776 protein-coding genes, 9 tRNA genes, 18 pseudogenes, 3 riboswitches and 1 other annotated feature (1 of these 807 running past the window's edge) are annotated in these 922,746 nt (G+C 43.4%); of the genes and pseudogenes, 361 read left to right on the top strand and 442 right to left on the bottom strand.

Annotation, left to right across the window (positions count from 1 at the left end):
- Positions 1-39: the 5' end (the start) of a membrane lipoprotein lipid attachment site-containing protein gene (locus OCV36_RS08335; protein ID WP_029225065.1), read on the bottom strand. Its footprint begins 672 nt before the window's first position; the window shows 39 of its 711 coding nt (coding positions 1-39); it begins with the start codon at positions 37-39; its stop codon lies off the left edge, out of view.
- 532 nt (positions 40-571) lie between these two features.
- Between OCV36_RS08335 and glpT the strand changes: the two genes are divergently transcribed.
- From glpT to OCV36_RS08300, 7 genes are all read left to right on the top strand, one after another.
- Positions 572-1,945: a glycerol-3-phosphate transporter gene (gene glpT, locus OCV36_RS08330; RefSeq protein WP_135458459.1), complete on the top strand. Its 1,374-nt coding sequence runs from the start codon at positions 572-574 to the stop codon at positions 1,943-1,945.
- An 81-nt stretch (positions 1,946-2,026) separates the two neighbouring features.
- Complete coding sequence (gene glpQ, locus OCV36_RS08325) at positions 2,027-3,082, top strand: glycerophosphodiester phosphodiesterase (protein ID WP_135458457.1); 1,056 nt, start codon at positions 2,027-2,029, stop codon at positions 3,080-3,082.
- A 221-nt stretch (positions 3,083-3,303) separates the two neighbouring features.
- Complete coding sequence (locus OCV36_RS08320) at positions 3,304-3,768, top strand: ASCH domain-containing protein (protein ID WP_135458455.1); 465 nt, start codon at positions 3,304-3,306, stop codon at positions 3,766-3,768.
- A gap of 80 nt (positions 3,769-3,848) precedes the next feature.
- The gene (locus OCV36_RS08315; protein WP_135458453.1) at positions 3,849-4,349 is read left to right on the top strand and encodes a GNAT family N-acetyltransferase; all 501 of its coding nucleotides are present in this window, start codon (positions 3,849-3,851) and stop codon (positions 4,347-4,349) included.
- Between the two features lie 42 nt (positions 4,350-4,391).
- Positions 4,392-4,898, top strand: coding sequence for an HAD family hydrolase (locus tag OCV36_RS08310; RefSeq protein ID WP_135458451.1), 507 nt, complete (start codon positions 4,392-4,394; stop codon positions 4,896-4,898).
- Between the two features lie 142 nt (positions 4,899-5,040).
- Positions 5,041-5,421, top strand: a complete 381-nt coding sequence (locus OCV36_RS08305) for a SpoIIAA family protein (protein ID WP_135458449.1) — start codon at positions 5,041-5,043, stop codon at positions 5,419-5,421.
- 184 nt (positions 5,422-5,605) lie between these two features.
- Positions 5,606-6,019 (top strand): NUDIX hydrolase, encoded by a 414-nt coding sequence (locus OCV36_RS08300; protein ID WP_135458448.1) that lies wholly within the window; start codon positions 5,606-5,608, stop codon positions 6,017-6,019.
- A 49-nt stretch (positions 6,020-6,068) separates the two neighbouring features.
- Here OCV36_RS08300 and OCV36_RS08295 read toward each other — a convergent pair whose 3' ends face one another.
- On the bottom strand, positions 6,069-6,470 hold the full coding sequence (locus tag OCV36_RS08295) for a YkgJ family cysteine cluster protein (protein WP_135458444.1): 402 nt from the start codon (positions 6,468-6,470) through the stop codon (positions 6,069-6,071).
- A 197-nt stretch (positions 6,471-6,667) separates the two neighbouring features.
- Between OCV36_RS08295 and OCV36_RS08290 the strand changes: the two genes are divergently transcribed.
- The 22 genes and pseudogenes from OCV36_RS08290 to OCV36_RS08185 all read left to right on the top strand — a co-directional run bounded on the left by OCV36_RS08290 (position 6,668) and on the right by OCV36_RS08185 (position 19,623).
- Positions 6,668-6,829: a hypothetical protein gene (locus tag OCV36_RS08290; RefSeq protein WP_012604036.1), complete on the top strand. Its 162-nt coding sequence runs from the start codon at positions 6,668-6,670 to the stop codon at positions 6,827-6,829.
- Positions 6,802-7,521, top strand: coding sequence for a pseudouridine synthase (locus OCV36_RS08285; protein WP_135458442.1), 720 nt, complete (start codon positions 6,802-6,804; stop codon positions 7,519-7,521). Before OCV36_RS08290 ends, OCV36_RS08285 begins: the two co-directional genes overlap by 28 nt.
- Before the next feature lie 75 nt (positions 7,522-7,596).
- On the top strand, positions 7,597-7,971 hold the full coding sequence (locus tag OCV36_RS08280) for a VOC family protein (RefSeq protein WP_017074972.1): 375 nt from the start codon (positions 7,597-7,599) through the stop codon (positions 7,969-7,971).
- Positions 7,972-8,068: 97 nt separating this feature from the next.
- Positions 8,069-8,677, top strand: coding sequence for a sugar O-acetyltransferase (locus OCV36_RS08275; protein WP_032497835.1), 609 nt, complete (start codon positions 8,069-8,071; stop codon positions 8,675-8,677).
- Between the two features lie 210 nt (positions 8,678-8,887).
- Positions 8,888-9,421 (top strand): ClbS/DfsB family four-helix bundle protein, encoded by a 534-nt coding sequence (locus OCV36_RS08270; protein ID WP_135458440.1) that lies wholly within the window; start codon positions 8,888-8,890, stop codon positions 9,419-9,421.
- Between the two features lie 109 nt (positions 9,422-9,530).
- Positions 9,531-10,148 carry an RraA family protein gene (locus tag OCV36_RS08265; protein ID WP_135458438.1) on the top strand — a complete coding sequence of 206 codons (618 nt, stop codon included), beginning with the start codon at positions 9,531-9,533 and terminating at the stop codon, positions 10,146-10,148.
- Positions 10,149-10,483: 335 nt separating this feature from the next.
- Positions 10,484-10,693 (top strand): DUF3955 domain-containing protein, encoded by a 210-nt coding sequence (locus tag OCV36_RS08260; RefSeq protein ID WP_135458436.1) that lies wholly within the window; start codon positions 10,484-10,486, stop codon positions 10,691-10,693.
- Between the two features lie 109 nt (positions 10,694-10,802).
- Positions 10,803-11,244, top strand: a pseudogene (locus OCV36_RS08255) (GNAT family N-acetyltransferase).
- A gap of 335 nt (positions 11,245-11,579) precedes the next feature.
- The gene (locus OCV36_RS08250; protein WP_017074966.1) at positions 11,580-11,975 is read left to right on the top strand and encodes a DUF3465 domain-containing protein; all 396 of its coding nucleotides are present in this window, start codon (positions 11,580-11,582) and stop codon (positions 11,973-11,975) included.
- Positions 11,976-12,128: 153 nt separating this feature from the next.
- Entirely contained in the window at positions 12,129-12,491 is a 363-nt protein-coding gene (locus OCV36_RS08245; RefSeq protein WP_135458434.1) for a DUF6404 family protein, read from the top strand.
- A 33-nt stretch (positions 12,492-12,524) separates the two neighbouring features.
- Positions 12,525-12,851 carry a hypothetical protein gene (locus OCV36_RS08240; protein ID WP_135458531.1) on the top strand — a complete coding sequence of 109 codons (327 nt, stop codon included), beginning with the start codon at positions 12,525-12,527 and terminating at the stop codon, positions 12,849-12,851.
- Positions 12,852-13,121: 270 nt separating this feature from the next.
- Entirely contained in the window at positions 13,122-13,649 is a 528-nt protein-coding gene (locus OCV36_RS08235) for a P-loop NTPase family protein (RefSeq protein ID WP_135458432.1), read from the top strand.
- Entirely contained in the window at positions 13,646-14,371 is a 726-nt protein-coding gene (locus tag OCV36_RS08230; RefSeq protein ID WP_135458429.1) for a 2'-5' RNA ligase family protein, read from the top strand. Before OCV36_RS08235 ends, OCV36_RS08230 begins: the two co-directional genes overlap by 4 nt.
- 12 nt (positions 14,372-14,383) lie before the next feature.
- The gene (locus OCV36_RS08225; RefSeq protein ID WP_135458427.1) at positions 14,384-14,854 is read left to right on the top strand and encodes an AAA family ATPase; all 471 of its coding nucleotides are present in this window, start codon (positions 14,384-14,386) and stop codon (positions 14,852-14,854) included.
- 36 nt (positions 14,855-14,890) lie between these two features.
- On the top strand, positions 14,891-15,295 hold the full coding sequence (locus OCV36_RS08220; RefSeq protein ID WP_135458425.1) for a GNAT family N-acetyltransferase: 405 nt from the start codon (positions 14,891-14,893) through the stop codon (positions 15,293-15,295).
- A gap of 69 nt (positions 15,296-15,364) precedes the next feature.
- Complete coding sequence (locus OCV36_RS08215; RefSeq protein ID WP_135458423.1) at positions 15,365-15,946, top strand: HD domain-containing protein; 582 nt, start codon at positions 15,365-15,367, stop codon at positions 15,944-15,946.
- Between the two features lie 122 nt (positions 15,947-16,068).
- Positions 16,069-16,461, top strand: a complete 393-nt coding sequence (locus tag OCV36_RS08210) for a hypothetical protein (RefSeq protein ID WP_135458421.1) — start codon at positions 16,069-16,071, stop codon at positions 16,459-16,461.
- Positions 16,462-16,661: 200 nt separating this feature from the next.
- Positions 16,662-16,919 carry a hypothetical protein gene (locus tag OCV36_RS08205; RefSeq protein ID WP_135458420.1) on the top strand — a complete coding sequence of 86 codons (258 nt, stop codon included), beginning with the start codon at positions 16,662-16,664 and terminating at the stop codon, positions 16,917-16,919.
- 99 nt (positions 16,920-17,018) lie between these two features.
- Positions 17,019-18,023 (top strand): S66 family peptidase, encoded by a 1,005-nt coding sequence (locus OCV36_RS08200; protein ID WP_135458418.1) that lies wholly within the window; start codon positions 17,019-17,021, stop codon positions 18,021-18,023.
- A gap of 151 nt (positions 18,024-18,174) precedes the next feature.
- Entirely contained in the window at positions 18,175-18,627 is a 453-nt protein-coding gene (locus OCV36_RS08195; protein WP_102552482.1) for a DUF302 domain-containing protein, read from the top strand.
- A 182-nt stretch (positions 18,628-18,809) separates the two neighbouring features.
- Positions 18,810-19,216 (top strand): annotated as a pseudogene (locus OCV36_RS08190) (bleomycin resistance protein).
- A 164-nt stretch (positions 19,217-19,380) separates the two neighbouring features.
- On the top strand, positions 19,381-19,623 hold the full coding sequence (locus tag OCV36_RS08185; RefSeq protein WP_210114733.1) for a hypothetical protein: 243 nt from the start codon (positions 19,381-19,383) through the stop codon (positions 19,621-19,623).
- A 104-nt stretch (positions 19,624-19,727) separates the two neighbouring features.
- Here OCV36_RS08185 and OCV36_RS08180 read toward each other — a convergent pair whose 3' ends face one another.
- The gene (locus OCV36_RS08180; protein ID WP_135458416.1) at positions 19,728-20,060 is read right to left on the bottom strand and encodes a PBPRA1643 family SWIM/SEC-C metal-binding motif protein; all 333 of its coding nucleotides are present in this window, start codon (positions 20,058-20,060) and stop codon (positions 19,728-19,730) included.
- 265 nt (positions 20,061-20,325) lie between these two features.
- Here OCV36_RS08180 and OCV36_RS08175 point away from each other — a divergent pair, with 265 nt between their 5' ends.
- The 4 genes from OCV36_RS08175 (at position 20,326) to catB (ending at position 23,012) form a co-directional block, all read left to right on the top strand.
- Complete coding sequence (locus tag OCV36_RS08175; protein WP_135458414.1) at positions 20,326-21,042, top strand: HAD family hydrolase; 717 nt, start codon at positions 20,326-20,328, stop codon at positions 21,040-21,042.
- Between the two features lie 42 nt (positions 21,043-21,084).
- A complete protein-coding gene (locus OCV36_RS08170; protein ID WP_135458412.1) occupies positions 21,085-21,528 on the top strand; it encodes a nuclear transport factor 2 family protein in 444 nt (147 codons plus the stop codon).
- 26 nt (positions 21,529-21,554) lie between these two features.
- Positions 21,555-22,286 carry a glucose 1-dehydrogenase gene (locus OCV36_RS08165; RefSeq protein ID WP_017074950.1) on the top strand — a complete coding sequence of 244 codons (732 nt, stop codon included), beginning with the start codon at positions 21,555-21,557 and terminating at the stop codon, positions 22,284-22,286.
- Positions 22,287-22,379: 93 nt separating this feature from the next.
- Positions 22,380-23,012, top strand: coding sequence for a type B chloramphenicol O-acetyltransferase (gene catB / locus OCV36_RS08160; protein ID WP_135458410.1), 633 nt, complete (start codon positions 22,380-22,382; stop codon positions 23,010-23,012).
- 48 nt (positions 23,013-23,060) lie between these two features.
- Here the strand turns inward: catB and OCV36_RS08155 are convergent, their stop codons facing one another.
- Both OCV36_RS08155 and OCV36_RS08150 read right to left on the bottom strand, forming a co-directional pair.
- Entirely contained in the window at positions 23,061-24,239 is a 1,179-nt protein-coding gene (locus OCV36_RS08155) for a BamA/TamA family outer membrane protein (RefSeq protein ID WP_135458408.1), read from the bottom strand.
- A 118-nt stretch (positions 24,240-24,357) separates the two neighbouring features.
- Positions 24,358-24,723, bottom strand: coding sequence for a c-type cytochrome (locus OCV36_RS08150; RefSeq protein WP_135458406.1), 366 nt, complete (start codon positions 24,721-24,723; stop codon positions 24,358-24,360).
- A gap of 232 nt (positions 24,724-24,955) precedes the next feature.
- Here OCV36_RS08150 and OCV36_RS08145 point away from each other — a divergent pair, with 232 nt between their 5' ends.
- From OCV36_RS08145 to OCV36_RS08135, 3 genes are read left to right on the top strand one after another with little or no spacing between them, the layout of a single operon-like run.
- Entirely contained in the window at positions 24,956-25,207 is a 252-nt protein-coding gene (locus OCV36_RS08145; RefSeq protein ID WP_135458404.1) for a Rho-binding antiterminator, read from the top strand.
- Positions 25,208-25,215: 8 nt separating this feature from the next.
- On the top strand, positions 25,216-25,449 hold the full coding sequence (locus tag OCV36_RS08140; protein ID WP_135458402.1) for a hypothetical protein: 234 nt from the start codon (positions 25,216-25,218) through the stop codon (positions 25,447-25,449).
- Positions 25,450-25,497: 48 nt separating this feature from the next.
- Positions 25,498-25,947: a GyrI-like domain-containing protein gene (locus OCV36_RS08135; RefSeq protein ID WP_135458400.1), complete on the top strand. Its 450-nt coding sequence runs from the start codon at positions 25,498-25,500 to the stop codon at positions 25,945-25,947.
- Between the two features lie 123 nt (positions 25,948-26,070).
- Here the strand turns inward: OCV36_RS08135 and gltS (OCV36_RS08130) are convergent, their stop codons facing one another.
- The 3 genes from gltS (OCV36_RS08130) to OCV36_RS08120 all read right to left on the bottom strand — a co-directional run bounded on the left by gltS (OCV36_RS08130) (position 26,071) and on the right by OCV36_RS08120 (position 29,556).
- Positions 26,071-27,294: a sodium/glutamate symporter gene (gene gltS / locus OCV36_RS08130; protein ID WP_135458398.1), complete on the bottom strand. Its 1,224-nt coding sequence runs from the start codon at positions 27,292-27,294 to the stop codon at positions 26,071-26,073.
- A 65-nt stretch (positions 27,295-27,359) separates the two neighbouring features.
- A complete protein-coding gene (locus OCV36_RS08125; RefSeq protein ID WP_135458396.1) occupies positions 27,360-28,751 on the bottom strand; it encodes a patatin-like phospholipase family protein in 1,392 nt (463 codons plus the stop codon).
- Between the two features lie 145 nt (positions 28,752-28,896).
- On the bottom strand, positions 28,897-29,556 hold the full coding sequence (locus tag OCV36_RS08120; protein ID WP_135458394.1) for a glutathione S-transferase: 660 nt from the start codon (positions 29,554-29,556) through the stop codon (positions 28,897-28,899).
- Between the two features lie 104 nt (positions 29,557-29,660).
- On the opposite strand from OCV36_RS08120, the gene OCV36_RS08115 reads away from it, so the two are divergent.
- Positions 29,661-31,916 (top strand): peptidase U32 family protein, encoded by a 2,256-nt coding sequence (locus OCV36_RS08115; RefSeq protein WP_135458392.1) that lies wholly within the window; start codon positions 29,661-29,663, stop codon positions 31,914-31,916.
- 191 nt (positions 31,917-32,107) lie between these two features.
- On the opposite strand, the gene OCV36_RS08110 is transcribed toward OCV36_RS08115, so the two are convergent.
- Entirely contained in the window at positions 32,108-32,572 is a 465-nt protein-coding gene (locus OCV36_RS08110; protein WP_135458390.1) for an acyl-CoA thioesterase, read from the bottom strand.
- Between the two features lie 243 nt (positions 32,573-32,815).
- Positions 32,816-34,639: an ABC transporter ATP-binding protein/permease gene (locus tag OCV36_RS08105; protein ID WP_135458389.1), complete on the bottom strand. Its 1,824-nt coding sequence runs from the start codon at positions 34,637-34,639 to the stop codon at positions 32,816-32,818.
- Positions 34,640-35,178: 539 nt separating this feature from the next.
- On the opposite strand from OCV36_RS08105, the gene artP reads away from it, so the two are divergent.
- From artP to OCV36_RS08080, 5 genes are all read left to right on the top strand, one after another.
- Entirely contained in the window at positions 35,179-35,907 is a 729-nt protein-coding gene (artP, locus tag OCV36_RS08100) for an arginine ABC transporter ATP-binding protein ArtP (RefSeq protein WP_102552747.1), read from the top strand.
- A 120-nt stretch (positions 35,908-36,027) separates the two neighbouring features.
- Complete coding sequence (locus OCV36_RS08095) at positions 36,028-36,759, top strand: lysine/arginine/ornithine ABC transporter substrate-binding protein (protein WP_135458387.1); 732 nt, start codon at positions 36,028-36,030, stop codon at positions 36,757-36,759.
- 1 nt (position 36,760) lies between these two features.
- Positions 36,761-37,447, top strand: a complete 687-nt coding sequence (gene artQ, locus OCV36_RS08090) for an arginine ABC transporter permease ArtQ (protein ID WP_135458385.1) — start codon at positions 36,761-36,763, stop codon at positions 37,445-37,447.
- A complete protein-coding gene (gene artM / locus OCV36_RS08085) occupies positions 37,444-38,112 on the top strand; it encodes an arginine ABC transporter permease ArtM (RefSeq protein WP_017074936.1) in 669 nt (222 codons plus the stop codon). Before artQ ends, artM begins: the two co-directional genes overlap by 4 nt.
- A gap of 234 nt (positions 38,113-38,346) precedes the next feature.
- On the top strand, positions 38,347-39,660 hold the full coding sequence (locus OCV36_RS08080; protein WP_245300940.1) for an SIR2 family NAD-dependent protein deacylase: 1,314 nt from the start codon (positions 38,347-38,349) through the stop codon (positions 39,658-39,660).
- On the opposite strand, the gene OCV36_RS08075 is transcribed toward OCV36_RS08080, so the two are convergent.
- Positions 39,632-40,782 (bottom strand): IS3 family transposase gene (locus tag OCV36_RS08075; RefSeq protein ID WP_226980827.1). Its coding sequence is split into 2 segments (ribosomal slippage): positions 39,632-40,539 and positions 40,539-40,782, totalling 1,152 coding nucleotides; the frame shifts between segments, so codons are not numbered across the junction. The genes OCV36_RS08080 and OCV36_RS08075 overlap by 29 nt on opposite strands.
- A 109-nt stretch (positions 40,783-40,891) precedes the next feature.
- Here OCV36_RS08075 and OCV36_RS08070 point away from each other — a divergent pair.
- The 13 genes and pseudogenes from OCV36_RS08070 (at position 40,892) to OCV36_RS08010 (ending at position 47,844) form a co-directional block, all read left to right on the top strand.
- Positions 40,892-41,302: a hypothetical protein gene (locus tag OCV36_RS08070; protein WP_135458131.1), complete on the top strand. Its 411-nt coding sequence runs from the start codon at positions 40,892-40,894 to the stop codon at positions 41,300-41,302.
- 108 nt (positions 41,303-41,410) lie between these two features.
- The gene (locus tag OCV36_RS08065) at positions 41,411-41,788 is read left to right on the top strand and encodes a hypothetical protein (protein WP_017074924.1); all 378 of its coding nucleotides are present in this window, start codon (positions 41,411-41,413) and stop codon (positions 41,786-41,788) included.
- Between the two features lie 156 nt (positions 41,789-41,944).
- Positions 41,945-42,766 carry an NAD-dependent epimerase/dehydratase family protein gene (locus tag OCV36_RS08060; protein ID WP_029225050.1) on the top strand — a complete coding sequence of 274 codons (822 nt, stop codon included), beginning with the start codon at positions 41,945-41,947 and terminating at the stop codon, positions 42,764-42,766.
- A 146-nt stretch (positions 42,767-42,912) separates the two neighbouring features.
- Positions 42,913-43,329, top strand: coding sequence for a GFA family protein (locus OCV36_RS08055; protein ID WP_135458133.1), 417 nt, complete (start codon positions 42,913-42,915; stop codon positions 43,327-43,329).
- Between the two features lie 291 nt (positions 43,330-43,620).
- A complete protein-coding gene (locus tag OCV36_RS08050) occupies positions 43,621-44,097 on the top strand; it encodes a GNAT family N-acetyltransferase (RefSeq protein WP_135458135.1) in 477 nt (158 codons plus the stop codon).
- Between the two features lie 186 nt (positions 44,098-44,283).
- Positions 44,284-44,742 carry a GNAT family N-acetyltransferase gene (locus OCV36_RS08045; RefSeq protein ID WP_135458250.1) on the top strand — a complete coding sequence of 153 codons (459 nt, stop codon included), beginning with the start codon at positions 44,284-44,286 and terminating at the stop codon, positions 44,740-44,742.
- 43 nt (positions 44,743-44,785) lie between these two features.
- On the top strand, positions 44,786-45,142 hold the full coding sequence (locus OCV36_RS08040) for a hypothetical protein (RefSeq protein WP_135458137.1): 357 nt from the start codon (positions 44,786-44,788) through the stop codon (positions 45,140-45,142).
- Positions 45,143-45,229: 87 nt separating this feature from the next.
- The gene (locus OCV36_RS08035; protein ID WP_135458139.1) at positions 45,230-45,562 is read left to right on the top strand and encodes a hypothetical protein; all 333 of its coding nucleotides are present in this window, start codon (positions 45,230-45,232) and stop codon (positions 45,560-45,562) included.
- A gap of 59 nt (positions 45,563-45,621) precedes the next feature.
- The gene (locus tag OCV36_RS08030) at positions 45,622-45,903 is read left to right on the top strand and encodes a hypothetical protein (RefSeq protein ID WP_108339090.1); all 282 of its coding nucleotides are present in this window, start codon (positions 45,622-45,624) and stop codon (positions 45,901-45,903) included.
- Positions 45,904-45,993: 90 nt separating this feature from the next.
- Positions 45,994-46,451 (top strand): annotated as a pseudogene (locus tag OCV36_RS08025) (GNAT family N-acetyltransferase).
- Between the two features lie 93 nt (positions 46,452-46,544).
- A complete protein-coding gene (locus tag OCV36_RS08020; RefSeq protein ID WP_135458141.1) occupies positions 46,545-46,994 on the top strand; it encodes a DUF3291 domain-containing protein in 450 nt (149 codons plus the stop codon).
- Between the two features lie 26 nt (positions 46,995-47,020).
- Positions 47,021-47,304, top strand: a pseudogene (locus OCV36_RS25460) (hypothetical protein).
- 87 nt (positions 47,305-47,391) lie between these two features.
- Positions 47,392-47,844, top strand: coding sequence for a hypothetical protein (locus OCV36_RS08010; protein WP_135458143.1), 453 nt, complete (start codon positions 47,392-47,394; stop codon positions 47,842-47,844).
- 116 nt (positions 47,845-47,960) lie between these two features.
- Here the strand turns inward: OCV36_RS08010 and OCV36_RS08005 are convergent, their stop codons facing one another.
- The 21 genes from OCV36_RS08005 to OCV36_RS07905 all read right to left on the bottom strand — a co-directional run bounded on the left by OCV36_RS08005 (position 47,961) and on the right by OCV36_RS07905 (position 74,918).
- Entirely contained in the window at positions 47,961-49,463 is a 1,503-nt protein-coding gene (locus OCV36_RS08005) for an efflux transporter outer membrane subunit (RefSeq protein ID WP_135458145.1), read from the bottom strand.
- 11 nt (positions 49,464-49,474) lie between these two features.
- Positions 49,475-52,603 (bottom strand): efflux RND transporter permease subunit, encoded by a 3,129-nt coding sequence (locus tag OCV36_RS08000; RefSeq protein WP_135458147.1) that lies wholly within the window; start codon positions 52,601-52,603, stop codon positions 49,475-49,477.
- 10 nt (positions 52,604-52,613) lie between these two features.
- Complete coding sequence (locus OCV36_RS07995; protein WP_135458149.1) at positions 52,614-53,744, bottom strand: efflux RND transporter periplasmic adaptor subunit; 1,131 nt, start codon at positions 53,742-53,744, stop codon at positions 52,614-52,616.
- Between the two features lie 99 nt (positions 53,745-53,843).
- Entirely contained in the window at positions 53,844-54,722 is an 879-nt protein-coding gene (locus tag OCV36_RS07990; RefSeq protein WP_029224798.1) for a LysR family transcriptional regulator, read from the bottom strand.
- A gap of 156 nt (positions 54,723-54,878) precedes the next feature.
- Positions 54,879-55,538, bottom strand: a complete 660-nt coding sequence (locus OCV36_RS07985; protein WP_135458151.1) for a sugar transferase — start codon at positions 55,536-55,538, stop codon at positions 54,879-54,881.
- A gap of 9 nt (positions 55,539-55,547) precedes the next feature.
- Positions 55,548-56,735: a glycosyltransferase family 2 protein gene (locus OCV36_RS07980; RefSeq protein ID WP_135458152.1), complete on the bottom strand. Its 1,188-nt coding sequence runs from the start codon at positions 56,733-56,735 to the stop codon at positions 55,548-55,550.
- Complete coding sequence (locus tag OCV36_RS07975) at positions 56,732-57,832, bottom strand: glycosyltransferase (RefSeq protein WP_135458154.1); 1,101 nt, start codon at positions 57,830-57,832, stop codon at positions 56,732-56,734. Before OCV36_RS07975 ends, OCV36_RS07980 begins: the two co-directional genes overlap by 4 nt.
- Positions 57,833-58,172: 340 nt before the next feature.
- Positions 58,173-59,597 carry a GumC family protein gene (locus OCV36_RS07970; protein WP_017073224.1) on the bottom strand — a complete coding sequence of 475 codons (1,425 nt, stop codon included), beginning with the start codon at positions 59,595-59,597 and terminating at the stop codon, positions 58,173-58,175.
- Positions 59,594-60,712, bottom strand: a complete 1,119-nt coding sequence (locus OCV36_RS07965; RefSeq protein WP_135458156.1) for a glycosyltransferase — start codon at positions 60,710-60,712, stop codon at positions 59,594-59,596. Before OCV36_RS07965 ends, OCV36_RS07970 begins: the two co-directional genes overlap by 4 nt.
- Entirely contained in the window at positions 60,705-61,490 is a 786-nt protein-coding gene (locus OCV36_RS07960) for an acyltransferase (RefSeq protein WP_135458158.1), read from the bottom strand. The genes OCV36_RS07965 and OCV36_RS07960 overlap by 8 nt, the downstream gene beginning before the upstream one ends.
- A gap of 93 nt (positions 61,491-61,583) precedes the next feature.
- The gene (locus tag OCV36_RS07955; RefSeq protein WP_135458160.1) at positions 61,584-62,957 is read right to left on the bottom strand and encodes an O-antigen ligase family protein; all 1,374 of its coding nucleotides are present in this window, start codon (positions 62,955-62,957) and stop codon (positions 61,584-61,586) included.
- A gap of 377 nt (positions 62,958-63,334) precedes the next feature.
- Positions 63,335-64,486: a glycosyltransferase family 4 protein gene (locus OCV36_RS07950; RefSeq protein ID WP_135458162.1), complete on the bottom strand. Its 1,152-nt coding sequence runs from the start codon at positions 64,484-64,486 to the stop codon at positions 63,335-63,337.
- On the bottom strand, positions 64,467-65,996 hold the full coding sequence (locus tag OCV36_RS07945; RefSeq protein ID WP_135458164.1) for a sigma-54-dependent transcriptional regulator: 1,530 nt from the start codon (positions 65,994-65,996) through the stop codon (positions 64,467-64,469). Before OCV36_RS07945 ends, OCV36_RS07950 begins: the two co-directional genes overlap by 20 nt.
- 140 nt (positions 65,997-66,136) lie before the next feature.
- Complete coding sequence (locus OCV36_RS07940; RefSeq protein ID WP_135458166.1) at positions 66,137-66,559, bottom strand: Hpt domain-containing protein; 423 nt, start codon at positions 66,557-66,559, stop codon at positions 66,137-66,139.
- Between the two features lie 430 nt (positions 66,560-66,989).
- A complete protein-coding gene (locus OCV36_RS07935) occupies positions 66,990-68,234 on the bottom strand; it encodes a quaternary amine ABC transporter ATP-binding protein (RefSeq protein WP_017073231.1) in 1,245 nt (414 codons plus the stop codon).
- Positions 68,227-69,126, bottom strand: a complete 900-nt coding sequence (locus OCV36_RS07930) for an ABC transporter permease (RefSeq protein ID WP_010440933.1) — start codon at positions 69,124-69,126, stop codon at positions 68,227-68,229. Before OCV36_RS07930 ends, OCV36_RS07935 begins: the two co-directional genes overlap by 8 nt.
- Positions 69,127-69,317: 191 nt before the next feature.
- Positions 69,318-70,310 carry an ABC transporter substrate-binding protein gene (locus tag OCV36_RS07925; RefSeq protein ID WP_135458168.1) on the bottom strand — a complete coding sequence of 331 codons (993 nt, stop codon included), beginning with the start codon at positions 70,308-70,310 and terminating at the stop codon, positions 69,318-69,320.
- A 598-nt stretch (positions 70,311-70,908) separates the two neighbouring features.
- Positions 70,909-71,598: a tyrosine-protein kinase family protein gene (locus tag OCV36_RS07920; RefSeq protein ID WP_135458170.1), complete on the bottom strand. Its 690-nt coding sequence runs from the start codon at positions 71,596-71,598 to the stop codon at positions 70,909-70,911.
- Positions 71,598-73,697, bottom strand: coding sequence for an SLBB domain-containing protein (locus tag OCV36_RS07915; RefSeq protein ID WP_135458172.1), 2,100 nt, complete (start codon positions 73,695-73,697; stop codon positions 71,598-71,600). Before OCV36_RS07915 ends, OCV36_RS07920 begins: the two co-directional genes overlap by 1 nt.
- The gene (locus OCV36_RS07910) at positions 73,694-74,527 is read right to left on the bottom strand and encodes an OmpA family protein (protein ID WP_017073235.1); all 834 of its coding nucleotides are present in this window, start codon (positions 74,525-74,527) and stop codon (positions 73,694-73,696) included. Before OCV36_RS07910 ends, OCV36_RS07915 begins: the two co-directional genes overlap by 4 nt.
- A 61-nt stretch (positions 74,528-74,588) precedes the next feature.
- The gene (locus tag OCV36_RS07905) at positions 74,589-74,918 is read right to left on the bottom strand and encodes an STAS domain-containing protein (protein ID WP_016797676.1); all 330 of its coding nucleotides are present in this window, start codon (positions 74,916-74,918) and stop codon (positions 74,589-74,591) included.
- Between the two features lie 308 nt (positions 74,919-75,226).
- Between OCV36_RS07905 and OCV36_RS07900 the strand changes: the two genes are divergently transcribed.
- The gene (locus tag OCV36_RS07900) at positions 75,227-76,069 is read left to right on the top strand and encodes a DNA ligase (RefSeq protein ID WP_102554473.1); all 843 of its coding nucleotides are present in this window, start codon (positions 75,227-75,229) and stop codon (positions 76,067-76,069) included.
- Positions 76,070-76,227: 158 nt separating this feature from the next.
- On the opposite strand, the gene OCV36_RS07895 is transcribed toward OCV36_RS07900, so the two are convergent.
- Complete coding sequence (locus tag OCV36_RS07895; protein ID WP_135458174.1) at positions 76,228-77,598, bottom strand: MATE family efflux transporter; 1,371 nt, start codon at positions 77,596-77,598, stop codon at positions 76,228-76,230.
- Positions 77,599-77,760: 162 nt separating this feature from the next.
- Between OCV36_RS07895 and OCV36_RS07890 the strand changes: the two genes are divergently transcribed.
- Positions 77,761-78,369, top strand: a complete 609-nt coding sequence (locus tag OCV36_RS07890; RefSeq protein WP_135458176.1) for a riboflavin synthase subunit alpha — start codon at positions 77,761-77,763, stop codon at positions 78,367-78,369.
- 107 nt (positions 78,370-78,476) lie between these two features.
- On the opposite strand, the gene OCV36_RS07885 is transcribed toward OCV36_RS07890, so the two are convergent.
- Together OCV36_RS07885 and OCV36_RS07880 are read right to left on the bottom strand one after the other, a co-directional pair.
- Positions 78,477-78,680, bottom strand: a complete 204-nt coding sequence (locus tag OCV36_RS07885) for a CPXCG motif-containing cysteine-rich protein (RefSeq protein ID WP_017073239.1) — start codon at positions 78,678-78,680, stop codon at positions 78,477-78,479.
- 166 nt (positions 78,681-78,846) lie between these two features.
- A complete protein-coding gene (locus tag OCV36_RS07880) occupies positions 78,847-79,713 on the bottom strand; it encodes a fructosamine kinase family protein (RefSeq protein ID WP_017073240.1) in 867 nt (288 codons plus the stop codon).
- A 562-nt stretch (positions 79,714-80,275) separates the two neighbouring features.
- On the opposite strand from OCV36_RS07880, the gene OCV36_RS07875 reads away from it, so the two are divergent.
- On the top strand, positions 80,276-80,620 hold the full coding sequence (locus OCV36_RS07875; RefSeq protein WP_017073241.1) for a DUF3802 family protein: 345 nt from the start codon (positions 80,276-80,278) through the stop codon (positions 80,618-80,620).
- Positions 80,621-80,759: 139 nt separating this feature from the next.
- On the opposite strand, the gene OCV36_RS07870 is transcribed toward OCV36_RS07875, so the two are convergent.
- On the bottom strand, positions 80,760-81,245 hold the full coding sequence (locus OCV36_RS07870; protein WP_135458178.1) for a C40 family peptidase: 486 nt from the start codon (positions 81,243-81,245) through the stop codon (positions 80,760-80,762).
- A 104-nt stretch (positions 81,246-81,349) separates the two neighbouring features.
- On the opposite strand from OCV36_RS07870, the gene OCV36_RS07865 reads away from it, so the two are divergent.
- Positions 81,350-83,395, top strand: a complete 2,046-nt coding sequence (locus OCV36_RS07865) for a methyl-accepting chemotaxis protein (protein WP_135458180.1) — start codon at positions 81,350-81,352, stop codon at positions 83,393-83,395.
- A 161-nt stretch (positions 83,396-83,556) separates the two neighbouring features.
- Here the strand turns inward: OCV36_RS07865 and OCV36_RS07860 are convergent, their stop codons facing one another.
- Entirely contained in the window at positions 83,557-84,366 is an 810-nt protein-coding gene (locus tag OCV36_RS07860; RefSeq protein WP_135458182.1) for a sterol desaturase family protein, read from the bottom strand.
- Between the two features lie 68 nt (positions 84,367-84,434).
- Between OCV36_RS07860 and OCV36_RS07855 the strand changes: the two genes are divergently transcribed.
- Positions 84,435-85,181 (top strand): tRNA-uridine aminocarboxypropyltransferase, encoded by a 747-nt coding sequence (locus tag OCV36_RS07855; RefSeq protein WP_017073245.1) that lies wholly within the window; start codon positions 84,435-84,437, stop codon positions 85,179-85,181.
- Between the two features lie 163 nt (positions 85,182-85,344).
- Entirely contained in the window at positions 85,345-86,253 is a 909-nt protein-coding gene (nagK, locus tag OCV36_RS07850; protein ID WP_017073246.1) for an N-acetylglucosamine kinase, read from the top strand.
- Between the two features lie 136 nt (positions 86,254-86,389).
- Here the strand turns inward: nagK and OCV36_RS07845 are convergent, their stop codons facing one another.
- From OCV36_RS07845 to OCV36_RS07820, 6 genes are all read right to left on the bottom strand, one after another.
- Positions 86,390-86,656, bottom strand: coding sequence for a DUF2960 family protein (locus OCV36_RS07845; protein ID WP_017073247.1), 267 nt, complete (start codon positions 86,654-86,656; stop codon positions 86,390-86,392).
- A gap of 312 nt (positions 86,657-86,968) precedes the next feature.
- Entirely contained in the window at positions 86,969-88,786 is a 1,818-nt protein-coding gene (locus OCV36_RS07840) for a bifunctional molybdopterin-guanine dinucleotide biosynthesis adaptor protein MobB/molybdopterin molybdotransferase MoeA (RefSeq protein ID WP_135458184.1), read from the bottom strand.
- Entirely contained in the window at positions 88,786-89,370 is a 585-nt protein-coding gene (mobA, locus tag OCV36_RS07835; RefSeq protein ID WP_017073249.1) for a molybdenum cofactor guanylyltransferase MobA, read from the bottom strand. Before mobA ends, OCV36_RS07840 begins: the two co-directional genes overlap by 1 nt.
- On the bottom strand, positions 89,348-90,067 hold the full coding sequence (locus tag OCV36_RS07830) for an energy-coupling factor ABC transporter ATP-binding protein (RefSeq protein ID WP_017073250.1): 720 nt from the start codon (positions 90,065-90,067) through the stop codon (positions 89,348-89,350). Before OCV36_RS07830 ends, mobA begins: the two co-directional genes overlap by 23 nt.
- 10 nt (positions 90,068-90,077) lie before the next feature.
- Positions 90,078-90,776, bottom strand: coding sequence for an ABC transporter permease (locus OCV36_RS07825; protein WP_102554481.1), 699 nt, complete (start codon positions 90,774-90,776; stop codon positions 90,078-90,080).
- A 206-nt stretch (positions 90,777-90,982) separates the two neighbouring features.
- Positions 90,983-91,789, bottom strand: a complete 807-nt coding sequence (locus tag OCV36_RS07820) for a substrate-binding domain-containing protein (protein ID WP_135458185.1) — start codon at positions 91,787-91,789, stop codon at positions 90,983-90,985.
- Positions 91,790-92,091: 302 nt separating this feature from the next.
- Here OCV36_RS07820 and OCV36_RS07815 point away from each other — a divergent pair, with 302 nt between their 5' ends.
- The 3 genes from OCV36_RS07815 to OCV36_RS07805 all read left to right on the top strand — a co-directional run bounded on the left by OCV36_RS07815 (position 92,092) and on the right by OCV36_RS07805 (position 97,448).
- Complete coding sequence (locus OCV36_RS07815) at positions 92,092-93,555, top strand: sigma-54-dependent transcriptional regulator (protein ID WP_135458187.1); 1,464 nt, start codon at positions 92,092-92,094, stop codon at positions 93,553-93,555.
- Positions 93,545-95,572 carry a sensor histidine kinase gene (locus OCV36_RS07810; protein ID WP_135458189.1) on the top strand — a complete coding sequence of 676 codons (2,028 nt, stop codon included), beginning with the start codon at positions 93,545-93,547 and terminating at the stop codon, positions 95,570-95,572. The genes OCV36_RS07815 and OCV36_RS07810 overlap by 11 nt, the downstream gene beginning before the upstream one ends.
- Positions 95,573-95,828: 256 nt before the next feature.
- Complete coding sequence (locus OCV36_RS07805; protein ID WP_135458190.1) at positions 95,829-97,448, top strand: methyl-accepting chemotaxis protein; 1,620 nt, start codon at positions 95,829-95,831, stop codon at positions 97,446-97,448.
- A 261-nt stretch (positions 97,449-97,709) separates the two neighbouring features.
- Here the strand turns inward: OCV36_RS07805 and OCV36_RS07800 are convergent, their stop codons facing one another.
- Both OCV36_RS07800 and OCV36_RS07795 read right to left on the bottom strand, forming a co-directional pair.
- Positions 97,710-98,597, bottom strand: coding sequence for a mechanosensitive ion channel family protein (locus tag OCV36_RS07800; RefSeq protein WP_017073256.1), 888 nt, complete (start codon positions 98,595-98,597; stop codon positions 97,710-97,712).
- Position 98,598: 1 nt separating this feature from the next.
- Entirely contained in the window at positions 98,599-100,944 is a 2,346-nt protein-coding gene (locus tag OCV36_RS07795; protein ID WP_135458192.1) for an ATP-binding protein, read from the bottom strand.
- A 461-nt stretch (positions 100,945-101,405) separates the two neighbouring features.
- Here OCV36_RS07795 and OCV36_RS07790 point away from each other — a divergent pair, with 461 nt between their 5' ends.
- Positions 101,406-102,989, top strand: a complete 1,584-nt coding sequence (locus OCV36_RS07790; protein WP_017073258.1) for an ABC-F family ATPase — start codon at positions 101,406-101,408, stop codon at positions 102,987-102,989.
- Between the two features lie 186 nt (positions 102,990-103,175).
- On the opposite strand, the gene cydX (OCV36_RS07785) is transcribed toward OCV36_RS07790, so the two are convergent.
- The 9 genes from cydX (OCV36_RS07785) to fdhD all read right to left on the bottom strand — a co-directional run bounded on the left by cydX (OCV36_RS07785) (position 103,176) and on the right by fdhD (position 111,060).
- On the bottom strand, positions 103,176-103,274 hold the full coding sequence (gene cydX / locus OCV36_RS07785; protein ID WP_081324463.1) for a cytochrome bd-I oxidase subunit CydX: 99 nt from the start codon (positions 103,272-103,274) through the stop codon (positions 103,176-103,178).
- 26 nt (positions 103,275-103,300) lie between these two features.
- Positions 103,301-104,437, bottom strand: coding sequence for a cytochrome d ubiquinol oxidase subunit II (gene cydB / locus OCV36_RS07780; RefSeq protein WP_135458194.1), 1,137 nt, complete (start codon positions 104,435-104,437; stop codon positions 103,301-103,303).
- Between the two features lie 9 nt (positions 104,438-104,446).
- Complete coding sequence (locus OCV36_RS07775) at positions 104,447-106,063, bottom strand: cytochrome ubiquinol oxidase subunit I (RefSeq protein ID WP_135458196.1); 1,617 nt, start codon at positions 106,061-106,063, stop codon at positions 104,447-104,449.
- Between the two features lie 107 nt (positions 106,064-106,170).
- Complete coding sequence (locus OCV36_RS07770) at positions 106,171-106,779, bottom strand: HvfX family Cu-binding RiPP maturation protein (RefSeq protein WP_135458198.1); 609 nt, start codon at positions 106,777-106,779, stop codon at positions 106,171-106,173.
- Complete coding sequence (locus tag OCV36_RS07765) at positions 106,776-107,561, bottom strand: HvfC family peptide modification chaperone (protein ID WP_135458200.1); 786 nt, start codon at positions 107,559-107,561, stop codon at positions 106,776-106,778. Before OCV36_RS07765 ends, OCV36_RS07770 begins: the two co-directional genes overlap by 4 nt.
- The gene (locus tag OCV36_RS07760) at positions 107,554-108,438 is read right to left on the bottom strand and encodes a DUF692 domain-containing protein (RefSeq protein WP_135458252.1); all 885 of its coding nucleotides are present in this window, start codon (positions 108,436-108,438) and stop codon (positions 107,554-107,556) included. The genes OCV36_RS07765 and OCV36_RS07760 overlap by 8 nt, the downstream gene beginning before the upstream one ends.
- Positions 108,439-108,536: 98 nt before the next feature.
- Complete coding sequence (locus OCV36_RS07755; RefSeq protein WP_135458202.1) at positions 108,537-108,851, bottom strand: hypothetical protein; 315 nt, start codon at positions 108,849-108,851, stop codon at positions 108,537-108,539.
- 1 nt (position 108,852) lies between these two features.
- Positions 108,853-109,794: an MBL fold metallo-hydrolase gene (locus OCV36_RS07750; RefSeq protein WP_135458203.1), complete on the bottom strand. Its 942-nt coding sequence runs from the start codon at positions 109,792-109,794 to the stop codon at positions 108,853-108,855.
- A 435-nt stretch (positions 109,795-110,229) separates the two neighbouring features.
- The gene (gene fdhD / locus OCV36_RS07745) at positions 110,230-111,060 is read right to left on the bottom strand and encodes a formate dehydrogenase accessory sulfurtransferase FdhD (RefSeq protein WP_029224805.1); all 831 of its coding nucleotides are present in this window, start codon (positions 111,058-111,060) and stop codon (positions 110,230-110,232) included.
- A gap of 468 nt (positions 111,061-111,528) precedes the next feature.
- Here fdhD and OCV36_RS07740 point away from each other — a divergent pair, with 468 nt between their 5' ends.
- The 11 genes from OCV36_RS07740 (at position 111,529) to cobB (ending at position 123,256) form a co-directional block, all read left to right on the top strand.
- Positions 111,529-111,993 (top strand): DUF3305 domain-containing protein, encoded by a 465-nt coding sequence (locus tag OCV36_RS07740; RefSeq protein WP_102553731.1) that lies wholly within the window; start codon positions 111,529-111,531, stop codon positions 111,991-111,993.
- Positions 111,983-112,639, top strand: a complete 657-nt coding sequence (locus tag OCV36_RS07735) for a DUF3306 domain-containing protein (RefSeq protein WP_102553732.1) — start codon at positions 111,983-111,985, stop codon at positions 112,637-112,639. The genes OCV36_RS07740 and OCV36_RS07735 overlap by 11 nt, the downstream gene beginning before the upstream one ends.
- A gap of 300 nt (positions 112,640-112,939) precedes the next feature.
- Complete coding sequence (locus tag OCV36_RS07730; protein ID WP_135458205.1) at positions 112,940-114,625, top strand: 4Fe-4S dicluster domain-containing protein; 1,686 nt, start codon at positions 112,940-112,942, stop codon at positions 114,623-114,625.
- Between the two features lie 3 nt (positions 114,626-114,628).
- On the top strand, positions 114,629-115,306 hold the full coding sequence (locus OCV36_RS07725) for a TorD/DmsD family molecular chaperone (RefSeq protein ID WP_390903440.1): 678 nt from the start codon (positions 114,629-114,631) through the stop codon (positions 115,304-115,306).
- 76 nt (positions 115,307-115,382) lie between these two features.
- Positions 115,383-115,583, top strand: coding sequence for a twin-arginine translocation signal domain-containing protein (locus tag OCV36_RS07720; protein ID WP_029224806.1), 201 nt, complete (start codon positions 115,383-115,385; stop codon positions 115,581-115,583).
- 10 nt (positions 115,584-115,593) lie between these two features.
- Entirely contained in the window at positions 115,594-118,449 is a 2,856-nt protein-coding gene (locus tag OCV36_RS07715; RefSeq protein ID WP_017073272.1) for a formate dehydrogenase subunit alpha, read from the top strand.
- An 11-nt stretch (positions 118,450-118,460) separates the two neighbouring features.
- On the top strand, positions 118,461-119,069 hold the full coding sequence (gene fdh3B, locus OCV36_RS07710; RefSeq protein ID WP_010440854.1) for a formate dehydrogenase FDH3 subunit beta: 609 nt from the start codon (positions 118,461-118,463) through the stop codon (positions 119,067-119,069).
- Between the two features lie 13 nt (positions 119,070-119,082).
- On the top strand, positions 119,083-120,165 hold the full coding sequence (locus tag OCV36_RS07705) for a formate dehydrogenase subunit gamma (protein ID WP_135458210.1): 1,083 nt from the start codon (positions 119,083-119,085) through the stop codon (positions 120,163-120,165).
- Positions 120,149-120,565 carry a hypothetical protein gene (locus tag OCV36_RS07700; RefSeq protein WP_102553737.1) on the top strand — a complete coding sequence of 139 codons (417 nt, stop codon included), beginning with the start codon at positions 120,149-120,151 and terminating at the stop codon, positions 120,563-120,565. The genes OCV36_RS07705 and OCV36_RS07700 overlap by 17 nt, the downstream gene beginning before the upstream one ends.
- Before the next feature lie 428 nt (positions 120,566-120,993).
- Complete coding sequence (locus OCV36_RS07695) at positions 120,994-122,214, top strand: ammonium transporter (protein ID WP_135458212.1); 1,221 nt, start codon at positions 120,994-120,996, stop codon at positions 122,212-122,214.
- Positions 122,215-122,521: 307 nt separating this feature from the next.
- Positions 122,522-123,256: a Sir2 family NAD+-dependent deacetylase gene (gene cobB, locus OCV36_RS07690; protein ID WP_017074303.1), complete on the top strand. Its 735-nt coding sequence runs from the start codon at positions 122,522-122,524 to the stop codon at positions 123,254-123,256.
- 137 nt (positions 123,257-123,393) lie between these two features.
- Here the strand turns inward: cobB and OCV36_RS07685 are convergent, their stop codons facing one another.
- The 5 genes from OCV36_RS07685 to potA all read right to left on the bottom strand — a co-directional run bounded on the left by OCV36_RS07685 (position 123,394) and on the right by potA (position 128,559).
- A complete protein-coding gene (locus OCV36_RS07685) occupies positions 123,394-124,431 on the bottom strand; it encodes an extracellular solute-binding protein (protein ID WP_135458214.1) in 1,038 nt (345 codons plus the stop codon).
- A 218-nt stretch (positions 124,432-124,649) separates the two neighbouring features.
- A complete protein-coding gene (locus OCV36_RS07680) occupies positions 124,650-125,684 on the bottom strand; it encodes an extracellular solute-binding protein (RefSeq protein WP_135458216.1) in 1,035 nt (344 codons plus the stop codon).
- Between the two features lie 148 nt (positions 125,685-125,832).
- Positions 125,833-126,603 (bottom strand): spermidine/putrescine ABC transporter permease PotC, encoded by a 771-nt coding sequence (gene potC / locus OCV36_RS07675; protein ID WP_017074300.1) that lies wholly within the window; start codon positions 126,601-126,603, stop codon positions 125,833-125,835.
- The gene (gene potB, locus OCV36_RS07670) at positions 126,603-127,460 is read right to left on the bottom strand and encodes a spermidine/putrescine ABC transporter permease PotB (RefSeq protein ID WP_135458218.1); all 858 of its coding nucleotides are present in this window, start codon (positions 127,458-127,460) and stop codon (positions 126,603-126,605) included. Before potB ends, potC begins: the two co-directional genes overlap by 1 nt.
- Positions 127,444-128,559: a spermidine/putrescine ABC transporter ATP-binding protein PotA gene (gene potA / locus OCV36_RS07665; protein ID WP_135458220.1), complete on the bottom strand. Its 1,116-nt coding sequence runs from the start codon at positions 128,557-128,559 to the stop codon at positions 127,444-127,446. Before potA ends, potB begins: the two co-directional genes overlap by 17 nt.
- A 330-nt stretch (positions 128,560-128,889) precedes the next feature.
- On the opposite strand from potA, the gene OCV36_RS07660 reads away from it, so the two are divergent.
- From OCV36_RS07660 to ttcA, 4 genes are all read left to right on the top strand, one after another.
- Positions 128,890-129,732 carry a DUF2189 domain-containing protein gene (locus OCV36_RS07660; protein WP_135458222.1) on the top strand — a complete coding sequence of 281 codons (843 nt, stop codon included), beginning with the start codon at positions 128,890-128,892 and terminating at the stop codon, positions 129,730-129,732.
- Positions 129,725-130,573 (top strand): glucosaminidase domain-containing protein, encoded by an 849-nt coding sequence (locus OCV36_RS07655; RefSeq protein WP_135458224.1) that lies wholly within the window; start codon positions 129,725-129,727, stop codon positions 130,571-130,573. Before OCV36_RS07660 ends, OCV36_RS07655 begins: the two co-directional genes overlap by 8 nt.
- A 121-nt stretch (positions 130,574-130,694) precedes the next feature.
- Positions 130,695-131,342, top strand: a complete 648-nt coding sequence (locus OCV36_RS07650) for a DUF2987 domain-containing protein (RefSeq protein WP_102553744.1) — start codon at positions 130,695-130,697, stop codon at positions 131,340-131,342.
- Positions 131,343-131,635: 293 nt separating this feature from the next.
- Positions 131,636-132,529, top strand: a complete 894-nt coding sequence (gene ttcA, locus OCV36_RS07645; protein WP_029224949.1) for a tRNA 2-thiocytidine(32) synthetase TtcA — start codon at positions 131,636-131,638, stop codon at positions 132,527-132,529.
- Between the two features lie 189 nt (positions 132,530-132,718).
- On the opposite strand, the gene uspE is transcribed toward ttcA, so the two are convergent.
- The 10 genes from uspE to ccoN all read right to left on the bottom strand — a co-directional run bounded on the left by uspE (position 132,719) and on the right by ccoN (position 141,720).
- The gene (gene uspE, locus OCV36_RS07640; protein WP_017074293.1) at positions 132,719-133,669 is read right to left on the bottom strand and encodes a universal stress protein UspE; all 951 of its coding nucleotides are present in this window, start codon (positions 133,667-133,669) and stop codon (positions 132,719-132,721) included.
- A 132-nt stretch (positions 133,670-133,801) separates the two neighbouring features.
- Positions 133,802-134,548: an FNR family transcription factor gene (locus tag OCV36_RS07635; RefSeq protein WP_017074292.1), complete on the bottom strand. Its 747-nt coding sequence runs from the start codon at positions 134,546-134,548 to the stop codon at positions 133,802-133,804.
- Positions 134,549-134,634: 86 nt separating this feature from the next.
- A complete protein-coding gene (locus tag OCV36_RS07630) occupies positions 134,635-135,309 on the bottom strand; it encodes a sulfite exporter TauE/SafE family protein (RefSeq protein WP_135458226.1) in 675 nt (224 codons plus the stop codon).
- Positions 135,299-135,538, bottom strand: coding sequence for a cbb3-type cytochrome oxidase assembly protein CcoS (ccoS, locus tag OCV36_RS07625; RefSeq protein ID WP_135458228.1), 240 nt, complete (start codon positions 135,536-135,538; stop codon positions 135,299-135,301). Before ccoS ends, OCV36_RS07630 begins: the two co-directional genes overlap by 11 nt.
- Entirely contained in the window at positions 135,538-137,910 is a 2,373-nt protein-coding gene (locus tag OCV36_RS07620) for a heavy metal translocating P-type ATPase (RefSeq protein ID WP_135458230.1), read from the bottom strand. Before OCV36_RS07620 ends, ccoS begins: the two co-directional genes overlap by 1 nt.
- Positions 137,911-137,915: 5 nt before the next feature.
- Positions 137,916-138,395 (bottom strand): FixH family protein, encoded by a 480-nt coding sequence (locus OCV36_RS07615; protein WP_135458233.1) that lies wholly within the window; start codon positions 138,393-138,395, stop codon positions 137,916-137,918.
- A gap of 108 nt (positions 138,396-138,503) precedes the next feature.
- Positions 138,504-139,478, bottom strand: a complete 975-nt coding sequence (ccoP, locus tag OCV36_RS07610; protein WP_004733681.1) for a cytochrome-c oxidase, cbb3-type subunit III — start codon at positions 139,476-139,478, stop codon at positions 138,504-138,506.
- Positions 139,478-139,651, bottom strand: a complete 174-nt coding sequence (locus tag OCV36_RS07605; RefSeq protein WP_004733679.1) for a CcoQ/FixQ family Cbb3-type cytochrome c oxidase assembly chaperone — start codon at positions 139,649-139,651, stop codon at positions 139,478-139,480. Before OCV36_RS07605 ends, ccoP begins: the two co-directional genes overlap by 1 nt.
- A gap of 9 nt (positions 139,652-139,660) precedes the next feature.
- Entirely contained in the window at positions 139,661-140,281 is a 621-nt protein-coding gene (gene ccoO, locus OCV36_RS07600; RefSeq protein WP_017074286.1) for a cytochrome-c oxidase, cbb3-type subunit II, read from the bottom strand.
- 11 nt (positions 140,282-140,292) lie between these two features.
- Entirely contained in the window at positions 140,293-141,720 is a 1,428-nt protein-coding gene (ccoN, locus tag OCV36_RS07595; RefSeq protein ID WP_032497766.1) for a cytochrome-c oxidase, cbb3-type subunit I, read from the bottom strand.
- A gap of 258 nt (positions 141,721-141,978) precedes the next feature.
- Between ccoN and OCV36_RS07590 the strand changes: the two genes are divergently transcribed.
- From OCV36_RS07590 to OCV36_RS07580, 3 genes are all read left to right on the top strand, one after another.
- Positions 141,979-142,344: a hypothetical protein gene (locus OCV36_RS07590; protein WP_135458235.1), complete on the top strand. Its 366-nt coding sequence runs from the start codon at positions 141,979-141,981 to the stop codon at positions 142,342-142,344.
- Between the two features lie 115 nt (positions 142,345-142,459).
- The gene (locus OCV36_RS07585) at positions 142,460-143,644 is read left to right on the top strand and encodes an FIST signal transduction protein (RefSeq protein WP_135458236.1); all 1,185 of its coding nucleotides are present in this window, start codon (positions 142,460-142,462) and stop codon (positions 143,642-143,644) included.
- Positions 143,644-145,368 carry an ATP-binding protein gene (locus OCV36_RS07580; RefSeq protein ID WP_135458238.1) on the top strand — a complete coding sequence of 575 codons (1,725 nt, stop codon included), beginning with the start codon at positions 143,644-143,646 and terminating at the stop codon, positions 145,366-145,368. Before OCV36_RS07585 ends, OCV36_RS07580 begins: the two co-directional genes overlap by 1 nt.
- Before the next feature lie 335 nt (positions 145,369-145,703).
- Here the strand turns inward: OCV36_RS07580 and OCV36_RS07575 are convergent, their stop codons facing one another.
- The gene (locus OCV36_RS07575; protein ID WP_135458240.1) at positions 145,704-146,876 is read right to left on the bottom strand and encodes a hypothetical protein; all 1,173 of its coding nucleotides are present in this window, start codon (positions 146,874-146,876) and stop codon (positions 145,704-145,706) included.
- 120 nt (positions 146,877-146,996) lie between these two features.
- Between OCV36_RS07575 and OCV36_RS07570 the strand changes: the two genes are divergently transcribed.
- The 8 genes from OCV36_RS07570 (at position 146,997) to OCV36_RS07535 (ending at position 156,348) form a co-directional block, all read left to right on the top strand.
- Positions 146,997-147,515 carry a hypothetical protein gene (locus OCV36_RS07570; RefSeq protein ID WP_245300938.1) on the top strand — a complete coding sequence of 173 codons (519 nt, stop codon included), beginning with the start codon at positions 146,997-146,999 and terminating at the stop codon, positions 147,513-147,515.
- 95 nt (positions 147,516-147,610) lie between these two features.
- Positions 147,611-148,246, top strand: a complete 636-nt coding sequence (locus OCV36_RS07565; RefSeq protein WP_245300939.1) for a hypothetical protein — start codon at positions 147,611-147,613, stop codon at positions 148,244-148,246.
- A 46-nt stretch (positions 148,247-148,292) separates the two neighbouring features.
- A complete protein-coding gene (locus OCV36_RS07560) occupies positions 148,293-148,439 on the top strand; it encodes an MbcA/ParS/Xre antitoxin family protein (protein ID WP_102360694.1) in 147 nt (48 codons plus the stop codon).
- Between the two features lie 265 nt (positions 148,440-148,704).
- Positions 148,705-150,720 (top strand): ATP-binding protein, encoded by a 2,016-nt coding sequence (locus OCV36_RS07555; protein WP_102360695.1) that lies wholly within the window; start codon positions 148,705-148,707, stop codon positions 150,718-150,720.
- A 147-nt stretch (positions 150,721-150,867) separates the two neighbouring features.
- The gene (locus OCV36_RS07550; protein WP_135458242.1) at positions 150,868-152,799 is read left to right on the top strand and encodes an ATP-dependent nuclease; all 1,932 of its coding nucleotides are present in this window, start codon (positions 150,868-150,870) and stop codon (positions 152,797-152,799) included.
- On the top strand, positions 152,796-154,442 hold the full coding sequence (locus OCV36_RS07545; protein ID WP_135458244.1) for a UvrD-helicase domain-containing protein: 1,647 nt from the start codon (positions 152,796-152,798) through the stop codon (positions 154,440-154,442). Before OCV36_RS07550 ends, OCV36_RS07545 begins: the two co-directional genes overlap by 4 nt.
- Before the next feature lie 190 nt (positions 154,443-154,632).
- Positions 154,633-155,298, top strand: coding sequence for a DUF6088 family protein (locus OCV36_RS07540; protein WP_102360698.1), 666 nt, complete (start codon positions 154,633-154,635; stop codon positions 155,296-155,298).
- Positions 155,299-155,304: 6 nt separating this feature from the next.
- Complete coding sequence (locus tag OCV36_RS07535; RefSeq protein ID WP_135458246.1) at positions 155,305-156,348, top strand: nucleotidyl transferase AbiEii/AbiGii toxin family protein; 1,044 nt, start codon at positions 155,305-155,307, stop codon at positions 156,346-156,348.
- Positions 156,349-156,362: 14 nt separating this feature from the next.
- On the opposite strand, the pseudogene OCV36_RS07530 reads toward OCV36_RS07535, so the two are convergent.
- A pseudogene (locus OCV36_RS07530) lies at positions 156,363-156,659 on the bottom strand (IS3 family transposase); the annotation flags it as partial.
- 223 nt (positions 156,660-156,882) lie between these two features.
- Here OCV36_RS07530 and istA point away from each other — a divergent pair.
- Positions 156,883-158,415, top strand: coding sequence for an IS21 family transposase (istA, locus tag OCV36_RS07525; RefSeq protein WP_135459315.1), 1,533 nt, complete (start codon positions 156,883-156,885; stop codon positions 158,413-158,415).
- Between the two features lie 10 nt (positions 158,416-158,425).
- On the top strand, positions 158,426-159,166 hold the full coding sequence (istB, locus tag OCV36_RS07520; RefSeq protein ID WP_135459317.1) for an IS21-like element ISVch3 family helper ATPase IstB: 741 nt from the start codon (positions 158,426-158,428) through the stop codon (positions 159,164-159,166).
- 74 nt (positions 159,167-159,240) lie between these two features.
- Here istB and OCV36_RS07515 read toward each other — a convergent pair.
- Both OCV36_RS07515 and OCV36_RS07510 read right to left on the bottom strand, forming a co-directional pair.
- A pseudogene (locus tag OCV36_RS07515) lies at positions 159,241-160,112 on the bottom strand (IS3 family transposase); the annotation flags it as partial.
- A gap of 28 nt (positions 160,113-160,140) precedes the next feature.
- Entirely contained in the window at positions 160,141-161,394 is a 1,254-nt protein-coding gene (locus tag OCV36_RS07510) for a site-specific integrase (RefSeq protein WP_135459320.1), read from the bottom strand.
- Positions 161,395-161,770: 376 nt separating this feature from the next.
- Between OCV36_RS07510 and OCV36_RS07505 the strand changes: the two genes are divergently transcribed.
- Positions 161,771-163,117 (top strand): ISNCY family transposase, encoded by a 1,347-nt coding sequence (locus OCV36_RS07505; protein ID WP_261887534.1) that lies wholly within the window; start codon positions 161,771-161,773, stop codon positions 163,115-163,117.
- A 37-nt stretch (positions 163,118-163,154) separates the two neighbouring features.
- Here OCV36_RS07505 and OCV36_RS07500 read toward each other — a convergent pair whose 3' ends face one another.
- From OCV36_RS07500 to OCV36_RS07475, 6 genes are all read right to left on the bottom strand, one after another.
- Positions 163,155-163,415, bottom strand: coding sequence for a hypothetical protein (locus tag OCV36_RS07500; RefSeq protein ID WP_261887535.1), 261 nt, complete (start codon positions 163,413-163,415; stop codon positions 163,155-163,157).
- 112 nt (positions 163,416-163,527) lie between these two features.
- Positions 163,528-163,650, bottom strand: a complete 123-nt coding sequence (locus tag OCV36_RS07495) for a hypothetical protein (RefSeq protein ID WP_261887533.1) — start codon at positions 163,648-163,650, stop codon at positions 163,528-163,530.
- Positions 163,651-163,674: 24 nt separating this feature from the next.
- Positions 163,675-163,908 carry an RstC protein gene (locus OCV36_RS07490; protein WP_076647598.1) on the bottom strand — a complete coding sequence of 78 codons (234 nt, stop codon included), beginning with the start codon at positions 163,906-163,908 and terminating at the stop codon, positions 163,675-163,677.
- Positions 163,909-163,974: 66 nt separating this feature from the next.
- The gene (locus OCV36_RS07485) at positions 163,975-164,190 is read right to left on the bottom strand and encodes a hypothetical protein (protein WP_032499644.1); all 216 of its coding nucleotides are present in this window, start codon (positions 164,188-164,190) and stop codon (positions 163,975-163,977) included.
- The gene (locus OCV36_RS07480) at positions 164,187-164,468 is read right to left on the bottom strand and encodes a single-stranded DNA-binding protein (protein WP_102270860.1); all 282 of its coding nucleotides are present in this window, start codon (positions 164,466-164,468) and stop codon (positions 164,187-164,189) included. The genes OCV36_RS07485 and OCV36_RS07480 overlap by 4 nt, the downstream gene beginning before the upstream one ends.
- 9 nt (positions 164,469-164,477) lie before the next feature.
- On the bottom strand, positions 164,478-165,620 hold the full coding sequence (locus tag OCV36_RS07475) for a phage/plasmid replication protein, II/X family (RefSeq protein ID WP_102270861.1): 1,143 nt from the start codon (positions 165,618-165,620) through the stop codon (positions 164,478-164,480).
- A gap of 122 nt (positions 165,621-165,742) precedes the next feature.
- Here OCV36_RS07475 and OCV36_RS07470 point away from each other — a divergent pair, with 122 nt between their 5' ends.
- Positions 165,743-166,156, top strand: coding sequence for a helix-turn-helix domain-containing protein (locus tag OCV36_RS07470; protein ID WP_102270862.1), 414 nt, complete (start codon positions 165,743-165,745; stop codon positions 166,154-166,156).
- A 685-nt stretch (positions 166,157-166,841) separates the two neighbouring features.
- Here the strand turns inward: OCV36_RS07470 and OCV36_RS07465 are convergent.
- The 6 genes from OCV36_RS07465 to OCV36_RS07440 form a co-directional block, all read right to left on the bottom strand.
- Positions 166,842-167,087, bottom strand: a complete 246-nt coding sequence (locus OCV36_RS07465; RefSeq protein ID WP_019824186.1) for a hypothetical protein — start codon at positions 167,085-167,087, stop codon at positions 166,842-166,844.
- Positions 167,088-167,199: 112 nt separating this feature from the next.
- Positions 167,200-167,322: a hypothetical protein gene (locus OCV36_RS07460; RefSeq protein WP_261887533.1), complete on the bottom strand. Its 123-nt coding sequence runs from the start codon at positions 167,320-167,322 to the stop codon at positions 167,200-167,202.
- A gap of 24 nt (positions 167,323-167,346) precedes the next feature.
- A complete protein-coding gene (locus tag OCV36_RS07455; protein WP_076647598.1) occupies positions 167,347-167,580 on the bottom strand; it encodes an RstC protein in 234 nt (77 codons plus the stop codon).
- Between the two features lie 66 nt (positions 167,581-167,646).
- Positions 167,647-167,862 (bottom strand): hypothetical protein, encoded by a 216-nt coding sequence (locus OCV36_RS07450; RefSeq protein WP_032499644.1) that lies wholly within the window; start codon positions 167,860-167,862, stop codon positions 167,647-167,649.
- Entirely contained in the window at positions 167,859-168,140 is a 282-nt protein-coding gene (locus OCV36_RS07445) for a single-stranded DNA-binding protein (RefSeq protein ID WP_102270860.1), read from the bottom strand. The genes OCV36_RS07450 and OCV36_RS07445 overlap by 4 nt, the downstream gene beginning before the upstream one ends.
- Before the next feature lie 9 nt (positions 168,141-168,149).
- Positions 168,150-169,292, bottom strand: a complete 1,143-nt coding sequence (locus tag OCV36_RS07440) for a phage/plasmid replication protein, II/X family (protein WP_102270861.1) — start codon at positions 169,290-169,292, stop codon at positions 168,150-168,152.
- Positions 169,293-169,414: 122 nt separating this feature from the next.
- Between OCV36_RS07440 and OCV36_RS07435 the strand changes: the two genes are divergently transcribed.
- On the top strand, positions 169,415-169,828 hold the full coding sequence (locus tag OCV36_RS07435; RefSeq protein WP_102270862.1) for a helix-turn-helix domain-containing protein: 414 nt from the start codon (positions 169,415-169,417) through the stop codon (positions 169,826-169,828).
- Between the two features lie 667 nt (positions 169,829-170,495).
- On the opposite strand, the gene OCV36_RS07430 is transcribed toward OCV36_RS07435, so the two are convergent.
- Complete coding sequence (locus OCV36_RS07430) at positions 170,496-170,858, bottom strand: DUF3693 domain-containing protein (protein ID WP_135459247.1); 363 nt, start codon at positions 170,856-170,858, stop codon at positions 170,496-170,498.
- Positions 170,859-171,059: 201 nt separating this feature from the next.
- Between OCV36_RS07430 and OCV36_RS07425 the strand changes: the two genes are divergently transcribed.
- From OCV36_RS07425 to OCV36_RS07365, 13 genes are all read left to right on the top strand, one after another.
- Entirely contained in the window at positions 171,060-171,356 is a 297-nt protein-coding gene (locus OCV36_RS07425; RefSeq protein ID WP_102314436.1) for a hypothetical protein, read from the top strand.
- A gap of 2 nt (positions 171,357-171,358) precedes the next feature.
- The gene (locus OCV36_RS07420; protein ID WP_102445874.1) at positions 171,359-171,670 is read left to right on the top strand and encodes a hypothetical protein; all 312 of its coding nucleotides are present in this window, start codon (positions 171,359-171,361) and stop codon (positions 171,668-171,670) included.
- Between the two features lie 2 nt (positions 171,671-171,672).
- Positions 171,673-171,873 carry a hypothetical protein gene (locus OCV36_RS07415; RefSeq protein ID WP_102445873.1) on the top strand — a complete coding sequence of 67 codons (201 nt, stop codon included), beginning with the start codon at positions 171,673-171,675 and terminating at the stop codon, positions 171,871-171,873.
- A complete protein-coding gene (locus OCV36_RS07410; protein WP_020699818.1) occupies positions 171,863-172,975 on the top strand; it encodes a replication initiation factor domain-containing protein in 1,113 nt (370 codons plus the stop codon). Before OCV36_RS07415 ends, OCV36_RS07410 begins: the two co-directional genes overlap by 11 nt.
- Positions 172,963-173,310, top strand: a complete 348-nt coding sequence (locus tag OCV36_RS07405; RefSeq protein WP_102445872.1) for a DUF1293 family protein — start codon at positions 172,963-172,965, stop codon at positions 173,308-173,310. The genes OCV36_RS07410 and OCV36_RS07405 overlap by 13 nt, the downstream gene beginning before the upstream one ends.
- Before the next feature lie 2 nt (positions 173,311-173,312).
- A complete protein-coding gene (locus OCV36_RS07400; protein ID WP_061022901.1) occupies positions 173,313-173,546 on the top strand; it encodes a hypothetical protein in 234 nt (77 codons plus the stop codon).
- Between the two features lie 2 nt (positions 173,547-173,548).
- Positions 173,549-173,773: a hypothetical protein gene (locus OCV36_RS07395; protein WP_016786877.1), complete on the top strand. Its 225-nt coding sequence runs from the start codon at positions 173,549-173,551 to the stop codon at positions 173,771-173,773.
- 41 nt (positions 173,774-173,814) lie between these two features.
- Positions 173,815-174,015, top strand: coding sequence for a hypothetical protein (locus OCV36_RS07390; RefSeq protein WP_055319872.1), 201 nt, complete (start codon positions 173,815-173,817; stop codon positions 174,013-174,015).
- 130 nt (positions 174,016-174,145) lie between these two features.
- Positions 174,146-175,891 carry a hypothetical protein gene (locus OCV36_RS07385; protein ID WP_135459249.1) on the top strand — a complete coding sequence of 582 codons (1,746 nt, stop codon included), beginning with the start codon at positions 174,146-174,148 and terminating at the stop codon, positions 175,889-175,891.
- 2 nt (positions 175,892-175,893) lie between these two features.
- Complete coding sequence (locus OCV36_RS07380; protein ID WP_055319869.1) at positions 175,894-176,235, top strand: hypothetical protein; 342 nt, start codon at positions 175,894-175,896, stop codon at positions 176,233-176,235.
- Positions 176,235-177,602: a zonular occludens toxin domain-containing protein gene (locus tag OCV36_RS07375; protein WP_135459250.1), complete on the top strand. Its 1,368-nt coding sequence runs from the start codon at positions 176,235-176,237 to the stop codon at positions 177,600-177,602. The genes OCV36_RS07380 and OCV36_RS07375 overlap by 1 nt, the downstream gene beginning before the upstream one ends.
- Before the next feature lie 145 nt (positions 177,603-177,747).
- A complete protein-coding gene (locus OCV36_RS07370; protein ID WP_108123841.1) occupies positions 177,748-177,993 on the top strand; it encodes a hypothetical protein in 246 nt (81 codons plus the stop codon).
- 542 nt (positions 177,994-178,535) lie between these two features.
- Positions 178,536-179,255 (top strand): hypothetical protein, encoded by a 720-nt coding sequence (locus OCV36_RS07365; protein ID WP_135459256.1) that lies wholly within the window; start codon positions 178,536-178,538, stop codon positions 179,253-179,255.
- 224 nt (positions 179,256-179,479) lie between these two features.
- Here OCV36_RS07365 and OCV36_RS07360 read toward each other — a convergent pair.
- Positions 179,480-179,632 (bottom strand): annotated as a pseudogene (locus OCV36_RS07360) (regulator); the annotation flags it as partial.
- Positions 179,633-179,776: 144 nt separating this feature from the next.
- On the opposite strand from OCV36_RS07360, the gene OCV36_RS07355 reads away from it, so the two are divergent.
- Positions 179,777-180,487 carry a phospholipase D family protein gene (locus OCV36_RS07355; RefSeq protein ID WP_135459258.1) on the top strand — a complete coding sequence of 237 codons (711 nt, stop codon included), beginning with the start codon at positions 179,777-179,779 and terminating at the stop codon, positions 180,485-180,487.
- Positions 180,488-180,954: 467 nt separating this feature from the next.
- On the opposite strand, the gene OCV36_RS07350 is transcribed toward OCV36_RS07355, so the two are convergent.
- Entirely contained in the window at positions 180,955-181,323 is a 369-nt protein-coding gene (locus OCV36_RS07350) for a phage protein (RefSeq protein ID WP_135459260.1), read from the bottom strand.
- 204 nt (positions 181,324-181,527) lie between these two features.
- On the opposite strand from OCV36_RS07350, the gene OCV36_RS07345 reads away from it, so the two are divergent.
- Positions 181,528-182,874 (top strand): ISNCY family transposase, encoded by a 1,347-nt coding sequence (locus OCV36_RS07345; protein ID WP_261887534.1) that lies wholly within the window; start codon positions 181,528-181,530, stop codon positions 182,872-182,874.
- 174 nt (positions 182,875-183,048) lie between these two features.
- Positions 183,049-183,438 (top strand): helix-turn-helix domain-containing protein, encoded by a 390-nt coding sequence (locus tag OCV36_RS07340; protein WP_135456288.1) that lies wholly within the window; start codon positions 183,049-183,051, stop codon positions 183,436-183,438.
- On the opposite strand, the gene OCV36_RS07335 is transcribed toward OCV36_RS07340, so the two are convergent.
- Positions 183,396-183,608, bottom strand: a complete 213-nt coding sequence (locus OCV36_RS07335; protein ID WP_135456486.1) for a single-stranded DNA-binding protein — start codon at positions 183,606-183,608, stop codon at positions 183,396-183,398. The genes OCV36_RS07340 and OCV36_RS07335 overlap by 43 nt on opposite strands.
- 225 nt (positions 183,609-183,833) lie before the next feature.
- Between OCV36_RS07335 and OCV36_RS07330 the strand changes: the two genes are divergently transcribed.
- Together OCV36_RS07330 and OCV36_RS07325 are read left to right on the top strand one after the other, a co-directional pair.
- Complete coding sequence (locus OCV36_RS07330) at positions 183,834-184,433, top strand: porin family protein (protein WP_135456290.1); 600 nt, start codon at positions 183,834-183,836, stop codon at positions 184,431-184,433.
- Between the two features lie 334 nt (positions 184,434-184,767).
- Positions 184,768-185,382, top strand: coding sequence for a DUF2971 domain-containing protein (locus OCV36_RS07325; RefSeq protein WP_029224947.1), 615 nt, complete (start codon positions 184,768-184,770; stop codon positions 185,380-185,382).
- Positions 185,383-185,490: 108 nt separating this feature from the next.
- Here the strand turns inward: OCV36_RS07325 and OCV36_RS07320 are convergent, their stop codons facing one another.
- From OCV36_RS07320 to matP, 4 genes are all read right to left on the bottom strand, one after another.
- Positions 185,491-186,711 (bottom strand): hypothetical protein, encoded by a 1,221-nt coding sequence (locus OCV36_RS07320; protein ID WP_017074279.1) that lies wholly within the window; start codon positions 186,709-186,711, stop codon positions 185,491-185,493.
- A 132-nt stretch (positions 186,712-186,843) separates the two neighbouring features.
- On the bottom strand, positions 186,844-187,164 hold the full coding sequence (locus OCV36_RS07315; protein WP_135456292.1) for a hypothetical protein: 321 nt from the start codon (positions 187,162-187,164) through the stop codon (positions 186,844-186,846).
- A 105-nt stretch (positions 187,165-187,269) separates the two neighbouring features.
- Positions 187,270-187,578: a DUF3634 family protein gene (locus OCV36_RS07310; protein ID WP_017074278.1), complete on the bottom strand. Its 309-nt coding sequence runs from the start codon at positions 187,576-187,578 to the stop codon at positions 187,270-187,272.
- Positions 187,579-187,597: 19 nt separating this feature from the next.
- Positions 187,598-188,053 carry a macrodomain Ter protein MatP gene (gene matP / locus OCV36_RS07305; protein ID WP_135456294.1) on the bottom strand — a complete coding sequence of 152 codons (456 nt, stop codon included), beginning with the start codon at positions 188,051-188,053 and terminating at the stop codon, positions 187,598-187,600.
- Between the two features lie 189 nt (positions 188,054-188,242).
- On the opposite strand from matP, the gene OCV36_RS07300 reads away from it, so the two are divergent.
- Together OCV36_RS07300 and fabA are read left to right on the top strand one after the other, a co-directional pair.
- Positions 188,243-189,895 carry an AAA family ATPase gene (locus OCV36_RS07300; protein WP_135456296.1) on the top strand — a complete coding sequence of 551 codons (1,653 nt, stop codon included), beginning with the start codon at positions 188,243-188,245 and terminating at the stop codon, positions 189,893-189,895.
- A gap of 70 nt (positions 189,896-189,965) precedes the next feature.
- Positions 189,966-190,481: a bifunctional 3-hydroxydecanoyl-ACP dehydratase/trans-2-decenoyl-ACP isomerase gene (gene fabA / locus OCV36_RS07295; protein WP_135456298.1), complete on the top strand. Its 516-nt coding sequence runs from the start codon at positions 189,966-189,968 to the stop codon at positions 190,479-190,481.
- 244 nt (positions 190,482-190,725) lie between these two features.
- On the opposite strand, the gene rmf is transcribed toward fabA, so the two are convergent.
- The 14 genes from rmf to OCV36_RS07225 all read right to left on the bottom strand — a co-directional run bounded on the left by rmf (position 190,726) and on the right by OCV36_RS07225 (position 212,446).
- Positions 190,726-190,899, bottom strand: a complete 174-nt coding sequence (rmf, locus tag OCV36_RS07290; protein WP_017074275.1) for a ribosome modulation factor — start codon at positions 190,897-190,899, stop codon at positions 190,726-190,728.
- 160 nt (positions 190,900-191,059) lie between these two features.
- Complete coding sequence (locus OCV36_RS07285) at positions 191,060-192,763, bottom strand: DUF3466 family protein (protein ID WP_135456300.1); 1,704 nt, start codon at positions 192,761-192,763, stop codon at positions 191,060-191,062.
- 9 nt (positions 192,764-192,772) lie between these two features.
- Positions 192,773-194,689: an ABC transporter ATP-binding protein gene (locus OCV36_RS07280; RefSeq protein ID WP_135456302.1), complete on the bottom strand. Its 1,917-nt coding sequence runs from the start codon at positions 194,687-194,689 to the stop codon at positions 192,773-192,775.
- Positions 194,667-194,885 carry a glutaredoxin family protein gene (locus OCV36_RS07275; protein ID WP_029224945.1) on the bottom strand — a complete coding sequence of 73 codons (219 nt, stop codon included), beginning with the start codon at positions 194,883-194,885 and terminating at the stop codon, positions 194,667-194,669. The genes OCV36_RS07280 and OCV36_RS07275 overlap by 23 nt, the downstream gene beginning before the upstream one ends.
- 68 nt (positions 194,886-194,953) lie before the next feature.
- On the bottom strand, positions 194,954-197,074 hold the full coding sequence (gene rlmKL, locus OCV36_RS07270; protein WP_017074271.1) for a bifunctional 23S rRNA (guanine(2069)-N(7))-methyltransferase RlmK/23S rRNA (guanine(2445)-N(2))-methyltransferase RlmL: 2,121 nt from the start codon (positions 197,072-197,074) through the stop codon (positions 194,954-194,956).
- Between the two features lie 508 nt (positions 197,075-197,582).
- Entirely contained in the window at positions 197,583-198,131 is a 549-nt protein-coding gene (locus OCV36_RS07265; protein ID WP_135456304.1) for a cell division protein ZapC, read from the bottom strand.
- Positions 198,132-198,436: 305 nt separating this feature from the next.
- Positions 198,437-199,447, bottom strand: coding sequence for a quinone-dependent dihydroorotate dehydrogenase (gene pyrD, locus OCV36_RS07260; protein ID WP_135456306.1), 1,011 nt, complete (start codon positions 199,445-199,447; stop codon positions 198,437-198,439).
- 370 nt (positions 199,448-199,817) lie between these two features.
- Complete coding sequence (locus OCV36_RS07255) at positions 199,818-204,659, bottom strand: NAD-glutamate dehydrogenase (RefSeq protein ID WP_135456308.1); 4,842 nt, start codon at positions 204,657-204,659, stop codon at positions 199,818-199,820.
- 229 nt (positions 204,660-204,888) lie between these two features.
- Positions 204,889-205,107, bottom strand: a complete 219-nt coding sequence (locus tag OCV36_RS07250) for a DUF2835 domain-containing protein (protein WP_017074267.1) — start codon at positions 205,105-205,107, stop codon at positions 204,889-204,891.
- 328 nt (positions 205,108-205,435) lie between these two features.
- Positions 205,436-208,042: an aminopeptidase N gene (gene pepN, locus OCV36_RS07245; RefSeq protein WP_135456310.1), complete on the bottom strand. Its 2,607-nt coding sequence runs from the start codon at positions 208,040-208,042 to the stop codon at positions 205,436-205,438.
- Positions 208,043-208,259: 217 nt separating this feature from the next.
- Complete coding sequence (locus OCV36_RS07240) at positions 208,260-208,943, bottom strand: hypothetical protein (RefSeq protein WP_017074265.1); 684 nt, start codon at positions 208,941-208,943, stop codon at positions 208,260-208,262.
- Positions 208,944-209,221: 278 nt separating this feature from the next.
- The gene (gene prc, locus OCV36_RS07235) at positions 209,222-211,216 is read right to left on the bottom strand and encodes a carboxy terminal-processing peptidase (RefSeq protein WP_135456312.1); all 1,995 of its coding nucleotides are present in this window, start codon (positions 211,214-211,216) and stop codon (positions 209,222-209,224) included.
- A 17-nt stretch (positions 211,217-211,233) separates the two neighbouring features.
- Positions 211,234-211,857, bottom strand: a complete 624-nt coding sequence (gene proQ / locus OCV36_RS07230) for an RNA chaperone ProQ (protein WP_017074263.1) — start codon at positions 211,855-211,857, stop codon at positions 211,234-211,236.
- Positions 211,858-211,954: 97 nt separating this feature from the next.
- The gene (locus tag OCV36_RS07225) at positions 211,955-212,446 is read right to left on the bottom strand and encodes a GAF domain-containing protein (protein ID WP_135456314.1); all 492 of its coding nucleotides are present in this window, start codon (positions 212,444-212,446) and stop codon (positions 211,955-211,957) included.
- An 89-nt stretch (positions 212,447-212,535) separates the two neighbouring features.
- Between OCV36_RS07225 and OCV36_RS07220 the strand changes: the two genes are divergently transcribed.
- From OCV36_RS07220 to rsmF, 4 genes are all read left to right on the top strand, one after another.
- On the top strand, positions 212,536-214,332 hold the full coding sequence (locus tag OCV36_RS07220) for an ABC transporter ATP-binding protein (protein ID WP_135456315.1): 1,797 nt from the start codon (positions 212,536-212,538) through the stop codon (positions 214,330-214,332).
- A 54-nt stretch (positions 214,333-214,386) separates the two neighbouring features.
- Positions 214,387-215,724 carry a paraquat-inducible protein A gene (locus OCV36_RS07215; protein WP_135456488.1) on the top strand — a complete coding sequence of 446 codons (1,338 nt, stop codon included), beginning with the start codon at positions 214,387-214,389 and terminating at the stop codon, positions 215,722-215,724.
- Positions 215,711-218,374 (top strand): MlaD family protein, encoded by a 2,664-nt coding sequence (locus tag OCV36_RS07210; protein WP_135456317.1) that lies wholly within the window; start codon positions 215,711-215,713, stop codon positions 218,372-218,374. The genes OCV36_RS07215 and OCV36_RS07210 overlap by 14 nt, the downstream gene beginning before the upstream one ends.
- 148 nt (positions 218,375-218,522) lie before the next feature.
- Positions 218,523-219,944, top strand: coding sequence for a 16S rRNA (cytosine(1407)-C(5))-methyltransferase RsmF (rsmF, locus tag OCV36_RS07205; protein WP_135456319.1), 1,422 nt, complete (start codon positions 218,523-218,525; stop codon positions 219,942-219,944).
- A gap of 333 nt (positions 219,945-220,277) precedes the next feature.
- Here the strand turns inward: rsmF and OCV36_RS07200 are convergent, their stop codons facing one another.
- Entirely contained in the window at positions 220,278-221,186 is a 909-nt protein-coding gene (locus tag OCV36_RS07200; protein WP_017074257.1) for a CvfB family protein, read from the bottom strand.
- A 28-nt stretch (positions 221,187-221,214) separates the two neighbouring features.
- Here OCV36_RS07200 and OCV36_RS07195 point away from each other — a divergent pair, with 28 nt between their 5' ends.
- The gene (locus OCV36_RS07195; protein ID WP_102554436.1) at positions 221,215-222,570 is read left to right on the top strand and encodes a hypothetical protein; all 1,356 of its coding nucleotides are present in this window, start codon (positions 221,215-221,217) and stop codon (positions 222,568-222,570) included.
- Positions 222,571-222,638: 68 nt separating this feature from the next.
- Here the strand turns inward: OCV36_RS07195 and OCV36_RS07190 are convergent, their stop codons facing one another.
- Together OCV36_RS07190 and OCV36_RS07185 are read right to left on the bottom strand one after the other, a co-directional pair.
- Positions 222,639-223,124 (bottom strand): PaaI family thioesterase, encoded by a 486-nt coding sequence (locus tag OCV36_RS07190; RefSeq protein ID WP_017074255.1) that lies wholly within the window; start codon positions 223,122-223,124, stop codon positions 222,639-222,641.
- A gap of 156 nt (positions 223,125-223,280) precedes the next feature.
- Positions 223,281-224,168, bottom strand: a complete 888-nt coding sequence (locus OCV36_RS07185; protein WP_135456320.1) for a putative PEP-binding protein — start codon at positions 224,166-224,168, stop codon at positions 223,281-223,283.
- Between the two features lie 207 nt (positions 224,169-224,375).
- Between OCV36_RS07185 and OCV36_RS07180 the strand changes: the two genes are divergently transcribed.
- Both OCV36_RS07180 and OCV36_RS07175 read left to right on the top strand, forming a co-directional pair.
- Complete coding sequence (locus OCV36_RS07180) at positions 224,376-225,434, top strand: 3-deoxy-7-phosphoheptulonate synthase (RefSeq protein ID WP_135456322.1); 1,059 nt, start codon at positions 224,376-224,378, stop codon at positions 225,432-225,434.
- 12 nt (positions 225,435-225,446) lie between these two features.
- Entirely contained in the window at positions 225,447-225,929 is a 483-nt protein-coding gene (locus tag OCV36_RS07175) for a YajQ family cyclic di-GMP-binding protein (RefSeq protein WP_017074252.1), read from the top strand.
- A 182-nt stretch (positions 225,930-226,111) separates the two neighbouring features.
- Here OCV36_RS07175 and OCV36_RS07170 read toward each other — a convergent pair whose 3' ends face one another.
- The gene (locus OCV36_RS07170; RefSeq protein ID WP_135456324.1) at positions 226,112-227,053 is read right to left on the bottom strand and encodes a precorrin-2 dehydrogenase/sirohydrochlorin ferrochelatase family protein; all 942 of its coding nucleotides are present in this window, start codon (positions 227,051-227,053) and stop codon (positions 226,112-226,114) included.
- Between the two features lie 481 nt (positions 227,054-227,534).
- Here OCV36_RS07170 and OCV36_RS07165 point away from each other — a divergent pair, with 481 nt between their 5' ends.
- The 6 genes from OCV36_RS07165 (at position 227,535) to OCV36_RS07140 (ending at position 233,111) form a co-directional block, all read left to right on the top strand.
- Complete coding sequence (locus OCV36_RS07165; RefSeq protein ID WP_017074250.1) at positions 227,535-228,563, top strand: amino acid ABC transporter substrate-binding protein; 1,029 nt, start codon at positions 227,535-227,537, stop codon at positions 228,561-228,563.
- A 71-nt stretch (positions 228,564-228,634) separates the two neighbouring features.
- Complete coding sequence (locus OCV36_RS07160; RefSeq protein WP_017074249.1) at positions 228,635-229,840, top strand: amino acid ABC transporter permease; 1,206 nt, start codon at positions 228,635-228,637, stop codon at positions 229,838-229,840.
- Position 229,841: 1 nt separating this feature from the next.
- Positions 229,842-230,939 carry an amino acid ABC transporter permease gene (locus OCV36_RS07155; protein ID WP_017074248.1) on the top strand — a complete coding sequence of 366 codons (1,098 nt, stop codon included), beginning with the start codon at positions 229,842-229,844 and terminating at the stop codon, positions 230,937-230,939.
- Positions 230,940-230,961: 22 nt separating this feature from the next.
- Positions 230,962-231,726, top strand: coding sequence for an amino acid ABC transporter ATP-binding protein (locus tag OCV36_RS07150; RefSeq protein ID WP_009846639.1), 765 nt, complete (start codon positions 230,962-230,964; stop codon positions 231,724-231,726).
- 235 nt (positions 231,727-231,961) lie between these two features.
- A complete protein-coding gene (locus tag OCV36_RS07145; RefSeq protein WP_017074247.1) occupies positions 231,962-232,627 on the top strand; it encodes a Bax inhibitor-1/YccA family protein in 666 nt (221 codons plus the stop codon).
- A gap of 154 nt (positions 232,628-232,781) precedes the next feature.
- Positions 232,782-233,111, top strand: coding sequence for a TusE/DsrC/DsvC family sulfur relay protein (locus tag OCV36_RS07140; RefSeq protein WP_017074246.1), 330 nt, complete (start codon positions 232,782-232,784; stop codon positions 233,109-233,111).
- A 62-nt stretch (positions 233,112-233,173) separates the two neighbouring features.
- Here the strand turns inward: OCV36_RS07140 and yccX are convergent, their stop codons facing one another.
- Positions 233,174-233,461, bottom strand: coding sequence for an acylphosphatase (gene yccX, locus OCV36_RS07135; protein WP_135456326.1), 288 nt, complete (start codon positions 233,459-233,461; stop codon positions 233,174-233,176).
- An 88-nt stretch (positions 233,462-233,549) separates the two neighbouring features.
- On the opposite strand from yccX, the gene OCV36_RS07130 reads away from it, so the two are divergent.
- On the top strand, positions 233,550-234,953 hold the full coding sequence (locus OCV36_RS07130; protein WP_135456328.1) for a methyl-accepting chemotaxis protein: 1,404 nt from the start codon (positions 233,550-233,552) through the stop codon (positions 234,951-234,953).
- Positions 234,954-235,119: 166 nt separating this feature from the next.
- The gene (locus OCV36_RS07125; RefSeq protein ID WP_135456330.1) at positions 235,120-236,313 is read left to right on the top strand and encodes a class I SAM-dependent methyltransferase; all 1,194 of its coding nucleotides are present in this window, start codon (positions 235,120-235,122) and stop codon (positions 236,311-236,313) included.
- Between the two features lie 72 nt (positions 236,314-236,385).
- Here OCV36_RS07125 and OCV36_RS07120 read toward each other — a convergent pair whose 3' ends face one another.
- On the bottom strand, positions 236,386-254,625 hold the full coding sequence (locus OCV36_RS07120; RefSeq protein WP_261887532.1) for a tandem-95 repeat protein: 18,240 nt from the start codon (positions 254,623-254,625) through the stop codon (positions 236,386-236,388).
- A gap of 400 nt (positions 254,626-255,025) precedes the next feature.
- Between OCV36_RS07120 and OCV36_RS07115 the strand changes: the two genes are divergently transcribed.
- The 4 genes from OCV36_RS07115 (at position 255,026) to OCV36_RS07100 (ending at position 259,631) form a co-directional block, all read left to right on the top strand.
- On the top strand, positions 255,026-256,333 hold the full coding sequence (locus tag OCV36_RS07115) for a TolC family outer membrane protein (RefSeq protein ID WP_449364389.1): 1,308 nt from the start codon (positions 255,026-255,028) through the stop codon (positions 256,331-256,333).
- Positions 256,333-256,950, top strand: a complete 618-nt coding sequence (locus OCV36_RS07110; RefSeq protein ID WP_017076335.1) for an OmpA family protein — start codon at positions 256,333-256,335, stop codon at positions 256,948-256,950. The genes OCV36_RS07115 and OCV36_RS07110 overlap by 1 nt, the downstream gene beginning before the upstream one ends.
- Before the next feature lie 134 nt (positions 256,951-257,084).
- Positions 257,085-257,435 carry a DUF2750 domain-containing protein gene (locus OCV36_RS07105; protein WP_017076336.1) on the top strand — a complete coding sequence of 117 codons (351 nt, stop codon included), beginning with the start codon at positions 257,085-257,087 and terminating at the stop codon, positions 257,433-257,435.
- A 354-nt stretch (positions 257,436-257,789) separates the two neighbouring features.
- Positions 257,790-259,631, top strand: coding sequence for a tetratricopeptide repeat-containing diguanylate cyclase (locus tag OCV36_RS07100; RefSeq protein WP_135456490.1), 1,842 nt, complete (start codon positions 257,790-257,792; stop codon positions 259,629-259,631).
- On the opposite strand, the gene queC is transcribed toward OCV36_RS07100, so the two are convergent.
- Both queC and queE read right to left on the bottom strand, forming a co-directional pair.
- Positions 259,591-260,286 (bottom strand): 7-cyano-7-deazaguanine synthase QueC, encoded by a 696-nt coding sequence (gene queC / locus OCV36_RS07095; RefSeq protein ID WP_135456334.1) that lies wholly within the window; start codon positions 260,284-260,286, stop codon positions 259,591-259,593. The genes OCV36_RS07100 and queC overlap by 41 nt on opposite strands.
- 60 nt (positions 260,287-260,346) lie before the next feature.
- The gene (queE, locus tag OCV36_RS07090; protein WP_315972783.1) at positions 260,347-261,015 is read right to left on the bottom strand and encodes a 7-carboxy-7-deazaguanine synthase QueE; all 669 of its coding nucleotides are present in this window, start codon (positions 261,013-261,015) and stop codon (positions 260,347-260,349) included.
- Positions 261,016-261,200: 185 nt separating this feature from the next.
- On the opposite strand from queE, the gene OCV36_RS07085 reads away from it, so the two are divergent.
- Positions 261,201-262,010, top strand: a complete 810-nt coding sequence (locus OCV36_RS07085; RefSeq protein WP_135456338.1) for a Cof-type HAD-IIB family hydrolase — start codon at positions 261,201-261,203, stop codon at positions 262,008-262,010.
- An 84-nt stretch (positions 262,011-262,094) separates the two neighbouring features.
- Here the strand turns inward: OCV36_RS07085 and OCV36_RS07080 are convergent, their stop codons facing one another.
- The 11 genes from OCV36_RS07080 to OCV36_RS07030 all read right to left on the bottom strand — a co-directional run bounded on the left by OCV36_RS07080 (position 262,095) and on the right by OCV36_RS07030 (position 276,056).
- Entirely contained in the window at positions 262,095-263,507 is a 1,413-nt protein-coding gene (locus OCV36_RS07080; RefSeq protein ID WP_135456339.1) for a bifunctional NUDIX hydrolase/phosphatase PAP2 family protein, read from the bottom strand.
- Between the two features lie 83 nt (positions 263,508-263,590).
- Entirely contained in the window at positions 263,591-264,070 is a 480-nt protein-coding gene (locus OCV36_RS07075) for a GNAT family N-acetyltransferase (protein ID WP_017076342.1), read from the bottom strand.
- 193 nt (positions 264,071-264,263) lie between these two features.
- Positions 264,264-264,665 (bottom strand): glycine zipper domain-containing protein, encoded by a 402-nt coding sequence (locus OCV36_RS07070; RefSeq protein ID WP_135456341.1) that lies wholly within the window; start codon positions 264,663-264,665, stop codon positions 264,264-264,266.
- A 249-nt stretch (positions 264,666-264,914) separates the two neighbouring features.
- Positions 264,915-265,361 (bottom strand): hypothetical protein, encoded by a 447-nt coding sequence (locus tag OCV36_RS07065; protein WP_135456343.1) that lies wholly within the window; start codon positions 265,359-265,361, stop codon positions 264,915-264,917.
- 176 nt (positions 265,362-265,537) lie between these two features.
- Entirely contained in the window at positions 265,538-267,442 is a 1,905-nt protein-coding gene (locus OCV36_RS07060; RefSeq protein ID WP_135456344.1) for a propionyl-CoA synthetase, read from the bottom strand.
- A gap of 118 nt (positions 267,443-267,560) precedes the next feature.
- On the bottom strand, positions 267,561-268,733 hold the full coding sequence (gene prpF, locus OCV36_RS07055) for a 2-methylaconitate cis-trans isomerase PrpF (protein ID WP_135456346.1): 1,173 nt from the start codon (positions 268,731-268,733) through the stop codon (positions 267,561-267,563).
- A 9-nt stretch (positions 268,734-268,742) separates the two neighbouring features.
- The gene (acnD, locus tag OCV36_RS07050) at positions 268,743-271,379 is read right to left on the bottom strand and encodes a Fe/S-dependent 2-methylisocitrate dehydratase AcnD (protein ID WP_135456349.1); all 2,637 of its coding nucleotides are present in this window, start codon (positions 271,377-271,379) and stop codon (positions 268,743-268,745) included.
- Positions 271,380-271,480: 101 nt separating this feature from the next.
- Entirely contained in the window at positions 271,481-272,695 is a 1,215-nt protein-coding gene (prpC, locus tag OCV36_RS07045) for a bifunctional 2-methylcitrate synthase/citrate synthase (protein ID WP_135456351.1), read from the bottom strand.
- Between the two features lie 146 nt (positions 272,696-272,841).
- Positions 272,842-273,738 carry a methylisocitrate lyase gene (gene prpB / locus OCV36_RS07040; RefSeq protein ID WP_135456352.1) on the bottom strand — a complete coding sequence of 299 codons (897 nt, stop codon included), beginning with the start codon at positions 273,736-273,738 and terminating at the stop codon, positions 272,842-272,844.
- Positions 273,739-273,838: 100 nt separating this feature from the next.
- Positions 273,839-274,558 carry a GntR family transcriptional regulator gene (locus OCV36_RS07035; protein WP_054547688.1) on the bottom strand — a complete coding sequence of 240 codons (720 nt, stop codon included), beginning with the start codon at positions 274,556-274,558 and terminating at the stop codon, positions 273,839-273,841.
- Positions 274,559-274,934: 376 nt separating this feature from the next.
- The gene (locus OCV36_RS07030) at positions 274,935-276,056 is read right to left on the bottom strand and encodes a multidrug effflux MFS transporter (RefSeq protein ID WP_167853027.1); all 1,122 of its coding nucleotides are present in this window, start codon (positions 276,054-276,056) and stop codon (positions 274,935-274,937) included.
- A gap of 98 nt (positions 276,057-276,154) precedes the next feature.
- On the opposite strand from OCV36_RS07030, the gene OCV36_RS07025 reads away from it, so the two are divergent.
- Positions 276,155-276,919: an AraC family transcriptional regulator gene (locus tag OCV36_RS07025; RefSeq protein ID WP_135456354.1), complete on the top strand. Its 765-nt coding sequence runs from the start codon at positions 276,155-276,157 to the stop codon at positions 276,917-276,919.
- A 31-nt stretch (positions 276,920-276,950) separates the two neighbouring features.
- Here OCV36_RS07025 and OCV36_RS07020 read toward each other — a convergent pair whose 3' ends face one another.
- The gene (locus tag OCV36_RS07020) at positions 276,951-280,133 is read right to left on the bottom strand and encodes an HD domain-containing phosphohydrolase (RefSeq protein ID WP_135456356.1); all 3,183 of its coding nucleotides are present in this window, start codon (positions 280,131-280,133) and stop codon (positions 276,951-276,953) included.
- A gap of 498 nt (positions 280,134-280,631) precedes the next feature.
- On the opposite strand from OCV36_RS07020, the gene OCV36_RS07015 reads away from it, so the two are divergent.
- From OCV36_RS07015 to OCV36_RS06995, 5 genes are all read left to right on the top strand, one after another.
- On the top strand, positions 280,632-281,603 hold the full coding sequence (locus OCV36_RS07015) for a tripartite tricarboxylate transporter substrate binding protein (RefSeq protein ID WP_017076146.1): 972 nt from the start codon (positions 280,632-280,634) through the stop codon (positions 281,601-281,603).
- A gap of 254 nt (positions 281,604-281,857) precedes the next feature.
- Entirely contained in the window at positions 281,858-282,355 is a 498-nt protein-coding gene (locus tag OCV36_RS07010) for a tripartite tricarboxylate transporter TctB family protein (protein WP_029225202.1), read from the top strand.
- Positions 282,356-282,365: 10 nt separating this feature from the next.
- A complete protein-coding gene (locus tag OCV36_RS07005; RefSeq protein WP_135456358.1) occupies positions 282,366-283,886 on the top strand; it encodes a tripartite tricarboxylate transporter permease in 1,521 nt (506 codons plus the stop codon).
- Positions 283,887-284,145: 259 nt separating this feature from the next.
- Complete coding sequence (locus OCV36_RS07000) at positions 284,146-284,904, top strand: sulfite exporter TauE/SafE family protein (RefSeq protein ID WP_135456360.1); 759 nt, start codon at positions 284,146-284,148, stop codon at positions 284,902-284,904.
- 326 nt (positions 284,905-285,230) lie between these two features.
- Positions 285,231-285,422, top strand: coding sequence for a hypothetical protein (locus tag OCV36_RS06995; RefSeq protein ID WP_017076149.1), 192 nt, complete (start codon positions 285,231-285,233; stop codon positions 285,420-285,422).
- A gap of 100 nt (positions 285,423-285,522) precedes the next feature.
- Here OCV36_RS06995 and OCV36_RS06990 read toward each other — a convergent pair whose 3' ends face one another.
- Entirely contained in the window at positions 285,523-285,936 is a 414-nt protein-coding gene (locus OCV36_RS06990; protein WP_102553252.1) for a VF530 family protein, read from the bottom strand.
- 409 nt (positions 285,937-286,345) lie between these two features.
- Here OCV36_RS06990 and OCV36_RS06985 point away from each other — a divergent pair, with 409 nt between their 5' ends.
- Positions 286,346-287,506, top strand: a complete 1,161-nt coding sequence (locus OCV36_RS06985) for an HD-GYP domain-containing protein (RefSeq protein WP_135456362.1) — start codon at positions 286,346-286,348, stop codon at positions 287,504-287,506.
- A 220-nt stretch (positions 287,507-287,726) separates the two neighbouring features.
- On the opposite strand, the gene gnd is transcribed toward OCV36_RS06985, so the two are convergent.
- From gnd to OCV36_RS06960, 5 genes are all read right to left on the bottom strand, one after another.
- The gene (gene gnd, locus OCV36_RS06980) at positions 287,727-289,175 is read right to left on the bottom strand and encodes a decarboxylating NADP(+)-dependent phosphogluconate dehydrogenase (RefSeq protein ID WP_135456364.1); all 1,449 of its coding nucleotides are present in this window, start codon (positions 289,173-289,175) and stop codon (positions 287,727-287,729) included.
- Positions 289,176-289,203: 28 nt separating this feature from the next.
- The gene (gene pgl, locus OCV36_RS06975) at positions 289,204-289,938 is read right to left on the bottom strand and encodes a 6-phosphogluconolactonase (protein WP_135456494.1); all 735 of its coding nucleotides are present in this window, start codon (positions 289,936-289,938) and stop codon (positions 289,204-289,206) included.
- Positions 289,935-291,437: a glucose-6-phosphate dehydrogenase gene (zwf, locus tag OCV36_RS06970; RefSeq protein ID WP_167853032.1), complete on the bottom strand. Its 1,503-nt coding sequence runs from the start codon at positions 291,435-291,437 to the stop codon at positions 289,935-289,937. The genes pgl and zwf overlap by 4 nt, the downstream gene beginning before the upstream one ends.
- A 454-nt stretch (positions 291,438-291,891) precedes the next feature.
- Positions 291,892-292,587: a response regulator gene (locus OCV36_RS06965; RefSeq protein WP_017072698.1), complete on the bottom strand. Its 696-nt coding sequence runs from the start codon at positions 292,585-292,587 to the stop codon at positions 291,892-291,894.
- A gap of 69 nt (positions 292,588-292,656) precedes the next feature.
- Complete coding sequence (locus OCV36_RS06960) at positions 292,657-294,306, bottom strand: sensor histidine kinase (protein ID WP_167853028.1); 1,650 nt, start codon at positions 294,304-294,306, stop codon at positions 292,657-292,659.
- Positions 294,307-294,923: 617 nt separating this feature from the next.
- Here OCV36_RS06960 and OCV36_RS06955 point away from each other — a divergent pair.
- The 6 genes from OCV36_RS06955 (at position 294,924) to OCV36_RS06930 (ending at position 302,500) form a co-directional block, all read left to right on the top strand.
- Positions 294,924-295,151 (top strand): hypothetical protein, encoded by a 228-nt coding sequence (locus OCV36_RS06955; RefSeq protein WP_017072700.1) that lies wholly within the window; start codon positions 294,924-294,926, stop codon positions 295,149-295,151.
- Positions 295,152-295,527: 376 nt separating this feature from the next.
- On the top strand, positions 295,528-296,958 hold the full coding sequence (locus OCV36_RS06950) for a TolC family protein (protein WP_017072701.1): 1,431 nt from the start codon (positions 295,528-295,530) through the stop codon (positions 296,956-296,958).
- A gap of 3 nt (positions 296,959-296,961) precedes the next feature.
- The gene (locus OCV36_RS06945) at positions 296,962-297,936 is read left to right on the top strand and encodes an HlyD family secretion protein (protein WP_135456368.1); all 975 of its coding nucleotides are present in this window, start codon (positions 296,962-296,964) and stop codon (positions 297,934-297,936) included.
- Between the two features lie 7 nt (positions 297,937-297,943).
- A complete protein-coding gene (locus OCV36_RS06940; protein ID WP_135456370.1) occupies positions 297,944-299,254 on the top strand; it encodes an ABC transporter permease in 1,311 nt (436 codons plus the stop codon).
- The gene (locus tag OCV36_RS06935) at positions 299,251-300,405 is read left to right on the top strand and encodes an ABC transporter permease (RefSeq protein ID WP_135456371.1); all 1,155 of its coding nucleotides are present in this window, start codon (positions 299,251-299,253) and stop codon (positions 300,403-300,405) included. The genes OCV36_RS06940 and OCV36_RS06935 overlap by 4 nt, the downstream gene beginning before the upstream one ends.
- A gap of 553 nt (positions 300,406-300,958) precedes the next feature.
- Positions 300,959-302,500 carry an alanine/glycine:cation symporter family protein gene (locus OCV36_RS06930; protein WP_135456373.1) on the top strand — a complete coding sequence of 514 codons (1,542 nt, stop codon included), beginning with the start codon at positions 300,959-300,961 and terminating at the stop codon, positions 302,498-302,500.
- A 212-nt stretch (positions 302,501-302,712) separates the two neighbouring features.
- Here OCV36_RS06930 and OCV36_RS06925 read toward each other — a convergent pair whose 3' ends face one another.
- The 3 genes from OCV36_RS06925 to OCV36_RS06915 form a co-directional block, all read right to left on the bottom strand.
- A complete protein-coding gene (locus OCV36_RS06925) occupies positions 302,713-302,877 on the bottom strand; it encodes a hypothetical protein (RefSeq protein WP_017072706.1) in 165 nt (54 codons plus the stop codon).
- Positions 302,878-303,305: 428 nt separating this feature from the next.
- On the bottom strand, positions 303,306-304,040 hold the full coding sequence (locus OCV36_RS06920) for a chromosome partitioning protein ParA (RefSeq protein WP_135456375.1): 735 nt from the start codon (positions 304,038-304,040) through the stop codon (positions 303,306-303,308).
- A 145-nt stretch (positions 304,041-304,185) separates the two neighbouring features.
- Positions 304,186-304,344, bottom strand: a complete 159-nt coding sequence (locus OCV36_RS06915) for a hypothetical protein (protein ID WP_017072708.1) — start codon at positions 304,342-304,344, stop codon at positions 304,186-304,188.
- A 301-nt stretch (positions 304,345-304,645) separates the two neighbouring features.
- Positions 304,646-304,779, top strand: a riboswitch (glycine riboswitch).
- Between the two features lie 128 nt (positions 304,780-304,907).
- On the opposite strand from OCV36_RS06915, the gene OCV36_RS06910 reads away from it, so the two are divergent.
- The 4 genes from OCV36_RS06910 to OCV36_RS06895 all read left to right on the top strand — a co-directional run bounded on the left by OCV36_RS06910 (position 304,908) and on the right by OCV36_RS06895 (position 309,761).
- Positions 304,908-306,278, top strand: coding sequence for an alanine/glycine:cation symporter family protein (locus OCV36_RS06910; RefSeq protein ID WP_135456378.1), 1,371 nt, complete (start codon positions 304,908-304,910; stop codon positions 306,276-306,278).
- A 382-nt stretch (positions 306,279-306,660) separates the two neighbouring features.
- Positions 306,661-307,446 (top strand): winged helix-turn-helix domain-containing protein, encoded by a 786-nt coding sequence (locus OCV36_RS06905; protein WP_135456380.1) that lies wholly within the window; start codon positions 306,661-306,663, stop codon positions 307,444-307,446.
- Positions 307,443-307,904, top strand: a complete 462-nt coding sequence (locus OCV36_RS06900; protein ID WP_102552869.1) for a hypothetical protein — start codon at positions 307,443-307,445, stop codon at positions 307,902-307,904. Before OCV36_RS06905 ends, OCV36_RS06900 begins: the two co-directional genes overlap by 4 nt.
- Positions 307,905-308,285: 381 nt before the next feature.
- Entirely contained in the window at positions 308,286-309,761 is a 1,476-nt protein-coding gene (locus tag OCV36_RS06895; protein ID WP_017072712.1) for an aerolysin family beta-barrel pore-forming toxin, read from the top strand.
- A gap of 129 nt (positions 309,762-309,890) precedes the next feature.
- On the opposite strand, the gene OCV36_RS06890 is transcribed toward OCV36_RS06895, so the two are convergent.
- Positions 309,891-310,526, bottom strand: a complete 636-nt coding sequence (locus OCV36_RS06890) for a LysE family translocator (RefSeq protein WP_135456382.1) — start codon at positions 310,524-310,526, stop codon at positions 309,891-309,893.
- A gap of 313 nt (positions 310,527-310,839) precedes the next feature.
- Here OCV36_RS06890 and OCV36_RS06885 point away from each other — a divergent pair, with 313 nt between their 5' ends.
- Positions 310,840-312,312, top strand: coding sequence for a carboxypeptidase M32 (locus tag OCV36_RS06885; protein ID WP_135456384.1), 1,473 nt, complete (start codon positions 310,840-310,842; stop codon positions 312,310-312,312).
- Between the two features lie 24 nt (positions 312,313-312,336).
- On the opposite strand, the gene OCV36_RS06880 is transcribed toward OCV36_RS06885, so the two are convergent.
- The 5 genes from OCV36_RS06880 to OCV36_RS06860 all read right to left on the bottom strand — a co-directional run bounded on the left by OCV36_RS06880 (position 312,337) and on the right by OCV36_RS06860 (position 316,201).
- On the bottom strand, positions 312,337-312,705 hold the full coding sequence (locus OCV36_RS06880) for a hypothetical protein (RefSeq protein ID WP_135456386.1): 369 nt from the start codon (positions 312,703-312,705) through the stop codon (positions 312,337-312,339).
- Positions 312,706-312,789: 84 nt separating this feature from the next.
- Complete coding sequence (locus OCV36_RS06875; protein ID WP_135456388.1) at positions 312,790-313,131, bottom strand: hypothetical protein; 342 nt, start codon at positions 313,129-313,131, stop codon at positions 312,790-312,792.
- Between the two features lie 36 nt (positions 313,132-313,167).
- The gene (locus OCV36_RS06870; RefSeq protein WP_167853029.1) at positions 313,168-313,818 is read right to left on the bottom strand and encodes a hypothetical protein; all 651 of its coding nucleotides are present in this window, start codon (positions 313,816-313,818) and stop codon (positions 313,168-313,170) included.
- Between the two features lie 319 nt (positions 313,819-314,137).
- Complete coding sequence (locus OCV36_RS06865; protein ID WP_135456392.1) at positions 314,138-315,139, bottom strand: metal-dependent hydrolase; 1,002 nt, start codon at positions 315,137-315,139, stop codon at positions 314,138-314,140.
- A 252-nt stretch (positions 315,140-315,391) separates the two neighbouring features.
- Positions 315,392-316,201: a sulfite exporter TauE/SafE family protein gene (locus OCV36_RS06860; protein ID WP_135456394.1), complete on the bottom strand. Its 810-nt coding sequence runs from the start codon at positions 316,199-316,201 to the stop codon at positions 315,392-315,394.
- A 344-nt stretch (positions 316,202-316,545) separates the two neighbouring features.
- On the opposite strand from OCV36_RS06860, the gene OCV36_RS06855 reads away from it, so the two are divergent.
- Together OCV36_RS06855 and OCV36_RS06850 are read left to right on the top strand one after the other, a co-directional pair.
- Positions 316,546-317,523 carry a DUF1852 domain-containing protein gene (locus OCV36_RS06855; RefSeq protein ID WP_135456396.1) on the top strand — a complete coding sequence of 326 codons (978 nt, stop codon included), beginning with the start codon at positions 316,546-316,548 and terminating at the stop codon, positions 317,521-317,523.
- A gap of 45 nt (positions 317,524-317,568) precedes the next feature.
- The gene (locus OCV36_RS06850) at positions 317,569-318,597 is read left to right on the top strand and encodes a methionine synthase (protein WP_135456398.1); all 1,029 of its coding nucleotides are present in this window, start codon (positions 317,569-317,571) and stop codon (positions 318,595-318,597) included.
- 107 nt (positions 318,598-318,704) lie between these two features.
- Here the strand turns inward: OCV36_RS06850 and OCV36_RS06845 are convergent, their stop codons facing one another.
- Positions 318,705-319,142: a MarR family winged helix-turn-helix transcriptional regulator gene (locus OCV36_RS06845; protein WP_048606983.1), complete on the bottom strand. Its 438-nt coding sequence runs from the start codon at positions 319,140-319,142 to the stop codon at positions 318,705-318,707.
- A gap of 84 nt (positions 319,143-319,226) precedes the next feature.
- Here OCV36_RS06845 and OCV36_RS06840 point away from each other — a divergent pair, with 84 nt between their 5' ends.
- Positions 319,227-319,673, top strand: coding sequence for a hypothetical protein (locus OCV36_RS06840; RefSeq protein WP_135456400.1), 447 nt, complete (start codon positions 319,227-319,229; stop codon positions 319,671-319,673).
- Positions 319,674-319,717: 44 nt separating this feature from the next.
- On the opposite strand, the gene OCV36_RS06835 is transcribed toward OCV36_RS06840, so the two are convergent.
- From OCV36_RS06835 to OCV36_RS06765, 16 genes and pseudogenes are all read right to left on the bottom strand, one after another.
- Complete coding sequence (locus OCV36_RS06835; RefSeq protein WP_135456401.1) at positions 319,718-320,200, bottom strand: tetratricopeptide repeat protein; 483 nt, start codon at positions 320,198-320,200, stop codon at positions 319,718-319,720.
- A 21-nt stretch (positions 320,201-320,221) separates the two neighbouring features.
- Positions 320,222-320,773, bottom strand: a pseudogene (gene cyaB / locus OCV36_RS06830) (class IV adenylate cyclase).
- Between the two features lie 89 nt (positions 320,774-320,862).
- Positions 320,863-321,255 carry a hypothetical protein gene (locus OCV36_RS06825; protein WP_135456404.1) on the bottom strand — a complete coding sequence of 131 codons (393 nt, stop codon included), beginning with the start codon at positions 321,253-321,255 and terminating at the stop codon, positions 320,863-320,865.
- The gene (locus OCV36_RS06820; RefSeq protein ID WP_135456406.1) at positions 321,248-321,697 is read right to left on the bottom strand and encodes a GNAT family N-acetyltransferase; all 450 of its coding nucleotides are present in this window, start codon (positions 321,695-321,697) and stop codon (positions 321,248-321,250) included. Before OCV36_RS06820 ends, OCV36_RS06825 begins: the two co-directional genes overlap by 8 nt.
- Before the next feature lie 85 nt (positions 321,698-321,782).
- The gene (locus tag OCV36_RS06815; RefSeq protein ID WP_135456407.1) at positions 321,783-322,289 is read right to left on the bottom strand and encodes a GNAT family N-acetyltransferase; all 507 of its coding nucleotides are present in this window, start codon (positions 322,287-322,289) and stop codon (positions 321,783-321,785) included.
- A gap of 82 nt (positions 322,290-322,371) precedes the next feature.
- The gene (locus tag OCV36_RS06810) at positions 322,372-322,953 is read right to left on the bottom strand and encodes a DJ-1/PfpI family protein (RefSeq protein WP_135456409.1); all 582 of its coding nucleotides are present in this window, start codon (positions 322,951-322,953) and stop codon (positions 322,372-322,374) included.
- 106 nt (positions 322,954-323,059) lie between these two features.
- Complete coding sequence (locus tag OCV36_RS06805; protein WP_135456411.1) at positions 323,060-323,485, bottom strand: hypothetical protein; 426 nt, start codon at positions 323,483-323,485, stop codon at positions 323,060-323,062.
- A gap of 185 nt (positions 323,486-323,670) precedes the next feature.
- Positions 323,671-324,078 carry a GFA family protein gene (locus OCV36_RS06800; protein WP_135456412.1) on the bottom strand — a complete coding sequence of 136 codons (408 nt, stop codon included), beginning with the start codon at positions 324,076-324,078 and terminating at the stop codon, positions 323,671-323,673.
- A gap of 54 nt (positions 324,079-324,132) precedes the next feature.
- Positions 324,133-324,255 (bottom strand): annotated as a pseudogene (locus OCV36_RS25590) (opioid growth factor receptor-related protein); the annotation flags it as partial.
- 77 nt (positions 324,256-324,332) lie between these two features.
- The gene (locus OCV36_RS06795; RefSeq protein ID WP_135456414.1) at positions 324,333-324,686 is read right to left on the bottom strand and encodes a YkgJ family cysteine cluster protein; all 354 of its coding nucleotides are present in this window, start codon (positions 324,684-324,686) and stop codon (positions 324,333-324,335) included.
- A 244-nt stretch (positions 324,687-324,930) separates the two neighbouring features.
- Positions 324,931-325,461 (bottom strand): GNAT family N-acetyltransferase, encoded by a 531-nt coding sequence (locus tag OCV36_RS06790; RefSeq protein WP_135456416.1) that lies wholly within the window; start codon positions 325,459-325,461, stop codon positions 324,931-324,933.
- A gap of 120 nt (positions 325,462-325,581) precedes the next feature.
- Positions 325,582-326,055 (bottom strand): GNAT family N-acetyltransferase, encoded by a 474-nt coding sequence (locus OCV36_RS06785; protein WP_135456418.1) that lies wholly within the window; start codon positions 326,053-326,055, stop codon positions 325,582-325,584.
- Positions 326,056-326,137: 82 nt separating this feature from the next.
- The gene (locus OCV36_RS06780; RefSeq protein ID WP_167853030.1) at positions 326,138-326,518 is read right to left on the bottom strand and encodes a hypothetical protein; all 381 of its coding nucleotides are present in this window, start codon (positions 326,516-326,518) and stop codon (positions 326,138-326,140) included.
- A 352-nt stretch (positions 326,519-326,870) separates the two neighbouring features.
- A complete protein-coding gene (locus OCV36_RS06775) occupies positions 326,871-327,332 on the bottom strand; it encodes an RDD family protein (protein ID WP_135456420.1) in 462 nt (153 codons plus the stop codon).
- Positions 327,333-327,478: 146 nt separating this feature from the next.
- Positions 327,479-328,105: a LysE family translocator gene (locus OCV36_RS06770; RefSeq protein WP_054547655.1), complete on the bottom strand. Its 627-nt coding sequence runs from the start codon at positions 328,103-328,105 to the stop codon at positions 327,479-327,481.
- Between the two features lie 356 nt (positions 328,106-328,461).
- A pseudogene (locus OCV36_RS06765) lies at positions 328,462-328,753 on the bottom strand (NUDIX domain-containing protein); the annotation flags it as partial.
- Positions 328,754-328,762: 9 nt separating this feature from the next.
- On the opposite strand from OCV36_RS06765, the pseudogene OCV36_RS06760 reads away from it, so the two are divergent.
- Positions 328,763-329,104: pseudogene (locus OCV36_RS06760) on the top strand (transposase); the annotation flags it as partial.
- 115 nt (positions 329,105-329,219) lie between these two features.
- Here the strand turns inward: OCV36_RS06760 and OCV36_RS06755 are convergent.
- The 8 genes from OCV36_RS06755 to OCV36_RS06715 form a co-directional block, all read right to left on the bottom strand.
- The gene (locus OCV36_RS06755) at positions 329,220-329,693 is read right to left on the bottom strand and encodes a response regulator (protein WP_135456422.1); all 474 of its coding nucleotides are present in this window, start codon (positions 329,691-329,693) and stop codon (positions 329,220-329,222) included.
- The gene (locus OCV36_RS06750) at positions 329,680-331,035 is read right to left on the bottom strand and encodes an ATP-binding protein (protein ID WP_135456425.1); all 1,356 of its coding nucleotides are present in this window, start codon (positions 331,033-331,035) and stop codon (positions 329,680-329,682) included. Before OCV36_RS06750 ends, OCV36_RS06755 begins: the two co-directional genes overlap by 14 nt.
- Positions 331,036-331,041: 6 nt before the next feature.
- A complete protein-coding gene (locus OCV36_RS06745) occupies positions 331,042-332,460 on the bottom strand; it encodes an SLC13 family permease (RefSeq protein ID WP_135456427.1) in 1,419 nt (472 codons plus the stop codon).
- A 163-nt stretch (positions 332,461-332,623) separates the two neighbouring features.
- On the bottom strand, positions 332,624-332,785 hold the full coding sequence (locus OCV36_RS06740) for a hypothetical protein (RefSeq protein WP_261887531.1): 162 nt from the start codon (positions 332,783-332,785) through the stop codon (positions 332,624-332,626).
- A gap of 88 nt (positions 332,786-332,873) precedes the next feature.
- Positions 332,874-333,764: a hypothetical protein gene (locus OCV36_RS06735; RefSeq protein ID WP_135456429.1), complete on the bottom strand. Its 891-nt coding sequence runs from the start codon at positions 333,762-333,764 to the stop codon at positions 332,874-332,876.
- A 141-nt stretch (positions 333,765-333,905) separates the two neighbouring features.
- Positions 333,906-334,670, bottom strand: a complete 765-nt coding sequence (panB, locus tag OCV36_RS06730) for a 3-methyl-2-oxobutanoate hydroxymethyltransferase (RefSeq protein ID WP_135456431.1) — start codon at positions 334,668-334,670, stop codon at positions 333,906-333,908.
- Positions 334,671-334,977: 307 nt separating this feature from the next.
- A complete protein-coding gene (locus tag OCV36_RS06720) occupies positions 334,978-336,120 on the bottom strand; it encodes a PIN domain-containing protein (protein WP_135456432.1) in 1,143 nt (380 codons plus the stop codon).
- A 132-nt stretch (positions 336,121-336,252) separates the two neighbouring features.
- Positions 336,253-336,600, bottom strand: coding sequence for a hypothetical protein (locus tag OCV36_RS06715; RefSeq protein ID WP_135456433.1), 348 nt, complete (start codon positions 336,598-336,600; stop codon positions 336,253-336,255).
- A gap of 645 nt (positions 336,601-337,245) precedes the next feature.
- On the opposite strand from OCV36_RS06715, the gene ltrA reads away from it, so the two are divergent.
- Positions 337,246-338,592, top strand: coding sequence for a group II intron reverse transcriptase/maturase (ltrA, locus tag OCV36_RS06710; protein WP_076653296.1), 1,347 nt, complete (start codon positions 337,246-337,248; stop codon positions 338,590-338,592).
- 92 nt (positions 338,593-338,684) lie between these two features.
- Here ltrA and OCV36_RS06705 read toward each other — a convergent pair whose 3' ends face one another.
- Positions 338,685-339,329: a hypothetical protein gene (locus tag OCV36_RS06705; protein ID WP_135456435.1), complete on the bottom strand. Its 645-nt coding sequence runs from the start codon at positions 339,327-339,329 to the stop codon at positions 338,685-338,687.
- Between the two features lie 626 nt (positions 339,330-339,955).
- Here OCV36_RS06705 and OCV36_RS06700 point away from each other — a divergent pair.
- Both OCV36_RS06700 and OCV36_RS06695 read left to right on the top strand, forming a co-directional pair.
- On the top strand, positions 339,956-341,779 hold the full coding sequence (locus tag OCV36_RS06700) for a M4 family metallopeptidase (protein WP_135456437.1): 1,824 nt from the start codon (positions 339,956-339,958) through the stop codon (positions 341,777-341,779).
- Between the two features lie 325 nt (positions 341,780-342,104).
- Positions 342,105-343,315 (top strand): annotated as a pseudogene (locus OCV36_RS06695) (DUF3103 domain-containing protein).
- A 183-nt stretch (positions 343,316-343,498) separates the two neighbouring features.
- On the opposite strand, the gene OCV36_RS06690 reads toward OCV36_RS06695, so the two are convergent.
- Both OCV36_RS06690 and OCV36_RS06685 read right to left on the bottom strand, forming a co-directional pair.
- A complete protein-coding gene (locus OCV36_RS06690) occupies positions 343,499-343,816 on the bottom strand; it encodes a Dabb family protein (protein ID WP_135456439.1) in 318 nt (105 codons plus the stop codon).
- A 235-nt stretch (positions 343,817-344,051) separates the two neighbouring features.
- On the bottom strand, positions 344,052-344,291 hold the full coding sequence (locus OCV36_RS06685; RefSeq protein WP_135456440.1) for a hypothetical protein: 240 nt from the start codon (positions 344,289-344,291) through the stop codon (positions 344,052-344,054).
- Positions 344,292-344,563: 272 nt separating this feature from the next.
- On the opposite strand from OCV36_RS06685, the gene OCV36_RS06680 reads away from it, so the two are divergent.
- Complete coding sequence (locus tag OCV36_RS06680; protein ID WP_135456443.1) at positions 344,564-345,439, top strand: LysR family transcriptional regulator; 876 nt, start codon at positions 344,564-344,566, stop codon at positions 345,437-345,439.
- A gap of 135 nt (positions 345,440-345,574) precedes the next feature.
- Here the strand turns inward: OCV36_RS06680 and tnaA are convergent, their stop codons facing one another.
- From tnaA to OCV36_RS06665, 3 genes are all read right to left on the bottom strand, one after another.
- On the bottom strand, positions 345,575-347,044 hold the full coding sequence (tnaA, locus tag OCV36_RS06675) for a tryptophanase (protein WP_135456445.1): 1,470 nt from the start codon (positions 347,042-347,044) through the stop codon (positions 345,575-345,577).
- Positions 347,045-347,830: 786 nt separating this feature from the next.
- Entirely contained in the window at positions 347,831-349,495 is a 1,665-nt protein-coding gene (locus OCV36_RS06670) for a GTPase family protein (protein WP_135456447.1), read from the bottom strand.
- On the bottom strand, positions 349,482-350,594 hold the full coding sequence (locus OCV36_RS06665) for a YcjF family protein (protein WP_245300920.1): 1,113 nt from the start codon (positions 350,592-350,594) through the stop codon (positions 349,482-349,484). The genes OCV36_RS06670 and OCV36_RS06665 overlap by 14 nt, the downstream gene beginning before the upstream one ends.
- 236 nt (positions 350,595-350,830) lie before the next feature.
- On the opposite strand from OCV36_RS06665, the gene OCV36_RS06660 reads away from it, so the two are divergent.
- Complete coding sequence (locus OCV36_RS06660) at positions 350,831-351,355, top strand: peptide-methionine (S)-S-oxide reductase (protein WP_135456449.1); 525 nt, start codon at positions 350,831-350,833, stop codon at positions 351,353-351,355.
- Between the two features lie 172 nt (positions 351,356-351,527).
- On the opposite strand, the gene OCV36_RS06655 is transcribed toward OCV36_RS06660, so the two are convergent.
- Both OCV36_RS06655 and OCV36_RS06650 read right to left on the bottom strand, forming a co-directional pair.
- The gene (locus tag OCV36_RS06655; protein WP_135456451.1) at positions 351,528-353,144 is read right to left on the bottom strand and encodes a polysaccharide lyase 6 family protein; all 1,617 of its coding nucleotides are present in this window, start codon (positions 353,142-353,144) and stop codon (positions 351,528-351,530) included.
- Positions 353,145-353,229: 85 nt separating this feature from the next.
- Entirely contained in the window at positions 353,230-355,002 is a 1,773-nt protein-coding gene (locus OCV36_RS06650; protein WP_017076723.1) for a sodium:solute symporter family transporter, read from the bottom strand.
- 528 nt (positions 355,003-355,530) lie between these two features.
- Between OCV36_RS06650 and OCV36_RS06645 the strand changes: the two genes are divergently transcribed.
- Both OCV36_RS06645 and OCV36_RS06640 read left to right on the top strand, forming a co-directional pair.
- Entirely contained in the window at positions 355,531-356,142 is a 612-nt protein-coding gene (locus OCV36_RS06645; protein ID WP_017076724.1) for a toxin-antitoxin system YwqK family antitoxin, read from the top strand.
- Between the two features lie 1,130 nt (positions 356,143-357,272).
- A complete protein-coding gene (locus OCV36_RS06640; RefSeq protein ID WP_135456453.1) occupies positions 357,273-358,022 on the top strand; it encodes an oligogalacturonate-specific porin KdgM family protein in 750 nt (249 codons plus the stop codon).
- A 163-nt stretch (positions 358,023-358,185) separates the two neighbouring features.
- On the opposite strand, the gene OCV36_RS06635 is transcribed toward OCV36_RS06640, so the two are convergent.
- From OCV36_RS06635 to OCV36_RS06625, 3 genes are all read right to left on the bottom strand, one after another.
- A complete protein-coding gene (locus tag OCV36_RS06635) occupies positions 358,186-358,902 on the bottom strand; it encodes a 3'-5' exonuclease (protein WP_135456455.1) in 717 nt (238 codons plus the stop codon).
- Complete coding sequence (locus OCV36_RS06630) at positions 358,902-360,764, bottom strand: DUF294 nucleotidyltransferase-like domain-containing protein (RefSeq protein ID WP_135456457.1); 1,863 nt, start codon at positions 360,762-360,764, stop codon at positions 358,902-358,904. The genes OCV36_RS06635 and OCV36_RS06630 overlap by 1 nt, the downstream gene beginning before the upstream one ends.
- Positions 360,765-361,031: 267 nt before the next feature.
- Complete coding sequence (locus OCV36_RS06625) at positions 361,032-361,751, bottom strand: FadR/GntR family transcriptional regulator (protein WP_135456459.1); 720 nt, start codon at positions 361,749-361,751, stop codon at positions 361,032-361,034.
- Between the two features lie 342 nt (positions 361,752-362,093).
- Between OCV36_RS06625 and OCV36_RS06620 the strand changes: the two genes are divergently transcribed.
- From OCV36_RS06620 to OCV36_RS06610, 3 genes are all read left to right on the top strand, one after another.
- Positions 362,094-362,870: an SDR family NAD(P)-dependent oxidoreductase gene (locus OCV36_RS06620; protein WP_135456461.1), complete on the top strand. Its 777-nt coding sequence runs from the start codon at positions 362,094-362,096 to the stop codon at positions 362,868-362,870.
- Between the two features lie 296 nt (positions 362,871-363,166).
- Entirely contained in the window at positions 363,167-363,889 is a 723-nt protein-coding gene (locus OCV36_RS06615) for a FadR/GntR family transcriptional regulator (RefSeq protein ID WP_017076730.1), read from the top strand.
- Between the two features lie 254 nt (positions 363,890-364,143).
- Positions 364,144-365,511 carry an MATE family efflux transporter gene (locus OCV36_RS06610; protein WP_135456498.1) on the top strand — a complete coding sequence of 456 codons (1,368 nt, stop codon included), beginning with the start codon at positions 364,144-364,146 and terminating at the stop codon, positions 365,509-365,511.
- 402 nt (positions 365,512-365,913) lie between these two features.
- Here the strand turns inward: OCV36_RS06610 and OCV36_RS06605 are convergent, their stop codons facing one another.
- Positions 365,914-366,951 carry a polysaccharide lyase family 7 protein gene (locus OCV36_RS06605; protein ID WP_017076732.1) on the bottom strand — a complete coding sequence of 346 codons (1,038 nt, stop codon included), beginning with the start codon at positions 366,949-366,951 and terminating at the stop codon, positions 365,914-365,916.
- Between the two features lie 538 nt (positions 366,952-367,489).
- Here OCV36_RS06605 and OCV36_RS06600 point away from each other — a divergent pair.
- A complete protein-coding gene (locus OCV36_RS06600; RefSeq protein ID WP_135456463.1) occupies positions 367,490-368,350 on the top strand; it encodes an oligogalacturonate-specific porin KdgM family protein in 861 nt (286 codons plus the stop codon).
- Positions 368,351-368,552: 202 nt separating this feature from the next.
- Entirely contained in the window at positions 368,553-370,547 is a 1,995-nt protein-coding gene (locus OCV36_RS06595) for a LamG domain-containing protein (RefSeq protein ID WP_135456465.1), read from the top strand.
- Positions 370,548-371,138: 591 nt separating this feature from the next.
- Here the strand turns inward: OCV36_RS06595 and OCV36_RS06590 are convergent.
- The 6 genes from OCV36_RS06590 to OCV36_RS06565 all read right to left on the bottom strand — a co-directional run bounded on the left by OCV36_RS06590 (position 371,139) and on the right by OCV36_RS06565 (position 383,701).
- Entirely contained in the window at positions 371,139-372,707 is a 1,569-nt protein-coding gene (locus OCV36_RS06590) for a polysaccharide lyase family 7 protein (protein ID WP_135456467.1), read from the bottom strand.
- 393 nt (positions 372,708-373,100) lie between these two features.
- Positions 373,101-374,852: a polysaccharide lyase family 7 protein gene (locus OCV36_RS06585; RefSeq protein WP_135456469.1), complete on the bottom strand. Its 1,752-nt coding sequence runs from the start codon at positions 374,850-374,852 to the stop codon at positions 373,101-373,103.
- Positions 374,853-375,108: 256 nt separating this feature from the next.
- Entirely contained in the window at positions 375,109-376,980 is a 1,872-nt protein-coding gene (locus OCV36_RS06580) for a methyl-accepting chemotaxis protein (RefSeq protein WP_135456500.1), read from the bottom strand.
- Between the two features lie 1,159 nt (positions 376,981-378,139).
- Positions 378,140-379,021, bottom strand: coding sequence for an NAD(P)-dependent oxidoreductase (locus OCV36_RS06575; RefSeq protein ID WP_017076738.1), 882 nt, complete (start codon positions 379,019-379,021; stop codon positions 378,140-378,142).
- Positions 379,022-379,625: 604 nt separating this feature from the next.
- Positions 379,626-381,704 carry a DUF4962 domain-containing protein gene (locus OCV36_RS06570; protein ID WP_135456471.1) on the bottom strand — a complete coding sequence of 693 codons (2,079 nt, stop codon included), beginning with the start codon at positions 381,702-381,704 and terminating at the stop codon, positions 379,626-379,628.
- Between the two features lie 218 nt (positions 381,705-381,922).
- Positions 381,923-383,701 (bottom strand): sodium:solute symporter family transporter, encoded by a 1,779-nt coding sequence (locus OCV36_RS06565; RefSeq protein WP_017076740.1) that lies wholly within the window; start codon positions 383,699-383,701, stop codon positions 381,923-381,925.
- Between the two features lie 974 nt (positions 383,702-384,675).
- Here OCV36_RS06565 and OCV36_RS06560 point away from each other — a divergent pair.
- The 4 genes from OCV36_RS06560 to OCV36_RS06545 all read left to right on the top strand — a co-directional run bounded on the left by OCV36_RS06560 (position 384,676) and on the right by OCV36_RS06545 (position 388,147).
- Entirely contained in the window at positions 384,676-385,146 is a 471-nt protein-coding gene (locus tag OCV36_RS06560; protein WP_017076741.1) for a hypothetical protein, read from the top strand.
- Between the two features lie 25 nt (positions 385,147-385,171).
- Positions 385,172-386,098 (top strand): tripartite tricarboxylate transporter substrate binding protein, encoded by a 927-nt coding sequence (locus tag OCV36_RS06555; RefSeq protein ID WP_017076742.1) that lies wholly within the window; start codon positions 385,172-385,174, stop codon positions 386,096-386,098.
- Positions 386,099-386,182: 84 nt separating this feature from the next.
- The gene (locus tag OCV36_RS06550) at positions 386,183-386,638 is read left to right on the top strand and encodes a tripartite tricarboxylate transporter TctB family protein (RefSeq protein ID WP_017076743.1); all 456 of its coding nucleotides are present in this window, start codon (positions 386,183-386,185) and stop codon (positions 386,636-386,638) included.
- A 9-nt stretch (positions 386,639-386,647) separates the two neighbouring features.
- Positions 386,648-388,147, top strand: a complete 1,500-nt coding sequence (locus OCV36_RS06545) for a tripartite tricarboxylate transporter permease (protein ID WP_135456473.1) — start codon at positions 386,648-386,650, stop codon at positions 388,145-388,147.
- A gap of 216 nt (positions 388,148-388,363) precedes the next feature.
- On the opposite strand, the gene OCV36_RS06540 is transcribed toward OCV36_RS06545, so the two are convergent.
- Complete coding sequence (locus OCV36_RS06540) at positions 388,364-389,080, bottom strand: FadR/GntR family transcriptional regulator (RefSeq protein WP_017076745.1); 717 nt, start codon at positions 389,078-389,080, stop codon at positions 388,364-388,366.
- A 265-nt stretch (positions 389,081-389,345) separates the two neighbouring features.
- On the opposite strand from OCV36_RS06540, the gene phnD reads away from it, so the two are divergent.
- From phnD to phnE (OCV36_RS06520), 4 genes are all read left to right on the top strand, one after another.
- Entirely contained in the window at positions 389,346-390,302 is a 957-nt protein-coding gene (phnD, locus tag OCV36_RS06535; RefSeq protein WP_017076746.1) for a phosphate/phosphite/phosphonate ABC transporter substrate-binding protein, read from the top strand.
- A gap of 143 nt (positions 390,303-390,445) precedes the next feature.
- Positions 390,446-391,264, top strand: a complete 819-nt coding sequence (phnC, locus tag OCV36_RS06530) for a phosphonate ABC transporter ATP-binding protein (protein ID WP_135456475.1) — start codon at positions 390,446-390,448, stop codon at positions 391,262-391,264.
- Complete coding sequence (gene phnE / locus OCV36_RS06525; protein WP_245300921.1) at positions 391,261-392,124, top strand: phosphonate ABC transporter, permease protein PhnE; 864 nt, start codon at positions 391,261-391,263, stop codon at positions 392,122-392,124. The genes phnC and phnE (OCV36_RS06525) overlap by 4 nt, the downstream gene beginning before the upstream one ends.
- Positions 392,125-392,135: 11 nt before the next feature.
- Positions 392,136-392,966 carry a phosphonate ABC transporter, permease protein PhnE gene (gene phnE, locus OCV36_RS06520; RefSeq protein WP_135456477.1) on the top strand — a complete coding sequence of 277 codons (831 nt, stop codon included), beginning with the start codon at positions 392,136-392,138 and terminating at the stop codon, positions 392,964-392,966.
- Positions 392,967-393,041: 75 nt separating this feature from the next.
- On the opposite strand, the gene OCV36_RS06515 is transcribed toward phnE (OCV36_RS06520), so the two are convergent.
- The 3 genes from OCV36_RS06515 to OCV36_RS06505 all read right to left on the bottom strand — a co-directional run bounded on the left by OCV36_RS06515 (position 393,042) and on the right by OCV36_RS06505 (position 398,534).
- Positions 393,042-393,878, bottom strand: a complete 837-nt coding sequence (locus tag OCV36_RS06515; RefSeq protein WP_135456479.1) for a fumarylacetoacetate hydrolase family protein — start codon at positions 393,876-393,878, stop codon at positions 393,042-393,044.
- A 301-nt stretch (positions 393,879-394,179) separates the two neighbouring features.
- Complete coding sequence (locus OCV36_RS06510; protein ID WP_135456480.1) at positions 394,180-396,333, bottom strand: heparinase II/III domain-containing protein; 2,154 nt, start codon at positions 396,331-396,333, stop codon at positions 394,180-394,182.
- 2 nt (positions 396,334-396,335) lie between these two features.
- Positions 396,336-398,534, bottom strand: a complete 2,199-nt coding sequence (locus OCV36_RS06505; protein ID WP_135456482.1) for a heparinase II/III domain-containing protein — start codon at positions 398,532-398,534, stop codon at positions 396,336-396,338.
- A 332-nt stretch (positions 398,535-398,866) separates the two neighbouring features.
- Between OCV36_RS06505 and OCV36_RS06500 the strand changes: the two genes are divergently transcribed.
- The 5 genes from OCV36_RS06500 (at position 398,867) to OCV36_RS06480 (ending at position 404,682) form a co-directional block, all read left to right on the top strand.
- A complete protein-coding gene (locus OCV36_RS06500; RefSeq protein ID WP_010438329.1) occupies positions 398,867-399,202 on the top strand; it encodes a cupin domain-containing protein in 336 nt (111 codons plus the stop codon).
- Between the two features lie 34 nt (positions 399,203-399,236).
- Positions 399,237-400,169, top strand: coding sequence for a 2-dehydro-3-deoxygluconokinase (locus OCV36_RS06495; protein ID WP_010438326.1), 933 nt, complete (start codon positions 399,237-399,239; stop codon positions 400,167-400,169).
- 73 nt (positions 400,170-400,242) lie between these two features.
- Entirely contained in the window at positions 400,243-400,869 is a 627-nt protein-coding gene (locus tag OCV36_RS06490; RefSeq protein ID WP_010438323.1) for a bifunctional 4-hydroxy-2-oxoglutarate aldolase/2-dehydro-3-deoxy-phosphogluconate aldolase, read from the top strand.
- Between the two features lie 1,024 nt (positions 400,870-401,893).
- A complete protein-coding gene (locus tag OCV36_RS06485; RefSeq protein ID WP_017076754.1) occupies positions 401,894-403,660 on the top strand; it encodes a sodium:solute symporter family transporter in 1,767 nt (588 codons plus the stop codon).
- A 257-nt stretch (positions 403,661-403,917) separates the two neighbouring features.
- Entirely contained in the window at positions 403,918-404,682 is a 765-nt protein-coding gene (locus tag OCV36_RS06480) for a transporter substrate-binding domain-containing protein (protein WP_017076755.1), read from the top strand.
- Between the two features lie 136 nt (positions 404,683-404,818).
- Here the strand turns inward: OCV36_RS06480 and OCV36_RS06475 are convergent, their stop codons facing one another.
- The 3 genes from OCV36_RS06475 to speA all read right to left on the bottom strand — a co-directional run bounded on the left by OCV36_RS06475 (position 404,819) and on the right by speA (position 431,179).
- Positions 404,819-427,675, bottom strand: a complete 22,857-nt coding sequence (locus OCV36_RS06475; protein WP_261887530.1) for a retention module-containing protein — start codon at positions 427,673-427,675, stop codon at positions 404,819-404,821.
- Between the two features lie 688 nt (positions 427,676-428,363).
- Positions 428,364-429,290, bottom strand: a complete 927-nt coding sequence (gene speB, locus OCV36_RS06470; protein WP_017072908.1) for an agmatinase — start codon at positions 429,288-429,290, stop codon at positions 428,364-428,366.
- On the bottom strand, positions 429,290-431,179 hold the full coding sequence (speA, locus tag OCV36_RS06465; RefSeq protein ID WP_210114705.1) for an arginine decarboxylase: 1,890 nt from the start codon (positions 431,177-431,179) through the stop codon (positions 429,290-429,292). Before speA ends, speB begins: the two co-directional genes overlap by 1 nt.
- Before the next feature lie 578 nt (positions 431,180-431,757).
- Here speA and OCV36_RS06460 point away from each other — a divergent pair.
- The 4 genes from OCV36_RS06460 to OCV36_RS06445 all read left to right on the top strand — a co-directional run bounded on the left by OCV36_RS06460 (position 431,758) and on the right by OCV36_RS06445 (position 437,167).
- Entirely contained in the window at positions 431,758-433,194 is a 1,437-nt protein-coding gene (locus tag OCV36_RS06460; protein WP_135454763.1) for a coniferyl aldehyde dehydrogenase, read from the top strand.
- A complete protein-coding gene (locus tag OCV36_RS06455; protein WP_017072911.1) occupies positions 433,191-433,769 on the top strand; it encodes a TetR/AcrR family transcriptional regulator in 579 nt (192 codons plus the stop codon). The genes OCV36_RS06460 and OCV36_RS06455 overlap by 4 nt, the downstream gene beginning before the upstream one ends.
- 472 nt (positions 433,770-434,241) lie before the next feature.
- Positions 434,242-435,816, top strand: coding sequence for an ABC-F family ATP-binding cassette domain-containing protein (locus OCV36_RS06450; protein ID WP_135454761.1), 1,575 nt, complete (start codon positions 434,242-434,244; stop codon positions 435,814-435,816).
- A gap of 112 nt (positions 435,817-435,928) precedes the next feature.
- Positions 435,929-437,167 carry a leucine-rich repeat-containing protein kinase family protein gene (locus OCV36_RS06445; RefSeq protein WP_135454759.1) on the top strand — a complete coding sequence of 413 codons (1,239 nt, stop codon included), beginning with the start codon at positions 435,929-435,931 and terminating at the stop codon, positions 437,165-437,167.
- 140 nt (positions 437,168-437,307) lie between these two features.
- On the opposite strand, the gene OCV36_RS06440 is transcribed toward OCV36_RS06445, so the two are convergent.
- The 6 genes from OCV36_RS06440 to thrS all read right to left on the bottom strand — a co-directional run bounded on the left by OCV36_RS06440 (position 437,308) and on the right by thrS (position 441,491).
- Positions 437,308-437,745 (bottom strand): hypothetical protein, encoded by a 438-nt coding sequence (locus tag OCV36_RS06440; protein WP_135454756.1) that lies wholly within the window; start codon positions 437,743-437,745, stop codon positions 437,308-437,310.
- 45 nt (positions 437,746-437,790) lie between these two features.
- The gene (yqfB, locus tag OCV36_RS06435) at positions 437,791-438,108 is read right to left on the bottom strand and encodes a N(4)-acetylcytidine aminohydrolase (protein WP_135454755.1); all 318 of its coding nucleotides are present in this window, start codon (positions 438,106-438,108) and stop codon (positions 437,791-437,793) included.
- 205 nt (positions 438,109-438,313) lie between these two features.
- The gene (rplT, locus tag OCV36_RS06430) at positions 438,314-438,667 is read right to left on the bottom strand and encodes a 50S ribosomal protein L20 (protein WP_004733517.1); all 354 of its coding nucleotides are present in this window, start codon (positions 438,665-438,667) and stop codon (positions 438,314-438,316) included.
- A gap of 42 nt (positions 438,668-438,709) precedes the next feature.
- On the bottom strand, positions 438,710-438,904 hold the full coding sequence (gene rpmI, locus OCV36_RS06425; protein WP_017072916.1) for a 50S ribosomal protein L35: 195 nt from the start codon (positions 438,902-438,904) through the stop codon (positions 438,710-438,712).
- Between the two features lie 104 nt (positions 438,905-439,008).
- Positions 439,009-439,479: a translation initiation factor IF-3 gene (infC, locus tag OCV36_RS06420; protein WP_004733519.1), complete on the bottom strand. Its 471-nt coding sequence runs from the start codon at positions 439,477-439,479 to the stop codon at positions 439,009-439,011.
- Between the two features lie 83 nt (positions 439,480-439,562).
- Complete coding sequence (gene thrS, locus OCV36_RS06415; protein ID WP_029404979.1) at positions 439,563-441,491, bottom strand: threonine--tRNA ligase; 1,929 nt, start codon at positions 441,489-441,491, stop codon at positions 439,563-439,565.
- Positions 441,492-441,896: 405 nt separating this feature from the next.
- On the opposite strand from thrS, the gene OCV36_RS06410 reads away from it, so the two are divergent.
- Entirely contained in the window at positions 441,897-442,880 is a 984-nt protein-coding gene (locus tag OCV36_RS06410; RefSeq protein WP_135454753.1) for a DUF3187 family protein, read from the top strand.
- A 91-nt stretch (positions 442,881-442,971) separates the two neighbouring features.
- On the opposite strand, the gene OCV36_RS06405 is transcribed toward OCV36_RS06410, so the two are convergent.
- Positions 442,972-443,715, bottom strand: a complete 744-nt coding sequence (locus OCV36_RS06405) for a sporulation protein (RefSeq protein ID WP_135454751.1) — start codon at positions 443,713-443,715, stop codon at positions 442,972-442,974.
- Between the two features lie 181 nt (positions 443,716-443,896).
- Between OCV36_RS06405 and hutC the strand changes: the two genes are divergently transcribed.
- The 6 genes from hutC to OCV36_RS06375 all read left to right on the top strand — a co-directional run bounded on the left by hutC (position 443,897) and on the right by OCV36_RS06375 (position 451,291).
- On the top strand, positions 443,897-444,610 hold the full coding sequence (gene hutC / locus OCV36_RS06400; protein WP_135454749.1) for a histidine utilization repressor: 714 nt from the start codon (positions 443,897-443,899) through the stop codon (positions 444,608-444,610).
- 113 nt (positions 444,611-444,723) lie between these two features.
- Positions 444,724-445,974, top strand: coding sequence for an imidazolonepropionase (hutI, locus tag OCV36_RS06395; RefSeq protein WP_135454747.1), 1,251 nt, complete (start codon positions 444,724-444,726; stop codon positions 445,972-445,974).
- Positions 445,961-447,025 (top strand): formimidoylglutamase, encoded by a 1,065-nt coding sequence (gene hutG, locus OCV36_RS06390; protein ID WP_135454745.1) that lies wholly within the window; start codon positions 445,961-445,963, stop codon positions 447,023-447,025. The genes hutI and hutG overlap by 14 nt, the downstream gene beginning before the upstream one ends.
- A 72-nt stretch (positions 447,026-447,097) precedes the next feature.
- Positions 447,098-448,792, top strand: a complete 1,695-nt coding sequence (gene hutU / locus OCV36_RS06385) for a urocanate hydratase (protein ID WP_054547392.1) — start codon at positions 447,098-447,100, stop codon at positions 448,790-448,792.
- Positions 448,793-448,806: 14 nt separating this feature from the next.
- Positions 448,807-450,339, top strand: a complete 1,533-nt coding sequence (hutH, locus tag OCV36_RS06380; protein ID WP_017072924.1) for a histidine ammonia-lyase — start codon at positions 448,807-448,809, stop codon at positions 450,337-450,339.
- Between the two features lie 226 nt (positions 450,340-450,565).
- Positions 450,566-451,291 (top strand): DUF3581 domain-containing protein, encoded by a 726-nt coding sequence (locus tag OCV36_RS06375; protein WP_010438254.1) that lies wholly within the window; start codon positions 450,566-450,568, stop codon positions 451,289-451,291.
- Positions 451,292-451,412: 121 nt separating this feature from the next.
- Here OCV36_RS06375 and OCV36_RS06370 read toward each other — a convergent pair whose 3' ends face one another.
- From OCV36_RS06370 to ydiJ, 3 genes are all read right to left on the bottom strand, one after another.
- Complete coding sequence (locus OCV36_RS06370) at positions 451,413-453,050, bottom strand: trypsin-like serine protease (RefSeq protein WP_135454782.1); 1,638 nt, start codon at positions 453,048-453,050, stop codon at positions 451,413-451,415.
- Positions 453,051-453,201: 151 nt separating this feature from the next.
- Positions 453,202-453,663: a methyltransferase family protein gene (locus OCV36_RS06365; RefSeq protein WP_135454743.1), complete on the bottom strand. Its 462-nt coding sequence runs from the start codon at positions 453,661-453,663 to the stop codon at positions 453,202-453,204.
- Between the two features lie 66 nt (positions 453,664-453,729).
- Positions 453,730-456,765, bottom strand: a complete 3,036-nt coding sequence (gene ydiJ, locus OCV36_RS06360; RefSeq protein ID WP_135454741.1) for a D-2-hydroxyglutarate dehydrogenase YdiJ — start codon at positions 456,763-456,765, stop codon at positions 453,730-453,732.
- A 222-nt stretch (positions 456,766-456,987) separates the two neighbouring features.
- Between ydiJ and OCV36_RS06355 the strand changes: the two genes are divergently transcribed.
- From OCV36_RS06355 to OCV36_RS06325, 7 genes are all read left to right on the top strand, one after another.
- A complete protein-coding gene (locus OCV36_RS06355; RefSeq protein ID WP_017072928.1) occupies positions 456,988-457,671 on the top strand; it encodes a DUF3334 family protein in 684 nt (227 codons plus the stop codon).
- A gap of 209 nt (positions 457,672-457,880) precedes the next feature.
- The gene (locus tag OCV36_RS06350; RefSeq protein ID WP_029224752.1) at positions 457,881-458,570 is read left to right on the top strand and encodes a DUF2786 domain-containing protein; all 690 of its coding nucleotides are present in this window, start codon (positions 457,881-457,883) and stop codon (positions 458,568-458,570) included.
- A gap of 142 nt (positions 458,571-458,712) precedes the next feature.
- Positions 458,713-459,381 carry an OmpA family protein gene (locus tag OCV36_RS06345; protein ID WP_135454739.1) on the top strand — a complete coding sequence of 223 codons (669 nt, stop codon included), beginning with the start codon at positions 458,713-458,715 and terminating at the stop codon, positions 459,379-459,381.
- A 233-nt stretch (positions 459,382-459,614) separates the two neighbouring features.
- Positions 459,615-460,625, top strand: a complete 1,011-nt coding sequence (locus OCV36_RS06340; protein ID WP_135454780.1) for a J domain-containing protein — start codon at positions 459,615-459,617, stop codon at positions 460,623-460,625.
- 165 nt (positions 460,626-460,790) lie between these two features.
- The gene (locus tag OCV36_RS06335) at positions 460,791-460,979 is read left to right on the top strand and encodes a hypothetical protein (protein WP_010438232.1); all 189 of its coding nucleotides are present in this window, start codon (positions 460,791-460,793) and stop codon (positions 460,977-460,979) included.
- 337 nt (positions 460,980-461,316) lie between these two features.
- A complete protein-coding gene (locus tag OCV36_RS06330) occupies positions 461,317-461,724 on the top strand; it encodes a SulA-like leucine-rich domain-containing protein (RefSeq protein WP_017072931.1) in 408 nt (135 codons plus the stop codon).
- 262 nt (positions 461,725-461,986) lie between these two features.
- A complete protein-coding gene (locus OCV36_RS06325) occupies positions 461,987-463,090 on the top strand; it encodes a phosphoribosylaminoimidazolesuccinocarboxamide synthase (protein WP_017072932.1) in 1,104 nt (367 codons plus the stop codon).
- A 188-nt stretch (positions 463,091-463,278) separates the two neighbouring features.
- Here the strand turns inward: OCV36_RS06325 and OCV36_RS06320 are convergent, their stop codons facing one another.
- Both OCV36_RS06320 and OCV36_RS06315 read right to left on the bottom strand, forming a co-directional pair.
- Entirely contained in the window at positions 463,279-463,656 is a 378-nt protein-coding gene (locus OCV36_RS06320) for a transporter (protein ID WP_135454737.1), read from the bottom strand.
- Between the two features lie 203 nt (positions 463,657-463,859).
- Positions 463,860-466,238 carry a helicase-related protein gene (locus OCV36_RS06315; protein WP_135454736.1) on the bottom strand — a complete coding sequence of 793 codons (2,379 nt, stop codon included), beginning with the start codon at positions 466,236-466,238 and terminating at the stop codon, positions 463,860-463,862.
- A 184-nt stretch (positions 466,239-466,422) separates the two neighbouring features.
- On the opposite strand from OCV36_RS06315, the gene OCV36_RS06310 reads away from it, so the two are divergent.
- From OCV36_RS06310 to OCV36_RS06300, 3 genes are all read left to right on the top strand, one after another.
- The gene (locus OCV36_RS06310) at positions 466,423-468,111 is read left to right on the top strand and encodes an NAD-dependent malic enzyme (protein WP_017072935.1); all 1,689 of its coding nucleotides are present in this window, start codon (positions 466,423-466,425) and stop codon (positions 468,109-468,111) included.
- A gap of 170 nt (positions 468,112-468,281) precedes the next feature.
- Positions 468,282-469,082: a SanA/YdcF family protein gene (locus tag OCV36_RS06305; RefSeq protein ID WP_135454733.1), complete on the top strand. Its 801-nt coding sequence runs from the start codon at positions 468,282-468,284 to the stop codon at positions 469,080-469,082.
- A gap of 245 nt (positions 469,083-469,327) precedes the next feature.
- Positions 469,328-470,698: an SLC13 family permease gene (locus OCV36_RS06300; protein ID WP_017072936.1), complete on the top strand. Its 1,371-nt coding sequence runs from the start codon at positions 469,328-469,330 to the stop codon at positions 470,696-470,698.
- Positions 470,699-471,041: 343 nt separating this feature from the next.
- On the opposite strand, the gene OCV36_RS06295 is transcribed toward OCV36_RS06300, so the two are convergent.
- Positions 471,042-471,392 carry a GlpM family protein gene (locus OCV36_RS06295; RefSeq protein WP_135454731.1) on the bottom strand — a complete coding sequence of 117 codons (351 nt, stop codon included), beginning with the start codon at positions 471,390-471,392 and terminating at the stop codon, positions 471,042-471,044.
- A 124-nt stretch (positions 471,393-471,516) separates the two neighbouring features.
- Positions 471,517-472,812 (bottom strand): annotated as a pseudogene (locus OCV36_RS06290) (GGDEF domain-containing protein).
- A gap of 303 nt (positions 472,813-473,115) precedes the next feature.
- On the opposite strand from OCV36_RS06290, the gene OCV36_RS06285 reads away from it, so the two are divergent.
- Positions 473,116-473,940 carry a DUF2797 domain-containing protein gene (locus OCV36_RS06285; RefSeq protein ID WP_102553372.1) on the top strand — a complete coding sequence of 275 codons (825 nt, stop codon included), beginning with the start codon at positions 473,116-473,118 and terminating at the stop codon, positions 473,938-473,940.
- A gap of 240 nt (positions 473,941-474,180) precedes the next feature.
- On the opposite strand, the gene OCV36_RS06280 is transcribed toward OCV36_RS06285, so the two are convergent.
- Together OCV36_RS06280 and OCV36_RS06275 are read right to left on the bottom strand one after the other, a co-directional pair.
- Positions 474,181-475,380, bottom strand: a complete 1,200-nt coding sequence (locus tag OCV36_RS06280; RefSeq protein WP_135454778.1) for a sensor domain-containing diguanylate cyclase — start codon at positions 475,378-475,380, stop codon at positions 474,181-474,183.
- Positions 475,381-475,808: 428 nt separating this feature from the next.
- On the bottom strand, positions 475,809-476,693 hold the full coding sequence (locus tag OCV36_RS06275; RefSeq protein ID WP_017072941.1) for a LysR family transcriptional regulator: 885 nt from the start codon (positions 476,691-476,693) through the stop codon (positions 475,809-475,811).
- A 230-nt stretch (positions 476,694-476,923) separates the two neighbouring features.
- On the opposite strand from OCV36_RS06275, the gene OCV36_RS06270 reads away from it, so the two are divergent.
- Positions 476,924-477,595, top strand: coding sequence for a type 1 glutamine amidotransferase domain-containing protein (locus OCV36_RS06270; protein ID WP_135454729.1), 672 nt, complete (start codon positions 476,924-476,926; stop codon positions 477,593-477,595).
- A gap of 167 nt (positions 477,596-477,762) precedes the next feature.
- Here OCV36_RS06270 and OCV36_RS06265 read toward each other — a convergent pair whose 3' ends face one another.
- On the bottom strand, positions 477,763-478,998 hold the full coding sequence (locus OCV36_RS06265; protein ID WP_135454727.1) for a cysteine desulfurase-like protein: 1,236 nt from the start codon (positions 478,996-478,998) through the stop codon (positions 477,763-477,765).
- A complete protein-coding gene (locus OCV36_RS06260) occupies positions 478,982-479,638 on the bottom strand; it encodes a 2OG-Fe dioxygenase family protein (RefSeq protein ID WP_029224756.1) in 657 nt (218 codons plus the stop codon). Before OCV36_RS06260 ends, OCV36_RS06265 begins: the two co-directional genes overlap by 17 nt.
- Positions 479,639-480,586: 948 nt before the next feature.
- On the opposite strand from OCV36_RS06260, the gene OCV36_RS06255 reads away from it, so the two are divergent.
- Positions 480,587-481,555 carry a hypothetical protein gene (locus OCV36_RS06255; protein ID WP_135454725.1) on the top strand — a complete coding sequence of 323 codons (969 nt, stop codon included), beginning with the start codon at positions 480,587-480,589 and terminating at the stop codon, positions 481,553-481,555.
- A gap of 44 nt (positions 481,556-481,599) precedes the next feature.
- Here OCV36_RS06255 and OCV36_RS06250 read toward each other — a convergent pair whose 3' ends face one another.
- Both OCV36_RS06250 and OCV36_RS06245 read right to left on the bottom strand, forming a co-directional pair.
- On the bottom strand, positions 481,600-481,752 hold the full coding sequence (locus OCV36_RS06250; protein WP_167853003.1) for a hypothetical protein: 153 nt from the start codon (positions 481,750-481,752) through the stop codon (positions 481,600-481,602).
- Between the two features lie 297 nt (positions 481,753-482,049).
- Positions 482,050-482,187: pseudogene (locus OCV36_RS06245) on the bottom strand (regulator); the annotation flags it as partial.
- A 285-nt stretch (positions 482,188-482,472) separates the two neighbouring features.
- Between OCV36_RS06245 and trxB the strand changes: the two are divergent.
- From trxB to OCV36_RS06225, 4 genes are all read left to right on the top strand, one after another.
- Positions 482,473-483,432, top strand: coding sequence for a thioredoxin-disulfide reductase (gene trxB / locus OCV36_RS06240; RefSeq protein ID WP_004733400.1), 960 nt, complete (start codon positions 482,473-482,475; stop codon positions 483,430-483,432).
- Positions 483,433-483,593: 161 nt separating this feature from the next.
- Entirely contained in the window at positions 483,594-485,378 is a 1,785-nt protein-coding gene (cydD, locus tag OCV36_RS06235) for a heme ABC transporter permease/ATP-binding protein CydD (RefSeq protein WP_108110084.1), read from the top strand.
- Positions 485,371-487,092, top strand: coding sequence for a heme ABC transporter ATP-binding protein/permease CydC (cydC, locus tag OCV36_RS06230; protein ID WP_135454723.1), 1,722 nt, complete (start codon positions 485,371-485,373; stop codon positions 487,090-487,092). The genes cydD and cydC overlap by 8 nt, the downstream gene beginning before the upstream one ends.
- Before the next feature lie 246 nt (positions 487,093-487,338).
- Positions 487,339-488,745 carry a hypothetical protein gene (locus tag OCV36_RS06225; protein WP_135454721.1) on the top strand — a complete coding sequence of 469 codons (1,407 nt, stop codon included), beginning with the start codon at positions 487,339-487,341 and terminating at the stop codon, positions 488,743-488,745.
- 83 nt (positions 488,746-488,828) lie between these two features.
- Here OCV36_RS06225 and OCV36_RS06220 read toward each other — a convergent pair whose 3' ends face one another.
- From OCV36_RS06220 to OCV36_RS06180, 9 genes are all read right to left on the bottom strand, one after another.
- The gene (locus OCV36_RS06220) at positions 488,829-490,712 is read right to left on the bottom strand and encodes a methyl-accepting chemotaxis protein (RefSeq protein ID WP_017083880.1); all 1,884 of its coding nucleotides are present in this window, start codon (positions 490,710-490,712) and stop codon (positions 488,829-488,831) included.
- Between the two features lie 298 nt (positions 490,713-491,010).
- Complete coding sequence (locus OCV36_RS06215; protein ID WP_004733395.1) at positions 491,011-492,582, bottom strand: BCCT family transporter; 1,572 nt, start codon at positions 492,580-492,582, stop codon at positions 491,011-491,013.
- A 271-nt stretch (positions 492,583-492,853) separates the two neighbouring features.
- Complete coding sequence (locus OCV36_RS06210) at positions 492,854-494,452, bottom strand: BCCT family transporter (protein WP_004733394.1); 1,599 nt, start codon at positions 494,450-494,452, stop codon at positions 492,854-492,856.
- Positions 494,453-494,621: 169 nt separating this feature from the next.
- The gene (locus OCV36_RS06205; protein WP_017072956.1) at positions 494,622-495,260 is read right to left on the bottom strand and encodes a response regulator transcription factor; all 639 of its coding nucleotides are present in this window, start codon (positions 495,258-495,260) and stop codon (positions 494,622-494,624) included.
- The gene (locus tag OCV36_RS06200; RefSeq protein WP_102553388.1) at positions 495,253-496,608 is read right to left on the bottom strand and encodes a cache domain-containing protein; all 1,356 of its coding nucleotides are present in this window, start codon (positions 496,606-496,608) and stop codon (positions 495,253-495,255) included. The genes OCV36_RS06205 and OCV36_RS06200 overlap by 8 nt, the downstream gene beginning before the upstream one ends.
- A 104-nt stretch (positions 496,609-496,712) precedes the next feature.
- Positions 496,713-497,996, bottom strand: coding sequence for a TRAP transporter large permease (locus tag OCV36_RS06195; protein WP_135454719.1), 1,284 nt, complete (start codon positions 497,994-497,996; stop codon positions 496,713-496,715).
- A gap of 9 nt (positions 497,997-498,005) precedes the next feature.
- Positions 498,006-498,563 (bottom strand): TRAP transporter small permease subunit, encoded by a 558-nt coding sequence (locus tag OCV36_RS06190; protein WP_135454777.1) that lies wholly within the window; start codon positions 498,561-498,563, stop codon positions 498,006-498,008.
- A 280-nt stretch (positions 498,564-498,843) separates the two neighbouring features.
- Positions 498,844-499,938, bottom strand: coding sequence for a TRAP transporter substrate-binding protein (locus OCV36_RS06185; RefSeq protein WP_102553391.1), 1,095 nt, complete (start codon positions 499,936-499,938; stop codon positions 498,844-498,846).
- A 599-nt stretch (positions 499,939-500,537) separates the two neighbouring features.
- Positions 500,538-500,930, bottom strand: coding sequence for a hypothetical protein (locus tag OCV36_RS06180; protein ID WP_004740184.1), 393 nt, complete (start codon positions 500,928-500,930; stop codon positions 500,538-500,540).
- Positions 500,931-501,150: 220 nt separating this feature from the next.
- Here OCV36_RS06180 and OCV36_RS06175 point away from each other — a divergent pair, with 220 nt between their 5' ends.
- Positions 501,151-501,912: a DUF2982 domain-containing protein gene (locus OCV36_RS06175; RefSeq protein WP_135454718.1), complete on the top strand. Its 762-nt coding sequence runs from the start codon at positions 501,151-501,153 to the stop codon at positions 501,910-501,912.
- Between the two features lie 179 nt (positions 501,913-502,091).
- Here OCV36_RS06175 and OCV36_RS06170 read toward each other — a convergent pair whose 3' ends face one another.
- The 15 genes from OCV36_RS06170 to nrfB form a co-directional block, all read right to left on the bottom strand.
- A complete protein-coding gene (locus OCV36_RS06170; RefSeq protein WP_102456686.1) occupies positions 502,092-502,745 on the bottom strand; it encodes an MBL fold metallo-hydrolase in 654 nt (217 codons plus the stop codon).
- 99 nt (positions 502,746-502,844) lie between these two features.
- Entirely contained in the window at positions 502,845-503,393 is a 549-nt protein-coding gene (locus OCV36_RS06165; RefSeq protein ID WP_102456685.1) for a YcbK family protein, read from the bottom strand.
- Positions 503,394-503,592: 199 nt separating this feature from the next.
- Entirely contained in the window at positions 503,593-505,131 is a 1,539-nt protein-coding gene (locus OCV36_RS06160; RefSeq protein WP_135454716.1) for a L,D-transpeptidase family protein, read from the bottom strand.
- 81 nt (positions 505,132-505,212) lie between these two features.
- Positions 505,213-506,301: a DUF1513 domain-containing protein gene (locus OCV36_RS06155; RefSeq protein WP_135454714.1), complete on the bottom strand. Its 1,089-nt coding sequence runs from the start codon at positions 506,299-506,301 to the stop codon at positions 505,213-505,215.
- Positions 506,291-507,352, bottom strand: a complete 1,062-nt coding sequence (locus OCV36_RS06150) for an imelysin family protein (protein ID WP_135454712.1) — start codon at positions 507,350-507,352, stop codon at positions 506,291-506,293. Before OCV36_RS06150 ends, OCV36_RS06155 begins: the two co-directional genes overlap by 11 nt.
- Before the next feature lie 158 nt (positions 507,353-507,510).
- A complete protein-coding gene (locus tag OCV36_RS06145) occupies positions 507,511-508,899 on the bottom strand; it encodes a di-heme oxidoreductase family protein (protein ID WP_135454711.1) in 1,389 nt (462 codons plus the stop codon).
- Between the two features lie 112 nt (positions 508,900-509,011).
- Complete coding sequence (locus tag OCV36_RS06140; protein WP_135454709.1) at positions 509,012-510,271, bottom strand: imelysin family protein; 1,260 nt, start codon at positions 510,269-510,271, stop codon at positions 509,012-509,014.
- A 177-nt stretch (positions 510,272-510,448) separates the two neighbouring features.
- Positions 510,449-511,045 (bottom strand): GTP cyclohydrolase II, encoded by a 597-nt coding sequence (locus OCV36_RS06135; protein WP_029224762.1) that lies wholly within the window; start codon positions 511,043-511,045, stop codon positions 510,449-510,451.
- Positions 511,046-511,293: 248 nt separating this feature from the next.
- On the bottom strand, positions 511,294-511,470 hold the full coding sequence (locus OCV36_RS06130) for a hypothetical protein (protein WP_167853002.1): 177 nt from the start codon (positions 511,468-511,470) through the stop codon (positions 511,294-511,296).
- An 89-nt stretch (positions 511,471-511,559) separates the two neighbouring features.
- The gene (locus OCV36_RS06125; protein WP_135454707.1) at positions 511,560-512,000 is read right to left on the bottom strand and encodes a cytochrome c-type biogenesis protein CcmH; all 441 of its coding nucleotides are present in this window, start codon (positions 511,998-512,000) and stop codon (positions 511,560-511,562) included.
- Positions 511,997-512,554, bottom strand: a complete 558-nt coding sequence (locus OCV36_RS06120) for a DsbE family thiol:disulfide interchange protein (RefSeq protein ID WP_135454705.1) — start codon at positions 512,552-512,554, stop codon at positions 511,997-511,999. Before OCV36_RS06120 ends, OCV36_RS06125 begins: the two co-directional genes overlap by 4 nt.
- On the bottom strand, positions 512,535-514,457 hold the full coding sequence (locus tag OCV36_RS06115) for a heme lyase CcmF/NrfE family subunit (protein ID WP_135454703.1): 1,923 nt from the start codon (positions 514,455-514,457) through the stop codon (positions 512,535-512,537). Before OCV36_RS06115 ends, OCV36_RS06120 begins: the two co-directional genes overlap by 20 nt.
- 132 nt (positions 514,458-514,589) lie before the next feature.
- Positions 514,590-515,564, bottom strand: a complete 975-nt coding sequence (gene nrfD / locus OCV36_RS06110) for a cytochrome c nitrite reductase subunit NrfD (protein WP_135454700.1) — start codon at positions 515,562-515,564, stop codon at positions 514,590-514,592.
- 2 nt (positions 515,565-515,566) lie between these two features.
- On the bottom strand, positions 515,567-516,253 hold the full coding sequence (gene nrfC / locus OCV36_RS06105; protein WP_135454698.1) for a cytochrome c nitrite reductase Fe-S protein: 687 nt from the start codon (positions 516,251-516,253) through the stop codon (positions 515,567-515,569).
- A 3-nt stretch (positions 516,254-516,256) separates the two neighbouring features.
- Positions 516,257-516,841 (bottom strand): cytochrome c nitrite reductase pentaheme subunit, encoded by a 585-nt coding sequence (gene nrfB / locus OCV36_RS06100; RefSeq protein WP_017072976.1) that lies wholly within the window; start codon positions 516,839-516,841, stop codon positions 516,257-516,259.
- A gap of 481 nt (positions 516,842-517,322) precedes the next feature.
- Here nrfB and nrfA point away from each other — a divergent pair, with 481 nt between their 5' ends.
- Both nrfA and OCV36_RS06090 read left to right on the top strand, forming a co-directional pair.
- Complete coding sequence (gene nrfA / locus OCV36_RS06095) at positions 517,323-518,753, top strand: ammonia-forming nitrite reductase cytochrome c552 subunit (protein WP_186437205.1); 1,431 nt, start codon at positions 517,323-517,325, stop codon at positions 518,751-518,753.
- Positions 518,754-518,893: 140 nt separating this feature from the next.
- Positions 518,894-519,238, top strand: a complete 345-nt coding sequence (locus tag OCV36_RS06090; protein ID WP_017072978.1) for a rhodanese-like domain-containing protein — start codon at positions 518,894-518,896, stop codon at positions 519,236-519,238.
- A gap of 61 nt (positions 519,239-519,299) precedes the next feature.
- Here OCV36_RS06090 and OCV36_RS06085 read toward each other — a convergent pair whose 3' ends face one another.
- Together OCV36_RS06085 and gyrA are read right to left on the bottom strand one after the other, a co-directional pair.
- A complete protein-coding gene (locus OCV36_RS06085) occupies positions 519,300-519,929 on the bottom strand; it encodes a TPR domain-containing protein (RefSeq protein ID WP_135454696.1) in 630 nt (209 codons plus the stop codon).
- A gap of 238 nt (positions 519,930-520,167) precedes the next feature.
- Positions 520,168-522,855, bottom strand: coding sequence for a DNA gyrase subunit A (gene gyrA, locus OCV36_RS06080; RefSeq protein WP_135454695.1), 2,688 nt, complete (start codon positions 522,853-522,855; stop codon positions 520,168-520,170).
- Between the two features lie 258 nt (positions 522,856-523,113).
- On the opposite strand from gyrA, the gene ubiG reads away from it, so the two are divergent.
- The 4 genes from ubiG to yfaE all read left to right on the top strand — a co-directional run bounded on the left by ubiG (position 523,114) and on the right by yfaE (position 528,163).
- On the top strand, positions 523,114-523,857 hold the full coding sequence (ubiG, locus tag OCV36_RS06075) for a bifunctional 2-polyprenyl-6-hydroxyphenol methylase/3-demethylubiquinol 3-O-methyltransferase UbiG (RefSeq protein WP_017072981.1): 744 nt from the start codon (positions 523,114-523,116) through the stop codon (positions 523,855-523,857).
- Between the two features lie 508 nt (positions 523,858-524,365).
- Positions 524,366-526,648 carry a class 1a ribonucleoside-diphosphate reductase subunit alpha gene (gene nrdA, locus OCV36_RS06070; protein WP_017072982.1) on the top strand — a complete coding sequence of 761 codons (2,283 nt, stop codon included), beginning with the start codon at positions 524,366-524,368 and terminating at the stop codon, positions 526,646-526,648.
- A 103-nt stretch (positions 526,649-526,751) separates the two neighbouring features.
- Positions 526,752-527,885, top strand: a complete 1,134-nt coding sequence (gene nrdB / locus OCV36_RS06065; protein WP_017072983.1) for a class Ia ribonucleoside-diphosphate reductase subunit beta — start codon at positions 526,752-526,754, stop codon at positions 527,883-527,885.
- On the top strand, positions 527,885-528,163 hold the full coding sequence (gene yfaE / locus OCV36_RS06060; protein WP_017632068.1) for a class I ribonucleotide reductase maintenance protein YfaE: 279 nt from the start codon (positions 527,885-527,887) through the stop codon (positions 528,161-528,163). The genes nrdB and yfaE overlap by 1 nt, the downstream gene beginning before the upstream one ends.
- A gap of 213 nt (positions 528,164-528,376) precedes the next feature.
- Here yfaE and napF read toward each other — a convergent pair whose 3' ends face one another.
- The gene (gene napF, locus OCV36_RS06055; protein ID WP_135454693.1) at positions 528,377-528,892 is read right to left on the bottom strand and encodes a ferredoxin-type protein NapF; all 516 of its coding nucleotides are present in this window, start codon (positions 528,890-528,892) and stop codon (positions 528,377-528,379) included.
- On the bottom strand, positions 528,892-529,458 hold the full coding sequence (locus OCV36_RS06050; RefSeq protein WP_135454691.1) for a TorD/DmsD family molecular chaperone: 567 nt from the start codon (positions 529,456-529,458) through the stop codon (positions 528,892-528,894). The genes napF and OCV36_RS06050 overlap by 1 nt, the downstream gene beginning before the upstream one ends.
- Positions 529,459-529,656: 198 nt before the next feature.
- On the opposite strand from OCV36_RS06050, the gene OCV36_RS06045 reads away from it, so the two are divergent.
- Genes OCV36_RS06045 through OCV36_RS06035 form a run of 3 tightly spaced genes read left to right on the top strand, consistent with a single transcriptional unit; the run spans position 529,657 to position 533,574 of the window.
- A complete protein-coding gene (locus OCV36_RS06045) occupies positions 529,657-532,095 on the top strand; it encodes a DmsA/YnfE/YnfF family dimethyl sulfoxide reductase (protein WP_135454689.1) in 2,439 nt (812 codons plus the stop codon).
- A gap of 11 nt (positions 532,096-532,106) precedes the next feature.
- Positions 532,107-532,727, top strand: coding sequence for a DMSO/selenate family reductase complex B subunit (locus OCV36_RS06040; protein ID WP_016789263.1), 621 nt, complete (start codon positions 532,107-532,109; stop codon positions 532,725-532,727).
- Between the two features lies 1 nt (position 532,728).
- The gene (locus tag OCV36_RS06035; protein ID WP_135454687.1) at positions 532,729-533,574 is read left to right on the top strand and encodes a dimethyl sulfoxide reductase anchor subunit family protein; all 846 of its coding nucleotides are present in this window, start codon (positions 532,729-532,731) and stop codon (positions 533,572-533,574) included.
- A 188-nt stretch (positions 533,575-533,762) separates the two neighbouring features.
- Here the strand turns inward: OCV36_RS06035 and OCV36_RS06030 are convergent, their stop codons facing one another.
- Positions 533,763-535,001, bottom strand: a complete 1,239-nt coding sequence (locus OCV36_RS06030) for a CinA family nicotinamide mononucleotide deamidase-related protein (RefSeq protein WP_135454685.1) — start codon at positions 534,999-535,001, stop codon at positions 533,763-533,765.
- 209 nt (positions 535,002-535,210) lie between these two features.
- Between OCV36_RS06030 and OCV36_RS06025 the strand changes: the two genes are divergently transcribed.
- A complete protein-coding gene (locus OCV36_RS06025; RefSeq protein ID WP_029224766.1) occupies positions 535,211-536,122 on the top strand; it encodes a DUF3943 domain-containing protein in 912 nt (303 codons plus the stop codon).
- A 298-nt stretch (positions 536,123-536,420) separates the two neighbouring features.
- Positions 536,421-536,933: a glycine cleavage system protein R gene (locus OCV36_RS06020; RefSeq protein ID WP_017072992.1), complete on the top strand. Its 513-nt coding sequence runs from the start codon at positions 536,421-536,423 to the stop codon at positions 536,931-536,933.
- A gap of 86 nt (positions 536,934-537,019) precedes the next feature.
- Here OCV36_RS06020 and nspC read toward each other — a convergent pair whose 3' ends face one another.
- From nspC to uvrY, 10 genes are all read right to left on the bottom strand, one after another.
- A complete protein-coding gene (nspC, locus tag OCV36_RS06015; protein ID WP_135454683.1) occupies positions 537,020-538,153 on the bottom strand; it encodes a carboxynorspermidine decarboxylase in 1,134 nt (377 codons plus the stop codon).
- Positions 538,154-538,364: 211 nt separating this feature from the next.
- On the bottom strand, positions 538,365-539,615 hold the full coding sequence (locus tag OCV36_RS06010) for a carboxynorspermidine synthase (protein ID WP_135454681.1): 1,251 nt from the start codon (positions 539,613-539,615) through the stop codon (positions 538,365-538,367).
- Between the two features lie 8 nt (positions 539,616-539,623).
- Positions 539,624-542,575, bottom strand: a complete 2,952-nt coding sequence (locus tag OCV36_RS06005; protein WP_210114703.1) for a pyridoxal phosphate-dependent class III aminotransferase — start codon at positions 542,573-542,575, stop codon at positions 539,624-539,626.
- Between the two features lie 665 nt (positions 542,576-543,240).
- A tRNA-Gly gene (locus tag OCV36_RS06000) sits at positions 543,241-543,316 on the bottom strand.
- A 36-nt stretch (positions 543,317-543,352) separates the two neighbouring features.
- A tRNA-Leu gene (locus OCV36_RS05995) sits at positions 543,353-543,439 on the bottom strand.
- Positions 543,440-543,519: 80 nt separating this feature from the next.
- Positions 543,520-543,595 (bottom strand) — tRNA-Gly (locus OCV36_RS05990).
- A gap of 49 nt (positions 543,596-543,644) precedes the next feature.
- A tRNA-Cys gene (locus OCV36_RS05985) sits at positions 543,645-543,718 on the bottom strand.
- Between the two features lie 266 nt (positions 543,719-543,984).
- Complete coding sequence (gene pgsA / locus OCV36_RS05980) at positions 543,985-544,542, bottom strand: CDP-diacylglycerol--glycerol-3-phosphate 3-phosphatidyltransferase (RefSeq protein ID WP_135454679.1); 558 nt, start codon at positions 544,540-544,542, stop codon at positions 543,985-543,987.
- 46 nt (positions 544,543-544,588) lie between these two features.
- A complete protein-coding gene (gene uvrC / locus OCV36_RS05975) occupies positions 544,589-546,421 on the bottom strand; it encodes an excinuclease ABC subunit UvrC (protein ID WP_102554277.1) in 1,833 nt (610 codons plus the stop codon).
- Positions 546,422-546,436: 15 nt separating this feature from the next.
- The gene (gene uvrY / locus OCV36_RS05970) at positions 546,437-547,081 is read right to left on the bottom strand and encodes a UvrY/SirA/GacA family response regulator transcription factor (RefSeq protein ID WP_010438064.1); all 645 of its coding nucleotides are present in this window, start codon (positions 547,079-547,081) and stop codon (positions 546,437-546,439) included.
- A gap of 426 nt (positions 547,082-547,507) precedes the next feature.
- Between uvrY and OCV36_RS05965 the strand changes: the two genes are divergently transcribed.
- Positions 547,508-549,871, top strand: a complete 2,364-nt coding sequence (locus OCV36_RS05965) for a DNA polymerase II (RefSeq protein ID WP_135454677.1) — start codon at positions 547,508-547,510, stop codon at positions 549,869-549,871.
- A gap of 133 nt (positions 549,872-550,004) precedes the next feature.
- On the opposite strand, the gene OCV36_RS05960 is transcribed toward OCV36_RS05965, so the two are convergent.
- A complete protein-coding gene (locus OCV36_RS05960) occupies positions 550,005-550,772 on the bottom strand; it encodes a nucleotidyltransferase family protein (RefSeq protein WP_135454675.1) in 768 nt (255 codons plus the stop codon).
- A gap of 137 nt (positions 550,773-550,909) precedes the next feature.
- Here OCV36_RS05960 and efpL point away from each other — a divergent pair, with 137 nt between their 5' ends.
- From efpL to OCV36_RS05945, 3 genes are all read left to right on the top strand, one after another.
- Positions 550,910-551,479 (top strand): elongation factor P-like protein EfpL, encoded by a 570-nt coding sequence (gene efpL, locus OCV36_RS05955; RefSeq protein WP_017076365.1) that lies wholly within the window; start codon positions 550,910-550,912, stop codon positions 551,477-551,479.
- 10 nt (positions 551,480-551,489) lie between these two features.
- Positions 551,490-551,819 carry an HI1450 family dsDNA-mimic protein gene (locus tag OCV36_RS05950; RefSeq protein ID WP_102554275.1) on the top strand — a complete coding sequence of 110 codons (330 nt, stop codon included), beginning with the start codon at positions 551,490-551,492 and terminating at the stop codon, positions 551,817-551,819.
- 82 nt (positions 551,820-551,901) lie between these two features.
- Positions 551,902-552,393 carry an RNA methyltransferase gene (locus OCV36_RS05945; RefSeq protein WP_017076367.1) on the top strand — a complete coding sequence of 164 codons (492 nt, stop codon included), beginning with the start codon at positions 551,902-551,904 and terminating at the stop codon, positions 552,391-552,393.
- A gap of 149 nt (positions 552,394-552,542) precedes the next feature.
- Here the strand turns inward: OCV36_RS05945 and rluB are convergent, their stop codons facing one another.
- From rluB to rnm, 3 genes are all read right to left on the bottom strand, one after another.
- Positions 552,543-553,571 carry a 23S rRNA pseudouridine(2605) synthase RluB gene (gene rluB / locus OCV36_RS05940; RefSeq protein WP_017076368.1) on the bottom strand — a complete coding sequence of 343 codons (1,029 nt, stop codon included), beginning with the start codon at positions 553,569-553,571 and terminating at the stop codon, positions 552,543-552,545.
- Positions 553,572-553,731: 160 nt separating this feature from the next.
- The gene (locus tag OCV36_RS05935) at positions 553,732-554,352 is read right to left on the bottom strand and encodes an L-threonylcarbamoyladenylate synthase (protein ID WP_135454673.1); all 621 of its coding nucleotides are present in this window, start codon (positions 554,350-554,352) and stop codon (positions 553,732-553,734) included.
- A 55-nt stretch (positions 554,353-554,407) separates the two neighbouring features.
- Positions 554,408-555,277 carry an RNase RNM gene (gene rnm / locus OCV36_RS05930; protein ID WP_029225234.1) on the bottom strand — a complete coding sequence of 290 codons (870 nt, stop codon included), beginning with the start codon at positions 555,275-555,277 and terminating at the stop codon, positions 554,408-554,410.
- Positions 555,278-555,397: 120 nt separating this feature from the next.
- On the opposite strand from rnm, the gene OCV36_RS05925 reads away from it, so the two are divergent.
- The 8 genes from OCV36_RS05925 to OCV36_RS05890 all read left to right on the top strand — a co-directional run bounded on the left by OCV36_RS05925 (position 555,398) and on the right by OCV36_RS05890 (position 564,238).
- Positions 555,398-555,523 carry a trp operon leader peptide gene (locus OCV36_RS05925; protein WP_009848753.1) on the top strand — a complete coding sequence of 42 codons (126 nt, stop codon included), beginning with the start codon at positions 555,398-555,400 and terminating at the stop codon, positions 555,521-555,523.
- Positions 555,470-555,584: a sequence feature (Trp leader region), on the top strand. Its footprint overlaps the gene before it by 54 nt.
- 125 nt (positions 555,585-555,709) lie before the next feature.
- Positions 555,710-557,308, top strand: a complete 1,599-nt coding sequence (locus OCV36_RS05920) for an anthranilate synthase component 1 (RefSeq protein WP_102554274.1) — start codon at positions 555,710-555,712, stop codon at positions 557,306-557,308.
- 2 nt (positions 557,309-557,310) lie between these two features.
- The gene (locus OCV36_RS05915) at positions 557,311-557,937 is read left to right on the top strand and encodes an aminodeoxychorismate/anthranilate synthase component II (protein ID WP_135454670.1); all 627 of its coding nucleotides are present in this window, start codon (positions 557,311-557,313) and stop codon (positions 557,935-557,937) included.
- Positions 557,938-557,946: 9 nt separating this feature from the next.
- Positions 557,947-558,942 (top strand): anthranilate phosphoribosyltransferase, encoded by a 996-nt coding sequence (gene trpD, locus OCV36_RS05910; protein ID WP_135454668.1) that lies wholly within the window; start codon positions 557,947-557,949, stop codon positions 558,940-558,942.
- A 20-nt stretch (positions 558,943-558,962) separates the two neighbouring features.
- Positions 558,963-560,414: a bifunctional indole-3-glycerol-phosphate synthase TrpC/phosphoribosylanthranilate isomerase TrpF gene (gene trpCF, locus OCV36_RS05905; protein ID WP_135454666.1), complete on the top strand. Its 1,452-nt coding sequence runs from the start codon at positions 558,963-558,965 to the stop codon at positions 560,412-560,414.
- Between the two features lie 195 nt (positions 560,415-560,609).
- Complete coding sequence (gene trpB, locus OCV36_RS05900; protein WP_017076375.1) at positions 560,610-561,800, top strand: tryptophan synthase subunit beta; 1,191 nt, start codon at positions 560,610-560,612, stop codon at positions 561,798-561,800.
- Positions 561,800-562,606 carry a tryptophan synthase subunit alpha gene (gene trpA, locus OCV36_RS05895; RefSeq protein ID WP_135454664.1) on the top strand — a complete coding sequence of 269 codons (807 nt, stop codon included), beginning with the start codon at positions 561,800-561,802 and terminating at the stop codon, positions 562,604-562,606. Before trpB ends, trpA begins: the two co-directional genes overlap by 1 nt.
- Before the next feature lie 372 nt (positions 562,607-562,978).
- A complete protein-coding gene (locus tag OCV36_RS05890) occupies positions 562,979-564,238 on the top strand; it encodes a dicarboxylate/amino acid:cation symporter (protein ID WP_029225237.1) in 1,260 nt (419 codons plus the stop codon).
- A gap of 105 nt (positions 564,239-564,343) precedes the next feature.
- On the opposite strand, the gene OCV36_RS05885 is transcribed toward OCV36_RS05890, so the two are convergent.
- The 5 genes from OCV36_RS05885 to hisC form a co-directional block, all read right to left on the bottom strand.
- Positions 564,344-565,651, bottom strand: coding sequence for a TRAP transporter large permease (locus tag OCV36_RS05885; RefSeq protein WP_102456917.1), 1,308 nt, complete (start codon positions 565,649-565,651; stop codon positions 564,344-564,346).
- Between the two features lie 21 nt (positions 565,652-565,672).
- The gene (locus OCV36_RS05880) at positions 565,673-566,152 is read right to left on the bottom strand and encodes a TRAP transporter small permease (protein ID WP_017076379.1); all 480 of its coding nucleotides are present in this window, start codon (positions 566,150-566,152) and stop codon (positions 565,673-565,675) included.
- Positions 566,153-566,219: 67 nt separating this feature from the next.
- Positions 566,220-567,179, bottom strand: coding sequence for a TRAP transporter substrate-binding protein (locus OCV36_RS05875; RefSeq protein WP_017076380.1), 960 nt, complete (start codon positions 567,177-567,179; stop codon positions 566,220-566,222).
- A 677-nt stretch (positions 567,180-567,856) separates the two neighbouring features.
- Positions 567,857-568,630, bottom strand: a complete 774-nt coding sequence (locus tag OCV36_RS05870; protein ID WP_135454663.1) for an ABC transporter substrate-binding protein — start codon at positions 568,628-568,630, stop codon at positions 567,857-567,859.
- A gap of 10 nt (positions 568,631-568,640) precedes the next feature.
- Positions 568,641-569,792, bottom strand: coding sequence for a histidinol-phosphate transaminase (gene hisC, locus OCV36_RS05865; protein ID WP_135454661.1), 1,152 nt, complete (start codon positions 569,790-569,792; stop codon positions 568,641-568,643).
- Between the two features lie 181 nt (positions 569,793-569,973).
- Here hisC and OCV36_RS05860 point away from each other — a divergent pair, with 181 nt between their 5' ends.
- The 6 genes from OCV36_RS05860 to gspS2 all read left to right on the top strand — a co-directional run bounded on the left by OCV36_RS05860 (position 569,974) and on the right by gspS2 (position 573,667).
- Complete coding sequence (locus tag OCV36_RS05860) at positions 569,974-570,861, top strand: LysR substrate-binding domain-containing protein (protein ID WP_135454659.1); 888 nt, start codon at positions 569,974-569,976, stop codon at positions 570,859-570,861.
- A gap of 288 nt (positions 570,862-571,149) precedes the next feature.
- Positions 571,150-571,398 carry a hypothetical protein gene (locus OCV36_RS05855; RefSeq protein WP_017076384.1) on the top strand — a complete coding sequence of 83 codons (249 nt, stop codon included), beginning with the start codon at positions 571,150-571,152 and terminating at the stop codon, positions 571,396-571,398.
- A 110-nt stretch (positions 571,399-571,508) separates the two neighbouring features.
- Entirely contained in the window at positions 571,509-572,093 is a 585-nt protein-coding gene (locus OCV36_RS05850; protein WP_135454657.1) for a septation protein A, read from the top strand.
- Between the two features lie 258 nt (positions 572,094-572,351).
- Positions 572,352-572,750: an acyl-CoA thioester hydrolase YciA gene (gene yciA, locus OCV36_RS05845; protein WP_017076386.1), complete on the top strand. Its 399-nt coding sequence runs from the start codon at positions 572,352-572,354 to the stop codon at positions 572,748-572,750.
- Between the two features lie 220 nt (positions 572,751-572,970).
- Positions 572,971-573,267, top strand: a complete 297-nt coding sequence (locus OCV36_RS05840; protein ID WP_004736512.1) for a YciI family protein — start codon at positions 572,971-572,973, stop codon at positions 573,265-573,267.
- Between the two features lies 1 nt (position 573,268).
- Positions 573,269-573,667, top strand: a complete 399-nt coding sequence (gene gspS2, locus OCV36_RS05835) for a GspS/AspS pilotin family protein (RefSeq protein ID WP_029225239.1) — start codon at positions 573,269-573,271, stop codon at positions 573,665-573,667.
- A 105-nt stretch (positions 573,668-573,772) separates the two neighbouring features.
- Here gspS2 and metE read toward each other — a convergent pair whose 3' ends face one another.
- Positions 573,773-576,127 (bottom strand): 5-methyltetrahydropteroyltriglutamate--homocysteine S-methyltransferase, encoded by a 2,355-nt coding sequence (gene metE / locus OCV36_RS05830; protein WP_135454655.1) that lies wholly within the window; start codon positions 576,125-576,127, stop codon positions 573,773-573,775.
- 279 nt (positions 576,128-576,406) lie between these two features.
- Between metE and OCV36_RS05825 the strand changes: the two genes are divergently transcribed.
- The gene (locus OCV36_RS05825; RefSeq protein ID WP_004736509.1) at positions 576,407-577,318 is read left to right on the top strand and encodes a LysR substrate-binding domain-containing protein; all 912 of its coding nucleotides are present in this window, start codon (positions 576,407-576,409) and stop codon (positions 577,316-577,318) included.
- 230 nt (positions 577,319-577,548) lie between these two features.
- On the opposite strand, the gene OCV36_RS05820 is transcribed toward OCV36_RS05825, so the two are convergent.
- Together OCV36_RS05820 and OCV36_RS05815 are read right to left on the bottom strand one after the other, a co-directional pair.
- Positions 577,549-577,749, bottom strand: coding sequence for a DUF4250 domain-containing protein (locus tag OCV36_RS05820; protein WP_135454653.1), 201 nt, complete (start codon positions 577,747-577,749; stop codon positions 577,549-577,551).
- A 121-nt stretch (positions 577,750-577,870) separates the two neighbouring features.
- Entirely contained in the window at positions 577,871-578,551 is a 681-nt protein-coding gene (locus OCV36_RS05815; protein WP_135454651.1) for a hypothetical protein, read from the bottom strand.
- Positions 578,552-578,881: 330 nt separating this feature from the next.
- On the opposite strand from OCV36_RS05815, the gene OCV36_RS05810 reads away from it, so the two are divergent.
- Entirely contained in the window at positions 578,882-581,194 is a 2,313-nt protein-coding gene (locus tag OCV36_RS05810) for a YgiQ family radical SAM protein (RefSeq protein WP_245300896.1), read from the top strand.
- Positions 581,195-581,299: 105 nt separating this feature from the next.
- Here OCV36_RS05810 and OCV36_RS05805 read toward each other — a convergent pair whose 3' ends face one another.
- Positions 581,300-581,938 (bottom strand): helix-turn-helix domain-containing protein, encoded by a 639-nt coding sequence (locus tag OCV36_RS05805; RefSeq protein ID WP_135454647.1) that lies wholly within the window; start codon positions 581,936-581,938, stop codon positions 581,300-581,302.
- A 132-nt stretch (positions 581,939-582,070) separates the two neighbouring features.
- On the opposite strand from OCV36_RS05805, the gene OCV36_RS05800 reads away from it, so the two are divergent.
- Positions 582,071-583,285: a benzoate/H(+) symporter BenE family transporter gene (locus OCV36_RS05800; protein ID WP_135454645.1), complete on the top strand. Its 1,215-nt coding sequence runs from the start codon at positions 582,071-582,073 to the stop codon at positions 583,283-583,285.
- Between the two features lie 74 nt (positions 583,286-583,359).
- Here the strand turns inward: OCV36_RS05800 and OCV36_RS05795 are convergent, their stop codons facing one another.
- The 3 genes from OCV36_RS05795 to OCV36_RS05785 are packed head-to-tail and all read right to left on the bottom strand — an operon-like array spanning position 583,360 to position 586,308.
- Positions 583,360-583,824 carry a GtrA family protein gene (locus OCV36_RS05795; RefSeq protein ID WP_135454643.1) on the bottom strand — a complete coding sequence of 155 codons (465 nt, stop codon included), beginning with the start codon at positions 583,822-583,824 and terminating at the stop codon, positions 583,360-583,362.
- Complete coding sequence (locus tag OCV36_RS05790; protein ID WP_135454641.1) at positions 583,811-585,292, bottom strand: ArnT family glycosyltransferase; 1,482 nt, start codon at positions 585,290-585,292, stop codon at positions 583,811-583,813. The genes OCV36_RS05795 and OCV36_RS05790 overlap by 14 nt, the downstream gene beginning before the upstream one ends.
- Entirely contained in the window at positions 585,289-586,308 is a 1,020-nt protein-coding gene (locus OCV36_RS05785) for a glycosyltransferase family 2 protein (protein ID WP_017076397.1), read from the bottom strand. The genes OCV36_RS05790 and OCV36_RS05785 overlap by 4 nt, the downstream gene beginning before the upstream one ends.
- 163 nt (positions 586,309-586,471) lie before the next feature.
- Between OCV36_RS05785 and OCV36_RS05780 the strand changes: the two genes are divergently transcribed.
- The 4 genes from OCV36_RS05780 (at position 586,472) to OCV36_RS05765 (ending at position 590,476) form a co-directional block, all read left to right on the top strand.
- On the top strand, positions 586,472-587,149 hold the full coding sequence (locus OCV36_RS05780; protein WP_029225242.1) for a response regulator transcription factor: 678 nt from the start codon (positions 586,472-586,474) through the stop codon (positions 587,147-587,149).
- Positions 587,146-588,444, top strand: a complete 1,299-nt coding sequence (locus OCV36_RS05775) for a sensor histidine kinase (protein ID WP_135454639.1) — start codon at positions 587,146-587,148, stop codon at positions 588,442-588,444. The genes OCV36_RS05780 and OCV36_RS05775 overlap by 4 nt, the downstream gene beginning before the upstream one ends.
- 127 nt (positions 588,445-588,571) lie before the next feature.
- Positions 588,572-589,507 (top strand): pyridoxal-phosphate dependent enzyme, encoded by a 936-nt coding sequence (locus OCV36_RS05770; protein WP_135454637.1) that lies wholly within the window; start codon positions 588,572-588,574, stop codon positions 589,505-589,507.
- Between the two features lie 231 nt (positions 589,508-589,738).
- Entirely contained in the window at positions 589,739-590,476 is a 738-nt protein-coding gene (locus OCV36_RS05765) for a dienelactone hydrolase family protein (RefSeq protein WP_135454635.1), read from the top strand.
- Positions 590,477-590,557: 81 nt separating this feature from the next.
- Here OCV36_RS05765 and OCV36_RS05760 read toward each other — a convergent pair whose 3' ends face one another.
- The 6 genes from OCV36_RS05760 to OCV36_RS05735 all read right to left on the bottom strand — a co-directional run bounded on the left by OCV36_RS05760 (position 590,558) and on the right by OCV36_RS05735 (position 597,035).
- The gene (locus tag OCV36_RS05760) at positions 590,558-591,811 is read right to left on the bottom strand and encodes a D-amino acid dehydrogenase (protein WP_135454633.1); all 1,254 of its coding nucleotides are present in this window, start codon (positions 591,809-591,811) and stop codon (positions 590,558-590,560) included.
- A gap of 326 nt (positions 591,812-592,137) precedes the next feature.
- Positions 592,138-593,064, bottom strand: a complete 927-nt coding sequence (locus tag OCV36_RS05755; protein ID WP_135454632.1) for a LysR family transcriptional regulator — start codon at positions 593,062-593,064, stop codon at positions 592,138-592,140.
- A 270-nt stretch (positions 593,065-593,334) separates the two neighbouring features.
- Positions 593,335-594,120, bottom strand: a complete 786-nt coding sequence (locus OCV36_RS05750; RefSeq protein WP_135454630.1) for an HAD-IIB family hydrolase — start codon at positions 594,118-594,120, stop codon at positions 593,335-593,337.
- A 35-nt stretch (positions 594,121-594,155) separates the two neighbouring features.
- Positions 594,156-595,439, bottom strand: coding sequence for a TRAP transporter large permease (locus OCV36_RS05745; protein ID WP_102552281.1), 1,284 nt, complete (start codon positions 595,437-595,439; stop codon positions 594,156-594,158).
- A gap of 9 nt (positions 595,440-595,448) precedes the next feature.
- Positions 595,449-595,913: a TRAP transporter small permease gene (locus OCV36_RS05740; RefSeq protein WP_135454628.1), complete on the bottom strand. Its 465-nt coding sequence runs from the start codon at positions 595,911-595,913 to the stop codon at positions 595,449-595,451.
- Positions 595,914-596,021: 108 nt separating this feature from the next.
- Positions 596,022-597,035 (bottom strand): C4-dicarboxylate TRAP transporter substrate-binding protein, encoded by a 1,014-nt coding sequence (locus OCV36_RS05735; RefSeq protein WP_135454627.1) that lies wholly within the window; start codon positions 597,033-597,035, stop codon positions 596,022-596,024.
- 273 nt (positions 597,036-597,308) lie between these two features.
- Here OCV36_RS05735 and OCV36_RS05730 point away from each other — a divergent pair, with 273 nt between their 5' ends.
- Positions 597,309-598,013, top strand: a complete 705-nt coding sequence (locus OCV36_RS05730) for a glycerophosphodiester phosphodiesterase family protein (RefSeq protein ID WP_135454625.1) — start codon at positions 597,309-597,311, stop codon at positions 598,011-598,013.
- A 9-nt stretch (positions 598,014-598,022) separates the two neighbouring features.
- Positions 598,023-598,775 (top strand): DeoR/GlpR family DNA-binding transcription regulator, encoded by a 753-nt coding sequence (locus OCV36_RS05725; RefSeq protein WP_135454623.1) that lies wholly within the window; start codon positions 598,023-598,025, stop codon positions 598,773-598,775.
- A gap of 49 nt (positions 598,776-598,824) precedes the next feature.
- On the opposite strand, the gene OCV36_RS05720 is transcribed toward OCV36_RS05725, so the two are convergent.
- The 13 genes from OCV36_RS05720 to OCV36_RS05660 all read right to left on the bottom strand — a co-directional run bounded on the left by OCV36_RS05720 (position 598,825) and on the right by OCV36_RS05660 (position 613,583).
- A complete protein-coding gene (locus OCV36_RS05720) occupies positions 598,825-599,802 on the bottom strand; it encodes a DHH family phosphoesterase (protein ID WP_017076177.1) in 978 nt (325 codons plus the stop codon).
- A 58-nt stretch (positions 599,803-599,860) separates the two neighbouring features.
- Entirely contained in the window at positions 599,861-600,667 is an 807-nt protein-coding gene (locus tag OCV36_RS05715) for an ETEC_3214 domain-containing protein (RefSeq protein ID WP_135454621.1), read from the bottom strand.
- Positions 600,668-600,669: 2 nt separating this feature from the next.
- Positions 600,670-600,840, bottom strand: coding sequence for a hypothetical protein (locus OCV36_RS05710; protein ID WP_017076175.1), 171 nt, complete (start codon positions 600,838-600,840; stop codon positions 600,670-600,672).
- A gap of 65 nt (positions 600,841-600,905) precedes the next feature.
- A complete protein-coding gene (locus tag OCV36_RS05705) occupies positions 600,906-602,372 on the bottom strand; it encodes a transglycosylase SLT domain-containing protein (protein ID WP_135454620.1) in 1,467 nt (488 codons plus the stop codon).
- A 79-nt stretch (positions 602,373-602,451) separates the two neighbouring features.
- Complete coding sequence (locus OCV36_RS05700; protein ID WP_135454618.1) at positions 602,452-603,063, bottom strand: LPP20 family lipoprotein; 612 nt, start codon at positions 603,061-603,063, stop codon at positions 602,452-602,454.
- Positions 603,064-603,316: 253 nt separating this feature from the next.
- Entirely contained in the window at positions 603,317-604,717 is a 1,401-nt protein-coding gene (locus tag OCV36_RS05695; protein ID WP_135454615.1) for a hypothetical protein, read from the bottom strand.
- Complete coding sequence (locus OCV36_RS05690; protein ID WP_135454613.1) at positions 604,699-605,877, bottom strand: aldehyde dehydrogenase family protein; 1,179 nt, start codon at positions 605,875-605,877, stop codon at positions 604,699-604,701. Before OCV36_RS05690 ends, OCV36_RS05695 begins: the two co-directional genes overlap by 19 nt.
- Positions 605,877-606,593 (bottom strand): hypothetical protein, encoded by a 717-nt coding sequence (locus OCV36_RS05685; RefSeq protein WP_135454611.1) that lies wholly within the window; start codon positions 606,591-606,593, stop codon positions 605,877-605,879. The genes OCV36_RS05690 and OCV36_RS05685 overlap by 1 nt, the downstream gene beginning before the upstream one ends.
- Positions 606,594-606,604: 11 nt before the next feature.
- Complete coding sequence (locus OCV36_RS05680) at positions 606,605-607,549, bottom strand: hypothetical protein (protein WP_135454609.1); 945 nt, start codon at positions 607,547-607,549, stop codon at positions 606,605-606,607.
- A gap of 1,081 nt (positions 607,550-608,630) precedes the next feature.
- Entirely contained in the window at positions 608,631-609,845 is a 1,215-nt protein-coding gene (gltS, locus tag OCV36_RS05675) for a sodium/glutamate symporter (RefSeq protein ID WP_017076417.1), read from the bottom strand.
- 255 nt (positions 609,846-610,100) lie between these two features.
- Positions 610,101-610,191, bottom strand: a tRNA-Ser gene (locus tag OCV36_RS05670).
- 162 nt (positions 610,192-610,353) lie between these two features.
- The gene (locus tag OCV36_RS05665; protein ID WP_102553218.1) at positions 610,354-610,803 is read right to left on the bottom strand and encodes an L-alanine exporter AlaE; all 450 of its coding nucleotides are present in this window, start codon (positions 610,801-610,803) and stop codon (positions 610,354-610,356) included.
- A 248-nt stretch (positions 610,804-611,051) separates the two neighbouring features.
- The gene (locus OCV36_RS05660) at positions 611,052-613,583 is read right to left on the bottom strand and encodes an ATP-binding protein (protein ID WP_449364388.1); all 2,532 of its coding nucleotides are present in this window, start codon (positions 613,581-613,583) and stop codon (positions 611,052-611,054) included.
- A gap of 138 nt (positions 613,584-613,721) precedes the next feature.
- Here OCV36_RS05660 and OCV36_RS05655 point away from each other — a divergent pair, with 138 nt between their 5' ends.
- Entirely contained in the window at positions 613,722-614,291 is a 570-nt protein-coding gene (locus tag OCV36_RS05655) for a UPF0149 family protein (RefSeq protein WP_017076421.1), read from the top strand.
- 69 nt (positions 614,292-614,360) lie between these two features.
- Here the strand turns inward: OCV36_RS05655 and OCV36_RS05650 are convergent, their stop codons facing one another.
- From OCV36_RS05650 to aspS, 18 genes are all read right to left on the bottom strand, one after another.
- A complete protein-coding gene (locus tag OCV36_RS05650) occupies positions 614,361-615,392 on the bottom strand; it encodes a potassium channel protein (RefSeq protein ID WP_135454605.1) in 1,032 nt (343 codons plus the stop codon).
- Positions 615,393-615,566: 174 nt separating this feature from the next.
- The gene (gene nadA / locus OCV36_RS05645) at positions 615,567-616,628 is read right to left on the bottom strand and encodes a quinolinate synthase NadA (protein WP_135454603.1); all 1,062 of its coding nucleotides are present in this window, start codon (positions 616,626-616,628) and stop codon (positions 615,567-615,569) included.
- Between the two features lie 322 nt (positions 616,629-616,950).
- Entirely contained in the window at positions 616,951-617,733 is a 783-nt protein-coding gene (gene ybgF, locus OCV36_RS05640; RefSeq protein ID WP_029225246.1) for a tol-pal system protein YbgF, read from the bottom strand.
- A gap of 33 nt (positions 617,734-617,766) precedes the next feature.
- On the bottom strand, positions 617,767-618,309 hold the full coding sequence (pal, locus tag OCV36_RS05635) for a peptidoglycan-associated lipoprotein Pal (RefSeq protein ID WP_010437916.1): 543 nt from the start codon (positions 618,307-618,309) through the stop codon (positions 617,767-617,769).
- Positions 618,310-618,421: 112 nt separating this feature from the next.
- Entirely contained in the window at positions 618,422-619,774 is a 1,353-nt protein-coding gene (tolB, locus tag OCV36_RS05630; protein ID WP_135454601.1) for a Tol-Pal system beta propeller repeat protein TolB, read from the bottom strand.
- 12 nt (positions 619,775-619,786) lie between these two features.
- Positions 619,787-620,854 (bottom strand): cell envelope integrity protein TolA, encoded by a 1,068-nt coding sequence (gene tolA, locus OCV36_RS05625; RefSeq protein WP_017076427.1) that lies wholly within the window; start codon positions 620,852-620,854, stop codon positions 619,787-619,789.
- A 13-nt stretch (positions 620,855-620,867) separates the two neighbouring features.
- Positions 620,868-621,311, bottom strand: coding sequence for a protein TolR (gene tolR, locus OCV36_RS05620; RefSeq protein ID WP_017076428.1), 444 nt, complete (start codon positions 621,309-621,311; stop codon positions 620,868-620,870).
- A 3-nt stretch (positions 621,312-621,314) separates the two neighbouring features.
- A complete protein-coding gene (gene tolQ / locus OCV36_RS05615) occupies positions 621,315-621,998 on the bottom strand; it encodes a protein TolQ (RefSeq protein WP_017076429.1) in 684 nt (227 codons plus the stop codon).
- Positions 621,988-622,443 carry a tol-pal system-associated acyl-CoA thioesterase gene (gene ybgC, locus OCV36_RS05610; protein WP_017076430.1) on the bottom strand — a complete coding sequence of 152 codons (456 nt, stop codon included), beginning with the start codon at positions 622,441-622,443 and terminating at the stop codon, positions 621,988-621,990. The genes tolQ and ybgC overlap by 11 nt, the downstream gene beginning before the upstream one ends.
- A 156-nt stretch (positions 622,444-622,599) precedes the next feature.
- On the bottom strand, positions 622,600-622,902 hold the full coding sequence (gene ybgE, locus OCV36_RS05605; protein ID WP_017076431.1) for a cyd operon protein YbgE: 303 nt from the start codon (positions 622,900-622,902) through the stop codon (positions 622,600-622,602).
- A complete protein-coding gene (gene cydX / locus OCV36_RS05600; protein WP_000270284.1) occupies positions 622,895-623,002 on the bottom strand; it encodes a cytochrome bd-I oxidase subunit CydX in 108 nt (35 codons plus the stop codon). The genes ybgE and cydX (OCV36_RS05600) overlap by 8 nt, the downstream gene beginning before the upstream one ends.
- Before the next feature lie 31 nt (positions 623,003-623,033).
- On the bottom strand, positions 623,034-624,170 hold the full coding sequence (gene cydB, locus OCV36_RS05595) for a cytochrome d ubiquinol oxidase subunit II (protein WP_017076432.1): 1,137 nt from the start codon (positions 624,168-624,170) through the stop codon (positions 623,034-623,036).
- Between the two features lie 13 nt (positions 624,171-624,183).
- Positions 624,184-625,770 (bottom strand): cytochrome ubiquinol oxidase subunit I, encoded by a 1,587-nt coding sequence (gene cydA / locus OCV36_RS05590; protein WP_029225247.1) that lies wholly within the window; start codon positions 625,768-625,770, stop codon positions 624,184-624,186.
- 552 nt (positions 625,771-626,322) lie between these two features.
- On the bottom strand, positions 626,323-627,339 hold the full coding sequence (ruvB, locus tag OCV36_RS05585) for a Holliday junction branch migration DNA helicase RuvB (RefSeq protein WP_017076434.1): 1,017 nt from the start codon (positions 627,337-627,339) through the stop codon (positions 626,323-626,325).
- Positions 627,340-627,442: 103 nt separating this feature from the next.
- Entirely contained in the window at positions 627,443-628,054 is a 612-nt protein-coding gene (ruvA, locus tag OCV36_RS05580) for a Holliday junction branch migration protein RuvA (protein ID WP_017076435.1), read from the bottom strand.
- 92 nt (positions 628,055-628,146) lie between these two features.
- On the bottom strand, positions 628,147-629,607 hold the full coding sequence (locus OCV36_RS05575) for a methyl-accepting chemotaxis protein (protein ID WP_017076436.1): 1,461 nt from the start codon (positions 629,605-629,607) through the stop codon (positions 628,147-628,149).
- Positions 629,608-629,817: 210 nt separating this feature from the next.
- A complete protein-coding gene (gene ruvC / locus OCV36_RS05570; RefSeq protein WP_017076437.1) occupies positions 629,818-630,339 on the bottom strand; it encodes a crossover junction endodeoxyribonuclease RuvC in 522 nt (173 codons plus the stop codon).
- 127 nt (positions 630,340-630,466) lie between these two features.
- On the bottom strand, positions 630,467-632,239 hold the full coding sequence (gene aspS / locus OCV36_RS05565) for an aspartate--tRNA ligase (RefSeq protein ID WP_017076438.1): 1,773 nt from the start codon (positions 632,237-632,239) through the stop codon (positions 630,467-630,469).
- A gap of 309 nt (positions 632,240-632,548) precedes the next feature.
- Between aspS and OCV36_RS05560 the strand changes: the two genes are divergently transcribed.
- The 6 genes from OCV36_RS05560 (at position 632,549) to OCV36_RS05535 (ending at position 638,929) form a co-directional block, all read left to right on the top strand.
- Complete coding sequence (locus tag OCV36_RS05560; RefSeq protein ID WP_210114704.1) at positions 632,549-633,454, top strand: DUF72 domain-containing protein; 906 nt, start codon at positions 632,549-632,551, stop codon at positions 633,452-633,454.
- Between the two features lie 139 nt (positions 633,455-633,593).
- The gene (gene cmoA, locus OCV36_RS05555; protein ID WP_017076440.1) at positions 633,594-634,322 is read left to right on the top strand and encodes a carboxy-S-adenosyl-L-methionine synthase CmoA; all 729 of its coding nucleotides are present in this window, start codon (positions 633,594-633,596) and stop codon (positions 634,320-634,322) included.
- Positions 634,323-634,434: 112 nt separating this feature from the next.
- Positions 634,435-635,406 carry a tRNA 5-methoxyuridine(34)/uridine 5-oxyacetic acid(34) synthase CmoB gene (cmoB, locus tag OCV36_RS05550; protein ID WP_135454596.1) on the top strand — a complete coding sequence of 324 codons (972 nt, stop codon included), beginning with the start codon at positions 634,435-634,437 and terminating at the stop codon, positions 635,404-635,406.
- Between the two features lie 263 nt (positions 635,407-635,669).
- Entirely contained in the window at positions 635,670-636,410 is a 741-nt protein-coding gene (locus tag OCV36_RS05545; RefSeq protein ID WP_029225248.1) for an ATP-dependent zinc protease family protein, read from the top strand.
- 17 nt (positions 636,411-636,427) lie between these two features.
- Entirely contained in the window at positions 636,428-637,933 is a 1,506-nt protein-coding gene (locus OCV36_RS05540; RefSeq protein ID WP_017076443.1) for an inactive transglutaminase family protein, read from the top strand.
- A gap of 3 nt (positions 637,934-637,936) precedes the next feature.
- Positions 637,937-638,929: an alpha-L-glutamate ligase-like protein gene (locus OCV36_RS05535; protein ID WP_017076444.1), complete on the top strand. Its 993-nt coding sequence runs from the start codon at positions 637,937-637,939 to the stop codon at positions 638,927-638,929.
- A gap of 174 nt (positions 638,930-639,103) precedes the next feature.
- Here the strand turns inward: OCV36_RS05535 and fdhF are convergent, their stop codons facing one another.
- The 5 genes from fdhF to cmoM form a co-directional block, all read right to left on the bottom strand.
- Positions 639,104-643,333, bottom strand: a complete 4,230-nt coding sequence (gene fdhF / locus OCV36_RS05530) for a formate dehydrogenase subunit alpha (RefSeq protein ID WP_135454594.1) — start codon at positions 643,331-643,333, stop codon at positions 639,104-639,106.
- Positions 643,334-643,667: 334 nt separating this feature from the next.
- Complete coding sequence (gene mukB, locus OCV36_RS05525; protein WP_135454592.1) at positions 643,668-648,128, bottom strand: chromosome partition protein MukB; 4,461 nt, start codon at positions 648,126-648,128, stop codon at positions 643,668-643,670.
- Complete coding sequence (gene mukE / locus OCV36_RS05520) at positions 648,125-648,931, bottom strand: chromosome partition protein MukE (protein ID WP_135454590.1); 807 nt, start codon at positions 648,929-648,931, stop codon at positions 648,125-648,127. The genes mukB and mukE overlap by 4 nt, the downstream gene beginning before the upstream one ends.
- Entirely contained in the window at positions 648,912-650,249 is a 1,338-nt protein-coding gene (mukF, locus tag OCV36_RS05515) for a chromosome partition protein MukF (protein ID WP_017076448.1), read from the bottom strand. Before mukF ends, mukE begins: the two co-directional genes overlap by 20 nt.
- Before the next feature lie 125 nt (positions 650,250-650,374).
- The gene (gene cmoM / locus OCV36_RS05510) at positions 650,375-651,160 is read right to left on the bottom strand and encodes a tRNA uridine 5-oxyacetic acid(34) methyltransferase CmoM (protein WP_017076449.1); all 786 of its coding nucleotides are present in this window, start codon (positions 651,158-651,160) and stop codon (positions 650,375-650,377) included.
- A 115-nt stretch (positions 651,161-651,275) separates the two neighbouring features.
- On the opposite strand from cmoM, the gene elyC reads away from it, so the two are divergent.
- The gene (gene elyC, locus OCV36_RS05505; RefSeq protein ID WP_029225249.1) at positions 651,276-652,121 is read left to right on the top strand and encodes an envelope biogenesis factor ElyC; all 846 of its coding nucleotides are present in this window, start codon (positions 651,276-651,278) and stop codon (positions 652,119-652,121) included.
- Positions 652,122-652,262: 141 nt separating this feature from the next.
- Here elyC and torR read toward each other — a convergent pair whose 3' ends face one another.
- Positions 652,263-652,976: a two-component system response regulator TorR gene (torR, locus tag OCV36_RS05500; RefSeq protein WP_017076451.1), complete on the bottom strand. Its 714-nt coding sequence runs from the start codon at positions 652,974-652,976 to the stop codon at positions 652,263-652,265.
- A gap of 285 nt (positions 652,977-653,261) precedes the next feature.
- Between torR and torD the strand changes: the two genes are divergently transcribed.
- The 5 genes from torD (at position 653,262) to OCV36_RS05475 (ending at position 657,345) form a co-directional block, all read left to right on the top strand.
- Positions 653,262-653,909 carry a molecular chaperone TorD gene (torD, locus tag OCV36_RS05495; RefSeq protein ID WP_017076452.1) on the top strand — a complete coding sequence of 216 codons (648 nt, stop codon included), beginning with the start codon at positions 653,262-653,264 and terminating at the stop codon, positions 653,907-653,909.
- A 316-nt stretch (positions 653,910-654,225) separates the two neighbouring features.
- Positions 654,226-655,230 (top strand): HTH-type transcriptional repressor PurR, encoded by a 1,005-nt coding sequence (gene purR, locus OCV36_RS05490; protein WP_017076453.1) that lies wholly within the window; start codon positions 654,226-654,228, stop codon positions 655,228-655,230.
- Positions 655,231-655,400: 170 nt separating this feature from the next.
- Positions 655,401-655,486, top strand: a riboswitch (cyclic di-GMP riboswitch).
- A gap of 127 nt (positions 655,487-655,613) precedes the next feature.
- Positions 655,614-656,204, top strand: a complete 591-nt coding sequence (locus OCV36_RS05485) for a TfoX/Sxy family DNA transformation protein (protein ID WP_017076454.1) — start codon at positions 655,614-655,616, stop codon at positions 656,202-656,204.
- A 130-nt stretch (positions 656,205-656,334) separates the two neighbouring features.
- Positions 656,335-657,015 (top strand): TVP38/TMEM64 family protein, encoded by a 681-nt coding sequence (locus OCV36_RS05480; RefSeq protein WP_135454588.1) that lies wholly within the window; start codon positions 656,335-656,337, stop codon positions 657,013-657,015.
- Positions 657,016-657,027: 12 nt separating this feature from the next.
- Positions 657,028-657,345: a putative signal transducing protein gene (locus tag OCV36_RS05475; RefSeq protein ID WP_135454586.1), complete on the top strand. Its 318-nt coding sequence runs from the start codon at positions 657,028-657,030 to the stop codon at positions 657,343-657,345.
- A 159-nt stretch (positions 657,346-657,504) separates the two neighbouring features.
- Here the strand turns inward: OCV36_RS05475 and OCV36_RS05470 are convergent, their stop codons facing one another.
- From OCV36_RS05470 to topA, 4 genes are all read right to left on the bottom strand, one after another.
- Positions 657,505-658,302, bottom strand: a complete 798-nt coding sequence (locus OCV36_RS05470) for an alpha/beta fold hydrolase (RefSeq protein ID WP_017076456.1) — start codon at positions 658,300-658,302, stop codon at positions 657,505-657,507.
- A 272-nt stretch (positions 658,303-658,574) separates the two neighbouring features.
- On the bottom strand, positions 658,575-660,029 hold the full coding sequence (gene glgA, locus OCV36_RS05465) for a glycogen synthase GlgA (protein ID WP_135454584.1): 1,455 nt from the start codon (positions 660,027-660,029) through the stop codon (positions 658,575-658,577).
- The gene (gene glgC, locus OCV36_RS05460; protein WP_017076458.1) at positions 660,019-661,236 is read right to left on the bottom strand and encodes a glucose-1-phosphate adenylyltransferase; all 1,218 of its coding nucleotides are present in this window, start codon (positions 661,234-661,236) and stop codon (positions 660,019-660,021) included. Before glgC ends, glgA begins: the two co-directional genes overlap by 11 nt.
- A 536-nt stretch (positions 661,237-661,772) precedes the next feature.
- Positions 661,773-664,403, bottom strand: a complete 2,631-nt coding sequence (gene topA, locus OCV36_RS05455; protein ID WP_135454582.1) for a type I DNA topoisomerase — start codon at positions 664,401-664,403, stop codon at positions 661,773-661,775.
- Between the two features lie 441 nt (positions 664,404-664,844).
- Here topA and OCV36_RS05450 point away from each other — a divergent pair, with 441 nt between their 5' ends.
- Entirely contained in the window at positions 664,845-665,090 is a 246-nt protein-coding gene (locus tag OCV36_RS05450; RefSeq protein ID WP_017076460.1) for a YciN family protein, read from the top strand.
- A 45-nt stretch (positions 665,091-665,135) separates the two neighbouring features.
- On the opposite strand, the gene aroA is transcribed toward OCV36_RS05450, so the two are convergent.
- Positions 665,136-666,416 carry a 3-phosphoshikimate 1-carboxyvinyltransferase gene (gene aroA, locus OCV36_RS05445; RefSeq protein WP_135454580.1) on the bottom strand — a complete coding sequence of 427 codons (1,281 nt, stop codon included), beginning with the start codon at positions 666,414-666,416 and terminating at the stop codon, positions 665,136-665,138.
- A 162-nt stretch (positions 666,417-666,578) separates the two neighbouring features.
- Positions 666,579-667,034: an outer membrane lipoprotein gene (locus OCV36_RS05440; protein ID WP_017076462.1), complete on the bottom strand. Its 456-nt coding sequence runs from the start codon at positions 667,032-667,034 to the stop codon at positions 666,579-666,581.
- Positions 667,035-667,087: 53 nt separating this feature from the next.
- Here OCV36_RS05440 and aat point away from each other — a divergent pair, with 53 nt between their 5' ends.
- The 3 genes from aat to infA all read left to right on the top strand — a co-directional run bounded on the left by aat (position 667,088) and on the right by infA (position 668,796).
- Complete coding sequence (aat, locus tag OCV36_RS05435) at positions 667,088-667,801, top strand: leucyl/phenylalanyl-tRNA--protein transferase (RefSeq protein WP_017076463.1); 714 nt, start codon at positions 667,088-667,090, stop codon at positions 667,799-667,801.
- Complete coding sequence (locus tag OCV36_RS05430; protein WP_135454577.1) at positions 667,798-668,496, top strand: arginyltransferase; 699 nt, start codon at positions 667,798-667,800, stop codon at positions 668,494-668,496. Before aat ends, OCV36_RS05430 begins: the two co-directional genes overlap by 4 nt.
- Positions 668,497-668,577: 81 nt before the next feature.
- The gene (infA, locus tag OCV36_RS05425; protein WP_005600159.1) at positions 668,578-668,796 is read left to right on the top strand and encodes a translation initiation factor IF-1; all 219 of its coding nucleotides are present in this window, start codon (positions 668,578-668,580) and stop codon (positions 668,794-668,796) included.
- A 487-nt stretch (positions 668,797-669,283) separates the two neighbouring features.
- Here infA and clpA read toward each other — a convergent pair whose 3' ends face one another.
- Together clpA and clpS are read right to left on the bottom strand one after the other, a co-directional pair.
- Entirely contained in the window at positions 669,284-671,557 is a 2,274-nt protein-coding gene (gene clpA, locus OCV36_RS05420) for an ATP-dependent Clp protease ATP-binding subunit ClpA (protein ID WP_017076465.1), read from the bottom strand.
- Between the two features lie 39 nt (positions 671,558-671,596).
- Positions 671,597-671,917 carry an ATP-dependent Clp protease adapter ClpS gene (gene clpS, locus OCV36_RS05415; protein WP_017076466.1) on the bottom strand — a complete coding sequence of 107 codons (321 nt, stop codon included), beginning with the start codon at positions 671,915-671,917 and terminating at the stop codon, positions 671,597-671,599.
- A gap of 749 nt (positions 671,918-672,666) precedes the next feature.
- Between clpS and cspD the strand changes: the two genes are divergently transcribed.
- Complete coding sequence (cspD, locus tag OCV36_RS05410) at positions 672,667-672,888, top strand: cold shock domain-containing protein CspD (RefSeq protein ID WP_017076467.1); 222 nt, start codon at positions 672,667-672,669, stop codon at positions 672,886-672,888.
- Between the two features lie 262 nt (positions 672,889-673,150).
- Here cspD and OCV36_RS05405 read toward each other — a convergent pair whose 3' ends face one another.
- Entirely contained in the window at positions 673,151-675,376 is a 2,226-nt protein-coding gene (locus OCV36_RS05405) for an NADP-dependent isocitrate dehydrogenase (protein WP_135454575.1), read from the bottom strand.
- A gap of 321 nt (positions 675,377-675,697) precedes the next feature.
- On the opposite strand from OCV36_RS05405, the gene OCV36_RS05400 reads away from it, so the two are divergent.
- On the top strand, positions 675,698-676,426 hold the full coding sequence (locus OCV36_RS05400; RefSeq protein WP_135454573.1) for a pseudouridine synthase: 729 nt from the start codon (positions 675,698-675,700) through the stop codon (positions 676,424-676,426).
- Positions 676,427-676,561: 135 nt separating this feature from the next.
- Here the strand turns inward: OCV36_RS05400 and OCV36_RS05395 are convergent, their stop codons facing one another.
- Positions 676,562-677,599, bottom strand: coding sequence for a porin (locus OCV36_RS05395; protein ID WP_135454571.1), 1,038 nt, complete (start codon positions 677,597-677,599; stop codon positions 676,562-676,564).
- Positions 677,600-678,112: 513 nt separating this feature from the next.
- Between OCV36_RS05395 and dinG the strand changes: the two genes are divergently transcribed.
- The 5 genes from dinG (at position 678,113) to OCV36_RS05370 (ending at position 683,023) form a co-directional block, all read left to right on the top strand.
- A complete protein-coding gene (dinG, locus tag OCV36_RS05390) occupies positions 678,113-680,188 on the top strand; it encodes an ATP-dependent DNA helicase DinG (protein ID WP_135454569.1) in 2,076 nt (691 codons plus the stop codon).
- Between the two features lie 127 nt (positions 680,189-680,315).
- A complete protein-coding gene (locus OCV36_RS05385) occupies positions 680,316-681,095 on the top strand; it encodes a sulfite exporter TauE/SafE family protein (protein ID WP_135454566.1) in 780 nt (259 codons plus the stop codon).
- Positions 681,096-681,117: 22 nt separating this feature from the next.
- Positions 681,118-681,666 carry a primosomal replication protein gene (locus OCV36_RS05380; protein ID WP_135454564.1) on the top strand — a complete coding sequence of 183 codons (549 nt, stop codon included), beginning with the start codon at positions 681,118-681,120 and terminating at the stop codon, positions 681,664-681,666.
- Positions 681,656-681,826: a pleiotropic regulatory protein RsmS gene (gene rsmS / locus OCV36_RS05375; protein WP_017076474.1), complete on the top strand. Its 171-nt coding sequence runs from the start codon at positions 681,656-681,658 to the stop codon at positions 681,824-681,826. Before OCV36_RS05380 ends, rsmS begins: the two co-directional genes overlap by 11 nt.
- A 63-nt stretch (positions 681,827-681,889) precedes the next feature.
- Positions 681,890-683,023, top strand: a complete 1,134-nt coding sequence (locus OCV36_RS05370; RefSeq protein ID WP_135454562.1) for a ribosomal protein uL16 3-hydroxylase — start codon at positions 681,890-681,892, stop codon at positions 683,021-683,023.
- A 159-nt stretch (positions 683,024-683,182) separates the two neighbouring features.
- Here OCV36_RS05370 and OCV36_RS05365 read toward each other — a convergent pair whose 3' ends face one another.
- Positions 683,183-685,300, bottom strand: coding sequence for a methyl-accepting chemotaxis protein (locus OCV36_RS05365; RefSeq protein ID WP_135454560.1), 2,118 nt, complete (start codon positions 685,298-685,300; stop codon positions 683,183-683,185).
- A gap of 499 nt (positions 685,301-685,799) precedes the next feature.
- On the opposite strand from OCV36_RS05365, the gene emrD reads away from it, so the two are divergent.
- From emrD to xthA, 3 genes are all read left to right on the top strand, one after another.
- Positions 685,800-687,005 carry a multidrug efflux MFS transporter EmrD gene (gene emrD / locus OCV36_RS05360; protein WP_135454557.1) on the top strand — a complete coding sequence of 402 codons (1,206 nt, stop codon included), beginning with the start codon at positions 685,800-685,802 and terminating at the stop codon, positions 687,003-687,005.
- 275 nt (positions 687,006-687,280) lie between these two features.
- Positions 687,281-689,446, top strand: a complete 2,166-nt coding sequence (locus OCV36_RS05355; RefSeq protein WP_135454555.1) for a S9 family peptidase — start codon at positions 687,281-687,283, stop codon at positions 689,444-689,446.
- 169 nt (positions 689,447-689,615) lie between these two features.
- A complete protein-coding gene (gene xthA / locus OCV36_RS05350; protein ID WP_017076717.1) occupies positions 689,616-690,422 on the top strand; it encodes an exodeoxyribonuclease III in 807 nt (268 codons plus the stop codon).
- 81 nt (positions 690,423-690,503) lie between these two features.
- Here xthA and OCV36_RS05345 read toward each other — a convergent pair whose 3' ends face one another.
- The 4 genes from OCV36_RS05345 to OCV36_RS05330 all read right to left on the bottom strand — a co-directional run bounded on the left by OCV36_RS05345 (position 690,504) and on the right by OCV36_RS05330 (position 693,715).
- Positions 690,504-691,181 (bottom strand): ABC transporter permease, encoded by a 678-nt coding sequence (locus tag OCV36_RS05345; protein ID WP_135454553.1) that lies wholly within the window; start codon positions 691,179-691,181, stop codon positions 690,504-690,506.
- 2 nt (positions 691,182-691,183) lie between these two features.
- Positions 691,184-691,924, bottom strand: coding sequence for an ABC transporter permease (locus tag OCV36_RS05340; RefSeq protein WP_017076715.1), 741 nt, complete (start codon positions 691,922-691,924; stop codon positions 691,184-691,186).
- Between the two features lie 79 nt (positions 691,925-692,003).
- Positions 692,004-692,774: an ABC transporter substrate-binding protein gene (locus OCV36_RS05335; RefSeq protein ID WP_017076714.1), complete on the bottom strand. Its 771-nt coding sequence runs from the start codon at positions 692,772-692,774 to the stop codon at positions 692,004-692,006.
- Between the two features lie 170 nt (positions 692,775-692,944).
- On the bottom strand, positions 692,945-693,715 hold the full coding sequence (locus tag OCV36_RS05330; RefSeq protein WP_017076713.1) for an ABC transporter ATP-binding protein: 771 nt from the start codon (positions 693,713-693,715) through the stop codon (positions 692,945-692,947).
- Positions 693,716-694,506: 791 nt separating this feature from the next.
- On the opposite strand from OCV36_RS05330, the gene OCV36_RS05325 reads away from it, so the two are divergent.
- The 8 genes from OCV36_RS05325 (at position 694,507) to OCV36_RS05290 (ending at position 706,990) form a co-directional block, all read left to right on the top strand.
- Positions 694,507-696,048: a DUF3360 family protein gene (locus OCV36_RS05325; protein WP_017076712.1), complete on the top strand. Its 1,542-nt coding sequence runs from the start codon at positions 694,507-694,509 to the stop codon at positions 696,046-696,048.
- A gap of 306 nt (positions 696,049-696,354) precedes the next feature.
- Positions 696,355-698,631, top strand: a complete 2,277-nt coding sequence (pflB, locus tag OCV36_RS05320; protein WP_017076711.1) for a formate C-acetyltransferase — start codon at positions 696,355-696,357, stop codon at positions 698,629-698,631.
- A gap of 209 nt (positions 698,632-698,840) precedes the next feature.
- Positions 698,841-699,842 (top strand): lipid A deacylase LpxR family protein, encoded by a 1,002-nt coding sequence (locus tag OCV36_RS05315; RefSeq protein WP_135454551.1) that lies wholly within the window; start codon positions 698,841-698,843, stop codon positions 699,840-699,842.
- Positions 699,843-700,006: 164 nt separating this feature from the next.
- The gene (pflA, locus tag OCV36_RS05310) at positions 700,007-700,747 is read left to right on the top strand and encodes a pyruvate formate lyase 1-activating protein (RefSeq protein WP_017076709.1); all 741 of its coding nucleotides are present in this window, start codon (positions 700,007-700,009) and stop codon (positions 700,745-700,747) included.
- Positions 700,748-700,970: 223 nt separating this feature from the next.
- Positions 700,971-701,471, top strand: coding sequence for a YfbU family protein (locus OCV36_RS05305; protein ID WP_017076708.1), 501 nt, complete (start codon positions 700,971-700,973; stop codon positions 701,469-701,471).
- 578 nt (positions 701,472-702,049) lie between these two features.
- On the top strand, positions 702,050-703,984 hold the full coding sequence (locus tag OCV36_RS05300; RefSeq protein WP_135454549.1) for a PrkA family serine protein kinase: 1,935 nt from the start codon (positions 702,050-702,052) through the stop codon (positions 703,982-703,984).
- A gap of 143 nt (positions 703,985-704,127) precedes the next feature.
- Positions 704,128-705,399 carry a YeaH/YhbH family protein gene (locus OCV36_RS05295; protein ID WP_135454547.1) on the top strand — a complete coding sequence of 424 codons (1,272 nt, stop codon included), beginning with the start codon at positions 704,128-704,130 and terminating at the stop codon, positions 705,397-705,399.
- A 10-nt stretch (positions 705,400-705,409) separates the two neighbouring features.
- Positions 705,410-706,990, top strand: a complete 1,581-nt coding sequence (locus tag OCV36_RS05290) for a SpoVR family protein (RefSeq protein WP_017076705.1) — start codon at positions 705,410-705,412, stop codon at positions 706,988-706,990.
- Positions 706,991-707,177: 187 nt separating this feature from the next.
- On the opposite strand, the gene sohB is transcribed toward OCV36_RS05290, so the two are convergent.
- The gene (sohB, locus tag OCV36_RS05285; protein WP_135454771.1) at positions 707,178-708,239 is read right to left on the bottom strand and encodes a protease SohB; all 1,062 of its coding nucleotides are present in this window, start codon (positions 708,237-708,239) and stop codon (positions 707,178-707,180) included.
- Positions 708,240-708,382: 143 nt separating this feature from the next.
- Between sohB and OCV36_RS05280 the strand changes: the two genes are divergently transcribed.
- The 4 genes from OCV36_RS05280 to OCV36_RS05265 all read left to right on the top strand — a co-directional run bounded on the left by OCV36_RS05280 (position 708,383) and on the right by OCV36_RS05265 (position 714,678).
- Complete coding sequence (locus tag OCV36_RS05280) at positions 708,383-709,123, top strand: YciK family oxidoreductase (protein ID WP_004736577.1); 741 nt, start codon at positions 708,383-708,385, stop codon at positions 709,121-709,123.
- A gap of 154 nt (positions 709,124-709,277) precedes the next feature.
- Positions 709,278-709,985 (top strand): translesion DNA synthesis-associated protein ImuA, encoded by a 708-nt coding sequence (gene imuA, locus OCV36_RS05275; protein WP_135454545.1) that lies wholly within the window; start codon positions 709,278-709,280, stop codon positions 709,983-709,985.
- Positions 709,986-709,988: 3 nt separating this feature from the next.
- Positions 709,989-711,458 carry a Y-family DNA polymerase gene (locus tag OCV36_RS05270; RefSeq protein ID WP_135454543.1) on the top strand — a complete coding sequence of 490 codons (1,470 nt, stop codon included), beginning with the start codon at positions 709,989-709,991 and terminating at the stop codon, positions 711,456-711,458.
- A gap of 127 nt (positions 711,459-711,585) precedes the next feature.
- Positions 711,586-714,678: an error-prone DNA polymerase gene (locus tag OCV36_RS05265; RefSeq protein ID WP_135454541.1), complete on the top strand. Its 3,093-nt coding sequence runs from the start codon at positions 711,586-711,588 to the stop codon at positions 714,676-714,678.
- A gap of 360 nt (positions 714,679-715,038) precedes the next feature.
- Here the strand turns inward: OCV36_RS05265 and OCV36_RS05260 are convergent, their stop codons facing one another.
- Positions 715,039-715,980: a chemotaxis protein CheV gene (locus OCV36_RS05260; RefSeq protein ID WP_017076699.1), complete on the bottom strand. Its 942-nt coding sequence runs from the start codon at positions 715,978-715,980 to the stop codon at positions 715,039-715,041.
- Between the two features lie 167 nt (positions 715,981-716,147).
- Entirely contained in the window at positions 716,148-717,365 is a 1,218-nt protein-coding gene (gene mlc, locus OCV36_RS05255) for a sugar metabolism global transcriptional regulator Mlc (RefSeq protein ID WP_017076698.1), read from the bottom strand.
- 319 nt (positions 717,366-717,684) lie between these two features.
- Between mlc and pyk the strand changes: the two genes are divergently transcribed.
- On the top strand, positions 717,685-719,133 hold the full coding sequence (gene pyk, locus OCV36_RS05250; protein ID WP_102554341.1) for a pyruvate kinase: 1,449 nt from the start codon (positions 717,685-717,687) through the stop codon (positions 719,131-719,133).
- 185 nt (positions 719,134-719,318) lie between these two features.
- On the opposite strand, the gene OCV36_RS05245 is transcribed toward pyk, so the two are convergent.
- A complete protein-coding gene (locus OCV36_RS05245) occupies positions 719,319-720,533 on the bottom strand; it encodes a patatin-like phospholipase family protein (protein ID WP_135454539.1) in 1,215 nt (404 codons plus the stop codon).
- A 42-nt stretch (positions 720,534-720,575) separates the two neighbouring features.
- Entirely contained in the window at positions 720,576-720,665 is a 90-nt protein-coding gene (gene cydH / locus OCV36_RS25530; RefSeq protein ID WP_102554343.1) for a cytochrome bd-I oxidase subunit CydH, read from the bottom strand.
- 145 nt (positions 720,666-720,810) lie between these two features.
- Here cydH and OCV36_RS05240 point away from each other — a divergent pair, with 145 nt between their 5' ends.
- Positions 720,811-721,404 carry an outer membrane beta-barrel protein gene (locus OCV36_RS05240; protein WP_135454537.1) on the top strand — a complete coding sequence of 198 codons (594 nt, stop codon included), beginning with the start codon at positions 720,811-720,813 and terminating at the stop codon, positions 721,402-721,404.
- 145 nt (positions 721,405-721,549) lie between these two features.
- On the opposite strand, the gene OCV36_RS05235 is transcribed toward OCV36_RS05240, so the two are convergent.
- The 15 genes from OCV36_RS05235 to yceD form a co-directional block, all read right to left on the bottom strand.
- On the bottom strand, positions 721,550-721,954 hold the full coding sequence (locus OCV36_RS05235; protein ID WP_029225283.1) for a hypothetical protein: 405 nt from the start codon (positions 721,952-721,954) through the stop codon (positions 721,550-721,552).
- Between the two features lie 151 nt (positions 721,955-722,105).
- On the bottom strand, positions 722,106-723,536 hold the full coding sequence (gene ptsG / locus OCV36_RS05230) for a PTS glucose transporter subunit IIBC (protein WP_017076693.1): 1,431 nt from the start codon (positions 723,534-723,536) through the stop codon (positions 722,106-722,108).
- A 445-nt stretch (positions 723,537-723,981) separates the two neighbouring features.
- Entirely contained in the window at positions 723,982-724,749 is a 768-nt protein-coding gene (locus OCV36_RS05225) for a TatD family hydrolase (protein WP_017076692.1), read from the bottom strand.
- Positions 724,740-725,705, bottom strand: coding sequence for a DNA polymerase III subunit delta' (locus OCV36_RS05220; RefSeq protein WP_135454535.1), 966 nt, complete (start codon positions 725,703-725,705; stop codon positions 724,740-724,742). Before OCV36_RS05220 ends, OCV36_RS05225 begins: the two co-directional genes overlap by 10 nt.
- 6 nt (positions 725,706-725,711) lie before the next feature.
- Positions 725,712-726,344, bottom strand: coding sequence for a dTMP kinase (tmk, locus tag OCV36_RS05215; RefSeq protein ID WP_135454533.1), 633 nt, complete (start codon positions 726,342-726,344; stop codon positions 725,712-725,714).
- 10 nt (positions 726,345-726,354) lie between these two features.
- Positions 726,355-727,371: an endolytic transglycosylase MltG gene (gene mltG, locus OCV36_RS05210; protein WP_017076689.1), complete on the bottom strand. Its 1,017-nt coding sequence runs from the start codon at positions 727,369-727,371 to the stop codon at positions 726,355-726,357.
- Positions 727,368-728,246: an aminodeoxychorismate lyase gene (gene pabC, locus OCV36_RS05205; RefSeq protein ID WP_135454531.1), complete on the bottom strand. Its 879-nt coding sequence runs from the start codon at positions 728,244-728,246 to the stop codon at positions 727,368-727,370. The genes mltG and pabC overlap by 4 nt, the downstream gene beginning before the upstream one ends.
- Before the next feature lie 104 nt (positions 728,247-728,350).
- The gene (fabF, locus tag OCV36_RS05200) at positions 728,351-729,595 is read right to left on the bottom strand and encodes a beta-ketoacyl-ACP synthase II (RefSeq protein WP_017076687.1); all 1,245 of its coding nucleotides are present in this window, start codon (positions 729,593-729,595) and stop codon (positions 728,351-728,353) included.
- 93 nt (positions 729,596-729,688) lie between these two features.
- Positions 729,689-729,922, bottom strand: coding sequence for an acyl carrier protein (gene acpP / locus OCV36_RS05195; protein WP_012603569.1), 234 nt, complete (start codon positions 729,920-729,922; stop codon positions 729,689-729,691).
- A 166-nt stretch (positions 729,923-730,088) separates the two neighbouring features.
- Complete coding sequence (fabG, locus tag OCV36_RS05190) at positions 730,089-730,823, bottom strand: 3-oxoacyl-ACP reductase FabG (protein ID WP_010437280.1); 735 nt, start codon at positions 730,821-730,823, stop codon at positions 730,089-730,091.
- 25 nt (positions 730,824-730,848) lie between these two features.
- Positions 730,849-731,772, bottom strand: a complete 924-nt coding sequence (gene fabD / locus OCV36_RS05185) for an ACP S-malonyltransferase (protein ID WP_135454529.1) — start codon at positions 731,770-731,772, stop codon at positions 730,849-730,851.
- An 80-nt stretch (positions 731,773-731,852) separates the two neighbouring features.
- Positions 731,853-732,803, bottom strand: coding sequence for a beta-ketoacyl-ACP synthase III (locus OCV36_RS05180; RefSeq protein WP_010437276.1), 951 nt, complete (start codon positions 732,801-732,803; stop codon positions 731,853-731,855).
- Between the two features lie 5 nt (positions 732,804-732,808).
- Positions 732,809-733,834, bottom strand: a complete 1,026-nt coding sequence (gene plsX / locus OCV36_RS05175; RefSeq protein ID WP_017076685.1) for a phosphate acyltransferase PlsX — start codon at positions 733,832-733,834, stop codon at positions 732,809-732,811.
- Positions 733,835-733,843: 9 nt separating this feature from the next.
- Complete coding sequence (rpmF, locus tag OCV36_RS05170) at positions 733,844-734,014, bottom strand: 50S ribosomal protein L32 (RefSeq protein WP_004737376.1); 171 nt, start codon at positions 734,012-734,014, stop codon at positions 733,844-733,846.
- A gap of 44 nt (positions 734,015-734,058) precedes the next feature.
- Positions 734,059-734,586 carry a 23S rRNA accumulation protein YceD gene (gene yceD / locus OCV36_RS05165; protein ID WP_135454527.1) on the bottom strand — a complete coding sequence of 176 codons (528 nt, stop codon included), beginning with the start codon at positions 734,584-734,586 and terminating at the stop codon, positions 734,059-734,061.
- 149 nt (positions 734,587-734,735) lie between these two features.
- Here yceD and OCV36_RS05160 point away from each other — a divergent pair, with 149 nt between their 5' ends.
- Positions 734,736-735,317 (top strand): Maf family protein, encoded by a 582-nt coding sequence (locus OCV36_RS05160; RefSeq protein WP_135454525.1) that lies wholly within the window; start codon positions 734,736-734,738, stop codon positions 735,315-735,317.
- A gap of 285 nt (positions 735,318-735,602) precedes the next feature.
- Here OCV36_RS05160 and rluC read toward each other — a convergent pair whose 3' ends face one another.
- Positions 735,603-736,547 (bottom strand): 23S rRNA pseudouridine(955/2504/2580) synthase RluC, encoded by a 945-nt coding sequence (gene rluC, locus OCV36_RS05155; protein ID WP_135454523.1) that lies wholly within the window; start codon positions 736,545-736,547, stop codon positions 735,603-735,605.
- A gap of 617 nt (positions 736,548-737,164) precedes the next feature.
- Here rluC and rne point away from each other — a divergent pair.
- On the top strand, positions 737,165-740,413 hold the full coding sequence (gene rne, locus OCV36_RS05150) for a ribonuclease E (RefSeq protein WP_135454521.1): 3,249 nt from the start codon (positions 737,165-737,167) through the stop codon (positions 740,411-740,413).
- 257 nt (positions 740,414-740,670) lie between these two features.
- The gene (locus OCV36_RS05145) at positions 740,671-742,218 is read left to right on the top strand and encodes a SulP family inorganic anion transporter (RefSeq protein ID WP_102554354.1); all 1,548 of its coding nucleotides are present in this window, start codon (positions 740,671-740,673) and stop codon (positions 742,216-742,218) included.
- 144 nt (positions 742,219-742,362) lie between these two features.
- Here OCV36_RS05145 and OCV36_RS05140 read toward each other — a convergent pair whose 3' ends face one another.
- Positions 742,363-742,812: a low molecular weight protein-tyrosine-phosphatase gene (locus OCV36_RS05140; RefSeq protein WP_135454519.1), complete on the bottom strand. Its 450-nt coding sequence runs from the start codon at positions 742,810-742,812 to the stop codon at positions 742,363-742,365.
- Between the two features lie 84 nt (positions 742,813-742,896).
- Here OCV36_RS05140 and cobO point away from each other — a divergent pair, with 84 nt between their 5' ends.
- Positions 742,897-743,502, top strand: a complete 606-nt coding sequence (gene cobO / locus OCV36_RS05135) for a cob(I)yrinic acid a,c-diamide adenosyltransferase (protein WP_029224603.1) — start codon at positions 742,897-742,899, stop codon at positions 743,500-743,502.
- Between the two features lie 229 nt (positions 743,503-743,731).
- On the opposite strand, the gene OCV36_RS05130 is transcribed toward cobO, so the two are convergent.
- The 3 genes from OCV36_RS05130 to apbC all read right to left on the bottom strand — a co-directional run bounded on the left by OCV36_RS05130 (position 743,732) and on the right by apbC (position 747,983).
- Positions 743,732-745,858: an AsmA family protein gene (locus OCV36_RS05130; protein WP_135454517.1), complete on the bottom strand. Its 2,127-nt coding sequence runs from the start codon at positions 745,856-745,858 to the stop codon at positions 743,732-743,734.
- A gap of 106 nt (positions 745,859-745,964) precedes the next feature.
- Positions 745,965-746,606, bottom strand: a complete 642-nt coding sequence (gene udk, locus OCV36_RS05125; protein WP_017076676.1) for a uridine kinase — start codon at positions 746,604-746,606, stop codon at positions 745,965-745,967.
- A 300-nt stretch (positions 746,607-746,906) separates the two neighbouring features.
- The gene (apbC, locus tag OCV36_RS05120; protein WP_017076675.1) at positions 746,907-747,983 is read right to left on the bottom strand and encodes an iron-sulfur cluster carrier protein ApbC; all 1,077 of its coding nucleotides are present in this window, start codon (positions 747,981-747,983) and stop codon (positions 746,907-746,909) included.
- A gap of 156 nt (positions 747,984-748,139) precedes the next feature.
- Between apbC and metG the strand changes: the two genes are divergently transcribed.
- Both metG and OCV36_RS05110 read left to right on the top strand, forming a co-directional pair.
- A complete protein-coding gene (metG, locus tag OCV36_RS05115) occupies positions 748,140-750,215 on the top strand; it encodes a methionine--tRNA ligase (protein ID WP_135454516.1) in 2,076 nt (691 codons plus the stop codon).
- A gap of 224 nt (positions 750,216-750,439) precedes the next feature.
- Positions 750,440-750,919 carry a YehS family protein gene (locus tag OCV36_RS05110; RefSeq protein ID WP_102554361.1) on the top strand — a complete coding sequence of 160 codons (480 nt, stop codon included), beginning with the start codon at positions 750,440-750,442 and terminating at the stop codon, positions 750,917-750,919.
- A 172-nt stretch (positions 750,920-751,091) separates the two neighbouring features.
- Here the strand turns inward: OCV36_RS05110 and fadR are convergent, their stop codons facing one another.
- On the bottom strand, positions 751,092-751,931 hold the full coding sequence (gene fadR / locus OCV36_RS05105) for a fatty acid metabolism transcriptional regulator FadR (protein WP_017076672.1): 840 nt from the start codon (positions 751,929-751,931) through the stop codon (positions 751,092-751,094).
- Positions 751,932-752,565: 634 nt separating this feature from the next.
- Here fadR and nhaB point away from each other — a divergent pair.
- A complete protein-coding gene (gene nhaB / locus OCV36_RS05100) occupies positions 752,566-754,158 on the top strand; it encodes a Na(+)/H(+) antiporter NhaB (protein ID WP_135454514.1) in 1,593 nt (530 codons plus the stop codon).
- Positions 754,159-754,304: 146 nt separating this feature from the next.
- Complete coding sequence (gene dsbB / locus OCV36_RS05095; protein WP_135454769.1) at positions 754,305-754,814, top strand: disulfide bond formation protein DsbB; 510 nt, start codon at positions 754,305-754,307, stop codon at positions 754,812-754,814.
- 93 nt (positions 754,815-754,907) lie between these two features.
- On the opposite strand, the gene OCV36_RS05090 is transcribed toward dsbB, so the two are convergent.
- Positions 754,908-755,528 (bottom strand): YecA family protein, encoded by a 621-nt coding sequence (locus OCV36_RS05090; RefSeq protein WP_017076669.1) that lies wholly within the window; start codon positions 755,526-755,528, stop codon positions 754,908-754,910.
- A 210-nt stretch (positions 755,529-755,738) separates the two neighbouring features.
- Between OCV36_RS05090 and OCV36_RS05085 the strand changes: the two genes are divergently transcribed.
- Together OCV36_RS05085 and dusC are read left to right on the top strand one after the other, a co-directional pair.
- Positions 755,739-756,293, top strand: coding sequence for a prepilin-type N-terminal cleavage/methylation domain-containing protein (locus OCV36_RS05085; RefSeq protein ID WP_017076668.1), 555 nt, complete (start codon positions 755,739-755,741; stop codon positions 756,291-756,293).
- 71 nt (positions 756,294-756,364) lie between these two features.
- Positions 756,365-757,321 (top strand): tRNA dihydrouridine(16) synthase DusC, encoded by a 957-nt coding sequence (gene dusC, locus OCV36_RS05080; protein ID WP_135454512.1) that lies wholly within the window; start codon positions 756,365-756,367, stop codon positions 757,319-757,321.
- Between the two features lie 75 nt (positions 757,322-757,396).
- Here the strand turns inward: dusC and OCV36_RS05075 are convergent, their stop codons facing one another.
- From OCV36_RS05075 to yfbV, 3 genes are all read right to left on the bottom strand, one after another.
- Positions 757,397-758,863: a sensor domain-containing diguanylate cyclase gene (locus tag OCV36_RS05075; protein WP_135454510.1), complete on the bottom strand. Its 1,467-nt coding sequence runs from the start codon at positions 758,861-758,863 to the stop codon at positions 757,397-757,399.
- 250 nt (positions 758,864-759,113) lie between these two features.
- Complete coding sequence (locus tag OCV36_RS05070) at positions 759,114-760,079, bottom strand: ABC transporter substrate-binding protein (RefSeq protein ID WP_135454508.1); 966 nt, start codon at positions 760,077-760,079, stop codon at positions 759,114-759,116.
- A gap of 329 nt (positions 760,080-760,408) precedes the next feature.
- Positions 760,409-760,861 carry a terminus macrodomain insulation protein YfbV gene (gene yfbV, locus OCV36_RS05065; RefSeq protein ID WP_017076664.1) on the bottom strand — a complete coding sequence of 151 codons (453 nt, stop codon included), beginning with the start codon at positions 760,859-760,861 and terminating at the stop codon, positions 760,409-760,411.
- A 342-nt stretch (positions 760,862-761,203) separates the two neighbouring features.
- On the opposite strand from yfbV, the gene OCV36_RS05060 reads away from it, so the two are divergent.
- Both OCV36_RS05060 and pta read left to right on the top strand, forming a co-directional pair.
- Positions 761,204-762,400 (top strand): acetate kinase, encoded by a 1,197-nt coding sequence (locus tag OCV36_RS05060; RefSeq protein ID WP_004734016.1) that lies wholly within the window; start codon positions 761,204-761,206, stop codon positions 762,398-762,400.
- Positions 762,401-762,547: 147 nt separating this feature from the next.
- Positions 762,548-764,713 carry a phosphate acetyltransferase gene (pta, locus tag OCV36_RS05055; protein ID WP_017076663.1) on the top strand — a complete coding sequence of 722 codons (2,166 nt, stop codon included), beginning with the start codon at positions 762,548-762,550 and terminating at the stop codon, positions 764,711-764,713.
- Between the two features lie 200 nt (positions 764,714-764,913).
- Here the strand turns inward: pta and OCV36_RS05050 are convergent, their stop codons facing one another.
- From OCV36_RS05050 to moaA, 11 genes are all read right to left on the bottom strand, one after another.
- Positions 764,914-765,858: a glutathione S-transferase family protein gene (locus OCV36_RS05050; RefSeq protein WP_135454506.1), complete on the bottom strand. Its 945-nt coding sequence runs from the start codon at positions 765,856-765,858 to the stop codon at positions 764,914-764,916.
- A 194-nt stretch (positions 765,859-766,052) separates the two neighbouring features.
- Entirely contained in the window at positions 766,053-767,039 is a 987-nt protein-coding gene (gene oppF / locus OCV36_RS05045; protein ID WP_029225281.1) for a murein tripeptide/oligopeptide ABC transporter ATP binding protein OppF, read from the bottom strand.
- Complete coding sequence (gene oppD / locus OCV36_RS05040) at positions 767,036-768,007, bottom strand: ABC transporter ATP-binding protein (RefSeq protein ID WP_017076660.1); 972 nt, start codon at positions 768,005-768,007, stop codon at positions 767,036-767,038. The genes oppF and oppD overlap by 4 nt, the downstream gene beginning before the upstream one ends.
- A 41-nt stretch (positions 768,008-768,048) precedes the next feature.
- A complete protein-coding gene (oppC, locus tag OCV36_RS05035) occupies positions 768,049-768,951 on the bottom strand; it encodes an oligopeptide ABC transporter permease OppC (RefSeq protein WP_017076659.1) in 903 nt (300 codons plus the stop codon).
- Positions 768,952-768,966: 15 nt separating this feature from the next.
- Positions 768,967-769,887 (bottom strand): oligopeptide ABC transporter permease OppB, encoded by a 921-nt coding sequence (gene oppB, locus OCV36_RS05030; protein WP_017076658.1) that lies wholly within the window; start codon positions 769,885-769,887, stop codon positions 768,967-768,969.
- Positions 769,888-770,003: 116 nt separating this feature from the next.
- Positions 770,004-771,635, bottom strand: coding sequence for an ABC transporter substrate-binding protein (locus tag OCV36_RS05025; RefSeq protein WP_017076657.1), 1,632 nt, complete (start codon positions 771,633-771,635; stop codon positions 770,004-770,006).
- Between the two features lie 663 nt (positions 771,636-772,298).
- Positions 772,299-772,772, bottom strand: a complete 474-nt coding sequence (moaE, locus tag OCV36_RS05020) for a molybdopterin synthase catalytic subunit MoaE (protein WP_135454503.1) — start codon at positions 772,770-772,772, stop codon at positions 772,299-772,301.
- 2 nt (positions 772,773-772,774) lie between these two features.
- A complete protein-coding gene (gene moaD / locus OCV36_RS05015; protein ID WP_004734025.1) occupies positions 772,775-773,020 on the bottom strand; it encodes a molybdopterin synthase sulfur carrier subunit in 246 nt (81 codons plus the stop codon).
- Complete coding sequence (gene moaC, locus OCV36_RS05010) at positions 773,017-773,496, bottom strand: cyclic pyranopterin monophosphate synthase MoaC (protein ID WP_017076655.1); 480 nt, start codon at positions 773,494-773,496, stop codon at positions 773,017-773,019. The genes moaD and moaC overlap by 4 nt, the downstream gene beginning before the upstream one ends.
- A gap of 12 nt (positions 773,497-773,508) precedes the next feature.
- The gene (moaB, locus tag OCV36_RS05005) at positions 773,509-774,021 is read right to left on the bottom strand and encodes a molybdenum cofactor biosynthesis protein B (protein ID WP_135454501.1); all 513 of its coding nucleotides are present in this window, start codon (positions 774,019-774,021) and stop codon (positions 773,509-773,511) included.
- A 91-nt stretch (positions 774,022-774,112) separates the two neighbouring features.
- On the bottom strand, positions 774,113-775,102 hold the full coding sequence (gene moaA / locus OCV36_RS05000; protein WP_026012219.1) for a GTP 3',8-cyclase MoaA: 990 nt from the start codon (positions 775,100-775,102) through the stop codon (positions 774,113-774,115).
- Positions 775,091-775,243, bottom strand: a riboswitch (molybdenum cofactor riboswitch). (Overlaps the previous gene by 12 nt.)
- 194 nt (positions 775,244-775,437) lie before the next feature.
- Here moaA and OCV36_RS04995 point away from each other — a divergent pair.
- Positions 775,438-776,325, top strand: a complete 888-nt coding sequence (locus OCV36_RS04995; RefSeq protein ID WP_102554373.1) for a YvcK family protein — start codon at positions 775,438-775,440, stop codon at positions 776,323-776,325.
- Positions 776,326-776,405: 80 nt separating this feature from the next.
- Here OCV36_RS04995 and luxU read toward each other — a convergent pair whose 3' ends face one another.
- The 3 genes from luxU to uvrB all read right to left on the bottom strand — a co-directional run bounded on the left by luxU (position 776,406) and on the right by uvrB (position 780,467).
- Positions 776,406-776,750 (bottom strand): quorum-sensing phosphorelay protein LuxU, encoded by a 345-nt coding sequence (luxU, locus tag OCV36_RS04990; RefSeq protein WP_017076652.1) that lies wholly within the window; start codon positions 776,748-776,750, stop codon positions 776,406-776,408.
- A gap of 24 nt (positions 776,751-776,774) precedes the next feature.
- On the bottom strand, positions 776,775-778,163 hold the full coding sequence (luxO, locus tag OCV36_RS04985) for a quorum-sensing sigma-54 dependent transcriptional regulator LuxO (RefSeq protein ID WP_004734031.1): 1,389 nt from the start codon (positions 778,161-778,163) through the stop codon (positions 776,775-776,777).
- Between the two features lie 273 nt (positions 778,164-778,436).
- Positions 778,437-780,467 carry an excinuclease ABC subunit UvrB gene (uvrB, locus tag OCV36_RS04980; RefSeq protein ID WP_135454499.1) on the bottom strand — a complete coding sequence of 677 codons (2,031 nt, stop codon included), beginning with the start codon at positions 780,465-780,467 and terminating at the stop codon, positions 778,437-778,439.
- Between the two features lie 509 nt (positions 780,468-780,976).
- Here uvrB and OCV36_RS04975 point away from each other — a divergent pair.
- From OCV36_RS04975 to OCV36_RS04930, 10 genes are all read left to right on the top strand, one after another.
- A tRNA-Asn gene (locus OCV36_RS04975) sits at positions 780,977-781,052 on the top strand.
- Positions 781,053-781,418: 366 nt separating this feature from the next.
- On the top strand, positions 781,419-781,997 hold the full coding sequence (gene rsxA, locus OCV36_RS04970; protein WP_046222689.1) for an electron transport complex subunit RsxA: 579 nt from the start codon (positions 781,419-781,421) through the stop codon (positions 781,995-781,997).
- A gap of 2 nt (positions 781,998-781,999) precedes the next feature.
- Positions 782,000-782,593 carry an electron transport complex subunit RsxB gene (gene rsxB / locus OCV36_RS04965; RefSeq protein ID WP_004734040.1) on the top strand — a complete coding sequence of 198 codons (594 nt, stop codon included), beginning with the start codon at positions 782,000-782,002 and terminating at the stop codon, positions 782,591-782,593.
- A gap of 7 nt (positions 782,594-782,600) precedes the next feature.
- On the top strand, positions 782,601-784,904 hold the full coding sequence (gene rsxC / locus OCV36_RS04960) for an electron transport complex subunit RsxC (protein ID WP_135454497.1): 2,304 nt from the start codon (positions 782,601-782,603) through the stop codon (positions 784,902-784,904).
- A complete protein-coding gene (gene rsxD, locus OCV36_RS04955; RefSeq protein WP_017076178.1) occupies positions 784,904-785,950 on the top strand; it encodes an electron transport complex subunit RsxD in 1,047 nt (348 codons plus the stop codon). Before rsxC ends, rsxD begins: the two co-directional genes overlap by 1 nt.
- 12 nt (positions 785,951-785,962) lie before the next feature.
- The gene (rsxG, locus tag OCV36_RS04950) at positions 785,963-786,592 is read left to right on the top strand and encodes an electron transport complex subunit RsxG (RefSeq protein ID WP_102552765.1); all 630 of its coding nucleotides are present in this window, start codon (positions 785,963-785,965) and stop codon (positions 786,590-786,592) included.
- Entirely contained in the window at positions 786,592-787,284 is a 693-nt protein-coding gene (locus OCV36_RS04945; RefSeq protein WP_017076180.1) for an electron transport complex subunit E, read from the top strand. The genes rsxG and OCV36_RS04945 overlap by 1 nt, the downstream gene beginning before the upstream one ends.
- 198 nt (positions 787,285-787,482) lie before the next feature.
- Positions 787,483-788,118, top strand: coding sequence for an endonuclease III (nth, locus tag OCV36_RS04940; RefSeq protein WP_135454495.1), 636 nt, complete (start codon positions 787,483-787,485; stop codon positions 788,116-788,118).
- A gap of 146 nt (positions 788,119-788,264) precedes the next feature.
- Positions 788,265-788,681, top strand: a complete 417-nt coding sequence (gene gloA, locus OCV36_RS04935; protein ID WP_017076182.1) for a lactoylglutathione lyase — start codon at positions 788,265-788,267, stop codon at positions 788,679-788,681.
- A gap of 204 nt (positions 788,682-788,885) precedes the next feature.
- A complete protein-coding gene (locus OCV36_RS04930; protein ID WP_017076183.1) occupies positions 788,886-789,320 on the top strand; it encodes a DUF2753 domain-containing protein in 435 nt (144 codons plus the stop codon).
- A gap of 130 nt (positions 789,321-789,450) precedes the next feature.
- Here OCV36_RS04930 and motY read toward each other — a convergent pair whose 3' ends face one another.
- On the bottom strand, positions 789,451-790,332 hold the full coding sequence (gene motY, locus OCV36_RS04925) for a flagellar protein MotY (RefSeq protein ID WP_017076184.1): 882 nt from the start codon (positions 790,330-790,332) through the stop codon (positions 789,451-789,453).
- A 188-nt stretch (positions 790,333-790,520) separates the two neighbouring features.
- Here motY and rnt point away from each other — a divergent pair, with 188 nt between their 5' ends.
- Both rnt and OCV36_RS04915 read left to right on the top strand, forming a co-directional pair.
- On the top strand, positions 790,521-791,165 hold the full coding sequence (gene rnt, locus OCV36_RS04920; RefSeq protein ID WP_017061178.1) for a ribonuclease T: 645 nt from the start codon (positions 790,521-790,523) through the stop codon (positions 791,163-791,165).
- Positions 791,166-791,229: 64 nt separating this feature from the next.
- Complete coding sequence (locus OCV36_RS04915) at positions 791,230-792,555, top strand: Na+/H+ antiporter family protein (RefSeq protein WP_017076185.1); 1,326 nt, start codon at positions 791,230-791,232, stop codon at positions 792,553-792,555.
- A 185-nt stretch (positions 792,556-792,740) separates the two neighbouring features.
- Here OCV36_RS04915 and OCV36_RS04910 read toward each other — a convergent pair whose 3' ends face one another.
- Together OCV36_RS04910 and OCV36_RS04905 are read right to left on the bottom strand one after the other, a co-directional pair.
- Positions 792,741-793,370, bottom strand: coding sequence for a DsbA family protein (locus OCV36_RS04910; protein WP_102551930.1), 630 nt, complete (start codon positions 793,368-793,370; stop codon positions 792,741-792,743).
- Positions 793,371-793,460: 90 nt separating this feature from the next.
- A complete protein-coding gene (locus OCV36_RS04905) occupies positions 793,461-793,799 on the bottom strand; it encodes a Grx4 family monothiol glutaredoxin (RefSeq protein WP_017076187.1) in 339 nt (112 codons plus the stop codon).
- Positions 793,800-794,068: 269 nt separating this feature from the next.
- On the opposite strand from OCV36_RS04905, the gene sodB reads away from it, so the two are divergent.
- The 3 genes from sodB (at position 794,069) to OCV36_RS04890 (ending at position 796,392) form a co-directional block, all read left to right on the top strand.
- Positions 794,069-794,653: a superoxide dismutase [Fe] gene (gene sodB / locus OCV36_RS04900; protein ID WP_004734050.1), complete on the top strand. Its 585-nt coding sequence runs from the start codon at positions 794,069-794,071 to the stop codon at positions 794,651-794,653.
- A gap of 288 nt (positions 794,654-794,941) precedes the next feature.
- Positions 794,942-795,445: a VC2046/SO_2500 family protein gene (locus tag OCV36_RS04895; protein ID WP_261377666.1), complete on the top strand. Its 504-nt coding sequence runs from the start codon at positions 794,942-794,944 to the stop codon at positions 795,443-795,445.
- A gap of 263 nt (positions 795,446-795,708) precedes the next feature.
- Complete coding sequence (locus OCV36_RS04890) at positions 795,709-796,392, top strand: SDR family oxidoreductase (protein ID WP_102551924.1); 684 nt, start codon at positions 795,709-795,711, stop codon at positions 796,390-796,392.
- A gap of 158 nt (positions 796,393-796,550) precedes the next feature.
- Here OCV36_RS04890 and adhE read toward each other — a convergent pair whose 3' ends face one another.
- Positions 796,551-799,256 carry a bifunctional acetaldehyde-CoA/alcohol dehydrogenase gene (gene adhE / locus OCV36_RS04885; protein WP_017076190.1) on the bottom strand — a complete coding sequence of 902 codons (2,706 nt, stop codon included), beginning with the start codon at positions 799,254-799,256 and terminating at the stop codon, positions 796,551-796,553.
- A 638-nt stretch (positions 799,257-799,894) separates the two neighbouring features.
- Here adhE and OCV36_RS04880 point away from each other — a divergent pair.
- Together OCV36_RS04880 and OCV36_RS04875 are read left to right on the top strand one after the other, a co-directional pair.
- Positions 799,895-800,533: a YchE family NAAT transporter gene (locus OCV36_RS04880; RefSeq protein WP_017076191.1), complete on the top strand. Its 639-nt coding sequence runs from the start codon at positions 799,895-799,897 to the stop codon at positions 800,531-800,533.
- Between the two features lie 147 nt (positions 800,534-800,680).
- On the top strand, positions 800,681-801,526 hold the full coding sequence (locus OCV36_RS04875) for an ion transporter (protein ID WP_017076192.1): 846 nt from the start codon (positions 800,681-800,683) through the stop codon (positions 801,524-801,526).
- A 121-nt stretch (positions 801,527-801,647) separates the two neighbouring features.
- Here OCV36_RS04875 and asd read toward each other — a convergent pair whose 3' ends face one another.
- Positions 801,648-802,766 (bottom strand): aspartate-semialdehyde dehydrogenase, encoded by a 1,119-nt coding sequence (asd, locus tag OCV36_RS04870; protein WP_135454491.1) that lies wholly within the window; start codon positions 802,764-802,766, stop codon positions 801,648-801,650.
- Positions 802,767-803,274: 508 nt separating this feature from the next.
- Between asd and nhaC the strand changes: the two genes are divergently transcribed.
- Complete coding sequence (nhaC, locus tag OCV36_RS04865) at positions 803,275-804,711, top strand: Na+/H+ antiporter NhaC (RefSeq protein WP_102551917.1); 1,437 nt, start codon at positions 803,275-803,277, stop codon at positions 804,709-804,711.
- 72 nt (positions 804,712-804,783) lie between these two features.
- Here nhaC and OCV36_RS04860 read toward each other — a convergent pair whose 3' ends face one another.
- The 4 genes and pseudogenes from OCV36_RS04860 to yejK form a co-directional block, all read right to left on the bottom strand.
- Positions 804,784-805,962 carry a chemotaxis protein gene (locus tag OCV36_RS04860; protein WP_135454489.1) on the bottom strand — a complete coding sequence of 393 codons (1,179 nt, stop codon included), beginning with the start codon at positions 805,960-805,962 and terminating at the stop codon, positions 804,784-804,786.
- Between the two features lie 76 nt (positions 805,963-806,038).
- A pseudogene (locus OCV36_RS25525) lies at positions 806,039-806,437 on the bottom strand (Hpt domain-containing protein); the annotation flags it as partial.
- 275 nt (positions 806,438-806,712) lie between these two features.
- A pseudogene (locus tag OCV36_RS25520) lies at positions 806,713-807,523 on the bottom strand (Hpt domain-containing protein); the annotation flags it as partial.
- A 98-nt stretch (positions 807,524-807,621) separates the two neighbouring features.
- Complete coding sequence (gene yejK / locus OCV36_RS04850; RefSeq protein ID WP_017076197.1) at positions 807,622-808,626, bottom strand: nucleoid-associated protein YejK; 1,005 nt, start codon at positions 808,624-808,626, stop codon at positions 807,622-807,624.
- 84 nt (positions 808,627-808,710) lie between these two features.
- Here yejK and OCV36_RS04845 point away from each other — a divergent pair, with 84 nt between their 5' ends.
- From OCV36_RS04845 to OCV36_RS04835, 3 genes are all read left to right on the top strand, one after another.
- The gene (locus OCV36_RS04845; RefSeq protein WP_017076198.1) at positions 808,711-808,938 is read left to right on the top strand and encodes a YejL family protein; all 228 of its coding nucleotides are present in this window, start codon (positions 808,711-808,713) and stop codon (positions 808,936-808,938) included.
- Between the two features lie 28 nt (positions 808,939-808,966).
- Entirely contained in the window at positions 808,967-810,769 is a 1,803-nt protein-coding gene (locus OCV36_RS04840) for a DUF3413 domain-containing protein (RefSeq protein WP_135454485.1), read from the top strand.
- A 138-nt stretch (positions 810,770-810,907) separates the two neighbouring features.
- A tRNA-Ser gene (locus OCV36_RS04835) sits at positions 810,908-810,998 on the top strand.
- Between the two features lie 536 nt (positions 810,999-811,534).
- On the opposite strand, the gene OCV36_RS04830 is transcribed toward OCV36_RS04835, so the two are convergent.
- The 4 genes from OCV36_RS04830 to OCV36_RS04815 form a co-directional block, all read right to left on the bottom strand.
- Positions 811,535-812,437, bottom strand: a complete 903-nt coding sequence (locus OCV36_RS04830; RefSeq protein WP_135454482.1) for a DnaJ C-terminal domain-containing protein — start codon at positions 812,435-812,437, stop codon at positions 811,535-811,537.
- 135 nt (positions 812,438-812,572) lie between these two features.
- Complete coding sequence (gene dnaK, locus OCV36_RS04825; protein WP_135454480.1) at positions 812,573-814,444, bottom strand: molecular chaperone DnaK; 1,872 nt, start codon at positions 814,442-814,444, stop codon at positions 812,573-812,575.
- Between the two features lie 748 nt (positions 814,445-815,192).
- Positions 815,193-816,377 (bottom strand): NnrS family protein, encoded by a 1,185-nt coding sequence (locus tag OCV36_RS04820; RefSeq protein ID WP_135454478.1) that lies wholly within the window; start codon positions 816,375-816,377, stop codon positions 815,193-815,195.
- Between the two features lie 39 nt (positions 816,378-816,416).
- Positions 816,417-816,860 (bottom strand): RrF2 family transcriptional regulator, encoded by a 444-nt coding sequence (locus tag OCV36_RS04815; protein ID WP_029225225.1) that lies wholly within the window; start codon positions 816,858-816,860, stop codon positions 816,417-816,419.
- A gap of 320 nt (positions 816,861-817,180) precedes the next feature.
- Between OCV36_RS04815 and OCV36_RS04810 the strand changes: the two genes are divergently transcribed.
- Positions 817,181-817,271: transfer RNA gene (locus tag OCV36_RS04810), tRNA-Ser, on the top strand.
- Positions 817,272-817,336: 65 nt separating this feature from the next.
- On the opposite strand, the gene OCV36_RS04805 is transcribed toward OCV36_RS04810, so the two are convergent.
- Positions 817,337-818,257 carry a histone deacetylase family protein gene (locus OCV36_RS04805; RefSeq protein WP_135458123.1) on the bottom strand — a complete coding sequence of 307 codons (921 nt, stop codon included), beginning with the start codon at positions 818,255-818,257 and terminating at the stop codon, positions 817,337-817,339.
- Positions 818,258-818,367: 110 nt separating this feature from the next.
- Here OCV36_RS04805 and OCV36_RS04800 point away from each other — a divergent pair, with 110 nt between their 5' ends.
- From OCV36_RS04800 to OCV36_RS04790, 3 genes are read left to right on the top strand one after another with little or no spacing between them, the layout of a single operon-like run.
- Positions 818,368-818,493 (top strand): hypothetical protein, encoded by a 126-nt coding sequence (locus tag OCV36_RS04800; protein ID WP_261887529.1) that lies wholly within the window; start codon positions 818,368-818,370, stop codon positions 818,491-818,493.
- A gap of 25 nt (positions 818,494-818,518) precedes the next feature.
- Positions 818,519-819,205 (top strand): SDR family oxidoreductase, encoded by a 687-nt coding sequence (locus tag OCV36_RS04795; RefSeq protein WP_135458121.1) that lies wholly within the window; start codon positions 818,519-818,521, stop codon positions 819,203-819,205.
- A 7-nt stretch (positions 819,206-819,212) separates the two neighbouring features.
- Positions 819,213-820,214 (top strand): DUF3080 domain-containing protein, encoded by a 1,002-nt coding sequence (locus tag OCV36_RS04790; protein WP_390903439.1) that lies wholly within the window; start codon positions 819,213-819,215, stop codon positions 820,212-820,214.
- Between the two features lie 81 nt (positions 820,215-820,295).
- On the opposite strand, the gene OCV36_RS04785 is transcribed toward OCV36_RS04790, so the two are convergent.
- The 3 genes from OCV36_RS04785 to OCV36_RS04775 all read right to left on the bottom strand — a co-directional run bounded on the left by OCV36_RS04785 (position 820,296) and on the right by OCV36_RS04775 (position 825,165).
- Positions 820,296-822,257: a DNA topoisomerase III gene (locus OCV36_RS04785; RefSeq protein ID WP_135458119.1), complete on the bottom strand. Its 1,962-nt coding sequence runs from the start codon at positions 822,255-822,257 to the stop codon at positions 820,296-820,298.
- A gap of 126 nt (positions 822,258-822,383) precedes the next feature.
- Complete coding sequence (locus OCV36_RS04780) at positions 822,384-822,932, bottom strand: NAD(P)H nitroreductase (RefSeq protein ID WP_017072511.1); 549 nt, start codon at positions 822,930-822,932, stop codon at positions 822,384-822,386.
- 223 nt (positions 822,933-823,155) lie between these two features.
- Entirely contained in the window at positions 823,156-825,165 is a 2,010-nt protein-coding gene (locus OCV36_RS04775) for an NADPH-dependent 2,4-dienoyl-CoA reductase (RefSeq protein WP_029224693.1), read from the bottom strand.
- 545 nt (positions 825,166-825,710) lie between these two features.
- Between OCV36_RS04775 and sppA the strand changes: the two genes are divergently transcribed.
- Together sppA and ansA are read left to right on the top strand one after the other, a co-directional pair.
- The gene (gene sppA / locus OCV36_RS04770; protein ID WP_135458115.1) at positions 825,711-827,561 is read left to right on the top strand and encodes a signal peptide peptidase SppA; all 1,851 of its coding nucleotides are present in this window, start codon (positions 825,711-825,713) and stop codon (positions 827,559-827,561) included.
- Between the two features lie 118 nt (positions 827,562-827,679).
- Entirely contained in the window at positions 827,680-828,696 is a 1,017-nt protein-coding gene (ansA, locus tag OCV36_RS04765) for an asparaginase (protein WP_017072514.1), read from the top strand.
- A gap of 325 nt (positions 828,697-829,021) precedes the next feature.
- Here the strand turns inward: ansA and OCV36_RS04760 are convergent, their stop codons facing one another.
- Positions 829,022-829,303: a YeaC family protein gene (locus OCV36_RS04760; protein WP_017072515.1), complete on the bottom strand. Its 282-nt coding sequence runs from the start codon at positions 829,301-829,303 to the stop codon at positions 829,022-829,024.
- A gap of 113 nt (positions 829,304-829,416) precedes the next feature.
- On the opposite strand from OCV36_RS04760, the gene OCV36_RS04755 reads away from it, so the two are divergent.
- Positions 829,417-830,223, top strand: a complete 807-nt coding sequence (locus OCV36_RS04755; RefSeq protein WP_029224694.1) for a DUF2989 domain-containing protein — start codon at positions 829,417-829,419, stop codon at positions 830,221-830,223.
- 176 nt (positions 830,224-830,399) lie between these two features.
- On the opposite strand, the gene msrB is transcribed toward OCV36_RS04755, so the two are convergent.
- Complete coding sequence (msrB, locus tag OCV36_RS04750; RefSeq protein ID WP_135458113.1) at positions 830,400-830,837, bottom strand: peptide-methionine (R)-S-oxide reductase MsrB; 438 nt, start codon at positions 830,835-830,837, stop codon at positions 830,400-830,402.
- 319 nt (positions 830,838-831,156) lie between these two features.
- On the opposite strand from msrB, the gene gap reads away from it, so the two are divergent.
- From gap to OCV36_RS04710, 8 genes are all read left to right on the top strand, one after another.
- The gene (gene gap / locus OCV36_RS04745) at positions 831,157-832,152 is read left to right on the top strand and encodes a type I glyceraldehyde-3-phosphate dehydrogenase (RefSeq protein ID WP_026012234.1); all 996 of its coding nucleotides are present in this window, start codon (positions 831,157-831,159) and stop codon (positions 832,150-832,152) included.
- Positions 832,153-832,395: 243 nt separating this feature from the next.
- Positions 832,396-833,280 (top strand): D-hexose-6-phosphate mutarotase, encoded by an 885-nt coding sequence (locus OCV36_RS04740; protein ID WP_135458111.1) that lies wholly within the window; start codon positions 832,396-832,398, stop codon positions 833,278-833,280.
- A gap of 287 nt (positions 833,281-833,567) precedes the next feature.
- Positions 833,568-835,604 carry a methyl-accepting chemotaxis protein gene (locus tag OCV36_RS04735; protein WP_135458110.1) on the top strand — a complete coding sequence of 679 codons (2,037 nt, stop codon included), beginning with the start codon at positions 833,568-833,570 and terminating at the stop codon, positions 835,602-835,604.
- A 193-nt stretch (positions 835,605-835,797) separates the two neighbouring features.
- Positions 835,798-836,613 carry a 23S rRNA (guanine(745)-N(1))-methyltransferase gene (gene rlmA / locus OCV36_RS04730; protein WP_135458108.1) on the top strand — a complete coding sequence of 272 codons (816 nt, stop codon included), beginning with the start codon at positions 835,798-835,800 and terminating at the stop codon, positions 836,611-836,613.
- Between the two features lie 75 nt (positions 836,614-836,688).
- Positions 836,689-837,648, top strand: a complete 960-nt coding sequence (locus OCV36_RS04725; RefSeq protein ID WP_135458107.1) for a ChaN family lipoprotein — start codon at positions 836,689-836,691, stop codon at positions 837,646-837,648.
- Positions 837,649-837,885: 237 nt separating this feature from the next.
- Positions 837,886-838,239: a hypothetical protein gene (locus OCV36_RS04720; RefSeq protein WP_135458105.1), complete on the top strand. Its 354-nt coding sequence runs from the start codon at positions 837,886-837,888 to the stop codon at positions 838,237-838,239.
- A gap of 170 nt (positions 838,240-838,409) precedes the next feature.
- On the top strand, positions 838,410-840,296 hold the full coding sequence (locus OCV36_RS04715; RefSeq protein ID WP_135458103.1) for a BCCT family transporter: 1,887 nt from the start codon (positions 838,410-838,412) through the stop codon (positions 840,294-840,296).
- 193 nt (positions 840,297-840,489) lie between these two features.
- On the top strand, positions 840,490-842,067 hold the full coding sequence (locus OCV36_RS04710) for an alkaline phosphatase (protein ID WP_135458101.1): 1,578 nt from the start codon (positions 840,490-840,492) through the stop codon (positions 842,065-842,067).
- A 172-nt stretch (positions 842,068-842,239) separates the two neighbouring features.
- Here the strand turns inward: OCV36_RS04710 and OCV36_RS04705 are convergent, their stop codons facing one another.
- Positions 842,240-842,677 carry a YcgN family cysteine cluster protein gene (locus OCV36_RS04705; RefSeq protein WP_017067609.1) on the bottom strand — a complete coding sequence of 146 codons (438 nt, stop codon included), beginning with the start codon at positions 842,675-842,677 and terminating at the stop codon, positions 842,240-842,242.
- 159 nt (positions 842,678-842,836) lie between these two features.
- Here OCV36_RS04705 and OCV36_RS04700 point away from each other — a divergent pair, with 159 nt between their 5' ends.
- Together OCV36_RS04700 and aqpZ are read left to right on the top strand one after the other, a co-directional pair.
- Entirely contained in the window at positions 842,837-843,085 is a 249-nt protein-coding gene (locus OCV36_RS04700; RefSeq protein ID WP_017072530.1) for a zinc/iron-chelating domain-containing protein, read from the top strand.
- Positions 843,086-843,185: 100 nt separating this feature from the next.
- Complete coding sequence (gene aqpZ, locus OCV36_RS04695; protein WP_135458093.1) at positions 843,186-843,875, top strand: aquaporin Z; 690 nt, start codon at positions 843,186-843,188, stop codon at positions 843,873-843,875.
- Between the two features lie 96 nt (positions 843,876-843,971).
- Here aqpZ and recR read toward each other — a convergent pair whose 3' ends face one another.
- The 7 genes from recR to OCV36_RS25585 all read right to left on the bottom strand — a co-directional run bounded on the left by recR (position 843,972) and on the right by OCV36_RS25585 (position 849,982).
- Positions 843,972-844,571 carry a recombination mediator RecR gene (gene recR, locus OCV36_RS04690; RefSeq protein WP_017072533.1) on the bottom strand — a complete coding sequence of 200 codons (600 nt, stop codon included), beginning with the start codon at positions 844,569-844,571 and terminating at the stop codon, positions 843,972-843,974.
- Positions 844,572-844,649: 78 nt separating this feature from the next.
- Positions 844,650-844,979: a YbaB/EbfC family nucleoid-associated protein gene (locus tag OCV36_RS04685; RefSeq protein ID WP_017072534.1), complete on the bottom strand. Its 330-nt coding sequence runs from the start codon at positions 844,977-844,979 to the stop codon at positions 844,650-844,652.
- A gap of 184 nt (positions 844,980-845,163) precedes the next feature.
- A complete protein-coding gene (gene dnaX, locus OCV36_RS04680) occupies positions 845,164-847,419 on the bottom strand; it encodes a DNA polymerase III subunit gamma/tau (protein ID WP_135458091.1) in 2,256 nt (751 codons plus the stop codon).
- 18 nt (positions 847,420-847,437) lie between these two features.
- Entirely contained in the window at positions 847,438-847,983 is a 546-nt protein-coding gene (gene apt, locus OCV36_RS04675; RefSeq protein ID WP_017072536.1) for an adenine phosphoribosyltransferase, read from the bottom strand.
- 163 nt (positions 847,984-848,146) lie between these two features.
- Entirely contained in the window at positions 848,147-848,518 is a 372-nt protein-coding gene (locus tag OCV36_RS04670) for a YbaN family protein (protein ID WP_029224696.1), read from the bottom strand.
- A 74-nt stretch (positions 848,519-848,592) separates the two neighbouring features.
- Positions 848,593-848,730, bottom strand: coding sequence for a hypothetical protein (locus OCV36_RS04665; RefSeq protein ID WP_017072538.1), 138 nt, complete (start codon positions 848,728-848,730; stop codon positions 848,593-848,595).
- Positions 848,731-848,878: 148 nt separating this feature from the next.
- Complete coding sequence (locus OCV36_RS25585; RefSeq protein ID WP_135458089.1) at positions 848,879-849,982, bottom strand: response regulator; 1,104 nt, start codon at positions 849,980-849,982, stop codon at positions 848,879-848,881.
- A 228-nt stretch (positions 849,983-850,210) separates the two neighbouring features.
- On the opposite strand from OCV36_RS25585, the gene OCV36_RS04655 reads away from it, so the two are divergent.
- Positions 850,211-851,086 (top strand): LysR family transcriptional regulator, encoded by an 876-nt coding sequence (locus tag OCV36_RS04655; protein WP_004734167.1) that lies wholly within the window; start codon positions 850,211-850,213, stop codon positions 851,084-851,086.
- 142 nt (positions 851,087-851,228) lie between these two features.
- On the opposite strand, the gene purF is transcribed toward OCV36_RS04655, so the two are convergent.
- The 9 genes from purF to OCV36_RS04610 all read right to left on the bottom strand — a co-directional run bounded on the left by purF (position 851,229) and on the right by OCV36_RS04610 (position 864,653).
- Positions 851,229-852,743 (bottom strand): amidophosphoribosyltransferase, encoded by a 1,515-nt coding sequence (purF, locus tag OCV36_RS04650; protein ID WP_017072540.1) that lies wholly within the window; start codon positions 852,741-852,743, stop codon positions 851,229-851,231.
- 33 nt (positions 852,744-852,776) lie between these two features.
- Complete coding sequence (locus OCV36_RS04645; RefSeq protein WP_102553021.1) at positions 852,777-853,268, bottom strand: CvpA family protein; 492 nt, start codon at positions 853,266-853,268, stop codon at positions 852,777-852,779.
- A 61-nt stretch (positions 853,269-853,329) separates the two neighbouring features.
- Positions 853,330-853,905: an SPOR domain-containing protein gene (locus OCV36_RS04640; RefSeq protein WP_135458087.1), complete on the bottom strand. Its 576-nt coding sequence runs from the start codon at positions 853,903-853,905 to the stop codon at positions 853,330-853,332.
- Positions 853,906-855,168, bottom strand: a complete 1,263-nt coding sequence (gene folC / locus OCV36_RS04635) for a bifunctional tetrahydrofolate synthase/dihydrofolate synthase (RefSeq protein WP_135458085.1) — start codon at positions 855,166-855,168, stop codon at positions 853,906-853,908.
- 42 nt (positions 855,169-855,210) lie between these two features.
- Positions 855,211-856,137: an acetyl-CoA carboxylase, carboxyltransferase subunit beta gene (gene accD / locus OCV36_RS04630; protein ID WP_017072544.1), complete on the bottom strand. Its 927-nt coding sequence runs from the start codon at positions 856,135-856,137 to the stop codon at positions 855,211-855,213.
- 176 nt (positions 856,138-856,313) lie between these two features.
- On the bottom strand, positions 856,314-857,108 hold the full coding sequence (gene truA, locus OCV36_RS04625; RefSeq protein WP_017072545.1) for a tRNA pseudouridine(38-40) synthase TruA: 795 nt from the start codon (positions 857,106-857,108) through the stop codon (positions 856,314-856,316).
- A 197-nt stretch (positions 857,109-857,305) separates the two neighbouring features.
- Positions 857,306-862,285, bottom strand: a complete 4,980-nt coding sequence (locus OCV36_RS04620) for a FimV/HubP family polar landmark protein (RefSeq protein ID WP_135458083.1) — start codon at positions 862,283-862,285, stop codon at positions 857,306-857,308.
- 208 nt (positions 862,286-862,493) lie between these two features.
- Positions 862,494-863,507, bottom strand: a complete 1,014-nt coding sequence (locus tag OCV36_RS04615; RefSeq protein WP_017074542.1) for an aspartate-semialdehyde dehydrogenase — start codon at positions 863,505-863,507, stop codon at positions 862,494-862,496.
- A gap of 12 nt (positions 863,508-863,519) precedes the next feature.
- Positions 863,520-864,653: a 4-phosphoerythronate dehydrogenase gene (locus tag OCV36_RS04610; RefSeq protein ID WP_135458080.1), complete on the bottom strand. Its 1,134-nt coding sequence runs from the start codon at positions 864,651-864,653 to the stop codon at positions 863,520-863,522.
- Between the two features lie 228 nt (positions 864,654-864,881).
- Here OCV36_RS04610 and OCV36_RS25505 point away from each other — a divergent pair.
- Positions 864,882-865,093, top strand: a pseudogene (locus OCV36_RS25505) (hypothetical protein).
- Positions 865,094-865,232: 139 nt separating this feature from the next.
- Here OCV36_RS25505 and fabB read toward each other — a convergent pair.
- Complete coding sequence (fabB, locus tag OCV36_RS04605) at positions 865,233-866,444, bottom strand: beta-ketoacyl-ACP synthase I (RefSeq protein WP_017074539.1); 1,212 nt, start codon at positions 866,442-866,444, stop codon at positions 865,233-865,235.
- 128 nt (positions 866,445-866,572) lie between these two features.
- Between fabB and mnmC the strand changes: the two genes are divergently transcribed.
- A complete protein-coding gene (gene mnmC, locus OCV36_RS04600) occupies positions 866,573-868,651 on the top strand; it encodes a bifunctional tRNA (5-methylaminomethyl-2-thiouridine)(34)-methyltransferase MnmD/FAD-dependent 5-carboxymethylaminomethyl-2-thiouridine(34) oxidoreductase MnmC (RefSeq protein ID WP_210114731.1) in 2,079 nt (692 codons plus the stop codon).
- 134 nt (positions 868,652-868,785) lie between these two features.
- Here the strand turns inward: mnmC and OCV36_RS04595 are convergent, their stop codons facing one another.
- The 3 genes from OCV36_RS04595 to OCV36_RS04585 all read right to left on the bottom strand — a co-directional run bounded on the left by OCV36_RS04595 (position 868,786) and on the right by OCV36_RS04585 (position 870,286).
- Complete coding sequence (locus tag OCV36_RS04595; RefSeq protein WP_017074537.1) at positions 868,786-869,307, bottom strand: NADPH-dependent FMN reductase; 522 nt, start codon at positions 869,305-869,307, stop codon at positions 868,786-868,788.
- 175 nt (positions 869,308-869,482) lie between these two features.
- Entirely contained in the window at positions 869,483-869,746 is a 264-nt protein-coding gene (locus OCV36_RS04590) for a YfcL family protein (RefSeq protein WP_017074536.1), read from the bottom strand.
- A 9-nt stretch (positions 869,747-869,755) separates the two neighbouring features.
- Positions 869,756-870,286 carry an elongation factor P hydroxylase gene (locus tag OCV36_RS04585; RefSeq protein ID WP_135458125.1) on the bottom strand — a complete coding sequence of 177 codons (531 nt, stop codon included), beginning with the start codon at positions 870,284-870,286 and terminating at the stop codon, positions 869,756-869,758.
- A 301-nt stretch (positions 870,287-870,587) separates the two neighbouring features.
- On the opposite strand from OCV36_RS04585, the gene OCV36_RS04580 reads away from it, so the two are divergent.
- Complete coding sequence (locus tag OCV36_RS04580) at positions 870,588-871,211, top strand: trimeric intracellular cation channel family protein (protein ID WP_029224983.1); 624 nt, start codon at positions 870,588-870,590, stop codon at positions 871,209-871,211.
- Positions 871,212-871,319: 108 nt separating this feature from the next.
- Here OCV36_RS04580 and aroC read toward each other — a convergent pair whose 3' ends face one another.
- Positions 871,320-872,405 (bottom strand): chorismate synthase, encoded by a 1,086-nt coding sequence (gene aroC / locus OCV36_RS04575; RefSeq protein ID WP_004734182.1) that lies wholly within the window; start codon positions 872,403-872,405, stop codon positions 871,320-871,322.
- A gap of 384 nt (positions 872,406-872,789) precedes the next feature.
- Between aroC and OCV36_RS04570 the strand changes: the two genes are divergently transcribed.
- Positions 872,790-873,293 carry a GNAT family N-acetyltransferase gene (locus tag OCV36_RS04570; protein WP_017074533.1) on the top strand — a complete coding sequence of 168 codons (504 nt, stop codon included), beginning with the start codon at positions 872,790-872,792 and terminating at the stop codon, positions 873,291-873,293.
- 113 nt (positions 873,294-873,406) lie between these two features.
- On the opposite strand, the gene OCV36_RS04565 is transcribed toward OCV36_RS04570, so the two are convergent.
- Positions 873,407-873,483, bottom strand: a tRNA-Arg gene (locus OCV36_RS04565).
- Positions 873,484-873,693: 210 nt separating this feature from the next.
- On the opposite strand from OCV36_RS04565, the gene folD reads away from it, so the two are divergent.
- Positions 873,694-874,551, top strand: coding sequence for a bifunctional methylenetetrahydrofolate dehydrogenase/methenyltetrahydrofolate cyclohydrolase FolD (gene folD, locus OCV36_RS04560; protein ID WP_017074532.1), 858 nt, complete (start codon positions 873,694-873,696; stop codon positions 874,549-874,551).
- Between the two features lie 156 nt (positions 874,552-874,707).
- Here the strand turns inward: folD and OCV36_RS04555 are convergent, their stop codons facing one another.
- The 5 genes and pseudogenes from OCV36_RS04555 to OCV36_RS04535 form a co-directional block, all read right to left on the bottom strand.
- Entirely contained in the window at positions 874,708-876,522 is a 1,815-nt protein-coding gene (locus OCV36_RS04555) for a cation:proton antiporter (RefSeq protein WP_135458076.1), read from the bottom strand.
- A 214-nt stretch (positions 876,523-876,736) separates the two neighbouring features.
- Positions 876,737-877,920: pseudogene (locus OCV36_RS04550) on the bottom strand (NupC/NupG family nucleoside CNT transporter).
- A 204-nt stretch (positions 877,921-878,124) separates the two neighbouring features.
- The gene (locus tag OCV36_RS04545) at positions 878,125-879,045 is read right to left on the bottom strand and encodes a LysR family transcriptional regulator (protein WP_081324466.1); all 921 of its coding nucleotides are present in this window, start codon (positions 879,043-879,045) and stop codon (positions 878,125-878,127) included.
- Positions 879,046-879,208: 163 nt separating this feature from the next.
- On the bottom strand, positions 879,209-880,207 hold the full coding sequence (locus OCV36_RS04540; RefSeq protein ID WP_017074528.1) for a lytic murein transglycosylase: 999 nt from the start codon (positions 880,205-880,207) through the stop codon (positions 879,209-879,211).
- A 30-nt stretch (positions 880,208-880,237) separates the two neighbouring features.
- On the bottom strand, positions 880,238-880,528 hold the full coding sequence (locus OCV36_RS04535; RefSeq protein ID WP_135458075.1) for a YcgL domain-containing protein: 291 nt from the start codon (positions 880,526-880,528) through the stop codon (positions 880,238-880,240).
- Between the two features lie 221 nt (positions 880,529-880,749).
- Here OCV36_RS04535 and minC point away from each other — a divergent pair, with 221 nt between their 5' ends.
- From minC to minE, 3 genes are read left to right on the top strand one after another with little or no spacing between them, the layout of a single operon-like run.
- Positions 880,750-881,412: a septum site-determining protein MinC gene (gene minC / locus OCV36_RS04530; protein ID WP_017074526.1), complete on the top strand. Its 663-nt coding sequence runs from the start codon at positions 880,750-880,752 to the stop codon at positions 881,410-881,412.
- 21 nt (positions 881,413-881,433) lie between these two features.
- Positions 881,434-882,246 carry a septum site-determining protein MinD gene (gene minD / locus OCV36_RS04525; RefSeq protein ID WP_008221225.1) on the top strand — a complete coding sequence of 271 codons (813 nt, stop codon included), beginning with the start codon at positions 881,434-881,436 and terminating at the stop codon, positions 882,244-882,246.
- Between the two features lie 6 nt (positions 882,247-882,252).
- Complete coding sequence (gene minE / locus OCV36_RS04520; RefSeq protein WP_017074525.1) at positions 882,253-882,516, top strand: cell division topological specificity factor MinE; 264 nt, start codon at positions 882,253-882,255, stop codon at positions 882,514-882,516.
- A 135-nt stretch (positions 882,517-882,651) separates the two neighbouring features.
- Here minE and rnd read toward each other — a convergent pair whose 3' ends face one another.
- The 8 genes from rnd to OCV36_RS04480 all read right to left on the bottom strand — a co-directional run bounded on the left by rnd (position 882,652) and on the right by OCV36_RS04480 (position 890,862).
- A complete protein-coding gene (gene rnd / locus OCV36_RS04515; RefSeq protein ID WP_032497793.1) occupies positions 882,652-883,770 on the bottom strand; it encodes a ribonuclease D in 1,119 nt (372 codons plus the stop codon).
- Positions 883,771-883,913: 143 nt separating this feature from the next.
- Positions 883,914-885,608: a long-chain-fatty-acid--CoA ligase FadD gene (gene fadD / locus OCV36_RS04510; RefSeq protein ID WP_017074523.1), complete on the bottom strand. Its 1,695-nt coding sequence runs from the start codon at positions 885,606-885,608 to the stop codon at positions 883,914-883,916.
- Positions 885,609-885,713: 105 nt separating this feature from the next.
- A complete protein-coding gene (locus OCV36_RS04505) occupies positions 885,714-886,670 on the bottom strand; it encodes an alpha/beta fold hydrolase (protein ID WP_135458073.1) in 957 nt (318 codons plus the stop codon).
- A 52-nt stretch (positions 886,671-886,722) separates the two neighbouring features.
- Positions 886,723-887,283, bottom strand: a complete 561-nt coding sequence (locus OCV36_RS04500) for a Slp family lipoprotein (RefSeq protein ID WP_135458071.1) — start codon at positions 887,281-887,283, stop codon at positions 886,723-886,725.
- 39 nt (positions 887,284-887,322) lie between these two features.
- On the bottom strand, positions 887,323-887,628 hold the full coding sequence (locus OCV36_RS04495; protein WP_017074520.1) for a hypothetical protein: 306 nt from the start codon (positions 887,626-887,628) through the stop codon (positions 887,323-887,325).
- 136 nt (positions 887,629-887,764) lie between these two features.
- Entirely contained in the window at positions 887,765-888,466 is a 702-nt protein-coding gene (gene tsaB, locus OCV36_RS04490) for a tRNA (adenosine(37)-N6)-threonylcarbamoyltransferase complex dimerization subunit type 1 TsaB (RefSeq protein ID WP_135458070.1), read from the bottom strand.
- Between the two features lie 59 nt (positions 888,467-888,525).
- Positions 888,526-890,454, bottom strand: coding sequence for an ATP-dependent DNA helicase (locus tag OCV36_RS04485; RefSeq protein WP_102552865.1), 1,929 nt, complete (start codon positions 890,452-890,454; stop codon positions 888,526-888,528).
- Positions 890,455-890,664: 210 nt separating this feature from the next.
- Positions 890,665-890,862 (bottom strand): hypothetical protein, encoded by a 198-nt coding sequence (locus tag OCV36_RS04480; protein ID WP_135458068.1) that lies wholly within the window; start codon positions 890,860-890,862, stop codon positions 890,665-890,667.
- A 301-nt stretch (positions 890,863-891,163) separates the two neighbouring features.
- On the opposite strand from OCV36_RS04480, the gene purU reads away from it, so the two are divergent.
- Positions 891,164-891,997, top strand: a complete 834-nt coding sequence (gene purU / locus OCV36_RS04475; protein ID WP_102552885.1) for a formyltetrahydrofolate deformylase — start codon at positions 891,164-891,166, stop codon at positions 891,995-891,997.
- A 241-nt stretch (positions 891,998-892,238) separates the two neighbouring features.
- On the opposite strand, the gene OCV36_RS04470 is transcribed toward purU, so the two are convergent.
- Entirely contained in the window at positions 892,239-892,835 is a 597-nt protein-coding gene (locus OCV36_RS04470) for a VOC family protein (RefSeq protein ID WP_135458066.1), read from the bottom strand.
- A 347-nt stretch (positions 892,836-893,182) separates the two neighbouring features.
- On the opposite strand from OCV36_RS04470, the gene argS reads away from it, so the two are divergent.
- Both argS and OCV36_RS04460 read left to right on the top strand, forming a co-directional pair.
- On the top strand, positions 893,183-894,916 hold the full coding sequence (gene argS / locus OCV36_RS04465) for an arginine--tRNA ligase (protein WP_135458064.1): 1,734 nt from the start codon (positions 893,183-893,185) through the stop codon (positions 894,914-894,916).
- A gap of 106 nt (positions 894,917-895,022) precedes the next feature.
- On the top strand, positions 895,023-895,451 hold the full coding sequence (locus tag OCV36_RS04460) for an HIT family protein (protein ID WP_135458062.1): 429 nt from the start codon (positions 895,023-895,025) through the stop codon (positions 895,449-895,451).
- Positions 895,452-895,588: 137 nt separating this feature from the next.
- On the opposite strand, the gene OCV36_RS04455 is transcribed toward OCV36_RS04460, so the two are convergent.
- From OCV36_RS04455 to znuA, 6 genes are all read right to left on the bottom strand, one after another.
- Positions 895,589-895,819, bottom strand: coding sequence for a FeoC-like transcriptional regulator (locus OCV36_RS04455; RefSeq protein ID WP_017074512.1), 231 nt, complete (start codon positions 895,817-895,819; stop codon positions 895,589-895,591).
- Complete coding sequence (feoB, locus tag OCV36_RS04450; RefSeq protein WP_135458060.1) at positions 895,816-898,089, bottom strand: Fe(2+) transporter permease subunit FeoB; 2,274 nt, start codon at positions 898,087-898,089, stop codon at positions 895,816-895,818. Before feoB ends, OCV36_RS04455 begins: the two co-directional genes overlap by 4 nt.
- Positions 898,090-898,311 (bottom strand): FeoA family protein, encoded by a 222-nt coding sequence (locus OCV36_RS04445; RefSeq protein WP_004734203.1) that lies wholly within the window; start codon positions 898,309-898,311, stop codon positions 898,090-898,092.
- A 447-nt stretch (positions 898,312-898,758) separates the two neighbouring features.
- On the bottom strand, positions 898,759-898,932 hold the full coding sequence (locus OCV36_RS04440; RefSeq protein WP_167853053.1) for a hypothetical protein: 174 nt from the start codon (positions 898,930-898,932) through the stop codon (positions 898,759-898,761).
- Positions 898,933-899,006: 74 nt separating this feature from the next.
- Positions 899,007-902,357, bottom strand: a complete 3,351-nt coding sequence (locus OCV36_RS04435) for a helix-turn-helix domain-containing protein (RefSeq protein ID WP_135458058.1) — start codon at positions 902,355-902,357, stop codon at positions 899,007-899,009.
- 280 nt (positions 902,358-902,637) lie between these two features.
- On the bottom strand, positions 902,638-903,522 hold the full coding sequence (znuA, locus tag OCV36_RS04430) for a zinc ABC transporter substrate-binding protein ZnuA (protein WP_135458056.1): 885 nt from the start codon (positions 903,520-903,522) through the stop codon (positions 902,638-902,640).
- Positions 903,523-903,605: 83 nt separating this feature from the next.
- Here znuA and znuC point away from each other — a divergent pair, with 83 nt between their 5' ends.
- Together znuC and znuB are read left to right on the top strand one after the other, a co-directional pair.
- Positions 903,606-904,385 (top strand): zinc ABC transporter ATP-binding protein ZnuC, encoded by a 780-nt coding sequence (gene znuC / locus OCV36_RS04425; protein WP_135458054.1) that lies wholly within the window; start codon positions 903,606-903,608, stop codon positions 904,383-904,385.
- The gene (znuB, locus tag OCV36_RS04420) at positions 904,385-905,170 is read left to right on the top strand and encodes a zinc ABC transporter permease subunit ZnuB (protein WP_017073136.1); all 786 of its coding nucleotides are present in this window, start codon (positions 904,385-904,387) and stop codon (positions 905,168-905,170) included. Before znuC ends, znuB begins: the two co-directional genes overlap by 1 nt.
- 208 nt (positions 905,171-905,378) lie before the next feature.
- Here the strand turns inward: znuB and sucD are convergent, their stop codons facing one another.
- The 8 genes from sucD to sdhC all read right to left on the bottom strand — a co-directional run bounded on the left by sucD (position 905,379) and on the right by sdhC (position 914,997).
- Positions 905,379-906,251 (bottom strand): succinate--CoA ligase subunit alpha, encoded by an 873-nt coding sequence (gene sucD, locus OCV36_RS04415; protein WP_017073137.1) that lies wholly within the window; start codon positions 906,249-906,251, stop codon positions 905,379-905,381.
- Entirely contained in the window at positions 906,251-907,417 is a 1,167-nt protein-coding gene (gene sucC, locus OCV36_RS04410) for an ADP-forming succinate--CoA ligase subunit beta (protein ID WP_017073138.1), read from the bottom strand. Before sucC ends, sucD begins: the two co-directional genes overlap by 1 nt.
- 206 nt (positions 907,418-907,623) lie before the next feature.
- Positions 907,624-908,832, bottom strand: a complete 1,209-nt coding sequence (gene odhB / locus OCV36_RS04405) for a 2-oxoglutarate dehydrogenase complex dihydrolipoyllysine-residue succinyltransferase (protein WP_017073139.1) — start codon at positions 908,830-908,832, stop codon at positions 907,624-907,626.
- Positions 908,833-908,853: 21 nt separating this feature from the next.
- A complete protein-coding gene (gene sucA, locus OCV36_RS04400) occupies positions 908,854-911,673 on the bottom strand; it encodes a 2-oxoglutarate dehydrogenase E1 component (RefSeq protein ID WP_017073140.1) in 2,820 nt (939 codons plus the stop codon).
- A gap of 97 nt (positions 911,674-911,770) precedes the next feature.
- Positions 911,771-912,484, bottom strand: a complete 714-nt coding sequence (locus OCV36_RS04395; protein WP_029224791.1) for a succinate dehydrogenase iron-sulfur subunit — start codon at positions 912,482-912,484, stop codon at positions 911,771-911,773.
- Positions 912,485-912,496: 12 nt separating this feature from the next.
- Positions 912,497-914,263 carry a succinate dehydrogenase flavoprotein subunit gene (gene sdhA / locus OCV36_RS04390; protein WP_017073142.1) on the bottom strand — a complete coding sequence of 589 codons (1,767 nt, stop codon included), beginning with the start codon at positions 914,261-914,263 and terminating at the stop codon, positions 912,497-912,499.
- Entirely contained in the window at positions 914,264-914,611 is a 348-nt protein-coding gene (gene sdhD / locus OCV36_RS04385) for a succinate dehydrogenase, hydrophobic membrane anchor protein (protein ID WP_004734215.1), read from the bottom strand. It lies immediately after the preceding gene.
- Complete coding sequence (gene sdhC / locus OCV36_RS04380) at positions 914,605-914,997, bottom strand: succinate dehydrogenase cytochrome b556 subunit (RefSeq protein WP_012604532.1); 393 nt, start codon at positions 914,995-914,997, stop codon at positions 914,605-914,607. Before sdhC ends, sdhD begins: the two co-directional genes overlap by 7 nt.
- A gap of 416 nt (positions 914,998-915,413) precedes the next feature.
- Between sdhC and OCV36_RS04375 the strand changes: the two genes are divergently transcribed.
- A complete protein-coding gene (locus OCV36_RS04375) occupies positions 915,414-916,703 on the top strand; it encodes a citrate synthase (protein ID WP_017073143.1) in 1,290 nt (429 codons plus the stop codon).
- Positions 916,704-916,839: 136 nt separating this feature from the next.
- On the opposite strand, the gene OCV36_RS04370 is transcribed toward OCV36_RS04375, so the two are convergent.
- Entirely contained in the window at positions 916,840-917,598 is a 759-nt protein-coding gene (locus tag OCV36_RS04370; protein WP_017073144.1) for a Nif3-like dinuclear metal center hexameric protein, read from the bottom strand.
- Positions 917,599-917,748: 150 nt separating this feature from the next.
- Here OCV36_RS04370 and OCV36_RS04365 point away from each other — a divergent pair, with 150 nt between their 5' ends.
- Complete coding sequence (locus OCV36_RS04365) at positions 917,749-918,507, top strand: DUF1853 family protein (protein WP_135458052.1); 759 nt, start codon at positions 917,749-917,751, stop codon at positions 918,505-918,507.
- A 136-nt stretch (positions 918,508-918,643) separates the two neighbouring features.
- On the opposite strand, the gene pgm is transcribed toward OCV36_RS04365, so the two are convergent.
- Both pgm and seqA read right to left on the bottom strand, forming a co-directional pair.
- Positions 918,644-920,290 (bottom strand): phosphoglucomutase (alpha-D-glucose-1,6-bisphosphate-dependent), encoded by a 1,647-nt coding sequence (gene pgm / locus OCV36_RS04360; RefSeq protein ID WP_102551083.1) that lies wholly within the window; start codon positions 920,288-920,290, stop codon positions 918,644-918,646.
- 92 nt (positions 920,291-920,382) lie between these two features.
- The gene (gene seqA / locus OCV36_RS04355; RefSeq protein WP_017073147.1) at positions 920,383-920,922 is read right to left on the bottom strand and encodes a replication initiation negative regulator SeqA; all 540 of its coding nucleotides are present in this window, start codon (positions 920,920-920,922) and stop codon (positions 920,383-920,385) included.
- A 93-nt stretch (positions 920,923-921,015) separates the two neighbouring features.
- On the opposite strand from seqA, the gene OCV36_RS04350 reads away from it, so the two are divergent.
- The 3 genes from OCV36_RS04350 to fldA all read left to right on the top strand — a co-directional run bounded on the left by OCV36_RS04350 (position 921,016) and on the right by fldA (position 922,695).
- A complete protein-coding gene (locus tag OCV36_RS04350) occupies positions 921,016-921,777 on the top strand; it encodes an alpha/beta fold hydrolase (protein ID WP_017073148.1) in 762 nt (253 codons plus the stop codon).
- 108 nt (positions 921,778-921,885) lie between these two features.
- Positions 921,886-922,104 (top strand): DUF2788 domain-containing protein, encoded by a 219-nt coding sequence (locus tag OCV36_RS04345; RefSeq protein WP_009847328.1) that lies wholly within the window; start codon positions 921,886-921,888, stop codon positions 922,102-922,104.
- Positions 922,105-922,161: 57 nt separating this feature from the next.
- On the top strand, positions 922,162-922,695 hold the full coding sequence (gene fldA / locus OCV36_RS04340) for a flavodoxin FldA (RefSeq protein ID WP_017073149.1): 534 nt from the start codon (positions 922,162-922,164) through the stop codon (positions 922,693-922,695).
- Positions 922,696-922,746: the final 51 nt, after the last annotated feature.

Here is a 922,746-nt window from a genome sequence, read left to right as displayed (position 1 = left end):
AACAGCAGTAAGCACAAGAGCGATAAGTGATTTGTTCATGATATTTCCTATCGTTTATTTAATTCATAAGAAGCTGATGACTGCACACCATCCCAAGATAAGTGGGCGAACAAACAAAATTGTTCTAAGCGTTGCTGCATCGCTTGAGGTTGTACGATACGCAAGCAGCAACGTTCAATAAATAAACGGAAGTATAGGTTTAACATCACGACTGGCTATGTATTTTAGCTTCGAAAGAAAGCCATAGAATATAAATACCTCGTTGGTTGGTAGAAAATGAAGTTTTGATAGCCTTCTTGCTACAAGACATTTTGTTCGATATTTACTCATTCGAACGAAATGTACGCATTTTAAGTTTGCGGTAAACCAGAAACACGCAAACGAAAATATGAAGCGTAGTCTAATTAAATGAAACTAAAATACTGTATTTAAAGTTATTTATTGTTAATGGATATCTCTATCACAGAAATTAATCCTGAAGCACATACAATGCCCGTGATTTCGAATGAGCGTCTAATTTTTTCGTTCGAGCATTTTAAAATTTCTATCGCCCAATAATTATGAGGTTCCTATGTTTGGAATATTCAAACCCATGGCGCATATCGATCGCTTATCATCAGATAAGATTGATAGCACCTACACACGTTTACGATGGCAGCTTTTTCTCGGCATCTTTGTTGGTTATGCGGGTTACTACCTAGTCCGAAAAAACTTCAGTTTGGCGATGCCATACCTGATTGAACAAGGGTACAGCCGAGGAGAGCTAGGGGTTGCTTTGGCCGCTGTATCAATCGCTTACGGTTTATCTAAGTTTTTGATGGGAAGCGTTTCTGATCGATCTAATCCTCGTTACTTCCTCAGTGGCGGCTTGTTAATGTCGGCATTGGTTATGTTCTGCTTTGGTTTTATGCCATGGGCAACAGGCAGCATTACTGCAATGTTTATCCTTCTGTTCTTGAATGGTTGGTTCCAAGGTATGGGGTGGCCGGCTTGTGGGCGAACCATGGTGCACTGGTGGTCACGGAAAGAACGTGGCGAGATAGTATCGGTATGGAACGTGGCGCACAATGTTGGCGGCGGATTGATTGGTCCAATGTTCTTATTGGGTCTTTGGGCTTTTAACGACGACTGGCGAACCGCTTTTTATGTTCCTGCATTTTTTGCCACTCTCGTTGCTGTCTTTGTTTGGTTCACAGTAAGAGATACACCTCAGTCTTGTGGTTTACCTCCTATTGAAGAACACAAAGACGATTACCCAGATGACTATGATAAGTCTCACGAGACAGAGATGACGGCTAAAGAAATCTTCTTTAAGTATATATTCTCTAATAAGTTGTTGTGGTCAATTGCTATCGCGAATGCGTTTGTTTACCTGATTCGTTACGGTGTTCTCGATTGGGCTCCGGTTTACTTAAATGAAGCGAAAGATTTCTCAGTAGATAAATCGTCTTGGGCTTATTTCTTGTACGAGTGGGCAGGTATCCCTGGCACTTTATTGTGTGGTTGGATTTCAGATAAGTTGTTTAAGGGCCGACGCGCACCTGCAGGGATCCTGTTCATGGTTCTCGTGACTGTCGCTGTGTTGGTGTACTGGCTAAACCCAGCAGGCAACCCAACGGTTGATATGCTGGCACTGATTGCGATTGGTTTCCTTATCTATGGCCCAGTAATGCTAATCGGCTTGTATGCGCTTGAGCTTGCACCTAAAAAAGCGGCAGGTACAGCGGCTGGCTTAACTGGTTTGTTTGGCTACCTAGGCGGTGCGGTTGCTGCCAACGCAGTACTTGGCTTTATGGTTGACCATTACGGTTGGGATGGTGGTTTCATTATCTTGCTCGGTGCTTGTGTTGCTTCAATAATTTGTCTGATTTACGCGTTCTTAGGTGAGCGTGCGCACCATAAACAAAAAGAACTAGAGCAACAAAAAGAACCGTTAACTCAGTAGTTTACTAATTAGACAACGTCATACAAATAGACAACAGAGGCAGGGATATCCTGCCTCTGTGCTATCAAAGGAATAGAAATAATGAAAACAACGTCAATGTGCCTAACTCTTTTAGCACTTAGCTTATCAACCAATGCGTTCGCCGATCCTTTAGTTATTGCTCACCGTGGTGCATCAGGTTATTTACCGGAACACACATTACCGGCTAAAGCACTCGCGTACGCAATGAAACCCGATTACATTGAACAAGATGTCGTGATGACCAAAGACGACCAATTGGTGGTGTTACATGACCACTATTTGGATCGCGTCACCGATGTTGCTGACCGCTTTCCAGATCGCGCACGAGCAGATGGCCGCTATTACGCGATTGACTTTACGCTTGCCGAAATTAAATCATTAAAAGTAACTGAGGGTTTTAACCTCGATGAACAAGGCAACAGAGTGGCAGGGTACCCAACGCGTTTCCCTATGTGGCAATCTGATTTCCGGGTCGCTACTTTTGCAGAAGAAATCGAATTGATCCAAGGCTTAAACAAGACGCTCGGTTATGACGTAGGCATTTATCCTGAAATCAAAGCACCTTGGTTCCACCGTCATGAAGGGAAAGATATCTCTAAAGCCGTGCTTGCTACGTTGAATCAATATGGTTATTTATCGCAAGACGACAAGGTCTATTTGCAGTGTTTTGACGCCAACGAATTGCAACGAATTAATGATGAGTTAATGCCAGCCATGGAAATGGATCTCAAACTTGTTCAGTTGATGGCTTACACCGATTGGAACGAAACCATGACTTACAAGGGCGACAAAGCCACACCATACAGTTACGACTGGATGTTTGAGAAAGGCGGCATGGAAAAAGTCGCTACCTACGCTGACGGCATTGGCCCTTGGAAACCTATGTTGGTAGACGATGCATCGACCAAAGGAAACATCATTATCAAGCCGTTAATGAAATCAGCCAAAGACGCTGGCTTAGACGTGCACCCTTATACGTTCCGTGCTGATCCAGGAAGAATTCCAGCTTACGCTGACAACTTTGATGGCATGTTGGACGTTTTCTACAACCAAGTAAAAGTCGATGGTTTGTTTACCGACTTCCCAGACAAAGCGGTTGATTTCCTTAACCGTTAAGCTAATCAACAGTCATAAATAACGAGATACAAAGAGCTAAAAGCAAAGCTTAAAGGTGCTTTTAGTTCTTTCTCTCTAACACCGTTCTCACTCAAACCCCATTTTTAGGTTCTCTAGGTTTACACCGTTCTCACGCCTTGATAGCTTACCGAACACTGCAGTCTGTTGCTTCCTCATTGAGGTGCTTGCTGACTGAACCTTATATTCAAATTGGAAAGATCATGGAAGAAAGAAGCCAGGCTTATCTAGATAACTATCTAAACTCATTGCCAACGGAACTTGCCAAACAATACACCTCATTCAGTGCTGACTATTACTGCGCCGACGAATACAACGCCAACTTGTGTGCACAGCTGATACTGAACGGTGAAAAGCGGGCGTCTTGCGGCCTTGAATATTGGTACACCTATGAAGGTGAGACTAGGCCGATTATAGGCCACCTACAAGTCGTCACTGATTGGAATGGCAAGCCTATCTGCATCGTTGAAATTACCTCAGTTTCATCGTGTCCATATAATGAAGTCACGGCTGAATTTGCTGCTGCTGAGGGCGAGGGTGACAAATCCTTAGAATGGTGGAAGAAAGCGCACTGGAACTTCTTCTCTCGTGAGTGTGAAGAACTCAAGATAAACCCAAGTGAAGACATGATGCTGGTACTTGAGCGTTTCAAAGTGGTGTATAAGTAAAGAGAGTTTGATTGAATCACTATACGTGGCATTTTATGTTTAAGGTTAGTGCTCAACAAACAGTAACAAGGTAGATAACAATGAGCTTAACCGTTAGAGAAGTTACAATAGATGATGCACAAGGCATTATTGATGTGTTGAACCCAATCATAATCGAAGCACGTTATACCATCTTGGATCAGACCTTTTCTGTTGATGAAGAGAAAGCTTTTATCGAGTCATTCCCTGAGCGTGGTGTGTTTAGCGTTGCAGTTAACGAAGCTACGAGTCAGTTACTTGGCTTTCAGAATGTCGAACCATTTGCTACTTATACTAAAGCCTTTGACCATGTTGGTATCATTGGAACCTATGTTGATGCCAATAGCCGTGGACAGGGCGTCGCCAAGCAGTTGTTTGATTACACTTTCAAATCAGCGAAAGCCAAAGGTTATGAAAAGCTCTTCGCCTATGTAAGAGCAGACAATGAGCGCGCATTAGCGGTTTACTTAAAGCAAGGCTTTGAAATTGTAGGAACAGCAAAGAAACATGGCAAGATTGGAGACCAGTACTTTGATGAGATTCTTATTGAGAAATTCTTATAGGCTCGCCTAAACGCTAGAAATTCATCGTATGCAGGAGGCAAGATGACAAAGCTAATCGAATTAACAGAAATAGTCCTATTCGACTGGGGCAATACGCTGATGATCGACTTTCCAGACGCACAAGGGAAAATGTGTGACTGGAAAACCGTTGAAGAAATGAGTGGGGCTCGCGTGTTGTTGGCTGAATTGTCGAAACATCACAATGTCTACATCGCGACCAATGCGGCTGACTCAAGTAAGGATGACATCATCCGAGCGTTTGAACGTGTCGATTTGTCTCAATATATTGATGGTTACTTCTGCAAGGCGAGTATTGGTTTATCTAAATACGATTCTGATTTTTATCCTGCAATCATTACACAGTTAGGTGTTCAAGCTCAGGATGTGACGATGATTGGAGACACTCTCGAAAAAGACATCTACCCTGCGTTAGAAGCCGGCTTACAAGCCATTTGGTTAAACTCCAGTGGCAAGAAGCTGAGCGAATCAAACCTTGCAAATGTCGTGCAGATTCAATATTTGAGTGAGCTGTTGGAGATGTCGTTATAACTAAGTTTAATTGCGGCTATGGCTTAGCTTTTCTAAGCTGAAAATCCACTTTAAAAGCTTGATGATTTTGACGCAGGCATCTCATTTATTCGCTACTTGATACTCTAAGCTAAGTTTAGATTTCTAATATAAGGGCTAGGCTATGAGTATCGAACGTCATGGAATATCGATTGGGATTGAACGTGTTAGCGGTGAAACAATCATTGTGTTTAAAGCGAAAGGAAAGCTCACGCACGACGATTATCAAGCAATGATGCCAATCCTAAACACAGCGATAGAAGAGATCGATTCTTCGGCACTGAAGATGTTGGTCGACATATCAACGTTAACGGGTTGGGAACTGCGCGCTGCGTGGGACGATTTCAAACTTGGGTTAGAGCTTAATTCTAAGATCGACAAGATAGCGATTTATGGCGACAAAAATTGGCAGGAACTCGCTTCAAAAGTAGGAAGCTGGTTTGTGTCTGGCGAGATAAAATCGTTCGAAGAATACGAGTCCGCTATTGAATGGCTCATTGATTAATTCAACCACAGTTCAGTTCTTATGACAGCCGGTGAGTATTCTATTGAAGGCTGTGGTTTATCGACGCCAAAATCAATTTCCTAAGCAATTCAATAGAATATGTTCACTGCTGCATGTAACATGCGCCTGCCGCGATACGATCGTACTAACCAGAATAATAAACACAATAACAAGGTCTAAGAACATGAATAAGGTAATTGATAAGCTCGCTTGGATATTCATTAAAGACGGTAAGCTTTTGATGGTGAGATCAAAAGGCAAGGAACTGTTCTACCTTCCGGGCGGAAAACGCGAAGCGGGGGAAAGTGATGAGCAAGCGCTAGTACGCGAAATCAAAGAAGAAATTTCGGTCGACTTGGTGCCTAATTCGATCAAATACGTAGAGACATTTACTGGCCAAGCCGATGGCAAAGCAGAAGGTGTTTCCGTTCAGCTTACTTGTTACCTTGCTGAATACGCGGGTGAGTTATCACCAGACGCTGAAATTGAAGAGCTAAAATTTGTCGATGGTAATGACAGGGCGGTATGTTCGCTGGCTGCTTTGTTTGCTGTTGACTGGTTAGAGGCGAACCAGTTTCTTCCGCTAGTTAATAGTTAATAGTTAATAGTTAATAGTTAATTCGAAGGTTGATCCTTAAAGATCAACCTTATGAAAAGCTTGAAGGGCGGCTATCTTTCATTAAAAAGTCGAGCCTCCTTTGAGCTTTTTTCGTATCTTGCAAATCGATTACTTCAATCATCTCGCACTCATCACGTACCATCTCATTGATAAGGCTAGGATAATGACGACAGTCTTCTGGGCGGTCTAAATAGATACTGCATGTATATTTAGCTTGAGCATTCTTATCTTTGGTTGGAACAACTTCTAGGAAAGGGCAACGACTTAAGCGTTCGCCAGATTTAGGATCAAACCAGATCTCACTACCTCGAACATATTCATAAATGTCTGGATTGAACAGCTCCCACAAATCGATTTCTTCTTGAGTTGCGGCAAGGTCACCATTTCCATATTTGATACAGCATTTTCCGCATTGATTACAATTTTTCATTAATGACTTCATTGGTTGGTGAGCTTTTTTCATTTTACCACTGATAGGCGTGGCACGTTGATTTTGTTGTTCATCACTTCGAAACTCAAAGGAACCACCTCATCTGATACTCATTTATCTAAGTCACAACACTGCAAACAAGGCTGTAAACAGTGATACAATTTGCGCCTAGCAAGTTATTAAACAAAGGTATAAAAATGAGAACCGTATACACCACCGAAGGCGACATTAACGCAAAGAAACAGAAAGACGCTTACCCAAAGTTGGCGCTATGTGATAACTGCGTTCGAGACTATGTGGTGATTGCTCAAGGTGAACGTACCTACAAGCCTTGTGCGAAATGTGGTGCAGACGATTAATGCGCCTTGATAAATACCTTTGTAAAAGCACGGAACTGACCAAGCTAGAAGCGATTGAACGAATCCAGAATGGCGCGGTGATTGTAAACAGTGAAACTGTGACAGATGAATCGACTCAGGTTCATGAAAGCAACGACATTCAGCTGAACGGAACAGCGCTTAAACTGCGTGAGTTCCGATATATCTTAATGCACAAACCTGCGGGCACCATCTGTTCCAATATCGACGAAGTGTACCCATCGCTTTTCAATTACTTAGACTTAGATAAAGCATCTGAATTGCACATCGCAGGGCGGTTAGACGCCGACACTACCGGTTTAGTGTTGATCACCGATGATGGCCGTTGGTCTTTCAATATCACATTGCCGACTAAGTCGTGTAAAAAGGTATACCGCGTGACATTGTCACGCGATATCAAAGACGATGTCGCAGATAAGTTCAAAGCGGGGGTTCAGCTGCAAGGTGAGAAAGCACCAACTCGCCCCGCAGAATTAGAAGTGTTAAGCCCGAAAGAAGTATTACTAACTATCACAGAAGGTAAGTTTCACCAGGTTAAACGAATGTTTGCTGCAGTAGGTAACCGTGTTGTCGGGCTTCACCGAGAGCAAATAGGCGAAGTAAGCTTGGATGTCGAAGAAGGCCAGTGGCGATACCTCACTAACGATGAAGTTGCGTCTTTTTCCAGTCACTGAAAACCAATTAAAGAATAAGCCTAGTTAGATAATTAGGCTTCAAAGCCATAAGAAAACCAGAAGGAAAGGTGTGTCATGGAAAACCTGAAAGTCGCAGAAATAAAGTCGTTTGTCCCCGCGAAAGATTTCGATTTGTCTAAGCGTTTCTATCAAACTTTAGGCTTTGAAATCATGTCTGAATTCCATGATATCGTCTATTTTCGTCACGGCGATTATGCGTTCCTTTTACAAGATTTTTACGAACCTGCGCACTGTCACAATTACATGATGCACTTGCTGGTGGAAGACGTAAAAAGTTGGTATCAACACGTCCAAAACTCTAATCTAGTGGCGGAATTTGAAGTTACCGTTACCGAGGTTGTCGAACAGCCTTGGGGAATGCTTGAGTTTTGTATCACTGACCCAAGTGGCGTGCTATGGCGTGTTGCCGAGAACATAAGGCCGCGTTAATTCATCCAACTTGCATTGAGGCCAGTGAAACTTCAAATTATCCATATGTCGTTTTATTTTTATACCGAGAGTCGGTAATGATCAAATGGGTTCAAACATGGATATAAAGGCTAAAATGCACAACCAAGACATTTATTACTGTGACGATGTTGATTTGGTTGCTGAGCAAACACAATGCTTAGAAGTGCTTTATGACTTCAACCACACTCGCCCGAGTGAAGGTGAAAAACGCCAACAGATCATGAAGCAGCTATTTGCTGAAGTGGGTGAAGGTTGCTACATCGAGCCACCGTTACATGCTAACTGGGGGCGACATACGCACCTAGGCAATAACGTATATGTGAACTTTAACCTAACTCTGGTCGACGATACTGACGTATTCATTGGTGATAACGTGATGATCGCGCCAAACGTAACCATCGCCACCGGCACACATCCCATCAGCCCTGAACTCAGACTCAAAGCTGCCCAATTTAATATTCCTGTACGTATCGGTAATAACGTATGGCTTGGCGCGCACACAGTAGTGCTTCCAGGAGTCACCATTGGTGAAAATTCAGTAATAGGTGCAGGCAGCATCGTTACTAAAGACATCCCAGCCAATGTGGTCGCAGTTGGCAATCCGTGTCGTGTGGTACGTGAAATCAGTGAAAACGATCGAGAGTTTTACCATAAAGACCGCCGCATTCCTGATGAATTAAAGTAACGGACTTTACACAACAGTGTGAAGTTCTCTCTTCATTCATATAGAAAATTCTACATTTTCCCTTTAGCTGAGATTAGTTGTGACATAAGCCATTGCTACATAGTTGTTTGGTTGCATATTTCTTTTACATCTTAGAAACTAGACTGAATTATTCAGTATTTAAATAACGAGTTTTTCTGTCTATTAGCTGTTGTGCGAATGGAGATAACAATGTCTTCTATACCAAAAAATAAAGATGATTTAGAGCTGGCGATAAACTCAATTTCCCCCAAGCTCATGTCGGATTATCGTCAAATACCTGAAGACCGGTCTCGTCAAATCGGTGTTGAAGGGAATGTTAAGGGTACGCTAATCAGTGTCTGTGACACGGCAGCTTACTTGATTGGTTGGGGGCAACTTGTGCTCAAGTGGTATGCCCTGAAGTCACAAGGTCAACACGTAGACTTTCCCGAAACTAACTACAAATGGAACGAGTTAGGTTTGTTGGCTGAAAGCTTTCATCGCAAGTATCAAGATTGGGTCTACGAAGACTTGCTTATTGAGTTGGAATCCACGACAGACAAAGTTCTCTTGTTAATTTCAACCTTGAGTGATGGTGAGTTGTATGGTGTCGAATGGTATGAGCAGTGGACACTCGGTAGGATGATTCAATTTAACACATCTTCACCAATGAAAAACATGCGAACAAAGGTTCGGCGTTTCAGTCGAGAATGCACAAAACAAATTGTTCAAGCTGACAGTTAACACTCGGCATTTTTGGTTTGGGTCGGCTTAAGTGTTTACGGTGTAATAGTCTAGGTGTTGCTCAAGACTTGGCGCAGCGTTAGGCTTTTTTCAAACATGGAGTGAAAATATGGAGTCAGATTTTTCAAAACTTGCGACAACCGATTACGGAAACATATTAAGTAACGACCATTTTATCAACTTTAGCATTCGTCCTCTTTGGCACGGAATGCCGCGAATTTTTGGAGAAGCTTTTACTGTACAGTTAACTTCTGGTGATAATTTAATGCTTCATTCTGCAATATACGAAGCACCAGAAGGTTCTATCATTGTAGTGGATGGAGTTGATAGCGAATATGCAGTAGCCGGCGGTAATGTATGCGCAGTCGCTAAGAGTCGAGGTATCAAAGGTTTTATTATTGATGGTGTCATTCGAGATTTGAGTGAAATTTCAGATATGAAGTTTCCAGTTTTTGCGAAAGGTGTTCATCCAGTACCGGGAAAGAAAGAGGTCTATTCTGAATTGGGCGCTCCAATCACTTGCGGGGGAGCAAAGGTCTCGACGGGAGATATCATTGTTGCTGATGTAGAGGGTATTGTCGTTATTCCTAGATCAAGAAAAGATGAAGTGTTTCTAATGGCTTCAAAGAAAGCAAGTGACGAAGCTTCATTAACACTCGCTGAGTGGGAAACGAGTCATAGGGCTAAAATAGCCCAAGCAATAACTTCTGCGAAACAGAAATCCTAAACATCGCCTCAATCTGAATCATAATGCTTGGCGGTTATTCTGTTAATTCTGCTTTTCGTGATTATGGGTGTAAAGCTTGCTTTAGATTTAGGTGCAAGATGGGTTAGTTGATAACTGTGTACGGGCTATCTCCGCGTCTGATCTTAAAAAATCTAGATAATGTTTAAATTGAATCCCTACGCTTGGCATTCTAGTCGGTGTTAGTCGTGATGTTCATGTGCTTATTACTTGATTCGCGGAGCAATACAACGCTTACTAAGCGTATTTTAGTTTATAGGAATAAACCGGGCTAACTGATAGTGTTGAATCGGTTGTATTTAGATTGGGTTTTGGTGATGAATTTACTTAAAAAGTACTGGCTCACTTGTTTTTTTTGCCTTTCAAGTATTGCATGTTTGGTTAGCTTTAACGTTATTGGTTCATATGTTGATGAAAATGGGTTGTTGATAGAGCCTTTTGCTTTAATCCCTTTGTCTTGGTTTTTTCAGCTATTAGGTCTAATTGCTTTTTCGGTCAAGTTTTTCAAGACACGTAATGGAAGCTAATACTCTGGTACTTTGGAATCGATATACCATGAAGTATTCAGGACTCATTCAGTCCGTACGCATCGAGTTGTGTTTGAGATCAAACCAAGACACCTACAAAGGAGCGTCAATAGTGGAAATTCGGGAAATGGTAATTTCAGACTATGATGCGGTAATCGCATTGTGGTGTCAGACAGAAGGCATGAGCATCAGGGACGCGGATTCGAAAGAGAGTATTTCACGTTATCTAGAACGTAATCCCGGTTTAAGTTTTGTCGTGGGAAATGAAAATGAAAACGAAATTGTTGGTGCCGTATTAGTAGGTACTGACGGACGCCGGGGTTACTTACAACATTTGGCTGTTTCCCCCTAAGTTTCGAGGGCAAAGGCTAGGGTGTGAATTAGTTGCAAAAGCAGTCGACTCACTTTCTAAACTAGGCATCCCTAAGACGCACTTATTCGTATACAACGACAATGTGAACGCACAACAGTTTTATGAAAAGTTAGGCTGGTTTCCACGAGACGAAGTTCGAATGTATTCGTTTAATAGTTCGAGCAATGGCAACGTCTAGCGTTTGATATTACCCCTTCGACAGCGCATTTCATTCCCGTATTGGCTAACTCTTATTTGTAGCTAGGTCTCATTATTTAGCGACATGCTGATGATAGTGTTGTTTCATATCTGGATTTTATATAATATAAATTCACTTTATTTATCAATGATATAAAATTCACTTTCGAATGACGCTAGTGGATTGGTACTCGGTTTTATGTTTGTGATGCCATTAGCTTAGCTCCTTTGTTACATAAACTAGGTCATGTTTTTCCTCAATTACTTTTTTGGTCAGCAAGTTTAGTCTTGCGCTTACCCCAATCTCGATCTTACGTGAGTTTAAAGGACACAAGTATGAAGACGTTTTTAGCGATACTTTTCGCCATGTTTTGTTTGGTCTCAATTCATACGCAAGCGAATGATCGCCAACTAAAACAAGCTTATGAAAATCATCAAAGTGACGTTCAAGTTCATGGTTCAGGTACGGTTTATAGAATTCTGCCTGATGATAACAAAGGCTCTCGGCACCAAAAGTTCATTCTACGTCTCGACAGTAAGCAAACCTTGTTGGTAGCTCACAATATCGATTTGGCACCACGTATACCGAATCTAAAACGTGGGGACAGAGTCGAGTTTTATGGTGAGTATGAATGGAACGATAAAGGTGGAGTGATGCATTGGACTCACCGAGACCCACGTAACAATCATGCTCATGGTTGGTTAAAACACCAAGGCGAAGTGTACGACTAAGGTGTACCTCACTAATGATGGTAAATGATTCGTTATGCGCGACATTTATATCAATCTGATGTGGTGTTTTAAAAATCATTGCTGACTCGCTGATTACTATTTCAGTGTAATGAGGCACCGTTACTTATTGGTTTTTTAAGGTAGGGATTATTTGTGCAGAAAATGGAGTTTGTTCGAATCTTATTGATAGAAAACGGTGTGAAACCTCATTTAACGAATCCATACTTTTACTTGTGGTGGACGTTACTTCGTATTGAAGCGAAGCCTCGGATATTTGAAAGCCCGTTTAAGTTGTGTTTTCTTCAAGCTATATTTGGCTCTGTTTTTTGGGGTGGGTTTATGTGGTTGGTATTTTGGCAATTTGAAGGTTTCACAATATTCCAAGTGTATTGCTCTTTGTTCTTTGGTGTATCTACTGGGCTATGTTCTGCTCTTGAGGTGGCTAGAACACGACGGAAGTATGGATTCAGCACGCTAGAACAGTGGCTTGAAGATAATGATCTTGCAGAGAACTAACGACACATTGAGGTATAAAATTTGAAGAAGTTAATGTCGTTCATTGTCTTATCCAATCTTGTCACATTTGGAACTGTTTATGCGCTTGAGTGGCAATTTGGTTATCTTTCTATTCACTTTTTAAGTGACTATGCATTTTATACTATGCTGGTACTCCTTGGATTAGGAACGCTGTTTTCGTTTACTGGACATACCGTTGGATATAGTGATCCAAGTAATGTGGCTGGAGTGACTGCGAGTAGTCTGATCGATAATGATTCAGCAAAAACGACGGTAGTGAATAAGCTCGAAAGCACGAACTTAGGAAGCCGTTTCTTGATCGCCAGCTTAGTACCTTTGGTTTTTTGTGTGTTTGCATAACTTTATTGTTCCGCGACCTATTAGCAAGAGTGTTTCGCTAATAATGTCGCTAGGCTCATTCTATATTTTTTTAAATGAATCCAATTGACATCTTACTTTCAATATATGAGAGTGGTTGTATGAAAACTAATCTAAAGCTCGTTAATCACCGAATTATCATCATTCCATAGGAATGGTGGGATTTGATGCGCTCTAGATTAATCAACCCACCCGTAAAGGTGGGTTTTTTGTATCTATCTTTCGGGGGACGAGACTCTTGGAGAAGTTTACATGAAAAAAGTAGCCGTTTTTGGTAAGCCAGGCAGTGGAAAATCGACAGTAAGCAAAGCACTCGCTTCTGCCATCAATTTGCCACTTCATCAATTAGACTCCTTGGTATACAAACCAAGTGGTGAATTAGTCGATAAAGAAGTATTCAAAGACATTCATGATAAAATAGTGAGTTCAGAAACGTGGATCATAGATGGGCTAGGGCCTATCAGTTTGTTCTATAACCGTTTAGAAGAAGCCGACACGCTCGTTTATATCGACCTGCCTTATTCAGTCAGTTATTGGTTTGTCACAAAGCGTTTGCTTAAAGGGTTATTCGTCAAACCAGAAGGCTGGCCTGAAGGAAGTTCGGTTTTTAAAGGCACATTACAAAGCTATAAAATACTAAAACTGTGCCCAAAGTTTTGGAACGATGAATTTATGATTAAGTTACTTGAAAAATATCCAATGAAAGAGGTCCATGTAATCAAAACCGTTGCGGAGTTAAATGATTTTGCATCGAAGAGCGTTATGAAGGAACAGCGATGATTCAAAGTATCTATGATGGAATGTGGGAAAGGTTCAAAGTAGCTTCTGAAAAGAACGAACACGAGCTTGATCTAAACCTGTTAGACCAAATGAATGATACGCGAAGAGGTGTGACCGCTTTGGCCTATCTGAATCAAGGATCTCAAGCTGTTCTGGACGAAATTCTGAGTTTCCAAAGAACAGTCCAACAAATAGAACCTGATCAATATTATCATCCACTCGATGAACTGCACCTTACCGTCTTATCTGTTATCTCTTGTGTTCCCGAATTCGAACTGAATCAAATCAACGTCAAGGCCTATGTCGAAATATTCTCAAAAGTTCTGCGCGATGCTGATCCAGTAGAGATCAATTATCGCGGTATTACGGCATCACCTAATTGCATTGTAATTCAAGGGTTTCCGGTTGCTGATACTCTGGAGGAAATCCGAGATGATCTTCGAGAACAACTTAGTCGTGCCGGTTTGAGAGTGAGTTTCGATAGTCGTTATAAACAGGTCACGGCGCATAGTTCGTTAATTCGTTTTCGAGTCCCGATTAGTGATGGACCGCAACTTCTCGCATTGTGTCAGCCATATCGTGACCACGAATTTGGTAGCATTGTCCTTACAGATTTCGAGTTGGTATTTAATAACTGGTATCAAAACCTCGCGGTAACAACGTTATTGGCTCGTTGTTCGTTGGAATCTGAAGTTCAAATAAAATCAATTTCTTATTTTTAAGTACTAGGGATTATGACAAAAATATACTTTGTATGTGGCTTTATTGGTTCAGGCAAAACTACGTATTCCAAGAAACTTGCCGAAGAACACGGCGCTTTTCGCTTTTCCATTGACGAGTGGATGATTCCTCTTTATGGAGAGCACATGGACCGTGAAGTGTTCGACAGTCGTTTGGCTACGCTGCAACAGTTATTCAAAGAGTCCGCATCACAACTGTTCTCACTCGGTGTCTCTGTGATCTTCGACTTTGGGTTTTGGACTAAAGCAGATAGAGAAGCTTTTGCCGATTGGGCATTAAGTATCGGTGTCGATAGTGAAGTTCATTATTTGGATATACCGTTTGATACTTGCAAGCAAAGGGCATTTTCTCGTAATTCAGAACTCAATGGTAAGTCCTATGAAATGACACCAGAAATGATGGTGTTATTTTGGTCTTGGTTTGAAGTCCCAACGTCGAGTGAAAGCGTGGTTTGGGTTCAGTAAGCAAACTCACCAACGATCTAACGTTTTTGAGGGAATATGAAGATTAAACAAATTTCAGGTATGGAAGTCATTCCAGTTAGACATCAGGTCTTATGGCCAGACAAGCCAGCATCGTTTTGTATTGTACAAGGTGATGAACTAGCAACGCATTATGGTGCGTTTGTTGGTGAATTGCTGGTTTGTGTCGCGTCTATCTATATTCAAGACAATGAAGCTAGGCTGAGAAAGTTTGCCACGCTGCCTGATTTCCAAGGGCAGGGAATCGGTTCAAACGTGATTGATCATGCAATCTCTAACCTCAAAGATTTAAACATCCAATATTTTTGGTGCGATGCGCGTACAACGGCTTTAGGTTTTTATCAAAAGTTTGGGATGGCTGTAGAAGGCTCTGAATTTGAAAAGTCGGGTGTTGCGTATTACAAAATGTCGGTTCATTGGTAGTAACGCTTCTCTGTCGTTAGGTTAGCCCTCCGAACCGCTAAATCACAACTTAAGTTAAGGAAGCTCATCGTGGAAGAAATAAAAGGCATTTTGCAGTTCATGGTAGAGATCGAAAAGCTAAAAGATGTCTCTCGCCAAACGAAACCTGTTGGGTTAAATCGTTATGAAAACTCAGCAGAGCACAGTTGGCATGTCTGTTTAAGTGCTCTGATGCTGAAAGACTATGCCAATGAAGAAATCGATATTACGCGAGTGATGAAGATGCTGTTGATTCATGATCTTGGGGAAATCGATGCCGGAGACACCATCATTTATGCCAGTGAAACTGAAGAAAACAAGCTCAAAGAGAGAAACTGCGTCGAGCGTTTGCTGAAATCACTGCCGAGCCAATTAAGAACCGAGTACTTGGATCTATGGCTTGAGTTCGAAGCGGGTGAGTCACCGGAAGCCAGGTTTGGTAAGGCGATCGATAGAGTGCCGCCATTACTTCATAACATCCATGGTGGTGGTCATAGCTGGAAGAAGCACAACATATCTAAAGATAAAGTACTGACCTTTAATGGCGAGCGTATTTCTAAAGGCAGTCGTGCTCTATGGAAAGAGCTAGAAGTGCAACTTGAAGGGGCTGCGGACAAAGGGCTATTAAAGTAAAAATTAACTATCTTGCCAAGGAATGACAAAGAAGTTTCAACCTAACAACGTTTAAATTAAACTCGGGAATTCATAGTGTTACTTCAGCGTAGCAAGCCCATTGTTAAAGGAATAAGAACCACATGAAAACCACTGCTTTAGCTTTATTGTTGCTTAGTGTTTCTGGTAGTACATTTGCAACAAATACCAATATTGAAGCGATCGATTACCAAGTGTCGGTCACTGTCGAGGATTCTGAATCAAAACTCAGCTTCCCAACCTTTAAGTTCCACTCTTTCGGTCAGGAAGTCACATCTCAAACTGAAAAGTGCATTTATTCGGGTGTTCTTTCTAAGCATGAAGCTAACGCTATTCTATTGGAAGCCAAAATGTCATGCGATTATGAAGATGGTGAGTCTAGCGGTGATATGCCGGTTTTTATTGTTAATAAAGAGGGTGGAGAAGCCAGTATCGAGCTTGGAGAAGATCAAGCAAACCTGTGGAAATATTCGGTTCTAATTAAAGCGCTTAACTAAATTTCAAGCGATACACGGTTACTCTTTTTGTTCTGCTATCTAACAACGCAATGCCAATTAAAGTAGATGCATGACACATGGTATTATCTTGTGTCTCATTTCTTTCTAATAAAACTCTAATGGACAACAATAAGTTCGAGAACCGAGTGATAAGTTGTTAGTATACATCAACATTTATAAATGTTAGTTGGCTTATATAAATGCTTGATAATAAGTATATTAAACACCCTTATCACTGTGAACAGTGCAACGCACTTACCCCGCACCTCGCTGTTAACGCTTCCGATGCTCAATCTAAAGTGGACGCTGAATCTGAAAAGAAACAATGGAAACTAGGCGTGTTGATGGAGTACCTGATGACGTTATTGTTTAAAGGTGACCATAATGTTCCCGGTTTTTATGTCGACAGTGATTACGAATACCAGTGTGAAAAGTGTAGGACTAAGTCGTGGCACTGATCGTGTGTTTAGCTTTATATTGAACTCTAACCGTTCCAAGTGTTGAATTTGGCTAGCATCAAGAAGAAGCATTTCGATCTTGTTTTGGAGGACAAACGAGTGATATACCCAAAAGCTTTAAATATCTGTGACAAAATCGGATTTTTCTCACCGTCATCGCCTGCAACTGTCTTTGCTCCCAATCGGTTTGCTCGTGCTAAACGCTATTTGGAAGAGCAGGGCTTCATTCTAGTTGAAGGTTCGTTAACTGGAGAGTCAGAAGGTTATCGTTCTGGTTCCATTCAAGCGCGAGCCGAAGAACTTAATCAGCTCATTCGAGACCCTGACGTGCGCTGTATTATGTCGACCATTGGCGGTAACAACAGCAACTCACTCTTGCCATACATCGATTACGACGCCCTTAGAAATGACCCGAAAATCATTATCGGCTATTCAGATGTCACCGCATTATTACTCGGCATTTACGCTAAAACTGGATTGGTGACTTTCTATGGCCCTGCACTCGTTGCATCATTTGGTGAATTCCCACCATTGGTCGACCAAACCTTCCAATCATTTACCGATATTTTATGTTCGGACTCGAGCCGACATCAGTACACGATGCCTGAGAGTTGGACGGACCTTAAACACGATTGGGAAACTCAAGACTCTGCAAAGCCAGTTTACGATAATGAATGGCACTTCATGGGAAGTGGCCAAGTAAGCGGCCGCGTGATTGGTGGGAATTTGAGTACAATGGCGGGGATTTGGGGCAGCGAATACATGCCAGAAATTAAGTCTGGCGATATTCTACTTATCGAAGATTCATTAAAAGGCATTGAAGCAGTCGAGCGTTCATTCGCGCACCTATTGGCTTGCGGAGTATTCGGTAGAGTAGGCGCTATTGTGCTTGGCAAACATGAACTGTTTGATGACAAAGGGACAGGGCTAACAACACTCGATGTACTTCTTGAAGTGCTGAATGGTAAAAATGTCCCGATCCTTTATGGCTTCGACAGTTGCCATACCCACCCTATGCTAGTCACGCCCTTAGGTGTGCAAGGTACTATTGATTTTGATGACAAGACATTCAAGCTTCAAAGCCAATGGTTAGCGTCGAATTAGCCTAAACTGATGATAATAAGACGCATTAGAAAAGTGATCCTCTCTGCAAACTGAGAATGGAAACGTGTCTATACTGGTATTGGTTGTGCTGCTTACCTTAAAGTGGCGGTAGAAATGTTGTGTTTAACTAGGCTAACTCTCAGAGGTAACAATGAAAAAATTACTATCACTAGGCGCCGTTTTAATTGCGGCATCATTTTCAGTCGCCGCTTCTGACGGTTTGATTAAGTACCAAAGTAATTACTCGGTAAAAGAAACCGCTGACCGTTTTGAAAATATCGCGAAGAGTAAAGGCTTAACGTTATTTGCAAGAATCGACCACCAGAAGAATGCGAGTGGTGTCGATCTTGAATTACGACCAACTGAAGTGATCATTTTTGGGAACCCTAAGGTTGGCACACCATTGATGCAGTGTGAGCAAGATGTGGCAATTGATTTACCACAGAAAGTGCTTGTTACCGAAGATTCGAATAAGAAAGTCTGGTTGTCTTACAATGATCCTAATTACTTGATGGAACGTCATGCAATCAATGGTTGTGATGAAGTGGTTAAGAAGATATCTGGTGTGCTGAGTAAGCTATCGGAAGCGACAATAGCTAAGTAACTACGGTGTCGGATCTGACACTTCGTTCAACACGATTCTGTTTGATACGATTATGTTTAATACAATGTTGTACCAAGTCATTTGGTTGAACCGTACAGACAAGGCATGAACGATGAAGCCCACCCAATATGGTGGGTTTCTTATAGAGTAGACTGGGTAAATCATCAAGAATTAAGGACATCATGACGTTACGAGTAGTACCTGAACTTTATTGTTTAGAATAGAAGTGAGTAAGTCATTCTTCGTTGAAATCTTGGGGTTTTCGGTTAAATATGAGCGCCCAGAAGAAGCATTTGCTTATCTGACAATGGATGGCGTCGATGTCATGTTAGAAGGGCTTAGTGGAGATAGCCGCAAGTGGGTTACTGGTAAGCTAGAAGCACCATTTGGGCGAGGCGTAAATTTTCAATGGGATGTATCGAACATCGATGCGTTGTATCAACGAGTTTGTATTCAATCTAAAGATTCTATTTACCTAACGCTAGAGTCTAAATCCTACCCATGCGGTGAACGTATTGCGACTCAAAAACAATTCATTGTCCAAACGCCGGATGGCTATCTATTCCGTTTCTGCCAGGATGTTGAATAGTAGACATTGAATGAGTAGACGTTCAAGGCTTGGCATTTTGTAATGTGTTCATTTAAACAAAAATAATGGCCCATTTGAACTAAAGTCTTTGAAATCGAGCGTCGACAAAATATACAACCACCAGCTATAAAAACGTAGCAACATGATTAAAGGAATACTCCAATATGTACGGGAGTGAGAGGACGAGAGCATTCTGCTGTAACTGTAAGGAACTTACACTGCATAGGTACACGATGTTCAGTAGCCAAGTGCAAAAGGCACCACAAGCTGAAGATAAAGAACCGAGCTTACTCCAACGAATTTTATCGGAGCTTCTATCTTTTGGTGTAACAGGTTCGGGCGCGACAGGTGATTACAAATGTACCCAATGTGGAACATATCTGAATACACCAGACAACCTAGACTGAGTTTGTGAGTTTGGCTTAGACAAATAAAAACGGGAAGACCGCAATGATCTTCCCGTCAGGTATTACTTAACTCATCGTGCTATTGGCAGTTTGAGTGAGAAGCGTTATGCACAACACTTCTTGTATTTCTTGCCGCTGCCACAAGAGCATGGGTCGTTACGATTTGGCGTTTTTTCAAACGTCATCGTTTTTGGCTTGTTTAGAAGCGTATCAAATTCCAGCGTGTTTTCTTCTTTTTCTGCATCAACCGTGATGCTTACAAAGATAGCGTTGTCTGCTGCTAGAGCTTCAACTTCTGTTTTGCGAGCTTCAGTTTGAACCATTACCGCAACTGGTGACTCTTCAGTACCCACTTTAACATCGCGGTTTACATTGTAGCCTGCAAGAACGTGATTCTGTCTTGTTTCGATACGGCCTTTGAAAAATAGTTTCGACATTGGGTACTCATTAAAATTTGGGATGACGCTATTCCAATGCTGGGTAGCGTTATAGATCGGGGGATTATACGCATATATTCCAATTGATAAAGCAATGATGTGAGCAAAGAGGGCTTAGTGATTGTGACCAAACGATCAGCCGCTTGGTAACTTCTCAATTTTTTGCGTGGTTTGGAATAAACTTGAAATTAGAGACAATAAGATTTCCTTCAATAGGGTTTAGAGTGATAAATTAAAATCGTCAATTTTAACAAAGAGATAGTGTATGAAGTTAGATGCCATCCTGTGGGATTACGATGGAACCTTGGTCAATTCAGTTCCGAAAAATATCGCAATCACCAAAGACATTATCTCTGTGGTCGCGCCACATTTGTCCGGTGATAATTTACCAAAATATTTGTTGAGCGAGGCGCTTTATCACGAAGCCAACCACGGCGCAAAAAACTGGCAAGCCTTGTATGTCGACTACTACGGTCTATCGCATGATGAAATGTTGATCGCTGGTGGAATGTGGGCGGAGCATCAAGATAAAAACCAAACACCAGTCTCGTTGTTTGATGGTTTGGAAACAGTGGTTAATCGGTTCGCTCATCTTCCTCATGGTATTTGTTCTCAAAACTCTCAATTGAATATTCGTGGTGTACTAGACAGTTATGGCATTGGTGATTTGTTTAAATCGGTTGTCGGCTATGACGATGTATCGAATGGAAACCAAAAACCACATCCATTTGGTGGCATGAAGTGTGTTGAAAGCATCTTTGGGCAAGCTCAAACCGATGAACTTTGTTTGATGTATATCGGTGACCACGAAGCGGATACGCAGTTTGCTCGCAATATCGAAGCCGCACTTGGCGACAAAGCAAAAGTGATTGCAGTTGCCGCAGGTTATAGTCGTTCTGAACCAGAAAACTGGCAAACTAAGCCCGATTATATTGCTAACAGTGTCGATGATCTTTTAATGATCATTGGCAAATACGCTTAATCAGTATCGTTTGATTAAATCTAGTTAATTTAAGGAAGAGTAATGACATCAAAAGACGTGGTATTAGGTTTTTGGGACGCAATGAGAACCAATGACTTTGCAAAGGCGAGTGAATGGTTAGCGGAAGATTTTGAAGGCTATTGGCCTCAGTCGTCTGAATTGACGGTTGGGCGAGACAACTTTATAGCAATCAATTCTGAATACCCGGCCAATGGTGTTTGGGAATTCACGCTCAATTCAATTGTCTGTGAGGGTGATACCGTAGTAACAGACGTTTCAGTTACTGACAGTGTATTGAAAGATCGAGTGATTACCTTTCACACGGTCGTTGATGGTTTAATCCAAAAGCAAACTGAGTTTTGGCCAGACCCATTCGAAGCGCCGGCGTGGCGATCGCAGTGGATTCAGGTTGTGTCGAACAACCAGGTCGTATCGAATAATCAGCTTATATCGAACAATCAGGTGCATCGAACAATCAGGTTATAACAAACAAATGGCATTAGGAGGTTTCATTGAACAAGGTAGTGATTGTAACAGGTGGAAGCCGAGGCATTGGCGCAGCGACGTCTAAATTGTTGGCCAGTAAAGGCTATGCCGTATGCGTTAACTTCATACACAACGAATCGAGAGCTGAAGAGTTGGTTAATGAGATTCGCGAGCAGGGCGGAACCGCGATAAGCGTGCGAGCGGATGTGTCTGTAGAATCGGATGTGAAATCCTTGTTCGAGATTGCTCGTAACAAGCTAGGACCAGTGACTCACTTAGTCAATAATGCGGGGATCCTGTTTAACCAATCGGCATTGGTAGATATCGAGTTAGATCGCTTTGAAAAGGTGATGAAATCGAATGTGTCTAGCTGCTTCCTATGCAGTAAAGCCTTTATCAAACAAGCTGATGGTGCGGGCTCTATCGTGAATGTCTCATCTGCTGCTTCTCGTACAGGAGCGCCGTTTGAATATGTCGATTATGCAGCATCGAAAGGCGCGATGGACTCACTGACTAAAGGCTTATCGCTTGAATTGGCTGCGCGTAATATCCGAGTCAATGGCGTCAGACCGGGTTGTATCTACACCGAAATGCACGCTGACGGCGGAGAACCAGGGCGAGTAGATAGACTCGCCTCACAACTGCCACTGCAACGAGGCGGCACACCAGAGGAAGTGGCTAACTCTATCGCGTGGTTACTGTCAGACGAAGCTTCTTATGTAACTGGATCATTCATTGATATTGCGGGCGGGCGATAGGGCTCGTTGGTCTTTACACTAAGATAAACCAGTAAAAACCATAAACACGCAACAAAAGTACCTAACTAAAAGAACGAAACTAAGAGTACAAATATGAAAAACTATTTTGAAAGTCCGTTTGTCGGAAAGTCACTCAAAGAACAAGTGACCAACCCAAACATCATTGTGGGCGAGCACAGTTATTACTCGGGTTACTACCATAACCACAGTTTTGATGACTGCGCACGTTACCTATTAGCGGATAGAACCGACATCGATAAGCTGATCATCGGCAGCTATTGCTCAATTGGTTCTGGCGCGGTGTTTATGATGGCGGGCAACCAAGGTCACCAAAACCAGTGGGTGAGTACCTTCCCGTTCTTCTATCAAGACGATGAGAAGTTTGAAGATGCGATAGACGGCTTCGAACGCTCTGGTGATACCGTGATTGGTAACGATGTTTGGATTGGCACCGAAGCCATGATAATGAGCGGTGTTAAGGTCGGTGACGGGGCAATCATCGCGAGCCGCGCTGTAGTCACTAAAGACGTTGCACCATACTCGATTGTTGGTTCAAACCCAGCGCGTCACATCCGTTATCGTTTCAATGAAACTGAAATTGCTCAGTTGTTAGAAATGAAATGGTGGGAGTGGAGCGAAGAGCAGATCAAAGGCGCGATGCCATTGATGTGTTCTTCAGATATCGACGGTTTGTACCAATATTGGAAAACGTTCGCGCAATCTTAAATTCAGGCTCGCTGAAATTACAAGTGCGCCTAAATAAACGCACGTGAGCTAGATACCTGCGCCAACTTGAAAATAGAGCGCGGTATCTTCTTCACTGAACGCGAGGTCAATCCCCGAAATTAAACCATAGCGTCTTGCGATAAGGTAACGGAAACCAACGCCGTAAGCCGCGTGAGAGCTTTGATCAAACATGTCTTTATCGCTGTCACCTGCATAACCAATTCCCGTAAAAACAGCGGTTGACCAGCGTGGTGTCCATTGTTTGCTTACTTGAACTTCTGCCGCGACGGTGTGCTCACCTTGATAACGATTACAGGCGATACCTCTCAGTTCAATGTCTGGGTAATATTGAGGAGAAAGCACTCGTTCATTGGTCGACAATGATTTGTACTGTCCTCGCAATGCTAAGTTCCACTCCTTGTTTAACTCCCAATAATTCAGTCCTTCCACATTAAACGTTTGATAGGTGTAATCACTGCCAATCGCATCACCAAACCAAAGGTATTCCGCGACATAGTTGTAGCCTTGCGTGGGATTGAGAAAGCTGTTCTTGCTGTCGTATTCAGCGATTAAACCCAAACCGGAAGAGGTCGGTGACGTGTTGCCAATGTTGTTTAAGATTTCTTGCGCTTTAGGATGATTATTAAGAGAGAGTGTTGGTGCGAAGAACTGTTGAGAAAACCCCAGTAACCATTTGGAGTCGGGTACTCTAAATTGTAGCTTCTGTATCCCGCCCATGCCTTTGAGTCCTAGCTCAACACCTTCGTTTGGATCGAGTGGAGACAAGGCGTTCGGAGAGCTTTGTCTATAAAAGGTCATGTTGATATCGCCATAACCTAATCCACCAAGGTAGCGTATTGAATCCTCATTCCAACTGCGCTTGTGACCAACAAACGCCATCCAAGTGCCATTCTCTGTTGCAAAGCCTCCGACCGCGGTAATTGCAGGCGTTAAAAGTTGTGCTCCGCCATCGAGTGATTTTTCAGCAAGTTCTTTACGCGTGTTTTTTTGCTCTTCAGATTCGTGCATGAAGATACCGGTGAAGCCGCCACCGTATCCTACCGCAGGCTCTGTAATTAGAATTGGCACAGGAAGAAAACCGTAGGCATTTTCTGCGAGGTATTCTCCCATATCGAGTTGACCATCAATTTCATCGATAAAGCTGACGGCGTGTGTCGCCGTTGAAACAAGTATCAGGCTACTTAGTGCTAAAGGTTTAAAGGTCATAACATTCCGTATTATTCACTATCCATTAAATTGAGTGTAATCAATCAAATAGATAGCGCAATAGAACGAGGAGTATTAACCGATATATCGGTTCAAAAGGCGAATGGAACAGCGTTTACTATTGGATAGCTTCTACGTACGTCAGAATATCCAGAGCATTTTGCTTGGTAATTATACCTTTCCACGCTGGCATACCTTGTTCTACGTTACCCTCTAAAATGTCATCCGCCACAGAGCTTGGACTGGTAAAAAAGCCACCTAGTTTATTAGCGATATTAGCGGGCTTGTGTGGCAATGAAGCGGCTGTAGGACCATCACCGTGACCCTTGTCACCATGACACACCTGACAAAGCTGTCGGTATTTGGTTTTACCATTGGCGAAGTGGCTCGCATCGATTTCTGAGGCGGCACTGGCATTAAACGCCATTATTGAAGCGACTAGACCTAAGAAAGCTAACACGTGTAAATGGTTCATGGTTTTCATTGTTTTGTTCTCGATTATTATTTAACAATGAAAGATTAAGCAGGCGTGAGTAGAAGAAACGTGAATAGGTAAAGCGGGATTAAGCTAAGTTTACAAGTAGCTTTAGACGTACATTTAGAAATAAGTTTAGTTGCGGACAAACATCAATGTGATTTGGGTAAATGATTGATTATATGCATATTGCATAGTATGGCGTGTCGCATTAGCGTGGTGGATGAATTGGAGGGGTATTATGATCAGTTGCAACGATTACGATTATATTGAGATTGTGTGTATGCACCAATACCCAATCAAATTAACGCTGAAGTCTGGCGAGCAGATTGAATGTGTCGGATTAGATACTCAACGCAATGACAGCCGTGAAGAGTGCATTAAGGTCAGTATTCAAGGTGCAGAACAACTTGTCGTACTCACTGATCTTTCCACACTAGAAGTCTGTGTCGACAATCCTCATTTTCAGCAGATTTCATTCAAAACGTCATAGGCTTTCAAATGAATAACACCATAGAGCAATGCTATTGCACCGCGTGCCGAGAAGACACACAACACGTTGTTGTGTTGGTCAGAAAGACGAGTGCGTTTGCAGACAAACCTAACCAAAAGCGACACGAGTTTTGGGCGGGAGTGGTTAAAGGTTGGTTCCTTGGCCCGTTTATCGCGTCAATGGATGAGTTTTCTCGTCATCTTGTGTGTGAGAAGTGCGGCCATAAAGTGATTGAAGACTAAGTATTGATTTAATATGCTTAAACTAACGTTGGCTAGGAATGAAAACGAATGAAAGTAGAAACGATTGAAGCCGTAAAGGCGTATGGGTTTTCAGTAAGAACCACTAATACCGATGAGATTGACCCAGCTAAAGCGAAAATAGGTCAACTGTGGCAAGGGTTTTTCGACCAAGCTTTTCCTAAACTTACACCAGATTCAAAGGTGTATGGTGTCTACACCAATTACGAATCGGATTTTACTGGTGAGTTTGATGTTATCGCGTGTACCAATGCACTAACGGATAACAATTTAGATGACCTAGTTGAAACCGAAATTGAAGCCGGTAAGTACCTAACGTTCTCCGCTGACGGTGAATTGCCGCAAGCGGTTATCGATTTATGGGGCGAAGTATGGGCGTATTTCAATGCGCAGGATTGCCCACATACTCGAACCTACACGACGGATTTTGAATTCTACAAAGGCGAAACCGAAGTCGAGATTTCTATAGCAATAAAATAAGGCTTTTGCTGGTAGCTTGTGAACCATAAAAGCTAGTGATAACAGATAAATAATGAATAAAAAAAGAGCCGCTCTATATGAGTGGCTCTTTTTGTTGGGCTATCTTGTCCAGAAAAAGGCTAACTACATCATTCTCATGAAGTAAGGAATAATAAGGGCGTTCGCTAAATCAATGAAGAACGCACATACCAACGGCACGATGATGAAGGCTTGTGCAGAGTGTCCATACTTTTGACTTACTGCCGACATGTTTGCCATTGCGGTTGGTGTTGAACCCAAAGATATCCCGCCAAAGCCTGCACACACTACGGCGGCGTCATACGTTTTCCCCATGGATGGGAATACAATGAAGATATTGATGATTACCGCTAATAAAAGCTGCATTGCCAGTATTGCGAATATTGGGCCTGCTAAGTCGATGAGTGTCCAAAGTTGCATGCTCATTAACGACATCGCCAAAAATGTACCTAGAGATATTTCTGCAATTAGGTCGATAGCAGGAGAGCGCGTAGGCCATTTCGTCCCAGATATTCTTGGGTATGAATCTGGCATCAAGTTGGTGATCACGATACCCGCAAACAAACACGATACGAACAATGGAAGCTGTAATCCTGTTTGGCTGATCAATTCATTCAGCAAAGCACCGACAATGACACAAATATGGATAGCTAAGACAGCATCTAGAAATTGAAATGACGTCAATTCTTGCTTTTGCTTACTCTCATTTGAATTCACTGAAATGTCTTGGCCTTCAGCAGGTTTAAGGTTGTGGCGATTAATAAGAAACTTAGCAATCGGACCACCCATTAAACTGGCTAAGATAAGCCCAAACGTGGCGCTGGCGATACCAATCTCCATTGCGCTTTCCAACCCAAACTCTTCTGCGACCTTTGGTGCCCAGGCGATAGCCGTTCCGTGACCGCCAATAAGTGAAATACTGCCGCTTAACAAACCAAAGACAGGCTCTAAACCAAACATAGAGGCGACAGAGATACCGACGATGTTTTGCATAATCATAAAAAAGATGGTGATCGCGAGTAGAATCACTAACGGTTTACCGCCTTTAAACAGGTCTTTCAAACTTGAGTTGATACCGATGGTGGTAAAAAAGTAGACCAATAATACATCGCGAGCAAACAGATCAAATTGGACTTCAATTGAAGTGGTCGCGTAAAGGCCAGCAAACAACAACGACGCTAAAATTCCGCCTGAAACGGGTTCAGGAATGCTGAATTCTTTCAAAAATCCGATGACTTGATTAAGCCTTCGTCCGATAAATAGCACCACGATACCCATGGTCACTGCGAAGAATGACCCAAGGTGTAAGACGTTGTTTTCAAATTCCATAATAAGCCTTGTATAAATAAAATGCTGACTGCCGATTCGTTACTTTATAAGCAACTAGATTAGCATTATTTGTTACTGCCAAAAGATAAGAAGGTTTGAAATTCGGCATCGGAGAGAAGCTGTTTATTACCTTCTTCAATCAATAGGTCTACGTTTTCTTTGTCTATCATAAAATCTGTTGGGATTTGATTAAGTAAATATCGCTTGGCGCTGTTGTCTGTCTTGTTCAAACTGACTTCAATAAAGTAAGGGACAACCTTACGGTCTTGATAAGAAGCGAATTCGGACCAAGACTCTAACTCGTCGACGATCAAATCTTTGGTCGTATCGTTGTAGCGATGCAGCTGGATATCGGTGATCACGTCTACCGTTTGTTTCATTGTTGGCATTTCAATCGTGTTTCCGATGCCGGACTCTGGCATTGTAGCGGCATCAACAGAAATGATGACGATAGGGCGTACCTGTTGATTTTTATGTAAGTTCTTCAGTTTTTCTTTGTCGTTATAGCGCAAATATTCAGACATCTCATAAACCGACAGCAAGCCGAGGTTGTCAGTAATTCCACCATCAACGAGATGAAGATAATTAATGTCGTCTTTATGGCTGTATGACTCTAACGATTTGATCAGATTTCGGTTGCGATAGCTGGTCGCTTCAAAAGAGGGCTGTAAGTGTTCTGTTTTGTCACAGTCGTTTTTGTTCTCAAGCACGACGGGTGTGAATACAAAAGGAACGGCAGAAGAGGCCGTCACTGAACTTGAAACTGAATAGCTGTTTAAGTCGGAGCAAATTAGGTCAAAATATTCTTGCGTGAACGAAAAGCGAGATCCGGTTGAAATGTCGGTAGCGTTAATCACAATGTATGGAGAACCATCTCGTCGAATGTCAGCAAACGTACTATCACCAAAAATGTTGGCTTCATAATAATCGGTCGCTTTATCTGTTCTTGTGGCGTAAGAGAACCAATAAGTCGGAGATAGGAGAATAGAAAGTAGATCTTTAGATACTTCGTGATAGAGAAAGGTTTCTTCGTAGTCTTCGAATATCTTCTCGCCGTATAAGCCGTAATAAGCTGCGGTAAAACTGCCGCCCGATACCGAGCTAATAATGTCGACTTCTTCCAATAAGTTGATGGTTTCGCCGTCAATGTCGATATTGGTGTCGCGTAACGCTTGTAACACTCCGTAGGAAAGCGCAGCTGCACGCGTTCCGCCCCCTGAAAAAGAGAGGATCAAGGTAACTTTGTTGTCTTGTTTATAGAAGTTTTTAGCGGTGTAAGGCTGAGCCAGCTGTTCACTTGACTGACTCGTGTTCGTCGCTTTGTTCTTGGCGCTACAGGCAGAGAGGTTGATTGAGAACGCCACTAATAGTGATATTTTCGCGCATTCTGTAAGCCAATGATTTCGTATATGGCAATGATTTGGTTTATCGGATTGATTTACTTTGGTTTTCGGCATAGCCCATTTCAAACTAACGTTGTGGTTAAGTGAAAGGCTATTTTCGTTGATATTTAGACTGCCATCAATGGTGTCACCGGGAACACAGTGTCACGATATTCAGTACAATCTAAGCGTATTGGTGCCGGTTTTGAGTTATTTAGTGTTATCCAAAAAGACAATCTTGTTTAGTTTCATTCCATAAAGGGTATTGCTTCATCACTTGCCCATACAGTTTACTTTCAAGGTGTGCTCTTAACCAACGGCCCACATTTTGATAGTCAGATTGCACAAACCACTTCTTTTCAACGCGCACAAATTGGCTAACGAATGGCATCACGGCGAAGTCGGCCAGACTCGGTGTATTTCCGAACAAGTAATCGTGATTGGCGAGCTTGTTTTCAAGTACGGATATAAAGCCCTCGCAAAGCCGTCTACGTTGCTCAACATCGTCATTTCGGTAACGCAAGGAAGCACGGTATTTTTCTAAATAACCGATGAATTCTTCATCGTTCATTTTAATAAGCTGGTGGACTGATTCGCTTAAGGCGGAATTGCTCGAACGCAAAAGATCTTGAGGATCGTTCTGTTGAAGTGCCCAATTCATGACATCTAGGCTCTGCTCGACGATTTGTCCATCTGGCAATATTAATACAGGAACTGTGCCTTTTGGCGAACTGGCTAATAATTCGCTAGGCTTGTCTTTAGTGACAATTTCTCTAAGTAAAACTTGTTGTTGTGACAGGGCGATGCCCATTCGGCCGCGCATCGCATAAGGGCAACGACGTAAAGAATAAAGGATCGGTAGGTCGGATTCGTTCGGCATAATTGAGATCATTTAGTTTGAAAAGTGTTGTTAGGTGGTAAAGAGATCGTGATGTAGGTAGAATACGCGGCTTAAAAATTATAAGTAAGTGAGCGACTTCAAAAATGAGCAGAAAGATTGAGTTATTAGCCCCAGGTGGCGATGTAGAGGCGATTAAAGCAGCCATCGTAGCAGGAGCTAATGCGGTTTATTGTGGTTTGGACACCTTCAACGCTCGTAACAGAGCCTCTAACCTGTCGTTAGATGAATTGAATGGTGTGATTCGCCTTGCTCATGAATATGGCTGTGAAGTGTTCCTGACTCTTAACGTTGTGCTACTGGAGCATGAGATTAAGAGCATAACCAAATTACTGAACCAACTGGTGAACACAAAACTAGACGGTATCATCGTTCAAGACCTTGGTTTGTTCGATTTGGTTAAAAAGCATTTCCCATCGCTTGATGTTCACGCATCGACTCAATTAACCACACACAATGAAGGCCAGATTAAGTTCTTGTCTAAAATTGGCGCAACGCGCGTTAACTTGTCTCGTGAATTGAATCTGCCAGAAATCAAGATGCTAACTGAAGTTGCACATGACCACGACGTATTGACCGAAGTGTTTGTACACGGTGCTTTGTGTATCGCATTCTCAGGCCAATGTTATTCAAGTTCAGTAAGTGTGGGTAATTCAGGCAACCGTGGCCGTTGCAGCCAAGCGTGTCGTGACGAATACGAAATCACCGACGCAGGTAACAAGTTTCCACTTAACTTAAAAGATAACTCAGCGTACTACGACCTACCTGAATTAGTTGACGCGAAAGTCGACTCATTGAAAGTTGAAGGCCGCATCAAAGGCGCACACTACGTATACACAGTAGTTGATACGTGGCGCAAACAAATTGATAGCTTTGTAGAAAGTGGTTTGTTGATCGAAGACGACTCGAACCTGCACAAAGTATTCAACCGCGATTTCACCAACTCTTTCCTTAAAGGCAACTTAACGAAAGACATGTTCATCGATAACCCGCGTGACAACAGCATGAATTATGCCGTTGATAAAGCGACGAAAGAGAACAATGAAATCTCGGTTGTGCAAATTCAAGAAGTGACCAGCGATCTTTATGAATCTAAGAATGCGCTTGGTAGTGAAATGCGTGACAAGATTGAGTTTCTTGATATCCGTAAAACAGGGGTATCACTGTCGTTCAATGCAAAATTAGGCCAAGCCTTTACTGTGACGGTAACAACAGATAAAGAGAACTTTACGGTTCAATCTCAATCGTTATTGGCAACAGCTAAAGAGACTGCAATTACTCAATCGTTACTTGAGAAGCGTTTCAAATCAGTGAAGAGCGCTGTTCATACGCTTGAAAACTGCAACTACGACAACCTAGATGAAGGTCTGATTCTTCCTTTGAAAGAAGTATCGGTCTTAAAAGACGAAATCGACTTCATCTTAAACGGCTCTGTGAAAGTCATTAAGCACGTTGAAGTGCTTGCGTTACCACAACACCCTAAGGTCAACGAAAAGCCAACCATGTCGATGCTTATCGCTGATGTGGAAGACTTACACCTGTGTGATGTGACTGACGCTGATGTGTACTTCAAATTGCCAGAAAGCTTCAAGAAGCGTTGTAACAAATACATCGATATCTTAGCTGCAAACCCACGTCTAATTCCTTGGTTCCCAGCGGTATTGATCGGCAAAGATTACGACGAAGCGGTTCGTATCCTTGAAGAGATCAAGCCAGCTCGCATCGTGACCAACAACACGGGCATTGCTTACAAGGCTTACGAGATGGGTATTGAATGGGTTGCCGGCCCGTTTATGAATACGACTAACTCTCATGCATTGGTGACTCTGCAAGAAGAGTTGAACTGTGCTGGTGCCTTTATTTCGAACGAGATCAACAAAGGTCAGATTCGTCATATTCGCCGCCCTGAGAACTTCAAACTGTTCTATAGCATTTACCACCCAATCTTGATGATGACTAGCCGTCAGTGTTTCTTCCAAAGAACGGTTGGTTGTAACAAGCCAAGCATTGAAGCGGGTTGTATGTTGAAGTGTGAGAAAGCGACCACGATTACTAACGTGAAAGGCATCTCTTTTGCGGTAGATAAACAAAAGGGTGGCTACCCAAGCATTTACAACCACGAGCAGTTCTTAAACCATGACGCTGTAACGGATTTCTCTGGTCTGTTCGACGAATTCTTCATCGACTTAACTAACATCGGTGCTGGTTCGAAAGAAGTACAAGACAAGGCTGAGCTAATCAAGCATTTCCAAGGTTTGATTAACGGTGTTGATGGTTCACAACAGAACCTAGAGCAAATGGTTGAAGTTCGTACTAACGCTCAATACGTACAAGGTTTATAGGGTTCGAGGTCTATAGGGTTCAAGATTTGTAGTCTGCAAAGTCTGCAAGCTTCTAGGTTTATAGACCTCAAGGTTTAAAGTAATACGAACCAATAAATAGAAAAAAAGAGGCCACTCAATTGAGTGGCCTCTTTATGTTTAGGTCTCTTAAGAAGCATAAACGAGATCGGTGTTTAGTTGACGTATAGCGTTTATTCCGTCACGGCTTCTTGTTTGAAGCATGGACTTTTCAAGGTATTCATCTTTTCAATCTCACTCGTTAAACGTAGCGAGAGCAGCGCTTTTTGATTCGAAGCAAAATCAAACATCACAATAGTCGCAGTACCAATGGTCGTCAGTTTTTTCTGGACCTTGCTGACAATCGCGTATTCCATTGTGAATCGATCGTCTTGAATGTCTGTGACTCGAGAGCCAATCATCAGCGTATCTGGATACGTGACTGGGCGGAAATACTTACAGTAAGTGTCACCAAGTACAGGGCCGACTTTGGTGATAGCCATTTCTTCCATTAACTCGACGTGTTTAAAGAAATCTAAGCGAGCGGTCTCAAAATAACGAAAATAGACGGTGTTGTTTACGTGATTAAGCGCGTCCATTTCTCCCCAAGCGACAGGGATTTCTGTTACTACAGGGTAGTCAGATAATAGTGCTTCCATGCGAACTCTCTTATTTTTATCTGTGTAATTAATGTTATCTGGGTAATTAACGTTATCTGCTTATCCTTCATCGGGATAAGTTGTTATTGGAATAAAAACCCTACCGCTAAATTAACAAAACCGCAACACGTGTGATTCAAGTTTTTGAAGCTTGAAATCACACAATGTCAGGGACTTAGTGCTCAGTCCCTGAATAACCCGTTTCTCATTTACTTAATGACTTAACCGCTTTTGTTCTATAACTCAGCGACTGAGGTGTTTGAATTGCAGCTCAACCAAGCGCTGGTACAATTCGCAGCTATCGAGGAGTGACTGGTGGTTGCCAATGTCTACAAGCTGTCCTTGATCGAGTACCGCAATTTGGTCGGCGTGTTTAATTGTTGATAAACGGTGGGCGATAATGATCGTCGTTCTGCCACGCATTAATTCTTCTAATGCTTGCTGAACATGATGCTCACTTTCGCTATCTAGTGCACTAGTCGCTTCATCCAACAATAGAATATTTGGATCTTTCAAGATGGCACGTGCAATCGCAATACGTTGTCTCTGCCCGCCGGAAAGCCTTACACCACGCTCACCAAGAAAGCTGTGATAGCCTTCAGGTAGGTTTTGGATGAACTCATGTGCGTGCGCTTTTTTAGCTGCCTCAATAACTTGTCCATCAGTAGCATCGGGATTTCCGTATCGAATGTTATGGAACACATCGTTACTGAACAGAGCAGGTTGTTGCGGCACCAATGCCATCTGCTTTCTTAACTCGTTCGGGTCAAACTGGTTCAGTTCAACACCGCCTAACGTCACTTTTCCCACTTGCGGGTCGTAGAAACGTTGCAACAGTTCGAATAGGGTGGTTTTACCTGCGCCAGACGGGCCAACCAATGCCAACACTTTGCCTTCTTTCGCGGTCAGTGTGAGATTCTTTGTCGCTGGTTGATCGGGTCTTGATGGGTAACAGAAGGTCACATCGTTGAAAGCGACTTCTGGCGTTAGCTTATCAAGCGATGTTGGATTCTCAACTGGCGCAACAATATGGCTTTCAACTTGCAGAATCTCGATTAATCGCTCGGTCGCACCTGCCGCGCGTTGCAGTTCGCCCATCACTTCAGAAATAGTGCCTAAAGATGAAGCAACCATAATCGCGTAAAATACAAAAGCGGCGAGATCACCGGCAGACATTGTGCCGTTAATCACATCACTGCCGCCAACCCAAAGCATGCCTGCAATTGCACTGAACACAATAACAATCACACCAGAGATAAGAATCGCACGTTGTTTTACGCGCTGGCGACCAATCTCATAAGCCTTTTCCACTTCAACAGCGAATGACGCTTTCTCTTGCGCTTCTCGGCTGTAACTTTGCACTGTCTTGATGTGCTCAATCGCTTCGCCCGCATAAGAACCAACATCAGACATCGAGTCTTGGCTTTGTCGAGAGAGGGCTCTAACTCGTCGGCCATAAAACAAAATAGGCACTAAGATGAACGGCACTGAGGCTAATACAATAAGCGTTAGCTTAATATTGGTCGCAAACAGCATGATGATCGCGCCAATACACATTAATGCGCTGCGCATTGCCATTGAGAACGACGAACCAATGATGCTTTGAAGCAATGTCGTGTCGGTAGTGATACGCGACATGATATCGCCACTGCCATTGGTTTCGAAGTAGCTCGGGTGCAGTGTTACAACGTGGTTGAAAACCGATAGGCGAATATCCGCACTCACACGCTCCCCAACAGAAGAGACCAAATAGAAGCGGAAGAAGGTACCAATTGATATCAACACTACAACGACCATGATGAATTGAATCGCATTGCCTAAATCTTCTAATGAACGTTGACTAAAACCCTGATCAATAAGCAGACGAATCCCGTGGCCAACTGAAAGCGTTAAGCTTGCCGTAAAGATCAAGGCGAGTAGTGCGACGAGCACTCGACCTTTATAAGGCTGAATGAATTTGCTTAGCTCAAATAAAATGCTGAGGCTTTTTTTCTCTGGCGCTTGTTGAGTCGCTCGCTGAGTCTGTCGCTGGTTCGAGTCGAGCGTAGAAGAGACATCGTTTTGCATATGACTGCCTTAATGTGTTGTCGCTTTAAAAATAGATGGCTTATTACTTATGGCTTTTTGCCTGTACGGCGCGTTGTTCGCTGGGAAGTAATTGTTGTTGAGAATAGAACCCATTAAAGCATTTATTACCACTTCATGCTCCCTAGGAAACTCAATTTCCAATATTTCATCATCACTAAGTGCATAGTTCGAAACGACCTTAAAGGAAAATTAAGCATTCCGATCTAGTCAGTTCGATAGAAAAATGGGTATTTAACCCTGATTTTTATGCAATTAAATTGGCGTTAATAGGAGAGCGCACTCATAAGAAGGCAACCGATAGATGATTTATAATTGACAGTAAAACGTTTGCTTTTTATCTCGATGCTAGTTTTATCAATGACTTGTGATTTAAAGATGTAAGACCAGTCATAGCGACTGTTTTTTGTGCAATATCTGTTACATAAATCCAACAAAATAGTTTTTTATACATTTATCTTGCATAAAACGTCAATTTGAATAGAATAACCAACAAATGACAATTAATGCAGTATTGTGGCATGAGTATTCAAGTAAAGAGCATCAACAAATCATACGGTGATACCCAAGTTCTTCACGACATCAGTTTTAACTGTGAGAGTGGCGAAACCTTGGTATTGCTTGGCCCAAGCGGCGCAGGCAAGAGTTCACTACTGCGTGTTTTGAACCTATTGGAAATCGCGGACAACGGCGAATTGGACATTGCGAACGAGCAATTCGATTTTGCAGGTCAGATCCAAGAAAAACAGGGTCTGAAACTACGTCGTAAAGTCGGCATGGTGTTCCAGCAATACAATTTATGGCCACACATGACAGTAATGGAGAACTTAATTGAAGCTCCTACCAAGGTTGCAGGCTTAGACAAGCAAGAAGCAATTGCACAAGCGAAAACGGTATTGACCACTTTACAACTTGCAGACAAAGCTGATGCTTGGCCACTTCAACTCTCTGGCGGCCAACAACAGCGTGTCGCGATTGCGCGTGCATTGATGATGAAGCCAGATGTACTGCTATTTGATGAACCAACCGCAGCACTCGACCCTGAGATCACCAACCAAGTCGTTAGCATTATTAAAGAGCTAAGTGGCACGGGGATTACTCAAGTTGTTGTGACACACGAAGTGGAGTTCGCCAAGAAGATTGCAAGCCACGTTCTTTACCTCGAAAAAGGTTACATCGTTGAACACGGCACCAGCGATTCATTCGTTAATCCGCAGACGCCAGAGTTTGCCGAGTATCTTACTCATTAAGTAAGTCACGTATTAAAAGAAAGTTGACTCACTAGATTTAGCTAAACACAACATCGATCAAAACAATCAAATTATAAGAATGGCCACAGGCCGCTATCAAACAGTATTCGGAGTAACAAAATGAAAAAGATTCTACTAGCTTCACTTATCGGCCTTGCTTCTTTCAACGCAGCGGCACAAGAAGAAATCAAATTCGCAATGGAAGCAACTTACGCACCATTCGAATACATGGACGAGAACAATCAAATCCAAGGTTTTGACGTAGACCTAGCAAACGCACTTTGTGAAGAATTGAAAGCAACGTGTACTTTCCACAACCAAGCATTCGATAGCTTAATTCCTGCTCTTAAATTCAAACGTTACGATGCGGCTATCTCGGCAATGGACATCACTGAAGCGCGTCTTCAACAAGTGAACTTCTCTGATGCTTATTACGATAACTCAGCAGCATTCATCTCTTTCGAAGGTAAAGTAGCAGGCCAAGCAGCACTTGAAGGTAAGCGTGTTGGTGTTCAAAACGGTTCTACTCACCAGAGCTTCCTACTGGAGCAAATGACGGGCGTAACAGCGGTACCTTACTCAAGCTACCAAGATGCATTCATCGACATGAAAAACGGTCGTATCGATTCTGTATTCGGTGACACAGCCGTTGTAGCGGAATGGTTCAAGAAAGAAGACAACCTAACGTACGTTGGCGACCAAGTAACGAACCAAGAATACTTCGGTAACGGCTTTGGTATTGCAGTAAACAAGAGCAACCCAGAGCTAGTTGCACAGCTGAACACAGCACTTGCAGCAGTGAAAGCGAACGGCGAATACGACAAGATCTTCAACAAGTACTTCGGTAAATAATATGCAGTTAACGGGTTACTCTTTAGGGCTCGTCGAAGCAAGCTGGATGACAGTTCAGCTTGCGTTCGTAAGTCTATTGGTTGGATTAGTTTTAGCGGTACTGTTTGCTGGCGGTGAAATGTCTCGCCGTATTGCAATCAAATGGCCGACAACCGCGTTCGTGACTATCGTACGTGGCCTACCAGAAATCTTGGTGGTTTTGTTTATCTACTTTGGTTCAACACAAGTGCTCTTCATGATCACTGGTGACTTTATTGAAGTTAGCCCGTTCTTATCTGGTGTTGTTGCGTTGTCACTTATCTTCGCTTCTTACGCTTCACAAACCATTCGTGGTGCATTGAAAGCAGTAAGTAAAGGGCAGAGAGAAGCGGCGAGTGCATTGGGTATTCCTCAATCTCGCGCATTCTTTGGAATTGTATTACCACAAGCAGTAAGGCACGCATTACCAGGTTTAACCAACCAATGGTTAGTCTTATTGAAAGACACCGCGTTAGTATCCTTGATCGGCGTGACCGATCTATTGAAACAAGCACAATTAACATCAGCAGCTACGCACGAAGCATTCACTTGGTACGCGACAGCAGCAGCTATCTACTTAATCATCACTTTAATTACGCAAAGATTGGTGAAAGTGATTGATGGCAAGTTCTCTATTCAAGGTTTGGGTAACAAAGGGGCAATGGCATGAATCAACAATACCTCTCTCAAATGCTTGAAGGCTTAGCGACCAGCCTTCAACTGACAGGCGCTTCTTTGCTTGTAGGTTGTATCTTGTCACTACTGATGACAGTAACACTGATCCTAAGATTACCAGTAATACATTGGTTCACTCGTGGCCTTATTACGCTGTTCACCGGCACACCATTATTGGTGCAAATCTTCTTGGTGTATTACGGCCCGGGTCAGTTCGATTGGATTCGTGAAAGCTTCCTATGGACATGGTTAAGTCAACCTTGGTTCTGTGCGATGTTGGCATTAGCTTTGAACACCGCAGCGTACAGTACGTTACTGTTCAGAGGTGCATTCAACGCCATTCCAGCAGGGCAGTGGGAAGCATGTCGCGCACTAGGCATGGACAAAATCGCAACGCTTAAAGTGTTGCTGCCATACGCACTACGCCGCGCCGTTCCAGCTTACTCAAATGAAGTAATTCTAGTCTTCAAAGGCACGTCACTGGCAAGCACCATCACCATCATGGATTTGATGGGCTACGCTCAGCGTATCAACGGCCAAACCTACGACACACTCACCGTGTTCGGTATTGCTGGTGCATTTTACTTAGCAGTAAACGGCGTACTAACGCTGATCTTCCGCCAAGTAGAGAAGAAAGCCCTAGCATTCGAAGCCGCGTAAGCTAGCTACTCACAACCTTAACTAACGTTAAAAGCCTGCCATTTATGTTCGCATAGATGGCAGGCTTTTTTGTGTTTGGGGTACGCGTACGACTACTGTGTTTATATCCAGTTGGGCGGTTTTCTTGCGAAATTCATACTATATGGAAATATTCTGAACTTTATCATTCAATGAGTCTATCTATGTTTTAAGTCACTGAAATTCTGTGATTAATTGTGGTAGAGTTCTGACCATATGAAACTAGATAGAATGATTCTGTATTTAAGTGCAGAATTTTTCTGTCTAATAGCTGTTATATTTCTCCGAGGTACTATGAGCTGCATTGAACAGTTAGCAGAAGAAGATAAAATTAATCTTTTTTCATCGATTTTTTCTGAAAATTATTTTTTATGGATCGGTTCTGGGTTTTCTTACAATTTTGGTTTCGGCAGTTGGGAAGACGTTTTAATCAAAATAAGCGAGACAATAGAATATCCATTAAAGTTAGACGTTAAGAATCCTCTCAAGGCAGCAGAGCTGTTATGTTCATTTGCTATTCACCACCTAAAATATGACGAATATAAATTCAATTCTCTAGTTGCTGATGTTTTACTAGAATTAAAGAAGGATGATGTTAAACCTGATTGGATTAGAAGATTTAGAGCATTTTCTCCTAAAACAATTGTAACGACAAATTGGGATGATCAATTAGAAACCATATTTGATAACTTAGTGAATGTAGTTGTCAGGAAAGGTAAATCGCCTCAAGTATCAAATAAAGGTCGAAATATCTTTAAGATACATGGTGATGTAGGGCGTCCTGAAAGTATTGTTGTGACTCAAAGTCAATATTTCTCATTTCAAAGAGAAGACACGTACTTAAATAGAAAAATTTATACTTTATTTTCTGAAGCGTCCCCGATATTTCTTGGTTATAGCCTGACGGATCCTAATGTTAGCTTTTTATATGATGAGGTTTATGCACATTTAGGAGAAGAAAAGCCACCTGCGTATATGGTTGTACACCCAAGCGTTGAAGATAGCGTATTAGAAGAATCAAAGCTTCTATTTCAAGATAAAAATATACATATAATTAAAGCTGAGATAGGGGAGTTCTTAGAAGACTTATCAACGGAATATAGAAAATACAAGAAGTCTTCAAAACGCTTTTTTGTTGAACATGAGAATATCGAAAGTAGACTAAGACAGATTGTAACTCTCATCATTGATAAAAAGAAAATAACTAATGAAAAAATATTAGAAATATTCAGTAATCAGGATTCGAGGCGCCAAGCAGTTAGTGCCTTTGTTGAATTGATGTCCAAACAATTTCTTTATACTGAGTTTGGTGGAGAGCTACTTGCTCCAGAAAATAGAATGTCATACCGTGAAATAAATCAGTTGATTCAGACAATTATATGTATGACTAATGACTGTGGTTATCCTGATTTTGAGACTAAAGAAAAGTTTCATAAGTCTGTAATGACGCTATGCGCAGAATCAGATGGTGTGATCTGCTCCAGTAAGACTGGACACCGCATTAAGCGACATATTGTTTTTCAAAGTTAACTGGGCTTAGATACCCAAGAGCACTGTGCCTTCTTGTTCGATTATAATCAACTTCGATGTATTCAAAGAGTGCTTGACGCATCTCTTCTCGGGTCATTATCGACTCGTATTGGACGGCTTCTACTTTCATTGAGTGGAAAAAGCTTTCAACACAAGCGTTGTCCCAGCAATTTCCCTTCCTACTCATACTTTGCTTTAGATTATGAGCTGCGATTAAGTCGCGGTAGTCTTTTGAACAATATTGGCTACCTCTATCACTATGGATAATCACTTCTTCTGGCATGCCTCTGCGGAACAATGCCATTGATAGCGCATCACAGACCAGAGTTGCGGTCATTCTGGTACTCATTGACCAACCAACTACTTGCCGTGAGTACAAGTCGATAACAACGGCTAAATACATCCAGCCTTCGCTTGTCGCTAGATAAGTGATATCTCCAGCCCATTTTTGGTTTGGTGCTGTCGCATTAAAGTCTTGCTCAAGCAAATTCGGGGCTACAGGAAGTCTATGCTTACTGTCTGTCGTACATTTGAATTTACGGGCGGCCTTCGCAACTAACCCCTGACGCCTCATGCTCGCGGCGATGGTTTTTACATCGTGTTTATTACCATTTTCTTCAAGTTCTTTTTGAATGCGCCTTGCACCATCACGCTCCTTTTTATCATCAAAGACTTCACGAACTTTGCTATCAAGCTGCTTTCGGTGTTCGTTGCGTTGGGTGACTTTATGCCGATTATCAATCCAATAATAAAACCCACTTCGAGAAACCCCAAACACCTTAGCCATACGGACAACCTTATACTGCATCAGGTGTTCGAGCATAAACTCATAGCAATCTACTTTAGATTTTTCGCGAAGTAGGTGGCGGCCTTTTTTACGATATCTAGCTCTTCAGCTTGCTCTGCCAATAATCGTTTGAGTTTGGCATTTTCAGTGGCTAGTTCCTTTTCTCTATCGCTGATTTTCGCATCTTTTTTGACGGCTTTACGCCACCCATAAATTTGAGATTCATATAGCGAAAGCTGTCGTGCGGCGGCAGCGACACCGACTTTCTCTGCTAACTTAAGCGCTTCGGCTTTAAATTCAGGAGCATGTTTAATTCGTGTTTTCTTAGTTGTCATTGTTCACCTCGTTAGTGATTGTACTCACTTAACTCAGTGTCCAAAACTTCTGGTGCGGATCAGATAGAAGGAGTCCATATCATTCGTTATATTTTTTATCGAGAATTATATGAAAAAATTATTGTTATCAACTATTGGTTTAGTAATGGTCGCTGGTTGCCAGTCTACACCGGTTCAGAACGAAGAAACGACAATAGCTGATGTGTTAAAAGCTTCAGTTAACGCAATTAACAAAATTGCACCACAAATGGTTGATAGTGAGACCCGAATTGATAGTTCGTATGCACTTGAAAATAAGTTGGTGTATAAATACACCTTGATAAATTACAGCGTGGATGATTTCGATACTGAAAAAGTCCAAGAAATAATTACTAAGCAAGTAACCTGTTTTGTTTGTACTTCGCCAGGGATGGAATATTTTGTAGATAATGCTATCGATATTTCTTACCGTTACTACGATAAAGATAGTAAATACATCACGGAAGCTAATGTAGAAACGGCTGACTGTTCAAAAATCTAACAAGTCACTCAAAAACGGAAAGATTACAGTTAGCTCTCGCTTGTGCCTCGCACATTTTAGCCAACCGTATTTTTTCGCTTAGCTTAGCGTTATAAATGAGGCGGTGTAATGGTTATTAAAGCGTTCAAAGCACAGTATCGATTACCGATGAAATATCAAAAAATCACGTCTTATGTTGGCTTTTTTGGTGTAATTTTGGGCATCTTCATCTGTATTAAATCAAGCATGCTGTTAACAGGTTGGTTTGGCGTTGATCTTAATTTACCGTTAAGCCAATTAGATGGTTCAGAGTATGGTGTTTATCAATTTCTAGGTTCACAGATCTTAGTGCTAGTATTGTCGGTGTATGCTGGTGTTGTATGTGTCGCGAGTGTTTTTTCGTTAGTAATGTGCCTTTTAGGCAAGTTTAGTTTACGTGAAGCAATTAGTTATACGTTGTTCTCTAAATTTCCTAAGGCATGGATGAATCCATACTCAAATTTATAACAAACCATTTAAGTAGATTCGCAACGCTTGGTATTTAAGGTTTAAATCGGCTTTAGGGATTACGGCACAATTAAGCACCACATAAGTGTGGCAGATCCTCCCCGGTAGGGCGAATCCATGTCATTCGTTATGTGTAATCTATAGTTCAGGGAAAGAATGAAAGTACTTATAGCAGGAGCCAATGGGTATATTGGTAGCCACGTGACTAAGATGTTTGTCGAAAGTGGTTTTGAAGTTTCGATCTACAGCAGGACTAGCGGTGTTTTACCTCCTGCTCGCAAGCTTACGAAAGTGCCATCAGATTTTTCTGGTTACTTTGATATCGTTATAAATTGTGCTCGCCCACATTGGTCAGAATTTTCGCCGGAGGAAATAGCGGATATAGAGTCCAAGCTACTAACGCAGTTGGATAGATTAGCTGCTGAAGGAGCGACAAAAATCCACACATCGGGTGTTTGGCTATTTGGTAATGCTTCTCACAATGACCTCAAAGAGTTTAGGCTTAAGCCTCTAGAGGCGGTAAAACCGGACACAGTTACAATCGGTTGCGCTATCAAAAAGAAGTGGCATGTTGTTTACTGTCCTAGTTTGGTTTATGGCGGAGAAAACTGTCAGCTAAAGCGAATCGTAGATTCCTTATCTGACCAAACTCTTCAAGTAGCGATACCATCTCAAGGTTATAACCAATATATCCATGTTAATGACATCGCTAGATTTTATTTGGCATTGGTTCAAGGTAAACATCCGGCTATACAGCACTTTATTGCTGAGACGGTGGGATATAGTCCTGAATTGTTCTCCCAGTTGTTACTAGACTTTCAAATTGTAAAGCATGTTTACAAGAGCAGTTGGAGTGACTTTGAGAAATACCATGGCTCTTCGGCAGTGGAAATTGAAAAGCTGAATCTTAAACTTCCAATTAGCTCTTTGTTTGAACCGAAAGAGTTCTTAAGGAAGTACATAGAAAATTACACATAACAAGCGTTTAGGGCTGATTCCCAACACTTGGCATTTTCAGTTCAAGTCGGGTTTGTGTTTACGGTGTAATGGTTTAGGTTTGGTGGTCTTCGTTGATCATTACTTAACTCGGCGTTATATGTTTCATCAATTTAGGAGCTATTTCAATGTCATATTCTGAGGCTAGTTGTCTTTGTGGTGTGGTAAAAATCAAGGCTGAAAACATCAATCCTAAGTTTACGGTTTGCCATTGTCAGTCATGTCGAACTTGGGGAGGTACTCCATTTTTTGCTGTGAAATGTGGTACTCAAGTGAAAATAGAAGGGGTTGATAAAGTAAAAATGTACAAGTCTTCCTCTTGGGCTTCTCGAGGTTTTTGTTCTGAGTGTGGCACCCATTTGTTCTATAAATTCAAAGAAACAGGCGAGTACAATATGCCAGTTGGTTTGTTTCCAGATTTAGAAGGGTTGGAAATGGACATACAGTATTTTAGTGACATGCGCCCAAGCTATTATTGCTTTGCGAATGAAACTAAGGAAATGACTACCGAAGAAATCATGACTTACTTTGCGGATAAGGTGTAATCAGATATATACAAGCATTTAACCTGATTTACAACGCGTGGCAGTTTTACTTCTAATAGGTTTCAGTGATTAAGGCGCAATGCAGAGCCTCTGTATTACGTTGCTCATACTTAAACATAGCCATATAAGCTCGTCTTACGAACTTCAATCTGATTGGACCTATAATTTGAGTCTGTTAATGATGTGGCCAGCATTACCAATATATTTACTCACAAGCGTGATAGGTTTTTGGGGATAACAAAAGAAACTGTCGCGATATGCGAACTGAATTTAACGTAAAGAAGGGATGATATGGTTGTACTTAGAGTGATGCGCGAAGAAGAATATCCGGCTTATTGTCAGTATTTTATTGATGATTACAGTCAGGAGATAGCGAAGAACTATGGGCATTCTTTAGACGTCGCCATCGAATTAGCGAAAAAGGACTTGATCCGTTGTTTCCCCAAGAGGCTTCAAGGTAATGAACATTCGCTATTGTGCATTGATGCAGAAATGGATGGTGAGGCTAAGTTAGTGGGTTATCTCTGGCACTCAATAAACGTCAGTGATCAATCCACTTTTATATACGACTTCTTTGTTTCGAGTGAGTGTCGAGGTTTAGGCTACGGCACTCAGTCAATTTCTGCTTTGGAAATTCAACTAAAAGCTATTGGTATCAATCAAATAAAACTTAGGGTTGCTTATCACAATGAACGCGCGCTGAAGTTATATAAAGATGTTGGCTTTGAGGTTACAGGTTTCAACATGTCAAAAAAAATCGGTGGATAGTCTCTACATCACAATCAACTTAAACATACTGACTACGCTTATCATTTCTAACTTGGTTTAGCTTCTTGGATTTTGGTGGTAAGTTTGATTTTGGCGATAAGTTTGAGTGCGTTGGTAACGTTGTTCGTTATCTGATAGGGCGTTTATTCTGTTTATAATTTCTGGTGGTTTATGAAAGTTAGAGCAATGAGTCCAGCTGATTTATCAGCCTTATATGATATTTATATTGAGAAGGAAGTAGTTAACAACAATCGCTACTCACCCGATATAAAACGGGAAGAATTCGACTTAATGTTCAATGGTAGCCAGCACAATTTCGTGGCTGTTGAAACCGGTGGAGAAGTGTTTGGGCACTTGGCTATTATCACGACTGAAAAACCAAGACTCAAGCATTCGGCGTCTTTTGGTATTGTTGTCGCCAAAGCGTCACGAGGCAAAGGCGTTGGTCGTTTCTTAATGGAGCACTTGTTATCTTATTGTGAGAATGAACTCGATTTAGCTCGTATTGAATTAGAAGTTCACGCTAACAACAAAGCGGCACTGGCGTTGTACAAATCATTCGGTTTTGAAATCGAAGGTACAAAGCGTAAAGCTGTACTCGTTGAAGAAGAATTAATAGATATAGTTATGATGTCAAGAGTTTGAGCTTGAATCCAATAAGTTTAATAAGCTGCAGGAGTGTTTGAGAATGTTCATTTTTAATTCTATTAAACCGATAATCAATGGCGCTGTGCTATGCCCCGAATTAGCTGCATTTTTAGCTGAAAACAAAAGTGATTTCGAACGTAAGCTCATCCCAGATTTATCCCACATAGATCATATGGCTCACAACCCAAATGGTATTGTAATCAGAAATGTTTCCTACAATAGCGGTGAACAGTACCAGCTTGATTATTCGTTCGACTGGGAAGTTTTTCGTGGTTGTTCTGATATGAATGAAGAGGGCGTTGAGCGCGGAAGTGTTTTGTTCACTCTTAACGTGAATGGTGTCCTTGAAATTGCTTTTCCCGCGCACCAAGAGCGCGATACTCATGATGAGTTTTAGCCTTTCTGTAGAATAGACACTTAATGCGTGGCGCTTTCATTATATTTTACCCAACTTCAGATAACGTTATATGAACAAGGACAGTTTATGAGTCAACAAGAAATTTTTATAGGGTTTATTGCTTATGGGCTTATCAGTAGCGTGATTGGATTTTTTACATTTTTTGTCATCAAAAACGCTAAGTTCAAACAAGCGTTGTGGACTTTCCAGACTGTTACTTTTGGTGTTTTCTTAATCGGCTATATCTATTTCTCGGGCGGTGGAGGAGCAAAATTGTTGGTCTGGGTTCCATTGGTTACTTTAGTTTCCATTTACAATGTCCACTCTTTGAAATTTTGTGGTTCTTGTGGAAAAACTAACGTAAGAAAAAGCGGATTGTCATCCATTAAATCATGTAGTGACTGTGGTAATGCTTTATAGTAAAGCTAAGAAATATCAGACGTTTGTTCATTTTAGTTTCAGCCTTAAAAGGAAGTTGTATGAATTTAGATAAAGCTAAAAAACGTATCGCGAAGCAGGTTAAAAAAGGCGACAACGGATACCCAAAAATCACGTTAGCGTATTACGGAACGACCAAAGATCTCGCAACGGAAGTCGCAGTTCAATTTATGCTGGGTGAGGGCGATGGTGTCCAGGAAGAGCGTTTTTCTTGCGAAACCGAAATCCGAGATAATGAGCTAATCCAAACGACGCTGCTCAAGATAATCGAGCGCGCTAATGTTAACTCAGTAATTGAAGTTGAAGGCGTAGCTGTTCTTTAGTTTGGTTCGTATCCGAGAGTTTATGAGTTGTCGTCGTTGTCTAGGTAATGCGGTATTACATGGGTTCGTTGAGTCAGGATATTTAAAGTAATGCACGTAAGAAAAGCAGATCTTCACGAGTTAGATACCATTTATACAATGGGCTTCGATGTTTGGGGTGATGGCTTGACGTTAGACGATTACTTAACAGGTTGTCGTAAAAGTGAAAAGTACTTATCTGGGACTTGGTATGTGTTAATCGAGAAGGATAGAGTCGTGTCGTCTCTTATCGTTTACAGTGACATGTTTGGCCTTGCAAAAGGATGTTCGGTATTGGCTCTTTGGCTACGCCTCAAGAATTACGACACCAAGGCTATGCGTCTGAATTGATCAACTTGGTAAAAACGGAGTTATTCACTCGTCATACTTGTAAGGCTTTATACCTACACAGCGACATTGAGCATCAATTTTACAATAGGCTTGGCTTTGTGGGCATAGTAGGCTCAGATTGTATGTATATTTCAAGCGACTCTTTTGAGTTTGATGGACGAATACCAGATTACTTCTAGGCGTGAGTATTTCGATTCGTTATAAAAAGCGGGGCTTAGAAGGTTAAGTGTATCCGAAGTGTTTTACTCATAATTTATCAAGGAAGAAACGTTATGAAATTAGCTCAGTTAAATATCGCTTTGGCGAAATACCCGTTAGATGCGCCAGAAATCAAAGAATTTGTCGATAACTTAGAGTTGGTTAATGGAATCGCAGAAAGCAGTGAAGGGTTCGTTTGGCGTCTGAAAGATGAATCTGGTGACGCAACCAATATCAAAGCTTTTGATGATCCAAATATGATTGTGAACATGTCGGTGTGGGACTCTGTGGATTCGTTAAAGAACTTCATGTTCCGCACGCATCACCGTGATTTTATGCGCCGAAAGGGTGATTGGTTTCATCGTTTACCTAAAGATACTTATGTTCTTTGGTGGATTGAAGAAGGCCATACTCCAACGCTAGAAGAAGCGATAGAGCGACTTGAACGCCTCCGAGGAATCGGTGATACGCCATATGCCTTCACTTTTAAAACCAATTTTACAGTATCAGAAGCGCCAAAGTAGCGTTTATATAGCCTTCGAGAGGTTTTATTATGCTGAAAATGAAAAGTAGTGTATGCAGTGTGTTGATTCGGTTTTAGCATGGGTGCTACCGCTTCAACACTGGAAGAGTGTGCCAAACTCCTTCCTGATGGTCACACTTATAAAGTAGAGCGTAGATAAGACAGAGAAGGATCCAACGGTGAAAGGCAGTTTTGGTGTGACGGGCGGAGCCGATGCGCCAGATACTTTCGATATCGGTGATTTTGTCGAGTGCGCTGGTCCTCTGATCAAAACCGTAGATACAGACAGCAACGAAGCGTCTAATTCCTAGTCATTGGTTGTCGCGTAAATAGTTCACTTTCGTCATGGAAGACATGATCAGGGGTACTTAAACTAGGTTGAGGTGAATAGGGTAATTATGGGCGATTATTTAGATATTTGGTTTACGGTTACCTCCTTAGTTTTTATTGTAAGCTTACTTTCAGTTCTTTTTGTTGGGGTCTGGCGTAAAAATATAAAAGCGTTGATTCTATTAAGTGGAGTCGCAGCAATCAGTATCGTTCTGTTTCTCTCTCAGAAGTATCAAATCCGAAAAATCCTCGCTGAAGAGCTGAGCGTGTCGAGTTTCGTTGTGGAGGCTCATGAGGAGTTTGAGGAATCTAAATTGTTAGATTCTTTGAGAAGTAGTAACTACGTAACGATGAATAGAACGAAACCTTTGTCAAAAAGTAAAGTACGTATTGTGATTAACTCTGGCGAGGTTGAGTTATTGATAGCTCAAGACTCTAAGAACGAAGAACTGTTTTGGGTCTATTACCCTAAATACCGATTTAGTCGTTTAAACCCAGTTGGAAAGGTACGTATCCGTTAAACATGGGTGCACAATTGCCACAGCAACTTTCAGTAACAAAAATACCGCCGACGATATCGGCGGTATTTTTTATTAGGCTTATTACATCATTCAGCAGAAAACTGAGAGCTACGAGCCTAGTTAACGTGAGCTAATTCAACATCCTGCGTTTTGTTTGCGACTTTCCAATCCCCACCCAAAGCTTTATACACCGCAATGGTGGTATTGGCCGTCTGGAGTTTGGCTGCGACTTGACGGTCTTGCATCATTTTTTGTTGTCTCTGGGCATCCAACACCGACAAGTAATCTACTAGGCCAGCTTTGTATAATGACTTCGCTTTGCTTACGGCGTTGTCCACGGCGTCTGTTGCTTCATCTATCCGCTTTTGGTTTTCTTGGCTTCTGCCATAAGCGAACAATGTTGAGTCTACTTCTGCAAACGCGCTGTCTACCGAGTGTTGGTAATTGAGCGCTGCTGATCTGAATCGAGCTTCATTCATTTCCACCATGGCTTCGCCGCGCCCACCATCAAACACATTCCAACTGATGCCTGCAGATGCAGCCCAACCGAACGAGTCGCTACTGAACAGATCATCAAAGCTACCTGCGGTGACACCTGGCGTGCCCGTTAGGAAGAACTTTGGATAGCGATTAGCAATGCTTGCGCCGAGTTCTTCGTTAATCGCGGCCATTTCACGTTCTGCAATTCGGATGTCTGGGCGTTGTTCTAACAAGTCAGAAGGCAACCCCGTAGGGATAACGTCTGTCATTCTTGGCAAGGTAAATTCGCCAGCTAAGCGTTGATTAACGCTCGTAAGTGATTCGCCTAACAACACTGCCATACGCTGCTTGTGAACTTGCTCGGCTATCTCTAATTGCGGCACGATAGACTCTGTTCCGGCAAGCATTGCTTTGGCTTGAGCAAGGTCTAGTTCAGAACCATAACCACTTCTTACAACTTTGGTGACCAGTTTCAGTGTTTGCTTTTGATCTTGAATGTTCTCAAGGGCAATCGCTTTACGTTCTTGTGCGCCACGGTATTGCAGATAGTTGTGAATCACATCTGCGGTAATCAATGTGTTCAAACCTGATTGGAATATTTCAGCTTGTTCAATACGAATCGTTGCGGCGTTGGACTGCTTATCGATACGCCCAAACAAGTCCATTTCCCACGCGATGCTCGCACCTAAGAAACCGCCATCGTGTTGCGCTTCCAATAACGACATACCTGTTGCAGATTCAACTGCGTCTGACGCACCAAATACGGGCCCGAGTAGGGAGTCGTTCTCACTCAGTTGATAGTTGTAGTAACCGCCGCCAACATTCACGGTAGGCACTTTGAAAGATTCAACGACACTCTTATACGAGTTGGCCATCTTGATACGCTCTGCCGCCAATTTTAGTGGGATGTTTTGGTTTTGAACATCGGTCACTAATTGGTTTAGCGTAGGATCATTAAACTGCGTCCACCAGTGACGGTGTTGTTGGTTTGTCTCGCTGTGGTTCTCGCTATTCTGGCTGTAGAGAAAAGTTTCAGCCATTGTTGTTTGTGGTTCTTCATAATCCGGGCCAACCGCACAACCTGTAAGCAGTAATGCTAAGGCAATAGGAGCCACTTTAAACCGAGGTAATAGATACATGTTTATGCTCCTTATTTACTAATGTTTGGTTGGTTATCATTTGTAGTTCCACTTACTGTGCCATTGGATGTTGCGTCAAGGACGACAATCGCATCTTGAATGGCTTCGCTTACCGTAGTCACTCTCTCTTCTGAGCGGTAGAAGAGTTTGTATAACGCTGGCATTACGAACAATGACAACACGGTTGCAGCGGCAAGACCACCGATAATGGTTGCGGCCATTTGGTCGAACAGCAGGTCGGTTAGTAGTGGGATCATGCCAAGAGCAGTCGTTAATGCACCCATTGAAATAGCCATGGTTCGGTTTACGGTTGCTTCTTTGATTGCGTCTGGTAATGAACGACCATTGGTACGCTCAAGCTCAATTTGATCCATCAACACGATGCCGTTTTTGATGATCATCCCGGTGAGTGTTACTGCACCTATCAATGCCATAAATCCGAACGGTTTATCCAGCAGCAATAAGCTGAACGTTGCGCCTGTCGCAGCCAATGGCAGGGTAGTGAAGATGATGACGGGCTGTTTGAAACCATTGAACATCGCCACCAAGATAATCACCATCAACAAGATTGCTTTTGGAAGTTGCTTGAGAATATCGCTCACGGCTTTGTGTTCGTCGTAATATTCGCCACCCCATTCAAGGCTGTAACCATAAGGTAGGTGAATCGCTTCGATTTGATCTTTGATTGAGTTTCTCACTGCCGCTGGCGTGGTGTAACGACCAACACCTGCTTGTGCTGTAATAGTTTTCACTCGGTCACGACGCCAAATCATGGTTTCTTCACTGGTCAGTTCAAATCCATCAATCACTTGACCGAGTGGCACGCTGTGCAAACCAAGAAGTGAACGCACAGGCAGTGTTTCTAGTGATTCAATGGAGCTTTCAGTTCCACGTAGTTGAATCGTTACCAACTCATCGTTTAGGTTCATTCGGCCAAGAGGCATGCCTTCAGACGCACGCTTCATTGCAAAGGCGATGTCTGCTCGGTTAATTCCCGCTAAGCGAATTTTGTCTTGGTTGATGATAGGTTCAAGCACTTTACTCTTCTGACGCCAATCATCGCGAACGTATTTAGTATCTGGATGAGCCGCTAGAATCGCTTTGGCTTGCTCCGATAGGTTGTGTAGAACGTCGACATCAGGGCCAGAGAAACGTGCTTCTACGCTGAACTTGTCTGAAGTCGCCAGTTTTAAGCTTCTAAAGCGTGGATCGGCGTTTGGAAACTCTTCAGTTAACCACTTGTCACCACGAGCAATCAACGGGCTCAATGATGGGAAGTCAGTCGCGTTGATTAGGATCTGGCCGTAAGCAGGGTCGAACGGTTCTGGCTCGATGGTTACAGAGAAACGTGGGGCACCGGCACCGACATAGGTTGAAATGCTGGTTACTTCTGGTTGTTCTAATAACCAAGCTTCAATGCGTTTCATGTCTTCCGATGTTTGCTCAACCTTCGCGCCATTTGGCAACCAGTAATCCAAGAAAAGGATAGGTCGGTCGGCTTGAGGAATAAAGTTAACAGCAATACTTGGGATGGCGAGCGCCGTCACTAATATCAATGGAACCAGAGCACTCAATGCTTTTAACGGGTTATCTACGGTCCAATTAACACTCTTACGGTATAAGCTGACTTTAGTATTTTCTTTTTGTTTCGTTGGTTTGATGAAGATCCAACACATCAGTGCTGTGAAGGTCATCGCGACAAACCAAGACAACAATAAAGACGATGCGATGATTAAGAATACTGAGCTAGAAAACTCGGCAGCATCTGTTTTTGAGAAGATAACCGGGCTTGCACCCATAATAGCAATAATGGTCGCCCCAAACAGAGGAGTTCCCGTCTCTTTTACTGAATCGATGGCTGCTTTGGTGCGATTTACACCGTTGTTTATCTTAACGATCATCATGTCTGTAATAACAATCGCGTTATCAACCAACATGCCTAGCGCTAGAATGAACGTGCCTAATGACACCCTATGCAGGTCGATAGACGTCAAGTTCATATAAACAAGGGTTAACAAGATAGTCAGGATCAAGCTTGAACCAACGATAGTGGCACTCTTAAGACCCATGAAAACAGCAAGCACGATGAATACGATCGCAACACTCTCAACCAAGTTGTTGACGAAGTTATCAATCGATTTTTGTACTTCTTCAGGTTGATTTGCAACGGTTGCGATATCGACACCGAGTGGCAGAGTCGCTTGGAACTCATTAACGATACGGTTGATGTCATCGCCTAATGAAACCACGTTTACGCCAGTAACAGGGCTCATCGCTAATGTCACCGCTGGTGAACCGTTGTAACGGTTCTCTGTCATCATTGGTTCTTGGTAACCCATGGTAACTTCAGCAATATCACCAAGGCGAATTAGGCCAGTGCCGAGTTCGCTCACACCGCCTTTAAGCATTAAGTTTTTGATGTCTTCTAGAGATGAAAACTCACTTGATTGTTGAACGCGGATTCTCTCGCCACCTGCTGCGAATTTACCCGCTTCAAATGTGGTGTTTTGCGTGTTCAGTTGGCTCCATACTTGTGCCATCGATAGGCCGTATTGAGCCAGTCGTTCGTCTGGGATATCAATATGTACGACGCGAGGTTGAACACCGTGTAGCTCAACTTTCTTAATGCCATCAACGGTTTTAATACGTCGTTGCAGCTCTTCTGCGTAACGGCGCAGTTCGACAGGTGATGCATCTTCACTGTGTATTGAGAAAAGCATCCCATACACTTCAGAGAACTCGTCTTGCACAACGCTGATTTGCGCTGTACTAGGAAGAAGTAACTTCATATCAGACACTTTACGACGCAGTAGATCCCACTCTTGTGGTAGCTGCTCTGATTGTAGTGACTCTTTCAAATCTACAAATACCATCGACATACCAGGGCGAGACAGCGAACGGAGTCGGTTTAATGTCGCCATTTCTTGAAGTTTGGTTTCAACGGTGTCAGTGACTTGTTGTTCAACTTCTTCGGCTGAAGCGCCAGGGTATAGAGTGACGACAACTGCGGTTTTGATGGTAAAGCTTGGGTCTTCAAGTTTGCCCAAATCAAAATAAGAAAACAGGCCTGCGATAACACTCAATGCAGTGAAGAACAGGATGAAGGTGCGTTGTTTGATCGCAAAATCAGCTAGATTCATGATGGTTTACCTACAGGCTCTTAACTTGGATGTTGGAAAAATGCTGTCCTTCGATCACGTATTGAGAACCGCTAACGACAACGTAGTCACCATCTTTCAATGTAGATTCAACACACGCTGAATTTTTGTTGAATGAGACGACATTAACCATCACACCTTGTGCTTGTTCATTTTCGACCGTGAACACTTGCTCAATACCCGATTGATTCACAATGGCTGAATAAGGCAGACAGAAGTTATTAGATATTTCACCCAGTTGAGTAGATAACGTTACGGCTTTACCCGGTAAGAGCTGTCTAGATAATTGCGTATTATCGAGTGGCGCTAAACGATAGGTCACCGAATAAGTTTGTTTGATTGGGTGAGGTTGGGTAGAAATCTCACTGGCGTAAGCCGTAAGATCTTGCTTTGAACCATACCAGCTAATTTGCGATTGTTGCTCTGGGCTGAATTTATGAATGAGGTTTTCAGGGACATCAATTGTAACTTCAAGTTGGTCTGGGTTGTGAATCGTAAACACAGAGATGCCCGGTAGAACCTGCTCATATTTGTCGAAGTTCGACGAAGCAACGATTCCATCGAAAGGCGCGAGCAGTTGGGTGTAACGAATCGTGTCTTTAGCGCGGCGAATGTTTTGCTCAACGACTTTTACGGCCGCTTCGCTGCGTTCGTAACCACTGATTGCTCGATCAAGATTTACGTTGGCAATGGCGTTGTCATCAATCGCTTGTTGTACACGCGCTAGCTCTGCCTTGGCAAGTTTGTGTGCTGATTTCGCTTCTAAAGCGCGTGCTTGTAACTCTTCCAATGCGACTTGATAGTCGTGAGGGTCAAGTTCAGCTAAAGGTTGGCCTTTAACCACGGTGTCGCCCGTAGAAACCAAAATATTTTGGATGGTGCCCGGAACACGAAATGCCACGCCAGCGGTTTCGGACGATTGCAGTTTTCCTGTAAACGACTTTTGAGCTTGATGCGCTAACGGTTCAAGCCGAATGACTTGAATCGGACGTTCTTCTTTGATTGATTCGAAAATAGCGGATGGCTCAGAAACAACTGATGGCGCGGTGGCAACGGATTGGTTGCAACCAATAAGAGGCAGAAGAGTTGCAGCAAGTAGCGAGTGGCGATAGATAGACATCATGAATTGCTCCTAAATATTGATGGGGCAATTCTATCTAGATGTGAGGCAGAGATAATCAGTGTTAACGGTATAACACTGTCACGTTAATCGTGACAATAGTTATAATTTCGGCAGTTCTTGTAATAAGAAATCAATCAATAATTGGCTGGCATGGCTCAAAGCTTTACGTTGTGGATACAATAACCAAGCTTCATCTTTTTGCATGGTGTCGATAGGGAAAAGGTTAATCAAAGAGCCATCTTTGAGCTCTTGCCTTACCATCAATTCTGGTAACAGAGCGATGCCTCGATGACGTGTCGATGCACCTTTAACGAAACCAATACTATCGCTCACGATAGAAGGTTCAACCTTGACTACGTGGTCTGATATCTCCCATTCTTTATCTACGTCGCCGCTTGGCCAGCGGAAACAAACAAATGGTAATCTAGAGAGTTCTTCAAGCGCCGAAGGCTGGCCATATTTCTTAATGTACTCCGGGCTAGCAACAAAAATACGTTGTAAATCCATTACCTTACGCGCCACTACGTTCGAATCACTTAAGCGGCCGCCATGCATTGCAAGGTCTAAACCTTGGCGGTACATGTCGATAAAACCGTTGCTGATACTTCTTATGTCGAGCTCGATCTTGGGGTATAAATCTTGAAACTTAAATAAGGTTGATTGAACGATATCGCCTGTCTCTGGGAGTAATCCGATTTTTACACGGCCATGGGGTACTTCTAAAAGGTTAGACGCCATGTGGTTGGCTTTTTCGAGGGCACTAAGCGCTTTCAGTAACTCGTTATAGTAAAGCTCACCCGATTTAGTAACTGATAAGCTCCGAGTGGTACGGAAGAACAGTTGGATATTGAGTGCTTTCTCTAAATCGTTGATCCGTCGGCTTACATTTGCACGTGGTAGATCTAATGCGTTTGCAGCCGCGGTAAAACTGCCAAGCTCAACAACGGTAGTGAATAGTTTAAGGTCTTCGATTTTCATAGTGATAAGCAGCTTCGAATGCAGGCTTGGAATGATTACCATGTATCGTATATTAAATGGTATATAAAATCGAAAAAACCAATGAGTAATTGCGTACTCATTGGTTTTAGTTGGATTTTAATCAATTATTCACTGGCTATGTCGCTTGAGTTAACGTTATCGACCGCGCCCATCCACCATAACCACAATTGTTTTGGTAATGATGCTCAAGTCAGCTGCAATCCAAGATTTCACAGAACATAGGCTCAGAGCATAGCTGTGGTCAAAACCGACTTTACGACGAACATCATCAATACACGTGTCATAACCTTGATTCACTTGTGCCAGCCCTGTAATACCTGGCATTACACCGTATGTACGGTCAGCAAAGTATGGAATTTCATTTTCCAGTTTGTTGTAAAACGTTGGACGCTCTGGACGAGGGCCAATCAGCGACATCTCACCTTTCAATACATTGAATAACTGCGGAAGTTCATCAAGTCGTGTCTTTCTCAAAAAGCGACCAACAGGTGTAATACGAGGGTCGTTTTGAGTTGCCCAAACTGCGCCAGAACGCGTTTCTGCATCTTCATACATACTGCGAAATTTCATGATTTCAAAGATTTCCATTTTTGAAGGTGTTGATTTTCCAACGCGCAGTTGACGATAGAAGATAGGCCCACGAGAAGTCAGCGCAATGGCCAGTGCAATAAATGGGAACACCGGAGACAATATAACTAACGCGAGTAAAGAGCTTACAAAATCAAAGGTGCGTTTCGCGCGAGAAATCTTACTTTGGTATAGGTTTTGGTTTGATAGTTGGTCAATGTTCATCATGGTCAGTCCTTAACGATTAGCTCGAGTCCAAGGGGAGTTTTCAAGTCCCAGTAGGTAACGTATGCCACCAATGAAGTTGGCATAATGACCAACGATTAGATATGAAATTAAAGAGATAGGTTTATTAATTAGATTCTTAGGCATGATGCAACCCAGTACACCGATGCTATAGACAACAACTTGTGCCCAAAGCATGACTTCGAATGCCAAGTAATCTCTAAGAACGATTGAGCACACTAAACACACAATCATTAAATAAGGAGTTAACAGTCTTAAGCCTTTTCCTGAGAAGAAAGCAAAAGCGATGCCTTTAAATTTGGGGTTGAATAGGCCAAATAGTCGAATTGCTTGCTGCATATTGCCCGCGGAAATTCTCAAGCGGCGTTTGAAGTCAGTTTCTAGGTTTGATTCTTCTAACTCTAGAGCCACCATCTGTGTTTCGTATTCTGCGATGTAACCTTGTTTGACGATCTGCATCGGTAAGATGAAGTCATCATTGATGGTATTTAGAGGGAGTGGCTCAAACAATTCCGTTTTGAACAAGTAGAAAGCACCGTGAGAACCTAAGCTAGAACCGAGCGACGCCTCGCACTCTTTAACGGCAGTTTGATACTGCCAATAAGTATTTTCGCCTTCGTTTCCAGTAGGGCAAAGTTGATAAGTAGCATTAACAACGCCAACCTTGTCACTTTCAAAATGAGCGCTAGCAATTAACAGTGCATCCAATGATATCAATGCAGAAACGTCACTCAGTGCTGTGATGTCACTCGTTATGTTCGTCACTTCTTCATTTATAACGGCAACTTTGCCTCGATTTTGAGCATGGTCGTGTATTTCAAAGTAAATATCGCTGCACATTGCTTCTTGGATGGTCATTTGAGCAATCTCGACGGTGTTATCAGTACATCCGTCACAGGCAATAATCACTTGCAGTTTCTTTCTCGGGTAATCTAAAGCCGCGAGGTTTCTAATCTTGTCCGCTATCCATTGTTCCTCATTAAAAGCAGGGACCAAGATAGTGACAGTTGGAAGTGTGCAATCTTGTTGTTCATCTTTGTAGCGACGAGAGCTTTCGCACACGCTACGAACTGGATGGTGTTTTGCGTACCAACGCAACAATACGGGGTATGCTGCGTGATGATAAACAATCAAGGCTCCAGAGAATAAACATAGGCCAGCCAGTATCCAATCGATCATGCGTAAACTCCTTCAGAAATATCGTTATATGAAGCGACCATTTTCACTATGTCGAAATTTTCTAGCACGTAACTGCGAGGGGATAGAAAGCGTTCATGTTGATTTTCCAGTAATGCATGGGCTAACCCAGTGATGCTGCCACTTTTCACGAGAGTGCCACTGATAGGACATAAGGTTTCATCGACCGCTCCAACGTTCATCGCGACAGTCGGAATATTACAAGCCTGAGCTTCAAGAGTTGAAAGGGGTAAACCTTCATGTCGAGATGGAAGGCAGAAAACGTTTAGTGCGCCGTAAAAGGTTGTCATGTCATCGACTAAACCAAGAAATACCACGCGGTCATTTAAATTAAGTTTGTTAGTTAATGCTTCCAGATATGCACGTTTAGAACCGCCGCCAGCAAATGCCACTATGGTGTTGGTAGGCAATAAGGTAAGCGCCTTGATGAGTTGGTCTTGACCTTTCACGTGTTCCAATCGACCTGCGCAACCAATGATATGTTTGTCGAGTGGCAGATTGAGTGTTGCTCTAGCGCCTGCGATTGGTTGTGGTCTGAATTTGTCACAATCAACGCCGTTCTTGATGGTAATGATGTTTTCGTATGAGAAAACAGAACGCAGTTGGTTATAAACACGAGTCGCATCAGCCACTAGAGTAGGCTGAGCTGCTTTCAATGCAAGAGCTTGCAAGCGGCGACGTTTGGTGTTGTTTAAGTGCCATGCGTCGTGTTCGGTATGAATTCGAGTAGGGACACCTGTTACGCGAGCGGCATAACCGGCGTAAAGCAGTGGCCCAATATGATGGGTATGAACCACATCAGGACGTATTCCTTTGAATGCTTTGATTAACTTGAGGATGACATTGAATTGCACGCCAGGCGCTTTGTCTAGAAACACGATTTTGTTTTGGAAAGGCTTTAGTTTTGGCCAATTATCAATAGATTCTTGCTTTGTTCCTTCTAAGCTCACTATTAATACTTGGTCACAAGGTTTAGCAAGGCGGAGCAAATCTAAGGTGAGTGTTTCTAGACCTCCAGGAGCAAGGTGCTGAACAACATGTATTACTTTCTTTCCATGTTTTGCGAGTTGGTTTCCCATAATGTTCTCCCTGCAATAAAACGGTCTAAGTTGTTTCGGTTTCATTTTCTTCTTAGATAATTGCACGAGTTGTGCCAACTTATTAGTCGTTATTTATCAATGTTTTATGTTGGTTTCAGTTTTATCTTAATGTCATTCTCAAAATAGGAATCAAAACAGAATGTCGGAATGAGTGGGTGAAGATAACGATAGAGATAGAGATAAGGAGCATGCTTTAACCTGACATATACGCAAAGAACAGAAATAAAAACAGGTGCAGAAAGAATACGCATAGAATAAAAAACACCAGCACGAGCCTGGTGTTTTGGTTAAAAACTAAATCGGATAACTCATTTTTGGATTAGCTCATTTTCGGAATAACGGTAATCACAGGTACGCCTAAGATGTCTTCGATCTCTTCTTTACGTTTAATAGAAGAGTCGAACAGTTCGAATAACACCGCTAAACCTATGCCTAGACCAATTCCAGCCACTAAGCCCGCAAGGATAAACACGAAAGATGGCATGTTTGACTTTACACTCGGTGTGAACGGTAAATCGATAATTTTGACTCGTTTGTTCTGTTCGAATACCCCTAATGATCCCGTTAGCTGCGCCATTTCATAACGCTCCGTCAGTTCATCGTACAGTTGACGTTTGATATTCACATCACGTTGAAGTCGATACATCTCTTTCGCATTTTCACCAAAATTGTTAGCTTTATTTTCTAGCTCAAAGATCATCGTTCTAAGGCTTTTTGTTTCTTCCGTTAACGATTCAAAGCGCGCTCGAACCAATTGCAAGCTATGTAATTGAGTGACCAGAAGTGGTTGAGTATCCGACAGTTTGTTTAATGTGGTACTACTTGCAATATCCCATAATTGGTCGCTGTTCATACTCGGTTGTTTGAGATCCAACAGTGCCTTTCTTTCGTTTTCTAGACGGTCCAATTCACGAACTTTAGCCTGCACAGCGCTGTGTCTATCGGTGTATTTGGCTTGTAGTAAGGTGAGGTCACTACGAATATCAATGATCTGGTCTTCTAATCGTCCAATTACTGGATTGGTTTTAGACAGTTGTTGGTCAATCGAACCTAAGCTTTTTTGAACGCCAGATAATTCAGCTTCTTTTTCTGCAAGCGTTTGTTTCAGTGAAGCTAAACGGTTCAAGCTCTGACTTTGGACTTCTGGTGTTGAATGTACGTTTTCATTAACATAGAGCGCTAATGCCTCTTCTGCATCAGCGAGTTCGCCACTACGTTCATCAATATGAATTTTCAAAAAATCACTAGAATCTTGAATGGATGAACGCTCCGGAGCCAGCAGTTGTTCAATAAAGTGTTCACTAACAGACTGAAGGGTAGCTTCCATACCGATGGGTGTGTTTGAACTTAGACTTATCTTTAGGAAATCTTTGCCTAACTGAATGACTGATAAGCGCTGCGACAAATCAGAGATAAGCTCCTCTTTGTCAAAACTCGACATCTCTGGAGTAATCAGTTCAAGTTCTTCCGCTACTGAATAAAGCACGTGACGGCTGTGGAGTAGCGTTCGAAGTGCGCTAATCCGGTCTTTAAGCATGGTTGAAACGGCGATGTCTTCTAAGAAAGGGTTCATCTTCGCGGTTTCTTGAATCAGCATACTGGTATGAGCATCGTATTTTGTAGGAGCGAGCTTACTCACGCCAAAACCAACAAAGGGAAGGATAAGAATAGGGACCAATATTACGTAGCGTTGACGCCACATAGCATTCAAAAGAACCAATAGTCGCAATTTCAGATTATTCATAATAGCTCCAACATCCAATGTACGAAGTTACCGCGGTTTTTCCAGCTGTCTTTTTCTACGATTGAGATCGGTGAATTTGAAAGTTGACGAGCTTTTTCTAGTGTCTCTACCATTTGTTGTGCGTTATTGACCGTTGTGACGTGGTCTTGATACGGCAATAGAGCAGGGAATGGCGTTGTTACGATAGGTGTTCCTGCCGCTAGATATTCCATGAGTTTTAATGGGCTACATGCACGTATCTGCTCGTTATCAACAAAAGGCAGTAGGCTCACATCCCAGTGTTGAGAGTAACTTGGCAACGTATGATGTGGTCGAGGGCCAAGATAATGCACATTATTAAGATTAGGCAACGCTAAGGTGTCTAACTCATTCGGGCCAATAAAAACGAAATCCCATTCAGGCATTGCGTTGGCAACATGACCAATCATTTCATAGTCGAGCCACTTAGAGAGGCTGCCATAAAAGCCCGCGATTGGCCGGTGGTTGCTTGGTAAATCGTCCGCTCTCACTGTTGGTGTCGAGAACAGGCTTACATCAACGCCATGTGGCAACAGTTGCGCTTTGTCTTCAGGAAATTTAGCCATGAGCTTCTTGCTTGCTGCGAAGATCAGATCTGACTTTTCGATCAGCTCTGATTCATGGTCAGCAACGGTTTGGTGGTCGACCCCAGCTAGGGCGCTGAAATCGTCTCCGCAATAATAAACCACCGCTGATTCGCCAAGGTGTCCACATAGATCAACGGCAGTTGGAAGTGATGTCCAAAGGATTGGAGCATGCAGGTTTAGCTCTGCAATAATCGGCTTCAGTTGTTTCAACATCATCTGTTGTGCTAGCTTTCTTGATACTTTAGATGCGGGTGCTGGTATCGTTTTCAAATTAACAACGGTGATATTGCTTTGCCCACTGGAGTCGAGCATGTTTTGTGTCACTGCGTTTGTCTTACCCAATAGCTTATTGAACGCACGAGTCACATCTTTTGTAGACAATTTCGGCTGTCTTAAACCAATAGAGTTTACCCAAAGCACTTTGTGTGTTTTTGCAAGGTGACGAACAAGATGTTGAGTCGATGACGGAAGCCCGCCAAAATCTTCACCGAATACGATTAAATCACGCATGATCGCCTCCATGAGTTTCAAGAGAATCGAAGACATCGGATTCAGTTATCTCGACAGATTTAATATTTCCAACCACTCGCGCGGGGTTACCGGCGGCGATAGAAAAAGGTGGAATGCTTTTGGTGACAACGCTACCAGCTGCAATCACAGCGCCTTCACCGACGGTAACGCCACCTTTTACGGTTACATTCGTACCTAGCCACACATCTTGCTCAAGAATAATGTCACCGATTTGTTGAGGATCGTCGCCTTCACCTGCGGCTCTGCGTTTTGCATCAAGCGGATGGCCAGAATATCCAAACAGGAATGCACCGCCAGCGATACGAACATTGTCTGAGATAATGACTTTACCTCCAACTGCAATCGTCGATTGCCAACCAATATCGACATTGTTGCCAACAGAAAGAAGAGGGTGCTCTAAGCCTTCGAGTGGCTGAGTGCACCCTGAAAATGTGGTGTGGCCAGAGATACGGCAATCATCGCCAATTGAAATTTGTAGTGGACCACTAACAAACGGTAAACCGCCGTATAAATACAAACGTTTTCCGCATTGAGCGATTCTTCCTTTAAATGCAGGTGTCCAATAGAAGAAGCGAGTGAAGCCGGTAAAGATGCCCGTAATTAACTTATGTGACTGATAAAGGCAACGATTGAATACTTGTGGGGTTGGTAGCTCAGCAGCTCTTACATTCTTCAAAATGAAAAACACATTTCTAATTCGAGAATTAGGATGAAACTTAAGCCAATGTTTGAATTGATGCATGGATACTGACGTCATAATGAAATTCCTTCTACGTTGTTATATAGAAGTACTTTCACATTGCGTGCCACTAAATAAGTATATGTTTTTCAGTTGGTTACAGTTTCTCTTTTAGGTTTTCTCATTTTGACAAGCAGTATGAGACACGTTTGATACGCAAACGGTGAGTGCAGCAAGGATGTAAATTGGCCAGTTGAAGCCCTGTGTGAGGAAAGTTCCCGATACAATGGTACCGATTAAACCAGCATATACGGCATAAGCGACCGCATTTAGTTCAGGAGGAATTGATGAACCCGCTTGAGACAACCTGGCTAAGGTGGCACGGGATGTTCTGATTAATGAGACAATCAGAATGACAAAAACGACCAAGCCGATAAAGCCCGTTTCTGCTAGAACACCAAACCATGTACTGTGAACAGCATGGTTCAAACCATCCCAGTGGGAACTATAGAAGAAGTAATTTGAGAAGAAGTTGTTTAAGCCAACACCGGTTAACGGATTTTCTAAGGCCATTTTGAAGGCGGCTTCCCAAGCGTAGATTCTTCCCATCGCTGATTCATCAATGCCTTGTTCTGCGGCGCCGCCAGAAGCTCTGTCTGCTATACCTGCGGCAAAATAAAGCACGATCGCAGCAATCGAACTCATCGATATCAATAACATTTTTGAGCGAATCAGTTTAAGTGCAAAAATGCCGATAACCGCAACGGAACCAAGCAAACCACCTCGGCTTTGAGTCGCAATAATTGCCGCCAATAACAAAACACAAATCAGGGCGCTAATTATTCGCTTGAAATAGGAAATGCCGGGCGTAGTGGTTTGACTAATGGCGAATGCTAACGGGAAAAGCAACACCAAGGCGAGGTCGTTCGGGTCACCAAGCATCGAGCCAAAATCTCGCCCGATGGTGACCCTTGAGCCTTCAACGAGACCAATACCGTTTACTGAATTATAAACAGCGATGGTACTCACTAAAGCACCAGCATAAATAATAGTCATGGCGGTTTTAGCAAGATTCTCCGTGGTATTAACCAGCCAAGTGATGGCGAGCGTCATGATAATGATTTTCCAATAAACGCCTTTAAATTCCGCAAATGCGATTGGGCGGTTTGATGCAAACACAACCCCAACAATGGTTAAAACCCAAAAGATAGCGAGCCAGTTTAGCGAATGGTGCCAGAAAATCTTAAGTTCTTTGCTGATTAGTGAATGCCATAACAGGGCAGACAATGCTCCCATGGATAACAGCAACGGTATTTTTAATGGGTAAAGTTGAGGTAGCGCTTCGTGAATTCGAAAAAAGGAAAACACGACAAACAAAAGCACAAACCAAAAAGCTTTGTTGATCACGAACAATGCGCCCAATGGGATAAAGGCGAGCACAATAACCACCGCCGGGTGAGGAACAAGATACCAAGCACAACCAATAATCAGGCTCAAGGTTGATAACCCAATAATGAGCGGTGTTCTGTTGGCCTGGTATTTCATCGCTGCTCCTTGAAATTCATATATCCGTTCCTTCAGTTAGCCTTTCTAATTCACATTGTGATTCAACAATATGAGCATGAGAAAATGACCTCAACCAACGCTTATCAAAAATGAACATAAGGATTGATTCAGTTCCCTAAGGCTTAATAGGTGATCGTAAAATCAAATTGAAAGGCCCTGTTCTTAATAGAGATAGCAAGGTGAGTGCCACATGTGAGTTTAATTTAAGTGTCTGTATTTACGGGTTATTTATTATTTAGGTAGGACGTGCTTTGACGTTCTTTCAAATTGCGAATCAGATTGAATGGGATAATTAGGGAATTTGAACTAACTGATTGGAAAGGACTTATGAACGAGAAGTGTTAGTAGAATGACGGCTAGCGCTCATAACACTCTAGGATATGGGGAATGACAGCTCGAGGGGAGTAACGTTCAATGATCGTGGATCTCGCTTTATGATTCATTGTCGTTTTGTCGTCGAGCGAAAGGCTTATCCATTTATCCAAACATGTGTTGAGTTCGGTTTCATCTTGAGCAACATAACCACTGATCTGGTGTTCTATCAACTGGGGTAAATTACCAACCGCTGTAGCGATGACAGGAATACCGCGCACCATTGCTTCGAGCGCTGCCATCGGCAAACCTTCATATCGAGAAGGTATCACCAACAAGTCGATGGTTTGCCACGCTTTGTCCATACTTGTTTGGTGACCATGGAAGATAAGGTTAGTTGGCGAATTGTTCGATAATGTTTGTCTTTCTGGGCCATCACCGTAAATGTGGAACCGCTGATTTGGGTATGCTTTAGCTAACACAACAAACCTATCGGCTGCTTTTTCATGGCTCAAACGCCCAGCAAAACCTATGTCATAGATGGCTGTTGTCTCTTCTTGAACGTCAGAGCTAGAAGCAAAAGAGGGCGATGGGCTTTCTGGAATTGAAATAAAATTATTGAGCAATGTTGTTTTAAAAGGAATTTTGTCCTTTATTTTATCACTCACCACTAAAGAGTGATTAGAGATAAAACCACTGTATCGATCTAGAAAATCGTACAACCACACCTTTCCTGTTGGAGTTTCACCTGCATGGTAAGTGGATAGCTGATGCAGCTTGTTGGGCTTGGCCAAGGATAACTTAGCCACCTTACTCACGATACTCGCCTTATAACCGTGCGCATGAAGATGACTAGGACGGTATTGGTCAATTGCCTGCTTAAGTTGTGACAATGAATTTGAAGCATTCGGTGCCAGTTCGCAAAGGTGGCTAAAGGGGATCTGTGATTCGGTTAAGCGTTGAATGATTGGAGGAGACGGAATGAACTTGGTGAGAAGAACGACTCTTACTTGACGTTGATACTCAATTAAACCGAGCGCTAGTTCAATAACGTGAGTTTCGATTCCACCGAAAGTTTGGCTGTCAATTAACAACCAAATTTCGTTCGGATCAATCTCGGTTGGCTCAATAGCTAATTGTTCTTGAGCCGACTTGAGGGTTACTGGGGCCGATTGATTAGGCTTGATTGTACTCATCTTCCGATTCCCAAGCCTGTTTCTTACGATAAACAGTAGAAGGGCTTAGCTCTAGCAATACGGCTGCGTTTAACACATTACCATCACAATGATTAATAGCGTGTTGAATGGCTTCACGTTCAATTTGCCACATTGGACGAATAGCACCATCGCTGGTTGTTAATGGCGGTGTCATTGGTGCCTGTTCTGGCATTTGCTGATTGTTGTGAGTTGTCGAAGTATATTCGAGCTCTTCCGGTGTCAATGGTGGCAACTTAGCTTCAGGGATAGCCACTGGTTGGGGCGCAGTTACTGGTGCCACACTTCGTATCGGAGTCACACTCTTAGGTGTGGTGATGTCCGCTTTGTTGATTGGCGGTGGCACCATGTCTTTAGTCACACTGGTTTCATTGTTCAACACCACGATATTTCTAATCACGTTTTGCAATTGGCGAACATTGCCTGGCCATGGATAACGTTTAAGCAGTGTTTGTGTTTCTTTATCGATAGATCTGAATTTCTTTTTATCTTGCTTCGCGTAGAGCTTCAAGAAGTGGTTAGCCAAGGTAGTAATGTCACTCCCACGTTCTCTTAGTGGCGGCATCTCGATAGGTACAACATGCACACGGTAGTATAGATCTTCACGGAATCGGCCTTCTTCCACTTCAACCAGTGGATCGCGGTTGGTTGCACAGATAATTCTGACATCAACTTTGATTTCTCGATTACCGCCTAATGGAGTGAAAGTACCGGTTTGCAAAAACCTTAGGAGCTTCTTTTGCATCTCCAATTCCATTTCGCAAAGCTCATCAAGAAATAGGGTACCACCGTGGGCTTGCATTGCGGAACCTTTGCGGTCTGTTGTCGCGCCAGTGAAGGCACCTTTCACATGCCCAAAGATTTCACTTTCCATTAAATCGCGAGGAATAGCACCACAGTTAATGGCAACGAACGGTTTGTTGCTGCGCTGGCTTTCTTGGTGAATAGCTTCTGCACAGACTTCTTTACCCGTACCACTTTCGCCATTGATAAAGACACTAGCCGTCGTTGGAGCAACCGAATCGATGATTTTGTAAACGGCTTGCATCGGCAAGCAAGAGCCAATGAAGTTATGAAAGCGGTCGCGGTCAAATTTGCTTTGGATATTATCGACGAGGTTTTCGAGCTTAGCTCTACGTAAGTGAAGATTAACCGACGTTTTTAAGCGATCTGCTTGAATGGGTTTTTCTAAGAAATCTTCAGCCCCTCGTTGAATGAGATCTACGGCGATGTTCACTGAACCGTGTGCCGTGGCGATGATCACCGCGGTGGGAATCTCATTGTCACTGATCCAATCCAAGACTTCTTCACCGGGCATATCCGGTAGCTTTAAATCGAGGATTACGAGCTGTGGAGCATGTCTTTCTATAAATGTCTTGGCTTCAGCGCCAGTCTCGACATGAAATATGTCGTATGGCTCATCCTTAACGTACTGTTTGTAAAGTACAGCAAGCGAGGTGGAGTCTTCAACCAACAATACTTTAGGGCGCATTGTATAAATCCTTTTGAAACTTTATCCTAATCAATCAATAACATAGTGATATGTAACCATCAATACGAAACCCGTGTAATTGTTACCTACCGCATGCAATATTTTAATAAGCACTTGGCATTAATGATTTGAACGCAAGTTTAACTAAAGCCTTGGTCTTTTCTTCTTAACAAGGCTTCAATCGAACACTCTGCGAGTTCTAATAGTTCATCAACCTTAAGAAACGCAGTTTCATGCTTTTGTTCTAAACATTGCTTTTCTAACGTTCGAGCGAGCACGGACAGTGGGCGGTTGCCTAGCGCAAGAGCAGTGCTTCCAATCGTATGAACTTCAAACTCTAGAGTTTGAGCGTCGTTATTGATAGCAGCTTGTCTAATGGCGGTTAAACGGGTGTGCGATTCTTCTACGTAGTGATCGATCAAAATAGGAATTATCTCCGCGCTCGTGTCACTAATCATTTGCTCTAAGATGCTTTCGTCTACAAGCTCTGTATCGGCAAGTTGTACATTCACTTGTTCGTTCAAACCAGCAGATGTCTCTGAAGCTAAAGTTGAGTTATTCACACTAATTCCTTTCATTGTGTCTGCGGAAATACGTTAGCTTGAGGCTAATATTCTTTGGTGTTATTAAGTTTTAGTCATTTTTTAGAATAATTTCAACTGCTTGCCGTAAAAATCATGTCATTAATCGATACCAAGTGAAACTGGTAATCAACAATGATAGAGATGTAATAGTTTGATTTAACGTGTTTTTACTTATGAAATATGAACTTAGATGTCTAAGCAGTGCACTTAGATTAGATAGCGTCCTGAATAAGAACAAGAAAAAACAGCTGAAAGCTCAAAGACGAAAAGAAAAAGGCCACTGCATTTCCTCAATACAGTGGCCTGGATCATTTCAGTTAGTTAAGCGATAACTAAACTAATTGTAAGCTCCGAAGCTCTTTAGTTCCAAAGCAAAGGAGCTAAGGTAAGAAACTAAGAGATTAAGAAGTTAAGAAGCCTTATCAATATCAATCTTTGGTTTCGACTTTGGGGCTGTTTCTACTTCTTCCTCGCTATTTTCAGTGAAGATTTCGGCAACAGCACTTCTCTCTAATTCACCTTTCAGATTGCCGTCTTCATCAACAACAGGAAGGGAGTAATCGCACGACATTGTATCAGGCAATATTTCCTCAATAACAGCATCAGGCAGTACGGCTGGGACTTCTTCATATATCTCATCACTGAAGTCGTGAACTGATACATCTTCAACGGCGTCTTGCAGGCTCTCTTGAGTGACTAAGCCCTGATAGCCATCATCCGTTACGTGATAAGCGTAATCGTTTTTCAGCATCTTCATTTGCGCTAGCGCACCTTCAATCGTTTCCGAAGTAATACGATAGAGAGGAGGTTGCATAACGGTTTCAACTGTTAATGCGCGAGCTCGGTTTACGTCTTTCACAAACGCTTCAACATAATCATCAGCAGGGCTTAGTAGAATCTCATGAGGCGTACCTTGTTGGACTAACTCACCATCTTTCAAAATTGCGATCCGGTCACCCAAACGAAGTGCTTCGTCGAGATCGTGAGTGATGAAGATAATGGTTTTATGAAGCTTTTCTTGTAGCTCGATCAGTTGATCTTGCATTTCGCTTCGAATCAGCGGATCAAGCGCTGAGAAGGCCTCATCCATTAATAGAATCTCAGCGTCAGTACATAAAGCGCGCGATAAACCGACACGTTGTTGTTGGCCGCCAGAGAGTTGAGCAGGGTATTGTTGCTCATAACCTTTAAGGCCTACGGTTTCAAGCCACTCCTTCGCTTTTGCTAGGCGCTGTTCTTTCTTTATGCCTTGAACTTCAAGGCCGTACGCAACGTTTTCAATGACGGTTCGATGGGGCATTAAGCCAAAACGTTGGAAAACCATCGACATTTTGTGACGGCGAAACTCTTCCAGCTCCTTGGTATTAAGGCTCATTACATCGATGCCTTCAACCGTGATTTTTCCTTGAGTTGGGTCGATTAAGCGGTTGAAGTGACGAATTAGCGTTGATTTACCTGAGCCCGAAAGACCCATGATAACGAAGATTTCGCCACGGTTAATCTCAAGGTTAATTTCTTTTAATCCGACGGTGTGTCCTGTGTCAGCCAATATGTCATCTTTGTGGTCACCGTTGGTCACTCGATTCATAACAGACATTGGCTTTGGTCCAAACACTTTGTATAGACCACTAATTTCAATCAATGGTTTAGTCATGCTTGAATCCTCCTAGGTGCGCATTGGTTCTACGCGCATAAGCCTGTGAAGCTCGGTCAAATAAGATAGCCAGCGCCACAATCGCGAAACCGTTCATCAGGCCTAATGTGAAATATTGATTGGTGATCGATTTAAGAACGGGTTGCCCTAAACCTTTAACACCAATCATTGACGCGATAACCACCATAGAGAGAGCCATCATGATGGTTTGGTTAATTCCCGCCATGATCGTTGGCATTGCAAGTGGTAGTTGAACACCCCACAAGCGTTGCTTCTTGCTTGCCCCGAATGCCGTAGCGGCTTCTAACACTTCTTTGTCGACTAAGCGTATACCTAAGTTAGTTAGGCGAATCACTGGTGGGATAGCGTAAATCACAACGGCGATTAAACCTGGGATTTTACCAATGCCCAAAAGCATCACTACTGGGATTAGGTAAACAAATGCGGGCATGGTCTGCATTATATCGAGTAGTGGCGTCACGATTGATTGCACACGATTAGAGCGTGCCATCGCGATACCGATCGGGATTCCAAGGAAAATGGAAACTAATGTACATACGGTGATGATACTGAGTGTGCGCATTGTATCTTCCCACATCCCAAAGTAACCGATGAGCAGTAGTGAACAGACACAACCCAGAGCCAATTTCCAAGAACGACTCGCTGCGTAAACTAAAGCCGTACAAACGCCAAGTACGATAAGCCAAGGGGTGGAGATTAGAAGTTTTTCAAACCAAACAAGGAAGGAAAGAAGAGGGTCAAATAATGATTCGATCATTTCTCCGTATTCGCGGGAAAACTCACGGTATGCGCCATCTAGCGCCTTTTTTATTGCTCGCAAATCAGAGCGTTCCATCTCAGGGAAGCTTGATAACCAATTGCTGTCAGCCATTTTATATCCTTATAGTCCGGCGTCTTTAAGTTCGTCTTAAGTCGCTATTGAATCACAAGCGAGATAAACGGTTTCAGTCGCGATAACGCTTAACATCATCGTGACTGAAACTTAGGACTCCGAATATTGAATAACATCAAGTATAGCGACGTTATTTATTCCTATTATTTTCATCTAGTTAGCAAGAGCGATTACAGCTCTGCTTCTACTTTTTTCGCGACTTCTTGAGATACCCACGGGTGCCATATTTCTGGGAATTCACTCAAGAAATGGATACTTGCTTCTTCACCATCTGCTTGGTTATCTTCCATCCAAGCAAGAAGTGAGTTCATTTTTTCGTTAGTGAAACCACGTTTAGTGAAGTAGTCGTAAGCCTCTGGTGCTCTTGATGCGAAGTCTTCTGTAGTGACAGTGTGAACAGGTGAAGGCGGGTACATGGTTGCTTTAGGTGAGTCACAGTCTTCTTTAGTTGTACAGTTAAGGAATTCCTGTTCGTCAACGCCACTTCCGAAGTCAACTTTAATCATGTCATATTTACCAAGAACGGCGGTCGGCGCCCAGTAGTAACCAAACCAAGCTTCTTCACGTTCATAAGCTTTAGCGATAGATCCAGATAAGCCGGCACTCGAGCCTGGATCCACAATGGTGAAACCACTCTCTTCTAGGTCAAGAGCTTCAAACAAGTTACCGGCACTGATTTGACAGTTCCAACCTGCTGGACAGCTATAAAATGCAGATGTATCTGGGTCTTCTGGGTGTTTAAACAAGCTAGCGTTTTTGCGGACGCCTTCAATGGTTGCCATTTCTGGGTATTGCTTAACCAAATAAGCGGGAACCCAAAAACCTTCTTCACCACCGTTTACAAGGGCTTTACCTGCGTAGCGAAGACGTTTCTCTTGGACACCTTTATCGAGTGCGTCTTTGAGGCTGTTACTCCATAGCTCTGGTGCAACATCGGGTTGGCCTTTTTCAATCATTGAAGTGCCGGTTGGCATTGTGTCGCCAGGGATGAGTTCGGCATCACAATCATAACCGTGCTCTAGGATGAATTGGTCAATGTTGGCGATTAAAGTTGCAGAGTTCCAGTTCATATCTGCGATTGTTACGCTGCCACATTCACCAGCGTTAGCATGACCACTGGCTGCTGCAACTAACAAAAATACGGAGCTTAACTTGTATTTCATATTGAGTTTCCTTTCTCTTTAATAATACAACCAAGCTAATCAAGGTAAATTGACTAACTAAATTGCTCGATGGTGATCCTTTCCGTGTATTTAAACCATTTGAGCAGAAGGAGGGATGGAGGGAATATGAATAGATAAACCAACAAAGCATAAAGTGTGATTTGCTTGATTTATCCACTGTGTTTCACAGCCACCGGATAACTTTGTCAAACTATTACAAATTCGTCAAAAACCACCTCTATTTATAATCTTAGGGAATAATCGTACGAATTCCATCTTTGACTCGATTTACATGGTGCTTTAACAGTCTGTGTCACATTCCAACGAAAGTTAGGTATAGAGGTGTTGATTTTTAAGTGGATTTGAAGGTGGTAAGACCATGTTTGGCGTGTGTGAAATGCGTTGAATGTGCTTTAAAATCCGATTTCCATCTTTAATTTCGGCAAAAAACATCAATTAGGAATCAAACTTAAAGTAAAGGAAATCGAATGAAGAGGTCGCTGTCACGTTCGAATGGCAGCTCTTTCTAATTAGATCTAATTGTATTTCTAAATAGAACTAATTCTATTGAAAACTAATCTTATTGAAGGCTAGAGGATTACATCGGCAGATTTAGGAATTCATTATGGTGCAGCTTATTCGCCAAGTTGTCGCGAATTTTTCGAGGGATAAACTTCATTCGATTAATCTGCCTAATAAGCTCTTCTGCGAAGCTAGGATGTTGCTTCATGTTCATGACGCAACCCATCAGAGTAATGCTCTTCGCTTCGAGCAGTTTCTTTGCTTGGGCAAGGTGATGGCTTGATGTTTCTCCGTAAGCGACAACAAGTAACGCTCCGTCACACGCGCTCGCGACCGATTGAGCTGGGATGTTACCTTTATTGATATTAAGTAAGGGCGAAGTATCAACAATCACACGGTCGTACTTTTCTAACCATTGAGTCACCGCTTTTTGAAGCGTAGCCGGATCCTTGTATGCTAATTGAGTCGAAGCTACTTGGGGGGCGGGAACACCAATGAAAATGCGTTGTGATTCGACGTGCTCGATAAGTTGTCCTGATTGATCTTCTTCAAGCATGTTCACATCCTTAAAAGCAGGATTGAACAAGTTAAGGTCAACATAAAGAGTGGAGTGTCCAGCTAACAAGAAACGCTCGGCAAGCGCTGTAGCAACAGATGTTACACCGTCACCGGAGTGGCAGGCAGTAACACAAATTGAACGTTGACCGTTAAGTTCTGAAGCTAAATACAATTGTTCAACTTCGGCATGCGTGGCTGAAATAGTCATTATAAAGCTCCTATAAGAACGATGGTGGTCGTAATACGTAAAATGTCATCTAAACCTACACGGGCTTTTTCAATAAAGCTTTCACGACGATCGGGAATGTAAATCGTATCACCCGCGCGTAACACTGGTAGGTTGTAAATGTTGGCTGTTTTACTGAATTCAACAAGGTCGAAGGTACGAGCTTGGCCTTGGCAGCAAGACATGTTAACGATGGTGATTTTTTCTACATAAGCATTGTCGGTAGGGCCAGCAGCTTCTGCCAAGATATCAAGAATGGTCATGTTGTCGTTGAACACATAACGCCCCGGATTGTTAATAGCCCCAAGGACTCGAACGGTTTCTTCTTTTGGTGTATCTAACCAGTTTTTTCCTTTCTCTGGGATATAAATAGTGTCACCAGTTGTTACGTTTGGCAGTAATGATTCATCACCCGTTTCAAAGTACAACGATAGGTTCAGTTTGCTTACTTTGGAATATGTTTTATCGCGGTGTGTTACGCGAACATTATGGATGTCAGCATCTTTAGTTGGGCCATCAGCAGCAGACAATATGTCTAGGAAGTGCATGTCTTTTGTAAAGCGGTAACGACCGGGCGCATTCACTTGTCCAAAAATGTAGATCGAGGCGTCTGAGCTTTGACGAACCCATTGTGATTTATTGTCTGATGGGTCTTGTGGTAAATCGTGAACTCGAACGATTGAACCCGCACGAATGTAGGGCATTTGATCGCGTGGTGCGCCGTTTTTGATGAAGTCATCAAGATTAAATACAACCAACTTTCGGCCTGTTACGACTTCAATTTTCGACGTGTCCGCACGTAGCGTCGGACCACCAACGTGTGCTAATAAGCCCATGAAGTTCATTTCATCCGACCATTCAATACGACCGGGGCGATTCACTTCACCAATCACGTTAACGGCTCTGTCTGGTGTAATCTTCAACCACGACTTTTCGTTCATGTCGGTTTTCTCAGGAACGAAAATCGCATCACCCGCTTGGATTGAAGGTGGAGCAGAATTAGCAAGGCCTTCTGTGTATGCCGCAAGGTCAAACTTAAGTACACGACCATTAGATTTGATAACACGGATTTGTCTTGATTCAGCAAAGCGAGTCGGGCCGCCTGCGTTAGCAAGGATGTCCATGAACGTCGCACCTTTCTTGCCTTCAAAGGCTCCTGGTGCGGCTACTTCGCCCATTACGTAAACGGTGTTCGCGCCAGATTTAATCTCTTCTTCCTGTTTAGGAACAAAAACCGTTGAACCCGGACGCAGAATTGGCAGCATACTTTCATCGCCAGAATCTAGGTAACGCTTTAAGTTGAACAGAGTCGGTGTGTTGTTCGAGATAACGCGGATTTGCTCAACACTGGCGTAGCGCGTTACGCCGCCAGAACGCATTAATACGTCAACTAAGTCTGAGTTCTCTTTGTAAGTAAAAGACCCCGGTGCGTTTACCTCACCAAACACTTTGATGGAATTTCGAGAATCAGCACTATCACCTGAGTTAGCAAGCTTTGCGGCATCAAACTCTTGTTCGATGTTGCCCACTAATGGAGACGCAGGAACGAATAACGAATCAAGAGATTGAAGTGTTGGAAGGGTTGATTCATCACCTGAATCCAGAAAGCGTTTGTAGTTGAATTCTGTATTATCAGAGCCGCGTTTCAAAATAAGTTTGTCTAATTGTGCGCCCGGACGAAGACCACCTGCAGCATACAATGCCATCTGAATGCTAGAACCTAGTGACAATGTGTACTCACCGGGTTGCTCAACGTAACCTTGAACGGAGATGATGATTTGCTGTTCTTTCACATAAACTGAAGCGTTTGATAGATCTTTATAAGCGGTCGCCAATGCTTCCAGTACAACCTTATTCAATTGGTCATTATCATAACCAGCCACAAACACAGTACCAACTTCAGGAAGGGTAATTCGTCCACGCTTGTCAACCTGGAAGCCGGTATTCAAGGTGCTTTCACCGGGTACGTTAACTTGGATAAGGTCACCCACTTGTACAGCTCCTGAAAACTCTTCTTCTGCGTTGACTGCAGTCGCAAAGCAAAGCGAGATGGTGAAAATAAACGTCAGTAGAATTTTCATAGAGCACCTCCCATTTTAGCTGCGTTCTCGGGCGAGATAATCTCAATACTTACACGGCGGTTAGTTAGACGTGTTCCATCAGATTCACCTTCAAAAAGTGGCACAGTTTCACCAACGGAAACAGCTTTGATTCGCTGAGCACCCAACCCGAAAATAGTAAGGTAACGTTCAACTTGTTTAGCACGGCCTAGGGCTAGCTTGTCGTTATACTCTTCAGTTCCTGAGCCATCTGCATGACCGGTAACAACAAGGTCCAGTGATTTATGTTCTTTTAGTAGGGTAGTCGCTTCTGCAAGACGTCCCATGTATTTAGGGTTTACTTCGGTAGAGTTTTCCGCGAATTGATTGTCAACGTTTAGTAAATCGTACAACTGTTGAATCACTGACAGTTGCATACGGAATTGATTTTCGTTTTTGGGTGGCTCGCAACGCGCTTGAGAAGTCACGTAATCAAGCTGTACCTCTAGCTCGTTAAGGCGTTTTCTTTGAATAACCAAATCGTTAGCCGCATCTAACAACAAACCGCCTTGTAACTCACGAGCGATACGATTTTGCTTTTCGATAGCTTGGACTACAGCAGCAGGGAAGCACCAGCGAGCACCTTCTTGAATTAAGGCATCTAGATGAAGTTTTGCTAGTTGCCAATCGAAGCGCAGGCCATGTTCTGGGCCTAGAGGTTCGTCAGGCATGACAGGCGAGAAATCTGAATTTTGATAATTGATGGAATCGTAACTTTCCGCTAATCCGCCAGTGCCTTGTTCTGGGTAGCTTGTGCAACCCAGAACTAGAGCAGACAGAGAAAGGGCTATGTAGTTTTTCAGTATTTTCATGCCAACGTCCTTTGTTTTTCTTATTATTATTATTTTTTATTACTTCTAGCTTAGTGGATCTTCATGAATTAGTAGGATTTTTTGAGTTAACTGGGATCGCATGACCGATTCGTAGTAGGTTCATGATTTCAAGCGGCTGGCCTGATACATTTTCTAAGCGCATGTTTCGTTCTCGCTCGGTAAGACGTTTGAACATGTAAACAATTGCACCTACGCCTGATGAATCAAGAAACTGCACTTGGCTGAAATCAACTTCGATTTCTTGGTGTCCATCGTTTGAAATAACGTCGTCAATATCAGTTTGTGCGTCGCGGCTACCTGCTGCGTCTAAATCACCAAAAATTGAAAGAGTCAGTGTTGTTGTGTTTAAGTCAATCTTACGTAATTCCATAGTGTTATCTCCTTGAATGCATGAGTTAACTAGAGCACGTAATGTGCCAACTTTTATGTTGTTTATTTTCAATGACTTAATTGATCACTATTGTTCGCTGTCATTATGAGAAATCCGTTTTCTCATAATGATAACTAAAAATGAATGGGGTTTTGGGAGCGATAACTCATTAATTTTGCGAATGAAACGGGAGATCCAATAAGGTTGGCGTTTGAATCGCATCTTTAATGAAATATCACGTACCGTAACTAAAGAGCGCTTAGGATATAGCGTACTTGGGAAAAAGAACGAACCATACGGAGAAGACGATGAGATTAACGAAATTGGCAATTGCGACCCTTTGGGCATTTTCATTCCCATCACATTCTTCTTACTTACCACCCGATCACCTGATATTAGCCAATAATTACCAGCAAGGAATCGATGTTTCCCAATACTGGACCAGCGAGAAGTTGGATGGCATCAGAGCTCTATGGGATGGCGAACATCTGCATACTCGAAACGGTAATCGAATTTACGCGCCTACGTGGTTTGTTAAAAACCTGCCGAAAGTGAAGTTAGAAGGGGAGCTATGGGCTGGCCGAGGTAACTTTCATGTTGTTCAATCGACCGTGTTAGATCATACGCCCAGCGATACAGCATGGACAAAAATTGATTTCATGTTGTTTGATATGCCTGGTGCTGCGGGTGATTATCAAAAACGTTATTACAATATTATTCATTGGGTCAACGTGATCAATGAATCGCACGTTGGTTATGTTGAGCACTCCCCAATTCATAATGAAGAAACCTTGTTTCACCAGCTAGATAATGTGGATGAACGCAATGGTGAAGGTTTAATGCTGCGTAAAATCACCAGTCGTTACCAAGGTGGGCGAAGTAATGATCTGTTAAAACTAAAAAGGCATCACGATGCGGAAGCGATTGTCATCGGATATAAAGGTGGAACAGGCAAATACAAGGGAATGATGGGCTCAATATTGGTTCATACCGAAGACGGCGTTGAGTTTTATATCGGGAGTGGGTTTAGCGACAAAGTGAGATTGGCACCGCCAGAAGTCGGTAGTCGGATTACCTTTCGTTATAACGGGTTCACTCAAAATGGTAAGCCTAAATTTGCGCGTTTTGTTCGAGAGAAGAGCGAATATTAAGACACAGCCAATACATACGCCCAATAAGTTAGATATCTGCTTTATAAGCTATGTATCTACTTAATAAGTTATATCTACTCAATAAACGAAAAGAGCCCTGAAAGTCAGAGCTCTTTGTTGCATGTGGTCCCGGTTTTAACTGTTTAGCTAGCGCTGATCTAACGAGAACTAAATTCTAGTTGAACATCGTCGTCTTGTTTGTGCATCCAGTGAAGTCGCATGCCCAACATAATGGCTGCAGACGTAAGACCAATGATGAAACCAATCCAGAAGCCGTGAGCCCCCATAGGTTCAACGATCCAATCTTTCATTCCTAAGATGTAGCCAATAGGCAGACCAAGCAACCAGTAGGCAACAAAAGTAATGTTGAAGATAGAACGCATGTCTTTGTATCCGCGCAGGGCACCTGCCGCAATAACTTGAATTGCATCAGTACATTGATATACCGCAGCGAACAACAACAGTTGCATCGCGACAGTAATTACCGCCGTATTTTCGGTATAAAGCAGTGAGACTTGCTCTCTGAATAACACCGTTAACGCAGCTGTCATAAACGCCGTTACCAATCCAACAATAATGCCCACATGTGTCGCTATTCTTGCACCTTCAGTGTTGCTTTGCCCCAGTTTATGGCCAACACGAATACTCACAGCTGCACCAATACTCATTGGGATCATGAAGACTAATGAAGAGAAGTTAATTGCGACTTGGTGCGCGGCAACAATCAGTGAGCCCAACGGCGCCACTAATAAGGAGACGACTGCAAATAGCGTCACTTCAAAAAAGATAGCTGCTGCAACTGGGAAACCAAGTTTGAATAAACGGATTTGCGTTTTTAACTGTGGTTTATGGAAAGTGCCGAAGACATTAATTTTTGCTAAACGCTTCGATGTTAAGACGTAAGCAAACAACAAAGCGAACATCACCCAATATACGATAGCCGTTGCAACACCACAGCCAACCCCACCAAGAGCAGGAGCGCCGAGTTTTCCGTATACAAACATCCAGTTGAGCGGGATGTTCAATAGTAAGCCGATAAAACCAATAACCATTGCTGGTTTGGTTAAAGACATTCCATCGGTAAAACTTCTCAAGGTTTGGAACAGCAAAAATGCAGGAACAGCAAACATCACGGCATTCATATAGCCGATTGTTTTTTCAGCCATGAGTTGTTCAATATCCATCCATTCAAGTATGAGCTGAGTTTGGAACAGCACACCAATGATTGGAAGGGAGATAACGAGCGCTAAAAACGCACCTTGCTGTATTTCAAATGGAATTTTTACTTGGCGACCCGACCCATTCAGTTGTGCCACAACAGGAACAAGCGCCATTAATAGACCCACACCAAATAGAATGGATGGTAACCAAATACTTGCTGCTATCGAAACCGCCGCCATATCGATAGCACTTACGCCACCGGCCATAACGGTATCGACAAAACCCATTCCGGTTTGTGCAACTGATGCGATCAAAACCGGGGTCGCAAGTTTGATTAAATTAGAGGCTTCTTCTTTGTAACGATGCACAAACAACTCCAAATAAAAGAGAAAATTAGAATAATAGTGTAGGAATGGACATTCTGAAGGAATCAAAGACATTGATCATTAAGCTTCCACTGGACGAATCATAAAGAAATGTCACAATAACTGCTATGAAAAACTGTTACTAAAATGCTAAATAGGAATCTTATGTTTACAGGTATCGTTCAAGGCATAGCAACACTGGTTGCGATAAACAAAAAAGAGTTGTTTCAAACTCATACCATTGAGTTAACAGACAAAATGGTTGAGGGCTTAGCAATTGGTGCTTCAGTCGCTCATAACGGTTGTTGCTTAACCGTTACTGAAATTTCCGGTAACCAAATCTCATTTGATCTGATGCAAGTCACGCTAAGACTAACCAATTTAGGCCAACTCAATGCTGGTGACCAAGTAAACGTCGAACGCGCGGCTAAGTTTGGTGACGAGATCGGTGGCCACAGCATGTCTGGGCACATCGCACTGATGGCTAAGTTAGTTGAAGTGATTAAAACGGAAAACAACCGTACGCTTTGGTTTGAACTGCCTGAAGCATCAATGAAATATGTACTAAGTAAAGGTTACATTGGCGTTGATGGGTGTTCATTAACGATTGGTGAAGTGGAAGATAATCGTTTCTCTGTACATCTAATTCCAGAAACTCTGAATCGCACTCTATTTGGCGGCCGTGAAGTAGGGGATGATGTGAATATCGAATTCGACCCTCAAACACAAGCTATCGTTGATACCGTAGAACGTGTACTCGCAAATCAGAAATAACCTGAACGTCAAAGCTTATGGTTTGAGCAAGTAAGATATCGTTATAAATTATAAAAAGAGCACATCAAGTGCTCTTTTTTGATCGGGGCTGAACCGAAAATGATTTGTCAGAAAACCTGTTCATCGTCTGCATCAATCGAGAGATTAATTCTATCTCTCACTTCATCGACCTGCATGTCTAAATGAATGGCGTTACAACAGGCTGGGCAATCATCGTAAAAATCTTGGCTGCCGTTGGATGCGTCGAGCGTTATGCTAATACCGTGCCCACAATGAGGGCAGGAGACATGTTTCTCAGTGTATTTATGCATGGCGAAATCTCCTCACTGTAACTTCTATCAATTTCAGTAGCTTTTCTCAATCGTAGTCGCTTATATCGAAACTAGTATCTTGCATCAAACCTAGTAGCTGATATCGAACGTTCTTGCTTGTATCGATCTAGCTTGTATGGTTCTTGGTCAACCACAGTAATTATTATTAAACGGCCTGTATCTTCTTAATGCACGCCTCAGTTTGTGCTAAATACTCGCCACCGAATTGATTGCAGTGGTTAAGAAGATGGTACAAATTATAAATGTCTTTCCGATCAGTATAGCCAACGTCTAGCGGCATGACGCTTTGATAGCCATCATAAAACTCTTGAGGGAAACCATGGAACAATTCCGTTAATGCTAAATCACATTCATGGTCACCCCAATAGCAAGCTGGGTCGTAACAAATAGGACCAAACGCTGAGTTAGCTACATTACCGTTCCAAAGATCGCCATGAAGTAAAGAAGGACGAGGGTTATGGCCGGCTAATCGCATGTTCACAATGTCGACGATATCGTCAATATTACCAAAGTCGATGCCTTTCTCTTTCAACAACTGTAATTGGAAACCAATACGTTGTTCAGAGAAAAAACGTCCCCATTTTTTATGCCAAGGGTTAGGTTGGAGAGTACTGCCGATGTAGTTGTCTTGATCGCAACCAAACTCTTTTTGTTCTCCCCATTGATGAAGCTGGGCAAGTTGAACGCCAAAATCAAAACTATTATTGCCAGTTTCAAGCGGCTTCGTTGGTAAGTAATTGAGGATGATGAATGAGCACTCTTTGGTTTTACCAATAAGCACGAGCTCGGGTACATAAACGGTGGAGGTATCTCTTAATAAGCGCAGGTTCTCAGCTTCAATTTCAAACTTAGGTAGAAACTCTCGCTGATTTACCTTAACAAAGTAACGCTCATTACCGTCGCTAATCATGAAGCAATCGTTAATGTCACCACCAGAAACTTTAGTACGTTCAGTGATCTGAAAGTTAAATAAAAGTGTATCTGAAAGCTGTTGAGAAATGGCCTGCCACATAGGAAATCCTCACAGAATTGTTGGATTGAAAGACTGTTAATTTGAAATACTGTTCGTTTAATAGCAATAGTTTAGGATAAATCTGAGTAATTTATAGACGCACTGGTCATGTTCTTGTCTCTAATTCATCTTAAGGTGAAACAATTGGTCAATCTGTGAACTTAAGCTTATTCAATACCATTTATAACTCGACAAAAAATGACAATTGGTGATAGCAAACACTTTGGAACAAACCTCACATTCAACGTTGAATATGAGGCTTCTAACTGGAAAAGTGCAGTTGGGTTGTTATTGTCTACGCTTAAACTTTAGCGTGTACTAATGCTAAGTTAAGTCATGCATAACTTAACCGATGTTATTGAACATTCAAAAAGTGTTGAAAGCCGTTACTAAGTTCAACTTTCTGGCTTTGTTTGTATCTTGATTGAATTTTGCGCTTAAATGCTAACAGGGATCATTTTAATACTACTTTTGATAATAAAATGATGACAAATGGCTTCATTTACATAGTATTAGCCTAGTACGTATTAATCTGCTCTTGAGCTTAAAACGGAGATTTATTGTGGTTGTAGAAACCGATGGCTATTTGGCTTTAATCGAGCACCTTTCATTCAATTTGGATGTATTTACCAATGGTAGTGGTGATACAGGAAATGAAAGTGTCGAAGATATTGTTACTGACATGATTTCAACGAATATCATGGCTATCTTCGAACAGAACCCTGAACTGCACTCAAGTGTTCGTTTTCAATTGTTGAAAGAGGCGGATGCAGTAGTTGCCGATTTAGGTGAAGTGCTTGCAGGTGTATGGGCCAAGAAAGCGACTAACGAGCAGATTGTGTTTTTAGATGAGTACATCGCGTTAGTGAAAAACCTGTTTGATACTGCTGTCGCTAAATATGACTAAACATCAGAGCTTATTTCTTTAAGCATTAGACATTTAATCGTCAGCATTTTTGAGTACCCGTACTTGAAGCACTAAGATGTTAAACGTTAGTGCTTCTATGTAACTGTGCTCTAGGTCGATGCATGGGGAAACTGACGCATTAGATGCGTCTAAAATGCCAAAACTTCGAAGCCCAATAAGGGTTATCCAGCCTTGAGATAATCACCCCTTTAGATGTAGACGCATGCAAGAACTGTTTATTTCCCAGGTAAACACCGACATGTCGTACTCTTGGTGAGGTTTTGAAAAACACCAAATCTCCACTTATCGCTTGTTCATACGCAATTTCTACACCTTGTTTACTCTGGTCTTTGGTTGTTCGCGGCAAAGCTTGTTGCGTTGCATTTTGGACGGCAATTTGAACAAAGGCGGAACAATCAACCCCTCGAAATGACGTGCCACCAAAATGATAAGGCACACCTTTCCATTGCTCATACACGCTCATATAGGCATTTGCGGTAAGCTGCTCTGACTTTGATAACGGTTTTGAAGGCGTTTTACTGTAGCTGGGAGGCGGTGGTGTAGAGCTACAAGCAGCCAATGTTGCTAAAGTTATTGTAACTGCAAGCATTTTTCTGATTTTCATATGTAACTCTTCTGACAAAAAACTGAAATATAAACGTCATCAACGACTTCTAGTATACGGAATAACTTAAGGATATCTCTTTTCGTAGTCAAACTGGATTTCGCATGCCCGACACAAATTTACTAATAAAACCCTCACGTTATACATTTTCGCTCATTCAAACCGTCACTGCTGTATTTATTTCGATTCTTTTACTTGTCACTTTTCTATCGATGGTCAGTATCAGAGGCATAGAAAGGGTTGGTGGGCATTTCGCTACATTGTCTGAACAAGCATTGCCCCTCGCACTACACAATGCTGAGTTAACTCAGAGCGTATTAGAACAAGTAAAACTGCTTACCTACAGTACGCAATCAACTGATTTAGACACATTAAACGCAACACGTTCAGCCATTGAACAACTGGCTACAAAGAGTAATCAAACGCTAGAGGAACTCCTTTTTATATCCCAATCTTTCCCTGATGCGATTTCTTTAGAACAAAAACAAAGCTTGATTGATGATATGACTCAGCTGCAAAAAATGACCAACAGCGTGTTATTGGGGCAGATTGATATACAAGGTAAGCAAAACGTCATCGATAGCCAAATAGGTGGTTTTCGCTATGGTGTGAGTTCAATAGGACCTGAGATGAACCGCATTAGCTCTTTCCTGGTTCAGAACAATCCTGAAGCGTACGATGCGGCTAACCGATTCACAGCGAGTGCTTCTGCAATGGCGAACACTTTCTTAATGCTGATGATGCAATCAGACTTAGAAAAAGCGGAAGATGAGTTTCGAGAGTTAAGAAACCGCATTGCTGGGATTAACCTCGCTTACGATGATTTTTCAGAATGGCACCCAGATATTGTTGAGTTTGCTAGCCTGACCGCGCCTTATGATATGGTGAAAGAAGGGTTCACGGAACACGGCGTGATTAAACAGATCCTCTTGAAGTTGGAATTGGCAGAAAAACAAGAGCAGAACTTGGCTGAAGTGATTGCCTTAGCGAACAAAGTTATCGGTACACTTAATCAATTGTCATCGACGGCTTCACAACTGATTGATTCAAGTGAGCTGGTTGTGAACCAAACCATTACCAACATTGACAGAGTGTTATTCATTAGCGGTTTGGTGATCGCGGTGATCATTATTATTTCATGGTTTGTGCTACGTCGTTGGGTGAATAGAGGCCTGAGAAACATTACCCAACAGTTGAGCTTATTAGCCGAACATGACTTCTCGAAACAAAGTAATTTGGTAGGGCCATTAGAGCTGCAGGTTATCGCTTCAAAACTAAATACTGTCGTAGATTCAACCGCTGATTCTGTTCGCTTGGTCACTCGTAACTGCGAAACGCTATATCAAACAGCAGAGGTTAGCCACGATGCTGCAGAACAGACGAATTCAAGCTTAAACGAGCAGAATGAATCTCTACAAAACATGATCACAACCATTACTCAACTTGAAGCTTCTATAGGCGAGATTGCGCGTATTTCTAACGCATCGAACGATGATGCTCAATTGGCAGAAGATGAATCGGTCACCGGAAGTCAGGTTGTTGGCTTGAATCAACAGCGTCTTCAAGCCTTAGAGCACTCATTAAGCTTGAACGAAGAGTCGATGGCTGACTTAGACGGTCGAGTAAAACAAATTCGAGAAATGGTTGATATGATCAGCGGCATTGCTGAAAACACCAACCTATTAGCGCTTAATGCAGCGATAGAAGCGGCACGAGCAGGAGAACAAGGTCGTGGTTTCGCAGTCGTTGCGGATGAAGTGAGAAAACTGGCGAGCGGTACATCCCAGCAAACCACCAATATTCGCAATATGATGAATGAGTTGGTGGCTGCGGCAGATCGTTCTCGTATGTCAGTCAGCGAATCTAGAAGCGAAATGGCCAATGCATTGAAAACCAGTGGTGATGTAAAACAAGCTTTTGAGAAGATCGACGTTGCAGTGAGTCAGATAAAAGGTCGAGTCGAGCAAATCATGGTCGCAACAGAGCAACAAGCACGCGCAACTGTTGATGTGACCCATTCCATTACACGTGTATCAGAACAGGGTGAAAACACCAAGCTACAGCTAGAATCTATGATTGAAAGCTCTGAACAAGTTGCTGATATTGCAGGGCATCAACAAGCGATGCTTCATAAGTACGTGCTGAGTTGATAACCAGTTAGGAGAAGGAGTTGCCTGGATAACAAGCCAGCTTCTCTATACCAAGAACAAGGCGCTTAAACTCATTATTAACTCAAACTGATTAATAAATAGTTTAGCGCCTACTTTTTATTGGGTCTCATATTGAAAAATAGCATGTAGAAAACAGGCCGCTACTTTGATTCTTTTGAATGTGGGTAATGGACAAATGGCTGACGTAGCATTAAATCCAACCTCTGTTCTTTGCCGTTTTGTATCTCAGGTACACCAATGTGGACTTGATCGTGTCCAAGTGCAGGCTGGGCACGATAAGTTTTAAACCAGATGTCCCACACCGATAAGAAGAAGCCAAAGTTAGAATGAGTTTCTTTGACGATGACAGAGTGATGCACTCGGTGCATGTCTGGTGTCACAATCACCTTTCTCAGTCGCTTATCAATCCACAAGGGTAAACGCGCGTTACTGTGGTTGAACATCGCACTCGCGTTAAGCACAATTTCAAATATCACTACGGCAATCACTGGCACCCCAAGGGCGATCACCAAACCCACTTTAATGAGCATAGAAAGCATCATCTCAATCGGATGAAATCGTGTGCCCGTTGTGACATCAATATCGAGGTCGGCATGATGCACTCGATGTAATTTCCAAAGCCAAGGAACACGATGAAACACCAAGTGTTGCAGGTAAATAGCGCAATCCAACAGCAACACACAGATAAGGACAGTGAATTCTTTAGGAAGTGACAGGGTATTAAATAAACCCCATTGATTGTCTTGTGCAATGACAGCCGCTTGGAATGCGGCGATAGGAATAAGTGTCGCTAACAGAAAACTGTTGAGCGCAACTAATGCAAAATTGTTCCCCCAACGAAACCACTTGTTTTGCGTTAGCGTTTTACGTGGGAAACGGTACTCCCAAAACGCACATAATCCAAAAACGACAATAAAACAAACAAGGCGAAGCAGTGATGGGTCTTGCATGGGAATTCCTTCTATCATTCTAAGGTCACTGTAAGTACAATCGTGCCACTTTTCTAGATCTATCGTTATTGTCCATGAGAATCCACGCTTTTCACCGTTTATATCAACACCGTTTGTCTATTGCTACGAAGCCGTTTAATGCGCGCGGATGCAAAGTCGTGCGATGCGAGTACTGCAAAATCAAGCAAGATAGCTGTATCTGCGAGCATCAACCGAATATAGATACGAATGTCGCCACTATGTTGATCTTGTCAGACAATGAAATCTTGAAGCCAAGTAATACCGGCCGATTGATAGTTGATACGGTCAAGGACAGTTATGCCTACCTTTGGCACCGTACTGAGCCGAATCAAGAGATGTTGGACGTCCTAAAAGATGAACAATACCAACCTGTGATCGTATTCCCTGAAGACTATACTGATGACAAATCGCGCGTGGTTCAAGATCTGCCACAAATGCGTGACCCTAACAAAACGTTATTGCTGATTTTCATTGATGGCAGTTGGCGAGAAGCTCGACGTATTTTCCGCCGTTCAGAGTATCTGCAAAGCTTACCGGTGTTATCGATTGAGCCTGAATCAGTTTCTCAATACATGATGCGAAAGTCAGACAACGAACAACATCTATCAACTGCAGAAGTAGCCAGTTTAGTCTTAAAGCAAGCTGGTGAAGAAGAGGGTGCAAAGACTTTACAGCTTTGGTTTGAAGCATTTCGTGAAAGCTACATGCTAAGTAAGACGCGTTACAAGTCAGATCCAACTAAACCTAGCCTGAATGCTTTCATAGAACACAATAAAAATGAGACGTCACTCTAACCTTTAACCGCTATGTGCTGACTTGTTGTTCAAACAGACTCGAACACAAGATAAGTTTGTTATCTATCACGGTTTGTAGGGGGAGTGTTATGGATAATGCTCCTTAGTTGTTTATTTACAAAATTTTATTTGCCCGAATTTAGGGAAAAATTGGAGAGATTTCATGTATTACGGCTTCGATGTTGGCGGCACAAAAATTGAGTTTGGTGCATTCAATGAGAAACTTGAGCGAGTAGCAACAGAGCGCGTCCCAACGCCGACAGATGACTATCAATTATTACTTGATACGATTGCTGGCTTGGTTAAAAAGTACGATAACGAACTGTCTTGCGAAGGCAAAATTGGCCTTGGTCTTCCTGGCATGGAAAACGCTGATGACGGCACTATGCTTGTTGTTAACGTACCCGCATCAACAGGTAAGCCGCTACGTAAAGACCTAGAAGCGCTTATCGGTCGTAGTGTGAAAATCGAAAATGACGCAAACTGCTTTGCGCTTTCAGAAGCATGGGATGACGAGCTTAAAGATGAGCCATCTGTTGCTGGTCTTATTCTTGGTACTGGTTTCGGTGGCGGTTTAGTCTTCGACGGTAAAGTATTCTCTGGTCGTAACCACGTAGCCGGTGAGCTAGGCCATATGCGCTTACCACTTGATGCTTGGCTTCATCTTGGCGACAACGCACCGTTATTAGGTTGTGGCTGTGGTAAGAAGGGTTGTTTAGACAGCTACTTATCAGGTCGTGGCTTTGAGTTGATTTATGATCACTACTTCGGTGAGAAGAAGAAAGCGATTGAAATCATTCAAGCTTATAACGATGGCGAAGCAAAAGCCGTTGAGCATGTAGACCGTTTCATGGAGCTACTGGCTATCTGTTTTGCAAACCTATTTACAGCGCTTGATCCACATGTTGTTGCATTAGGTGGCGGCTTGTCTAACTTTGAGCTGATCTATGAAGAGATGCCAAAGCGTATTCCTAAATACTTGTTGTCTGTAGCGAAATGTCCGAAAATCATCAAAGCAAAACACGGTGATTCAGGCGGCGTTCGTGGTGCTGCATTCCTTAACATCAAGTAATCACAACTTGATGTAAGCTAATGACAAAGCATAAATAAAAATGCCGCAATCTCGAAAGAGGTTGCGGCATTTTTTATGATTTAGTGTTTTTGTTGCTAGAAACTAGAAGCAGCTAAGAAACAAGATCCAAGAGGACTTACTTCTTCTTTTTGCCAACACCAAGGTTGTCTTTTTGCTTCAACGTAAGCTTGGTAAAGCCAAGCTTACGGAAATAGTTATCTTGGTAGTTACGAACCGCTTTAGTATCAGAAATAAACTCAAGCTGTTGCTCAGTTTTTAGATACTCAGTGATGTCGATACCTTCAGCTACAGCTACAGCTTCTTGGATCGTGCGGTGTTCTTGTTTCGAAAACAGTAACTCTTTGTCTTCGTCTTTGTAAGTGTACAGAATGGTACGAGCCATGATGCTCTCCAATAGAATTATTACTTTGCGCGCACTCTACATAAAAACAGTACGTGGCTCAAGGTTATGATAAAAAATCTTAAGATTATCGTTCTTCACGCTTATCGCTTATCGCTATTTTAGCTTGCTGTATTCAAAGGAACGAACAGGTTGTCTTTTACGAAACGAACAGAAAAGAAAGCCCCTTAACATCGAAAGCTCGAACATAAGGGGCTTCATCTATGTTTTGGCAAAGAGCTTCTAAGTCAATTAAAGAGTTTCTAAGGTAATTAAAAAGCGGGTAAGTCAATTTAGGTCTCATTGAACCTTCAATTAAACACGGCCTTGCAGTGGAATAATCGTTACCGTTTCACCGACTTTTACAGTGTCTACCGCAGGTGAAATTTCGATTAAGCAGTTTGCTTCGCTCATTGAACGCAAGATGCCTGAGCCTTGCTTGCCGGTTGTTTTCACTTCAAGCACGCCGGATTCGTTCATCGAGAACACACCACGACTAAATTCAGTACGGCCTTGGCGAGAACGTAGCTGTTCAGTCGCTACTGCGTTCGCTTTCACTGGTATCCAGTTGGTTTGACCTTGCAGTTTGCGAATTGCTGGTTCTACAAAGTTAATGAACGACACCATCACGGCTACTGGGTTACCCGGTAAACCGAAGAAAGGTTTATCTTCAATTTTTCCGTAAGCAAGAGGGCGACCCGGGCGCATGTTGATACGCCAGAAGTTAATCTCACCCAGCTTATCTAATGCGAGTTTAATGTAGTCAGCATCACCAACAGACACGCCACCAGACGTTAACACCATGTCAGTCTCTAACGACGCAGCATGAAGCACGTCCATCATCTTTTGTTCGTCATCTTCGATAATGCCGTAGTCAACGATGTCGCAACCCAGCTTTTGAAGCATACCAATGATAGTAAAACGGTTAGAGTCGTAGATAGAGTTTGGCTTTTGCTCGCTACCCGGCGCTTGAACTTCGTCACCAGTCGAGAACACACCCACTTTCACTTTACGAAGAACAGGGCAAGTACCAAAACCTAACGATGCCATCATACCCATTTCAGGTGATTGAATTCGTGTACCACGTGTAAAGACAGGTTGACCGATCTCTAAATCTTCGCCCGCCATGCGGACATTTTGTCCTACAGAAATTTTAGCGTCTGGGAAGCTAACCTTGTTATCTTGTTGAACGGCTTGTTCACGCATCACGACCACATCAACGCCTTCAGGCATTGTAGCACCCGTCATGATCTTAACCGCTTCACCTTGTTGAACGGTTTTATCGTAGCTGTGACCAGCCATGACTTCAGCAACCAGTTGGTAGCTATCCAGTTCTAAATCTTCACTGCGGATTGCATAGCCATCCATCGCAGAGTTGGTGTTTTGAGGCACATTGATTGGCGAGATCACATCTTCAGCCAATACGCGACCGTAGCCTTTTTCTAACACCACTGATTCAGTTAGGACCAACGCATCAATACTATCGACGATCTTTTGCTGACCTTGCGTAACGCTTAGACCAGCAGGAGAGAAGGAATCACAACACACAACAGGTGTATCGTCTTTTGAAGATGAACACGACACTGTTTTGCTTGTTGTCGATGAAGGGTCGAATGACTGAGCATATTTGATGATGAAATCACGAATCGCTTCTAAGTCGCTGATCGCCATTTGTGGAAGATCTGATTCAACTTGGCTGTCTGAAGCGATAGCAATAATGTTGTCATCGTTTGGATACAGCCAAGGTTTGCCGACTTCGTCTCTGTGCAATTCAATTTTCGGGAAGGCAATGTTCTTGCAGCCTTCAACCAGAATCAAATCCAGCGTGTTTGTATCGAAGCGTGTTAGAAGGTAATCAAAATCCGCTTCAGCATCTGGCGTCTCTGTCATCATCACATGACGGTTACGAGAAGCTATCAGCATTTGGTTCGCACCTGCTTTACGAAGGCGGTAGCTGTCTTTGCCTGGCTTATCGACATCGAAATCGTGGTGAGCGTGCTTCAGAACGCCGACTTTGATGCCAGCGTTAGTCAACAGAGGTAACAAAGCTTCCAATACGGTTGTTTTGCCTGTGCCACTGTAAGCAGCAAAACCCAATAGAGGAAGGTTAGGGCGTTGTTTAGAATCTTTCATTATTGAAGCGTTCCGAATTGGGTGAGTTCTTCTGGCGTATTCAAATTTACAAAGCAGTTAGGTGAGTCGCTAAAATCCACGTACTCAGTTACACACTCTTTATATAGCAAGATGATTTTACGATCACCACGTTCCAAAAACGCTTCCAACTTTGGAAGAACACGTTTGTGGAATAGGGTGAATACTGGTTGCTTAAATTCGCCGTCGTGAGCGACAAGAATGTCACTGTCTTCTTTTACTGCCGAACAAAAGCGTTCTACGAGATCGTCACTGATTTGAGGGCTATCGCAAGGAACAAAGCCAACCCAATCTGTGCTCGCATTTTTAAGACCAGCATGAATACCACCCAAAGGGCCAGGGTAATCAGGAAAGGAGTCAGACACAACTGGCGCAAATACTTGGTAGCGGTCTAAGTTACGGTTGGCATTGATAGTAATGCTGACATCTTGTTGTGACAGCTTGTTTATAACGTATTGAATAAGCGGTGACCCGTTGAGTTCAACAAGCCCTTTGTCTTTTCCGCCCATACGGCTGGCCTGTCCGCCAGCTAAAATAACCCAACTAGTTTGCGTGGGAAGCAGCATAAATATTCTCTTGTGCTCTGTTTTTTTGAATAACTTGTAGAAGCGGCGACTCAGTCAAAGTACTGTCTTTGATCCACCATTGCTTCTTACATAAATCGGTTAACGCGTTAGTTTGATGACTAGTAATGACCAAACTTGCGCCTCTCTGAAGAAGATCTTCAGCCATAATCACCAATCTTTCAATAGATTCTTTATCTAAAGAGGCACTTGGTTCATCCATAAGCAAGATTGAAGGTTTTAGAATCCAAGCTCGAGCCATTGCAACGCGTTGACGTTCACCACCAGACAGAACAGAAATATGCTCGTCTGCGAGAGTTTCTAAACCTACCATTCTCAACGCGTTAATTATTTGAGCTCGCTTATCTTTTTGGCTCTCTTTATTAAAGCGAATGCCATAAGCGACATTTTGGTACACCGAACCATCAAAAAGGTAAGGAGTTTGATGTAAATAGATGATGTCTTTGAACTTGAGCCTTGGGAATAAAATCTGCTGCCAGCTTTGAGTAGGAGATTGAATGCGTCCAGAGCTTGGCTGAATTAATCCTGACAAGATTTTGAGCAGGGTCGTTTTACCAACGCCATTATCGCCTTTAAGATAAATGGCATCGTTAGGACCGATCGACAATTCGGGAATATGGAACAAAACGCGCTCTTTGTAGCGCATTGAGATTTGCTGTGTTGTTATTTTTATACTCATGACAGCGTTCCTAAGTTCTTAAATAGCCTTTTCCTCTCACACTGGAGAGAAAAAAGTTAAGGGCTAATGCCAGTGCAAGTAAAACCATACCCAACGCGACACCTTGTGCAAACGCGCCTTTGTGGCTCTCCATGGCAATAGCCGTTGGAATATTTCTTGTCATTCCCATAATGTTACCGCCGACCATCATTGAACAACCCACCTCAGTGACGATGCGAGAAAATGCCGCGATGGTTGCAGCCATTAAAGGAAAGCGAGTTTCCCAAATCAATGTAGATGCAACTCGAGTTGTTGAGACACCCAGAGTACGAGCGGTTTCGACGGCACGACGGTCACTGGCTTGCAGCGCACCATGCATCATTGCGACAAGAATAGGGAAACAGATCAGCATTTGACCCAATATCATCGCCTTTTGTGTGAACAGCAATTGCCAGTCACCCAAAGGACCCGAGCGAGATAACATCATGTACATCAACAAGCCGATCACAACCGTAGGGATGGCTTGCAGGGTGTTGATCACTGAAAGTAATGCCCATTTCCCCGGAAACTCGGTATACGCCAATAAAAAAGCCATAATGATTGCGGGCACAATCACCAATGAAATGGCGGACAAAGATACGCTGAAAGATACCGCGACTATTTTCCACAATTCGTGGTCAAAGCTCACCAGTAAATTTAATGCATCAAGCGTTGTTTGCCATAGGGTCATGAAGTATCTCGTTTCGATCGACAATAAGTCTTAAAGGTATGACTGGTTTAATCATAGCTGACTCAATACACGTGAAGCTTAATTGGTCAGCTATTGTCTGTTAAAGCGGTCGTTTATAAGAGCTGTCGTTAATAAAATCTAACAGCTTTTACTAAGTGACTTTCTCTAACGTTAATGCCACGTAGTAAAGAATAGTGCTTTGTTGACTATTCTGCGCTAGCAACGAACAGCTGCTTGCCGTGAAGCTTAAAGTCGTTGATTAGCTTTTGCCCTTTAGGGTTAACCAACCAATCACTGAATACTTTCGCAGATTGATAGTTAATTGTAGGGTAACGCTCCGGGTTCACCAGAATCACTTGATAAGGGTTGAATAGGTTTTTGTCGCCTTGGAACAAAACTTTAAGGTCAAGTTTGTTTTGGTAAGCCAACCAAGTACCACGGTCTGTCATTGTGTAACCTTGCATCTCTGACGCCATGTTCAGAGTAGGCCCCATGCCTTGACCTACGCTGCGGTAGCCACCGAAGTTTGGTTCCATTTTGGTTTGTGCCCAAATACCCATCTCTTTCTTATGAGTACCGGAATCGTCGCCACGAGAAACAAAAGTAACGTTATTCGCTGCGATAGCTTTGAATACTTCAGCAATATTTTCTTGAGAAGCGATTTTAGCCGGATCGGTTTGAGGACCAACGATCACAAAGTCGTTGTACATTAGTTTACGTGGTAGAACGCCGTAGCCTTTTTCAACGAAATTCGCTTCCGCTTTAGGGGCGTGCGTCATCACAAGATCGACGTCGCCGTTTTCGCCCATGCGTAGTGATTTACCCGTACCTGCCGCTAACACGTCCACTTTGATACCGGAATCTTTTTCAAACTCAGGTAATAGGTAATCGAGCAAACCAGAGTGATAGGTACTTGTGGTGGTTGCTAGTTTTATATGTGTGGTGTCTTCTGCGCTGCTAGCCGTGTAACTGACGATAGATAGAGCTGCAATGGTTAAGGGAATTGCTTTCATTATTATTATGTCCATTTTGTTATAAATGAATGACATGCCTTCAATATAAAGGGCTCGAAGAAGGTCATGTGCACAAGACGCTAATTTTTGGAATTAGAAATCATCCCCTTACAAGCAAGCTTAATGCCAATAAATCATGCATCAGATCTCATTAAATTGCTGTTATTTCGGACTAAATTGCGCCATTTGACCCGATAAATTGAAACAAAACATGAGCTAGGACAAAATGTCGCACATTGCCCCTGTTGAAGAAAAGGTTAATTGGTACACTCTGTCCCAACTTTCCCTATGGGCTTACCAATATGTCTTTACCTAGTTCAACTGCATCTAATCTCAATCTAAATACATTGACTCAATATCAGGCGTTTTCCGTCTTGGTGGTAGATGATGAAATTGGCATGCAAGCAATTCTCAAGAAAGCACTAGGTAAGTTATTTGGTAAGGTTTCGAGCGCTGGTTCAGTAGAAGAGGCTGAGATCCTACGTTGTAATGAGCATTTTGATCTTATCGTTCTCGATATCAATCTTCCTGGCCGTTCTGGGATTGAGTGGGAAGAAGCCTTCAACGATGCCGATAAGCGTGCTGATGTTATTTTCATGACAGGCTACGCCGATCTAGATATGACCATATCCGCACTTAAGCTTGGTGCTTCAGACTTCATTCTTAAACCATTCAATTTAGAGCAGATGATACAAGCTGTACTTCGTTGCATGGATAAACGCCTAGACCAACGAATGCAATATGCGCTCAAGCGAGATATCAGTCGTCATATCAAGACCGAATTGATCGGTAGTTCAGATAAAACAAAACAACTTAAACAACTTATCAGTCAGTTTGCACCATCACGAGCATCAGTACTTATCGAAGGTGAGTCAGGTACTGGTAAAGAGTTGGTTGCACGTGGCGTGCATGAAGCCAGTAAACGTACTGGTCCATTTGTGCCAATTAACTGTGGGGCGATTGCTCCAGAACTTTTAGAAAGCGAGTTATTTGGTCATACTTCGGGTGCATTTACTGGCGCGAAGAAAAATCGTGAAGGTCTATTTAGAGTCGCGAGTGGCGGCACGTTGTTCCTTGATGAAATAGGCGAAATGCCATTACCAATGCAAGCAGCGTTATTGCGAGTTTTAGAGCAACGTACAATTCGTCCGGTTGGTAGTGAGAAAGAGATCGCCGTTGACGTACGTGTTGTCGCGGCTACTAATCGTAACCTTCAAGATGAGGTCGATAAAGGGCACTTCCGCCGAGATCTATTCTATCGACTCAATGTACTCAAGATTGATGTAGTACCTTTAAGAGAGCGTCCGTCTGATTTGATTGAGCTTGTTCCTTACTTTACGCGCTTGTTATCGAGTGAACTAGGGGTGCCTGTACCCAATTGGGCGCATGAAGACATCTTGGCATTGAATGAATACGAATGGCCGGGGAATATCCGAGAACTTAAAAACTTAGTCGAACGATGCATTCTTTTAGACAAGCCACCAGCGCACTACTGGCGTGAGATTAACGGTGACCCGGCACCGACGAGTATATCAGTGACGGTGTCACACGGATCTGAAGTGCCTAACTTGGAAAACTATGACGCTGCAGAAGGTTATCCAAACAATTGGACACTCAAAGAAGTAGAAAAAGCGCACATTGAGCAACTTGTCAGTTTTCATGATGGCAATAAATCTGCCGCTTCTAGGGACCTCGGTGTTGCACGCAAGACATTAGAGCGCAAATACAAAGATTGGAATACAGAAGGTTCTGAATATGCCGATTAGACGCCATTGGTGGTCGAAGTGGACGTTCCGTTTCAAAACAATGGTGCGTTATCGTTTGTTGTTCCTGACATCAGCTCCGATTATCTTGACTCTTTGCGCGTTGGTTGCCATTACATTGTATTGGTCTGTTCACTATACGTGGCAGGGTGCATTGATTGATGTCGACGAGCGTTTAGATGTTGCGGACAACAGCATTCACTTGATTCAGAATCAGCAAGCTTACAATGTTCGCGCATTTGCTGAGTCTTACAATTTTCGAATGAAACTTGGAAGTGATATATCGAAAGAAGATCTCACTCGCTGGGTATCAGAAAACAAGAAACGTTATAAACTCGATTTTCTACGTTGGCGCAATGTCGAACGTATGGATAAGAAGCTCGAATATCTCAATCTGACGCACAAAGAATCATTTTTCAATGTACTCAGCCGAGATGAACTGAATGAACTCGATCGCAATCTAGCCAAACAAGCCGAAGTCCCAATGCTCAACGGACAAGATGTAGAAACACGAGGTTTGGTCAGCCGAACGGTCGTGTCGATCCGAGACAAGAATGAGCATGTGATTGGTTTTCTTGATGGCGGCATTTTACTCAATAACAGCACCCAGTTAGTTGACCAAATCAGCAACCTCATTTACCCACAACGCGAAGGATTTAACCGACGTATTGGTACCGTTACCGTATTCCTAGATGATCTTCGTGTGAGCACCAACGTACCTCTGAGTAGCGAAGAAAGTGCAGGGCGTGCAATTGGTACTCGCGTGTCTAACGAAGTTCATACCAAAGTTTTGAATGAAGGCAAAGAGTGGCTTGATCGTGCTTATGTTTACGATGCTTGGTACATCACGGCCTATCAACCAATCCATGACCAATTCGACAATGTTATCGGCATGCTTTATACCGGTTATTTGATTTGGCCTCTCATACAAACGTATCTAACCAACCTTGGTGAAATCAGTATTACCATAGTGGTGTTGTTGTTAGTTTCAGGTTTGATCGTTCATCGTGGTGCTCGGGATCTTTTTAACCCCATAGAACGCATCCATAAAGTCGTGAAGCTAGTCCAGATGGGGCAAGACAAACGAATTGGTACGCTAGGTTTGGATGATCAACACGAACTTACATTACTTGCCAAACAGTTCGATAAGATGTTGGATCTATTGCACCAACGTAATCAAGAGATCCAAAAAGCGGCATCAGAATTAGAATGTAAGGTTCATTCGCGCACTGCGAGCTTAAAAGAAAAAACCGAAGAACTTGAACTCCATATCCAACTGCTTAATCAGGCGAGAGACAAGCTGGTGGTCAATGAAAAGTTAGCGGCATTGGGCGAGTTAACCGCGGGCATTGCGCATGAGATCAATAACCCAACGGCCGTGATTTTAGGCAACGTAGAATTGATGAAGTTTGAGTTAGGCAATGACATTGGCCGCGTAGACGAAGAGGTCCAAGCCATCATGGAGCAAATCGACCGAATTCGAAATATCACACGAAGCTTGCTCCAATACAGCCGACATGGCGGTGTACAAGACGAAGTCACCTGGCAACACATTAACCCGATTGTGGATGAAAGCATCACGTTGGTGAAAACAGGCGCTAAGAAGAAAGGCATTGTTTATGTCTCTAACCTTACCGCTAAAACCTCCGTTGAGGTAAACCGAAACCAATTGCTGCAGATTCTAGTGAACCTACAAATGAATGCGATTCATGCGATGGATGGACAGGGCACACTGACTATCTCAAGTGAAGATTGGGTTGAAAATGGCGTATCCCACGGCGCTATCGTTCATGTCGAAGATGAAGGCTGTGGTATTAAAGAAGAGCAACTGAAACGCATCTTCTCACCTTTCTATACCACCAAAAGAGACGGCACGGGTTTAGGCTTGTCAGTCTCTCAAAGTATCTTAAGTCAAACAGGCGGCGAGATACGTGTTGAATCGGAAATCGGCAAGGGCAGTCGCTTTAGTATCTACCTTCAACAAAAAGCCACGCCTCAGTTATTGGTGTCTAATCTCTAATCATTCCATACTTCTATCATTACTTGTCACATGCTTGGGCTGTTATAACGCTTTCTTAGCCCAAGCACGTAAATTCCGCTCTACTAATCTATTTACGTTAAAACCTCAATATCTTCCAGTTTGACAGATACCTCTTTTTGTTTATGTAACACAGTGTATATTGCGCGATCTTGATGCATATCATCTGTACGTTATAAAATTTTGATACATTGATCCAAAATTAATAATTAAAACAAATAGGTAAAGTCAGTCAGCTATGAAATTAAGTAACCTTTCTATCAAATCTAAGCTTGTATCCATTGTCATCTTCTCGGTTGTTCTATTGGTTATGGCGTCCTCCTTTAATTTAATGCAACAACGCGCTAGCTCCATGGAGGAGCGCCAAGATAAACTCAGCGCTCAAGTTGAAACGGCGGTCAGTTTAGCGAGCTACTACTACAGCCAACGAAACGTACTTGGAGAGGAAGTCGCCAAGGAACAAGCGCTACGCGCCATCGAAACGCTTCGTTATGACAGCACCAATTATTTCTGGATCTTAAACCAACAGCTCAACATTATTATTCACCCGTTAAAACCGGAACTTAACGGCAAGAACGCGAGCAATTTTAAAGATGGCGCAGGCAAGTACCACTGGCGTGAGATGGTCACCATTTCACGTTCTCCAGAGGAAAAAGGCTTTCTTGATTACCAATGGATGAGTCCCCAAGGTGAACTCAAAGACAAAATTTCATACGTACAACTGTTCCCGGAATGGAACTGGGTTATTGGGTCTGGGATCTTAGTCGCTGATATTCAAGAGGCATTCTATGCATTAGCGATAAAAGAGGGACTTATGGCGGTTGTGTTTTCAGGCCTGTTGTTTGCGATGGGCTACGCGATCTCCAACAACATCCTTGTGCCACTTAATAAGCTTATTGATAACACCCATGAAATTGCAGATGGTGATCTTCGTGTTCGTATGAATATGACGCGTAAAGATGAACTCGGTGATATGAGCAAGCAAATTGATACGATGCTCGAAAAACTACAAAGCACGTTGCGAACCGCAAATGAGTCAGCCGATTTATCCAGTAATATGGCAAGTCATATTGCTCAAGCCAGTGAAGAGGCGGCAACCAGCGTTAACTCACAGCATGCTCAACTTGAGTTATTGTCTACCGCAATGACAGAAATGAGCGCGACCATTTCAGATGTTGCTGTTAATGCAGAGAACACTGCGGCGAGCACGAACAAAGTCGTCGATCATGCAAATCAAAACGATGAGAACATGCAGGTAACGTCTAAGACGATCTCTCAGGTTTCAGAAAACATTTCAACAGCAAACGATTTGGTGAGAGATCTACAATCTGGCGTGACTGAGATAAGCCAAGTGGTGAGTGTGATACGTGACGTATCAGAACAAACTAACTTGTTAGCATTAAACGCAGCGATCGAAGCTGCTCGTGCTGGCGAGCAAGGAAGGGGGTTCGCGGTCGTTGCCGACGAAGTACGTAACCTAGCGAGTCGCACTCAGAATTCAACCAATGAAGTACAACACACGATTGAGAAACTCACTCAACAAGCTGAGCGTACCTTTAAAGCGATGCAAAGCAGTAATGAGAAAGTCGATCATAGTGTCGTCGCCTCTAACGAAACTCGCCAACAACTTGATGTGATTGTTAATGAGTTACATAACGCTAACGACATGGTGGCACAGATTGCCGCGGCCTCTGAGCAACAAAGTGCGGTAGCAACGGAAATGAGTGAAAGTGTCACCGGCATTCATTTAGCGGCAAACGAGGTACTGCAAGCATCACAATCACTAGCGGAAGACAGCCAGAAAATGGCTAACACGACTGAGCATCTCACTGATCAACTGAAATACTTCAAGGTCTAATGAGGTTAGGCTTATTCCCATAGAGGTTTGAGCCGACTGAGCTGATGAAGATGAAGGTTGTTGTTTATCAAGGTTTCTTCTCTTTAAGTTTAAGCTGTGCTTTTATAAAGCTATAAAGGTCTAGGTCAATAAAGAGTAATAAAGAGTAATAAAGAGCTATCACGCTCATAAAAAACACCTCCGGAACTTTAACCATAAGTGCGGAGGTGTTTTTGTAGATAACTCACTGATAGACAAAAGTAAGCGTTAATCCAATCTCAACTAATGCGCTGTCACTGAAATCTTCGGTGGGTTGATATTGTGCTTTCTGAATTCCTTCATTACACGCAAGGTAATGTCGGTTTCAAACAGCTTCTCATACGCAGTATCTACGACATACGCTTTACAAGTTAGCTGTATTGCTAAGTAGTTGTCGGTAATCGTCTGCTTCACTAATACGGTTACGGGCTTTGGTAGGTGGATGTAGCGGCTTGATGAAGCCGCTTCTTGAATTAAATCACGGGCTAGGGTGATGTCTTCATCCATTCCTACATAAAATGGAATCACCACCTGCATATCCAACGCGCCATAGTTACCACTGGTAGTGACTTCGTTTAAGAACTTGTTGTTTGGAATGGTAATGATGTCGTCATTCAAAGTTCTCATGCGTACTGAACGTAAACCGATAGTAATGATATCGCCGTAGTTACCCTCAAATGTTACGCGGTCACCAACCTGAAATGGTCTATCAATCATCACTGTGATACCGGCAATGAACGACGCCGCTAAATCTTTAAGAGCAAAGCCGACCGACACGGCGAGGGTACCGCCAATTAACGCCAAGATTTGATCGTTAATACGAAAGCTCATCATGAACACGATAAGACCCGTGCTCACATAGATGAAGAACTGAGTAAACGACTGAAGCTTTTGCAACAGCATACGATATTGCACAAACTGGCTACCGAAGCTAGTTACCAACGAATTGATAAACTTGAGTAACAACCACATTGCCGCAATAACAATCATGGAGAAGAACACACCGCTCCATCGCACCAAGCTTGCTATCTTTGATATGTTTTCTACGTTGGCTAACTCTTCCGTCGCGTAGGTAGGGAAACTTACCGCCGTCGCTAAGCCAACAAGTAATAGGACAAATAACTTCTTCATTTTACTTCACCAATAAATGTTGACGGTCGAGAACGTTAGTAATGTGACGGAACCAGTGATCGGAGATCTTAGCCTTATCTTCGTTCCAGCCAATGTAACCGCGGCTTTCGAAGTAGCGGAGAATTCCGGTAATCTCAGCAATGCTCAACTGAGTACATTCAGACAGCACTTCAGGGGAAGCGATTTCCAACTGCACAATAGAACGCAGCACAGCCAGCATGGGTTTAGGCATGTTCTCTAATTCTTGAGCTTCTGGTACATGAAACAAACGCACCACAGCTTGATCTGTCTCTTTATTTCGATTCAGAGATAAACGGAAGAAACGCAGGGCAACGGTCGGATTGCCATCTGAGTAGTGCCATAGGATTCGATAGAACCCCTTACGGGCACGTTCTTCTTCTGTCATGTCATCTTGGTCCCACTGTTTAGGAACCACCAAACCATCAAACGACAACGGCTTTTCTAATTCTGTGTTGATGCGACTTGTCAGAAGTTCACCGACTTGTTTTTCGGTCCAACGTGGAAGGAAGCAAACCAAATCGAACAACAAACGTTCACCACGAGCTCTATCAACAAAGCGCCAACTAGACTTGGCAATCGACATCACGACTCGGTGATTCTTTTTAGAACGACGTAACAAGTTAGTTAAGCGGATAAGATCAGATAAGCCGCCAACCATAGGTTTGACTAAGCGTTGGGCATTATCGATCGCAATAAGATAGGTGGTTTCACTCTTGCGTAAGTGCGCCAAGATCTGAATTTCAGTGGCTTCTTCATCTAAACCAATGCTAACGGCTAGATGAGCCAAGAATTCTCTATATCCAGCATAAGGGCAGCTCACGTAAATCGGCTCTGCATTCGACACTTTATGCAGCAAGGTATAAAGCAGAGTCGTTGAACCAACACCACGCTCGCCAGACACGATACAAATCGCAGGGCTGTCTGACATCAAGTAACGAGAGAGTTGTTTCACCTCGTCGCCTGCATAATCTATGAGAGTGCTGTCTATTGAACCTGGTAGGACGTATTCAAAAGCTTGATTACCTTTGATTCTCACTAAGTTTTGTTGATTCTTGTCCAAGTCGGACTGCTTAGCCACTTCAATTCTAAATAGATAAGCTAGGGCTTGGCTAAACAGTGTGTAACTAGAAAGCAGTGCCATGATTCGATGTTGGAAGTTGTAGACACTCAACCATGCGATACCAAGCGCTGTTGCGATAATATTAAGCAGGAACGTATCTTTACGATTTACCGCCCAGTTGACCCACACCGGTCGATCTGAGATGTGTTGCAATGTATTGAATACTTTCGCTCGCCATAATCTGAGCACTGAAATCGTAACCAATACAAACCAGAAAAACAGGGCACTGTAAATCCAGCTGTAAATAGTACCTTTGCCCAGTGTAATGCTCGATATTTGAAGAATCACACCCGCAACAATGAAGCTCCATACGTAACGACGAATAGTCGATAAACGCAGAGCAATCACTTCTTGATTTGATGTGCGACCTAAACGATAAGCAAATTCAAGGATAAAGCTAATCGCAATCGAGCCACCAAGAATCCACCAGGTAAAGATCTCGAGGAAAATCAGATGCTGCAGGCTAGGGATGCTGGATAACACTCTCAACGATAACGTAATAGCAATCAACCAAGCGATCGCTCGATCGGCTCGGCTGATATACCAAATCACGCGAATCAGGAAAGGCGGATTTTGTTTCGCTTCAAGTAAGTTGACTCGAAACGCTTCGATCAAACGAGTGCTATTGGCAAGCCACCATGCTAATCCAAAGTAAATGAACAAGACTTTTAATGATGCTCCAATGACCGGCACTGGCGAAATAAAGATGTCTTTGATCAGCGCTTTGAAACTGCGTATCTGGAAATAAACGAGATATTCTACATTCAGCTTCGTTAATTCCCACTCTTGCTTAAACTGAGTCACCCCATAAGGACCAAAACCCGTTAGGCGATCTTTGTTTGAGGTCGAGGTTTGTTCGAGTAGATGCTGTTTACTGACATTCAAACTATTTAACGTCACATAGCTTGATTCAACCGCAAACCACAGATCCGAATCGTTGTTCGCTCGGTAATCCAATAGTTGTTGATCAAATGTCCTGATTTGTTCGTTTTGAACTCGGAGCACGTCGGCCAACAGCACGTTAACTTTGCGTTTGTCCGACTCATCCATAAACAACGGGTCGGGGAGTGCGTTAATGCGTTTATTCAGGTCTTGAGCTAAATCCGATACCTGAGGTTGTGATTGTAAGTCATATTCCAAGTTGGCATGACTAGGCCAAGACAACATGGCCAGTGTGAGCAATAAGAAGCGCGATAGTGAACGCATAAAAGTCTCTTAGAATTATGAGGTTAGGATTACTATAGTTAGTTAATCTTACTTTGTGAAATCGAACCCCTTTTCGGGGGCGAGTACTTTATTCCTGTTTCTTTCGTCTTTGTCATGAAATTGTCAGGGGTTGGGCTAGTATTTGAGCATCTAGCCATATCGCATATTGATGAGCTAAAAGCAGGTTCAACTGTAACAATGCACCATGCGATATATTCAATCAAGAGCACGATAAGGGTTGCTATATAAACCCTAACGTCACCGGTTGTTCGCTATTTTATTTTTCCTGAAAAATGACGTTTTTTCATGGCAAAATAGAAAACCAAAAGTGTGAGTTGGCTCAAACTATGATTTGGTTGGATTATCACTCACTTAATGGCGAGTAATTGCAATCAATACTTGCAGTTAAAGCCCTGAACAAGTAACGTTGCGGCGTTTTTCACATTAAAAAGGTAACGGCATTGATCTCCACAGCAAATATCACCCAACAATTCGGCGCTAAGCCACTTTTCGAAAATATTTCAGTTAAGTTCGGCGAAGGCAACCGCTACGGTTTAATCGGCGCGAATGGCTGTGGTAAATCGACGTTCATGAAGATTCTATCTGGTGAACTTGAGCCGACTGGCGGTAACGTAAGCTACGATCCAAATGAGCGCGTTGCTAAGCTAAACCAAGACCAATTTGCTTACGAAGAATTCACGGTAATCGACACGGTTATCATGGGTCACAAAGAGCTTTGGGAAATCAAACAAGAACGTGACCGTATTTACTCGCTTCCAGAAATGAGCGAAGAAGACGGCATGAAAGTAGCCGACCTTGAAGTTCAGTTCGCTGAAATGGATGGTTACATGGCAGAAGCTAAAGCAGGTGAGCTGCTTCTTGCTGTAGGTATTGAAGAATCACTGCACTTCGGGCTAATGAGCGAAGTAGCACCGGGTTGGAAACTTCGTGTTCTATTGTCTCAAGTACTGTTTGCAGACCCGCATATCATGCTTCTAGACGAACCAACGAACAACCTGGATATGGACACCATCAAGTGGCTGGAAGATACGCTAAACCAACGTAACTGCACAATGATCATCATTTCGCATGACCGTCACTTCCTAAACTCAGTTTGTACACACATGGCTGACCTTGATTACGGTGAACTTCGTCTTTTCCCAGGTAACTACGATGAGTACATGACAGCAGCGACACAAGCTCGTGATCGTCTACTGTCTGATAACGCTAAGAAGAAAGCTCAAATTGCTGAACTTCAATCGTTCGTTTCTCGTTTCTCAGCTAACGCATCTAAAGCGAAGCAAGCAACGTCTCGTGCTAAACAGATCGACAAAATTCAACTAGACGATATTAAAGCGTCTAGCCGTCAAAACCCATTCATCCGTTTCGAACAGTCGAAAGAGCTATTCCGTAACGCACTTGTGGTTGAAAACCTATCTCAAGGTTTTGAAGCTGACCTATACAACAAGTTCGATGCGATCTTCGAAGTTGGTGAGCGTGTAGCTATCATCGGTGAGAATGGTGTAGGTAAAACAACACTACTTAATACGCTAGCGGGTGCTCTTGAAGCTCGCACTGGTGAGTACAAGTGGTCTGAAAACTCAAACATCGGTTACTACGCTCAAGATCACGCGCATGATTTCGAAGAAGACCTAAATCTGTTTGATTGGATGAGCCAATGGCGCCAAGAAGGCGAAGACGAGCAAGTTGTTCGTAGCTTCCTAGGTCGTATGTTGTTTGGTCAAGACGACATTAAGAAATCGGTAAAGGTTATTTCTGGTGGTGAACAAGGTCGTATGCTTCTTGGCAAGATCATGATGCACAAGCCAAACATCCTTCTAATGGATGAACCAACTAACCACATGGATATGGAATCTATCGAAGCGCTTAACTTGGCTCTTGAGAACTACAAAGGCACATTGTTCTTCGTATCTCACGACAGAATCTTCGTAGACTCGCTAGCAACTCGTATCCTTGAGATCAAAGACGGTAAGATCAACGATTTCCGCGGTACTTACGCTGAACTGTTGAAATCTCGCGGTTAAGGCTTAACGCAACTTAGATTTTCAACTCAACTCGTTGGGAATTAAGCTTTAAACTAAAAAACGCCGTCATACTGAAAAGTATGACGGCGTTTTTGTATCGTTAGCTTTATAATATTAAGTGGCGGGCATTATAGAGTTGTTCAAATACCCATCCTATACATTACTTTGCTATTTAACTTAACTTGGCTAGTCATCTAGCTGATCTGAGTGCTCTAACCATAACCCATTAATAATTCCAAACGCGCAGGCTAATAACACGCCCAGTACCCAACATAAATACCACATAGGTTACCCTCCTATTTCATCTCTAATTAATACAGTGACGAGCTGTTATCGTGAATGTATTGGCTATCTAATCGACCGAACATTTTGTAGTAACACCAGATTGTGTAACCCAAAATAATTGGCACCACGATAACTGCCACAACTGAGATAATACTCAGTGTTAACTCACTCGATGTTCCGTCCCATAGCGTTAAACTATGCGATGGCATCAAGCTAGATGGCATGATCATTGGGAATAGGGCAACGCCCGCTGTCGTTATGATGCTTGCTATCGATAAGCTCGAAGAAGCGAAGGCCAAACCAGCGCGGTTAAGTCGAGTCATCACGGCACAACTCAGCATTCCGATGATACCTAGAGCCGGAATCCCCCAAAGTACCGGATAGTTTTCGTAGTTATGTAGTAGTAAGTCATCAAACTTCATGACATGTTTCAGTAATGGGTTTGAAACTGAGTCAGTCACAATAGGACTGGTAATCAAATAACCCGGCAACGAGCTTGCGAACAAACCACCAATCACAAACAACGCAGCTGTGATGCACGCCATACACACAATAATGCTTTGTGCTCGTAACTTAAGGTCACCCGTCGTTTTCATCTGAAGGAATGCCGCACCTTGTGTTACGACCATCGCTAAACTCACCAAACCACACAGTAGAGGAAATGGCGTTAATAGATCCCAAAAGCCACCTTGGTAAGACATCATCAGAAATTCATTGAATTCAAATGGCACGCCAAGCATTAAGTTACCGAAGCCGACACCAAAGATAACAGGAGGAATGAAGCCACTGACGACTAATGCGACATCACAAGCCTGTTTCCATCTGGGGTCATCGATTTTAGAACGATAGTCCATGCCAAGCGGTCGTAACCATAATGCGGCTAATACCAAGATCATCGCGAGGTAAAATCCTGAAAATGCCGCGGCATAGATTGAAGGCCAAATTGCAAAAATGGCACCGCCAGCGGTCACCAGCCAGACTTGATTTCCATCCCAATGAGGTGCGATAGAATTAATCATCACTCGTCTGTCTACATCGGACTTTCCAAGAACGGGAAGTAATGCAGCCACACCCATGTCGAAACCGTCGGTAATAATGAAGCCGATTAACAACACACCGATAATTGCCCATGTGAACAGGCGTAGATTTTCGTAATCAAACATCTGAATTCCTTAATGAAGATCGACTGATTGGTTTAGTTGTGTTGGTGTAGATGAAATGCCGACCATTGGATTACTGCAAGTTGGCTGTTCATGGTGATACCTGCCTGTTTTCAAGGCGCTTGGTCCCAGCTTCGCAAACTTAACCATTAAGTACATTTCGACGATCAAGAAGAATGTATAGAACAGATACACTAGGCCAATTGAAATCCACAGGCTTTCAACGGGTAGGTTAGAGACCGCCATATTTACGGGAAGGATCTCACCAATTGACCAAGGTTGGCGTCCATATTCAGCGACAAACCATCCTGCTTCACACGCGATCCAAGGCAGTGGAATCGCACATATTGTTGCTCTCAGTAACCAAGGGCTGGTACCAATTTTACGACGGCAAATTTGGACAAAAGAAAGCCCGATGATTGCGAATATCAATACACCGCACACGACCATAATACGGAAGCTCCAAAACAGTGGTGCAACCGTTGGGATAGTATCTTTAGCCGCTTGTTTGATCTGTTGTTCTGTCGCATCTACAACGTTGTCACTGTATTTCTTAACTAACAGCCCATAACCCAAATCATGCTTAACCGTTTCAAACTCATCGATATTTTTCTGTGACTTATCACCAGAACGGAGCTTCTCTAACAGCCCATAAGCTAAGATACCGTTTCGCACACGATCTTCATTTTTTGCCAATAAATCATGAATACCGATTACTGGTGTATCCAAAGAACGCGTTGCGATAATACCCATCACGTATGGGATTTTAATCGCATAGTCCGTTTCCATAGTCTCTTGATTCGGGAAACCAAACAGCGTGAAAGAAGCCGGGGCTTCTTCGGTGTGCCACTCAGCTTCAATCGCCGCTAATTTTACTTTTTGTACATCACCCAATTCATAACCAGATTCATCGCCAAGCATTAAGGTTGATAAAATAGCGGCCATCCCAAATGCACTAGCAACAGCAAAAGAGCGGCGAGCGAATGGTAGGTCGCGACCTTTCAGCATGTAATAAGCGCTGATCCCCATAATAAACAATGCGCCAGTGGTGTAACCTGCTGAAACGGTATGAACAAACTTCACTTGTGTTACTGGGTTAAAGATAACTTCGACAAAGTCAGTCATCTCCATACGCATGGTTTCAAAGTTAAACTCCGCACCAACAGGATTTTGCATCCAACCGTTTGCCATCAAAATCCATAAACCAGAGAAGTTTGAACCTAGGGCGGTTAACCAAGTGATCGACAAATGCTGACGTTTAGAAAGCCTGTCCCAGCCAAAGAAGAACAGCCCCACTAAAGTCGATTCCAAAAAGAACGCTATCAATGCTTCGATAGCAAGTGGAGCACCGAATATGTCGCCCACATAGTGAGAATAGTAAGCCCAGTTAGTACCAAACTGGAACTCCATAGTTAAGCCCGTTGCAACACCAATAGCGAAGTTAATACCAAACAACTTTCCCCAAAACTTGGTCATGTCCTTGTAGATGGTTTTGTTGGTCATAACATACAGCGATTCCATCACTGCGAGTAAGAAGGAGAGACCTATAGTTAGGGGAACGAATATAAAATGATAAAGAGCGGTACTTGCGAATTGAAACCGCGACAGATCAACGACATCTGTAAGCATAAAAACTCCTTCCCGCCACGGATGTGACGGGTAAGACAATGAAAAAGGAAAGGATAATTAGAGAGGACTAATTAAAGATTTACATGTGACTCTATTAACTGAATCTCTTACCAACGAAGTGCTTTATCTTGCTTTTTAGAGAACTGTTTACGTATCCAGTAATCGGCGCTGACGTAACGACCACCACCATAAACAAGCAACACCAATAGCATCACGAAGTAAGTTCCTGCGAATTCCATACCGTTGTTCAGCATTACCGGGTCGCCAAGCTCTGTGATGTAGTTGTAACGACCTGGGAAGTTAACAGAAAGCCACTCGATGAAGCCGTTAAGTCGAACTGTTGCTTCCATACCGCCTGTCGCAATCGCGTCCCAACCGTGCTTCCAGTGAACCATGGCACTGGCCACACTCATCATGAAAATCATAGGAATCGAGATAAAACGAGTAAACAGACCTAACGCGATACAAATGCAGCCTAGTACTTCAGTAGCTGCAGCTAAAAAAGCCAGCAATTCAGGGAAAGGGAGGTTTAGACCACCATCGGCAGCTGAAGCACCAAACCACGCAACGGTTCCTGCAAAGCCAAGTACCTTAGATCGCGCACCGACATAAATAACGGGAATTAAGTAAAGACGTACTGCCAGCAGCACTAAATAATCGTATTGTTTGCACTTTTCGACAATTGCGTCGTACCAGTTGAGCGCTGACTTAATCATATTTTTTCTCCTAAAGAGTAAGCACCAATCAGCTCAATCTCGCTGAAGTGTTTGACCCAATTAATAAATTCGAATCTCGCCAATTGTTGAGCAATTATTTGTTTTATATCGGCTAAAGAACGATTTGGTTGTTGTTGGATTATTTGGATAATCGCAACATCAATTTCTCTTAGTTTTATCGTGTTGACGCGTTGGTCAGAGTCGCGATAAATCGCGTAATAAATGGGGTATCGCCTTCGTGTTAGAAACGTCAATGACTCACCATGAACAAGGAAAGGCACCTGCACGAGCTTCATCGTACTGTTGACGAGCAAACCCAATTTAAGCTGGTGTTCATCAGCACGAAGGTCACCCCTCCACGACATCGGCAATACTTGCTTTGAAGCGTCAATCTCAACGCAAAAAGCACACCATTCGTACTCCAACACCGCCAGTTGGTCGGCTGTGAGCTCATGACTCGCACTCAAAGTAGACAAATCACCCAGACTAGACATACCCATTGGTTGAGTTCGACGTTGAACAAAGCTGACAAACTCGGTAGCAATGTGGTGAAACTCCGGTTCTGATGCGTAATGCACAACCACAAACTCATCCACCAATATCAATAATTGGCTTTGTTCGATTTGCTGACAAAACAACGGAAATGTGTTGTTCAATACACCAAACACGTTGTCTCTAATAAACTCGCTGTATCGGCACTGAGAGTTTTCTTCGAGTGGCAAACGTATCAATGCGCTTAACGCCTGCGTTTGAGTGATCATCATGCTCGGAGGGTTATGCATAAACCAACTCCTGATTCATTGGGCAATGAACAACACCTGCGTCTAGAACCTGACTGTGCACCGTTCGCAATTCCTCAGTCAGTACGACCAAAGGCGGTACGTTGTTGTCTCTTTCTAGCAATAACGGTTTGCTGCCATGAAGAGAGAAGGTGTAACGCGCCAAATCGACAACCGCTGGTTGTACTTCCATCCCGTGGGTATCAAGTAACGACTTGTTACCTTCAACCGCTCTGTCAGTCTCAACTAAATGCCCAGCAATGTGGTAGTAGCGAATAGCATCGCTCGGTAAAGCCTTAAGCATTTCAGCCGCATCAAAGTGATGGTTTTGGCTATTCACGTACAGGTTGTTGATATCGACCAACAACTCACAACCGCTGCGCTTTGCTATTTCAGCGATAAACTCACCCTCAGGCATCTCATCTCCATAATTGTGGTAATAAGAGATGTTCTCCATCACTAAAGGACGTTGAATGATGTCCTGAACTTGCTTGATTCTATCTGCCAAATAATCGATGTTTTCTGCGCGACGTGGCACAGGTAACAGTTCATACAGATACCCCTGGTTGTCACGAGAAAAGCTCAAGTGTTCGCTATACACTTGGATCTTTAGATCATCGAGAAACTGACCAACCTGACGTACAAACTTCGTATTAAGCGGTTGGCAATCTCCAATAGATAAACTTAAACCGTGGGCAACTAAAGGGTATTGCTTCGCTATATCCTGTAGCTGTTCGCGCTTAAGACCACCTAAGCTCATCCAGTTCTCGGGAGCTAACTCCAGAAAATCAATATCAGGGTGCTTTGGGGAACGAGCGAGCAGTTCAATATGCTCACTGCGTAGCCCAATGCCTTTGTCTGTATTCTGAATGGTTCGCACTTTATGGTTTAACTCTCTATTTTTAGGGACTCTGCTTTCAAGGGCTCTGTTTGTTACAGCTCGGTCATTTGATGCTAGAGCTTTAGTTTTATGCGTATCTACTGGCCACATACTCCACCTGTCACCTTGCTATTGGCCATTAGGATGGGCTCTTTACTTGGCGAGATACCTTCAGCCGTTAAGCCACATTTTCCATCACGAGCACGCACCAAACGATCTTGTGGGTTGCTTGTCAGTTCCGCTTTTTCGAAACGTTTTTCCGTACCACATTTACCCGCAGCGCATTTACCCCCATGTCCAGATGATGCTTTGGCTTCAACAGGTGCTTCTGGTGGCGTATCAGCAAATGCCATTGCCGAGCTAAGGCTGATCACCGATGTGATCGCGATTGAAAGGGCAACTTTATTGTTCATGTTATTTCTCCTTTACAGCTGACATAGGGAAGCTTGCTAAGTCACGACCAGACATGATTGGTCCGTCGTAATATTCGCGTACGATTTTGATGGATTCGGATTTACGTTTAAGGCCTAAACCCATCCAGTGATTAAGCACCAACATCTTTGGATTGATCTCTTTAACAATTTCGCCAATCACAGAAGGCTTAGCGTGCATGAATGAAGAGACGCCATCGGCTTGTTCATGAATTGCCATTGGCATCATCATGATGTCGGCACCACGAGCGAAGTCTAAAAACGCAGAGTTGCTGCCATTCTGGTCCGCTGAAATCACCATCACGCCTTCTTCACTTTCGATTCGGTAAGCGAGACAAGGCACATCACCATGAGGGATACCCAGAGCAGTGATCTTCAAGCCATCTTTTTCGTAAACAACCGTTGGCTCTTTTGATTGATGATCAACATCTTGCAGATTGATAGGGAATAGGCCATCTGTGCCATCGTATAAACCACTTAAATACGCATAAGCGCCATCTTGTGGGTCGAAGTTCGCTTTGAAGTAACCTGTTAAGCTTGGGAATACAGAGCCTGCCGTTGGCCCCGAAATATCTAGTGGATTTTCGCGGTCAAAGAAGTAACCACCTTTGAGAATGGCGGGGACATCATTAACGTGATCAGTATGGAAGTGTGTGATGCCCATGAAATCTAAGTCTTCAAGTTTTGCACCGGCTTGACCAAAACGTAAGTACACACCACCACCGGCATCAATCATGATTCGTGATTTCCCTTTCCACCATACGATTTCACCGGATGATGCACGTAGGTCATCCGAAATAGGGCCACCGGATCCAAGGATCTGTAATGTAAAATCAGTATCGACAGGCTTGAGTTCAATCGCGTGGCAGTTGGCGCCCAAGGTCAGTCCAAGAGCTATTGCTAGAGCTTTTAAAGGCAGTTTCATATTGTTATCCAATTCTTTGTTTCTTATCTGTTTTTCTTCGAAGTGAGCATCCAAAGAAGTGACGTTCTCATTAAGCAGCACAATAAGTTCGTGCTTCTTTCTGTTCACGGGAGACAAGATAAAGAAATGTTAACGTTTGGTATATCTAGTAATTTTGAAATTAACGTTAAGAAAAACTAAACGTTAATTTTAGGTGTGTTCCTTTGCGGGAAAAAAGTGCAGAAAGGGGAGCTATAAGAACGAAGTGGATATCAGAATTGAGGAAATAAAGAGGCTGTCGTATTAAGGAAAATAAAGAGTATCAAAAAGAACAAAGGGGATTGAAAGGGACAAATAAAAAGGTGCAAGCCTGTACTTACACCTTTAATCAAATCACTTGAAAATAGTGAGACTCTGGAAAAAGAGTTCACTCGCCAGAGAATACGCTATAAAAAACTACGCTTTTTGTTCGCCTTTCACATCAAAGTCCATCTTTTCAGCGCCAGTGAATACCTGGAAGCGTAAACCTTTCGCGCGAGCGATCGTGGTAATACCGAACTTCTGCGCTAAATCTAAGCCCATTTGAGTGACACCAGAACGTGATAGCAGAACCGGAATACCCATCTGTGCGACCTTGATAACCATTTCTGACGTCAAACGACCTGTTGTATAGAAGATCTTGTCATCACCTGACTCTTTGTTAAGCCACATCTCACCAGCCAGTGTATCTACGGCGTTATGACGACCAACATCTTCAACAAACGATAGAACCTTGTCGTCTTTGCAAACTGCGCAGCCATGTACCGCACCGGCTTTCTTATAGGTATCGTTATAATGAGTCAACGCTTCTAGAGCCGTGTAGATTTCAGATTGCTTAATCTTGGTTTGAGGCACTTGGTAATCTTCCAATTGCTTCATCACGTTGCCAAACATGGTGCCTTGACCACATCCTGAAGTCACCGTCTTCTTCTTAAGTGCTTGCTCAAGTTGGCTCGTATCTTCTTTAGTGATGACAGCAGCGGAACTGGTTTCCCAATCGATGATGATAGATTCAACCGCTTCTGGATCTGAAAGGAAGCTTTGGTTCTTCAAATAACCCAACACTAGCGACTCTGGACGAGAACCCAACGTCATCAGCGTTACGATCTCTTTCCAGTTCAACATCACGGTAAGAGGGCGCTCGCAAGCAATCTGTTTTGTCAGCTTCTCACCATATTCATCAAACACTTCAACTTCGATTGTCTGAAGTGGATTTTCACTGGTTTTTATTATGTTTGGTTTTACCACAATCATTTCCTACTTAATGAGATAGCGATTTTATGAGATAAGAGTCAACAAGAGCCGTCACACGACTCTCGATAATAAATCCTTGGATGTCACTTAATCTTGGATATTACGTAAATCAGTCTTCGCTTTGTTCCAATTCGCCTGAGCTCTAACTCAAATCAGCTTTGACTCAGTATTTAGCAATTCTCATTCCAAAATAACGGGTATTGGCGAAAACATGAAGTATTCCCTTAAAATAGCGTAAATTATGCGATATCACCGTCATAGGTTCTCTATATTTGAGCTAATCAACTAACGTAAAGGGAGTTAGTACAAATACAAAGAGATAGCGAAACCCCAATGCAGAACAGAATAGAGAATTAGCCGTTTGTTTTTGGCGTGGTTATTGCTTTGTATGAGCTATATGAATTAGCTAAGACCAAAATGTCCCAAACTCTTTCAGAACAAATTAAATCAGTTAGGTGAAGTATGTCTGAGACCAAAGAATCCGAAAAGAACTATGAAAAAACAGAAGCAACTTGGCCGATAGGTGTAAACAGATTAGAGAAAGAAATTTCGACGGGCCGATGGGTGACGACTCAATGGGAATTAACTGGCTTTGAATTGACGCCTGGTATTGAGACTGCAGACGTATGTTTACTTCAATTACACAAAGATGAGCGTACAGACTACCGGTTCAACTTAAGTTCGCAGCAACCCAAGCTATTTTTGGTGATGGATAACGTTGATTCTGATGTTAGGCCTGTAATTCAACTCCTTACAGCCTCTCAAACGGTTGCTGGTCAATACATGGACGGAGATAACCAAGTGCTTTCTTACGACATACCACTCCCGGTACAAGCTTGGATGGAAGCCTTTATAGGCCGTCATGGTGAGTTGTTAGAAGCACGACGTAAGAAACGCAAAGGGGCGGGCAGATCAAATGGCAACTAATTTCTTTAGTCGTTGGTCACAACGTAAGCTCGATGAATCTACTGACGAGTCTCTGGAAACAGAACAAACGCTTGAGACAACTGAATCTTCTTCTGAGATTTCGTCAGCTCAGTCAAATGCACCCTCTGAGATAGAACAAGTTGATACTGAAGCTTCTACTGAAACGACGTTGTCATCAGAAGGCGCTGAAGAGGCGACTGATGTTCAAGATTTAGCGCCAGAAGCCACTGAAGAGCTTTCTGTGGCTCAATTATTAGTTTCAGAAGCATCAGAAAGCGTAAAAAAAGCGGCATTACGTAAATTATTCCTTTCGGAAGAGTTCAATGTTCGTGATGGCTTAGATGATTACGATGATGATTACAGCAATTTGAAGTCTCTTTCCGAAGGTGTCGCTGAAACCCTACGCGATTGGGTAAAAGATAAGACAGAAGAAGAAAACCCTGAAGAAGAAGCACAACTCACTGATAGTAATAATGAAAATCTTGAATCAGACACTTCTGAAGTAGAACTTGAATCTTCTGAAAGTACCGAAATCACGGAACAACAAGAACTACTGGATAAAAACACAGTTCCGGAGAGGTTTGATACTTTAACAACTGAAGAAGATCTAAAAGAGGTGGGACAAAATATACCACACAAAGAATAGGTACATTTTGACTAAACACTCAATGAGCCGCTTGCGACAAAATGTCCCAAGCGGTTTTTTTATTCTAAAATCAGATACGAAAACAATTTAAGTTATTGATAATAAACGCTTATTAAACTGGCATGGCATTTGCTAAATAACGTTCATTATCAACTTTTTTGTAGATAGCCTGAGTAAGATTGACTGAATGATGAATCGCTAACGAACTATTCATTGTTAATCGATTACTCAGCAAGTTCTCTAACGCTAACTACAATGAAGATTGAACAGATTATCCATGTCCATAGATGGAACTGAGCAATGCTTAAACAATTATTAGAACAAGCAACTTCAAACAACGCTAAAGCAAGGCTGTATGCGTTTGAAAATACAGTTGAGTTAACGAACCTTATTCCACCTACAGTGAGTTATGAAAGTGGGGGGAATACACTGATTATTGGTCCAACTGCGATCATAGAAAGTGCTGCGGCTCAATTGCCTCAGTTAACAAGCCTGACATTGCTTTCTACTGATGGTGGCCTTTCAACTAACGAAAAGGCAGGAACCAATAGCGAATCAGAACTTTATTACGCGAACGCTGTTCAAGTATCTGGTTTTCTGGGTACGTTCGAAGTCTTAATTGAAAGTAAAGGCTTAACAAACAACCTAGCTAAAATAGCGATCAATCATGATTGCTTCGATGTGGTCCTCGATCTGTGCCTAAACAGCTGTATGACGGAAGAAGTGCCAGTTCCGGGTTATTACCCAGTTGGTCGCGGCTATCCAAAACTGGCTGAAGCGTTAGAAGAGATTCCAACGTTGATGGGCACGTTTGATAAGCCTAAGTTCTTTCGTTTAGACACTGACCTATGTGCGCACAGTTCTCGTGGCGTAAAAGGGTGTGAGCGTTGTGTTGATGCTTGTCCTGCTGGCGCGCTATCGAGTGAAGGCTCAGATAGAACGGGTCACAAGATCGAGATTAACCCTTACCTATGTCAAGGCGTGGGAACGTGTGCAACAAGCTGCCCTACAGAAGCGATCACCTATGCGCTGCCTAATCCTGACGATACACAAAAATTCATCGAACGTACGCTAGCTAACTATGAGCAAGCGGGCGGTCTTGATCCGATCGTACTTATCTGTAGCTCTCGTCATGAAACCTACAATGTGATGGCACTGAAAGCACTGCCAGATAACGTGATTCCGATTGTTGTTGAAGAGCTTCCATCTATTGGTATTGATACTTGGTTTGCAGCGCTTGTAAATGGCGCGACTCAGGTTCTATTTGCGGCTTCTCGCTTTATGCCAGAGACGATCATTCGTGTTCTGAATAACGAAGTAGGAATTGCACAAGAATTACTTGATCAAATCGGCGTTCCAAAAGAAACCATCGATATCCTGTATTTAGAGTCGCTACGTGAAGGGCCACCAACACTGTGCGTTGATTCTTTCGACCTAGCACTTGGCGACCTTCAAGGTAACAAGCGTCAGCGTCTATTTACTGCTCTTGATGCGATGTCTTCATCTCGAATTCCAGTTGAGAACATTGTTGAGCTTCCTTCGAATGCACCATACGGCACGGTTTCGTGTGAAAGCAAAGATTGTACTTTATGTATGAGTTGTGTGGCTGTGTGTCCGACACGCGCTCTACATACCGACGGTGCATCTCCATCACTTAAGTTTGTAGAACAAGACTGTATTCAATGTGGTCTGTGTGAAAAGGCGTGTCCTGAGAATGTTCTCACTCTGACACCTCGTATGAATTGGGTGAAAGAAGAACGTCAACAAGCGGTTGTGATTCATGAAGAGAAAGCCGCGGAATGTTTGCGTTGTCATAAGCCATTCGCACCACAATCTATGATTGATATGTTGCAGAACAAGTTACGCGGTCACTCTCATTTTTCAGATGAAACTGCGATTAATCGTATTGCGATGTGTGAAGACTGTCGTGTGGTGGACATGTTCGACTCAATGGCTCAAAACCCATTGAATCAATTGAAATACTAGGAGTTGGCATTGGATACTAATTTAGGTCAAGCACAAGCGCCAAAACAAGCGCAAAACAATCAAGAACAAGAACAAACACTAAGAACTGAAATCTATTTGGTTCTTTCAGCATTGTTTCGCAGCGCACCCTCTGAAGAGGTGATTGATTTTCTAAAGACGCTAGATATTGAAGCATCTGAAAGTGCCATGCAAAAGGCTTGGATTGCCATTCAACAAGCTGCCACTGAATCGAACCGCGAAGCATTAGAAAACGAGTATCAAGATCTGTTCATTGGCATTGGCCGTGGAGAAATAGTTCCATTTGGTTCTTGGCATCGCACTGGCGCCATGATGGAAAAGCCATTAGCAGAAATTCGTCATGACCTAGAGCTTTTAGGCATTGAGCGTGATGATCAAGTGAAAGAGCCAGAAGATCATATCGCTGCGCTTTGTGAAGTCATGGCAATGTTAAGCAATGAAGAAGAAGCGCTACAACAAGCGGTTTTCAATAAGCATCTTGGCCCTTGGTTTAACTCTTTCACGCGTCAGCTTGAAGCAGCAGAAAGCGCCAACTTCTACAAATCAGCAGCCCAGCTGTGTGAAGCATTCTTAACGTTAGAACAAGTACGTTTTAGCGTGAATACAAAAAGCAGTAAGCACAAATTAAAGATTGATGTGAAAAACGTCACTGATTACGAGTAATCGAGCAGTACGCGATTATATCGATAGAGGGGCATTAAGCCTCCAAAAAGATCTACCGTAAGGTAAGGAAGCAATGATGAAAGATAATAAAGAAATAAATACAAGCCGTAGGGACTTACTCAAAGGCTTAACAACTGCAGCCGTTGCTGGTGCCGTTGTCGCTGGAACAACGAAAGTGGCAACTGCTTCAGAAACGGTTGAAATTTCGAAAGAAGACGTGAAGAAGACAGGCTATCGTGAAACGCAACATATTCGCGATTACTACGATACACTTTAGGAGATAACGGATGAAACTTGTCAAACGCTCCGATAGTGTGAGCAAAGAAACTAATCAGCTAGGTGTGTCTCGTCGCGCCTTCATGAAAAACACTTCATTAGCGGCTGGTGGCGCGGTAGTAGGCGCAAGTCTATTCGCACCGGGCATGATGAAGAAAGCACAGGCTAAATCAGTCGATCCAGAAGCGAAAACAGAAGTGAAACGTACTATCTGTTCTCACTGTTCTGTGGGTTGTGGTATTTACGCTGAAGTTCAAAACGGTGTTTGGACAGGTCAAGAGCCTGCATTCGATCACCCATTCAACGCTGGTGGACACTGTGCGAAAGGTGCAGCACTTCGTGAGCACGGCCACGGTGAACGTCGTCTTAAGTACCCAATGAAATTGGAAGGCGGTAAGTGGAAGAAGCTTTCTTGGGAACAAGCGATTGAAGAAATCGGTAACAAAGCGCTAGAACTTCGTAAAGAGTCTGGGCCTGATTCAGTTTACTTCTTGGGTAGTGCAAAACACAGTAATGAACAAGCTTACGCATTCCGTAAGATGGCGTCGCTTTGGGGCACCAACAACGTAGACCACCAAGCACGTATTTGTCACTCAACCACAGTAGCCGGTGTTGCAAACACTTGGGGTTACGGTGCAATGACAAACTCGTTCAATGACATGCACAACTGTAAGTCGATGCTGTTCATTGGTTCAAACCCTGCAGAAGCTCACCCAGTTGCGATGCAACACATCCTAATCGCGAAAGAGAAGAACAACTGTAAGATCGTTGTTGCGGATCCTCGTCGTACGCGTACTGCTGCGAAATCGGATCACTATGTATCCCTTCGCCCTGGTTCAGATGTTGCGTTTATCTGGGGTGTGTTATGGCATGTCTTTGCTAACAAATGGGAAGACCAAGAATTCATCCGCCAACGTGTATTCGGCATGGACGAGATCCGTGAAGAAGTTGCTAAGTGGAGCCCAGCAGAAGTTGAGCGTGTAACCGGCGTTAGCGAAGAAGACGTTTACCACACAGCAAAACTGCTTTCTGAAAACCGTCCGGGTTGTATCGTTTGGTGTATGGGTGGTACTCAACACACTACTGGTAACAACAACACGCGTGCTTACTGTGTCCTTGAGCTTGCTCTAGGTAACATTGGTAAATCAGGCGGTGGTGCAAACATTTTCCGTGGTCACGATAACGTACAAGGCGCAACTGACCTTGGCGTATTGTCTGACACGCTTCCAGGTTACTACGGTCTATCTGAAGGTTCTTGGCGCCACTGGTCTAAAGTTTGGGACATCGACTTTGACTGGGTAAAAGGGCGTTTCGACGACAACGCATACGGCGGTCAAAAACCAATGAATAGTGCAGGTATTCCTGTATCTCGTTGGGTTGATGGCGTGCTTGAAGATAAAGACAAGATTCGTCAACGCGAAAACATCCGTGCCATGTTCTACTGGGGTCACGCGGTGAACTCTCAGACTCGTGGTCCAGAGATGAAGAAGGCGATGCAGAAGCTGGATATGATGGTTATCGTTGACCCATACCCAACGGTCGCGGCAGTAATGAACGATCGTACCGACGGCGTTTACTTGCTTCCTGCAACCACTCAATTTGAAACCTACGGCAGTGTAACGGCATCAAACCGTTCTCTACAGTGGCGTGACAAAGTGGTTGATCCTCTGTTCGAATCTAAGCCTGACCACGAAATCATGTACCTTCTTTCTAAGAAGCTTGGTTTCTCTGATCAATTGTTCAAAAACATCCGTGTTGAGAACAACCAACCATTGATTGAAGACATCACTCGTGAATTCAACAAAGGTATGTGGACGATCGGTTACACAGGTCAAAGCCCAGAGCGTTTGAAAGAGCACCAACAAAATTGGCACACGTTCCACAAAACAACGCTTGCTGCAGAAGGTGGCCCTGTAAATGGCGAGACTTACGGTCTGCCTTGGCCATGTTGGGGCAACCCAGAAATGAAACACCCAGGTACGCATATCCTTTACGATACGTCTAAACCTGTCGCAGAGGGCGGCGGTAACTTCCGTACGCGTTTCGGTGTGGAATTTGAAGGTCAAAACCTATTGGCTGAAGACAGCTACTCGAAAGGCAGCGAAATCAAAGATGGTTACCCAGAATTCAGTGACAAACTGCTGAAACAACTGGGGTGGTGGGACGACCTAACAGCAGAAGAAAAAGCCTCTGCTGAAGGTAAAAACTGGAAGACTGACGTTTCTGGTGGCATTCAACGTGTTGCTATCAAGCATGGTTGTATTCCGTTTGGTAATGCGAAAGCGCGTGCGATTGTTTGGACATTCCCAGACCGAGTTCCACTGCACCGTGAACCACTTTACACACCACGTCGTGACCTAGTTGCTGACTACCCAACGTGGGATGATAAAGAAGCGATTTTCCGTGTTCCTACGCTTTACAAGTCGATTCAAGACCAAGACAAGTCTGGTGAATACCCGATTATTCTTACGTCTGGCCGTCTGGTTGAGTACGAAGGAGGTGGTGAAGAGACACGTTCTAATCCATGGCTAGCCGAACTTCAACAAGAGATGTTCGTTGAAGTGAACCCGAAAGACGCGAACGACATCGGTTTCAAAGATGGTGATGATGTTTGGGTTGAAGGTGCTGAGAAAGGTCGAATTAAGGTGAAAGCGATGGTGACTCGTCGTGTGAAACCTGGCCTAGCATTCCTACCATTCCACTTCGGTGGCAAGTTCCAAGGCGAAGATTTGCGTTCTAAGTATCCAGAAGGCACTGATCCTTACGTTATTGGTGAAGCTGCAAACACAGCAACCACATACGGTTACGACCCTGTCACGTTGATGCAGGAAACGAAAGTAACCCTTTGTAATATTCGTAAAGCGTAAGGAGTCTTAAAATGGCTAGAATGAAATTTCTTTGTGACACCAAACGTTGTATCGAATGTAACGGTTGTGTCACTGCATGTAAGAATGAAAATGATGATGCTCTTGAATGGGGTATTCAACGTCGCCGCGTTGTAACACTGAACGACGGTGAACCGGGTGAAAACTCTATTTCAGTAGCATGTATGCACTGTACTGATGCACCTTGTATGGCAGTTTGTCCAGCAGACTGTTTTGAACATACAGAAGACGGCATCGTACTTCACAATAAAGATCTATGTATCGGTTGTGGTTACTGCTTGTTTGCTTGTCCCTTTGGCGCACCTCAATTCCCTAAACAGGAAGCCTTTGGTGAGCGCGGTAAGATGGATAAATGTACCTTCTGTGCTGGCGGCCCAGAAACAGAGCCAGGTTCTGTTGAAGAGCGTCAGAAGTACGGTGCGAACCGTATTGCTGAAGGCAAGCTACCAATGTGTGCTTCGCTTTGTTCGACAAAAGCGCTGCTTGCAGGTGATGCTGAGCAAGTCTCTGATATCTTCCGTCAGCGTGTTGTAGAACGCGGTGCGAAAGGTGCCGGTTGGACAGACGGCAACGACCTTTCTTACGATGCGATGAAGAGCTAGTTAGGAGAGACATATGCTTACAATGTTTAAGCGTCTCTTCCTTGTTGTGCTGCCAATGTTGGCAGCACTAACAATGCTGTCTCCTTTGAGCCATGCATCTGAGACGAACTCATCACAAACTCAAGCGAGCTCCGCTGAAAGAGAAGTGACCCAACTTGCTGGTGCTGATTTTTGGCGACAAGTAAGAAATGGTGAGGAGGGTTACACCACATCACAATCTGCTGAGCACGGTGTGTTAATCAGTACTCCAGGTCAAACGTGGTACATATTGAAAGAAAAGTGGATGTCGCCAGCTGGTGCCGTCGCTATCTTTGGCAGTATTGCTTTCGTCACGCTAATGTACGTTGTGATTGGACCGCTGATGCTAAGCGCGCCAAGAACGGGTCGCAAGATCAAACGTTGGTCTCGATTGGATCGTGCGTTGCACTGGAGTATGGCATTTACCTTCTTAACGCTGGCTTTCAGTGGTTTGATGTTGGTTTACGGCAAACACTTCTTGAAACCATATATCCCAACCGATTTGTGGGGCTTCATCGTTATGTTAGCGAAGCAATACCACAACTACATAGGTCCGATTTTCTATGTTCTATTGATGGGTGTACTCATCAAGTGGTGGCGAAAGTCGATCTTCAAGATGGTGGATATCCAGTGGTTCATGAAACTAGGTGGTATGGTCGGGAAACATAAAGGTTCTCATCCATCGGCTGAATTCTCAAACGCGGGTGAAAAAGCGCTATTTTGGCTGTTGATTGTCATGGGTAGTGTTGCAGCGATCAGTGGCTTAGTGTTGGATTTCCCAATCTTTGGACAAACACGTCGTCATATGGAACTTTCAAACCTTGTTCATATGGTCGCCGCTCTTATCCTTATCTGTGGTTTCGTGTTCCATATCTATATCGGTTTGTTCGGTATGGAAGGTGCATTAGAAGGCATGGTGACAGGCGAAGTTGATGAAACTTGGGCAAAAGAACACCATGATCTTTGGTACAAAGAAGTGATGGCCCAAGAGGAAACAGGTAGTGAGCAAAACGCTAATCATGTTGATACAGACAAAGCTGTTGATAGTAAAGAGGTGAAGAATGAACAAACCTCATAAAGGTATTTGGGTCGCTTATATACTAAGTTGCTTTACGCCATTTACTTGTCTTCTCTCGGGTGTGATTGCCATCGTGTATGCGGGTTATCGTTTGGATAAAGGTGAAGATGGCGAAGTCGTTGATACTCATTATTATGGATTGATTCGTTCGTTCTTCTTAAACCTGACGTTCTTTGTAGTGCTCATCGTTACAGTGGCAACGTCTAACGGCGTGTTGATTGGCGTTAACGATTACTGGTATCAAAACCACTTTATTGATGAAATTGCTTACTACATTCCTTACGTAGGTATGTTGTTTGGTGGTGTCGCGATCGTGGTTTGGTTTATCCGTATGTATCAAGGTATGCAACGTTTAAGTCAGAATCTACCGCAGAACCCATCAACAGGACCAAACCTGTAATTGATGTAAATAAGCGGTTTGGATAAATGAACCACGCTTGGTTCGTTATCGAAGAAAGCAATTAACAATTAGTAATTAGTAATTGGTAATTAGTGATGAAAAGCAAAGCCCAGTGATCAATGTCACTGGGCTTTTTGTTTTGGGTTAACGCTTATCTAAAGTCACACAACGTTGCATGCTTCAATCTGGTGCAACTCCCTTAATTGGTGCAATGAATCTTAAGCTTTCCGCTGAATTTGAGAACCAATAAAGTGCACCAAAATAATTAATTAATAATAATCAGAAACTTAAAGTCAAACTCTATTGCACGAAATTTACACCGACGAGTTGGAACATATCTTGCGTTGACTGTTGAGTCTTTAATTAATTGCAGCATCAATTCGCACGAATCTAGTGCAATTGAGACGAAGCTAAGGGAGAAAGCTTTAATGAGTCAAACGGTTACCCAAGTTCATAGCGCAGTAGAGAGCTTGACGCAGAGTTCAGACACTCTATTTCTATTATTAGGCGCCATCATGGTCTTCTTAATGCACGCAGGCTTTGCATTTTTGGAAGTAGGTACAGTAAGAAAGAAAAACCAAGTGAACGCGCTGGTTAAGATCCTCTCGGATTTCGGCGTTTCTGCTATTGCTTATTTCTTTATCGGTTATTGGGTCGCTTACGGCGCACATTTCTTTGCTGACGCAGAGACGTTATCGCAAGGCAATGGGTATGAGTTGGTTAAGTTCTTTTTCTTAATGACGTTTGCAGCCGCCATTCCTGCCATTGTTTCTGGTGGTATTGCAGAGCGTGCTCGTTTCTATCCAATCCTTATCGCCACTTTATTTACGGTTGGTTTCGTTTACCCCTTCTTCGAAGGCATCATCTGGAACGGCAACTTTGGTTTCCAAGCGTGGCTTGAGGCTCAGTTTGGTTATGGCTTTCATGATTTCGCGGGGTCTGTTGTGGTTCACGGTGTAGGAGGTTGGATTGCTTTGGTCGCGGTTTACTTCTTAGGTATGCGTAAAGGCCGTATTCGTGCAGGTAAACACACTAACTTCGCACCATCTAACATCCCATTCTTAGCACTAGGTTCTTGGATCTTATGTGTGGGTTGGTTTGGTTTTAACGTGATGTCTGCTCAAGCAATCAATGGCATCAGTGGCTTAGTTGCGATGAATTCATTAATGGCGATGGTTGGCGGTATTCTTGCAGCTCTAGTCGCAGGTAAAAATGACCCAGGCTTTATTCACAATGGTCCTTTGGCAGGTTTAGTCGCAATTTGTGCAGGTTCAGATCTAATGCACCCACTTGGCGCTTTGGTTACAGGGGGCGTGGCAGGCGCGCTGTTTGTTTACCTATTTACTTACCTGCAAAACAAAACACAGATCGATGATGTACTCGGTGTGTGGCCTCTGCACGGCGTGTGTGGCGCTTGGGGTGGCATTGCGGCAGGTATCTTCGGCCAGCAAGCATTCTGGGGGCTTGGGGGCGTGAGCTTTGCGTCTCAGGTTGTAGGTACATTAGCGGGTATCGCTGTTGCACTGATTGGCGCTTTGATTGTTTACGGCGTTCTTAGCAAAGTGACAGGCCTACGCTTGAGTGAAGAAGATGAATTCAACGGCGCGGATCTTTCAATTCATAAGATCTCGTCGATCAACGAAGACTAGTCGATTAGTCGTTTTAGCAATCAGTCAATTCAACAGGCAATCATTTGAAAAGAAGTCGCGTCAACGGTTTGAACGACTTTGCCTGAAAAACATTTGATTCATATACATTGGTTTAATAAACAATAATAAGCGGCTTCGGTCGCTTTTTTTGTGCCTGCTCAATCTTAATCCGCCGATATCGAGCGAGTTATGTCACAAATAACCAATGAATTCAGTTGGCTAAGACTATGGTCTAATCCCTAAAACTATTGTTGGAATTTGAACAGTGCTAAGCTGTTACAAAGTGACATATTGAAAAGGACGTTGTATGCATTTCCCATATCAAAATATCGTAATTCTTACTGGCGCCGGCATCTCTGCGGAGTCAGGAATACAAACATTCCGAGCACAAGACGGATTATGGGAAAACCATAAAATCGAAGACGTCGCGACACCAGAGGGGTTTGAGAAAGATCCAGATTTGGTGCAAGCATTCTACAACAAACGTCGTCATGGCTTACAAAGTGAAAGTATCCTTCCTAATTCTGCCCACAAGGCGCTAGGAGAGCTTGAAGCCAAACTAGATGGCAAAGTGACTGTCATTACTCAAAATATCGACAACCTGCACGAGAGAGGCGGGAGTAACAATATTATTCACATGCATGGCGAACTTCTTAAGGCGCGCTGCAGTGAGTCAAATCAAGTGCTTGAGCATAAAGATGATATCCATACCGGAGAGCTTTGTCATTGCTGCCAAATCCCAGCGCAAATGCGGCCACATATTGTTTGGTTCGGCGAAATGCCGTTACGAATGGGTGACATTTATTCAGCGTTAGAAGAAGCTGATTTGTTTATCTCTATCGGCACGTCAGGTGTGGTTTATCCAGCGGCAGGTTTTGTTCATGATGCTAAAATGCATGGCGCACATACGATTGAAATCAATCTAGAACCCAGTGCGGTTGAGAGTGAATTTGAAGAAAAGCGCTATGGAAAAGCGAGTATCGAGGTACCGAAGCTCGTCGGAGAGTTATTGTGTACTGAGAAAGGGTCTTTAACGGCCTAGCCAGCCAGTGATTAGAGAAAACGCATCAGTTTCTGAATCTGAATCTGAATCTGAATCTGAATCTGAAAAAGTTTAGATAAAAATAAAGCGGCTTACGCCGCTTTATTCATTTATTGAACTGACAAACTAACAGTAACTTAGTTGTTCACTTTAAGCTTTTGAAAGTACTCGTCATAAATAACGCTCGCTTCGCCAACTTCGTCTTGCCAAGCGCCATTATCCATCACTGATTGTGGTGGGAAAATGTTTTTGTCTTCAGCAAACTCTTTAGGCAGAAGAGGGTAAGCAGTTTTAACTGGAGTCGGGTAACCGATCTCTAGAGCAATCTTCGCTGCATTTTCTGGACGAAGAAGGAAGTCGATCATCTTATGCGCTGCTTCAACGTTTTTAGCGCCAGATGGGATAGCTAGGCTGTCCATCCAGAAAATCGTGCCTTTTTCTGGCCAGATGATATCGATAGTTGCGCCTTCTTGGCGTGCCATGTAAGCAGAACCATTCCAAAGCATACCAAGAGACACTTCACCAGCTAGGTAAGGGTTAGCAGGGAAATCAGAGTTAAATACCAATACGTTTGGCATTAGCTTACGAAGTTCTTCGTATGCTTCTTTGATCTCTTCAGGATTAGTCGTGTTTGGAGAGTAACCCAGTTTAGACAGTGCGATATGGAAAACCTCACGAGAGTCATCCATCATCATTAGTTGGCCTTCCCACTGCGTATCCCACAAGTCACCCCAGTTTTTAACTGAAGACTTGTCTAGCATATCAGAGTTGATACCAATACCAGTCGCACCCCAGATGTATGGGATCGAGTAGTTGTTGTTTGGGTCAAACGGCTTATCTAAGTAGTTTGGATCCAAATCTGCAAAGTGGCTTAGCTTAGTTTTATCAAGCTCTTGAAGCATGCCTTCTTTACGCATCTTTGAAACGAAGTAAGTAGAAGGAACCACTAAGTCGTAACCCGTACCTTGAGTTTTTAACTTAGCGTACATGCTTTCGTTAGACTCATAGGTTGAGTAATAGACTTTGATGCCGGTTTCTTCTGTGAAGTCTTCTAATACTTCATTTGGAATATATTCAGACCAGTTGTAAAAATACAATTCTTGGTCAGCTGCGAAAGAGGGTGTCGAAAGTAAAGTAGCAGCACACAATGCGCCGGTATACAGTGTTTTTTTCATTACTGTTCCGTTCATTTGTTTGATTTGGAGCTGGGTAGTGAACCCAAAGTAAAAGGATTTCTAAAAATCGCGCTGAATTATAGCAGTGATATAACAAAATAGGCAGCCTAAGCTGCCTATTCATTGATATTCTTATTTTTAACTTGTTGGCTGTCTGGCAGGGTTGTTAGCTAAACCAGTCACTTACCGCCAATTAGATAGCAAACAAACGAGTTAGCTTACTGACCCGCTTTAAGCTTCATGAAGTAGTCTTCATACTTCACGGTCTTATCACCAACCGCTGCTTGCCATTCAACACGGTCAAGATCTTCTTGTGAAGGGAACAGAGCAGGGCTGTCTTTGAACTTCTCGTTTGATGCTTTCACTGCTGTTAAATAGCCAGTATCGCGAGAGATTTGTTCTGCAATTTCCGGACGAAGTAGGAAGTCGATCATCTTATGAGCCGCTTCTATGTTGATTGCGCCAGAACTGATTGCAAAATTATCGACCCAACCAATACCGCCTTCTTTAGGAAAAACCAGTTTAATCGGTAACCCTTCGTTTTGCGCAGCAGCGGCAGAGCCGTTCCAAAGCATACCTAAGCCAACGTCACCAGACATGTATGGCGTACCTGGGTTGTCAGAGTTAAATACCAAAACGTTTGGCATTAATTTCTGTAGCTCGGCGTAGGCTTCATCGATTTCTTTTTCGTTTGTTGTGTTACCTGAGTAACCCAGCTTACGTAGAGCAATGTGGAACACTTCACGAGTGTCGTCCATCATCATCAGTTGACCTTCGAGCTCTGGCTTCCATAAGTCAGCCCAGTTTTGGAAATCTTCTGGATCGTACATATCTGTATTCACAGCAAGGCCAGTTATAGCAACGACGTGTGGAATAGAGTAGTCGTTGTTTGGGTCATATGGCTTATCTAGGTAGTTTGTATCTAGATTCTTGAAATTGTTCAGCTTGGTTTTGTCGATCTTTTGAAGCATGCCTTCATCGCGCATTTTAGACACGAAGTAGGTCGATGGAACCACAAGGTCGTAACCTTTGTTGTGTGTTTTCAATTTGGCATACAAAGTTTCATTCGACTCGTAAGTTGAGTAAATCACTTTGATGCCCGTTTCATCCGTGAACTGTTCTAAGATCTCACTGTTGATATAAGGTCCCCAGTTCATGAATACCAATTCTTTGTCATCTTTTGCAAACGATGGTGCAGATAACATTGAAAGCGCACATGCACTACCAGCCAATAGAGTAGCCCATTTTTTCATTGACGTTAGCTCCAAACTAAACGTTGCCCAAAGGCACTAGATAGAAAAACAGAATGGCAATTTACCATTCTGTTTATGAATAACACTTTTTTTGAACTTGAAGTATCTTAACTTCGTATCAAGTCAGTCTCTTAATAGAGTAGGAGGCTTACTTAACTTTTTCTCTCGCTAACAACTGAGAAATGATCACCAGTATCAACGATACCACCAACATCATTGTTGCTAGAGCATTCACCTCTGGAGAGATGCCTACTTTAACCATCGAGTAAATCTTCAGTGGTAATATTTCATACGTCGGGCCCGTTACGAAAGAGCTGATGATCACATCGTCCAAAGACAGAGTGAAGCTCAATAACCAGCCAGCAGCGACCGCAGGTTTAGCAAGAGGCAGGATGATCTGCTTTAGAATAGTCCATTCACTTGCACCTAGATCTTTTGCTGCTTCAAGCATCTTCACATCAAAACCATTCAAGCGACTGTAAACTGTTACTACAACAAACGGCAGACAGAACGTAATGTGCGCGGCAAGTAGGGTAAAGAACCCTAGTTGCACACCCATTACCAAGAAGAGCGCAAGAAGCGAAATAGCCATCACAATATCAGGCGACATCATTACGATGAACAGCATGCCGTTGACGATACCTTTACCTTTAAATTGATAACGGAATAGGGCAACAGCGGTTAGGCTTCCTACAATCGTGGCAGCTGTTGCTGAGAATACCGCTACGTTGATCGAATGCCATGCAGCCTGCATTAGGCTGTCATTGTTAATCAATGCGTCATACCATTTTGTCGTGAAGCCACCCCATTTCATACCAAATTTATTGGCATTAAATGAGTTCGCAATCAATACGATAATTGGTAGGTATAGAAAAGCGTACACCAACGCCATAAAGCTGAACTTAACTGTGCGACCCATTAGTCTAGCTCCACTTTCTTGTTCAATAGCTTGCCTGCTCGGTAGTAGGCATACAACATCACAGCCATAGCGGTGGTCAGTGCAATACTGGTTGCGGCGCCAAACGGCCAATCACGAGCATTCAGCACTTGGCTCTTAATGACGTTACCGATCAACAAGTTCTTAGCTCCGCCCAACAAGTCTGAAATGTAGAACATTCCAAGCGCAGGGAGCAATACAAGTAAACAACCGCCGATAATGCCTGGCATCGTTAGAGGTAAAACAACCTTCAATAGCGTTTGAAGTTTGTTCGCACCTAAGTCTTTAGCCGCTTCTAAATAAGTATCGTCTAGCTTTTCAATCGCTGAATACAACGGCAAAATCATGAACGGGAGCAGGATATACACTAAACCGATCATTACTGCCGTTTCTGAATACATAATACGAAGTGGTTTATCGATAATATCTAACGCTAACAAACCTTTGTTCAAAACACCTTGAGTACCCAAAACCACTTTTAAGCCGTAAGTACGAATCAAAGAGTTAGTCCAGAATGGCACAATCACTAAGAACAACATGATTGGACGCCATTTAACCGGCATTTTTGCCACTATGTAGGCAAACGGGTAACCAATAATTAAACAAAGCAGAGTTGCGACTATCGCCATATAGAAAGAGTGCATAAGCACTTTAAAATACAACGGATCAGCTAAACGCAAGTAGTTATCGAGAGTGAAAGTCATCTCGATTAAATTCGCTTCATCACGAGTTAAGAAGCTCGTTCCGATGATCATGATGTTTGGAATCATCACGAACAGAACCAGCCAACCTGTGATTAAAGCAACAATCGCGTTTTGTAAATTAAACTTCTTGCTCATCTTCTAATACCACTTCCCAACTCTCAACCCAAGTTACTGCAACTTTTTGGCCCAGTGAGTGATCAACATCAGGGTCATCTTCGTTGAAGAATTCGCTAACCATGACACGCATACCAGATTCAAGTTCAACTACTGAATCTAACGTCATGCCTTTGTAGGTTCGATCGACAATATGGCCAACAATAGAACGCTGTTCCGACTCTTTAATTTCTTCAAGACGAAGATCTTCAGGGCGAAGTAGTACTTGCAACTTTTGACCTGGTGATACGTCTTTATCGTGATAGATAATTGACTCTTCGCCTTCGATTGTCGCAATAATGCGCTTCTCATCTTGACGAGATTTCGCTGTCGCTTCGAATACGTTAATTTCACCAATGAAACGAGCAACAAATAAGTTCTTGGGCTCTTCGTAGATTTCTCTTGGTGTTCCGTCTTGTTCAATCACACCATCACGCATAACAATAATACGATCAGACATGGACAGTGCTTCTTCTTGGTCGTGCGTTACAAAAATGAACGTAATCCCAAGTTGACGTTGCAATTGTTTAAGCTCGATCTGCATTTGTTTACGTAGTTTGTAATCAAGGGCAGACAGGGATTCGTCCAACAAAAGAACTTTAGGTTTATTAACAACAGCACGAGCGATTGCAATACGTTGTTGTTGACCACCAGATAGTTGGTGTGGCTTTCGTTGCGCCATTTGTTCCAAGCGCACCATTTTCAAAGCATCCATTACACGAGGTTCAATCTCTGTGTTTGGAACTTTCTGCATGCGTAAGCCAAATGCCACATTGTCGAAAACGGTCATATGTGGGAATAGGGCATAGCTTTGGAATACAGTGTTAACATGCCTTTGTTCAGCAGGAACTTGTGTTACATTCTGATCCGCTAATAGTATTTGACCACTATCTGCCGTTTCAAAACCCGCAATCATTCTTAGTACCGTTGTTTTACCACAACCTGATGGTCCTAAGATCGTGAGAAACTCACCATGATTTACATTTAGATCAAGATTGCCGATGACTTGCTTACCATCGAAACTTTTACTAATGCCAGTAAGCTGTACGACTGGCTTTCCTACTGATTTTTTAGCGTTCAACGTCTGTTTTTCTCCACCTTGGTTCTTTTTGAGACCTGTTGCTATACACTTTTAAGGCGCGCATCATAATCACCAAAAACGTGAATTCAAAGCATTTTTTATCATTAGTAGACAAAAAATTTCGCAGGTAAAAGTAAACATCCTTTACCATACTGTAATTTACAAGGTTTACACCCCAATAAGTGTCTAATTATTAACCATTAAGACGTAAAAGCAAGGCTTGTTACAGATTCATATTTTAGTTTGCATCCTACATATGAGTATAATGAAGCCAATTTTTTATCAATAAGTTAGGTGGCTTCGATAAAGTAAGCGCACCTAGGTATCATTATGAACAACGACATCGAAAAAGATTTTAATTTAGGCGGTAGCATCGACCGAGCTCTTTCAGGTGATTATGAGCTGAAAGCAACGGCTGTATTCCAAGAAGCTTGGAAGCATACCGTCGGTCACTTCCTTTCATTTTCTCCCGCGATCGTTGCTCTAATGTTCGTGCAACTGGCTATTTTTTATATCGCATTGAAATTACAACTGGGTGACCCTGCCGTCATTCTAGATGCCGTTATCGACCCAGAAGCGTTTACCCCACAGATTGTTGAATCTATTTTCATTGCTAACTTTAGCTACGAAGTGGTCAGTGCTCCTATTTACGCGGGTATTAGTCTAATGGCTATGAGCCACGCGGCAGGCTTGCAAACCAAGACTCGTCATATCGGTAAAGGTCTACAATTTACTGTCCCAGTAATACTAGTGACTTTGTTCAGCCTGATGCTTCAAGGCATAGCCGGAATGCTCTTACCGTTTCTTTCTATCTACTTCTCACTGGCGTTCAGTCACTCAATTCTATTGATTTGTGATAAAAAAGTGCCACCGATGCAGTCGTTATTGCTTTCGCTGAGAGCAGTGAATAAGAAGATCTTCACCGTCGCATCTATCTATTTAGTGGTTATGCTGATGTTCATCGTTGCGGCTATGATGTACGGCATTGGTCTAATCTTTGTTCTTCCATTCTTTTTCCATGTGAAAGGCATTCTTTATCGTGAAATGTTTGGTATTAAGTTAAAGGTTATTGCGTCAGATCGAACAAATAACGATGACGACAATGATCATGACAACGAAAGTGGCAGCAACAACGACGATAACAACAAAAACCCTCAGGTGTTCGATGCGTAATAATGATCAAGCAGGCGTTGGTAAGTCTCTAGCGCTTAAAGTGACGGCTCTAGCGATCGTTGGTTCTATCTCACTGATTGGTCCATACATTTATCAAGAAGAGGAACGTCGACGTACGGCAGACCAAAGTTCCAATTCAACGAACCAATTTGGTGACTTAACCGTTGCTTCAAGCACACCCAATTTTGCAGCTATCGAAGATGTAAACGAAAAAAAAGACGCATTCTTTTCGTTCTTACGTCCTAGCATCAACATTGAAAATAAGCGTATCGTCAAAGAGCGCGCATTTTTGACCAAAATTTCAGAATCTGGTTTAAGCAATACAGATTCGGAAGACACGTCGTATGCAAAAAGATTAGGGAAGTTATACAGTTTACCAGTGCCACCTTCAGGTTTAGATCAAGCATGGTTAACCGAGATGCTCAGTCGCGTAAACGTATTGCCAGAGGCGCTTGTGCTCACACAAGCCGCTAACGAGTCAGCTTGGGGAACATCGCGTTTCGCGACTAAAGCCAATAACTACTTTGGTCATTGGTGCTATACAAAAGGTTGCGGACTCGTTCCATTACAACGTAACGAAGGCAGTTCACATGAAGTCGCGACATTCTCTTCAAGCCAAGAGTCTGTTCACCGCTACTTCATGAACCTTAACCGCAACCGTGCTTATGCTGATTTAAGAGCTATTCGAGTGAACCTCACTGAAAAGGGTGATGATTTGCTGACAACTGAAACCGCTACAGAGCTAACCAATGGCTTATTAAAATATTCTGAGCGAGGTTCAGACTATGTGACTGATTTACAAGCTATGATTCGTCACAACAAGGTATACTGGAAAAAGTAACTCGATTTGATATCGGTTTGGTTACCTTGCATCATAGGTTTCTGCCAAGCAAAGTCACAAAAGAGCAGCTCACGGCTGCTCTTTCTATTTATAAACGCTCAACTTCAACAAGATTATAATAATGAAAAAGACAGCACTCGCTTTATTCGCCTCACTAACCCTTGTGGCTTCTCTTCCAGTTTTGGCGCAAGAATACATGTTCACGTATTCTAAACTTTATACTCAGCTTAAAAATAACACCAAAGAAGGGCACGATGATGTCAAAGTTGCGGTCTTCTTTGTCGATCAACAAGCTCAAAAAATCTGCCATATCAGTAAAGCTTGGATGGAAAAAGAAGAACACTATGAAGAACTCAAAGTGTCTCCAGTACATGAACTGCTTCTGCCGGTAGATAAAAACTTGCGTTCAGCAAACCCTCTTATCTTTGTACAGACTCAAGAACAAGAATGTGCGTACTCTTTAGTCGTTATGACTCAGGAGCCTTTGACTGGTAAAGTAGAGATTGCACAGATAGAGAGCTTGCTACCACAGATGCAAGCGATGCTAGAAGATGTAAGCGGTATGTTTTCAAGCTGGTTTACCCCTGATGTGGAAGGTTTAACACTCGAGTTTGCTAACAAACTTGAAGGTAACATCGAGCTGTCTAATGGCAAACAAATCCAAATTAATGAAGGGCGCGCCAAGTTTACTGTGGCTGAGTTAGAAGGGAGCAGCATTACACTTCCAGAAGCAACGGTACGCGTTCTTCCTTACATCCCAGCTCAATAGTTCGAACTTCATTAAGTATCGACAATAGTAAAAGAAGCAGTGCCCATAAAAATGAGGCACTGCTTTTCATTTATACTGACAAAAAATCTTGTTTCAATAACCAGTGTTCTGATTCAGTACAATTTCCTGTGCATTTACTGATTTATCACATGACATTACAGAATCTTTCTATCACTTAGCTTGTTTATCCTTCCTTTACTATTTAAACCTAAAATAAAAATCCGTATAATCCACGCCCTAAAACAGTCCCACTAGCAATCTACAGTCGATAATAAGACGGTGTGAGAGTCGCAATGAACCAAAACGATATAAAAAAAGAGACACTTGAATTCAACAAACTTCAGAAACTTTTAAGAAGAAACGTTGGAAACGCCATCGTCGACTACAACATGATCGAAGAGAATGATGTCGTTATGGCATGTATTAGTGGCGGTAAAGATTCATTTGCGATGCTAGACATTTTGTTACGTTTACGTGAAGCCGCACCCATCAAATTTGATGTTGTAGCCGTAAACCTAGACCAAAAACAACCTGGTTTCCCTGAGCATATTCTTCCTGAATACTTTGAAACACTGAATATTCCTTACTACATCGTAGACAAAGACACATATTCAGTTGTTAAAGAAAAAGTGCCTGAAGGTAAGACGACATGTGGCCTATGTTCTCGTCTGCGTCGTGGTACTTTGTACTCGTTTGCAGAAAAAATTGGTGCAACTAAAATCGCGCTTGGCCACCATCTTGATGACATCGTAGAAACTATGTTCCTAAACATGTTCCACGGTGCTCGTTTGAAGGCGATGCCACCGAAGCTTCGCTCTGACGATGGTCGTAACGTTGTTATTCGTCCACTGACTTATTGTCGTGAAACGGACTTAATTAAATACGCTGAGCACAAAGAGTTTCCAATTATTCCTTGCAACCTTTGTGGGTCTCAAGAGAACTTACAGCGTCAAAACATCAAGGCAATGCTTATCGATTGGGATAAGCAAACCCCAGGACGCGTAGAGAAGGTCTTCAAGTCCATTCAAAACGTGAGTCCTAGCCAATTGGCAGACCGTGAGTTGTTTGATTTCATTAACTTACCGTTAGACCGTACTGAAGAGCGCAAAGCATACGAATTCGAAGAAGCTGAAATCTCGTCGTCAAACATAGATGAATCAATGTATATCGACGTGACGAACGTATAACGATATAAATCACCTTTAAACTGTTCGGTTCTTTGAAGCTATTCTATTGTTATGAATAACGAGTAGCATTAGACAAACAAAAACGCCTCAAGTAATACTTGAGGCGTTTTTTTCGTTTATAAGTTAACTATTCTTGAACTAAACCACAAAGGCTAAATCTGTCACCGAGTTTAACCCACTAGTAAAAACTTAACCTTTAGAAAGGTTAGGGTCCAGAGGACTTACATAACCTGAAGGCTTAAGCGCTAAAACGTCACAGTTAATCTTATCGATAACATGTTCCGCTGTATTACCAATAAACACGGCAGACAAGCCAGTACGGCCAGTTGTACCAAGAATCACCATCGCAGCGTTGTGTTCAGACGCTACGCGAGGAATAACATCTTCCGGCAAGCCTTGTTCAACAACTGTTTGCTCTTCACACATACCATGCTTCTGACGCAATGCTTTCATCGCCGTCAAATGATGGCCTCGTACCGCATCGGTATAAGAAGTCGGATCAAACTCTGGTAATTCAATAGTGATGTTAGCTGGCGTAACAGGGTAGGCATTCACCAAAAATGGCTTAGCATCTAAACGACCAGAAATCTCAAGTAATCTGTCAACCATTGAATCATTAAGCTCTAAATGAGCTTCCGTCTCAGAGCCGACATGAACTGAAGCGTAGATCTTCGCATCATCAGGCCAGAAATCATTTTTAACCAATAACACGGGGCTAGGGCACTTTCTCAATAGATGCCAGTCTGTTGGGGTGAAGATAACAGACTCTAAAGTATCGTGCTTACGCGTACCTTTAATCAAGATATCGTGCTCACCACTGTAGATTTCGGCAATGATGGCTTCATATGGGCGATTGTGCCACACCACTTGGACGTTGAACTCTATAGAATCATCGAGATAAGGTTCTGCAACTTTATTCATCCAGATTTCACGCTGATGAATTACGCCTTTGCGCATCGCGTCTCTTTCGTCGATAGAAAGCATCGATGTCATTTCGTACGAGAAGTCGTAGATAGACAAAAAGAAAGTGATATGGCTTGTTGAGGTGCTTTTCTTTGCAAGTTGGATAGCACGAACTAGAGCGGGTTGCTCATCGTGATTAATGTCTGCGACAACTAAGATTTTGTTATAGATACTCATAACTAAGCCTACTTTTTAGACCGAACATATAAATAATGTAGCGTAGTTATGGCGAGATTAAGAGAAATATAAGAGGTTTTAAGAGAGAAACATGATGTAGCTCATTATTGAACTACATCATTGATATCTAGACTATTCTTTTGAAACGCCAGCAAGTTCCATCAGCGCATCGTGATCTTCGATAGTGATGTATTTGCCTTTAACGCTCAAGATGTCCGCTTTTTGGAAACGACCTAAAAGACGACTAATTGTCTCGACAGTTAAACCTAGGTAGTTACCAATATCGCCACGAGTCATCGTTAAGCGGAACTCTCTAGGGCTGAAACCGCGTTGAGAGAAGCGAGTAGAAAGGTTGTAAAGGAATGCAGCAAGGCGTTCTTCCGCGTTCTTTTTAGAAAGAAGCAGAATCATTTCTTGGTCACCTTTAATCTCATTACTCATCAGGCGCATAATTTGCTGACGCAATTTAGGCATTTTTCCTGATAGATCATCGAGAATCTCATATGGAATTTCACATACCATAGAAGTTTCTAGTGCTTGAGCGAAACTAGGGTGTATGTCACCCGTAATCGCATCAAAACCAACAAGATCACCCGCTAGATGGAATGCAGTAATCTGCTCATCACCTTGCTCGGTAATCGTGTAGCTCTTGATCGTTCCAGAGCGAATAGCGTATAGCGATTTAAGCTCGTCGCCGGCTTTAAATAGCTCTTGGCCTTTTTGAATAGGTTTCTTTCTCTCAATGATCTGATCAAGTTGATCGAGTTCAGATTCATTCAAAGTAAATGGGATACAGAGCTGGCTAATACTACAATCCTGGCAGTGGATTGCACAGCCACCAGACTGAACTCGTTTCGTCACAGGCTTTTCAGAAATCATAACAATCTTTCACTATTTGATATACGTCAATATTTTAGCATTCCTTCATCCAGTTGGGTAGTAAAAAAACCGGATTAAAGGCGTCGCTATACGGTATAAATAATGAGCTGTAGAGCCATATATCCAGTATAGAAGCCGTACATGAGGATTAAAATTGCGCCTAGTTGGCGAAATAAGTCAGCTTGTTGCAGTTTTTTTAGGAAATTGGCTCCCATGCCAACCGTTAACATCGCGGGAAGCGTCCCTAAACCGAATGCGAGCATAATTCCGGCGCCATTGTACCAACTTCCTGATACGGCCGCCCAAGTAAGCATCGAGTAAACAAGGCCACATGGTAACCAGCCCCAGATGAAGCCAAATGGCAACGCATGACTAGGGTGTTTCAATGGCAAAAATGACTTTCCAAGAGGAGAAATATAACGCCAAAGTTTTTGTCCAATTTTTTCAAAGAACAATAGACCAAACCACCACTTACCAATATACAACCCCAAGATAATCATGAAGACGGCAGCGAACAAACGAAGCCACGCTAACAGAGTATTAAAATCGCTAAGCTGTCCAATTGAGGAAATGGCACCGCCAATTAAACCACCAATCACGGCATAACTTAACAAGCGGCCTAGGTTGTATAGCAGGGGAATTATAGGGGAAGGTTTACTGTTGCCAATCGAAAGAAGCGACGCAATGCCACCACACATTCCCATGCAGTGGCCTGCGCCGATCAGACCAACAAGAAAAGCCCCAATCCAATCAGGCGTCATTGTTCTTATTTTCTACGCTAGATTGGTTTTCAGGCGAACTTTGCTTATCGCTTGTTGAAGGTTTGTTGTCAGAGTTGTTATGAACGTTAATATCTTCATCAAAAAGAATATTATGACCTTGGCGTTCGAGGTCTTCGAACTGTTCGCTTTTAACCGCCCAAAGAAAGATTCCGACTGCGATACAAACAAGTACAATCGCAATTGGAATCAGTATGTATAAACTTTCCATTATTTACCTTGCTCTTTTAAAAGCCTTAACGAATTAGACACGACAATAATAGAGCTAGCAGACATGCCGACAACGGCAATGTACGGAGCAACCAAACCGGCGACAGCCAGTGGAAGGATAAGTAAGTTGTATCCCAACGACCACGCTAAATTTTCACGGATTATCTTACGCGTTTTAAGCGCTAATGTACGCGACTTAAGTAATCTATCGAGTTTATCCCCTAAGAGGACCATGTCGGCTGAGGCTTTCGCCACATCAGTTCCGCCGCCCATAGCAACTGAAAGGTGAGCACCAGCAAGAATAGGGGCGTCGTTGATGCCGTCGCCAACCATCATGGTGATGTCATTTGCGTCTCTAGAGTTTAGGTAAGCCAATTTATCTTCAGGTTTTGCATTAGCAACAATGTCAGTAATACCAATTTCTTCCGCAACAGGCTTCGCGTTGATAAAGGAATCGCCAGTGAGCAGAGTAGTTTTGATTCCCGCTTCTTTGAATTTCTGGATAAACTCGATACTTTCTTTACGAATCGGATCTTCATAAGTGAATGTTGCAATATGACGACCAGACATCGACAAGTAAATACCGTTACTTTCAGATAGCTGAGCTTCACCTAAAATGAACTCGCTGCTACCAATCGCCACTTCTTGCCCATTTAACTCGCCAGTAATGCCCGAGCCAATCACGTTGTTAACAGATTCAACTTCAACATCATCTGCAATGAAGGTTTTGAACGCTTTGGCAATAGGGTGGTTAGCGTGTTGTTCGAGACTAGCTGCTATTTGTAAACAAGTGTCTTTATCGAGATTTGCAAAAGTTTCAACTTGGCTGATACGAATATCACCTTCAGTTAAGGTTCCCGTCTTATCAATTATCAAGTGATTCACTTTGCAAAGCGTTTCAAATACGTGGCCTTTGCGCAGCAAAATACCAAAGTTACCCATACGAGATGTTGAACACGTAATCGCCGTCGGCGTCGCAAGAGACAGGGCGCAAGGGCAGGTCGCCACTAATACTGAAAGCATGATCCAGAAAGCGTCTTCTGGTCGTGTTTGATGCCAGTAGAACCAGGTCCCGAATGAAATAATTAAGATAACCGCGACAAAGTATCGAGCCACCACATCGGCGATTTCAGCAATTCGGGGTTTAGACAATTGAGCTTCATCTTGAAGGCGAACGATATTAGAAATCACCGAATCCGCTTTAGAGGTCATCACTTCCAATTCAAACGATTCATCACCATTCAATGTGCCAGCAAAGACCGTATCACCTTCATTCTTAACCACATGGATAGATTCGCCAGTCAGCATGGATTCATCGATATGAATTCTGCCAGATAATACTTTGCCATCTGCGGGAATATGTTCACCCGGTAGAACGCGAATCTGGTCGCCAACTTTTAAGGTTTTTACCGGTACTTGCTCACCGTCTAGCGTTGTCGCCATCGCAGGAACTAGCTTAAGCAGGTTACCACTCGCTGCTGCAGCTTTACGACGCGCGCGCATCTCAAGGAAGCGACCAAGCAACAAGAAGAAGGTAAACATCGAGATAGATTCAAAGAACACTTCGCCTTGCTCTGTCACTGTTGCCACTAAACTCGCAACGTAAGCAAATAGCAGAGCGATCGAAACGGGAACATCCATACCCAAGGTTCGACCTTTAATACTACGCCAAGCGTTAATATAAAACGGTAATGCAGAGTAGAGCAGTACTGGCGTTGCGAAGATCAGACTTACCCAACGGAAGTAACTTTTGAATTCAGGTTCAAGGCTGCCAAATACTTCGAGGTAGAGCGCTACAGCTAACATCATGACTTGCATGGTCGCTAAACCAGCAATACCAAGACGATAGAGATAATTCTTCATCGAACGATGATAGGCGGCTTCTTGTTGATCAGCCTCGAATGGTGCTGCTTTGTAGCCTAGGGTATGGATTGCAGACAACAGCTCGCTCAGTTTAGCCTGAGTGTTGTCCCAGCTGAGCAGGGCGCGGTTAGTCGTGGTATTAACACGAATACTAACAACCCCTAACCTTGAAGAGACCTGCTTTTCAATCAACCATGCACAAGCAGCACAAGAGACACCTTCGAGTGACAATGTCACTTCAGATGTATTTTCGGAGTTACGGACGAACTCCAATTGAACATCTTCGTTGTCGTAATGGCTGAGTGCCAGAAGTTGCTCTGGAACTAGATCCGCTTTTTCAGCCGGAGCGGTACGATATTGGTAATAAGAGACCAAACCGCTATCAACGATTGTCTGGGCTACGGTTTCGCAACCTGGACAACACATCGGTCGAACCGATCCTAAGATTTCTACTTTAAAATCCGTTTCCGCTGGTACATCTTCACCGCAGTGATAACAGGATTCACACATAAGCTTTAGTTCGTTAGTTGAGTAGGAGTATCAATTGGGAAGTTCATGCGACCTTGCACTAACCATTCAGAATCATGCGGAGAAAGCTCGATAAACCATGGACCTTGCATTTCATGGTCCAGAGTCAACGTGTAGTTGCCGCTCGCATCAGCGGTCAGTAGCTGAGTAAAATCACGGTCAGGCAGCGTTCGGTGCACGAACATGGCACTAACAGCAGGAAAGTGATCAAGCTTACCTTTGTCTAGAGTAATGATAACCGAGTTACCTTGCTCGTTAATTAAAGCTGACAGGCCTAATTCTTTTGCGATATTTACTTTCGAAATATCGACATTAATACCTTTACCTTTTTTATAGTAATCTTCAGTGACAACGTTAACTGAATGGTTGGTAAGTATCGCGACTCGAACCAACGTTAGCATAGAAACGCCAACGGTAAGGAATAGCAAAAACCACGGCCAAAACTGCTTATACCAAGGTTGTTCCATATTATTATTCTCAATATATTCAATGAAATAAAACTAATTTTTACAAACACTTAAGACTTTAACTGTAAAAGAAAGACAGCCCCTTAAGAAGGGGCTGTTATTATTATGTTACTCTTTATCTGAGTTGCTGAGGCTCCAGACGTAGGCAGCGACGAGCTGAACCTTATCCTCACCGAGGATATCCTTCCAAGCCGGCATTACACCAGAACGGCCGTTCATTACGGTTTCAGTTACATCCGCGCGAGAATCGCCAAACAACCAATCGCGGTCTGTTAGGTCAGGTGCACCAACAGCAGGGTTACCCTTACCATCTGTACCGTGACACGCAGCACACACTACAAAACGTGCTTTACCAGCTTCAGCTTCACGTACATTAACGCTACGACCAGAAAGGCTAAGAGTGTAGCTAACTACTTCTTTAACACCTTCTTCGCCAAGTGCGTCTTTCCACGCTGGCATTTGACCGACACGACCATGCATGATGGTAGTAACGATCGCTTGTGGTTCACCGCCATATAGCCATGCATCGTCAGTCAAGTTAGGGAAGCCCTTTTGACCACGAGCATCAGAACCATGACACTGAGAACAGTTTTGCAAGAACAAGCGTTGACCAACTTTGATTGCGTCAGCATCTGATGCAATGTCAGGAACAGAACGAAGACCGTTCTCATCATGAGCTAGCTTCTTAAATGCTTCGCCAAAGTAAGTGTTCGCGTCATCAAGCTCTTTTGCGTACTCATCTAACTGTTTGTTAGCTTGAGCTGCCGCGATTGCAGAGCGAGACTCTTCTACGCTACGAACTGTTTGGTTTGAACTCGTCCAACCTAGTAGACCTTTAAAGTTGCCAAGGCCCGGGTATAGAGCAAGATAAACAGCTGCAAACACAATTGTGCTAACGAAAAGGTATGTCCACCATTTAGGTAGTGGGTTATTAAGTTCACGAATACCATCGTATTCATGGCCCATGTCATGACCTTCTTCTACACCTGTTTTATCGTTGGAACACCAACGAAGTAAGGCTGCACAGCCAATCAGCGTACCGATTGTGATTACTGTTACCCAAATACTCCAGAATGTACTCATTACTTCGTCACTCCTTGATTTTTATCTTTCGCAGGTGCTTCATCAGCGAACACTAGGTTTGCATCTTCGTCGAAACGCGACTTACGATTCTTACCGAAAGCCCACCAAACGATGCCGATGAAACAAGCAAAAACAGTAACAGTCCAAACACTTTGAAATGTAATAATGTCCATAATTATTCCTTATTTCATTGCGTGGCCAAGCGATTGAAGGTAAGCGATGATTGCATCCATCTCTGTTTTTCCTTCAACATCTTGTTTAGCGTTAGCAATTTGTTCGTCTGTGTAAGGAACACCAAATTGATTACGGAAGATTTCAAGCTTCTGCTTAGTCAATTTGCCATCAAGTACATTCTCAGCAAGCCATGGGAAACCAGGCATGTTTGATTCAGGAACAAGTTCGCGAGGGTCGAGAAGGTGAACACGGTGCCACTCATCAGAGTAACGATCACCTACACGCGCTAGATCTGGGCCAGTACGCTTAGAACCCCATAGGAATGGGTGTTCCCAAACACTTTCGCCAGCTACAGAGTAGTGACCGTAACGTTCAGTTTCAGAGCGGAAAGGACGAATCATTTGGCTGTGACATACGTTACAACCTTCACGAATGTAAATATCACGACCTTCCATTTCCAGAGCAGAGTAAACGCGTAGGTTTTCTACAGGCTCAGTCGTCTGCTTTTGGAAAATAAGCGGAGTGATTTCTACTAAAGCACCAAAGCTGATTGCGATAACAATTAAGATCGCGAGTAGACCAACGTTTTTCTCGACCAACTCATGGCGATTCTTTGAATTTGAGCTCATTCTAAATCTCCTTAAGCCGGTTGAGGGATAGCTTTAAGACTATCTTTAGGTGCAGAAACAGTTTTGTACGTGTTGTATGCCAGTAAGAACATACCAGATAGGAAGATAAGACCACCTAAGAAACGCACAAAGTAGAACGGGTAAGAAGCTTCTACAGATTCTACAAAGCTGTAAGTCAATGTACCGTCAGAGTTAACTGCACGCCACATCAGACCTTGCATCACACCAGAGATCCACATTGCAACAATGTAGAAAACTGTACCAATCGTTGCTAACCAGAAGTGAACATTGATTAGAGATACAGAGTACATACGCTCTTGACCAAATAGTTTAGGAACTAAGTGGTAAACCGAACCAATTGAAACCATAGCAACCCAACCTAACGCACCAGAGTGAACGTGACCGATGGTCCAGTCCGTGTAGTGAGATAGTGCGTTAACCGTTTTAATTGCCATCATAGGGCCTTCGAAAGTCGACATGCCGTAGAATGATAGAGAAACGATTAGGAAACGTAGGATTGGGTCGTAGCGAAGCTTATGCCACGCACCAGATAAAGTCATAATACCGTTGATCATGCCACCCCAAGACGGAGCAAACAGAACCAATGACATAACCATACCTAGAGACTGAGTCCAGTCTGGAAGTGCAGTGTAGTGTAGGTGGTGAGGACCAGCCCAGATATACAGTGACACAAGAGCCCAGAAGTGAACAATCGACAAACGGTAAGAGTAAACAGGGCGACCAGCTTGTTTAGGAACGAAGTAATACATCATACCTAGGAAACCAGCTGTCAATAGGAAGCCTACCGCATTGTGTCCGTACCACCATTGCACCATTGCATCAATTGCACCTGCATAAATCGAGTAAGATTTAAACGCAGATACAGGAACAGCTAAGCTGTTAACTATGTGCAACACGGCAACCGTGATGATGAAGGCTCCGAAGAACCAGTTTGCTACATAAATGTGCGATGTCCTACGTTTAATCATGGTTCCGAAGAACACGACTGCGTAAGCTACCCACACAAGAGTAATAGCAATATCGATTGGCCATTCAAGTTCTGCATATTCTTTACCAGAGGTTAAACCTAACGGTAAAGTAATTGCAGCGGACAGGATAATCGCTTGCCAACCCCAAAAGGTAAAGGCTACGAGAGGGCCACCAAAGAGACGCGTCTGACAGGTACGTTGCACAACATAATATGATGTTGCAAACAGCGCACTTGTACCGAACGCAAAAATAACCGCATTAGTATGCAGGGGACGTAAACGACTGTACGTCAACCACGGCGTATCAAAGTTTAGCTGTGGCCAAACTAATTGAGCGGCAATCAAAACACCAACGCCCATACCGACAATACCCCACAAAATTGTAACGAGGGTAAATTGACGGACGACCGTATAGTTGTAGTTTTGTTCAAGCTGCTTTTCTTGGCTCATTTGCATGCTTCCAATTTCTTATTTACTACACTTTACTTCCAACACGACTCACGTCGTAATGCCACCCAAATTAGAAAAGGAAATTCAGCCTATTCAGGGCTTTATTTCCACTTGCTGATTTTGAAAAAAAGTGGCATTTTCAACGCGACACTATACTTGAATTAACAAATCAATGACAGAGTAGTAACCTTACGCTTGGTCTGGAATTGGATTTTTATTTAAAAACTTTGAACTTTGTAACAAGGAGTAAAGATTATAATGGCGGCACAAAAGCTAACAAAGGGCAGGCTCGTACAAATTATCGGCATGTTGGTTGTTTTAATAGCGGCATTTACTTGGAGAACAGTAACATACGACAATAACGAAACGGTGAACTGTATCGTTTCCAAACCTTGTGAATTTGGTATTGATAAACATAATGTTTTGATTTCGGGCAATAGCCTGGGGTATTCAATCGAAACATCTGAAACTGGCAAATTTATCATTAACCAAAATGGAAGCGGGATTTTAGAAGAAAAAGGCCCTTCAAGTTGGCTTTTACAAACTAGTGATAATACATCCTCAATAACCGTTACATTTCCACAACAGGTCAGCACGTTTTCTGTAAACCTATCTAAAGAGTAACAGATCCAAAACTGAGTCATTCCTCGGTTCTTTTGATAGAAATATGTACTAAATCAGTGAAACACAGTGCACTTAAGTGTTATAAAGAGTGCATTAATAAAGTTTCCAGAAATCTATGAAATTTCTATCAAAAGTCTCTTATTCCTTAAATGATAAAATTGCGGTAGATGAGCTGCTCAGCGGGGTGGATAATCCCGACGATATTGCTTGTCTTATTTGCTATTGCACAGAAGAGTACTCCACACTCGCTGTGCAACGATATTTGGTAGACGCTCTTCCTAATACTCCCATACACGGTTGTACAACTTGCCACGGTATAATGACCGAAACTGGATTTCATTCAGGCCCAGTGATTGGTGTGCTGATCATTTATGATTCAGGGATCAATGCTTATGGTACTGGTATCGAACACTTTGGTGACTCTATACACCACAGCACCTTCAACGCCATCGATCGAGCACTTAAGAACGCTAATCGAGAAGGTGAAATACCCGACCTCATCTTGCTGCATTCTACTCCAGGTAATGAAGAGAAGGTTATGGCAGCTATCGATAAGAAATTCGGCACTGAGGTACCTATTATTGGTGGAAGCGCAGCTGACAATCAGGTTTCTGGAAATTGGAGCATATTTACCGAAGAGTCACTCTCAATTAATGGAGTGTCACTGACCGTCGTCTTTGCATCTCAGTCTATCTATTCATCCTTCAGTGCTGGTCACACACCCACCCGTTATTCAGGTACCGTGACCAAAGTCAGAAACAGAATCTTATTGGAAATAGACCACAGGCCAGCTGCTACCGTTTATAACGAATGGACGAACTTCCATTTAGGTGGAACTGATGATGGTTATATATTTGAAAAGTCTTCTGTTTATCCACTTGGCAGAAAAGTAGGCTCTTCCTACGATTACCCATATTTCAAATTATCTCACTCAATAAGAGAGACAGAATGCAACGGTATCGAGTTATTCACTGATATCAATGAAGGCGATACCATTTATTTAATGCAAGGTTCTAAGCAACAATTAATCAGCCGCGCTGCTAATATCATTCATTCCTCTTACTACAATGATATGGATCTCGAAGAGAAACTAGGTGCGATTAATATATTTTGTGCAGGACCTATGTTGAATCTTAAACAAGATATGGACGAGGTTTGCATTCAAATAAATCAAGCACTTAATGGGCTACCTTACATTTGTCCGTTTACTTTTGGCGAGCAAGGAAGACTCTCTGGTGGCGAGAATGCACACGGAAATTTAATGGTGTCGTCTGCAACTTTCTATAGGTTAAAAAAGTAATGAGTTCTGAAGGTCAAGAAGCGCTGCAAGAAGCTCGAATTGAACTGCAAAAACTAAAATCGCGCGAACGGAAATTAGCTGAAGAGAATAGGGTGATCTTGTCAACTATCTCGGCTATCAGTAAGGCTGGCAATATCTCGGAGATATTCTCAAGCTTGGAGTTCGTACTAAAGAAATACATCCAGTTTGATGATTTTATCGTGGTATCAAGGGTAGGGAATGAAGGTAGTTTCAAAACCCTATTGACCAATAACAAAGTCTTCGAACAGATAAATTGGACTGATTGCGGCAAGCTATCGAGAGTCATCAATGGAGAATGCGCCATCCTTTTTGAACCCAAGTCTTTGGGTGAATTCAACTCTTTGCATCCCATTGTTCTCGACCAAATTAACTCTGTACTGATTACTGGGATTGACAGCGGATTAACACAATCCGTCATTATCTTTGTCCATTCCAACACCAAGCACTTTAGCATCGAAACCAAAACCACCTTAAATCGTTTTCGTCCGCTCATTGAGCGAGCCGTTTTCGATATCGAGAACAAAGAAAAGCTTGAAGCAACGGTTCGCGAACGCACTGCGGAACTCGTCACTGCAAGAAGAGACGCAGAAAGAGCTAACAAAGAAAAGTCTGAATTCTTAGCCATGATGAGTCATGAATTAAGAACCCCCTTGAACGCAATTATAGGTTTGATCGACACACTAAAATCCACACAGTTAAATAAAGAGCAACAATCTATACTGCTTAATATGAGCACATCATCTGAGCTTCTATTGGCGATTATCAGTGATGTCTTAGACTTTTCAAAAATCGAATCCGGATGCTTCTCGCTTGCACCTCAATGGAGCAACGTAAGAGACACTGTAACTTTTGTATTATCAGAACAAAAGAAGACAGCTGACAACAAAGGACTCGAGTTAACTGTAACCATTGATATACCTGAGGGTGAACTTCATTATATTGACCCGAGTCGCTTGGCACAGATTCTCTTTAATCTAATTGGTAACGCGATTAAGTTCACTGAACACGGACATGTCCATGTTTCTATTGAGTACCAGCAAAGCTCATTCTATATAACGGTAGAAGACACCGGGATTGGCATCAGCTCACAACAACTTTCTTCATTGTTCAGTCCGTTTGTACAAGCCGATAGTACAATCACGCGTAGATTTGGTGGCACCGGCTTAGGCTTAGCCATCACCAAACGACTTGTTGAACTCATGCGTGGACGTATATCCGTAGAGAGTGAGCCGGGAAAAGGTTCCAGATTTGAAGTACAGTTACCAGTACTTACTAGAGTAACGAACAATCAAAGCCAAAATGATGTAGATGAATACTCACAAAAGCTAAGAAGTTGCTATTCAGTTTTGGTGGTCGAAGACAATCCGACAAACCAAATGGTGATTAAGTTAATCCTAACGCGACAAGGCCACGAAGTTTTCATTGCGAGTAACGGTGAAGAAGCAATTGGCTTTATTGAAAGAGGCAGCGACTCAATAGATATTATCTTGATGGACGTGTCTATGCCTGTAATGGATGGCCTGACCACAACCAAATATATGAGAGATGCAAACATCAAAACGCCAATCGTCGCACTAACAGCACACACATCAATAGAAGACAGATGTTCGTGTTTAGATGTAGGCATGAATGATTTCGTCACCAAGCCCGTAAGAACCAAAGAAATCACAGAAGCAATTGATAGACTAATGCTTGAAATCTAATAAACGTATTCTTAATCGAAGATTAGGATATATGTTTATTAGGTATTTTATGGTAAATAGCCTTACTGTTAAATATACTCCTAATTTGGAGCCTATTTGAATAGTAGAGGTGCTATACGCGGAGGCTAACCTTATCATCACTAAGTTTAATTTAACGAATCTTGGAAGCGTAAGTTGTACATATAACACAATCTCACTTAACTCAATGATAAGTAACAATTTAATTACTAGTCATCGACTTTACCTAGCAAGAATGTTCATGTACTTCCTATTAAAATGGCCTAAGAAGGCAACTTGAAATCAATATGTACATGAACATTTGATTTAATAATTAGTTACGAGCTAGGTTTATCTCCTAAAATCTCCATAAAGTAATCCGCAACTTTATCTCTCATAGTACGGCCACCACCAGTAGCATTGATCCAAAAGAGACCACTGGCATCTTTTTTGAATGCTTTACATCTACTCCAATGAGAAGCGCTCTTATCGTAATCCACTTGCCCCAAGATCTGACCAGACGCATATAACTCCGCTTCTGTAATCTCAGTGTTTTGCGCTAAGTTGTAGGCAACAACTCCAACTGCTTGCCAGATTTGCATTGACCTATGAAAACCATTGCTATTTTGATGAAACTTATGTTCTAAACAAGATATCCAACCATTCATGAGTGGTATCACGGCTTTTAAAGCTTCATCGATAACTTGTTTCGTAATTAGAGTTTTATCAGATAAGTGCGTAGGTAATTGCTTTTCTATTCTGGCACCTTTGCCAGCAATAGCAGCGAGGATGATGCTAGTCAGAGTAGTATGAGTCGTTACATAACTATCTGACTTCGTGATTTTATTGAACTCGGAGACACCACCAAGCATGTCAAGATTTAGTGCTTTCGCTAACTGCTTTGCCCCAAGGTTGAGCGGAGATTCCTGAATATGTGTAGAAATGTGCTGAGAATACACTTTCGCATCAATTGAATTGATATCGAAAAAAAGTTTCGAGAGTGATTCTTCGGTGATTTGTTTGTTTCCGTCATAATAGATACTCAGACGTACATCTAGAGAGGCAACAACAGATTTTTGCTCTTCACTTAGAGCACTTTTACTTAGCTGCTTTCCTGTAAATGGATCTCTTAGGTCTAAAAGATAACTTAGAGCGCTTATTGCAAGAAAACCATCTACTACTGCCGACCTATTTCTTTCGTAATGTAGAGATACAAACCTATTACCTTGTAGCTCTTCACTAGAAATACCATAAATAACTAATGAAATATGAGGAACCTCAAAAGGATCGTCCTTAACGACACTCATCTGGTAGTAGTTCTTCAGTTTACTTAATCTTTCTTTATTTACAGAACGTTCATAATTGAAAGAAAAGTGATCCCACATCAGGTGCTCTTGAGGGATAAACTCGAAAAGCTCTGCAACGCTTACACTACTTTGAAGCAGCGTTAAGCCACCAAGAATATTTGTACTTTTATATCCAACTAGCATTAGTTCGTCTGTGTTTTTCATTTAGTTAATTTCTTAACACATTGATTTCGTTAAATGATAAAGAAAAAAACCAAAAAACTCTTGATCGGGGCGGCGCCCCGATCAATTATGCGCACATTAAAAATCAAACTAGGATTTATTATGAGCGAATCAATTAATGAAAAACAACGCTTTGGAGCGACAACAAAGCAAGTGTTTGGGAGCGTTACATATACATCATTCAACGGTGTTTATACGATGTCTACAGTCATGACAGTCGCGGATCTCTTGCGAGCTTGTTCGTTTGATTTAATCCCGCAACATTTGAAAACTCTCTATAAGGAAATTCAGAGAGTTGCCAGTCCAAGCAGAAGACAGGGGTTTGAGGACTATTGCTATAAGCATCTTACTTCTTCCACGGCTATAAGTGGTGTTATCCCACCAGTTCTAATCGGCTGTATGTCAGAAGTAGAAACCGAGTTTAGTAACGACCCAAGAATTAACGACATGCTGGTAATACAACCAGATAAAAATTTCGTCGTTGATGGTCTAAACAGACTTTCAACAGCCGCCACGATTCTGGGTGGTTACGATCAATCCTTATTAAAAAAAATCAAAGAGTCTGATGCAAGACTCAAACGCAGAGTTGAGTTGAGTTATCCCGTTTATTACAAGAATTGAGTATTCAGGTTTTATTTATTTTCCGAAAGGATAAAGCTCTTTCTGAGGCAGACTTCTCACAAATTTTTGCAGATGTTAATGGGCAAGCAACTCCAATGAGTACTAATAAATTGATGAAGCTAGCAAGAACAGATGACGTTGTAATGTTTGCCAGAGAAATCAGTATGTTACCTATCATTAATTCACATGGCGGCATGAGCTTTGACGGAAATACAGTAACTGCAAACAGCGAATTCATACTGACGTTAAATTCAGTCACTCGTTTTATTCTTGGAGCTTTGGGTGGTGAACGCATGCAAGGTAAAGTTCGTGGAGTACGAGAAATGGCTGATGGAACAATTCTTTCCAAAAAACACTTAGATCCTATTAGAAGTGATTTAATACTCTTTTTGGAAACATGGATTGAGTGTCAAGGCGATAACTACTCGCAAGATAGGACTGGTTTTCAGTTAGTTGCGACCTTCATTCAAGGGTTAGGACTAGTATTCCATAATCTTTGGATAACGTATGAAAGTCTTGCCCCAGCAGAACGAACCAACCATCTTTATCAAGCAGCAAAAAAACTTGGAAGCCTTGACCACTCACGTATGGCAGCGCATTGGTCTGACTGCAATTGTGTTAGTTTAAATGGTAATGGATCATATATTGTAAATACTGGCGGTTCGACAAGCCGTAAAGGTTTCGCTAAGCATCTATCGAATAAATTAGGCGTTAAATATCGTTCTAGGTAAGGGGGACAAGGACAATATCGTAAGCGAAGCACTTTTAGAACTATTTATGAGCGAGGAACTAGCTTATGAATGGCTAAATACCCCTAAATGGTTTTTCGATCATCTGACGCCTTTAGAGATATTAGAAAGGCCAAATGGTAAAGAAACCATTTTAACGATTCTTGATAGGATTCGTTATGGTGACTTTTCATAAGGTAGGCTAGTCAGATTCTATTAGTTAGAAGCGCAAAATGAGCAACTCATGAGAAATAAATGTTTTGTATGTAAGTTGCTCATTTTGCGTATATGACTTTGGGGGCTTGTAATAGAGCAAGTCTAAACTCTAATTTTCACACCGTAACTCGCTTATTATTCAACCATACATAGCATTTGGGTATTACCGAAGTTTGACCGTACGCAAATATTCGTCAACACACATATGATATACTAAATAAAACAATAATTTAGGTAGTTGGCAAGTGAGTTTTAATGAATTTGTAGGAACGGCAGAGATAACCGACCAGGGCATACGCAAGCACTTTACTAAATGGAAGAAGGTTCCTTTACAATCAGTTATTGAGCTTGTTGCTAACGGTTTTGATGCTAATGCGCAAACCGTCCACGTCAACATCGAATACAGTGAAATGGATGGTTTAGTAGCTGTATCTGTTTTCGATGATGGGACTGGTATTGAAATTGATTTGTGTTCTGAGCATTTTTCAAGGTTCTATGAATCGTCTAAGAAAGGTGATGATGACTTACAAGGTGCTCATGGTCGTGGGCGATTAGCTTTCCATCTTCTATGTAACGATGCGACTTGGTACACCAAAGTAAATTCGGCAAAAAATGCCAAAATTTCAATCCAAAACGGATCGTTAAGAAACTTCAGAGCAGCCGAGTTGGCAGAACCAGAACAAGTTACTGCTTTGAAAAATGTTGAGCATGGAACTTATGTTCAATTGACAAACTTCACGGAAAATTTGCCAACAATAGCTGCAATAACCTCCAAGCTTCAATGTGAGTTCGGTTGGAGATTGGCACTTAACAAGAACAGAAAACTATACCTCAATGGTAATGAGATTGAGGTTCCTGATAACCAATTAGTAAAAAAACTATTTGATATAGAAGGAGAGAGGTTTGACGTTTCATTTGTTCGTTGGTTTGACAAGCCTGGAGTTGAGAAGTCACACAACTATTTAGTCAATTCTGATGGAAAAGTGGTTTATAGAGAACTGAGCAGCTTCAACAAGAAAACCAATTTTTATCTCAGTACATATTCATCATCGGCATGGGTTCATAATTTTGACAAACATTCCAGTAGCCTTAACTTCACCCAGGAACCCCTAGCAAATCCGAATAGCTCGGTCTACAAAGAACTTTCCAAGAAAGTTTATCAAGTTAGCTCAGAAATTTATGAACAGTTTCAAACAGAGCAAGTAGAAATTCAAATTGCTCTATACGAGAACAAAGGGTTCTTCCCAGAACACGACAAATTACCTGAAGATGAGCGAGCTTGGCGACGCAAAAATATTAAAAACGTAGTTCGAGACATTTATGTCGCTGATCCAACTTTATTTAGAAACTTAAAACCTAAGCAAACGAAAATCCTGATCGCACTGTTGGATAAAGTTCTGGTCTCTAACGAAAATGACGAGCTCCTTGATGTCTTAGAGTGTGTCTTAGGGCTTGAGGGAGAAAGACTTAGCACTTTATCGAATCAACTATCCAAAACCTCTTTAGAGAACGTCATAAGTACTATTGAAGTACTTCAAAAGCGCGACTTGGCTATCTATAAATTGAGAGAGTTAATGGTCAAGCACTACAAGAAAGTTTTAGAGACTCCCGATCTACAACAGATCATTGAAAAAAACACATGGTTATTCGGGAACCAATATTCATTGATTGGGGCTGAGGAGGCTGATTTTCAGAAAAATGCCTTGGAGCTAAGAAATCATGTTAAAGGAATAGACACTCTTGATGAAGAAGACTTTGAGCAAAAAGACCTGGATGAAGGTTTGAATGTTGAGGGTGTAAGAAGACAAGTTGACCTATTTCTCGCTCGTAAGATGATGGCCTTTGATTCTTCTAATAGAGCTTACTTTAAATGCACTGTAATCGAAATCAAGAAGCCTAGCGTATCGCTGAACCGCAAACACCTAAATCAGATAAAAGACTATGCAAGGATAATAGCTCAACACGCAGGCTTCTCTGATCAAAAGATGAAGTTCGAGCTGATTCTTGTCGGAAGGAAAATATCAGATAATGATTTCGAAATTCCTTCCGCACTTGAAACAGCAGAAGAGAAAAACGAGCCTGGTCTTGTATTCAGCCATGATAAAGGACGCATCAAAGGATTCGTAAAAACTTGGGCAACGATTTTTGATGAATTTGAATTAGCGAATCACTACCTCCTAGACAAGCTAAAACTGAAAAGAAGTTCACTAGAAAATGAAACATCATCCTCTTTGGTAGTAGATCTTCAAAAAGAACATTGATGAGATCTTTATTGAGCTTAAGTAAGTAAGAAACGGGCGAAGCAGACCGATTTTAGCTTAAAAACCAAATAGTTAACTTGGTCTACTTAATGACCTTTCTGTGCAAGCACAACTACACATATAAATTAATGGATTAAAGGAAAAACAGTGAAACTCGACAAATTACGACTCTCAAATTTTCAAAGTTATGGTTCAACATCTACTGAAATATCTTTTGATGATCTCACGTTCCTAATCGGTCCAAATGGCTCAGGAAAGACAGCTGCTCTTCAGGCACTTTGTCGAATGTTCGGATTTGATCCATCTCTACGTCGGATAAAAAAGTCTGATTTTCATGTTCCACACAACGAGACAGAACCACCTGAAGAGCGAACTCTTTGGATTGAGGCTGATTTTCTTTTCCCTGAATTACATCAAGAAGATGACAACACAACTGTTCCTCCACATTTTGGCCACATGAGATTAGTAGAAGGGGAAGATACTCCCCGCGTACGATTTCGCTTAGAAGCATCTATCGGTATTGATGGCGATATCGAGGAGTCATTAATATACGTATTAGAAGTAGATACAAATCAGAAACCAAGCAGTACAGTTAAAGTTCCCCGTACAGACAGAAATCAAATTCAAATTCATTATCTTCCTGCTAGACGAGATCCAGCAGAGCATATCACCTTCGGTGCCAATGCATTGCTAGGTCGTCTGTTAAGAGCGGTAAACTGGGAAGTTGAACGAGAAACAGTAAGGGGTCATACAGACCAGATAAGTTCAAGCCTTGCTGCGAACATATCGGTCAATGCTTTAAGTACAAGTATTCAAAATTCATGGTCAAGTTTACATAAAGGGCAATTTTTCACACAACCCAAGATTACCTTCGTAGCTAGTGAAATCGAATCGCTGCTCCGCCATTTATCTATTTCATTTGCGCCAGGACACGACGAAGCCAACGTAGATTTTTCTCGACTAAGTGATGGACAAAAATCAATGTTGTATCTGTCTTTAGTTCTCTCATCTCAAGCTATTGGACGCTCGGTATTAAAGGGAAACAACTCTTTTGATCCAGATAAACTTCGACCACCAGTGTTTACCTTAGTTGCTGTTGAGGAGCCAGAAAACAGTCTATCTCCTCACTATTTAGGAAGAATAGTTAGCGCTCTTCAAGATATGGTTGGTGAGGGTGAGGGTGAGGGTGATGCCCAAGCTCTTATAGCAACACATGCACCTTCAATGCTCAGACGTATAGAACCAAAGCAAATACGTTATTTACGTTTAGGCGTAAACAGAGAAACAACTATTGCTAATATCAATTTGCCTGATGCAGAACTCACAGGTGATGCTCATAAATTTATCACTCAGGCGGTAAAAGCGTTTCCTGAAATATACTTCTCACGTTTAGTTATTCTTGGTGAAGGTGATAGTGAAGAAATTGTAATACCAAGATTACTAGAAGCTAAAGGAGTACCTGTTGACGCATTTGGGATTACTGTTGCTCCTCTTGGAGGCAGACATGTAAACCATTTCTGGAGACTTCTTGAAGGGCTCAATATTCCTCACATTACACTTTTAGACCTAGATGTAGGCAGGCACCAAGGCGGTTGGGGACGTATCAAGACAACCAACGATCAACTAAAATTATATAAACTAGATCAACAGTTAACTGGTAATTTTACCCGCATTCCCACTTGGGATCATGCTGAGTATAAAGTTCGGAGATATCCGCACTATCTAGCAGAATTAGAAAAAAGGGGCGTATTTTTTTCTTATCCAATGGACTTAGATTTCTCTATGATAAAGGCTTATCCTACTGCATTTAATATAGAAGCTAGTGATCAAGTTGAACCTGGACTTACAAATATAAAATCTGTACTAGGTAAATCTCGCACAGATGCCTCAGAGTATGACGATGAAGAACAGAAGTTATTTATTACATACCATAAGTTATTCAAAATAGGGAGTAAACCAGCTGAACACATTACTGCTCTCTCTAGGTTATCTGATGAACAAATCATAGCAAATATGCCTCAATCATTTACGCGAATGATAGAAGCTGTAGAAAAAATATTGTTGGAGCTTCCTGAATGATAAAAGTGGAAGACTGGAAGCCTGCTGATGGATTAGTTTTGGAGCCAAATGCTGATAGAGCCGCTAGGGAGCGTGTATCTAGTTTAGCTTTGACAGCTGGTCCTGGTGCTGGAAAAACAGAAATGCTTGCTCAACGAGCTGATTTTTTACTTCGCACAGGCTCATGTTCCTACTCAAAGCGCATACTAGCTATTTCGTTTAAGGTTGATGCCAGTAGCAACCTTAAAGAACGAATTAAACGCAGATGTGGTGTTGAGCTGTCATCGCGTTTTGACAGCTATACATTTCATGCTTTCGCGAAACGAATTATTGACCGTTTTCGTCCAATATTGACTGGCGATTTAGCTTTGGAGCCTGGTTACACAATTGGTCCAAGAGTCTGTCACAAGCAAATTGATTTTACAGACCTTGTTCCGCTAGCAATAAGTATCTTAAAGGAGTCACCTTTAGCTCGAAACGCATTGAGACAAACCTACACTGACGTTTTCTTAGATGAGTTTCAAGATTGTACAAACCATCAGTACGAGCTTATTAAAATTGCGTTCCAAGGGACAAATATTCGTCTTACCGCAGTCGGGGATACTAAACAAAAAATTATGGGTTGGGCTGGCGCACTTGACGGGATCTTTGAAACATTTCAACAAGACTTCCAAGCTGTCCCACTCAATATGTACAGAAACTTCCGCTCAGAACCTAAGCTTCTTCGATTGCAAAATGAGATCATAAAAATCATTGACCCAGGTTCCGTTATGTCTGAAGAACAGCTAGCAGGAGAAGAAGGTCATATACAAATTCATCCTTTCCAAAACTGCCAAGAAGAAGCTGACTATCTTTCTGAACAAATTCAACAATGGATAAATGAAGAAAATGTACCTCCGTCAGAGATAGCGATATTAATCAAGAATCAACCTGATTTATACGCCATGAATCTTATGGTCGCTTTAAATGAACGAGGTATACCATACAGAAATGAACAACAGTTACAGGACATTACTGTTGAACCAGGTGCTCGCTTGATTATAGATTTTCTATTGAGCACCTTTGGTAAGCAGGAACCTTCGGCATGGATTCGATTAATGGAAAAACTAGTTCCTTTCACTGCTGATGATGATGAAAGAGGGGAGTTCGTTCAAAATTGGCAACGTTTTATCATAAACGAAAAAAGGACGGTTAATAACAATCCTATAGTTTTAGGAAACCCTAATAGATGGGATTGCGTAAAACGTTTCATTGAAAAAATAGGATTTCCGCAATTAATGTCACTATCACATGACTACGAAACAGAGTCACGTTTGCGCGAGGTACTAAATGATACCTGTTCCAAGATAGATGAGTTAATGTCTTCAGGACTCGAACTACTTGAATCTTTGAAGCGTTTTGAAGATGATCAAGCTGTTAGGATACTTACCGTACATAAAAGTAAAGGTTTAGAGTTTGATTCAGTTGTGTTACTAGCTGTTGAGACCGCTAGTTATTGGGGAAATTTAGATGAAAACTTATGTGCTTTTTTTGTAGGTGTTTCACGAGCAAAACGCAGATTGCTGTTAACACATGTGGACTATCGCTCTAGGCCTGCTGGTCATACTGGAAGATGGGATGTACATAGACAAAGACAAGAACAATTTCTAAGCTGTACTTTATAGGGTTCACCTTGTAAAACAACAACCTAATTATTGATCGCAAGCCCTTTTTAGTTGATGTTAATCCCTAACTCCCAGAACGATTCCTAGTCAATCAACTGTCACAAGTAGTCATCGACAATACAAAATCACTGGCAATAGTGGACATCTTAGTCCAAAATATACTTATCAAGTTCATAATGGAGTTGCGAAGATGAGAACTATACCAGCAAAGACTACACCCAATAGTACTACTGCAAACATCATTCAGTCTTATGTTAACTGCCAACAACGAGGACGCGTATTCACTACAGTTCAGCTTATAGAAAAAAAAGGGATTTCTGACAAAGAAAAATCCGCTGCACTCAGAGCTTTAAGTCGTCTTGTTAAGAACAAAGAATTAGTTCGTTTGTCTTATGGTGCATATTATCGTCCAAGATTAGGGACTTTTGGTCGTTTACCTATAGAAACGGATGAGTTGGTTAAGTCAGTAACGAAAACTAAAAAAGCGACTGTAATTCCTGCGGGAGTAGCTGCTGTAAATGCTTTAGGCTTAGATACTCAACTTCCTATGGTGAAAAGCTATTTTATTTCTGAAAGAGTCCGCTCAAAGTACAATGTGAAAAATGTAAAATTTGAGTACAAAGAGTCTCTTCACTATTTTGCCGCGCACTTCAAAGTTACTGATGACAATCAACGAGAAACTGCCTTGCTATTTTGGAGTGCAGTGAGTCATATGGATAAGAGTGGAATAGAACTCTACAAAAACGAGTTAACAAAAAAATTTACCTCTCTACTCACGTCTAAAACTCAGCAACAGTTCTTTAAAGCATTATCTCCGTCAATGAAATGGGTTCATAAGTCGTTAACTGTAAGGTAGTAACCATTGAGCGAACTATTTAAATATACTTCAGAACAACGTGCACAGGCTTTTTTAACTGCCCAAGAGCTACATCCCTTGGGCTTACCTGCATATATAATAGAAAAAGACTTTTGGGTGACTCAGACATTAAAGATCCTCTATATGGAAATAGCTCCAGAGCTAAAAGAGAAGTGTGAACATCCTTTTATCTTCAAAGGAGGCACTTCGCTTTCCAAATGCTTTAATGTAATAAATCGTATGTCCGAAGATATCGACCTTTCTTTTTCATTAGATCTTTTAGGTCAAGAAAAAGTAGTTCGACAGGAAGGTATTGGCCGTAAAAAGCGACTTGAAGAAGCTCTAGAAATTGATGCTCATGCACAGCAATACATCAAAGAAAGTCTTTATGAGCGTTTAGAAAAACGATTGCACGAAATTGAAGACAGAGTCAGTTTAGAGATTGAAAGTGAAACACCTCTTAATATTGCGATCTACTATCCTAAAGAGTTAGAAGAAAAAGAGTATGGTACAGCAGTTCGTCCGCGAGTGTTGCTTGAAACTGGGGGGCGTTCTGACAATACCCCAACAGAAATAATCCCAATAAACCATATGTTGAGCGATTGCCTAGACGCTTTTGAAGATGAACTTGGTTTTGAGGTGGTTGCTCTGTCTCCTAAAAGAACAATGCTAGAAAAAATGTTTGGTGTTCATACAAACCTTACTCAAAAGAAAAAACAACCTAAGTATGCTAGGCATCTTTACGATATTTTGAAATTACATGAAAAAGACAATGAATATTACAAAGATAGTGGTCTGTTTTTTGAACATGTTGAGTTTTCTGACATTCACTATAAAACTCACGAAGAGTCTTGTATAACTGCGAGGTCAGGGCCGATTAAGTTAATCCCTGTATGTGAGGAAATGAATTCACATTATAAAAGTGACTGGGAATCTATGGCGGATATGTTTCCCAATGGTGAGCTTCCTTATCAGTTTGAGCAACTAATTGAAGAAGTAAGAGAGCTTCAACAAACGGTGAACGAACTATATTATGATCTGCTCCAGTAAGACTGGACACCGCATTAAGCGACATATTGTTTTTCAAAGTTAACTGGGCTTAGATACCCAAGAGCACTGTGCCTTCTTGTTCGATTATAATCAACTTCGATGTATTCAAAGAGTGCTTGACGCATCTCTTCTCGGGTCATTATCGACTCGTATTGGACGGCTTCTACTTTCATTGAGTGGAAAAAGCTTTCAACACAAGCGTTGTCCCAGCAATTTCCCTTCCTACTCATACTTTGCTTTAGATTATGAGCTGCGATTAAGTCGCGGTAGTCTTTTGAACAATATTGGCTACCTCTATCACTATTGCATATTTCGGAGCATTCCGATCAGTCATTTCGGGATTATCCGATCACCCATTTCGGTTTAAACCGATCACTGATTCCGCGATTATCCGATCACTTTTAGTCAAACTCCGAAATCGGTGATCGGAATAGCGAAAACCGCGATCGTAATGGCCGAAATCCTTCCTTTTTCTCTTTTAAATCAATAGCTCGCTATTCTTTACTTCTTAAACAAGAAGGAAAGGAAGCGACAATGGCCAAAAAGAGAACTCCAATGAACAAAATCAAAGAGGTATTACGCCTTAAATACGACTGCGGTCTCTCAAATCGTGGTATCGCTTCTTGCCTTAAACTCGGCCCGTCCACCGTATCAGAACTCCTTACTCGCTTTAAACAAAGCCAACTTGGTTGGCCTCTACCCGACAGTTGCAGCGATGCAGATCTCACACAGACGCTGTATCACGGCAAGAAAGTCAGTCGAGATAAAGTTATGCCAGACTTCACTCAATACGCAGTCGAACTCAGGCGTAAAGGTATGACAAAGATGCTGCTCTGGCAGGAGTATCATGAGCAATATCAAGAGCAAGCTTACGCTTACACTCAGTTCTGCGAGCACTTCACTCGTTGGTTCAAAACCCAAAAACGCAGCATGCGCCAGCTTCATGTTGCAGGTGATAAACTGTTTATCGATTACTGTGGGCCTCGGCTTCAGGTGGTCAACCCTGACACAGGCGAAGTGCGCGAAGCGGAGGTGTTCGTCGCGACTTTAGGCGCGTCCAATTACACTTATGTTGAAGCCTTCCCCAGCCAAGGGAAGCCCTACTGGTTAGAGGCGCATGCGAATGCGTTCGAACACTTCGGTGGCGTACCACAACTCTTAGTTCCCGATAACCTACGCAGCGCAGTCACCAAAGCCAATCGTTATGAGCCGAGACTGAACGACAGCTATCAAAAGCTGGCTAATCACTATCAAACAGCCGTGATGCCTGCTCGCCCCTACAAACCGAAAGACAAAGCCAAGGCAGAGAATGCCGTGCTCCTAGTAGAACGCTGGATCATGATGCGGTTGCGACACCAAGCCTTCCACACTTTTAAAGAGTTGAATCTCGCCATCCGTGAACTCATGAATGAGTTAAATCAGCGTGAGATGAAACAGTATGGCGCCAGCCGCCAAGCGCTGTTCGATAAACTCGACAAACCTGCATTAAAGCCACTGCCTAGGCAGCGTTACCTGTATACCGAAACTAAACGAGCCAAAGTTGGCCCTGACTATCACATCGAATATCGCCGTCATTACTACTCGGTTCCCCATCAACTTGTTGGTCACCATGTCGAGTTGGAAGCCTCTAATCGCCTGGTGCAGATCTACCATCAAGGTAACTTGGTGGCCCAGCATCCACGTAGCCAAAGAGAGCGAGGAAACAGCACCCAACCAGAGCACATGCCAAGCAACCATCAACATCAGAAGTGGTCGCCAGGGCGCTTGCTTAGCTGGGGAGCCAATATCGGCCCAGCCACACGAGAAGTCGTCAATAAGATGCTGAACTCCAAGCCTCATCCAGAGCAGTCTTATCGTTCCTGCCTTGGCTTGCTCAGCCTCAGTAAAACCTATGGCGAATCGCGCCTAGAGCAAGCCTGTAAAGATGCGCTGATGCTGACAAAATCCAATTACACCTTCATCAGCAATTTGTTGAAAAACAATCGTGAAGGACAACTGAGTAAAGACAACACGAGTACGCCAAATCTTGTTCATAGCAATGTTCGTGGCCCGAACAGTTATCACTAGGAGAAAGGATATGAATGCACTGAACGACCAACTCAAAACCCTACGCTTGAGCCATGTAGCGAAAGCATTAGAGCAGCAGCAAGAGCAACTGACCACCTACGCAGAACTGGACTTCGAGGAAAGGCTAAGCCTACTTCTGGAAAGCGAGATCTTGAATCGCAATCAGAGCAAAATCCAACGCTTAAAACGACAAGCCAAGCTGAGAGTAGATGCGCAGCCGAGCCAACTCATCTATAAGGAGGGACGAAACCTCAATCGTAAACAGATGAGCGAACTTCTGACGGGCAGTTATCTATACAAACACCAGAACATCTTGGTTACAGGCCCAACAGGCGCAGGCAAAACGTATCTTGCCTGCGCACTGGCAACCAGCGCCTGTGACCAACAACAAACGGTTAAGTACTACCGATTAACTCGCTTGCTTGACGACCTGACCGCTGGTCGTCTGGATGGTAGCTATCAAAAGCAACTCCAATCGCTGGCTAAGAAAACCTTACTGATCCTCGACGACTGGGGGATGGAAAAACTCACTCAAGAGCATGCGGGTCACTTATTAGAAGTGCTGGAAGAGCGTTATCAAAACAGCAGCACAATCGTCATCAGCCAGTTACCTGTAAGGGAGTGGTACAACATGATCGGCAACGCCACCGTCGCGGACGCGCTAATGGATCGGTTAGTACACAATAGTCATAGAATAGAACTGGGAGGTGAGTCAATGAGAAAACTGGCGCAATCCGATCACTTAGAGTAAAAATAAGAAGAGAGAAAAACGGTAGGATCAGGTGATCGGAATAAACCGAAACGAGCGATCGCAATCACCGAAATACGCACACTATGGATAATCACTTCTTCTGGCATGCCTCTGCGGAACAATGCCATTGATAGCGCATCACAGACCAGAGTTGCGGTCATTCTGGTACTCATTGACCAACCAACTACTTGCCGTGAGTACAAGTCGATAACAACGGCTAAATACATCCAGCCTTCGCTTGTCGCTAGATAAGTGATATCTCCAGCCCATTTTTGGTTTGGTGCTGTCGCATTAAAGTCTTGCTCAAGCAAATTCGGGGCTACAGGAAGTCTATGCTTACTGTCTGTCGTACATTTGAATTTACGGGCGGCCTTCGCAACTAACCCCTGACGCCTCATGCTCGCGGCGATGGTTTTTACATCGTGTTTATTACCATTTTCTTCAAGTTCTTTTTGAATGCGCCTTGCACCATCACGCTCCTTTTTATCATCAAAGACTTCACGAACTTTGCTATCAAGCTGCTTTCGGTGTTCGTTGCGTTGGGTGACTTTATGCCGATTATCAATCCAATAATAAAACCCACTTCGAGAAACCCCAAACACCTTAGCCATACGGACAACCTTATACTGCATCAGGTGTTCGAGCATAAACTCATAGCAATCTACTTTAGATTTTTCGCGAAGTAGGTGGCGGCCTTTTTTACGATATCTAGCTCTTCAGCTTGCTCTGCCAATAATCGTTTGAGTTTGGCATTTTCAGTGGCTAGTTCCTTTTCTCTATCGCTGATTTTCGCATCTTTTTTGACGGCTTTACGCCACCCATAAATTTGAGATTCATATAGCGAAAGCTGTCGTGCGGCGGCAGCGACACCGACTTTCTCTGCTAACTTAAGCGCTTCGGCTTTAAATTCAGGAGCATGTTTAATTCGTGTTTTCTTAGTTGTCATTGTTCACCTCGTTAGTGATTGTACTCACTTAACTCAGTGTCCAAAACTTCTGGTGCGGATCAAAATTCACTACACCAGACGTTATGTACTCTCTCTTAACTTCCTCATAAATGACGCATAATGTCCCATATGCCCAAGTGTGTCTCAACCAATGCGGGGTAATATCACCTTCAATAGATTCAGCATAATGGGTATCAAAATGTAGTGGGAAACTTTCCTTAAAACTATTAGTGTACGCTTTAAATTCTGACATTACGGTAGAGTAGGCGATCGGTTTATACGGCTTCATAGACGAAGAGAAAATAAAATTATGGTCACAATTTTTTGGACGAATGTATCTGTAATAAAACATAATTTGCTTGTAGTGAGCTATTGATATATCAATATCTCTGACACTATCCACAGTCTTAATTTGGGGTTTATATGTACGTGCATCATCGATAGTTTTGTCATCTAAGTCTTCTTTCTGAAACGTTCTAATTCTCATCAAGAATCTTGATTCATCCAATCGATAAGGGAGAAAGGAGTTCTCTCGCAGAAGTAGGGATTCTCCAATACGTAATCCATAGCGAACCAGTAAAGTAATGAGAACATAGTTACGCATTTGAACTTCAAAGCTAATCATTGGGTTTAGAGCATTGACCTGCAAAATCTCAAATCCTGCGAGTTTTGGCTTTGCTTTATTGGGAGTAATAACTTGAATAAAGTCTTGGAATTGTTCTGGAGTAAGACTACGTAAATGATCATAAGAAGTTGATTCTTTATTAGACCTAAGCCATTGAGAAAACTTCTTTTTTAGCTCATCGAGCTGAACTTTGACATCAGCTCGATAGCGTCTTAGAGTCGTTAAGTCATCAAAGACATAACCTGAGTTAAGGTAGGTATCCGATAAAAAGTGTATAAATTGACAAATATCGCGACATCGTTTCGCTGAAGTAGCTTTAACTTTATTAAATGCCTTAATGTTGCCATTCGGTAGCGCCACAACATTGGTAATCAATTTGCCAGCGAGTAGGTAATCCCAAAATGCGATCACTTGATCGGCGATAGCGGTAACGTTGGTATATTCACTTTTATGAAAAGAGTAATCGAGCGTAACGCCAAATTTGGCTAACCAGAAATCATAAAACAGCTTTACTGATTCCAAATAGGCTTTTTGTGTGCCTAAGGCTTTTTCTAACAACTCGGACTCAAGATACCTTAGCGCCAATAACGGTGTCGTTGCTGTTTCCAAATCGAAGAGACAGTAGAACTCATCATTACAATTTTCGACTTTATACATGTACAAATCACCAACTAGAGATTTAGCGTATATGTACAAATGTAGGACACGAGATTTTGCCTGTCAAAGTAACCAATTATTCAGTTGCTATTAATAACCAGGAAGATAATCCTGAAAGGATTAAATACCTGATTATTATATATTTTATGGTAAATAAGTTATGTTCAATGCTTTGTTCCAGAAGAGACGCGGGGAAGTTGATGAACAGAAGTTAATACATTTCAAATTTAACATAATATACATAATACGCACTAAGAGTGTAAGCGCAAAGTTGTAATGTCACTATTTTCCAAAGTTAAAATGTCCCTTTAGCTCATCACCACTAGGCTTAATTGATATTGGTAAACGCTATGGACATAACAACATGCTGGTGACTATGAGTGATTCAGAGATCAATCGTTTTAAAGTAATTGAAGATGTGTGTCAGCGACGGATACGTCGGGCCGATGCTGCCGAGATCCTCAGCTTGAGTGTCCGTCACATCCAACGCCTGATGAACCGACTTCGTAAATACGGTGCGAACGGATTGGCTCATCGCGCTCGCGGTAAGCCTAGCAATCATCGTTATTCAAGTGGTTATCGAAACTCGGTGCTAAGCCTTGTCCGTGAAAACTACAGCGACTTCTCACCAACACTCGCTCAAGAAAAGTTATCTGAGCTGCACAACTTGCCCATATCAAACGAAACTTTACGTCAATGGATGATCGCCGACGGACTGTGGCTTCCACATTCACAACGCAAACCTCGGGTCTATCAGCCTCGTTACCGTCGTGATTGCTTGGGTGAACTTATCCAAATTGACGGCTCCCATCATGACTGGTTTGAAGGCCGCTGTGACAAATGCTGCCTATTGGTGTTCATTGATGATGCGACTAGCCGTCTGATGAACCTAAGATTCAGCGAGACAGAATCCGCGTTTGACTACATGATGACCACGCGTGAATACCTCAATGAGCACGGTAAGCCCATCGCATTTTACAGTGACAAGCACTCTATTTTTCGAGTGAATCAGGAGAAACACAAACAAGTTGGCCAAACTCAATACGGGCGCGTGTTGAAAGAACTGGCGATAGAACTCATCTGTGCCAACAGCTCCCAAGCCAAAGGCCGCGTTGAGCGAGCCAACCTCACGCTGCAAGACCGACTGGTTAAAGAGATGCGCTTACAAGGTATCGACACCATCGAACAAGCCAACGCCTGGCTTCCCTACTTCATCGCCGATTTTAACCATCGCTTTGCTAAGCCCGCTCAATACCCAAAAAACATGCATCGTCCGGTTCGAGAGTCCAAGCAAGAACTCGACGATATTTTCAGTTGGCAAGAAACCCGCAAGCTCTCAAAGTCGCTGACATTTCAATACGATAAAGTGATTTATCTCATTGAACCTACTGAAGAAAACAGCCGACTAGCGCACGAACATGTCAAGGTACTCGACTACCCAAACGGTGAAATCGCCATCCAATACGGGCATCGAAAACTCGAATTCAAAACCTTCGACAAACTCGAGCACGTTCAACAAACCCAAATCGTCGACAACAAACGCCTCGGCCAAGTTTTAAAATTTGCTCAGCAACAACAAGAAGAATTCGAACAACAACAGCAACGAACCCGCAGTAAGAAAGCGCCCAAGCGCCGTGCACAACAAAGAGCCCTTCAAACAGCCCCTCGAGCCATCAACCCAGTGCTCACCGAACCATTCAAAACCTCCAGTCGAAAGACCTAACAACGGGACATTTCTATTTGGGACAAATGAGGACATTTTAAAATGGGATTGACAAAGAGCTAATTTGTTTAAGACCGTCTAAGGCATCCAGATAACCAGAAACGGCCTTACCATTACGATACAGCTTATCTCTAAGCTGCTCATTCTTGCGAACCTCTGATAAGTAAAGCTCTCGATACTTCAAAGCCTCATAACCACCCTTGATTAAAGCCTTACTCATTGTAGACGTGTTGGTTTGGTCTTTTAGGTCTGAAAGCATTTTCTCATGCTCTGTTGTGTCTCGAATTGTAATTGCCATCATTTTTCCTTTCTGCAGAAATTACCTGGTTTGATTATGGTAGCAAAATAATAACTCGAGTCCAGGAACCGGTGCGTGTTTTGATAGCAAACATAAAAATCATAATACGCACTTAACGAGAATGACGAACATCAGCACCAAGCCATGACCAGAACATCCACCACAAGCCATAAGCAGCCACCCACAATGGCAAATGCCAACAAACAAAATCATATGCCTGAATAAAACTTTGCATTTAACACTCCTTTCATAATACGCACTAAGGCGTAAGTTCTTTCTGGGGGCTGTCTAGCTGCTCTTGAGCCTGAATCTGTGGATAGATTCGAATAAAACTAAGCATGCTCTGTAACGTCTCAATTTCTTCCATCATATGAAATGTTAATTTGTCGCCTATTTCTTCGGTGTAAGAACCTGAATTTAAGAAAAGAGACATATCGTGAAGATCATTAACCTTGTCGGAAACATCCGTTAGCGTGTACTCTTGGAAACTCATAATTAACTCTCGTATAGTTGATTGTGATAGAAGCCCGTAGCTGTTCTAGCAGTTACGGGCTTTGTTTTATTTGGTAATGAGTGGTTCTGATTCTGTAAGAACTCTCAATGCTGATTGGCAATTAGGACACTCAATTTTTGAAAGAAATGCACCAATGAAAACCTCATCTTCAAAGAATGGTTTGTAGCAAGATGTACACTGATATTTAGGGTCATCCTCACGGCTCACCATGGTCAGTCCACCTTTGTAGTGAATGGTACGCTTAGGTAAATTCCAAATCATAAATCCAACTCCAGAGGTGTGATGATTTTTCCGTACTTCTTTAGCTCCACAGTGCCAAAGTTATTAACGATATAAGAAGAGCTATGAAAGGTATAAAATCCGGCTTCATAAGGTGGTTGACCTTCTTCCAGTTGAACCTTTGTGAGCGTTGGAAAACGACCTTGTAAATGCGCATAAGCGTCTTGTTCGTAAATAGTACGTGGTGGCTTGCCGTCTTTCCCTGGCATGGTTCTGGGTGTAACTCTTACGTCTTCTTTGAATACTTCGATTTTTAACATGGTGTTTTCCTATGCGTAGGCTTTGAAAGGTAGAATATTAGTTTCGGCTACAACTGGCATCTTGTACCAAGGCGGAATCTTAAGTGGCTGAACCTCGATAACCTCAGAACGTTTAAGCGTTGGACACATCCGACTAACATCGAATTGTTGACCGATATCGATACCAATCGCTTTTAGGCGCGCTTTGTGTTCGTAAAATTGACGGTCCTTTAAAACACTTCTTAAATTTGTTCCGTGTTGCCACATAATGGCGTAACTTTGCGTTGCGTTGGCTGCTTGTCGACTTTTCACTACGCCTAGAGATAAAAGTTGGTCTGCAAAGGATTGATGTTCGTCGTATGATATTTGTGTTGTTTTCATAGCATTCTCAATGTCTTGTAAGTGATTATAAAAATCTTGTTCTGTTGTGATGCCGTAAAATTGTAAGTCGTGTCGTTTTAATAATGCCTGTCTCAAACTGTGCTCTTCTCGAACAACACCGAATGACTCGCAATAATCAATAAGCTTGTTCACGTAATCTAATGCTTCTTTTGATACCCCTTCTTTTTTTCGTTGGTCTTTTAATAAATGTCTCTGTAAGTCAACCGCCTTTGCATAGAGTTTGTCCATTATCCAAGTCGACCCTTCACCCCAGTTACAGGTATTACCATCAGGATAAAGTTTAGGTTTTCGCCCTCGACCAATCTGCATAGAAGAAAGACCTCGAATAAAAGAACGTTCTTTACCCTTCCCTACAGCTAAATTTCGAGTCCAATCTATCGATGTGATTTCAGCACCATTACCAATCAATGAAGACGATTTACCATCAGCAGATTGACGATGAGCAAAACGGGTATTTTTTGTAAACGGAGGCAAGTCATATGAGGCTAAAATATGGTTATAAATCGCCACACACTCATCAAGCGTCTGCAAACCAAAGAGGTTGTCCATACGCTGCCAGCGCGACGGATTTCCTTCAACTCGAACCCGAGTACCGTTACATCGAATAGTTAGCTTTGTACTGAATGAGCCTTCTAAAATTTTCTGATTAACCGTCGGTGGAAGGTTTTCACCAGTTTCTAATTCAACCCTTTCGATAACATGACGTCCCACAAGAGGAAGGTTCCCCTCGTGGTGATCTTGTTGCATGAATAGTTGGTCGATAAAGAACAAATGAAAACCCTGTCAATACTCTTACATGATGAATTTAATTAACCCTACAGGATTAATTATGTCGGTAGGGGTAATATATAGGGTTATAATTAATCCTACAAGATTAATGAGCGGGTAAATTTATGTCTATAGGTGATAATTTAAAGCGTTTGCGACGTGATAAAGGATGGACTCAAGGTGAGTTAGCAAAAAATTGCGGTATTCGATTGGGGCAGATTTCAAAAATAGAAAGAAATGATACCGACCCAAAACTAAGCACTATATATGCGATCAGCAAAGCCTTGGAATGCACTCCAAATGCCTTGCTGAGTGATGTATCACAAACAAGTTTGGATGCCTTACTTGCAATTGCTTTGGAGAGAATGCAAAAGCTACCAGAGAAGGATAAAAACATCTTGTTAGCCATCATAGATAAATACTGCATAGCTAAAAGCATGCAAGATATGGTCGAACATAACACCATTTTTGGAATATCTATTTTTGATGGAAGAACAGAAGAAATGGATAAAAAATCTATCGAAGATGAGAGTGCATAAAACCGGTGTTTGTGCGGATGTCCGCAGTTAGTTGGGGTGTTACAGGAACCCCAACCCTTCGGGTGACCGATTGAGATTTTGAAGATGACCCTTTGAGGTCATTTTTTTTGAGCTGAAAATACCAAAATGGTACAAGAATCCACTATTAAAGATAGTGGACATTCGAAAAGGAAAGCCCCGACCCCGCGCTTCGCTTGCCTCGGTGTTCGGTGGCTTTCTTCTCCTTTTCTCCTTCTCACCGTCCTTGCTCAGTCTTCGCCGTCCTTGTTCGTCGTCAAACGTCGAGTAATCGATAGAAATGAAAATTGGGAGTGCTCTGTACCAAAAAGCTATTCTGGCAAAATGAAAGGAAGGTTTTGTGATCTTCTTTGGAGGGAGTAACGCTTCGCTGCTTTTCGGGCATTTGGGAGAGTCATGTCCAAGAACTGTATCGAATGCCCTTATCCCTGCGGGGCAAAAGAACTCGATAAATCTCAAACACTGGCGCGCTACGCTTGCGAATACAGGGGCGATTCAATGCGCATTGTGCAAATTATGTTACGGGTTAACTTCTAACAACGATTTTCCTAACGGGCATCAAAAAGGCCAGACAAGCTGACCTCCTCATTGAGCATGTTACTCACCCACGTTCTTATTCAGTTAAGCACAGCAAACCACTCAACATAATTTAGACCCATAATACGCACTAAGAGCTAATTTGTTTAAGACCGTCTAAGGCATCCAGATAACCAGAAACGGCCTTACCATTACGATACAGCTTATCTCTAAGCTGCTCATTCTTGCGAACCTCTGATAAGTAAAGCTCTCGATACTTCAAAGCCTCATAACCACCCTTGATTAAAGCCTTACTCATTGTAGACGTGTTGGTTTGGTCTTTTAGGTCTGAAAGCATTTTCTCATGCTCTGTTGTGTCTCGAATTGTAATTGCCATCATTTTTCCTTTCTGCAGAAATTACCTGGTTTGATTATGGTAGCAAAATAATAACTCGAGTCCAGGAACCGGTGCGTGTTTTGATAGCAAACATAAAAATCATAATACGCACTTAACGAGAATGACGAACATCAGCACCAAGCCATGACCAGAACATCCACCACAAGCCATAAGCAGCCACCCACAATGGCAAATGCCAACAAACAAAATCATATGCCTGAATAAAACTTTGCATTTAACACTCCTTTCATAATACGCACTAAGGCGTAAGTTCTTTCTGGGGGCTGTCTAGCTGCTCTTGAGCCTGAATCTGTGGATAGATTCGAATAAAACTAAGCATGCTCTGTAACGTCTCAATTTCTTCCATCATATGAAATGTTAATTTGTCGCCTATTTCTTCGGTGTAAGAACCTGAATTTAAGAAAAGAGACATATCGTGAAGATCATTAACCTTGTCGGAAACATCCGTTAGCGTGTACTCTTGGAAACTCATAATTAACTCTCGTATAGTTGATTGTGATAGAAGCCCGTAGCTGTTCTAGCAGTTACGGGCTTTGTTTTATTTGGTAATGAGTGGTTCTGATTCTGTAAGAACTCTCAATGCTGATTGGCAATTAGGACACTCAATTTTTGAAAGAAATGCACCAATGAAAACCTCATCTTCAAAGAATGGTTTGTAGCAAGATGTACACTGATATTTAGGGTCATCCTCACGGCTCACCATGGTCAGTCCACCTTTGTAGTGAATGGTACGCTTAGGTAAATTCCAAATCATAAATCCAACTCCAGAGGTGTGATGATTTTTCCGTACTTCTTTAGCTCCACAGTGCCAAAGTTATTAACGATATAAGAAGAGCTATGAAAGGTATAAAATCCGGCTTCATAAGGTGGTTGACCTTCTTCCAGTTGAACCTTTGTGAGCGTTGGAAAACGACCTTGTAAATGCGCATAAGCGTCTTGTTCGTAAATAGTACGTGGTGGCTTGCCGTCTTTCCCTGGCATGGTTCTGGGTGTAACTCTTACGTCTTCTTTGAATACTTCGATTTTTAACATGGTGTTTTCCTATGCGTAGGCTTTGAAAGGTAGAATATTAGTTTCGGCTACAACTGGCATCTTGTACCAAGGCGGAATCTTAAGTGGCTGAACCTCGATAACCTCAGAACGTTTAAGCGTTGGACACATCCGACTAACATCGAATTGTTGACCGATATCGATACCAATCGCTTTTAGGCGCGCTTTGTGTTCGTAAAATTGACGGTCCTTTAAAACACTTCTTAAATTTGTTCCGTGTTGCCACATAATGGCGTAACTTTGCGTTGCGTTGGCTGCTTGTCGACTTTTCACTACGCCTAGAGATAAAAGTTGGTCTGCAAAGGATTGATGTTCGTCGTATGATATTTGTGTTGTTTTCATAGCATTCTCAATGTCTTGTAAGTGATTATAAAAATCTTGTTCTGTTGTGATGCCGTAAAATTGTAAGTCGTGTCGTTTTAATAATGCCTGTCTCAAACTGTGCTCTTCTCGAACAACACCGAATGACTCGCAATAATCAATAAGCTTGTTCACGTAATCTAATGCTTCTTTTGATACCCCTTCTTTTTTTCGTTGGTCTTTTAATAAATGTCTCTGTAAGTCAACCGCCTTTGCATAGAGTTTGTCCATTATCCAAGTCGACCCTTCACCCCAGTTACAGGTATTACCATCAGGATAAAGTTTAGGTTTTCGCCCTCGACCAATCTGCATAGAAGAAAGACCTCGAATAAAAGAACGTTCTTTACCCTTCCCTACAGCTAAATTTCGAGTCCAATCTATCGATGTGATTTCAGCACCATTACCAATCAATGAAGACGATTTACCATCAGCAGATTGACGATGAGCAAAACGGGTATTTTTTGTAAACGGAGGCAAGTCATATGAGGCTAAAATATGGTTATAAATCGCCACACACTCATCAAGCGTCTGCAAACCAAAGAGGTTGTCCATACGCTGCCAGCGCGACGGATTTCCTTCAACTCGAACCCGAGTACCGTTACATCGAATAGTTAGCTTTGTACTGAATGAGCCTTCTAAAATTTTCTGATTAACCGTCGGTGGAAGGTTTTCACCAGTTTCTAATTCAACCCTTTCGATAACATGACGTCCCACAAGAGGAAGGTTCCCCTCGTGGTGATCTTGTTGCATGAATAGTTGGTCGATAAAGAACAAATGAAAACCCTGTCAATACTCTTACATGATGAATTTAATTAACCCTACAGGATTAATTATGTCGGTAGGGGTAATATATAGGGTTATAATTAATCCTACAAGATTAATGAGCGGGTAAATTTATGTCTATAGGTGATAATTTAAAGCGTTTGCGACGTGATAAAGGATGGACTCAAGGTGAGTTAGCAAAAAATTGCGGTATTCGATTGGGGCAGATTTCAAAAATAGAAAGAAATGATACCGACCCAAAACTAAGCACTATATATGCGATCAGCAAAGCCTTGGAATGCACTCCAAATGCCTTGCTGAGTGATGTATCACAAACAAGTTTGGATGCCTTACTTGCAATTGCTTTGGAGAGAATGCAAAAGCTACCAGAGAAGGATAAAAACATCTTGTTAGCCATCATAGATAAATACTGCATAGCTAAAAGCATGCAAGATATGGTCGAACATAACACCATTTTTGGAATATCTATTTTTGATGGAAGAACAGAAGAAATGGATAAAAAATCTATCGAAGATGAGAGTGCATAAAACCGGTGTTTGTGCGGATGTCCGCAGTTAGTTGGGGTGTTACAGGAACCCCAACCCTTCGGGTGACCGATTGAGATTTTGAAGATGACCCTTTGAGGTCATTTTTTTTGAGCTGAAAATACCAAAATGGTACAAGAATCCACTATTAAAGATAGTGGACATTCGAAAAGGAAAGCCCCGACCCCGCGCTTCGCTTGCCTCGGTGTTCGGTGGCTTTCTTCTCCTTTTCTCCTTCTCACCGTCCTTGCTCAGTCTTCGCCGTCCTTGTTCGTCGTCAAACGTCGAGTAATCGATAGAAATGAAAATTGGGAGTGCTCTGTACCAAAAAGCTATTCTGGCAAAATGAAAGGAAGGTTTTGTGATCTTCTTTGGAGGGAGTAACGCTTCGCTGCTTTTCGGGCATTTGGGAGAGTCATGTCCAAGAACTGTATCGAATGCCCTTATCCCTGCGGGGCAAAAGAACTCGATAAATCTCAAACACTGGCGCGCTACGCTTGCGAATACAGGGGCGATTCAATGCGCATTGTGCAAATTATGTTACGGGTTAACTTCTAACAACGATTTTCCTAACGGGCATCAAAAAGGCCAGACAAGCTGACCTCCTCATTGAGCATGTTACTCACCCACGTTCTTATTCAGTTAAGCACAGCAAACCACTCAACATAATTTAGACCCATAATACGCACTGAATCGTGGGGTCAACTGGGGTGGTCGCCAGTAACGCCAAACTACCACAAGCCATTGATACACCTGACATATTAAGCCCGTTAAACTTTTTTGCGATGTTCTGCCAAGCTACCTGAGCCTTATGATTTTTGCTGCGGTCAGCGGCTAAGTACACTAAGACTTCTTCTTCTGACAAACCAATCCTTTCAGCAATAAAAAGTGCTTCAGTTTCAGTTAGATAGCGTTCTCCGCTTCTAATTTTGCAAATCTTCTGAGGTGTAATCCCTAAGTCATGCGCTATTTGCTTATCTTGTACGTAGTTTTGAGCCTGTTTATAGGCATTTAAGATTTTATCTTGGTACATAAGTACACCTCCATTTTGTTCATTTTAGCCCATTAGTTGCGATTTTTGTTTACTTGTAATTCCGATTTCCGTTAATTAGGATTAACACAAATCGGGACTAACCTGATTTGGCTGTCTAGGTTTGGGCTGTTTGCCCTTGACGCTTATAGCTCAACTTAGACGGTCAATCCCAATTCTCAATAATCAGTCAAGGTGGTTGTTATGTTTACAGTTGAATCGATTCAATACGGCTCTGTGCTCAAATCTGAACACGTCAGCTTCTCTAACTATCCAGATTTCACACACGCGTCCGTGTCTCTTCATAACTCACCACTAGAAATCTGCTTTGAGTTCCTTGTTAGCGAACTTGAGTTTGGCCAACGCACTATCGGTGAAGAACTTTTCCACACTGTCAGCTATAAGAATCCGCTTTATAACTCTGAAGACTCTTTCACGCTTACGTTTGATAACGACCAAGAGCTTGAACAGTTCTGCTCGTTCTATGGTTTGGAGCGTTAATCATGAAATCAGTCCTTTCATTTTTGTCTAAATGTAAAGTTGAGCTTTCTATTTTCGTAGCTGCTTTTCTTTATTTTACTTTCCTCTTTGATGTCTCTGTTGATTTTGCCAAGTCTAAATTTTGTAGTTTCGAGGTTTCAAATGAAGCTTATTCCGAGATTGTTTCCGCTTCTCTTGAGTTTGATGAAATCAAAGTTCTGACAGCTACTTTGATGTCACATGATGGTCAAATTGATATTTGTGAAGCTTCAGAACTTCAACGTGCTTATGACGAATTGACTTCATCTAAAGCTAAATTGTTGGGGATGCTTTAATCATGGATTCAATCTACTTCGACAACGAACCCAATCACGGCATCAACGCCTATTTTCCTTGGGGCCATAACTTCTTCAAGACTCCGCGTGATTTTTTCCAGTTCATGGAAGCTCACTACGGCATGGTGTCATTTCAGATTGTTGCGATAACTGACGACAACTATCAAGAGCTGTTAGTCAAAGGGGTTTTCCATGCCATCTAAAAAGCCTCATAAGTTCCATGATGAGATTCGTCCGGTTCAAGTGGATCACCTAGCCTTTTCGTTTTCGTACGGTTCGCTTAGACACTTGGACAGCTCGAACGAACAAGACTTTATCAACATGCAGTTTCCTGAGTTTAAAAAGAGAAGCGTCAACGGTCGCCTTAACTCACCAGAAGCGATAGAGAAATCAATTGAGTCACACCGTAACAAATGTCGCAAGGTTTTGGCCGATAGATTTGATGAGTTCATGTCTAAAGTCTTTAACTTCCGTATCTCTCCGATGCGTGGCCGTGGCTTACATGGCTATGAAGATTCGATGGTGATTTACGACTCTACAGGAACGGTTGAATGTGGCTTGGTCGGTGTTGGTGGTAACAATGACACGGTCTACGTGCAAATCAATGGTACGGGTTGCGCTAAGTTGTTCGACTTCACCACTCACAAAAAGGTGCATTGGTGGTTGTCACTTTTGGGTATCACTCGCCTAGCCCGTTTGGATCTCTGCGTGGATGACTACACCGGAATCTTTGACTGTAAGTATGCTGAGAAATGTTTTTATGAGGGAGCATTTCGCACTGCTTCTCGTGGTCGTGGTCCGACAATGGTTCCTCATAAGCGCGTTTCACAATCCGGTGAATTATCAGAGGAAGCCGTTCTTGTTGGCTCTCGTACCTCTGCAATCTACTGGCGTGTGTACAACAAGAAGTTCGAGCAAAACATCGCTGACCCTGAAGTAATTTGGTACCGCAATGAAGTGGAATTGAAGAAGTGCGATTTGGCACTACTCGCCTCGCCCGCTTCGGCCTTTGCTGGTCTGTGTGACTTCTCGGCCAGTATCGACCCTGCTGAACCAATGAAGATTGAGCTTAACAAGAAAAAAGCGGGTCTTGAGTTCTTCGCTCGTATTGCTTGGGTTCGTCGCCAATGTGGCAAAGCTCTATCTGAAGTTGTTGCAATGACTGAGGGTGACTTGGGTGAAGCATTCGGAATGCTCATTCCTACGCATCATAGACGCGCAAACTTTGAAACCTCGTTGGGTATTCCTGACGAATACACTAAACAGAAAATCGAAATTTTGGAGTCAAGAATATGCCTACAATAACTGGTATTGCTATCAAGCGTTTCCCTAAATCTAATATGGAATTTGCGGAATTGTCTGTCCTACGTGCTGTTGAAGAAGTCGATAACGAGAAGTTTCAGCAAACGGGTATCGGTTACTCGACTGACATCCCTTACAACAAACAAGCGTTGAAAATTGATGTGGCCTACGCTCGTCAGCTTATCCAATCTCGCGCTTTTGTTGCTAACCGTGACTACGAACTGAGCTTTGGTGCTAACCCAAATGATCCACTTGATATCTTGGTGACCAATCTTGTTCCAGTCGATGAAGAAATTAAAAAGCACTTCGATAACTTTTTGAAAGCTAACAAGGCTTAATTATGGAAACGGTCGTTTATCAATTAACTGGCGATGATTTGGATGTACTGATTGAAGCCCTAATTATTACCATGGTCGTGTTCTCACTATTTGGTCGTGTTTGCTCGTTTGTAATTGATTGGATTGACCGCTTGCTTCTAACGAGAACGATTCGAGATTTAGAGCTTAAAAGAGACTTTCTTTTGTCTGAAATTGGCTCTCTCAATCGTCAAAAAAGTGCTTCAAGTAAGGCTTAACAATGAACTGCATTACGACCACTCAGCAAGGTTACTTAAGAACGTCAACCGACTTTGATTGTCAGCTCGTAATGCTCACAGATTCTGAATACAACAATTTAGTCTCTGCGTCTCAATCTTTGAACATCGACAGTGAACTTTACACCGCTGTTTCAGGTTGGATTTTATTATCTTTCGTTTCTGGCCATGTGCTAGGACGAATCTTAAAAACTCTTGGCAAAGGCTAAGGGTCAACTTTTAGTAACACACTCTTAAAAAAGGAAATATCATGAAAAAACGTCTATTGGTTCTAGGTTCTACTGCATTTGTATCTGCTTCTTCATTTGCTGATAATACTGCAATCACAACGGCTATCAACGAAGCTGTAACGACTGGTCAATCTAACTATGGTTTGGTTGTGGTTGGTCTTATCGGTCTTGCTGCGATTGGCTTTGGTCTTCGCGCTATCATGAACTCTATGGGGAACTAATGGGAGACATTGTCTCTCAAGTCGTAACCGTCCTGTTTGGGGTGGTTATGGCTATGTCATTCGTATATGGCGTATATACGGGTATCAATGCCTCCTAGTTTGGGGGCGTTTTCTTATCTGGGGTTTTACAGTGAAACGATATCAAAAATACCTCTCTCTTCTTCTCGTCCTTGTTGCTTTCAATTCCAACGCTTTGCAGTGCGGCGCGGGTAAAGTTGAGGTTGATGGCGTTTGTGTTAGTTCTTGTAAGATACTTGAGGGAACGGGAAAAAACTTAACCTGGGACGCTTATATCTGGGGTGATAATCCTCGCTCTTATTGTATTGGTGATCGTTCGACTGGTGCCGCTTGTAGAATGACGGCGGGTTCGGTTTCTATATCTGTTGAGGGTAATAAGTGGACGAATAAATTCACTTATACGGGTAGCACTTGTGCTTTTGATGAGATTAACCGTTTTTCTGGTGATACTCCTGAGCCCTTTCCCTATGAGAATGATGTCAACCAAAATGGAGTTGATGACAAGTATGAAGATTGGGATGGTGATGGTATTGACAATCATGAAGACCCTGACCCTTACAAGAATAATAATGAATTAGTTGATAACAATGATAATGGCGTTCCTGACTCTATAGATGATTTCTATGACCGTCTAAACGATATTCCTGCCGTTGGTAATTGTTCGACTGATGATCCTGATTGCTGGTCTTATCGTTCGGTAGCTGCTGAACAAAGTAGAAATATTGGAACTCTAGCGAGAGGCATTAGCGATCTTTCTCTTCGTTCTGTTCGTCGTACTGACTTTAATCAATCCATCGGTGCTTTAACTTCGAATATCAGCGTTACCAATGATTATTTTAAACAGAAACTAGATTCTTTAGCTCAAGCATCTGGTAATACAGCATCAAGTATTAACTCACAGATATTTGCCACAGAAGCTTTTTTGAGAGATAGGATTCATGACAATGCATCAGTATCAAATAATAAGATTGATGATGTTCAACGCTCTGTAAACTGGGCTAGAAATGATATTGATGATGTTCGTGATAATGTAACTAATTTTGCCACTCAATTTGATGAAGTTGACACTAATATTTTAGATACTCAGCGTCAAATTCAGACTTTAACAAACTTGCTTTTAGATGGTTCTGGTTCTGGTTTAACCTCTACTCAAAAGAATCAATTAAAAAATGCAGCAAAAGCTAATGCTAACCAAAAGTTATTAAAAACTTTATCTTCTGATATTAATAGTAATCAGCAATCTTTGACTTCTCAGATGAATAACCTTGATGGTGGGCTTCAATTTGTTTCGGAGGGGTTCGGAGTTCTTTATTCAGATGTGACTGATTCTTTGGCTGCTTTAGATCCAAAATTTAATCAACTAAGTGAACAAATAGCGGCTATTTCTGGCGGTACTTCAACGGTTGATTTGTCTAGTGTTGAATCAAGCATTGATGCTTTATCAGATAAAATAGACGGCCTAGATGGTTCTGATATGTCGGGTGTAGAAAGCAAACTAACCGACCTGATTGATGGTATTACTAATAACAATAATTTTGTTGAACCTAGTTCTGGGTTTGATGGTGAGGGCTTCATTGTTAATCAAAATCAAATTGCTGAGGTTCAAAATGAAGTCTTAGAAATCAAACAAGAAATGAGCGATGAATTTGAAAAGTTCAAAGCGTTATTCTCTATCGATACCAGCTCTTTCAACAACGGTACTTATAAAGAGCACTCCTTAAATCTCAATGTTAACCATGCTGAACGCTCTTTCAAATCGGGCGTGCTCTCTGCCCTACTCGATAACGCCACGCTCATTTCAGCCGTTGTGATGTTCTTGTTTGTTTTGTCTGGAATCAGAATGTTAGGTAAGGATTAGTTATGGATTACATCTACTCTTTTATTGATTGGATTAGCTTACAGATGTCATTCATCACTGACTTCTTTAAAGCTATTCCCCAAATGACGCTAGACCTCTTTTCATACATCCAGATTTTCATGATTAAGATGAAATTAAAAGCTGAATTGGAGTTTATTAAGCTCTCTTATAACTCGGCTCAAATCCTCTTAAAAGAGATCGGCTTTAACGACATTTTGTCCAAAGCTTTTAATGCTTTGCCTGACGAGTTGCGATTTTATGCGTTTAAGTTTGGCGTCCCTCAAGGCCTTGCTGTCTGGGCTAACTTCTTCACTACCGCTTTAGTGATGAGGTTATCTAGATAATGGCTATTACCATAAGAACGGGCGCTAATGGCTCTTACAAGTCGGCATACACGGCTTACTTTTCTATCTACCAAGCTTTAAAGGCAGGTAGAACAGTTGTAACTAACATCGAGGGTATGCAGCCCTTAGCCGTCATTGAAGAGCGATTCAATATCCAATTCCCTAGTACCGCTAAACTCTTTCGTATTAGCTCTAGGGATGAATCTGGCGTTCACCTTTGGACTCATTTTTTCTGTTGGTGCCCTATTGGTGCGCTTATCGTTATTGATGAATGTCAGGATATATTCTCTAAAAACGTCGGCTTTGATATTCGTAAAGTGAAATACAAGCCGCTATCTGACTTCATCACTCAATCACCTCGTGACGGTTTACTACCTAAAGATTACGAACGCTTTTTCAATTCTCGTTACACCCCTGCGAACATGGACGAACTAGAAGACTCAGAAATAGATGATAGAGGGATTGCTGAGTACGATTCAGAAGGCAGAATCATCTATCCTCATAGCTTCAATGAGGGGTTCATGAGACACCGAAAATATGACTGGGATATCGAGTTGCTTTCACCAGATTGGAAGCAAATCGATTCTGGCATTAAGGCCTGTGCGAATCAGAACTTCTTTCACAAGGGACGCGATCAGTTTTTCTGGACGAAACGAAATCCCTATATCTTGAAGCATGACAAATCGGTATCGACTCCAGTCATACCCAAAAAGAAAGACGTCAACCTAACCAATCAAAAAATCCCTTTAGACTCTTTCCTACTCTACAAATCTACGGGGACAGGCAGCGCTAAACAACAACTCGCTATGAATACGCTTTTTCGTAGTCCTAAAGCTATTTTGATTTTTCTATTATCCATATTCTGTTTCGGGTACATAATCTATGACTTATCCAATCGTTATTTTGAAACTACTGAGACGGTGGAGGAAGCGGGACAAACAACGTCTTCAACTGCCGTTCCTAAGCAAAGTGAAACACTACCTAGCAAAAATAATGAAGCTTCTGGGGATGTATCTTCTAGTGGGGATAGCAGTAAAGGCTCTGACAAAGATAGCCTTTCTCATGTTCCTATAGCTGAGGTACTTCCTTTTGAGGGAATTAAGAAAGCGTTTGTAACGGGTGTGAATTTCGCTATTAAAAATGGCTCTATCGAACGTCACGTTAGCATCGAGGTGGAAGCGCTCGATGGTTTCTACTCGGTAAACGAACACTTTCTAAAAGCTTATGACATTACGTTTGACCGGATTGATGATTGCTTGTTGAAGTTGAACAGAGGCCAGCTGTCGAAGTTGATAACATGTAAGCCTTACGCAGCTGCCTCGGCCACTTTGCCAGAAGTGAGTCGAGCTGATGTCAGTTTGTTTTAACTCGTTGGGTAATGCTATCAAAACACGAACCGGTGTTTTGATCGAGAACCGTGGAATGCTATCAAACCAAGGTTTTTATCCTGGAACGAATTGTCAAAAATGCTATCATAATCAAACCAGGATAAACCGGCATTGAGGAAAAATGATGGCTATTACTATTCGAGATACTGAAAAGCATGAAGAAATGCTATCCAAGCTAAAAGAATTGACGAAGACATCAACCATGTCTAAAGCTCTAGTTCAAGGTGGCTATGACGCACTTAAGTATCAAGAGTTGTATCAAAAAGAACGAATGCTAAATGAGAAGCTAAAGCGGAAGCTCTACGATAATGAGCTTGCAGTAAATGACTACCTTGATGCTTTGAAAGGATTACAGTCTGTCGTTGAGTAGCCCCGCAGGGATAAGAGAGAGCGAAGCGCGAACGAGGCACCGAGCCACACTGTAGAGGTTATTAGTCCGTAGGTCTCAACTGGTGAGTGTTTCTAACTGCCCATGCTCATCTATGTAGCACCCTCCCTCATCCTGCCAGAATAGCTCTTTAAGGCCTTGCCACATCGGTAAGGCTTTTTTGTGTTCACTAGCTTTCTTTAAGATCATTTGAGTGTCGAAAAGGATCTCTTTCCAGTGCTGACGGACAACAAGTGAGAACGACGAAGACTGAGGAGGACGAGCGCGGCGGGAGGAAGCCAACCCCCGTGTTGTATCACGGGGGTAAATTCGACCTAACTATCAGCACACACACAACCCTGCTCTAGTTGCAAGCTTGCGCGCTAGTTCATTGCTTTGAACGATAATTTTTGTTTTCAAGTATCTGATTTTTTCGATAAGTCATTGTTAATAAATGGGTGTTTTTAGTAGAATTGCATTGACTAAAAACTAGGCAAGAAGTAAATAAACTTCCTATCTAATAACTGCTGAGCTTAGGAGTTCAAATGGATAATACTCACAATACTAGTTTATCGAAAGGGGTTGCTCAAGTTGATGAAATATTAAGTCTAGCAGCCAAAGGCATGACTGATTTTATAAATGAAAACCAACAAGAAATTCAAGATTTTGTTAAATACCTTGAAAACTTCGAAGAAATAAATAGCAGCATATGGCAAAGTGCCGCAGAAAGTGGATGGTTTCCAAATGACTTTACTCCTTGTGACTTTCAAGACTTTGTTTTGGAAGGTCAAGATAGTTTAGATAGCTATATGACCGTACAAATAAGTGAGTCAATTGAAGATATCCATAAGCAGTTAGTTGACTTATACCCGTTAAGAAAAGACATACTGGATGTCGCGTTCTCCCTACATAATGACGGTAATTACATCGCGAGCATCCCACTATTTTTAGCTCAAACTGATGGTTTGTGTGCGCAGACGGTAGGTAGTTACCTTTTTGCTGAACGAAACAAGAGAATTGATCGAATTAAAGTTCTGATAGAAAAGAAGCCCGAAAGAGCAATTATTTTGTCGCCTTTACTACAAGATACTGAATTTGGTGCAAGAATTGGGAAAGGTAAGCAAGTAGATAAGGATAAAGCTCCAAATCGCAACGGTATTCTACATGGTTCTAGAAAGTACCTTGATTATGGAACAGAAATTAATTCGCTTAAGTGTATTTCTTTATTGAGCTATTTGGCTACGACACTTATCGATATCAAATGAGTAGAAAGTATTAATGTGCAAAAAAGCCGAACTCAATGAGTCCGGCTTCTTTCTCCTTGATATGACCAAAAAGGAGGACTGGCTAATCCACTAAACAAGGTTAATTCCACTAAACAGGGTCTATCTTTCGCCAGTCGAGTTAACCATATCAGCAAAAATCCATTTAGTTAGCAGAGATGGCCTAGACTTTGAATTCGCCTTGATAGAACCATACTTTTCTAATCCTATTTCTTGATATTAGCTATCGCCCTAGCTAACCCAAGTAGATGGGTTGATGTCTTTATCTCTAACTCTGATTGAATCCCCACTGCTAATATTTGTTGTGGCCTCACCACTTGGCCAGTGGGCAGCCCCATACTGTCGTATACATTGTCAAAACCTTAATAAACAATCACTTGCCATTCACCTATCACATAATCAGATAATGTGCGTCATGTTTGATGTATCAAATTACCAACTTGCATTAGCGTTGTTCTCGTCGTAATTTGTATGCGTTAAATTTTATATGTCAAGGATATGAAATGGCTAAGTTTTTAAACACAAGTGCTACAAACTACTATCTAGAAGAGTTGATTAAGAATGCATCTGAAAGGTTGATACTTATTAGCCCTTTTTTGAAACTTAATGACCGAATCAGAGAGCTACTAGAAGACAAAGATCGATTGAAAATCGACATCAGAATCGTTTATGGAAAAAGTGAGCTACAGCCAGATGAGATTAATTGGCTTAAAGGGCTATCTTTCGTTCGTACTAGTTTCTGTAAGAACCTTCATGCTAAGTGCTATATGAATGAAAGTTCTTGCATCATCACTAGCTTAAACCTGTATGAGTTCAGCCAAGTGAATAATAATGAAATGGGTATCTTTATCGACAGAGATGACGACTCAGAGATTTACAAAGACTCTTATGAAGAAGCTCAACGTATTATTCGTATTAGTGATGAAGTAAGAATTTCATTAGAAAAGGTTTCGTCTGATGTAGCTGAGCCTACAACTAGTGATGAATCAAATGCAGCTGATCAAGAAGCTAAAGTTACGTCTTCTAAACTCGCAAAGAAACATAAACTAAAAACTGACGATTTTCTTCAAGCCTGTGTGACTAAGGGGTACCTCTCGTTAGAAGATGGGAAACATACTTTAACTGAATCAGGTAAAGAACAAGGTGCTGAGTTCAAATACAGCAAAAGATTTGGTCCTTACTTTATTTGGCCTGAAGCTCTCGATGTAGTCTAAGTAAGTCATAAAAAAGCCGAACTCAATGAGTCCGGCTTATTTAGGCCAACAGTACGTGGAAGTTCTTTACGACTTATCGTCAGTTTTTGCTGATGTTGATATGAATGTTGTCCATACATCATCATGCTTTATAGTTACAAACTGTCCATCCTCGTCGCTATGCCTTTTCACTACCTCGGAACTTTCCAGATCTTTATTAGTAGGTTCAGCATGAACGTGACAATGTCTCGACCCCTCAGGAACTCCCCAAGCTGAACAGTTTGTTCTACAATAATGGCAACCGTCAGAAGCTGTACGACCGGGATGACTCAATGTCGGCATTGAAACTGTAGAAATAGTTAAACCAACGAGTAATAGTAATTTTTTCATAATAGTCCTCATCTCTTTATAAGGAGATAATCTATCACTTTCATATGGCATAAACTGCGACTTAGATCATTTACCAATTGGTCAATAATATACGTATTCTATGGCCTTATCTTTGCAATGCTTCTAGCAAGTCTTAGTAGGTGTGTTGAAGTCTTAATCTCTAACTCCGATTGAATCCCTAAAAGCGCAATACCTGCTAGTATTTGTTGTGGCCTAACCACTTGGCCCGTCGGTAGCTCCATAGTGTCATATAACATTTTGAATTGTTCCCAATCTTCACTAATGCTTAATTCTCGACCTTTTGCCATTCGCATCAGCCTTTTACACTCGGGTGGTATTGGTTTTCCCTCGTCCCAACCCGTGACAGTTCTCACAGTTTTGAAACACAGTTCAGCTACCTCTTCCTTCGTCATTTGGCACTCTAACTCTCGAAAAATGTAATTCTTACTCATTTCGCGATACTTCAATTATAAAACCTCTAAATACAAGAGGTTGCACTGAATTTATAATATATGCACCATTAAACATAATCAGACATAATACGCACCGAGATTGTAAGCGCAAAGTTGTAATGTCACTATTTTCCAAAGTTAAAATGTCCCTTTAGCTCATCACCACTAGGCTTAATTGATATTGGTAAACGCTATGGACATAACAACATGCTGGTGACTATGAGTGATTCAGAGATCAATCGTTTTAAAGTAATTGAAGATGTGTGTCAGCGACGGATACGTCGGGCCGATGCTGCCGAGATCCTCAGCTTGAGTGTCCGTCACATCCAACGCCTGATGAACCGACTTCGTAAATACGGTGCGAACGGATTGGCTCATCGCGCTCGCGGTAAGCCTAGCAATCATCGTTATTCAAGTGGTTATCGAAACTCGGTGCTAAGCCTTGTCCGTGAAAACTACAGCGACTTCTCACCAACACTCGCTCAAGAAAAGTTATCTGAGCTGCACAACTTGCCCATATCAAACGAAACTTTACGTCAATGGATGATCGCCGACGGACTGTGGCTTCCACATTCACAACGCAAACCTCGGGTCTATCAGCCTCGTTACCGTCGTGATTGCTTGGGTGAACTTATCCAAATTGACGGCTCCCATCATGACTGGTTTGAAGGCCGCTGTGACAAATGCTGCCTATTGGTGTTCATTGATGATGCGACTAGCCGTCTGATGAACCTAAGATTCAGCGAGACAGAATCCGCGTTTGACTACATGATGACCACGCGTGAATACCTCAATGAGCACGGTAAGCCCATCGCATTTTACAGTGACAAGCACTCTATTTTTCGAGTGAATCAGGAGAAACACAAACAAGTTGGCCAAACTCAATACGGGCGCGTGTTGAAAGAACTGGCGATAGAACTCATCTGTGCCAACAGCTCCCAAGCCAAAGGCCGCGTTGAGCGAGCCAACCTCACGCTGCAAGACCGACTGGTTAAAGAGATGCGCTTACAAGGTATCGACACCATCGAACAAGCCAACGCCTGGCTTCCCTACTTCATCGCCGATTTTAACCATCGCTTTGCTAAGCCCGCTCAATACCCAAAAAACATGCATCGTCCGGTTCGAGAGTCCAAGCAAGAACTCGACGATATTTTCAGTTGGCAAGAAACCCGCAAGCTCTCAAAGTCGCTGACATTTCAATACGATAAAGTGATTTATCTCATTGAACCTACTGAAGAAAACAGCCGACTAGCGCACGAACATGTCAAGGTACTCGACTACCCAAACGGTGAAATCGCCATCCAATACGGGCATCGAAAACTCGAATTCAAAACCTTCGACAAACTCGAGCACGTTCAACAAACCCAAATCGTCGACAACAAACGCCTCGGCCAAGTTTTAAAATTTGCTCAGCAACAACAAGAAGAATTCGAACAACAACAGCAACGAACCCGCAGTAAGAAAGCGCCCAAGCGCCGTGCACAACAAAGAGCCCTTCAAACAGCCCCTCGAGCCATCAACCCAGTGCTCACCGAACCATTCAAAACCTCCAGTCGAAAGACCTAACAACGGGACATTTCTATTTGGGACAAATGAGGACATTTTAAAACGGGATTGACAGAGCTTGCCAGAGCAATTTAGTAATGTCCGGTTTGAGCCATTTTAAAATGTCCTCCTAAGCTTACCTATATTGGTCTGCTTAGGAGTTATCCGGATGCTTATTACGATCATCGATTCAAGGTGCTTACTGACGTACGTGAAAAACGACTACGCCAAGTTGACGCTGCTATCATTTTGAATCTGTCTGCGCGTCATATCCGACGTTTGGTGAACAAACTTGTCTCTCTTGGAGCTCAAAGTCTTACACGCGCAGCGCGTGGACGCCCAAGTAATCGACGCTATTCAGAACATTTCAGAATTGAAATACTGAAACTTATTCGTGAGCATTACTCTGGCTTCTCACCAACGTTCGCTCTGGAAAAACTGACTGAACTACATAATCTATCAGTCTCTAAAGAAACACTCCGTCAATGGATGATCGCCGACGGATTATGGCTTCCACATTCACAACGTAAACCTCGGATCTATCAGCCTCTATTCACGGTAAAGCTTGAGCTATCAAGTTCGTAATTTCCTGATTTATATGCAGATCGGTCGTCTTGTAATGATAGCTTCATTTCGACTGGGAACTTGCCACCTAGATATACATATCCTATTTGTTCTCTTATCGTTCTGGCTTGTTTACCATCTTTGCCTGGTAAATTTGTTGGGAGCTCCATAGTCATTATTTCAAACTGCATTTCCACTAAAATTTGCCCTCCAATGTACAGCTTGGTTAATAATAAGTTACAACGCAACACTATCTCCTAGATCGTAACACTTTGTCTTACAACTGAGATACTGGTATTTCTATCACTAATAAGTCTTTAAAATCATATCCTTAGACAGTTTTTACATTCGTTGGTATATCTTTTATTTGTTAACATATTTTCGAAATCAATAACTTATTATATAAAAGGCTTAATATGAAAATCAGCATGATCGCCCTATCACTATTGACCGCTTTTGGTATGAGCTCATACGCACAAGCTAGTGACAACGAAGCCTCCTCTAAAGAACTCGGTAATTTTTATGCTGGAGTTGATGTCGGCTTTTATAATGAAACTGAATTAGAATACCGCGGCAGTGCAATTGAAGATTCATCTGACCTATCCGACCTGAGTTACAACTTAGTTGGGGGTTATGAGTTCAATACTCACGATGTAGTCAAGTTAGGATTAGAGGCTGAGTACCGACAAATTGGAAAAGTTAACTTTAGCGATACAATGAACATTGAAGGCCAAGCTTTCTTCGTAAATATCAAACCGAAGTTCATTGTTAAAGGTGACGTAGTCGATTTATATGTATCACTATTAGCTGGGGTTGGCTCTATGGATATGGAGGCGAAAGCTTTTGGGGTTTCTGACTCTAAGTCTGAGACTGGTTACCAAGTTGGTGGTGAGCTTGGTGCAATCGTTACAGACAATATAGACATTCACCTTGGTTACCGAAATGCACGCGTTGAAATAGACTCCATAGATGTTTCATCACAAACAGCTTACTTTGGAGCAAGGTACCACTTCTAAACTATCTCCAATAGAACGTTCTATCACAATTAAGCCGAACTCTTTGAGTTCGGCTTAATTGTGATACTTTTCTCCCCTGTACACATAAGCTCTCTAGACAACTCACCCCAACAAAACGTTACGTTGTCTCTTATCTGTAATGATACTTGCCTTACCAATTAGGTTCACACGAAACAAACCGCCTAAACAGGCTACTATTTCGTGTTTAAATTTTGATCTATCAATCAGTTATATGAACAAATAAGGTGATTAAGCAATCAAATGCAATGCATTCGCACTTCCGTTGTGATTTTAAGTGTTAACATCAGGCAGTTTTGTAAAATAGGTGTTTGATATGTTGCCTAAGCTTTATAAGTTCAGATCCCTTCACGATCGAAACATACAGTCAATATCTGAATGTTCGTTATGGTTTGATTACGCAAAAACCTTTAATAATCCTTTTGAATCGAATCACGAGTTCAACGAGAACCTTCAAAACAACTTTAAATTAATGTGCTTTTCTCAATCGAGTAGTCACCCCATACTGTGGTCTCAATATGGCGATAATTTTAAAGGTATGTGTATCGAGTATGATCTTAACTTTTACAACGGCAAGGCTAATCTCAACTGCTTTGAAGTCCAATATGAAGATAACCCCGCCATATTTAATTTATCGTCGTTAACAGGGTTAGAAGTTAAGTTGAAAGAAACTAAGTTGGGGTCGGAGTTATTTAAAACTAAGCATTCTAACTGGCGTCACGAACAAGAATATCGATGGGTGTTACCTGATGAAGAAATTGTCGGGAATAAATTGTATCTGAACAAAGAATGCTTAAGAGCAGTGATCCTCTCAGAGCACGCTCCTGTTGACCGAAAACTGAAAGTCTTGATGACTTGTCAAAGCCTTGGTATTCCCGTTAAACACGCTATGGTAAAACATGATTCATTTACGTTTGAAGCGGTAAGCTAAACTAGTTACGAACAAAAAAACCAGCTAAGTGAAGTGGTTATGAAATTTTACAGTGTAATTAAAAGTCCAATTAGATATGGATCTCTTAATTTTATTCTCAACCTGTGTCTACATATTCGTGGTCAGTTTCCCTGGTATTCTACCTTGCACTTGTTCAACCGTCGAAGATGCCATTTGTACCGTAGAGAACCAATAAGGACGATGCTTTGCATTGAATAAGTCACTATTATCCAAAGCTTCAAATATGGAGAATTTTCTACCCTGAGCCAATGCAGCACCATAGACGGTGCGCTCAAGTGCTGGGGTTTCATTCACTTCTTCAAGAAGTGCCCTCTTTATAAACTGGTTACCCGGGCTCCAATCAATAAAATCAACAAGATTTTTTAGTAGCTTAAGCTCTAATTTTTCAACCATCGTTTCTAGAAACTGGGTGTTTGGGAGAACTTCCGTGCAAGCGTAATACTCATCATGTTTGTCGCTCGCGTCTCTGTACCCAAGCATCGTTTTCACCAGCGCATCTTCAAATGTTGATGAGAAATGGTTACAAATCAAAAATAAAGGTAAAACTCGTAGCACACCAAGAAGTATCCCAGCCTTGGGCTCCTTCACAGACGTTTCTTGAAGTCGAAGTCGCGTAACGTTTGAAGTCACCACTAAGTGTTGCCAAACCTTGGGAACGATATGTTTGATGTTACCGTCATTCCATTTAATCAATTGTTGGCTCATGAGCAATGGAAACAACAAGCGACAGTTCTCGATACCGAGCTGTCGCGCTGCAACTTTAGGGTCAAGAATCACCTTGGATTTCTTTCCATACTTCTCGGTAAACTCATGATTGGAAACAAACTCGATTAAACTTGAACTTAATGGTCTACTTTTAGCTGATATTTCATGAAGTTTAGAAAAATTTAAGGACGGCGAATAGGCAACGCTAGCGAACTGGTTGTAATCTGGTAGGTCTGAGAACAACGAACTTATTAAGGTACCTTGAAGCTTCTCAAGCATCAGAGCCGAGGCTGCATTACTCACATCATCGATAACGTATCGCAGTGTTTGTTGCTTCGCGACGACTTTCTCGCGATGCACATTGACTCGATCCTGCTCACAACGTAGTAAAATACGTTGATTGTGGGATATGCGGTCAGACTCATCAAATATCACACTATCACAGTATCTATTTTCCAAACTCAGTAATGTGTCTACTGTACCTTGCTCAAGATTATACTCTGGTGAGATCAACCATCGATTAAAGCGAGCCTCAACATTGATTGAGACCTTTCTAGAGATCTCAATCACTTCAGGGGGGTAATTTTTATTTGCTAACAACAACCGTGCTTTCCTTTGCCCTAAGTTTCTTTTGCCGACATATTCTGTCTTTATAATAAAACTAATATTAATAGAAATTAGAGATTGGTTCACGAAATTGTTTCAAAAGAATTAAGATAATTTAGTTATAGTGCACTAAGGTGCTAATTCTGTGATGTGTAATCGAATAAACTTCTCAGGGAAACTGTATTTGAACTTTTTCTTCTTCGGCAAATACATTTTAGCGTGTTTGCATGCCGTACTATCGCCAGACGCCCTAACCTTTTTGATTCTGGCGTAGCCTTTAGAATGCTTCATTTCGATCATAAGATCACAATACCCCTCGACTTCAACATTGCTCTTGTTGAATCCTTTGATAACTGTCGCTTTGATCTTTTTTGCTACTGGATTAACTAATGCATCATCAGTGAGTGCATGCAAAGGTAAGAAATAAAAAAAGAATACTAGATATCTCATATCTGTTCTCCATTATGAAAGTTGAGAACAGTATGCAGACAATTGAGAGAAACTGAGGATTAATTAAGTATGACTAATTACTAACTCGGACGAAATTTTTGACAATTATGCCTTCTTCGAACCTTTAGACTTAAAGCCATTATGCGGGAATACGTTACGAATACGTTGCTGTACGCTTTTAGGTATATCTTTAGTGAACTTGAGGTTGTAGCCAGCGCGTTTCGCATACACTTTAAGTTCACCTTTAAACGCATTATTGTGACCAATTTCTTGAAGGTTATGTTTAAAGCTCGGCGGAAGATGCCCTTTAACTTGCTCAATAGATCCGTTATTGAATTTGATTTTCAACACGGGTCTATCAATTGCAACTAACCAAAAAACCAACACCGCACCGATTAAAATTACGTACATCATAATGCCACCACTTTGATGATTATTTGTCGTCAGAAAGGAGTTTGCTCAAGTCTTCTTTAAGGCTGGTTACCGTCTTACTTGCCTGTTCACTACGAGAGGCTTCACTCACTAAGTATTCAATTGCGTCTGATAACGTACAACCCAATTCATTCGCTCGTTGAGACAGCTTTTCCCATACGCGATAATCAAGGTCTATAGATTTCTTCTTGGTATGAACTTGTTCAGCATTGAAATGGCGTTTTCGCTTAGCTCGGATCGCTTGTTTAAGCTTGTTATCGAGCTCTGGAGACATATTGCTAGATATCCACTCAAGCACGCCTGTAGGTTGGTGCTCTAGCTTCAATAAAGCTTGTAATGCGACATCAGCTTCACTTGAATCAATGTGACAGGTAATCGATTCACCTTCTTTCCATTTTTTGACCAGATAGTTCCATTTCCAACCACATTCTAAGTTTTCAAGTTGCTGATATTTCATGTCTAATCTCGAGAGTTGATTCTAGTGACAGCGTAACCCAGAACGGGCTACTTAACAATTATTGTCTTGAAAGAATAGACCAAGATCATACTTATATTAGCTTAGTGATTAGTAACTACAACATAGAGCTACAAGCCAGATCGGTTTTTCTATATACTCCCTACCTTATTATCATAATCAGAAACTTAAATGACTCAAGTAGATTGGCGACATGTTACGCCTCAGTACGACGAATATAGCGCTCAATTAGAGCAATTCCCTGACATCTCGCCTTTCCCGTTTTCAGACATTCAACATAGATTCAGAGACGCGTTAACCCGCTTTGTCCGCTTGTCCAACCTTTCGCGTGTATTACTTGTAAACGCCCAGGACAACTCGATCTATCGTCAAATGATTGTTGAGTCTTTAGTTACTGCATTAGACGACCAGACTCTTCCGGTAATAAAAACCGAATCTTTAAACGCTGTTTCTCTGTTTGACCAAGTCCAATCAAAAGACGGTAAGATTATTGCTACAAAACCCGGCTTGCTATCAAGGGCAAACAACGGCTACCTGATCGTTTCAGCAAACCTGATCTTGGCAAACCCGGGAAGCTGGTTGTTATTAAAGTCTGCGCTTCTTGGTGAAGCAGTAGAGCCAATCAGTAGCAACCCTGAACACTTGAATCAATCCCCAACTTTACCTCTTACCTACAACATTAAGCTGGTTATAGTTGGAGACAGAGCTCAATTGGGTGACCTTGATTATCTGGATAGCGATATTCAAACTGGTTTTTGTCTATTCAGTGAAATAGAGCAAGACATTAAGATCTCACACGACACTTTGACTCAGTATCTTGGATATCTAAAGTGGCTTCAGCAACGTTATAACCTCCCAAACATCACGCAACAGGCGCTAATTGGGGTTCTTACCGCTGGAGCAAGAGAGACCGAAGATCAAAGTTACATCCCCTTATGCCCGATTTGGCATAATGCGCTTTTGAATGAAGCTTTAATTGAAGCGGACAATGGCGAGATTGATGTTCACCATATTCAACAAGCTCAACAACATAAATACCACCGAGAGTCGTACCTACCAGAACGCGCTCTTGATGATATTCGAGATGGCCAAGTCATTATCGAGACCGAGGGTGAGCAAGTGGGTCAAGTTAACGGTCTAACCGTTATCGATGTTCCTGGACACCCTGTATCTTATGGTGAACCGGCTCGAATTTCATGTGTCATTCACTTTGGTGATGGAGACATTACCGACGTTGAACGTAAAGCTGAACTTGGTGGTAACCTGCACGCGAAGGGCATGATGATCATGCAAGCGTTTGTTAGCAGTGCATTAAACCTTGAAGATCCCCTGCCATACGCCGCGTCTGTAGTATTTGAACAATCATATTGCGAAGTCGATGGCGATAGCGCTTCTCTTGCAGAGCTGTGCTCTTTGGTAAGTGCTCTATCTGAATACCCTATCAATCAACAAATTGCTGTAACAGGTGCTGTTGACCAGTTTGGTCGTGTACAAGCAGTCGGTGGACTTAACGAAAAAATCGAAGGTTTCTACCATGTATGCAAACACAATGGTTTAACTGGTGAACAAGGTGTGATTCTTCCAAGATCTAACTTAAGACACCTTGCGCTCAAGCCTGACCTTATTGAAAGCATAAAAAATGAAGAATTCCATATTTGGTCTGTGTCTAATGTAGATGAAGCAATTCCTCTAATTATGAACAAACCATTTAGAGACGATGAACAAGAAAGCGTTCTGAGCAAAATCGCAGAACGTATTGAAAACTTTGAAAGACATGAGCACCCTATTGGAATTGTTGCACGCATTAAAAACTGGTTTGTCTAGTACTGATCGGACTTGTTTAGCGTACACCTGTTCACTAAAATGCACCTATCAAAAATCGGAGTAATTGATAATGCAAAACAAACGTGATTCTTACACTCGCGAAGATCTTCTAGCATCAAGCCAAGGCGAACTATGGCCAGAAGGTCCTCAACTACCAGCACCGAACATGTTGATGATGGATCGCATCACTAAAATGTCTGAGACTGAAGGTGATTTCGGTAAAGGTTTGATTCTTGCTGAACTGGATATTACTCCTGACCTATGGTTCTTCGACTGTCACTTCCCTGGTGACCCAGTAATGCCTGGTTGTCTAGGACTTGATGCAATGTGGCAGCTTGTTGGCTTCTACCTTGGTTGGATTGGCGGCAAAGGTAAAGGCCGTGCTTTAGGTGTAGGCGAAGTGAAATTCACTGGTCAAATTCTACCTACTGCGAAAAAAGTAACTTACGAAATCCACATGAAACGTGTTGTTAACCGTCGCCTAGTTATGGGTCTTGCAGATGGTCGCGTACTTGTTGATGGCAAAGAGATCTATGTTGCTAAAGATTTGAAAGTTGGCCTTTTCCAAGATACGTCAGCATTCTAATCTAATAGTTAGATTTTTAATAAAGCAGCTAATGGTTGCTTTATTTTTATCTTAACATATTTAGTTATAGTGCATTAGGGTATAGCTAGTTAAATTGATCAATTCTATGTCCACCAGCGAAACAACCTTAAATCACTGTGGCTAATCCACGGTTTATAAGGCCTTGTATGTATCTCAGAAACTAACAAGGCTCCAGCCATTGTAAATAGCATGGAGCCTTAACTTTTGAATATGTTTGCCCTATCTACTTATAGAGACCTGAATGCTTATCATCTTTGGCATCACGCCAACCACCTAACCAATACGATTTGGAATCCATTTGGCTATATGGGCAAGCTTCTTGTGACCTGCCATTTAAACCAGCTTTGTAACCTTGAGATTGTGCTCGTTCTAGGCGATCACGCTTTTGTCTCTTCATAGTGCAGTCCTCATACGGGTGTTAATTTACTAACATACAATGATTACAACTTAGCGGAGTTTTTGTGACTCCAACTTTAAGAATCGACCAACTTTTCACTTTTCTCAAGGTGAAAAAAAGCCCGAGTTCAAAATTGTGAACTCGGGCTCAAGAGATAAAATTATTTAAATTTTCTACGGAACCCTAACAGACCAAGAACAGTCAAAGCAAACCAACCTAAACTGCCGCCTTGGCGATCAACTTTTTCAGTGTCTGCACTACGAGTTTGGATGTCAGCTTTGGTTGCACCAGAGATCGGAACCAACTTAACGGCTACCACTTCTTCTACCGCATTAGATGCCGCTGCACCACAGTAAGAGTTATGTGACGTTGTATCGTATGCTTGTGTCGTTCCACCGACTGTACACTTAATAGCGGTTGCTGAAATCACACCTGCATCGTTAATTCCTGAAGCGTCAATAATTCGGAAACGGTTATTGGCATCAGAATAATCTTGTCCATCAGCATTTACACCATTTGTTAGATCATCTAACCACCAAGCTTTACTCTCAAACAGCGCAATTCTTGATGCATCAGTGCCGGTCGCTTGATACGGGTAGATAAAACCACGGTGTCTACGTTCACTACCATCGACTTCACGAGTCGTCTCAGCGTCAATCTGGCCAACAAACTCATTGAAGTTGTTAACTGCTTTAGCTTCACCGCTCGAACCACCAAAGAAGATACCACCAGACAAGTACGTTGCTGTCGGGTTCTTAGCATCCGTTACAACGAAAATCTTGTTACCGGCACTACCACTCTCTGGCACATAGCCGTTACGCTTAGAATAACCAACAGCAAACAAGTTCTCATTGATGTCGGTAGCGACAGAGTTACTGTATCTAGCATCATCGTTTGAAGAACCAGATTTGACCTCAGCGCCGCTGATTATTTTCGTTGTCCAATTAGCTCCGGAAATATCCAGTGAATCACTAACAAAAACACTTGCATTCATGTCTTGCAGGTCACCATTACCATTCACCGTATCGAAACCGACGCCATATAATTTTCCGGAGTTTTCCGTGAGGCCGCGCATACTTCCTTGAGCAAAATAGTCACCAGTTTGGGGAATATCCCCTTGTGTCCATATAAACTGATGAACCTCTCCATCCTTCCAGATAGCAGCTTTCGAACTGAACGTTGTGTTTGAAGTATCGGTTACTGGTCCTTTAACAGAAATACTGCCAAAGTTATAAATGATGTCAGTACCAGCATTATCAACAGTTAAAGCACCAAAAGCACGTGATTCAGATGAAGCAGTTAGAGGCACCGTTGTCACTGCATTATAACGAATATCACTGCCGTTTGACTCAATACCTACTGGCACACCTGAATCATCTAGCGACGTAATAGCTACGTTATAAGAACTAATTGAGCTACCGTTTTCAACAAATGCTTTCGCGTTTACATAACTAAGGTTGCTCTCCTTACTCCAAGTACTCCAACGGTTGTCCGCCCAGCTTTCGCATGTAGAGTATCTAAGCTCACGATAACAATAGTTTTCAAAATCATCGCGTTCTTGAATATATTGGAACGGTGCGTCCATAGCGAAAGGGACTTCCTCTCGATAACCTATACCGTCAACAGCATTACGAGTTTCTCCAGCTAATTTAAAGCTATCACACGCGACTCCACCGACCGTACCAGTAGTAAAACAACTCTCTGTTCCAGAAACAGTCGCTGGTTGAATCGCAACACCATAGATTTCAGATGCATCTGTAATAGAAGGCGTAACTTCAACGACCTTGTAAAGCGCAGCATTCGCATTAGTTGCAGCCAAAACTAGGGCTGCAACTGTGGTTAATTTAAATTTAGTACAAGTCATTATTACTTCTTAACTTTCCTGTTGTAGTGCTTCGAGCTCTTCCCAGCGCTCAAATGCAACTTCAAGCTCCTGCTCTGCTGCAGATAGCTTATCTAAAACTGGCTGTGTCTGCTCTACAGGTTTTGAGAAGAAGTCTGGATTATTAACTTCTTGCTGCAGAGTTTCAATCTCGGTTTCCAATTCTTCTAAACGCATTGGTAGCGTTTCTAATTCTCGTTGTAGCTTATACGATAACTTCTTGGTTTTAGTTTTAACTGGCGCAGTTTTGGGAGTTTCCTCAACAACTTTGTCCGTCTTTGCTGGCTTTTCAACCTGACGGTACTCAAGTGCTTGTGCTCTTTGTTTCTGAGCATCGTGGTAACCACCAACAAACTCTTCCACTACACCGTTGCCTTCAAAAATCCAGCTCGTCATTACCGTGTTATCAACAAATTGACGATCGTGACTCACAAGGAGCAACGTACCCTCATAGTTGGCAAGCAAATCTTCCAAAAGTTCCAATGTTTCGATATCTAAATCATTGGTAGGTTCATCAAGAATCAGCAAGTTATTCGATTTAAGGAAAATACGAGCCAATAACAGGCGGTTTTTCTCACCACCAGAGAGCGCTTTAACAGGCGTACGAGCACGTTTAGGTGAGAACAAGAAATCTTGTAAGTAACTTAGAGCATGACGCTCACGTCCACCTACTGTTACTTCTTGCTTACCATCAGCAAGGTTGTCAATCACCGACTTCTCAGGGTCTAGAATTTCACGGTATTGGTCGAAGTAAGCCACTTCCAGCTTAGTACCACAATGCAAACGACCTGAATCAGGTTTAAGTTGATCAAGAAGCAGTTTAAGAACCGTACTCTTACCACAGCCATTTGGCCCGATAAGCGCAATACGATCGCCGCGCATGATGTTGAAACTAAAGTCTGTAACGATCTCTTTGCCTTCAAACGCAAAGTTAAGGTTCTCTGCTTCAAATACAATTTTTCCTGAACGTCCAGACGTATCGATCTGAATATTCGCTTTTCCTTGAACTTCACGACGATCTTGACGCTCTTCACGTAACTTTTTAAGAGCGCGTACGCGGCCTTCATTACGTGTACGACGAGCTTTGATACCTTGACGGATCCAGACCTCTTCTTGCGCTAGCTTTTTATCGAATTCTGCATTTTGCATCTCTTCAACACGTAGCGCTTCTTCTTTATCTAGTAAGTAGTTTTCATAATCGCCAGGGAAAGAACTTAGCTTGCCACGGTCAAGATCAACAATGCGTGTTGCCATTGATTTAATGAAAGCACGGTCATGCGAGATAAAGATGATTGAACCGCGGAAGTCCTTTAAAAAACCTTCAAGCCATTCGATCGTTGCAACATCTAAGTGGTTAGTAGGTTCATCAAGCAGTAATACGTCAGGATCGCATACAAGCGCACGTGCAAGTGCTGCTTTACGTTGCCAGCCACCTGACAATTCCGTTAGTTTCGTGTTTGCGGTTAGTTTAAGTGCATCAAGAACATTGCTTACACGATCTTCAAAACGCCAAGCGTTCGCGTGATCCAATTTCTCTTGAACGCGAGTGAGGCGGTTTAAATTCTTTTCGCTAGGATCTTCTGCAATCACATCAAGTAAGTTGTGGTATTCCTTAAGCAACTCACCTACCTCAGCCAACCCGCCTGATACGTATTCGTAAACAGAACCTTGCTCATTACGCGGTGGATCTTGCTCTAGACGAGATACAACCACATCTTGTGTGATCTGCATCTTGCCGTCGTCCATGATGATGTTGCCAGACAAGATCTTCATCAACGTAGACTTACCAGCGCCATTGCGCCCTACCAAACACACACGTTCATTTTCTTGCAGCGCGAAGTCCGCACGATCTAATAATGGGTGATCGCCAAAGGCTAATTGCCCATTATGAATTGTAAGTAATGCCATTCTTCTTTAACCAATCATTAAGTTCTAACAAGCCAAATGGCCAGTTAAGCTCTGAGCTTTGAGAAAGGTCAGAGCTTTCAAATTTGAGTACCGGAATAGTGACCCCGTAACGGGAAAAGAGCTCATCATCCAATGCGATATCGACTACATTGACTTTATGGCTAATATTTAACTGTTCCGTAAGTTTAAATGCCATCTCACATAGATGGCACCCTTCTGTACTGTAGAGAGTCAGCACTATATATCCTTATACAATCTCTTTGACTACTTGTGCGTAATCAACCAGCAGTTATGAATGTGCTTGTTGCGGGAAAAATCCAATGGAAGCGTTTTTGCTGAGATATTCTGAGCCGTGAGACCTAGTTCTTCTAGACCTTCAACATCCATTTTGAAGTGGCGCTTGTTGTTAGAGAACACAATAGTGCCTTCTTCACGGAGAATACGTTTCAAGTCTTCCATCAACTGGATGTGATCGCGTTGAACATCAAAAGATTGATCCATGCGCTTAGAGTTTGAGAACGTTGGTGGATCAATAAAGATCAAGTCATAAGATCCTTGTTCTTTAGCTAGCCATTGTAAACAGTCTGCTTGAACGAATTGATGCTGACGACCAACACGACCATTAAGGTCCATGTTCTGTTTTGCCCACTCGAGGTAGGTATTAGACATATCAACGGTTGTCGTTGAACGTGCGCCACCTACTGCAGCATGAACAGATGCACTACCTGTATAAGCAAACAGGTTGAGGAAATCTTTGCCAGCAGCCATCTCACCGATACGACGACGAGTGATCTTATGATCTAAGAACAAGCCAGTATCTAGGTAGTCATGAAGGTTAACAATCAGCTTAGCGCCGTATTCGTTTACTTCTAGGTTAGAAGAGTCTTGAGCCATCTTCTGGTATTGAGAACGGCCCTTCTGCTTCTGACGAACCTTAAGCACGACGTTGTTTGCTTCAACGCCGGTCACTTGGATAGAAGCTCGGATAATGTCGGTTAGGCGGCGTTTTGCTTTATCTTCAGGCACATCTTTAGGTGCTGCGTATTCTTGAATAACCAGGTGACCTGGGTAGACATCAATTGCTACATTATATTCAGGCAGGTCTGCATCATAGATGCGGTAGCAATCTAATTTCTCTTTCTTAGCCCACTTACCGATTTTACCGATGTTCTTTTTAAGACGGTTCGCGAAATCAGGAGCAACCAATTGTTGTTGCTGCTCTGTAGGACGCTCTGACATAGGGCGATCTGAAATTGAATAGTTCTTCTGGTGACACGGTAACGCACCATTGTTCAATTTAAATTGTTTGTCAGCACGCATACGCAGACAACTTAACAGTTCGTCTGAGCTAGAGAAGATTGAAGCGTTACAGCCACCAAATTCCGCTTTCAGTTGTGCACCAAAAGCAGTGTAAAGTGCAATAAGACCGGGTTCTGTCCCTAAACGCTCACCATATGGTGGGTTAGAAACAATCACACCGTCAGCAAACTCTGTTGGACGCTTAAGCTTTGCAGCGTCACCTACTTCGAATTCAATCAACTCTTCAACGCCAGCACGACGTGCATTGTCACGCGCCGTTTTGATCATGCGTTCATCATTATCGTAGCCGTAGAACTTACATTCTACTTTCTTAACGCCACGACGGCCTTGAACGTTCGCTTCAGCTTTCACTTCAGCCCAAAGCTCTGGTTCAAAATCTTCTAGTGATTCAAAACACCATTTCTGACGCTTAACACCCGGAGCTAGGTTTGCAGCCATCATTGCCGCTTCAATAACCAAAGTACCAGAACCACACATAGGATCTAAGAAAGGTTTTGTTGCATCCCAGCCACTTCGAAGAAGAACCGCAGCAGCTAGCGTTTCACGCAATGGCGCACGACCTGATTCAGGACGGTAACCACGTTGATGAAGACCACTACCTACCATATCAACACCAAGAATCGCTTTATCACGGTGAAGACGAACGTGAATGCGAATATCTGGGTTTTCTTTACTGATTGAAGGACGCGGTAAAGACTTCTTCTCGAAGCAATCTACAACCGCATCTTTTACTTTCATCGCACCGTATTGGCTGTTACGAATTTCGTTATTCGTACCGTTAAAGTCAACAACAAAACGTTTTGAACTATGGAATTGATTTACCCAATTAACCGCTGTCGCTGAAAGGTAAAGATCCATGTCGTCCAGACAAGTGAATTCAGAAAGCACACGTACAAATCGAGAAGCCAAACGGCTCCACAAACAACAACGATAAATTTGCTCATTTGTGGCTTTGAATTTAACACCTGCTTGAACAGGTTTTGCGTTTGTAATCCCTAGTTGGGTTAGTTCTTCAACTAATAAATTCTCAAGGCCATTTGAGGTCACCGCTAGATATTGATTCATAGTGTTCTTTTATTGATAAAAATTAGCTCGATTATACCTGAATTTACTATGAGAGCATCACACTAAACTCGTCTTTTCATTGAATCTTTCCACTAATTGTTTAGCAAATGCGCAACCGCAGAGCGATCGCTTACCCACACGCCCTTACAACACAATACCTATCTAACCCACGAGAATAACCGTCATACCAACCTTAAAAAAACCAAAGTGAATTGTTATTCACCTCCTAACTGGTATATACCAGACTAAAATTAATGATGTAATTGGGTTACAAACGAACCAAAACAGGGAATAAACATGGGGAGTTTGCACTTTTGGTTAAGAAAATGGGGAGAAATTAAGGTGAAAAAATAGTCGAATGTTCACTATTTAAATGAATGAGCAGTGATGCATTTATCAAGATGAGGTTTTTTAGGCACAAAAAAATCGGCTATTGAGCCGATTATGGGAAGGTTTTACAGGTTTATGAGTTGTTACACGTGTTAGAAATGATGCTTTAGGTTGGAGATTAACCTACCATAGCGATATGGCCGTGATGAAGGATAGCGTTCGCGTTAACCATTCTATCGTGCATAACCTTAATCGAGTCTCCGAATCGCAACCCTTTTGATGGAGTCAGCAGAAACTCTTCTAGGTCGACAAAAGCACATAGGCTTGCGCACTCTCCCACTTCTAGTACGATGAAGTAACCTAAGCTATGCTCGTTACTCATTTGTACAATGTCCCCTTCCTGAGGGTACTCATGTCCTACGCTTTGTGAGTCGAAGAACCAACTCTTAGGCTGTACAGGCTTGTGAAAGCGCTTTGCTGCGACACAATAAAGTGCGAGTTCAGCTTGGCGAGGCTCAGACAACTCTAAGCCAGAAATTTGTTCTTTGAAGGTTTGGTATGAAGATGCGTCATCAACGGTGAATTCATTATCTTTAAACGCGCAGTCCACCAGCTTATTGCGGACCAGATTCGTTTTGAAAATCATATCCTCTCCGAGGTTTAGCATTAATGAACATTGCTGCTCATCGTAATACCAACTCCATGTATCGCTAGGTTTAAGCATCATTTCGTCTCACACTGTTGAACCATTCCATTAGGTAAAACGCAAAATTACCTTCAATTACAGTAATTTTACTGAGCAATAGGCAAAAAAAAAGAGGAAATGAATTCCTCTTTCTTATCGCTTTTATCTACAACTCAGTGAGTTACAGTGTCTCTTTTGATGAGACGATGCCGGATTACGGTTTTTATAAGCACTGCTATTTTACGAACAGCAGCTTATTAATCACATTCACTCTTCGCGGACTGTAGCTTTTCAAAAACTTCAGATATTTACGAACTATATCGAATACAACCTATCGCTATTTAGGGCTACAGGTTTTTAACGATATCGCCTACAAGGCCTGGACCTTTGTAAATGAAACCAGAGTAAACTTGTACAAGCTTAGCGCCTGCCATCATTTTCTCTTTTGCAGCAACATACGAGTCAACGCCACCTACCCCAATGATCGGCACTAGGTCACCAAGCTCTTCATGAAGTTTACGAACAACTTCAGTACTGCGAGATTGAACAGGACGCCCACTTAGACCACCTGCTTCATTGCAATGCTTCATACCTTCAACAATGCTACGATCCAATGTTGTGTTTGTTGCGATCACACCATCGATCTTATTTTTGATCAATGATTCGCAAATTTGGCGAATTTCATCGTCACTTAGATCCGGAGCGATCTTAAGAGCAAGCGGGACATATTTGCCATGCTTCGCTTCTAACTCAGATTGCTTGGTTTTTAGTTCAGACAACAGATCATCAAGTGCTTCGCCGTATTGTAGCGAACGAAGTCCTGGTGTATTTGGTGAAGAGATATTTACCGCAATGTAACCTGCGTATTGGTATACCTTCTCCATACAGATAATGTAATCTTCTGCGCCCTTTTCAATTGGCGTGTCTTTGTTCTTACCAATATTGATACCTAAGATGCCGTCATAGTTCGACTTCTTAACATTCTCAATTAGGTTATCTACGCCTAGGTTGTTAAAACCCATGCGATTGATAATACCTTCAGCTTCAACAAGACGGAACAAACGTGGTTTGTCATTACCGGCTTGTGGACGAGGAGTAACAGTCCCTACTTCTACAAAACCAAAACCCATTGCGCCAAATGCATCAATACATTCGCCGTTTTTGTCTAGGCCGGCAGCAAGGCCAACTGGATTTTTAAAAGTAAGACCCATGCATTCGACAGGTCGGTGAGGTAATTGTTGGCGATACAAAAGATCAATAGGTGTGCCGGTGAAGCGTTTGAAATTTTGAATTGCAAGATCATGAGCCTTTTCGGCATCAAGTTGGAAAAAGCCAGTTCTGGCTAGACGGTAAAGCATTGTGCCTCCGATAGAAAAAAGCGCCGTGTAAACGGGGCGATATTATTTACTTATTTACCCAACTATTCAATCTATTACTGTCTGTAAGGGTAAGATAATCGAGTTTGCTAACGATTGAGGTTTATTATTAAGCAAACGTTACCGTATCCTCCCGCGAATCGCCCATTTGACTATCATTCATGTAACGAGCATCAGTCAACTCGGCCAATTAAAAGCTAACTTGAACAACCATAAGTGACTCAACGAAATAATTGGATTCGTCATTCACTATTCGGTCAAATGACACTGTTCTGCTGAATAACACTGTTCAGCCAAACGAAAAAGGCAGACCTTATGGTCTGCCTTTGTATTTTTCGTCTTTACCTAATTACTAGTCTTTAGACATGCAATTTAGATTCAATAACATCAACTCACGTAACGCCACTGAGAACTTAGCAAATTCATGAACCGAACCTACTTTGAATTCGTTCAAGATGCTTTCCCAACGATGTAATGAAACCGAGTTACTTTCCATCCAATCATCAAGCGCCTTAATCACGTCAATATCTGAAGCACAACCACAGTTAAGTACTTGGCCAGTTAACTGACGTTGCTGCCAATCTAGATCTTCTCTGAATGCCGCGCGTGCCAATGCTTGCCAGTTGTTGTCTACTGCTTGACCATTGATTTGTTTCAAGAACCAGTGCAGAGACAAACGGTCACCAAGATTGAAGTAAAGTTTAGACGCTTGTTGTACTGTTTTACCCGTTTCACGAGCTACTGTGGATATATCCAGTGCTGAGTATAAGCTAGATAAACGCGCAACTGAATTCGCAAGTTCTGAATTCACACCCTGATCAATCCATACCTGTGCCATTGCTTGGTGCTCTTCTACTTCTGAAGCCACTAGGTTTTCATCCAGCTTTTCAGTAATCGTTGCCACATCACCTTGGTACAACTCGATCAAGCCATTCACTGATTGTTTACCGGTACGGTTTCTTAACAACCAACGAGCGATACGACGAAGTGTACGACGTACGTGGTAAAGCAACTCGTATTGAGCTTCAGAACTTGAGATATTATCGAGCTCACGAATACTCTTAAGAACCTGACCTAAACCGTAGATTTCACGAGATGCAGCGTAAGCATTAGCAATATCAACAATGTTTGCCCCCGTCTCTTCTTGCAAGCGAGTCACGAAATTACATCCCATCTCATTAACCATTTGGTTAGCCAGTGCCGTCGCAATGATCTCTGAACGAAGTGGATGGTTATCCATATGTTCAGAGTAGTTACGACGTAACGCTGTTGGGAAGTATTGCATAAGCTGTTGAGCATGGAATTCATCATTAGCGATATCATCACTAACAAGATCTTCTTTAAGAACCATTTTCCCGTAAGCCACAAGAACAGAAAGCTCTGGTCTTGTTAGACCTTGGCCCTGCTTTTCTCGCTCTAGCAGTGTTTCGTCATCTGGGATGTATTCCAAACCACGATCCAAGTACCCTGCTTTTTCCATTGTATGAATAAAGCGAATCTGCTCTTTAACTAAACCAACACCTTGATGCTCAGTAACGGAAATAGATTCGGCTTGGCAGTAAGCATCGTCTAGTACGATTTCACCAACTTCATCTTCCATCGATTCAAGAACTTGGTTACGCTGCTTAACGGTTAGATCACCGTTAGACACTAATCCGTTCAAGAAGATCTTAATGTTTACTTCATTATCCGAACAATCCACACCACCAACGTTATCAACGAAGTCAGTATTAACTCGACCGCCAGTTAGTGCGTATTCAATACGACCCAACTGAGTCATACCCAAGTTACCGCCTTCACCAACAACCTTAGCTTTCAAGTCACGGCCATCGATACGCAATACGTCATTCGCACGGTCACCCACATCAGTATGAGTTTCGTTTGAAGACTTAACGTAAGTACCAATACCGCCGTTCCATAGAAGATCAACCTGCATAGACAAGATCGCTTTGATCAAATCGTTCGGTGCCATTGATGCTTTCTTGGTTCCTAGCATTTTCTGAATTTCAGGCGTCAAAGAGATAGACTTAGCTCGACGAGAGAAGATGCCACCACCTTGAGAGATAAGGTCTTTGTTGTAATCTTCCCAGCTTGAACGAGGTAGATTAAACAAACGCTCACGCTCTACCCAGCTTGATGCTGATTCTGGGTTCGGGTCAATGAAGATATGCATGTGGTTAAACGCAGCTTGCATACGAATATGCTTAGACAACAACATGCCGTTACCAAACACATCGCCCGCCATATCACCAACACCAATAGCGGTGAAATCCGTGGTTTGACAGTTGATGCCCATTTCACGGAAGTGGCGCTTAACAGATTCCCAGCCACCTTTCGCCGTGATACCCATGGCTTTATGGTCGTAACCGTTTGAACCACCTGATGCAAACGCATCACCTAACCAAAAGTTGTACTCTTCAGCTACTGAGTTTGCGAGGTCTGAGAATGTTGCAGTACCTTTATCGGCAGCAACAACCAAATATGGGTCATCTTCATCGTGACGAACGACGCTTTTAGGTGGGATAACCTCACCTTCAATAATGTTGTCCGATACGTCTAGTAGTGCACGAATGAAGCGTTGGTAACAACGTTGACCTTCAGCGAAGATTTCGTCACGACCAGACATCGTGTGCTGACGCTTACAAACGAAACCACCTTTTGCACCTACTGGTACAATTACCGTGTTCTTAACTTGTTGTGCTTTAACCAGGCCTAGAATCTCAGTACGGAAATCCTCTTGACGGTCAGACCAACGTAAGCCACCACGAGCTACTTTACCGCCTCGTAGATGAACACCTTCAATATCAGGTGCGTAAACGAAGATCTCAAACACAGGAACTGGTGCCGGGATGTCAGGGATCTCGCTTGGTCTCATTTTCAGAGCCAACCAAGGTTTAGACTGCTTATTCTCATCGACTTGATAATAGTTTGTGCGAATCGTAGCAGAGATCATTTCCATGTAGCGGCGAATGATACGATCATCATCCAAGCTTTCCACGTGATCAAGTTGCTCAGTAATTTTCTTAATCAGATCTTGTTGACCCTTCGCGCTGCCTTTCAATTTAGGATCGAAACGCTTGCCGAACAAATTCACTAACCCTTTCGCCAAATCTGGGTAATGAGACAGTGTGTCTTCAATGTATTGTTGACTGAATGGGAAACCAACTTGACGCATGTAGCGAGCATAAGCACGTAAAATTGACACTTCACGGCCAGAAAGACCAGCACCCAGTACCAAGCGGTTGAAACCATCGCTGTCTAACTCACCCGCCCAAATAGCCGCAAATGCTTGTTGGAAAAGATCGCGAGCTTCACGCAGATCAATTGTCTTGTCACTCTTGTGCAACATAGAGAAATCTAGGATCCAATAAGTCACCCCATTGCTCTTTCGCACTTCGTAAGGTGATTCACCAATTACGCGTAAACCAAAGTTTTCAAGCATTGGCATCACATCAGAAAGGTGAATTGGCTCATCACTATGGTAGAAAAGTTTCAAACGAACCGCTTTAGAATCCGCCGCTTCTTCTTGTGGACGGTAGAACAGCATACCAAGTTTGTTGTCTTCACTTAGCGCTTCTAAACGTTCGATATCTGCAACCGCAGAACCAGGCATCATGTCTTCTTTGTACGAACGTGGGAATGCACGCATGTACTCTTTCGATAACGGAAGACCTTTGCTCTCACCAAAGTTAGCAACGATTGATTCAGACAGGCGGTCATCCCACGTAGACGATACTTCCATTAAATTTTGCTCAATTGTTTTCACGTCCACATCCATGTTGTTGTTATCAACACGAACAATATAGTGCGTTCTTGCCAGTGGGCTTTCAGAGAAGTATGTCGTAAATTCGACTTCTTCTTCGCAACCGAAGTATTGCTTTAAAATACGTTGGGTTTGACGACGAAGCTCGGTGTTGTAACGATCTTTTGTTACGTAAACCATACAGCTGAAGAAACGGCCAAACGGGTCTTTGCGAACGAACAAACGGAGAAGATCGCGATCTTGCATTTGTACAACACCAGTACCCACTTCTAACAACTCTTCTTCACGCGCTTGAAGCAATTCGTCACGAGGGTAATTTTCTAGAATATTGTGCAATGCTTTGTAAGAGTATGATCCCTTACGGTAACCACTCGCATCTAAGATACGCTCTACTTTCTCGCGAACTAGAGGAATTGTTTCAACGGTTTGGTTATAAACAGCAGAAGTGTAAAGACCCGTAAAGCGGTGTTCGCCAATCACTTTACCGTTCTTATCGAATTTCTTAATACCAATGTAATCATTGTAAGCTGGGCGGTGAATGCGTGAAGCCGTGTTGCCCTTGGTTACGATAAGTACATAAGGTTTTTTTGCTTCTAGGCGTGCCGAGTCAGAAAACTCAGACAACTTAACATTACGAACACGATCTGAATTCGCGAACAAACCAAGACCTTGCCCCTTGGTCGGTTGCAATTCAGTATCACCATTTACAGAAACAAGGTCATATTCCTTGTAACCCATAAACGTAAAGTTGTGCTCACCTAACCAACGAAGGAAAGCCAACGTTTCATCAAAGCGCTGACCATCGACTGGAATTGTGTCTTTTTGCTCTTCAACTTGGTTGGTTACTTCTCCAAGTCTTTCTACCATTTTCAGCCAGTCGTTCACGACTAAACCAGTATCGGTAAATATATCCAGTAGTTCCGTTTTAAGTGCCGTCATTTCAGCTTTGCTGCTAAGACGATCAACCTCGATATGGAAAAGCGATTGGAACGCACCTTCGTTGTTGCTCATGCCAACCACACTTCCCTTATCAGAACGTGAGATTTGCGTCGGGTTATGAAGCATAAGGTGAGAAGAAAGATCGAGGCGAGTTAATGCCATTTTTACTGAATCAACGAGGAATGGGCTGTCTGGTACCACAATCTCAACGATAGTGTGAGTAGATTGCCAGCCTTGACGGCTTACTGTTGGGTTAAAGACTCGAACAGAAATTTCGTCAGCTTTCTTTTCATTGATGTGATGCCATAAGCTAACTACAGCACCATATAAATCGGATTCGTTTCTCTGAATTAAATCGTCATGAGAAACATTACTAAACAAGTGTTGAGCAAGTTGAGTTACGAGAGGTCGATGAGCAAGGTCAAGTTTGTCTTGAATCAGTTTGTAAACTTTTTCAAGTAAAACTGGAACCACAGTTTCACGTGCGGTCATAGTCACACTCCACAATTAGAATTATATTTTATTATTAGGGGGATCACTTAATCTGTTGTTTGAATGGGTGCTATTAAGCACATTTCTAATAACGAGTTAAGCAAAGGTAATGCATTCATTTATTGTAAAAGCATTATTGATAAATAGTTAATTGTTTTGGAGGTGGTAGGAGGTGAAATGTTTGATTATGTGATTAAGATTCCTTTTAACTCACTAGGCACGCCAAGCTTTACAGAGCTTCTAACTTAATAAACTTATTTTTTTGGTCAGTTGTCAGTCTAAACCGCCCTCTAACCCCTATTTGTGTAAGAAATGGTCTGAATCGAGTTGCAGGTAACTGTAAACGTAAGCCTGTCATTGTTATCACTTGAACTTTGCTTGCCGCCCCAGAATAACTCGCCAAAAATTGTTGATACGAGATGTTAAGTTGGAAAATATAGTGATTCATACGATACCTGTATAAACATACAGTACCGGAGTTTTTTGGCACAAACGGGTTAAAATTAACAAGGTGTTAGCGCTTATAGCTATGTTTAAGAATCAAAGCTATGTTTAAGATTCAAAATACGTCTAAGACTTAAAGCCGCGCTTAAGACTTAAAATCTCGTCTAAGATTTAAATCTACGTCTAAAAAATGATTCTAGTAAATTGAGACGGTTAACAAATTGAAGTTACTAACGAGCTGACGACTCTTACAAGTTGATCCGCCTCAAAAGCAAAAAATCAGTGACAGATACTTCTGCCACTGATTTAGTTTACCTGTTTTAGAGCTTAACTTAAGCCTCTAGTGCTTTATTCACTTTTTCAAACAGATCTTTAGCTAAGTTATCCATGTTCTTAAGTGTCTCAAGTTCCTTTTTGATCAGCGCTTGACGTGCATCATCGTACTTACGGAACTTAAGCAGCGGGTCGATTAAACGCGAAGCCACTTGAGGGTTACTGCTGTTTAGCTCACGTAAAATTTCACCAGCAAACGCATAACCTTGACCAGATTTATCATGGAATTGAACTGGGTTCATATTCAAGAACGAACCCACTAAGTTACGAGTACGGTTCGGGTTCTTCAGGCTAAATGCTTGGTGAGACATTGATGCCTTAATCACTTCAAGAGCATTTGAACTTGGGTTGGTGCCTTGCAATGCAAACCACTTATCCATAACCAAACCATCGTGCTTCCACTTATCACTGTAGTCGGCCATCAACTCTTCGCGACATGGCAGTTGTGCACTGTTTGCTGCACCCATTGCTGCCATGGTATCCGTCATATTGTTTGCTTGCTGATACATAGCAACAACTAAGTCATTGCCCTGCTCAGTATGAGCTAAGTAACTTAGACAAACTTTACGCAGAGTTCGCTTACCAATTGAATCATGATCGATCGTGTAATCGGTTAATACATTGCTGTGATAAACGGCCGATAATTCATCTTCAAGTTTTTCCGCTAACGTAACTTTCATCGAATTCAATACAAATGCAACCGCATCGATATCGACACGCTTGTACCAACCAGACACTTCATTATGGCTTGGTAGAGAAAGCATCTCTGCAATAAATGCAGGTTCTAGTGAATCACTGAGTAGTACACCACGGAATGCATCAACAACAGAAGCTGAAATTTCGAACTCTTGACCTTGTTGAACTTTTTCAACGTTACTGCGGATGTACTTAGCCAATAGCATTTGACCTGCATCCCAGCGAGAGAACTCATTGCGAGCGTTGACCATCAAGAAGATCAGCTCTTCGTCTGAGTAGTCGTATTCAAGTTTCACTGGTGCAGAGAATTCGCGAAGTAACGATGGGATTGGTTTTTCTGAAACGTTTTCAAACACAAAGGTTTGTTCCGTTTGTTTAACGTCAAGTACGTTATGAACAGGCTTTCCGTTACATTGTAACTCAATTATTTCGCCTGTTGTCGTGTATAACTCAATGTCCAACGGAATATGTAGAGCCTGCTTTTCCGTTTGCTCATGAGTTGGCGCTGTCACTTGACGAGTCGTTAACGTGTACTCTTTTTTCTCTACGTCGTAGTGGCTTTCAACAGAAAGCGTCGGGGTACCAGACTGGCTGTACCATAAACGGAACTGAGACAGATCAACACCCGATGCATCTTCCATTGCCGCTACGAAGTCTTCACATGTTGCCGCCGTACCATCATGACGTTCAAAGTACAGCTTCATGCCTTTTTGGAAACCTTCCTCACCCAACAATGTGTGGATCATTCGGATCACTTCACTGCCCTTTTCATATACCGTCAATGTGTAGAAGTTGTTCATTTCTATCACTTTTTCTGGGCGAATTGGGTGAGACATTGGGCTCGCATCTTCAGCGAATTGTGGCCCGCGAATAATACGAACATTGTTGATTCGGTTTACTGCACGAGAACCAAGATCAGAAGAGAACTCTTGGTCACGGAATACCGTTAAACCTTCTTTCAAGCTTAACTGGAACCAATCGCGACACGTTACTCGGTTGCCAGTCCAGTTATGGAAATATTCGTGACCGATAACCGCTTCTATACCTAGGTAATCTGTATCAGTTGCTGTTTGATCGTTTGCTAGAACAAACTTAGAGTTGAATACGTTCAGGCCTTTATTTTCCATCGCGCCCATGTTGAAGAAATCAACGGCCACGATCATGTAGATGTCTAAGTCGTACTCTAGGTTGAAACGCTCTTCGTCCCACTTCATTGAGTTAATCAAAGAAACCATCGCGTGGTTTGCGCGGTCTAGATTGCCTTTGTCGACAAAGATTTCTAGATCAACATTGCGACCAGATTTTGTGGTGTATGCGTCACGAAGTACATCGAAATCACCCGCAACTAAAGCAAACAAGTACGCTGGTTTTGGATGTGGGTCTTGCCATTTCACCCAGTGACGACCGTTTTCAGCTTCGCCTTCATCTACACGGTTACCATTACTGAGTAGGAATGGATTTTCGGCTTTGTCTGCGATGACCGTTGTCGTGAACTTCGCCAATACATCTGGGCGATCCATGTAGTAAGTAATGCGTCGGAAACCTTCAGCTTCACATTGAGTACAGAATGCACCACCCGACTTATACAGGCCTTCAAGAGCGCTGTTCCCTTCAGGGTTCACTTCCGTCACGATCGTTAGTGTAAAATCTTTCGGAAGGTCATTCAGAGTAAGCAGAGTTTCTGACTGCTCGTACTGCGTCCACTCTTTGCCTTCAACCAAAACAGAAACAAGCTTCAAGCCTTCACCATCAAGTATTAACGTTGAGCATTCTCTCTCTTGTTTAACCTTCGAAACCGCTGTAATGATGGAAGCAGCGTCGTACAAATCGAAAGTGAGATCGATTTCAGAAATAGTATGAGATGGTGATTGATAATCTTTACGATACTTGGCTTGAGGTGTGTGCGCCATGACGGGTTCCTTTTGATCGTTATACGTAATTATAATTTAACTGTATATATCTAAAGGTTGAGCGCCGAGAACACAAGGGGAAAATTAAAAAAAGGAGGCATTGTAGGAAAATGCCTCCATGTTTTGCTATTTTATCAATCAAATCAGACAGGAGTGTCTAAGAAACGACCAGTAAACCATATTATCAACGAACCGAGTTTCCGGCTAAATCTCATGCTTATCGAATCCGATTAAGCACCGCAAACATGTCTCCCTCTTCACCTTGAAGAGTCAAAACATCACTGTTCAGAGTATAACGAGTTCCGTGCTCGCCATTTTCATACAAGAGCACCAGTTGATCGCCTTCTGTATAATAAACACCGCGACGAACTACCTCACTGCCGACTTCATCAGATACTCGAAACATAAACACGAAATCTGGTTGTAAGACTAAATCCATTTTTTGGATGTTGCTGGCGCTTAAGTCACTACCAGAAAGTTCGGCACTCGACCAGATACCCGCCAATGCATTTGGAAGAGCTTTAGTAAACAAAACACCGTTAAGATTCAACATATTATGATTGCTACTGTAGGCGTAAATCTGAGGTTCCGAAGTATTCAAACCCAAAATAAGGGTATCTTCATTAGCGTTATACAAACCTTCCCAATGATCGACACTGTAGTCTTTCTTTTGAATATCTATCGTGAACGAATAATTTGAATCTAGTGTCAACTTAATAGCTCTAAAGTTTTCAGTCTCTTGTTCCGGTTCTGGGTTCATCAAATACCAATCACCAAGCAACAAAGGAAGATCAAAATGAGATAGATTACTGTCGCTTTTTGATTGTTGTGCGCTCGATGCTACCTCGCTACCAAAAGCAACAAAACTTACACAAGATAAAAATAATAGAATCCATTTCATAAGCGTCCCCTTGTTTTCTTTAAGCTTAGGCACGTAATGAATAGAAAGCGAAGAAATATGATCTAAGTCACTAAATTTTAAATGCGAAGTAACTTAGATGACAATGTTACTCGCATAAATAGATTAAATTTTGAGCATTTAAAGGTAGAAATAGCAGTTGAAATACAAATTTTTTGTCAAATTGAAGGCACTAAAAAAGCGAGCCTAAGCTCGCTTTTTAGATAATTCGTCTTTGAATTGTGCATGTTTGAACAAGCACATTTCAACAGGCGTTTAGTTTACTTCTTGATCATATCCAGCATGATAGCAACTGACTCATCAAGATAAGCATCTGGGGCTTCGTAATCTTTAGGAATATCATCCAACGTTTTAAAGGCCTCTTGTTTAGCGGCTTTTTGACGTTGATTAATACGCTCTAAACGAAGTACATCTGCATCATCACTTTCTTGCTGACGTACCTTTTCATTAAGAGAAAGGTCGTTATCGTCTTTATCTGCCTTATATTTTTCAATATCTTGCGCGATAAAACCAAATTCCATGTCAGTCGCGATGCGAGCTTGGTGTTGAGCCGTTAAAGCAGTAATTTTCTCATCGTTACGTTGTAACACTGAGTAATTCGCTTTATCAATGCTATCCCAAGGCAGAGCATTGTCTTCTACACTTTCACCAGTATCTGCAGGATCAATTGGTGTTGGGTAAGCAATGTCAGGTATTACACCTTTATTTTGCGTACTGCCACCATTGATTCGATAGAATTTCTGGATTGTGTATTGAACATAACCCAACTCTTTGTCGAACAAATCATAAATATGATTCAAAGAGCGATGTTGTTGCACCGTTCCTTTACCGAAAGAGTTTTCACCAAGGATGATTGCACGACCATAGTCTTGCATCGCTGCCGCAAAGATTTCTGAAGCTGATGCACTGTAGCGATTGACCAACACCGTTAACGGTCCTTGGTAACTAATTTCGCCATCAGTATCGCTGTTCACTTTGACGCGACCGTAGCTATCACGAACCTGAACAACAGGTCCCTCTTTGATAAACAAACCAGAGAGCTCAGTTGCTTCAGTTAATGCACCACCGCCGTTATTTCGAAGATCGACAATTATGCCATCAACACCTTGCTGCTTAAGCTCAGCGATCAGTTTATCGGTATCTTTAGATAGACCAACATAAAAACTTGGTACTTCGAGTACACCAATTTTTTTGCCATCTTTCTCGATAACTTCTGATTTAACAGCGCGGTCTTCTAAACGAATCTTATCGCGTACAATTGTGACAACGTTACTTTTTGCATCTTTACCGTCTGGTAAGATCTGTAGCTTAACTTTAGTCCCTTTCGGGCCTTTAATCAGTTGTACTACGTCATCTAAACGCCAGCCGATAACATCAACAATTTCTTCACCGTCTTGACCAACGCCAACAATCCGGTCGCCATCACTTAGTTGTTTGCTATTTGACGCAGGGCCACCAGCAACTAAAGAGCGAATAACGGTGTAATCGTCGGTCATCTGAAGTACAGCACCAATGCCTTCTAAAGATAGGTTCATCTCAGATTGGAATTGCTCTGCATTTCTTGGAGAAAGGTAACTGGTGTGCGGATCAACCTCTCGCGCAAATGCGTTCATGTAGATCTGGAAAGCATCTTCGTTATGCGATTGTGTAATACGCTTCATCGCATTGTTATAACGCTTTTCCAAGACTTCTTGAATCTCTGGCCATTCTTTACCAGTGAGTTTTAGGTTCAACGCATCGTATTTAACGCGTTTTCTCCAAAGCTCATTCACTTCAGCAATATCTTTTGGCCACTCAGCTTCACTACGATTGAGCTCAATACTTTCATCGGTATCAAACTTAATCTCGGTATCGAGTAAAGATAATGCGTATTGAAAACGCTCAAAACGCTTCTGCATAGACAAATTATAAACATCGAAAGCAATCTGGTTATTGCCTACCTTCAGCTGGTCGTCAACTTGTACGGATAACGAAGCGAAAGAGTCAATATCAGCTTGAGTGAAGATATTACGATTATAATCCAGCATCTCTAAATAACGATTAAAGATAGCTTGAGAGAAATCATCGTTGAGATTGAAGTGTTTATAGTGAGAACGAGTAAATCGAGAAGTAACACGTTTACTAGCAGTTTCGTGTTGGACTTCAGGAACGAGTAGAGGTAAATCGTCCTGATCTAATTTGGCTTCGAGAGCCTGAGCTGAAGCTGCTAGCCAAAAGCTAGCAGCAATCAGTGTCAATTTTGAACGGCATTTCATGCGTAGGAGTATCTCCTTTAAGCGCGCAAGTGCTCCGCTTTAACAACCATTTGTAGGCCGTTTGCTAACTGAACACGCACATCTTCCTTATTGATTTCAACAATGGTCGCAGCCATGTTTCCTTTACCCATATTCACATTTACTTCGTTACCAGCGATAAATTCGTCAGCGTTCAAAGCGCGTGTTTCAACAGGCTTTTCTACTTTTGGAGCTTTAGGCGCTTGACGACGAGGCTGTTGAGCTTTCTTCGCCTTAGGTTTCGCTTTGCCTTCTTCACGAGCTTTTTGTGCTTGTTCTTTACGACGAGCTTGCACTTTAGCTTTGCTTTCTGCAAGTGTAGCTTTAGCATGCTCAACGTGCTCTTCTTCTAGTGTGCCACACGCGTTGCCGTCTAGGTCAACACGATCTGCGCCAGCTTTTACGCCGTGCAGGTAACGCCATGATGATGTGTACTGTCTTAACGCTGCACGAAGCTGAGTCTTACTTACTTTTTCGTCTTCATCTAGACGTTCAGCAAGATCTTGAAAAATACCAATTTTAAGTGGTTTTGCTTCACCTTCTAGAGTAAAGCATTTAGGGAAACATTCAGCAACATATGCGATAACTTCTTTGCTGTTTTTTAACTTTTCAGTGTTTTCCATGTGGGTTCCTGGTTTTTGCGGTTTTCCGCGAGCATTAAGAAAATATTTTTACGTATTATAGAGAGATGCTTGGGAAAAACCACAGTAAGAGAATAATTTATGCCTTGTTCGCGTGCGAATTAAGCACCTTTTCCACTTCAGCCATAAAAAATGTCAATCCGTCTTCATCAATTTGAGAAAAACGACCAATATTTGGACTATCGATGTCAAGAACACCCACGACTTTACCGCCGATAGAGAACGGAATAACGATTTCTGAGTTACTTGCAGCGTCACAAGCGATGTGACCTTCAAACTCATGAACATCATGAATGCGTTGAACTGTATTCGTCGCAACCGCAGTTCCGCACACACCACGCCCTACCGGGATTCGCACACAAGCAGGTTGACCTTGGAAAGGACCAAGTACCAGTTCGTCTTTTTCCTTTGCTTGGTCTTGCTTCATTAAGTAGAAACCCGCCCAATTCAGTTCATCCAATTCCATGAATAATAATGAGCTGATATTAGCTAGATTAGCAGTTAGATCGGTTTCTGATTCAATTAATGCAACGGCTTGTTTGGTTAAGCGTTGGTAATGTTCTATTTTCATATTAACTTCCAATTAAATTGAGACTTCCATTATCAAGAGAACGCAGTAAAATGCGGCCATCAAACTAAATAGGACTTATTCTCATTACAATGAACAATTCAGAAGACACTATTAGCCGTTCTTGGTTAATAACTCAAGTAAAAAAACACAAGTCCAAATTACTGTTTGCTAACATTATTGCCATTTTTGCAACTCTTATTAGTGTCCCTATCCCGTTGCTTATGCCACTAATGGTTGATGAAGTATTACTTGATAAGCCAGCTTCTGGTCTAGATATGATGAACCACCTACTTCCATCATCATTACAAACACCAACTGGCTATATTGCACTAACTTTGTTGTTAGTCATCCTCATGCGTACCGCGAGCCAAGCGTTAAATATTCTACAAGGGCGTCAGTTTACGCTTGTATCCAAAACGATCACCTATCAAATGCGCAGCAAGATGATCGATAAGCTTGGTCGAATCAGTATTAGGCAATACGAGACTAAAGGCAGCGGCGGTATCAACGCCCATCTAATTACAGACATAGAGACCATTGATAAGTTCATTGGTTCGACTCTATCCAAATTTATCATCAGCTTTTTAACTGTGCTCGGAACGGCTATCGTCCTACTTTGGCTTGAGTGGCGACTAGGGTTGTTCATCCTACTGGTCAATCCTGTTGTTATTTACTTTTCTCGTAAACTAGGCAGCAAGGTTAAACACCTTAAAAAATATGAGAACCAGTCTTTTGAGCGCTTTCAAAACCGCTTGGTAGAAACCTTAGACGGTATTTATCAACTAAGAGCGGCCAATAAAGAACGAATTTTCTTAGATGAACTTAAGGTTCAAGCAAACCAAGTCAGAATCGATGCCGATAAATATGCATGGCAATCTGAAGCTGCGGGTCGCGTATCATTTTTGTTGTTTCTATTAGGTTTTGAACTTTTCCGTGCGGTCGCGATGCTGATGGTACTTTTCAGTGACCTAACTATTGGTCAAATATTCGCAGTATTCGGTTACTTGTGGTTCATGTTGGGGCCAGTTCAAGAGTTACTTGGGATTCAATTTTCTTGGTATAGCGCTAAAGCGGCACTGCAACGCATCAACGACCTGCTTCTGCTAGAAGAAGAAAAACGTCCGATAAGCAAGGTCAATCCATTCAGCGAAGATAAAGAAGTGACGGTGGACATCGACGACGTTACATTCGCTTACACATTAGAAAACACTGTTCTAAATAGATTATCTTTACATATACCGGCAGGTAAGAAAGTCGCCTTGGTGGGAGCAAGTGGCGGTGGTAAATCAACATTGATCCAGCTACTCATTGGGGTTTATCAAGCAGACTCTGGTTGTATACGCTACAACGGTGAAACTACCGACGACATAAGCTTTGATGTCATACGCAATCAAATTGCCGTTGTTTTACAACAACCTATACTCTTTAACGATACATTAAGGCATAATCTGACTCTTGGTGCTGAATACGATGAAATGTCGTTGTGGCGCGCCCTCGAAGTTGCTCAAATGCAAGATGTGATCAAGCAACTGAGTAATGGTTTGGATACTCAAATTGGCAGAAATGGTGTTCGACTGTCTGGTGGTCAAAGGCAACGTTTGGCCATTGCCCGTATGGTGTTGAGCAATCCGAAATTTGTTATTCTTGATGAGGCGACATCGGCATTAGATACTGCAACTGAGTCAGCATTGCATAAAGCTTTGAGTGAGTTTTTGAAAGATCGCACAACTTTGATTGTGGCTCATCGATTATCAGCGGTGAAACAAGCCGATCTAATCTATGTTTTAGAAGATGGGCAAGTAACACAAACGGGAACACATGGTGAATTGGTTGAACAACAAGGACTATATCAAACACTCTATGGCAGTGTGCAATCGCACGCCTGATGTTTGTTGTTCTATGCATTTAAGTCAGGTAACAAGCCAGACTTACGTTTCAACTTGGGAGGTCGTGTGACCTCCCCATCAGTAACTAACTCTTTGTCAACTCAACACCAGTTGTCAACTAAGTCTCCGTTAACAGCTGATTCGTCGTTAACAACCAAGCACCAGTGCGACAGCAGCTCCGTACGCCTTTGTCAGGGCTGTGAACTTCCGGTCGACAGAATGGATATCCCGCACGGCAAGTCAGCTTATTGTCCTAGGTGTGGGACCCAACTTTACCGAGGTGGCACACCTAGCCTTTCCGGAAATTTAGCAATCGCAATCACTTGTCTGTTGCTGTTTATCCCTTCTCACTTTTTTGAGTTCATTAGCATCCGCCTGATTGGGGTGATGATACCTGCCACGTTGCCATCCGGTGTATTTACCTTGATGGGCGAAGGCTTCCCACTACTTGGTTTACTTATCTTATTCTGTAGCTCTATAGCGCCGTTGCTTGTTTGTAGTTCTGTACTCATCACTCATGTCTCACTGCGTTTTAAGGTTTTTACACCGTTTCGTTACGCATTAGCGATTATTCAAACCCTTAAACACTGGATGATGTTAGATGTATTCTTAGTGAGCGTCGCAATATCCTGTTTCAAACTCCAAGATTACTCTGATATTTTTGTTGGCCCTGGTTTGATAGGCCTGATTCTATTACAACTGTGTAGTGTTTTGCTGGTAAGCCGCATTAGTGTAAGGCGCTATTGGGAGGCCTGGGCTAAGGAATCAGACTACGCGTTCGTCGAGAGTAAGAACGTTCATTGTCACAACTGCCACCTTTCTCAACCAGATGGACATTCATGCGTCCGTTGTCACCATGATTTATATCACCGAAAGCCCTACTCTATACAAAAGACTTGGGCGTTATTGTTTGCGGCTACCGTCGCCATAGTGCCAGCTAATGTGATTCCAATATCGATCCTTATAACCAACGGGCAAAGGTTAGAAGATACGATTCTTTCGGGTGTTGCCTCTCTAATTAATAGTGATATGTATGGTATTGCCGTGATCATTTTTGTCGCGAGTATTGTCGTACCCGTTGCGAAAATTCTTGGCCTTAGTTACATACTAATTTGTATTCAAATGAAGCGTGCTGTCTACCACAGGCAACGCATGACCATCTATTTCATTGTGAAATGGGTTGGAAAATGGTCGGTTATGGACCTCTTCGTTATTTCGATCATGATGACCTTGGTCGACCGTGGACAAATTTTAAACTTTACACCAGGTTACGGTGCAGTCGCTTTTGGCGTCGTTGTTGTTCTTACGATGTTGGCGGCTGAAAGCTTAGATCCTAGGCTAATTTGGGATAACTACACCTCTAAAGATGAGTCAGTGAATGAACAACAATAACCAATCACAAGCGTCATATTCACCAGATGTAAGAAAAAACAAAGGCATCTCACCTTTGTGGATTCTTCCCATTCTAACTGTCGCTCTCGCCGGTTGGTTGGTGATGAAATCGATACACGATGCTGGGCAACGTGTGCAGATTTACTTCTCAGATGCTGCGGGACTAGTCGCAGGACGCACAACCATTCGCTACCAAGGCTTAGAGGTGGGTATGGTTCGTGATATCACGTTATCTAAAGACCTTTCCAATATTTACGTTGATGCTGATATCTATCCTGAGGCTCAAAAACTTTTGTCGAAAGGCACACGCTTTTGGTTAGTGAAACCAACCGCTAGCTTGTCTGGCATATCAGGGTTAGACGCACTCGTTTCAGGTAACTATATTGCGATTCATCCTAGTGAAACTAAAGAAGAACCTGAAACTGTGTTTCATGCATTGGACTCATCTCCTTCTGATTTATTAGCATCTGAAGGACTCAACATTTCGTTAACGACTAAAGATCTAGGCGGCGTGTCTATAGGTTCTCAAATCGTTTACCGTAAGATTCCGATTGGTGAGGTTTATAATTACCAACTCAACGACAACGCAAAATCAGTGACGATTCAAGCGGCAATTAAAGATGAATACAGTCATATCATTACTGATCAAAGCCGTTTCTGGAACGTCAGTGGCTTGGGTGCGAGTATTGGTTTCTCTGGCGTTGATGTTCGTTTAGAAAGCTTAAGTGCTCTGTTAGGAGGCTCTATTGCGGTTGATTCACCGGGAGAAGGTCAACCGGTCGAAATGCACACCAAATTCAAACTCTATCCTGATTTGAAAACTGCAGGTCGTGGTATTTCTATCAAAATCGCGGTTCCAGACGACAACAAGATCAGTGCAACTGGCGCTCCGATCATGTATCGAGGCATTGAAATCGGACAAATCACCAACTTATCGTTGAGCGAAGGTCGCGAACACGTGATTGCTTCCGCTGCTATCCAACCTGCATTCAGTGACTTTTTAAACAGCGGCAGTAAATTTGTACTTGAAGAGGCAGAGCTATCTCTAACAGGGATGAAAAACATTGCTAACTTGGTAACAGGGAACTTCTTAACATTAGTACCTGGCGAAGGTGAAAAATCTCGTCAGTTTACCGCGATTCGCAAGAACGAGTTCAGTCAGGAGCAAGAGAAATCTGTTGCGATTCGTCTAACGTCTAACAATTCATTTGGTTTGGATGTTGGAACCCAATTGCTATACAAAGGCATAGCTGTTGGTTCTATCATTGATGTTGGCTTAGTCGATGGTGTCGGCACAGGAAGCGACAAGCATGAAGTATTTATGGACGCCTTGATCGACAACGAATACTCGCACCTCATCAAAAGCCATAACCGATTCTTTGTCACGGGTAGTGCCACTGCAGAGCTAACGGAATCTGGATTAAGTGTAACGGTACCACCTGCGAAACAACTGCTGTCAGGCTCTATAAGCTTTGTGAGTGAAGGTAAAAATCAATCCCGTACTAACTATCAACTTTTCCAAAGTAAATCATTAGCGGAGATCGCTAAGTTCAACCAGACTGGTTCAAAAACGTTGTCACTGTTTGCCAGTGAGTTACCTTCAATTTCTAAAGGTAGTCCACTACTCTACCGTAACCTTCAAGTAGGAAGTATTTCAGATTTCCAACTCGCTGATGGTGGCGTAAGAATCAAAGTCACGATTGAAAATCGCTATACACATTTGATCAATAAGCACACTGTTTTCTGGAACCGTTCAGGTATAGAGGTTGATGCATCTTTATCAGGTATCAGCATTAAAGCCGCACCCGTAAAAACACTGATTCAAGGTGGTATCGCCTTTGATTCGTTACCCGGAATCGACAATAAGTTAGGTGACGTGTGGAAGTTGTACAACGATTCGAAATCAGCTCGTAAATTTGGTCGAGCGATTACCATCACTACGTCCTCTGCAGATCAAGAAGTCAGTAAAGGCACAGCGATCAAATATCAAGGTGTGACGGTGGGTGAAGTAACCTTAGTTATCCCTAACTTCAATAAAGGTGGTATCGAGATTACAGCTCGCGTTTTACCTGAATATGTCGAGAAAATTGCGGTCGCTGGTAGTCATTTCTGGTTAGCCGAACCGGAAATTGGTCTGAACGGTATTAAGAACGTTTCAGCACTGATCTCCAAGTACATCAACGTCGAACCTGGTAATAAAGGTCAAAGAGCAACGAAATTTAAACTGAGCAAAGGGCCAATACAACCTGAAGGGAAAATATTCCAACTGCAAAGTGAAACACGCGGCTCAGTATCGGAAGGGACACCTATCCTATTCCGTGAGTTGGAAATAGGCACCGTTATAGATGTACAGCTCGGCGAGTTTGCAGACCGTATTATCTCAACGATTCAAATAAAACCTGAATTCGCGTATTTGATTCGTTCAAACAGTGTCTTTTGGAATGTCTCTGGCGTAGACGTCTCTATCGGCCTCACTGGTGCAAACATCAAAGCAGGTACAGTCGATAGCCTAATCAGAGGGGGTATTACCTTCTCTACGCCACCAACGAATGAGCTACAACCCGTAGCAAGCGAAGATCAGTCTTTCTATTTGTATCCACAAGCAGAAGACGAATGGAAGTCATGGCGAACAGCTATTCCTAAGCCATAAGCTAAGTCCGCACCTTTTATGGAAGATGAATTCTTCTTAAAAATGCAGCCATTGAGCTGCATTTTTATTGTTTGAAACAAATATGGTTTAGGACAATCTGATTTTGCTTTAAACTGCTCGCATTACCGCTATAAATCGAGATACCCTTTTGCACGCTAACGTATATATCCCTGAAGAATTTCTAACTCACATTGAAGGCATCATGCCAAGCCATTTAGATATGGCTTCTTTTGTCGCATCTTGTCAAAAGCCACTTCGTAAAAGCATTCGTGTAAACACACTGAAGATCAGTGTCGAAGACTTCCTCGTGCGTGCAAAAGATAAAGGGTGGGAACTGGAACCTGTACCGTGGTGTGAAACGGGATTTTGGATCACTGCCGATGAAAGTGAAGCGCCTCTAGGCAATACGGCAGAACACATGTCTGGGCTTTTTTACATCCAAGAAGCCAGCTCTATGATGCCGCCTTCTGCGCTATTTCAAGGCGAAGAAGATTATCAAGCCGTGTTAGATACAGCTGCAGCACCAGGTTCGAAAACGACCCAAATTGCAGCATTAATGAATAACCGTGGAGTATTGGTTGCCAATGAATACGCGGCAAGCCGAGTAAAAGTACTTCATGCAAACATCGAACGTTGTGGTGTTCGTAATGCAGCACTAAGCAATTTTGATGGGCGTGTGTTCGGAGGTTGGTTACCAGAACAGTTTGATGCCGTATTGCTTGACGCACCCTGCTCTGGTGAAGGCACAATTCGTAAAGACGCCGATGCGATGAAAAACTGGACGTATCAATCAGTAGTCGATATTGCCAACACGCAAAAAGACCTCATTGAAAGTGCATTCCACGCGTTAAAGCCTAACGGCGTTTTGGTTTACTCGACTTGCACATTAAGCACAGAAGAAAACCAACAAGTGTGTCATCACCTAAAAGAAACCTTTGGTGATGCGGTTGAATTTGAATCTCTTGAATCACTGTTCGACAACGCAAAAGCAACCACGACGGAAGAAGGCTTTCTTCACATCTTCCCACAGGTGTATGACTCGGAAGGTTTCTTCGTCGCACGTATCCGAAAATTAGCGTCTGTTACACCGCCAGAAGTTAAAAAACGCCTGGGGAAATTCCCATTCGAGAAGGCAACAAAGAAAGCTCAACAAGAAGTCGCAGAACAGCTGTTTAGTACATTAGACATCAAGCTACCCACTGATACTCAAGTTTGGACCCGAGATAAAGACGTTTGGCTATTCCCTGAAGCGCTAGAGCCAATGCTCGGTGAGTTCCGCTTCTCTCGTATGGGCATCAAAATCGCTGAGACTCATAAAAAAGGCTATCGCTGGCAACACCAGGTAGCCACAACACTGGCTACAGGCAATGAAGTCAATATTGTAGAGCTATGCATTGAAGATGCTCGCGAATGGTTTATGGGACGAGATGTGCGTCCTGAAGGCCTATCGGGCAAAGGGGAAGTGTTGGTGAAGTATAACGGCGCAATCATTGGCCTTGGCAAGTGGGTAGGAAACCGAGTAAAAAACGGTTTACCGCGAGAACTTGTGCGCGATAAAAACCTTTTCTAGTCGTTCGATTAAAAGCATCACCGCCTTTTACTAGCAAAAAACAAAAAGCCCAAACAACGTAAGTTGCTTGGGCTTTTTCTATTCTGCTTTAACGACGTTTAACTGCTTTTAGCACAATTAGCGTAAATAAAAACATCGTCAAATCAACGCTTAATTACATAAACATCAATTCAAGTCACTACTTTCGCTATGAAAAATCGCATATTGGTGAATTTAAACTAAACTTCTGTCTATTAGGCAAACGAACTACAACGATTAGCGTAGGCTCTTCGGAGCCCTTTCCCCTAAGCCCAAACAGGAAGGTTTGGGCTTTTTTTTGACCGACAGACTCGCTTATTCAGCTAAACGGATGCCTTCTTTATCGATAGCAATCTTACCAGATTTGTACAAACCACCAATGGTCTTTTTGAATGTACCTTTACTGGTTCTGAACGCAGAAAAAATCGCTTCAGGTGAAGACTTATCATTCAAAGGTAAAAAGCCGCCTTTCTTCTCAAGTAAGTCTAGAATCTTAGTGCTTAGATCATCCATCTTAGCCACTCCGATTTTTTGAAGAGATAGATCAATTTTGCCATCTTCTTCACGGACGTTTTTGATGTAGCCTTTTAGCGATTTACCGATGAACAACTTACCAATGATGTCTGATGGGAAGATCATTCCCCAGTGTTCACCGTTTACAATCGCTTTGTAGCCTAATTGACTACGCTCAGCGATGATAAGATCCACTTGCTGATTGCGTTCATATGTCGCCGGCGTGTTATCTAACCACTTGTTAAACTTCGTTGTACCTACAATGCGGCTAGATGCTTTATCAATATACACATAGACTAAAATTGACTGACCTTCATTTAGGCGGCCACGTTGCTCGCTGAAAGGAACAAGAAGATCTTTACCTTTCACGCCCCAATTCATAAATGCACCAATGCTGTTTACGCCTTCAACCGTCATCAAGCCAAACTGCCCCACTTGAGCAATTGGTTTTTCAGTGGTCGCTGCGATCTGGTTGTCAGAATCAATGTATAAGAAAACATCTAACTTTTGACCAATTTCAACACCTTCAGGAGTAAACCGTTTAGGAAGCAACACGGTTCCATAGTCGCTAGCGTCAAGGAATACACCGAAGTCTGCTTGTTTTACTACTTCTAAATTGTTTATTTGACCAATATTAATCATCAAGATTGTCTCTACTTTAAATTTGGCGGTGATTATACGTGATCTCTGATATGCTTTCGCTAGTTTCATTCATATTTTTATATTCTAGGAGACATCGTTGATCACCGTTGATAAACAAGATGCGATAACACTTAAAATTAACCATGCGATGGCGAAAACAAAAAAGCTCGACATGGACGTTTATCTATTCATTCCCGGTGAACTCGGACTGACGCCTGAAGTGCTTTCTGAAAGTGCATTTTTTTACAGCTCGATCACTCAAAAACGTGCTTACTACAGTGATAAGACACTGCTGCCATTGGTACACAGCCGTTTGGCAAAGCGTGGACGTTTATCAACGACACAGTATCGTGTGAGTTTGAGTTTGTTCGCGTATCAATATGTTATTGCCTTAGATAAAGCCGTGAGCAGCTTAAATAAGACAGATAGTGACGACGTAACGGCTGATGACGTCGACGAAGTTATTGAGCTCGCGTTAGATATCTTGAAAAAGCTCCGACGAAGTATTCCTTACGAAGAAAACCTCAAACGCTACTACGCAAACATTGATAACTACCTTTCTTGGTACACTGAGCAAAAGTTCTTATCGTTGGTTTCTCACATGCCACGAGGCAGTGAATATTCGACCATCAAAGAACGTCTTTTAATACTATGCGAAAAAGAAACGGCTCACCGAAAGCTTAATCGCTACAACTCAGCAAGGGTTCGAGAAGACGTTACTCGTCTTAGCAACAAAATGCGATTGCTTCGCCGTTTAATTGAGCACCCTATCGTCCTCAAAGAAAAGACGACATCAATGGGTAAAAACGTAAAACGAGCCGTTAAAGGTATCGCGACGGGTTTGGTGATGGTAGTAGTAACGACAACGGTCATATTAGCCCGTGACTTCTTAGGCGAAATTACCGCCTCGTTCATCGTGTCGATGTCATTCATCTATGCGTTGCGCGAAATATTCAAAGATGACTTAAGAGATATCCTTTGGCGCTGGCTTCGTAAAGGCAAACCAAAATGGAAACGTCGTTACTTTGATCCGACAACCAATAAGTCTGTTGGCCATAAATTGGAATGGTTGGATTACGCTAACTTTTCTAAGCTAGCCGATCGCATTCAATCGATCCGCAAGAAGCGTGTTGTACAGCGTGAAGAACAAATCTTGCATTATCGTTCGCACACTGAAATGTCGACATCAACATTCATGAGTGGTTACGAAGAGACTCGCGAAACGCTTTCTATCAGTTTGAGAGCTCTGACGCGTTTGATGGACAAAGGGTCGAATAACGTTTATCGCCTGAATGAGGGACAAGTGAGCCGTGAGTCAGTAGAAAAGCGCCACCTTCTTAATTTAATCATCAAAGAAAATAATCACGATAATGAACCGACATATTACCGTTGGAAAATCGTAATGAACCGCTCAAAAATCGTAGATATCGAACAGATTACTCAAGAATCTTAAAAGAATTGCAGTATGTAGCTACTAAATCGCATACTGCAGTTTTGGTTTATCATTGCTCGAAATGAAGATTAACGTCTGGAAGGGACTTTCTTAATAGACAGTGTCAGCTGAAACTCTGCCATTGGCTCATCACCATGTAAAGAAGGACAAGTCGCGATAATCGTTACGGCTTGATTAACACGTTCACCCGTCGACATTGTTTCAGCCAGCATAGTATTAATGAGTTCACCATCGTTACATGTAAAATGCACATCGGCTTCAGGGCGCTTCAAGAAATTGCCGGTGACCTCTTTAAATGCCAACGATATTTTTTCTCCTTGCTGTTGAGATTTGCTCATCGCAAGAAAGCCCCCTGCAACATCAGCTCCCACAGCTAATACACCAAAATACATACTATTTAAGTGATTCTTAGTTCTTCTTTTAAGAGGGATCTTAAGTTCGACATGCTTATCATCAAGGGCAAGTAACTTCGGCCGACATAACCAAATTAACGGTACTTTGAACATACCAAACATAGTTAAGTAGAGATTAGCTTTTTGTAAAGGGGTTAACATCCGAGTCACCTAGCATAATTAGTCCTCTGACCAGTTAATAGATTCAAGATCGAAATGTCAAAAAAATGTTACAAAAAAGAGATACCATCGAACAATGATATCTCTTTCATTCTCAAAGCATTAGAGCTTCAAGAAATTGTGCAACTGGCTAATTGTTTACGCGGTAACCACCGTTTCAACACCTTCAAGGTCAGCGATGTAACCTTGTAAGCGAGGATAGTCAATCAACCCTTGAGTTACCAATAATACTGGTTTCTTCGCATGAAGCGTTGCTTTAACGATCATATCCAATAAGGTAATTACAGCCTCGTTTTGAGGGTCAAAAGCATGTTGCTGACTTTCATTTTGCTTATCTACACCTAATGTGAAAGACGCTAAGCTATCAACATTAACGACAACACCATCAAAGTAATGCAGTAATCGTTCACTCAGCAATACCGCTGATGGCACGTCGCAAGAGAACAGAACTTTCAAACCATTCAGCCCACGCGGTAAACCTTGCTCTGCGAGCAAATCGATAATCTTAGCGGCATCACTTAGTGCGCGAACGTAAGGAACAACCACTTCAACGTTGATACCATGCTCTCGCAGTGTCTTGATTACCTGACACTCTAGCGCGAACGCCTTGCTGTATTCCTGTGTCGCGTAGCGAGCCACACCACGAACGCCAAGCGCCGGGTTAACTTCTTCTACTTCACAGCTACCGCCTAGCAATGAACGAAAGCCAAAGCTGTCTGCGCTGCTCAAAGCAATTCGTATTTTAGTATGACTAGGTTGAATTGCCGCTTGAATTGCAACAACAAGTGTAGAAACAAAATGTTCATCGACACTTTTATCGCCAAGAATGGCATTCAACGAGGTTTTTTCTATATCAGAAAGAGTTTCTAAATGGCTTTCTATACTTGGATGGTAGAAGACACGATCCATTATCAACTCAGATAGTGAAACGTATAAGTGGTTGGAATTATTATTATCGTTATAAGAAGGCAGCACATCACCTAAGACCAGTTCTGGGTGCAAAGTGCTTTGATTTTCTTGAGTCATTGCTGCTCCAGCATTTTTATGTTGTGTTCAAACGAAAATACCGATAGCTGCCTGTTAATACAAGTGAAAATCCCTTATTTGACGCTGGGCTGCTGATAAAAATAAGAATATTAGCAATAACAGAGATAACTTTGACTTAAGAGAGTTTATTCCTCTGTTCAATTCCGTTATCTTAACCACTTCGCAATAGAATAAAAAAGCTATCACATGCCATTAAAAACTGATGAGTTGAGAACCCAAGCTCTGGGTCCTATGCCAACTCCTGCCGAATTAGGCAATGCACATCCTATTACTGACGACGTTGCTGAGCGCATTAAAAATTCTCGCCGCCAAATCGAAGATATCTTAACAGGTCGTGATAACCGCCTATTAGTTATCGTTGGCCCTTGCTCTGTTCATGACACAGATGCGGCTCTTGATTACGCTGAGCGTCTAAGCCAAATTCAAGAACAGTACAAAGATGAGCTGTTCGTAGTAATGAGAACCTACTTCGAGAAACCTCGTACCGTTGTAGGTTGGAAAGGTTTGATTACCGATCCTAACCTTGATGGCTCATATGCACTTGAAACAGGCTTAAACAAAGCTCGTAAGCTTCTATTGGATATCAATAAGCTTGGTCTTGCTACTGCAACTGAATTCCTTGATATGATCACGGGCCAATACATTGCAGACCTGATCACTTGGGGCGCAATTGGTGCTCGTACAACTGAATCTCAGATTCACCGTGAAATGGCGTCAGCATTGTCTTGCCCAGTTGGCTTCAAGAACGCAACTAACGGCAACATCAAAATTGCTATCGATGCGATTCGTGCTGCACATGCTTCACACTACTTCTACTCTCCAGATAAGAACGGTCGCATGACGGTTTACCGTACTTCTGGTAACCCATACGGTCACGTAATTCTGCGTGGTGGTGATAAAGGTCCTAACTTCGACGCTGAATCTGTTGAAAACGCATGTAAGCAACTGGCAGAAGTTAACCTTCCTGAGCGCTTAGTTGTCGACTTTAGCCACGCTAACTGTCAGAAACAACACCGTAAGCAGCTAGACGTTGCACAAGATATTTGTGAACAGATCAAATCTAACAAAAATCAAATTGCAGGTATCATGGCGGAAAGCTTCATTGTTGAAGGTAACCAGCCAATGACAGACATCAATAACCTAGAGTACGGCAAGTCTATCACTGACCCATGCTTAAGCTGGGAAGATACTGCAACAATGCTAGACATGCTTGCAACGGCAATTAAAGATAGAAATTTAGCTTAAGGACCTAACACAATGCCATCATTTGACATTATCTCTGAAGTAGAATCAGTAGAACTGCGTAACGCTGTAGACAACGCTAACCGTGAGCTTTCGACTCGTTTCGATTTTCGTGGTGTAGACGCTAGCTTTGATTACAAAGATGAATCCGTAAAGCTGAGTGCTCAAGACGATTTCCAACTGAAGCAGATGCGCGACATCCTTCGTAGCAACCTAACAAAGCGTAATGTTGATCCGAATGCGATGGAAGCGAAAGCGGCTGACCAAACAGGTCGTACTTGGCACCAAACGGTTGTTTTCAAGCAAGGCATCGAAGCGGATGTTGCTAAGAAAATCGTTAAGCTAATCAAAGATAACAAAGTGAAAGTTCAAGTTGCTATCCAAGGCGAAAAAGTTCGTGTAACGGGTAAGAAGCGCGACGATCTACAAGCTGTTATGGCTTTAGTTCGTAGCGGCGAGCTTGGTCAACCTTTCCAATTTGACAACTTCCGCGACTAATTTTTGAGTTTGAGCGACCACTTATTTAGGTTGCTCATTCATCAGCACAATGTCGTGTTCGAAATAGCAAAAAGCCACTTCTTTTGGGAAGTGGCTTTTTATTTATCAGCTCAGTCTTATTCAGGGCCTCTAGCCGATTTCAAACAACTAGAAAACGCTCGCTTCAGCTAAAATCTGTCAACTCAACTAAGTACTTTAGCAACAGACAGTTTCAGGTCTTTACCTGCCAGTAAATTAAACTCTACGCTCGCTGGTGGAATGAACACACACACTCGTAAGTTCTGAGTTCTTGCATGTTCTAGCTTGGTAGAGAGCTCACCACTGTTATCATAACTCTCCCTTTCTGCGTCACGGCGGCACAGATCAACGAATTCGAATGGGCAATCACTCGGTGACAATACCAGCTCTGCCTCTTGCATCAAGCGCAACGCTTTCATAGATAAAAGCTCGACATCTTGATCGAATTCAATCCAGGTTACCCGCCCTTCATTGTCTACACCTTCGGTCAACGCTTGTTGGTAAAACGCTTCTAATTGCTCTCTATCTACGACCTGTTCGATAAAGCTTGATGACAAGAATCGCTCCCAAAACTTGCGACGCTCATCGACAGTAGGAAACGACTCTTTGATTGAATTGCGTTTTGATGCACCAAAGTCTGCAATCAAACCTATATTTTGCGGAAGCACAGTTTCGAGTTTTTCTCTAATATTTCTTACCAAAACAGGCGATGCACCACCGCTAGAGATCGCAATTTGGATTCTTCCGCGATTTATTATAGATGGAGTGATGAAGTCACAGTAAGGCAAGTCATCCACTACATTGACTAAAATACCCAGTTTTTTCGCATCATTATGTACTTGATGGTTCAAGTTCGGGTTGTCTGTTGTAGCCCATACCTGCAAATAATTTTCCGAGATAATTTGTGACGAGTAAAAGTTTTGAACCCAATGAAGTTTACTCTCGTCAACTAACTGCTTTAAGTAAGGCGCAACCTTGGGAGACACTACCGTTACATTCGCCCCTGCTCTTAACAAACTGTCGACTTTTCGGCAAGCAACCTCACCCCCACCAACCACTAGAACTGGCTTATTCTCTACATCTAAAAACATTGGGAAATAACGCATGTTCTTCCTTGAGACGACTTCAATAACTATTCAACCATGCTACCAAATTTGGAGCATATTAATAACTACCCAAGTGTAATAAAAATATTTATCCACCAAATTTCAATCTTTCTGAAGTTTAATGTTTCAGTATTGTGATGTTGATTCAGAATATTTACCTAGTCAATTATCAATATAAAAATCTAAATCTTGTTGCACCAACAGTGTGAGCCGCTGCACTATTTACATTAAGTTAACATTTGGTCATTCTAATTGTGTTCGGATTTGTGATTTCATTCAAAATTCTTTTTAAATTATACATTTGTGAAAGTACGGATCCTTTCCTAACCTTATAAATAGTTGTTTAAATCGCACACAGTTTCATTTGCAAAATGCAACCCGTTTGATTTGAGTAACAAGGTCATAGAAAACGTAACACATATAGAAAAACTCAAATGAGCACGAGTATCAGGTGTCACCTGGTTAACAAGGAAGGATACAAATGACAAATAAACTAACACTTCTTGCTTCAGTAGTAGCTGCATCAACTGCGATGATGGCAACATCAGCATCAGCGGCAGAAAGCACTCTGGACAAAGTCACATCTCAAGGCTTTTTAACTTGTGGTGTAAGTACCGGTCTTCCAGGGTTCTCTAACCCTAACTCAAAAGGTGAATGGGAAGGAATCGATGTTGAGTATTGTCAAGCGCTTGCAGCGGCTGTACTCGGTGACAAAACTAAAGTTAAGTATGTACCTCTAACAGCAAAAGAGCGTTTTACCGCGCTTCAATCTGGTGAAATCGACGTACTATCTCGTAACACAACATGGACATTACATCGTGACAGTGCCCTAGGTCTCAACTTCGTAGGTGTAAACTACTACGATGGTCAAGGCTTCATGGTTAAAAAAGAACTAGGCCTTACAAGTGCTCAAGAGCTTGATGGCGCTTCAGTATGTGTTCAATCAGGTACAACGACTGAACTTAACTTAGCCGATTACTTCCGTAACAGTGGCATGACTTACAAGCCAGTGGTATTTGATACAGCAGCGCAAACATCTAAAGGTTTCGACGCTGGTCGTTGTGACGTACTAACGACTGACCAATCTGGTCTATACGCACTTCGCCTGAATCTTGCTGATCCAAAGTCTGCACAAGTACTTCCTGAAATCATCTCTAAAGAACCACTAGGCCCTGTAGTGCGCCAAGATGATGACAAATGGTTTAACGTAGCTAAATGGACACTTTCAGCAATGATTAACGCTGAAGAATATGGCATCTCTTCTAAAAATGCTGACGAAATGCTTAAGTCAAAAGATCCAAACATCAAACGTATTCTTGGTGTAGACGGTCCTAAAGGTAAAGGCCTTGGCATTCGTGACGACTGGGGTTACCAAGTAATTAAACAAGTCGGTAACTATGGTGAGAGTTTTGAACGTACTGTTGGTACAGGTTCTCCACTTCAAATTTCTCGTGGTGTAAATGCATTATGGAATGCGGGCGGCTTTATGTACGCTCCACCAATCCGTTAATAAATTTTCAAGCATCAATTAGGGCGGAGTTTTCCGCCCTATTTATTAAATGGATTTGAGGTTATAGTAGTATGAAACCTAATGAAACTATTTCTCCAGCTCAGGCAAAGCCACAGCCCAAAAGTGCCAACCTATTTTACAACCCCACTTTTCGCTCAATCGTTTTCCAAATTCTCGCTGTCGGAGCTCTCTGCGCTTTCTTTTACACGATTGTAAATAACGCACTCACTAACTTAGATTCCCGTGGTATCGCCACTGGTTTTGATTTTCTATCCCAAGAAGCTGGTTTTGGTATCGGCTTAACCCTCATCGAATACGACGAAACGTTCTCATACGGTCGTACTTTCTTTATCGGTCTTCTCAATACCGCTCTGGTTTCAGTGCTGGGCATCATGTTAGCCACGGTACTGGGTTTTAGTATGGGTATTGCTAGGCTCTCTTCAAATTGGTTAGTTAGCCGATTTGCAGCTGTCTACATTGAGATATTCCGAAATATCCCTCTTCTTCTACAAATATTTTTCTGGTATTTCGCCGTTTTACAAGCATTGCCTTCAGCTCGTCAAAGTATGAGTCTTGGCGAAGCCATTTTCTTGAACGTTCGTGGTTTGTATTTTCCTGCACCAGTATTGGAGCAAGGCAGCAGCATTGTCATCGCGATATTAATTGCCGGAATCGTCGCTACATTTTTCATCAACATTTGGGCCAACAATAAGCAGAAATTAACGGGTCAGCAAACACCGATGGTGCGTATCGCAGCAGCATTGATTGTTGGCTTACCACTAATCACTTATTTTGTTATGGGCATGCCTATCTCTGCTGAATACCCTGTTTTGAAAGGGTTTAACTTCAAAGGCGGTATTAGCATCATTCCTGAGCTTGCCGCGTTAATGCTTGCTTTAAGTATCTACACAGCAGCTTTCATCGCGGAGATTGTTCGCTCAGGTATAAATGCTGTAAACCATGGACAAACAGAGGCCGCGATGTCTCTAGGTATCCCACGTTCGAGAACACTTAAGCTTGTGATTATTCCACAGGCATTAAGAATTATTATCCCACCACTAACCAGTCAGTATTTGAACCTGACCAAAAACTCATCATTGGCGATGGCAATTGGTTATCCCGATCTTGTCTCTGTATTTGCAGGCACAACATTGAACCAAACAGGGCAAGCTATCGAAGTAATCGCGATGACAATGGGCGTCTACCTGACCTTAAGCCTATTAACGTCCGCTCTAATGAACATATACAACCGCAAAGTAGCGTTGGTGGAGAGATAAGATGAGTACACATCAATTTCAACCTGACCTTCCGCCTCCAGCGAATACCGTTGGCCCTGTCGGTTGGTTACGAAAAAATCTATTTAATGGACCAGTAAACAGTGTAGTAACCGTTATTCTTGGTTACTTTGCTTTCACTTTACTTTGGGCAGTAGCAGATTGGGCGTTCATTAATGCTGATTGGATAGGAACAACTCGAGATGCTTGTACAAGTGATGGCGCTTGTTGGGTTTTTATTAGCGTTCGTTGGGACCAGTTCATGTATGGCTTCTACCCTGAAGCTGAGCTGTGGCGACCTCGCCTTTTTTACGCAACTTTAGCCTTTTTTGTCGCTATATTAGCTTACGAAAAAACACCTAAACGTACGTGGATCTGGTTATTTTTTGTAAACATTTACCCTTTCTTGATCGCTGGTCTTCTTTACGGCGGTATCTTCGGGTTGGAAGTGGTTGATACACATAAATGGGGCGGATTACTGGTTACATTAATCATTGCTCTCGTCGGTATTGTTGTTTCTCTACCAATCGGTGTAGCGCTAGCGCTAGGTCGACGTTCAGACATGCCGATAATCCGCAGTATGTGTACCGTTTACATTGAAATCTGGCGTGGTGTTCCGCTTATCACGGTTCTATTCATGGCATCGGTAATGCTACCTTTATTTTTGTCTGAAGGAATGGAGACTGACAAACTGATCAGGGCGCTTGTCGGTGTTGTGCTGTTCAGTGCGGCTTACATGGCAGAAGTAATTCGTGGTGGTTTACAAGCAATACCAAAGGGTCAATACGAAGCAGCTGATGCGCTGGGGTTGAGCTACTGGAAAAAGACCGGGCTTATCATTCTTCCTCAAGCTCTAAAAATCACGATTCCTTCAATTGTGAACACCTTTATTGGCTTGTTCAAAGATACCAGTCTTGTTTTGATTATCGGTATGTTTGATGTACTAGGGATAGGCCAAGCCGCGAATACCGATCCTGAATGGCTTGGTTTCTCCACAGAAAGTTATGTATTTGTCGCGTTAGTGTTCTGGGTGTTTTGTTTTGGCATGTCGAGATATTCGATCTGGCTAGAAAACAAACTTCACACCGGTCACAAACGATAATTAACAAGATCAAGGACGTATTATGACGCAGCAAACAGAAAACAACTCTCAAGGTCTTATGATCGAGTTAAAAGACATGAACAAGTGGTACGGTGAGTTCCACGTTCTTAAAAACATCAACTTGGAAGTTAAAAAAGGCGAAAAAATCGTTATTTGTGGCCCTTCAGGTTCAGGGAAATCAACGATGATTCGTTGTATTAACCGATTAGAAGAGCACCAAAAAGGCCATATCTTTGTGTCCGGCAATGAGCTAACGGAAGACCTGAAAAACATTGAAGCGGTTCGACGCGATGTGGGCATGTGTTTCCAGCACTTCAATCTGTTCCCTCACCTAACCGTATTGGAAAATTGCACCCTAGCACCTATTTGGGTGAAGAAGATGCCGAAAGAAGAAGCCGAAGCGATCGCGATGAAATTTCTCGAACGTGTAAAAATACCAGAGCAAGCCGATAAGTTTCCGGGGCAGCTCTCTGGTGGTCAACAACAACGTGTGGCAATTGCGCGCTCTTTATGTATGAACCCTCAAGTCATGTTGTTTGACGAACCTACATCAGCGCTCGACCCTGAGATGGTGCGCGAGGTGCTGGATGTAATGGTTGAACTTGCAGAAGAAGGCATGACGATGTTGTGTGTAACGCACGAGATGGGTTTTGCAAAAGAGGTTGCCGACCGTGTTATCTTTATGGATGCAGGAGAAATTATTGAAGAAAATAACCCTGTTGATTTCTTCGAAAATCCTCAATCAGATCGAACTCAGAACTTCTTGAGTCAAATATTACACCATTAATGTGATACTATACTGATATAAACAGAGGCGGCTTCGGTCGCCTTTTCGTTATTAAAAGCTTCTTTAAGTTGTAGCGATGAAACGCTTGTAATGATTTGTTACATCTTGACGAACACTTAGACGACTATTTTGATTATTATTTTAAGTATACAAAAGGAATGAAAGACTTGATTTTTCGAACTTTCAGCCCCATAAATGTACTAATAACTATTGAAGTCACCTTACGAGGAAGATTATGAACAGCCCTATGTTTTCACGCACAGCAACTCAAGAAAGTGCTCTGCAAACCAATAAAGTGTTGCGTAACACATACGCACTACTGTCTATGACACTACTTTGGTCTGCTGTAGTAGCAGGCGTATCTATGGCGATGAACCTTCCTCGTCCTGGTCTTATTATCATGCTAGTTGGTTTCTACGGTCTACTTTTCTTAACTGAGAAGAACCGTGACAACGGCATGGGTTTAGTCTTCACGTTCCTGTTTACAGGCTTCCTAGGCTACACCATCGGTCCAATCTTAAACATGTACGTTGGCGCAGGTATGGGTGATGTCATCCTAACCGCACTAGGTGGTACAGCATTAGCATTCATGGCAGCGTCAGCTTACGCACTTACAACTAAGCGTGATCTTTCATTCCTTAACGGTATGCTAATGGCTGGTTTCGTTGTACTGCTGGTAGGTATGGTTGCAAACATCTTCCTACAAATGCCTCTGTTATCATTAGCAATGAGCGGTATGTTCATCCTATTCTCTACTGGTGTGATCTTGCTAACAACGCAAAGCATCATACGTGGTGGTGAAACGAACTACATCTCGGCAACGATTAGCTTGTATGTTTCTATCTACAACATCTTCATCAGCCTACTAAGTATCTTAGGCATCATGAACAGTAACGACTAATCACTCAACACTGAAAACGTAGCCCAAGAGCCTGTCTCTTGGGCTTTTTTGTGCCTGTAGGTATAATATTTCGTAGATAACTACAATATCTATTGAGCAAGGTAAACTTGGTCATGTACCCTATCCTCATAGTAAATTTGATTCTGGATTAAACATGTTTGAATATCACGGCAAGCAAATTGAAACCGACGCTCAAGGCTACCTATTGGACTACACACAATGGGAAGAAGGTATGATTGAGATTCTTGCTCAAGATGAGGCGATTGAACTGACCGATGCGCACTTAGAAGTGGTACATTTTGTAAGAAGCTTTTACGAAGAGTTCAAAACCTCTCCAGCTGTTCGTATGCTCGTTAAAGCGATGGAAAAAGCGCACGGCCCAGAGAAAGGTAACAGTAAGTACCTATTCAAATTATTCAAGAAAGGCCCCGCTAAACAAGCAACCAAGCTCGCTGGTTTACCTAAACCAGCAAAATGCTTGTAAAGCTTAAACAACTTTAGGTTGCTTTATTCTCAAGGTAAAGGGTAAATACTGTAGTGCGCTAGCTACAGTATTTTAAACTCCCCCATACGTACATCCTGCCGCTCACTTTCTTTAACTTGATGCATCACTACATAGTCTACTGTCGCACTCGAAGGGCCAATATTGAGCCAAGCGTGGAACTTCTCTATTTCCTTACCCTTTCCGACAGCTAGCACTTCAACTCGGCCATCATTTAGGTTTTTTGCATAGCCTGAAATTCCCAGAGTTTGTGCCTGCCTACTGGTGTGATAGCGAAAACCAACACACTGAACTACGCCTGATACGACAAAAATATATTGTGAACTTTCCATAACGTTGCCTCATAAATTGTATGAATGATATAGTTGCAACTCTATTCATTCACCGCTTATTGGTGGACTTACTTCGAGTATAACGATTATGAAAGAAATCCCATTTCGTTGGATTGACAAATATCTCATTCACCTAAAAATCCAAGAAAAGTTCTATCTACTGTTCTTATTACCTCTTCTCGCCTTGGTTATATTAACTCTTGTTTTAGATAGCGCCGCAGACTCTTTACTTGCCCACCTTTATCAAGAAGAAATGCTCTTGATGAAAGGGCTTATCGAAGCTGGTCAGCTCACTAAAGATCAGGTTGCTCAGCTTGTCAGTAATTCTGAAACCATCTCTTTAGGCTATGGTGTTGGTTCCGTCTCAGTTATGAACGGTGCATTCAGCTTAGTTGCAAGCCATGACCAAAACCTTTGGTCAGCATTGTCTACGACTCAAGTTTCTATCATCGCAGTTACTCTCACCCTAATTGCGCTTGGTGTTTATTACATCATGACTTTCATTGGTGGCGCGATGTTCTCGATAAACAAAGCTCTGAACACGCTCGCTAATGGCGACTTAACCTGTCGTATGAACTACTTCTTAGTTCGCGATGAGTTTAGCGAAATTGCCATTACCATCGACAAAGTAGCCGAGCGCGAGCAAAACATGGTTCTTTCCATTCAAGAATCTGTAGCACTCATGCAACAGATCAGCTCGGATTTAAATCAATCAACACAACAAAGCTCAAACATTTCGGGTAATCAGCAAGAACACCTAAATAGCTTAGCAAGTGCCACAGAACAGATGGCCGCGACCATTCGTGAGGTCGCAAACCTAGCTCATGAGTCTAGCTCTCAAACGATGGATGCTCGCGGTGTCGCACAAAGTGGACAACTGAAGGTTTCTAATACTTTGGATTCTATCTCTAGCCTCTCTCAAGAGATCCAATCCGCTTCACAAGCTGTGGAAGAACTCGATGCGAATGCTGCACAGATCGATGAAGTGGTCGCCACCATTAATGGTATTTCACAGCAAACGAACTTACTGGCATTAAACGCAGCAATCGAAGCCGCTCGTGCTGGTGAGCAAGGCCGTGGATTTGCTGTCGTTGCAGACGAAGTTCGCGCTCTAGCAGGACGAACGCAACAAGCAACGGTTGAAATCCAAAGTATGATTGAATCATTACAACGTAACAGCCAGTCACTGACAAAATTAATGGAAATAACGGTTAACAACGCAAATGAAGGCCAAGCATTAATGTCGGAAGTGAACGTTGAAATCGGGTCTTTAGCAGAAAAGAATCAATCCATTTCTGATAGTAGTACTCAAATTGCTACAGCTGCGGAAGAGCAAGGTGTTGTTGCTGATAACATCGCTCAAAGTGTTGAAGAGATTCGTCATCAATCAGATAACATCTGTGAAATGATCAGCAAGAGCAATTCCAATGTTGATCAACTGCGTAAGCAGAGCGACACCATGGAAGAGTTGCTGACAGGCTTAAAGGCTTAATACTGATATCTGACCGCTGAGGTATTAATCATAGCTGTCTTACCCAATGACAACTTATTCATTAAAAAACGTTATTAGGGCTGCTCCTACAGCCCTTTCCTATTTGCTTTTCAACTGGACTTCCCCGACAATACCCCTCCTTCAAATTCAACAAACAGAGTAAATTATGACTCCTTCAATTCATCTAGCTAAAGGCCGTGACAAATCACTACGCCGCAAACACCCTTGGGTATTTTCACGCGGTATCGATAAAGTCGAAGGCGAGCCACAATCAGGTGAAACTGTAGACGTATATGCTCAAAATGGTCAATGGCTCGCAAAAGCAGCTTACTCACCAGAATCTCAAATTCGCGCTCGTGTTTGGACGTTTGAAAAGGAAGAAATCAATAAAGCGTTTTTCATCAAAAGATTCAAAGACGCACAATCACTACGTGAAGATATCATCGAACGTGACGGCCTAACGGGATACCGATTAACGGCGGCTGAATCTGACGGCCTGCCAGGTATCACGATCGACAAGTACCAAGATTTCTTGGTTTGCCAACTATTGAGTGCTGGCGCGGAATTCAACAAAAGTATTATCGTTGAAGCTTTAGTTGAGTGCTTCCCTGAGTGTAATATTTACGAACGCTCTGACGTAGCAGTTCGTAAAAAAGAGGGCTTAGAACAAGTTGTTGGTGTACTTCACGGTGAAGAGCCACCTAAGTCAGTAGTCATTGAAGAAAACGGCGTAAAGATCAGCGTGAACATAATGGAAGGCCACAAAACTGGCTTCTACATGGACCAACGTGATAGCCGCAAAGAGTCTATGAAGTACGTTAAAGGCAAAGATGTCCTTAACTGTTTTTCATACACTGGCGGTTTTGGCCTTTACGCGCTTAAAGGCGATGCGAAACGTGTGATCAACGCAGACGTATCTCAACTAGCTCTTGATACAGCTAAGTTCAACGCTGAACTGAATGAGTTCGATATCTCGAAAAAACGTGCAGTATTCCTGAACGCAGACGTATTCAAACTACTTCGTGAATACCGAGATCAAGGCACTAAGTTTGACGTAGTGATCATGGATCCACCAAAGTTTGTTTCAAGCAAAAACAACCTAACATCAGGTGCTAACGGCTACAAAGACGTGAACATGCTCGCGATGCAAATCCTGAAGCCAGGTGGAACACTACTCACCTACTCTTGCTCAGGTTTGATGGGTGCTGACTTATTCCAAAAAATCATTGCTGATGCCGCTCTAGATGCAGGTCGAACGGTTAAGTTTGTAGAGCGCTTCGAGCAAGCTGCCGATCACTTAATTGATACAGCTTACCCAGAAGGTTTCTACCTGAAAGGTTTTGCATGTAAGGTGCTTTAATTTTAGTACTTTAGAAGCTAGTTGATATAACAAAACAGACACATTAAAAAAGGGCCTTTCGGCCCTTTTTTGTTATTGGTCTGGTAAGTTCACAAAGAGTTGGTTAACCAAATTACTCAAATCACTGCTTATCACACTGCCATCACCTTGAGCGTTCACAGAGTCGAACTGATTCCCCGTATTATCGAGTACAATAGTTTGTGTCTGACCGCTATTACTTGCGTCTTCAGAGATAGTGATAACCAAATCTTTATCACCACCGCCGTTATCCACTTTTTCAATCGTGATGTGCTCAAGCAAATCTGACATTGAATTTTCCGTTGGCAATAACTGAGATATATCTAAGTGATCTTGGCCTAAAGCAAAGTCGGTAATTGTATCAACATCATCTTGGAACGGTTGATCAACCCATTGGAATAGGTCATCGCCGTCGCCGCCAGTTAGGATATCGTTGCCTAATCCACCGATTAATAGGTCATCTCCCTCTCCACCATCAAGAAGATCATTACCATTATCTGCGACCAATACATCATCACCATCGAAACCATAGAGTTCACTAGCATAATTTTGGACTACTGCTATTGCACCACCATTTCCATCTGACTCATAAGTACCAGTTATCACTGACCCATCATTCAAAACAACTTCAAAAGATGCACCTATAAAACTACTACCTTGATCTCCGCCAAAACTGTCAGTATCGAATGTGAACCAGAACTCATCATCGCTTGTAAAATCACCATCAACAAAATTAGCAATCAGTACTGAAGAGTCCGAGTTCATTGCATCCCAAATATTATCAGTCTGTTCGATGCCTTTTGACTCTGTTTGGTTCATTGGATTGGAGCTATCGCTTATATCCCAATAAGCATTATTATCGATACTACTCAAGTCAATACTAATTTGCATTACTGACAAACCAGCAGCCAAGCTAGAAAATGCAAATCCGTATTGATTAGGGTTATTGTAAGTATTACCGGAACGAACGGTAGCAGTAATTGTTGCCAATTCTCCTATACTATTAGTCGGCTTACCTATAATAATATCATCAGCTTGTGTTCCTGATAAAACAGAACTGTCGATAAAATTCACTTCAACATTAGCGCTATCTGAAACTCCATTTCCATCAATCACGTAACTGAATTCATCCCCACTTTCAGCGTTATCTAAAATAACAGCTTCCCCGTTAAGAGTGACTGTAGCCTCAGAGCTTGCGACACTAGAAACAACGGTATCTGAAGTTATTGCGTCTGAGTGCGTAAGATAATCAGTATCGATAGACAGTGGAGAGTCACTGTTCAAATTAGTAATAATGTTGTTTACGTTTGCATCGATGGTCGCATGGTAATCGATATTGAGCGTTAATTTTAAAGAGTCCTGATCTCCATCTCCATCTTCAACCTGCACTTGAATAACTTCACTCTCGTTTAGCACATTTCGATCAACGGCAATACTGTAATAATACTCACCTGAGTCGAAATTAATCCTAAACTCCCCTCCTAAAGCGGTTGAAACTGTAATCTCAGGTAAACTCGCATCGTACTCATAAGCGATGCCATCGATGACAATTGATGTAATTGATACCCCGTCAGCTCCTTCTAAAATACCACCTTCCGCGTCAAAAAGCTTAACGTCACCACTAATACTGTTGTTGTCAAAATACTCTAAAACTGTATTGGTCAAATCATCAGCATCATCAACCACAACAGCATAATCACTATCATTATCACTTGCATCAGCTGAGTGCGCGATTGGTGTAAGTTCGTCCAAAGGTGCATTACCTATACCTATCGCGAAAGAAATATCATAGTTTGCTGAGTCTAAATAACTGTTCCAATCATCTTGAAGATCTCCGTCGACTTCCGCCCCTGCATTAGGAGCTCCATCTGAAATAAAGTACACAAAACTTTGATCAGAAGTTGGTAAAGCACCGCTGTCCATTACTTTTTCTAGTGCATCGCTATATAGTGTTCCGCCACTTGCTTGCAAGGATTCGAGGTACGTAATCACATCAGCTACATCATCTAATAACCAACCAGAATTGGCTATGTTATTGCCTGAGAATGTAACTATTTGAACATTGACATCACCGGTATCATCGACCTCGCTAACAAGAGCTGTCAGGGCTTCAATAGCCGTTTCTAGATAGCTTTTCCCATTGCCAGCCGAATAATCCATACTACCTGACAAGTCAAGAACAAAAGTCAAATTTGTTGTTATAGGATCTGATGTGGTCGTTAAGTTACGTTCAACATCACTGACAATAGGCACATCATCAACGATATTAATATTAAGCTGCGCACTGTCCGTAACACCAACGCTATTTGATATTGTGTAACTAAAACTATCTACAACATCATCACCGATTGATGTGTTAGTTAATTCATACTCAAAATCGCCTGCACGGAAGCCATTAGAGTCGTCAGTATATACAGTCAACGTACCGTAAGTTGTAGTAATGACCACGACCCCATTTACTGATGCCTGACCGTTAACTGCGCTAATTGACGTCGAACTACTAACACCACTATCATTGTCTAGAATATTGCCGGTAACAACACTTGTGTCACTATTAGAGTCAGTACCTGATTCAAGACCAGCCTCATACACCTCTTCGCTATTATCTTTAGCTACCGGTAATGAGTCTTGTGTCACTGTCAATTGAGCTGAAGCCCCACTACCATCAGCATCAGTCAACTCGTATTCGAACGTATCTTGATTAGTCGAACCTACGCTGTATTGAACCTCAACACTCTCTACCATAAAGTTATTGGTTGTGCCGGTATAAAGCACCACAGTTTCAAAACCACTATCAGAAACAATAGTTAAGTCGTTACTACTTACAGTTCCACTATCAATTAAAGAGCCCTGATCGTCGTATGCCTCCCAGAACACTTGCTCACTGTTAGCAACGCCATTCAAAGTAAAGTTAGCTACAGAAACTTCACCGCTAAACTTAGTAACCAATGCTTCGTCGTAACGTATTTGACTACCGTTTCCTGCGGCATTGTCGTAATAAATACCAACCTTATTGCCAACGTTCACCACACTGGCAGAGTTACTATTTAGGTTCGTAACATCAACTTGTTGATAATCGCTATAAGCATACAGTTCAATACCATTGTTATTTAGCATGTCGTTTGTTGAAAACAACTCTACTTGACCTTCCGCTTGGGTTGATTGGTAGCTATAGCTGCCGTCTTGATTAAACGTAGCAATAGCCGTACCTGTATCAATGACGATCTCGCCGTTACTGTTCCATTCATTGTATGTTTGGCCATCGAAAGTAATACTGGTTACTTTAGTAACATCACTACCTAAGTCATCCTTACCCGAACCATCGTTTTCACCAGAGATCAAGTTACCGAAGCCTAAACCGCCAAAGCCAACACTATCAAAGTCATCAACCGCAGTCGGTCCACTATCCGTGATCGCGATTTCGATCTCAGTCCAATTGGAGTTTCCTTGGCCATCAGTAACTAAATAATAAATGGAATCAGTTATTGCTACGCCTTGAGTATGATCCTGGCCTTGAGGAGCTTGATAACTAAATGAACCATCATCATTTATAGTTACCGTCCCACCTAAACTTGTAGAGAACGTCGAACCTGGAGAGGATATATCAACCTCATTTGTACCAGACGAATCACTTGCTAGCGAAAGAACAGCCAAATTCGTGTCATCGTTATCAACATCGTTAACTAACAACTGATCAGACGTAAAGGTGACTGTGCTACCTTCTTCGAGAGTTGCGGTATCTGGATTTCCGCTAGGAGCGTCATTACTACCAATAATATTAATAGTTGCTGTCGCAGTATCTGTTGCGCCATGTTCATCTGTAATTGTATATGTGAAGCTCTCAGTCGTTAGTTCCCCAGCTTGCAAGTAATCATAGACGTCGTTGGTGTCATAGTCGTAAGTCCCATCGGCATAAACAGTAAGCAATGCGCCACTTGGAAGAGTAACAACTGAACCATTAGTAATCGTCTGGCCATTTACAGCGGTCAATGAAAAGGTATCATTTTGATCATCGATATCGTTTGCAAGAAGCCCTGCATTAGCGTCGGTCACAGATACGCCGTCGTCTTCATCAACAATGATGGCACCATCACCTAGATCTATTCCGGTAACGCGAATTGAAGATAAGACATAATCAGAAGAATCCCCAACTCGTACACCATTCGAATCTGCTTCGAAGACTAACGTATCAAATACAATATCACCGGTGTCGATGTTAAAGTCGCCCGTAGAAGCGCCAGAATCCGTTTTGAATACTCCTGAAGCGACAAGCTCTCCATTATAATATGCAGACCAAGCACCTTGTTCTCCTTCATTTTCACTACCAAAAAGTCGTGAAACGCTAAAATCGACATTATTAGCTAGCTCACTAAATTCAAATTTAATTTTTTCAGAGGTGTCAGATCCAGGATCATATTCAATCTGATCAGCAATTTGTCCGCTATCCCTAATAGAGCCTGCGACACCAATTCCAAAGCCACTTAATTCAGATATAGTCCCTGATGTCTCATTACCATCTGAGTCATAAGTAATGGCTTCAATCGAGAACAGAGGTTCGCCATCACTTCCAGTTGGAATCGTAATACCATCAGTGAAATCGGCAAAAGCAGTGTATTCCTGGCTTAACGAACCATCATCTATAGCGTCAACAGAGTTATAAGTTGGTGTATCGCTGTCTACCGCCGTCGCATTGTCGCTATCGGTCGCCGTTAGGCTCACCGCTGGTAGTGTCTCGCCTGCATTCACCGCGTCAACACCCGCTTGCGTCAGTACCACATCGGTGCCGCTGATCGCGTAGTAACTATCGGTGTTTGTGCCCGGGGTGAAGGCAACACTTGGTGTGCCGTCTTCTTCATCCGACGCCGTGAACGTCGCCACCACGGTATCTACCGCCGCGTCGTTTTCATTGAACGTAGGCTTTGCCACCACATCGATGGTTGGGCCGTCGTTGACTGGCGTCACCGTCAGATCCAACGTCGACGTTTCTAATGGCGTGCCATCCACTTCCAGACCGTCGGTCATGGTGTACGTGACCGTTGGGAACGCGCCGTTGTAGTTCGTCACTGGCGTGAAGGTGTAGTTACCCTCACTGTCGATGCTGATGGTGCCTTTGCCGTCCACCGTGATGCTTTCGCCTGCGTTCACCGTCTGGTTACCCACACTGAACGTCGTCACCGTGACGTCGCCATCCGGGCTTGAGGTGCCCGTTAGAACGTTGCCCGTATTCTCACCACTGTCTTCTGCAACATTGATGCTTTCATCCGCATCAACGAACGTGTCGTTGACTGGCGTCACCGTCAGATCCAACGTCGACGTTTCTAATGGCGTGCCATCCACTTCCAGACCGTCGGTCATGGTGTACGTGACCGTTGGGAACGCGCCGTTGTAGTTCGTCACTGGCGTGAAGGTGTAGTTACCCTCACTGTCGATGCTGATGGTGCCTTTGCCGTCCACCGTGATGCTTTCGCCTGCGTTCACCGTCTGGTTACCCACACTGAACGTCGTCACCGTGACGTCGCCATCCGGGCTTGAGGTGCCCGTTAGAACGTTGCCCGTATTCTCACCACTGTCTTCTGCAACATTGATGCTTTCATCCGCATCAACGAACGTGTCGTTGACTGGCGTCACCGTCAGATCCAACGTCGACGTTTCTAATGGCGTGCCATCCACTTCCAGACCGTCGGTCATGGTGTACGTGACCGTTGGGAACGCGCCGTTGTAGTTCGTCACTGGCGTGAAGGTGTAGTTACCCTCACTGTCGATGCTGATGGTGCCTTTGCCGTCCACCGTGATGCTTTCGCCTGCGTTCACCGTCTGGTTACCCACACTGAACGTCGTCACCGTGACGTCGCCATCCGGGCTTGAGGTGCCCGTTAGAACGTTGCCCGTATTCTCACCACTGTCTTCTGCAACATTGATGCTTTCATCCGCATCAACGAACGTGTCGTTGACTGGCGTCACCGTCAGATCCAACGTCGACGTTTCTAATGGCGTGCCATCCACTTCCAGACCGTCGGTCATGGTGTACGTGACCGTTGGGAACGCGCCGTTGTAGTTCGTCACTGGCGTGAAGGTGTAGTTACCCTCACTGTCGATGCTGATGGTGCCTTTGCCGTCCACCGTGATGCTTTCGCCTGCGTTCACCGTCTGGTTACCCACACTGAACGTCGTCACCGTGACGTCGCCATCCGGGCTTGAGGTGCCCGTTAGAACGTTGCCCGTATTCTCACCACTGTCTTCTGCAACATTGATGCTTTCATCCGCATCAACGAACGTGTCGTTGACTGGCGTCACCGTCAGATCCAACGTCGACGTTTCTAATGGCGTGCCATCCACTTCCAGACCGTCGGTCATGGTGTACGTGACCGTTGGGAACGCGCCGTTGTAGTTCGTCACTGGCGTGAAGGTGTAGTTACCCTCACTGTCGATGCTGATGGTGCCTTTGCCGTCCACCGTGATGCTTTCGCCTGCGTTCACCGTCTGGTTACCCACACTGAACGTCGTCACCGTGACGTCGCCATCCGGGCTTGAGGTGCCCGTTAGAACGTTGCCCGTATTCTCACCACTGTCTTCTGCAACATTGATGCTTTCATCCGCATCAACGAACGTGTCGTTGACTGGCGTCACCGTCAGATCCAACGTCGACGTTTCTAATGGCGTGCCATCCACTTCCAGACCGTCGGTCATGGTGTACGTGACCGTTGGGAACGCGCCGTTGTAGTTCGTCACTGGCGTGAAGGTGTAGTTACCCTCACTGTCGATGCTGATGGTGCCTTTGCCGTCCACCGTGATGCTTTCGCCTGCGTTCACCGTCTGGTTACCCACACTGAACGTCGTCACCGTGACGTCGCCATCCGGGCTTGAGGTGCCCGTTAGAACGTTGCCCGTATTCTCACCACTGTCTTCTGCAACATTGATGCTTTCATCCGCATCAACGAACGTGTCGTTGACTGGCGTCACCGTCAGATCCAACGTCGACGTTTCTAATGGCGTGCCATCCACTTCCAGACCGTCGGTCATGGTGTACGTGACCGTTGGGAACGCGCCGTTGTAGTTCGTCACTGGCGTGAAGGTGTAGTTACCCTCACTGTCGATGCTGATGGTGCCTTTGCCGTCCACCGTGATGCTTTCGCCTGCGTTCACCGTCTGGTTACCCACACTGAACGTCGTCACCGTGACGTCGCCATCCGGGCTTGAGGTGCCCGTTAGAACGTTGCCCGTATTCTCACCACTGTCTTCTGCAACATTGATGCTTTCATCCGCATCAACGAACGTGTCGTTGACTGGCGTCACCGTCAGATCCAACGTCGACGTTTCTAATGGCGTGCCATCCACTTCCAGACCGTCGGTCATGGTGTACGTGACCGTTGGGAACGCGCCGTTGTAGTTCGTCACTGGCGTGAAGGTGTAGTTACCCTCACTGTCGATGCTGATGGTGCCTTTGCCGTCCACCGTGATGCTTTCGCCTGCGTTCACCGTCTGGTTACCCACACTGAACGTCGTCACCGTGACGTCGCCATCCGGGCTTGAGGTGCCCGTTAGAACGTTGCCCGTATTCTCACCACTGTCTTCTGCAACATTGATGCTTTCATCCGCATCAACGAACGTGTCGTTGACTGGCGTCACCGTCAGATCCAACGTCGACGTTTCTAATGGCGTGCCATCCACTTCCAGACCGTCGGTCATGGTGTACGTGACCGTTGGGAACGCGCCGTTGTAGTTCGTCACTGGCGTGAAGGTGTAGTTACCCTCACTGTCGATGCTGATGGTGCCTTTGCCGTCCACCGTGATGCTTTCGCCTGCGTTCACCGTCTGGTTACCCACACTGAACGTCGTCACCGTGACGTCGCCATCCGGGCTTGAGGTGCCCGTTAGAACGTTGCCCGTATTCTCACCACTGTCTTCTGCAACATTGATGCTTTCATCCGCATCAACGAACGTGTCGTTGACTGGCGTCACCGTCAGATCCAACGTCGACGTTTCTAATGGCGTGCCATCCACTTCCAGACCGTCGGTCATGGTGTACGTGACCGTTGGGAACGCGCCGTTGTAGTTCGTCACTGGCGTGAAGGTGTAGTTACCCTCACTGTCGATGCTGATGGTGCCTTTGCCGTCCACCGTGATGCTTTCGCCTGCGTTCACCGTCTGGTTACCCACACTGAACGTCGTCACCGTGACGTCGCCATCCGGGCTTGAGGTGCCCGTTAGAACGTTGCCCGTATTCTCACCACTGTCTTCTGCAACATTGATGCTTTCATCCGCATCAACGAACGTGTCGTTGACTGGCGTCACCGTCAGATCCAACGTCGACGTTTCTAATGGCGTGCCATCCACTTCCAGACCGTCGGTCATGGTGTACGTGACCGTTGGGAACGCGCCGTTGTAGTTCGTCACTGGCGTGAAGGTGTAGTTACCCTCACTGTCGATGCTGATGGTGCCTTTGCCGTCCACCGTGATGCTTTCGCCTGCGTTCACCGTCTGGTTACCCACACTGAACGTCGTCACCGTGACGTCGCCATCCGGGCTTGAGGTGCCCGTTAGAACGTTGCCCGTATTCTCACCACTGTCTTCTGCAACATTGATGCTTTCATCCGCATCAACGAACGTGTCGTTGACTGGCGTCACCGTCAGATCCAACGTCGACGTTTCTAATGGCGTGCCATCCACTTCCAGACCGTCGGTCATGGTGTACGTGACCGTTGGGAACGCGCCGTTGTAGTTCGTCACTGGCGTGAAGGTGTAGTTACCCTCACTGTCGATGCTGATGGTGCCTTTGCCGTCCACCGTGATGCTTTCGCCTGCGTTCACCGTCTGGTTACCCACACTGAACGTCGTCACCGTGACGTCGCCATCCGGGCTTGAGGTGCCCGTTAGAACGTTGCCCGTATTCTCACCACTGTCTTCTGCAACATTGATGCTTTCATCCGCATCAACGAACGTGTCGTTGACTGGCGTCACCGTCAGATCCAACGTCGACGTTTCTAATGGCGTGCCATCCACTTCCAGACCGTCGGTCATGGTGTACGTGACCGTTGGGAACGCGCCGTTGTAGTTCGTCACTGGCGTGAAGGTGTAGTTACCCTCACTGTCGATGCTGATGGTGCCTTTGCCGTCCACCGTGATGCTTTCGCCTGCGTTCACCGTCTGGTTACCCACACTGAACGTCGTCACCGTGACGTCGCCATCCGGGCTTGAGGTGCCCGTTAGAACGTTGCCCGTATTCTCACCACTGTCTTCTGCAACATTGATGCTTTCATCCGCATCAACGAACGTGTCGTTGACTGGCGTCACCGTCAGATCCAACGTCGACGTTTCTAATGGCGTGCCATCCACTTCCAGACCGTCGGTCATGGTGTACGTGACCGTTGGGAACGCGCCGTTGTAGTTCGTCACTGGCGTGAAGGTGTAGTTACCCTCACTGTCGATGCTGATGGTGCCTTTGCCGTCCACCGTGATGCTTTCGCCTGCGTTCACCGTCTGGTTACCCACACTGAACGTCGTCACCGTGACGTCGCCATCCGGGCTTGAGGTGCCCGTTAGAACGTTGCCCGTATTCTCACCACTGTCTTCTGCAACATTGATGCTTTCATCCGCATCAACGAACGTGTCGTTGACTGGCGTCACCGTCAGATCCAACGTCGACGTTTCTAATGGCGTGCCATCCACTTCCAGACCGTCGGTCATGGTGTACGTGACCGTTGGGAACGCGCCGTTGTAGTTCGTCACTGGCGTGAAGGTGTAGTTACCCTCACTGTCGATGCTGATGGTGCCTTTGCCGTCCACCGTGATGCTTTCGCCTGCGTTCACCGTCTGGTTACCCACACTGAACGTCGTCACCGTGACGTCGCCATCCGGGCTTGAGGTGCCCGTTAGAACGTTGCCCGTATTCTCACCACTGTCTTCTGCAACATTGATGCTTTCATCCGCATCAACGAACGTGTCGTTGACTGGCGTCACCGTCAGATCCAACGTCGACGTTTCTAATGGCGTGCCATCCACTTCCAGACCGTCGGTCATGGTGTACGTGACCGTTGGGAACGCGCCGTTGTAGTTCGTCACTGGCGTGAAGGTGTAGTTACCCTCACTGTCGATGCTGATGGTGCCTTTGCCGTCCACCGTGATGCTTTCGCCTGCGTTCACCGTCTGGTTACCCACACTGAACGTCGTCACCGTGACGTCGCCATCCGGGCTTGAGGTGCCCGTTAGAACGTTGCCCGTATTCTCACCACTGTCTTCTGCAACATTGATGCTTTCATCCGCATCAACGAACGTGTCGTTGACTGGCGTCACCGTCAGATCCAACGTCGACGTTTCTAATGGCGTGCCATCCACTTCCAGACCGTCGGTCATGGTGTACGTGACCGTTGGGAACGCGCCGTTGTAGTTCGTCACTGGCGTGAAGGTGTAGTTACCCTCACTGTCGATGCTGATGGTGCCTTTGCCGTCCACCGTGATGCTTTCGCCTGCGTTCACCGTCTGGTTACCCACACTGAACGTCGTCACCGTGACGTCGCCATCCGGGCTTGAGGTGCCCGTTAGAACGTTGCCCGTATTCTCACCACTGTCTTCTGCAACATTGATGCTTTCATCCGCATCAACGAACGTGTCGTTGACTGGCGTCACCGTCAGATCCAACGTCGACGTTTCTAATGGCGTGCCATCCACTTCCAGACCGTCGGTCATGGTGTACGTGACCGTTGGGAACGCGCCGTTGTAGTTCGTCACTGGCGTGAAGGTGTAGTTACCCTCACTGTCGATGCTGATGGTGCCTTTGCCGTCCACCGTGATGCTTTCGCCTGCGTTCACCGTCTGGTTACCCACACTGAACGTCGTCACCGTGACGTCGCCATCCGGGCTTGAGGTGCCCGTTAGAACGTTGCCCGTATTCTCACCACTGTCTTCTGCAACATTGATGCTTTCATCCGCATCAACGAACGTGTCGTTGACTGGCGTCACCGTCAGATCCAACGTCGACGTTTCTAATGGCGTGCCATCCACTTCCAGACCGTCGGTCATGGTGTACGTGACCGTTGGGAACGCGCCGTTGTAGTTCGTCACTGGCGTGAAGGTGTAGTTACCCTCACTGTCGATGCTGATGGTGCCTTTGCCGTCCACCGTGATGCTTTCGCCTGCGTTCACCGTCTGGTTACCCACACTGAACGTCGTCACCGTGACGTCGCCATCCGGGCTTGAGGTGCCCGTTAGAACGTTGCCCGTATTCTCACCACTGTCTTCTGCAACATTGATGCTTTCATCCGCATCAACGAACGTGTCGTTGACTGGCGTCACCGTCAGATCCAACGTCGACGTTTCTAATGGCGTGCCATCCACTTCCAGACCGTCGGTCATGGTGTACGTGACCGTTGGGAACGCGCCGTTGTAGTTCGTCACTGGCGTGAAGGTGTAGTTACCCTCACTGTCGATGCTGATGGTGCCTTTGCCGTCCACCGTGATGCTTTCGCCTGCGTTCACCGTCTGGTTACCCACACTGAACGTCGTCACCGTGACGTCGCCATCCGGGCTTGAGGTGCCCGTTAGAACGTTGCCCGTATTCTCACCACTGTCTTCTGCAACATTGATGCTTTCATCCGCATCAACGAACGTGTCGTTGACTGGCGTCACCGTCAGATCCAACGTCGACGTTTCTAATGGCGTGCCATCCACTTCCAGACCGTCGGTCATGGTGTACGTGACCGTTGGGAACGCGCCGTTGTAGTTCGTCACTGGCGTGAAGGTGTAGTTACCCTCACTGTCGATGCTGATGGTGCCTTTGCCGTCCACCGTGATGCTTTCGCCTGCGTTCACCGTCTGGTTACCCACACTGAACGTCGTCACCGTGACGTCGCCATCCGGGCTTGAGGTGCCCGTTAGAACGTTGCCCGTATTCTCACCACTGTCTTCTGCAACATTGATGCTTTCATCCGCATCAACGAACGTGTCGTTGACTGGCGTCACCGTCAGATCCAACGTCGACGTTTCTAATGGCGTGCCATCCACTTCCAGACCGTCGGTCATGGTGTACGTGACCGTTGGGAACGCGCCGTTGTAGTTCGTCACTGGCGTGAAGGTGTAGTTACCCTCACTGTCGATGCTGATGGTGCCTTTGCCGTCCACCGTGATGCTTTCGCCTGCGTTCACCGTCTGGTTACCCACACTGAACGTCGTCACCGTGACGTCGCCATCCGGGCTTGAGGTGCCCGTTAGAACGTTGCCCGTATTCTCACCACTGTCTTCTGCAACATTGATGCTTTCATCCGCATCAACGAACGTGTCGTTGACTGGCGTCACCGTCAGATCCAACGTCGACGTTTCTAATGGCGTGCCATCCACTTCCAGACCGTCGGTCATGGTGTACGTGACCGTTGGGAACGCGCCGTTGTAGTTCGTCACTGGCGTGAAGGTGTAGTTACCCTCACTGTCGATGCTGATGGTGCCTTTGCCGTCCACCGTGATGCTTTCGCCTGCGTTCACCGTCTGGTTACCCACACTGAACGTCGTCACCGTGACGTCGCCATCCGGGCTTGAGGTGCCCGTTAGAACGTTGCCCGTATTCTCACCACTGTCTTCTGCAACATTGATGCTTTCATCCGCATCAACGAACGTGTCGTTGACTGGCGTCACCGTCAGATCCAACGTCGACGTTTCTAATGGCGTGCCATCCACTTCCAGACCGTCGGTCATGGTGTACGTGACCGTTGGGAACGCGCCGTTGTAGTTCGTCACTGGCGTGAAGGTGTAGTTACCCTCACTGTCGATGCTGATGGTGCCTTTGCCGTCCACCGTGATGCTTTCGCCTGCGTTCACCGTCTGGTTACCCACACTGAACGTCGTCACCGTGACGTCGCCATCCGGGCTTGAGGTGCCCGTTAGAACGTTGCCCGTATTCTCACCACTGTCTTCTGCAACATTGATGCTTTCATCCGCATCAACGAACGTGTCGTTGACTGGCGTCACCGTCAGATCCAACGTCGACGTTTCTAATGGCGTGCCATCCACTTCCAGACCGTCGGTCATGGTGTACGTGACCGTTGGGAACGCGCCGTTGTAGTTCGTCACTGGCGTGAAGGTGTAGTTACCCTCACTGTCGATGCTGATGGTGCCTTTGCCGTCCACCGTGATGCTTTCGCCTGCGTTCACCGTCTGGTTACCCACACTGAACGTCGTCACCGTGACGTCGCCATCCGGGCTTGAGGTGCCCGTTAGAACGTTGCCCGTATTCTCACCACTGTCTTCTGCAACATTGATGCTTTCATCCGCATCAACGAACGTGTCGTTGACTGGCGTCACCGTCAGATCCAACGTCGACGTTTCTAATGGCGTGCCATCCACTTCCAGACCGTCGGTCATGGTGTACGTGACCGTTGGGAACGCGCCGTTGTAGTTCGTCACTGGCGTGAAGGTGTAGTTACCCTCACTGTCGATGCTGATGGTGCCTTTGCCGTCCACCGTGATGCTTTCGCCTGCGTTCACCGTCTGGTTACCCACACTGAACGTCGTCACCGTGACGTCGCCATCCGGGCTTGAGGTGCCCGTTAGAACGTTGCCCGTATTCTCACCACTGTCTTCTGCAACATTGATGCTTTCATCCGCATCAACGAACGTGTCGTTGACTGGCGTCACCGTCAGATCCAACGTCGACGTTTCTAATGGCGTGCCATCCACTTCCAGACCGTCGGTCATGGTGTACGTGACCGTTGGGAACGCGCCGTTGTAGTTCGTCACTGGCGTGAAGGTGTAGTTACCCTCACTGTCGATGCTGATGGTGCCTTTGCCGTCCACCGTGATGCTTTCGCCTGCGTTCACCGTCTGGTTACCCACACTGAACGTCGTCACCGTGACGTCGCCATCCGGGCTTGAGGTGCCCGTTAGAACGTTGCCCGTATTCTCACCACTGTCTTCTGCAACATTGATGCTTTCATCCGCATCAACGAACGTGTCGTTGACTGGCGTCACCGTCAGATCCAACGTCGACGTTTCTAATGGCGTGCCATCCACTTCCAGACCGTCGGTCATGGTGTACGTGACCGTTGGGAACGCGCCGTTGTAGTTCGTCACTGGCGTGAAGGTGTAGTTACCCTCACTGTCGATGCTGATGGTGCCTTTGCCGTCCACCGTGATGCTTTCGCCTGCGTTCACCGTCTGGTTACCCACACTGAACGTCGTCACCGTGACGTCGCCATCCGGGCTTGAGGTGCCCGTTAGAACGTTGCCCGTATTCTCACCACTGTCTTCTGCAACATTGATGCTTTCATCCGCATCAACGAACGTGTCGTTGACTGGCGTCACCGTCAGATCCAACGTCGACGTTTCTAATGGCGTGCCATCCACTTCCAGACCGTCGGTCATGGTGTACGTGACCGTTGGGAACGCGCCGTTGTAGTTCGTCACTGGCGTGAAGGTGTAGTTACCCTCACTGTCGATGCTGATGGTGCCTTTGCCGTCCACCGTGATGCTTTCGCCTGCGTTCACCGTCTGGTTACCCACACTGAACGTCGTCACCGTGACGTCGCCATCCGGGCTTGAGGTGCCCGTTAGAACGTTGCCCGTATTCTCACCACTGTCTTCTGCAACATTGATGCTTTCATCCGCATCAACGAACGTGTCGTTGACTGGCGTCACCGTCAGATCCAACGTCGACGTTTCTAATGGCGTGCCATCCACTTCCAGACCGTCGGTCATGGTGTACGTGACCGTTGGGAACGCGCCGTTGTAGTTCGTCACTGGCGTGAAGGTGTAGTTACCCTCACTGTCGATGCTGATGGTGCCTTTGCCGTCCACCGTGATGCTTTCGCCTGCGTTCACCGTCTGGTTACCCACACTGAACGTCGTCACCGTGACGTCGCCATCCGGGCTTGAGGTGCCCGTTAGAACGTTGCCCGTATTCTCACCACTGTCTTCTGCAACATTGATGCTTTCATCCGCATCAACGAACGTGTCGTTGACTGGCGTCACCGTCAGATCCAACGTCGACGTTTCTAATGGCGTGCCATCCACTTCCAGACCGTCGGTCATGGTGTACGTGACCGTTGGGAACGCGCCGTTGTAGTTCGTCACTGGCGTGAAGGTGTAGTTACCCTCACTGTCGATGCTGATGGTGCCTTTGCCGTCCACCGTGATGCTTTCGCCTGCGTTCACCGTCTGGTTACCCACACTGAACGTCGTCACCGTGACGTCGCCATCCGGGCTTGAGGTGCCCGTTAGAACGTTGCCCGTATTCTCACCACTGTCTTCTGCAACATTGATGCTTTCATCCGCATCAACGAACGTGTCGTTGACTGGCGTCACCGTCAGATCCAACGTCGACGTTTCTAATGGCGTGCCATCCACTTCCAGACCGTCGGTCATGGTGTACGTGACCGTTGGGAACGCGCCGTTGTAGTTCGTCACTGGCGTGAAGGTGTAGTTACCCTCACTGTCGATGCTGATGGTGCCTTTGCCGTCCACCGTGATGCTTTCGCCTGCGTTCACCGTCTGGTTACCCACACTGAACGTCGTCACCGTGACGTCGCCATCCGGGCTTGAGGTGCCCGTTAGAACGTTGCCCGTATTCTCACCACTGTCTTCTGCAACATTGATGCTTTCATCCGCATCAACGAACGTGTCGTTGACTGGCGTCACCGTCAGATCCAACGTCGACGTTTCTAATGGCGTGCCATCCACTTCCAGACCGTCGGTCATGGTGTACGTGACCGTTGGGAACGCGCCGTTGTAGTTCGTCACTGGCGTGAAGGTGTAGTTACCCTCACTGTCGATGCTGATGGTGCCTTTGCCGTCCACCGTGATGCTTTCGCCTGCGTTCACCGTCTGGTTACCCACACTGAACGTCGTCACCGTGACGTCGCCATCCGGGCTTGAGGTGCCCGTTAGAACGTTGCCCGTATTCTCACCACTGTCTTCTGCAACATTGATGCTTTCATCCGCATCAACGAACGTGTCGTTGACTGGCGTCACCGTCAGATCCAACGTCGACGTTTCTAATGGCGTGCCATCCACTTCCAGACCGTCGGTCATGGTGTACGTGACCGTTGGGAACGCGCCGTTGTAGTTCGTCACTGGCGTGAAGGTGTAGTTACCCTCACTGTCGATGCTGATGGTGCCTTTGCCGTCCACCGTGATGCTTTCGCCTGCGTTCACCGTCTGGTTACCCACACTGAACGTCGTCACCGTGACGTCGCCATCCGGGCTTGAGGTGCCCGTTAGAACGTTGCCCGTATTCTCACCACTGTCTTCTGCAACATTGATGCTTTCATCCGCATCAACGAACGTGTCGTTGACTGGCGTCACCGTCAGATCCAACGTCGACGTTTCTAATGGCGTGCCATCCACTTCCAGACCGTCGGTCATGGTGTACGTGACCGTTGGGAACGCGCCGTTGTAGTTCGTCACTGGCGTGAAGGTGTAGTTACCCTCACTGTCGATGCTGATGGTGCCTTTGCCGTCCACCGTGATGCTTTCGCCTGCGTTCACCGTCTGGTTACCCACACTGAACGTCGTCACCGTGACGTCGCCATCCGGGCTTGAGGTGCCCGTTAGAACGTTGCCCGTATTCTCACCACTGTCTTCTGCAACATTGATGCTTTCATCCGCATCAACGAACGTGTCGTTGACTGGCGTCACCGTCAGATCCAACGTCGACGTTTCTAATGGCGTGCCATCCACTTCCAGACCGTCGGTCATGGTGTACGTGACCGTTGGGAACGCGCCGTTGTAGTTCGTCACTGGCGTGAAGGTGTAGTTACCCTCACTGTCGATGCTGATGGTGCCTTTGCCGTCCACCGTGATGCTTTCGCCTGCGTTCACCGTCTGGTTACCCACACTGAACGTCGTCACCGTGACGTCGCCATCCGGGCTTGAGGTGCCCGTTAGAACGTTGCCCGTATTCTCACCACTGTCTTCTGCAACATTGATGCTTTCATCCGCATCAACGAACGTGTCGTTGACTGGCGTCACCGTCAGATCCAACGTCGACGTTTCTAATGGCGTGCCATCCACTTCCAGACCGTCGGTCATGGTGTACGTGACCGTTGGGAACGCGCCGTTGTAGTTCGTCACTGGCGTGAAGGTGTAGTTACCCTCACTGTCGATGCTGATGGTGCCTTTGCCGTCCACCGTGATGCTTTCGCCTGCGTTCACCGTCTGGTTACCCACACTGAACGTCGTCACCGTGACGTCGCCATCCGGGCTTGAGGTGCCCGTTAGAACGTTGCCCGTATTCTCACCACTGTCTTCTGCAACATTGATGCTTTCATCCGCATCAACGAACGTGTCGTTGACTGGCGTCACTCCAACATCAACAGTGATGGTATCTGTACCGTCCTGACCGTCATCAACCACAACAGTAAAGCTATCGCTGCCGTTGTAGTTCTCGTCTGGGGTGTATGTCCAATTACCATTTTCGTCAACGACTACCGAGCCATTCGACGGTTCTGTGCCTTTGCTAAACGTTAACTGATCGTTATCTGCATCGGTTGCAGTGAGTGATCCACTTACTGGAGTATCTTCATCTGTGGTGACTGAGATATCGTCACCGACAGGTAAGTCATTGACTGGAGTAACGCCGACATTGACGGTTATGGTGTCCGTGCCACCTTGGTCGTCGGAGACAACAACCGTAAAGCTATCATCACCGTTGTAGTTTTCATTAGGTGTATAGGTCCAGTCACCGTTTTCATCGACAACAACAGTTCCGTTTGAGGGATCAGTGGCTTTGGTGAAAGACAGAGAGTCACCGTCTTCGTCTGAAGCTGAAAGGGTTCCGTTTACTGGGGTATCTTCATCGGTTGTAAATGAGAGAGCGTCGCCGACAGGAGAGTTATTGTTGTCAACAAAGGTAGGCGCGTTGTTAGGTTGCTCAACCGAGCGGAAAGCGTCAAGAAGGCTCAAGCTTTGAGTTCGAGACATACCCAGCGCTTCAAAACCTGTCGTTACGAATTCGGTACCTGGAATAGTTTCATCGCCGTCACGTTCAATCGTTCCGCTACTCACCAGGCTAGAACCACTTTCACCGGCGGCCGTTGCGAACTCTTCCCCTAATTCTGTAGGGTCTTGACCTTCTTCTAGAGCAGCAAAGATATCTGCAATGTCTTGGTCGAGCTCAACCTCACCGCCATCTTCAGGCGAAAAACGCTTGACTGAAATCTGAGGTTCAGAGCTTCCATTTTGGGATTCTAAAACGACATCCCCAGCTTGCAAGGGCTGGCCATCGTCTAAAATTTTGATTGTACCATCTACCGAAATAACAATGCGTTGACCAAGTGCCAATGCACCGCTCGCATTCAATACTGTCATGTCCATATAAACCCCTAAAACCGATTTTCAATCAAAACGTCAAAATAGTGACATTTTATTTATAATATTAGGTAAAATATAACACTTAAAACTATATAATTCATAGTTATGAATGCATTATTTAACAAAGCCATGTACACACCAATGACAAAGATCACACAGAACAACATTTAAAACACTCTCAAAAGTGAGATAAGTTATTGTGTTAACGTAAAATAATTGAGATATTAGTAGACGTTGTAAGTGCTTAAAAACACCATAGAACGCACAGTGATCGGTTAACAAATTGACAACCATTTACGAGCACAATCGTAGTGATCGTGATTTTTTTGGCGGTTCATCTAAATTTTGTATATTATCTAGCAAAATTAAAACTCAGATGTGACTCATTTTGGAGAGATGCAAATTGAATAGGATTCAAACAACTACATTAAGTTTAGCCATCGCAATGGCCTTTCCAGCTGCGGCACAAACTCTAGAACAAGCCGTCGCTTTTACGTTGGAGAGCAATCCTGACATTAAAAGTGCATATAATGAGTATGTTAGTAAACGTTATATTAATGACGCTTCAGGTGGTGCTTATCGTCCAAGTATAGATCTAGATGGCGGAATTGGTTACGAACATACCGACTTGGTGACCAATCAAGATTCAACAGATCTGACACGTAAAGAAGCGACAATTACGTTGACTCAATTAATTTGGGATGGCTCTAACACTTCTAATGACATAGATCGTACCGCGGCTGATGCAGAATCCGTTCGCTATCAATTGCTCTCAAACGCCCAAGATATCGCTCTCGAAGTCACCAAAGTATACCTAGATGCCGTGAAGGCTTATGAAGTCTTATCTCTTTCTGAAAACAACTTAGCTACGCACAAAGATATCTACAGAGATATTCGAAAACGTGTTGAGTCTGGTATCGGATCTACCGCTGATATGTCTCAGGTTGAAGCTCGTATTGCAAAAGCGCATGGTAATTTACTTGCAGCGCAAAACAATTTGTTTGATACACACACTCAATTCAAACGCATTGTTGGTCAGTCTCCGTTAGGGTTGACCTTTCCCCGAGCAGACGCGGGAGCTATTCCCTACACAGTCGACGGTGCACTTGCAAAGGCTTTTAACCAACATCCTGTTATCAAGATTGCCCAAGCCGATGTAGATTCAGCTAAGTTCCAATACAAACAGTCGAAAAGCACAAATTATCCGACGGTTTCTTTCGAAGCGGCACAAACCTGGCGTGATGATGCAGGTGGCAACGAAGGTAGCAGTGACGAATTTTCCGCGATGGTTCGCCTGAGATACAACCTGTATAACGGCGGAGCTGATCAAGATCGCGCTGAAAGTGCAGCTTACCAACTGAATAAAGCCAAAGACCTGCGTGAAAGTACGTTTCGTAACGTGGAAGAAAGCCTGCGCTTATCATGGAGCGCGCTTGATTTAACTGTCCAACAAAAAGAATTCTTATCAGACCACGTAGACTCAGCATCAGATACGGTCATCTCTTACGAGAAGCAATACCGCATCGGTAAACGAACCTTATTGGATTTACTTAACACTGAGAATGAACTCTTTGAAGCTCGCAAAGGATACTTGGATGCCAAGTACGATGAACAATATGCGAAATACCGAGTCATGAACGCGACCGGCAACTTACTAATAGGACTTCGTGTCGATACCCCTCAAGAATGGAACGAAAAGGTGAAATACTAATGAAGCTGCTAAAAACTGTATTTCCGCTTTGTTTGCTGTTTGTTTCTACCAACATTTTAGCTGAAACAAACAATGAAGAGTTCGAATATCGAGCGCTTCCAGAGATCACGCAAAGTTATGATCTTGAAGATGACGACAATGATGGTGTCATTAACGCCCGCGATTTATGCATTGATACACAGATGGGGGCTGAGATAGACAATGATGGCTGTGGGTCGTATTTCGAATCTACGGAAGAGAAAGCACTTCATATTCTATTTGCCAACAATTCCACAGAAATTAACCCTGTATTCCTTGGTCAAATTAGACAAATGGCTGCGTTTCTTAAACGCTATGAAAGCACCAGTATTCAATTACAAGGTTATGCAAGTAAGGTTGGTAACGCTAAACATAACTTGATGTTGTCAAAAGAGCGAGCATCCCATGTAAGGCGAGCGTTGATCAGTAATGGTATTCAGCCATCTAGAATCAACATAGTTGGGCATGGAGACAGTTCCTTTAGTAGTAATGACACTCAAATCAACCATGCGCTCCATCGAAAAGTTGTCGCTACCGTTGTCGGGTTTAAAGGCAATATCAAAGAAGAGTGGCATATCTTCACAAAAATTGGAAAGTAATGTAACTCGATCTACTCAAACTGAAACGTTACCTTTAGGTAGCGTTTCAGTCCTCCTATAAATGCTTAAATAGCATATACCTAAGCCGTCTATAATGTTAATCTTGCCACGTTATCAACATAGAGAATTAATCCATGAGCAAACTAACTGCTGATACTCAAGCAAATCTAGAACTTTTCGTTTCTGAAACACAAGAAACTAAGCTGGTATGGGGCCTTCGTAACGATGAGGGTTGGCTAGCATGTGACTCAAGTGAATTCGAAAGCAGCGAAGTAATGCCTTTTTGGTCTTCAAAAGAAGATGCTCAGACTCACAATGTTGAAGAATGGGCTGACTTTGAAGTATTGGAAATCCCACTAGATATCTTTGTAGAAGATTGGCTACTGACTCTTGCTGAGGACGGCGTTCTTGTTGGTACTAACTGGAATGCAACATTAGAAGGCAAAGAACTTGAGCCTTCTGATCTAGCGAAATTATACATCTAGTTTCCAATATCGGTCGTACGACACGTACGACCGATATCTCTCTAATATCCACCGATGAATTAGAGATACAACTCGCATAAACCACTATTCATACCAATCAAAAATTGAAGCAACATCAAACTAATAATAGAATGTCGTTCTTTATCTGATTGACAACTTCTTGTGATTCACTCCATTCTCACTACCTTTCTGCTTTTAACTAGCTTCTATTCTTATAGCCAAGTATCGACACTAGATCGCCATAACGATCCATCAATCATGTACTCAAAAACGAATTTGGGATCCACATCCAACGCTGATTGGAATGCGCTCTATTTATCCACTTTAACTCGTTCCCCTTCCCGAGCATTGAACATGCTGCAAACACGTTACACGAGCTTAAGTAACTATGGAGACAAGCTCTACCTTTCATCATTATTATACGACTACATGAGTCATCGCTCGCAGCCATTTTATGGTATTGATTCGAACAACAGTGAATACCAAGCAATAGAAAAAGATTTTATTTCTGCGTTAATGAAAGACAGGCAAGGTCATTATGAGGACGCTCAACAGGGATTTTTGACGCTATTAACACAGATGCAATCACGCAATGATTCTACTGGGCGAGCTTTGCTAAAATACCAATTATGTCGTTCTCTTAATGAACAAGCTAAATACCATCAAGCGAACTATTATTGTTCTGCACTTCAAACTGATTTTCAAAACATCGTGGACCCAGTATTACCAAAATTCGCGATCTATAGGGTTATCGCCAATAATCACCATTTCCGTAGTGACTACCAAGCTGCGTTAAATACTTACTTATCATTGATCAACGTATTTCCACAGGGACATGATATTTCTGGGATCTATAACGATGTCGGCAACTTACTCAAAGAACTAAAACAGTACGAAAAATCAGAACAGTACCTTAAAGAAGCACTCATACTCAGAGCCGATACATCTGATTTAATGAAAGCTCAAGTGCATCATAGCCTAGCCGATTTGTATCTCAGCCAAGATCAAAGTGAACTAGCAATAAATCACTTTCGAAAAGCCAAAGCAATGTTAGGCGAGTCTCCCCACAACTATGGTATCGCTTTAACAAACTTAGGCTTGGGAAAGGCCTACACACAAACACATGATTATGAGTTAGCAAAAACCTATTTGGTTGAGTCTCTTTCGGCTTCCAATGAGCTTAACAATGATGTAATTCGTATCAACGCTTATTTGGCAATAAGTGACATGTTCGAAGAACAACAGCTGACAACTGAAGCGCTCAACTATGCACAGCAAGCTTTGGAGTTAGCTGAGCAAGTCACAAGACTAAAATACGTCGCGCAAGCACTTCTTCAGCTTTCTGACATTCACCAATCACTCAATAGTTACCAACAAGCCTTCTACTATTATCAACGACATTCAGCCATACAAATGGAAGCTAGAGACATCGATAACAGGTTAGCCTTTGAAGCACTTGACCTTACTCACGCCAAATATGAGCAAGAATTAAAGAGCTCTTTCTTAACACACCAGACAAGCCTCGATCGCCTTCAAATTGAGAAGATGGAACATCAAAGGTGGATGTACAATATCATTATGGTTGTATTACTTTGCGCTGTCAGCTTCACGATAGTAGCAAACAAAACCATTCGTGCGAGAGCCGCGATTGACGCAATGACCAAAGCGTACAACCGCACCGAAATAATTCGTAGGATCAAGCGAGTTAAACATTGCAAAGAAAACAAAAAACAGCACGTGCTTGTTTTACTCGACCTAGATAGATTTAAGCAGATTAATGATGAGCATGGCCACCCTACGGGTGACAGAGCGCTCGTTCACGTAAGCAGCCAACTAAGAAAACACTTAACTAAAGATGAGTTGTTTGGACGTTTAGGCGGCGAAGAGTTTCTTATCATGCTGACCGAGACCAAACCTTCAGAGGTTCGGGAGCGCGTTGAAGAACTGCATTATGCGATATCAAACAGTGTCTTCTTGTCTGAAAGTAAAAAGCCACTTAATGTAACCGCGAGTTTTGCTTATCTAGCAACCTCAAACGCATTAAGTGACTTTGATGATCTATATTCTGTTCTTGACCAAGCGCTGTATCAAGCAAAGAGTAACGGCCGAAACTGCATAATTGATGCTTATAATGAGCCGATTGATCTACCTGAAGCTATTTATACTCAGTCTGTTTGCGAACCAACTCAGCCATAATACTTTCACGGTCAGCTAAGTAATCGTTAAGGCCGACCTTTCGTAGTTCACATGCTGGGCAATCACCACAACCATCACCGATGATACCGTTATAGCATGTCAGGGTTTTATTTCTCACAAGCTCAAGTGCTGAATATTGATCGGCCATCGCCCATGTTTCAGCTTTGTTTAGCCACATCAATGGTGTTTTGATATCAAGCTGCTTGTCCATGCCTTGTACAAGCGCAGAATTCATTGCTTTTACGAAGTCATTACGGCAATCAGGGTAACCTGAGAAATCAGTTTCACACACACCTGTAATAACGGTTTCAGCACCAATCTGGTATGCATAGATACCAGCTAGCGTTAAGAAAAGGATGTTACGGCCAGGAACAAAGGAGTTCGGTAATCCATTTTCTTGTAGCTCATGAGACACTGGAATATCGTCACGAGTCAGAGAGCTAATAGCTAGCTCATTTAGAAGAGTCACATCCATCACTTTGTGCGCTTTCACACAAAGATCTTTCGACAATGACTGAGCCACTTCGATCTCTAATTTATGGCGTTGACCATAATCAAAAGTAATCGCGTGAACTTCATCATACTCTTTTAATGCTTGAACAAGGCATGTTGTGGAGTCTTGACCACCACTGAATACTACAACTGCTTTTTTCATCTTAAATCCTTACGAAAATCTTCTACTAGCGACTTATCTAGGCCAGTAAACAAATGCAACCTACGCGATACTCAAATACTTGTGAGTTTGGATTGATAAGCGCCAATTGCGCTCAATGCAGGTATCAATACAAAGCTGCGTCGCGCGATCTTTCTGGCTAATTGGTTGCAATGCGATAACAGTTTCACTCGAAACATCAGCTCGCTCCAATAAACCATCCAGCTGATCGATGTCTTTCCCAGTGCCTACTGGGTGCTTAATCTCGTTAGCGCGTTGTAAGGCGCTGTCTAAGATTTCCAGTTTCGCTTTCATCGCCACCTTTGGTGACACTGTAACCCAAGTATCACTGGTTGCTTTGACTTCTGATGTTCCGCTGGTCTCAATCTGACAGCGACAACCGTGTTGCTCAAATGCTTCAGTAAGAGGGACAAGATCATAAATGCACGGCTCGCCACCAGTAATCACAATGTGTTTAGCAGTATAACCTTGCTTGATGTATTCATTCACAATTCCTTGAGCATCGATAGCTGACCAAGTGGGTGAATCCTCTGTCTTAACCATGATATCGCCAAGGCTAGTTTCATCTTCGGGTAATGCTTCCCAAGTCTGTTTGGTGTCGCACCAAGAGCAGCCTACAGGACAAATTTGTAGACGAACAAAAACAGCAGGAACGCCAGTAAACACGCCCTCACCCTGGATAGTTTCAAACATTTCATTAATCTTGTACAACTTTCCCTCAGCTCAATCATTTGGTCAAATAAATCAACCGCAGACCTTAAAGCACTTACCCCTTTTGGTCAAACAATTGAGTATCGATAAATGAGTTGATCAAACCCCTAGCCTGAACTTTCAAGTTCCCTTATCCTTTCGCCTATTAGATTTTGTTAGCTTTTAATTTTTTGGTAAGGAACAACATGTACAAACTGATTGCTCTTGATATGGATGGCACACTGCTCAACAGTGACAAAGTAATTTCTCAAGAGAACAAAGATGCGATTGCCAAAGCACGTGCTACAGGTGTAAAAGTGGTTCTGGCTTCTGGTCGCCCTTTAGAAGGCATGCAAAGTAAGTTAGACGAACTTTCGATCAACGGCGAAGATGACTTTGTGCTCTTCTACAACGGCTCGATGGTTCAAAACGTGTCTACAAAAGAACTCATTCATAGCGAGATCAGCAATGGTAAAGCAGCGAAAGAGATTGCAACACTTGCTGAACAGCTTGGTGGTTATGTTCATGCATTCAGCAAGATTCATGGTTTAATCACCCCTGAAAACAATGAGTACACCGCTATTGAAGCGCGTATTAACGGCTTAGATATTACCGAGTTCGACTTTTCTCAACTAGAAGACGACCACGAAATCATCAAAACGATGATTGTTGCTGAGCCAAGCAAGCTCACCGAAATCATCAGCAAGTTACCACAAGAGCTTAAGACTCAGTTTACTATTGTGCAAAGTGCGCCATTCTTCTTAGAGTTCTTAAACCCAAATTCAAACAAGGGTGTGGGTATTGAGGCTATTGCTAAACATTTGGGGATTACTGCGGAAGAAGTGATCTGCATGGGCGATGCTGAAAACGATCACCATATGCTTGAATACGCGGGCATGGGCATTGCGATGGAAAACGCAATGGAAGAAACCAAGAAGTTGGCTGATTACATTACGGCAAGCAATGATGATCACGGTGTAGCCGTCGCGATTGAAAAATTTGTCTTCAACTCATAAAACGTTAGATAAACACATTTGACTGTGGGTTCAAATAAAGAAGGCTGTGCATTGCACAGCCTTCTTTTTTATTCGTAGTTTCTTTTATTGTCTTTTCCAAGGCAGACGAAATGCCACAACGCCCAATAAAATTAGGATTGGGAAACGCAAAGTCTCAATGATAAATGAGGCGATACCACTAAATGAAACGAAGCTTCCACCCCAACTAATCAACAGGTTACCTGCAAGTAACACCACCATAACTCCAAAGACGATGTTGAATGAGAATTGACCAACTAGAGGTTTAGAGTCCGTTAACGTAACCAAGCATGCAATTGTCATCAAAATTGCCACCCAAAAAGAGAATGTTGGCAATGGCCAAATAACGGTAAGAACAATTGATAGTAGACACAGCCCCCACCAAACACCTTTAGAGCTCAATAAAGCACTGATATCAACATCGGGTTTCGAATCTAATCTCACAATATGCCAAGTTGTTAATGCACCTAGCACGCCCCCCATCAAAACATCGCTAAAGAACGCACTGCCCGAATAAGCTTTGAACAACATGATCCACAACAAACCAAAAATGACAGTCAACAGCGACTTTGTTTCAAACAGACGTTCCAACTTCCAAAGTACTAACAATGTTAAGCTAACCCACAACGCAGCTAACAGACTAGGAAAGCTATAACCACTACTCATCACCAACTTCAAGGTTGGAAGGTAGGCATGTGGACGAGGAAAACCAAAACCTTGATGGGCGATTAAAGTAAGCAGTGTTACCGATATCAATGCAAAACCAAACTTCAATGCAAAGTTACGCCCAAAATGCCAAGCCACCAGCGGCAAGATCACGATAAAGACCCATGGCTTCGCCAGCAAATCGGTCAACAGTACCGTAATAGAAAACACACTCGGTATCGTATCGAACACATTTTGAAGTGAGACAATCCAGTTCAACTCTACTTGATGAATTGCTGGCGCGGCACCCATCAACTCAGTAACGTAAGTCACCGGTTGATCTGTCGCTGATAAAAACAGGTCGTTAATCTCTGCCCACTGCTCTGGGTAGCGATATTGATTAGCTTGCAGTTCGGTGGGAGGTAATAACATAGCCCTACTCACTTCTACGCCATAATGAGGCGCGAACCAAATAGGAACCTCGAAGCCACCCAACTCATTTCGAGCTTTGTAGCTGATCACTTCAGAATCAGAAACACAATCAAACACAACAGCGCTATCGGTATAACCCAATACATCGCCGACCGTAACGGACAACCCCGCCTCTTCCCATGTTTCACGTTGCGCAGCGGCGGCTGGCGGCTCACCAGAAACAACAGTGCCACCCGGCAGAGATAAATGACCGGTGATCAATTCGTCAACCAACACGATTTGGTTATCAGCACGTATGACACACAAAGCACCTGCGATATGATCGGGCAACATGTTATTAGCCCAAGCAGAAGTCACACTCAAAAAAGACAGAATAAAAGTTAATACATATCGAATAATCAACGAATTTACCTAAAATAAAAGAAGAAAGAGAAATCTGCTAAGGCATTTTGCTTAGTGTAATCAAACCCACACAAAATCGCTGTCTATGTTTTGTGCAAAGACTTCCTCATCCATTGAATGTGAGGAGTGAACCCCATTTTTTGATAGAAGTCCTTGGCAGGTGAGTTAAAGTGCCAAACCTCCACAAAAACCTGTGTCACGCCATAATCTTCAAACGTTGATTCAATTCGATTCAATAGTATTTTCGCTACGTCTGCTTTGCGGTATTCAGGCAACACAAAAAGCTCATCAACGCTGCCCATCTGAACGGGCTTACTCACCGTTGAGATCAGCTCACAGAAGTGCCCAGAAATAAAACCAACAATCAGTTCCCCTCTTAATGCCACGTACACCAAACATTCAGGGTCATCTAAGTATCGTGCGATACTCTTTTCCTGTTCTATCTCTTCCGCTGTTTTAAAATGCTCAGGACACGCAATATGATGATGGTGGTGGAGATCAAACATCAACTCATTAAGTTGCTCTAGATCGGTGTGCTTTGCTGCCCTTAAGGTGACATTCATGACGAGTACGCTTCTCAAACCAAATTAGTATCTAAATTGAGTCTAGTTTACTTGCAGTCAGTATCTATACAAGTGATTGAATTAATTCATTGTTTGAACAGCACATTTTAGATACAAAAATGGCCACATTATTGTGACCATTTGTTTGAATTAACTTATTTTAAAGTGATTAGACGAGAATAAGAGCTAGCGGTTACGCTCCGTCGTTGTCTTTCTCAGTTTTCAGTTCAGCAAGCTGTTGTTCCAACTCAATCAGCTTAATCTCTGCTTCTACCTCAGCAACTCGCTTTTCAGCATCGGTGCGATTATCTTTTGCTAAACCGTCAGCAGTCACTTGAGTTCTTTGAGCATTTCTTGCGTCATCGGTATCTTTCATCGAACCAGCGACTCCACCTGTTACACCTCCTAGTGCAGCACCCTTAACCGCTAAGCTCGCGTCTCCGGTCAGCGCTCCAGCCGTCGCTCCTAGTAAAGCACCACCAATAGCACCACGATTACGCGCTGCGTTTTCATTTTCGTTATCAGTGGCAGGAGATGCACAGCCAGAAAGAGTCACAATCAGTGTCGCTAAAAGGAAAGGTTTAGTGAGTGTCATAGGAGTCTCGCTTTGGTTTCGTTTGGAATGAAGCTATCTTAAACAGAACGCTTAGTGAGATAAATAAAGGCCAGTTTAGGCGATACATAATGATTGGCTATGTATTAATCAATCAACACATCATTATTTGGAAATATTGGATTTATCACTTTTCCGTAGATGCAAAAAGACGACCGATAAGGCCGCCTCAATAACTCTAATAATCTAATAATCTAATAATCTAATAATCTAATAATCTAATAATCTGTTTTAGCCTTTCGACCAAAAGTTCTGCATATCTGCTGCACTAGGAGGCGGCCTTACACCACAATCTCGATAATGATTTTTATCACCAATTCCAAGTATTTTCCCATTCTCCTCATCGATCATAGCGGCAACTTTAACATCGTCGCCAACGTGTCGAGTCAACACTACAATCTCTCCTGCTCTTTCAGACCTTACCGCGCCCAGAATTTGATATTCGTAGTGACCTTTTCTTGAATTGACGATCATTTTGGAGTTTATCGGGTCAAAATCATGCCCATCTTTAATATCAAACACAGCTTGATATAAATCGACGCCAGTCTTGGACACACATTTAAATACTTTTGGATGACTCAGGGGTTCTAGCAGCACTCGGCTAACCTCATCCTTTGAAGTAGCAGCATCAACTGCACCACTAGCAAGTAAAGCGATAAGCAAAAAATAGGTTCGCATAGAGTGACCTCAATATGTGGGAATCATAATGAGGTCATAATAAGCAAACGGTCTGGTAAGATGAATAAAGTAAAGTTTAGGTAAAACATCACTAATGGTTATGTTTAAGCAAGCCAACTCATATCCCAGATTCAACCTAATTCTACTTAGCGCCAATGACGTTATTTATGCCGATACTATCTACCCAGCTTCTCGGCAATCTCAGTTAAGCTTGTCGGATCATCAATCGTCGAAGGCACCACATACTGCTCACCTTCTGCAATTTGACGAATGGTTCTGCGCAAGATCTTACCTGAACGAGTCTTCGGTAACCTCTCAACAACTAAAGCTTGTTTGAAACAGGCGACAGCGCCGATTTCATTACGAACCTTACCAACTAATTCAGCTTGTAACTCAATATCATCAACTTTCACGCCATCTTTTAACACAACTAAACCAAGCGGTAGTTGCCCTTTCAAGTCATCATGAATACCGACAACGGCACATTCAGCAATCGCGGGGTGACCACCAACGATCTCTTCCATTTCCCCAGTAGACAGACGATGCCCTGCTACGTTGATCACATCATCAATGCGCCCCATGATAAACAAATATCCCTCATCATCGAGGTAGCCGCCATCACCGGAAACATAGTAACCCGGAAATTGGCTCAGATAGCCGGATTCAAATCTATCATGGTTGCGCCAGACCGTAGGTAAACAACCCGGTGGTAAAGGACGCTTGAGCGCGACAAAACCTTGTTGATGGGGTTGAGCTACTTCGCCTAATTCATTAAGAATTTCTACTTGGTAACCTGGTACAGGCTTGGTAGAAGAGCCCGCTTTAACCGGCAAAGATTCCAGCCCTGTAGGATTTGCGGAGATAGCCCAACCTGTTTCTGTTTGCCACCAATGGTCAATAACCGGCTTATTAGTATGGGATTCCACCCAATCTAATGTCGGAGGGTCCAAACGTTCACCAGCCATAAAAATTGATTTAAGCGACGACAAATCATAGTTCTCAAGTAATTTTCCGTCAGGATCTTCCTTCTTGATCGCCCTAAACGCCGTTGGGGCAGAAAACAGCACATCAACGTTGTATTCTTCACAAACACGCCAGAATGCGCCTGGATCGGGTGTTCTTACCGGCTTGCCTTCAAACAGAATAGAGGTGCAACCGTGAATCAGTGGCGCATACACAATATAGGAATGGCCGACAACCCAACCCACGTCAGATGCCGCCCAAAAAACACCATCTTGCGGCATATCGTAGATAGTGCTCATCGAGTACTTCATCGCGACCGCGTGACCACCATTATCACGGACTACGCCTTTCGGCTTACCGGTGGTTCCCGATGTATAGAGGATATATAAAGGATCGGTTGCCAAAACGGGAACGCAGCTATGTGGTAGCGAATCCGCAACGGCCTGCTGCCAGAGTACATCTCTATCTTGGTTCAGTTCAGCCAGACATTGCTCTCTTTGGAATACCACGACTTTTTCTGGTTTCCAACGGCTGTCCATGATCGCTCTGTCAACCATTGGCTTATATGGCAGAACCTTGTTTATCTCGACTCCACAAGACGCTGTAATCAACACCTTAGGCTCAGCATCTTCGATACGAACTGCAAGTTCATGAGGAGCAAAACCGCCAAACACCACAGAGTGCACAACCCCCAAACGGGCACACGCTAGCATTGCCATCGCGGCTTCGGGAATCATCGGCATATAAATAACCACACGATCACCTTTGGTCACTCCCTGTGTTGCTAACATGCCTGCGACTTTTGCCACTTGGTCACGTAATTTGTTGTAAGTGTAGGACGACTGAGTACCCGTTACAGGCGAGTCGTAAATCAACGCCACTTTATCACCGCGACCATTTTCACAATGATAATCCAGCGCCAACCAACACGTATTCATCACCCCATCAGGAAACCAACGTTCAATACCGTTATCGTCAGTTTGTAATATCGTTTTCGGTGACTCAAACCAATCTATCGATTGTGATTGTGTTTCCCAGAACGAATTAGGGTCTTCCCTCGCCCATTGATATTCGGTGATGTAATCTGTTTTTTTATTCATTCGATTCGTAGCAGACATAGTGCCTCCTCCATGATTAATCCATTAGTCCAAGCACCTTGCTTTTAGCAGTGTCACTTGGGTGCACTCTTTTCTCAGCGTTGTGTTCGTGAAAATTTAACCGTTCACGACAGTTGCTTTACTTAGGAAAAGGCACACGAATGGCACCTTCCATGATCACTCGAGCACTACGACTCATAATCGCCCTCTCAATTTTCCACCCACTTTCGGTCTGCAACGCTTTCGCACCTACCTTTAAGGTTCCTGACGGGTGGCCAAAGGTCACCGATTCACGTTGGCCTTCACCAGCAGCCAAATTAACCAGAGTTCCAGGAACACTTGCAGCAGAAGCAATCGCAACCGCAGCCGTTCCCATCATGGCGTGATGAAGCTGCCCCATCGACAAGGCACGAACCAAAAGATCAGTATCTTCAACAGGAACCGTTTTACCACTTGATGCTTTATAGGTTTGAGGTTTAGCGACAAATGCCACCTTAGGAGTATGTTGACGAGACTCAGCTTCCTCCAAGGTATCAATTAGCCCCATCTCGACCGCACCGTGCGCTCGGATAGATTCAAAAAGTGCCAAGGCTTTTGAATCATTATTAATGTCGGATTGAAGTTCAGTTCCACAATAGCCAACAGATTTTGCATCAACAAAGATGGTCGGAATCCCTGCATTGATATAGGTTGCTTTGATACACCCCAATTCAGGGACATCTAAGAAATCGACCACATTTCCAGTTGGAAACATTGAGCCATTACCATCGGCAGGATCTAAGAAATCGACTCGTATTTCTGCCGCAGGAAAAGTCACGCCATCAAGCTCAAAGTCACCTAACTCTTGGACTTCACCATTGATGATAGGCACATGAACAATAATGGTTTTCTGGATGTTCACTTGCCATACTCGCACCTCAACAACACCGTTTTCAGGGATACGAGTCAAGTCAACCAAGCCACTATGAATAGCGAACGGACCGACCGCTGCAGACAAGTTCCCACAGTTACCACTCCAATCCACAAACGGCTTATCTATCGCCACTTGGCCGAATAGGTAATCAACATCGTGATTGGGTTTGCTACTTTTGGAAACAATCACAGTTTTACTGGTGCTTGAAGTTGCCCCCCCCATACCATCGGTTTGCTTACCATAAGGATCTGGGCTGCCAATGACTCTTAAGAGTAATTCATCTCTCGCGTCACCCGCCATTTTCGCCGCTTCAGGCAAGTCTTCTAGATTAAAGAAAACCCCTTTGCTCGTGCCTCCTCGCATATAAGTTGCAGGCACTTTGATCTGTTTGTTTGTCATATCAAGCTCCTACTGTGCAAGAAAGTCTTTGGCAAAACGCTGCAATACACCACCAGCGCTGTACACATTCACTTCATCTGCGGTATCTAAACGGCAAGTGACTGGTACATCGAGTTTTTGACCGGTTTTGCGAGTGATCACTAGAGCCAAATCGAAACCGGCTTCAATATCACCGTACACGTCGTAAAGCTCAGTGCCGTCCAGTTCTAAAGTATTTCGATCCGTTCCCGCTTTGAATTGCAAGGGCAACACGCCCATACCGACTAAGTTGGTTCTGTGAATTCGCTCAAACCCTTCAGCAACAATCACTTCAACACCGGCAAGACGAACTCCTTTAGCCGCCCAGTCTCTTGATGAACCTTGTCCATAATCGGCTCCAGCAACCACTATCAGCGGTTGTTTTCGATTCATATAGGTCTCTATCGCTTCCCACATTCGAGTAACCTGCCCCTCGGGCTCAACTCGTGCCAATGAACCTTGTACGACTTCTCCAGCGTCCTTCACCATCTCGTTAAATAGCTTAGGGTTGGCGAATGTTGCTCGTTGCGCGGTTAAGTGATCGCCTCGATGGGTCGCATAAGAGTTAAAGTCCTCTTCTGGCACTTCCATTTGGGTTAGATACTCTCCTGCCGCGCTGGATGCCAGAATCGCATTAGAAGGCGATAAGTGATCCGTAGTGATGTTGTCACCCAGAATCGCTAACGGCCTCATACCAGATAGGCTTCGTTCTCCCGCAAGAGCTCCTTCCCAATAAGGTGGCCTGCGAATATAGGTACTTTGAGGTCGCCAGTCATAAAGCGGTTCAGTCGTCACCTGTTCCTCGTCTGGCTGGAACATTTTTACGTAGATCTGTTGGAATTGCTGAGGCTTAACATGCTCACCGACAACCGCATCGATCTCTGCATCACTCGGCCATAAATCACTTAAGTAGATCGGTTTTCCGTTGCTGTCTGTACCTAAGCTGTCTTTTTCGATATCAAAGCGAATCGTACCAGCTAAGGCATAAGCGACGACCAATGGCGGTGATGCTAAAAACGCTTGTTTGGCATAAGGGTGAATTCGACCATCGAAGTTTCGATTCCCCGATAGCAAAGCGGTCGAATATAGGTCACGGTCGATGATCTCTTGTTGGATTTTGGGATCTAAGGCCCCGCTCATTCCGTTACAGGTAGTGCACGCATAGCCCACGATGCCAAAGCCTAATTTTTCTAGCTCAGGAAGCAAACCTGCAGATGCAAGATAGAGCTTGGCAACTTTAGAACCCGGAGCGAACGACGTCTTAACCCATGGCTTACGTACCAGCCCAAGTTGATTCGCTTTTTTAGCCACCAGCGCAGCAGCTACCACGTTTCTTGGGTTACTGGTATTGGTACATGACGTAATTGCAGCAATAATCACAGCACCATCGGGCATTTGGTCATCGCTATATTTCGCCGAATGTTGTTCTTTCCACGATGATTGGCTGATGCCTTGTTTGGCAAGTTCACTGGTTGGTAAACGACGATGTGGATTGGATGGCCCTGCAAGGTTGCGCTCAACTTTCGACAAATCAAACTCAAGCACACGTTCGTATTGAGCGGAATCTAAATCATCGGCCCATAAGCCAGTTTGTTTGGCGTATAACTCGACCAACTCGACCTGTTCAGGCTCGCGTCCTGTCAGCTTTAGGTATTGTATGGTCTGTTCATCGATATAGAACATACCTGCTGTCGCGCCGTATTCTGGCGTCATATTCGATATAGTGGCGCGGTCACCAATAGTCAGTGCACGAGCGCCTTCACCAAAGAACTCTAAGTAACTAGAAACCACTTTTTCATTTCGAAGAAACTCGGTAATCGCGAGCACGATATCCGTTGCAGTGATCCCTTCTTGTCGTTGGCCAGTTAACTTAACCCCAACAATATCAGGTAGTCGCATCATAGAAGGACGACCTAACATCACCGTCTCAGCTTCCAATCCACCAACCCCAATCGCAATCACACCTAAAGCATCAACGTGAGGAGTATGGCTATCAGTACCAACACAAGTATCTGGAAACGCAATGCCTTCTTTAGATTGAACGACTGGCGACATTTTTTCTAAGTTGATTTGATGCATGATCCCGTTACCAGCAGGAATCACATTCACGTTTTTAAAGGCGGTTTTACACCATTCAATAAAGTGAAAACGGTCTTCGTTACGACGTTCTTCGATAGCGCGGTTTTTATCAAACGCTTCGTTATCAAAACCTGCATGTTCCACTGCCAGTGAATGGTCGACGATCAACTGAGTTTCCACAACGGGGTTAACCTTGGCAGGGTCTCCACCTTGATCGGCAATTGCATCTCGTAAGCCTGCTAAATCAACCAAAGCGGTTTGACCTAGAATGTCATGACACACAACGCGCGCAGGGTACCAAGGAAAATCTAAGTCACTCTTGCGTTCAATGATCTGTTTTAAGCTGTCTTCAAGGGTTTCAGGATCACAGCGTCTTACCAATTGTTCCGCCAATACTCGCGACGTATAGGGCAAAGTTTTATAGCTGCCCGGAGATATCGATTCTATCGCTTCGCAAGCGTCGAAATATTCCAAACTCGTTCCTGGTAAAGCTTTTCGATACTTTCTATTTTCAAGATTTTGTTTGTGTTCAAGTTTCACATCAGACATACATCCACCATTATCTGTTAAATTCTATTCTTTGGTTCTCGAGCTCTTGCCACGTGAAGATAAAGGTCACCTCGAGATATAAGTTGACTCGATATAGAAGGCTAACGTAGATGTATAGGTAGCCAGTCTTGATGTTCTGGCCCGGTGTAGTCTGCACTTGGGCGAATGATGCGATTATTTTCTCTTTGCTCAAATACGTGTGCCGTCCAACCCGTAAGTCGGCTCATCACGAAGATCGGAGTAAACAGTTTGGTTGGAATATCCATAAAGTGATAAGCAGAAGCATGGAAAAAATCGGCATTACAGAACAGCCCTTTTTCTCGCTTCATTACCGCTTCAACACGCTCCGAAACAACATAAAGCTGTTTATCGCCCACCTCTTGAGCTAGCTCTTTTGACCAACGCTTGATTAGAGCATTTCTTGGGTCGCTCTCACGATAAATGGCATGACCGAAGCCCATAATTTTGTCTTTGTTAGCGAGCATATTCATGATGTTCGCTTCCGCTTCATCAACGGTTTGCCAATCTTGGATCATTTCCATCGCCGCTTCATTTGCGCCACCGTGTAATGGGCCTCTTAACGTGCCAATCGCTGCGGTAACACAAGAATGAATGTCAGATAAAGTTGATGCGCAAACTCGAGCCGCAAATGTAGATGCATTAAACTCATGTTCTGCATAAAGCGTCAGTGAACAATGCATCACCTGCTTATGAAGGTCGCTTGGGGCTTTATCCGTTAGCATTTTCAAGAAATAACCGCCAATGCACGCTTCGCTTTGATCCCCAGTATCAATGCGCACACCATCATGGCTAAAGCGATACCAGTAACAGATAATGGCAGGGAAAAGTGCGAGCATACGTTCGGTTGCCGGCAGTTGCTCAGAAAAATCAGACTCTTGCTCTAAGTTACCCAACATTGAACAGCCCGTTCTCATCACATCCATAGGATGAGCGTCTGCGGGGATCAGTTCTAGAGCTGCTTTCAGTGGTTCAGGCAGACCACGTAAGCCAACCAATAGGGTCTTATAATCATCAAGCTCTTTAAGGCTTGGCAGATGACCTCTTAGTAATAGATGGGCGACTTCTTCGAATTGAGCATGATTAGCAAGGTCGGTAATATCATAGCCGCGGTAGGTCAAACCCGTTCCTGACTGGCCTACCGTACATAGCGCCGTGACTCCCGCACTTTGTCCTCGTAACCCTGCACCACCTAAAGCTGGCGCACTAATCGGTTTCGTGCTTTCATTTTTGTTTCCGTTGCTTTTCGCGGTTGATACATTATCGACAGCTGCTTTATCACTCAAAGATACAGACATTATGAACTCCTTTTCTGTGTTAGCCGCCTGCACTCTTTGGTGCTGCCTGTTTATATGTCCGATGATCTTTATCATCGGTACTGGATATGGCGACTAACCATTTCACGTTATTGGATTAAGTTGATTTTTGATTAATTGAAACTGGTTTACCCTTCACTTGAAAACAACTGATCAAGCTTGTTTTCGTAGTCGTGGTAATTCAGGTGTTCGTAAAGCTCTTTACGGGTTTGCATTGAATCCAACAGAGCTTCTTGATTGCCTTCAACTAACAAGTGCTTGTAAACATTCTCCGCCGCTTTGTTCATCGCACGAAACGCACTCAATGGATAAAGCACCATGTCGACACTTGATCGGGCCAACTCGTTACAGTTGTAGAGTGGCGTTTGGCCAAACTCAGTGATGTTCGCAAGAATAGGCACGTGCTTACCCGTTGCTGATTTCAACGCCGCCGAGAACTTCACGTATTGGTCTAGCTGATTCATCGCCTCAGGGAAAATCATGTCAGCGCCCGCTTCAACACACGCAATCGCTCGTTCAATCGCACTATCAATGCCTTCAACCGCCAATGCATCCGTACGCGCCATAATCACAAAGCTCTCATCGGTTCTAGCATCGGTTGCCGCTTTGACTCTATCGACCATCTCTTGCTGGCTCACAATCGCTTTATTTGGTCGATGACCGCAGCGTTTCTGGGCCACTTGATCTTCCATATGAATTGCAGCTGCGCCTGCCTTCTCCATCGCTCGAATGGTACGTGCAATATTAAATGCGCCACCAAAACCCGTATCGATATCCACCAGCAAAGGCAGATCACACGCATTGGTAATACGTTCAACATCCACCAACACATCGTTCAATGTCGTAATACCTAAATCAGGCAAACCATAAGACGCATTGGCGATACCTCCACCCGACAAATAGATCGCCTGATGCCCCAAGTTCTTTGCCATCATCGCGCAATACGGATTCACCGTACCGACGATCTGCAATGGGTCGTTGTCTTGCACAGCTTGTCGGAACTTTGCTCCTGCTGATAACTTCATAATGACGCTCCCTGTTAATTGTTTATTTCTAGCTAACCTTTAAGACTTACGGCTTTTGGTTATCGCCAGCACTGATCCGCTGACAGATTCCAATGGTCGCTTAATCAAGATCTTTGGATTGAATTTGTTGCTCTATAAGCAAGCGGCTACCCGAGATGTGTCGTCGCATTAGCATTTCTGCTAGCTCTTCATCACGGTTACGAATCGCTTGGAGGATGTATTTGTGTTCATCGAGCGCCTCTTTTGGTCGAGACTGAGCCCTAGGCGATTGATAGCGATACATGCGTAATAGGTGATAAAGCTCGTCACACAACAACGAAATGAGTTTGCTGTTACGACTCGCTTTAATAATGCGGTAATGGAAATCGAAATCCCCATGTTGATGAAAGTAAGAAGAACCCTCAACTTCATCGATGTGCTTTGAGTGTGTCGACAATAATCCTTCAAGCCCGATAAGCTCTTCTTGTGTTATGTGCCTCGCTGCTAAGCGCGCCGCCATGCCTTCCAATGCCTCTCGCACCGCGTACAGCTCTAGCAGTTTGTCTGCCGAAAAAGTAATAACTCGAGCGCCGACATGAGGAATTCGCTCAATCAGGCCAAGCCCTTCGATACGCATTATCGCTTCACGTAATGGTCCTCGACTTACCTCGAAGCGTTTAGCCAGTTCAGGTTCCGAGATCTTACTGCCCGGTGGTAATTCACCGTTAACAATCGCCTCAACGAGATACTCTGTCAGATTTTCCGACTTGGTGTTTTCTTTGTCGCTCACACGTGTTTTCGTGTTTGCACTTAAGGTGAGATCTTTTATCGCAGTATTCATATTCACGCAGCTCACTTCTGATTGCCGACCCTAACTGTCAACAATTTCATAACATGAACATAAAATACACGATCAAATTGTCGACAATCAAGTAGATTGTCGACAATTTAGACTAAGGTAGTACTTTTATTAACCGGTAGAGAAGTAGTGAAACGAAGCCATAAAAGAAAATAAATAGATGTTATTCATTAAGTTAAATCGTGAGCAAGCTTCAAACCTTTACCCACCCCAAATTTGCTCGAAAACAATGTGTCGACAACTGACAGTCAACTTTTAGAGATAGTATTCATTTCTACTCATCAGCTATTTAGACCAAAAAAGAGAAGCAATGATCGCCTCTCTTTATTATTCACAAGATTAACACTCTCAAAATTGGTTAATCACGAGACATCAACATAGTGCTTGCCAATAAAGATATTCCTATTAGCACTACCCCTAAGTTACCAATCTCACCAGCAAGCCCTAATCCCCCACCAATTAAACAGTAATACAACAATCCTAGAACCGCCCCTGCTGTGCCAGCTTGCTGTTTATAATTGACCAACGCCGTACTAAATATATTAGGACTTGCCATACCAAACCCTACAACCACAGCAGCCATACCTAAAAGAAACCAAAGGCTGTCTTGGTAAAAGTACACCTGAACAGCCCCAATAAAGCTGATGAACACCGCGATCTGAATGAGTCTTTGGGAACCCCATTCTTTTACTAGCAATCGTTTATTCATCGAGCTTCCTAAAACAGATGCTGCCGCTAATATCACGCCACTGTAACCAAATTCAATGGAACTTAAGCCAAACTGGCTGAACATAAATGGCGCTAAAGAATAATAGCTAAACATCATGACATTAAAGCAAGCCACAAGAATCGCACTTTTCCAAATATCCCTATCTTTTAGCATTACCGTGAAAATACCAATAAAACTGACCGTTTTGGTGTCAGCGGGTTTCGTTTCGGGTAAAGAAAAGGCGGATACGATCAGCAATATAAAAGCCATGACAAGCAGTAAACTGAACACCACTAAGTGTCCAAAATATTCAGCAATCAATCCTCCTGACATTAAGCCAACAACAGGACTAATTGATACTGCAACAATTGCTAGCGAAAACACTTTCCCTAGCTCTTTGCCTTCATAGCTATCACGTAATATTGTTTGCCCAATAACTGAGCCTACCGCCGCCCCGAAAGCTGAAACAACCCGCGCAATCATGACCATATCAAATTGAGTTGCCGTTATGGCTAACAGGCAACCAACACCATAAATAAACAAACCACACAACATGGCTTTTTTGCGCCCAACAAGATCAGAAACTCGCCCCCAAAAAACAACACCCACAGCAAAAGCAATAAAGTAAATCGACAAGGTTTGACTTGCGCTTGCCATTGATACACCAAAATAATCAACTAAGTGCGGCAATACTGGGCCGTAAATAGTTTCAACAATTTGAGGAAACATCAGCAGAATGATGATCAGTCCCATATGGGGTTTTTTATTCATATTATTCTCTTCTAAAACTGGAATAAGAGAAGTATATGGATTTCATTTATGTTCAAATATCAACAGTAGAACAACAAACATCAAAATAAGGACAAATCATGTTGATCGATGACAACACACCTTTTTATGTTGATGGTATGCCCTACCCCTTTGTTGGCATTGCCGCCCAAGTCGGCAGGCATGATTCTGGTATGCATACACACAACCGTGCACAATTGTTGTTTGCACCACATGGTTGCATCAGTATTACGCTTGACGGGATGCATTGTGTGTTGCCGCCCACCAAAGTGGCGTGGATACCCGCGGGAATTGAGCATTGCGCAACCATGACCAATGTCGTGGCCTATCGCTCGCTTTATTTTGATCCTCTTCGCATTACAAATTTGCCTAAAGAGTTGAGCATTCTTAACGTCACGCCACTACTAAAAGAGTTGATCGAACGAATGGCTTTTTGGGATTGGGATAAACCTAGTGAAGAGCAACACAACACATTGGCGTTGTGTTGCGAGGAACTTTCTTACGCAGAAAGGAACGAGCTAACGCTGCCTTTACCAAAAGATAAACGATTAGCGTTGTGGTTAGAAAAAGTAAAACTAGGAACACAGTTACCTCAACCACTCAATGAAATGGCCAAGCATATTGGAGCAAGCAGCAAGACCGTTAGCCGGTTATTCATCAAAGAAACGGGGATGCCTTACCAAGCTTGGCGTCAACAATGGCGGTTGTTAAGTGCCATTGAGCAATTGTCAGAAAAAAAGAGTGTCTCTGTGGTTGCCCACGAGTTAGAGTTCTCCAGTGACAGTGCGTTTATTCATTTCTTTAAGCAACACACCGGAGAAACCCCAACTCACTACATAAAGTGAGGTCAACAACCATTCATGCTTTCTGGCAAAGTTAAGCAGCGACGCCTTCAACTACATATTTTGATAGGTCTATATGATCGATCTGTTCCGGTTTTAAATACGTTTCGGCATAACGGATATGTGTACCGCTAGTTAGGAACAACCTAAACAGTTCTATATCGAGGTGCTCGTCCAACGCCATTTTGTACATAATATCGACAGCAACACTAATCGGCTTCGCCTTCTTATAAGGCCTATCCGCAGCGGTTAGTGCCTCAAAAATATCGGAGATCACCAGAATACGTTCTGGAATGGAAAGATCGTCGCCAGTCAACCTCCTTGGATACCCAGTGCCTTTGAGTGTTTCATGGTGCGTCGATGCATAGCGAGGAACACGACTTAGTTCTTTCGGGAATGGCAGATTTTCAAGCATCTTAATAGTACTGACTATGTGCTCATTAATCTTAAACCGATCTTCCGCAGTTAATGTACCGCGAGCAATTGATAAGTTGTAAATCTCACCCAAATTATATTGATGCTCAGGTACATTCATTCGTATTCCATGTCGAGGGTCAAAGTTCACTGCCCCAACTCGTTCAACGATATGCTCAGGTTTATCCGACAATAATTTTTCTTGTACAGGAAGACTTGTATCGCCCGTACTATTCGTCAATAAATCAAATTCCTCGGCAGGAGATAAGCCCAGTTTTTCGTCAAAATTACGTTGCCATGTTTGTTCTGAGATCAGCTTGATTCGTTCAACTTTATCATCGCTCATAAACTCACCTCCAACATTTGAAGAGGCTATAAATTCAAAGTCTTCAACCAATGTTACTTGCTTGCGTTTTAGTTCCTCATCGATGTTTGCTTTGGATTTCTCACCATCTAAAAGCTTTTTAAGAGCCTCAATTTCAGCATCTCGCCAAAGCACTTCAAAACGCGTGCGTACTTCATGAATACGGTTGTAATTGGCTTCTAGTTTAGAGCCCTTATCGACGATGTGTTCCGGTGTTGTGATCTTTCCACAATCATGTAGCCATGCCGCAATTCGAAACTCCCGACGTTCGACATCATTGGCAAACTTAAACGCCTTGAACGCTGGGAGTTCGGATTCTTCAGCGGCTTTAGCAAGCATTAAACCTAACTCAGGCACGCGATTACAGTGCCCTGCGGTGTATGGCGATTTATCATCAATGGCCTGCGCGATAAGCTTTATAAAAGCTTCAACAAACTCTTCTTGAGTCCGCTCATGTTGCTTGATTTCAGAAGCCATATCTTTTACAGCGACAGACAATTCCCACACTTCTTTAATTCGAGTCTCAACAAGTTCGACATTGTCATAATCACGTTGCTTTATTCGATTCGTTTCTTCTCTCAATTGACGGATCGGACGTACAATTGGCGCACCGAAAATCCATGCGATAGGTAGCGTCAAACACATCAATACGACAGTGACTCCAATTGAAGCCGCGACTCGTTTATTAACAGAATGGTAGATTTCACTCTCAGGAATTAATACAGCAAAATACTCGGAATTCTCCTCACCCGTTTCTATTTCAGTAAGATATAGATGTTTTGCCTCTCCATTAAATTCAACGTTGCTCATCTTACCTTCAACTGTCGCCACATCAGTCATATCGTAAAGTTCTGAGTAAGGAACTGTTGTATCCGTCTTAAACCCATTCCCATGAAACCACTTCTTGGCCAATGAATCGATTTGCTCACGACTTAACTGACTCATCGCTTGATTGATGATCGGCAATAATGATTGGTGCTTGTTCTGCAGCACTACATGGAACTCACTTGGATAGTTTTGCTTTAGATCTCGCAATATGTCATTGATTCTCAAACTTGAATGAAAAAATCTATCTAATGCAAATGACAGTACTGGCTCTGCGTCCAACACCGCGAAGCAATCTCCTTTTTTGACGGAATTGAATGCAGATTCCAAACTATCAAACTCAACCAGTTCGATATTTGGAAAATCATTCCTCAATTGAGGAATGATTGACCACCCAGATAAAACAGCCACTTTCTTGCCATCAAGTTCGGCATAACTCGTCACGGCTTGTGCACTTTCTCTCGTTACGACAGAAAATGGCAGTTCATAGATTGCTGTTGTATATAAACCATTTATCCCATTATCTTGATAATTTTGAACCGATTGCAGGCCATCAATACTGCCCTTCTTAAATTTATTAACGAGCTCTCCCCAAGAAAACCCATTTACAAATTCAAACCTTAACCCCGTCATATCACCAATCATGTTGAGAAGATCAATCGCATAACCGTTAGGCTGCCCCGAAACCGAAAAGTCCATCGGCCCCCAATCATTTTGATTTGAAACTAAAAGTGGTGGCGTATTTTCTATCAAAGTTTGTTGTGCTGGCGACAAGCTAATTTTAGACACTTCGGGCAATAAATTTTGAGTATTGGTCTTACGGTTAGAAGCGATGATATTCCCAGACTTAGAATATAAAAAAGATTCCACTTTACTGTCTTCATCTAACCCTAACGCAGATGCTGATAGTTGGTAAGCTAGAGAAGATAGAACGATATCGATACCAATTACATGTTGAACATTCCCGTCGAATTTTGACTTAAAAGCCAAAGAGTAAGTTTGCCCAGTAATCTGTAAATGCTGAAAGAGGTAAGGTTGCGTTTTTTCAACGGTTTCAGTATTGGCTGCAATATACCAAGGCCGAGCAGTCGGAAAGTAGTTACTCTGCTCCACTCGTGACTTTCTGAGTGTGAAGTTCTGGTCAAAGTAATTCGTCGTGCGGACACGTCCTTGTTCCTTGTTTTTGATTTCAATCACGACCCACCGGTCTGTCTGCGCGGCGCCGATTCTGTTTCTCACAGAAGAGGCCGATTCTAAATTAATAATTTGAAAGAAATCATCGTTAGGCGAGCCAATGTAAATGCTATAAAAAAGAGGGTTATCTTTAATAGCCTCTGCGAGGATACTGTGTGACTCTTCTTTGGATAAACGTTGACTAATAGAACGCTTCACTGAAGCAAGTAAACGTGCCGTATTAACTGCATCAGTTTCAACTGCACCGAGATAATCACTCAAATCATTGGAGACCATCGTCAATTTCGACAAGGTATGTTCTGTTGCCATCTTTTTACTGAAGTAGTATTGAAGAGAAACGGCAACCACAGCAGTTAGCACAGTCGCAAGTATGAACATTGTTCCAACGGTAAAGCGTAACGAAATTTTTTTTAATGCCATTATTCTATCCTTGAATAATCGCCAACTCAGAACTTAACAGGCTAGCGCTATCTATACTATTGTAGTTGCACATCAACTCTAGCAACGCATCATTCCATATCTAAAATGTAACACCTCTACAAACCCTATTCTGTTGCAGAAATTAATATAGTAGTAACAACTAACAATATAGACCAATAGCCAACGCACCGAATTAAAAGCGCTAGTAAGACACAATTTCCTCTATGAATTCAATCGCTTTTAAATGCTGACGGCAATTTCAAGATCCAGACATCATTCAAAAGTAAATCGACTAAACCTACTTCCCCGTGAACTTTATGAACTTTATTCACCCAATGTTCTTTATCCTCAATATCGCCGCATTAAAGACAATTCGTTAACACCTCGTTAACTTTAACCTCATCTGCTAAGCAATGCCCTACTCGTGTGTTTAGCAGCTGGATATAAAACATAAGTTTCTCTCCATTGAAGAGATCCCCTACATAAGGAACGTGAACCATGTTCAAGGCACTGAAACCTACTCTTGCGGCTTCTATCATCGCAGCTACCTTTTCTTTCAACACTTTTGCTGCTGACCTAGAGAAAATCCACTTCCTAATCCCTGGCGGTGCTGGCGGCGGTTGGGATATGACGGCTCGTGGCACAGGTGATGTATTAGTGAAATCAGACATCGTTGAAAATGTCTCTTTCCAAAACTTGTCTGGTGGCGGCGGCGGTAAAGCCATTGCACACCTAATCGAAACAGCTCAACGCCAAGAAGACACGTTGATGGTGAACTCAACACCTATCGTTGTTCGCTCACTAACAGGTATCTTCCCACAATCTTTCCGAGACCTGACACCAGTTGCAGCAACTATTGCCGACTACGGTGCAATCGTGGCGTCTGCTGATTCGAAGTACGACACTTGGGAAGATGTAGTAAAAGAGTTCGAAACCAACCCACGTAAAGTGAAAATCGCAGGTGGTTCAGCTCGTGGCAGTATGGATCACCTTGTGGTAGCAGCGGCGTTCAAAGGCGAAGGTTTCGACGCTAAGAAAGTACGTTACATCGCATATGATGCAGGCGGCAAAGCAATGGCAGCGCTACTGTCTGGCGAAACACAGCTTCTTTCTACTGGCCTTGGTGAAGTGCTAGAGATGTCTAAATCTGGCCAAGTAAAAGTGCTTGCTGTTACGGCACCAAAGCGTCTTGATGCTGCACCTAATATCCCAACACTGACTGAATACGGCAACGAAACAGTATTTGCTAACTGGCGTGGTTTCTTCGCCGCTCCTGGCACTAGCCAAGCAAAAATCGACGAGTGGAATGTAGCGCTTGGCAAAATGTACAAGACTGATGAATGGCAAGTAGTTCGCGACCGTAACGGTTGGATCGACAACTACAAAGCTGACAAAGATTTTTACGCCTTCCTAGAAGACCAAGAAAAACAGATGGGCGACCTAATGCGTGAGCTTGGTTTCTTGAAATAATCTATAACCGAAGAGGGTATCTTATCCATTCCCTCTTCACTCTTTCCTTGTTTCGCCGTACATGAGTTAACTTCAAACTCCTTTGTTTACTCGTATCGAATTACTCACACTTGTCTAATCACTAGAGAAGCAAGTGGCTTAAATATTAAGCATTGTAATCCGCTTACCTTAGGTTAGTGATCCCAGACATTATTCACTAACTCGCTCATGTACGGCTTTTTTACGTTCCTTTATTACCCCAAACGGAGTTGGATATGTCGGACCTACCAACCAAATTTTTAAGTAAAGAATATTTGTTATGTCGCGATCGCGTCGGGGCAATGATTTTTTTACTCGTGTGCCTTTGCTATGGCTACCAAACCACACTCATTCCTCTTTTCCCTGGCGACGAGTATGAACCTTTTACGGCTCGCACATTACCAACACTTCTAACCTTTGCGGGTATTGGATTATCACTGCTGTTGCTCGTTACTGGGCAAGTAGACAAAGAAAGCGGTGCAATCTCTGACTTTGATTGGAAGCTACTGATTGGGTTCTTGGTGTTAATGGCACTGTACGGAGTTGGCCTTACTTACCTTGGGTTTGTTCTGGCAACAAGCTTCTTCTTACTCGCAGGCTTTTACTTATTGGGTGAACGCCGTAAATCTATTTTATTTGGCGCGTCATTCCCATTCGTTATCGCGTTCTTTCTTCTATTAACTCAAGGCTTAGATATCTACCTAGAGCCTGGTTTAATCTTCACTCTTTGGTAGGGATAACATTATGTTAGATGGAATTTTACAAGGACTTTCGACCGCTGTGATGCCAATGAACATCATGATGGTCATCGTAGGCTGTTTTGTTGGTACCTTTATTGGGATGCTTCCGGGATTAGGTCCTATTTCAGCCATTGCGTTGATGATACCGATTACTTACGGTTTAGATCCTTCTTCTGGCCTTATTCTTATGGCTGGAGTGTATTACGGTGCGGTATTTGGTGGTTCTACTTCATCAATCCTAATCAATGCACCAGGTTGTTCTTCAACAGTAGTCACGGCGTTTGATGGCTACCCAATGGCGCAGAAAGGACAAGCAGGCAAAGCGTTAGCATTGGCGGCTTACTCATCGTTTACTGGCGGTACACTTTCAGCCATTATGTTGTTGATTGCGGCACCGGCCTTAGCAAGCGTGTCTTTGAGCTTCCAGTCGTCAGACTACTTCGCCCTAATGTTACTTGGGTTATCGGCTGTAGCCGCATTTGCAGGCCCCGGCCAAGTCATTAAGGCATGGATGATGACTATCCTTGGCCTAATGCTTTCAACAGTTGGTATTGATAAAGGCGTCGGTGTAGAGCGATTCACATTTGGCTTAACAGACCTTATGGATGGCTTTAGTTTCTTACTATTGGCAATGGCAACATTCGCTTTAGGTGAGACTTTAATGGGCATTTTGAAACCAGAGAAAGACACTAGCGGCGAAGAAAGCCAAAAGATGGCTGATATTGGTAGCATGAAAATCACCAAAGAAGAGTTCAAAGAAGTTGCTCCCGTTTCAATTCGTTCTTCAATCCTTGGTTTCTTTACTGGTGTTCTACCCGGTGCAGGCGCAACCATCGCGGCTTTCTTAAGCTACGGTATGGAGCGTAGTTTAGCGCCAAAGGACAAACAAAAAGAATTTGGTAAAGGCAGTATCCGAGGTTTAGTGGCTCCGGAATCTGCAAATAACGCAGCATCAAGTGGGTCATTTGTACCGCTGTTAACGCTTGGTATTCCGGGTTCTGGTACGACAGCCATTATGCTCGGCGCGTTGATCGCTTACGGTATTCAACCTGGCCCGCGTCTGTTTGTTGAACACCCTGATGTTTTCTGGTCAGTGATTATTTCAATGTACTTCGGCAACATCGTATTGGTTATTTTGAACTTACCGCTGATCCCGTACATTTCTAAGTTACTAGCGGTACCAAGAACCGTACTTTTACCAATGATATTGTTCTTCTCTATTACAGGTGTTTACTTAGTTTCCTTCAATACCATGGATGTTTTCATCATGCTATTGGTCGCGATGGCAGCTATCGCATTGAGGTTGGCTAATTTCCCGCTAGCACCGTTGTTGTTAGGTTTCATTCTCGGGGGTTTGATGGAAGAAAACTTAAGACGAGCATTGATGATCAGCGATAATGGACTTAGCTTCTTGTGGGAGCGTCCGATTACAATGACCTTCACCATTCTTGCTGTACTTGTACTTTCTAGTCCAATCTTGGTTAAGCTATTTAGAAGCTTTAGAAGAACGCCGGTAGAAGTCTAAAACTCAACAAAGACAGCAGAACGAAAAAGGAGCCTTGGCTCCTTTTTTTTAACCATAGCAGTGACATTGGCAGCAATATCAATAACAGCAGCAGAAACAGAAACAACAGAACGGCAGTAATCGCAATAACAACAGCGGTAAGCTAAATCGCGAGTTGGTAGCAAACTCACAAACTCGATCCTTCATAATACATAGCTCTGATATTCATAACGAAATCAAGTAAGGTAATTATTCATTTAACGCATTGGATTTTTAAACTATGGATTGGTTGATTCTATTCTTGTCTGGGGTGATTGGCGGTGTGCTTAACTCCATCGCGGGTGGCGGCAGTTTCATCACCTTCCCTGCTTTGTTATTTGCTGGCGTCCCTCCGATAGCCGCTAACGCCACCAACACCTTTGCTTCATGCGCGGGTTATATCAGTGGTGCTTACGCGCTTCGACACGAAATTCAATCAGGCACAAAACAACTTAAACTCGTCATCGCTTTGTGTGTCATTGGTGGAGGTATTGGTGCGTTTTTACTATTGCACACACCAGAAGCCTTATTTACTCAATCCGTTCCTTGGTTACTACTTTTTGCAGCACTTCTATTCACCTTTGGCGGAACGCTTAATAAATGGCTCAAAAAAGTTACGGCTAAACACAAACACGCCACCAGCGCAGGAGCCTTCTTTTCAGCTTTGTTATTGCTCCTCGTGTGTGTTTATGGCGGTTACTTTAACGCAGGGTTAGGAATAGTGACATTGAGTTACTTAGCACTTGCTGGCTACACTAACATCAACGTAATGAATGGCATCAAACTGCTGGTTTCTGCGTGTGCATCGTTAGCGGCAATCGTGTTTTTCGTCATCAATGGCTCGATAGACTGGCCGTCAGGAGTGGCTGTTTTATGCGGAACCTTGGTCGGAGGTTATTATTCAGCAAAAATCTCTCGCCGTATTCCACAGCAGTACATTCGTATCACAGTGATCGTCGCTAGCTTTTTGATTACCGCTTACTTTTTTTATACCAACTAGGTTTTATGCTAAGTAGGTTCTATACCAACTGGGCTCTATACAAAGTAGGTTCCATGCCAACTAAGTTTTATTCGAACCACTTCTTACAGTAATCACGGTTTTCGTTCGCAAAACACAACGCAAATCGTTAAGTATTGAAGAGGTATCAAATCAACCTCAAACATCTCTCTGGTTATTTTATGAACTATAAAATAGCCAAGCCGTAATATGTGAAGCAAGTCCTTCAATTAGCAAATTTGATAACAATTTAGACTGTTTTTTAGCCTTTATTTTGATGAAAGTGAGATAATTCGCCTGTCAAAAGTGAGACTTCATTAGGAGGCGTTATGAACATCAAACTCGGTCATGTCATGTCATCAAGTCGACTCATTTGCTTTGTCGCTTTTCTTGCTGCCACATTCGCGTGGATTCTCAAAATGCCCGCTCTGTTTTCTGTGTCAGCGCTATTCTTACTGATCAGCGCCATTGTCTATGTTGTTGACCTTTGGAAGAATCAAAGAAAGAACCACGAAGCTTAAGGCTCAAAAACAATAAGCTTTAGACGTATTTAAAAGTTATACGCATTAAAAAAGGAGCGCTTAGGCTCCTTTTGTATTTTGCAGTCAAGACTTCGTCTATCTAACGACGAAAGTTACGGCCGTTACCGCCTCGGCGCTCTTTAAATGCAGACGCCGCTTTAGCTTGTGATGCAAGAATCGACTCTACCGTCAATTCCATTGGCTCACGTGGTTCTAGTCCATGACGGAATGTACGTGAACGTGGGGGCATCTGATACTCGATATCTGAAGCTTTAGGCATACGCTTAAACCGGTAAAGGTAGAAGTTTTCAACCTTTTCACGTGCCCATTCTGTTTTCTTCAAATATTTAACTGCACTTACTACCGTTGGCTTAGTATTAAAGCAGTTCATACGCATTGCTGCATCCAAAATTTCCCAACCATAATGATCCACTAACTCAGTGATCATGATGTCAAGCTTTAAGCCGTGTAGAGGGTTGTTTTGTTGCAGTTCGATTCTTTCTTCTTCAGTCATAACATTACCTTTTTCAAGGCAGCTCACGGCCTTGAATATACTCTAGAACACCGTCATCACTGACCGTTTCTAGCTCAATCACTTAGGCATTATATCCATTGCCCTTATTTATGCCTTTATGATGGCATAAAGCATGTGCGTTATCCTATTTATCTTTTCATTTAATTTCAAAACGGTCATTTAACGCTCGGATTCTCATTAACATCACTTCCTTTCATCAACATCGCATACTCTTCTCTAATTAAGAAGAACACAGCAGTTCAAGTTAACAAAAAATGATGGTACCGCTATGAAATAACCATTTATTAAATGATGACATTGCACTTTATCAGTACGCAATGCTATGGTTTTATCGATACTAAAAATAATAAAGATCTGACTAAGCTATTGATATAAATATAAACAAAGGTTGGCTTGCAATATGTTTGACTACTCCCAGCTCAACAGAGTAGCCGCACAAGATAAGGACATTATCGCCATCGTTGATGACCTTTTCCGGCTCGCTCGTGAACATTACCCCATCTTATCTCGGCTTTCAGTCGTACTGTGCAGTGAAAACAGAGCCTCGAATTACTTTGTTTCGGATAGCCTTTGCCAAGAAGCCGAACATCGCTATATCGAACAGGAACTTAAACCAGAATCTGAGCTGTCTCGAATGGCTGAATCTCTAGACACTCGAATAATCGACGACCTCACCTCTACCCATCCGACAAAACAAGTTTCACATCTATTAAAACTTGGTCACCAAAGCAGTTACACGACGCCTATTCACTACCAAGAAAGTAACCTTGGGTTTGTGTTTATTAACGCTTCATCAATCGGTTTTTTTGCTCAACAATACATTCAATGTGATATTGCTTATCTCACTCAAGTCATTTCTAGCTTGTTCATTCAACTGTTTGAGCGACAGCGTCACTTTCAATCATCATTAGCAATTGCCTTAAACATGGGGCACGCTCGCGATCCAGAAACCAAAGAACATCTAATACGAATGGGGAAATACAGTGAACAGCTGGCCCGCACCTTATCACACAGTAACAATGAGATTACTCATCAGTTCATTCATCGTATTCGGTTATATGCCCCTTTTCACGACATAGGGAAATATCGGATCCCAGATAACGTGTTATTCAGCACTGGCAGCTTCACCAAAGAAGAAAGAGCCATCATGAACAATCACACTTTGTATGGTGAAGAGATGGTTAATGACGTGGTCGCCCTCTCTCACCACAGCTCAATGTGCATGGATGAAATACAGTTCATTAAGAATATTATTCGCCACCACCATGAGCGATTTGATGGCAGAGGATTACCCGACGGGCTAAGCCAAGACGCGATCCCCCTAGAGGCGCGAATCGTGACACTCGCGGATGTCTTTGATGCACTCATGAGCAAAAGAGCTTACAAACACGCTTGGTCACTGAATGACGTAATGGCTTATATTGAGGCGCACACTGGTTCTATGTTTGATCCAAAATGCGTTTCAGCGCTTAAGCAAAATCTAGAGCATTTCATGTCGATTCGAGAGCAGTACAACGACGAAATTCAGCCACATATTATGACGGCCTAAATTAGCTAATAAGCTGCTGAAACTGTTATGTGCTAAGTGCTCTAAGTGCTCTAAGTGCTCTAAGTGCTCTAAGTGCTCTAAGTGCTAACAGTAAGCCGCTGATCATTGACCGTCAAACCATACCTAAAAACCAACAAAAAAGGATGCCAATTGGCATCCTTTTATTTTCTAGTTTACAGCTTAAAGAACAAACGTGTTCTTAACTGCTCCTAACTAACGATTATACGTCGTAAGTTGTAGAAGCAGTGTCGCCGCCTGTACCAGTCCAGTTTGTGTGGAAGAATTCACCACGTGGACGGTCAGTACGCTCGTAAGTGTGAGCACCGAAGTAATCACGTTGAGCTTGTAGAAGGTTCGCAGGAAGACGAGCGGTAGTGTAGCCGTCTAAGAACGTTAGTGCAGAAGTCATACATGGCATTGGGATGCCTGATTCCATAGACTTAGCTGCAACTTTACGCCAAGCGCCCATGCAGTTGTCTAGGATGCCTTTGAAGTATGCATCTGAACCTAGGAATGCGATCTCTGGGTTCGCTTCGTAAGCATCACGAATGTTGCCTAGGAATGCAGAACGGATGATACAACCACCACGCCACATAAGTGCAACGTTACCGTAGTTTAGATCCCAACCGTTTTCGTTCGACGCTTCACGCATTAGCATGAAACCTTGAGCGTAAGAGATGATCTTAGAAGCAAGTAGAGCCTGACGGATTGCATCAACCCACTCTTGCTTGTCGCCTTCAACTGGAGCTACAGTCTTGCCGAACAGTTTCTCAGCTTCAACACGTTGATCTTTAAGTGCTGACAGGCAACGAGAGAATACAGACTCAGTGATTAGAGTCAGAGGGATACCCATATCTAGTGCATTGATACCAGTCCATTTGCCTGTACCTTTTTGGCCAGCAGTGTCTAGGATCTTCTCAACTAGCGCTTCACCGTCTTCATCTTTGTAGCCAAGGATGTCAGCTGTGATTTCTACTAGGTAGCTGTCTAGTTCAGTTTTGTTCCACTCTGCAAATACAGCCTGCATTTCATCGTGGTTCATACCTAGGCCATCTTTCATGAACTGGTATGCTTCAGTGATAAGCTGCATGTCACCGTATTCGATGCCATTGTGAACCATCTTAACGAAGTGACCAGCACCGTCGTTACCAACCCAATCACAACAAGGCTCACCCGCGTCAGTTTTCGCAGAGATACCTTGGAAGATAGGCTTAACCGCTTCCCAAGCTTCAGGAGAACCGCCTGGCATGATAGAAGGACCGAAACGAGCGCCTTCTTCACCACCAGAAACACCCGTACCGATGAAGTGGATGCCTTTCTCGCGAAGAGCAGCAACACGACGGTTTGTGTCTGGGAAGTTAGTGTTACCGCCATCAATGATGATGTCGCCTTTGTCTAGAAGTGGTACAAGCTTGTCGATGAACGTATCTACAACGTCACCAGCACGAACCATAAGCATCACTTTACGTGGCGCTTCTAGCTTCTCAACTAGCTCTTCTAGAGAGTAAGCACCAACAATGTTAGTACCTTTAGCCGGGCCTTCTAGGAACTCGTCTACTTTAGCAGCAGTACGGTTGTGAGCCACAACTTTGAAGCCGTGGTCGTTCATGTTTAGGATAAGGTTCTGACCCATTACTGCTAGGCCAATTACACCGATATCACCTTTCATTATTTTATCTCCTTGCGGCTATTCGCACTTATGCGATAGCACTTGCTGCATTTGAATCTAGGAACCACTCTGTTTCGCCAGTTTTAGACTGGATTTTCGCTGCCGGGTAAGGCAGTTCTGAAGCAGGAGTTGTATGAATTTCTTTAACGATCTCAACTTTACCTGCACCCAGTACTAGGTAGCTGATTCGTTTTGCTGCTTCTAAAACTTTCGCTGTTTTAGAAACACGGATCTGACCCGACTCTGGGTGAGAAGCTAATACAGATAGGTTCTCATCTTGGTAGTCAGTTACACCCGGGAATAGTGAAGCTGTGTGGCCGTCTGCGCCAACACCTAGCAGAATCCAATCGAATACAGGCGTGCCGTTTTCAGTTGGAATCACGTCTGCCATCTCTTTTGCGAAACGCTCTGCTTCTGCTTTAGGCTCATCTTCACCACGGATGCGGTGGATGTTCTCTGACGGAAAGTTTACTTGAGAAAATTCTCTTAGTTTTAAAAACAATAGCGCGTTCGCTTCGCCGAAGTTGCTTTCTGCATCATCAGGTGCAACGCAACGTTCGTCGCCCCACCAGAAGTGAAGGTTATTCCATTGAATACCTTCCGCGTATGGTGCTTCAGCTAAAAGCTTGAAAAGCATTTTTGGCGTGCTGCCACCAGACAGTGAAATGTGAACAGGTTTGCCCTGCTCGCTGTAAACTTTCATTTCGTTTGCTAGGTTTTCAACGACCAGTTCAGGCGTTGCAAAGATCTTGTGATTGATCATAGTTCGCAGTAATCCGTGTCTGTTAAGTTTTTGCATGGGAAACGCCATGCGCGGCCATCACGTCGCAGAAGTTCATCCGCTTCTTGCGGGCCCCAAGTACCACAAGCATAGCCAAACAGTGCTTGAGGATCTTGCTTGAAGTCTAAGATTGGTTGAACGTATTTCCAACATGCTTCTACTGCATCGGTACGTGCAAACAGAGTCGCATCACCGTTCAGCGCATCAAGAAGAAGACGCTCATAAGCCGTCAGCATTTGAGTTTCAGGCAAGTCAGAGTAAGAGAAGTTCATCTTCACTTCTTTTGCTTTAAAACCTGCACCTGGTTCTTTCAAACCAAAACTCATCTGAATACCTTCATCCGGTTGGATACGGATAATCAGCTTGTTCTCTGGCGCATCTTGACCAAATACTGGGTGTGGTGTGTTCTTAAAGTGAATCACGATTTCAGTTACGCGAGTTGGTAAGCGTTTACCCGTACGTACGTAGAAAGGAACACCATTCCAACGCCAGTTGTTGATGTATGCTTTAAGACCAATGTACGTCTCGGTACGTGAATCATCAGCAACACCATGCTCTTCGCGGTAACCAGGTAAGTGCTGACCACGAACATCAGATGTTGTGTATTGACCTAGTACTAGATCTTTACGTAAGTCACCTTCCTCTAGCGGTTTCAGGCACTGAAGTACTTTAACCACTTCATCACGAATCGAATCGGCATTGATTTGAGCAGGTGGCTCCATACCAACCATTGCCAGAACTTGTAGCAAGTGATTTTGGAACATGTCACGAACTGCGCCAGAACCGTCGTAGTATCCGCCGCGCTCTTCAACGCCAAGGAACTCAGCACCTGTGATTTCAACGTATTCAATAAAGTTACGGTTCCACAGTGGTTCGAACATCGCGTTTGAGAAACGAAGCACTAGAAGGTTTTGAACCGTCTCTTTACCAAGGTAATGGTCGATACGGTAGATCTGGTGTTCTTGGAAGTGATGATGGATCTCTTCATCTAACGCTTGAGCTGATGCTAAGTCGTAACCAAATGGTTTCTCGATGATCAAACGACGCCAGCCGTTCTTTTCGTCGTTCAGGCCATGTGCAGCAAGGTTTGCTGGAATCACACCGTACAAGCTTGGCGGGGTTGCCAAGTAGAACAATGTATTGTGGTTTTCGAATTGGTAGTCTTGCTCAAGCTTGTCTAGACGTTGTGCTAAACGAGCGTAATCGTCTACATCTGAAGTGTTGATCGCTTGATAATGCAGATGTTCAATAAATGCATTCAGCGTCTCAGGTTCAGTTTTTTCCATTTCCTGAAGAGACTTCTTCAGCTTCTCACGGTAAGACTCATCGCTGTACTCAGTACGGCTCACTCCAAGAATCGCAAAGGATTCAGGTAGTTGATTGCTAGCATACAGGTGGTACAAGGCAGGAATTAACTTGCGATAAGTTAGATCTCCCGACGCACCAAAAATAACGATGCTGCTGTTTTCAGGTATTACCATCATCTTTCCTATAAAAACAAGGTTTTTAGTATTCGCCAAAGGTATCAGCGACATACGAAAATAGATAATAGGTCTTGGCTATTACATCAATAGCGAGTGCCTATTACACTTGAGAATGCGTTTGGTAAACGAGGGTGAAGACTATCACCTCTATTCGGGACAGTATTGTCTATGACTATTTGATTTACATCAACCACTGTGAAAGCAATCGATTAAATATTGACTCGTTTCGAACAAAATCTAATCGATAGTTGAGTTAACAAAGACTGAAACAGAAGCAAATCAGCATTCACAAACATTGTAGTCAAGAAAGAATGGTATCTGGTCGGCGGAGTGGGATATGAGGGGTGATAAGTAAAATGAAACCAGTTTATTCAACTGGTTTTACATTTTGACTTTAATATAAGCACTGCCTTTGAGCTCTTTAATATGAAAGCTGTCTTTTGACTTCATGTTATCTTTTCGGTTTGTTGTAGCAACGCTCAGGGCGACCGACTGTCCCATAATTTAAGTCAGCGACTAATTCACCCGATGTGATCAAAAACTCTAGGTAGCGTCTGGCTGTGGTGCGGCTTGCTCCAATACGTTCACCCGCTTCATCTGCAGTGATATTGTCCACATCCGTTTGTTGAAATATCGCACGGATTTTATCTAGCGTTACCCCATCGATTCCTTTAGGCAACGTTGATAGCTTGCCTGAATCGGCTTTGGCATTCGCTTGTAGCATCTTATCTACTAATCCTTGATTGAGATCCGACGCACTTTCAAACTCTTGTTGTTGTGATTGGTACTTTTTCAACGCAGCTTCCAAGCGAGGATACATCACAGGTTTAAGCAGATAATCCACCACCCCACCGCGCATGGCTTGTTGCAGTGTATCGACGTCACGAGCTGCGGTAATCAAGATCACATCACATCCCTGATTACTGCCGCGAACGTGGTTCAAAATATCAAGTCCACACCCATCCGGCAGATACACATCCAATAAAACCAAGTCAGGCTTTAAGATATCTAACTGCATCAACGCTTCAGACTGTGTGGTCGCAATCCCAACCACATCAAAGCCACCCATCTGTTCTAAATAACGATGGTGCAGCTCTGCAATCGCAATATCATCTTCAATGACCATGACTCTCGTGATTGCGTTCATTTATGTTCTTCCTTTAACCATTATGTTCTCGTCACGATGATCTTCTCTCGATCGCTCCGTGCTCAATTATTATTGTTCTTCTTTCGGTAAGTACACCGTCACGCGTGACCCAAAGCCTGGGTTATCAACCATTTCTAACTGCCCTTGATAACGGTCAGCAAGTTGCTTAATGAGATACAAACCGACACCGCGATTCTGCTTCGCCTTACTAGACACACCTTTTTCTGTCAGCGCATCGGTCGCCAAGTGTTTCGGCAAACCACATCCTTTGTCTTCCACTTCAACAATAACTTCATTGCCAAAATCACTGATCGACACGTCGATAACGCGGCGTGCTGGAACAATCTGCCCTTCTTGTTTAATCGCCATCATGGTGGCATCGAAAGCGTTATCAATCAGATTGCCAAGAATTGTGACAACGTCATCAGCATTTAATCGGCTTGGTAACGCTTCTAACCTTGAACCCTCTTCGACTTTCAGTTCCAGACCGATCTCACGCGCTCGCTCTGTTTTCCCCAACAGCATGCCGGCAATAAGTGGATCTTTCACCGTTTCTCTTAAGAACTCGATGAGGCTTTGATAATGAGCCGTTTCTTGGCCAATCAAATGCTGGACCGATTCCAACTCGCCCATCTGAATCAGGCCACTAATCGTATTGAGCTTGTTCTGGTGCTCATGCGTTTGAGAACGCAATAAATCTGCGTATTCTTTAGTTTGAGAAAGTTGATCCGTTAAGTCATTGATTTCGTCTCTTAAACGGAAACTGGATACCGCTCCAACCACTTCACCAGCAACAATAATCGGACTGCGGTTTGCAATAATTCGCTTATTGTTGAGAAACAACTCAACGTCGTGATCGGATTCTCCCGTTGATAACAGCAATTCCAAGTCACTGCCCGCCAGCACATCGGAAAGACGCTGGTTAATTGATTGTTCTCTGTCTATCGATAGAATATCGCACGCACTTTTGTTTATTGAACGTAAAATACCGTTTTTATCGATGCTTAAAATACCTTCTTTCACGGTACTCATGGTCACATCGAGCTCAACGTATAAACGACCAATCTCTTCAGGTTCAAATCCCAAGATAGCGCGTTGAAAACGACGAGAGACATAACTTGAAATCACTGCATTAACCGCAACCACTAACAGCGCCATCACAATCAAGAAGGCTAAATAAGATTCGATTCTGTCTTGCAGCGAATCCAAAAGGTAACCAACAGATACAACTCCAATTACGCCACCTTGCAGATCTTTTACGGCAGACTTACCACGAACAGAGAAACCAAGCGATCCTTTAGCCGTCGACACATAAGACTCGCCTAACACGAGGGCTTTTTGATTGTCGCCACCCCGCATTGGTTTACCGAGCCTGTCGTCATACGGGTGGATCAAGCGGATACCTTTGTCATCACCTACAACGATAAACGCCGCACCAATTAACTGGGTGAGGTTGCGAAATTTAACTTGGGTCTCTTCAGATAAAACGTAGGGAACGCCATCCGGATTTAAAGAGCCATTTTCTTTGAGAATACTTGTAACAAGTGGCGATTCAGAAAGAAATTCAGCAACACCTAGCGCTTTCAAACCCATCTCTTGTTCTTGAGATTGTTTGATATAAGAAAAACCTGCAGCTGAAAGTATCAAAAGTTCAACGAGGCCAGTTACCGTCATGATAATCAGCAACCTTTTTCTGAAGCTGATGCTACTCCATTTCATATAAAACCGTCCCTAGTACTTAGCGAACAATGTTAACACCAAGTTAATCAAATGGCCTTTTTACTTATACGAATCTGTGACTGTTACTCAACTAAATAATTGACCAGATTATTAATTGATATTCCTTTACGTTATACCGCTCGAAAACCTGTTCGTTTTTAGAACTGATTAGCTTAAAAAGACAAATAAACGAATAAATATTGAGCTAGATCACTAAGGTTTTAGGTGTTTTTTAGGTTGTTCAAAATAAATACAATTATAATGGTTGCATATGAAGAAGTTTATTGTTGCCAAGCCATAAGTCATGATTTTCAGACGGTGCTTTAAATCGAAATTTCGGTTAACAAAAAGACAACAACTCTTCGCTCACTGGACGTATCTATAACTAAAAGTTGCACGCTCGCCGCTACGATTGTTGAACAAACAGGTTATCAACCTAATCTCGTTCATACATCTCTATTTACACTATAGGCCAGCAGACAACTCAGAGGTGACTGATGAAATCAGCGCCCAATAATAAAACATTGATGAGCAGGAAGTTTAGATCAGTGGCAACGTCCAACAGAAACAGGATTAAAAACATAACGTACAAACATTGTTGAAAAGGAAACCAGGCAATGAAACGCGATAATTTTGGAATTTGCCTTACTAAGGCGATGCTGTTCAATAACTTGCAATCTACTTTTACTCATGTCAGAGCATATGAGAAGGATGAGAGATCCCCACTCGACCTAAAAGTGTTGTTAGCTTTCCCACAAATGTCAGGCAGAGATTTATTACAAACGATGCAAGGCTCTCGACAATTGGTGTGGCGTGCCGACCACCATTGCCCAAGCTTCAAATAGATCCCTTCATTTTGTAACAAATATCTCTATACTGAACGTAAAGAGCACGCTTTGTCGTGCTCTTTTCGTGTCGTTTGTCCCTGACACCATACCACTCAGCCTGTTCACACTAAATTAACGAGTGGTATCGTTCTCTGCCAATGTGAGTCTTTTGGTTTAATAGGTGCTATCAGTTAATAAGTACTATCAGTTAACAAGTACTATTAGTTTATAAGTGCTATCTGTTTATAGATGTTATCTATCCATAGAAGCGAGCTGCTTATATGAAGCGACCTATTTAAAGAAGCCTACTGCTCATAGAAGCAATCTGTTCAAGACAAACGACGATCGCCCTGTTAACATTAGAGTTAATACTCTAAATTGGTAATGAGTTCCGATGACCAAACCGAAATTCCGATGCCTTGCAATTGCCAGTATTCTTATCGGTACTATCAGTTCGCCTAGCTATGCAGCCCCACTCTCTTTTTCAGAAGCGTGGCAAATACTCCAAGAGAACAACAACTCTCTTGCGGCTCAACAAGCGAATGTTGAGCGTTACCAACATCTTCAAAACGCAACTGGAAGCCTTAACCTCCCTTCTGTTACGTTAGGTGCAAATTACACTCACCTTGATAGTGATGTGACCATTAATGGCGAACAATTTGGCGACAGCTTAAGTGGTGTAAACCCAGCATTTGCGCCCTTATTAGGTCAACTAGGTGGCATTACCTCAACCATCACCGAGCAAGACATCTTTAGCTCTTCGATTCGAGCCATTTGGCCTATCTTTACTGGCGGTCGAATTACCGCGGCGCAAAACGCAGCAGAAGGTAAAAGTGAAGAAGCGCAAAGCCAACTGTTAATGGAAAGACAGGCTCGCTACGAAGACTTAAGTAAATATTACTTCTCGGTGATCTTAGCGGAAGACGTTGTGAAAACACGTCAAGCGGTTGAAGCAGGTCTAACTCAACATCGTGATTTCGCCATCAAGCTTGAACAACAAGGACAAATCGCACGAGTAGAACGCCTGCAAGCGGATGCTTCATTAGACAAAGCGGTTGTCGAGCGTACTAAAGCTCAGAACGATCTCAAGATTGCTCAATTAGCGCTGACTCAGATCCTTGGTCAGAGCCAAAGTGTAGAACCCTCAGAGCAACTTTTCATCAATAGAAACCTGCCACATATGGACGTTTTTATTGATCAAACATTGATGACTTACCCTGGTTTGAAGATCCTTGATGCGAAAGAGAAACAAGCAAGCAGCTTAATCAAGGCCGAAAAAGGTAAGTACTACCCAGAAGTGTACCTTTACGGTGATTACAACCTTTACGAAGATGATTCGTTAGCCAGTGAGATGAAACCTGATTGGTTAGTCGGCATTGGTGTGAATGTACCGTTGATTGATACGTCAGGTCGTTCAGACAAAGTCGCCGCCGCTCACAGCGCAGTATCACAGGTGCAATTCCTTAAGTCGCAAGCCAAGCAAGACTTAACGGTGTTGGTACAAAAAACCTACCTCGAAGCAAACCAAGCAATTGAAGAGGTTCAAGGCCTCAACTCAAGTTTGGCTTTGGCTCAAGAGAACCTATTACTTCGTAAAAAAGCCTTCACTCAAGGGCTTTCTAACTCGCTAGAAGTGGTTGATGCAGAGCTATATCTTGCAAGCATCAAAACACAGCAATCTGCTGCGCGATTCAAATACCTAATTTCTCTCAATAAGCTTTTGGCGCTAACCAGCGAAATGAATGCTTACTCAAGTTACTTAACATCTTCTGTTTCGTCTGATTTCGACTCAAAAACAGACACCGATAGCCAGTCAAAAGGATAATTCATGAAACCTATTAAGCCCCTTCTTCTATCTTTAGTTGGTATCGGTGTTATTGGCTGGGTCGGATACAGTTTTTACCAAGCGTATCAACCACAACCCGTTAAACTGCAAGGCCAAATTGACGCACAGCAGTACAGTATCTCATCCAAAGTGCCTGGACGCATTGACCAGGTGTTTGTACGTAAAGGTGATGCTGTTGAAAAAGGCGAATTAATCTTTTCTCTTCTTAGCCCTGAGATCGACGCGAAACTAGAACAAGCAAAAGCAGGTCAAAAAGCGGCTGGGGCATTGGCTCAAGAAGCAGAGAATGGCGCCCGTACTCAACAAATCCAAGCAGCAAAAGACCAATGGCTGAAGGCAAAAGCAGCTGCCGATCTAATGGATAAGACCTACCAACGTGTAAACAACCTTTACAACGACGGTGTCGTCGCAGAACAAAAACGTGATGAAGCCAAAACACAATGGCAAGCCGCGAAATACACCGAAAGTGCTGCCTTCCAAATGTACCAACTAGCCCAAGAAGGTGTTCGTGACGAAACCAAAGTGGCTGCCGCTCAAAAAGCACTAATGGCTGCAGGTGCAGTAGCAGAAGTTGAAGCCTACGCAAAAGACACACAAATCCACAGTTGGTTTAATGGCGAAGTGTCTCAGGTGCTATTGAGCAGCGGTGAGCTCGCACCACAAGGTTTCCCTGTTGTGACTGTTATCGATACGAAGGATGCATGGGCCGTGCTCAATGTGCGTGAAGATATGCTTAAGCACTTCGAAAAAGGCAGCCAGTTTGAGGCGTACCTACCGGCTCTGGATAAATCATTAACTTTCCAAGTGACACACATTGCCGTAATGGGTGATTTCGCAACCTGGCGCTCAACCGATGCTGCGCAAGGCTTCGATTTACGTACGTTTGAAGTAGAAGCTCGCCCTATCGACACAAGCGAAACACTGCGTATGGGTATGAGCCTTGTGGTTGAACTTTAGGTGACTTATGCCTGCTAACTCTCGATCTACTGGCTCGCAATCAACTGAGCATCATAGAGCGAAGAATACCTTGCTTAGGCAGTGGGCGATTGTCCGCAAAGACAAATGGTTGTTGTCGTGCCTAACTTGGATACCCTTGCTTCTTGCTGCCAGTATTTGGTTGATTTTCTCACAAGGCATCGCCCGTGATTTACCCGTTGCGGTGGTTGATCTTGAACACAGCCAAATTTCGCAACAGTTCACGCGCTTAGTTGATGCTTCACCGACGCTGCAAGTGAGTCAGAAATACAGCTCGGCTAGCGAAGCAGCTAAGGCGATGATTGAACGCGAAATCTATGGCTATGTTGTCATCCCTAGACACTTTGACCGAGATATTTACCTAGGGTTAAACCCGCAAGTATCCGTGTTCTATAACAGCCAATTTATCTTGATCGGCAAACTGGTGAACTCCGCTCTGCTGCAGGCTCAGGGGACTTTTAACGCACAACTTGAAGTCGTTAAACAGCTTTCACACGGTGATACCACAGTACAGTCGGCGTTAGGCCAAGCGGTTACCGTTCAAAGCCAAATCACGCCACTGTTTAACAAGAACACCAGTTATGCTCAGTTCTTGGTGTCTGCGGTTATTCCTGCACTATGGCAGATCATGATTGTGGTGGGCACGATATTGGTTTTGACGGCGAACGTTAGAGCACGTGGCCTTCACGCTTGGCTATCCAACGCCCCGATGAAGTCACTCGCATCAACATTAACGCCCTACCTTGTCTTGTTTTTGATGTTTGGTATCGCGTTTAGCTTTTGGTTCTATGTCCTCTTAGACTGGCCGTTTAACGGCAGTTTTGTGGCACTGACCCTCGCCCAACTGCTTACCGTCATCAGTTGTATCATCATGGGTTGTTTGTTTTTCTTCTTAACGCTTGATCCAGCAAGGGCGATGAGTTTCGCTGGCGCCTTTACAGCACCAAGCTTTGCGTTCATGGGTATTACCTTTCCAGTCACCGACATGAACACAGCAGCGCAAATCTGGAGAAGCTTACTGCCCGTGAGTCATTACATCGAAGTACAAACAGCACAATCAAGTTATGGCGCGAGCGTGGCACAGTCGCTTATCAGCCTCTCCTCTATGTTGTGGTATGCGATACCTGCTTTCGTGGTGATGTTGTTGATTAAGAAACACTTGGCGCAATCGGATCTGTCCGCACAAACGGCTCTAACATCCCAAGCAGCCCTATCTGTATCTGCAAACGCAACATCGTCAGCACAAACAACACAGCAAGAGAAATCTGAACAATCAGCACCACAAGGAGTAAAACGATGAACTTTACTCAACTGCTCAAACAAGAACTGTTAGCGGTACTGCGTAACCCTGTTGTACTTCTTACGGTATTTGGTGGTGTGGTCTTCTATTCATTCTTGTATCCATTGCCTTACGCGCACCAAGTTCCTCAACAGCTTAAAGCCTCGGTAGTAAACTTGGACAAGAGTCAAAGCAGCTACCAATTAGAACGAATGGTGGATGCCACCTCTCAAATCGAGTTGGTACGTCGAGACTCCAGCATCGCAGATGCAAAACAAGCCGTACTTAACCAAGAGGTCGGTGGGTTCCTCGTCATTCCAGAAGACTTCTATAAAGACTTGCTGCTCGGTAAGAGCCCGACGCTTTCTTACGCCGGCGATGCTTCTTACTTCTTAGTGTACGGAACCATTGTTGAAGGACTTGCCAAGGCAGGTGGCACGTTAGCTGCACAAGTTAAGGTCAGTCACTTGTTAGTAGAAGGAGTGCCCTTAGAATCCGCAGCCAAAGGCTACAGCGCGTTTAGCTTGAACCTAAAACCAACGTTCAATAGCCGCATGGGATACATCGATTACGTGGTTCCAGCCGTCTTTGTGTTGATCCTGCAACAAACCTTAACCATGGCTTCTGGTTTAGTTGGCGCAACCCAAAACGCTCAATCCACGTTTGGCTATTGGAGTAAGACCTCTCCGGCAAAACTGATGCTTGCTCGCTGCTGTACTTTAGTTGGCATTTATTACTTGTTGTCGATGTACTACTTCGGCGCGAGCTTTTCGATGTATGGAATAAACTTACTCGCCTCAACGACACAAATTTTGACCTTACTGCTGCCCTTCTTATTGGCCAGTTGTTTGATCGGGATTTTTATTGGTGAGCTAGTGCCAAGAAGAGAGTTAGTCACGGTTGTGGTGTTAATCAGTTCAATGCCGCTGATCTTCTCTTCAGGTTTTATCTGGCCTGTTGAAATGATGCCTGAATGGCTAGTACTGTTATCGCAGTTATTCCCAAGCACACCAGCTATTCAAGGCTTCTTAGCGCTTAATCAGATGGGTGCATCTTGGCAAGAAGTGGCGTCTCAATGGACATTGCTATGGGGACAAGTCGCTTTATGGGGATCGCTGTTGGCGCTCAAGCTCTACCACAAATCGAGTAAACGTATCACTGGGGCTGTGTAGCGCTAGTCTCTAAACGCTAAGCCTCATGCTCATCGTAAACCATTAAAAAGGCTCTGATAAAGGGCCTTTTTAATACCCTCTGGCCTGATTCCATCTTAAGCCATCAATTGTATAAACGCTTCCCAAGCACATATCGAATATTCAAACTCGCCGACTTCCCTGTGATCCCCCACTATAATTCACCTTAGCCCGTCGCTATAACAGCTACTGCATATGCCTTTTACAACCTAAAAAGCATCGACTTATTCCAAAACAATGACAAAACCCGAACAATTGTAAATTTATTGTAAAAATTTCTTTGAGGGTATTATTTTTATGTATAGGATTGTCAGTAGGACTTGGTAGGCCGAATACCATAGTCTTATTGGTTCACATACCAAAAGGATATCCATACAAAGCAAGATCAGTACTTATATTTATTTCGTTTTTCGACCTAGCTACAGCCGTTTATGTTGCCGTCGAGTGAAATAGATGAGTCACTGAAACGTAAAAAACAAATAGAAAACAAACACAACAGCAGCAAACATAATTTAATAAAAAGACAGGGAAAACCATGAAAAACTTACGTGAATTATTTTTTGGGTTTATATTATTGTTTAGTTCCAGTGCATTTGCACAAGAAGGATCATTTAGCCAAAGTATCAGTAACTTGAGCCAAAGTGTTGATGGTTTTTTCAATGACTACACAGGGTGGTTCGTTGGATTAATATTTAAAAGTGTCCCACTTGGTGAAGCAAACTTCCCAATCATTGTTGGCTGGCTATTGCTCGCCGCGATTATCTTTACTGTTTATTTTGGCTTTGTTCAATTTAAACGTGTTGGCATGGCCATCGACATTATCAAAGGTAAGTATACCGACCCTAACTCCAAAGAGGATGGCGAAGTATCTCACTTTCAAGCGTTAACAACCGCGCTTTCAGGAACCGTAGGGCTTGGTAATATTGCAGGTGTAGGTGCTGCACTCGCGATTGGTGGCCCGGGTGCAACATTCTGGATGATCTTGTGTGGTCTTCTAGGTATGGCGTCTAAATTTTGTGAGTGTACTTTAGGTGTAAAATACCGAACTATCTTACCTTCAGGTGTCGTTTCGGGTGGTCCAATGTACTACCTAAGCCAAGGCCTGAGCGAAAGAGGACTTGGTGGACTAGGTAAAGGCCTTGCTATTGGTTTTGCATTAATGTGTATTTTAGGCGCATTGGGCGGCGGTAACATGTTCCAAGCTAACCAAGCACATGCCATGTTAACTTACGCATTCGATGTACCGAGTGAATACGGTGTTATCACAGGGCTTGTACTCGCTACCTTAGTATTTTCCGTTATTGTTGGCGGTATGCCTTCTATTGCCTCTGTAACAGAAAAAGTTGTTCCTTGGATGGCTGCTCTGTATATCGGTATGGCTCTCATCGTTATCGGTTCTAACCTTGATCAAGTTGGTCCTGCGTTCAATGCAATCTTTACAGGTGCATTTACCGGCGAAGGTGTGGTTGGTGGATTTATTGGCGCCTTAATCCAAGGCCTGAAACGTGCTACGTTCTCAAACGAAGCGGGTGTAGGTTCAGCAGCAATCGCTCACTCAGCAGTAAAAACAAAAGAACCAATCACTGAAGGTCTTGTATCACTACTAGAACCGTTCGTTGATACGGTAATCATTTGTACAATGACGGCATTGGTAATCACTATCGCTGGCTTAAACGTAGGTCCATATGATGGAACAGGTTTAACGGGTGTAACGCTTACTGCTGCATCGTTTACTGAAACCGCAGAAGTGTTCAAATACACACTAGCGCTCGCGGTAATCATGTTTGCGTTTTCGACAATGATCTCTTGGTCGTACTACGGTCTTAAGGCGTGGACTTACCTATTTGGTGAAGGCAAAACAACTGAGCTGATTTTCAAAGTCATATTCTGCGTGTTTGTTGTTATTGGTGCCACGATTCAATTTGGTGCGGTAATCGACTTCTCTGATGCGGCTATCTTTGCGATGTCTATCTTCAACATTCTTGGTCTGTACTTCTTGATGCCTGTTGTGAAGAAAGAACTGCAATCATTTGTTGCGCGCGTAAAATCAGGCGAAATCAAGACTTACGACAAATAGATTTTCATCAATAAGTTATCGTCAAATAACACTGTTCTAAAAATTTTTGTAATACCCTTTGCTTGAGAAAGCGAGAACAGTACTGCTACTAATCTAAACTCCCTACTGGCTTATGACTTAGCTCGTAGGGAATTTTTATGTCTGAATCAAAATCTGCAATATTCCTATCTGTTTTAATACCTATCCGTTTTGGTATCTAGCCATCTTAATATCTAACTAACGCCTGTACTGTCTTGTTCAAGCCGATCAGGATCTTCGCTTACTTTTTTTCGGTCAAGTGACTCTTCGACTTCAATCATTTCTCTTTTTGCTAGCAACGAATGACAATCATCAAAGCAATAAGCTACGGTACAAGTCTCACACAGGTATTCAGGCATAGCTCCCTCCTTTGCCTATCCATTGAGATGGTCTAATCACAGAATGACAACAGACCGCGTGTTCATCCTAGAACACCACCATTATCCTATTTACCCAGCGTATAAATATGCGAGCAAAATCACCAAATATTCAACCAGTCACACATCAAAGGCAATTTTACGGTTCTAATCACGGATAGCCTTGGTAAACGGTTGCAAACGGATCTCAGCTACCCGTGACGAAACGACATAACTATCTGTGACAAAAGCACTCAACTACCTGCGACGAAACGATATAGCTATCTGAGATAAAACGGCATAGCAATACAAGACCACACGTTTAGAACGAAATACGCCCACACCATTTTCATGATGTGGGCGTTTGAATATTTGCTATCACGCATTCATTAGCACACAGGCTTACCTATGAGTGGACTAAGCGTTTAAGCTTACAAACCCATCTCTTCGGTTAACGTTTTGATTTGCTTGAGATCCATAGTATGAACTTCAATCATTTGTCTGATATCACTCAATCGAGAGTTAGCATTATCTTGTTTCTCACAAGCATCAGATTTAGCGTCCCATGACGTGCCATCTAAGAAGACATCACACGCTTGCTTCAAAGGGCCAAGTTTCTGTTCGATGTCATCTCTTTCCTTCTCAAGTTTTTCAAGCTCTTGGGATATCTGTAATTCTTTACGGAAAAGTTCACGCGAGCGTTCAAACAAAGTGGACTGCATATCAGCCTGATGATTGAGTTTTTGATTGTTTTGCTGAGTTTGTTCTAACGTTTGCTTTTGTTCATTTAACTGCTGTTCTAACGAGTAGTTCGCCTTTTCTAAAACCGAAGATTGTTTGGCTAAATCTTGAAGTTCTTTTTGATGCTCTTCTGCCTGTTTCGCTAGCGCAGTTTCTACTTTTTTATCGATTTCTGTATCGACTTTCGCCACCTTCGCTTCAACTGACGTCATCAACTGTGTTTTACTGTCGCTCAGTTCTTGGTAACGCGTTTCGAGTACCTGATAACTGGACTCCCACTTCGATGACGTGATTGTAGAACCGACCAAGCCACCTAAAGCCAGACCAATAACCGCAGCAATGCCTATATAAAGCTGACTACGTTTATCTCGTTCTTCAATAATAACCACTTCATCTTGTTCGCTTTGTCCAGATTGCTGGTTCACTAGCGGGTACTCCCAAAAATATTTTTAACGTTACACTGTTACTGATTTTGACGGCTCAGTTAAACCGAACACGGCCACTTAAACCGTTCAATACATCGCTTAGGTTTATATTCGCTCGTTCGCTATCGTTTGAACGCCACCGCGTCTAACGAGTTAGCTCCGAAATCATCAAGCTAGCCGTATACAAAAGGAAACTGCTAACGATAACTATCACCACCCCTTTCTGCACTTTTTCGTTCGTCCGGAAACGAAACAGCACAAATGCCAAAGCCAATAAAAAAACAATCGCTATCAATCGAGTCATAACTCCTCCTTGTTTCTCTATTTTATACCATTTAAATAAGCAAGTTACGTCAGAGACTCGTTGTTTGATCATTTAGTTGAACAACATTTGAGCAAACAGATATTTTGTAGCTGACATCACATTTTATATGATCTAGGATACGGCTACAGATTACCTAATTATTTAGGTAATTGTTCCGATGAAGACTGCAGGAGAGTGGTTTTTAACTAAATATTAACATTTAGTTAGATTAACCCGCCGAAGAAGTAAATCTTTCAGGCGCTTTATGCTGGAGAAATCCAGAAAAGTGAGGACTGTCGTTGGAGGAACCTCTGGAGAGAATCGTACTACTTTATTGTAGAAAACGGTCGCCGAAGGAGCAAGCTTAGTGCCCGTTACTTATCTATAAGTGATTCGCTAAGTGAAACTCTCAGGCAAAAGGACAGAGGAGTGGAAAGCAACAGCCTTAATTAACAAAAGAATTCTATCTAGAAATCCGTATGTATTAAGTGGTGCTATCGATCCCTGTGATCTGCACTGCCTTCCCTCTTCTCCTTAAATTTTTAATTTATTAAGGGGAAACCATGAACCATCTACAAGCTACACTTCAAACCATCAACCAATTCGTTTGGGGACCACCGCTACTCATCCTATTAGTTGGCACCGGTGTTTACTTCACTTTTCGTTTAGGCTTACTCCAGTTTAGACATCTCCCAACTGCGCTAAAAATGGTGTTCACCAAAGACAAATCCGGCACGGGTGACGTATCAAGCTTCGCCGCTTTGTGTACTGCGCTTTCCGCAACGATTGGCACAGGTAATATCATAGGTGTAGCGACCGCAATCAAGATTGGTGGCCCTGGTGCCCTATTCTGGATGTGGCTTGCCGCTGTCTTTGGTATGGCGACCAAATACGCAGAATGTCTACTTGCTGTTAAATACCGTAGAACCGACAGCAATGGTGAAATGGTTGGCGGTCCAATGTACTACTTGCAGTACGGTGTCGGCTCACGAATCTTAGCGGTGATGTTCGCTGTCTTCGCTTTGGGAGTTGCCTGTTTCGGTATTGGTACCTTCCCACAAGTTAACGCTATCTTAGACGCGACTGAAATTTCATTCGGTGCGTCTCGTGAAATGTCTGCTGTTGTTCTTACGATATTAGTGGCGGTTGTCACTCTTGGTGGTATTCAATCGATCGCTAAGGTGACAGGAAAAGTCGTGCCTACCATGGCTATCATGTACATCGTTGCGTGTTTAAGCGTTCTGGCTTCAAACGCCGATCAACTACTGAATGCTATTACCCTTGTTGTTACCTCTGCGTTCACCAACACAGCGGCAACGGGTGGTTTCTTTGGTGCTAGCATCATGCTTGCTATCCAATCAGGTATTGCTCGCGGTGTATTCTCGAACGAATCAGGTCTGGGTAGCGCGCCTATGGCAGCAGCAGCGGCTAAAACCGACTCGTGCGTGAAGCAAGGCCTTATCTCTATGACAGGTACCTTCTTTGACACCATCATCATCTGTACGATGACGGGTTTGGCGCTTATCTTAACGGGTGCTTGGCAGACCGATCTCTCTGGTGCGGCGATGACCACTCATGCATTCGCTGTGGGTTTGAACGCCGATACTTTAGGCCCAATGCTAGTTTCTGTTGGCTTAATCTTCTTCGCATTTACGACCATCCTAGGCTGGAACTATTACGGTGAGCGTTGTGTTGTATTCCTGTTGGGAACGAAAGCGGTCCTACCTTACAAAATCATCTTCATAGCATTGGTTGCTTCTGGTGCGTTCTTAAAACTCGACATGATCTGGCTAATGGCTGATATCGTGAACGGCCTAATGGCTATTCCTAACCTAATCGGTCTTATCTTGTTACGCCACGTTGTAATCGAAGAAACAAAGCTATTCTTCAAACCTTTAACTTCTTCAAATGATTGTGAAGCCGTTAAAGCATAACTTGAATTGATTGAACACCAAGCCCGTAATAAAATGCGGGCTTTTTTTATATTCATTCAATCGTTAAACTGAACAAATCATTACTAACACTTATACCCCTACATATAGCAGGATATTAATTAGACTGTTGTACGAATTAATACCCCTAATAGAAAGCTAATAAAAGGGCCACTAATAAAACCAACACTTAATTAGATATTACTTATATTTAACAGACTATGTATAGATGGCCGTTTTTTAGTCATAAACGAATAAATAGCATTTTGTTTCAACCACACAAAAAAACACTAGATTGGAAAATGTGACTTTAATTCATATATTAGTAAGCTTATAGTCATCTACATTGTTGAGAGAATTATAATAAAAATAAAACGTTGGTTATATGATCAGATTCGACCCAATTAAAAACCGTATTTATAACGACGAACGTTCTATTAAAATAGGATATCGTGAGACTCGCGTTTTAGAGTTATTACTTAAAAACTCGCCCGAAATTGTTAGCAAACAAGATATTATTAACTTCGCATGGGGAAGCGAATTCATAGGGGATACTTCACTTGCGAAAAGCATAAGTTTAGTTCGCCAAGGGTTTGTTAGACTCGGCATCAAAGAGACTCCAATTGTAACTGTGCCAAAGATCGGTTACCGCCTTATCGATGAATGCGTATTTGTCGACTCGCAAGCAAGTAGCGTAACCTATATTCCTCTAGTACCCGTAAGCGACCATGTACCCATCAATACTCACGAGATTGACGCTCTTAGTGTTGAACAAACTTTATCTGACCACCAGCAATCCGTCTCCAACCGAAATAGGCTGTGCTACTTCACAACGGGTTGTTTACTGCTGGCATCGGCACTGCTGGCTTTTGCTAAAATTAACGATAGAAGCCTCGGTGATATCTACCCCGTCAACCGACTCAATGAACAGTGGATTGGTCAGATACAGGTTTTCCAAGAACACGATATAGTGTTAAGCCCTGAATTAGAAGCCATTCTCTATAAGTATCAATGCGATTGTGTGGCTTATATTAGCGAAGAACCGGGGCATTCTGAACTTTCCTTACTCGATAAAGCCACACGTCAATCCGTCAATATTTTTTACACACCTGCGCAATCGGACAGAGTCAGTGCTGAAATAGCATTATTCCTAAAGAGAGGCCAATTATGAAGCCATTCGTTGCGCTATCTTCTGCGTTACTTTTATTCGTTAGCATATGGCTTATCCCTTCCCCCCAACCACAGAAAGAGCACCGCTATCAGCATAGTGTGGTAGACCTTATGTTAGAAGGAAACGTATTACGTACCGATGGATTAACAAAGATAAGCAGCAATACCGTCTTACATCTCGTATCAGTTCAAGACGATCACATGCCCGATCCCATCGTTTTTCGATTCAAAGGTAGAGCAAGGCCTTCTCAATCATTATATTTTTCCATTTTAGGTACCATCGACTTAGTCTCTGTACAAAAAATAGAGAAAGCGATGAATGACACTCAATTCTCGCCTTACCTCCTGCTTAATAATGACCCATTAACGTTGAATATTGATGTTTTAAGTTCAAATGAATTATTTGCCATAATTCGAACCTGTAATACGGGTCGAACACAACTTCTAGCTAAGCGATAACTTAAGTTAATACCTATTATATTCATTATCAACTCTATTTAAACGCCGCGTTTCTTGGAAAGAACACCTCCTCCTCTCTTTAACCATTCATATAAAACGCAACAGGATTACGTCAAAATAAAATGACGTTAGAGTGCAGGTAATAAAATATAATTTTTCTAAAAATGGTTTGAGCTTTATCAAAAAAATTTTCTTTAGTTGCATACCCTTTCATTTAAATACAAAAACAACATTACAAGCCATTGAATTAAATCGGTAAATTAATTCAACCCTTTTCAGTATCTATCTATTTATCAACATGAAAAAGTGAACTTGTCTTGTTAAAAGCACGACGCACAAAACATTATCAAAATAGAAAAATTACAATAGAGGGAATTGTTAATGATTAGTATAAACAGAAGTCTCTTAGCAACCGCAGTGTTGTCTGTTCTATCAACCGGTGTAAACGCAAAGGTTTACCCAGACCAAATAGTGTTTGACCAACTTGGTGAAGATGTATGTCGCTCTGGTTATCGCCCTTTAGACCGTTATGAGGCTGAAGAACAAAAGAGTGCTTTGGTCGCTCGTATGGGCACTTGGCAGATCACAGGGCTGAAAGGAAACTGGGTGATCATGGGGCCTGGCTATCATGGCGAAATTAAACAATCGAGCAGCGGATCAACGTTCTGCTATCCCAACAATGACCAATCTGAAATTCCAAACTACTCTGCTAAAGCCGTCACAGAAGGCAGCGAGATAGATGTTGAATATGACTTAGTAAACAACCGCAATGATTTTGTACGCCCTCTTAGCTATCTGGCTCACAACCTAGGTTATGCGTGGGTTGGCGGGAATAACAGTCAGTATGTTGGTGAGGACATGACGATTAACCGCTCAGGCGACTCTTGGGTAATACAAGGCAACAACAGTGGTTCTTGTGATGGTTATCGCTGTAACGAAAAGACTAAGATCACCGTCGACAACTTTACCTACACCGTCAACGACAATAACTTTTGGCACGGCGATGTCGTCGAGTCCGATCGTGAACTGGTTAAGACCGTTTATGCAACGGCCAGAAACAGAAGTAACATCGCGCAACAAGTCGTTGTCGACCTCAAAGTTGATGAGTCAACAAACTGGTCTAAAACCAACAGCTATGGGTTCTCCGAAAGTGTTCAAACAGAGAATACATTCAAATGGCCTTTAGTTGGCGAGACTAAGCTAACGATTAAGTTAGAAGCAAACCAGAGCTTCGCTGAAACCAATGGCAACTCCACTAGCGAGCAAGTAACACTTCAAGCTCGTCCTATGGTTCCTGCGAATTCAGAGCTTCCGATTCGAGTTGAGCTGTATCGTTCAACCATCTCTTATCCTTACCGATTCAACGCCGACATCAGTTACGATGTTGAATTTAACGGCTTCCTTCGTTGGGGTGGTAACGCATGGCACACTCACCCAGACAACCGCCCGTACAAAGCTCACACCTTCACTATGGGCCGTAGCAGCAATGAATCAGCCGATATTCGCTACCAATGGGATCACCGATACATCCCAGGCGAAACGAAATGGTGGGACTGGGGCTGGGCTATCAAAGAAGCCGGTTTATCAAGCATGCAGTACGCGACTGGTGGAAGCTTACGCCCATTCCACTCTTACGTATCTGGCGATTTTAACGCTGAATCTCAATTTGCAGGCACCATTGAAATTGGCCAAGCAACACCAATTACCAACAGTGTTCGTAGCAAAAGAAGCGTTGATTCAGTCAGCGAAACCACTGAGCGCATTGGCGATATCGAAGTTACCACCAACTTTAATGCAGATGAGTTAAGTGACTTAGGTTTCGAAGGCGCTGAGATGAACATCAGCGTTGTTGAATAACGCAGTGGCTCACATCTGACAATAGGTTTACCTATAGCAAAAAAGCCCACGACACGTCGTGGGCTTTCATCTATTCATCTATTTATCTATTTATCTATTTATCTATTTATCTGCGACAGAAAAGGAAAACTACGCAGGCTCTTCCATCAGAAGTTTAACGCCAAGCCCCACCAGCACCATGCCCGTCACACCTTCCATCCATTTCATGAAACTCGCATTCTTGAGCAAATTTTTAGCGGAGTTCAATGCACCTGCTAGGCTGCATTGCCACACCATCGCAATCATAAAGTGCACCGAAGCCATCACCATGGATTGCAATAAAGGTGAACCTTCAGGGTTTACGAATTGAGGTAAAAAGGCCAAATAGAAAACCGCCGTTTTCGGGTTCAGCACATTAGATAGGAAACCTTCACGCAAAGAACGCTTGGCGCTGTATGCTTGCTTAGCCTGCTCCCCGACCTGCATCCCTCCGCCATTTTTCATCAAAGCTCGTAAACTGCTTAAGCCAAGCCAAATCAGGTAAACCGCACCCACCATTTTAACGGCTTGAAAGAGCTCAGCTGATTGAGCAAGAATCGCAGAGATCCCCACAGCAGAGAAAAATGCATGCACATAAAGGCCGCTACAAATACCTAAGCTGGTCATAACACCGTCAGCTAAGCCGGAACGACTTGTATTGCGAATCACCAATGCCGTATCTAAACCCGGCGTTAGCGTTAAAATAGTGATGGCAATCAGAAATGCCTCAAAGTTCAAAATATCCATATCATTATCATCTTTGTTTAGCGATTTATCATCAATACCGTGTATCTGAACAATTCGCAAGCAACAATTGTCATCTGCTATACAAGTCACTGATTTTGTGCACAATGGAACAGTTTAATTTGTTAAGAAATAGTAAATTCAAGGCATCGTACCGCCTCAAGCTTTTATCGCTGTATCTTCTATCGCTGTACCTTCAACTACGAAGCACAGCGTCACTAAAAAGCAGAACCATAATAAAAGTACATTAGAGATGAACCTTAAAGCCAACGCAGTCCTAAGGATCATTTAAAGAAACCAAATTAAGAGTAGTCAAATGAGCGCATTCAAAAAACTAGTCGAGCACTCTCAAAAATGTTCACGCTTTCAACATCTAGCCTCTATTTGTGGTTGGGACCAAGCTTCAATGATGCCATCTGGTGGTAATCAAGCTCGTAGTGAAGCGATGGCCGAGCTTTCGGTTCATATTCATGGGTTAATGACTCAACCACAGCTTGGCGATTGGATTTCAGACGCTGAAAACGAAGCTTTGAATGGCGAGCAACAATCGTCTCTGCGTGAAATTAAACGCCAATGGCAACAAGCCAACCTACTTCCTGAAAATCTGGTTGAAGCTAAGTCTCTAGCGGGTTCAAAATGTGAACATGCGTGGCGTAGCCAACGTGGTAACAACGACTGGGTTGGATTCGAAAAGAACTGGCGTGAAGTGGTTGAGCTGTCTCTTGAAGAAGCGCAGATCCGCGCCGATGCAGCGAACCTAACACCTTATGATGCCATGCTGGATATCTATGAACCGGGAACGAGCTCTGCTTCACTTGATACCTTGTTTGCAGACGTTAAAACATGGCTACCAAGCCTGATCGACGAAGTGATCGAAAAGCAATCGAGCGAGCAATTTAACGCACCATCGGGCATCTATTCTACCGAGAAGCAGAAAGCTCTTGGCTTAGAAGTCATGAAGCTGCTTCAATTCGATTTTGAACACGGACGATTGGATGAAAGTGTTCACCCGTTCTGTGGTGGTGTGCCTTCAGACGTGCGTATCACGACTCGCTATGACGAAGCTGAATTCGTTCAATCATTAATGGGTATCGTGCACGAAACTGGGCACGCGCGTTACGAACAAGGCTTACCAAAGCACTTAGCTGGACAGCCAGCGGGTGAAGCTCGTTCTATGGGTATTCATGAATCTCAATCTTTATTTTTTGAGATGCAAGTTGGCCGCAGCGACCCATTCATTGGACACCTAGCAAACCTAGCGGGCCAACAGTTCTCTGGTTCAGAGTTTGAACAAAAGAACTTCCAGAAGATCTACACTCGCGTGAAGAAAGACTTCATCCGTGTCGATGCTGATGAGCTGACCTACCCTGCACACGTTATCTTACGTTACGAAATTGAACGTGATTTGATCAACGGCAACATCAAACACACCGATGTTCCTGAGCTTTGGAACACCAAGATGCAGTCATACCTTGGTTTAAGCACTCAAGGCAATTTCACTAATGGCTGTATGCAAGACATCCATTGGACAGACGGCGCATTCGGTTACTTCCCGTCGTACACACTAGGTGCGATGTACGCGGCTCAGTTCATGGCTTCAATGAAGAAAACTGTCGATGTGAACTCTGTGATTGAAAATGGCGACCTATCACCTATCTTCACTTGGTTAGAATCAAATATTTGGAGCAAAGGCAGCCTGCTGACCACCGATGACTTGGTGAAAGGCGCAACGGGCGAAACCTTGAATGCGCAGTACTTCAAAGACCACCTAAGAAGCCGTTATTTATAAGGTAAAGGGCACTTAATGTGCCCTTTACCTCTGCGGGTAACGCTCTAAGCTTCTCAGAGGCAAGACCCCACATTGATATCGATGTATCGCAGTATCAAGGTAATCTTGCGTAATGAACACTTCTTTGTAGTCTGTTTTTTTATTGCAGACTGGGCAATTTGAATTTACTAACACCATATTTTTAGGTGATGTAAATAGACAACTGTTACACCTTAGACCATAACCACCGTGGTGGTTGAAAACAAACTCGTCTGCTTCAATCATCTCTTGAATCCGCTTCTGCTTCATTTCGGCACTTAATTGCCTATTCCGCTCTGTAATAAGCTCTGCTTCACGTTCTTTGTGTAAGCGTTCTTCTCGAAGTTTTGCTGCTTCTTCCTTTCTCTTTTGCATTCTATGTCTGAAATCTTCGATGCTTTGATCTCTTAACTGAAAAACAGTTGGGGCAAGTGTAGTGGTCACTACATCGTTGATTGCTCAATACTGAAGGTAATCAAGTATTACTTTGAAAGGAGAGATTATCTTATGGTTTTCTTCAATCGTTAAATACCAAGCAATACGCTTGTTAGTCTGTGACCCGTTAGCTTTTGCTTTTTGCCTTGCTTGATATTGAGCCGTATTCAATCGCAACATGTTTGAATTCATAGGAGCATTTTTCTGAACAAAGCGCTTTATATCGAAAGCCTTTATGTCTTGATTTATACCAATTCGATACAAATGATCAACTATAAGCGCTTGCCATTGCTCACGCCGACACTCGATAATCCAGTCAACATCGGTTTTAAAATTAATTAGGCCTGAGTATTTATCTACACTCACCCACTTCAAAAAATCAGGGTTAACGTTTTGCTTCTGCTATTCATTTCGAAAAATCCAACTGTTATCAACAGTACCCAACCAATCTAGTTCGTCTTTGATCTCAGCTCTGAATCGCTGTTTCGCATTTTCAATATTATGCTCTTTTCTCTGCTCACGCTCATATAGTTGTTGTCTCCTAGATTCCTCAGCATCTAAACGATGTTGAATAACACGGTTCCTGTTTTCAGCTTCAAGTTTTAGTTCAGCTAGAGCTTTATTTACTTTTTCCATTGCCTTCGGATGGTGTATCCAATTAGCGTTAGTAGGATTGAAAAGAGCCTTTCTGATTTCTTTATCTTGATACAATCTATCAGAGTTATGCAGGCTAGTTAAAACGACTTCTATAGCGGGCTGATCTTCTTTTTTTATCGCTGCTAACTTTTCTGCCTCACACTCATGAGTAACTGTAATTTCAATAAATAACGAGCGATGTTTTAGTCTGCCATGGCTATCAATTCGATACTTGTGCCAAGAATATTCGTTTTGCACAGAATCAAACCAAACCTTTGCTGTTGGGTACTTTATCTCTTTTCCACTAAGAACCGTGTCGTCGAGTAGAATTATTTCAGGTGTGTATGTGAATTCAGGTAATACAATGCATTGTTCTGATTCTAATAGCTGTTGTGCATATTGATGAAGGTAAGTCATTGCTTCATAGTCAAAGCAATCAGTCTCAATCGCATGAGCGAAATGCGGACGCTTTTTTTGACCTTTGTTTTTAGCAATGAGTTGTTTTCCACAACTGGGGCAAATGCAGTCACAAGCTAAACCATTAAGGACGTTTTTGACGTGGTGTATTTTTCCATTTTTTTAGACCAAACGGTATAAGCATGTAGGTTCCCTCGAGAGACTAACCAAATATTATCGTACTTATGGCCAATAGCATACAAAACCTAACGCACTACACTTAACTGCTTACCAACATAAATATGGAAGTGGCTCCAATGAAGAAAATCATCGGAATCCATCAACCTCCTTTCAGCATACCGAAGAAGATCTGTCTCGACTCTGGTGTATTGTCTCTATGAGTTTCATACTTTACATGCGCATCGGCATCAACAGCTTTTGATAGCTTGATGCTCCAAAGCGCTTTCAGTTGGTTCGGTACGATTGAATATCGGACATCGATAATACGCAGTTCATCCATTGGATCTTGTGCCACATAGCCATTCGAAAACCATCGAAACCGTTCAATATCTCTCGCTTGTTGTGAATTCGGGTCGATCCAAGGGAAATCTCGGCTAACGTTGAGTTTAGCGATCGATTCTCCAGGATATTTCTTAACCGAGGTGCCGACCCGCACAGCATCTACATAGTATCGATGCTCTGTTTCGTACACCACTTTCCAAACTAAGATGTTCGCAAAGCTCGGCTTAGCCTCTAATCGAATCGGCTTATGTTGTCTTTCTTCCGCTAATTGCCAACCAATAACCTCTGCCCTGCCTCTCTGAATCATCCCTAATGTTGGATAAATTAGAGCCCAAACAAACGCAACACGTGCAAGCCAAGGCGCTCGTTTCAACGTTGCACACACAAGCAATACTAAGATGGGAAGCGTATAAATAGGATCGATGATTGAAATGGTATTCCAAGCAAAACGGGCGTTGGTGAAAGGCCAAAGTAACTGGGTGCCATAAGTGGTACAAGCATCTAACAGTGCATGTGTGCCATACCCCAGAGCACAAAAAAGCCAGCTTTGTTTGAAAGAGAGTCCACGCCTTTTTGCTATGAGATGATGCAAAACCAAGGCGCAAATCAAACTGCCAATGGGGATAAAAAGAAGTGAATGGGTAAATTGCCGATGGAACTCCAAAGCCAACAGAGGATCGCTCTGTGATCGAATAAACGCATCTAAATCCGGCGCCATTCCAGAGAGTAATCCTAATACCCCAGCGACAACCAAGTTTTGTTTTTTGCTTGCCGACTGTGACAAAGAAGCGCCTAGCACGCCCTGCGTTAAAGGATCCATAAATCACTCATTGATAGCATTCCGTTGAATCAAACAAGATACATTTAGCTATAGCAGTGAATTAGGTTAAACAGCAATATTTTCTGAACATACTCATGCACATAACCGTAGAAACATCGGCTACACACATAAAAATAGCAGCACAAGGCTGCTCTTTTCTATTTGTTCATGCTGAGCTATCTATTCGTAGCTGCCTTATATCTACAGTTGCCTTATATCTACAGACCTAATAAATAGCCTGACGAATGGTAACTAACTAGCCACCATACTTACCGCAATAACGAGCAACAACACTGAGAAGATTTTCTTAATCGTTGGAACAGGTAAATGATTGGTTGCTTTTGCGCCTAAAGGGGCAGTAAACCAAGAGGTGCACACGATACCCAGTAACGCAGGTAGATAAACAAAACCAGCAAATCCATCTGTTAGAGCAAACTGGCTGCTGCCTGAACTGATATAGCCGATTGAACCAAATAACGCGATGACAATGCCACAAGCAGACGCACAACCGATGGCCTTTTTCATATCGACAGAGAAAAACGTCAACAGCGGAACCAGTAATGCACCACCACCAATGCCAATCATCGCAGACAAACCGCCCGTGATCGTTGTCAAGACGGTTAAGATGCCCTTATTTGGCAATTTTCTTTCTTTAGGCGCGTCGTTTTTGCTGCTTAAGAACATCTTTATTGCGATAAGAACCACACTCACTGCAAACACAATACGAACAACTTTTTCTGGCAATAAAGCCGCCATAAAGCCACTAACCAATGCACCCAGAGCAACACCGAGCATGATCCAAGGCGCTAGATCCCAAGGCACGTTCCCGTTTTTGTGGTGAGCAAGTGCAGAAGAAGTTGAGGTAAACAGTATCGATGCCAACGAGGTAGCGATGGCCGCAACAACCACTTGATCCGCAGGTAGAACCTCTAAGTGAAGTAAAATGCTGCTTAGCACCGGAACAATGATCAGCCCGCCGCCAATCCCCAAAAGTCCGGCAAGAAAACCAACACCACTGCCTAATAATGCACAGTATAAAATCAACAACAGCAATTCACCCATTTCATCCATCTCTTAATTAAATTAATTGTCTTAAATAACGCACTATTAATGTGGTTATATTTCCATCAAGCTAATTAATATAACTGACACCGACTTAAACATTCAAACAGAATAGATCATGAATATTCCTCATGTTCAATGTGAAGTAATACCATTGTTAATGGTGAACCTATCCACGTATAAAAACCTTAAGCAATTAACTTTATACGACAGTAATGCTACTAAGCATTAATTTCAGACAGCATAGCCTTCGATTCTTAATCTGGTCACAAGCAAAAAAATAAAAGCCGTTTTAATACTAAAGGCCGAGAGAATCAGAAAACAAATTGGGATACCAAATCAGCATGAATAAAGAATTTAATTTTACGATTAAGAGCATTAGCCTCGACGAAAACTACCAGCCAGCAGACAGCACGCGTATCACAACCAACTTTGCTAACCTGGCTAGAGGCGACAGCCGACAAGCAAACTTGCGTAATGCACTGCAGATGATCGATAACAGTTTCAATGCATTAGCACACTGGGACAACCCTAAGGGCGACCGTTACTCTGTTGAGCTTGAAATCATTTCTGTTGATATGGACATTGAAAGCAACGGTGAAGCATTCCCTTCAATTGAAGTGCTGAAAACCAATATTCTGGACCGTAAAACCAACGAGCGTATTGAAGGTATTATCGGAAATAACTTTTCTTCCTATGTTCGAGATTATGACTTTAGCGTACTTCTGTTGGATCATAATAAAGGCCAAGATAAATTCAGCATTCCAGAAGATTTTGGTGATTTACACGGCAAGCTTTTTAAATATTTTGTTAACTCTGAAGCTTACAAACAGAACTTTAATAAACCACCTGTTATTTGCTTAAGTGTGTCAGATAATAAAACCTATTACCGCACTGAAAACCAACACCCAGTATTAGGTTTTGAATACCAACCGAATGAGTCTTCTTTAACTGAGCAATATTTTAAGAAGATGGGCTTACAGGTTCGTTACTTCATGCCGCCAAACAGTGTTGCACCTTTAGCTTTCTATTTCTTTGGTGATCTGCTGAACGATTACTCTAACCTCGAGCTTATCAGCACCATCAGCACCATGGGTACGTTCCAAAAAATCTACCGACCTGAGATTTACAACGCGAACGCGGTTGCGGGCAACTGTTACCAACCAAACTTGAAAAACTTGGATCACTCGCTAACTCAAATCGTGTACGACCGTGAAGAGCGAGGCCAGCTAGCGGTTGAGCAAGGTAAGTTCGCAGAAGAGAAATTCATTAAGCCATACCAATCAGTTCTAGAGAACTGGTCGGCAAATTACGCACTTTAATCGTCTATTGCGCTCTCAAACCACCCAAGGATAGGCAGTATTATTATGAAAACACTATTACCGACTTCAACAGCGGGCAGTTTGCCGAAACCGTCTTGGCTTGCACAACCAGAGACGCTTTGGTCGCCATGGAAACTTCAAGGCGCTGAACTCACAGACGGCAAACAAGATGCGCTGCGTGTGTCTCTGCACGAGCAACAGCAAGCAGGCATTGATATTGTGAGTGACGGCGAACAAACACGTCAGCACTTTGTAACGACCTTCATTGAACATCTGAATGGCGTTGATTTTGAAAAGCGTGAAACCGTTAAAATCCGCGACCGTTACGATGCAAGTGTACCTACAATCGTTGGCCCTGTTTCTCGTCAGAAATCCGTGTTTGTTGAAGATGCAAAGTTCTTACGTCAGCAAACCGACCAACCGATCAAATGGGCTCTGCCGGGGCCTATGACCATGATTGATACGCTTTACGATGCGCATTACCAAAGCCGTGAAAAACTGGCGTGGGAATTTGCGAAGATCCTCAACGAAGAAGCGAAAGAATTAGAAGCTGCAGGCGTTGATATTATTCAGTTCGATGAACCTGCGTTTAACGTGTTTTTTGATGAAGTGAATGATTGGGGTATTGCTTGCTTGGAAAGAGCCATTGAAGGGCTTAAGTGCGAAACTGCAGTACATATTTGTTATGGCTACGGCATTAAAGCGAATACCGATTGGAAAAAGACGTTAGGCACAGAGTGGCGCCAATACGAAGAGGTATTTCCTAAGCTGCAGCAATCGAATATCGACATTATCTCCTTAGAGTGCCACAACTCTCATGTACCACTTGAGCTACTTGAACTTGTTCGTGGTAAGAAAGTGATGGTCGGTGCGATTGATGTGGCTACCGACTCCATTGAAACACCGGAAGAAGTGGCTAGCACTCTTAGAGAAACACTTAAGTATGTTGATGCAGACAAACTCTACCCTTGTACTAACTGCGGCATGGCGCCCCTGCCTCGCGAAATTGCCTCAGCGAAGCTTAATGCGCTAAGTGCAGGAGCAGAGATCGTTCGTAAAGAGCTTTCAGCTTAACGCTTCCCCAACAAACAAAAACTATGCCCTGAAGCCTAAGTATCACATTGATGCTTAGGCTTTCGTACTCTTCTCAACTGCCATTCTCTATTTATCTATTTATCTATTTATCTATCTAAGAAGGTAGCCATCTTCTTCAGAGTGATTAACGCCTTATCAAGCTCGTCTCTTTCAATGCCTTCAGCGCCACTTTCAGCCCATACTTCCTGTTTTTTATCTAATAGCGAATACGCTTCCTTGCCCTTTTCAGTCATGTTAACCAACTTTGCTTTTTTGTGATTCGGGTTATCAAGCCAAGTGAGCAGGCCATCTTTCACCATGATGTCGGTAACACGCTGAGTCGCTTGTCTGCTTTGACCCATAATACGAGCAATTTGAGAAACCGTGACTAGATCATCCGACTTTTCGATCGCCCCCATCACCTTCCATCTGGCACTGCTTAACCCTAACTCTTCGGTTAATTTGTCACCCTCAGCATTCAATAGACCACTGACCTTAAAGATCTCAAGTGCGATCTTTGTGAAAACTTCTCCATTCGTATCCATAACACTCACTTTGACAACATGCTGTCATTAAATTAGACTTAAACCAAGTTGACAACATGTTACCGAATTAAAGGCGTAAATGATATGAAACCAATAATCCACAGAACAGCAGCATTAATATCAACACTGTGTGTCGCTACATTCTTTACCAGCACGTTGCTTGTAGAACTGTTTGGCACTTTGGAATCAGTGAAGCTAGTCAAGTCGATGATCGTTTTTCCCGGCTTGTTTATTCTTGTCCCATCCATTGCTATCACGGGTGCGACCGGTGCAGCTATGGCAAAACAACGTAAAGGGAAAATAGTTGAGCGTAAAAGTAAACGCATGCCCATTATCGCGTTCAACGGGATCGTTATTTTGATTCCGGCCGCGTACTTTTTGAATCAATGGGCAAGTTTAGGAGAGTTCGACTCAGTGTTTTATGGCGTTCAGGTTTTAGAACTGATAGCAGGCGCGACCAACCTAACACTGATGTCTTTGAATATTATGGACGGTAGAAAGTTTCGCCCTAAGAAGGTAAAACAAGGCTAAGACCATCGTGTTTAAGCAAACAGATGAGCTTTATACGCGGCTGTTTACCAGGTTTTATCTAGGTCTTGAGCATATAAAGAAATCGCTCGTTGGTACTCTTTGATCGCTTCACTATTAGTCGTGGAAACTAAAAGCTCAAGTAACAGCGACGTCGCCTCTTTATGGCGACCTAAATTGTACAAACACATTGCGTAGAAAGGTTTCACTTCTATCGAGTCAGGATACTCAGCCATAGCCTGTTCGAAATAGTTTAAAGCCTCTGCATAAAGACCAAGGCTTCGATAAGTACTCGCCAAACCAAACAGCGCATCAAAACGCTCTACTGAAGAAAGCACGCCAGACAGAGACAACACATAGTGCTCTATGGCCTGTTGCTCTTTACCTTGGTTGTCGTAAGACCACGCGATCTGTAAATGAGCTTTTGCTGCATAACTTTTATCGCTTAGCAGCGTCGCCAATAAGTCACGAGACTCTTGATACTTTTCTTCTTTTCGCAATTCGATTGCTTGTTTGATAATCGTATCCATACTTCCCTTTGAAACGCTTTGCTATGCGAGTATTTCTTCAAACATTTGCTTATATGATTTAGTCTGTAACGCAGATCGCCTTAGCCCGAATTGACTCGCCAATAACTAAAGTTCATCTTTATAAGCGGATAGCTTAGACTCATCATTCGTCATGATTGCAAACTCAGCAAAATCACCGATACCCGCAAGAGAATCGACCGTGATATGGAACTCTCCAACAAAGTAAATACTGCGAGTTTTCTGCGCTTTAAGAATCACTTCGTATCCCAAGTTCTCTAGCATGCTCTTGGCATTCGTCGCATCGGTGATATTTGTCGCTTCACATCGATCAGGCTCAGGGCCTTTTACAATCCATAACTTGATGCCCGACGGCTCCATAGTACGAATACACAAGCTTTTGTTCTGAGCCTGTAAGCTTCTATCAGAGCTATCGAAATAGCAATCGCATTCTAGGTTGTCTTGCAGCATTACTTCATGAGGAATTAGGTTCAAAGTTTTCAAGAACTCAGACTTAGAGCTAAGTCGATACTTCAGCTCAACCTCATATTTACCTTTGAAATGATCGTTAGTCATAGATTAGCTCGATGCAAAAAAGGCGATACTAGCACACGAACCGCATCCGAAATACAAACTGACGCACAACACAAACTAAAGCCGTAAAACTATGTCCGACACGCTAACACACGCTTCCATTCTTCTTGGTTCATAGCACCTTTAGGAAGGTAGATATTGCGTTTTTGCATCGCTCCTTTCGTGTATGAAAGCTTGATAACTGACCCGATATCAAAAGGAAGAATATTTCCCTGTAACTTGATATCGCAAGCGTGACCATCGAAACAGACATGATTGTTCGATATTTCAAAAGAGCTATTGCGAAACTGCCACCATAGCGTCACGACTTTTAATACCGCAACAGAACTGAGCATCAACCCAATAGTAGGCAGTGATTGATGGTTACCATCAAATAGCCAATAAACAGACAACAATAAGAATGCAGCGAGTGCGAACTCAAGCAGTGTATATTTAACAAAATTTAATTGGATACGGTTATCCATGACACCCTCTCAATGATGATCCTAAAAGCAGCTCCATTTCAACAAGCCCTTTCACTTCAGAAACCTTTGTAAAACCTTTTGATTGATATAACTTAATGGCGGGATTCTCACTGAACACTCGTAACACTAACTGAGTCGATGATTGATTGTTCGCATGTTCAATCACTAAATCCAAACATTTAGAACCAAAGCCTCTGCCTTGAGATTCAGCTAATATCTGCAAGTCCCTAAGAAACGTTGTATCACTGGTATAACTGAAGCGGATAACACCAATACGACTATCCCCTACATAAATTTCATAGTTATCCAGTTCATCCCAGCTACGTAAAAACTGACTATGACCCCAAGCGATTCCACGAGTTTGATAGTAACTCGCCATATTCGTTTTGGTGATCGATTCAGCGAACTTAGGATCGGAACCTTTGACCAACCTTACTTCCATATTGTGTCCCTTGTTTCTAAATCAAACATTGAGCAATACGTAATTAAAGTACCAAGAGTATTGCATCGTGTTTGAACCATCCTAATCAATCTGATTCCTTGTTTAACGCCTTCTCTAACCACATTGAACTGATGTATTGACCGTTTTTCTTCGCATATTCATTGAACACTCCGACTTCTCGAAATCCAAAACGTTTATGAAATGCTATTGAAGCCTCATTAGGTAAAGCAACACCTGAGAGTACGCGGTGAACACCATAATCACTAATCGATGCAAATAGGTGAGAATAAAGCTTAGAGCCTAAACCTTTACCTTGAGCTTCTGCCGCAAGATAAATAGTGACCTCTGCGGTATCTTCAAATGCCGATATAGCCCGGTATTGCTGAGAACACACGAAACCTAATAACGCACCATTTTCTATCGCGACATAAAGTTGATGTTTGCTGTTGTTTGAAAACTGAGCGAACCACTGCTGGCGATTTTCCAACGAAAATTTCTCTTCTTCAAAACGCGCGTTGGTATGTTCAATATAGAAGTTGAATATATCAGTAATTCCTTCAACGTCAGACAAGGTTCCTATTCTAATGTCCATGTAATGTCCTTTTTCATTTGTGCTTTAAACACCCAAACCAACACATAAAATACACAACACACATAGAGTCATCTTTGGAGGGTTAGTATGTAGACTCTTGCCAGTTGTACTCCATTTGCCGAGCGACTACCGTGGCAAACTCTAAACCATAGCGCTCAGACATCAGATGTAAACTCATGTCGATGCCTGAAGAAATGCCTCCTGAAGTTGTGAACTTCTCCGATGTTACCCATCGTTTATCACTAACCACATTTAAATCAGGGAACTGTAATGCCAAATCGGAAATATCTTCCCAATGGGTAGTAACTGTTAACCCCTTAAGTAAGCCCGCTTTAGCCAATAAAAACACGCCAGTACAAACTGACACAATTTGTTCAGCATTTGGCTCAACGGATACCAACCAATCCAGTACATTCGACTTGTTCATCTCGTCAGTATGCACACCGCCAACTACCATTAACAAATCTATCTCTGGATGATTTTGTAACGAGTAGTCAGTCAGAACCTTAAACCCACCACGGGCGACAACTGGCTCGGCGTGCTCAGAAACCATGAATACATTTAGATCTTCAGCACCTAAGCGCTTTGCCGTACTAAAAACTTCAAATGGGCCAGAGAAATCGAGAACTTCTGCTTGATTATAAATATATATACCGATGTTCATTGTACCTCCATGTACAAAATGATGAATATTTTGGCCTACCTTCGCATCTTATTTAACTAATTAACACACCTGTTTAAAAACTCGAACATGTAGATAATTGACTTGTTTACAGCTGCCTATTTTCAACTGCGATAGAAAGAAGATGTGCCTGTATAACAGAGATCGTGAACACGATTAACGGCACGACTATTGAAAATAACGAGACGAAAATTATAAAGCCAGACATAAACAACTTCTCAATGTAACCAGTGCTATGAGCCCAATCCGCAACGTGGCCGTCTGCAAAAAGACCGAATGCACCATAATAATAAAATGCATAAATCACAGCAGACTTATGCCATGAACCTCGTTGAAGGTCATCTATTGTATAAATCGATGCGAAGCCAGCTAAAACAACGCCCAACCATAAGAACACAAAGTCGATCGGGTAAACTGACGCTGTGGCTAGATAGTCTCCTCGAGAAATTAGCCATACAATTCCAAATCCTATAGTAAGCGTAATGAACGCATTTTTAATTATTAACCATCTCATACTTTCCTCCTGGATTCAGTATGGATAGATGCCAATATAGGGTTGTATGAAAACCCGATCTTTTCGATCTGCCTCAATAAATTTGGGGAGAGAAGTCAACGTGCGTTAAGAATTGGGCAACACCAAGCACGTTAACCATAATCACTGTGCATTCAATATTTGCGATTCAAAGAATCGAAGATCGATTAACTTGTTCGCCCTTCTGAATACGTAGGTAAGTCTGGCTGTAATTCACACCAGTTCGCTTTGTAGTTGGTGTAAATCTGAGCATCGATTTTAACTGGAATATCCACGTCGAATGTCGATATCGCTAGTTCGATGTTTTCTAAAGGTTCCCCTTGTACTCTGAAACCTAAACTTGAACCACAGTTGGAACAGAATGTTCGTGTTGTGCCGTTTGATGCCGCAAACTCTTTGAGTAAATCAATGCCGGAAAGCCAGCTCAAGCCTTGAACACCAACTGACGTACCAAAAGCTGCGCCGTGAAATTTTCGGCACATTGAACAATGACAGTTTGCTGCCTTTTCGCTGAATCCATTAACCGAAAAGCGAACACTTCCACACAAACACGAACCTTTAAAACCTGTACTCATCCTGAGTCTCCTTCCCTTTCATATACTGTGTTACCCATTGGTTAAATTGGACTTCTAACCATTTAACGCATTGCGACAATATTGCACTGTTTTATCCGAGACAGAACCTGTTTCACTGGCCGCTGCGATCAAAAAGTCACATAAGTTAGTCGCAACTTCTTCATTGCCTAACAAGTACGAAACTGAAAATACTATAGGTGGGCTATCTTTAATGCTTATGTGATTGTAGTTCGATCTGTTGGCTATTGAGCCAACTACACTAAAACTTGGCGAGTGTTCCTGATGAAGTAATGCACCTGACGTTCAATTTTTAAATCGACCATCTCTGTTGGACGACACCCATTTGGACATGCCATACGAGGTGTTGTGCCAAACAATCGGCAGATTAGTGGCCTTTCTTCATACACTTCGCACCCATTAGGCCCTAAATGCACACAATTATATTCATTTAGGGCAGCTTCATGCTCAGCGTCAGTCTTCACTGGTAACCGCGACATTTCTTCAGAAGAAGTCGTTACGGGCCCACAACAATCATGACAGCCCTTAACGCATTCAAACACCGGAATACTCTCGCGGAGGTATGCAATTACTTCTCTATTATTGTTCATCAATATCTTCTTCTCATGTAATACGCGACCATTATAGAGCAATACATAATTCGCTAGAAGTTGAGAATTAACCTAAATCTAAGGTACCGCAGTCATAGAACCATCAGCATAACTTTTATGGATATTTGATAATAGAGAATCCATATAAATCAGCACAAACTTGAACTCACAACTACGCACCGATTACACTAAACTAAGTTGAAACAGAAAATATCATCCGCTGACTGTCGGCTTGAACCGTTTGCTATAAGCATGTTTTTACATAGATAAACGTGCTATCGAGTTCCCCTGATGGCAAACGCCTAGTATTAGCTAACTGTGCTTCAAGATAATAACCGCACCGCTTTGCAACAGCCTGACTTTTAAGATTTGATCCTGCCATTTTAATCTCGACTCGTAGAGCACCTTTATCATCAAATGCATATTGTTCAACTAAACGAATGGCTTCAGTTATGTAGCCAAAGCCTGTTTTTGATGTTTGTAACCAATAACCAATTTCAAAATACGGCACAGATTCATCTCTAATGATAAAACCTACAACGCCTATAAACGAACCCGTTTTCTTTTCGATGATATTAAACCAAAACTCCCCGGTAAAATTGGAGAAGTTAATGGCAGCTTCTTTGATATTATCTTCAAGAGTTTTTGTAGTTAAAGAGTTTGAGACCCAAGGTAAAAACTGGGAAAACTCCGGCTTACATTCCTCAATAACGACATACATAGCATCGGTAAATTTTAATGATGGAGGCACCAATTTGAGTCTTTCACTTTCCATTTTAACTCCTAGGAGAGGGAATGTTTGTAGCGTCTTATTTAGATAACAAATACTCCTATCGACCAAGTGGGAGTCTCGTAACATCAACATTCCCGAACAGCACCTAATCTAAAATTATGGTTAGCCGCACATGGCCCAATAATAATACGGTCTCTGACCATCCATTCGCTCGACCTCAGCACCTAACATTTTGTAGAATTCATGGGCTTTCTTATTGTTTGGGCTCGCAGTCCATGAAATGTGCGAAACCAACGATGTTTCAGCTTGTGACCTTAACGCTTTCATAAGTTCACGACCATAACCCTTCGACCTTTGCCCTCCCAAAACCAAGAGATCATCAAGCCAGATTGATGGCTCACCACGAAAAGACGAATATCGATAATGAAATAGAGCAAAGCCAAGAATTTCATGGTTCAGTTCCAATATCAAAGCATGAGCAAATGGATGATCACCAAATAACGTGCGTTCAATTTTTTCTACATTTGTAGAGACCTCACCGCTGAAGCCTTTCATACTTCGATCAAACTCAGCTTTTTGCTCAATAAGCTCTAGTAACTTGCCAGAGTCTTCCTTTGTCGCAGTCCTTACGATCATTATCTAGTCCATAGTTGAAGGTATTACTTGTCTGCTTTAGTGGCTTGTTAGGCTACAAATCACTTGGTTACAACTTTGTATTTCATCGTTTTGTCAGGCAATTATCCAAAATCAATTGACCGTAATAAATAATAACCAACTCCCCTATGACACCACCTAAAAGTGTTGTAAATAATGGTATATAAGTCTGTTGATAGGCCAATTCATGCCATTCAGGATATGAAGCAGTGGAAAGGTATTTCCAAGATACAAAAGAACCGAGAAGCAATACAACTCCGGATATTATCACTGGATATTTAGGTGCAGTGACATAGGCAGTAGAAACAACGAGGAATGCTGTAATAAAGCCAACAACTGGCTCAGGCCATAAACCAATAAACTCGTCAAAAAAGAGGAAGCCACTGATTACACTAACGACCATTGCTCCGATAGTTGCAAACACCATAATTATCCATGAAATCATTGTTCTACCTTCAATTTCCTAACGAATAAATCACCGCGGTCGCGTAAAGCCATCAAGGTTACGACGTAAGCGAATCGTAGAGGAATAGACAGAATACAGAGCGACTGTCCAAAAACCCCATTAACATAAATTTAGCGGATGTAGATAATTTTGAGCGTCTATGCAGGTGCGTTAAATAGTGTTCAAGGCTACTAAGACACACTCAAATTCACTGCCGTTACTGGCTACTGACCTTATGGAAACACTTAAGATATGAGTTAAGAATACCGCGTGTTAAATCACTCTTAACGTATTACCTGAAGTGACAGATAACGATTCACGCGTTATCTGTCAGTTGGAATTATTCTTAAGCTCACTTTCCAAACTTTACGGGTTCAATACCCTTATTTGTAGGCCTAACAACGACTGTATTGGCAATTAAATCATGCCAACCTTGTTTCTTTCCGCTAAGCGCAATCCAAACAAAGCCAAAACACAGTGGAAGAATACTTACGTAATACGCAAGGTACCTTAAAATTGATTTGCCCGTAGAAAGCGCCTCTCCGGTCTCCGCATTCACAACTTGAAGCTTCAAAGCAATTTTGCCTGGAGTGCCCGATCGATAAACCCAGAATATAACCGTTGCGATAAAAGGGAACACCCAATTTAACAACATATCCCAGCCGCCTAAGATGAACTCATCTGAATCAAAATAGTAGTCACCATATACCCAATACAATAAAGGCATAGTCACCAGCAAGAACAGGAAGGTATCAAGCAACGCAGCTCCTAATCGCACCCAAAAGCCTGCATACTCTAATTGCTCATTGTCCATAAAATATCCTATCTGTTTTGTTTAAATCACATTGCAGCCGAGCGCTCTGTTGAATTGTGATTACGACTATCAACTAAAACGATTGGCACCCAAAGTAAAAATGCCAAACGTTGTGAATCTTACCAAATCAATGCCTAGCGCACAGATTATCGCTGCTTCATAAACGCAACAGCTAACCCAGAAGATACGAATGTAATACCTGCACCAATATTCAACCCTGACACTAACTTAGGCTTGTTCCTGAACCACTCTGACAATTGAGACGAGAAAACACCCATTAAGCTAAAGCCAACTGCCGTTAATAAAGCAAACCAAACGCCATAACCGATCATTTGAGTTGTCACTGACCCTAAGTTTGGGTTTACAAATTGAGGTACAAAAGCAAGAACAAACATACCTGGCTTTGGATTAAGCGCGGCAGATAGAAAACCCGTAGAAAATATGACTTTTAGAGGCTGTTTTTTCGCTGGTTCTAATGTGAACAAATTTCTCGTACGAAGTACTTTCACACCCAACCAAATTAGGTAAGCAGCGCCAACGAGTTTGACAACGTAAAACGCTACTTCAGAAGTTTGAATGAGAAGGGTAAGCCCAAAGGTCGCGGCAACGACATGAAATAGAATACCCACCCCAGAAGACATACCTGACATTATTGCTGCTAATCGGCCTTGGCTTAAACCTCGACCTATAGCAAGCAAATTATCCGGCCCCGGCGAGATAACTAGCAGTAAACAAGCCAGCGTGTAAGTAACAAATATATCTAATGGAAACATAAAACCTCCTTGTAGTATGGCTCTTAGTGCTAACGTTACGTTAGTTAGTGAGAGACACATCCACATCAACTGTTTCATCGTACACACAAAAATCGACTGAGACGTGAGCCCGTATTACGCAAGCACGACGAGTTAGCCTATTATGAATCCAGCCTCACTTCAAAACATATATATCGGCGTTAATGTGGTAAGTCCCTGTTAGATATTCACATCTGTCCACCAGACTTATTTTTACTCAATAGAACAAGTACAAACTGCGAATCGCTCACGTTAGACAAAGGTCGCTTGTCATGTTTCCTCCGTGAAACTAACGATGAATAAAGATGGTGGTGATGTGACTGGCGTATTTGAGAAGCAAACCGGCTCAAATGGTGCTCTATAAACTCGATATCTGCGCGATAAAAATCATCAAGAGAAATAACTTAGGGCTAGCCAATAGAAAGTTTGCTGTCTTTCTACTTCGACCATTTTAGGCTCATCATTCTGATCCGCATTCAAAACTACATTATGAATCTCACCACCGACGTTATTCAGAGCTTGATGAGTGGCGAGCAGTTGTAAATCTTCAAGATCCGTTTCTTCCCACAATTCTCTAACTGCGGCTTGGCTACCGGAATCAACTGAACCTCTAGGGAATTCAAAAACCATACCTTGACCATGCCTAAACCTCGTAACAAAACGACCAACTGGAAGCAATACAACCCATCACTCATTAATCGCGGATCTCTGACCGTTTGGATTAGTGAAGAAGCGATAAGCGGGTGGGCGCAAAGCAAACATAATAAGCACGGGAGGCCACGTCGGTTCAGTGATTTAGCTATCACGACTGCGCTCATGGTGAAGCGAGTTTTTTCTATGCCACTGAGAGCGCTTCAAGGATTTATCGACTCGATATTTAGACTTGCCAATGTTCCATTAAGTTGTCCACATTACACCAGCATCAGTCGTAGAACCAAGCAGGTTGAGGTTTCATTTAAGACTAAAATGAGAGGAGCAATATATGCACCGAATGATTACGTCTTTCAAAGACAAACTCCTTCAGAAAGCGTCCTTCGGTGCATATAATTTCAAGCGACTTACATTAATGACTAATGTAAGTCGCTAACATAAGAGACTAACGTAAGCGTCTCAACACAACCTGTTGGTCGAGCTCATTCTGATAGTCCGTGTAATCAAGCCCTTGATCAAATATGTACTCAGTGACAAGAGTACGAATGCATTCAACTAATGTGCTTGCTTGCCAAGGCTTTTCAAAGTAACGGTCGATGCCTGCTGCATTAATCGCATTGATGGTATCAGTATGAGTAGCCTGCCCCGTAAGAAGAATTTTCTTTGTATTCGGAAAGCGGCTGTCGTGGAACACTTCAGTGAGTAACTCCACACCCGTTTTCCCTGGCATCACATGATCAGACACGATGACGGTAATGTATTCGCCTTCTGCGTCAAGTTCATCAATGAGATCAAGCACTTCTTGCGCTGATTCACAATCTTCAATATTCAGCCAACTCGCCAGCGGCTCTAAATCTTGTACCACTGCGCTCAGTACTTCCCTCTGGTCATCGACACAGATTAAATTAAGCTTCTCCATGTTCACCCTCTACTGGTAACTTGATCCTAAATACAGTTTTAGAAGCATCACTTTTCACAATAATACTTCCGCCATAACCCGCCACAATCCGCTTAACTATTGATAAACCCAAGCCCAATCCAAACGATAAACCACCTTTTTTAGTGGTGAAGTTGGGCTGAAATACCTTTCTACGAGTCACCTCGTCTATCTCAGGGCCGTTATTCGTGATCGTAACTAATATTCTTTTCTTATTTAATCTGGTTTGAATTTCTATTGCAGCATCGTCTGAATTCGACATTGCATCGCAAGCATTCTTTACAATGTTGACCCAAATCTGAACGAGCTCTGTTTTCGAGCCTTTAAAAGTCGGCAAATCTGCTGGGCTCAATCGCACAGACACTCTACGTAACTCACTTTGTAACAACGATAAGGCATGGTTAATGGAGTCGTTAATATCAACCGCTTCTTCGGTGTCAATGTCAATTCTGCCAAGTTGTTTAACCGATTTTACGATGCCAACAGTGTGTCTAGATGCCAAACGTAAATCATGTAAATCACAGCCCATCTGCCAAAAGCGAATCGCTTCTTCTGGGTTTTTCAGCCAATGTTTTGAAATAACGTCTGTTGCAGATAAAGCGTTAATTGGAATCGCCTTTGCAAGAGAGCGTGCAATGTTTTTGTCTAAACCATATTTTCTTTCAAATTGTCGCCCACGTGTTCGCGCTTCTGACGACGACGTTTTCTGACCATGCATTAACCCAAAATCGAAAAATTGACTGGCTTCTGGGTGCACTTCTTCAAGCAGATCCATGATGACCGTTTCAAGTCGGCCAGATTTACTATTTACTACACCAATAGCGTTGTTAAGCTCATGGGCAATCCCTGCAGCCAATTGACCCAAGGTCGTCATTTGCTCAGCAGTATGTAACTTCTCTAGCGCTTTTTGTTTCGCTATCGCTTCTTGTGTTGCACGGCGTTGACGACGCGACAACTCATTGACGATCACAGGTGTGAACTGTGCGGTAAGAGGACCAAACTTACGTTCATCTTCTGCAGGCGTGTCTTTATCGATCCACGCTAACTCAACATCGGTTTTGGCAACAACCGTTGAAGATGCTGTCCAATTACCTGAAAAGAAGCTATGAACACCTATAAAAGCCCCACTACCCGCGCTAAACACTCGCACTTGCGGTGTATTCGCTTCGGAATAAAACCCTTCCAGCTCTCCACTAAACACATAATATAAACGAGTGTTTAACGCTGATTGTTCAATAATGGTGTTACCGGCACGGCACGTCACCCGACGTTCTATCTGATTAAAATAACGATCGATAAGTGCTTCTAGCTTTTGTTGATACACGTATCGTTATCCTATGTGACCAATTGAATGTAGCACCCACACCATAACAAAACTCAGTAGCACACCAACCACACCTAAAATAATACCGATTTTGGCCATTTGATTACTTTGCACATGACCTGTGGCATGAGCCAACGCATTCGGTGGCGTACTGATTGGCAGCGACATACCTAATGAAGCGGCAAAAGTCACAACCAGAATTAACGTTAACTCACCGCCTAGTGGCGTGAGTGAAGCCATAGACGACCCTAATGCAGCCATAATTGGCATTAACAAGTTAGCCGTTGCGGTATGAGACATAAAGTTTGCCATTACCAAACACAAGAACGCCGCTCCGAACAACACCACATATGGTGAGTAAGTATCAAACGGAATACTGTGTACCACGAGCCTTGCTAAGCCAGTTTTATCGAGAGCTAAGCCAAGCGCAATACCACCTGAGACAAGCCACAATACGTCCCAAGAAATTTTCTTCAGGTCTTCTTTATTGATGATCCCGGAGAGAGAGAACACAGCAACAGGAATCAGAGCGACGGTATAAGAGTTCATGCCATGGCTTGAGCCCATTAACCAAAGAATGATGGTGAGCGCAAAAGTGACGTATACCGCAATGGCTTTGGGCGTTTTAAGGAATTTGCCTTTGATGCTTAGCTCGATTTTCTTTTGGTCAGCTTTGTACATAAAGCCTATTAAAAACCACGCTAACGCCATCATAATAACGACAAACGGCACACCAAATGCCATCCATTCACCGAACGTAATTAGGTTGTCACCAACTAAATATTTAAGTGCGATAGCGTTCGGGGGGGTACCGATCGGGGTACCAATGCCACCGATGTTAGCGGCAACAGGGATACAAAGCGCAAACGCTATACGACCGGGGTCTTTCGGGCCAAACACAGCCAGTACCGGCGTTAAAATAGATAGCATCATTGCCGTTGTTGCCGTGTTAGACATAAACATCGAAAAGATACCAGTGATCAACATTAAGCCGAGCATCACAAATTTTGGGTCTTGTCCAAATGGCTTCAATAATACACGGGCTAAGTTTACGTCCAATCGATACTTAGTGGCGGCCATTGCTAAGAAAAAACCGCCCAAAAACAGCATGATGATTGGGCTGGCGAATGTCGCCATGATGTCGCTGTATTTTAACAACTCACCAAAATGTTCCTGCCCATGCTCAAACCTTAAAAAGATCAGCCCTTTATCCGACAACATCAACAATTGCAGAACGATAATAACAACAGACGTCGCGTAGATCGGGATGGGCTCGAACACCCAGCACAATGCCGCTAATAAAAAGATCGCGATAACGCGTTGTTGAATAATCGTAAGGCCTTCAAATGGAAACGCTGATAGCGGCATTACGAGGATAATGAAAGGAATTAAAATAGGGATAATGTATTTAATATAGGGGCGCATAGCACAAAGACTCTTCCTGAGATAACAACTACTTAGAAATTAGATTTAAAGTTCTAATTTAGATCCGACAACGAATTATCGACCTCTTATCACTATCTCACTATCGGCTAGATCAATGATTACGTAATCGCGATATCCCCTTTTTCGATTCTGTGCGCTACCTCTATGTTTGTATGTCATTTACTGCTGCAACTAAATTCCGAGAAACAAAAGGCAAACGTTCGCCTTTGCGTGGGAGATCCGTAATATGTGAGCCATATTTGACACCGGACTGGTTTTCAGAAGTAAAGAGCATAGCTGCATTATCAAGTAGTTCTTTTCTCAATTTGAGATCCGATTAGCGTGTAAGTTGTACTTCTGCGCTAACTAGACTGATAACGTTGCATAAGTTAAATGCAACGTCCTAATTAAACTCACTTTTCTAACAGACGACACTGATACTCGGCAATGTGCTTTAGCCCCGATGTATGTGCAGGGAATCGTTCGTGAAGAAAGCACAATGCATCCGCTAGGGTTATCTGGTGAAGGTTGGATGTATACCCAAAAACCAATCGGTGGACATTGTCATAGAGCTCACCTGAATTATCTGAGCTTTGACACTGCGCTAGGATAGCTTGATCAATCTCATCGTCAGGATCTTCCAAAGGGCTATTGGCCTGTCGATAAAGATTAGAAAGCATTGCGTCATATTGCTCTTTCGACAACTCTTCCTTGCAACGCAATATCCACGTCAGCGTAATGAGGTTATGCCCAAAGAAACCAAACTGTTTTAAGCATGCTTGTAATACGCTATTGAGATCTACGACTTCACCTGCATAAGTGCTTTGGTCGCCGCCTGAACTTGTCGATGTGACAAATTCAGTGAAGCGGTTGAGGAACGCTGGAACTTGAGACGGCTCTAACTCACTGTAAACACGGTTCAGCGCCAATAAGATAGTCACATTGTGGGAAAGGTATTCGCTGGTTTGAGAAGCCTGCGAAACGTAATGCGAAAAGATATCTTGAAAGCCCTTATTCTCATGCCACTGCATTAAAGCAGCATACGACGCTGGGTATACCCCATTATCCAATATCCTATGAATACGAAAATCCGTAAACTTAGGCGCTTGTAGCGTTGCTGAGTACTCGCCTAAAACTTCAATCTCATTTTTATCTATCAACTCACTCGTTTTAAGCCACACATTGTCGGTTGTGCCGAAATAATCATTAAGGTAATTCGCAGCCAAATAAGCTTTTAATGAATGAGGTTGGTGGATGCTAGCACTGCTATAAAGTGCCTTTTCCAATAGTTGGTCGCTTGTCATGTTTCCTCCATGAAACTGACGTTTGATGAGAGAGTCAAGACAGCTCAACACCGAACGTCCAAATACACATCATATGCTTATCGTAATGCACGGAAAAATGCCATGCATTACGATTTAACCTAAAGCTATTATCTATGTGGCTTATTTGCTCAGGTTGTTCGGAAATACGTTCGTTTTTACTTCCGTAGCAAACTCATTTGCTGCGTCAAAGATAGTTTGGCTGCAATGAGCATACTGTTTTGAAAACGGAGGCCATCGGTTACCAAGTCCGAGCGCATCATTGATCACTAATACCTGACCATCACAATCAGCACCCGCGCCAATCCCAATCGTAGGAATACTAACCTCTTGAGTAATCGATTCGCCAAGTGAAGAAGGAATGTGCTCAAGCACCAACATAAACACACCCGCTTCTTGAATCGCTTTTGCTTCTTCGCTTACGGTTTGAGCATCTTCAGCAGATTGCCCTACTTTCTTGAAATTTGTTGCCGTTTGCGGAGTTAACCCCGTGTGGCCAACAACTGGGATATTGTTTGCGACAAGGTGAGCAATAACATCGAGTTTCGCACCTTCTAGCTTTATGCTGTCTGCACCTGCCTGCATCAGCCTTTTAGCATTAACTAACGCGACTTCAGGAGAACGGTCGGTTAAGTATGGGAGGTCACCAATAATGTGAGTATTTGGAGCACCGCGACGCACTGCCCCTACATGATATTCCATGTGCTCAATGGTCACATCTCGCGTACTGCTAAAGCCCATTTCAACCATGCCGACAGTATCACCAACAAGAATAATAGGTATCCCAGCAGATTCGATACTTGCAGCCACTGGGAATGTATAAGCGGTCAACATCGGAATACGTTGTTTCCCTTTCATTTCCATAAAAGAACTTGGAGTGTGTTTCATGTTCTTGCTCTCATAAAATCATGCGTTATTAAAGCACTGATACTATTAGTTTTAATTGAGCTATGGAAGTGAAAATATGGTGTTAGCTAAACGCCCACAAATTATGTTCAATTCAGAAAATACGTTGAGTTAGTGGACGTTAAACCTAGGGAAAATGATTGTTACGATGAACTATGAATGCAATAACGCCCTGTAAAGGGGTGAGCAACGCAATACCGATGCCTCCGCATACCCCTTAAACATCAAACGCAACGCATAGTAAAAATGCCACGCGTGCCGAATCACTCTTGAGCAATTTGTTATGTGATTAATAGTAGTCCCCGTAATCAAGCTCTAGTTCACCAAAATCCATAGTGGTTATAGAGTCAACTATTTCGACGTCATCAATATCAAGTTCATTTATATCACCACTCAAGTCACCAGAGATGGTAATCAGTATTTCAGACTGAAATTCAGCTTCAGCTGTTACGGTGATACTATTCAAGCCTACGTAATCTCGGTCAATACCATCATAAGCTGATAATGAAAACTCGCCATCTGCTTCCACAGTAATTTCAGCCCAAGCTTCTATGACTACCCAATCTTTATCTGTATCTGTATCTGTATCTGTATCTGTATCTGTATCTACGACTGTGAAATCATGTTCCATGAATTTAAAACTATTAAACCGACCTGATGCCCCATCCGCTTCCCAATAGAATTGAGAATCTGCTTCTTGGTCTGGCGTAAAGCCCAACAGAGCGAGCTCTAAGCTTGATTCGATTTTCGATAGAAATCCGACTGCAGAAGATGAGTCTAAAGACTGCTTGAGGCTTTCGACTAAAGCATATGGGGCTGTTGCAGTGTTAAAGTGTGACAAGGCCTTTGACAAATCGTCTATATGATCAATATTCGCTGAGCTCTGACAGTAACGCTCCCAATCATTATCTTTTGCTACTGCGAGAACCGACTTGCCCTCTTGGTCAGCCCACTCTTCAACAGCCATAAGTATGATGGCATCTGGAAATTCATTCTTCTTTTTACCTGTTTCTGAGAAAGGAGCTTCATTCGAAAAGTATTTCTTTAGCAGTTCACCAACAGAAATATAGTCGTCACACTCTAATTTAAGTGCGTTCGTAGCCTTAAGAAAAGCCTCTAGCCTTGATTTAGCAAGCTCTTCAATTTCTGTGCTATCTACCAGTAACTTCTTAGCATCGTTTAAAATGCTGCCATCAAAAAACAGATGGGAAGACGCATCATTAATAGCTTTTTCTAGTGCGTTACGTGAAACTCTAATTTTCTTATCAAGGTGAGCTAAAATTTCATGTTCTATGACATCAGGCATCAGAAAGTCGATATCACTCTTGGCAAACTGCTTTAGTTTACTTAGTAAACCACTCTCCAACCGTAGTCCGTTCCCGTCAAATATTGATGTATCTACCAATATTGCATCGTATTCTTTCTGACTCATATACCCTCGATTTACCAATAATCACATAACGCCGCATTAAAGTGTGAGCCGCGCTTGGCTATACTTGAGCGAAGCGAAACTGCCAAGAGTTGCGAATCACTCTTAAATGCTTTGTTAGTTATGTATTCAAAGCTACTTCCAGTACTCACCTATGTAACGTACAGGGTTAGAATTATTAAACTGAACATTCTCGTATAGGGCCTTAGGGTCTACTTCTTTAGGATTTGTAAAATACACATCAATTCGACCATCACTATTTGGTTCTGTTTTCTTTGTGGACTCGTGCACAGTTGCCTTTTTAACTTGAGCTAATAGCGCTCTATTATTCTCAGTGTTTGTAATAATAATGTGCTGAATTTCACGATTAACTCTAGCCTTAGAGGCTTTGAACCCGGGTGCGAACCCTTTAACAAGCATCTGATCAATAGCATCTTTATCTAGACTCTCGTTCGCACGAACTACAATTACCGACTTTAACATACTGACACCTTCATAAATCAAAAGGAACATCATACCATAACTACGCGTTAAGGTGTGAGCGACGCTTGGCTATACTTGAGCGAAGCGAAAACGCCAAGCGTTGCGAATCACTCTTAAATACTTTGTGTACGCCCAGCATGGGTATGAACTAATGAGGTGAGAGTCCTCTGTAGGAAAATCACCATTTAATCATCAACTTGTTGATATTAAATGTTAACTACTAGCGAATGGCAAGGGCTTTTCCGCGAGGAATGGTCTGAAGGAAGCCGCGAGCAAAACTGCGAGCTGATGAACAAGAACATCATACTAGGCGTAGGTCAGAGGCGAGTTGGCACAAGACGACGAAGCCAAGTGATTTAATGACCACCGTAAATGATGCAGTTGTGCAGTGAAAGTCCATGTCCTTATCTGGGGAGATCTGCTTAACAAGCGATTGTTAACCTAACCAGCTTGGCCTCTGGTTCAACAGGCCTGGCGCGTGAGCATCATCAACTCACGCGAGCGAAACCGATGAACAACGATAGCGCTTTACGAGGTAACTCGTTAAGTGATTAAGCAGAAGTCAGCAGACGGCATAGTAGCCAAACGCCCATCGTAATGGTTGGGACAAGGTGAAGGCCTGAACATTTAGAAGAAGGAGGAGTCTTGTCAAACTTGTCGATACCCACTACGCCGACAGGCGATTACTATCAACAGCGTAATGATAGGCAACCATCCTTCAACAGCGATCTATTCACTCAATTGCTCCGATCTGAAAATTTACAGCAAGCATGGCGTCAAGTTAAAGCCAACAAAGGTGCGGCAGGTATCGATGGCATGACCATCGACGCCTTCCCGCTTTGGCTACAACAAGGGGGCTGGCAGCAATGTAAATCTCAATTAGAGCACGGTGAATATAAACCCTCAGCGGTCAGACGTGTAGAGATTGATAAACCCGATGGCGGTAAACGCAAATTGGGGATCCCTACCGTTATTGATCGAGTGATACAGCAAGCCATTGCTCAAATACTCACCCCCCTGTTTGACCCCTTCTTTTCGACTAACAGCTTTGGCTTTAGGCCGAATAGAAATGCCAAACAAGCGGTACTGAAAGTACGGGATACCATTAAACAGAAACGAACATTTGCTGTCGATGTTGACCTGTCTAAATTCTTTGACCGAGTTAATCATGATCTCTTGATGACTCAACTGAAGGAAAAGATACAGGATAAGCGTCTACTGGCGCTTATTGGTAAATACCTCCGTGCCGGTGTGATGGTCAACGACCAATTTGAAGCAAGCTCGGAAGGTGTGCCTCAAGGTGGTCCACTCTCGCCATTACTATCAAACATTATGTTGGATAGTCTGGATAAAGAGCTGGAAAACAGAGGGCATCAATTCGCCCGCTACGCGGACGACTTCATTATTCTGGTGAGGTCTCAACGAGCGGGAGTCCGCGTGCTAAAGAGCATTACTCACTACCTCGCCACGACGTTAAAACTGGTTGTTAATGAACAGAAAAGCCAAGTGGTTAAGGTAGCTCAAAGCAAGTTCCTTGGTTTCACCTTTTCCCGAGGTAAGATCCAGTGGCACGCTAAAACGGTACGTATTTTGAAACAAAAGATAAGGCGACTCACAAACCGAAACTGGGGTGTCAGTATGAGTTATCAATTATTTAAACTACGGCAATACCTGCAAGGCTGGATTAATTACTTTGGCATCGCTAACGCTTATCAAGCGTGTGTCGATTTAGACCAGTGGATACGTCGACGAGTACGTATGTGCTACTGGCGTCAGTGGCGTAAACCACGGACAAAGGTGCAAAACTTACTTAAACGCGGAGTCTGGATCCAAACTGCCGTTGGTTGTGGTATCACAAGCAAAGGGCCGTGGCGAAGTTCGAAAACACCTGGGATACAGCAAGCACTGAGTAATGATTACCTTAGGAAGGCGGGATTATTTTCACTGAAAGACGGATGGATCGCTGTTCAATATCCAAACCAGAAGATATAAGTTAGGCGTTCTGAATGAACCGCCCTGTGCGGATCCGCATGCAGGGTGGTGTGGGGGCTGGAGGGTAAATACCTCCGGCTACCCGATTATAGCTAAATCGCACCGTGATAAATTTTATTGTCAAATGAAGCTTTATCAAAACGTCTAATGTAATCAATTAATTTAATTATATACTCATCAAACTGCTCAAAGTCTTCACGAACACTAATATCAAGCATGGCTGATTTTTTGATGTAGTAAACTATACGCGCCCATGACTTGAAGTGTTCTTCAGATAAATCAGCAGCCACTGGCAAAAGCGCAGTTAAAGCATCTACATCAACTTGGCAATGATAGATAAAACTATGGCGAAATGAGCTTGGAGTACTTTTCTCACTTGTAAATTCTGACTTTAATCGATTTAGAACAGTTTGATTTTCAGTATGAGAAAGACCATAAAAACTAAACGATTCTGGCATTGATTTAAAATTGGAGAATTCATTTATTATGAAGATTAAAAACTCTCTAAGGCGCTTTTCTTTGGCTATTTTTTGTTTTGATGCTTCCCGCTCTTGCCATTTATTGAAAACCAGTAAAACGACAAAAAGCTCAAAAAACACGTCTGTAAACTCTGGTAATAGGTTATCGGTATAGTGCTCTAGCCCATATTTAACAAAGCCATGAGTCACAAAATACACTAGTACTAACAAACAACACCACATGATGTTTTTTTTGTTTAAATGTTTAGAAACGTTCAAATTATCTCCAAAATTAATATTTAGCTATAACAGCTATTAGACAGAGAAATTCTGTATTTAAATGCAGAATTTTTCTGTCTAGTTTCTTATGCTGCCTATCTTAAGCGACTTACTCGATTAATAACAATGAGTTATCTTTCTTAGTTTGTGATTGAACAAGAAAATGTAAAATTTTTCTATCTAACAGAACTAAATGTAGAAAAGATTGGATCTGTACTTAATAACATTGTTAAAACAAGTTAACTATTGATAATAAAGACAATATTCCCACTTCCAAAAAATCGATTATTTACTCATTTGTAATTAAGATGAAAACAGAGAAATATCTAAGTTAGTTTAGAGAAATGAATTCTATCGATTAAAACAAATCAGATTTTAATAACTCCCTCCCTATCATACATTTACGATAAATAACAAATTTACATTTTATAAAAACAATTTGATCGATAAGAGCTTTTGTAAACTTTGAATTACATACTCTAAAAATAAATCTCCCTGATAAACTTGTCATAAATCCAAATGCTCTTCCAATCTTGATTCGCAACACATGGTATCATCGTGTTGCATATAGACTTCCTATAAAGCCGTTGGGAAGAAGGAGTTTATATTAAAATCAGGAACGAAAAATGAACCAACAACGTCAACTAAGCTGGAAAATAGCAGCTATTCTAGGTACATCTTTTGGCTTTACTGCACACGCTGCAGAAATGGTCAGAGTCGATAACGATACACTGCTACAACAAAGCCTCGTCGCTCAGTCGAAGAGTGTTGCCCCACTAGAATTAGGTTTTTCTGAAGTAAAACGGGTGGTACTGCCCAATGGAAAAACCAAAGTCCGCTATCAACAAACTCACCTAGGTTTACCCATCTTTAATACTTCGGTCGTGGCCACCCTTTCCAAGAACCAACCCACTCAAGTGTTCGGTTCCATGGCACAAGGGATCAGTGGTGACCTATCCAGCATCGCGCCAAAGCTGAATCGAGAACAAGCGATTGAAGCTGCGATATCCTCTCACCGCACGTTTACTGTCGGCAAAAAGTCGATTGAAAACAAAAACGCGAAACTGATGGTGAGACTGGACGAGAACCAAGTCGCCCAAGTGGTGTATCTGGTCGATTTCTTTATCGCGTCCTCAATGCCAGAGCGCCCTTTCTACTTTATTGATGCCACAACTGGCGATGTGCTCCAAAAATGGAATGGACTAAACCACGCTAAAGCATTAGGTACTGGCCCAGGTGGCAACCTCAAAACCACTCGATATGAATATGGCAGTGACTTCCCTAGCTTTCCCATCGACAAGACAGGTACAACTTGTACGTTAGAAAATGACTCGGTTAAAACTGTAGACTTGAACAACGGAACCTCTGGAAGTTCAGCTTACAGTTACGACTGTAGCGACAACACCAATTATACTGACCACAAATACGTTAATGGCTCCTACTCGCCTCTCAACGATGCTCATTACTTCGGTAATGTCGTGTTTGATATGTACAAAGAGTGGATGAACACATCGCCTTTAACTTTCCAACTGACGATGCGAGTTCATTACAGTACCGACTATGAAAATGCCTTTTGGAATGGCTCATCGATGACCTTTGGGGATGGTGGAAGCACCTTTTACCCATTGGTCGATATCAACGTAAGCGCGCACGAAGTCAGCCACGGCTTCACTGAGCAAAACTCCGGCCTTGTGTACCAAAACATGTCGGGCGGTATCAATGAAGCCTTCTCCGATATTGCGGGCGAAGCGGCTGAATACTACTTACGTGGCAGTGTGGATTGGATTGTCGGAAGCGATATATTCAAATCAGAAGGCGGCTTGCGTTACTTTGATCAACCTTCAAAAGATGGTCGTTCGATTGATCACGCCTCGCAATACTACGATGGCTTGAACGTTCACTTATCTAGCGGTGTTTATAACCGTGCCTTTTACCTTTTAGCGAACAAGTCTGGCTGGGATGTGCGTAAGGGTTTTGAGATATTCACGGTTGCCAACCAGTTGTATTGGACGGCAAACAGTACCTTCGATGCCGGTGCGTGTGGCGTAGCGAAAGCCGCAGCGGACATGGGCTATGTGGTTGCCGATGTTGAAGATGCTTTTAATACAGTAGGCGTCAATGCAAGTTGTGGTGTGATGCCTCCAACTGGCAATGTATTAACGAAAGGCACACCGATTGCGAACTTGAGCGGGAATCAATCCTCAGAGACCTTCTATACCTTCACCGTTGATTCTGCATCCAGCGTGACGGTTTCAATGTCTGGTGGTTCAGGTGATGCCGACCTTTACGTTAAATCAGGCAGTAAGCCGACAACCTCAAGCTACGATTGTCGCCCTTATCGTGCTGGCAACAATGAGCAGTGTAGTGTGAGCGCTCAGCCGGGTATCACCTACCATGTGTTACTGCGCGGATACTCGAACTATTCTGGCCTAACGTTACGTTTAGATTGAGTTAGAACGGGCCTCTTAAACAGGTTATAAAACGAAGAACTAGCGGTTAACCGCGCAACAAAAACCTACTCACTTTGAGTAGGTTTTTTCATGAAACACCATAGTAGTTAATAATATTGTAAATTATTTACTGATACGTTTATTAATTTATAAATATCAAGGTTGCTTAGGCATTGTTTTATAAAAACAGTTTAAATTGAGATCCTGTGCTGCACAACGAAACAAAAATAACTGACTAACTTTTAAACACATTCACGTTACTGATAGGTTAATCCTTATAGGGCAAATGCTCTATTAATGATAAAAATTAAAATAAGGATTATTTATGAGACCATCTATTTCTATCAGTATGGTGCTTGCAACGACAGTGGTTGGCTTCCAGTCCTATGCAAACAATATCGACACAGTAAACTCACGCTCTCTTTCGGAGAACGCCTCAGCACAAAAGCAATCTTTGGCGTTACAAATCAGCGAGCGTTATTCCGATCTTGAGCTTTCCCTAAAGGCTCAAATCTCAGAAAAGAACTTGTCCACGCCTGTCGATAAATTGAGCCCTACTCTGTATTTTCAAGCAGGATGCAGAAAGCGGACCTTGGTTATCGCAAGATGAAAGGGATCAACGACTTCAGCGACTCTGTTTTAGAAATTCGCATGGCTGATGAAGCGATGATTGAAGCCTGGAAGAACGGCGAAAACCCATTATTTGCGTTTGAACCATCAGGTGATGATTCGAATTGGCAATACATTGAAGCGTATGACGTGTACGGACAGGTTCATGAACTCGATGTGTACCAAATGCCAGACGTCCCAGTATTTGTCGTTGATAGCAACGGTGCTGAAGAGCTCAAAGCAGGCTTAATGGCGATGCAGGCCGAGATGCAGAAACTGGGTACAACAACGCAAATCAATTCCGGCTCCAAAAACACAAGCAGCAACAGTGAAAGCCGTAGCACTAAGACACAAACATTTATTGGTAAGGCTACGCGCTCCATGGCTATGTCAGAACCTGAGCCGTTGAATACCACTCAGTTAAAAAAGATTCGTTTGGCTGTAGACCAAGAACCGTGGATCTCTGGCAAAGCTGAAATCTATGCCATTGTGACAGGGGTAGATTCAAGCCGCTTAGAGCCTCAAATAGATCTAGTAGAAATGCCTTATCTGGATTATGACAAACAGACGTACTACCCAAATCAAACCGTCATTTTCTGGCCTCGCTACCGCAGGGGCGCTGCAGATATGATCTTAATGGAGCACGATGATGGAACAGACTATAAAGCGCTAGCAAAACTCTTAGTTCAAGCCGCAGAAGAGATACTGAAGATGATTCCTGATCCAGAAGTTCAGGGTTACGCGATCATCCCTCAGATCACAGGCAAGATTATCGATGTGATTCCTGATGGTGTATTAGTGAATGATGATGACTTTGTGGACGTGTACTACACCTTAATGCAAAACACCTCTTATGTTGATCACCCAGGTGCCGGCGGAAATGCAGTAGCTTCGTTCGCCCCGGTGACTATCTCTCCTACAGAGTAGTTGGTACTTTCTTGATTAGGGCTTTCTCGGTTAGGGCTCTGCCACACAAGCCCTAACGCTTAGTTATTCGAGATGACTCAGCGTATATACCTTGTGTAAATAAACTTTAGGTATATACGCTTTTATCGCTTTAGGCTTTAGGCTTTAGGCTTTAGGCTTTAGAGAGCATGCAGAGAGGACTAATTATAGGGAGTAATCAAACACGATGATGTCGTCTAACAACGGACGAAATACATCTTTCAGCGCATCATGCTCTGGGTGTGGAAGATAGTTCTGACGCCCCTTTTCATCCTTAAACGTCATTAAAACTGAATGGGTATAACCTTGGTTCTTATTCTCTGGGCTATCATTTAACCCCCACTCTACTGAAGTTACCCCGTCAACCTTGTTTGGCATCGCTTCAAATAACATCTTTAGTTTTTGAACCTCTGAAGCCTCTGCGTTTTCTTTAAACTTAATCAATAGAATATGACGAATCATTCCCGTTTCTTTTTGAGTCATTCCTAGTCCTTTTCGAATCGTTCGCTTACTGGCTTGTAATGCTTAACCAACACCTTATTGCGAGTTAGAGTTAGAGTTAGAGTTAGAGTTAGAGTTAGAGAACAAAATGCCACACGTTACACAACATGCCAAGGCTAGATCACTAGGGTTTATAAAATACTCCAAATCCCAAAACAAAAAATGCTGCACCCGAGGGCGCAGCATTTCTTATGACAATGATAGTAAGGTTAGTACATTAATCTCGGCGGCCATTCAACTGGATCGCTTGGCCTTGATCAACGTGCTTTTGGAATTTTATTCCACCGTTAGCGGCTTCATTTCTTCCTTCAAGAGTAGGGTTAGACTCGACACGCTCTGCGTTTACCTGATTACCCTCGCTTCTTGTCATATCGATGGTTCCTGTATAAGTTCCATCAGCAGCAAAAGCAGTATTCATTGAGATAGCCATCAAGCCTAGTGCGATTAACTTTTTCATACATCACCTCTTATGATTTTTTAATATTATATTTGTTTGATTGTTGAGTTTCTTTGTTGAAATAACTTTAACAACCGAATATCAGCTTTTCGAGGAAAACCAATATTTACTAAATGGAAACTCGTTGATAAATCAAAGAAATAGTTCACATCTTGACGTTGTGCTGTCTTAAAAACTGGCAGTGATGATTATGATATTAGAGTCAGATGGTCTTTAGGCTTTCACTGCGCCAAAGATTAGCATCGTTATCATCTAAGCAATTCGGAGTGCTTGTGGACATCAATCTCGATATTCAGAATATCTTGGTCATCAAACGTATGTATGAGCTTCGTAATGTTGGCTTAGTTGCAGAATCGCTAGGAAAAACCCCAGGGGCGATCAGTAAGAACCTTTCGAAATTAAGAGTACAACTGGACGACCCACTGTTCATTCAAACCAAGCATGGGTTCGAACCAACGACATTTATTGAAAACAATATTGATAATTTTGAGCAGATACTAAGCAGTGTCGAGGCGATAAAGCATCAAGAGTTCTGCCCTGTATCTTATCAGGGAGATGTGAAAATCTACGCCAATACACTTTTTTGGGAGCGCTTTGGTTCTAAGCTTTACCTCACTCTGAGTAAAGGAGCCCCGCATGTTCGCTTCTCACTGGAGAGATGGAGCACTAATGTAAAAAACAGAATCATCGAGGGTGAAGACGCAATAGCCGTTCACTACTTTGATGAAAGCCTGCCGCAGTCCATTTCACAGAAAGAGATTGGAAAAGGAAAAGTCGTATTCTTTGTGAGAGAAGATCATAAAGCACAAAGCTTTAAATCGCTCGTCAACTATCCAATCATCTTATTTAAAACCCCGGGCTGGAATGACAATAAATACCCTATTCTCGGTCGCCTTCGAAATATCGGATTTCATGTCGATCCAAAAGTGGAAGCCGATCACCCCGCAATGATCCACGATATTGTGCTGAAGTCCGATTATTTTGGAATCACCCTAGATGGCAGTGTGCCAGAAGGGTGTCGCAGCATTGATTTACCAGAAAATCTTACGATTGATGTGAGTTATGTGATGAGTTGCCGTCGTTCTCAGAAAGATGCTCCATTGAATCAATGGCTTTTTGATACGCTGAGCTCAGTATTAAAACAATAGTACTCCTACGGTTTTAGTTCTGCTTGCTCAAAAAAAGCAAAGGCTCCAATAGGAGCCTTTGTGTTAATGACTGTTTAGCTTTCACTGAAAAATCAGTTCGAAAATTCAACAGACCTTAATGTATTTCCTTGTACTTTAAGCTTCTTCTAGCTCTGGTTTACTCTTCTTTATAGGTTGTTTGATACTGGTTTCTACCTCTTTCAAGCGCGCTGTAAAGTGTCTTAACACAGGCGGTTCATAGGTAAAGTCAAGCCCTTTTACTTTCCCAGCGTTCTCTTTTACTTTCTCGAATGCTTCGATAATGAAATCCATGTGGGTTTGTGTGTACGTCGCTCTTGGAATAGTAAGACGCAATAGCTCCGCAGGGCATGGGTGCTGTTCACCTGTCGCTGGGTCGCGGCCTTGCAGCAATGAACCAATCTCAACCGCTCTGATACCCGCTACTTTATAGAGTTCGCACGCCAAAGCATGTGCTGGGAACTGACCAGCCGGAATATGAGGAAGCAGTTTACCCGCATCTACAAACGCAGCATGACCGCCTGCTTGCTGGCACACGATACCCATTGCTTCTAGTCCATCAACAAGGTATTGAACCTGACCAATACGGTACTCTAACCAATCTTGGCGCATGCCGTCGTATAGACCAACGGCTAAACGCTCCATCGCGCCACCTTCTAAGCCACCATAGGTTGGGAAGCCCTCTTGAACTACACACAGTGTTCGACACTCTGTGTACACATCCATGAAAGAATCGTCTTTGAAGCACAACAAGCCACCCATTTGCACCATCGCATCTTTCTTAGCAGACATTGCTAAGCCATCAGCGTATTTGTAAGACTCACGCGTGATTTGCTCGATTGTCCAATCTTGATAACCCGCTTCGCGCTGTTGAATGAAGAAGGCATTTTCAGCGTAGCGAGCAGAATCCATAATCACTGGAATATCGTACTTCTGAGCCACGTCATACACAGCTTTCAAGTTCGCGATTGATACCGGCTGTCCACCAGCAGAGTTACAGGTAATGGTACTCACGATGTAAGGAACGTTGGCAGCGCCCGCTTCTAAGATCGCTTCTTCCAGTTTCACAACGTCGAAGTTGCCTTTAAAGTCGGCATTCACTGAAGTATCGAACGCTTCTTTGGTGTAGACATTTTTCGCTACACAACAGTTCACTTGAGTGTGGCCTTGCGTGGTATCGAAGAAGTAGTTAGAAAGGGCGACCATTTTGCTGCGATCCAATCCCTTTTCCATTTCACGCTTCTTGATAAGAACAGGAATGTAGATCTGCTCGGCTCCACGCCCTTGGTGTGTTGGAATCGTCAACTTGTAACCGAAGATATCCTTAACCGCATTCGACAATGCATAGTAACTGCGGCTACCACTGTAAGCTTCATCCCCCATTAACATCGCTGCTTGCATACGCTGAGTAATAGAACCTGTACCACTGTCGGTCAGTAAATCGATAAACACATCATCACTATCCAGTAAGAATGGGTTCATGCCCGCGTCAACAATGGCTTGCTCACGATATGCAGAGGTTGTTCTTTTTACTGGTTCTACAACGCGAATACGAAACGGTTCTGGTAGATGCTTGAAGTTTTCCATAATAGTACCTTTCAACAAATTCAGCCTAAACGGGAAAAGCCAAATTCATTATTTTTAAATGTCACGAGTCATCACCATTAATTTAATTTAATTTAATTTAATTTAACGCACGATCACTCTCGTGATAATTACGATTAAAAATTAATAGCTAGAAATAATTTATTAATCAATAACGTATTGATTAGGATCCAATTAATAATAACGAATAGATAAGAACTTCATGCACAACAACACAAATAGCGGCCGCATGGGTTATGAAGCTTCTTAAAGACAAAATTAACAGGATTGGCAAAGCTCAAGGGCTCCGCTGGCGCGTGACGCCTAGAGGGTACTACTCTGAAGAAAGGAGAAACGAGAGCTGGTGATCTAAAGTATACCAAGCTAACAAGGTTAGCCATGTGGTTGATTGCCATTTCAGATACATGTTCACAATATATCCCTACGTTGAAATCAAGGTGATCCGAAATTTAAATATAGTGTAATTGTTTTATAAATACAGCGAAAGAAAGTATAAATGTGATCAATATTTAGAATGGCAATTAAATACCATAGCGTGTCATATAAACTGTGAATCCCATCAGTTTATATACTATTAAACTAGTTCGTTGAGTTACTTAATAATATCGAATCTCTTTTAAACTCAATACTTATCTAATAAGGGGCGAAGATGGCTGTTTTCTAAAAAGCTCTCATCTAATAAAGCCAAGCACTAAAAATCGCCGATCTAGAATAGCTAAGTTCTGATGAGCCTCAAGCCCCACCAGAACCGTATTCGCAGTGAATGACTTACTTTTTCTTCACAACTTGCTTGATGGCCATTTCAGCCAGTTTTGGTGTCGCTGCCTTCAATGCACTTGGTGCTACCTTCTTACCGGCCTTCACTACTTTGTTCAGTTGACCTTTAACCGATGTTCCCCGTTTCATTGCCTCCAAACGTTGGCGGTTTCTTTGCACATTATTAGCATCAGCTATGCCTTCGATTAGCATCTGCTTGAGTGCTTCTAAACCAAAAATCGTCTTTTCTGGTGCAATAGCGAGCGGCAACACGATATCAGACTGCAGCAATATATGGTTGTATTCGAGTGCTTGAGCAATGATCTTTGCTTTGGCCGATGTTGGGTTCTCTAAGTCATACGGAGGCTGCCACTCATCAACAGGCTTTAATCGGTCGACCTGATTCACAACCGAAACAACGATTGGCTTCTTGCGTGAGATGTTTTTAGGATCGTCATAAAAAGCATCAAACTTGCCCTTCAATTGCTTATCCAGTTCACGAGCCGATTGATTGGCTTTAAGCACCCAAAGTACCACATCGGCTTGGGTCATCTCTTTAAGCATTAGAGCTTCGGTTTTGGCATTACCATCCAGCCCTTGAAGATCAACCACTCGAACATCATTGTCATCGACAAACGCGTTGTATACGGTTGAAGTGTCGGTTGATGGCAATACATCCACCTCGGCAACGAGCTCCTGCTTGAGCGCATTAATCAGTGACGATTTACCTGAGCTTGTTTGCCCCACCAGCACAATTCTTACTGGCTCTAATTCTGGTGCAAAGCGTTGTTCATCTATTTCAGAAACATCAGACGCTCTTAATGCTTCATCTTCAATGCTGAATCGACCGCTATAGAGATCAATCGCTACCGCAGCCACCTCATCGAGTAAGGCTTGTTTCGCGGCGTATTGCATGTCATCAACCACACCTTTGGTCATGGATGATGTCGCTTGCTCTCGACCTAAATCAGAAATCACTTTCAATGGATTCAAATACAGATTCTTAAGGTGATTGCCCCAGATAGCGGCTTTAACGATCTTCTGCCCTAGCTCACCGTACTTGTCATAGGCTTCGTAGCCCGCTTTGATATAGGAAACCTTAAGATACTCAATTCCCGGTATATGTCCCCGTACCACTAACTTGTATCGTCGGCTCACTTCTTCAAACAGCTTCAGCCCTTCAGGGATTGAAAAATCGAGTGATTTCTTATCAAACTTTTTGGCGACGAACTCAAGTACCTCTAAACCGGTTTGGTCGAGATTACCCCACTCGATGTCGACCATTAACTGTTGTCGTACATGGTGTTTCGAGTCGTTCCAGATTGATAGCTCTGCTTGAGACCATTCATCAGACGCTTTAACCAGCGCATCATTGATGTCTGAATTCTTGGGCGATGCTCCGGCTTCAGGTTGAACGTCACTTTCATCATGTGAAGAAGAGTCGCTATAAGTTGGTTTACGCGAAGAACGGCTAGAAATGAATAAAGGAATGGTGAACACCAAGGTACTCACCGCAATGGCAATCGACATTTCCAATAGGTAGCCATATTTGATCGCCAAGAAAAGACCAAATGCCATCATGATGATGCTCGGGAAGATGGCCGAAATCAGAGCAATGCCCCAACGTCCACTAGACAGAACGGCCAATAATCGAAATAGGTTTCTAATTTTCTTCATAGCCCGACGCCGCCTTACCTTTTTTCAGGGATTCTTTGTAAATATTTTGCATCTCTTTTTCAGAGACTTCTTCGCCTTTGTTCTTATGATAGAAGTAAAAACAGGCCGCGCGACCTAAACCATAGCTGGTACCGAAACTCATGGCGGCGGCTGCAACCGCTCCGACCGTTTGACCATAAACCGGAATCAACTTTATCAGCTGTCGAGTGCCCAGCTTCATTCCGTATTGCAAAGCAAAGCTGCTTCCCAAAGTACCTATCAACTCACTGAAGACTCTCTTGTTCCATTCGACCCCATATTGGTTCGCCAAACTGTGGAGCATTTTCGCTTGAATCGCAGGTACAGACACTAAGCCAACACCCGGAATCAGGTCACTCGCCGCTGCGCTTCCCGCGTACCAAAGCACTTCGTTTTCGACTTGGTCAAAGTTGGCTTCTTCTTGAGTGGAATGTTCTTTGTCTACCACCATCATTCCAATAACAGGAAGGATATTGGTCAACTTTTCTAACAAGATGTCATAGTTGTAAACTGAGCCACTGTTATTACTCAAGTCATCCGTTTCGAAATCCACCGCGACCGATTCCAATCCCTTACCCCAAACCGTTTCTACTTGGTTGATGTTGAATTGAATTTGTCTTGCGCGGTCTATTTCATTGGAAAACAAAACCGCCGTATGAACAAGCAACAAGTGTTTAATCTTCTTTTGTTTCTTAATCTGTTTCAGAGCCGCAAGCACGGAGGATTGCTCAGGCTCATCGGCTTTCATCACCACGACTAACGCATTACCCGCTTGGCCGATCTCTTCTAGATCCTCTTTAGGATCATAATCCGCCTCACCCAACCCTCTGGTATCAAGGAATCGCATTACCGGCTTAATTTGAGGAAACTCATACGACATTGCAGTCATAGTGCATGGAGCAAAGCCATTCCCCACTTCAATAGAGGAATCACCCGTGACCGCTTGAATAAACGATGACTTGCCCGCTCCCGTTTTGCCCAACAGCCACAGTGTCGGCAGATGCTTACGTTGGTATTCCTGAGCCTGTGTGAGGTCTGGATTCTTACTCGGATTGATGAAATCTTTTATTTGATCAAACATGGTTGGCTAACGCTCACTTAATCTTGAAATTCGGGGTGGTGACAACGCAATACTAGCTTATATAATCACAAATCCTATTAGACTTATGTTTGTTCAGTCGCACAGGTTTACAATACCTAAACACTTGTTTTTATGTGCACACTTATTTTGTATACACGCTTTTTTATACGTGCGTGTATCACTATATTGATTCACGCATCGAACGAACAACAAACACAGAGAAGTAAAAGGTAAGTATGGAACAAATCTATTTGGCGGGCGGCTGCTTGTGGGGTGTACAAGAATTTATCAAATACGTTCCGGGTGTCATCAGCACAGAAGCAGGCCGTGCGAATGGAAACTCCGCACAGACACCAATCGATGCCGTAAAAAGCAATACAACAGAAAACGGTACATCAAATAATAGTGACTATGATGGCTACGCGGAGTGTGTCCAGATAGAGTTTGACCCAAGCATCACTTCAGTAACCATTCTAATGGAACATCTGTTTGAGATCATCGACCCATACAGCGTCAATAAACAGGGCGTCGATGTGGGTGAGAAATATCGCACTGGTGTTTACAGCACTAATGCCCTGCACTTAACTGAAGCTGAGCGCTATATTACCTCTCGTGATGATGCAGACCGAATCGCTCTCGAGATCCTGCCATTGACCAGTTATGCCGCCAGTGATGATATCCACCAGCATCACCTTAGCCAGTTCCCTGAAGACCACCACTTGTGCAATGTTCCTTGGGATCTGCTGCATAAGTATAAATAACAGTAGTCACGACGTAAGATTGAGATGGTCAAGACGTAAGATCGATAAAGCCTCAACAGGCATTACCCGTTGAGGCTTTTTAAGTTTTAATGACCCAGACAGCTATCGTAAATTTGTTTGATAGCCCAAACCATTAAGCGTTTAGCGTTTAGCATTTGCATTAGCCAATAAGTTACTTAGTTGTATTCTCAAGGACGTAATCTGGACCCGCTGTTTCAGCCGTCACTAACGCAAGTTTAGACACGTCTGCACCTTCACCTTGATAAGCGTTCATGCCATTAGTGACGGTCATTGCTGGTAACTCAACGGAGTAGCTCGAGATCTGCTCAGATGCTGTCACTTGGCCAACATATGTTTCATTGTCATACGTTGCGTCCACTAACGGATAATCTTCCGTTGCGCGAACACTGACAAACTCTGGAGACTCTGAATTGTCGACAACGTTATTATTAAACGCGATATCAACACCGGCATAAATCTTTTCAACTTCGGCATTATTGAACAGGCTCACACGGTGAGTTTGATTGCCATAGATAATGCCCCACTGTGTATCAACCAATGAGTTGTTCTCGATGGTGATGTTTTTAGGCGTCCACTGTTTGTTAAGCTCTTTACCTTTAACCGACTGATCTAGCTCTTCGCCGTTTGCCACATCAATGATACCCGTATTAATCACGATACCACCACGTAGGTCAGCATTGCCTTCAATTACACCGTCACGTCCACGTGTATTCGCAATGTAGTTATTACGGATAACATGGTCTTCATCATAGATTCGAATGCCACCAGTTAAGTTCTTTTTATTACCTAGAATAATGTTATTTTCAACACTACTTCCTTTACCATGACGCAAAGAAATCAAAGCAGAACTTTCAAAAATTGTATTACCAGAAATTGTGTTGCCACCCGACTTAACTGAGACAAGCTCGCGCTCGCCATCCATGTCGATCATCAAGTTATTCACGAATTTTGAATTGGAATCCCACTGAGAGGATTTTGAATCACCAATACGAAGTGCTTCCCAGCTGTTGCCGTTGTAACGAATCGCTTCTTTGATGTCGAATTCATTAAACTGATTCGGTTTCTGATCCATGAAGATGTTATTAGCAATCAAGTGATTGTCTGCAGAATCATCTTTCTGTACACCAATCAACGTACCGCGCTTTTGTTTGCCTTCAAAGCGGTTGTTGATCACTTTGCCGTCTTTACCCCACAGAGAAACCCACAGGTATCTCGGGTATTCAGAACGACGCTCATCGGGTTGATATTCATAAGCGTGGTTAAAGTAGTAAAAGGTTGAATTCTGTAAAGTGTTGTTGTCGCCCATCATTCGAACGCCGCCAAATCTTTCGTTTGGACCACCTTCGGTAAAGACTAAGCCATCTAGCGTGATGTCATCACCTTTAAGTTCAAACTGAACCAGGCCAGTTAACCATACAGAACCGGCTTGCTCTGCTTTAACGGTAATGTCATTCGCGGTAATAGTTATTTGACCTAAATTCGCGTATTTACCGTTAGGAATAACAACTTCGTCGCCATCTTTTAGGTTTTCAAATTGTGCTTTAAGCGCGGCTACTTGCTCTTCTGATGCAACGTTTATTGTATTGCCATCCACCTCAGTTAAGCGGTCACTACTCAATAAGTAACTACGGTCGATTTCGCTAATAGCAGGCGTAGCTTGTTCAGCGACACTGACTACCGGTGCTGTTTTTTCTTGTGTTGTACAGCCTGTTGCAAAAGCGAGCGTGAACGCGCTAATAATGCTTACCGATAATAGTTTTTTGTTCATCGTACATCTCACGTTAAAGTTTGGATTATAAAAATGACGACCACCCATTTAGGTGGCCGTGATGTTATTTAGGATGCGTATTAAATTAGCCTTCGGCTGGAGTCACTTCGTCTTGTTGCTCGACTTTGTCATCGACTGCTTTAACAAGTAACAGACCAACAGAGAACACAATCAAGCCACACAGAACGAATACCATGCGTCCCCACATTGGGTTTGGCAGTACAAACATAGTCATTACGCCCACACCCGCTACCGCGATAAGTGAACCCAACATACGACGTTGCTTGTTATCCAGTTTCTTCTGTTCATTACTTTCAGCAACTAATGGTGTCGCTAAGTTGTTGAAGAACTTGTCTACGTCTTTCTCACGGTGCGCCGGTAATGGCTTGTAGAACAGCGTTGAAAGAACAAAGAAGCCAGCAGTAAATATGATGTGACCGATAAGACCGATAGCCACTTTTAGGTCAGACCATTCACGGCCTGTCAGTTCATTCAAACCGAACCAGTTTTGGATCATGTCCGCTGTGATAACGAAACCAACGAAGTAAGAAACCACACCACCGACTACTAGCGTGCCCCAGCCAGCCCAATCCGGTGTTTTACGGATAAAGAAGCCACAGAATGCTGGAATCGTCATTGGGAAGCCGATCAACGCGCCCACGTACATCATGGTGTCGAAAAGGCTCAGACCTTTAAGAGAGTTAATGAACAGAGCAACCAAGATGATCGCGATGCCGAAGAAAGTAGACGTTATTTTAGAAACGACCATTAGCTCTTTCTCTGTCGCTTTAGGGCGAAGAATCGGCTCGTAGAAGTTCTTAACAAAAATACCTGAGTTGCGGTTTAGACCAGAGTCCATTGAAGACATAGTTGCTGCAAACATCGCGGCAATCAGAAGACCAACCATACCAACCGGCATGTACTCTTGAACAAAGTAAAGGTAAGCGAAATCAGCGGCTTTGCTGCCGGCTTCAGGGTAAGCAGCGGCTAAATCAACACCTTGACCTGCCATGAACCATGAAGGCATGAACCAAATGATTGGACCCAGTGTCATCAGTACACAGGCAAGTAGTGCCGCTTTACGCGCGTTGTTTGAGTCTTTAGCCGCAAGGTAACGGTAAGAGTTCAGCATATTGTTCGTGATGCTGAACTGCTTCAAGAAGATGAACACTGCCCAGATGCTGAAGATGCTTAGGTAATTAAGGTTATCACCCGTGATAAATGAATCAGTTGGGAAGTCGTTAATGATTTGTGTAACGCCGCCACCGTGGTAAACCGCAACCACTGCACACGTTACTGTCACAGCCATGATAATCACCATCTGCATAAAGTCAGATGCGATTACTGCCCATGAGCCGCCTGTTACTGACATTACCAATACAACCAAACCCGTTAGGATAATCGTTGTCGTCATGTCAAAGCCGAAGATACCCGATGCGATGATCGCAAGGCCGTTCAGCCAGATACCCGCAGAGATAACACTGTTTGGCATGCCCGACCAAGTAAACACTTGCTCATTAACCTTACCAAAACGCATACGAATCGCTTCAATTACCGTCACAACACGCAGTTGGCGGAACTTAGGAGCAAAGTATAGGTAGTTCATCAAGTAACCAAATGCGTTAGCGATGAAGATAATCGCTACTGCAAAGCCATCAGTAAAGGCTTTACCTGCTGCACCGGTAAATGTCCATGCGCTGAACTGGGTCATAAATGCGGTTGCACCTACCATCCACCAAAGCATGTTACCTCCTCCACGGAAGTAATCACTTGTCGTACTTGTAAACGTTCTGAACATCCACCCTATTGCAATTAAGAATAGGAAGTAGATGCCAACTATCAGGGTATTGAGTTCCATCTTGAGACCTTTTATTTATGTTTTTTTGTTAGGTTCACTATAGATAGATGACAAGTACATTTGTACTACAATAACTTAAATGCGTGACGACGATCTTAGACTATTACACACTAATAATCATACAAGTGATCGAGTTCAAAGTTGCACCGTTCGGGAGCGTAATTCATCAAGCCAGTGCAGTCTCTGGCAACCAAAGTCTTTATATTGAGGCAAAATCCCTCTAAATGTGAATTAAATCTCAAAAAAAGATTAAATCATCATTAGAAAATTTTAATCGTAACTAGAAAATCCACGACCAGACATCATAACAAGCATTTCATATAATTTATAAAGATGATTCAACCCAACTCATTTGTATTACAAATATGACAATCTTAACGTCCAATTTCGCTTTAAAAAGTTCCCTTTATTAGACCGTTAATAATGAAAACTTGAAAACCAGTAATAGGTGCTGACAGTTATTCTCGGAAGTGAAATGCTTTTAACACACCGACTACACTTTCCCCCGTCCAATGAAAAGGTGTCATTATGAAGAAATACATCCCAATATTGATTGCTCTTAGTACGATGTCTTCTATGAGTTACGCAGCTACACCGCGTGAAGACGCTGTTGATTATCTACAAATGCGAAAAGGTGTCGCTTATCAAGTCAACCACTCAAAACCATTTACTGGTCAATTTGAAGAGGCATTCGATAACGGCCAAATAGCAACTCAAGCGCAATTCGCTGACGGCCTACAGCTTGGACTAGAAACCAACTGGTATCCGAATGGTCAGATCGCTTCTAAAGTGAATTACGAAAAAGGTGAATTGCAGGGCAAAGCCGAAGCCTGGTATCCCAATGGGCAGAAAAAAGCACAGCTCAATTATGAAGATAATGAATTGTCAGGCGTTGCCTCTCGATGGTATCCAAACGGCGAACAGAGCCTTACTGCTCAATACAGCAAAGGGCAAAAAGATGGGTTGGTAACGGATTATTACCCGAACGGTCACAAGGCCAGTGAGACCAAGTTTGATGACGGTGAAATTGCCAATGGTACATTAACTCGTTGGAATCAGAACGGAGATAAGGTTGAGGAGCTAACCTTTAAAGGCCACAAAATTACGTCCAAACAAGTATGGATGCCGACGCAAAGTTAACCTTTTATAGACTAGACCTACTCCAAGACGCATTCATGTCATCATGCATGAGTGCTTCTTGTCGGTTAGTTCAATAGAGTTTAATAAGCACACAAAATCATCGATATTAATACAACGATATCAACTCCAATGATTCTGGAAATTTAAAAGAACATCCCGCCTCAGTCCTACCACCTACTAACCCATGAATTCAAAGCAAAAAAAACGCCCATGTTGCCTGTATCAACATGAGCGCAAAGACAGATCTTCACTGTCATCTCCTACCTCTCTAAAGGAAAGCAGAAGTTATAATTAGAATAGTTAGGAGCAATAATCAAAATGCTCTTACGAGCATTTCAACGATTTCTTCTTTTGTCATCAGTTTAGAGCGACGGTTCCCAATCGCACCAAAGTCAGACCTATATAGCAGGCTATGTCACTGACTTGCCTACTACACTTCAATCCTTCTCTGTTTGAGGCTTTCAATCACCTCAAGCAAATGCCGAATGCTTTTAAGCTACTTTAAGTTTCAAAATGTCGTAGGTTTTCAAGTGCCGTAGGTTTTAAATCACTACAGCTTTTAAACCACGTTTAGCTTTTGCACCTTTATAACCTTTCATAACCTCTCAACCGCTTAGAGCCTTTAAACCATGTTCGCTTTTAAAGCGTTTTAACTTGTAATCCACTCTTGGAAATTCAGAGATGAACCATCAGTTCACCTATCCACGCTCTACATGAGCATACATTCAACATGTCAAACATATGTATCGCCGCTGAAAGTTAGTAAATAATAATGTATTACAAATAAAAATGGTAATTAAAGATTCGAATTTTTGCTGTAGCGCACATTTATTGACAGAGAAAACTCTATAAATCGACGAGACTGATTTGACAAGTCACTTTAAAACAATGAGTTATATTATAACCCTTACTTTGTAACCCTTTGTAAATAGGGGGTTTATCATGACAACACGATCTAATTCACAGAACCACAGCACTCTAATCGTTAGCATATTTGTATTATTTAAATGCAAATAAATGTTTGGTAATTAAACGATTATCTCTACAACCAAATGCATTAAAGACAAGAACTACTCTATTTGGCTCGAAATTAGGGCCAATACTCAACCTATAAATATGGAACTAATACCATGAATAAAACTAAAATCGTGATTGCTGTGGCATCTGTACTCGCTGCTGGCTCTGTATCTGCGGCGTCTTTCGATATGAGACACGAATACAAGAGTCACACAGATCAACACGCTACTCGTGTAAAACTGGGCGATAGCATTGGCAACTTCCTTGTAGATATCGAAGCAAAATTCAAGGGAGAAGACGGTAAATTCATGGAAGACTTGAAGAATAATGGCTGGGAGCTTGGTCTAAACTACCGTCACGTACTTAACGACAATTGGACGATGACTTACGGTATGCCGATTGAAGGTCGCGAATCTGGCGTTACGTATAAACCTCAAGTTCGTGCAACATACAAAGTGGATAGCATTGACGGTTTAAGCCTAAGTGCTCGTTACCGTTACGATATGAGACAGAACACGAGCAGCTCAGAGTACCAGTTCGATAGTAATGGCGACGTTATCGTTGATAGTGACGGTGTACCAATCACGGTTGATAAAAACGTTTCTAATCAGCGTCGTCATCGTCTAACGGCAAACGTTAACTACTCAATAGAAAACTGGCGTTTCGGTTTTGAAGGTAACTACTACAAAGCTGACGATTACGACATCTACGATAACGATGATACCAACTACGAGTTGAACGCAAGTATTCGCCACATTATGGGTCAATGGGCACCGTATGTAGAATTTGGTGATGTGAGCACTTCTTCAACAAAAGCAACTCGTGAATTACGTAGCCGTGTAGGTCTTACTTACAGCTTCTAAACTGCACCCAATATGAAGAATCTAAGATAATTACTGTCCTAATTTTCTAAGACCTAAACAAAAGCAAGCGCAATCGCTGGCTTTTTTGTACCTTCAAATCTATGCGTTCGTAAATGAACGAGCAGAAAACTTTCTAGCGCTTACTCTAATTCTAGCTCTAACTTTAGTGACTGATCCGATACAAAAATGAAAGTGTCACTTCATCGTTCGGAACCACTCGTTTTTGTTCAGCCAAAAGTAGCTCAGCCGTTGAAACCGCATCGGCTAAGGCATTGTGGCTGTTGTACTCAGGAAGCCCATATCTTCCACGTGTTCCTGCTAGAGTTAAATCCACTTCTTCATGATTACTGATCGCTTTTTCCATCGTCTTTTCAATACGCAATGTATCTAACCAAAGTAAAGGCACCGCCCTCAATCCATAACATCTAAGTAAATATTGGTTAATAAAGGTCTCTTCTACGACACAAGCGTGCGCCACAATAATTTTACCTTTTGCTGCTTCAAAAAAAGTCAGCATTGCATCATGAATCGATGCACCCTCTTCCAACATTTGTGGTGTGATGTGGTTAATGACTGCGGTTTCTGCATTGATCTGAGAATCGTTATTAAGGTAAATATGCTTGGCTGATGCTAAGTCAATTCTCCCCTTAACCACATCAACCCATCCCATGGACAAAATAAGATCTTGTTCGCTATCTAAGCCGGTCGTTTCAAGATCCAACACAATGTAATCGCTGTCTTTAGCTTTATCCGTCATCTCTGGACAAGGTTGTTCAACAAGATCGTGTAACGCTTCTGGCAACTTAACCGTACCCAGATATTGCTTACGCTTGCGTTTAATTCGTTCAAGCGGGTGAAAGTAGTTCAACAAGGCTTTCATTAACGCGCTCCGAAACGAATTTTCGCTGCTTCTTGAAGATCGGCAATGATCCTAAAAGCATCTTTCAAGTGCTTACGTTCAAAGCTACCAAAACTGTCTGGGTTGATGTTGTTATCTGGCACTTCCCCATTCTTTAGGGCTTCGAGCTGATGACCGAAACGGAAAGACAGAATGAACTGATACGCACCAAGGATGTTCTTGAACGCGTCATCACTCAGCATGCCTTTTTCATTGGCTGCAGCAAAGCGTTCATCGGTTGCCGACAAATCACATTCCACCGCTAATCCGTAAATACGCGCAAGATCGATAATCAAGTTGATGGCGTACTTCTTCACATTGAGTGTTTTCTTATTCTCACCCGATTTCTCTAGAACCAAACTGTTGAAGATACCCAGTGGTGGGTTGGTGTTCACCGCATCTTTCACTAGTGTGCTTAAAAACTCACGGTTGCCGCGAATATTTGAATGCAGCTCATCACGAAGAATACCTTCGAACTCGCTGTTACCATAGATAGTACGTATCTCTAAGAAAACACTGATGTTGAGTAAGCGCTCGTATTCAGGGTTTGCTACCCATTTCTTGTAATAGTGCTTCCAAACGCCCAATGGTTGACACCATTTTGGCGTCGCCGCCATGAATTTACCCGGACACAATGGGTAATCACAGCTCGCTAACCCGTTGGTCACCATCATTGCTAGGTGTTTAAAATAAATACGGTCACTGTCGGTTGCATCGTCAGCGAGTACAATCGCACTGTCTTGGTCCGACAACATATGAACTTCGTTACGCGCGTGCGAACCCGCCACGATCCAAGAGAAATCGCAAGGTGGTGGGCCTAACTTATCAATCGCTATCTGAATGAGTCTGCGCGTGTAGGCATCCATAATCATGGTCATTACCTTACCCACCGTTTCAGGTGCCACTTTACCTTCCACCAGCGCTTCAAAAATAGCCTGTCTTTCGGAAGTAAATGAAGACATGGTTTTCACGCTGCCCGCGTATTTAATTTTCTCGATTAAGAAGATCGCTTGAACACGGTGGTTTTGAACCAAGTGAGACGTAGTAAGAAGGCCAACAACTTTGTTTTCTTTTACTACTGGAAGGTTACGAATGTTGAATTGCATCATGATAGATGCGGCATGCAACACGAGATCATCCGGTTTAACCGTCAGTGGAGAGTGCGTCATCACCTCAGAAATCAAGCTATCGGTACTGACACCATGCGCGATGACTCGCTTGGTCATATCTCGATCGGTAATCAAGCCAACAATGGTTTCACCTTCATAGATCACCGCACAGGGCGAACGTTGGTGCAACATTTCAACCGCGACCGATTGAATGGTTTGTTCAGACTTAACGATTGCAACCTGTCCGCTTGCGACTTCTTCAACCTTACGAATGAACAAGCCTTTCTCTTTGTTTGACCACACCACATCGAGTGCCGACTTCAAGCGAACCTGAGCCTGTGACGCAAAATGTTCAGCGCAGCTTGGAAATGCCTTGAACAGCGCTTGAAGTGCCGAGTGTGGAATCACATAAAGTAAGGTGTTTTCGATTGCGATCGCTCTGTAGCCTTTCTCGTCGTTAACTTCAGAATCTAAGAACGTAAAGCCGAACAAATCTTCACTGCCTAAACGCGCACGAAGTACACCGTCTGACTTTCTTTGTTCCATAGAACCGGTTCGAATGATGTAGAGCGACTTTTCTTTACCCGACTCACACAGATCAACCACATCCCCTTTGCCGAGATAAGTGATCTGAACATTAGAGGCAAGTTCACGAAGCGCTTCTTTAGGGATCTTATCGAAAGGGTCTATCTGACCGATAAATTGAAGAATATTTGGCAAAAGAGACTGAGGCATAATCACACTCGCAATAATTTAATTAGTATTATTATATAACCAACAATGTCAGTTGCTAGTGCTTTTAACAAAACAACAAACAATAGGTTAAATATTGGACATTGGTCAGGTTTTCATCAATTTTGGATGTAAAAAAAGCACGTATCAAACGTGCTTTTTTAAATGTGTATCTTATTTGGACAATGATTTTAATCTTGGTTGCCCTAGTTCTTCAAATCTATAGACAAAAACGATTAGAACTTCAGATTTAAAACCTTTTAAAAACAGTTAGCTAGCTATTGGCAATCTATGATTGGTATCTAATAGGTGGCTTGCCGACGCTTGGCGCGCCTTATCACTGTTGCCAGCCATGATTGCTTCATAAATTTGGCGATGCTCGTTAATACACGTACTTCCCTCTTCAGAAGAGTGAGAAATAAAGTTAACAAACATAGTCGTTAAGATATTACCAAATGGCAGGTAAAAGTCGTTACCCGTTGCATTGAAGATAAGGCTATGGAATTTCATATCGATATCTAACCAACTTTCTTGGTTAAACTCTTCAGCACCCGATATTTCTACCATTTGTTGAAAAATACCCGACAATTCAATACGTTGATCAGCGCTAGCGAACTGAGCTGCTAGCGCACACGCTTCAGGTTCAATCGCACGACGTAAACCCAAGAACTGATGGCAGAATTGATCGGTGTCTGCTAATCCATCCATCCATTCAATCAATTGCGGATCTAAAAAGTTCCAGAATGCGCGGTCAACAACGCGAGTACCTATTTTTGGACGAGATTCTAGTAGGCCTTTTGAAGTCAGAAGCTTAACGGCTTCTCTTAATGCCGTTCTACTTATCCCAAATTGCTGACACAACGCCATTTCACCAGGGATAATGGAACCTTGGGGCAATTTGCCCGACAAAACACCACGAGCGATTTCACGTGCAACTTGCACATGAAGGCTTCGCTTAGAGCCTGAAATCGAATTGAAAGAGCCAGCCATGTGTCTACTTACTTATTAGATATGTATTATTTAACGCGGACTATAACACTGATTTATACCTGCACCAACTCAGTATAAGAATAACGTGAGGTCAAGCCTAATATAGTCTAAGGCAATATTTTGTTAATCTTATAAAGATTGACCACACAAACCATAACCAAGCCATTAATTCATACAAATAGTTCTTATTTACACTGATTTTGTATGCGCAAACTCACAAAACCACCTTTACCCCGACTATTAATCTCGTTAATGATCAGTTTTGAGATAGCCACACTTGAATATAGCAAGTGTTATTGTATGATTTATTAACGCAAATAATCTACAATATAGGCGACGCTGATGTTTAATGACTTAAAGGGCAAACGCATTCTAATTACTGGCTCTACCGCTGGTATGGGCTTAGCTACCGCACGTGTTTTCGCAAAGTACGGTGCAAAGATTGGTATCAATAGTCGAGCTTTCAGCCCAAAAGTTGATGGTGTTCTATCTGAGCTCACAGCACTTGGCGGTGATGTTGCGTTTTTTCCAGCAAACTTGATGGAAACATCAGATTGCGAAAAATTAGTCAAAGAATTCACCGATCATTTCGGTGGTATGGATGTGTTGATTAATAACGCAGGTGGCCTTGGCGGTCGTGCAAACCTAGAAAATATCGATGACGAATTTTATGAGCGTGTAATGAATCTTAACGTTCGCTCTGCATTGATGACAACCAAGTTTTCTATCCCTCATTTACGCGCATCTGCCATTAAGTCTGGGCAAACATCGTGTGTTATCAGCACAGGCTCGATTGCTGCTCGTGAAGGTGGTGGTGTGGGTGCTGGCGTATATGCCGCATCAAAAGCGTGGCTACACGATATCCACCGCAACTGGGTGAAAGAGTTTGCTAAAGACAATATCCGTTTCAACATTGTTTCACCGGGTACTATCGACACCGCATTTCACGATGGCAAAAGTGATGAACTGAAATCGACCATTGCTAGCAATATTCCTATGGGACGCTTTGGCAATATTGAAGAAGTGGCTCCTACTTTTGCTTTCTTCGCATCGCACGCTTGTAGCGGTTACGTCACAGGACAAATTCTGGATGTAAACGGCGGACAAATAGCGCCCTAGCTTCCTAATTAAAAAGGCGAGCTAAGTTATATTCAGCATGGTCTCAAAGTTAACAAATTAGGAAAGTTAGCATGGCCGGAAAGTTAACAGGGTCGCGAAGTTAACAAGGTCTCTAAGTTAATAAGAATAAAGTCGCGAAGCTAATCTGCTCACAGAGCTATAAAAGCGCATTACATTTGGTCAATAGACCGTAGTAGATGAGGGAAAACCTCACGCAACATAGACGTATACACTGACACCAAAAGCCAGATTCGTCTGGTTTTTTTGTTTTTAAATTTCAATTTCAGGTGGTTTAAATGTCAATATTTACATTGGTGGAAGATTCAAGCCGCCGAATTCACGTTCAAGTAGCAAGGCAAATTGCTCGCAAAATCTTGTCTGGCGAGTTAGAAGAAAATCAGAAGTTACCCAGCGAAATGGAGCTCTGCGAGATCTTTGGAGTAAGCAGAACTGCACTTCGAGAGTCAACAAAGCTGCTTTCTGCAAAAGGGCTCATTGAGTCAAAGCCTAAAGTCGGCACTCGTATAAAACCGAGAACACAATGGCACTTTTTAGACCCGCAATTACTCTATTGGATTCAAGATTTAGAAGACACTAAACCCTTCTTATCCCAATTCTTGGGTTTAAGAAAAGCAATAGATCCAGAAGCATGTGCTCTGGCGGCAACCAACGCAACTGTCGAGCAGCGTAAAGAGCTTTCTATTCTTTTCCAAAAAATGACACTCGCAGCTAACAGCTTTGACTATGAAGAATGGACAACGCACGACCATTTGTTTCACCAAACGATTTTTCTGTCGACTGGTAACCAGTTTTACATCCCGTTCGCAAATATCTTGTCGACGATCTTCAAGCAGTTTATCGATCATTCCGCAGAAGGCGGACGCTTCTGTCTAGAAGAACACAAAGCAATATACGATGCGATCATGTCCGGCAATGCAAAGCAGGCGCGAGTCGCTTCTCAATTATTGCTTGATGATGAAAATCAAAAATTATCTAAGGTTGAATTAGCGTTCGCATAACCAAGACTGACTGGAACTGATTCGTGTTGATCAAAATGAGTGCTTTCTTAAGCACGAATCAGTCCTGTTGTTAATGTCTCAGCTTTAACTGTCAGCTTACTCTAATGGTCAGTTTTACCTTAATCGTTAGCTTTCTTTAGCCGCCAATTTTGTTTTAGTTATCAATCTTGTCTTAACCATCAATTACCGTAGTGTTTCATCTTTAAACGTTGAACTCAGGTCATCTCAGTGAAGCTTACGGTTACACACATAAGGTGTTGTTTGTGTCTTCGCAATCGTACGTAAGGAAAAATTTCTCTCTCGCCTGGCCCCTAGCCTTAAACGCATTACTGATGCAGTCGATGTTAATGATCGATACCTTGCTCGTATCTCCGCTCGGTGAAATTCCTCTCGCCGCAATGGGTATTGCCACGACCATCATCGCCTTTGTGTTGGGTATTCAAATGGCATTGGCGAATGGTACACAACTTGTTCTCAGTCGTGCTGTAGGGTCTGGTGTAACCTCTTCCCTTTCCAAAGCATTTTGGGCAGGTTTATTCATCAACCTCGGCGTTGCATCGATATTTTGGCTTCTACTTACCTTTTTCGAACAACCTTTGATTCAAGCCTTAACCGACGACAAAACGCTTCATCTTGAAATCAGCCACTATCTGGATATTTCCAAGTATATCGTGATTTTCACGGCATTAACGCAAGTCATCATCGCGCTGTTTAATGGATTAGGAAGAACCAAAGTCCCCTTTAAGGGTTACTTGATCGAATTACCGATCAACGCTGTGCTCTCTTATGTACTTATTCATGGCTTCACTAATTTTGAAGGCATCGGCGTACAAGGTGCAGCACTTGGCAGTGTTATCGCGATCACCATCCGTTTAGTGTATTTAATTCTGTGTGTGCACTACGATTCATCCGTTTCACTGAAATTGGATACTCAAAAGTCAGAATTCATCACCAACATCCGCCGCCACTTTATTGAGATATTCCCAGTAGCAGCGAATGTAACCATGCTGTCGATTGGCGCGACGATTTATCAATTATTGTACTCGCAACTCAATATCAACGCGTACGTTGCGATTACCTTGGTTATGCCGTGGTTACGAGCTGGGACTCAGTTCATTACCGCTTGGGCGCACTCTTCCGCTATTACGATTAGCCAAGCGATCGGCTCCAAGAAAATGGGAGACCTAACTAAAAATGTTGATACCAGTATCGATGTCGCGGTAGGTATTTCTGTCATTTGTGCCGTTATGTTTGCCGGTTTAAGTGTGGTGATTGGCGACGTATACCCAGACTTAGATCCTTCAACCTATCAAGCGCTGGCTGTTATTGCCCCACTCTACATCTTCTTGCCGATCGTTCGGGGCTACAACACCGTGCACGGACATGTCTTGAGAGCGCTAGGTAAAACCACAGACGTATTTAAAATAAACTTTACAGGCCAATGGATAGTTTCAATCCCTTTGTGCACATTGATTATCTTTGGCTTAGATGGCTCTATTTTTTGGGCATTTGCAGTTCAACCCTTCGAAGAGATAGTCAAAGCGTTCCCGTTTAGACACTTAGCGCGTAAATCTTTGAAAGAGTTTGATGCAAACAAAGCCAATGAATTGATGTATGACTAGAAGTAGTCGTTCCCTTTAGCTCTAAGCTCTAAGCTCTAAGCTCTAAGCTCTAAGCTCTAAGCTCTAAGCTCTAAGCTCTAAGCAGTTTGATTAACAGCCTTGTCCTTTGACAAGGCTGTTTTGTTTTAGATTTCATATTTGATTGGTTTCTAGTTTGGGTTAATCAACCCTCTTGGTTAACTAATTCTCGACAGCAAGAGTGAGCTCTATTCATATACCTCAATAAGCAGACTGCATATGACATTAATCAAGACCAGCAAACCGTCTTGATGTGTTGGATGCATTAATAAACACAAACGCCATATATAAAAGGCTCAAATAAAAAAAGGCCACTTAACATTGAGTTAAGTGGCCTTTAAAAATGCTTGATTGAGCTAGCTTATTGCTTGCTCTATTTCGTATCTATTTACCGTTAAGCTTAAGTGCAGAGAAGGTCACACTGTTGTAATCACCATTCTTTTTATCAACAGCGAAATCGCCAGTGCCTGCACAACCCGGCCCCCAAACAGGGTGAGTATCATTTACGCTACATTGGCCGTATGCGCCAGCTTTGTAATAAAAATCATCTTCAGCATAGCCCGTTGGGGAGTCAAGTTCATCGATACCTTTACTCAAGTCGATTTCGTACTTAACCGTATCGTGACGAGCCGTTTCAAATGTCAGGTACATCATGGTGCCTTTCACTTCCACTTTGTAACTAAACTCTTCACCTAGTGCAATGCCCGCTTTACCCGGCTCTGCTGGATTTTCCCATGTATTACCCCAAACAGGGTAAGCAATATCAGCACGGTTAGGATCTTTCTTCTCTAGGTTACGTTCATAGTTCCAAAATACTGACCCCATCTCTTGATCAGGAAACTTCTTATAGAAGATCTTCAGTGGTTCATTGCCATGTCCATACCCAGTTCCCGCTTTAATAAGCTCGTTGTGTTTCTTAGCGTGTATTTGACCAACAACCACTGAATGAGCTGGATATCTCTCTGGGAATTTAGCGTTTACAGAGACATGATTGACTTTTAATGTCGCTTCCAACGTTCCACCTACCGCACTGTATTCAGTGGCAGATGGGTGGCTAGACAGTGCCCATTGGTTTCCCTTATCAGCAGTATCAATCGAGAAATCTGCACCACGTGGCATCTGACGCAATTCAGAGCGTGCATTTTTCGAGTTTTTAGTCGTAATAGCTTGATTCTGTACTTCAAATACAAGGTGGCCGTCTTTATCCAGATGAAAGAAGTCACTATGTGAGTAGCTCATCATCGCTACCCCTTCTATTTCATCAACACGACCATCTTCATTAATATCCGAAGGAATCGTTATTTTCCAATTACGCATATCAAACTTATCAGCAGGCACTGGATCAGAAACACCGTTATTTGCAAAAGTAACCATTGGCACAGTCGCTAATAACGCCACTGCTAATATGTTTTTCTTAAACATGACTTATCCTTTATCGTTAACCAATACCAAGTAACACTCTCAGTATAAAAACTACGTTAAACACCAATTCGTAATAATGACTATTTATTCCGACTTAAACACCACCTAAAAAGCAACAACACAAAAACGACTGATTAACACTTCTCTAACGCCAACTTTAAAATAGCTAACCTTGAATTTACCGTGCAAGTGATCATACCCATCAACCAGCTCTGTTACTTGTATGCCATTAATAGTTATAAATTGAATTATTTGTCTTATTTTAACACATTGACATCAGTTGATTTACGACGTTTATAAATATGAGATCCAAGTCATTATCGATTTAAAAAACAGAGTGATAATTGAGATATTCATAGCATTTAGCTATATATTCAGGCGATTATTCAGAAGTTTTTGATAGATCTCACAGAAATTTGACCCGGTAATAAATATCATATTTGTCATACATTAATTTAATACCACGTAAGGTGTTGATTTGTGAGCCATGGGTACATTGGATGTATCCAAAATAAAAAAATAATAGTGAGACAAAGGTATGAATTCTGTTACAAAAATTGCTGCAGCTGTTGCATGTACTCTTTTAGCGGGCACAGCTACTGGTGCAACTCTTGATTATCGTTACGAGTATCGTGCTGCGACGGATTATACAAAGACAAATGGCGATACTGCTCACGTAGACGCTCGCCATCAACATCGAGTTAAGCTAGGTGAAAGCTTTAAGCTGTCAGACAAGTGGAAACACTCTACTGGCCTGGAACTTAAGTTCCACACTGATGATTCTTACTACGATGAAGATTCAGGTTCTGTTAAGTCAGCGAACAGCCAGAGCTTCTACGATGGCAACTGGTACATCTATGGTATGGAGATAGATAACACTGCGACATACAAAATAGACAACAATTGGTATCTACAAATGGGTATGCCTATTGCTTGGGATTGGGATGAGCCTAATGCTAACGATGGCGACTGGAAGATGAAGAAGGTTACGTTTAAACCTCAGTTCCGCGTTGGCTATAAAGCAGACATGGGTTTAACAACCGCGATTCGTTACCGTCATGAATATGCTGACTTCCGTAACCATACGCAATTTGGTGATAAGGATTCAGAAACTGGCGAACGTTTAGAGTCAGCTCAAAAATCAAAAATTACACTAACCGGTGCCTACAAAATAGAGTCTCTACCTAAACTTGGCCTTTCTTACGAAGCAAACTATGTAAAATCTTTGGACAACGTACTTCTTTATAATAGTGATGATTGGGAATGGGATGCTGGCGTAAAAGTAAACTACAAGTTTGGTTCTTGGAAACCGTTTGCTGAGATTTGGTCGTCAGATATCAGTTCATCTTCTAAAGACCGCGAAGCAAAATACCGTGTTGGTGTTGCTTACTCATTCTAATTAGAAATAGTCAATTTATTAAATACCCCCTCTCCTCTTGTAATTTTCTGGGGCATATTTTAATTACTTTAATTTAATTTAATTTAATTAATAGGATGTTCTAATTTAGATTAGTTTCATCCTAATAAATATTTAACGGCTATTCATTATCTATTTCTTATGTGATTTACATATGGATTTAATATCATAAAGAGAATTTTTTATGCAGATTTCTAAAGTCGCTACTGCTGTCGCTCTTTCGACAGGTTTATTATTTGGTTGTAACAGTGATGGTTTACCTATTCCGACGGATGGTTCTACCGATCCAAATACACCAACCTCAGCATTACTAAATGGTTATTGGGAATTTTCTGATACCGCAGCATTTTCAGCAGCCTATTCATCATCGAGTAGTGATGATTTACCCAACGTATATCGCTTCTCTGCAGATGGTGAGACACTTTATTACTATACTGACAATTCAGCTGATACCGTACTTGGTGAATATGAACGATTTGAAACCACTTATGAAGAGACAATTGAAGATGAAACTTCAGGTCAAGTCGCGTTCACGCTATTCAATGATGACGGTACGGTAAGTACGGTATCTGTAGATGGCGATTACTCCGCTGCTGACGGTGGTCTTGCTATTAGCGGTAACATTCCTGTTTCAGGTACCGACCACAGCGATAATGCTGAAGTTACTGGCCCTGCAGACACAGCTGATGAAGCTTCAGGTGTAGATAACGCGGCTCAAATTTTAGATACATTAACCGATGACACCGGTGAGCTAAGACTAAAGATCTTGAACACCAGCTCCACAGTTGGAAAAACGATCTCTTCGGGTAAATTGACTGTTGATTTGACTTATCAACTCAACCCTGACAGCGAACAGGTTGATGAAGGTCAGAACAACTCTTATATTTCGCTTTACTCAACAAATGATGAAGACGATAAAGTAAGTAACGCTTATCATCATGGTGATATAGCTATCGGTGACGGTATTATTCAATTCCGCGATGCTTCTGGTTCACTAACTTCGACTGGCGGTACCTTTGACGCAAACAGTACATTTGATGCAACTGTCGAAGTGGTTTGGACGCCAACGTCACATACCTTTACAATCAATGGCGAAACATACACTGGTGCAGTTTCTTCAGATCCAGGTAGCTTTAAAGAAGTTCAAGTTATTGCGCTTCGTCTAGGTACAAACAGTGGTGTAACACCCTATGAGCTAATTGCTGACAACCTTAAAGTATACTCACTTAACGAATCTACTGGAGAGTATGTTGAAGAGTTCAAAGACAACTTTAACGACTACTCTGTCGGGTATGACTTAAATAACAGTCCGTATAACAGCAGCACTTCTGAAGCAACAGTTATTAGTTTAAGTGGCGATGAACCTGTTGACCCAGAAAACCCAGAACCACCAGTAGGCGACTTCCCGGTTGCGTTAAATGAGTACACATTTACAGGATCAAGCGAATCCGAATTAGAAACTGATTCTGGCTCTTCAAACAACCAAATTGGGATTACTGGCGGTAAGAATTATTCAGCTGCTACTGGAGCAAAAGGCGCTGAGAATACTGCAATATCGATTAGCCAAAACCTAGCTAATGAGGGTGACGAGTATACCTACCTATATTACAATCGTAATTCAGATGTACCTACAGGGGTTGAATTGATTGATAGTTCATTCTCAATCGAAGCTGTCATAAATCAACAGGCCCGCCTAGACGGTACTTTCTATGGTGATGACGTAGCTATATTCGATTTTTACGATAAAGACTCTTCAAATAGTAATTTTGAAACCGGTTTTAAATTGTATATCGAAGGTGACGATATCTCAGAAAACAACTTAAACAAAATAAAACTCAAACTTTATGGCGGCATTTCCACCAGTACAGAAGCTAAATCAGACACCTCTATCTTAAATAACGAGTGGCACCATATTATGGCTATATATGATGCCGAAGCTGCAGATGCGGGTGTTTATGGAGAGATGCGTATTTATATTGACGGAACACAAGTGGCTTCGAAAAATGTTGATATCGAAGTATTACCAAATGCTGATACAACCGACAAACTTGTCCTATTGGGAGGTTCGACAGGAGACGATAAAAATTTCAATGGTTTAGTCGACAATATTGCAGTTTGGAATGAAGTACTTACTGACGACCAGATCCAAGAACGTGTAACTCAATTTACTGCTGAGTAATAACTCTTTGATTACGTCAATAGCCTCTAGTTCTACTAGAGGCTTTTTTGTAATCGGTATTCCAATATATACCTCGAACCTACTCACCTAAATCTCTAAAATCTCCTTAACTTCAAAAGTAGTAATCTCCTAACCTCTCCATCCTGTTATTTGGGCTTTTAATAGCCAACTCAATTTCAGTTTACCAATACAAACCCCGTTGTTTATTCAATGACTTCCAGAACTAATCATCCTAGGTGCAAGGTATTATCAGCCAATAAATTGCCCTTAGTATCTAGTGTTAAATATAAGTATTGATAGCGATATGGCGATCAGTTTGAACAAACCAAAAGCAACCTAAGCCAATGTTTAACACTCACCCTAGATTGTTAATCTATGGCTTATTGATGCAGGTCTATGAACGAATGAAAGGCTATGCGTTGGATATTAGATTAGGGATCGGAAAGAGGATGTTCAAAACAGAAGTTAAGGTCAGCCACCAGCTTTTAATCTATATGTTTACCTTTAACAACTGATGGTTTCTGCCCAAATAACAGACACAAAAAAACCTCCGAGCTCTAGGAGTTGGAGGCTATTGCTTATTCGGTTAGATTACTTTTGGTATTGATCGTGCGATACGTCTAGCTGGTAGAAAGTCGCTTGTGAGTAATCGTCTAGGTCGCCGCTGATGTTTTGGTTGTAAACACCCGCTTTGAAGTACATGTACTTACCACCTGCGTCGTAGCCGCTTTCGCTCATATCAACCACTTGCATTACGTCGTCTTTGCCTTCACGCATTAGAGTGACAGTCATCGTGTTACCCTTAACTGCGATGCGGTAGCTGAACACTTCGCCAAGCGCGATACCATCTTCACCCACTTCAGCAGTCATGCCACCAACTAGAGGGTAGAAGTCCTCTTTAGTCGCATCTTGACTCTCATGTGCAAAGTAAACCGCACCCGTTGCTTGGTTTGGCAGTTTACGGTAGTACAAACGAATTGGCTCATCGTTTTGATCGTGAATCTGACCAATGATAAAGCGGCCTACTTCGTTAGCATTACCTGTCGTTGTTGCGTGATCGATTTTCAAGGTAGCTTCTAGAACACCATCGATACCCGCTGCCGCTTCTAAATCTGATTCAGGCGCGCTTGAAAATACCCAGTTGTTCTTGTTAACACCTTTAGTGCTAATAGATTGGTCACCACGGCGCATCATTTCACGAAGCTCAGTACGTGCGTACTTAGTGTTTTTAGATGTACGTACACCCTTCACGTAAGCCTTGAATACTAGACCGCCATCGTCAGCGGTATAGAAGATTTCAGGGTGTTGGTAACCGTTTGCAAGGTTCCACTCAGAAACATCATCAGGCTTGCCATTTTTATCATGATCGAAAGGCTGAGATAGGTACCAATGAGTCATATCAAAGTTTTCGCTAGGTGCATTACCTGCTAGAGGTGTCTCAGGTAAGCCCGTTGGTAGAGGTAGCGCAGTGCGTGTTTCACATTTCACTGTTGTCTCACAAGGGTAAACCGCTGCGACACCGAAATTACCAGAACGTAGGTCTTTACGTGCTGCTTTACGCGCTTTATCCGCTGCTTTCATTTCAGCGATCATTGCTTGTTCTGCTGCTACTACTGCTGGAGTAATAATGTGGCTAGTAGGACAAGCGTTAACATTACAGTTAACAGCGGCTAGTTCAGTCACACTGTTCCAACCGTTTTTGGTGTTACCGTGACCAACATATCGTACGTAACGGGCTTTAACCGCAGGCTCAAATTGGAATCGCTCTAAACCGATCGCTTTGCCAGAACTCATTTGGTTCTCAAGCACTGTCGTCCAGCTTTCGCCATCAACACTAACTTGAATATCAAATTTAGATTGACGCTCGTTACCTTTGCTAAATGATGCTTGAACAGCGTCAAATTCTTGAACTGAACCATAGTCCAACATTGCCCACTCGCCGTCACCCGCTGAAGACCAACGTGTTGTTAGATCTTGGTCAAACAGGCGATCTGGGCCGTTACCATCATGGCTGCTAGCCGTCATAGCAACCGGCGTTAGGAGAGCTTCACCGGTTTCTTTGTTATTCGGGAAATCAACGCTAGGCGTGCTAGTACTCGCACAACCAACCGCAAGTATAATAGAAGAGGCAAGTAAGCTTTTTAGAATGATTTTTTTCATATTAAATCCATTATTATAATACAAAGGCAGTATTTGTAGGTGACATAAAAATCAGCAAACACGAGCTATAAGGCAATTCCTACCTCAATATTTGCGATAACATGGAAATATTACGTAATCTTATAATACAAATAAAACATTTCATTGAATAAATGAGACTGAGGACACTTTCCGTTTTACCATACTTTAACTGGATCACATTTCTTATTGATAAAAGACAATGTATAAAAAATAGGAATGCAATATCGGTAGATAAACGGAAAGAAATCATCCGTTTAAAATGACGATTTTTTAGTTAAGTTGATCAATTTTTCAGAGAAAAAAGACCACATGATTAGGATCTAATGTGGCCTTTTTTTAGTATCAGTTATCGCTATTCAAGCATCGGCTCGGTCAAAAATGCACAGCTCGTAAAGAACTAAAGCTCACATCAAACACCTCACCTACATAGTCACTATCTGGCTTAAATTGGGGATAAATACCCGCCTTGAAATAGAAGGCGATATCTGTGGATGTCCAATCTGACGTTAGCGAAACAGTATCGCCATCTTTGTCTTGGTAATCCTCAACCCAAGGAATCAAGTGCGAAACAGTATTGGTTCCATCTGAATCATGGGTCGCCAGGTAAACACCGTCTTCGTCAGCACGAATCGTATATCGCCACTCTTCACTGGCTGTATATGTACCCAATTCAACACTGAATGGTTCGCAACCGCTGCAATCTTGATTATTGCGCTCAAAATCGGAGTTCAGTATTACTCGTACTGGCTTATCCTCTCCTTCCCAAAGAAGTTTCACCAATGCTTGATTAATCTTCCAACCATGAATTTGCCCAAGTACCACTTTTGGATCTTGGTTATTGATATTCGGGTAGTCTTCGATGCGTAAAGTTGCCGTTAGCTCATGGCTGGTTTTATTGGTTCTGGTGTCATTCAAATACCAGCTTGTGTCTTCATCACTGGTGCTGCAATCGGGTTGTGTATTGCTTTGATACAACTCCCTTAATTCAGAACGAATATAGCTAGAGTTTTGAGTTGAGGTTCCATACCCCATATCGGTTCTAAAATGCATCCTCCCTTCATCAGTATTGAAATAAGACAGGTTAATATCGCTGTGGTAGACATCACGGTCATTTGCGAGAAGGTCTTTGCTCGACTCGCAACGCTCAGGTTCTAATTCAGCAGCACTATCGCCGCCACTTCCATACCAAGTGTCTTTGCTAGCAGGAATCGTCAACTTCCAATCACTAATATCCCAATCGTTTGAGCCATTGATTTGAGTTGTGGTATATCTCAGCGCTTGGAAATAGGCCGTGGCTTCACCATTTTCAAACTGGTTATAGATACCGGCTTTGAAATAGCTCAGGAGATGTTCCCAATAGGCGATATCTTGGTTCACTTTTACTTCATCATTCACTTTGATCGCCAATGTATTCTGGTAAATAGAAAGATCAAACTTAGTAAAGCTATCAAGATCCGCCTCTCCTAAATCGTACCGATCATAAGAAGTGGCATAACAATTTGAAGAGTCTGAAGCACTGCTACAATCAATGGCGTTATTTTTCATTACCGCCCAATAGTGGCCTGTAATGCCATCTCGCTCTTGCTCCCAAACCACACGTAATAACGGATGAGGAATATAACCCGTTCCACTCTCGTCCGTACCTTTATTATGTATCTGTAACAGCGTCACTTCATCGTGATCAGCAGGTGAACTTGCCATTGAATGTTCGATATCTGGTAGGCTTATTTCTGCATACAGGCTTCGCCTCACACCGGATTCATTAACATCGAAGTTTCCTCCTTCGCGAACTTCAGATCGCATCTTATAGTTAGCCATTTTAAATATAAGATTCTCAGTCTCTTCATCAGCGTAAAAATAATCGCTGATGTAGCCATCGAAATCGCCATCTTTAACTTCAGAGGTTTTATTGCCTTCTTCTCCATTAGGATCAGATACCTGAAGATCGGAACTAGAAAGGATGTTTTGATACTTAGCGATATCGTAAGGTGCGACAACGCCATAAGACATCCCTGGATTGCTGTTATCAGAAGGGTCATTGCTGTCACTTGAACTATTTGAACTGCTTCCACCGCAGCCATACGTAAGCGAAGCGAGCACGACGACAAAAATTGGCTTATTCACATTTATCTCACTTATCCATAAGAGTTAAGTGATAATGTATATTTGTACTATTTTATGTCAATTGAGTAATTATCAGAATGTGAGATGCGACAAATCAAGTGAAATGAGCAATGAATACGGCGTTTTCATATGATAGGGACGCAAAAAGGCCACTCTAAACGCGAACGTTATTGAGTGGCTTTCATTTTGATGAATAATTTTAAATCATTGAAAATTAAGGCTAATTAACAACTATTAGATGTTAGTTGTAAGTACACTAAACTTTAAAGCTGCTCATAAGCTCACTGACGCTACCATTAAGTGTTTTGATTTCTGCCGACTCTGTCAGTTGATCTTGGCTTAACTTGTTCAGCTCCTCAACGAAGCTTTCAATCTTGTGCATGTTCTTAGCAATACTCTGAATCAATGCATTTTGCTCCACAGACGACCCAGAAATATCGTTATTGAAACGGCTCACGGTTTCCATCTGCTCAGTTAGCTTAGCCAGCATGTTTACCGCTTGGATAACTTGAGCACGAGTCATCTCACAATTACTCTTGGTCAGTTCAATCGATTTAACTAGACCATCCGACTTCGACTGTAAACCCAACAGCGCTTCTTCTATTTCCGAGGTGCTGATTTGTGTACGATTAGCCAGTGCACGAACTTCATCAGCCACCACAGCAAAACCTCGGCCGTGTTCGCCGGCACGCGCTGCTTCGATCGACGCATTCAATGCCAGCAAGTTGGTTTGTTCAGCAATACCGCCAATCACAGAGACAATCGACTGTATACTTTGCGTTTCGTTGGCCATAGAGCGAATGTCGTCGGAAGTCGTACACACTTGCTTTTCAAGGTCACTGATATACGTTTCAGTCACCGTATTGATTTGCTTGGTCTCATCACTGAACGCAGCCGCATCTCGCGCTGCGTCTGCCGCCGATTGAGAGCTCTTTTCAACTTCGTTTGACGCTTCTGAAAGCCCATTAATCGCAGAGACAACTTGAACGGTTTCGTCTGTATGAACTTTCAATACATCGCTGGTTTCTTTACAACCTTCTCGAATACTTAAGACTTTGGTATCCAAATCTGAGTTCTTGAATTTCACGTCTTTAACCATTTCTTGCAAGCCAATGATGAACAAGTTGATGTCTTTAGCGATATGCCCCAAGTCATCATTACCCTTCTCTACCAATCTTTGAGTTAAATCACCATTACCTTGAGACAAATCATGAACAATCTTACGAAGTGATACGATTGGGCGGTAGAAACGATTCAGAAGCAATATCATCAATATCACCGAACCAAATACACAAGCTACAATCAGAATTCGAGTACTCGACATCACACCATTCAATTGATCAAGAGCTAACTCGGGGTCGATACTGGATATCATGTACCACTCTTTTTGGTTACCGATATCAACCTTTTTAGCCATCAAGATTCTTGAGTAACCATTAATCACGCCTTCAATAAACTGATCAGGCAGTTCTATCGCGCTGTTTAATTTCATACGAGTATCCGCAGAAGATACATTGGTTTGCGGAAGAACGTTCTCTATTGTTGAAGCAACAACCATCCCTCTTTCATCAACAATGATGCCTTTCGCTTCGTAAATGCCATCCAACTGTTCGAGTTGCGCTTTTAAGTCATCAAATCGAATGTCTGCCATGATTACGCGGTCTTGATACGAATACGTCACACCTATCATAGGTACTTGAGTACTCTTAGTGAAAAATAAGTCACTAAAAGATAAACCTGACTTCAGTTTCGCTTGTTGATACCAAGGGCGAGTCGTTGGGTTGTATTTTTCTTTTAGCCCAACACCGTTAGGGAAAGACTCAGAAGGCCGAGATGTATAAGAACGTCCATCGTCGAAACCCACCACAATTTTGTCAATGCCCCCTAGCTTAGCGGCATAATGCATAAGCGCTTCGTTAGGTACCTGGTATGGTGACTTCATGAACTCTTGTGCAACTGAATTTACGGTATCGATGGTTCTCTGAACGGTATTTTCAATGTGATTAATTTCTATCGTTAGCGAGTGGTCGATCTCGTTGTATATCGTTTGGTTGACCTGATCTGTGGCCAAGTCGAGCGTAAACCAGTTCGTAAATACCAGAGCACTGGAACTGACGATCGCCACCATCAAAATCAGCTTACCTTTGAACCCTAGAGACAGTTTTGAATTCATAAAACTCATTATCCGTACAACCTATATCTATTATTTTCATCCGAACAAAGTGGTTATTTTTTGCATTATCGTAGATACGGTGAAACGCAGCGTATTCATGTCGACACATCCGTACAACTTCAACTTCAACTTCAACTTCAACTTCAACTTCAACTAATATTGTATGTTTAATTAACCATCCTTTCTGTGAGCGACTTTGATATATTTAAAATGACTAAAAACACTCTGTGACATAGGTATCAGTTATTAGTCTTAACTTTTATCAACCTATAGTAAAAAGGCAAAAACTTGTAATTAAATCGAATCCACTGCGATAAGTTGGTATTTTCGTCGATAATCCACCTCACTAAAATCAATTTTTCTGCGTTATCTGTTTGCGTAGAAAAGTGAGGAACAACTCACACTTTCGCAAACCAACCATTCACTAAAGGCATTAAGTTTTAACATTTATTTGTAATACAATAACCCCTAAGGTATGGTGTATTTGAATCAAAACTTAAGTTCTTTCTGGATACTTTTGTTCAATTCAAAGTGGTAATTGAAGCAATTTGCTTTGAGGTCATTGAACACTTTTAACGTAGAGACTGTCGGGGGATCTCGTTAATCGTTATTTCACTTTAAATTGTTCATCCTTTTTTTCAGACGGCTCGTCCGAGCACGCCCACATAGTCACCAGCTGTGTGGGCTTTTTTTTGCTTTCTTTTTAAGTATTCGATCGATGAGTAATGCAACGTCAGTGTAGGTTTTAAACGTTTGAGACGGATATGCTAGTAGCTTAGTTTACTAAAGGTTCTGTTTACCAAAAGATTGGCGATTGGCTTACTGAAGGGAGAGTTGCTTGAAGATTTATGAAGTTGAAAGTTGAAATCAAAGTAGAACTAACTAGAACAAAGGTAAAAGTAAGAACAGAAATAAATAGAGCTTTGCTTGGGTAACGCAAAGGAAATGAGGCACAAAAAGGAAGAAACAAAGCGAGCTTGAAAGGAAGAAAGGACGAACGCAAGAAACGGTTATGAATGGATTTACGAAAAAGCAGAACTGCAGATAAAAACGAACCTCGCCGAGGTATCGCCGCCTAGAAGACAAGCAATACCCTAGCGAGGTCGTACGTCGATTACTTCTCTAGTTTAGCGAAGTAGTCGAAGATTACTGGTACGTCGTTGTTACCCATGCCTGCATCAACAGCAGCTTGTAGGCTTGTTGCAGTACCTTGAGCGATTAGAGACTCAGTACCTAGCTCGTCACAAAGAGCAAGGAAGTAACCAAGGTCTTTGTTTGCGTTTGCAACAGAGAAACCTAGCTTCTCTTCGCCGTCTACTGCGTAGAACTTACAGAATTGCATGAACGGAGAGTTAGATGGACCTGCAGACATGATATCAAACAGTTGTTGGCCATCAACGCCAGCGCGTTGAGCAACAGCGAAAGCTTGAGACATAGTCGCAACAGTTGTCATACCCATGAAGTTGTTCACAAGCTTAGTAACGTGACCTGAACCTAGAGCACCTAGGTGGAATACGTTTTCGCCTTGCTCTTCAAGAACAGGTTTAACTTTGTTGAAAGTTTCCATGTCACCAGCAGCCATGATGTTCAGAAGACCATCTTTAGCGTGTGCAGGAGTACGGCCTAGAGGAGCGTCGATCATGCCCGCACCTTTTTCAGCAAGAGCTGCGCCGATTTTCTTAGTAGAAGCAGGGATAGAAGTACCGAAGTCTACTAGTACTGCGCCTTCTTTGATGCCCGCTAGAACGCCGTCTTCGCCGTATACGATTTTTTCAACAACAGCTGAAGTTGTAAGACAAAACTGAACAATGTCACTTGCCGCAGCGAGTTCTTTAGCAGAAGTGAATGCAGTCGCATTGCCACGGTCAGTAACGCGAGCAACAGCTTCAGCGCTTAGATCCATTACGTTTACGTGGTAGCCGCGCTTTTGCAGGTTTTCAACCATGTTGCCGCCCATAAGACCTAGGCCAATGAAACCAATTACAGGTTTAGTCATGTTCAAACTCCAAATATAGTATTGTATGATTATATGCTCATTATAATAACTACGTCTTTCTCGTTTCGCAATAGTTTTAGGGCATTCATTCGATGGTTAAGCGTAAGTTGTGACGGCGATACAATTTACGAGAAAATATGGCTTACGTTTTATATTTACCGGAACTATATCACCCTTAAAAAGCCGTTTATTTACGAAATGCCGCACGCTATAGCTCATGCGATTAATATGAACAAACTACGCCTCAACCTACTTTAAGTTCACTATTCTCTTTTCAGCCTGTGACTGAGATTGTTCACTGTAAATAAGTGATAAAAAGCTCTTGGAAACTACAAAGCCATACTTACGGAGCTCGTATACGACTCCTGTACATTTTCATTCAACATAATTGTTGAACACATGTCCTGTCTCGGCCTACATCAGATTAATCAGGCTCTGCTCTGCACTATTGATTTGACATCGAGAGGCCAATAAGTGGACTTCTGGCACGATTCCAACTTACATGAAGGTACATTTGCACCGCGTCTCCCATTTTCGCTAGGCAAAAAAAACTCCGAGCTTTCGCCCGGAGTTTTTAATATCTAGCTTCTGTTATTTCAACGAATTACAGTTCGATTGAAACCGTTTCGCCGTCAACAGTTAGCTCTAGCGTGTTGCCTACAAGCTTATGTGACACTTCAACTTGCTCGCCTTCGTTCTTATTAGGAACGAGAAGCGTCAAGATGTTGTGCTCTTTAGAGGGCTTGAATTCCACTTCAACGTGACGGTGGATTTCAAGATCTTTGAACTCGTACGGGTCAACTTCGCCGAAGCCTTCAACGTTCTTAACTGAAGTGATGTTCTCAGCAGACTCGTTAATGAAATTTACGTCTAAGTGCGCAACTTCGCCGCGGATAGTGAAAGACTTATCAGCTACTTCGTTTGCGAAAGTCGTGTGCATTAGCCAAGTCATGTCTTTCTCTTCAGAAAGTATTGCCTTGTCTTGCATTACGAATACTTTACCTTGAACAAACCAGACCTTACGTTTGTAAGATTCGATTTCAGGAACGAAGTACTTGTAAGATGCCGTTGCATCACCTTCAACCATCTTCACATCAGATTCAGTGTCGAAGTCAGAGATAGTGCCGCCCGCTTCGATACAGAAGCGATCTTGGTGGTTTTCGTAGCCTGTGTTCTTGTTCTCGCCGTACTGACCTTTACCGCCAAATAGTGGAAGGTTTTTAGAGAACGTTTGACGACGCCATTTCGTGTGCATGTCTACACCGAAACCACCGTAGTAACCTGTTACTGACGCTAGCGTTTCACCAAATGCGTGAAGCGTAAATGCATTTTGGTCACCGTGAGAGTGGCTGATTGAGCCAAACGGAGAACATTTGAATACCATGTGAATATGGTGATCACGCTCAGTCATCTTGTTGTGGAATGCAGCCCAACCCGTGATTGGGAATACTTTCAACAGTGGATCGTTTGATGGTGCTTTCTCTTCAGGTGCATCCCAAAGGAAGTTAAAACGAAGATCGTCGTAGCCGAAATCCCACCAACCAAAGTTGTAGAATTTGGTGTGTGCTTCAGTATCACGGCCTTTCAGTTGGTTGTAGTACCAAACGTACTCAGGCTTCTGGTTAACACCTGCGTAGTGCTTGATGTTGTAAGCCAATTTTAAACCTGGGAAATCGCCGATTGAAGACTGGTCACAGAAGCTCGCGCGCTTAGAGTGAACAGGCATACAATAAAGTGGGAAGTCACCGGTGTTTTCGTAGAATGTTTTGTTAAACATGTCTACACCACAGTATGCTTTCAACAGGTCAAATGCTTCGCCTAGGAATGCCGTTTGCGTGTTCCAGTAATCAGGGCCTTCAGCCCAACCGCCGTCTACACCGCCCCATGGTGGGTAGTGTACTGCGTAGTATTCTAGAGCGTAAGCGATGTACTCGCCTGCTTTCGGGTGATCGTGGTAAAGCGCGATACACGTTGGGATGATAGCAGAAGAAATAGAACGAACACCGTGGCTGTTTAGCGGGTTGTTCAATAGATCAACCGTCACTTTCAAGTGGTGCATGATTTCGTCTAGACGCTCAATCAAAGCATCTTGAACTTGCTGACGTTCTTCATCTGTGAAGTAGCCGTGTAGCCAGTCGTAACCCCAAGCCATTGCAGCGATGACACGGAAAGCCGCTTCGTCGTTGTAGCCACGAGAAGTCACGCCTTCTGGATCGTACGTAGACAGTTTTAGAGTCCAAGCTTTTGCTTTAGCAATGAGCGCTTCGTCTTCTTTTACAACACCAGCAATCGCTAGGTTACGTGTCGCGTTCAGTGCCATTTGGCAATCAACGTACATTTGACGCCAATAAGGACGCCACAGAGAAGCTTTACCTACCGTCTCAGCTGGGTACGCTTGAGGCTCTTCAAAAGGCGCAGTCTCAAGAAACTTAACGGTAGAGTTATTGTAGAAGTCATCAAACATGCAATGAGCTTCATCAGCTTTCACTTTTGCTTTGAATTCTTCTAGCTGATCAGCTTGAACAAGAAGACGCGGACGTGCTTCGCTCAAGGTGTCTAGGAATGATAAGTCGAAGTCACGAGTCTGTACTTCGATAGGGAGTAGGTCTACAAGATTACCTGCTGAAGTATCATTCTCCAGCTTCATCTTCCTGATTGCATCAAGAGATTTTTGGTCGCTCATTCTAACTCACTTATTTTTCAAGTTGATTGAAAGGAATTAGTAACAATATACGTCTTATTGTAGGACAATTGAATGTGTTTCGATTCGATCGTACAATTTTTTACAGTTTTCGTGATTTAGGTCTGATGTTGTAAACCAGGCGCGTTTACTCACTTCGCAAAACAAAAAATGCGACGCCCTTTCGAGTCGTCGCATTTTGTCTAAACGTTCGCTAGCTATTAGCTTTCAGTTACAGCTTTAGCTTGCTTGCCGCCGTCATCGACCGCTTTCACAAGTAGAACACCGACACCACCAACTATCACACCACATAAGATGAAGACTAGGCGTCCCCACATTGGGTTAGTCAGAAGAGCCATCAACATGATACCAACACCCGCTACCGCAATCAGTTTACCAAGCATTTGACGTTGTTTGTTATCCAACACTTTTTGCTCTGCCGATTCAGCTACTAATGGTGTATCTAAGTTGCCAAAGAACTTATCAACATCCGCTTGACGTTCTTTTGATAGAGGCTTGTAGAACATCGTAGATAGTACGAAGAAGCCACCAGTTAGCGTGATGTGAGCAATCAGACCAATCGCAACTTTAACATCAGACCATTCACGTCCTGTTAGAGTATCAAGACCAAACGCCGCTGCTACCATCTCTGCGTCGATAACAAAACCAACCACATAAGATACGATACCACCAACAACTAGCGTGCCCCAACCAGCCCAGTCCGGAGTCTTCTTGATGAAGAAACCAAGGAATGCAGGAATCGTCATAGGGAAGCCGATTAACGCACCTACGTACATCATCGTATCAAACAGGCTCAAACCTTTTAATGAGTTGATGAACTGTGCGATTAGGATAATAGCGAAACCAAATACCGCTGAAGTAATTTTAGATACGGTTACTAACTCTTTCTCTGATGCTTGACCTTTACGAACGATTGTTTCGTAGAAGTTCTTAACAAAGATACCTGAGTTACGGTTTAGACCTGAGTCCATTGAAGACATTGTCGCTGCAAACATCGCGGCAACTAATAGACCAACCATACCTGCTGGCATGTACTCTTGTACAAAGTATAGGTAAGCAAAATCACCCGCTTTTTTACCTGCATTCGGGTAAGCCGCTGATAAATCGACACCTTGACCTGCAATGAACCAAGAAGGCATGAACCAAATAAACACACCACACAACATCAACACACAAGCAAGCAGTGCGGCTTTCTTTGCATTCTTTGAATCTTTTGCTGCTAGGTAACGGTATGAGTTAAGCATGTTGTTCGTGATTGAGAACTGCTTAACGAAGATGAAGAATGCCCAAATCGTAAAGATGCTTAGGTAGTTGATGTTGTTGCCCCAAAGGAACGAACCACCATCTTGTACTGGGAAGTTGTTAACAATCTCACCAACACCACCACCTTGAACAACCGCTACAACCGCGCAAGTTACCGTTACCGCCATGATGATAACCATCTGCATGAAGTCAGATGCGATTACCGCCCATGAACCACCTGTTACCGACATCGCCAATACCACTAGGCCAGTCACCCAGATAGTCATGTTCATGTCGAAACCGAAGATACCCGAAGCGATGATTGCTAATGCGTTTAACCACACACCCGCAGATACCACTGAGTTCGGCATTGAAGACCAAGTGAATACTTGCTCATTCGTTGCACCAAAACGCATACGAATCGCTTCGATTACCGTAACAACGCGAAGTTGACGGAATTTCGGCGCGAAGTACGCATAGTTCATGAAGTAACCAAAAGCGTTAGCTACGAAGATGACCGCTACTGCAAAACCATCGTTATACGCTTTACCTGCCGCACCGGTGAATGTCCATGCACTAAACTGGGTCATAAAAGCGGTTGCACCAACCATCCACCACAACATATTACCGCCCCCGCGGAAGTAGTCACTGGTGGTACTTGTAAATGTTCTAAACATCCAACCTATCGCAATCAAGAATAGGAAATAAATGCCGACAATAATCGTGTTGAGTTCCATCGTGTATCCTTTGTCCGTTTTAATTTGTTACGAGGACTATAGGAAATTCGACTCTTTATTTGTAGTACAATAATCCAAATAAGTGATGGTGATCTTATTTTGATTGATTAAGTTAATTATATATATGACATAGGATGGAATATGGCTAATCCATTAAGGAAATTGTTAGGGTTTTAGGTAAAAACCCAAAACATCAAACACTTAAAATAAATTCAATCTTAAAAACAACAACTTAAAATAAAAGTGAGACTTTGCACACTTATTAACAAATACAACCAAACACATATAAACACAAAGACCTAAAAAATAATAAAAGAGAATTCGTGACCAAATTCGCATCATTCATCACACAATAAACCAGTGTTTTTTATCGAAATCGAGCGGGTAATATCATTAGAATTCAATTCAAACTTGTGTAGTGCTCTTATCTTTAGATCTAAATAAAAATGGATGTGAAATCACCTCTATTTAGACCATTTCCTGATGAGTTAAGAGAGGGAATTTAAGATGCTGTCTCTGGGATTGATAAAGAGAACATGCAAAGACTAGGGGTATTGAGCAACCCGAATAGTTTAAGAAAGATGGAAAATGATTGAACCAAAACAGTGCAACACGCTTCCTAAAAACAAACAGGTTAGCTCGCTAGCATGTCCGTATGTATCCATTGTTTTATAGGGTGCTCTATTATCACGCCAAAATTTTCGCCCTTATGAATTAACAGAACGGTGGCCATATGATGGTGAGTTTGTACCTAATAAATAAGCCAAAATAAACTGGAGCTGAGTGCATTTATATCCAGTTTAATAAAAGACCAGAATCACACTATTTTCGACACAATATGGTTAAAACAAGATCGGAGTCTAGTTAGTAGACTTCCGCTTGTGATCGCTCCCCACTTCCAAGCCTTCATGAATTGAAGAATTATTGTCATACAATATTCTATATACATCTAATGAAACGTAAGGACATGTAGCATGCGATCAATGAAAGACATCACTCAAGACGCTATCGACATCGTAAAACCCTCTATCGACAAGCTTTTTGAAAGAACCAATAGAAAAGAACTGCATATTGTCGTTATGAATCCCCACCTCAAACCTTGGGAAGCCTCTTTCGAAGACGCCATTCTTTATGAGGAATCTTTAGGAGACCCTGGTAATTGGACTATCAAATTTGATCACCTTGCTCGTAAGAAAGCTCAACAAGCATGGCGAGAATCTACAAGTAATCTAACACTGCACTCACAACACCCATCCTCACTACGTGACGAAGACTTATTGTTCTACGGCTCATTTGTTTACGGAAATGTTGTTGTTGCCTGCAGTGGCGTTCAACAATGGTATGACATGCTAATCAGTGGCTGGATAGCGGTGGCTATTGAACAGTTAACAATGCACGAATACCAAACCGAAAAAGCTGAAAACCCTACAAAAACATATCGCTAATAATTAGAAACAGAAGGTACTTATTATGAGTAAACTATTAAAATCAATCATGCTAGCAGCTGGTATTCTTGTTTCTGCAACATCGATTGCAGCAGACTACCCTAGCAAAAACATTCGCTTGGTTGTGCCATTCGGTGCCGGCGGTGGTACAGATGCTGTTGGGCGTACTCTTGCCAATAGCGCCAAAGACATTCTGGGACAAAATATTTCAATCATGAACCGTACTGGTGGCGCTGGCGCCGTTGGTATGAGTTTTGGTGCCCAGCAGCGAGCTGACGGTTATACATTAACAGTAGTAACTCGTGAAATCGCTTCGCTTCCTCAAATGGGTTTGATGCGCCATACAGCAGACGACTTTAGATTGATTCGTTTAGTCAACTTAGACCCAGCAGTAGTATTGGTTGCAGCAGATAGCCCATACAACACCATCAATGACCTAATCAAAGAAGCCAAAGAAAACCCAGGCAGCGTAAAATTTGCTTCAACTGCTGCGCCAAACTTCTACCTCATGTCTTTAGAAAAAGACCAAGGCATTAAATTAAACGCTATCCCTTACAACGGTGCGTCTGAAGCAATTCCTGCCGTATTAGGCCATCACACAGACGTAACAATGGTTACACCGGGTGAAGCTATCGCTCAACTTCGTTCAGGCCAGTTAAAAGCATTGGGGGTGATGTCAGAAGAACGTATTCAGTACATTCCTGATGTTCCTACTTTGAAAGAACAAGGTATTGATGTTGTAACAGGTACATGGCGTGGTATTGGCGCTCCAAAAGATACGCCTGATGCGGTAATTGAGAAACTAGGTGCTGCATTTGATGAAGCAATGGCAAGTGAGGAGTTCAAATCTTTCATGGCGAAAGGTGCGATGACTATTCACAATCTTGATGATAAAGCATTCACTGCATTCGTTGCAGAAGATACAAAGTCACTTACTGAATTAATTCAATAATCTCAACTCATAGGCACAACGACAAGTTGTGCCTTTTTATCAGTTTGTATCTTTCCCTTGCTTTACTTTTTAGGGGTAAATTCTATGTCTAACGCCAACTTAAATCGAAATGTCGTCTTCCCTTCCATAATCATCATTCTTAGCGCAATAGCACTCGTGTTGATTACTCAGTTTGATCGTCCCATGTATCAAGATGCCAGTGTCGATGCAAAATTTTTTCCAATGATGATTGTGATTGCTCAAATTGCTATCTGCATTGTTCTCATTGTTCAACACAAACTTAAAGGTGTATCAGAACAACAAGAAGCGATGGTAAGTAAAATGTCCATCTTCGGCGTTGCTTATCTGATCGGCTACGCATTGCTCATCAGTGTCGTTGGTTACCTTTACGCTAGCTTGATTGCATTTATATTTTACCTTGTTTATTTCAAAGTTAAGAAGCCAATTTATTACGTTGTCGCCGTTGTTTTTGTGTTTGCGGTTTACTATTTATTTGGCGAGGTGTTCTACATCGCGCTTCCTGAAGCAATGTGGTCATAGGAGGTCATAATGTTTGAATATCTAATTGATGGTCTCGCGACAGCTGTGAGCTTTGCTGTACTTCCTGTCCTTGTTTTTGGTGTGCTAGGTGGGGTTATTTTAGGTGCATTACCAGGACTAACCGCAACAATGGGCGTTGCGATACTCCTTCCGTTTACATTTGGCATGGAACCAACTTCAGCCCTTGTGATGTTAATCGGTGTGTACATTGGTGGTATTTACGGTGGTTCGATTGCCGCAATACTGCTTAAAACACCAGGGACACCAGCTTCGGCAGCAAGTGTACTCGACGGTCACACAATGGCTGTTAGAGGGCAAGCTGCCAGAGCATTAAGTATTTCTGCTGTGGCTTCATTTATTGGCGGATTATTAAGCACTATCGTTCTTATCGCAATTGCTCCCAAATTGGCGACGTTCGCACTGCGTTTTAATGCACCAGAATATTTTGCACTCGCTCTGTTTGGTTTAACTATTATTGCGAGTGTTTCTTCAAACAACATTTTCAAAGGATTATTAGCTGGCACGATTGGGTTGTTGGTTTCTACCGTTGGACTCGATCCAATCAGCAGCGTACCAAGATTTACTTTCGACATTATGGATCTCTACAGCGGAATCAATGTCATCCCTGTTTTGATCGGTTTGTTCGCTCTTTCTGAAGCGTTAAACCAACTAGAAAAGCTGTTCTCTGAAAAGAAAGTCGTTGCGCCGAAATTTGATCACAAACTATTGAGCAAAAGCGATCTAAAAGAAATGCTACCAACAGCCATAAAAAGTGGTTTGATGGGAACAACAATCGGATCTGTACCAGGCGCTGGTGCTGATATTTCTGCATTTGTTTGTTACAACGAAGCAAAACGTTCGTCGAAAAACCCAGAAGAGTTTGGCAACGGTTCAGTTCGTGGCCTAGCGGCTGCTGAATCAGGCAACAACGGTGTAACGGGTGGTTCATTAGTTCCATTGTTAACACTTGGCGTTCCTGGAGATGCCGTCGCAGCGGTTCTATTAGGCGCTCTAATTGTACAAGGCCTAACACCCGGCCCTCTTCTATTTGCACAAAATCCAGAAGTGGTTTACGGCGTTTTCAGCTCAATGCTAGTCGCTAACCTTGTGATGCTGGTGATTGGTTTACTGGGTATCCGATTCTTTTGCCGCATTATTGAAGTGCCAAAGATCATCATGACCCCAATTATTGTCTTCCTATCGATTGTTGGTGCTTACGCGATTAATAACTCGATGTTTGATATAGGGATTGCGATCGGTTTTGGCTTACTTGGGTTTGTCTTAACTAAACTGGATATACCTTCTTCACCGATTTTGCTTGCGATCATCTTAGGGCCAATGGCCGAAACCAACTTAAGAAAATCATTATTGATGTACGACGGCAGTTGGTCTTTCCTTTATGAGCGCCCTATTGCTCTAGCGTTTATCGTGTTGGCTGTATTCTCTGTTTACTCAACGTTAAAGATGAAGAAGAAGCAGAAACGAAAGCAAGCTGAAGAGCATCCATAATGAGCCGCTCGTTTAACCTATAACGTTCAAATAAGTCAAAGCCAGAGACACGAGTCTCTGGTTTTTTTCGTACACAAAGCAATAATTTTCGTAAACGACAGACAACAAAAAAGGCATGCGCTTGGCATACCTTTCTGAGTCGTTATTTTGAACAAAGCTGTCATTTCAATCTGAAATGGCTCAGACGTACTTTAAACCATTTCTATTACGCATCTACTACGCAGTCACCAAACGGTGGTTAGCATCTTGCAAGTGAACGGCAGAAGCAATTCTCGCCTTGTCACAATCACCGGCCATGATAGCTTCATAGATTCTACGGTGTTCATTGATACACGTACTTCCTTCTTCAGAAGAGTGCACGATGAAGTTGATGAACATCGTAGTCAGAATGTTACCAAATGGCAGGTAAAAATCGTTTCCTGTCGCATTAAAGATCAAGCTATGGAAACGAGTATCAATGTCTGTCCAACGCTCTTGGTCAAACACTTCAGCTTCATCCACTTCTACCATCTTTTGGAAGATCTCTGAAAGCTCGATACGTTGTTCAGCAGTCGCAAATTTTGCCGCCAATGCACACGCTTCAGGTTCAATCGCGCGGCGAAGACCCAAAAACTGTGAACAAAACTGATCGACGTCGGTTAAGCCGTCCATCCACTCAATCAGTTGAGGATCAAGGAAGTTCCAGTATGCACGGTCCACTACACGAGTACCGATTTTCGGGCGGGACTCTAGCAAACCTTTAGAAGTTAGCAGTTTAACTGCTTCACGAAGTGCCGTTCGGCTGATACCAAACTGTTCACACAACGCCATTTCACCAGGGATAATAGAACCTTGTGGCAAATTGCCAGACAAAATTCCACGAGCGATTTCGCGTGCTACTTGCACGTGTAGGCTACGCTTCGAGCCCGAAATTGAATTAAAAGTGCTAGCCATAAGTTCGCTTATTTATATGTTATGTTTATGTATTATTTAAGGAGTACTATAACAGTATTTCAACCTACATCCAATTGAGTAAAATCAACGCGGATAGTGCCCGATTAATTTACTCAACTAATCAAATGCTTAGAAAATATCTAATTCCACTTAGCTAGAAACACTATGTTACACCATTCATAAATCCGTCATCAAAATGCATCGGTTCTGTCATCCTCGATTTCTATACTCCATCCCCAACAGATAACTCAATTGGACTGAAATCATGAAACCGACAAAAACAAATCTCACGCTTAAAACCGCTATGACTGCTGCGCTGATTTTTTCTGGTTCTGCATTAGCAATGGACACGCGATATGAAGACCGTTCAGGAAACTTAGTGGCCGATGTACCCCAAGATGAATCACAATGGGTTGATCCAAACACACTAATTTTTGCTTACACACCAGTTGAAGACCCCGCAGTATACGCTGATGTGTGGAGTGAGTTTTTGAGCCACCTTGAAAAAACAACGGAAAAAACGGTTCGTTTCTTCCCAGTACAGAATAACGCAGCTCAAATTGAAGCCATGCGTTCAGGTCGCCTTCATATTGCCGGCTTTAACACAGGTTCAACCCCTCTAGCCGTTAACTGTGCAGGCTTTGCACCTTTCACCATGATGGCGGCTGAAGATGGCTCTTTCGGTTACGAAATGGAAATTATCACTCACCCAGGCTCTGGTATTGAAAAGGTTGAAGACCTAAAAGGCAAAAACCTAGCATTTACAGCGCAAACCTCTAACTCTGGCTTCAAAGCACCTTCTGCGATTCTAGATGCTGAATACCAACTTCAACCGGAGCGTGATTTCAAACCGGCGTTCTCTGGCGCACACGACAACTCTATCTTAGGCGTGGCGCACAAAGATTACGACGCAGCAGCTGTCGCTAACTCTGTCTTGAACCGCATGCTTTCACGCGATGTCGTAAAAGAAGAGCAAATCAAGAGCATCTATAAATCACAAACTTTCCCAACTACCGCATACGGCACGGCTCACAACTTAACGCCAGAACTACAAGAGAAGATTCAACAAGCATTCTTCACGTTTGATTGGGAAGGCACCAAGTTACAAGAAGAGTTCGAGCGCAACGGCGAAGCGAAGTTTGTTCCTATTACTTACCAAGAGCATTGGGAAGTGATCCGTACTATCGATACAGCAAACAAAGTGTCTTACACGTGTAGCTAAGTTCAACCGAACTAAAAAGCCAATCACACATTGATGAAACTAACTGCAGGCTTACGCGCCTGCAGTTACTCACCACTCTCAGCGGTTTGCTTCCCATGTCAACCTCACGCGAACTCTTAGTAAACCATCGCTATAGGAATTCTATGTCTACTCTTACCCTTAAAGGACTTACCAAGCATTACTCCAGCTCTGACAAGGCCCTAACTAATGTTAGTTTGTCGGTGAATGCCGGCGAAGTTGTAGGATTGATCGGCCCATCTGGTGCAGGTAAATCAACGCTTATCCGTTGTATTAACCGTTTAACTGAGCCCACCAGCGGCGAAGTCATTTTTTCAAATACTAATCTTGAGAGCCTCTCTAAACGACAACTCAGACAATCAAGACGCGAAATTGGGATGATTTTCCAAGAATACGCACTGATTGAGCGCTTAACCGTCATGGAAAACGTGCTTTCGGGCCGTTTGGGTTACGTGAATTTCTGGCAAAGTTTTACTCGCCGTTTCCCAGAGTCGGATATTCAGGCGGCTTATGCCCTACTCGACCGAGTTGGCTTATTAGAGCACGCAAATAAAAGAGCCGATGCACTGTCGGGCGGACAACGCCAACGTGTTGGTATTGCACGTGCGTTAGCTCAAAAACCGAAACTACTATTGATCGATGAACCAACGGCCGCGCTCGATCCGCGTACGGCACGTCAAATCATGCGATTGATCAGCGAGGTTTGTTCTGAGCAACAGCTCCCTGCCATCATCAATATTCACGACGTTCAGTTGGCAAAACAGTTTGTTGACCGAGTTGTTGGCCTAAATGCAGGCTGTGTGGTGTTTGATGACACACCAAACCTTTTGACTGAAGATGTATTAACACAGATCTACGGTGAAGAAGATTGGAGCCAACAAGTAGAAGAAGAGGAAGACAACCTGATCATCACTCATCCTCTTTTGTCTGAGGCGACAATATGATTCAGCCATATCCAAAGCAAGCTCAACATCATTCAAAATCAGCTCAGCAAGATCCCAAGTTAGCTCAGCAATACCCAACACAGTGGACAAAGCCACCACTGATTTCAAATCCATGGTTACGTTGGAGCTTAGTTATCATTGTTGCGGTTTACTTATATCTCGCGACGCAATCGGTACACGTCAACTGGACTCGAATTTACGAAGGCAGCGAACGTGGCTGGCAGTTCATTTTGGCCTTCATGAATCCAGATTTCGGTGGACGTTGGGACAACATCTCGCAAGGTTTGATTGAAAGTTTAACCATGACACTCACGTCAACCGTGGCAGGCGTCATTCTGTCCATTCCGTTTGGATTAGGTGCGGCCAAAAACCTAGCTCCGACTCCTGTTTACCTATTCTGCCGATCGTATATCTCTGTCGCTCGCAGCTTACAAGAGATCATTGTTGCGATTTTGTGTGTAGCTCTGTTTGGCTTTGGTACGTTTGCGGGTTTTGTCACGCTAACATTCGCTACCATCGGCTTTCTCGCAAAACTGTTCGCCGATGAGATTGAAGCAATAGATCCTGCACCTCTGACCGCAATGCGTGCAACAGGCGCTAGCTGGCTACAACAGGTGAACTACGCGATCCAAGCACAGGTGATGCCACGCTTTATCGGGCTTTCGATGTACCGACTCGACATCAACTTTCGTGAATCTGCCGTGATTGGCATTGTTGGCGCAGGGGGTATCGGCGCAACATTGAACACCGCGATGGACCGTTATGAGTACAGTGCAGCCGCCGCTATTCTATTGATTATTATCGTGATCGTGATGTTGTGTGAATACCTATCGACCATCATCCGTAAGCATGTGCAGTAAGGAACGACTAAATGAGCACGCTAAATGACACACCTTCAAGCGCCATGAATCGTACCCAATGGCAGCGTTACGACAGCAAACAGAGCCTAATGCTTTGGCTCGGTTGGCTTTGCTTTGTTGCTTTAACCGTTTTTGCCTGGCAGGTCATGAACAAAGAGACAATCTGGTATTTTGTAACGGATTCACCTAATCAACTTGCTGATATTTCTTCACGCATGTGGCCACCAAGATGGAGCTACTTAGAGTCACTTTGGAGCCCGCTGTGGGACACGATTAATATCGCAACACTTGGCACCCTATTAGGGATCGTACTCGCGTTTCCAGTTGCGTTCTTAGCCGCACGCAACACAACACCAAGCACGACGTTTATTAGGCCTATCGCACTGTTCATCATTGCGGCAAGTCGTTCGATTAACTCATTGATTTGGGCTTTATTATTAGTGGCGATCATCGGCCCAGGGCTACTAGCCGGTATTATCGCGATTGCGCTGCGCTCGATTGGTTTCGTGGCTAAGTTGATGTACGAAGCGATTGAAGAAGTGAACGTCACCCAGATGTCGGCGATTCAATCGACGGGGGCGTCTCCACTGCAAGTGTTGAACTACGGCATTCTTCCGCAAGTAATGCCAAGTTTCATCGGCACGAGCTTGTTCCGTTGGGATATCAATATTCGAGAGTCAACAGTGTTAGGTTTAGTTGGTGCTGGCGGTATTGGATTGAAACTGCAAGAGTCAATGGCGATGTTGGCATGGCCTCAAGTAACGGTGATTTTCTTTGCGATTCTAGTGACAGTAGTCTTCTCTGAATGGTTAGCTGCCAAAGCAAGAAAAGCTTTTATCTAGATAATAGAGCATCTCGAAGCCTACTCACTGAGTAGGCTTTTTGTTTAATGGAAACCCTATAAATTAGTCCCACAATTAAAACCGCACTTCATTAGTGACCGTCCCTACGCCTTCGATCGTCACCGACACTTCATCTTTATCAGACAATGCATGGGTTCTCCCCGGCGTACCCATGAACACTAGGTCACCCGGCTTTAAGGTAAAATAGTGGCTCAAATAACTGACGACTTTGCGCGGCTTGTGGATCATAAACGAGGTGTTCTCTTGCTGAACGATATCGCCGTTAACACGCGTTGTAAGTTCGACATTGTTATAATCAATGCCTTTCACAATAGTGTGACCAATCGGTCCAAACCCATCCGATGCCTTGGCTCGCAACCATTGTAAATCACTGTTCTGCCAACTTCTTTCCGTTATATCATTACCCACCGTGACACCGAAAATTGCATCTTCTGCTTCTTCTTGACTGGCTTTACTGATTTCTTTGCCAATCACGACCACGAGTTCACCTTCAAAATGCACATTCTGAGCATCAAAAGGGGCATGAATGGTTTCACCCGATAAAATCAAAGAAGACGGCAGTTTCAAGAATAAAGGAGGCGGTAAATCAGGATGAGAAGCAGCATGACTCACGTAGTTCATACCAACGGCAAAGACTTTCTCTGGCTCAGTAGGAAGCAACAGTTCAACTGATTCAAGTGGAATCGAGGTTTTTTCAATTGAATATTTGCTAAAGATGTCACCATTGATTGGAAAAATAGCGTCTTTAACCAACTTTCCGTAGCTGTTTTTGTCTTGATAATGGTAACGCACGAATTGCTCTGTATTTACATTGTTTTGCGTGCTATCCGCAACAGCATAGGCGGAACAAGAAGCAGTAAGTATTATCGCCAACCCTTCAATTAACTTCATGATTTATCATTAATTATTTCATTTCTAACACATACTGTAGCCTACACATCGACACCACATTGACTGTTATCAATTATTTAATACGTTCTCCTTCTCTGCTCACATTATTCCCTTTTCTACAGACATAAAAAAACCGAGCAACTCGTGAGAGTTACTCGGTTTGACTTATTCCCGATGTTTTCAGTCGTTGTTGGTTTCAACGAACGATTTTGCAATCACGACTGAATTCAATGTGATGCTTCGTTCCCGCAAAGCACCACATCAATACATGTCATCGTTAAACGACATGTATGTTAATCATTTACAGTTGAGCAAATGATCCTTCCCACGAGTATGTCTCACCCGCGAACTCAACAGTGTGAGTTGCTTGCTGCGTGTCTTCAGCTTGGTTTGAGATACCGTAGTGGTAAGTGTTGCCAGAAGTAGTCTGAATGCGAACAACAGTCCCGACACTGTTATCGCCCACAACAGATACTGATTTAACTAGACCACGAGCGCCTACAGAGGCTTCGATCGACTCGTTAAAGTAACCATGCGTTTCTAGTACAGAAGCAAACACGTGGTTTTGACCAGACTGACGTAAGATGAACGCAGGCTCACTCTTAAGGTTGAAGTCTGGATCGTTAGCACCAGTGCGAGCAAAAATAACTTCGCTGCCCGCATTCGCGCTGGTTACTAGGCTGTAGTAGCTGCTGTCATGTAGCCAGCTAACTAAAGAACCTTCTTCGTTCACTTTACCTGAAGCAACGTTCCATAGATGTTGGTAACCGTTATCTTCACCTAATGGCTTAAGCGTTTTTTCCATGTTGTAATCAAAGTCAGTACGGATGATCTGCCCAGAGTGGTGAACGGGTAGGTCGTACTGGTGCTCAGCGTCAGCTTCAATGCGGTATACATCGATAACTAGTGGCTTCTCGAACTCAGGAAGTTCAGCAAGAATCACGCTGCGTTGCATGTCTATGCCTGTGTAGTACTCAGAAATTGTGCCACTCATGCCTTGCAGAGACTGGTCGTCTGCTACGAAGAAGTGCTTCTGACCAAACTTAGACTCAGCCAATGCTGTGTTGAAGTTGTTCTGCGTTTTCTGATCAACCGTTACTGTGTTGTGAGCAACCGTCTGCTTACAGTAAGACTTGTTCTCTGGAATGTAACGACCGCCAAATTTAGGCTCAACGTTTACCCAGCGACCGAAGCCGTAATCGTGCAGTACTTCGTGGCCACGGTTGAATACGCTTAGGTGCAATCCATCGTAGTGACCGTGGTCTAGAGCAGAGTGGTACTGGTGATCGCTGCCGTGTTGACCAAACCAGATCAACGCCATCGTATCGTCGTCTTTCTCGTCACGGTGACGAAGGATGCTTACGCCGCCTTTTTCACCTTCAGGGCCGTCGGTTACAAACAGGCTGCCCCAGTTGAATGCTTTGATGTCGTCTGCTGAATCAACCGCGTCAGACAATGTTTTACCTGAAGCATGAACCCAAACGTTTTGTTGGTGGTTAGCCATACCAAGCAGAGTTTCAGTCTGCTCGTAACGGTGGTAACACACAGATGTTGCCATGATAACGCCTTCATCGTTGATAGAGATTGTCTTCGATGAATCGTTCAGAGCTGGCAATGTACCGTCTGGGAATGCCGTTTTGAATACAGAGTAAGACGTTGTCTTGATCACTGAATCGTTGAATTCATAGATACCAACTTCAGGCTGACGACGTTCAATCGCTTCTGCGAACAGGTAGATTGGACGTAGAGAGAAACGGTGGTAGTAAGGACCTTCCATGTAGTAGCCGTCTGGCGAAAACAGTTGGTCAAGTTGCGCTAAGAAACCGCCGCTTACTTTGTCTAGTTTCAGGCCATATAGTGCTTTGTCTACAGATTCTTGGTCGTTGATCGCGTAGCCACAGATACCTACTGCTGCCACTGCCCATAGGCCGTGGTTGTGTACGATATCGAAGTCGTGTGCGTAAGTAACAACGAACATTTCGATCATTTGCTTAAGAAGATCGTCTTCGATCAGGCGCTTCTGCTCTTCAGAGATTGTGTGGTAAATACAGCTGTACGCGCAAGAAGCGTAAAGCATCCACATGTTCTCGTTCAACGTTTGGTGGAACAGCTTACCCGGAGGATTAGAGTCACGGCTTACGTTACTTTCAAGTGTTGGGTACACCGTCGCGTACGCTGTTAGCATATCAACGATGTAATCACGGTACTTTGTTTCCTCAGTGATAAGGAACAAACGACCTGCTAGATCCATGTGGATGTAGTTTTGCTTGTGGCGGTTGTGCTCGTAACCGCCGCCTTCACCGTGACCTGGTACTTCAATGCCAACTTCAGCCATGTAAGCGTCAGTTTGTTTAATGTCGCGAGTCAGTGCATTACCTAATAGGCTATCCTTGCCAAGTTCTTTACGAAGCTCTGCTGCTTCTTCAAAGTTAAGTAAAAGTGGTTGATAGCTCATTATTATTTCCCCTGCTCTGCTGTGCTTGCTAATTCTGGATTTAAAATTGTTTCTACTGAGTAGAAGCCTGTCCAGCTGTATACTTTGCCGTTCAGTTCTACTTTGTGTTCAGTGCTGTCAGTTGCGCCAAGTTGGTTACTGATCATCACTGTCACGTTTGATTTCTCTGTCGTAATCTCTACTACTGAACCTACATTCGTGTGAGCAACAACATTGATGTTTTTCACAACACCACGGGCGTTTACTGATTGCTCGAATTCTTCGTTAAAGTAACCGTGTGTTTCTAGAACAGAAGCAAACAATGTTGTTTCGCCTTTGCTACGTAGAATGAATGCAGGCTCTGAACGTAGGTTAAAGCTTGGATCGTTAGCACCAGTACGAGTGAAGATGATTTCTCCGTTCTCGTTTGAACTTGTACCCAACCAAGTGTAGTACGTGTTGTTTTGTAACCAGCTAACTAACGCAGTGCCATTCACTTCACCACTTGCTACATTCCATAGGTGTTGGTAACCGAAGTCACTACCTAGTGTATTTAGCTCTTTGTTTGCTTGGTATTCGAAGTTAGTGCGAACAATTTGACCTTGATATTGATGAGAGTAGTCAAATTGGTGATCGCCTTCGCCGCCTTTTGTAGAACCTAAGCGGTACAAGTCTAGCAATAGCGGAGACTCAAACTCTTCAAGGTCTAGCATGAACACGCTGCGTTGCATGTCAAAACCTTCGTAGTGATCGTTAGCAAATGCGCTCATGCCAGTGATTTTCTCGTCTTCAACTTTGAAGAAGTGAGGTAAACCGTGTACCGCGTCTGCACGTTCAACGTCAAAGTTGTTCTGACATTTTTCATCAATCGTTACTGCGTTATGAGCAATCGTTTGACGAGCGTAAGATTTGTTTTCGTCTAGGTAACGACCACCGAATTTTGGCTCAACGTTAACCCAACGACAGAAGCCGTATTCACGTAACACTTCTTGACCGCGGTTGAAGAAAGAAATACCCAACGTATCAAAGTTGCCGTGGCCCATGCCGTGTTGGCCGTAGTTCATAACAAGTTGAGAAACGTCGCCTTTCTTATCCTGCATACGGAGAAAGCCTTGTGCGCCGTTGTGGCCTTCAGGACCCTCGCTCAATTCAACACTTGGCCAGAAAGGCATGCCGATTTCTTGTTTAGCTGAAGCCTCTTCGTAGGCTTTAGATAGCTCAAGACCACATGGGTGCATCCATACTGCGTCTTGAATCTTCGCCATACCAAGAATGTTTTGGTCAACGCCACTTTCAGAAGAGTAATGCTTGCTGTAAACACTTACGGCAACCTGAACACCCATATCAGTGATGCCCATAGTACGAGACGCATCGTTTAATGCTGGGAATTCACCGTTCGGGTAAGCCGTAGAGAGCATTGCTTGTACTGTGTTACCAATCACGCCGCCTTTGTAGTTGTAGATATCAACTTCAGGCATGTGACGGTGAATAACTTCAGCAAATACACACGTTGGACGAATCGCGTAACGGTGGTAGTAAGGACCTTCCATGTAGTAACCAGAAGGTGCAAACAGTTGAGAAATTTGCGCTAGGAAACCGCCAGTATCGTTACGATCGATGCCGTACACTGACATTTCAAGGTACTCGCGCTTGCCTAGAGCAAGACCACAGATACCCACAGCGGCTACTGCCCAAATTCCGTGGTTATGAATGCGGTCGAAGTCGTGTGCGTATTTAACCGTGAACATTTCTAACATTGGTTCGAAAATGCGAGACTCAATGTTGTCACGTTGTTCTTGTGTCATTGTTGAAGCAACACAAGAGTAAGCTAAGCTTGAGAACATTAACCAACAGTGCTCGTTCAGGATTTGGTGGAACAAACGACCTGTTGGGTTAGTGTTTTTCTGTACGTGGTAATCAAACGTTAGATATTTGTCTGCGTACACTTCTAATAATTTTGTAACGAAGTCAGCGTATTTTTGCTCTTTAGTGATCAAGAACATGCGACCAGCTAAGTTCATGTACGTGTAATTTTGCTTATGGCGGTTATGCTCGTAACCCCCTGCTTCACCGTGACCTGGAACATCAATAGGTAAACGCATAAACGCTTCTAAGTCTTTCGCGTTCGCTGCAATGGTTTTGCCCATTAAGCTAGAACGGCCCACTTCAAGGTGAAGTTGCTCAATTTCTGCTTCAGTCAACAATACTGGTTTGGTAGTCATATTCTTTGTCACCCTCAATAAAGAGTTTATCTGTTTAAACTTTGATTAAATTTTCAAACTCCATATAAAGTAATACAATATGAGCTTTAATCATACCTATTCGGTGCTAAATGATGAGTAGAATCACATAAATCACCATAAGTCATTGATGTAGTTAAATAATGACAAATATCGAGCATTTGTTAAGTTGTTGATTTATTTACGCTATATAAAGTATCACTTGATCAATATCACACAATTTTAGATATATTGTATTACAATTAGGCTCATTCCCTTATTATGAATGCAAGCTAGTTACACTTAAAAGATTTAAACAGATTAGGAGATACACAATGAACTCTTTCTTTATGCTAGATGAAAATCCATGGGAAGAACTTGGTGGCGGTATTAAACGTAAAATCGTTGCTTACACTGACGATCTAATGGCTGTACACCTGTGTTTTGATAAGGGTGCCATTGGCCATCCTCACACACACGAAATTCATGACCAAATCGGTTATGTTGTTCGTGGTAGCTTTGAAGCTGAGATCGAAGGCGAGAAGAGAGTACTTAAAGAAGGCGACGCTTACTTCGCTCGTAAACACATGATGCACGGTGCTGTTGCACTAGAGCAAGACAGCATCCTTCTTGATATCTTCAACCCTGCGCGTGAAGACTTTTTAAAATAATGAATAGCGCAACCTCAGTTGCTAAGGTAAGCATATGAAATCATTAAACATCGCGGTCATTGGCGAGTGCATGGTTGAGCTACAAAAGAAACAAGATGGGCTTAAGCAAAGTTTTGGTGGCGATACGCTAAATACTGCACTTTACCTGTCACGCTTAACAAAAGAACATGGCATCCAAACAAGCTATGTAACAGCACTTGGCACTGACCCATTCAGTACTGACATGTTAGAAAAGTGGCAAGCTGAAGGTATCGACACAAGCTTGGTGGCTCAGCTCGATCACAAACAACCAGGGCTTTATTACATCGAGACCGATGAAACTGGTGAGCGTAGCTTCCACTACTGGCGTAGTGATGCTGCAGCGAAGTTCATGTTTGATCAGCAAGACACGCCTGCTCTACTTGATAAGCTGTTCTCTTTTGATGCGGTTTACCTAAGTGGCATTACGCTTGCTATCTTGACAGAAAATGGTCGCACACAGCTGTTTAACTTCTTAGACAAATTTAAAGCTCAAGGCGGTCAAGTATTCTTCGACAATAACTACCGTCCTAAACTTTGGGAAAGCCAACAAGAAGCAATTTCTTGGTACTTGAAAATGCTTAAGTACACCGACACGGCTCTACTAACGTTTGATGATGAACAAGAGTTATACGGCGACGAAAGCATTGAACAATGTATTGCTCGTACGTCTGAGTCTGGTGTGAAAGAGATCGTGATCAAACGTGGCGCGAAAGACTGCTTAGTCGTCGAAAGCCAAAGTGCTCAATATGTAGCTCCAAACCCAGTTGACAACATCGTAGATACTACGGCTGCTGGCGACTCGTTCAGTGCTGGCTTCTTGGCTAAGCGTTTGAGCGGCGGTAATGCTCGTGACGCAGCATTTGCAGGTCATATTGTGGCAGGAACCGTGATTCAGCATCCAGGTGCTATCATTCCTGTAGATGCGACGCCTGATCTGTCTCTATAATTACGCACTTTATATATTAATCAAGGGTTTGCTTAGTTAAAAGCAAGCCCATAATTAACGTGAGAAAGAATTCATGACTACATTAAATGAACAACTAGCAAACCTAAAAGTAATTCCTGTAATCGCTATCAACCGTGCTGAAGACGCTATCCCTCTAGGTAAAGCACTTGTTGAAAACGGCATGCCATGTGCAGAAATCACACTACGTACAGAATGTGCAATCGAAGCGATTCGCATCATGCGTAAAGAGTTCCCTGACATGCTAATCGGTTCAGGTACAGTACTGACTAACGAGCAAGTTGACGCATCTATCGAAGCGGGTGTTGATTTCATCGTAAGCCCAGGTTTTAACCCACGTACTGTTCAATACTGTATCGATAAAGGTGTTGCTATCGTACCGGGCGTAAACAACCCAAGCCTAGTTGAGCAAGCAATGGAAATGGGTCTTCGCACGTTGAAGTTCTTCCCTGCTGAGCCTTCTGGCGGTACTGGTATGCTTAAAGCACTAACAGCGGTTTACCCTGTTAAATTCATGCCTACTGGCGGCGTAAGCTTAAAGAATGTAGATGAATATCTATCTATCCCTTCTGTACTTGCGTGTGGCGGTACTTGGATGGTTCCAACTAACCTTATCGACGAAGGTAAATGGGACGAACTAGGTAAGCTTGTTCGTGATGCTGTTGCTCACGTTAACGCTTAATCTGTTTTAGATTTCGTGATAAAGCCTCACTTCGGTGGGGCTTTTTGTTATCTGAGGTTTTTCAATAACTGGATTTTGTTATCTAAATCTTTTGGGTAACTGAAGTTTGATCGTTGATAGTTTGAGGCTGTTACCTGAAGAGCACGACGCTCAAACAAGTTAAGACCTCTACAATACATTCCCGTTTATCAGGCCATCCACCAGCTTTGTGACTGGTAATTTGTAATTTTGTGCACGTGCTATTTCACTGTGCTAAAACGCCTTACACGACCTGGCAAACACTCTAAGCACTCACTTATGTAATCTAACTCACTCGACTCATACCGTGTCTTGAGCCCTGTATCGACGCATCCGCCCTTACTCACTATTAAGCATACAAACCTCTTACATATGGTTAGAAATCGCCATGAAGCAATACAAGGCTTATGGCTATGATTATCGCTTATCGGATATCGGATATCGGATATCGGATATTGGGTATTGGGTATAATTCTCGCTAGCGCCTACTCCAATTTCGAGCGGTTGGACAAACCAAGACTCTAAACACAAGAACAGCAGAAAAATTGAGCGGATAAATCGCGTAGATAAATAGTACGGATAAATAATGAGCAATTCAGGGCGTGAAATAGAAAATAGCGACATAAAAACAATAAGCTACACTTAAATGCTAGAAACAATATTTTGCGATTTAGTACGGAGATTTAACGTGAATCCCGTCGCACAACCACGTTCAGTTGTAGCACATTTGTTACGGTTATAATTAAAATCTTATAAATAAGGCAAACTAAAGCCTTATTACTTATATTGTAATACATATAAACATTTGAGCTTCAATTTATCTTGGATCTAGAGCAATTCATAAAAACAATTAAAGACAATAAAAACAGCAAGTTAAGCTAGCTTGTCGTGTGCGCTCAAAAATCAATGCGACCTAGATCATACTAAAGACATATTGTAGTACAAATAAACCTTTGGACGCGTTAATCTAAGCCCAGTTAATTATGATATTTAAAAGGCTGAAAAGATGACTATTGATACTTTTGTTGTTCTCGCCTACTTCTTCTTTTTAATCGCTATTGGTTGGATGTTCCGTAAGTTCACCACGTCGACTAGTGATTACTTCAGAGGGGGCGGCAAAATGTTGTGGTGGATGGTTGGTGCAACCGCCTTCATGACACAGTTTTCAGCATGGACGTTTACTGGAGCCGCAGGACGCGCATTCTCCGATGGTTTTGTTATTGTAATTCTGTTCTTAGCCAATGCATTTGGTTATTTCATGAACTACATGTACTTTGCCCCAAAGTTCCGTCAACTTCGTGTTGTAACCGCGATTGAAGCAATCAGACAGCGTTTTGGTAAAACTTCAGAGCAATTCTTTACTTGGTTCGGTATGCCGGACAGCCTAATTTCTGCAGGTATTTGGCTAAATGGTCTAGCAATCTTTGTTGCTGCTGTATTTAATATCCCTATGGAAACCACCATCATCTTCACCGGTGCTGTGTTAGTCATCATGTCGGTAACTGGTGGGTCTTGGGCCGTTGTCGCATCTGACTTCATGCAAATGCTAGTTATCATGGCGGTTACGATCACTTGTGCGGTTGCTGCTTACTTCCACGGTGGTGGCATTACGAACATTGTTGATAATTTCCAAGGTGACTTCATGTTGGGGAATAACCTCAACTATGTAAGTGTATTCGTACTATGGGTTGTTTTCATCTTTGTGAAGCAGTTCGGTGTAATGAATAACAGTATCAATGCTTATCGTTACTTATGTGCTAAAGACAGTGAAAATGCGCGTAAAGCGGCAGGCTTAGCATGTATCCTAATGGTTGTTGGCCCTCTTATCTGGTTCCTACCACCTTGGTACGTAAGTGCATTCATGCCTGATTTCGCATTGGAGTACGCTTCAATGGGTGATAAAGCGGGTGATGCTGCTTACCTAGCATTCGTACAAAACGTAATGCCAGCAGGTATGGTTGGTCTATTAATGTCTGCGATGTTCGCTGCAACAATGTCTTCTATGGATTCAGGTTTGAACCGTAACGCTGGCATCTTTGTAATGAACTTCTATAGCCCTGTTCTTCGCAAGAATGCAGAGCAAAAAGAACTCGTGATTGTAAGTAAGCTAACGACAATTCTGATGGGTATAATCATTATCTCGATTGGCCTATACATTAACTCGTTACGTCACTTAAGCTTATTTGATATCGTAATGAACGTGGGTGCATTAATCGGCTTCCCAATGCTTATTCCAATCTTCCTAGGTATGATTATTCGTAAAACACCAGATTGGTCGGCTTGGACTACATTGATTGTCGGTGGTTTTGTTTCTTACATCTTTGGTATTTCTCTACAAGCAGAAGATATTGAACACCTATTTGGTTTAGAGCAACAATTGACTGGTCGTGAGTGGGCAGATCTTAAAGTTGGCTTAAGCTTAGCTGCACACGTAATCTTTACTGGTGGCTTCTTCTTAGCAACTCAATTCTTCTATAAACCTCTATCAACTGAGCGTGAGAAAGAAGTTGATACATTGTTTACTAACTGGAATACACCACTTGTTGCTGAAGGTGAAGAGCAACAAAACCTAGATACTAAACAGCGTTCAATGCTTGGTAAGCTTATCAGCACAGCAGGTTTCGGTATTCTAGCAATGGCTCTAATTCCAAACGAACCAACAGGACGCTTGTTGTTCCTACTATGTGGTTCGATGGTACTAACCGTTGGTATCCTACTGGTTAACGCATCTAAAGCTCCGGCTAAGATGAACAACGAGTCAGTTGCTAAATAGCTAAACAGCTAAAATAAGCAGCTAACAAGTTAAACCAAAATGAAGCCCATGTTATTCGATAACATGGGCTTTTTGTTTGTCTACGGTTTATCAAAATTGAACTAGTACGTACACGCCTCTATTTTCAAGACTCTATGCAAATCCCCCAACCTTCCCTCGGTGTTCATCTCCTTGACAACCATTTCCAATGGTTTGATCTCTTTCTGCTTTTCTTTCTGTTACTTTGAACAACAACACAAACACAACAGATAATTACAATGACAAAAACATCACTATTACTTGCTTCCATTACTCTGGCGCTCTCTGGTGTAGCACAAGCTGACCAATTAGAAGACATCCAAAAATCAGGCACACTTCGCGTTGGCACCACTGGCGACTACAAACCTTTCTCTTACTTTGATGGCAAGAGCTATTCTGGTTATGACATTGACGTAGCTAAGCATGTTGCAGAGCAGCTGGGCGTCGAATTACAGATTGTCCGTACTACATGGAAAGATCTGCTAACCGACCTCGACAGCGATAAATACGACATCGCGATGGGCGGTATCACACGTAAAATGCAGCGTCAGTTAAACGCAGAACAAACTCAAGGCTACATGACCTTTGGTAAGTGTTTCTTAGTTGCGAAAGGCAAAGCAGAACAATACAACAGCATTGAGAAAGTGAACCTTTCTTCTGTGCGTGTTGGCGTCAATATCGGCGGGACTAATGAGATTTTCGCGGATGCTAACTTACAAGATGCGAGCTTTACACGTTACGAGAACAACCTAGATGTTCCGCAAGCCGTTGCGGAAGGTAAAGTTGATGTGATGGTGACAGAAACCCCTGAAGGTCTGTTCTATCAAGTGACTGATGAACGTCTTGAAGCTGCTCGCTGTGAAACACCGTTCACCAACAGCCAATTCGGCTACCTGATTCCAAAAGGTGAACAACGTTTGTTGAACACGGTGAATTTCATTATGGATGAAATGAAACTAAAAGGCGTTGAAGAAGAGTTCCTGATCCACAACTCTCTTAAGTAACCTCTTTTCGATTTATACAGTGACCAAAAAATAGGCCAGCATTGCTGGCCTATTTCGTTATGGTTTGATGGTTCGCTTCTAATCACTATCGTGCCCTTAACTATCGGACACGTAACTAGCGCTCACCTATTTAACTTTAACCGTGAGTTATGACATTCTGCTGTACTAACGCATCCAGAATGTCTGACGGCATGGTGCTGCTTAGCGTCAACTGAGGAGCAAGATCTTCAACCACAATCACCTGTTCCGTGGTACCTAAACCATCAGACTTGATCGTAAGCTCAATATCATCCCCTTCCACTTTCGCGTCTATCTGTTGCAGTAACGCCGTCATGTCTGGAGATGTGTTCTTCAGCTCTGGCAATACTTCGCGCAAGTCGATCTGGTCACCTTCAGATAGGCTGAAATCGGTAATGGTGTCTTCAACGCCATCTTCGATATTAAGCCATACGAACGAGTCCATACCATCGCCACCGGTTAGAATATCTGAACCACCGCCGCCAATCAGTGTGTCGTTACCATCACCGCCAACAAGCGTATCGTCACCCGCGCCACCTTCCAGTCGATCATTTCCAGAACCCGCAGTTAGGTCAGTCGCATTCGCGCTAGCCAATAGTTGAATATCGTCAGTTTCCGAAGCCAGATTAATATCGACCGCGTCAGACACAATATTCAGGTTAAGGTCGATTGAAGCTGATGTCGCCGTATCGTTGTTGTCAGTCTCTTCAGAAACCGCCTCAACTTTAAGCGTGTAACTACCCGGAGTTTGAGAAAGCCCTACTGCTTGCAAGCTATCGATCGCATCTGCCGTTGCCACCCAAACACCACCACCGAGATCGGTCACAGAACCAACGTCACTAGTGATTTGAGCACCAGCAGGCACATCGCTGATATGCAGCGTTAGCTCCTCAGTAATGTCCGTTAAGGCCGCGATAATTCCAACCAAAGGAATGCCACTCGCACTGACTGACTGACTCGCGGTAATGTTTCTCACGTAATTAGACGCAGTATCAACCGACAAGGTTGGTGCATTCGCGACTGGCGTCACCGCGATATTGTAAACCACAGGCGTCGTCTCTATCGCGATACCCGAAGGGTTTCCGCTGTCTTTGGCGACAACTTCTAAGCCAATGCTATTGGTTGGAGACAGGCTCGCATCAAGGTAGACACCGTTTGGACTGGTTGGCGTATCAATCAGTGCATTTAGGTCACTCAAAGTGCCAACTAAGATAACCGAACCGGTGTTGTTGCCGTTGACCATCACCGTCGTCACTGCCGGAAGTGATACATTCAATGTACCGTAATCTACAGTCAGCGTGACGGTCATGAGATCATCAGAAAATGTATCAACATAATCAGGGTCACTGACATTGATGCCACTCAATAGCTGACCAACATCCTCGTCAATAACCGTAGTGACACTGTCACCATTGACAACAGGTGTATCATTCACTCCATCGACAGTCGCGGTAATCTCTGCAGTATCCGTTAGGAAGTCACTAGCACCGTTGGTTGTACCATCATCTTCAACGGTATAGGTGAACTTAACGTTACCGTTGTATTCATCAGCCGCCGTAAATATCCAGTACGGGCCAGAAATCATAGCGTCATCAGCACCTACGTTCTCGAAGCGCTGTAACTGGCCTTGGCCTTCATCGAGCACCAGATTAGTCACGGTAATCGTGTCATTTTCCGGATCGCTTGTCGCAGCAATTAAGTCGCCCTCTTTAATGATCAGCTGGCCTTCTTCAAGGATGTTTCCTAAGTCGATATCCGTTGCTATAGGCTGATCATTCACTTCCGTTACCACAACACTGATTTCAGCAGTATCCGTTAAGAAGTCATTCGCGCCATTGGTTGTGCCATCATCTTCCACGGTATAAGTGAATTTAACGTCACCATTGTAATCATCAGCTGCAGTGAATACCCAGTATGGGCCATTGATCGAGTTGTCATCTACACCGCCAACATTTTCAAACTTCTGAAGCTGTCCCTGACCTTGGTCGATAGCAACCCCAGTCACTGTAATCGCATCGCCTTCAGGGTCTGTCGTCGCAGCAATTAGATCTTCCGCTTTAATGATCAACTGGCCTTCTTCTGGCATGGTGCCTAAATCAACATTGGTTGCCACTGGTTGGTCGTTGACTTCTGTCACTACAAGGCTGATTTCCGCATTGTCTGTTAGGAAGTCAGGCGCACCGTTGGTGGTACCATCATCAATAATCGAATAACCAAGCTTAACATCGCCATTGAAGTCATTGGCTGCCGTGAATATCCAGAATGGGCCTGTAACCGTAGCGTTGTCAGCACCACCTGCGTTCTCAAAGCGCTGTAATTGACCTTGACCTTGAGTAAGAGTCACGCCCGCTACTGTGAGGTTATGATTTTCTAAATCAGAACTTGCTGTAATCAAATCACCTTCAACAATCACAAGTTGACCCTCCTCGGCAATCGAGCCCAAATCAACATCGGTAGCGACCGGAGCGTCATTCACTTCTGTCACTTTAATAGTGAAAGTAGTTTGATTGGTTTGAGCGGTATTCGGATCACCCGCGTCAATCAAGCCGTTATTACCACCGTCATCAAGCGTTGCATTGATCGTAACCAACCCATTCTGATTAAGGTAGTTCTGGTCAAGGTCTGGTTTGAATGTCACAGCCCCATTGGTCAAAGCGGTATTGATGTCAGCTTCTTTACCTGTAATCACAAGCGAACCATCAGGCTGCAATACAAACGACACGTCAAGTGAGCTAGTGAACTCAAACACGCCTTGCGCTCCCGGCAATGTTTGATCCACTTGCAACGTAAGAATATAAGGCGCATCTGGGTTATCAAAGTTAGCGTCGACGTCGTAGATACTAAAGTTGTCGATAGCGATACTGATGTCTTCCGGCGTTTCAATGTTGGTCACATTCACAAACGTCGGTTGATCGTTGATAGGATCAATCACCAAATCAACATCGAAACTGGTTGGCGTACCCAAGTATTCCGTATTGTCAGCGTCTGTATCCACAGAACGCACCGTAATCTGCAGTGGTCCAGTGATGCCAAGCGCATTGCCCGCATCGCTGTTGTGTTCACCCGAATTAAATACGATCTTATCGAGCGACTGAGCCGGAACATCCAATGTCCAAAGTTGTGTTGCCGGATCGTAGCTAGCCAATGTCGTACCGTCTGGATAGAAAATAGAAGCATCTTGAGGCACACCCGCCACTTCAACCCGAAGTGTTTCTGGTGCGTTTTCGGTAAACGTTCCACTTCCTGTTGCCGACAGCTCTTTGTCCAAAATGGTCGCATTGATTTCGATATCAATATTTTGGCCTTCATTGCCTGTAACAGAATCGATCGGGTTAGTATCAACATCGTCACCAACAGGTATCACATGCAGTTTGAAGCTTGGTAAGTTTGCCGCCGCTGTAGGTACACCCAGCAAAGATTCTTGAGTGAATACTTCAACGCCAAACTCGGCAGTACCACTGAAGTTTTTAGGCGGTAAGATCGAAATCTCACTCAGGTCGAATGAAAGCCCTGAAGTTTGAGGCAGTTGAACACTCCACTCTCCATTACCGTTATTTTTCACGGTGTATGTCGAGCCAGCATCCGCACGCATCTGGAAGCCATCAGGAACATCCGTAAACTTAATCGAAACAAACTGCTCTGATCCATCAAGGTCAGTCAGTGCGATCGATACAGGCCCCGTTCCTGACAAAGAAATAAGCTGGTCTTCGTTACCGGTAATCTCGATAACATCCGGATCACTGCCCGGACCTGTAACAAGTACATCATCGACAACAGGAACAACATCAAAGCTAACGCTTGTATTAAAAGTATCGCTGTCGGTCGCAGTGCCGGCAGGTGAAGCAGGATCATTATAGGTTGCTGTATCTGTGACTGTTCCGCTGACATTAACCTGCACTTGGTTAATATCATTACTCGTTGGGTAGTTTGTTACAGCTCTAAAGAGCACATTATCTAGAGCACCTGCCGCTATTTCAGCCTGATTAAACGTGACAGATGTACCTAATGAGGTACCCGTATTGTCATAGAATGCACCAATAGAAGGGTCGTCCAACGTTAAAGTAATAGACGTAAACTCTTCTTGACCACCCTCGACGCCTGAAACTTGATCCGAAATGGTCGAGTTGAAATCGAGCTGAATATAGGTGTCTTCGTAACCAACTGGATCTTGTCCACTCTGACCATCAGTATCGACAGGGTTAAAGGCATCATCAAAAGATCCCACGACAGTGACATCGATCGTTGGATCCGTCTCTGCATCAGGTGCAACTTTGATGACGACTTCAGTAACTAAGGTTTTCTCATCACCAGATTGTAGATCTTTGGTCACTATGGTCATCGGCAACCTAAAGTCACCTGAGTAGTTTGGTGGCAGGTTCAGTAACAAGCCCGATGAATCAACAGTTACACCCTTTTCTACTGTAGTCTCGTAAACATATTTTCCGTTCACAAAGTCAACATCACTTGTTCCCGACAGGCTAATTGGGAATGATGTATTAGAATCTATAACCAGAGTGCCATCGATGATTACCGTCACTTGGTCGGTAGAACCGTCTCGACCAGTAAAGCTCAGAATACCGTTTAACGCCGCACCGAGATCAAGCTGAATATCTTCTACAGCATCGATAACGCTGTCTTCTACAATCGCAATATCTGCGGCAACCTCATTTCCACCAACAAGCACTTCTGGGAACGACAAGTTCACTTCACCTTCCCTCTGAACTGCTGGTGACGACTCAGTTTCGAAACCATCACCGCGATCAATCACTGTACTAAAGATGGTCATCTTAATGTCATTGAAAACGTTCGGGAGATTAGAGACAGGAGGAAAAGTAAGCCCGTTCGGTGCACTGATACTAAACAGATCTTCATTGGTAACAACCCAGCGACCATTGCCTTCATAAGCAGCACCAATAACAAGTAACTGATTGAGCACATCATCTGATAGCGCAGAGTCGTCCACGTTTGTTAATTGAATAACTAACTGGTCCACTTCTTCGATAGCAGACGAAGCATCAGTTTCTTCGTAACGAATAACGAACTCATCCGTTACCGATGTATTGTCACTATTGGTTGTAAATTTAAGGACACCGGTCAGAGCATCTGCAACCGCTGTTGTTAGATCTGTAAGACCTGCAATCTCATCGACAACAAGTCTGTTATTGGCATCTCCTGGTTCAACCACCGGTCGTACTTGAACGTTAATGATTCCGGTTATATCTGGATCGGCTTCGACATAACCACCATCTTTATCCTCTAGGCCGCTAGACGTATACTCATGATCTCGCTCTTCCATTTTAAGTTCGGTGGTCAACGTAAAATCTACACTAGAATCAGCCGGAGGCGTCATTTGAATGAAGTTATTCGCTAATGCAATTTGAGTAAATTGTTCCGGTGTTTGACTCGCGTCTTTAGGTGTAATCGTTAACGTACCTGCACCATCATTTACAACAGTAACATCACCATTTACGGTAGGTGTGACACCCGATGGAATACCGGAAATCGTAATCGAAGTGAAATGCTCATCAGAATCAATATAGTCTGCACCTTCGGGGTGCCAATCAATGTTGATAGCCGTATCTTCATCACCGTTAGTCGTATTGACATAAGTTGCTGATGTGTCGATTCGAGGTATAACAAGCACTCGAACCTCTTGATCGAAGGACAGTGTATGACCATCATTCTCAGTCACAATCACTTTACCTTGAATGTGAATATTCTCGGTTGAAGAGTCGACAGGTCTGATGCGAATACCTGAAGTTTTACCCGCCTCAGTAATGTTCGCTTCGTAGATAGGTTTGGATAAGTCAGGACTGCCGCCCGGTCCAGTCTCGTAACCAACAAAGTTAAGATCAATCACTGTACCGTCGCCGTCTTCGAGAATAACTCCGTCGGGTATGCCCGATAGAATCACAGTGATGGATTCTGAACCATCATCAGCTAATGGCGTAGTACCGGTATCAGGTCTTCTTTCTCCAGACAACACAGTGAAGTCAAGCAGAGCAAAGCTATCGCCATTTTGACTCTCTTCAATGGTAGTTTGAACACCGTTTGTCGAGCCATCTGTAAACGTTGTCCAATCTGTACCATTCGTCCCACCGTAAGGAACATCAGCGACACCTTTAACCTCAACATTAACCGTTTTAGTCCCTAAAATTTCTTCATCGACTTGCGAACCAGTAGACAAGGTCGCAGTGTCTTTAACTACACCCGTTACATCGAAGGTAAAATCAACATTGCTGTGTTTAGTCGGAGTAACTTCAATTTTCGCTAAGTCAGAATAAGCAATCTCTTGGTAAACGATGCCATTGATAGTCACAGTGTTGATGATTACATTGCTATCAGTACTGCTAAGCACCGCGCCTTCAGTAATATTGTTAATACGAACAAATAGTTTTTCAGAGCCGTCAGTATCCACCGACCCTGTCATGGTAATGACTTCGTCTAGCGTGAACGCATCTTTATTGTCCAAAGGACCTAGATAATCAGGATCATCAATATTGTCTTCGTTGATCTGAATTCGACTGATACTGAATGTGCCAGGGTCCGCATCTGCGGTCACATCAATAATAATGTTTTGCTCTACCGAGCGAGCTGTCGTCTTATCGTTAGCTCCACCGTTGGCCGCATCATCGTATGGGTTACGCGTCTCTTCCGTTATCGCTGTTGCTTTAAACTCAATTTGACCAGAGAAGTTATCAATAGGGTTGACCACGGTGCTATTGATATCACCAGCAGCGATAATATAAACACCACCAGTCGGCGTAAGCACGTTGCCACTTTGATCGAGCAACTCAAACTCACCGCTGCCCTGCACAGCTTCTAGTTCATAGGTGATAGTTTCAGTGCGGCTGTTATCTTGTGATTCTGCGTTCAACTGTAACGTGACATTGTCTTCATCTTCGTTCACTTGATACTGATACGTACTATTGGTGTCATCCCAAGTCGCGATATCAGCCACAGCTTCAATCTCAATTCTAAAGTTTGAATTAATGGTGTGATCAGGAGTGCCATTGTTATCAATTTCAAGTTCATAATTGATTCGTACACCATTGTTATTTGACCCAAAGTTTTGGTCAGGGACAAAGAACAGGTTGTCGATCGTCGCAATGGTTTGTCTTGCTTCATTCGGGTTTGGATCAAAACTTTGGTCCATCACAGAGGCATCAAATATGATATCGCCGTTAGGTTCTGGATCTAGCTTGTGATACTCCATGCCATCAAAGTAATAGAACGAGCCTCTGTGGTTGCTGTTTTGAATCGTCAGTTGGCCGATAGACTCGTTGTTATCTTGGTCATACAGGTTAACTTGCAGCGCAACTTGAGCTGGCGCATTAGGCAAACCACTCTGGTTATCTTGAACGTTCTCAAGAGTCGGCGCATCGCCCGTTGCATAAGGTATCGTTGAATCTCTACCCGCGTCCTCGAAAGTAGTCACTTTCAGCGCTATTCTGGTAGAGTCCCTATCAGTAATCGTGATATCTAACAGTGTTTCAGAGGTGTCTAAGTCTCCATCTGTCGCAATCACGTTAATAGAGAAGTCGATAGTGTCACCATCATGATCCAGGTAGCCATTGGCTCTAAATTCCACTTCACCATTTGAGTTAATACGTAATCGGCCAAGCTCTCTAGTAACTATGCCACTACCATCATCGGTTTGCTCATAAACACGAACCTGTTGAGTACCACTGTTTAAATCGAAACCATCACTGTAAGAACCACTATTTCCTGTACGGAAAACAATATCTGCACCGTTGCTAGTAATACCTTCAATTCGACTGAGAACCGCCCCATCAGCACCAATATCAGTAGCATCAGCAAACATATCGACTTTAGAACCATTGTAATTCTGACCTTCAAGACGAGTAATCGATTGAGTTGTCACTAACGGAACATCATCGGTTACCGTAATTTTTAAGTCGATTGCGTTTGATTGGTCTTGATCAAAATCTTCAGCCACGACCGAGAAATCAAGTTCGATGTTGTTTTCATCGGCACCATCAGGGTGTTTCAGAGGTTTAAACAGTTCAAACTGATAACTGTTGTTTGAGGTATCGAAAACAATTTCGAACACCGCCTCATTACTCGTCACCGTTTGAGCAGTATAGGTAAATGTTGTGCCAATCGGTGAAACAGCTAACCACTCTAAGCTTTCTCCATCGGAGGTTAAGCCCGTCAGAACCAAATCTTCATCAACCAGTTCATATTTAACAACGCCATCGGCACCTTCATCAACGGTGAACAGTCCATTGATAATGGTATCTTCAGATTGATCGGAACCAATGCCAGTAAGATCGTCTTCATCAACAACCGTTTCACCAGTCGGCGCCGTCATTACCGGTACATCATCAATAACTTCGATGGGTAATTTATACTGGTTGGAATCATCGCCATCACTGTCAACAGCCACTACATCAAAGGAGATAGGCAGCTTATTTCTCGCCTCTGAGCTAGGCTCATGATCTAGAGGACCAAGTAAGGTAAATGTGTAAGCACCATCATCAGTCAACACTAATGTGAAAATTGGCGTTCCACTTGGGTCAGTTGCCCCTTGGTAAGTGGTTGTGTTGGCCGCTCCGGTGATTTCGGTGATCTTAATACCTTCATTGCCTGACGATAGCGTTGCTTCCAGAGTTGCGATATCGCGTAGTTCGTAAACTTCAACTTGGTCTGCACCTTCTGTGGTTACAAACGAACCCGTCGCTTGTGCCAGAACACCCAGATCATCTTCATCAACCACAAACGTACTCGCGGCAGTGGTGTCAGTGATGGTTGGAACATCATCGGTAATGGTCACCGTAAGAGGTTTCATCGCTGAGTCAGTATTGTCTTTATCGACAGCGATTACTGGCAAAGTGAAGATTTGGTTATTGTTGCCTTGTACTGGCAGATGATCTAACTCTTCCAGCAAGGTGAATGTGTACTCGCCTAAAACCACGCTGCTAAACGTGATGGTAAAGATGTCCGTTTGAACACCGCCGCTTTCCACAAAACCAATATAGGTGCCGCTGTTGGCAGGGTCTTCTTTTAGCTGAACAACCAAACCATCCGCTTTCAGGTCGCCCGATGTGTTGAATTGGGCCGTATCAATACGGAAATAGCTCAAGTCATCACTGCCTTCCGTGAAGGTAATAGTTTCAGTCTGACTCACAGGTAAGATCGGTGAAGAACCATCAACCAAATTCGCTTCAGCCAACGCAACCGTGGGTACTGTATCGATAGTTGGTGGAGCACCATCCGCAATAGTTAGCGTTACTGTCGAGGTGACAATATCACCATCCTTATCTTCCGATGTCACCGTAATGGTCTTAACGATGTTACCACTCGAATGATCCAGATTGCGGTTAGGTTCGAAACGCACATCACCTTCGAGGTTGATAAACAGAGAACCTTCAATGAACACAAATTCTTGCTCACCCGTGTCGGTTTGTACCAGAGACTCTTCTGGTTGGCTACCATAGGTAAACTTAGTGATTGTGGCGCCATCTGCACTTTGCGCAGGCATTACATCAAAGACTGTTGTGGTGGGTGTTCCCGTAGTTGGCTCAGTGATGTTGAGCGCACCTGACTGCATCAGCTGAACATCATCGGTAATAGTGACAGTCAATGGTTTAGACGCTGAGATATCACCGTCGGTATCTTCTGCGTAAACAGAAAGATCAAAGCTCAGATCGTTATTTCCTAAGCCATCAACATGATCCAAACGCTCAAATAGGGTGAATGTATATTGACTCGGATTAGCATCATTAAAATCTAGAGTGAATATGGTTTTTTCTACACCCATCCCGTCAGTAGTAAATGCAATATAGTCGCCCGAATTTTCAGGGTCTTCACGCAAACTCAGTGACAAACCATCCGACTTTAGCGCGCCGCTCGTATTGAATAGCCCTACTTCCACCACTATTTCAGCAATATCATCACTGCTTGCAAGTGAAGTGATCGTTTGAGTCACACTGACCGCGGCTGTACCAGGGGTAGAACCATCAGCAAGCAAGCTTTCCGACAGGCTAACACTCGGTACAACATTTAACGTTGGGCCATCGCCATCAATAATGGTGAGCGTGACTGTTGAGGAAAAGATATCGTTATCAAAGTCTGAAGAGGTGAACACAATTGACTTAACAATGTTACCTGCAGAATGATCTAGGTTGCGGTTTGGTTCGAATCTTACATCACCCGCTAACGTGACAAACAATGAACCTTCAGTGAAAACAAATTCCTGTTCGCCATTGTTGTTTTGATTCAGAGTAATCGGAGAACCACCGTCGTACGTGAACTGCGTAATATTCGCGCCGTCTGCACTTGGTATTGGCATCACATCGACTGTCGCCGTTGTAGGTGATCCAGTATTTGGTTCGGTAATGGTTAAGAAGCCATCTTGCATTTGCTGGATGTCATCTTCTATCGTAACCACCACATCGCGCTTCGTTGATTCAGAATCATCGGTATCAACGGCATAAACCTGTAGACGGAAAGTTAGATCGTTATGCAGTACACCATTAAGATGATCAAGCGCCTCAATCAAGGTAAAAGTAAACTCACCTTTGTTGACACTATCAAAGCGAATTGTGAATACGTCAGTGACGTTGCCCGCGCCATCATCAGTAAAACCGATGTAATCACCTGCTGAAGCCGGATCTTCTTTAAGTTGAACGACAAGACCACTTGATTTCAGCAGGTCGCCAGGATTGAATTCGTTGGTAGCAATTCTAAAGTGACTAAAATCATCACTTCCTTCGGTATAAGTGATTGTGTGAGTCGAACTTACCGCAGAACCACTTGGCATCGAGCCATCCGCTAGGTTGACTTCCGATAAGTTAACATCTGGAACCACGTTAATAACTGGATCGATACCGTCTTTGATCGTCAAAGTGACATCCGCAGTATCTGTATCGTTATCAAAATCACTGGTGGTGACGACAATCGTTCTTACGATATCGCCGGATGAATGGTCAAGATCTCGGCTCGGTTCAAAACGAACCTCCCCTTCAATGGTGATATACAATAAGCCATCGGTTACGGTAAAGACCTGTTCTGTGGCGATGCTTGGGTCTAGCGTAACAGCTGTGCCACCATCGTAAGTAAACTGTGTCACTTTCGCGCCATCAGCACTCTGTGTTGGCATAACATCAATGATTGGCGTCGTAGGTCGCGTACCCGATGTCAAATCAGCTAATGAAGGCTCAGTGATACTCAAGGTACCATCTTGAACACCTTGTACGTCATCGGTGATCGCAACCGTCATAGGCGACATTGCTGAATCATCACCATCCGCATCAACCGCCAAAACAGGGACATCGAAGCTTAGTATATTGTTTTGTAATCCATCTACATGATCTAATGCCTCAAGCAGTGTGAACGTATATTGCCCTAAATTGCTCGTCGAGAAGCTGATCGTGAAGACGTTGGTTTCTACGTTAGAACCGTCTTTCACGAAACCAATGTAATTACCGGAATCTGCTGGTTGCTCTTTTATCTGAACATCAAGACCATTCGATTTCAAAGCTCCTGAAATATTGAACTGCGTAGGGTCAATTCTGAAATGGCTTACGTCGTCACTACCCACTGTGTAAGTAATGGTTTGTGTCATCGTTACTGGGTTGCCCGTTGGCACAGAGCCATCAGCCAGATCCACTTCAGATAACGTAATTCCGGGAACAAGGTCGATTGTAGGAAGGTCACCATCGATAATCTTCAGCGTCACAGTCGATGAGACAATATCGCCATCGAGGTCAACAGACGTCACCTCAATAGACTTGGTAATATCACCCCCAGCATGATTTTGATTACGTACTGGTTCGAAACGTATCTCACCTTCCGTCGTAATAAATACTGAACCCTCAGTGAAGACAAACTCTTGTTCACCATTAACATTTTGATTGAGGTTTTCTGCGCTGTTCCCCTCAAAAACGAATGAGGTAACTTTCGCCCCATCAGCGCTTTGTTTCGGCATCACATCAATAACATTCGACGTTTCTACACTCGCAGCGGGCTCACGACTAGTTATTGTACCGCCTTGCATCAGTTGTACGTCATCACCAATGGTCACGCCAAGCTGAGAAACTAACGAGTCATCGCCATCACTATCAACCGCATACACTGGCAGATCAAAGCTTAAATCGTTGTTGCCACGCGCGTCTTGATGATCCAGAGCTTCGATTAAAGTAAAGGTGTATTCGCCTAAGGTTGCGGCGTTGAAGTCCAGTGTAAATACCGTTGTCTCTACATTAGACGAACTGGTAGTAAAACCGATGTACTGACCAGAACCTTGAGGATCTTCACGCAGTTCGACCGCTAAGCCATTCGATTTAAGTGCATCGTTGGTATTGAACTCGGTTGGTTCTAGGCGGAAACGAACCACATCGTCACTTTGGTTGGTGAAAGTAATCGTCTGTGTTGAGCTTACCGCGCCGGCACTTGGTGCAGAACCATCCGCTAAGTTTGTTTCTGAGAGCGTAACACTTGGCACTGCATCGATGGTTGGAATATCACCATCTGTAATGGTTAGCGTAACGGTTGAGGCCACCGGATCGTTATCGAAATCACTTGAAGTTACCACTATCGACTTCACGATATCTTCGTTGGTCGTATGGTCAAGGTCACGATTAGGTTCAAAGCGCACTTGGCCTTGAAGAGTGATAAATAACTCACCTTCGGTGAAGCTGAACTGCTGCTCGCCTACGATGCTTTGATCGAGTGTTTTGACAATACCGCCAAAAGAGAATTCAGTGATCGTCGCACCATCGGCACTCTGATTTGGCATCACATCAATGGTATTGGTTGTGATTGTTCCGTCAGCAAGGTTTGGCTCGATGATATCTAACGTACCGTCTTGCATGATTTGGACATCATCACCGATAGTCACGTTAAGTTGAGACACCAGTGAATCATCGCTATCGCTGTCTACCGCATAAACGGGTAGATCAAAGCTCAAGTCATTGTTCACAAGACCATCCACATGGTCTAGCGCTTCAATTAGAGTAAAAGTGTATTCACCCAGCGTCGTTGCCGAGAAGCTAATGGTGAAGACAGGCACTTCAGTGCCCGAGCCATTGGTAATAAAACCAATGTAGGTACCCGGATTAGCAGAGTCTTCTTTTATCTCGACCGCAAAACCATTCGATTTCAACGTGCCGCCAGTATTGAACTCAGTTGGCTCAATGCGGAAGTTAGTCACATCATCACTTTGATTAGTGAAAGTAATCGTCTCAGTTTGGCTTACTGCGCTGCCACTCGGAGCTGACCCATCCGTAAGATTGGTTTCTGAAAGCGTAACGCTTGGCACCGCATCAATAGTTGGAATATCACCATCCGTAATGGTGAGAGTTACTGTTGAAGTCAATACGTCATTGTCTGAATCGCTTGAGGTCACCACTATCGACTTCACGATGTTTTCGCTAGCCGTGTGGTCTAGATTACGGTTGGGCTCAAAGCGTACCTCACCTTCAAGAGTGATGAACAACTCACCTTCCGTGAAGCTAAATTGCTGCTCACCATTGTCAGTTTGATCCAGAGTGCGAACTTGCCCGTCATACGTGAACTGAGTGATCGTCGCCCCATCGGCACTCTGATTTGGCATCACATCAATGGTATTGGTGCTCACCGTGCCATCTGCAAGGTTGGGCTCAGTAATATCTAACGTACCATCTTGCACGATTTGAACATCATCACCGATGGTTACACTCAATTGAGAAACCAAAGAATCATCGCCATCGCTATCGACAGCGTAAACAGGAAGATCAAAGTTCAAGTTATTATTCAATAAGCCATCAGCATGGTCTAACGCTTCAAGCAAGATGAATGTGTATTGGCCTAAGTTAGTATCTGAGAAGCTAATCGTGAACACGTTGGTTTCAACGTTCGAGCCATCAGTAACGTAACCAATGTACCCGCCCGGTGTGGTTGGGTCGGCTTTTAACTCGACTGCCAATCCGTTTGATGTGAGAGCGCCACCAACATTAAATTCAGTCGGTTCAATACGGAAGCTTGTTACATCATCACTTTGATTAGTAAAGGTAATGGTTTGAGTTGAACTAACCGCGCTGCCACTTGGTGCAGAGCCGTCATTCAAATTAGTTTCAGAAAGAGTAACGCTTGGCACCGCATCAATGGTAGGGATATCACCATCGGTAATGGTCAACGTGACCGTTGAGGTCAGCACATCGTTATCAGAATCACTAGACGTCACCACGATCGATTTCACGATGTCTTCGCTTAGCGTGTGGTTTAGATTACGATTAGGTTCGAAACGAACGTCACCTTGAAGAGTGATGAACAGTTCACCTTCCGTGAAGCTAAACTGCTGCTCACCATTGTCATTTTGGTCAAGCGTTCGAAGTTGGCCATCATAAGTGAACTGAGTGATCGTCGCGCCATCCGCACTTTGATTTGGCATCGCATCGAAAATAGCAGTTGTCGGTGGTGTGACGGCGGCTAAATCGGCGACTGTCGGTGGTGTGACGGCGGCTAAATCGGCGACTGTCGGCTCAGTAATATTGAGCGCACCGTCTTGCATCAGTTGTACGTCATCACCAATGGTCACGCCAAGCTGAGAAACCAACGAGTCATCGCCATCACTATCAACCGCATAAACAGGTAGATCAAAGCTGAGGTCGTTGTTACCTCGAGCATCTTGGTGGTCCAACGCTTCAAGTAAAGTGAAGGTGTATTCACCTAGGGTGGTGCTAGAGAAACTCAGCGTAAATACCGTAGTTTCTACATTCGTCGCACTGGTCGTAAAGCCAATGTAGTCACCCGACCCCATCGGGTCTTCACGCAGCTCAACCGCTAAGCCGTTCGATTTGAGTGCATCATTAGTATTGAACTCGGTTGGTTCCACACGGAAGCGAACCACATCATCACTTTGGATGGTGAAAGTAATCGTCTGTGTTGAGCTTACCGCGCCGGCGCTTGGAGCCGAACCATCCGCTAAGTTTGTTTCTGAGAGCGTAACACTTGGCACCGCATCGATGGTTGGAATGTCACCATCGGTAATGGTTAGCGTAACGGTTGAAGTCACCGGATCGTTATCGAAGTCACTTGAAGTTACTACTATCGACTTCACGATGTCTTCATCAACTGAGTGGTCTAGATCGCGGTTCGGCTCAAAGCGCACTTCACCTTCAAGGGTGATAAACAGTTCACCTTCCGTGAAGCTGAATTGCTGTTCGCCGGTATCATTTTGGTCAAGTGTTCGTAACTGACCGTCATAAGTGAACTGAGTGATCGTCGCACCATCGGCACTTTGGTTTGGCATCACATCAATTGTGTTAGTCGTTACAGTGCCAGCAGCCAAACCTGCGACAGTTGGCTCAACGATATCTAACGTACCGTCTTGCATGATTTGGACATCATCACCAATGGTCACGTTAAGTTGAGACACAAGTGAATCATCGCTATCGCTGTCTACCGCATAAACGGGTAGATCAAAGCTCAGATCGTTATTAGCTAGGCCATCTGTATGGTCTAGCGCTTCAATTAGAGTAAAGGTGTATTCACCTAGCGTCGTTGCCGAGAAGCTAATGGTGAAGACAGGAACTTCAGTGCCCGAGCCATTGGTAATAAAACCGATGTAGGTACCCGGATTAGCAGAGTCTTCTTTTATCTCGACCGCAAAACCATTCGATTTCAACGTGCCGCCAGTATTGAACTCAGTTGGCTCAATGCGGAAGTTAGTCACATCATCACTTTGATTAGTGAATGTAATTGTCTCAGTCTGACTTACTGCACTGCCGCTTGGTGAAGACCCATCAACGAGATTGGTTTCTGAAAGCGTAACGCTTGGCACCGCATCAATAGTTGGAATATCACCATCCGTAATGGTGAGAGTTACTGTTGAAGTCAATACGTCATTGTCTGAATCGCTTGAGGTCACCACTATCGACTTCACTATGCCTTCGCTAGCCGTGTGGTCTAGATTACGATTGGGTTCGAAACGTACTTCACCTTCAAGAGTGATGAACAACTCACCTTCAGTGAAGCTAAATTGCTGCTCACCATTGTCAGTTTGATCCAGAGTGCGAACTTGCCCGTCATACGTGAACTGAGTGATCGTCGCCCCATCGGCACTTTGCTCTGGCATCACATCAATGGTATTGGTGCTCACCGTGCCATCTGCAAGGTTGGGCTCAGTAATATCTAAGGTACCGTCCTGCACAATTTGAACATCATCACCGATGGTTACACTCAATTGAGAAACCAAAGAATCATCGCCATCGCTATCGCTATCGACAGCGTAAACAGGAAGATCAAAGTTCAAGTTGTTATTCAACAAGCCATCAGCATGGTCTAACGCTTCAAGCAAGGTGAATGTGTATTGGCCCAAGTTAGTATCTGAGAAGCTAATCGTAAACACGTTAGTTTCAACGTTCGAGCCATCAGTAACGTAACCAATGTATCCGCCCGGTGTGGTTGGGTCGGCTTTCAGCTCAACCACTAACCCATTCGATTTCAACGTGCCGCCAGTATTAAACTCTGTAGGCTCAATGCGGAAACCCGTCACATCATCACTCTGATTCGTGTAAGTAATCGTCTCGGTCTGACTTACTGCGCTGCCACTTGGCGCAGAACCATCATTCAAATTAGTTTCAGAAAGAGTAACACTTGGCACCGCATCAATGGTTGGGATATCACCATCGGTAATGGTCAGCGTGACGGTTGAGGACACAATATCGTTATCAGAATCGCTAGAAGTGACGACTATAGACTTCACGATATTTTCGCTGGTCGTGTGGTCTAAATTACGATTAGGTTCGAAGCGCACTTCACCTTGAAGAGTGATAAACAATGAACCGTCAGCTACCACAAACTTCTGCTCACCCGTATCGTTTTGGTCAAGCGTTAATACCGCCCCACCATCGTAAGTAAACTGAGTTATCGTCGTACCATCAGCACCTTCTTCATCAAGTACATTAACGGTAGCTGTCGTCGGCGTACCTGCAGCTAAATCTGCAACAGTTGGCTCTTCAATAGTGAGAGAGTCATTAACCATCACTTGAATATCATCAGTGATAGTCACGGCTAATAGCGACATCAAAGAGTCATCACCATCGCTATCGACTGCGTATACTGGCAAGTTGAATGTTAAGTCGTTATTGCCTTGAATAGGCGTGTGATCAATGGCTTCAAGAAGCGTAAAGGTATATTCACCTAAAGTGGTGCTGCTAAACTCGAGAGTGAATACCGTGGTTTCGACATTCGAAATATCGGTCGTGAAACCAATATAATTGCCAGAGTCTGTTGGTTCCTCTCGAATCTCAATAATCAAGCCATCGGACTTGAGCGCGTTGTTAGTATTAAACTCACTTGTCTCTAAACGAAATATCTCAACATCGTCACTTTGATTAGTGAAAGTGATGGTTTCCGTTTGGCTAACCGCACTACCAGTTGGCGTGGAACCATCAGCAAGATTAGCTTCTTCAAGTGATACGCTCGGCACCGCATCAATAGTTGGATTGTCACCATCAGTAATGGTTAGAGTAATGGTTGAAGTCACCGGATCATTATCAAAATCATTTGAAGTCACCACTATCGATTTCACGATATCTTCGCTCACCGAGTGGTCTAGGTCGCGGTTCGGCTCAAAGCGCACTTCACCTTCAAGGGTGATAAACAATTCGCCTTCCGTGAAGCTGAACTGCTGTTCTCCTGAAATGCTTTGATCCAGTGTATTTACGACACCGTCATAAGTGAACTGAGTGATCGTCGCGCCATCGGCACTTTGGTTTGGCATCACATCAATGGTGTTGGTTGTGATTGTGCCGTCGACAAGATTTGGCTCGATGATATCTAACGTACCGTCTTGCATGATTTGGACATCATCACCAATGGTCACATTAAGCTGAGACACCAATGAATCGTCACCGTCCGTATCTACCGCATAAGCGGGTAGATCAAAGCTCAGATCGTTATTAGCTAGGCCATCTGTATGGTCTAGCGCTTCAATTAGAGTAAAGGTATATTCACCTAGCGTCGTTGCCGAGAAGCTAATGGTGAAGACAGGTACTTCAGTGCCCGAGCCATTGGTAATAAAACCGATGTAAGTACCCGGATTAGCAGAGTCTTCTTTTATCTCGACCGCAAAACCATTCGATTTTAGTGCACCGCCCACATTGAACTCGGTTGGTTCAATACGGAAACTCGCCACATCATCACTTTGATTAGTGAAAGTAATCGTCTCAGTTTGGCTTACTGCACTGCCGCTAGGCGCAGAGCCGTCACTTAAGTTAGTTTCCGAAAGCGTAACGCTTGGCACTGCATCAATGGTTGGGATATCACCATCGGTAATGGTCAGCGTCACTGTGGAGGTCAGTACGTCATTGTCTGAATCGCTTGAGGTCACCACTATCGATTTGACGATGTCTTCGTTAACCGTGTGGTCTAAATTACGGTTTGGCTCGAAGCGCACTTCACCTTCAAGAGTGATGAACAACTCACCTTCAGTGAAGCTAAATTGCTGCTCACCATTGTCAGTTTGATCCAGAGTGCGAACTTGCCCGTCATACGTGAACTGAGTGATCGTCGCCCCATCGGCACTCTGATTTGGCATCACATCAATGGTATTGGTGCTCACCGTGCCATCTGCAAGGTTGGGCTCAGTGATATCTAAAGCACCGCCCTGCACAATTTGAACATCATCACCAATGGTTACATTTAATTGAGACACGAGTGAATCATCACCATCGCTATCGACAGCGTAAACAGGAAGATCAAAGTTCAAGTTATTATTCAATAAGCCATCAGCATGGTCTAACGCTTCAAGCAAGGTGAATGTGTATTGGCCTAAGTTAGTATCTGAGAAGCTAATCGTGAACACGTTGGTTTCAACGTTCGAGCCATCAGTAACGTAACCAATGTACCCGCCCGGTGTGGTTGGGTCGGCTTTTAACTCGACTGCCAATCCGTTTGATGTGAGAGCGCCACCAACATTAAATTCAGTCGGTTCAATACGGAAGCTTGTTACATCATCACTTTGATTAGTAAAGGTAATGGTTTGAGTTGAACTAACTGCGCTGCCACTTGGTGCAGAGCCGTCACTCAGGTTCGTTTCTGACAAGTTCACTGTTGGCACATTATCAATGGTAGGGATATCACCATCGGTAATGGTCAACGTGACCGTTGAGGTCAGCACATCGTTATCGGAATCACTAGACGTCACCACGATCGATTTCACGATGTCTTCGCTTAGCGTGTGGTCTAGATTACGATTAGGTTCGAAACGAACGTCACCTTGAAGAGTGATGAACAGTTCACCTTCCGTGAAGCTAAACTGCTGCTCACCATTGTCATTTTGGTCAAGCGTTCGAAGTTGGCCATCATAAGTGAACTGAGTGATCGTCGCGCCATCCGCGCTTTGATTTGGCATCGCATCGAAAATAGCAGTCGTCGGTGGTGTGACGGCGGCTAAATCGGCGACTGTCGGCTCAGTAATATTGAGCGCACCGTCTTGCATCAGTTGTACGTCATCACCAATGGTCACGCCAAGCTGAGAAACCAACGAGTCATCGCCATCACTATCAACCGCATAAACAGGTAGATCAAAGCTGAGGTCGTTGTTACCTCGAGCATCTTGGTGGTCCAACGCTTCAAGTAAAGTGAAGGTGTATTCACCTAGGGTGGTGCTAGAGAAACTCAGCGTAAATACCGTAGTTTCTACATTCGTCGCACTGGTCGTAAAGCCAATGTAGTCACCCGACCCCATCGGATCTTCACGCAGTTCAACAGCTAAGCCGTTCGATTTAAGTGCATCGTTGGTGTTGAATTCCGTTGGTTCAATGCGGAAACGAACCACATCATCACTTTGGTTGGTGAAAGTGATAGTTTGCGTTTGACTGACTGCGCTACCACTTGGCGATGAGCCGTCAGTTAAATCAGCTTCTTCAAGTACAACGCTCTGTACCGAGTCGATAGTCGGAATGTCACCATCAGTGATCGTCAATGTTACGGTTGAAGTCACCGGATCATTATCAAAATCACTTGAAGTCACCACAATCGACTTCACGATATCTTCACTTGTCGTGTGGTCTAAATTACGATTTGGCTCAAATCGCACTTCACCTTCAAGGGTGATAAACAGTTCGCCTTCAGTGAAGCTGAATTGCTGTTCGCCAGTGTCATTTTGGTCAAGCGTTCGTAGCTGACCGTCATAAGTGAACTGAGTGATCGTCGCACCATCGGCACTTTGGTTTGGCATCACATCAATGGTGTTGGTTGTGATTGTGCCGTCGACAAGATTTGGCTCGATGATATCTAACGTACCGTCTTGCATGATTTGGACATCATCACCAATGGTCACGTTAAGTTGGGACACCAGTGAATCATCACCATCGCTGTCTACCGCATAAACGGGTAGATCAAAGCTCAGATCGTTATTAGCTAGGCCATCTGTATGGTCTAGCGCTTCAATTAGAGTAAAGGTATATCCACCTAGCGTCGTTGCCGAGAAGCTAATGGTGAAGACAGGTACTTCAGTGCCCGAGCCATTGGTAATAAAACCGATGTAAGTACCCGGATTAGCAGAGTCTTCTTTTATCTCGACCGCAAAACCATTCGATTTTAGTACACCGCCCACATTGAACTCGGTTGGTTCAATACGGAAACTCGCCACATCATCACTGCCTGCGGTAAAGGTAATCGTTTCAGTCGCGCTCACTGTACTTCCGCTTGGCGCAGAACCGTCAGCAAGATTTGTTTCAGATAGAGTAACCGGCGGGATCAGGCCAATGATCGGATCTTGACCATCGGTAATACTTAGCTCAAGCGTCGAAGTATCAGTATCGCCATCACCATCTTCAGCTAAAAATGAAAACTGTTTGACGATAGTTTCGCTGCTTGAATGGTCGATATCACGAGCGACTTCAAAACTGAATTCACCATTCAGTGAGATAGTGACCACACCCTCCGTAAAACTGAAGGTTTGATCAGCATCAGGCAATAAACTTTGATCTAATAGGTAATCAACACCGTTGTAGTTGAACGACTGAATTGTCGAACCATCGGCGCCTTCGAAGTTGAATAGGTTATACGAAACAACGGTATCGCCCGCTAAGGTCGGCTCGGTGACTGATTCAACCTTATCAACTAACTCAACAACATCATCGGTGACATTGACGAGGATCTCAGCAGCTTCTGGTGTGTTCGAACCTCCAGACAGTGCAGAGCGGTCACCATCCGCATCCACCGCATAAATTGGCAGAGCAAAAGTTAATAACGCATCTTCAGCACCTTGATGTGAAAGGTCTTCATACAGAGTAAATTCGTAGCTCCCCAATGAAGGGCTATCCACTTTAACGTCAAAGACTGTAATTCTCGAACCATTGACCTCGACATAACCTTCGTAAGTTCTTACACCATTGGTCTCACTAATCAACTCAAGCAGCACAGCCTCGCCATTTGAAACCAAGCTGCCACCAGTATTAAATTCTGCCGGTTCGAGTTCATAATGGTCAATGATGTCACTTTCAAAAATATCCGCGGTAATACTGCCGCTACCAGACACTGGCGCTGTGCCCTCTTGTGAACCGCCAACAATGCCTGCTTCATCAACATCAATACTGTCAACATTAATGATAACAGGGCTATCACCATCAGTAATGGCAATGTTGATAGTATTGGTTACAACATCTTGGTCAAAATCAGTAATAGTGATCGGCAAAGCGAACGTCAGTGAATCAGTACCTACTTGTTCTATCGGATTAGATTGCTCGAATTTATAGGTGCCATCGGTATCAAGCGAGATAGTGAGAACAACCTCACCTCGGCCTTGGATAGACAGAGTAATCGTTGTCCCATCATCAGAAAGTCTCGCAAGCGTGTTTTGATTATCACTGAGCAACCCATCAAACTGCTCCAGTGCACTTGCATCAAATACGGTTGATTGAAGGTTATCACTACCAATATTTGAGAACGTTCCTTCGATTGCCGTGCTGCTAGTTTCAACGTTAGTGATATTTACACTTTCAACAGACGGATCTATCCCATCAAACACTGAAACTTGTGCGTTGACGGGTGTTGCTAGCGGATTCCCAGCGCTGTCTTCACCTTGAATATCGAAAGCGATATCGATTTGATCGCCAGTGTAGGAAACCTGACCACCGCCAACAGACGGTAAATGGTCAACCGGCTGAGAAATCGTTGTAGTTAGAGAAAGCTCCAGGTTATTGCCAACACTGACGGCATCAATGTCGATGCGTAATACTTCGTCAGTACCTTGAACACCAACGATAGAATTTGATGCCAAATCATAAGTAAACGTGACAGGTTGACCGCTTGAGGTAATGTCGCTATTTAGCTCACTAAGCAGTGAAGCAAGGGATGAAGCTTCTGGAACAAAAGAATCAGATGCGAGCGCTAAGCTGCCAGCAATTATCGTCTCTGTAGATGTAATAGATTGGGGATAGGTATTGTCAGAAATGGAACCTTCAGTGAGCACTTCACTGATTGATTGACCGCCAGAAGAACGGGTTATCGATCGGAACTCTTCTCGAGGTTCTTCTATAACTTCGTAGTCTAGCCCTGAGGTTTCAAAGAAAGTTGTCGGTTGAGTTTGCGTATAGTTGTAATCGATGGTTACGAAGCCCGCATTTGCAGAACCCAGACCGCCACCAGCAGCCGTTGCCTCTAAGATTTGAGTTGGATCGGCACCACCTAAAATTGCGTCTTGGATAGCAGCAAGGTCATCGTCCGTAAAGGTTCCGGCGTCCGCTTGATCTGAATCGAAATTAACCTCACCGGCAATTGGCGCTTCTGCCCACGCAGAATTTTCGTCAACACAGCCTACACAATTCTCTCCAACCGAAATAGCATCGTTTTGAACACCTAATACAACTTCAGATCCATTCGAGGTAATAACAATCTCATTCTCACGGATGATATCACCAACTGAAATCTTTCTTGCGCTACCGTCAGGCTTAACTACGACGACATCTCCACTCACAGCTTCAACTACTGCAGCCTGGCGCGAAACTTCAATATCCATACATCCCCCGTTGTCACAAAGCACTCTTCTCAAGCGCTGTGAAAATTATCTGTAATAGCAATATCAGGCTTTAATTCAACTCATACTTAACTCTTATCCGTGGTAATCAATTTTATGTCTAAACCACCGAAAAAAAGAGTGTATTTCGCCTGTTTTATTATATTTTACTTACCCTTAAGCCTAGTCTTCCCTATAAAAAATGCCATGTCTGTGCGAGGAGACATCTTTTCGCAAATCCAAGTATTCTTTCAAGGTTTGAAAACACTAGTTAAAAGTTAGTAGGATGCTGATTAATATGCAAATGAGCTCACAATATAAATACACCTCTTCATTTTATAAATATATACAGCAATAAAGTTGATAAATCATTAGCGAATACAGGGCATTAATTGAGGTGAGCTCTGCATCCTTAGTAAAGCAGAGGCAAGTCCCATCTTTGAGACACCTCTCATAATCAATGTGATGGTTTTTTACTCACAAACCATGAGATAGGCCGTAGAATACGAACCTTTTAGCATGTTAGTTCACAGTCAAGAAAAGACTACTTACTGAGATGCAAGAGTAGAATTTTTGCTGCTCGACAAAACACAAAAGCCCATCAAGTTCAACCTGATGGGCTTCTGAATAAATAAGTGAAACGTTCGGTTAGCTAACCAATACAGCTAACCAATACAGCTAACCACTAGTGTCATTTTGTTAAGCGGTTCGCCGTCCAAACGTAAAGCAGCTCGAGAGCAATCGTCGCACCAGCCAATGCCGTAATCTCGCTTTGGTCATATGCTGGTGAAACTTCTACAACGTCCATACCAACCATGTTAATACCCTGCAAGCCACGGATGATTTTCAACACTTTATCTGAGTTCAAACCACCACACACTGGCGTACCCGTACCCGGTGCAAACGCAGGGTCCAAACAGTCAATATCAAACGTTACATAGACAGGTTTGTCGCCAACAGTGCCTTTTACTTGAGCAATGATTTCATCCACGCTCATGTCATTCGCTTGCATCGCATTGATGACGTTGAAGCCGTGACCTTCTTGCTTATACTCAGTACGAATCCCAATTTGCACTGAATGCTCAGGCGAGATTAGACCTTCATTAGGTGCATGGTAGAACATCGTACCGTGGTCATAACGACTTCCCTGACTGTACGTATCAGTATGTGCATCGAAGTGAATCAACGCCATCTCGCCATACTTTTTGCCGTATGCTCTTAGCAAAGGCAATGTAATGAAGTGATCGCCACCTAAACCTAACAGTGTTTTACCACTGCTTAGAATCGCATCAGCAGCCGCTTCTAAACGTTGAGTTAGATCTTCTGCATCACCACAATCAAACACGAGGTCGCCAGCATCAATCACCGAGGTGTGTTCAAATACATTGAAGTCCCAAGGGAATTTTTTGCCTTCCCACGCCAAGTTGACTGACGCACGACGAATCGCATCCGGTCCCATACGAGCACCCGGACGACCAGACGTCGCCATATCTAACGGCGCACCCAACACAACCACATCAGCGTCGTTATCAATTGGGTTTTGTACCAATGGACGACGCATAAACGTCATCGCATTGGAGTACAGCGAGTAATCGGGTTTGGTAAATAAATCGTCCATTAAAAATCCTCAAGATAGGTATAACCCATCAAGCCTTGTTCTAACTCTTCAAGTACGCTTTGCTGCTCTTGAGCTGGTACTTTCGCCGTGACCAATTCTTTGTAGTTCTGACGGATCAGATCCGTATCGATGTGAACATAACGCATCATGTCTTCAACCGTATCGCCTTCATTGATGTAATCGATGTTCGCTTCACCGCTTTCGTCAACGTTGACCACTACACTGTGCGTATCACCAAAAAGGTTATGCATATCACCCAAGATCTCTTGGTATGCGCCTACTAGGAAAAAGCCCATCAGGTAAGGTTCATCTGGATTCCATGCAGGAACTGGCAGAGTCGTTTCAATACCTTGACCGTCAACATACTGATCAATCGTACCGTCAGAATCACATGTGATATCCAATACCACAGCGCGTCGCTCGTCCGCATTATCCAAACCACTTAGAGGCAATACAGGGAATACCTGATCGATACCCCAAGCATCTGGCAAGGATTGAAACAACGAGAAGTTCACGAAAAACTTATCAGCCAAACGCTCGCTCAACTCATCCAAAATAGGACGGTGGTAACGGTTCTTAGTGCTCATTCGAGAGCTAAGTTCGTAGTTAATACGCAAAGACATCTGTTCTGCCCAAGCACGGTGCTGAAGGTTTAGCATGCCTGTCGCAAATTGGTTGTGCGCTTCTGCGATATCACTTTGCGTGTCGTTGTAGATCTCAATCAACGCTCGGTCATCATTGCCCGCATCTAGCTCTAAGAAGTTCTTCCACATGTTGTTTAGCAACATTGGTGCGTCAGCTTCAGGCGCCGCCATATCTTCCGGAGAATAGCTTTCTGTGCCAATCACGTTGGTCACAAGCACGGCATGATGCGCAGTCAACGAACGACCAGATTCAGAAATAATCACAGGTTGTGGCTGATTGTAGAGTTTACAAATATCCCCTACTGTCATCACGATGTTACGAGCGTACTCAAGCAAGCCGTAGTTCATTGAGTTTGACGACTGGCTGCGTGTACCGTCGTAATCCACCGCCAAGCCGCCACCGACATCGAGGTACTTCAATTGAGCACCGATATCGCGCAGTTCACAGTAGAAACGCGCCGCTTCGCTCACGCCATTTCGTACATCACGAATATTGGCCATTTGTGAGCCAAGATGGAAATGCACTAACTCTAGAACATCAAGTTGCTCTTCTGCTTTCAAGCGTTCAATGACAGTCAGCACTTGTGATGCAGACAAACCGAACTTCGACTTCTCACCACCACTTGCTTGCCATTTACCAGCGCCTTGAGAAGCAAGACGAATACGCAAACCTAAACGAGGTTTCACGCCAAGCGCTTTTGCTTCAGAAAGGACAAGATCAAGCTCTGACAACTTCTCTAAAACGATGAATACTTTGTGGCCTAGTTTTTCGCCAATAAGCGCAAGACGGATGTATTCTCTGTCTTTATACCCATTACATACGATCACTGAGCTCGCTTTTTGAGCCAGCGCCAATACCGCTAATAGTTCAGGCTTGCTACCCGCTTCTAGGCCCAATTGCTTCTGCTCTAATTGAGCTTGGCTCGCTAAGATCTCATCAACCACTTCTTTCTGCTGGTTCACCTTAATCGGGTAAACAAGCAGGTAACGGTTGTCGTACTGATATTCGTCGATCGCTTGGTTAAATGCGTTACAGATATTATGCACACGTTGATGCACAATTTGAGGGAAACGCACAAGAGCAGGCAAACCAATATTTCGCAGCTCTAACTGTTTTACGATCTGACTTAGCGGAACTTGATGATCGGTTTCGCTCGGTGAAACATACACCTCGCCGTTATCATCAATTCCATAAAAACCTTGGCTCCAGTGCTTTACATTATACTCAGCACGGATGCGTTCCAAATTAACCGAATTTTCCAATTCTAGAGACCTCACACTATAGGGCCATCGACAGAAGATACCTCAGTGGAATAGCGAGGTATAACCCAACAAAAACGTTAGAAAACGATTTGTTGGCTGCATTAACCGATATTATTAAGAGCGAGTCCAACCATTGATATTTGTGGTTACGATTACGTTTTTTTATCGACAATCCGACTTAAAGTGACAGGTAAGGTATTACAAGGTTTTAGGTCAAAAAACAGGCTAAAGCGCATTAGATTTACAGCACTTTCTAACAAAAGATAAGGTGCATAAAATACGAAAGACACATAAAATTCTTAGCTAATCTGGTCAAGTTAAGTCAGTGTTGTGACAAATATGAGCACTTCCCAATCTGAACTCTCGCTATCACTAACACAACTTGTATCCCGCGATTCGAGGCCTATTAACACTTCGTTCTTCCAACTAAAACTCGCTCACTTCAATGTTGTAAACGCTCAAATATTGAACTTTTTCCGCTCATCTCTTGTAAACACCAATATCTTCTAGTAACTTCAACTGACCAATCAATCGGTCAGCCTTCAGATTTAGGGAATACTATGAGTCATAATCTAGACCTTGAACCAAACACGTCGAACATCAACGACATGGATCAAATGTTCAACCGACAAAAAGATCACTACCGTAATAATGTTAATCCATCGCTTGAGCAGAGAAGAAAAGATCTCTCAGTATTAAAAGCGTTGCTAATGCGCTACCAAGAGCAATTGATTGATGCGGTGTCTGAAGATTATGGCCATCGAGCAAAACACGACAGCTTGATTGCTGATATCACCCCTTCTCTTCACCAAATCAATTACAGTGCTAAGAACCTTAAGAAATGGTTAAAGCCATCTCGTAGAAAAGCAGGCTTGATGCTAACGCCAGCGAAGATCACTGTTCACTATCAACCGGTAGGCGTTGTGGGCATTATCGTTCCTTGGAACTTTCCTATAATGCTCTCTTTAGGCCCTCTCATCACTGCGTTAGCGGCGGGCAACACTGCAATGCTCAAGATGTCCGAGTTTACTCCTGCGACCAATCGAGTTTTGAAAGCAATGTTGGCTGAAGGCTTTAGTGAAGATCAGGTTGCGATCATCGAAGGAGAAGCTGACGTTTCCGCGAAATTTAGCCAACTGCCGTTTGACCATATCCTATTCACAGGCTCGACCTCTGTGGGTAAGCACGTAATGAGAGCAGCAGCCGACAACTTGACGCCAGTGACTTTAGAATTGGGCGGCAAATCTCCAACGATTATTGCCCCTGACTTTGATATCGCTGACGCCGTTGAGCGTATCCTGTTTGCAAAAAGCTTAAACGCTGGCCAGATTTGTGTAGCGCCTGATTACATCTTATTGCCACGAGAAAAAGTCGATGCGTTCATCACAGCTTATAAGCAATACTTCAAAAAGCTGTATAAAGCAGGCATTGAGAGCAAAGACTTAACTTCAGTGATCGATATGCGTCAATACAATCGCTTGAAGGGTGTGATTACAGATGCGCAATCGAAAGGCGCAGTTGTTCACACGGTAACCGAACAAGCACAAGACGATGTGAACCATAGAATGACACCGCATCTTCTAACCGAAGTGAACGACGACATGGTCGCAATGCAAGAAGAACTGTTTGGCCCAGTTCTGCCTATCGTGCCTTATGATTCTATTGAAGAAGCGATCAACTACATCACGGCAAGAGAACGTCCACTTGCTTTGTACCTGATGAGTCATGATAAGCAGACCCAAGACCAGTTCTTATCGAACACACATTCTGGCGGTGTTTGTATTAACGACTCTCTAGTGCATGTGGCAGCAGAAGATGCACCGTTCGGTGGCATCGGCCCTTCAGGCATGGGACACTACCACGGCATTGAAGGCTTCAAGACCTTTAGCCATGCTAAAACCGTTCTAAGCAGAGGAAAAATTAACTTCACCAAGTTAATGCACCCTCCTTACAATAACCCAATTAAAAAGCTTCTGTTCAAAGTACTAAATAGATGATTACAAAAAGGCAAAAAATCTTAGATGCTGCGCTCTTACTCTTCTCTCAGCAAGGGCTAGAGGGCACATCTACCGGACAAATAGCGAAAACGGCAGGCGTAGCGAAAGCGACACTGTTTCACCACTTCGAGAATAAGTCGCTGTTAATTGATGAACTATTTCGCGAACTGAAACTTGAGCTATTCACTACGCTGGCTAAACACACAGATGTCTCTGAACAAGATCGCTATCAAGCATTAAAGTTCATGTGGATCACAGGGCTTGAGTGGGCGTTAGAAAATCCAGTTGCGATGAAGTTCTTCACCAATGTTCATTTCGATCCGACGACTCAAACTCGAGAAGTTATCGTCTCACAGATGTTCGCATCGCTAGATGAAATCGTTTTGAAAGGACAAGAAGCCGGTGAGCTGATGGTGTTAGACATCAATCTTGTTAGGCACTTCATCCACAGCCACTTTTTGATTTGTGCAAACTGGTTGATTGAGCAGAATGAGTTACCACCAGATCAATTAGCCAAGTACATCAGCGATAGCTTTGATATGTGTTGGCGAGCCGTTGGTGGTCAAAAACGGTAATTCCCACGTTCTTCAAAAAATCTAGCTTTCCAAAGAACGATCTAGAGCGCCTTACTGGCGCTTTAATTATTTGGATACATTTTAGTCACTTCATCATATTGACTTCCAGTACCTTCTTTCAGTAACATCCCACCATCATTTCAAAAGAGAATAACGCCATAATGAAGTACTAACATCCTGACATCCGATTTATTTTTATAAAAATCATTTGGACTCTCGGGGTTAGTGGGCGTTACTTCGTCATCTATTTCTTGAAAAATCAAGCTATTGAAGAGCAGTCAATTTAAGACCAACCTCTTTAAGATCTGCACCTTGAATAAAGAAAGCACTTCAGCAAGATAATCTCTATCTTTTGCTGTCATCCTACTTAAGTAACGTCTTTGGCGATCTAGACATAGAATCCCACGTAGGAATCTATGCAAAAAAGCGCCTCACCCCTTTTACTCGTTTACACGTAAAGGGAGGTATTTCTATGCCTACTATATTAGCCAACAATCTCTCATTCCAACTCGATACTGGTGAGTGGTTATTCAAAGATATCACCTTTAGTTTGAGCAGTCGCCTGACAGGCTTAGTCGGAAGAAATGGCGCTGGAAAGTCATTACTACTTTCGTTACTGGTCGGGAAAACGCAACCCACATCAGGCAGTGTTTCCAAACAAGGCTCGATCGGCTTCTACTCCCAGTTACCTTCCGAGCTATTGGATAGCGCAATCAGCATTGCTGACTTCTTGGGGATCACCGAAAAGTTAGACGCATTACACGCCATAGAACAAGGCAGCTGCGAACTTCAGCACTTCAATATCGTTGGGGAGGATTGGGATTTACAAGCGAACACCAAGCAACTTTTAGCCACATTGAAAATAACCAGTGGGTTGACCACACCGTGCCATACATTGAGCGGTGGACAACTCGCCCTATTACAGCTTCATCGGTTATTCGTATCAAACCACGACATACTGATTCTCGACGAACCTTCAAACCATTTGGATAGCGATGGACGCAATTGGTTACTAGAGCAGTGTCAGTTATTTGAAGGTAAAGTGCTTGTCGTCAGTCACGACCGAAGCTTATTGAGACACATGGAAGGGATCTATCACCTCAATAGTTTGGGCATGCGCTTCTACAAAGGGAATTACGATGATTACTTCACGCAAATGTCGAGTCAAAGTGAAGCTCTGGACAAGCAGATAACGCATCATCAATCGGAGAAGAAACGACTCGAGCGCCAAGCTCAGACTAACAAGGAAAAAGCACAACAACGAGAGTCTCAAGGTAACCGACTCCGAAAGTCGGGTAGCCAACCCAAGATATTATTGGATGCAATGAAAGATAAAGCAGGGCGAGCCCAAGGAGCATCGGCAACAAACCACAAGAACTTAAAGGATCAAAACCAACATAAACTTCAATCTCTTAAAGAACAAAAAGAGCAACTGAAGCCGCAAGCATTGTATCTACAACAAGCGAATGCTTCTAAAAAACACTCACTATTAACCGTTGAAGAGTGTCGCCTAAGTTTTGGTTCTGGTGATCCTATCAGCTTCTCTCTATCACAAGGAGAACGATACTATCTAACCGGGGCTAATGGGTGCGGAAAATCGACACTGTTAAAAGCTATTCACGGCCAACACTCGAACTATATCGGATCCATTAAGCGCTTACGGGCGACGGTATACTTGGATCAACACTTTGGCCTGTTAGACATCAACGACACCATGTTCGATAGTCTGATGACACACAGCTTTGGGCTAACAGAAAGTGACGCACGAACCTTGTTGGCTGGAATTGGATTCAAGCGAAACTCGGTATATCGACAAGTAGCTCATCTCAGTGGTGGCGAGAAAATGAAGTTAGCGATGTTAATCGTCAGCCATAAACAAGACACCCCGCTTCTATTGCTCGATGAACCGGACAACCACCTAGACATCGACTCAAAACAAATATTGGCGTCCGCTTTGCGTGAATACCAAGGCGCGTTCATCTTGGTGAGTCATGATAGCGATTTTGTTGAGGAGATCGGTGTTAGCCAAAACCATATCGAGCTTTAGCCTCGTAAATTCGTTCACTTAGTTTAGCTAGGCGAGCATCGTTCGGTGCTCGCCTTTCTCGATTGAGACAAGTAAACTACGCGCCTCGAACATCTATTCATAAGGCTAAGGTTTGCATACTCTAGAACAATTAAAATCAGGGCAATTCAAAGGTATTAAGCGCTTACAACTGTCAGAAGGTCTCACTGAGTTTCCTTTAGAGATCTTAGAACTCGCTGATTCTCTTGAGATTCTAGACCTATCAGGTAATCAACTGTCAGATTTACCTGAAGAGTTATCGCAACTGACCAACCTGCGTATTATCTTCGCGTCAAATAACCTGTTTACGCACCTTCCTGATGTTCTCGGTACCCTTCCTAAGCTTGAAATGGTTGGCTTCAAAACGAACCAAATCAAAACCGTTAGCGAGCAATCTTTGCCAGTTCAGTTACGTTGGTTAATCCTGACAGACAATGCGATCGAGGTTCTCCCTCACTCTTTAGGTGAAAGACCACGCCTACAAAAACTCGCATTAGCGGGTAACAAGATTCGCGTTTTACCAGAAAGCATGGAAAACCTATCAAGCCTTGAGCTAGTTCGCCTATCTGCAAACCAACTGACTGAATTCCCAGAGTTCCTTATCAAGCTACCAAAACTGGCTTGGTTAGCCTTTGCGGGTAACCCGTTTTGCAAACACCCAAGCAGCTTAGATAGCGTGCCTGCCGTGAGTTCGCAATGCTACTCACTCAATCAAGTGCTGGGCCAAGGTGCATCTGGCGTGATTTCTCATGCTAACTGGTTAAACAGTGACTTTGATTTCCCACAAGAAGTGGCCGTTAAAGTATTCAAAGGCGAAGTCACCAGTGATGGCTACCCACACGATGAGCTAGAAGCTTGTTTGCAGACTGGCTACCATGGCAATTTAGTGAAATCTATTGCCCAAGTTGATGAAGATGACTATTTGGCTTTGGTCATGGAACTTATCCCAAGCAGCTATTACAACCTAGGTTTGCCCCCTACTCTTGAAAGCTGTACTCGCGATACGTTCAACGAAGGCTTTGAGCTTTCAATTGCTCAGATCAATAGCATTACCGAGCAGATGATCGATGTGTTTGAACACCTTCATCAAAACAAAGTTTGTCACGGTGATTTGTACGCGCACAACACCTTGGTCAATGAACAAGGTCAGATGATCTTTGGTGACTTCGGAGCTGCAACTATCTACGGTTACCTGACTGAAGAGCAGCAACAAGGCATTCGTCGAATTGAAGCACGTGCATTAAAGTACTTTATTGAAGACCTATTGACGGTTTGCGCTGCAAGTGACATCAATTCAGAGCTGTATAAGAAACTCGAAAGCTATCACGCATAAGAGCTACCAAGCTTAAGCATTCAATCAAGTTTCTCCATAAATGAAAAAGCTAACGTTAATCGTTAGCTTTTTTTGCTTTGGAATTTGATGAATCCAATCAGAATAAAACTCAAGTTTGGCTTATTTATGTTGCGAATGACTTAACTAGCTTCCACTTGAACAAGCTTAAGGTAAGAGTGGAGTTCTTGATTCTTATATTCCACTGCCGAATGAATATTGAGGTCTTTACACGCGACAACATCAAACTGGTAACGATTGTCACCTTTATTAATTTCAACTTGCAGCAACCCGCTTTTCAGCAACCAATTGCCTTGGGTTTCAAACCGGTCAAACAAACGATATTCAGTTAAGCTACCATTCGAATGAAAGTGCACCTCAGTAATGTACCCTGCTGGGCAACTTTTTACCCAAGTCCGCCCTAAGACATCTTCTTCAACAAAGTTTCTTTTACTCTCGCACCACTTTAAATAATCGGCACTCTCACTCAGATCACTATCAAGGTCATACTTAGACAGTAACGTTTGGTCTTGTTGTTCACGACAATAAAGCTGAAGCAGTGTCTGCTGGTTATTACTCATTAATTGCAATCCCTAGCTAGTCAATCCAATCCAATCCAATAAGGCTTAAGCTACCAACTCATAAGAGACGACATAAAGCTCAGAGATCCCTGGGTAGATATCTTGAATCACACCCTTCAGGACTTCTAGCGTCATGTTCTCTTGCTCCGCATGGAACTCGCCTAAGTCATCAAACAAGATTGGCTCTACGCTAATGATCTTAAGATTACAGAATACACGTCCCTGCTCTAGCGTTGATACTTCTACAACACTGCCAGGCTGGTAATCGCGCTCAGATTCATCACGAATCGTAATGGTCTTTTTGCCAGAAAGGATATCAGTTTCAAAACGTTCGAAGAACGTCATAGTGGTAGGTGTGTTCATAGAAAACCTAGCGTTAATTAAAGGTAATATTGAGGCTAAGTTATATAACAGAACGGAGAACGAAGCGAATAAAATCTAGGAAGATAAACTGCTGATACGAGATACGAGATACGAGATACGAGATAATATGCAAAAGCCAAATTACAGGCAATAAAAAAGGAGAACCGAAGTTCTCCTTTTCTTAAACCTTTAAGCTAACTCTAAATTATAGAGATGCTTTCGCTTTTTCAACTAGAACAGCAAATGCTGCTTTGTCGAATACTGCGATGTCAGCAAGAATCTTACGATCGATCTCGATAGATGCTTTCTTAAGGCCATTGATGAAACGGCTGTAAGATAGACCATTTTGACGAGATGCCGCGTTGATACGTGCAATCCAAAGTTGACGGAATTGACGTTTCTTGTTGCGACGGTCACGGTAAGCGTATTGACCAGCTTTGGTAACTGCTTGGAAAGCTACACGATAAACACGTGAACGTGCTCCGTAGTAACCTTTAGCTTGTTTTAGAACTTTCTTATGACGTGCACGAGCTTGTACACCACGTTTTACGCGAGGCATTATGCTTCTCCTAAACTAAACGAATTTATAAACTAAAAAGAATTAAGCGTATGGCATCATACGAATAACTGCAGCCACTTCACATTTTGGAAGGATTGAGTTAGGACGTAGCTGACGCTTGTTCTTAGTAGTACGCTTAGTCAGGATGTGACGTTTACCAGCGTGCTTAAACTTAATACCACCAGCAGTTTTCTGGAAACGCTTAGCAGCACCTTTGTTGGTTTTCATCTTAGGCATGATGAATAACTCCGCATTGTTGAGTTGTTAATAACATAGTAATTAGGGCGAATAAAACCCTACAGCCTATGGCTGCAAGGTTTAATTACTTGTAAAGCCGTTAATTACTTCTTTTTAGGGGCCAACACCATGATCATCTGGCGACCTTCAATTCTCGTTGGGAAAGATTCGACAACTGCAAATTCTTCAGTATCGATTTTCAAACGATTAAGAACGTCAACACCGATTTCTTGGTGAGCCATTTCGCGGCCACGGAAGCGAATTGTTACCTTCACTTTGTTGCCGTCTTCAAGGAAACCAGTCAGGTTGCGTAGTTTTACCTGATAGTCTCCAATATCAGTTCCAGGTCGGAATTTAATTTCCTTGATCTGAACCTGCTTTTGCTTTTTCTTCTGCTCTTTCGCAGCTTTGCTCTTCTCGAAGAGGAACTTACCGTAGTCCATCACACGACAAACTGGCGGCTCGGCGTTAGGGCTGATCTCTACGAGATCCATACCAGCTTCATTTGCAGCTTCCATCGCTTCCGCGATTGTTACTACACCAACAGCTTCGCCGTCTGCGCCAGTTAGACGCACTTCACGAACGCCACGAATGTCACCGTTTAAACGGTGCTGGTTTTGTTTGGCCGGTTGTTGGCCACGTCTTCCGCCTTTAATAGCTATTCCTCCAGATTGAGCTTACGGTTTGAAACCTCGGCTTGGATGTATGAAATAAAGTCATCCACTTTAAATTTGCCAAGGTCCTTACCTTTACGTGTACGTACTGCAATTTCGCCGGCTTCCATTTCTTGGTCACCACACACAAGCATGAACGGTACACGTTTCAAAGTATGTTCGCGGATTTTAAAGCCAATCTTCTCATTTCTCAAGTCTGCTTTGACTCTAAATCCACTTTTTTGCAATTTTTTCGCAATTTCTTGTACATATTCAGACTGTTTGTCCGTAATGCCCATGACAATTGCTTGTTCTGGCGCCAACCACGTTGGGAAGAAGCCAGCGTATTCTTCAATAAGAATACCGATGAAGCGTTCTAGTGAACCTAAAATCGCGCGGTGGATCATAACTGGCGTGTGACGCTCGTTATCTTCACCTACGTAAGTAGCACCTAAACGTTCTGGTAATGCAAAATCGAGCTGCACTGTACCACATTGCCAAGCGCGGTCCAAACAATCATGCAAAGTAAATTCAATCTTAGGTCCGTAGAACGCACCCTCGCCTTCTTGAATCTCGTATGCAATGTTCATTGCCTCTAGCGCTTGCTTAAGGTCAGCCTCTGCACGGTCCCACATTTCGTCTGAACCTACACGTTGTTCTGGACGAGTAGATAGCTTAACAACAATGCTATCGAAGCCGAAAGTTGTGTAAGTATCGTAAACCATTTCAATACAAGCTTTCACTTCTTGTTGAACTTGGTCTTCAGTACAGAATACGTGAGCATCATCTTGAGTGAAGCCACGAACACGCATAATGCCGTGAAGTGCGCCAGACGGCTCGTTACGGTGACATGAGCCGAACTCAGCCATACGTAGCGGCAGATCACGGTAAGATTTCAAACCTTGGTTGAAGATTTGAACATGACCAGGACAGTTCATTGGCTTGATAGCGTATTCACGGTTCTCAGAAGAAGTAGTGAACATTGCTTCAGCGTACTTATCCCAGTGACCAGAGCGTTCCCAAAGCACACGGTCCATCATTAATGGGCCTTTCACTTCTTGGTAATCATACTCTGTCAGTTTCTGACGAATAAATACTTCTAGCTCACGGAAGATAGTCCAACCGTTATGATGCCAGAACACCATACCTGGTGCTTCTTGCTGCATGTGGAATAGATCTAAGTGCTTACCGATTTTACGGTGATCACGCTTAGCCGCTTCTTCTAGGCGCACTAGGTGAGCCTTAAGCGCTTTCTTGTCGTGGAATGCAGTGCCGTAGATACGTTGAAGCATCTTGTTGTCACTATTACCACGCCAGTAAGCACCCGCTACGTTAAGTAACGTGAAGTGTTGGCAGAAGCCCATATGTGGAACGTGTGGACCACGACACATATCGATGTATTCTTCATGATGGTATAGGCCCGGACGATCGTCTTTAGAAACGTTCTCATCCAAGATTTCGATCTTGTAAGTTTCGCCGCGAGCTTCGAATGCGTCACGCGCTTCCTGCCAGCTAACTTTCTTCTTAACAACCTGATACTTGGTCTTCGCAAGCTCTTTCATACGCTTTTCAATCTTTTCTAGATCTTCTTGCGTTAGAGAGTGCTCAAGGTCGATATCGTAGTAGAAACCGTTATCAATGGTAGGACCGATCGCCATTTTCGCTTCTGGAAAAAGCTGCTTAATAGCGTGACCTAAAAGGTGAGCACAAGAGTGACGAACGATCTCAAGGCCATCAACTTCATCTTTAGCTGTGATGATTTCTAGGCTTGCATCGTTTTCGATAAGGTCACAAGCATCAACACGCTCGCCGTCTACACGACCAGCAATGGTTGCTTTCGCAAGACCAGGACCGATTGATAGGGCAACATCTAGAGTTGATACAGGGTTGTCAAATTGACGCTGACTACCGTCAGGAAGAGTAATAATTGGCATTATTTGTCCTTTACAGTGGTGTTGCACACCAAGCAACACATGAAAATGTTTAATATATGTTTTTCAATCAACAAGTATGTTGATCGGAGATATATGCATAATAAAGATACCCACATAGAAGCAAATACAGATGCCCTGTTTGTGAGTAGCCGAACATTGTAACGAAATTATATGAAATGACAATGACAGAGGGAATCCCCCGACTCTCCTGTAGATCCGATTCATAAGATCTCATCGTGCTAACCAAAGGCTTCCCTCCCCCCTTTATTCCACCTTTAGAATCGAGCTGTCCTAGCTTCCGATTTTGCCTTATCTATTCCGACTTAACTCTTTCAATTTAGGACCTACAAATTCGTTATTTAGAACTAAGCTATATAGAAGCAACTGAACACGGACGAGGTGCATATGGGAAAACGGGCTAATTTAATATCGCTCATAACATCTTTACCGTTATTAATAGTCACAACGGCACCCATTTCAGCGGCATGGGCCAACAAAAACTACGGCCCCTTAGTCAGTTATACCCAAGCACCATTACAATCAATGCGTCACACCCCTACACTTCGCTCCGGCTTTCCACTCGAAGCGAACAAGGTTGAAGTATTTGGCGCCTTAACCGCGGCCAGTGTATGGGCCAACTCTCACGACTATCATTTAGACTATTACCAGAACCAACTTCAAACGGGATTGAAATGGCAACTAACGACTGCATGGCAAGTCGAGCTCAATTACCGTTGGCTATATGCTGCCAATAATCATCTCGATAAAATCACCATCAACTATCACGATCTATTTAGCATCGACCAAGCAGGGCGAGATCGTAAGGACAGACACCAATTTGATGTTTACGCGCCAAATCACGGCATCAATATTAGCGACTTCTCTGGCGACACGTTGACTAGCGCTTTCACCCTCTACACCCAATACCAAATCATAGACCTTGAAAACCACGGTTTATCCTTTGGTGTATCCCTTTATCACAACAATGTCAGCCACGGCGCCTTTGAAGGAAACAGCAACGAGCAAAGCGCTCAATTCAACTATGCATACCAACTCGACATCAATACCTTTTACACAAGCTTAGGGTTCGCCAATCAGTCTAATCGACAGGTAGAAAATAGCTTTTCACACAAGAAAACGACATGGTCATGGATGGGAGGCTATCAGCTCACGTTATTTGAAAACCATGAATTACACTTGGAGTATCGATGGTATGAAGGCGCGGAAGATGGTGACACAGAATTTTCAGAAGCAGCGAATGAAATGATGCTTGGGTATCGCTACCTAATGCAACGTTCAGCGATCGAGATATCCATTATCGAAAACATCTTTAACATGGACAACTCCACCGATGTTGCCTTCCAACTGGCTTATCGGCATCAGTGGTGAGTCCATTTATGATCGAGAGAGTAGAAACAAAAAAGCCGAACGGATAAGTTCGACTTTGGAAACCTATGTTGCTCTATATAAGTCAGAGCAACTACGCACTCATAATTCTTGAAACTGCGTTGCGAATGTCTGAGTCAGCCGCGTTTGCTGGTAAGCTGAATGAGATGTATTGGTCGCCTCGAAAGCTCATTGAGCGGTCGATTTCTGCTAGACAGTGAACCATTGAACCTTCAACGATGAATGACAGCTCGATCTCTTTATTATTCATGAAACCGCCGCTGCGAAATTCAATCTCTTGGTAACAACCCGAACGTGAAGCAAAACTGTTACCTTTTAAGAAGCCCTTCTCTACGTCTGCTTTCACCATGGCCATGCCCGAAGCTTCAACACCTTGGATAATTTTAGCGACCGTTGGCAGTGGGTGAACGGAAATAAAGTCACGGTCTTTAGGGTCAATCGCGAAGCCAATATCTAGGTTGGTTTCAACCCACACATGGCACTGGTTCATTTGCGCGCTCAACGCGGTAACTGGCGTTTCATCATTCAACTTAAGACGAAATGGGACCAGTTTGGTTTCACCCGGTTGGATAACGAAAGGTTCTACGGCTTGAATACGGCCCAGTGAAAAAGTTTCGTAGCCGGTGCTGTCTTCCGTTTCTATTTTTACTTCGGTGTTGAGAACCAAGTTGATCAGATCGATTTGTTGCTCAACATCGCCGCCAACAATGTGAACATTGCCAGACAACTCCCCACCTTGGAAAACGTCAATATTATCTAAGACGGTATCAACTTTTGCTGAACCGATGCCAAACGAGGCCTTTAATTTCTTAAACATATTATTTCCCTTTCTAATTATTTGATTAACGAATAGTTATTGGGAAGCAATTTGCGACACTTGCCTCACAGAATCAAGCAATTTGCCCTATCTATGTTGAATAAGGTCACATTGCCCGAGGAAATGTTGAAATCGTGAAAAATTCCGTTACTCTATTTGTATAGTCAAATAAGGTTTCATTATGTCGAAAGCGCCGCTCTACCTTCAGATAAAACAGTTCATAGACGATAATATCATCAGTGGTCACTGGCCTGTGGGTTACCAGATAACCACAGAACTCGAACTCACCGAACAGTTCAAAGTAAGCCGAATGACGGTCAATAAAGCCATTCGAGATCTTGTGTCTGAAGGCAAGCTAATCAGAAAACCAAGACTGGGGACTTTTGTTTGTGAGCCTGACGAAAAAGCGCAATCTCCCTTGCTTGATATCAACAACATCGCACAAGAGATCAAAGACCGAGGTCAAACGTATACTAGCCAAGTTATCAAACACGATAGCATTAAGGCTGATGAAAGCACGGCTACACGGTTAGGTGTGATGATTAACGCAGAAGTGTTCTATAGTGAAATCATACACTTTGCGGACAACGCACCGATACAACTGGAAGCGCGTTGGGTGAACTCTCAAGCCGCCCCAAAATACCTAGAGCAAGACTTTTCAACCTCTACGCCCAACGAATACCTTTCAAAAAACTGCCCGTTGAGTGCTATCGAGCATACGGTTGAAGCCATTATTCCTGACTCTCAAATCAGAACGTCACTAAAACTTTCTGAATCAGAGCCTTGCCTACTTTTGAATAGAAGAACGTGGAGTAAAGAGCGTCTCATCAGCTTTGCATTACTCTACCACCCTGGCTCTAAGTACAAATTAAGCTCCAAGATACTTCTAGATTAAAGAACATCATCCTGATCGCCGATCACATTTTTGCAACATCAACTTGATTCGGGTCATCGTTTAGCCTATTTATTTGTATATACATTTAATGTTTAGCAAAGATCTAGGTGATTATGAATTTGATCCTCAAAAACGCACGAGTGGTCTCCATGAGTTCGGGAGTCGACGGTTATCAGCCCTCTTCCCCTCAAAATATCGTTATCGAAAGCGGTAAGATCGTGTCCATCTCTTGTTCAAACCACGAGGCACATGCTTCTGAGGTAGAACAACCGAGCACTGATAGCTCTGCGGATTACATCACCTATGATTGCAAAAACAAGTTAGTCACCCCTGGGCTGATTGATTGCCACACTCACCTTGTATTTGCAGGTAATCGCGCCAACGAGTTTGAACAGCGCTTGAATGGTGTGTCTTACACCGACATCGCCAAGCAAGGCGGCGGCATTCTAGCGACAGTAACCGCGACACGCGCAGCGCAAGAATCCGAACTAGTTGAAATGGCACTACCTAGACTAGATGGTCTGCTAAGAAGTGGCGTAACCAGCATCGAAGTAAAATCTGGTTATGGTTTGACGCTTGATGATGAACTCAAGATGTTACACGCAGCTAAAGCGTTAGAGAATCATCGTCGTATTAAGATCACCACCACTCTCCTTGCAGCACATGCTGTGCCACCTGAATATAAAGAACAACCGGACAGCTATATCGATTTGGTTTGCCAAGAGATCATTCCTAAAGCTGCGGAACAAGGGTTAGCTGATGCGGTTGACGTGTTCTGCGAATCTATCGGCTTCAACCTAGAACAAACCGAACGTGTATTTGCCGCAGCCAAAAAACATGGGCTCGCAATTAAAGGCCACACAGAACAGCTTTCTAATATGGGTGGCAGTGCGCTTGCAGCTAAATACGGCGCACTCTCTGTTGACCATGTTGAATACCTTGATGAAACCGGAGTCAAAGCACTGGCGGAATCAGGCACAGTTGCCACTTTACTTCCCGGTGCTTTCTACTTCTTGAAAGAGACTCAACAACCGCCAGTCGCCCTACTTCGCGAACACAATATCCCAATGGCGATCGCGACCGACTTAAACCCCGGCACTTCTCCCTTTGCTGATTTAACGCTGATGATGAACATGAGCTGCACCCTTTTTGGTACGACGCCTGAAGAAGCGCTGCGGGGTGTAACTTGCAACGCTGCCGCTGCCATTGGCGACTCGCAAACCAAAGGCAAAATCGAAGTGGGTTATGCCGCTGATTTAGCTATCTGGAATATCGATCACCCTGCCGACTTAAGCTATCAAGTTGGTGTTCCTCATCTGCATAAACGCATTGTTAATGGCGAGGTGTGTCATGACTCAATCTAAGTCCAACAGCATTCAAAAGAACGCAGAAACCGTACATAACTTTGTGTGGACGGGACGCAATGACCTTGAAGATGGCGCACTCGGCACACGCGTACATCACATTACTAAACAAGTGCAAAGTAGTGATTTAAGTAACGAGCTTACTGATGGCACTATCGCTTTGGTTGGCTTTGCCAGCGATGCAGGCGTTGCAAGAAATAAAGGTCGAGTGGGCGCGAAACAAGCACCCAACCTGATTCGCCAAGCTTTAGCTAATATGGCTTGGCACAGTGACGCTCACATCTCGGACCTTGGTAATATCGAGTGCAATGATGACCAATTAGAAGTCAGCCAAAAACAGTGTGCTTCTGTGATTACCAATGCTTTAGAAACAAACAAAGTGATTACCCTTGGCGGTGGTCACGAAGTGGCTTGGGCGTCGTTTCAAGGTCTCGCTGAGCATTTACATCAAACGGAACTCCTACACAAAGCGGAACGCCTTGATAAAGATCAACCAGTGCACAAACCTAAAATAGGCATCGTTAACTTTGATGCTCACTTTGATCTTCGTGAATTTGAAAGCGACATCGCCGACGTTAAACCCAGTTCAGGCACGCCTTTTAACCAGATCAGCGATTACTGCCACAAGCACCAATGGCCGTTCAAATACGCTTGCCTTGGTGTTAGCGCGGCAAGCAATACCAAAGCGCTGTTTAACAAAGCCGACCAACTGGGCGTTTGGTATGAACACGACCGAAACATGACCCAAGTTAACCAAGTCGCTCAACTGGTTAAGTTGCAAAAATTCATCGCTGAGTGTGATTACCTCTATCTCACTATCGACCTTGACGTATTCCCAGCGGCGACTGCGCCAGGTGTCAGTGCACCAGCAGCAAGAGGCGTGAGCTATGAAGCACTCGCGCCTTTTCTAGAACAGATTTTCAAACACAGTGAAAAACTCATTATCGCGGACATTGCAGAATACAACCCAGACTACGACATCGATGGCCAAACGGCGCGATTGGCGGCACGTTTGTGTTGGGATATAGCCAGTGCAATGGCCAACGACTAATCCAGCTATACCGATAACTACAACTACAACTACAACTACAACGATATAACGTGAAACAGAAGGAATTCCAAAATGACGGAACACCACAACAGTGACCCTCGTCTCGACACGACTCGCGAAATTCGCGCACCTCATGGCACCACTTTGCGCGCTAAATCTTGGTTAACAGAAGCACCACTGCGTATGCTGATGAACAACCTAGACCCTGATGTGGCAGAACACCCACATGCACTGGTTGTGTATGGCGGTATTGGTCGCGCTGCGCGCGATTGGAAATGTTATGACAAGATTGTCGAAGTATTAGAACGTTTAGAAGACGATCAAACGTTACTTGTTCAATCTGGTAAACCTGTAGGTGTGTTCCCAACTCACAAGAATGCACCTCGCGTACTGATTGCGAATTCGAACCTTGTTCCGCACTGGGCAAATTGGGAGCACTTCAACGAGCTCGATAAAGAAGGCTTGATGATGTACGGCCAAATGACAGCAGGCAGCTGGATCTACATTGGCTCTCAAGGCATCGTTCAAGGTACTTATGAAACGTTTGTCGCTATCGCGAAGAAGCACTTCCAAGGCGAAGCAAACGGCAAGTGGGTTCTAACGGGTGGTCTTGGCGGTATGGGTGGTGCTCAACCTCTCGCGGCAACAATGGCAGGCTTCTCGATGATAGCTGTTGAATGTGATGAATCACGGATCGACTATCGCTTACGTACTGGCTATGTAGACAAAAAAGCCACCAGCATAGATGAAGCGATGGCAATGATTAAAGAATCAGACACACCAATCTCTGTTGGCCTATTAGGCAACGCTGCTGATGTATTCCCAGAGTTAGTTGAACGCAATATCACCCCTGACGTAGTGACAGACCAAACCTCTGCCCACGATCCGCTGAACGGCTACTTGCCTCAAGGTTGGACGATGGAGAAAGCAGCACAAGAACGTTTAGTTGATGAAGCGAAAGTAGTGAAAGCCGCTAAGCAATCTATGGCTATTCAAGTTCAAGCTATGCTGGACCTACAATACCGTGGTGCTGCGACTGTAGATTACGGTAATAACATTCGCCAAATGGCATTGGAAGAAGGTGTCGAGAATGCATTTGATTTCCCAGGTTTCGTTCCCGCATATATACGACCTTTATTTTGTGAAGGCGTCGGTCCGTTCCGTTGGGCTGCCCTTTCTGGCGACCCAGAAGACATCTACAAAACAGACCAAAAAGTAAAAGAACTGATTCCAGATAACCCACATCTACACAACTGGCTAGATATGGCGCGTGAACGTATTCAGTTCCAAGGCCTACCCGCTCGTATTTGTTGGGTTGGCTTGAAAGATCGTGAGCGTTTAGGCCAAGCATTCAATGAAATGGTTAAAAATGGCGAACTGAAAGCGCCGGTTGTTATTGGCCGAGACCACCTAGATTCAGGCTCAGTAGCAAGCCCGAACCGTGAAACAGAAGGCATGATGGATGGATCAGATGCCGTATCAGATTGGCCTCTATTGAACGCCCTTCTAAATACTGCAGGCGGTGCAACATGGGTTTCTCTGCACCACGGTGGTGGCGTTGGCATGGGCTTCTCACAACACTCAGGAATGGTGATTTGCTGTGACGGCAGTGAAGATGCATCACAGCGTATTGCTCGCGTACTTCACAACGACCCAGCAACCGGCGTTATGCGTCATGCTGATGCGGGTTACGATATTGCCAAGCAGTGCGCCAAAGAGCAAAAGCTTGATTTACCTATGCTAAACGAAGAACTTCGTCGCCTTTAATTTCTGGAGAGAACATGTTGAATTTATTACTTAAACCAGGACTTCTAGGCCTGCCTGAGCTCCGTAAAATTAGTCGTAGCCCTGTTAACTTATCACTCGACCCAGCAGCGATTCCTGATATTGAAGCGAGCATGCACGTAGTCGAACAAGTGATTGCTGAAGATCGCACTGTTTATGGTATCAACACGGGGTTTGGCTTGTTAGCGAATACCAAGATTGCGCCTGAAGATTTAGAAGTACTACAGAAAAGTATCGTGCTTTCTCACGCAGCGGGAATCGGCAAATTCATGTCTGATGAAACTGTGCGTTTGATGATGGTGTTAAAGATTAACAGCTTGTCTCGTGGTTACTCGGGTATTCGCCTGAAAGTGATTAACGCCCTTATCGATCTAGTGAACGCGCAGGTTTACCCATGTGTTCCTCAAAAAGGCTCGGTTGGTGCCTCAGGAGATCTCGCTCCCCTAGCCCACATGAGTACAGTCTTACTAGGTGAAGGCCAAGCACGTCACAACGGCAAAATCATCACGGGCTTAGAAGCAATGCAGATCGCAGGCCTTGAGCCAATCACGCTTGCGCCAAAAGAAGGCTTAGCGCTGTTAAACGGCACACAAGCATCGACAGCATTTGCATTAGAAGGTCTGTTCGCAGCTGAAGACTTGTTTGCGTCTGCAACCGTGTGTGGTGCAATGTCTGTTGAAGCCGCGCTGGGTAGTCGTCGTCCGTTTGATCCGCGTATTCATCGCGTTCGTGGTCACCGTGGCCAAATGGATGCAGCCCTTGCTTACCGCCATATGCTTGATCAAAAGAGTGAAATTGGTGAATCACACACTTGTTGTGAAAAGGTTCAAGACCCTTATTCGCTGCGTTGCCAGCCTCAAGTGATGGGGGCGTGTTTACAGCAGATTCGTAATTCAGCAGAAACCTTAAACATTGAAGCAAATGCCGTATCCGACAACCCACTTGTTTTTGCTGAAGACGGTGACATCATTTCAGGTGGTAACTTCCACGCCGAACCCGTCGCAATGGCAGCCGATAACCTTGCATTGGCAATCGCCGAGATAGGTAGCTTGTCAGAACGAAGAATGGCACTGTTAATCGATAGCGCGCTAAGCAAACTTCCACCTTTCTTGGTCGATAACGGCGGCGTGAACTCAGGATTTATGATTGCTCAGGTAACGTCTGCAGCATTGGCGAGTGAGAACAAAACACTGGCTCATCCAGCGTCAATAGATAGCCTACCAACTTCTGCAAACCAAGAAGACCACGTATCGATGGCAACCTTCGCAGCACGCAGGCTTAGATACATGGCCGAAAATACACGAGGGATTTTGGCCGTAGAATATTTAGCTGCAGCACAAGGGTTAGACTTCCGAGCGCCAAACCTTTCGTCTCCTCGCGTAGAAGAGGCGAAACAAATTCTGCGTGAGAAGGTCAGCTTCTACGACAAAGATCGCTACTTCTCACCTGATATTGAACAAGCAAACCTGTTACTTAAGTTGTCCGTTCATAACCATCTAATGCCAGAAGGCACTCTGTGTAGTTTTTAAAGCAGAAACACTCTAAATAACACCTCTTAAAGTGTTGTATAAACAAGGGCTATTGATTAGCCCTTGTTGCATTGAGTCAAAGACCATACCCTCTTAAAAATCGTCACATACCATCCAACGTATTTATCTAATTGACTGATATATAAACAAAGTTAACTGGATAGACCATTAGATCGAAGTTAGTTAGCTATAATCCACGCCAGATTTGATGACTAATAGCGATACTATGTTTCTGACACCTTACTTTTCAACTGAAGACAATCAATTTCAATTCACTCGTGAACAAGCTAGCCACTTTGCTAAAAAAGTAGCCGCTGACTTCAACCCAATTCACGATGAAGACAACAAGCGCTTCTGCGTGCCTGGCGATCTTTTGTTTGCAGTGCTTCTGCAAAAAGAAGGCATCAGCCAAAAAATGCGTTTTGATTTTTCTGGTATGGTTGGTAACGGTATTGCGCTTAGCGTTGACAACAAGTGTGAGAAAGAAAGCTCACTGGTTGACGAGAAAGGCAAAGAGTACCTACACATGTCTTGTGAAGGTGAAAAGAGCCACGACCAAGCGTTCATTGAGCACGTAGTAACAAACTACGTTAAGTTCTCTGGTATGAACTTCCCACATATCATGGTTCCTCTTATGGAAGAGCAACAGATGATGATCAACTGCCAACGCCCTCTTGTGATTTACGAGAGCATGGAAGTTGAATTTACTCGCCTAGACCTATCTCACCCAGAAGTTGAATTCTCTGGTGCGACTTTTGATGTTGAAGGCAAGCGTGGCATCGTGACTCTGAACTTTGATTTCAAAGAAGACGGCGAAGTAGTAGGTAAAGGCGTAAAACGCATGGTAGCAAGTGGCCTTAAGCCATACGACCAAGCTTCTGTTGACGACCTAGTAAACCGCTTCAACGAGCGTAAAGAGATGTTTCTAGCTCAGTTCGCAGCTGCTGCTTAATCAGCATCCTTATTTACACATCTTGCTGTAAATAAACTCTAGAACAACATCAATAAAGCCCAGCTTGATATCCTCAAGCTGGGCTTTTTAGTTTTTAACCATCAAATTATATTTGTACTAGTTAATTTTTGAACTTCAGTGGCGAAGGTAACTTTCGTACAATCAAACCACCGAAAAGGACGAGTAACCAATGCCAAGCCAGTGAACCACCACTGCCGCCACCTGAGCTTTTTGCGTTCTGTGTTCCCTCAGACTTAGATATCTTTATCTCTTCGCTGTACGTGAAGTTTTTAATTATCACTCTGTCGTTCCCTTCAGAGCCATACCAATCTTTAACATATCTAATCATAAAGCTGTTATCAGCATCTCTAACCAACGGCAGATTGACTGAGCCAGAAAACTTACCTGATACTCTGTCTATTTTTTTACCATTGCTGTAGAGCTCAACAAAATCATACTGCTCTTCCGTCGATGCAGTGAGATCAAACGAAACCGTGCCACTAGGAATGCCCTCAACTATGAAGGTTGTTGATTCACCATTACCAATGGATGGTGAAGCTATAATTCGTCCTTCTACATCCCAAATTTCAGTATTATAAGCGCCACTGTTAGGTACGTCCCCTAAAGCCGCCATGGCACTCGTTGCAATGCTTGCCCCTATTACAGAAGCCTTTGAAGTAACAGTACCTACTAATGCGTCAGTTTGAACATCAATGCCAAATTCATGCTCACCAACAGAGTCTATATTGTAATTAACAATAACTTCGCAAACTTGCCATTGAGACATAGCTAAACCTTGGCATCCATTATGAGCGATGGCTATATTCGTAGCAGAAGTAGGAGAAATTTGAGTGACTACAACTGTTTGATCAGATTGGTTATGAAATTTAAATACGTGAGAGTTTTCTCCCAATGATCTTACGCCTAGCATTTCGGCTGGACGGTAACTAAAACCCATGGTCTGCTCATCAATCCAATCGTCAAAATGACTGATATTAGTATAGACACCGTAAGCGCCAGCCTGCGCACAACCCTCACCCCAACTTACAATACCCAGTTGTTCATATTTTCCATTGCTCGAAATAACAATTGGACCACCACTGTCACCTTGACATGAATCATAGCCACCATCACTGTAACCAGCACAAAAAGCATCATCTCCAATGGAGGAATATCCACGGTAAGGAACATTATTGCATTCGATCTGGTTAACCAAAGGAACATTAACTTGGTACAGTTCGCTCTTCGACGAGTACACATCTTCTGAGGAATTCTGATCACCCCAACCCATTACCGTTAGCATTTCGCCAGCGTTCAAGTTACCACGAGTATAACCATCGACCAGGTTAACCAGAGACTGTGATGGCTTTTCATCAAGTTCAATAATAGCAATATCATTACTCATTCTTGATGGATCGTAATAATTATGCATATAAATATTACGTACACGGTATCGACGATACTTAGCTTCAGTTGAAGAGAGGTTTGATTCACCGATCACCACATCTAAATCTTCACTGCCAATCGCGTCTACACAGTGGGCTGCAGTTAATACGTATTGTTCACCAATAAAACTCGCACCACAAAACTGACCGTCATAAGCGTTCACGTTCCTTGAGACTAGCGCAGCCATAAATGGCCAATTCCCTTGTGTTGCTTCTTTACCGTTTATAATTCGAGCTGAAACATCTGCCAACACCGACGTTGAAGACAGACTCACTACACAGACACCTAGCGACAACCATTTCGCCTGAACAATTTTCATTACCTAGCCTTTATTCATTTTAATAATGAAGCGCAGACTATTTTATAAAAAATCAATATGAAACTAAAACCACATTAATTTGTGATATAGATCAACCAAACGATAATAATTCTTATCTAATCACTTAGTTGTATCTGAATACACATCAGATCCAGCGTCTAACCTTTTGTTTGTAATCAACATATTCCGCACCGAATAATTGCTCTAGAGCACATTCTTCTGGCTTAATTTGGAACTGATTCATATACATTACGAATACAAAACTGAGTAAAACACTGAACAGGTTTTGGAAGAAGTAGCCAAAGCAAAACAGTAGGATGAATAACCCTAGATACATTGGGTTTCGTGTGTAACCAAAAATACCACTGTCCACGACCGAAGAAGCGGTTTCTACTTTAATCGGGTTAACGGTGGTTTTCTGTTTTCGAAACTCCCATATACCGGCTAATCCAACCACACCACTCAATGCAATTCCGCCCCCTAAAACGATGATCTTGTAAGGTAGTAATACCGCTCCTGTACTTAGCTGATGAGCACTGAAATAAGATGCGACGAATATCAATATAAACAGAGCAACGGGTGGGACTTTTAATTCTAGAAATTTCATATTTTTCCTTCTTAACATTCCTTTGTTAGTTTAGAAAAAAGCCCAGCAATTGCTGGGCTAAATGTATTAAAGAATTTTGGCTAACGCCTGTAATGGGTGTGCAAGCTTTTCACCTTCAAAGCGCTTCACTTGGCTACGGCAGGAATAACCCGTTACTAAGCAGCGATCTTTTGGTAAGTCCTGCATTTGAGGCTTCCAGCTTAAACCGTATATATCTTTCGACATTTGCAACTTATCGACTTCGTGACCAAAGGTACCTGCCATACCGCAACAACCGACAGGAACGCTGGTTAACGCAGCACCAAAGTGTTTGAAAATGGCCCCCCACTCTTTTTCAGCGTTCGGCATTTTGGTCTTCTCAGTACAGTGAGCGAACAAGTACCACATTTCTTCACTTACAGAGCGCTCTTCAAACTCACCTAGTGATGGTAGCAACCATTCGTGCACCGTTAGTACATCAAAATCTCCACGCTTGTCAGCCAAAATCTCGACGTATTCATCGCGGTAACAAAGTACCAGTGCCGGATCGACACCCACTAGAGGAATACCGATATCCGCCACCATCGACAAGAAATCCGATGTAGATTTCGCCTCACGTGCAAAACGATTTAAGAAACCTTTAATGTGCAGCGCTTTTCCATTGGGTTTGAACGGCAGTAGTACCGGTGTTTTACCAAGCTTCTGAGCCAGAGTAACGAAGTCTTCAACCACTTCTGCATCATAAAAGCTAGTAAACGGGTCTTGAACGATTAACACATGCTGTTTCTTCTGATCAGAAGACAAGCCTTCTAAGTACTGCAAGTCGAAAAGTTGCAGCTCTTTGCTCGCCAAACGATTTTTTAGCGTAGGCACCGACATCAGTGGTGCATCAACATAACCGACCGTTTTAGCCGTTGCGGTTTGTATCCACTTTTGACCCAATGCTGCGTTCACAACTTTCGGCGCTTTCGCCATCAGCGGCAGCATGGTTTCAATGTTGGCAACTAAATAGTCTTTTGCTGGGCGTTGGTAACGCGAGTAATAGATGTTTAAGAATCGAGAGCGGAAACTAGGAACATCAACTTTGATCGGACATTGGCTCGCACACGCTTTACATGCAAGACAGCCATTCATCGCTTCGTGAACTTCATGAGAGAAATCGTATTCATGACGTTTGTTCATGGTATTGCGAACGCGATCAATCATGGTTTTGACCGGAGTATTGTCTTTCAGCGCTTCTTGCTCTAAATCGAGAATATCGACGCCTTGCTCAGTTAACTGACGAAGCCACTCTCTTACCAAGCCTGCGCGGCCTTTTGGTGAGTGACGACGGTCAGCCGTAACTTTCATCGAAGGACACATTGGCGAGCTCGTATCGTAGTTGAAGCACAAACCGTTGCCGTTACATTCCATCGCTTGTTTGAAGCTATCACGAACTTGTACGTCGATCTGACGGTCGTAGAAACCACGCTTGGTATCGGTCACTTTCACCAATTCAGCGTCGCTTTCTAACGGCGTACAGATCTTGCCTGGGTTCATCTTGTTGTGCGGGTCGAACGCTGCTTTAACACGTCTTAATTCGGTAAACAGTTCTTCACCGAAGAAGTCTGGGCCATACTCAGAGCGGAAGCCTTTTCCGTGCTCCCCCCACATCAAGCCGCCGTATTTCGCCACCAGCTTAACCACTTCATCAGAGACTTCGTGCATTAATGCTTCTTGCATCGGGTCACACAAATCTAAAGCCGGACGAACATGCAGTACGCCCGCATCCACGTGACCAAACATGCCATAGTTCAACTCTTTTGAATCGAGTAATACTCTAAATTCAGAAATGAAGTCGGCCAAGTTTTCCGGTGGTACACAGGTATCTTCAGCAAAAGCGACCGGCTTAGCTCGGCCTTTAGCCGCACCTAATAAACCCACCGCTTTCTTACGCATGTTGTAGATTCGGCCAATGCTCGCCAAATCACTGCACACTTGGAAACCAATGACACCCGCTTCTTCGGTTTCAAGCATGCTTTCAAGTTGAGCAGTTAACGCTTGGACTTGTTGTTCGACTTCCGCTTCATCTTGGCCTGCAAACTCAACCATATTGATGCCTAGCATCTCTTTGTTTGGAACATCCATAAGCAAATCGCTCACGGTGTGCCACACAATGTCTTGCTTCGCTAAGTTCAATACTCTTGAATCGACAGTCTCTACTGATAACGCTTTCGCTTCTACCATGAACGGAGCATTACGTAGCGCAGAATCAAACGTGTTGTATTTAACGTTGACCAGTGTGCGCGCTTTTGGAATCGGCGTGAGGTTGAGCTTTGCTTCCGTAATGAAGGCTAATGAGCCTTCCGCGCCGCATAGGACGCGAGTCAAGTCGAAGCTGTCGTCTTGTTCGTTGATTGCGTTCTTTAGGTCGTAACCTGTTAAGAAACGGTTCAGCGGTGGGAATTTATTCAAGATTTGAGCGCGTTTATCTCGACACACCGCCTCAGTAACCGCAAGTGCCTGGTGCGCAAATTCACCTTCAACTGGCAAGCCATGTGATAAATCAGATTCTAAGCATGAACCATCGGCAAACACCGCTTGCAGTGATAGAACATGATCTGACGTTTTGCCGTACTTCAATGAACCTTGGCCCGAAGCATCGGTGTTGATCATGCCACCTAAGGTTGCTCGGTTACTGGTTGATAGGTCAGGAGAGAAAAAATAACCGTAGGGACGTACTGCATCATTCAATTGGTCTTTAACGACGCCAGACTGAACTCTTACCCAGCCCTCTTTCTCGTTTATCTCAAGAACCTTGTTCATGTACCGCGAAAGGTCAACCACGACACCTTTTGTTAACGATTGACCGTTAGTTCCGGTACCGCCTCCGCGAGGAGAAAAGGTCACACGTTCGTAAGCGGATTTGGCACCCACTTTACCGACCAATACAACATCGTGTGTTGTCTTGGGAAGAATGACCGCTTGCGGCAATTGCTGATAAACACTGTTATCAGTCGCCACAGCCAAACGGCTAGAATATTGAGATTCAATGTCGCCAGTAAAGCCCGCTGTTTTTAGTTCATCTAAAAAGCGTACGACAACTGGATCGACATCAGCATTGAGTTGAAGTCTTGGTAACATTTGCTTCCTGCCCCTACTTCGCTGATCCTATCAGCATTGGGTTATCTGAGATTTTTAGTAATTTTCTTTGAATTTCGTCACTTTACTACTATTAAGATCATATAAAAAGGTGATCAAATCAGAATCTCAATGCAAGAATGGAGAAATAGTCACTTTCGTCTTGATTCAGTCACAATATACTGAATAACATTTTGTTAAAGACATCTCCATGAGCGCATCACAATGAAAAAAAACAAAACAGTCACAACTGAAGATATTCTTCTTAAGCTATGCCAATCAGTCTCAAGCGTACTCACTTCAGCGACGGCTTCTCAAGTGTCCTATTCAGCTATGGTTCAAAAGATCAACAAAACGAGCCTGAAGCCAGATTTTGGTTGTTTCGTCTTATTTGACGGTGGCTTCTCTGGTCTTGTTGTTATCAATTTTACGTCAAAAGCGGCGTTAGAGATCTACACCAATTACATGCGTAACATGGGCATGCCAGAAGATGAATTAGCCGTACTGCACACCTCAGACGAAGTAGGCGATGTATTGGGTGAGTTAATGAACCAGCTTGTCGGTGATTTCACGAACAAGATTCGTAAAGAACTGCAAACCAACATCACGCAAAATCAACCAAAAATGCTAGCACTCAACAAACAAGTGAACCTTTCTGTTGATACTAACCTCGATCGCCCACAAGCTCGTCGTGTCACCTTCTCGACTGAAAACAACAACATCTTCTACCTAGAGCTTGCAATGGATAAGACAGAATTCATCCAATTGGAAGAATTTGAAATCGCCGAGGACGAATGTCCAGACAGCATCTTAGAAGCGACTCAGAAAAAAATGCAGGAAGCGAAGAAGCCAACACAAAGCTTAGGCAATGATTCTGCAGCAGATTTACTTGATGAACTTGGAATCTAGTTAGCTAAAACTCTAGTCATTCTGACAAATCGTGTCACGAACGCCATCAATACTCTTGATGGCGTTTTTATATAGCCTCTCAACATTACCTTTTACACACCCTCCAGAACCTTTTTAATGATATCCAAACGAGTTTAGGCTTTCTGTTAGATAGCAAAACATGTAAAATGTCGGACTTTTCAAAATTTGCGGTAATGATTAAGTAGTCGATGGATAAGAAAAAAGCCCTAAAGAAAATAGCCAAGTGTCTTGAGCTTGGAAATTCAGCGAACGTCAATGAAGCGGCCAATGCAATAAAGATGGCGCATAACTTGATGCTGAAATATGGTCTCGAAAAAGACGATATTGAATTTATCAAGATGGGGAAAACTCAATCCAGTCATCTTTTGCCGGCAAATATCAGCTCGACTCTGTTGCGCGTTATTCGTGGTATCAACACTAAGTTTGGCGTAGAAGCTGTGTTACTGAACCACAAAGGTCTCAAACGTGTGGAATTTATTGGCGAAGCCGACCGAGCAATCTTCGCAGCCTTTGCTTTCGATATTATTTATCGTGAATTAAACGAGCATACTGGTCAATTCAGAAACAGCTTTGCAGGGTCTGGCACAGGAACTCTCGAAGTCACTCGTCGCGTTAATTCTTACGTATCTGGTTGGATAGAAGGTGCTCTTGAGAAGTTACCAATCATTACTCCAGACGACGAATCAAACAACAAAATCAATAACTACATTGATAAAGAGTTCGAAAACATCGATCGTGAAACCTTTAAGCAACAACTCAGAGAAGCGATGAAGAACCTCACCGCAGACTATGAAGTTGGCTTGAAGAAAGGTCGTAAATTATCGGTTAACCGCCCAGTTGGCGGTGCCCAAGCAGTGAAAAAAATCACCAAATCGTAGAGCATGTCATTTAGCTAAATCATAATGCTTGCTCTTTACATTTCCTCAGCACATTGTTAAAACCATCAATAATACTTATAGGACTATATGTTTGCCATTCGCAATCCATGCGTTTGACAGAAGTACATGATGGAGAAACACGTTGAAAAAAATCACACTAGCCCTAGCGCTTACTGTCGCTTTAACAGGTTGTCAGGCAACTCAACGCCAAAACGCGACAACTGGCGAATCAGAGACTAACTCTGCAACTCAAGGCGCTCTAATTGGTGCAATCGCTGGTGCCGTTGCTGGTGTCGCTACTGGTGACGATTCTAAAGATCGTCGTAAACGTGCCTTGATTGGTGCTGCAGGCGGCGCGGCTGTCGGCGGTGGTATCGGTTACTACTTCGACCAACAAGAAGCTGCACTTCGTGAAGAACTCATGAACTCTGGTGTCCAAGTAGAGCGTGTTGGTGAGAACCAGCTTTTACTTCGCCTAGAAAACGGCATCGGTTTTGATTCTGGCTCTTACGCTTTGGAATCAAGCATTCACAACACACTACGTGGTGTTGCTCGTATCTTAGTAGAATACCCTGACACTAGCCTAGTGATCGACGGCCATACCGACAGCACTGGCAGTGAATCAACTAACCAAATCCTTTCTGAGCGTCGTGCTGAATCTGTTCGCGCATTCTTGATTTCCCAAGATGTTGCAACAGGCCGTGCCATTGCTCGTGGTAACGGTGAACGTTACCCTCTATGTGATAACAACACGTCTCAAGGTCGTGCTTGTAACCGCCGCGTAGAAATTCAAATCTTGCCGCTTAAGTAGCACGACTCAAGCCCAGTTATCTTTCTATCTTGAAATAACCACTATATAGTTGGTTGTCAGCGTATCGTTTACCTGAAGCGGTATGGCTTAATTAACAACCACATAGCGTGTTAATACTGAGATATTGCAACTGGGCTTTTTACGAGACTTATCTATTGTTTATCACATTGAAAACGTTTATCACATTGAAAAATCTGCAATCGTCACGTCTTAGAACTCTACTTCTAACCTTCATGTTATCTACAACACAGCTCGTTTATGCTGCAAGCAATGCAGACCTGACGCATGATGCTCAAAACCAAGATCCAGCCGCTCAATATCAATTAGCTCAATCGTATGAATTAGGCGTAGATGTTCCTCACAGCATTGATGATGCATTCTATTGGTATTCACAATCAGCGGGTAATGGCAATCCAGATGCGCAATTTAAGCTTGCCGGGTTGTACTTAACAGGTGTGGGCGTAGAGCAAGACAGTAAGCGCGCATTAGAATGGTTTATCAAAGCCGCACTGCAAGGTCACAAACGAGCCCCCGTTGAGGTAGCAAGAATCTATGAATCCTCACTTGAAGAAAAAGGCTTACCACTACTTCAGCCATTAGATGCAGCCCAGCTATGGTATGAAGCGGCTTTAAAAGACAACTCTGACGCAGAAGAGGGTTACAACCGTATTCTGGAAGCACAATTTAATCAACAACGTGCAAAGCAGATCTCTTCAATCAAACAGCTCAATAGCAGTGTTGGTACTTCAAATGACCATGAACAAAACGTTAGTTCTCTTTCGGTGAATCAAAATTCAGATCTGCAACAACCTTCTTCTCTAATAAAAGTAACGATGAATGAGTTATTGATTGCCGCATGCATTGCACTTCTAAGCGTGCTCATGACTCTTTTCATTACTCGAAAGAAGCAAAATCAAAACTCTGTACCATTAAGCCACCAACAGCACCCTCTTGAAGCTCAGCTAAAAGCTCAAGGCACCACGATAAAACAGCAAAAACGACAACTTCATGCAATGTTTACCGAATTAAAGAAACAGAGAAACTCACAGGAAACACAAAAATTACAGATAGCTTGTGCTCTGTTTGGTTACACACCCACCTCCATTCCTAACCAGAAAAGCATTAAAATTAGATACAAACAACTCTCTAAAATCTATCACCCTGATGGTCATGGATGTGACGAAGAAATGAAACGTTTGAACAATGCGCTAAAAAACATCTTACAAAATGTTACAAAACAGTAAACAACCACACACATTTGGTTTTCCAATTCGCAAAGATATCGATTTTATTAGTGTTGCAATCGATCCCCCTCTCAAAAACAGGTAACAAACTATTAACTAATGGGTCTTACTTATGTCATAATTTGCGCCGAAAATACACCTGACGTATACAGGTGAGGAGATAATATGTTCACAGTAGAAGGCGTTTGTGATTGGTGCAAAAAGCCAAGCCTAGTTAAAAAGCACGACTACCTAGATGGTAAGTGTCATCATGCATGTAAAGAGTGCAATGATATTGCAACCATTGATGTTCGCCAGTTCAATATTGGTGAAATGGAAATGAGAACAAAACTCTCCCAAGCGACATTGAGATAAGCAACACCGTTGAAATATAAGAAAGCGCCTAGGGCGCTTTTTTTGTGCCTGTAGTTTTAGATCTTCTATCTTCTATCTTCTATCTTCTATACAAGTGTATACAGTACTTTTCTGTCAAAACCACTGTATACCCCTGTATAAAGATCACATTCTTTCAACTTATGAGACAAAACAACAAATTCATTCAAATTTAATTTATCAAATAATTTCAATTGCTTAAATGAATTTCATCCATAAGCTCAGACAGAATCGTCCAATAATCCCGCAAAAAACGCTTGATCTTATAAGCAACTAAAACTACTGTATAGGCATACAGCATGTATATAAGGACAGCAAAATGATTCAAGCACACGTTAAAGCCCAACACTCTAGCCCGCTAGTTCACTGCGCATTTACATCCGTTTCTCGTAAAAGCAAAAATTCAAACGAGGAAGCGTTATTTGCAAGAATGGCGTTGCTGTCCAACCAACATCAGTGGCTGCTGTTTACCGCTCAAACACCACGACCATCAGCAAAGCAGCTTAAGCAACATAACGTTTGCTGCGACCGCGTTATCCATATGAAAGCCTCTCATCAAATGACTGAAGTAGAAACGGTCGAGAAAGCTATTCGTTCTAAGAATGCGAGTGCGATTGTCGCGAGTTCATCGATTGATCAATTCAGCCAACAGTATCTAAGAACTTTAGGGTTGCGCTTCCAGTGTGAAGTCTTCTTTATGGATGCCAATTCAGAGCGTATTCACTAAACCACCTTGCTTAACATTTTGGCTCACACATATAGCTTAATAACATAGTCCAAAAACATAGCTCAACAGACTGCCTTCCCCTGCTCTACAATTCGCCAATTTTTAAGCGGGTCGTTAGGCGGGGTTTTTTATTTGATCAATAGATTTAGCAATCGATTGCTTTTTCTCTGGAAGCAAATAGTAGATTGGGTATAATGCCCGTCTAATCATGTGCACACCGCACTTCTCTGTATGACGTTTGATAAAAGATAGGAATGTCTAAATGAGCCTTGCTGATCAAGTTCTTGCCGTAAATGATGACCTACCAATCCGTACTGACAAACCTGTCCACAGTGGCAAGGTTCGCTCAGTCTACTGGTTAACTGAAGAAGATAGCCAACGACTAATTAAAGAGAAAGGCTACAATGTCGCGCCAGATGCGCCTTTAGCTATCATGGTGATCAGTGACCGTATCTCTGCGTTTGATTGTATCTGGCGTGGTGAAGGTAATCTTAAAGGTGTTCCAGGAAAAGGAGCAGCTTTGAATGCTATCTCTAACCACTGGTTCAAATTGTTTAAAGACAACGGCCTCGCTGACAGTCATATTCTTGATATCCCTCACCCATTCGTATGGATTGTTCAAAAAGCTCGTCCAGTCATGATTGAAGCGATTTGTCGTCAATACATCACAGGTTCAATGTGGCGTGCATACGCGAACGGCGAGCGTGAATTTTGCGGTATCGAGATGCCTGAAGGCCTTGAAAAAGACAAAAAGCTACCTGAGCTTCTGATCACTCCTTCAACAAAAGGGATTTTGAAAGACATCCCTGGCGTACCAGAAGCTGATGATGTAAACATCACACGTAACAATATCGAAGACAACTTTGCAGCGTTTAACTTTACTCAAGCAAGTGACATTGCGCATTACGAAAAACTGCTAAAAGAAGGTTTCAACGTAATTAGCCAAGCACTTGCTAAAGTCGACCAAACCTTTGTTGATACGAAGTTTGAGTTCGGTTACGTCAACGATGCTCAAGGTAAAGAAAAGCTAATCTACATGGATGAAGTTGGCACACCAGACTCATCTCGTATCTGGGATACTCAGGAATACAACAAAGGCAACATCGTCGAGAACTCTAAAGAAGGTTTCCGTCAGTTCTTGCTTAACTACTTCCCTGATGCTGACATTCTATTGAACAAAGAACGTATGCCAGAGCGTGAAGCATTAGCTCGTGACAATGAACTTCCATTGGATGCGTTAATGTCTCTTTCTCGTACTTACCTTGATATCGCGGCAAAAATTACAGGCGGCGAGATTGTATTGAGCGACAATCCTAAGCAAGAGATAGTCGATGTATTGCGTGCCGACTACGGTCTAATCGACTAATACGATTTGGCTTTAGGTTTAGACTTAGACTTAGACTTAGCACTGTTCAACCAATACCTCGTCTTAAAATACGCAAAAGGGCCTCATCATTGAGGCCCTTTTTTATGATATACACTTCACTAAATTCATAGGATTAGCCTTGAATTCAATGAACTAACTTTGAAGTCATAGAACTAAAAACGTTATGATCACAGCTTGATAGTAAACTCTTCACCAGAGTTATCTGCAATCACTAAATGGCTACGTGATTCTATGTAATCAATCTGCTCTTCTTCAAGAGAATACGGCATAACAACTTTGAGCTCATTTATCCCTTCTAGCTTGGCAAGCTTAAGTAAGGTGACAATGTTTGACTCATCACTTTTACGCGTAGACATTGATTTCAAAGCCATCTGCCATAAACGGTCTTCTGGGGTTGCTAGCTCTTTGATGCTATCTCTCCAGACAGTGCTGAATACTGGCGCAATCGTGGTTAGTGCTTCCAGAAAAGTCCATTTTTTACTGCATGAGGCGCCAAGAAAGGTTGTGTAATCGAACTCTACACGCGTCTCTATCTGTTTTTCCATGATGTCCCCCGACACTTTGACAACACAATATACTCAATATCTATCAACTCTTTCTTTATAGCAATAGGATATAGAAGAATAGTCTTTTATGACCTTTTGATTGGTTAAAAAGGCATATAAAAATCAATTTTGTAACAAAATAAGCACTGAATAATCATATATGCACCTATTTGATTAATATTTTAGAGATAAAACTTATCTATCTATTTTATATCAATTATCCGGCTCGCTTTTTTGTATTGAATACGCCAGCCAGACCATGTTGGCAGCTCCCAGCGTTTTGGTGATAACTTTCGGCTACCCGATTGATAGTGAACGTAAATCAGCTTTCGTGCTGGCAAGTATTCTACATCGAGTTGCAAGTCGGCAAGGCTCAGTGCAAACGGATATTTTTCAGAGAACTCTGAATAAAGCCATTCTGGGATACCATCAAATGGAATGTCTGAATGTTCAAACATTTCTAGCTCGCTGACATCGGTAACCCCTAACACCTCAAGCTGTTGTATAAACCATAGTTCAAAGCTAAGTTGCTCGATCTCAGGAGTATATTTTGTTTGTTCATCGAGCCCAAGTTTTACATACAACTGCCAGTGTCTGATTTCTTGAGTACGAACCTTTGCAAAATCGGGCAGTTGCACACCATTCACCACAAGATCGACGATTGGCTTCAATGATAACTGACCTTCAGCGGCGACCAATCTAGTGGCAATCGTTCGACCTGCATACACCAATACCATCTCAGTAAAGACGCCATCATCGTTCACAACCGTTTCACCTTGCTGCCACTCACCTAGCTCTTCTTCAACGACAAGCTCAAGAGAAATAGGCGCGGTAGTTGTGGCCAACGTCAATGTCTGCTTAACGCCTCTTCCCGGCAAACTATGGGTATCAAGCACCAACATCGCTTGTGCATTGTCCGGGAAACGATTCTGACGGCCGAGTACTACCTCTAACACTCCATTGGCAAAAGCTTCTTTCCTCTTCAGTCGGCGCACAAACACCAGCTCAGGATGAAGGTTCACAATAGTCTTAAACAGTTCAATACGTTGGAAACGTGACGCGACTTCTAGCTGAGGAAGTTCAAACACCTCACGCATTTGCTTAGCCAATCCTTGTGCTTCATTCAATGCCTGCTGGTCGATTTCTAAATGCGGATAATCGCGACCACGAACAATCTGAATTAACAGGCTTAGATCACACCCTTCTTTCTCTTGTTGAGCCAGCGCTTCAAGATGTTCTGCATTGTTTGGTAATTGGTACAAGCGAGCAGGAACGGACAGCGCGGCAGTGAGATCGACCATCGCCTCTTTTAATGCTTTGGTTTTGATTCGAGTAACAATATCGGCATACAAAGCGTCAATTGGCAGCGGGTAAAGTTTCTTTCCATGCTCGGTAATTTGATGGTCGGTATTAATCGCCTCCATCGTGAGCAAGGTTTGAGTCGCGCTGTTTAATGACTTCTCAGGAATAGGATCAAGGAAAGGCAAGCTCTCAAGCGGAGCACCACAACATGCCGCGGCCAACATAGGTTCAGTAAGCTCTTCACGCTGCAATTCAGGTGGTGTGACTAACTCTAACGCCGCATGTTCGCCATATAGACGAACACAAATGCCATCCATCACCCTACCCGCGCGGCCAGCTCGTTGTTTGGCACTCGCTCGTGATATGAATTTAAGCATCAGTGTGGTTCTTCCGTTTCGTTGAACGGTGCGTCTTTCTAATCCTGAATCTATCACCACGCCAATATCAGGTATGGTGAGGGAGGTTTCAGCAACGTTGGTCGCAAGTATGACCTTTCTCAGGCCATTACCTTCAGTATTGATATTACGACCCGATAACGCTAAATCTCGTTCTTTTTCACTGACTGACGCATGCAACTTCACCACTTGGATATCTGGATTCTTTGCCAAGGCTTGTTCACATTGCACGATCTCTTTTTTACCCGGCAGGAAAACCAAGATATCGCCATGTGAAGCGATCAGTTGATGATTCACTTCTTCAGCAATGCGTTGCTCTAGATATCGAATATCGGGCAATGCTCTTGATTCATTCGCCCTGTGTTCAATAGCAACTTGATAAGTTCGGCCTTCACAGCTAATTCGATTCGCCCCCAAGTAATGAGCAAGACGCTCCCCTTCAATAGTTGCTGAAGTGATCACCAAGCGATGGCTCTCTTTTTGTTTGAGAATCGCCACCAGCAGATCAATGTCCCAGCGCCTCTCGTGAAACTCATCCACCACGATCACATCGAAACCGGCTAGTCCATCTTCTGACAACCAACGCAACGCAATACCGGGAGTCACAAAAACAATATTGGTTTGCTCGTTGTACTTCGACTCAAGCTTAATCGCATAACCAACCTTACCACCAAGCTTCTCACCCGACTGCTGTGCTAAGTAATTAGCGAGTGACATACACGCGATTCGCCTTGGCTCCACCACGAGCACTCGCCCATGCTGAGAGGCCCAAATAGGTAGGCGTGTTGATTTGCCCGATCCCGTTTCTGCTTCTACTACGAGATGAGAATTTGAGATTTGTTCATGGAATGTATTTTGATAAGCATCGATGGGAAGTTGTGACATAAAAAGGAAGAGTCGCAAAAAAGTGTGAGCGAAGTATAACGAATTATGGCGTTCGAATTCGATAAGTGTGGGACAGAAGTAAGAATATCATTTTGTTTGCAAAGATCGGAGGGAAACTATTTACAATTGAATAACTAAACCGTTATCATTTTTCAGTTACTCTTTCTCCCATATTAGGCATCCAATGAACAACGATAAACGCCCTCTATATATTCCTTATGCAGGCCCTGCTCTACTAAGTACTCCTCTTCTAAACAAAGGCAGCGCATTCTCTGCAGAAGAGCGAAGCTCTTTTAACCTTGAAGGCTTGTTACCGGAAACAACCGAAACAATCCAAGAGCAAGTTGGACGTGCATATAAGCAGTACTGCAACTTCGAAAGCGATATGGATAAACATATCTACCTTCGTAACATCCAAGATACAAATGAAACGCTATTTTATCGTTTAGTTCAAAACCACATCTCTGAAATGATGCCTATCATTTACACGCCAACAGTTGGCGCAGCATGTGAGAACTTCTCAAATATTTACCGTCGTGGCCGTGGTCTATTTATCTCATACCCAAACCGCGATCGTATCGATGACCTACTGAACAATGCGACAAACCACAACGTTAAAGTAATTGTGGTTACGGATGGTGAGCGTATTCTTGGTTTGGGAGACCAAGGTATCGGTGGTATGGGTATTCCAATTGGTAAGCTCGCACTGTACACAGCTTGTGGCGGTATCAGCCCAGCTTACATGCTACCAATCGTACTCGATGTGGGTACTAACAACCCGCAGCGTCTTGCTGACCCAATGTACATGGGCTGGCGTCACCCTCGTATCACAGGTGCTGACTACGATGCATTCGTTGAAGAGTTCATCCAAGCCGTTCAACGCCGTTGGCCTGATGCATTAGTTCAGTTCGAAGATTTCGCGCAAAAGAACGCGATGCCACTGCTTGAGCGCTACAAAAACCGCCTATGTTGTTTCAACGATGACATCCAAGGCACAGCAGCCGTAACGGTTGGTTCTCTACTAGCAGCATGTAAAGCAGCAAACAGCAAACTTTCAGACCAACGCATCACCTTCTTAGGTGCGGGTTCTGCAGGTTGTGGGATTGCTGAAGCTATCATTGCGCAAATGGTGTCTGAAGGTATCAGCGATGCACAAGCACGCTCTCAAGTTTACATGGTTGACCGCTGGGGTCTGCTACAGGAAGGCATGCAAAACCTGCTTGATTTCCAACAGCGCCTAGTACAAACCAACACGAATACTAAAGATTGGGAAAGCGACGGCACTGGTTTCTCTCTACTAGACGTCGTTCGCCACGCAAAACCAACCGTTCTTATTGGTGTATCTGGTGCTCCAGGTCTATTTAGCAAAGAAGTCATCAAAGAGATGAACCTTCACTGTGAACGCCCGATTGTGTTCCCACTGTCTAATCCAACAAGCCGTGTTGAAGCGACACCAAACGACATCATTCGTTGGACTGATGGCCAAGCACTGGTTGCGACAGGTAGCCCATTTGAGCCAGTAACTCATAACGGTACCACTTACCCAATCGCTCAGTGTAACAACAGCTACATCTTCCCAGGCATTGGCCTTGGTGTATTGGCTGTGAATGCTTCACGCATCACTGATGAAATGTTGATGGAATCAAGCCGTGCGCTTGCTACGTGTTCTCCACTTGCTATCAATGGTTCAGGTGCGCTACTTCCACCATTGGAAGAGATTCACACCGTATCTAAGAAGATTGCCCTTGCTGTTGGTAAAAAAGCGATTGAACAAGGCGTTGCTCTAGAGATCACTGAAGAAGCTCTACAACAAGCGATTGATCAGCACTTCTGGCAACCGGTTTACCGTCGCTACAAGCGTACTGCATTCTAATAATGCGTATTATATTCTAATAAAGAGCATAACCTCTCTTAATCTGAGCCTCTGCAATTGCAGGGGCTTTTTTCTTTACACTGACTTGTCTTTTTAACTGATTTTTCTCATTTTTATTTGGTATTATCGAGCACTCAAAAATTATGCTTAGCCAAAGGACCATACCGAGAGTGAAATTCGATTCTCACGTTTATCGTAACTACTTACTAAAAGCTTACAAAAAACTGCAAGGTTTTCTGTTTGGCTCTTTTCTCGTGTTCTTAGTAGGCAGCGCTGCGGTTATTGCGATCGATTATTGGGTTTCATGGCAGGCAGAAGATCGCATCATCTACGATATCGATGAAGTACCTGAGCGCGAAGTTGCTGTTGTCCTTGGCACCAGTAAATATTTGGGTAGAACACTCAACGAATATTATAAGCACCGAATTGACGCTGCTATTGAGTTGTTCGATCGAGAAAAAGTGAATCAATTCTTACTGAGCGGCGACAACGCTCACCGTTCTTACAATGAACCTTGGACGATGAAGCGTGACTTATTGAAAGCCGGTGTACCAGATGAACGAATCAATCTGGATTACGCGGGTTTTCGAACCTTAGACTCAATTGTGCGCGCCAAAAAGATATTCGACACTGACAATTTTCTCATCATCACTCAAAAATTCCATTGTGAAAGAGCTCTACTCATCGCCAGCTCTTACGATATTCATGCCCAGTGTCTGGCGGTTTCAGGACCAACCCACCATTCGGGAACCTCAATACGTTTACGTGAAGTGTTTGCACGCACCAAAGCATTCCTTGATCTGTATATTATGGGTACAACGCCAAAGTTCCTTGGACCTAAAGAGCCGATTCAACCCAGTCCAAAACCGGAATCATTTCCGATTCCAAACCCTATGACTGACCCCACTGTAAACCCTATAGTAGACCCCTCAGCAAGCCCTATTTTAGAACCAGCAGAGACCGATGTGTAGAAAACTACACATTTTAAATTTGTTGCCTCACACTTCCCCACTGTTACACAAAAACACACCAACACTCCTTTATTAACTTAAGTAACATTCCTCCAACAAAGTCTGACCCTACATCAAGTCTATATAGCTCGAAGCTTTTTACTTTGAGAGCGGTATAACTTGAAAACAAGATACCTCGAAAACAATAAGCACCGCTTTTGAAGTTAGTGCACCAATAAAACGAGGATAAACAAAAGGAGCGTCTTATGACGGCACTTGTTACTACACTGAAACATTGGTTGTTTACCCGCAACAGCATGATCTTAATTGGTAATTTCTCGCTCTTTGCACTCTTGCTCAATACTCTCCCTTTCGAAACCCAAGTCAATACGGGCTTAAGCATTCTCGTATTTGTTGCTATTTTATGGTTAACCGAAGCGATCCACGTCAGTATTACGGCTCTGCTCGTTCCACTTTTGGCTGTCTTGTTTGGTGTGTTTAACACGCCCGCTGCGCTGGCTAACTTTTCGAACCCAATTATTTTCCTCTTCATGGGTGGCTTTGCACTGGCAGCCGCACTGAACAAACAAGAACTAGATAAGGCGATTGCTGACAAAGTGCTGCTGATAGCAAAAGGCAGAATGTCAGTGGCCGTGTTCATGTTATTCGGCGTGAGCGCCGGGTTATCGATGTGGATTTCGAACACCGCGACAACAGCAATGATGCTCCCTCTTGTTCTAGGTATCATGAACAAAGTTGACCAAAGTGAAGACCGTAACACCTACGTATTTGTGCTACTTGGCATCGCTTACTGTGCATCGATTGGTGGCATCGCAACCTTGGTTGGTAGCCCTCCAAACGCAATCGCTGCCGCTGAAGTTGGTTTAAGTTTCACAGAATGGATGGCGCTAGGTCTACCTATCTCAATGATCTTATTGCCAATCACGATGATTGTTTTGTACGTGATGACTAAGCCCAAGCTCGACCATAAATTTGAGCTAGACCACGCCCCTGTAGAGTGGACAAACAGCAAAAAAATCACACTGTCTATCTTCCTTTTAACAGTCACGCTTTGGATATTCGGAAAACCAATCAACGCAATGATTGGCGGCTTCTCAAAATTTGATAGCTTGGTGGCGATTGGTGCCATTGTACTGCTTGGCGCTTCAAGAGCGGTTGAATGGAAAGACGTTGAGAAGACAACGGACTGGGGTGTGCTTATCCTGTTCGGTGGCGGTATCTGTTTAAGTAACATTCTTAAAGCAACTGGCACCAGCGTATTTCTAGCACACTCACTAAGCGGCTTTTTAGAAACAGCTGGCGTACTTCTTACGATTCTAGCCGTGGTAGCGTTCGTGGTATTCCTAACGGAGTTTGCGAGTAACACAGCGAGTGCAGCTTTGCTTGTCCCTGTATTTGCAACCATTGCTGAAGCGCTAGGTATGTCGCCAGTTATCTTGTCTGCACTGATTGCGATTGCCGCATCTTGTGCCTTCATGCTACCAGTCGCGACACCACCTAATGCGATTGTATTTGGCTCTGGTCATATCAAACAAAAAGAAATGATGCGAGTTGGTATGGTGTTGAACCTAGTTTGTATCCTAGTGCTAACACTGTTCGCGTGGATCTTCTGGTAAGCACGAACGCCTTATAGGCTGATGTTTATAGACAAGTGCTCATAAGCGAAGGCTTATAGACAGGTATTTATAGGCAGGTGCTTATAGACAAGCGTTACAGATAAGGCTCCAACTAAACTGGCTGCAGTTCCCCCCGGCTCAGCCAGTACAAAAATGCCCGCTCAGCGTGAAGCTATCACTCAGTTTGAAGCTATCACTCAATTTGAAACAATCACTGAGTGGGCATTCAAAAAACAATAAAACACTTTTCCCTTTTGGTGGCCCCGCGCCACCTTTTTTGTTTCGGTCTCTTAGCAGAACAACGCAGCCAACTTAATCTACAAATCCACCAGCTCAACCATGATTAAATCGCACTGGGTACTAAGCGCGTCCAACCTAACAGCAGCATAGAAGCACATATTACCCAAACGACAGTGGCTAAAGAGAGCGTCGATACCAAATTGTAGCGATAACTGAACACATAGACCGCACCAAGATAAGCCGCGTATGGCACAAGCGAGAACAAACCAAAGAGTGCCGTGGTACGTAACTCCACCATGGTTTGTTCCGTGCCAACAATGTAGTGAGCAATCAGAGCAAAGGTTGGAAACAACGGCACTAAACCTGCGATGTAAAAGCTCTTACTTTTCGACAGCAGCGCAATAAACAAAACAGCCGCGGCACCGAGCAAACATTTAAAGAACAGTGAAATCATTTTTATACGTTATCCAAGCAAATCAACAAACGCTCTAGAGGGTAAACTCATATAGCGCCCATAAAAATGCCACACGTCACATATGCACGTGTGGCTTATAAACTAACCAAAACAATTTTTTAGATTAGTGACTCAAGATCACCTGATTTCGCCCTGAATGCTTCGCTTGATACAGAGCTTCATCAGCACGAGCAATGGTCTCTGTCACTCTCTCTTACTTCATCTCGGCAATGCCAATACTACAAGTGAGCGGGTCACCATGAACCCAAAGGTGTTGGCTAACCAAAAGCCTTATTCTCTCTGCTTTTCTTTGCGCTTCGCCAGCATCGGTTTCTGGGCAAAAAACAATAAACTCTTCCCCGCCCCAACGTACCAGTTTGTCAGTCGCACTAATAGAACTGCCAACCACCATGCTGAACTCACGTAAAATATGGTCACCCATTTGGTGTCCGTACTTATCGTTCACGCTCTTGAAGTAGTCAATATCAAGGTACAACATACTCAGCTTCCCGTGCCCTTGCTTAACCTGCTGAGATTGCATTTTCAGCCAATCACGAATCGCATGTCTATTAAGAATTCCTGTCAATTCATCGCGGTGCGCCATTTCAGAGAACTCAAAATTCTGTTCTCTTAGAGCACGATTGACACTCTTTAAGTGATGATGCCTTTTCTCTGCGATCACCATACGCTTACGTGAACGGTGCAACTCTGAAAACAAGAACACGGTGCCCGTACCTACCCAGACAAACAGCAGGATCATAAATAGGCTTTCACCCGTGATATACGTACCTTCAAATTCAATACTACGGATAACAATTCGATGGTGGCCCAGCTTTGCCCCAGAGGCGGTCGCAAATTCAACCATGTTAACGTTCGAATACTCAGGAGCAGAATGTTCTAGCGCGATATCATTATCTGCAAGCCACCAAGTCATCACCTGTAAGTTGGTAATAGGTATCTCAATCACACCGCCATCCACGCCAGGCGCAAACTCCATACCATTGTACTTATGCGTGTACTCGTCATCAGGAACCGAATAAGCAGGATTATAATTACGCAGGTAAGTTCGCAAACGACCGCTAGAATCGGCCTCCGCATGGTAATCAATATTGACTCTAAAGGTGTGGTACTGAGAAAGGTCAAGGCCAGTGGTAATGTCTGGGTTGATACGAATCGACAGGCCGCAATAAGGCCACGGATAGTCGGACTCTTTCAACTCACAATCGAGAATATACTGCCCATTTTTAAAGGATATTTGGGAAGTACTGACTCCTCTATCCACTTGATCGCTGGTCGCGATAAATTCATATTGATCAGGCGTAATTGCCGTTATCACTCGATTTCCGCTCACACGGTAGTACTGCACAATGGCAAGCGTTGCGATAACTAAAAAGATAACAATCTTATGGATCCACTTCACTTCAAAACTTCCAGCTTAAGGTCCCTATAGTTGGGATTTCACGATATAAAATAAGTTAAGGACACCAGTCACTTTTGAACCAACATCTCATTAAAAATCGTTATATCACGCCCGAACGAAATGTCATACTATATTTTCAAGTGCTTATTTAGGGACAATTATTCACGACGAGAATCAAGTAATATTGCGTATAAAATCAGTCTCTATTTGTTATACTCATCGCATAATCATCGTTAACCGTTGCGCCTGCTGACAGAGCGTTAGAGTCGACGAAATAATAATCAAAATATAACGAGTAATGTCATGTCTTTATTAGCAAAAGGAACACTCAAGAAAATGAGTGCTTCCCTTGATGGTGCGGTTACTTACCGTCTACCTGTAGGTGAAGAGTTTGTAGAGCTAAACCCTCTGATTGGTAAAACCATCAACCTCACTCACACCGGCAATATTTTTTGCTGTTCATGTGGAAAGAAAACCAAGAAGAGCTACTCTCAAGGCCACTGCTTTGTGTGCATGAGAAAACTGGCAAGTTGCGATATGTGCATCATGAAACCAGAGACTTGTCACTACGATGAAGGTACGTGTCGTGAGCCTCAATGGGGCGAAGCGAACTGCATGGTTGATCACTTCGTTTACCTGTCGAACACATCAAGCCTAAAAGTGGGTATCACTCGTCATACTCAAATCCCAACGCGCTGGATCGACCAAGGTGCCACTCAAGGCTTGCCTATCTTGAAGGTAAAAACCCGTCAGATTTCTGGCCTGATTGAAGTTGAGTTAGCAAAACACATTGCCGACAAAACCAACTGGCGCACGTTGCTAAAAGGCGACGGTGACGATATGGAGTTGGTAGAAAAAGCCAAAGAACTCTTGCCATTGGTTGAGGATAAAATCCAAGAGATCAGAGCGAAGTTTGGCGACGATGCCATCGAGATTCTTAGTGAGAACATCACTTCACTCAGCTACCCAGTTGAGCAGCACCCAGTGAAGATTGTTTCTCATAACTTTGACAAGAACCCTGAAGTATCTGGCGTGCTGCAAGGCATTAAAGGCCAATACCTTATCTTGGATACTGGTGTGATTAACATCCGTAAATTTGGCTCTTACGAAGTAGAAGTTTCTGCTTAATAAGCCAACGGTTTGATAAGCTCATTGTTTTGATAAGCTGACTGTTTTGATCAACCAAAGCTAAGCGGCTTTAGTCGATAAAAGCTGAACTTCTTTGATCAACGAGAGCTAGACAGCTTTGATAATCAAAAACTAAAATGCCCTCAAGCGATTGCTTGAGGGCATTTTATTACCAATACGATTCTATGTTAGCCGTCTGTGTATGAGTTATGAGTATGCGAGCACACCATGCTTAGAACGCTAAGACGCGCTCACTTCTCCGCATACACAGTTCTTTCCGCTCGCTTTAGCTCTGTATAGCGATTGATCCGTTAAGTTCACAAGTGCATCGATGGAAACTTTGCCTTCGCAAGATCGGCTATCACTTACTCCAATACTAACACTCACATTAAAACGAATCTGTTCACTAACCTTGAACTGGGTTTGATTAAATTGCTGACGAATTTGATCAGAGACGACACGTGAAATTTGAGGAGATGCATTTGGAATAAAAACGATGAACTCTTCGCCGCCCCAACGCCCCGTCACACCACCCGCTAGCTCAACATTACGCTTGGTAATATCAGCCAAAGTACAAATAACGTCATCACCCGTCATATGACCGTATGTATCATTAATCGCCTTAAAATCATCGATATCAAGCAGCATACATACAACATGATTATCTGAAGCAAGAAACGCTTTTAACCAATCGTAAATCGCTCTTCGATTAAGCAAATTCGTCATTTCATCGTAATTGGCTTGATGAACTAACTGATTTTCTAACATAACTTTTTGAGTTACATCTTCAAGCACAACCTGAATGGCAGGCTCACCTTCCCAAGTGATCGCATTATCGTAAATATTAAAGAAACGATGAACGCCGTCAAAACCGATGTTTTCAACGACAGTACTCGTACCGGATAAAGCGCCAGACATGATTGCTTGATAGTGTTTCGAGATACCTGCTGTGTTTTGCTGTGGTACTAAATCGAGAATGGATTCCAACGCGAGGGCTTGCTCAATAGACTCACCACCTTGTAAATCCACCCATGATTGATTAACCATCAAAGGCTTAAAATCTCGGTGAACTAAAATGCCTTGCCCGGATTGCATGATCATATCGTGAAACATCTGATCTTGTTCGCGCACAACATTTTGCAGCTGAATGGCAGGGGAAAGATCGATGACGGTAACTTGCAATGCAGGCCTTCCTTGCCACTCTGTTACATGGTCAATAGAAAACACCGTGAACTCCCGACCATTGCGGTCGACATTGACATAGGTATGTCCTTGAGGGTCTCGTTGGCCACTGACGGTTTCAAGGTAATTTTGGTACGCTAAAACATGAAAACCTTCAGGTATAAGGTCAAGAAAGCTATCGATATTAGACAGCAGTTCTTCGGGTGATTGATATCCATAGATACGAGCATAATTGGCGTCAACGCTAACTACATTCATATCTTGAATAGTTATTACACCGTACGTGGATTCGAAATTTATTGACGACATTGCCAACTCCGCACTAAAGCTATACTTCGTAAATTGGAGTATAACGACACATCCAGCCAGCGCTTCAACACAATCTATCACACGCTAGGGACATCAACATACCATCTAGTATATCGTACTGCAGTAAGCTTCTCTACAATTCAATCGCTAGCACAAGTAATGAAAAGTAGACAAGCATCTCAATCCTATTACTCGCGTCAACAAACAAAAACAAAGATAACGTTTATCAATGTAAACGTTTTCTCAAACTTGGTTTCGTTTAAACGGAAACACGCTAACCGAGAGTGATAACAACGGTTCATAGAGTGCACACCTATCTTTTAGCCGATCTGCAGTGCATACAGACACTACGCGCTTCTTCTTTAAACTCTTGCTCGTTATTCTTTCCAGTCAGAGAAGTAAGAAACGAGAAAGTCGATCGCAAGCCGTGCTCTCTGTGGCAGAAAACGACGGTTTTGATAAACGATCCAACTGCTGGTTCCTGCTCCCCAATACTCTTCTAATACAGGAAGGAGTTTTCCATTAGTTAATCCGCCGTTGAAACTGCTTTTGGGAAGGTAAACAATGCCAAGCCCCTCTTCGCATGCTTTGATTACGGCGCTTGAATTATTGCTTCTCCAGCGCCCATGGACGCGTACCGCACTTAACGGTTCTCCATCTTTCTCAAATAACCATTGGTCACTGTTCGCAATAATACAGCTGTGTAGCTTCAACTGCTCTGGGTGAGTTGGCGTACCAAATTGATCAAGATACGCTTTGTTGGCTGCTGCCGCCATCGGGCGATCAACAAGCTTCCTTGCCACTAATCCTGAATCATCCAGCCGACCATAACGAATAGCGAAATCGATACCATCTTCGATAAAGTTCACCATTTTGGTATTGAAGTTCATTTCTATGGTGAGCTCAGGATGATCCTTGGCAAATTCCATCAGCGCCGCTGCGACATGATTCTCTGCAAACGCCCCTGCGGCACTCACTCGTAATGTGCCACTTAACTGAGTTTGTTGAGAAGTCACTTGCTCATTTGCTTGCTGAAGTCCAATGACCAGATCTTTACACTGCTGATAATAGGTGTGCCCAGACTCAGTCAAACTCACCATACGAGTGGATCGCGCAAGCAAGGCAACACCCACTCTTTCTTCTAACCTTGAAACTTGGCGACTTACATGACTGGTACTGCAACCCAGTTGTTTTGCTGCTGCAGAAAAGCCGTGACACTCGGCTACCGCAACAAACTCATTAATACCTTCAAAGCTATCCATACTTCACCTGTTTACACCTAACTCATTCGCGTCTAACTAGTTTGCGTCCCACAAGTTCGCATCCCACTAGTTCAAACCCGACTCATTCATATCTTCACATTCAACTGTTGCTATATAGCAATAATGTTTTGCTTATTACCTATATTATCACTCATACGATTTGCAATTAATATAACGACATCAGCAATTCAACTATGCTTAGACAAACATCAGCCCTGAAGGAACGAATCATGAAAAAAATACTAATCCCAGTGACTAACCACGCAACACTAGGCGATACAGATCAAGCGAACGGTACTTACGCTCCAGAACTGACTCATGCACTGAAAGAGATCATTGCTGCGGGTTTTGAGTACGACATCGCTTCTATCAAGGGTGGTAAAGGTCCACTGTATGGAACCGATATTGAAAGTGATTCAGTAAACGCCGAGATCTTGGCTGATGACGACTTCCAGAACCGCATCAACAATACGATTCCTGTAAGCCAAATTAACGTAGAAAGCTACGATGCTATCTTCTACCCAGGTGGTTTTGGTTTGCTTTCAGACCTAGCAACCGACGAGCAGTTTGCTGCTATCGCGGCAAAGCACTATGAAGATGGCGGCGTGATTGCATCAGTATGTCACGGCCCAGCAGCACTGCTTCCGATTGTCCTAAGCAATGGCGAGAAGCTACTAAGCTCGAAATCGGTGACTGGCTTTACACGTGAAGAAGAAATCGACTTTGGCACAATCAACGACATTCCATTTCTATTGGAAGAATCTCTTGCTCGTAGTGCAGCGCGTTTCAACAAGGTTCAACCTTGGCATGAACTTGTGATCATTGATGAGCGAGTGATAACAGGTCAGAACCCAACCAGTGCGCACGCAGTAGGTGCAGCTCTCGTTAAGCAATTGTCTTAGTTAAATCAAGGATTTAAGCGATTAGCGATTAGCGATTAGCGATTAGCGATTTTAGTCTAAATAGACTTCGCTAAACAGATTTAAGTTCATGAAACAAAAAGAGCATACTTCCTACTCAATATTATTGAGAGAAGTATGCTCTTTTCTAATTCTGTAGCTATTAAGTGCTAGTGACTTCGCAAGATCCCTTCAAGCACATTGAACAACAAGTCGATCTCTTCAATCGAGTTGTAATGCATACAACCAATACGCACCACGCCCTGCTCTTCTATACCCAACTGCTTCACCAGCCCTAATGCGTAGAAGTGTCCGTTCCACACACAGATATTATGCTCACCCAACTTCTTGGCAATGAACTCTGGAGAGTGATCATCAAAGGTAATCGCAAACGTGGGAGTTCTTAGATTCGAATCAAACTCGGTTTTACCATAAAGTTTTGCACCTTCAAGATCGGTCAAACGTTTAAGAAAGTACTCACTGAGTTGGCTTTCATGCTTATTATAAAGCGCGTAGCTTTGCTCTAAACGAGAACGCAGTGAATCAGCGGGTTTCCCTAACTGCGCCAAGTAATCTACCGCCGCAATCACACCAGCAAGGCCTTCAAAACTTTGTGTGCCTGTCTCAAAACGGCCTGGGCCGATATTGGTTGCAGGTTCAACCTTGTAAGGCTTTAACGTATGTAGCCATTGAGGCGCAACATAAGCGATGCCCACATGCGGGCCGAAAAACTTATAAGCGGAACACGCTAAGAAATCACAATTCAGTTGCTGAACATCAATCAAATGATGCGGTGCGTAATGAACAGCATCGACATAAACCTGAGCACCATGCTGATGGGCAAGCTCGACAACTTTCGCCATATCAACAATCGAGCCTGTCGTGTTCGACGCAAACGTCACCGCGACAAGCTTGGTTTTCTCGTTAAGCAGCGACTCAAAATGCGCCATATCCAAACTGCAATCCGACTCGTCTACGCGAACTTGGCGAACAATCGCGCCTTTGTCGTCTGCCGCTTGCTGCCAGCTCGATACATTTGAGTAATGGTCTAACGCCGTGACGATAACTTCATCGCCCTCTTTCCAATCGCGGCTGATCGCTCGGCTAAGTTGGAAGGTCAACGATGTCATGTTCGCACCAAACACAACGTTGCCAGAAGATTCAGCATTAAGCAGTGCTTGCGCCGCTTCTCTTGCTTGCTGCATTAAGCTCGTGGTCTTTTGGCTAGAAAAATAGTGGCCACCTAGGTTTGAATTGAAATGCCCTAGGTATTCGGTCATTGAAGCTAAAACATTCTCAGGCACCTGAGATCCACCGGGCCCATCAAAAAAGGTCACAGGCTTGCCGTTATGATATTGGCCTAAAGCACTAAATTGTTGGCGTACATCATTAAGAGTGAAGGACATTGCGCGCATCCTTAGCCGTTAGAACAAACACATCCATATAGCCCATCTCATCGTGGTCAATGGTGCGAATCGGTTGTGCATTGTGCCAAAGCTTACTGTCTGCCAGCATCGCAACCTCGCCATCACCTAACACTTTTCTAAAAAATGGCGCTTCATGACTGTCTTGATAAAGCATCACTTCACCACCAACAATGTTGTGGCGAGTAACACCAATAATCGCAATGTGGTCAAAACCGTCTTGATGAACACCTTCTGGTGCTACTTGAGTTTCTTCATAAATAGCAGCGATACGGATTTGATGGATTTCGATTTCTTGCCCGTCTTCAAGCCCGTTGGTTTCAATAAACAGCTCACACATTTCCTGCATGCCTTGACCGTTTAGAATATTTTGTTCAACAGCTTCGAATTGACGAACCACATCACCTTGAAAGTGATTAACATCTTCAGACTGAACAAAGTTATGTTTGTCTTGCTCAACGACTTGTCCATTACTGAATTGAACCACTGAGTACCTTCTCAATCGAAACTGGCCATCCGCATGCTCTGTGCTTGGTAGCTTAGAGAATGATGGTGACAACTCCTTAACTGCGTGGTTACTGAGGTGGGTAATATGTAGGGTATTTTCGTGAGCATGTAACATCATCGACTCCTTAATGATTGTTAATTTACTTTCGATATTTAACGTTTTATTTACATAAAGGATACTTGAAGATCTTGTCAAATCAACATTAAACAATCATTTATCCCGTCAGATTTAATAATTCAGACACTAAATCCAACTTGAAATTCAAAAGCAGTGTATAACACCAGAATAAAAGATGACCAACTCTTAAAACTAGCACACTCCACTAGCTAGTTATAAATCCCTACAAATTAAAATTTAACGATATTATTAACTAGCAAGCTATGTTTCATATTGTGTCAGCCCTTTCACTTCAATACGCCAGCCTCCTTGCATGAGCTCAGGCATCACTCTCGCCATCATTCATTTCTATGCTTTTGCACAGCAAAATACGACCTACCTATCAATTGCCAAACTATTGATTATTTACACAACAAACTGAAATTGGTTAATTTATGAGTACGCCAGAAACCAAACGCCTTTGCTTGCGCGTCTGGAACAGGTCGAGTTCGGGGGGAACTCGGCCGCCCCAAATGGCTCATTTCTTTTAGAAGAGCAACTTGATAGTTTTTTTAGTCTCGAAGATGTTTGAAGTGGAATGTTACGGGTGGGATTTGAAGCAAGAGTACGAAGCTTTGGAAATCCACTATGACAATGGATGTCTCTTCAAATTTATCGGCAGGCAATCATAAACACTAAGTGTTATTAGCTAACACGTTGATGCCCTAAAGTTGCTTAAACCTTTTACTCATTCACACCCTGTTCATGGGGTTTTGCCCTACTAGAAGTTATCCATTCTTCTAATGCTGTTCGTCGAATTTACCCCCGTGTTGTATCACGGGGGTAAATTCGACCAACTATCAACTACTTTGCACTTCAAATAATTGCAATTGATTAATTTCCTTTAAATCAATTAAGTAGCATAATGCGCCGCAACAGCATATCAAATTCAAGTATGGTAAATTAATGAGCGTTGATACTAAAAAAGTTAAAGTGACTTTTTTTATAACTGGGCAAGATGATAAGAGTAAAACTCTAAATGCCCCACTACAATTTGGTAGCTTATGGAAAGACCATTTCTCTAAGTCAACAAAACCAAAGTTGCAAACTCGTGTGTTGACTAACAATTCGACAACCAAAACATCTACACGTGACCTAGTTCTTTCCATTATTGAATGGGACAAAGATGCTGAATTTTATTTCGGTTATGTCGGTACATTTAGAGACACGACGCTACCAACAAAGTTTAATAAAGATACACTGATTGACCAAAATATCGACTTGGACAACCAAGAAGAGATTATGGAAAAAAGTTATTTCTTGTATTACCCAAAAACAGACATTCTCGTATTCCACCAAAACCACCTTGGCCCTCGTGCCGATGACTTGGGGTACCTGTTATACATGTTTGGAGGTCTAAAAAGAGTACATTTTGAACCTATTTGGAAAGACGCAGATATCAAAGCTCTGCTAGAAAATAACAATGTGATCAAAAATGGGTCTTTAACACTTGCTCTACCACGTAACTTCTCTGAATCAAACTTAGATTTGTCTAATTCTTGGAGCAAAGAGATCATTAGTATGATGTCATCTACTGGTATGAGTCGTCTTGCGATAAACTTTTGGGGTCGAGCAGGTAGAAAAACTGAGAAAGGCTATCTTAATGATAATATTCGTGCCGGTATCAAGGAGTTAATTAGTACTTATGGCACAAGTCGTAGACTTGGTAAATCGGAGCCCGCAATCAAAAAAGCGGAAGTCACTTTAAAAAGTGGTGGAAAGAAACAAACTCTTCTCAACCAAGATCTATCGACTAAACTAGATGTAAACGTAGTTAAAGGCTATCCGACATTACAAGGTATGCGTCAGACATTAGTTTTTGCAAAAACGAGGTGCCAAGATACCTTGTTGCAGTACTACCATCAAAAAAGATAGTGAAAAATGATATCAGAATTTAAGTTTAGTAAATCGAAGTTATTTTACAGTGCTGTTGTTATATGCCCTGTACTCACTTTTACTGCAGAGCCAACACACGACAGAATCATAGCTATAGCTAGCCCATTGGCTACTGTAGCTGGTATTTTGTTTGGATTTGTAATGGCATCGATAACTTTTATTTCTTCTAATTCCAAAAATCAACTCATCGCCAACATGAAGAGCACCAACTTGTACCACCCGCTGATGGAAAACCTCGCAACCACAGGTTTAGCCTTAATCACGAGTTGTATATTTATGGTGTTTTCTATTTTCATGCCCGAAAATGATATGTTTTCTTGGTTTTTGAAGACTAGCTTCAAGCTCAACTGGGACAATTTTTTTCTATTGATTGGCTTTTACACCTTAATTTACGGTCTCTTTGAGTTCTTATCTACGTGGCGTAAAGTTAACGACGTAGTATGTAAATTATAAAGCTCCGACCGGAGCTTTTTTTATTTCATGATTTTAGCTAATGCCCTAGCGACTTTTAACAGATGCGTTGATGTCCGGATCTCCAATTCAGATTGAATCCCCAACAGTGCAATCCCTGCCAATGTTTGCTGTGGCCTAACTACTTGGCCTGTAGGCCTACAAGCTTCTTCAAAGTCGATTTCAAACCAACGAGAGGTAAGTTTGATTAAGGGAGTGATACCTCATCTATTCAACCGAACACAGCCATAGCCCAACACTCCAAAGCCCCAAAACCTTTACGTGTTTTGACCAATCTTCCAGCCACGAAAACGTTTGTCTTCATTAAGTTCTAACGTATAACGATTAATTACACTTCAGCCCTTGTTTAACCTTTTATTGCCTCCATATTTTCCATACAATCCTAAGCGATTATAAATAAAAACAATTTCAATTTCGGAGTCCTCATGAGCGACGTAAAGCACTGTAATTTATTGATTCTTGGTTCTGGCCCTGCTGGCTATACAGCTGCAGTTTACGCTGCTCGTGCAAACCTAAACCCAGTACTGGTTACCGGTATGCAGCAAGGTGGTCAGCTTACAACCACAACAGAAGTGGAAAACTGGCCGGGTGATGCTGAAGGTTTAACGGGTCCAGCTCTAATGGATCGCATGAAAGAGCACGCAGAGCGCTTTGAAACAGAGATCCTGTTCGACCACATTAACGAAGTCGACCTATCTAACCGCCCTTTCCGTCTTAAAGGCGATTCTGGCGAGTACACGTGTGATGCATTGATCATCTCAACGGGCGCATCAGCTAAGTACCTAGGTTTAGATTCTGAAGAAGCATTCAAAGGCCGCGGCGTTTCTGCTTGTGCAACGTGTGACGGTTTCTTCTACCGCAACCAGAAAGTTGCAGTTGTGGGTGGTGGTAACACCGCTGTTGAAGAAGCACTTTACCTGTCTAACATCGCATCTGAAGTTCACCTAGTTCACCGCCGTGACACGTTCCGCGCTGAAAAGATCCTAGTGAAACGTTTGATGGACAAAGTAGAGAACGGCAACATTGTTCTTCACACTGATCGCACACTAGACGAAGTTCTAGGCGACGATATGGGCGTAACGGGCGTTCGCATTAAAGATACTCAGTCTGATAAGACGGAAGACATCGAGGTAATGGGCGCATTCATTGCTATCGGTCACCAACCAAACACTGAAATCTTCAAAGGCCAAGTGGATATGAAAGATGATTACATCATCGTTCAGTCTGGTCTTGAAGGTAACGCAACACAAACTAGCATCCCAGGTGTGTTTGCTGCAGGTGATGTAATGGACCACAACTATCGCCAAGCAATCACTTCTGCTGGTACAGGTTGTATGGCTGCACTGGATGCTGAACGCTTCCTAGATGGCCTTAACGATAAGTAAATCTGAGATTGCAGATTTGATTATCGGTGCTCTCGCCTCAGTAGATGCAGGGCATCATCACATTTTGTTGTAAATCCCTAGAGCCCAGTGGTATATCCACTGGGCTTTCTTTTGTATACTAGCCGCCCTCAACAAATAATAATTATCATTAAGCCTTCATAATGGATAAGAAAAAACAACGCAGCTTGAACAAGTGGCTTAAGCAACAGAGTAAGTTAGCGAAACGCTGGCTTATGATTGCGATTAGCCTTGGCGTACTTTCAAGCGTGTTCTTAATTGCTCAAGCAGCTCTTCTCGCCTCTATTCTTCACCAGCTGATCATCGAGAATGTCGATAAATCTGAACTGGTTGGTCATTTCGCAGGCTTGGCATTATCGGTCGTTGGCCGTGCTGGCTGTACATGGGGACGTGAAATCGCAGGTTATCGCTGTGGTGAACAGATCCGGGTCTACATAAGGCAACTCATCCTTGATAAGTTACGTGAGTTAGGCCCTGCTTACATTAAAGGTAAACCTGCCGGTACGTGGGCAACGCTGTTGCTAGAACAAGTAGAAGACATGCAAGACTTCTTCTCTCGTTACTTACCTCAGATGTCTCTTTCGGTAATGATTCCATTCATTATTTTGGTGGTGGTATTCCCAGTAAACTGGGCAGCAGGACTGATCTTCTTGATTACAGCTCCACTGGTGCCGATGTTCATGGCACTTGTTGGTATGAAAGCGGCTGATGCAAACCGTAAAAACTTCAAAGCGCTGCAGCGTCTTTCAGGTCACTTTTACGACCGTTTGCAATCAATGACGACTATTCGTCTATTTGATCGCACCAACGCTGAAACAGAAGTACTTAAAGGTGCATCTGAAGTGTTCAGAACGCGTACCATGGATGTGTTGAAAATCGCTTTCTTGTCTTCTGCGGTACTTGAGTTCTTCACGTCGATCTCTATCGCGATGACCGCGGTTTACTTTGGTTTCACCTACATTGGTGAGCTGAACTTCGGCCACTACGGTGCAGGCATTACGCTATTTGCAGGTTTGTTTATCCTTATCTTAGCGCCAGAGTTTTACCAACCTCTGCGTGATTTAGGTACTTTCTACCACGCGAAGCAACAAGCGGTTGGCGCAGCCGAAAGTATTGTCGAGTTCCTAGAAACAGACATCACTAAGGTTAAATCAGGTAACACTCAACTCGATTCAGCTCAAGGCATCAATATTGAAGCTACCGACCTAAAAGTGTTAAGCCCTGAAGGTGTTCAATTAGTTGGTCCTATCTCGTTCGCACTGAACACTCGCCAATCGACTGCGTTAGTTGGCCCAAGTGGTGCGGGTAAAACAAGTTTGATTAACGCTATTCTTGGTTTCATGCCTTATGAAGGAAGCTTGAAAATCAATGGCATTGAATTGCGTGACCTCGACTTAGCCTCTTGGCGTAAAACCATTAGCTGGGTTGGTCAAAACCCGTTGCTACTGCACGGCAGCATTCGTGACAACGTCACTCTCGGTAAGCACGATATTGCTGACCAAGTTGTCGAGAATGCACTTGAGCAATCATTTGCTAGCGAATTTGTAAACGAGCACGGCTTGGATTACATGATTTCTGATCGCTCTGGCGGCCTTTCTGTTGGTCAATCTCAGCGTTTGGCTCTGGCTCGCGCAATGATTCAAGACGGTCAGTTCTGGTTATTAGATGAACCAACAGCCAGCCTAGATACTCGTAGCGAACAGTTAGTGATGAAAGGCATCAATAGCAATATTGAAAACCGCACTGCCCTACTTGTGACGCACCAACTCGCTCCTCTTAAATCAGTCGATAATATTCTGGTGATGCGCGATGGTGGTCTGGTTGAACAAGGTCATTACTCTCAGCTTTCAACTGCGGGTGGTTTGTTCGAAGAGATGCTGAACGCGAACTTAGCTCAACAAGATAATAAGGGTAATTTAGATGCGTGATTTACTGCCTTACCTGAAACTCTATAAAAAGCATTGGTTTGGCCTATCGCTAGGCATGCTATTGGCTTTTGCTACTCTGTCGGCTTCTATCGGCTTGTTAACGCTATCAGGCTGGTTCATTTCAGCTTCTGCGGTTGCTGGCCTTACGATTGCACGAGAAACCTTCAACTACATGCTACCGGGCGGTGGTGTACGTGGTTTGGCAATGAGCCGTACTGCGGGTCGTTGGGGTGAACGTGTTGTTAGCCACAATGCAACATTCAAGCTATTAACTGATCTGCGCATCTTCTTCTTCAAGAAGCTGGCTCCGCTGATCCCAGGTCGTATTTCAAACCTTCGTGATGCTGATCTTCTGAACCGCTTGGTTGCTGATGTCGACGCCATGGATCACGTGTACTTGCGCTTAGTAAGCCCTGTGACGGTGGGTGTGTTCGGGATCTTCTTCCTGACTCTGTTCTTGATGTGGTTCGATAGCTCACTAGGTTTAATCTTAGGTTCTATCCTTCTGATCATGCTTTTGGTTTGGCCAATCTTGTTCTACAAATTGGGTAAACGTAACGGTGGTGAACTGACACAGAACAAAGCTGATCTTCGTGTGACTACGCTAGATTGGATTGAAGGCTACAGCGAACTGACTCTGTTCGGTGCTGAAGAGCGTTACCGTAATGCCATTCTAGAAACGCAACGCAAGCTGATGGCTAATCAGTTTGTGAATGCTAACCTAACCGGTATGGCTTCAGCAGCACTAATGCTGTTCAACGGTCTGACGCTTGTTCTTATGCTTTGGCTTGCGGCTGACGGTGTGGGTGGTAATGCACCAGACCCGTTCATCGCGCTAATGGCATTCGCAACCATGGCAAGCTTCGAGCTATTAATGCCAATTGCAGGTGCGTTCCAGCATTTAGGTCAAACTCTGTCTTCAGCACGTCGCTTGAACGAAGTTATTCTGTCAGAGCCTGAAGTTCAGTTTGCTGAAGAGAAACTCGACATCAACAAGCCGCTTGATATTACGTTCTCAAACGTGACGTTCAACTACCCTGATTCTGAGCGCAATGTTCTGAACGCTGTCGACCTAACGATTCCTGCCACACACAAGGTTGCGGTTGTTGGTCAAACGGGTTCTGGTAAATCGACTCTAATTCAGCTTCTGACTCGCTACTGGGATCCTAACAAGGGTTACATCTCAATCGCGGGCATTGAACTGACGCAGTGGAACGAATCACAACTTCGTGAATCAATCAGTGTAGTAAGCCAACGTGTCGACATTCTAAATGGCACTTTGCGTGACAACTTGTTGATTGCAAGACCAGAAGCAACCGATGATCACTTAGCGAATATCCTAAAAGATGTTGGCCTAGAAAAGCTGCTTGAGAATAACGCACTTGATAGCTGGTTAGGTGACGGTGGTCGTCAACTGTCTGGTGGTGAGAAGCGCCGTATTGGCATCGCACGTGCGATTCTTCATGATGCTCCTATCCTGCTTCTAGATGAGCCAACAGAAGGCTTAGATAAGCAAACAGAACACAGCATCATGACGCTGTTCGAGAAGCACTTTGAAGGCAAGACGGTTATCTTCATCACGCACCGTTTGATTGGTCTGGAATCGATGGACTCCATCGTTCTGATTGAACAAGGCGAGATTGTTGAGCACGGCTCTCATGAGAAACTGTTAAACGAAGCAGGACGTTATTTCCAACTTCGTCAGGCAATCTAGCTCCTCATAAGTTATAAAGAAAACCATTCTAAGCCCGAGTTTATACTCGGGCTTTTTTGTGTCTGTGATTCTAGTATCGAGCAGCTACCGACCTAGTAATATCAATAAATAACAAGCCATTCATTTGTAAGCATTATTAATACGCAACTTACAAAAGCCAGTACATAGCTTACAAAGCCTTACGAATAGGAAATACCATCTCTAGTAACATGTTGGCTTTATAGCTTGCAGATAACTTGGTTCCCTATGGTATACAAACTCACTATTCCAACTCTTGTTCTGACTACGATGCTCACTGCATGCGGCGGCAGCGACAGCAATAACACTAGCGCGTCAAAGAATGTCATCGATGCATCAAGCGCAACATCCGTTGTTAGCTTAGGAAGCAATTACTCACTGCATTTCAGCGTGAAGTCGCTTGCTGCGGGTACAGACAAAAACGTGAACATTGATATTACTCAGTATGGTAATAATCTAAAATCTAGCGGCAGCTTCGCACAAGTTCACGGTGTTCCTGAGCGCAATTACAAAACCCAAAACGATGCTGATATTACCTTCTCTGTGACAGCAACAAACTCTGCGGGTAAAACGTTTAATGTTGAAAATTTCAGTATTTACTACGAAGACTTTAGGTCAACATCGACTCCTGAAGACCTTGCTATCGCCGAAGTTGAGAACAATATAAACAACGTTGTTTTATGGCAAAACACAGATACGATAACTATCGATAACGATTTTATCGACGCCAACAGTTCAATTAAATTTGATATAACAGATCAAAGGCCAATGAACCTCTACGTTCGAGTTGGCAACACTCTGAGCAATGGTATTCAATTTGTTCCATCCTTCGCTCAAAGCGCCTCAAAGACATTCTCACGAGTGCCTACAACTGACTGTTCTGTTATCTCAAATACAACGGGGGAGCTGCTTACAAATGGCATCAAGCAACGAACTTGCGTAGAAGCTCATGGCTATAAGATCCCACTATTAATTGAAGACAAATCTGTAAACAATTCCGAAGCAAAGGTCGCTCACGTTAAAAACATCATGGAGTACTACCTTGATAGCTTTCCAGCAGAAGTGACTAAGGCAATTTACGACAGCAAAGCGACCATGGGATTCTTTTATGATGAAGATTGGTCTGACAGAGATGGCGGCGACTTCTTAGATGAAAATTACCGCTTCCAAGATCTGTTTGCGACTGAAACTACTGACACAACAACAGGCGAGAATAAACCGGATCTAGTCACTCAACGAGACGCTGCGTTTGAAGAGATTATTCACTTTGTTCACGATTACGGCGTGATGAACTTAGCAGTACAATCATCTTCATCGAAATGGAGTGTGATGCAAAAAGAGTTAGATGTACTCAATGAGAAAGCGATTCTTGCAGGCTCTTACTTTCCAAACGGTAAAGACTCAACAATTGTCGAAGCTGATCTAGATGCTGAGTCATACGATCAAGAGTACCTAGCCTATTCTCTGTATGCCTACTACGACCTCAACTTTAAGGGTTACAACGCACAAGAGTTAAGTTCTGCGACTTTCACTGAGCTGCAAGCGAACGACCCTGCGATGGTTAAATTTATGGAGCAGCACTTCCCTAAGCGAGTTGCCTTTAAAGCTAAATTCCCAGGCTATCCTAACAACTAGTTAGGGATTCATAACTCTAACTAGCACGCACAAAAAAGCCGAATGTGATAATCACATTCGGCTTTCAAATTACCTATTAGCGCTTACAGCTTGAAGCGGCTGATTTCGCTTTCTAGCTCGTGAGACAGTTCAGACAGCTGAGCTGCTTGTTCTGCAGCTTGGTGCGCTTCGTCTGCTAGCTCGTTAGATACGTCACGGATTCCCTCAGTGTTACGAGTAATCTCAGACGTTACTGACGCTTGCTCTTCTGCAGCAGAAGCAATCTGTGTTGCCATGTCGCTAATGCGTTCAACAGCAGCATGGATTTGCGTTAGGCTTGCAGCCGCTGAGTTCGCGTCATCAACACTGGTTTCAGCAAGACTACGGCTATCGTTCATGATGCTAACCGCTTTGCCTGTTGTACCTTGTAGCAACTCAATCGTTTGCTGAATCTCTTGCGTTGAACCGTGTGTACGTTGGCTCAGAACTCGAACTTCATCAGCTACAACCGCGAAACCACGACCTTGTTCACCCGCACGTGCTGCTTCAATAGCGGCGTTAAGTGCAAGTAGGTTCGTTTGTTCTGCAATACCTTGAATGTTAGACAAGATAGCGTTGATGCTGTTGCCGTGCTCTTCAAGTTCTAGGATCACGTTAGTTGCGATTTGAACTTCTTGAGCAAGGTTTTGGATAGAGCTTTGAGTCTGTGTCACTTGACCAGTACCGTGCTCACACGCGCCAACCGCTTCAGATGAATTCTGTGCTGTGTGGTCAGCGTTACCCGCGATCTCTTGTGTCGCTGCAGCCATTTCGTTAACGGCTGTTGCTACCATGTTGATCTCGTCTTGTTGCATTTGGATACGAGCACTACGTTCTTCAGCTTGAGAAGCCGTTTGACGTGCTTGGTTACCTAGCGCAGCAGATACTTCGCTTAGCTTGATCACCATGGTGTGCATGTTGCCTACAAAACGGTTGAAGTTTTCAGCAAGCTTACCAATCTCGTCATCGCTCTTAGGCTCAAGACGTTGAGTAAGGTCGCCCTCACCTGAAGCAATTTCTTCAAGTGCCGCTGAAACACGGTTCAAATCACGGAATAGGAAGCTCACTAACCAAGACACTAATACGATTACGATTAACGTAATAATGACAGCCGTTGTGATCAACTGAGTAAGTAGTGTTGAGTGGTTCGCTTCTTCTGTTGCTTTGTCCATCTGAACCGCGAAGATCCAGTTAGTGTTAGGCACCTTCGTGAAGTAAAGCAGCTTCTCAGCGCCACGTTCTTTGATGATCTCGATGCTACCCGTACGCACTGCGTTCTCGATAATTGGCATAGAGATGTCGTTTGAAAGCTGGCTTACCGGCTTCAGGCTCAGTGCAGAATCTGGGTGTGCTAGGAATGTGCCGTCAGAGGCATCAATTAGCATTGCGTTCGCATTGTCACCAACATCAAGGCTGATTACATCGTTCACTAGTTGGTCGATAAGTACGTCTGCACCCACTACACCAACAAGTTTGCCGTTATGACGCACAGGTTCTGCAATCGTTACTAGCAATGCTTTGGTGATCGCATCTTGGTAAGCCGTTGTGATGATTTGCTTACCTGCAGCGTTTGCTTCTTGGTACCAAGGACGTTGACGAGGATCGTAACCAGCACGATTACGTTCAGGGTGTGAACGGTACATTCCGCCTTCTGGAGTACCTAAAAAGATATCGTCAAAGCCACCCGCTACACGAGCTTGCTTAAGGAAAGGAACAACATCATCCTCTCGTGAAAAGTCATTAAATGCTGATGCGATATCGGTGCGGATATCAATCCAGTTTTTAATACCTTCAGATGCTGCTTCTGATACGCTTTCAGCTCGCAGGTATACGCCGTTACGAGTCTGTTCAAATAATTGGTTTGCTGATAACCAAGTTAACGCTGTTGCCATAACGACAACAGCAGATAGGCTAGCACCTATTAACTTCTGCTTAAGTGTTAGTTTCATGTCAAAGTTTCACGAGTAGTGGGAAATCTCGCGCATACTACCCAATATCAGTATTAAATTCGAGCGATTTTATAATTTAATAACGTAATATAATTTTAAGCAAACCATTGGCTTATCGAATGTCAATTACTTGGCTAATCGCCAAATTTAAGACGTTATTTTGAAGGTAATTCCATCGAAATATACTGTTCTCTAGACTGTAAAATAGATACAAAAAAGGCAGGAGAGTTTCCTCTTCTGCCTTTCTTTTTACTTTATATTCGACTTCAACCAAATGGAAAGTCGATTAACGATCAGTCTATCGTTTCTCGGTGCGCATACCCATTAGCAAGCTAACACACATCAGTAATAGAATGATGGTGAATGGCAATGCCGTAGAGATTGCGCCCGCTTGTAGAGCTTGTACTGCTTCAGTACCGCCAACCCACAATAGAGCTACTGCAATTGCACCTTCTAGGAACGCCCAGAACACACGCTGAGGTACAGGCGTATCAACTTTACCACCTGCGGTGATGCTGTCGATTACTAGAGAGCCTGAGTCAGACGACGTAATGAAGAATACTAGAACTAAGATAACCGCAATGATTGATAGCAGCGTACCGAACGGTAGAGCATCAAACATTTGGAACATCGCTAGTGATACATCAGTCAAACCATCTTGACCAAGGATACCAACGTTATTCACGATTTGGTCAATCGCCATGCCACCAAATACTGACATCCAAATGATAGTAACAGTCGTTGGAACAATCAGAACCGCTGTGATGAACTCACGAACCGTACGGCCTTTAGAAACACGCGCGATAAACATACCTACGAATGGTGACCATGAAATCCACCAAGCCCAGTAGAATACCGTCCAACCGTGCATCCACGCTTCATCTTCACGACCATGAGGATTACTCAAAGGAATGATGTTTTCAACGTATGCCATAAAGGTTGTTGGGATAGAACCTAAACTCACCGCATAGCCGATTAGAGCCACTAAGATAAGCAGTAGGAAAGCAACCAACATGTTGATGTTACTGATAACTTTAACGCCGCCATCAATACCGCGAAGCACTGACACGACCGCTAATAACGTTACTACGGTAATAACAACAACTTGTAACCCTAAGCCTGCCTCGATTCCGAAGACATGTTGAATACCACTTGCTGCTTGTTGTGCACCTAAGCCCAGCGACGTCGCCAAACCAAACAGCGTTGCAAGAACCGCCAGAATATCAACAATGTGACCAGCCCAACCCCACGCTCTATCACCCAAGATTGGGTAGAAAATAGAACGAATAGAAAGAGGCAATCCCTTGTTGTAAGAGAAAAACGCAAGTGACAGTGCTACTACGCCATAAATCGCCCAAGGGTGTAGACCCCAGTGATACATGGTTGCACCTAGCGCCAACTTAGCAGCTTCTGGTGTATTTGGTTCAACACCTAACGGGGTTTCAAACCAACCCGTGAAGTAAGCAGCGGGTTCCGCCACACTCCAGAACATTAGGCCGATACCCATACCTGCGGCAAACAGCATCGATAGCCAAGAGAAGAATGAGTAATCTGCCGTCGCATCAACACCACCAAGGCGGATTTTACCATACGGAGAAACAATTAAGCCTAAGCAGAAAACAACGAAAACATTACCCGACCAGATGAAAAGCCAATCAAACGAATTGATGATCTGGCCTTTAACGCCATCTAATGCTGCCTTTGCTGAAGCGGTATCTGTAATCAGAATACCGATCAGGAACAAAGCAATAAGTCCTGCACTGATACCAAATACTGGGTTATGAACATCAAAACCCCATTTTTGGACGTTATCTTGACCGACAGTGTAATCCGTACTGTCGATACTGTATTTATCTATACCTTTAGTCATTATCCCTCTCTACGGAATACTAATAGGGTCTATTGACCTCGTATTCCTTACTTACCTGCGACTTAATCACAAACTCGAACATACAATCCAAGTAGTACAAGCTGTTGTCACAATAATTCAAATACTTGGATGTCTGAAGTTTAGCAGGTTAACTTATTGTTTTCAGTAAACCAGAATCGGTTCGATTAATTTTCCAACAAAATTCACGAAATCACTTAAGTATATGACGAAAAAAAGGCCGACCCTGTCGACCTTTATTCAGAAAATACTTTTAGCTCAAAGCATTTTGCTGGTTAACTAATTGATTTTCAGTTCGTAAACCTAACAATAAGCTTAGGCACATAAGCAATAATATGAACGCAAATGGTAGCGCCATTGATACCGTTCCAGCTTGCAGTGCTTGAATGGATTCCGTACCGCCAACCCACAATAGAACGGCTGCAATCGCACCGCCCATCAACGCCCAAAATACACGTTGAGGAACAGGAGCATCAACTTTACCGCCAGAAGTAATGCTGTCGATAACTAATGAGCCTGAATCTGACGAGGTGATGAAGAACACCATAATCAAACCAATCGATACTACAGAAAGCATAGAACTCATTGGCAGCGCATCATAAGTGTGGAATAGAGAAAGCGTAATATCTTGCAAACCATTCACGCCTATCTCACCCACCTTGTTCGCCACTTGATCAATCGCGATACCACCGAAAATAGCCATCCAGATGATGATTACTGTCGTTGGGATGAACAATACAGCGACGATGAATTCACGAATAGTACGACCTTTAGAGATACGAGCGATGAACATGCCTACGAATGGAGACCAAGACATCCACCACGCCCAGTAGAATACCGTCCAGCCTTGCATCCAAGTTTCATCATCACGACCATGAGGATTACTTAGAGGAATAAAGTTTTCAATGTAACCCATTAGCGCGGTTGGGATTGCTTTAATACCCGCCATACCACCAGCGATCGTCACAAAGATAAGTAAACCCAAAGCAACCAACATATTGATGTTACTCAGAACCTTTACACCACCGTTAATGCCGCGAATGACTGACATTGTTGCTAAGAAAGTAACCACTGCGATAACAACTAGCTGCATGCCAATACCACCATCGGTACCAAACACATGGTTAATACCACTTGTCGCTTGTTGTGCGCCTAGGCCCAATGATGTTGCAAGGCCAAATAGTGTTGCCAATACCGCAACGATATCAACAATATGACCAAACCAACCCCAAGTTCTATCACCTAATAGTGGGTAAAAGATTGAGCGAATTGAAAGCGGTAAGCCTTTATTGAATGTGAAGAAAGCGAGGGCTAGAGCAACAACAGCGTAAATCGACCAACCGTGAAGACCCCAGTTGTAGATGGTTGCACCTAATGCCAACTTAGCTGCTTCAGGAGAATAAGCTTCAACACCGAGCGGTGTTTCATACCAACCAGTAAAGTAAGCGACGGGTTCAGCTACACCCCAAAACATCAGGCCAATACCCATTCCTGCGGCGAATAACATCGACATCCAAGACAGGTTAGAGTGCTCTGCTTTGGCATCATTGCCACCAATACGTATCTTGCCATACGGGGAGACAATGAGGGCAAAACAGAAGATAACGAAGATGTTAGCTGCCCACATGAAGAAACCATCGAAGTTACCGATGACTTTCCATTTGATTCCATCCAGTGCCGCTTTTGCGGTTTCTGGATCTGCGACTAGAAGTGCAACCAAGAAGACAATGATCGCTCCTGCACTAATTCCAAATACCGGGTTATGGACGTCAAAACCCCATTTCTGAACGTTATCTTGTCCTACTGTATAATCGGTATTTTCAATACTATACCTATCTTTTACAGGCTCCATGTTTCCTCTCTAATTTGTAGCGCACAGTTTGCAACATTGCATTCGGCGCTTAAATTTCGAAAAGAAGGATATCAACCTGTCGCAAAAATACTAAAAAAACCGCCAAAAATCAGGCATAAATTACAACTTTAGTAATTAAATTACACATTTAATGTAATTTAGCGTAAGATCACTCCACAAGCCCAGAATTAACAGCATATTTAGCTAGCTCTGCCGTAGAGTGAATATCCAGCTTATGCTTAATGTTTTGTCTATGAGTTTCGACGGTTCGATAACTGATATTCAGCGCCTTTGCGACCTCTTTACTGCTCTCCCCTTTCGCCACCAATTTCAACACTGCTTCTTCACGCCTGCTCAATGGATTCTTTACAGATTGCGTGGGAGTAATAGGCTGTGTGAACAAATTCTGTGTTACTTTTTCACAGAAATAGGTCGAACCTTGGTTCACCGTTTTAATCGCCTGTACCATCTTTTCCGCGGAAATCTCTTTCAACATATAGCCGACTGCACCCGACTGCATCACTTTCATGATGTATTCACGGTTGTTATGCATGGTCAGCATCAACACCTTCGCTTCCGGGTCTTCTTCTTTAATCAGGTGGGTGGCGTCAATGCCATTCATTATAGGCATGCTGATATCCATCAACACCACATCAGGGCGCAGAGATTTAACGACCTCAACCGCTTCTAATCCATTACTGGCCGTACCTATCACGCTAATATCTGGCTCAAGTTCCAATCTCGCCATAAAGCCATCCAGTACCACTTGGTGATCGTCAGCGATCACAACTCGAATAACTTCACTCATTCATTAATCCCTCTAGTGTCAGTAACACTGTAATTTCCGTTCCGAGGCCAATCTCACTCATCAGTTCAAAATCACCACCAATGAACTCCACCCGCTCTCTCATATTACGCAGACCGATCCCTCGTTTTTCCATCGCTTTATAAGTATTGAAACCCACACCGTTGTCTTGAATCAGTAGTTGCAATACATTGCCAATTTGCTGCGCGATAACCGTCACTTTAGTCGCTTGGGCGTGCTTTTCTATGTTGTTCAAAGATTCTTGCACCACTCGATACAAGGTCGTCGCCGCTTCTGATTTCAACTTTCCGGGTTGAGTGCTGAACAAGGTCTCCACTTCAATGCCCGAGTGCGCCTGAAAATCCAATAGCAACGAAGACAACGCCGCTTCTAAACCAATATCATCCAATGAACTTGGACGAAGTTGATGTGAGATGTGCCTTACCTCTTCGATCGCTCGCATCAAGGAATGCTGCGACTTATTCAAATGCGCTTTGAGGTCTTCACTTTGTAACTTATTACCAAGTAGCTCTAAGTGGCAACGACTCGATACTAATAACTGGTTGATTCCATCGTGTAGTTCTCGCGCTAAATGCTTCTTCTCGTCTTCCTGAAACATCACAGTTTTATGGGCGAGCTCTTTTAAATTGTTATCCGCGATTCGATGCTCGTGCATGTTAATCGCTAAGGTCAGCACGATAATGACCGCGACGGTCACGCTCAGGATGACCACAATGGAAAAGAACGTGGTTTCAATATTCTTGTTTATCGCAGCCTGCATCGAGGCGACTTCTTGGTGCACATCTTCAATGTATAAACCCGTGCCAATCATCCAATCCCAACGCTCTAACCAAGCGGCGTAACTCAGCTTAGAGACCACTTCCCCTGTCGAGGGCTTTTGCCACAAATACTGGTGGAATCCTCCTCCGGTTTGCGCCTCTTTCAACAACGCTTCGATTAGAAAATCGCCATCTTCATCTTGAAGTTGAAGTAGATTTTGTCCAATCAATTCTGGCTGGATCGGATGAACCAAATTGGTTCCGTAACGGTCGTATGCGAAGAAATAGCCATCGGAGCCATATCTAAGTTTAGACAATATGGTTCGAACTTCTCTTTTGGCTTGGGCTTCTTGGATATCAGGGTCGTTGTAGATATGTTCGATGGCATCAAATGCGAGGTCAACAGTGTCTTTGAGGGCGTTTTCACGAGCCTTGATTAGGCTGTCTCTGAAGATCTCAACTTCTTTAGCACCCAACGTTTTGGTTTGATGTAACGAGATCCAACTAATACTCGCCGTTACAAGCAGCAACGGGAGTAGCGTCAGCAAAATCAGCTTAGCTTTTAGAGGCATTCCTTTTCCTCACAAAAAACGGCTTATTGAACACCAATAAGCCGTTTTATTTTAGCAATTTATAGTTAACCGTTGAAACATATCATTCACATTCTAGGCTTCACTCACATTCCATAGAAAGATGGGAAAGCGAGAAGTGATCCAAGCACAAGGATTTGAATCAGAATGAACGGCATCACGCCTCGGTAGATGTCTTTAGTGGTGACGCCTTTCGGTGCAACCCCTTTCAAATAGAACAAACTGAAGCCAAATGGTGGCGTTAAGAATGAGGTTTGTAGGTTCATTGCGATAAGGATAGCAAACCATGTCATGTTGATGCCCATCAGTTCAGCCACAGGTGCAATGATTGGCACGATGATGAAACAGATCTCTACGAAGTCGATGAAAAAGCCCAGAATCAAAATAACCAACATGGTGATGATCAGGAAGCCCCACTTTTCTCCTGGCAGTTGCAGCATCCACTCTTCAACAAGGTAATCACCACCCGTGTAAGTAAACGCCATCGAGAATGCCGTTGCACCTAGCAGGATAGCAAAGACCATCGCGGTCACTTTAACTGTCTCTTTCGACGCAGCAAACACCATCGACCAACTAAACTGACCGTATAACAGCGCAAGTACCAATGCACCAGCACCACCTAGCGCCGCCGATTCGGTCGGCGTTGCCACACCAGCAAAGATAGAGCCCAATACAACAATGATTAGCGCTAAAGGTGGAACAATCGCTTTAAGCGCATTAAACACTTCTTGCTTACGGCTAATGGAGTCATCACGCTCAATCGGTTGAGCCGATTCAGGGTTGAGTTTCGCGTATATCAAGATATAAACAATGTAAGCACCCACTAGCATCACACCCGGCCAAATCGCAGCTTGGAACAAGTCCCCAACCGGTACACCCAATACATCACCCAATAAAATCAATACGATGGATGGCGGAATGATTTGCCCTAAGGTGCCAGAAGCACAGATGGTGCCGCAGGCTAAGCCTTTATCGTAGTTATACTTGAGCATAACGGGCAGAGAGATAAGCCCCATTGCCACCACAGAAGCACCAACGACACCCGTTGATGCGGCAAGTAGCGAGCCCACCAGCACCGTCGAGATAGCAATACCACCTCGAACACCACCAAACAATCGACCCATTGACTCAAGCAACTGCTCAGCAAGCTTGGTCTTTTGTAGAACAAGGCCCATAAAAACAAACAATGGAACGGCCATCAGCACCGTATTTTCCATGATCGATTGAATTCGATATGGCATGAAGGCGAACATTTCGATGCCCTCAGCCCAAACACCAAAGATTAACGCGATACCACCAAACGTGAACGCGACCGGGAAGCCAAGTAAAAGTGCAAACAAGGCTACGAAAAACATTACTATTCCAATCATGTTCAGCCTCTATTTGTTATTTGTATGAATGTTATTTGCATGAATAAGATGCGGATTAAAAATTTTGTTCAGTGAATGCAGGATCAAACCGACTCCGCTGAGTGCCATCAAGAAAAATGAAAGTGGGATCATCGCTTTAATGATCCATCGGTAAGGAAGGCCTCCGGGATCGCCCGACGTTTCACCGAGGTTATAACTTTCTTTCGCAACATCGATTCCAAACCAAGCAACCAGCAAACAAAAAGGAAGCAGGAAGACAACGGTGCCTATTAGGTCAATAATCGCTTGTGCCTTGAAGCTGAGTTGTTCGTAAAAAACATCAACTCGCACGTGGCCACCGGCTTTGATGGCATAAGGAACACCTAGCAAAAATACGGCTGAGAAAAGGTGCCATTCCATCTCTTGGAAGGCGATAGACACATCGTTAAAGGCGTATCGCATCACAACGTCATACACAACGTTAGCAACAAGAAGGATAAACAACATACTGGAAAGCCATCCCAGTGCATCACCGATACGATTAAATAGGCGTTCAATATAAATTAGACTTCGCATTCCCGACTCCATGGAATTTGAAAAGACATCGCGTATTAGAGTTAGTGCAGCTTCAACGAGTAGCGCTAACAAGATGCACGACGTAGAAAGGGTTCTTGAGCGTATTACAGGATTTATCCTGCTTAATTATTATGGTTAAAATGAACCCGCTGCTTATCTGCTTATCTGCTTAGATACTTAGATACTTAGATACTTAGATACTTAGATACTTAGATACTTAAGCCCTCAGGCACAAGTGATACAACAGTACGTTTGCTTTGGGTCCATTTATCTTTAGTTCAACAACAGTCGACTATTTCGCTTGGCTATTTAAATAAGCTCTGTGTGAAATATCCGTCCATGAACGAACTTGTTCTAGGTAGCTTGCTTGTGAAGCTTGTATCTCTTTCGCCAATGCATCTTTCTCAGCATGCTTAGCGAGCAGGCGATCATTTGCTTCTTTCAATGCAGCCATAACTTCTGGCGGAAAATCTTTAACTTGTACGTCTGGGTATTCTGTTTTCATTGAAACCCAGTTCTTGCCACTTTCGTGCGTTGCTTGCGTGTACATATCGTAAGCAGCGGTACGCATTGCAACACGCAGGATTTCTTGTAGGTCTTCAGGCAACTTGTTCCATGTACGTTTGTTCACTAGGAATTGAAGCTCTGAACCCGGCTCATGCCAACCTGTGTAGTAGTAAGGTGCGATTTTGTGGAAGCCCATTCGTAAATCCAGTGATGGGCCTACCCACTCAAGCGCATCGATTGTGCGACGCTCTAGAGAAGTGTATAGCTCACCCGGTGCAATATTTGTTGGTTTCGCACCTAGCTCTGCCAGAATCTCACCAGCAAAACCTGGGATACGCATTTTCAAGCCTTGTAGGTCTTCAACACTGTTGATCTCTTTTTGAAACCAACCACCCATTTGAATATCAGTATTACCACCCGGGAACGACATCAAGTTGTGTGGAGAGTAAACCTGATCCATCAACTCCATACCACCACCGTGATAGAACCACGCGTATTGCTCAGCAGGCGTCATACCGAAAGGCATAGAAGTGAAGTAAAGAGTGTTTGGAACTTTACCTTTCCAGTAATAAGAGCCTGAGTGACCCATGTCGTATTGACCAGATTTAACCATGTCAAATACGCCAAGCGGTGCTTTATGTTTGTTTGCTGAATCGATTCGGATTTGAAGTCTACCATTAGACATTTTCTCAGCCATCGCAGCCATGTTCTTCGTTGCGTCACCGAAGACAGGGAAGTTTGGTCCCCATGTCTCTGCAAGCTTTAAACGGTAAACCTTATCAGCAGCTGTTGCACCAGTAGCGACCAAAGCTAAACAAGCCGCTGCAGTTACCGCAACGTTTTTAAAAACTCGTGTGAGGGAGTTAGAGATGAGACTCATGTTCACGTCCTTTGTTGGGTTAACACTCTTTCTATGAGCATTTTTTATGATTCAACATAAGAGTGCACCGTGATGACGCGACAAGATATCAGGGAGAGCACGCACGACAGGCCCACACAAACTGCGTATTAGACCAAAGGATTACGTAGAACTACGTAGGAAATAATTGAGTTATATCGGTTTTAAAGGACTTACTCTATTCATCAGGAGAATGCTTATTGATAAGTACCTAAGTATTAATAATTAAATACCGTTAACAATTGATTGCCATTTCGTGATGAGGCTCTATTCACACCACAGATCAAATACGCACCTGAATGCATTAAATCCATGAGAATCAAGGTTTCACAGAATCAGACGCCCTACTTTGGTGCTTACTGATTCGAAACATCGGACACGCGAAAGACAGAGGAATAACGGAAGGGGTCAGCCGATTGGAAATAAGGCTTCTTAGGCTAGGTTCGAATGCTAGGTTTGAATATGAATATGAGTTTAGGGGGTTAGGATTTGGATTTGGGATTAACATGATCCGTCAGATACAAAAAAGCCTCGAAAATCGAGGCTTAAAAACTTAACGAAGCGAATGTCATCCCGCGGGATTAGATAGCTTTGTAGATAACCTTGTTACCTGCAAGTTGCTCTTTCGCTACTAGGTTTTCTTCAAGAAGTTTTTTCAATGCGCCTGTTGCCCATGAAGCTGCTTTCGCGTCTTCTTGACCAGCTGCTAGGCCGATACCTTTAGGGTTAATGCCTTCAGCATTGCTAACAACGATGTCTAGAACTTGTTGTTGCTTAGGAGTCAGTGCTACTGCAACTTCTTTCGTTGCTGCTACTGTCTTCTCTACCGCTGGTTTTGCTGCTACAGTTTTTTCTGCTACAACTTTCTCTGCGACAGGCTTCGCTTTTTTCGGCGTTGCCACTGCTTTAACTACAGCCGCTTTAGTGCGTTTCTGCAGTTTAGCCTGCACCTTACGCTTATGAGCAAGTCTCATTGAATATTTCTCCAGTTCACTGCTCTTTTCGCAGTGGTGAAAATTTGAAGCGCGATTTATACCAAAAAACAGGAGCTATTTGTAGAGTGAAGCGCCGAAAGTCGACGAAAAATACCGATATTGTCTACTAACGTCTATTATTTAAACATCGACTTATCAATTCAGGGTCATATACACTGGTTATCCATCCAGACAAAAATATGAAAACTTGGTGTTGCCTATGGACACTCGTCACCTTACAAATTTCTCTTTGCCTGCTTTCACACGTTCATACCGAATTGTCGCTGTCATTTTGGGGTTCGTATGCTTAATCATTGCTCTATACAGTGACAATCCAAAGTTACTGATCGTGGGCGCATTTTGCATTAGCGCGCTTTTGGGCACTGGCTATTATTTGATGCTGCGTAGCAGAGTAATGTTCACGCTCACCCCCACTCACTTTCAACAGCATTTTTATAAAGGTGGCTGGGTTTTAAAGTGGAGCAATATTGAAAAGATTGGCCTATGTACTTACGAACAAGAGGGGTGGCATCAACCTCTCCCTTGGGTGGGCATTAAAATGAAAGATTACTCGCCCTACCTTGACTCTATCTGCCCCAAAATAACCTGCGAATTATTGCTGAGCCAGCGAGCACTTTTGTACCTGGGCGCCAAGCAAGCGGGTAAAGAGTCAAACTTTGAAGATATGGTTCTCGACTCATCGCATTACCATACTCGTTGTATAGAGAGTGGTTGTGTGGAACAGAGTAAAAATAGAGACCCAGAAGATACGAGTAAGTCACAGATTCAACCCAATCCTGAAAATGTGATTGTTAAAGATTACTCAGGGTTACAAGCAATGCTTGCCAACCGAATGAAGTATCAAAGAGGCTTTCACGGTTATGATATTTTCATATCAACTCAAGATTTGAATATGAGTGGGGAAGAGTTTATTGGATTGGCTCGACGTTACTTGGCTGCAGCCGAGAGCATTCCTAACTAAAACCAAAACGCTCGTACGCAAAATGGAAAGTAGAAAGTAGAAAGTAGAAAGTAGAAAAGCTTAGCTTTCGGAATAAAAGCTAAGCTTCACTTCATTTGCAATATATCGTTCAAGACCATCGTTCGTTTAATACAAGCTGGCACTTGACGTAAATAATCGAATTTTAGTCAAAGACTTAATTAATATAGTGGCATTTCATCTGCAACGAACGGGTTTGATGCTCGTTCACGTCCAAATGTAGATTCAGGGCCATGACCCGGGACGAATGTTACGTCACTGCCTAATGGCCAAAGCTTAGTCTTGATTGAAGCGATCAGTGTGTTGAAATCACCTTGTGGGAAATCCGTACGACCAATAGCACCGTTAAATAAAACGTCGCCAACAAACGCCATGCGCGCCTGATCACTGAATAACACAACGTGGCCAGGAGTATGACCAGGAGTGTGAATCACATCGATAACTTGGTTACCAAAAGTGACTTTATCACCCTCTTCTAACCAAGTATTTGGTTCAAAAGCTTTACACAATGGGAAACCAAACATCTGGCTTTGATTCTCTAAGCCTTGAAGCCAAAAGTTATCAGCTTTATGTGGGCCAACAATATTAACCTTCAAGATCTCAGCAAGTGGAACCGTGCCACCAACATGATCTAAATGGCCGTGTGTCAGTACCAAATTCACCACTTTAACACCTAACTCTTCAATGATAGCCGCTAACTGCTGAACATCACCGCCCGGATCGACAACGATGCCTTCCATGGTTTCATCACACCACACAATCGAGCAATTTTGAGAGAATGAGGTAACAGGCACAACTTGATACTTAAGAGACATATACAAACCTTAGAGGGCGAACTGAAATTTGGGCAAACTATGACATTGGATGTCTACTTTGACAAGTACCTAGCATTCGCTCGCAAATTCAGCTCAACGCTACCAACTACGTACTGGACCAGTATCTATATGGACAAAGTTGCTACGTGCATAATAACCGACACCACCCGCGTTCAGGCTTTTGGCGACGTCTCTTAATTCTTTTAGGTTAACGCCATCAATACGGAAATCGATCGCTTTGCCTAACATGTGGTAGCTCTTCTTCGCTACACCACTCGACTTGGATCGCAATGCTTCATTAGTCGCAGGAGAGCGGTAACCAGAGATGATCTGAACTTCTTTTTGAATACCTAGAACATTTTGAATCTGAGTGATCTGATCAAACAGGTTTTTGTCCATTGGGTGGATTTCGTTGCGACGGAAGTCACGACACAATTTGCTTAGTCGAGCCATCTCATCACCAACATAGTTAGTACCATCGAAATAGCAGGTTTCTAACCTTTCACCAGTGTGAAGATTGTTCATGCTGATCGTTCTTGGCTGATCTGGGTATGAAGCAAAAGCGATAGAGGGTGTGATTGAGGCGACAACAGCGGTACCACCAGCGTAAGTCAGAAACTGACGGCGTGAAAATAAACTTTGAGACATACAGCAAAAAAACCAATTAGATCGAACGAAAAATGCACGATACATAATGAGAATTGCTGCGTCAACGTACGAAAACCGCTCAATAGGTTACTATTTGTAACCTTTTCACGGTTAGTTATTGATACACATTATAATTTTATCAGTAAAAGCTTGGTTGTCATTTTTTGGTCAAGATCACCCTTATTGGGTTCACTGATAATTAACCACCCTCTTTATCATATTGATAGATGTCACCACGATACTGTATGCCCCCTTCCTCAAACAACACGGTTTGATAGATGATATGCACTGGAATTCGCTTCTTGAGTCGCACCTTGGTATTAGGCGCTAAGTCGCCACCTTGATTAGGAACCTTTCTGACCTTGGTCGCGAACAGTAACTCAGCCAGTTGTTCGGCATGTTCGACTCGTATACAACCTGAACTATAAGCACGAAAGTCGTCATTAAACAGACCTTTACTTGGCGTATCGTGCAAATAAATCGCACGCTTATTAGGTGTATTGAACTTGTACAAACCTAACGCATTACGCGAGCCGGCCTGTTGACGCATTCGATATGGGAACGAATTGAAATTAATGGTCTGCCAGTCAATATCTGTCGTATCAACCGTTTCCATCGTGCGCCAACCGTCAATCACTTGGAAATTGTGTGTTTCTAGATAGCTTTCGTCCGCTTTCACCTTAGGCAAAATGTCTTTCACCATGATTTTCCATGGCACATTCCAAGTCGGATTTAGAATGACCGAATCTAGGTTTATCTCTAAAAGCGGCGTTTTTCGAGACTTTCTACCCACGACGACTTTGGATTCAAATACCTCTTCGCCATCTTCCCAATACTTCATATCAAAGCTGGGCACGTTAACCACGATGAGAGAATCTCGGTCTCTTGGCCACAAGCGAACGCGTTCTGCATTCAAAGCTAATGAGTTCAATCGATCATCGAAGCTCATATTGATCCACTTGATCGTATCTGGCCCAATGATCCCGTCAGCCGTAAGGCCATGCATCTGTTGAAACGATTTAATTGCACTTTCTAGGTCACGATCGAACTTAGGAAAGTCAACAGCGACCAACGACGTGTCGACACCGACTAAAGCTATGCGTTCCACAAGAACAGCCTTGTCTGAAAGCTCATCGCCCAAGCGCTTTAAGCCTTTTTGTTTGTATCGTTCGATGGAAAGTTCCGATGCGGTTTCTAAGACTGAGTAGGTCGCCTTAAATTGGTCAAAATCCCCTACAGGCGGAGCGTAGGACAACACCATCTCCAATAAATAATCATCGGAAACACTGCTTTTTAATCTCATCAGAATATGAGGAGAAGGCGCGGGCAACTTGGAATGTAGCTTTCCGGAAAAGTACCATTCCTTTCCCATTAGTGGCGCATTTTCAACGTAACTTAAGTAGTAGATGAAGGTATCGGTTAAAAGAACGTCCAACTCTTGCCATTGACCGCGGGATTGATACTGACGGATTTGTTTAAGTTGTCTATCAAAAAGTGGCGCCATGTGCGCTTGTTCTATAAGTGACAATTGGAATTCAAACGCCTTAACAAGTTCAGGCGAATCCCAAAGGATAGGAAGAGAAGAGTCTTGGTAAATGCTCTGAGTAAGCTCAGGATAAATGAGCATGAAAGAGAGTTCTGAATCAGCCGGGATAAATCGGCTCTCGTCAGAACTCGTATAGCTCCATGCATGCACAGAAACTAACACCAATAATCCACAGAAGTATTTCGCTAACATGCTTAACCCCATCACCAATCATCTCATAAGTATGGCAAAGAAATTGGAGTAAGCATGTTATTTTTTAAGGGGTTTTATGCATTAGACTGCACTCCAGTGGTTATCCCACTGGACGGATGATTGCTGACTGGATTTTTCATAAGGCTTGCGTTGGCTCACTACGCTACCCGCTCCAGAGCTGAGTCTAAACTCCCCATCAAGCAACACTGCGCCAGAAGCATCTGATAAAGCAGACAGTTCCACTAACTCTTTAGTCGCTTTAGACCAAATACCGTAACAATTCCCTCTTGGCGAAGTAGCGATAATCCAGTCATCAGAAGCTGCGATACTCGCAATGTAATGATTAAACCTTGCCCATTGCTCTGGCTCTGCGTTCAGTGATTCAAACTGTCCGCCTTTAGTATGCATCGCCAATAGCGAAGGATACTCATCTGGTTCACCACGATATTGCTGGCCACAAAGCACGGTTTCAGCACCATCATGGGCTAAGTGTCGAATGCTCAGCTTCTTATCCAACAATTCAACCTGATCAAGTAACACACCTTCAGGAGAAACATAACTTAAACTCGGTTGCATTGAATCCAAGTTTTTCGGTGTTCTACCATCAGTATGAACGCCACCAACGCCGATCGCGAGATTACCATCCGGCATGATGATCACTTCATGAGGCCCAATACCAAAACCGCTGAACTCTTCGACCTTACGATAGCCTTGCGCGACATCGTAAACGCCAATCACACCTTGGCTGCTGTCCGTTTTCCCTTCAGTGGCATACAGTAACTTGCCATCTAATGAGTAAACGCCATGACCATAGAAGTGACGGTTGTTACCTTTCACGACCATTTTGATCTGCTGACCGTTTTTATAGTCAAACACCATAAAATAGTCACCAGGACGACGAGCAAAAACCACCGCATGTGATGAGGTTGGGCAAATCGCGACGCCATGGCCACGATCTGGTATCGGCAGTTGACTCAATGGCGTTCCATATTCGTCAGCCACAACCGCTGAATATTGACCTCGCCCATTCAGCGCACAACCGATTAATTGAGGCTCACGAGATGAGCTCACAGCACCAGAGCGACTAGCGCAGCCAAATGGAAGTACAGGAACAGCTGCACAACCCAATGCAGCCTTGAGTAACCTTCTTCGTGTAGTATCAGTCACCATCGGTAGCATTAAATCCTATTACGACACCAAGCTCTATCGCCACTTCTTCATGAATGAGGTACTTCAAACGTTCTAGTTTGTTGTATTGAGTCAACACATCTCGGTAGCCCTCTTTGCTCTGCAATAACTCAAACAAGCTTGAGTCTGTAGGCCATGTATCTAGCGTCAACGTGAACTGGTCAGCAACGCGACCAGCAAGGTCATTTAGGCCCTTCTCTCTTAACAAGCCATCAAGACCATTGCCATCAGCCAGATAAAGCTTTTGAAGTGCTGCTACATTCGCTTTTAGTTGAGTCATCGAGGTTTGTGCACGCCATGATTCTGAAAAATACGGACGCGGATGACCGATTTTCGCCATCGGACGACTCAGCTTTTTCATGCTGTAATCAAGTTGGTTGGTCAATAAAGCGATGTATTCAGACTCCCAACGAGTCTCGTCTAGCGCTAACCAAGGGTTAACTTGCCATGCCTGTGCAATCGAAGACGACTTAATCGCTAAGTTTTCAGTAATCGCTTGCGACGATTGGCAACCTAACGCTTTGTCTTGAAGCAGTGGCGATTGCTCGTCATAAAGCGACCATTCCAATGCGCCTAGCCCTTGAACTGTCACACTCTGTTGAGCAATTTCAACTTGAGACCAAACTTTATCTTGCTGAGTCAACTGGCGCATTTTAAGACCAGTGGTGTTCTTTTTGTCTGGCCAGAACTGAACATTCCAGCTCTCTTCAAGCGCCGCTGTTGGGCCTCTTTCTTGCCCTTGCAGTGCCATCCAACTGTTCATGGTGAGCTGCCACTGAGTTTTCAACGCATCTAACTCAACGTCGTGAGTTTGACAGTAACCCTGCATCAAGACTTCTAGCTCATTGGCTTGCTTGGCGAATAGGATGGCTGAATCAAACTCTTGTTGGTAGACACTGCGACTGATGTGGTCGGTCGTGTCCGCTTGATAAGACACACCGTTAACCTCAGATGAAGCGGTTTGCTCACCCGATGATTGGCAGCCTGCCATGATTAGTACCGACAAAGGCATTAATAAAAATTTATGCGTCATGTTGTTACCTTACTTCCTAATTTTTCTTTTAATTATATGAGTTCATTAAATACGAAACGACCGCTGGCCTCGTATTCCTACAAGTTCAGCGGTGCTAAGTGGTTTGATAGCGGCTTTCTTAAGTAACTAGCCGTTAACTAAAATGAATTCAACTCAGCCTATAACGAGTTTAAGAACGCCAATAGCGCTTCACGCTCGCTGCTACTAAGAGCTAAGACGTTTTGCTTCGCCATTTCTGCTTCACCGCCATGCCAAAGCACAGCTTCCATTACGTTTCTTGCTCGGCCATCATGAAGTAAGAACGTGTGACCGTTTACTTCTTTGGTATAACCGAGTCCCCACAATGGTGTTGTGCGCCACTCTTGACCATTTGCAAGATACTCAGGGCGATTATCGGCTAAACCTTCCCCCATATCATGTAATAGCATATCGGTGTACGGGCTGATTAACTGCTTCGACAGAGCAGGTAAACCTTCACGCTCTCCGGTACGAATTTCAGCTTGGTGACAACTTTGGCAACCAATGTCTTTAAACAGTGTTTTACCTTTAATGACAGTTGTGTTTTTAACATCACGGCGAATCGGTACTGCCAAGTGCTGTGAGTAAAACTCAACAAAATCTAGGATATTGTCGCTAACTTCTGGAGCACCACCATTCGGGAAGTCATCACACGTTGATTGTGCTGATGTGCAATTTTCATTTGGAAATAGACGACTCGTTAAACCTAAGTCACCATTAAACGCTGCAGCATTTTGCTGCATTAAATTAGGCTGTCCTGCTTTCCAACCGAAACGACCTAACGTCATGTCATTAGTTTGAACATCGAGTACGTAGTTGGCTTTACCCGACACGCCTTGCTTGTCAGCTAGTTGCTGCTCAGCAAATCCAAGAATGGTTTCTTTCGGAATGCTCTCGAGTAGGCCAAGCCCAATCATTGGAGGCGCAACTCGAGCAGAAAATTCAGTTTTAGGATGCATCTCGCTGAAAGCAAGTTCAGTAATCTTTAAAGTAGGTTTACGCAGAGTAACGACCGTACCATCTTTGAATTCAACAGGAACATCGGTGTAACTGATGTTCACTTTACCCTCTGGTTTAATACCTTGAAGCGCGAAATCTTGTAGCTGTCCGCCGTAAGTCGGTTCTGGAATGCCACCATCGCGAATAAAGGCTTGTCTCTGTTCTGGTGTTTCAGCAGGAATACTCAAGCGAACCAACATGGATACCGCGTTCTCATCGCCTTTTTCTGGCGCGTGGCCACGACCATCTTTGATGTGACAGTTTTGACAACCGTTGGTGTTGAACAATGGGCCCAATCCATCACGTGCATCGGTTGATGATGGCGCAGGAACCCAAGGGTTTCTAAAGAAGCTGTTACCTACGCTGAAATCCAAGCGTTTGCTCATTGGTAGGTTGGCTGCAGGAAGAGAAAAAGCATTCGCTCCCTCTTTCTTCACCGTTGTTTTACCACCAGAGTAGGTTTCATGGGCATGTAACGGGGATAAGAAAAACAGTGCGGTTAATAGTGAGGCTGATAGATACGACTTCATACATTGCCTTGCTGTGTTTTTGATTTTAGTTTTTATGTGGGTGTAACTTTCTTGAGTAACAAACAATTAAGGGCTCAATAAGAGCCCTTACAATAGTTTTGGACTCAGGTTCTTAGAACTCGTGATCCGCTGTGTCTGGGTTTAGGCTATCAACGCCAATCACACCAGCAGCGCGTTCGATAGCAGCGGTTTGAGACACTAGCGCAACAATTGTTTTGTTTACTAGTGCGTTACCCGCAGCATTGTCAGCAGCAATTAGCTGATCGAAATGTTGGTTGTTTTTCTCAGCAGACGTTACTAGCTCACCCACTTGTGCACGTGCTAGGTCAAACTGCTTTTGAATCTCTTTCGCAGCTTGCTCGTCTTTTTGCTCAACTAGGTCAAACAGGCTAGGACCTGAAAGTAAAGAACCATCTTCACGCTTGTACAAGCCAGTGTATACGTTGTAGATACCTTGCTCGTTGTAGTAATGAGAGTTGTGCGTGTTATCAGAGAAACAGTCGTGCTCATCTTCAGTAGAGTTTGCTTCTAGTGCAACCTTCATACGCTCACCCGCTAGTTCACCTAGAGACAGTGAACCCATGCCGAACAGCATTTTACGTAGGCCGTTGTCGCTAGATTCAGAAAGAAGCTCTTGACGGTAGTTGCCTTTCTCGCCTTCAGCCCACTGTTTTTCCATCCATTCTAGATCTTGGATAAGTAGTTCAGCTGATGCTTTTAGGTATGCGCCACGACGGTCACAGTTGCCATTAGTACACTCAGCACCAACAACGAAGTCAGTGTAAGCACGCTCACCTGCACCGCTGTTTGTGCCGTTTAAATCTTGGCCCCAAAGTAGGAATTCAATCGCGTGGTAGCCAGACGCTACGTTTGCTTCAGAACCGCCAATTTCATTAAGATCTGCGATTAGCTCAGGTGTGATGTTGGTTGCGTCGACTGTAGTCTGACCAATTTGGAACGTTTTGTTCGCAACGATGTTTGCGCTAGCGCCTTCGTTACCAAGCTCATATTGGTAATCAGAAGATACGTAATCGATAAGGCCTTCATCAAGTGGCCATGCGTTTAATTGACCTTCCCAATCATCAACAACGACGTTACCAAAACGGAACACTTCAGACTGTTGGTAAGGTACACGAGATTCAAGCCAAGCTTGTTTTACTTGTTCGAAGTTACCAGCAGAAGGAGAAGCTAAGAAGGTATCAATAGAAGAGTTCAACGCTTTTGCTGTAATTACTGAATCTGCAAACACCGCATGAGCAATATCTGCATAATGTTCTACAACTTGATCTTGAGTTACTGCTGCGAAAGAAGAAGCAGAGGCAAAAATGAGTGACGAAGTTACGGCTTTGGTCACTAAAGATTTAATGGTCATGAAGCATCCTTGTTGAGCTTTAAATTATTATTCGTAGTAATAGTGCAAACCATTATCATTTGCACTACGGATGAGAATAATACAAACTTACAATTTTATTGCAAGATAAATACAAAAAAACCTCACATATGTGAGGTCTTTAAACATTTTCGTGTTAGGCGCAACAAAAGAGGCTAATCAGATATCCAGATTATGCTTACCGTGTGAGACTTTTGCTTTAAGGTAACTTTCATTACCCTCCTTAATATGAGCAGAAGTATTCACCACTTCATCGATCTCAATACCAAAAGATTTAAGTTCATTGATTTTTTTAGGATTGTTAGTCACCAAACGGATTTTAGTCGTACCTAAAGCTCGTAGCATCTCTGCCGCTTCAGTGAAATCGCGCAAATCATCACCAAAACCTAAGTGGTTATTGGCTTCGTAGGTGTTCATACCTTCACTTTGAAGACGATACGCATCGATTTTATTGTATAAACCAATACCACGACCTTCTTGACGTAGATAAAGAATCACGCCACCTGTTTCACCCATAATTCTTATGGTTTCGTCTAGCTGTTCGCCACAGTCACAGCGGGAGGAATGGAAAACATCACCAGTAAGACACTCAGAGTGCATACGCACCAGAGGTATGGCTTGTGTCTTGTCTGCTGATTTGAATATGACAGCAACGTGCTCTTTGTCTGTTTTCAATCCATGAAAAGACAGAAGTTCAGCATCAATGCTACTTGTAACCCCTACTTTGAAATCTATTCTGGCACGCACTTCCGCCATAGTTATACTCACTTGAAAATTCGATGTATTTAACAACACTACTCTATTTGTCTAGGCAATATTTTGTAGCGAACTATCTAATATTAGACACTATGGGGCTGTTAACAATTTTTTTCAAGGTCGAACACGTACAAATTGTTATATTATAACAATAATTTCCGAAGCAAGAAAAAACCCCACATTGGGATGATCAATATGGGGTTATAAATTTATCAATTGTGGCTAATACTACATTTTTTACAGAACGATCAACTTATTTGAGTTTGTTTCCAAATGACAAGCTGAACCCAAGCATTCTGTAGCTCTGTTAATTCTTCTGAAGTCAGAGTAGAAACACTCGACTTGGCACTGTATCTTTCTGCCCATTTGTCAGACTGGACATGGGTATGGAACTCTTTCTTTAAATTTGAGATTACGTTGTCCACAGATACATCCTTATATAACAGTGCTTAGCCTTTATAATCCTTTAATGTTACAAAATACAGGTCGATTGGTAAACAGTAATACATAATTTTTATGAGCTGTTTCTAACACTTTTTATTGATAGATATATAAACAACAGGAAAATAACACCTGGTATAAACCAAAGTAGTGCATTAGAAGCGCTCATTGTCGGCTTATACAGTACAAATTCACCAAACCTTTCCGTCATGTATTGAGTAATATCTCGGTTGCTCTTCCCATTTTTAATCATATCAAAAACCACAAGACGGAGGTCTTTCGCTATGGGTGAATTGGATTCGATCAGGTTTTGATTCTGACACTGTGGGCAGCGCAACGTTTTGGCTAATGCAATTGCACGCTGCTGCTGTTGTGGGTTTTCAAACTCAAACAGCTCAACTTGAATACTCTTATCCTTGTCACTGGCGGTAAACAGCCCTTCCGCCATGGTAGGAAAGCAGGTAAAAAAAACCACAGATAACGTAATTAAGGTTTGTACTAGAAGTTTAATCATCCCTTCGCACCATTAAAGTACCTTGCCAGTTCATCTTGCCAAACAGATTCATTCAACACACCCAATAGTTTCTTAATGATTTGACCATCTGCATCAACTAAATATGTTTCAGGTGTTCCTATTACACCCAACTCTAAAGCCAATTCGCCTTGAGGATCACTGATAACTTTAGAGTACGGATTTCCATCATTCGATAACACTTTTATCGCTGCTGCGGGGTTATCTCGATAATTGAGCCCAACAATGGGAATGCCCTTATTTTGAAGTTTGAGCAAAAAAGCGTGTTCCGTTTTACATATTCCACACCAAGACGCCCACACGTTAACCAATTGGTATGGGTGTTGAGTGATATCAGCAAGCGTAAGATCTTGCGTATCACGACTGTCTCTTTCATCACCCACTAGCTCAGAGGATATGAATTCAGGAAATGCTCTTTTCTGTTTCGATACGGTGGTCGATTGCTGCTTACTGTCGAGCGCAAAAGAAAATGCAACGACCAAAGCGAGAGCAATTGAAAACAGAGTGATGAGTTTATTACGAACGCTGGAATGCATATTGTGAAGCCTTAACCGTTTTCTTTCTACGAAGTATCAATGAGAGTAAGGCACCCAAGATAGAGAAAAGCCCACCAAACCAAATCCAACGAGCATACGCTTTATACTGAACTCGGAACGCATAAGCGGCAGAATCCACTTTTTCTCCCATGGTGATATAAACATCGCCATGCCAGAACCACTTCATTGCAGGCTCACTCATGTTCATCACACGAACTTGGTAGTGTCTTCTTTCTGGCGCGATGGAAAAGCTTTTCTCACCAACATCTAAGTTTAGTATTGCCTTCTCAGCGCTAAAATTTGAGGCGACATAAAGCTCAGTATCACGATGCGAAAGCGTCCAATCCATGAACTCTACTTGTGTACCAGGACTTAGTTTATAGCTGCGCTCAAACGAGTGATAGCTATTCATTGCAGCGCCTACTGCGAGTACCGCAACCCCGACATGAGCAAAAGTCATCACCCATACTTTGCGTTGGAACTTAGAACTTCGGGTAACCACTAAGCCGTAAATATGCGACAGTAACACCCAGAATGCGAGCCCCCAAGTCAGCAGTGCCATCACTTGTAGTTGTACCTGTTCCACTTGCCAAGAATAACAAATGTACCCAAGCAAAAATGACACCAGAGCTAACGAGGCAATAATACCTTTAGTTGCTTGAGGTTTAATACTCAACAACGGAGCTAAGCCCACTACACCTAACGCAAGCAAAGCCAAAGGTGCAATCAACAAATTAAAGTAAGGCGCGCCGACCGATATATTGCCCAGTCCAAGTAGTTCAAATACCATTGGATAGAAAGTACCGAAAACAACCACGGCCGTTGCCAGTACAAAGATGAGTACCGCGACTAGGCTCAAAAAGCTTTTGCTGGCGAAGCTGGTAATCGGATTAGATTCAAAAGATTCACCTCTGACGATAAGCAGAGAAAATGAGCTAACAAGTACCAGCACTAATATAAGCAGCAGTGCGATACCTTTAGTTGGGTCGACAGCAAAAGCATGCACCGACGTTAGTACGCCAGAACGAACAATAAAGGTGCCTAGGATACTCAAGCAAAATGTAATGAAAGCAAGGCTAAGAGACCACTTCAGAAGCTGTTGCTTGCCCTTGGCAACGCCTAGACTGTGCAGTAAAGCTGTTGAAGTAAGCCATGGCAACAAGCTGGCATTCTCAACAGGATCCCAGAACCACCAGCCGCCCCAACCTAATTCGTAATACGCCCACCAAGAGCCAAGAATGATCCCTGCGGTTAAAAAGATCCAAGCGACTAAACACCAACTGCGACAATGAGCAACCCAATCAAACTCAATTGGATCAACCAGCAAAGCGGCCACAGCAAATGCCAGAACCACAGAAAAGCCCACATAACCGAGATAAAGCAAAGGTGGATGAAAAATCAACCCCACATCTTGCAACATAGGATTAAGGTCGCGCCCCTGAAGAGGCAGTGTTGAATTCATTTCAAATGGGTTTGAAGCAAATAGCGTAAACCACGCAAATATCGCGAGCAACGCATTCATGACCCACAACACACGGCTTTGGTATTCATTCGAATAGTGTTTTTGCAAGGCAATAACGCCAGACCAGACGCTGATCGTCAGGACCCAAAACAACAAGGAACCTTCATGTCCTGCCCATACGGCCGCAAGCTTAAAAAATGAGGGTAACTGTGTATTGGAATGTTCAGCGACATAGAGAATAGAGAAGTCGTCACTGACAAAGGCATAGCCAAGTAATGCGACAGAAGTGAGAGAGAACAGCGCACTTGAAAGAGAGAAACTGCGGATTAAACCTAGATTTTGCGCCCGTTTATTTAGCATTTGGTAAAACGAATGCACACCAATAATGCTACTGAGTACAGCAACCAACACTAAACTAAACAGCCCCAAAGAACCGACCATATCACCTCAATAAGACTCTACCGAAGCAGAGCCAAGTTAAACAATTGTTCGCTTATACTGTTCCGATAAACAGAAGCCAAGTAAGCAGATGCCCAGTATCCAACATCTACTTACTCATTAACTTGAGCTAAATTAAGCTATCGTTAGCTGCCCTGCATAAAGGACAAAAGTTCGTAGCATTAACACGCCCATCAGACTTAGCGAAGTCACGGAGAAAATATACACCGCGCTATGACGGATAGACGTTGGCATTACCGCATTTAGCAGCAATGGTAGAACCATACCGACACCGATCACGCCATACCAGAACCAACTTGCCCAAAAACCACTGCCAATCGCGTTCCATACCGCTTGTTCACTTTGGCCACCCGCGAAGATAAGCCCAGTGAAGAAAGTAATAAGAACAAACAGTTCAAACATCACAACCGGACGTTCAAATCCATGTATCCAAGAAATACTCGGGCTGTGTGGTGACTCTTTGAAGACCAATACACCAAACAAAATACACGCAGCCGCTCCCGAAGATAGACTCGAAAACAAGAATAAAATCGGCAAAACTGGGTTATTCAATAATGGGAAGGTATTTAAAGCTGAAAGCAAGAAGCCCGTATAAGCAGCAAGCATCAATGCGAGAACCGCTAAGAATATTTCCAAAGCATTCTCAAACACCTCTAACTTACCGATCCATTTTCCAACAAAGTCGAGGCGCCCTTTCAACCATGTTTGGTCATTCAAGAACACCACAATTTGATCTCTAAATATAATGCCGATCCAAAGGAACAAGATCACCATATACACTTGGAATAAGATCACACCCATCGACATCACAGACGTTGGGTTATAAAAGATCATGATCTTCCAAAATGACAAGGGCTTAGTTAGATGGAAAACCAAGATCAACAGGCCTGCAATGATCCCAAACGGAGCAAGAAAAGCGGTAGCCTTTAATACACCATTATGAGCAGGATCGCCTTCAATTACCTTTCTCTTAAGGTAAATTGAGATCATCACTGCACCGGCCGACATCCCTGCAAGAAATAGATAGATTGCAATAATCCAGTCCCATACCACCGTACCAGACTGAAAAGCTGTATCCCATGCACTCATAATCAAATCTCCCCTTTTTGGTGTGGCACTTTATAGAGTTTTGGTTGAGTGCCTAGATAGGCTTTATCTCTGTAAACCACCTCGGATTGAAGTACTTGGTTTATCTCACTCTCAGGGTCATTCAAATCGCCGAATGTCAGCGCTTTGGTTGGGCAAGATTCGACACAAGCAGGCAACTTCCCTTGCGCTAGATTGGTATCACGACAGAAGTTACATTTATCGGCTGATTTGTTCTCTGGATGGAAAAAGCGCACTTGATATGGACACGCTAACAAACAGTAACCACAGCCGACACACTTCTCTTTGTGGACATCAACAATGCCCGTTTTTTCATCTTTGTAGGCTGCACCTGTTGGGCAAACCATGACACACGGCGCGTTATCACAATGTTGGCAAGAGTTACGAGTAAAACGGTAATCAACATTTGGATATTCGCCTTGTGGCTCGCTCTTAATAATTTCTAAGCGCGATACACCTTCAGGCACATTGTTCACTTCACGACATGCTTCTGTACAAGCGGTACAACCAATACAAGCGGTTTCGTCATGAATCATTCCGTAACGCTTAACGCCATCTTCTTGGACATTGGCTAGCGTTTTACGACTTGTCACCGCCGCCGTTCCTGCAACACCGGTCGTAAAGATTACGGCACCTGCGCCCGCTAAAAAGTTTCTTCTTGAGCAGCTCATAGATTACTCCCCTTCTTTCTTCTGGTTGAAGTCTGAATGGCAATCCACACACAGCTTAATGGTTTGCTTTTTATCTAAGCCCAACACCTTCGCTTCGGTCGCATGAACATCGTGGCAATTTGAACAAGTTAAGTTTTGCGCGTGAACATCGTGAGTCCAGCTAGCTTCGCGGAGATCATCAGGTTTATGACAATCCACACATTGACTATTGGCATCTAGGATTAATTTAGGGTCTAAGAAAACCTTCTCGGTTCCAGGCTGTGATTGAGCCTCACGATACTTCACCACTTTAGGTGCACCTTCACGGTGATCGGGGCTAATAGAACTATGACAATCGGTACAATTTACTTCGCGGCCAAGCAAAGCGTGTGCACTTTCACCATGTGAACCCAATACCGTTTCTTTTGAATCTTTATGGCATTGAACACACTTGTAGTCTTTATCACGGATTAATTCGACTTCATGTCTTGTTGATTCTCCTACTGGCGTAACAGCAGGCTCAGCAACAGCATGAATGGAATAACCATAGAGGCAGAATGCTAGAAGGGATTTAAGCATTATGACTATGGCCAATTTAATATTGCCCATTTTATCCTTTCCTTATACCGGCATTATTTAACTCTCAACTAAATAATATTCCGGTTAAACAAAAGTACCCTTAAACGATATTATTACCGTTTAAATGATATCAATTCTTATTTTGGATAAGCCACAACGCTTTCTATAATTAGAATATACCTCTAATGAGGTAATACGAAATTTGGATGGGTTAATGTGTGAACGCAATCACCCTATTTATGACATGGTCAATTTGGGTAATTACTTGTTATATATGATAATAATTCTCACTTGAATTCTAAAAAATCTAGCCACCAATACCCCTAAAGGGGTATATAAACTTCAACGTGATTGAAGTCACTACCATTAATTGATCTAAAACAAGCTATACCCAACACGTAACAAAATGTGTTTAGTTATGAATTAATATAAACAGGAATTCTCCAGTTCTTAATTTGAATAGCAAACTCACAACGCTTGGTATAAAAATCAGTATATTGGAGATATCACTGTGAAAAAGCATTGGATACGTAATTCAGTCACAGCACTATTAATGGTTAGCGCATCACTAGCAAGCGCGACCAGTTTTGCTGCGTCTGAACAAAAAGAAATTGGCGACCCTCGTAACGACCAGTTCGAGCAAAACCACCCTGATCAATATCATTCATGGAGACAGACTTCAGAAAGCGAAACCATAGAAGACGCACTAAAAGAAGATCCCAACATGGTTATCATGTGGGCTGGTTACGGCTTCGCAAAAGATTACAACAAGGCACGTGGTCACTTTTATGCAATTGACGATGTACGACAAACGCTTCGTACTGGCGGCCCAACAGACGAAAACTCTGGCCCGATGCCAATGGCATGTTGGAGTTGTAAGAGCCCAGACGTAGCACGTGTTATTGAAGAACGTGGTGAAGACGGTTACTTTGAGGGTAAATGGGCTCGTTTGGGTAATGAAATTATTAACCCTATCGGTTGCTCTGATTGTCACGATACCAAAAGCGAAGGCTTTAAAAATGGTGAACCAGCACTTAAGGTGACTCGTCCTTACGTTGAACGTGCATTTGAAACGATTGGTAAAAAGTTTGATGAACAAAGCCGACTAGACCAACAAGCTTCTGTTTGTGCACAATGCCACGTGGAATACTACTTCACAGGGCCAACCAAAGGTGTGAAATTCCCTTGGGACCAAGGTACAACCGTTGGTGACATGGAACGCTACTATGATGCAATCAACTTTAAAGATTGGACGCATAAAGTATCGAAAGCACCCATGCTGAAAGCACAGCACCCAGGTTTCGAAACATGGCGCGAAGGCATCCATGGTAAGAACAAAGTCGTTTGTGCTGACTGTCATATGCCGAAAGTGACCAAAGAAGATGGCACTGTTTATACCGACCATAAAGTGGGTAACCCATTCGACCGCTTCGAAGATACGTGTGCAAACTGTCACACTCAATCGAAAGAAACCATGCGTAACATCGTTTCAAGCCGTAAAGCGCAAGTACTAAACATGAAGCTGACAGCAGAGAAACAAATCGTTGCTGCTCACTTTGAAGCAGGCGCAGCATGGGAAGCGGGTGCGACAGAGCAAGAGATGGAACCTATCTTAATCGATATCCGTCACGCTCAATGGCGTTGGGACTACGCTATTGCGTCTCACGGCATTCATATGCATGCACCTGAAATCGCTCTAGAAGTGCTAGGTACTGCCGTTGACCGCGCAGCGGATGCTCGAACTAAGATTGTTCGTCTACTGGCGAAGAAAGGCATCACCGATCCAATCGAGATTCCAGATATCTCGACAAAAGAAGCGGCTCAAAAAGCGCTTGGAATGGACATGGATAAGATGAACGCTGAGAAACAACACTTCTTAGACACCGTTGTTCCTCAATGGGAAGAGCAAGCTGAAAAGCGTGAAGCCAACTACGAATACTAGTTTCTTCAATTAGACCATTAAGTAAAAACCAGTCACACTATTGTAGTATGGCTGGTTTTTCTATTTTGAATCTTAAGCTTTTAACGCATTCAAATCGTGTCTACCTTCGAATACCCATTTACTCATTCAAGGAATTAAGAATGAAGACCTTACTTTCGCTTTCTGCACTGTGCATTACGTTGTTAAGTTCTGGAGTTTACGCTTCTGAACGTGCTGATATAGGTTGGGAGTTAATTGAAAAAGGGGCACTAGTGGTTGATGTAAGGACACCTGCCGAGTTCGCAAACGGACACCTAAGCAATGCCATTAACTACCCTCTTTCTGAAGTGGCTACTCACTTTGCTAACATCGAGAAAGACCAACCCATCGTTTTGTATTGCCGTAGTGGCAATCGCTCAGGACAAGCGTATCAGTTCTTGCGTGCACAAGGGTTTACTCAGATCCACAATGCTGGTGGCTTAATTGAAATGCAAGAAAGTAACTAGCGGTTAGCGGCTGAAGCTAACAGAATCTATCGACTAAAGATTACGACTCAATCCTCCAAGCTTAACGGATCATCTGCTTTGCTTGGTTGATCGAATGAATAATGGAAACACGATCGATCCCTTTTTGATTGGAATCGAGGATTTTAGTCCATGCATCGATCGCTAATTGATAACGCATACTGATGAAGTGATCGGTTGCAATCAACATTAATGCCGTACGATCATCAGGATCAAGCTGCATGGAGTGATCCAATAGCGCATTCACGTCATCGCTCATGGCTTGAGAACTGAGGTAATAAAGTGCCGTTGCTTTGGCAGCATAGAGGCCAGAAGGCGCTTGAGGATCTAGGCGAATAGCATAGTCGTAACAGGTAAACGCTGCATCAAACTCCCCTTTCTGCATATAGACACCACCAAGCTTGAACCATAAATCGGATTGATTCGGGTCTTGCTTAAGGCTCTGCTGAAGCTCGTCTTGGAAATCTGTTGCCGTGTAACCATCATTGTCATCAGAAGGTCGTTGAGGTGTGTCTTGTTTAAGTTGAGACCAAACCGTAACACTGAGAAACACTGCAATAAGTGATACGAGAATATTACCTTTGAGGTTACTGCTATTTTTACTCGCGGCAATAACAACCACGACTAAAAATAAGCTCATCAATATCAACGCTACAAGCAACCACATGTCCATCTCACTTCCCTTTTGTTTAGCTCTATTGCTACTTTATCGTTTTTGTGTTATCTCGTTATTGATCAAAGTTTAGCGTTCGAGATTTAGTGCTCAAAGTTTCCCAAAACCAAGATCTAAGCACTAAGCACTAAGCACTAAGCAAAATGCTCGGAATAATAAAAAACGATAGGCAATAAAAAACCGAGCACTTAGGCTCGGTTTTTCCATTGGTAAACTTAATTACTTTACGTAATCGAGATTACTCAGTGTCTTGCTCGCTATCACTTTCAGAGTCAGAAGCATCGGATGCTTGCTCTTCACTTGATTCAGAAACAACTGTTCCTTCTGCATTAATAGTTTCAGCGTTTACTGCGTCAGCATTTGCTTCTTCAGTTTCTTCGCCTTCAACAATCTCAGCTTCTTCTACTTCGTCGATACGTTGTAGACCTACAACATTCTCGTCTTCAGCAGTACGAATCAGTGTTACACCTTGAGTGTTACGACCAACTTGGCTCACTTCCGCTACGCGAGTACGTACTAACGTACCTGCGTCGGTGATCATCATCATTTCATCGCCTTCTTCAACCTGAACAGCACCAACAACTGGGCCATTACGATCAGAGACTTTGATAGATACTACACCTTGCGTTGCACGGCCTTTCGTTGGGTATTCAGCCAGCTCAGTACGCTTACCGTAACCGTTTTGAGTCACAGTTAGGATATCGCCTTCGTTTGAAGGAACAATCAGTGAAACCACTTGATCGTCTTCTGGAAGCTTCATACCACGAACACCAGAGGCAGTACGACCCATTGGGCGCACTTTGTCCTCGTTGAAGCGAACAACTTTGCCCGACTTCGAGAACAGCATGATGTCACTATTACCATCAGTAATATCAACGCCAATCAGTGAATCATCGTCACGTAGGTTAACTGCGATTAAGCCGTTAGCACGTACGTTTGCAAATTGATCCAGTGATGTCTTCTTAACGGTACCGTCACCCGTCGCCATGAAGATGAACTTCTCGTTTGAGAATTCAGACACAGGCAGGATAGCCGTAATACGTTCACCATCTTCTAGAGGAAGAATGTTAACGATAGGCTTACCACGAGCTGTGCGGCTCGCTTGCGGTAGTTGATACACTTTCAGACGGTATGTTTTACCACGAGTAGAGAAACATAAGATGTTATCGTGAGTATTAGCAACAAGCAGACGCTCAATGTAATCCTCATCTTTCATCTTAGTCGCACTCTTACCTTTACCACCACGACGCTGAGCTTCGTAGTCGTTTAGGATTTGGTACTTAACGTAACCTGCGTTAGAAAGCGTTACTACAACGTCTTCTTGAGCAATAAGCTCTTCCATGTCGATATCATGAACTGCTGCTGTGATTTCTGTACGACGCTCGTCGCCATAGATTTCACGTACCGCTTCAAGTTCTTCACGGATAACTTCCATCAAACGCTCAGTGCTTGCAAGAATGTGCATTAGCTCAGCGATTTCTTCTAGAAGTGCTTTGTACTCGTCTAGAATCTTCTCGTGCTCAAGGCCAGTTAGGCGGTGAAGACGAAGTTCTAGAATAGCTTGTGCTTGAGTTTCCGTTAGGAAGTATTGGCCATCGCGGATGCCGTATTGATCTTCTAACCAATCTGGACGAGCCGCATCAGTACCTGCACGTTCAAGCATTGCTGCAACATTGCCCAATTCCCAGCCACGAGCAACAAGGCCAGCTTTCGCTTCTGCCGGTGTTGGTGCGTTTCGGATCAGTTCAATGATTTCATCAATGTTTGCAAGTGCTAGAGACAAGGCTTCAAGGATGTGTGCACGGTCGCGTGCTTTCTTCAATTCGAAGATAGTACGACGAGTTACAACTTCACGACGGTGATCAACAAAACACTTCAACATATCTTTAATGTTGAACAGCTGTGGTTGGCCGTTGTTCAGAGCAACCATGTTGATGCCGAAAGTCGTTTGCAGTTGAGTTTGTGAGTAAAGGTTGTTTAGAACAACTTCACCAACAGCATCACGCTTACATTCAATAACAATACGCATACCATCTTTATCAGATTCGTCACGTAGAGCACTGATGCCTTCAACTTTCTTGTCTTTTACAAGTTCTGCAATCTTCTCGATAAGACGAGCTTTGTTCACTTGATACGGAATTTCAGTAACGATAATAGTTTCTTTACCGTTCTTTTCCATTTCAATGTTGGCTCTCGAGCGCATGTAGACTTTGCCACGACCAGTCTTATATGCATCGACAATGCCCTTACGGCCACTGATTAATGCTGCTGTCGGGAAGTCAGGACCAGGGATGTAGTCCATTAGCTCATCAATAGTGATGTCTTCATTATTGATAAATGCTAAACAGCCATCAACAACTTCGCCAAGGTTATGCGGCGGGATGTTGGTAGCCATACCTACTGCGATACCAGAAGCACCGTTAACCAATAGGTTTGGTATTTTTGTTGGTAGAACTGCTGGTATTTGCTCGGTTCCATCATAGTTAGGAACGAAGTCAACCGTCTCTTTATCAAGATCCGTTAATAGCTCACCAGCTATTTTTGACATACGAACTTCGGTATAACGCATTGCCGCAGCTGAATCGCCGTCAACCGAACCAAAGTTACCTTGGCCATCGACTAACATATAGCGTAGTGAAAACGGCTGAGCCATACGAACAATTGACTCGTATACCGCACTATCACCGTGTGGGTGATATTTACCGATTACATCGCCTACTACACGAGCAGACTTTTTATATGATTTGTTCCAATCATTACCTAATACATTCATCGCGAACAAAACGCGGCGGTGTACTGGTTTTAGGCCATCACGCACATCTGGAAGGGCACGACCAACGATGACGGACATCGCGTAGTCTAGGTATGAACCTCTAAGCTCATCTTCAATATTTACGGGCGTGATCTCTTTCGCTAGATCGCTCATAGAGCCATTTTCCCTCTATAGTCAGATCGTATTTTTGAATACGCATAAGACCGAAAAATATAACACAAATTTACCTACGGAGGCATCACTTTCCCTCTCCTTTTACCATCTTGTGACCCTTGTAGCCAATCTATTGATGAGAAATTGCACCTCAGCATCATATCTTGCTGAAACATGGTCACTTTACACCCAATAAACTAGCAAAATTGTAGATCTTCTGGTCAGCAGGAAAAGGCAAGTTATAATGCCTGCAATTTCATGGATGCATTATTTAACTTGGAAATGCCGATTATGACTAAATCACAGAACGTAGACCCAGCAGAAATCAAAAAATTCGAAGACATGGCGTCGCGCTGGTGGGATCTAGAAGGCGAGTTTAAGCCACTACATCAAATCAATCCGCTGCGCTTAAATTACGTGCTAGAGAAAACCGAAGGCCTTTTTGGTAAGAAAGTCCTTGATGTAGGCTGCGGTGGTGGCATTTTGGCTGAAAGCATGGCTGTTGAAGGTGCGGCAGTGACCGGGCTAGATATGGGTAAAGAGCCCTTAGAAGTAGCGCGTCTCCATGCTCTTGAAACAGGCACCAAGCTAGATTACATCCAAAGCACGATTGAAGACCATGCCGAAGAGAACCCACAAGCTTACGATGTAGTTACCTGTATGGAGATGTTGGAGCATGTGCCAGATCCGCAATCTGTTATTACCGCTTGTTCAAAATTGGTAAAACCAGGTGGCCACGTTTTCTTCTCTACATTAAACCGTAATTTCAAATCTTACCTATTTGCGATTGTCGGAGCAGAGAAGCTATTGAAGATAGTCCCTGAAGGCACTCACGATCATGAAAAATTCATTCGTCCTGCAGAACTTATCAAGATGGTCGATAACACGCCTCTACAAGAATTAGGCATCACTGGGCTTCACTATAACCCACTGACAGACACCTACCGTTTAGGTCGTAGTGTAGAAGTTAATTACATCGTGCATACGCAAAACTTCGCTTAAATAAATCAGCTCTCCTGCTGTAAAATCTTTTCAAAAAAAAGACGAATGAAAAAGGTTGCAATTAACATAAGTTTGCGACTTTTTTCAGTCTAAATTTCGTGCGCTAGCTTCCATTTTGAGCACCTCGTTTTAAATTTAATCACCCAAAATCCTTCGCCCGTTTTACTCAAAGATCAAGGGATTTTTTTTTATGGGCGTGCAAAAATAAAGCATCATTAAAAGCCGACTTTTATACAATCAAGTCACATCTATCTTCATCAGTTAGTGGTCACTTACAGTTTTTTTTCAATTCACCACTTATCCACAAGTACTCCCATTTCTTTACCTTGAAAAATATCAGTTGTAGCACTATCTTGTAACCCAACAAACAAATGACCCCTATATGTAGTGTTTGAGCTACAATATATGGGTAGACCAAGATCACAAAGCCGAAACGTAATTTACACAAATTACACAGAAATACACAAAAACACGGCCTTGTTCAGTTTTGTTAGGGAAATTAAGCAGAATGAACCAACAACTTACTGTTACCAAGCGTAACGGACGTAAAGAAACCATCGATTTAGAGAAAATCCATCGCGTGATCACATGGGCAGCTGAAGGCTTGCACAATGTTTCTGTATCACAAGTAGAATTGAAAGCTCACATTCAGTTTTACGATGGCATCACCACTACTGACATTCATGAAACTATCATCAAGTCAGCGGCGGATTTAATCTCTGAAGAGACTCCTGATTACCAATATCTAGCAGCTCGCCTGTCAGTATTCCACCTACGTAAAAAAGCGTACGGTGAATACGAGCCACCAGCTCTTTATGACCACGTTGCAAAACTGGTTGATATGGGTAAATACGATAGCCACCTGATGGAAGACTACACGAAAGCTGAATTCGAAGAGCTTGACGCGTACATCGACCACAAGCGTGACTTAAACTTTTCTTACGCGGCGGTTAAGCAGCTTGAAGGTAAATACTTCGTGCAGAACCGTGTAACAAAAGAAATCTACGAGAGTGCTCAGTTCCTTTATATCCTAGTTGCTGCGTGTTTATTCGGTAAATACCCGAAATCAACTCGTCTGGATTACATCAAACGTTTTTACGATGCCTCGTCTACGTTTAAGATTTCTCTACCTACACCAATTATGTCTGGTGTACGTACGCCTACTCGTCAATTCAGTTCTTGTGTACTGATTGAATGTGGTGACAGCCTAGATTCTATCAACGCAACAGCAAGCTCTATTGTTCGTTATGTATCTCAACGTGCTGGTATTGGTATCAACGCAGGCCGTATTCGTGCGCTTGGTTCTGAAATCCGTAATGGTGAAGCGTTCCACACTGGCTGTATCCCTTTCTACAAATACTTCCAAACAGCAGTAAAATGTTGTTCTCAAGGTGGTGTTCGTGGCGGTGCAGCAACGGTATTCTACCCACTATGGCACGGTGAAGTTCAGTCTCTATTGGTTCTGAAAAACAACCGTGGTGTTGAAGAGAACCGTGTTCGTCACATGGATTATGGCGTACAGCTGAACAAGCTTATGTACTCTCGCCTAGTTCAAGGTGGCAACATCAGCCTGTTCTCTCCTTCTGACGTACCTGGCCTTTACGACGCGTTCTTCGAAAACCAAGACCGTTTTGAAGCGCTTTACGTTAAGTATGAAAACGATCCATCAGTTAAGCGTGAAACCGTTAAAGCGGTTGAGCTATTCTCTCTGCTAATGCAAGAGCGTGCTTCTACTGGTCGTATCTACATTCAGAACGTAGACCACTGTAATACACACAGCCCGTTTGATTCTGAAGTAGCACCTGTTCGTCAATCGAACTTATGTCTAGAAATCGCGCTACCAACTAAGCCGCTTTCTAACGTAGAAGATGACGAAGGTGAGATTGCACTATGTACGCTATCTGCGTTCAACCTAGGCGCAATCAACGAGCTAGACGACTTGGCTGAGCTTTCTGAATTGGTTGTTCGTGCACTTGATGCACTGCTTGATTACCAAGACTACCCACTTCCAGCAGCACGTAAGTCGACAATGAACCGTCGTACTCTAGGTGTGGGTGTAATCAACTACGCATACTACCTAGCGAAAAATGGTGTTAAGTACTCTGATGGCAGCGCAAATAGCCTGACTCACCGTACTTTTGAAGCAATTCAATATCACCTGCTAAAAGCGTCTGTTGAACTAGCGAAAGAGCAAGGCCGTTGCCCATCTTTCCACGAGACCAACTACGCGAAAGGCCTACTGCCAATCGATACTTATAAAAAAGATATCGACTTAGTATGTGAAGAGCCACTGCACTACGATTGGGATACGCTACGTGAAGAGATCATGGAGCACGGTCTGCGTAACTCTACGCTAACAGCGCTTATGCCTTCTGAGACTTCGTCTCAAATCTCGAACGCAACTAACGGTATCGAGCCACCACGTGGTTACGTATCAGTGAAAGCGTCGAAAGACGGCATCCTGAAGCAAGTTGTTCCTGATTTCCTAAACCTTAAAGAGAACTACGAGCTACTTTGGAACATTGGTTCGAACGATGGTTACCTTCACTTAGTGGGTATCATGCAAAAATTCGTTGACCAAGCTATCTCTGCAAACACTAACTATGATCCAAGTGGTTACGAGAGCGGCAAGGTTCCAATGAAACAACTGCTTAAAGACTTGCTAACAGCGTACAAATACGGTGTTAAGACGCTTTACTACCATAACACTCGTGATGGTGCTAAAGACGACCAAGGCGATGCAGTTCAAGTGCCTGAAGAAGATTGTGAAGGCGGCGGTTGTAAGATCTAAACCGCAATAAACATTAAGACCCCAGAGAAGTTATCTTCTCTGGGTTTAAAGCATTAACAGGGTCCGTTTTTACTGCGGATCTTTTAAAGGATTTGAGGCATTTATGGCTTACAGTACTTTTTCTCAACAAAAAAATGACCAATTAAAAGAACCAATGTTCTTAGGTCAGTCGGTAAACGTTGCACGTTACGACCAGCAGAAATTCGAAATCTTCGAAAAGTTGATCGAAAAGCAGCTTTCTTTCTTCTGGCGCCCAGAAGAAGTAGACGTGTCTAGCGACCGTATCGACTACAACAAGCTTCCTGAGCATGAAAAGCACATCTTCATCTCTAACTTGAAGTACCAAACACTTCTAGATTCTATCCAAGGCCGCAGCCCTAACGTTGCCCTGCTTCCTTTGGTATCACTGCCAGAAGTTGAAACTTGGATTGAGACATGGTCATTCTCTGAAACGATTCACTCTCGTTCATACACGCACATCATCCGTAACATCGTGAATGATCCAGGCGTAGTATTTGACGACATCGTTGAAAACGAAGAGATCCTGAAGCGAGCGAAAGACATCGCGTTTTACTACGATGACCTAATCAAGCTAACTGCTGACTACCACCGTTACGGTGAAGGCAATCACAGCATCAACGGCGAAAACGTTAAGATTTCACTTCACGACCTGAAGAAGAAACTTTACGTATGTCTAATGTCTGTAAACGCACTGGAAGCGATTCGTTTCTACGTGAGCTTTGCATGTTCATTCGCATTCGCTGAACGTGAGCTAATGGAAGGTAATGCGAAGATCATCAAGCTAATCGCTCGTGATGAAGCACTTCACCTTACTGGCACACAGCACATGATCAACTTGCTACGTAACGGTCAAGATGATTTCGAATTCATGCAGATCGCTGAAGAGTGTAAGCAAGAATGTTTCGACCTGTTCAAAGAAGCAGCAGAGCAAGAAAAAGAGTGGGCAGAATACCTATTCAAAGATGGCTCTATGATTGGTCTGAACAAAGATATTCTTTGCCAATACGTTGAATACATTACGAACATCCGTATGCAAGCGGTTGGTCTAGGTACAGCTTACCCAGAAGCAACATCGAACCCAATCCCATGGATTAACGCATGGTTATCTTCAGATAACGTGCAGGTTGCTCCGCAAGAAGCTGAAATCAGTTCTTACCTAGTTGGTCAAATCGACAACGAAGTAAAAGCTGATGACTTTGAAGGATTTGAGCTGTAATGCCAACAATCAAAATCAACAAGCTGACTTCGATTGAATCTAACCCGTCGAATACTCTATTGGAAACAATGGAACAAGCGGGCTTAGAACCAGAATACAACTGCCGAGATGGGCACTGTGGCGCTTGTCGTTGCACGTTGGATTCAGGTGAAGTTGAGTACGTTGGTTTTGCTATGGCTTACACACAAGGTGATGAAATTTTGCCATGCATCTGCAAAGCAAAAACCGATTTGTCGCTGAGTAACGTGATTCACAGAAGTAAGCAGAAACGCGCCTAACCCATTCGGCATAAGTTCGCTTGCTTGGTTTTATTTTGTTTGGTTTCACTTTAGATAAAATCACGTAAGTTCAAACGCTTTATTTTTGAAACGCTTTAGGTTTAAAGCAACGCTTCTTCAAAGATAACAAGTATTAAAAAGGGTCCGCCTTCTCTAGGAATGCGGACCCTTTTTCTATTCATGTCTTTAGGCCTCTGACACCAAGCCAGACGTTTACTGCTGAGTCAGGTTCAGAGTCACGGAACCAATATAACAAGCACTTCGGCACTCTCCACAACCATTACACTTATCTTGAGCTAACATAGGCAACTCCCCAACTTCGATGTGTATAGCACCCGCTGAACAAGCGGTCTGGCATGCATTGCAATCCATTTGCATGTAGTTGTTACAGCTATCAGCAAAGCTAGGCTTAAGGTCGATATAGGGCGTGACCGTTTGATGAAGCGCACCTGTAGGACACACTTCGCTGCACTTATCACACAACGAACAACTGTTGTAATCTAAGTTCAGCAGCGCACCGCCCTCTAGCATCTCAATAACGCTATTCGGACACACTTGCTCGCACAAACTACAACCGTCGCAAAGACGCTCAAACAGCACCTCATCGACAGCTCTTGGCGGCCTTGCATGCAAACGTTGTGATTTATCTTCATAATTCGCAGCTGCTTTAACCGGTTTAGAGAGCCGAGTTAAGAAACCACGCCTATTTGAATTTATTTGTTCAGACATCAATCGATATATATATTTTTATTAACAACGTTTAAATTACATTCAGATGTTAATTTATTAAGCCAATCTATTACATCACTTGATAGCTTCTTATAAAAATATAACTCTGATACTGAATTAAATTTCTCTAAATAAACAGAAGACCAAGTTAATAAATGAAGCTCAAGTAATTCACGCGCTGAATCAATATTATTATTTTCTAACAAATACGCATGAGCGAGTAACATTAAACCAAATTGGTCTTCTGGCTCTCTTAAGCCTGTATCTAACTCTATATGATTCAATTCTAAAAACTGTCGATATTCCACAGTCGATGCGCCAAACACAATACGGTCTTTATCGAGATAAACAGAGCCCCAAGGCGGAGCTGGCATATCCCCAACGCCTTCAAACAGTCGACTAAACTCTGCAGCGAGCGCATCTTCCTGTTCGTTTTGGAGTGCCAGTAAACAATCTTCTGATAAAACTTGGCTCTCTACTAAGGCCTGAACAATATCTATTAACTGTTCTTTATTAGTTGCTTGATAAAATAATGAACCGAGCAATTTATGCGTATCAATAATCATTCTTATTTATACCGTAATTGGTTTAACGACAATTATATAAATAATACGATTGAATTCTTTGATCTATTTTATACATTCGATTCATAATATTTTAATTCCGATCTTATTTGATGCCAATCAATCAATAATTAGAAATAAAAACATAGAGACTAAACTACCTATAAAGTGCTAGTCATCAATAACAATAGGCATCTTAGAATGACGAATAAGAAAGAATCTGGGGTAATGAATCTTACTCGAAGAGGCTTCATGAAAGCTTCTTCTGCGGTAGGTAGCGCAGCCGCACTCGCGGGCGGTATCGCTTTACCTTTCAAATCCAAACCAGTAGCGGCTGCGGTTGCTGAGAGTGTGGATGAGAAAATCGTATGGAGTGCATGTACTGTAAACTGTGGCTCTCGCTGCCCATTACGTATGCATGTGCAAAACGGTGAAATCAAATACGTAGAAACCGACAACACTGGTACTGACGAATACGGTCATCACCAAGTTCGAGCTTGTCTACGTGGTCGTTCTATGCGACGCCGTGTTTACAACCCAGATCGCCTGAAATACCCAATGAAACGCATTGGCAAACGTGGTGAAGGTAAATTCAAACGTATTAGCTGGGAAGAAGCTTACGACGAAATTGCTGGCACGATGCAACGCCTTATCAAAGACTACGGCAACGATACCATTTACCTAAATTACGGTACTGGTACGCTTGGTGGTACGGTGACTAGATCTTGGCCACCCGCACAAACATTGATTGCACGCTTAATGAACCTAAGTGGTGGTTACCTAAACCATTACGGTGACTACTCAACGGCACAAATCGCGAAAGGCTTGAGCTACACCTACGGTGGTTGGGCAAACAACAACTCTTTCTCTGACTTAGAGAATACGAAACTTAATGTCCAGTTTGGTAACAACCCAGCTGAAACTCGTATGTCTGGCGGCGGTTTGATCCACCACTACGTTGAAAGTAAAAACAAGTCGAACGCAAGAACGATCATCATCGATCCACGTTACACAGATACTGCTGGTGGCCGTGAAGACCAATGGATCCCAATTCGCCCGTCTACTGATGCTGCTTTGGTTGCCGGCCTAGCACACGTGATGATCACGGAAGACCTTGTCGACCAACCGTTCCTAGACAAATATTGTGTCGGTTACGATGAGAAAACTCTGCCTGCATCAGCGCCTAAAAACAGCGACTACAAATCTTACATCCTAGGTTTAGGTGAAGATGGCGTAGTGAAGACACCTGAATGGGCATCAAAAATCACGGGTATTCCAGTGGATACGATTGTCAAACTTGGCCGTGAAATGGGCACAGCAAAACCGTGTGCTATTCACCAAGGTTGGGGATTACAACGCACAGCGAACGGTGAGCTAGCTTGTCGTGCAATCGCAATGCTGTCACTACTGACAGGTTCAGTTGGCGTATCTGGTGGTTCTACTGGCGCTCGTGAAAGCGACATCAACATTCCATTTGTTCGCTTCCCTACCGTGCCAAACCCAGTTGAAACTTCTATTTCAATGTTCATGTGGACAGACGCTATTTACCGTCACGACGAAATGACCGACGTAACTGATGGTGTTCGCGGTGCTGAGCGCCTTAAGAACCCAATCAAGATGATCTGGAACTACGCGGGTAACTGTCTTATTAACCAGCACTCAGACATCAATAAAACTCACGCTATTCTTCAAGATGAAAGTGCGTGTGAAATGATTGTTGTGGTCGATAACCACATGACGTCTTCTGCGAAATACGCTGACATCATCTTGCCTGATTTAACAACATCAGAGCAAGACGACTGGTGTATGGATGGTAAAGCGGCGAACATGCCTTACTTCATCTTCGCGCAGAAAGCGATCGAGCCTCAGTTCGAAGCGAAATCTATCTATGAAATGTGTTCTCAATTAGCGAAGCGCATGGGCGTGGAAAAAGAGTTCACTGAAGGTCGTACACAAGAGCAATGGGTTGAACACCTTTACGCTGAAACTCGTAAGAACGACCCAACACTTCCAACCTTCGAAGAAATGAAAGAGCTGGGTATCTACAAACGTAGCTACAACCACCACTACATCGCTTACGAAGACTTCCGTAACGATCCAGAAGCGAACCCACTGACCACACCAAGTGGCAAGATCGAGATCTATTCTGAGCAGTTAGCTGATATCGCTAAGACTTGGAAATTGAAAGAAGACGAAGTGATTCACCCGCTTCCGATTTACGCCGATTCTTTTGAAGGCCACAACGACCCACTAGCAGAGAAGTACCCACTTCAGCTAACCGGCTTCCACTACAAGGCTCGTACTCACTCAACTTATGGCAACGTTGCAGAAATCAAAGCAGCGGCACCGCAAGAGTTGTGGATCAACCCAATAGATGCTCAAGAGCGCGGTATTAAAAATGGCGACATGGTCAGCATTTTCAACGACCGTGGCGAAGTTCATATTCCAGCAAAAGTGACACCAAGGATCCTTCCTCGAGTTGTCGCACTAGGTGAAGGTGCATGGTATGCACCAGATGGTCAGAAGATCGACCATGCGGGCTCTATTAATGTGCTGACCACTCAGCGCCCGAGTCCACTTGCTAAGGGTAATCCTCAGCATACAAACCTAGTACAAATCAAAGCGCTAAATAAAGCATAAGGTAGGTTGGAATGAAACAATACGGCTTTTACATTGATTCAAGTAAATGCACGGGTTGTAAAACCTGTCAGCTTGCTTGTAAAGATTATAACGATCTAGATATCAAAACGAACTACCGCCGCGTATACGAATACGCCGGTGGTGGCTTCACCCAAGATGGCGACACCTGGGTACAGAAAGATGTCTTTTCTTACTACCTTTCTATTGCGTGTAACCACTGTACTAACCCTGCGTGTGTGAAAGTTTGCCCATCAGGTGCCATGCACAAACGTGACGAAGATGGCTTGGTTGTGGTTGACGAGAGTGTGTGTATTGGTTGTCAACACTGTAGCAATGCGTGCCCTTACGGCGCACCACAATACAATGCGAAGAAAGGTCACATGACCAAATGCGACGGTTGTTACCAGCGCGTTTCGGAAGGCAAACAACCTATCTGTGTTGAATCTTGCCCACTTCGTGCATTGGAGTTTGGTGAGATCAATACACTTCGTGAGAAGTACGGCTCTGGTGCAGATGTAGCACCACTGCCATCTTCAAATGAAACGCTGCCAAACATCGTGATTAAGCTGAACAAAAACGCGAAGCCTACTGGCGATACCAGTGGTCACCTAGCAAACCCGAAGGAGGTGTAAGATGATTTTTCATGAGTGGTCTTTGATCTTCTTTACGGTGCTGGCGCAAACTGCAGTGGGTGGTTACTTACTTATTGGCGCACGCGCGCTGGTACTTGGGCATGACGAAGAGAAACTAAACAGCTACAAGGTTCCAATGTTCATTCTGTGGGCATTAATGGGGCTTGGTTTCATGTTTTCAACAACGCATCTTGGTTCTCCACTGCGCGCGTTTAATGCCTTTAACCAACTAGGTTCAGCTTGGTTGTCTAACGAAGTGTTCTTCGGTGCGGCATTCTTCGCGGTTGGCGGGCTACAATGGCTATTGTCTGTGCTTAAGAAAGGTGGCGTTGCCATCCAAAAAGCACTGACGGTTGCAGCTATGGTGCTGGGCGCTATCTTCATGTACGCGATGATTAACGTATACATGATCAACACAGTACCAACATGGGACAACATCTACACACCATTGAGCTTCATCATGACGATGGTTGTGGGCGGCTTGCTGCTATCTCAGTTCGTGATGGTATTCGCAAATGACAGCCGCTTTACGGTTGACCGTAACATCACGATGCTGGCTGTTATCGCAGTTGCTATCAGCTTGCTTGTGACAGTAGGAAAACTGAACCTAATCGGTGACATTCAAACTTCAGCGGCAAAAGCATCTGAGTTGGTTGACGGTTTAGGCAGCTATGTGATTCTTCAAGTGGCATTGTTGATGGCAAGCTTACTGGTTTGGATTCTACCTATGCTGAACAAAGCAAAAGTGAACCCAGTAAACCTAGGCTTAGCACTGATACTGTTCTTAGCTTCAGAATTAATTGGCCGTGGTTTGTTCTACAGCCTACATATGACAAGCGGTTTGTAATCGAGTTCTTACAGTCGTGAGCTACGTGTAAACATCGCTGTTTGTCGGCTTATCTAGAAGGCTAGATAAACGAAAGGCCCCGCAACCATTTGGACGTGGGGCCTTTTTATACCGCTCGGTTCTAGCGTTAGTTTGAGATTTAGCTAGAAGCCTAGTTGGGTAGAAACTTTGTTCTCTAGCTTAAATGCTTACTTGAGAATCGCCGCTGGAATAAACATATCCTTCACTCGTTTTAGTGAAGAGTAATCACCAAACATCGGCTTGTTATCTAGATGCCTTCTCAACATATCTGCCGCAACGGTTTTGATAATGGTACGCGCGTCTTCTCGATTATATTGGCGATAGAACTCAAGTACTTGGCCCCACTCACCCGCTTCGCTCGACAACGCAATACTGAATGTGTTGCCTTCCAACTTACCGGTCACCAAGGCTAATTCAGTACCGCACTTTTCTCTTGTTGCGCCAGCTAATGCAAAAGTAGCCGCCAATGGGTCACTCTTTTCAAGCTCGCTCTCTTTGGGCTCAGCCATTACCCAAGAGTGTCCAAAACAATCTTCAACCTGCTCATTCGATTGCAGCCAAGCCGACAGCGCACCTTTGGTCGACACTTCCGATACTGATAAGGTCTTCTTTCTCTCAGCCATAATATGACCAATGTGATCAATCATCGGCTCGTCAACACTTACCACGTTACTTTCTAACAGTTTGTAAACCATCTGCATTAACTTAACGCGAGTTTCTAACCCAGATTTTGGCCCAAACAGCTTCACCTCAATAAATGGCAAGTAAGAGCGGTAGCCTAGCTCATAGCCTTCAGGAAGCTTTAATTGGTCCAGAACGTCAGAGATGCCTGACTCAGATAAACCAAACGTAAACAGTCGGCTGCATTCAGACGCAACCACTTGAGGATAAGTGCGCGACAGATCAGGAAGAATCTCAAACGTCACCATACGCTTAAACTCACTCGGTACACCCGGCGTGAAATAGAAAGTCGCATCGTTGATTTGTAGTTTGAAGCCGCAAGCGGTACCTACAGGGTTATCAACAATCTCTGAGCTAGCTGGCAACAGCGCTTGTTTTAGGTTGCTGTCAGGCATCGGCATATCACGTCCAGAAAACATCTCTTCCATACGAGTAAGCCATTCAGGAAACATAACCAACCTCTGTTCTGAAGCAGCAGCAGCGGCCGCAGCACTCATATCATCAGTTGTCGGTCCCAAACCACCGTTGACGATAACCACATCATAGTTAAAGCTCAGCATCAAAAGTTCTTCGATCAGAGCATTCATTTGGTCACCCACAGTTGAACGTTTAGCCAGAGCAAAACCATGCTGGTAAAACTCAGCAGACATCCAAGCTGCGTTTGTGTCTACAATGTCTCCATGAAGAACTTCTTCACCGGTGCTTAACATTGCGATTTTCGTCATATTTCTATCCCTTGTAGTCATAAAAAGACACTGCATTATTTACAAACTGGTCTATGGTTGAATTTGAGACATTTCGCCTTTTCACAAATATTAATAATGTTAAATCTAAGGTTTTATTAGGAAAAGCGATAAATTATTAGTTCCCTAAATCAGGCATTTAATAGATAATTGTGACCCTGATCAATTCTTAACATCTCATGGAGACCCTTGTGGCCAAATCACCGTTATTAATGAAGGTTACTGCTGCATTTTCAATGCTAATGTCAGTTAACTCGGTTGCAAGCCAATACGACTTCGACCAGCCAATCAACCTTTCTTACTCGGATGAATGTGCTCAAGACTACTGTGTTAATGAAAGCTTGTACACCTACAAGCCTAGCAAGAACTATGCACTAAGCGAATCAAGTGATCAGTACGATCTCTCGATCGACAAACAACCTATCTATCTTACCGTTAGCGATGGCAAAGATTGGGACTACCTTATGGGTCAAACCTACACCATTCTTGGTTTAAGTGTCGCAACGGTTGGTCTAATGACTATGCTACCTGAAAGCATCACTAAGTGGGATGATGACCAACGTGATATCAGTGCGCTAGGTAAGAAGTGGAAGGACAATGTTTCTGAAGGTCCTGTATGGGACCGTGACGAGCACTTCCTGAACTACGTCATGCACCCATACTTTGGTGGTGTTTACTACACCGCAGCTCGACACGCTGGTTACGATGAATTTGAGTCTTTCTTGTACTCTTGGACTATGTCTACATTCTTCTGGGAATACGGTGTAGAAGCATTTGCTGAAGTACCGTCTTGGCAAGATCTCTTCATCACTCCATTCTTCGGTGCTGTTGTCGGTGAATTGATGCTAGAAGCGGAGCAAGATATTGTCTCTTCTGGTGGCGAAGTGATGGGCTCTCAAACCATGGGCGATGTGTCTCTATTCTTCCTAAACCCTGTTGGCCATATCCATTATTGGGTAAGTGATGCTTGGGGTGGTGACGCAGAAGTTAACCTGAATACTAACCCTTGGTGGGATAACCAAGATGCTGCTCGATTCGCCTACGATGCTGGTGCACGATATGATTCTCAGTTTGTTGGTATGAACTTCAAAGTAACCTTCTAAACCAACTTCCACGTTATTTGCTAAGTTGTTTACTCAGTAGCTTACCCAGCCGTTTACTCGTTGCTTGATAAGCTTCCGAATCACAAATAACAGCGATAACTCTTCTAAAAAGCGGCTCTCTAGCCGCTTTTTTTGTGCCCTACTCTTCATTCTCTTTTTTTGCCCCGCAGCTTAGTTTCAAAAATTGACGTAGGTCAAACATTGTTCGATGTAAACTTCTACACTGAAATTAAAGAACTTTATCGCGTGATATCAAACATTTAATTAGCAACGATTAATTGAGACTTTGGGGGCTGATATGAACAGTACATTTATCGTAAATTTCATCGGAAAAGCATCACCAGCAACAATCAAGCAACTTGCTGCGGTTACTCACGAAAACGACGGGAAATGGCTCATCAGTAAAGTTAACTTTATTGAAGACCAAGTCGCAGGCGTATTAAAAGTTCAACTTCCAGCCATTAACGAATCGGTAGTGAAAGACGCCTTTAGCGCCAACGCCGACCTCATTGTACAGTTTGTCGATTCAGACCATATACATAATGTTCAAGATACAATACACCACTTGCGACTCGACTCTAACGACCGAGCTGGCATCGTCAACGAAGTAACACATGTCCTAGATAGGCAAGGTATCAGCATTCTCGATATGGATTGTCACCGAGTCTTCATCGCCGGTGGTGGTGGCGTTAGCTCAAGCCTATTTACGTCCAAGATCGCTGTTAAACTACCAATTGAAGTTCTAATCGATGACGTGGTCAATGAACTAGAAACCCTCAGCGAAGATACTCGTGTGATTATTGAGAGTTAAACGAATCACGCTTAACGGTGAGAACAAGAAAACAAAAAGAGCAGCTCATCGGCTGCTCTTTTTATTATTCTGAAGCTATGACTCAGTTACTTAACTGACCACTGTGACAGAGAACGTTTGAAGTCTTCATAGCCAAACTCATTCAACTTTTGAACTTCGCCATTGCTGCGCTCGCAGTAGATTGAAGGCATTTTAAGGCCGTTGAACCAGTTCAGTTTCACCATGGTGTAACCCGCACTGTCTAACAGATGCAGCTTTTGACCAATTTTCAACGGCTCATCAAAGCTTGCTTCGCAGAACTGATCGCCCGCAAGACATGAACACGAACCAATCACATAGTCATGGCTGCCATTTTCAGACGCTTCCAATACCGATGCTGGTTCATTATAGATAAGCGTATCTAGGCGGTGCGCCTCGGTAGCTGAATCGACAATTGCCGTTTTCTTCACGTTCTCTACGATATCAACTACTGTCACGACAAGATCCGTCGTTTTAGTAATGATGGCTTCACCCGGCTCAAGGTACATTTGTACACCGTGCTTTTCAGAGAAGGATTTTAGCGCAAGACCCAGCTTCTCAATGTCATAACCCGGCCATGTGAAGAACACACCACCGCCCATGCTCACCCAGCCCAATTTATCTAAATGCTCACCAAATTGTTCTGAGATTGAATCAAGCAAGCCGATAAATGAATCGACGTCTTTGTTCTCACAGTTCATGTGAAACATGACGCCATTAATCTCATCGAAGGTCTCAGGCTTGATGTGATCAGCTTGAACACCCAAACGCGAGAATTGGCGTGCAGGGTTTGCTAAGTCTTGCCCTGCGTAGCTCACACCCGGATTTAAACGTAAACCCAGTGAAGCTTTACCTTCAACAATATGACGGTAAGCCGCTAACTGGCTTTGCGAGTTGAAGATCATCTTGTCGCAGATGTCAGCGACTTCTCTCACGTCATCTTCGCTGTAACCGACACTGTAAGCGTGCGTTTCACCACCAAAGGTTTCGTGGCCAAGCTTTACTTCGTATGGGCCAGAGCTTGTCGTGCCATCGAGATAAGGTTTGATGATGTCAAACACACCCCATGTCGAAAAACACTTGAGTGCCAATACCAGCTTCACACCTGAAATCTCTTTCAGCTGTTTAGCTATCTCTAAATTCGCAATCAACTTCTCTTCGTTGATCATGAAATAAGGCGTTTTTAGTTCGTTGTTTTGCATGTTAATACCTTGCTGCCCTCGACTTAACGAGGGCACATGATAATCGAAAAAAGCCGACGCTCATGCATCGGCTTGTAATTATACGTTCTTGTCCATCATATGGCTTTGGATGTAATTCGCAGAGCTTTGACCTTGTCGCTAGGACATCGCGCGGAGTTTACGAACGTAAATGAGCACGATGGACAACACGACAAGGGCAAAGAACCAGAAATTACTTCAAAGTGTGGATCAGAGGTAGACCTTGTTTAGGCTCTAGCTCTTGAACATGCCAATCTAGACCGATTTCAGGCATCGTTGCAAGGAACGGGTCTGGGTTTAGCTGTTCCATGTTGAACACGCCTTTGTCAGCCCATTCACCACGGAAGAACTGAAGTGCAGCCGTAATTGCAGGAACACCGGTTGTGTAAGAGATTGCTTGGTGCTCAACGTCTTCGTAAGCCACTTCGTGGTCTGCGTTATTGTAGATGAATACGCTGCGCTCTTTACCGTCTTTCTTACCTTGAACCCAAGTACCGATACACGTTAAGCCCGTGTAACCCGGAGCCAAAGATGTTGGATCTGGTAGTAGTGCTTTAAGAACATGAAGAGGTTGAACTACCGTGCCATCGTGCAGTGTTAGCAGATCTGGGCTTAGAAGACCGATATCACGCATGCAGTTGAAGTAGTTCAGGTATGCATCACCAAAGCCCATCCAAAATTCGATACGCTTAGCAGGGATGAACTCTTTCATTGAACGAACTTCATCGTGTGCCATTGAGTACACTTTATGAGAGCCACAGTTAGGGAATTCGAACTCAAGCATACGAGAGTGACAAGCTACTTGTTTCCACTCTTCGTTTTCCCAGTAGAAAGAATCGCCTTGGATCTCAAGCATGTTGGTTTCTGGGTCAAAGTTTGTCGCAAACTTCTTGCCGTGATCGCCAGCATTCACGTCCATCACGTCAATTGAATCAATCTCATCGAACAAGTGCTTAACCGCGTACGCAGCAAAGATTGATACCACACCTGGATCAAAACCAGCACCAAGAATACCAGTGATGCCCGCTTCAGCGAACTTCTCACGGTAACCCCACTGCCAATCGTAAGCTTGTGGTACTTGTTGACCTTCAGAACATAGGTCAACCGCTACCGATGTATCTAGGTAAGAGACTTTCGATTGGTAACACGCTTCCATGATCGCCATGTTTACCCAAGGAGGACCAGCGTTGATAACTAGATCCGGCTTAACTTCTTTAATCAAAGCAACAAGCGCATCAACATCGTCAGCGTCTACTGAACGTGCTTCTAGTTTCTTAGTTGAATCTTTAAGGTTGTTTTTACCCTTGATAGATTCGATGATTTTTTCACACTTCGCGATTGTGCGAGAAGCGATCGTGATATCACCCAGTACTTCGTTATTTTGTGCTGCTTTATGTGCAACAACCCAACCGACGCCGCCTGCACCAATTTGTAGAATAGCCATAGTTTTAATTACCCTTGTTGTTCTGCTAGCTCAATAGCTAAAGTTTGAATTTTGTTAATTAGAGATTTGAAATCTGATGTCGTTAAGCACGGATTCAAGATAGTGAATTTCAGCGCACTTTTACCATCAACGACCGTTTCGCCAAGCACGGCAACACCACGAGTCAGCGCTTCCAGTCTTAACGTTTGATTCAGTTTGTCCAAATCCATAGCGCTGTTTACTGATGGCCCATTGCTAGGCACCGAACGGAACAGCACAGTAGACAATGATGGCTCAGCAAGTAGTTCAAAATCGTCATGCTTCTGAATCAGGTCAGCAACTTGAAGTGTCTGCTCTAGGAGATGATCGTACATATCACCCAGTTGCTTTGGCCCAACGCTTTGCATCGTCATGAAGACTTTCAGTGCATCGAAACGCTTGGTGGTTGCGATAGACTTATCGACTAGATTCGGCAGCTCATCGTGCTCGCGGTTTAAGTAGTCTGCGTGATGCAGTAGGTACTTAAAGTTTGCTTTGTCTTTGAGAAGCACAGCACCACAGCTGATTGTTTGGAAGAACAACTTGTGGAAATCAACGCTGACTGAGTCCGCTTTTTCGATGCCTTTCAGACGAGCTTTATGGCTACTTAAGATAAGCGCGCCACCGTAAGCACTGTCGACATGGAACCAAAGACCTTGTTGGTTGGCGATATCAGCTATCGCTTCCAGGTCATCAATAGCACCATGGTCGGTTGTGCCTGCAGTACCTACCACAGCAAAAGGAACCAACCCTTGAGCTTTAAGCGCTTTCACTTCTGCATCTAACAAGTCAGCTTTAATAGTGCCGTTTGCATTGGTATCAACACAGCACACTGCCGCTTCGCCCAATCCCATTAGAGAGGCGGATTTTTGAACCGTAAAGTGAGATTTCTTTGAACATAAGATACGCAGTTTCTTCGCGTACTCTGGCAAGCCCAACTTTTGAATAGAATGACCATCGTGCTTATCGGCAACCCAGTCTCTCGCTAGCAACAAGCCCATTAGATTGCTTTGCGTGCCGCCGCTGGTGAAAACACCGTCAGCTTGTTCGCCAAGTTGATACTTTTCACACATCCAATCAACGACTCGTTGTTCAACATAGGTCGCAGCCGATGCTTGATCCCATGAATCCATTGATTGATTCAAAGCAGCAATAATCGATTCCGCAGCGACAGAAGCCATAAGAGGTGGAGTGTGAAGGTGTGCAATGCAGTGTGGGTGTTGTACAAAGATGGAGTTTGCTGCGACTAAGTCAGCTGTGCTATCCACAACATCAACCAAAGCGTGTTGGTTATTATCGAGGTCAACAGCATTGATAGCTGCTTCTAGCACTTTTGGATCTAAACCCGAATAAGGTTTTTCAACCTGTTCAAAAACCGCTTTCATCGCCTGAGTGGTTTGGTTCATCACGTTAGCGAATTCGTCGCTACCGCCTAAACCCGTCTGGATGAAATGCTTGTTCCATTCCTGATTTGATTCTTCGCTTTGTGTTTGGTCTTGTTGTAAACCACCACCCGCTGCGATGATGGCTTCTTCCATCACTCGCAATGCAAAGTCGATTTGCTCGAAAGAGATAATCATTGGTGGAAGGAAGCGAATGACAGAACCATCACGACCACCCTTTTCAACCATCAAACCGCGTTCTAATGCCGCTCGTTGAATCGCTAGGGTCAGCTCGCCGTCTGATTGTGGTTCGCCAAACTTATTAAGCTCACCATTTGGTCGTTTGATCTCAGCGCCAAGCATCAAGCCTTTACCACGAACTTCAGCAATACAGTTCACGCGAGATTGAATCTTCTCTAGTCCATGACGTAAATATTGGCCTGCGATGTTCGCGTGCTCAACCAAACCATCTCGCTCGATGATTTCTAATGCTTTAGCGCCAGATACCATTGCTAATTGGTTACCACGGAATGTACCGGTGTGCTCACCCGCTTTCCATGTATCGATGCTCTTATCAAATACAAGAAGCGACATAGGCAGTCCGCCACCAATAGCTTTAGACAAGCATAAGATATCAGGGTTAACACCTGACTCTTCAAACGCAAAGCGATGGCCTGTTTTACCAACGCCACACTGAATTTCATCAAAAATAAGCAAGATACCATGCTCATCACAGATGCGACGTAGACCTTGTAACCAAGATGCAGGAGCAGGAATCACACCACCCTCACCCTGCACTGGCTCAACAATCATAGCAGCCGGCTTCATGATGCCAGACTCGTCGTCATTCAACATACGTTCGATGTAACGAATACTCGCGTTGGCACCCGCTTCACCACCAATGCCAAATGGACAGCGAAGGTTGTACGGGAAAGGCATGAAATGTACGTCAGACATCAAGCCGCTGCGACGTTCTTTTGTACCTAGGTTGCCCATCATACCCATGGTGCCATTAGTCATACCATGGTATGCGCCACGAAAAGCAAACATGGTGTTGCGACCTGTGGTTTGCTTAGCGAGCTTGATCGCCGCTTCTACAGCGTCAGCGCCAGATGGGCCACAAAATTGGATCACCGAGTTAGTTGAAAAGTCTTGAGGAAGAAAGGCTTTAACTCGCTTGATAAACGTATCTTTCGCTTGCGTCGTGATATCAAGCGTTTGGTATGGCAAACCTGAATCGAGTTGATCTTTGAGTGCTTGGTTGATCTCAGGGTGGTTATAACCCAGAGAAAGTGTACCTGCACCGGCTAAACAATCGAGAAAGAGTTGGCCACGAGTGTCTTCAACTAAAACGCCACATGCTCTCTTAATTGCAATAGGTAGGCGTCTTGGATAAGAGCGAACATCCGATTCATGCTGTTCTTGCTCAAGCAAAATAGCGTCGGGTGTTAGGTCATAAGTTCCCTCTACGATAGGAACCATAGTTGAAAATGAATTTGCGATAGTATTAATATCGACTTCAAAGGCGGTAGTCATAAAAGTCCCCTTGAATCTGTTCATACTCATCTCCATCAGACGCAATGACACACTAACCCTCTGCTGATTTTGAGAGAGTTCACCGTGAAACACGCGTATTGTCTAGAAATGAGATATAGCTGTACGCTCGCATAAGTCAAATGACGAATACGAAATTAGGCCGTCTTAGGACAGCAAAAATTAGTTAGCGCGAGCTCAAGGTTCAGTAATGCTACTGTTTTGAAGAATTGGACATTTTTGCAGTATCGGACAGCTATGAAGAACTGGCCCTTTTGGAAATGCAGAGCTGATTAGCAATGTTGTTATTAGTGTATTCAATGTTGGGTTTCCCATTAGCATGGCGAATTGCGCCATAAGTATCCCGTCTATCAGCTAAAGGATTAGCCGATACCTACCCTACGTAATGTCCCAATCAGCAAGAATGGTCACTACGCGTATCCCCCAGAAGTAATCTCTGCTCTTTTTGAACATCGGTCATTCCGAGATTGCGCAGGAAAGTAACACAAAGTGAAACGAACGATCAATAGTTTTTAATAATCGCTTTATAAATACTAGATTTGATTAGGTGATTGATTTAAATATCACCAATCTAAGCTCAGGGGTTGAACAAGAAGAGTTCGGGAGATGAGAAAAAAACAGATACAGCAAAAACAAAAAAGCCCGAACATTTCTGTTCGGGCCTCTTGATTTGGAGCGATACATCGGGTTCGAACCGATGACCTCAACCTTGGCAAGGTTGCGCTCTACCAACTGAGCTAGTATCGCATTTGCTACATCCGTTAAGACGTAAACTTTAATAGATGGTGCCCCGGGCCGGACTTGAACCGGCACAGCGCGAACGCCGAGGGATTTTAAATCCCTTGTGTCTACCAATTCCACCACCAGGGCACGCAATTCTTTATTGCGATGCCGATTACTGAAAAGTAAAACACCATCTTAATGCTGACGCCAATCAACATTACAAATTTTGGAGCGATACATCGGGTTCGAACCGATGACCTCAACCTTGGCAAGGTTGCGCTCTACCAACTGAGCTAGTATCGCATTTTCATTCTTCTTACTTACCTCTTCTTTTAAAAAGATAAAGAGAGAATGGAGGCGCCTCCCGGAGTCGAACCGAGGTCCACGGATTTGCAATCCGCTGCATAGCCACTCTGCCAAGGCGCCTTAGTAACTCCAATCGAATCGCTTATTGCCATCCTCTTGGGTACGGGATGCATTCTACGGATTCAGAGGATTGAGTCAATATTATTTTTGTATTTTTAATTCGTTTGAATAGAATTCATACGAAACAGGCCAAATAGCTGACTTTATGCACAAAGCACACTGTGAACAGGCTCTTCAAAGGAGACCTATATCACATTAGGTAACCACTATTGATAACTTAACCTTAGGTTTAAGATCAAAAAAGCGAGCCTCAGCTCGCTTCTTCATCAATGGTATTTTTCGTCTAACAAATCGTCTTTGGCTGCCATCAAATATTGCGCCATAGACCAGTAAGTCAGGATAGTAGCAACATAGAGTGCTATGTAGCCAACCCAAATCATCCAATCGTCATAGCGCCAAATAAGCACCCATAACGCGAACATTTGAGAAACCGTTTTTACCTTACCAACCCAAGATACAGCAACACTTGCACGTTTACCGATTTCTGCCATCCACTCACGAAGCGCTGAAATGATAATTTCACGAGCTATCATGGTGACTGCAGGAATAGTTATCCAAATCGAGTGGTAATGCTCAGTCATCAAGATAAGAGCCGTAGCAACCAGCACTTTATCCGCTACAGGGTCAATAAAGGCACCGAAACGAGACGTTTGCCCGAGTTTACGAGCCAGCATGCCATCTAGCCAGTCAGTAAAACCCGCTACCCAAAACACCATTGCAGCAGCAAAAGGAGCCCAATGGTAAGGTAGGTAAAAAACAACAACGAATACTGGGATCAAAAATAGTCTCAGTAAGGACAAAATGTTAGGTATATTCAAACGCATATTATTGGGCTCTTATTAATTGCGCTTTAATGGTGCGGGATTTTTACTATTGTTTCAATGCTTGATAAATGTTTTCTGCCAAAGAATGACTAATGCCCGGTACTTTGGCTATTTCTTCGACAGTTGCACGCTTAAGTTCTTGTAAGCCACCCATATATTTCAGCAAAGCTTGACGACGTTTAGGTCCTACTCCTTCAATTCCTTCCAAAGCGCTTGTCCTGCGTGTTTTTCCGCGTTTTGCCCTATGCCCTGCTATCGCATGATTATGACTTTCATCACGGATATGTTGGATAAGGTGTAGCGCTGGCGCATCACTAGGTAGATTAAACTCTTCCCCTTCAAGGGTTACTAAGGTTTCTAAACCTGGCTTACGGGTCACACCTTTCGCAATGCCCATCATTCTTGGTCTAAATGGCCAATCATCCCAATATTGAGAAATGATCTCATGAGCACGATTAAGCTGACCTTTACCACCATCAATAAAGATGATGTCTGGGATCTTATCCACATCCAGTTGTTTTGAATAACGTCTATCAAGGGCCTGAGCCATCGCAGCGTAATCATCACCACCGGTAATACCAGTGATGTTGTAGCGGCGATATTCCGGTTTCACGGGTCCTTCTTGATTGAACACCACACAAGAAGCAATCGTACTTTCACCCATAGTGTGACTGATATCGAAACATTCCATGCGTTTGATAACGTCCATTGACAGCACTTCTTGAAGCTCCTTAAAGCGCTGATTGATCGTCATCTTATGATTAATTTTAGTTGTAATGGCAGTTAATGCGTTGGTATTCGATAACTTAAGGTAGCGACCTCGAGTGCCAGAAGGATTGGTATTGAAATAGATTTTTCGACCCGCAACTTCGCATAAGGCTTCTTGAATAGGCGTAACATCATCCATCAAGTCAGCATTAAGAATCAGACGAGTTGGAATCGTTCTCGCTTCATTATGAGCAAGATAATACTGACTTAAAAAGCTCGAAAAGACCTCTTCTCGCACCGTATTGTTGGGAATTTTAGGGAAATGGCTTCGACTCCCTAAGACTTTACCTTGGCGAATCATCAAGATATGAATACAAGCTACACCATTCTCTTGTGCGAACCCCAGTACATCCATATCTTCCATTGAGTCGTCAGATACGTACTGTTGTTCTTGAACGCGTCGAATAGCTTGGATTTGATCACGAAAAGCGGCGGCCTGTTCAAAACGAAGTTCTTGGCTTGCCTTATCCATCTTATCGATGAGTGTTTCAAGTACTAACTTATCCTTCCCTTGCAGGAAGAGACGAACGTAAGCGATAAGCTCACTGTACTCTTCATCTGAGATAATCGAGCTGATACAAGGCGCAGCACAACGACCAATCTGATACATCAAACATGGGCGAGTTCTGTTGGCATAAACCGTATCTTCACACTGACGAGCAGGAAAGATTTTTTGTATTAAGTGTAGCGTCTCACGCACAGCACCGGAATCGGGATAAGGACCAAAATATTCACCCTTTTTCTTCTTAGCACCACGATGCATCGACAAACGAGGGTGTTTGTGACCGCTAATAAAAATATAGGGATACGACTTATCATCACGCAGAAGTACGTTGTATTTCGGCAGGTACTGCTTGATGTAGTTGTGCTCAAGAATAAGAGCTTCTGTTTCCGTATGCGTTACAGTGACATCAATTTTGGCAATATTACTGACCAAAGCTCGTGTTTTTTCACTATCGACTTTTTTACGGAAATAGCTAGAAAGGCGTTTTTTGAGGTTCTTAGCTTTACCGACGTAGATAACAACAGCCTCGGCGTTATACATCCGATAAACGCCAGGCTGCTCTGTTACTGTCTTGAGGAATGAGACTGAGTCAAACAAGTTGGTCACTATACGATCTCAGTGTTAAAGGGTCTCAGTATCTAACATTCCATGTCTAATCGCTAAATGCGTCAACTCTACATCACCACTGATATCCAGTTTACTGAATAAACGGTAGCGGTAACTATTGACTGTTTTAGGACTTAGATTGAGTTGTTCCGAAATATCCGTCACTTTCTGACCCTTGGTTATCATCATCATGATTTGAAGTTCACGTTCAGATAGGTCTGCGAATGGATTTTCAGACGCAGGCGAGAATTGGCTCAAAGCCATCTGCTGCGCAATTTCTGGCGAAATGTATCTTTGGCCGCTGTTGACCATTCGAATAGCATTTACCATTTCATCCGGACCTGCCCCTTTAGTAAGGTAACCAGCAGCTCCAGCTTGCATCACTTTAGTTGGAAACGGATTTTCCGTATGAACCGTTAAAACGATGATTTTAATATCAGGGTTGAAACGCAAGATTTTCTTGGTTGCTTCTAAGCCACCAATACCAGGCATATTCATATCCATCAAAATAACGTCAGTATTGTTAGTACGACACCATTTTGCAGCATCTTCACCGCTTTCAGCTTCCCCTGCTACGTTCATTCCACGGACGTCTTCAATAATACGTCGTATCCCTGTGCGAACCAGCTCGTGATCATCTACAAGGAAAACATTTATCAAACTTGTATCTCCACACTATTAATTGGCTCTGCAACCACTGTGTCGTTTCATCTGTTTGAAACAATTGAACAAAGAAACAGTGGATCGCAGCATCGAGTACATCTTAACTTAATTACTTAAAAAAAGCTCTGTTGAATATGTGCTGAAACACGAACTTTAGCAAGTACTTATTTATAAATAAGCCAACTAAAACAACAAGCTTTTGGTAAAAATCAATCAGTTAAAACAACACCCAATAAAATTACACAAGATAAAGATATTTTCAACACCATTGAATAACCATTCGCGAAAATTTCACTTTTTTGCTTATGGAGTCCCGTTATTTGTCGCTGTTATTTGGAATTTAGTTACTATTTTGGTTGCCTGTTGTGCGCAGAGAGCCGCTAGATGGTAGTATTCGATTCCCAATTTCAATAGGTTACTACATTGGTTATTCAGCAAGGCTTTGTACTCACAAGACAAGCGAGAGACTTTTCAGGGCGTACCCAAATTGACTTGTGGTTAAGCTCGCCTCAAGGCCCAACTCTGCTGACGATTCAAAATGAAAAACCGGTATTTTTCGTCGCTCAATCTGATGTTGAAGAATGTCAGGCAATCGCAGCGAAAGAGTCGATCGATTGCCAATTCAAGTCTCTAGAACTAGCCACATTCGATCAAATCCCTTTAGCCGCTTGTTACACCTCATTATCGAGAAGTAGCTTCGGGTTAGCTCAAGCCTTTAACGGTGAAGAGATTCAAACCTTTGAAAGTGATATTCGACTCGCTGATCGTTTCTTAATGGAACGCTTTATCAAGGGCAGTATTGAATTCACAGGCGCTATCACTCAAAAAAAACAGCACCTCAGAGTTTCGAACGCAAAATGCCGAGCTGGCGATTACTTGCCAAACTTGTCTGTGGTTTCGCTTGATATTGAGTGCTCGGAAAAAGGTGTGCTTTATTCCATCGGCCTAGACAGCCCGATGGACAGCCGAGTGATAATGATTGGCGAGCCACAAGAAGCAGATACCAATATCCAATGGGTTGCTAATGAGAAGGCGCTACTGGAAGCCATGATTACTTGGTTCTCCGAGTTTGACCCTGACATCATCATTGGTTGGAACGTTATCGATTTCGACTTTAGGCTGCTGCACAAACGTTCAGAGTGGAACGAAGTAAAACTCAATATCGGCAGAGACAACCAACCGAGTTTTTTCCGTAGTTCTGCACAAAACCAGCAAGGCTTTATCACTATTCCAGGGCGTGTTGTGTTGGATGGCATCGATATGCTTAAGACGGCAACCTATCACTTCCGCTCATGGTCTCTAGAGTCGGTATCACAAGAATTACTCGGCGAAGGCAAAGACATTCATAACGTTCACGATCGCATGGACGAGATCAACCGAATGTTTAAGTTCGATAAACCATCGCTCGCCAAATATAACCTGCAAGATTGTGTGCTAGTTAACCGTATATTCGAACACACTCACCTACTCGATTTTGCTATTGAACGCTCCCGATTAACCGGCGTTGAACTTGATCGTGTTGGTGGTTCTGTTGCGGCATTTACTAATTTATACATGCCTCAGATACACAGAGCGGGCTACGTCGCACCTAATTTAGAGCCTGAAAATTGGATCGCTAGCCCTGGTGGCTATGTAATGGACTCTGTACCTAACCTTTACGATTCGGTTTTGGTTCTCGATTTTAAAAGCCTATACCCATCGATCATTCGTTCATTTCTGATTGACCCAATGGGGCTTATTGAAGGTTTAAAATTAGAACTTGGCCCCGCCGAAAACCAAGCCGTTGAAGGGTTTCGAGGCGGCCAATTCCACCGCTCTAAGCACTTTTTACCAGAGATGATCGAAAACCTCTGGGCAGCGCGTGATGTTGCAAAGAAAAACAATGAGAAAGCTTTTTCTCAAGCGATTAAGATCATCATGAACTCTTTCTATGGCGTGCTTGGTTCTTCTGGTTGTCGTTTCTTTGATACACGACTCGCTTCCTCTATCACCATGCGCGGGCATGAAATCATGAAGCAAACTAAGGTTCTAATCGAAGACAAAGGCTATCAAGTAATTTATGGCGACACCGATTCAACCTTCGTATCGCTAAATGGCAGTTATGATCAGAAAAAAGCAGATGAGATCGGAAACACATTAGTCGCTTACATCAACGACTGGTGGACGAATCACCTGAAAGAAGTCTACAACCTCACCTCAATACTTGAATTGGAATACGAGACCCATTATCGCAAGTTTCTAATGCCGACGATTAGAGGCTCTGAGACAGGATCAAAAAAACGTTATGCTGGCCTAATCAATCAAGGTGACCAAGAGAAGATCATTTTCAAAGGCCTTGAAAGTGCCCGAACTGATTGGACTCCTCTTGCACAGCAATTCCAGCAAACCTTGTATGAGATGGTGTTTCACGACCAAGATCCAACGGACTATGTCAGACAATTTGTCGATAAAACCGCTGCTGGTAAATACGATGATTTATTGGTGTATCAAAAACGCTTGCGCCGTAAGTTGCATGAATACCAAAAGAATATTCCGCCACAGGTTCGCGCAGCAAGATTGGCCGACGAGATCAATGCCAAGCTTGGCCGTCCGCTTCAATACCAAAACAAAGGACGTATTGAATATTTGATTACGCTGAGTGGCCCTGAGCCCAAGGAATATCTGAAGAGTGGTATCGATTATCAACATTACATCGACAAGCAAATTAAACCAGTAGCAGAAGCGATTCTGCCGTTTATAGGGTTAGATTTTGAAAGAGTTAGCGGGCAGCAGCTAGGTCTGTTCTAGATTGAATTATCTTTTCGAGGCGACATTAGACTCGAGATACCAATTAAAACTCGAGCCAGACATCAAAACGAAAAAAGCAGAGGAGTGCTTAACTCGCTCTGCTTTTACACATCAATGGATAGCTTACGAAGCCCTACCCGATTCGAAACTCAGTTTTCTGATACTGCTTAACCAACCACTCACCAAAACCATCTAAAATGCCGATCACCGATCGTTTAGGGATCGCCCTTCCAGACAGTAAGATACCTAATCGTTGGATTTCGACTTCTTTATCTGGGTAATACTTCAAGAACTGCTGGCCACATTCAACGGGATCATCAAACCAGTATTTATCACGATACATTACCAAAGAGTAACTCGCTCTTAAAAGCTTCTTGGCGATAATCACCTGTGCTGCTATTTGTTGTTCGGGCACTGTAGCTCGAACGATTTTATTTCGGTAGACCGCCAACCAGTTTTCAGCATCCATATTCCAATGCTTAGCAATCTCCCAACTCGTTTCAAAATCACCGTAGCAGTCTGACAAATCTTCACCGTGTACACATACCGCTAAATGCTTGAGCATAAAGCCCCATGTGAATATGTTGTCGAAATCGACTATCTCACTCACTAACGTTGTTTTGATTGCGACTTGAGCCACCTGTGGGAAGCTTTTTTGAAAGCGCCATTTAATGGTGTTCAACAGCGTGGTTCGTTGATCAGGAAAAGGGCGATGGGTCACCACAACCACATCAAGATTGGAGCGACCGACTACGGCTTGCTTACGTGCCACACTGCCATAGATATAGACACTGTGTAGGTTCGAGCCTAACCCACCTTTTAAAAAGGTAATCAGATCGTTAACCACAGGTTGAAATTCAGGTTGAAAAGGCTGTGTTGGGTCAATAACAGGTAGCTGCATAGGTCGTTTCGGTAAATAAAGTGATGATTTAACTATGACTCTATGATCGCTTAGGTGACTTTATGATTCAAGCTATTCCTATTTGTAGCATCTCCGAGATATAATCAGCGGATAGACCCAATAAGGACAAACACAAAATGCCTAGAGCAAGTGAGATTAAAAAAGGTTTTGCGATCAATGTAGATGGCAAAACAGTACTCGTTAAAGATATCGAAGTGACAACACCTGGTGGCCGTGGCGGTCAAAAAATTTACCGCTTCCGTGGTCACGATGTAGCAACTGGCGTTAAAACAGAAGTTCGCCACAAGGCTGACGAAATCGTTGAAACTATCGACGTAACTAAGCGTGCAGTGATGTTCTCTTACGTTGATGGCAATGAGTACATCTTCATGGATAACGAAGATTACACACAGTTCATCTTCAACGGTGAAATGATCGAAGACGAACTGCTGTTCATCAACGAAGAGACTCAAGGCGTATACGCAATTCTTATCGATGGTACAGCGGCAACTCTTGAATTGCCTTCTTCAGTTGAGTTAGTTATCGAAGAAACAGACCCTTCAATCAAAGGTGCATCTGCTTCTGCTCGTACTAAACCAGCTCGCCTGTCTACCGGCCTTACAGTTCAAGTTCCTGAGTACATCGCAACTGGCGATAAAGTAGTAGTGAACACGACTGAACGTAAATACATGAACCGCGCAAGCTAAGATACTGATTATGACCGAAGCTAACGACCTAATGTCTTACGACGACGCAATTGACACTGCGTACGACATCTTCTTAGAGATGGCACCTGACAATCTTGAACCTGCTGACGTGATCCTATTCACAGCTCAGTTCGAAGACCGTGGCGCTGCAGAACTTGTTGAAACTGGCGATGATTGGGTTGAACATGTTGGCTTTGAAGTCGACAAAGAAATCTACGCTGAAGTGCGCATTGGTCTTGTGAATGAAACTGATGACGTTCTAGACGATGTGTTTGCTCGTATGCTAATCAGTCGTGACCCAGAACATAAGTTCTGTCACGTGCTGTGGAAACGCGACTAAGCTGTTCTTGAACCAGCTCAGATTACTGAGCTGGTTTTATTACGACTTCCATAGACTCACAAAACTGCAACTCTACAAAATTATGACCAAAGCAAAAACAGATACCCTATCCAAAGGCTACGCCTGTGTTGGATTAGTGAATCCCAAAACACCTGAAAATGTTGGCTCAGTAATGCGAGCAGCTGGTTGCTACGGAGCAAACTCTGTATTTTATACTGGCACCCGCTATGACCACGCTCGACAGTTTCATACCGACACTAAAGAAAAGCACCTTGAGTTGCCACTCATTGGTGTAGAAGACCTTAAAGACATTATTCCGGTTGGCTGCGTACCCGTTGCGGTTGACTTGATTGAAGGCGCAAAGCCTCTGCCTGATTATAAGCACCCACCTCGTGCTTTTTACATCTTTGGCCCTGAAGATGGAACTCTGAAAAAAGAGATCACCGACTTCTGTCGTGAAACCATCTATGTCCCGACCAATGGTTGCATGAACTTAGCTGCTGCGGTAAATGTCATTTTGTACGACCGCATGGCAAAAGGTGACAACTTCTCTAATCACTTGAAAGTGACCTAACCCACTCGTTAAGCACTGCCACATGATTTGAATTGCGTCATATTGAAGGCGTAAAAAAACCTGCTAAGTTAGCAGGTTTTTTAGTATTCGAAGCTTTAGGTCATTTAAAGCTTTAGCTGAATGACCTTTAAACTAATGAAGTCGCGGTATTACTGGCGAGTTCTTGGCTTAGCCGGTTTAGCCGGGCGTCCGTTGTTCAGTTTAGGCTTTTTGGTAGCCTGAGGTTTGCCATTGGTCGCTGGAGCACTACGACCTGAATCAGGTGTTGTAGTACCGCGAGTTGCAGGCTTCTTACGCTTAGTCTGGTTGCTACGGCCTTTAGGAGCATTTGCGCGCTCTTCGTGACGCTTAACAGCACGACGAATTTTCTGGCTACGAGAACGCTCACGCTTACGAGAAGTGTTTGCAGGATCAAGATCCAGCAGAGTCTCTTTTTCAGGCTGAAGTTCAACAAGCTCACGCAAGTAGTTTACTTCTTGAAGATCTAGCTCTTTCCAACCGCCACGAGGCAGTTTCTTATCAAGGTAGATATCACCGTAACGTACACGTTTCAGACGGCTTACTGTTGTTTCTTGTGATTCCCAAAGACGACGAACCTCACGGTTACGACCTTCGTTAATCGCTACGTAGAAAGTATGGTTCATACCTTCACCACCAGCGTAAACCACGTCTTCGAAACGAGCCATGCCATCTTCTAGTTTCACACCACGAGTAACGTTTTTAACTTTCTGCTCAGTCACTTCACCAAATACACGTACTAGGTACTCACGCTCAACCTGACGGCTTGGGTGCATTAGGCGGTTTGCAAGTTCACCATCGGTAGTGAAAAGCAAAAGACCAGATGTGTTTGCATCAAGACGACCTACTGAAATCCAGCGAGAACCACGGATCTTAGGTAGACGATCGAAAACAGTACGGCGACCTTCTGGGTCATGACGAGTACAAAGCTCACCTTCTGGTTTGTAGTAAGCAAGCACACGACAAACCACTTCTTCAGAAGCTTTACCAGTAATAGTGTGACCGTCGATGCGGATAACTGAGTTCTCGTCTTCAAGACGCTCACCCAATTTTGCTACTTGCCCGTTAACACTTACACGACCAGATTTGATTAAACCTTCTAGTTCACGACGAGAACCGTGACCAGCTCGCGCTAAAACCTTCTGTAATTTTTCGCTCATTTACTATTTTCTACCTAATTGTCGTCTTCACAGACGTCGAATGAATTTTTTCGCGACCAAATCGCGGTCGCGTATTATCGCAAATAACCTGTCAAAAAGCACTTGTTATTTACTCTGGCAGGTTTGCTGTTTCGTTACAGACTGTTAATCAGTAACGCTGTTATTCAAACGGCGCTGGATCACCGGCACCACGACGTAAGACAACGGCGTCATCGTCACTGAAGTCAATAACCGTAGTTGGTTGTTCACTTAAATAGCCGCCATTCAGAATGACATCAACGGCATGCTCAAGGCTGTCGCGAATTTCTTCCGGATCCGACTCTGTTGTCTCATTACCCGGCAGGATTAGTGACGTCGACATTAATGGTTCACCCATCGCCTCTAGCAGATCGAGAGCAATCTTATTGTCAGGAACACGGATACCAATCGTTTTACGCTTGGCGTTCATCAACCGCTTTGGTACTTCTTTGGTTGCTTTGAAAATAAAAGTATAAGCACCTGGTGTATGTGCTTTAAGCAAACGGAAAGCAACGTTATCAACTCGTGCATACAGTGATAACTCAGAAAGATCACGGCATAACAAAGTGAAGTTGTGTTTATCATCGATTCGACGAATTTTGCAGATACGTTCAAGTGCTTGTTTATTCTCAAGCTGACAACCTAGCGCATAACCTGAATCTGTCGGATAAACCACAACACCGCCACTACGGATAATAGCAACAGCTTGAGTAATTAAGCGTGCTTGTGGGTTATCTGGGTGTACATAAAAAAACTGGCTCATTGTTGATCCTCGTTATCGAATCTCTCGACTCTATCATCAGAAGGAGCTGGTTCACCTAAATACTGTCATCGATATCAGATGGTGAAACCGTTTGAAACTCCCAATCTTTCCATACTTCTTCGACCCCAGAAGGTAGCCAGAGATTACGTCCAAGTTCCATCCATGGGGATGGGTAATGGAAGTCGCTGCCTTGGGAGGCTAATAGTTTGTATTGTATAGCATAATCCGCGAGTGTGCGTCTTTCTTGTTGCGCTTGCTGAGGTTGAGCCACTTCCATAGCGTCACCATTTGCTTCAACAAATGCAGCGAGAAGACGTTTAATCCACTTTGCGGTGAAGCCATATCGCGCAGGGTGTGCAAGCACCGCTTGGCCACCAGCCGCATGAATAGCCGTTACAGCATCACTCATTGAGCACCACGTTGGCGGTACATAACCTGGGTTATTACGAGTAAGAAACTTTTTGAACACCTGTTGCATGGTTTTTGCGTAACCATTATCGACTAGCCACTTAGCAAAGTGAGCACGAGTGATAGGCGCATCACCAGCAATCAATTTAACTTCTTCTAACAACCCTTCACGCGTCGCTTTCTCAAGACGTTGAGCAATCATCTCTGCACGCCCAATACGGTGAAGCTTTTGTTGTTCAATTAACGCTTTCAATTCTGGTGATTCAGGATCAACGTTTAACCCAACAATATGGATATCTTTGTTTTGCCAAACGGTTGAGATCTCGATGCCGTTAATCAACTGAATCGGAAGGTTGTTATCAGCAATATAGTTGCGTGCTTCAGCAAGCCCATCAGTCGTATCATGATCTGTAATCGCTAACGCTTCGATGTTAAAGCCTAACGCTCGGTCAATCAGTTCAGGTGGAGTAAGTCGGCCATCTGAGGCTGTTGTATGACTATGTAGATCAATTCTCATATATTCTTTTTCATTGTTTTTAATTTTTATCGTTATATTTGTGCCAACGCACTTGACCTGCAAGCGCAAAACTAGTTAACTAGTACACAAATACGAAGTATCACATTTGATAGGTTTACCATGTTACAAGAATTTAACCAAAACCATAAAGATAAAGTTTTAGAACTTTCTTCAGTAGAAGCAAGCTCTGAGCTTAATTGGTGGCGCACTTGGACAAGTTCTTGGTGGGCTAACGTGTACTTCTAGTTAAACAGTTTGTTTATAAAAAAGTTATCACTAAGCCCGCTTTCATAGCGGGCTTTTTAATTTGTCGAACATCTCACATTCAACTGACTAACAAATCAACGAATTGACCATATTCTAGATTGGGTGAACGGTATCTTTATGCGACTATGTACGGCAGGAAATTTAAAGAATCATAAAGGAGGTCTTGTGAACAAGGCCATTGAAATCAAAAAGCTGGGAACCATTGAGGTCATCAATTCTTCGGTTCCTTACTCACAAGATCCAACCAGTGTTTTTCATACTTTGTGTGAAAACAAAACAGACAGTCTGTTGCTGGAATCTGCTGAGATTGAATCTAAACAAAACCTGACAAGCTTACTCCTTATCGACTCTGCTGTTCGCATCGTATGCCGTGGACATGAAGTAACCTTTCAAGCATTGACCCAAAACGGTCAAGCGCTTATCGAACACCTAGCTCAAAACGTTAAAACAGAGATCAAATCTGACCTTACCGATAACGTATTGACGCTCACTTTTGTCGAGCCTAGTAACGAATTAGACGAAGACTCACGTTTAAGAGAAGCGTCTTCTTTTGATGCATTGCGTTTAGTTCAGCACAGCTTTGAACAAGACCCAAGCAACAAACACGCATTATTTATGGCGGGCCTATTCGCTTACGACATCGTGGCGAACTTTGAACCGCTAGGCGATGCGGAAGCGACTAACAACTGCCCTGACTTTGTTTTCTACGTTGCTGAAACACTATTACGTTTCGACCACCAGGAGAATGAAGGCCTGCTTCACGCAAGCTTGTTCACTCAAGACGAAAGCATTAAGGCACAATTAACGGATCGCCTAGCTGATATTCAAACACAATGTCAGTCCTTGAAAGCCATCACAGAAGTAACGCCGCTCGACAACGTTGAAGCTGTACCAAGCGTTTCAGATCAAGACTTCTGCCAAACGGTTCGTGACTTAAAAGAGTACGTGGTAAAAGGCGATGTATTCCAAGTGGTACCTTCACGCCGCTTCACGCTGCCTTGCCCTGCTCCACTGGCGGCTTATAAAGAACTCAAACAAAGTAACCCAAGCCCTTACATGTTCTACATGCAAGACGAGCTATTTACTCTGTTCGGTGCTTCTCCAGAAAGCGCGCTGAAATACGAAACCGAAACCAACCAAATCGAGATCTACCCAATTGCAGGTACTCGTCGTCGCGGTAAACGCCCAGACGGTCAAATCGATTTCGACCTAGATAGCCGTATCGAACTTGAACTGCGTACCGACAAGAAAGAAAACGCTGAACACATGATGCTGGTCGACCTAGCGCGTAACGATGTGGCTCGTATTGCCGAAGCCGGCACTCGCCACGTAGCAGACTTATTGAAAGTTGATCGCTACAGCCATGTGATGCACTTGGTTTCTCGCGTTGTTGGTCAGCTACGTGAAGACTTAGATGCCCTGCACGCTTACCAAGCTTGTATGAACATGGGTACGCTAACTGGCGCGCCAAAAATCCGCGCAATGCAACTTATCCGTGACGTAGAAAAAACGCGTCGTGGTAGCTACGGTGGCGCAGTGGGTTACTTAACGGGTGAAGGCACATTAGATACTTGCATCGTAATTCGCTCTGCTTACGTTGAAGATGGCGTAGCACAGGTTCAAGCGGGTGCAGGTGTGGTGTTCGATTCAGATCCACAAGCAGAAGCAGATGAAACTCGCGGTAAAGCACAAGCGGTTATCTCAGCGATTCAAGCCGCGCATACTGCATCTTGTAAGTCATCATCAAATAAGCAGGAGTCGTAATCATGGCTGATATTGTATTCATCGATAACTTCGACTCGTTCACTTATAACCTTGTAGACCAGTTTCGTTCATTGGGACACAGCGTAAAGATTTACCGTAACAACATCTCGGCAAAAGTAGTGGAAGCGGCTATCAACGAGCTAGACAACCCTGTTGCGCTACTTTCACCAGGCCCTGGCGCTCCTGCTGATGCGGGCTGTATGCCAGAGCTAATTCAGCTTTTAAAAGGCAAAGTGCCAATGATTGGCATTTGCTTAGGCCACCAAGCGATTGTTGAAGCCTACGGCGGCACCGTTGCAGGCGCTGGCGAAATCATTCATGGTAAAGTGTCTATGATGGAACACCAAAACCATGCGACTTACCAAGGCTTACCTTCGCCACTGGCTATCGCTCGCTACCATTCTTTGGTGGCAACACATGTATCCGATAGCCTAATGGTGACCGCTGAAGTCGATGATTTGGTGATGTCTGTGGTTCAAGAACAAGACAAGGTTTGTGGATTCCAATTCCACCCAGAATCGATTATGACGACCTACGGTGCAACGCTTCTAGCGAACGCTATCGAATGGGCTCTTGAGAAACCTCTTCATCTAGAGAAAAGCTCTACTCTTGATAAAAAGACTAACTAGGAAACGATCATGGAACAGATTAATAAACTTTACGAACAACAGTCTCTTACTCAAGAAGAAAGCCAACAACTGTTTGATGTGATCATCAAGGGCGAACTAGACCCAATTTTGATGGCTTCTGCGCTTACTGCGCTGAAAATCAAAGGCGAAACGCCGGATGAAATCGCTGGCGCAGCGAAAGCACTGCTTGCCAATGCAAACCCGTTCCCACGTCCTGATTACGATTTTGCAGACATCGTAGGTACAGGCGGCGACGGTCATGACACCATCAACATTTCTACAACTTCTGCATTTGTAGCAGCAGCGTGTGGTTTAAAAATAGCTAAGCACGGCAACCGCAGCGTATCAAGTAAATCAGGCTCTTCTGATCTGCTAGATTCGTTTGGTATCAACTTAGCGATGACCGCTGAAGATACACGTAAAGCCGTTGACGAACTTGGCGTAGCATTCTTATTTGCTCCGCAATATCACGTTGGTGTACGTCACGCGATGCCCGTTCGTCAAACAATGAAAACACGCACTATCTTCAACATCCTTGGTCCATTGATTAACCCTGCTCGCCCTAACATCGAGCTGATGGGTGTTTACAGCAAAGAACTCGTACGCCCTATTGCGGAGACGATGCTGCAAATGGGTATGAAGCGTGCTGCCGTTGTGCACGGTAGTGGCCTTGATGAAGTGGCTATTCATGGCGAGACAATCGTTGCTGAAATTAAAGATGGCAAAATTCACGAGTACACAGTGACACCGTCAGACTTTGGCCTGAACACTCACCCTCTTGAAGCAATCAAGGGCGGCGAGCCAGAAGAGAACAAAGCCATCACAACCGATATCCTGACGGGTAAAGGCACAGATGCTCAAGTTGGCGCTGTGGCAGTCAACGTTGCACTGCTGATGCGTCTATTTGGTCACGAAGATCTAAAAGCCAACGCACAGCAAGCGATTGACGCGATGAACTCTGGCAAAGCGTACGAGCTTGTACAAAAGCTTGCTGCACACGCCTAACGAACGACGAGACAATGAACATGACACAGACTACCGATAAACTGTCGACCCACGTTTCAGTCAAAGAAGCTGAAATGGCCGAAGTATTAGCAAAAATCGTTCGTGACAAATACCAATGGGTTGAAGCGCGTAAGCAGGCTCAACCATTGGACGAGTTTAAAGCGGCCTTAACCGCAACAGATCGTAGCTTCTATGATGCACTAAGCGGCGAGCAAACCGTTTTCATCACGGAATGTAAGAAGGCATCGCCGTCAAAAGGTTTGATTCGCGACGAGTTTGATTTGGACTACATCGCATCGGTGTACAACAACCACGCAAATGCGATTTCAGTACTAACAGACGAGAAGTACTTCCAAGGTAATTTTGAGTTTTTGCCAAAGGTTCGTAGCATTGCTAAGCAACCTATCTTGTGTAAAGACTTCATGGTCGATAGCTACCAAGTTTACTTAGCTCGTCACTATTCAGCTGATGCAATCTTGCTGATGCTGTCGGTATTAGATGATGAAGAGTACAAAGTGCTTGCTGAAGTCGCTCACTCACTCAACATGGGTGTACTAACCGAAGTCAGCAACGAAGAAGAGCTTCACCGCGCAGTCGCTCTAGAAGCAAAAGTAATCGGCATTAATAACCGTAACCTACGTGACCTTTCGACTGATTTGAACCGTACCAAAGAGTTAGCTCCGCTGGTTCGCAAACTTGCTCCAGAAGCAGTCGTGATTTCAGAGTCTGGCATCTACACGCATCAACAAGTTCGTGACCTTTCAACATTTGCAGACGGCTTCCTAATCGGCAGCTCTCTGATGGCTGAAAAGAACTTAGAGCTTGCGGTGCGTAAAGTGACGCTCGGTGAAAACAAGGTCTGTGGTTTAACCCACCCAGACGATGCAGCAAAAGCGTATCAAGCAGGTGCGGTATTCGGTGGTCTGATTTTCGTTGAAGCGTCTAAGCGCCATGTGGATATCGAAGCGGCTCGTTTAACCATGAGTGGCGCTCCTTTGAACTACGTAGGTGTGTTCCAAAACCATAGCGTTACTGACGTTACGAAAACGGTTTCTGAGCTAGGTTTGTTTGCGGTGCAACTACACGGTGATGAGTCTCAAGCGTTTGTAGATGAGTTAAAACAATCACTGCCTGAAAACGTTGAGATTTGGAAAGCTTACGGTGTTACTTCTGGTGATGCTTCCGGTGCTAAAAGCGCGCTACCAGAATTACTTCAAAGCAACGTGACTCGTCACCTGCTAGATACTAAAGTGGGTTCTCAAACTGGCGGTACAGGCCAAGTGTTCGATTGGAGCCTAATCAACAACCAAAACGCAATCATGTTAGCGGGCGGTCTAAACCCAGAAAATGCTAACCAAGCGGCTAAGTTGGGTTGTTTAGGGCTAGACCTAAACTCTGGCGTTGAATCGGCTCCAGGTAAAAAAGACGCAGACAAACTGCAACGTGCTTTTGCAGCGATTCGTAATTACTAGTTCGGTTTCTAGAACTTAAACCTGGAACCTCGAACTCAGAGCTTAGAACTTAGAACTTAGAAGCTAGAAAGCTAGAAAGCTGAACCTAGAGCGCAGAATCAAAAAACAGATTAGTGAGCTTTGCCTTTGCGAAGCTTAAACAAGATTAAATGACTTGGTGTGAATACACATCGATAGAATTGAAGGAATAACACAATGGCTAAACTCGATGCCTACTTTGGTGAATACGGTGGTCAATACGTACCGCAGATCCTAGTGCCAGCACTAGACCAACTAGAACAAGCATTTATCGATGCACAAGCAGATCCTGAGTTCCGCAGTGAATTCATGACGCTTCTTCAAGAGTACGCAGGTCGTCCAACGGCACTAACGCTAACGCGTAACCTGACTAAAGGTACAAAAACCAAACTGTACCTAAAGCGTGAAGATCTACTTCACGGCGGTGCTCACAAAACAAACCAAGTTCTTGGCCAAGCATTGCTCGCAAAACGTATGGGTAAACAGGAAATCATCGCTGAAACTGGCGCAGGCCAACACGGTGTTGCAACGGCTCTAGCGTGTGCTCTACTGGGCCTTAAGTGTCGTGTTTACATGGGTGCAAAAGACGTTGAACGTCAAAGCCCGAACGTGTTCCGTATGAAGCTAATGGGCGCAGAGGTTATCCCTGTTCATTCTGGCTCTTCAACGCTAAAAGATGCATGTAACGAAGCGCTACGTGACTGGTCTGCAACTTATGAAGACGCGCACTACCTATTGGGTACTGCGGCGGGCCCTCACCCATTCCCAACGATTGTTCGTGATTTCCAACGCATGATTGGTGAAGAAACGAAGCACCAAATCTTAGCTCGTGAAGGTCGCCTTCCTGATGCGGTTATCGCTTGTGTCGGCGGTGGTTCAAACGCTATCGGTATGTTCGCTGACTTCATTGAAGAAGAGTCTGTTCGCCTGATCGGTGTAGAGCCTGCTGGTAAAGGTATTGATACCGACCAACACGGCGCGCCGCTTAAGCACGGCAAAACGGGTATCTTCTTCGGTATGAAAGCACCACTGATGCAAGATGAGAACGGCCAAGTAGAAGAGTCTTATTCGGTTTCTGCAGGTCTAGATTTCCCATCAGTTGGTCCGCAGCACGCGCACCTGAATGCCATTGGCCGCGCAGAATACGATAGCGTAACCGATGACGAAGCGTTAGATGCATTCCAATTGATTGCACGTAAAGAAGGTATTATTGCTGCGCTAGAGTCATCTCATGCTGTGGCTCACGCTGTCAAAATGGCACACGACGACCCAGAGAAAGAGCAACTATTAGTCGTTAACTTATCTGGTCGTGGTGACAAAGACATTTTCTCTGTACACGACATTCTTAAAGAGAAAGGAGCATTATAATGGATCGCTATCAATCACTCTTCACTCGCTTAGCTGAAAAGAATCAAGGCGCATTTGTACCATTTGTAACGGTTGGCGATCCTAACCCAGAGCAATCATTGAAGATCATGGAAACACTAGTGGAAGCCGGTGCTGACGCACTTGAACTTGGTATTCCATTCTCTGACCCACTGGCTGATGGTCCAACTATCCAAGGCGCAAACATCCGTGCTTTGGATTCGAAAGTAACGCCTGACGTGTGCTTTGAGCTTATTAGCCAAATCCGCGCTAAATACCCAGAGCTACCAATCGGCCTACTGATGTACGCAAACTTGGTTTACGCACGTGGTATAGAACATTTTTACGAACGCTGCGCAAAAGCAGGTATCGATTCAGTCTTGATTGCTGATGTACCAACCAATGAAAGCCAAGAGTTCGTTGCGGCGGCCGAAAAGTTTGGCGTTCACCCAATCTTTATTGCTCCACCAACAGCAAGCGATGAAACACTTCAATCGGTTTCTGAGCTAGGTGGCGGTTACACATACCTACTTTCTCGTGCCGGCGTAACCGGTGCTGAAACAAAGGCAAACATGCCAGTTTCTGCACTGCTTAACCGTTTAAACAAGTTTGATGCTCCACCAGCACTGCTTGGTTTTGGTATCTCCGCACCAGAGCAAGTAAAAGAAGCCATTGAAGCGGGTGCTGCCGGCGCTATTTCTGGCTCAGCCGTTGTAAAAATCATTGAAAACAACGTTGAACAGCCAGAAGCAATGCTAAAAGCATTGGCTGAATTTGTTACACCAATGAAAGCTGCGACACAAAAGTAATAAATAATCTCCCACTAGTGTGACAATTCACTCAGTGGGAGATTTTCTCCGAAAACACTCCATCCCCCCTCTCAATTGTTAAAGCTTTGATAAAAACAACGCTTAAAACAAATCTGTAGCACACCGATAACACCTAACCAAAACATAATTATGATTTATAAATAATAATGCCAAATTAACAAGCAAACGTTTGTTTGGGTCTAAAAAAACACCAATTGACATTTGATTACCGCTTTTTAATGGTCTTTCACATCTGCTCATATTGATAAATGTAAAAGATACGTGTAAAACTCATCGCGAAATATTCATCTAATGGTAACTGATACCTTGGTGTGTAATTCTAGGATTTTTATATTTTGTAGCACAGGAGTTATGGAAGTGTTAAAAGAAAAGAGTTTACTACGCAATATCGGCGTACAAGTCGTTATTGCAATGATCATCGGTACTGTTGTCGGTGCGATGATGGGCCAAAGCGCAACTATGTTCGCTCCACTAGGTGCGATCTTCATCAATTTGATCAAGATGTTGGTTATCCCTCTAGTTGCGGTAGCACTTATCTCTGGCGCTGCTGGCCTAGGTAACAGCTCATCTGCAGGTAAAGTTGGCGTAACAACATTAGGTTACTTTGCACTAACGTCTGCACTTGCTGTAGCTCTTGCGCTTGTAATGGGTGAAGTATTCGAGCCGGGGCGTGGTATCGATGTTTCTGGCGTTGAAGGCATGTTCTCTTCAGAATACGCTGCGAAAGGCGAACTGCCAACGTTCTGGGCTACCATCACTGGCATGATCCCTACCAACGTTTTTCAATCACTGAATGAAGCAAACATTCTGCAAATTCTCGTTTTCTGCTTATTCTTTGGTATTGCGATTTCTAAACAAGCAAAAGAGAAGCGTGACCCGATCATCAACGGCGTAAATGCGATCGTTGACGCTATGGTTTGGATGATCAACAAGGTTATGATCATTGCACCACTTGGCGTATTTGGTCTAATGGCAGAAGCAGTCGGTACATTCGGATTTGGCGCATTGATGGTTGTATTCAAGCTGTTCATTGTTTACATCGCTGCAATTCTTATCTTCGGCTTTGTTGCTTACCCACTAATGATTCAAATCTTTACTAAGACTTCAGCTAAGAAGTTCCTAGTTGCAATGAAGAAGCCTCAAGCGGTTGCACTATCAACTGCATCTTCAATGGCTACATTGCCAGTAACAATGGAAACGGTAGAGAAAGAGCTTGGCGTTCGTAACTCTACAGCCTCATTCGTTCTGCCTCTAGGTGCGACGATAAACATGTCTGGTAACGCAATTTACTACGGCCTAGTGGCTATCTTCTTTGCACAGCTGTTCAACATCGATCTTACTATGGGTGCTTATGTTGCTATCATCGTAACCTCTACGCTAGGTGCAGTTGGTCAAGCTGGCGTTCCAGGTCCTTCTTTCCTAGTGGTTGCCGTTCTTCTAGCAGCTGGTATCCCGATCGAAGGTCTGCCTCTATTGTTCGCTCTGGACCGTATCTTCGATATGATTCGTACTGCTCTGAACATCACTGGTGATGCAGCATGTGCAGTAATCGTTGATTCTCTAATCAAAGACGAAGAACAAGAAGCTGAGCTACAAAAACAACAAGCGTAGTATTCAGCTTTAGTTTTGATTGATAAATAAAAACCGCCTTCATATAGGCGGTTTTTTTATTAGATGATGATCAATCTTTAGTCGGTAAATCTTACCCTTGTAAGGTTAATTGATTAATCCAAATGCACGAGGCAGCGCTAAACTAATTTCAGGAATAAAAGTAATGGCCAACAATGTGACAATCAATACGGCACAAAACGGCATGATACTTCTAATCACATTTTCAATCTTGGAACCACTGACACTACAACCTACAAATAGCGCCGTACCAACGGGTGGCGTTGCAATACCAATACATAAGTTGAAGATAATCATCATCGCGAAGTGAATTGGATGCATACCTAAATGCTCAGCAATCGGCATAAAAATAGGGGTAAAAATCAATACGGCAGGCGTAAGATCCATAAACATACCCACAATCAGTAGGATCAAGTTCATCAGAATAAAGATGATGATCGGATTATCTGAAATAGAGAGCATCCAATCACTGATCATTGTTGGTAGACCGGTAAAAGCCATAGCCCATGACATGATGGTTGAAGCACCAATCAAGAACAGCATAATACCCGTGACCTGAACGGTTTCTCTACAAATTATCGGGAAATGCGCCCATTTGAGGGTTCGGTAACAGAGTGACAGAATAAAAGAGTAAAGAACCGCTATACATGCCCCTTCTGTTGCAGTGAATATACCACCAATAATACCGCCAATAACAACAACAATAAGCCCTAAGCTTGGCGTTGCTTGCCAAACAACCCTTAGCACATCTTTCGTTGTGAAGCCTTCATTCGCACTTGTTTTGTAGCCTTTCTTTTTAGCGATGAAATAGGCTACGACCATACAACTTAAACCCATTAAAATACCTGGGACATAACCTGCGATAAATAATGCTGCAACGGATGTTCCACCCGATACCACTGAAAACACGATCAGTGAATTACTCGGCGGTATTAATAAACCTGCAGGGCAAGATGCAACGTTTACTGCTGTTGCTAAGTTTTTATCATAGCCATCTTTTTCTAATTCAGGGCCTAAGGTTTTACCAACCGCAGCCGCTGCAGCAACGGCTGATCCTGAAACGGCGCCAAACATCATATTTGCAAAGATGTTAACGTGAAAAAGTGAACCAGGAATCCAACCAACCAGGAGCTTTGCAAGGTTGATAAGTCGGCTAGCGATACCACCCACATTCATTATATTCCCAGCGAGGATAAAGAAAGGGATGGCTAATAAACTGAAACTATCAATACCGGTAATGATTTTTTGACCCGCAGTAATACTAGCGACTTCAAACGGTAAGATGAAATACATGATCGTTAAAGATGACATGGCAATTGCAATCGCAATGGGCATGCTTATCGCAATCATGAATAAGAATAGGCCGAGCAGCCAAACACCAATGGACAAATCCATAATATAGAGTCCTTCTAAAACTTACTTTTTGTTGGGTTCACAAAAAAGATCAAACGTATTCATGACCAAATAGATGAGGATAATAACGGCTGATATCGGCAATATTGAATAAACCGTCGACATCGGTAATTGCAGTGCTGGAGAGAGTTGTTGTGTAGTTCTTCCCATTAGGGCGATGCCACCTTGAAGCATTGCTAAAAAGACAAATGAACCAGAGATCACATTGATAAGTACGTGTAATGCTATATGTGCTTTACCCTTAAGATAACCATCCAATAACGTTATTGCTAAGTGTCCTTTGATACCGAATAAGTAGCTTGCTCCTAATAATCCAAGCCATACCATCGCATAACGAGCAAGTTCATCAGTCCAGTTACTCGGGTCATTCAAAACATAACGACTAAAAACCTGCCAAGTGACAGTAACGACAAGTAACATTAATGCAAAAGAAGAGACAAAAAGAATCAACCTATCAAGTAGGGTTCTGAAAGTTGCTAACATGGTGTGATACCTCAAAAAATTTTGCCTTAGCAAAGCCAAGGCAAAATTATATTTTCACTAATACTGATTAAAGAGCTTCAATTTTTTCAATGAACGGAGCTAGTTTTGGATCTTTTTTCGCCTCATCAATCATAGGTTTAACCGCTGCACGGAAAGGGGCTTTATCAACTTCAACAAACGTTACGCCTTCTTTCATTCCTTTCTCTTTGTTCATGTCATCTGTTGCGTCCCAGATTTTGATCTGCTCTTCAAGAGATTCAGCAGCAGCTTCTTTTAAGATTTTTTGCTCTTCTGCCGTTAATGAACCCCATTTGTATTCTGAAATGATGATCACGTCAGGTGTCATCATGTGCTGATCCATAGAATAAAATTTAGCAACTTCACTGTGTTTCATTTCAACTAAGCTAGAAATGTTATTTTCAGCACCGTCAATGACGCCTTGTTGCAGCGCCGTGTATACCTCATTGAAAGGTACAGGTGTTGCTTTACCGCCTAGTAGGTTAACCATTTCCATCATGGTTGGAGAACCAGGAACTCGAACTTTCATGCCTGCTAGATCAGCCGGTGAGTTAATGGCTTTTTTAGCGTAGAAGCTACGTGTGCCTGAATCATAAAATGTAAGACCAATGAAGCCTTTACCTTCACTTGAAAGCAACATCTCTTGTGCGGCTTCACTTCTCATGAACGTTCTCATGTGTGGAACGTCACGAAATAAGAAAGGCAGTGCATTGACTTTAAACGTTGGTTCAAAAGATTCTGCTAACCCACCATTGATTTTAGCCATATCAATCGCGCCGGTAACAACTTGCTCAGCTTGATCACGTTCAGAACCTAGTTGACCGTTTGGAAAGATCTTAATCGTAAGGTCACCATTCGATTTTTCTTTCACTTTATCAGCCATGATCACCATGCCTTGGTGAGCTGCGCTTTCTAATGACATTGCATGCCCTAAGGTCAAAGTTTTTGCTTGAGCGCCAAATGCCATCAGAATTGACGCCGCTGCAATCGTCAGTAGGTGTTTTTTCATGTTCTTCTCCAGAATCCATTTTGTAAGAGGTACAGTTTTTATATGACACGTTCTAGCTGAGCTTGAAATCTAACGTTCTATTGCATACAGCTCATGACCGTAACGTTTCATTACAATATTCTTACCCTTATGATTTTTGTATTACAATACGACGTGAGAATAATGTGGTCTGAGACTCATTAATCAACCAGAGAGATGGTTTGATTGTGATATCAATCATACTTGCTATAGGACACCGTCATTTCGATCGTAAAACGACCTAATTTTACGATAACTTTTAATTTTCGTTGTTTTTTGAAGCAGGCCAAAAAACACTTAGTTACAAATAGCACAATAATTTTGTGTTATTTTAAGACTTTATTTGTGCTAATTATCTAGAGATATGGCATAAGTTGGAAAGGTTTCTAACCAGAAACGAGTGAGTTAGATCTATCTTGAAATAGAAGATGAGTTGGAGGTTGAGCTGAAAAGAATGATTGAAACTTGCTGCTCAAGCCAGAATTAGCATTCCAGAACAGAGCAACAGAAGACGTCTTGCCATATTTGGCCATATAGATAGAATAGAAAATCCGAGAGCTAACTTGCCCTCGGATTAAGTTCTCACAGAGAAGGTTTCAATCAACTGAAACCACCCCATTCGTTAAGTTGTATCTAAAAGAAAGCGGTCTAATTTGTGGCTATAAATCACTGCCATAGATATCAAACGTAAAGTACTTAGCGGCGATTTTGTCATAGGTACCATTCGCTCTGATCTCTTCAATCGCAGCGTTGAATTGCTTAGCTAACTTCGAATCCTGCTTTCTGAGTGCCAGTGCAGTACCCTCACCAATATAGGCTTTATCGGTTACTGCTTTGCCTTTAAATTCAAAACCCTCACCTTCTTTCTTATCTAAGAAAGCCAATGACAGTTGATCTGAGTTGCCGAAGGTTAGATCTAGACGGCCGTTTTGCAGATCCAGATAAACTTCATCTTGGCCGGTATAACGCTTAATGTTTGCCACATCGCCAAACTTGTCTGTTACGTAGCGATCGTGAATCGTTCCTTGTTGAACTCCAATAGTTTTACCATCGAGACCTTGCTTATCAATATCAAACTTTGCACTTTTAGCGGCAACAAACACTGCGGGAGTTTGGTAATACTTATCTGTAAACAAAATCTTGTTTTTACGTTCTTCGGTAATGCGCATAGAAGCCATGATCACGTCTGACTTCCTTGCTAATAAGCTTGGAATCAATGAATCCCAACTTTGTGAAACCCAAGTGCAATCTAGCTTTGCTCGCTCGCACAGAGCGTCAGCTATTTCAATATCAAACCCTACAGGCACACCATCGCTGTTTTTATAGTTGAATGGCGGATACGTAAAATCTGACGCTAAACGGATCTCTTTCGCCTGTACCGTTGTACCAAGTAAAGCAGCTGCGCAAGCGAGTCCTAGTATTATCTTTTTCATCATTGCCATCCTAGATATGATCTTTATCGAGTTGAGATTGAGTTTCTATATATTGATCTTGTTGATGCTGTCGTTTTTGCTGATCTTGTTGAGTCTGTTGCAACTCGGTTTGGTAGCTTGCTAGTGACGCTATCACTTCAGCCATGCTCTCAGGGCTACCAATAGTGATCCGAACACAGTTACGCAATGCAGGTTCGTGGTTTTGGTTCCTTGTTACAATGCCATCCTTCGTCAATACGCTAAACAGTTCATGCCCCGATTTTTGACGTAACAAAATGAAGTTGGTCGATGACGGATAAACATATTCAATAAAGTCGAACTGGGTTAACGCAACAGCGAACTGATTACGAATCTCAACCAGTTTAGCGGTCGCCTCTTTCATCACAGCAACACGCTCATCAGACAAAGCTTCTAATACGATCTGAGAAGAACAATCTGGCATTGGGTATGGGGGAATCAGCTTAGATACATATTGCATCACGTTAGGACTAGCCAAAATAAAGCCACAACGTACTGCTGCTAATCCAAATGCTTTAGATAAAGTACGAATCACGACTAGATGCGGATAACGCTCAATGAGGCTCACTGCCGATGTATGGGGTTCAAATTCAATATATGCTTCATCAACCACCACTAGCGATTTGCCCACAGTTCCCTCCAGTACCTCAATGAGGTCTACTTTTGGAATCACGTTACCAGTAGGGTTGTTTGGTGAACAAAGAAAGACAAGATTAACCAGTTCAGATTTCTGCACAATATCGGCGACATTAAGATTAAAGTCTTCTTGTAATGGCGAGTCGAGTGTTTCAATCGCCAATGCATCGGCACAAAACTCATACATCGCATACGTTGGTGAGCAAATCAGTATATTGTCGCTCGCTGGTTTACAGAATGTTCTGATCAGCAAATCAATCGCTTCGTCTGCTCCACGAACAGCTACCGTCTCGGCATCAGTTCCACAATAAGCTTGGTAAGCCTTAGCAATATCTTGCGGTAGAAAATCTGGATAGCGGTTATGACTAGGTTCTCCTTCAAACAACGAGCTTTCCAATTCGTTAGCGTTTAACCAAACACGTCCGTCACCACCAATTCTTCTTGCTGATTGATAAGGTATTAATTTTTTTACAGCCTGAGGCACTAAATTATCAATAAAAGATGTCAAAAAGCTATCCCTTTCACTTAATCACAATGTCTTCATCATTGCCTTCATATTCAAAATATGTAGCTTATACACATATTGAATCACAAATGATGAGTAAGTATTTACATTCAAACAGAACGCTATTGATAAATGAATCGAAATAATTACATAATAGGCATGATTAAAATTCATAGGTGTAGACATGAACAACACGCTACCTTCAACAAAAACCTTGATCGCGTTTCTGTCAACGGCAAAGCACCTCAACTTCACACGCGCAGCACATGAACTCAATGTCACGCAAGGCGCGGTGAGTCGCCAAGTTTTGTCGTTTGAAGAAAGTCTTGGGTGCGACCTTTTCTATCGTCATGCTCGCGGGTTGTCATTAACACCCAAAGGAGAAGAACTGGTTCCACTCATCCAAGATACGATTCAGCAACTGCAATCCGCTCTGAACCAAGTGGCGAGCTCCCCTTCCAAAATTAAGCTCAACGCGCCGAGCTGCATTACCTCTTGGTTACTGCCAAAACTGATGTCTTTTCAAGAGGCATACCCTGAAATTGATGTTGAGCTCACTTCTACCATCAAGCATGTTTTTGAGCCGAGCTTTGACCCGTTCGATGCCGTCATTACCTATGGAAAAAAACCAAGCCAACAATCAATTGTTAGCCAACTCTTGTTCAACGAACAGCTCGCACCCGTCAGCCAGGCGCAAAGCATTAAACCCAGCCACCTTGCCAGTGGTTCCTCTTCTCTGATCAAGCCGCATAAACTCGCGCAATACACGTGGTTACACGCTAACAATGAGCAGAGTGATTGGCGACTTTGGTTGGAACATATAGGAAGCCATGACCTTTCGAGTAAAAATAATCAACAATTCGCGACACTTGATCAAGCGATGAACGCGGCAATTCAAGGATTTGGAATTGCAATAGGCGACATCACTCTTGCCAAACAAGATATTGATTTAGGTCGGCTAGTCAAAGTGAGCGAAGACAGTGTCTTTTCTGGAAATAGTTACTTCTTAATACAACCCAAAAATCGCCAAAATACGTCTCTATCTACGCTAGTCGATTGGCTTGTAGGTTAACCACTATCAACATTGAGAATCCACTAACGATAAAGCGGTTGTAGGTCGTCAGAATGAGAATTGGGTGATTCTCAAAATAAAACTATTTTACGTTAGTTACGTATTGTTTAGGTGAGAACAGAATGTGCTTCTTTTTAACTGGTTGAAAAGAAAATCAATTCAATTTGATATGAGAAATGTTCTGTTTTGATGACCAAAATGGCATTCGAATTGCTTTGTCTTAGATAACCCAAACAATATACAGCAGGTTGCCCCTTTATCTTCGCAGCTTGTCACGGAGGATAGGTTATGACCTTACAAAGACATACGTATTACGGCTTAATTCACCATGGAATTAAAACCCTATTGATGGATAGAATCGGCCACTTCACAGAGCGTGAATACCACGATTATCTCGATCTAACGACGGGTAAATCGACGTGTTTTGCCATGAGCGAACAAGAACTCGAAAATACGTTAGATAGCTTAAAGAGCGAAGGTTACCTTGAGGATATTAAGAAATTGATCCCCCGGTACCAAACATCGTCTATGCGGTAACATTGAGTTCCACACAATTAGTTTTGCAGCCAATTGTCTCGGGCTATTTAGCATCGAGGCAATTTTAGTTAGACTGTCTGCAACTCAACTAACTGGATACTCAGTGCCACATGAAGCAAATCCTTGATTTCATTCCTCTCATTATTTTCTTTGCGCTGTACAAGATGTACGACATCTACACAGCTACAGGCGCATTGATTGTTGCTTCCGCAGTACAAATCGTTTTAACGTACATCATCTACAAGAAAGTAGAGAAAATGCAGATCATCACATTTTTGATGGTTGCCGTATTTGGTGGCATGACCATCTTTTTGCACGACGATAATTTCATAAAATGGAAAGTTACCATCGTTTACGCGCTGTTTGCTATTGGCTTAACGGTAAGTCACATCATGGGCAAGTCTGCAATTAAAGGCATGTTGGGCAAAGAGATCTCACTTCCTGATGCCGTATGGGGCAAGATCAACTGGGCTTGGACTTTGTTTTTTACTCTCTGCGCCACTCTCAACGTTTATGTGGCTTTCAACCTGCCATTAGATGTTTGGGTTAACTTCAAAGTGTTCGGCCTTCTCATCGCAACCTTTGCGTTTACCTTTCTAACGGGTGTTTATATTTATAAACATTTACCAAAAGACCAAGCTCTGGCAAAAGATAAGCAGCAAGACCTAGCAGACAAAAATACCGACGAGAAGTAACCCTAAGAGATGAGTCCTCATCCCCTTTTTGCTACAATTCTTCTCAATATGCGATTCCCGGTGGCCAATGATACTCGCGATCATTGGCCACTGATTTGTTTGTGTACGGGAAAAACGAGTAATTAACGTCCTCTTTGAGGCTGCCACTCGTTCACCTATTTGACGGTAACTTGTTGCTTGTGAAGCAACAAATACTTCGATAACCCATCACACATCTATTTTTTATTTCAGATAATCAATACCACCAAGAGTACTACAATGACTATTCAATCAACTTTGAACCCGATTGGTTCTTTACTCCTTCGCACTTTAGCGATGCCTTCTGATACCAATGCAGCAGGTCAAATATTCGGTGGTTGGATAATGTCTCAGCTTGACCTTGCTGGTGGCATACTGGCGAAAGAGATCTCTAACGGCAAGATCGTCACCGTTTCAGTATCGAGCATCCAGTTCAAACAACCCGTATCGGTTGGTGATGTAGTCTGTGTTTATGGCGACTGCACTAAGATTGGTCGTAGCTCGATGAATATCGACCTAGAAGTTTGGGTTAAGCCCGTACTTGATCACGGTATCGGCGATCGCTACAAGGTATGTGGTGCGACATTCAACTACGTCGCAGTTGATGAAAGTGGCAAACCTCGACCAGTTAAAAAATAGCACTTTTCACTAAGCAAACTTTTTGCTTTTCTATCGATACAAACGAATGCAACGGTCTTTAGCGACGGTAAATGAAATCACTAAAGACCATTCAACTCTCTAGCACCATTTCACAATTTCTTATCATTAGCCCTTCCAATACCAATTAGTTCGCGTAAATTAGCAAGATAGCGAATTTAAACGCCCCAAATTCAGTGAAGTAAAATAAGGATATCTCAATATGTGGTACGTGATTTTTTCTCAAGACGTCGAAAACTCATTAGAAAAACGACTAAGTGTTCGCCCACAACATCTAGAACGCCTACAAACACTTCACGATGAAGGCCGACTTTTAACTGCAGGTCCAATGCCAGCGATTGATTCAGATAACCCCGGCGAAGCTGGTTTCACTGGTTCTACTGTGATTGCTGAATTTAATTCTTTAGACGATGCACAAGCATGGGCAGACGCAGACCCGTACATTGCTGCTGGCGTCTACCAAAATGTGATTGTTAAACCATTCAAGAAAGTATTTTAACGTGAAAAAATGGATTATCGGTTCACTGGCCGCTGTTCTGCTTGCAGGCTGTAGCTCATCAAGTGAACAAGACAAACAAAGACAGCTAGAAATGATGGCGCAACATCGCGCTGGCGTTTTATCCGCAGGCCTGCCGATTGAGTATGGCCCGCTGTCGGTCATGCGCGTGCTGGCAAAGAACACGGTTATCGAAATCATGATGATCTACAACCAAGATGCAAAAGGTGCTAAGCCTTTAAATCAAGTTGTAGACATGAGTGTGAATAGCTACTGCACCAACTCTGAAGTAAGAGCAAACCTCGACATGGGCTTGGCTTACAACATCAAGATTCGCAACACTCGCGGACAATTGATCGTTGAGAAGCTGATCAGTAAAGAGACATGTCAAAGTAGCAGCTAGTTTCTAGCTCGAGATTCAAACAAGCACAGAACCAAAAGGCCTCGCACTGCGAGGCCTTTTTTGTGGTTCATCGTGGATTAGCGGGTAATCAAACCCTAGTGTTCGTTATACTAAAGCGTCTGCAGCTTCCCACTCTTTACGCAGTGTCTTAGTCGCCGACACAAGGTTTGTCAGTGCCGCTTCTGTTTCTGCCCAGTTACGCGTCTTTAGACCACAATCAGGGTTTGCCCACAAACGTTCTGCTGGGATTTTTTCTGCCGCTTTCTTTAGTAAATCAACAATCCACTCTTCTGAAGGAATGTTTGGTGAGTGAATGTCATAAACACCCGGTCCAATCGCATTCGGATAGTTAAACTCTTCAAACGCTTTCAGTAGCTCCATGTTCGAACGAGAAGTCTCTATGGTAATCACATCGGCATCTAGCGCAGCGACTGAGTCAATGATCTCGTTGAACTCGCTGTAACACATATGGGTATGGATCTGAGTTTCTGGCTTGGCACTCGCCGCTGAGATCTTAAAGGCATCAACCGCCCACTCTAGATATTCTGCGTGGTCGCGCTTTTTCAGTGGCAAACCTTCACGAATGGCAGGTTCATCAATTTGAATGATGTTGATGCCAGCGTCTTGTAAATCCGACACCTCATCACGCAGTGCAAACGCCAGTTGGTTAGTGATCTCTTTGCGTGAGATGTCTTCACGTGGGAATGTCCAACACAAGATAGTGACAGGCCCAGTGAGCATGCCTTTCATCTGCTTTGAAGTCAGAGATTGAGCATAGGTCGACCATTCCACCGTCATTGGTTTTTCACGTTCGATATCCGCAACCACAATCGCAGGTTTTACGCAGCGAGAACCATAGCTTTGTACCCAACCAAATTTGGTGGTTTGGAAGCCGGCTAGGTTTTCTGCAAAGTATTCCACCATGTCATTGCGCTCGGCTTCACCGTGCACAAGCACATCCAAATCGAGTGCTTCTTGACGTTTGACTGCATCCGCAATGTGACCTTTTAGTGCGGTGGTGTATTCCGCTTCACTCAATTGACCGGTTCGGTAGGCGCTACGTTGAACACGAATTTCACCGGTCTGTGGGAATGAACCAATGGTTGTGGTTGGTAACAGCGGTAAGCCGAGAACTTCAGACTGATGCGCCGCACGTTCTGCGTAAGGCGCACTTCGCTCAGCTAACGCTTTAGTGATGATATTGAGGCGAGCTTGAACTTGCGGCTTGTTGACATGAGTTGCGCTCTTACGAGCAACAATTGGTTGGCTGTAAGTCTCACACGCTAAAATGGCATTTTGATCGCCATCTAATGCAGCCCCCAATAAACTCACCTCGGTGACTTTCTGTTTCGCGAAAGCAAACCAACTCTTCACTTCTTCGCTGAGCGAATCTTCTAACTCCAAATCTACTGGGCTATGCAGCAGCGAACATGAACTTGCCACCCACAGTTTGTCTCCTAGCTTCTCTTTCACTGGCTGCAGTAGCTCTAGCTGCGTGGCCAAATCAGCACGCCATACATTGCGACCGTTAATCGCCCCTGCAGAAAGCACCCAATTTTGTGGCAATTTATTCACCACCTCATCAAGTTGCTGCGGTGCGGCAGCCAAGTCGATGTGTAAGCCGTTGACGGGCAGTTCCACGATCTTGTCTAACGTGTCAGTCACCGAATCAAAGTAAGTGGTCAGCAATAGTTTCACATCGCCTTGAATCACTTGATAAGCCAACTTGAATGAATCTGCCCACTTAGTCTCAAGTTCCAGAGATAGAATGGGCTCATCGATTTGCACCCACTCAACGCCCAACTTGGCGAGTTTTGCCAAAATCGCTTGGTAAGCAGTAAGCAAACGTGGAAGCAAGGTTAAGCGGTCAAAGCCCTCTTCCACTTCTTTGCCTAAGTACAAATATGACAGTGGGCCGAGAAGTACAGGCTTAACTTTGTGTCCTGCTTTTATCGCTTCGTTCACTTCGTCAAACAGCTGCGGCCAGCTCACTTCAAAGGTGTCGTCTTTACTGAACTCTGGAACAATGTAGTGGTAATTGGTGTTGAACCATTTCGTCATGTCGGAAGCAGCCGAACTGTCTTTAGTGCCATCATTAGACGTATGCGTACCACCGCAGCAAGTTGACTGAACTTGAGACTGACCGCGACCTACACGGAACAAGGTATCCAGATCTGGGAAGGCTTTTTCATCTTCAGAACCACCAGTATGACGTTTTGGTACATGACCTAGAAGTAGAGTCGTTGTTAGAACATGATCGTACCATGCGAAGTCACCCGCAGTTGCAAAGCTTAGATTCGCGTCAGCTTGTACATTCCAGTTACGATTTCTTAATTCGCTGCCGAGTTGCTTGAGCTCAGATTGATCGATATCACCGCGCCAGTATTTCTCGAGCGTGAATTTGAGTTCTCTTTTTTCGCCGATACGTGGGTAGCCAAGAATATGCGTTGTTGTCGTCATGAGTCTTTTCCTTATTCGATAATTTTAAATTCCGGTCAGACTGCCTTTGATGATTTCACTTTTCCAAAAAGGCGTCTGGATGGCTAAACTATCGCCTTAATCCGATCTATGGACAACGTCCAAATATTCATCTTGTTTATTAATAATATTCATCTTGAATCATCCAAAGATGAACAGTTTAAATCCATCTGGACATCTAGACGTTTACAAAAGATCAAAAACACCGTAGGGTGATTATTAAGAAATATTGAATTGGCTTAGGGAATATGAGGAATACTCATGATAGAGCTTAAACACCTTCGAACATTGACCACCTTGAGAGACAGCGGATCGTTAACAGCCACTGCGACCTCTCTTCACCTGACTCAGTCGGCGCTTTCTCATCAATTGAAAGACCTTGAAGCGCGTATTGGCGGTCAGCTTTTCCTACGAAAAACTAGGCCAGTGAAATTTACCTCTGAGGGTGAGATCTTGCTTAAGCTCGCGGATGAGATACAGCCAAAGATTGCTAAAGCAGAGAATGAGTTGGCGAGCCTAAAAGAGGATGTGAATGGCCGATTGCACATGGCGATCGAGTGTCACTCATGCTTCCAATGGCTAATGCCCGCGTTGAAAGAGTACCAAGTTGCTTGGCCAAGCGTGACCTTAGATTTCTCGTCAGGGTTCGGGTTTGAGCCTCTACCGGCATTGATGGCAGGTGAGTTAGATTTGGTGATCACCTCCGATATACAGCCCCGTTCTGAAGTTCACTACGAACCGCTTTTCGATTTTGAGATGCGCTTGATCACCGCGATCAACTCTCCTTTGGCCGAAAAGCCGAGTATTGAACCGCAAGATCTTAGTGATATTACGATGCTCTCTTATCCGGTTCAAAAGCAGCGTCTCGACGTAGTAAAACACTTTTTGCAACCCGCAGGCGTTGAACCAAAGAAATGGAAACAGGCAGACAACACATTAATGTTGGTACAAATGGTATCAGCTGGCTTAGGTGTCGCAGCATTACCAAACTGGGCGATCAGTGAATTTTCAAGGCAAGGACTCATTGCCAGCAAACCATTAGGCAAAGGGCTTTCAAGAAGGTTATTCGCAGCGGTAAGAAACTCAGAAAAAGACAAACGTTACCTACAAGCTTTCTTTAGCACGGCAAGACAGCAAAGTAAGAGTCACCTAGATGGCATTGAAGTCGTTTAAGAGGCGCGTTGTTGGGTTAGTTTATGCCAGCGTTGAACCAGATAGGAATGCGCCAGAAACAAAAAAGTCACAGATTATCTGTGACTTTCTTCTTTTAGCTTTAGTACCGACGATGGCGGTACTTGTTCATTCACGATACTGGCTCACAATCGATAACTAGTTCATTCTCGATAACTGGCTCACAATCGATAGCTGACTCACAATCGACAGAAGATGCGCCAGTTTGTTGCTTATCTTGGATAAGACTTAAACTGGTTAGTTAATGGGTCGTATTGATAGCCAAGCATATCAAGCTTACCTACAACACTTTCTATATCCATTTCATACATACTGATCAGCTCTTCAAAGCTATCGCATTCTAAGCGAAGTTTTTCATTCACGATTCCCAGCAAAATAATGCTTTCGAAACCTTTGACGTTGCTTAAATCCATCCCGTACTCCTAACGAACACACCGACTAGATTTAAGTTTAGAACGCTTACCAACACCACGCTAAAAAACAGATCACACTTTTTCGATTCAACACCAAAAGGCTTGTGAGATCAGTAACCGCCTACATCGCCCAAACTGGCGTTAAACCAACGGCCGCCACCAATAACATCAACAATGAAATAGTCAGCTGAAGCTTTTCAGGGGTTTTAACGAACAATAGATGCCAACACCACACTACGATAGCTGAGATTAGCAAAGCAAAGCTAAACAGTAGGGTTGAAATCATTGGCTCTAATTGAGCTTCAGACAGAGAATAAACATTTACGACCGTCGCCAAAACCACCAGCATGCCTGTTAATACGCCCACAACAGGCAGAACACGGTGAAATGCTTGTAAGCGTGTTCTCGCAATCGTCAGCAGTAAATGACCAAACGCAGACCCCAACAGTGCCACTAGCAGTAAAGTAGTAATAATACCGACGGTGGTTGCTTGCTCAGTCGCTTGAATAGCAACGTATGAAAGCGCCAAACCACACGCAAGGTACATCACCCAAATAGGACCAGAATCACGTGTCTTCTTGGTTTGAATTTGAGAATAGAAATAAAAGATCGCGAACACGACAAGAAACGCTTCAATTCTTAATGAAGCAACAGCAAGCCAAAGCACGCCAATCGCAGGTAACATCTTGTGAATACGGCCACGTTGTCCCGGGCAAATATCCCCTTTTACCAAAATGAGGGTTAAGATCAGTTGGGCTCCTAGTAGCATGGGAGCAAATTGTACTAATAATGATTCGACCATTGTGGATCTACTTCTTCAGACTTATTTTCGCGAATAATATCAAAAACTGCTGCGAACACTAATCAAAATCACAAATTAGCGACGTTATTCAAGGCTTCAACTATGCTGTTGTATGGTTCTTTTGTCAGCATTATCTGCAAAATGGCGAAAGACATCAGAACTAACAGGGGCATGTTCTACTGGCTAGTCTAGGCTCATGCCGCTATAATTCCCGCCTCAAAAATCAGAGGTTGAAATATGTACAGCGATATCACTCCTATTCACGAACACAAAAAATACTGGGCCGAGTGCTACGGAACAGCACCCTTTTTGCCTACCAGTAGAAAGGAGATGGATGCTCTTGGATGGGATAGCTGTGACATTATTATTGTAACTGGTGACGCTTATGTCGATCACCCGAGCTTTGGTATGGCTATCATTGGCCGTTTGCTTGAAGCTCAAGGTTTCCGCGTGGGCATCATTGCCCAACCAAAGTGGGACAGTAAAGATGCCTTTATGGAACTGGGTCGACCTAACCTATTCTTCGGCATCACTGCGGGTAACATGGATTCCATGATCAACCGCTACACCTCTGATCGCAAACTTCGTCACGACGATGCCTACACACCAAACAATGAAGGTGGTAAGCGTCCTGACCGTGCAACTCTGATTTATTCTCAACGTTGTCGTGAAGCTTACAAAGGCACACCAATCGTTCTTGGTGGTATTGAAGCAAGCTTACGTCGCGTAGCGCACTACGACTACTGGTCTGATAAAGTTCGTCGCTCTGTATTGTTTGATGCAAAAGCAGACATTCTTCTTTTCGGTAACGCTGAGCGTGCATTGGTTGAAGTGGCACACCGCATTGCCGATGGCGAAGACATGTCTACGCTGACCAATATCCGCGGTACTGCTATCAACTTACCTGCAGCGCCTGAAGGTTACAAAATTATTGATTCTTCTCGTATCGAAAAACCGAACAAAGCCTACGTTCCGGTTAACCCGTACGAAGTAGAAACGCAATGTGATACCAAGAAAGATGAAAAAGAAGAAGTAAAGGCGCAGCCAATTACTATTCGTCCTTCTCGTCACGATGCAAAAACAACCGCGGTTCGTATCCCTGGTTTCGAAAAGCTCAATAACGACCGTATTCTTTACGCTCACGCTAGCCGTATTCTGCACCTAGAGACCAACCCGTATTCAGGTCGTGCTCTTATTCAACGTCACGGTGACCGCGAACTATGGGTAAACCAAGCGCCAATTCCTCTTGCAACTGAAGAGATGGATTACGTGTTTGGCCTTGCGTACAAGCGTGTTCCGCACCCTATGTATGGCAAAGCAAAGATCCCTGCATACGACATGATTAAAACTTCGGTTAACATCATGCGTGGTTGTTTTGGTGGTTGTTCTTTCTGTTCAATCACAGAGCACGAAGGTCGTATCATTCAGAACCGTTCGAAAGAATCGATCTTGGATGAAATCGAAGACATTAAAGATAAAGTACCTGGCTTTACCGGTACCATTTCTGACTTGGGTGGACCAACGGCGAACATGTATCGTCTAGGTTGTTCTGATCCTAAAGCTGAAATTAACTGCCGTCGCCCATCATGTGTGTTCCCTAAAATCTGTGAAAAACTGAACACAGACCACCAGCACACCATTGACCTTTACCGCTCAGCGAGAAAGGTTCCGGGTATCAAGAAAGTAATGATCGCATCAGGCGTTCGTTATGACCTTGCGATTGAATCTCCAGAATACGTACGTGAGCTTGTGACTCACCACGTTGGTGGTTACTTGAAGATTGCTCCAGAGCACACTGAAAAAGGCCCTCTGGATCTGATGATGAAACCGGGCATGGGCACTTACGATCGTTTCAAAGAGATGTTCGAGAAGTACAGCGCTGAAGCCGGTAAGAAACAGTATCTAATTCCTTACTTCATCTCTGCTCACCCGGGCACGGAAGATGAAGACATGCTTAACCTTGCGTTGTGGCTGAAAAAGCATAACTACGAGTGTGACCAAGTACAGAACTTCTACCCATCGCCAATGTGTAATGCGACGTCGATGTACTACTCAGAGACTAACCCTCTGAAGCGTGTGAAATACAAAAAACGTGAAGATGTTCCAGTGCCTAAAGGTGATCGTCAACGTCGTCTGCATAAAGCATTGCTTCGTTACCACGATCCAGAAAACTGGAAGATCATCCGTGAAGCACTAATCAGCATGGGCAAAAAACACCTAATTGGTGACAAAGCGAACTGCTTAGTACCAGAAGAAGACTTTGAAGCTCTGACACCGGCACAGCGTCGTAAGTCTGGTCGTCATGGTTCACAACGTTTTGCAACTAAGCACAGTAAAGCTCAACCGGGTCTTGGCGGCGAAAGCCCACGTAACCATTCTAAGCCTGGTGGCAATAAGCCTAAGCCGGGTGGTAAGAAGCCAACAGGTAACCAAGGTAACGGCAATCAAGGCAACGGAAAGCAGAACGGTAATGGTAACGCGAATAAACCAGCGACCGGTTTCATCAAAAAAGCCCCTGCTAGCCAGCAATCGCAAGGCAATGGCGGCGGAAATGGCAAGCCAAACCGCAGCAAAGCAGGTAATGGTCAAGGTGGTAAACCTGCAAGTAACGGAAAAAATCGCCAGCGCGCAACACAGCGTTAATATAGCGAACCCATTTACTTGGTGATCATAAAAATACAAAGCGCAGCTATTTAGCTGCGCTTTTTTATGTCTGGAAGATTTTTAAATTGGTTTAAACCTATCAACCTATGAACGCTGCCATTGGTCGGGGTAATGGATAATGTCGTGAAAAACGGCTTTCTCTGAACCGATGTTTTTATAGCCATGGGGTTGTTCAGCATTAAAACGTACCGCTTGCCCTTGGCTTAATTCATGCCAACTGTCATCGAAGAACACCGCTATTCGACCTGAAATACACAATATATGCTCAATCACTCCGGCATTGTGCGGCTCAGAAAAGTGCTCATAGTTTTCTGCTAATCCCAGCTCATACACTTCAAAGCCTACAGAGGCTTCAAACGGAAAAACAACACTAACCGTAAAGCCCTCATTCAGGCTTTCATCACGTAATTCATTCGCGTCTCGGAACAAACTCACCAACACATTACTGGAGCAAGACAAAATCAAACTCGAGAATGAAACGTTCAAACCAGTGGCAATTTGCCATAGCTTCGCGACGGTTGGGCTCGATTCACCACGTTCAATTTGCCCTAACATCGCTTTACTGACACCGGTCGCTTTGGCAGTCGCGTCGAGGCTCCAGCCTTTCTCTTTACGAATCCGTTTTAGGTTGTGGCTGACTTGCACATCGTTTTGGTCACTCAAACTCTCTTTTACATTAAAGCGAGTTTCCACATTCATGTTCTTCGGCATGTTTTCGTTCATCTACCTATTTAAGTTTGCTCGTGCTTAACCTTATCGCGAACAAAATTTAAACAAATAACACTTGTGCGCTATAACGCACAAATGCTAAGTTAAGTTCTATGTATGTTATAACGCACAACGAGAGTGGTTAGTATGGGTCAGGTTAAGTTTTCTCACATCAGTACTGGTTTTATTGCGGTATTTATCGGTTATGCGAGTGCGGCAGCGATCATCTTCCAAGCGGCGACCAGTGCAGGAGCCAGCCAGCAGCAGATTGCTTCGTGGTTTTGGGCGCTCGGAATTGGCATGGGCGTGTCGACGATTCTACTATCGTGGAAATACAAGCAACCGATAGTGACGGCATGGTCTACGCCGGGCGCTGCGCTACTTATCACCTCATTGGATGGGCTCACCGTAGAACAAGCCGTCGCTATCTTCCTATTTAGCTCACTGCTGATCACTATTACGGGTCTAACTGGCATCTTTGATACGCTGCTTAAACGAATACCCACATCGATTGCGTCCGCGATGCTGGCTGGTGTGTTGTGGATGTTTGGAATTGGAATTTTCACCTCTCTGTCCCAAGAGGCGATTATCATCGGTACCATGTTAGCCGCGTATATTTTTGCGAAGCCTAAGTTTGGTAATTTGTTGATTCCTTTTATCTTACTGCTTGCCGTCATAATGAGTGGCGTTGCTGGAAAGCTCGATTTGTCAGATGTGGATTTAACGCTGACTCAACCGATGTTCATCACCCCAGATTTTGATTTGGCGTCTCTGTTGAGTGTCGGTATTCCGTTATTTGTTGTGACAATGGCATCACAAAACCTGCCAGGGTTCGCCGTATTGAAAGCCAATGGTTATAACCCACCAGCGTCACGAATTATTACCACAACAGGCGTTACCGGTTTATTGCTCGCGCCTTTTGGTGGCTTTGCCTTTAACTTGGCAGCGCTGACAGGGGCAATATGCATGAGCCCAAACGCCGACCCAAACCCGAAAAGTCGTTACAAAGCAGCACTCGCGATGGGTGGTTTCTATTTGTTGGCGGGGGTATTAGGCACAACCTTTGTTTCTCTATTTTCATCAGTTCCGCAAGCCATCATTATTACCATTGCAGGGCTAGCCTTGTTACCAATACTTGCCAACAGCCTGACAACGGCTCTTGCTGATGACACACATAGAGAAGCAGCGTTGCTCACCTTTTTGCTAACCGCATCTGGGATTAACTTCGCCGGAGTCGGCAGCGCATTTTGGGGGCTGTGTTTGGGCTTAGTCTGTTACGCGATAAAGAATTGGCAGTTAAGAGCGGTTCAAACAAAGCTGGAACAACCTAAACAAGCCAAAGAAGGCAAAGGACATACTTAGAATTACCAATCATCTCGGACAAGCGATGTAAACAAAAAGGCAAGTCATTGGATGACTTGCCTTTTTGTTTACATCTAACGGGCAAAGACCCAATACTGACTAAACAGATAGTTAGTCACCATACCAACCAAAATACCAACGGCCATTGCGATAAACACAGCGCCAGCAAACGTAGGCAGTAATTCCGTCATCAGCTTAAAGCACAGCAAATTAGGTACCGCCGATATCGACGCTGAGAAAATGAATTTCTGCCACTGAATCAGTTTTTCAGACCAACTACCCAGCCCCTTAAACCCAAAGGTCAGTACGCGATTACCAAACCACGTTGTCGTTGCAGCAGCAATGAAGGAGCCAATTCGCGCAGTCATTAAAGGTAACCCAATAACGTAATGCAGCAATGTAAACACAAGGCAATCAACAACAAACCCGCCAGCACCAACCACTGCAAACCGAACCATCTTGTGATGGGACTGTAGCCTTTGACTGTGTTTCTGAAGCTTGTTATTGATCATTCGCAGCCCTGAGTTAACGCTGAACATCACTTTCACTTCGAATGTGGCTCAACGACAAATTTGGTTTGATGTTTTGGCTATGACAACTAAACAAAGCGCGCTTTATTTTCACCGTTGGTTCCAAAATACAGGTTAACGCGTTGTCTTTAATCTTGGTTTCTACTTCCGCTCTTTTACCAATCAAATAGAACTTGTCGATACCGTCAAGTTGTTCGATATCAAGCAGTTTTTTTGCTTGTCCGCGGCTGTAAAACTGCCCAGAGAACGGTCGTTTACCGACATAAAAACTTGGCGATGAATCGGTGATCTGTTCAAAGATGATACGGTCACTTTTCTCATTCGCTTTACCTAAGTTCAAGTAAACCATCGCTATCATCAGCAACACTGGAAGAACCAAGGCCACGCTCGAGAACCACTTCTTATCTTTTTCTATTACGAGTATAGCAACCAACAAACCAAGAGCTGGAATACCCGGTAGGACGTACGCTGGGAGAATGTTACCCGCCATAGTGAAAAGGATCAGAGGCGAAATAAGCCAGCACACAAGGAATGAAAACAAGCCGCGATTTTCAGTATTAATTTCTACAATTTTCTTACGTCGAGCAAACGCTAGTATAGGTAATACAATCGACCAAGGCGCAGCGGCTTGAATCCAGAACACCCAGATCATACCTCGTGCTTGGTCATGAGCAGAACCGTACAGATCGCCTTCCCAGCCACTCACAACAAAACGTTTAAAGTGCTCACCAACAATAAAGTAATCAATGAAACCTGGTGTTGCCATCTCAGCCATGATGTACCACGGTAAAGCGATCGCTAGCATCACACCTAAGCCAGACAATAATGGAAAACGTTGCCAAAGAACTTTAAACGCACCCAAAAATCCGTGTTGCAATATCAACCAAGGAAAAACCGCAATACCCATAATCACAATTGCGACAGGTCCTTTTGCAAGCAGACCTAACGCTAATCCAACAAAACCAACATAACCCCAAGCTCTATTGGTTTTCGCTCTTCCTTCAGCTTTCTCTTGCCCTCTCCAACACAAATAGAAACCGAGCATAGCGATGGTCATAGCCAATGTTAATGCGATGTCTGTCATCACAGCGCCCGCGGCAATTGAGAAAATACCGCATGTCGCCAACACTACCGCAGCGACCAACGCGCTTTGCCCGGTTCGCTTCGCCATGTAAGCCGTTAACAAAATCGTTGCTACACCGGCTAACCAATGTGGCGCGCGAACGGCAAACTCACTCAAGCCAAACAGCTCAATACCAATAGCGCTCATCCACGTAAACAACGGTGGCTTACCCCAAAAAGGAATACCGTAATCAAACTGCGGTGTTAACCAATTCCCAGTTTCGACCATCAAACGAGCCATTTCGCCATAGCGAGCTTCAGTGGTATCCATTAATGGATAAGTCGCCAGAGATAAAAGCCTTAGAACCAGTGCAAAAGCCAATAAATACCATAGATGCGTTCTGTTCAGGCTCATGCAGACTCCTCTAATTTAAAATGCGTTTTGAGCGCAGGCGTATCGACTACAGATTGGATCAAATACAAAGGACGATTCTTAGTTTCGATGAAAATACGGCCTATGTATTCCCCCATTAAACCAATACTTAAAAGTTGTATGCCGCCAAGGGCAAGTTGTACGACCATCATTGACGGATAGCCCGTGATTGGCTCACCAAACATCATGGTTTTGAATACGATAACCATGCCATACAAAAAAGCAGTGAGCGCTACTAGGCCACCCAGTACTGTAGCGATGCGCAGCGGGCGAATCGAAAATGAGGTAATTCCATCCATTGCCAACCCAACCAACTTCAAGTAATTCCACTTAGTCTCACCACAAAAGCGAGCATCGCGCTTAAATTGGATCGTTGCTTGTCTGAAACCTGGCCATGAAAAAATACCCTTCATATAGCGGTTACGTTCTGGAAGTTGATTGATATGATCGACAACTTCTCGGCTCAATAATCGGAAATCACCGACATTTTCAGGAACATCGATCTTTGCAGCCATATTCATTACTTTATAGAAGCTTGCTGCTGAAAATTTCTTAAACCAAGTTTCGCCGTCACGTTGACTGCGCTGCATATTGACCACGTCAAAACCTTCACGCCACTTGGCAACCATTTGTGGGATAAGCTCCGGCGGATCTTGCAGGTCTGCATCTAAAAGGATCACCGCTTGTCCGCGGCAATGCTCAAGGCCAGCGCTCATCGCTGACTCTTTACCAAAATTACGGCTTAAGCCAATCACTGAAATCGAGCTGTTGATTGAAGTAAATGAGCTGACCAAATCTAAACTGTTGTCTTTGCTTCCATCATCGACATAAATGATTTCACTGGTGATAGGCGAACTATCGAGAACCTTAGTTAAGCGAGAATGGAACTCTTCCAAAACCTCTTGCTCATCGTAAAACGGCACAATAATAGACAAAGAGACGGCAGGATTAATTTGCGATGTGGAGACTTTAGGGCGGCTTATATGAAGTTCAGACATAATACATTCTTCTATTTTTTAATCTGAAGCCAATCTACCCGCACATAAGTGAAAGTTATGTTGTTGACATATTTTTCACGCTCACTCAGGATGTTATGTTGTTGACATATTTTTCACGCTCACTCAGGATAATGTTACTGTCTATTTCTGTATGAGAATCAAAATGAAACGAGTTCTATTAGTCGAAGATAACCGTGAAATTGCGGGTGTCTTGTTTGATTATTTTGAGTGTATTGGCATGGAACTCGATTATGCGGACAACGGTGAACTTGGCCTACAACTCGCATTAGAAAACTCATTTGATATCATCATATTAGACTTAATGCTGCCACGAATGGACGGCCTCACTGTTTGTAATAAACTGCGAGACCAAGGTATTGCTACACCTATTTTGATGCTGACCGCCTTAGATAGCCGCGAAGATATGCTGAAAGGCTTTGAACATGGTGCCGATGATTATCTCACCAAACCTTTTGACTTAGATATCTTAGAAGCGAGAATGAAGGCGCTCGTTCGTCGTTACCGTGGAAAAGTGGCTTCTTCTAAACTTCAGTTTGATGAACTCACAATTGACCAAAAAACCCGTAAAGCTTACCGCCAAGACAAGCTACTCGCGCTGAACCCCACCACTTACACCATACTTGAGATGCTGTGTCAAAAAGCACCTGAAGTAGTGACTCGCGAAGATATCTCATACAAGCTGTGGGAAGAAGACGAACCCAATAATGATGTGTTACGCAGTCACATCTATCAATTGCGTAATCAACTCGACAAGCCTTTTGACACTCAGATGTTAATTACTGTTCCTAAGGTCGGTTTCCGTTTGGAGCCAACCCGTTGATTCTAAATGTACTCACCAGCACCAAAACCTTGACGGGTCGCTTAGCGGTATTCTTTGGAATAATGGCTGTGATTGTCTCAGCTTTTGTCTACGTGGTTTTTGTGTCAGCGCTGTACTTATCAGAAGACCGCGTGGGTGAAAGACGTATCCTGATTGACCGAAACTATGCTGTAGAAATCTTTCAATCAGGAAAAAGTGGAGAGCTGCGCATTGACGGTTTGACGATGGCCTATAACGATCTATCTCATGTACCAAAAAGCTACCTGCAATATATAAAGGGCAAAGAGAGCTTTCTTGGTGAGGTCGGCGATGAACCCGAATCCCGAATGATGTATGCCGGTGAATACTCCCATGGCGGAAATACCTACCCTATAATCCTTTTATCTGAAATAGATCGCGTCGAATTTGATAACTATGAACTGATGCACGCGACTACTTTTGTTTTAACTCTGCTTTCGATTCTAATATTCAGTTTTGGTGCCTTACTTTATCGGTTATCGAAACGACTCATAGAGCCTTTCAACTCACTTTCGGAACAACTCGAGACAAATAAATTAAACCTAGGTGAAGAGTTCGGGGTAAACGACGACGCTGCGGTTGAATTTCGTCAACTGACAGATCAACTCAATCAGTATCACCGAGAAATCAATTCTTTGATCAAGCGTGAACAAGCTTTTGCTCGCTACTCAAGTCATGAGTTAAGAACACCACTGACGGTTGTGCGCGGTGCAAACAAGCTGTTATTGAGAAGCGAAACGACTGAGTTTCAATCTCGTCAAGTTGAGCGTATAGATGATGCAATTGTTCAGATGTCTGCAATGGTCGATGCCTTACTTGGCCTCGTGCGTTATGAAAGAAACAGTGATGACGCGCCGTTACGTTTGTTTACCCAACAAGAATTAGAGGGCATCATTTCGAAAAACTCGTTACAGGCAGATGACAAAGAAGTAGAGATCTCTTTACAGGTTCAATCAGAACCAACCATTCAAGCCACCAGCGCTATTATGAACATGTTGATTGGTAATTTATTAAGGAATGCGATTGCTGCGACCAATAGTGGCACTGTAACCATCACCCTCTCCCAAGACAACCTTGTGATTGAAGACCAAGGCGAAGGCCTTCAGGAACAGTACAATCCAAATGGTCATGGATTAGGTCTATTGATTGTCGAAGACCTATGTCAACGCTTCGATTGGAACTTTCAGTTATTCAATCGCAGCTGTGGTGGGTGCACCGCGAAAATCGCCTTTCAAACCGATTCCCCCTTGTCCATACCAGAGCAAATAAACTCGTAGTACTAGGCTCAATATCCACCGAAAACTTGATTTAGTTGGTTTACAGCGCTCGCTAGCTACTAGATACTCACTGGTCCTATTTGATTTAAAAATGTTGGCTTCTTAGTCAACATTTTATCTAAGTGCGATGAAACTAAATAATAGCCCTGTAACTCAGCATCAATACAACGACCACACCTTTTTCTTGAAGCGTGACGATCAACTCCACTCTCACTTTTGTGGTAATAAAGCACGCAAGTTCATGAAACTGCTCGAAGATGAGCACCCTAATACTACAACCTTGATCAGTTATGGCTCTGCGCAAGCTAATTCTCTCTTCTCTCTTGCTGCGCTGGCAAAGATTAAAGGTTGGACGCTTGAGTTTTATGTAGACCATATTCCTCAATGGCTGCATGAACGTCCAATAGGTAACTACCGTGGCGCTGTCGACTTAGGGGCTAAAGTGATTTCAGTTAAAGAAACGGGAGCAGAGCTGCACCCAAAAGCATACATTGAACAAGTTAGACAACCCGACTCTCATTGCATTGTGTTGCCTGAAGGCGGACGCTCTCAACTTTCGGAGTATGGCGTGAAACAACTGGCGATGGAGATACTCAGCTGGACACGTTTCGAAAACCAACATGAATTCGTCGTGGCGCTGCCAGCAGGCACAGGTGCCACCGCTCTCTACCTCCATAAGCATCTAAAACTACACAATATCCCGGTCTTAACTTGCGCTTGCGTTGGTGGTAATGACTACTTAACACAGCAATTTAACGAGCTTGGCGAAACAGATCACCCGCAGATACTGCCACTTACAACAAAACACCATTTCGGTAAGTTGTATCAAGACGATTATCAAACTTGGTTGGACCTTCAGGAGCAAACCAATATTGAATTCGACCTACTTTATGACCCTTTGATGTGGCAATGCTTAGAACAATGGCAAGAAACTAATCCAACCAAGACCATTATCTATATTCATCAAGGTGGCATCTTAGGCAATGAATCCATGCTGCCGCGCTATCAGCGGAAATATCCGGATGTGAGCAGCAGCAATACCAAAACCAACACGTCTTGGTAGTTATTCAACCTTGATCATTCCTATCTTCATGATCCTAACGTCATTCAACTGAGAACTTTATCGTTCGCAGCAAAATAGCCACTACATATCGTTGCAGTGGCTATCTGCTAAATTCCTATTCCATCCTTACCTTCAAGATCACGAGTCAAATAAGAAAAAGGAAACTGGCGAGAATCATCGTGTTATCTATAATTTTGATTGGAATATCAATTGTCACTAAAGGAATAACGCATGCGAACACTCACTACGTTAGGTCTACTTTCAGCTCTACTCCCCTTATCTGCGATTTCTGGAGAGAACGTCACTTACCAAGTCGACGGCATAGACTACGAAGGTTATTGGAGCGAAGCCAGTGACCAAGCGCCTTTAGTGCTGTTAGTACACGATTGGGATGGTTTAACGGATTACGAAAAAAAACGTTCTGAAATGCTCAATGAACTAGGTTACAACGTGTTTGCGGTCGACTTGTTCGGCAAAGGTATTCGCCCTACTGAAGTAAAAGACAAAAAACAACATACCGGCGAACTGTATAAAGACAGAGAAAAAATGCGCACGTTACTCAATGCTGGAGCGATGGAAGCGAAGAGGCTTGGTGGTAACTTAGATAACAACGTGATGATGGGGTATTGTTTCGGCGGCGCTGCCGTTTTAGAAGCCGCTCGCGCGGGTATCCCTTCTAAAGCTTATGTTACCTTCCATGGCGGTTTATCGACACCAAAAGGCCAAGATTACTCTCAGACAAAAGCCCCAGTCGTCGTGTTCCACGGAACAGCAGATGCCATGATATCAATGGAAGACTTTGGGAGCCTCGCTGCACAACTTGAAACGACCAAAGTTCAACATGAAATGATCACCTACAGTGGTGCTCCACATGCATTTACCGTGTTCGGCTCAAATAACTATCAACAAGAAGCCGACCAGAAATCGTGGGATCGCTTCACTCACGTATTAGAAACCACCACCAGATAAATGCTCAATATAAAGCCAGAAACTACGACCCCATTCTAGAGCTCAAGAATGGGGTTACTTTTGCATTCATTAGCCACACAGTTACAAATAGCGATGAATACTCAAGTCATCGGTTTTTATATCACTAGCGAAGCCGCTAACCACGTTTGCCAAGATCTTTCCTGAGCCGCACGCCATCGTCCAACCCAGAGTCCCGTGACCAGTATTGGTGAACAGATTCTTGATTGGCGTTTTGCCTATAATAGGCGTGCCATCGGGTGTCATAGGCCTTAACCCAGTCCAATATTCCGCTTTAGAAAAGTCACCAGCGTCAGGAAAGAGATCTTTGATCACCATATCAATGGTGGCTTTACGCTTTTCAGGAATAAGATAATCAAAACCTGCGAGTTCTGCCGTGCCTGCAATACGAATACGATCATCAAAACGAGTCATCGCTACTTTGTAGGTTTCATCCATGACAGTAGACGTCGGTGACTTATCTGCATTTACGATAGGCAGTGTTAGTGAGTACCCTTTGACAGGGTAAACAGGAATAGAAAGGTCTACTTGCTTCAGCAGATCACGAGAATAACTGCCAGACGCGACTACGTAAGCGTCCGCTTTGAAGTCACCTTGAGTCGTGGTAATACTTTCAATGGTTTGATTCTGATGATTGAGTCTCACCACTTCAGTATCAAAAACAAACTGAACCCCAAGCTTCTTCGCTTTTTCAGTCAAGGTTAAACAGAACTTATGGCAATCACCCGTTTCATCGTGTGGTAAATATAGTCCACCCACCAGCTTATCTTTAACGTCCGCTAAACCCGGTTCAATAGATAAGCACTGCTCAACATCAAACAACGAATGTTCAATTCCGCTCTCTTTGAGCAGCTTCATATCTTGCTGAATGAAATCCAATTGTTTCTCGCTTCGAAACACTTGCAGCGTCCCTTTCTGCCTGCCCTCATAAGCGAGTTCTTCACTGTTTCTTAGATGAGTCAGACAATCACGGCTGTAATTGGCGACTCTTAACATCCGCGATTTATTTTGTGCGTATTTGGCTTCATTACAGTTGGCGAGCATCTTAGTCGCCCAAGAAGCCAATTCAGGGGAAAGTGACGGTTTCACTTTTAATGGCGCATGCTCTTGGGTTAACCATTTCATCGCTTTTAAAGGGATTCCGGGCGCAGCCCATGGTGATGAATAACCGTAAGAGATTTGGCCAGCATTCGCAAAACTGGTTTCCTTACCACTGCTATCCTGACGGTCAATAACCGTCACCGAGTGCCCTTCTTTCGCTAGATACCAAGCACTGGTCAACCCAATAACACCGCTGCCAATAACAATAACTTCCATTCTCTTCCCCTAATACACAGCACAAACTCAACCTGTTGAGCACTGTTTTCAATTCAAACACGACTTTCGTTAATAATTTGTAACTTATTCGGCAGGTGTTGATTTAACAATAATGAAAGCGTTGACAAAAAATCAATTCAGTTTAAAAACGAATCTTGAAGTTGAAAACTGTGAGGTTGGGTATGCAGTTAGGTTGTAGTTAGGTTGTAGTTAAGCAGCAGAATCAGTGACTAGCCATCGGAGAGTTAGCTTGAGGATTACACTAATTTTTAAGCTTGGATAAATGAATGCGCGGAGGTGCTTATTTAGATCCGCTCTATACCAGCCTAAATATTATAAGCATCATGACTCAAGAACGTCGCATTCTCGAGTAAGAAATCTAACAGCGTTTCGGCTTGAAGCGTAAGTGCACGGCCTTTTAAAGACTGAACCTTAACGGTCGCTTTCGATAACATTTTCAGCTCTGTGGCAACCACTTCAATTTGCCCCGACTTAATCTCATCAAGCACGGTAAGCTTTGGCATGAACGTGACGCCCAACCCTGCTGACACAAAGTTAGTTAGTGCCGTAACAGAATTCGTTTGGAGCTTTGGTTGCAGGGTAATATGGGACATTTGTTCTGCATGTTTCACTAACCGCCCCATTCCTGTCGAGTTATCGATTAATGCAACAGAAACATCTTTAATGTCTTGAAGTGTCACTGGTGCTTCTTTCATCGTCAAAAAGTGCCCTTTGGGAGCGATGAGTTCTAGGGGATGGCTGCGCTCAACATGTGAATGTAATTTAGGGTGTGGAGCAGAGGCATAGGTGATTGCAAAATCTATCTGTTGATCTTCAAGCATTTTGACCGCGTCTAACGCTCCAGCTATCTCAATCGATAGATTGATATCTGGATAACGAGCCATGAAAGTTTGCATCGGCTTGGAAACCAAGTTGGTAATAAATCCTTCACCAATGGCAATACTGACATTACCCCCTTTGAGATTTTTCAACTTGCTCAGCCGCGCCATTACCGCCGCCTCTCCACGAACGATTGAACGATAGTAGTTCAGCAGTTCGTTACCCGCTTCGGTTAAAAGTGACTGTCGATTATTACGCTCCCAAACTTTCATTTCAGCTTGAGCTTCCAACTGTGTCAGCATTCTACTCATTGCCGCAGGATCGACGTTCATCATTTTAGATGCCTTACGCAATGATCCATATTTTGATAATGCGTTTAAATACTCAAGCGCACGGATATTAAAATGATGCATTCAACAACCTTGTGGTTCAACTGACACGAAGAACAAGACTCTCATACATTTGGCTCAAACATGTATTCCAATTTATCGAGATCCAGTTTGTGCTCACTAACTTGTGCACCGAATCACTTCAAGACTACGGTTGATCGGCTATTCAGTTTGTTTTATCTGTTCCAAACAAGGCAAAGGCGACAACTTTCATTATCGCCTTTGTACTACTAGATTAAGTATTAAGTATTAAGTATTAAGTATTAAGTATTAAGTATTAAGTATAAATAACGACTATTTCAGCGCCAATAATTTATCAGTGAACTCAGCGAAACCATATCCGCCCGGTTTCTGCATCACAACAACCGGGTGATGCGATAACTTCGTCCAATATTGTTCAATATTCGCTACACCAACACTGAAAGGCAGTGCTTCAAACATGAACTGATCATTCATAGAATCGCCTACATAACAGGCATGTTGGAGTATCTCTTCATCCGACAACCCTTTCTCTTTCAAGAAGGCTGTTGAAGTAGCTCTTTTCGAGTGCTCACCATACCAAGCATTAATGTGTATTGAGCTTGCTGTCGCATGCGCGCCTAACGCATGAATCTTAGAAACGATTTCTTCAATAGTGACATCATCGACTCGAGGGCGATTCTGGCCAATATCAATCGCAACTTCACATAGGCGATAAGACTGGTCGAGCGTTAAAGACAAATCTGGGTAATCATTCAGAATGTCTAAGACCTCTGCCTTTAGGCGCTGCTGTTCCGCTCTGACGTCTTCTAAAGGCGTCTGAGATCGCAACGTGAGGTAGCCATTCTGCTTTTCCATAATAAAAGCCCCGTTCTCACCGAGAACCGCATCCACTGGCCATAATTGCGCGATATGATCACACCAGCCAGCACACGCACCCGTTACAGCCACGACTTTTTTCCCCGCATCTTTTAGCGCTTTCAATGTCACCAATGTTTCTGGCGGCAACTGACCTTGCCAAGTTAAGGTATCGTCGACATCCGTCAGTACCCAATCAATGTTTTTCCAATTCTGGTCTAAATCATTCGTTACCGAATTCATTTCTACACCCTCAAATATAAACTAACTTATTAGTGTTAAAGTAAATTCGGCAAAAACATCACTAAACTTTCAGAGAAAGTCAGCAACATCAACACCGACAATAAAGCGAGTAGCAAAGGCACTACTTCTTTTACAAAGTCGACCATACGAACCTTCAAGATGGAACATACAGTAAACATCATCGAACCGAACGGTGGCGTTACACCACCAATCATAATATTAACGATCACGATGATGCCGAAGTGAACCGGGTTTACCCCTAGGTTAAGCACAGCCGGAAGCAGCAACGGCGTTAAGATAATCATCGCTGCGCCACCTTCGATGAACATCCCTACAACGAGCAACAACACGTTAATCAACAGCAACAAGAGTAACTTGTTATCAGTAAGTTCTATCAAAGCAGACGCAACATTGTGCGGGATTTGCTCTAGGGTCATGTAGTAACCGAAGACCATTGCTCCGATAATAATGAACATCACACTACTGGTGCCCTGTACCGTTTCACGCATGATTAACGGAATATGTCGCAGGCCAAGCTGACGATAAACAAAAATGCCAATAATCGCACAAAGCAATACTGCTATTGCACCCGCTTCTGTCGGCGTAAACAAACCAAAACGCATTCCAAGAATAATGCCGAAAGGAATCAGCAAAGCTGGAACTGCTTTTAGAAAGTAATGAACACGTTCTTTCGCAGACGCGGGCTCAGAACGAGAAGGCTTATAACGTCGCTTACGTGCGATGAACGCAATAGTCACCATCAGCGATAACGCCATCAAAAATGCTGGCACATAACCCGCGATGAACATTTGGTGAACCGATACATTCGCTAACAGAGCGTAAATAATTAAGTTGATACCCGGTGGAATAACAGGGCTAATACTCGATGACGCCGCCGTCACAGCCGCTGTAAATGGCAGATCATAGCCACGCTTGGTCATTTCAGGCGCAAGAATCTTCGATTGCATCGCAGCATCGGCATTCGCAGAGCCAGAAATACCACCCATTAACGTACTCAACGCCACATTAACTTGAGCAAGCCCACCCGTTTTATGGCCAATCATTGAATCTGCAAAAGCCAATAAGCTTTTACTGATCCCCGCATAGTTCATCACCGAGCCAACCATGATAAAAAAGGGAATGGCCAACAATGGAAACGACTCTGTCGAACTAATAAAGCGTTGCATCACTAAACTGACGGGAATCGAGTCATTGATAAACAGAAAGTACACCATTGCCGAAGCAATCAATGAAAACGCAATGGGTATATTCAATAGAAATAGAACAAAAAGAATCAGGATTGGAAGATAGCTTTCCATTAATCGTACCTACTTAAAAGAGCGCTTTAGAGAAGCGACATCGTTGACGATGAATCGAACCGTGTGGATTGCCATCAATGAAAAGCAGAGTAACAACACGCCATTGATAGAAAAATATGACATGCCCATCACTGGTGTTACCTTATTGGATAACATCAAGTATTGGTAACTCAGAACAGCCATCAGAATGTTCAGAGCCAGTAGGAAGAAGGAAACACATAACCTAAATGGGATTTTTGCTTTTTCTGGCAGCATGGCGACCACCACATCAACACCCATGTGGAGCTTGTGTTTATAGCAGGAACTAATGCCTAAATAGACAGCCCATATGAAGCAAATAACCGATAGCTCTTCGCTCCAAGGGACAACAAATCCAAACCCATAACGCAACACAACGTTAATAATGACCACTAAAACGGTAATCGAAATAGCTATAGAGGCGAGGATTTCTTCAATATTTTTCAATAAAAACAAAAGACTTCTCCAATGAAATACCCAACATCACGTCGGTTACTTCAGGAATAAAACGACCTGAAGGAAATCAGGCCGTTTTCATTAACGAATTAATCTACATTCGCAGAATTACTGTGCAGCTCGAATCGTTTCCAATTCTTTCATAATCGTTGCGTGTATACCTTCGCTCCATGTTGGGAACTGGTTATATACGTCCGCTGTCAACTCATTGAACTCATCCGAGTTAACTTCATTAAACTTAACGCCTAGCTCTTCGAGTTTTTGAGTGTATTCAACATCAAGCTTAACCAGCTCTGCAGTATTAGATTCAGCGCCTGCTTCTAGCTCTTCATTGATGATTTGCTGTTGCTCTGGCGTAAATTTGTCCCAAAGTGTCGGTGAAATGTAGATACCAACCGTGCCTAGGAAGTGTTTAGTCAAAGACATGTTCTTTGCTACTTCGTAGATTTTGGTTGAGTACATCGTCAAAATCGAACCTTCAAGGCCGTCAACAACACCTTGTTGAACACCGGCATAAGTTTCTGGGAATGGCAGAGAAGCTGGAGCCGCACCCATTGCTGAAAGTGTGCTGATGAACAACTGACTTTGTGGAACACGGATACGCATCCCTTTCATGTCTTCAGAATTCACAATCTCTTTATTGGTGATCATGTGACGGAACCCAAACATATAGTCTGCATTCAATACTTTAATGCCTTTTTCTTCAGCTTTAGCCTTCAAGCCCGCGACAAATTCCGTATCCATCATCGCCAAATATTCATCATACGTGTTGTATAACATTGGGCCTGCCAGTGCAGCGAAGTCTGGTACGTAATCGCCCAGATAGGTCAAATCCTCAACGGCAATCCAGTTTGCACCGTTAACGACTTGCTCCAAGTTGTCTTTATAAACCGGTAACTGACCACCAGGAAAAACTTTAATATTTACCGAACCTTCTGTTCTTTCGCGTATTTTGTCAGTCGCCTTGATGAGCTCTTGGGTTAACAACTCGTTTTGAGTGAACACAAGGCTCATGTTGATATTAATCGGCTCGTCTTTAGCTTCCGCTCCAGCCTTGTCAGCTTCACCACAACCAACAAGTAACGTTGCCGCCATAATTACTGTACCTAATAGCTTTTTCATTTTTTAATCACCTTATCGTGGCTATCTTTTCTAAATATAGAGGGTGTTATTAAGTTTTCGTAGAGTATGTAAGTGAATTATTACATTCATATGAACATTTATCTTAGCCACTTGAACACATTGAGGATAAGGTCTCACTATTGTATAAACTCTAACCGACTTATTTTAACCAGTTCTCAGTTAAATTGGGTTGATATAGCCTATCGATAATAAATCTGTAATAAAATAAAGCTAATGTCCCCTAAATTTTCAAATGAACATCGAGAATACATTATGATTACAGGCCACCGCGGTGCCGCTTCTTTAGCACCAGAAAATACATTAGTCAGTATTGAGCAAGCAGCGAAAGCAGGTGCAGGCTGGGTTGAAATTGATGCCCAACTCAGTGCCGACGGTATCCCTATGGTTTTTCATGATAAAACGGTGAACCGCTGTACTAATGGGACTGGGAATATTGCAGACTTAGATCTCTCTGCACTCCAGGCTTTAGATGCTGGAAGTTGGTTTGGTAGTGAGTTTGTAGGAACCTCGATTCCGACGTTAAGTGAAGCGCTAGACAAGTGCCTAGAACTCGGTCTGACTCTCAATCTTGAGATCAAGATATATGACAATAAGGCGATCAAACCCTTAGTTACCCAAGTTATTGCGCTGATAAAGCACAAGAACTTTCCTAGCGAGAAACTGCTCATCTCAAGCTTTAAAAAGGAAGCGTTAAGTCTTTGCCAAGAGTTGATGCCTGAAGTTAGACGAGGGTTTATCTGCGAAGTATGGAATGATTTCAGCCTTGAATCACTCCAGAAACTCGACCTATACAGCATTCACATTGACCACCGAATACTTGATGAACAGACCGCAAAAACAATCAAAGCTTCAGGTGCAGTACTTAAAATATGGACACTAAACGACCCACTGCTGGCGAGTAAATACCTCAACCTAGGTGTTGATAACATCATTACCGACGTACCAAACAAATTTTAGTGAGCTTTTATGGAACTGAACCACCGCCAAAAACAAATACTCGCGACGCTTAAAGCGAATCAAGACGTACAGATCGACCATCTAGCCGAGCTATTTGCCGTAACCACTCAGACCATTCGTCGTGACGTCAACCACTTATGTGAACAAGGTTTAGCACGAAGAGTGCACGGAGGCGTGAGCTTACCGACAACGCTAACCAACACCAGTTATCGATTCCGTGTTGGTGTTGAATCAGAAACGAAAGACAGTATCGCCATGGCTGTTGCAAACGCTATACCTGAAGGTTCAACGGTAATGATGGGCATTGGCACTACCGTCACTCGTATCGCACAGTACTTATTAGCAAAGCCTGCATTACGAGTGATCACCAATAACCTGCAAGTCGCTCGAATCCTTGAAGCAAACGAGCAGATTGAAGTGTATTTAGCGGGTGGTTTATTTCGCAGAGAACATCAAGACATGGTGGGAAGTAGCGTGGTCCACTTCTTTTCCGATTTTGAAGCCGACATTGGTATTTGCGGTTGTGGCTCAGTAACAGACAGTCATTTTGCAATGGAACATGAGCAAATTGAAGCCGACCTTTCAAAATCTATTATCAAAAATAGCCGTGAAAGCTGGCTCGTAGCTGACGCAAGTAAATGGGGCCGTTTTGCTGCTCTGAAGGTAGCATCGTTGGAGCAATTTGATCGTATATACACCAACAACACCCAATTACCTTCTGAACTAAGCATACAGTTAGTCGAAGATGACGCTCATACTTAAATAAAAGTGCTAAGCCTTTCAAAATACCCAGCAATCTATGCAAACAAGTTTAAGCATCAAGCATTAGACTCGGTCGAATCAGGTCATAAACACAAGCAAGTTCATTACTGAATTCAAACTGTTTGTTGATGATGCCGCCCGCCATATGAGGGTGTCCGCCACCAAAACCGATCCCTTTTTCGTTTATAGCCCTTCTAACTATCTTCGCTACATTGTTTTTAGAACATTCTGAACGAAGAGAAATAAATGTTTTCTCTTTGTTCCTCGCTGAGAGTACAACGATATCGAGCTCATCAACGCTTAACAGGAAGTCTCCTAATACACCGAGCATATTTTTAGGACAACCTTCTGGGAGAACAGCAAATGCTGCATTTTTTTCACGACGTAAGCTATCGAGCATTGAATAGAAAAGTTTTAATTCGTGAAACTCTACTTGATTACGACAAATTTTGTTAACCATATCATTGTTGGCCTTAGCCTGAAGATACAACAGTGCTTTTAGATCAGCATTTCCTACCCCTCGGGTAAAATTTGCGGTATCAAAGCTCAAACCAACCAGTAGTGCTGTTGCGATATTCTGTGGCATCGGCAAAGAAAAATAGCGGTAATATTCAACCATAATGGTTGCAGTTGAACCGTAGTTTGAGCGTATATCGGAATACCATACAAAATCAGGCGCTTTCACTTGATGGTGATCTATCACTCCCACTTCTATCCCAGGAAAGTCGATAACATTTTTCTCACCAATACAACCATCAACAACAATAATCTTATCATCCGGTTGCAATTTTAAATCTTTTGGCTCGTAGATTGGGATATCTATCCAATCGATTAAGTTTCTGAGTGACACTCTATCTATGTAACCATGAAACGTAATAAACGGGCACAACCCTTTCTTTTTTAATAAATATGCCAGAGCGTATGCGGAAGAGATCGCATCATGGTCAGGGAAGTCATGAGCTTGGATAATGATTCTCTTATCACCCTTAAGCCGCTCTAGAAAGCTTTCGAACTTTAAATTTGCCATAATCCAACTGCTAATAAGGTTCTAGCTTCGTAAAAAGCTAGAACTGATGTGTTAATGGTTAACTCTTATGAATTAAACGATATTCAGTGTTAGACAAAATAGCTTCTTCTAGAGCCCCTACACCTAACGTACTATAACCATAGAAATTAGGCTTCGCATTCAAACGTAAAGACTGTACGCTCTTTACGACATGTGTATCCATAGCCAGCGAGTCAACAACTTCAGAAAGCAATTTCCTATTGTTTTTTGTCAAAGGTGCAATGAATTCACTAGCACCACTGATTGACGAATATAAGTAGCCAAACTCACCGCCATTATTTTCTTCAATGTAATAATTGCCGGTTCTAGCGAACGACGCTCGAATTTCATTGACACTTTCAATGGCATTAAAAGGTTGGTTGAAAAACTCCGAACCACCTGCATGTTCTAATGTTTCAGGTGTAAAGCCTTCATCTGGAAATACAAGATAAGCAACAATGGCATTATCTCTAGTAATAGATGAAAGAATAAAGTTATCGTCTTTGTAGTACTTTATAACGTCATCGCCAGTTGAACGCTTGATATAAACGGGGGCACCAAATGTCTGATCTAAGACTTCAGCTGATGAGCGGATGTACACTTTTTCAAGCTTTTTGTGTGACGGAATATCAGTCATTTGTGAAAGACTAAAATCAACCATCTTTTCGATTGCATCAAAACTATCGTTAAACCCACCCAAAGCAATTGAAACTACAGACAACAAACCAATAGTGCGCGCCAAGTTCCCTTTACTTTGAGCCTCTAACAACGACTCTTGGTTATCTTGGAGCTCTTTGAGCTCATCTTGAATTTCTTTTGGAACATCTTTTTTTTGTTCTTCAGACATGATCAGCCTTTAATCTCGTCAATTGTATCCATCAATGCATCTTTACCGTCTTCAGCTCGTTCTTGCACTCGCTCAAAAGCCTCTGTATCCATTATATTTTTAATTTCATCGCTGTAATTAAGACCTAGGTAAATACCAATGACGATGAAAAATAAAGCAAAAATCTTAAACATTGTTACTCTCAACAACTCTAAAAAGGGATTAAAGCACACGCCTTTCCATGTGCTTGCTACAAGTCTTATTTGTATAGTGCGATACGGCTGTTCACTTTCTTCAAATAATTTTTTGTTTCATCGTATGGCAACTTCGCGACCAATTGGTTGTACACTTCTTCAGGAGTCATCTTATTGATCACTTTAGATGCTTTGCCAATGCTAGTTGAGCGGTCTTTGTTAAACGCACGGGCAACGTTTCCCGCACCGGTATTGTAAGCCGCAATCATGCAATACAAACGACTTTGATCATTCTCGATCTTACGTAAATATTTACTATTTAAGATGTCTAAATAAGCAGTGCCAGTTTCAACGTTGATGACGGGTTGATACAAATCTGAAGCCTTCATTGGCGCATCAATATTTCGAACTTGTTTATTTACATCATGCCCCGCGCTGGTTGGTACCACTTGCATCAAACCAAACGCCGGGACGTGGGATTTAGCATCTGGGCGAAAAGCGGATTCAGAGTGCATTATTGCCATAATCAATGCTGCATCTATTTCCCAGTTCTTGCTTTCTTTCTCTGCGAGAGGTGTATATTTGCTCGCACGAGATTTCAAGCTATTCTCAGGAAGCTTCACTTTATAGCTAACCACCTTCTTTGACTGATTAGGAACAGATACTATGTCGGAAGTTGGTTTTGGCTTCACAACTTGAGTTTTAGGTATAACCTTCACCAGTTTTTCAGCTACTTTCGGAGCTTCTTGTACTGGCGTTGACTCTACCTTTTCAACTTCTTTTGCTTTTTCAGCTACTAACGTCTCTGATTGACCAACCGCTATGCCATGTTTGGCTCGCATTTCGTTATAAAGCTTAGTCTGGGCAGCAATACGCTCTTGTGCTTTAGTGAGCAGTGCTAATTTCTTACTGTGCGCTCGCTGGTAGATGAACGAGTCAGGAATACCGGTATCAGATTGAATCAATCGCTCCGCTTGAACATCAAGTTCATTCATTTGACTCTGCGTTTGTTCAATAACAAAGTTCTTTTCTTGTTGCTCTTTATCTAAAGAATACAAAACCGCATGGTCTTCCGCTTTCAGATTGGCTAGATCAACCGTTTTCCCCTCAACTTCAACAGGGATTTTTCTTACAAGCGCTTCTATCTCTTCAGGGCTACTGTCTTCATCAACTAAAACAGAAACCGTAGCGGTATTACTTTCATAATCCACTGCAGTCTTTACTTGGTCGTTTTGTGAATAATCGACCTGCTTTGTTTGAGAAGATACCTCTCCTTCACCCCAAGTTTTTATAAGGTCTGTACGGCGCTCATCAAGTTTATTGGTATATTCGTCACGCCATTGTTCATACTCATCCAAGTATGCATTTACATACGTATGAAATTCTTTAAGTTTTTCTTCTTGGGATTGGCTTGCTTTTACAACCGCATTATTAAGTTGTTGCTTTTGGCTATCTGACACTGCGAGTGTTGGAAAGCTAACAGCTGCTGATATTGCAATAGCCAGCCCTGTCTTGGTGATCGTTTTATACATAACTAACTCCGAGAGTGTATAGAAACAAAGGCCACTCTATAGGTGGCCTTTTTCACTTTAACTGATCGTCAAACAACGATTATTTTTTCAAAGAATCGAATACGGCAGCAAGATCTGCGGCTGCCTTATCGTCGTTGAATTGATTCCAAAGAGCAGAATCTTCACCACCTACTTCGTCGATAATTTTATTCATATTTGCATCATAAGCAGCTTGGTCCATGCCAACTAATACATAAAGACCGCCTGCAGGGCTTGCTTGGCTTACCAATATTCGGCTATTTGTAAGTCTTTTACTCACTACCGATTTAGTAATGTTTTCAAATGCCTCTTGAACATTCTCAGTTACTAGCGTTACGCCTTCCCCAGCAGATGTTGAGACAGCACCGTCGGTAGCAGATTGAAATAGGTTACTCACATCTGTTTCAAATTCCGCGGCAAGGTTTACACGAGCATCATTCACAGCAATTTTGCGCATAACGCTCATACCTGCTGCGCTTTTCTTCGCATAACCTGTTGCACCAATCGCTACATCTGTAGGAACCACATCACAGATCCAACCAGGGGCTTCGACAGTCGGTGCATCTGGGAACGTACATGACGCAAAATTTTGAGCTTGCTCTAGTGTATTGTTGTTGCTTTGGCAGCCAACTAGAGCTGTAACTAGTGACGTTGCAATAATTAGTTTTTTCATATATTAAAAGCTATCCATAACGTTTTTTGTGTATCATTTTCAATTAGTAAATCTGCAAATCATCATTTGATATTTGATGCGTCAATCTTACCTGTAATGCATTTCTCTACTCTTTGTGACATTTCTGAATTAATCACAACTCAGTAGAAACTATAAAAATCAGTTAACCTGTTATGTTTAATAAACAATGTTTAATAAACAATGTTTAATAAACAATGTTTTTTAAACATAAAAAGTCCTATCAGACTAACGCTCAAAGCACTCTGATTTGGTATTCATTAAGTACATCAACTTTCGAGCGGTAGTTTGGCTGATGGGTACGTAACACAGGCTCAATGTCTTGAACTAGATCACTTGCGTCGCTAAGCGACCTTAACTGAATAACAATATTGCCACCCTGTTGACTTGATTTAATATCCGAAACCCCATTCATATCACCAATCAAACGGTAAAGTTGCCCCTGTTTGCCTGCGGCTTTCTGTGAAAAAATAAGTTCTCGAATAGGCCCACCACGACTTGCCATTATTTGCACCGACGATTGAAGTTCACGCTTTAGGGCAATTTGATTACCTTCAACAGCCAGGTGAACAGCTGCAAGTTCATTGAGCATGCCCGCTTTGTTCGGTAACGTCATGAAAGTCGGGTCGTTGTGCCAACTACCATAACGGTTGCCAGCACGATCGATTACGGTTGCCGATAGATCAAGCTGAAGACCAGAAGACGTCACTTTTTGGGTTTCTTGAACATCAAGAATGACACTAGATTGCGCCGGGTTCGAAGCAAGATCAAAGCCCATCTCTGCGAGTGCATTTGAAAATGTATTTTTTACGACTGGGAGATCTGCATCAACATAGATTGAAGGTTGGCCAAGGCTTTTTATCAATCTTGCTATTTTCGCTTCCATCTTCTGTCGTTCAACAAACACATCAAGCGTAACGGTTACAGAACCGTTAGGTTTTTCCTGATAAGAAATTTCATTCCAACTGGAAATCATGCCTTGAGGTTCCATCGAAAGTGATTGCATTGCGATTTCTTGTAAATCGAAATCATTACTGCTTTCTGTTCCAGACAGGGTATCGTAAGACTTTTGCATGTGACCAGAATGGACCATAGCGCCAAGTACTTGACTAATAGCGCGTTTGAAGGCGTCTTGTTCCGCCGCTTGCCTTGCACTCAATGCCAATTTGTTACTTTCGCGGCCTTCACCAACAACCACGACAGACATAACCGGTGAGTCATCCCATTCAATACCGTCGTCAATATTGGCAAACCCAGTATTAAGTTCTGATGCTAGACGCACTGTTACACAAGTATCATCCCCTTGAATTTCAGGTGCACTGAAGTCGGCATTGATATCACCAGCAACAATGCTTGTTAGCAGTAAATCTCGGCTCTCTTGATCAAATTGTTCCTCAACTAGCGCACTATCTTCAGCTGAAAAAGAAACTGAGATTTTACCCTGCAAAAACAAGCGAAGATTATTTAAACCGTCAGCTTTTGCTGACTCAATGGCCATTGCCCCTCGACCATATGCACATCCCTGCTCAATAAGAGCCAACGTAGGCTGGCTCTTATCTAATTCCAATGCAGAAATGGACATACATACAAATAAGGTACTAATGGCAAAGCTTGTGCTTAGCCTTTTGCCGCCCATGTACTACGCTCCTTCATAAACTCCATAGGCACACCAACACTTACAGCGAAAATACGACGTTGGCGATCAGGGCGATAAATTCCGTCCTCAGCAATGTCTTTCACTTCGTCGGCTATGCTGCTGTCTTTCCAGCGAACAATTTTCCCTTGGGCACTTTGTTGGCTTGGGTTAACAGTAGCAACACCGATAGGTTCAACAAAACCTGCGCTGTATTCAAATATAACCATGGTCTCATTGGGTAATACGCCTGCATTTTGGCCACGGTCTAATGAAATTCGGTCGCCTTTAATACCCATAACCTGAGCGGTAGCTGGCATTTCTTTAAGCAAACGCGTTAACATAATATCGAAGCCGCGTGATGACATTTCATTAAGAACGGCATCAACATCTTTACCACTGGTGTAGTTAAAACCGCGATAATAATCGCCATTTGCTATCACTGTGGTGTAACTGTCTTTATCGCGTACGTCGAAGTTAGAAACACGTATCTTACCGATATTCGGATAGCTCAATTTTTCACGTGTATATGGATCAATCACACCTGTCGTCATTTCCATTGACGTTTGGAACAAAGACTGGGTTGAACCGAACAACATGTCAGCTGTTTTGAGTACATCGACTTTCATAATGTAATCGGTAGACAACTTGCCGCGACTTCCTGCCTTTTTAGCTACGTTTACCGCGCCTTCGTCTATCAGAATTTCTTCCATCGCAGTGTTAACAGCATCGGTATCACGCGTCAAAATGCGGAAGCGGTTAACGCCTGCAAACTGGTTTTCTAAAGTATTCTCTAACGCTTTGGTTTGGAATTTACTGATGCTTGAGTGCATGGAATTAAAAACATCAGCAGATTTTCCCTGAAGATTTTCATTCACATCCGTTTTCACATCACCAAAATACAAACGAATTGTTTTTTTCGCGAGTGGACAACGAGTGTCTTTTTCTTCTGCTTCATAGGTACAGAATTGAAGACCTTGGGTATTGAAGTACGCTGGTACTTCAATATCCTCACTGCTAAATTCGTGTGCTGATTTGCCGATAACCAGCGATGAATTTCCCGCATTACTTTCGACAGAATACGTTTGGCTACCTTGATTACTCTGACAACCCGTTAGTGCAATTGCAGCAGTAACTAAACCGGCAATTCGAGAAAGTTTCATTATGATTTCACTTTGTCAGCAACAACTTTATCTAGGTTCTCAAGTTGTTCGATAGTGTTTTTATCCATAGAAATAAGTGAGTTGGCATCTAATGCAAGTAGCGAGCGAGCTTCCATCTCGTGGTAAGCTTCAACAACGGGTACCGTTTCCTCTTCGCTTGCTTCACCTTCTTTCTCGCTTGAGACAGCTGCAAAAAAGCTATCCATTGCGCCACCAGCAGAATCATGCGCAAGTGCCGATGCATGTTGAGATGCAATGTAAGTTAGTTCAGCCGCTTGAACTGCGATATCTGCCGCCAATTTTAAGTTTTTCTGGAAGATTTCATCAGAGGCTTTTTTGTAAGCTTCTACTTGAGGGGTAATCATTTTATTTGTAGGTTTACCTTCATCGAATTCGCTCATTGCAACACGAAGTTCTTCATCAGACTTATCCGCGTTTACTGCTAGGAAACCAGCAACATCACCATGTTTAGATGCAAGAGTACGGTAGTCATTAAACACTGAACATTGGCGATCTTGCAGTGACACCATCACTTTTGATGCTTTATCAACGGCGAATGATACAGGTGTGAACTCTGTACCTAGTTCTTTACAGTTCTGAGTAAGTTCCTTGCTTGTAGCTTCGCGGTCTACGGTTGCTGATTCCATACCAGGAATTGATGAACAACCGGCCATAACTGATACGACTAAACCTGCAAGGATTGATTTCTTAAGCATTTTGAGAACCTTTAATTCAAGAGAGTATAAATAGAGTTTTTATTGAGAATTTTTGTTATTTCTGTATGAGCAGCATCAAGTGCTTGCTCTTTACTAATCGAAGACTTTCCTACCTCCGATAAAATCTTTTGGCTAACCGCCACATTGGGATTTCTAGCTTCAAAGACTTGTAGTATTAGATCTTGCTTAGCAATGTAAGTGTTGTTTTTCTTGCCTTGTCTTACATTACCTTTGATATAAACAATGATGTCGCCTTGCGAAGTTGCCCCTATGTTTTGAGTAAGCAAAGCTTTCGTTTTCGAGGAATACATATCTGAAGCAGAACGAATGGAAATGCTGATATTTTGAAAACGATCAATCGTATTACGCTCGAGTATTAATTGTGGTCCATAGAATTTTTTAGCAACATCATGATCTAACGATGACAACACTAATAGTGATTCTCTATTACTCTTCAATAAGGTGTGAGCTTTGTTCGTGAACACAGCACCTTTCCAGTCACTTTCTTGGGAGGTTAAATATTGTTGAGCGAGCTGGTGGTTCTTATTAATATCAATTGACAACTGATCAACCCACACATCTACGTTAACTCTAAATAGGTAGTTACACCCAGAAGCATCACATTGTGATGTCATTACTTCCATATTTGAAATGCTAATAGGTACAGAAGTAATTTCAGATGTAGTACCGAAAGCACTGTCAACTTTACCGCGAGTTCCAATCTCCTCTCCGTTTTTTGTTTCTATCGTAGATTGGAAAACTTGGGAATTAAACGTAGATGCCTTCACTGTACTGTTTACCCGAAAAGCTAGATTTTCTTTCGCATCGATCGTTGCTTCTGATTCATTTTCACCAATACCTTTTACTTCCCAATAAGATTGAGCGAAAGCTGGGTTCGATAAGAAAAATAAGCAACAAGTGATTAACAGTTTTAATGTACTATTATTTGTGTTCACGTGACGTCCACCAAAGTTTGTTGTCGCATGGTACAAAATTAATTTTTTTCAATCAATAAGATATACATATGGTTGAAGTGAAGATATGTGCGCCACACTCATCACTTTAGGCAAAGAAAACGTGACATCAGTTCCAAGTGTCAACATTTCGACTCCTATATACCCCAATGCTTGAAGGGCTATTTCAAGTGGTAATTCTGGATTAGAAGTCAGAAAGTCAAAATCATGACACCGTCAATTTGTGAGAAATATATAGGTTATATCGAGTTTTAATATTTATAAGAATTGTGAGCTAATACCCGTTTTAAAGCCTTTCTATATTGTTTTAATTATCTATAGGTAGAGCAAATAACTGGTTTCAGATCTAATTTATTTAATCCTCACCATAGATATCGTTCAATATTTAAACTCCAACTCTGACTTCTAACCTTGAACTTTTCTAATCATCAAGAAAAAATAAGTTCGATAATCATACAAAAATAGAGTTCCCTTTGATGGGTTAAACTAAAAAAACATTATGTTGATAGAGATATCAATATAATTTAGTAGGATTTCTGAACTAACGAAAATAGATTAATATTTAATCTTAGATTAAATAAATATAACTTTAATAAAGAGATAATAAACCGTTAATAATTTTCATTCTTAAATGCAATCTGATATCTGTGAATCACTGAACAAACATTAAAATTACAAGTCTCATTTTGGATTTATTAACATAGATTTAAACCAACGTTCACTCTGTCAGTGTTTGGGAATATTACTTTAGGGTTGATGAGAAGGTCATTGAAGGGCAGACATGTATACCATACCTGAGAGAGAAGGCTGTAATAGGAAAAAATATTATAAGGTACCGCAACGAGCGGTGAAACGTTAGATCTATATACATCCAACTAGTTGACATGAGCGTTCACGTCTAAAGCAGCAATGGCTAGATGCAGTGGAACTTGGCCAACTAGCTTTGAAAATCACGGCACTTTAGCAAGTACAGCGCTCATCAAGGCCACAAAATTAAATCACTAGTAGCTTACTCTGTTGAACAAGCTACTAATCATAAACTCTTGCGAAGCACTGGCTTCACTTACATTCCGACGAAGAAACTAATCACCAATGCATTGATTAAATCGACAAAGAAACCACATACTAATGGAACCACAATGAAAGCTTGTGGGCTTGCACCATAACGATGCGTCACGGCCGTCATGTTCACAATCGCTGTAGCGGTCGAACCTAATGTAATACCACCGAAGCCTGAACATATCACCACGGAGTCATAGTTTCGTCCCATCATGTAGTAGACCACGAACATGGTAAATAACAGGGACAGTAGAATCTGAATACTCATGATCACCGAGATATAGCCAAATAACCCATCAAGATCCCAGATGCGAAGACCCATCAACGCCATCGTCAGGAACATCCCCAAACAAATATCAGAAATCATCGCTAAGCCTTTTCGGCCTTGGGCTATTTTCTCTTGTGTTCGACGCTTCGTAAACAATGCACGGCCAATATTTCCTATAAAAATACCAGCGATTAAGCAGCTTACGAACAATGGAAGTTTTAACCCCATTGAGTCGATAATTTCACTGATGCTGTAACCAAGCATCAGAGTGAGGTTTAAAAGTAACCATGCCCACAGCACACCGTAATGACTTAACTCAGTGCGTGTTTCGCTTTCTTGGTACGCACCAACCGTCACGTCTTCTTCGTTAGACGGGCTGATTTTGTGTTTATTAAGTAAGTAATTTGCAATTGGACCACCAATCACACACGCTGCAATCAAGCCAACCGTGTTTGACGCCACACCGAGCTCTAGCGCGTTCGAAATGCCAAACTCTTCCACGAACATTGGTGCCCACGCCAACGTTGTGCCTACACCGCCGATTAAGCTCACAGAGCCAGATAACAAGCCAGCTTTGGGATCCATTCCAAAGCCCGAAGCTACCGCCATCCCAACCACGTTTTGCAACACGATAAAGACAGCAGCAAGAAACAATAGAATGAACAACGGTCGCCCACCCTTAATCAGGGTTTTAATATCCGCTTGGAGTCCGATGCCAGCAAAAAAGTAGAGCAGTAAAAAATCTCTGACATCTAGGCTAAAAGTGATTTGAATTTCAAATAAGTAATAAAGCGCGGCAACGGTAGCAGCACAAACAAAGCCACCAATAACCGGCTCCGGTAGAGAATACTTCCTTAATACTTCAGATCGCTCAATCAAACCTTTACCAATAAACAGTAATGAGATCGCGATAGTAAAGGAGAGCAATGGAGAAACGAGGGTTTCCGTCATGAGGAGATAGATTCCTAATAGTTAAGATTATTCATAATGTTGCTTACCCTTGATCATCTAGAACCAGACCAAAAAATCAAGCTTTTATCGGTTACAAAAGCAACTAATATGGATCAATTTACGTAGATATAGATAGAGTAAATAACGATAAAGAAATGATTAAAGGAACTGATGCTAGAGATAGAGTAGATGAGGTGAAATATAGGGGGCTCTAAAACGAGAAAACCCCAGCATTTCTGCTAGGGTTTTGAATAGTGGTGGAAGGATGGGGATTTGAACCCCAGATACGCTATAAACGTATACTCGCTTTCCAGGCGAGCGCCTTAAGCCACTCAGCCATCCTTCCACAAATTTTGTGTTGAGCTTGTTACTCAACGAGGCGCTACTTTATTGATTCTGCTTGCTTTGGTCAAGGGGCATTATCAAAAAAAGTGCCTTTTTCAGTTTGTTCGATTATAAATTAACTCATTAGATCAAAAACAAACCAAATTTCATAATATCGAGGGGCTTACGCTTGCTGATAATAACCAGGAACTCTAAACCATTTACGGCACATATCTAAGAAGTAACCGTAAAGCACGCCCATACCACATGAGATAACTGCATTACTGGTCACGGCTGTTACGATCTGATCAGTTGAAGCGCCTACTGCAAGTAAAATACCGGCGTATACAGGTGATTGGAATAACACGTAAGCCATCAAATCAGACAGGTTTTTCATCGGGGTACTTTGTGAAAGCTTTGCACCATTGCGCAAGAACCAATCACGAAAAACACCATAAGGCCAAGCGATAGCAATGTTTACCGGAATAGATAACGTTCGAGAAGCAAGAGATTGCTCAAACGTCATACCTGAAATAAACACTTCTACGATCATCCCTGAGATAAAACAGAAAACTACCATAGCAAATGTATCCGCTGCTGCATTACGAATACAAAATGGACCACGAGACTTCATTAACAACAAACCTAAAATATATCACTGCCTAAGTAGTGATTTAGTAACATATAAACAAGGTGTATTTGCACCCTACCAGATAATACCGCTATTAAAACACAAGATAAGCAGTCATACATTCCAAATTAAAAATCGAGTTGTAAATTAACTACCAAAAACCAGTTAAAAAGCAGTCACTTCAACCAAAAAATCGCATCAAGGTCAAATAGTGGCCAATTCGTTGTTTACTTTCTGTAATTAAACAACACTTAGGCCATAGGTAAGTTAACAGTAATAATGTTAATGACACCCTGGGTAGGAGGCGCCCCAAGAGAAACTTGTTCTAGGGCTTTATCAACTTGAGATGTAAGTTCAGCATTGTTCATCGGGACAATATGAGCACGTAGGGTTTCCAAGGCAAACTGAATCAGCTCAAGGTTATTATCTTCTAGCGCCACATACAGCGTTACTAGTAGCTCTTCAGTGTTGTCTTTATTTCGCAGGTCGGGTTTAGGTAGCGAACGACTTTGACTCTTCTGCCCGTGTGGATGTGTGTTCTGTAGGTTTATATTACTACTTACTGTTTTATGACGAAATTCATCACTTATCGCATCCTCATGGCTTTCATCGTCATGAAATTGGTAAAGCTTGTTCGAGTAACGGAATAAAGCGTCGTCGAGCTCACGTTCATCAATCGGTTTAGCAATAATGTAATCCACACCAGCACCGAGCATACGCTCGCGTGTCTCTTTAAATACATCAGCAGTACAACCAAATATCAAAACTGATGACACATCGCCAATTAAGGAACGAATCGCTGTTGTTGATTCAACGCCGTCCATCACAGGCATATGGTTATCCATCAACACCAAATCAAAATGCTCAGCGACGACGGCTTGTATGGCAAGCTCACCATTTTCGACGCTTTTACAGGTGAACCCTTTGCTGCTCATGAAGGTCTCAATGATGACGGTATTGGTTCGGTTATCTTCTACAATCAGCACTTTCAAGCCAGAATAATCCAACTTCTTATGTGGCAAGCTCTCAATCTCTCCAGGCTGACAAGGTTGAATCTTCAATCGAACATCGAAGCTTGTACCTATGCCCTCTTCACTGGTAACAGTAATACTGCCATCCATGAGCTGAGCAATTTTCTTCACAATCGCCAAGCCAAGGCCAGTACCGCCAAAGCGTCTTGTGGTCGACGACTCGGCTTGTTCAAAAGGCTTGAAAATACGCTTTTGGGCTTCTTTAGAGATACCAATGCCAGTATCACGAACTCGAATACTGAGGTAGGTGTCGTTCCCTTCTACAATTTCTTTCAGGTATACCTCAACAAAGCCTCTGTAAGTGAACTTCACGGCGTTGTTCAGTAGATTAAACAAGATTTGGCGCAGGCGAGCTTTGTCCGAGAAGTACCAACGGCCAGAAGGCACCTCAGAGTACACCTTAAATTGAAGCCCCTTTTCGGAAGACAATGTGAAGTAAACGCTGTTGATACTGCCAATGATGGAATCAAGCGGGAAACGAGTTTCATCGAGATCCAATCGACCTTGTTCAATCTTTGAGAAATCCAAGATCTCATTGAGCAAAGTCATCATGTGATCGCCAGACTCATACAGGCTCTTAAGGTGTTTCTCTTGCTCTGTATTTAAAGGGGTTTTTAATAGGATCTGAGCGGTTCCCAATACACCATTCATTGGAGTTCGAATTTCATGTGACAGAGTTGCAAGGAAAGCAGTTTTAGCATTGGTTGATGCTTGAGCTTTAACCTTTTCAGCTTCAAGGTAGATGGTCTTTTCGTTGAAGGTTTTAATCAAATGACCGATTTCATCTTGACTTGAGTAGTCAACATCAATGATCTCACCCGCTTTAGAACCATCGACTTTGGCTGCAATGGTTGTGATAGGGCTAATTAAATAGCGGTTCAACAAGTAATAACCTGCCATTACACACAATAACAACAGAGGCACAATACCGCCTTCAATACTCATTACCTGACGAAATACCTCATCTGATACCAGTAATTTTGAATTGACGACATCCACTTGCCAACCGAACTCACCAAACTGGTTATTGCTGATGTAAATCCCTTCAACAAGATTGAAATTGTGGGAAACCAATACTTGGTTAAGTTTATCTCTTAACGTAATACCAAGGTCATACTCTTCCGCATGGTTCTTAATAAAGCCTAATAACTCCTCAAGAGAGAGATCTACCGTCGCAACGCCAGCAAAGGTACCATCATAATAATAAGGTGATGAGGCTGTGATCATTCGAACATGAGTGTATGGATCGATATACACATCACTCCACGAAATGGTTCCTTGATCTTTGTTAATGACAGAGGTGTACCAATACTCTTGATGATAAGGGACGTTTTTAGGGTTGTTATAAGAAAACAACTGGTCAATCTTGCCATCGTCGGCTTTGTTGAAAAAGTAGCTGTTAAGCAGCTTCTTAGAATCCAACACGTAAGGTTCTGGCCAAATACCCGCGCTGACGATCGTGTCATCACTCGCCGCCAACATCGATTTAAATAGCGGAATAACATCATCACCATTGCGATGTGCTTGAGCAAAGCCAACCAAGCTATCAACAAAGCCTCGAGAGCTGCTGAGTGGCTCTGTAATCAAGGCAGATAAAAGTTGCGTACGCAAGTCGAGGTTTTGTTGTAATTTGGCGCGCACAGGGGATTCTACGACGTAATACGTCACACTACCGACAATCGCAATAAACATCGCAAGGTATAATCCAAGCGCTACCATGCTTTTTTTCTTTAAAGATGACCGTATCTGCATAATTTTTTTGTTGTTTTCTTTTCTATTAAACCTAGTGTTTATCACCAATGACATCAAGCCTTTTTAGATTGAAGCTTGATTGGCACAAGTTCATTGGTACTATAAGCGCAAATATGTTCCCTTTTACGGTACCTCACTTTGACCTTACAAGATATTCTTGCGCTTCCAGAGTTGGAAGGAAAGCTAATCACAGAACACAAAACCATGGGATTTGTCACGGCAATGGCAGCCGCCCCTAATGTGTTAACACCGCATGAGTGGCTACCGTTCCTTTGGGGTGGCGAAGAAGTCGCTCCATTTACGGATGGTGAACAACTTGAAAGCTACATTGAAGTTATCATCACGCTTTGGAATAGAACACGTCCTGAGCTAATCGAAGGTACTTGGGTTTGGCCTGAAGCTTGCCAATTGGATGATGCAGAAGTAGTGAACACTGCGGCTCGAGATTTCTGTGAAGGCTTACTTCAAGGCTGGCAGATTGCCCGTGACGATTGGGAAACTCTGATGCCTGAAGATAGCGAAGACAACGCGCTAGTCGGCGGCGTACTACTGTCACTAAGCATGCTGTACGATCCAGAAACTTCAATTGCAACGCTTGCGGAGCAAGGTATTGAAGGCCTAGAGCAATTTGAAGAGATATTTAACGCAGTTCCTGTCATGCTTTGCGGGTTAACTCAGCGCGGTATCGCATTGGCTGAAGCTCAATAATATCGACTAATTGGATAGCAAAAAGGCCTCCCAACGAGGCCTTTTTTAGTTTGAAATTAAATACACGTTCTAAAAACCTTTCCAGTCGAAGTCATCAATTCTTTCATCTGCAATATAAAACAACTTAGTACCGCTACTGATCACTTGATCCAGTTCTGGGTTAAGTTCAATCCCACGGCCGGAATCTATCGCTATCAGCGTTGCTTGATACTTCTCTTTAAACGCAGCAAAGATCGGCGCGACGGTTACTGGCTCGGCATCTGCAGGATAATAGGTAGAATACTGCGTCATGCCCCTTGTTGAGCTTAATAGCTCTTGATGCAACGCACTTGATCCCGGATCAACCGCGGCCTTAGCCAGCATTTCAGCGCCAACGGCTGGAATACATTCAGAATTTGGGCAATGTTTATGTAGAAGGTCACTCAAAGCTTCATCTTTAAAGTAAACGAGTAGATGAGCTTTAGGGTTTCGATTCGCACAGTAAAGTGCCGCAGATAATGTGATGTCGTCTTCCGGGTTATCAATCAAAATACAACTTGCTGACTCGATGCCGGTTTTTTCCATCTCTTTGCCATCAGTGTAACTGTTGACTTTAACGAAGTTGATTTCACCAGGTAACGGATTTTCAATATCAGAACGAGTACACAACACAATTGGTCGTTTACCCGTTTCTTCATGTTGCAACATGCGGATTAGATGTATGGTGCGCTGCTCATTCCACCCAAGCATCAAAATGTGGTTGTCCACTCTCACTCTCCTTTTCCCTAACAAGCCGGCTCGCCAATATTCAACACCTTCTGTGGCGACTTTACCGAGTAACGCCGCGAAAAGGCTGAGTCCACCCGGAATAATAAACAAAATCACAATCCATCGACCCGCTTCAGTCGTCGGGGATAAATCACCATAACCAACCGTTGAAGCTGTCACGACTAAATAGTAGGCGAACGTGGTAAACGAGCTTGTTAAGCCCGTCTCGCCCGCCATATACAACGTTGACCACGATAGAAAAACGTAGCCTAAGAATGTAAACAATAAGTTCTTGCCATTCAGAACGAAGATATTCGCTTTGAACCAACGTTTGAGTTGTAACCAAATTATCATTGGAGCCTCTAATTATTGTCTCTTACGTACATGCTAGAAAAAATACACGATATCAACAAGATGTATCATCAGAAAAAGATACATAAACGCAAAATCGATATTATCGCCCTATATTCAGATACAAAAAAACCAGCACTGTATGCTGGTTTTTATCTGTAACTTATAAAGCCACGACTAAGCGTTGCCTTTCACTTGTATGTTTAGCTGTTCAGCAAAATCAAGCATGCGGTTTAACGGGATCAGAGACTTAGCTCGCAGTTCATCAGAAACGAAGATCTCATGCTGTTTACCACCGTGCTCAAGTGCATTTTCAATCGCTTCAAGCCCGTTCATAGCCATCCAAGGACAGTGTGCGCAGCTACGACAAGTTGCACCTGCACCAGCGGTTGGCGCTTCAATTAGCTCTTTTTCAGGAACCAATTGTTGCATCTTGAAGAAGATACCTTTGTCTGTCGCGACAATCATTTGTGGATGCGGCAGCTCTTTCGCTTTTTTGATTAGTTGGCTTGTTGAACCAACAGCATCAGCCAGTTCAACAACGCTTGCTGGTGATTCTGGGTGAACTAGAATGGCCGCTTCTGGGTATACCGATTTCATTTTCTTCAGAGCATCAGCTGAAAACTCGTCATGAACGATACACTCACCTTGCCAAAGCAACATGTCAGCGCCAGTTTGGTTTGCGATGTAAGAACCTAAGTGACGGTCTGGCCCCCAAATGATTGGTTTGCCTTCAGCGTCTAGGCTTTCAACGATTTCTAAAGCGATACTCGACGTAACCACCCAGTCTGCACGAGCTTTAACAGCCGCAGAGGTGTTTGCGTAAACAACCACGGTGTGGTCAGGGTGTGCATCACAAAATTCTGTAAATTTGTCAGCCGGACAGCCAAGGTCAAGTGAACACTCCGCTTCCAACGTTGGCATTAAGATTCGTTTTTCAGGAGTCAGAATCTTTGCAGATTCTCCCATAAAACGAACACCAGCGATGATCAGCGTGCTTGCTGAATGACGGTTACCAAACTTAGCCATTTCTAAAGAATCGCCAACGAAACCACCAGTTTCTTCTGCAAGAGCCTGAATTTCAGGATCTGTGTAGTAGTGTGCAATTAGAACTGCATCTTTTTCTTGAAGTAGTGTTTTGATGTTCGCGATGTGGGCCTGTTTCTGAGCGTCGCTCAAAGGAACGGGCTTAGGCGGAAACGGGTAAACTGTATCGATTTTATCTAGTATATGACTCATTGCTCTTGCTCTACGCAACTTCTTCCGAGAATCCGAGTATTCTACACAGGACAGCGATTGGGATCAAAAAGGATTAGTTGCAAACGGTTACTCACTAATACTTAAAAAGCATAAATAAGTCGTTACGTTGCTATCACAAGGAGAGGTATTAGATATCTAATAGCTGACGAAAGCATCTAACCACGAGTAAATAACCAACAGCTAACTCAGCAACCAATGAGCCGCTATCAGTCAGTCCTACTAATAAGTACGAACAGCCAATAAGTAAATAATAAAATGCAACGGGTATAAAAAAGAGGTACCAGAGTACCCCTATTTTGTTTTATAAGTGAGTTTTAGCCACTTTTGCCGAAGCACTGTTTGGGTACTCGGTCACGACTTGTTGGTAATATTTCTTAGCTTGCGCCACGTTGTTGTTACGCGTTGCTATGTCACCAAGCTTAACCAGGGCATCTGCTCGCTTATTTGAATCTTTGTATGATACAACAGCGGCAAAACTCTTCACGGCTTCTTCATCTTGCTTCTTAGCAAAGTAAAGCTGACCTAACCAGTAATGAGAGTTAGGTGTGAAGGTAGAATCTGGGAAGTCTTTTTGAAACTTTTGGAATGCTGCAATAGCACCCGTATAGTCTCGTTGCTTTAGAATCATATCTACAGCATTTTGATAAGCGGTTTGCTCATCAACGTCGGTACTAAATGTGCCTGAAGCATCTTTAGCGCCTGCGCTCGCAGTCGCGGCTACAGCCGTTTTACCTGACGCTTTCACCTCACCTCTAACGCGATCCAGTTCAATAAACAGTTCACGTTGACGCTCTAACATTTGCTTCATATCGTAACTGTTTCGCTCTAGCTCACCACGAAGTTCACTGATCTCCAGTGACATGTCGTCGATTTGCTGCTGCATTTGAAGCTGAACGAGGTTGCGATTTTGAAGCAAGCGCTCTAAACGCTCAATATCTGATTCGTTAGATGCTGATCGAGAGGAAGATGATGAATTGGTTGCGGTGCTATTGAGATCGGATACTGGGGCTGGTGCAGCGAACGTAGTGTTCGCTGCACTTGCCAGTAACGAAAGCAAAATGACTCGCTTTGTGTTACTGAACATGAGGCAATTCCTCAATTATATAGTCTACTAAAATTAGTAAACTAGTACTGCGCGACGGTTTTTAGCGTACACATCTTCAGATTGACCTAGAAGAAGTGGCTTCTCTTCACCGTAGCTTACGATAGAGATTTGGTCTGCTTGAACACCTAGAGCTTGTAGGTATTTCGCTACAGCTTGTGCACGACGCTCACCAAGTGCGATGTTGTACTCAGGAGTACCGCGCTCATCAGCGTGACCTTCGATAGTAACGTTCATGTCAACGTTCTTAACTAGGTAAGCTGCGTGAGCTGCTAGCATTTCTTCGTAGTCGCCAGCGATAGTTGAGTTATCGAATGCGAAGTAGATTGTTTGAGTTTCACGTAGCGCTTGCTCTTTAAGCTCTTGCTCAGACAGTTGACCGTTAGCGTCAATTGGCGTTACAACAGTTGTGTCTACGTTGCCTTCTGTACCTGAAGTTGTTTGGTTGCTTTCAGTACCAGATGTTGCAGATGTTGCTTCATCAGTTGAGCTACATGCCGTTACTGCCATCACTGGTAGTGCAATCATCAAGCCTTTAAGAACTTTGTTAAGTTGCATCTTTTTTTCCTTACGTTATCAAACTTAGTTTCTACAGCCGACTAAGTGCTATAGATAGTTAAATGCCACAATAGTTAACACTATCAATAGCTAATAGAATATGTGACTTTTACTAGAGAAACGGTGACCATGCCGGCGCTCTTACGCGTCCGTTGGTTGCCGGTAATCTAGCTTTAAAACGGCCATCGATAGAAACCATCGATAATACGTTTGTTTTATTGTAAATAGAGCTATAGATAACCATACCTCCATTCGGCGCAATACTTGGAGATTCATCTAACAATGTTTTTGTTAATACTTGAACTGCGCCCGTTTCCAAGTCCTGTTTAGCCAAGTTAAAACCTGAGTTACTACGATTGACCATAATCAGGAATCGTCCGTCAGGAGTAATCTGACCACCTAGGTTTTGGCTACCTTGCCAAGTAATGCGAGAAGTCGAATTATTGGACAAATTTACATTATAAATCTGGGGTTTACCACCACGATCCGAGGTAAAAATAAGAGACTTGCCATCTGGGTACCAGAATGGTTCTGTATTATTTGAGCGGCCGAGAGTAATTTGAGTCAGCTTACGACTTGCTAGGTCAAGCGTGTACACTTGAAGGCTGCCTGTTTTCGACAATACCAATGCCAATGTTTTGCCATCTGGCGAAAATCTTGGTGCACCATTATGACGAGGGTATGACGTCACCTTCTCACGTTCACCCGTGTAAATATTCATAATGAATATTTCAGCTTGTCCGTTTTGGAAACTCACATAAGCAAGCTTCTTACCGTCTGGAGACCATGCTGGCGACATCAAAGGCTGTTTAGAACGCAGTACTAAACGCTCATTAAAGCCGTCATAGTCAGCCACACGAAGCTGGTATGGGTATTTGTCTTTGTCGTTTACTACCACATAAGAAATACGAGTTAAGAACGCACCTTTTTCACCAGTTAGCTCTTCATAAACTAAATCAGAAATACGGTGTGCATATTCTCTTAAGCGTTTACCAGGAACCGTGGCCTTTTTGTTAAACAGAACGTGATCTTTAGAAAGCACGAGCTGTCCTTCATCACTTAACGCACGGCTTTGCCCTTTGGTTAGCTGACCACGAACAATGTCGATCAACTGGTAGTTCACTACATATTGCCCTTCAGCATTCTTAGTGATACTACCGGTTAGCAATGAATCAACACCTAGATTCGTCCAAGCATCAAAATCCACCTCAGCTTCGCTGTAAGGCGTTTGAGGCATTTTGCTGGTCGCAACTGGGCTGAATTTACCACTACGCTGTAAATCAGAAGCAATAACCGCTGATACGTCATGTGGTAATGGTTCTGCACCTTCCCAACGGAAAGGAACAATAGCAATCGGTCTAGCAGAGTTTATACCGTCTGTAATAACCAGCTCCAGTGCTGCATGTGCAAACTGGCTGCTTGTCGCTATTACAAAAACAAAACTCAGTAATAGTTTTTTTAACACAAGTTCGTCCTTTTACTCTGGTGATACAGTTAAGTTAATGTCTTTCAGTGATTTCACAATGTCTGGGTCTTTAGGCAACGGATAAGATTGCACCTGCGCCACCGCGCGCTTGGTTGCTGCACACAAGCGGCTATCGCCATCCAAAATACTCAAGCTACCCAAAATCGCATTCGAACCCGTTGGAATAAGTTTAAGGTTCACTCGGCATGAGCGGCCTCTAAAGCTGTCTTCTAACAATAAGTTTTGTTGAATAAGCTGAGTATAGATAGCACCATAACGCTGTGCTTCATCACTAATAAATTGTTGTTTAGCCGAAGAGTTTTGAGTCGACTCAGTCTCAAGCCCTGCAAAGATATCATTCAATGCAGCTTCTTGTTGCTTGCGTTCTTTCTCTGCTCTCGCGGCGGCCTCTTTGGCCTTACGGGCTTTCTCAGCCGCTGCGGCAGCTTCTTTCTCTTTCGCTATACGTTGCTTTTCAGCACGTTCAGCGGCTTCTTTTTCTTTACGAGCTTTTTCTGCTGCTTCTTTCGCGGCTTTTTCTTTTGCCACGCGTTCTTGTTCAGCTTTGGCGACAGCCGCTTCTTTGGCTTTACGTTCTTTTTCAACCTTAACAAGCGCTGCTTCTTTAAGTTTACGATCCGCTTCGGCTTTAGCCGCTTTCTGTTGCTCTTGCTTTAAGCGCGTCTCTTCAACTTTACGTTGTTTCTCTTTCTCTACTCGACGCTTTTCAGCTTCACGGGTCGCTTTGGCCTCTTTTGCTTGCTGTTCTTTTAGCTTACGAATGTTTTCTTCTTCGGCTTTGCGATTCTTTTCAAGTCGCTCGCTTTCACGGCGTAATTTGTCTAACCGTTCTTGCTCTTTCTTACCCGCAGCTTCTCTTTGTTGACGAATCTGCTGAGCTTGCTGACGAACCAGTTGAGGATCAATTACGACTGCCTGAACCATCCGCCCTGTTGGCTTAGGTTCTGACATAGTAAAATCTGCTCCCCAAATAAGAGCAACGAATAGAATGACATGCAGCCCGATTGAAATTAGAAGCGGCGTTTTAGAATTATTGGATTTTTTATTATTCGCTTTCATGAATGCTACGGAGCTATTCCCTTATATCCGTTAAAAGGCCAACCTTTGGCACACCTGCACGGCTTAATTCATCAAGTAATAAAACCACTTCAGCGTAAGGCGTTGCGGCATCACCGCCGACCGCCACTGGAGAATTAGGCTTCAGAGACAACTCGGCTTTCACTCGAACAATAATGTCTTCAAGTGACAAACCGCGCTGTACGTCTTCGTTATTAACGCTTAGGCCAAGCTCACCGTCTTTGTTAACTTCAACAATAATAAAGCTGGCGTTCTCGTCACCCAACAGATCTTGAGCAGATTGAGCCGTTGAAGCTTTTGGTAATTCAACATCAACGCCTTGCGTAACGAATGGTGAGGTCACCATAAAAATAATCAGCAAAACCAGCATAACGTCGATGTAAGGTACAACGTTAATCTCTGCCGTCATTTTGCGTTTTTTAGGTTGGTATCCAGCCATCTATTATTCCCTGCCAGCCATCGCTTGACGGTGAAGAATACTGTGAAACTCTTCAGAGAAAGTCGCGTAATTGTGTTCTAGTTTACCCACTCTACTGCTAAAGCGGTTGTAAGCCATAACAGCTGGAATCGCTGCAAATAGACCCATAGCGGTTGCGATCAGTGCTTCTGCGATACCGGGAGCTACCATTGCTAGCGTCGCCTGCTTAACTTCACCTAATGCGATGAACGAATGCATGATGCCCCAAACGGTACCAAATAGGCCGATATATGGGCTGATAGAGCCGACTGTTGCTAAGAAAGGCAAGTTGGTTTCTAGCTCATCAACTTCACGGGCAACCGCAACGCGCATTGCACGGCCAGTACCTTCCATAATGAAGTCTGGAGACGTCGCGTTTGATTTACGTAGGCGAGCAAACTCAGTAAAGCCTGCGTAGAAAATTTCTTCAGTACCAGAAAGCTCGTCTTTGCGTTTATTGCTCTCTTGATACAATTTAGCGAGATCAACGCCAGACCAGAATTTATCTTCAAACACTTCAGTTTGTTTCGAAGCTTGAGATAACACTTTACTTCTTTTTATGATCATTGCCCAAGAAGCAACAGACATGCCCATAAGAACCAGCATGACCATTTTAACCAGTAAACTGGCTTCTAAAATTAGGCCTAAGATTGAGATTTCAGCAGTCACTATTCGTTAGCTCCGTAAGAATAAATGTTGGCATTGCCTTTGGTTTCATTTTTTGATTGTCGATACATGCTACCTTAACCATTGCTTTACACAATGCTTTGCCATCAGGATTTACGATCTCTTGACAGAAGACCAAGGTAGCTCGCTTCAATTCGTAAATATTTGTAATGACTTGTAAAGAATCATCAAGGCGTGCGCCTTGAATAAAATCAATGTCCATATGTCGGACTACAAAACCGATATTTTGTTCTAACAATACTTGTTGAGAAACGCCAATTGAACGCAGCATCTCAGTTCGAGCGCGTTCAAAAAACTTGAGATAGTTAGAATGGTACACAACCCCACCAGCATCGGTGTCTTCGTAATATACGGTTACTGGCCATGTAAACGGCTTAGATAATCCCTGCAAATTAATACCACAATCCCAAAACGATAAAGATCTCACTATAACCTAACTCATTATCATTAATAGTATATGACAGTGAATTTTTTGAGTTAAGAGACGAAAAAAAAGGCCATCTGTTTAAGATGACCTCTCTTTGACTAAAAACCCAACAACTACCTAAGTTTACTTTGTTATAAACCTAATCCACTGCCCTATTTAGATAAGGCGTAGCGCTGTCAGGTAGAGCAAAATTGTGAGTGAAACGTATGGGCTAAACAGTAGTTGCCACATCCAAGCTCTCGGCTTAAATCCGATACCATAAACCATGCTTGAGCAAACCGCCCATATAAACATTGGCCCGATGATCGCATTAAAGCCACCGATGCTTGTCGCATACGCTTCAGGATCCCACATTACTAAACCAACATGCATGAAACCCAATATCAGGGATAAAACTCTTAACAGAGTCTTATCCATTGGTTGATGCAGCTTAGCAACTTGCTCCGCGAGATTACTCACTGTCTTTGTCCATCATTTCTGAATGCTCAAGCCAAAGAGCATTGATGATGCCGAATGCACATGCTAGAAGTACACCCAAAATCCATGCGAAATACCACATAAAATTTCTCCTAAGTTATTTAACTTCTAGCTTAGTAAGCTGAAACGTCGTTATCTTCGATGTGTTTCTTATCTAGACGACCGAACATTTTGTAGTATGTCCAAGTTGTGTAGCCAAGAATCACAGGCACCATTACCGCCGCAACTCCAGTCATAAGACCAAGCGTTAGCTCACTTGCTGTTGAATCCCACATAGTCAAACTATGGTCAGGGTTCAGGCTTGATGGCATTACGAATGGGAACATTGCAAAACCAGCCGTTAAAATAACACCAGCGTTAGATAGGCTTGAGAACAAGAATGCGAAACCACCACGCTCAAAGCGAGATGCAATCACTGCAAGCAGTGGCATTGCTACACCAAGAATCGGCGCAGCCCACATTGCTGGGTACGTTTCGAAGTTTGTCATCCAAGCACCAACTTGAAGTGATACTTCTTTGTTTAGTGGGTTTGAGTCAGCAAACGTATCGATAGTACTCGTGATGACATAGCCTTCGATAGATTGAACCCAGAAGCCACCAATAACAAACAGAGCAATAGCAATTAAGCCAGCGATCTGAGCGACGTTACGAGCGCGGCTGTGCAGCTCTTCTGTTGTCTTCATTTGAAGCCATGTTGCACCTTGCATAACGAACAACATCAGGGCCAACACACCACAAAGCAATGCAAATGGGTTTAGCAGAGCGAAGAACGTACCATGGTATTTAGACATCATAAATTCGTTCAGGTCAAAGGGTACACCCTGTAATAGGTTACCAAATGCCACACCGAAAATGATTGGCGGTACGGTGCCACTAAAGCAAAGTGCGTAGTCCCAAGTTTTACGCCATTTTGGATCTTCAATCTTAGAACGGTAATCAAGAGCGAGTGGTCGTAACCAAAGCGCTGCTAGCGTCGCGTACATTGCGAAGTAAAAACCAGAGAAAGACGTCGCGTAAACCAAAGGCCATGCAGCAAACAATGCACCACCAGCCGTAATTAGCCAAACTTGGTTGCCATCCCAGTGAGGGGCAATAGTATTGAGCATAATACGACGTTCAGTGTCGCTCTTACCAATAACCGGTGAAAGGGCTGCAACACCCATATCGAAGCCATCAGTTACGGCGAAACCAACCAGTAGAACACCGATCAACACCCACCAAATAAGTCGTAAGCTTTCGTAATCAAACATAATATTCCCTCACTTATACTTCGACTGAACGGCTAACTTTGTCTTCAACAGAGTTATCGTTTTGTTCAAAGTGGTAACGGCCTGTCTTTAAGCTACTTGGACCTTTACGTGCGAATTTCAGCATTAGGTAAACTTCAGCAATCAGGAACACTGTGTACAGTGCCAGAATTGCGAATAGAGAAGTCCAAAGCTGACCAATAGTTAGTGCTGATGCTGCAACGTTAACCGGTAGAATTTCACCAACCGCCCATGGTTGACGACCAAACTCAGCAACGAACCAACCCGCTTCAATCGCAATCCATGGTAGTGGAATTGAGAATAGCGCCGCTTTAAGTACCCATGGTTTCTGTTCGATCTTCTGACGACATGTTTGAACAAACGCCGCACCGAATACAAACAGCATAATGAAGCCACAAGCAACCATCAGACGGAATGACCAGAACAGAGGCCAAACTGTTGGGATTGAATCATCCGCAGCCATCTGGATTTGGTCTTCTGTTGCATCAACAACGTCGTCTGTGTAGCGCTTAAGGAGCAAGCCGTAACCTAGGTCACCTTTTACTTCATCGAAAGCTGCAATGTTTTCTTCAGATTTGTCGCCTGAACGTAGTTTTTCAAGCAACTCATATGCGTACATACCCGTGCGGATACGATCAACGTGGTCATCACGTAGGTCACGCAGGCCCGTTACTTCCGTATCAAGAGATCGTGTTGCGATGATACCCATTACGTAAGGAATTTTAATTGCGTAGTCAGTATTCATTGTTTCTTGGTTTGGAATACCAAAAACAGTAAATGCGGCTGGTGCCTCTTCCGTGTGCCACTCCGCTTCAACAGCAGCTAGCTTCACTTTTTGAACTTCACCAAGCTCGTAACCAGATTCATCACCTAGCACGATAACTGACAGGATCGCTGCCATGCCGAAAGATGCTGCAATCGCAAAAGAACGACGAGCAAAGGCAAGGTCACGACCTTTAAGAATGTAGTATGAGCTGATACCAAGGATGAACATTGCACCCGTAGTGTAACCAGACGCCACTGTGTGTACGAATTTAACCTGTGCTACTGGGTTTAGTACAACTTCAGCGAAGCTCACCATTTCCATACGCATAGTTTCAAAGTTAAATTCTGCACCTACTGGGTTTTGCATCCAGCCGTTTGCTACCAAGATCCAAAGCGCAGAGAAGTTAGAACCAAGTGCTACTAACCACGTTACCGCTAAGTGTTGACGCTTTGACAATCTGTCCCAACCGAAGAAGAAAAGACCAACAAAAGTAGACTCTAGGAAGAATGCAACAAGCGCTTCGATAGCCAGCGGTGCACCAAAGATGTCGCCAACATAGTGAGAATAGTAAGACCAGTTAGTACCAAACTGAAACTCCATGGTTAAGCCTGTCGCTACACCAAGAGCAAAGTTAATACCAAACAATTTACCCCAGAACTTGGTCATGTCCTTGTAAATTTGCTTGCCAGTCATTACATAGACTGACTCCATAATGGCAAGTAGAAATGCCATACCTAAAGTCAGTGGAACAAATAGGAAGTGATACATCGCTGTGAATGCAAACTGCAATCGCGACAGATCAACAACATCAATCATGGTAACTCCTTTGTGTCGGCTGAAAGACACTTGTGTGATTAATCACCGCAAAAATCCATGTTAAAACAATTTGTGTAATTGTTATTACAAATTGAAATTTGTAGCAAAAACGTACCGTTATAGTTAGATTATTGTTAAGCATGAGCTAATATAGCTGGCGCTAATATTACTGGTAAAATCAGTATGTTTCAAAAGGTTTATAGGAGAACCTTGCGTTGATTTGTATCAATTTTATTCCAGCAAATTAGAGTTATTTTTGAACAATCATGATTAAAATCACACCAATTTGGCCTCTGTTAATAACAGCGCATGATATCTGTGACAAAAGCTCAGCACCGTTTCAACATACAAACTACAACTACCTATAAAGTATTAACAAAACATATGACAACTTATTTCATTTTTTGTTACCTAAATCAAACTCGAAATCAAAGTTTCCATTTTTGAATCCTGATATTCAGACTTTTTATCGACTCGCTCAAAGAGTTGTTATTCAATAAAAACCAAAAAATCCCAGCGCTTATGCAACTGGGATCTTTAAAAATGAATAATTTAACGATTAGAAGGTTTATCTATTCCGAAGTGTAAATACGCTCTGTCGGTAGCAATTCGGCCTCGTGGGGTTCTTTGCAGATAACCTTGTTGGATTAAGTAGGGTTCCAATACGTCTTCAATGGTGTCTTTCTCTTCACCAATTGCTGCTGCCATGTTGTCGATACCCACAGGACCACCGCCAAACTTCTCCATAATCGCGAGCAGAAGTTTTCTATCCATATAGTCAAAACCTTTCGCGTCGACATCCAGCATGTTGAGTGCTTTGTCAGCGACATCAGGACAGATATGTCCATCACCCTTTACTTCCGCGTAGTCACGGACACGACGCAGCAATCGGTTAGCAATACGCGGTGTACCGCGTGCTCGGCGAGCAATTTCTAACGCCCCTTCCGACTCCAGTGAAAGCCCAAGACAATCTGCACTGCGCTGAACGATATTTTGAAGGTCTTCTACTTTGTAATACTCGAGACGTTGAGTTATCCCAAAACGGTCACGTAATGGAGAAGTTAGCGACCCAGCACGTGTTGTCGCGCCGATCAACGTAAACGGAGGTAAATCGATTTTAATAGAGCGCGCTGCTGGACCTTCACCAATCATGATGTCCAATTGGTAGTCTTCCATCGCAGGATAAAGCACCTCTTCAACCACAGGGCTCAAACGGTGGATTTCATCAATGAAAAGCACATCATTTTCTTCAAGGTTGGTTAATAGCGCCGCTAAATCGCCCGCCTTCTCCAATACCGGTCCCGAAGTGGTACGGATGCTCACATCCATTTCATTGGCAACAATGTTCGCAAGCGTGGTTTTACCTAAGCCCGGAGGGCCAAAAATCAACAGGTGATCCAGAGCTTCATTTCGCATTTGCGCTGCTTGAATGAAAATCTCCATCTGGTTACGAACGTGATCCTGACCTTGATAGTCGGAAAGTGCTTTAGGGCGAATTGCACGATCAATGACATCTTCATCTTTGAATACTGGGTTATCCGGTGCAATCAGGCGATCGGCTTCAATCATAAATTCTGTTATTCCTAACTCTGCTCTTACTGACTCTGCGCTTCTTGACTCTGTGTAAAGGCAAAGTGAATGAGTCTATTTTCTAGAACAAGTATATAAGGTATTAAACCATCGACTTCAGTGCTTCGCGAATCAGCTGTTCGCTCGTCATGCCATCTTTGGCCACTTGAGCGACAACCTTAGAAGCTTGAGTCGGCTTATAACCCAATGCAAGTAGAGCACTTACCGCTTCTTCTTCAGCGTCATGCACGGTTGGCATCGAGTCCATTGGTGCTGCATCAGTTGCTGGAGTAAACAAATCACCAGCACCCCACCCTTTCAGGCGATCTTTCATTTCAACGACAAGACGTTCGGCGGTTTTCTTACCAACGCCCGGAAGTTTAACAAGTGTCGAAATATCTTCGCGCTCAACACTTTGAACGAATTGACTTGCTGTCATTCCCGAAAGAATACCAAGGCCAAGTTTAGGGCCAACACCATTCGCTTTGATCACTTCACGGAACAAGGCACGCTCTTTAACAGTATTAAAACCATAAAGTAGTTGCGCATCTTCACGAACCACAAAATGAGTGTAGATAATTGCTTCTTCGCCCACGTTCGGTAATTCATAAAAACAGCTCATTGGCATTTGTACTTCATAACCAACACCACTCACTTCGATTAATAATTCTGGTGGCTGTTTTTCTATTAATGTACCGCGTAGACGTCCGATCACAATTCACTCTCTCGATGGAATTTAATTTGAGGGACAGAGTATAAAAGAACTGGATGCTTATCCAGTTCTTTGTGTTTATTAAGGCGATTTATTTAAGCTTGCTTCGCTTGTGAAACCACGCTGTTCAAGCTTTCGACCAATTCTTTCACCGAGGTAACATGACCAGTGAGTTCAGAGCCATAATTCGCGACTAAACCCGACACGGATTTGGTTTCTGCAACGCTTTGTGCGACCTCTGAACTCGCCAGGTCGAGTTCTTTTAGAGAGCCCATTTGCATCGCCATAATATCGGTCAGTTGATTGACATCGGTCGAGATAGTTTGAACCTCCGATATGATGTCGTTCATTTCATTAGCCGTGATTTCAATAATGTTTCTGCCATGTTCAACTTCCTCTTTACTGCGGTCCAGCAAGGTTCGAATCTCTATCGCTGAATGACTACTTTTCGCAGACAGCTCTCTCACTTGATCAGCCACCACAGCAAACCCTCTTCCCTGTTCGCCTGCGCGAGCGGCTTCTATCGCGGCGTTGAGTGCCAATAAATTGGTTTGTTCGGCTACGGAAGTAATAAGATCAGCAACTTTCATTATCTCTTGATTGCTTTGAATAATTTGACTGATTGCACTGGTCGAAGCTTCTAATGACTCAGAGCTCTTTTGCGCTTTCGTTCCTACCGCTTCACTGCGATCTTTCAGTTCTCCCACAAATGAGTTTGATTCTTCTATTCCTTGGGTCATTTGGTGAAGCTGTTGGCTCATCTGCTCGGCGGCACTCGCCTGAGATTCACAATTGATATTCAACACTTCGACTTGAGCATGCAAGTCTTGTGACTGCTGATCCAAATGCACCGAAACGTCCTGTAGGCTTTCAGAGTTCGAGTTAGCTTGGTCAAGTACAATTGAGAGTTGTCCCTCACTCTGGGTCGCTTGATTCGCTATCTGCTGGCTTTCTGAAATTGCATCCTCTGCCATTTCTATCGCCACCTCTTTTTGCTTAGCCGTAAAAGCTTGAGCAATACAAATAACAACGAGCGGCATAATCACACCAGACCATGTTTCAACGACTACGGCTTCCGGAGTGAGCACTAACTGCGGAAACTCAAACCCTTTAAGGTGAGCTGAAGTCATCACCAGCGAAACACCGATAACCAACCCACTCCACACCAAGGCGACAATTCGAGTCCCAGATAAAAAGAAAGCAACCACCAGCAAAGGTACCCAGTAAGCTTGAGTTGAAGCAACAACACCACCGCTTTGATAGATGATATTAAGTGCGTGTACCGCCATACCAACAAAACCAAAATTCAATGCAAGGCTAGGCTTACTCGTGATGCGTAATAGAAGCGCCGAGATCAGTTCAAATACGATAAGAAATACGGAAGTAACAACAAGCAACGGCTCTTCGTGCTTTGTCCATTTTAAGAAGCTATACACACCTACGAAGAATGCGATAAAAGTGAAGAGTAATAAGATATCGGCTTGCCTGACTTCGTTGTTACTCCATTTGGTACGATTGGGTAGAAACAACGCGCGCCACAGCTTTATAGGGTTCATCAGTGATCATCCTTGATTAACTTGTAAGACCTCCGACCAATGTTAATAACATGTTAAATAGGACGCAATATTCTTATCAAAGATCTGTTCGAAAGATCTCATTTCATCAAGGATTTAACTGTGATTATGGTGTGTTGATTGTTTTGCAGTAGAAGGAATTAGAAGGTTAGGCTCTTAAGAATAAAGAGCCCAACAATGACTTAGAATGGATTAACGGTAACGGCCTTTTTTCGCACCTGTTGCTTTGCCAGCAAGTGCGATCAGCGTTTTATTGGTGTTAGCGTGAGTGATTGCTACGCCTAGAGCATCGGCGGCATCAGCCTGTGGTTTGGCAGGTAATTTAAGCATGCTCATCACCATGTTCTGAACCATTAACTTATCGGCACCGCCATTACCTGTTACGGCTTGCTTGATTAGACGAGCGGCGTACTCATGCACTGGTAGATCAGCGTTAACCGCCGCCACAATCGCGCTACCACGAGCTTGTCCGAGCTTAAGTGCAGAATCAGCATTCTTCGCCATAAAGACCTGCTCTATCGCGAATACATCTGGCTGAAACTGAGTAATGATTTCGCTCACACCTGCATAGATCTGCTTAAGTCGACCTGGCAGTTCTTTTTCTGACATGCGGATACAACCACTACCTAAGTAATACAGATGACGGCCGTTTTGACGAATAACGCCATAACCGGTAATGCGTGAGCCAGGATCGATCCCTAATATAATAGACATAACTTCAAATACTGATTATTTATACATGCTTTTGTTCATTGGCTTAGTATATCTGACGATAAAAAAAATGCCCGTTAAATTAACGGGCATTTCGTTGTTCTATCGAAAGTTTAGCTTAATCGTTTGATTAGCCTTCTTTCTTCGCTAATTTAACTGCGATTGCTAGCTCTTCCAGCGATGCTGGATTTGCTAGGCTTGGCGCGTCTGTTAGTAGACATGCTGCAGCCGTTGTTTTCGGGAATGCGATAACGTCACGGATGTTCTCTGTACCACAAAGAAGCATTGCTAGACGGTCAAGACCGAACGCTAAACCTGCGTGTGGTGGAGTTCCGTACTTAAGCGCTTCAAGTAGGAAGCCGAACTTCTCTTGTTGCTCTTGTGCTTCGATACCTAGGATACCAAATACCGCTGTTTGCATTTCTGCGTTATGAATACGTACAGAACCACCGCCTACTTCGTAGCCGTTGATTACCATGTCGTATGCATCAGAATTAGCTGCTGCTGGGTTTGCTTTTAGCTCTTCTGCATTCATACCTAGAGGCGATGTGAATGGGTGGTGCATAGCGTGTAGGTTGCCTTCACCATCTTCTTCAAACATTGGGAAATCAATAACCCAAAGTGGAGCCCAAGCTTTCTTATCTGTTAGCTCTAAGTCATCACCTAGTTTGATACGAAGTGCGCCCATTGCTTCAGAAACAATGTTCGCTTTATCTGCACCAAATAGAATGATGTCGCCAGATTCAGCTTGAGTACGCTCAAGAATGCCGTTAATCACATCTTCGTTTAGGAACTTAGCGACTGGAGATTGGATACCTTCCATGCCTGCAGCACGGTCGTTAACCTTCATCCAAGCAAGACCTTTCGCGCCGTAGATACCTACGTGCTCTGCGTAACCATCGATTTGCTTACGAGTTAGCTTAGCGCCACCCGGAACACGGATTACTGCTACGCGACCTTTCTCGTCGTTCGCAGGACCAGAGAATACTTTAAACTCTACGTCTTTCAGTAGGTCAGCAACATCAACTAGCTCTAGTGGGTTACGTAGATCTGGCTTATCAGAACCAAAACGACGAATCGCTTCAGAGAAAGGCATTACTGGGAATTGACCCAGTTCAACATCTAGAAGCTCTTTCCACATATCGTGAACAAGTTTCTCAGTGATACCACGAACTTCTTGAGAAGATAGGAATGATGTTTCGATATCGATTTGAGTAAATTCAGGCTGACGGTCAGCACGTAAATCTTCATCACGGAAACATTTAACGATTTGGTAGTAACGGTCAAAACCAGACATCATCAGCAGTTGCTTGAACAGCTGAGGAGATTGAGGAAGTGCGTAGAAGCTACCCTTGTGAACGCGGCTTGGCACTAGGTAATCACGAGCACCTTCTGGCGTTGCTTTAGTTAGTACTGGCGTTTCGATATCTAGGAATAGGTTCTCATCAAGGAAACGGCGAACGAAGCTAGAAGCTCGTGCACGAAGTTTGATGCGGTCACTCATTTCTGGACGACGAAGATCGATGTAACGGTATTTAAGACGCTGCTCTTCAGAGTTCGTTTGGTTGAAATCTAATGGAAGCGCTTCTGAACGGTTGATGATTTCTAGGCCTGTCGCGTAAAGTTCAACTTCACCTGTCGACATGTCTTTGTTTACTTGGCTGTCAGGACGAACACGTACTTCACCCGTAAACTTGATGCAGAATTCATTACGCAGTTGGCTAGCGATTTCAAAGATATCTTTCATATCTGGATCGACAACAACCTGAACTACGCCTTCACGGTCACGCATATCAATAAAGATAAGACCGCCTAAATCACGGCGACGATTTACCCAGCCGCACAATTCTACAGTTTGTCCCGCCAGGGACTTGTTCAGGTTACCACAGTAATGGGTACGCATAATGAATTTCCCAATCTCTTAATAATTTACTAATTTCGAAGCTGCAGGTGGTCATACCTAACCTACAAAGCAAAGAAACATTTATACGCGGAAACTCATTTAAAATCGACCTTCCGCGATCGAATATATTGTGTTTTATCTGGCTTTGCTGCTTTTTAGCCCATCAAGTGCGCAAAGATTCATCAAAACCGAAAAAATTGGCAGAATTATATCTCGAAAGTACCTTAATCGGCAAAAGTCTCGTACAGTAGATTTGCGCTTCAACTAAAACTTTTTGTAATGACTAACGACGCGAAGATAAATAGCGTGATGACTAACGGTGAGATAACGATGGCAACTTTACCTCTAAGACTTGGATTAACCATGTGGTCTCATTCTGAGTGGCAAAGTCAGTTCTATGGTAAAGGGACGAAACCGGCTGAGCGCCTAGAAAAGTACACCCAAGTTTTTCATACGGTTGAAGGGAATACGACGTTCTATGCCACGCCTAGTATGTCAACCGTTCACAACTGGAAAGCAGCGAGTCATGATGATTTCAAATTTACCTTCAAACTGCCTAAATTCATCACCCACCAGCAGCAACTCAGGCACTGCCAAGCCGAACTCAAAGAGTTTCTAATGACCATGTCGCCACTGCACGATCGCATTGGCCAGTGGACGATTCAACTACCACACAGCTTTGAACCAAGCATGCTCCCTGCCCTACAAAAATTTTGTACATTATTCCCGAAAGACATGCAGCTTGGTGTTGAAGTTCGTCATCTTGGTTTCTTTGACAAAAGCGACGCCGAAAAACGCTTCAATCAATGGCTCGTTGAAGAAGGCATTAATCGTATTATTATGGATAGTCGCCCAGTTTTCTCCGCACCACCAACCACTGAAGCGGTGATCGATGCGCATCAGAAAAAGCCGCGCGTTCCCGTTCATGCTATTGCGACCGCCAATAATCCAATGATTCGCTTTATTGGCCACCCTGACCAAAAGCCTAACATCGAATTCTTTAAACCTTGGTTTGCCAAAATCCCGAACTGGCTTGCTGAAGGTAAACAACCTTATTTGATGATCCACACCCCAGACAATAATCACTCCCCCGAACTTGCAGTCGCTATCTATCAGCAGCTACAAAAGCAAGTCACTGAAAGCACGTCATTATTATTGCCCGATCTTGCTCAATTTCCAGCTCAGAAAGGCAACCATCAAATCTCGATGTTTTAATCCCTTTCCTCTATATACAATCAATCATTGAGAGTAATCTCAGTTTTCGTGACAGACGCGCTTTTTTTACGTAAAATACGTCCCCTTTTATTTGGTACGAAATCTGTGCCAATTACGCTGACTGTCGAGAGAAAATGCCATGAGCAACACAGACAATATCTTTTCCGCTCCTATTGATAAAATTGGAGACTTCACCTTTGACGCAAGAGTCGCTGAAGTATTTCCGGATATGATTCAACGCTCGGTGCCTGGCTACAGCAATATCATCTCTGCGATCGGCATGTTGGCTGAGCGCTTCGTTAAACCGCATTCAAATATCTATGACCTAGGCTGCTCTCTTGGCGCAGCTACGCTCTCAATGCGTCGTCATATTAAACAAGAAGGTTGCACGATTTTTGCTGTCGATAATTCAGAAGCGATGGTTGAACGCTGCAAATTACATGTAAATGCTTATCGCAGTGACACTCCTGTTGAAGTGATTGAAGCGGATATTCGTGAAATCGAAATCAAAGACGCATCGGTTGTGGTATTGAATTTCACTTTACAGTTTTTGTCTCCAGATGACCGCTTAGCATTGTTACAAAAAATTCACTCAGGCCTACGCCCTGGTGGGATCTTAATCTTATCTGAGAAGTACGTTTTCGAAGACGAGAGCTCAAATGAACTGCTGATTGACCTTCACCATGATTTCAAACGAGCTAACGGATACAGCGAGCTAGAAGTTAGCCAAAAACGTAGCGCAATTGAAAACGTTATGCGCCCAGACTCGATCAAGGTCCATAAAGAGCGTTTCCAAGAAATCGGCTTTTCTAGCAGCGAAGTGTGGTTCCAATGTTTCAACTTCGGTTCGATGTTCGCAATTAAGTAGATCACCACACAATGTTCTAAAGACGATACTGTCGGGCTTTAGTCACTAATTTTCGGTGTTGTGATGATAGACATCACACACATTATGAATTCCACAACGGTTAATATTATCCATGTTTAATTTTGCTAATTTTTATCAACTTATTGCCCAAGACACTCGCCTTCAGCCGTGGCTCAATGTTCTACCTCAACAACTGACGGATTGGCAAAATGCAGAGCACGGTGACTTCGACCGTTGGTTACGTGCGCTGAACAAAATCCCACAAGGTGTACCAGACCAAGTTGACCTAAAAAATTCAGTCACGATTGGCAGCAGCACACCGTTTCACACGGGTGAACTTAAAAAGTTAGAAAGCTTATTGAAGACTTTCCACCCTTGGAGAAAAGGCCCTTACACTGTTCATGATATTCATATCGATACAGAATGGCGCAGCGACTGGAAATGGGATCGTGTGCTTCCACATATTTCTCCACTGAAAAACCGTTCAGTACTCGATGTGGGTTGCGGCAATGGTTACCACATGTGGCGCATGCTGGGTGAAGGTGCACGCCTAACGGTTGGTATCGATCCTTCTCACCTTTTCCTTGTTCAATTCGAAGCAATTCGTAAATTATTGGGCGATGACCAACGTGCCCATCTTTTACCTATGGGTATTGAGCAACTGCCAAAGCTGGAAGCTTACGACACTGTATTTAGCATGGGTGTGTTGTATCACCGTCGTTCACCGCTTGATCACTTGATTCAACTGAAAGACCAATTAGCATCTGGTGGTGAGTTGGTCCTTGAAACCCTAGTGATTGAAGGTGACGAAAACGCGGTGCTGGTTCCAGTTGATCGTTACGCACAAATGAGAAATGTCTACTTCTTCCCTTCTGCTCGCGCGCTAAAACGCTGGCTTGAACAGGTTGGCTTTGAAGACGTACGTATCGTTGACGAAAATGTTACGACAGTTGGCGAACAACGCACAACAGAATGGATGACACACAACTCTCTACCAGATTATTTAGACCCTAATGATCCAAGTAAAACAGTTGAAGGTCACCCAGCACCAAGACGTGCTGTTCTAGTGGCAACAAAGCCATAAACTAGACAATAAAAGAATCATAGTTTGCTCGAGGAAACCTTTTAGTTTGCTTCGTAGCGCACTCTGACTTCAAAGAGCATAAATTGCACATAAATTGACTTATGTTTAATAAGTGAGCTATTTCCAATAGCAACAATTGGCGCAGCGCTCACATTGCGATTCAATATGACCAGACTCTTACAATAGGGTGCTTCACGCATCCTTTTTTGTGGGCTAAACTCTTAAATAGTCTGAACTATTCTCTAATTCTCAAAGGTTTTTTTATGTTTAAGCGATTATCGCCAATTGTGGCGGTTGGTTTGCTCTCTGGTTGCACCCTTACTAACGGTGCTTCCTACCACCAAGAAACTCTCGATGCTATTTCCCGCTCAGAGACAAACATCGCAAATAAGGTTCAAAATCTTGAACTGCAACTAAGTAATCAAAGTGATTATATTGAAAGCTTAGAAGATGAAATCACGACCCTATCTAGTCAATTAGATGTTCATCTAACAAACATGGAACACAAAGTTATTGAAGAGTTAGAAGAAGAGGAGCCTGTTGCAGTTGCAGCGGCACCTATCGCTCCTACATCACAACCAACCATTCTTGGCGGAATCGAAAAAGTATCTATCGATTCGATTAAACAAAGCTTTGATGCTCGTGTTGATACGGGTGCTACCACCTCTTCTTTGAATGCTGTCGATATCAAAGAATTCGAACGCAACGGAAAGAACTGGATTAAGTTCCATCTAGACGATAAAGCGCAAGCCGTAGAAGACCAAAAATGGATTGAAGCGCCAGTTGTACGGTATGTAAAAATCCGTCAGTCAACGAATGACAAAGCAGAACGTCGAGCTGTGATCGAATTATGGGTTAAAGTTGGAAAAATCCATGAAAAAGCGCAATTTACATTGGCGGATCGCTCTCAAATGAGTCACCCTGTATTACTAGGGCGCGAATTTATCAAAGACATAGCGCTAGTAGATGTAAGTAAAAAGTACGTACAAACGGAAGTTAAATAACAATAGTAGGGTAAGCTATGACGTCAAGAATTCCATTTTATATCTCAATTTTCCTGCTCATCGTGGCAGGAATAACACTCAGTATGTTCAGACATACCACCTACGGTGTACCCTGGACTCCAGGGGAAACTAATCAAGTTTGGGACATTGAAGCTCGTATCGAATTCAATGCAGCGGGTAAAGAAGCAAAAGTTTCACTAGCCGCACCTCACACGCAGTCTAATTTTACACTTATTAGTGAGTCAGCTTCATCACCAGGCTACGGCATTTCATACTTGAATACAGATTCAGGTCGCCGAGCAGAATGGTCCATTCGTCATGCAGATGGCCCGCAGACTATCTACTACAAGACACAATTCTTAGTAGATAGCCAAGCGAACGTGACCGCGACGCCTCCAGACGGTGATGTCACTCAACCAAGCTTTGACGGTCCTGAAGAAGCCGCGGCCCTTGCTTTGATAGACAGAGCAACCAAGCGCTCAGCAGACAACATCACCTTTACTCGTGAATTAATCAAAACGCTTAACGATCCAGACAGCCAAAACTCAGCGCTGATTTTGAATAACATGACCAAAGTGGAGGCGACACACAAGCTACTTTCTGCAGCTAAAATCCACAACAAGGTTGTCGGTGTTATTGAATTGGAAGACGGACGTCGTCGCCAATCAATCCAGCACATGAACCAAATTTGGGATAATAACCAGTGGGTTCTCTTCTCTCCTGAATCTAGCGAGCAACAAGTTCAACCAAACCTACTCATCTGGGACGAGTCAAATGTCTCGCTATTAGATGTTGTGGGCGGCCAGAACAGTAAAGTTCACTTCTCTATGATTGCTCAAGAAATCTCGCCAACAGAAGCAACCAACAGCAAAGTATCTGCCGATCAACTATTGAACCTATCGATCCACAGCCTACCGTTAGAAGAACAAGCGATGTTTAAAACCATCATGCTGATTCCAATAGGTGCGCTTATCGTTGTGTTCTTGCGTGTCATCATAGGTCTTAAGACTTCTGGTACGTTCATGCCCGTTCTGATTGCTGTAGCATTCGTTCAAACTCAGTTGGTTACAGGCATTGTTGGCTTCCTACTAATTGTCGGTACTGGTCTTGTAATACGAAGTTACTTGTCCAAACTCAACCTCTTGTTAGTTGCCAGGATATCCGCCGTAATCATTACGGTAATTATGATTATCTCGATATTTACTGTCGTCGCATTTAAAATCGGACTAACAGAAGGTCTATCGATTACGTTCTTCCCAATGATTATCTTGTCTTGGACTATCGAACGTATGTCTATCCTTTGGGAAGAAGAAGGCGCGAAAGAAGTAGTACTACAAGGTGGTGGCTCTCTATTTACCGCGGTTCTTGTTTACTTAGGCATGACTAACCCGTTCATTCAGCACTTGACGTTCAACTTTATTGGTTTGCAGCTTGTTATTCTAGCGACCATCTTGCTACTAGGTAACTACACGGGCTACCGTCTAACCGAGCTTCGTCGCTTTAAACCGCTAGCGGAGGACTAAGTTATGTTTGATCAATTTACTTCACCGTTTAAGTTGAAAGACAAAGGCATAATGGGAATGAACAAGCGTAACCATAGTTATATTGGTCGCTACAATGATCGTTCCAAGTATCCACTCGTTGATGACAAGCTTAAGACTAAGATTATTGCTGAACAAGCGGGTGCAACTGTACCTACATTGATTGGCGTTATTGGTCACCAAGCTGAAGTAAGAACAATCCACAAAATGGTTAAAGAGTGGCCCGGTTTTGTAATCAAGCCGGCTCAAGGTAGTGGTGGTAAAGGCATCCTTGTTGTCATCTCTCACAAAGATGGTGTTTATACCAAGCCATCGGGTTCTACCATTAATGAAGAAGACGTAGAGCGTCACATCAGTAACGCTCTGGCCGGTCTTTTCTCACTAGGCGGTAAGAACGACGTAGCCGTGGTTGAAAACCTCATTAAATTTGATGAGTGTTTCGAAGGCTTCAGTTACGAAGGCGTGCCAGATGTACGAATTATCGTATTTAAAGGCTACCCTGTGATGGCAATGATGCGCCTATCCACTTCAGCTTCTGACGGCAAGGCGAACTTGCACCAAGGTGCTGTCGGGGTCGGTATTTGCATCGCGACCGGGAAAGCCGTTCGTGCGGTTCAGTTTGACCAACCAGTCACTCATCACCCAGATACGGGGAAAGAGTTGGCGTCACTTCAAGTGCCACATTGGGAGAAACTACTGACTCTTGCATCAAGTGCTTGGGAAATGACAGGTCTTGGTTACATGGGTACTGACATGGTTTTAGACCAAGAAGAAGGCCCTATGGTACTGGAACTCAATGCTCGCCCTGGATTGGCAATACAGATTGCAAACGGCGCTGGTTTATTGCCTCGCTTGCATCATATTGAAAATCTAGGCACACCCGCTGAATATCCAAAGCCAGCAGAACGTGTTGCATACGCTGCAAAACAATTTGGTGTTCACGGTAATGAATTGTCTACTCACAAAATGATTGACTAGAATATTCCAAACCATACCTAGCACAACAAAAAAGCCGCATAACTCTGAGAGTTACGCGGCTTTTTAATCTCTGTCGTTAATCCTTTTAAGCTAACGAATCAGGCCAAGGGGCTCTGTCTAAAGTCGTTAGGTTAAAGTAGTGAGGCTTAAGTCTATTAAGTTAAACAGTGTAGATTAAGCCTCCGTTTCTGCGATTTCCGGTTCACGGATTAGATCAATACGCACTGCTGCCACCTTAAACTCTGGGATCTTAGCGTGAGGATCAGTCGCTGTGGTCGTTAAACGGTTGACCGGAGACTCAACAAAATGGAATGGAATAAACACCACGCCCTTTTGCATCCGCTTAGTGACAAATGCAGCAATCTCAATCTCACCACGTCGGGTCGATACCTTAAGCATTTGACCGTTCGAAATGCCTAGCTCTTCTGCATCATGAACGCTCAACATCGCGCGAGGACCCGCTAAGTTATCGAGCCCTTTAGTTTTACGAGTCATGGTCCCAGTATGAAACTGCTCCAAAACACGCCCAGTTGTTAGTACTAACGGGTATTCTGCATCTGGAAGCTCAGCCGCATATCTAAACGGAATCGCTTCCATCTGACCACGTCCGCGAGTGAACTGAGTCTGGTGCATAATACGAGTACCGTCAGGATTGTTTTTATTACTTGGCCATTGAACGCCGTTGACCGTAATGTTCTCCCAACGTAAACCACCGTATTGAGGAGTCACTCTTGCGATCTCATTGGTTATATCAGCAACAGTGCTATATTCCCAGTTCCCTCCCATTGCGTTGGCTAGCAATTGAATGATCACCCAGTCTTCTTTGGCCTCACCTGGAGGTAATACGGCTGGGTTAATACGCTGAACTCGACGCTCAGTATTGGTAAAATGGCCCGATTTTTCAGCAAACGAACAAGACGGCAGAACCACATCGGCATACTGAGCGGTTTCTGTTAAGAAGATATCTTGAACCACAAGAAAGTCTAAGGCTTCAAGCCCTTCAATTACGTGAGCTTGGTTCGGATCGCTGAGTACAGGGTTTTCACCCATTACGTACAAACCACGTACGTCACGATGGCATGCGCCATCAATTATCTCGGTCAACGTTAAGCCCGCTTCAGCGGGTAAATCTGAAACGCCCCACTCCATCGCAAACTTCTGACGCACCATCGGATTATAAACTTTTTGATAGCCAGGTAGGTTGTTTGGTAAGGCACCCATGTCACACGCGCCCTGTACATTAGATTGTCCACGCAGCGGGTTAATGCCACCACCTTCAATACCAATGTTGCCACACAGTAATTGAAGATTAGCAATAGAGCGAACATTGTCATGCCCTGTGGTGTGCTGCGTGATACCCATAGAGTAATACACCGCGGTGCGTTCAGCAGTACCGATCAAGCGAGCCATAGCGAAGATATCATCGGCTTTCACACCGGTAACCAGTTCGACTTTTTCGAGTGAATAACTTGGCGACATGACCTCTTGTAACAAGGTATCAAAGCCATCAACTCGTTCATCGATGTAATCTTGGTCATACCAACCGTGTTTGATGATCTGTTGCATGACGCCATTGATCAGCATCACATCAGTACCCGGGCGGTGTGCTAAGTAAAGTTCGGCATGATCAGCAATATCAATTCGTTTTGGATCAGCAACGATCAATCGTGCTCCACCATGCCTCACCGCTTGCTTGATGTGCGAGCCAATAATAGGGTGCGCCGATGTGGTGTCTGAACCAATGATGAAAATTACATCTGAGTGCTTAATACTCGGAATATCATTGGTCATCGCCCCACTACCCAGTGAAGCCTCTAAGCCAGTCACCGTTGAAGCATGACAAAGACGAGCACAGTGATCGACGTTATTGGTTCCAAGTTCGCGACGTATGAACTTTTGGAACGCATAGTTATCTTCGTTCGTCGTTTTTGCCGACGAGAAACCCGCCAAGGCATTGCTACCAAAACCTTGCTTAATCGCGGTGAACTTATCAGCAATGAGCGTAATCGCGTCATCCCAACTTGCCGGTTGCAACCAACCATCTTTGCGTATTAGTGGTGTCGTTAGGCGCGCATCACTGCCAACAAAATCAAAACCGAACCGGCCCTTAACGCAAAGCATGCCTTCATTAACCGGAGAGTTTGCACCTTCGATGTAGCGGATTTTATTCTGCTTTTCATCGACGTGCATCGTGAGCTTACAACCCACACCGCAGTAGGTACAAATCGTATCGACTTTCTTCAAGGCATCTGTATCGCCTTGCTTTCTATCTCGAGCATCCACCATTGCGCCCGTTGGACACACTTGAACACACGAACCACATTGAACACAGTTAGAATCACCCATTAGTGTCTTGTCTGCTCCAAAATTAGGGCGACACTCAGGCCTTGATGCTGGCTTGCCATTTGACTGATTCATGAAGCTTAGAACTCCATGAACATTCTGTTCGCGACACGCTTGGATACACTGCCCGCAACTGATACAGCGGTTGGCATCAAAGATAATAAATTCAGAGCTGTCATCGACCGCGAATTTTTGCCTTGTTAAGCCGACCTTAGTTTCTTCTGCGCGAATCGCTTGCCAACTGTCATTAGAAGCTACATCGATTTTGTACTCTGGATGCGTTTGCGTTGCTTTGTATTCGGTCGAGTAATCTCGTAGGTCGCAGTCTGTATTCGCTTGGCAGCCACACTCTAAACACCTTGTAGCTTCCGCTATCGCATCCGCATTATCAAAGCCTGTTTCTACTTCTTCGAAGCTTTGCTCTCGTTGCTCTGGGGTCAACTCTGGCATAATTTTGCGCGCCATGCGCTGTATTGATTTGAATTGCTCAGGGTCAACGGCTTTTAATTGCTTATGCTTTCTTGAGTTAAACGGTTTGGCCGGAATGTTATCCATGTCACCATGGAAAAAGCGATCGATCGCTTGCGCTGCAATACGCCCATCCCCCACGGCTTCCACTGCCGTTGCAGGGCCACGTCGGAAATCACCAATACTGAAGATATTACCAGTACCCGTGTGCATGGTTTGCGGATCAGCATCAGCGGTATTCCAGCGTGTCAGCGGGATATCAATAGCTTCATTATCCATAAAGCTCAGATCAGGCTTTTGCGACACGGCAGCGATGACCGTATCAAACGCTTCAACAAAGAACTCGCCAGTTGGTTTAGGGCTACGACGACCTGAAGCATCAGCCGGTCCCAAAGCCATTCGTTCTAATCTTATCTCCGATACGTGACCGTTTTCATCTGCAATATTCTCCGCCGGATTGGTCAAGAAGTGGAACTTTACGCCTTCGTGTTCGGCTTCTTCGATTTCGTAATCTTCCGCAGGCATCTCATCGCGTGTACGACGATAGACCAGCGTGGTATCAGCGCCATCTCGCACTGCCGTTCTCGCACAGTCAATCGCAGTGTTACCGCCACCGATCACCGCTACTTTTTTACCGGTAATGAACTGCTGATCGGTCACGTAATCTTTCAGGTAATCCACACCTAAATAGCAGCCACCAAGCTCACTGCCCGGATAATTCATTTCAACGGCTTGAGATGCACCAACCGCTAAACAAACCGCATCAAAATCGTTACTTAAATCAGACAGTGTAAAATCGACACCGAGCTTTTTATCACACTCAACCGCCATTCCGTTGCGACACATCAGTTCAATTTCTTTGTCTAGAATCGACTTAGGTAAACGATATTCAGGGATACCATAACGTAGCCAGCCACCCGCTTTGGGCATCGACTCATAAACACTGACGTCATAACCTTCATTAGACAGATAATAACCGGTTGTAAGTCCACCGGGGCCACTACCCACAATCGCTATACTCTTACCTTTACTCGGCTTCTTAGCAGGCATATAGCTTTCTTGAGCGGCTAGATCCGCATCGGCAGCGTGTCGTTTGAGTTGACGGATCGCGATCGATTCATCGACTAAATTACGACGACATTCGGTTTCACAAAAAGCAGGACATACTCGACCAATTGAAAGTGGCATTGGTAATGTCTTTTTGATCACCTCAATCGCTTTAATGTGATCATTTTGAGCGATATGATGGAGGTAAGACTGGATATCAACGCCAGCAGGACAAGCCGTTTGGCATGGCGCCTCACAGTCAGCGTAGTGGTCTGTCATGATACGATTTAGTGCTTCTTGTCGATGAGCGGTCAGTTGCTTTGACTGAGTCGTAATCTCCAATCCATTAGACACTTCTAGTTCGCAAGAACGTGTCACACCAACGCCATCTACCTCAACAACACACAAATCACACGGTACTTTATCCGCTGTTTTGTTCAAACCACATAAAGATGGGATCTCCAAACCACATATTTTTGCCGCCTCAAGAACAGTTTGCCCTTGTTCGACAATTCGATATTTCCCATCAATAAGGATTTGAATCATACCTAAGTCCTACCTTTACCTTTCGCACATCGCGAGTTATCAACAATTAAAATTTAAGTAATACAATATTATTAATATTATTAAACCTATGTCATTACCATACATTATTTGTGGTTTTGTGCGTGTGACCTCAAACAAGTTCCGTTGATAATAACCATAAGGTATGAGTGGTCATATCAGTGTCGACGAGAGGATTAGGCGGAAGGTGCTCAGTTGTAGAAATTAGATTCAAGGTACAAAAAAGCCCCTAATGATTAGGGGCTTTGAACAAATATCATTGAGTCGCTTTCGAGCTTATAGCTTAGCTATCAAGGTTATAACTCGGCTATCAAAGCTATTGCTCAGTTTCTTCGATAAGCTCTTGCACCGGTGATGCTGGTTTGTTTTGAGCAAAGCCTCTTAGGCCAACAACGTGTACGTGTTCGTGGTCTTTAAAGACCTTACGTACTAGCTTGTAGGTTGTGCCTTTTTCTGGGCTAATGTTCTCTGGCGCTGCAATCAGAAGTTGCATGCCTAGACGGTCACACAGTTCAAACAGCGTAGAGATAGACTTAGAATCCAGACGTGCTGCTTCATCAAGGAACAACAAACGACATGGAACGATGTCTTTGCTGCGTAGTCGACGAGATTCCTCTTCCCAACTTTGAATAACCATCAATAGGATTGACTGACCCGTACCGATCGCCTCACCCGTAGACAGCGCACCCGATTCCGCTTGTAACCAACCATCTGAACCACGGTTAACTTCAACACTTAGCTCTAGGTAGTTACGGTAATCCAGTAACTCTTCTCCCAGAACTTGTGGAGAACGTTGGCCCATATCGATATGTGGATTCACGCGTTGGAACAGTTTCGCCATCGCTTCAGAGAAAGTAAAACGCGTCGATTCAAACAAGTCTTTGTGCTGCTCTTGTTGAGTCGCTAGACCTGATAGCAAGATCTCGTGACTTTCACGGATCTTAACGTTCAGACGCACGCCTTTAACCTGACCAAAGTAGATGTTCGACAAACCTTGGTTCAGCATACGAATACGGTTCTGCTCACGCTGAATCGTTTTCTTGATGATACTTGCTACCGATTCAGAGCTGATCGCTAAGCGGTTTTCACGCTGCGTCAATTCTTCTGTTAGACGAGCCAGTTCAACTTCCATCTCTTCGATAGCTTCAACCGGATCATCCGTACGAATAATATCCTGACGAATACGCTCGCGAAGGTGTTGGTAAACCGCAATGTAGAACAAAACCTTACGTTCTGGATGCGCGTTGTCTTCAGAGAGACGCAGCGAATCACGTAGGTCGTCATTGTCAGCGACAGCTAAACGTAGCGCACCCAATGACTTATCTGACATTGAGCGAAGCTCGCCCGCCGTTAGGTAAGCCAATTCACGCTTGTGCAAACGACGTTCAACGTCATTCTCACGAGCTAAACGAAGTACTGAACACCAGCCTGCTTTTGCTGCGACAACGAAAGTGCGAAGCTCTGTGTACTCTTTCTGAACTTTCTTAAGGCGCTTAGCCAGTGCTTTCATCTCAAGTTCAGTTGATGTAATCGTACGCTCGTATTCGCTCTTACGGCTACGAGACGTGTGCAAGCGCTCATGAAGGTCATCACGACGACGTACAGCACGTTCTTCAGCGCCTTCATCAGCATTAACGCCAAACTCTTGTAGCTCTTGCTTGAACTCTTGAACCGTTTCTTGTTTCGCTTGGTGCGCGCTCTTCAGTGCTGCCAATACTTGGTTGTATTGGTTCATCTGTTCACGAGCTTGCTTCAAGCCATCACGGCCTTTTGTTCTTGCTTGCTCCGCTTGAACCAACTTAGCTTTCAATTGCTCGCTCAGCTCGCTGCTCTTGTTTAGAAGATCAACAGAATCCGCGTAAGCAAAGTAGTGACGACGTTCAATTAAGTCAGACAGAGCAAACACTTTACCTTTCAAGCTTTGTAGAGCTTGATCAGCTTGTTGGTATTGCGCTTCTAGTGCCTCGAACTGTTCTGGGTCAGCGTCTAGTGCAGAAACGATCTGCTCTAACGAAATAAGTGCTTTTCCGTGAGCGTTCAAGTAAGACTTCGCTTCACTTAAACGTTCAAGTTGTATTTCTAATTCAGCGAGGCGTTCAGCCAATGTTTCGTCTTCCAAAATACGAACCATTGGTGCTAATTTGTCTAGCGCACCCAACGCTTGTTTACTCTGTTGTAGCTGACTACGTTGCTGTTGCTCTTTAGAGTTTAATTCAGCTAAAGAACGTACAATCTGGTTACGCTTGTCACGAATAGATACTAGTACCTGTTCAGGGTCAGCGTTAAACGCAACGTGCAGGTGCTTGGCTACAAAGCTGTTGAATGCTTGGTATAGGCGATTCAGTTTTTGTGCATCAAACGCTGCTTTGGCATGGTTTTCCACAACAACATCACGCTCTTCGCGTAATTTTTCTAAACGTTGCTCACGAGCCGCACGACCAAACAGAGGGATCACAGGGAAGCGAGAGTAACGCATTTGGCGATCGTTCAGCTGAACACATACCGCGCCTTCTAACTCATCGGCATTGAATGAGCTGTCATCAAACGCATCGACATCACCTTCTAGGATGTAAAGGTCTTCAGGACAATCATCAAGATCGATGAGCTTCTCTTTGATGCCATCAAGATCAGAAACTACGATCGCGTGACGAGCTGGACCGTACATCGCACTGAAGTAAGGCGCATCACCAATCGTGATGTCATCGTAGATCTCAGAAAGCAGCACACCACCAAGGGTGTCCGCAAGGCCTTTCAGTCGAGGATCGTTAGAACCGCCCGGAGAAGCCAAGCGTTCAATCTCTTGCTCAAGTTCAGCACGGCGAGTTGCTAACTGATCTTTTGCTACTGATTGAGACTTTTCGCCTTCGAGCACTTGTTGCATTTGAGTCATAACCGCTTGGCTATCTTCTAGCTCAGCTTCAGTTTGATCTCTTAGTGCTTCAAGCGCATCGTTGGCATTGATCCACGCAGGAGCAATAGACTCGAGTTTCTGAATCTCTTGATCGTGGTTTTGTTGCACACGACGCTGGTCACTCTTAGTTTCACGAAGCTCTTCCTGAGCGTACTCAAGAGATTCGATTTGCATAGCATGGCGCTCACGCTCTTCATCAAAAACCGCTTCGTCGGTAAGTAAGATACTGTGTTGCTTTTGGTATTCGGTCGCCAGTTCTTTTGCTTGACGCTGCTGTGCCACATCACGCGCCATATCGCGGTGCTGAGCACGCCACTGTTGTTCGTTTTCAACAACATGTTTTGCATTACGGCCTTTTTCTAAAGCTTGCTTAGCGCTGTTAGACGCGTCTTTGCGCCCAACGTCACCAACAATGCTCTTAACAAGAGATAGCGCTTTGTCGAACTGTGCAGAAGCAGCAGAAGACATATCTAATTTGTGCTTAGTCGATAATAGCGTTTGAGTGCTTGATTCTTCTTGTGCTTTTAGCTCAGAAACCAAAGTTAATGCGCTTTCTGCTGTGATAGATTCGTCACCTAGAAGCTGCTTAGTTTTCTCTAGAGCTTGAACCGCTTGCTGGTATTGCAATGCTCGAGTTTGCTGAACGTCCAATGCTTGTTGGTAGTCAGCAAGCTGGGTTTTCAGGCTATCCACTTCTTCTTCAGTAATGGTTGCCTGCTCTTCAGCAAGAAGTACTCGTTCTTGAGCTTCTTCAACTACCATCATCTGCTCTTCGAGACGCTCATTAAGCTCTTCTAAATCTTCGCTGTAGCGAGCAATTTTTTCTTGCTGACGAAGTGCCGTTTGAACCAATTGAAGATGATCCGAAGCCGCTTGGTAGTCTTGCTCTAGTGCTGACTCTTGATCCACCAGCAGTTCGAGTTCTTCTTGAACACGGTTCAACAAGTTATTTTGATCAAGCAAGGTTTCGCGAGAACCAAACAGTTCACCACGGAACTTCATGGTTTGATCAAGCTTATTACGACGATCGTTCGCATGGCGCATGTAGTCTGCTGCCACGTAATTGGTCGATTCCGTGATCAAGTGTTTAAACAAGTCACGATCCGACTGAGTCGTTTTGATCGCTTCTAACGTCAGACGGTTTTCGCGCAATGCTGATTCCATATCTTGGAACGCTTTCTTCACACCGCCATTTTGCGGTAGAAGGTAATCACGCAGAGAACGCGTAATTGCACTTGAGATACCACCGTACAATGATGCTTCGATGAGACGGTAAAATTTAGAACGATCGCTGCTGTTACGCAGTTTCTTCGGTAACACACCGTACTCAAACATTTGCGAGTGGTAATCAACGATTGAAGAAAATGCTTTAAAGTGAGCACCCTCGTATTGAGCTACCGCAGCTTTTACATCGTTCAACTGACATACACGAGCATGGCTGTCTGAAACGTTTTGAATCAATACATCTGTTGGTTTCACATGACTTGGGAGGCCTTGGATAACAAACGGTTTGATGTCTACTTTCTTGTCACGACCGGCAACTTGCTGCAGTTTTACCGCAAACAGTAGGCGTTGGTTACGAGAGTTCACAACATCTAACGCGGCATAACATGCGCCAGGTTGAAGCTTACCGTAAAGGCCTTTATCGCGTGATGACTGCGAGCTACCCGCTTCCGTTGTATTACGGAAATGCAGAAGGCCTTGGTCAGGGATTAATGCTGTGATGAATGCCGCCATTGTGGTCGACTTACCTGCACCGTTACCGCCAGAAAGCGTTGTAACCAATCCATCAATATCAAAAGTGCGAGCAAAGAAGCCGTTCCAATTGATCATGGTTAATGATTGATACTTGCCTCTTTCAATCATGCTTCACCTTCTACTTTTGTTTGTTCGCCATCGTTCGACTCTAAGTCAAAGTCAGCTTGATCGTTAAAAATGTCTTGTTGACCGTTTTCGTCTACATCTACTTCTAGTTCTGATACCGCTTCTGCTTGTTCTTCATTCAACAAGCTGCCTTGGTTAGGTTCTTGGGTATGAACCACAGCTTCACCATCACGGATAAGACGTAATTGCGCTTCTTTCATATCGTCGCCAATACGAACGTCAGCACCAAAGCGGAATACCGCTTCACTGATACGGAATTTACCCGTCTCACCAATCGCGATCAGCATGCCGATACGGCGTAGGCGACGTAGAGAAGTACGCACTTTATCAAATAGCTTTTCTTTATCTAAGTCAGAGCCAGAAGCACGGTTGGTTGCCAGCTTCATGAGTTTTTTCTCATCAGCTAGCGCCATTAGCTCTTCAAACAACTCTTGATTCGTGAAGATACCTTCATGTGCTAAGCGTTCTGGGCTTAGGTACAAGAAACACAATACCTTGCCAACAAGCATATCTAGCTCAGACAAAACGCTGCGGCCAATCAGAGACGTAGAACGCGGGCGCAGATAGAAGAAACCTTCAGGCGCTTTCACCAGTTCCGTGTTGTAGCGTTGGTAAAAATGCTGTAGTTCAACTTCAAAATCAGAAAGCAACGCATGGTTGTCTAGGTCTTCTGTTGAAACATGCTTACCTGAACGGAGCATGCTGTCTAGCGCAGGGAACAACGGGTTCGCTATCGCTTTTACCAGTTTCTCTGGCATGTAATCATCAGTACTTGTTAATGACATTTGCTTGTACCTTTGCACCGAAATCGTTGATTGCCTGCCAATCCGGCTGAATAGCCTGATAGTCAGACGCTGAATAACCTAAGCGCACGGCTTGGTCGACAACAATTCTGGCTAAATCAAAATGGTGTGTGCGAGGGTGTGCTGCGAGGTAATCGCGTAGCACAAGACCAAGATCAATTGGCGCACCTTGCTGTTTGTGAGCTTTTAACATCTCTGCAATTCGTTCGGAAAGCAGATCATTCACTTGTTCAAATTCTTCGTACTCAACGTCGATTGGCGCTTGTCCCATCACCTCATCATCACGAAGCACAAGGGCTTCATCACGAAGGTCCGTGAGTTTTTCCGCATCAGCATAAGTCAATAGCCAAGGCGCATCAAAGTAGTCAGTAACCGACTGACGCAAACGTTGACTAAAGGCACGGTTTTTATCCATATCAATCGCGGTACGGATAAACTTATGCACGTGACGGTCATAGCCAATCCATAAATCGATCGCTTGCTGACCCCAACTGGTGATTCGGTCGAGCTTCATTTGCAAGCCAAACAAGGTTTCACCAACGAACTCGAGTTCATCGTCACCGTAAACAATTTCTTGAATATCGAGGATCTGTGTTTGCAGCTCATCACCTGCCGCTTGCAAGGTGTCTTGCAATTCTTTTAGCGTGGCAGAGGTTTCTGATAGCAAAGCTTCACAGTTGTTGATCGCCTCTCGCCAATCCTTGTTTAGCAGGTCGGCAATTTGCTGTTTAACGGTTTGTTGCTGCTCATCCATAACACGTTGGTTAAGATCAATCTGGTCGAAAATTTCACCAACAGAGTATTTAAGCACGCCGTAAACGTTCTTTCTCCAATGTCCTGGCGTTCCGCCTTTCTGTGCTGCTTCAATGGCTTTTGCCATCTCGTCCGCAACCATAGAAAGCTGGATAGACAATTTTAATTTAGAGAACTGACGGTGACGTAAGTAATAATCAGAGATGCCAATCGCCAATGGTGATAAGCGATAAATGCTAGCACCATCGGTGATTTCACTCGTAAAGCGGCTAATGAGCTTCTGTTTAACCAGTTCATTGATAGCGTTATTCGCACGAAACGCAGACGCTTCGCCCGTATCTTCAAACAGTCGAGTGACGATGGTAAATGCATCGTGCAATTCACCTTCGCCCAACTCTTCATCGAACCTTTCATTGCTTAACACTGCGATAGCAATCAAAAATGCTAAGCGCTCTGGTGGCAAGTTTAATGAAAAATCATGCTGCTTGACCCAGCCCACCAACTCATCAATTGGCTGCTCTTCGGCAGTTTGAGTCATTTCACTCATTGTGGTTCCTGTTACTGTTCTTCGTCATATCGAACGTATTAGATATGACGCCTATTTCTTTATGACGCGGGCTTCTTACTATTGCATAGCGCATGTTGTGGCTTCTTTTACCACATTCACTGCTGCTATTGCGCAGGTTTTTGAGCCCAAACGTGAATATAACGGCCTAGCGACAGATATGGCTCTTGGCGACATAGCTGTTTTTCTAGTTCCAATACATCTTCAAATTGGTAATCACCCATGTACTCCATATTACCTATGTAGTCACTGAATGAGCGAATGCCTGACTTACCACAGATTTCTAGACCAGCGTCTTCTATCCATTGATAAACCTCTTCAGGCTTCAAGCCTTTTTGTGGTTGCAGCTTAAACCGTTTTCGATGTGGCATCCCATTCAATACATGAGGAATGTTGCCACAAATCACATTTTTCAGGACTAATCCGTGATGGTTATAAAACATTATCGAGGCAATACCACCCGGTTTTACTTGTTCTAGTAATAAATCAAGCGCCTCTTTCGGATTCGCTAACCACTCCATCACAGCATGAAACATCACAAAGTCGACTTTATCATCGAGATGTTCTGCCACGCTTTGCACTGGAGAATGGATAAATCGATACTGATCTAACAAGCCCGCTTCGCTGATACTTTCTTCTGCTAGCTTCAGCATTTCAGAAGAGAGGTCGCAAAGAGAAACGTTATGCCCAAGCGACGCAATTTTTTGCGACATCTGCGCAAGGCCGCCTCCAGCATCAAGCACATGCAGCGGCGAAGCTGATTGCTCAAATTTGCTCAAAGCTTGTTCTAAATCTTCCCATACGATGATCTGACGGATCTCTCCTTTGTCAGAGCCGTAAATGTTTTTTGCAAATTTGTGGGCAATATCGTCGAAATTACGGTCTTCAGTCACGGCTACTTGAGTTATTATGTCCTATCGTGCCTGCTATTCTGTCACAGGAATTTCAGGAATAAAGAGGCGATGTCTCTTTTTACTACTAAGTGATGTTTTTTCGGACTATTCGGATATGTTTGAGCTGAAAAAAGTAGTGTCTTCGTTACTGATGCCACTGCCAGCAATGTTAATTCTCGCTTTTCTGGGCTTAGCCCTAGTGATGTTTACTACCAAAAGGAAGACAGGTTGCCTAATTACCCTCTCAGCCCTGTGTGGTATTTTCCTAATCGCTTTCCAGCCAGTTTCTAGTCAACTTTTAATGCCAATGGAAAGGCAGCACACCGCTTTTTTACCCGTCGATGACACCATCGATTACGTTATGGTTCTTGGAAGTGGTCACGTCGTAGACGACCAAATCCCACCGACATCAGAACTAAGCCGAACTGGACTTATGCGTTTAAGTGAAGGCATTCGAATTTTGCGTCTTTACCCAGGCGCCAAACTTATTTTGTCCGGCTATGGCGCAGGCACTGAAGTCAGCAACGCAAGGATGATGGCTAAAGTGGCTCTAGCTCTTGGTGTAGCAAAGCCTGATATCATTCTGCTTGAAACTGCTAAAGATACGTGGGAAGAAGCACGACAAGCGGCAGCGTTTGTTAAGAATAAAAGAATGGTATTGGTGACATCGGCTAGCCATATGACGCGCGCACTCAATGAGTTCCATGCTGCAGGAATGAAGCCATTACCAGCACCAACAAACTACCTAGCACAAGAAGGGATTGTTGAACCTTGGAATAAGTACATGCCTAAAGCGCTCTATCTTGAGCAAACCGAACGTTATTGGCACGAAACGATGGGGTTAGTTTGGCAAAGTCTGCGCGATTGGCTAGACACAAGTAATGATAATGTTGAAGAGCCTGTAGTCATCCCTGAACCTTCTATTTTAGAAGAAGACAATGATGCAGTTTCTGCGGCCTAGTATTAAATCGATATATCTTGATTTTAGAAGAGTTAGTTCATAATCAAGAATGTGATAAGCAATAAAAAAGCCGAGACATAAACTGTGTCTCGGCTTTTTTACGCTTGTCACTCGTTGCTGATTAAAGCGCCCGAGGGAGGTTTAGTCACCAGCAAACATGTACCCTTCACCATGAACCGTCACAAAAATTTGTGGATTCTTAGGGTCAAACTCCATTTTTGCGCGCATACGACGAATGAGGACGTCGATCGTACGATCATTCGGCGCATCAACTCGGTGGCTAATCATATTCAAAATACGCTCACGACTTAATACTTTATTAGGGTAAGAAGAGAGTGCTACTAGCAACTCATACTCAGCCTTAGTCAGTTTAACCGGCTCGCCATTTTTGCTTAGCGCACGGCGAGGAATATCAAACGTCCATTCACCAAAACGAACAACAGACTCATCTTCTGTTTGTTCTACCGTTCCCGCCGCGGTTTTGCGAGCGGCAGCAATACGCCAAAGTAAGTTTTTAACTCGAACCAACAACTCGCGAAGTTCGAATGGTTTAGTAACATAATCATCTGCGCCCATTTCTAGGCCAACGATTTTGTCGATGCTATCCGTGCGTCCAGTAACTAAAATAATTCCAATGTCTGATTGACTGCGTAATTCGCGAGTTAGCATCAATCCATCTTCGCCTGGTAAGTTGATGTCCAGCATAATGAGATCAACGTTGTTTTCTTCCAACACCTTTCTCATTTGAGCGCCGCTTTCCGCTTCGCTCACTGTGTAACCTTCGTTCTGGAAATATCCAACCAGTTTACTGCGGGTTACCACATCATCTTCTACGACTAATACGTGATAGCTCATCTACACCACTTTTCTTATTTAATAGTTTCAGTGACTATTCTATTCATAACTAGTAACAATTCTAGTGGTACTGAAGATAAAAGCCAGAAACATGGATTTTTTTTGATACAAGACAATCTTAAACCTTGCTATTTATCGTCCATCGCAATTCAATATAGGCATTACTACTAACGAGTAACTTTGCGTTTCGCAAATAACCTTGTTATTCAGCCTTGGTGTGCTTATGCCCTAGTGACTTCAAGATGCTTATAAGTAACACCACAAGACTAAATCAGGATCTATGAAATGAAAGATACGAAAGCGTTCAACGAACAAAGAGCAGAAATATACTGGTGGCTATCAAGCTTATTTGCCAAAGAGCTAACTCAAGAAGAACTCGATCACTACCATTCTGTTGAAATTCGTTCTTTCCTTACTGGTTTAGGCGAAAATGAAACTCTGAAGCCTTCAATTGATAAGCTTGTAGACGCACTAAATCGTTTACAAACACGTGAAGATGCCCAACTGGAACTGTCTGCTGATTTCTGCGATCTTTTCTTAAAGACAGATAAACATGGTGCTCTGCCTTACGCTTCAATGTATATCGGCGAAACGGGTCTATTGAACGACAAGCCAGCTAAAGATATGGAAGACATCATGGCTAAGCACAACCTGGTCGTGAACAAAGATTTAAAAGAGCCCGCAGACCACATAGCTATCGAACTCGATTTCCTTGGCAACTTAATCATCCGTTCTAACGAAACTGAGCTTGAAGAAGAGTTAGAGAAATCGTTCGCCGTTCAACAACAGTTTGTCGAACAACAACTCCTTACTTGGGTGCCAAAGTTCAATGTGAAATGTCATGATGTTGACCAGTTTGGTTTCTACGCTTCCGTCTCGTCTTTGTTACTCGCATTTTGCAATTTAGACATTCAATATTTGGCGGGTGAATAAGCTAAGTGGATATCTAAGTAAATAAATTCAATAGAATGTGACAATTCACCCGGATTTCTGGGTGAATTTTATTGCGAGTCATTTCTAGTCAGTCTAAAATTGTGACCGCAAACGATAAAATATGAAACATTCACGAAATGCTATGCTTATTTAAGTTCAGAGCATTTCGGTGTTAAGACAGGCCGCTCAATAGCGGTTTTTTGTTTTTTAGCACTTTAGTACCCAAAGAGCCCTACAAATTTAAGCTCTTAGTTAAGTAGCTTAACGGCTACTTTATTCCGTACTTTGGGAAAGTAGCTTCTAATAGGATAAAACCATGGCCACTATTAAAGATGTCGCTCGCTTAGCAGGCGTATCAACAACCACCGTTTCTCACGTAATCAACAAAACACGTTTTGTTGCAGAAGCGACTCAAGAAAAAGTAAACAAAGCCGTAGACGAACTAAACTACGCGCCGAGTGCTGTTGCTCGTAGCTTAAAATGTAATACAACGCGCACTATCGGCATGCTAGTGACTCAATCAACCAACCTATTCTTCTCTGAAGTTATCGATGGTGTTGAGAGTTACTGTTACCGTCAAGGTTACACTTTGATCTTGTGTAACACTGGCGGTATCTATGAGAAGCAGCGCGACTACATTCGAATGCTTGCAGAGAAACGTGTAGATGGCATCTTGGTTATGTGTTCAGACCTAACTGAAGAATTAAGAGAGATGTTAGACCGTCACGCTGATATCCCTAAAGTTGTCATGGATTGGGGCCCTGAGACCTCTCAAGCCGATAAGATCATTGATAACTCTGAAGAAGGTGGCTATCTGGCAACCAAGTACCTTATTGAACGCGGTCATTCTAAGATTGCTTGCTTAAGTGGCCACTTAGACAAAGCAGCATGTGTAGAACGTATTGCAGGTTACAAACGTGCGTTGGGTGAAGCCAAAATAGCTACTGATGAGCGTCTAATCATTGAAGGCAACTTTGAGTGTGATACCGCTGTGATTGCTGCTGATCAAATTATTAAAATGGAAGATCGCCCTACAGCCGTATTCTGTTTTAACGACACCATGGCACTTGGCCTAATGAGTCGCTTACAACAACAAGGTATTCGTATCCCTGAAGATATTTCAGTGATTGGTTACGATAACATCGAGTTAGCTGAGTACTTCTCTCCACCATTGACCACGGTTCACCAACCGAAGCGTCGTGTTGGTAAGAATGCATTCGAAATTTTGTTAGAACGCATCAAAGACAAAGACCATGAAAAACGTGTATTCGAAATGCACCCCGAAATTGTTGAGCGAAGCACAGTTAAAACGTTAAATTAATTGATAAATTCAGTTTAGTTTAATCAAGCGCACCTTTAGGTGCGCTTTTTTTATCAACAACATCAATGAACCTGGTATCATACTGGAAAGATCATTAATTGAAGCGATATCACATTTTGAAATAACAAGTGTGAGCCTCATTCAACAAAAACTTTATTCTATTTAATCAGTCACGCACAGGGCAAACCACTCGAAAGAGTGAGACGCAAAGCTTCCGGCCTAAACCACTCGTTGGTATGGTAGCGGGGTTACCGATGGCAAAATGCAGTAGTTATTAATAATTTAGTAATTTACGGCTTATTGACAATTTAGTTGCAACATTTTGCTAATCTCTCGGACCTGCTTATTTGGTGGCGTAGTTCAAATACACCGAGATAAATAACATGGATAAACCGATACTAAAGGACTCGATGAAGTTATTTGAGTCCCTAGGAAAAATAAAATCACGCTCAATGTTTGGTGGCTTCGGTCTTTTTGCTGATGACACGATGTTTGCTCTGGTTGTAAATGACCAGTTGCACATACGAGCGGACAAATGCACAACAAAGCAATTCGAACAACAAGGGTTTCAACCTTACGTTTACAAGAAACGTGGTTTCCCCGTTGTTACTAAATATTTCGCTTTGCCTGAGGGCCTATGGCAGGATCAAGAGAAAATCTTAGAGCTTGCTACTACGTCTTTGGGTTTTGCTAAAGACGAAAAAGCTGAACAGTCTTCTGCTAAGCCAACTCGATTAAAAGACCTTCCTAACCTTCGACTCGCGACTGAGCGTATGTTGAAAAAGGCTGGGATAGATTCCGTAGAACGTTTATATGAATCTGGCTCTGTAAACGCGTTTAACGCCATCAAGGAATCTCATGCGTCCTCTGTTAGTATCGAGCTACTTTGGGCACTAGAAGGGGCTATCAATGGTACACATTGGTCTGTCATACCACAGCAGCGTCGTGAAGAGCTTATCAGTCGCGTCAATTAACATTGTCAATTCAAACGATACATAACTAAGCCGCATTTTTGCGGCTTTTTTTATATCTGCTGAAAGTTAATCTATGCTTTACCTGTCTATCTATACTAATGGTATGCATTGAAAATTTGAGGAAGTATCAATGAGTAAGAAAATGATATTGGGTATTGTATTGGTCGTGACGATCATCTTGTTGGGCGTAAACTTCGGCCAATACCTCACACTTGAGAATGCAAAGGCTCAACAAGCCGTTTTAAATAAGTACATTGATAGCAACTTCATCGCTGCGGCTGCTATTTATTTCTCAGCTTACGTAATGATTACCGCTTTCTCGATTCCAGGCGCAGCTGTTGTGACACTCTTGGGTGCCGCGCTCTTTGGTTTTTGGAATAGTTTGCTTTTGGTGTCATTCGCCAGCGCCATCGGTGCAACTATTGCCTTTTTAAGTAGCCGCTACCTATTGCGCGACTGGATTCAAACCAAGTTTGGCGATAAGTTGGCAACCATAAATAAAGGTGTTGAAAAAGACGGGGCATTTTATTTATTTTCCCTACGTTTGATTCCTGTATTCCCATTTTTTCTCATCAACCTTTTGATGGGTTTAACACCGATGTCGATTAGCCGATATTACATTACGAGCCAAATAGGGATGCTGCCAGGTACTGCTGTTTTCTTGAATGCAGGTACTCAGCTTGCAGAAATTGATTCACTTTCAGGTATCGTTTCCCCTTCCGTTTTACTTTCATTTGCCTTGCTAGGTATATTCCCAATTATTGCCAAGTGGTTGATGAACAAATTCCGTTCAACACCAGTCGTAGAATAAGGCGCTATCACAATGAAAATCTTTAGCGCATCAAATCCGACAGAAGCCCACATCATATGTGGGTTATTAGAAAGCGAGAATATTGCGTGTGAGGTCCGTGGAGAGGGTTTATTTGGCTTGAAAGGAGAAATCCCCTTCACAGAAGACACTGACCCTTACGTCTGGCTGTACGAGCCAGAATTGGCAAACAAAGCACGCACAGTTGTTAATGAATACCAAAAACAACAAGATTCCATTATCTATGAAGAATGGCTCTGTGGAGAATGCCACGAGGTAAACGAAGCCCAATTCGGTTCTTGCTGGCAGTGCGGTGCTGCCTCTCCTGAATAGAAGAGATTAAATAAAAGCTCAAATCAACTGGATCAGACACCTCCTCCAAACAAAAAATGGGAAGCTAAAATTAGCTTCCCATTTTTTTGGTAATCATGTTCTGTGGCAATAAAACTGAGATTTAATCATCAGCTATTAGCAACAAAATTTATCTCTCGGTCATTGAATTTGCTTTTGAATAAAGGCTATCGAACGTTGGTTAAACTCTTCAGGATTTTCCACGTTACATACGTGACCGCAATTGGCAATTTCTACCAGTTCACTCGACTCATGTGCTTCGACCATTTCTTTTACAGGCTTAATGAACATGTAGTCACGCTCTCCCATCAAGTACAGAGTCGGTATTGGTAGCTCTCTATCTTTAAAGTATTTCATCAATGGGTTTACATCTGCCGTTAAGATAAACCAGCGCTTGAACTCTTTCTGGCACAGTTTTTTGGCTTCACGTATAAACAGGTGACGAGACTCTTTTTGGCTTTTTTGCGGCATAACAACATAAGCAAAAAGGCTGTATAACCACATATAAGGGATTATGTGCTTACTCAAGTTACCCAGTTTTATTAACACTTGAGAGCGAGTGTTGAGCTTAGTGACAGCGCCGCCTAATACCATAGATCGTACACGCCCCGCCGCCAACTCTGCAACGTTACGTACAATAATCGTCCCTAAAGACATGCCGACGAAGTGCGCCGAACGAATTTTTAGGTGATCTAAAACTTTAAGAATATCGAGCGTTACCGATTTGAAAGTATAACGATTCGAGATCAGACCTTTAAGTATGTTATCTGACTTTCCATGCCCTCTTAAATCAATGAGAAGCAAATTGAAATGTTGTTTATACGCTTTGATCTGCTTGAACCAGATAGAGGAACTTCCTCCTGCGCCATGCACAAACACAACCCACTCGTCGCTCGTAGGGTGAGTAAATGTTTTATGAAATAATAAACTCTCAGACATACCTATCGCTTTAATTATTGAAATGGAGCTAGGCCTCATCACAAGGCGATGACTAAGGATATCACGCAATTAAGAACTTTAAGTGATAATAGTGTCAAACCTAACATTAGTCATGTGAATACCTACCCTCATTTTCTACCTGACTAAAATGAGTTTGCAAGTTTTGTCTTCGCAAACGTGATGTGAACAGACCAGAAAACAAAAAGGCACCCTAATATAAGAGCGCCTTCGAATGTTAATTATCGTTGTTGTTCATCAACACAATCGAGAAACTAAAATGCCGTGTGGTACATCGTTAGATACTCTTTGGCCGCGTCTTCCCAACTAAAATCTTGCTGCATCGCATAAAGCTGAACACGCTTAATTTCAGATGGATTTTGTGCATAAAGCAACAATGAACGATGCAAGACAGCCAGTAACGCTTGTGGTGTCGGCTCTTCAAAAGCAAAACCAGTCGCTACCTCAGGATCTTGATCATAATCATTCACACTGTCTTTTAAGCCGCCCACAGAACGAACTATCGGTAAAGTACCGTAGGCCATGCTGTAGATTTGGTTTAAGCCGCAAGGTTCGAACTCAGAAGGCATTAAGAAAAAATCAGAACCCGCTTCAACCAAGTGTGCCAACTCGTTGTTGTACGCTTCGACAAAAGAGAACTTGTCTGAATGAAGTGCCGTTAACTCTTTCAGTTGACTCGCCAAAACCGGATCGCCAGTACCGACAATCACAATCTGAAGATCGTTTTTCAAGAACTGTTCGATGATAGGCAGTAAGTAATGAACACCTTTTTGATTCGTTAGACGACAAACCATGCCATAGACCGCACAATCGTTCAGCGGAAGACCAACATCTTGTTGCAGTTTTTGCTTACAAGCTGACTTACCACGAACCATGCTGTGTTTGGTTGCTTTATATTTTCGAGGAAGAGACGCATCTGTTTCTGGATTCCAAGCACCATAATCACAACCGTTAAGAATACCAAATAGGTCAGCCGACCGGTGTTGAAATTCAGCGGACATTCCGTGGCTACCGAGTTCAGTTTTCAGCTCGTTGGCATATGTTGGGCTTACAGCATTTACTTTATCTGCACACAACACACCCGCTTTTAGCATGGTGACGTGAGTATCACTCACTGCAGCTTCAGGTACGTTGTAGTTGTGCATTTCTGGCAGACACTGCAGTTCATCATAAGAGAACACGCCTTTGAAAACCGCATTGTGAATAGAGATGACACTGCGTGTATGTTCAAAGAAATCGTGCTGTTGATAACGAGACTTAAGCAAGAAAGGTACGAAGCCGGTATGCCAGTCGTTCGCGTGAATGATATCCGGTTGGAAACCAAGCTTTGGTAACATATCCAAACAAGCTGCGCTAAAAAATGAAAAGCGCTCGCCGTTATCGGCGTAGGCTTGATTATTTTCTGCGTACATTTCTGGACGGTCGAAATACTGAGCACATTCAATACCAAAAACTTGAACGCCTTCCACACTCAACTTCTTAACTTGGTAAGCGGTATGAGGCCAATGATCGAGCTCCGTCGATAAAATGACGTCTGCCGAATCAATATTTGGAATGTTTCTATACGCGGGGATGGTCACTCGAACGTCCTGCTCGAGTGTTTGTAACGCTTTCGGCAGTGCCTTGGCTACATCAGCCAAGCCACCACTTTTAATCAAGCCTTCAACTTCAGACGCTACAAAAAGTACCGAGAGAGTCTTAGTAACCAACTCGCGCTCCTTTAGAAATAACAACTATACCATCGTCAGATACGTGGTAATGCTTCTTGTCTTCTGTCAGGTTTACACCAATTTGAGTGCCTGGTGCGATGTCTGCATCTTTATCAATGATAACGCGACGAAGTATACAACCCTCGCCCACCTTCACATCACCTAATAAAATACTCTCACTAATATCACATGCTGATGCGATATTACTGCGGAAGCCTAGTACACTCTTTTCAATACGCGAACCACGTACATAACTACCGCTACACACAAGGCTATCAATGATCTGAATTCGACCATTAGCCGAGTCAGTAAACGTAGCTGGTGGCAGTGGCGGATAGTAAGTGTGTAGAGGCCATTTACGGTTGTATAGCGAGAATGGTGCATCTTTCTTAAGAAGATCCATATGCGCTTGCCAGTAAGCATCAATCGTACCTACATCGCGCCAGTAAACTTCTTCTTTTTCACCTGTAATGCGGTTGGTGCTAAAATCATAAACAAACACATCACCACGTGGGAACATATTTGGAATAATGTCTTTTCCGAAGTCATGTGAAGATTCAGGCTTATCTGCATCTTCCGTTAGTTCAGCAAAAAGTTCCTTTGCTTCGAACACGTAGTTGCCCATTGAAACAAGCGCTGACTCTGGGTCTCCCGGAATCGACTTCGGATTTGCAGGTTTCTCTTCAAAGCCAATCATACGACCTTCAGCATCAACCTCAATAACACCGAAATCTGATGCTTCAGCAAGTGGCATGCGCAGGGCAGAAACTGTTAGAGCTGCTTTCTTCTCTTTATGGAAATCAAGCATCTGCTTGATGTCCATCTTATAAATATGGTCAGAACCAAAAATACAGACTTGATCAGGTTCTTCCAATTCCATAAAGCCCATGTTTTGGTAGATAGCATCTGCTGTGCCTTCATACCAACGCTTTCCTTTACGCATTTGCGCTGGAATTGGGTCGATAAACCGACCTGATAAGCCACTGATATTCCAACCTTTTTTCATATGATGAAACAGTGATTGTGACTTAAATTGTGTCAATACGTAGATCTTCATCAGATCAGCATTAACGAAGTTGTTCAAAGCGAAATCAATTAAGCGGTAACTACCACCGAAAGGAACCGAGGGTTTGCTGCGAGATTCAGTCAAAGGTCTTAAGCGAGAGCCTTCACCACCAGCAAGAATCATTCCCAATACACCAGCCATTTTATTCTCCATATATCTATAGCTTGTCGATGTCAGTACTCGTAGAGGTATCTTCCTCTGGGGGATGAGCACTAACACTTATTTCGGTACTTAACGAATATTCATTCACATACAGTGACAATATCCTAAGCCAAACGTTGTTATGCGTGCACTATTCTTTGCACTTGGTTTTATATACGTTATCGACTTTTCGGCCGATTTCAATTTTTAATACGCCATTCTGTGTTATGCGGGCTGATTGCTTTCCTAAGACTTAAAGCAGCTCACACTACACCGTTCGGGTGAAACATTACATTAACACCCGCCACACATCAGGTATACAACTAAACACTGATCTTTGAGCTACAATATTTTAATTAAGTTACATTCTCGTTAAAGTTGCATAATAAGATATTATTAATCACATCCATTTATTTCGCATCGTGAATTTAATCAATTCTCATAAGCAACACACAACATCAATTGGTTGCATATTTAGTCATATTTTGAACAAAAAAAAGCAGCCTAATGGCTGCTTTTTCAATCAACGTGTTCCGTTACTTTTCTTTAGGCTTTTTACGCTTATCCGTAATTTCCCACTTACCGTCAATATACAAAGCGGTCCAACCTGAAGGTTTTCCATCGGCTTCAGTACGGACGTAATTCTCTTTTGTCTTACGGCTGAAACGTACTACCGCTGGCTTACCGTCCGGATCTGCAACTGGTGCAGATGCTAGGTATTGAAATTTAGGCGAAATACGGTCTTTAAAACGAACAAGCTCTTCCACTAATGGCGCACGAGTTTCACGTGATTTAGGGAAGTTGCTTGCTGCCATAAACAGACCAGAAGCACCATCACGAAGCACAAAGTACGCATCTGAGTTTTCACATGGAAGTTCAGGGAAATGTACTGGATCTTCTTTTGGTGGAGCGACTTCACCGTTTTTCAGGATCTTACGAGTGTTTTTACAATCTTCACTCGTACAGTCCATGTATTTACCGAAACGACCGTTCTTCAAAATCATGTCAGAACCACATTTGTCACACTCAACAAGTGGACCATCGTAGCCTTTCACTTTGAATTCACCGTGTTCAACCACATAACCTTCACAGTTAGGATTGTTACCACACACGTGCATCTTACGCTTATCATCAATCAGATAAGCATCCATTGCCGTTTCACAAATAGGACAACGCTTTTTAGCTCGAAGTGCTGCTGTTTCAACGTCTTCTTCAAGAACGTTGATAATGCCGTCTTCATCACCAAGGTTAATTGTTGTCTTACAACGCTCTTTTGGTGGAAGCGCGTAACCAGAGCAACCTAGGAATACACCGGTTGATGCAGTACGAATACCCATTTTACGGCTACAAGTCGGACATTCAATATCGGTTTCCACGATATGGTTCGGCTTCATGCCACCAGCATCTTCGTCTAAATCTGCTTTTTCCAAATCGCCTGTGAAGTCTGTAAAGAAGTTATCTAACACACCCTTCCAGTTTGCTTCGCCTTCAGCAATTTGGTCTAACTTTTGCTCCATACGAGCAGTAAAGTCATAGTTCATTAGGTCATTGAAACTACCGTCTAGACGGTCAGTAACAATTTCACCCATCTTCTCAGCGTAGAAACGACGCTGTTCAACTTTCACATAACCACGATCTTGAATCGTCGAGATGATTGATGCGTAAGTTGAAGGACGACCAATACCACGCTTCTCTAGCTCTTTTACTAGCGCCGCTTCAGTGAAACGTGCCGGTGGCTTAGTGAAGTGTTGTTTAGGATCTAACGCGATTAGATCTAACTTATCGCCAATTTGTACTGCAGGAAGAATCGTGTCTTCATTCTTACCCATTGGGCGCTGAACACGAGTCCAACCATCAAATTTAAGAATTCGACCTTTCGCTTTTAGCGTGTATTCATCAGCTTTGACGCTTACCGTTGTTGAGTCGTATTGCGCTGGTGTCATTTGACAAGCAACAAATTGATTCCAAATCAGCGAGTAAAGCTTGTGTGCGTCTGCGTCCACGCCGTTTAGATCTTCCGACTTAACATCTACACTTGAAGGACGAATCGCTTCGTGGGCCTCTTGAGCGCCCTCCTTGCTGCCGTATACAAGCGCTTTAGATGGTAAATATTGCTCACCAAACTCTGAACCAATGTATTCACGAGCGGCTTCTACAGCTTCTGAACTCAAGTTAGTCGAGTCAGTACGCATATAAGTGATGTAACCCGCTTCATACAGGCGTTGAGCCAGCATCATGGTTTTCTTTACGCCGTAACCAAGACGAGTACTCGCCGCTTGTTGCAGCGTTGACGTGATGTAAGGTGCAGACGGCTTACTCTTCGTTGGGCGGTCTTCACGTTTACACACTTCATATTGAGCTTTTTCTAAAACATTAACGGCTGCTAGAGTTTGCGCTTCATTGTCTGGTCTAAACGCAACACCGTCTTTCTGTGCAACTTGCAGTCTGAAATCCGTTTTGTCGGTTGTTTTAGTATCAGCATGCACATCCCAGAATTCTTCAGGGATAAAAGCGTTGATCTCGCGCTCACGCTCAACAAGTAGTTTTACGGCTACAGATTGAACACGGCCAGCGGATAAGCCTCTCGCTACTTTTTTCCAAAGCAAAGGTGACACCATAAAGCCCACAACACGGTCCATGAAACGTCGTGCTTGTTGTGCGTTTACACCATCAATGTTCAGCTCACCTGGAGTTTCGAAAGCTTGTTGAATAGCATTCTTGGTGATTTCGTTAAAAACGACTCGTTTGTATCGCGTTTCATCGCCACCGATGATCTCACGAAGGTGCCATGCGATAGCTTCTCCTTCGCGATCCAAATCGGTTGCGAGATAAACATGGTCTGCGTTCTCAGCCAGTTTTTGCAATTCAGCAACGACTTTTTCTTTACCTGGTAGAATTTGGTAATTCGCTTCCCACTCTTGATATGGGTTAATTCCCATCTTTTTAATCAGAGCTTTGCGATCTTTTTCTTTCTTGATACGAGCTTTATCTTCTGGGCTCATATCCTTGGTTGAAACTGCAGTAGCCTTTTTGCCAGTACTTTGACCTGCCGTTGGCAAATCACGAACGTGACCTACACTCGACTTAACGACAAAGTCTTTACCAAGATATTTATTGATGGTTTTAGCCTTGGCCGGCGACTCCACTATAACTAGCGATTTACCCATATTGACTCTAACGTCCTTAATCACGATGCTTCAGCACCAACAATTTAACTTGTGGGCTTTTACGCATGATATTCTAAATTCATTGCTTCTTTTTTTACTATTGTGCGAGATTACTAGAAGATCAACCGCTTTTTTCAAAATTGGATCTGATCGGTCGACAAATCGACGACTCTGTAGATAAAAGGGGCACAATATAAAGAAGCTATAAAGTACTCACTAAGAATACTTGCAAGAGCCTGTTCATCAGGCATTACGTATAAACGCGGTCATACTAAGCTTGTCCACGAATCTAACGCGAGCCCCATTCAATTATTTTTGTCATAAATCACAAAATAAATTGTGGATATTTGAAAAGACTCTCTTAAATCGGTTGTGAAATCATTGAATTTCTAATGCCACACAATAAACTCAACGATATATTCAGTTATCAGAGATCGACTCATGACAAAGAAAGTAATAGCAGAATTTGATTTACTGCTAATCGCAAACCAAATTATCCAATCACATGATGACTACATTGAAGGCATGCGCGCAAACAGCGTAGTAGAGAAAGACGATGTGCTCATCTTCAAAGGTGAATACTTCTTAGACAGCAATGGATTGCCGACAGAAAACACAACCGCTGTATTTAACATGTTTAAATACTTAGCGCACCATCTTTCCAAAGAATTTTCGATTGAGCTATAACGAAAAAGCTTGCCATTTAGGCAAGCTTTTTTACTTCCTGTCTCTCTATTGACTCAGCATTTTCAGCTTATCAAAGTAATCAGGGAAGGTCTTCGATGTACAACCAGGATCATTGATTGTCACCGGTGTATCACTTAGGGCGACCAAAGAAAAACACATTGCCATACGATGATCATCGTAAGTATCAATCGCCGCGTGTTTCAGTTCAGCAACAGGGTTAACAATGATGTAGTCTTCACCTTCTTCCACTTCAGCGCCCACTTTACGTAGCTCTGTAGCCATCGCAGCGAGACGATCGGTCTCTTTCACGCGCCAGTTGTAAACATTACGAATCGCCGTCGTGCCCTTAGCAAACAACGCAGTTGTAGCGATTGTCATTGCCGCATCGGGGATATGGTTATAGTCCATATCAATGCCTTTCAGCTCACCACAACGAGAGATAACGTAGTCGTCACCCCATTCAATTTCGGCACCCATTTTTTCAAGCGCATCTGCGAATTGGATATCACCTTGGATACTGTTTTTACCAATACCCGTAACCTTAATTTCACCACCTTTAATGGCAGCAGCAGCAAGGAAATACGACGCTGATGATGCATCACCTTCAACTAAAAAGTCACCAGGTGCTGAATACGATTGTCCGGTAGGAATAACAAACTCTTGGTAGTCGTTATTAATCACGTCCACGCCAAATTGTTTCATAATGTGTAGCGTTATATCGATGTATGGTTTAGAAACCAAATCACCTTCAATTTTAATGGTCACTTCGCCTTCAGCCAGAGGTGCTGCCATCAAAAATGCCGTTAAAAACTGACTAGAAATGGACCCATCGATAGAAACGGTACCACTTTTAAGGCCTGTACCTATGATCTTCAACGGTGGGTAGTTTTCGTTTTCTAGGTATTCAACGTCAGCACCTGCTGCTCGTAATGCTGTAACCAAGTGACCGATAGGGCGCTCTTTCATTCGAGGTTCACCAGTCAATACAAATTCACCACGACCTAAGCAAAGTGCAGCGGCAAGGGGACGCATCGCCGTGCCTGCGTTACCTAAGAAAAGCTCTAGGGCTTCATTACTTGAAAACGAACCACCAACACCAGTCACTTCACAAACTTTTTTATCTTCAGATAGCTGATAGTTAACACCCAATTGAGTCAGAGCATTCAACATATGGCGAATGTCATCACTATCGAGTAAGTTTGTTAAACGAGTTGTTCCAGTTGAAAGTGCAGCCAAAAGAAGGGCACGGTTAGAAACACTTTTAGAGCCAGGTAGGTTAACTTCCCCGCTCACTTTTTGAATTGGTTGTAACGTAAGGCTTTCCATTAAATCTTATAGTCCTTGTACCACCCGAGGTCACTGGCGCGTATTTATTTTCGGGCGATTAATAATTCTTCGTACTTGCAGACTAACGAACTTTTCCAATGAACTCCAGAGCTAATCCCTTTGTTAAAGGCTATTAATTAGCCAATCGAACGCATTGATGTACTAGTATGCTAGATCGACACGAACGCCATCAGAAAAATAGAGAATCCGTACATCATCACCTCGGTTAAACAACATCGAATTATCGACGTCTTGGATGATATTAACCAACTTGTCATCTTTGGTTTTAACCAACAATTCAACAAGCTTGTATTCCACTCGGTATTGCGTATTACCTCGATTACGGGCAATCCCTGCGCCCGCTACAGCACCGACAGCCGTTGCGACTTCTTTACCGGTACCGCCACCAAACTGATTCCCTATCAAGCCGCCAATAGCCGCGCCCAACAAGGTTTCCCAACCATTTGCTTTAGACTCTACGATCTCTTGTTGGGTAATGTATCTGACCGTATCAATTTCACCATAAACGACCTCATTGACCGGTCTAGCTTGGTTTCTGTTATAAGCTGCATTTGCCAACATGGGCAAAACAAGTAAAATCCAAAGCAACTTCTTCATGGTAAAACTCCTAAAGACCTCTTGGTCAATGATTAATCGGTAACGCGGTACTTATGACTATATACCTAACTGAACTTGATACTACTAGTATAGAGTTTCCTTCGCCCTTCGACGCGCTTGATGAACCAAACGGTCTGCTCGCATTTGGTGGTGATTTATCGCCAATGCGAATTTTAAACGCTTACAGCCAAGGTATATTTCCATGGTATGGGCCAGGAGAGCCTATACTTTGGTGGAGCCCAGCACCCAGAGCAGTATTTGATCCTAAGACATTCAAACCATCAAAAAGTCTTAAAAAGTTTCAAAGAAAGCACAATTATCGAGTCAGTATCAACCATGCGACCGACAAAGTGATTGGTTATTGCTCATCGTTGAGACCCGAAGAAGAAACTTGGTTAAACAGTGAAATGCAGTCAGCGTATCGCGAACTTGCTTCATTAGGATTCTGCCACTCCGTCGAGGTTTGGCAAGGCGACGAGCTTATCGGCGGCCTTTACGGCTTACAAAGAGGCCAAGTCTTTTGTGGTGAATCGATGTTCAGCCTGAAGACTAATGCCTCTAAAATTGCACTATGGTATTTTTGTAAACACTTTAAACAATTTGGCGGAAAGCTCATCGATTGCCAAGTGATGAACCCTCACTTGAACTCGTTAGGCGCTATCGAAGTAGAAAGAGATGAGTTCCTTAGTGCTTTGAAAATACTTAAAGAAAATCAACTTGGCGATGGATGTTTTAAATCACAATGGCTAGAGGGAACGCCTTCATGAGTTCAGATTTACAACAAATCAGAATTGGATTGACCGATAACCATGCTTGCAGCTACCTGCCACACCTTCAAGAAAGAGTAGCGGTCACGCTTGATGAACACATGCACACTTCAGATAATTATGAAGTTCTGCTCGCAAACGGGTTTCGCCGCAGTGGAGCGACAATTTATAAGCCACATTGCGATAATTGCTCTGCGTGCCATGCTATTCGCCTCTCGATTCCCGAGGTCAAGTTTTCTAAAAGCCAACGCCGCATCCTCAACAAAGCCAAAGCATTTCGCTGGCAACTGAAAGACGTGATGGATGATAACTGGTTTGATTTATATAGCCGTTACATAACCGCTCGTCACAGATCGGGAACCATGTATCCACCAAAAAAAGAAGAGTTCCTACAATTCTCTAAAAATGAATGGCTTGCTACAAAGTTCATGCACATCTATGATGATAGTCAGTTGGTCGGCATCGCTATCACTGATGTGATGTCTCACTGCACGAGCGCATTTTATACCTTCTTCGATCCTGATATCGACATCTCTATGGGAACACTCGGCGTTCTATTTCAGATCCAGCATGCCCAGAAAGAACAAAAACAATGGTTATATTTGGGTTATCAAATCGATGAATGCCCTGCGATGAACTATAAAGTACGATTTCAACGTCATCAAAGGCTAGTAAATCAGCGGTGGCAAGGGTAGAATACGCGACAACTTTACATATTTTGATTTTAACGGCACAATCAAGCCGTTGAAAACCGCCAAATTTCGAAAGAGGATTAGATGGCTAAAGAAGACGTAATCGAGTTGCAAGGCACTGTCCTTGATACTCTACCAAACACAATGTTCCGTGTTGAGCTTGAAAACGGTCACGTAGTGACAGCACACATCTCTGGTAAAATGCGCAAGAACTACATCCGTATTCTTACTGGTGATAAAGTAACTGTTGAGATGACTCCATACGACCTTTCTAAAGGCCGCATCGTCTTCCGTGCTCGTTAATTTTTAATTATCGAATACGATAAGAAGCGGAGCTTAATGCTCCGTTTTTTATCGCCAGAAGGAACATCAATATAGGGCTCATTTGTAGCTCTCAACACTTCCCTGTTTTACCCACCACTTATCTTCCGTAACAATGCCCTCATATACCTGATGACTCTCCCGCTATAGCGACGTAAGCCTTCCTATTACCTGCTCCAAGTAAACACCTGATATCTTTCCCATGCTCTTTTTAATCTCCCCTTGCTTGTACCGTTACTCTTGTCTGTCTCGCGACTCCAGTTTCCCCGTAACTGTAGCTTTTTTATAACTGCAGCTTGATGGCTTATCCCGCCCCGCAGTCTCAATTTTCAGTACACAGAAGTTTTCAATACACAGAATAAAAGGTCTACATAAACAAAAAACGCACAACAGAAGTCGTGCGCTTTATTTTAGTTATCTGTCTTATTGAAGGCTAAACCGTAAAAATTAGGCCGTTAAGCAAGAGCGCTTAATGCATCACTTCTTCTTTAGCACCCACATAAACAAAGTCTAAGTCGTCTTTTTTCAGGGATACTTTAACCGTGCCGCCGTCCACTAAACTACCAAACAACAACTCGTTTGCCAGTGGCTTCTTAAGCTTATCTTGAATCACACGTCCCATAGGACGAGCGCCCATGGTCTTGTCATAGCCTCTCTCAGCTAACCAATTACGAGCATCCTCAGAAACCTCTAGGGATACGCCGCGAGCATCCAGTTGAACTTGAAGCTCAACAATAAACTTGTCGACAACTTGGCTAATCACACTAGGGTCTAGACTGTTGAACCAAATAATATTGTCAAGACGGTTACGGAACTCCGGAGTAAATACCTTCTTGATTTCGCCCATCGCATCTGGTGCATGATCTTGCTGGATCAGGCCGATCGATTTCTTCTCGGTTTCTGCAACACCTGCGTTGGTCGTCATCACTAAGATTACGTTACGGAAATCCGCTTTGCGACCGTTGTTATCCGTTAACGTACCGTTATCCATTACTTGTAGTAACAGGTTAAAGATATCTGGGTGAGCTTTCTCAATTTCATCGAGCAAGACCACAGAGTGAGGGTTCTTGATCACGGCATCTGTCAACAAACCACCTTGATCATAACCAACATAACCTGGAGGAGCACCGATCAAGCGGCTCACGGAGTGGCGTTCACCGTACTCAGACATATCAAAGCGTAGAAGCTCAATACCCATCAATTTAGAGAGCTGAACCGTAACCTCAGTTTTACCCACACCAGTAGGGCCAGCAAACAGGAATGAACCAACTGGTTTATTGTCTGCACCCAATCCAGCACGAGTCAGCTTAATCGCTTCGCTCAATACATCGATAGCAGGGTCTTGTCCGAATACCAACATTTTCATGCGGTCATCCAGTTTCTGCAGCGTATCTTTGTCTGAAGATGATACTGACTTCTCAGGAATACGAGCCATTTTCGCAACCATCGACTCAATATCAGCCACACCTACCGTTTTTTTACGACGGCTTGCTGGAGCCAAACGACTACGAGCACCGGCTTCATCAATTACATCTATCGCCTTATCAGGAAGATGACGTTCATTAATGTATTTAGCTGACAGTTCCACAGCCGCACGCAACGCTTTATTGGTATAGCGAACTTCGTGGTGAGCTTCATATTTTGGCTTCAAGCCAATCAGAATCTTCGTCGTGTCATCTAATGATGGTTCAACAATATCGATTTTCTGGAAGCGACGAGCTAAAGCACGCTCCTTCTCGAAAATACTGCTGTACTCTTGGTATGTCGTTGAACCAATACAACGTAATTTACCACTGCTTAATAGTGGTTTAATTAGGTTTGCCGCATCAACCTGTCCACCAGACGCTGCACCAGCACCAATAATAGTGTGGATTTCATCAATGAATAAAATAGCGTCTTCTTCTTTCTCTAGTTGCTTAAGAATCGCTTTAAAACGCTTCTCAAAGTCACCACGATATTTAGTCCCAGCTAGAAGTGAACCAATATCTAAAGAATAAATTACACTGCTCTGGATGATTTCAGGTACTTGTCCTTCAACAATTCGCCATGCAAGACCTTCAGCGATTGCGGTTTTACCCACACCAGCTTCACCTACCAATAGAGGGTTATTTTTACGACGACGACACAAAACTTGGACTGTACGTTCAAGCTCTTTGTCACGCCCGATAAGCGGGTCGATGTTACCTTGCTTCGCCACTTCATTAAGATTAGTAGCAAAATTTTCTAGACGATCTTCAGAGTTAGCTTCTTCAGCACTCTCTGCGCCACCAAATGAATCAGACGGTGATGAGCCATCACCTTCGTTACTGGCTTTTGTAATACCATGAGAAATGAAGTTGACGATATCTAAGCGGCTAATGTCATTCTTCTTAAGTAAATATGCAGCATGAGATTCTTGCTCACTGAAAATAGCAACAAGTACGTTTGCACCTGTTACTTCACTACGACCTGAAGATTGAACATGAAAAACAGCGCGCTGAAGCACTCGCTGGAAGCTCAGCGTAGGCTGCGTTTCACGAGTCTCATCGCTTTCTGGGATAAGTGGGGTTGTTTGATCGATAAAAATATCGAGCTCATTGCGGAGAGCATCGAGATCAGCCTGACAAGCTTGGAGCGCTTCCTTGGCCGCATCATTTTCTAATAATGCTAGTAGGAGGTGTTCGACAGTCATAAATTCATGTCGTTTGTCTCGGGCACGAGCAAATGCGCCATTTAAACTCGTCTCTAATTCTTTATTCAGCATAAGTACCTCCTAAGGGAACAACAGTGTTGTTCGAGCAATTTACACTTGCTCCATTGTACATAGTAGCGGATGCTCATTTTCCTTTGAGTACATCCTTACCTGCGCTACCTTTGTTTCCGCTATTTCAGCACTGTATGTGCCGCATATAGCTTTACCTTCATAATGAACCTTGAGCATCACTTCCGTTGCTTTTTCGATATCTAGTGAGAAAAACCGCTCTAGGATCTCGATTACAAAGTCCATAGGCGTGTAATCATCGTTGTTCAATACAACGTTATACATAGCCGGTGGCTTTACTTTAGTTGTCTCTTTCTCCAGTAGATCTGAGCCTGGAGATGCCCATTCAAAGTTTCTGCTCATATCGCTTTGCTAAGGGTTACTTTTCGGAAGTCGTGAATGTTTAGTTAATTCAAATTTACCACATTCGCGCTTTGCGGTGTACTAAGAAACTGCACCAAGAAACAGTACCAAAAAATATTCCTCTATACTGAGCCTAATCCACCATTTCCATCGCTGCAAATAAAAGATCTCGATTAACAGGATTAACATATGTGATTGATTAAAAAGACACCGTAACTATTGATGTTAACGATAAGATCGCCGTTAAGTTACTATTTAGTTAATAGTTCAAAGGTAATCTCGAATGTGATTTGTTATTAAAATTGATCATTTTTATACCAATTTCCTATTGACTGCGCTCAATCATTAGCTACATTGGAGCTAAAAGGTTTTTATGAAACAACTTCGTAACACGATTTAAAAATAGCAATACGCGTTAAAATCTAACAATAAGGAATAGTACGCAGGGTAGCGTTAATTTCCGTTAGCAATGTACGAGATTAAAAACTATCAACTGAAATTCTTTAGTTGGTAGGAATGATGTCGATAGCACTTGTACTAATTACAGTTAATAAATGAACAGAAGTGGCGCAAAAAAAGCTTGAGAGCAAGGCGAAATTTTTCGATAGGTAGATATTCTACAATCAAAAATTTTTTACGACGTTATCGAGCCGTTTAACTAAGCTAGGATGAGCAGTTATTGACTATTATTGGTATGAAATCAATTGATATAACAACGTTAGTAACAAAATGCATGAGGGATGTATAGCATGGCTACAGGTACAGTAAAATGGTTTAACAATGCCAAAGGGTTTGGCTTTATTTGTCCAGAAGGTGAAGACGGCGATATTTTTGCACACTACTCCACCATACAAATGGAAGGTTATCGAACCTTGAAGGCAGGCCAGCAGGTCGACTATGAAGTAGAAAGTGGGCCTAAAGGCTCACATGCTAGCTCCGTTGTTCCTGTAGAAGGTTGCGCCGCTAAATAGGCAATTACCAACGTTACATTTACCTTAATTAGGCCTAGTTAAGGGACAACTTGGTAAAACAGAACATTAAGACCGCTCATTTACTCACTGTTATACAGGTATGGATGAGCGGTTTTTTCGATCTATAACACTAACCATTTCATATGGAATACTTACATTAGCGAAGCTCAACCTCACAACGAGATAATCATCCATAAAAAAAGACGCTTTAACGTTAAGCGTTAAAGCGTCTTAAATTTCACTTTAGCTAGTAAATACAGAATTACGCATCAATAAGTGCGTTTAACGTAGCACTTGGACGCATTAGTGCTGACACAAGAGCATCATCAAGTAGGTAGTAACCACCTAAATCGCCTACTACGCCTTGTGCGCTGTTAAGCTCAGCAACAATAGCTTCTTCACTTTCAGCCAGTTGACTTGCAACACCAGCAAACTCAGCAGCAAGGTCAGCGTCAGCCGTTTGCTCAGCAAGCGCTTTAGCCCAGTATGTTGCTAGGTAGTAATGGCTACCACGGTTATCAAGCTCACCTACTCGGCGTGAAGGCGATTTGTTTTTATCTAGGAATTCACCCGTCGCTTTATCAAGCGCGTCAGCGAGAACTTGTGCCTTAGCATTGCCAGTGACTACGCTTAGGTGCTCTAGAGATGCCGCTAATGCCAAGAATTCACCTAAAGAATCCCAACGCAGGTGGTTTTCTTTCTCGACTTGTTGCACGTGCTTAGGAGCAGAACCGCCAGCACCTGTTTCAAACAGACCGCCACCGTTCATTAGTGGAACGATCGACAGCATTTTAGCTGACGTTCCAAGCTCTAGAATTGGGAACAAGTCTGTTAGATAGTCACGCAACACGTTACCTGTAACAGAAATAGTATCTAGACCTTCTTTAATACGAACCAGTGAGTACTGAGTTGCTTCGAGCGGTGCCAGAATCTTAATTTCTAGACCATTTGTATCATACTCAGGAAGGTAAGCTTCTACTTTCTTAATAAGTTGAGCATCATGCGCACGAGCCGCATCTAACCAAAACACAGCAGGGACACCCGCCGCACGCGCACGAGTAACAGCTAGCTTAACCCAGTCTTGAATCGGAGCATCTTTCACCTGACACATACGGAAGATATCGCCTTCCTCTACGTCTTGCTCAAGAAGCACAGAACCAGAAGCGTCAACCACTTGAACCTGACCAGCAGCTTCTAGGATGAAAGTCTTATCGTGAGAACCGTATTCTTCCGCTTTTTGAGCCATCAGGCCAACGTTTGGTACGCTACCCATAGTTGTAGGGTCGAAAGCACCGTTCTCTTTACAGAAATCAATAACAGCTTGGTAGATGCTTGCGTAGCTGCGATCTGGGATCATAGCTTTAGTATCTTTTTGCTTACCTTCTGGATCCCACATTTGACCTGAAGAACGCAACATTGCAGGCATAGAGGCATCAACAATGATGTCACTTGGAACGTGTAGGTTAGTAATGCCACGATCTGAGTCAACCATCGCTAGTGGAGGCTGAGTCTCATACACCGCTTGTAGGTCAGCTTCAATCGCTTCTCTCTGCTCTTGAGGAAGCGCTGCAATCTTCGCGTATACATCACCGATGCCGTTGTTAACGTCAACACCTAGCTCGTCGAACAGTTGACCGTGTTTTGCAAATACATCTTTGTAGTAAACCTTAACCGCGTGACCAAAGATCACTGGGTCAGACACTTTCATCATCGTTGCTTTCATGTGAAGTGAAAGCAGTACACCTTGTTCTTTAGCCGATGCGATCTCTTTTTCAAAGAAGGCAACCAAAGCCGCTTTATTCATCACGGATGCATCAATGATTTCTTGATCTTGTAGAGCAAAAGCTGGCTTCAATGTTTTCTTAGCGCCATCTTTAGCTACAAACTCGATACTCACTTCAGTAGCACCGTCAATCGTTACTGACTTTTCGCTACCAAAGAAATCTTTGTCATCCATACTTGAAACATGAGACTGAGAATCTGCAGACCAAGCACCCATTGAATGCGGGTTTTTCTTAGCGTAGTTTTTAACTGAAAGCGGCGCACGACGATCTGAATTACCTTCACGTAGAACCGGGTTTACCGCACTACCTTTAATCTTGTCGTAAGTTGCTTTGATTGCTTTCTCTTCGTCAGTCTTGGCTTCTTCTGGGTAATTAGGAAGCGCGTAACCTTTTGACTGAAGCTCTTTGATCGTAGCTTGAAGCTGAGGTACAGATGCGGATACGTTTGGAAGCTTAATGATGTTTGCTTCTGGTGTCTTAGCCAATTCACCTAGTTCCGCTAATGCATCACCAATACGTTGCTCTTCATTCAGATGCTCAGGGAAGTTGGCAATAATGCGCCCTGCAAGTGAAATGTCGCGAGTATCAACGTTAATACCAGAAGAAGCTGTAAAAGATTGAATGATTGGCAGCAGAGAATAAGTTGCTAGCGCCGGAGCTTCGTCTGTAATGGTATAGATGATAGTTGGTTTTTCAGTAGGCATGAAATTTCCCTATAGTTCTTACAAGCTCATTTAAAGTAGTGAGCATGTTATAAATTGACCAGTAAGCCACTCAAAGAGTGAAAACTGCTTACTCGATAGTCGTACTCTATCTTATTTTTCATGCAATCGTGATGACAGCATGAACCAAATCCGTGAGTGCGTTGTTATAATAAAACACGAAGGTATAATTAAACAAATCAGGCTTAAGAGTCCATCAACTTGTTCTATTTTGTGTCTTTTAGGCGCGCAAATGATAGCTCAATTCCGTTTCAGTGAAAACTTTTCGGCACACTTCGTTTACATTTTTGCAAGGTAGTTAACATGTCTACTCGCTCTCGAGGCGCATCTAGCTCAGACAAACCAGCTCGTTCTGGTACAACATTAAAACAAAACGGTAATAGACCGAGCCGCAGCAGTGATAAAAACAACACTGGCAATTCGTACAATAAACAGCATTCAAGTAAACACCGATACAAAGGGAAGCCTACTAACGCAAAACCCAAGGTATCACTTGAAGATCGCAAAGTGATTTTGTTCAACAAGCCTTTCGATACTCTCAGCCAATTCACTGATGGCGAAGGCAGGAAAACACTCGCCGACTTTATTCTAGTTAAAGATGTTTATGCAGCCGGACGACTTGACCGTGATAGTGAAGGGTTAATGGTCTTAACCAATGATGGCATCTTCCAAGCCAAATTGACTCAACCAAACTCAAAGTCACCAAAGACTTACTGGGTTCAGGTTGAAGGCGCACCTTCTGAGGAAGATTTAGATAAATTGAGAAAAGGCGTAGAACTAAAAGACGGCATGACGCTGCCTGCTCAGATTGAAGTGATGTCTGAACCTGAAGTGTGGGATAGAAAACCGCCAGTGCGCTTCAGAGCCGCGATACCAACAACTTGGTTAGTCATTACAATCATTGAAGGGCGTAACCGTCAGGTAAGACGAATGACAGCAAATATCGGCTTCCCTACCCTGCGCCTCATTCGCTATTCAATGGGCAACATGAATGTCGGTGAGCTTCAGCCTGGTGAGTGGAAAGAGATATAACTTAACCGTTCTCGCAAGGAAAAAAATGGCTGCTAATTTAGCGGCCATTTTTTATATACTTTGATAAATTTCAGGCACAAAAAAGCCAGTCATAAGACTGGCTTTTACAGCGTTACTTAACTAAGAGTTAGACTATTAGAAGTAGTAGTAAGCAGCTGCGAATACGAATGTCTCTTCGTCAGAACTTTCAGCGCGAACACCGTTTGGTACGTCAAGTTCTTGTTTGATATCGATACCCATGTCCATGCGGTCGCTGTGCTTGTACATTACAGCAACGTTCATGTAGCTGTAGTCTTTATCAGCTGAATTGTTTTGTTCAGTAGTGTTTGCACCGTAACCAGCAGCAACAGTTACCTGCTCAGAAGCATCAAATGCGCCTGATAGGTAGTAACCAGTGTTTTTCTTATCAGTTGTGTCAGCACCAGATTTGTTGCCTTCATCAATCCAAGAGTTAAAGCCTAGCTTAACTGTATCAGCAACCTTAACGTTACCAGAAACAGAAGTTACTGTGTAATCTGCTTCATCACGATCTTCGTAACCAGCGTAGATGTTGAAGATTTCGTGCTCGAAACCAACGTAACCGTTCACACCTTTGTCTGCAGCTGAGTGGCTATCTTTAGTTTCGAAGTAAGAAACACCGTAAGCAAAACCAGAAGTAGCACCTTGGAATTTAACAACGTTGTATGCATCAGATGCATCGCCAGCAGAAGCACCAAGCTCGTAAGTCATATCACCAGCGCCGTCAACTTTATCTAGCGCAGTGTCATTTTCCCAACCGAAAGATGCAACACCGAAACCAGTATCGAAACCTAACCATGCTTTGTCTACATCAGTTGTAGGACCTGACTCAATGCTGTCGTAAACTTCGGCAACTTTAGCTGACTCATTTGTATCAGAAATGTAGTTCATCTCTAGGTCTGTTTCGAAGTAACCAACCCAACGGTTGTTCTTGAAGCTTACCGCTAGAGTTAAAGCTGTAGCCCAATCATCGTAGATTGCGCCAGAGTAAGAATCGTAGTAACCACCGACGCCCCAAGCACCAGATACTGAGAATTGGTCTTTATGCATGTCGTCAAACTCAAACATTGGCTTAGAGTTTTGAGAACTTGTTTCAACTGCGAATGCAGAAGTTGATACTGCTGCGATAGCTAATGCTAATAGAGTCTTTTTCATAATAAATCCACTGCCTTTTCTAAGAATGGGAGATCCTTGCCCGGTTCCCTATTATTTTTATGACTGGTCATTACCACTCTTTGTTGGTTAATCACCGTCACTAAATTTCGTGGTCTAGATTGCAAAAGATTATCCTGCGTGTCAAATAAACTAAAAATACACCTAAAAAAAACACAAACAGCTTAAAATCAAACACTTACATTTTTTTTCATCGTTTTACGAGCAGCTTATCCTTAGTTTTATCATGAAATATAATAACTATAAAAAACAACAAAACAGAACAAAAAACCAGAAAACACACTAAAAACAACCATCAAATAGAATTTAACACCTGCAGGTTGGTCTTTTTTGATATATATATTTCACAAGATAAATAAAATCGTTAAGTTTCTGATGGTTCAGTTTTTTTTTGTGAACGAGATCTACCTTTGATTCAAAAGCAAGCTATTTTGCCGTAAATGTACCGATTAGTGATATGTGCTACTATCCTCGCTCCGTTACGTAGGTCACAGTATGCTAACTACTAAAATTCAAAATTCTATTCGCACCAGTTATCAAAACCTCCAAGATCAGTTGGACAACTTTGTACCTCGACGTGCACAAAATTACCTTGTAGCCGAGATTGCGAAGACACTTTGTGGTCAGTACCACAAAAGTAATCGTATGATTGTTGCGGAAGCAGGGACTGGGATCGGAAAATCTCTTGCTTATTTAATGGCAACCATTCCCGTAGCGGTTTTAAATAATCGAAAAATCATCATTTCGACCGCGACTGTCGCACTGCAAGAACAACTCGTGAATAAAGATCTTCCTTTATATAGAAGACTCACCGATAGAGAGTTCTCTTTTATATTAGCTAAAGGTAGACAACGTTATTGTTGCTCAGAGAAATTAGCAGCGGCTTGCGGAGTTGATAGTGGGCAAATGGCTATGTTTGAGTCTAAGCCAAAGAAGAAAGACGTCGAACAACTTCAAACCATGTACCGTAGTTTGGCTCAAGGTAAATGGGATGGCGACCGCGATTCATGGCCGAAACCAATCGACAACATGATTTGGCAAATGATCGTCAGTGATAAGCACAGCTGCAACAACAGTATGCCAAGTCATAGAGACTGCCCTTTCCAAAAAGCTCGATCAGAGCTGGATAAAGCAGACGTGATTATCGCCAATCACAGTTTAGTGATGGCTGATGCAGACCTAGGCGGCGGCGTCATACTGCCTGAACCAGAAAATAGCATCTATATATTCGATGAAGCTCACCATTTACCTCACGTAGCAAGAGACCACTCGTCTGCTGCAGCAAGTTTAAAAGGCGCCGCATCTTGGTTAGAGCGTTTGAATCAATCTATCAGCAAGCTTTCAGGGTTAGCCGATGAAAAACGCGTTCATCGATTTAGAAATCAACTGCAAGATACAGTACAACAGTTAATCCCGACTCTAACCCAGCTAAGTAAACGGTTTGACGCAGCCCATTTTGAAGATGGACTTTACCGCTTTGAACACGGTGACCTTCCCGAATGGTTAGAGAATGAGTCTAAAGACCTCAAACAACTGACTCAAAAGGCGAGTCAAGCAGTCGCGAAAATCGCAGACCTGATTGCAGAACGAGTTAAAGACGGAGAGCTTTCAGCAAAACTAGCTGAGCCTGCACTTGCAGAAATTGGCTTCTATATACAGAGAACCGAAAACCTTGCTCAAGTCTGGCGCTTAATGGCAGAGCCGAAACGAGAGAAAGGCGCACCTTTGGCTCGATGGCTTGAGTTAAACAAAGAAAGTGAAGGCGATTTCGTTGTGAATGTCTCTCCGTTAGAAGTTGGCTGGCAACTTGATCAGCAGATTTGGAGCCGCTGTGTTGGGGCTGTACTCGTTTCAGCAACAATGAGAGCGCTCAACTCATTCAGTTTTTTCTGTCATCAAGCTGGTATTAGTCAAAAAGCAGAAGACGGTGTTCAATTTCTTGCTTTGGCATCTCCGTTTGATTATCAAAACCAAGCAGAGCTGATTGTTCCTGCAATGAAGTACGAACCCCAAGCACCTCAGTTTACCGAATATCTTATTGAAATTTTGCCTAAGGTAATAGAAGACAACAAAGCCAATCTCGTTCTATTCTCTTCTTATTGGCAAATGAACAAAGTTGCAGAAGCTTTAACAACAGATTTCGTTAAAAAGTCATGGGCTTTACAGGTTCAAGGTGACACTTCACGCACTGAAACCCTAAAAAAACATAAAAAGCTAATAGAGCAAGGTAAAACAAGCGTCCTTTTTGGAACAGGGAGCTTTTCTGAAGGTCTAGATTTACCTGGGGAGCTTCTTGAAAACCTCGTCATTACTAAAATTCCTTTTGGTGTGCCAACCTCTCCTGTAGAGCAAGCACACTCTGAATATATTGAATCAAGAGGCGGGAATCCGTTCATGCAAATTACCGTTCCAGATGCGAGCAAAAAGCTTATTCAATCTGTCGGACGGTTACTGCGTAAAGAAAGAGATTCTGGTAAAGTCACGATCCTTGACCGGCGCATAGTTACGAAGCGATACGGTAAATCGTTGATCGACTCATTACCGCCTTTTAAAAGAACAATAGAATATTAATTTCGCCATCATATCGATGGTTTGGGGTCTATCATCATGGTCCCTCGCATTCACAACAATGCATGACTAGCCCAACGGAAATTCATGCGGCTGCTTTATCAGCATATAACGAGAACAATAACTATTTATGGAAATGATTGAACCAACCATGTTGGTTGTACTTGCTTTGGTTGCCTTTGCAGCCGGCTTTATTGATGCTGTCGCAGGTGGTGGAGGGATGTTAACCGTCCCAGCTTTGCTATCGCTTGGTTTACCGCCACACATTGCACTCGGAACTAATAAGCTGGCCGCAACGTTTGCCTCATCAACTGCCGCTTTTACTTACTATCGTAAGAAACTGTTCAAACCTGAATGTTGGACCAATGCATTCATATCGACATTAATAGGTGCAACAATCGGCACCCTGACTGTTGATGCCATCAGTACAGAGTGGTTAGAGAAGGTATTGCCATTAGTTATTCTTGCCGCTGCTGTCTATACCATTTTTCATAAGACTCCGGATGTGAGCCATAATGTGTCTCCTAAACCGTGTCCGGTACTTAAAAGAAAACAAAAGTACCAAGGATTCATTCTTGGCTTTTATGATGGTGTTGCAGGCCCAGGTACTGGCGCATTTTGGACGGTGAGTTCTATGGCGCTTTATCGCTTAAATATCTTACTGGCTTCTGGTTTGTCTAAAGCAATGAACTTTACCAGCAACTTCACCTCTTTGGTGACGTTTGCCATTCTAGGTCATATCGACTGGGTATTGGGTTTAACCATGGGTATTTGCTTGATGGCTGGCGCATTTGTCGGGGCTCACTCCGCAATTCGATTTGGTGCTACGTTTATACGACCTGTGTTTGTTACCGTGGTTAGTGTCCTTGCGATTAAATTGGCTTACGAAGCTTGGTTTGTAAATTTATAACCACAAAGTAAACGGGAGTAGAATGAATCAGTTTTCGAAGCTTAAAAACGTCATAGATACCTTAATAGGTCACTGCTCTCAGGTCGATAAAGGTCGTGGGGCTTACCATCAAGCATTATTTGATCGAACTTTATTTAAGTCTAGAGCGTTTATTTTGCTTCCCTACGCACTCGAAACTCAAGCTACCTACCACACCATTTTACGCGAACAAGCAACAAATCAGCTCATCGCACCCAGAGCAAACTATCTGACTGAAAAGTTAACTAACCAGATAGCAGCAATTCAAAGAGAGCTTGCCAATCATGATTTACGTCTAGACCGAAAAAGTAAGCTCGGGAAAAGCCTTAACGACTTATATAATGAACTCGCGCAGCACCAAGACTGGCAAAAGCGATTAGTCGATTTAGTACAGCTACGAAAGTTAACGTTGGATTCAGCTCCTCGCCACAGTAAAAAGAAAGCTGAAGAGGCTTGGCAGTTAGCAAAAGAACGATTAGAACGCTGTGAAGATTCAATGAAAAACATTGAGAGACTGATTAACTTAGAGAACCCTAAGCGAAATGAGCACTGAAAACACATCATCACCATTAGATAACGCACCAGAAGAAGTTAAATTGGCTGTAGACTTGATTTATCTACTCGAAAGCAACGAAATCGACCTAAAGGTTGCGTTAGAGGCAATTAAGATTGTCCAACAAGATTTACAATCCAAACTAGCATCTAGCATCTAGCATCTAGCATCTAGCATCTAGCATCTAGCATCTAGCATCTAGCATAAAATATACAGGATTCACATGTACCAACTTAGCTTTTCTATGCCCGAATTTCTTGAAAACTACTGGCATAAAAAACCAACCATCTTGAAAGGTGGATTCAAAAACTTCATCGACCCAATGTCTCCAGAAGAACTTGCTGGTTTATCGATGGAAGAAGAAGTCGATTCTCGCTTTGTCTCTAACCTCGACAATCAGTGGACAGCAGAACACGGTCCATTCACCGAAGAAAAGTTTGGTGAACTAACTGAAACCCATTGGCAATTGATAGTACAAGCGGCGAACCATTGGCATCAAGGTGCTAATCAACTGACTCAAGCTTTCGAACAACTGCCAAACTGGCTGTTCGACGATCTAATGATCTGCTACTCAGCACCACAAGGCGGTGTAGGACCACATATTGATCAATACGATGTATTCATCATTCAAGGTCAAGGTAAGCGACAATGGAAGGTTGGCGCGAAAGATGTAGGGCAATATAAAGAAACAGTACAAGCTTCGGCACTGCGTCAAATAGAAGGCTTTGAGCCAATCATTGATGAAACTTTGGAGCCAGGCGATATCCTTTATATCCCACCAGGTTTCCCACATGAAGGTAACACTTTAGAACCTTCAATGAGCTACTCTATTGGCTACCGCTCTCCTAAAGAACAAGAGCTAATCAGTAACTTCGCCGATTTTGTACTTGCTCATGATATGGGTGACGTCCATCTACATGACCCTGAATTCAAAACTCAAGATGGCTATGGCAAAATTCGTTCTTCTGATTTGAGTAATCTTACGGATATGCTGAAATCAGCACTAGAGCAACCAGAAACCATCAGCGAATTCATGGGGTGTTTACTCAGCCAATCACGCCACCAGCTTGATATCGTTGCACCAGAGCCATTATGGACAGCAGAAGAGATCGCTCAACACCTAGAGTCAGAAGGTGAGATCCATCGTGTATCAGGCTTAAAAGCGCTCTATCACGAGAATGAAAGCAACACGGCTTACATCAATGGTGAAGTCGTCAAAGTTGAAGAAGCGGATTCATCGCTACTAAATGTACTTTGTGATGACACCATAATTAATTCAGCAACCACTTTGACTCCTTCAGGTGTAACTGTCGTGACTGAATTGGTAAACAAAGGTTACTGGTTTATAGAAGACTAACTTGGTTAATCGGTTTCGATGAATATCACCGAGCCCTAGAACCCAATAGCCTAATAACCTAATAGCCTTAGAAAAACAGAAAAGGGACAAATGAAATCTTCATTTGTCCCTTTTTCGATTCAACTGTTAACTAAACTTAAATAGCGAAACCTTGAACAGCTAGACCTTGAACTGATTAACCAATTTCTTTTGCTTTTGAGACAGGTGGTCAATTTCAGTACCTACTTGCTCAGAAGCTGCTGCTTGGTCCAAAATCTTCGCACTTAGATCACGTATGTTAACCACACTTTGATTCACTTCACCAGAAACCGAACGCTGCTCTTCAGCTGCTCTCACGATCTGACTGTTCATATCACTGATCGCCTCAATAGAAGTAAAGATCGAACCCAGATCTTCAACCGCTTTCTGAACGTGCAGCGCTGTATCGTTCGCCAGTATGTTGCCTTCTTGTATTGCCTCAACAACGTCTTGCGTTCCAGCGTGAACCTTATCGATCACAGCTCTAATTTCACCAACCGAGGACTGCGTACGACTCGCTAGGTTTCGAACTTCATCAGCAACCACAGCAAAACCTCGACCTTGTTCCCCTGCCCTCGCGGCTTCAATAGCAGCATTCAAGGCTAGTAAGTTGGTTTGCTCTGAGATCCCTTCGATAACACTTAAGATCTCAGTGATGTTTCCATTATTCTTCGCTAGCTCTTCAACAATCGGAACCGCGCTCGACATACGTTCAACAAGCTTTCTCATTTCGCCTGCAGAAAGCTCAATAACTTGTTGCCCTTGTTGAGCTGAACGATTCGCTTCACAAGCTGCATCAACGGCTATTTCTGCATTTTGTACTACTAATCCAGAAGTCTGAGTCATCTCTTCTGCGGCAGTCGCCACTAAATCAACTTCTTTAAATTGAGACTCGCTGCTTTCACGTGTACTTGACGCCGATGCCTTCGCTTGACTTGTCGTGCTTGCGACTTGTTCCGTTGTTTGGATCACTTCTTTAATCGTATGCTGAAGCTTATCTAAGAATAAGTTAAAGCCTTTAGATAGCTGACCAATTTCGTCTTTAGACTTAACTTCTAGACGCTGAGTTAAGTCACCCTCACCCGAAGCTATATCGTTAAGTCGCTCTACCACTTGTCGGATAGGCTTAACAATAGACAGTGAAGCAAACGCGATAATAGCTAAACCGAAAAGAATAAAGACGATACCTGCAATGACTTCTGTTTGGATGCCTTCGCTTACCTTCGTACTAATAATTGAATCCAATTTACTCGCATCGGCGACCACACTCTCTCGCGGGATCTCAAATAGCACACCCCACGTTTGGTTAGCAGCTACAACAGGAGCAAACGCGAGTAACCACTCACCATTCTCGCTCCATTGAGTCGTCACCTCACCACCAAAGATAAAGTCGGTCATCAAGTCGCTGTTTGTATTGTCACTTTGAAAGCTAGAACCAACAGCAATGCTTTTATCATCAGAAGCGATAACAGAACCGTCTAGGCTCACAACATAAGCCGCACCGGCACCATTAAATAAGCTTTGATCAGATTGAGTCACAACATTGACCAAACCATCAAGCCTTAAATCGATCCCCAGGAAACCGATGGCAACATCATCAACCAAGATAGGCACTGAGATTGAAGAAGTAAGTAACGTTGTACCGCCACTGTTTACCACTCTTGGGGTACTGATACATGTTTGACCCGATGACAATGGGCAGTAAAAACGTTCACTGTTGCTGTCATCATTCAAGATAGCTTCTGAAATTACGTTCGAGAGAACATTCTCACCGTTGTCTGCTACTTTCCAATAAGGTGCAAAACGGCCTTTTTCATTGGATCCAACATAGTCAGCATCGACATAATTAGCATCTTCACCATCAAGTAAATCAGGCTGGAAAACTAAATATGCCCCTTGAATTGAATCGAAATTTAAAACTGAACGACGCACCATTTCATCTAATGCCGTACGTAACTCTTCACTTGGCGTAAAGTTTTCGTCTGCATTGTTCTTAAGAAACTGAGCACTAGACGCTAGCATCTCGGCGCGATAGATGGCTTCGTCGACATAACGCTGGGTTTCCTGTGCATTGAGCTGAGAAACTGACGCTAATAGTTGCTCGGTCTTGTTGATAACCGATTCTGAACTTTGAGATTTTATGACTTGTTGATTACTCGTCGCGTTGTAGATCGAGAAACCAATAAGAGACAGTGAAGTAATGATTAGACAGCAGCCTGCAAGCAGGGTGATTTTCCACTGTACCGATAGTGAGCGCATTTAATATCCTTATTTAAGCCAAAAGACTTCCATAACCGTAACTACCACATTGAGATGAATTGAAGAGCACAATGTAAATAAGTTTGACGAATAGCTTAGCGGATAATTACAGCACAAATTGCACCCATATAAAACGAAAGTTTATATAAATGTTAATAAGCCGTGCCATTTGTCTTTTGTTTCTGTGATTTCAAATAATGTACTCATGCAATCATGGGTCATGTGGCTATTGACCTAGCACTTTGAGCATAGCCATAGCATCGACATTTCCAAGAAATCGAATCACCCTTTCCCTCTTTAAAACTCATCGATTTCAGATTAGTTTTTATAATCCAAACTATAGATTTTTATCTTGATCAACTTCACACTTTTTGATTGCTAAGTCGCCATTCAAGCTCTAATATCTCGCGCCTAGATTCCCTGAATACTTTATTTGTTTGGCTCTCCTTAATGGAGCGCTAAGGCTTTTTACGTCTTTAATTTTTGGAGAGATACGCAAATGTCTGCCTCGTTTCCATTAGTGAAACTTACCTTTTTAATCGCAATTCTGACTGCCGTAGGTCAAATGACTCAAACGATGTACGTGCCTTCTATCGGTCATATGTCGGGTGAGTTCTTGGTTTCTGCGTCTTCACTTCAAGCAGTGATGGCGTGTTACCTGATCCCTTACGGTCTGTCACAATTTGTCTACGGTCCGCTTTCTGATCGCCTAGGTCGTAAACCCATCATCGTTGCTGGTTTGATCATCTATATCATCGGTACTTTGGTGGCATTATTCGCTCATGAATATGAATGGTTCTTAGCAGGTAGCTTTGTCCAAGGCTTGGGCATCGGTTGTGGCGGTGCGATGTCTCGTACATTGACTCGCGACTGCTTTGAAGGCGCAGAGCTGCACCGTGCAAACAGTTTAATCAGCATGTGTGTGATTTTCTCACCATTGATGGCTCCTGTATTGGGTGGTTACCTAACAGAAGCTTTCGGCTGGCGTTCTAGCTACTTGTTCCTTGCGCTGTTTGGTATCGCTGTTGTGATCACCATGATGACGAGCATGATGGAAACACTACCAAAAGAGCGACGTAAACATGAATCGGTTGTAAACAGCTACAAATTCGTTCTTTCTGACAAACGTTTCCAAGGTTTCTTGCTGGTACTAGTCGCAACATTTGCTGGCGTAGCCGTATTTGAAGCAGCGGCAGGTGTACTGCTTGGCGGCGTACTTGGCTTACCTGCAACCACAGTAAGCTTATTGTTTGTCTTACCCATTCCGGGCTACTTAGTGGGTGCTGGCTTATCTAGTTATATCGCACAACGTCGCTCTGAACGTCGGGCACTGAATTTTGGTCTAGTCGCGATCTTAGTAGGCTCAGCAGTGGTATTGATACCGGGTCTTTTTGGTCAAACGACAGCATTGACGTTGATTGGCGGTGCAACCATTTACTTCTTGGGCGCTGGCATCCTCTTCCCAGCAGCAACAACCGGAGCACTTTCTCCATTCCCATATCACGCTGGCACTGGAGGCGCGATCTTAGGTGGCATGCAGAACCTAGGTGCTGGCATCGCAACATTATTGGCATCGTTCTTCCCTGCTCAAGACCAGTTGCCACTCGGTTGTTTGATGATCGTAATGTCATTTATCGTCATGCTTGGTTTACGTTGGGTCAATCGTAAACATGACCACTCAAATGAAATGCCATTGGCTATCTAAAATAATAATCTATTTCTGCCTAAACAAAGAAAAGGGACATGCTAAAAAGTGTGTCCCTTTTTGTTGCACGTTTTTCCTCTCACCTCTCACTCGTTAACCATTTCATTTAACATTACTTTGATTTTTTAAAAAACGATAACAGACACTTACGCTAAAAGTGTATATCCAGAATCCAATTATAAATAACATCACTGGAAGATAACCAAGGCACCTAGACTCCGATTACAAAGGATGCTGGCATTAAAACGAGTTAGGTGCACACTAAGGATATAAAAATGCGTTTCGCTTTCACCACATTAGCCGTATCGGTCGCACTTGTCGCCGGATGCAGCAATCAAGGAATACCAACCATGAACCACTACTCTCAATCGCAACTCGTCGTTCAGCAAACCCAAGCACCCGTTGCTAAGAAAGTCCCTCATGCAATGACAATTCATGGTGACACCCGAATCGATGATTACTACTGGATGCGTGACGACGAACGCGAAGATCCAGAAATTTTGCAACACCTTGAGCAAGAGAATCAATACGCAGAGACCGTGTTGAAACACACTGAAGCATTACAAGAACAGTTATTTGAAGAGATCAAAGGGCGAATCGCGAAAGACGATAATTCGGTACCGGTACGTAAAGGCCGCTACTACTATTCGAATGAAGTCACAGGTGACAACGAATACGAAGTTCACTTGCGTGCAAAAGACTTTGCTGGCACAGACAAGCAAGTCATCTTAAACGTTAACGCACTGGCAAAAGAACATGAATTCTTCAGTATTGGTGGCTTGACGATCAGCCCAAATGAAAACTTGTTGGCCTATGGAGAAGATACGCTGAGCCGCCGAGTTTACACAATAAAGATTAAAGACCTTACGACCGGTGAATATCTAACGGATGAAATTGAAGGTGCCTCGAGTTCAATTGCATGGCAAAACGACAACCAAGCCTTCTATTACATCAAGAAAGATCCGCAAACGCTGCTGGGTTACCAAGTTCTCCGCCATATATTAGGCACAACTCAGACAAGCGATGAGCTAATCTACGAAGAAACCGACAGCGCTTACTACACTGGCTTAAGTAAGAGTAAAGATAGTGAACAGGTCTACATTTGGCATTCGAGCACAGAAACCAGCGGTGTTTCAGTCATAGATGCCAACGACCCACACGCGAGAGCGGAACCTTTTTACCCACAAGAAACGGGCATTGAGTACAGCATCGCTAAATCGGTTAACTGGTACTACATCTACACCAACTACCAAGCGGTCAACTTCCGTTTAATGAAAGCCACAACCGAAGACATGCACGACCGTTCAAAATGGGTCGATGTCATCCCAGCCGACGATAATACTCAACTTGTTGATTTCGAGTTGTTTGATGACCATCTTGTTTACGAGCAACGTGCAAATGGCTTATCTACAGTGAAAGTACGTCAACTATCAACGGGCAAAGAGTTCCCACTTGAATTTAACGATACCGCTTTTGCCGCTTACCTAACAGGTAACTATGAATTAGATAACTCAAAAGTTCGTGTTTATTACAGCAGCCTAACCACGCCGGGCACTTACTATGATTTCGACCTAAATACAGGTGAATCCGAGCTAATGAAGCAAACACCCGTATTAGGTGATTTCGAAGCGGATAATTACCAATCAGAGCGAATCATGGTAACGGCTCGCGATGGTAAGCAAGTTCCTGTCTCTTTGGTTTATCGTAAAGATTTATTCAAGAAAGACGGCACTAATCCAATCTACCAATATGGCTACGGATCTTACGGTTCAACGATTGAACCGACCTTCCGATCAGCTCGTCTAAGCCTACTTGATCGAGGCTTCGTTTATGCGATCGCACATATTCGTGGTTCAGAAATGCTTGGTCGCCCTTGGTATGAAGACGGAAAAAAGCTGACCAAACAAAACACGTTTAATGACTTTATCGATGTAACCAAAGGGCTAGTTGAAGAAGGCTACGGTGCTCAAGATAAAGTATTTGCGGTGGGCGGCTCTGCTGGCGGTCTACTGATGGGCGCAATCATCAACCAAGCACCAGAACTGTACCGTGGTATTGGTGCTCATGTTCCGTTTGTAGACGTGGTAACAACCATGCTTGATGAATCGATCCCTCTAACCACAAACGAATATGACGAATGGGGCAATCCGAACGATAAAACCTACTACGATTACATGCTGGGTTACTCGCCATACGACAACATTAAGGTACAAAACTACCCGAACATGCTGGTAACAACAGGTCTGCATGACTCACAGGTACAGTACTTTGAACCAATGAAGTGGGTGGCGAAACTGCGTGAAATGAAAACAGACAACAATGTACTGCTGTTCAAAACCGATATGGAAGCCGGTCACGGTGGTGCTTCTGGTCGATTTAAACGATTGAAAGAAGACGCACTTGAATACGCTTTCTTTTTAGACTTGCTAAAGACTCAATAGATTCCGCGTAACTGTAGGTATTCACACAATTTTACGTCGCCATTTAGTCACTACAAAATGGCGACAGAAATTATTAAGCATGGTTAAATACGATGAACCATGAAATCAACCAAATCAAAAAACCTTTAGAACAAACAGTGACAAAGGTTTCCGAGAGGTATAAAAACAAATGAAAGTAATTAGCTTCAACATCAATGGCCTTAGAGCCCGCCTTCACCAACTGCAAGCGATTATCGACAAACACCAACCTGACGTGATTGGTCTTCAAGAAATTAAAGTACACGATGAAGCCTTCCCGCTCGCTGATGTTGAAGCGATGGGTTACAAGGTTTACTTCCATGGCCAAAAAGCGCACTACGGTGTGGCTATGCTGTGTAAGCAAGAACCTATCTCTGTGCAGAAAGGTTTTCCTACAGACAATGAAGACCATCAAAAGCGTATGATCATGGCGACTTTTGAAGACGAAAACGGTGAAAAAGTTACCGTGCTCAATGGCTACTTCCCTCAAGGGGATAACATCAAGCACGAGACTAAATACCCATACAAGCGTCAGTTCTACAAAGACTTGATGACTTACCTAAATGACTACCACAACAAAGATGAACAAGTCATTGTGATGGGCGACATTAACATCAGCCCTATCGACGCAGACATCGGCATCGGTGAACCTAACGCGAAACGTTGGTTGAAAACCGGTAAGTGTTCTTTCCAACCAGAAGAGCGCGAATGGCTGAAAACATTGATGGATTGGGGATTTGTAGACAGCTTCCGTCTATTACACCCAGAAGTAAACGACCAGTACTCATGGTTTGATTACCGTTCGAAAGGTTTCGTGGACAACCGCGGCCTACGCATTGATGTAGTACTTGCGACTCAGAAACTTGCTGATAAATGTACTGAAGCAGGCATCGATTACGAACTGCGTGGCATTGAAAAGCCATCTGATCACGCACCAATTTGGTCAACGTTTAAATAGTTTAACGTAAACGAGTTTATCCATAAAAAACGGCGCTATAAAAGCGCCGTTTGTTTAACTGAAATAGTTGTTATGTACTTATTAACTAAGTGGTCTTAGGTAAGCTAGGAAACGCTTCTCTGCGAATTTGAAAATCGCGATGATGATAAACGTTAGCGCCATGTAGAAAAGACCTGCTGTTAAGAAAGACTCGAATGGAGCGTAGTAACGTGAGTTTACCAAACGTGCTGCACCAGTCAGATCCATAATCGTTACAATACCTGCAACTGCAGAGCCATGAAGCATAAAGATGACTTCATTACTATAAGCTGGCAATGCTCGACGCAAAGCACTTGGTAAAATGATGCGACGATAAGTCTTCGCTGTACTCATACCGTACGCTTTTGCCGCTTCAACTTCACCTTTAGGTAAACCGTTAATTGCACCACGAATGATCTCTGCTGTGTATGCAGACGTGTTGAGAATAAATGCAACCAATGCACAGAACCACGCGTTTTCCCATAGTGTGTCTTTCACTGGGAAGAACTGATCCATCCCGTAATAAATCAGGTACAACTGCACCAATAATGGTGTCCCACGGAAGAAATAAATGAATGACCAAGCTGGGGCATTAATCAGCATATTGGGACTGTTACGAGAAATAGCTAATGGTATGGCTACACATAGGCCAATAATCAAAGCTACGCAAACCATCCAAGCCGTTGTCCATAAACCACTAAGATAAATTGGTAGGCTTTCAATAATCAATGAAAAGTCCATATCTACCTCGCGTGAATGCTGAATTTACGTTCAACAAGCTTAAGTAAGCCAGTCGAAACACTTGTAAAGAATAAGAAGATAAGTGCTACTGCCATATAAAACGTGAATGGCATTTTGGTTGAACCTGCTGCCAACGTGCTGACACGTACCATATCCTCTAATCCAATAATGGATACTAAAGCCGTCGTTTTGAGCAGTACTAACCAGTTATTACCGAAACCTGGCAATGCGTGACGAATCATTTGTGGAAGTAGAATACGACGGAACGCTAAAACTGGACCCATGCCGTAAGCCTTGGCCGCTTCCATTTCACCGCTGTCAACAGCCATGATTGCACCACGGAATGTTTCAGCCATGTAAGCACCAAAAATAAAGCCAATCGTTAATACACCGGCAATAAACGGACTGACATCGATATAATCAGGTAAGTAAGCGGTCCATTCATGGTTAGGATCACTCGAAGTGAACCACTCATTGAGCCACTCATTGATGGAATACAAACTGTTGTTTAAAAGGATTTGTCCACCAAAGAAAATCAACATCATCAATACGAGATCAGGGATGCCTCGAATAACAGTTGTGTAGAGGGTTGCAATAGCGCGAGCCCAGCGGTATGGCGCTAACTTTGCCAAGGCACCTAGCATACCAAGAACCATAGCTAAAATTAGCGATAGCAAAGCAACTTCAATTGTAAGCACCGCCCCTTTCAGGATCGAAGCTTCATATCCTAGTAAATCAAACATAATGAATTCCAACAGAACTGCGAAAAAGTTGGTAAGACAGGGAGAGAGGAACCTCTCCCTTAAGAATTGACGCTAGAGGTTACTTACCGTATACGTCGTAATTGAAGTATTTAGCAGCGATATCTTGGTAGATGCCTTTTTCACGTAGTGAAAGGATTGCAGCATCTAGCTGTTTAGTCAGATCTTTATCTTGCTTGCGTAGTGCAATACCAAAACCGTCACCGAACCATTTAGGATCCGTTAGTGATGGGCCAACAAACTCGTAAGCTTCACCACCAGCTTTGTTTAGAACGCCTTCTTCAAGAGCAGACGCATCACCAAGTACAGCTACAACACGTCCGTTGGCTAGATCAAGGTAAGCTTCGTCAAATGAACCGTAACGAACGATCTCTACTGAATCACCGTAGTTATCTGTTAGGTATTTGTCGTGAGTTGTTGCACGCTGAACTGCAATTTTTTGACCACTTAGGTCATCAAAGTTAAGTCCTGCATCTTTTTTAGCGATGAATTTGTTTGGGATAAGTGCGTATTTACCAGTGAAATCGATTTTTTTCTTACGCTCTTCCGTGATAGACATTGCCGCAATGATCGCATCATATTTACGAGCAAGTAGAGAAGGAATAATACCGTCCCAGTCTTGTGCAACGATCTTACACTTCACCTGCATTTCAGTACAAAGCGCGTTAGCCATATCGACATCGAAGCCTTTTAGTGAACCGTCAGCTTCAGTCCAGCTGAATGGAGGGTAAGCACCTTCAATACCGAAGCGTACTGTTTTCCATTCTTTTGCTTGAGCTACGCCCGTTGCAGCAGTTGCAGCAAGTGCCGCGACTAATAACCACTTTTTCATATCCCTACTCCTGTGATTTAGGTTTTTATGTTTTGCTAGTTTTTAATATTGTGTTTGTTGTTACTGATTAATTGACTTGTTGTGTTTTATTGTTCACACCGTCGCTGTTTACCTTGGCGGCGGCATTTCAATTCTGATTCGCGCTAACGATTTATCTCTAAGTAAACCGATTAATAAATCGAAGAGATAAACTGTTTCAATCGCTCAGATTCAGGTTCCGTAAACAGTTTAGCTGGATCACCCTGCTCTTCCACTAGACCTTGATGCAAGAACATCACGTGGTTTGATACGTCACGAGCAAAAGCCATCTCATGTGTTACCACAAGCATGGTTCTTCCTTCTTCTGCTAGATCACGCATTACACCAAGAACTTCACCGACTAACTCTGGGTCAAGCGCCGATGTTGGCTCATCAAATAACATAACTTCCGGATCGACCGCTAACGCTCTTGCTATAGCTGCACGTTGTTGTTGTCCACCAGATAAGTGTCCTGGGTAGTAATCTTTGCGTTCGTACAGGCCTACTTTCTTCAGCAGTAACTCTGCATTTTCAATCGCTTGTGCTTTGGGCACACCTAATACGTGAACAGGTGCTTCGATAACATTTTCGAGAACGGTCAGATGAGACCATAAATTGAATCCCTGAAAAACCATTGCCAGACGAGAACGGATTCGCTGTACTTGTTTTTCATTGGTAGGAACAGAAACACCTTGGCGGTTGTTTTTCATTTGAATTAATTCACCATTAACCCAAATCTCGCCAGCAGTTGGTGTTTCTAAAAGGTTGATACATCTAAGGAAAGTACTTTTACCTGACCCTGAAGACCCGATAATCGATACTACATCGCCTTTGTGCGCAGAAAGTGAAATTCCCTTTAAAACTTCATTTTGACCAAACGTTTTGTGTAGATCCTTTATGTCCAGCGCCGGTACATCTTTCATGCGCTTTCTCTCCCAAGTTTGTGAAAATGCAAGGTACTCCGACCTTTTCATGCGATACAAATTAGCACCACACGGTTTAACATGCAACAAATTATTAACCTAATAATTTGGAATAAATAGCGATTCACTCTGACTTATTATGCAAAAGGTAGCGTTTTCACCTCAATTTAATGAATGAGTTCTATCAATAAGTCGTAATTACAACTCTTACATTGTTTAAATAAAGTTAATCAAAATGAGAGTCCCGTAGCTTGGTGTCTCACAAGAAAAACAAATTTTGTGAACTAAGAAACTCCGCTGCCGAAAAATAGAGCGCTCATATGACCGAACAAACCGCACCGCAAGGTAGCGCTATTTTATTGGTTATAACGTTGTAAGAGTTTCACCCGCAATCAACGGTAAGCAAGCAATAGTGGAATAACTCAATAAGCTTCGGACTTTGAACTCATGCTTTGGTAGCAAAGGCTCGAATAAGATAGATAAACGTCAGTTTGTGAAAACAAATTACACTTTTCATCAATGGTACGTTAATGAATCGCTGCGTTTTGTAGCTTTCTTTCACATACACTCATAAAGTGATCAAGATCAATCACCCTAAAGGGTAAGCTTGTTAGACTCCTCAACACAAAATAAGGCATTAAAAATGCCAAACATTTCTTTTAACTTAGCTGCATAAAGCACATCAAGACCGTGCAACATAATGTTAATGAGTTATAACTAAGAAATAACGCAATTGCGCGAACTTATTTAATTCAATTTTAGAATTACTAACATAAAAATATGAGGAATCTATGTCAGACGTTGTCAATAATGCGAACTCTGAAGTAGAAGAGAAAAGCTATAAAGAGCTACACCGTCCTGCTTCTGAATTTGAGAGCCGCTCAGATTATTTAGATCACGAACTCCAAATCATGAAGCCTCGCCGCTTCGGTTTAAACCTTCCTGGTCGTGATTTCCGCTTTGAACTTGAAGATCTTGTTCCTGCACTTGCTGGTACCATTGGTATCATTGCAATGTACTCAGCAGTAATGATGTCTTGGGCCGATGGCCTAACTCAAGCTTGGGATCACGTAAACCTTGGAAAAGACTTCGCTATCGAAGTTGCTCGTGTAGAAATGCTTATCCCTGCACTGCTGTTCTGTATCCTTGCCTCTGGTTTCTTTAATCCTAAAGCAAACCTTGCTGGCAACCACGGCCCAATGATCCCCCTTATCGGTACCATCGCTCTCGCTGGTGCTCACCCTCTTGCATTGGCAATTCTTATCGGTGTCTTCGGTCTCATCCTAAGTTTCCTAAAAGGCGGCTCTAAACTTGTTAACCTCACTTCGGAAGGTACGGCAGGTGGCTTGCTTATATTCTTAGGCCTGACCGGTACCATGAGTCAAATAAACTCAATTCAAGCATGGGCGGTTGGTCTTCAATCTTCTACAGTTGAAGCGGGTAGCATGGGTTACGTTGGCCTTATCGTTCTTGCTATTACGATTGCTATCTACGCTTTCTTAGCAAAAGTGAACAAGCGTTGGTTGGCTATCCCAGTTTGTGCATTCACAGGTCTTGCTATTGCATTAGCATTGGGGGCAGGTTTCGATATCGTGTTCGAAACCAAAATGGGTATTCCAAACCTAAACCCAGTTTACTGGTGGGGTTCTACTTCTGAAGGTTGGATGCTTGGTTTACCAAACGTTGAACACTTCATTGCTTCTCTACCATTCGCAATTCTTGCAGTAGCAATGTGGTCGCCAGATTTCTTAGGTCACCGCATCTTCCAAGAACTGAACTACCCTAAACGCTCAGAAAAAGTTCTGATGGACGTTGATGACACAATGACTATGTGTTCTGTTCGTCAAATGGTAGGTACTGCTGTTGGTGGTGGTAACATCACTTCTTCTTGGGGTACTTACATGATCCCAGCAGCAATCGCAAAACGTCCAATTCCTGGCGGCGCAATCTTGCTTGGTTCTCTATGTATTATTGTTGCAATCCTTGGTTTCCCAATGGATGTTGCAGTTTGGCCACCAGTAATGCGTGTTGCTCTACTTGTAGGTGTATCACTGCCTCTGCTTGAAGCTGGTATGCAAATGGTTAAGGATTCAAAAGATTCTCAAGCGGCTGGTATCTGTATCTTCGGTTCAGCAGTTGTTAACCCAGTATTAGCATGGGCACTCACTATGCTTCTTGATAACAATGGCTTTATTGGTGATAAAGAGCGTGCGAAGCGTCTATCATTTGTAGACAAGATTGTTATCCCAGTTGGCGTTTTAGTTATCTGTCTAGTAGCAATGCTTGCAGTTGGTATGCTAGAAAGTCAATATGGCCTAAAAGCTTGGCTATAATAGTCCTAACTACACAAAAGTAGTATTGAGACTAAAAAAAAGTTTGGGTGGCAACCCCTGCCACTCAAATTTTTTCAACTTTTTTTGGCATTTATTGATTTAGTTTAAGGTTTGCAGAAATTTTTTAGCGTAATCTTGAATTCATAGAGTAAGACACCATATAGAAAGTAGTGACAATATATATAATCATATGAAGCTAATGTGCTCATACATATTGTTATTAATAAGAGTGTACTACCCTTACGAGGGGCGCTGGCTCAACAGTGTTAAAGTACGTATTTTTTCTACTAAAAAGGTAGGTATGTCATGGCAGAGCAATTTGCTAAAGCTTGGGAAGATTTTGCTGCAGGTGAGTGGCAAAGCGAAGTAAACGTTCGTGATTTCATTCAAAAGAACTACACGCCGTATGAAGGCGACGAGTCTTTCCTAGTTTCTGAAGGTACTGAAGCGACCAATACGCTTTGGGCTTCGGTAATGGAAGGTATCAAACAGGAAAACGCAACTAAAGCACCTGTAGATTTCGATACTTCTGTTATCTCTACCATCACTTCTCATGATGCGGGCTACATCGAAAAAGACCTTGAAACAATTGTTGGTCTACAAACTGAAAAACCTCTAAAACGTGCAATCATCCCTAACGGTGGTGTACGTATGGTTGAAGGTTCTTGTAAAGCATACGGTGAAACTCTTGACCCGATGGTTTCAAAAATCTATTCAGAATACCGCAAAACACACAACGCTGGTGTTTTCGATATTTACACGCCTGATATCCTAAAATGTCGTAAGTCTGGTGTTCTGACTGGTCTTCCAGATGCATACGGCCGTGGTCGTATCATTGGTGATTACCGTCGCGTAGCACTTTACGGTATTAATTTCCTAATGAAAGACAAAGCAGCTCAATTCGCTTCTTTACAAGAGCGTTTCGAGAACGGCGAAGATCTTTCTGCAACAATGCAACTTCGTGAAGAGATTTCTGAGCAACACCGCGCTCTAGGTCAAATCAAGCAGATGGCAGCGTCTTACGGCTTCGATATCTCTGAGCCAGCTCAAACTGCTCAAGAAGCTATCCAGTGGACTTACTTCGGCTACCTAGCTGCTGTTAAATCTCAAAACGGTGCTGCAATGTCTCTAGGTCGTACTTCGACTTTCCTAGACATCTACCTTGAGCGTGATATCGCTGCTGGTAAAATCACTGAAGACCAAGCTCAAGAAATGATTGATCATTTCGTAATGAAGCTACGTATGGTTCGTTTCCTACGTACTCCTGAATACGATGAGCTATTCTCTGGCGACCCAATCTGGGCAACAGAGTCTATGGGTGGTATGGGTATCGACGGTCGTACGCTAGTAACGCGTTCGAACTTCCGTTTCCTAAACTCTCTATACACAATGGGTCCATCTCCAGAGCCAAACATCACTGTTCTTTGGTCTGAGCAACTACCTGACGGCTTCAAGCGTTTCTGTGCGAAGGTATCTATCGATACTTCTTCTATCCAGTACGAAAATGATGACCTAATGCGTCCTGACCTTGATTCTGATGATTACGCAATCGCTTGTTGTGTATCACCAATGATCGTTGGTAAGCAAATGCAGTTCTTCGGCGCTCGTGCTAACCTTGCAAAAACTATGCTTTACGCAATCAACGGCGGCGTTGATGAGAAGCTTAAAATGCAAGTTGGCCCAGTTGGCGACAAGATCACTGACGAAGTACTTAACTACGATGACGTAATGGGTCGCCTAGACACATTCATGGATTGGTTAGCTAAGCAATACGTGACTGCTCTAAACAGCATCCACTACATGCACGACAAATACAGCTACGAAGCGTCTCTAATGGCTCTTCATGACCGTGACGTTCGTCGTACTATGGCTTGTGGTATTGCTGGTCTATCTGTTGCAGCTGACTCACTGTCTGCAATCAAATTCGCGACTGTTAAACCAATCCGCGACGAAGATGGCATTGCAACTGACTTCGAAATCGAAGGCGATTACCCTAAATACGGTAACAACGACTCTCGTGTAGATGACATTGCTTGTGAACTAGTTTCTACGTTCATGAACAAGATCCGTAAGCTTAAGACTTATCGTAACTCTATCCCTACACAGTCAGTTCTTACTATCACGTCTAACGTGGTATACGGTAAGAAGACAGGTAACACTCCAGACGGTCGTCGTGCTGGCGCTCCTTTCGCTCCTGGTGCTAACCCAATGCACGGTCGTGATGAGAAAGGCGCTGTAGCTTCACTAACGTCTGTAGGTAAACTACCGTTTGCTGATGCACAAGATGGTATCTCTTACACGTTCTCTATCGTGCCAAACGCACTAGGTAAAGAACAAGACAGCCAACGTGCTAACCTTGCAGGCCTAATGGATGGTTACTTCCACCATGAAGCTGGCATTGAAGGTGGTCAACACCTTAACGTTAACGTTCTTAACCGCGAAACTCTTGAAGACGCAGTTAAGCACCCTGAGAAATACCCTCAGCTAACGATTCGTGTTTCTGGTTACGCTGTACGCTTTAACTCTCTGACTACAGAGCAGCAAGCTGACGTAATCGCACGTACATTTACTGAGTCTCTATAAGCCTAAACGCTTAAGCTGACCATTCAGTAATAATAATTAGCCTCGCCAATGTGCGGGGCTTTTTTATATCTGACATAAATCGAACTGACTTCACTAGTCTCCCAAAATGTTAGCTTGAGCAGAAAAATCCTTCTTCTATTCACTTTTTTTCCACAAATTTGCGCAAACTACGATACTATCTCGGTTCATAATCTTAGAGTAACCGCTACATGAAATACCTTCGTTGTTTACCACTGATTCTCCTCTCTTTTTCATCATTGGCATCTGAACGTTCTACGTTAACTTTTGCGTTAGACAACGATGGCATCTTTGGTGTCGACCAAGACTATACCAATGGTTTATTTCTGGGTTACACATCATCAAGTATTACCCCATACGATTGGGTCAAACCATTAAGTCTTTCCTATTGGGGCGCAAGCTCTTTAGATAAGTGGGAGATCACCATTGGCCACAAAATGTATACGCCTTCTGATATTGAATTAGAAACGCCATCGGCCAATGATCGTCCATACGCAGGTTACCTGCACACTGAATTCAATTACATCAGTCTGCACCCACAACAAGCCCAGCGTTTTAACATCACCTTTGGTACAACAGGTGAGCGCGCACTTTCCGAAGATGCTCAAAAGCTGGTTCACTCGATCACTAAATCAGACGAGCCTATGGGTTGGGAATACCAAATAGATGATGAGTACGCGGGTAGCGTTGGCTATTTAAGCCATTTCAACCTAATGCGTAATCAATCTATTGCGAACACCGACTTTGAAATATCAAATATCTCAGAAGTTAATGTGGGTAACTTTAGAAGTGATATCCAAACGGGCTTTATGTTCCGTTGGGGTACTGATTTAGGTGGCAACTTTGGCGCGGCCAACATCACTACTGAAAACCCATTCAAACCGGGTATGATTGGCGCATCAAACAATGGCTGGTTTACTTACGCAGGTCTCGAAGGTCGTTACCGATTTAATGACCTGACGATCGAAGGCGACCGTTCTGGCGTTGATGAATACGCGAGAACAAATAACCAAGATCCGGCTATCTACGATGTCACTTTAGAGAACATTCAAGCGACAGCGGTACTTGGTATGGCTTGGTATAACCAATACGTTGGTGCATCCTTCGCACTAACAGCAAAAACACCTGATTACAAAGAAGCAAAAGAATCTGTCTATACCACTGGTGGCATTACCATGTTTGCTTTCTTCTAGCCATCAGCAAGGGCTTTCGTCCTTTCCCTTTCAAGTTTGATAAAGGCAATCATCTACACAGATGATTGCCTTTATTTTTAAAGACCTCGTTACCATTTGACCCTATTTTATGTACCGTTTTTGTAATAAAATAAACGGTATAAATTCCTCTACGAGAATAGCTCATGTCTACAACTGGTCGCATTCACTCATTCGAATCTTGTGGTACTGTCGATGGCCCTGGTATCCGCTTTATTGTGTTTCTTCAAGGCTGCTTAATGCGTTGTATGTACTGCCATAACCGCGATACATGGGATCTTCATGATGGAAAAGAAATTACGGTCGAAGAGATCATCAACGAAGCAAAATCGTACCGTCATTTCATGAAAGCCTCTGGTGGTGGTATTACCTGCTCTGGCGGCGAAGCAATGCTACAACCTGAATTTGTTCGCGATTTTTTCCGCGCAGCTCAAGCTGAAGGCATCCATACTTGCCTTGATACTAATGGCTACATTCGCAAGCACACAGAAGTCGTAGATGAAGTGTTAGAAGCATCTGATCTGGTCATGCTGGATCTCAAACACATGCGAGATGAGATACACCACGATTTCATTGGTGTATCAAATAGACGTACACTTGATTTTGCACGCTATCTGCACAAGATCGGGAAAAAAACGTGGATTCGTTACGTGATTGTTCCGGGTTACACCGATACGCCAGAAGATGCACACTTACTTGGTGAGTTCATCAAAGATATGGATAACATCGAAAAAGTAGAACTGCTTCCATACCACAAGCTTGGTGCTCATAAGTGGGAAGCGCTTGGCTTTGACTACCCTCTTGACGGTACAAACCCTCCAAGTAAAGAGAAGATGGACGAGATTGTTGCAGTACTTAGCCAATATCATCCAAACGTAAAATACTGATCCTTACCAACGTAAAATACACTTCCAAACTCCTCAATATTGATTGGGGCGTTTTCTTTTTTGTAACACAAACTCTCCTTTCACTTTTCTTTACAACTTTTGTTTATCAATTCAAAAAATCATATTAAATCCGTGTTGAGATCATGTTTCGACGCGTAGGAATGCTGTTACTCTTACTGCAACAAAAGAATATAATATTTAGTTTTTTAGTGAGGCTCCTCCCATGGAAATGACCAATGCTCAGCGTCTAATTCTATCAAATCAATACTACCTAATGTCTCAAATGAACCCTGAGAACTCTGCTAAATACCAACGTCTACAAACGATTGTAGAACGTGGTTACGAGCTCCAGATGCGTGAGCTTAATAAAGAGTTTGGTTGTTTGACTGAAGCAGAATGCCGCGAAATTATCGACATCATGGAAATGTACCATGCAATGCAAGAGTCGAACAAAATGCTAGCAGAACAAGAACGTTCTGAGGTTGATCAACGTCGTCTTCAGTTCCTTGGTTTTGATATTGCGTCTGAAGCGCAAATCGTACATTACGTGCGTTTCCTTGTTGATTCTGAAGGTCTTTACCCTCAGTTCGACAAAGCAGATCACCACTTCAATAGCCAAATGCCAATGCTAGAGAAATACCGTCGCATGCTTACAACATGGCGTAATTGCCCTCGTCAGTACCACCTATGTGCGACAGAGCTATCTCAAATCTTTAGTGCTTAAGCTTTGTGCTAACCGCATAAGGTTTCAACGAAGAAAATTTATTTAGAAAGTCCATTTTTACAAAAAAGGGTTACTCATTATGAGTAACCCTTTTTTCTTGCTCGATTCTTTTTGACTAGAAAACCTAAGCAACATCAAATAACCATGGTGATCTTCTCGAGTGTAGGTTTTCCGTTACTCGTATCGTGAGTCAATAACAACTATTTTGAACAATTATCCCTACTATTCTCTACTTATTTACTAAGCGATTCTTTAATAACTAAGTACGTTATATGGTCTTTCATTTAAGACCAATTCATAAGGCTCAATTATCATCTAATGCACATAAATCCAGAGCGAGAATTGGAAAGCTTCCTAAAATCATAAAACAAACGTCTAGTCCCCTCGAATACAAAATAATTTCATTCTACTCACCTCAAGTTGCCCATTGCTTTCGCAACACTTTTCACACGCAAAATTGTAAATAAATACATAATTGTTAAGCAAAATTGTGTAAGCGGGTCTAACCTTAAATTGTAGGGAGAGCCTATTTTTAAATCGCTCGTCAGTTTTGACTGGTTAACAAGGGGAATGTGACTATGAGTATTTTTGACCACTATCAATCACGTTATGAAGCAGCCAAGGAAGAAGAGCTGACATTGCAAGAGTTCTTAGGGCTGTGTAAAGACGATAAAAGTGCTTACGCTAACGCTGCTGAGCGCTTACTACTGGCCATTGGCGAACCGGAGGTTATTGATACAGCTCAAGACCCCCATCTAAGTCGTATTTTCTCGAACCGTGTCATCTCACGCTACAGCGAATTTAAAGATTTCTACGGTATGGAAGATGCGATTGAACAAATTGTTTCTTACCTAAAACATGCTGCGCAAGGTTTAGAAGAACGCAAACAGATCCTTTACTTACTTGGCCCTGTGGGCGGTGGTAAATCTTCCCTTGCTGAAAAGCTAAAAGCTCTGATGCAAAAGCTGCCAATCTATGTTTTGTCTGCCGATGGTGAACGAAGCCCTGTAAATGATCACCCCTTCTGTCTATTTGATGTAACCGAAGATGGCGACCTTTTGAAACAAGAGTATGGAATAGAGAAACGCTACATACGCTCTATCATGTCACCTTGGGCGGCTAAACGCCTCCATGATTTCGGTGGTGACATATCTAAATTCAAAGTCATCAAACTACGCCCTTCGATTCTCGACCAAGTTGCGATCGCGAAGACAGAGCCGGGTGATGAAAACAACCAAGATATCTCTTCTCTTGTAGGTAAAGTAGATATTCGTAAACTTGAGCACTTCTCTCAAGATGATCCTGATGCCTACAGCTACTCTGGTGCGCTATGTAAAGCAAACCAAGGTGTGATGGAGTTTGTAGAGATGTTTAAGGCACCAATTAAGGTGTTACACCCTCTACTAACTGCAACACAAGAAGGTAACTTCAACGGTACTGAAGGGCTTTCAGCACTACCGTTTGACGGCATGATCTTAGCTCACTCGAATGAGTCAGAGTGGCAAACCTTCCGTAACAACAAAAACAATGAGGCATTCCTCGACCGTGTCTATATTGTAAAAGTTCCTTACTGTCTGCGCGTTTCTGAAGAAGTTAAGATCTACAAAAAACTGCTTGAACACAGTGAACTATCCCATGCTCCTTGTTCACCAAGCACACTCGACCTGCTATCGCAGTTCAGCATCCTGTCGAGACTAAAAGAACCTGAAAACTCTTCTCTTTTCTCAAAAATGCGTGTTTACGATGGTGAAACTCTAAAAGACACCGATCCAAAAGCGAAGAGCTATCAAGAGTACCGAGATTATGCCGGCGTTGACGAAGGTATGTCAGGGCTATCGACACGTTTCGCCTTTAAGATCCTGTCGCGTGTATTCAACTTCGACCAAGCTGAAGTGGCCGCTAACCCGGTTCACCTGTTCTACGTTATTGAACAACAAATTGAGCGTGAGCAGTTCCCTCAAGAAACCGCTGAGAAGTATCTTGAGTTCTTGAAAGGATACCTAGTACCACGTTACGTAGAATTCATTGGTAAAGAAATTCAGACCGCTTATCTAGAGTCTTACTCTGAGTACGGACAGAATATCTTCGACCGTTATGTCACCTACGCTGATTTCTGGATTCAAGACCAAGAATACCGCGATCCAGACACAGGCCAACTATTTGATCGTTCATCTCTGAATGCTGAGCTCGAGAAAATCGAAAAAACAGCCGGAATCAGTAACCCTAAAGATTTCCGAAACGAGATTGTGAACTTTGTACTTCGTGCCAAAGCCAACAATAACGGTCAAAATCCAGTTTGGACTAGCTACGAGAAACTACGTACTGTGATTGAGAAAAAAATGTTCTCCAACACAGAAGAGCTACTTCCTGTTATTTCGTTCAATGCAAAAACATCGACAGATGACCAGAAAAAGCATGACGACTTTGTTGCTCGTATGATGGAAAAAGGCTACACCGAGAAACAAGTGAGACTGCTATCCGAGTGGTACCTAAGAGTTCGTAAATCCTCATAAAGAAACTGTACTGAGCTGTTCAAGTGAGCAGCTCGTACAAACCAATAATTTTTATACCTTAATAAACCAATCGCTCTAATAAACGAATAACTTTTACACCCTAGAAAAAGTAGGATCGCGACATCAGATGAGAGGGAGTTCTTATGGCACAATTTATCGATCGGAGGCTCAATGGCAAAAATAAGAGTGCAGTAAACAGACAGCGCTTCTTAAGACGTCATAAAGAGCAAATCAAAGAATCTGTGGCCGATGCAGTCAACCGACGCTCAATCACCAATACTGAAACGGGTGAAGACGTTACCATTCCCCATAAAGACATCAAAGAGCCGAGCTTTCACCAAGGACAAGGTGGCGCAAGAGAACGCGTTCATCCAGGTAATGATCAGTTCATCACTGGTGACAAAATCGAACGCCCTAAAGGTGGTGGTCAAGGTGGAGGTTCAGGTCAAGGCGATGCTAGCCCTGATGGCGAAGGCCAAGATGAATTTACCTTCCAAATATCAAAAGATGAATATTTAGATATTCTCTTTGAAGATTTGGCACTTCCTAATCTCGAAAAAAATCAGGTCAACAAAATCACTGAGTGGAAGACGCACCGCTCCGGTTATCAGAGTGCAGGGATTCCATCCAATATCGCTATTGTACGTTCCCTACAGCAGTCTCTTGCACGAAGAACCGCGATGACAGCAGGGAAAAGGCGCGAACTGAATCTACTGATGGAACAGCTTGACCAAATTCAAATGACAGAACCCGCTCAGCCATTTGAAGAGAGTCGATTAAAAGAAGAGATTGCCGAGTTACGTAAGAAAATCGAAAGCGTACCGTTCATTGACACCTTCGACTTACGTTATAAAAACTACGAGAAGCGCCCTATCCCATCTAGCCAAGCCGTGATGTTCTGTTTAATGGATGTGTCTGGCTCAATGGACCAAGCGACTAAGGATATCGCTAAGCGTTTTTATGTTCTTCTTTATCTGTTTCTCAACCGAACCTACGAAAACGTCGATGTGGTGTTTATTCGTCACCATACGCAAGCGAAAGAAGTCGATGAACATGAGTTCTTCTACTCCCAAGAAACCGGGGGCACTATCGTTTCCAGCGCTCTGAAGTTAATGAATGAAATTGTTGCTGAGCGCTACCCTGCCGGTGAATGGAACATCTATGCAGCACAAGCCTCTGATGGTGATAACTGGGCCGACGATTCACCTCGTTGTAAGGAACTACTGGTTAAGAAACTTTTACCGACTTGCCAGTATTACTCGTATATAGAAATCACACGTCGATCTCACCAAACCCTTTGGCATGAATACGAAAAACTCGAAAGTAGCTTTGACAACTTCGCAATGAAAAACATCAAGACCGTGGAAGACATCTTCCCAGTGTTTAGAGAACTGTTCCAGAAAGAGACAGCATAAGGGGCTTGCCATGACAGCGAAATCAAACGTTGCAGAGAAATCAAATGCTGCAGATAGAGACAAGGCTGCACAAAAGAAACACGACAAGATGCTGCCTGACGGTCCTGACTGGACCTTTAACCTGTTAGAGCAATACCACGTTGAAATCAAACGTGTGGCGCAGCATTACCGTTTAGATACATATCCAAACCAAATTGAAGTGATTACCTCTGAACAAATGATGGATGCCTACTCCAGTATTGGTATGCCCATTAACTATAACCACTGGTCATTTGGTAAGAAGTTCATTCAAACCGAGCAAAACTACAAACACGGACAGATGGGACTGGCGTATGAAATCGTCATCAACTCAGATCCATGTATTGCTTATTTGATGGAAGAGAACACTGTAACTATGCAAGCGCTCGTTATGGCTCACGCTTGTTATGGCCACAACTCGTTCTTTAAAGGTAACTATCTATTCCAAACTTGGACAGACGCGAGTTCCATTATTGATTACCTACTGTTCGCTAAAAAATACATTGCGGACTGTGAAGAAAAATACGGTGTTTCCGAAGTCGAACAACTTCTTGATTCTTGTCATGCTCTCATGAATTACGGCGTAGACAGATACAAACGACCAGAGAAGATCTCCATTGCTGAAGAAACGGCGAGACAAGAAGAGCGTGAAGCTTATCTGCAATCGCAAGTGAATGAGCTTTGGAGAACAGTTCCCAAGAGTAAAACTAAAGAGGAAGCAATAAAGCATCGTTTCCCTAGTGAGCCTCAGGAAAACATCCTCTACTTTATTGAAAAGAACGCGCCATTACTTGAGCCTTGGCAGCGTGAATGTGTCCGTATCGTTCGCAAAGTAAGCCAATACTTCTATCCTCAAAAACAAACACAGGTAATGAATGAGGGGTGGGCTACCTTCTGGCATTACACCATTCTGAACCACCTTTATGATGAAGGCTTGGTAAGTGATAAGTTCATCTTAGAGTTTCTACACAGCCATACCAGCGTGGTCGCGCAACCAGCCTACAATAGCCCTTATTTCAGTGGGATAAACCCTTATGCGCTTGGCTTTGCGATGTTTAGAGACATACGACGTATCTGTGAAGAACCTACAGATGAAGACAAAGAGTGGTTCCCAGAGCTCGCCGGAAGTGATTGGTTAGAAGCCGTGCATTTTGCGATGCATAACTTCAAAGATGAAAGCTTCATCAGCCAATATCTTTCACCAAAGATCATTAGAGATTTTAGGTTATTTTCTGTGCTCGATGATGATCGTAAAAACACTATTGAAATCAGCGCTATCCATGATGACCCCGGCTACCGCCTGATTCGAGAAAAGCTTGCTGCGCAATACAACCTAAGTAACCTTGAGCCTAATATTCAGGTGTTTAATGTGGATGTTCGTGGTGATCGTTCAATGACTCTACAATATGTCCCTCATGACCGCATCCCGCTTGACAAAGGCTACGATGAAGTAATGAAACATCTCTACCGCTTATGGGGTTTTGATGTCATCTTGGAAGAACTTAAAGACACAGGTCATAGAGAAATCCTGACCACTTGCCCAAAACGCAATGATTATGGAGCCAAGATTTAATACCAACCACAGTAAGTCAGTGGTTGGTATAAGACTCCGCTCCCCCTACAACATAGTGGTCAAACCCACTCGGAAGTGGAGCAATAAAAAAGCGCATAAGTCTGATGACTTATGCGCTTTCTTTTCTAAGACTCGAGCGTCTTCAATAGACGCTAAGCATTAAAACTAGAACTAGAACTCAATAAGCTTAAACAATCGGCTTTTGGCCGCGTTCAATCAGCTTCATCAACACGCTATCAGCAGATTTACCTGCAACGCCTGCTAACTTGTCCGAAAGCTTTTTCTTCTGTACGTAGTGAATCGCTAGAACTGTCTTGTCTTTGCATGCTTCTACAACTAGGTCATCAGAAGTACGGATCTCATCCACCAGCCCAAGTTCATGTGCTTGTGTACCAAACCAGTGTTCACCCGTAGCAACCTTCTCAAGGTCCAGTGCAGGACGATGATCACGAATGAAGTCTTTGAATAAGCCATGTGTCTCTTCTAGCTCTTCTTTAAACTTCTCGCGTGCTTTATCACTGTTCTCACCAAACATAGTGAGCGTGCGTTTGTACTCACCCGCCGTTAGCTGTTCGAATTCAATATCATGCTTTTTCAGCAATTTGTTGAAGTTGGGTAGTTGAGCAATAACGCCGATAGAACCAACGATAGCAAAAGGAGCAGATACAATTTTGTCTGCGATACAGGCCATCATGTAACCGCCACTTGCTGCAACTTTGTCTACCGAAATAGTCAGAGGCAGACCTGCCGCTTTGATGCGATCAAGTTGAGAAGACGCCAAACCATAGCCGTGAACCATGCCGCCGCCAGATTCAAGCTTAAGCAACACTTCATCACCTTCGCGAGCTACAGCCAAGATTGCTGTCACTTCTTCACGTAACGAAGCCACTTCTTTAGCATCAATGCTGCCATTAAAATCGAGAACAAACAGATGCGGTTCACGCTTGCTATCAAGCTCACCCTCTTTTGCTGCTTTTTTCACTTCTTTGCCACGTGATTTTACTTTCTCTTTTTCCGCTTTCTTTTCAGCTTTATCACGTGCTTTGATGAAAGCATCATCATGTAGATGATGCTCTAATTGTTCAATCGTCTGTTTATGGTGCTCAGATAGGTTCGTGATTTCCAGCTCACCTTTAATCGCGCTTGATTTTCCACCCATCGATTTAGCAATCACTAAAATTGCAATGATGGCGATTACAACGGTCGCAATCTTGGCTAAAAACAAGCCGTAGTCCAACAAAAATTCCAATGTCATATCCCCTAATGTATGAATTAGTGTATTGTAACCATCTTGTCACGATTACCAAGAATTTCTCATCATTCCTGCGGTTATCTGTGTGATAAAACATCAATGGAATGACGAATATAATAAAAGAAAGAAGGATAAGCACAGTGGATTACCCAATCTCTACAGATGCCCTCAAAGATAAAGTAATTTTGGTTACAGGTGCCGGTGCTGGTATTGGTCGCCAAGCAGCATTAAGCTTCGCCCAACATGGTGCAACAGTTATTTTGTTAGGCCGTAACGTAAAAAACCTCGAATTTATTTACGATGAAATTGAAAGTGCTGGTTACCCTCAGGCTGCGATTATTCCGCTAGACCTTAAAGGGGCAACCAAACAAAACTACATCGATATGGCTGAAACCATTGAGTCACAATTCGGTCGTTTAGACGGTCTACTGCATAACGCCGGTGTGCTTGGCACTCTGAGTCCATTCGATCAAATCGATGAAGAAACGTTTGATGGCGTCATGCAAATCAACGTTAAAGCTGAATTTCTAATGACTCAAGCATTATTGCCTGTCATTAAGAAAGCTGAAGCAGGCCGTATCGTATTCACCTCTTCTACAGTTGGTCACTCTGGCCGTGCATTCTGGGGCACTTACGCGATTTCTAAGTTTGCTACCGAAGGCATGATGCAAATCCTAGCGGACGAACTTGAAGACACCAACATCCGTGTAAACGCGATTAACCCAGGCGGCACTCAAACACGCATGCGTGCAAAAGCGTACCCAGGTGAAGATGCGAACAAGCTGAAAACGCCACTCGACATCATTCCATTGTACCTACACTTAATGAACCCAAGTGTGACAGACATTAATGGTCAATGTATCGACGCTCAACCTAAATAGCTGATATTATGAGCAATAACAAGAAGTCGCTTTAATAGCGGCTTTTTTTGTATCTAAATCAACCATCTAATATTTAGTTCACCTGATTTTCGTCATTTCTCTTTGCATCTTTTTCATAGTTAAATATACTGTATAAATATACAGGTATTTAACTATGCATAAACTAATAAAAAACTTACAAGACCACCAGTTAATCTGGAAAGGGTTACAATCGACAACGCAAGGAAGTACCACTTCATCAGGTTATCCTCAGTTGGATAAACAGCTTAATGGTGGCTTTCCGACGCATGGTGTTATTGAGATTGAATCAAAACAAGGGATAGGCGAACTTCGCTTACTTACTCCTTATTTGTCTCAACAAAATCCACAGAAACTGGCCATATTCATTAACCCGCCAGGGAAAATCTGTGCTGAGTTTTTCAACAACCAAGGCATTCATTTAGAGAACATTCTCGTTATCCAACCTCAACGAGATCTCGATGCATTATGGGCAGCAGAACAATGCCTAAAAAGCGGTGCTTGTCACTCTGTATTGCTATGGGGAGCCGATCTAGAAATACACCAAACCAAGCGACTGCAAGCAGCAAGCGAAACCGGTAAGTGCCTGCAATTTCACTTTAAGGCCACCAGCCATAATCAGTTATCCCTACCCGTTTCTCTAAGCATGAGACTGTCTGCTCACGCTCAGGGGTTAAAGGTTGAAGTCACGAAAAGAAAAGGCAGTTGGTCGTATGGCAACTTTGTTCTAGACATGAGTCAAAATTGGCCATTACTCACACAAAAAGTCATCAATGAAGATAATTCACATCGAGCTTTGTCGGATAACACGGTACTTGCTTTTCCTATAGCGAAACAGGGCTAACGTATGTTGTGGCTTTATCTGCATTTCCCATCGCTGCAATTAGATACCTTGTTTAACTCTAATGAATTGGGTTCGAACGAAGAATCACACGGTCAGCCTCTTATCATCGTAGATGAAAAAGATCATCGTGTACTGCAAGCCAATCACGCCGCGTTGCAATTGGGTATCACAATTGGAATGGGGCTAGGATCTGCGGCCGCACTTTGCCACAATTTACACGTCCATCCTTACAGCATTGAATTAGAGAAAAGTAAGCTGAAAGAGATTGCTCAATGGGCGTATCTGGTCACTTCCGACATAGCGTTGCTACCACCCAATGGTTTATTGATTAAAGCCTCTAATATGCTGTCGCTTTATGATGGGCTAGCTAACTACTGGCATGAACTCAAAAGCCATTTAGAAACACTCAACATCCAGTTCAGCTTCGCCACCGGTTATTCGCCGCTTTCCGCGATCCTTTTGGGCAAACAAGCAATCAACCAAGTAACGAACAATGTTGAGCAAATGAAAACTTGGGTCAATCAGCAAGCGTTGAGTTCCAGCGAGCTGCCAACTAAGCAAGTGGAACGACTGAACCGTGTCGGCATTAACTTAGTAGAAGACCTATTAAAACTGCCCTTGCAAGATGTCGCACGGCGCTTTGATATCGACTTGGTGAACTATGTCGGTCGCCTTAATGGGCAGTTCAAGCACCCTATTGACTTCTATCATCCACCAGAGAACTTTCAACAATATTTGGAGCTGCTATTTGATATTGAAAACATCCTGTTTATCGAAAAGCCGCTACTGAAATTGTTGAATCAGCTCGAGTGCTTTTTGAAGTTACGTGACCGAGTGGCTTTCGAGTTAGCGCTGACTTTGCATCTAAGGGATAAAGACGACCATCATGTTTCTTTTTATTCCGCACAGGGCGATTACTTTGCCGCCAAGTGGGCGAACCTTACGCGTTTAACCTTAGAATCACTGAAGATCACGGCACCTGTTCAGGGGCTGACTCTATCCTTAATTCGTCATGGCGAACCGCAAGTCGCCTACCATGATCTTTTCGATGGCAATACCGGTACGCTTGCCGCGTTAGATTTGCTTTCGCTGCTGCAAGCCAAATTAGGGCAAGCCTGTATTCAAACCCCCAAAATACAACACGACCCAAGGCCAGAAAAAGCCAACCAATACTCGCTCCCAACACTGAGTAAGTCTGTGGTAAAGAGGAAAACACCCACAGAGTTCGAACAGAAAATAGCAACTCCCAACATCAGCCAGCAGCGACTGAGGCCGAGTATTCTCCTGCCCGAGCCCGAAGTCTTAACCGAGAGTGTCACCTTATCTCAAGGCCCTGAGCGCATTGTTTCTGGATGGTGGGACGGAGAAAAAATCATTCGTGACTACTTTATTGCTCATAGTGAAAACGGCCAATGGTTATGGGTCTTCAGAACGCCCGATAAACAATGGTTTTTGCACGGCTTATTTAGCTAGTTTGTAAGAAAGTAAGTAGTAAGTAAGTCAGTAAGACAATTTAGTGGCTCATTCAATACGACTCACTGGCAATTTCAACGTCCCTTTTCAATCCTGTTCACTCGCAATAGTTAAGTGAGATTACGTTATGTCTCAGCAATACTCAGAGCTATTTTGCCAAAGCAATTACTCCTTTCTTGAAGGAGCTTCGCACGCGGAAGAGCTTGTTTTACAGGCCGACTTTTTACGTTACAAAGCGCTCGCTATCACTGACGAATGCTCAGTGGCGGGCATCGTTAAGGTTCACTCTGCGATCAAGCAGCATCAACTGTCGCTCAAGCAAATTGTCGGAAGTATGTTTTGGTTAAATGAAGAATGCCAAGTGGTATTGTTATGCCCAAATAGAACGGCCTATGCCGAGCTGTGCCGTATCATCACCAACGCGAGACGCCGTAGCAGCAAAGGACATTATCAACTCTCTGAGTGGGATATCATGTCAGCCAAGCACTGCTTCATTGTTTGGCTTCCTCAACAAAAAAATGAAGATGCACATTGGGGGCATTGGCTTTCCCAACATCATTCAGGCCGGCTGTGGATTGGCGTACAAAGACACCTAAAACAAACCGATCAGCAATACACCGACTATTGTGTCGAACTGTCACGCCATCACCACCTGCCAATTACCGCTTGTGGTGGCGTGCTGATGCACAATGCTAATCGCTTACCGTTACAACACTCACTAACTGCAATAAGACATCAATGTCCAATAACAGAAGTGGGTAGTCACTTACTGGCCAATGCGGAGCGTTGTTTGAGGAGCATCAATAAGCTCTCTCACATTTTCAAACCAGAGTGGTTAGAAGAGAGCAACCGAATCTCAGAGCTGTGCGATTTTGACTTAGACAGCTTACGTTACGAATACCCTAGCGAGCTCATTCCTCAAGGCGAAACACCTATGAGTTATTTGCATATGTTAGTCGAGAAAGGGAAACAAGCTCGCTTCCCACGAGGCGTGCCTAACGACATTCAACAAATCATAGATAAAGAGATGGGGTTGATTGGTGAGCTCAACTACCCTTTCTTTTTTCTCACGATTCACGACATTGTCATGTTTGCCAAAAGCCAAGGTATTCTTTATCAAGGTCGAGGTTCTGCGGCCAATTCCGTGGTCTGTTACTGCCTAGAGATCACCTCTGTCGACCCAAGGCAGATCTCGGTGCTATTTGAACGCTTCATCAGTAAAGAGCGCGATGAGCCGCCCGATATTGATGTCGATTTTGAACACGAACGCCGCGAAGAAGTGATTCAATACATCTATCAAAAATACGGAAGAGAACGCGCCGCGCTTGCCGCGACCGTCATTTCTTATCGCTTTAAAAGTGCGGTCAGAGATGTAGGCAAAGCGTTGGGGCTACAAGAAACCCAGCTTGATTACTTTATTAAGAACACAAATCGCAGAGACAAAAGCCTAGGTTGGCAAGCGCAGTTAACCCAATTAGGTCTTCAGCCTGACTCTTTAAAAGGTCAGCAGTTTATCCACTTGGTTAATGAAATTATCGGTTTTCCACGTCACTTATCTCAGCACGTCGGTGGCTTTGTCATATCCTCAGGGCCTTTGTATGAATTGGTTCCCGTCGAGAATGCAGCGATGCACGACCGAACTATCATTCAATGGGATAAGGACGACTTGGAAACTCTGGGGCTGCTTAAAGTGGATGTACTCGCACTTGGAATGCTCTCTGCAATTCGTAAATGTTTCGACCTGATCCAGTCTATCCATGGACGATCATTGACCATTGCAGAGATCACTCGCCTTAAGGATGATCCTCAAGTTTACGGCATGATTCAGCGGGCAGACACGGTCGGGATATTCCAAATTGAGTCACGAGCGCAAATGAGCATGCTGCCAAGGCTTAAACCAACGACCTATTACGACTTGGTGATTCAAATCGCTATCGTGCGTCCTGGGCCCATTCAAGGAGACATGGTACATCCGTTCCTAAAGCGTCGAGATGGTATTGAGCCCATCAGTTATCCATCCAAGGATGTTGAATCGGTATTGTCACGCACCTTAGGGGTACCGATATTCCAAGAACAAGTGATTAAGCTCGCGATGGTCGCGGCAGGGTTTACGGGGGGAGAAGCCGATCAGCTCCGACGCGCTATGGCGGCTTGGAAAAAGAATGGCAACGTATTTAAGTTTAAAAACAAGCTCATCGAGGGGATGCAAAATCGCGGCTATGAGACAGAGTTTGCCGAACAAATCTTTAAACAAATATGTGGTTTCGGTGAATACGGTTTTCCAGAAAGCCATTCGGCCTCGTTCGCAGTATTAGCGTATTGCTCAGCTTGGTTGAAGTGTTACTACCCAGAATGTTTCTACGCGTCTTTGCTGAATAGCCAACCAATGGGGTTTTATAGCCCATCACAGTTGGTACAAGATGCGCAGCTGCATAATGTGGTCATCCTTCCTATATGTGTGAACGCTTCTCAAGATAATCACACGGTCGTCACTCATCAAAATGGTTTGGCGATTCGCTTAGGGTTACGACAAATCAAAGGGCTAAGCGAGCATGGTATTCAAAGCGTGCTCGCCAATCGCCCGCGTTCAGGTTACCGCCATCCAAGTCAGGTAAAGCAACTATCGATGAACAAAAAGGATATTGAACTGCTTGCATCGGCTAATGCGCTGCACAATGTTTCAGGCGATCGATTTCAGACGCGCTGGGCGATTATGGATTCAGCCTCTGACTTACCCTTATTTAGCCATGTAAATGACTCTGCAGAGGATGTCTGCGCAGAACACACATTGCATCAGCCAAACGAGATGCAGGATCTACTCGAGGATTTTACCAGTGTGGGGATTTCCTTAAACAAGCACCCTATCACTTTGCTAGAAGAAGCCAACCGATTAGGCCGCTTCACACATATGAAAAATTTAAAACAACAAAGACATAAATCCATGGTCACGGTTGTTGGGCTTGTTACTGGTAAGCAATCACCCGGCACTGCCGCAGGAGTTACCTTTGTCACGTTGGAAGATAACACCGGCAATATTAATGTCGTGGTATGGGGATCAACCGCGCGTGCTCAACAACAAGCCTACCTCACTGCCAAGGCGTTAAAAGTTCAAGGGATCTTAGAAAAAGAAGGCGAAGTTGTGCATGTAATTGCGGGAAAGCTCATCGATATTACCGATGAAATTGTTGGCTTGAACACCAAGTCACGGGATTTTCATTAGCTGTGAATTCTCAATTACAGAGAGTTTTCAGTCGCGGTGAAAATAACGATGTCATCAAAGGCTAACGAAAGAAAGACAAGAAACAGAAAAGGGAGGCATCAGCCTCCCTTCAATTAAAATTGTTGAGCTATCACTCAACGTCAGCTTCCGTACGTCTTTTCTTAAATTCCCTATATAGTAATAAACTCAAAGTCATTACAACTTTAGAAGTTAACCATATCATTAAGAGAAACTACCTTAGATTGAATGTGAAAAGTTACGCTAGTAGTTGAGCATATTTCGTTACGAGAAATATGCCACATCAATATTAGCAAACACTTTCTATAAGATCATTCAAAACAAACCGTACAGCAGCATTAATTATAATAACTGACGCATTCTCTCTTGAGTTACTTCAACCAAGAGGTCAGGTTGGAATTTAGAAATAAAGCGGTTACACCCTACTTTCTCAACCATGGCTTCATTAAAACTTCCACTTAATGAAGTATTTAGCGTGATAAATAGATCATGCATTCTAGGGTCAGTGCGTACTTCGTGAGTCAGTTTATAACCATCCATCTCGGGCATTTCGGCATCAGTGATCATCAACAATATTTCTTGATTGATGTCTTTACCTTCATCACACCATCCTTTAAGTAGGGTTAGTGCTTCTAAGCCATCGCAACATTCGATAATGTTTAAACCAAGTTGCGATAAGGTGCCTTTAATCTGGTTACGTGCGGTTGAAGAGTCATCAACAATAAGCACGTTACGTCCAACCATTTCATTAGCTAACTGCTGATCTAAAACGCCCTCAGAGATAGACACATCGTAATCGATGATCTCAGCTAACACCTTCTCAACATCGATAATCTCGACGATTTTGTGCTGCTCTTCTTCCTGAATATGCGTGATAGCCGTCAGGTAGTTTGCACGACCCGTTGTCTTTGGCGGCGGTTGGATTTCAGTCCATGTTGTGTTCACAATGTTACGAACTTGCCCAACTAAGAAACCTTGTACGGTTCGGTTGTATTCCGTAATGATCAAATTGCTTTCTTGAGACTCTGCACGTGATGGCGGAAAGCCAATCGCACTGCGCAAATCAATAACGGGAACGGATTCGCCACGCAAAGAAGCAACTCCGGTAATATGATGATGAGAGCCCGGTAAGCGAGTGAGTACTGGCACTTTTAAGACTTCTTTCACTTTAAATACGTTAATCGCAAATAGTTGACGACTATTTAAGCTGAATAACAAGAGTTCCAGGCGGTTTTCACCAACCAGTTTGGTTCTCTGATCAACCGAATTTAAAACGCCAGACATACAACACCTTAGTGACAAATAATAACTGTGGCTACAATAGCCTACTTCAATAGGTTAAAGCAAAGCGCCAATGCACAGAATACTTAAACTAAGTACAACAATTATTGTTATACAAAGTTTAAATACATGGAAAGGTTTCGGGCAGAGCGAGCAGAAGAGTAAAAGGGTTAACCTTCAATCACTTTCATTAAAAGTTGGCCATCATATAAGGCTTGTTTGATAAGCGCTGCACCTGGCATGGTCGCCTGCTTGTAGAATCGAGATTCCACCAACTCTAAATCTTGATGGTAAACCGACAAACTTTGCTCATCGATACACTTTTGAATCGCAGGGTATAACACGCTCTTTGCCTGATTGATAACACCACCAACCAAGATTTTCTCTGGGTTGAAAAGGTTAATTACAATCGCTATCGCGGCACCTAAGTAACGACCTAGCTGTTCAATCACCTCAACGGCTAGAGGATCTCCATTGGCAGCGGCAGCGCAAATCTGTTCAATAGTGACATCTTCAAACACCGTCAGCGTCGATGCTTCACCATTCGCCAGTCGCTCTTTCACTTGATCACGGATCGCCTGAGAACTCGCGACGGTTTCTAAGCAGCCTCGGTTACCACAATGACAAAGTTTGCCCTGCTTATCGATCTGGATATGCCCAAGTTCACCGATATTACCGTGGCGACCTTGCAACACTCGCCCGTCGAGAATGATCCCGGCACCTACACCATGGTGAATCGAGATAAGAACCGAATTATCGTTATCTTGTGAGTGACCAAACAACTTCTCTGCTAATGCCCAAGCTCGGGTATCATTAGCAATAAAGACGGGTAGACCCGTTTCTTTGTAAATCTCAGGACCCAACGCTAAATTTTTAACGTTGTAGTGAGGCATCTGCAACACAATACCTTGCTCAGAATTCACAAGACCCGGTAGGGTGATTGCGATACTCGTCACCCTGCCAAGCTGCTCAGCATAGGTTTGGAAAAACTCATCGATCTCATGAAGAAGGCGTGCAAGCACATCGTCTTGGTCTCGTTCGTGAATATCAATTTTGGTATCGATAAGCACGTCACCACCCAATTCATGAAGCGCGATCGTCAAATATCCGCGACCAAGACGCATCGACAGGAACTGCCAACCTTCGTTATTGGTTTGCAAACCGACGGCAGGACGCCCACGAGTCGTGGCTTCTTGAACCGTCGTTTCGTGAATGAGGTGAGCTTCAATGAGTTCACGGGTAATTTTGGTAATACTCGCAGGAGCCAACTCACTTTGCTTGGACAAATCGATACGAGAAATAGGACCTCTAAGGTCAATTAGTTTATATACACGACCAGCATTGACCTGTTTGATATGATCAATATGGCCCGGTTGAGCCATGTACATTTTACGCTCCAGAAATCATCAACAAGTTAATTTTTTTACTTTGCGAAGTAATTGTGAAGTCACTTGGTATATCGCCGTGACCAGTATCACGTATATACATGAATCTTTGTGTATCTAGTCAAATAGTTTGAGAAAAATTAACACACACATCGATAAATTGAGACTTAATTTTCAGAATAAAACATCGTCTTTTAGCTCTGAATTCAATAATTAGAGACAAATAAAGAAATATCTTCCTAGCTCCCAATAAATTATCAATTAATGCATATACTTAATTCAGTCTTTTGAAAGATTACTTGGCCTCACTCTAGGAGTATCCATGACAGCCGAATTAAGAAAAACGAAAATCGTCACAACGCTAGGCCCTTCTACTGATAAAGGTAACGTGCTTGAAGAAATCATCAAAGCCGGTGCTAATATCGTCCGTATGAACTTCTCTCACGGCACCAGCGAAGACCATATACAGCGCGCAGAAAAAGTCAGAGCGATAGCAAAAAGACTCGGTACTCAAATCGCCATTCTCGGTGACTTACAAGGTCCCAAGATTCGTGTGTCGACATTCAAAGATAACAAAATACAACTTGCCGTCGGTGACCAATTTACTCTCGATAGTAGCCTAAGTTTAGGTGAAGGCAATCAACACGCCGTCGGCCTTGATTACAAAGAATTACCTAACGACGTATCCGCTAACGACATCCTGTTACTTGACGATGGTCGTGTTCAACTGAAAGTCACCAAAGTAGAAGGCTGTCGCGTTCATACAGAAGTCATCATTGGCGGTCCGCTTTCCAATAATAAAGGCATCAACAAAAAAGGTGGTGGCCTTTCTGCTGAGGCACTTACAGAAAAAGACAAGCGCGACATCATCACTGCAGCACAAATCAAAGTTGATTATTTAGCCGTTTCTTTCCCACGTAATGGCGAAGATATGCACTACGCTCGTCAGCTCGCACGAGAAGCAGGCTTAGAAGCTCATCTGGTTGCGAAAGTGGAGCGAGCAGAGACAGTCGCAACGGTTGAGAACATGGATGACATCATAATGGCATCAGATGTGGTCATGGTGGCTCGTGGTGACCTTGGAGTGGAAATTGGCGACCCTGAGTTGGTTGGAGTACAAAAACAGCTTATACGTCGTTCTAGAGCGCTTAACAGAACAGTGATCACTGCAACTCAGATGATGGAGTCGATGATCTCCGCGCCAATGCCAACTCGTGCAGAAGTGATGGACGTAGCCAACGCCGTGCTTGATGGAACGGACGCTGTAATGCTTTCAGGCGAAACAGCAGCAGGTGATTACCCAGTCGAAACCGTGAAGTCGATGGCAGAAGTGTGTATTGGTGCTGAAAAGATGGCGGGTATTAACAACCAGTCCAATTACCGAATTGACCGCACCTTTGTCACGGCTGAAGAAACGGTTTCGATGGCGACCATCTACTCTGCGAACCATATGGAAGGCATCAAAGGCGTAGTCACTCTCACCGAATCAGGACGCACTGCGTTGATGATGTCGCGTCTAAGTGCCGATATGCCTATCTACGCACTATCTCGTAACGAAGGTACGCTTAACCGTTGTACTCTGTACCGAGGCGTGACACCTATCTACTTTGAAACAGAAGCCGAAGACAGCTTTGACATCGCACTATCGACTCTTGCTTGCCTAAAAGAGAAAGGACACCTTAAGTTTGGTGACCTAGTGATCGTCACACAAGGGGATATTATGGATGTAGCAGGATCAACTAACTGCATGAGAATCTTGCCTGTCACCTAATTTCTGGCTACTAGGCTCTTATCTACACTTTAAGCTCTAAGCTCTAAGCTCTAAGCTCCTAGATTTAAGCATGAAGTTCAGCAAGCAAACAAAAAAAGGGTTATCGAACCAAGTTCAATAACCCTTTTTTATATCTGAATATTGTTCGTTTAATTAGCGACACACCAACTTATCAACGTCGAGCATTACTTATCAGCGACACTGGTTGCCAATTGTGGCATGTGTGAACTGCGAGCGTTTTCTGTGGCAATGTAAGTTTCTACAAATCGATAGCCTGCCTCTAAACCCAATTCGTAATCATACAGTAGATCTTCTTTGTCACTCATTAAGGAGTTCGATTTTAACGGTTGGCTAGGGGCTATCTGAACCACAAACGCATCATCAGGAGGTGAATTAAGGAAGTCCTGAGTCAATGAGTAGGTTTGGTAGTGAACCATCAGCATATCAGCTAGCCCAGAATCAAATTTATCTCCAATCAAATGACTCAAGCGGTAAATATCATCAGCACCAAACAACCACCGACCACCGTTAAGAAGGTCTAAATGCACCCTATCGCGCTTCTGTTCTTTTGAGCTCAAGATTTGTTGATGGAAGAAAGAAGTCCAATCGGTTTTCCACTGATCCACTTTTTGTTGCCAATGACCTTGGACACTATCGAATGATTCACGAAACCATTCAAGTTCTTCTGCCGATATACGCTTTGGGGCTTTAGGTAACGTCTGTTTATTTTGAGCCTGAATCGACGTTTCATCACCTTGTTCAATCACGGGTTCCGTTCTAATTACTACGATTGAACGCGCCTGTCTTCGCCACGCCTCTTGAACTGGAATACAGGCAGATACACCACCATCCACATAAGCACCATCACCAATAAACACTTCATCGTTATAGAGACGAGGAATCGCACACGTTGCAATCATCACCTTGTACCAGTCTTCCCCTAGCAAGGGAAAATAATGATCACGAAGATCTTTAGAGTCTGTTACCGCAGCAAAGAGTTGGCGATCGCCTAGGGTTTGTCTTCCCAAATCAAGATCGAGCTTGTATGGATAGGCCATGATTTGCTCCAAGGCCCACTCTAACCCCAAATTCTTTCGGTGTCGTATATAAGAAAAGAGATTAAAGAACTCTGGTGATGTGGTGAGGTCGAGAACAAAAGAACGGCCTAAGCCTTTATCGCGACACAGATAAGCACACAAGTTGAGCGCACCCGCTGAAGTGCCAAAAAATTCGTCGAAGGGATCAAAATTAGAAAGAAGAAAGGCGTCTAACACTCCTGCAGTAAAAATACTTCTCTGTCCGCCACCTTGAGCGACCAGTGCTGTTTTTCCAGCAATAAACTTAGCGTAATAATCCAAGTCTATTGCTGTATCAATATTGGTTATAATCCCACTATTCATTCATTCTCTGAGTATGGAAACTCAGCCTCACGATAAATGGTATTAGCTACCAATCGCAATAAAGCCGAATGAAAGAATGATAGTGTAAATTAACACTGTTATTTGTAGAGCATTTTTCAGATTCTGGTCCATAGACACCTCTGGCTTATTATTAATTTGTCGAGTCTCTACTTAAGTATTATCAGGTGTGTGAAGTATCTTCAAGAATCGTCTAAATTAGTCGCACAATATTGATGTAACCATCACAATTAGTAAGTGTATGGATAAGGATATACTCATGAATAACAAAGCAAATATGATGGCGCTAATTACGCTTTTCTCAGTTTCAAGTGTGTATGCTTCACCGGAGATCATCATTACCCCTATGGTGGGTTATACCGGCGGTGGCAGTGTCGAAGACCAAGATGGTAAAACCTACGACATGCAAGGTTCGGAAAACTTCACCTTCGCGATTGAAACGCCGCTTGAAAAAGGACGTATCGGCCTTTTCTATTCCAACCAAAGCTCAGAGTTAGAATCGCTAGATCTTAAATCCTCAATCCAATACCTACATTTTCAAAGCAGTATTTACTACCCTGCTTCCTCTGTGTTGTCCGGATATCTAGGGCTAGGTCTAGGTGCCTCTTACGTTGATGTAGATTGGGCGAAAGACAAGTATGGGTTCTCTACCTCAATCTTTGGTGGCTTGGAATACAAATTTAGCGACCGCTTAGCATTAAACACCCAAGTACGCTGGCTAGGCACTGTTGTCGATAACGACACATCCGGAGTTTGTAACATACCGAACAATGGGCAAGACTGCATTATCCGTTTTGACACCGACTGGATGAACCAATTTCAAGCCAATGTCGGACTGAGTTTTACCTTCTAAGTCAAAAGCGCTTTTCGCCTCAAACGGCTTATCAAGCGAAACCGCTTTCTGAGCGACATGATCTAACAGAAAATATGGATGTCTGATCAAACGAAAAAGCCAGCTCAACGCTGGCTTTTGACTGTAATTCGACTTTCAGTTCAGATTAGAACTTGTAGGTAACACCCAGGGCACCACCCACTTGCAACTCAACACCTTTATACATGTCTAGTTCAGGGTGAACTTGTGCGTAAGCATTCCAACCTTCGTAAAAATTCACTTTCACGCCTAATGGCAAGCGTAAGCCAAAATCGTCATTCCATTCAGCCCATGCGCCTGCACCTACATACCAACTCAAAGGCGCTTCAGTCTCAAATTGACCACGCTTAAAAATATAATCAAAAGCGGCGCCGTCATTACCAATCGTTGCACGATACTTCTGATCAAACTCCACAACGACACTTAAATCTTGATCAAGGGCTAAACCGACTTCCAAGTCTGGAGCTTCAGAAGCATTAGCCAATGAGGCACAGCTGCAACACATAAGGCCAATCAAGTAACGATGTTTCATAATATTCTCAAACTGTTTCAAAAAACGATAGGTTACTTGAATACCAAAGAGTGTTGTCATCATAACGTTAAACTCACTTTAGTATTTTTTAAACAGCAGAAAACAAAAAAGGAGGCCTTTCGGCCTCCTTTCAATTTATTGAATCAGTGAATTAACCGTTGTTACGGATCCACTCATCCATGTCTGTCTTAAGGTTGTCAGACTTAGTACCGAAGATAGCTTGTACGCCACCAGCTACAACAACAACACCGGCTGCACCTAGTTTCTTCAGTTTGTCTTGGTCAACAAGAGCTGTATCAGCTACTGCTACACGTAGACGAGTAATACAAGCGTCAAGACCAGTAATGTTAGCTTTACCGCCGAATGCAGCAACTAACTCACCAGCAAGCTCTGAACCAGTTGCAACGATCTCTTCTTCAGTTTCGTCTTCACGGCCTGGAGTTTTAAGGTCAAGTGCTTTAATCACAGTGCGGAATACGATGTAGTAAATTGCAGCGTAACCAATACCACATACAACCATTAGGCCCATCTTAGACGCGTTGCCAGATAGAACTAGGAAGTCGATTAGACCGTGTGAGAAAGATGTACCGTGTACAAAACCTAGAGTGTTCGCAAGAACGTATGCAGAACCAGCTAGTAGAGCGTGGATTGCGTACAGTACAGGAGCAACGAATAGGAATGAGAATTCGATTGGTTCAGTGATACCCGTTAGGAATGAAGTTAACGCAGCAGAAGCCATGATACCCATTACTTTAGCGCGGTTTTCAGGTTTAGCTGAATGTGCAATCGCGATTGCAGCAGCAGGTAGACCGAACATCTTGAACATGTAACCACCAGCTAGCTGACCGAAGCCATTGCCCGCTGCACGAGATGCGTCATCAGCAACTAGGTAACAAGTAAGAACACCGTTTTGAGTTTCACCAGCAGCGTTTACACAAGTACCAGCTTCAAAGAAGAAAGGTACGTTCCAAACGTGGTGAAGACCAAATGGAATCAGAGAACGCTCAACGATACCGTAGATACCAAACGCCACTTGTGGGTTTTGGTGAGCAGCCCAATCAGAGAACGCAGAGATAGCGCCGCCAACTGGTGGCCATACTACAGAAAGTAAGATTGCTAGACCAATCGCAGAGAAACCTGTGATGATTGGCACAGCACGCTTACCAGCGAAGAAGCCTAGGTACTCTGGTAGTTGAATACGGAAGAAACGATTGAATGCCCAAGCAGCAACACCACCGACTAGGATACCACCTAGTACACCAGTATCGATTTTATCAACGCCCATTACACCAGCCATTACGCCAAGTGTAGCAGTCATGATGCCGTAACCAACGATAGCAGCTAGACCAGCTACACCGTCGTTATTAGTAAAGCCAAGTGCAACACCTACTGCGAACAGCAGTGCCATTTGACCAAATACTGAACCACCCGCTTGTTCCATTAAGCTTGAAACAACTTCTGGAATGAAAGGAAGATCTGCCGCACCGACACCTAGCAAAATACCCGCAACTGGTAAAACTGATACTGGTAGCATCAGAGACTTACCAACTTTCTGCAGGCTAGCAAAAAGGTTCTTAAACATGTTTATGCTCCTGATAAAGATAAAATAATTATATGGGTCCTAACGGCACACCCCCGTAGCCTATAATGTTAGCACCCTGCGAAAATGTAACCATGTATTGCATTATATTTTCTGCCGCTAAATATATATTGATGGGGAACTAACTTTCTAGTCACTTACGAAATTTAGTTTCAAAACACGTCTTGGATCACATGTCAAATTTAGAAATGCAATGCTTTACACAGCCGTAATTAATTGAAAAATATAGATTTTTAAATCATAGCTTATTATTTTACTGGGTGAATAAAATAGGTGGTAATGTTATTTTTAGTAACAAAATTACAAATGTTGTAAATCACACTCTCAAGTTCAACATAATTAGTAAACATTAAAATAAAATGCATTTTTAGTGATCAAAAACACAAAAAGGGAGCTTTCGCTCCCTTTTACTGGCTAACTTAGATTTTCATCGCAAAAAAAGTTTTTGGTAATTTTTGGTTGTTTGTTCAGCAACCTCTTTCATTGACAGTCCTTTCAGCTGGGCAATATAGGCGGCAACTTCCACTACATAGGCTGGTTGGTTCTGTTTACCACGATAGGGAATCGGAGCAAGGTATGGGGAATCTGTCTCGATAAGTAAGCGATCTAGTGGCAAGTTTTTTACTACTTCTTTCAGTTCTGTGGCTTGCTTAAACGTCACAATACCCGAAATTGAAATGTAGAAACCTAATTCCATTGCAGCTTCAGCGAATGCTTGATCTTCAGTAAAGCAGTGAATCACACCACCACACTTGTCAGCACCGCCATCACGCAAAATCGATAGCGTATCTTCACGTGCATTACGTGTATGAATGATCAAAGGCTTATTAAGCTCAACGGCTAACTCTACATGTTGCTTAAATCGCAGCTGTTGTAACTCAGCCGTCTCAGGTTGATAGTGATAATCAAGGCCAGTTTCACCAATTGCTACGACCTTAGAATTGCTCGCATACTCACGCATTCTTTCTAGACAGAAGTCACTGTCTACATCGAGAGGATGGACGCCACAAGAAGCTTTGACGTTATCAAACGGAGAGATCATCTCGAGCATGTTTTCAAACGAATCTAATGTCACACCAACAGAAAGCAGTTGGTTAACATTGGCTGCTTTCGCCTTGTTAACGACATCTTCTACACTTGTGTGTAAATCTTGGTAATCCAATTTGTCTAAATGACAGTGAGAATCTACGAACATGTTTCCTCGCAAGTGGCAATCAGCCAATTCATTATGAGTAGCTCCGTATTGAGCCCAGGGTGTTGCTTTAACTGCTCAATCAATATCAACAGTTTATTCGATGCTGAGTAAGCACTTTGGTAAGACATCACCTCTAACAACGCTTTCGCGCTCGGTGTGATAGCTTGATTTTCTAAAGCAAAATGGAGTCTCTGTACATCAGAGAGTAGATGCCACAGCCAGCCAAGTTGAATTAAAGGGTCTTTGCTCAGCTCTGTCGAAAATTTCAACATATCAGGTTGAGTCCCCTTAATGATATTAACAAAACCATCGAGCACTTTGGTCGATGTTTCAACACCACCTTGTTCAAACATCGCTTTGGCTTTTAAAGGCGCGTTATCATTGAGAGCTAAAATATACTGCGGTACCGCTTTACCCACTTCCCTATCTAACCATGTTGAACCGGCTTCTAACTGCGGGCTTACCACATTAAATTGCTGACAACGACTAAGGATAGTTGGCATTAAACGGTGACTGTTACGCGTCGAAAGAATGAAAATACAGTTACTCGAAGGTTCTTCTAATGTTTTCAAAAGTGCATTCGATGCCGATTCGTTCATTGCTTCAGCAGGATCAAGCAAGATGATACGTAAACCACCTAACTGTGATGACTGTTGAGCCCACTGGTTGCTAGCACGCACTTGGTCTACGGTTATCGATTTACCTTCTTTCTCTGGAGAGAGCACGTGAAAATCGGGGTGACTTCCCGACTTCATCAGTTCGCAGCTGTGACAAAAACCACAAGACTCACTTTCATAGTTGGTACACATTAATGCTGCTGTTAGTTGGCTAATCAGCGCATTAACGCCTAACCCTTCCGGCGCATTAACAATCACAGAATTAGGAAAACGCTCAGCATCGAGACTTTTTTTCCACTCACTCCATACCGGTGTGAGCCAAGAGTACACTTCCGCCATGATCACCTACTGTTTGTCGAGCCAAGTACCAAGCGCTTGCTTAATATCAGCAGCCACTTGTTCGATCTCTTGTTGTGCATTAACCACAAGAACCGTATCGTCTTGTGTTGCAATTTCAAGGTAGCGCTCACGCGTGCGATCGAAAAATGAGATATCCATCTTTTCAATTCGATCAAGCTCACCACGTCCTCTAGCACGTTCTAGTCCAACTCTAGGGTCTAGGTCCAAGTATAGAGTTAGATCAGGCTTAAAGCCGCCTAGCGTGGTTTCTTTCAGTGATTCCATAGTAGAGCGTGCGATCTGGCGACCACCACCTTGATAAGCTTGAGATGACATATCGTGTCGATCACCCAATACCCACTTACCATTGCTTAATGCAGGCTTGATTACGTTTTCGACCAATTGAACGCGTGCTGCGTACATCAACAACAGCTCAGTCATATCTTGAAGCTTTTCGCCTTCATGTTCTTCTTTAACCAACGAACGCATCTTTTCTGCCAAGACAGTGCCACCCGGTTCACGAGTATTGACGATGTCTTCAACACCAGAAGCTTTCAATGTCTCAACGATGGCATTGATTGCTGTGCTTTTTCCAGCACCTTCAAGTCCTTCGACCACGATAAATTTCGACTGATTCATAATTTGTTCTTTATTTGTTTTTTCTTAATTGTCTTAAATAAGCTCGAACTGCACGGTTGTGTTCAGTCAAACTCTTTGAAAATACGTGACCACCGGTTCCACTCGCAACAAAATACAGGTAGTTGCTCTTCTCTGGATTCAGTGCCGCGTTAATCGATGCTTTACCCGCCATTGCAATAGGTGTCGGTGGTAAGCCACTCATGGTGTATGTGTTGTACGGCGTTGGAGTACGTAAATCTTTCTTACGAATGTTGCCTTTATAGCTGTCACCCATGCCGTAGATAACTGTAGGATCCGTTTGTAGACGCATACGTTTGTTTAAGCGGTTAACGAACACAGACGAAACACGCTCGCGTTCCGAAGCTACTGCGGTCTCTTTTTCGATGATAGACGCAAGAATCAACGCTTCGTATGGTGATTTAAGCGGCAGTTTATCGGCTCTATTTTCCCACTCATCATTCACCACGTTCATTAGATCTCGGTGGGCGCGTTTCAACAAATCTAAATCCGTTGTGCCATAGGTATAGTGGTACGTTTCCGCTAAGAAAAGACCTTCTAGCTTTTCATTTTCAATACCCAACTTTTCAGCGATCTCTTGTTCAGAGACACCATCCAACGTCTGCTGGATGAATTCGCTTTCTTGTAGCTGAACAAGCCATTCGTCAAAACGACTGCCTTCTACAAACGTAATAGTAAATTGGTGCTCTTTTCCTTCGACAAGTACTTGCAACGCCTGTTCTAGCGTTAAACCCGGTTCGAGCAAGAACGTGCCTGCTTTTACGTCAACAAGCTCAGGATGTAACTTACGGATTAATTTCTCGTAAGGTGAAGCCTTGAATAACCCATCATCAATCAATTGCGCTAGAACACGATTGAAGCTACTGCCTGAAGCAACAGTGACGACCTGTGGCTTTTCTAATTGAATGACTTGTTTCAAGTTATCTTGAGCTTGGTTGTAAACATAGAACCCAGCAGCAGTGGTTGCGATTAGGCACAAGATAATAAAAATAAATAACTTTTTGATCACGAGTTTAGTTGTCCTTGAAGACTACGAGTAACGGTTCCAATATCGAATTGGGTATCACTAATACGGGTAACGGGGGCAACCCCTACAATGGAGTTGGTCATGAAAACTTCATCAGCTTGCATGAGTTGAGATAAGCAATAGTCACTAATTGTAACGGAAAGTTCAGTTTGATTCAGCGCGGTTAACACTTGCTTACGCATAACCCCGGCTACGCCACTTTGCGTCAGTTGAGGCGTGTGAACAGTCTGACCTTTGCGCCAAAAAAGATTAGCCATGGTGGTTTCAATTACATTACCCGAGATATCAAGAACCACGCCATCGACCTCACCAGCTTGATCCATTTCATCTTTCATCAAGATTTGCTCAAGGCGATTATTGTGCTTATGGCCAGCAAGTAAAGGGTTGAGTCCTAGAGCTTGACTACAAAGACCGAGTTCAACACCAAAATCTTGCCACACTAGGTAATGGTTAGGGTAATCAAACGTACTAACGGTTATCGTCGGCTTAGTAATATTCTTCGTACTGTAGCCACGTCCACCTGCCCCGCGGCTAATGTGCAGTTTGATCCCTGCTTTTACACCATGAAGCTTGTTTGTATCATGAAGCTTATTTGTACCATGAAGATTCTTTGGACCATAAAGGTCGTTATCTTGGATATGTTGAAGTGCGTTATCAAGCCAAAGATTAACCACATCCCAATCAAGAGCAGGAATACGTAACGCTTTAAGGCATTCATCGATACGATGTTGATGATCGTCAAAATGCGGAATCTGACTATCTCGGACAAGCATTGTCGTAAAACAGCCATCTCCGTACTGAAACGAACGATCCAAGATATCGATAGTTTGCTGGCTTTCTCCGTCAACCCAAAACATGTTTTTCTCCATAAAAAGAAACGGCTCAATGCTAAAGCATCAAGCCGTTTAAAAACAAGTCTAATTGTGACTATCTACGAGTGTTTATGTCTTTAATAAGATGATTAAATCTTTTTGAAGATCAAACAACCGTTTGTACCACCGAAACCGAATGAGTTACATGCAGCATATTCCATGTTGCTAACTTCACGCGCAGTATGAGGTACTAAGTCAATATCTAAGCCTTCTTCAGGATCATCTAGGTTGATTGTTGGTGGAACAATTTGGTCAACCAGAGACATAGCAGTGATAATAGCTTCAGCAGAACCTGCAGCACCTAAAAGGTGTCCAGTCATAGATTTCGTAGAAGAAACCAATACCTGCTTACAGCCTGCTTCGCCAAGAGCACGTTTGATGCCCTTCACTTCCGCTACGTCACCTGCAGGAGTCGATGTACCGTGTGCATTAACATAACCGATTTGTTCACCAGTAATGCCAGCATCACGCATCGCAGCTTCCATAGCTAGTGCGCCACCTGAGCCATCTTCACTTGGAGATGTCATATGGTAAGCATCACCTGACATACCGAAGCCAACTAACTCACAGTAAATCTTAGCGCCACGAGCTTTCGCATGTTCGTACTCTTCTAGAACCATCATGCCTGCACCGTCACCAAGAACGAAGCCGTCACGGCCTTTGTCCCATGGACGAGAAGCTTTTTGAGGCTCATCGTTTCGAGTAGATAATGCTTTAGCTGCACCAAAACCGCCCATACCTAGAGGTGTAGATGCTTTTTCAGCACCACCCGCTAGCATTGCATCAGCATCGCCGTAAGCAATCATACGAGCCGCATGGCCAATGTTATGTAGACCAGTCGTACATGCCGTAGAAATCGCGATGTTTGGACCACGTAGACCACGCATGATAGACAAATGACCCGAAATCATATTCACGATCGTCGACGGTACGAAGAACGGACTGATCTTACGAGGGCCTTTTTCAGTTAGAGCCTTGTGACCGGCTTCGATCAAACCAAGACCACCAATACCAGAACCGATAGCAACGCCTACACGTGGAGCGTTTTCTTCAGTAATAGTTAGGGCTGAATCATCTAAAGCTTGAATACCTGCTGCGACGCCGTATTGGATGAACAAGTCCATCTTACGAGCATCTTTTTTAGTCATATACTCTTCGCAGTTAAAGTCTTTAACTAGACCTGCAAAACGAGTTGAGAAATTGGTTGCATCAAAATGATCGATATTAACGATACCACTTTGACCAGCTAGCAGGGCTTTCCAAGAAGATTCTACAGTGTTGCCTACCGGCGACAACATACCCATGCCAGTGACAACTACACGACGCTTGGACACGATATTACACTCCGGGGATTGAGGTGATTTAAGATGAGGATAGATGAGTTAGATAAAACACAGGCGGTCGAGGTGACCGCCTGGGAGAGATTATTACTGAGCGCTAGTTACGTAATCGATAGCAGCTTGAACAGTAGTAATTTTCTCAGCTTCGTCATCTGGGATCTCAGTGTCGAATTCTTCTTCTAGAGCCATTACTAGCTCAACTGTGTCTAGAGAATCTGCACCTAGGTCATCAACGAAAGAAGCTTCGTTTTTAACTTCAGCTTCGTCTACACCTAGCTGTTCAACAATGATTTTCTTTACGCGTTCTTCGAGGTTGCTCATTTTTTCTTTTCCTTTACAGAGTTCGCTTTATGCGATGTTTTCCGTAGTTTATTCAATCTATTGAAAGTTGCAAGGTCAACTTTTCTGGTCAAACCACAATTTTCACGATTTTAACCGAAATTACGTATGATCTTGACTTAAATCATGCACAAATGTTGCACATAATTTACACCATGTACATACCGCCATTGACGTGAAGTGTTTCACCTGTGATATAAGCTGCCGCAGGTGACGCCAAAAATACCACAGCTTCAGCGATTTCGCGAGGGTCACCTAGTCGACCTGCCGGTACATTCGCCAAAGTTGCTGCACGTTGGTCATCATTTAGCGCTTTAGTCATGTCTGTTTCGATGAAACCAGGCGCTACAGTGTTCACTGTAATGCCACGAGACGCAACTTCACGAGCCATTGATTTAGTAAAACCAATTACGCCAGCTTTTGCAGCTGCGTAGTTAGCTTGACCAGCGTTACCCATAGTACCAACTACAGAACCAACGTTAACGATACGGCCTTGACGTTTCTTCATCATGCCACGCAATACAGCTTTAGACATGCGGAAGATAGGCGTTAGGTTAGTATCAATGATGTCATTCCATTCGTCGTCTTTCATACGCATAAGTAGGTTATCACGAGTGATACCTGCGTTGTTAACTAGAATGTCAATCGCACCAAATTCATCGTTGATGGTTTTCAGTGTAGCAGCAATTGAGTCTACGTCAGTTACATTAAGAGCAAGACCTTTACCGTTCTCGCCAAGATACTCACTGATTGCAGCAGCGCCGCCTTCAGAAGTAGCTGTACCGATAACTTTAGCACCACGCTCAACTAATAGTTCAGCGATTGCACGACCGATACCACGGCTTGCGCCTGTAACTAGTGCAACTTTGCCTTCTAAATTCATCATAACTTCTCTATTAAGTGTTTATTTACTTAGCAGCTTCTAGTGATGCAGTGTCATTAACCGCAGCAGCTGTCATAGTTTTTACGATTCGCTTCGTTAGGCCAGTAAGAACTTTACCAGGGCCTAATTCAAGTAGCTTTTCAACGCCTTGCTCGTTCATTGCTTGTACACCTTCAGTCCAACGAACTGGGCTGTAAAGCTGACGAACAAGTGCGCTTTTAATTTTTGCTGGGTCTGTTTCAGCAATAACATCAACGTTATTGATAACAGGCAGTGCTGGCGTATTGAACTCTAGAGCTTCAAGAGCAATCGCTAGCTTGTCTGCTGCAGGCTTCATAAGTGCACAGTGAGATGGCACGGAAACCGGTAAAGGAAGTGCACGCTTTGCGCCTGCTTCTTTACAAAGTGCACCAGCACGCTCGACTGCCGCTTTATTACCCGCGATAACAACTTGACCAGGCGAGTTGAAGTTAACTGGAGACACAACTTCATCTTGCGCCGCTTCTTCACACGCTTTCGCAATCGCTTCATCATCTAGACCGATGATTGCGTACATTGCACCAACGCCCGCAGGAACTGCTTCTTGCATCAGTTGGCCACGTAGCTCAACCAGCTTGATCGCTTCTTTAAAGTCGATAACACCGGCACACACTAGCGCAGAGTATTCGCCTAGGCTGTGGCCTGCTAGGTTTACAGGCTGTTCTAGACCAAGCTCTTGCCATACACGCCAAATTGCAACAGACGCTGTTAGTAGAGCCGGTTGAGTGCGGAAAGTTTCATTTAGATTTTCTACTGGACCATCTTGAACCAATGCCCATAGATCGTAACCAAGTGCTTCTGAAGCTTCAGCAAATGTCTGTTTAACAACATCATACTGTTCGCCTAGGTCAGCAAGCATACCGATAGCTTGAGAACCTTGGCCCGGGAATACGATAGCAAATTTGCTCATTGTAATTTTCCTTTAAGCAAAGCAAAAAATTGAATAAGGCACATAAGTTATGTGCCTTGTTTGTTGATTATCGCTTGAGGTTAGAATTTAACTAACGCAGAACCCCAAGTGAAGCCGCCACCAAAGGCTTCCAGTAGAAGCGTTTGGCCACGTTTAATTCGCCCGTCACGAACAGCCTCATCGAGTGCCGTTGGTACGGTAGCTGCAGACGTATTGCCGTGCTTATCAAGGGTAATCACCACTTGATCAAGCGACATTGTCAGCTTTTTAGCCGTTGCAGAGATAATACGGTAGTTGGCTTGGTGTGGAACTAACCAATCAAGCTCTGACTTATCCATGTTATTCGCCGCTAATGTGTCTTTAACTAGCTTAGAAAGCTGAGTTACCGCCACTTTAAAGACTTCATTACCCGCCATGTGCAGCCATTTGTCCGCATCACCGCCACGCTCTGGCACTTCTAAGCTTAGAAGCTCACCGTATTTACCGTCAGAGTAAATATGAGTAGACAAAATACCTGGCTCTTCGCTTGCGCCTACAACCACCGCGCCTGCTGCATCACCAAACAGGATGATAGTAGAGCGGTCAGTCGGATCACAGGTTTTTGACAGTGCATCAGCACCAATAACCAAAACGTTTTTACACATACCAGTCTTGATATGTTGATCAGCAACAGACAATGCGTAAACAAAGCCAGAACACGCTGCGGCCAAATCAAACGCAGGGCAGCCTTTGATACCAAGCTTACCTTGGACCTGACATGCCGAAGACGGGAATGTATGGCTACTGCTGGTTGTCGCAACGATGATTAAATCAATATCTTCTTTGTCGATTCCTGCCATTTCAATGGCATTCTCAGCAGCGTAAAACGCCATATCAGCAACGGTTTCGTTTTCCGCTGAAATACGACGCTCTTTAATACCAGTTCTAGCAACAATCCACTCATCGCTAGTCTCTACCATTTTCTCTAAATCTGCGTTAGTACGCACCTGAGATGGCAAGTAGCTGCCAGTACCTAAAATTTTGCTATACATGAAGACTAATAATGCCTCTCGAGTAAAACCGCTTCCAAACGATCGCTAATGCGGCTGGGGACTTGTCGTTTGACCTCGTGTACTGCTTCACCAATCGCGTTGACGACTGCAGACACATCAGCACTTCCATGACTTTTAATGACAATGCCGCGCAATCCTAACAAACTTGCGCCGTTATACTGGTCGGGGTTCAAGGTTTTTAATTCAGTAAATAGCTCAGAAAACAACATTCTGGCAATCCAACCCTTTATTGTTGAAGCCATCATGCGCGTTTTTAGCTTATCAATAAAGAGCTGAGCTGTACCTTCGCACGTTTTTAAGCAGACATTGCCCACAAAACCATCACACACGACGACATCAGCTGCATCTTGAAGTAATTGATTACCTTCAATATAGCCTATAAAGTTAACAGACTGAGTATTAGACAACATTTCAGCACATCGTTTAACAAGATCGTTGCCTTTAATTTCTTCCGCCCCGATATTCAAAATAGCGACACGGGGAGCACGACCTAAATGTTGTTCTGCTAATGCACTGCCCATCACGGCAAACTGAAAGAGTGAATCCGCATCACTAGAAACGTTCGCCCCTAAATCAAGCATCCATGTACGGTTACCTGACGCAGTAGGCAAAGCTGAAACCAATGCAGGTCTATCAATACCAGGAAGAAGTTTGAGTCTGAAACGAGATAAAGCCATCAGTGCGCCAGTGTTACCACCACTCACACAAGCATCAGCCTGTGATTCGGCAACCAGATCGATAGCGACACGCATAGAGCTACCCTGACTATTACGTAAGGCTAGTGAAGGTTTTTCAGAATTGGAAATAACTCGGTCACAATGCTGGATACTCAAACGAGAATCAGGCATTCGGCCTAATGAAGATAATTGAGATGTGATCGCATTTCGATCACCTATGAGAATGACTTTTAGCTCTGGGAAATACGACAGTGCCTGCACGGCGGCAGGCACTGTTACACGAGGACCGAAGTCCCCGCCCATTGCATCAAGCGCAACGGTTAGATTTTGCAAAGGTCAACCTTACTTGTTGATAACCTTTTTGCCGCGGTAGAAACCTTCGGCAGTCACGTTGTGACGTAGGTGAGTTTCACCTGAAGTTGCGTCTACAGAAAGTGCAGCTGTAGTTAGTGCATCGTGTGAACGACGCATGCCACGCATTGAACGTGATTTCTTGCTCTTTTGTACGGCCATTGACCCTACTCCTATGTAAATTCTTAAAGATACTTAATAATAAGTTACTTCTTTAAGTTTTTTAAAACATCAAATGGATTCGGCTTTTTATCTTCCTCAATTTCTTTAGGAAGTTCACCAAACACCAAGTTATTTGAGTTAACGCTACATTTCGCATCGTCGTGCATTGCTATTTGAGGCAATCCAAGGATGAACTCGTCTTCAACTAATTGAATCAGGTCTAACTCACCGTACTCGTTCAGATCTACCAAATCGTACTCTTCCGGTGCTTCCTCTTCACTTTTCTCACTGTAAACAGGAGTATAAGTAAATTGGACATCGCACTCATGTGCGAAAACCTCATTACAACGTTGACACTCTAAATCGACTTCGACGTTAGCTTTACCAGAGATAACGACTAATCGTTGTTCATCAAGCTCAAATGACATTGAGACTTGCGCGTCACGTTTTACGCCTTCAGTTGTTTCGGTTAAACGCTTTAAAAGACTTATTTGAATGATACCATCCATACTAAGTCGTTTTTGAGCCGTTCTTGCCGGATCAACTGTACGCGGTATTTTTTCCTTTTGCATAGGGCGCGAATCTTATCTTCCAAATCATGTTTAGTCAAAGGAAATGGCAAAAAAAATGTACTTTCCTACCTTTCCTATTCAGAGCATTATGAATAGCAGGACAAGTTACGTTATCCTGAGATAAATGCTTCCGTGAATTGTAAATTAAAATGAGAAATTACCAACTAGTTTTAGCCTCTACATCACCATTTAGGCAAGAGATCCTCAAAAAGCTACACTTAGACTTCGTCACAGCCAAGCCTGACTGCGATGAAACACCACTTCCAGAAGAGACACCTCAGCAGTTAGTGATGCGCTTGGCAGAAACTAAAGCTAAATCTTGTCTAGTCGATCAACCAAGCTTAGTGATTGGTTCTGATCAGGTTTGTGTCATTGACGGAGAAGTCATTGGTAAGCCGCATACTCGTGAAAAAGCCATCGAGCAGTTGTCTCGCCAGAGCGGTAAGAGCATCACTTTCTATACAGGAGTAACCGTATGGAACAGCGAAGATAATAAAGCCGACACCCGTTTAGATACCTTCGTTGTCCACTTCCGTGATCTAACAGAGCAAAAAATTATTTCCTATGTAGAGAAAGAACAGCCGTATCACTGCGCAGGTAGCTTCAAATGTGAAGGTTTAGGCATTGCTCTGTTCAAGCAAATGGAAGGCAAAGACCCAAATACGCTGATCGGCTTACCTCTGATCGTTCTGGTCGATATGTTAGAAGCGCAAGGAATGAGCGTACTATAACGGATACTCTCTCTTTGTTAGAGATTCCCTACTCCTTCCTTCGTCAGTCTAGGGAATGACGAAGATAGCTACATTGTCCATCAGCTCATGATGTAGAACCTGACTTTAAAAAGTCGTCATCCTCAAGAGCTAGGAACGAGCGAGTTGGGGATCTTCTACAACAGATGAAAACAAAAAAGGTTGACGATATTCGTCAACCTTTATCATTTGCGGATAACTGATACTGAATCCTGAAAGAGTTATCTCTTTCGTATCTCGTATCTCGTATCTCGTATCTTCTTAAAGTTAGAGCTTACGTAAGCCAGTCAGTGCTTTTTCTAATCTTGCTTCCATTGGCGCTGAGATATCCATATTCTCTTCACTACCCGGATGAGTAAACTTGATGTTTGCCGCGTGTAAGAACAAACGATCAAGACCAATCTTACTAGTGTAAGCATCGAATCGACGATCACCATAGCGATCATCCCATGCAATTGGATGACCAGTGTATTGTGCGTGCACACGAATTTGATGCGTACGACCAGTAATCGGGCTCGCTTGAACCAAAGTCGCATCTTGGAACCTTTCTAAAACCTTAAAACGAGTTTCAGAAGCTTTACCGTTCGGGTTTACGCGAACAATACTATTTACTTCATTTTTCAATAAAGGTGCATTGACCACTTTACAGCTGTTTTTCCATTCGCCCATTACTAAAGCGAAGTAATATTTTTGAACCGTTTTTTCACGGAACTGTGCTTGAAGATGTCTTAGCGCTGAACGCTTCTTAGCTACAAGCAAAATGCCAGACGTATCTCTATCAATACGGTGCACTAACTCAAGAAAACGAGCGTCAGGACGAAGTGCACGTAGCGCTTCGATTGCACCAAACTTAAGCCCACTACCGCCGTGAACGGCAGTACCCGACGGCTTATTAAGAATTAACATATGATCATCTTCATGAATGATACATTGTTCTAATTCCGAGACCTTGTTGAGTTTCGTGCTTGGCACGTTCTCTTCTGTTTTCTCTTCAATCGTTACTGGCGGAATACGAACTAAGTCACCTGCTTTTAGTTTGTATTCAGCCTTGATGCGTTTTTTGTTTACGCGGACTTCGCCTTTACGCACGATTCGATAAATCATGCTTTTCGGGATGGTTTTTAATTGGTTGCGTAAGAAGTTATCAATACGCTGACCAGCCATATCTTCGTCGATGTCGACAAACTGGACTTGGGTTCTAATTTCGCTCATGCAGCTATTGTATCACTGTCACTTTTGATAATTGACTTTTTCTTGGCACTATTCCGCACTAATTTATCCTTAATACTCTCGAATCCATCACTAAATCATATTCAAAACCCTATATTTCTTTGATTCTTCGAACAAAAAAGCATCAAGATTCCTGCAAATTAAAATATCAATTGATAAATTATTTATAGACAGTGAGTTAGAGCTATCAAAACCCAAACAAAAACTGTTTTTTTTACAGCATTCCGACAAAGCAGATTGCTGTGTTTACCGACCGCTGCTATAGTTCAGAGCTGCTATTAGTGGTTTGACTATTATTTATACAGCCAACCATTCATAAGCAAGTAAATGAGTAGATAACTCAGATTAGACAGTGCTGCAATCGGCGTAAGACACGGTCAACTGAGTTCCTTATCGCTCTACTCACGTACCTCATGTTGAGTATTCACCGCCACATCGCGGATCATAGGCCAACTCCCTATGATGACTGACGTGCCCCAGAGCATCCCTCTCCAGCCGGGAGGCTGCACCGATAAAGCCATGGGATCTGGCACCATGAGAAACGAAATAAAGCGATAAGAACAATGATGAAAATAAGAAAAGACAATGAGAATTTCTAAATGAAAAGAATGTTAATTAACGCAACTCAAAAAGAAGAGTTGCGTGTCGCTTTGGTTGATGGCCAGCGACTGTTCGATCTTGATATCGAAAGTCCAGGTCACGAATCAAAGAAAGCGAATATCTACAAAGGACGTATTACACGTATTGAACCAAGCCTAGAAGCGGCATTTGTTGATTACGGTGCAGAACGTCACGGTTTCCTCCCTCTTAAAGAAATTGCCCGCGAATACTTCCCTGAAGGTTATACATACCAAGGCCGTCCTAGCATTAAAGAAGTGCTAAGAGAAGGACAAGAAGTAATCGTACAAGTAGAGAAAGAAGAACGTGGTAGCAAAGGTGCTGCACTGACAACTTTCATCTCTTTGGCTGGTAGTTACTTAGTTCTTATGCCTAATAACCCTCGAGCTGGCGGTATTTCTCGTCGAATCGAAGGTGATGAACGCACTCAACTGAAAGCAGCATTAAGCACTCTTGAGCTTCCTCAAGGTATGGGCTTAATCGTGCGTACAGCGGGTGTTGGCAAAAGTGCAGAAGAGCTAGAGTGGGACTTGAATGTTCTATTGAATCACTGGGGCGCTATCAAGCAAGCTTCTGATTCAAATGCAGCGCCTTTCCTCATTCACCAAGAAAGTAACGTTATCGTTCGTGCGATTCGTGACTATCTACGTCGTGATATTGGCGAGATTCTAATCGACAGCAACACTATTTTTGAACGTGCACAAGCGCACATTCAATTAATACGCCCAGATTTCATGAATCGCGTTAAGAAATACGATGGTGAAGTGCCACTATTCAGCCATTACCAAATTGAAAGCCAGATCGAATCAGCTTTCCAACGTGAAGTTCGTCTTCCGTCTGGTGGTTCTATCGTGATCGACCCAACAGAAGCTCTAACTTCTATCGATATCAACTCTGCTCGTGCAACAAAAGGCAGCGATATTGAAGAAACAGCGCTAAACACTAACCTAGAAGCAGCCGATGAAATTGCACGCCAATTACGTCTACGTGACCTAGGTGGTCTTGTTGTTATCGACTTTATCGATATGACGCCGGTTCGCCACCAACGTGAAGTAGAAAGCCGTCTACGTGATGCCGTTCGTTTAGATCGTGCACGTGTTCAGATTGGTCGCATTTCTCGCTTTGGTCTTCTAGAGATGTCTCGTCAACGTTTGAGCCCATCACTAGCAGAAGCAAGCCACCACATTTGCCCTCGTTGTACAGGTACTGGTGTTGTTCGTGATAACGAATCTCTAGCACTTTCTGTTCTACGTTTGATTGAAGAAGAAGCTCTAAAAGACAACACAGCACAAGTACTTGCTGTTGTGCCTGTTCCAATCGCCTCTTACCTTCTGAACGAAAAACGTCGCTCAGTAAACCACATCGAGAAGAACCAAGAAGTTAAGATCACTGTTGTTCCTAACTCTGACATGGAAACGCCACACTTTGAGGTTATCCGTGTTCGTGAAGGTGAAGAGTTCGATCTACTCTCTTACTTGCTGCCTACCAAGCTAGAAGCTTTAAAAGAAGCAGAAAGCAAAGAACCAGCAGAACAGACTATTCGTCCTAAGAAGATCGAAGAGCCTGCTCTGAAAGGTTTCGCGGCTCCAGCTCAATCAGCACCTACTCCTGCTCCAGCTCCTAAAGCTGTTGAAGAGAAGAAAGTTGAACCAGCTGCAACGCAAGAACCTAGCCTAATTGGTCGTTTCTTCAAAGCTATCGGTAGCTTCCTATTTGGCTCTTCGACTCAAGAAGAGAAACAAGAAGAGAAGCAAGAAGAAGAGAAACCTAAGAACAACCGCAACAACGGTAACCGTCAACGCCGTGACCGTAACGATAATCGCCGTCGTAACCAACGTGGTGAACGTGGCGGTGAACGTGGCGAACAGCGTAATGAACAACGTGGTGAGCGTAGCGACAATCGTAACGAAACCCGTGACAACAAACGCCGTCGTAAACCTGTACGTGATGAGAAACCTGAAGAGCAAAAAGAAACAGCTCCACAGCAAACTCGTCAGCCTCGTAAGCCTAAACAAGATCGTCGCAATAAGCCACGTGATGAGCAGAAGCAACAGGAAGAGCAAGTAGTACCATCGAAATTAGCAGAAGAAGGCCTACAGTTAGCTGCAGAAGCGCAAGCTGATAAGCCAGAAGCGCCGAAGGCTAAGCCTGAAGCTAAAGCTGTTAAGATCAAAGAGCGTCGTCAACGTCGTAAGCTGAACAAACTAGTTCGAGTTAAAGACCAGCAAGCTCAAGCAGAAACAGATACCAACGCAGACAGTTCTTTAAATGAACAGAAAGCGCCATCTGCGACTCAAGAACAAGCAGTAGCTAAAGATCAGTCAGTAGCACAAGAGCAGAAAGTTGCGGAACAAGTAGAAGCAACTCAAGCAAGCTCTGAGCAAACTGAACAGGAAGAGCCGACGAAACAACGTCGTAACCGTCGTTCTCCACGTCATCTACGTGCAAGTGGTCAACGTCGTCGTCGCGGTCGTGACCGTCGCCCTAACCCATTCCGCCTACGTAAAGGTGGTGTAGCTTCTCCTGAGATGGCTATGGGTAAAGTGATGCCTCGCTTCATTCCAAAACCTTACCACAATCAGACAAAACCTGAAGTGGCAGAAGTTCAAGTGGCTGTTGAAACTCAAGTTGCAGTAAATGCACAAGAGCAGAACACAACTCAAGAGACTGCACCGCAAAGCAACGTAGCTATGACCGGTGGCTTTGCATGCCCTGAGCTTGCTATGGGTAAAGTGATTGTCCGTCGTGAAGACGCTGTTGCTGAAGCTCCTGCAGCAATTGAAACACCTGTGGTAGTTGAAACACCTGTAGTAGTTGAAACGCCTGCAGTAGTTGAAACGCCTGCAGTAGTTGAAGCTCCTGCAGCAATTGAAACTCCGAAGGTAGAAACACCTGTAGCAAGCACTCCAGTTGAAACTGTTAAAGCAGAAGAGACCGTTGTTGAAGCACCAGTTGTGGAAACTGAAGCAGTTGAAGTTCCTAAAGCTGAAAGTGTAAAAGTTGAAGAGGCTCCTGTTGTAAAATCAGAAGCTCCTAAAGCAACACCAAAAGCAGTGGTAGCTAAGAAACGTGCGGGCTCACCAATGACTAAAGCTCCTGGTCCTCAAGAGATCAAAGAGATTCAAGTTGTTGCAGCTCCATTCCGTACTGAACGCTTTGTACCGAAAGGTGCAGGTAGCCAAGCAGCGTCTAACAAAGCTGGCGCAGGCATGACTAAGCCTCAATACTAATCGGTTTCTCGGATTAATCCGTAGGTAACCCCAAGGGCCACTTCTTTATAAGTGGCCCTTTTTATATCTATTCTTCTGATAATTTATAATAGATATATTACTCAAAATGGGGTTCAACCTTGAACTTAGTCACATTTTTGGGTAGCATTCGCGCACTTATCTTTTCGACACTCCGCTATTGCCGCTCTTTTCCATCACCGTTTGGCTACGCAATACACCCGTGTCGGTAAATCCATCTTAAGCATAGCTGAGCAAACATGTTCGAATTCCCACAATTTTCAAAGCACTCTGTAAAGAATGATGTGCTTTCAGGTCTTACAGTAGCCTTAGCTCTGGTACCTGAAGCCGTAGCATTCGCCTTTGTTGCTGGCGTTGACCCAATGGTTGGTCTTTACGCAGCATTCATCGTAGGTTTAATCACTTCTGTCTTTGGCGGTCGTCCAGGTATGATTTCTGGTGCAACTGGCGCAATGGCCGTTGTAATGGTAAGCCTAGTAGCAACCCATGGCGTTCAATACCTATTTGCGGCCGTTATGTTAGCCGGCCTTCTGCAAATTGCAGCGGGTGTGTTCAAGCTGGGTAAATTTATCCGTATCGTTCCGCACCCAGTAATGATTGGCTTCGTGAACGGCTTAGCGATCGTTATCTTCTTAGCACAGCTTGGTCAATTTAAAGCGCCTGATGTAACGGGTGCATTAACTTGGTTACCAAGCGGTCAAATGACACTGATGTTAGGCCTAGTGGCACTGACAATGGGTATCATCCACTTCCTTCCTAAACTCACAACAGCAGTACCATCTTCGTTGGTTGCTATTGTGACGGTAACGGCTTTGGTTGTTGGCCTTGATCTTGAAACTCGTACGGTTGTCGATTTCTTGCGCACGATGTCTGGTGATGAAGCCGCAACACTAGCGGGCTCTCTACCAACGTTCTCGATTCCCGCAGTTCCATTTTCATTCGAAACACTGCAAATCATCCTGCCATACGCAATTATTCTGGCGGCTATCGGCCTGATCGAATCTCTACTAACACTAACGGTACTTGATGAGATGACGAACACTCGTGGTCAATCTAACCGTGAATGTGTTGGTCAAGGTATGGCTAACGTAACGTGTTCTGTATTTGGCGCGATGGGTGGTTGTGCGATGATCGGTCAATCGATGATCAACGTAAACTCAGGCGGTCGTGGTCGTCTTTCTGGTATCGTTGCTGCAGTAGCACTACTGATGTTCATCCTTTTCGGCTCTGCACTTATCGAGATGATTCCTCTAGCTGCGCTAGTGGGTGTAATGTTCATGGTTGTTATCGGTACATTTGAATGGGCAACCTTCAAACTGGCTCGCCGTGTTCCTAAGCAAGACTTCTTCGTTATCGTTCTTGTTACGGTTGTAACAGTACTGACTGACCTTGCAGTAGCCGTGGGTGTTGGTGTAGTTGCTTCTGCATTAATGTTCGCATGGCAACATGCCAAACACATCTACGCAGATACATCTGTAAACGCGGAAGGCTCAAAAGAGTACAAAGTTAACGGTCCAATCTTCTTTGGTTCAACGGCTAACTTCCTGGAGCTGTTTGATGCATACAACGATCCACAAGATGTTATCGTTGATTTCGCAAACTCACGCGTTACAGACCACTCAGCGATTGAAGCGATCGATACTATCGCTGACCGTTACGCGGTATTAGGTAAGACACTTCACCTTCGCCATCTAAGCAAAGACTGTGTTGCTATGCTGCACAAAGCCGGTAGTTTAGTTGAAGCGAACGTTGCAGAAGACCCAATCTACAAAGTGATGTCTAAGTAATCTTAGTCACTGTTTTAAGCTAGATTGAAGAGGCCGACATTAAATGTCGGCCTTTTTTATGTCTATCACCTAGGCTCTAAGTTCTAAGTTCTAAGTTCTAAGTTCTAAGTTCTAAGTTCTAAGTTCTAAGCAAGAGTATCCGAGCTAAATTAACTTCAAGATAGCTTCGCTAGACTCTTCGATTAAATCCAACACCAATTCAAAGCCATTTCCCTCACCATAATACGGATCGGGAATTTCTTGATATTGTGACTCTCCAAAGCTTAAAAATAGCACAAGCTTGTATTGGAGATGAGTAGGACACTGGCTCATTAAATCGTCTAAATTTGCCTTATCAGCTGCCAGTATCAGGTCAAACTCTTCAAAGTCATTCATGACTACTTTGCGAGAGGTTATCCCCTTAAAACTGTAGCCTCTTTTCTCTCCTGCAGACTTTGAGCGTGAATCGGGTGGATTGCCTTTATGGAACCCAATTGTCCCGGCAGAATCGACTACCACATCAACATCTAACTGCTGCGCTTTCTTTCTTAGCACCGCTTCACCTGTGGGTGAACGACAAATATTGCCCATACAAACAACGAGTATCTTTTTCATCCTTAATCACCTGTTCTTCCGATGGTTTTTGCTATCGTTAAGTTAGGCTATGATAGGTGCAATCACAACTTAAAAGGATTTGTTATGTCGACCGAAGACAACAAAGAACAACGCCACAAAGCAAGACAACAGAAAGTAAAAGAACAAGTCGATGCACGTGTCGCAGCAGCGCAAGAAGTGAAAGGCCTATTGTTGGTTATCACTGGCAATGGTAAAGGTAAATCAACATCCGGTTTTGGCACCATCACTCGAGCCGTCGGTCATGGTAAAAAATGTGCCGTTGCTCAATTTGTTAAAGGGACTTGGGATAACGGTGAAAAGAACGTTCTTCAAAAACTAGATGTAGAATTCCAAGTCATGGGAACTGGTTTTACATGGGAAACCCAAGATAAAACAAAAGATATTGAAGCCGCACAACGTATTTGGAAAGAATGCCAGCGCATGCTAGCGGATGAGTCAATTGATGTAATTCTATTTGATGAACTGACTTACATGGTGAGCTACGGTTATATCGAGTTAGATGAAGTGGTAGAAGCACTGAATAATCGTCCAAAGATGCAGTCTGTAATCATTACAGGCCGCGGCGCACACCGAACTTTAACTGAGATGGCAGATACCGTATCTGAAGTTCGAAATGTGAAACACGCTTTTGAATCTGGTGTAAAAGCGCTGCAAGGTGTCGACTGGTAATCTTCTTTAACTAGAGGTTCCCGACTCAGTAACTCTCCCCTATCTAAAATGACGACGCTAGAAAGTTATCAGTCTAAGCTTGTCATTCCCTAGAACGAGGCACGAGCATCATAGGGAATCTCTCTTGATTATTATCAGCGCCCAAACAAAAGCGCCATTCCTACAACAGGAATGGCGCTTTTTATATACTATTAACATAGATTAGTTAAAGACGATTGCTTAAAGAAAATTAATTAAAGAAACCTTTCAACAAACCATCAACCGCTTCTTTAGTCTTCTCGTCTTTGATCTTATCCGTTAGCTTATTCACACCACGGTCAATCTCTTTCTGCGCTTTCTGTTTCAACACATCATCAAAAACAAGGGCAAATTTCGGATCAGCCCACTGGCCAGTGATTTTGATTGGGATAGTCACATCTTTCAGGTCATCAATGTTTTTACCACCCTGACCTTCTAGCGAACCAACCACGGATGTTCTCACAAGGAAGTCGACCGTTTCGTTGATGAAGTTTGCTTTACCTTGACCTGTCACGCGTAGCAATGGTGACTGTGCTGTTAAGTCATTAGTTGAAACCCAACCTTTATCTACTTTCAGTGTCGCTTTCATTGCACTGAAATCAGTTTTTTGAGCCTCATTTTTACTTTCGACTTTTTCGCCTTTGATCTTAGCGTAGTTTTCTCGAATCAGTTGAGCAACGTTGATACCATTAACTGCACCATCTTCAAAGTTAATCACAATAGTACCGACTAGGTTTTTCTTGATGCCTGTTGGCGTTAAGCTCTTACCTTTAACGTTAACATCAATATTACCGGTACCTTCAAGCATATCGTTATCAGCGACATCAACCAATAATGGTTGAACCTTCACGCCCTTGATCTTCTTCTTAGCCGTGTAAGTCGCTGGTGTTTTACGGGCATCTAATCGTGCTGTCGCCGAAATAGAGCCATCATAAAGGTTCGATGTGAACGACGTTAATTCAGCAATACCACGGTTAACCGAGAATGCTGTTTTAACGTTCTGCATTTTCGCATTGCTCGCCTTGAACTTATCAATCGTGATGTCACCTTTGACATCTAGCGTTTTCAGTGCCGAAAGGTCAGGTTCCACTTCTTTCGCAGGAGCGGAGTTACCAGCACTTGAGGTTGAGCCACCAGCAGAGTCTGAAGGCGCAGTGCTCGCCGTCTCAGTTGTTTTGCTTAAACCTAAGAACTCATCTAAATCGATATTAGGGCTATGGAGAGAGAAACGAACTTTTGGTATTTCAGATAAAGTCACATCAGCTTTACCGTCTAACGCAATAGCATTAGCCTGCAACTTCTCTAACACAAAACTCAAGTGGTTCTTGTTTAGATCAAAGCTTAAATCAGACAGCATATCTACTTTCATTGGTGACTGAGGAAGCGTATCGCCTTTGAATGTTGAGTCTAACGTTAGCTTGTTCAGTGTTACTTTTGAAATCGCACTATCAACCGTTAGCTCACCGCCACCTTTAAGATCAAGATCAAGACCAGCAGCATTACCAATCACAGCGTAAGTTAGTTGGTTAACCTTATCGAACTCAAACGTATTCAAGCCAATCTTCGCCGACTCAATTGACGTTGCTGGATCATTGAACTTGGCATTAAGGTCAATATTGCGCAGGGCGTAACTAACGAAACCTTCCGCTAATTTAAACTCAGCACTACCTTCTGCAGAGAACTTCTGTTGATTGTTTTCGCCAGAGGCTGCAAAGGTTGCTGTTGTCCATGTATCAACGGCAAACTCAGAAAGATTCAAAGACACATCGTATAACTTGGTGAAGGAACCCGCTTGCTTGTCATCCATTTCAAACAGTGCGTTTGAGACAGTGACGCCTGCAAGGTTTATCGTCCAACCTGATGCTTCTGCAGTGCTTTGATCTTCAGGAGCAGGCGCTGATTCAGAGCTGGTATCTGGGGCAGGCTCAGACTCTTGAGGCGTTGAGGCTTGTGTTAACGCATCAATATTCTTACGACCATCTTTAAGCGTTTCTAAATAAAATTCGGCACCATCCAGAGTAACGTTGCCGATCTCCAATTGGTTACTAAATAGCGGAGTAACAGAAACATCGACACCAACGTTATCGACCTTAAATAGGTTCGGTTGGGTAAATCCTTCGGGGTTACGTAATTCAGTTTGACCAAGTGCAAAGCCAATAGATGGGAAAAATTGCCAGCTGATATCACCCTCGATCACGAGCTCTAGGCCTGTGTGTTTTTGGGCTTGTTCGACAATTAATGGCTTAAATTGGTTGGGATTCACTAACAGCACTAGTGCCAGAATTGCTGCAATAACAACAAATACTGGTACAGCTATGAAAATGAGTAGTTTCTTCATCCGCATATTCCTTGCTTAGATTCCAAAAGAAAGTGGCACTATAAAAGTGCCACTGATTCGGTAAAAAATAAAGCTAAGTGAGTCACTTAAGCAAAATTTTATTCGATTAAGACTTCAACAACTTCGCAATGTGCGCTTTTAGCACATCAATCGCAATACGGTTTTTACCACCACGAGGAACGATGATGTCTGCATGTTGTTTTGAAGGCTCGATAAACTGCATGAACATTGGGCGTACTGTTTCTTGATATTGCTTGAGTACAGTGTCCATTGTACGACCACGCTCTTCTACGTCTCGCTTAACACGGCGTAATAGACAAATGTCTAGCGGTGTATCCATAAACACACTTGCGTGCATTAGGCTACGTAGACGTGGGTCTGTTAATAGCAGAATACCTTCTAAAATGATCACTTTCTTAGGAGTAAGTGTAGTCGCTTCAGATGTACGTGTGTGTTCGGTGTAGCTGTATTCAGGAACTTCTACTGCGTTACCACTCATTAGCTGCTGTAGATGTTCACATAAAAGATCATGATCTAGTGCATTTGGGTGATCGTAGTTAGTTTTAACACGCTCTTCCATACTCAAGTGGCTTTGGTCGCTGTAATAGCAATCTTCCGTGATAACACCAATTTGATGGTCGCCTACTTTTTCGCGCAATTCATTATAAATTGTACTAGCAATCAGACTTTTTCCTGAAGCTGAAGCGCCAGCGATACCTACGATGACACATTGATTATTATCAGACATTAATTTTGCACCCGATATGGTTTGGTGGTGGGAAGAGATAAACCGCCTGATTATAGGGGCTAAACAACATAGATTCTAGTCGCCATTCTAGCTAATTGCAGTCAAATTGATGATATCAATGCATTTAATGAATACAATCGTTTGCTTTCAAATAACTTCCCTACAACTATTTGCACAACCCCAATGGTGATTAACCCAAATCCAAAAGCTTTTTAGCTAGCTCAGACCGCTATTTTCCAAATAACGTCAGCGATCATCACGGCCGAAGCATTATTTGTACGACTCTGAGATAGGCTCGCGCTATTCAACCATCGAAAAGTTAATCGCTTCCGGTCTCGCTTTTCCCGTCCAGAACATTTTTGCAGCGACATTTTCAGCAAGTTCTAGATAATGACGCGTGTGTTCGCTATCTGGACGGCGTATTACCGTCGGGCAACCTGCATCGATGTCTTTACGTACATCAATATGAAGGGGAATTTGCGCCAAAATATCAAGGAAAAACTCTTCTGACATAGCCTCTGCGCCACCAGCGCCAAAGATATGCTCTTTCTCACCACAGTGGCTACAAATATGGTAACTCATGTTTTCGACTAAACCCGCCACAGGCACACTCACTTTATCAAACATCGCAACGCCTTTACGCGCATCTGCTAATGCTAGATCTTGAGGAGTAGTCACCACTATTGCACCCGTCACTGGGATCTGTTGTGACAAGGTTAGTTGAATATCACCGGTACCCGGTGGCATGTCGATGACAAGATAATCTAACTCAGGCCATACTGTTTCGTTAACTAACTGACCCAGAGCCTTAGCCGCCATTGGACCACGCCAAATGGCAGCATCATCTTTCGACACAAGATAGCCGATAGAATGAGTAAAAATACCGTGCGCCTCAATTGGCATCATCCATTTGTTATTTTGCACTTCGGGTTTTGCGTCTAGCTGACCAAGCATCATAGGCACAGATGGGCCGTAGATATCTGCATCTAATAATCCGACTTTTGAGCCAGACTTAGATAAAGCCAGAGCAAGATTTACAGATGTTGTGGATTTACCCACCCCGCCCTTTGCAGACGTTACTGCAATAATATTTTTCACGCCTTTCAATGGGGTAGCAACCGTGGTTTCTAACGCCGACGGCTTCACATTTACTTCAAATTGGAAAGCACTCACCAGTTGCTGTTCAATTTGAGAGTGGATCCACTGTTCCAGTTCGACCGCGAGCTGATTGGCAGCAAAAGGCAAGGTAATAACAAATGATCCACGCGGATCAACCGATACAATATTTTGGTGTAGCGCCCACTCTGGTATGAGGATTGGTGACTCGAACTCATTCAACCATGAACAGAAATCTTGCTTTGAAGTAAAGTTACGCATTGCGGCTCCTTTTTTATTTATGCTATCACCAGCGAGAGAAAGACTGAACCCCTAAAAAACTAAGGGAATCCTGTGTCTGATACCTTGGCGTGACACACGTTATAAAGTAGTATTACCCATCAAATTTATACCTATCAATAAAAGCGAATATTAAGTATGGCAAACGATCCAAGAACTCTTGATCCAAGGAAACTACTGGTTACTTGTGCCCTTCCGTACGCTAACGGTTCGATTCACCTAGGTCACATGCTTGAGCACATCCAAGCCGACATCTGGGTTCGTTACCAACGCCTGCGTGGCAACACTGTAAACTTCATCTGTGCTGACGATGCTCATGGCACACCAATAATGCTTAAAGCACAACAGATGGGTATTACACCAGAAGAGATGATCGCTGCAGTAAGTGAAGAGCACCAAAAAGACTTCGCTGGCTTCGATATTAGCTTTGATAACTACCACAGCACACACAGTGAAGAGAACCGTGAACTGGCTTCTCATATCTACCTTGAACTTAAAAAGAACGGTTTTATCTCTAGCCGTACTATTTCTCAGCTTTTCGATCCTGAGAAAGAAATGTTCCTACCAGATCGTTTTGTAAAAGGTACTTGCCCTAAGTGTAAGTCAGAAGACCAATACGGTGATAACTGTGATAACTGTGGTGAGACATACAGCCCAACTGAACTGATTAATCCGAAATCAGCAGTATCTGGCGCAACTCCAGTAATGAAAGACTCTGAGCACTTCTTCTTTGACCTGCCTCAGTTCGAAAGCATGTTGAAAGAGTGGACTCGTTCAGGCTCTCTACAAAATGAAACTGCAAATAAAATGCAGGAATGGTTCGAGTCTGGCCTGCAACAGTGGGATATATCACGCGATGCACCTTACTTCGGCTTCGAGATCCCTGGTGAGAAAAACAAATTCTTCTACGTATGGCTAGACGCTCCTGTTGGCTACATGGCTTCTTTCAAGAACCTATGTGACAAGCGTGACGATCTAAACTTTGACGAATACTGGAAGAAAGACAGCACAACTGAGCTTTACCACTTCATCGGTAAAGACATCGTTTACTTCCACAGCCTATTCTGGCCTGCAATGCTAGAAGGCGCTGGTTTCCGTAAGCCAAACAACGTATTCGTACACGGCTACGTAACGGTGAACGGTGCGAAGATGTCTAAGTCGAAAGGCACATTTATCAAAGCAAGCACGTACTTAAACCACCTAGACCCTGAGTGTCTACGCTACTACTACGCTGCGAAACTAAACAGCCGTATTGATGACTTAGATCTTAACCTTGAAGACTTCACTCAACGTGTAAACGCTGACGTAGTAAACAAGATTGTTAACCTAGCTTCTCGTAACGCAGGCTTCATCACCAAGCGTTTTGAAGGCAAGCTTTCTGCTGAATTTGCAGAACCAGAGCTTTACAACGAATTCGTAGCAGCAGCTGAGCGTATCGGTCAACTGTACGAAACTCGCGAGTTTAGCCGTGCTATTCGTGAAGTAACGGCACTTGCTGACAAAGCAAACCAATACATCGACGAGAAAGCACCTTGGGTTCTTGCGAAAGAAGAAGGCAAAGAGAAAGAGCTTCAAGAAGTCTCTTCTGTTGGTATCAACCTATTCCGCGTACTAATGGCTTATCTGAAACCTGTAATGCCAGAGCTTGCGGCTCGCACTGAAGCTTTCCTAAACGAAGAGCTAACGTGGGAAGGCATTGCAACGCCACTAACTGATCACGAAATCACTAAGTTCAAAGCGCTATTTAGCCGTATTGATCCTAAGAAAGTGGAAGCAATGATCGAATCTTCTAAAGAAGACGCAGCCGTTGAAGCAGCAGCGAAAGAAAAAGCGGAAGCTGAAAAAGAACAAGCAAGCCAAACTGAGCTAGACAAAGAGCCAGTTGCAGAAGAGATTGAATTCGATGCATTTGCAGCGGTAGATATGCGCATTGCTCGTATCATCTCTTGTGAAGAAGTACCAAAAGCGAACAAACTGCTGAAGTTCCAACTGGACATCGGTGGTGAAACTCGCCAAGTGTTCTCTGGCATTAAATCAGCTTACAAACCTGAAGAGCTAGAAGGCAAACTAACGGTAATGGTAGCGAACCTAAAACCTCGTAAGATGAAGTTTGGTATGTCTGAAGGCATGATCCTAGCGGCAGGCCCTGGTGGCAGTGACCTATGGATTCTTGAGCCACACGAAGGTGCTCAACCTGGTATGCGTGTAATGTAATTCTGACCTTAGTCAGGTAACACAACATTCATAATGAAATCCCTGATGCACTTTTAACTTAAAAGAGTTAATAAGCATTAGGGATTTTTTATATCTACCGAAAAAATGCGTTCTCTGTTAGAGTCGCCGTCAACTATGCTATGTAGAGTGGAAATTGGCTTGTCGATGATAACAGGCTAAAACCAACACCTCTTTACTCTACAAACCCTTTTTAGGAATCCCCAGTGACTAACAACGAAATCTTGCGTCGTATTCAACACGCACTAAACCTTAAAAATGCACAGATCATTAAAGCTATCGAGCAAGCTGACGTGACCATTGCTCATGACCAAGTGATTAACTGGCTAAAAGACGACAACGACAAGTCATGCTCTACAATGAAAGATAAAGAGTTAGCGGTATTCCTAAATGGTTTCATCAACCTTAAGCGTGGCAAAAAAGAAGGTGTTCAGCCTAAACCTGAAGTTGCTCTGACCAACAACATGATTTTCATGAAGCTACGTATTGCGTTAAACATGAAAGCAGAAGATGTACTAGACGTATTAGAAGTCGTTGGTGTAAGCCTAAGTAAGTACGAAATTGGTGCTTACTTCCGCAAACCAGAGAACAAAAACTATAAAGTGTGCGAAGACCAACTATTGTGCGACTTTCTAAATGGTGTGCAATTTACTAACCGTCCAGATTCGGAAGAGTTCTCAGGTTAATCAAAGCTTGGTTTTTGCTTAATGCTTAACAGTAAAAACCATTCAGGCTTACAACTGAAAAAGTAAGCTTAATTAAACAATAAAAAGCGGCGAGATAATCTGATTATCTCGCCGCTTTTTCGTTTTATTTACGTTACTGACTGAATAGACCTAACAATAATTAGTTGAAAGCTTAACTGTCGTCTTCAGTAAAGTTAGTCGGCAACGTCGTTTTCATTTCATTCCAAACTTGCGCACTTGCAATACCGTAATTACGGATCACCAATGGCAAGTTTTCACGTTGGCCGCTCTCACATATAACGAACAACTCTTTATAGAAGTCCATAGCTAAACGTCGTGCTTCTGGGTTAGAGAAGTAGTAGCTACCCACTCGGTCATAAAGTTTACGTACACCGTTAAAAATCAGGCCGTAAATTTGGTTACCTGAATGGAATGCCAAACGTTGGAAAAGCATATAATCATAGAAGTTGAAAGTCTTCGCGATTAAGATCGTTTGGCGTTTCGCTTCGTCTTTTTCTACATTTTCTTTAACAGCTTGTTTAATCTTGTCAGCATAAGGAGAAGATTCTAAAAATTCATCCCACGTTGGTGCCGCTAATAGAGCTTCACAAGATTCAATCACGTTAGTGATCGTGCGTTCAGAAGCTTCTTTGTTTGATTTAAAAGCATAGCGCATAAAGATCGGGCTGATATTAGTTCGAGCTGCAAGTAAGTCTTCTACCATTTTGCTCGCATTATCAACATCCAACGTCATCAACGTATCTAGGATATGAAGACCTGAGGTTTCCATAAACTGGTTAACTTTAGTTGGTTTACCGTGCTGGATTGTCAACCAACCATCACGAGCAAGGCGCTGAAGCACTTCACGAAGCGTGGTGCGTGTTACACCAATCAATTCAGAAAGCTCACGCTCTGCGGGTAAAATAGAGCCAGGAGCAAAACGGCCATTCCAAATACTTTCAATGATATACTTTTCTGCAAAGCCTGCCGGGCTCTTCGCCTTAATGACCATCTACACTTCAATCCAATTTAATTATTCTAATTTACTCATCATACCACTAGTCACTCCTAGCGGAAACACCCTCAAAAACTTTACTCACCCAAAACCACCAGTAGAGTTAAAGCTCTAACGTGCAGCACACGTTTGCCCCTTAAGTTTAGAAAGCAAGCGACTATAAATCACCATTTCAACAAGTTGTTAACACAACAAATTTTCTTTAAAATCAATGAGATTAGTCATAATTTTAGAATTGCGAATTTGCAATGTTAAGTTGTAATAATCATATATAAACCGTCCTTATCATGTTAATTTCAATCATTTCGCTGAAATATTGATTCTAGTCGGTTTTTATCACATTTTAAGTGGTATGCTTGCGCTACTTTGATCGCGTTTCTCAACAAAAAATAGGTATTTTTAGAGCTACGGGGCTTTTCCTGTTGACTAAATGTTATCTAAGAGTAGAGTTGCGCTCAAAAATAAGCAGTGCTTGAGTTTCTAAGGGAGTGACTTGGCAAGACCACAGAACATTACATGGAATGTAGTTTTTCTAAGTCACTGTTAGTTATAGTTTTTAACAATTTTATAACTCGATTCTCAAAATGTTGTATTGCTTGTCTATTCATAATCAACATAAAAGAGTATTAACATGCCGATGTCTCTCGGAAACGCTTTTATCAAGAACTTCCTTGGTAAAGCTCCTGATTGGTATAAACTTGCCATCATTTCCTTTTTAATCATCAACCCGTTTGTTTTCTTCCTAGTTGACCCATTTGTTGCGGGTTGGCTATTGGTGGTTGAGTTTATTTTCACTCTCGCTATGGCTCTAAAATGCTACCCTCTTCAACCGGGTGGTTTATTAGCAATTCAAGCTGTCGCCATTGGCATGACCAAACCAGAAATGGTTTATCATGAGCTACAAGCAAACCTCCCTGTATTACTCTTATTAGTATTCATGGTTGCTGGCATATACTTCATGAAAGAACTACTTTTGTTCATTTTCACGAAGATCCTGCTCGGTATCCAATCTAAAGTATTGCTTTCTGTCGCCTTTTGTATTGCAGCGGCCTTCTTGTCTGCCTTCCTAGATGCGCTAACAGTAATCGCCGTAGTGATTAGCGTTGCGGTTGGCTTCTATTCTATCTATCACAAAGTAGCATCAGGCAAAGGCACAACGTCTGCACACGATCATACTCATGATGAAGAGCTCTCTGAACTTACTCGTGATGACTTAGAAAACTACCGTGCTTTCTTGCGTTCATTGCTTATGCACGCAGGTGTTGGTACTGCACTAGGCGGTGTAATGACTATGGTAGGTGAGCCGCAAAACTTAGTGATTGCTAAACAAGCAGGCTGGGAGTTCGGTGAATTTATTATCCGCATGCTGCCAGTAACACTGCCAGTATTCATCTGCGGCATTATCACTTGTGCACTTGTGGAGAAATTCAAAGTATTTGGCTACGGTGCAGAACTGCCAAATAACGTTCGCCAAATCTTAGTTGAATTTGACAACAAAGAACGCGCAAATCGTACAAAACAAGACGTAGCAAAACTATGGGTTCAAAGTGCAATCGCAGTTTGGCTTATTGTCGGCCTTGCGCTTCACGTGGCTGAAGTCGGCTTGATTGGTCTTTCAGTTATTATCTTAGCAACGGCGTTTACTGGTGTAATTGAAGAGCACTCGATGGGTAAAGCCTTTGAAGAAGCGCTACCATTTACTGCACTTCTTGCTGTCTTTTTCGCGGTTGTTGCTGTAATCATTGACCAGGGACTATTTAAGCCAGTGATCGATGCGGTACTTCACGTTGAAGATAAAGGTGCACAGCTTGCATTATTCTATGTGGCCAACGGTATCTTATCGATGGTTTCGGATAACGTGTTCGTAGGTACGGTTTACATCAACGAAGTGAAAACTGCACTTGTTGAAGACATCATCACTCGCGACCAATTCGATCTACTTGCTGTTGCGATAAACACAGGTACTAACCTACCTTCGGTTGCTACGCCAAACGGCCAGGCTGCCTTCTTATTCCTGTTAACATCAGCACTTGCTCCGCTAATTAGACTGTCTTACGGCCGTATGGTTATCATGGCCCTACCTTACACAATCGTCCTGGCACTTGTTGGCCTTGCTGGCATCGTGTTCTTCGTAGAGCCGATGACAGCGTGGTTCTACGATGCAGGCTGGATCATTCAGCGTACTGGTGAAGTTGTTGCTCCAGTGATCTCTGGTGGTCACTAAGCTGACTTTGTGTTGCAAAGGGCAATAAGTGTATCTAACTAATCAAAAATATTAGTTGATTAGGAAACTTATCCAAGATAAAAAGCTCTGAGTATTCAGGGCTTTTTTATTTTATAGACAGGATTAAATTCGTGAACTTTTTTGTAATGCTCAAAGACTTCTCTAAGGGACGTTTATCTTGGCTTTTACTGCTAGCTTTTATTGTATTTTTTGAAGCATGTGCTCTTTTCTTCCAGCATGTGATGATGCTTGGTCCTTGCGTGATGTGTATTTATGAACGCGTTGCCATGCTTGCTATCGGCGTCGCTGCTCTAATTGGTGCTATTGCTCCGAATAACCCAGTATCACGTTGGTTAGGGCTCGCTGGTTGGGGGTTTGGTGCCTACAAAGGTTTGATGCTTGCGTTACAGCACGTTGATTATCAGTTCAACCCTTCTCCTTTCGCAACTTGTGACTTATTCGTGACCTTCCCTAGTTGGGCACCATTAAACCAATGGGCACCGTGGATGTTTGAAGCTTACGGTGACTGTAGCAAAGTTGTATGGCAACTCTTAGAGCTTTCGATGCCTCAATGGCTAGTGATTATCTTTACCGGTAACTTAATTGCTTGCGGGTTTATTGTTATTTCTCAATTTGTTAAATCAAAAAATGACTAACAATAACTTTAAAAATTGGAACAAAAAAAGTCGACCATAAGGTCGACTTTTATCATTTAAATTTTGTTTAATTGCAATTCTACTCGTTAGCTATTAGCTTTTTTTACCGCAACATTGCTTAAACTTTTTACCACTTTCACATGGGCAAGGGTCGTTACGACCGATATCTTTAAATGGGTTAACACTCTGTGACTTATTACCCAACATCGCCTCGTCCGCAGCCAACGCTACTTCTGAAATCATCAGGTCAACCTGACCGACCAAATCTTCGAGTGATGGCGGATTTTCCAGACCGACAGCAATCATTTGCTGCTGAGTGTGTTCTTCATCAATCGCTAACATCAGTGTTGTCAGGAGCGCTTGTAACATACGCAAAGTGCCATCAGCCATCGTCACTGTTTGCCATTGCTCTTCAACTGTTGGCCAAACCATCATGAAACCTTCAGCAAAACCTGCGAATTGCTCATTAAAGTCGCCATCAGCAAACACGTCTGTCAGTAAATATTCATTACGCTGAATTAGGTTATGTTGACGATTAATTTGTTCAGTGGCCATTGAAACAAGCTCTTTACCTGCTTCAGGAGCAACGACAGCTAGCCACGCTTCTGGATCTAATGGCTTAGTCGCTAGGTTAGAAGCAAGGATTGCACCTTCGATAAATTGAGGCGTAATGTCAGTGACTGATTCTGGTAGGTTTAATAATTGATATGTCATGAAAGCTCTGGATATTGGGGCATTTTCGTTATTATAACGCCATCCCTCCCCAGATGTCGCCAACCACATCTCTCTGTTTTGAAATCAACAAGCATACGCAAACCATTGCTATTCAAATGTCATTAATATTTCACTTATTTCGCTTTGATAATCAGAGCCCTGGGTGTAAAAACCAGCTCAAGCATTCAGTTACATTTAGGCGTATTCAACATGAAATTAAAAGCACAAGGTTTTACATTACTCGAACTTGTTGTTGTGGTCGTTATTTTGGGCGTATTGGCAGTAACCGCTGCACCTCGTTTTCTTGGTGTTCAGCGAGACGCTCATGAATCCTTAGCGCAAGGTGCGTTTTCTGCATTTAGAAACAGTATAGATATGTATCATTCACAGTGGCTTGTCGATGGTGAGCAAGGGTTTGATCAGGTAGTGGATTATGGTGAAGGCGATGTGTACCCGTCGGAAACTGGTTTTCCAATTTCGATTCTTGATACACCGCCAACAGAAGCGCCAAAAGTTGAAGGTGACCAATGTGTGGCACTTTGGAACTCTTTAATTGATTCCGACTTGGTCGCTCGCTCTCAATACGACACTGGCTTTATTCTCCCTTCGAATGAGGCCATTGTTAGTTGGTATACTGGAACACCTGAGTGTTATTACTACTATACTCCAAGCTTTACGACCTCTGAGCGTTTACCTATTCTCTATTACTCACCAATTACAGGAGAAGTAAGAATAACCAGAGAAATGGCGAATACCGCTCCCTAGTGACAAGCTAAGTAACACACCGTACAATCACGCCTCTTAATTTTCGGTACACCCAGTTTCGGTAGAACAATATGCGAGTAATACTTGGCCCAATGGAGGGCGTTCTAGATCACCTAATGCGTGAAATTCTCACAGAGATCAATGATTACGATCTCTGTGTCACAGAATTTGTACGTATCGTTGATCAACTTCTTCCTCCGCATGTATTCCACCGTATTTGCCCTGAGTTACATCAAGGCTCTCAAACCATGGCTGGTGTACCTATTCACCTTCAACTTTTGGGGCAACACCCAAATTGGATGGCTGAGAATGCCTTTCAAGCAGCCAACTTAGGCGCTAAAGGTATTGATATTAACTTTGGGTGTCCTGCGAAAGCAGTAAACAAAAGTAATGGTGGAGCTTCATTGCTAAAAGAGCCTGAACTCATCTATCAAGTGGTGAAAGCCTGCCGAGAAGCGGTACCTGCACATATTCCGGTATCCGCAAAAATTCGACTGGGCTGGGAACATCCTGAGGAGTGTTTTGAGATTGTCGATGCCATTGAACAAGCGAAAGCTGACGAACTGACTGTGCATGCGAGAACTAAAACAGGTGGTTACAAGGCTAGTGAAATCAAATGGGACTACATCAATCAAATAAGAGAGAAAACCTCTCTACCGTTGATTGCGAACGGTGAAATTTGGAACTATGAAGATGGTCAAGATTGCATTAAAGCAACAGGAGTCGATTCATTGATGGTCTGCCGCGGCGCTTTCAATATTCCAAACCTTGGTAATGTCGTTAAGCACAACCACCAGAAAATGCCGTGGGATAAAGTCATTGAACTTTTACTGCGCTATTCAGAGTTTCAAATTAAAGGGGATAAAGGCATGTACTACCCCAATAGAGTGAAACAATGGTTTGTCTATTTAAGCAAAGGCTACCCTGAAGCGAACGAACTATTTAAAGAAATTCGTACTTTCAAGAAAGCGCCACCCATTGTAGAGCGCCTACAACGTTACCAGGATCAGCGCTGCCAATCCGTTTAGCTCGCATGCACGTTTCCACTCGAAAAACGCGTTAACTCTTTCCTAATCCTAAAAAACGCTTATTCAATAGCGCGGTTAAAATACAAGACGGTCTTTACCCGTCGTTTTAGCCGCGTACAACTTTTCATCGGCGTACTTAAATATCTCTTCAAAGTTAAGCTGGCTTTGCTTTGTTTCAACAATACACACACCGCCAGACACCGTAAATCCATTCGGGACAATGTCGGCTGATTTCGCGCAAATCGCATTTTTTACACGTTGCAATGTCCTAATCATCGTTTCCCGGTCATCACCTTTCAGATAAACAACAAACTCTTCGCCGCCAAACCTTGCGGCAACGTCACTGCTTCGAATACTGCTACTTATCTGACGCGACATATAACGAATCACGTCATCGCCTTTATCATGGCCATAGGTATCGTTAATTGACTTAAAGTCATCAATATCAAACACCGTTAAGGTAAATAATTGATCATGCTCTACGCTGCGCCAAAACGCTTCTAAGCCACGTCGATTCAATAATCCTGTCATCGGGTCTTTGGCAGCAAGTTCTTTGAAATAACCGCGTTCAATATTGGAATTGACGTAGAAAAAGATAGTGACAGAGAACAGGTAAACGATAATAGCGACAATTAAACTGTCTTTTTCATAAATAAAGAAATGCTCTATTTCCTTTTCAAGATCAAAGTCATAGTACATTGCATGATGTGATGCGACACCTTCTAAGACGATCTCGCTATAAAAGGTTGAGGAGTCGCTTGGAACCGCCAAGGTTGTATCAATGATGTTCACTTTGCCGGCTAAATGTTGATTAGAAGCCCCCAGTAATTTGCCAGCGTCAATATCTACCGAGAGCATCCCTTGATGCACCCCTTGATTGAACACAGGAATTGTCATACTGATTATTCGATCAAGGGAGTCAAATCGGTATGCCGGCCCAGAGAGCGTCAATTGATCCGGATTATTGGCGGTTTTTTGCCAATATGGGCGACTTTTTATCGTAGAGAGCAGTTCCTTCCCTAGCCCTTTAGCGAAGTCTTCAGGTGACGAAATCACATAACCGCGGGTATCAATAAAATGCACACCATTGTGGTATTCATCAAGTTGAGACAAGAATGAAAGGATAGGTGCCAAGGCGATTTTCTCGGAAGCACTTTTGTAGCTATCACTGGTTTCAGAGCACAACGATTCTTCACCGACCAACATATAATCGATATCAACAGAAGGAATGTCGCCTGTTTTACCATCAGCGAGTAGTAGGACATCGATAGGCCAAATACGACAAAGACCATTGACCACCTGCTTATTATGGTCAAGAAAAAGTGGATTTCCGGATTTATAATAATTCGAGAAGCTGTAATCTAAAGCAGTGACAACTTTAGTGGTTCCAGCGAAAACCTCTTCGATACGATGCAACTCACTGTTGATGTCTTTTTTTACCGCATCAAAATGGTTCTTACCAATTAGGCCTAGCAGCATTAAAGCGATCACCGCTGGGAATCCGAAGATAAAACTAAGGCTAAAGTGCCTGTTTACTTTCATATAATGTGCTCTTAGCGCTCAACTATTTTCATTTATACCATTAATATTATGACATTAATCAACAGTCCTCTCGATGTAAAACAATGTAAATTGATATTAACGGTATGAGTAATGGTTAGATAACTGCTTAAAAATGAATAAAGTAGAGAGAAAATAGCATTTAGAGTAAATTTTTTTGTTCATTAAATGTATTAAAGCACTGTTAACAAAGTAACTTATAGATAGTCCGTCAATTGAAACCTAATGTTGTTCAACGACTGACTATTGCACGATCAATTACGGACTTTGGCAATGTCACTCCTAGCTCACGAGCCGCCTCAAGGTTCACGACCAGCTGAGAGCTCTGTGCGGTTTTGACACTCAGTTTCCCCGGTTTTTGCCCATTCAGAATTGCAGCGACATAATCTGCGGTTTGAATACCTACGTCATAATAGTCTAACCCAAGGCCCGCTATAGCGCCTTTTCCTACATAAGACGTCGCTCCGGCAACCACTGGCGTTCCAGCTCGGTTAGCAGCTTCTATAAGCCCTTCGATACCACTTGCAACAGTGTTATCTGTCAATGCGTAAATAACATCAGACTTCTTAGCAATGGATTCGGTTTTTGATTCTACATCATCGATGGTTAGCACTTTTTCAGTGTACAGAGTAAAACCAAAGTCTCGTGCAGACTTCTTTAATAGCCCAACTAACGCGACGGCATTTGCTTCAGCCGGATTATAAACAACCCCAATTGAGCTTGCCTGAGGAAGGAGCTCTTTAATAAGAGATACATGTTGAGAAATCGGAGACAAATCAGAAAGGCCGGTAACGTTTCGTCCCGGTTTATCCAAGTGTTTGACCAGTCTCGCACCAATTGGATCAGTAACCGCGGTAAACACAATAGGAATAGATCGCGTTGCAGAAACCAAAGCTTGCGAAGTAGGTGTCGCGATACCCACTAATACGTGGGGGTTTTCGCTGACTAACTCTCTGGCAATTTTTGCGGCTTGCGCCGGGCTACCATTAGCCATTTCATAAGAGAACTCTAAATTTTTACCCGCTTCATAGCCTTTAACTCTTAACCCTTCGATGAGTCCTAAGCGTGTCGCATTCAGATCTGGATGGTCAACAACTTGTGAAACCGACACTTTGGCGACGTTCGCCATTACATTGCCAGTCCATAGCAACAGCAGACAGCTTAAAACCGCTGCCAATATCTTTCTTACAGAACTCATTATCGCTCCCTAAATCAAGCTCTACTCGTTATTACTCGATCGAAGAGAACAACATCAAAAATCACTATTGACATTATTACCAGTAACTATTGATAACTTGAAGTGATATTTAACAAAAATACAACAAGGTTCGAATTATGTGGGGATAAGCGGGTTTGTTGGATTTAAAGGTAAGAAACTCAATGAATACAAGATAAGCTCGGCAAATAAAGGCAAAGCTAAATGAATAAAGACTAAGTGAAGCGATTAGAAGAGAGGATCAAATCTGAGAACGAGCTATCGATGATGTATGACTGTTCTCAGACTAGAGGGAGATATAGGACGACCTTTTAGAACCAACGTTCCATTGAAGATTTGTCTAGCTGACGAAATGCGCGATTTAAAATGATCGCCAACTCTTTGTAACGAGGGCGTGGCTTCATTGGCTCTAATGCAAAACCCGTTTCGGTGATCTTTTCATGCAATTCACGGTACCAAGATACTAAGGCCGGCGGAAGCTGAGTTTTTGAACGATTACCTAACCACCACATACCTTGAAGCGGCAAGCTGATCGCAAACAATGCCATAACCACAGCCTGTGGCATCGCTTGGTAATTGTTAAAGACCATTTGCGTAAGGACGCTTATTGCAGCTATTGCGGGCATCACCTTAACACCAAAACGCGTCGCTTTGATGATGCGTTGCTCAGGGAAAATAGCGTTTAACTCTTTTCGAACAGGCCAGAGATCCATGTACTTTTGGCCATCTTTTAAACTGCTAGCTAAACCAACTCTATTACTCATATGAGTCTCCCATTAAAAAAAAGTTGAAATCATCAACTAAATACACAAAAATTTGACGAAAAATAATATTCTTTCAAATTTTTTTGTTATATTTGCACAATATCGCTATTATTTGCAGACCTCAATCTCATTGTTGCCCTTATTTACAATTTAAGCAACTTTGGGACGACTTCTGCAAGGAATGCAAAAGCCTCTTTTCTTAAAAGTGCGCTTTCACTTTAATACGGAAATTAACGTTTTTTTGACCAAGGTTAGTACGCAAGCAATGGTGCTTCGTCTATTCTTGAGATTAATTTTCATCCTTAACTGATTTCGATCAGAAAAATAAACAGGTAGTCATTAATGTCTAAGCTAGTTTTAGTTTTAAACTGTGGTAGTTCTTCTCTTAAATTTGCTGTTGTTGATGCAGAAACAGGTGCTGAGCACCTAACTGGTCTTGCTGAATGTCTTGGTCTTCCAGAAGCTCGTATGAAATGGAAACTTGACGGCAAGCACGAAGCACAACTAGGTGCGGGCGCAGCTCACGTAGAAGCACTATCTTTCATGGTAGAAACTATTCTTGCTTCTAAGCCTGAGCTTAAAGCTAACCTTGGCGCTATCGGTCACCGTATCGTTCACGGTGGCGAGCAGTTCACTTCTTCTGCACTTATCACTGATGAAGTTCTTAAGGGTATTCAAGACGCTGCAACTTTTGCACCTCTTCATAACCCAGCTCACCTTATCGGTATCGAAGCGGCTCAACAGAACTTCCCTGGTCTACAAAACGTTGCTGTTTTTGACACTGCATTCCACCAAACAATGCCTTCTGAGTCTTACCTATACGCTCTACCGTACAACCTGTACAAAGAACACGGCATCCGTCGTTACGGCATGCACGGTACTTCTCACCTATTCATCACACGTGAAGTTGCAGGCCTACTAAACAAGCCAGTTGAAGAAGTTAACATCATCAACTGTCACCTAGGTAACGGCGCTTCTGTATGTGCTATCAAGAACGGTCAATCTGTAGATACTTCTATGGGTCTTACTCCTCTTGAAGGTCTTGTAATGGGTACTCGTTGTGGTGACCTTGATCCTGCGATCATCTTCCACCTGCACGACGCTCTTGGTTACTCTGTTGAAGAAATCAACAACATGCTAACTAAAGAGTCTGGCCTAGCAGGTCTAACTGAAGTGACTTCTGACTGTCGTTTCGTTGAAGACAACTACGGTGAGAAAGAAGAAGCAACTCGTGCAATGGACGTGTTCTGTCACCGTCTAGCTAAGTACGTTGCTGGCTACACTGCTACTCTAGAAGGTCGCCTAGACGCAATCACTTTCACTGGCGGCATCGGCGAGAACTCTGGCCCAATCCGTGAAATGGTTCTTAACCGCCTAGGCATCTTCGGCATCGAAGTTGACAGCGAAGCTAACCTTAAAGCACGTTTCGGCGGCGAAGGTACTATCACTACAGCTAACAGCCGTATCCCTGCAATGGTTATCTCTACTAATGAAGAGCTAGTAATTGCTGAAGACACTGCGAAACTAGCAGGTCTTTAATTGATTTTCCTGACTAGCTTCACTCGAAGCTAGTCAGTTTTTCATATCAAGAAAATGGGGCTCAACTTCTATTCCTACCCCAATTTAAATATCGGTGGGAATAGCAGTTGAGCTTTTTTTATTTCCAATAGTTAAAGGTGTCCGTCAATGTCCCGTACTATTATGCTTATCCCTACAAGCGCTGGTGTTGGTCTTACTAGTGTTAGCATGGGTGTTCTTCGCGCTATGGAGCGTAAGGGCGTAAGTGTTTCTTTCTACAAGCCAATCGCTCAACCTCGTAGCGGTGGTAACCAACCAGATTTAACGTCTACTATCATTAGCACAAACAGCGACATTAAGATTGGTGAGCCAATCGCAATGACTAAAGCTGAAGCTTTGATCGGTAGCGAAAAAATGGACGAACTTCTTGAGTCAGTTGTTGAGCAATACAACAAAATCAATAAAGACGCAGAAGTAACGCTTATCGAAGGCTTAGTTCCTACTCGTAAGCACCCATTTGCAAACCAAGTAAACGCGGAAATCGCGAAAACACTTGGTGCGGAGATCGTATTCGTTGCGACCCCTGGTACATACAACCCTATTCAGCTTAAAGAGCACATCGAAGTAGCATGTTCTAACTTCGGCGGCACTAAAAACAAGAACATCAAAGGCGTGATCATTAACAAGCTTAATGCTCCTGTTGATGAAGCTGGCCGTACTCGTCCTGATCTATCTGAAATCTTTGACGATGCAGATAGCGCTCAGCAAGCGAACGTTGAAGTAATGCAAATCTTCAACTCTAGCCCTATCCGTGTTCTTGGCTGTGTGCCATGGAGCATCGACTTAATCGCAACTCGTGCGGTTGATATGGCTAAACACCTTAACGCTGAAATCGTTAATGAAGGTGAAATCTCAACTCGTCGTATTAAGAGCATCACTTTCTGTGCACGCTCTCTACCCCACATGATTGAGCACTTCAAACCAGGTTCACTACTGGTTACTTCAGCAGACCGTCCTGACGTTATCGTTGCTGCAGCTCTTGCTGCGAAAAACGGTGTTGAAATTGGCGCAATCCTACTGACTGGCGGTTACGACATTCCAGAAAGCATTGCTAACCTTTGTGCTCCAGCATTCGCTTCAGGTCTACCGATCTTCAAGGCTCAAGGTAACACTTGGCAGACGTCTCTTAACCTACAGAGCTTCAACCTAGAAGTACCTGCAGATGATAAAGAGCGTATCGAGTTCGTTAACGATCACGTTGCTAGCCACATCGATGGCCCTTGGATTGATTCTCTATCTGAAGGTACTCAAGGTATTCGTCGTCTAAGCCCACCAGCATTCCGTTACCAGTTAACTGAATTTGCTCGTAAAGCGGCTAAGCGCATCGTTCTTCCTGAAGGTGATGAGCCACGTACCGTTAAAGCAGCATCTATCTGTGCTGAGCGCGGCATCGCAACTTGTGTACTTCTTGGTAACCCTGAAGAAATTCGTCGCGTTGCTGCACAGCAAGGTGTTGAGCTAGGCGCTGGCGTTGAGATCATCGATTCTGCATCCGTTCGCGAAAACTACGTAGCTCGCCTAGTAGAACTTCGTGGCGCTAAAGGTATGACTGAAGTTGTAGCTCGTGAGAAGCTAGAAGATTCAGTATTCCTAGGCACTATGATGCTTGAAGCGGGTGAAGTTGACGGTCTAGTTTCTGGTGCAGTTCACACAACGGCGAACACAATCGTTCCTCCGTTCCAGATCATCAAGACGGCTCCTGATGCATCTATCGTATCTTCAATCTTCTTCATGCTTCTGCCTGATCAAGTGCTTGTATACGGTGACTGTGCGATCAACCCAGATCCAACAGCTGAACAGCTTGCTGAAATCGCTATCCAATCTGCAGATTCTGCTGCGGCATTCGGTATCGACCCACGTGTTGCTATGATCTCTTACTCTACTGGTGAATCTGGTAAAGGTGCAGACGTAGATAAAGTACGTGAAGCAACAAAACTTGCTCAAGCAAAACGTCCTGATCTAGTGATCGATGGTCCTCTACAGTACGACGCAGCAATCATGGAAAACGTAGCCGCTTCTAAAGCGCCTAACTCTCCAGTTGCAGGTAAAGCGACAGTATTCGTATTCCCAGATCTAAACACGGGTAACACGACTTACAAAGCTGTACAGCGTTCAGCTGACCTAGTATCAATCGGTCCAATGCTTCAAGGTATGCGTAAGCCAGTAAATGACTTGTCACGTGGCGCTCTAGTAGACGATATCGTTTACACAGTAGCTCTAACGGCTATCCAAGCGGATCAAGCAGAACAAGCTAAAGAGAAAGTAATTAACTAATCTTAATTCCCTTTTCTCTAATAAAAAAGACACGCTAAATTAGCGTGTCTTTTTGTATCTAGCATTCGGCTTCTGAATCTGACCGTGCAACAGCCAATTAGCTATGCGGTGGTCAATTAACTATGCGGTAGTCAATTCGCTATGCGGTGATCAATTAACCATGTAGCTAATGAGTTAACCATGCAGCCAATGATAAGCGCTTATATCAAGTCACGTTGATGCGGCGAATCAAGGCCAAGTTCTGGACCTTTGGGTACAACTTGTGTTGGATTGATGCCTGTATGGCTGTAATAGTAATGTCGCTTGATATGGTAAAAATCGGTCGTCTCTTTAATGCCTTCGATCTGGTAAAGCTCTTTTAAGTAGCCCTGAATATGGACGTAGTCTGAAATTCGCTGCTTGTTACACTTGAAGTGGCCAACATACACTGCATCGAATCTAACTAGAGTGGTAAACAACCTCCAATCCGCTTCTGTAATCTCGTTACCCGCTAAGTAACGATGTTCACTAAGATGAGCGTCTACTTTATCTAAGGCACCAAATAGAGAATCATACGCTTCTTCGTATGCTTCTTGCGTCGTCGCAAAACCCGTTCGATAAACACCGTTATTGATATTCGGATAGATATAGTCATTCCATTCATCAATCTTCTTGGCCAACTCCCACGGGTAGTAATCATCCGTGTTACCTGTTAACTCATTAAATTCGGAGTTAAACATGCGGATAATTTCAGAGGACTCGTTACTCACGATGGTGTTGGTTTTCTTGTCCCATAATACTGGAACCGTCACTCGACCTGAGTAATCAGGTTTGGCTTGAGTATAGATTTGGTGCATACGAGTGTGACCAAACAGAGGCTCAGGTAAACCCATTTGCCACCCTTCACTCATCATGTCTGGGCAGACTACCGTCACGTCAATATGATTGGCCAGACCTTTAAGCTCACGGAAGATCAAAGTTCGGTGCGCCCAAGGGCAAGCTAATGATACGTATAAATGATAACGGCCGCTTTCTGGCTGGAATTGTGCGCCCGACTTGTTCTCTACCCAGCTTCGAAAGCCAGCATCTTCACGAAAAAATTTGCCGCCACTTTCCTTAGTGTCGTACCAAACATCATGCCAAACACCTTCAACTAACTTACCCATATCCAAACCTCTGTCATCCAAACTTTTACTTAGTATAAAAAAAGCCCACTTTTTCAAAACTAGAAGAAGTTGGCTTAGTTGTTCGAATTATTTGATGAAGCTTGTTCGGCGTGAAAGTTTAGGTACAAAAAAAGCGCAACTCATAAAAAAGTTGCGCTTAAGCCTGTCACAGGCTGAACCGGTTTAAATAGGTTCTAGACTTGTACGTGCAAGCAAGATACTGCGTGTACGTCATTGCCTTGAATTGTGGGTTTCGTTTGAGCACAAGCCTCAGTTGCTTCAGGGCAACGAGTACGGAACACACAACCTGATGGTGGATTAATTGGCGATGGTAGATCACCCTCCAGCATCTGAATGGTTTTACTGCGCTCTAAGCGAGGGTCTGGAATAGGAACGGCTGACATCAATGCTTTGGTATATGGGTGCTTAGGATCCGAGAACAAGGCATCTGATTCGCCTAGTTCAACTGCATTACCTAAGTACATCACCAATACACGGTCAGAGATGTGTTTCACAACCGACAAATCGTGCGCGATGAATACCAAAGACAAACCTAACTCTTTCTGTAGTTCCATAAGAAGGTTAACTACTTGAGCTTGGATAGATACATCCAGAGCAGAAACCGGCTCATCACAGATGATCATCTTAGGCTTCAAGATAAGTGCACGTGCGATACCGATACGTTGACACTGACCACCAGAGAATTCATGTGGGTAACGGTTGATTACGTTTGGTAGTAAACCAACCTTTGCCATCATCTCTTTAACTCTGTCTTTCACTTCCTGTTTAGAAAGCTCAGGATAGAAAGTTTGTAGAGGCTCAGCAATGATGTCTCCAACTGACATACGCGGGTTAAGCGATGCAAGTGGGTCTTGGAAGATCATCTGAATCTCTTTACGAGTCTCACGACGCTTCACTTCCTGCATCTTAGTCAGGTCTTGACCTAACCACATAACCTCGCCTTCAGTTGCCTCAACTAAACCAATAATTGCGCGCGCAAATGTTGATTTACCACAGCCAGACTCACCTACTACACCCAGAGTCTCACCTTCGTAAAGGTGAACATCCACACCATCAACCGCTTTAAGGTTTGATGGTTTCGCCCAAGGCCAAGCTGACTTAGCCGCAATGCTAAAGTGAACTTTAAGGTTTTTAATATCTAATAGTAATTCTTTACTCATTTTGTCCAAGTCTCCCAATCAGAAAAACAAGCACGCTGACGATCTTTCGCAAATGGCTGCAAAATTGGTGCTTCTTGCTTACAACGGTCCATTACACGGTGACAACGGTCTTGATAAGGACAACCGGTTGGTAGGCGAAGTAAGTTAGGTGGGTTACCTGGAATCGTCGGTAGAATTTCACCTTCGGTATCCAAACGAGGAATTGCTTTAAGCAGGCCTTCCGCATAAGGGTGGCTAGGCTCATAGAAGATTTCGTCTACTGTGCCGTATTCCATGGTACGGCCAGCGTACATCACTAGAACTTTGTCACAAGAACCGGCAACTACACCCAAGTCATGGGTGATCATGATGATTGCTGTATTGAACTCATCTTTAAGCTCGTTCAGCAATTCCATGATTTGTGCTTGAATAGTTACATCCAACGCTGTTGTTGGTTCATCAGCGATAAGTAGTTTCGGGCGACATAGCAGAGCCATTGCAATCATCACACGTTGACGCATACCGCCAGAAAACTCGTGTGGATACATGGTAATACGTTTACGCGCTTCAGGGATTTTAACCGCTTCAAGCATGCGTACGGATTCTTCAAATGCTTCTGAACGACCCATACCTTTATGTAGCATGAGAACTTCCATCAACTGATCACACACTTTCATGTAAGGGTTCAGTGATGTCATTGGATCTTGGAAGATCATCGCGATCTGTTCAGCACGAACTTTGTTCAGTTCTTTCTCAGGTAGATTGAGAATTTCATTGCCTTCAAACTTTGCACTGCCTGAGATGATGCCGTTCTTAGCCAGCAGTCCCATCAGTGCAAATACCGTTTGAGATTTACCCGAACCTGACTCACCAACAATGCCCAGCGTTTCACCTTGGTTAAGTGAGAAGTTCAGGTCGTTTACTGCGGTTACGATACCATCTTGCGTGGTAAATTCGACGCGCAGATCTTTGACATCTAATAAGCTCATTATTGCTTCCTTAATCTTTTATAGCTTTTTTTGCTATTTAATTATCTGTCTTTTGGATCAAGCGCATCGCGCAGACCATCACCTACGTAGTTAAAGCAGAACAGCGTAACTACCATGAATGCGGCTGGGAATGCCAGTTGCCAAATAGCAACTTCCATTGTTTGCGAGCCTTCTTGTAGCAGCGCGCCCCAACTTGTCATAGGTTCTTGAACACCAAGACCAAGGAAAGATAAGAATGATTCTGTAAGGATCATGCTTGGAATAAGTAGCGTTGAGTAAACCGCAACAATACCCAATACGTTCGGTACGATGTGACGTGTAATGATTTTCCATTTGCTGACACCACATACGTGAGCAGCTTCAATGAACTCTTTACTACGTAAACTCAACGTTTGACCACGAACAATACGCGCCATGTCGAGCCAAGCAATAGCACCGATAGCAACAAAGATAAGTACGATATTACGACCAAAGAACGTCACCAGTACGATCACTAGGAACATGAATGGTACTGCGTATAGGATCTCTAGGATACGCATCATCACTCGGTCAGTGCGACCGCCAATGAAGCCTGAAGCCGCACCGTAAAGCGTACCAATCAGTACCGCTACGAATGCGCCCATCACACCAACCATAAGAGAAATACGGCCACCAATCATCGTACGAACGTATAGGTCACGGCCTAAACTGTCAGTACCAAACCAGTGATCAGCATTTGGGCCTACGTGCATTGCGTACCAGTCAGTATCATCGTAAGCATGTTCTGCCAACATAGGTAAGAAGATTACCGATAACACCATGACAATTAGAATGAACAGGCTGATCATTGCCGCTTTGTTACGCATAAAACGAATACGCGCATCCTGCCACAAACTACGACCTTCAATTTCCAAACTCTCAGAGAATTTTTCGATCGCTTCTAAGTTTTCTTTTTTCTTCAACATAACCATGCGTCCCTGCTAGTAGCGAATTTTCGGGTCTATAAGCGCTAGTAAAATATCAACGATTGCGTTGAATAAGATGAATAGGAAACCAATCAAAATGGTTACTCCCATTACTAACGAATAGTCACGGTTAAACGCGGCGTTAACAAACAGCTTGCCGATACCCGGTAGGCCGAAGATAGTTTCAACGACAACAGAACCGGTAATGATACCTACGAAAGCAGGTCCCATATAAGAAACGACAGGAAGCATTGCTGGTTTAAGAGCATGTTTAAGAACGATATAACGGTAACTTAGACCTTTAGCACGAGCTGTACGGATAAAGTTACTGTTTAGGGTTTCAATCATGCTACCGCGAGTAATACGAGCAAAGGTTGCTACGTATAGAAGAGACATCGCGATAACGGGTAGGACGATGTACATATAAGTACCACCGTGCCAACCACCTGCAGGAAATATATGCCAGTGCAGTGAGAATAGGTAAATAAGCGCTGGTGCCAACACGAAGGATGGCATCACCACCCCGAGCATCGCGGTCGACATTATGGTGTAGTCGATCCAGGTATTGTGCTTCAAGGCGGCAATGGTTCCGACCGTTACCCCCATAATCAAGGTAAAGATAAAGGCAACAAAACCTACCTTCGCAGAAACTGGAAGCGCAACCGCGATCAACTCATTTACTGTGTAATCTTGATATTTGAAAGACGGACCAAAGTCTCCCTGAAGGATGTTGGTCAGGTACGTGGTGTACTGTTCAAATACAGGTTTGTCTAAGCCATATTTAGCTTCGATGTTAGCCATAACTTCTGGCGGTAATGGACGCTCGCTTGAAAACGGGTTACCCGGTGCGAAACGCATGAGAAAGAAAGATATAGTGATCAACACCAACATAGTTGGAATCGCTTCAAATATCCTTTTCATAATGAATTTAAGCATAAACTCACTCTTTCAGTCTGTGACAATTAAAATTAGAAAGACGCTACATGCGCGCTCTGCGCATGTAGCGTCGGTATCGTTATAGTTATATTAACTTTTTAGAATCGAAGCGTTTATTATTCAGCTTTGATGTATAAGTCTTTCGAGAAGATCTTATCTTCCGCGTTGTTTGTTGGGAAACCACCAACATGCGGATTAAGTAGACGTGATTTCACGTATTGGTAGATAGGAGCGATAGGCATATCGTTCGCCATTAGCGCTTCAGCTTCAAGGTAAAGTGCTTCACGCTCTTCTTCTGAAGTAGAGTTAAGTGCTTTATCAATGATTTGGTCGTAAGCAGCGCTGTCGTAGTGAACACCACCAGTCGTGTTGTTACTCTTCATTAGCGTTAGGAATGACGACGCTTCATTGTAGTCACCACACCAACCAGCACGTGCTACTTCAAAGTCACCAGAATCTTTAGAAGATAGGTAAGTTTTCCACTCTTGGTTTTCAAGCGTTACTTTAAGACCCAGTGTTTTCTTCCACATAGAGCCTAGCGCTACAGCAATCTTCTTGTGGTTTTCTGAAGTGTTGTAAAGCAGGTTGAAGCTTAGTGGGTTATCTCGGCCGTAACCCGCTTCTTCAAGAAGACGTGCCGCTTCAGCGTTACGTTCTTTCTGAGTCATTTTACCGTACGCAGGAAGCTCAGGATTGAATCCTGCTGTAATCTCAGGAGTCAAGAAGTACGCTGGTTTTTGACCTTGTGCAAGGATCGCGTCACTTACGATATTACGGTCAATTGCGTAAGAAATTGCTTTACGTACACGAACATCATCAAATGGTGCTTTCTTTGTGTTAAAGATGTAGTAGTAGGTACATAGGTTACCCGCTACAGATACATCTTCCGCATACTCTTTCTTAAGACGCTTGAAGTGCTCAGTTGGAAGTTCGTTTGTAAAGTCGATTTCACCAGATAGGAAACGGTTCATTTCCGCAACTTGGTTTTCGATTGGTAGGAACGTTACTTTATTAAGAACAGTCTTATCGTTGTTCCAGTATTGCTCGTTACGCTTTAGTACTAGGCGTTCGTTAACAACCCATTGATCAACAGAAAACGCACCGTTACCTACAAAGTTACCCGGCTTAGTCCACTGGTCACCAAATTTTTCAACAGTCGCCTGATGTACAGGCTTCATTGTTGTGTGGCCCATCATCATTACGAAATATGGTACCGCTGTATCTAGTTCAACAACAAGAGTGTTTGCATCTACAGCTTTAACACCTAGCTCACTCTTGTCTTTCTTACCCGCTACGATGTCTTTCGCGTTCACCATCTTGGTATATTCCATGTACCAAGCATATGGAGAAGCAGTGGCAGGATCGACTGCACGTTGCCAGCTGTAAACGAAATCTTCAGCTGTTACAGGATCGCCGTTAGACCATTTTGCGTCTTTACGCAGGTGGAAAGTGAATGTTTTGTTGTCTGTCGTTTCCCAGCTTTCGGCTACACCTGGGATTGTATTACCTTCGCCATCTTGGTTCACTAGACCTTCTAGAAGATCACGAATTACGTGAGATTCTGGTACACCTTGAGATTTGTGTGGGTCGATAGTCGCAACTTCAGTACCGTTACCGCGAACAAGCTCCTGAACTTTTGCAAGCTCGGTGCCTGCTGGAACTTCAGCAGCGATAGAAAGGGTAGAAGTGGCAGCCACTGCCAAACCAGCACCTAGAAGAAGGGCCTGAGTGATTTTATTCTTGTACATTCAATAAACTCCAAGTTTTTTGTATTGCATCCATGACTTCTTTGCTCAGCTCACTGAACGGCAGTGATTTAGATTTATTTAGCTCAAAGTTTAAGCATAAAAATCTAAAACCTTACAAAGATTGAGGCACACACTATCAACCATTGAAGTAATTTGCCATAAACAAGTCGCAAAAAATCGGATAATTCTCCGAATCATTCAAGGTATCAGTGTAAATCTCTAATAAAAACCTAATGAATAGTGAGTTATATATAGGGATTTATTAAAAAACAGCCTTTAGTGTTGATGTATCTGAATTGATACTTTTTTTTAGCATCTTATGCTAGAACACTGTCGGCAAATTAACATTAATGCCACATGAAATCTAATTGCACATCACATATCCCCTAAATAGACTGCACTATTTGTGAGGATTATCACTTTATACAAAACAGCATAATGCGCTGCACCAAAACAGATGTAGATGTGCACCAAGACAGACAAAATTATGTATCGAATTTATATGCAACCTGAGCGCTTAACCATTTATTAAAAAGCCTTCTATTTATAAATAGCTTTGTAGCATGCACAAAAAAGCCGACGTTCAACGTCGGCTTTCTTATTATTTGCGTCCCAACCTGTCATGTATTTTCACGTTAAGGAAGAAACACGATCTGGGATGGATTACTTTTCCCAACGATCCGCAGCTTTAGTATCTGAATCGCGAGAATCAACCCAGCGGGTTGTTTCTGTGGTACGTTCTTTTTTCCAAAACGGCGCTTTGGTTTTCAGGAAGTCCATAACAAACTCACAGGCTTCAAAAGCAGCACCACGGTGTGCACTTGACACACCAACGTAGACAATCTGGTCACCAATATCTAGGTCACCCACGCGGTGAATAACTCGCATCTTCTCAATCGGCCAGCGCGCTTCAGCTTGATCGCAGATCTCGCTCAGCGACTTCTCTGTCATGCCTGGATAATGCTCAAGAGACAAACCAATCACGTTGTCACCAAGGTTCATGTCGCGAACTTTACCAACAAACGTCACTACCGCTCCAGCGGCTGTACCTTGAGCCAAATAATCGTATTCGCCACCCACAGAAAAATCTTCAGCAGTCACTAATACTCTTGGATCAATAACTCGAGAGTCATTCATGGTTAACCTCCAGTAACTGGTGGGAAGAAAGCCACTTCGTCGCCGTCTTTCACTTCAGTCGTCAAAGGTACAATTGATTGGTTGAGTGCTGCCAGCAGCTTGCCCTCTTCCAATGCGATATCCCATTTGCCTTCTTGTGTTACAAGGTGGCTGCGAATCGCTTCAATAGTATTGTATTGCGCATCGATCTCTAGGCTATCAACACCGACAAGTTCACGAGTTTGTGCAAAGAACAGTACCGTAATCATGATTCCACCTTGAAGTGACCTGACTTACCACCGGTCTTCTCTAACAAGCGTACATTCTCGATAACAATGTCTTTCTGAACAGCTTTACACATATCGTAAATAGTTAGTGCAGCAACAGAAGCAGCCGTTAGCGCTTCCATTTCTACGCCGGTCTTACCAGCAAGCTTACATACAGATTCGATTCGAACCTTACTTTCAGACTCGATAGCCTCAAGCTGAACTTCAACCTTAGTCAGTAGCAAAGGGTGACACAGTGGAATCAAGTCCCACGTCTTCTTCGCTGCTTGGATACCAGCAATACGTGCCGTTGCGAAAACATCACCTTTATGGTGGCTGCCAGAAACAATCAGCTCTAGCGTTTCTGCTGACATTTGAACGAAAGCTTCTGCTCTCGCTTCACGTACTGTCTCTGCTTTAGCCGATACATCGACCATGTTTGCTTCGCCAGACGCGTTAATGTGTGTAAATTGGCTCATGCTCAAATCACCTTATACAGAAAGATGTGGCATGAAGTTACAAGGACGGTGACTTGCATCTATCTGCTGCTTGATGATCTTAGTCCAACCTGTACGGCATGCACCTGTAGAACCAGGCATAGCAAAGATAACCGTATGGTTAGCAAAACCCGCAATCGCACGAGATTGAATCGTAGAAGTACCAATTTCTTCGTAAGACACTTGACGGAATAGTTCGCCAAAGCCTTCGACTTCTTTATCGAATAGTGGCTTAAGTGCTTCAGGCGTGCTGTCACGAGATGTAAAACCCGTACCGCCAGTGATCATGATAGCTTGAACGCTTTCATCCGCGATCCACTTAGAGACAATCGCACGGATCTTGTACATGTCATCGATAACGATTTGCTTATCAACCACATTGTGGCCAGCTTCTTTAGCATGCTCCGCTAGGTAACCACCTGACGTATCGTTTTCTTCTGTACGAGTATCTGACACCGTTAATACTGCAATGTTTGCTGCTTGAAATTTGCTTTCTGCGTGACCCATTTGTTCACCTATTTAAAATTTTTCAATGATTAGACTTATTCGCCCAGCTTAAAGAAGCTGAGCGATAAAATGCTTTAGAGTATATAGCGAGTTAACCGCCGATTGACGCCAAGTTTGGAGTCATGCCGCTGTTGCCATCGTGTAAGAAGTGGCTAACGGACTTGGTTTGAAGCTGAGCCTGAATTCGATCAATGAGCTCTTGCTCTTGTTGATCTTCTTGAATTAGATCTCTCAGTTCAACACCATGGTCACCAAACAGACATAAGTGAAGTTTACCGGTCGCAGAAACACGCAGTCGGTTACAACTCTCACAAAAGTCTTTCTCGTAAGGCATGATCAAACCAATTTCACCCTTGTAGTCTGGGTGGACAAACACTTGCGCTGGGCCATCGTTAACTGCTTTGACTTTTAATAGCCAACCATTAGCAATAAGCTGGTTACGAATCGCAACGCCAGACACATGGTGTTTATCGAACAACTCGTCCATCTCGCCAGTTTTCATTAGCTCGATAAAACGTAATTGAATAGGTTTGTCTTTGATCCAATTAAGGAAGGCTGGTAATTCCTGACTGTTGAGGTCTTTCATCAATACGACGTTGACTTTGACTTGTTCAAAGCCAACCTCAAACGCTTTATCAATGCCTCGCATAACCTCAGTAAACTTGTTCTCACCAGTGATCTGATGAAACATGCGCGAATCTAAGCTATCCACGCTCACGTTTATATGGGTTAAACCAGCATCACGCCATTGCCCTACTTGTTTCTCCATGCGGTAGCCGTTAGTTGTCGTGGCTACTTTTTCGATGCCTGGAGTAGAAGCAACGGTGTGTATGATTTCAGGAAAGTCTTTACGCAGGCTCGGCTCTCCGCCTGTAATGCGGATCTTTGAGGTACCACAATCTGCAAACGCTTTTACAATACGTTTGATCTCGGGAACACTTAAAAAAGACGAGTTTTTTTGCCCTGACGGTTTATAACCATCTGGCAAGCAGTAAGTACATTTAAAGTTACAGACGTCTGTAACCGACAAGCGCAAATAATAAAATTTGCGATGGAATCTATCTTCGAATTGTTGCGCCACGGAACACCTTTCCAAACACGGGAGGCATAATCATTTCCAATTAAGCCCTTGTGACAACATGTCACTGGCTCTTGATGCGTATCGGTACAGCAAATACCACTGTGCGACTTAGCATGCGAGAGCTCGGAGTTATGGCAACTGCACGTTATATTCACACGCGCAGTAGCTGAGTAATAAAATACTTAATATTTGTACGTGAATCTAGCTCTGATGACAAAAAACGGGTCACATCGGCAAAAAAAACGTATCAAACCCTCAAAATAACTCTTGTTGAGTATCTGATGAGAAGCATTTAACCTAAATTATAGTTGGTAATAATCTAACAAGAACAAAAAATGAATATTTACTCTTCAAAGAAAGTCGTAGCAATCGGTGGGGGCCATGGCTTAGGTCGCATGCTAGCTGCATTAAAAGACTTTGGTAACAACGCAACTGGCATTGTTGCGACCACAGATAACGGTGGCTCAACCGGAAGAATTCGAGACTGCCAAGGTGGTATTGCTTGGGGAGATACTCGTAACTGTATCAACCAATTAATCACAGAACCTTCAATTAGCTCGATGATGTTCGAATACCGCTTTCGCGGTCAAGGTGAACTCGATGGTCACAACTTAGGGAACCTAATGCTAACGGCGCTAGATAACCTTTCCGTTCGCCCATTGGAAGCAATTAACCTAATTCGAAATATGCTCAAGGTCGATGTCAATATCGTCCCGATGACCGAACACCCTTCAGACCTCACGGCCCTCTCAATGGATGGTCGTTGGGTAACCGGTGAAACCAACGTAGATGATATGACAGAAAAGCTGCGCATGATGGACTTATCACCGGAAGTACCCGCCACCAAAGAAGCCGTTCTAGCCGTTGAGCAAGCGGATTGTATTGTCCTGGGTCCAGGAAGCTTCCTAACCAGTGTTATGCCTCCGCTGCTACTTCCTGAAATAGGAAAAGCCATCGCTGACAACACCAAAGCTAAAGTAATTTTTGTTGAAAACCTGTCGCCGGAACACGGCCCAGCAGGAAAGATGACGCTTCAAGAACAATTAGAATGGTGTGAGCGCACCTGTAAAGCGAGAAAAATCGATGTCGTGCTGGGTAATGCGCCCCACCCTGAACTTGAAGGACTATGGAACTGTGTAACCACTGATCTTGCATCTCCTAATCGAGATTGGCGACATGACCGTTTAAAGCTCCAGCAAGCGATTAGATCCCAACTGGTCTAGTGCCAAATTTCTGATATAAAAAAGGAGCATCATGCTCCTTTTTTAATACCTGTCTCTGGTATATGTCGTCATCAACCGTTTTAGATGTCTGTCATCAACTGCTGATATTCTTGATACGTTGTTAACAAAAGTGCCTGCATACCTTGAAAGTCTACGTCTGTCACTGGCAAGGCTTGTTTTACTTTTGCGTCCAAGCTAATCGCGAAGCTACACAATGAGTCTGCGCCAAAACTCGCTGCACTACTTTTGAGTGCGTGGCTAATATCAGCCAAGTACTTGGAAGTATCATTAGCTTTATTGAGCTCTAGATGCTCATAGTAACCTTTCAATTCACCTAAAAATATATCCAATAAAACTGGAACATTCTCTTGCCCTATTTCACCGGCAAGCTCATCAACTTTTTGCTGATTTAATACTTTCATCATTGTTCTTTTCTTATTGTTTGGTGATTACTGCTTCGCATTCCACGTTTGCAATTTACGATATATCGTCGATGGACTGACATCCAAAAAACCGGCCGCACGGGGAATGTTACCATCACACGCTTTTATGGCCTGTTCGATAGCCGTTTTCTCAGTGATCCACAATGGGAAAATATCTTTCACGGTAATATCTTCGTTCTGCTTCTCTTTCAATCGCAGACTGTTTTCAATCGGCTGATTCAAAGGGGGTGGAAGCATGTTCAGAGTAATCTCTTTACCATTATTCAGTACCACCACATTTCGCAATACGTTTTGTAACTGACGAACGTTACCCGGCCACTCGTATTGATTGAAGCGATCAAGCACCTCTTGAGCAAAACGAACAAACGCTTTGCCCTCTTCAACTGACATGTAACCCAATAGCGAGTATGCAATCTCGATGACATCCTCGCCACGCTCACGCAATGGCGGTAAATGCAAAGGAATCACATATAAACGGTAGTACAAATCTTCTCTAAAGCGACCTTCTTGAACTTCTTTCCAAGGGTCACGGTTGGTTGCACAAACAAAACGCACATCCACACTCTTCATCTTCGAAGAGCCTACTTTTTGAAAAGTACCGGTTTGAATAAAGCGAAGAAGCTTGGTTTGCAGCTCAAGATCCATCTCGCACAACTCATCGAGAAACAGAGTTCCGCCGTCAGCCAATTCAGCAGCACCTTGGCGATCGGTGGCAGCGCCAGTAAAGGCGCCTTTAACGTGGCCAAACAGTTCACTTTCGATCAAATCTTTAGGAATAGCCGCACAGTTGATCGCGATGAATGGCTTATCGCCACGTTTACTCGCAGCATGGATAGCTTCTGCACACACCTCTTTACCGGTTCCACTTTCACCCGTGATGAAAATACTGGCTTTACTCGATGCGGCAGAGTCGATAGTTCGGTAAACCTGCTGCATGGTTTGGCTACTACCAATGAACCCTTGGTAGTTTTGATTTCCAGGATGTTCAGAGCTGTTCTTCAGCTTGGTCGCTTTACGTATCGCGTTATTCACCGTAATACGGAGTCGATCGGCTTCACACGGTTTGATCAGGAAATCTTGAGAGCCATGACGCATTGCTTCTACGGCGGTGTCAATAGAGCCGTGAGCGGTCATGAAAATAACTGGAACTTCAGGGTATTTTTGTTTTACGGCAAATAGCACGTCCATACCCGTCATATCGGGTAAACGTAGATCTAATAAAATGAGGTCTGGGATTCGATGATTCAAACTCTCAATTGCATCACGACCAGTGCCGACAATGTTGATATCAATTTCGAGCGGTGTAAGATACGAGCGATATAAAGCCGCTACCGAAGCCGTATCCTCTACCATCAACAAATACTTTGATTTGTTATCTAGCGTTTTTGATTGCATATCCTAGCCATTTATAATTTGCATTTCTTATTATAGTCGCATTCCGCTTTGCATTATGCAAATTGGCCACAATATTTGTATTGTATTCCTATACCAGCTTCAAATAATCAATGAATTAGCTACATGGCACGAACGATGCAGTGTTCTATTTGACCTTCGGGTCACCTAGCCAACTGACGTTGTTAGTGGACTCAGTGTTCACAAACGTAAGCCAGTAGAAAATTTACTACTGGCTGTTTTTTTGCCTAAATTTTCCCTCAAGTACGTTCCGTATCAGCTATTCGTAATAAACTGCTTTCTCAACTGTTCTATCTCATCACGTTTTTGCGCTGCCAACTCAAACTCCAAATTTTGAGCATGCTGATACATAGCACCTTCTAATTTACTGATCTCTTTATCAAGCTGCTGTGGAGTAAGCACTGTGTAATTTTCAGAATGCTCAGCAACTTTAGACAGTGGTACTTGCTTAGATTGTCGCTGTTGTTTTGACTTAGTTAGGTCGCCCAGCTCCATAATATCTTTGATACTACGTTTAAGCGCTTGAGGCGTAATACCCTGTTCTTCATTGTAAATCTGTTGTTTCTCTCTACGACGATCCGTTTCATCAATCGCTTTTCTCATCGACTTAGTAATTGAGTCTCCGTACAAAATCGCTCGACCTTCTAAGTTACGTGCCGCACGACCAATAGTTTGAATAAGAGAACGTTCAGAACGTAAGAAGCCCTCTTTGTCTGCATCAAGAATCGCCACCAGCGATACTTCAGGCATATCCAAACCCTCACGAAGTAAGTTAATGCCCACTAACACGTCAAACTCACCTAAACGTAGGTCCCGAATGATTTCTACACGTTCGACAGTATCGATATCTGAGTGCAAGTAACGCACTTTAACACCATGTTCACTTAGGTATTCGGTTAAGTCTTCCGCCATTCTTTTAGTCAATGTTGTAACCAACACTCGCTCTTCTTTGACTGAGCGAATTCTAATCTCAGACAATAAGTCATCAACCTGAGTCGCCACTGGCCTTACTTCAATAATAGGATCGAGCAAGCCAGTCGGACGCACTACTTGGTCAGCGATTTCGCCATCTGATTTTTCGATCTCATAATTTCCAGGCGTTGCTGACACAAAAATGGTTTGTGGAGAGATAGACTCAAACTCTTCAAACTTCATCGGTCGGTTATCCAACGCAGAAGGCAGCCTAAAGCCAAACTCCACTAAGGTTTCCTTACGAGAACGGTCACCTTTATACATAGCGCCGATTTGCGGCACAGTAACGTGCGATTCATCGATGATCAGAAGACCATCATTAGGTAAGTAGTCAAATAACGTAGGAGGCGCCTCTCCTTCCGCACGGCCACTCAAATATCGTGAATAGTTTTCAATACCCGAACAGAAACCAAGCTCAGTCATCATCTCGATATCAAACTGAGTTCTCTGAGAGATACGCTGTTCTTCTAACAGTTTGTTGTTGTCTTTTAGGTATTGAGCTCTATCCCGTAGTTCATCCTTAATTTTCTCAATCGCTTCAATGATTTTCTCTCTTGGCGTGACATAGTGAGTTTTTGGATAAACAGTAAATCGAGGTAAGTCTCTTTGCTTAATCGCGCCGGTAAGTGGGTCAAAGATGCTAATGCAATCCACTTCATCATCGAACATTTCAATTCGAACCGCATCTTGGTCAGATTCAGCGGGAAAGATATCAATCACCTCACCACGAACACGGAACTGCCCACGCTCAAACGCGACATCGTTTCTCGAATATTGCAGTTCAGCCAAACGGCGCAAAATATCTCGCTGGTCCATAACCTCACCACGACTCAAATGAAGCATCATTTTTAAATAGGACTTAGGATCACCAAGACCGTAGATAGCCGATACAGACGCAACAATAATGGCATCTTTTCTTTCTAACAAAGCTTTGGTGGCTGAAAGTCTCATTTGCTCAATATGAGCATTTATCGACGCATCTTTCTCGATGAAGGTATCCGTGGTTGGAACGTAGGCTTCCGGTTGGTAATAATCGTAGTAAGAAACAAAGTACTCAACGGAGTTATTCGGAAAGAAAGATTTCATCTCGCCATAAAGTTGAGCTGCCAACGTTTTGTTAGGGGCTAACAAAATTGCAGGTCTTTGAGACTGAGAAATGACGTTGGCTAACGTAAAGGTTTTACCAGAGCCCGTAACCCCCAATAGAGTTTGATGTGCTAAACCAGAATCCAATCCATCTAGTAATTTGGTTATCGCAGTCGGCTGATCTCCGGATGGGCTATAGTCCGATACCAAGTCAAAGAGTTTACTCATAGGTCGCCATTTCCATACTGTTTTTATAATCAGGTCATTGTCACTCTAGGAGGAGTGTTGTTGCAACTATTATCTAGAGAAATGCATCTTAAGATTAGAGATCAGTTATAGCTTTTAGTTTTAGAACTTGGTATTATCCGTGCCCCTGCAAAGTTTCCTCAGCTAAATTACTCAAATTTTAATCCACTACTTTTCCCCAAAAAATCTAAAAATACCGCTTGTTCTACTGTTCCCTTTATAATCTAAAAAAGTTATACAACCGTGATATTTTGATACAAATCCTTTAAATACATAATCTTAGTCGTATTTTTTGCATTTTCAGATTTATGCCAATTATTGTTGTTAAAGTTTCGCACACATACTTATCCACAATTTTGGTGGATAACTAAAGCAAAGCTAAATCCGGTAAGGCGTTCAAGAAAGTAAAGTTTTTTATCTTACTTTTTTCTTCTATTTTTTATTGACAGAAAATCGGACTATTATTAGAATTCGCGTCGCTAACAAGCAATTCCCCTTTAGTTCAGTTGGTAGAACGGCGGACTGTTAATCCGTATGTCGCAAGTTCAAGTCTTGCAAGGGGAGCCAAATTTAAAGAAGCCGCATCACTCGATGCGGCTTTTTGCGTTTTAGTGCTTTGGGAGCGTATTCGACTCGCCTCTTTCCTTCTCTTTTTGATAGTTCTGAGCACAAAATCCACAAATATGACCCTATTCGCAGGAAGCAGATCGAGTTCAATTCAAGAATGATCTTATGAAAGATCCAGAGCAACTCCCCCTATAAACTAGTCTCACGAAGTAAAAATTGGCCGTCTATACTTACCGTAACTTTAATAATCAAACGATTACCTGATGATTTTTTCACCAAGCACCTAAATCCCTAGTGATCCTTGGTTGTTATTAGGTGAGCAAAGCAGGATAATATCGGGATCGGAATCTCAAGAATTAATCCATTATGACCGAATACCTTTTGTTGTTGGTTGGCACAGTGCTGGTCAATAACTTTGTGCTAGTGAAGTTTTTAGGGCTATGTCCGTTTATGGGAGTCTCCAAGAAACTGGAGACCGCCATTGGCATGGGCCTCGCGACGACTTTCGTTCTGACGTTAGCGTCGGTATCAGCATACCTAGTAGAAACCTACATCCTTACCCCTCTGGGTATTGAATACCTGCGTACCATGAGTTTCATCTTGGTTATCGCGGTGGTCGTTCAATTTACGGAAATGGTTGTTCACAAAACAAGTCCTACTCTATATCGCCTATTGGGTATATTCCTGCCTCTTATCACCACCAACTGCGCGGTGTTAGGTGTGGCACTGTTGAACATTAATGAGAACCACAACTTCATTCAGTCGATCATCTATGGTTTTGGCGCAGCGGTTGGTTTCTCTCTCGTGTTGATCTTATTTGCTGCAATGCGTGAGCGTATTACGGTAGCTGATGTACCAATGCCATTTAAAGGCGCATCAATCGCAATGATTACAGCTGGCCTAATGTCTCTGGCATTTATGGGCTTTACTGGATTGGTGAAGTAGGCATGAGTACCATCTTAATTGCGATCATTGCACTCGCTGTTTTAGCGGCCGTTTTTGGTGCTATTTTGGGCTTTGCCTCTATCCGCTTTAAGGTAGAAGCCGATCCTATCGTTGATCAAATCGACACAATATTACCGCAAACTCAATGTGGCCAGTGTGGCTACCCAGGCTGTCGCCCATACGCAGAAGCGATTGCCAATGGAGACAAAATCAACAAATGTCCTCCTGGCGGCCAAGCAACCATTGAGAAACTAGCAGACTTGATGGGCGTAGAAGTTGAAGACTCCGCTCATGACTTAGATAACAAAGTAAAAACCGTTGCCTTCATTCATGAAGATATGTGTATTGGCTGTACCAAGTGTATTCAAGCCTGCCCTGTTGACGCCATTGTTGGTGGCACTAAAGCGCTACACACAGTAATCAAAGATGAATGTACAGGTTGTGACCTATGTGTTGCACCTTGTCCAACAGACTGTATCGAAATGATTCCAGTGGCAACAACGACTGAAAATTGGAAATGGCAGATGAACATCATTCCTGTTACTGATATCACTAACCAAGCGACTGATGCGACCGCGTCAGAGCCTAAAGCATAGGGTTAGTATGATCTCTTTAATTGAACAAATTCGCACGGGCTCTATTTGGAACTTTCCGGGCGGCGTGCACCCTGCTGAAAACAAGAAACAGTCGAATGCTACTGATATCGTTCATGCAAGGCTCCCTGAAGAAATAGTTCTTCCTGTGAAACAACACATCGGTAAGCCCGGTAACCTACTGGTTGCTATTGGTGACACAGTACTAAAAGGTCAGCAACTCACGGCTTTAGATACTGGTTTCACTTTGCCGGTACACGCACCAACATCGGGTGTAATTACCGAGATCGAGCCAAGAACCACCGCTCACCCTTCAGGCTTGAGCGAAGTTTGCGTGGTTATTAAACCTGATGGACTAGACACTTGGGTTGAAAAACACCCTGTTGAAGACTTTTCATCAAAAACATCTGATGAACTGCTTGATGTGATTCGCCAAGCTGGTATCTCAGGCATGGGCGGCGCAGGCTTCCCCACAGCTAAAAAGCTTCAATCAGGCTTAGGCCGTACCGACATTTTGATTGTCAACGCCGCTGAGTGTGAACCTTACATCACCTCTGATGACAAGTTGCTTCAAGAGCATGCCGACGAAGTATTAAAAGGCATCGAAGTAGTTGAACACATCCTTCAACCAAAGCTAACCGTGATCGGCATTGAAGACAACAAACCTGATGCGATAAAAGCACTTGAGATTGCAGCGAAAGACAAAGACATCGTCATTCGCGTTATCCCAACCAAATACCCTTCTGGTGGTGAGAAGCAGCTTATCAAGATCCTCACCAACAAAGAGGTTCCTGCTGGCGGCATTCCCGCGGATATTGGTGTTTTAGTTCAAAACGTCGGCTCTCTTTATTCTATTAAGCGAGCGGTAATTGACGGCGAACCTGTGGTTAACCGCGTTGTGACCTTAACCGGTAAAACCTTTAAGCAACCTCGTAACGTTTGGGCGCTACTAGGCACACCAGTACATGAATTGCTTGAAGAGTTTGGCTACAAAGCCGATAAAAAACTGCCACGTTTGATTTTGGGCGGCCCTATGATGGGCTTCACCTTGCCACATGCCAATGTGCCAATTACCAAAACATCGAACTGTATTTTAGCGCCAACGCGCCGTGAGATTTCACCAAGCACTTACGAGATGGAATGTATTCGATGCAGTGCATGTGCCGAAGCTTGCCCCGCATCACTACTTCCTCAACAACTGCAATGGCATGCAAAAGCCAACGAGTTGGATAAGTGTGAAGAGCTAAATATGAAAGACTGTATTGAATGTGGTGCTTGTGCTTTTGTCTGCCCAAGTGAAATCCCACTCGTTCAGTACTATCGCCAAGCAAAAGCAGAAATCAAAACAAGAAAAGATGAAGCGACAGCCGCAGAACGCGCCAAGATTCGTTTCGAAGAGAAAAACGCTCGTATGGAGCGTGACAAAGCCGAGCGTGAAAATCGCTTCAAGAAAGCCGCTGATAACCGTCGCAAAGACATGAAGTCCGCTGACGGTGACGATGCGATTGCTGCTGCGATTGCTCGTGTTAAAGCGCAAAAATCAGCAGCAGACCAAACACCAAATGCAGAACCAACCGTGAAACCTGCGGTTGCTGCTGCGATTGCCAAAGCAAAAGCGAAACAAGCTGCGGCTCAGAAAGCGAACGATGCTGGACCTGATAACTCTGAAATGTCTAAGTTACGAGAAGAGCGTAAGAGACAAGCTAGAGAGCGTAAGGTGCAACAGGTTGCAACTGATACTCCGGCAGAGAACTCTGGCGATGCTAAGAAAGATGCGGTCGCTGCTGCAATAGCTCGCGCTAAAGCGAAGAAAACTCAAAAAACGGAATCTGCTTCTGAAGCTCCAGCTGAAAGCTCTGGCGATGCTAAGAAAGATGCCGTCGCTGCAGCGATTGCTCGCGCTAAAGCGAAGAAAGCACAACAAACAGAATCTGCTTCTGAAGCTCCGGTTGAAAAATCAGATGACGCTAAGAAAGATGCGGTTGCTTCTGCAATAGCTCGCGCCAAAGCCAAGAAAGCGCAACAAGCTGAATCAGCTTCTGACGATCCAAGTGAAAGTAGTGGCGATGCTAAGAAAGATGCTGTCGCTGCAGCCATCGCTCGCGCTAAAGCAAAGAAAGCACAGCAAGCTAAGCAAGACGAGTCAGCTGAAACGCCTGAACCAGTGGTTGAACCTTTAGTTCAAATAAAGACTGAGACTCAACAAGAACCCGTCGATCCTAAAAAAGCAGCGGTTGCTGCAGCGATTGCTAGTGCCAAAGCAAGAAAGGCGCAGCAAGAGCAAGACAAAAAGAATAATGAGGAGAAAGAGTAGTGGCCTTCTTTATCGCCAGCTCACCACACGCGCACAATCGTAGAAGCACCCCAGACCTCATGAAATGGGTCGCTATTTGTGCATTGCCTGGTCTACTAGCTCAAACCTACTTCTTTGGATGGGGTACGCTCATCCAGTTAGTATTTGCTATTGCACTTGCTGTTACTTTTGAAGCGGCTGTGATGCTGCTAAGAAAACGCCCGCCAGTGATGGCATTGCGTGATTACAGTGCTGTTGTGACCGCTTGGCTACTCAGCGTCGCGATTCCCCCACACTCTCCATGGTGGATTATCGTTATAGGTATGTTCTTTGCGATTGTCATCGCAAAACACCTTTATGGTGGCCTTGGGCAAAACCCATTTAATCCTGCGATGGTGGCTTACGTTGTTTTGCTGATCTCATTTCCAGTTCAGATGACCAGCTGGAATGCACCTACTAGCTTAACGGCTGAAGCGACTAGCTTTGTTGACTCATTCTTGATGATCTTTACTGGTTTCAATAATGAAGGTTTGTCTCTACAACAAGCTCGCCTTGGTATTGATGGCACCACCATGGCAACCCCACTTGATGCATTCAAAACGGCATTAACGGCGGGCAACACCGCTTCTGAAGCACTGTCTCAACCTCAATTTAGTTGGTTAGCTGGTGTAGGCTGGGAATGGGTTAACCTAGCTTATCTAGTTGGTGGTTTGGTACTGATCAAACAACGTGTTATTCAATGGCATATCCCAGTAGCATTTCTGGGCAGTTTGACCCTATTTAGCTTAGTGTTCTTAATATTCACACCGGGTGAAACTGCTTCGCCAATCATTCATCTATTATCTGGCGCAACCATGCTTGGTGCATTCTTCATTGCAACAGATCCGGTTTCAGCCTCGACGACAGTGAAAGGTCGCTTGGTATTTGGTGCTCTGATCGGTGGCCTAGTATTTATCATCCGCAGTTGGGGTGGTTTCCCTGATGGTGTGGCATTTGCTGTATTATTAGCCAATATGTGTGTTCCACTGATTGACTACTACACCAAACCTCGTACATACGGTCACTAAGGAGCGGATATCATGCTAAATGCAATTAAGAAAAACGGCCTTGTACTCGCTATTTTTGCGTGCGCTTCGACAGGTTTGGTGGCGGTAACTCACTACCTGACCAAAGATCAGATCAAGCAGCAAGAACAGGCTCAGTTACTGTCTGTACTTAACCAAGTGATCCCGCATGACCTGCACGACAATGAGCTGTTTTCAGCCTGTACTCTGGTTCAAGCAGAAGAACTGGGGACTGAGCAAGCGATGCCAGCTTATATTGCTACACTCAACGGTGAACCTAGCGCGATTGCGATTGAAGCCATCGCACCTGATGGCTACAACGGTGCAATCAAAGTGATTGTAGGAATGGAAATTGACGGTACTATTTTGGGCACTCGTGTTCTTTCTCACCGCGAAACACCAGGGCTTGGCGATAAGATTGACCTTCGAGTTACGGATTGGATACTCTCATTTTCGGGTAAACAAGTAACCGAGTCGAATCTTGATCGTTGGAAAGTTCGTAAAGATGGTGGTGACTTCGACCAGTTTACCGGTGCAACCATTACGCCAAGAGCCGTCGTTAAATCAGTGAAACAAGCGGTTCAGTACGTTAACCAAAACAACCAAGCATTGCTTGCTCAACCTCTAAATTGTGGTGGTGAATAATGAGTGACCATAAAACACTAATTAAAAATGGCATGTGGGCCAACAACCCTGCCCTAGTGCAACTTCTTGGCTTATGTCCGCTGTTAGCTGTCTCTTCGACTGTGACTAACGCTCTTGGATTAGGTATCGCTACCTTGCTTGTATTAGTCGGTTCGAACGTTTGTGTCTCTTTGGTGCGTAACCATGTACCAAAAGAAGTTCGAATCCCAGTATTCGTGATGATCATCGCTTCACTGGTAACCTGTGTTCAACTTCTGATGAATGCCTACGCGTACGGACTTTACCTATCTTTGGGTATCTTCATACCACTGATCGTAACCAACTGTATCATCATTGGCCGAGCGGAAGCCTTCGCTTCAAAAAATGCAGTGTTACCTGCTGCTCAAGATGGTTTCTGGATGGGCCTTGGCATGACATCAGTGCTGGTTGTATTAGGTGCGATGCGTGAGGTTATTGGTAACGGAACCTTGTTTGATGGTGCAGACCTGCTACTTGGTGACTGGGCTTCAGTGTTACGAATCCAGATATTCCAATTTGATAACAGCTTCTTGTTAGCTCTACTTCCACCAGGTGCCTTTATTGGTGTGGGTTTCTTGATTGCTTTGAAAAACATCATCGACAACCAAGTAAAATCTAGACAGCCAAAGCAAGAAAAACCAGCCATTGAACGCGCTCGCGTTACCAATGCCTGATAAGTTACTGTAACTTAAAACCCTGCTGAGTAGCTCAACCGCTCAGCAGATATAGATTGACCAAGTACACATAATAATGACGCTCATAAGAGCGCGTAACCGATGATAAAGCCTGAGTTTTACCGAACTTGTTATATAGAAACTAGTTAATTCAAGTTAACGATACTCAAGCCCTAACTATTTGAAAGTAATGTCGCTATGAATAATGTAAAACGAGTAGAAATACTTGAGCGTTTAAGAGAAAACAACCCAAAGCCCGAGACTGAGCTTAACTGGAATAGCCCTTTCGAGTTGCTGATTGCCGTGCTCTTATCTGCACAAGCAACCGATGTCAGCGTCAACAAAGCCACTGATAAGCTTTACCCAGTCGCCAACACTCCACAGTCTATCTTCGACCTAGGCGTTGACGGCTTAAAAGAGTACATCAAGACTATCGGCCTGTTTAATTCGAAAGCTGAAAACACGATTAAAACGTGTCGTATGCTACTTGACCTACACAATGGTGGAGTTCCGGAAGATCGCGCGGCATTAGAAGCCCTTCCCGGTGTTGGACGAAAAACAGCAAACGTAGTATTGAACACAGCCTTTGGTTGGCCAACCATTGCCGTTGATACTCACATCTACCGTGTATCAAACCGCACTAAGTTAGCGATGGGTAAAACGGTCGACGATGTCGAACAAAAGCTATTAAAAGTCATCCCAAAAGAATTCAAACTAGACGTCCACCATTGGCTTATTCTTCATGGGCGTTACACCTGTGTGGCGCGTAAACCGCGTTGTGGCAGCTGTATCATTGAAGATTTGTGCGAGTTCAAGGAAAAAACAGACGTCTAAGCTCATAAACTCTAAACCCTAAGCTCTAAGCTCTAAGCTAAGAAGTTAAGAAGTTAAGAACTAAAAGCTAAACATCGCCGCGGTTTTTAAGCGGTATAAGACAAGAATTACAAAAACGTACACATAGTTAATGCTAGGAGCAAATCATGTCAAACGGTCGTCTTTTACACACCATGCTACGAGTTGGTGATCTAGATAAATCTATTGAGTTCTACACCAACGTAATGGGCATGCAGCTGTTACGTAAGAACGAAAATAAAGAGTACGAATACACACTGGCTTTCGTTGGCTTTGGTGACGAATCTCAAGGTGCAGTGATTGAGCTGACTTACAACTGGGGTACGACTGAATATGACCTTGGCTCAGCTTTTGGCCACGTCGCTATCGGTGTTGATGACATCTACACAACGTGTGACGCGATTAAAGCCGCTGGCGGTAACGTGACTCGTGAAGCTGGCCCAGTAAAAGGCGGTTCAACTCATATCGCATTCGTAAAAGACCCTGACGGCTACATGATTGAACTTATTCAGAACAAGCAAGCAAGTGCAGGACTAGAAGGTTAATTGCTAACCACTACAATGCTAGGCTTTTAAAGCAAAAGCCAAACCAATTAACAAAAGAAGCGAGCACTATGCTCGCTTCTTTTTTATCAATCCATTCATAATGGATATTCTTTACTAAGTATTATTCACAATCTCATCGATGAAACTTTACATGATAATGATTATCATTTAAATTAACCACCTATTGATTAGTGAGGTAATACAATGATTAGCGAATGGGAAAAACACACGTTACTTGCCGATACTGCATTGCAGCTCGACGATCCTGTACGAAGTATTCTTCACTATCAGCAAGCACTAAACTTAAGCGAAGAAATTACTGAACGCACCGATATTCAGGCCGATGAACGCTTACTGATTTCGGTTATCTCTTGCCACAATCTCGCACAGTTTTGGCGTTGGGCGGGCGATACTGACTATGAACTCAAGTACCTTCAGCTTGCTTCAGAAAAAGTACTGACACTGATTCCGCAGTGCCCGAATACACAATGCTCCAGCTTTATAGATTCTATTGGTTGCTGCAAGAAGGCCCTTATCGATTTCATGAAACGCCATCCAAACCCTAAAATTGCCTCTATGGTGGAAAAAATCGATACCGCGACTAACTGTGAAATGATTGCGCGTTTCCGCTTGAATTAATGGTTGTCTTGAATAACCACATCAGACCAAAATCGACATATTATCCAAAAAAAATGCCCGTCACGTAGATGGGCATTTTTATCTTTATCTTTATCTTTATCTTTATCTTTATCTAGACAAGCTATTCAGCTCAAACCTGCGTGCGACCTAAAGAGATCACAACACGTCGGTTTTTGTCTTTACCAATTGGCGAGTTGTTGTCGGCAATTGGGCGACGCTTACCATAGCCTTGCACTTGAATGCGGTCTTCCGGCAAACCCAATGACTTAAAGTATTCTCTTAACGATTCCGCTCTTCGTTCTGACAGGTTCTGACTAATGCCTTTGCTGTCGGCAGAGTCGGTATACGTTGCCACTAACACAAGATCGATATCTTGGTTGTAGCGAACATAATCAGCAATCTGGCTTAGCCTGTTACGCGACGACTTGTTCAACTGATCGCTGTTACGATCGTAGTGCAAAATAGTAAAAGAGATATCTTCAAAGCTGTAAGGCAACAAATTGGCGATACAGTCACTAAACACATTGTACTTCTCTTGGAATAGCACCGACGACAACGACACTGCAATACGCTGATCTCGGCTCTGCCACTCTTGGTAACTGAATGTCGGGTAGCGCCCCTTCTCCAGTTCGCTCAAGATCCCCCAAGCTGTTTGACCACCTACATAGCCGTCAAATTGTTGGAAGAATTTGATGGTTGTCATACGATCAGCACTTTCGCCCGGGCGCCAAGGTGGCGGCATAGAGATCAAGCTTACATTACGTGTCGCCCCCATTGGGCGACGCATTTTGAGCTCAAAGTCCAAAATGATTTTTTTGCTCGCACGAGATGAGAACTCAGCATCACCGAAATTTGGGATCGGATGAACTAAACGACATTCGAGTGGTGTATTGGCCACCATCTCCCATGTCGACTGTTGAGGAGATGCTCCGTAACGCTTTTCTTGTGCCAATACCGATGACGACATAAGTAGCGAAAATAGCATTGAACCTGTTATGAGTTGTTTCTTCATAAAGTGGAGTATCTCTTAAGCAATTCGTTTAACAATGCAGCCAATTGCCGCATATTTCTATCGAGTTTAAATATGCAAATATCAAGCCGCAATAGGATAGCTAATTTACTAATTATTGCCGTTCCCTAGTTTTTATCACTGCTATTATCTGCAATAATGCAGCCCTAATCACACTTATTTGGGCTAACATGACTGTAGAAAACGAAGCTCTGACCCTAAAAAAACGCTTTCGCGGCTATTTCCCAGTGGTCATCGACGTGGAAACCGCAGGGTTTAACGCAGAAACCGATGCATTATTAGAGATCTGTGCCATTACATTAAAAATGGATGAGAACGGAGATCTGCACCCTGCATCAACGCTTCATTTTCACATTGAACCTTTTGAAGGCGCAAATATAGAGCAGGCAGCATTAGACTTTAACGGAATTAAAGACCCATTTAGCCCATTACGTGGTGCTGTGTCGGAACAAGAAGCCCTTAAAGAAATCTACAAGCTAGTGAGAAAAGAACAAAAAGCTTCAGATTGCAGTCGTGCAATCATGGTCGCTCACAATGCTACATTCGATTTAAACTTCGTAAATGCAGCAAGTGAGCGTTGTAAGCTTAAACGCGTCCCTTTCCATCCATTTGCAACTTTTGACACTGCAGCTCTTAGTGGTCTTGCCTACGGTCAAACCGTTTTGGCTAAAGCTTGCCGCACTGCAGGGATGGAATTTGACAACAAAGAAGCACACTCTGCTTTATATGATACGCAAAAAACCACAGAGTTATTTTGCGGCATAGTAAACAAATGGAAAGCCCTTGGTGGTTGGCCTCTTGTTGACGAAGAATAAAAATAGAGTCGGTAAACGTTCGCTCGTATTGCCTTCATAAAAAACACAACATCTCGAGAATAATATGAATCCTGTTGTAATTTCAGTTTGCATCATGCTTGTTTTAGCATTGATGCGCGTAAACGTTGTCGTGGCTCTCACGTTCAGTGCAATTATCGGTGGCGTAGCCTCTGGTATGAGTGTGAACGACGCAGTAGCGGCTTTCGAAAGTGGATTAGGTGGCGGTGCAACTATCGCTCTTAGTTATGCAATGCTTGGTACTTTTGCTGTTGCTATCTCTCGATCTGGTATTACAGATCTGCTTGCTCAAAGCGTTATTAAGCGTATTCATGGCAAAGAGAACAGTGCGGCATCAAATGGTCTTAAATACGGCATCCTAGCGTCTTTGATCTTAGTGACCATGTCTTCACAAAACGTGATTCCTGTACATATCGCCTTCATCCCAATCTTAATCCCACCTCTACTTGGCGTATTCGCAAAAATGAACCTAGACCGCCGTCTAGTTGCGTGTGTACTGACTTTTGGTTTGATTACCCCTTACATGGTATTACCGATCGGTTTTGGCGGTATCTTCTTAAACAACATCCTGCTTAAAAATCTTCATGACAACGGTCTTGAAAATGTTGTAGCAAGCCAAGTACCAATGGCGATGTTATTACCTGCAGCAGGTATGATCTTCGGTCTTCTTACGGCGGTGTTCTTTACTTATCGTAAACCGCGCCAATACAAAGAAACGTCACATACTGTTGTTTCTACAGAACTCAAAGAAATCAACAAGAAGCACATCCTAGTGGCTGGTGTTGGTATTGTTGCAGCACTTACGGTTCAACTATCGACGGGCTCGATGATCATCGGTGCACTCGCTGGCTTCATGGTATTTACCTTCGGTGGTGTGATTGCTTGGAAAGAGACACACGATGTCTTCACTAAGGGCGTTCACATGATGGCAATGATCGGCTTCATCATGATTGCAGCAGCAGGTTTTGCAGCAGTAATGAAGCAAACGGGTGGCGTTGAGTCTCTAGTTGAAGCACTTTCAACAAGCATCGGCGACAATAAACCTCTAGCGGCTCTGCTTATGCTAATCGTTGGTCTGTTGGTAACAATGGGTATTGGTTCTTCGTTCTCGACGATTCCAATCCTTGCGACTATCTACGTTCCACTAGCCGCAGCGTTTGGTTTCTCACCAATGGCGACTATCGCACTAGTTGGTACAGCAGCAGCGTTAGGTGACGCGGGTTCTCCGGCTTCTGACTCAACATTAGGTCCAACATCGGGTCTTAATGCTGATGGTCAACACGAGCACGTATGGGAAACCGTAGTACCAACGTTCTTGCACTACAACATTCCACTGATTGTATTCGGTTGGATTGCTGCAATGACGCTGTAGTCAAAGACTTAAAGAATCTGTTCGCTAGTAAGTGCTAGCTTTCAATTGGATAGATATTCAATTAAAAAATTAGCACTTACAAAAAAGGCCGTTATCTCTCGGTTACTACTAAGAATTAGTTGATGACTAAGTACTTAGAGTAAGACACGGAGATAACGGCCTTTTCGATCGTATTAAGGCGGCAATTAACCTTGCGTTAAGCTCGCCTCTAAGACATTTCGAACTGAGTGTAATGTCGCTTCAGTCGACTGGTAATCGAGCTCGACTTCAGTGAAGATGCCATTGACCTCAAGCATTAAAGTCGGGTAAGAGTGCACACCAATTGCTTCTTTAAAGCCTAACTGGTCATCTAATTCACTTTCCAATAATTTGCTAGAAAGGTCATTTTCAAATTGTTGTACGTTCATACCTAACTCTTCAGCTAACTGCAAATGAGTCTCTTGGCTATGTGGCAACATCGCACGAAGGTAATATGCATGTTGAATCGCTTCAAGCATCGCTTCATAGTGATCTTGAAAACCAGCGGCTATCACAGCGCGACATGCAGGATAAGTACTGCGAACAGGCTGACACTCGGTCCAAAATTCATGGTTGAACTCAGTACCTAGCTTTGCTTCGATCTGCTTCCAGATAGCTTGAAGCTTACCTTTCATTTCTTCAGACATCGGCTCGTCTGAATCTGGAGCTAAACCACCAACAACATAGTTAAACTCAATACTTGCTGGTAATTGTTGTTTTAACAACTCTAGCGTTGGCTTGTATCCCCAACACCAGCTGCACATTGGGTCATGTACATAATGAAGTTTTACGTTCATTGTTCATTCCTTATCGAGTCAATTGTTCAAACAAAAAAGGAGCCTAATTAAGGCCCCTCATTTTATCTATTCAAGCGTAAAAGCTAGAACTTATTCAGCGTCATCGCCAGCAACTTTAGCCGCTGCTTCTTTAACGATTGGCTGAAGTTCGCCTTTTTGGAACATCTCAAGAATGATGTCACAACCACCGATTAGCTCACCGTCAACCCAAAGTTGTGGGAACGTTGGCCATTGTGCGTAAGCTGGAAGCTCTGCACGGATGTCAGGGTTTTGTAGGATATCTACGTAAGCAAATTTTTCGCCACACGCCATTAGTGCTTGAGATGCTTGAGAAGAAAAACCACAGCTTGGCAGCTTAGGAGAACCTTTCATGTAAAGTAGAATGGTGTTTTCTTCAATTTGCTGTTTGATTTTATCGATAGTTTCCATTGCTTCCTCGTTAATGGATTACGGCTTTTATTGCCTTTATTCTACCCCAAACCAAAAGAATAAAAACCATATAAAAAAAGCGGTTTACGAGCTAAGCTAACAATTCACACAAAAGTGATGAAATAAGCTTTTAATAAAGTAAAAACTTGCTAAACTATATCGCAAGTCAGCAAATTGACCGTGGTTGGCCGCATAGCGAACCATGAATAATAATATCACTGGAAGCAATCGAAAGAGTTAACTCTTTCATATCAATGGAGAATTGAGCAATGGCATTTGAACTACCGGCTCTTCCTTACGCGAAAGACGCGCTGGAACCACACATCTCAGCTGAAACGCTAGATTTCCACCACGGTAAGCACCACAACACTTACGTTGTTAAGCTAAACGGTCTTATCCCAGGTACTGAGTTTGAAGGCAAAACACTAGAAGAAATCGTTAAGACTTCTACTGGTGGTGTTTTCAATAACGCTGCTCAAATCTGGAACCACACGTTCTACTGGCACTGTCTTGCTCCTAAAGCAGGCGGCGAACCAACGGGCGCTGTTGCAGAAGCTATCAACGCTGCATTCGGTTCTTTCGAAGAGTTCAAAGCGAAATTCACTGATTCAGCAATCAACAACTTCGGTTCTTCTTGGACTTGGTTAGTGAAGAAAGCTGACGGTTCTCTAGACATCGTTAACACTTCTAACGCTGCTACTCCTCTAACAGAAGAAGGTGTTACTCCACTTCTAACTGTTGACCTATGGGAACACGCTTACTACATCGATTTCCGCAATGTTCGCCCTGACTACATGGCTGCATTCTGGAACTTAGTAAACTGGTCTTTCGTAGAAGAGAACCTAGCTAAGTAATCATTTACTTATGCTGCGCTATTTATAGCGAGTGACTTATTGAAAGCTCATGCCTCGGCGTGAGCTTTTTTGTATCTACCATATTTAGTCTTTAGTCTTTAGTCTTTAGTCTTGCAACATTGAAAATCAAGCCGGTTAATAAAGCGTGCTTTTCAACCGATATCACCGTTTTTCCCTAGTCTAAAAAAATCCCCATATCAGCGCCGCGTAAATTCTCTACTTGCCTGTAATTAAACACTAAAGTTTGCCGACTCCATGCCGTTAAAGGTGTATCAAATGAGAGGCGACATGCAAATACACACTTTAGACAAAGCAGGAATCATCAACGAACTTAAGTTCGGCATCGGGATCAGCCAAGCGGTTGAGCAAGGTCGCCGTGCAGATTTCGCGTTGCTGTTATCTATGTTTTCTAATGATGTTCGCGATTGTACTCCTATAGACACTATCGAAGTCACTGAAACGACTGAAGATCGTCTACGCGAGCAATTCGGTGTAGCTGAACCTCAACCTCTACGTTCAGATCAATCCTCTTACGAGATTTCTGCGCAGCAGTCGAATTACTTTCATCAAGCCAGTCTTGCTAGCGCAAAGCTAAGCCATTACTTAAAACCAGAAGCACTGGCTTTTATGCCTGAAGATACGGCCGATTTCCCTGAAGAAGTTTATCAAAACCTATCTGGTCACGACCGACGTAAACTGGCAAATAAACATTTACCTGATTTGCCTCATGCCACCCTCTATAACGAGCTCTCTACAGCCCAACGTCAGTATCAGATTCAAGCTCAAGTATAGTCGTCACCTGTCTTCTCTCACATTTGCTACCCTCTCTCACTTATATGGCCAGAATCATTGATCTGAATTATATGAACCACCAGCCTTAGGCATGCTTGAAATACGAGTTGTCGATTACTACTTGAAGTTACTACAAAATGTGAGCTGCCACTAAGTTCATAAAAACTTATTAATTGGCACGCCTTAGTTTGAACCAATTCACACCGACTGTATAAAATTTAACCCATCCTTAAGCGACATTGACTCTTTTCTTAGGTGCATGGATGGAAATTAAAAGCTCAATCATATTGGTGACATCAGCAGGCTCGCGCTTGGGAGGAACGATTGCGAACCACTTTGTTAACCTTGGAGCTACCGTTGTCCTTTGTGATAAAGACTCTACTGCACTTCAAGAAACTTATACCCAATGTTCTCGATTCTCTGATTCCGTCTACCGTTACACGCTCGAAGGTAATCATAATCAAGCCATATTAGCGGTCTTCGATTTTATCCAGCACACCTTCAACACTACGCCGGATGTATTGGTGAATAACTGGATCAGCGCTCCAATGCCTAGTCTGATTGGCGACCAACCCGTCAGCAGTTTTATTGATGACCTCTCTTCTAAGGCCTCTACCCTTTTCGCTTTCGGCCAGATAAGTGCTGAGCGATTAAGAGAAGAGGATAAAGAAGGAGTGATCGTCAATGTGATCTCTCACGAAGACTTTAATGATGTGTCAGGTTTGGAGAGTGCCAACTCAATGATTACCGGTTTTACCCATAGTTGGGCTAAGGAACTCACTCCATTCGGGATACGAGTTGGTGGAGTTGTTCCTGCCGTTCATAATGCAGACGGTAAACTCAACCGATGTCACTGGGCTCAACTACAAGACGAACTGACCAGAACAACCGAATACATCATTTCTAATGATTACTTTAGTGGGCGGGTCGTGGCGGCTGAAGTATAGATCCTTTTTACTTTATTACTTTTTAATTCCTTAGCTTGTTAGACCTAGCCTAACCGCAAAAACAAAAAAAGCCCCAGTCTCTCGACTGGGGCTTTGTTCTTTTCCCGATTAGATAAGGTTCGTGCTAGCGAAAACTTATCTCAAAAACTGAATCTTACTTATGCTTCAGATTTTTCTTTTTTAGCTTTTGGTGCTTTTACTTCAGCAGGCTTTTGGTCCGCTTTCTTAAGGATAACTGTAGTACCTTCGAAAGTTTCGCCTTCAACGTAAGGAGTACCGAAGTAAGAAGTTGTTAGTACTTCTTTAAGCTCAGTGATTAGAGGGTAACGTGGGTTAGCACCTGTACACTGGTCATCGAACGCTTCAACAGCTAACTCGTCTAGTTTCGCGATGAAATCAGATTCGTTAACACCCGCAGCTTGGATAGACAGTGGGATGTCTAGGTCAAGTTTAAGCTCTTCTAACCAAGTCAGTAGACGTTCAATCTTCTGAGCAGTACGGTCACCAGCTTGGCTTAGGCCTAGGTGGTCAGCAACTTCAGCGTAACGACGACGTGCTTGTGGACGGTCGTACTGAGAGAATGCAGTTTGCTTAGTTGGGTTGTCGTTCGCGTTGTAACGTACAGTGTTAGAAATCAACAATGCGTTCGCAAGGCCGTGTGGTAGGTGGAACTCAGCACCAAGTTTGTGAGCCATTGAGTGACACACACCTAGGAATGCGTTCGCAAATGCTACACCAGCGATAGTTGCTGCGTTGTGTACTTTTTCACGAGCGATTGGGTCAGCTGCACCATTTTTGTAGCTTGATGGCAGGTATTCTTTAAGCATCTTAAGAGCTTGAAGCGCTTGACCGTCTGAGTACTCGTTCGCAAGAACCGATACGTAAGCTTCAAGAGCGTGAGTTACTGCATCGTAACCACCGAACGCTGTTAGAGACTTAGGCATGTTCATTACTAAGTTCGCATCAACGATAGCCATGTTTGGCGTGATTTCGTAATCAGCTAGTGGGTACTTAGCACCAGTCTTGTCGTCTGTAACAACAGCGAATGGAGTAACTTCTGAACCAGTACCTGAAGTTGTAGTGATACATACAAGCTCAGCTTTTTGACCCATTTTAGGGAACTTGTAGATACGTTTACGGATGTCCATAAAGCGCATTGCTAGTTCTTCGAAGTGAGTTTCTGGGTGCTCGTACATAACCCACATGATCTTAGCAGCATCCATTGGAGAACCGCCACCTAGAGCAAGGATTACGTCAGGTTGGAAGCTCTTCATTGCTTCAGCGCCTTTCTCAACAACAGATAGTGTTGGATCCGCTTCTACGTCGAAGAAAGTTTGAACTTCGATGCCTTGTGCTTTAAGCAGGCTAACTACGTCATCTGCGTAACCGTTGTTGAATAGGAAACGGTCAGTTACTAGGAATGCGCGTTTCTTACCTTCTAGGTCGCCAAGAGCGATTGGAAGGCTACCACGACGGAAGTAGATAGACTTAGGTAGTTTGTGCCACAACATATTTTCAGCTCGCTTCGCTACAGTTTTCTTGTTGATAAGGTGCTTAGGACCTACGTTCTCAGAGATAGAGTTACCACCCCAAGAGCCACAACCAAGAGTTAGAGACGGTGCAACGTTGAAGTTGTACAGGTCACCGATACCACCGTGAGTAGTAGGGATGTTGATTAGGATACGTGCAGTTTTCATCTTGTCACCGAAGTAACGGATGCGGTCTGCATTAATATCTTGGTTAGTGTAAAGACCAGACGTGTGACCGATACCACCAATTTCAACCATTGTTACTGCTTGAGCAACTGCGTTCTCGAAAGAAGACGCGCGGAACATACCTAGAGTTGGAGACAGTTTCTCATGAGCGAATTCGTCGTCGTAAGATACTTCGCCAAGGCCTTCACCAACAAGAATCTTAGTATCAGCAGGAACTTTAACACCCGCCATTTCAGCGATTGCAGTTGCAGGTTGACCAACGATTTTCGCGTTTAGGTTGCCATCGATAAGAAGCACTTTACGAACTTTATCAGCGTCAGATTTGCTTAGTACGTGACCTTTGTGAGATGCGAAACGCTCTTTCACTTCGTCGTATACTTCATCCATTACGATTACAGCTTGCTCAGAGGCACATACTACGCCGTTATCGAATGTTTTAGACATAAGGATAGATGCTACAGCACGTTTAACGTCTGCTGTGTCATCGATAACTACAGGAACGTTACCAGCACCAACGCCGATAGCAGGCTTACCTGAAGAGTATGCTGCTTTAACCATGCCTGGACCACCAGTAGCAAGGATAAGCGCGATACCATCGTGCTTCATAAGCGCGTTAGAAAGCTCTACAGATGGTTGGTCGATCCAACCGATGATGTCTTTTGGAGCGCCCGCTTTTACTGCTGCTTCTAGAACGAGTTTCGCTGCATCGTTTGTAGAATTCTTTGCACGTGGGTGTGGCGAGAAGATGATGCCGTTACGTGTTTTAAGAGAGATTAGAGATTTGAAGATTGCTGTTGAAGTTGGGTTCGTTGTTGGAACGATACCACAGATGATACCTACAGGCTCAGCGATAGTCATTGTGCCTAGGTTGTCATCTTCTTCTAAGATGCCACATGTTTTTTCGTCTTTGTATTTGTTGTAGATAAATTCAGATGCAAAGTGGTTTTTGATAACCTTATCTTCAACAATACCCATTCCAGATTCAGCAACTGCTTGTTGTGCAAGTGGAATACGAGCATGGTTAGCTGCAAGAGAAGCTGCACGGAAGATTGCGTCTACTTTCTCTTGAGAGAATGTAGAGAATTCTTCTTGTGCTGCTTTAACACGTGCTACTAGAGCATCAAGTTCAGCTAAGTTAGTTACAGGCATGGTGGATCTCCTAAAATAATAAATATTAAAAACTTTTTATTAAATGCGCTGCTTGTTTCTAACCTAAATTAACAGCGTTCTTAGTAAATCGCTTTCAGGACTGAGTATATTATTTCACGGTGTGAAAAAAATTGACCCAGATCAGTTACCCAAAAAGAATTAACCAAAAAGTAGTAATGCAATCACAAAATCAACCTTAACATCATGATTTACATAGATTAAAATCACATTTTTCGATAGCGCAAAAAACAAACAAATAGACAAACTTTTTCTACAAAGCGTCACAACTTGTAAAAAAGTTTCATTTTTAGTCCGTTAAATTACATGTATACGGCTGTATTCGTGCTACTGAGAGTATATCCATAGTGTTGCACGGGCTAGATTCTGACATAATTTTTATTAATTTCGTGCGATGGTTAACACTTACTAAATAAGAAATTACAAAATGAAACACTAACAACTAGCTTGCAACAAGGCTTTTTAGAAAGTGAGGTTCAATTAGTTTTTCTAAAAAAAAGCCCCTATTTCACGTTAGTTTTTTTCATTCGTGCAATTTGGAATTGTCACTTACATTACGCATTCTGACTATTAACAGATCAGCACCTCACCCCTAAAAACGCTAACTGGAGACCGCTCTCATGCAAGGCTTAGAACTCGCAATTTTTATGCAATTCTTCCTTGGGCTTGTTGCCGCCGTAAACCCTATCGGCATCATGCCTGTTTTTGTATCTCTTACTGCTCATATGCCACCAGAAGAGAGGAACAGGACAGCCTTACAAGCCAACATTGCTGTTACCGTTATATTAATTGTGTCGCTTATTGCAGGACAAATGCTTCTGGACATGTTCAGCATCTCTCTCGATTCATTCCGTGTTGCAGGTGGACTGCTATTACTGAGCATCGCATTTTCGATGATGAGCGGTAAACTCGGTGAAGATAAGCAGAACAAACAAGAGAAATCTGAATACATTAGCAAAGAGCAAATTGGCGTAGTTCCACTAGCAATGCCTTTAATGGCAGGTCCTGGTGCAATCAGTTCGACCATTGTTTATGGTTCTCGCTACCCAGCCGCCATTGATACCGTAGGAATAGGCCTTAGTATTGTCGCGTTCGCAACGTGCTCTTGGCTTCTGTTTCGCTCTGCGCCCGTCATCGTTCGCTTTCTTGGCCAAACAGGAATTAACGTGATCACGCGTATCATGGGTTTGATTCTTGGCGCGCTAGGTATAGAGTTCATTGCTAACGGACTGCGTAACTTATTCCCTGGGTTAGCATAACGTTTAACTGTATTCTGCCTTTTTGAGATGGCAGTCGGCACAGAATATAATGAGGCGAGTGAAGCGAAATAGGCTTTAACTCGCCTCGTTATTATGAAGCTTGTATAATGACTGTTAAGAACTTTAACAGAAGATGAACCTCTCCTTATGTCACGTCAGCCTCTAAAGCATCATTTATACGTCATTATTTTTGGTACTCACACTCCAGCTGGACGTGCATTCGATATATCACTAATCGTTGCGATTGTGGTTTCACTTATTGTGCTTATCTTAGAGTCAATCCCTAGCGTGATGATCGAATGGTCACAGCAGCTACGTTACATCGAGTACAGCTTCACAGCACTATTCACACTAGAGTACTTATTAAGGCTTTATTGCTCTCCAAAACCGAAGTCTTACGCCACCAGCTTCTATGGTGTTGTTGACCTATTGGCGATTCTTCCGACCTACCTAGCGATCATCTTCCCTGGTGCTTCGTTTATGGGCGTTGTTAGGCTATTACGAGTCATGCGTATCTTCCGAATCCTAAAACTGGTTCGTTACCTACAAGATTCCAATATTTTGTTGCGCTCATTATTAATGGCAAGACGAAAGATACTCATATTCTTTAGCACAGTCGGTATCTTGGTGGTTATCTTCGGCGCTCTGATCTTTGTTATTGAAGGGCCAGAAAATGGCTTCACCAGTATTCCCCACAGTATTTATTGGGCAATCGTAACCATCACGACGGTTGGTTACGGTGACATGATCCCTCAAACCGCACTTGGTAAAGCGATCGCTTCGCTTACTATGCTGTTGGGTTACTCTATCTTAGCGGTACCGACAGGGATTATTACCGCAGAACTAAGCAATGAAATGAACTCACATAAAGAGCTGGTGAAGTGCCCCAACTGTAATCGAGCAGGCCATGATTCTGATGCTATGTATTGCAAACACTGTGCAAGTGAGCTGGCCGATCCTGACAAGCGCGTCGTAGCCAAAGACCCGGACTAAGCATCAAAGCAACTAATGCTCAAAAGTAAATAGGCATCAAAACCAAAAAGCGTCCGATCATCAGACACAAAAAAAGCGCCCTAGGGCGCTTCTTCATTAAATGTTATCAAAGACGAGGCGGTTACGCTTTCTCAGCTAGGATAATGCGTAAAGTACGACGTAATGGCTCTGCTGCGCCCCAAAGCAACTGGTCACCAACCGTAAACGCGTTTAGGAAGTCGTTACCCATAGACATCTTACGCAGACGACCGACTGGTACAGACATCGTGCCGGTTACTTTAGCTGGTGTGAGTTCTTGCGCAGTAATATCACGGTCATTAGGAACCACTTTAACCCAATCGTTATGAGTCGCGATGATCTCTTCGATTTCGTCCATTGGAACGTCTTGCTTAAGCTTAATCGTTAATGCTTGAGCGTGGCAACGCATTGCACCGATTCGAACACAAGTACCATCAATAGGGATTGGTTGACCATCTAGGCCAAGGATCTTGTTCGCTTCAACGCCCGCTTTCCACTCTTCTTTGCTTTGACCATTTTCGCGTTTCACATCGACCCAAGGAATCAACGAGCCCGCAAGAGGTGCTCCAAATTGATCAGTTGGAAATGAAGATGAACGAATGGTGTCTGCCACTTTTTTATCAATATCAAGAATTGAGCTTGAAGGGTTCGCTAACTCAGAGCTAACGCTATCGTTGATAACACCCATTTGTGAAATCAGTTCACGCATGTTCTTAGCACCAGCACCAGATGCTGCTTGATAAGTCATGGCGCTCATCCACTCAATCATGCCTTTCTCATATAGGCCACCCAGAGCCATAAGCATTAAGCTCACAGTACAGTTGCCGCCAACGAAAGTGTTAGTGCCACCGTGGATACCTTGCTGAATCTGAGCCAAGTTAACAGGATCAAGAGTGATGATTGAATCAGCGTCCATACGTAAGGTAGAAGCTGCATCAATCCAGTAACCTTTCCAACCTGCTTGACGCAGTGCTGGGTATACTTTTGATGTGTAGTCGCCACCTTGACAGGTAATCACGGCATCAAGCTGTTTTAGGCTATCAATATCAAAAGCGTCTTGAAGTCGACCCGCATCTTTACCACCTAAAACAGGGGCCGGAATACCAATCTGAGATGTGCTGTAATAAACAGGCTCAATTAGGTCGAAATCTTTCTCTTCAACCATACGTTGCATCAGTACAGAACCAACCATACCGCGCCAACCAACTAGACCTACTCTCATCGCTCACTCTCCATGTATAAATTAAAAATTGCTCTCCCCCATCTATAAGTTTTTCAGAAACAGAACTCAAGTGCTTTTTGTCAAAAAGTGTAACTTTTTCGTTTCTTTTAAGTGAACGCGATGAATCACGCAGTTATCTCTGTTGTTCATTCCGCCGCTTAGTCACTGATAAAACACCTACTATCGCCACATTCACACATTTACGGAGATGAACTGTTTGTTTTTCATACAATTAAAACCTCACCATAACAGTAATTACCACTATTTAACAAAGGTTAACCAGAATAATATTTTACACAACGAAAACAACGTGCGACAGAATTCAACATGTAACAATCATGAATTTAACAAATTTTCAGATTATGAAACCACGATTGATTGATTTAACAGTCAAATATCACAACTTAGACGTATTTTTTCGATATAATAAACTAATTACTGTAGTGTCCGTTTCGTACCACACACTATAACGAAGCACTATAAATGCTCGAAATAACAAGAGGCTTTTATGAAGCAGAGTAAAACTCGTCTACCGAACCTATTGCAGGTATTTATCGCGTTAGGACTATTTCTATCCCTTGCTTTTTCCTTTACTGCAAAGCTTGATCTTCCAATCCAACTTGCCTTGTACATTGGTTGGTTCATTATCATCGCTCTGGGTGTTCGTCTTGGTCACCAATACAAAGACTTAGAAAAAGCAGCACTCAACGGAATATCTAACGGTTTAGGCGCAGTTTTAATACTTTTAGCCGTTGGCGCTCTTGTTGGTACATGGATTTCTGGCGGGATCGTACCTACCATCATTTACTATGGTCTGAAAGCTATCCATCCTTCTATCTTCCTTTTAGCGACGATGATCATCTGTTCTTTAACAGCATTAGCGACTGGTACTTCTTGGGGTGCAGCGGGTACGGCTGGTATTGCAATGATGGGTATCGGCCAAGGTCTAGGTGTTCCAGCACCGATTACTGCAGGTGCAGTACTGTCAGGTTGTTACTTCGGTGACAAGATGTCCCCTCTTTCTGATTCTGTAATCCTTGCTTCATCGATGTCAGGTGTAGAAGTTGTTGAGCACATCAAAGGGATGCTGCCTGTTGCGCTAATCAGCTACGTTATTACTGGCATTATGTTTACCGCGTTCGGTTTCCACTACGCGGGCAACGTTGACATGAGCCAAGTAGACTCTGTAATCAAAGCAATGGAAGTTCAGTTCTACATCACGCCTTACTCTTTTGTTCCGGTACTGATCGTGCTTGGCTTATTAGCTTTCCGCATGCCTTCATTCCCTGTGATTAGCTTTGGTTCTCTGCTAGGTATTATCTGGGCAGTCATGATTCAAGAGATCGATTTCCTAACTGCATTCAACACCGCTTGGGCACCGTTCTCGATTTCATCGGGCGTAGAGTTCATCGATTCAATTCTTAACCGTGGCGGCATGTCTTCAATGCTTGGTTCGGTTGCGGTTATCGTGTTTGGTTTAGGTTTTGGTGGCTTGTTGGATAAAGTCGGCGTACTCGAGACTATCGCTAAAGTGTTCGAACGCCGCGTAAACAGCGCAGGCTCACTAGCAACTAGCACAATTGGTACGGCTTTCATGGGTAACGTATTCGGTTCAGCGATGTACGTATCGTTAATCCTTACGCCAAAAATCTGTGCGAAAAACTACGATCGCTTAGGCTACAAGCGTAAGAACCTTTCTCGTAACGCCGAGTTTGGTGGAACGTTGACTTCAGGTATGGTGCCTTGGAGTGATAACGGGATCTACATGGCAAGCATTCTGGGTGTTGCGACACTGTCTTACGCCCCGTTCATGTGGTTGAGCTTTATCTGTATCATCGTGACCATCGTAACCTCTTATATGGGTTGGTTCGTTGATAAGTGTGAGCCAACAGCACCTGCGCTTCAAACTGAAGATGCGACAGAGTTTACTAAGCAACAAGCGTAAACATAACGTGTAACGAAACAAAAAAGTTAACGATATAAATGCAAAAAAAGAGCGCCCTAGAGCGCTCTTTTTTTATTTATTGGCGGTTCGTTTACCCAACCAATACCCAATTCCTAGCGGTGCAAAGAACACCACTAAGATAAACAAGATGAAGTAGATAATCAGACCTTTGATTAACTCCATCAGCTTATCTATCGCGAGAACAACCACTTCTTGAGAAACGCGGTCGAGGTCTTGAGTGAATAATTCTCTTTCTGATGAAACAATACCTGCAATCTCGATGCGTTCTTTTTCAATCATTTGTACTAGAGCTTCTCTCTCTCGAGTGACCATTTTTTCCAATGCCACACGTTCTTCACTGAGTATATCCAGCTTCTGGTCTGTTTTATCGCTAAGATCATTCAGTAGCGGCTGCATTTCTGTTGACATAATAGAAGCCAGCGTTTGCATGTACTCTGGGTTATTTTCAATAAAGTCCTGCATGCTTGCTGATGTTTGACGAAGGCTTTCCAGCGTCATAGACAAGTCTTCACCCGATAGTGAGCTATTTAAGGCCACGAGCTCCGCTTTCCACGACATAAGTTTTGGTGTTTGATCCGCCATTAAGCTTAAACGATCCGATGCATCGCTCATCGCTTCCGGCATAGTTCCTAAGCTCTGAACGACTTGCAATTCATCTTTACCTAGATAAGTTAACCATTCGCGGTAAGCCGGTGTACTTCTGAACGTGAGATCTTTAAACGGATGGCTCATTGCAAACTGCGTAACGAATTCTTTGCTCTTGCTGAAATCACTGGAGCTCAGTACGCCCTTTGCTAGCTTCTCTGCTTCTTGATCAAGAAAAAGAGCCGTTTCTGCAGCATGATCTGTCGTGAATAGTTCAGCGCCATCACCTAACGTGTAAAACTGATGCATTTGAGCGCTAAACACCCACGAGTCGATTAACGCTGACATAGGTGAAGTTTGGTAAGCGGCTTGCTGTAAGCCCTGTTCTGCATGGATCTTCCAAAGCAGAACATAAGATTGATGTGAAGTATCATCAGCAGGGTAAGATTGCGCGATCAAATCCGCCGAGTCTTCTACTCTCGTAAAAAACATCTTGGCGTATTCACGCGTCATAATTCGAGCGTTCAGCTCTTGTTGAGTGAGAGGTGTAGACTGACTATCTAACTTAACTTCTAATAGAGAACAACCACTTAGCACAACGCTAAGCAACAACACCATCCAACTTCGACTCGAAACCCGTAACATATGAACCCCTGACAAAAACTAAGGGCGCGGATTGTATGAGTACTTCGTCAGAGTAGTGTCAAAATTCCCATTAAAGTTAGTGTCGACTAGCTAAATATTCGTAAGCAGCATCAACAGAAGCTTTTATTGCTAACTCTAATTCTTCTAAATCGTGTTCACTAATGGCTCTAGACTGTTTCATGGTCATTTCTATGCTCGCAGCAATAATGGCCAATCTAGATGCTTTAATACTACCAGCAACACCTTTTAAGCTATGTACGATACGAGCGGCTGAGATTTCATCTTTGACCAACAAAGACTTAAACTTAGTGTAATCATCGGCATGATCTTGTACAAAGACTCCAAGCAATAGCTCCACAGAATCAGCATCACCATCGAGCGTTTCTAACATATCTTCGATATCAATAGCAGGCTTTGAATCCGTCACACTGATGATGTGTTTCTCAGACACTGGTAACTCTTCAAAATTTGTCTGACTTGTGGCACTCGTTGCTAAGACATTTGTTTCTAAATTAGCGCTTGGAGTTGTTAAATTAGCGCTTTGATTTGTTGGATTAGAGCTCTGTTGCGATTGTATATCGGGGTGTTGATTGAATGACGTTTTTTCCTGTACGAAAGAATCGTGAGCAGATTGTTTGGTGGCCGAAGAAGTGGCGTTCTTACTAGACTCTCTAAGTGACTGTCCCTCTGTACCCGAAACTGGAGTGACATCTTCCTTATTGGAATCGGTCTCAGGGTTCCGACCTGGGCTTTCATCTGCTTCTTGCACCACTTTTTTAGCGCTAGCGCCCCACACAACCAAGGTTATCATTGCCACCAAGCTTAAACCTAGCATTACAACTAAAAGGTTAAATTGACGGTCATGAAATTCAGCTTCGAGTTTAATGATTTGTTCGTTAACCGAGTTTTTCTTAATCTTATCGACCAAATAATTGAGCTGAGCGTAATCACCAAACAAAGCTGAAGCATCCGCCAACAGTTGTTGGATTGCATCTTGCTCTTCAGCTTTTAATGAATAAGATTGATCAAGAATAGAATCAAAGGCTCTATAAGTGGCTGATGAGCTTTGACTGTCGGAATACATTGCTTCAAAAACCACAACTCCGAATTCGTTTAGCAGCGGTTTTAGCTTGGGAGAAAGGCTACTGTCTGCGCGTAATATTTTGATGTTATCGACAATGTCTTGAACCTGGCTTTCTATCGGAATGAACTCATCAAATTTCTCTAGAAATTGATCGGCGACATAAAGTAATTGGTTCACATCGGGGCGAAACAAGGCATGTTGAAAATCAGACTCAATCTGCAATCTGATTGAGTAAACCAGTTGAGCATCAAGTGCTAAGTCATTGATTCGAGAAACTCGTAGTGGCTCAGAAAAATAAAGCGATTGCCTCAATTCATTAACGCGAATACCAAGTTCTTCAATTTGAGCAAGAGAATTAGTGTAGGAACGGCTTAGATTCAGAAGCGCCAATGAAGGAAGTAACCATAGAGCCAGGAGCACAACCAAGAAAGTTGCTGGTTTTTTAAAGCGATTGGGCTTTGCTACTGATTGTTCCATCTATATTCCTTGTGCGTATCGGCTTTAAGCCATTATCGTTGGCTAAGCACAAATCAAGCGACAACATCCTGCTGCCGCTCTTCGCCATTAACTCAGGACTATGACTTATTACGAGTCAGTTGGTCACGTAAGTTAGGTGGTGTGCCTTTAATAGTTAGTGTGTCTGTCTCCGGATCGTAAAAGATACGTTCACCAAGAAGCAGACTATCAAAACTAACATTCAAACCGCCACCAGCACCAACAAATTTTGTTAGTTTACGCATAGTTGCACGATCTGCTGGGAAACTTTCTTCTAACTCGTAGCCTTGCTCACTAGTATAGTCAAGGAAGCTAGTGCCATCAGTGCTTGCTGGTAATTCTCCAGAAAGTTCACGAACTTGAACCTCATCACCTGCTTTTAGCTGTTCGTTGCAGTAATCCGCAACCTGCTTTTTATAGCTAATCGCTTCTTCTTTCTCTAACTTAGAATCAGAAACAAAATCTTCTACCGCTTGCATCAACACTTGGTTCTGTTGCTTAGCATCTAGACCGACTTCTGCTTGAAGAAAATCTAAGAAGAAATCCGCGACTTTACGGCCAACACGTCCTTTAATATAAGTAAGGTAACGATTCGACTCTTTGTCTGTATCGTATGTTGAAAGGTCAAGGCGCGCTACGATGTCCATCTTTGAAATATCAAGGTAGTCAGTCGCACTAATGTCTAGACCTTCTGTTACTTTCAAACTTTGGTTCGAAGGCAACAAGCCAATGAAAAGGTAATCTGTTGCCAGTGATTGGTATTCAGCTAGCACCAACGTGCCTTCATCAGCAAAGGGATACTTTGAAAGCTCATCTTTTAGACGTAGCGCACTTTTTTGAGAGAAATCATAAAAACTTTGCTCTCCCGCTCGAAATTCATGCAACGACTGCTGGAATTCGCTGTCGGATTTGAAAGAACCAAACCCTTTGCCTGCTTTTGAGTTGAATACTCGGTGAAGCTCAGCCACTAGGCTTTCAGACGAAGCATCGTTAGCTAGAGATTCAGCACGATAGTTAACAATCAGTTCTTCCTGATCGTTCTTGCTTAACTGGTGTAAAATTACGTTGGAAAGGTGAAGGCTCATAGTGAAAATATTACCGTTCAGGTTTCAGTTGTCATGCATAGTAGGTTATCATAAGCCGCTTTTACTATCATTATTAGAGTCCTTATGCCGATTATATCTAAATACACAGATACACAAGTTGAAAAAATCCTAGCTGAAGTGGGTGCAGTACTATCTAAGCACAAAGCTTCACCAGAACTTTCACTGATGATCGCTGGAAATATCGCAACCAATGTCTTAAATCAGAACGTTGCTGCTTCACAACGCAAAGGAATTGCTGAAAAATTTGCAGAGGCTTTAATTTCTTCTCTTGAAGATAAAAAGTCTCACTAAATTTGATTGACGGATAAAAGAATTATAAATGGTAGACAGCGCAAACTCATATAGCGATCGTGTATCTCGACTGGTTGGTTGGGGTCATTGGTTTGCATTTTTCAACATCATTGCGGCGATGTTGATCGGTACTCGTTATATTACTCAATCGGCTTGGCCAGAAACCCTGCTGGGTCAATTCTATTTGGCCGCATCATGGGTTGGTCATTTTGGCTTTTTAGTCTTCGCTCTCTATCTATTAGTGCTGTTCCCACTCACTTTTGTTCTTCCGTCGAGGAAGTTATTACGTTTGGTTGCCGTTTGCTTTGCGACCATAGGTTTAACTGTCCTATTGATTGATACCCAAACGTATCAAAATATAAACCTCCACCTAACGCCTGTCGTATGGGAGGTTTTATTCAGTGGGGAGGAATCTGCATTTACTTCTGATTTGCAGCACCTCTTCATTGTTATGCCGCTAATCTTCTTATTACAGTTAGGCCTATCTGAATGGGTCTGGCGTAAACAACGTAAACTGTCTCATAAACACATCGGCCGACCAATTACGGCAGTCTTCTTTTTGTGTTTCATCAGTAGCCACCTTACTTATATGTGGGCTGATGCGTTTTTCTATAATCCAATTACAAGCCAAAAAGCCAACTTCCCACTGTCTTACCCAATGACAGCGAAAAGCTTTATGGAAAAACATGGCCTATTAGACCGTGAAGAGTATCTGCAGCGCTTAGAAGCCAACAAAGAAAACGTAAACTTAGTTAGCTATCCGCTCGAAAAGATTCAATACAATCGACGCAGTGATGATCTAAACATCCTGATGGTGAGCGTAAATAACCTGCGTTCTGATGCATTAAACGCGACAGCAATGCCTAATAGCTATGCTTTCTCGCAACAAGCGATCAACTTTACCAATCACTACAGCTCTAGTAACGATATGTTTGGTATTTTTGGCTTGTTCTATGGGCTACCAAGCAGCTACTCAAGCAGCATCAGAGAACAAGGCTCAAGCGCCGTTTTATTCGATGTATTGGACAATCATAATTATAAGTTTGCGGCGTTCAGCGGTGATAACTTCGACGATCCACTGTACTCGGAAATCATTTTCCGTGGCCGTGATATGATGACAGAGCATGCCACTTACGATGACCAAAGTGCTATTCAAGCTTGGTCTGATTGGGTGCAGTCACCAACAACTAAAGGCCCTTGGTTCAATTTTATCGAGCTCACTACGCTGGATAACTTCTCGAATTACGATTCAAGTTCAGCTACCGAGTTGAGCACTGAAGAGCGCTTTGCTGCTGATTACGAAAAATCAGCACAAGCGGCTGACAACCAACTGGCTACTATTTATGCTGAGTTAGAACGTTTAAAACTTAGCGATAATACCGTCGTCATCATTACTTCGAATCACGGCACTGAATTTAACGAAACCAAGACCAACAGCTGGGGTGCAAACTCTAACTACAGTCGCTACCAGTTGCAGGTTCCTTTGTTTATTAGCTGGCCTGGTAAATCTGCCTCGGAATACACACATCGTTCAAGCCACTTGGATGTATCTGTTACACTAATGCAAGAACTGCTGGGTGTATCTTCGAACCCAACGGATTTCAGTAGCGGCCGCAGTCTGTTTGATGAGCGCAATAGAAAGTGGATACTAGCGGGCGATTCTCGTGAACTAGCTCTTGTTACCAGCAAGCAAACAACAGTGCTCGATAAGTTTGGCAACTACAAACTGTACGACGAAAATTATAAGCGCCTAAAAGATGTAAGCCCTCGCTTACCAGTATTGATGCAAGGCCTAACTGAGCTGCAGCGTTTTTACACAAAAAATGACTAAATGATCATCGATTAAAAAAGGGAAGCAAACTGCTTCCCTTTTTTATTACCCGTAATGATTATAAAACAAGCAACAAAACAAAATTATGAAAATTAAGGGTTTACAAGCCACTCTCCCCCTTATATTATTCACGCCACTGGAGGGATGGCTGAGTGGTCGAAAGCACCGGTCTTGAAAACCGGCAACCGTTAATAGCGGTTCTAGGGTTCAAATCCCTATCCCTCCACCACATTAAAGAAAGCCGCTGAGAAATCAGCGGCTTTTTTGCATCTAGCGTACAATCAATCGCGTCTAAGATCTGATCATTCACAATCCCTAGGTCGTTGTTGCGTAATCTAGTTTAAAGGCATAGTGGACAGGCTCTCATATCATAAGCACCATTGCCACACACCCAATCATACTTCGGAGAATTTGTTTCAGTAAGTTTGGGAACACTGACCCGTACCATCAATTCAGAACATCGAGTTAAACGACGTTCATCTAGGATCAAAATGGCGAGTCCATTGCAGACTCATTCCTAAGCCTTTTGACTTTAACAAACTCGATTTTTGCTCAAATCCAACCTATTCGAACCTAACGACCTAGCGCTCTGACTTTAACTCTAACTCTAACTCGATATGTACCTATTTTATAGGATGGTTACCAACACTCTAGGATTCAGGCTACACCTTGATTTCGCTGCACCTTTATACGATTTACACGTTCGAGTATTGTTGACTCCAGTTATTTGAAGTGGGGAGTTCCTGTATCTTCAAAGACAAACGTTTAAAGTGTTGCTTTGAACTGCTCTAAAAGTTCTTTTTGTTGATCCGTTAATTGGGTCGGTGTATCTACGTGAATGCTGACCAATAAATCGCCGGTGACACCTTTACGGTCGGTAACACCTCTACCTGAAATTTTAAATTTGCGTCCGCTCTGTGTGCCTGCGGGCATTTTAAGTTTAAATTTATTGTCGAATACATTGACTTCAACTTCGCCACCGAGTGCCGCAGTTACCATATCAATATGGCTAGTACAGATTAGATTGTTTTCTTCTCTTTTTAATACTGGGTGGGGGCGCGTTTTTATGACGATTAACAAATCACCCGCGGGTCCACCGTTAGCACTAAGTCCGCCTTTTCCAGAAAATCGGATTTTTTCTCCGTCTTTTATCCCAGCAGGAATCTTAACGTTAATCTTCTTTTGCTGCCCATTCATTGGCAGTTCAACGATTTTGTCAGTCCCTTTTACCGCGTCAACAAAATCAACGGTCAGATTGAACTCAAGATCTTGCCCTTTTCTAGGACGCGCGCGACCACCGCCTCTTGCTTGTGAAAAGATATCTTCAAAACCACCGAAGCCACCACCGCTAAAACCTTGATTTTGTTGTCTGAACCCACCACCAAACATATCTTCAAAGCCACCCTGGCCAGAGTGTTGTTGGCGCTGACCAGAACCGCTGTTGTCAAACGCAGCATGACCAAATCTATCGTACTCTTGACGTTTTTCTACGTTGGTTAAAATCTCGTATGCTTCTTTAACTTCTTTAAAGCTCTCTTCTGCGCGCGCATCATCTGGATTTTTATCCGGATGATATTTCATGGCGAGTTTCTTATAAGCTTTCTTGATTTCTTTTTTCGAGGAAGACTTAGAGACACCTAACACTTCATAATAATCTCTTTTGGACATGCTCTTTTTCTCACTAAATAGACGAAAAAAGGGCGCTCGAGTGACCTCTAACGCGCTAAATAATACTGCAATGGTATTCTTCCAAAATGAAGAGCTCAACTGTTTCTTAAAGTAAGTTCACCGTTGAGCTCTTTGTTATTTCATTTCTTCAAAGTCAGCTTCAACTACACCATCATCTACGTTTGACTGTGCGTCGTTCGCATTTGATTGTGCTTGTTGTTGAGTATGTTCTGTTAATTTTTTCACTGCAGCAGTAAGAGCTTGCGTTTTGCTATCAATAGCTTCTTTGTCATCCAAAGTACATGCATTTTCAAGTTCTGATATCGCTGTTTCGATCTGTTGTTTATCATCAGCAGCCAGGCTTGAGCCTACTTCTTCTAATTGCTTGCGAGTAGCATGAATTAATTGGTCCGCTTGGTTTCGAGCAACAACTAAATCTTCGAATTTTTTATCTGCTTCTTGAACCATTTTCTCAATCTCAGCATCACTCAAACCACCAGAAGCTTGAATAGTGATTTTTTGCTCTTGACCCGTTAGCTTGTCTGTCGCAGACACATTTAAAATGCCATCAGCATTCAAATCAAAGGTCACTTCAATTTGAGGTAAACCACGAGGTGCAGATTGAATACCTTCTAGGTTAAATTGTCCTAAAGATTGATTTAATCCAGCTTGTTTACGCTCGCCTTGTAAGACATGAATCGTCACTGCGCTTTGGTTATCTTCCGCTGTAGAGAATATTTGATTCGCTTTTGTTGGAATTGTTGTGTTTTTCTCTACTAGTTTGGTCATCACTCCGCCCATGGTTTCTATACCAAGAGATAGCGGCGTAACGTCCAGTAACAATACATCTTTAACATCACCTACAAGTATGCCACCTTGTACAGCTGCACCCATAGCAACGGCTTCATCAGGGTTAACATCTTTGCGTGGCTCTTTGCCGAAGAATTCTGTTACCTTTTTTTGCACCATCGGCATGCGTGTTTGACCGCCCACCAAAATGACATCATCAATATCAGATATAGAAAGTTCAGCATCTGCCAAAGCAACCTTCAATGGTTCTAAAGAACGTTGCACAAGGTCATCAACAAGTGATTCCAACTTAGAACGTGTTACTTTTACGTTCATATGTTTAGGCCCTGAAGCATCAGCAGTAACATAAGGAAGATTCACATCTGTTTGCTGAGTTGAAGACAGTTCAATCTTTGCTTTTTCAGCCGCTTCTTTGACACGCTGCATGGCTAGAGGATCATTCTTAAGATCAATACCCTGTTCTTTTTTGAATTCATTAACCAAGTAATTAATCATTCTGTTATCGAAGTCTTCACCACCTAGATGAGTGTCACCATTTGTCGCAAGCACTTCGAAGGTTTTTTCGCCATCAGCTTCATCAATCTCAATGATTGAAATATCAAATGTACCACCGCCCAAGTCATAAACTGCAACGGTGCGGTCACCTTCGTTTTTATCAAGACCGTATGCTAGTGCAGCTGCTGTTGGCTCGTTAATAATACGTTTAACTTCTAAACCAGCGATACGACCTGCATCTTTTGTTGCTTGACGCTGTGCATCGTTAAAATAGGCAGGGACTGTGATAACCGCGCCAGTAACCTTCTCACCTAGGAAGTCTTCCGCTGATTTCTTCATTTTCTTTAGAATTTCAGCTGAAACTTGAGATGCAGACATTGATTGACCTTTTGCTTCAACCCACGCGTCACCATTCTCCGCTTCTACGATTTTATAAGGCATGATTTCAATATCACGCTGCACTTCTTTATCTTTGAAGCGACGTCCAATCAGACGCTTAATTGCAAACAATGTGTTTTCAGGGTTGGTTACAGCTTGACGCTTTGCTGGTTGACCAACCAATGTCTCACCATCGGTATACCCTACAACAGATGCTGTTGTACGTTCGCCCTCTGCATTTTCGATAATACGAGGTGTCTCTCCATCTAATACAGAAACACAAGAGTTAGTTGTACCTAAATCGATGCCAATAATTTTACTCATAATAATACCCTTATTAATTTGCATAAGATTTCTTGTGCAAATTTTAAAACTTTAAGTTTGATTTCGGAAAATCAAAATTCATTCTGCTTATTTCTAATTAATATATTGAGTAATGACGATCGAGAACCAATGAGTAAAGCCTCATTGAATGTTCATCATTCTTCTCATCGCAAAACACGAACTACAAAAGAGGCAGTACCTCTACGTAATTAAGCGAGCAAGGTTACCTAAATCAGCCTATCGCCCTGTGTTGATGAGAAGAAGTTTAAGTAAGCAGGAAAGGAAAATCATAATGTAACCGTAAAGTATCAATAACCCCTGCAAAACCCCTTATAAACAGGTGCTTAATCAGGATTGTTTATAATTATTTTATGCCGTTTTAGCATTGTTTTATGAGTTCTTAATAACAGAAGAGGTGAAGTTATCAAGTTTGATTGAGTATCAAGAAGGGGAATCAAATGAAAAAAAATCCAGAGGCTTCATCGAAGTCTCTGGATTTTTAAATTTGGCTTGAGCGCTGCTTGAATTAAGCGTTTTCTTGCTTAGTCTCTTGCTGCTCTGCTTGTTTCTTTTGTTCAGCTTCATTTGCTTTTTCTTCGTGGTTTGAACCACCACATCCGCCACAACAGCTCATAATCATGTTCTCTTTGGTTGTATTTAAGTAACTCAGTAAGGTCATAATATTAAAGATGCATTTTAAATGCAACTTTAATATTGATCGAATTTCCCACTTGTTATCTTGGAGTATTTAAGCTTTTGGTTTTATTAGAATTGGTAAGTACAACACAACGAAACAACTGTATGCAGCGACCCACAGAGCACTGGATAAGGTGATGATAGAGACAATATTATGGGTAAAGTACCCGCCAAACACTCGCACAATAAAGGCAAAGACAATGGCGATTAACGCCGCGGTCATTATTTTTCCAATCGCGATAGTTCGACCGGTATGTCCTAGCGACACACGTGAGATCATCGACAAGATCATCACACCCATTCCACCAACGGTTAAGGCATGAATGGCTTGTGATTGCGTGACTAATGGCGAGATAATCGAAACACCAAATAAGATCAGCCCTAATGAAATAGCCCAATAACTAAGGTGTAAAGACCACACAAGCGGCGTCTTAAAAGCCACCCATATTTTCCACCTTACTGCCCTAAGCGCATTTGCCACACCACTGACAATAAACACGGTAGCAACGATGCCTTGTGCAACTGGAAGTATCTGAAAGCTCAGCACAACGGCGATGATCGTGCTGACTATGCTCAGCTTTTCAAGCCATGGTAATGAAGGAGTTCGTGGTGTCTTTGTGCCATTTGCGGTAAACATAGGGAAGACTCGTCCCCCCATAATGCACATCACTAAAGTGACCAACAGCACCATGCTTGTACTAGCTTGTGGAATCAAAGCTGGTTGATTAAATAGAACACCATAATGCATTGCGGCATTGGCAACCGTCATTAGCAGCAAGATAGGAATGAACAGTAAGTTTCGCCAAAGTTTCACACTGATAATATTGTGAGCAAGAGAGATCATAGCGATGGGCAGAAACAGTAAATCAAGCGCAGCTATTAACCATGGACTTAGAACTCCAGGCAAGAACATTGCCACTCTCGCGCACAACCAGATAGCCAGAAGTAACATCAATCCACGCCCATTAATACTGCGGACACCCGTCCAGTTTTGTACGGCCGTCAATAGAAAACCAACCACGACCGTGGCAGAAAAACCAAACAACATCTCATGAATGTGCCACCACATTGCTCCGCCATAAACATTTAGAGTTGCGCTGCCATTCCAAAAAGCGGCCCAACCAACTAATGCCGCAATACTAAAAAGTGACGCAAACAAAAAAAATGGTCGAAACGCGAGTTCAAAAAATGCCGTCATTGAGACGCCGCTATTGGGGTTTTCATTTAAATCTTTCATCATCATAAACCTAGTGAGTAAACCAAAACCTGCTTACTTTTAAATAACTTCAACAGCCAAGAGTTGTCCTAACTTATAGCTGTGCCCTTCGCCGAGAAGATCTTGCAAGCTATAAGCGTCTAAGCTTTTGTAAAAACACTCTTGAGCTTCAGCAAAGATAGTTTTCAATTGGCAATTTGGTGTAATGACACAACTATTATCTTCGCCAAAGCATTCAACCAAGTTACGCTTATCTTCTAACTCTCGAACTAACGTACCTATGTTGATCTGACTAGGAGGGCAACTTAGTTTCAAGCCACCATTTTTGCCTCGGGTGGCGATTAAATGCCCTTTGAGGTTAAGTTGCTGAACAATCTTCATTAAATGGTTTTTAGAAATGCCATAACTGTTAGCAATGTCGCCAATGGTGCTAAGAGATTGGTTGTTGATCGCTAAATAGATCAAAACTCGCAGGGAGTAGTCGGTATAACGCGTGATATGCATAGTGGGGTATTTCACTTTATAAGATGCATTCATTATGAATCTTATAGTCATTAAAGGCAAGATTAACCCTAATCGAAGACTCGTGGCTACGTACCAACAAGCTAATGCTTAAGCCTTAGACTGCGTTTATGGCAACTCTGGGTTCGCTCTTTTAACATTCGCCAAAGATACTCAAGCTTCAAAACAGAAAGGAGCCAACAAATTCTTTGATGAATTTTCACCCCAACAATATAAAAATGCACAAACTTGTTCATAAACAAAGCAGTCAGTCTTTGTAGGGGTTTACAAGCGCAGCACACCCTTATATTATTCTCGCCACTGGAGGGATGGCTGAGTGGTCGAAAGCACCGGTCTTGAAAACCGGCAACCGTTAATAGCGGTTCTAGGGTTCAAATCCCTATCCCTCCACCACATTAAAGAAAGCCGCTGAGAAATCAGCGGCTTTTTTGTATCTGGAGATCACACAAGCTCACCGCTCAACTGCTGACAGTAAATGCGGCCTTCAATAACTGCATATGAATCGGCACCAGATCTTGATGTTGAGTGCGATACCCGCCACCCACAACACACGCCATTGGAATAGATTCTGATTTCGCTAATTCAATCATGAAGCAGTCGCGTTCAAATATCCCTTGCGTAGAAACATTCAAGTAACCCAGTTCATCGTCTTTATGAATGTCGATACCTGCATCATAAATAATGAGATCAGGTTGATGGTGAACAATCGCTAACTTAGTGACTTGTACAAAACAACGTAAAAACTCTTCATCTTCTGTTTCACGGCTTAATGGCACATCTAAATCGGATAACGGTTTGCGTGCAGGGAAGTTCTTATCGCAGTGAAACGACAAAGTAATGATGTCGTCACTACCTGCGCATAACGTTGCAGTACCATCACCATGGTGAACATCGCTGTCGACGATAAGCACTTTATCGATATGTTCAAAGGTCAGCGCATGTTTTGCCGCTAACACCAGATCGTTCAACAAACAAAAGCCGCTACCAAAATCATGGTGTGCGTGATGATAACCACCACTCAAATGAATCGCGAAACCACTCTCTATCGCCATTTCAGCGGCTAAGCAAGTTCCACCACTTGAATAAAGCGTTCTCTCAATAAGTTGTTCACTCCACGGGAAACCGATGCGTCTCATTTTGGCCGCGGGCAAATTACCAGAAACAAGCAAATCCACATACTCACTATCGTGAACCTGTTTTACCTGTTCAACCGAAACCGGCGTAGGCTGGAAGATTTCAAACTGGCTCTTCCATAGAGGATCGCTATCCATTAACGCTTCAACAGCACTGTGTAACAACTGATATTTGTTGATTGGGTAACGATGACCTTCTGGTAAAGGTAACTGCGAATAGATTGGGTGGTAAATTAAAGGAATCATAATCAGGTTAATTGCGTATCTTTCTCAAAATCATAACAGTCTCAGCCTAGGCGACAACCTTAATTAATGATAATAGTTATCATTAATTTAATTTTCAAAAAGAGACACCAATGAAAAGCCTAATACTCATCTTTGGGGTGATCTGCGGCTCAATGGCAGCAGTAATGATTTTTGTAGGAATGCTAATGGCCAGTTGGTGGAGCGTTGATTTTCTCGTGTTAAGCCATCAAACTTAACTAATTGAACTAAAAAGGAATCACCATGAGCGTTATTTTCATTACTGGAGCAAATCGCGGCATTGGCTTGAGCCTAACCCAGCAGTACTTAAAAGGTAACCACAAAGTGTACGCGACTTATCGTGATGCCAATTCAGCAAAAGAACTGCTCTCTCTCGCAGACCACAACAGCAACCTGACCTGTATTCAATTAGAGATAACCGATTATCAAGCAGTAGGCCAACTCCCTTCGCAAATGGAACCGATTGATATCTTGATCAACAACGCTGGCTACTATGGTCCTAAAGGTTATGGGCTGGGTAATACCGATGTCGAAGAGTGGCGCCGTGTATTCGAAGTCAACACTATTGCTCCGCTGAAACTTGTCGAAACGCTATTACCTCTGCTCAAAAGTGGTAATGTGAAGAAGATCGCTTGTCTGTCTTCAAAAGTCGGCAGTATGACAGAGAACACATCAGGCGGTGGTTACATCTACCGTTCGTCTAAAGCTGCTCTCAATTCAGTTGTGAAGAGTTTAAGTAACGACCTAACCCAAGACGGCTTTACTGTGTTGGCACTACACCCAGGCTGGGTACAGACCGAAATGGGCGGGCCTAACGCTTTGATAGACACCGACACCTCTGCTTCAGGCCTTATCAACGTTATAAAATCATCGAACACCGAAGTGAGTGGTCACTTCTTTAATTTCGATGGCACTGAAATCGATTGGTAGTCATTTTATGAATGTTCGCCCTCTCTCAAACTTACCAAGACGTCTAATACTATTTTTTCTTACTATGGCGCTTTCTGGATGTTTTAATGATAGTCCCGGCGACATCTTCGATGACTATCAGACCAAGATAGCCAGAGTACAAGATGCCGATGAATTGGAAGACAGTTGGGAATTTGAAAGCTTACCGAGAAAGCGAGAACTGTTTATCGAAGTTCCTTCGCTCTCTATCGGGCTTATCGACAGCTATCAACTTCGTCAGTGTGGGTTGTTCAATCTGATTGCGGAAAGAAACTCCGTACTTGGAAAAGTTGCGGACGAGTTTCGTAATTACGATTATCAAGTCGCCCTCATTAAAGGTATCGGTAAATGTCTATCAGTTAGTGAGTTAGACATCAATATCGTTGAACTACTGAAAGATATCGAGCAACAGAAACTCACGCAGCTCCCCTTGCACAAATGGAACCTCATCTATACCAGTGAGGCAATGCAATCCCAAATGCGCAGTAGTCAGTGGTTACGTGCTGATATTGGTGATCAGGTACGGCAAACCAGCGATGCCCTAAAACATATCAACAAAGCGTTAGACGCGCCGCTCGTTTCCGGCGAGACCACTGAGGTTCAAGAAGTATTAGAGAAGAGTTCGACCCTTGGGGATTTGTATTATTCGCTAGCTCGTGCTTCGGTTGAACTTGATACTATCACTAAACAGCTGACAACTTTTGATGGCAACATCATCTGCGGTAAGCAACGAGACACAACGAAATTTCGCTACCTTAACAATGTGTTCGAGCAACAATATATTGGTCAGGTTCAACCTTACATGGCGCAACTGGATGGCTATTATCAGCAGTTAGCCCCGCAACTTGCCCTGTTTGACGCTCAGTCTGAACTGCACAGTTATTACTTTCCTATCCAAGATGCACATCAAGCCTTTCGAACATCAACTCGCCGCCATGTAGACTACTGGCAGAAGTTATTTGAGCGCTGCGGGCGCAAAGTCGGTCGTTAATCCCGGCTACAAATATCAAATATCAAATATCAAATATCAAATAATGGACAGTTGTTGATCTCAGTTCCTAACAATTAATTCTTAGCTTTTAGTACCTTTCTTAGCGTAAGTCTTCTTCCTTGTCCCACCAGCTTTACGGCGCTTAAAGGCCGGTCTTTCCACTTTAGGAAGATGACGCAGTGACTCAGGGACTTCTCCCGTTTTCACTTTACCCATCAAACCATCAATCTTACTTTCTAATGCTTGCATGAAAGGTTGATACGCTTGGTTTCGTTCAGCCATTCCTTGCAACTGATGCTCCCAGTGAGCCGTCATGTCGGGAAAGGTCGAGTCCTCAGGTAAAGCATTAATCAAGCCTCTTCCCGCCGGGCTACTGTGGATGCTTTTACCTTGTCGCGTTAACAGTTGTCTCTTGAATAAAGTATCTAGAATACCCGCTCGGGTTGCTTCTGTGCCAAGGCCATCGGTCTCTTTCAAAATGGCTTTAAGGTCTTTGTTCGCGACAAAACGCGCAATACCTGTCATCGCTTGTAGCAAGGTCGCTTCCGTGAAGTGTTTTGGTGGCTCAGTCTTTTTGTCTCCAATAATTCCTTCACGGCAATTGAGTACCGTTCCTTTATCTAATGGAGGCACCGTATCCGTACCATCACCTTTCTCTTCAGTATCCGTTTTGCCCATTAACACTTTCCAACCTGGATTGATAAGCTGACGTCCTTTGGCAATGAACACGCCACCAGCGATATCAAAAACTAACTTGGCATCGGCAAAAATGGCAGACGGGTAGAATTGCATTAGATACTGACGAGCAATTTGCTGATAGATTTTCATCTCATTGGCAGACAGGCCATTCACCGATGATTTCTTCGGTGTTGGGATTATCGCGTGGTGAGCATCAACCTTGCTGTCGTTCCATGCTTTTGATTTAAGAGAAAGATCCGCACCTTGAACACCACTTTGTAGCTCTTTCGCATTGTTAGCGATAGCATCCACGACCGACTCTCTTTGTGAGTAGTGATCTTTAGGTAGATAGCGGCTGTCAGAACGTGGGTAAGTGATGAGTTTGTGCTTCTCGTACAACGACTGACAAGTGTCGAGTACCTGTTGAGCACTCATACCAAAACGCTTAGACGCATCAATTTGCAAAGCTGACAACGAATAAGGCAACGGCGCAGCTTGTTTACTTTGCTTTTGCTCTGATTCCGTCACCGTCGCGGGTTGGTTCGTAATTCGGTTAGCAACGTTCTCAACCAGCTTTCGATTGAGCACGCGGCCTTCTTCATCTTGCCATGGTTTACATGCTTCGCTTGGTTTCCAACGCGCTCGAATATCAAAGCTCTGGCCGTTATTTTGATAAGGGATCAAAGCATGCAGAGTAAAGTAATCTTTCGGAATGAAGTTTTCGATTTCTTCATCACGTCTCACCACCAAACCAAGTACAGGGGTTTGCACTCGCCCTACTGACAACACGCCTTGGTAACCGGCTTTTTGACCAAGCAAGGTGTAAGCACGAGTCATGTTCATACCATACAGCCAATCAGCTCTAGAGCGTGCTAAAGCGGAAATAGACAGTGGGATAAAATCGCGATTGCTGCGCATTTGAGAGAGCGCACGCTTCACGGCTGGTAAGTTCAAATCGCTGATCAGCAGCCTGTCCATCGACTCTTTCTTGGCCTTGGACACCTTGCAGTAGTCGATCACTTCATCGACTAGCAGTTGCCCTTCTCTATCCGGGTCACCCGCATGGACAATTTGTGTCGCGTCCTTCAATAGCTTTCGGATCACCGTGAGCTGTTTGCTTGACGTCTTACGAGGCCTCAACTGCCATTGTTCCGGCACGATGGGAAGATCGGCTAAGTTCCACTTCTTATAACGGTCATCATAAGCGTCCGGCTCAACCTGCTCCAATAAGTGTCCAATACACCAAGTCACCACATCCCCATTGCCACATTTGATAAACCCTTGGTCTTTCTTCTGTGGATTCGGTAGTGCGGCGGCAATCGCGCGGCCTAGGCTTGGTTTTTCAGCAATGATAAGACGAGACATGTTTTTCCAGATGCTACAAACAATTAGGGCCACATTATCTAATGTGGCCCTAATAAATCAAGGAAAACTGGTTGTTTACACAGTTAGCATTCACAATTCGTTGTATAGCTATTTCCCTGAAGAGATCTATAAGAACTCGACAAATTTTGAGAAGTCGCGCTCTGGGGCTTTCATTGGTGTACAACCCGGTGTGCCTAGGTATAAGAAACCAACAATTTCGTCGTCGCCTTCTAGGCCAAATGCTTGATGAACTTCAGGGTGGAACATCCATTTACCTGAACGCCAAAAGCCTTGGAAACCTTGTGCAACTGCGGCCATTTGCATTGCTTGTGCAGCGCAACCCGCAGACAAATGTTGCTCGAATGCAGGCACTTTGTCGTGTTCAGTCACTTTTGCGATGACAGTGATAACCATAGGTGCTCGAAACGGCGCTTTCTTTACTTTATCAATCACCGCTTCTTCGCTTTTGTCCGCTTCAGCGGCACGAACCAAGATGTCAGAAAGTTTTTGTAACCCTGAACCTTGTGCGATAACAAAGCGCCACGGTGTCAGTGCGCCGTGGTCTGGAGCTCGTAAACCCGCTTTGATGATATTTTCTAACGCAACACCTTCAGGTGCCGGATCAGAGAGTTTTGCGATTGAGCGTCTGTTGAGCAATAGATCCAAAGCATCCATTTGAAGTCCCTACTAATTCTTTATTATTTGTATACTTGAACTGTAGCACAGAATACAAACGATAATAAATCTCAACGGCTGTCCATTTTAAACAATATTTGAAACAGTATTGGAAACAATAAAGGCTCCTAAATCTATGACTTAGGAGCCTTATTTCTCTGTCTAGTTCGAGCTTATTTACCCATCTAGTTCAGCTTATCGAACGAGAGTACTCTGCTTGTTGTTAGAGCTTAATCGCTAACTCTACACCTTGGCGAATCGCACGAACTGCATCCAGTTCACCCGCGTAATCAGCGCCGCCGATGACGTGAAGCTTGCCACCGAACTCTTGCCACATATCTTCGAATGGACGAACTGAAACCTGACCCGCACACACGATAACGGAATCGGCATCCAGTACCTGTTCTTTTTTGCCAACGCTAATATGCAGGCCTTGGTCATCAATTTTGTTGTAGCTCACACCGCCAAGTAGGTTCACACCACGTTTTTCTAGCGTTCGCTTGTGAATCCAACCTGTGGTTTTGCCCGGTCCTTTACCTACGCGACCCGCTTTACGCTGCATCACCCAAACCGTTTTATCGCTGAACGAATCAGGGTAAGGATAAAGTCCACCAGGGTGTTCCATATTCTTATCAATGCCCCACTCATGCAGCCAGTCGTCCAAGCTGTGAGAAGTCGGCTCTGTCAGCATAGTTGCCACATCAATACCAATACCACCAGCACCAACAATCGCGACTTTTTCGCCTACTGGTGTCTTTTCACGAATCAAGGTTTGATAATCGATCACGTTTTCTTGGTCAATGCCTTCAATATCAAGCTTTCTTGGCTCTACACCTGCAGCCATCACAACTTCATCGTACTTCAACAACATCTCAAACGTCGCTTCAGTATCGAGTTTAAGATTCACACCTGAGGCATCGATTTGGTTTGCAAAGTACCGAATGGTTTCTCTGAACTCTTCCTTGCCCGGTATCTGCATTGCCAATCTGAATTGGCCGCCGATACGATCATTTTTCTCAATGAGATCAACATTGTGCCCACGCTGTGCCAACGTTGTCGCACAAGCTAAACCCGCGGGACCAGCACCAACAACGGCAATGGTCTTAGGTGCTTGAGCTGGTTGAACAACAATTTCTGTTTCGTAGCAAGCGCGTGGGTTAACCAAACAGCTCGCTCTTTTACCTTTAAATACGTTATCAAGGCAGGCTTGGTTACAGCCGATACAGGTATTAATGAAACGAGCTTGATCTTGCGCTGCTTTATTAACGAAATCTGGGTCAGCCAAGAAAGGACGAGCCATTGATACCATGTCGGCCTGTCCTGAACTGAGGATACGTTCGGCCTCTTCTGGTGTGTTGATTCGGTTACATGTCACCACTGGGATCGACACGTATGGTTTTACTTTTTCCGTCACCCAAGAGAATGCCCCTCTTGGCACCTGTGTTGCGATAGTCGGAACACGAGCTTCATGCCAACCAATACCGGTATTAATAATGGTCACGCCCGCTTCTTCTAACTTCTGAGCCAGAAGTACAACATCTTCAAACGTGCTGCCTTGTTCAACCAAATCCAGCATCGACAGTCTAAAAATGATAATAAAATCATCACCAACGGCTTCACGAATCGATTTGACGACTTCTAATGGGAAGCGCATGCGTTTTTCATACGAACCGCCCCACTCATCGTAACGCATGTTGGTACGCTTACAGATGAACTGGTTAATCAAGTAGCCTTCAGAACCCATGATCTCAATGCCGTCATAGCCAGCAACTTGAGCTAGCTCCGCACTATTGGCAAAAGCACCGATGGTCTTTTTAATTTGACGCGGGCTCATCTCGCTCGGGGCAAACTTAGCGATTGGCGCTTTAATACCCGAAGCACTTTGCGCGAATGGGTGCATTGCGTAGCGCCCAGCATGCAACAACTGAAGCGCAATTTTACCACCATGCTTATGCACGGCTTCGGTAACAACTTGGTGAGCTTTAGCGTGCTTAACTTTACTGAATTCAGCACTAAACGGGGTCAATCTGCCACGTAAATTAGGAGAAAAGCCACCGGTAACAATAAGGCCAACGCCTCCTTTAGCTCGCTCTTCATAAAACGCGGCGAGTTTGTGCAGGCCTTCTTTGTTTTCTTCTAAACCAGTGTGCATTGATCCCATCAATACACGGTTACGTAATTGAGTAAATCCAAGATCGAGTGGTTCAAGTAAATGTGGGTACATGGCAGACATCACTTCTATTATTTTTATCCTTGTGGTCAGACCACAATATAACTCAATCACCAAAAGTTCAAACAACCGTTTACATTTTTGTAACACCGATCATAATGCAGGACGCATTAATCGTTCAAAAGTCCTAGGGGCTGTTGACCTTTCGAGCTGGGTTTTGCAGCATCTTGTGGGCAATTTATACAAGGAAGAGACTTTGACGTGTAGCTGGCCTACATGAAAAGCCGATAAAGCAGTAGAAATGAACCACAAGGGCTGCCCGAAGGGTTCGGCTAAAATCGTTTTATGCTTTGTTGAAGAATATTTGCTTAGAATGACTAGGCTACATACTCTTCGCCGCGCCTAAAACGATTTTATCTCGAACAAAACTTAACCACGAAAGATCAAAAGCCCCTATTCTGTCTACACTTAATGAGAATATATATCGATTAACAATTCTTGGTGTAGTTTGAGCTAGGGAATTATCGTAGGATATTAAGCAGTTCATATTATTGAGATTAATAGTACTGCTGCTTGTTAAAGCGACGTAATCTCACTGCGGAGACAGAATGAAAAAAATATTCAAATTTATAGGCATGATCTTTAAAGGGATTTGGAAGCTCATCACGTTTGTGCGTCTTGCGCTTGTTAACCTGTTCTTTTTACTCAGTATCGCCATCATCTACTTTGTGTACTTCCACTCGGATACGGCTCAACCGACCGTTCCACAACAATCGGCTTTAGTGCTTAATCTCTCAGGTCCGATTGTTGAACAAAGCCGCTACATTAACCCGATGGATTCCGTGACAGGCTCACTGCTTGGTAAAGACCTTCCAAAAGAGAACGTCTTATTTGATATCGTTGAAACGATTCGCTACGCCAAAGATGATGAAAACGTTACGGGTATCGTTCTAGCGCTTAAAGAGTTGCCAGAAACCAACCTGACTAAGCTTCGTTACATAGCTAAAGCGCTAAACGAGTTTAAGGCAACGGGTAAACCTATTTATGCGGTGGGTGATTTTTACAACCAAAGCCAATATTATTTAGCCAGCTACGCCAATAAAGTCTTCCTGTCACCCGATGGTGGTGTGCTCCTTAAAGGCTACAGCGCTTACTCGCTTTACTACAAAACCTTATTAGAGAAGCTAGACGTGAACACACATGTGTTCCGTGTGGGCACTTATAAGTCTGCAATCGAACCTTTCATCCGCGATGACATGTCGGACGCGGCGAAAGAATCCGCTTCTCGTTGGTTAAGCCAACTTTGGGGTGCGTATGTCGATGACGTGAGCAACAACCGTCAGATCGACGCGAAAACACTAAACCCAAGCATGGACTCTTTCTTAAAAGATCTTGAGTCAGTTGATGGCGATATCGCGAAACTGGCAGAGAAGCTTGGTTTAGTTGATGAACTGGCGACTCGCCAGCAAGTACGACTAGAGCTTGCTGAAGTATTCGGTAGTGATGGTCAAGACAGCTACAACGCGTTTGGATACTACGAATACCGTACAACAATGCTTCCAGACATAACAAGTGAATCGCACGATGTCGCTGTGATTGTTGCCAGCGGCGCAATTATGGATGGTAAGCAACCGCGTGGCACTGTTGGCGGTGATACAACTGCAGCGCTACTTCGCCAAGCTCGTAACGACGATCAAGTGAAAGCTGTCGTGCTTCGAGTCGATAGCCCAGGTGGCAGCGCATTTGCTTCTGAAGTTATCCGCAATGAAATAGAAGCCATTAAGCAAGCAGGTAAGCCTGTTGTTGTTTCGATGTCTAGCCTTGCCGCTTCTGGTGGTTACTGGATCTCGATGGGCGCGGATAAAATCCTAGCTCAACCAACCACATTAACCGGTTCGATTGGTATCTTTAGTGTGATCACGACCTTCGAAAAAGGTTTGAACGGTATTGGCGTTTATACTGATGGCGTTGGCACCTCACCTTTCTCAGGCCTTGGTGTTACGACTGGATTAAGCGAAGGTGCTAAAGACGCTTTCCAAATGGGCATTGAAAATGGTTACCGCCGTTTCATCAGCTTAGTTGGCGAGAATCGCGGCATGGAAGTAAACGCCGTCGATAAGATCGCTCAGGGTCGAGTATGGACAGGTCAAGATGCGATGCAAAAAGGCCTAGTGGACGAAATCGGTGATTTTGATGATGCGATTGTGGCAGCCGCTTCACTTGCCGAGCTAGAAAGTTACAATATCTACTGGGTGGAAGAGCCTCTTTCAACAACTGAACAATTTATTCAGGAATTTATGAATCAAGTTCAGATGTCGGTAGGTCTTGATATTCAATCGATGATACCAAGTAGTTTACAGCCTGTTACTCAACAGTTAGCTCAAGATAGCCAGCTGTTAGGCAACTTTAACGACCCGCAAGGTCGTTACGCCTTTTGCTTAAACTGCCAAGTTCAATAAGTTAAACCAATAACTCAATAATCAAGAGGCGCCTCTGTGTGAGGCGCCTCTTTTTATTGCATGATAATTCGCTATAATCGCCCTCCTGTTCCCTATATCACACTAAGTATTAATCGCCATGGAAAGAAAACACATCTATATCGCGTACACCGGCGGCACAATTGGCATGCAGAAATCTATTGATCACGGCTATGTTCCTGTCGCTGGTTTTATGGATAAGCAACTCGCTGGCATGCCCGAGTTCCATCGCCCTGAGATGCCTGAATACACCATTCATGAATACTCTCCATTGATGGACTCTTCAGATATGACGCCACTTGATTGGCAAACTATCGCTGACGATATCCGCGCGAACTACGATAAATACGATGGTTTCGTTATCTTGCATGGTACTGACACAATGGCTTACACCGCTTCGGCGCTGTCTTTCATGTTAGAAAACCTAGGCAAACCTGTGATTGTAACGGGCTCTCAGATCCCGTTAGCAGAGCTACGCTCAGATGGGCAAGCAAACTTGTTGAATGCACTGCACCTTGCGGCGAACTACCCTATCAATGAAGTAACACTGTTTTTCAACAACAAATTGATGCGCGGTAACCGCAGCACAAAATCACATGCAGACGGCTTCAATGCCTTTACTTCTCCAAACCTGAATCCATTGCTTGAAGCGGGTATTAATATCCAACTTGGCAATAACGTGCAGGTAAACAAACAACCTGAAGGGGCTTTCAAGGTTCATAACATTACTCCGCAACCAATCGGCGTAATCACTATGTACCCTGGCATCTCACACGAAGTGATCCGTAACACGCTTCTACAGCCTGTTAACGCAATGATTCTGCTTACTTTTGGGGTTGGTAATGCACCACAAAATCCAGAACTGCTTCAGCACCTGAAAGATGCCTCAGAACGAGGTGTTATCGTGGTCAATCTAACTCAGTGTTTGGCTGGTAAAGTCAACATGGGGGGTTACGCGACAGGTTGTGCACTAGCGGAAGCGGGTGTAGTCAGTGGCTTTGATATGACACCAGAGGCGGCGTTAGCAAAACTGCACTACTTATTAAGTCAAAACCTGAACTACGAAGAAGTGAAAGCTCAGATGCGACAAGTGTTGCGTGGTGAAATGAGCTTATAAGCTTGTTTTGCTATTCGTTGAACCAAGAGCTTCGTGTTAGTAATAATTTTCGCAGTTAACAATATTTTCTTAGTTAACAATATATTCGCAGTTAACCATAGTCTTCGTAGTTAACAATGTATTCCTAGTTAGCAATAGTATTCGTAGTTAACAGGAGCTTTCGTAACTAGCAGAAGCTTTCATCATTAACAAAAGCCTTCACGTGAGCTGAACCTTCACGTAAATCAAAAGTGTTTAACGTGAGCTAAATCGTTTAATTGCTTATAAATAAACAGCTTAGTAACAAAGGGGTGGCACAGTGCCACCCCTTTGTTGTAATTTAAACTTAATGATTCGGGTTAACCCTAACAATATCGTCTTGGTCTGATTTAAACTGCTTTTTTAGTTCAGACTTGGATTTGAAGCTAATTTCACCACCAGCTGCAATTGTCATATGTTGAGCTTCGGAGTTATGTTTAGATTGGTATAACATAACAGCCTGCATACACGAGTCGCGTTGTTCTTTAGAGAGCGCCGTACCTTCTGGCCATTTTCCAGTTTCAACTGCGAAAGTTAAACGCTCGTAGACCTCAGGTGTCATTGCGCTAAGAAGTTGTTCTGCATCCATGATAAAGCCTTAGTTTTAACAATTTTCACCAGAAAATAACCCGTAATAGAATTGAGTCAAGAACCTGACCAAAAATAAGTGTATTTGATCACAAGTGAAGGAATATGAAAATTATGAAATGGTTGGCAGTTGGCATATTGCCTCTCACTCTGGTTGGGTGTCTTGAAGGAAATAAAAACACAGAACAGTTGTGCCAAAGTAACCCGACGTTACAGTGCGAGCAATTGAACATGAACGATGGACAATGCCGTGTCGCACGTACCGACCTCATATGGCATCGATTTGAAGTTCAAAAGCAGCCAACCGAAACCAACAAAATTAAAGAGTTCGAGTTAATCACTGCTTATAAAAAATGTTTAGAGCTTGCCGCCCAGATCGAGACCATTGATCAATCCAAACTTCAAGAACGTCGTTTTACCGCATTAATGCACAGTATTGAAGAATCCGAACGAATCGTGACTGAGCTATCTCAATCAGATACGCCAGAAACACTGTACTTCTTGTGGTCGCAAACTGGGGATACCAATGCAAGGCGCAGTTTCTTACAGTTGGAAGGCAAAGAAGCATTAAACACAGCAGAGATGCAATATGCGCTAGCCACCTTTTATACCACCAGGGATCACGCGAAGACGCTAAAGCTACTCAACAATGCCCTGACCTTATCTAATGACTCGACCGTTAACACTGAAATATTTAAGTCAATGGCCAGTATCAATCATAGCTTAGGTCATAGGGAGAAAGCGTACATGTGGGCAATGGTAGCCAAAGAATTTAATGTGCCGATAGCTTCTGAATCAGAACTGGCTGTTCTCTATAACTTTGAAAAGCCAAAATACAAACAATTAAATCAAGACGCCGACAAAATAGTCGAAGCCATTGAAGATGGGATTTACAGCTCTTCTATTGTCCCTAACTACTAAACCCATCATTTACACGCTTTCTATTTCCGAACTTTTTATTTCCTAGCTTTCAAAAAAAACAGCTACCTTTCTGGTAGCTGTTTTTATTTGTACTAGAGTTTATTCTGAAATCTTGGGCTGTTCAGTAGTCCTTAATCGACAAGTACGACCTGTAAGGATTAAACAATAGTTACAAGTTATTTCGTACTTTTGTCATTTTTGTTGAAAATTAACGACACAGAATTAACACAGAATCGTTCACCTGTTGTCTGCGGGCCATCAGGAAAAACGTGACCTAAATGGCTATCACATGCAGTACAACGGATCTCCACACGCTTCATTCCGTGACTTAGATCCTCTATATAGCGTACCGCTTCATCACTTACTGGGGCATCAAAGCTTGGCCAACCACACCCAGAGTCATATTTGTTATCCGACAGAAACAAAGGGCTTTCACAGCATGTGCAGCTATAGACACCAGTGTTATGGTTGTGCAGTAACTTACCGCTATATGGGGCTTCAGTACCACGTTCACGGCACACAGAAAATTCGTCGTCCGTTAGGCGCTCACGCCAGTATTCATCAGGCTTTATCATATTTCCTCCCTTTTGAACCACGTTAATATCTCTCCACATTCTCAGTTATTATATTTACTTTTTTCTATAAAGGCTTGCATATCAGTCGTTTTGTAGCACATACTTTCTCACCAGGAAACATTGTACATATACACTCATAAGTGAATCATCATTTAGGGGTATTTTACCCAACTGGAAGGGTACAGAGCCACTTGCAATGGTCAATTTTCAACCACTTACGCCCAATTGTTAAGAAAAGCGTCGCTTTTTTTTGACATTAAACAAGTTAAGTCGGATTATCTATTGCAGATGTATACTGGATTCTGTAATTTTACTACCAGTTATCTTTAATCAGAAATTAAGTTGTGGAGCAACTACAATGACTATCAAAGTAGGTATTAACGGTTTTGGCCGTATCGGCCGTTTCGTATTCCGCGCAGCTCAAGAGCGTGCAGACATCGAAGTAGTAGGTATTAACGATCTAATCGACGTAGAGTACATGGCATACATGCTTAAGTACGACTCAACTCACGGCCGTTTCAACGGTACTGTTGAAGTTGAAGGCGGTAACCTAATCGTTAACGGTAAAACTGTACGTGTTACAGCTGAGCGTAACCCAGAAGATCTTAAGTGGGATGCTATCGAAGTAGACGTAGTTGCTGAAGCAACTGGTCTTTTCCTAACTGACGAGACTGCACGTAAGCACATCACTGCTGGCGCTAAGAAAGTAGTTCTTACTGGTCCTTCTAAAGATGCAACTCCAATGTTCGTAATGGGCGTTAACCAAGCATCTTACGCTGGTCAAGACATCGTTTCTAACGCTTCTTGTACTACTAACTGTCTTGCACCTATCGCTAAAGTACTTAACGATAAGTGGGGCATTGAGTCTGGTCTTATGACTACAGTTCACGCTACTACAGCAACTCAAAAAACTGTAGATGGCCCTTCTGCTAAAGACTGGCGCGGTGGCCGTGGTGCTTCTCAAAACATCATCCCATCTTCAACTGGTGCTGCTAAAGCTGTAGGCGTTGTTCTTCCAGAACTAAACGGCCTTCTAACTGGTATGGCTTTCCGCGTACCAACTGCTAACGTATCTGTAGTTGACCTAACTGTTAACCTTAAAGCATCTGCATCTTACGAAGAAATTTGTGCTGCAATGAAAGAAGCTTCTGAAGGCGAAATGGCTGGCGTTCTTGGTTACACTGAAGACCAAGTAGTATCACAAGATTTCATCGGTGAAGTTCAAACTTCAGTATTCGATGCTAAAGCTGGTGTTGCTCTAACTGACAAATTCGTTAAAGTTGTATCTTGGTACGACAACGAAATCGGTTACTCAAACAAAGTTCTAGACCTAATCGCTCACATCTCTAAGTAATTTCTTTTTAGAAATAGCTTTAGATAAGCATTAGCGAAGACTGTTTTGAGCAGACTTTGAAAAAGGCGACCTTAGTGTCGCCTTTTTAATACCTGCTATCTTTTCAACGTCTTGTAAACAAAGTCGATTTTGGAAACAAAACAGTGAAGTTCAATTCCAATACTGTCTAAGCTTGTTAATCACCTACTCACAAGCATCACTCTAGTCAGCATTTGAATTCAATTTCCTTAGAAGGATCATGTAATGGATTTATCTACTCTACCTGCACTGACTGTACTTTCTGATAACGTGACTATCGTTGAGCACGAAGGTGTAAAACTGGTTCGCGTTATCCACGATAAAGCAAACGCAGCTATTTCATTGTTTGGCGGCCATGTCGTGTCATTCCAACCACAAGGCCAAGAAGACCTTATTTGGATGAGCCAACAAGCTAAATTCGATGGAAAAACAGCCTTACGTGGTGGTATTCCAGTATGTTGGCCTTGGTTTGGTCGCATTGCTGCACCTGCTCATGGTTTTGCACGTTCAAGCGAATGGCAATTAGTTGAGCACCGTGAAAGCGAAGCCGGCGTTATTGTAAGCCTAGGCCTAAAGCCTAGCGAAGCGACTCTGGCAGTGTGGCCGCATCAGTTCGATGCTCGACTGAATGTTGAAATTGGTGACCAACTAAAAGTAACGTTGGACGTGAAGAATACAGATTCACAACCATGGACTTTCTCTGGCGCACTACACACTTACCTAAACGTTGGTGATATTCATAACACAACCACAACCGGTATGGGTGCTGAGTACATTGATAGCCTGCAAGGTGGTAAGATCTGCCAAGGTGGTTCTGAACTGGTACTAACCGACACGATTGACCGCGTTTACACACAACCAGAAGTGCAAATCTTTGTTGCTGACAAAAAGCTGGATCGCACGCTAACCGTTGAGAACCACGGTCATAACTCTGCAGTATTGTGGAATCCGTGGGCAGAAGGCGCTGCAGCCATGGGTGACATGCAAGATGACGGTTACCTAACCATGATGTGCGTAGAATCAACACTACACGCACCAAGCCTAGAAGCTGGTAAAACGCTACAGCCTGGCGAGAGCCACCAGCTGATTACGGTTATCTCTTCGAACTAAGCTTCTAGCTAATCGAATTAAAAAAATGCAGCTCATAGAGCTGCATTTTTTATTTCTCCTAACCTTACACGCATCGCCCAGCAATCAACCTCCTAACACAAGCCGATTTCCTCTCAGTTCAAATCCACGCCACGTCGAACTCATCACTCCGTTTTATAAATATAATTATCAATTCATTAATTATTATCAATTACTGCCGATAAATAAGTACCTATGATAGAAAGCTCAATAATAAACGTCCTTAAAACTACTTAACAACACCTCAATGAAGACAGGATAGTGAATTCATGTTCGAGAAATACAAAAATCAAAGTGTTGGCTTCCAACTTAAGTTGGTTATTTTACTTTGCTTGCTGATCGCCTTTGGTTCCATAGCAACACTCGTGTACCGAAATGCCTCACAGGTATTATTGGATAACACACTGAAAGAGCATCAATCAAAAGTTGAAGCAATGGCCAAAACCATCTCTGGTCAGTTTGATGCCTACCTGCATACCGCTAAAGTTTTAGAATCCACTTTTCGCAACGGTTACTTAGCAGGTGTTTATGTTGAAAGTTATGACGTTGAGTTCAACGGTCATTCAATTCCCAACATGACTCAATATGGTGAGAGCCTAATCAATGACACTAAACTCGTTGATAGCTTTACCCGCGACACCGGCGCCGTAGCGACCCTATTTGCCCCATTTGGCGACGACTTTATTCGTGTGTCTACTTCTCTTAAAAAACCTTCAGGCGAACGAGTCGTTGCAACCACGTTAGGGAAAAATCATCCAGGCTATAGCAAGCTCAAAAATGGCCAGCCTTATTACTCTCAAGTTAAGCTCTTCGGCCAACGTTACATCACCTACTATGCGCCTTTGACCAATGCTCAAGGCAAAGTAAACGGTGTCTCTTTCATTGGTTTGCCAGTCGAAGACGCGACTCAAAGCCTGTTTGAATCTTTACGCTCGGTTTCTTGGGGGGATACGGGATACACCATCATTGTGGATAACGAGAAAGATCATCAAGGCCAGTACTTACTGCACCCTACTAACGTTGGCGGTGGTAAATCGATTGTTGATGTTGCTGACTACGACGGTAACAAACCTTTCTATCAGATATTCGAACAGCAATCCGGATTGATTCTCTACCCTTTTGAATACCAAGGAACTGTAGGCGAAAAGTATCTCGTCTATACCGAAGTTCCAGGTTGGAATTGGAAACTACTTGGCGGCACTTTTATTAAGGAAGTGACCAAAGGTAGTGACGAACTGTTGAAGCTCATCGCTATAATTGCCACCTTGATTGCTGCCGCTACCATCGTCGCGTTAACCTTCGTGTTAAACCGTACACTGACGCCACTAACGACGTTAAACGAGTACATGCTACGTTTAGGAAAAGGCGAAGTGAGCCTGCATATTCCAAACAATGGCAAGCAGACGAAAAACGAGATCAGCAACCTAAATACTGGCGTTGCGAACATGGCTGCTCAATTGAATACACTCGTGGGCGAGATACGTACGACCAGTGATCAAGTTCAGAATAGCTCGAGCAGTGTGTCACAAGATGCCAGCCACAACTTGAGTCAATCTGATCGCCAGCAAGCACAGGTTGAGCAAGTCGTTACGGCCATTGAAGAGATGGCCACCTCTGCAGAATCTGTAGCCCAGCAAGTGAACAGCATTGCTGAAAATGTTCGCCTTGCAAATGAAGACAGCCAGAAAGGTTTAGAAGTCGTTGAAGGTGTGTGTATTGATGTTGCCCAACTGAATGATCAATTAGACAAATCAGCATCGGCCATCGAGCAAGTGAGTTCTGATAGCGAAAGCATTCAAACCGTCACCAAGATGATTGATGACATCGCAGAACAAACCAACTTACTTGCGTTGAACGCTGCGATAGAGGCTGCGCGTGCGGGTGATCAGGGTCGTGGTTTTGCCGTTGTCGCTGACGAAGTAAGAACATTGGCTCATCGTACACAAACGTCAGTGCAAGACGTAGTGAGCATCATCGAGAAGTTGAAATCTTCAACTAACAATGCCGTGAACCTGATGACACAAAGCCAATCGAATGCCAACCAAGTACTCGATAAAGCGCAAGAAGCCGGTACGGCTCTAGAGTCGATTGCCTCTCAAGTTGAATCTATTGCTTCTCAAGCTGAAACCATCGCTGCGACATCAGAAGAGCAAGCTCAGGTTTCTCAAGAAATCGCCGCAAACGCACATGCGATCAGCGACCTCAACCAGCAGAGCCGTGAAACTAGCGCTAAGACCTCTCACAGTGCTGATGAACTTCAAAAACAAGCTGAGTCGTTGAAGAACCAAGTTAACTTTTTTAGCTAGAAGCCGAGTTCACGGTTTCTATCAGTGACTTGCTCATAACCAATAGAGCCAACCATACGTTGGCTCTATCTCTTCACTAACAGGCTCTACCTATTCACAGATTGCCGTTAGCCAAGACAGCTGCGTTTATTCTAGCGCCCCACTATGCTTCCTGTTAAAATTTTGGACTTGAAATTTCTACCTCGAGTTCGCAATGACTTACCAATGCCCTTTGTGTCACCAACCTTTATCTCAAAACGATCGTACGTTTAAGTGTGAAAAGAACCATCAGTTCGACCTAGCGAAAGAAGGCTATGTCAATTTGATGCCAGCACACCACAAACGCTCAAAAGATCCAGGTGACAACAAAGAGATGATGCAGGCTCGTCGCCGCTTCCTTGAAGGCAACCACTACAATCCAATGCGCCAAGCCGTTGTTCGTTTATGCTCTAGCTATCTGCCAGAAACAGCCCCTAGCCTATTAGATATAGGTTGTGGTGAAGGTTATTACACCAATGAAATTGCGGTAAACCTTCAAGAAAAGAGTGGCGCTACTTTTGGTCTAGATATCTCTAAAATTGCTATCAAATACGCCGCTAAACGTTATCCTGCGGTCGACTTTTCAGTCGCTTCAAGCCATCGCCTGCCCTTTGCGGAAAATAGCTTAGACGGCATTCTACGCATTTACGCGCCTTGCAAGGCAGAAGAGCTGCAACGCACCATCAAAGACAATGGTGTGGTGATCACCGTGACACCTGCTAGCCGACACCTGTATCAGCTGCGTGATGCAATTTATGATGGCGTTCGTTTGCACGATGAAGATCCAGAGATGATCAAAGGTTTTACTCTTGAGCACCAAGAGCAACTAAACTATATGATGGAACTATCGGGGCCAGACGCATTCGACCTGCTACAGATGACACCGTTTGCTTGGAAAGCGAGTGAAGAATTTAAACAACAACTCACCGATGCAGAGCAATTCAACTGTGAAGCTGACTTTATGCTGCGAGTGTACCGCAAACAAATTTAATTGATATTGATTATCGTTTGCATTGAAATATCATCTTGCCTCCTTTAGTATGCGTGTTCTTCAAGGAGGCATTTCATGCAACGTATTATTCTTATCGGATTAGCGACCCTGCTTACAGCTTGTGCTAATCAACCTTCAAACAGCACTTCTCAACAAGTGGCTAACACGCAAACGCAAGCCGTTTCCACATTCTATGACTACCAATTCGCGTCTCCACAAGGCGAAACGCATTCTCTCAATGCATTACCTAAACAGTTGATTGATGCTGATGTGGTTCTTATTGGCGAATGGCACACTCACTCGGCAATCCATCGCTTTCAAACCGACTTCTTAAAAGCGCGCCGTAACGCCACATCAAACATCGCGCTTTCAATGGAACAATTCACTCGAGAGCATCAAGACACATTAAACCAATATCTAAATGATGAAATTGGCGAACAAGTTCTTATGTCTCAAGCGGCTGCTTGGCCAAATTACGAAAGTGATTATCGTGCGCTGGTTGAATTCGCAAAAGCCAACGATGTCGATATCATTGCGGCAAACGCACCAAAACCCTTTGTACAGTGTATCGGCCGTAAAGGATTATCCTATCTAGATCAGCTAACGACGGAACAACGTCAATGGATTGCTTCAGAAGTGGATACTGGCGATAGCCCCTACAAAGAAAAGTTCATGGCTTCGATGCATCACGGAACACCAGAGCAAACAGAAAAACAGTTTGCGGCTCAAGTAACATGGGACGAAACCATGGCAGAGTCGATTGTTGATTACCTCGCATCAAACCCAGACCAACAAGTGATTCATGTGGCCGGTAAGTTCCACACCGAAGGTGGTTTAGGGACTGCGGCCTCAATTTTGCGTCGTAACCCTGATTTGAAAATTGCCATCATCAGCCCAGTTGAAGAGATCTCATCGGATAGCAGTGACTATCAGCTTGAAGTTCTCTCGCCTCCGGCTCGCTTTGTTAAGAAAGAGAACCGAATGAAGGCATACAAGCACCTATCTAAGCGCGGATCCGATCTCAAGTGCGACTAAACTCGCTATCCATACTTAATCTTATTCAAGTTTAGGTCTGGCAAACTAAAAGCTTGTTCAATCGCGCCCTAAGATAAATATTGATATCGGCATAGGAATTGCTTAATTACCAAGCAGTTTTGATTAAGCAGACGAAGATATATTGTGCGAATAAAAAAACATCACCACGGTGATTAAATGCACAAGTTTTTCACACCTCTGCCGATACTATATTTAAGGATAGGTAAGGAGAGCGATATGACGCCAGTAGGAACGAGTAACACTCAGCTGTATTCACCTTCGCAAATGAACGCACAAGCTAAAAGCATTGAAGCTGACAAGCCTGCACCTCTTAAGGTTGAGCAAAATACCGTGAAGCTTTCTGACGAAGGCAAAGCCTTATTATCTGCCCTTAAAGAAATCGATAAAGAAGCGAAGAGAGTTGCAGCAGAGAATGAAACCGTAACGGATAAGGTTGAGTCATTTGCTCATGGTGCACTTGGTATGGATCACCCTGATAAAATTGAAGAAGAGGAAGATAACTCTTATTCAGCAGGGCAATACTTGTCCGCAGCGGCAACGGTTGGTGGCATTCTTCTCGCTCTTATTTAACCTTACCTCCCTTTACTGTACTCCTTTCTCTGCACCACGTGCATTGTCCCTATTGCACTGAGCCTCTTTCATTACAAAAAATCGATTTGTCGTCACGACAACAGACCCGATTTGTCCTAAAAAACGAGTTCACGACATAATTCCGCTCTCATTTTAATGGAATAATACTCGTGAAAAACTCTTTTGCGCTTATTGATAAGCCAACCTTTTTTGGTGCGATAGCACTCTTACTCACGATCATCTTCCCGCTGATTATGTTCCCTACGCAAGGCGCAGAATGGATTGCGGTCGCTAAAACCTTTATGACCGATCAACTCGGATTCTTATACTTAGCCCTTGGTCTCGCTGCATGTGCATTCATGGTTTACGTTGTGTTCAGTGATATGGGACAAATTAAACTGGGTGAAGCTGATGAAGAACCTGAGTTCAAAACCGCATCATGGGCTGCAATGCTTTTCTGTGGTGGTATCGGGGCAAGTATCTTGTACTGGGGTTGTATCGAGTGGGCTTACTACTATCAATCACCACCTTTCCAACTAGAACCTGGCAGTGAAGAAGCCGTTCGTTGGGCTGCGACCTATGGTTTATTTCACTGGGGTCCAATTGCTTGGTCTATTTACCTAATCCCTGCAATTCCAATTGCCTACTTTTTCTATGTACGTAAACAACCTGTACTAAAAATTTCTAGCGCATTGATGCCAGTATTAGGTGAACACCATAGCCGCGGCGTTGCAGGTAAAGTTGTAGATATCCTATTCATCTTTGGTCTATTAGGTGGCGCAGCAACAACGTTAGGTTTAGCAGCACCTCTTATTACTGAAGGTCTTAACCACCTATTCGGCTTGCCAAAAAATAACGTCACTCAAGTTATGGTGCTTCTGGTTTGTACTGCGATATTCGCATACTCATCGTATGCTGGTTTGGAAAAAGGCATCAAGATCCTCAGTAACATCAACTTCTGGGGCGCAATGGGACTATTGATATTCGTCCTAATCGCTGGCCCAACGATTTTCATGCTTGAGACGGGTCTAGACTCGATTGGTCGCCTGTTGTCTAACTTCTTTGTGATGGCAACGTGGGCAGAACCATTCGGCGGCTACGGTACGTTCGAAAATACGCATTTCCCACAAGATTGGACCATTTTCTACTGGGCATGGTGGCTAGTTTTTGCACCAAGCATGGGCCTGTTTGTTGCGCGCATCTCTCGCGGCAGAACCATTAAACAAATGGTGTCAGGCTCTATCTTCTTTGGTTCATTAGGCTGCTTCTTATTCTTCATGATTTTAGGTAACTACGGTTTATCCCTACAGTTATCTGGTGAACTCGATGTCGTTGCAATCCTAAACGAAGAAGGCGCAACCAAAGCTATCTTCTCGATGCTGGCACAACTGCCGATGAGCACGTTAGTGATCGCCGTATTTACACTGCTGTGTATTATTTTTACTGCGACAACCTTTGACTCTATATCTTACATTTTGGCTTCTGTGGTTCAGAACAACGTGACCGAAGAGCCAATGCGTTGGAACCGTATGTTCTGGGCATTCACACTGTCGTTCTTACCAACGATTCTGATGTTCTTGGGCGGCCTAAGCACGCTTCAAACCGCTGCGATTGTTGGTGGCTTACCTCTACTGGCTATCTCTGTGATGTTGATGATCTCAGCCGTTCGTGCAACGAGCCTCGATTTGCGTCACCAAGAGAATTACATAGAGCCGACGATTAACATCGAAGAGCTTCCAGACATGGATCCATGGTCGGCAGAAGGTATGGCATTGGCACAGTTCGAGAAAGAGAAAGACGCAGCACAAGAAGCCGCAGAACTTGAACGTGAAGCTTATAAAGCCCTTGCTGATGTGAAGAAAGAAATCCGCGCTTATGTTCTTGAACAGGGTGCACAAATGGAAACACATGAGCTTCCTGAAAACCTACAACAAGCACTTGAGCAGGCTGAAAACAACCTAAGCACAGCTCAAGCGAAAAAAGTTGAGTTATCAGAGCAAGCTCAGAAAGCTCGAGTCGCGTTCAATCAGGTGGTTGCTGAACTGCCACTTGCTTGACATTAGCCATGACACAGTCCATTTATTTGGACTCTCCTAAATAAGCCAAAGGCTCACAGAAATGTGAGCCTTTTTTTATGTTTTTCCAAAAACTTGAGTTATTGCTCAATTTCATATTGATGAAACAAATATGAAACGACTTTGACACAAATCGGTGTTCTAATCACCCCGCTTATATAAAAAGGGATAACTAATGAAGCACTTTATGAAACCAATTGTTACCGCAGTGGTAACCTCTACACTCTCATTCAACGTACTTTCAGCAGAAATCAAAAATGTCATTCTAATGATCGGCGATGGCATGGGACCTCAGCAAGTGGGTTTGTTAGAGACTTACGCAAATCGAGCGCCAAACTCTATCTACAAAGGGAACAAAACCGCCCTTTATCAACTTGCTCAAGAAGGGGTTATTGGTTCATCCCTAACGCATCCGGAAGACGCAATCGTAGTGGATTCAGCTTGCTCTGCGACCATGCTTGCAACGGGTATCTACAGCGGTTCAGAAGTGATCGGTATCGATTCACAGGGTAACCATGTTGAGACCGTACTTGAGAAAGCGAAAAAAGCAGGCAAAGCGACCGGCTTAGTGTCCGACACACGCTTAACTCACGCGACCCCGGCTTCTTTCGCCGCTCACCAACCTCACCGATCTTTAGAGAATCAAATTGCATCTGATATGTTAGCTACTGGCGCTGATGTGATGCTCTCTGGAGGGTTGCGTCACTGGATCCCTAAATCGACCAACGACAAAGGTGAAACTTATAAGCAGCTTGAGCAACTGACTCAAGGTGATGTTTACCTAAAATCAAAGCGTAAAGACGACCGTAACCTTCTCACTGAAGCAGAGAAAAACGGCTACCAACTGGCGTTTAACCGCAACATGCTAGACGACGCTAAGGGAGATAAACTACTTGGCCTATTCGCCTACTCAGGTATGGATGATGGCATCGCTTACAGTAATAAGAAAAAGAGTGGCGAACGAACTCAGCCAAGCCTGAAAGAGATGACACAAAAAGCGCTCAACATCCTATCCAAAGATGAAGATGGCTTTTTCCTAATGGTCGAAGGTGGCCAAATCGACTGGGCGGGACACAGTAACGATGCAGGCACCATGCTGCATGAACTGCTCAAGTTTGATGAAGCGATTCAAGCGGTGTATGAATGGGCAAAAGATCGTGAAGACACGCTCGTGATTGTGACCGCAGACCACGAGACAGGATCTTTCGGTTTCAGCTACTCGTCGAATAACCTACCAAAACCACAGAAACGCTCTGGCGAAGCCTTCGCTGATCGCGACTATGCACCCAACTTTAACTTTGGCGCATTCGATATTCTTGATGGTCTATACAATCAGAAGCAAAGCTACTACGGCATGATCAGCGAATTTCAGAAGCTGGATAAAGCGCTGCAAACACCTGAAAAGCTCGCTGAGATCGTCAACAAAAACAGTGAGTTCCCTATCACAGCTGAACAAGCGAAAAACGTATTAGCCAGTAAGCCGAACCCATACCGATTGGCTCAGCACAAATACTTGTCGGCAGAAGAAGTGCCTGCTATCAACGATTTCGATGCATTCTTCCCTTACAACGACCGTGGCAACTTGCTTGCTCGTGAACAAGCAACCGGCCAAAACATCGTTTGGGGTACAGGTACACATACTCACACACCAGTGAACGTATTTGCTTGGGGTCCTGCAGAGAAAATACTGCCTGTATCAAAAATCATGCACCACTCAGAACTGGGTGAGTACATTAAACAACAAGTAAACTAGCCTGAATCTTTTTTGCTCGTTTAGCTTTAGCGCCCTCCGGGGCGTTTTTTGTTTTAAGTTTTAAGTTTTTAAGTCTTTAAGTCTTTAAGTCTTTAAGTTAAGTAAGTAAGTTTTAAATTTAGGCGACGGCAAATAGCAAAACAGCCGCTCAAGAGCGGCTGTTTTAGAATAATTAGCGATTCGGGTGATTCAGGATGTGGTCTTCCCAATCGACAACATCGATTTCGTATACCACTTTGTTACGAACACTTTCACCTGCAGCATGCATCTCTGATTTAGAACCCGTAATCAACGGATGCCACTCAGGAATCGGCTTAGATTCTGATAGAAGGCGGTAAGCACAAGTGTCTGGTAGCCAATGGAATTCATGAATCTTGTCACGAGTAAGCTTCAAACACTCTTCACCTGAAGTGAAGCGGTTCGGGTAGTCTTTACACGAACATGTTTTGTCGTTTAACCAGCTGCACGCCACGTTGGTGTAGTAAACTTCATCGCTATCTTCATCCATTAGTTTATGTAGGCAACACTTACCACAACCGTCACACAGTGATTCCCACTCGTTCTCGGTCATTTGCTCTAGTGTCTTTTCTTGCCAAAATGGATTCGTCATAGGATTACTTCTTACTCTTTTACTGGGGTGCGTGTTATACCGCTAGCCCATAAAAAGTTCAAGGATAATAATTGTTCATTCTTTGATTCAATCAACAGCTGTCACTCTCATCATTTTTTGCTACTATCGCGCACCCTGTTATTTAGTGAGTTTGATTTGATGGAATGTCGCCTAGGTTGTGGAGCATGCTGTGTTGCTCCAAGTATTACATCTGCTATTCCTGGAATGCCAAATGGCAAGCCTGCTGGCGTGCGTTGCATTCAATTAAATGAACAAAATCTTTGCCAGCTATTTGGCCTAGCTTCACGCCCTAAAGTTTGTCACCAATTCAAAGCCTGTCCTGTCATTTGTGGCAAAACCGACCAAGAAGCACTTGATAACCTGATCGAATTAGAAGCCATTACTTAAGAGTATTTGCCCTTTTCTATCACCTATATGCCCAAGATTTCACAACTTCGTTAAATCTCAACTATCTTATTGATACTGGTAAAGATTAATAAGGATAGTTATGAATAGATATATCGCAGAGATGTTTGGTACATTCTGGTTGGTGTTAGGTGGGTGTGGTAGTGCCGTCTTGGCAGCTGGTTTCCCCGATGTTGGTATCGGTTTACTTGGCGTTTCTCTTGCCTTTGGTTTAACGGTATTAACCATGGCTTTCGCCCTTGGGCATATATCCGGCTGCCACTTAAACCCTGCCATTACTATTGGACTTTGGAGCGGTGGACGCTTCGATGCCAAAGACGTTGCCCCTTACATCATAGCTCAAGTGATTGGCGGCCTCATTGCTGGGGGAGTTTTATACGTTATCGCATCTGGGCAAGCTGGATTCGACGTAGTTGGCTCTGGTTTCGCGGCTAATGGTTATGGTGAACACTCTCCTGGTGGTTATTCGCTAACAGCTGCTCTGGTCTGTGAAGTGGTCATGACCATGGTATTCCTGTTCGTGATTATGGGAGCAACCGATTCAAAAGCACCAGCCGGGTTTGCACCTATCGCGATTGGTCTTTGTTTAACTCTAATTCACCTTATTAGTATCCCCGTGACGAATACCTCTGTAAATCCTGCGCGAAGTACCGGCGTAGCTGTGTTTGTCGGTGATTGGGCTGTGTCACAGTTATGGTTATTCTGGGTCGCACCGATTATTGGTGCCGTGATCGGAGCGGCGATTTACAAAGCCGTACGTGGCTCTGATTAATCGTTTGAAAAGGTTTTAGAGTAGACGCGTTTCAGAATAGAGCTTTATAACAAAAAAAGAAAAAGCCGCTTAGTGATGATTCACCAAGCGGCTTTTTTAGATCTTATGACGACCGAGTAAAGAGTGCGAAAGCGTAGTGCCATCCACCAACTCTAACTCTCCACCAACAGGGACACCGTGAGCAATACGGCTCGCATTCACCTCATGTGCATGACACAGTTCAGCAATATAATGCGCAGTCGCTTCACCTTCGACGGTTGGATTGGTCGCTAGAATAACTTCGTTGATATCACCACGACGTAAGCGATAGTCCAAGACATCAAGACCGATATCACTTGGACCAATGCCATCAAGTGGTGAGAGGTGCCCCATCAACACAAAGTAACGGCCTGAATATTGGCCAGTTGCTTCAATTGCTGCAATATCTGCAGGGCTCTCTACTACGCAAATTTGACCATTATCCTGACGTTTAGGATTAGTACAAATATGGCAGGTATCTTCTTCAGTAAAAGTACGACATTCATTGCAGTGACCAATCTCTGTCATTGCTTGACTGAGTGCCTCTGCTAACTGTAAGCCGCCTTTTCTATCGCGCTGTAACAAATGGAAGGCCATACGCTGCGCCGACTTGGGGCCAACCCCAGGTAGACAACGTAAGGCCTCCATCAAATGCTCCAGCATATGACTGGTACGCATAGTTAACCGTTCTGATTTTCAAATAACGGTTTGTTCAACACAAACCAATACTTGAATTAACCTTTAAGAATAAGTTACTTAGAAAGGCATCTTCATACCTGGTGGAAGTTGCATTCCACCAGTTACGCCAGCCATTTTCTCTTTTTGAGTCTCTTCAACGCGACGAGCCGCATCGTTGAAAGCAGCAGCGATAAGATCTTCAAGCATCTCTTTATCGTCTTCCATTAGGCTTTCATCGATATCAACACGGCGAACGCTGTGGCTACCAGTGATAGTTATTTTTACAAGGCCAGCACCTGACTCACCTGTAATTTCCATATTTGCGATTTCTTCTTGAAGCTTTTGCATGCGCTCTTGCATTTGCTGGGCTTGCTTCATCATGTTGCCCATACCGCCTTTACCAAACATGTTAATACTCTCTGGTCTAATTGGTTTATTAAAATCATTTAAGCTACTAAGGGCTTAAATGGGGGTTAAAGCATTGTGATTCAACCCCACGAGTTCAGTTCTCTGATTTGCTTTCCAAGGATGATATGCCCATCACCAAATGAAAGACATATCTGTATTGGAAGAACGTTATATTGAAGGAACGCTAGATTGGACGAACGCTGTCTCTATCTAGTTCAGCAGCAAAACGTCTTTCGATAAATTGTACATTGGCATCGTTTTCCAAGCTCGCAAACGCGTCTTTCAACTTGCTTTGATACAACCGCTCTCTTAACTCGAGAGGCGTTTCTCCACCGTCACCGATTTCAACACTCAAATGACACTCTTCGCCTAGTACCGTATTGAGAGACTGTAATAGCTCACTCTGAGCACGGTCCGTATTCAAGTGAGCCTGGCTCGCTCTTAACGTTAAGGTTATCGATGTGTCATTCTTAGCAAATACTGAATTCAATGCTAACTGTTCAACAAGCTTTGCTGTCTCTAGCCTTTGAATCGTGGCGGACCATTCATCTTGAGCAATAGATTCTTGAAGCAATTTATCGACCATTTCTGGTGTCTTAATATGCTCAAGCGCGCGCTTGATCTGAGTGGGTGTAAGCTCTTTGCTCACCTCTTTGACTACAGGTTTAGACGGTTTCCAGCGATAAGGTTCATTATCATTGGTCACATTTTCTGTCGAAGAGGTAGATAAAGAAGCTGGCGACACCCGCTCAGAACTACCGTGTTGCTGGGCAACTCGGTCAAGAACTGAAGTTTTCGCAGGTGTCGCTTTAGTCTTTTTTGGCGCTGAGCCTTTATTTTCTGGTGCAGCACTGCCTCTGCGTTGAGAACGCAATTGGTGGCGTAAGCCACTCACAGGCGAAGTTGCACGCGCTGATTGCTCTTGTGAAGCAGAAGGAGCAGCGCTTGATTGTTGAACCGGACTCTGGCTCTGATAATTCGTTTGTTGTTGCTGAGGCTGCTCTGCACTGTAACTTGGACGTTCATCGTAAGTCGGTGGCGCATCATACTGGCTGTGCGGGTAATCCTGTTCTGGATACCCTTGGTTGCCGGAGTGATCGGCGTAACCTTGCGAATCTGAATATTGTGCTGGATTCTGCTGTTGCTGTTGCACTGGCTGCTGAACAGGAGCTTGTTGAGAAGCTTGTCGCTGCACTTGAGGCTGTGAAACCGCAGGAGCCTGAGCTGGCTGTCTTGGAGCTGCCGTTGGCGCTGGTTGACTCACAGGCTGAGCAACACTCTGAGCTGGAGCCTGTGCTTGAACTGCTGCCGCTGGGCTAGTCGATTCAGTCGAGATAGCTGTCGCACTAACTTGCTCTGTAGGTCTGAATGCCAACATACGCAGAACCACCATCTCAATTCCAACACGAGCGGTTGGTGATAATGGTAGGTCTTGACGCCCTTTCAGCACAATCTGATAGTACAGCTGGATATCTTGTGGACTTAACGCTTTGCTAAGCAGTTCTAATCTCTCAGCATCAGGCTGCGCTTTATCTAAGGTTGATGGTAGCGCTTGGTACATGGCCAGACGATGCAATTGAGTCGCAAGTTGACTCAATAACCCATCCCATTCCACGCCATTTTCAGCAAGGCTTTGAATACACGCCATTGCCGCTTGCGGTTGTTTGCTGCTGATAGCCTCAAGAAGATGGATCGCTTGGTCGGTATCAAGTGTACCGAGCATGTGAGCAACCGTATCTGTTGCTACATTACCGTTACCTAACGCGATCGCTTGATCCGTTAAACTCAGAGCATCACGCATACTGCCATCAGCAGCATGAGCAATCATTCCGAGCGCACGAGACTCAGACGTCACATTTTCTTGTTCAAGAATATGGTCGAGTTGTTCGTGAATATTGTCAACGCTGATCGGCTTAAGATGGAACTGCAGACAACGCGACAAAATAGTCACTGGAAGTTTCTGTGGATCCGTCGTTGCTAGCAAGAACTTCACATACTCAGGCGGCTCTTCTAAGGTCTTTAGAAGTGCATTGAAGCTGTGCCTAGAAAGCATGTGTACTTCATCGATAAGGTAAACCTTGAAGCGACCGCGCGCAGGCTTGTACTGAACATTGTCCAGAAGCTCGCGGGTATCTTCAACCTTTGTACGTGATGCCGCATCAATCTCGAGCAGGTCAACAAAACGACCTTCATCGATCTCTTTACAAGTTGCACACTCACCACAAGGTGTTGAGGTAATGCCTGTTTCACAGTTGAGTCCCTTAGCAAACAAGCGGCCGATGGTAGTTTTACCTACACCACGAGTACCACTGAATAGGTAAGCATGGTGCAACCTATTCTGGCTAAGGGCATTCTCTAATGCTGTTAAAACATGGGCTTGACCAACCACTTCTTTGAATTTGGTTGGTCGCCATTTTCGCGCTAACGCAAGATAGCTCATGAATAATTCCGAAAAGGATTAATGACCGTCGAATTCGCAGATGCTAAACACTTCTAAGCCTAAGCCTTGTAAGCGCTTCTCACCACCGATTTCTGGAAGGTTAATAACAAATGCAGCGTGTTCTACCACACCACCAAGCTGACGAATCAACTTTGTTGTTGCTTCAATCGTACCACCTGTTGCAAGCAAATCATCAACCATAAGTACTTTATCGCCTTCAACGATAGCATCTGTATGAATTTCTAATGTATCTGTGCCGTACTCAAGTTCATAAGATTGAGCCACAGTCTGACGAGGTAACTTGCCAGGTTTACGAACTGGAATGAAGCCAACACCAAGCTCAAGTGCCAAAGGCGCACCAAATAGGAAACCACGAGCTTCAGTACCAACGATCTTAGTAAAGCCCATATCCTTGTAAGTTTCCGCCAACAGGTCGATAGTCGCTTTGTAAGCCGCTGGATCTTCCATCAAGCTCGTCACGTCACGGAACAAAATACCCGCTTTCGGGTAATCAGGAATGCTTTTGATGCTAGCTTTGATCAAAGATATTTTTTCTGTGTTCATAATCTTATGCACTTCATTAGGCCGCTTTCCAAACTCTCGTTAACGAATCGAATAAGTTAACGCACGAAATCAAGGAAAGGTACGATTGGTATTCATTGCAACGAGAGTCATAACTATCATTGCTGAAATAATAAACGCCCGCTAAACAAGCAGGCACACTGGCTTAATGGTAGTGATTTTCTTTGCTGTCAGCAACTAACTCATGAGTTGGAAGTCGCATAAACCATGTGAGAAGAATAACAAGTACGAAAATTAGGAAAACCTTGACCCAAATGATCGGGGCAAAGTAGATGGATAACGCAAAACTCAACAAGATAAAGAATACGCCACGCGTTTTAACTTGTTTAGTCACGGCACCGTGTTGATACCAATTGTTCAATAAAGGACCAAGCGTTTTGTGCTCGTGCATCCATTTATGAACTTTCGGATTGCTTCGCATAAAGCATGCGCTAGCAAGAAGGAGAAAAGGAGTGGTTGGCAGTACCGGTAAAACAATCCCTAGAACTGCGAGAAATATACAAAGGCCACCAGCAATATTGAGGCTTAAAACTCGAACGCTAATTGTGGCCTCCTTGAGTTAACTATAATAGGTTGGCTAAAATAGCTTAACTAGAATGTTGCGTAACCATTGAATACACGGAACAACGTAAGGGTCGCTGGTAGCAATGGAATCGCTATAAATGCGGCTAAAAATCCTAGAAAGTAGAATACATTAAACGGGTCTTGAAAGTCTTTGTTATCTGCCATGATTACTTCTTGTTTTTGTTAGTAAAGGTAAATGTCTGGCGAACCAAACCCTCTTTGCTAAATCGACATTTAACAAAAAAGGCATAGTCACACCATTTGCGCAACTATACCTTAATCAATTATTCACAAAAACCGAGGAAATATAGGGTTAATCGGTGGACCCTTGATGTATGTCTAGACTAAAATTGGCCGCCCCAAGCAGGCTGAGTGAGAGTTGACACCCTTTTTCGATCGGCAAATCTCGTGTAATGAAATTCTTTTTACAGTTTTCACCCAAGCGCTCACCAGCAGCAATGTGTTGATTCATCTCACCATTCGACCAACGTCCATCTAACCCCGCAGGCAAAATAGATATTGTTCCCTCGGCAAGATCAGCGACACCAAATAAGGCATTCACGGGAGTTGCACATTTGGAGCACTGAATCCCCTTCTCTAAAATCTCAGCAATATCTTTCAGATCAACATTAAAATCTTTTCTATTTCTTATGTAATCATGAAATAGCGCTCTCACCAATAACGTAGAGGCTGAGCTACCATTATCTGATGAGGACGAGTCGACTAGATAAAAAGCAAACTGCCCGTTCATCATCCACGCGTAATCAAAAACGAGTGGCATCAGCTCTGTTGATTGTAGTAATCGATAACTACAGCGCCACGCCCCTTGTCTTGTGTCTTTTTCAGGAAGCAATGCATGCAGTAAGTCTCTTGCTGCACTAGGATTTTCTTGTAAGTAATTCAGATGCCAATGTAGCTCTTGGTCTTCGGGGATCTCTCCTCCGTCGTCAACGCAAAACCATTGGCTTGAAAAATCTCGCTGGTCTGAAATATTGTCAAACGAGTCTTTCAACGTATTCGCTATCGCGCTTCCTAAATGGCCGTGATCTTCTAAAGGCTTCGCTAAAAAGTCTTTAATGCCAAAGCGCAGCGCTTTAGCGACATCTGACATGTCGTCTGTCGCTGACACAACAATCATGGGCAGTGATGGATACTCCAAACTGAGCTCCTCAACGAGCTCGATGCCATCCAATATTGGCATTGATAAGTCACACACAATTAAATCTGGCGCTGAATCTCTAAGCTTCTGCAAAGCGTCCAGTCCATTTTCAGCCTCAACCACTTTATAACCAATTGCATCTAAGTAGGCACTAGTTATACGGCGAAAAATGGGGTCATCATCAACCAACATAACGCATTTTTGGTTGATCATCTCCTGAGCCGAGGTCATTACTGGCTGACTGTAAGTTTTGTACATAATCTCTAACCTCACAAAACTAAGTCGAATTATTATTGTTATCTGTTCCAAGAACTAATATAAAACTTAGTAATAAAATGCTAAATACACAAATTTGCTCTCTTTACTGGTAATTCGTGACAAGGATTGAAATACTTGTAAATAGTGCAACAAGTTGACGTGACGCAAACATTGATCTCAGTGTTACGTATAAATTAGGTGAGATTGTAAACAAATGTGTCTGGATTTATGAAATTAGATGATTTAAACCTCTTTCGACTCGTCGTTGAAAATGGGAGCTACACCGCAACATCACGCAAGACTATGATTCCGGTTGCGACCATAACACGACGCATCCAAGCCCTAGAAGATTCTTTGAACCTAAGGCTTCTCAATAGACACGCGCGTAAACTCTCTTTAACGGAAGCTGGCGAACGTTTTTTCAATGAATGCTCTCCGCTGTTGCAACGTCTGTCTTCTACCGCAGAGGAGCTCACTGACGTCTGTAAAGGCGCTTCAGGTAAGATTCGTATTACGGCTCCCTCTAACCTTACCAAGCGCATGATGATGCCGATGTTCAGCGAATTCATGACTCAATACCCTGATATCAATATTGAGTTGATGATGAACAACCAAGCCGACCAGCTTGATCCAACGGAATGGGACGTAATTTTCCGAGTCGGCCCGCAACGTGATTCAAGCCTAATCGCCAGAAAAATCAGTGAAGTAAAAGATATTCTTATCGCAAGCCCTGATTATTTAGCTAAAAACCCGGCACCAAGCCATGCGGAAGAATTAGCAAACCATTCCTTACTCAAAGGCTACCCGCTCATTAAGTGGCAACTGAGTAATTCGAATGAAGAGACGGTGGTTAACAGCGAGAAAGGTCGTTTCAACGCGAATGCACTCAATGTTGTTAGACAAGCGTGTTCTGAAGGCCTAGGTATCACCCTAATGCCTGATGTCATGATCCGTGAATACATTGAAGATGGCAGCTTAGTGCAAGTCTTAGAGGACTGGAGCGCTAACCCTCGTGATATTTACATGCTTTATAACCACAAAGACCACCTGCCAGAGAAAGTTAGATTGTTTATCGATTTTGTGATCGCGTACCACATCCATTAGACTCTCCCCCTTCCTCACAAACAAAAAACCAGAGCCGATGCTCTGGTTTTTTATTACTTAGGTCTTTATTACTCGCTTTTGCTTCAACCCGCTAACAATGATGATTCATTATTAGCGAGAATGCTTTATTGCGAGTGAAAAGCTAAGCACCTTCGTTATGTAACTCTAAGTTAGCGAGGTCTTGTTGGATCTCGCGCTCAACTTTTGAATCGTCATTACGTAAAGAATCAAGGAAATCTAAGTACGCTTGGTCGATATCACCCGTTACATACTCACCATTAAATACCGAAGTATCAAAGCGAGAGATATCTTGGTTACCCATACCAACCGCAGAGATTAAATCTGGTAGCGTTTGGAAGATCAAAGCGTCTGCGCCAATCTGCTTACAAATCGTTTCGTTATCACGACCATGAGCAATTAGCTCAGTTGCGCTCGGCATATCAATACCGTAAACGTTAGGGAAGCGAACCTCTGGCGCGGCTGAAACCATGAAGACTTTACTTGCACCTGAATCACGAGCCATCTCAATGATCTGCTCTGATGTTGTACCGCGAACAATAGAATCATCAACCAATAGAACGTTCTTACCTTTAAACTCAGAACGAATCGCGTTGAGTTTACGGCGAACCGACTTCTTACGCTGTTGCTGACCAGGCATGATAAACGTGCGGCCAACGTAACGGTTTTTCACGAAACCTTGACGATATGGCTTGTCGATCGCTTGAGCAATTCGTAGCGCTATATCATTCGATGTTTCAGGAATTGGGATAACTACGTCAATGTCTAGGTCTGCGTACTCTTCTTTAATACGCTTACCTAACATCTCACCCATTTCAACACGCGCACTGTAAACCGAAATTTTATCGATGAACGAATCAGGACGAGCAAAGTAAACAAACTCGAAGATACATGGGTTTAGTTGAGGATTGTCTGCACATTGTTTAGTGAAAAGTTCACCTTCGAATGTTGCGTAGATCGCTTCACCGGGTGCTACGTCACGCATAAAATCAAAACCAACAGCGTCTAACGCGACTGACTCAGACGCAACCATGTACTCTGTTTTACCGTTAACTTCACGCTTACCAAGACACAATGGACGAATACCATGTGGGTCACGGAATGCGATCATGCCGTGGCCAATGATCATCGCTGTTACTGCGTAAGCACCACGGATAGTGCGGTGCACGTTTGCAACTGCGCGGAAAACATCTTCTGAAGTCACGTTACCTTTAACGGTATCAATCTCATGAGCCAATACGTTCAGTAGGACTTCAGAATCAGAGGTTGTGTTTACATGACGACGATCTTTTTCGAACAACTTCTCACGAACTTGATTTGCATTCGTTAGGTTACCGTTGTGCGCCAACGTGATGCCAAAAGGAGAGTTTACGTAGAAAGGTTGAGCTTCAGAAGCACTTGAACTGCCCGCTGTAGGATAGCGAACATGACCAATACCAACGTTACCTTGGAGGCGCTGCATGTGTTTTGCTTCAAAAACATCTTTAACTAAACCGTTCGCCTTACGAAGACGGAAACGATTGCTTTCTATGGTACAAATACCAGCGGCATCTTGGCCACGATGCTGCAATACCGTTAAAGCGTCATAAATAGACTGGTTTACAGGAGTTGAACCCACGATTCCAACAATACCACACATGTCCTAATCCTCGATTTTCGACATTAACTGGCGCTAAAGCGCGCCAGATAAGAAACTAGATGTTGCTTGTAAATGCTCGAAGAACGGCGCAATGATTCGACTAAATTCCGGAACCAATTGCGAATTCTTCCACCACTCAGAACTTGGGAATGCAGTAAACGCATCCATGAAAAACAACACTGCAGAGACAATCAAAACACCACGTAAACCGCCAAAGACGACACCGAGGATTCTGTCTGTACCCGACAGGCCTGTTTTCTGAACTAGTTGACCGATGACATAGTTAACTAAGGCACCAACAACTAACGTTGCAACAAATAATGCTGCTATCGCAGTTCCGTTTCGAAACATATCATCTTCGATATTCGTAAAGTAAACCGCCAATTTGACGTAATACTGACTGGCGATAAAAAAAGCACCAAACCAAATAACGAGTGACAATGCTTCTTTAGCAAAACCACGAACTAAACTGATCACGGCGGAGAAGCCGATCACGCCTAAAATGACAAAATCTAACCAATTCATGAATTCTTCATCTTAAGTTGGCGCGCATTTTAACAGAAAAAATGCTGACGCAAACGTTTTCTTATGGATTTAACGGTTTAAATTTGAGCAATTGGCCTTTTGAACCCGTAATTTTTTCTAATTCCTTAATTTGTCGCTCAAGTTTGGATTTAGAGACATCAGGGCCAATAATTACTCGCGTAAAAGTTTTCTCTTGCTTGGTGTGGGCCTGGTAACCACGCTTTTGTAAATCCTTAACAACGTTTTTTGCGTTATCAGCATTCTTCAAAGCCATCAATTGAATAAGCCAAGCACTGTCTTGGTATTCATTTTTTTCTGGTACTGGTTTCACCACCACTGCCACTTTGTCAGCTTCTTTATTATTTGAAGATGACGCCGTTTGCGTATCGGATTTATCGGCAACACCACTTTCAACCACTTGCTCAACCGGAGAATCCGGTAGCGCAATCTGATCTTCAACGGGATCGAGCACATCAAAAACCTCTACATTACTATCAAGCTCAGGCTTAATCGGAATGCTTGCAAACTCTTCTTTATAATGGAGCTTCTTACCATCAAGTACATCTGGCAATACGATCACGCCAATAGCTACTAAAATAATGGTACCGACTAATCGGCTTTGGAATTTACTTGCCATTTAGTTTCCTTTTTTCTGCCAATGCTCCAACACTTCCCCTACGGTATGGAAAGAACCGACCACCAACACAACATCGTCACCTTTAACCGACGCTAAAGCCGCTTCAAACGCCGCTACAGGGTTTATATGCTGCTCTACACCTTGAGGAAGGCTTTGACACAACTCCGCGGCTGTTGCTGCGCGAGGCCCTTGCAGTGATGCTGGATACCAATGTGTTGTGATTGGTGCTAATACTTCCAATGTCGAAGGAATATCTTTGTCATGAAGCATAGCGACAACAACGTGTAAGTTTTTACCTGCATACGTCTTAGTGACTTGCTGTACAAAGTATTCAGCTGAGTGTGGATTGTGTGCCACATCAAGCACAATCACAGGTTGGTCGCTAATTTTCTGCATACGTCCAGGAAGCTGAGCACTCTTCAAACCGTTCACTACATTAACATCACTAATAGTGAGTTCTGAAGTCCCCAACGCCATCAACGCTGTTGCTGCATTGGGTAATGGTAGACTTGGAATTGGTAGCGCTTCTAATTCAAATGCGCCACTGCGCCAGTTCCAAGCATCACCATCAACATCATAAGTATATTGAATACCCACTTGATAGAATTCAGCCTGAATATCATCAGCATGCGCAGCAACCGTAGCCGGAGGCTTAGGCTGACCACAGATTGCTGGTTTACCACTACGATAGATACCCGCCTTCTCAAAACCAATCACGTTGATATCATCACCCAGCCAATCAACATGGTCGACAGCTAAACTGGTAATTACAGATACATCATGTTCGACGATATTGGTCGCATCTAAACGCCCACCTAGACCCACTTCTAATAACACGACATCAACCGCTTCTGCTTGAAAAGCGCGTAACGCCGCCAAAGTGCCATATTCAAAGAAGCTAAGACTGATTTCGCCACGTTCTTTCTCAATAGAATCGAAAGACTGAACCATCTTTTCATCAGATAGATCTTGGCCGTTGATACGAACACGTTCGTTATAGCGAATTAAGTGAGGCGAACTGTAGACACCAACCGAATACCCAGCGTCCAATAGAATGGCTTCCATCAGTGCACACGTTGAGCCTTTACCATTAGTTCCAGCAACGGTAATCACGTGTTGAGCAGGTTTAGTGAGATTTGCCTTAGAGGCGACGGCCTGAACTCGGTCTAGCCCAAGATCAATAGCGCTTGTGTGGATGTTTGATAAATAATCAAGCCACATCTCCAAAGAGGATGTGGCTTGAGGAATAGGTTGTTGACTCATCTAACTCATAACCATAATTAAGTAGGTTTGTTAGAAGGTACTTTACCCTTTTTCTGGCGCTTCTGGTACTTCATAAGTAGCTTCATTCGGTGAATCGTTCACAGAAACTACTAATGGCGAAGGCTGGTTGGTCATTTTAGCAACAAGGCTTGCAACGCGCTGACGCATCTCACGACGGTCAACGATCATGTCGATAGCACCGTGGTCTAATAGGAACTCACTACGTTGGAAACCTTCAGGTAGGTCTTCACGTACTGTTTGTTCAATTACACGACGTCCCGCAAAACCGATCAGAGCTTTTGGCTCACCGATGTTTACATCACCTAGCATAGCCAAACTCGCAGAAACACCACCCATTGTTGGGTCTGTCATTACTGAGATAAATGGTAAGCCTTTCGCAGTCAAACGTTCTAGAGCCGCGCTGGTTTTCGCCATTTGCATTAGAGACATAAGTGCCTCTTGCATACGTGCGCCGCCACTTGCAGAGAAACAAACTAAGCCACAGTTGTTTTCGATAGCCGCATCAACAGCTTTCACAAAACGAGCACCAACAACAGAGCCCATTGAACCGCCCATGAATGAGAATTCAAAAGCACACGCTACGATAGGTAAACCAAGAAGTTCGCCTTTCATTGCGATTAGTGCATCTGTCTCACCACTGTTTTTCTGTGCTGTAGAGATACGCTCTTTGTAACGCTTAGAATCTTTGAACTTTAGCTTATCTTGTGGTTCAAGATCAGCACCAAGTTCAACACGCTCACCTTTGTCTAGGAATGTATCCAGACGGCGACGTGCTTTCATGCGCATGTGATGGTCACATTTTGGACATACTTCTAAGTTACGCTCTAGTTCAGCATGATACAGAACCTGCTCACAAGAAGTACATTTAGTCCAAACCCCTTCAGGGATAGACGCTTTACGAGATGTTACGATGTTGCTCTTTTCTAAAATCTTTTCAAGCCAACTCATGGAAGACCTTTTTGTTTCGATTCTTCCGCTTGATTGCGAAAGAAATAAATTTGGGAATTATGCGAGGGAATTAAAGCACATAAAACAGCGACTGTAGATAAAAAACTGGTTGTACCTATTTTCTGTCACTATCTTACGCACGAAACCGTAATAGTTTTTGAACCTAAGTCTCACATTTAGTTCAAATTATCCGGTAAAAATAGAGGGCCAATTGGCTCTCGTGGTAACTCAAAATGTTTAGGATAATCAACGTCTACCAGATACAAGCCTTCTGCTTTTGCAGTCGCGCCTGCCACTTTTCGATCTTTTGCTTCTAAAAGCCATTGGATCCACTCTGGTTTTTGCTCACCTTTACCTACTGCAATTAAGCTACCAGTGATATTCCTCACCATGTGGTGAACAAACGCATTCGCTTTAATATCGATCACTATGTAGTGCCCGTGACGGGTCACGTTCAAGTGAATCATGTTTCGCCAAGGGCTACGAGATTGACAATGCGTGGCCCTAAACGAAGTGAAATCGTTCTCACCAAGTAAGTATTGACCCGCTTCATGCATTTTTTTCTCATCAAGGTGACCATGGTAATGGCTCACTCCTGAATTCAAAATGCCAGGACGTAATGCATGGTTAAAGATAATGTAGCGATAACGGCGAGCGGTTGCAGAAAAGCGAGCGTGAAAATCTTCATTCACTTCTGTCGCCCAACGAACAGCAATATCTTTTGGCATATTGGCATTCGCGCCCATTGTCCAGGCCACCATCTTGCGATCGACATTCGTTTCAAAGTGAACAACTTGCCCCGTACCGTGAACACCAGCATCCGTTCGGCCTGCACACATAACTTCTACCGGGTGATTTGCGACAACTGAAAGAGCCTTTTCCAATTCTTCTTGGACACTTTTCACGTCTCGTTGGCGCTGCCAACCAAAGTAGTGGGTACCGTTATATTCAATACCTAAAGCAATTTTCATGTTCTTGTTCTCTTTGAAAATGGGCGAGAAGTATATACGCAAATGAGTGTTAGCCCAAATGAGATGGGGTTAAAACTGCAATAAACAATCACCACCGCCCTAGTCGGTGCTTCTGAGAAACCGAAATAAAACAAAGGCGCTTCGTCTCACCCTAAAATAAAGGGTAGCCAACGCTACCCTTTATGTTTTGATTAAGTTTATCGGCCGTTTAACGTATCGATAAGGTTCTTTGCCTCTCGGCGAATATCATCGCTTCCGTCAACTATCGCCTCTTCTAAGAGCTTAATTGCACCTTGAGAGTCGCTCATCTCAATGTAGATCTTCGCCAAATCAAGCTTACCAGCGGCTTCTGCGTTGTTATCCACATCATAATTACCGATGTCACCGATCACATCTGGGAACTCGTTAAGGCCAACATCCAGTTTTAACTCTTCGTCATCTGGATTAATTGCGTCTTCGCCTTCTTGTTCCACTTGAGCCATTAGTTCATCAATCGTCATGTATTGCTTGTCACGACTGCTGTCAGACTCTGTTAAGTTGTCTTGCTGAGCCCAATTCTCTTCTTTGATTTTAGGTTCAGCTTGCTGTCCTACCGATGCCCAAATTTCTTGCTGATCATCAGGAACATCGTGGTGCATACTTGATTGTTGTTCTGGTGCTAGATTGAAGCCCTTCCAATCTTCACCACCCACTTCAAGCATCGCATCAATATCTAGCCCGGCACTATCAACCAATGTGGCATCTAAGGGTTTATCGAACATGTTGTCGACAGAGTCTTGAACATCTTCTGACAACAACTCAGCTAATGCTGTTTCATCGAAATCATCAAAGCCTTCTAGTGGCTCGTCTTGATTCAATGCTGTAATTGAGTTTTGTTCAGGGACTTCACTTAAAGAAGTCATAGGTTGAGTAAAACCTTCAACCTCAGGTTCTTCTATATCAGAGAATTCATCCGTCTGGCTAAAGCTTTGCGGGTTTGAGAACAAGTCATGCAACGCGTCTTGCTCTTCACCTTGAGGGCTAAACGAAGTTAGTGGTGCTGGCTTCTCTGCAAACGCATCTGAGATAGCCTCATCTTCACCGTATTCCGGTAAATCAAATTCATCTAACTCCACACCCTCTATTTCAGCAACCGGCTCTGCACTGCTTTGCTCAATATCGTCTAAAACAGAGTCTGCTTTGGCACTCTCTTCATCGTATTCAGGAAGATCGAGATCATCGAACTCAAACTTCTCTGTTTCAGCAGATAGATCTTGTTCTAATTGTGCTTCATCGGGTTCACTAACGGCTTCTGCTAATGCATCTTCTTCACCAAACTCCGGCAATTCGAAATCATCAAAAGAGAACTCATCTTCGCTATCTGAGGAAGTAGTTTCAGTTTGAGGTACAGATTCAACTGGCGGTGTAGTTTCGATTTGAGGTGCAGCGTCTAGTTGTGATTCAGTATCGAGTTGAGAGTCTGCAACAGGAGCTTCTAATTCCGTTGTGACTTCAGCATCAGCTTCCGCCAATGCATCTTCTTCACCAAACTCCGGCAATTCGAAATCATCAAAAGAGAACTCATCTTCGCTGTCTGATGGTGTAGCTTCTATTTGAGGCGCAGCATCTAGTTGCGATTCAGTATCGAGTTGAGAGTCTGCAACAGGAGCTTCTAATTCCGGTGTGACTTCAGCATCAGCTTCCGCCAATGCATCTTCTTCACCAAACTCAGGCAATTCGAAGTCATCAAAAGAGAACTCATCTTCGCTGTCTGATGGTGTAGCTTCTATTTGCGGTGCAACTTCAACTTGCGGTGTGGTTTCTGTTTGAGGCACAGCATCGGTTTCAGGTGCAGCGTCTAGTTGCGATTCAGTATCGAGTTGAGAGTCTGCAACAGGAGCTTCTGATTCCGATGTTACTTCCGCGTCAGATTCCGTCAATGCGCCTTCGTTAGTTGTATCCTCTCCAACCAGCCAATCGTCGTCCTCTGGTACACCAAATTCATTAGGAATGATCTCTGGCATATTCGCAGCACGAACTGGCTCTGGCTCTGGCTCTGGCAAGGATTCAACAACATCATCAAACTCATCGCTACTTTGAATTTTAGGTTCGAAGTCAAAATCAGAGTCAATGTTCGTTGGAGATTCTACATCGTCGATCGCTTCCGCTAACCAATCTTCTACCGTTTCTTCATCATCTTCAGAGATATCATTCAAAGATGATGGCGAAGCTTGGTCTTCAAAATTAGGTATGGTGTCTTCACGACTGTCTTGTGCGGCTGGCTCTTCCTGCTCTGCTTTTTGTTGACTAGGTTCTTCTTGCTCCAGCTCGTCAAAAGTTGATGCTTCGAAATCAGAATTTTCAGATAACAGTGAATCGATATCCATTTCGTCATCTTCAACAGACGACACGTTTTCTTCTGTCAATGCTTCAGCAACATCCGAAAGAGGCGTTTGTTCTGGCTCTGAAATAGGATCAATTAGAGCTTCAGTTGGCTCTTCAACCGCTTCCTGTAAATCACTGTCATTAGGCGTCATCAACTCATCAATCAACGCTTCGTCAGTTGTTTCTAGCGCATCATCTAGCAGTGCATCCGTTGCAGGCGCTACGCCAAACAAGTCATCGATAAAATCATCACTGTTAAACGCTTTATCATTTTCAGACTGTACATCAGCCTTGTTTTCAGCAAGTTCCGAATCTAACAATTCATCGCTGGTTGAAAGTTGTTCAGGTTGTAATGTTTCACTTGTATCTGTTGTTTGTGCTGACTCGACTTCAGGGAGTTCAACTTCAGTTGGTTGAGCGGTTACCTGTTCAAGTTCAACGTCTGAATCAATAATAAGGTCATCACTGGCTTTGTCTAAATCAAAGGCTGCGTCTAACTCTTTATCAAACGCCTGCTCTTCTGATTCAAGCTCGTCTTCAATGCCACTGGTCAGTAGGTCATCAAACGGGTCTAAAGATTCAGTTTTCTGCTTATCCGTTTCATCTGTTGAAAGATCGTCAACTAATAGCTCGCTATCAAGGAAATCATCGAGTAGTTCCGTGCTCTCAGCGTCAAGCTCAAAGTCGTCATCATCAGAATCACTGATCAACTCATCTAACGTTTCTGTGCTGTCTTCAGCGATATTTAGTTCATCATCGGTCGATAAACCAGAAAGCTCTTCAAGTTCAGATAAAGCATCAAAGCCTAAAGGTTTTTCAGACTCATCATCCGATTCATCTTCAAGCATTTCGTCAAGGAGATCTGTTGAGTTGCTTAGATCAACGTCATTCCCAGATAGCTGTTCATCCAGTAGGTCAACGCTGCCTTGTTCTTCTTCACTTTTTAATGGCTGATCAAACTGAGCTAGAATACTGTCGATGTCATCATCAGACGCTAAACCGCTGTTAAGGCCAGAGGCGATTTCATCGTCGCTATCTAGGTTAAAAGGATCATTAGCTTCATTATTTTGCGCTGCAACTTGAGCAAAGATGTCATCAATATCATCTTCTACACTAGGAGCTGAAGGTTGTGAGGTCTGCTGCTCAGAGATAAGAGCATCGATATCAAACTCGTCATTGCTCAGATCAACTGGCTTAGCATCGCTCTGTTGCTCTGAGATAAGCGCATCAATGTCAAAGTCATCGGTTGCTGACATCTCTGTGTTGGTAGCAGAATCATTTTGCTCTTCTGAAATCAACGCATCGATATCGAAGCTATCATCATCTTCGTCATCAAGAGCAAACAGATCATCGAGTAGAGACTGGTCTAGTTCATTCGAGCCTAAATCTTCTGTTGCGGATTCTTGAGATAGCAACGCCTCAATGTCACCAGTAGACATTGCGTTGTCATCAGAAAGGTCAAAATCGCCGTCATCCGAATCAAGTGCACTTTCCGCCGTTTTATCAAGCGCACGTTCCATCTCTTCAAGGCCAAGTGCCTTTTCTTCGCCGTTAACACTTATGCCGTTACTGCTGTCTAAGTCTAGGTCATCAAAGTTGGTGTCTAAGTCACCGTTGTCACCGATGCTGGCAAATGGGTCATCGTCTTCACCGTCGAGATTGAAGTCGAGATCGGACTCTTCTAAGCCAGCAAAGACATCGTCTTCTTCTGCCAATGCTTGGTCGTCAAATAACTTGTTGGCGTCATCTTCCGTACCAAACAATTCATCATCTAGAGAAAGGTCGTTATCGAAGTCGTCCATCTCATCGCCTAGAGTGATAGGCGCTACGTTGCTTGGTTCTGGCTGAATCGGTTGATCTTGATTCGTTTGCTGTTGCTCATCATCTTTAGAACGACGACCTAACAACATCACAACGATCAAGCCAAGTAGAAGGCCAGGAATTATCGCAAGAGCCGCAACCAACCAACCATTAGATAACAGCTCGTCCATCGCACTTGGTGCCATTTTTTCGATTTCGGCGTTCTTTCTACGCTCTTCATCAAGCAGCTTTTCCACTTCACTGCGGATGCGGTCTTCATCACTCAGTTCTGTTTTTAGTTCGTCGACTTCCAATTGGACATTCGACAACATCAAACGAAGCTGATGGTTTTTCTCTTCAAGTGACAGCAACTCTGTTTCTGAAAGCTCTAGCTGCTTCTCTAACTTATTCACCTCTTTAACTGGGAATAATTGAGTTGGAGACGATGGCTTTTTAACAGGTTCTGTTTTGCTTGCTTGTTTCGCAGGCACTGATTCGGTCGACGCTAACGGTTTAGCCTTGGCATCAGTTCGACTTGGCGCTTGAACCGCTTTGGGTTTTGAAGCCGCTGGCTTAATTGCTGAAGCATCAAGCTTAGCCAAATGCGAATTCATAATGTTGATCGCTTGCTGAGTCGAACTTGCACGTGTTTGCTCTAAAGAGGGCACACGTAAGTTACTGGAAGGCAGCAAACTATGGATATTCTGATTTTCAAACGCTTGTGGGTTTAAGCGATAAATAGCCAGCAGGGTTTGTTGGACTGAAACGGAATTATCAGGTCGTAACTTGGAGGCGATAGACCATAAAGTTTCGGAGCCACGAGTTGGGCCATAGAAACGAGAAGGTTCAGCGCTATCGAATTGCGCTCTTTGAAGAGGTTCTGAAAACGTAGGCGCTGATTGTATCTGGCCATTAGGCCCTACAACTCGAATGGAATCTGCACGAACAACGGAAATCTGAGTCGCAAGGATAACTGCAAAAGGCATTACCCACTGCTTGAAAATTTGAAACATAAAAGGCTCAGCTAGGTGCTTAAATTCGGATAAAGTGATGAACTATTAAATATATCGGATAAATGACGTAAAACTATAGAGATGAAAACAAAAAATGTGTTGCAGCAACAATATTCGCAGCAATTTCACACAATTTGACTAACAATATTTTCAATCGATTAAAAAAGCCCCACTAAAGAGTGAGGCTTGTTTATCAAAGCAGTGAAGCTTAGAAGTAATCGCGAATCAGAAGTTCAGCGATTTGTACTGCGTTTGTTGCTGCGCCTTTACGAACGTTATCAGCAACCACCCACATGTTCACACCGCTGTGATGGCTAATATCGTTACGAATACGACCAACCATTACGTGGTCTTTACCACCAGCATCACGAACCTGAGTTGGGAAGTCTAGTGCTTGGAACACTTCAATACCGTCAGTGTTCTCTAAAAGCTGAACCACTTGCTCTGCACCGATTGGAGCGCGAGTTTCAATGTGAAGCGACTCTGCGTGGCCATAGAATACCGGAACTCGAACACAAGTCGGGTTAACCGTGATTGAAGAATCTGCAAAGATTTTTTGAGTTTCCCAAACCATCTTCATTTCTTCACGTGTGTAGCCGTTCTCTGTAAATTCATCGATTTGAGGAATACAGTTGAACGCGATCTGCTGTGAGAATGCTGACTTGTCAGCTGGCATGCCGTTAAGAAGCTTAGCCGTTTGACCTGCTAGCTCATCGATACCCGGCTTACCTGCACCAGACACAGATTGGTAAGTTGAAACGTTAATACGCTCAAGACCCACTTCATCGTGAATTGGCTTAAGTGCTACTACCATCTGAATAGTAGAACAGTTAGGGTTTGCAATAATGTTGCGGTTACGGAACTCAGCAATCGCTTCAGGGTTCACTTCTGGTACAACCAAAGGAACATCATATTCGTAACGGAAGCGTGATGTGTTATCGATAACCACAACGCCTTCATCAGCAGCAATTGGAGCCCAACGTTCTGAAAGTTCGCTACCTGCAGAGAAAAACGCAATATGTACTTGAGACCAATCGAAGTCTTCTACGTTTTGTACTTGTATTGTTTTGCCGTTAAAACGGGAAGTTTTGCCTTCACTACGTTCACTTGCTAGTAAGTGCATTTCACCGACAGGGAATTTACGCTCTTTAAGTACTTCAAGAATGGTTTCACCAACCGCACCAGTCGCACCTAAAATAGCAATATTAAATTCTTGGCTCATTGTTTCTCTCTTTTATAAAGTTGGCTTTACCATAAAACCGAGTTTAGATAACGGCGTTAAATTACAAGACTCATCGCCCGTTAACTCGACTGCACTATACTCTCTGCGGTCCCAATATTCTTTACGCATCTTGTCAAAAGAACCCGGCGTAGAGATATTGCGACGGAATAAGGCGTCGTCTTTTCGCACATCATAGATCAACTGAGTCAAATTGTGCAGTGTTGCTTCATCCCAAGCTCTATCTAATTTCATTTGAGGTACAGGCGCTGTTGGTAGAAGGTCGCTTGCATAAGCACGTTGTTCAGTACCTAAAAATTCACAATAGCTGTTGAAGATCATCGTAGTACCGCGCGCTTTGCCCTCTAAACCGTAGCCCGCTACGTGAGGTGTTGCAAAAGCAAGTAGTGGAAGCAGCTCGAAATCGACTTCAGGCTCAAACTCAAATACATCCAGAACCGCAGTAAACCCGTCGGCTTTTTGCAGGCGATTTTTTAACGCTTGGTTATCAACGACTGGACCGCGAGCCGCATTAATCAGAATTTGATCGGCGCGGAAGTTGTTCAGTACTTGCTCATTGATCAAGTGATGAGTTGGGAATTCACCCGTTTTAGTGATTGGCGTATGCAAAGTGATCACGTCCGATTGCTCAAGCAGTGTCTCTAATTCAGTAAACTCGCGAGTATCACCCTCTTGTTGTTTTAGAGGATCGTTCAGCAATACTTTAATGCCAATACCTTCAAGGCACTTCGCTAAATAGCTACCCACCTGACCACAACCAATAATACCGACCGTTTTTTCGAATACAGAGAAACCTTGTTGCTGAGCCAACACCATCATCGCGCTGAACGCATACTCAGCAACACCCACCTTGTTACAGCCAGGCGCCGCAGTAAAGAAAATGCCACGATCTTTCATCAATTCTTGGTCGACATGGTCCATACCTGCCGTCGCAGTACCGACAAACTTCAGCTTATTGGCTTTGCTAATCAATGACTCGTTCACCTTGGTGACAGAGCGAATCATCAAAGCGTCTACGTCAACAAGATCGTCAGCAGTTAGCGTTCGACCGGACTTCATTGTCACTTCACCTAACTGGCTAAAAAGCGCTTCAGCATAAGGCATATTTTCATCGATTAAGATTTTCATTGGGAAGGTACTTTTGTTGGGGTCTGTCGACCTTAAATGTGAATTGAAATGATTGTGCAAAATTCCACACACGGTGTCGAGTAGCAAATGGAATACATTATAAATAAAGGGCTGAATTGGCTTTAACGCTAACAAGAGATTTGACAGTGGCATCATTTCTAGCGTTCATCAAACGATAACCCGAATAATGATCAACCCTGGCAATTGGGTAACTGAGTAACTGAGTAACTGAGTAAATCTAAAACGAAAAATGCCCGATTGAATAAACAATCGGGCAAACATCCAGAACAAAAGGATCCTATCTCGCTCTCCAGGAGACAGAGTCTTGCGTCTGTTCAACCAGTAGTAACTAAGTCACCACTGATCAAGCTCTGGAAACCTTTCAACTTCTAAATCTTGATTTAAAAAGCCATTTTCTAAAGCGAAGCTTACAAAGCTAGGGTTAAAAAACACGCTTAAAACCATATTTATAAAGCTATGTTCTGATGGTCATGATTACTGAGTGGCCTGTGCGTGTTGAATCTGCACTCACGTCACCCATTAACGATTAACCTTTTATTAATTTAACCTTAGCTTCAATTAGCCTTGGTATTTTTTGATTACTAGCGTTGCGTTCGTACCACCGAAACCAAAGCTGTTAGACATAACTGTCGTTAGCTCTTGCTCACGAGTTTCAGTTACGATGTCTAGGCCTGCGCCTGCTTCGTCTAAGTTTGCTACGTTAATGCTAGGTGCAATAAAGCCGTTATCTAGCATTAGCGTTGAGTAGATAGCTTCGTGTACGCCAGCTGCACCTAGAGCGTGACCAGTCATCGCTTTCGTTGCTGAAATTGCTGGGCTGTTGCCACCAAACACTTCTTGGATAGCGCCTAATTCTTTAACGTCACCAACAGGAGTTGAAGTACCGTGAGTGTTCACGTAGTCAACGCCATCAACGTTTTGCATTGCCATCTTCATACAACGAACCGCGCCTTCACCAGAAGGAGCAACCATGTCGTAGCCATCTGAAGTCGCGCCGTAACCTACGATTTCACCGTAAATTTTTGCGCCACGAGCAACTGCGTGCTCAAGCTCTTCGATAACTAGCATGCCGCCGCCACCCGAGATAACGAAACCATCACGGTCAGCATCGTAGGTACGAGAAGCCAATTCTGGAGTGTCGTTGTACTTAGTAGAAAGTGCGCCCATTGCGTCGAACATCATAGTCAGAGACCAATCAAGCTCTTCACCGCCACCAGCGAATACTACGTCTTGCTTACCAAGTTGGATAAGCTCCATTGCGTGACCAATACAGTGTGCAGAAGTCGCACATGCAGAACTCATAGAGTAGTTCACACCACGGATTTTGAAAGGAGTTGCTAGACAAGCAGAAACCGTAGAAGCCATTGTACGTGGAACCATGTATGGACCAACGCGCTTCACGCCTTTTTCACGGATGATGTCTACTGCGTTTACTTGGTTTAGAGATGAAGCACCACCTGAACCCGCAACGATACCCGTGCGGTCATTAGATACTTGATCTTCTGTTAAACCAGAATCAGCAATTGCTTGCTCCATTGAAAGATAAGCGAATGCCGCTGCATCACCCATAAAGCGCATTTTTTTGCGATCAATATGGTCAGCAGGGTTCATTTTTAGGTTACCCCAAACTTGAGAGCGCAAGCCATTTTCCTTGAACTGCTCTGAAGCGGTAATACCTGATTTACCCTCTTTCAGTGATGCTAAAACTTCTTCGACGTTGTTACCGATACTTGAAACAATACCCATACCGGTGATTACGACTCGTTTCATGTGACATTCCTATAATTCTAAATTCAGCTAGATGATAACTAAGAAGCCTAACAAAAGTGGTCAGCTTTCCTAGAAATTCGTACAATCCCTACCAACATATCGCTTCAAATCACAAAATGATAGATTTTATGACTTCAATTACTAATGCAGAACTGGAATGGAATGAGTCTGGCACGCCAGTATCAGACCAATTTGATGACGTTTACTTCTCCAATGTTAACGGTTTAGAAGAAACTCGCTACGTCTTTTTAAAGCAAAACCACCTTCCAGAGCGTTGGGTTGAACATGAACAACGCCGCTTTGTGATAGCAGAAACCGGTTTTGGCACTGGTTTAAACTTTCTCGCGGTTTGGCAGTGGTTCGATGCTTTTCTTAAAGATAACCCACAAGCGATGACCAAAGAGTTACATTTCATCAGTTTTGAGAAATATCCTCTAAATAAAGATGATCTGATTAAAGCGCATCAATCTTGGCCAGAATTAGCTGAATATGCGAAACAACTCCAAGAACACTACCCTATCGCACTGCCTGAATGTCATCGTATTGTATTGGGTGATGGCGCAATCACGCTTGACCTATGGTTTGGTGACATCAAAGATTGCATGCCTAACGTTCCGACACCAAAACAAGGCTTAGTTGATGCCTGGTTCTTAGACGGCTTTGCTCCTAGCAAAAACCCTGAGATGTGGAATCAAAACTTATTCAACGGCATGGCAAAGTTGGCCAAACAGGATTGCAGCTGCGCCACGTTTACCGCTGCAGGTTTTGTTCGCCGCGGTTTAATCGAAGCAGGCTTTGGTATGAAAAAGGTCAAAGGTTTTGGTACCAAACGAGAAATGATTGCTGGCCGACTTAGCGAGAAACACGCTCATACCAACATCAAACCTTGGTATGGCCTACCTCAAAACAGTGATTCACAAGATATCGCCATTATCGGTGGTGGTGTAGCCAGTGCCGCATTAGCCAAAACGTTAAGCCGCCGTGGTAAAAAAATCACGCTTTATTGTGAACACCAACAAGCTGCGGGCAATGCCTCAGGCAATAATCAAGGTGCGATTTACCCGTTATTGAGTGAAGCGACATCGAACGTGTCTCGTGTGTTTGGCCCTGGGTTACTGTTTGCTCGTCAATTTATTAATCAAGCGGCTCAGTCTGTTCAATTTGACCACAGCTGGTGTGGCGTGAACATTTTGATGTGGGATGAAGGTTCAACTAAAAAGCTCAACCGCATGTTGGAAGGCAACTTCCACACAGACCTGATTCAGCGTTTAGCACCAGAGCAAGCGAACGAAAAGATTGGCTTGCCGGTCGATAAAGAGAGTGTTTACTTTCCACTGGGTGGGTGGCTAAGCCCTCTTCAGCTTACTCAAGGTTTGATTGGCAAGTTAGAACAGACAAACCAAGTGAGCGCACACTATCAACATCAAGTCACTCAACTTGAGTGGTTAGATGCTGAACAACAATGGTTGTTGACGATTAAGACACCTCAAGGCGAGATTCAGACAAAACACGACCAAGTGGTTGTTGCGAATGGACACAAGTTCACTCAGTTTAAACAAACTCAGCCCGTACCACTCACTCCGGTTAAAGGCCAAGTGAGCCACATCCCGACGACTGACAACTTAACCAAACTCAAAACCGTATTGTGTTTTGATGGCTACCTAACGCCGCAAAATACAAATAACGGCCATCACTGTATTGGCGCCAACTACGACAAGACCAATATCGACCAAGAGTTTGATATTGAGGTTCAGCAACATAATGGTGAGCGCCTGTACGGATCGCTGCCAGACCAAGAGTGGACAAAAGATGTCGACACCAGTGACAACTTAGCGCGCCAAGGTATCCGAAGCGTAAGCCGAGATCACCTACCATTCGTCGGTAATGTTGGCGATTTTGAATCCATCAAAGAGCAATATCAGAATCTGCACAACTTTAATCCGCAGCGTGATGCTATCGACGGTATCGAACCTGTTATCAGCTATCCGAACTTGTTCTGTTTTATTGGATTGGGTTCACGAGGTTTAAGCTCTGCGCCATTGTTGGCTGAAGTTTTGGCGTCACAAATTTGCGGTGACCCGTTGCCTTTACCTGTAGATGTACTTGAAGCGATTCACCCAAGTAGAATGTGGGTACGAAGACTGCGTAAAGGCAAAGCACTAACGGCTGGATGGACTGCAGACAAGTATTCTAAATCGAGCCAGTAATTCCTAGTTCAGCTATTCTGAACATCTCAAATGTCTCAAGTTCTAAGATATCTGAAATTAACAGCTAAAAAGCCCGAGCGACATTAAGTCACTCGGGCTTTTCGTTAATTGTGTAACCATAAACTGGATTGTATTTACAGCTTAGCTACCGCTTCTTTAATCTGTTGAGCGATCTCTTCATTACTGATTGAACCAGATTCAAAGTCAAAGTTATCGTAGAAACTAGGTACTGAAAGCGACGCTTTTACGTTACCGCCAAAGTATGGTGCTGAACCCGTTGCTGCGCCAAGTACGGTTTGTGCACCACCAGGTCCAGGTGAAGTCGCTAAATAAACCGCAGGTTTCTCACCAAACACTGAACGCTCAATGCGTGTAGCCCAGTCGAATAGGTTTTTATAAGCTGCTGGGTAATGACCGTTATGCTCTGCAAAAGAGATAACAAACGCGTCAGCTTCAGCTAGGTCACGTAAGAATGCTTGTGCACCTTCAGCTTGGCCAATCTCTTTCTCAGTATCTTCACTGAACATAGGAACGTTGTAGTCGTTAAGGTTTAGAACTTTAACTTCAGCTTCATCAATCAAGTTAGCTGCGTAAGTTGCTAGTGCTTTGTTGATAGAAGTAGAGCTTGTGCTTGCGCCAAATGCGATAACTTTCATGATGTAACCTTTTCTGTGATTTCGTTAAGTGGGATTAGAATAACGTAGTAAGAAAATGAAACCATCACAAGAAATGAACGGACTCATTCAAAAATTTCGAATGAGTCTCAAATAAACAGTTCGCTCAGTAAAATGAGAAGGAAGGGACTGAACGGATAGCATCAATGTATCGAGGTTAAGCTTGGTTTTGTAACTCAACCCAAAGATCATTTACGATCGTGCGGTCTGCTGGTGTTAGTTCAGAGCGAGCGTCATCTAAGCTCTTTTCAATGCGTGCTTTTACTTCCGCTACTTCTTCAATGCCATCTTCTTCACATGAAGCCACTGAAAGAGAAATATGACCACGTAAGTAACCACCTGCAAACAGTTCATCGTCTGATGCGTTTTCAATGCGAGCATCAATTACTTCAAGTAGTTTTTCTTCAAATTCGATAATCATAATATTCTCTTATTTCACTATAAATTGGCTAGCACATAAAGGTTCAACATCGTAGAAGCTGCATAATGCTTCAGAGAGCATTTTCACTCGAGGCGGAAGGCCAACTTCTAAGATACCCATGACTTCGCTGTGTACTTTATTCATAAAGGCCAAACGATCTGGCTCAAAATCGCCGTGTAGATTGTCACAGCTGACATTAAAAGGAAAGCCTGCGCTCGTCGCAATGATCCATTCGTACGCTTGTGGGCGTATTTCAACTTTTTCAAACTCGGCTTGAACCGATTCAATACGTCCATCTGGCTCATACCAATAACCAAAATCTTCCAACAAACGACGTTCAGGACCAGCAACGCACCAGTGTGCGATTTCATGTAAAGCCGAAGCGTAAAAGCCACGAGCGAACACAATTCGATGGTGTGGGATCGTATCGTCGGCAGGCAAGTAAATAGGCTCGTCAGCGCCTAGCTCTAACTTAGTGTTAAAGCTCTCTGAGAAGGTTTGATTAAAAATATCGATAATGTCTGAATATTGGTGGGTCATAGAACTGGCTTGAAATGAAGTAAACACCCGTATTTTGCTTTGTTTTTTCGCCTTGGTAAAGCCCCTATCAAGCGTAATGTTACCAACTCAAGCGCTCTCCACCGCCACAAAGCAACCCGTATCTACAATAGATAACCTCAACTGATGCCAATTGATTACTTCAACTAATCTGAAACATCGATTCAAGGTACAAATATTCATTCGTCAACAAACGTTTTTACTACTACACTCGCGCTTCATTTTTATATCCTCAAGGCCTATAACACTTCAATTTATAGACCTAAATTATAGAGCTACAGCAATGCTATTAAGTATTTTGTATATCATTGGCATCACGGCAGAAGCCATGACCGGCGCTCTCAGTGCTGGCAAACAAAAAATGGATTGGTTTGGCGTAATGTTAGTTGCGAGTGCAACAGCAATTGGTGGCGGGACAGTACGAGACATCTTACTTGGCCACTACCCTTTAGGTTGGGTTGAAAACCCCCAGTATTTGGCTATCACCTGTTTGGCTGGTGTTGTCACAACGGGGCTGGCTAAATGGGTGATCAAGCTAAAAGGCTTGTTCATTCGTCTGGATGCCTTGGGGCTAATTGTATTCAGTATCATTGGTACTAAAGTGGCGATGACCATGGGTCTGCACCCAATGATTTGTATGGTGTCAGCATTAGTGACTGGCGTGTTTGGTGGCCTACTGCGCGATCTTATCTGTCGTCAAACCCCATTGGTTCTGCATGAAGAGTTGTACGCATCTGTTGCCCTTGTTGCTTCGGGTTTATACCTAGGTTTGCTTGAGCTTGGCATTAACGACGTAACAGCAACGATAGTTACACTTGTGGTTGGCTACTTGCTGCGTATGGCAGCTGTAAGATTCAAATGGCGCTTGCCGTCTTTCCAGCTTGATCCGGAAAGCTCTGTACATTAGATATTCTCAATGACGCAGAATATAAAAAGGGTTGCTTCATTACGAAGCAACCCTTTTTTGTTTCTATCAAATCAGTTTCAATTCTGTTTTGAATAAAACGAAGCAAAACTAGATTTTTGGCGTTTCTGTTGTCACACCAAAGTTTTGACCACGATGACGCAATAGATGATCAAGCAATACAATTGCTAACATCGCTTCTGCGATAGGCACGGCACGAATACCCACACATGGATCGTGACGACCTTTAGTGATTAGCTGCGTTGCTTCGCCATCTTTAGTGATGGTGTCACCAGGAACTGTAATGCTTGATGTCGGCTTAAGTGCAATGCTCGCCACAATATCTTGGCCAGTAGAAATACCACCTAAGATACCACCAGCGTGGTTACTACTGAAACCTTCTGGAGTTAATGGATCACGGTGTTCGCTACCGCGCTGATTAACCACATCAAAACCGTCACCAATCTCAACACCTTTCACCGCATTGATGCTCATTAGAGCGTGAGCGATGTCTGCATCTAGACGATCAAAGATTGGCTCACCAAGACCTACAGGCACTTTAGTCGCAACCACTTGAATCTTCGCACCGATCGAGTTGCCTTCTTTTAGCAAGTCACGGATCAATTGGTCAAATTCTGGTACTTTGTCGGCATCAGGGCAGAAGAAAGCGTTGTTTTCGATCTCGTTCCAATCCACTTTATCAATTGAGATATCACCCATTTGAGAAAGATAAGCTTGGATTTCAACACCAAATTCTTGTTTTAGGTATTTCTTCGCAATTGCACCCGCAGCAACACGCATTGCGGTTTCACGAGCAGAAGAACGACCACCGCCACGGTAATCACGCACACCGTACTTTTGGTGGTACGTATAATCTGCATGACCAGGGCGGAATTTGTCTTTAATTTCGGAATAGTCTTTAGAGCGTTGGTCTGTATTTTCAATCAATAGACCAATAGAAGTGCCCGTAGTTTGGCCTTCAAATACACCTGATAAGATTTTCACTTCATCCGCTTCACGGCGAGCCGTTGTATAGCGAGAAGTACCAGGGCGACGACGATCCAAATCTCTTTGAAGGTCTGCTTCGGTAATTTCTAATCCTGGTGGGCACCCATCTACGATACATCCTAGTGCGATACCGTGACTTTCTCCGAACGTAGTCACGCGGAAATGTTGTCCGATACTGTTTCCTGCCATTACTTCCTCTAAATCAGCCATCAAACAGAAGGTTTGAGTCTATAAACCCACTGACTAACAGCTTTACTTGTCTATTCTTCGTGAATTCATAGTGGCTTTAATACCAAATGATGTAAACCCCAAAAAACGAACAATTTTAACTTTCTATTACATGAGCCGAATGAAATGAATAGTGAAGGAAAATGAGTGGTGCTCTAAAACAGTTGTTTTTATTATGGTCAAAACACATAAAGGTTTAGTGTCCGCCCTTTCCGGCCTATGACGAAACAAGGTTCATCATTTTTCAACAGCATGCTCAATTAACCATGTCTTCTATTAACAAAGGTTAATGAACTCGTTGTAAATACTCTCTATGTTGTAGCCAAAATAATAAGGAGAAAAATAATGATCGAGTGGAGAGTTAAAAAATTTGCGGATCTGTCTGTTCAAGAGCTCTATGATTTCTTGCAACAAAGAGTCGACATTTTTATCGTAGATATGAACACGCCATACAGTGATTTGGATGGTAAAGATAATCACCCCGAGACTTATCATGTCATGGGCTATGAGAACGAATGTCTAGTAGCTTATAGCCGAATTATGGCTCAGAAGCTCGGATACCCAGCCGATGTTCTACCTTTGCTGGATTCTGATGCAAATGACGTTTGTATTGGGCGAGTGATTGTAGCGAAAGGCTACCGTGGAAAGCAGCTTGGTAACCAATTGATGCAAGTTAGCTTTGATGCCACACGAAAGGTTTATCCAGATTGTTCGATTTTTATTTCGGCACAAGCACATCTCAAAGACTACTATGGTAAATTCGGCTTCGACGTTGTTACCGATAGTTACTTGGAAGACGGGTGCAGTATGTTAGGTCTTAGATATACCCCACAGCTCGTGGCCGTTTAGCAAAAGCCGAAAGACAGAGACATCGAAATACAAAACATGGTATTGATAGATTAAGTCGTTCTGAAATGCAAAAAACCCGACAACTCAGAGAGTTATCGGGTTTCTTTAAATAGTGGTACGCCCTGAAGGATTCGAACCTTCGACCACCTCCTTAGAAGGGAGGTGCTCTATCCAGCTGAGCTAAGGGCGCGCTACAGGAAAGGATTATACGAATTCGAATCAGTAAAGCAACGGCTTTGTGTAACATTCTGATCCAAGTGAGTAAAAAAAGGGCAATGAGATTATAAGTGTAGGAAAATAGACCGAAGCAAACGTTTGCTTGATGGTAATCAAAAAGATTTTCTGGAATAATGCGCCAAAACATCAGCCACTAACTTGAATATCAATACTAAGGAAATTCATGACTGCTCAAAATATTGATGGAAAGCTAATTTCTCAAACAGTTCGCTCTGAAGTTGCGGCACGTGTAAAAGCTCGTACTGAAGCTGGATTACGCGCTCCGGGCCTAGCGGTTGTTTTAGTGGGTGAAGACCCTGCCTCTCAAGTTTACGTTGGAAGTAAACGTAAAGCATGTCAGGAAGTAGGCTTCGTTTCAAAGTCTTTTGATTTACCAGCGACAGCAACCGAAGATGAACTGCTAACGCTAGTAGACCAACTCAATGAAGACCCAGAAATTGACGGCATTCTGGTTCAATTGCCTCTACCTGCTGGTATTGATACCACTCACGTTCTTGAGCGTATCACTCCAGAAAAAGACGTTGATGGCTTCCACCCATACAATGTGGGCCGTTTAGCTCAACGTATGCCTAAGCTACGCTCTTGCACGCCCAAAGGCATTATCACGCTGCTTGATCGTTACAACATCGACTTACGCGGCAAGCACGCAGTCGTAGTTGGCGCATCAAACATTGTTGGTCGCCCAATGACGTTAGAACTGCTTCTAGCCGGCTGTACGACGACAACATGTCACCGCTTTACCAAAGATCTTGAAGGTCACGTACGTCAAGCAGACGTTGTTGTGGTTGCAGTAGGTAAACCAAACTTCATTCCTGGTGCCTGGGTTAAGAAAGGCGCGGTCGTGGTCGATGTTGGCATCAACCGTTTAGAATCTGGTAAGTTAGTTGGTGATGTTGAATACGACGTGGCTAAAGAGAACGCAAGTTTCATCACTCCAGTACCTGGTGGTGTTGGACCAATGACAGTTGCGAGTCTGATCGAAAACACCATGATCGCTTGTGAGCAATTTCACTCGAAATAATCCACAACGACAATCTCGGTAGCATTACCATTGAGATTAATTGTTTCGTCTTAAAATAGAATAAGAAAGCCGCAGCGTGATAACGTTGCGGCTTTTTTGATTCTGAACTATTCATTTTTGATACACAGTGAGTCGCTTTTGATACAGGGCGACTCGCTATTTATCTGGAATATCGATTCTTTCTGCCTGCTCTGAAGGCGGCAATAAACTAATGATTTCACATTCTGTTGCTATTAATTTTTCCAACTCAGAACCTTGTGTGACTAATCGGAAGTTACCTTCAGTAATCACACCGAGTGGGATCGCTTTAGGATAAAGTGATTTGAACTCATTAAGGTCAAAAGTTTCAGTTAATCCCGTACTTTTTATTTGGCTTCCCTGAGCCATTAACGAGTTGAGTTTTGAATAAGTGATCCCTTCAGAGAACAAACTTCTATTGCCATCACGACTCACCTGATGCCTTTCATGTTTTGTCTCGGATGACTCAAGTTCAAACACTTTGCTTTCACCAAATTCATCTTGATAGTGCATGCTCACCAATGGATTCGTTTGTCGGTATGGCGATACGATCATTGCACGCCCTATCCCGTCCAATTCCAGATTATTTTCAGCGTGGCTCGAAGCTGGGTTACCGAAATAGACATTCAAGTTCTCCATGCGCGCCAAGCGAATGCTTTCCCAGTTGGTATCGGCTAGCACGCTGTTAATGTTATGTGTTGCCAGCACTTTGGCAAACTGCCGAGCAAAATGAGTCGCGCCAAAGAAAATAACTCCTTGTGCCTTCTCTTGAGTCACACCTAACCTTCTAGCCCACCAGCTTGCCGTTAAGCTCTGAATCACTACCGTACCTATGATGACTAAGAACACCATAGGTACCAGTAAATCAGCACCTTCAATCAATTGTTTTTCCTGGAGCTTTATAGCAAACAAAGAGGAGACTGCGGCTGCGACGATCCCGCGAGGCGCCATCCAGCTTAAGAACCATTTATCAGCAGAGGTAAGATCCGTACCGATCCCGCTGATCCATACACTCAAAGGACGAGCCACCAGCATAACCACCGCTAATAAGCCAACACCGCCCCAACCTATTGAGAGGAAAGTCCCCGAATCAAGCCTGCTCGCTAACAGAATAAACAACGCAGAAATGAGTAACACAGTCAGGGTTTCTTTGAATTCAATAATGTCTTCGAGATCCAAGCCTTTCACATTGGCGAGCCAGATACCCATGATGGTCACGGTTAATAAACCGGACTCTTCACTCAAGTCATTTGAAAAGGAGAATGCGGCCAACATTAGCGTCAGTACCGCCACATTACGTAGATAATGCGGAACCCAGTGCCCTTGCAGCATCTTGGCAATCAAATGGCCACCGATACTCCCTAAGCCTAAACCAATGGCCAACGTCAGACCCAACGCCGACAGAATATGACCCGTAGGTGCGGCTGAATAGACAATGTATTCGTAAACGAGAACAGCAAACAGAGCGCCAATTGGGTCAATAACTATCCCTTCCCATCGCAAGATGCTACCCAAGGAAGATTTGGGCTGAATGCTGCGCAACATAGGTACGATAACCGTCGGACCAGTCACGACCACTAATGCACTAAATAAAGCAGCTAACGGCCAACTGAAACCTACGAAGAAATGAGCACCCACAACGATACACGCCCAAGTAATCAACATACCGAAACTCACGAGATGCGTCACCATGCGCCCGTGGCCTCTGATTTCTTTAAAATTCAGGGTCAACGCACCTTCAAATAAAATGATGGCTACGCCTAATGAAATCAACGGAAACAACACGTCGCCAAAAATGGTATCGGGATTGAGGATATTTAAACCAGGGCCTAATAACAGACCGACAACAAGGAGGGGGAGAATAGCAGGAAGACGCAAACGCCAGCCTAGCAGCTGACACGCCAAGGACAACAGTCCAATTAACGCCAAGGATGAAGTGATCGACAAATCCATTTGTGCCCCTAAAGTTTTGCACCACACCCTGTGGTACAAACTGATTAACTGAATAAGAAAACCTACGTCATTACACTATAGGCTCTCTTTATCACACTAACCGAATATTATTGTGATTTATCAGTAACTTTACTTACGGGGCAACAAGGTATTCATACTCTGACTGGGTGATCATAACGAGTTAGGAAGTGCTTATGATCTAGCTAGGCAGAACTTAAAGTGAAAGTACCACGCCAGCAATAGCCGCGCTCATTAGATTGGCAAGTACGCCAGCACAAATTGCTCTAAAGCCGTACTGAGAGATGAACGAACGGCGCTCTGGAACTAGGCTGCCTAAGCCACCAATCAGGATCGCCATCGTAGAGATGTTGGCAAAACCACATAACGCAAAAGTAACTATCGCTTGTGAGTGCTCACTTAGCGCCTCTTTTACGTCCATTAACTGGATGAATGCCACGAACTCGTTTACAACAATCTTGTTACCGATCAATGAGCCTGCAACCACAGCCTCAGACCACGGTATACCGATCAGCCATGCAACGGGTGCGAACACATAACCTAGGATAAGTTCGAAGCTCAGGTTTACACCAAACCAGCCTCCAACGGTTCCCAATAAGCCATTTAGCATTGCAATCACACTAATGAAGGCAAGACAACGGCAATACGAAGCCCAGACATAGCCCCATCTGCCATTGCCTCAACGACGTTTGTTGCTCGTGGAATTTCAACATCAGACTCAATGTTTTCTTGAGCTTCTTCAGCACTGCCTGGAACCAAAATCTTGGCCATCAATAAACCGGCAGGTGCAGACATGAATGCCGCAGCGATCAAGTAATTAAGATCAACACCAAGCGATGCATACCCAACTAGCGTACCACCCGCTACAGACGCTAAACCACACACCATCACAGCAAACAACTGTGAATCTGTCATGTGCTTCAAGTAAGGTTTAACAACCAATGGCGCTTCGATCATGCCGACAAAAATGTTCGCAGTAGCAGACAGTGATTCTGCACGACCTGTACCCAAAAACTTCTGCAAAGCACCACCAATTAAGTTGATCACCTTTGGCATAAATCCAATGTGGTACAAACCTGAAATCAATGCTGAGAAAAAGATAATGATGCCCAAAACATTAATTGCGAAAACGAATCCATTATTTGTTAGGCCACCAAATAGGAAATTAATCCCCTCTTGACCGTAGTTGATCAAACTAGACACCGCGCCTGTTGCTGCGTTTAACACTTCTTTGCCCATTGGAACATACAGAACCAATAGCGCGAATGTAATTTGCAGTAAGAAAGCGAGAGAAACCGTTCTCAGCGGGATATTTTTTCTGTCCGTAGATAGTAACCAAGCGGCAACTAAAATAGTGATAATTCCAAGTAGGGAAGCCATGTGCGTCAACCTAAAGTTGTAGGTAGGAAAGGCGACGCATTGTATAGAGGAAATCGTTTGCGGCAAGTTGCGGTTGTTAATGTGATGTTGAGGCAATTACGCCTGAACAATGAGTTAAATTAAACCATTGAATTATAACCATTAACTTTGATTAAAAAGCATACTTTTTCCATATGGAAATTATATTTATAGATTAGGAAAAAGTTAGCGATGCAGTTCTACGCAAGTTTTAAGATTTTTGTCCCAATAGGTTGGCGATCCGATATGGTCTTTAATGAACTCGATAACAGCAGAAAGCTTCTTAGGCATATTCTTTCGGCTTGGGTAAACGGCATAGAAAGGCATAATCTGACTCGCCCGCCATTCCGGTAGTACTTGGATTAACTTGCCCGTTCTAAACTCTTCTTTCACTAAGTACGTCGCCAGATAAGCGACCCCCCACCCAGAGACAGCTGCGTCTCGTACGGCTTCCGCTAAATCCACCGAGTAGTCGCCAGCCACTTTAACACTGAGATTTTCTTGGCCGTTATCAAATGCCCATGACGTGTAGTCACGCTCGCGGCTACGATAAATAAGGCAATTATGCTCAATCAAGTCGGAGGGCACATGCGGAGTCCCTGCCTTAATCAGATAATCCGGTGATGCGGCTACCACAAACTGGCTGTCGGCTAAACGCTGCGCAATGTAACCTTCCGGCAAGTCTTCATTATTGGTGATCCAAAGATCCAACCGCTCTTCAATCATGTCCACTTTGTAGTCGAACAAGTGAACCTCGATTCTCAGTTGAGGATAAAGCTGCCTGAGCTGGTCAATCGCAGGAATGATATGCAGTGTGCCAAATGACTGTGACAAACCCACACGCAAGATTCCAGAGATATCATCACGTTGACTGTCCATATCCATTTGAGCCGCTTTTACGGTATTGAACAGTTGCTCACAATGTTGATAGAACACGTCCCCAGCTTCGGTCAGTGTAAGGCTACGCGTGGTTCTTTGTACCAACTTGATACCTATCGAGTCTTCGAGTAAAGCAACTTGCTTGCTGATATGAGAAACCGAAACGTTCAAGCTTTTTGCTGCACTGGTGAAGCCTTCATGCTTGATTAACGCATGGAATATCACCATCTGTGCGGCTCTATCTGTTAGCACAAGACCACCTTCTTAAATCTCTGAAATATAAATTTAAATGAAAAGAAAAAGGACTCCGAAGAGTCCTTTATGTCGTTCTGCCTACGGTAGGCCAAATGCTATTCAAAGCGACCTAATTCTATTAATCAAATTAGGTCAATTAATCAAACTTAATTCGGTCGGCTAGATGGCTGACTGCCAAGGCAAAGTAATAAGAACGATTCCACTTCATTAGAACATTGTAGTTGTTGTAAATCAGGTACGAACGGCCTGTTTCGTCATCAGGCATAATCAACCAAGCTTTGATGTCTTCATCCAACTGAGGAAGAGCTCGGCCATCGAAGCGTGTAATACCGAGTTCAGACCACTCTTGTAGGTATTTCGCTTTGTCTTCGTCGCGACCTTGCATTTCAATGGATACCGTTGATGGTACGTGAACCTGACGACCCCAAGTGTATTTGTCATCCCAACCCGATTGGCCGAGATAATTAGCCGCCGAAGCAAAAACATCTTCTTCGGTGCCCCAAATATCTTTCTTGCCATCGCCACTGCCATCAGCAGCGTAAGCTAAGAATGAACTTGGCATAAACTGAGGTTGCCCCATCGCACCCGCCCATGAGCCTTTCATGTCTTTTGGTGCAATATGGCCTTGATCAAGAATCGTTAATGCCGCCATCGCTTCTTTGCGGAAGAAAGCTTCTCTGCGTCCTTCATAGGCCATAGTCGTCAAAGCATCGATCACACTGTAATTGCCAGTGAACTTACCAAAATTACTCTCAACGCCCCATAGAGCGACAATGAACCTGGGTTGAACGCCATACTCATCGCCAATGCGCTTTAACGCTTGGTAATGTTTTTTATAGAGCGATCGCGCCTGCTTCACTTTCCAATCTGGAACTGCACGTGGAATGTATTCATCCAGAGTCAGTTTTTTCTCAGGCTGATTTTTGTCGGCTTTGACGGCTCTTGGCTTAAATGTCACACCATCAAAGGCTTCATCAATGATCGCTTCAGAGATACCTTCTTCACGGCCTTGTTGTTTTAGTTTTTCTACATACTGTTCAAAGCTCAGCTCTTCAGCTTGTACTGAGCCGATAGTCAGGCTATTACCCAATAGCAATGCCGACACCGCCAATATGGTTTTTGAAAATTTACTCAACGATCACTCCTCCCTGAATTGAGGTGGCTATTACTCTTCGTCTTGAACTTTTTGTTGAGCTTTACGCTCTTTATGTCGTTCAAGTTCGTTAACCGGTGGTGGCGGAACCTGCAAAAAGAAACCATCGCTTTTTAGTGATTCTCTCACTTTTTCGATGCTGACTTGGGCAAGCGTACGGCCATCCATTTTAATTACCATTACAAAACTAGGTTTACCAAACATTTGCATCAATGCGTCAGGAACTTGTGAGAAATCATCCTTCTTAGGGATATAAAGGTATGTTCCTTCTTTCTTTGAGCTTTTATATATAGAACACAGCATGACAAACCTTTTTTAATTGTTTATGACTACAAAACTCTCACTTGCGAGATCAATAGTTTATGTTAGGGAAATATTGGGAACAAAACGTTCATTTGACAACAAGATTACTTGCTGTGCTTGGTTTGGGAATATAACATGATAAACCTAGTTTCAGGCAATGCCCTTTATTTTATTGATAAAGAAATTGTACCCATTCGCTATTGAGGTCCTGTAGTTTTTCGATGTCTAGTAACCCAGATCTAAAAGGTAGCAGTTTCACGCTATCTGTTTTGCACTTATCCGATGATCAAGTCGAAAATGCGGTGTCTTTTCTTCAAGAGAAGGTAGACCAAGCACCCACTTTTTTCGCTGCTGCGCCTGTTGTTATTAACATTAGCAAAGTCGCTGGCGATATCGACTTCGTGCAACTGAAAAACGGTATCTCTCAAGCGGGCATGATCCCAGTTGGTGTGGCAGGCTGCTCTGATAAGCGTATGCAAAACCTAGCAAAAGAAGCCGGTTTTGCAGTAATGACAGCGAGCAAGTCGCCCTCTCAAGCTCCGGCAAAGATGGCACCAATTAAAGTGATTAGAACGCCTATTCGTTCTGGCCAGCAGGTTTATGCCAAAGATGGCGACCTGTTAATCCTGAGTCACGTGAGTGCTGGCGCAGAAGTGATTGCCGATGGCAGCATCCATATTCATGGCACATTGCGCGGCCGTGCGATTGCAGGTGCAAGTGGTCAAACTGAAGCAAAAATAATTTGTAATGATTTACAAGCAGAGCTGGTTTCCATCGCTGGAAATTACTGGCTCAGCGATCAAATTGATAGCGAGTACTGGCAGAAAAAAACCATGTTCAGTATGGCAAACGATGTATTACACGTTGATGTCCTCGCAATATAAGAGAAATAAAAGGAAAAAAGAATGGCACGCATTATCGTTGTAACGTCTGGTAAAGGCGGGGTAGGCAAAACGACCTCCAGTGCAGCTATTGCCTCGGGTCTGGCTTTAAAAGGGAAGAAAACCGCAGTTATCGACTTTGATATCGGCCTGCGTAACCTAGATTTAATCATGGGTTGTGAACGTCGCGTTGTGTACGACTTCGTTAATGTTATCAATGGTGAAGCGACGCTGAACCAAGCGATGATCAAAGACAAGCGCACAGAGAATCTATTCATTCTTCCTGCGTCTCAAACTCGTGATAAAGATGCACTGACTAAAGACGGTGTTCGTCGTGTGTTTGATGAGCTGGATGAAATGGGCTTTGATTTCATCATCTGTGATTCTCCAGCAGGTATCGAGCAAGGTGCTCTGATGGCGTTGTACTTTGCTGATGAAGCGATTGTGACGACTAACCCTGAAGTCTCTTCTGTACGCGATTCAGACCGTATTCTAGGTATTCTTGATTCTAAGTCTCGCCGCTCTGAAGACGGCTTGGAGCCAGTGAAAACGCACCTTCTACTGACTCGTTACAACCCAGCACGCGTAAATCAAGGTGAGATGCTGAGCGTGGAAGATGTAGAAGAAATCTTACACATCTCGCTACTGGGTGTTATCCCAGAGAGCCAAGCGGTACTAAACGCATCGAACAAAGGTGTTCCCGTTATCTTTGACGAAGCAACCGACGCAGGTATGGCTTACAATGATACTGTAGAGCGACTACTGGGTAGCCAAGTTGACTTCCGCTTCTTAACGGAACAGAAGAAAGGCATCTTCAAAAGACTGTTCGGGGGCTAATGCACAATGTCATTATTAGAGTTTTTTAGACCACAGAAAAAGACCACCGCAAACCTAGCCAAAGAGCGTTTGCAGATCATCGTTGCGGAGCGACGCAGCCATGATGATCCAGCACCATCATACTTACCACAGCTTAAAGAAGACATTCTAAGGGTTATCGCTAAGTATGTAGAAGTCGATCCATCAATGGTTGATCTAACTTTCGAACACAAAGATGATGACATCTCAGTATTAGAGCTGAATGTTAAGCTTCCAGAAGAAGAACGATAGTATTCCAAAAGAAGATCGATAAGCAGAGAACGAGCTGTGCTTATAGCGATTAAATAAAAAAGAGAGCCTAGGCTCTCTTTTTTGTGTCTGCAACTTTTATCTCTAAAGCATTCGTTGCTTACTACAAAACTAAAGTTACTTGATTGCTTTATTTAGCTTCTCGCCAACGACATCTAGACGCCAACCTTGCATTACATCAGGCAGCTTCTCTGGATTACGATCGTACTTCCAAATCCAGCTTAACACTTGATTAAGTTGCTTCTTCGATGCCAAAAATTCAGTCGCTAAACCACTGTGTTGTGATGCGGTTTTCACTTCATCTTTCAGCACTTTGAAGAGTTGCTTGTAACCTGGGTAGTCCATTAGACGTTCTACTGGCGCTGGGTACTCTTCTTCTGGCGTATGCTCAGCCAATTTCACTATTGAGCTGATCTTCGCACCATGGCGACGTACAGAACGGTAATCAAACCCTTCCTGCTCCATATGTTTAGGATCTTTCATCGCAAAACGGGCAACAGCCCACAAGTCTTGTTCTTTAAAGACAAAGTTCAACGCTAAATCACGCTTAATCGCTTCTTTTAAACGCCAAGTAGCTAGAGGTCTCAAGATGGCTAACTGTTGAGGTTTTAGCTGCCACGCGCCTTTAATATCAAGGTAAGCGTTGTCTGGGTTTACTTTACGGATGCGCTTAGCCACTTGTAAATCAGACTCTTGTTGCGCCGCTTCCCACCAGCCCGCTTCCATCACTTTTTCTAGAAGCTTGTTGTACATTGGCATCAGGTAGTGAACATCTGCTGCTGCGTAATCCAGTTGCTTCTGAGAAAGCGGACGAGCTAACCAGTCAGTGCGAGATTCACTCTTGTCTAGGTCTACACCCTCAAACTCTGAAACCAGAGCAGCAAAGCCCGTTGATAAACCATGGCCAAGAAAAGCAGCCATAATCTGTGTATCGACCATTGGTGTTGGCGTGCAACCAAATGCGTTCTGGAATACTTCTAAATCTTCACCGCAAGCGTGCAGAACTTTGAGAACAGAAGCATCTTTCAACAACCCAACAAACGGTGTCATATCATCAAGAGCAATAGGGTCAATCAGTGACAGCGTTTCACCATCAAATAACTGAATCAAGCCTAATTGAGGGTAATAGGTTCTTGTACGAACAAACTCCGTATCAAGCATAACGACATCGGCTTCACGTGCTTGTTGGCAAACTCGCTCAAGGTCTTTCAATTGGGTAATGATCTGATAATCCACAAAAACTCTCACTGGTTTCACTTTGATGGCCGGATACAAAAATGCCGACATTAACTGTCGGCATTCTAACACCATTTTTCAGCGCTCGCTTAGATTAAGCGCCTCAATGGCTGCTGGTGCAGCGGTTACTCGAAAATAGGCTCTTACTCACTTGCGCGTTTAGCAAGCTCTGCATCGTTCTCTTCACGTAACACACGGCGCAAGATCTTACCGACATTGGTTTTCGGTAGCTCCTCACGGAACTCAATCAATTTAGGGATCTTGTAGCCTGTTAGATGTTCACGACAGTGCGCAATGATATCTTCTTTAGTCAGGCTAGGGTCACGCTTAACAACGTAAATCTTAACTAGCTCGCCAGACACTTCATGAGGTTGGCCGATAGCCGCGACTTCTAACACTTTGCCATGCAGAGCCACTACATCTTCAATCTCGTTCGGGTAAACGTTGAACCCAGACACAAGAATCATGTCTTTCTTACGGTCAACGATGTACAACAAGCCTTCGTCATCAAACTTAACGATATCACCAGTCGACAACCAACCGTCTTGATCGATCACTTCTTTGGTCGCTTCTGGACGTTGCCAGTAGCCTTGCATCACTTGAGGACCACGAACCTGCAATTCACCCACTTGGTCATTGCCAACCACTTTACCTTCATCATCAACAATACGAACTTCTGTTGATGGTACTGGTAGACCGATTGCACCCGTGTAGTCTTTAAGATCGTATGGGTTACCGGTTACCAAAGGAGCACATTCAGTTAAACCATAGCCTTCCAATAGGTGGACGCCTGTCGCTTTCTTCCATTGCTCAGCAACCGTGCGTTGAACCGCCATACCGCCACCAACAGATAAACGCATGTTACTGAAATCCAATTCGTGGAAATCTTCGTTATTCACTAGAGCATTGAACAAGGTGTTTACGCCAGTAATCGCAGTAAACGGAACCTTTTGTAGCTCTTTAATAAAGCCAGGAATGTCACGAGGATTAGTAATCAATAGGTTACGACCACCCATCTCAACAAACAGTAAGCAGTTCACGGTAAGTGCAAATACGTGGTAAAGCGGCAGAGCCGTAACTACCAATTCACGGCCTTCTTGCAGTACCGGGCTATATGCCCCTTTCGCTTGAAGTACGTTCGCGATCATATTGCGGTGCGTTAGGATTGCACCCTTCGCTACGCCCGTTGTACCACCTGTGTACTGTAGGAATGCGATGTCATCGCCAGCCATAAATGGCTTAACATATTGAAGACGACGGCCTTTATGCAGTGCTTTTCTGAATGAGATAGCACCTGGCAGATCATACTTAGGCACCATGCCTTTTACGTATTTCACTACGAAGTCGACAATCGTACCTTTCGCACGTGGCAACATTTGCCCTAAGCTCGTTAGTACAACATGTTTAACTGACGTGTTATCAACCACTTTCTCTAGCGTACTCGCAAAGTTAGAAACGATAACTATCGCCTTTGCGCCAGAATCATTCAGTTGGTGTTCAAGTTCACGAGGCGTGTACAGTGGGTTGACGTTCACTGCAATCATACCCGCACGCAGCACACCAAAGAGTGCAATTGGGTATTGCAGCAGGTTTGGCATCATTAGCGCGACACGATCGCCTTTCTTCAGTTTTAGATCATTCTGCAAATAAGCGGCAAAGGCACGGCTGCGCTCTTCAAGCTTACGGAATGTCATGATAGACCCCATATTCTCAAATGCAGGTTGGTCTGCGTACTTCTGTACCGACTGTTCAAACATTTCTATAAGAGATGGGTACTGATCTGGGTTGATCGTTTCTGGTACGTCACTTGGATAACGTGAAAGCCAAGGTTTATCCACGATGTTACTCCTCGTTTATCAGCTGACGACTGCTCGCCGCTATTTATCATTGCGGTATTACAGCACAGCTTTAGTGCATGAGCACTAAAAGGCTCAAACACTTGTTTAAATTTTGTTAACTACACCAAGAATTAGCTCTGAAACTAGCTCTGGGCTCTCTAAATGACAATGATGTCCGCCAGGAATAGTCTCTATATGCAGAGAACTATGGGCTGATTTGTAGCGATTATGCTGCAAATGTCGGAATCCATCATTCCCTAAAATTATTAATTGAGGGCATTCAATAGCCGTCATAATCGCTTCAGCATGCGCCTGTGACATGCGATATAGCGAGTCACATTTTAGGTTTGGATCGCATCGCCATTGCCAAGAGCTCTCGAACTCGGTAATACCTTGCTCATCAGTCGTTTGATCAAAAGCAACGTGATCAACTGTCGCTTGATCAAAAGCAGCTTGATCAAAAGCAGCTTGAGCAACAGTACCTAGCTCAACAATTCCTCGTTTAACAATAGGAGCGATTAGTTCAGCATTGATTTGGTTAGTGTGAGCTCTCAGTTTAATAGCATCCTCAAGGCTAGCTAGAGGACGTGAAGGCTTTCTTCGCTGTCGAAGACGACTGAGTACCCCATCTCTCAAGCGAGAGACCGTTTCTTGGGGAGCTTCAGAAAGAGGTCCGTGACCTTCAATTTGAATTAATCCTGACACCTTTTCAGGAAAGGCGGCACTATAGCAACTTGCGATCAATGCACCAAGTGAATGTCCTACTAGTACCAGTCTGTTTGGCGATAATTTGGTCACCAACTGATGCAAGTCATCGATATAGTCGTGAAATGGGTAGTAACTGCCCGATTTATGCGATGAAAAGCCATGTCCAAAAAGGTCAATCGCAACGAGATGCAAATTAGATGCCCGCTTTTCTAACGTATCTACTACTGAGTTAAAGCTTGCAGAATTATCCAGCCACCCATGAACAAAAACGACCGTCGTGGCGGTCGTTTCTGGGCTTCCAATCTGTTGTGTGGCGAGCGTCCCGCTCGCAAGCGAGTATGACTTTTCAATCATTGCCGTTTGTTATCCCTGTCTTGTGTATCCGCTAACCCTAAACAACTCTGTTCTATTCGACGTCTTTAATTACGCGCCCTTGTCTTGGCATCGTTTGGAAACTACGACAATGTAAGCTGCGACATGAATAATAGGTAGGAGCAAAGTCGTTCACAACCACTCGCTCTGTAATTTGCCACAAGCGTTGGTTATATACATTCATTACCGGGAAGGTATAAGGATAATCACCAATAGTGCCATCTTCCGTGCCATTTGATGTGCCCACCAAGGTGACTAAACGGCCTTCAGCAAAGCTCAATGGCTCAACATAACCATCAATATAAGCAACAAAACGCCCTTTTGGCTCGGCATCAATATCAGGTTTCCCGCTACTTGAGATCGGCATATTAACCACTTCAACACGAGTCTTATCTTGTAAATTGGTCACCTTCGCAATAACGCCCCCTAAGCGAACATCACCAGCTTCTGGTACGGTATTTACCCACTCTTGGTAATCAGTTACAACCTGTTCAGAGTTTGCATTAAGTTCTTCAGGCAAAGAGGAGCAGCCCATCACCATCGAAGAGAAAGCGACAAGGAAAAATAAGCGAGATTTAGAAATGAGAGAAAACATGATGCTGGTCCTTAGAACAGGATAAATAAAAGCACAAAGCTAGATATAAATATCGACCCCAATAAGCTTCGCAAGTTCCTCTTTTTTAGCTTGATTCATCACATCCATATACTCTTCCATCGCACGTCGTCCACGCCCTTCTGGAAGATCATATTGAACCTGAGCTTTGTGGATCTCAGATTCTTTGACTTGGCGAATGGAATGCGAGACAGCATTCGCGACCTTAGTTGGCTGACCAACTGAGGTTTTTGCATCGCCTTTTTTTACCTCGTTCTTTTTATTGGTTCGATTGGTTTTGGATGTGTTGCCTATCGAAGAAGGAGGTAAGCCATTTATTGAAACCATGCTTAAAGAGTTTATTACCTGATATTAATGATTGTGTATCTGACTTTAGTCTCGACTCTACAGGATGAACTGCAGAGCCAAATTAAGGCGTAAAATAACACGCCTTAATTATAATTCACTTGCGGGGCCAAGAGGCTTACTCTCGACCTGGCAGTTTTTTCCACGTCACTTTATCACGAAGATAAACTGGCTCAGACTCTTCTGCTGCAACCGCTTTACCTTCTGCGTAAGCAAATTGAGCAAGGAACGCCATGTCTTGAGCTTCTGGGAACAGCACCTCACACGCTTTAGTGTTGATCGCTAGTGTGTCCATGTGCTCGGCGTATGCTTCCCAACCGGTGCCTACTTTTGCCCATGTTTCAGAATCCGCTTCAAGCTGCGCAGCCAATTCGCTTGGAGGTGTGACACATTCCGCATCAACTGCAGTCCAACGACCATCTTGTTCACGGCTGTAACGAGCCCAGTATACTTCACTCATGCGCGCATCAATCGCTGCTGCTACGTGAGTTTCACCAAATTTACGGTAGCTACCCTGAGCCATCGCTGCCAATGTAGATACACCGATCATCGGTAAATCAGCACCAAAAGCCAAGCCTTGAGCAATACCAATACCAATACGTACGCCTGTGAAACTGCCTGGGCCTTGGCCAAACGCAATTGCGTCGATATCGGTTAAAGCGATGTTCGCTTCTTTCAGTACTTCATCAACCATAGGTAGAATTTTTTTCGTATGGTCTCGAGGAGCCTCTTCGCTACGTGCGAACACCTGGTCACCCATTACTAGTGCAACTGAACAGTTTTCAGTTGCGGTATCTACTGCAAGAATTTTCGCGCTCATTCGTGTCTCAAATATTCGTTATCTAATCTAAAAATAATGGCTAAGCTCAACAATGCCAATTAATCAGCAGCGGTTGTATGGTCTTTAGCTAAGAATTCTTTAATGATCCCTAAGTCACGGGTACGTGGAATAGGCGGTAAACTCGCCAAAAATACACCACCGTAATCACGGGTCACCAAGCGGTTATCGCAAATAATCAAAGCGCCATTGTCACGCTTATCACGTATTAATCGGCCAACACCTTGTTTCAAGGTAATCACTGCGTCTGGTAACTGTACTTGTGCAAAAGGATCACCCCCTTTTAACTTACAGTCCTCGATTCGAGCCTTAAGTAACGGGTCGTCTGGAGCTGTAAAGGGCAATTTATCGATGATAACACAGCTTAATGCGTCGCCCCTAACATCGATCCCCTCCCAAAATGCCCCCGTGGCCACCAGCAATGCGTTACCTAATTCCATGAATTCGGCTAAGGTTTTTTGCTTACTTGTCTCACCTTGCAGCAGAACTGGCACCGAGAGTGTTTCACGGAATCGCTCCCCCAACTCTTTCATCATGCTGTGTGAGGTACACAAGAAGAAACAGCGACCTTGGTTTTGCTCAATCACAGGAGTCAGCATTCTTACTAGCTTATCCGCTAAGCCCGGGCTATTAGGTTCAGGTAGATAACGAGGCACGCACAATCGCGCCTGATTTGGATAATCGAATGGGCTAGGCAAAGAAAACTGTGCCGATGGCTTTAATCCGAGTCGCGAAGTGAAATGGTCGAAATCATCCGAAACCGCTAAGGTTGCCGAAGTAAACACCCAAGCGCCCGGTTTAAGCTCGATTTGTTCGTGGAATTTATCCGCGACCGACAGTGGCGTGATGTGCAAAGCAAAATGCCTTGGCGTAGTGTCATACCAATAGGAATACCCAGTAATCGACACATCACACACACGTTCTATTCGTGACTTTATCATGGTGGCACGCTCAAAGGCGGTATCTAATAACTGGCTTCGACCTAGTGCTAACTTCAATACGTCAACAGCAAGCTGAAGGGCATCTTGGAGACGAACCAACTCTCTTGAGATAGATTCAGATTTCAAGGCTTCACGCCAATTTCCGCGGAAACTGGTATCGCCGAGTACAATGCGCAAGTCAGCCGCAGATTGAGTTAGCCTATCGCCAACCTTTTGCAGTTGACGCATGTCTTTGGCTTCAGTGCGGTAAGCGATTTCAATGTCTTTGGCTAACTCTTGGATCTGCCTACTAGAAACTGATTGTCCAAAATATTGGCTAGCAATATCAGGGAGCTGATGCGCTTCATCAAAAATGAACACATCGGCTTCAGGGATCAGTTCACCAAACCCTGTTTCTTTGATCGCTAAATCCGCGAGAAACAAGTGATGGTTTACCACAACCACATCGGAGTCCATCGCTTTTTTACGCGCCTTAAGCACAAAACAATCAGTGTAGCTCGGGCATTCTTTACCTAAGCAGTTGTCATTAGTTGAGGTAATCGTAGGAATAACCGGGCTATCTTCAGCAATATCATCGCAATCACCCAAATCACCGGTTTGTGTTGCAGATGACCAACCACGAACTTTCACCAACTGAGCCAGCAACGTTGGATCGGTATGAGTGCCATGACTTTCAATCATTTGGCGGCTCAGTCTATCCAAACATAAATAGTTTGAGCGACCTTTCAGCAAAGCAACCTGACCATAAAAGCCAAGCGCATCGACCATCAATGGTAAGTCACGGTGAAATAGCTGTTCTTGCAGGTTTTTAGACCCCGTACTAATGATGACTTTCTTACCGCTAAGCAATGCAGGTACTAGGTAAGCAAATGTCTTACCGGTACCCGTCCCAGCTTCAACAACTAACTGACTCTGTTGCTGAATGGCTTGTGACACCGCTTCAGCCATGTCTAACTGAGCTTGTCGTGGTTGAAACCCTGGGATCGCTTTGCCCAGAGCACCATCAGCAGAAAACGTTTTAGATATCATAAAGTACGAGGTTTAGAAAAATAAGAAGGCGAATTATGGCAGGTTTAGTGAGCCGGCGCGAATCAAGAATGACTTCGCCCCGGAAGTGTTTGGTTTGTTTTCAAATACTCAAATGGCATAAATGAAAGAACTAAAAATTAGAAAATCGTTATCGCTTACGCTTTAATTGTGATTCCGTTTTTTACTTAAAGCTCAGGTTTCTACCTACGACTAGAGTTTTAAATAACGAGATAACCAAGGCGCACCTTCAAAATGGTTGTCATTTGGCTGAATGGCTTTTACAGCATCGGTTGGTGAGGTTTTATTTTCCCACATTTCATCTAAAACATGACCGTCTAGCTCCGTACCTCTAGCCAATGAACTCACTCGCTTGCAGTACAATTTTTTTGCTAGTAACTCTTTATCCATAAGTATCACCTCTATTTTTGCCACGGCAGAAAGTGCCTTGGTTGAAGTTCAAATGCGTACTAAGGTCAAAACTATAAAAAGTGAAGCTTCTGCCTGTTTTCCTGTCTAAAAACTGATATTTCTATATGAAACAATTTATCAAAGCGATAAATGAGCAGCAGAACTTGTTGAAACCAACTTGATAATAGATTAATTATAACGGTGATATTGCGGCTCAGTTCACCGTTCGACGGCCTGCATTTAATTTGAATAACCCCGATTCCAGATAAATAAGTGCAACATTCATGGAAGTAAGATGAAAATGGAAAGAAAAACTTTATTAACACATTGTACTGATGCCCCAGGCCTCATCTCAAAGATCACCAACATTTGTTACAAGCACCAACTCAATATTGTCCACAACAATGAGTTCGTAGATAACACAAGTGGTCACTTTTTCATGCGTACCGAGTTAGAAGGGTATTTCAATGACGAAACCTTACTCGCAGATCTAGACCAAGCCCTACCAGAAAACACAAAGCGTAAACTTGTTGATTCATCTCGCAAGCGCGTTGTTATCTTGGTGACCAAAGAAGCACACTGCCTTGGCGATATTCTGATGAAGAATTTCGATGGGAGTTTGGATGTTGAAATCGCAGCGGTTGTCGGTAACTACGATACGCTACAAAGCTTAACCGAACGTTTTAATATCCCTTATCACTATGTTTCTCATGAAGGATTAAACCGCGAAGAGCATGAACAGAAGATGCTTGAAGTGATTGACCAGTATGAGGCGGATTACCTTGTACTTGCTAAGTACATGCGAGTGCTAACCCCTGGGTTTGTTGAAAAATACAACCACAAGATCATCAATATTCACCACAGCTTCTTACCAGCCTTCATTGGTGCTAAACCATATCAACAGGCCTATGAGCGTGGAGTGAAGATCATTGGTGCGACAGCGCACTTTGTAACGAACGATCTCGATGAAGGTCCAATCATCAAGCAAGACGTAATCCCCGTTGATCACAACTTCAGCGCAAAAGACATGGCTCAAGCCGGTCGTGACGTAGAGAAGAACGTGTTGAGTAAGGCTTTAAACAAAGTGATCAATGATCATGTGTTTGTTTATGGCAACAAGACCGTGATTCTGTAAGTCGCTTATTTAAGTAATACTTCCAGTTAGAACCCAATAAAAAACGCGCAACAGGATTAACCCGTTGCGCGTTTTTTGTATCTGGTTATTAGACTAGCTTTTAGAGATTCCCAACTACGCTCCTTCGTCGTTATCGGGAATGACGGCATTCTCTAACCGTTAAAGTCATTACTCTGAAAAACGTCATTCCGACGAGCCTAAGCGAGATCAGGAATCTCTTTCCAGCAACTCCCTACTCAAATTAAGCCTGCTCTGACTCAACAATTTTCTTCAAAGAGTGTGGGTGCAGCTTGATGCAAATCCCTTGATACTTAAAAGCTACCGTTGGGTTATTCAAACGCTCACCCTCGCCTTTCGGGCTAGAGAGTTTTATCTTAATACCTTGCTCAGCCAAGGTTTCAAACTTAGCAGCAAACTGTGGATAGGTTTCTTTAAGATCGGCTAAATACTCATCGGCAGTTTGCGCATGAGAAGGAATCACAAACTCAACATGCTCCCAGTCTTGGCTTGGGTAAGTTTTACCTTCTGCCGGATATGGCAGCTCTAAGCATTCAATCTTCCAACTTAGACTTTGTAACGGTTTATCAAACGCCAACACAACGATTGGACGACCATTGATCATCGCTTCTGAAATCGTAGAGCCATATTCAGACCATGCTTGATGTGCTGATTTCGCAAGCTCAGTTTCATTGATTCTTAATGCAATATGATCCGCTTGAGCAAAGCTTAAATCTAAACCCAATGTATTTCCTAGGTTCTCAATTTTCGCCATAAATGTATCAAGGCGCGCAATCATTTGTTGGGGTTCTAGTTCGGCTTGCTTCAGGCTCATCGTCATCGTCTATGTTCTCCAAATAAGGGCTGCATGTTATCAGTTTTGCTTGCAGCAACAAGCGTTGCTTTTACAAAAAACACTCAACAAACACGCTAGTTCAGTTTCCAAAACAGACAAACTTGGCCTCGTAAAAGTCGTTTGTCAAAAACCCCTCAGGAAATGTAAATTTTCTATCAATTCGACCTATAAGAAACCCCACAAAATTGGTATGATTACCGCCATTTTTGTGAACTTAAACAGAGTCTATTGTTCGTTTCGGCATTAAATCGTTAACTAGAAGCATAATTAACCAATTTAGTGACCACGAAATAACGACCACTCTTATCATCCTTGAATTGAAGGAAACGCGTGTGAATATCCAAGCACTTATTAATGACAAAGTATCTCAGGCTCTAGAAGCCGCTGGCGCACCTGCAGGCTCTCCTGCTGCTGTTCGCCAATCTGCAAAACCACAATTTGGTGACTACCAAGCAAACGGCGTAATGGGCGTTGCTAAACGACTAGGTACTAACCCTCGAGAATTTGCTCAAAAAGTATTGGACGTTCTAAACCTAGACGGTATCGCTTCTAAAGTTGAAATCGCAGGCCCGGGTTTCCTTAACATCTTCCTAGATGAAGCATTCCTAGCACAACAAGCAGAAGCCGCTCTTGCCGATTCTCGCCTTGGTGTTACAGCCGCTGAAGCACAAACGATTGTTGCTGACTACTCTGCACCAAACGTTGCTAAAGAAATGCACGTTGGTCACCTTCGTTCAACCATCATCGGTGATGCAGTTGTTCGCACTCTAGAGTTCTTAGGTCACAAAGTTATCCGTGCTAACCACATCGGTGACTGGGGTACTCAATTTGGTATGCTTATCGCAAACCTTGAGCGCGTTCAGGCTGAAACAGGCGAAGTTTCAATGGAACTTGCTGACCTTGAGCAGTTCTACCGTGAATCTAAAAAGCTTTACGACGAAGACGAAGAATTCGCAGTTAAAGCTCGTGGCTACGTAGTGAAACTGCAAAGCGGCGACGAATACTGTGCTGAAATGTGGAAAAAGCTGGTTGACGTAACCATGGTTCAAAACCAACGTAACTACGATCGCCTGAACGTATCACTAACACGCGATGATGTGATGGGTGAAAGTATGTACAACCACATGCTTTCAAACATCGTTTCTGACCTACAAGCGCAAGGCCTAGCAAAAGAGTCTGACGGCGCACAAGTTGTATTCCTAGATGAATACAAAAACAAAGACGGTGACCCTATGGGCGTTATCGTGCAAAAGCGTGACGGTGGCTTCCTATACACCACTACCGATATTGCTTGTGCTAAATACCGTTTTGAAGAACTGGGCGCAGACCGCGTACTTTACTTCATTGACTCTCGTCAGCACCAACATCTAATGCAAGCTTGGACTATCGTTCGTAAAGCAGGTTATGTTCCTGAGTCTGTATCTCTTGAGCACCACGCATTCGGCATGATGCTAGGTAAAGATGGTAAGCCATTCAAAACTCGTGCAGGCGGTACAGTACGTCTTGCTGATCTTCTGGATGAAGCAGAAGTGCGTGCAACTCAGCTGATTGAATCTAAAAACCCTGAGCTAGCAGAAGACGAGAAGAAAACCATCGCGAACACAGTTGCAATGGCTGCTGTTAAATACGCAGACCTTTCTAAGCACCGTACGACTGATTACGTGTTTGATTGGGAAAACATGCTTGCGTTTGAAGGCAATACAGCGCCTTACATGCAGTACGCATACACTCGTGTTGCATCTGTATTCGCTAAAGCTGGTATCTCTATGGACTCTCTTGACGGTGAAATCAAAATCACTGAAGAGAAAGAGAAAACACTTATCGCGAAACTTCTTCAATTTGAAGAAGCGGTACAATCTGTTGCTCGTGAAGGTCAACCACACATCATGTGTAGCTACCTGTTCGAACTTGCTGGTCAATTCTCTAGCTTCTACGAAGCATGCCCTATCTTAGTGGCAGAAGATGAAACAGTTAAGCAAAGCCGTCTGAAGCTTGCTGCACTGACAGCGAAGACTATCAAGCAAGGTCTATCGCTTCTAGGTATTGAAACGCTAGAGCGCATGTAATTCCCTTCGGATTACAATGAATAAATACAAAGGTTGATGTGAGAGCATCAACCTTTTGTTTTATCTAACGTATACTGAATTCAAGAAATCGAAATGGATAATAATAATGAGCTTTGAACTTCACCCACAGTTAGCAAAAGACACCACGGTTATCGGCGAATTTCCACTAAGCCTTGCACTGCTAAGCAAAGACAATGCTGTGCCTTGGGTTATCTTAGTGCCGAAGCGCGCCAACCTAAAAGAACTGCACCACTTGCCAATGAAAGAACAGCAGCAATTCCTGCTTGAATCTCAAGCGGTAAGCCAAGCATTAGAAGCAACGTTCCAGCCTGATAAGCTAAACCTAGGCGCGCTGGGTAACATGGTGCCACAGCTGCACATTCACCATATTGCACGTTTCAAAGACGACATCGCGTGGCCAGGCCCGGTATGGGGCAACACCAAAGGTGAACAACGTAATGAAGAAGAACAAGCCGCAATCCATACTCGCATTCAAAACGTTTTATCGCTGAGCTCTATTTTCAAGAAAGCGTAATTCGAGTTCATCTCATTATGCTTTAAAGTAAGACCGTTCAGAAAAGACACATGACAAAAAGCCGCTCATCTAAAATAGGTGAGCGGCTTTTTTATTGTCTAATCTCGCCGTTTTCAACGAGAGTATGAAGCTCTGAACTACATCATCACATTCAGTGACAAACCATCTTGTTTGCTGATGGTGTAACGAATACGTGTTGTATGTCCATGCTTGTTGGTATCGATCAAGCGAGATATCTTACCTTTCTTGACCCACACACTCAGCATCGCATCGACACCGTCTTCACTCATTCCAAACTTAGACGCGAGTTCACTACGAGCAGCGACACCCTCGTTATCAATGTATTGATGAAGTTCAGTTAAAATCATACTACTTGCACCTCTAACGCTTTTTGCTTACTGCCGACTTTCTTGAAGACGCGATACGTCACCACAAAGCCACCAGAAATCGCCACCATCCAAACTGCACTACTCACTGGGTGTACAGCAAAGTTTGCCGCTTGGTAATAGAAGGTCGCACCAAAGTAGCCAAGAGCCATTGTCCATACCGCAATGAAGCGGGCAAACATCTGACCAAACTCACGTACATAAGCGCCCATCGCAGCCACACAAGGTGTGTAAAGCAGGATAAGAATCAAATAAGCAAACGCAGCGTGGCCTGATACAAACTTGTCTTTCAAGTTACCAAAGATCGAAGTATCAACCTCCTGATCCGCAGCCACAGAGCTTGAGTCAGACAAGTCGCCCACTTCAATGCCTAATGGATCTGAATAGCTCAAACCAGCTAGGTTTTCAGGAATTGTCATCACGGCTTCTTGCAAGCTTGCTGCTAAATCGAATTCAGCCGCTTCTTCGTCTGATGGCGTGGTGTACAAGCTGTTTAATGTACCAACCACGGCTTCTTTAGCGAAGATCCCCGTAATAATACCAACCGTTGCAGGCCAGTTCTCTTCAGTAATACCAATCGGTTGGAATACAGGCGTCACGACTTGTGCCGCTTTAGATAGCACTGAATTTTCGCTGTCTTCGTTACCAAAGCTTCCGTCCATACCTAATGAATTCAAGAAGCTAAGAATAGCCACAACCATTACGATGGTTTTACCTGCGCCAAGCACGAAACGTTTCAGCTTCTGCCAAGTTTTCAGCATCACGTTTTGCACGGTTGGCAATTCGTAATCTGGCATTTCCATGACCAAGCTATCGCTGCTGCCAGGATAGATTGTATTTTTAAGGAATAGACCTGTAAACACAGAAGCAACAATACCCATGATGTACAAAGCGAACACAACATTTTGACCGGCGCCAGGGAAAAACGCTGCTGCGAACAGCGCGTATACCGGTAGACGCGCGCCACATGACATAAACGGTGCCATTGATGCTGCTAGCTTACGTTCACGCTCTTGGTCAAGAGTACGAGTTGCCATGATAGAAGGTACGTTACAACCAAAGCCAAGTACCAGTGGTACAAAAGCTTTACCCGGCAGACCGATTTTTTGCATTACTTTATCAAGTACGAATGCCGCGCGAGCCATGTAACCCGAGCTTTCTAGTACCGCTAAGAACAAGTAAAGCGCAGCGATAACCGGAATAAACGTCGCAACCGTTTGAATACCACCACCGATACCATCAGCAAGTATGGTTACTAACCAAACCGGTAAGTGGTCATCTAATAAGTGATGGCCGCCATCAACCAGTATTGCCCCAACGCCCATATCAAAGAAGTCGATGAACGCACTACCAATGTTGATAGAGAACATAAACATCAGGTACATAATGACGAAGAAGAAAGGAATACCGACCCATTTATTCAAAATGAATTGGTCTGCTTTCTCGGTAAAGTTTCGGCTTAGTTTGCCTTCGCTACGACGAACACGTTTACAAAGGTCATGTAAGAAAGTGTATTTCGCATCAGCAACAGCAAGGTCAATATCAAACTCAGCACCAAGACGCACACTGTCAATTTGAGTTCGAGTATGAGGAGCCAGTCCGTTTAATACCAAGTAATCATTTTCTAACGCACGAATAGCCAACGCTCGATGCGAAACATCAGCATCATCAAATTGTGATTCAACAGAAGGTATTAGAGCTTCTAACGCTGCATCGTAGTCGATAGAGATAGGATCAAGGCTTACACCTTGAACAAGCAATTTATGTAGACGTTCTTTAAAACGAGCCACTTGACCTTTGTCGTTTGCCGACAAGCTCAGTACTGGACAGCCCAATTCTTTTTCAAGCGCTTTAAGGTTAATCACCTGACGCTCGCGCTTCAATACATCCATTTTGTTCAATACAACAATCATTGGGCGTCCCAATTCTCGCAGTTGTAATGTCATGTATAAGCTTCGTTCTAGACAGCTTGCGTCTACAACGTTAATGATGACGTCAGCTGGGTGAGTCAGAACGGCACGAGAAGCGATAGATTCATCGATACTGTTCGCATCATTACCACTATCGAGTGCGTAGATACCCGGAAGGTCAGTCAGTTGAAATTGGTCGCCCGCATGCGAGTACAAGCCCGTTTTCTTTTCTACGGTTACACCAACCCAGTTACCAACGTGCTGTTTAGCACCGGTCAATGCATTGAATAATGTTGTTTTACCACTATTAGGGTTACCAACGGTAAGAACTTGATAATCCATTTAGATAACCTCGATTTGTTCTGCGATGCTTTCACGAATGGCAATTGAAACACCTCTCACTTCAACTTGAAGCGGATCACCCATAGGTGCACGACGAATTAACGTCACCTCAGTTTTTGGCAGCATGCCCATAACCATTAGTTTTTTTCTAACGTCTGGTGTTAGGCCGGTTAGTGCAACAATAGAAGCTGCTTTTCCTTGCTCGAGTTGTGAGAGTTTCATAAATGCCCAATTCGTGACTGATAATGAGAAAGATTGTTATTACCGCCATGATACACATACATGACCACAATTCTATTGTGTGAAATCAAAGTTTTCGGAAATACATACTCGTAAATTTCGTTAAAAACGTTTACGTCAAAAACGTTACTTTCAATAATTGATGAGAACTACCTCACGAGTACGACTTACCAAAAATCAATAAAAATTATTACATTTCAATTACTTATAATATTGTCGGTTTTCTCACAGGTATCTGTCGTTAATTTTATAAGTAAAATAAGTGGCTCACCGTATAGTTACTCCATCGAAGAGAAATTACTTCTCTTTAATTTTATTCCAGAGGTGATGTGGTTTGCCATATCACTCCGGCAGCAAGCGAAGGTGTCCTTGGCACCCGTGGTATAGTCCCCCCGGCTATACCACGATATTTTTTTTCTTCCTTTCGTTTTATCCCTCTCTATCCACAAAAAACTTAAACAAACCTAGTTCTCTATCTCTATCTCTATCTCTATCTCTATCTCTATCTCTATCTCTATCTCTATCTCTATCTCTATCTCTATCTCTATCTCTATCTCTATCTCTATCTCTATCTCTATCTCTATCTCTATCTCGTAGGAGCATAAAAAAGCCCCAACACGAATGTCGAGGCCTTGAGTAATTTTATCAATGTGAAAGGAAAATGAATCCTCAGCTAACTACTCTTCACTATTTTCCGCAAACTTAGAGGGAGACATACCAAAGTGATGCTTAAACCGTTGGCTGAAATAGGAAGGATCATTGAATCCAGAATCGAACGCGACGTCTGACACTTTCTCTCCGGCCAATAACCTTTCGCATGCATGTTCCAAACGAACTTCGTTGAGGTGTTCTTTAAATGTTTTGTCATAGGCCGATTTAAAGCGCCGTTGTAAGCTTCTCTCGGACATGAACAAATATTTAGCGGCAGCTGCAGTGCCAAACTCCGCATCAGCGTAGTGTTCACTCACAAGCTGCGATACTTTATTTTTCCACTCTTGCTCTGTAGTCAGCTTTTGTCGCTCAGGCGTCGATGCTGCAAGCTTAATCGTTTCTATCTGTTCGATTGTGCTAGCTTCAAGGTCATCCAACACCTGATATTCAATTGGCCATGATAGTTGAACCTTATTTTGAGAGTCAGAAACAAAAGTATTAAGTTCGCCACCGCTTTGATTGACCAATAAAGGTAACTTTTCGATATTGAGATCGGTCGACTTTCCGCTACCGTCACTTATTGATGAAGCCAATTTAGGGAAAGGCATACCATAGTCGCGAATCGTAACAACTAAATGCTCTTTAACCTCTTCAACCAACACCACCATACTTTGTGATTTAAAGTTTCTCTTGATGATACTCGCGACCAAACTGTTAAAAATAATATCCAGATTAAAATACAGTAGCGACACATGTCTGTATTTAGTTTCAACTTTAATATCGAGTTCAATTCCCGCTTTTGCCAAGTCACCCTTCCACGCCTTAAGCACAGATTCCAAAATTAGAATTCCATCACAACAGACTGTCCCCGAACCCTCTTGGCTATTGCTCAATTGGGCGAGCCCATTTTTCAACGTCAGTATTGGTGATCGACCTTGGTCATCGTTCCAACTAGGTAGCATTGCAGCAATCTGAGTGACTTCATCGGATAGTTCTTTCGCTGTGTGTGAGACCAAAACATTTTTAACCGACAACTGCTTTTTTAGTTGTTGATTCGTTGTTAACAAGATACGACTTTGGTGTCTTAACTGGTCCGTTTTTAATGCAACTTGCGCTTTCAAGTGTCTGTTGGCAAAAGTGACATAGCGCGAACGCCAGAAAACGAGAACGGTAACTAAACCGATTAACATAATAAGAGAGCTCGCCACTGCCCAATTACTCAAGTACCAAGGCTCTGCAATTGAAAAACTTTGAGTAGTAGGTACAAATCGATAATGAGAGTCCTTGATCGGTTTAACTTCAAGTGTGTAATCACCCGGAAGCAAATGATCCAGTGTTAAGACTCCCCCTTCAAATTCACTCCAAGGTTCGTCAGCGTTGAGTCTATACTCCATCGCAGGTGTGAATGTTGCAGGTAAGATACCAAGCTTAAAACTAATGGATGAACCGTAAGGGATTTCTTCCAGAACAACCGCTTTCCCACCAAGTGATACGGTTTGTTGATCGACACTTATCTTGCTGAGTAGAGCTCGGTTCTGAGGTGTTGTAGACACCAATAACTCATTGGACAACGCCGTTACTACGCCATATTTCGAGCCTAAAACTAGCCTTGATGATTGATTTTTCTCACTGAAAAACAGTGCACATGCACCCGCTGCCAGTTCATTAGTGATCAGACCAAATGGTGAACCTATATGTTTATGCAGCTGTCCATCTAGTCCGTAATAACTGATACCTTTTGAAGACCCTAACCAGACGCCGTTATCATCGCTGATCAAACAATTAGGGCTAATATTATCTTCGATGAGAGCAACTTCTTCGATAACATTTGTATCATAAGGGATTCGATACACACCATAACTACTAGCGAACCACTGGGCGCCATCTTTTGCTTTTTCGATATCAACGACTTTGCCAAATCGCTCACTCCAACGACTGAAGCTAATTCTCTTATCAACAAAGGCATAAAACCCATGGTCAGTACCTATATAGACACTGTCATGTAACCCGATACTGAGATCAGTGATTTTCGCTGGCAAAAACTTATCAACTAACCAATCAGTTCCGTAACTCGTCACCATCATGGTCTCGAGAGACAATGAATAGAGGTCTTGCCCAGAGCTCATCCAAAGCACGCTGCCAGCTTGAAGCGCAAAGTTCTCAATATGTACACCCTTAATCGCTCTAGGTAAACTAAGCGTTTCAGGCTCTAACGTATTAGTATTAATACTAATAATGCCATTTTCAGTCGCTAGCCAAATAGAAGAACCCAAAATTTCAAAGTCCTTTACTGGGTTCTGATAAACACGAACTGGATCATTTTCACTTAGGGAGTCGACCAGAAACAGGCCCATAGAAGAAGCGACCCAAGACAGATTATCACTAATAGGCTGTATCCTATTTATCACGACATTACTGGAGTGCATTCCCATTCCCGTTAATGGCGTTCTAGAGAATGTCTTACTGAATAGTGAGAAATATCGAATACCATTATTCGTCGCGACCCACATCCCACCAGCATGATCGTTGATCAGCGAGTATATTTTCTCGCCTGGTAACGAGAAGTCTTGATTGGTGGCTTGCTCAAAACGTGTAACTTGGCCTGTAATGAAATTATAGCTAATGAGACCGTGTTCTGTTCCTATCCAATATTGGTCAGAAGTTTCAGCAAGAGATAACACATGGGAACCTCGTACATACGTCTCTTTATCTGGATTTGCTAGATCGACAATGACCGCACCATTTAAAGTACCGATGACGAGTTCACGTCTCGTGTTTGAGAAGTAAACCGTCTCAATATGATTTTTCTCTGATGCGGTGACATGGGTAAATTCTTGATTTTCTGAAAGGTAGACACCAGAGCTTGTCGCTAATACCCATTTGGATAACACACGCTCCGCGTCATTGATCACTATGTCGCTGCTGTTGTTGTATCGATACAGTTTAAGTAATGAGTAGGTGTTAAATTCTAAAGACAGCGTGTTGTAGGTATAAAAATTACTGCCATCTGTCACCCAGATATAATCACCAGATACGCCGATATTAGCGATCTCTGCACCGGGGCTTAAACTAAATGCAAGTTCATTGCCAATCCCCGGATTATGTCGATATACCTCGTTATCGAAAAAGCTCCAAAACTCATCGTTAAGAAACGCCACTCTTTCTGAGGAGAATTGTAGAAGGCTGCCCTTTCTCGGCAACAGAGTACGACCATCATAAAAAAGCACTTTTCCATGCACGTCGTGGATCCAGAGCCCACCTCCCGCCCCAAGATATAGGTTTTTAGCCGCAAGGAAATTCCCTTGCGCCTGAACAGGCAAAGGATAAAAAACGGAAGGTGAAGTATTTACCGCTAGAACGCTAAATGAAATGCTCATCAACACGAGCATTCTGAAGATAATTTGATACAACTTTTAATCCTGAGCAGCACAGCACATGAAATTTCGGTAGACGCAATGCCTTACCCTACTAGAACAGACACCGAGTTTTTTTGTGATTATTATTATCTTTCTATTTTAGCGGAAATTAGCGAAGGAGAAAGGAGGTTTGTTATTTGTTGAAAGGTTTTATCTTAGCGGTCACGAAAATGCCGCAAAAAGCGGCATGATTCATAAATTAACGAGAGCAAAGTAGAGTAAGGAATACTCTGCCTTGCGATTACTCTGCGCTCAAGCAACTCGTATAGCTATCCGTAAGTTGCTGAAGAAAATCGAAATAACTTCCACTCTTCACTTCAACCTCTGAACCGACAGGATCAAGTTGCCCTTGTTTAGTGTTGCTACCACGAATAACAGATTCAATCACAGCAGGAGTAAATTGAGGCTCAGAAAACACACATTGCACGTTATCGCGCACTAACGTTTTCTTAATTGCAATCAAGCTCTTTGCTCCGGGCTTACGATCAGGGCTAACCGTAAAGTGACCCAGATTATTCAACTTAAATTCTTGCTCATAGTAGCCATACGCATCATGGAAAACGTAGTAGCCTTTGTCTTTCACTGGCGCAAGTTGGTCACGAATAGATTGCTCTTTCTCTTCTAATGCAATCAAAAATGAATCTAAGTTCTCTTGGTAAGCCATTGCATTATCTGGATCAGTTTCAATCAGCTTTGCTGAGATATATTTTGCGGCCACTTCAACTTGATTAATACCCAGCCAAAAATGTGGGTCATGACTGCCATGATGATGCCCCTCATGAGCGTCATGGTCTTCATGTCCAAATTCTCTTAACTCAATCCCAGGGATTGAGCTTATCTGAATTACATTTTCTTTAGAGCCTATCACCTTAGTCAAAAAGGCTTCCAAATCAGGACCAAACCAAATAACCATATCGGCATTATGAACTTTTTTCACATCCGATGGCTTAAGCGCATAGTCATGCGGCGAAGCATTGCTGTTCATTAACACATCCGGCTCACTAACACCTTGCGTTAATTCCGTAACAATCATTTGAATTGGCTTAAAGCTTGTTAGAATAGTACTGGCACTTGCAACACTTGGCGCTAAAAGCAAAGTAGCAAGAATAAAAGATGAACGTGACATAATCCCTCGATAATAGAAAAGTAGCTTAGGCTTGAGGTAAATGTTACATTATAACATTAGCGAATTGCAAATGAGTTCTATTCATGGATAACTTAATCCAACTAGATTCTGTGAGCGTCGAGTTTGACGGTCGAAAAGTTCTAGACAACATATCTCTCAATCTAGAGCGCGGCAGAATCACCACCCTGATTGGGCCAAACGGTGCAGGTAAGTCGACACTAGTAAAAGTGGTACTGGGCTTACAAACCAAGTTTTCAGGTAACATTAAAAAAGCCAATAAACTGAAAATAGGTTATGTACCGCAAAAGTTGAAGCTCAATGATTCTCTTCCATTAAACGTAGAGCGTTTTCTAAAGCTCACTGGCAAATTTAGCCAACAAGAGATCCTTGAAGCTTTAAAACTCGTTGGCGCTGAACACCTACAAAAGAACAACATGCACCAGTTGTCCGGTGGTGAAAACCAACGAGTGTTGATTGCCAGATCATTGCTTAAAAGACCCGATTTACTCGTTCTTGATGAACCCGCTCAAGGCGTCGACGTCCAAGGACAGATCGACTTATATGACCTGATTGATAACATTCGTCACCGCTTCGGCTGTGCCGTATTCATGGTTTCACACGATCTGCACTTGGTTATGGCAAAAACAGATGATGTGATTTGTTTACATCACCATATCTGTTGCTCAGGCGCACCTGCTGATATCAAACACCACCCATCGTATATTGCGCTCTTTGGTACCGCGACCCAAGAGACGTTGGCGTTTTACCATCACCAACACGAGCATCACCATCATGATCTCGCTGGCGAACCTGTAACCGGCGGCGCGCATGAATGTTCAAACCATAAACACGGACATCACTAATGATTGAGTTTCTTCTTCCTTCTATTTTGGCGGGCTTGGGTATTGCACTGATCGCAGGACCATTAGGATCGTTCGTAGTATGGCGTAAAATGGCTTACTTTGGTGACACGCTTGCACACGCTTCTTTGATGGGTTTGGCGCTTGGTTTTTTGTTCAACATCAACTTGTACTTCGCCCTGCTAATTTGTTGTTTAATGTTGGCTGTACTTCTAGTTACTCTACAAAAGCAAAAGCTCGTAGCGACCGATACCCTACTCGGCATATTGGCACACAGTGCACTCTCTTTAGGCTTGGTTGCGGTAAGCTTTTTAGACAACGTTCGTGTTGACCTAATGAGTTACCTATTTGGTGACTTACTTGCTGTGTCTCCAACTGATTTAGTCTTCATCTATGCAGGCGCAGCTGTTATTGGCGTAGTGCTTGCGATATTTTGGCGACCACTGCTGTCAACGACAGTAAACGAAGATCTAGCAGCCGTTGATGGCATCAACATTGATTTAATGCGTCTTATTTTGATGCTACTGGTTGGTATTGTCATCGCGGTGGGTATGAAATTTGTTGGTGCATTAATCATGACGTCGCTGCTTATCATTCCTGCGGCAACAGCGAGAAAGTTCTCCAATACACCTGAACAGATGGCGTTCCTAGCTTCGATTATCGGTTCTATTGCTGTGTTTGGGGGATTAAGCCTATCGTGGTTCTATGATACTCCTGCAGGGCCCTCTGTTGTTATCAGTGCAGCGGCAATGTTTATGCTGTCTCAAATGTACAGAAGCCGAGCTTAAAGCTCAGAGTGAATTCTAACTGTTTAAACTGCTCTAAAAAGACAGTATAACCTCTAAAAGACAGTATGATTTCAGCAAAAAACTGAACACGGAATGCAACAAGCTAAAAACAAAGTACATTAAGCTAAAACGAAAAAGGCTTGGTCAATGACCAAGCCTTTCTTATATCGTTCAGTTAACTTCTATCTAGTTCGATAAAGCCAGCTGATTACCAACCTGTGATTTCACGTAGGCCTTTACCGATGTCAGCAAGAGACTTAACCGTCTTAACGCCTGCTGCTTCTAGTGCTGCGAATTTATCTTCAGCAGTACCTTTACCACCAGAGATGATTGCGCCAGCGTGGCCCATACGTTTACCTGGAGGAGCCGTAACACCTGCGATGTAAGAAACAACGGGTTTAGTTACGTTCGCTTTAATGAACTCAGCCGCTTCTTCTTCCGCCGTACCACCGATCTCACCAATCATTACGATTGCTTCAGTCTCTGGGTCTTCTTGGAAAAGTTTTAGGATATCAATGAAGTTTGAGCCTGGGATAGGGTCACCACCGATACCAACACATGTAGACTGACCAAAGCCTTCATCTGTTGTTTGCTTAACTGCTTCGTACGTCAGAGTACCTGAACGAGATACGATACCTACTTTACCCTTCTTGTGGATATGACCAGGCATGATACCAATCTTACACTCGTCTGGAGTGATAAGACCTGGACAGTTAGGACCGATCATGCGAACGCCAGTTTCTTCTAGCTTCACTTTAACGTCGATCATATCTATTGTAGGGATACCTTCAGTGATCGTTACGATCAGTTCGATACCTGCATCAATCGCTTCTAGAATTGCATCTTTACAGAAAGGAGCAGGTACGTAGATAACGGTTGCTGTTGCGCCAGTCACTTCTACTGCTTCACGTACTGTGTTGAATACTGGAAGGCCTAGGTGAGTTTGACCACCTTTACCAGGTGAAACACCACCAACCATTTGCGTGCCGTATGCGATAGCTTGGTCTGAGTGGAATGTACCTTGACCGCCAGTGAAACCCTGACAGATTACTTTAGTGTCTTTGTTAATTAATACAGACATTATTTAGCCTCCGCAGCAGCAACAACTTTCTGAGCAGCATCTGTTAGAGATTCAGCTGCAATGATATCAACATCAGAATTAGCAAGTACTTCGCGACCTAGGTCTGCGTTTGTACCTTCTAGACGAACAACTACAGGAACTGTTACGCCAACTTCTTTAACTGCACCAACAATACCTTCAGCAATCATGTCACAACGAACAATGCCACCAAAGATGTTTACTAGTACTGCTTTAACGTTGTCATCAGAAAGGATGATCTTGAATGCTTCAGCTACACGCTCTTTTGTTGCGCCGCCGCCTACATCAAGGAAGTTTGCTGGCTTGCCGCCGTGTAGGTTTACGATATCCATCGTACCCATAGCAAGGCCTGCACCGTTAACCATACAACCCACGTTGCCATCTAATGCTACGTAGTTCAGTTCCCACTGAGCTGCGTGTGCTTCGCGTTCATCTTCTTGAGAAGGATCGTGCATTTCACGAAGCTTTGGTTGACGGTACATTGCGTTTGAGTCAATGTTGATTTTACCGTCAAGACATAGAAGGCTACCTTCACTTGTAATAACAAGTGGGTTGATTTCTAGTAGAGCTAGGTCGTACTGAGAGAACATTTCACCAAGACCCATGAAGATCTTCACGAACTGTTTAATTTGATCGCCAACTAGACCAAGTTTGAATGCCAATTCACGGCCTTGGTAAGCTTGAGGGCCGACTAGAGGATCGATCGCTGATTGGTGAATCAACTCTGGAGTTTCTTCAGCGATTTTCTCAATGTCCACACCGCCTTCAGTTGACGCCATGAATACAATTTTACGAGTTGCACGGTCAACAACAGCACCTAGGTAAAGCTCATTGGCAATATTCGATGCTTCTTCAACTAGGATCTTTGTTACAGGCTGGCCGTTAGCGTCTGTTTGATAAGTTACTAGGTTTTTACCTAACCACTTTTGTGCAAACTCTTTTACGCCTTCTTTCGTGTCATGTAGCTCTACGCCGCCCGCTTTACCGCGGCCACCAGCGTGTACCTGACACTTAACAACTTTCTTGGCTGTACTGATACGGCCCGCAGCTTCAAAAGCTTCTTGAGCTGTATCACATGCGAAACCTTCTGGTACAGGCAAACCGAATTCTGCAAACAGCTGTTTGGCTTGGTATTCATGCAAATTCATTTTGATATTCCGTTTATTTTCCCTTAAGGGATTATTATTTCCATAACGACACAGTTTCCTGTGGTACGTCTGTAGGGTCTTCTCAATTCAACTGCTGTCCATTTTCTAATGGCTTTACAGTTCAAATGAAGGCCAGACGTTGAGCAGCCTAGCCTTTGAAACTTTTTACGTCTAGCTAACGGAGTTAACTAGACGTTTTAGCGATACTAAACGTCTAACAACAGACGTGCAGGATCTTCTAGTAGCTCTTTGATAGTCACTAGGAAGCCAACTGATTCACGGCCATCAATTAGACGGTGATCGTAAGATAGCGCTAGGTACATCATTGGTAAAATCTCAACCTTGCCATCAACAGCCATTGGGCGATCTTGGATTTTATGCATGCCCAGAATTGCCGCTTGAGGCGGGTTGATAATTGGCGTAGACATTAGAGAACCAAATACACCACCGTTTGTGATAGTGAAGTTACCACCCATCAGCTCATCAACTGTTAGCTTGCCATCACGGCCTTTAATTGCTAACTCTTTGATGCCTTTTTCGATGTCAGCGAAGCCTAGTGTGTCACAGTCTTTCAGTACTGGAGTCACTAGACCACGTGGCGTTGATACTGCCATGCTGATGTCGAAGTAGTTGTGGTAAATGATATCTGTGCCATCAATTGAAGCGTTAACTTCAGGGAAACGTTTCAGAGCTTCTGTTACCGCTTTCACGTAGAAAGACATGAAGCCAAGACGCGTATCGTGGCGCTTCTCGAATTGGTCTTTGTACTGCTTACGAAGGTCCATGATTGGTTTCATGTTCACTTCGTTGAAAGTAGTCAGCATTGCTGTGCTGTTCTTCGCTTCTAGAAGACGGTTTGCAACTGTCTTACGTAGGCGAGTCATAGGCACGCGTTTTTGGCTACGAGCCGCTGCTGGCGCTTCAACTGCTGGTGCAGGTGCTGCTGCCGGAGCCGATTTAGCTGCTGCTAGATGTGCGTCGATGTCTTCACGAGTAATACGACCACCAACACCAGTGCCTTTAACGTCAGCTGGTTGTAGGTTGTGCTCTGCAAGCAAGCGACGAACAGCAGGGCTTAGTGCATCGTTGCTTTCTTCTGTCAGTGCCGCTTTATGGCGCTTATCAGGTGAAGATTCTGTGTCTTCAGTTGTATCTTTCGTTGGTTCGCCAGCGACAGCACCAGGCTTGATCTTCGCCAGAAGCTGCTTAGAAAGTACCGTAGCACCCTCTTCTTCAAGGATAGCTTCCAGAACACCAGCTTCAGGCGCTGGTACTTCTAGAACTACTTTATCAGTTTCGATATCTACAATGACTTCATCACGTGCAACCGCTTCGCCAGGTTTTTTGTGCCAAGTAGCAACTGTTGCATCAGCCACAGATTCAGGTAAATCTGGAACCAGAATTTCAATTGTCATGTCTGTATTTTCCTTTTACTTCTAGTTCTTAAGTAGGGTCAGAGCGTCGTCAACTAACGCTTTTTGTTGTTTCAAGTGTACCGACATATAGCCAACAGCTGGTGATGCTGATGCAGGACGACCTGCGTATTGAATATCAGCTCCCACAGGAATAGCAGCTCGGAAATTATGCTGGCTGCTGTACCAAGCACCTTGGTTCTGAGGCTCTTCTTGACACCAAACGTAATCAACAACATTTGTGTACTGTGCGATAGCAGCTCTCACGTCCTCATAAGGGAACGGGTAAAGTTGCTCAATACGTACAATAGCGACATCGTCTTGCTCGTTTTTACGTCTTTGGTCAAGCAGGTCAAAGTAAACCTTACCTGAACAGAACACGACGCGTTTAACGTTCTCAGGAGCCAGATCATCAATTTCTGCGATAGCTGGTTGGAACGTACCTTCTGCCAAATCTTCCATTGAAGAAGTACACAGAGGGTGACGAAGCAATGATTTTGGTGACATTACGATCAGTGGACGACGCATTGGTCGAACAACCTGACGGCGAATCATGTGATAAACCTGAGCGGGTGTTGAAGGAACAACAACCTGCATATTTTGTTCAGCACATAACTGAAGGTAACGCTCAAGACGAGCAGAAGAGTGCTCAGGGCCTTGGCCTTCATAACCGTGAGGAAGTAGCATTGTTAGACCACATAAACGTGCCCACTTCTGCTCACCTGACGAGATAAATTGGTCGATAACAACTTGTGCACCGTTTGCGAAGTCACCAAATTGTGCTTCCCAAAGGGTTAGACCGCTTGGCTCTGCTGTCGCGTAACCATACTCAAACGCTAGTACTGCTTCTTCAGATAACACAGAGTCAAACACTTGGAATGGCCCTTGTTTATCATGAATGTTCGCAAGAGGAACGTAAGTGCTCGCATCTGATTGGTTGTGCAGTACTGAGTGACGGTGGAAGAAAGTACCGCGACCAGAATCTTGGCCGGAGATACGAATACGTTTTCCGTCATCAACCAGTGTTGCATAAGCCAGAGTTTCAGCCATACCCCAATCGACTTGTTTCTCACCATTCACCATGGCAGTACGATCGTTGTACAGTTTATTTACTCGGCTTTGTAACTTATGGCTGTCTGGGTATTGGCAAAGTTTGCTACCAAGCTCTTTAAGACGCTCGATATCGATTTTGTTATCCCATTCAATGTTCCATTCGTGACCTAGGTATGGAGACCAGTCGACGGAATGAAGTGCCATTGGACGCCACTCTTTAACCACAACTTCACCGTGATCAAGTGCATCACGATATTCGTTAACTAATTGAGTCGCTGTATCAATACCAAACTCACCGCGTTCCATTAGCACGTCAGCATAAAGCTTACGTGGCGTTGGATGCTTCTTGATTTTTTGGTACATCAAAGGCTGTGTTGCATTGGGCTCATCGGCTTCGTTGTGACCATGGCGACGGTAACAAACCAAATCAATAACCACATCACGCTTGAACGTATTACGGTAATCTAATGCTAGGCGAGCGACGAAAGCCACCGCTTCTGGGTCATCAGAGTTAACGTGGAAAATCGGAGCCTGAACCATCTTCGCGATATCAGTACAGTACATCGTAGAGCGTGTATCGCGAGGGTTAGACGTTGTAAAACCAACTTGGTTATTTACAACGATACGAACCGTACCACCAACACAGAAACCGCGAGCTTGAGACATATTAAACGTCTCTTGTACAACACCCTGACCAGCGATAGCTGAATCACCGTGGATAGTAATTGGAAGTACGCGGCTGCCGTCTTTATCGTCTAGACGATCTTGGCGAGCACGTACTGAACCGATAACTACCGGGTTTACGATTTCTAAGTGAGATGGGTTAAATGCTAGTGCTAAGTGAACGTTGCCACCTGGTGTCGCGAAATCTGCAGAGAAACCTTGATGATATTTAACATCACCAGTACCCCACGAGTCATCGCTGTGCTTGCCCGCAAATTCGTCAAACAGGTCTTGTGGCTTTTTACCAAGCACATTGACCAACATGTTTAGACGACCACGGTGAGCCATACCAACAACAACTTCACGCATGCCTTGTCCGCCAGCATGACGAATAATTTCTTTCGTCATTGGGATAAGAGCATCACCACCTTCTAATGAGAAGCGTTTTGCGCCTGGGAATTTAGCACCAAGATAGCGCTCAAGACCTTCAGCAGCAGTTAGCTCTTCTAGGAAAGCTTGCTTTTCTTCTTTATCAAAAGAGGGTTGACCAGAAACAGACTCTAAACGTTGTTGGATCCAACGTTTTTGCTCTGTGTTAGTCATGTGCATGTATTCAGCACCAATAGACCCACAATAAGTTTGCTTTAGAGATTTATACAAATCTCGCAGCACCATCGTCTCTTGTCCAATAGAATAAGAGCCGACATTAAATGTCTCATTGAGGTCATCTTCGGTAAGAGTGTGGAAAGAAGGATCCAGTTCAGCGACTGTATCTCTTTCCCATAAACCTAGAGGGTCTAGGTTTGCTGCTTGATGCCCTCGGAATCGATAGGCATTAATCAGTTGCAGAACCTTTACTTGTTTCGCATCGACATCAGGATCACTAACTTGGACACTGTAATGCTTTGTTTCTTGAGCGAGTCGACGGAAGTATTCACGAACGCGAGAGTGTGGTTGTTCCACCGTTTCTGAAGCTTGCACAGGCAATTCTTCAAATACGCTTCTCCATTCGTCACTTACCGAGTCGGGGTCACTTAGATACAGTTCGTAGAGTTCTTCTACGTACGTTGCATTGGCGCCAGCCAAGTGTGAAGACTCGAGCCATGCCTTCATCACGCCGTTGTGCATATTTTCCCTTAACCAGTAGTTTTCACGTGTGCTGCGGTCTATGCCGAGCTATTAAAAGGCCGCCCCAAAACTTCTAGGGCGGCAATTTTTATATAACTTAAACCGAACGATTGATTAGCATGGTCTTAATATGACCAATCGCTTTCGTCGGATTTAATCCCTTAGGACAAACACTTACACAGTTCATGATGCCATGGCAACGAAAAACGCTAAATGCATCATCAAGATCGGACAGACGTTCGTCTGTCGCTGTATCTCGGCTATCTATTAGCCAACGGTATGCTGCAAGTAGGCCTGCTGGTCCGATGAACTTATCTGGATTCCACCAGAATGATGGGCACGAAGTAGTACAACATGCACACATAATACATTCATACAAACCATCTAAATGAGCACGCTCATCTGGGCTTTGTAGGTTTTCGCGAGCCGGTGGTAAATTGCCATCAGACACTAAGAACGGCTTAACTTTTTCGTAGTTATCGTAGAACTGAGTCATATCTACGATTAAATCACGCACGACAGGCAAACCTGGAAGTGGGCGAATTACGATTTTATCTTGACCAGAAAGTGCGGACAGAGGCGTGATACACGCCAATCCGTTTTTACCATTCATGTTCAAACCATCAGAACCACATACACCTTCACGGCATGAACGACGGAATGAAATCGTTGGATCTTGCTCTTTCAAAAGAATAAGCGCATCCAAAAGCATCATGTCAGAACCTTCTTCCACCTCTAGGATGTACTCTTTCATGTAAGGTTTCTGGTCTACATCGGGGTTGTAACGATATAAAGAGAAATTCAGTTTCATAGTCATATCTCCTTAGTACGTACGTGCTTTCGGCGGGAACGCTTCACGATGGATTGGTTCCATGTTTACGCCACGCTTAGTCATACTTTCTGATTCTGGGTTGTAAAGTGAGTGACATAGCCATTGCTCATCATCACGATCTGGGAAGTCAAAGCGAGCGTGTGCTCCACGACTCTCGGTACGGAAATTTGCAGCAACTGCCGTTGCAAACGCCGTTTCCATCAAGTTTTCAAGCTCTAGACACTCAATACGTTGGGTGTTGAACTCGGTAGACTTGTCTGAAAGGTGTGCATTTTTAAGACGTTCACGAATCACTTTCAGCTCTTCTAAGCCGTCAGCCATCGCTTGGCCTTCACGGAAAACTGAGAAGTTGTTCTGCATACATTGCTGAAGGTCTTTACGGATAACCGCTGGATCTTCACCGTCAGTACTGTTTTCCCAACGATTGTATCGCTCTAGTGAACGCTCAATATCTGCTTCAGTTGCTGGTTTAGCTTCTTCTTGCTTGTTCAGAGTCTCACCAAGATGAAGACCCGTCGCACGACCGAATACAACCAAATCTAGCAACGAGTTGCCACCAAGACGGTTTGCACCGTGTACTGATACTGAAGCGATTTCGCCACAAGCGAATAGACCTTGAATTTCAACGTCTGAACCGTCTTCAGTTTGCTTAATTGCTTGACCAGAAACTTGTGTTGGAACGCCACCCATCATGTAGTGACAAGTAGGAATTACAGGAATCGGTTCTTTAACAGGATCAACGTGAGCGAATGTACGAGAAAGCTCACATACACCAGGTAGACGAGATTCAAGCGTCTCTTTACCTAAGTGATCCAGTTTCAGCTTAATGTGAGGACCCCAAGGGCCATCGCAGCCGCGACCTTCACGAATCTCAACCATCATCGAACGAGCAACAACATCACGACCAGCTAAGTCTTTAGCATTCGGAGCATAACGCTCCATGAAGCGTTCGCCATCTTTATTGAGAAGGTAACCACCTTCACCACGACAGCCTTCTGTTACTAAAACACCAGCGCCAGCAATACCCGTTGGGTGGAACTGCCACATTTCGATGTCTTGCATTGGAACGCCAGCACGAATCGCCATACCAACACCGTCACCAGTATTGATGTGCGCATTAGTTGTAGAAGCGTAAATACGACCAGCACCACCAGTAGCTAAGATCGTTGCCTTAGCTTTGAAGTAGCATACTTCACCCGTTTCCATACAAAGTGCGGTTGTACCTAAAATGGCACCGTCTTCATTCTTAACAAGGTCTAGTGCATACCACTCAGAGAATACGGTCGTTTTATGCTTGATGTTTTGTTGGTAAAGCGTGTGTAGCAGTGCATGACCAGTACGGTCAGCCGCCGCTGCAGTACGAGCCGCTTGTTCACCACCAAAATTCTTAGATTGGCCACCAAACGGACGTTGGTAAATACTACCGTTATCGAAGCGAGAAAATGGAAGACCCATTTTTTCCAATTCGATAACTGACTCAGGGCCATTTTTACACATGTACTCGATAGCATCTTGGTCGCCGATGTAATCGGAACCTTTAACCGTGTCGTACATATGCTGTTCCCAGTGATCTTCATGCGCATTACCAAGAGCAACGGTGATACCACCTTGCGCAGATACAGTATGAGAACGAGTTGGGAAAACTTTAGAAAGCAACGCACAAGATAGGCCTTGCTCAGAAATTTGTAGCGCGGCACGCATACCAGCACCACCAGCGCCGATTACTACAGCATCGAACTCACGAACAGGAATAGTCACTTACGCACCCCACAAAATAAACAGACCAGAGAAGAAATATCCTAGAAGAACCGCAACAACACCGACTTGAAGACCAACGCGCAATTTTGCACATTTGATGTAGTCAGTTAGTACTTGCCACAAGCCGATCCACGCGTGAACCAAAATTGAAGTAAGCGCTAACATGGTGAAGACTTTAGTGAAGGTACCACCAAAGAATTGCGTCCAAGATGCGTAAGAAATATCACCTGAGAAAGCACAGAAGCTCACTAAGTAGATAGTGTAAAGCGTCATAATGATGGCAGTTGCACGAATCAATAGATAATCATGCACACCATTACGACCAAAAGTAGAAACGTTGTTTACCATACTAAGATCCCCGCTAGTAGAGACAATACCGCTGTTGCTGCGAATGCAACCTTCGCGCTCTTAGCGCCAGATTCCAGCTCTTCAAAGTGACCAAGGTCCATAAGAAGGTGACGAATACCACCAGCAATGTGGTAAGCCAAAGCGGTTAAAATGCCCCACAAAATAAACTTCACGAAGAAACCGTCGACAATGTCGCTAGCTTCCATAAAGCCTACAGGGGAAGAGAGGGAAATGGATAGTAACCAAAGCAAAATTCCAATCGCAACAAAAGTAATCACCCCAGACACACGGTGTAGGATGGAAGCTATTGCTGTGATAGGAAAGTGGATGGTCTGTAAATCTAAATTAACAGGTCTTGTCTTTCTTTCTTTCACGGGCTCGCTCACTCAGCTCCATTGAGCATGATGGTCATTAAATAACCTTATGTATTGTTATGGACAAAATTTGATTGCAAACCTTCAAAATTTAACATTAACTTAACAAATAACAGGGGTTGAGCCGTAGATAATTGTAAAATAATTGTTAACAGCAAGATTATTGAAGACACCTCACATTTCTTCTTAGCCTTGCATTTATAAGGTCTTAACCAAACTTTTCAGCGCCACTATACGACTGGCAACATTCTAATACAATTGATGCAACAAATAATGCTACATAGAACAGATTTTTAACGAATTTAATGTAAAAAACACTAACAAGTGCACACAAAGCTTCAGAAAAATTGACTTTCTCACGTAAGACCAGTAAAAAAATGGCACATAAACATCCTGGACGGATAAAATAATAAACAAAGGAGATTGTTATGGCGGATAAGAAAGCTACCCTTCACATTGAAGGTCATGCGCCAATCGAACTGCCGATTACAGAAGGCGTACTTGGTACACCAGTGATCGACGTTCGTACACTAGGTTCTAATGGTTTTTTCACTTTCGATCCTGGTTTTCTTGCCACTGCATCTTGTGAATCGCAAATTACTTATATTGACGGTGGAAAAGGCATTCTTCTACACCGTGGTTATCCAATTGATCAACTGGCCAATAACGCTGATTATTTAGAAGTTTGTTACATTCTTCTATACGGCGAAGCTCCATCTCGAGCTCAATACGAAGAATTTAAGACAACTGTCACACGTCACACCATGGTTCATGAGCAAATTGCTAGTTTCTTCCACGGCTTCCGTCGTGACGCTCACCCAATGGCTGTTATGTGTGGTGTGGTAGGTGCGCTTGCTGCGTTCTACCATGATTCATTAGATGTTAATAACGACACACACCGTGAAATTGCGGCATATCGCCTAATTTCAAAAATGCCAACACTGGCTGCAATGTGTTACAAATATTCTATCGGTCAACCGTTTATCTACCCGCGCAATGACCTAGGCTATGCAGAGAACTTCCTGCACATGATGTATGCAAACCCATGTGAAGAATATGAAGTAAACCCTGTTGTTGCTCGCGCAATGGACAAAATCTTTACACTACATGCTGATCACGAACAAAATGCTTCAACCTCAACGGTTCGTTTAGCTGGTTCTTCGGGTGCAAACCCATTTGCTTGTATTGCTGCTGGTATCGCTTCGTTATGGGGTCCTGCTCACGGTGGTGCTAACGAAGCCTGCCTAATGATGCTTGAAGAGATCGGTAGCGTAGACAATATTGAAGAATATGTAGCAAAAGCAAAAGACAAAGATGACCCATTCCGTTTAATGGGCTTCGGTCACCGTGTTTACAAGAACTACGATCCGCGTGCAACGGTAATGCGTGAAGCGTGTCACGAAGTATTAAAAGAGCTAAACATTCAAGATCCACTACTTGATGTAGCAATGGAACTTGAGCGCATCGCTCTTTCTGATGAGTACTTTGTATCGAAGAAACTATACCCGAACGTAGATTTCTACTCAGGTATCATTCTAAAAGCGATTGGTATTCCTGTATCAATGTTCACGGTAATCTTCGCGATGTCTCGTACCATCGGTTGGATTGCGCACTGGAACGAAATGCACAGCGATCCGACGAACCGTATCGGTCGTCCTCGTCAGTTGTACACTGGTGAAGAACAACGCGATTTCCAAGCTCTACACGAACGCGAATAGTAAAGTTTAGACTTTTCTAATCGATTAAAATCAAAAAGGGTTGATGTATAACATCAACCCTTTTTTGCCTTCCAGTATTTCGTATCACTTCAATAGAGGTACAAATATCCAGAGATATCATCATCTCTTGGTCTGGCTATACTGGATTATCGATATCAATAAATTCTACGTCTAAGCCGTGCTCTTTCGCTAACCACTCACCTAATGCCTTCACACCATAACGTTCTGTTGCATGGTGGCCTGCTGCAAAGTAATGGATATCTTGCTCACGGGCTGAGTACGTAGTGCGCTCTGAGATCTCACCAGAGATAAACGCATCAATACCTTTAGAAGCTGCTAACTCAATGTAATCTTGGCCGCCACCGGTACACCAACCAACGGTATTAATCAGTTTGTCTTGGTTTTCAGGAGCGATGTGCAATGGCTTACGGTTCAGTACTTGATCAATTCTCGCTGCAAACTCGGCGCCTGTCATTGGTGTTTTTAGCGTGCCGAACATAGCCACAGACTGCGGGTGCCCTTCCAAGCCACCTTCTACTTCGATATCGAGTAGTTCTGCTAGTTTTGCGTTATTGCCAAGTTCTGGATGAATATCAAGAGGTAAGTGGTAGCCCAAAAGGTTGATATCATTTTTGATCAGTGTGCGAATGCGTTTGCCTTTCATGCCGCGAATGGCTTCTGATTCACCTTTCCAAAAGAATCCATGATGCACTAGCAAAGCATCAGCGTTTAGCTCAACCGCTTTATCAATCAAAGCTTGAGAAGCCGTTACACCCGTAACCACGCGTTTCACTTCCAAAGCCCCTTCCACTTGAAGTCCGTTCGGACAATAATCCTTAATTTGCTGTGGTTGCAGTTTGTCGTTAAGTAGCTTTTCTAATTGTAAGTTATTCATTTTTATTTCCAGCTTACCTTTATAATAACGTCGTTATATCAATTTACAGATAGAATGTCGAAAGACCCAGAGCTATGTTTATAAAGAGCGATGTTCATGAAAAATTGAGCTATTTCAGAAGAACAGATAATTGATGTTAATGAGGAAGAGATGACAACACTGCAACGTTTTTACCAATGGGTCATAGAGTCGCCACCGTTACTGGGAATCAAACCACCCGTTTCTGATCTCAGAGCCTTCTCAAGCCCTAATGCCATCGATTCCTCACATACATACAATGGTAATCCTAGGTTAGGTTTCCTCTACCAGCACCTCTGCGAGCAAGTCATCATTACTTCGGATAATTATTCAATCAAACACGATGAGATTCAGATTAATGTGGATGGCAGAACGCTAGGTGCAATTGACTTTATTCTGGAAGAAAAGAGCAGCCAAAAACTGCAACATTGGGAAGTTGCGATTAAGTTTTACCTGCTCCATGAGCAAACATGGTTTGGTCCTAACTCCCATGACCAACTAGATAAGAAACTTGACCGCATGCTCAGTCACCAATTAGGTATGTCCTCTTCACCAGCTTTTATCGAACAATACCCAGAGATCAATGTCGACTCAAAACACTTACTCATGCAGGGTCGCTTATATACCAACCCTTTCTTACAACAGAACATACCTACTGAATGTCTGGGGTACGATATCAACCCAAGCCAAGCCAACGGCTTTTGGTGCTATCAAAACCAAGCCCATTTAATTACTGAAGTGCTCTACCCTCTCACCAAAGAGCAATGGGCAGCTGGCACTGATGGCTTCACCTGTGAACCTATCACCGAGTTTGGTGATCGCTTCGTTCATGGACAAACCAAATCAGGGCAGTTTTGGTTTGTGATGCCACAAAGTTGGCCACACGGTTAGGATAATCGACTCAGTTGTACAGCAATTCAACCACCTAGCCTTAGCCGCTTTACCCACAAGCTGATAAAAAAAGGGCTGATGTTTTCACATCAACCCTTCTACTATTTACTTTGTGGCGCTATCAATCAGTTTTCGATTATAAGCCAGCAGCTGCAAATACTTGATTAACAATCTCTTGAGCTTCTGCTTCGATTGCTTTTAGGTGCTCTTCACCTTTAAAGCTTTCACAGTAGATCTTGTAGATGTCTTCTGTACCTGATGGACGAGCAGCAAACCAACCGTTTTCAGTCGTCACTTTTAGTCCACCAATCGCAGCACCATTACCTGGAGCGTGCGTTAGGCGTGCAGTAATTGGGTCACCAGCCAGCGTCTCAGCAGAAACCATCTCTGGAGACAGCTTCTTAAGCACGTCTTTTTGTGCGCCATTTGCTACCGCTTGAATACGGTTGTACTTAGATTCACCGTGTTTAGCAGCAAGCTCTTCGTAGTATTCTTGTGGGTTCTTACCCGTAACTGCTGTGATCTCAGCCGCAAGTAGGCAAAGAATTAGGCCATCTTTATCTGTTGACCAAGGCGTACCGTCTTTACGTAAGAAAGATGCGCCAGCACTCTCTTCACCACCGAAACCAAATTGACCGTTGTATAAGCCGTCAACGAACCATTTGAATCCAACGGGTACTTCGCAAAGTTCACGACCTAAGTCAGCAACAACACGGTCGATTAGTGCACTTGATACTAGTGTTTTACCCACTGCAACGTCTTTGCCCCAACCTTCACGGTTACGGTATAGGTAGTCAATACAAACCGCTAGAAAGTGGTTTGGATTCATCAGGCCTTTTGGCGTAACAATGCCGTGGCGATCGTAATCTGGGTCATTACCAAACGCGAGTTCGTAATCGTCTTTAAGAGCCAATAAACCGGCCATCGCATATGGCGAAGAACAGTCCATACGAACCACGCCATCTTTATCTAAAGACATAAATTGGAACGAAGGATCGATAGCTTCACTTACAAGAGTAAGATCTAAATTGTACGCTTTACCAATTTGACGCCAGTAATCAATACCGCTACCACCCAGTGGGTCAACACCAATCTTGATGTTTGCTTTCTGGATCGCTTCCATATCAACAACGTTAACTAAATCAGCAATGTAAGGTGCAACCAGATCAACCTCTTTAACTAAATCAGACTGTTTAGCTTGCGCGATAGGAGTACGTTTAACACCTTGCATTTGCTCAGCGATAATAACGTTCGCGCGATCTTCAATCGCTTGAGTTAGTTCAGCTTCAGCAGGACCGCCGTGTGTCGGGTTATATTTGATACCACCGTCTTGTGGCGGGTTATGTGAAGGGGTAATAACAATGCCATCGGCTTTTTTGTCATTAACCAAGTTGTGCGTAAGAATCGCGTGCGAGATACCAGGTGTTGGAGTAAAGCCATTTTTTTCTTGAATAATAACTTCAACACCGTTTGCTACAAGCACTTCGATAACAGTAGAAAACGCAGGCTCAGATAGAGCGTGAGTATCTTTACCTAAGAAAAGTGGGCCTGTTGTACCCTGATCAGCACGAACCTCAGCAACCGCTTGAGCAATCGCTAGAATATGATTTTCATTGAAGGTTGATTTGTCTGCTGTACCTCGATGACCCGAAGTACCGAATAGTACTTTATGGTCTGGGTTACTAGCGTCCGGTTGCTGTAAGAAATAGTTAGCCACTAAAGCCGGAATATTATGAAGATCTTCCTGCTGAGCTTTTTGCCCGGCACGAGGGTGCATAGCCATTTTTCGACATCCTTATATATAAAATTTAAAAACAAAAAAACCTCATAATATCTTCTTATCCATGGATATTATGAGGTTTAAATCAGATTTCTTTAAATTGAACCTGTTACTTTTTCTATCAATTCTGCTTGGAAATTCATACGGCTCATAAGCTGCTCAACCATCTGTCTTTTACGGCTAGTGTTATTATTAGTAATAACCCAAAAAGGACTTTGTGGAATAGCTTTAGGCTTCGTTGTGTTACCGTTTGCTAACAACGTTTCTTCGTTATCTGCAAAGTAAACACGCTTGCGACCTTTGACTTGAGTTGCTTCTGAAAAGCTTAAAGGGTCGATTTTATGCAGTGTTGATAACACAAGCATAAAACGATCAATGGCTTTCTTTAGTGATGCAAACTCATCTGATATTAGTAGTGAGCGCATTTCTTTAACGCCATCGAATTTCTCTGGAGTAAAGCCTACCTCTTTGCTAACAACGATACCTTTTGGCTCAACGATCTGTTCGATCGGAACCATGCCTTGGCTATCAACCTGTAACAAGCGGCGCAGAATATCTGAAGCGCTTTCGCCAATACGTTCTGTCTGACCCGCAATAAAACGGTATAGGTCCTCATCAACCTCAATTGTTTTCATTCGCTTTTCACAATCTCAATGTTTAAACTCTGGGGGATTATAGCGAGATCCGCGCGGATACTCTACGTCAAACCCACCATGAATAAGATAAAAATGTCAGTACAGCTCAACTATAAATTAGAAGGTGAGGGTCACACCATTGTTTTGATCCATGGATTATTTGGTAATCTGGACAACCTTGGCTTGCTGGCTAGGGATCTAAAAGCCGATCATCAGGTGCTTAGCATCGATCTGCGCAACCACGGCCAATCGTTCCATAGTGATATTCATAACTATCAAGCAATGGCAAAAGATGTCGCTCAATTACTGAATGACCTTGCGTTAAAAAATGTCACCGTGATTGGTCACTCTATGGGTGGTAAGGTGGCGATGGCACTAACGCAGCATCTTGCACTACATAAATTAATTGTATTGGATATGGCGCCTGTTTCGTACACTCAAAATCGCCACGACAACGTATTCGCCGGTCTGCAAGCCGTGATTGAAGAAAAACCGACATCACGTTCAGACGCACTGAAAATTCTCGCCAAACATATCGAAATCGACGGGGTTCGCCAGTTTTTAACCAAGTCTTTGTTCAAAACAGAGCAAGGTATCATGGAGTGGCGTTTCAACGTTGCATCACTAATAAACAACTACCCGCAGATTATTGGTTGGGAACCGATTGATAAAACGTCGGTCAAAACATTGCTAATAAAGGGAGGTGATTCTGATTACCTCACCGCTGAACACCAAACCGCTGTTCAGCAGCAATTTTCCAACGCAAAGGCACATGTTATCGCCAATACTGGACACTGGTTACATGCGGAAAAACCAGCCGAAGTGCTCCGTGCAATAAGAAAATTCATCGCTTAAATATATTGATTAGTCGATATAAATGAGAGCTGTGTAATCACAGCAGATTAACTTTATCTCACAACAGTGATATAGTGCGCCCAAGCAAATTTGGTATATAAGGTTCCCATGCTTTACGACTACATGAACATCATTGAATCTGTTGGTTTAGATCTTCTGTTTGCCGCGATTTTCTTTCTAATCGGAATGGCAATTAAAGACGTTCTAAAGCAGGGAAATGTTCCTGCATTTGGTCGTCGTATCGTATGGTTAGTACTTTTCCTTGGCTGCGCAGGTTTTATCGCAAAAGGGATAATCCAACTAAGCTGGGAAGGAACTGGAATCTAACGATTTCCTCCGAACTTTATTACACCGACAACAGACAAAATGAAAGGTAATGATTCTATGGCAAGTGTAGGTCTCTTCTTTGGTAGCGATACAGGTAACACTGAAGCTGTTGCTAAGATGATTCAAAAGCAATTGGGCAAGCAGCTCGTTCAAGTTCAAGACATTGCAAAAAGCAGCAAAGAAGATATCGATAACTTCGATCTACTGCTGCTTGGTATCCCTACGTGGTACTACGGCGAAGCACAATGTGATTGGGACGACTTTTTCCCTGAGCTAGAAGCTATTGATTTTTCAACTAAGCTTGTTGCTATCTTTGGTTGTGGCGACCAAGAAGATTACGCAGAATACTTCTGTGATGCTATGGGTACTGTCCGTGACATCGTTGAAGCGAAAGGCGGCACTATCTTAGGTTACACATCTACTGAAAGCTACGAATTCGAAGCATCGAAAGGTTTAGTTGAAGGCGATGACAGCCAATTCGTTGGTTTATGTATCGATGAAGACCGTCAACCTGAGCTAACTGATGAGCGTGTATCTAACTGGGTTAAACAAATCCACGAAGAAATGTGCCTAGCAGAGCTAGAAGACTAATTCTCTAGCGATTGTTAATTGTTACAATTAATGACCGTTATGTAGATATGA

Origin of the sequence: Vibrio echinoideorum (assembly GCF_024347455.1) — a bacterium.
In the GTDB taxonomy this organism is placed as follows: domain Bacteria; phylum Pseudomonadota; class Gammaproteobacteria; order Enterobacterales; family Vibrionaceae; genus Vibrio; species Vibrio echinoideorum.
The sequence above is the reverse complement of the archived record's forward strand: the minus strand, read 5'-3'. Positions and strand labels throughout refer to the sequence as shown.

Bases quoted from the DNA above. Each gene is read 5' to 3' on its own strand.
- OCV36_RS07035 (WP_054547688.1), bottom strand. From the start codon at position 274,558: ATGAATACTGCGATAAAAGATCTCACCTTAAGTGCAAACACGAAAACA.
- OCV36_RS06205 (WP_017072956.1), bottom strand. From the start codon at position 495,260: ATGAGTGAAGTTATTCGAGTTGTGATCGCTGACGATCACCAAGTGGTA.
- OCV36_RS05700 (WP_135454618.1), bottom strand. From the start codon at position 603,063: ATGAAAAAACTAATTATTGCAACGTCACTAGTTACAGCTCTAGTTGGC.
- OCV36_RS04685 (WP_017072534.1), bottom strand. From the start codon at position 844,979: ATGTTTGGTAAAGGCGGTATGGGCAACATGATGAAGCAAGCCCAGCAA.
- OCV36_RS07465 (WP_019824186.1), bottom strand. From the start codon at position 167,087: ATGGCAATTACAATTCGAGACACAACAGAGCATGAGAAAATGCTTTCA.
- proQ (WP_017074263.1), bottom strand. From the start codon at position 211,857: ATGGAAAACACTGAAAAGTTAAAAAACAGCAAAGAAGTTATCGCATAT.
- glpT (WP_135458459.1), top strand. From the start codon at position 572: ATGTTTGGAATATTCAAACCCATGGCGCATATCGATCGCTTATCATCA.
- OCV36_RS07490 (WP_076647598.1), bottom strand. From the start codon at position 163,908: ATGAGTTTCCAAGAGTACACGCTAACGGATGTTTCCGACAAGGTTAAT.
- OCV36_RS07225 (WP_135456314.1), bottom strand. From the start codon at position 212,446: ATGAAAATAGAACATTACCAACGCTTAACCAAACAAGCCGTTGCATTA.
- OCV36_RS07000 (WP_135456360.1), top strand. From the start codon at position 284,146: ATGGATTGGTTGATTCTATTCTTGTCTGGGGTGATTGGCGGTGTGCTT.
- OCV36_RS06115 (WP_135454703.1), bottom strand. From the start codon at position 514,457: ATGGTCGGTTCTTTGGGGCTGTTTAGTTTAGTGTTGGTTGCTGTACTC.
- OCV36_RS04875 (WP_017076192.1), top strand. From the start codon at position 800,681: ATGTCACGTCAGCCTCTAAAGCATCATTTATACGTCATTATTTTTGGT.
- OCV36_RS06885 (WP_135456384.1), top strand. From the start codon at position 310,840: ATGAGCGCATTCAAAAAACTAGTCGAGCACTCTCAAAAATGTTCACGC.
- OCV36_RS04655 (WP_004734167.1), top strand. From the start codon at position 850,211: ATGAAATTAGATGATTTAAACCTCTTTCGACTCGTCGTTGAAAATGGG.
- potC (WP_017074300.1), bottom strand. From the start codon at position 126,603: ATGGGTCGCACAGTTAAGTTCAGCTTTATGGCGTTGGTGTACGCTTTT.
- OCV36_RS07660 (WP_135458222.1), top strand. From the start codon at position 128,890: ATGAACAACGACATCGAAAAAGATTTTAATTTAGGCGGTAGCATCGAC.
- OCV36_RS05260 (WP_017076699.1), bottom strand. From the start codon at position 715,980: ATGTCTGGCGTTTTAAATTCGGTTGATCAGAGAACCAAACTGGTTGGT.
- OCV36_RS07150 (WP_009846639.1), top strand. From the start codon at position 230,962: ATGACGCAGCAAACAGAAAACAACTCTCAAGGTCTTATGATCGAGTTA.
- OCV36_RS08005 (WP_135458145.1), bottom strand. From the start codon at position 49,463: ATGTATCTATTACCTCGGTTTAAAGTGGCTCCTATTGCCTTAGCATTA.
- OCV36_RS05265 (WP_135454541.1), top strand. From the start codon at position 711,586: ATGTCTCAGCAATACTCAGAGCTATTTTGCCAAAGCAATTACTCCTTT.
- OCV36_RS06615 (WP_017076730.1), top strand. From the start codon at position 363,167: ATGTCAATATTTACATTGGTGGAAGATTCAAGCCGCCGAATTCACGTT.
- OCV36_RS06890 (WP_135456382.1), bottom strand. From the start codon at position 310,526: ATGGATATTTTGAACTTTGAGGCATTTCTGATTGCCATCACTATTTTA.
- OCV36_RS06375 (WP_010438254.1), top strand. From the start codon at position 450,566: ATGTTTCTGACACCTTACTTTTCAACTGAAGACAATCAATTTCAATTC.
- OCV36_RS05735 (WP_135454627.1), bottom strand. From the start codon at position 597,035: ATGAAAAAGCTATTAGGTACAGTAATTATGGCGGCAACGTTACTTGTT.
- panB (WP_135456431.1), bottom strand. From the start codon at position 334,670: ATGAAACACACTCCAAGTTCTTTTATGGAAATGAAAGGGAAACAACGT.
- OCV36_RS08095 (WP_135458387.1), top strand. From the start codon at position 36,028: ATGAAAAAGATTCTACTAGCTTCACTTATCGGCCTTGCTTCTTTCAAC.
- OCV36_RS05085 (WP_017076668.1), top strand. From the start codon at position 755,739: ATGAAATTAAAAGCACAAGGTTTTACATTACTCGAACTTGTTGTTGTG.
- OCV36_RS08185 (WP_210114733.1), top strand. From the start codon at position 19,381: ATGTACGGGAGTGAGAGGACGAGAGCATTCTGCTGTAACTGTAAGGAA.
- gap (WP_026012234.1), top strand. From the start codon at position 831,157: ATGACTATCAAAGTAGGTATTAACGGTTTTGGCCGTATCGGCCGTTTC.
- feoB (WP_135458060.1), bottom strand. From the start codon at position 898,089: ATGGATTATCAAGTTCTTACCGTTGGTAACCCTAATAGTGGTAAAACA.
- recR (WP_017072533.1), bottom strand. From the start codon at position 844,571: ATGCGTACCAGTCATATGCTGGAGCATTTGATGGAGGCCTTACGTTGT.
- OCV36_RS07615 (WP_135458233.1), bottom strand. From the start codon at position 138,395: ATGGAACAACCTTGGTATAAGCAGTTTTGGCCGTGGTTTTTGCTATTC.
- gyrA (WP_135454695.1), bottom strand. From the start codon at position 522,855: ATGAGCGATCTAGCGAAAGAGATCACGCCCGTAAATATTGAAGATGAG.
- OCV36_RS06030 (WP_135454685.1), bottom strand. From the start codon at position 535,001: ATGACGAAAATCGCAATGTTAAGCACCGGTGAAGAAGTTCTTCATGGA.
- OCV36_RS05710 (WP_017076175.1), bottom strand. From the start codon at position 600,840: ATGTTTAAGATTTTTGCTTTATTTTTCATCGTCATTGGTATTTACCTA.
- OCV36_RS06450 (WP_135454761.1), top strand. From the start codon at position 434,242: ATGCCTACTATATTAGCCAACAATCTCTCATTCCAACTCGATACTGGT.
- OCV36_RS06455 (WP_017072911.1), top strand. From the start codon at position 433,191: ATGATTACAAAAAGGCAAAAAATCTTAGATGCTGCGCTCTTACTCTTC.
- OCV36_RS04615 (WP_017074542.1), bottom strand. From the start codon at position 863,507: ATGAGCCAAGAATTTAATATTGCTATTTTAGGTGCGACTGGTGCGGTT.
- OCV36_RS04570 (WP_017074533.1), top strand. From the start codon at position 872,790: ATGATCGAGTGGAGAGTTAAAAAATTTGCGGATCTGTCTGTTCAAGAG.
- OCV36_RS05365 (WP_135454560.1), bottom strand. From the start codon at position 685,300: ATGCGCTCACTATCGGTACAGTGGAAAATCACCCTGCTTGCAGGCTGC.
- OCV36_RS07630 (WP_135458226.1), bottom strand. From the start codon at position 135,309: ATGACGCCTGATTGGATTGGGGCTTTTCTTGTTGGTCTGATCGGCGCA.
- OCV36_RS06855 (WP_135456396.1), top strand. From the start codon at position 316,546: ATGAATAAAGAATTTAATTTTACGATTAAGAGCATTAGCCTCGACGAA.
- OCV36_RS07590 (WP_135458235.1), top strand. From the start codon at position 141,979: ATGGCGGCACAAAAGCTAACAAAGGGCAGGCTCGTACAAATTATCGGC.
- OCV36_RS05860 (WP_135454659.1), top strand. From the start codon at position 569,974: ATGAACAACACGCTACCTTCAACAAAAACCTTGATCGCGTTTCTGTCA.
- OCV36_RS06140 (WP_135454709.1), bottom strand. From the start codon at position 510,271: ATGACCATTAAATCTTTAGTGACCAAAGCCGTAACTTCGTCACTCATT.
- OCV36_RS06020 (WP_017072992.1), top strand. From the start codon at position 536,421: ATGAACAGTACATTTATCGTAAATTTCATCGGAAAAGCATCACCAGCA.
- OCV36_RS06840 (WP_135456400.1), top strand. From the start codon at position 319,227: ATGAAACCAATAATCCACAGAACAGCAGCATTAATATCAACACTGTGT.
- OCV36_RS07930 (WP_010440933.1), bottom strand. From the start codon at position 69,126: ATGGCTGACAGCAATTGGTTATCAAGCTTCCCTGAGATGGAACGCTCT.
- emrD (WP_135454557.1), top strand. From the start codon at position 685,800: ATGTCTGCCTCGTTTCCATTAGTGAAACTTACCTTTTTAATCGCAATT.
- OCV36_RS06010 (WP_135454681.1), bottom strand. From the start codon at position 539,615: ATGGCTATTCTACAAATTGGTGCAGGCGGCGTCGGTTGGGTTGTTGCA.
- OCV36_RS07730 (WP_135458205.1), top strand. From the start codon at position 112,940: ATGCTTAAACAATTATTAGAACAAGCAACTTCAAACAACGCTAAAGCA.
- OCV36_RS04585 (WP_135458125.1), bottom strand. From the start codon at position 870,286: ATGACCCACCAATATTCAGACATTATCGATATTTTTAATCAAACCTTC.
- prpF (WP_135456346.1), bottom strand. From the start codon at position 268,733: ATGACAAACAAACAGATCAAAGTGCCTGCAACTTATATGCGAGGAGGC.
- OCV36_RS05290 (WP_017076705.1), top strand. From the start codon at position 705,410: ATGACAGCGAAATCAAACGTTGCAGAGAAATCAAATGCTGCAGATAGA.
- OCV36_RS07605 (WP_004733679.1), bottom strand. From the start codon at position 139,651: ATGGACATTATTACATTTCAAAGTGTTTGGACTGTTACTGTTTTTGCT.
- OCV36_RS06555 (WP_017076742.1), top strand. From the start codon at position 385,172: ATGAGTAAACTATTAAAATCAATCATGCTAGCAGCTGGTATTCTTGTT.
- OCV36_RS04915 (WP_017076185.1), top strand. From the start codon at position 791,230: ATGAATCCTGTTGTAATTTCAGTTTGCATCATGCTTGTTTTAGCATTG.
- rnm (WP_029225234.1), bottom strand. From the start codon at position 555,277: ATGAGAATTGATCTACATAGTCATACAACAGCCTCAGATGGCCGACTT.
- OCV36_RS07650 (WP_102553744.1), top strand. From the start codon at position 130,695: ATGAAAAAGACAGCACTCGCTTTATTCGCCTCACTAACCCTTGTGGCT.
- cobO (WP_029224603.1), top strand. From the start codon at position 742,897: ATGTCGACCGAAGACAACAAAGAACAACGCCACAAAGCAAGACAACAG.
- OCV36_RS05890 (WP_029225237.1), top strand. From the start codon at position 562,979: ATGGAAGTGTTAAAAGAAAAGAGTTTACTACGCAATATCGGCGTACAA.
- OCV36_RS07500 (WP_261887535.1), bottom strand. From the start codon at position 163,415: ATGGCAATTACAATTCGAGACACAACAGAGCATGAGAAAATGCTTTCA.
- rpmF (WP_004737376.1), bottom strand. From the start codon at position 734,014: ATGGCCGTACAAAAGAGCAAGAAATCACGTTCAATGCGTGGCATGCGT.
- odhB (WP_017073139.1), bottom strand. From the start codon at position 908,832: ATGACAATTGAAATTCTGGTTCCAGATTTACCTGAATCTGTGGCTGAT.
- ansA (WP_017072514.1), top strand. From the start codon at position 827,680: ATGGAAAGAAAACACATCTATATCGCGTACACCGGCGGCACAATTGGC.
- OCV36_RS06540 (WP_017076745.1), bottom strand. From the start codon at position 389,080: ATGGCTAGCACTTTTAATTCAATTTCGGGCTCGAAGCGTAGCCTACAC.
- prc (WP_135456312.1), bottom strand. From the start codon at position 211,216: ATGAAATGCCGTTCAAAATTGACACTGATTGCTGCTAGCTTTTGGCTA.
- OCV36_RS05755 (WP_135454632.1), bottom strand. From the start codon at position 593,064: ATGCATCATTTTAATATCCGTGCGCTTGAGTATTTAAACGCATTATCA.
- OCV36_RS07860 (WP_135458182.1), bottom strand. From the start codon at position 84,366: ATGCAAGACCCATCACTGCTTCGCCTTGTTTGTTTTATTGTCGTTTTT.
- OCV36_RS06645 (WP_017076724.1), top strand. From the start codon at position 355,531: ATGAAGAAATACATCCCAATATTGATTGCTCTTAGTACGATGTCTTCT.
- OCV36_RS06780 (WP_167853030.1), bottom strand. From the start codon at position 326,518: ATGATTTCATGGATAATTATGGTGTTTGCAACTATCGGAGCAATGGTC.
- aat (WP_017076463.1), top strand. From the start codon at position 667,088: ATGACTATATACCTAACTGAACTTGATACTACTAGTATAGAGTTTCCT.
- OCV36_RS06050 (WP_135454691.1), bottom strand. From the start codon at position 529,458: ATGATTATTGATACGCATAAATTGCTCGGTTCATTATTTTATCAAGCA.
- OCV36_RS04735 (WP_135458110.1), top strand. From the start codon at position 833,568: ATGTTCGAGAAATACAAAAATCAAAGTGTTGGCTTCCAACTTAAGTTG.
- OCV36_RS07870 (WP_135458178.1), bottom strand. From the start codon at position 81,245: ATGAAAATCAGAAAAATGCTTGCAGTTACAATAACTTTAGCAACATTG.
- cmoB (WP_135454596.1), top strand. From the start codon at position 634,435: ATGTTTAATTTTGCTAATTTTTATCAACTTATTGCCCAAGACACTCGC.
- OCV36_RS04595 (WP_017074537.1), bottom strand. From the start codon at position 869,307: ATGAAAGTTATCGCATTTGGCGCAAGCACAAGCTCTACTTCTATCAAC.
- OCV36_RS06490 (WP_010438323.1), top strand. From the start codon at position 400,243: ATGACTACATTAAATGAACAACTAGCAAACCTAAAAGTAATTCCTGTA.
- catB (WP_135458410.1), top strand. From the start codon at position 22,380: ATGAAAAACTATTTTGAAAGTCCGTTTGTCGGAAAGTCACTCAAAGAA.
- OCV36_RS06125 (WP_135454707.1), bottom strand. From the start codon at position 512,000: ATGATTAAACTTCTAGTACAAACCTTAATTACGTTATCTGTGGTTTTT.
- OCV36_RS06950 (WP_017072701.1), top strand. From the start codon at position 295,528: ATGACCAAACCGAAATTCCGATGCCTTGCAATTGCCAGTATTCTTATC.
- rnt (WP_017061178.1), top strand. From the start codon at position 790,521: ATGACTGTAGAAAACGAAGCTCTGACCCTAAAAAAACGCTTTCGCGGC.
- OCV36_RS04840 (WP_135454485.1), top strand. From the start codon at position 808,967: ATGGTAGACAGCGCAAACTCATATAGCGATCGTGTATCTCGACTGGTT.
- pal (WP_010437916.1), bottom strand. From the start codon at position 618,309: ATGCAACTTAACAAAGTTCTTAAAGGCTTGATGATTGCACTACCAGTG.
- OCV36_RS05315 (WP_135454551.1), top strand. From the start codon at position 698,841: ATGAAATACCTTCGTTGTTTACCACTGATTCTCCTCTCTTTTTCATCA.
- mukE (WP_135454590.1), bottom strand. From the start codon at position 648,931: ATGTCATTAACAAGTACTGATGATTACATGCCAGAGAAACTGGTAAAA.
- asd (WP_135454491.1), bottom strand. From the start codon at position 802,766: ATGAGAGTAGGTCTAGTTGGTTGGCGCGGTATGGTTGGTTCTGTACTG.
- zwf (WP_167853032.1), bottom strand. From the start codon at position 291,437: ATGGTAATACCTGAAAACAGCAGCATCGTTATTTTTGGTGCGTCGGGA.
- OCV36_RS07455 (WP_076647598.1), bottom strand. From the start codon at position 167,580: ATGAGTTTCCAAGAGTACACGCTAACGGATGTTTCCGACAAGGTTAAT.
- OCV36_RS07825 (WP_102554481.1), bottom strand. From the start codon at position 90,776: ATGACCCTATGGCAAACAACGCTTGATGCATTAAATTTACTGGTGAGC.
- OCV36_RS07130 (WP_135456328.1), top strand. From the start codon at position 233,550: ATGAAAGAAATCCCATTTCGTTGGATTGACAAATATCTCATTCACCTA.
- OCV36_RS06945 (WP_135456368.1), top strand. From the start codon at position 296,962: ATGAAACCTATTAAGCCCCTTCTTCTATCTTTAGTTGGTATCGGTGTT.
- OCV36_RS06405 (WP_135454751.1), bottom strand. From the start codon at position 443,715: ATGTTTAAGAAATTAAAGGCCTCGTTTGGCATCGGTTCAGCAAAAGTT.
- OCV36_RS04945 (WP_017076180.1), top strand. From the start codon at position 786,592: ATGAGTGACCATAAAACACTAATTAAAAATGGCATGTGGGCCAACAAC.
- OCV36_RS05730 (WP_135454625.1), top strand. From the start codon at position 597,309: ATGATTACAGGCCACCGCGGTGCCGCTTCTTTAGCACCAGAAAATACA.
- OCV36_RS05380 (WP_135454564.1), top strand. From the start codon at position 681,118: ATGAATCAGTTTTCGAAGCTTAAAAACGTCATAGATACCTTAATAGGT.
- OCV36_RS07185 (WP_135456320.1), bottom strand. From the start codon at position 224,168: ATGACTCAAGAAAATCAAAGCACTTTGCACCCAGAACTGGTCTTAGGT.
- OCV36_RS05225 (WP_017076692.1), bottom strand. From the start codon at position 724,749: ATGTTCGTAGATTCTCACTGTCATTTAGACAAATTGGATTACCAAGAT.
- OCV36_RS06640 (WP_135456453.1), top strand. From the start codon at position 357,273: ATGAATAAAACTAAAATCGTGATTGCTGTGGCATCTGTACTCGCTGCT.
- OCV36_RS06620 (WP_135456461.1), top strand. From the start codon at position 362,094: ATGTTTAATGACTTAAAGGGCAAACGCATTCTAATTACTGGCTCTACC.
- OCV36_RS07405 (WP_102445872.1), top strand. From the start codon at position 172,963: ATGCCTACAATAACTGGTATTGCTATCAAGCGTTTCCCTAAATCTAAT.
- OCV36_RS05405 (WP_135454575.1), bottom strand. From the start codon at position 675,376: ATGCCTACTGAAAAACCAACTATCATCTATACCATTACAGACGAAGCT.
- OCV36_RS04720 (WP_135458105.1), top strand. From the start codon at position 837,886: ATGACGCCAGTAGGAACGAGTAACACTCAGCTGTATTCACCTTCGCAA.
- fabD (WP_135454529.1), bottom strand. From the start codon at position 731,772: ATGAGCAAATTTGCTATCGTATTCCCGGGCCAAGGTTCTCAAGCTATC.
- OCV36_RS04610 (WP_135458080.1), bottom strand. From the start codon at position 864,653: ATGAAAATCTTAATCGATGAAAATATGCCTTATGCTGAAGCGCTTTTT.
- aspS (WP_017076438.1), bottom strand. From the start codon at position 632,239: ATGCGTACCCATTACTGTGGTAACCTGAACAAGTCCCTGGCGGGACAA.
- OCV36_RS06160 (WP_135454716.1), bottom strand. From the start codon at position 505,131: ATGTTAGCGAAATACTTCTGTGGATTATTGGTGTTAGTTTCTGTGCAT.
- OCV36_RS08010 (WP_135458143.1), top strand. From the start codon at position 47,392: ATGGGCGATTATTTAGATATTTGGTTTACGGTTACCTCCTTAGTTTTT.
- OCV36_RS06505 (WP_135456482.1), bottom strand. From the start codon at position 398,534: ATGACTACCAAACCAGTATTGTTGACTGAAGCAGAAATTGAGCAACTT.
- metE (WP_135454655.1), bottom strand. From the start codon at position 576,127: ATGACGACAACAACGCATATTCTTGGCTACCCACGTATCGGCGAAAAA.
- OCV36_RS07330 (WP_135456290.1), top strand. From the start codon at position 183,834: ATGAAAATCAGCATGATCGCCCTATCACTATTGACCGCTTTTGGTATG.
- OCV36_RS06005 (WP_210114703.1), bottom strand. From the start codon at position 542,575: ATGAACAGATTCAAGGGGACTTTTATGACTACCGCCTTTGAAGTCGAT.
- nhaB (WP_135454514.1), top strand. From the start codon at position 752,566: ATGCCGATGTCTCTCGGAAACGCTTTTATCAAGAACTTCCTTGGTAAA.
- OCV36_RS08145 (WP_135458404.1), top strand. From the start codon at position 24,956: ATGATCAGTTGCAACGATTACGATTATATTGAGATTGTGTGTATGCAC.
- OCV36_RS05480 (WP_135454588.1), top strand. From the start codon at position 656,335: ATGAGTAAGAAAATGATATTGGGTATTGTATTGGTCGTGACGATCATC.
- OCV36_RS06700 (WP_135456437.1), top strand. From the start codon at position 339,956: ATGAACCAACAACGTCAACTAAGCTGGAAAATAGCAGCTATTCTAGGT.
- trxB (WP_004733400.1), top strand. From the start codon at position 482,473: ATGAGCGACGTAAAGCACTGTAATTTATTGATTCTTGGTTCTGGCCCT.
- OCV36_RS04580 (WP_029224983.1), top strand. From the start codon at position 870,588: ATGCTATTAAGTATTTTGTATATCATTGGCATCACGGCAGAAGCCATG.
- OCV36_RS06510 (WP_135456480.1), bottom strand. From the start codon at position 396,333: ATGAGCTATCAACCACTTTTACTTAACTTTGAAGAAGCAGCAGAGCTT.
- tmk (WP_135454533.1), bottom strand. From the start codon at position 726,344: ATGAATCAGTCGAAATTTATCGTGGTCGAAGGACTTGAAGGTGCTGGA.
- OCV36_RS07695 (WP_135458212.1), top strand. From the start codon at position 120,994: ATGAGTCAAACGGTTACCCAAGTTCATAGCGCAGTAGAGAGCTTGACG.
- nagK (WP_017073246.1), top strand. From the start codon at position 85,345: ATGTATTACGGCTTCGATGTTGGCGGCACAAAAATTGAGTTTGGTGCA.
- cspD (WP_017076467.1), top strand. From the start codon at position 672,667: ATGGCTACAGGTACAGTAAAATGGTTTAACAATGCCAAAGGGTTTGGC.
- OCV36_RS04890 (WP_102551924.1), top strand. From the start codon at position 795,709: ATGGAAATTAAAAGCTCAATCATATTGGTGACATCAGCAGGCTCGCGC.
- OCV36_RS07765 (WP_135458200.1), bottom strand. From the start codon at position 107,561: ATGCATAACCCTCCGAGCATGATGATCACTCAAACGCAGGCGTTAAGC.
- mukB (WP_135454592.1), bottom strand. From the start codon at position 648,128: ATGATTGAAAGAGGCAAGTATCAATCATTAACCATGATCAATTGGAAC.
- OCV36_RS08000 (WP_135458147.1), bottom strand. From the start codon at position 52,603: ATGAATCTAGCTGATTTTGCGATCAAACAACGCACCTTCATCCTGTTC.
- OCV36_RS06270 (WP_135454729.1), top strand. From the start codon at position 476,924: ATGAAAAAAATACTAATCCCAGTGACTAACCACGCAACACTAGGCGAT.
- OCV36_RS06850 (WP_135456398.1), top strand. From the start codon at position 317,569: ATGAAAACACTATTACCGACTTCAACAGCGGGCAGTTTGCCGAAACCG.
- OCV36_RS06200 (WP_102553388.1), bottom strand. From the start codon at position 496,608: ATGCCTCTAAAAGCTAAGCTGATTTTGCTGACGCTACTCCCGTTGCTG.
- OCV36_RS04445 (WP_004734203.1), bottom strand. From the start codon at position 898,311: ATGAAACTCTCACAACTCGAGCAAGGAAAAGCAGCTTCTATTGTTGCA.
- OCV36_RS06755 (WP_135456422.1), bottom strand. From the start codon at position 329,693: ATGGAGAAGCTTAATTTAATCTGTGTCGATGACCAGAGGGAAGTACTG.
- OCV36_RS06040 (WP_016789263.1), top strand. From the start codon at position 532,107: ATGAAACAATACGGCTTTTACATTGATTCAAGTAAATGCACGGGTTGT.
- OCV36_RS04505 (WP_135458073.1), bottom strand. From the start codon at position 886,670: ATGATTGAAAAGTCATACTCGCTTGCGAGCGGGACGCTCGCCACACAA.
- OCV36_RS05295 (WP_135454547.1), top strand. From the start codon at position 704,128: ATGGCACAATTTATCGATCGGAGGCTCAATGGCAAAAATAAGAGTGCA.
- OCV36_RS08105 (WP_135458389.1), bottom strand. From the start codon at position 34,639: ATGCAAAACGATGTCTCTTCTACGCTCGACTCGAACCAGCGACAGACT.
- torR (WP_017076451.1), bottom strand. From the start codon at position 652,976: ATGAGCTATCACGTATTAGTCGTAGAAGATGATGTGGTAACCCGCAGT.
- OCV36_RS05340 (WP_017076715.1), bottom strand. From the start codon at position 691,924: ATGTTTGATTTACTAGGATATGAAGCTTCGATCCTGAAAGGGGCGGTG.
- OCV36_RS08080 (WP_245300940.1), top strand. From the start codon at position 38,347: ATGAAACTAGATAGAATGATTCTGTATTTAAGTGCAGAATTTTTCTGT.
- infA (WP_005600159.1), top strand. From the start codon at position 668,578: ATGGCTAAAGAAGACGTAATCGAGTTGCAAGGCACTGTCCTTGATACT.
- OCV36_RS06330 (WP_017072931.1), top strand. From the start codon at position 461,317: ATGATTCAAGCACACGTTAAAGCCCAACACTCTAGCCCGCTAGTTCAC.
- OCV36_RS07965 (WP_135458156.1), bottom strand. From the start codon at position 60,712: ATGCGTGATTTAATCGTATTCGGTGAAGATTTTGGCGGGCTTCCGTCA.
- OCV36_RS05765 (WP_135454635.1), top strand. From the start codon at position 589,739: ATGCGAACACTCACTACGTTAGGTCTACTTTCAGCTCTACTCCCCTTA.
- glgC (WP_017076458.1), bottom strand. From the start codon at position 661,236: ATGGCTGGTGTATTGGGAATGATTCTTGCTGGTGGTGAAGGCTCTCGC.
- elyC (WP_029225249.1), top strand. From the start codon at position 651,276: ATGTTTGAGCTGAAAAAAGTAGTGTCTTCGTTACTGATGCCACTGCCA.
- OCV36_RS06600 (WP_135456463.1), top strand. From the start codon at position 367,490: ATGAATTCTGTTACAAAAATTGCTGCAGCTGTTGCATGTACTCTTTTA.
- OCV36_RS06500 (WP_010438329.1), top strand. From the start codon at position 398,867: ATGAACTCTTTCTTTATGCTAGATGAAAATCCATGGGAAGAACTTGGT.
- OCV36_RS07100 (WP_135456490.1), top strand. From the start codon at position 257,790: ATGCTGCAAACACGTTACACGAGCTTAAGTAACTATGGAGACAAGCTC.
- OCV36_RS04395 (WP_029224791.1), bottom strand. From the start codon at position 912,484: ATGAAACTGAATTTCTCTTTATATCGTTACAACCCCGATGTAGACCAG.
- torD (WP_017076452.1), top strand. From the start codon at position 653,262: ATGAAAGATACGAAAGCGTTCAACGAACAAAGAGCAGAAATATACTGG.
- OCV36_RS04460 (WP_135458062.1), top strand. From the start codon at position 895,023: ATGAGCTTTGAACTTCACCCACAGTTAGCAAAAGACACCACGGTTATC.
- OCV36_RS06990 (WP_102553252.1), bottom strand. From the start codon at position 285,936: ATGACTGAAGAAGAAAGAATCGAACTGCAACAAAACAACCCTCTACAC.
- nrdA (WP_017072982.1), top strand. From the start codon at position 524,366: ATGAACCAACAACTTACTGTTACCAAGCGTAACGGACGTAAAGAAACC.
- clpS (WP_017076466.1), bottom strand. From the start codon at position 671,917: ATGAGCAGAAACTTTGAATGGGCATCTCCAGGCTCAGATCTACTGGAG.
- OCV36_RS07460 (WP_261887533.1), bottom strand. From the start codon at position 167,322: ATGCAAAGTTTTATTCAGGCATATGATTTTGTTTGTTGGCATTTGCCA.
- gnd (WP_135456364.1), bottom strand. From the start codon at position 289,175: ATGAAAGGTGATATCGGTGTAATTGGCCTAGCAGTAATGGGTCAGAAC.
- OCV36_RS06715 (WP_135456433.1), bottom strand. From the start codon at position 336,600: ATGTTAAAGTCGGTAATTGTAGTTCGTGCGAACGAGAGTCTAGATAAA.
- OCV36_RS08070 (WP_135458131.1), top strand. From the start codon at position 40,892: ATGAAAAAATTATTGTTATCAACTATTGGTTTAGTAATGGTCGCTGGT.
- OCV36_RS07830 (WP_017073250.1), bottom strand. From the start codon at position 90,067: ATGAGTATAAAAATAACAACACAGCAAATCTCAATGCGCTACAAAGAG.
- OCV36_RS05870 (WP_135454663.1), bottom strand. From the start codon at position 568,630: ATGAAAAAGATAATACTAGGACTCGCTTGCGCAGCTGCTTTACTTGGT.
- mukF (WP_017076448.1), bottom strand. From the start codon at position 650,249: ATGAGTGAAATGACTCAAACTGCCGAAGAGCAGCCAATTGATGAGTTG.
- prpC (WP_135456351.1), bottom strand. From the start codon at position 272,695: ATGTCTGTATCTTTGAGTGATAAAGCAGCTGTCGATAATGTATCAACC.
- OCV36_RS06915 (WP_017072708.1), bottom strand. From the start codon at position 304,344: ATGACTCGATTGATAGCGATTGTTTTTTTATTGGCTTTGGCATTTGTG.
- OCV36_RS07985 (WP_135458151.1), bottom strand. From the start codon at position 55,538: ATGATGAACATTGACCAACTATCAAACCAAAACCTATACCAAAGTAAG.
- ydiJ (WP_135454741.1), bottom strand. From the start codon at position 456,765: ATGTTACCAAGACTTCAACTCAATGCTGATGTCGATCCAGTTGTCGTA.
- ccoN (WP_032497766.1), bottom strand. From the start codon at position 141,720: ATGAGCCAAGAAAAGCAGCTTGAACAAAACTACAACTATACGGTCGTC.
- OCV36_RS05450 (WP_017076460.1), top strand. From the start codon at position 664,845: ATGACAAAGAAAGTAATAGCAGAATTTGATTTACTGCTAATCGCAAAC.
- OCV36_RS06800 (WP_135456412.1), bottom strand. From the start codon at position 324,078: ATGAGTACAGGTTTTAAAGGTTCGTGTTTGTGTGGAAGTGTTCGCTTT.
- OCV36_RS06690 (WP_135456439.1), bottom strand. From the start codon at position 343,816: ATGACTCAAAAAGAAACGGGAATGATTCGTCATATTCTATTGATTAAG.
- OCV36_RS04910 (WP_102551930.1), bottom strand. From the start codon at position 793,370: ATGAACGTAAAACTTCATTATGTACATGACCCAATGTGCAGCTGGTGT.
- OCV36_RS07160 (WP_017074249.1), top strand. From the start codon at position 228,635: ATGAAACCTAATGAAACTATTTCTCCAGCTCAGGCAAAGCCACAGCCC.
- pflA (WP_017076709.1), top strand. From the start codon at position 700,007: ATGTCTACAACTGGTCGCATTCACTCATTCGAATCTTGTGGTACTGTC.
- udk (WP_017076676.1), bottom strand. From the start codon at position 746,606: ATGTCTGATAATAATCAATGTGTCATCGTAGGTATCGCTGGCGCTTCA.
- OCV36_RS06550 (WP_017076743.1), top strand. From the start codon at position 386,183: ATGTCTAACGCCAACTTAAATCGAAATGTCGTCTTCCCTTCCATAATC.
- OCV36_RS08235 (WP_135458432.1), top strand. From the start codon at position 13,122: ATGAAAAAAGTAGCCGTTTTTGGTAAGCCAGGCAGTGGAAAATCGACA.
- OCV36_RS06090 (WP_017072978.1), top strand. From the start codon at position 518,894: ATGAAGACCTTACTTTCGCTTTCTGCACTGTGCATTACGTTGTTAAGT.
- OCV36_RS06670 (WP_135456447.1), bottom strand. From the start codon at position 349,495: ATGAAGAAAATTAGAAACCTATTTCGATTATTGGCCGTTCTGTCTAGT.
- OCV36_RS05345 (WP_135454553.1), bottom strand. From the start codon at position 691,181: ATGGACTTTTCATTGATTATTGAAAGCCTACCAATTTATCTTAGTGGT.
- OCV36_RS05750 (WP_135454630.1), bottom strand. From the start codon at position 594,120: ATGAATTCGGTAACGAATGATTTAGACCAGAATTGGAAAAACATTGAT.
- OCV36_RS07545 (WP_135458244.1), top strand. From the start codon at position 152,796: ATGATAAAAGTGGAAGACTGGAAGCCTGCTGATGGATTAGTTTTGGAG.
- OCV36_RS06795 (WP_135456414.1), bottom strand. From the start codon at position 324,686: ATGAACAATAATAGAGAAGTAATTGCATACCTCCGCGAGAGTATTCCG.
- OCV36_RS07755 (WP_135458202.1), bottom strand. From the start codon at position 108,851: ATGAACAATAAAGTTGCCCTTTCAATCGCGATCACATCGGTGATCAGC.
- OCV36_RS06655 (WP_135456451.1), bottom strand. From the start codon at position 353,144: ATGAACAAAAAACTATTATCGGTAAGCATTATTAGCGCGTTCACGCTC.
- yceD (WP_135454527.1), bottom strand. From the start codon at position 734,586: ATGCAAAAGGAAAAAATACCGCGTACAGTTGATCCGGCAAGAACGGCT.
- OCV36_RS05145 (WP_102554354.1), top strand. From the start codon at position 740,671: ATGTTCGAATTCCCACAATTTTCAAAGCACTCTGTAAAGAATGATGTG.
- OCV36_RS05660 (WP_449364388.1), bottom strand. From the start codon at position 613,583: ATGCAGATACGGTCATCTTTAAAGAAAAAAAGCATGGTAGCGCTTGGA.
- OCV36_RS08030 (WP_108339090.1), top strand. From the start codon at position 45,622: ATGAATTTAGATAAAGCTAAAAAACGTATCGCGAAGCAGGTTAAAAAA.
- OCV36_RS06590 (WP_135456467.1), bottom strand. From the start codon at position 372,707: ATGAAAAAAATCATTCTAAAAAGCTTACTTGCCTCTTCTATTATACTT.
- rlmKL (WP_017074271.1), bottom strand. From the start codon at position 197,074: ATGAATCAATATCTAGCGGTGACCTCAAATGGCCTTGAGAATTTATTA.
- OCV36_RS05650 (WP_135454605.1), bottom strand. From the start codon at position 615,392: ATGATAATTTGGTTACAACTCAAACGTTGGTTCAAAGCGAATATCTTC.
- OCV36_RS05540 (WP_017076443.1), top strand. From the start codon at position 636,428: ATGACGTCAAGAATTCCATTTTATATCTCAATTTTCCTGCTCATCGTG.
- trpCF (WP_135454666.1), top strand. From the start codon at position 558,963: ATGACACAGACTACCGATAAACTGTCGACCCACGTTTCAGTCAAAGAA.
- OCV36_RS04665 (WP_017072538.1), bottom strand. From the start codon at position 848,730: ATGGCAGATAACAAAGACTTTCAAGACCCGTTTAATGTATTCTACTTT.
- OCV36_RS05440 (WP_017076462.1), bottom strand. From the start codon at position 667,034: ATGAAGAAGTTGCTTTGGATTTTACTTGTTTTGCCCATGTTGGCAAAT.
- OCV36_RS08230 (WP_135458429.1), top strand. From the start codon at position 13,646: ATGATTCAAAGTATCTATGATGGAATGTGGGAAAGGTTCAAAGTAGCT.
- cydX (WP_000270284.1), bottom strand. From the start codon at position 623,002: ATGTGGTATTTCGCATGGATTTTGGGTGTACTTCTAGCATGTGCATTC.
- OCV36_RS07105 (WP_017076336.1), top strand. From the start codon at position 257,085: ATGAGCAAACTAACTGCTGATACTCAAGCAAATCTAGAACTTTTCGTT.
- OCV36_RS04805 (WP_135458123.1), bottom strand. From the start codon at position 818,257: ATGATTCCTTTAATTTACCACCCAATCTATTCGCAGTTACCTTTACCA.
- hutI (WP_135454747.1), top strand. From the start codon at position 444,724: ATGAATTTGATCCTCAAAAACGCACGAGTGGTCTCCATGAGTTCGGGA.
- moaB (WP_135454501.1), bottom strand. From the start codon at position 774,021: ATGGGTCACGCAGAAAGCAAATTTCAAGCAGCAAACATTGCAGTATTA.
- OCV36_RS06625 (WP_135456459.1), bottom strand. From the start codon at position 361,751: ATGGCTGGCTCTTTCAATTCGATTTCAGGCTCTAAGCGAAGCCTTCAT.
- OCV36_RS07395 (WP_016786877.1), top strand. From the start codon at position 173,549: ATGAACTGCATTACGACCACTCAGCAAGGTTACTTAAGAACGTCAACC.
- OCV36_RS06215 (WP_004733395.1), bottom strand. From the start codon at position 492,582: ATGACTAAAGGTATAGATAAATACAGTATCGACAGTACGGATTACACT.
- OCV36_RS07865 (WP_135458180.1), top strand. From the start codon at position 81,350: ATGCCCGACACAAATTTACTAATAAAACCCTCACGTTATACATTTTCG.
- OCV36_RS07845 (WP_017073247.1), bottom strand. From the start codon at position 86,656: ATGGCTCGTACCATTCTGTACACTTACAAAGACGAAGACAAAGAGTTA.
- OCV36_RS06190 (WP_135454777.1), bottom strand. From the start codon at position 498,563: ATGGAGTCGGGAATGCGAAGTCTAATTTATATTGAACGCCTATTTAAT.
- rsmS (WP_017076474.1), top strand. From the start codon at position 681,656: ATGAGCACTGAAAACACATCATCACCATTAGATAACGCACCAGAAGAA.
- OCV36_RS06320 (WP_135454737.1), bottom strand. From the start codon at position 463,656: ATGGAAAAACAGATAGAGACGCGTGTAGAGTTCGATTACACAACCTTT.
- OCV36_RS05665 (WP_102553218.1), bottom strand. From the start codon at position 610,803: ATGAAGTCTCGTGGTCCATTTTGTATTCGTAATGCAGCAGCGGATACA.
- OCV36_RS07705 (WP_135458210.1), top strand. From the start codon at position 119,083: ATGCTTACAATGTTTAAGCGTCTCTTCCTTGTTGTGCTGCCAATGTTG.
- OCV36_RS07445 (WP_102270860.1), bottom strand. From the start codon at position 168,140: ATGTTAAAAATCGAAGTATTCAAAGAAGACGTAAGAGTTACACCCAGA.
- OCV36_RS07125 (WP_135456330.1), top strand. From the start codon at position 235,120: ATGACTCCTTCAATTCATCTAGCTAAAGGCCGTGACAAATCACTACGC.
- OCV36_RS06960 (WP_167853028.1), bottom strand. From the start codon at position 294,306: ATGAAATGGAGTAGCATCAGCTTCAGAAAAAGGTTGCTGATTATCATG.
- pta (WP_017076663.1), top strand. From the start codon at position 762,548: ATGTCCCGTACTATTATGCTTATCCCTACAAGCGCTGGTGTTGGTCTT.
- oppF (WP_029225281.1), bottom strand. From the start codon at position 767,039: ATGAGTAAAGAATTACTATTAGATATTAAAAACCTTAAAGTTCACTTT.
- OCV36_RS08265 (WP_135458438.1), top strand. From the start codon at position 9,531: ATGGAGTCAGATTTTTCAAAACTTGCGACAACCGATTACGGAAACATA.
- OCV36_RS08240 (WP_135458531.1), top strand. From the start codon at position 12,525: ATGTCGTTCATTGTCTTATCCAATCTTGTCACATTTGGAACTGTTTAT.
- topA (WP_135454582.1), bottom strand. From the start codon at position 664,403: ATGGGTAAATCGCTAGTTATAGTGGAGTCGCCGGCCAAGGCTAAAACC.
- OCV36_RS04640 (WP_135458087.1), bottom strand. From the start codon at position 853,905: ATGGCAAGTAAATTCCAAAGCCGATTAGTCGGTACCATTATTTTAGTA.
- OCV36_RS07680 (WP_135458216.1), bottom strand. From the start codon at position 125,684: ATGAAAAAATGGGCTACTCTATTGGCTGGTAGTGCATGTGCGCTTTCA.
- OCV36_RS06770 (WP_054547655.1), bottom strand. From the start codon at position 328,105: ATGTTTCCATTAGATATATTTGTTACTTACACGCTGGCTTGTTTACTG.
- efpL (WP_017076365.1), top strand. From the start codon at position 550,910: ATGCCTAGAGCAAGTGAGATTAAAAAAGGTTTTGCGATCAATGTAGAT.
- minC (WP_017074526.1), top strand. From the start codon at position 880,750: ATGTCTAGTAACCCAGATCTAAAAGGTAGCAGTTTCACGCTATCTGTT.
- OCV36_RS06745 (WP_135456427.1), bottom strand. From the start codon at position 332,460: ATGCGCCCCTATATTAAATACATTATCCCTATTTTAATTCCTTTCATT.
- dnaK (WP_135454480.1), bottom strand. From the start codon at position 814,444: ATGAGTAAAATTATTGGCATCGATTTAGGTACAACTAACTCTTGTGTT.
- luxO (WP_004734031.1), bottom strand. From the start codon at position 778,163: ATGCAATCAAAAACGCTAGATAACAAATCAAAGTATTTGTTGATGGTA.
- ccoS (WP_135458228.1), bottom strand. From the start codon at position 135,538: ATGGAAAGTTTATACATACTGATTCCAATTGCGATTGTACTTGTTTGT.
- sppA (WP_135458115.1), top strand. From the start codon at position 825,711: ATGAAAAAAATATTCAAATTTATAGGCATGATCTTTAAAGGGATTTGG.
- OCV36_RS06895 (WP_017072712.1), top strand. From the start codon at position 308,286: ATGATTAGTATAAACAGAAGTCTCTTAGCAACCGCAGTGTTGTCTGTT.
- OCV36_RS08310 (WP_135458451.1), top strand. From the start codon at position 4,392: ATGACAAAGCTAATCGAATTAACAGAAATAGTCCTATTCGACTGGGGC.
- OCV36_RS05050 (WP_135454506.1), bottom strand. From the start codon at position 765,858: ATGGGTAAGTTAGTTGAAGGTGTTTGGCATGATGTTTGGTACGACACT.
- OCV36_RS07700 (WP_102553737.1), top strand. From the start codon at position 120,149: ATGAACAAACCTCATAAAGGTATTTGGGTCGCTTATATACTAAGTTGC.
- OCV36_RS04880 (WP_017076191.1), top strand. From the start codon at position 799,895: ATGCAAGGCTTAGAACTCGCAATTTTTATGCAATTCTTCCTTGGGCTT.
- OCV36_RS07655 (WP_135458224.1), top strand. From the start codon at position 129,725: ATGCGTAATAATGATCAAGCAGGCGTTGGTAAGTCTCTAGCGCTTAAA.
- OCV36_RS05840 (WP_004736512.1), top strand. From the start codon at position 572,971: ATGTGGTACGTGATTTTTTCTCAAGACGTCGAAAACTCATTAGAAAAA.
- OCV36_RS07960 (WP_135458158.1), bottom strand. From the start codon at position 61,490: ATGACGTCAGTATCCATGCATCAATTCAAACATTGGCTTAAGTTTCAT.
- trpB (WP_017076375.1), top strand. From the start codon at position 560,610: ATGGCTAAACTCGATGCCTACTTTGGTGAATACGGTGGTCAATACGTA.
- speB (WP_017072908.1), bottom strand. From the start codon at position 429,290: ATGGACGATTTATTTACCAAACCCGATTACTCGCTGTACTCCAATGCG.
- yciA (WP_017076386.1), top strand. From the start codon at position 572,352: ATGACTATTCAATCAACTTTGAACCCGATTGGTTCTTTACTCCTTCGC.
- cmoA (WP_017076440.1), top strand. From the start codon at position 633,594: ATGAGCAACACAGACAATATCTTTTCCGCTCCTATTGATAAAATTGGA.
- pgl (WP_135456494.1), bottom strand. From the start codon at position 289,938: ATGATCAATCACAAGATCTTTGCAACGCCTGAACTGGTCGTTGAAAAC.
- OCV36_RS07580 (WP_135458238.1), top strand. From the start codon at position 143,644: ATGAGTTCTGAAGGTCAAGAAGCGCTGCAAGAAGCTCGAATTGAACTG.
- nth (WP_135454495.1), top strand. From the start codon at position 787,483: ATGAATAATGTAAAACGAGTAGAAATACTTGAGCGTTTAAGAGAAAAC.
- nrfD (WP_135454700.1), bottom strand. From the start codon at position 515,564: ATGAGTGCATGGGATACAGCTTTTCAGTCTGGTACGGTGGTATGGGAC.
- OCV36_RS07010 (WP_029225202.1), top strand. From the start codon at position 281,858: ATGTCGGACCTACCAACCAAATTTTTAAGTAAAGAATATTTGTTATGT.
- dinG (WP_135454569.1), top strand. From the start codon at position 678,113: ATGCTAACTACTAAAATTCAAAATTCTATTCGCACCAGTTATCAAAAC.
- rluB (WP_017076368.1), bottom strand. From the start codon at position 553,571: ATGAGCGAAAAATTACAGAAGGTTTTAGCGCGAGCTGGTCACGGTTCT.
- tnaA (WP_135456445.1), bottom strand. From the start codon at position 347,044: ATGGAAAACTTCAAGCATCTACCAGAACCGTTTCGTATTCGCGTTGTA.
- fabA (WP_135456298.1), top strand. From the start codon at position 189,966: ATGCAAAACAAACGTGATTCTTACACTCGCGAAGATCTTCTAGCATCA.
- OCV36_RS04375 (WP_017073143.1), top strand. From the start codon at position 915,414: ATGGCGGATAAGAAAGCTACCCTTCACATTGAAGGTCATGCGCCAATC.
- OCV36_RS04760 (WP_017072515.1), bottom strand. From the start codon at position 829,303: ATGGATGCAGAACAACTTCTTAGCGCAATGACACCTGAGGTCTACGAG.
- OCV36_RS08260 (WP_135458436.1), top strand. From the start codon at position 10,484: ATGAATTTACTTAAAAAGTACTGGCTCACTTGTTTTTTTTGCCTTTCA.
- OCV36_RS05470 (WP_017076456.1), bottom strand. From the start codon at position 658,302: ATGTCTGAGAGTTTATTATTTCATAAAACATTTACTCACCCTACGAGC.
- OCV36_RS07370 (WP_108123841.1), top strand. From the start codon at position 177,748: ATGGCTATTACTATTCGAGATACTGAAAAGCATGAAGAAATGCTATCC.
- OCV36_RS05560 (WP_210114704.1), top strand. From the start codon at position 632,549: ATGACTAACGGTGAGATAACGATGGCAACTTTACCTCTAAGACTTGGA.
- OCV36_RS06135 (WP_029224762.1), bottom strand. From the start codon at position 511,045: ATGGCGGAAGTGCGTGCCAGAATAGATTTCAAAGTAGGGGTTACAAGT.
- xthA (WP_017076717.1), top strand. From the start codon at position 689,616: ATGAAAGTAATTAGCTTCAACATCAATGGCCTTAGAGCCCGCCTTCAC.
- OCV36_RS06650 (WP_017076723.1), bottom strand. From the start codon at position 355,002: ATGGAACTCAATACCCTGATAGTTGGCATCTACTTCCTATTCTTAATT.
- nrfB (WP_017072976.1), bottom strand. From the start codon at position 516,841: ATGGGCAATATTAAATTGGCCATAGTCATAATGCTTAAATCCCTTCTA.
- OCV36_RS04620 (WP_135458083.1), bottom strand. From the start codon at position 862,285: ATGTTTCAAATTTTCAAGCAGTGGGTAATGCCTTTTGCAGTTATCCTT.
- OCV36_RS06120 (WP_135454705.1), bottom strand. From the start codon at position 512,554: ATGCATTCCAGCGTTCGTAATAAACTCATCACTCTGTTTTCAATTGCT.
- OCV36_RS05060 (WP_004734016.1), top strand. From the start codon at position 761,204: ATGTCTAAGCTAGTTTTAGTTTTAAACTGTGGTAGTTCTTCTCTTAAA.
- rsxB (WP_004734040.1), top strand. From the start codon at position 782,000: ATGAGTACCATCTTAATTGCGATCATTGCACTCGCTGTTTTAGCGGCC.
- OCV36_RS07775 (WP_135458196.1), bottom strand. From the start codon at position 106,063: ATGCTTACAGATGTCGTTGATCTGTCGCGGTTTCAATTCGCAAGTACC.
- OCV36_RS04455 (WP_017074512.1), bottom strand. From the start codon at position 895,819: ATGATTTTAACTGAACTTCATCAATACATTGATAACGAGGGTGTCGCT.
- OCV36_RS04435 (WP_135458058.1), bottom strand. From the start codon at position 902,357: ATGAGCATTTCATTTAGCGTTCTAGCGGTAAATACTTCACCTTCCGTT.
- moaC (WP_017076655.1), bottom strand. From the start codon at position 773,496: ATGAGCCAATTTACACACATTAACGCGTCTGGCGAAGCAAACATGGTC.
- OCV36_RS06575 (WP_017076738.1), bottom strand. From the start codon at position 379,021: ATGACTAAACCTGTAATTGGTTTCATTGGCCTAGGTCTTATGGGCGGC.
- OCV36_RS04930 (WP_017076183.1), top strand. From the start codon at position 788,886: ATGATTAGCGAATGGGAAAAACACACGTTACTTGCCGATACTGCATTG.
- OCV36_RS05245 (WP_135454539.1), bottom strand. From the start codon at position 720,533: ATGAATAGTGGGATTATAACCAATATTGATACAGCAATAGACTTGGAT.
- OCV36_RS05335 (WP_017076714.1), bottom strand. From the start codon at position 692,774: ATGAAAAAGTGGTTATTAGTCGCGGCACTTGCTGCAACTGCTGCAACG.
- OCV36_RS06355 (WP_017072928.1), top strand. From the start codon at position 456,988: ATGAAAAAAAACAAAACAGTCACAACTGAAGATATTCTTCTTAAGCTA.
- znuC (WP_135458054.1), top strand. From the start codon at position 903,606: ATGGATAACTTAATCCAACTAGATTCTGTGAGCGTCGAGTTTGACGGT.
- fabG (WP_010437280.1), bottom strand. From the start codon at position 730,823: ATGAATTTAGAAGGCAAAGTTGCACTAGTTACAGGCGCAAGCCGTGGT.
- OCV36_RS08050 (WP_135458135.1), top strand. From the start codon at position 43,621: ATGGTTGTACTTAGAGTGATGCGCGAAGAAGAATATCCGGCTTATTGT.
- OCV36_RS06225 (WP_135454721.1), top strand. From the start codon at position 487,339: ATGGTATACAAACTCACTATTCCAACTCTTGTTCTGACTACGATGCTC.
- OCV36_RS25585 (WP_135458089.1), bottom strand. From the start codon at position 849,982: ATGTACAAAACTTACAGTCAGCCAGTAATGACCTCGGCTCAGGAGATG.
- OCV36_RS07925 (WP_135458168.1), bottom strand. From the start codon at position 70,310: ATGAAATACAAGTTAAGCTCCGTATTTTTGTTAGTTGCAGCAGCCAGT.
- OCV36_RS07620 (WP_135458230.1), bottom strand. From the start codon at position 137,910: ATGTGTGAATCCTGTTATCACTGCGGTGAAGATGTACCAGCGGAAACG.
- OCV36_RS07070 (WP_135456341.1), bottom strand. From the start codon at position 264,665: ATGACACTCACTAAACCTTTCCTTTTAGCGACACTGATTGTGACTCTT.
- OCV36_RS06170 (WP_102456686.1), bottom strand. From the start codon at position 502,745: ATGTCTCTTAAGTATCAAGTTGTGCCTGTTACCTCATTCTCTCAAAAT.
- yqfB (WP_135454755.1), bottom strand. From the start codon at position 438,108: ATGAACACACCTACCACTATGACGTTCTTCGAACGTTTTGAAACTGAT.
- OCV36_RS05305 (WP_017076708.1), top strand. From the start codon at position 700,971: ATGGAAATGACCAATGCTCAGCGTCTAATTCTATCAAATCAATACTAC.
- OCV36_RS07310 (WP_017074278.1), bottom strand. From the start codon at position 187,578: ATGATGTACGTAATTTTAATCGGTGCGGTGTTGGTTTTTTGGTTAGTT.
- OCV36_RS05935 (WP_135454673.1), bottom strand. From the start codon at position 554,352: ATGAGCCAGTTTTTTTATGTACACCCAGATAACCCACAAGCACGCTTA.
- OCV36_RS08290 (WP_012604036.1), top strand. From the start codon at position 6,668: ATGAGAACCGTATACACCACCGAAGGCGACATTAACGCAAAGAAACAG.
- OCV36_RS07945 (WP_135458164.1), bottom strand. From the start codon at position 65,996: ATGCGCCCTAAAGTATTGTTGGTTGAAGACTCCACCTCGCTTGCTGTA.
- OCV36_RS05795 (WP_135454643.1), bottom strand. From the start codon at position 583,824: ATGTTCAGCGTTAACTCAGGGCTGCGAATGATCAATAACAAGCTTCAG.
- OCV36_RS04830 (WP_135454482.1), bottom strand. From the start codon at position 812,437: ATGTCCAAAAGAGATTATTATGAAGTGTTAGGTGTCTCTAAGTCTTCC.
- purF (WP_017072540.1), bottom strand. From the start codon at position 852,743: ATGTGTGGTATTGTTGGAATCGTGGGTTCAACTCCTGTAAACCAGTCT.
- pepN (WP_135456310.1), bottom strand. From the start codon at position 208,042: ATGGCGCACACACCTCAAGCCAAGTATCGTAAAGATTATCAATCACCA.
- OCV36_RS06545 (WP_135456473.1), top strand. From the start codon at position 386,648: ATGTTTGAATATCTAATTGATGGTCTCGCGACAGCTGTGAGCTTTGCT.
- OCV36_RS07470 (WP_102270862.1), top strand. From the start codon at position 165,743: ATGTCTATAGGTGATAATTTAAAGCGTTTGCGACGTGATAAAGGATGG.
- cydH (WP_102554343.1), bottom strand. From the start codon at position 720,665: ATGGACCAGAATCTGAAAAATGCTCTACAAATAACAGTGTTAATTTAC.
- OCV36_RS07275 (WP_029224945.1), bottom strand. From the start codon at position 194,885: ATGGCATTTAAACTTACGGAACAGTTAAATATTAGCCATAAAGTCAAT.
- OCV36_RS06910 (WP_135456378.1), top strand. From the start codon at position 304,908: ATGAACCATCTACAAGCTACACTTCAAACCATCAACCAATTCGTTTGG.
- fadR (WP_017076672.1), bottom strand. From the start codon at position 751,931: ATGGTCATTAAGGCGAAGAGCCCGGCAGGCTTTGCAGAAAAGTATATC.
- OCV36_RS06210 (WP_004733394.1), bottom strand. From the start codon at position 494,452: ATGGAGCCTGTAAAAGATAGGTATAGTATTGAAAATACCGATTATACA.
- OCV36_RS08320 (WP_135458455.1), top strand. From the start codon at position 3,304: ATGGAAGAAAGAAGCCAGGCTTATCTAGATAACTATCTAAACTCATTG.
- OCV36_RS04470 (WP_135458066.1), bottom strand. From the start codon at position 892,835: ATGACGATGAGCCTGAAGCAAGCCGAACTAGAACCCCAACAAATGATT.
- sucA (WP_017073140.1), bottom strand. From the start codon at position 911,673: ATGCACAACGGCGTGATGAAGGCATGGCTCGAGTCTTCACACTTGGCT.
- OCV36_RS05685 (WP_135454611.1), bottom strand. From the start codon at position 606,593: ATGCTTAAGAAATCAATCCTTGCAGGTTTAGTCGTATCAGTTATGGCC.
- OCV36_RS07635 (WP_017074292.1), bottom strand. From the start codon at position 134,548: ATGATTTCTGAAAAGCCTGTGACGAAACGAGTTCAGTCTGGTGGCTGT.
- OCV36_RS05785 (WP_017076397.1), bottom strand. From the start codon at position 586,308: ATGTCTGAACTTCATATAAGCCGCCCTAAAGTCTCCACATCGCAAATT.
- OCV36_RS05915 (WP_135454670.1), top strand. From the start codon at position 557,311: ATGGCTGATATTGTATTCATCGATAACTTCGACTCGTTCACTTATAAC.
- prpB (WP_135456352.1), bottom strand. From the start codon at position 273,738: ATGAAGTTATCAGCAGGAGCAAAGTTCCGACAAGCTGTGCAAGACAAC.
- tolA (WP_017076427.1), bottom strand. From the start codon at position 620,854: ATGAAAGCGAATAATAAAAAATCCAATAATTCTAAAACGCCGCTTCTA.
- OCV36_RS07255 (WP_135456308.1), bottom strand. From the start codon at position 204,659: ATGACCGCACGTGAAACTGTGGTTCCAGTTTTACTTGAAAAAGTTTAC.
- OCV36_RS05760 (WP_135454633.1), bottom strand. From the start codon at position 591,811: ATGGAAGTTATTGTTATTGGCAGCGGTGTTATTGGGTTGACCAGTGCT.
- OCV36_RS08280 (WP_017074972.1), top strand. From the start codon at position 7,597: ATGGAAAACCTGAAAGTCGCAGAAATAAAGTCGTTTGTCCCCGCGAAA.
- fldA (WP_017073149.1), top strand. From the start codon at position 922,162: ATGGCAAGTGTAGGTCTCTTCTTTGGTAGCGATACAGGTAACACTGAA.
- OCV36_RS07840 (WP_135458184.1), bottom strand. From the start codon at position 88,786: ATGAAAGATTCTAAACAACGCCCTAACCTTCCTCTATTGGGTTTTGCT.
- OCV36_RS06570 (WP_135456471.1), bottom strand. From the start codon at position 381,704: ATGAGCGACCAAAAATCTCTTGATGCAATCAGGAAGATGAAGCTGGAG.
- OCV36_RS07220 (WP_135456315.1), top strand. From the start codon at position 212,536: ATGAACAATTCAGAAGACACTATTAGCCGTTCTTGGTTAATAACTCAA.
- ccoP (WP_004733681.1), bottom strand. From the start codon at position 139,478: ATGAGTACATTCTGGAGTATTTGGGTAACAGTAATCACAATCGGTACG.
- OCV36_RS07495 (WP_261887533.1), bottom strand. From the start codon at position 163,650: ATGCAAAGTTTTATTCAGGCATATGATTTTGTTTGTTGGCATTTGCCA.
- OCV36_RS04495 (WP_017074520.1), bottom strand. From the start codon at position 887,628: ATGGTTTCAATAAATGGCTTACCTCCTTCTTCGATAGGCAACACATCC.
- OCV36_RS07955 (WP_135458160.1), bottom strand. From the start codon at position 62,957: ATGAAATACCAGGCCAACAGAACACCGCTCATTATTGGGTTATCAACC.
- OCV36_RS05850 (WP_135454657.1), top strand. From the start codon at position 571,509: ATGAAGCAAATCCTTGATTTCATTCCTCTCATTATTTTCTTTGCGCTG.
- nrfC (WP_135454698.1), bottom strand. From the start codon at position 516,253: ATGAGCTGCTCAAGAAGAAACTTTTTAGCGGGCGCAGGTGCCGTAATC.
- OCV36_RS07165 (WP_017074250.1), top strand. From the start codon at position 227,535: ATGACAAATAAACTAACACTTCTTGCTTCAGTAGTAGCTGCATCAACT.
- OCV36_RS05800 (WP_135454645.1), top strand. From the start codon at position 582,071: ATGGGTCAGGTTAAGTTTTCTCACATCAGTACTGGTTTTATTGCGGTA.
- OCV36_RS04700 (WP_017072530.1), top strand. From the start codon at position 842,837: ATGGAATGTCGCCTAGGTTGTGGAGCATGCTGTGTTGCTCCAAGTATT.
- cydD (WP_108110084.1), top strand. From the start codon at position 483,594: ATGGATAAGAAAAAACAACGCAGCTTGAACAAGTGGCTTAAGCAACAG.
- OCV36_RS08055 (WP_135458133.1), top strand. From the start codon at position 42,913: ATGTCATATTCTGAGGCTAGTTGTCTTTGTGGTGTGGTAAAAATCAAG.
- cydA (WP_029225247.1), bottom strand. From the start codon at position 625,770: ATGATTGATGTTGTTGATCTGTCGCGATTGCAGTTTGCATTCACAGCG.
- OCV36_RS05725 (WP_135454623.1), top strand. From the start codon at position 598,023: ATGGAACTGAACCACCGCCAAAAACAAATACTCGCGACGCTTAAAGCG.
- OCV36_RS07355 (WP_135459258.1), top strand. From the start codon at position 179,777: ATGGCTAAGTTTTTAAACACAAGTGCTACAAACTACTATCTAGAAGAG.
- OCV36_RS06835 (WP_135456401.1), bottom strand. From the start codon at position 320,200: ATGGATACGATTATCAAACAAGCAATCGAATTGCGAAAAGAAGAAAAG.
- yfaE (WP_017632068.1), top strand. From the start codon at position 527,885: ATGCCAACAATCAAAATCAACAAGCTGACTTCGATTGAATCTAACCCG.
- OCV36_RS07410 (WP_020699818.1), top strand. From the start codon at position 171,863: ATGCCATCTAAAAAGCCTCATAAGTTCCATGATGAGATTCGTCCGGTT.
- OCV36_RS07510 (WP_135459320.1), bottom strand. From the start codon at position 161,394: ATGTATAAAGTCGAAAATTGTAATGATGAGTTCTACTGTCTCTTCGAT.
- OCV36_RS04775 (WP_029224693.1), bottom strand. From the start codon at position 825,165: ATGTCTGCCATGTACCCACATTTACTTGAACCACTCGATCTTGGATTT.
- mnmC (WP_210114731.1), top strand. From the start codon at position 866,573: ATGACTTCAATTACTAATGCAGAACTGGAATGGAATGAGTCTGGCACG.
- OCV36_RS04740 (WP_135458111.1), top strand. From the start codon at position 832,396: ATGGATTTATCTACTCTACCTGCACTGACTGTACTTTCTGATAACGTG.
- OCV36_RS07020 (WP_135456356.1), bottom strand. From the start codon at position 280,133: ATGGCATTAAAAAAAATTTCGTTACGCTTTACCGTTGGAACAATGTTC.
- rplT (WP_004733517.1), bottom strand. From the start codon at position 438,667: ATGCCTCGCGTAAAACGTGGTGTACAAGCTCGTGCACGTCATAAGAAA.
- OCV36_RS08045 (WP_135458250.1), top strand. From the start codon at position 44,284: ATGAGTCCAGCTGATTTATCAGCCTTATATGATATTTATATTGAGAAG.
- OCV36_RS07910 (WP_017073235.1), bottom strand. From the start codon at position 74,527: ATGAAAATACTGAAAAACTACATAGCCCTTTCTCTGTCTGCTCTAGTT.
- OCV36_RS07190 (WP_017074255.1), bottom strand. From the start codon at position 223,124: ATGTTAACCCCTTTACAAAAAGCTAATCTCTACTTAACTATGTTTGGT.
- phnE (WP_245300921.1), top strand. From the start codon at position 391,261: ATGATTCAGCCATATCCAAAGCAAGCTCAACATCATTCAAAATCAGCT.
- OCV36_RS06785 (WP_135456418.1), bottom strand. From the start codon at position 326,055: ATGATCGTAAGGACTGCGACAAAGGAAGACTCTGGCAAGTTACTAGAG.
- artM (WP_017074936.1), top strand. From the start codon at position 37,444: ATGAATCAACAATACCTCTCTCAAATGCTTGAAGGCTTAGCGACCAGC.
- OCV36_RS04590 (WP_017074536.1), bottom strand. From the start codon at position 869,746: ATGATTATCGAATTTGAAGAAAAACTACTTGAAGTAATTGATGCTCGC.
- OCV36_RS05140 (WP_135454519.1), bottom strand. From the start codon at position 742,812: ATGAAAAAGATACTCGTTGTTTGTATGGGCAATATTTGTCGTTCACCC.
- OCV36_RS04820 (WP_135454478.1), bottom strand. From the start codon at position 816,377: ATGAAAGATTTAAATGAAAACCCCAATAGCGGCGTCTCAATGACGGCA.
- moaD (WP_004734025.1), bottom strand. From the start codon at position 773,020: ATGATTACGGTACTGTTCTTTGCACAAACTCGTGAACTTGTCGGTGTT.
- OCV36_RS07815 (WP_135458187.1), top strand. From the start codon at position 92,092: ATGTCTTTACCTAGTTCAACTGCATCTAATCTCAATCTAAATACATTG.
- moaE (WP_135454503.1), bottom strand. From the start codon at position 772,772: ATGAATGACTCTCGAGTTATTGATCCAAGAGTATTAGTGACTGCTGAA.
- OCV36_RS08155 (WP_135458408.1), bottom strand. From the start codon at position 24,239: ATGACCTTTAAACCTTTAGCACTAAGTAGCCTGATACTTGTTTCAACG.
- OCV36_RS06480 (WP_017076755.1), top strand. From the start codon at position 403,918: ATGACAAAAACATCACTATTACTTGCTTCCATTACTCTGGCGCTCTCT.
- OCV36_RS07285 (WP_135456300.1), bottom strand. From the start codon at position 192,763: ATGACTTGTACTAAATTTAAATTAACCACAGTTGCAGCCCTAGTTTTG.
- OCV36_RS05395 (WP_135454571.1), bottom strand. From the start codon at position 677,599: ATGAAAAAGACTCTATTAGCATTAGCTATCGCAGCAGTATCAACTTCT.
- OCV36_RS06265 (WP_135454727.1), bottom strand. From the start codon at position 478,998: ATGTCCTTCACTCTTAATGATGTACGCCAACAATTTAGTGCTTTAGGC.
- OCV36_RS05855 (WP_017076384.1), top strand. From the start codon at position 571,150: ATGACCTTACAAAGACATACGTATTACGGCTTAATTCACCATGGAATT.
- OCV36_RS08305 (WP_135458449.1), top strand. From the start codon at position 5,041: ATGAGTATCGAACGTCATGGAATATCGATTGGGATTGAACGTGTTAGC.
- OCV36_RS06475 (WP_261887530.1), bottom strand. From the start codon at position 427,675: ATGGATATTGAAGTTTCGCGCCAGGCTGCAGTAGTTGAAGCTGTGAGT.
- OCV36_RS08300 (WP_135458448.1), top strand. From the start codon at position 5,606: ATGAATAAGGTAATTGATAAGCTCGCTTGGATATTCATTAAAGACGGT.
- pflB (WP_017076711.1), top strand. From the start codon at position 696,355: ATGGCAGAGCAATTTGCTAAAGCTTGGGAAGATTTTGCTGCAGGTGAG.
- OCV36_RS06905 (WP_135456380.1), top strand. From the start codon at position 306,661: ATGATCAGATTCGACCCAATTAAAAACCGTATTTATAACGACGAACGT.
- OCV36_RS06085 (WP_135454696.1), bottom strand. From the start codon at position 519,929: ATGGACATGTGGTTGCTTGTAGCGTTGATATTGATGAGCTTATTTTTA.
- OCV36_RS07905 (WP_016797676.1), bottom strand. From the start codon at position 74,918: ATGGAATTACGTAAGATTGACTTAAACACAACAACACTGACTCTTTCA.
- OCV36_RS07085 (WP_135456338.1), top strand. From the start codon at position 261,201: ATGTACAAACTGATTGCTCTTGATATGGATGGCACACTGCTCAACAGT.
- cydX (WP_081324463.1), bottom strand. From the start codon at position 103,274: ATGTGGTATTTATGTTGGGTACTGGGCGTGTTATTAGCCTGCGCGTTT.
- OCV36_RS04815 (WP_029225225.1), bottom strand. From the start codon at position 816,860: ATGCATATCACGCGTTATACCGACTACTCCCTGCGAGTTTTGATCTAT.
- acnD (WP_135456349.1), bottom strand. From the start codon at position 271,379: ATGTCTGATGTGAAACTTGAACACAAACAAAATCTTGAAAATAGAAAG.
- OCV36_RS06485 (WP_017076754.1), top strand. From the start codon at position 401,894: ATGACTATTGATACTTTTGTTGTTCTCGCCTACTTCTTCTTTTTAATC.
- OCV36_RS04365 (WP_135458052.1), top strand. From the start codon at position 917,749: ATGACAACACTGCAACGTTTTTACCAATGGGTCATAGAGTCGCCACCG.
- OCV36_RS08035 (WP_135458139.1), top strand. From the start codon at position 45,230: ATGAGTCAACAAGAAATTTTTATAGGGTTTATTGCTTATGGGCTTATC.
- OCV36_RS07180 (WP_135456322.1), top strand. From the start codon at position 224,376: ATGCCATTAAAAACTGATGAGTTGAGAACCCAAGCTCTGGGTCCTATG.
- OCV36_RS08040 (WP_135458137.1), top strand. From the start codon at position 44,786: ATGTTCATTTTTAATTCTATTAAACCGATAATCAATGGCGCTGTGCTA.
- OCV36_RS06365 (WP_135454743.1), bottom strand. From the start codon at position 453,663: ATGAAATTTCTAGAATTAAAAGTCCCACCCGTTGCTCTGTTTATATTG.
- OCV36_RS05950 (WP_102554275.1), top strand. From the start codon at position 551,490: ATGACCGAAGCTAACGACCTAATGTCTTACGACGACGCAATTGACACT.
- OCV36_RS04705 (WP_017067609.1), bottom strand. From the start codon at position 842,677: ATGACGAATCCATTTTGGCAAGAAAAGACACTAGAGCAAATGACCGAG.
- artP (WP_102552747.1), top strand. From the start codon at position 35,179: ATGAGTATTCAAGTAAAGAGCATCAACAAATCATACGGTGATACCCAA.
- OCV36_RS06495 (WP_010438326.1), top strand. From the start codon at position 399,237: ATGAAATCATTAAACATCGCGGTCATTGGCGAGTGCATGGTTGAGCTA.
- OCV36_RS05575 (WP_017076436.1), bottom strand. From the start codon at position 629,607: ATGAACCCTATAAAGCTGTGGCGCGCGTTGTTTCTACCCAATCGTACC.
- OCV36_RS06880 (WP_135456386.1), bottom strand. From the start codon at position 312,705: ATGCAAAAGAGAAAGGAAGAAGCAGCAAAACTTCGAGAAGAACGCTTA.
- napF (WP_135454693.1), bottom strand. From the start codon at position 528,892: ATGTCTGAACAAATAAATTCAAATAGGCGTGGTTTCTTAACTCGGCTC.
- OCV36_RS06440 (WP_135454756.1), bottom strand. From the start codon at position 437,745: ATGAGTAATAACCAGCAGACACTGCTTCAGCTTTATTGTCGTGAACAA.
- ruvB (WP_017076434.1), bottom strand. From the start codon at position 627,339: ATGATTGAAGCCGATCGCCTGATTGCACCGGATAACCCAGTATTCAAA.
- OCV36_RS07890 (WP_135458176.1), top strand. From the start codon at position 77,761: ATGTTTACAGGTATCGTTCAAGGCATAGCAACACTGGTTGCGATAAAC.
- OCV36_RS07005 (WP_135456358.1), top strand. From the start codon at position 282,366: ATGTTAGATGGAATTTTACAAGGACTTTCGACCGCTGTGATGCCAATG.
- glpQ (WP_135458457.1), top strand. From the start codon at position 2,027: ATGAAAACAACGTCAATGTGCCTAACTCTTTTAGCACTTAGCTTATCA.
- imuA (WP_135454545.1), top strand. From the start codon at position 709,278: ATGCATAAACTAATAAAAAACTTACAAGACCACCAGTTAATCTGGAAA.
- rsxG (WP_102552765.1), top strand. From the start codon at position 785,963: ATGCTAAATGCAATTAAGAAAAACGGCCTTGTACTCGCTATTTTTGCG.
- OCV36_RS06685 (WP_135456440.1), bottom strand. From the start codon at position 344,291: ATGAAAAAGTTAATCGCACTAGGCTTGATGGCTATCTCAATGAATACT.
- rluC (WP_135454523.1), bottom strand. From the start codon at position 736,547: ATGAGCGAAATTAGAACCCAAGTCCAGTTTGTCGACATCGACGAAGAT.
- OCV36_RS06315 (WP_135454736.1), bottom strand. From the start codon at position 466,238: ATGTCACAACTTCCCATCGATGCTTATCAAAATACATTCCATGAACAA.
- OCV36_RS08295 (WP_135458444.1), bottom strand. From the start codon at position 6,470: ATGAAAAATTGTAATCAATGCGGAAAATGCTGTATCAAATATGGAAAT.
- OCV36_RS06775 (WP_135456420.1), bottom strand. From the start codon at position 327,332: ATGGACAATGAGCAATTAGAGTATGCAGGCTTTTGGGTGCGATTAGGA.
- OCV36_RS04725 (WP_135458107.1), top strand. From the start codon at position 836,689: ATGCAACGTATTATTCTTATCGGATTAGCGACCCTGCTTACAGCTTGT.
- OCV36_RS07435 (WP_102270862.1), top strand. From the start codon at position 169,415: ATGTCTATAGGTGATAATTTAAAGCGTTTGCGACGTGATAAAGGATGG.
- OCV36_RS07300 (WP_135456296.1), top strand. From the start codon at position 188,243: ATGACTCAAGTAGATTGGCGACATGTTACGCCTCAGTACGACGAATAT.
- OCV36_RS05240 (WP_135454537.1), top strand. From the start codon at position 720,811: ATGAATAACAAAGCAAATATGATGGCGCTAATTACGCTTTTCTCAGTT.
- OCV36_RS07575 (WP_135458240.1), bottom strand. From the start codon at position 146,876: ATGAAAAACACAGACGAACTAATGCTAGTTGGATATAAAAGTACAAAT.
- metG (WP_135454516.1), top strand. From the start codon at position 748,140: ATGGCAAACGATCCAAGAACTCTTGATCCAAGGAAACTACTGGTTACT.
- OCV36_RS05885 (WP_102456917.1), bottom strand. From the start codon at position 565,651: ATGGATTTGTCCATTGGTGTTTGGCTGCTCGGCCTATTCTTATTCATG.
- OCV36_RS06665 (WP_245300920.1), bottom strand. From the start codon at position 350,594: ATGTTTGATCAAATAAAAGATTTCATCAATCCGAGTAAGAATCCAGAC.
- OCV36_RS05160 (WP_135454525.1), top strand. From the start codon at position 734,736: ATGAGAAATTACCAACTAGTTTTAGCCTCTACATCACCATTTAGGCAA.
- OCV36_RS04895 (WP_261377666.1), top strand. From the start codon at position 794,942: ATGCAAATACACACTTTAGACAAAGCAGGAATCATCAACGAACTTAAG.
- OCV36_RS06300 (WP_017072936.1), top strand. From the start codon at position 469,328: ATGACGGCACTTGTTACTACACTGAAACATTGGTTGTTTACCCGCAAC.
- OCV36_RS07380 (WP_055319869.1), top strand. From the start codon at position 175,894: ATGGATTACATCTACTCTTTTATTGATTGGATTAGCTTACAGATGTCA.
- OCV36_RS06325 (WP_017072932.1), top strand. From the start codon at position 461,987: ATGAGCCTTGCTGATCAAGTTCTTGCCGTAAATGATGACCTACCAATC.
- OCV36_RS08065 (WP_017074924.1), top strand. From the start codon at position 41,411: ATGGTTATTAAAGCGTTCAAAGCACAGTATCGATTACCGATGAAATAT.
- istB (WP_135459317.1), top strand. From the start codon at position 158,426: ATGAATGCACTGAACGACCAACTCAAAACCCTACGCTTGAGCCATGTA.
- aroC (WP_004734182.1), bottom strand. From the start codon at position 872,405: ATGGCAGGAAACAGTATCGGACAACATTTCCGCGTGACTACGTTCGGA.
- OCV36_RS07415 (WP_102445873.1), top strand. From the start codon at position 171,673: ATGGATTCAATCTACTTCGACAACGAACCCAATCACGGCATCAACGCC.
- OCV36_RS08180 (WP_135458416.1), bottom strand. From the start codon at position 20,060: ATGTCGAAACTATTTTTCAAAGGCCGTATCGAAACAAGACAGAATCAC.
- dsbB (WP_135454769.1), top strand. From the start codon at position 754,305: ATGCTCAAAGACTTCTCTAAGGGACGTTTATCTTGGCTTTTACTGCTA.
- nadA (WP_135454603.1), bottom strand. From the start codon at position 616,628: ATGAGTCATATACTAGATAAAATCGATACAGTTTACCCGTTTCCGCCT.
- OCV36_RS04345 (WP_009847328.1), top strand. From the start codon at position 921,886: ATGCTTTACGACTACATGAACATCATTGAATCTGTTGGTTTAGATCTT.
- OCV36_RS04480 (WP_135458068.1), bottom strand. From the start codon at position 890,862: ATGGATAAAGAGTTACTAGCAAAAAAATTGTACTGCAAGCGAGTGAGT.
- OCV36_RS04785 (WP_135458119.1), bottom strand. From the start codon at position 822,257: ATGTCTCGTCTTATCATTGCTGAAAAACCAAGCCTAGGCCGCGCGATT.
- OCV36_RS04555 (WP_135458076.1), bottom strand. From the start codon at position 876,522: ATGGATTTGTCGATCACTTCATCCTTGGCGTTAATTGGACTGTTGTCC.
- OCV36_RS08125 (WP_135458396.1), bottom strand. From the start codon at position 28,751: ATGCCGAAAACCAAAGTAAATCAATCCGATAAACCAAATCATTGCCAT.
- OCV36_RS07375 (WP_135459250.1), top strand. From the start codon at position 176,235: ATGGCTATTACCATAAGAACGGGCGCTAATGGCTCTTACAAGTCGGCA.
- OCV36_RS07250 (WP_017074267.1), bottom strand. From the start codon at position 205,107: ATGAATCACTATATTTTCCAACTTAACATCTCGTATCAACAATTTTTG.
- trpA (WP_135454664.1), top strand. From the start codon at position 561,800: ATGGATCGCTATCAATCACTCTTCACTCGCTTAGCTGAAAAGAATCAA.
- OCV36_RS07210 (WP_135456317.1), top strand. From the start codon at position 215,711: ATGAACAACAATAACCAATCACAAGCGTCATATTCACCAGATGTAAGA.
- OCV36_RS07280 (WP_135456302.1), bottom strand. From the start codon at position 194,689: ATGGCATTACTTACAATTCATAATGGGCAATTAGCCTTTGGCGATCAC.
- ccoO (WP_017074286.1), bottom strand. From the start codon at position 140,281: ATGAGCTCAAATTCAAAGAATCGCCATGAGTTGGTCGAGAAAAACGTT.
- OCV36_RS06660 (WP_135456449.1), top strand. From the start codon at position 350,831: ATGGAACAAATCTATTTGGCGGGCGGCTGCTTGTGGGGTGTACAAGAA.
- rpmI (WP_017072916.1), bottom strand. From the start codon at position 438,904: ATGCCTAAGATGAAAACCAACAAAGGTGCTGCTAAGCGTTTCCAGAAA.
- OCV36_RS06165 (WP_102456685.1), bottom strand. From the start codon at position 503,393: ATGTCTCAAAGTTTATTTTCACGCCGTCAGTTTCTGACTTACGCTGGT.
- mlc (WP_017076698.1), bottom strand. From the start codon at position 717,365: ATGTACATGGCTCAACCGGGCCATATTGATCATATCAAACAGGTCAAT.
- OCV36_RS07990 (WP_029224798.1), bottom strand. From the start codon at position 54,722: ATGAAAATCGAAGACCTTAAACTATTCACTACCGTTGTTGAGCTTGGC.
- OCV36_RS07560 (WP_102360694.1), top strand. From the start codon at position 148,293: ATGAGCGAGGAACTAGCTTATGAATGGCTAAATACCCCTAAATGGTTT.
- OCV36_RS07170 (WP_135456324.1), bottom strand. From the start codon at position 227,053: ATGCGTTATTTCCCAATGTTTTTAGATGTAGAGAATAAGCCAGTTCTA.
- OCV36_RS06295 (WP_135454731.1), bottom strand. From the start codon at position 471,392: ATGATTTCACTGTTCTTTAAATGTTTGCTCGGTGCCGCGGCTGTTTTG.
- OCV36_RS04440 (WP_167853053.1), bottom strand. From the start codon at position 898,932: ATGCTCCTACGAGATAGAGATAGAGATAGAGATAGAGATAGAGATAGA.
- OCV36_RS05825 (WP_004736509.1), top strand. From the start codon at position 576,407: ATGATAGAGCTTAAACACCTTCGAACATTGACCACCTTGAGAGACAGC.
- pgm (WP_102551083.1), bottom strand. From the start codon at position 920,290: ATGGCTATGCACCCTCGTGCCGGGCAAAAAGCTCAGCAGGAAGATCTT.
- OCV36_RS07425 (WP_102314436.1), top strand. From the start codon at position 171,060: ATGTTTACAGTTGAATCGATTCAATACGGCTCTGTGCTCAAATCTGAA.
- OCV36_RS06275 (WP_017072941.1), bottom strand. From the start codon at position 476,693: ATGGATAGCTTTGAAGGTATTAATGAGTTTGTTGCGGTAGCCGAGTGT.
- OCV36_RS07175 (WP_017074252.1), top strand. From the start codon at position 225,447: ATGCCATCATTTGACATTATCTCTGAAGTAGAATCAGTAGAACTGCGT.
- matP (WP_135456294.1), bottom strand. From the start codon at position 188,053: ATGAAATATCAGCAACTTGAAAACTTAGAATGTGGTTGGAAATGGAAC.
- tolR (WP_017076428.1), bottom strand. From the start codon at position 621,311: ATGGCTGGATACCAACCTAAAAAACGCAAAATGACGGCAGAGATTAAC.
- OCV36_RS06790 (WP_135456416.1), bottom strand. From the start codon at position 325,461: ATGGAAAGTGAAAGACTCAAATTGGTGCCTCCATCATTAAAATTTACC.
- OCV36_RS06180 (WP_004740184.1), bottom strand. From the start codon at position 500,930: ATGAGACTTGCTCATAAGCGTAAGGTGCAGGCTAAACTGCAGAAACGC.
- fdhF (WP_135454594.1), bottom strand. From the start codon at position 643,333: ATGATTCAAATCCTTATTGATGGGAAATATCGAATTGTCGAACAAGGG.
- OCV36_RS05875 (WP_017076380.1), bottom strand. From the start codon at position 567,179: ATGAAAAAACACCTACTGACGATTGCAGCGGCGTCAATTCTGATGGCA.
- OCV36_RS05945 (WP_017076367.1), top strand. From the start codon at position 551,902: ATGACCAAAGCAAAAACAGATACCCTATCCAAAGGCTACGCCTGTGTT.
- uspE (WP_017074293.1), bottom strand. From the start codon at position 133,669: ATGAGTATCTATAACAAAATCTTAGTTGTCGCAGACATTAATCACGAT.
- fdh3B (WP_010440854.1), top strand. From the start codon at position 118,461: ATGGCTAGAATGAAATTTCTTTGTGACACCAAACGTTGTATCGAATGT.
- OCV36_RS04545 (WP_081324466.1), bottom strand. From the start codon at position 879,045: ATGGTGATATTCCATGCGTTAATCAAGCATGAAGGCTTCACCAGTGCA.
- OCV36_RS08020 (WP_135458141.1), top strand. From the start codon at position 46,545: ATGAAATTAGCTCAGTTAAATATCGCTTTGGCGAAATACCCGTTAGAT.
- OCV36_RS07145 (WP_017074247.1), top strand. From the start codon at position 231,962: ATGAACAGCCCTATGTTTTCACGCACAGCAACTCAAGAAAGTGCTCTG.
- OCV36_RS06630 (WP_135456457.1), bottom strand. From the start codon at position 360,764: ATGCCTCAGTCTCTTTTGCCAAATATTCTTCAATTTATCGGTCAGATA.
- OCV36_RS07015 (WP_017076146.1), top strand. From the start codon at position 280,632: ATGTTCAAGGCACTGAAACCTACTCTTGCGGCTTCTATCATCGCAGCT.
- OCV36_RS08115 (WP_135458392.1), top strand. From the start codon at position 29,661: ATGAGCAGAAAGATTGAGTTATTAGCCCCAGGTGGCGATGTAGAGGCG.
- OCV36_RS07995 (WP_135458149.1), bottom strand. From the start codon at position 53,744: ATGATGTCTATCTATCGCCACTCGCTACTTGCTGCAACTCTTCTGCCT.
- OCV36_RS05705 (WP_135454620.1), bottom strand. From the start codon at position 602,372: ATGTATAAAACGATCACCAAGACAGGGCTGGCTATTGCAATATCAGCA.
- OCV36_RS07030 (WP_167853027.1), bottom strand. From the start codon at position 276,056: ATGAATAAAAAACCCCATATGGGACTGATCATCATTCTGCTGATGTTT.
- OCV36_RS04710 (WP_135458101.1), top strand. From the start codon at position 840,490: ATGAAGCACTTTATGAAACCAATTGTTACCGCAGTGGTAACCTCTACA.
- minE (WP_017074525.1), top strand. From the start codon at position 882,253: ATGTCATTATTAGAGTTTTTTAGACCACAGAAAAAGACCACCGCAAAC.
- hutH (WP_017072924.1), top strand. From the start codon at position 448,807: ATGTTGAATTTATTACTTAAACCAGGACTTCTAGGCCTGCCTGAGCTC.
- OCV36_RS06280 (WP_135454778.1), bottom strand. From the start codon at position 475,380: ATGAATGTAGTTAGCGTTGACGCCAATTATGCTCGTATCTATGGATAT.
- OCV36_RS04790 (WP_390903439.1), top strand. From the start codon at position 819,213: ATGAATGTTCGCCCTCTCTCAAACTTACCAAGACGTCTAATACTATTT.
- OCV36_RS07920 (WP_135458170.1), bottom strand. From the start codon at position 71,598: ATGACTATTTCAGCCACGCATGCCGAAGTTGAACAATTGTATTTAGCT.
- OCV36_RS07120 (WP_261887532.1), bottom strand. From the start codon at position 254,625: ATGGACATGACAGTATTGAATGCGAGCGGTGCATTGGCACTTGGTCAA.
- OCV36_RS06720 (WP_135456432.1), bottom strand. From the start codon at position 336,120: ATGAGTCAGAAAGAATACGATGCAATATTGGTAGATACATCAATATTT.
- apt (WP_017072536.1), bottom strand. From the start codon at position 847,983: ATGAACACAGAAAAAATATCTTTGATCAAAGCTAGCATCAAAAGCATT.
- cydC (WP_135454723.1), top strand. From the start codon at position 485,371: ATGCGTGATTTACTGCCTTACCTGAAACTCTATAAAAAGCATTGGTTT.
- OCV36_RS05485 (WP_017076454.1), top strand. From the start codon at position 655,614: ATGGATAAACCGATACTAAAGGACTCGATGAAGTTATTTGAGTCCCTA.
- OCV36_RS07900 (WP_102554473.1), top strand. From the start codon at position 75,227: ATGAGATTAACGAAATTGGCAATTGCGACCCTTTGGGCATTTTCATTC.
- OCV36_RS05370 (WP_135454562.1), top strand. From the start codon at position 681,890: ATGTACCAACTTAGCTTTTCTATGCCCGAATTTCTTGAAAACTACTGG.
- OCV36_RS05300 (WP_135454549.1), top strand. From the start codon at position 702,050: ATGAGTATTTTTGACCACTATCAATCACGTTATGAAGCAGCCAAGGAA.
- OCV36_RS06635 (WP_135456455.1), bottom strand. From the start codon at position 358,902: ATGAAAGCCTTGTTGAACTACTTTCACCCGCTTGAACGAATTAAACGC.
- OCV36_RS07540 (WP_102360698.1), top strand. From the start codon at position 154,633: ATGAGAACTATACCAGCAAAGACTACACCCAATAGTACTACTGCAAAC.
- OCV36_RS04845 (WP_017076198.1), top strand. From the start codon at position 808,711: ATGCCGATTATATCTAAATACACAGATACACAAGTTGAAAAAATCCTA.
- OCV36_RS08270 (WP_135458440.1), top strand. From the start codon at position 8,888: ATGTCTTCTATACCAAAAAATAAAGATGATTTAGAGCTGGCGATAAAC.
- OCV36_RS06580 (WP_135456500.1), bottom strand. From the start codon at position 376,980: ATGGTGGCGATCGTCAGTTCCAGTGCTCTGGTATTTACGAACTGGTTT.
- OCV36_RS06735 (WP_135456429.1), bottom strand. From the start codon at position 333,764: ATGACAAGCGACCAACTATTGGAAAAGGCACTTTATAGCAGTGCTAGC.
- OCV36_RS08315 (WP_135458453.1), top strand. From the start codon at position 3,849: ATGAGCTTAACCGTTAGAGAAGTTACAATAGATGATGCACAAGGCATT.
- OCV36_RS05960 (WP_135454675.1), bottom strand. From the start codon at position 550,772: ATGCAGCTACCTGTTATTGACCCAACACAGCCTTTTCAACCTGAATTT.
- istA (WP_135459315.1), top strand. From the start codon at position 156,883: ATGGCCAAAAAGAGAACTCCAATGAACAAAATCAAAGAGGTATTACGC.
- OCV36_RS05385 (WP_135454566.1), top strand. From the start codon at position 680,316: ATGGAAATGATTGAACCAACCATGTTGGTTGTACTTGCTTTGGTTGCC.
- OCV36_RS08120 (WP_135458394.1), bottom strand. From the start codon at position 29,556: ATGCCGAACGAATCCGACCTACCGATCCTTTATTCTTTACGTCGTTGC.
- OCV36_RS07060 (WP_135456344.1), bottom strand. From the start codon at position 267,442: ATGTCTGCTACGAATCGAATGAATAAAAAAACAGATTACATCACCGAA.
- apbC (WP_017076675.1), bottom strand. From the start codon at position 747,983: ATGCGTAACTTTACTTCAAAGCAAGATTTCTGTTCATGGTTGAATGAG.
- phnE (WP_135456477.1), top strand. From the start codon at position 392,136: ATGAGCACGCTAAATGACACACCTTCAAGCGCCATGAATCGTACCCAA.
- OCV36_RS08170 (WP_135458412.1), top strand. From the start codon at position 21,085: ATGACATCAAAAGACGTGGTATTAGGTTTTTGGGACGCAATGAGAACC.
- OCV36_RS06035 (WP_135454687.1), top strand. From the start codon at position 532,729: ATGATTTTTCATGAGTGGTCTTTGATCTTCTTTACGGTGCTGGCGCAA.
- OCV36_RS06260 (WP_029224756.1), bottom strand. From the start codon at position 479,638: ATGTTACATGCTCACGAAAATACCCTACATATTACCCACCTCAGTAAC.
- OCV36_RS06155 (WP_135454714.1), bottom strand. From the start codon at position 506,301: ATGGTGACTGATACTACACGAAGAAGGTTACTCAAGGCTGCATTGGGT.
- OCV36_RS07480 (WP_102270860.1), bottom strand. From the start codon at position 164,468: ATGTTAAAAATCGAAGTATTCAAAGAAGACGTAAGAGTTACACCCAGA.
- OCV36_RS05070 (WP_135454508.1), bottom strand. From the start codon at position 760,079: ATGAGTTCTGTAAGAAAGATATTGGCAGCGGTTTTAAGCTGTCTGCTG.
- OCV36_RS05780 (WP_029225242.1), top strand. From the start codon at position 586,472: ATGAAACGAGTTCTATTAGTCGAAGATAACCGTGAAATTGCGGGTGTC.
- OCV36_RS08225 (WP_135458427.1), top strand. From the start codon at position 14,384: ATGACAAAAATATACTTTGTATGTGGCTTTATTGGTTCAGGCAAAACT.
- OCV36_RS07885 (WP_017073239.1), bottom strand. From the start codon at position 78,680: ATGCATAAATACACTGAGAAACATGTCTCCTGCCCTCATTGTGGGCAC.
- OCV36_RS06865 (WP_135456392.1), bottom strand. From the start codon at position 315,139: ATGGATCCTTTAACGCAGGGCGTGCTAGGCGCTTCTTTGTCACAGTCG.
- OCV36_RS07140 (WP_017074246.1), top strand. From the start codon at position 232,782: ATGTTTGAATATCACGGCAAGCAAATTGAAACCGACGCTCAAGGCTAC.
- OCV36_RS04800 (WP_261887529.1), top strand. From the start codon at position 818,368: ATGAAAAGCCTAATACTCATCTTTGGGGTGATCTGCGGCTCAATGGCA.
- OCV36_RS08205 (WP_135458420.1), top strand. From the start codon at position 16,662: ATGCTTGATAATAAGTATATTAAACACCCTTATCACTGTGAACAGTGC.
- OCV36_RS05430 (WP_135454577.1), top strand. From the start codon at position 667,798: ATGAGTTCAGATTTACAACAAATCAGAATTGGATTGACCGATAACCAT.
- OCV36_RS06340 (WP_135454780.1), top strand. From the start codon at position 459,615: ATGTTATCTACAACACAGCTCGTTTATGCTGCAAGCAATGCAGACCTG.
- OCV36_RS06310 (WP_017072935.1), top strand. From the start codon at position 466,423: ATGAACAACGATAAACGCCCTCTATATATTCCTTATGCAGGCCCTGCT.
- OCV36_RS07335 (WP_135456486.1), bottom strand. From the start codon at position 183,608: ATGCAGTTTGAAATAATGACTATGGAGCTCCCAACAAATTTACCAGGC.
- luxU (WP_017076652.1), bottom strand. From the start codon at position 776,750: ATGATGAAAGTATTAAATCAGCAAAAAGTTGATGAGCTTGCCGGTGAA.
- tsaB (WP_135458070.1), bottom strand. From the start codon at position 888,466: ATGAGCGCGAAAATTCTTGCAGTAGATACCGCAACTGAAAACTGTTCA.
- adhE (WP_017076190.1), bottom strand. From the start codon at position 799,256: ATGCCTGTAACTAACTTAGCTGAACTTGATGCTCTAGTAGCACGTGTT.
- OCV36_RS07075 (WP_017076342.1), bottom strand. From the start codon at position 264,070: ATGAATGTCACCTTAAGGGCAGCAAAGCACACCGATCTAGAGCAACTT.
- OCV36_RS06175 (WP_135454718.1), top strand. From the start codon at position 501,151: ATGGACACTCGTCACCTTACAAATTTCTCTTTGCCTGCTTTCACACGT.
- OCV36_RS05820 (WP_135454653.1), bottom strand. From the start codon at position 577,749: ATGGATTTAAGCAACGTCAAAGGTTTCGAAAGCATTATTTTGCTGGGA.
- OCV36_RS07065 (WP_135456343.1), bottom strand. From the start codon at position 265,361: ATGCGAACCTATTTTTTGCTTATCGCTTTACTTGCTAGTGGTGCAGTT.
- OCV36_RS07685 (WP_135458214.1), bottom strand. From the start codon at position 124,431: ATGAAAAAAACACTGTATACCGGCGCATTGTGTGCTGCTACTTTACTT.
- OCV36_RS06900 (WP_102552869.1), top strand. From the start codon at position 307,443: ATGAAGCCATTCGTTGCGCTATCTTCTGCGTTACTTTTATTCGTTAGC.
- purR (WP_017076453.1), top strand. From the start codon at position 654,226: ATGGCCACTATTAAAGATGTCGCTCGCTTAGCAGGCGTATCAACAACC.
- pabC (WP_135454531.1), bottom strand. From the start codon at position 728,246: ATGTTTTGGGTTGACGGAGAAAGCCAGCAAACTATCGATATCTTGGAT.
- OCV36_RS05880 (WP_017076379.1), bottom strand. From the start codon at position 566,152: ATGTTAGCAACTTTCAGAACCCTACTTGATAGGTTGATTCTTTTTGTC.
- hutC (WP_135454749.1), top strand. From the start codon at position 443,897: ATGTCGAAAGCGCCGCTCTACCTTCAGATAAAACAGTTCATAGACGAT.
- OCV36_RS06150 (WP_135454712.1), bottom strand. From the start codon at position 507,352: ATGACGCATAAATTTTTATTAATGCCTTTGTCGGTACTAATCATGGCA.
- rne (WP_135454521.1), top strand. From the start codon at position 737,165: ATGAAAAGAATGTTAATTAACGCAACTCAAAAAGAAGAGTTGCGTGTC.
- accD (WP_017072544.1), bottom strand. From the start codon at position 856,137: ATGAGTTGGCTTGAAAAGATTTTAGAAAAGAGCAACATCGTAACATCT.
- OCV36_RS06410 (WP_135454753.1), top strand. From the start codon at position 441,897: ATGGGAAAACGGGCTAATTTAATATCGCTCATAACATCTTTACCGTTA.
- OCV36_RS04535 (WP_135458075.1), bottom strand. From the start codon at position 880,528: ATGCTGTGTTCTATATATAAAAGCTCAAAGAAAGAAGGAACATACCTT.
- OCV36_RS07400 (WP_061022901.1), top strand. From the start codon at position 173,313: ATGGAAACGGTCGTTTATCAATTAACTGGCGATGATTTGGATGTACTG.
- OCV36_RS06995 (WP_017076149.1), top strand. From the start codon at position 285,231: ATGAACATCAAACTCGGTCATGTCATGTCATCAAGTCGACTCATTTGC.
- potB (WP_135458218.1), bottom strand. From the start codon at position 127,460: ATGAGCAAGAAGTTTAATTTACAAAACGCGATTGTTGCTTTAATCACA.
- folD (WP_017074532.1), top strand. From the start codon at position 873,694: ATGACTGCTCAAAATATTGATGGAAAGCTAATTTCTCAAACAGTTCGC.
- aroA (WP_135454580.1), bottom strand. From the start codon at position 666,416: ATGGAAAGCCTTACGTTACAACCAATTCAAAAAGTGAGCGGGGAAGTT.
- OCV36_RS06460 (WP_135454763.1), top strand. From the start codon at position 431,758: ATGAGTCATAATCTAGACCTTGAACCAAACACGTCGAACATCAACGAC.
- OCV36_RS06965 (WP_017072698.1), bottom strand. From the start codon at position 292,587: ATGAACGCAATCACGAGAGTCATGGTCATTGAAGATGATATTGCGATT.
- OCV36_RS07025 (WP_135456354.1), top strand. From the start codon at position 276,155: ATGTTGATCGATGACAACACACCTTTTTATGTTGATGGTATGCCCTAC.
- OCV36_RS04645 (WP_102553021.1), bottom strand. From the start codon at position 853,268: ATGAATTGGTTAGATTTTGTCATTTTAGGCGTGATCGGCTTCTCCGCC.
- OCV36_RS06515 (WP_135456479.1), bottom strand. From the start codon at position 393,878: ATGAAGTTAATTGAAGGGTTGGCGATAATACTTACTGCTTCTTGTTCC.
- OCV36_RS05400 (WP_135454573.1), top strand. From the start codon at position 675,698: ATGTCTACTCGCTCTCGAGGCGCATCTAGCTCAGACAAACCAGCTCGT.
- OCV36_RS06335 (WP_010438232.1), top strand. From the start codon at position 460,791: ATGTTCACAGTAGAAGGCGTTTGTGATTGGTGCAAAAAGCCAAGCCTA.
- phnD (WP_017076746.1), top strand. From the start codon at position 389,346: ATGAAACCGACAAAAACAAATCTCACGCTTAAAACCGCTATGACTGCT.
- dusC (WP_135454512.1), top strand. From the start codon at position 756,365: ATGCGAGTAATACTTGGCCCAATGGAGGGCGTTCTAGATCACCTAATG.
- znuB (WP_017073136.1), top strand. From the start codon at position 904,385: ATGATTGAGTTTCTTCTTCCTTCTATTTTGGCGGGCTTGGGTATTGCA.
- OCV36_RS05810 (WP_245300896.1), top strand. From the start codon at position 578,882: ATGGATGCTCTTGGATGGGATAGCTGTGACATTATTATTGTAACTGGT.
- OCV36_RS06935 (WP_135456371.1), top strand. From the start codon at position 299,251: ATGAACTTTACTCAACTGCTCAAACAAGAACTGTTAGCGGTACTGCGT.
- OCV36_RS05545 (WP_029225248.1), top strand. From the start codon at position 635,670: ATGTTTAAGCGATTATCGCCAATTGTGGCGGTTGGTTTGCTCTCTGGT.
- OCV36_RS05355 (WP_135454555.1), top strand. From the start codon at position 687,281: ATGCGTTTCGCTTTCACCACATTAGCCGTATCGGTCGCACTTGTCGCC.
- OCV36_RS06925 (WP_017072706.1), bottom strand. From the start codon at position 302,877: ATGCCTGAATACCTGTGTGAGACTTGTACCGTAGCTTATTGCTTTGAT.
- OCV36_RS05805 (WP_135454647.1), bottom strand. From the start codon at position 581,938: ATGAACGAAAACATGCCGAAGAACATGAATGTGGAAACTCGCTTTAAT.
- OCV36_RS04755 (WP_029224694.1), top strand. From the start codon at position 829,417: ATGAAATGGTTGGCAGTTGGCATATTGCCTCTCACTCTGGTTGGGTGT.
- OCV36_RS08140 (WP_135458402.1), top strand. From the start codon at position 25,216: ATGAATAACACCATAGAGCAATGCTATTGCACCGCGTGCCGAGAAGAC.
- OCV36_RS06930 (WP_135456373.1), top strand. From the start codon at position 300,959: ATGAAAAACTTACGTGAATTATTTTTTGGGTTTATATTATTGTTTAGT.
- rlmA (WP_135458108.1), top strand. From the start codon at position 835,798: ATGACTTACCAATGCCCTTTGTGTCACCAACCTTTATCTCAAAACGAT.
- OCV36_RS06285 (WP_102553372.1), top strand. From the start codon at position 473,116: ATGTCTTTATTAGCAAAAGGAACACTCAAGAAAATGAGTGCTTCCCTT.
- OCV36_RS05090 (WP_017076669.1), bottom strand. From the start codon at position 755,528: ATGACATATCAATTATTAAACCTACCAGAATCAGTCACTGACATTACG.
- znuA (WP_135458056.1), bottom strand. From the start codon at position 903,522: ATGTCACGTTCATCTTTTATTCTTGCTACTTTGCTTTTAGCGCCAAGT.
- OCV36_RS07315 (WP_135456292.1), bottom strand. From the start codon at position 187,164: ATGAGATATCTAGTATTCTTTTTTTATTTCTTACCTTTGCATGCACTC.
- OCV36_RS05745 (WP_102552281.1), bottom strand. From the start codon at position 595,439: ATGGAAAGCTATCTTCCAATCCTGATTCTTTTTGTTCTATTTCTATTG.
- ttcA (WP_029224949.1), top strand. From the start codon at position 131,636: ATGAACCAAAACGATATAAAAAAAGAGACACTTGAATTCAACAAACTT.
- OCV36_RS06220 (WP_017083880.1), bottom strand. From the start codon at position 490,712: ATGAAACTAACACTTAAGCAGAAGTTAATAGGTGCTAGCCTATCTGCT.
- OCV36_RS06860 (WP_135456394.1), bottom strand. From the start codon at position 316,201: ATGGGTGAATTGCTGTTGTTGATTTTATACTGTGCATTATTAGGCAGT.
- ruvC (WP_017076437.1), bottom strand. From the start codon at position 630,339: ATGTCTATTATATTAGGGATCGATCCTGGCTCACGCATTACCGGTTAT.
- OCV36_RS06825 (WP_135456404.1), bottom strand. From the start codon at position 321,255: ATGGATAACCGTATCCAATTAAATTTTGTTAAATATACACTGCTTGAG.
- OCV36_RS07750 (WP_135458203.1), bottom strand. From the start codon at position 109,794: ATGAAACTGCCTTTAAAAGCTCTAGCAATAGCTCTTGGACTGACCTTG.
- OCV36_RS07570 (WP_245300938.1), top strand. From the start codon at position 146,997: ATGAGCGAATCAATTAATGAAAAACAACGCTTTGGAGCGACAACAAAG.
- msrB (WP_135458113.1), bottom strand. From the start codon at position 830,837: ATGTGGAGAGATATTAACGTGGTTCAAAAGGGAGGAAATATGATAAAG.
- OCV36_RS04995 (WP_102554373.1), top strand. From the start codon at position 775,438: ATGAATATTTACTCTTCAAAGAAAGTCGTAGCAATCGGTGGGGGCCAT.
- uvrB (WP_135454499.1), bottom strand. From the start codon at position 780,467: ATGAGTAAACTCTTTGACTTGGTATCGGACTATAGCCCATCCGGAGAT.
- OCV36_RS06820 (WP_135456406.1), bottom strand. From the start codon at position 321,697: ATGGAAGTAAGGTTGGTCAAAGGTTCCGATCCTAAGTTCGCTGAATCG.
- OCV36_RS04350 (WP_017073148.1), top strand. From the start codon at position 921,016: ATGTCAGTACAGCTCAACTATAAATTAGAAGGTGAGGGTCACACCATT.
- OCV36_RS07810 (WP_135458189.1), top strand. From the start codon at position 93,545: ATGCCGATTAGACGCCATTGGTGGTCGAAGTGGACGTTCCGTTTCAAA.
- OCV36_RS05815 (WP_135454651.1), bottom strand. From the start codon at position 578,551: ATGGTCGAATCATTATTAGTACAATTTGCTCCCATGCTACTAGGAGCC.
- rsxC (WP_135454497.1), top strand. From the start codon at position 782,601: ATGATCTCTTTAATTGAACAAATTCGCACGGGCTCTATTTGGAACTTT.
- pgsA (WP_135454679.1), bottom strand. From the start codon at position 544,542: ATGCGTTTGAATATACCTAACATTTTGTCCTTACTGAGACTATTTTTG.
- OCV36_RS05330 (WP_017076713.1), bottom strand. From the start codon at position 693,715: ATGAAAGATGTACCGGCGCTGGACATAAAGGATCTACACAAAACGTTT.
- OCV36_RS06955 (WP_017072700.1), top strand. From the start codon at position 294,924: ATGAAACGCGATAATTTTGGAATTTGCCTTACTAAGGCGATGCTGTTC.
- OCV36_RS07880 (WP_017073240.1), bottom strand. From the start codon at position 79,713: ATGTGGCAGGCCATTTCTCAACAGCTTTCAGATACACTTTTATTTAAC.
- OCV36_RS06805 (WP_135456411.1), bottom strand. From the start codon at position 323,485: ATGAGATGGTTAATAATTAAAAATGCGTTCATTACGCTTACTATAGGA.
- OCV36_RS04905 (WP_017076187.1), bottom strand. From the start codon at position 793,799: ATGGAAACTATCGATAAAATCAAACAGCAAATTGAAGAAAACACCATT.
- OCV36_RS08195 (WP_102552482.1), top strand. From the start codon at position 18,175: ATGAAAAAATTACTATCACTAGGCGCCGTTTTAATTGCGGCATCATTT.
- OCV36_RS07420 (WP_102445874.1), top strand. From the start codon at position 171,359: ATGAAATCAGTCCTTTCATTTTTGTCTAAATGTAAAGTTGAGCTTTCT.
- nspC (WP_135454683.1), bottom strand. From the start codon at position 538,153: ATGCAAAACAACGAACTAAAAACGCCTTATTTCATGATCAACGAAGAG.
- sucD (WP_017073137.1), bottom strand. From the start codon at position 906,251: ATGTCTGTATTAATTAACAAAGACACTAAAGTAATCTGTCAGGGTTTC.
- pyk (WP_102554341.1), top strand. From the start codon at position 717,685: ATGACAGCCGAATTAAGAAAAACGAAAATCGTCACAACGCTAGGCCCT.
- clpA (WP_017076465.1), bottom strand. From the start codon at position 671,557: ATGCTGAATAAAGAATTAGAGACGAGTTTAAATGGCGCATTTGCTCGT.
- OCV36_RS07200 (WP_017074257.1), bottom strand. From the start codon at position 221,186: ATGAAACTAGCGAAAGCATATCAGAGATCACGTATAATCACCGCCAAA.
- ubiG (WP_017072981.1), top strand. From the start codon at position 523,114: ATGGATGCATTATTTAACTTGGAAATGCCGATTATGACTAAATCACAG.
- OCV36_RS06145 (WP_135454711.1), bottom strand. From the start codon at position 508,899: ATGAAGTCGTATCTATCAGCCTCACTATTAACCGCACTGTTTTTCTTA.
- gltS (WP_135458398.1), bottom strand. From the start codon at position 27,294: ATGGAATTTGAAAACAACGTCTTACACCTTGGGTCATTCTTCGCAGTG.
- oppD (WP_017076660.1), bottom strand. From the start codon at position 768,007: ATGAGCTTATTAGATGTCAAAGATCTGCGCGTCGAATTTACCACGCAA.
- OCV36_RS07715 (WP_017073272.1), top strand. From the start codon at position 115,594: ATGAAACTTGTCAAACGCTCCGATAGTGTGAGCAAAGAAACTAATCAG.
- OCV36_RS07325 (WP_029224947.1), top strand. From the start codon at position 184,768: ATGTTGCCTAAGCTTTATAAGTTCAGATCCCTTCACGATCGAAACATA.
- OCV36_RS07820 (WP_135458185.1), bottom strand. From the start codon at position 91,789: ATGAAAGCAATTCCCTTAACCATTGCAGCTCTATCTATCGTCAGTTAC.
- OCV36_RS04780 (WP_017072511.1), bottom strand. From the start codon at position 822,932: ATGGATGCTTTGGATCTATTGCTCAACAGACGCTCAATCGCAAAACTC.
- truA (WP_017072545.1), bottom strand. From the start codon at position 857,108: ATGAAAATTGCTTTAGGTATTGAATATAACGGTACCCACTACTTTGGT.
- OCV36_RS04370 (WP_017073144.1), bottom strand. From the start codon at position 917,598: ATGAATAACTTACAATTAGAAAAGCTACTTAACGACAAACTGCAACCA.
- OCV36_RS05025 (WP_017076657.1), bottom strand. From the start codon at position 771,635: ATGTACAAGAATAAAATCACTCAGGCCCTTCTTCTAGGTGCTGGTTTG.
- OCV36_RS05720 (WP_017076177.1), bottom strand. From the start codon at position 599,802: ATGGCAAATTTAAAGTTCGAAAGCTTTCTAGAGCGGCTTAAGGGTGAT.
- OCV36_RS07485 (WP_032499644.1), bottom strand. From the start codon at position 164,190: ATGATTTGGAATTTACCTAAGCGTACCATTCACTACAAAGGTGGACTG.
- OCV36_RS06560 (WP_017076741.1), top strand. From the start codon at position 384,676: ATGCGATCAATGAAAGACATCACTCAAGACGCTATCGACATCGTAAAA.
- OCV36_RS07240 (WP_017074265.1), bottom strand. From the start codon at position 208,943: ATGAAATGGATTCTATTATTTTTATCTTGTGTAAGTTTTGTTGCTTTT.
- OCV36_RS05180 (WP_010437276.1), bottom strand. From the start codon at position 732,803: ATGTATAGCAAAATTTTAGGTACTGGCAGCTACTTGCCATCTCAGGTG.
- OCV36_RS07265 (WP_135456304.1), bottom strand. From the start codon at position 198,131: ATGATGCTTAAACCTAGCGATACATGGAGTTGGTATTACGATGAGCAG.
- OCV36_RS07110 (WP_017076335.1), top strand. From the start codon at position 256,333: ATGAAGCTGCTAAAAACTGTATTTCCGCTTTGTTTGCTGTTTGTTTCT.
- OCV36_RS05695 (WP_135454615.1), bottom strand. From the start codon at position 604,717: ATGGGCGGCAAAAGGCTAAGCACAAGCTTTGCCATTAGTACCTTATTT.
- OCV36_RS05535 (WP_017076444.1), top strand. From the start codon at position 637,937: ATGTTTGATCAATTTACTTCACCGTTTAAGTTGAAAGACAAAGGCATA.
- OCV36_RS05475 (WP_135454586.1), top strand. From the start codon at position 657,028: ATGAAAATCTTTAGCGCATCAAATCCGACAGAAGCCCACATCATATGT.
- OCV36_RS07950 (WP_135458162.1), bottom strand. From the start codon at position 64,486: ATGAGTACAATCAAGCCTAATCAATCGGCCCCAGTAACCCTCAAGTCG.
- OCV36_RS04860 (WP_135454489.1), bottom strand. From the start codon at position 805,962: ATGTTACGGGTTTCGAGTCGAAGTTGGATGGTGTTGTTGCTTAGCGTT.
- OCV36_RS06195 (WP_135454719.1), bottom strand. From the start codon at position 497,996: ATGATTGGAATAGTAATGTTTTTCGTAGCCTTGTTTGCACTTTTACTT.
- OCV36_RS08060 (WP_029225050.1), top strand. From the start codon at position 41,945: ATGAAAGTACTTATAGCAGGAGCCAATGGGTATATTGGTAGCCACGTG.
- mobA (WP_017073249.1), bottom strand. From the start codon at position 89,370: ATGCTGCTTCCCACGCAAACTAGTTGGGTTATTTTAGCTGGCGGACAG.
- nhaC (WP_102551917.1), top strand. From the start codon at position 803,275: ATGAAGCAGAGTAAAACTCGTCTACCGAACCTATTGCAGGTATTTATC.
- OCV36_RS07720 (WP_029224806.1), top strand. From the start codon at position 115,383: ATGAAAGATAATAAAGAAATAAATACAAGCCGTAGGGACTTACTCAAA.
- OCV36_RS07365 (WP_135459256.1), top strand. From the start codon at position 178,536: ATGGATAATACTCACAATACTAGTTTATCGAAAGGGGTTGCTCAAGTT.
- OCV36_RS08110 (WP_135458390.1), bottom strand. From the start codon at position 32,572: ATGGAAGCACTATTATCTGACTACCCTGTAGTAACAGAAATCCCTGTC.
- cydB (WP_135458194.1), bottom strand. From the start codon at position 104,437: ATGTTTGATTACGAAAATCTACGCCTGTTCACATGGGCAATTATCGGT.
- OCV36_RS07430 (WP_135459247.1), bottom strand. From the start codon at position 170,858: ATGTACCAAGATAAAATCTTAAATGCCTATAAACAGGCTCAAAACTAC.
- dnaX (WP_135458091.1), bottom strand. From the start codon at position 847,419: ATGAGCTATCTTGCGTTAGCGCGAAAATGGCGACCAACCAAATTCAAA.
- fabB (WP_017074539.1), bottom strand. From the start codon at position 866,444: ATGAAACGAGTCGTAATCACCGGTATGGGTATTGTTTCAAGTATCGGT.
- OCV36_RS08150 (WP_135458406.1), bottom strand. From the start codon at position 24,723: ATGAAAACCATGAACCATTTACACGTGTTAGCTTTCTTAGGTCTAGTC.
- yfbV (WP_017076664.1), bottom strand. From the start codon at position 760,861: ATGAGTAATAGAGTTGGTTTAGCTAGCAGTTTAAAAGATGGCCAAAAG.
- OCV36_RS06045 (WP_135454689.1), top strand. From the start codon at position 529,657: ATGACGAATAAGAAAGAATCTGGGGTAATGAATCTTACTCGAAGAGGC.
- OCV36_RS05325 (WP_017076712.1), top strand. From the start codon at position 694,507: ATGTCAGACGTTGTCAATAATGCGAACTCTGAAGTAGAAGAGAAAAGC.
- OCV36_RS07390 (WP_055319872.1), top strand. From the start codon at position 173,815: ATGAAAAAACGTCTATTGGTTCTAGGTTCTACTGCATTTGTATCTGCT.
- OCV36_RS05235 (WP_029225283.1), bottom strand. From the start codon at position 721,954: ATGAAACATCGTTACTTGATTGGCCTTATGTGTTGCAGCTGTGCCTCA.
- OCV36_RS07970 (WP_017073224.1), bottom strand. From the start codon at position 59,597: ATGAATAATCTGAAATTGCGACTATTGGTTCTTTTGAATGCTATGTGG.
- OCV36_RS07770 (WP_135458198.1), bottom strand. From the start codon at position 106,779: ATGATTAAGTCAGCGCTCAACTGGTACGACGCAATTGTCGAAAAGTGC.
- aqpZ (WP_135458093.1), top strand. From the start codon at position 843,186: ATGAATAGATATATCGCAGAGATGTTTGGTACATTCTGGTTGGTGTTA.
- OCV36_RS04500 (WP_135458071.1), bottom strand. From the start codon at position 887,283: ATGTTTTCTCTCATTTCTAAATCTCGCTTATTTTTCCTTGTCGCTTTC.
- gloA (WP_017076182.1), top strand. From the start codon at position 788,265: ATGTCAAACGGTCGTCTTTTACACACCATGCTACGAGTTGGTGATCTA.
- OCV36_RS06845 (WP_048606983.1), bottom strand. From the start codon at position 319,142: ATGGATACGAATGGAGAAGTTTTCACAAAGATCGCACTTGAGATCTTT.
- OCV36_RS06810 (WP_135456409.1), bottom strand. From the start codon at position 322,953: ATGAACATCGGTATATATATTTATAATCAAGCAGAAGTTCTCGATTTC.
- OCV36_RS06565 (WP_017076740.1), bottom strand. From the start codon at position 383,701: ATGGAACTCAACACGATTATTGTCGGCATTTATTTCCTATTCTTGATT.
- OCV36_RS04485 (WP_102552865.1), bottom strand. From the start codon at position 890,454: ATGATATCTAAAACGTTTTCTGCTGATGGTGCTCTGGGCAAAGCGATC.
- pyrD (WP_135456306.1), bottom strand. From the start codon at position 199,447: ATGCTTTACCGTCTAGCCAGAACTGGCTTTTTCCAACTTGATGCCGAA.
- OCV36_RS06255 (WP_135454725.1), top strand. From the start codon at position 480,587: ATGAGCGTTGATACTAAAAAAGTTAAAGTGACTTTTTTTATAACTGGG.
- rsxA (WP_046222689.1), top strand. From the start codon at position 781,419: ATGACCGAATACCTTTTGTTGTTGGTTGGCACAGTGCTGGTCAATAAC.
- OCV36_RS05715 (WP_135454621.1), bottom strand. From the start codon at position 600,667: ATGTCTGAAGAACAAAAAAAAGATGTTCCAAAAGAAATTCAAGATGAG.
- OCV36_RS06815 (WP_135456407.1), bottom strand. From the start codon at position 322,289: ATGGACATTAGAATAGGAACCTTGTCTGACGTTGAAGGAATTACTGAT.
- OCV36_RS06940 (WP_135456370.1), top strand. From the start codon at position 297,944: ATGCCTGCTAACTCTCGATCTACTGGCTCGCAATCAACTGAGCATCAT.
- OCV36_RS07505 (WP_261887534.1), top strand. From the start codon at position 161,771: ATGAGTGATTCAGAGATCAATCGTTTTAAAGTAATTGAAGATGTGTGT.
- nrdB (WP_017072983.1), top strand. From the start codon at position 526,752: ATGGCTTACAGTACTTTTTCTCAACAAAAAAATGACCAATTAAAAGAA.
- OCV36_RS05130 (WP_135454517.1), bottom strand. From the start codon at position 745,858: ATGAAGAAACTACTCATTTTCATAGCTGTACCAGTATTTGTTGTTATT.
- OCV36_RS07585 (WP_135458236.1), top strand. From the start codon at position 142,460: ATGAAATTTCTATCAAAAGTCTCTTATTCCTTAAATGATAAAATTGCG.
- sodB (WP_004734050.1), top strand. From the start codon at position 794,069: ATGGCATTTGAACTACCGGCTCTTCCTTACGCGAAAGACGCGCTGGAA.
- OCV36_RS06870 (WP_167853029.1), bottom strand. From the start codon at position 313,818: ATGACTTACCTTCATCAATATGCACAACAGCTATTAGAATCAGAACAA.
- OCV36_RS08275 (WP_032497835.1), top strand. From the start codon at position 8,069: ATGGATATAAAGGCTAAAATGCACAACCAAGACATTTATTACTGTGAC.
- OCV36_RS06595 (WP_135456465.1), top strand. From the start codon at position 368,553: ATGCAGATTTCTAAAGTCGCTACTGCTGTCGCTCTTTCGACAGGTTTA.
- OCV36_RS05790 (WP_135454641.1), bottom strand. From the start codon at position 585,292: ATGAGCCTGAACAGAACGCATCTATGGTATTTATTGGCTTTTGCACTG.
- OCV36_RS06350 (WP_029224752.1), top strand. From the start codon at position 457,881: ATGGATAAGAAAAAAGCCCTAAAGAAAATAGCCAAGTGTCTTGAGCTT.
- OCV36_RS05770 (WP_135454637.1), top strand. From the start codon at position 588,572: ATGAAACTAAATAATAGCCCTGTAACTCAGCATCAATACAACGACCAC.
- oppC (WP_017076659.1), bottom strand. From the start codon at position 768,951: ATGTTGAAGAAAAAAGAAAACTTAGAAGCGATCGAAAAATTCTCTGAG.
- OCV36_RS05925 (WP_009848753.1), top strand. From the start codon at position 555,398: ATGTTACAAGAATTTAACCAAAACCATAAAGATAAAGTTTTAGAACTT.
- OCV36_RS07795 (WP_135458192.1), bottom strand. From the start codon at position 100,944: ATGCGTTCACTATCGCGCTTCTTATTGCTCACACTGGCCATGTTGTCT.
- OCV36_RS07915 (WP_135458172.1), bottom strand. From the start codon at position 73,697: ATGAAAATTCTACTGACGTTTATTTTCACCATCTCGCTTTGCTTTGCG.
- motY (WP_017076184.1), bottom strand. From the start codon at position 790,332: ATGAAGAAACAACTCATAACAGGTTCAATGCTATTTTCGCTACTTATG.
- OCV36_RS07565 (WP_245300939.1), top strand. From the start codon at position 147,611: ATGAGTACTAATAAATTGATGAAGCTAGCAAGAACAGATGACGTTGTA.
- OCV36_RS07980 (WP_135458152.1), bottom strand. From the start codon at position 56,735: ATGATCGATTGGATACTGGCTGGCCTATGTTTATTCTCTGGAGCCTTG.
- OCV36_RS07450 (WP_032499644.1), bottom strand. From the start codon at position 167,862: ATGATTTGGAATTTACCTAAGCGTACCATTCACTACAAAGGTGGACTG.
- thrS (WP_029404979.1), bottom strand. From the start codon at position 441,491: ATGCCAATTATTACTCTTCCTGACGGTAGTCAGCGTCAATTTGACAAC.
- seqA (WP_017073147.1), bottom strand. From the start codon at position 920,922: ATGAAAACAATTGAGGTTGATGAGGACCTATACCGTTTTATTGCGGGT.
- gltS (WP_017076417.1), bottom strand. From the start codon at position 609,845: ATGACGGAAACCCTCGTTTCTCCATTGCTCTCCTTTACTATCGCGATC.
- OCV36_RS05075 (WP_135454510.1), bottom strand. From the start codon at position 758,863: ATGAAAGTAAACAGGCACTTTAGCCTTAGTTTTATCTTCGGATTCCCA.
- ptsG (WP_017076693.1), bottom strand. From the start codon at position 723,536: ATGTTTAAGAACCTTTTTGCTAGCCTGCAGAAAGTTGGTAAGTCTCTG.
- OCV36_RS07805 (WP_135458190.1), top strand. From the start codon at position 95,829: ATGAAATTAAGTAACCTTTCTATCAAATCTAAGCTTGTATCCATTGTC.
- hutG (WP_135454745.1), top strand. From the start codon at position 445,961: ATGACTCAATCTAAGTCCAACAGCATTCAAAAGAACGCAGAAACCGTA.
- ybgF (WP_029225246.1), bottom strand. From the start codon at position 617,733: ATGTTCAGTAACACAAAGCGAGTCATTTTGCTTTCGTTACTGGCAAGT.
- OCV36_RS08250 (WP_017074966.1), top strand. From the start codon at position 11,580: ATGAAGACGTTTTTAGCGATACTTTTCGCCATGTTTTGTTTGGTCTCA.
- yccX (WP_135456326.1), bottom strand. From the start codon at position 233,461: ATGGAAAGTTCACAATATATTTTTGTCGTATCAGGCGTAGTTCAGTGT.
- cobB (WP_017074303.1), top strand. From the start codon at position 122,522: ATGCATTTCCCATATCAAAATATCGTAATTCTTACTGGCGCCGGCATC.
- OCV36_RS07800 (WP_017073256.1), bottom strand. From the start codon at position 98,597: ATGAAGAAGTTATTTGTCCTATTACTTGTTGGCTTAGCGACGGCGGTA.
- trpD (WP_135454668.1), top strand. From the start codon at position 557,947: ATGGAACAGATTAATAAACTTTACGAACAACAGTCTCTTACTCAAGAA.
- sdhD (WP_004734215.1), bottom strand. From the start codon at position 914,611: ATGGTAAACAACGTTTCTACTTTTGGTCGTAATGGTGTGCATGATTAT.
- sucC (WP_017073138.1), bottom strand. From the start codon at position 907,417: ATGAATTTGCATGAATACCAAGCCAAACAGCTGTTTGCAGAATTCGGT.
- OCV36_RS07345 (WP_261887534.1), top strand. From the start codon at position 181,528: ATGAGTGATTCAGAGATCAATCGTTTTAAAGTAATTGAAGATGTGTGT.
- OCV36_RS06185 (WP_102553391.1), bottom strand. From the start codon at position 499,938: ATGAGTCTCATCTCTAACTCCCTCACACGAGTTTTTAAAAACGTTGCG.
- OCV36_RS08175 (WP_135458414.1), top strand. From the start codon at position 20,326: ATGAAGTTAGATGCCATCCTGTGGGATTACGATGGAACCTTGGTCAAT.
- hutU (WP_054547392.1), top strand. From the start codon at position 447,098: ATGACGGAACACCACAACAGTGACCCTCGTCTCGACACGACTCGCGAA.
- OCV36_RS07155 (WP_017074248.1), top strand. From the start codon at position 229,842: ATGAGTACACATCAATTTCAACCTGACCTTCCGCCTCCAGCGAATACC.
- OCV36_RS05270 (WP_135454543.1), top strand. From the start codon at position 709,989: ATGTTGTGGCTTTATCTGCATTTCCCATCGCTGCAATTAGATACCTTG.
- cydB (WP_017076432.1), bottom strand. From the start codon at position 624,170: ATGTTTGATTACGAAAGCTTACGACTTATTTGGTGGGTGTTGATCGGT.
- OCV36_RS05220 (WP_135454535.1), bottom strand. From the start codon at position 725,705: ATGGCGGAAGTGTACTCTTGGCTCACACCGGTATGGAGTGAGTGGAAA.
- OCV36_RS07735 (WP_102553732.1), top strand. From the start codon at position 111,983: ATGGCAACTAATTTCTTTAGTCGTTGGTCACAACGTAAGCTCGATGAA.
- OCV36_RS07975 (WP_135458154.1), bottom strand. From the start codon at position 57,832: ATGGGAAACCAACTCGCAAAACATGGAAAGAAAGTAATACATGTTGTT.
- yejK (WP_017076197.1), bottom strand. From the start codon at position 808,626: ATGAGCCTTCACCTTTCCAACGTAATTTTACACCAGTTAAGCAAGAAC.
- OCV36_RS07935 (WP_017073231.1), bottom strand. From the start codon at position 68,234: ATGACTAAACCATTGATTGAAATTAGTGGTCTATACAAAGTGTTTGGA.
- queC (WP_135456334.1), bottom strand. From the start codon at position 260,286: ATGAAAAAAGCAGTTGTAGTATTCAGTGGTGGTCAAGACTCCACAACA.
- purU (WP_102552885.1), top strand. From the start codon at position 891,164: ATGGAAAGAAAAACTTTATTAACACATTGTACTGATGCCCCAGGCCTC.
- OCV36_RS07740 (WP_102553731.1), top strand. From the start codon at position 111,529: ATGTCTGAGACCAAAGAATCCGAAAAGAACTATGAAAAAACAGAAGCA.
- artQ (WP_135458385.1), top strand. From the start codon at position 36,761: ATGCAGTTAACGGGTTACTCTTTAGGGCTCGTCGAAGCAAGCTGGATG.
- OCV36_RS08210 (WP_135458421.1), top strand. From the start codon at position 16,069: ATGAAAACCACTGCTTTAGCTTTATTGTTGCTTAGTGTTTCTGGTAGT.
- OCV36_RS06605 (WP_017076732.1), bottom strand. From the start codon at position 366,951: ATGTTTAAGAAAAACATATTAGCAGTGGCGTTATTAGCGACTGTGCCA.
- OCV36_RS04795 (WP_135458121.1), top strand. From the start codon at position 818,519: ATGAGCGTTATTTTCATTACTGGAGCAAATCGCGGCATTGGCTTGAGC.
- acpP (WP_012603569.1), bottom strand. From the start codon at position 729,922: ATGAGCAACCTCGAAGAACGCGTAAAGAAAATCATTGTTGAACAGCTA.
- rmf (WP_017074275.1), bottom strand. From the start codon at position 190,899: ATGAAGAGACAAAAGCGTGATCGCCTAGAACGAGCACAATCTCAAGGT.
- minD (WP_008221225.1), top strand. From the start codon at position 881,434: ATGGCACGCATTATCGTTGTAACGTCTGGTAAAGGCGGGGTAGGCAAA.
- OCV36_RS08220 (WP_135458425.1), top strand. From the start codon at position 14,891: ATGAAGATTAAACAAATTTCAGGTATGGAAGTCATTCCAGTTAGACAT.
- OCV36_RS08135 (WP_135458400.1), top strand. From the start codon at position 25,498: ATGAAAGTAGAAACGATTGAAGCCGTAAAGGCGTATGGGTTTTCAGTA.
- folC (WP_135458085.1), bottom strand. From the start codon at position 855,168: ATGAGTCAACAACCTATTCCTCAAGCCACATCCTCTTTGGAGATGTGG.
- OCV36_RS05690 (WP_135454613.1), bottom strand. From the start codon at position 605,877: ATGAAACTTTCTCGAATTGCCGGTTTAGTTACTGCTGCAATTGCACTA.
- oppB (WP_017076658.1), bottom strand. From the start codon at position 769,887: ATGCTTAAATTCATTATGAAAAGGATATTTGAAGCGATTCCAACTATG.
- phnC (WP_135456475.1), top strand. From the start codon at position 390,446: ATGTCTACTCTTACCCTTAAAGGACTTACCAAGCATTACTCCAGCTCT.